Raw genomic sequence first — 922,746 nt, 5'->3', positions numbered from 1 at the left:
TGTTGCTGCTGATGTAAACATCATGTATATTATCACTGTCATCTGACTAAAATATGAAAGACCTGATTCACCTGAATAATGTTGAAGGTTTGTATTTGTCATAAAACTTATTATTGTATTAAATGATAAACCTTGTTCCATACCTTTAATTCCACTTGGATTAAAGATGTGCATACTTTGAGTTCTAAGTATGATATATCCTATAAATACCATAGCTGCATTTGTAAATACTAAAGCTAAGGCATACTGTTTCCAGTTCATTTCTTTTTTCTTATCTATACTACATACCTTATATATACAATTGTCTACTTTATCAAATAGTCCATCTCCAAATGTTTTTTGATTAGTAGCTATATGGTATAAATACTTGCCCATAGGTATTACTAAAATCATAAAAATCGCTAACACTATTACTATCTGCACCATAAAAATTGTTCCCCCCAATTCAGCTTACTTATTAGCCTTATACTGTTTAAAATTTTTCAGGATTAATAAGCGCATACACCAAATATATTATTAACATTATAATTACAACTGCCAGAAACCACATAGGTAATCCCTCCATACATTACATTATTTTTTTTCTGTTTGTTTCCCACACCAGTCAGCAAGCAACTTCATGGAAATAAATCCTATGAGTAACAATGCTATCATAACTATATCCAACATTTTAACTCCTCCATTTACTTTAATTTCTTTTACAAATTTTAGTTTTGTATTGCTACTTCATTTATCTTATCATTTTAGGTATAAAGATAGGATTAAGAAACATCTGTTACTGATTAGTATTTCATAAATATAAAATTGAGTTTTTAAAATATACATCTAGCAACCGTATTCCTAGCAATTTCAATACAATTTCTTATCCTAAATTTATAAAAATCTCGATTAAGAAATACCTACTACAAATATATAAATGCAAAAAAAGATGGCAAATTTGCCATCTTTAATAAAAGCTAATGTTATTTAATTTATATTAACATTCTGGAACTATGTCATTACTTATATCCATATCTAAACTTTTGCCATGATAATAAATAAAATCAATTACTTTACCACTAATTGTAACAGCAATTAACGAATAAAATATATCAAATGCTGACAGATAAAATAATGATAACAACAATACAATAACATCTGTTGCTAAATAAACTTGCCCTATGTTCAAAGATGTAGTCTTAGAAATTACTAATGCTAAAGCATCGTCTCCTCCTGATGCACAACCTGCTTTTACTACTATACCTACACCAGTTCCAACAGTTACACCTGCTAAAACAGTTGATAAAAGCATATTTTGTGATTGTGGTACCAGAGGTCCTATAGCTTCAAATAAATCATATAACACTGAAAAAGTTATAGAAGCTACTATTGAATATATAAGGAATTTTTTACCGAAAAATTTATATCCTACTAAAAGTAGTAAACCATCTATTACAACATTTGCTATTGCTGGCTGTATATTGAATAAATTTTTTAGCAGTAGTAAAATACCTAACACTCCACCTTCTGTTATGTTGTTTAAATAATAAAAATTGTAAACTCCAAATGCCAATATTGCTGAACCTAAAAATATAAGTCCAATCCTTTCTAAAAATAACCGCCTGGCCATACATATCCCTTCCTTTTTCTTAATTTATATATATTATATACAAAAGAAATGGCTTTGTATACCGCACTTTTCAAATCTTTAATTATACAAAATTTTTATGTTTTTTTCAACAATTTTTTTATGTTTTTTTATGTTTTTTTAAACCTATGTATATAACACAGTCATTCCAACACCTCAGACGTTTTCCTTTTTTACAAAAGTTTATATTAATTTGACTTATAATTTAGTATAATTAAGTCTTTGTTTATATTAATTTTTTATTTGTTTAGAAATACTATCCAACAATCTATAACTAAGTCCACAAAAAAAGAGTTACTTTAGAAACTATATAAAGTAACTCTACAAATTTTATTTACTATCTTTTACCACTCACCTTTAAATTCTGAAATGTTATCCTTGTTAACTTCAACTTGCTTAATTTGTGTAACAGGTTCTACTTTTTCACCTTTTAAAATCTTAGATGCTTTTTCTACAACTAATGCTCCTTCTTCCACTGCAGACATATATGTTGTTCCATCTATTAATCCATCAGTTATAGCTTTTAATCCATCTTTACTTCCACCCAAACCTATAACTTTAACTTTATCTTTAAGACCAGCATCCTTTAAGGCTTGTCCTGCTCCTGTAGCAGAGTTATCGTCTTGGCATATTATAACATTAAAATCAGTTTTCTTTTGAATTAAGTCTTCTGTTACTTTTAAAGCTTGTTCTTTTTCCCAATTTGAAGTTTGATTATAAATTATTTGTATATTGCTATCTTTTAATTCTTTTTCAAGACCTTTTTTTCTTAATACTTGTGGAGTAGTCCCTGGAACACCTTCTATTAACACAGCTTTTCCACCAGCTTCTCCTAACAAGTTTTTAGCAATTTTACCTGTTAAAGCTCCTGTCTCTTCCTCATTTTGTCCTATATATGTAACTAAACCTTTGAATTCTCCTGTTGGGTTACTTCCTATAGAATTTGTAAATGCTATTATAGGAACCTCTGAATCATTAGCAGCTTTAACTATTCTCTCGCTCACAGCAGAATCAACTCCACACAATGCAATCATATCTACACCTTTAGCCATAAAATCTTCAGCTTGTGACAATTGTTTACTAGCATCCCATTGAGCATCTGCATATTCTACATTTACACCTAATTCTTTAGATTTTGCATCTATACCTTGTTTAGTTGCTACAAAGTAACCCGTTGAACCTGGTAGTAATACTGCTATTTTCTTTTCTCCATTTTTTTCTTTGTCACCACCATTTGAACAACCAACCAAACCAAATATCATAACAAGTGATAGCAACAATGCTAAATGTTTCATTAATTTTTTCATAAAAAAATCCCTCCTTATTTTTTATCTTGAAGCAAGCTTCTTCTTGCTATAAGAATCAAATCCAACTGCTGCTAAAATTATTAATCCTTTAAATATGTATTGGAAATATACATCTATTCCAAGAAGGTTAAAACTGTTGTTTATAACACTCATAAGTAACACACCTATAACAGTTTTAAGTACAGAGCCAGAGCCTCCTGCTACTGACGTACCTCCTATTACTACAGATGCAATTGCATCCATATCATACCCTTCACCTGCAATTGCAGTTGCAGTCCCAAGTCTTCCAGTTAGTACAATACCAGCTATCCCTGCAAGTATAGCATTAATAATAAATACTTTTATTTTATGAGAGTCTACATTTATACCATTAAGTTTACTTGCTTCTTGATTTCCCCCTACAGAATAAACATATCTACCAAACTTAGTTTTATTAAGTACAATAAATGAAACTAACACTACTATAAAGAAAATTACTACTGGTATTGGTATATTAAACAAGTATCCATTTCCAATGTAATCAAGTATTGGTATATTTTCAGTAATTGGATATCCTCCTGTAAGCATCAATAGTAATCCTCTTACAATAGTGACCATAGCCATAGTGGCTATTAGCGATGGTACATTTATCTTGGCAACTACTATCCCATTGATTAATCCTATTACTGCACAAATTGCTATACCTAAAAACATAGATACAAGCAAGTTAGTTCCACCAGTTGCAAATTTCATTGTTATAGCACCTGCAAGAGCTGCTACTGCTCCAACTGATATATCAAAGTTGCCAGATATTATAACAAAAGTCATACCTGCTGAAATTATTCCAATTATAGAAGATTGTCGTAAAAGATTAAGTATATTTTGCTTACCTAAAAATGATGGAGTTGCAATGCTTATGGCTATACATAAAGCCAAAAAACCTAGCAATACTCCATAATCTCTTAAATTCAATTTCTCAAAAGCCTTTTTCATCTCAGTCCTCCATTTTCATTTTTTATACATTAAATATACTGTTCATTATGTCTTGAACCTTTATATTTTCATTTTTTAAATCATCTACAATAGAACCTTCTCTAGTTACTAAAATTCTATCACTTACTCTTATTACTTCTTCTAAATCAGAAGATATAAATATTACTCCTATTCCTTTACTTGAAAATTCCTTTATTGTATTAAAAATATCTTCTTTCGCAGCAATATCTATTCCTTTTGTCGGTTCATCATATATTATTAAATCTAAATCTTTGTCCAGCCATTTAGAAACTACTACTTTTTGTTGGTTTCCACCACTAAGTTCCTTTACCTCTTGTTTTACATCACTAATTTTTATTCCTAGTTCTTTAACTCCTTTTTTAGAAAATTCAATTTCTCTATTTCTATCTATAAACAACAGTTTCTTAAATTTGTCAATTTGTACTGATGCTGAATTAGTATATATAGCCTGCTCTAAAATTAACCCCAGATTTTTTCTATCTTCAGGAATCAATCCTATTTTATTCTTTATAGCAATTTTAGGAGATGTTATATCTACTTTTTTACCATTAATAAATATATCTCCACTATCTTTATTCTCTATCCCAAATATCAAATTTATTATTTCAGTTCTTCTTGAACCTACAAGACCTGCAAGACCTACAACTTCACCTCTATAAACTTTAAATGAAACATCTTTTATTTTATTAGACCAACTTATATTCTCAACTTCTAGTACTGGGGGTTCTTCATACTTTGCAAATGTATAATCCTTTTTCTCAATAAGTTTGTGATTATCATCACCTGTCATAAGTTGAGTTATTTTTAATTTATTTAAATCTTTTACATCATAAGTTCCAATCATAACTCCATTTTTCATTATACTTGTACTATCACATACCTTAAACACTTCCTCTAATATATGAGAAATATAAACTATAGTTTTACCTTTAGATTTTAATCTGTTTATTATTTTAAACAATCCTTCTTTTTCATTATTAGTAAGTGATGTTGTTGGCTCATCCATTATGATAATTTCAGAATTACATGAAACTGCTTTCATTATCTCAACCATTTGTTGATTTGCTACGCTCAAATTGGACACTACTATATGTGGGTCTATATTAAAATCAAAATCTTCACAAATCTTCATATATTCTTCTAGCATATCTTTCTTATTTAAAAACACAATTCCCTTTAAAGTTTCTCTACCAAGAAAAACGTTTTCTATAACTGTAAGTGTTGGTATTAAACTTAATTCTTGATAAATTATACTAATACCATTTTCTTTAGAATGATGTGGATTTTTAAACATAATTTCTTTACCCTTTAGGATTACTTTACCTTTAGTTTGAGCATGAACTCCTCCTAAAATTTTAATAAGTGTAGATTTTCCTACACCATTAGCTCCCAAAAGAGCTCTTACTTCTCCCTTTTCTAATTCGAAATCTATACCATTTAAAACATCTACTTTTCCAAAACTTTTAAATATTTGTTGCATTTCCAATATTTTACTCACTATATCACCCCACTAATTCCTAAACCATTTTATAATTTCATCAATATTTTCTTTTGGTGCTGATAACAAGTCCCAAGATAAAACATATCCTTTTACTGCTGTCTTATTTATATTTAAAATATTTTCACTTATATATTTAGGTGTAACAGGAGCTATAATTTCTTTTTTATTAATTTCAATGCCTACATATATATCTTTAGTAAGATTTTTTGTCATAAAATTTATTTCTTCTAGTACAAATTTTATAGGATATACATCCCCTTCATACTCTGTAATCCCTAAAATATCTAAGAATTTTTGTTTTACAATCTCTTTATTTTCCTGTACAGATTCATCAATAAGTTTTTCAAATTCAAATGGTAAACCTGCTGGAGCTTTTGTAATTCTATACATCATCGGTTTTATAAAATCAGCTACCTCTTGTAGCCTTTCTAAATCTTGACCTGTAAAGTAAGAAATAAAGGGAGAAAAAGTATCTATGCCTATTTTCAATCCTTTATCTTTAAAATAACTACTTATATCTACTAGTGCATTGTATATACTTTGATTTTTTATTTCGAAAAAATTTTCCCATATTTTATTTTTAAATTTGTATTTTCCATTAATGTATTCTGTTATGCCAAATGGAGTATCTTTATTACTTATCACTTTGTTAGATACATTATTCATTTCTATTATTAATGACTTTTTATCTATATTATTTTTTTCATATATATTTAAACAATCTTTACAAAAACAATTAAAAACACCATTTAACTTATTCGAAAAAGAAGCATACCTTATCTTATCTAGAAAAATTCCATCAAATTCAATTTCACTAAAATAAGTACTATATATTTTCTTTACATTTTCTATATTTTCCTTATTATTTGGACAATAAAATTCAAAGTTCTCATCTTCTTGTAAAGTATATCCCTTAACTTCTTTTCCAGTATAATCAATTAGTAAATTACTTTTTTCAAGCAATCCTATTTCCGAAAAGCATGGTAACCAAAGATATAATTCAACACTATATTTATTTAACAATTTTTTAGTTTTTATATATAACTCTTTATCTACATTCCAACCCATGATAACCTTTTCTATATCAATATATTCCATCAATTCTAATAGCTTACATTTTATATCATTAAATTTTATTTCTTTATTTTTAAATCCACCTGTAAAAATTTGTACTATCACTTTTTTTCTATCCATGTTTGACCCTCCTATCAGCTAATGCCATAGCAAGTCTTATACCTCCATATACAGGCTGATTTTCTTGAAGTATAAAGTTTAATTTTTTATCTATGTTTTCTGCTTTTAAATTATTCATTAACATTTGAGCATATATAGTTCTGTTTAATGTTCCACCAGACAAGACTATATTTATTTCATTTTTATCCTTTTTCATTGAATTATAGATTTTACCTAATATTACTTGAGCTAATTTAGATAATTCAATTGATGACTCTCTTAATATTTCAATAGCTAATTTATCTCCTTGTTCAGCGCAATCAATCACTAATGAAGCTAAATTTGCTATTTCAACATTGTTATTTATTTCAGTAATCATATATGTAAGTTTTTCAAAGCTATCTGCATTAAAGAAATATAAGATACAATTAAATAAATCACTATACTCATGACACTCATCACAATAAAGTAAGACCTTCTTTAATAATTTTCTTCCTATATCATATCCAGAGCCCAAATCACTAAAATTATATCCCCATCCACCAACTCTATATATTTCTCCATCTTCTCTAATTCCTAATACAATCGAACCTGTCCCAGCTACAATTACTAAACCAGGAGTATCAGTTTGTGCATAAAAGGCTAACACTGCATCATTTACTAGATACATTTTTTCTTTATTAAGTCCAATTTTTAATATCTCATCCATTATAATTTTATAATCATTAGGAGAATCACATCCTGATATCCCAAATACAGTGTACTCAATATCATCATAATTAATATGCAAATCTTTTAATATTTTCTCAAACCCATTATTAATATTTTCATATGTTTTTTGTATTCCAACTGACTTGTAATTAGTTGAACCAGTAGTGTACTCTTTAAGTATGTTTCCATCTAAATCACTTACACAAAATTTTGTCTTTGTTCCTCCTCCATCTATTGAAATCAAATATCTCACATTAATATCCTCCTTTTTTATTAGACAAGGAATATTGATAGTCAGTTTCTTTTAAACACATACTAATTACTCCATTTATACTTCCTTCTCTCAGTGACTCTACTTTTATTAATTTAGGGAAATTTTCTTCTCCCACACTCTTACTTACATCTTTCTCTATAAATTCCATATCAGCCTCAGTTAATATACTGCATTGTATAATCATAGCTTGTGGATTTAAGACACATACAAGAGTTCTTACAAAATTTGATATTATTGATAAGACTTCTTTTTTAAAATTATTATCCTTGCTCTCCAAATATCTTTTTCTTAAACTTAAAATATAATCTTCAATATTTAAGTTTTCATAATTATACTTATTAAACTCCATATTTAAATAACTTAATTCTCCAGCAAAATTTGTGGAACCTAAATATAACTCGCCATTTATAACTATCCCTGAACCAATACCATCTTCTAAATACATAAGAGCCATATTTTTATATTCATCTTTATACTGTTTTTGGTAAATTCCAATAGTAGTAATATTTGTATCATTTTCTATAAATACTTTAGTATTGTATTTACTCTTTATTAAAGTCTCTAGGTTTATACCTTCCCAACTTTTTATAGTTGGTATATTCTTAACCACACCATTTTTTACAACTCCTGGAACTCCAATCCCAATAGCTCTTATACTGTTTTCTCTTACCTTTTCTATTAAAGTATCTATAACAAAAAAAGTATCTTGGTTAACGTTTTCATAGGTATCCATTCTTATGTCAAATTCCTCTTGATAAGTTATCTCCCCTAATAAATTTGCAACTACTCCTATACAGCTATTTCTATAATAATATAAAGCTATTATGTGTTCCAAATTTGCATTTATTTCAAATAATTGTGCTCTTCTTCCTCCAGTAGACTCACTTAATCCACTTACTTTGACCTCATTTTTTAAGGCTAATTGTTCTACAATTTTATTAACTGTAGCTAAACTCAATTCAGTAATACTTGAAATTTCTGGCTTCGTTATAGGACCTTCATTTTTTATAATGTTTTTTATTAAATCTTCATTTACTTTTTTTATCGTTTGTGGCTTTCCAACTATATTTTTCATAAACAACACCTTACTTTATAAACTTTATTTATTAAGTTTAGTATAATATCTTCAATACAAATTTGTCAATAAATTTTCAATAAAAAAGCCATTTCAATATAATCTAAAATTATTATGAAATGACGTTTCTATTGAAATAGCTGATTTAAAAACAAGTCTTTTAAAATCTATTTTTTAAACCTAACTTCAGCTGCCTTTGCATGAGCATACAGTCCCTCTTCTTTTGCTAACTTTTCTGCAACAGGAGCTAATTCTTTTATAGCCTTTTCATTCAATATCTGCTTTGTACAAGTTTTTATAAATGTACCAACCCAAACACCACCTGTGTATCTTGATGCTTTAAGTGTTGGTAATGTATGATTTGTACCTGAAACATAGTCACCAAATACTTCTGCAGAAAGATTTCCAATAAATAGAGAACCATAGTTAATTAATTTATCACAAATCTCATCATACTTCTCTACTGCAACTTCTAAATGTTCTGGTGCATAAAAATTACTTATTTTAATAGCTTCCTCAATATCATCAACTAAAATTATCTCTCCATTATTCTCCCATGAACTATATGCTATATCTTTTGTTGGTAAATCTTCTAACATAATTTTTATATTTTTCTCAACTTCATTTGCTATTTCTAAGCTATTTGTCAATAATATACCTCTTGCATTTAAATCATGCTCACATTGTGCTAATAAATCAGCTGCAATATAAACTGGATTTGAAGTTTCATCAGCTATTATAAGAACTTCACTTGGACCAGCTACAAAATCAATTCCCACTTGACCATAACACTGTCTTTTAGCTTCAGTTACAAATTTATTTCCTGGTCCTACAATTATGTCAACTGGATTAATCTTTTCTGTACCATATGTAAATGCTGCTATAGCTTGGACACCTCCAGTTGCATATATTTCATCAGCCCCTGCTATGTCCATAGCTACCAAGGTTTTAGGATTTATATCTTCAGTATTTTTCATAGTTGGCGAACATGCTACTATTCTTTTTACACCTGCAACTTTTGCAGGTATTATAAGCATAAGTGCTGTTGAAAATAATGGATATTGCCCACCTGGAACATATGCAAGGCATGATTCTATTGGAATATTAGTTTGACCTAAGATTACACCTGGATAAATTTCTTTTTCAAAAGAATTTTCAAAACTTGATTTTTGAGCTTTAGCAAATTCTCTTATATTTTCAGCAGCAATCTTCAGATTATTTATAAATTCATTATCTACATGTTTATAAGCTTCTTTTATCTCTTCTTTAGTAATTCTAAATTCATATCTTGTATTTTTATCAAACTTATCATTGTATTTTCTAAGTGCAACATCCTTATTTCTTCTTATATCTTCTATTATAGAACTTACTTGCTCTCTTAAAACCTTTTCATCTACCTTTTCTTTTGTACTTGATGTTTTGATGCTTTTCATTTTTTACCTCCTAGTTTTACAATATTATTCTCATTTAAGATACCTGAACCTCCCATGACTAAAGTCACAGGGTTCCTGTTTCATAGAATTTTGCATACTGAAATATGTCTTACTAATTCTCCACAGGCTATCCCCGTAGTTCCTACGGTTCTTACATACATTATCTATTTTAAACTGTTATTAGTCTTAATCCTTCTTTTAGTATATTTATACTCGCATTTATGTCTCTATCGTGAGTTACATTACAACAAGGACAAATCCATTCTCTTATATTTAAATTCTTAACTTCCTCGTTTTTGTACCCACATTTATTGCATATTTGTGAACTTGCAAAGAATCTACCTACCTTTACAATTTGTCTACCATACCAATTAGCCTTGTATTCTAATTGACGAATAAATTCTGACCATGACACATCAGAAATTAAGCGAGATAGTTTACTATTTCTAGTCATATTCTTTACTTGTAAATCCTCTAAGCAAATAATATCATTCTCTCGTATTAATTTAGTAGATAGTTTTTGTAGAAAATCCTTCCTTTGATTAGCTATATGCTCTTGAAGTCTTGCAACTTTTAATCTTGCTTTATTTCTATTTAAACTACCAATTGTTTTTCTCGATAGTTCTCTTTGTAATTTAGCAAGTTTGTTTAATGACTTCTGAAGATACTTAGGATTTTCTATAAAGTCTCCACAACTTGAGATACAAAATTCTTTAATTCCTAAATCTAAACCTATCTGACTATTAGTATTTTCAAATGCTTTAATATCTATATCAGTACAACATAATGATACATAATATTTTCCACTTGGTTCTTTGGATATAGTAGCATTAAGTATTCTTCCTTGAGGTATTTGTTTATCCCTTACTTTAACCATACCAAGTTTAGGTAATTTTATATATTGACTAAGGTACAGAATATTTCCATTTGTAAAGTTTGTTCTATATGAAAATCTATTAGTTTTCTTTGATTTAAATTTAGGAAATCCTGTATTTTCTTTAAAGAATTTTTTATATGCATTTTCTAAATCTTTTAAGGTATTTTGTAGTGAAAATTTGTCAGGTTCTTTAAGCCACTCTAATTCTCTTTTTAAATTGGTCAAATCAGAACTGCACTGTTTATAAGTAAAAGTTTCTTTATCATTTTCATAAACTTCTATTTTTTTAGCAAGATATTTATTATATACAAATCTACAACATCCAAAAGTTTTGTTAATTAACTCTTGCTGTTTTTTATTTGGATACATTCTAAACTTATATGCTTTTTCCACTACTATCACCTCACTTTACTTGTTTTTTATGATTATGTAGTACTGGATGTCTATATTTTACACACCATACTATATGGTATTTATACATATCTGAGCTACTTCAATTTTTACTCACCCATCCTAATATTAACAAGGTCAATTTTTTTAAACAAGTATTTTAAAGGTTTTTATATTTATTTTTAAATAACATATGTAAGAACCGTAAGTCCTAACTTTTATCATTTTTGAGGTTGTCGTTCACATAAGTTCGCTACTACCTATGCAGTTCTCTTATGAACTTCTTACACTTTCATGTAAGCACAGACTATATCTTATCCTTCGGTATTATCCGTTAAGGTCTACCCACTTCCACTACCGATAACTTGTAGTGTACTTCCCTCAAGAGGAATAGTCGTTGAAGTTTCTCCTACTTAGGAGCTTACCTGCTGATTGCCCATTTTAAAGTACTTAGGGTTTAACCTTATACCATCTAACCAATTTTTTCTACTTTCGTGACTTTCACACTTAGGTTTATTTCATCCTTATGTTTTAGTTTGGTTAGCTTTAGGGGTTTCCAGCAATTCAAGTAGTATTGGATAGGTTATATCCTATCTCTACATATAAGTTTCCCTATATGCTGACTATTTTAGCTACTAACTCACGACTAAAGTCACAAGTGTGCGTAGCTATTTTTTAATCAATAAATAAAAACTCCCACCCTCTATTAAAAGCTAGAGGATGGGAGTCTAATCATATTGTACTCACCTCACTAACTGAGCACTATTTGTCTAATAACTATACTTATATTTCTTCTAATCATTAATTTTTTTCTGAATTTTCTCTTTATTATACATAATATGATATATTTTAACTATTGATTTGTCAATGAAATTCTTTTATTTTCTACCACAGTTACAGTTAGGTTTATGGCATTTATGGCAACAATTGTTGTTTCCACCATTATTTCCATTTCTTCTAGCTTCACATTCCATACCTTTATCAAATAATCTAGCAGCTTCTGCTAAATATTCTATTCCTCTATAATTGAACTCAGAATATTCATCCCAGTATTTTTCTGCTTTTTCCCATAATTTTCTAGCTTCACATTCATATGCTAATGCTTCTTTTTTTCTTTCTGCAGATTCGCAGAATGCTTCTCTAGCTTCTCTTTCTCTTATTTCAGCTTCTCTTCTAAATCTTTCACAGTTTCTAGGTCTATTTTCTTCTTGATTTGAACATCCACAGTTTGAACCTCTTCTTTCTCTATCTTCATCGTATGCTGCTCTTTCATATTCTTCTCCATCATTTTGGAACCATTTAGCTGTAGCTTCTCCTCTTTCATACCAATCTTCTGGATAACCACCATTTGCATATTTTTTATTTTCCATATAACATATCTCTCCTTTTAATTTTAATTTTTTATGAGATGTTTTGTTTTATCTCATAGTATATAGTATTAAAATTATCAAAATATGTTACATATAAACTTATTTTTTCCCTTTTTTAACTTATTTTCAACATTTTATTCATTTTTTCGCAATATCCCTTATCTTTTATTAGACATAGGCTGTTATTTATTTCATACTCAGAATCAGCATAAACCATAATAGCAAGCTCATCATCATCATTTAAAACATCATAATTTACTAAGCAATTCTCAACTATATTCAATATTTCATCTTTATTACATTTTTTAAATCTAAGAAGTGCTCCACATTTTTCTCTAACTATCTTATTAACCTGTATTTTATCTTTAGTAAAAGAATCTATACTTGAAACTCTATTATCTATTATATCAATCACATCTGAATAAACTGCACTTCCTGTTGCTAGACTTCCAGCTCCCTTACCTACAAAAGAAACTTCTCCTACTGAATCGCCATTTACTATAACAGCATTAAATTCATTGTCTATTCTAGCAAGTATATTATCTTTTTCTACTAGGACAGGTCTAACAAAAGCACTTACTTTATCATTTTCATACTTACTTTGACCAATTAATTTTATCTTACAATTTAATTTTTTTGCATATTCAATATCTTTTTCATCTATATCTGTAATTCCCTCTAAATATACATCTTTCCAATACACTCTATTATCATAAGCTAGAGTTGATAATATTGATAGTTTTCTAGCAGCATCATATCCTAATACATCTGACTCTGGATTGGCTTCAGCAAAACCTAATTCCTGAGCTTGCTTTAACGCCATATCATAAGATAAATTCTCGTCATACATTTTAGATAATATAAAGTTAGTAGTTCCATTTAAAATAGCATTTATACTATCTATGTTATTTCCTTCTAATGACTCTATTATTGGTTTTAATACTGGTATCCCTCCAGCAACTGAAGCTTCAAATTTTATACTTACCTTATTTTCACTTGCTAATTTTGCAAGCTCATCTCCACATTCAGCTAGCAAATCTTTATTTGCTGTAACAACATGAATTTTATTATTTAAAGCTTTTTTAATATAAGATAATGTTGGTTCTAAACCACCCATAACTTCTACAAGTATATCTATATCTTTTTCAAATATATCATCTATATTATTAGTTATTATATTAGAGTATTTTTTACCTTTATGTTTTTCTAGATTGTTAACTAAAATTCCAACTATTTCTATATTTCTTTTTTCTTTATTATTATCTATTATATCTATAAGTCCACTTCCTACAGTTCCATATCCTAGTACTCCAATTTTCACTTTATTCTCCATTTTATTATCCTCCTAAAATTTATAATTTTCCGATTTTTTTTTATTTTCAATCTTTTATTGCAATAAAAATAGACTCATCCCTAGATAAAGGGACGAGTCTATGCTCGCGGTTCCACCCAATTTGATTTCATCATTTATTGATAAAATCCACTTTATACTTTAACGCAGTTAACGGTTAATCTTACTAAAACCTTTCAAGGTAACTTCAGACCACAGCTCCTAGGTAGTTTTCAATTTTTCAAACTTAGAAAGTCTTTCAGCCTTTGAACTTTCCTCTCTGATAGTCGAACTAAATCTACTCTTCCTATTCATCGCTTTTATATTTTTTATGATTATTATAATTACTATTTATATTTTTAAATAACAAAAAACTCCCATCCTTATAACATAAGGACGAGAGTATTATTCCCGCGGTTCCACCTAACTTAATTTTCATATATTATGAAAACTCACTTTACACTTTAACGCAGTTAACGACTATTCTTACTAAAATCTATTAATATAGATAACTTCAGAAAGTAGCTCCTAGGTAGTTTTCAATCTCTCTAATTTAAAAAGTCTTTCAGCCGATGGACTCTTCTCTCTGGCAATCGAATTAGATTTACTCTTCCTATTCATCGCTTTTTTATTTATTATGTTGTAATTTATTTTAAACCCTTCTAAAACAATTGTCAATAGTTTTTTAAAATTTTATCTATTTACACTTAAATTATAAATCCGAAAATTCTATTTCTAATTTTTTACTTAGCTCATCGCTAACTTCTCTTTTATAATTGCATTTTTCAGTATTATTTTCTCTTCTAATTGGCAATGAAACAATAAATTCACTTCCAATCCCAAGTTGACTATTTAAACATATACTTCCATCATGTAATTCAACTAAAGATTTCACTAGTGAAAGGCCAATTCCACTTCCTTTAACCCTATAAGAAAGTTCATTATCAATTTGTTCAAATCTATTAAATATCTTATCTATTTTTTCTTTTGGTATACCTATTCCACTGTCAGATATTTTCATTTTAAACATATCATCTTTCACACATAAAAATATATTTATCTCTCCATTTTCTTTATTATACTTAATTCCATTAGAAAGCAAATTTAATATTATTCTTTCCAATTTTTCTGAATCAAATAACATAGTAAATTCTTCTATTTCTGTATCAAATGTAAGTTGTATGTTATTTTGACTTGCGAAATCAGCTACAGACATACATATATCCTCTATAAATGAAATTATATCGGATTCTTCTGGTTTGAAATCTAAATATCCTGACTGCATTTTTGTAAAGTCTATAAAATTATTAACCAATCTTAATATTCTATTTCCATTCTGTTTTATCATACCTAGATTTCTTTTTAAAGTATCATTTGATTCTATTAAATCTGCTTCTTTTCTTTCTATTAATTGTAATGAAGACGAGATTAAATTTATGGGGGTTCTAAGTTCATGAGACAAATTTGCAAAGAACTCCATTTTGTTTTTATCCATTTCTTCTTCTAATTTTTTTCTTCTGCTTATATCTCTTGCTGTTCCAATTATTCCAATAACACTTCCATAACTATCAAAAAATGGTCTTTTTGTAATCTCAATACACTTATTTTCATTGTTCATACTTATATTTGATTCGAATGTAACCACCTTTTTATTTTCAACTACATCTTTATCACTTTTAAGTATCCTATCTATTAAAGATTCTTCTGTTGATATTTTATAACTATTCTTTCCTAATAATTCTTCTTTATTCATACAAGCTAAATTTAAAAAACCTGAATTAAATCCAATGTAATTTCCATACACATCTTTATAAAACATATTCTCTGGAATTGAATGTTCAATCATCTTCATTAAGTTTTTTGAATTATAGTTTTTGTTACTATTTCCACTATATATTATATTATCTATTATTCCTATAGTTCCCAAAAGTTCATCTTCATCATACAAAAAATATTTTTCAACCATGAAGAATGTTTCTTTGTATTCAAATAGATTTTGTAAAAATCTTTTTTTACTCGATACACCTTCTATATAATCATTCCTAAATAATTTTCCGGTGCTTTCTCCCCATACTTCTACATCATTCTTCCCAAATATATCTTTTGTTGTTTTAATATTATTATTTAATATTGGAACTAAATTTTCGCTACAATCTATGTATATGCCTTCTTCATCTTTTATATAGGCTATTTTTTCTTTTTTATTAAAAGAATCGATTACTTGTCTGTAATCAAATACAATCTTGCAAAAATACAAAATTATATGTGATTCTCCTATTATTTGTTTTTTTATGTTTATCCAATTTTTAAGTGTTGGTATATATCTTTTTACACAGTTTACATTATCTGAAAATAACTCATTAAAATATTTCTTGGCTTTAAATACAGGTAATAAATCTAATATATTTTCGTCACAAAGTCCTTCTTCTAATTTTAATATTTTCCCCATACCTTTACTTATATATTCTACTCGATACTCTATATTTTCTTGTTCCTTTATAACTTTACAATATAAAAAAGGAACAGGTATATTTTTTATAAAATTTACATATTTATTATGGGTATCCATATCCTAACCACTACCTCTCAATGTTATTTACAATAGTACTCTTTAAGTAATTATATGACAATTTTCTATTAATTATAACATATTTTATAAGATTTTCTTGTAAATAAATTTAATTTTATGTAATTTATTATTTGTTTATAATTATTTGTGTCGCTTTTTTCTCATCAGTTATTATGTGTGTTATGTATCCAGTCTTCAATGCACCTGTTATTGCACTTACACTAGAATCTGAACATATGGCTATAACCTTTTTTGCTTTTTTTAATTTTTCAAGAGGTATTTGTATAACATAGTCATTATCACTTTTAATTATTTCCCCATACTTATTAAAATAATAAGATAAAAATGAACCTACTGCCTTCTCTTTTGTAAGCTTTTTCCCAAATCTAATTGCAGTAGCTTGGTCTGGTACCTGTGGGTAATTATCTATGGATAAAATTATTGTGTCAATATTATCCCATTTTTTCTCCATACTTTGATAATTTTCAGTTTTCAAATATATATCTCTTTCTTCACTACTAGTTGGGAATGCAGGCGCATATAAAAATACAGGACTAAATCCTGTACTATTTGAAAATACAGATATTAACTCATTAGGATGATATCCTTTGTTTGGTATATTTGCCATCCCAACTAATGGATATACCTCTCCTTTAAAAATACAATTATCATCATTCTTTTGCATTTCTTCCATTATATTACCTATAATATAACCCCACCCTATTCCTACATTACTGACCTTATTTAATTCTTCTTTTATGTACTTTATTCCATGACTTAGTATAGTTTGTTGAGTTATATATTCAGTTTTAGCTTCAGGAACTATTAACCCACCTTTAATACTAAAAATATCTTTTATTTGATTCATCAATAAATCATTACTAGAAAACAATTCTCTAATTTCTATTTTTACTATTCCAATCTCTTTTGCTCTATTTAACATCTTACTTACTAAGGGTCTTGATACACCTAAGATTTTTGCAATTTCTGCTTGAGTTTTATTTTCTTCATAATACATTTTTGATACTTCTACCAATTTCAACATTTCATTATCAATAGTCATATTTTCATCCTTTCAAAGTTGATTATAAATTAAAATTATATCATTAAATAAATTTTGTCAAGTTGTATTAATAATAAAAAAAGTCTAGAAAAATCCTAGACTTTTTAGCTTAAATATCAACATTCTTGCATTAATTCAATTATAAAACCACCATTAATTATAAATGCACATTTCAAGTTATCTCCTACATTAAAAGGTTCTACAATTACTTCATTCTCACTCAAGTATTTATCCATATTTTTTACTTTATATGCAACATGAGGATTCTTTTGCATTATTTCTGGAAGTGGACTTCCTTCGACAAATCTCAAGTATTCATATTTAAACTCTGTATATTTTGGGTCTGTTATATAAACCTTTAATTCTTCATTAAATTCCTCATGTTCTTGTGGTTTGTCTGTTATGACACCTATATGTACAAATTCCATAAATTTACCTCCAATATATTGAAATTTATGTATTACATTGATATTTATATACTTAACTTAGTATATATTACTTATACTCCTTCTTTAATTCTTCAAATAACTTATATGCTTGTTCTGGTGTATTGTTCTCGTGAACAATAGCTTTTATTGCTTTTATCATTGCTTTTGGACTTTCTGATTGGAATACATTTCTTCCCATATCAACACCTGCTGCACCTTCGTTTATAGCTCTATAAGCCATCTCTAATGCTTCCTTTTCTGGGACTTTTTTTCCTCCTGCTATAACTATAGGTACTGGACAAGCAGCTGTTATTTTCTCAAAATCTTCACAATAATAACTCTTTACTATACTTGCTCCAAACTCAGCTAGCATTCTAGTAGCTAATAAGAAATATTTTGCTGTTCTTTCCATTTCTTTACCTACTGCAACAACACCCAAAACAGGTATAGAATATCTATTTCCCATATCTATTGTTTTAACTAAATTTTCTATAGCTTTACATTCGCCTTCAGCACCCATAAATGTCTGTATAGCTAGACAAGATGCATTCATTCTTATAGCATCTTCTATATCAACTCCAATTACTTCCCTACTCATATCTTCTCTAAGCACTGAACTTCCTGCTGAACATCTAAGTGCTATAGCCTTATCCTGAATTGGACTTATACATGTTCTCAAAGCTCCTCTTGTAGCCATAAGACAGTCTGCATCTTCTATAAGGTCAGGTATTGAAAGGTCTAATCTCTCTAACCCTTGAGTAGGACCCATGATATACCCATGGTCAAAGGCTAACATAAGTGATTTTCCTGTTTTAGGATTGAATATTTTTGACAATCTATTTTTCATTCCCCAATCCACATTATCCATTCCTTTTAAATAAAAGCTTTGTTCTGGAGGTTTTATACCTACTCCGTAATCTTTTGGTAGTATTATTCCATCTTTATCTGCCATTTTTTATCTCCCTTTAATTCAATCTAATTTTTTTTAAAGTAAGGTGTATTACATGGTGAATTGAAATATCTTAACAATTCCTCATTCATTCTAGCTATAAATAGTTGGAATCCAGCTGTTTCTTGAGTAGTTAAAAGCTCTCCAACATGATTTGAAAGTACTTCTATATTTTTTTCTTGCAATATTTTATGACATTTTCTATACACTATTAGCATTTCCATCAAAGTAGTAGCTCCTGAGCCATTAACTATTAACATTACTTTTTCCCCATCTTTAATGTCTAAATCTTTAATCAAAGCTTGTGTCATTATTTCAGCAGTTTCATCAGCAGACTTCATTTCCATACGTCCACCTCCACCTTCTCCATGTTGCCCCATTCCTATTTCCATCTCATTTTCTCCAAGCTCAGAAATAACCATTCCTGTAGAAGGATGAGTAGCTCCCTTACATGCAACAGCTATAGTCGCCATATTATCAGCAAATTTTTGTGCTATTTCTGCAACTTCATCTAAAGATTTTCCTTCTTTAGCAGCTCCTGCAGCTATTTTATATAAAGGTATACAACCAACCAAACCTCTTCTATCATCACTATTTTCTCTTGGTGCATTTGCTATATCTTCTTGAGTAACAACTTTTTTAACATTAAGTCCTTCTTTTTTAACTTGTTTCATAACAAGATTTCCTGTCAACATATCTCCTGCATGATTAAGGACTACAAACAGTACACCTTTGCCTCTGTCAGCCATTTTTATAGCTTCTAAACAAGAATTTGGACCTGGGGCTGCAAATACATCTCCAACTACAGCTATATCGACCATTCCATCACCAACAAATCCACTCAATGCTGGTTCATGACCTGCTCCACCTAGAGTGACTATTGTTACTCTTTCTGCTTCTTCTAATTTTTTATTTATTACTAAATTGGAATCTGTAACTCTCAGTAGGTCTGAATTTGCAAGTTCTAAACCTTCTAAAACTTCTCTAGTTAAATCTTCTGACTGGTTAATAAATTTTTTCATTGGCATGATAAATTCCCCCTATTAAACTTGTTATATTTATTATTTAATTTGTTAATCTAATTTATAATGCGTTATATAAACCTTTAAACATCAGTGATATAGAAACAGCACCTGGGTCCATATGTCCTAGACTTCTTTCTCCTATACTTTTTGCTCGTCCAAATTTTGCTATGTAAGTTTTAGTATTCTCAGCACCTTCTACTGCTTTTTCATAAGCTAATCTAAAGATATCTACTATGTCATTACTCTGTACATTATAAATAGCATCTATGGCTGGATATAATGCATCTACCAAAGTTTTTTGACCTATTTTAGCAGTAGAAATAAGAGATAAATTTTCTCTTGCTTCATTAAACATACCTTTTATTTCTTCTATTTCAAGTTCATCTTTATCATCTATTCCTTCAGCCATTCCCTCAAATATAGTCCCCCATAAAGGTCCTGCTGAACCACCATTTACATTCATACATAAAGTACTTAAATCTTCATTGATTGATTTTATGCTATCATTTTTATTTTCTTCTAATGCTCTTTTTTTCATACAATCTGCTATTCTATCTATAGTAACCCCATGGTCACCATCTCCAACTACACTATCTAATTCACATAAATATATCTTATTTTCTTTTAATATTTCCGCCGCACTTATCAACATTTTTTTCCATGTAGTAGTTGATAACATTGAACCATCTCCTTATTAATATCTTGATTCAATATTATCATATGTAATAACAAATGTAAATTATTTTTAGAAAACGTTTTTACAAAATTTACATTTGTTATATTAAATAATGTTTCTTTTTTTAAAGTTTACTTTAAACTTTCATTTCTTATCTTTCTAAAATACAGTCTTGAATTTACTTCATAGCCTATAACAATAGACCAACTGCTAAAATACATCCATGTCATAAGTACAATTATTTCAGCTATACTTCCATAGATTACTTCATAGTTAGCATAATAATTTGTATAATAAGAGTACAAAAATGACACTAAGAACCAAGAAAATGTAGCAAAAATAGCACCTGGTGCAGATTCTTTCAGAGTCAACTTTTTATTTGGTGTATACTTATACAAAGCTGTAAATATAACTATTATTGTTAAAATACCTACAGAGTATCTTAAAATATCCCATATCCTTATAAATATCTTATCTAATCCTATAAAATTAAAAATAAAATAACCTATTTTCTCTCCATAAACCAGAAATATCATAGATAAAAAAATTAACACTAAAAGCATAATTGTAAATAAAAATGATATAGATAGGATTTTAAAAAAAGACCTAGTTTCTTTAACTTTATATGCTCTATTCATCCCTTTAATAAGAGCTTTTACTGCTCTTGAAAATGTCCACATAGTAAGTCCAAAACTGACAGCTAAAAAATTTAAACTTCTATTATCTATTGCAGAAACTATAATTGAAGATAATACATCAAAAGCACTTTCTGGCATCATATTTCTAAAAAGTTCTATATATTTATTTAAATGAAGAACTGGTATATATGCTATAGAACTTATAGTAAATATTAAAAAAGGAAATATAGACAGCATCAAGAAAAAAGATACTTCTGCTGACTTTGAACTTAATTCACTGTAATTAGATTTTGCAACTATATATTCAATCAATTTTTTATCTATCCCAAACATAAATATCCCCTTTTCTCTCAAATTAATTTCATTATACAATATTAATTATACTCAGATTCATACCATAATATAATTATTTAAATAAAAATAACATAAATAAAAGCTGAAAATAACAATTCTACTAACATTTCTATATTCTAATCAATGAAAGTAAATTATAATTTTCAGCTAAATAAATATTATCATAAAACTATCTTATAAGATAGTTAAACATCTTTTATTTTAATTTTTCAACCATAATATCTATATATTCTTTTAGACCACTTAGTTTTTCATCTGCTTCAACCTCACTAGCTCCTTTTACAGCTATGTAGAATTTAAGTTTTGGCTCTGTTCCAGATGGTCGTATTGCTACCCAAGATTCATCTTCCAAGAAGTATTTTAAAACGTCAGACTTAGGAAGATTATCTATACCTTTTTTATAATCTTTTTTATCCACTACTTTGATATCATTTATATAATCAATTTGATTTTCTCTAAAGTAAGATATTATTTCTTTTATCTTTTCTACTCCTTCTATACCCTTTAAAGTCAAAGATATAGTCTGCTCTTTAAAAAATCCATATTTCTTATAAAGTTCTATTAGACCTTCATATAAACTCATACCTTTTGAATAGTAAAATGCTGCCATTTCAGATATTAATAATGAAGAAACTACTCCATCTTTATCTCTCGCATGAGTACCAACTAAATAACCATAACTTTCTTCATATCCAAATACATAATTTCTGTCTTTATTTTGTTCAAATAGTTTTATTTTCTCACCAATAAACTTAAAACCTGTAAGAACATTTAACACATCAACATTATTGGCTTTGGCTATATCTGCTCCAAACTCTGATGTAACTATAGTTTTTATCATTGTAGAATTTTCTTTTAACTTATTATTTTCTTTTAAACCTTCTATTATATAATGTGTCAACATACCACCGATTTGATTACCTGTAAGTAGAGCATACTCTCCTGTGGTAGTTTTTACAGCTACACCCACTCTATCGCAGTCTGGGTCAGTTGCTATTACAAGGTCTGCTCCTTTTTCTTTTGCAAGTAATATTCCTCTATTTAAAGCTTTTTTCTCTTCTGGATTTGGATAATCAAGACCTGCAAAATTTGGGTCTGGATTTTCTTCTTCTGGAACTACAATTATATTTTCAAATCCAACTTCTTTTAATGCTCTTCTTATTGGTATATTGCCTGTTCCACAAAGAGGTGTATAAACTATTTTAAAAGTTTTACCTACATTTTTAACTAAGTCGGTTCTTATAATTTGACTCTTTACTGCTTCTATAAATTCAGTATCCTGTGATTCATCCAATAAAATAACTAAATTTTTATTATCTTCACTTAAAGTTGGTATTATACTGTAATCATGTATACTATTTACTTTCTCAGTTATTGCATTTGCTATATCTGGCATAACTTGTGCCCCATCTTCCCAGTATACCTTATATCCATTATATTCAGGAGGATTATGACTGGCTGTTATAACTATACCCGCTATTGCATTTAGATTTCTAACTGCAAAAGATAATTCTGGAGTGGTTCTTAAACTATCAAATATATATGCTTTTATACCACATGCTGCCAAAGTATTTGCAGACTCTATACAGAATTCTCTAGACTTATGTCTATTGTCATGAGCTATCACTACTCCTCTATTTTTTTCTTCAGCTGTCGTATTTTCTAATATATAGTTAGCCAATCCAAAAGTAGCTCTTCTAACTGTATATTTGTTTATTCTATTTGTACCTGCTTCGATTATACCCCTAAGACCAGCAGTACCAAATTCTAAGTCCTTATAAAATCTATCTTCTATTTCTTTTTCATTACCTTTTATCTTATCTAATTCTATCTTTGTATCTTCATCAAAATATGAACTTTTTACCCACTCTTCATAAGTTTTCCTATAATCCATAATAAAATCCTCCCTATCTTATGTATTTATTATAATTGTATAAACAAATATCTTTTATATAATTATACTTCTTCTATATATTTATTAACTGAGCTAATAAATATATCTGCCATTACTCTATGACCTTCTTTCGTTGGATGTAATCCATCAAAATACAAGTTTTTATATCCTTTTTGTTCCATGCACTTATTATATCTCGAATAAAAATCTACAAACTCAGTATTAAATGTTACACTAAACTTTTTTACCCAACAATTATATAATTCTAACTTTTTGGATACTAGATTAAAATCAGTAAAACGACTCCAATCTTCTCTAACATTTGGAATATCTGGTTTCAATGGTATACCTATTATAGGTATGATATTTTTTGAATATGCTTGATGCACCATAGCCATTATATTAGAATTAATAACTTCATTTCCTGCTCCAACAATCAAATCATTGGTACCACCCATTATAAAAACTATATCAGGAGAATTTTTTACAACATCTTCATTAAATCTAACTAACATACCACTTGTTGTATCACCATTTATACCCTTATTTATTATTTCTAATCGAGTCTCTTTATTCACAATGTTTGTCCATGAATTACTTCGTGATACTCCAAACCCATATGTTAAACTGTCTCCTAAGCAGACTATTTTCATCTTATCCCCCCTTAGATATATTTTTATGTTTCAAGAATAATCTAACAGTTTAGTTAATTCATATTTTATACTTTTTTATCTTTCAAGTAAAGTTATTATAGTTACTAATTTAATGTAGATATATATCTATACTCTTTCTTCCCCAATTTGATGCACTTCCTTCACTATTCATAAAAATATCTATTCTGTTACCTTTAATTGCACCTCCACAATCTTCTGCTACAAAAGTCATACCCAATTTAGGTATATATACTTTTGTTCCATATGGTATTATACTAGGGTCGACTGCAATAACACCCCATCTTGGAGTCGTTCCAGTTGATGTTATTGTATCTCCTGCATATGCAGTAGCAACCACTTTCATATGTTTTCCACCTCTTATATTTGCTCCTCTTGATGCAATCAATACTTTTTCTTTAGTTCCATATTTTATAATTTTTGTAGTTGGCTCCTTAGATATTAATTCTTTTGATAAGATTTTTTTGACTAACTTTCCATCATGGTAAGTTAATTTATAGACTAGTTTTTTTTCTCCTTCTTTTCCTTCTTGATAGACCTTAGATTTTCCTTTTAATAGATTACTATCATTCACATGCTTTGTCTCAAATGGAATCTTTTCAATTTCTTCTTTTTGATTATTAGTTACTTTTACAACTTTTATTTGCATATCATCTTTTAATTCTGTATCTAAACTTGGATTAATTTTATCTTCAGAATTATACTTAATACCCTGTTCATCCAAGAGTTCTTCAACTGTTTTTTTAAATGAAGAGACTTTTTGCTCTTGACCTTTAACTATTAAACTTATATCTTCTTTATTTAATATAGAATAAATACTTACCAAACTCAGCAAAATTGATACACTCAATAAAGATGATATTATTATCCTCTTTTCTCTTTTCTCCATAATAATCTCCTTCCCTATTCAAACTTCAAATTAGTATTATTCATTACAGATTTAATCTTATATTATATATGTATATTATAGCTTTCAAAATTTATGTAACTTTTTTGTAACTTCTAAAATCATTAAAATCATTTTTAGACAGTTTAAAAGCCATCACACATACTATTTTTAAATAATCAGTGATTAATATAATAATTTGAAATAATATCATAAACAATTTATCTTTCATCCTAAAAAAGATGGACATAGAGGAAACAAAACGGAAAGATGATACACAGATTAAAACACATTGTATACCAATATTGACTATGATAAAATGAATTCATATGCAGATTAGAAATTTTTATGATTGGGAGGAACAAAATGAAATTTGAACGTTTAAGAACCAGTAAAGATAGATTATACTATAAAGCTATGGAATTATATAAAACTAGTTTCCCATTTCATGAGCAGAGAAAGTCTTCTTTGCAATCAGAAATTATGGAAAATGAAGAATATCAATTCAATTTAATTTATGATAAAGACAAGTTTGTTGGCATAATTTTGTGTTGGGAAACAGAAAGCTTTATTTATGTAGAGCATTTTTGTATTTTTCCAGAAATGCGTAATAATATGTATGGGCAAAGAACATTGGAACTTCTAAATAAAAGAGGAAAAACTGTTATTCTAGAAATTGACCCTCCTATTGATGATATTTCAATCAAACGTAAGGCTTTCTATGAGAGAGTAAAATATAAGGCAAATGATTATGAACATATTCATCCACCATACCAAGATAAATTTAGTGGTCATAATCTAGTTGTAATGTCTTATCCAGAAATTCTATCTAAAATGGAATATGATAAGTTTAATCAATACTTAGGGAACCATGTAATGAATTTCTAGATACAGTCCCTCTCTATTGAACTTTGCAAAATATCATAACAATTATATAAAGCAGTTGATTCACTATAATTAGCTGCTTTTTTAATATTAATTAATGCTATAAAATAAAAGATTCCTTTTCCTTGAACAAAAGAATTATTCCATAAATTGGACTATATTATGAAATTCTTTTCTATTTTCGCACAATAAAGGAGATAATTCAAATTTTTATGTTGAAACATCTCCCTTTAACTTAAGTAATCTTTAAGTCTTATATTAAATTTTTATTTATTATTTATCTTTTAACAATTTCTCTAATTCCAAAAGATTTTCAATTACAGACTCAAAAATTGGCTCGTCTCTAAGTTCATTATAACTCTCATCACTAAACACAATTAACAGATTCGTATATATATTAAAAGTATAGGAATTTTTAGATTTTACTTTATCAAAAAATCTCATTTGGCTAACATCCAAATTTTCATGTATAGGATATTTCTCTAATATTTCTTTTAAACTATATAAAGCTTCTTTAGCTTCTTCTTTCATATTAAAAAATAAAAACGTTAAAGATAATTCCATATAATCCATATATATATTAAAAAATGCACCTTTATCTTCACTAAGTATTTTTTTTATTTCTAAAGAAAAGTTTGCATACCCTAGTAACTTATCTTTTATATATTCCATTTCTTTCTCTATTACTTTTTTATTAGAATCTCCATCCTCCAATTTTTGCTTTAATTCCTTATATTGATATTTGTATATATTAATTATTCCTTTACAATCCATACTTACATTGAATACATTAGTGAACAATTTATTTTGAAGCAATATTTCTGCTTCTTCCAACCTATTTTGATTTAAATATATCATAGCTAAATTAACACTTGTATCTCCTATTGGTTCATGTATCATACTTAAGTACAACTCTGCCTTTTTATAATCTTCCAACATATAATATGCATTTGATAATATAATGAGTGCTGTTTCTTTAATTTGAATATCATCTGTATTTCTTACTATATCTTCAAGAATATTTGTTGTTTCTTTTACTTTGTTGTTCAACTCATTCTTACCAAATTTATATGAATACATCTGGTACAGTGAGCATATCTTTAATTTTAATAAATAACATTTAGGATACTTATCTATGTACATATTAGAAAGTTTTTTCACAGATTCTAAGTCTTCTTTACATTCTTCTTTTGGTTCTTCTGTTGATAAATCAATTTCAATCCCAGCAAAAACTGCTTCTAATTCTTGATAAATTTTCATTACTTCTTCTTCACTTAAATCAATCTTATAATTCATAAGCTTATCAATAGATACATTAAAAAAATCTGCTAATAGTGGTAATAATTCTATATCAGGATAAGAATTTCCACTTTCCCATTTTGATACTGCTGGTGTTGAAACCCCTATAAATTTTGCCAATTGCTCTTGAGTTAGATTTCTTTCTTTCCTAAGAGTTTGTATGACTTTACCTATTTTAATTTGCATATATACCTCCCTAGTACATCTGTTGTAATTTAAGTATATAAAAAAAGTATTTACTAGTAAATCGAGGCAAAGTTAATAAAATGTTCATAATTTAACCATTGGTTATATTTTAGTCTAAAATTTTCTTTCATTGACTTAAAGTAGATTCCACATCTAATGATAATAATACTTGCTATTAATAACCTATTTGTAATCACACTTATTTATACTATAAGTGTCATTATCATAAAGAGCACATTTAATACAAATAAATCATTTATATAGCTAATACTATAAGACTAATATTACATTATATACATTTCTTTATTACAATCTATCTATTTTATTATTTAGCCAACAGATTATGTCCTCAAATACTTCTTCCTTATTTATCTCATTTAATAATTCATGTCTTCCATCTTTGTAAAGCTTACAAGATACATCTTTTACCCCTAAATTTATATATCTATCCCTCAGTCTTAATACTCCCTTTCCATTTTTTCCTATAGGGTCTTTATCACCAGATATTATATAAATAGGAATATCAAGAGGTATTTTTTTTAGATTTTGCTTATCCTCAATTTCTTTTAATCCTTGAATCAAATCATAAAAAAAACCACAACTACACACTACTCCACAAAATGGGTCATTTATATATTTCTCAACTTGTTCTCTATCTCTACTCAGCCAATCAAATTTAGAGTTTTTATTTCTTTTTATGATTTTTCCACCAAATATCAAATCATTTATTTTATTACTTCTTGAATTTCTTCCATGTTTTTTAATTTCATGATTAATTATCATATGGGCAAAATTTAAGATAATCCCTTGTTTTCCATTTGAACCGCATAGTATAAGACCAGACAAATTATCATGGTAATCCATTATGTATCTTTGACTTGCAAACGAACCCATACTATGTCCAAATAAATAAATTGGTAAATTCCCATTTTCCTTTTTTATAATATTTGTTAAAGTGTGCATATCTTCTACAAGACATCTAAATCCTTCTTTTTCAGCTAAATGACCAACATTTTCTATAGTCTTCGCAGTCTTTCCATGACCTCTATGGTCGTTAATATATACTATATAGCCATTTTTAGTAAGTTCTTTAGCAAAAGGCTCATACCTTTGTGCTGTTTCAGCCATTCCATGTGAAATTTGGATAACGGCTTTTGGGTTGTTTATATTTTTATCTTCCCATTTGTATGTATATATATCTAAATCTTCCTCTCCTTTGAAAGTAAAGTTTGTACACTTCATAATTATCCCTCCAGATTGATTTTATTCAGTATATTAACTTATATATTATATTACAAGTATTTTCAAGTCAAAATCTTTCTATATACTTTATGATTTACTAACCATTGATACAAATGACTATACAAAGTTATATAATAATTTAACAACTTAAATCTTAATATAAAAAATAATACCTAGATATACTTGGACATCATATTGACATTAGAATCAATTCATGATATTCTGTTTTCGTTAAAATACAATCCAAAGATAAAGGAGATATTTCATGGATTATTCAAATGAATTAAAAGAACTCTTTCTAATGAATCAAACTTATGCTACTCTCTTTACCCTTACAAACAAAATACAAATAGAAGGAGATAAATATTTTGGTATACTTACTTCAAGACAGTATATGACTATTTTATCTATTCTCCATTTACCAGAAGAAGAAACAACATTAAATAATATCGCAAGAAAAATGGGTACAAGTAAACAAAACATAAACAGACTAGTTTCTAATCTTGAAAAAAGTGGATATGTTAAAGTAGTTCCAAGTCCTCATGATAAAAGAGCTATTAATGTTAAAATTACAGACTTAGGAAGAGAAGTTATGATAACATGTAGTAAAATTGGAATAAATTTTATGGCTGATGTGTTTCATGAATTTAGTAAAGATGAACTGGAAACTTTATGGAGTTTACTAAAAAAAATGTACCGTTTTAATGGTGAAGAACAAGATGGATTTGAAGAAGATGCTAATTTTATGGAAGATGAAGAACTAGATAAAATCAAATCTGAACTACTTGAAGAGTTTTCAAGAAGAAGAAATGAGATAAACAAAACTTACTAATATTATAAATATTTATAAAAGTATATAGATTTAAAATTAATTTTTAAAAAATAAAAATTTTAATTTCTCAATACTGCTAACAAAATGATTAAAGTGGTATTTGTTAGTTATAAGAAAAGAACTCTATATTAAGTATAAATATAGAGTTCTTTTCTTGTCGTTATTGTACTCTTAAAAGCATATCATTTAGTTTTTGTAAATCATTAAATGGTTGGCTACAGCTATTGTTTTGACACACATAATAAGTAGTCTTATTATTCTTTAATTTATAATCCTTTAAAAAATCTACCTTGGCATTTTCTTCATTGTATTTCTTTACTAAAAAAGTTGCATTTGGTATAAAATTTTTACTTATTAATTTTTTAAATCCAATCAAATCAGAGTCTTCTTTTAAAATACATATAATTTCTTTGGTAGGATAAAGTTCATACATCAATGAAAGCATATAGAAACTATACCCAGTTGGAGAATTTTTTACATTATCTACATATAGTTTTAATTGTTTATACGATATTTCTTCAAGTTTGCTATCACCAGTAATCTTTGCAAGTCTTATAAGATTGTATAATTGAACAGAATTTCCGGATGGAATAGCACCATCATACAAATCTTTTGGTCTTGCTATTAAATTTTCACTATCCTTACCATATATATAGAATCCACTTTTTTCATAATCCCAGAAAAGGTCAATACAGCTTTCATTTAAATTCAATGCCTTTTCTAGATATCTCATATCAAATGTTGAATCATAAAGCTCTATATATGCCCATATTAAAAAAGCATAATCATCTAAATAAGCTAAATAAGCAGAACTTCCTTCTCTATATCTAGCTAACAATCTACCTGACTCGTTTACAAGCTTATCATTTATAAAATCAAGGCATTTATTTGAATACTCTAAGTACACATCATTTTTCAGTGTATTATAAGCATTTGCCAAAGCTACTATCATCAATGCATTCCATGAAGTAAGTATCTTATCATCTTTATGCAAAGATGTTCTTTCTTTTCTATATTCAAATACCTTTTTACTAAGATTAGCTATTTTTTCATTATATCTATCATATTCTTTGTTTTTTATAAGATTTGGGATATTTTTACCCTCAAAATTTCCACCATTAGTTATATCAAAATAATCATTAAAAAACTTTCCATCTTCTTCACCCAGTACATCAATTATTTCAAGAGGATTAAATGTATAAAATTTTCCTTCTTCACCTTCACTATCAGCATCCTGTGCTGAATAAAAACCCCCTTCTTTATCTTGCATCTCTTTAATTACATAATCTATAGTCTTTATAGCAATTTCTTTATATAATTCTCTTTTTGTTATTTTATATGCATCTAAATACGCTATTGTAAGCATGGCATTGTCATATAACATTTTCTCAAAATGAGGTGCTAACCATTTTTTATCAGTTGAATATCTTGAAAAACCAAATCCAATATGGTCAAACAAACCTCCTCTATACATTCCATCTAAAGTTTTTTCCACCATTTTTAATACATCTTCATCTTTTTCTATACTATAGTATTTCATCAAAAACATAAGGTTTTGAGGACTTGGAAATTTAGGTGCATTACCAAATCCACCATACTTCTCGTCATAGATAGCCTTAAATATCCTAACAGATGACTTTAACATCTCTTTTGATAACTCGCCATCTGTATTTTTCACTCCAAAATCATCTTTAAGAGCTTCTATTATTTCATCTCCAGATTTTATAAGTATATCTTTGTTTGTATTCCATTTATCAGATACACTTTCTAATAAATCTATAACACCAGGTCTATTATATCTTGAATACTTTGGGAAATATGTTCCTGCAAAAAAAGGTTTCTTATCTGGTGTCATTATTATAGTCATTGGCCATCCGCCACTGCCTGTCATAGCTTGACAAACTGTCATATATACACTATCTATATCAGGTCTTTCTTCTTTATCTACTTTTATTGCTATAAAGTTTTTGTTCATTATTTCAGCAACTTCTTTATCTTCAAAAGATTCTTTTTCCATAACATGACACCAATGACATGTTGAATACCCTACACTTAAAAATATTGGTTTATCTTCTTCTTTTGCTTTTCTAAAAGCTTCATCATTCCAACTATACCAATTTATAGGATTGTACGCATGCTGTAAAAGATATGGAGATTTTTCATTTATTAGATTATTAGGTTTTTTATTATTTTCCACAATACCACCTCATTATTGTTTTATTATATATTTTGCAATAAAAAAATAGATATACACTTATATTAAGTGTATACCCATCTTAACTACATATATTTAGATTTTTATCTACTTAATTCTTCTAGGCAAATAATTTTTTATATATTTACTAAAACAAAACAACATGAAAAATATCAAATTATTTTTTTAAAGGTTTTTCAAAAGAAGGAGGATTAATATCTATTTTAGTATCATGATTTGGTCCTGGAGTTGATAAGTCAAAATATAACTTTGAATCTTCTGTAACCCCAAAATCTCTGTTTGAACCTGTATCTTTGACTTTATTTAAAGCATCTCTAAATAAAGCATTATGTGCTTCTTCTCTGTTAAGTAAAAAATCTATTGTTTCTTTTACATGTTTATCATCAATCTGTCTATATAAGTGTTCATAAACTACCTTGGCTCTTTGTTCTGAAGCTATATTTGAAAGTAAATCAGCTACTAAATCACCTGTAACTGTAACATAATCAGCAGTCCATGGAGCTCCTGATGAGTTTATTAATACTGGTGATAATCCAGTTAATACATGAGTCTCTATTTCACCTGTATCAACTGCATTATAATCAACATCATGACCATTTAATAAATTTATAGTTTGAGCAACCATTTCCATATGACTAAGCTCTTCTGCTGCTATATCAAGAAATAAATCTTTTATTTGAGGGTCTTTTATTCTAAAACTTTGAGCCAAATATTGCATTGCTGCCTTTAATTCTCCATTTCCTCCTCCTAATTGTTCTTGCATCAAAACAGCATATTGAGGATTTGGTCTTTCTACTTTTACTTCTTTTAATAACGCTTTATCATGTTTAAACATATGAATACCTCCGTAAATTATTATTCAAATTTATTATTTGCTTAAAATACAATCTTATTCTAAGTTCTATAATTAAGATTTAATAAATACTTAGTTATACATTGAGTAATTTATTTACAAAGACAAAAAATCTACACCTAAATAAAAAACTGAACATCAATAAAGTTTCAATAAAAAACTTTATCAATATTCAGTATAAATCTTAGTTACATATTAAATTTTCTAATGCATCATTAGGAGCTACAATAGGATAAACATCATAATCCTTATCTATATCACATTGCAAAAACATAGGTTTATTAAAATCTATCATATCTAAAACTTTCTCTAACCCTTCCATATCAGATACCTTATATCCATCAATATTATAGGCATTTACAAGCTTAACATAGTCTACATTTTCATCAATATCAGTTTGAGAGTATCTTTGATTAGAAAATAATTTCTGCCATTGTCTTACCATCCCTAGTGTTCTATTATTAAGCAATAAAATAAGTATAGGTACATTATAGTTTGAAACTGTAGCTAGTTCATTACAATTCATTCTAAAACTTCCATCACCAGTAACCAAAACTACATTTTTATCTACATTACCAACTTTAGTTCCTATAGCTGCACCTAAACCAAAGCCCATTGTTCCTAGTCCTGCTGATGTTATAAAGCTTTTATTACCTTTAAAATTCCAGTATTTAGCAGCCCACATTTGATGCTGACCAACATCAGTTACCACTACAGTAGGATTATCTAATTTTTCATACTTCTCATTTATTTTTCTAAGTATATTTTGTGGATGAAATTCACCTTCTTGTACACCCTCACTCTTTCTAAAAGTCTTTATTTCTTCTTTCCAGTGACTATTATTCTTACTATCCACTTTCTCTAGTAGTAAGCTAAGAATAAATTTCACATCTCCAACTAGAGATACATTTGATTTTATGTTTTTACTTATTTCAGATGGGTCTATGTCTATGTGTATTACTTTTGCATTTTTAGCAAATTCAGAACTTTTACTTATTACTCTATCACTAAATCTTGCACCTATAGCTATAACCAAATCTGAATTAGAAAGAGCTAAATTACTTTCTCTACTTCCATGCATTCCAACCATACCAAGAGATAACTCATTTTTTCTATCTATATTACCAAGTCCCATAAGTGTATTTAATACAGGTGTATCTATTTTGGATGCAAATCTTTCAAGAATTTCCTCACTATCTGAAGACTTAACACCTCCACCAGCATATATTATAGGTCTTTTAGAATCTTTTATTATATCTATTGCATCACTTAAAAGTTTAATATTTATTTCATCCTCTAAATCAAAATCATTCTTATAATCCATATAATCATCTATTTGGCATGAATCATAATCCTCATCGTTAAAATCCATTTCTGCCAAAAATAAATCCTTTGGTACATCTACAAGTACAGGCCCTTTTCTTCCTGAATTTGCGACCTTAAAAGCTTCCTTTATTGTAGGAATCAATTCTTTGGTACTTCTAACTAGATAATTATGTTTTGTCATAGACAAAGTCGCTCCTGTTATATCAATTTCTTGAAAAGAATCTTTGCCTAATAAACTTGTTGGAACTTGCCCTGAAATCACAACCATAGGAGACGAATCCATAAAAGCTGTTGCTATTCCAGTTATAGCATTTGTTGCTCCTGGACCAGATGTTGTAAAGCAAACCCCCACTGTGTTAGTACTTCTTGCATACCCATCTGATGCATGAACTAAACCTTGTTCATGAGATGTCCTTATATGTTTGAAATCATCTTGATAATCATATAGAGCATCATAAAGAGGTATCACTGCTCCACCAGGATATCCAAATACTGTGTCAACTCCCTCTTTCTTCAAGCATTCTAAAATTACTTTTGCTCCATTCATACGCACTACCATGCACCACTCTTTCCCTCAAACTAATCCATTTAATATATTTATTTTAAGAATGACATCATACTTCTTAGATTTCTTCCAACTTCTGCTATTTCTGTAGCATATTCTGCTTCTCTAGTTTTAAGGAAGTTTTCACGACCTTCTTCATTCTCTTTAATCCATGCCTTCGCAAATTTTCCATTTTGTATATCTTCTAAAACTTCTTGCATACCTTGCTTTGCTGCATCAGTTATTACTCTTTTACCAGATACATAATCTCCATATTCTGCTGTATCACTTATGCTATATCTCATTCTTTCAAATCCACCTTCATATATAAGGTCAACTATTAGTTTCATTTCATGTAGACATTCAAAATATGCTACTTCTTTTTGATATCCTGCATCTACAAGTGTTTTATATCCTAATTTTATAAGTTCACTTATTCCACCACAAAGTACTGACTGTTCTCCAAATAAATCTGTTTCTGTTTCTTCTTTAAAAGTAGTTTCTAAAACTCCTGCTCTTGTTGCTCCAATACCTTTTGCATATGCTAAAACTGTCTCTGTAGCTTTTTTAGTGTAGTCCTGATATACCGCAAATAGTGCAGGAACTCCACTTCCTTTTGTAAATACATTTCTAACTAGGTGACCAGGTCCTTTAGGAGCTACCATTACAACATCAACAAATTCTGGTGGTTGTACTTGGTTATAATGTATATTGAATCCATGTGCAAATGCTAATGTCTGACCTTCTTTTAAGTTATCCCTTACACTCTCTTCATAAACTTTCTTTTGCTTTTCATCTGGCATTAGTAACATTGTCAAATCACTTTCTCTTGTCGCTTCTGCTACACTTTTAACTTCAAATCCATCTTCTCTTGCTTTTTGTGCTGATTTACTTCCATCATAAAGTCCTACTACTACATCTACACCATTATCTCTAAGATTTTGTGCATGTGCATGTCCTTGGCTCCCATAACCTAAAACTGCAACCTTTTTATTTTTTAAAACCTCTAAATTTACATCATTTTCATAATACATCTTTGCCATCTTTATTTCCTCCCAATACTTTCTCTCATTTTTATGATATTTATTTTTATTAGAAATTTATACTCATTATCATTGATTTTATGCTACTTAACAGATTATATTTCTAAATTTAAATGGTTTCAAAATTATATTTTTAGAATTTTCAGTTTTTATAAATTGCGGAAAACTAATAAATTCAATGATATTTGTATTTTCATTCTAAGATTTTTCTAATTTAATATTTATCTTTAGTTTTTCATTTTAACATAAATAGATTTATCATTAGCTTCTATTTTTATAAAACACATTTAATTAATGTCTTACTTTCTCAACAGTTATTTCTCTTATATCATGTAGCTTCTTCATATGATTTAAAACACAATCTAGAGATGTTTTTTCTTCATTTACTATTAGTTTTATTCCTGAATTATTCATGTTATCTACAGTCATACTTATTGATTGTATATCAACTTCTCTCCTTCTAAGAGTCATAGCCACTCTTAAAAAAGAATCTATCCCTTGGTTTAATTTAGCATATACAGTATTTTCCATAAAAATTCCTCCTTATTTTTATTATTTTTTATTAATTTTATATGGATTGAACTTTTTATATTGCTTAAAATAAAAAAACTTTCATCTTTATAAGCAATATAAATATTACTTATAAGGACGAAAGTTATATTCCGCGGTACCACCTTATTTGTAGATATAAAAATACATCTACCCCTCTTTTTTCAGGTCGGGTAATTGATTACCTTAACCTTAGCCATGTAACGTTGGCAGACGTTTGTACTTACTAAAAATATTCAGTACAAAAGCTCCAGAGTGATAATTATACTACTGTTAACACCAATTCTCAGCAACATTGGCTCTCTGTGGATAACACCATTAGTATCATTGTCTCTGTCATCGCTTTTAATTTTTTTAATTTTATATTTTCTATCTGTTTTGTTGTTAATATAGATTATATTCTCTATCTTTTATAATGTCAACGACTTTTTTTAAAATTTTCAGATTATTTGTTTTTTTCACAATAATATGTTTTCTATATTCTAAATACAACTTTTGGAATAAGCGTTTTCATATTATTATTTTATATCCATTTATTTTTAGCCAATTTTCTTTTTCTCTATAATCTGGCATAATAGATTTTACCAAATCATAAAATTTTTTAGAATGATTCATATGTATTAAATGACTAAATTCATGTATTATTATATAATCAATTACATCTAATCTTGCCATAGATATTTTTGAATTTATATAAATATTTTTTTGAGATGTGCAACTTCCCCATCTCTTTTTTTGCTCTTTTACCTTAACACTTTTTGGAATCAATTGCTTCATTATTTCACAAGTTGATTTAAGAAAATCTATTCTCTCTAAAACTATTCTTTGGCTTTCTGTTTTATACCATTCCTTCAAAGATGTTCTAATGAAGTCTTTACTGGTATCATTTGTTTGAATAATTATTTGAGATTCATCAAGATTTATTGTACAGTTACTTTTTGAGACACAATCATCTAACATTTCTTTTATAACTAAATAGTATTCTTTACCTAAATAAAGAAATTTCTCGCCATTTATAAACATTCTTTGTCTGTATGATTCTTCTCTGTTCTTATATTTTTCAGACTTTTTAAGTATCCAGTCTCCCTTTTCAATTATTATGTCTTTTATTATTTTTTTAGAGATTTTAGGAGGACTTGTTACAATTATTTTACCAAATGAGTCTATTTTTATAGAAATATTTTTTCTATCTTTATACAACAAAATCACCTTTATCTCATTACCTCTAAAAGTTACATTTAAAATGTCAGTGTCTTTACTTACTGTATTCATCAGTTTCTTTTTTCCTTATTTGCTCTACAATTTATAAGTTCAGCAGCTATACATACAGCTATTTCAGCTGGTGTCTGAGCATCCAATTTTATACCTATTGGTGCATGAACTTTTTCAAGTTCTTCCTTTTTGAAACCTTTTTTCATAAGTTTTTCATATGTTAGCCCAATCTTGGTTCTACTTCCAATCATACCAATATACCCAGAATTTCTTTTAAGAGCCCATTCTAAAGCACTTGAATCATATAAGTGCCCCCTTGTTAAAATAATTATATAACTATTTTCATCAATTGAAAAATCTGGTATATCTTCAAAAGAATCTAAAACTACTACTTCTGAATCTGGAAATCTTTCAGAGTTGGCAAATTCTTCTCTATCATCTATTACTACTGTTCTAAATTCTAAAAGGGATAATATTACAGCCACATCTCTTGAGATATGACCTGCCCCAAATATATACGCTTTACTTGTATTCTCTTTTAAACTTCTATTAAATCTTTCTATATTACTCTCTAATTCACTGTCAATAAAATCTATTTGTATCTCTCCATTGCCACCACATATCATTCCAAGTTTTGCTACATCAGATTTATTTAAAGTAAATTTATACAACATTGATTTTCTATCTTTTATGACATTAAGTGCATGTTTTATACATGTAGCTTCTACACTTCCTCCACCTACTGAACCAGATATTTTACCATCATTTTTTACAATCATCATGGCTCCAGTTTCACGTGGTGTTGAACCTGAGTGAGAGGTTATAGTAGCAAATGCAAAATCCTCCTTATTTTCTATTAACTGTATAGCTTGTTCATATATATTCATATAATTCTCCTTACCAAGTCTATCTAAAAATCTTCTATATATCTATCTTAGGTTTTTTATCACCTTATTTGGTATTACAAACTCCACTGCTCCCATATAACCAGGTGCTACTTCATATTCATCAAAACTAATTACAAGGTTTCCACTTTTATTAATATAAAAATCTTGATACTTATTTATAGATTCGAAATCCTTTACTGGTGAATCTTTTCCTTGGTCAATAAAATAGGATTTTGTATTATCCTTTTTAATCTGATTTCTCATCTGCTCTTTTATATTATCACTTATAGCTCTTATATATCTACTATCTTTAAAAAATATTGGCAAATTTAATAGTATTTCTCTATTTTTATCAATAGTATAGTGCTTTTTAGTTACAGTTGAAGAAGCTTCTATCTCTTCTTTTTTCATTTCTATGGATAAAAAGTCCTTAGAATTGTTTTTAACATTATAACTTGCATTTAAATATCTATGACCTTTATTATTTTCTTTTTTCATTTCATTTTTAAATTGATTGTAAAGTTTTTTTCCATCTTGCAAAAACTCATTATTTAATTTATTCTCTAAATCTTTATCTTTTAAACCCTCTATTTTGGGAATACTAATTTTCACTTCATAATTACCTTGCTTAAAATTGAGATTCTTAGCATTTACAACCTTTATTGTATTATTGTTTAGAGTCTCATTAGAAGAACTTGCAAATATAGGTTTTATATTTACTAATGATATTAATAAACATATTGAAACTATAGCAATTTTAAATATAGATTTTTTAAGTTTTTTACATGTATTCATGTTGACCTCCTTAATGTATTTATATATAAACTACTATTCAATTTACAAATCTTTTATTACTTTATATGGTATTACAAATTCTACTGCTCCCATATAACCAGGTGCTACTTCATATTCATCAAAACTGATTACAAGATTTCCATCTTTATTAATATAAAAATCTTGATATTTGTTGATAGTTTTAAAATCTTCAGCAGATAAATCTTTTTCTTGGTCTATAAAATATGATTTTGTATTGTCCTTTTTCATCTGCTCTCTCATCTGTTCTTTTATATTATTACTAATAACTTTTATATATTTATCATCCTTAAAAAGCATAGGTAAAGTCAAAACTATTTGTCTTTTCTTATCAACATTATAATGTATTTTACTAACATAAGATGATGCTTCTATCTCATTTTTTGTCATTTCTATTGAGAGGAAATCTTTAGAATTATTTTTAACACTATAACTCAAACTTAAAGACTTATGTCCCTTATTCTTTGATAATTCTATCTTTTCCATCCTCTGTTGAAATTCATCATAAAGCCTTTTTCCATCTTCCATAAAGCTACTGTTTAAACGCTTTTCTAAGTTTTTATCTTTTAAACCTTGTATCTTAGGAATATCAATCTTAGCTTCATAATTTTCACTCTTTAAGCTATAATTTTTTATAGTTATTACTTCTACTATTCCTCCAATTATAGGTATCTTAGAGAAATTATCTGCAAATACAGGACTTATATTTACTAATACTGTAAACATACAAGCAAAAGCTATTGCAACTTTAAATCTTAATCTATTTACTTTCTTATTTTTCTCATAATATATATTTTCTATTTTCTCATGATTTATTATAGTATCTAGTTTCTTTGGTATTGGAATTTTATGATACTCCTCTTTTAACTTATCTAACCTTTCTTTGCTCGTCATTCTTTTTATCCCTACTCTTCAATTTTTAATTTTAGTTTTTTTAAAGCAGTATATAGCCTAGTTTTAACAGTATTCACATTTTCATCCAATATTATTGCCACTTCTTCAATCTTTAAATCTTCAAAAAATCTTAATATTATAATAGATTTATACTCAATAGGTAATTCTTCTAAAGCTCTTTTTAAATCTAAATCAGTATATTTATCACATTCTCCAGTTTCATCTATATGGTCAATATCTGTCATGTTATTATATTTACGGTTTTTCCTAATAAAATCTATACTAGTTCTAACTAAAATTTTATAAAACCATGTCTTTATATAATTTACTTCTTTAATATTTTCCACTGAATATAGAGCCTTATACATGGCTTCTTGAACCACATCTAAGGCATCTTCTTCATTCTTTGTATAACTATATGCAATTCTATAAAAAGAGTCTTTATTATCGATAATGTATTTCTCAACCTTCGTTCTCTTTAAACTCTTAAACATTCCTGTAAAATCTCCCTCCGATTACAGGCTAGGATTGAGTCTTTAGAGATTCTATCTGTCTATTTTTGCATCTTCATTCAATTTCTTTATATGCTCAATATACTTTTCATTTAAAATAGATTCTCTTATTAAACTCTGACACTCATTAAAACTTTTTTGTCTTTCTCTTTTATCAGTAACTTTGACTATATGATATCCATAACTAGTTTCAAATACATTTGAAACTTCATTTTTCTTTAATTTGAACACTTCTTTTGTAAACTCAGCATTTTTATCTTCTTTTGTGAAATATCCTAGCTGTCCTCCGTTTTTTCCAGTTGCTTTGTCATCTGAATATTTTTTAGCCAATTCTTCAAAACTTTCTCCGTTTTTGATTTTAGTTAATATGTTATCTGCCTTTTTCTTTAAAGCTTCTTTCTTATCTTTGCTTACTTCCTTTTTGTTTTTATCTAAAGTTGATATAAGTATCTGAGAAGCATTTACTTCTTCTACATTAAAATCTTTTTTATGTTTCGTATAATAGGATTCCATATCCACATCACTTACATTTATTCTATCTTCAAAGGCTTTCTTATTTTTATCTATGGCTAAATCTTTAGATATTTCTTGTTTTAAGTATGCTTTATCAACACCTGCTTTGTCCATTTTTTCTTTGTAACTCGTATTCAAATTCATATTATCTTCTAGTTCTTGATACTTTGAGTCTACTTCGCTTTTAGTTGGAGTTAATCCTTTATCCTTAGCCTCTTGATATAAAAGTTCATTATCCACCATAAACGATATTATAACATTTTCTAATTTATTTCTACCTTTTTTATCCAAAGTTTTTTCCAATTCATCTAAAGATTGCCCATTTATATAACTATTAGTAGCAGATAAAACTGCTTTTGTTTTTTGATATTGCTCTTTTGTAATTTCCACATCATTTACTTTTGCCAAACTTTTGTTGCAACCAACCATCATTAAAGATAGTATTCCGACCATTCCTATATAAAGTTTTTTATTCAATATATCTACACCTCACTCATTTTTATTCTCAATTTCTAAAATATCAATTAATGCTCTTATATTTTAACTACTCTAAATTACGCAACCAATAATTTTTTGGTATCTGATTTTGATCCACTGCTGCAAATTCATAACCTTCATCTGATAAGAATTTTAAAACTGAATCTAAAGCTTCTGCACTTTGCTTTTTCTCATGCATTAAAACTACAAGTTGGTCTTTATCCTCGCCTTTTCTATTCTTAACATGATTTTTCACATTTTGTAAGATTTGAGCAGAATTAGATCTCCAGTCCTCTGTATCTAAATCCCAGTCCCAAATCTTGTATCCAGCATCAACTAAAGCTTGATAAGAAGCTTGTGGTGTATATGGTTTACTTCCATAAGGTATTCTTATTACTTTTGAATGTTTACCAGTTATTTTGTAAAAAGTTTGGTCATTTGTATCAAATTCCTCTTTTGCTGATGTACTAGTAACATAAAGCTTATGAATATCATGTGATACACTATGGAAACCTCCTGTGTTCCCACTTTTAATTATATTTTTAACTTGTTGTGGATATTCCTTCATATTGCCATCTATCATAAAAAAAGTTGCTTTAATATTATATTTATTTAGAGTTTTTATCATCTGGTCGGTAAATTTAGATGGACCATCATCTATAGTTATGTATGCTACTTTTCCAGAACTCTTACTTGGCCCTTTGCTAATTTCCGTTGTTGTATTAGATACTATATCTGTAATAGTAGAACTTGACAATTTTGTATTTCTACTAATTTCGTCTTCTTTAACATTTAAAGAGCTAACTCGTATACCAACTATTATAAAAGCTAGACATACTACAATAGCACTTAAAAGTACATATAATTTCTTTCTATTTATTTTTTTCTTTTTATTTCTCATCGTTCGACCTCCAATATTGCTATATTTTTACATTTATATTTTTGTAGTATTTTATACCCAAAATTTACACTACATATATATAGACGTTGAACTTCGACAAAAAGTTTTGCTTAATTTTTAAAATTTGTTATTTTGATGATTATTATGCTGTATAATTTATGTATAATTGTATAGAATGTTGAAAATTGAGTATTATATAGTGTTTTTTACAATTAATTCTAGTTAAAATGTCATTTCTAATTTTTAAAATTTATAAATTGTTTTTTATAAATTAGAAATATTAAACAGGAAATAAGTACTAAAACAATGATATTGCAAATTTTTCATGTATACATTATGTATTTATGTTAACTAATATTTTTATCAAATAAAAATTACTAACTTTATTCATAAATCATTATATTAATTAGGTAATTTTTTCTTATTAACACAATATTATGTTATTTATAATAGAAAGATTTAATTTTCAAAATGTTATATATATCTTCTACTATACAGATATAATTTAATTTGATTATTTTAAAAAAATACTTATAAACAAAATACATCAGAATAAACAATTATTTAGATTTTCAATTTCATTTCCAAAAAATCAAAAATAAAATCCCAATCTATCTATAAATAGATTGGGATTTTATTTTTAACATAATTATAAAGTATTTATAAGCTACTTAGATTCTCTTTTTGTCCCTCTAGTCATATAAGCATACACTGGTAAGCCTATAGCTGTTATTATAAGGCCTCCTATAGATATCATAGTAGTTTTCATACCTGCAAAACATAATTGATTAACTACAACAAATATACCACTTGCTATAGCTATTATTGGAACTATTGGATATAATGGCACTTTATACTCTCTTGGCATATCTGGATGAGTTTTTCTAAGTTTCATTACTCCTATAAATGTTAATACATAAAATATCCAAGTCGCAAATACTGCTAAATCAGTTAATAAGTTAAATTGACCTGATAAAGCATATATAGATGCAATAACAGATACTAATGTTATAGCATTTGCTGGAACTTGAGCAGAATTTAATTTAGAAAAAGTACCATACTTTGGTAAAGTCTTATCTGTAGCTAAAGTATATGCAACTCTTGAACCAGTTAATAAGAATCCATTTAATGCTCCGAATACTGAAATTAATATACCTACAGATATTATTTTCCCACCAATTGAACCAAATATAACTTCAGCAACTGCTGATGCAGGAGAAGCATAATTTGCTAATTCATTAGCTGGTAATACCCAAAGGTATGCTAAGTTTATTATAAAGTAAACAGCCATAACAACTGATAATCCACCTATTATAGCTTTTGGAAGGTCTTTTCCAGGATTTTTCATTTCTCCAGCTAAAGTACCAACATTCATCCAACCATCAAATGCAAATAGTATAGCAATTAAAACCTGACCTAATACACTACCTAGACTTAATCCCTCACCAACCATAGGTGTAAGTATTGGATTATCTCCACCACCTTTAATAAATCCAACAATCATTATCAAAATAAGTGGTATTAATTTACATATTGTAGAAACTGTCTGTATAGCTCCTCCAGTTTTTGAACCAAGCATATTCAATCCTGCAACTATTACTATAATTCCAATAGCTATTGGAAGTAATAATGATGGGCTACCAATTAAAGCTGAAGCTTGCTCTCCAAATATAACACCCAACGCAGCCATCATACCAGGATAGAATAGTACAATTTGCATCCATCCAGTTAAAAATCCTAATTTTTCTCCATAAATTTCTTTTATATATACCATCATTCCACCAGTTTTTGGTATCGCTACTGATACCTCTGCAGCTGTAAGACCAGCTGTTATAGTTATGATTCCAGCTATTAACCATGCTAATATACCAAGACCTGGAGCTCCTCCAGTCAATGTATAAACTGCTTGTGGTTTAAAGAATACACCAGCTCCTATAACGGAACCAACAACAGTAGATAATGCTGCTGACACGCCAAGTGTCTTTTTTAGTTCGTTACTTCCCATTTTCTTCCTCCTACTTAAACTTATTTAATTTCATAGTTATATAAGCATATATTATGCCAATATTATAGAAAAATAGTTTTTATTATTTATTAAAATAAAATAATCTCTACTAAACGTTTGTAATCTTTTACTTTTATGATAGCTTAAAGCTTTTAAAAAATTATAAAAATTAAAAATCCAAATCTAATAATATTTCTTAAAAGTACATGTATTTTTTATATTGTATAATATACATTGTATATTTATAACAAGTAAAATAGATTATACTTATTAAGTTGAAATCGTTTTAAATTTCTTGCAATAAAATTTCACCATTTCTCAAAAACATTTTATTTGTATTTCTGTAATTTCCTATTTTATATGTCTTTTATAAATAGTATGACTTTTACTTGTTTTATAGTCTATTTTATAATAATAAATAATTTGACAATTTATTATAACCCAACTTAAACCAGAAATCAAAACTAATATTTTATTTTTTAATAAAAAAATAAAATATTAGTTTTGAAAACGTTTTCTAATTGTTTATATTTAACTCTATTTTTTTATAAAACCACTATTTTTATTACTATTTTTTAATATAAAATTTATTTTCATATTATTTGACTTAAATATAATTAGATAATTTTATTTTTTCTAAAATAAGTAATGAAATATAATTATTTTATTAATAAATTATATATATAATAAATTGCACCAAGAAATTTACAGACTATTCTACAAATTTAAAATAAAGAATAAGAAAATATACCGCTTTTTATAAAAAGCGGTATATTTTCTTATTTTTTATCAATCTATCTTATTTTATTTTCTTCTGTTAAGTAACTCTTTCTTTATTTCATCAATTTTAACATCCTTTTCTATCATTAAGACTAATGTATGATATACTAAATCGCTAATTTCATAAATAAGTTCACTCTTATCTGTATTCTTTGACGCTATAATTACCTCACTACTTTCTTCACCAACTTTTTTAAGAATTTTATCTATACCTTTATCAAAAAGATAATTAGTATATGAGCCTTCAATAGGATTATTTTTTCTTTCATTTATTAAATCATATAGTTCTTTCAATATACTTTTTTCTACTTCAAATCCCATTTTATCAGTATCATCAAACAAATCTCTATAAAAACAAGAATAGTTTCCTGTATGACAAGCTACACCAGTTTGCTCAACTAAAAGTAATATAGTATCTACATCACAATCATAAGACATCTTAACAACTTTCTGAATATTTCCAGACGTCTCACCTTTAATCCAAAGTTCTTGTCTACTTCTGCTAAAATAACAAGCTACTTTATCTTTTAATGTTTTCTTTATAGCCTCCTCATTCATATATGCCAACATTAGCACATCTTTACTCACTACATCTTGAGCAACAACAGGAACTAGACCCTTATCATCAAATTTTACACCTTTTATAAAGTCTTCTGTTTCCTCACTGTATACATTGCTACATTTATTTTCCATCTTTTCAACCCCCTATTAGATATCTTGCTTATAATCTTACTTCTACACCCATGTTTTTTAAATATTTCTTCAAATCATTTATTTTTATTTCTCCAAAATGAAATACAGATGCTGCTAAAATTCCATCCACATTAGATTCTTTTACAGCCTCATAGAAATCTTCCATTTTACCAGCACCTCCTGATGCTATAACAGGCACATTCACTAAAGAAGTTATTTTTGATAACAATTCTATGTCATATCCATTTTTCATTCCATCTTCATCCATACTATTTACAACGATTTCCCCTGCTCCAAGCTCTACACCCTTAACAGCCCACTCAATTGCATCAAGACTAGTCTTTTCTCTACCACCTTTTACATATACACTCCATGAACCTTCTTCATTTTTCTTTGCATCTATTGATAAAACAACACATTGTGCTCCAAATTTTAATGATGCTTCCCTTATTAATTCAGGATTTTTGACTGCTGATGAATTTATAGAAACTTTATCAGCACCTTTTCTTAAAATATCAGTAAAATCTTCTAACTTATTTACGCCTCCACCAACACAGAATGGTATATTTATATTTTCTGCAACCTTTGTTACAAATTCTAAAGATGTCTTTCTGTCTTCGTTTGATGCAGTTATGTCATAAAATACAAGTTCATCTGCACCACAATCACTATAAAACTTCCCAAGTACCTCTGGACTGTCAACATCCACTATGTCTTTGAATTTCTTACCTTTTACAACTCTTCCATTCCTTACATCTAGACATGGTATTATTCTTCTAGTAAGCATATTTGTTGTGCCTCCTTAAAGTCTATCTTTTTGTCATATAGTGCCTTACCTATTATAGCACCATATAGATTCATATCTTTCAATCTTCTAACATCATCTATAGAGGTTACTCCTCCTGAAGCAATGACATTTAGTGATGTTTCATTTGATATTTTTTCATATATATCAAAATTTGGACCTTGTAACATTCCATCTTTTGATATATCTGTATAAACAATGGTTTGCACACCTATTTTTTCAAGTTGTTTACACAATGTTAGAGAATCCACATTACTTACAACTTCCCAACCTCTAACTGCTACCTTTCCATCTTTAGCATCTATAGAGACTACTATTTTATCTTTATATTCGTTGACTAATTCTTCAACCAAATTTAAATTTTCAATAGCTATACTACCTAGGATTACTCTAGTAACACCAGCTTTTATTAAACTTTGGACTTTTTCCTTATCTCTAACTCCTCCGCCTACTTGAATAGGTATATCTATATTGTTTGCTATCTTTTCAATTGTTTCTGTATTTACACCAAATTCACTTCTAGCTCCGTTTAAATCTACTATATGTATATATTCTGCGCCTTCATCTTTCCATTTGTTTGCTACTTCTAATGGATTATCATAATATACATTTACTTTATCAAAATCTCCTTGAGTAAGTCTGACACACTTGTTATCCTTTACATCTATTGCTGGAAATATTATCATTTTATCATCTCCCCATATGCTTTTAATATATTTAAACCTACTTCTCCACTTTTTTCCGGATGAAATTGTATACCATATACATTATTTTTTCTAACGATAGCAGGAATTTTCTTTTCATACTCTGAAAATGCAATAAGTTCTTCATTTGATGAATTTGCATAATATGAGTGAACAAAGTATACATAGTCATCTTCCTTAATATATTTAAGTATATCATCTTCTTTATTAAATTTTAGATTATTCCATCCCATATGTGGCACTTTTAAACTTATATCTAATTTATCAATACTCCCTTTTATAAGTCCTAATCCTTCATATTCTCCATACTCATAACTTTTCTCATAAAGTAATTGCATACCTAAACATATACCTATCAGAAATTTTCCTTTTGAAGCATGTTCTCTTAATATTGGTATCAATCCTAGTTCATCTAAAGCATTTATAGAATCTCTAAAAGCCCCAACACCTGGAAGTATAAGCGAATTTGCGTTCTTAATTTCATTTATATCACTAGAAATTTTAGTTTCTATTCCAGCTTTTTTAAAACCTCTAGATACAGAATCTATATTTCCAAGACCATAGTCTACTATTATATTCATTCTACAAAACCCCCTTTGAAGATGCTATCTCATTGGAAATTATTTCACTTCCTTCTTTTAAAGCTCTTGCAAAAGCTTTAAATATGCTTTCTATTTTATGATGGTCATTTTCTCCATATAAAAGATTAATATGTAATGTTACTCTAGATTCATTTACAAAAGCTCTGAAAAATTCTTTAAAACACTGAGTACTCATATTACCAAGCATTTGAGTATCAAATTTAGCATTAAATACAAGATATGGTCTATTACTTATATCTATTGCTACCATTGATAGAGATTCGTCCATAGGTATATAGATAGTAGAATATCTTCTTATTCCTTTTTTATCACCTAAAGCATTTTTAAATGCTTCCCCTATAGCTATACCAATATCTTCAACACTATGATGGTCATCTACATATATATCACCTTTACAAAGCACCTTTAAATCAAACTTGCCATGAAATGCCATCAATGTAAGCATATGGTCTAAAAATCCTATTCCAGTATCTATTTCAGCTTTACCAGAACCATCAATATTTAGTTCTACTGAAATTTGTGTTTCAAAAGTATTTCTTTCTATACTCCAAATTCTCATACCTATTTCTCCTTTTTCAAAATATCTCTTATAGCATCCATAAATATGGTATTCTCTTCTTTATCACCAATCGTAACTCTATAATAATTTTTTAACTTACCACTAAATTCCCTTATTAGCACCCCTCTATCAATAAGTTTTTGTGATAGATTTTCAATTTCAGAATAGAACAATATAAAATTTGCTTGTGATTTATATGCCTTAATTCCTATATAAATCATTTCTTTATATAAAACTTCTCTTTCTTCTTTTACTTCATTTATATAAGCTTTCACTATATCTTTATTTCTAAGAGCTCTTGTAGCAATAAAATCTGATAATGAATTTAAATTATATGGAGGTCTTACCTTTTCAACAGAGTCTATTAAACTACTATTAGATAACATATATCCTGTTCTTATTCCAGCCAATCCAAATGCCTTTGATAAAGTTCTAAGAACTATTAGATTTTCATACTTAAAAACATCACTCAACATACTTTCTTCTCCAAAATCCATGTATGCTTCATCCAAAACTACTAAACTGTCAGTTGAATCTAAGAGTTTTATTACATCTTCCCTCTTTAGTATTGTTCCAGTTGGATTATTTGGATTACATACAATTACTATTTTAGGATTGTTTTCTTTGACTTTTTCAATTACATTATCTATGTTTATAACTAAATTTTCGTCACTTTCAACACCTATAAACTTAGAGCCATTTATTTGACTATATATAGAATACATGCTGAAACTTGGAGAGAAACTTAATATCACTTCATTTTTATCTACAAAAGTATGTATTATCAAATCAATTATTTCACTTGAACCATTTCCTACTAAAAGATTTTTCTTACTTACTCCAGAAATATTTATATAATCTATTATAGACTCTTTCAATTCACTATAAGAATCTTCAGGATATAAATTTAAGTCTATATCACTATCAGAAATCTCTTTAATAAGATGCTTAAACAACTTCTTACTTCCTTCATTTGCATCAAGTTTTACTTTGCAATTCACATGGTTTGGTTCATATCCCTTTAATTCTCTTATACTTTCTTTTTCTCTCAATTTAAACTCCTCCTTCTTAATTGTATTTTAGTTATCTAGTTCTTCAAATAAACGAATTATATTTTGAATTTGTTCATATTTAAATCTATAACTAGCTCTATTTGATATAATTCTAGCACTTATATCACATATATCTTCCAATATTTCAAGACCATTTGCTTTAAGTGTATTACCTGTCTCAACTATGTCTACAATTACATCTGATAATCCTACTATTGGAGCTAATTCTACGGAACCATTTAATTTTATTATTTCAATTTTTTGACCTTTCTCCTTAAAATATTTTTTAGCTATATTTGGATACTTTGTAGCTACTTTTAAATACTCATCTTCTCTATATATACTGTCGCCCTTTAATCCTGCTACAGCAAATTTACACTTCCCAAAACCTAAATCATATATTTCATATACATCTGTTTCATTCTCTAAAATAGTATCTTTTCCTGCTATACCAAGGTCTGCTACTCCTTTTTCAACATATGTAACTACATCTGATGGCTTGACATGTATATATATTATTTTATTTTCTTCATCTTTAAAGATTAACTTTCTTGTATCTGTGTCTATACTGTCCCCTAGACCCATTTTTTTAAATTTTTTAAACGATTCTCCTTCTATTCTTCCTTTTGCTAGTGCTATAGTCAAATAATCCAAAATAACCCCTCCTTTTAAATCCTATTTATATACATATTTCATTAACTCATCAACACTTAATGTAAACCCAATAGCGGGTATTTCTTTTCCATATTCTTTAGTTAGAGAATCATATCTTCCACCACTCAAAATCTCTTTATACGAGTTTGGATAATAACCTCTAAACATAACACCTTCATAATAATCAAGCATTGTAATCATTGATAAATCAAATCTAGCCTTATCTAAGAAATTACACTCTTCAATTAAGTTATTTATTTGCTTTAATTCTTCAAGTGCTTGTTTCATCTTATCATTACAATAGAAATTTTTTGACTTTTCAATAACATCACATAAATTTCCTTGTAAACTTAAAATATTTGATAATAATTCCTTTACTTCATTTTTAATTTTTAACTCTTCAATATATAGTTTTAATTCATGAGTATTTTTCGTATACAATAAATTTTTAATTTGATTTTCACAATTCTTATTTAAATTTAATTCTTCTAGTAGACCATTAATATACTTGCTACTTCCAACTTCTAATATAAACTTATTGTTATATTTCTCAAGTATCTTAAGAGCTAGTTTTACTACTTCTCTATCTGCTTCTACAGAAGATTCTCCTAGACATTCGCAACCTATCTGTCTTATCTCTTTTATTCCAACTGTATTTTTATTTTTATATATTGATGAATTATAAAAAAGTTTAAGCTTTAAACCATCTTCCCATCTTGGAACAAGACTTTTTATTATACTTGTAGTTATATCAGCTCTAAGTACCATTACTTTTCCATTTACAACCTTTACCATCGATTCTTCTGGAATTTTATTATTAATACTCGTAAACTCATCGTATTCTTCAAATAGTTGTGGCTCTATTTGAAAATATTCTTCATCTAAAAAAAGTTTATCTATTTCTCTTTTTAATTTATATCTTTTTTTAGAATAAATAACTTCATCTTCAATCCTTAAAAACTTCATATTATCACCCTTTTCATTAAAATTGCTCTTCCCTTTGTAAATTTAAAATAATAAAAAGCCATATAGGCTTTATACCTATATGGCTATAATTTTCTCTTAAAATTACTTCCCATCATAGATACAAGACCAATTGCACTAAAAACAGGGCTTGTGTCTATGAATTAATTTCATATTACAATCCCTTTAATCTATGATGATGGTGATGATTTAATTTTGTATTTAATTTTACTATATCTAATCTCACCATGATAATTTCCTCCCAAGTAATTTTTATTAATATTCTAAATTTACAGTTTTTTGTTACTATTAATAATAATATATTTTTCAAAAATTGGCAATAGTTATTTGTAAAATTGAATAAAATATTTTATATAGACTTTTTATTTGTACAATTATAAATTTAATCTTTACCTAATTTGGAAATTTTATGTATAAAAAATGAAATTTCGGGAAAAATTGTAATAATTTAAAAAAACTTATTAAAATATAGTATAATAAGTATATCTTAATGTAAAGGGATGATTTTATGTATAAATATGATGACTATGTGAATTTAACAAATGATTTAGATTTACCTGTAGAAATTAGAAATAAATGTGTTAGAATTGTTAGTGTTTCAGAGAATTTAGAGGACATAATTATAGTACATAAATTCAAACTATATGTCGTAAATGAGAAGTACATTAAAGGAATTATGGAATAGGCATTTTGGATGTACTATTTTTATCAAAATTTATTATAAATAAAATTTAATATTTATAATAAGGAACTGTCTTATTGTAGAAAATACAATATATATAAGACAGTTCCATTTTATTTATTGTAGAATTTTAGTATCAATCAAACCTTTTAAATTATAAAACATACAACAAAACAGCTAAAAAATGAAATAAAGAACCTATCATAATAAAAATATGAAAGATTTCATGAAAACCAAATTCAGGACTTATATTAGGCTTTTTAATAATATAAATAATCGCACCTATAGAATAAGATATTCCCTCCATAATCAATAACTTGAGGCAATCTTTAGGTATTGAATTGAATGCATTTATATCAAAGACAATTGCCCAACCCATAAGTAAGTATATACTTGTAGACAACCATCTAGGAGCATCCATCCAAAAGATTTTTATTATTATACCAATAAAGGCTACTATCCATATTGCTGTAACAAATATTATGCCTTCCTTTTTTTCCATAAAACTTAGACATATTGGTGTATAGGAACCAGCAATTAATACATAAATCATTGCATGGTCAACTTTTCTAAAAAACAATTCTTGCTCTGGTGTTCCTTTTAAAAAATGATAATATGAGCTTGCACTATATAGAGCAATTAGTGACAACCCAAATATCGATACAGATACTATCATCAAAAGAGAGGTCTCTTGCAATGATACAGATTGAAAAACTAAAATTATAGTTGCTAAAAGAGATAAACAAGCTCCTATAAAGTGAGTTAAGCTACTTATCGGGTCTCTACCCTTCAAAAAAAATTGATACATTTTGTCCTCCTACAATTATGTATTTTAAAAATCAAATTTATCGATATAGTTTTCATTACTATATTATATATTTAATTATACCACTTTATATTCTTTTTACAAGACTCAATATTGTTTTATTTTCTAATTTATTGTATTATATATATTATGGAGGTAGCATATGATGAATAATGAACTTAATACTATAATACTAGAAACACTAGATAATGCTGATATAACTTCAAATGATATTCCTTCTATTGATTTATACATGGACCAAATTATTTCTTTAATTGACAATAAGCTTTCTGCTAATAAGAGATTTGAGAGTGACAAAATTCTTACTAAAACTATGATAAACAATTACAGTAAAGAGGGATTAATCAAACCTATTAAGGGGAAAAAGTATACTAAAGAACAAATTTTACAAATGATAATTATTTATTCTATGAAAAATACACTTACAATACAAGAAATTAAAAGAATCTTACATGGTGTGTATGAAAAAGATGATTTCAATGAAGATGACTTAGTTAGTTGTTATGAAAAATTTATGTCTATAAAAGAAAATCAAAGAAAGAATATACCAAACTTTATAGATTCTAATTTTGAAGATGTAACAATAACTCCAGAAAATAAAGATGATTTACTGATAGCCTTATTGAGTTTGACTTCAATGGCTGACCAATTAAAGAATATTTCCGAAAAATTAGTAGATACCTATTTCCCAGATATTTCTAAAAAATAATTTCAATAAAGTAAGACTGAAAATAAATATTAAAATACAATATTACTTAAATCACCCTTAATTGTATACAATATAATTTTCAGTCTAAATATTAATACTTTCTATTTTTAATTCTTTCTAATAATCTCCATGTTAAGGTTCTACAAATTTAATTTTATCCTATTTAAGTTTTGACAATGTGAACAATTTAAATTAACTTGGATTTGTTTATACCCTATGAAAACGGCTTGTTTTAATATACCAGTGCCATCATCTATCATAACTACATTGTCTTTTATCTCTACACAGAAATTATTTTCTTGATTACACCAATAACAATCATACTTTTCATTACTTTTTTCTTCTCGCATGATTTTCGCCTCCTTCAATATAAGTTTCTACATTAAAAGAGGTTTTTCCTTTATATTTTTAATAAAATATTATAATTAGAACTTCATAGAATCTATTATACCTTCTATCTTTTCAGATGCTTTCTCTATTGCACTTTGTCTTTCTTCTTCACTAGTTCCAGTTCCATCTACTAATAATTCATCAAATTTCTTAATTCCTATAAATTTCATTATACTTTCCACATAATTTAATCCTTTATTCATAACTGGTTTCAATACCCATGGTATGTGTCCACCTGAAGATTGTATATATACCATACTTCTATCAATATCGTTTAAAATTCCTTGTGGCTTATCATTACCTTCAAATGATATAGTTTTTCCATCTTGAATTATACAGTCTATATATTCTTTAAGTGGTGCTGGAAAAGATAAGCTCCACATAGGTGCAGCTATTACGTATACACTTGCACTAACAAATTGGTCACAAAGGCTTCTAATCTTTGTAATCTCTTTTCTATCCTTATCATCCAACTTCTTAGCATCTTCTTCATTAACTATGCAATTTCTCTTTTCAAAGTACTGATATTCAAGTCTTGGTATATGCTCTTTATAAAGGTCTATTTCTTCAACCTCAAAATCCTTGTTTTCTTCCATAAATTTATTTATAAATTTTCTTGCTACAGTTTTGCTTGAAGATAAGTCTTCAGGTTTTGAATTTACATTTATATATAATAATTTTTTCTTCATAAGCTCACTCCTAAGATTATTTTTATATTATTATTTCACAAATATAACCATTCTATTCTGTTGCCAAATCATAAAATAAATAAAGATACAAATTTTAAATAATCTTAAAAGTAAAAACAATAAAATATTATGTGTATTAATTACAGAAAATATTAAAGATATAATAAAAAATAGATATTCTAGCCTAAATAATGTTTATAATTTTAATAAAAATGGTATAGTGTTAAAACACTATACCATTACAATTATTTAAATATTTTTTAATATTTTTTCTTCCATTTTGCGCTTCTACCTCTTGCAACAACCTCTATCTTATCTTGTTTTCTTAGATTGTTAAAAACTCTATTTATTGTAGGTTCTGGAATATCAGGACATAAATCTCTTATATCTTCTTTTGTAAAATATCCAAGAGTAGAATTTATTATTTTTTCTATTCTACTAGTTTTGGTTTGTCTTTTCTTATCAGATATATTTAAACTATCATCCAACTTCTCATATGCAGTCAATATTGTTTCTAAAAAGTACTCAATCCATGCATTCATATCTGCTTTCTCACTGCCTATAGACGATTTCAAATAATTTAAATTACTGTAATATTCATATGAACTATCATCAAATATTTTTCCTAAACTTATATATCTTCCAACTTCATATCCATTTTTATTTAGCAACAATAGGATAAGTACTCTCGCCATTTTTATATTACCTTCTTTGAATGGATGTATCAATATGAAATCTAACACAAATGCAGAAATTAATATTAATATATCAATTTCATCTTCCTCCATCAATGTATTATAAGCTTCACATATTTCTTCTACAGCTTTTTCCACCTTATTTACACCTGAATCAATACTTATGAATTCACCACATTTTAAATTGTGTTCAATAAAATCATTATCTGATTTGTAGCTTCCTCCTCTAGTAGATGAAAATTTATATAAGTATCCATGAAGCTCAAGAATTGTTTGTGAACTTATTGGAATACTTTCATAAGCACTATTAATAGTTTTTACTACATCTCTGTATTCAACAATGCTCAATTCTTCTCTACTTCTAGGTGTAACTTCATTACTTATTAATTTCTCTAAATTAAAATTACTACTATCTCTTTGATTTCCAATGTATGTAGATTCAGAACAATCTACTAAAGATTTTTTTTCTAATCTTTCTAAAATTTCTTTTGGTTGTTTTTTGTAAAGCAGTTGTCTACCTTTATACTCATTTATCTTAGACAACATTCTTGCTACATTCATGTTTACATACATATTTTTTAATTTGCTTTTCTTTGTAAATTCCATAAAATCACTCCATAATTAGAATTTCTCTTATCCTTGACAGCGGTTTTATTTTATCATATAATTGTATTTTTTGCAATTTCTTGCTCAATTATCTGAATTTATATTTCTTATTCAGTTGTTATCTCATTTAGTTTTTCACTTTCATTTAATCTTTCACTCTTAGGAGTATATCTTTTTAACTCTCTAAATACGACTACACCTGTAATTACTGTAGCTATAAAGTCAGACACTGGTTGAGCTGTCCATACACCCTGTAAACCTAGGAATGTAGGAAGAATTAGTACTGCTGGTATCAATAAAATTACTTGTCTTAAAAGACTTAATAACATTGCCATTTTGGCTTTTCCTATAGATTGTATAAAGTTTGTTCCTGTAACTGATAAGCCCACAATTGGCAACATAAGTAGATATATTCTTAAACCATCAACAGATATACTCATAAGCTCAGGGTCTTTATTAAATATTCCTATAATCGCCTCTGGGAAAACCATGACTACTACCATACCCATACATAAAATTATAGTAGCTACTACTAATGAACCTAAATATGCTTTTTTAACCCTATCGTATTTTTCAGCTCCATAATTGAAACCTATAATAGGTTGCGCTCCTTGATTTATTCCAAAGATAGGCATTAAAAATACCATTGCGATAGAAGAAATTGTAGCCATAGCACCTATAGCTAAATCTCCACCATGAGTTTTAAGTGCAATATTTGATATGACTTGAACCAAACTTGCTGCAAGTTGCATTGCAAATGGAGACATACCTATTGCAAATACTGCTTTTATTAGTTTCTTATCTAATTTTAGATTAGATTTACTAAATCTTAAGTTTGATTTTCCACTTATATAATATCCTATAGTTAAAACAGCTGTAAGAGCTTGAGAAGTTACTGTAGCAATTGCAGCCCCTTGTATTCCCAAATTGAATCCAAATATTAATATCCAGTCTAAAACTATATTAGTTAAACATCCTATTATCATTATTCCTGCTGAAATTTTAGGGCTACCATCAGCTCTTATTGAGTGGTTTAAAGAAAAGGAAAGAAGATTTACTACTGTACCTAATAATATAATATTTATATATGATTTTGCATATATAAGGGTATTTTCACTTGCTCCAAATAATGTAAGTATCTTATTTGCAAATAAGATTCCAAGTATCATTATAATAATTCCTGTTATTACAGATAATGTCATTGCATTTCCTATAAGTTTTCTTGCCTCTTCTACTTTACCTTGCCCAAGTTTTATTGATATAGTAGTAGTTGTTCCTATACCTATCAACATACCAAATGCAAGTATTATTGTCATTATCGGCATTGTGACACCAAGACCTGTTATTGCAAGTGGCCCAACTCCTGGTATATTTCCAATAAAGATTCTATCTACTACATTATATAAACTATTTACCAACATACCTATTATCGCTGGTATAGAATATTTAAGTAGTAATTTGCTAATTCGTTCTGTTCCTAATAATTGTTGATTTTCCATCAAGTCTCCTCCTTCTTCTAATATTCAATTTTCCACATATTACAAGGGAGGTGCAAATGCCCTCCCTTAATATTAACTACTTTTTAAATATTAATTTTATATATCTATTATATACCACTTTAATCAAAAAACCAAACTTTTCTAATATAAAAATTTTTTAACAGATAAAAATAAAGTGTATATATAGATGAGAGCACTAGTAATATACCCAGATTTTCTAAGTTAAAACTACTATTTAATATATTATTTAAAAAGAATAGAGAAAGTATGGTGTTTGCAATTGCTATAAAATATGGTATGAAAAATAATGTACCTATCTCTATACTAACAATCTTATTCATAGTTTTAAAAGATAGACCTATTTTTGATAAGTTTTTGTATTTAACTTTATCATATGGCTCATCTGTATATAATCTAAAATATAAAAAACTTAAAACACCCATAAAAAGTATCACACCTATAAAAATACCCATAAATTGTAGAATTTTACTTTGTTGTAATTCCACTAAATACATGTCTGGTAAAGTTAAAAAGTATGACCTAATATATTCTCTATCCAAATTAAAGTGCTTTTCTTTTAGATTTTCAGTTATATTAGCACTAGTTTGCCAGTTATTATAATCAAATCCATAAAAACTCAGTTTTGAAAATTCATTTTCTATATCATTATATAAACTATCATTTATAATTATAATTTTATTGAACATTCCAGTAGGAAAAATTATATTATTTGATGATGCTTTTATTTTTATATTTATTCTTTTTATATTATAATTTTTTACTTGTTTTAGAGACTTTATGTGTTCTTGTGAATTACTACCAGGAATTAATATACCTTCATCTTTTTTGAGATTCACCTCATCTAATTTTAATTGTTTCGACAATGCATTATAATTTTTTACACTTAATATCGCATCTCTATTATGTTTAAGTATAGGGAAACTCAGCTCTTTATAATCATATCTTTTAATTGTCTTTCTAATTTGTTGCAATTCTTCATATTCTTTCTCATTATTATCTTCTGAGAAATATGAGTAAACCATTGGGAAGTTGTTTTTAGAAGATTCTCCTTGAGAACTTACAAGTGATGAAGTTGTTGTAAATGCTACTAAAGTAGCTGATAAAAGTATTGTCATTAAAAACAGCAACCTTGTATTATCTTTTAATTTATACATTAGATTACTTATAAGTAACATATTCACTTTTCTTTTATAAAACTTTTCTTTATTTTTTAAATACTTTAATATTAAAATTATAAATTGAGAAAAAAATAAAAATGTACCCAAAATGATTAATAACGTTATTGTATACATACCTCCATTTATTTTTAACTTGTTACCAAATAGTATCATAGCATATCCTATTATAAGACATACTATACAAATTACTCCAAGCAACTTTGAAGTCTTTATATCTTTTTTAGGCTTTCTTGTTCCTACTAAAAGCTCTAAAACATTATTCTTATTCAATAACTTTAAGCTTAATGGTCCTGTTATTAAAAACAAAATTGTAAAACATATGACTGTCATCAGTATTGCTTTTAATGGAAAATAAATTGCTGTTAAGTTTATATAAAATAACTTACTTAAATACAATAAAAACAATTTAGAGACTGATAGACCAAGTAATATTCCCAGTATTATTGCTAAGGAACCTATTATCAAGTTCTCAATTAATATCAATCTTTTTAATTGTCTATTGCTCATTCCAATTATTATCAATATTCCAAAATCTTTTAATCTATATTTTAAGAAATTTCCTAAAGAATACAATATAAAAAGCAAGCTAAACCCTAGTATTATTAATTCTGAAACCATAAGAGCCATAAACGCAGTAGAGCCATTTTGGATTCCTGAATCTGCTATGATTGGATGAAACATAGATACAGCAAAGACAAAAAATATCATTATAGAAAAAACTGAACTTAAAAAATATGCTAAATATGCACTAAAGTTCCTAACTATATTATTATAAGCAAACCTTCTAAAGCTCACTATCTTGCACCTCCTATCTGAGACAATACAGATAGTATTTCATCATAAAAAGAATTACTGCTTCCAGATTTTTTTATTTCTGTATATACACACCCATCCTTTATAAAAATCACTCTATCTGAGTAACTTGCACTATATGCTTCATGTGTTACCATAAGTGTAGTTACATTTTGTTCTTTATTTATCTTAGTAAATAATCTTAGAACATCATCAGTAGATTTTGAATCAAGATTTCCAGTTGGTTCGTCTGCAAGTAGTAGTGATGGTCTATTTATAATTGCCCTGGCAATAGCACATCTTTGAGCCTGACCTCCTGAAATTTCATAGATTCTCCTATCTAAAAGATTATCAATACCTAAAAATTTAGCTACGTTTATGGTTTGTCTATTCATATCTTTAACATTCGCACCATCTAATGTAAGTGGTAACATGATATTTTCTTCAACAGTTAGAGTATCAATTAAGTTAAAATCTTGAAATACAAAACCAAGTTGTTTTCTTCTAAATTCAGCAAGCTTTTCTCCTTCTAATTCACTTATGTCACATCCATCTAATATAACTTTCCCTTCATTCTGTTTGTCAACTGTAGATATTATATTTAAAAGAGTAGATTTACCACTTCCAGATGGTCCCATAATAGCTACGAACTCTCCTTTTTCTATATTTATACTAACTTTATCCAAGGCTTTAAATGGAACTTTCCCACAATATGTTTTTGATATATTTTTAATACTTAATATGTTCATTTTATATTCTCCATAACTTTTTTATTTTTACTACAATACTATATTATCGTGAACATACTACTTTAACCATAAAAATACCCTAACAATTAACTTACATATTTGTAAGCCAATTAAATTAGGGCATTAAATAATCTAACTAATTATTGATTACTATTAAATTTAAAATTTAAACGTTTTTCAAATTCATCTAACACCATAGGTTTAGCAAATAAGTATCCTTGAACTTTATCACAACCTATTTCTTTTAAGAATTCCACTTGTTCATAAGTTTCTACACCTTCACAGATTACTTTAATATTAATAGCTTTTGCCATTTCTACTATCTTGGAAATAATAATTTTACCACGTTTTGTATCTGTTGTCTCAATTAAAAATCCTCTATCCAATTTTAAAACATCAAAAGGAAGGTCTTTTAATAAATTTAAAGATGAATACCCTGAACCAAAGTCATCCATTGATATAATAAAACCTATTTCTTTAAGCTTTTTCATTATGTTAATCAATATATCTAAATTGTCAAATACAACACTTTCAGTTAGTTCAAGTTCAATAAACTTAGGAGAGATGTTGTACTTATTTATCAAATCAGTGATATTTTCTATAAAATTATCTCTGTATAAATGAACTCTAGACATATTCACTGAGATTGGTACAGGAGTATATCCTTCATTTATCCATTTGTTAATCGTCTTACAAACCTCTTCAAATACAAACATGTCAACATTTACAATGAAACCATTCTTTTCAAATAAAGGTATAAAGTCTATAGGTGAAATAAATCCCATTTCTGGGCTATCCCATCTTATCAGAGCTTCTGCTCCCTCAATTTCATTTCCATCATTTAGACTATATTTAGGCTGATAATACACTATAAATTCATCTTTTTCTAAAGCTTTATTCATATTATCTTCCAATCGTTTTTCATTATACAGTCGATTTCTTGTCTCTTCATTAAAAAATGAATATGAGTGTTCGTATTTTTCTTTTTTAGTTTTTGCTGCAATATTTGCTCTGTCAATTAACAGGTCAATCTTTTGAGCATCATCTTTTTCAGTGATTTTATATATTCCACTTGATATAACAATTTTATATTTAGATGAATTATTAGTACTTAAGTTACAAATTTCATTATTTATTTTAGACAATCTACTTAAAAGTTCATCTTCAGTACTGCAAAAAACCAATAGTATAAAATGGTCATTATCCATCCTAGCACAAAGCTCAAATTTATTCATATTATTATTTAAAACATGTGCAATATGAATTAATATCTTATTTCCCTCAGAATAACCAAACATCTCATTTATATATTTAAATTTATTTACATCTAACTGCACCAAGTAGAAATCATCTCGATAGTAATTTTTTAAAATATATATAGAATCTTTTCTAAATTTTTCCTTGTTTTTTATTCCACTTAAAGAATCATAATAAGCCAACTTTTTAAGTTGGTCTATTAACTTAGCATTACTTAATTTCCACAATATCATAAATATTAATATATAGAAATATAATTTTATTATAAAATTAATTATTAGGCTTTTAAAATTTTCAAATATATCACATTTTGATATTAAAGTCCAATTAGTATCCTTAATATTTGTATATTTTACATTATATAATCTCCAGTTATTCCAATATAAAAAACTACTTTTTTGTTTTTCATTTATATTTTTTAAAATTTCATCTTTAGTACTTCCTATGATATTCCCTTCTAAACTCAAAGTATTACTTTTATTATTGATAGAGTTTTTATCCGATTCAGAAATAAGAGTATAATCTTTATCTATCATTAGAAATTTAATAGAATCCTCAAAGTTACTTCTACTCACTATCTTATTTACATTTTGAAAATAAAAAGACGCAAAAATGGTTCCTGTTACCTCATTGTTTTTTACAATAGGCATATATATAATAAACACTTTATCACCTGTAACATTACTAGTCTCAATGTCTGAAACTACTACTTGCTTAGTTTTAATTGCTTTCTTAAAACCAACCTTATTTTTTATTGAACCAACTTTTTCCCTATATGTACTTGAAACATTTCCTTCTGTATCTGTTATACCAATCATAAAAAGATTATATTCTTTTTGATATGGTCTTAATAATTTTCCTTTTTCAATTAGAGATATCTCACTATTAGAAAATCTATCATCTTGACTAAGAGCTTTTAATAAGGAAGTGTTTGTTTTTAAATAGTCCTCAAGCTCTCTTTTAGATGCCTCAAGCATATTTTCAGAAGTAACCTTCATAGAATTACTTGCACATATAATTGTGCTTGTGAAATCAATCAAGACTAATAACATTAATAAAATTAATATGTGTTTAAAAATTAGTCCATCAAATACTTTTTCTTTTCTTCTCATATTAAAACACCATTAATTGTATAATTTATTTTTTTGTTATCTAATGTTAGATTTAGCAAATTTAATTTTGTTATCAACACATTATTACCTCCTTATAAAACCTTTATTGTATACCATTTTATCACAATTATGTCTAATTATGGTAGAATAGTGTCAAATATTACGACAATAACAATTGTACAATTAAAAAATACCAAGCCAGAAATTATATTCTAGCTTGGTATTTTTAATTTACAAATTAAGCATTAACTTTTGCTTTTAAGTATTCATCTATTGAGGCTGCTGCTGTTTTACCAGCTCCCATTGCAGATATTACTGTTGCTGCTCCAGTAACAGCATCTCCACCTGCAAATACTCCTTCTTTAGAAGTTTGTCCATTTTCATCTGTTATTAGACATCTTCTCTTATTTATATCAAGACTCTTTGTCGTAGAAGATATTAATGGATTTGGACTTGTTCCAAGTGACATTATAACTGTATCTACATCAAGTACAAATTCAGAACCTTCTATTTCTATAGGTCTTCTTCTTCCAGAATCATCTGGTTCTCCTAATTCCATTCTTATACAAACCATACCTTTAACATATCCATTTTCATCTACTAAAATTTCTTTAGGATTTGTCAATGTATTAAATATAATACCTTCTTCTTTTGCATGGTGTACTTCTTCAGCTCTTGCTGGAAGCTCTTTTTCACTTCTTCTATAAACTATATATGATTCTGAACCTAATCTTAATGCAGTTCTAGCAGCGTCCATAGCAACATTTCCACCACCAACTACAGCAACTTTTTTACCAGAACTAATAGGTGTGTCATAATCATCTCTGTAAGCTTTCATTAAGTTTACTCTAGTTAAGAATTCATTTGCAGAAAATACCCCATTTGCATTCTCTCCTGGTATATTCATAAACATTGGAAGACCTGCTCCTGAACCTATGAATATAGCTTCAAATCCTTCATCTTCTATAAGCTCATCTACTGTTATTGTCTTACCAACAATTACATTAGTTTCTATTTTTACACCTAATTTTCTTATATTATCTATTTCAGGTTGAACAACAGCTTGTTTTGGAAGTCTAAATTCAGGTATACCATAAGTTAAAACTCCACCTGGCTCATGCATTGCTTCAAAGATTGTTACATCATAACCTTTTTTGGCTAAATCACCAGCACAAGCTAGTCCTGCTGGACCACTTCCTATTACTGCTACTTTTTGATTTTTCTTAGGCTCTGTATCAGATAAATTTATATCATTTTCTTTTGACCAATCTGCTACAAATCTTTCTAGTTTACCTATTGATACTGCATCTGATTTTATTCCAAGTATACATACACCTTCACATTGACTTTCTTGTGGGCATACTCTACCACAAACAGCTGGTAATGAACTACTCTTAGCTATTACTTTAGCAGCACCTTCTATATCATCTTCTTTAACTTTTGTTATAAATCCTGGAATATCTATTCCTACTGGACATCCACCTACACATTTTGGTTTTTTACAAGCCAAACATCTATTAGCTTCTGCCATAGCTTCTTCTTTATTGTATCCTAAACACACTTCATCAAAATTTTTTGCTCTTACAGCAGGTTCTTGTTCTCTAACTGGTACTTTTACTTTTTTAGCATCCATTATTTGTTACCTCCACATCCACAATTACTATGATGATGACTATCGCCTTCTTCAAGTTTTAGCATAGCTCTTCCTTCTTGAGTCTTGTACATAGATTGTCTTCTCATTGCTTGGTCAAAGTCAACTAAATGTCCGTCAAATTCTGGACCATCTACACATGCAAACTTAGTTTCATCTCCAACACTAACTCTACAACCACCACACATACCTGTTCCATCAATCATTATTGTATTTAAACTTACTATAGTAGGTATATTTAACTCTTTAGTTAATTGGCACATAAATTTCATCATTATCATTGGTCCAATTACGATTGCTTGGTCATATTTTTTGCCTTGATTATCAACTAAATCTTTTAATAAGTCTGTAACTCTTCCATTAAATCCATATGTACCATCATCTGTTGATACGTATACGTTTTTAGCTACTTCTCTCATATCATCTTCTAATATTATTAATTCTTTAGTTCTTGCACCAATTATTACATCTACATCTAATCCATTCTCTTTAAACCATTTAACTTGTGGATACACTGGAGCAGAACCAACTCCACCAGCTACAAATAATATTTTTTTATTTTTTAATTCTTCTATATCTTCATGTATAAATTCACTTGCTTGTCCTAATGGTCCTACAAAGTCCATTACAAAATCGTTTTCTTCAAACATTGCTAATTTTTTAGTTGAAGCACCAACTGTCTGGAATACAATAGTTACTGTTCCTTTTTCTCTATCATAGTCAGCTATTGTTAGAGGAATTCTTTCTCCCTTTTCGTCATTCTTAATTATTATAAATTGACCAGGTTGAGAAGATTTTGCAACTCTAGGCGCCTCTATTTCCATCAAATAAATACTATCTGTTAATTGTCTCTTACTAACTATTCTATTACTCATCTCGCTATTCTCCATTCTAACAAATATATTTTTCCCACTCTAAATTTAATTAAAAACATAAACACACAAAACTATAACTTATTATAATATAATATTAGTTCTTGATTAATTGTTTTGTATTGGACATCCCCCCTATAAAATAATTATAACTGCCCAAACTACAAATAGTTGATATTAACAAATTTCTTTTAATTGCCAATAAACACTAAGTCTATATCATATGTCTAATTTGTTATAGATTTAACCTAATACACACTTAAAGTATACTATATTATGCCAAATTTGTAACAAAAATTTTATAAATACATAATAAAATTTTTTTATTCAATTATTTATTTAATAAATTAACTTAGGTTTTCATAATAACACTAATTTCTTTAAAAACTAAACGTGTGTAAGGCTTTAATCTATTGCAATACCAGCTTTCATATTATTTAAAATACACCCTTATTTTATTATATATCTAAAATTTTCAATATTCATTAATTATTTGAATTTTTATATAAAATTTTTACAATTTCTAAAGATTTATTTACTTATGTAATAAATTATAATAATATTAATTTATAAAGTTAATAATTAATATAGATTAAAATAAAAATAATATAAACATAGGAGGTACATTCTTTGAAAAACATTATTTCTGCAAAAGAACTTATATCAAAGCTAGAACAAAATGATAATCTAGTCATTATAGATTGTAGGTTTGACCTTATTAATAGAACTTATGGTATTGATTCTTATAAAAAAGGACACATAAAAGGTAGTTTCATCTTAGATATAGACAAGGATTTATCGTCTCCTACAAAAGAACATGGTGGTAAAAATCCTTTACAAGACCCTTTCATATTAAAAGAAAAGTTAGAAAAAATGGGCGTTGATAACGATACTACAATTGTAACTTATGATGATGGAGATTTAAATGGAGCTTGTAGATTATTTTTCCAATTAAAACATTTAGGTCTTAAAAAGGTCTATGTACTAGATGGAGGAATAACTTCTTTCGTAAACGAAGGCGGAGAACTAGAAGAAAAAATAAATATTCCAAATTGCACAGGTAAAGAAATTAAACCAAATATAAATGATGATTTAGTTGTGCCAATGGAATATGTTAAATCTAAATTATATAAAAAAGATACTGTAATCATAGATTGTCGTGCCAACGAAAGATATCAAGGTCTAGTTGAGCCTGCTTATTCAAAAGCTGGTCATATACCTAGTGCTAAGAATTATTTTTGTAAGGATTTAATAAAAAGTAATTTTGAAAATGGTTCACTTAAAGACATGGAATTTTTAAAAGATTTCTTCAAAGATTTAAATACTTATGATGAAGTAATTTTATCTTGTGGTTCAGGAATATCTGCTTGTGTCAATAGTCTTGCTCTTAGAGAGCTTGACATCCCTCATAAGATTTATGTTGGTAGCTTTAGTGACTGGATTAGCTATGATGACAATGAAATTAAGACTGGTCAAGAATAAAACTAATAACATATAAAATCAGTCTATAATATCTTAAATATTATAAAATATCATAAAGGCGTTAGTCATTTAGACTTTCGCCTTTGATTGATATTTCATATACATTTTTAAATTCATCATATATACATTTTAATAATATTAATAAACTGCAACATGACCATCACATCTTGATTCTGTTGCACAGATATAACTTTCTTGTTCTGTTTTGAATATTATTTGACCTCTTCCCATATCAACACTATCATTAATTACTTTTATTTCATGCCCTTTTTCAATTAATGACTCTATTATGTGTTTTGGCATATCTGATTCAACTTCTATTTTCTTGCCTTCTATCCATTGCCATCTTGGAGCATCTAGTGCCTCTTGAGGATTTAGACCAAAGTCTATCATGTTTGTTAGTACTTGAACATGTCCTTGTGGTTGCATAAATGCACCCATTACACCAAATGGTCCTATTGCTTTATCTTCTTTGCCCAAAAATCCAGGTATTATAGTATGGTAAGGTTTTTTAAATGGTTTTACTACGTTATGATGTTTAGGGTCTAAGTTAAAATTATTCCCTCTACTATGTAATGCAATCCCAGTGTTTGGTATCACAATTCCAGAACCAAAGTTTATATAGTTACTCTGTATATATGAAACCATATTTCCATCTTTATCAGCAGTACAAAGATATACTGTACCACCACAGTATGGTTCTCCTTCACTTGGATATAGAGCCTTTTTGTTATCGATTAATGAACTTCTTTTTTTGGCATACTCTTGATTTAATAAATCTTGAACCTTCACCTTCATATGTTCTATATCAGTTACATAAGTTTTAGAATCTGCAAAAGCTAATTTCAAACTTTCTATAATCTTATGTATATCTTCCACATTTTCTATATTTCCTTCTATATCTAATTCTTTTAATATATTAAGCGCCATTAAAACTGTTATCCCATGTCCATTTGGTGGAATTTCAAATATTTTATATCCTTTATATTCTGTGCTTATAGGCTCTACCCATGTTGGATAAAAACGCTCTAAATCACTTTTTCTTATAGCTCCATCAAATTTTCTAGAATATTCATCTATTTTATCAGCAAGTCTTCCTCTATAAAAGCTTTCAGATTGAGTATCTGCTATTTCTTCTAATGTATTTGCATGTTCTTCACATATAAATATATCTCCAGCTTCTGGAGCTTTGCCTTTTTTAGAAAATGTATCAAACCATGGTTTGAATTCTTCCCCAACAAATTCTTTTTCATATAATTCATATGATTTTTTCCACACTTTAGCCACATTAGGAGATACTACATAACCTTCTCTCGCATAGTTTATTGCTGGAGATAAACATTCCCTTAAACTAAGCTTGCCATACTTTTTATTTAATTCTGCCCAAGCTGCAGGTATTCCAGGTACAGTTACTGCTCCAAATCCATACTTAGGCATTTCCTCAAGATTACCATAATTATTTAATTCCATCTTTTCTGGAGCAAAACCACTAGAGTTTAGAGCATGCAATCGTTTTTCTTCTTCTATCCAAACAAGAGCATATGCATCTCCACCAATCCCATTGCTTGTTGGTTCTACCACTGCTAATGTAGCAGCTGTTGCAACTGCTGCATCTACAGCATTTCCACCTTTTTTTAATATTTCAAGCCCAGCTTGAGATGCCAGTGGTGTTGATGTTGCAACTGCTCCATTTTTAGCATATACGACATTTCTTATTGATGAATATTTATGTTGATAAGCGTTAAACTTCATAAACTTCAACTCCTTGTCATTTTTTATTTGATGTTTTTCCTAAATTTATTATATAACATCAGGTAACACAACTGATATAAAATATATACTTTTTCCAAATCTTAATTTTTTCATCTTAATATATCCCCTAAGATTTTATATCTTAGCTTAAAACAACTTAATTTATTCTATTATCATATTTTGAGCATATTTTAAGGTTAAAAAATAATATATAAAGTATCCTATATAATAAATGACTAGAGTTATGATAATTGGAGTAATTAATGACCTAGGTATAAACTTTTGTGCAATTGACATTGCAAATAGATTATGAACTGTACCTACGACTAATGGAAGTAAAAATACAACTTTTAATTGTTTTGATATTATTTTCTCAATATCTTTGTTGTTTGCTCCAAGTTTTATTAACATAATATATCTTTCTTTATCATCATATATGCTTGATAGTTGCTTAAATAGAATTATGCTACCTGTACATAAAAGAAATACTACAGATAAAAATATACCTATAAATAACATAAGACCACTTAATTTTATCAAATTATTATAGTTCTCATTCCTTGATGTAAAATTAAAAGGATAAGTAAATTTCATATTTTTATTCACTATATTTTTCAATTTTAAAGTTAAATCAAGTCCTTTCTTTTCGTTATCTATGTCAATTAATCTTATTAGTCTAGAGCTTCTGTCTGACTTTAACTGATTAAAAATTTTATCTTTTATTACAACTAAATCGAATGTAGATTGTGAATTTATTTCTGGTTCTAAAATATTTTCTTGTACTTTAAAAAGATTTGTACCATATTCTTTTTCTCCTTTAATGTATAGCTTTATTTCTTTAGTATTAAAATTTTCTAAAAATATTTTCTTATATGAATCAGAAACATAATACACATATTCATTCGAGGATAAATCTTTATAACCTACATTCTGATACTGTCTTAATTTTTTAAAATCACTTTCTTTAATTAAGTCCACAGATATTCTATCTTTTCTTTGATTATTTGCATTTTTATAATACATTTCAAAGATTATATTTTTGTCTATGAGCTCTATTGTTTTATCAAAGATTACCTTATTATTTTTTTTATATTTATATAACAAATCTTCAATTTCTTTATTTACATGATTATTTTCTGCATTTACAGTATAACTGTATTTGTAATTTTCATTTATATTTCTATCTATATCATAATAAAGTGATATGGTAAATCCTAGCATGGTTACACTTGTAGCTATTAATATTGATATTATAGCCAGTATCCTACTATTGCTCTTCAATTTAAATCCAAGTTCAGAAAAAGCAATTAGATTTCTTCCTTTATAATAAAATTTTTTTTTCTTCCTAACAGCGTCAATGATTATAGACATAACTGATGAGAAGAATAAAAAAGTTCCTGGTATTATTGTAATTAATATAAAAATTGAAAGCATAATATTCTCAGCAATAAAATAACTAATTGACATAAGATAAGAAATTGTTATTAGTAAAATACCAAGTATTCCTTTTAACCTTATACATTTTTTAGTTGTATGCTTTTCTGGCAATTTATTAAATAATTCTACAACTCTTTTATTTCTGATTATCATAGTATTTCTTATTCCAATAACTATGAATATTATTAAAAATACAACTAGTGTTTGAACTAAAGCCTTTGCACTTAAATTCATCTTTACTACTATCATTTCATTCATTAACTTTACAAGTATCATAGTCATAAGCTTTGAAAATAACAAACCTAAAAATATTCCTATTAATATTGCAAGTATCCCCATCAAAAAAGTCTCATATAAAAATACTCTTCCTATCTGACTTTTCCTCATTCCAAGTAAACTATAAGTCCCCACCTCTCGTCTACGTCTATTAAAAAAAAATGAGTTCGAATAATATATAAATAAGAAAACAAATATAATTATTACAATCGAACTTGTGTTAATACTTATCCTGGTTTTATTTCCAAGTGAGTTTAAAGCTTCATTATACTCTATAGATTTAAAACTAAAAAATACAAACACGCTAAATACAATTGAAATAAAATACATTAAATAGTTAAAAAAACTATTTTTTACATTTTGCATTGCAATTCTAAATAAACTCATTTTTATTAACTCCTCCAATTAAGGAAACTGTATTTACTATTTTATTATAGAATTCTCTAGTACTTTCCCCTTTAACAATTTCTGTAAATATTATTCCATCCTTTATAAAGAGTATCCTGTCACAAAAACTTGCACATGTAGCATCGTGAGTTACCATTAATATCGTTCTATTGTTATTTTTATTTAAGTTCAGTAGACAATTCAATAAATCCCTAGCAGATTTGGAATCTAATGCTCCTGTGGGTTCATCTGCAAGTATTAATGATGGTTTTGTTGCTATTGCCCTACAGACAGCTCCTCTTTGTTTCTGCCCTCCTGAAACTTCACTAGGATATTTATCTAATATTGATTCTATATCTAATTCTTTTGATATTTCTTGTATTCTATTTTCTATATTTGATACGCTTTCATTTTTTAAAGAAAGGGGCAGAATTATGTTTTCTTTTATTGTAAGAGTCTCTAGAAGATTAGAATCTTGAAACACAAATCCGAGATTATCACGTCTAAAATCTGCTAATTCATTTTGATTCATTTTAACAATATTCTTTCTATTTATATAAACCTCTCCTGATGAAGGTAAATCTATCGTAGAAATGATATTTAAAAGAGTTGATTTACCCGCACCAGATGAACCCATAATACCAACAAATTCTCCTTTATAAACCTTAAAACTTATTCCTCTTAGAGCTTCAAATTTTGAACCTCTTCTCCCATATTCTTTTTTTACATTTTCAACAGATAATACTTCTTCCATAGTTAAATAATCACCTCTCCTCATAATTAGTTATTTATTAATTCTCACAAATATATTATATATATTAAAATAGCTTTTAAACATTTAATTACATTAATTTAAAGTTACATTTATGTAAGTATTTATTATATTTCTTCATTTTTATTGTAATTATGTTTAAAATATAATTTATCAAGTAAAATATAGTTATATTAATATAATTATTTTAGATTATAAGGTAGAAATATTTTAATTTATCAAGTAAAATAAGGTTATGTTAATATAACTATTTTGAATTAGGAGGTAAGAATGTTTAAAATAATGGTAATTGAAGATGATGTTTCATTAAAGAATATCATAGCAGAATGTCTTTCTAAATGGGGACATGATGTGTATCAAATAGAAAATCTTGAAAACATCATAGAAGAATTTAAAAACTATGAACCACAATTAGTTTTATTGGATATAAATCTTCCATTTTATGATGGTTTTCATTGGTGCAATGAAATAAGAAAAATTTCAAAAGTTCCTATAATCTTTATTTCTTCAAGAAACTCCAACATGGATGTAATAATGGGTGTAAATCTGGGAGCAGATGATTATATACAAAAACCATTTTCTATAGATGTTTTAGTAGCTAAAGTTAATGCACTCTTAAGAAGAACTTATAATTTTGTTGAGAATAATTCAAATCAAATTGTTCATAATGGTGTTATCTTAGATTTATCAACTGCGACCATAAAATATGAAGACAATATTGTTGAATTAACCAAAAACGAAATTAAGATTCTTCATGAGCTTATGAAATATAAGGGGCAAATAGTTAGCAGAAATAAACTTATGAAAAAATTATGGGATAATGATTGGTTTGTAGATGATAATACATTAACTGTAAATGTAAACCGAATACGAGTAAAATTAAATGAAATTGGGTTGGAAGATTTTATAGATACAAAACGAGGATTAGGTTATATAATCAATTAAAACAACTCTAAGTAGGTGAATTTATGAGCTTTAAAGATTTTCTCAAAGACAAACTCGGATTTTTGATATACAATTTTACTTTCTTAATTTTTACAATAGCAGTTATTCTTTTTTCCCCTGTAGAGATTTTTTTAACTGACACTATTTTATATATATTAATTATAAATGTCGTATTTTTATTGTTATATCTACTAATTAGCTACATAAAAAAGAATAAATTTTTAAATAACATAAAAAATGATATAGCTCAGATTAATAGCCATGATATAGAATTAATTAAATGTAAAAATGAAGAAAAAATATATTTGAACACCATTAAAAATTATCAATATAAGTGTAATAAAATAATAAACAATAATGTTAAGAAGTTTGAAGAAAATAAAGAGATTATGAGTATGTGGGTACACGATATAAAGATGCCTATCGCAATAATAAAACTTACGCTTGAGCAGAATGAGGATTTAATTGATGAAAAAATTTCTAATGATATAGATAATGAAATATTTAGAATTGAAAATTCTGTTGAAAAAATTTTATATTTATCCAAACTTGAAGATTTTCATAAAGATTTTTTGATTCAAGAAGTGAACATTGAAAAAATTATTAGAGATATTATAAGAAAATATTCAAAATATTTTATTTCAAAAAAAATAATTTTAGGCTTAAATAATTTGAATTTTAAAGTTTTATCAGACGAGAAATGGCTCTACTTCATATTCGAGCAATTATTGAGTAATTCCCTAAAATATTCCTCATTAGGAGATAATATATCTATCTATTGCAAAACAACCAAAAATTATTTACAATTAAGAGTGGAAGATACTGGTTGTGGTATAAAAAAGGAAGATTTAAATCGAATATTCAATAAGGGATTTACAGGTAATAATGGAAGGAATAACGCTAAATCTACAGGACTTGGGCTTTATTTAGCAAAGGAACTTTGTGATAAACTTGGCCATAAAATTGATGTAGATTCAGAGTACAATCAATATACAAAATTTACTATTACATTCAAATGCGATTTATAGTATCTTAATATTGATAGTTTATTTCTATTTAACTTATATTCAACAGGCTTCTTAATAATGATTCTATATGTACATCCCAGTATATAATAAATAGTTTTTATAAAAAGGAGGAAGACATGTCTTTTCTAAAAAAATTTAAAAAGAAAAAATTTAGAAATAGCAGCTTCAAAAGTAACAACTTTAGAAGTAGTAGTTTTGGAAGTAGTGGCTTCAAAGCTAAAAATAAAGGTTTTAAAAACAATCCCTTTAAAAATAAAAGATTCAAAATTTATGCAGGAATAGTAATAATCATACTTCTAATTTTAGGGGTACTTGCTTACAATGATGCAAAAAACACTAAATTACAAGCTAATGAAAACTTTATAGAAACATATACTGTTCCTGAAAATGAGAAAATATTTATAAATGGTATGGTTGTTCCTAAACAGACTAAAGACTTTAATATTTCTGGAGATTATGAACTAAGTGCTGTTAATGTTACAAATGGTCAAAAAGTAAATCAAGGAGACCTTCTTTTTACTGCTAAAAATCCAACTATAATAGCAGAAATAGATAGTTTGAAATCACAACTTAGCCAATACAAAAAACAGAAAATATCACTTTCTGATATTACTGAAAATAGAGATGCTATAGCTTCTATAAATGCTCAGATAACTGCTTTAAACTCTCAAATAGCTTCTTTAGATAAGAAAGCATATGATAGTGTCACTGCTCCTTTTGATGGCACTGTATACTTAAATGACCAAACTGGAAATCCAGAACAACCAGCTTCATTTATGACTATTCAAGGTCTAGAGTTTTATATGAAAGGACAAGCAAGTGAGCAAGATTTACCTAAAATGAAAATTGACCAAATGGTTAATATATTAGTTTTCTCAACTGACCAAAAACTTACTGGTAGAATAAGTTTTATATCTGATAAGCCATCTACTCCAAATACTGAGATGGGAGCTCAACAGAATACTCTATCTTATTATGATATAAACATAGCATTTGATAATCAAGAAGGATTAGTAAATGGATTCCATCTTCAAGCATCACTTGAAGTAGCTAGTTCAAGCTTTAAAATACCAGCATCTTGTGTGCTTAAAGACAAAAAACACTCATATGTATTTAAGGATTTAGATGGTATATTGAAAAAACAAATTGTAGATGTAGCAAGTCAAAATGATGATTTTGCTGTAGTTAGAGGCGGTCTTGAGCAAGGCGATATAGTAATAAAACACCCTACTAAAGAAATGAAAGAAGGAAACCCAGTTCAAGGCGATGGCGTAACTGCAGGTTCTAATAATGGAGATGCTACTCCAAATAAAAAAGTAAAAGAAGTTACTATGGATGTGAATTAATTTACATATGTTAATAAAATTAGAAAATATTCAAAAGTATTATAAAGTAGGGAAAGATGAATTACATGTTTTAAAATCCTTAAACTTAGAAATTGATTCTGGAGAATTTGTAATGATAATGGGTAAATCTGGTAGTGGTAAAACTACTTTACTTAATATCTTAGGTTTTCTTGATGTATTTGATGAAGGAAGATATATATTTGATGGAACAGATGTAACTAATTTGAGTGAAAATGAACGTTCTGTTTTTAGAAATATTAATATTGGATTTGTTTTTCAACAATTTAATTTAATAGAAACTTTAAATGTATATCAAAATGTAGAGTTACCTCTAATCTACAATAAGGCGCTAAAAAAATCTGAAAGAGAAGAAATTGTTGAAGATAAATTAAAATCTGTTGGACTTTTGGATAAACTTAAACAAAAGCCTCTTCAGTTATCTGGTGGTCAGCAACAGCGTGTAGCTATTGCACGCTGTCTGGCAAATGACCCTCAAATAATCTTTGCTGATGAACCAACAGGAGCGTTAGATAGCGAAACCAGCAAAGAAATTATGGAACTTTTGACAAAACTTAATGAACAAGGTAAGACTATAATAATGGTTACACATGATCAAGATTTAACTAAGTATGCAACTAAGGTCATACGACTTAAAGATGGTGTGTTTACTTCGGAGGTGTAATCATGAGCTTATTAAAAAATTCTTTAGCTAACTTAAAAGGACACAAACTTCGTGTCTTTGTAGCTTTACTTTGGATTATAATAGGAATAACTTCAGTAATACTTGTTAGTTCTATAGGTAATGGGTTTCAGAAAGAAATTAAAAAATCTGTAAACAATGTAAACCCTAATAAAACTACTATTTCGTTTGAATCTGCTGATAACACAGGCCTTACTGATGATATGAGTATATTTTTAAAACCATTTAATGCAAAAGACTTAGAAGAATTATCATTTGTTGAGGGTGTAGAAAGAATAGCTCCATCAAGAGATGGGTTTAATCTTGATTCAACTTATTCTTCACAAGCATTTTTTGATAAAAAGAGTACTTATGTTGATGTAGGACCAGTAAAAAAGGATTCTAAAATAAATTTAGTTTGTGGTAGAGATTTTTCTTTAGATGATGAAAAAAGAAAAGTAATTTTACTTACATTACAAAGTACAAGTGAAATTTTTGAAAACCCAGAAGATGCTTTAGGTAATGGTATCAATATAAATGGAACTATATTTGAAATAATTGGAGTACTAGATGATTCTCAGCAAAATCAAAATATGGGATTCTTTGGTGGTTATCAAGATATGCAGTTTACTACTTCTCTTATACCTAAAAAGGCTTTTGACAGTTTAATGAGTCAAAATTCTTATTCAAATGAAATCTATCAGTTAGACTTAGTGTCTTCTAATGGGTATAATGTGAATGAAGTTGCAAACAATGTTATAGCTAAACTATATGAGATACATCCTGGTATCAATGGTTCTTATACTACACCAGACCCAACTGAACAGACAGCTTATCTTGAAAGCATTAATTCTAATGTAAACAAATATGTATCTATAATAACTGTAGTTGCAATGTTTGTTGGTGGTATTGGTGTAATGAATATAATGTATGTTTCTGTTATGGAAAGACAAAGAGAAATTGGTATAAGACGTGCTATTGGTGCAAAACCTAGGTCTATATTATTTCAGTTTTTAGTTGAGGCTGTATTTATAACAGTATGTGGTGGAATTTTAGGAACTATAGTTGGATTTATTGCTACTAATTATGTTTCTAAATACATTGGATTTGAAGCAATTCCTAGTTTAAATAGCTTATTTTATGCTATTGTAGCTACTATATTAACTGGGGTTGTGTTTGGTTTAATCCCAGCCTTTAAAGCCTCTAAACTAGACCCTATAAAGGCAATTTATAAGTAGACACTGTCTAAATTTATAATTTTTAGATTTACTTATATAAAACAGGTTTAATATATAACGCACTATTATATATGATAGATTAAGAATTTAATCTTCTTCAAATATAGTAGTGCGTTCTTTAGTTTCTAGTCTATTATTTTTCTTATAAAATCTGTTTTATTGTCACAGTAAGTATTAACATCATATCTATAAAGTTTTGCTAGTTTTTTCTTTAAGTTAGAATACTCTTTAACCTTATCTGGATTTAACCTTAAATAATCTCTAAATTTAATATGTTCTAAATATCCTTTTCCATTTTTAGGACATACATATAAATTATGTTCCATAAAGTCAGTTGTCTCATATAAAAATGCTTCTCTTCCTTCTATATCTAAATTCCCAAGATGTCTATACCCTAATTTCTTTAATTTACTTATAACATCATTTAAGTAATTGTAGTTTTCAATTACTATATCAACATCCAATCTTGGCTTTGCAGAAAGCCCCTCAACAGAAGTGCTACCAACATGCTCTATTTTTAAAATTGAATCTCCTAATACCTTTTCTAGTGTAGATTTTAACTTTTCAAACTCATACTTCCAATTTGGATTATATTCTACTACTTCAACAATCTTTGTAGTTAATCCAGTTACTTCTAGTTGATAGATATCATGTTTCATTACTTTTCCTTTGTAAATCTTATCATACTCTGATGTTTTTTTCATACCTAGTCTTTTTGCTACATTTATAGATGCTGTATTTTCAGGTCTTATATCTGCTACTAAAGTATCTGCACTTAGATTTTTAATAGCATAATCTATACAAGCAATTGCACCTTCAGTAGCATATCCCTGGTTCCAATATTCTTTTTTTATTATATATCCTATTCCTAATCCTATGTCCTGCTTTATAAGACCTATCTGTCCAACTACATCTTCTCTTTCCTTATCTATAGCAATAAAGTATCCATATCCATCATTATCGTATCTTTGTATATTTCTATCAATCCATTCTAAAACTTCTTCATCAGAGAAAGCATGTTCCCAAGCATACATTACCTCTATATCTTGTAAAATCTTACTTATTTCCTCAAGGTCATTATGATTCATCTTCCTAATATATAATCTTTTACTTTCAATCATTGTATTCACCGCCTTTAAAAGATACTGCTAAGTTAAGCGTTATATACAATCTCTCCATTACATATTGTATAATTAACCTTGCCATATAAAGTCTTACCTTTAAATGGTGAGTTATCAGCTTTAGACACAAAGCTTTCAACTGTCCATTCTTCTTCAGGATTAAATATAACAATATCTGCTATTGCACCTTCTTCTATAAAACCAGCATTTAAATTGTATAATTTTGCAGGGTTTGTAGACATTTTTTCGATTAATTGCATCATACTAAGATGGTTTTTATGAACTAAGTTTGTTATTCCAAGAGATAAAGAAGTCTCTAACCCAATAATTCCACTTGGAGCTTTTATGAATTCTCTGTCTTTTTCTTCTTTACTATGAGGTGCATGGTCTGTTGCTATTATCTCAATAGTACCATCATTTAATCCCTCTATAATCTTATCTCTATCCCACTTACTTCTTAAAGGTGGATTCATTTTTGCATTTGTTCCAAACTCTAATACATCTTCTTCAGTCAATGTAAAGTGGTGTGGTGAAGCTTCTGCAACTACATTTGCACCAAGGTATTTTGCAAATCTAACCATATCAACAGATACTCCAGAACTTATATGTTGTATATCAATCTTCGCACCAGTTTTTAGTGCCAGCATACAATCCCTAGCTACCATAACATCTTCTGCCACACTTGATGCGCCCTTTAATCCTATCTCTGAAGCTATTTTTCCTGCGTTCACACCTGGATTTCCAACTAAAGAAGGGTCTTCTTCATGAAAACTAAGTGGTACATCCAATTCTTTTGCTTTAATCATAGCTTCCATAATTAGATTGCTATCCATTAGAGGTAAACCATCATCAGTAAACCCAGGTACACCAGCTTTTTTAAGATTTTCCATATCAACCAATTCTTTACCTTCAAAACCTTTAGTTATAGCAGCTGCTTGTAAAACATTTATACATGCACTTTTTGACTTTTCCTTAATATAATTAAAAGTATCTTCATTATCTACAATAGGATTAGTATTTGCCATGCATATAACAGTTGTAAATCCTCCTCTAGCAGCAGCTTTAGCTCCACTTTCTATATCTTCTTTATATGTAAATCCTGGGTCTCTAAAGTGAACATGTACATCTACTAGACCTGGCGCAATTATATTACCACTAGCATCTATTACCTTTTCATACTCATCACTTTCATCAAATTTACCTATTTTATAAATTTTATTTTCTTTTATAATTAAATCAATTTTCTCATCTTTTTGACTCTTAGGGTCTATCACTCTACCATTTTTAATTAAAATCATCTTATTTCTCCTTTATACTTTTCATTTATATAGACTCATATAATATTATACATTATTTTACATACTTAAATACAAAATTACGTTTGACATCAATAGCCTTTTTAGGACAAAGTTCATGGCAACAGTAACATCGTATACATTTACTTAAGTCTATAATGGCTCCCTTAGTTCCCATTTCTATAGTACTTGCAGGGCAAGCTTCTTTACATTTTCCACATTTTATACAATCTTGGAATCTAACCACAGGTTTTGGTGTTATAAGTTTTGAAATAGGCTCATTTAAAAATTTTGGTAGTTTTACAGAAAATAATCTTAAGTCTTTACTTACATTTGGAACCTTATAGTCTTTTATAATTAAATCATCTATATCTTCTCCTACAATCTCAATATCTGAAAAATCTGCTTCTATATAACCTCTTTTTATAGCACCTCTAATTGTAGCAACTCTATTTGGAAGTAAGCTTATAATCTTACATGCAACTACATCTATAGCATATGGATTTTGTGATGCTAATAATACACCTATTTCTCGAGTGGTTCCAGCTGAGGGACCATCACCTTCCATACCTACTATTCCATCCATAATTGTCAATGTCGGTTTCACATAATCACAAATATCCAAAAGCACATTTTCGCAAAATAATTCTTCTGTAGGAAATCTATAATGTATTTCTGCTTTTTTCAATCCAGCTATACATCCATACATATTTTTTGTACCACCAGTAAAAGTTGCCATCATATGTGTCTTTAATTTGCAAAGATTTATTACATAGTCTGCATCTACTATTGGTTTAATAATATCCATATATTTTAAAACATGTGCTTTTTCACTATGTATCTTAACATCTGAAACATCATAATTTAACTTAATACCCAAATCATTTGCTACCTCTTCAATTCCAGATGCCTTATATATACTTTTAAGAGAACTTTGATTATATGGACCACCTGGGCTATCTGCTATTGTAATATCACAATCTAACTCTAAAAGCTTTTCACATACAACTCTCACAACCATAGGATGTGTAGTTGTAGCTTCTTCAGGTCTTTTCTTCATCAATAAATTTGGTTTTACGAGTACTTTACTTCTTTTTTTAACAAATTTATCAATTCCTCCAATATCATCTAAATTTTTTTCAATAGAACACCTCACATCTTCGTAATTGTAAGTTTTGCAACTCCTAACAGATACTGATTTCATATTATTTCCACCTTTTTATCACAACAGTTTATTTTTATAATTTAAAAAAGGAGAAACCAAAGTTTCTCCTTTTAATCTATATTTTTAATTATTATTTTCCAAAATGTCTGTTTAATAATCCTAAGAATGCTTTACCATGTCTAGCTTCATCTTTACACATTTCATGTACTGTATCATGTATAGCATCTAATCCTAATTCTTTAGCTCTCTTAGCTAATTTTAATTTTCCATCAGTTGCACCATACTCAGCGTCAACTCTAACTCTTAAGTTTTCTTTTGTATCTGCAACTACAACTTCTCCAAGAAGTTCTGCAAATTTAGCAGCATGCTCAGCTTCTTCAAAAGCTATTCTCTTATAAGCTTCTGCTACTTCTGGATAACCTTCTCTATCAGCTTGTCTACTCATTGCTAAGTACATTCCTACCTCTGTACATTCACCAGTAAAGTTAGCTCTTAATCCTTCGATTATTTCTGCATCTACACCTTGAGCTACTCCTATTCTATGTTCGTCAGCCCAAACCATTTCGCCTTTCATTTCTTCGAATTTATCAGCTCCAACTTTACATACTGGACATTGTGCTGGTGCAGCATCTCCTTCATGTATATATCCACATACTGTACAAACAAATTTTTTCATAATTAATTTCCTCCCAATTTTATATAATTAAATTTTTATTTTTAAGTTTAATAACTTGCTACAAGAATATATATACCCCCGGCTTTGTAGTTTAAACACTAAAAATAAAATTTATTTCCTAATTAATTTTATCACTTTGAAACACCAGTATCAACCAAGTTTTGATGTCAAATTTCTACATAATACATAGTTTATTTGATTAATTAGGAAATAACTGTCTTATTAAATACTTTCTAATGAAGACTCTTTTGAATCTTTAAGTTTCACTTTTTTGCTCTTTAAAAAAGATAATTTAGTTTCTGCTGTTATGATTGCAACAAATATTAATATACTACCAATAACCAATTTTGCTGTAATAAGTTCCTTTAGAATTATTATAGAAAATATAGTACCAAATACAGCTTCTGTAGATAATATTATAGCTGTTCTAGTTCCATCAACTCTTTTTTGACATATAGTTTGGAACAAAAATCCTATTGTAGTACTAAATATAGCTAGATATATAGTTCCCATATATCCAGATAATTCAGCTTCCATTTTCAATTGCCCTGCAAATGTCTGAACTACTAAAGACATTAAAAATGCTACGGTAAATTGAACAGCTGTTAATGCCATTGGGTTATTATCTTTTGCAAACTCACTTGTAAAGAATATGTGAAATGCAAATCCAAATGAACATATAAGTGTTAGTAAATCTCCAAAATTGATAGAAAAATCTGCTTCTAAAGAAAGTATTCCAATCCCTACAAGAGCTACTAAACTACTTATTATCCCTATCTTATCAAGTTTTCTTTTATAAATTATAAATCCTATGAATGGAACTATTACAACATTTGCTGCTGTTATAAAAGCATTCTTAGATGGTGTAGTGTACATAAGTCCAATAGTTTGCACTGTGAAAGCCAAGAATAAAAATATTCCTAAAAGTCCTCCTGCCTTTAACAATTTTTTTCCCATACTAGCACGAATCTGTTTAAAAAACAGTAAGTTCATAATTACGGCTGCTAAGAAGAATCTTAAAGTTATGATTTGTAGAGGTGTAAGCCCACCGTCTAATGCAAATTGGGTTGCTACAAAGCCACTTCCCCATATAATTGCTATAAATATTAGTCCTATTTCTCCAAAGTATTTTTTCAATAAAGCCCCCTCCTTTTTATTTTTTTGCAAAATTATAAACCCCCTAAACAGCAAGAGAGTTTTTCTATAAGCATTACTATAAAAATATAGTAAATTTTTTCAGTATTTTAAATCCAGATTTATATCTATCATGAGCTCAGATTTATATCCACTATTTAACAGTAATATATTAATCATTTTTTGTAAACACCTTTTTAATAAATTTTTATTTTTTTTACTTATACTAAATTTTTTTATAGATAACTTCAGTATATTATATATTCATATTATGCAAATAATGTCAAATAAGTTACACTTTGGTTATCTTAGTTACAACTTTGTCGGTTTACTTTTTCTACTTTCTTCGATATAATTATAATATATTTTTGATACAATTCGACAAAAGGGGGAATGCTGTACTTATGGTAAAAAGAAGAAAAAAGAAAACTATTACACTTACTATAATTGTTGTAATAGTTATTGGTATTTTTTCTATGGCATGGGCGGATATGTCTAGAAAAAAAGAAATTAAAGAAACTCAAGAAAGACTTAAAGCTGAAAGGCTGGAAAAAGAAAGAATCGAAAAAGAAAAAAACGAACCTATTATTGGTGCAAAAAAAGAAGCTACAAAAGAATATGGATATGATGCAAAATTAGTTTGGGATAAACTTAGCAAATACGACTATTCAAACAATGGAGAAAAGATAGTCTTTCTTACATTTGATGATGGACCATCTACTACAAATACTCCACAAGTCCTAGATATCTTAAAAAAACATAGTGTTAGGGGAACTTTCTTTATTAAAGGTGATTCACTTGAAAGAAATGGTGCTAATGAAATTTTAAAAAGAACATTTGATGAAGGAAATGCAATAGCTCATCACTCTTACACTCACGACTATAAAAAACTATATCCTGGCAGAAGCCTAAATCTTGATACATTCGTAAATGAACTTAACAAAACTGATGAAGCTATGAAAAAAGTTTTAGGAAAGAATTTCTCATCAAATGTAGTTAGATGCCCAGGTGGATATATGTCTTGGAAGAATATGGAGCCTCTAGGTAACTACTTAAAAGAGAAAAATATGGCATCAATTGATTGGAATGCTTTAAATGCTGATGCAGAAGGTAAAAAGAAAAATGCTCAAGAGTTATTTGAACATGCAAAAAAATCTTCTGAAGGTAAAGAAATGGTTGTTCTTTTAATGCATGATACTTATGGAAAACAAGAAACAGTAAATGCGTTAGACCAAATTATAACATATTTTAAAGACAATGGTTATCAATTTAAGATTTTAATATAATAAAAAAGGGGTTGTCTCAAAATAGAGACATCCCTTTTATTTTAATCTATTTTACTAGTTCAATTTTTACAAATTTTTTCTTTCCTATTTGAACAACTAATTCACTTTCTTTAACAATGTCACTTAAATCCTCTACTTTTTCACTATTTACCTTTACTCCACCTTGAGAAGCTAATCTTCTAACTTCACTCTTGCTCTTAACAATCTCATTAGCAACTAATACTTCAATTAAATCAAATCCTTCTTCCTTAACTTGAATTGTTTGTATATCTTCAGGTATTTGACCTTTTTGGAATACAGACTTAAATCTTTCTTCGGCTTCTTTAGCAGATTCTTCTCCATGATATAATGTAACTATTTCTCTCGCTAAGTTCATTTTTATATCTCTTGGATTTACTGAACCGTCTTTTAACTGAGATTCTATTTTATTAACTTCATCAGGATGAACATCAGTTACTAAATTATAGTATTTAATTATAAGTTCATCAGGAATTTCCATAGATTTCTGGTACATTATTCCTGCTTCTTCATCTATCCCAATATAGTTACCTAAACTCTTACTCATTTTTTCTTTTCCATCTAATCCTTCTATTAAAGGCATCATTATTACTATTTGAGACTCCATACCAAACTCTCTTTGTAATGATCTTCCCATCAATAAGTTAAATCTTTGGTCAGTTCCACCAAGCTCTATATCAGCTTCTAACGCTATAGAATCATATGCTTGCATTAATGGATAGAAGAATTCATGTACTGATATTGGCATTTGCCCTTCATATCTCTTCTTGAAATCTTCTCTTTCTAACATTCTTGCAACAGTAATAGTTGCTGCTAATTTTATTACATCTTCAAAATTTAATTTAGCTAACCACTCACTATTAAATCTTACAATAGTTTTTTCTTTATCTAAAACTTTGAAAATCTGTTCTTCATAAGTTTTCGCATTTGCAAGAACTTGTTCTGTTGTTAAAGCCTTTCTAGCCTTAGATTTTCCAGTTGGGTCTCCAATTTTACCTGTAAAGTCTCCAATTATTATTACTATTTGGTGACCTAAATCTTGTAGTTGCTTCATCTTTCTAAGAACTACTGTATGCCCTAAATGTATATCTGGAGCACTTGGGTCTAGACCCAATTTTACTATCATAGGTTTTCCTTCTTTTTCTGATTTAATAAGCTTTTCTCTTAACTCTTTTTCATCTATTAAATCGTCTACACCTTTCATAATTATTCGTATTTGCTCGTCTATCGATTTCATTTTTCATTCCTCCTAAAATATTTATATAATCTTTAATTTTTATTTTTATAATAAAAAAAGCTTTCATCCTATTAAAAGGACGAAAGCATTGCTTACGTGTTACCACCTTAGTTCATCAATATCTCACGATATTAATCTCTTAGAGTATAATTATATATACCCAAGTACTATAACGTGTACTACTCCGATATCTCTTAATGGTTGTTATCTTTCAGAGATAGTGCTCTGAGATGTATTCAAACTAAATCAATTTATTCCATTTCACCAAACTGGAACTCTCTGTTAAATAAAACTTAGCTCTACTTCTTCTCTTCATAGCATTTATATATTCAGATTATTTCATCAATTACAAGAATTTTTTCTTAACTTACTCATAATATATTATTATTTTTACATTTTGTCAACCTTTTTTATTATTATATACATGTTTTTTTACATTATACTATCTTTTTATATTTTTTACCAATATCTAAAATTTATTTTCAATCAAGATATTAATTTGTTTATTGACAATATTAGTCTGATTCAATCTTATATTTATTTTCTTATTTAAAAACGCATTTACTATTATTAAACCAACCATAGTCACATTAAACATAAAAAATAATAATAAAATTATTATTAAAAAAGAAATTCTAGCATATAATAATTTTCTAAATTTAGATATTATAAAATTTTGCAACGACATACATGAATCTCTAACTATAAAATAAACACATAAGTAAGCAATTGATATTAAGATTGTTTTTAAATAAACAAAATCAACTTTAATATTTAATAACTTTAAAATTTTAAAAATCACTAAATAAGAAACACATATGTAAAAAACTTTCTTAGAACAACATAAAAATTGATTTAGACTTCTAAAGTTTTTAAATATCAAATATTTTTTTAAAGAATTTGAACCTAATATATGCAATTTATGTCCCAAAATCAAACTTAAAAAATATATACAAAAGACCATCCCAAATGGAAACAATGTTATCATCAAATAATAAATAATATTTGCATATCCATTAAAATAAATTAATTTACTATATCCCTGAAATTCTTTCATAAAGCTATAACCTATTAATGCTGAAGCATATATATCAATAAAAACCATTACAATTATTCCAAATATTGAACCATATACTAAATCATCCATCACCATTGTAGGTTTATTTATAAAATAACCACACATTATACCAAGTAATACACTCTGACTTGCCCAAATAGCAGTTCCGAGATTTCCAAGTACTAGAGAAATTATTAAAAGTGATGTAAATCCAGATAAAACAGTGTACTTTAAATCACATTTTAAGCATATTATACAAAAAAATATTGGTACTATAAAATCTAGATAAATAGCATATCCAAATCCAGTACCCACAGCTATAATTGTCACTACTATAAATAAAGATGACAATAAAGCAGCTTCAGTTAATTTTTTAGTAGTATTCAAAACAAGTCCTCCATAAATCATAAATTTTCTAATTAAAACTTTATTTTTAATATAGTATATCACTTTTTTAAAATATTTTTAATAAATATAAATTTTAATGAAAGTATCTATATTAGAAATGATATAATATATCTTAATATTCAGTTTTTTAAGACACTAGGAGGTAGTTACTATGTTTAAAATTAAACACTTTAATGATTTAAATTTAGATGAGTTTTATGAAATAGCAAAATCAAGATATGAAGTATTTGCTTGTGAGCAAAAAATATTTTCATTAAACGATTATGATGATATAGATAAAAACTCTTATCACATATTTTTAAAAGAAGATGGATTGATTTGCGCTTATGCTAGAATAATACCTAGAGAATATAGCTCTTATGATGATGTTTCTATTGGTAGAGTTTTGGTTCTCTCTAGTCATAGAAAAAATGGGTTAGCAAAACAAATGATGGATTGTGCTATAGACTTTATAAAGATTAATTTACATGAAAACAATATAACTTTATCAGCACAAGCTTATGTAAAGAATCTTTATTTATCTTGTGGTTTTAAAGAAATATCAGAAGTGTATGACGAAGCTGGCATTGAACACATTAAAATGAGATTACAGTGTTGACAAGCTAATATTGTTAATATATAATTTAAGTATAAATAATATATTGAATTGATATTTAGGTATTTGAAAATACCTTATATGGAGTCAGAAGGCTTTTTGCTTTCTGGCTTTTTTTATTACTAAGATTCAATAATTATATAGATTCAAAATGTTAATTTTTATTCTATATTCTACTTTCCCCAAAAGTAAGAATTATACCCAACTTTGTGATAGGCATCTTGCCTATCTTTTTTTTGTGAAAGTAACAAGGTAATAATATAATGCATAGTTTAAAATAAGAAGATTAGCTCAGGCTAAATTTCATGCATGGAGGTGCTACTATGAAAAACCTTAACGACATTCAAGTGAAAAAAACTGTTAAAGTTGAAGATATATTGTCCAGTGGTAATTTAAGAGAAAGAATGTTAGCGCTTGGTCTTACTAGAGGAGCTGTTATAGATGTAGTTAGAAAAGGTCCAAAAAACAATTTAACTGTCTACAAAATCAGAGGTAGTAAGATAGCTCTACGACAAGAAGAAAGTAGCTTAATATTAGTTTCTGACATTTAAAATTTTCTAGCGGGAGGATATTAATATGGGTTTGACACACAACTCAACCAAAATGAGTTCTTTAAAAGACATGTTTGATATAGATAACAAAGAAGACCAGTTTGTAATTGCATTGGCTGGTAATCCAAATACAGGTAAAAGTACTGTATTTAATCATCTTACAGGGCTTAGACAACATACTGGAAATTGGCCAGGAAAGACTGTAGCTACAGCTCGAGGTAATTTTAAATATAAAAATGCTGAGTATGCATTAATCGATTTGCCAGGAACATATTCTCTATTTGCCTTGTCACAAGAAGAAATTGTGGCTCGCGATTTTATATGTTTTGGTAATCCAGATGCAGTAATAGTAGTATGTGATGCTACATGTCTTGAAAGAAATTTAAATTTGGTGTTTCAAGTGATGGAACTTACAGATAAAGTTATTTTATGTATAAATTTAATAGATGAAGCTAGGAAAAAAGGAATTACTATAAATACAGAACTCCTAGAGGAATCTCTTGGCATTCCAGTTGTTTTAACTGCTGCAAGAAGTGGTTCTGGTATGGATGAACTATTAGATACTTTAAATGATGTGTCTTTTGATAAATATAAGTTCAATAATAAACCTGTAAAATATAGTGAAAATATAGAAGATATGGTAAAATCAATTCAGCCAGAATTGGATAACATCATGCCAAATATAAATTCTAGATGGTTAGGTCTTAGACTTATTGATGGTGATGAAAGTATTTTTGAATCTATGAGCAACTATATAGATAAAGATTCAATAGATGCTATTAATGAAGTAAAGAAAAAAGTTCCAAATGATATAAATAAACAGAAAATCAGAGATGAATTTACTAAGATTAACTATGATTATGCTAAAAAATTAAGTGAGGAATGTTCTTCTAACATTCCTAAAAAATCAACTGATAGAGAAGAAAAAGTAGATAAAATATTAACATCCAAAGTATTTGGGCTTCCAATAATGCTTTTATTATTAGGTACTATATTGTGGATTACTATAGAAGGTGCTAACTATCCATCCACTTTACTGTCTAATTTGCTACTTGGATTTGAGCCAAGTATTTCAAGCGTGTTAAATAGTATTAACTGTCCATCATGGTTAAATGATATGTTGGTTTTAGGATTGTACAGAACCTTAGCATGGGTAATTTCTGTAATGTTACCTCCTATGGCAATATTCTTCCCATTATTTACCTTGCTTGAGGATTTTGGATATTTGCCAAGAGTTGCATTCAACTTAGATCACCTATTTAAAAAAGCTTGTGCACATGGTAAACAGTGTTTGACTATGTGTATGGGATTTGGATGTAATGCAGCTGGAGTCATTGGTTGTAGAATAATTGACTCTCCAAGGGAAAGACTTATAGCTATACTTACGAATAACTTTGTACCTTGTAATGGTCGTTTTCCTACTCTGATAGCTATATCTACAATATTTTTTAGCTCAGTTATAACTAGCTCTTTTGTATCAAGTATAGCAACTGCATTTTGTATAACTTTATTGATAATTTTAGGTGTTTTAATAACATTGTTAGTTTCTTATACTCTTTCTAAGACATTATTAAAAGGAGTTCCTTCAACTTTTACATTGGAACTTCCCCCTTATAGAGTTCCTCAAATAGGAAGAACTTTATATACTTCCATAATAGATAGAACAATATTTGTTTTAGGAAGAGCTGTAATGGTAGCCATACCTGCTGGTGTAATAACTTGGATATTTGCAAATATCTATATAGGAGATTTAAGCATATTATCACATGTTGCAAATTTTTTGGACCCTTTAGCTAAAGTAATTGGTCTTGATGGTTTTATATTGATGGCTTTTATTCTTGGTTTCCCAGCAAATGAGATAGTTATACCTATACTTCTGATGGCTTACCTAGCAACTGGTTCTATGATAGAATTAGATAGCTTTAGTGCTTTAGGTCAAGTTCTTAGAGAACATGGATGGACTTATTTGACAGCTTTAAATGTTATGCTGTTCAGTTTACTACACTGGCCTTGTGCAACAACACTTTTAACAATAAAAAGAGAAACTGGAAGTCTAAAATGGACTGCCTTAGGATTCTTAATGCCTACTGTACTTGCTTTTGTTGTTTGTTTTTTAACAACTACAATTTACAATTTATTCATATAATTAGTATTTACTGACATTAAATGTACCTTATAGATACTGTTTAAACCTTTATATACTATTATAAAATATAGAGATATACTCAATACTAAGTATAATTACTTAATGTTTGAATATATCTCTTTTTGATTCTTATCTAGATACTTGGATTGAAATCTCAGTCATATAATTATCTTCATTACTTTCACAAAAGAAATCGAGTATACTCTCCTCATATGAATTTCCAACAATTTTATATTCATTCTCATATATATATTTTTTCAACTTCTCATAAGATTTATATGAGTCTTCATATTTTCCAATATGCTTTATACATGCATATATTCCCTCTGGTTTTATATATAACTTTTTTTCTTTTATTTTTTTATCTATTTTCAAATAGAAACTTGCTATGCTTAAGTAGTCTCCATTTTTTATATTCTCATTACTTACCATTGCTCCTAACTCATATCCTTGATACAAATTTTTTGATTTACAGTAATTAGTGAAATCTATTAATTCCATCATGAAATCGCCATTACTTATACTAGTCAAGTCACTTGATAAGACTAAGTATTCCTCAAATCTTTTAGACATATAAATTTCTTCACTATTCATTTTAGAAATTCCTTCAACTGTTGTATTTATTCTGTTTTGTATCTTTGAACTTATTTTTCTTAATTTTTTTATTTTTTCTCTTATATTTTTTTCTTCTTCTTTAAGCATTTTCACGCAAAGTTGAGGACTTCTATTTTGTATATATTCTTTTATTTCCTCTAGACTCATTCCTATTTCCCTTAATGATTGTAATATGTCTAATGTATCATATTGATAAACCGAATAATATCTATAATTATTTTTATCTTTATATTCTGGAGAAAAAATCCCTATTTTATCGTAAAAAATTAATGTCTGTTTAGATATTCCACACAACTTTGCAAATTCTCCTGTGGTAAAATACTGTTTTTCCAAGGGTTATACACTCCTTTTCGTTTTGTTGTCTATATAGTTACTATATTCTTTATTATTGGTTAAATCAAGTAGTTATTATTTTAGAAAATCAATATATTTTTAATTTCAAAGTTTAAATGTCAGTTAGATGTCAGTAAAATATTTTATCCACAATTTTTATATAACTTTTCCACATCTTATCCACAAAATTATCAACAACAATAAAAAGGTAGCTCTTAATATAAGTGCTACCTTTTTATACATCAATCTTCATCTTTCCAAGTTTTTATCCATTCTCCTATTTCTGCTATTTTATCTTCTGTTATTTCTTCTCCATCGTGTAGCTTTGAAATCAGTTCTGATAGAGGATTGTTATGTAAACCTCCAAAAATTCTTTTACCTTCTAATTTTAAATATTCTTTTTCTTTTACTAACACTGTATAGTGTACATGTTTTCCAATTCTTTGAGAGATTAAAAAACCTTTTTTAGTTAACCTTGTTAAAAGCGTAATTGTAGTTGTATGTTTCCAACCATATATTTTTTCTATCTCATCTGCAACATCTTTCGATATTACAGTTTTATAACTTGAGTTCCAAATAAACTTCATGATTTTTAGTTCTGCATCTGGTAATTTCTTATTTATCATAATATATCCCTTCTTTCTATAAAACTCAAACTTGTCTTTTTATCATATCTTTTATATTTGTTATGAATTTTTTAAATTTTTCTTCTATCATTTGATTCCTTCTATGTATAGTTGTAAATATTCGAGTAAAAAAATCATCATCTATATTTATATTTTTTTCTTCTCTTATAGCGTTTAAATATTCTTTTTTAGTTACTAGCACCTCATAATTAGATTTAAAACTCACTATTTTCTTTTTTAATACTTTCATCTTTACTAATCTTTTTAGGAGAATTTCTGTAGTACTTTTTCTCCATTTATACCTTTCTTGCATTGCCGAGATTATTTCTTTTTTATATAGAATAGACTTTTTCCTCCACATATATTCCATTAACAATAGTTCCCCTCTACGCAATTTAGCCATTACCTCTTGCTGCTCCATTTGTATGTCACTTCCTCATTTAGTCTAACTTAAACTAATAATAGGAGCTTTTTAATACAAAAACTACAGGTAAAATTTACCATTTATTCTACTTATTTAGTTTGTTTTTATATATAAAAAATATTATTAATATCTATAAACTTATTCAATTTTCAAACACATATGTTGAATAATAATTAGTTCTATTGCATTGTTTTAATTGCAGAATAATACTAAATTGGTAAAACTAGAGGAATTTAGTGACGCAAAGCTATAGGGGCTAATATTTATAAAATTCTTATAAATTATGTCCTCCTGTTACCAAAAACATATAGTTATTTTTGTTTTTATGAAAGTTTTTTAGGTGGGCAATAATATATATACTTAGAGATAAAATAAAATATATTTCTAGTATTCACAGTTTTATTTTTTGTTAAAATGCGATATAATAAAGATGTAAAATCGCATCAAAAATAAAAAAAGAAACTACAATCTATTAGCCTAGAGCGAAGTTTCAAATTCAAAATAATTTAAGTAATGATTTATTCATTGAAATCGTCTTGATTGCCGTCAGGACGATTTCTTAGTTTATGTAAAGATTCTTTTAATTTACTTATAGAATCTAATAATCTTGTTATAGACTTTACTATTGTTGTAATAGATTTTATTATAATAGTAATATAATACGCTATAACAAGTATAAACATAAGTGTTTTCATATACTCACCCCCTTTCATATGAAGGTGATTTCTGAAAACTTTCGCCCTTAGATTGTAGTTTCTTGCAAGATATATTCTTGCATTTTAATTATAACATGATTTTACAATTATCAAATATCATTTTTCATCAATTAACTTAAAACTAAGATTTAGAAGATAACTTTCTTCTCCATTTTCTTCCATAGTTCTATTACAAAGATATCCTAAAATTGAATATTTTTTTTGCACTAATTTTCCTTGAACATTTTTACAATTTATTTCAAGTTCTCCTAATGGCATATTCTCGTAGCTCTTATCAATCTTTAACTCTTTATTTTTTATTGAAATATATTTTGTTAAAAATATTATTAACATATTCCAACTCACAAATAAATATGTTTTCTTTATTTCTTCAAATTTGCATGATTTTATTACTTGAAATATATTTTCTCTTTTATCTGGATTTGTTGAAACACATACTGAATTAAACACGGCTTCAAGATACTGATTTTCTTTATACTTGTTAAAAAAATCAATCTTATCCTTTTTACTTGGTTGATTCCAAGCCATAGAAACATAAAGACCATGTTCTTCACCCAGGTTCATAAAATCAATATAAATTGAACCGCTTCCATAATTAACATCATTTTCTAAATGTTCTATTTTAAAATGTTCATCTTCTGGATTTTTACATACTAGTAATGTTTTTTCCAAAGGTACTATAAATGGGTCCTTCTTATCCTCTTCTTCTTTTCTTGACTTATCACTAGATTTGATAGTATACAAAACCCCAATTAAAGTTGCTAATCCTCCAAAAATTCCGCCTAAATAACTTCCCAAAAAGGAAAATAAAGCTCCATTATTACTTGGTGGTAAATATTTATCTATTGCTATGGGTGTTCCAATAACTATTGCTGATAATACAAGTAAAATAGCAAATCCTATTAAAATTTTTCTCATTAACAAATCCCCTTAAAATATTATTTTAATATAGTTATATTAAATAGTTTCTTTTGTATCATTCATAATAAAATAAAAATCAAATTCACAATCAAGCACATTTGCAAATTCCCTAATTTCTTTTTCTGAAAAATTGTCTCTTGAAAATTTATTTGAAAGATTTTGTCTTGTTTGTCCTGTTTTTTCAGCTAACTCACCTATAGTTATATTTTTTCTTTTTAATATTATCTTTATCTTTTCTCCAAATGAAATTGACATACCAAACACCTCACTTTTCTATATACAATTATACACTATATAGTTTCTTTTATCCATTTTTATTTTACAAAGAAAACTAAATAATTTCATTTTTATATTTACAAACGACACTTTATAGTGTACAATATGCTTAACAAAATAATTATTGGAGGTATTTAAGATGATGAAATTTGAAATTGGCAAAACTTATACAACAAGAAATGTATGTGACTATGACTGTGTGTTCACTATAGAGGTTATTAAAAGAACTGATAAAACTATAACTTATAAAGAAGAAGATACTGTTAGACGTGCTAAAATTAGATTTAATAATGATTGCGAATACATAAGAATAGGAAATTATAGCATGGCACCTAATTTTAGTGCTAAAGACTTAGTTATAGAAGATAAAGAAAGTATATCTAATATTGAAAAATATTTCGTAATAAGTCGCTACTACGACAATGGTAAAACTATTGCTTTTATGGAAATGAATAGCACTAAATATAAAACTGAATATATTAGAAACTTCGACCAATACGTTGATGAATTTTCTACATTAGAAGAAGCAGAAAAATGCTTACAAGAATGTCTTAGTGCTTAAGGAGTGATATAAATGTGTTTTAAGACTTATATACTAAAAAGAGTAGTAAATAACAATCAACTAGAAATAACTCGAAGTTTTGACTTAGATAATCTTATTTGTACTGCAACAGAGATTTTGAAAGGTAATGAGATTGATTTGATAATTACAGATGAAAAAAACAAGGTTGTTTGGAGAAATGAAAAAAGCACTCCCCAACATGAGAATGCTTAGTTACAGATATAGAAGTGTACTGCGAATACACTTCTATTTTTTTATTATATCATATAATTTATGTTGTTAAAAAGACCTATTTAACTCGATTTTAAAGGCTATTTAGAAATATTCTTGATAGTTTTTTTAGAATATCTATCTTTTATTTCTTTAAATCCATCTTCAATACTTATTTTTCCATTAATAATATTGGGTATAACTTCTCTTTGTGATTGTTGATAATTAACATAATCATTAAATAATATAAATTCGTTTTTGTTTGCATATCCTGGTTTATCTGGATATAAAATATTTGGATTTTTTAAGTTATAAAAATCTCTACACTTATCAAGAATTTCCTTATCAACATAACTAACAAATGGATACATCCCAAATAATCTACCATCAACACCTTTATTAGCAAATTCCTTACTAAGAAAATGATTTAATATTTTTAGTGCATTTTCTTTGTTAGAAGCGTTAGCAGGTATTGATATATCTGTAGTGTTTAGATAAATTTTATCTTTAAACCCTTTATAAGAAGGAATTTCAAAAACTTTATATTTACCCATAGAATCTTTATAATTCATTATTTCAATTCCTTGAATAAATTTCATAGCTATCTTGTCATCAATAAACATATCAGATGTATTTATTGTTTTATGTATACCATAATCTTTATACAAATTCATAAAAAATGTAAATACATCCATCCATTTATCATCACCATAAATAGTTCCTTCTGATTTTACGGATAAATTAAATGGTGTTGTTAGAACTTCAAAATCCTGAAAAAAGCTTTCTGTGCCATTCATACCTAATGACAAAGGATAAATATCACTAATATTATTATCTTTTATTGAACTTTTAATATCCTTTAATATTTTTAAAACATCTTGCCAAGATCTTATTTCGTTTGGAATAGGTACATTTAACTTTTCAAAGAGATTTTCATTTATCATAATAAAATTTGATGAAAAATATGGTGAAATAAAATATATATTACCATTACCTATTTCCTTGGATTTATCTATTATTGCAGGATAAATGTTGTGTGTATCTATATAATTATCTAACTTTAATAATTTTTCACCTTTCATAGAATCTCTTAAATATTCATTTGGAATATCTAATAGTAAATCAATGTTATTATTATTATTTAATTTGTTTATTAATTGAACTTTAGGATATTCCCAAAAATCATGTTCTTCTGAAATTTCATTATCATCTATAACATAGTCTACTTTTAGATTTATATTTAATTCTTTTTTTAAATAATTTTTTAAAGTGTCATAACTAGAAACTTCACTTTTATACAAAACTAATCCATTTATACTTTCTCTATTTTGAGAAAATATTAATACTGAACATATGAGTAATGCTCCCAATAATATAGTCAATTTTTTCATATTCATGCCCCTATTTTAAAAAATAATCCTTAATTTAAGCATATATATTTTTCTGAATTTTATAATTAGTATATATTCAGTACAAATAATATCAATAATTATGCATATAACACTTATCCTGATACTTAGTGACACTATTAGAAGTGTTTATATTAATAATTTATCTAAGCTTCAATATAATTATTATTAATCTGTTTAGATAATAAATTTTAAATAAATAATAATACTATCCTTTGAATAAAGAGGCTTCTTTACATTTGGATAAGCCTCTTTATTATTAAATATTTTATTGTATTTTAGTAACGATAGTTAAATTGACCTGATGCAGATTGTACTGGTGCATTTGGATCATCAAATGATAAATTATAATAGTTAGCTAATCTAAGTCTACGGTCAGACCCAACTGTATCATTGTGAGCCAAATCTATAGAAAGATTTCCATTATAAACTCCTGTTCTAGTTACATATTTTAGTTTTGAACCTTGTTTTGTTGTTATTTGATATTGTACGCCTGTTGAAGCTGTAGCTGTCTTAGTTCGTTGATAGCCATCTATTATTTTTTGGCGTCCTGTTGATACAAATGCACCTGATTGAGTATAATTCTTAAATTCCCCTGAATACTTATAAGTATACGTTCTAGGTTCTGCGCTACGTGTTGTTGGGCTTACATTTAATTCTAAACCTTGATAAGGTAATTCTCCTGTTTCTGGAGAGTATGTATTTTCTTCATCTGCATGCCCAATTAAAATACTTCCCCCAACCATTGATATCATTGCTGCTAATGTAATTATCCTTTTTGCTTTTTTAAACATAATAATATGTCCCCCTTTTCCTCTTTTAATTATAATTTTCTTAATTATATCATTTAATTTTTATTTTTCAAATTCTATATTTAGACATATTTTCATTTTTTTTTCATTCTATAATAATAAAGTGAATTGACGAAATATTTATATTATAAATACTACAAATGTACAGTCTAAAATTATATTTTATCAATGAAACCATATTCTATTTGCATAAAATATATTTTTTTTTACAATTTTTAACAAAAGAAATATTTATAAAATATTTTTTTAATTTTTTATTCATGTTAATGATCCTTCTCTTCAAATTCATTTTTTCATATTTTCCAATAATAATTTTTTCTCAGTTTTTTATTTCTGATTTCTTATTTGATAAAATCTAACGCCTTATAAAGTGTATCAAATCTATCATTACCTTTTATCATTGTATATTTTTCTTTGGTTATAGAACTTATCTTATTACATGCTCCTCCACCTACAACATATAAGTTCTCTGTCTGACCTGGTACATAATCTTTTATATCACATATTAATATTTTGCCATCATTATAACCCCAACCGACTACAGTTGCAGGTATTTTGTCAACCTCTCCATCATAAACTATTGTATGTTTGTACATTTGCTTAACTCCCTCATTACTTATATTTTTATTCAATGTACCTTCTACAATTAACTTAGCAATACCTTCATACCCAAACTTCTTAGCTTTCTCATAATCATCTTTATTGTCACAAAAGAAACTTTCTATTAATATTGCTGTAGGTTTGGAACTATTTAAAATATATAAACTTTTATCTAATTTAGCTCCTCTATTACCTACTTCTTTATCTCCTTTTTTTCTTATGAAAGGTTTAGATAGTTTATCTACTACTCTTTGTGCATATTCCTTCCCTTTTTCACTATAGTAAAATACCTCTGTTCCAAAAGCTCCTACACCACTTGAATTTAAATGTAACTCTATAAGTAAGTCATATCCTCCACTATTAACTTTAGGTATTTTATAAGACTTTTCCTCACTCTTAGTTTTAAACTGCTTTTCGGGGCATATTATTACATCTACCTTATGCCCTTCTTTTCTGAATGTATCTGCCAATATTGGTGCAAGAGATTTATTATATTGATACTCGTTAACTACTCCATCAGCAGAAGTACATGCTCCACTTTTTAAAATACTATGTCCTACTGTAATGCATATTTTCATTGTTTATTTTCCTCCTTTAATTGTTTGTAAGTTTGATTTATACCTATTGATATACCCCAACAAATTACACCTTGTAAGACTGCATCAGCATTTAATCCTAACATCCATACTGAGAAACCTATCCCAAGTGTTAATAACACTACTGGAATATATTTATTATCTAGTTGTTTATACTTCTTACAACCTGCTCCTATAACATAAAGAGCAGCTACTAAAATTAGCAACTGCTCTGGTATAAAACTTATTAAATTATCCATTTATTTAACCTCCTAATTAAAATATTCCTCTCTGTATTGCAAATATAAAGAATCCTACAAGTGTTGTAATCATTGTTCCAATTAGCCATTTGAGCATACTTGTAAGTGAGTTTAAATTCTCGCATAGTGCCTTTAACTCTGCTTTAGACTCTATATTTGCTACTTTTAATTCGTCTATTTCATCATTATGTTTATTTATTGTTACCTCATGTCGTTTCAAATTGTCTTTGAAAAGTTCTTCATTCATGCAAGCCTCCTAATTTTTGATATTAAAAAAGAACCTTCTTATAATGTCGGTTCTGCTCCTTCTATTGCTCCACTATTTTGTATTATATAATCTTCTTCTCTTTCTATTTTTTTTAATAAACTTTCAAAAAACTCAACATCCAATTCTAATAATAACTCTAATTCTTCCATGGTCTTTTTAATTCGTTCTTCTTCATTAATACTTTCATTTGACTTATACATATATATCCCCCTATCATAAGAACTTATGTTCTTATTTTTAGTTAAAAACTCCCAACAATTTTTAATAAAGTTTATATAATTACACCCTTTCAACCCCCAAATTATTTTTAGATTATTCAGAATTGTCTTAGATAATTATCTTACTTACATAATAATACTTTTGATTTGCTAATGCAATAAAAAAAGCGTAATTGTAATAAAAAAATCGAATTTTGTAGACAGTTGGAAGTTTTTTCCAATTAAAAGTATTATTAATCGAGTTTTTTATTATATTTTTTTATAAAACTATCTTTTTATAATAATTTTTATAATCTATTATAATTTTAAATTTGCAACAAAAAAGTTACGATAAATAGAAATCTTCTTCTACTCATTGTAACTTTTTAAATTCTCCACTTAGTTAATATAAAACAAAAAGAATATTTAAAATCAGAAACCAAAAAACTCTTCTTTACATACCACATAGTTAATATAAAACTTGGTTTTACTGCTTGGATAATACCTTATGTCTTTAGTATTTACATACCACATAGTTAATATAAAACGTTGATTCTAGTTCTATTCTTTGTAATGTTTACGACATTTACATACCACATAGTTAATATAAAACTTTTTACCAATTCAGACTTTCATTTGTATTTGCGTTATTTACATACCACATAGTTAATATAAAACTAAAGTTCTTGAAACGTATTATTGTCAATTAAGTATATTTACATACCACATAGTTAATATAAAACGGTTTGTCAAAAAGCTCTGCTAAGTATAAATTTTTTTATTTACATACCACATAGTTAATATAAAACGAATGAAGGAACTTGGAATACTTCAAGTTAATGGAACATTTACATACCACATAGTTAATATAAAACTAAAACTGATATTTTGAAAACTACTGATTTTGATACATTTACATACCACATAGTTAATATAAAACAAAGATTGAAAATCTCAGATTTTAATAGAAGTCACATATTTACATACCACATAGTTAATATAAAACTTGTAAGTGTTGATGATTTTTCTAAAGTTTGTAACTGATTTACATACCACATAGTTAATATAAAACTTTCTACTTCCGTTTGTTTCGCTGAAACTCCTCCTACAGATTTACATACCACATAGTTAATATAAAACTAAAAGAGCTGTTAAGAAATTGGCGGATAGCGGTTTAATTTACATACCATATAGTTAATATAAAACAAGCAAATAATTTATTTTTTCGTATTTATAATAAGACTATTTACATACCACATAGTTAATATAAAACTAAATTTAGAAATTTATATTGTGAGTAGGTGTTATTTATTTACATACCACATAGTTAATATAAAACAAAGATGGCGTTGTTACTCTTAGTAGTTCTGTTGTATTTACATACCACATAGTTAATATAAAACTATTGCGATTGGTGGTGCTTATTTGGTTTGGAAATAATTTACATACCACATAGTTAATATAAAACTTAAATATTTTTAGTTAGGATGTGTTTTGTATGGCATTATTTACATACCACATAGTTAATATAAAACTTTACCTGTTAAGTCAATGTTTGTTACTTTAACCGCTATTTACATACCACATAGTTAATATAAAACTTTGCTTATACATATCAAAAATCGGGTCATTTATCTATTTACATACCACATAGTTAATATAAAACTTAATCAAATTGATGTTTTTTGGTTTAACAAATTTTAATTTACATACCACATAGTTAATATAAAACAATTTTTATAATAAGCTAGACCAATTATATAATCTAATTTACATACCACATAGTTAATATAAAACAAAGATATTATAGAGAGAAACTATTTACTTATTGTATTTACATACCACATAGTTAATATAAAACCCCAAAATAAACTTAGCATTTCCAATACTTACACATATATAACTTTCTTAAATTTGCAGTGAACCATGAGTAGTGCAGTTGATAACGCTTATCACATTCCCTCAACACCTTACATTGCAACTGTTAAAGCCTACTTTATCACAAATATCGCTCACTGCAAAATTTATATATTTTTATTATATCATAAAATTCAAACTATAAAATTAAAATGGAATAATTTATCAATTTAAGAGCACCTACATATTTGTAAGTGCTTACTATATTATCTATTCTAATAATGCCTTTTTCTTTTTATTATATTCTTCCTGTGTAATTGCACCTGAGTCTAACAACTCTTTTAGTTTCTTTATTCTATCTAGTGGGTCAATTCCACTATTTCGAATATAATTATTATCATTGTTTTTTTCTTGTCGTAGCTTTTCTTCTTCTTTAGTTTCAACCTCTTCTTCTCGAAAATATATATTTTCAACTTCATCTACATTATTTCGAATTTTGCTAAAATCTTGAATCCTAAAATGATTCAATATACCACCATCATCTTTTGAATAAAAATCAAAATAGACTGTATCTATTTTAAATTTTTTCACCTCATTAACTATTTCTTTTATAAATTTTTTACACTCGCCTAAATCTTTAAATTTTTCGTTTTGCAAACTTAAATCAACAAGCATCCTCCCTCTACCTTTACTGACTTCTAACTCATAACGAGAACCTTTATATTCTTGAGGTATTAATGGTTCTAACTTGGCTTTCAAATCTTCTTCACTTATTTCTATACCATATTTTTCTTCTTTTTCTTTTTTCCTTCTTTCATCCTCTTCTCTATTTGCTCTTTGCCATTCTTCTTCTTTAGCTTTTTCCTCTTTCACTCTTTGCTCTTCTCTAATAGCCATCTTCTCTTCTGTATATGGGCTTATATCTTCCCAAACTGCATATAAATATATTGTAAAAATAAGAAACATATAAGATATAATACACATAACTCTTTGTTTTTTTCTAACAAAATAAATAATTATTAATGATGCCAAAAGTACTAAACTTCCTGGCATAAACCCTATAAAAATAACTATTCCTAATAACATTAATATTATTGCTACTATTATCACTGACATAATAAAATCCCCCACAAATTACTCATCTCACTCAATATTATAGCATAATTTGGTAAAACAAAAGCACCTACATATTTGTAAGTGCTTCCTTATTTACAACTTTTACAATTAAATTTATTCATTAATTCAGACTCATTATTATTGTTTATAAAAATTAATATTAATTAATGTCAAAACTGACAATAATTAATGTTAAAATTTTTTTATTGTGGTATAATAAAAGCAAGAAGAACTACAATCTATTTGGAAGTAGAGTGAAGTTCAAATACTAATGTTTATTTTTTTGAACTTAATTTTCAGTTCAAAACTAAAGTCACTCCTGCCAGAGTGGCTTTTTACTTTTTTAAATAATTTACTAGTTAAGTAAACTATTAAACTGGCAACTAAACTTGCTAGTACACCTTGTAAAAAATTATCCATACATACACACCTCCCTTCTATACGTTGGGAGGATAATCTTTTGTATGAACTCCACTCTATAAATTGTAGATTACATCTTCTTGCTAAAAATATTATATCATATAATTCTTACATATTTTACCTATATATTACTTTTTTAAAATTCATATATATATTTCTGTATACATCTGCTCTATCATCAAATAGTATTTATAACTTAGATTTGATATAATAAAACTAGAGTTATTCAATATATTTTAAACATGAATAATACTTATAAAGGGAGTGTACATATGAACATCAAATCAGCCTTCATAAGAAAAAGAAATGAAAAATTTCATGTATATGTGGAGTATGTGGAAGAAGAAACTGGGAAAAAGAAACAAAAAAGTTATGGAAGTTATGAAAAGAAAAAGGATGCTGAAAAACATTTAATTGAAATAAAATCGACTATAAACAATAATAAGTTTGTTGCTCCAAGAGATATAACATTTGTAGATGCATGTTATAAATACATTGTGACAAATGGTAACAATTGGTCTCCTTATACAATTGTGAATAGGAAATCTTGGATTAAAAACTATATAGAGCCTTTTTTCAAAGATACAAGATTAATAGACATAACACCTTATTTAATGCAGTCTTTCGTAAATAAACTATTTACTAAATTTACATCTGGAAGTGCTAAAGTTAGATATGGCTTTGTAAGTTCTGTATTAAAAGAATCTTACAGATTAAGAGAAATAACAGAAAATCCTTGTAACTTTATAAAGCTACCTCATAAAGAAAGTTCTTTTAAAATTAATATTTATGATAAAGAAGAATCACTACTTCTAATAGATAAACTAGAATATAATATCATAGAAATCCCTATTCTCTTAATGTTGTTATTAGGCTTAAGAATTGGAGAAGTCTGTGGACTTAGATGGTCTGATATTAACTTAGAAACCGATTCAATAAGTATTAATCAGATACTTATATATGCAAACAATAAAATAGCATTTAAAGAACCAAAAACACCAAAATCAAAAAGAACTTTATCAGCTCCAAAAGAATTAGTTGAAAAACTAAAAATAGAAAAATTAAAACAAAACAAAATGAAATTGCAAGGCACACTTATAAATGAAAATAACTTAGTGTGTCTAAATACAAATTTTAGACCTTGGATACCAACTGTATTGTCAAAAAACTTTCATAAATTTATTAAAAAAAATAATTTAAAACAAATAAGAATACATGATTTAAGACATACAAGTGCTACCTTATTGCTTTTAGGAGGAACTAATATGAAAGTAGTTTCTGAAAGGCTAGGTCATACAGATATAAAAATAACTATGAATAGATACTCTCATGTTTTAGAAGAAATGGACAAAGAGGCTTCTGACAATTTAAGCAAAATGTTATTTAAATAAAAAAACTGACTGTCAGTTAAATGTCAGTTAAACCCATAAAAGTAGGTTTTGTCAGTTAAATGTCAGTCAGTCACCTTATACTCTTTTAGTCCAAATACCTGTAAAAATGCACATTTTAGTGTTTATTAATACTTGTTAATATATAAATATTATTTATAAATCAAATAATATCTATAATTATTTTTATCTTTATATTCTGGAGAAAAAATCCCTATTTTATCGTAAAAAATTAATGTCTGTTTAGATATTCCACACAACTTTGCAAATTCTCCTGTGGTAAAATACTGTTTTTCCAAGGGTTATACACTCCTTTTCGTTTTGTTGTCTATATAGTTACTATATTCTTTATTATTGGCTAAATCAAGCAATTCTTATTTATTTTTTATCATCTTAAATGATGAATTATCAAACACTTTACTAAATTTTTAATTATACACTTTATTGCTCACTAAAAAAGGTAGCAACTATTTATAGATTCTACCTTTATGTACTCAACATCATGTTTTATTTTGATTATATCAACGGTTTCAATATTATAATTAAATTCATAAAGTTTCTTTAAAAATAAATTAAATAAACATAAATTACAAATTTGATTAATATCAATTGTCTATTTTTAAAATATCTAAAATCTCACTTGCTGTTTGTGGCTTTCCAAAAAAATATCCTTGTATGTAATCTGGTTGCATTTGTTTAACTAAATCATACTCTTCTCTTGTTTCCACTCCCTCTAAACAAACTTTTATTCCTACATCGTGACAAATTGCAACAATAAAATGTATAAATGTGGCATCAAACTTACTTTTTAATATGTCTTTAACAAAGACTCTATCAATCTTCACTATATCTATTGGTGCAAATTTTAAAACTTCTAATGATGAATATCCTGTACCAAAATCATCCATAGCAATACGAATGCCTAATTCTTGTAAAACTTTAAACTTATATTGTAAAATACTCATATTCTGTACTGTATGGCTTTCAGTTAATTCTAAAACAAGATTTTTATAAGGAAAATTTTCTTTATCTATAATTTTTATTATATCTTCAATAAATGTATCCTCTAATATTTGAACAGCTGAAATATTTACACTCACTGTAAAAAATGGATAATCAACAATCCATTCTCCACAAGTACGTAATGCCATCCGAAGTACCCATGCTCCTACAGTATTTATCATATCATTTTCTTCTAAAATTGGAATAAATTCTAAAGGAGAAATTGCTTTACCTTCACTATTAGTCCATCTTAAAAGTACTTCTACACCTATTATATTATGGCTTTGTGTATCTACTTGTGGCTGAAATCTAAGACTAAATCCCCTAAAATTATCATTGATTGATGCTTTCAACTCCCACATCATTGCTACAGAGTACATTTTATTTTTTAATATTTTTTCAGAGAAAAAAACAATTCTATTCTTACCATGATCTTTAGCATACTGTAAAGAATAGCTAGCATATTTACTAAGTTCTTTTACTGTATCCCCATGTTTTGGATATATAACACACCCAGCAGAAATTGTTATATTTAATCCATATTTTCTCCATAGGTGAAGATGTATAATTAAATTTTGTATTTGTTCATATAAAAGTTGAATCTCTTTTTCCTCAACATTATCAACGAGAATTCCCAGTTCATCACCATCAAGTTTATAAAGTTCAGCATTACCTGGTAAAATAGATTGTATAGATTGTGCTAAAGTTTTTATTATATTATCTCCAAAATCTCTATCATACATCTCATTAACATTTTTAAAATCGTCGATATTCAATAATACTATACATAATTTTTCAATCATCGGATTTGAAAGTTTATCTTCAAACACACTCATAAATTCATAGTAATTCAACAGTTGTGTTAATGGGTCAATCTTATTTTGTTTCCCTAACTGTGTCATTATTCCTGCAAAAATACTTGGTTCTCCAAACTCATCACGCATTAATTGTCCTCTACATCTTAACCAAATATATTCTCCACTGCGATTCTTAGCCCGGAATTCCACTGAATGATAATCCATATTATTTTTACCTATTTCCATATTTGACTTATAAAAACGGTCCCAGTCTTCTGGATGTACAATGCTCTTCCAGTAAATAATTGGACTTTCTACAATTTCTCCTGGCAAATCAAATAATTCAACTTGTGATGGTGAATATCGAAATACTCCTGTTTTCATATTACAGATATATATATATTCATCTGTACCTCTAATCAAAGCATCATAAAGTAATGTAGAATCATAATCAAATTTACTTCTTAAGGCATTAAAATCTTCAAGATAATCTCTTTCTTCTTTATTATTTGATATTTGATAAAATTCTTCAACTTTACCTTGCTCATTTAAGCTTTTGGAATTTGTAATATCTATAGATTGGTGTATATGAACAACTGTACCATCTTGCCATGAAATTAGACTATCATAATTTTCAAAAACTTGATTTAAATTATTACATTTTTCATACCACTTTATTAATGTTCCTTTTTTATTATTCTTTAACAGCTCTAAAACTTTACAAAAACTACATGGGGCATTTTTTTCAGTATATAATACCTCCCAACAAACTTTTCCTTCTGGAGCTGAAATATTATATTCTTTTTTCATATTTTCATTCATGAAAATAATTTTATCAGTATGAATATCTGTAATATATATATTAATCTGTAGCTGATTTAATATAACCTCAAGATTATGTTTGTTCATATACTTACCTCCTTCATCATTGCTATTATTTATAACCACATTCCTAGAATTATTTTTATTACAGAGGATTTATTTGTCATTTATATATACATTAAATATACAATTTAATAAAAAAACTTATTACTTCATATTTTAGATTATAGTTGATAAAAAAAAATACATCAATATCATATTATCAATTTGAACAAGATTATTGTATATAATGCTTATCAGCCTTATATTAAATTTTACTGCTGTATTTATCTTTATAAAATTAGATATAAGAAATAAACTGTATATTTTTTATTACTTTAAAATTTAAGATAATAAAAAATAATATTAATAATATAAAGTAAAAAAGATTTTTTTTAGAAATAGATGAAATTATTTTCATTATATATTGCAAATTTAAAAAATTTATATTTAATAAATATCATAATTTTTTTACTTATATTTTATTTTATTAAAATAATTCATCTTTCATATACATTATATAAATGTCTTTATTTTATTATTTTTACAAGGGTATTATTTTAATAATTTTCAAAGTCAACTACACCTCCATCAAAATAATACAACATAAATAAAAGTATATTTACTCAACTTTTATTTAATTATTTGTCAATCTTTCATTTAAATGGTAAAATATCCATGGATGGTATCTTGTTATGAGAACTATACTTTAAATGTTTTTAATTATTTTGTCTTATGTAACTCATATCTTCATGAATGAGATTGGAAATTAAGATGTTGTATCACAAAGTGGAGGTGGTACTATTAAAATAGGATTTATTGGTTCCGGAAAAGTTGGTACATCTTTGGCAAATTATTTTTTGTCAAAGGCTTATTATGTAACAGGTTTTTATGGAAGAAATCAATTATCTTTACTAGAATCAACAAATTTAACAAAAACAAAAATTTACAGTAACTTGAAAGACATTATTGATGAAAACGATATATTATTTATTACAACATCAGATGATTCTATTGAAATTATAGACAAAAAACTTTCCAAATTTAATTTAAAACATAAATATATTTGCCACACAAGTGGCTCTTTAAAATCTAGTATATTGTTCTGTTCAAAAAAAGCAGGTGCATTAATTTATTCTATCCATCCTATATTTGCATTTTCCAATAAAAATACTGATATAAAAAAAATGAAAGACATTTGTTTTTCCATAGAAGGTGATAATGAAAAAGATGATTTATTTATTCAAGATTTTATAAATAGCTTGGGTAATCAATTCTTTATAAGAGATAAAAATACTTCATCCACTTATCATTTAGCTAATGTTTTAGTTTCAAATTTAGTGTTATCTTTACTAAATGTAGGTGTAAATTACTTTATCAAATTGGGTTTATCTGAGGAAGAAACTTTAAAAGCTATAAATCCTTTAGTCAAAATAAATATAGAAAATATACTTGATAATGGATTTTCTAAAGCCCTTACTGGACCTATTGTCCGTGGGGATATAACACCAATAAAAAAACATTTATCAGCATTAGATAAGAAAGATGAAGATATTTACAAAATTCTATCCTTAAATCTACTAAAAATAATAGCCTTGGAAAATGAAGATTCATTAAAATGTACAAAAAGTATTTCTACAGAAAACGCAGTTGAAAATTTAATAAGTAAATCTGAAAAATACAAAGAGATTTACAAAATTTTAGGAGGAAAAAACGATGAAAAATACTATACTGACTTTTAAAAATGCTAAAAGTAAAGGAAAAAAGTTATCTATGCTTACTGCTTATGATTATTCAATGGCAAAACTAATGGATGAATGTAATATAAATGGTATCTTAATAGGAGATTCATTAGGAATGGTCATAAAAGGTGAAGAAAACACTCTATCTGTTACTATAGATGAAATTATATATCATACAAAAGCTGTGAAAAATGGTGTGAAAAATGCCTTAATAGTAAGTGATATGCCATTTCTATCTTACCATATTTCTATCGAAGATGCTGTTAAAAATGCTGGTAGACTTGTAAAAGAAGGCGGGGCACATGCTGTAAAGTTAGAAGGAGGTTCAAACGTTATAGAACAAATAAAGAGCATTGTAAATGCTCAAATACCTGTAATGGGTCATTTAGGACTAACACCTCAATCTGTAAATTCATTTGGCGGATTTAAAGTTCAAGGAAATACTAGTGAAACAGCAAAACAACTTATTGAAGACGCTAAATCAATAGAAAAAGCAGGAGCATTCTCTATTGTGCTTGAAGGCGTTCCTGCTAAAATAGCTGAGATGGTAACTAATTCTATTTCAATTCCTACAATAGGGATAGGAGCAGGAATTAATTGTGATGGTCAAATTTTAGTTTATCAAGATATGTTGGGGATGTTTGGAGATTTTGTACCTAAATTTGTAAAACAATATGCAAATATAGGAGATATAATGAAAGATTCAATTAAAAATTACATACTAGAAGTTGAAACTGGTGCATTTCCACAAGAAAAACATAGCTTTTCAATAAATGAATCTGAATTAGAAAAATTATACTAAGATTAAGGATGGTACAAAATGCTTATAAAGGAAATAGAATCACTAAGAAATGTAATTAAAGATTGGAAAAAATCTGGCTATTCTATAGGGCTTGTTCCTACCATGGGATTTTTACATGAAGGACATCAAAGCCTTATTAAAAAAGCTGTAAAAGAAAATGATAAAGTAGTAGTTAGTGTATTTGTAAATCCAACTCAATTTGGACCTAATGAAGATTTTAATAGCTACCCAAGAGATATAGAAAAAGATTTTAAATACTGTATGGATAGTGGTGCATCAGTAGTTTTTAATCCATCATCAGAAGAAATGTATTTAAAAGGCAACTGTACTACCATAAGTGTATCTGGACTTACAGATTTTCTTTGTGGCTCTAAGAGACCAGTTCATTTTGGAGGTGTCTGCCTGGTTGTTTCAAAATTTCTAAATATAGTAACTCCTGATAAAGCTTATTTTGGAGAAAAAGATGCTCAACAATTAGCAGTAATTAAAAGAATGGTCAAGGATTTGAATATAGGTACAGAGATAATAGGCTGTCCTATAGTTCGTGAAAAGGATGGTTTAGCAAAAAGCTCGAGAAATACATATCTTTCAAAAAAAGAAAGAAAATCAGCTTTGATTTTAAATAAAAGTCTGAATCTCGTAAAAAAAGAGTTAATGAATGGAACTTTAGACGTAAAAAAATTAGAAAATTTAATAATATCTACCATAAACGCTGAACCCTTAGCAAAAATAGATTATGTTGAAATTGTAGACAGTAATACATTACAACCAGTTAAAGAAATAGAAGATTCTATACTTGTGGCAATTGCTGTATTTATAGGAAAAACTAGATTAATTGACAATTTTACATTTGAATTAAACATATAAACATCCTATTACAAAATATTTTGTTATAAAATTCTACTTATTAAAATAGGTAAGAAGTATATTATACAAGATACTCCTTACCTATTTCTAATTATTCATTAATTCAAGTAATAATTTTCATTATAGTTTTTTTATTTTGTGACGAAAGAAAAGGTTTAAAAACATTAACGTCTACTAAATATTTTTTAGTTTGACACAGTAAACATCTTTAATCATCAAACCACTCAGCAGATGATTTATTGAAATAATGTGGCGAAAACTCTATGACTTTGTAATCTTGCACACCAAAAGCTTTAAGAGGTTCATTAAATAAATACTCTTCCAATTTTTCAATTGATTCTGACTTCATAATAAACAATCCTCCACTCATATCTGTTTTAAGTGTAGACATCAAGATTAAGCCATCATCTATCGCTTTTTGAGTATAAGACATGTGCTTTTTCATAATTTTTTCATCAGTTAAATTTGAATCTTTTATAATGCCTTCAATAACAAAATATTTCATACTCTACATTACTCCTTTATCCTATATTGAATCAATACTTTATTATTAGTATGGGTTTACTTAAAAAATAAATACCCTTTATTTTCTATTGTCTCTATGACATTATTCAATACATTCATTACAATTCCCTCTTAAATCTTCAACCACAGTCCATTGAAAAACAATTACTCATAGATTATAATATAAACTACAAATGTGCATGATACTTAACATTCAATATATTATATAATAATTGTTTCAATTTCTAGTGAAAATACCATATATCTGTAAAATATATACTGGTTATGTTCATAATGTAGTTTTTGATTTTTACAGAACAAGTGATATATTATCTGAAAATACTCATTGCATTTCACAATATAAAAAATAAGTTATTATTAATTAAGAGATTAATTTATTATATATAAGGAGGATAAAAAATTATGAATAGTGGTGTAGTAAAATCTGAGAAAAGTATAAATTTAGAAAAAGTAAGAGTTACAGCAGAACAATATTATCGTAATGGTGACTTTTATTGTTCAGAAGCAGTCGTTAAAGTTATAAAAGATGAGTTTGAATTGGATATAACAGATGAAATTATATCTATGGCATCAGGATTTCCTGTTGGAATAGGAGGATCAGGATGTACATGTGGAGCTATAACTGGTGGCATAATGGCTTTAGGATTATTCTTTGGTAGAAGTGAAGCTAAAGATGAAAAAGTAAATAAGGCTATGGAGCTATCAAAAGAATTGCATGATTTTTTTAAAGGAAAAAATAATTCTTTATGTTGTAGAATTCTTACAAAAGGAATGACACTTGGAACAAAGGAACATATGGACCAATGTATATTATTTACAGGTCAAGTTGCTGAGGAAACAGCAAGAATAATTTGTAGAGAGCTAAATTATAAACTTAAATAACTTATTTTCTTAAATTCAACATATGATATGTAAGAATGTTTTTGACTATTAGGATTTTCAATAAGAATATCATATGAATTGTGACATTGTTTCAAAAATAAAATACAGTCTCTTGATGATTTAATAATATAAATAAACAAAATTACTAGTATTTTACATAAATAATAATTATCCATTATTAAGTGTGAAATAAGGTGTCTCAAAATAAGCTTTTTAGTCCATGAGGCACTCTTTTTTATATGAAAGCAAATATATTTTCATCATTTCAGGAATAAAAATAGGCCTATCTCCATTTTGTTCCAACCTTTTTAACTTTATAATTCATTAGATTAAAATCTTCTTAAATTACTAATTCTTCTTTAAGCTTACTTATTGTTAGTTCTATTAATTAAAAAAATAAGTTTGACAGACCAGTAATTTATTATTTTCAAAGAAAAAATATAGTTATAAAAAGACAATTTTAAATATAGTTTTGTCTAACATAAAATAGTTAAAATTCTTAACAACTAAAAGTAACTTTGTATAAAGAAAACTCTACCATAAACTTTCTTATTAATACTAATTTGTATTGTATGATTTTCTAATAAATTTTGATATAATGAGTTTTAAGATTAAGTAGTTATAACTAAGACGAGGGAGATAAAAATATGTACAAAAATTTGAAATTATTAATTATTGCTTTACTTACATTGGCATTATTTACTGGTTGTAGCTCTGGTAAAAATGAAACATCAGAAGAAAAACCAATTCAAATTGCTTTAACACAAGATATGTTATCATTTGATCCAATGATGACTTCTGACATTTTCTCAGAAGCTATTCTCAGAAATATATACACAACATTGTACGATTTTGATGATAATCTACAATTAAGAAAATTACTTGTTAAAAGTGAAAAAAGGATAGATGATTATACTTGGAAATTTGAAATTCAAGATAATGTTAAATTTCATGATGGTTCTTCTTTGACAGCAGAAGATGTTGTATTTAGTATTCAACGTGCTATGCTTGGAGGAAGAACAAAAAAGGCTCTTGAAATTTTAGAAAGTGTAAAAAAGATAAATGATACTACATTTGAAATTGTTACAAATGAACCTTACTCTGAATTACCTTCATTATTTGCCAAAGCAGAAACCTCTATAGTTTCAAAAAATGTAGTTGAATCTAAAGGATATGATTTTTCCAAACCAATTGGTTGTGGCCCATTTAAACTTATTGAAAGAATAGAAAATAAAAAAATCTCATTAGAGCGATTTGATGATTATTATTTGGAAAAGGCAAAATCTAAATATCTCAATTTTTTAGTTATTGTTACAGAGCAAGATAGAACTACAGCTCTGTTAGATGGAGATGTTGATATATTATTTAGTGTTTCTGCATATGATTGTGACAAATTGAAATTATCTGATAATGTTACATTATTACAATCTCCTTCATCCAAAATTGAGTATTTATCACTTAACACAAAGTTTCCACCTTTTGATAATCAAAAAATACGTTTAGCTATGAGTTATGCAATCGATAGACAAAAAATTACTGATAGTATATATCATGGCTACAGTATACCTTCTGTAAGTTTAATACCTAAAGGTATTATGGGATATAAAGAACCTGAAATTACATATAATCCAGAAGAAGCAAAACGATTATTAAAAGAATCTGGCTATGAAAATACGTTAGAATTAAATGTAATAACCATAAATACAATCAGAAAAAATACATTAGAACTTATTAAATTAGATTTAGCTAAAGTAGGTATCAAATTAAATTATAATTTAGTTACTATGCAGGAAGCTGCAAATATGATGAATGAGGGTAAACATGAATCTATTCTAGTTGGTTGGGCATTTAATAATGATCCAAATGGTGTGCTTCCAGTTTTATTGGGAACTAATAGTGGTAAGACTCAAAATTCAAGTAATTACAGTAATCCTGTAGTAGATAAATTGCTAGCAGATGCTAGAAAAGAAGATGATAAAAAAAAGAAACAAGATATATATGAAAAAGTAAACTCTATAGTCACTCAAGATTCCCCTATTATCATATTACAAAATCCAATGGTATTAAGTGCTGCCTTAAATGATATAAAAGGAATCCATATAAATCCTCAAGGATTAATTCAATACAATTCAATTTATCGTGAGTCAAAGTAATTATAGGATATGTTTCTATAGTATCAAATTTCTCATACCATTCTTCAACACATAGTTCATTATGTATCGATTGGAACTTTAGCCCAGACTGATTTAATCTAGTCTGGGCAGTATATGTAGCATACATTTTAATTTTTGATTTTTCTAAATATAATTTATTTTATGCTTGCCTTTAATTGTCGCTTTACTCGATACATAGATTCATCTGCCTGTTTTAATAATTCTTCAAATGTTGATGTTGAATCACTATCCCATGTTGCTTTTCCTACACTAGCAGAAATAATAAATTGTTCTTCTTCATATTCATATTTATAAATTAGTTTTTCTTCAATCTTTGACTTTATGTCAGTTAAATCATTTTCTGAAGTAATAGGAAGCAAAACTATAAACTCATCCCCACCTAATCTTGAAACAATTCCGTAATCCTTAACAATTGATAATAAATCATTTCCTATCTGAATAAGAAGCCTGTCTCCTTCACTATGTCCAAAGCGATCATTTACCAACTTGAAATAATTCATATCTGCAAATAAAATTCCATACATTTTACTTCTGTTATTTTCTAAACCATCATGAACATAATCCATAAGTCCAAGTCTATTATATAACCCTGTTAAAGAATCTCTCCTAGCTTGTTTATTAGATTCAATTTCTTGCTTTTTAAATCCACTAATATCACGTAACTGTATAAATAAACGAGAAAGTCTACTATCCTCATATAAAGGTACAATAACTACATGAAACCATCTTTGATTCAAATGTGAAGTATAGACTTCTACCTCAACTGATGTTGCAAGGTGTTTATCCCTCATATTTTCAAAAATGCTACGTAATTTGTTTTCATCTTCTTTACAAAAGCATTTTACAAAATTTTCTATAACACAATCATTTTCATCTAATTCAATTCTATTCAACAATTCAGTAAAATTTTCTTTATTACTATAAATCTTTTGTTCCTTTACATCGATATCAATATTAATATCTCTCATATCATTTGATTGATATAACTGATAAATCCCCTTAAAGTTGTGCTGAGCTAATGATACCGTATTCATCAACTCAAAAAATTTCTTTCTTAGATACTTTGTTTCGTAATATCCTGCATTCTTTTCATTATCCAAAATCTCTCTATCTAAATTATTCTGATATTCATCCATAACTTTGATTAAACTTATTATTGGTTTAACTACTCTATTTGTAAAATAAAATGCCAACAAAATATCTGCAATAAATATAAATGTAATGATTATAATATAAATATAAATAAATTGATTTGTAAAATTATAAATTAAACTATCCTCCACTAGAATTACTAAATACCAAGGAGTATTATGAATTGATTTATAATATCCAAAGGTATTTTCTTCTCCTATTTTTGATTCAATTTGTCCAAAAGAATTCTTCGAAAAGTCATCTTCAATCTTAATGATTTGATTATCTTCACTATGATAATAACCTTTATAATTAATAGTTTCACCATTCTTTCTACAAATATAAGTTGCAGTATCACTTATATCGTAATAACTGCTAATAATCTTAAATATAAAAGATTCATTGTAAACTGAAATCATGCTTCCTATATATTCACCATTAATCCAGACTGGAGTCAAAATTCCCAAACTATATGAATTTTGTGATAGATTAAATTCTAATACTTTTTGTTTTTCATCTTCTATTTTATTTGGTACCTGATTATAAATCTTATCAACTATTATTTTTTCACCTGTACTGTAAATCAATTTATTATCCTTATCTATCATGATACTAGCCATAATTTTATCTTCAGTAATATCTAGATAGGAGGTAAAAGCTTCTATTAAATACTCTTTGTTTTTATTTTCATTATATTTATTCAACGTTTTTTTAGCAAAACTACTATTATAAATTATATCTGACTCAATTGTTTGAGATATATAATCTCCTTGTACATTTATACTTTCATTTAAATTATTTGCATAAGTTTTTTTTGATAGTTCAAAACCACTTTTATATAATAAAACTGAAACAATCATAATAGGTATTAATGTTAATACAATAAAAGCTAATCTGAGTGCATTTTTTAGTTTCATATATTTTATCATTCCTTTCACTTTGGTCAAGCACAAACATGTATGAAAATGTTGTTCTTCTCTAATCTTTATTTTATAATCCTTGTATGGAATATTACTATTCTATAAATTACAGGAATTATTTTCACACCCAAATAGATATACCCTCAACTTTTCAAGTATAAAAAAGAGGGGCATTAAACTTGGGTTCTTTATTATTTTGTACTAAGCCATGTTTATTTAGCTAAAGGATGATAGTTATTGTTTCTATTCCTATTTATTTTAGGGTAGTGATACCTATTATAAAACTTACTTATCCCCTCTATTGTGGCCTTGATGTATACTAAAATTTTACAGTTGCAACTGTCATCATCACTAATTATACTGAAATTTCTGAATATATCCAAAAATCTTTTTCAGCTACCAATTCCAGTATTCCTGTTTTCCTCCAAAAAGTTTTCAATAATTTTGTTAACTTATTCATTATTATTTAGATTAACTCATGTTAAAATACTATTGTATTTATTTTTAATAATTTACATACTACTAACAATAAAATAGCTTATAAACCCAAATTACACTCAACCTAAAACCATATTATATAATAAAAATATTTTTTATATCTTAAAATCTATTTTATTTTTCAAATTTTATCTCAACTTGTTTTTAGTAATTTATACAATGAATTTATTGTTGTTTCAAAGTTAAATATATTATAGCAAATTATATGTAAAATGTCATAAATTAATTAATCCAATAATTTTTTTATAACATAGTAATATAATTATATCTAATATATTATTCTTTTTGAAGTTTTACCCATAATTTAGTAAACTCACGCTTTTATTGTTTTTTATAGTGAAATTAGTATAAAATATTTTTTAAATAATAATAATTTCTCATGCCTTAATTAATGAGAGTTTTAAACAAAAAATATATAATTCACTTAAAATCTAAGTATAAATTTATTAAAAAGAAAAACAAGTAACCTAAATCCTCTTTTTTTACAACTTAAAATTGAATCATTGGTATACTTTAATATTTACTTGCCTCATTATTATAAGTAATATACTGACACTTACTAAACAACTAAATTGTATGCCCAATAAATCTTTAAATCTTTTTTTAAAAAAACAGATAACAAAAATTATTATATAGTTGTCTTTATGTTTATTTATAAAATACTTCTTTTGATTATTTTTGCCTAAATAACAGTCCTTTAAATGCTATAGCTTAGTAAAAAGCAATTCTAAAATTTAGTTAATTTATCCTTAATATACATAAATTTAAATATTAGGAATAAAGTATTATAAATAAGATACTTTCTAAAGGGAGGAAATTATGATAGATAATCAAAAGTATGCTATTTTATCACTAGAATTACATTTATTTTTTGCAAGAATTATGAAAGAACATTCTCTTTTTCTAGAGGCAGGATTTACACATAAAGATTATAATCTTGCTATGGAAGCTGACCACTATAAAAAACAATTTGAAGATTTATTATCATATACTGTTAGTGCTAGTAATGGTATAATTAGACCTGATATATTATATTCAGAAGAGATTGTAACTACTCTTACATTGAATGCAGAACAAAAAACTGAAGAACTTACAGGAATAGAAATAAATCAAAACTTAACTACAAGAGAATTAAACCTACAAAGTGGTGTAAACCCACAGGTTGGTCAAGACTTAGTAGACTATGTAGCTCAGCTTAACTCTGATGCAATAAGATTACTTGATGGACTTATTAATTTAAAAGAAAGGGTTTTAGATGGAGTACTATCGTGCACCTTGTTCACTTCAAACTATCCATTACTTATTGAACATATAATACATGAAGCAAACTTGTATCGTTCCTATGTAATTGACCTTGAAAATAAAGTAGATATTGATTTAAAAAATTTCAAAGAAATAGAATTATTCTGGGACCATATTATGATGGAACACGCACTATTTATGAGAGGATTACTCGACCCATCTGAAAGCGAACTAATAAATACTGCAAATGAATTTGCTATAAAATTTAATGAATTAATTGAAAAAACAAATGAAATGACTGATACTGATGTAGCAAGTATTACAGATGAAACATTAAATGAAACTGTTGAATTTAAGGATTTTAAAGAAGCTGGTACATCAGGAATAGAAGAATGTAAGATAAGGTCTATAATATTACCACTTTTAGCAGACCATGTATTAAGAGAAGCCAACCACTATATTAGAATATTGGAAAGTTATAAAAATATGTAATTATAATTTCTTTTAATCTCTATCTATTTAATCAAAATAAAGGTACACATAAATCGTACCTTTATTTTTTTATATTCTATATAATTCAAATCATTTATTTATGAAAAACTAACCATCTATAATTAATAACTCTATTTTGGATAAATATACTTATAAAAATATCCATAAATATATTTTTATAAGTATATATATGTAATGATTTATTAAAATTTTGATAGTAAATATTATCCTAAATAAATATTTATGTTATAACTATATTATAACTACATTAATAATTTGTGGTTATAATCTTAAAATTTAAATATGGGAGTGATTTTAGTATGATAAGACAAACACCATTGGAAAAACGATATGATAAGTTAGGACCAAATATCATTAAATCTCTTAAAAAACGTTATTTTGATGCTTATTACTGTAAAACTAAGAATGATGCTTTACAACAAATTTTAGATTTGATTCCTCAAAATCATGTAGTATCATGGGGAGGCTCTGAAACACTTAAAGAAATGGGAGTACAAACTGCTATTAGAGACAAAGGATTCAAAGTCATCGATAGAGATTTAGCAAAGACTCCAGAAGAAAGAATAGAAATTATGCGTCAAGCACTTCTATGTGATACTTTTTTGATGAGTAGTAATGCAATTAGTGAAGATGGACAACTCTTCAATATTGATGGAAACGGAAATCGTGTAGCCGCAATGATATATGGTCCAAAAAGTGTTATAGTTGTAGCTGGTATGAATAAAGTTGTTAAAAATATTGATGATGCAGTTCAAAGAGCTAGAACAATTGCTGCTCCAGCAGTTGTACAACGTTTTCAAGATGTAAACACTCCTTGTTATATCAATGGAAGTTGTATGGATTGTACAAGCCCTGAAAGTTGTTGTGCATATATGGTAACTACAAGAATAAGTCGTCCAGCAAACAAAATAAAGGTAATATTGGTAGGAGAAAATCTGGGTCTATAAAATATACATATATTTAATCAACTCTATAAAGAACTAAATTAAATAACTTACTCATATAAGTGGTAGAATAAAATTCTTTCATAAAACTTTCATTCTACCACAAGAAGCTAGCAAAGAATTTGGTTTTTATAATTATCTCTAAATTTTACAATCTCTAATATAATATTAAGTTCTTTTTTATTTGCAAAATCAATATCTTTCATAATTGAGTTTTATTAATATAGTATAGTTATTCTTATTAATACAAGTTCATCAATTGTCAAATACAAATTCATTTCTATATAGCTCTTCGTTGATTTAAAGCCACTTATCGTATAAACAAAGTTTTTCTTGACTATATAGTTACTATATAGCTTATTATATATAGAGAGTAATAAAAGGAGGTAAAATTTATGGAAAATTTATTTACAAGAAAATTCACTACTTTTGAATTTCTAAAATTTGTTTCTCCTGCAATTATATCCATGATATTTATATCTTTATACACAATAATAGATGGTATCTTCGTATCAACATTAGTTGGTTCAGATGCTCTTGCTAGTATAAATATTGTACTACCTATAATCAACCTTGTTTGTGGGTTTGGAATAATGATGGCAACTGGAGGAGGAGCTATAGTTTCTATACGTATGGGCGAAAATAGACAAGATGAGGCCAACTCTACATTTTCTTTTATAGTTTTGTTTTCATTGATTGTTGGGGTTTTATTCACAGTAATCTCTTATTTTTTTGTAAAAGAAATATCTATTTTGCTTGGAGCAACAGATAAATTACTACCCTATTGCATAACTTATGGTAAAGTTATGATTTTATGTACACCATTTTATATTTTAAAGTTTATATTTGAATACTTTATAAGAACTGATGGAAACTCCAAATTTAGTTTATTTCTATCAGTCATTGGTGGTGTAACAAATATAATATTAGACTATGTATTTATCAAATGTTTTGGAATGGGCCTTTTAGGCGCTGCAGTTGCAACTGCTATAGGTATTATTTTTACTTGCATTTTAGGTATTATTTACTTCTTATCAAGTAAGTCTACACTAAAACTGAGAAAGCCAAAAACTCATTTTAGACTTATAAGAGATACTATGATAAATGGTTCTTCTGAAATGGTTACAGAGTTATCTACAGGAATTACAACCTTCTTATTTAACATAGTTGCCTTAAGAATAGCAGGAGAAAATGGACTTGCAGCTCTTACTATAGTCTTGTATGCTCATTTTTTAATGACATCAGTTTATCTAGGATTTGCTGCTGGAGTATCTCCATTGATAAGTTATAATTTTGGTGCTGAAAATAGTGATAAATTAAAAGAAACATTTAAACATTCTTTAAAATTCATATTTATTTCATCTATTTTAGTGTTTATTGTTGCTTTAGTTTTCGCACCACTTATTGTTAAAGTTTTTGTAAGTCCAAGTAACGAAGTATTTGACTTAGCTTTACACGGATTAAAAATATTTGCCTTTGCTTTTTTATTTGTTGGTATAAATATATTTGCGTCAGGTTTTTTTACAGCATTTCACAATGGAAAAATTTCAGCTATTATATCTTTTAGTCGTGCCTTTGTTTTTATAATCATAGGAATCGTAATTCTTCCTCCTATGTTGAACTTAACTGGATTATGGCTTACTGTCCCATTTGCTGAAATTCTAACCATATTTATATCTATTCCACTTATAAAAAAATATAAAAGTAGATATAACTATTAATAATATATACTTATTAAAATAAATGAACCTACCTTAAAATACAAATTTATAAATTTGATTTTAGGGCAGGTTTTAATTTATTTATAATAAGTCATTTGCATAATCTTTAATTGGCGCCTTTCTAAGCAATAAAATTATAAATATTATACAAATAACTATAATTCCTACTTTTGTTCCTAATAAAATAAAAGGATTCTGAAATGAATAAATAATCTTTTCTAAATACATAAGTATCTTGTTAATATTTTTAGTTGCAAAATTAACTATATAAATTATGATTAGTACAGGTAATCCTATCAATATAGCAACACTGCTAGCTTTTCTAACTCTATACGTAAAAGCACCTAATAATGCTCCTATAAAACCTATACATATTTCATTTATACATATTTGTACAAAATAGTTTAAATAAGTTAGTGGCACACTTGATGTTGTTGGCTCTATTAGTGCAGATATAGATGTCCAAATCATATCTTTTCTTAGTATAACTGACAGGTCTACACTATAACCTGTTATAATCTCTATAAATAACTTTGATAAAAAAATCAAAACCATACCTACAATAGAAATTATAAAGCTTAAAATAATTAAATTCAGCACAATAGCTTTTATACAACTTTTTCTATTTGCTCTTATACTTAAAGCGCCTGAAAAATCTCTATTTACCATATTTATACTATACACAAATATCAGTATAGTCAGATATGTTGAAATAGGATTCACAGCTGTATATAGATTATCTTTAGATACCTCACCAAAAACCTTAAGAGTAACTACTGGCAAAATACTCATAACAATTCCCATAATTACAAATGTAATTATATATAGCTTAGTATTTTTATTAAAAAATTTTATATATGGTTTTAATTCATTCACTTATAAGCCCTCCTTTTTAGTCATGTTAACAAACATGTCTTGTAATCCTATGTATCCTACATCGATATTTGAATTTCTAATCGCCTTTTCATCATTTTCATTGAAATCGCCATAGTAAAAATAAGCAACTGTATTCCCAAATGTCTTTTTAGGTTTTATATTTCTTATAGCTTCTAATTTTTCTAATTCCTCTTTGTTTCCAGTAATATAATGAGCTTTTTGTTTTATAACATCAATTTCTTCATCTATAATAATTTTACCCTCATTTAATATTATTACATGTTCCAATAAGTCATCTATTTCATCAATCAAATGAGTTGATATTATTATCGTTCTTGGATTTTTTATATAATTATCTAAAATTATGTTATAAAATTCCTGTCTGTTTACTGCATCTAGACCTATTGTTGGCTCGTCAAATATAGTTATAGGTGAATTAGAGCAAACCCCTATTATATTTGAAAGTATAGTTTTCATTCCTCGTGACAATTGTTTATACTTTTTTTTAGTATTTAAATCAAAATACTTACATAATTCTTCTTCTAATCCTTTATCATAATTTTTATAAAAATTAGAAGAATACTCAAATATCTGACTTACTTTAAAATCTGGACTATAAAATTCTTTTTCTCTCACAATACAAACTTCTTCCAATACTTCTATATCTTCTTTTAAGTTCTTTCCTAATATTTCTATCTCACCTTCATTTTGAACTAACTGATTTACTATTATGTTTAACAGTGTTGTTTTTCCAGCTCCATTTTTACCTAATAAACCATATATCTTATTTGTTTCAAAATTTATAGACATATTACTAAAAACTTTTTGTTTTTTAAAACTATGAGATAAATTTTTTATTTTAATAGAACTATTCATATCTTATATCCTCCTTGAAATTGATTATAATATCAACCAATTCTTCTCTATTTATTTCTAATTTGTCAGCTTCTTGAAGTAGATTTTTTATGAAGTTATGTTTAAAATTTTCCTTTCTAGCTTCTTTTATAATAGTTTTTGCACCCTCTGATACAAACATCCCTATACCTCTCTTTTTATATAGAATATTCTTGTCAACCAGTATATTTATTCCCTTTAACACTGTAGCTGGATTAATTTTATAAAGCTTTGAAAGCTCTGTTGTTGATGGAACCTGTTCTTCTTCTTTTATCCCATTTGATAATATCTCATCTTCAATTGTTTGTGCTATCTGAATAAATATAGGTTCTTCATTGTTTAATACTAATTTCATAGGTTCCTCCTTTCTTTATTAGTTAATTACTCAAGTAACTAACTATATAACTTATATTATCTTGAAAAAGATTATCTGTCAATACTAAATAAAAAACAGAGGAAAAATTTCCTCTGTTTTTTATTTAGTATATTCATAATTAAATTTTAATCATTACTAGTTATCAATAAATTCAAAGCTTTAATACTCTGTTATATTCTCATTCTTTAATATCTTACATATCGAGCTAGTTCCTAACCTTTCAGCTCCTGCTTCTATAAATTTTTCTGCATCAGAAATTGATTTAACTCCTCCAGCAGCTTTTATCTTTACATTTTTTCCAACATGTTCTTTCATAAGTTTTATATCCTCTAAAGTAGCTCCATCTGTTCCCATTCCAGTAGATGTTTTTATGAAATCTGCACCTGATATTGTCACTATCTCACACATCTTTATTTTTTCATTTTTATCTAAATAACATGTCTCTATAATAACTTTTAAGATGTTCTCTCCAATAACTTTTTTTATTTCTTTTATCTCATTTTCTATATTATTATAATCTTTATTTTTTATATCTGAAATGTTTACAACCATGTCAACTTCATCTGCTCCATTTTCAATAGCATCTTTTGCTTCAAATACTTTTGTAGCAGTAGTTTGATATCCCAGAGGGAATCCTATTACTGTACATACTTTCATTTTCCCATTTAGATATTCTGTAGCTCTTTTTACATATGAAGGTGGTATACAAACTGATGCTACATTCATATTTACAGCTTCATCACATAAAATTTTAATATCTTCCCATGTAGTAGTCGCTTTTAAAATGGTATGGTCTACCGTTTTTAGTATATGTTTCATAAAATCCTCCTAAATGTGTGATTAATATAATTAAACTACCTTTTTAAATGCAGTTTTCTTTTTGCGATATTTAGTATCATGTCGACTTCTTCAACTTTAAAAATAGTCATTAATAATGTGTAAACTCCTCCTCCAACTAAAACTGAAATAGTTAATGATATAAATTCATTAAATGTACCTAATCCCAAAATCCCAAATACAAATTTATAAGTAAAGTATGATAAAATAGCCATAATAAAAGATGCAACTAAAGATTTCAAAGTTCCTTTTATTATTTTATCTTGACCAAAATACCCAACCTTTCTTTTTAAATTCCAAAAAAGTAATAATATACATGCGATTGATGATGAACTAGTTGCAAGTGCAAGACCACCATGAGCCATTGGTCTTATTAAAATCAAATCTAGCACTATATTTACACATACAGATATAATCCCATTTACCATAGGTGTTTTTGTGTCTTGTAATGAATAAAATACTTTCCCTAAAATATCTCTTAAACCAAATGCGGTCATACCAACTGCATAAAAGGTTAGGGCAGTAGCTGTCATTTGAGTTGCTCTAGCATCAAAAGCCCCTCTCTCAAAAATGATTCTAACAACAGGAGTTGCAAAGAAAATGGATGCAACTGAAATGGGAATCATAGAGATTATTATCATATTTATACTAGATTTAACCGAGCTTGTAAATTTCTTTTGATTATTTTCTGCACTTAACTTTGATAACATCGGATACATAACAGATACTATTGAAGCTGTAAATGTCCCTGTAACAAAACCATTTAATCTATCTGCATAAGTAAGTGCAGGAATACTACCTTTAACTAGTGTAGAGGCTAACGTTGTATCCACCAATGAATTCACTTGATTAACAGCAACACCTATAAATACTGGTGAAAGTAATGACAGTAATTTAATAAGGCTATCATCTTTAAAATTTAGATAGTATAAATATTTGTAGTTCGTTTTTTTAACAAAAAACATGTAAAAAAGTAGCTGAACTACCATAGCAATCACAGCACCAATTGGAAGTATGTATGGTCCCAATACTGTACTTAACATTATTGAAATAATTATTACTATATTATAAGGTATACTCCCAAATCCAACTACGATAAAGTTTTCTTTAATTTGTAAAAATGCTGACATAACACTAGTAATACCTATAAATATTATTCCTGTTATCAATATTTTAGTAAATTTTACAGTAAGTAAAAATCTCTCTCCTTCAAATCCTATAGCAAATATGCTTACAAGTTGCTTTGAGAAAATAATACCTAATATAGCAACAATTATGCATATACCAACTATTATATTTAAAACATTATTTAAAAACTTTAGTGCTTGCTTTTCACCTTGTTTACTACTTATTTCTTGATACATAGGAATAAAAGTAGTAACTATAGCAGTGCCAATTGCTGCAAATATAATATTTGGTATATTCATAGCTGTTAAATAACTTTCTGTATATAAGCCTGTACCATAAATTGATGATAGCACTAATTCTCTACCCATTCCAAGAATCTTAGAGATTACAGTAACTATCATCAAATAAAAAGTCGCTTTCGCCACCTTGCTCATTTTATCACTCCACTTCTAACCCACTTCTTTTAATTCAGTAAAGATAGCCTATTACATACAATTTAATCTATTATTCCCACATTTTACAAGGATAATAACAGTGTTTATTTTTTAATATATCGTAAATAACACTGTCTTTATATTTTTATTTCTACAACATTTTCTACATTTGTAATTTAAGTCTAATAGTATAAATTTAATTGAATCCACAGAAATGGAGTTATCATTTTCTAATCCTGGTAAAACAAAAACACTTATATTGGTTATATCTCTAAATTTCATCTTATTAATTTCTTATAACCTAATAATCTCCACATAAGGAAAAGATATAATCATTTTTATCATCTTTTTTAAGTTATATTTTAACATATTTTATCTATTTTGAAAAATTTTAATCACTTTTACTAAATAACTATTCATTTACAAAAATAAAAAATGAAAATAGTTACTATTTATAACTACTATCTTCTATAAAAAAATAAAAGCAGGAGAGTCTTTCTCCTACTTTTTTATATTCTCTTTAAAAATATTAATAAAAATGCTTTAATTGTTTTAACTTACTTGGATGTCTTAACTTTCTTATTGCTTTAGCTTCTATTTGTCTTATTCGCTCTCTAGTAACTCCAAATACCTTACCAATCTGTTCTAATGTCTTAGGGTCATCATCATCAATCCCAAACCTCATTCTTAAAACTTGTTGTTCTTGTTCTCCAAGACCTGTAAGCAATTCTTCTATTTTTTCTTTTAAATTATGTTGTTCAACTTCTCGTATCACAACATCCTTAAAATCAGCATCTGATGGTATAAATTCAACTAAACTACTATCTTCATCCTCTTTTAATGGAGTATCCAAAGATACAACATTTTTATCTCTTCTTAATAATTCCAATACTTTATCAACTTCAAGACCACATGCATCTGCAATCTCCTCTACAGTTGGTTCTCTTAATAATACATTTAAAAGTTCTTGTTTCTTTTTCTTTACAAAATTTATTCTTTGATGAAGATGTATAGGTATTCTAATAGTATTTTCGCAATCGTCAATATATCTTGTTATGCTTTGTTTTATCCACCAAGTTGCATAAGTGCTAAATTTGTATCCCTTTTTATAATCGTACTTCTCTACTGCTTTTATAAGTCCTATATTTCCTGCTTGAATTAAGTCTAACATATCAATACTGTCTCTTTTATATCTTTTTGCTATACTCACTACCAACCTATAATTTGAATTTATAAACTTTTCCTTTGCTACTGAAGATGAGTTGATTATTTCCTTAGCCAGCTCTACCTCTTCTCCTGCTGACAACATTTTGTATTCCTCAATTTCCTTTAAATACATTTTCATCGCATTTGATACATTTGATGAACCCACACAAATATAATTTTCATAATTATTTTCTTTTTTAGTATCCATAATCAAACCCCTTCTATTCATAGAATTTGCTAAAACAAAAATAAATAATTTAAATCTACATAATCTACAATTACATAATATCCCCTTTCTCAAACAAGTTGTTTTGTATATTATGTATACAAAGTTATAAAAACTATACCTATAATACTATTCTATTTTTAACACCAATATCCTCCCCATATATATAATTTATTTTATTATATCTTGCTATATCCTTAGTTTTTAGAATGATATATGTCTAAAAAAGGGGCTATCGTACTAGAAAAGGGTGCTACCTCATAACCATCTAATATACTCAATAGCCCCTCAAAGATTTATCTTTAAGGGGCTAAAATAATCTATTTTATTTCACTAACATAAATTTACAACTTGAACTTGGTAAATAACCGTTATTATTTGGCCAGGAACCATAATATTTAAGTTAAATCCAGCTGATGGGTTAAGAGTTTTATCTCCTACTCCATTTATAGTTACTGATCCTAAAACAAATACTGAGTTAGCTGGCGTTGGATCTAGAAATACTACATTAGTAGCATTAATATTACCATTATTAACTATTTTAACAGTATAAGTTATTATATCTCCTATTGTTGCATATTTCTTATCTACTGACTTATTTACACTTAAACTGCCATATGCAATATTAGTAGCTACAACATTAGAATAAGCTGTATCACTGTATGATGATTGTTTTGGATCAATAACATACTGGAATGGTATTACAGCTTGATTTATTACTTGGTTAGTAGAAGGAACTGAAGTTACTATTACTGTAAATACCACTGTAACAACATTACCTATTCCAATACTTCCAAGGCTAAATCCTTTTGTTGGGTCTGCTGATGAATTTGTTACTCCATTTATAACTACACTTCCTTCATTAAATGTTACACCAGTTGAAGGAGTATCTTGGAACATTACATTACTATCTATAACATTACCTACATTTGTCAAAGTTACTGTATAAGTTAGTATATCTCCAATTGTTGCAATTGATTTATCTACCATTTTCACTGCATTTATCTTACCTAATACTACATTGGTTGTTACTGTATTACTATGTTGAGTGTAAGTTAATGGTGTCCCATTAGGATATATATAGTAACTAAATTGAACTTGTGAAGTGTTAGTTATATATGATGGTGTTGGTAAAGTGTTTATCTTAGCACTAAATCCTACAATTACGGTTTGACCTGGAGCCAGATTTGGTAAAGTAAATCCAACGGTTGGGTCTAGTGATGGATAAGTTACTCCATTTATTGTTACAGTTTGTGTAACAAAAGTTAATGATGATTGTAATATATCTAAGAATTGTAGATTATTTGAAATAACATTACCACTATTTACTATAGTTGAGGTATACGTTATTGTATCTCCCACCTTAGCATACATCTTATCAACTGTCTTAGTATTTGTTAATTGCCCCAAGTTAATATTAGTGGTTACAGTATTTGATGTTGCTGATATTTGATATGGAGTTGAGCCTATATTATAACTTCCACTTGATGTCGCGTAGTTGGTAACTATTGGTGGTGTTGGTAATGTGCTATTTACTGTAACTTGGAATTGAACCAAAGAGGTATTCCCAGCTACTAAATTATTTGGTAAAGTAAATCCTCCTATTGGATTATAGTTTGCATAACTTATACCATCTATTATTACAGTTCCATTTGCAAATGTTGCTCCATTTGATAAGAAATCTGTAAATAATATATTAGATATAGGTGTATTTCCTGTATTTTTAACTAATACACTATAATTTAATGTATTGTTTAAAGTTACATATAACTTATCTACACTCTTAGTTAAAGTTAAACTAGGCTGAACTATTATTGTACTTGTAGTATTAGACTGATAAGAACTACTATAAAGAGATCCATTTGGATTTACATAATAGTTAAATGTTCCTATAGCATAGTTTATTACAGAATCGTGAGTCGGATTATTTATTACAGTTACTGTAAATTGTACTGTAACTGATTGTAGTGTTGGTATCGTACCCAAAGTAAACCCTTGAGTTGGGTCATAGTTTGTATAAGGTGCTCCTCCTATAGTTACTGTTCCACTATTAAAAGTTACATCTGATTGTAAGTTATCAAGGAAATTTACATTTTTAGCATCAACATTTCCAGTATTAGCTACAACTACTGTATATGTTAAGACATTACCCATAGTTGCATATGACTTATCTACGCTCTTTGTTAGAGTTATTAATCCTACATTTATTTGAGTAGATACAGTATTAGAGCTAACTTGAGAGTATATATATGATTCTGATGGATTTATTAAATATGAAAAAGTAACATTTGCTATATTGCTAATCAATGATGGATTTGGTAATAATGTCACTGTAGTATTAAAGCTTACTACCACTGTAGCACCAGGAGCAATATTTCCTAATGTAAAACTAGCATATGGGTCATAACCAGAGTATGACATTCCATTTATACTTACTGAGTTAGTAATAAAAGTTAATCCACTTGGTATCACATCTCTAAAGTTAACATTGTTAGCTACTACATTACCTGTATTTACAATAGTAACTGTATAAGTCACTGTATCCCCTATAGTAGCATATGCTTTATTTACATTCTTAGTAACTGATAATGAACCTACATTTATTGTTGTAGACACAGTATTACTTGTACTTTGAACTGTAACTAGTGGATTAGATGGATTTATATAGTATCCATAATTTGCTGTAGCTGTGTTGTAGATATTATCAGTAGATGGCATTGTACTAACTTTTACTGAAAAAGTTACTGTTGCACTTGAGTATCCAGCAATATCTGGTATATTAAATCCTACATTTGTATCAGCATTAGGTTGAGAGATTCCATTTACTACTACTGAGCCACTTATAAGCTGAGCATTTGATTGTATAATATCTTTAAATAGTATATTAGTACAGTTTGCATTACCTGTGTTATTGATTGTTATTGAATAGTTTAATGTATCTCCTATAGTTGCATATGTCTTATCTACTGATTTAGTAAGTGTTAATACTCCTAATTGTATATATGTTTTAACCGTATTAGAAGTAGCAGTCATTGTTTGTTGATTATCTGATGGTGTTAACTGATAATTAAAAGTTGTAGAAGCTGTATTATCTACTTCTCCACTTGTAGGTATAGAAGTTATATTAACACTAAATGTTACTGTATGATATTGATTAGGCGCTAAATCAGTTAAGCTAAATCCTACTGTAGGGTCATAGCTTAATTGTGGTGTCCCATCTACTACCACAGAATTTATATTAAATACTGTTGATGCTGGTGCTAAGTCCTTAAAGTTTAAACTTGTAGCGTTTACAGAGCCTGTATTTTTAACTATTACTGTATAAGTTAAGCTATCTGGTTCAGTTGCATAAGTTTTATTAACTGATTTTGTAAGAGTTAATTCACCTACTGCAACATAAGTTTGTGTAGTATTAGTTTTAATTTGAATACCAGTATAAGTTTCTCCACTTGTGTAATCATAAGTTATTGTAGCATGGTTGTAGATAATATTGCCTGTCGGTCTAGTCTGTACAATTGCTTGGAAACTAACTGTTACAGGTGTTCCTGGAACAATGTTTGGTAGAGAGAACCCTTGACTTGGGTCAGCGCCAGTTTGTTGAGTAGTACCTATATAAACTGAGTTTGCTACTAACTTAATATTAGAGTCCAAGATATCCAAGAACTGTACATTTGTTGCATTGACATTACCATCATTAGTAATAGTTATACTAAAGTTTAAAGTATCTCCTATTTTAGCTATTGATTTATCTACAGATTTATCTGCTGATATTATAGTATCATAAACATAAATAGTAGTCGTATTAGAACTTGCACTTGTATTTATTGCACTACCAGTAGGATTAACATAGTAAGAATAATCTATTGTGGCTGTATTTAACAATTCATTATTTGTTGGTATTGAATTGGCAGTTACCTCAAACCTTACTGTAGTTTGTTGTCCTACTTGTATATCATTTAAGCTAAATCCTATATTTGGATTATAGCTTGACATGTTAGTTCCATTTATATATACAGAGCCTGAAACAAAAGATGATTCCACTTGAATGATATCTGTAAAGTTAATATTCTTTAATACTGTGTTTCCAACATTAGCTATTACTACAGTATAAGTTATTATGTTATTTAATTTTATAATAGTTCTATCTGCTGATTTAGTAACAGCCATATTTCCATAGTTAATATAAGTTATAGTAGCATTACTTGTCGTATTAGAAGATATACTCTCCGTTCCAACAGTGTATTGATAGTTTAGATTTGAAGTATTGGTAATATATCCACTACTTGGTACACTAGCTACTTTTACTTGGAAACTTATAGTTACAGATTCTCCAGCTGCAATAGTTCCTAATGAAAACCCTTTACTTGGGTCATAAGATGATTGTGCTGTTGAGCCTATCATAACTGAGCCTATTACAAAAGTTGTATTACTTGGCATTACATCTAAGAACGTTGTATTTGCAATACTTTCATTACCATTATTAGTTATTACTGAAGTATAAGTTATTGTATCATTTAAGGTTGCATAACTTTTATCTGCAGTCTTTGTATTAGTAACAGACATAGTTACAATATTTGTAGTAACTGTATTACTTGTTAAACTTCCACTAATATATTGACCTGTAGGACTTAATTGGTATTGGAAGTTCATACTAGCAGTATTGTTTATTTGTGGTGGTGTTGGAATACTAGTTATTGTAGCTTGGAAAGTTACAATAGTTCTACCACCTGGGCTTATATTAGGTATAGTAAATCCATTGTTAGGATTAACATTTGAATATCCTGTACTTACACCATTTACTGTAACTGAACCAGGTACAAATGTAGATCCATTTTCAATAATATCTACCAAGTTAACATTTGTTAAAGGTACTGTCCCTGTATTATTTGCTGTAACAGTATAAGTTAATGTATTTCCTAGCATTGCATAAGATTTATCTACTATTTTTGTTATTGTTGCTGAATAAGAATTGATTGTTGTAGTAACAGTATTACTTGTTATATTGTTAGTTACTGGTTGTTGTGATGGATCTATATAATAACTATAAGATGCTATTGCACTGTTTTTTATAACATTTGGTGAAGGTGTATTATTTACAGTCACTTTGAAACTAATAGTTATTGTTTGCCCAACATTCATAACCCCTAATGAGAAACCTTGTGTTGGATCATAATTTGATTTTGATACTCCATTCACTACTACACTACCTGCTACTAAAGTTGCTTCTTGTTGAAGAGTATCTGTAAAGGTTGCATTAGATATAATAGCAGTACCATTATTTGTAGCTGTAAATGAGTAAGTTAAGGTATCTCCTACTGTTGCATATGCTTTATCTACACTCTTTGTTAAGCTTAGTGAACCTACAGGATCATAGGTTACAACTGTATTAGAGTATATAGTCTTAGTAACTTCTGGCGAAGTTGGATTTACCTGATAGTTTATTACCGCTTCTGAATAGTTTGGTATATATCCAACAGGTGGATTTACAACTATTGTAGTCGCAAATACAACTATTACAGTATCACCAGGATGAATATCTCCTACAGGGAATGATTGAGTAGGATTATATGATGGATAATTTACTCCATTAATATATACAGTCTCTGGATATAAGTTCATGTAAACACCTATATAGTCTGCGAATACAACATTTGTTAAAGATACTGTTCCTGTATTTTGAATAGTCGTTGTATAAACCAATGAATCCCCTAGCTGAGCGTAGTGTTTATTTACAGTTTTTGTAATTGTATAAGCCACTTGATTTACTGTTGTTTGTACAGTATTACTATATATAGATCCCTTTAGTTCACTATTGTTAGGGTCTGGTTGATAACTATATACTAAATCACTTTGATTATATACAATGTTTGGAGTAGGAACTGAATTAACCTTAACTTGGTATGTTACTTCTATAGTATCACTTGCACATATTGTTCCAAGAAGAAATCCTTGATTTGGATTATATGATGAATATGACACACCATTAATTGTAACTGTTCCAGGTATAAGAGTTGTGCCTGATTGAATATTTGATAAAAACATAGTACTAGTTGCATTAATATTACCATTATTAGTAATATTTACAGTGTAATATAATGTATCACCTATTATTGCATAGTCTTTATCCACACTTTCAACAATATTCATACATACATAATTAGCTATAGTATCAACTATATTAGAATCTTGCTCTGTAGTTACCACACTAGATGTAGGTGTTATTTGATACTTAAATGGAACTTGAGCTATATTTTGTATTGTATTTGCTGGATTAAGTTGTGTTACTTTAACTTGATAGCTAATATTTGTAGTTGCTTGAGAATTTATAGGATTTGGTAATACAAATCCAGTAAAAGGATTTAACCCTGATTGAGCTACTCCATTTATTTGAACGCTGTCACTTACAAATGTAGTTCCAGGTATTGTTGGCTCAGATATTTGAAATTTAGAAGCTGGTTGATTTCCTACATTACTTAAGCTTAAAGTATAAGTTACTGTATCGCCAATATTAGGATAATTATTATTATTACACCTTTCGCCTATTACATTTACATATCCCACTTGTATACTAGTATGATTACTAAATATAGTCTTTTCTCTTATATAACCATATTGATTATACCTATACCCAAAACTTACACATGAAGAATTATCTATATTTGTTGATGGTGGTAATGAATTTATTTTTGATTGAAATAATATTTGTGTGCTACTTCCTGGCGCTAAATCTTGTAAAGATATACCTACTGTTGGGTCATCTGTTATATCTGTTGTACCATCTATTGTTACACTTCCAGTAATAAAGGAAGAATATCGATTAATTTTATCTTGGAATAATATATTTGTTGCAACTATGTTACCTGTATTAGTTATATTTATTGTATATGTTACAGTATCTCCAATATTTGCAGTACTTGCTGAAGCTGATTTTGATATATTTAAAAGAGCTTCTTGAACCATTATTTGAACAGTATTTGTATTTGCATTGTTTGTAATAGTATTTTGACCTGATGTAAATTGGTAACTATAATTTACAGTATCATATATCAAATTGCCTGGTGTTGTAGGCAATGAATTTGATTTAACTGTAAAATTAACATTGGCAGTCCCATAAGCTGGAATACTTCCTATATTTACACCTTTTGTAATATCTCCACCTTGAATAGTTTGATTGTTTACTATAACTGAGTTTTGAACAAAGCTAACTGATGGGTCTAAAGTTGTAGATAATATAACATTGTTAGCAATAATACTTCCATTATTTTTTATTTGAACTGAAAATACTAATTGTTCTCCAACCTCAGTGTTATATTCTCCATCACCATCTATATCATATAGCTCCAAATAGGCTGTAATATCAGGTGCTTGAGCAAATACTTGAGTACCAAAAGCTACTATTTGTACTCCATCTCCAGATACACTTTCAGTTATTTGAGTAGCTAATAATGATTGATTTGTAATTAATGTATTTGAAATATCTACATCTACAATATCCCATTTATTTCTTGCTCCTACAAGTTGTGTAGGTACAAACCCATCATTGTTATTAGTTGCATTAGTTCCTGAAATATTTAGTAAACCATTACTAGAGCTTGTAGGGTCTGCTACATTTATTACTCCACTAAAGAAATTATTTTCTGGATTGTTTGGTGATGTCCCAGGATTAGTATTTGGTGAAAAAACTGAGTTACCAACATTACTTAATTGAGCAAAAGATGGTCCCACTTCTACATATTCATTTCCATCAAGTGGAGAACCATTTGCACAAGCAATAAACATATTGCCTTTTAACATTGATGGATCTGTACTAGTTGTATATCCAGACATTGTCATTTGTAATGGTGTATTAGTAGTTGCTACTGATATACCAGAGTTATAAAGAATCATTTGAGGTTTAAATAAATCATTTCTATATATTACTGTTAATGTCCATCCTGCTCTTGTATTACTTAGACCTGTAGAGGGTACACTTATTGGTACATTTGATACTGTATAACTTCCTGATAGTGCTGCCTGAACATATGTTGTTACATCTGCAGCTCTGTATCTATCAACATTTCCTGTTGGCCCATTATAAGTATCCATATACTCAGGTATTATGGAATATATTCCTTGTGGAGTTGTAAAAGTTATTGCGTTATCTTGAATACTGCTAACACTTTGTGCTCCTGATACACTACTAGTAACTGTAGAATACCAAACAAGCTCTGCATATAATACTTTACTGTTTGATAATATATTTAAATTTGCAGAACTTCCTGCTTTAGTCCAATCTCTTGTTGTTGTTCCATTAGGCATAATTAAATCAGATGTACTTACTGTTAAAGCTGTACTACTACCACATACAACTAAACTGTTTCCTGTACCCACTAAAATAGCTTTATCTATTGCCTTAAAACGTGGTGTTAGTGACATGTTTACCTCCTTGCAAAGAATATTTTTAATTTTACATTATCATTTTTAATAATTACTGTATATTATATTAAAGTAGTAATTTTTTAGTTCCTAAAAATTAAATTTTTAATTAAAACAAATATTTTTTTATCGAAATATGTATATTTATTTTGAATATAATTTATTAATAAACTTAAAGGAGTGATTTAATGGACTCAAACATGTTAAATATTATTGTAAGTAATACTCAAAAGATTCCTATAATAATAGGAAATACTTCTACTTTTAGTATTACTATACAAAATCTCAGCACCGTGCAAAGATTTTATAATCTAGGTCTTACTATTACAATACCTGATGGTCTGGTCCTTTCGACATCTACTTTTTCACAAACATCTAGTATAACAAATGCGGATAATAGCATCACATATTCTTGGATTAATATGAAAGACCTTGCACCTATGGAGGTAAATTTCACTTTTAGTATAACTGTTAAGTGTAATACTAAATTTAAAAATGGAACTGTAATACCATTTGGATATATATTTTCTGGAATAAGTGTATCTTGTCAAGCAGATACTATGCCTAGAGGGAGCTATGATATAGGTAATGTAGTAATTACTAATGGTATAGCTATGTCTTTTCAAACAATAATGTTTAATAGTACTATTACTACACCTGGAAAAGTATTAAAAGGTGCAGGTAGCCTACTCACTTTAAATGATTATACTCAAGTTAGCACTGCTACTTGCAAGTTTTATAATAATTCAAATTCTTCATCCTTAGTTAATATAACAATACTATTAGATGATGGAATTAGATATATAGGAAATGTTACTACTTTAGGTACTGATGCATCACAATTTACAACTCCTACTATTAACTTGGTTAGTATTAATAATAAAATGTATACTCAACTTTATTATAGTAATGTAAATCTTTCAGTAAGTAGCAATACTACTTTAAATTTTAATTTTGCAATATGGAATCAATATAACAGTAATCAAGGAAATTATATTGTTCATGGTACTACATTGAATATGTACATTAGTATGGTATCAGCAAACCCTCAAGTAACAGCCAGTTCTAGCAGTACTACTAGTTTTTCAGCAATGGATTTGATAATAGCTACTTCTACAAGTAAATCTATAGTTGATATACAAAATACAGTAACTTACACCTATGTATATAAGGTTGGGCAATATTACAATATACAAAATGTATTAGTTCATTATTTGTTACCTGATGGAATCCTTTATCTATCTAGCTCTATTAATCCAACATCAGTGGCAAATAGTTCTACAATGAAAGGATATTATCTAACTTACAACTTTGCTTTTATGCCACAAAACTCTACACAGACCGTAACAATAAGTGCAAAAATTAATAGTTTTTATACCTATAAATTTGATACAAATAACATAAATCTACCTGTCGTAGCTTCTGATCCTTTTACTTCAACTACTGATATTACAGGTACTCTTGTAGGTTCATTAACTCAAGTCACTGATAATTCTAGTGTATCTTCAAGTATAAGTGTAGGAACAATTACCAAACAATTTGTTAAAGGATACTATAAAAATGGAACCTCTAAAACAATAAATTCTTTAGCTCCTGGAGATTTTGCTGAGTATTTATTAACTTACAATGCATCTACATTACAAGCTACTCAAAAACAAGTTTATATAGATGACTTTTTCCCATTATCATCTAATCCTATAACCAGCTTAACTTACAACTACACTGGTTATAATCCTGTATCTCAACCTAAACTAATAAGTCCCCATGGAGTGGATTTCTTCTATGGAAATATACCTGGCTTAACTACTGCTACTATTAGTTTTAAAGTACAAATAGAACAACTTGGTTCTTCTGGCCAAAATGCTAATCTAATGAAACTAAAAGGAATAAATACCTATGGATATGCCTATAGCAATCGTGCACAAGTAAACTTTAATATAGGCACTCCTAATATTCAATTAACTAAGACTGTTAATGGTCCTAACACAACAGTTATAAAATCTAATGAAATCTACACATATGCAGTTACTATAAAAAATACTAATACACTAGGAACAGAAACAGATGCATTTAATTTTACTCTTAATGATACTTTATCTAACTGGTTTACTCTTAAGAAAAATAGCTTAATAGTTAATGGAACAGGTAGTTATGATGAAATTAAAATTGAAGATAATAGTATTATTGTTAGTATTGATAAACTTGCTCCAGGTCAATCTATCACTTTAACATACAGTGTAACTATAAGCTCAGTCATGGCTCCAGGAGTAAGTATTACCACTACAGCAACTAATACTAATCCATATTCTCAAGAATATGATGATTATTCAGATAACTACCAATATTCTAATCTTAATAAAAGTGCATCAGTTAAAATCTCTTCAGCTAACATAATAGTATCAAAAAGTAATATCGCATCTACATTTAAGGTTGGCTCTTTAATAACCTACACAATTACAGTGACTATTCCTCAAGGTACCATTGCATATGGACTATATATAAAGGATGTTCTTCCAAATGGAGGTCAATCTTATGTAGGTTCTGCATTTAAAAACGGTGTATCTATAATACCAACAGTATCATCTTATACAGTTACATTACCTACTGAAGGAACAATAGATGCCAGAGTATCATCACAAACAATAGCTTACAACATGACCTGTAGAATAATTAGTGCAACTAAGAGTATTGGTGCATTAACTTCTACACAAAATAATATTGCACAATGCCTATATCAACAAATTCAAGGTGGTAGTTATACCACAGTTTCTAATACATTAGCTATAACAGTGAATCATCCAAACTTAGTAATGACATTAAGTGCAACAGATAAAACTACTTCTACTATATATAACCAAACTGCTAGTATAAGTACTAATTCTGTTATGCAATTTTTACTTATATTCCAAAATAATAGTTTAGTAAATTTAGTAAATGGTACTATACAAATTCCTATAAATAATAATTTCTTATTTACTTCTATAAACACAACTTCATTCTGTAATGCAACCTATAATAGTTCTACAAAAAATGTTGTTATTTCAATACCACAGTTAGGTCCATCTATGTCTGGATATGTAACTTTTACAGTAATACCTCAATTAATGTTGGTCTCTGGTTCTTCAATGACTACTCAGGCAACTGCTATTTCTTATTATAATGATATATGGCCTACTAAAATATATGGTGGTGAACAAAGTAACACTATAACTTGCTCTTTAGTCCCTGGAGTTTCATTATTGCCAAATCCAGCTAATAAAATAGATGATTCAACATCATATATTGTTACACCTGCAGGCAATACTGCAGTTATATTAAATTATTTTAAAAATACTGGTGGAGGCTATGACAGTTATTCAATAACTATACAAAAAGTAGCTATTTCTTATACACTGTACATTAATGGTACAAAAATAACTGATGTACCTACTAATACACTTTATCAAGCAACTTTACCTCAATTAACAAATTTACCTCCTAATAGCAGCAAATTAATAGAACTAGATGCGGTCATTCCTTCTAATCAACCATTAGGTGTTAGGTATGATTTTTATATTACTGTTACATCACAAACTAATCCATATCCAAGTAAGACAGTTTTAAATATAGATCCTAGTTAAAAATATCTTCTATCATGAGTATTTATAAATACTATACAGTTTATTTCTTTATTATAAAAAACCATCGATTATACTTGATAATATTCGATGGTTTTAATAATATAGTAATATATTTGAGCTAACAAACAATTTACCTTTATAAATTTGGCTTGTTGATGTATTTTCAATATTTATTTTTATATTATCTTTATTTAAATAGGTAATACCAATAGGTACAAGCATGTTACAAGAAAATCCAAAAACACTTATTTTAGTTTTCATTTTTTGGTTTTTGTTTTTTCTATTAGTTTTTTTACATTTTAGTTTATAATTTATTTCGTATTCTATGTTACCTAAAATAATAAAGGTGCATACATCAGAATTTTGTTTTCTATATACATCATTGGCAGGAGTATTAACAACCTTTGTTTCTAGTATATTTACTTTTACTTTTATATCGATTATTTTATCTATTCTTTGAGATATTTTTATATTGTTATCCACTTGTAATGATTTAAATACTTTATTTTCAACATGTGTGTTCACTTTATTACTTTTCATTACTACTCTAGTGGGAGACATCTCAATATTGTAAATATAGTCATGTTCTATAGTGGAGCAATTTTTTATTGTATTACAGAGATAATGAGGTAATACTATAACTTTAAATGTTATTATTATGCATTTTCCTGAATTAATATCATGCAAACTAAACCCTTTTTCTGGATTTATGAAATATTTCTTTATACTATTTATAGTTACTGAGTTATTTATAAATTTTGTCCCTGTTGGAATTTTATCTTGAAAAAATGCATTAGTTACAATATACTTACTAACATTTGAAATGCAAACTGTATATGTTACTATATCAAAAGAATAGGAATGTTTCTTATCTACATATTTTTCTATCTTTAATATATCCTTTACTATATCAGTAGAAACTACATTACTACAGATAGTCTTTACTATTACAGGACTTTTAGGTGATAATCTATATTGAAAGTCTATCCTACATTCATTTATTACCTTCATTACATCACTCTTTTCTATTTATGTCTGTTAGATATTAGATTATTATTACTCTAAATATTGCATTAACATAGTTACACTTACAAATATTTTACTCTGATTGAGCTTTACACTTACGTCTTCTACAAAGTATCTAAGATTAATTCTTTCCTCATTACTATCATAATTTGGGATAACTATGAAAGTACTAAATGGCAACATAATATTTAATACTTTATTTTTTTTATGTTTATTACGCTTACATTTTTTGTTGGTATTTTCATATTTTAATATTAAACTCATATTAATATTACCCAATATAATAAGATTTTTCCCACTTAAATGTTGCCCTTCTAATGAAGTTCCTTTTATTGTATCCACGATTTTTGTATCACATAATTTTAATGAGTATATTTCTATAGATGGAGTTGTATATTCTATTCTATAATCTTTAGACTTTTTATTAGATAATTGTATATTTTGATACGTAGTAAATTGTTTAAAATATTTTAGTGGATGTAATTCTCCAAAGCAAGATATATTGTATGTCATTTCACCTATACTATAATCCATATTCTTTTTTCTCCCTTTTAGTGTATTCTTCAATACAATGAAAAATTTATAATGTGGTATTCTCTACCTATTAATATATTATATAATATTAAAACTATTAATACTAAATAACCAAAAAGTCTTGTATCATCTATATATTTTTCACATTAACTCCCTTGCTTAATATTTTTTCAAGTTATTACTTTAGTATATATACTAAATGTTGGGTATTATATAATAATTATTTCATGTGGTATTTTTTTATTTATCTAACAAAAAAGAGTCTATCTTTTTTGGATAGACCCTTGTATAAAAAAATGCTACCTTCTTTGTAGAGGATAACATTTTACAGTATATTTTGACATAAATTATAATATACCTTCAGACTTATAAACTTCTAAATTTTTCATTATATAACTTAGTGTACAAAATTCCTTATCTATTCTTTCTCCAATTAATGTCAATCCATCTATTAATTGTTTTTCTTTAAAGTTTTCTAAAAGTACCATTATACTTATATAATTAATGCCACCATCTTTAGTATCTAAAGTTCTTGATTTTTTAACATACTTATTTTCCATTGCAAATTTTATTGCATTTTCTAATCTTTCACTCATCTCTATAATAGGCATTGCTTTAAATACTTTTATTTGAGGTGAATTTATATCAAAGTTTTTAGCTTTAGTTATGTCTGTATTTAAAAATATTACGTTTTTAAATTTAGTACCAGAAAAATCTACTTCTTCTAAATTAACTCCTTCAAATATAGTATTTTCAAATTTTGCATTTTTAAATTTACTTCTTTTTAGGTTTGCTCCTATTATTTCTGCTGATTTGAACGTACACCCATAAAAGTTACAAGACTTAAAGTGAGCTCCTCTTAAACTTGTAAAATTAAAGTTTGAATTTGAAAAATCAGTGTTATAACAGTTACTTCTTTTTAAGTCTTGATACATAAAGTTTTTGTCCATTTTTTTTGCTTTATTGTATTTTAATCCTGTCTCTATCTTTTGTGTATTATTCATTCTTCCTCCGTAATTTAAAAGCTCATATACTTATAAGTATATACACTTGATAATAATTATTTTTTATATAATTATTTCTAATATTAACATATAATCTCAGCCATAACAAATTTATTATATATTACTTATAATAATAAAATGCTGTCTTTTTGATATAATATAATTAAACTTAGGAGATTTGTAAAATGAATGATGAATTTAACAATAAAGATACTTCTAGTAAATATGCATGTAATAATACTATGATTTTATATAAAATACAAGAAATTTTAGAAGACAAAAACATAGATGATTTAGAATTTACTAAAGGAAATCAAAAACAGGCTATAAAAGTAAAATAACTTGCTACACTTGTGAAGAGTGTAGTAATTGCCAGTATAAAGGATAGTAATAGTAAGATTCCTCTTGAAAATAGAACTAAAAACTTACAAGTATCTAAGTTATTCCATGAGAAAAGAAAACTTAAAAAGAATTATAAGCCCGAAGGGGTGTGAATTTAGGATTAATAGAAGTATACAAGCAGAAGGAGCTTTCACTCAAGTAAAACAAAATATGAAATTCAGAAGATTTTTAAGCAGAGGTAAAGAAAATATTCTATCAGAATGTATTATTTTTATATAAAATAATTAAAAATGTACTTATTAAGATAGGTAAAAGAGCTATCACAGAACAAATTTAATTTGCTCATGCGACAGCCCCTTTTAATATATATGCTTAATGTTTAATTTTCATGATGATTGCATCCGCATCCACAATTTTCATCGTGATGGTGATGTTCTTCTAATTCTTTGACCTGTTGTTCCATTTCATTAAACTCTTTTACCATTATATCATAAGTTGGAAGAGCTGCCTCAGTATCGTATTCTTCGCCTCTCCAATCAGCATACATCATAGCATCCCCATTAGTTAAAACTAATCTACCTGACATAGTTATATTATCCACTTCTTCTAAAAATTCTATTTGTTTTTGTAAAACTTCGCCTTCTAGCTCTACATCTTCATCCAAACATTGTACTATCATTACAGGTGCATAATAGTCTTCCTCATCTTTAACATTTACAATAATATCTAAAACTCCTTCTGCGCCTTCTTCAAATTCTGCTAATTCAACATTTGTATCAATCATATCCTGAGGTACTAATAAGTCTTCTATTAAATATTTTATTACTCTGTCTTTTACTAATTCTTTTGACATTTATTTTTCTCCTTCCGATTCTATAACATTATCATAATCATTTCTATATTATAGTATACTACATTAATTGTTTTTTCAATCTCTTACAAAAATTATTTTTTTATTATCTTCCTTATATTCCCTTTTTTATTACAATCTTGTAATCGCATTGATTTAAAAAATAGTTTATATTTAGTATAATAGAAATGTAGCACATATTTTTATTCAATATATTAATAAAAAGTATATTTGAAAATGTAATGTATGTTAAATCTAGGAGGAATATTATGAAGTTTAAAAAACAAATTAGCTCTATTATTGTATCTACGATGCTTGTACTTGGAAGTATGAACCTTTCTTATGCAGATGGCACAAATGTAGTTACACTTGGAGCTAACTTATCAGAATCTCAAAAGCAACAAATGCTTAATTACTTTGGAGTAAAAAAAGACCAAGTCTTAGTTTTAGATGTAACAAATGCAGAAGAAAGACAATATTTACAAGGTGTTGCAACAGAAGGTCAGCTTGGAAAAGTTACTATATCTTGTTCATATGTTGAACCTACTAAAAAAGGAAATGGAATTAATGTTAAAACAGCAAATTTAACTTGGGTAACTAGCTCAATGATTGCTTCAACACTTACAACAGCTGGACTTGAAGATGCAAATGTTATCGCTGCTGCTCCATATCCTGTAAGTGGTACTGGTGCATTAACAGGAATTATGAAGGCATTTGAAGATGCTTCAGGAAAGAAACTTGATGAGACAAAGAAAGAGATTGCTTCTGAAGAATTGGTAGTTACAGGTGATTTAGGAGATGATATAGGCCAGGAAAAAGCAACTGGTGTAATGAATGATATAAAAACAGAAATTGTAAAAAATGGAACAAAAGATACTAATCAAATAGCAAATACAATAAACAATGTTGTAAATAATTACAATATTACTATTACACCAGAGCAAAAAGAACAAATTAAGGGTGTAATGAAAAAAATAGCTGACCAAGATTATGATTACAATAACATGAAAAATACATTGGACAATGTATCAGATAATGTAAATGAGCAATTAAAGAAATTAGGTGAAAGTGTTAAAGGCTCTGGTATATTAGACACCATTGGTGGATGGTTTAGTGGAATAGGAGACTGGTTCTCTGGTTTATTCTCAGGTGGAGATAAAAAAGATTTAGGAATCTTAAATAACACTAATGATGAGTCTCTTGGCTCTAATGCTGTAATAAACTCTACAGAAGGTGTTCAAATAAATCCACAAGATAATACTAATTCAAATAATGATAGTAATTCAAATAACTCAGAAAATGATAATACAACTAACAATGAAAATAAAGATAACTCTCAATCAAATAACGAGGACACAAATAATTCAGAAAATCAATCAAATAACGATGATTCAGTTGGTTTTTTTGAAAAAATAAAAAATTGGCTTTCAGGCTTATTTTAAAAATTAAATAAATAAAGAAAAAGAATTGCCTAAAATAGAAATTTTCTATGAAAGGCAATTCTTTTTCTTGCAATAAATTTTTATTACTCACTCATCTTTTTAGATTTATCTATGCATGCACATATAGCTTTTATAACAGAGGCTCTAAAACCTTCTTCTTCAAGTACCTTAACTGCCTCTATAGTAGTTCCTCCAGGTGAACATACCATATCTTTTAACTCACCAGGATGTTTTCCTGTTTCAAGTACCATTTTCGCAGAACCCATAACTGCTTGTGATGCAAATTTATATGCTTGTTGTCTTGGCATACCTGCAATTACTGCTGCATCTGCCATAGCTTCTATAAATAAAAATACATATGCTGGTGCTGAACCACTCGCTCCAATTACTGCTTCTATAAGATATTCTGGCACTACTTCAGTATTTCCAAAAGAATTAAATACTTCTGTAACTGCTTCTAGGTCTTCATTGTTTATATTTCTATTTATAGAAAGAGAAGACATAGCTTCATTTACAAGAGCTGGAGTATTTGGCATTGTTCTAACTATTTTCTTATCATTTCCTATTATTGACTCTATATCTTCTATAGATTTTCCTGCTGCTATTGTAACTATAATTTTACTATCATCTATAAAATCTTTTATCTCTTCTAAAATATCATCATATATATCTGGTTTAACAGCTACAATCACTATATCAGAATTTCTAGTTACTTCCTTTGAATCTTTTGTAGTTTTTATTCCAAAACTTTTATATATTCTATCAAGAGTTCCTTGACTATATGCTGATGCTATAACCATATCAGGTTCAACTAATTTTGAATTTACTATCCCTCCTATCATAGCGCTTGCCATATTTCCTGCACCTATGAATCCAATTTTTTTCACTATAGTACCTCCTTATTAGCTAATATTAATAGTTAAAATTTAAACTTCTTTAATTGTATCAGATTTCTCAAATGGATTTGGGATACTTACAACCAAAATCTTTACTAATTTATTAGTGTAATTAACCCAATTATGATTGTTCTTTTCACTATTATAGTGTATTGTGTCTCCTTGATACATTTCTATTTGCTCATCACCCAAAAATACTGTAAGAGTACCCTCTAGCACGTACACAAACTCCTCACCTTTGTGTACATAACAACAAATATCTTCATTACTCTTACTTGGAAGAATTTCAATTAGTCTTGGCAACATTGTTTTTTCTTTTAAATTAGATGATAAATGATAATGTATAAATGTTGAATTTTCTACATCAAACACTTCTTTCTCATAACTTCTCAATACAGCTCTTTTATGCTCTTTTGGCTTCATAAAAAAGTATGTTAATTCTACATCTAATACACTTGCTATTTTTCCTAAGGAATCTGTTGCTACACTTGTCAATCCTCTTTCAAGCTGTGACAAAAAACCAATTGATAAGTTTGTTTTTTCACTCATATCTTTCAGTGTCATTTGTTTTTGAGTTCTAAGTTGTTTTATTTTTGCTCCTATGTCCTTATTCAAAACCATCACCCCTAAATAATTTTAATTTTTTCATAATATAAATACAAAAATATAAATATAGGCTATTATACCTATTTTATTTCACTCTTTAAAAATTTTATTAGTATTACTATAATTTATTATTTTTGTTTTGTCTATATTTTTAAGATTTATTTTTCACATATTTTTATATAACTTTGCTAACTAAATATCTATTCTTTATAAGTATTTATTTTTTATATAATAAAACTTAAGTTATTAATATGATTCAATATATTATCAAAATAATTCATAATAATGTATTAATCTTATTAATATATCCTATCTAATCAATATATCTAAATTATATTTTATATGTTGCATGTCTTATTTAAATTTAATTATTAAAAATTCAAATTATTATATTATTATTTCTACACATTATTACATCCTTTTTTATAATTATAACATAATCTTACAATTTAATGACATCTATTCAATGTCTTTTTTTACTCTGCAACATCTTCTATTTTACAATTTAATATTATACATATTTTTTAGATACAGACTTGTCAATTTTTAGATTGTCAAGTGTTATTGAAGTGCTTTATGTCCTCTTAAAATACATCATCTAATTTTTTATTTAATAAGAATTGCTTACTATAAGAAATATAACATCATCTTTATAGGATTCTTTTAAATATATCTCTATTCTAAATAGAATTTCTTTTTTTGTCAAAATTTCTTCATTCTTTAATAATTAATTAATTACTTATAAAATAAGTTAATTATCTATACAAATTTTATCATTTTTGATAAAATACAGAGAAAAAATTAATTTTAATCGCTAATTTCGCCAAAATATATCTTTATTTATATTAGTAAAATAATTATAAATTTATTAAAATATGTTTGTAATTCATAAATTTATTTTTATTAAATTAAAAATTATGTAAAAAAAGTGAGATATATATCTATAGAAAATTTTTCCTATAAATATATATCTCACTTAATAAATATATATCTCACTTACATAAAGACTTATTCTATATAAAAACGCCATAAAAAATCTTTCGCCTCTTCTGCATAATCTATATTTATACGCTTACTAGTTTTTATATCTATATCATCCTTACTAAATACCTTTACTCCTTCATCATCATAATAAAAATCACTTATATATAATTCTTCACCCATTATACTCTTGCTGTTTAGACTTCTATCTATTTTTAGAGCCTTGCAAAGCTTTCCTGGCCCATTAGTAATATTCTTTATTTGATATTTACTCAAATTATTGTAAGATTTATTGTATCTATTTATAGATATCTCATCTAAAGAAGTTATAGGTTCTACACCTCTTATTAATACACACTCTGGTGTGTTTTCTACATTTGCTGATAAATTTAAACAGTTGTACATCCCATAAATTAAATAAACATATATATGCCCACCATCTAAATATAATGGCTTCGTTCTGTCGGTTTTTTTATCACCATATACATGTGCTCCTTTGTCATTTATACCCATATAGGCTTCCGTCTCTATGATTTTAGTAACGATTGTTTTATCTTCATACTTTCTTATAAGATATTTGCCTAATATTGATTTGGCTAAATCAATACCATTTTTTCTAAAAAAATCCTTTTCCAAAACTTCACCTCATAAAATTTATTTGCAATAAACTAAGTCTAGCTAAAAACATAAATAAAATCAACTTATTTTATGATTGTATACAAATAATAGATTTCAATATTTATTATTTGTATATATCAAAAAATTCTATTTCGAATTTTTCAATATTGTCATTATAATTTGAATTATCATAGACTTCTTCAACCACTTCTTTAATTGGGAATATAATCTTCACTTCAGTCCCTTCTCCTACTTTGCTGTCTATGTAAATTTCCCCATTTTGAATTTCAATCAATGATTTTGTAAGACACAATCCTATCCCACTTCCAAATTCATTTGATATACCACTATTTTCAATTTGTTTAAATCGATTGAATATGTCACTCAATTTATCTTTTTCTATACCTATTCCAGTATCTTTTATAAGTATTTCTACTGTCTCACCTTTTTTATAGATACCTACAAGAATTTCTCCACCTTCTAAAGTAAACTTTATAGAATTTGATAATATATTCAATATTATCCTTTCTATAGATTCTGGGTCAAGCCCTACCCTCATAGTTTCCTCATTTGTATCAAAAATCAAATCTATTCCCTTAGACCTAGCATAACTGCTAATAGATGTAACTATTCTTTCTGTTATATCGATAATATCAAAATTAACTGCTTTAATCTTATATATCTCTGACTTAACTTGAGAAATATTTATTATGTTATCTATTAATCTCAATAATCTAAACATATTTTGTTTAGTTATTTGTATATGTTCTTTTAGTATATTCTGAAAATCTATTATTTTTCCTTTTTTATAAAGATTTTCGACAAGTTGAACTGAGCTATATATATTATTTAAAGGAGTCTTAAGTTCATGAGATATATTAGCATAAAACTCCATCTTCATTTGGTCATATTGTCTCTGTTTTATTAGTGCTTTCTTAAGTCTTTCAGACTCTCTTTGTACACTCAAATCTTTAATAATTCTAACTCTACTTCTCTTTTGTCCAAAATACAATGTTCTTGATATCATCTTTACTTCTCTAATATGATTATTTTCGTTTACTATGTGAATGCTCTTTTCTCTCTCTCCTATATTTAAATTATTTATGTATTTTTTTACTAATATATTTCTATATTTTTGCGTTGTGGCTCCTAATACATCACTAGAAATTCCAAATAATTCTCTAAAAGCTCTATTTGTATATAGAACTCTTGATGTACTTAAATCTTCAAGAAAAATAGCCTCTGGTATAGCATCAAGTAATTTTTCGTATATTATCTTTTGTTCATTTGCTATTCTAAGTATATTTATCTCTTTAGTTATATCTCTAAATGTAAGCAATTTAAATAGCTTATTATCTGACCAGTAGTCTCCAACTCTAACTTCTTCAACACGGTCTTCACCATCTATATCAGACATTACAAAATTAACTATACAGTTTGCTGTATCATTGTAACTTACTATTTCAGCTTTCTTTTCTTGTGTAAGATTTAATCTTTTAAATTCTCTATTATCAAAGAAATCTATATTGAAAGTTTCAAAATACTGTTCTAATGTCATACCAACTAAATCACTGGAATTACATCTAAAACTCTTTTCATATTTCTTATTTATACTAATTATCTTATTCTTCTTTATACCACCTTCAGCACTCCTCACAAGTATAGGGGATGGAATATTTAATATAATGTTTTTGTAATCTTTATTTATATGTCTTATTTCCTCATCCATTTTGATTTCATTTGTAATATCATTTAAGCTTATTAAGTAATTACTTTCATCTTTATTATTACTTAAACTCAACAAATAGATTTTATCATTTAATTCTACCTGCTTGTCGATTATACTTATATCATTGTCAAATTTTTTTAATTTTTCAGCTACATTTTTATCTTCTTTGACAAAAGTTAATATTTTATAAAAATTACTCATATCTTTTGAAAATTCATCTTTAAACTTATTATTTGTATAACTTATATTAAAATCATAATCCGTTACTATCCATACGTTTGGTATTGTATCAAGAGCTTGTCTCAATAACTCTTTCCTTTGGTCTATATAATTCTTTAGTGTTCTTTGTATAGTCATATCTTTTTCTATAGCTAAATTTATCTTACTTAATTGCTCTGACTTTCTACTTAATTTTTTATTTATATAATCAAGCTCGTAATATGGATATACAATTCTATTATTGAGACTGTATACATATACATAATAAGTGTGGTTACATAATAATAAATACACTACTCCTATTAATCTCTCTGTATCTACTACACTAAAATAAATTGCTATAAATCCTATAATAGTTGTAAAAAAAGCAAAATATGATAAATCTTTTATTAACTTATAGTGTTCAACTGTGCTATCAAGTTTATTCAATAAATATATCAAATTAAACAACGACACGACAATATTAACTAATATAATAATCATATTCCAGTTAAAATCACTAAAAATATTTCTTATAAAATAGTCTACTATGACAAAAGCACTATAAAAGATTAATACAGGGCTTATTCTCAAATTTTTTACTTTAGAAATGGTTAAATATATAAAAGTAGACATATTAATTATACTTAAATTTAGTAATACAATTTGGAATGTTTGAAGTTTTAAATCTGCTACGCCTAAAATACTTACAAAAACTAATACGAGACACCCTGACTTTAATATATTTATAAATTCGTCTTTTTTAAAACTAGTTATATAAACTATAGAGTATCCAAATATCCAAAGTAAAATTATCCTATACATATTTATAGAAACTGTATACAAATTTATATTTAAAAGTGCAATAATCAAAAATACCCCATTAGCTAGTATATAGACCTTATTCTTGCTTAAAGTTCCCTTAGATTCCATATTCCCCACCACTTCTTCATTTTTATATAGTTTTACCTATAAATATGTTACCACAATTCTTCCAAAAAATTTGTCACTTTCTAGTTATAAAAAAAAATGAGTAAATATTTTTAATTTTACTCATTTTATAGATTTTGTATATTCAATTTAAAAAGCTGGAACTATACTTCCTTTATATTCATCTTGTATAAATTTTTTAACTTCTTTACTGTTCATAGCTTCTGATAAAGCTTTCATCTTATCACTGTCTTTATTATCTTCTCTACAAGCTATTATATTCACATATGGAGAATCACTTGACTCTATTACTATAGCATCCTTAGTAGGATTTAAGTTAGCTGTTAAAGCATAATTAGAATTTATAACTGCTCCATCAACATCCTTTAATACTGTTGGTAATTGCTCTGCATTCATTTCTTTTATTTGTATATTTTTAGGATTCTTAGTTATATCTTTTTTAGTTATAAGTTCTCCATCTTTTACTTCTATTATTTTATTTTTTGCTAATAATTTAAGCGCTCTAGCGCCATTAGTTGCATCATTTGGTACAGCTATAACTGCTCCATCTTTTATTTCATCTAATGACTTAACTTTTTCTGAATAGAATCCCATTGGCTCTATATGAACTTTAGCTGTATACGTAAGTTTATATTCTTTCTCCTTAACTGTTTCCTCTAAAAATGGAATATGTTGAAAGAAATTTGCATCTAAAGAACCTTCATCTAAAGCTGTGTTTGGAAGTACATAGTCATCAAATATTTTTACTTCTAAATCATATCCTTTTTCTTTTAATAAAGGTTTTGCTACTTCCAGTATCTTTGCGTGTGGATTTGATGAAGCCCCTACTAGTATTTTCTTATCCTCTTTGTTTGAACAACCAACTGCTGATATTGCTATTGCTGACACCAATGCTACTGATAATAATTTTTTTAATTTCATTTTTTACTCCCCCTCTTTAAAGTTTTTATGATTAAATTATTTTAGTTTCTTGTAAGCTAGATTTCCTATACCTTGTATTATCTGAACTAATATTACAAGTGCTATTACTGTATACACCATTACTGCTGTATCGAATCTTTGATATCCATAAATAAGTGCTACATTACCTAATCCTCCAGCTCCTACTGCACCCGCCATAGCTGTATAACCAAGTATAGATATTATTGATAATGTAATTCCAGATACTATTGAAGGCATAGCTTCTTTTATCATAACTTTAAATACTATTTGTCTCTTTGTAGCTCCAAAAGATCTTGCAGCTTCTATCAATCCTTTGTCAACTTCATTTAACGAACTTTCTATAATTCTAGCGATAAATGGTGCTGCACCAATAGTTATTGGTACTATTGCAGCAGTTTCCCCTATACTTGTTCCAACGATTAATCTAGTTATTGGAATCATTGCAACTATAAGTATCATAAATGGGAAACTTCTAAATATATTTACTATAAACCCTAAAACACTATTTATTGTGCTATTTGGTTTTAATCCATCTGGTTTTGTAACTACTAATATGATTGCTAGTATAAATCCTAATATTGTTGCTACTATAGTTGGTACTATAACCATATACAAAGTTTGTAACAATGCATTTGGAAATAGTGTTGTTAAAAAGTCGATTAAACTATTCATTTATCATTTCCTCCCATCTTATGCCTTTACTAGTTAGATATTGTTTTACTTGTTCCCCACTTTTATCTGAAACATTTATGATAAGTGAACCTAAAATATCTTCTTTAAATTGTTCTAATTTACCAAATATTATAGATACATCTATATTTAGTTCTCTTGCCATAGTCGTTATAATAGCGTCATTAGAAATATCTTTAGGGAATAGTATCTTTATATTTGTTCCTTTTGGTAAAATTATACTTTCTTCACCTATTAATTTTCTAAGTCCCTTAGTATTTCTTAAGAAAATCTCTTCTGTATCTCCTACCTCTAGTACTTCTCCATTTTCCATTATTGCTACTCTTCCACAAATCTGTTTTATAACTTCCATTTGATGAGTTACAACAATTATTGTTATTCCTAATTTTTTATTTATATCTTCAAGTAATGAAAGAATTGATTTTGTAGTATTTGGGTCTAATGCTGAAGTTGCTTCATCACAAAGAAGTACTTGTGGATTTAGTGCTAAAGCTCTGGCAATTGCAACTCTTTGTTTCTGACCACCACTTAAGTTCCTAGGTTTATCATTTTTCTTTTCAGATATACCAACCACTTCTAATAGCTCCAAAACTCTTTTCTGTATTTCTGATTTTGTATATCCAAAACATTCTAATGGTAATGCTACGTTATCAAATACAGTTCTTCTCTCAAGTAATGAAAAGTGTTGGAAAATCATGCCTAGTTCTTTTCTTAAATCTCTCATTTGCTTTTCATTTAGTGACTTTACTTCCTTATCAGAAACAAGCACATTACCTTCTTGATATTCTTCTAAGCCATTTATACATCTAAGTAGTGTTGATTTTCCTGCTCCACTATGACCTATTATTCCAAAAATTTCTCCAGATTCTATTTCAATACTTACATCTTTAAGTACTTGAATCTTTCCATAATACTTATTAACATTTTTTATGCTAATCATAAAATTTCCTCCCTATTATTATGCTAAGTTTTTATGTTTATCCTCGCTTATGTATTTTAATTTATATATAACAAAATAAAAGCCTGAGTATAAACTCAGGCTTAGAAAGCTATTTATACTCATCTATCAACTATATTAGTTGCAGGATTTAGCACCAATGTATATAAAATATACTGGTTGCCGGGTTTCAAAGGGCCAGTCCCTCCACCACTCTTGATAAGACGTTATTTAATTTAAAATTTAATTCGATTATCATTTGTTGCTATGTTATATATGATATATTCATTAATAATATTTGTCAATAAATTTATTTAAATTTTTTATTTTTTGTTTTTCTTAGTTAAAAATAAATAGATATCTTTTATTGACTTTCTAGTGTCTAAATCTTTGTATTTTCAATAGTTATATGATATTATGTAATTATTAATTTATCATTAATATAAAAAATATGAAGCCCAAAAAAGATAATACTTTTAGGGCTTCCATATATTGTGAAACTTTTTTATTTTCTAACTAGATATTTACTCTATTATTTTTTATTATTTCCTGTTATTCCTAGTCTATCATTCATATCTTTTATCATTTTTCTAAAACCACTACCTATATCATTTCCAACATCTTCTGTTCCATGAACTATCTTCATAAAGTCATTTTGACCTTTTTTCATATCTTCATCAGATACATTATCTAATTTTTTTATTCTCTCATCTATATCTTTTATTAATCTTTCACCTTCAGTTATTAATTCATCATTCATTTTCTTTAATTCTGTATCTTCTGTTTTACCATCTTTTTTAAGAGATGTTACAAATGATTGTATTTTATCTCTACTATCTTTATATGCAGCCTTCACATCAGCTAAATATTTTTCATTTCCTGGATATTCTTTATCCTTAAACTGATTATTTATACTCTCTGGAGTATCATAAATAGAATATCTATTTAAACCTGCTATATAATCATTATAGCTTGTTGAATAATAATTCATATAACCTTCATTATTATTTACTGATTCATTGGGATTTTTCCCTGCATTCTCACTTGGTTCTTCTGTTTTTTTAGTACATGCAGTCATTCCTATAGCTAATACTAACGCTAGTCCTACAAATAAGGTTCTTTTTAATTTCATTTTTATTACCCTCCTAGATGTTTTGTATTACAAAAAATTTAAATATATTTCTTTCTTAACTTAGTATTTCTATATTTTTATTTTTTATTTACTAAAATTAAACAAGATATAATTTATTTTTTGGGAAATTATAATAAATAAGTAACTAAATAAAAAAAATATATTTTTATTATTGATATTGATTATCATTCATAGTATAATCTAATTAATTGATATTAATTTTCATTTGAAGGAGGTTATCTTTTATGTCTTGTTGTAATTCACAATTTTGTTGTAAAAATAAAATTGAATCATCTTATATAAAATGGCTTTTAGAAGTTTTAGGTCCTGTCTTTTTAGGTTCTAAACCTGCTGAAATAATAAATATCTCATTTACTGATGTAAATAGAGAGGAAAAAATTAGTGATATTTACAAATATCTATATAAATGTAAAAAGATAGATTTTATAGTTATTGATAAAAAGAAAAAGGGATTAAAAATCTTATTTGTAAACAAAAAAGCTTTATCAGAAAGGCTAAAATGTAAAAAAACAGTAAATTTTTTAAAATTTCTGGGATACAAACAAAATACAAATGTTAATGCTTATTTAGAACATTTAGTAGATAAGCTTAAGGGTGATACTTTTCCTGATGAAATAGGAATTTTTTTAGGATATCCTCTCAAAGATGTGATTGGATTTATGGGATATAGTAATTATGAAGTTTCTATGATTAAATATTGGAAGGTTTACGGAGATACAAAACAATCAGAAGACACATATTCTAAGTTTTTACTTCATCGTAAAAAAATGAGAAAGTTACTAGACTACATAAGTGTAGATAAAATAGTAAGTTGCTTTTAGTTGTATTTTTATATAGTAATAAAAAATACACCCTTTTACTATACTGTTTCCATAATAAAAAGGGTGTATTTTCTAATTTAACATTCTAGTTTTGATTGTACAACATGTCTTTAATATCTATTTTCTTCTCTTGCATTCCATTAGACATTAAGAATTCTTGTGTGTCTTCTAACTCTTTTATATCTTTATCTGTTATTTTAGAACTAAAATCATACCAAGAATACATTTCTTTAGTTTCATCTAAAGATAGCCCCACTTCTTTAGATACAACATCCATTACTTTATCCTTGTTTTCATCCATATATTTTAAAGTCTCTTCATGAACTTTCATAAATCTTTTTACTAACTCAGGATATTTTTCAGCAAAATCATCACTTACTGCAGTAACTATTATTCCACTAACTAAGCCTTCTCCATTTACAATCATCTTAGCACCTGAGTTTATTGTTTTTAATGCCGTTGGACCTGCAAGCATTGCTACATCAGCACTTTTGCTTTCTAATGCAGAAGCAGCACTAGGAATATCCATATTTACATATTCAACATCATCTATAGTGTAACCTTCCTTAGCAAGTGCTGCAATTAACAATTGATGAAGTATAGTACCCTTTGGTCCTACTATCTTTTTGCCTTTTAAATCTTTTATAGATTTAATATTTTCATTATTAGTTATAAGCATATATCCTTTTGGTGATCTACTGTAAATATTTGTAACTTTAAGACCAACACCATTTGAAGCAGCTATTATTGCAGATGTTCCTCCTAATGCATGTAAAAAGTCTATCTCTCCTGCAGCTAGTGCTTGAGTTTGCTCTGGTCCTGTTGTCAATTCATGAAAATTAACTTTTATATTGTCTTTTTCAAATTCCTTTCCAAATAAATCATCCTTTTTTTCAAGTATACTAGGAACATTAAGTGGTGATTTCACATAAGTCAGATTTATTTCCTTAGGTAAACTAGCCTCTTTTTTTGCAGGTGCATCTTTCTCGTCATTTTTTGTTGAGCAACCTACAGTACCAACCAACACCATTACTAAAGATGTCATTACTGCTAAAATCTTTTTGTTTCTCTTAATCAATTAAAACTCCCCCAATTCCCTTAATATTTCTTTTTTTAAGCTTATATAATAGCTTTTTGTTAAATCTCTATTATATTCATCTTCGACACTAAACTGTTTAATCCCTTTATTTTTACTAAAAACAATTATTTTCTTTGCTATTTCCATAGCTTCTTCTATATTGTGAGTCACAAATACTACACCTTTTTTAGTATTTTTATGGATATTTACAACTTCTTTTTGCATTTTTCTTCTTGTAAAGTAATCTAGTGCCGCAAATGGCTCATCCATCAGTAAAATATCTGGATTGAAGGAAAGTGCTCTTGCTATACTTACTCTGTGAGCCATCCCCCCAGATAATTCATTTGGATATGAATTTTTAAACTTTTCAAGTTTCATCATTTTTAAATACTTATCCAAATCAACCTTATTTTTATTCTTTTTTTCAGTATGTAAAAGTATATTTTCACTCACATTCAACCATGGCATTAGTCTGCTTTCTTGAAATACTACACCTACTTTTGGAATACATTGTTTATCATTATTGTAAAAATATACATTTCCACTAGTAGCGTTTTCAAGACCTGCTAAAATTCTAAGTAATGTTGTCTTACCACATCCACTCTCCCCTAGTATAACAGTGATTTCTTCGCTAGATATATTTAAAGATACATCATCAAGAACCAAGTGTTCCTTATTATCAACTAAATATTTTTTATGTATATTCTCTAACAAAAATCCATTTCTAACCATTTAAATCAACCTGCTTCCCTTTACTAAACTTTGTTATTGCTTTTGAAAATAGATAATCTGAAAGTATACCTAAAAATCCAATAACAAAAATTCCTACCAATACAACATCAGTTCGTGACATGTCTTTTCCATCAGAAATTAAATATCCTAGACCTGAAGAAGCTGCAATAAGTTCTGCTCCAATTATAGCTCTAAAACTATATCCAAGACCTAAACTAAGTCCAACAACAATATCTAACATAGAATTAGGAATTATTATTTTATAAAAAATTCTCTTTTTAGATAAGTTAAAAGATTTACCTACTTCTATTAATTTATTATCGCAATTCTTTATGCCTTTCAATGTATTTAAAAATATAGGGAAAAAAGATGCCAAAATGATAATTATAATTTTGGATTCTTCACCTATTCCAAACCATAAAATCAGCATTGGAACTAAAGCTAGTGGAGGTGTACTTCGCATAAATTCAAAGAGTGGTTTGAAATATTCATACATTTTTTTATTTACTCCAAATATAACTCCAAGTGGTATTGCTATCAGTGAACTTATAAAAAAACCTATCAATATTCTTTTTATACTAGCATAGGCATTTAAGAAAATAGAACCATCGTATATCATTTTTATGAAAGTATCTAGAACCCTTTCAGGAGGAGGCAAGATATAGCTACTCCATATTCCTAGAACACATACAATTTTCCATAAAATTAAAATTATTAAAAAAATATAATATCCTTTGAATTTTTTATGAATTTTCTCAATCATATAAGACTCCTTTTAATATATCTATCCCTGCTACATTTTTTATTTTTTAAAATCCTAAAGAGTGATTAAACTACATTATAAAATTTAATCTATACCAATTCTCAACCCACCTGAATTCATTCTATCAGAAGGCGTAGAATCTGTTTTTAAGCCAGACAATCTTTCAGATGGTTGTATGATGACTATTTGTCCAGGTTCAACAAATTCCATATGATAAGATTCCCCAGAAGTCTGACCAATAAAAGTCTTCCATGATAATTTTGCTACTTTTGGATATGGTTCCCTTCCAGTCCAGGCTACTAATGCATCTGGGTCTACACAACAAGGCCCTTCAAGTATTAGAGGATTTCCATCTGTTATTATGGCAACATCTTGATTTTGGCCTGTTTTATTTACTAAATGTGTAGTAAAAAGCCCTTTTTGAGATAGTACCCCTGAACCAATTAATTTTACACTATAATGCAATTGTTCAGAAAATGCCAATAAATTTTCGCTCTCAACATAAATTGAATCACCTGGGTCAATCGATATTACATCTACATGATAAGCATTTTGAGCCAGGTAAATTTCACCTTCACCTTCAACAACCATTATTGGCATTTGTTCTCCTGTTAATGACCTTTGAACATGCCCTAACAGTGCTCTTCCTAAACCACCACCATTATTAGGACCAAGTAATAATTTTTCAAAATTAAAATTTCCTTTAAAGGCTACCATAGCACCTTTTTTTGCAAAAAATTTGCCACTTCCCCTTGCTATACACATAAGCTCATTTGTCACATCAAATTTAAACATAATATACATTTATATTGCTTTATTTAGCAATAATCCCTCCTAATCATATATTTGTCTATAATTATACATTAAAATTACAACATAGTCTAACCTACTTCAAACATGAAATTTATTATTTGTATAAAAAATAAGAACCTGATAATAAAGTAATTTAACTTTTTATCAGATTCTTATTTTATCTATCTCTTATTAGTATTACAGCTCTTACTACTTGAGCAACCAGAACAACCACATCCGCAACTGCTACCATTCTTTTTTGAATTTTTAACCATATGCATTATGGCTAACGCCATCAATACTACTACAATAGCTGCTATAATAAATGTAGCCATATTCACCACTCCTTATTTATATGAATTAATTTTTCATATAACTTAATTTACCGATTTTTTCTTTTTTCATATTTCTATTTGAATAAGTTAAAACTATCAATACTACAGCTACTGCTATAACTATAGATATTATTGCCCCAGCAATACTTCCTCCAGTTCCTAAAACTAAACTTCCAACTTGATTGATAAGAAGAGCAACTATATATGCTGTTAAAGTTTGGAATCCTAATGTAATCCATGTCCATTTCCATGAACCCATTTCTCTTTTTATAGCTCCAATAGCTGCAAAGCAAGGTGCACAAAGCATGTTGAATGACATAAATGCAAATGCACTAGCTACTGTAAACATACTTGCAACTGAACCAAGAAGTGCTGGGTCTTGCTCTGTCGCATCTGATATACCAAATAAAACTCCAAATGTCCCAACTACATTTTCCTTGGCTACTAGACCTGTAACTGTTGCTACTGATGATTGCCAGTTTCCAAATCCAAGAGGTGCAAATATTGGTGCAACTATATTTCCTAAACTAGCTAATATACTATCTCCAGCATCTACCATTTGTAATGACCAGTTAAATGATTGTAAGAACCAGATTGCTCCACAAGCTACAAATATAATCGTACCTGCTTTGATTATGAAGGCTTTTCCTCTATCCCACATATGTATTAAAACACCTTTTGCACTTGGAACATGATATTGAGGTAATTCCATAACAAATGGAGATGGTTCTCCTGCAAATAAACTAGTTCTCTTTAATATAATTCCACAAATGATTATCATTACTATACCTAAGAAATACATTGATGGCGCTACCCATGAAGCACCTCCAAATAATGCTCCTGCAAATAATGCTATTATTGGTATTTTAGCTCCACATGGAATGAATGTAGTTAACATAATAGTCATTTTTCTATCTCTATCATTCTCTATAGTACGAGTTGACATAACTCCTGGAACTCCACAACCTGAACTTATAAGCATTGGTATAAATGATTTTCCTGAAAGACCAAACTTACGGAAAATTCTATCCATTATAAAAGCTACACGTGACATATATCCACAATCTTCTAATATTGATAATAATAAGAATAGAAGCATAATTTGTGGGACAAATCCTAATACAGCTCCAACTCCACCAATTAGACCATCAACTACAAGTCCTTGTAACCAATCAGCTACATTTAAAGAAGCCATAAAATTACTTACATTTCCTTGAATAATTTCTCCAAACAGTACATCATTAGTCCAGTCAGTTGCTATAGCGCCCAATGAACTTACTGCTATATAATAAACTCCCCACATTATAAGTGCAAAAATAGGTAATGCTAATATTCGGTTTGTTACAATCTTATCTATCTTGTCTGATACAGTTTCCTTACCTTTTCTATTCTTCTTTATTATACTTGAAATTATTGAACTAATAAATTCATAACGATTTGCTGTTACTATACTTTCACTATCATCATCCAATTCATTTTCACAATCTCTAGTTATTTCTTCTATGTTATTCAATATTGTTTTAGAAATATGAAGTTTTTGTATAACATTTTCATCTCTTTCAAATAACTTTATAGCTAACCAACGTGTTTCCATATCTATGTATGGAGTTTTTTCTTCTATTATCTTTTCAATTTTTTCTATTGCTACCTTACTTTCATCAACAAAAGGTAATTTAAAATTTAATTTATTATTGTTACTTGCAAGTTCAATTGCCTTTTCAGCAGCTTCCATGATTCCTTGACCTTTAACTGCTGTCACTTCTACAACTGGGCAACCTATAACCTCAGACAACTTTTTAATATTTATCTTATCGCCATTCTTATTAACAATATCCATCATGTTAAGAGCTATAACAGTAGGTATACCTAATTCTAAAACTTGAGTTGTAAGATATAAATTTCTCTCTATATTTGATGCATCTACTATATTTATTACTGCATCTGGTTTATCATCTAACATAAAATTACGTGTAACCACTTCTTCTAATGTATATGGTGATAAAGAATAAATACCTGGTAAATCTACTATCTCCACATCTTTATTTCCTTTTAACTTTCCACCTTTTTTTTCAACTGTTACTCCTGGCCAGTTCCCAACATACTGCGATGAACCTGTAAGCCCATTGAACATTGTTGTCTTACCACAGTTAGGATTTCCTATGAGACCTATTTTTATTGACATTTCCATTCCCTCCATTATTATTTAAGTACATAACTATTCATGATACAGAAAATCATTCTCATTATGTAATTGCACTAAATCCATTCTAATTAATTAATTTTATTATTCCACGATAATTTTTTCTGCATCTGACTTACGAATTGATAGTTCATAATCTCTGACTGTTATTTCAATTGGGTCTCCAAGAGGAGCTACTTTTCTTACAAATACATCAACACCTCTCGTAATTCCCATATCCATTATACGTCTTCGTGTGGCTCCTTCCCCTTCTAACTTCTTGACTTTTACAGTCTCCCCACACTTAATATCCTTTAGTCTGTTCATATCATTACCTCCCTATATTATTATTCTACTTGCCATCTTTTTGTCTAATGCAACTCTAGTATCTTTTACATCTATTATTAAATTCCCATCTATCTTAGAAATTATTTTAACATTTGTACCTACTACAAAACCTATACTATTTAAAAAAGTTCTTGTCTTGTCACTTCCTGAAATCTTCTTTATAACTACTTCTTCTCCTGTATTTGATAGTATCAATGGCATCATATAATATTCCTCCTCTTAAACTAATCTAAATTTATAAGCAATCGTTATCTCATATATAAATTACAATATTTTATCTTAAATTTTAGTCAGTTAAAATAATCACCTATTTTTTTCCTTCTTTTTACAATTCTTAATTTTGATTTAAGTCTATCATAATAGTATGAACTTTGCAAGTGATTATTGTATTCTTTTGATTTTTTTTCTCATTTGATTCAGTCTATTAATAATTTTGATAAAAACTCATACAAAAATAAAGATGCTTTAAGATAGTATGTTTAACTATCTTAAAGCATCTTTATTGTGTAGATGTTTTCACATTATTTATACATTTTTTTCTTCTTTTTTAAAAACTATTTTCTCAAAATCTTTTACAGGCATTGGTTTAGAAAATAAGTATCCCTGTACCATATCACATCCAATTTGCTTTAAAAAATCTAATTGTGAAATGGTTTCTACTCCTTCTGAGATTACCTTCATTTTTAATTCCTTTGCCATTCTAATGACATTAGATATAACAATTTTTTCATTGTTACTCTCATCTTTTTCTGTAAAAAATGCCCTATCTAATTTTAATATGTCAACAGGTAGTTCCTTTAGAAGATTAAGCGAAGAATATCCTGTTCCAAAATCATCCATAGAAATCACAAACCCATTTTCTTTTAGATGATTCATTGTGTCAATTAAACCGTCTATATTATCTAATACTGCTGTTTCTGTTAGCTCTAATTCTATAAAATTTGTTGGTATTCTGTATTTATCTACAATTAGTCTAAACTTCTCAACAAAATTACTATTTACAAAATGCATTCGAGACAAGTTAACAGATATAGGTACAACTTTTTGACCTTCATCCATCCATTCTCTAATCTTTTTACATACTTCCTCAAATACATAGAAATCAATATTTACAATAAAGCCATTTCTCTCAAATACAGGAATAAATTCTATTGGTGGGATTAGTCCTTTCTTTGGATTATCCCAACGGACAAGTGCTTCAGCCCCTATAATCTGGTAATCTAAAAGACTATATTTAGGCTGAAAATATACAATAAATTCTCCGTTGTTAAGAGCATCTATCATTGTATTTTCAATTTCTTTTTCTTTTAGTATTTTCTTATGCATTTCATCATTATAAAAAGCAAATGAATTTTTATGACCACCTTTTATAGTCTTTCTTGCAGTATTTGCTCTATCCATAATAGTGTTTATATCTCTATCATCTTTATTTATTTTGTATATACCACAATCTAAAATCAACTTATAGTAATTTATCTTATGATTACTAAATATCTGAACTTTGTTATAAATACTATTTAGCCTTGCTTTAATATCTTCATCTGTCTTATATCTAATAAGAAGAACAAAATGGTCAGCAGAAACTCTTGCAAAAATTTCATCCTCATGCAATTCACTTGCAATAGTATTTGATATATGTATTAAAGTATTGTTTCCCACATCATATCCAAACATATCATTTATGTACTTGAATTTATCAACATCCATATAAAATAACACATATGATTCTGGATTGTTTTTAGCAAATAATTTCTCTGCATTTATTTTAAACTTCTCTATACTCGCTGCTCCTGTTAATGAATCTGTATATGCAATTTTCTTTAGAGAGTCCTCTTTCTTTTTCTTATTGTAAATTATATATTTGATGGCAATTAAAAACATAATACAAATACACATAATAATTTGTAATGAATACTCTTTAAAAATGATACCAAATGGTACCTTATAAGGCTTATTAATGGTGTTAGAATATATACTGTCATTTAACTGTTCATCAGTAATTTTGCCTATTGATTTATTTAAAATTGATATCAATATTGGGCTAATTTTATTTGATACTCCTATACACATTCCATAATTAGTATCTAAAACAGATATAATCGATAGATTATTACATTTTCCTTCCTTTAAGAGTTCATCAAACTGATAAGAACTAAGTACCATTAGGCTTGCTTTTCCTTCATCTATGGCATCTAAACAATCTTCTATAGACTTATAGGATGTTGTTTTGGCATTTTCAAAGCTTTTTTCTATGTAAGAATCAATAGACTTATAACTACTTGTTAAAGCAATATTTAAATCATTATTGAGATTAGTTCCTAGTTTTCCAACCATAACTATAGGTATATTTATGTATGGATTTGTCAGTTTCATACCAAATCGTTTTTCTTTATCATCTTCATTAATTGAGCCACAAAGCATATCTGCCTTTCCATTTTTTATGTAATTAAGACTCTCATTATAATTTTTTGTTTCAATATAGTCAAATTCTATTCCACATTTTTTTGATATAATTGACATTAAGTCAGAACTTATACCTTTAAATGAATTACTTTCTACATCATAATATTCAACAGGAGACCACTCAGAATCGTATACCATAGTAAGCTTTGGATTGGCTTTAATAAAATTAATTTCTTGACGAGTAAATGCTATAGAATTAGTAACATCTCTTTTAAAATATTTTTTATATAATTCCATATCATAGTACATATCATTCATTTTTAATTCTTTTAAAGCATAATCTAATTCTTTTACTAAATCAGTTTTCTCTTTTGTAGTAGCTAAATAAAAAGGTTCCATTGAAAACTTACTAACTATCTTCATTCCTTTTGCATTTACAATGCTTCCACAAACAAAAGCATCTGCTTTATTTTTATTAACAGACTCAATTAACTCATCGATAGAATTACAATATATATATTTTACTGAAAATTTATTTTCTTTTCTATACTTCTCAAATGCAATATTATGAAAATTACCTTTGAGCACAGCCACTCTCATATTGTTAAATGAACTTATATCTTCATAAAACATATTGTAGTTACTTTCATTTGTATATAGTGCACTATATTCATATCCTGAACTTATTTTAGGAAAATTAAATATTTTACCTCTTTCATCATTACTCTGTAAAGGTCCAAGTAAATCTATCTCACCGTTTTCTAATCTATCTAAACATTCTTCCCAAGACCCTTTTACAAATTCATATTTCCATCCTGTATACTTTGAAATTTCTTTTAAATAATCATAACCATATCCTGTATAAGAATGTTCTTCGGATGAAGATATAATTCCATAGTTATCACAATATCCAACTCGTATTTTTTTTGAATTTTCAGACTCATCGGCAAAACATTGAACACTATTAAGACACGATACAATAAGCAAAAATATCAAAGAAAGTACTAAGAAGTGCTTTTTAAATGCTTTCATATTTAAAAACCTCCAATTTGCCAACTTACTTTAACTTATTTAGAATTTCAGTTGTAACTACTTTTATTGTAATGGTAAATATATCAAATTGCAATATTCTCATATAATATTCTTATTCAAGTACAAAGAATTTTCTTATTGTTTATTTAAATAAATAGTATTATAAACTCATTAAAAATCATAAAGACATAATTAACACTATAATGTCAATTAACTATATCTCAAAAATATAATAACACTAAAATCTAATGGCACTACTAATATTTTCAAATATCAATAGTGCCATAAAACTTTTAAGATTAATTAAATCTTTTATATATTTTATAATATGCTATACTAAATATTTATCTAAGAAACTTTTTTCTTTAGTACTAAACACTTGTGCTTGAACATCAGAATAATTTTTTGAGTATGTATCAATAAAACCATGATTTGCATCTAAAATCTCGATTTGAACATTTTGTTTTCTAGAAAGTTGGCAAAAAATAGAATCAACATCAAATGAATCATGTTTTGCAAACACTAACAAGGTAGGACATTTCGGAGTTACCTCCATATAATCTCTAATTCGAGAACCATAACAACAAACTATACCATCGCAAAGAGAGTCTTCACTACATCTCCATGCAATAGTCGCACCAACACTATATCCTATAACAAGTACATATTTATATTCTGATTTTAAGTCATTTATAAGTTTTTCTACTTGTTTATAAATATCAAATCCAACATTGTCTATAAAAAAACCATACGCCTCTTGAGATTCTGAATAAGAAAAAACTTTCCTATCTCCCAAAAGCTCTGGACAAAACACATCATATCCATCTTTATAATACTTTTGACAAACATCTTTTATAAAATTATTAGCTCCATAAATTTCATGTAGTATAACAATAGCTATATTACTTTTATGTATATACTTAATCAGATTGTCCACCACCTGTCGATATTTTTTACATTTAGTTTAATGTATTCTTTTAAGTATGTCAATTTACTATCTCTAAAATCTGACTTATAAAATAATCCGTTTATTACAAGAAACTTTCTGCAAAGTAAAAGTGACTAAGTAGTAAAAATCAACACTCCTGTAACAAATATTACACAAGATATGCAGTAGGCATGACCCCCAGCCAGTTAGTTTTTCGAATATATTTACATCAAATTAATTTCATCATTATATAAATTAGAGATAATAAAACTAAAAAATTGATTTCATTAAAACTATATTTATACTCATTTAAATATTTACAAGATTATAGCTATAAAATACAACTATTAAAAAGGAGTATATCCTTATAATTTTAAAAATCATAAATGATATACTCCTAAAAATCTACTTAACTTATATTAAATTTATTTTCCAAAATATCTATTTAATAATCCTAAGAATGCTTTACCATGTCTAGCTTCATCTTTACACATTTCATGTACTGTATCATGTATAGCATCTAATCCTAATTCTTTAGCTTTTTTAGCTAATTTTAGTTTTCCATCAGTTGCTCCATACTCAGCGTCAACTCTAACTCTTAAGTTTTCTTTTGTATCTGCAACTACAACTTCTCCAAGAAGTTCTGCAAATTTAGCAGCATGCTCAGCTTCTTCAAAAGCTATTCTCTTATAAGCTTCTCCTACTTCTGGATAACCTTCTCTATCAGCCTGTCTACTCATTGCTAAATACATTCCTACTTCTGTACATTCACCAACAAAGTTAGCTCTTAATCCTTCGATTATTTCTTCGTCTACACCTTGAGCTACACCTATTCTATGCTCATCAGCCCAATTTTTTTCGCCTTTCATTTCTTCAAATTTATCAGCTCCAACTTTACATACTGGACATTGTGCTGGTGCAGCATCCCCTTCATGTATATATCCACATACTGTACAAACAAATTTTTTCATAATTACTTTCCTCCTAAATTTTATATATCAAATTAAATTTTTTATTTATCAAGTTAGTTTATATATACCCGAGGCATATACCTTTAAACAATTTTTTTAAAGTTTTTTCTAAACACTTACTTTCCTTGTGTTAACAGTATGTTTCTATAATAATGTCCTTTTAGTTTTATTAATTCTTTATGATTTCCAGATTCTAAAATTCTGCCATTTTCTAAAACTATTATATTGTCACAATTTGATATAGTACTTAATCTATGTGCTATGATTATACTGGTCTTTCCAAAAGTTAAATTATTTATTGCATCTTGAATCTTGGCCTCTGTTGCTATATCTATATTGCTTGTAGCTTCATCCAAAATAAGTATAGGTGCATTTTTTAATATTGCTCTAGCAATACTTATTAACTGTTTTTGACCTTCGCTTAAATCCTCCCCCCTATCTGATAATACAGTATTATATCCTCTATGCATTTTCGTTATAAATTTATGTGAATTTGCTATTTTACTAGCATATATAACATCTTCATCAGTAGCCATTAGATTCCCATATCTTATATTTTCCATAACTGTATCATTAAATATATAACTTTCTTGTGGAACTACTCCAAAACAAGTTCTTAAATAATTTCTATCAATAGAATATATATCTTCACCATCTAAAAATATGCTTCCTTTATCTACTTGATAAAAATTTGTAATTAGATTTATAATTGTTGTTTTCCCACTACCAGTCTCTCCTATAATGGCATTTGATGTGCCTGCCTTTATCCTTAAGTTTATATTATCTAAAATCTTCTTTTTTGAATTATAAGAAAAACTTACATCTTTAAACTCTATCTCTCCATTTGAAAAAGAAGAATTTAGATTATCATTCTTGTTATCATTAAACTTGTCTTTAAATACATCCTTTACTTCTTTTTCCTCTTTCTCATCTATAATCTCAAAAACTCTTTCACATCCTGCTATTGCTGAAAGTAATGTATTAAATAGATTTGCCAATTCATTCAATGGTCTTGTAAATTGTCTTACATAGCTTAAAAAACTAGCTATAACTCCTATAGTTATAATATCTTTAGACGCCAAGACTCCACCTATAATACATATAGTTGCAAACCCTATATTGCTAATTACATTCATAATAGGCATTAAAAGAGATGTATAGATTTGCGATTTGAGTGAAATATTCAGTAGTCTATCATTAACTTCCTTAAAATCATTTATAGACTTTCTTTCATAGTTAAAAGATTTTACTACATTTATATTAGATACCATTTCTTCAATATGAGAATTTAACTTCCCTAACTCCACTTGTTGTTGTTTAAAAAGAACTCTAGTCCTCTTTGCTATAAAGTTACTTAGAAACATTACTATTGGTATTAATATAATACTACAAAATGTTAAAATTGGACTTAATATAAACATCATAATGAAAGTCATCAATATATTTAAAATTCCTGTAATTAATTGTACTAATGAATTTGAGATTCCTGTGCTAATATTATCAACATCATTTGTTACCCTGCTCATAATATCTCCAGTAGAACTTTTATCAAAGAAGGTTATTGGTAGATTTTTAAATTTCAAAAACAAATTACTTCTCATCTCTTTAACTATACTTTGAGATAGTCTAGCTGTACATATCCCCTTAGACAGTTTAACTGAAAATTCAATTATATAAAATGAGAGTAATATAATTATGCCTTTTAAGAAAATGGACTTCGAATACGTATCAATATTTATTATGTCAACTACTTTTCCAAGAGTATATGGTATTATAGTTGATATAATAGAGTCGATTATTACTAGCAAAAAAATGAATCTAGTAATCTTTTTGTCTTTTTTAAAGTATATAAAAACTCTTTTAAATGTTTTTTTAAAATCTTTAGGCTTCTCTTTTTTCTTTAATCTACTGACCTTTTGATTTCCAGTACTTAAATTCAATATACTTCCTCCTTAATTTACATCTTCATTTGCTAAGTTCTGCAACTCAAAAATTTTTTTATAAATTGGAGAACTAACCAGTAAATCTTCATGTGTAGCAAATCCAACCACCTCTCCCTCATCTAAGACTAAAATTTTATCACAGTCAATTATAGAGCTAATCTTTTGTGAAATAGTTATTATAGTACATTTCTTATTTTCTTTGTCTCTTAAATCTTTTATATAATCTTTTATATTCTTTCTAATAGTTGTCTCTGTATTAATATCCATTGCACTAAAACAATCATCAAGGATTAATATTTGTGGCTTTTTAGCTATAGCTCTAGCTATCGTAATTCTTTGTCTTTGTCCTCCTGATAGGTTTTTACCCCTTTGAAATAAAACTTCATCATAAGAATTTTCAAGTTTTGTTATAAATTGATTTGCATTTGCTATCTCGCACGAATTTATAACATCTTCTCTACTTATATCCTTATTTCCCATAATTATATTTTCTAGTATACTTTTCCCAAACACACTACTATTTTGAAATACTACACCTATTCCCTCTCTTAAACTTTCTTCAGAAATACTGTATATACTATTTCCTCCAATCTTAATATCTCCTTTATCAACTATATATAATTTTTGAATTAAATTTATTAAAGAAGTCTTTCCTGAACCAGTCTGACCAATTACACCAATGTTTTGACCTTCTTCTATTTTAAAAGATACATTTTTCAATATTTGTTCATCCGTATTTTTATTATATGAAAAATACACATTTTCAAAAACTATATCACCACTTGTAAGTTTAAATTTCTTTTCTTCAATATCTAAATTTACATTTTTCTCAATTATTTCTTCATTCTCATCAAGCAAAACTTCACTTACTCTTTCATATGAAGCTTTTGCTCTAACAAAAACATTAAAAACATGTGAAATCATTATAAGTGATGTTAATATCCTAGTCATATAATTTACATAAGCAACTATAATTCCAATTTTAATTTCCCCTGAATAAACTAAATATCTTCCAATTAATAAGATTATTATTATGGAAACATTAATAATTATTGTAATTGTAGGTCTAAAAAATGACATCATTGTTGTAGCTTTTCTACTGTTTTGGAAAAGCGCCTCATTTAACTCTTCAAAACGTTTGCTCTCATAATCATATCTGCAAAATAGCTTAACTACTTTTATGCCACTTAAAAACTGCCTTAATTTTGAATTTATCTTATCTGTACTTTCTTGCACATTCTTAAATAATCTATAGCCAATCTTCATATTGAGTAATATTATAATAAATATGATTAAAACTGCAACTAAGATAATTATTGACATCTTTAAATTTAATTTTATAGCTATAATTAAACTTCCTATACACATGATTGGTGATTTTATAAAAACTCTCATCATTCCATGTACGAATTGTTGTATTTGATTAATATCATTAGTAATTCTTGTTATTAGTGAAGCTCTACCAAATTTATCTATTTGTTTTAATGAGTATGTATTTATCTTTTCAAACACATCTTGTCTCAAATCATAAGAAAAACATTGAGAAACTCTTGCTGAGATTATACTTCTTATTATTGAAAATATTGCACCTAAAAAGGTTATACCTATCATTAAAGCTCCTGTTGATAATATGTAATCTAAACTCTTATTTGAAACTCCTATATCGATTATTTTTGCCATTATAGTTGGTTGAGCTAAATCACAAAAAGCTTCCAGTGTCAAAAAAAATACTGCTGTAAAAAATAACACTATATATTTTTTTATGTATTTTTTAAAATACCTCATTTAATCATCCCTTCATAGAATTTTCTCATTATCAAAAGTATATCATAATGGCTAATTTAATTGATTGTATCAATTATAAATATTTGTTTTATTATTAAATTTTATACTATACACTTTATAAATTATTTGTTTTTATTTCCTATATTTATATATATTTATAGCATACTATTATATATAATATATATGTATTAAAATTAAGACAAAACTTTAACTTTACTATTTGTCTAAAAAGTAATATAATTTAAAATTGATTATAAATCTAACTTTTTCTCTATCAAAATATTTTAGGAGGTGAGACATTTGAAAAAAACTAATAGTTTAAAAGAAGTTTTAAACTGGAATAATATCAAGAATTTAAAACCTTCAAATGGTTTAAAAAATATATTAGAAATTTTTAAAAATGACCTAAAAGATATACGTGGAAATTATGCAGTACTTGTAATAGTTGTCGGACTTGCTTTTTTACCTTCTTTGTATGCCTGGTTTAATATAAAGGCATCTTGGGACCCTTATGGAAGTACCGCTAATATGCTTGTAGCAGTAACAAATGAAGATAAAGGAAATGAAATAGCAGGTCAGAAGATTAATGTAGGAGACCAATTAATTGAACAACTTAAGGATAATAAAAGTTTAGGTTGGCAATTTGTAGATGAAAAAACCGCTCTTGAAGGTGTTAAAAAAGGTACTTATTATGCATCACTTAAAATTCCAAAGAATTTTACAAAAGATTTAACATCATTAATTACAGATGATGTTAAAAAAGGTGAAATTATTTATACAGTAAATGAAAAAATAAATGCAGTTGCACCAAAAATTACTGATAAAGGTGCTTCTACAATACAGTTGCAAGTTAATCAGACTATAGTGAAAACAGTAAGTGAAATTGTTCTTGGTATATCAAATGGAGTTGGTGCAGGAATTGAACACAGTCTTCCAAAATTAACAAAGGTTGAAAGTTCTCTTATCGACCTTCAAAAGAGATTCGACCATATAAATAAGACTGTCGATTTAGCCTCTGATGCTACTTCAAAGTTGTCTGATACAGTTAAAGATATTAAATCAGATTTACCTACAATTAAAAAGACTTTAAATGATACAAAACTGTTATCAAATGATTTAAAGAAATTCTTAGAGGATACAAATGATAATTTAGATGAACTTTCTCCTCTTATAAAATCTGATTTAAATTTAATGGTTGACCTTTCATCTTCTGCTTCTTCTCTTACACTAAATTTAATTGATGCCGTAAATAATGGAAGCGAAGATGTACCTAAGTTGATAGATAATTTATCAGAAAAGCTTTCTAATTTACAATCTTTAAATGATACATTAGAAGACTTTTTAACTAAATTAAATCAGCTTACATCAAACCATCGATTGGATGATGTAATAGATAACTTAGAAGACTCTAACAATAAAATAGATTCTTCTATATCAACATTGAATGACATTAAAAACAAGGTTATATCTGGGCAACAACCATCTATAAGTGCATTAAATAACGTTTTAAGTTTATCAAATGGTATCGGAAGGATTAATTTAAATATTTTAAATAATTTTGATTCAAAAATATCAAAACCTATAAATAGCATATTTTCAAACAGTATAAAAGTAGCAAATGATATAATCACTGTACTAGACAAGGCAGAAGCAAAACTTCCAAAGGTTGAAGAAATACTGACTACTTCTCTAAGTCTATCAGGAAATGCACAGGAAAGTATATCATTAATAAGAGAAAAGCTTCCTCTAGCAAAAGGAATGCTAGATGACTTGATTAATAATTTAAGTAAGATTAGTAATGGTGAAGATATGAAAAAATTAGTCAGCTTACTTGAAAGTGATATATTAACCAAGTCTAACTTCTTAAAGGAACCTGTTGAAGTGAAAACAGAAAAATTATATCCAATTGAAAATTATGGCTCTGCAATGACACCATTTTATAGTGTTCTTTCTACATGGGTAGGTATATTGCTTCTTTCTGCATTATTATCTACATCTGTACATGGAAACTATAAGCCATATGAAATTTATTTTGGAAGAGGTCTTACTTTTCTAAGTATAGCTCTTATTCAAGGCTTCATAATCGGAACTGGAGATATACTATTATTAGGAGTAACAGCAAAACATCCAATTTTATTGATACTTCTGCTTATGTTTACTAGTATGGTATTTAACTTTATTGTTTATTCTTTAGTTTCTGTATTTGGAAATGTAGGAAAAGCAATTGCAATAGTACTATTAGTAGTTCAGATTGGTTCTTCTGGTGGTACATTCCCTATACAGGTTACACCTACATTTTTCCAAAGAATAAACCCTATAATGCCATTTACCTATGCAATAGGCGCTACAAGAGAAGCAGTAGGTGGTATATATGCTCCAAATTTAACTAAAGATATATTAGTTCTGTTGTTATTTATGATTCTATCTATTTGTTTAAATGTACTTCTAAAAGGACCTATAAACAGAATTATAAAACCATTCAATGATAAATTTGGTGATAGTAATTTAACTGGTCATTAAAAAATCAATTCTGTATTTAAATATATTTTTTAGAAATAGTACTTAATATTTATATTGAAGGTAGTAACTTCTCAGTTACTACCTTTTTTAACTTCAAAATTAAAATTTATTATGTAATTTAAATGACTGATATTCATTCATTGACTTTAAAAATTCCTTATGTTATTATGTACTTGAAATTATAAGGAGGATACTATATGGCACGTATTACTAAAGAACCAAGTGAACGTAAACAAGAAATTTTAGATACTGCAATAAAATTGTTTTATGAAAATGGATATGAGAAAACTTCTATAACTGATATTGCAAAACATATGAATGTCGCACAAGGATTATGTTATCGTTATTTTCCATCAAAAGAAAACCTATTTGACAGTGCTATAGACTACTATGCACAGACTTTAGTGGACAAAATGTCTACTATTATAGACAATGCAGATAAAACATTAAAACAAATTATTGAAGAAGTTCCTACATTTATTGATATAGAAACTGATGATAACCTTTACTATAAAGTATGCCATGGAGAAAAGAGTAAAAAAATTCATGACCAATTATCTTTAAAAATTTGTGAAAAACTTATTCCCATAGTAAAAAAACAACTTGAATTAGCTAACTCACGAGGAGAAATTAATGTCCCTGATATTGACACAACAACATACTTTTGTGTATATGGTCAACAAGGTATATTATTGCGTAAAGATATTTCCAATAATGAAAAATCAGAAAAAATTCGTTCGTTCCTAGGTTATCTTATGAACATCTGAATATATCCCTGCTTAATAAACAGGGATATATTCAGTATTCAATATAACTTACATAATTTAATTAAGATAATCAATTATTCCTGAGTTTAAATTATACAGATGTTCAAATCCTTCCTCAGCTAATAAATTGCATGCAGTAACACTTCTATGACCACTTTTACAATAAACCACTACTTTCTTATCTTTATACTCATAAATTTCATCTATATTATTGATTAGCTCCTGTAAAGATATATTTATAGCATCTTCTATTTTACATTCTCTAAATTCATCTTTAGTTCTTACATCTAGTAATAAAATATCATTTTCATTTTTCATCATTTCTTTAAGTTGTTTCTTATTTATATTCTTGTACATATGTCTAAGATTCCTCCATTTTATTTGTATATGTTACTTATACCCTTTATTCTTCATACAGCAACAAATATTCTTTTTTATTTTTATCAGCTATACAAAAAGGTATACTTATTAAAAAATTTTTATTAATAATAATCTGTTGATTTAAATAATTAAGAATGTTATGCTAATTATAAATTATTAAAAGGGAAAAGAGGTAGTGTAATATGTTTAAGCAAAGGCTCTCTAAATTATTATCTAGTACATTAGTATTGAGTATGTTATTTACTGCTACTCCAAATATTACTTTTGCTGATAGTAATGTAAAAGATAACTCGGAGAAATATCAAAGTTCTGACATAAAGCTAAATGATTATAGCAAAAACTCAGAATCTTATCCAAAAACTAAAGCTCTTGCTAAAGAGAAAATTAAAACTTTATTATCTAAGTATGGAATTGAAAATGCTCAATATGCTTTGATTGATAATGGTAAAATTGAGATTTCTGGTAATGGTGGAGTCTACAGTAGACAAGATAATAAAAATTTAACTAAGGATAATATGTATAATATTGCATCTATCAGTAAAATATTTACTACTACTGCTGTTATGAAGTTAGTAGAAGAGGGAAAAGTAAAATTAGATACTCCTGTTGTAAATTATATACCTGAGTTTAAAATGGCTGATGAGAGATACAAGGAAATCACTCCAAGAATGTTATTAAACCACTCATCAGGATTAATGGGAAGTTCTTTAAAAAATGCTCTTTTATTGGGAGACAATGATTCTTATGGTCACGATAGTTTCCTAGAAGAATTAAAGAAACAAAGATTAAAGGCTAAACCAGGAGCTTTTTCTGTCTATTGTAATGATGGATTTACTTTAGCTGAAATTTTAGTGGAAAAAGTATCTGGCATGCCATTTACTAATTTTATTGACAAGTACATAAGCAGTCCTCTTAATTTACAAAATACAAAAACTCCAGAAGATAGTTTTGATAGCGCAAGACTTGCAAAAGCCTATGTACCTTATTTTGAAGATGCTGTACCACAAGATAATTTTAATACTATAGGTGCTGGTGGTTTATATTCAAGTGCAGAAAATCTATGTACATTTGCACAAACATTTATGAAAAATTCAAATGGTATTCTTTCACCTTCTTCAATAAAAGCTATGGAAAACAAAGAATATTTAAACGGTCTATGGCCTGAGGGAGAAGATTCTATACTTGGATATGGCTTAGGTTGGGATTGTGTAAACACTTATCCATTTAATCAATATAACTTAAAGGCTCTTACAAAAGGTGGAGACTCTTTACTATTCCACAGTAATATTATAGTGCTTCCAGATGAAAATATGGCAGTTGCAGTTGTTTCTTCTGGTGGAAGTAGTCAACTTAATGAAATAATTGGACAAGAAATGTTGCTGTCTGCATTAAAAGAAAAAGGTAAAATTAAAGAAATAAAACCTGATAAAACATTCAGTAAACCACAACAAGTTAAAATGCCAAGTTATTTAAAAGAAAACAGTGGTCTTTACGCTTCTTCAAATATGATAAAAGTTGATGTTAATGATAATGGTACTTTAACAGTGTCTTCTCCTTATCTAGAAAATGGGCCTGAAGATAAGTATGTATACATAGGTCAAGATAGATTTGTATCTGAAAAGGGTAATAGTTGCTTAAAATTTGTAAAAGAAAAAAATAATATTACATATTTAAATATGAGCTCTTATGATGATGTCCCTGGATTAGGTCAAACAGCAAGTTTGTATTATGTAGCTCAAAGAGTAGATAATAATGATATATCAGATAGCGTCAAAGAAGCATGGAAAAAAAGAAATGATAAAGGTTACTATATAGTAGATGAAAAATATACTTCTCAACACTATATGTTTGGTTCTGTAAAAGCAGTTCTTGGTCTTTCTGATGGAACTCCTGGTTATATAGCTAATACTAAAATAGCAGATGAAAATAACTCAAATGCTTTTATAGAAATACCTGGTGTGATGGGACGTGACTTAGCTGATATTAAACTTCATAAAGAAAATGGTACAGAGTATTTAACTTTTGCCACACAGACATATGTTAGTGAAGATTCTATAACTAATTTACCATCAGAAAAATCTTTTACATGTGAGTTAGCATCTAATGGTTATGCAAAATGGTATAAAATTGGTGACGATATAGCAAATAAAAAAATAGAAGTTAATCTTCCTCAAAATTCGTCTTTTGCTGTTTATGATGATAAAGGAGTTCCTGTAAACTATTCTTTAGTTACAAAAAATAATAGAGTTAGATTGCCAAAAGGAGGCATAATTGTTTTCTCAGGAAGTCCAAATGCTAAATTTGAAGTTGCGTACCAAGATGAAGTAAATGCAAGTACACTTACAGGAACTGATAGATATGAAACTTCTATTAAAATAAGTCAAGCAGGTTGGGAAAATGCTGAAAATGCAGTCTTAATAAATGACTCAGCAATTGCAGATGCTTTAGCTGCAACACCACTTGCATATAAGAAAAATGCTCCTATATTATTAACTGGAAGCTCTCAAATAAATGAAAAAACTTTGACTGAATTGAAAAGATTAAAAGTAAAAAATGTGTACGTAGTTGGTGGAGAAGCTTCTGTAAATGAAAAATCATTAGATACTATAAAATCAAATAATATTTCTGTATCTAGAATTTCAGGAAATGATAGATATCAAACTTCTATGAACATTGCTAAAGAATTGAATAATATTAGTAACATATCAAAGATTTCAGTAGTTAATGGTGAAAAAGGATTAGCCGATGCAGTAAGCATTGGAGCTGTATCAGCTCAAAATGATATGCCTATAATACTTACTAATGAAAACAGTAATATAGATGAAATAAACAACTTGTTTAAAAGCAAAAAAATTGAGAAGTCTTATGTAATTGGTGGAGAATACACAGTTTCTAAAAATATAGAAAGTAAACTTCAAAATCCACAAAGAATATCAGGTAGCACTAGAAATGAAACTAATGCAAAAGTAATAAAAGAATTTTATAAAGATTCTAAGATAGACAACTTATATGTTGCAAAAAACGGAATCAATAAACAAGATGATTTAATAGATGGATTATCTGTTGGAGTTTTAGCTGGAAAAACTAAGTCTCCTGTAATATTAGTAGGAAATTTATTAGATTATAATCAAAAAGAACTATTTAAAACTATGAGATTTAAATCTGTAACACAAATTGGTGGAAATGGAAATGAGAATTCATTTAAACAAATCAAAGAAATAGCTTAACATGTTAAAAAGGGCTATATTTAAGTAATATTACTTAAATATAGCCCTTTTCTATCTATTTATCATTCATACTCAATAGTTTATCTAAATACACTGACTTTAATTGCTTACTAGCTAAAATCTTTTTAGCTGGTTCAAGTTTTAAGATGGCTGATAGTATAGCTCCCATAGCTCTATGACTAGCTAAGGCATTATTATCAAAAATTAGATTTTGTAATTGTCCTTTTTCAATTGCCATTAGAACTGCTCTATGTACTGAGTTTGCTGGAGTTATTATCTTTTCATTTCTCTTTAACAACATAATACTATTTTTATGGCAATTTCTAACACAAACTCCACAACCTAGACATCTATCCTCATCAATTTTTATATATTCTTTATCATTTTCCTTGACCTTGCTTATTGCATCTATAGGACATGCAGTTATACACTTTCCACATTTTACACAACTTTCATGGTTTATATTTGGTATAAAACTAGTTGTCTGTACTGGATGAAGATTTCCAAATCTTTTAGCTGCTACTAATGCCTCACAACAACAGCCACAGCAATTACATATAAATGTAACTCCTTTTCTAACATTTTCTCCACATTGAACTAAGTTATGCTCATATGCTTGATGAAGTAACTCTTTACATTCTACTTTATCTACACGTCTTGCAAACTTATTATTTATTAAAGAATTTGCTACATTGTCAAATGTCATACATATATCCATAGGAGCATCACAAGCTTTTCCAACATGTTGCATTCTATGTCTACAGTAGCACATACTTACACCTATATGAGTCGATTCATCGATTATATGAGTAGCTCTTTCGTAATCTAAAATACTAACTTCATTATCATTAGTCAAAACTTCCTCTTGAACATAAACTCTTCCAAGCTTTGTTTCTGTTGAATAAAATAAGTCTTTAATAAAATCTTCCTCTACATTCATATATTGATAGTAAAGTTCTGCTAAAAGTTTTTGGTCTATATCATGTCTTGTTCTCATCATAGCAAACTCAAAAAAGCCAGCCATTGGAGGAGGCATTATATATTTTTTCCCTTTATTATCTTCTATATCTAGTATCAGAGCCTTACTTGCAAGTTTATCTAATACTCTATATGCTTCACTTTCACTTACACTCCAGATTTTAGCTGCTGTTTTTACTCTAAAAGGCTTTATTGGAAGCTGAGCTACTAATTTTGCTTCTTGTTCTGTATATAATACATTTAGTATTTTGTATAATGTATCTGATGGTGGAGCACCTTGTGGAAACTTGTTTATTCTTTCCTCTAAACTTTTATACATGTTCTTCGCAGTTATATGAGAAATAGTAATCACCTTCTTTTTCTTTTGTTTTCCAATAAAATCAAATATTTATACTTATTTATAAATACTTTATCTAACCCCTTACCTTATATAATACCAATTCTTTCTAAATAGTTAAATACCTCTAGTAATTTATTTATTAGATTTCTTATATAAATAAAAAATCGTTTAATTTGTATAATAATAGTTTATACCAATTAAACGATTTTAATAATATTTTATATATTTAAAAATTACTTTTATACTTAGATACTTTCTCTTCTTATATTATCTATTATATTTTCTTTGTTCAATTTACTCATTGGTATATAAGCTGCTATAAAGGTTATTATAAAGACACTTACTATACATATAGCTATTGCTGCCCATGGTATGACAGGGGAAAACTCAATTACACCTGAAATAAGTTTATTCATAACTAGAGTCATTCCAATACCAATTGGTATCCCAAATATTAAAGACAGTATACCATAAATAAAACTTTCTAAATATATCATTTTTCTAAATCCATTAGGGGTAACTCCTATAGATTGTATTATAGCAAGCTCTCTTTTTCTTAGATTTATACTTGTACTTACTGTATTTAGTATATTTGTAACACTAACTAGAGATATCACTACTATAAAACCGTATACAAATATTTTGACAACTTTTAGATTTTGTTTTTCTTCTTCTCCTCCTGCACTTTCATCATGGAAGTTAAAATTATTTTTATCAGCTAAAGATTCTATTTTCTTCTTAGTCTGAACATCTCCTCCTAAATCGATAAATATAAGACTTTTATTTAATTTTAGACCTAAATTTTTAGCAACTTCATCATAAGTTATAAATTGCAAGCCCATATTTTGATATCCCATTCCTAAACGTTCTTCATCAGTTATCGCAAGAATTTTAATCTTCATTTTTTTACTTGAACCATTGTCATCAAGATATTCACAATTTAGTGTATCTCCAACTTTGTAATTAGTTAACTCCACTATACCTTTCTTACCTCTAGATTCAAAGTAGCTTTTTCTAACTAGTATCACACCATTTTCTTTAATTGCTTTTTCCTTATCAAAAGAGCCTTTTACTAAATTATTTGTTTTATTTTTTATTGCAAACTCTCCTGGAAAATTTAATTCATTATTGCTAAAGTCGTATTCATAACTATCTCCACTCTTATGTTGTTGATAATACTCCTTAATTAAATCCTCCTTGGATTTATTTATTTTATTTTCACTTACTTTTATAGACATAGATTGACCTGTTGCGAATTCAAAGTTCTTTATTTCAGGAATATCCTGTAGTTTACTTATGACATCATCAATAGGTCTAGCTGTACCCTTTGCAGTTAGATACAAATCATAGTTTCTTTGAGAACTTCTAATTTCCTCACCTCTTAACAAAAGCAATGTAAATCCACTAAAAGATATAAATATTATTATACTTATCATTAAAGAAAAAAGAGTCACTATGAATTTTTTTCTATTTCTTTTCATATTTTTATATGCAAGTACTCCTTCAGTCTTAAAAATAATTTTAATAAGCTTTGAATCTTTAACTTTTCTCACTTTATACTCTCCACTGTTCTTAATTATATCAAGTGGAGAAACATTAGAAGCTGCTATTGCAGGTAATAGAATTGATATAAATATTGTAAATAAAACTATTATTATACTAACAATAATTATTATTGGGTTATATACTATTTGTAAACTCATCTGTGTAACAATCGATTCTGTAAAATACTTATTTATAGTTTTAAATAATAAGTCTATAGCTATTGTTCCAGATATTAGTCCTATTGGTATTCCAATTAAACTAATTATAATACCTTCTATAAAGACTAACCTTTTAATTTGGCTAGATGTAGCACCTATAGAATTTAATATGCCAAACTGTTTTTTTCGTTCAGTTATAGAAATACTAAAAGAATTATAAACTGTAGCAATCGTGCATATAATTACTAATATAGTTACTAATGCAATTATAGATTTTACAGAACTATTTATATTCTCATATTTACTGGCGCCTTGTAATCTCAATAAATGTTCATTGTATTTTACCATATCAGAAATTGATTCTTCATCTTTATTTAGATATATGTTTTTGCTTGTTTTTTTACTTATTTTATACACATCTTTAGGATTTTTTACTGTTACTGAGATGTTCATTGCTCCTTTATAATCAATCATAGGATTAAAGTAAGTTATAGCAGTTGTAATCTCATCATAAAGCTCAAATCCGGGCTTTTTAATTATACCCACCAGTTTAAAAGTACTATCCTTTTCATTTGCTATATAATCACCTTCATGAAATACCATGTTATCAATCTTTTTCTTATTTGAATCAAACATGTCTCCTACTTTTAAGGTTATTTCGTCTCCTATTTTTAATTTATCATCCATAAGATTAATAACATTTTCACTTAGAACAATTTCTCCTTCTTTAGATGGCAATCTACCTTCTTTTATAGAAATTTGATATCCCTCCATGGCATTTTTATCATACTGTTTTATACTTAATATACCATTCTCACTATTTTCCAATTTAGAATATCCAATTTGCTTAGTAAATGCATGTTTTTCTATTTCAGCTGATTTTGTTACATATTTCATATTCTTTTTGTTTACATCATGGAATGTAACATGAAAACTTCCATCATTTTTTATAGTTTCTCTTACTTGATAATCCATGAAACTTTCAAATATATTTCCTATACCACAGATTAAAGCTGTTGAAAGTATTATCCCAATTATAGTTACAATAGTTCTTCTTTTATTTTGTTTTAAATATCTAATAGTTAGTGATGTATATAAATTCATCTACATCACCTCATCACTTTTTATAATTCCATCTTCTATACCTATAATTCTATCAGCCTGAAGTGCTATGTCTTTATCATGAGTTATCATTATTAGAGTCTGATTGTATTTCTTTACTGACAGTTTTAATAATCCTAGTATTTCTTTTGAATTTTTACTATCTAAATTACCTGTTGGTTCATCTGCCAACACTATAGAAGGTCTATTAATCAAAGCACGTCCTATAGAAGTCCTTTGTTGTTGACCCCCTGATAACTGGTTTGGAAGATGTTTTTCTCTATCGTTTAGACCTAATGTTTTCATCAAATCATTTAAATATTCTTTGTCAATATCTCTATTGTCAAGTTCTGCTGGAAGCAATATGTTTTCCTTTACAGTTAAGACTGGAATTAAGTTATAAAATTGATATATAAGACCTATATTTCTTCTTCTAAATATTGCTAAATCTTTAATTTTCAAATTATAGATATCCACATCATTTATATAAACCTTACCACTAGTAGGTCTATCAACACCTCCTAGCAAATGCAATAATGTACTTTTACCACTTCCACTTGGACCTGTTATTGCTATAAACTCACCTTTTTCAATTGATAAGTTTACATTTTTTATAGCATCAACTTTTGTTTCATTTTTACCATAACTTTTAGTTAGATTTTCTACTCTTAAAATTTCCATGGCTACCTCCAATATTTATATTCTATACTTCATATATTAGACTTTAGCTATTACTATAAAGTGAATTAAATATTACAGATTAGTCACTATTATCAGCATACATTTTATGAAATATTATATGGAATTCTGTTCCTTTTCCTTTTTCACTATTTACATAGATATCTCCATTTTGGCTTTCTATTATGGATTTTGACATTGCAAGACCTATACCTACACTATCTTCTTTTGAACTACTCTTTCCTCTATAAAATCGTTTAAATATATGTGGTATATCTTTTTTATCTATTCCCTCACCATCATCTTTTATTATTAGTTCAGAAAATAATGGATTTTCTTTATATATCATACTTATATTTCCAAATTCAGGAGTATGCTCTATACAATTTTTAATTATATTCACTAATGCTTCCACAGACCAATCAATATCACCAATATAAGATACATTATCATTTCCTTCTATAGTTAATTTTTGATTTTTAATTTCCATAGGTATTTTCATTGGTTGTATTGCTCTATGTATAAGTTCACTAAATTTTATCTTATCTTTTTTAAACTTTATCACTTTTGCTTCTACTTTTGATAGTTTAAGCATACTTTTAATCAACCAGTCCATTCTATTTAGTTGATTCTTTATCTTATCCAAAAAATCAATTTTTACTTCGCATGGTATATCATTATATAACAAGTCATTCAACATTATTAAAGAAGTCATAGGAGTTTTTAATTGATGTGATATATCAGAGATTGTATTATTTAAAAATATTTTTTCTGATTTTAAAAGTTCAACCTTTTCATTAAGAATTGTCGTCATCTTCAATAGTTCAGTTTTTAAAAGACCTACCTGACCTTCTTGATTTTTATTTTTCATATCAAATGGTTTTCCTTCTGAACTATAGTAAACATACTTAGTCATATCTGATAAATCATTGTACATTACTTTAAAATAGCTAACAACCAATATAAATATTAAAATAAATATTATACATACCAAGATTATATTTATTTTTATCGTATCTAAAACTAATTTAGAAATTATAGGCTCAGTGTTTATTTTAATAGATTTATCATAATTATACTTACTTAATATTTTCTCTCCATAGTCTATATTTCTTATAGACTTTCCTTGAGTTATTATATCTACTATCTCTCTTTCTAAATTTGGATATTTACTAGACAGTGTTCCTATTATAGCTTGATTATTTTTTACAATCATACCTTTAGTTATATTCATATTGATTATACTAAACCCAATAGATATAGTAATAGCAACAAACATCAAAACAATATACTTACTGAAAAACCTCTTCACTTCTGGATTATATAGAAACATTATTTTCACTTCCTATCCATTTATAACCAAGGCCTCTTACAGTTTCTATGTATATTGGCTCACATAAGTCATCACCTATTTTTTCTCTAAGTCTTTTTATATAAACAGTTAGAGTATTATCATTTACAAAATCATATGTTACATCCCAAAGTTTTTCCAATATTTGAGTTCTACTTAAAACTGTATTTTTATTCTGTATAAGAATTAGAAGAAGTTTATATTCAACTGATGTCAGAAATATTTCTTTTTCATTTTTATATACTCTAGCTTCTAACATATATATATTTAACTCCCCAAATTTAAGCATTTTTTTAGCTTCTTCTGAAGTATTTCCTTTTCTTCTTAAAACAGCTTTTATTCTAGATATTAGTTCTCTAATTCTAAAAGGCTTTGTTATATAATCATCTCCACCCATATCAAGACCCATTACAATATTTACTTCTTCATCACAAGCAGTCAAAAATATTATTGGAATTTGAGAGAATTCTCTTGTATATTGACACAATTCATAACCAGTTCCATCTGGTAATGTCACATCCAAAAGTATCATGCTGTATTCATTAGAAGAAATCATTTCTTTTCCACTTAATAAGTCCTTTGCTATATCTACACTAAATCCTTCTTGCTCTAAAGCATACTTTATTCCAAAAGATATAGTACTATCATCCTCAACTATTAATAACTTTAACATAACTATTTCCTTTCTTTTCATTTTGATTTTAAATTATTTACCTATACAGTTTTTATTATACACAAATACCTTATATACTAAAATATATCTAAAATTACAAAATAGTCACAAAGGGTTATTAAAGCTTACAAAAACAAAAATGTAAGTTATTACTTAACTCTCATAAGAATAATACTAATTTCTTCAAGTTAAGTTACAACTTACATTTTAGAAACTTTAGGTTAAATAATCTAATATAACTATTTAACTATTTAGAATATAATTTATTCTTCATCATACTTCTTATATTCTTCTTCTTTGTAAATATTGTCTTTTTTATCGTCTTCATGTACATCAATATCATTCTTTATATCTTTAACACTATTTACATATTGCATCATTTCTTCCTGAGATACATGTGGACAATTTTCACAGTTTATTCTTCTTGAATTAAATTCTTTTACTTTTTTTTTTAATTCTTCATATTCATAATCCTGTTTTTTGTCTCTACAATCACAGTCATAATCAAATTCGTCATACATATAGTCATCATAGTCACTATTTCTATAATAATTTGTATCAACCATTTGAGAATTAGATTTACGATTTTTTACCATCTTATATACAGCATATGCACCCACACCTGTAAGAACTGCTCCTGTGAACATCATTGGTTTACTCATTCCATCATCTTTTTTATGCATTTGTCTTTTCATTAAATATGTTAACATATTTTTTTCTCCTTTCTAATTTTTATTTATATCTATAGATAGTATCTGTATTATTTTGATAAAAATTAGGTTATTTTTAAATTACAATTTTTACAAATATAAATTTATATTTTGTGTTCGATATTATTTTTTATGTTATACTATATGTATAACAGTCTTTTTCATTTATAAAGCATAATGGAGGTTTTTTATGGTTCTAAATCTAGATTTTAATAGTGATAAATCTATTTATGTACAAATTAAAGAAGAAATAACTAAAGCTATAGCTTCAGGAGAATTGAAAATAAACGAATCACTTCCATCTGTGAGAAGTATGGCCGAAAACATTGGTGTAAATTTACATACAGTGAATAAATCTTATAATGAGCTAAAAGAAGAGGGCTTCTTAAATATTGATAGAAGAAAAGGTGCTATTGTTGCTAAGCTACCAATGAAAATAGACAATTCCACTCGTCAAAAAAATAAGCTTGACTTAGAACTTCTAGTAGCAAAATCTTATTTATCAGGTATCAGCAAAGAAGAATTTTTATCGCTAAGTTCAACTTTATTTGACAAATATGAGGTGAAATACTATGAGTAAGATTGAATGTCTATTTACAATATTCCCAATTTTAATTTTGATGTATGCTACATTTTATTTTATGCCATATTTAGTAGGTAATAAACATATTTATGGAGTTTCTATAGACCAAGAACACAAAAACTATACTAACTTTATAATGCTAGATAAGAAATTCAAAAAACTTTTATCTTTAGGTTTTATTATAGACTTTATATTAGTTTTTATTCTAGTTCTTACATCTGATAAATTAGAATTTTCCTATTTTATTAGTATAACTGGATTTTTATTATATGAAAGTTTATTGTATATTCATACTCATAAAAAGGCTAAAAAGTTTAAATCAGAAATTTATTCTATAGAAGGTCATATAGATATGGATTCAAAATTAATAGTAGATATGGATTTCTTAAATAAAAAAGATAAAATAATAAAAAGGTTTAAAATATTATATTTAATACCAATACTACTTGCTTTTGGAATGAGTATTTTTATAGCATCTAATTATAATCAACTGCCAAACTTAATTGTTATAAATTGGAATATAAATGGGACACCTAATTCTTTTATGGAAAAATCATATTTTAATGTGTTTAAATCAATAGGCACTGCATTCTGTTTAATCGTTTTATTATATATAACTTCTATTGGTTCTATAAAGTCAAGAATTAAGATAGATTCAAATAGAATTGAAGAAAGCAGAACTGAAAACATTAAATATCTAAACAAAATTGGTTATTTATTTTTGATATTGATGATTTTAATGACAATACAATTTTTCATTGCTTTTTTATCAATAAAAACAAATTTATCAACTGCTATGACCATAGCAACATTTGTGGTTATAATTTATTTAGTGTTAACATATATTAAGTCTCCAAATTTAAAGTCTAACTCTTCTTATTCTCCAGAAGATGATGAAAAACATTGGATAGCGGGCATCATATACAATAATCCAAACGACCCATCATTAATGGTTGATAAGAGATTTGGTATTGGTTATACTGTAAATTTTGGGAATCCTATAGGAAAAATAATATATATTGCTATAGCTTTACTTTTAATTTTTTCATTGTTTAGCCTAATAAAATCTCTTTTACTTTAAATACCATAAAAGGTATCTTACTTGTATTATTGGGTATTATATTTTGTAGGATAAGAAATATTTCATATTATCATTGAAATATAGTATTTATATTTTACTAGGAATGGAGATTTGCATAATGTTGTCAAAAGCTGAAATCAAATACTTTAATGAATGTGCTTCTGAAATACTTTCTTCAGAACAAGTACAACTTATGAGAACATTTCCTCATCACGGCGATGTTTCATGTCTTGAACATAGTTTGTCAGTAGCATATTATAGTTATCTATTATGTAAAAAATTGCATCTAAATGTTGATATTCAAAGTGTTATTAGAGGAGCTTTATTACACGACTTTTTCCTTTATGACTGGCATTACAAAGGGGATAGAAAAGGATTACACGGATTTACTCATCCTAAAGAAGCACTAAAAAATGCGAATTTATTTTTTCAAATAAATGAAATGGAAACAGACATAATTTTAAAACATATGTGGCCACTTACAATTACGCCTCCTAGATACAAAGAGGCCTTAATTGTATGTTTGTTGGATAAATTTTGCTGTTTGGTTGAGACTTTAAAGATACATTCTTTACTATCTCCTTACCATGTATAGAATATTTCTTTAGCATAGTTAAAATTTAACTTTAAAGAGGTCTTAAGTATTATAACTTAATACCTCTTTATTATTTTATTCTTTAAAATACTATTTTTTTATAATATCATTGTAAGCAATAATATTTAACCTTGATAACTTACCCTTCTTATAGACATGCTTACTACCTTAAATAACAGTAAACCAGCTATCAGATTTATTAGTATTGCTGGTACTACTGCAACCATAAACAATGCTATAAATGAACCTCCAGGAAGACCTACTATTACTTGAGCAAACAATAAAAATGCAGTTCCACTCACAATAGTTCCTATTGGAAAGATTATTGTAGCTACTATTAAGTCTTGCTTTTTATTACTTAAGTTTTTCATAAATGGTAATTTATAAATTATATACATTATCATGAACATTATATTTATTGTAACAGTTTTATCAAGTATATTTGGAACTTGACCTCCTGGAAATTTAGTTGTTAATGCTGCAAATATTCCTGTCACAATTCCTGCCACTAAACAAATTTTATAATCATCTTTGTTCAATATCATTATTATAAACATCATTGCTAGAGATATATCTGGTTGCATTGGAAGTCCTATAGCAGGTGTAAGTTGATGTATTAATAATCCCATAGCTAAGAGTATAGCATTTAAAGTTAATTTTTTTGTATTTGATTTCATTGTAATAATTCCCCCTAATTTTATTAATATTTATTTTATTTCTTTGCCAATTTTCTAAATCATTTTCATTAGCTTTGAGAGTTCATAACATCTTTTTCACCACCTTTTATCTCATTTATATATTTTTATTTTGAAATTTTTGTAAAATAAAAAACTCCGTCCTAAATTAATAGGACGGAGATTATCCGCGTTGCCACCTAAATTATATAAAAAATAAACATAAACTTATTTCTTATACATCTCATTATCAGGTACTTACATACCTTATTCGCTGTAACGTGCGACTGACGATAAAGTCTACTCTCATAATAATATGATTTCAATTCATTCCTCTAAGGTCCATTCACTATATTCCTTCTTGCTAAGATTCCACCATCCTCAGCTCTCTATCTTGAAGCTAAACATAATTACTCTTCCTTGTCATAGGATTTTTAATTTGCTGTTGCTATTATAATATTCTAAATTTTTATAATTGTCAACTCTAATTTTTATTTTATTTTAAATTTGTAAAAAGCATAGCATAATCTTTGTAAATGTTTTAAAATTTAATTTAATAATCAAAATTAGAAAGGATGATAATATGTTTAGAGAAATGAGATTAAAAAAGAGAGAAATGACAAAAGAAGATACTGTAGAAGTGTTAAAGAATGGTGAATTTGGTACTTTTTCCACTATATCTGAAAATGGCTATCCTTATGGAGTAGCTGTAAACTATGTGTATCTTAATGATTCTATTTACTTCCATTGTGCAAGAAATGGTCATAAATTAGATAATATATCAAAAAACAACAAAGTTTCTTTTTTAGTAGTTGCTAATGAAAATGTTATTCCAGACAAATTTAGTACTACATATTCTAGTGCTATAGTGTTTGGAAAAGCTTCAACTGTAGAAGATGAAGAAAAGAAAAATGCTCTTGTAGAAATCATAAAAAAATATTCTAAAGGATTTTTTGAAGAGGGAATGAAATACATAGAGAAAGACATAAATTTAACAACTGTAGTTAAAATAGAAATCGACCATATTTCTGGCAAAGCTTCACGTTTATAATAACATATTAAAATACCTAAAAGTAGCTATATAGCCACTTTTAGGCACTTTCTTTTGACATTCTTATAGACTAATTCTTTTTAGATAATCTCTTATCCCCAGCTTAACATCATCATTTGGTCTTATATCAGAGTTATCACCTGCTATATGTAGTATTCCATATGCTGGATGTCCTCCTCTTACTGTACATGGAACTGATAAAAGAGTCATTCCCATATGTTGAGCAAATATATTCATTGCTTGCAAAGATAGCTCTCCTCCTCCATGTTGTGAACCTGCTGTGGCAAAACAACCAAATATTTTCCCACTCAAAGGAGCACCTACCCAAATATCAGAAAAACTATCCATAAACATCTTCATTGGTCCAGATACATTTCCATAATATGTTGGCGAACCCATAAATATAGCATCATAGTCTAGCAATTCTTTTCCAGATTTAATTATATTTACACTTTCAAACTCATCTTTATATTCTTTAGAATTTATTAAATAATATTGAAGAAGTGTTTTTGCAACTTCGTCACTTACTTTAAACATATCTACTTCTATATCCATTTCTTCAAGCACTTCTTTATATGTTCTTGCTAATAAATATGTACTCCCACAAACACTATGAAAAATTACTGCTGCTTTCATCTTTATCCCCCTAAGTAAATTCAAATTTATTTTTTATATAGTATTTTTTATAATTAAATACTACTAAATAATACTAAATGGATTCAAATATACATCACTTTTTATTACTTCAATTTCATTAAAGTCTCTCAAAAATCTCTTCATGACATCTTTGAATATATCTTCTGTATCAAAATGACCACAATCTACTATACACATTCCAATATCAAGTGCATCTTGTGCTTCATGATACTTTACATCTCCAGTTATTAATACTTCTGCACCTTGTCTCTTAGCTTTTTTTACAAACTCAGAACCAGCTCCTGTTACAACTGCTACTTTGGTTATATTTGTATTAAGGTTTCCAACTACCCTGATATGTTTCATATTTAATTTTTCTTTTATTTTATTTGAAAGGTCTTCTAATGTCATACTTTCATCAAGTCTACTAACTCTACCTAGACCAAATGTCTTCCCCTTATTTTCTAACTTGTACAAATCATATGCTACTTCTTCATAAGGATGTGCATCCAACATAGAACTTATCACCCCTCCTAAAAGCTTCTGTGGCACTACAGTTTCAATTTTAACCTCATTTACAGCTTCTATATCATTTATGCTTCCAAGAAACGGATTGGAGCCTTCTAATGGCTTAAACTGTCCTTCACCTTCTATTGAAAATGCACAATCACTATAATTTCCTATATGACCTGCTCCTGAATTACTTAAAACTCTTTTCAATTCATCTGAATAATTACATGGTACATATACTGCAAGTTTATATAAAGTCTCGCTTTCAGTCACATCTAAAACCTTTGAGTTACCAAATTCCATAATCTCCATAAAATAGTCATTTAGACCATCAAATGCTATGTCAAAGTTGGTATGCATAGAATAAAGTGCTATATCATTTTTAATAAGTTTTTGTATAAGCCTACCTTTTAAATCTGCACTATTAATCTTATTAATTTTCCCAAATATAAAAGGATGATGTGTCACAATTAAATCTATGTTTTTTGAGATGGCTTCATCAATAACATTTTCATTAGCTTCCAAAGATACTAATACTTTTTTTACATCCATATCAAAATCTCCAACTATAAGACCTACATTGTCCCAATCCTCAGCTAAGTTTAGAGGATACTTTTTTTCAATTTTTCTAGTTAGACTCTTTAATAACATATATGCCTCCAATTTATTTTATTAAATTTTCAAGTTTTTTTATTGCAGTCTTACTATCTTCTCTCTTCTTGTCTATTGCTTCCCCATTCTTTCCTTCTAGGTTATTAACTATAGCACGATATGTCTTTATCTTTTTTTCTATAAATTCATTAAAAAGAGAGTCCTTATTTTCTAAAAGTTTTATTCCAGTTTCAAAATATATCTCATCTTCTATTATAGTATTTTTACCTGTGTATTTGGCAACTATTATTTCATATATCCTAAAATCTTCTCTCACCAAAACTTCTTCTGAGATTTCATAACCATTATTTAAAAGATAACGTCTGAGTTCTTCTTGTGCTTGCATAGGTTGTAGTATCAATTTTTCTACATTATGCGCCACTTGTTTTTTAGCTTCAAGAAGTTCACTTATCAAAATTCCACCCATACCAGCAATTATTATTTCTTCTATTTCTCCTACTTCAAGAACCTCTATACCAGAACCCAGTCGTAAATCAACCTTATCTAAAAGATTGTTCTGTATGACCTCTTTATGTGCATTGTCAAGAGGCCCTTTATTAACATCTGCCAATACTGCAAATGGTACTCTTCCCTCTTTTAACAAATATACTGGTATATATCCATGGTCAGTTCCTATGTCAGCTATTTTTTTACCATCTGATACCAATGATGCTATTTTTAATAATCTATCTGTTAATTTCAAATATATATCTCCTTTCAATTGCCTTCATTTATAGTCTTTATATTAAATTATAATCATTAAATTAAGGTTATTATAAAAAATAAAATTAAATCTCTACTACAAAATAGCCATGAGATATCACTTATCCCATGGCCTTTATAACAAAAACATTAATGATGTATCTTTTTAATCTAAATAATCTCTAAGTTTTTTTGATCTACTTGGATGTCTTAATTTTCTTAGTGCTTTTGCTTCTATCTGTCTTATTCTTTCTCTAGTTACATCAAACTCTTTTCCAACTTCTTCAAGAGTCCTAGCTCTACCATCTTCAAGGCCAAATCTAAGTTTTAATACTTTTTGCTCTCTATCATTTAATGAGCCAAGTACATCTTCTATTTGTTCTTTTAGTAAAGAATATGCTGCTGCCTCTGCTGGGGCTGGAGCATCATCATCTGGAATAAAGTCTCCTAAATGACTATCTTCTTCTTCTCCTATTGGTGTTTCTAAAGACACAGGGTCTTGAGCTATTTTCATTATTTCTCTTACTTTATCTTCTGTCATTTCCATTTCTTTTGCAATTTCTTCTGGTTTTGGATCTCTTCCAAGTTCTTGAAGTAGTTGTCTTGATACTCTTATTAGCTTATTTATAGTCTCTACCATATGAACTGGTATTCTTATAGTTCTAGCTTGGTCTGCAATGGCACGTGTTATGGCTTGTCTTATCCACCATGTTGCATAAGTACTAAACTTATATCCTTTTGTATAGTCAAATTTTTCGACTGCTTTTATAAGACCTAAATTTCCCTCTTGTATTAAATCTAAAAAAAGCATACCTCTTCCTACATATCTTTTTGCTATACTTACAACCAATCTTAAGTTTGCCTCAACTAACCTTTGTTTCGCTATCTCATCACCTTCGTGCATTCTCCTAGCAAATTCAACTTCTTCATGTGGTTTAAGTAGAGGAATTTTTCCTATTTCTTTTAGGTACATTCTAACAGGGTCATCTATACTTATCCCTTTTGGTAAAGATAAATCCACAGTTTCTATTTCTATTGCAGAAGAGTCTTCATGTGAAATCGCTTCTGTATCTTCATCCAGGTTGCTAATACTTAAATCATCATCAGTAGTCGAAAAATCTATATCAGCTTTATAATTTTTTGTTTCTGTTATTTCTATTCCCAGATTTCCTAAAGTCTCATAAAGATTTTCTACTTGGTCCTTATCAAGTTCAGTCTCTGAAAAAGCTTCCATTATCTCTGCAAGTGTTAATGAACCTTGCTTTTTTCCTTTTTCTATTAATGTCTTAGCAGTAACTTTTTTTAACTCTTTTTTATTCGATTTATTTTCCACACTCAAACCTCCTTTCTCTACAAGCTCTTTAAAATTTTATTTATATCAACTATTTTTAAAGCAATTTCCATAACTCTACCATCTACCTCTTTCATATCATTATTATTTTCTAATTCTTGTTGCTCTCTCAACAAGCTGTTAATTTGTTCTTCTAATGAATTTTTTCTGATATTTGTTACTATTCCTTCTATTTCTTTTGTGTTCTCTAAGTTTATACTATTCAGAGAAATTGAATTTAATTCTTTTAAGTATTCTTCGGATATGTTTAAACTTTTCAATTTGTCAATAGTTATTTTGTCCAATTCTTGATTTTTAATCATGTAATTTAAAATTTCTTTACTTTCTTTCAATAAAAAATCACTTTCTTCTACTTTTAGTAACGCTATTTCTCTAATTTTTTTATCTTCTAACATTATTTTTATTAGAGTCTCTTCAACTAATTGTTTTCCATCTTGTCTGACTTCGACTTTTTCAATTATCTTTTCTTCTGCTTTCTTTTGATTTTTGTTGCTATATGGCTTATTATAATTTTTACCATATACTTCTCTCTTTATAGACTCGACATTAATATCTATTTGATTGCTTAAATACTTTGTATAAAAATCAATTTCAACAGGACTTGTCAATTGTTTTATAATCTTAGAAGCTTCTTTTGCGAACTTCACTCGTTCTTCATCTTTTTGAATATTAAATTCTTTTTTAAGATGATCTATTTTATATTTTATGTAGTGAGTAGAAACATCCATAGCTTTTTTATAATCATTAAGTCCATATTTTCTTACAAATTCATCTGGGTCTTTAGCATCTTTTAAATCCAATACTTTTACATTAATACCTAATTTAGTAAGTATATCCATAGCTCTTAAAGTTGCTTTTATTCCTGGTTCATCAGAATCATAAGATATAATAGCAGTGTCCGCATATCTCTTTATTAAAATGCCTTGTTGTTCAGTCAAGGCTGTTCCAAGGGTTGCTACTACATTTCTTATGCCATACTGATAAAGCGAAATTAAATCCATATATCCTTCAACTAAGACTATAGTTTTACTCTCTAAATTTTTTCTAGCAAAGTTTAATCCATATAAGTTCTGTTTTTTATTAAAAATTATTGTGTCTGGAGAATTTAAGTATTTTGGCAAAGAATCATCTAATACTCTTCCCCCAAATCCTATTATATTTCCTCTATAATCGAATATAGGAAACATAACTCTATTTCTAAATTTATCATAGCAATTAGTTCCATCTCTGTTTTTTGCAATTAGACCGCACTCCAATAAATCTTGTTTTTTATATCCTTTACTGATTAAAGTATTCATAAGTGAATTCCATGAATCTAAAGAAAATCCTAAACCAAATTTCTTAATAATTTTATCATCTAGTCCTCTTATTCTTAGATATTCATACCCAAGATTTTTACTTCCCAACAAGTTTGAAAGATAAAATCTAGCAGCTTCTGTGTGAATATCTTGGAATTTTTTAGATTTTTCTATTTTAATTCTAGTCTCTTCATTCATGTTAGTGTTAATTTCTATACCACATTTATTTGCTAAAATTTTTACAGCATCCATAAAATCCAAATTTTCCATTTTCATGACGAAATTTATTACATCTCCACCTTCTCCACATCCAAAACATTTATAAATTTGTTTTGATGTGTTTATATAAAAAGATGGTGTCTTTTCACCATGAAATGGACATAATCCTTTATAATTAGCTCCAGATTGTTTTATATTCATATATTCAGATATTATACTTGCTATATCGCATCTAGCCTTTATTTCTTCAATAATGTCTTTTATATCATTCATATTATCACCTTCTGGTGTAATTTTTTGTGTTAACATTTCTATTCTACACTATATTCTAAATTTGTCAATCACTCAATATACAGAATTCGACTTTTTTTATTGATATCCTTCTTATTAATCAAAAAATTTTTATTTTTTATATTAATTATATCAATATTAAGTCTTTATTTATATCAAATGGTCTAACTATTAAATTATATATAACCTATAAATTTGTATCAATAACCATTACGAATAAAAAAGAGGCTTTTGCCTCTTTTAATAATTCTTAATTGATTCCATTAAATCTTCAAACTCATCAAAACAAAGAGATTGGGCACCATCTGATAGAGCATTTTCTGGGTCAGGGTGCACTTCTACCATTATTCCATCAGCTCCACATGCAAGTGATGCCATTGACATAGGTTTTATCAAGTATCTAATTCCAGTAGCATGACTTGGGTCTACCACAACAGGAAGACCTGTTTCTTTTTGGATAATAGGTACAGCAGCTAAATCTAATGTATTTCTAGTATAATCATTATATGTTCTTATACCTCTCTCACACATTATAATATTGCTATTTCCTTCTATTGCTATATATTCTGCAGCACCTATCCATTCAGTAATTGTCGATGCTATTCCTCTTTTTAACATAACAGGTTTGTTTTGTCTTCCTACTTCACTTAAAAGTGTAAAGTTTTGCATATTTCTTGAGCCAATTTGAATTATATCACTTATACTATACAGGTCGTCCATATCTCTTACATCCATAAGTTCTGTAATAACAGCTATGCCAACCTCTTTTTTGACTGCTTTTAATATTTCAAGACCTTCTTTTTTTAATCCTTGAAATGAGTTTGGTGATGTTCTTGGCTTATATGCTCCACCTCTTAAAATATTTGCACCATGACTTTTTACAAATTTAGCAGTCATTAAAAGTTGCTCATAACTCTCTATTGCACATGGTCCAGCTATTATAAGTTTGTCTTTTTTTACAACTATCTCTTTATTATTTGTATTTATCTCTATTTTTGAATTACCATTAAATAGGTTTTCTTTCATAACCTACAAGCTCCTTTACTTCTTCTCTTTCTTCAGCAGATAGGAGGTTTAAATGTTCTTTTATTGATTTTTCATTTATTAGAAGTTCTTCATTTAAATCCATAAGTGGTATCAAAACGAAAGCTCTGTCTTGAATCCTTGGATGAGGTATTAATAGTTTTTCGTCAGTAGAGACTACATCATTAAAAAATAGTATATCTACATCTATAGTTCTTGGACCCCAGCGTACTATTCTCTCTCTGTGTAGTTCTCTCTCTATTTTTTGACAATATTCTAACAACTCATATGGTTCAAACTCTGTTTCTATTTCTACACACATATTTAGAAAATCTGCTTGTTCTGTATATCCCCATGGTTTTGTTTCATATAATCCTGATTCTTTTACATTATAGATAGATTCACTATTTCTTAAAAGCTCACATGCCTCTGATAAATTATTAAATCTATCCCCCATATTAGTACCTATTCCCAAATAAGCCTTATTCATCTCTTGTTCTCCTTATCTCAACACCAAAATAGTCATAAATTCCATTCACAGGAGCTTCTGGTTTTCTAACCCTAACCATGACTCCATTTATAAGCACAAATTTATTTAAGACCTCTTCTGCAATATTTTCTGCTAAAGCCTCCAAAAGATTAAATTGTTTATTTTCAGTAATATCCTTAACAACACTGTAAACCTCAGCATAGTTTACAGATTTATTTATATCATCACTAAGTCCAGCCTCTCTTGAATCAACATAAAGCTCCATGTCGATAAAAAATTTCTGACCTAGAAAATTTTCTTCTTTAAGCACACCATGATATCCATAGAATCCTAGATTACTAAGTAATATTTTATCCATTATATTATACCTACTTTCTATATATTGCATCAGTCATTCTAGCTGCCATTAAGTTTTCATAAACATCGTGTACTCTAACTATATCTACACCATCTCTTATACCTAGTACAGTAGTAGCTATTGTACCTTCCAATCTTTTTTTTGGTTCAACTGGAAGGACCTTACCTATTACCGATTTTCTAGATGTGCCAAGTAAAATAGGATAGCTTAAGTCTTTCAATTCGCCTAACCTTCTTAATACTTCTATATTCTGTTCAAAATCCTTACCAAATCCTATTCCTGGGTCAAGTACTATTTTTTCTTTTTTTACTCCACAGCTAATTGCCATTTCTATGCTTTCTTCAAAAAAGTCCTTTATTGACTCCATTATATCTTTTTCATATTTTGTCCCATCTTGATTGTGCATTATACATACTTCTGCATCATATTTACCTATTACAGAGGCCATATTTTTATCTTTTCTAAGACCCCAAACATCATTTACCATAGTAACACCTAATTTTAGTGCTTCTTCTGCAACATCTGCCTTATAAGTATCTATTGATATTGGTATATCTAATTCTTGTTTAAGTTTTTTTATTACAGGGATTACTCTTCTTAGTTCTTCATCTGAGTCTACATAACTATGACCTGGACGTGTAGATTCTCCTCCTAAGTCTATTATATCAGCGCCTTGGTCAACCATATCTTTTGCGTGTTTTATTGCTATGTCTAAGTTATTAAAATCTCCTCCATCTGAAAAACTATCTGGAGTTACATTTAATATTCCCATTATATAAGTTCTTTTACCATAATCAAACACAATTACTGACACTCCCTTAAATTAAATTTTATATCTCAACAAATGATTATATCTACAACAACTACTATTTCATAGTAATAAGACTCATCGCCTCAGCTCTAGATGCAATATCCTTTTCAAATATACCTCTTACTGCTGATGTAACAGTTTTTGAACCTGGCTTTTTCACACCCCTCATTGTCATACACATATGCTCTGCTTCCACTACAACTAAAACACCATAAGGCTGTAATTCTTCCATTATTATATCTGCAGCATTTTTAGTAATTCTTTCTTGTAATTGTGGTCTTTTTGCCAATGTATCTATTACTCTAGCAAGTTTAGAAAGACCTGTAAGTCTTCCTCCTTTTGGTAAATAAGCAATATGAGCTTTTCCAAAAAAAGGAACTAAGTGATGTTCACAACATGAATAGAATGGAATATCTTTTACCAAGACTAATTCTTCATGTTTCTCATCTGCAAAAAGAACTTTTAAATGGTCTCTTGGTTCTTCAGTAAGACCTGAAAATATCTCTTCATACATTCTAGCAACTCTATTTGGAGTCTCAATTAGACCTTCTCTATCTGGGTCTTCTCCAATTGCCTCCAATATTTCCCTTACTGCATGTTGTATCTTTTCTTTATCAACTTTATTCATTTAAACTCCCCCCATTGATTTGTGACTAGAAGATTAGTTTTATAATCTCTTTTGTCTCAATTTCTTTAAAAATATAATTATACACATCTAAAAGTTTTTGATAGTCATAACTTTCACTTACCTTTGATACTAGTTCAAAAAGCTCATTATTTTCTTTTTCCAAAACTTTTAGCAATTTTTTATCTTTTGGTACCCAATTATCATTTATATTAAAGTACCCAATTATTATATCTTTTAAATATAAATTCGTCAAAAAATGATATTCAAAAGCATCAAATTTTTCTTTATTTTTTAAATTTGATATTTTTCCCCCAATATCTTGTTTTAAAAAAGACTTTTCTTCCAGTGACATTTTTTTAGGCCCTTTTAGGTAAATATCCCTACTTATATCCTTTATATTCTTTGATATCTTCTCTTTATCAAATAGAACTTTAGCATCCTTCATCTCTTTAATAAAGAAATACTCTCTATCTGATAATAATTTTTTTACACCATCTCTTGAAAAATAGTTTATGTCAAATTCTATTCCCTCTTTTTCAAACAGTACTCGCTCTTGTTTTTCCCCTTTTTTTACAAAAACGAATATATCAATATCATTTATTTCTACATCGTGAAGAGTAAAATCTAAGTCTTTACTAGAACCAACCAAAAATACTGCTAAAGTATTTAGATTTTCTATTATCGTTGTTATCTCTTCACTATATACCTTATAAACACAACTTATCATTTCTTATCTCCAACAAATTGTTAATATTTTAATTTACTTTAAATATTCTACTATTTTATCGAAAATAGCATTTTTTTCATAAAATTTTATTTTGTCAATTTCTGTAACTTTCATAGCTCCCATAAGACTATTTGTGACAAAAACAAAATCAAAACTACTAATTTCTGATATATTAATTTCATTTTCTACCAACTCTATATGTAATTCGTCACAAATATTTATAATCCTCTTTTTTATTATTCCATTTAATATTGGTAATTTACCACTAGGAGTATATACTATTTCTCCTTTTATAAAAAATATATTACTCATAGAGCATTCTAAGATTACACCCACTGAATTTACAAATATACCATCATCATAACCATCTTTATTTGCAAAATTTTTAGTATATATATTTTCAAAATAATTTGTAGTTTTATGTCTATGAATCAAACTATCTCCTCTAATGATTGGTGAGACAGTTAACTTAAAGCCATTTTCATATGTTTCTTGATTATATGGGATATCTCTGATAGATATATTATAACCTTTATCAAAAACAGTAATTCTAAGTGCTTTATCAACAATAGTTTCTTTTTTTATATATGTATTAATCTCATTTATCAAGAAGTCTTTTTCATGCTTTATATCTAGTTCTAAACACCTTATTGAATTAAGCATTCTTTCTATATGAAGATTTAAATCTATTGCTATACCATGTTCAACTTTAATAGTTTCAAATAAACCAATTCCAAACTTACTTAAACTGCTATCAAAACCTACATTATTCTTCATAATAACCCCTCAAAGCCTTCATTATAGATTTTGCTTTATCCATTGTTTCTTGATATTCTTCATCTGGGTCAGAATCCCAAGTCATTCCTCCTCCAACTTGGAAATAAACCTTTCTATCATCTTTTATTATTGTTCTAATTGCTATATTAAAATCCATATCACCATTAAAACCTATATAACCTATTGAACCAGTATATACACTTCTTTGTGTTGGCTCCAATTCATCTATAATTTCCATTGCTCTAATCTTAGGTGCTCCTGTTATAGAACCACCTGGAAAAGTAGCTTTTATTATATCAGTAGCATCCTTATCGTCTTTTAATTCACCTACAACTGTTGAAACTAAGTGATTTACATTTGCATATGGTTCAATTACAAATAGTTCTGGAACTTTTACACTTCCTGTTTTAGATATTCTACCAATATCATTTCTTTCTAAGTCCACTATCATAAGTAATTCAGCTCTATCTTTTTCACTATTTTTAAGTTCTTGTTGAAGCTTTAAGTCTTCTTCCCTATCCTTACCTCTTGGACGAGTACCTTTTATTGGTCTAGTTTCTATTTTCTTATCAATACATCTTATAAATCTTTCTGGAGAGTTTGATAATATATGTACATCATCAAAGTTTAAAAATGCTCCAAATGGTGCTGGACTAAATCTTCTTAAATCTCTGTATAGTTCAAAGCTTGTAAGTTCTGTTTCTCCACTGAACCTTTGTGTTAAGTTTGCTTGGTATATATCCCCTTGTCTTATGTACTCTCTAACATTTTGAACTGCATTTTTAAATTCTTTCTTTGTGAAATTAGATTTAAGTCTTATAGGTTTAACTTCTTTTTCTTGATAACATATATTATCTATGCCTTTTTCTTCTTCTTTTAGTATTTTTTGTTCGATGTCATCAACTATCTTTTCTTCTAATTTCATATCTATATTTGGAGTAGCTATGTAAGTTTTTTCCATAAGATGGTCTACAACTATTACATGATTGTACAAACCAAAATACATATCAGGCATCCCAATATCATCTACAGCACTTCTAGGCAATTCTTCCATATAATTACCTAAATCATAAGACAAATATCCTACAGCTCCTCCTATAAATGGAAGGTTAGTATCATTTTTAACTCTATATTTATTTATTTCTTCTTTTAAAAATTCTAATGGATTTTCGTCAGTATCTTTATATTTTAATACCTTAAATGGCTTACTACTTATAAAAGAATATCTTCCTAATTTTTCTTTATCCATAGCACTGTCTAATATAAAACTGTCATGTTCGTTTCTAAAAATAGTAAATATCTCAAAAGAATTAAGTTTAGTGTTTATCTCTCTTATCATATTACATATGTATCCTTTCTCTAGCTTCTGTTATAAAGTTTTTCAGCATCTCATGACCATACTCTGATAAAATAGCTTCTGGATGAAATTGTACTCCTTCTATTAAGAATTTTTTATGTCTAATTCCCATTATTTCACCTTTATCAGTTGTTGCTGTAACTTCTAGTTCTTTAGGAACTTTATTAGAATCAATTATTAGTGAATGATACCTAGTGACATTCAAAGGATTCTTAAGACCACTAAAAACCCCTTTATTAATATGGTTTATACTATGCACCTTTCCATGTACAGGTTGCTGTGCCTTTATAATATCTCCTCCAAAAACATGTCCAATAGTTTGGTGACCCAAACAAATTCCTAGTATAGGCTTTTTCCCTTTAAAATAGTTAACAATATCTATGCAAACACCAGCTTCTTTTGGAGAACATGGTCCTGGAGATAATACAATTACCTCTGGATTAAGTTCTTCAATATCACTTATTTTGATTTCATTATTTCTCTTTACTACGACTATTTCCCCTAATTCTTCTATGTATTGTACTAGGTTATACACAAAAGAATCATAATTGTCTATCATTAGAATCATACTAAAATCCCCCCCTAAAAATTATTTTATTAACTCAGAAACTGTTACGAATTTAAAGCCTTTTTCCATCATTTTTGGGATAAACATATCTAAAGCTTCAACTGTATCATTAGTTGCATAATCGTGTAAAAGTATTATATCTCCATTTTGTACTTTATTAATTATTTTATCAGCAATACTGTTAGCTCCAGGATTTTTCCAGTCCTTCACATCTACACCTGTCCATAAAACAACTTTATAGTCATGCTTTTTTGCAATTTCTACTAAGTCTTTTTCTCTATAACTTCCAAATGGTGGTCTAAATAATGTAGGTTTCTTTCCAGTCACTTCTTTTAAGATATCTTCACACTTAACAATCTCCTCTTCTATCTGATTAGAACTTAAATTACTTATATCAGGGTGATTAAAAGTGTGATTTCCTATTTCATGCCCTTCTTTACTAGCTCTCACTAATGGTTCTTTATACCATTGAGCATGTTTACCAGCTATAAAAAAAGTAGCTTTTACATTGTATTTCTTTAATACATCTAAAACTTGGCTAGTTTCTTTTGGATGTGGTCCATCATCAAAGGTAATTGCTATTAACTTTTTTTCCCTTGAACCATGCTTAATTAAAACATTTCCATTAGTATCTGTCATCAAAGCAGAGACCTTACCAAAATTAGATACTAGTATTATTCCACAAAACAAGACTATCGCTACTAAACACTTATATGTTGTCCTCTTTTTCCATGGTGTCATTTTTAAACTTCCTTTCAAACATTTTAGTTATTTATAAAAATTTTGAGTGTAATATGTTTTATAGCTTCCTCCAAATATTACTCCAACTCCAATATTATTATAATTCCCCAAAATATTTTTTCTATGTCCTTCAGAATTCATCCAAGCTTCATGTGCATATATTGCGTTAATTTGCCCCGCTGCTATGTTTTCCCCAGCCGAAGTATATACGATTCCCTCCCTTTTCATTCTATCAAATGGAGTTTCATTATTTTTATTTATATGGTCAAAAAAATTATTATCTCTCATATCTTCACTATGCTTTCTTGAACTCAAAGTAGCTTGTTCACTGTATATTAGCGAATTTAATCCTCTTTGATTCCTAACACTATTTACAAGGTCTATAACTTCTAGTTCAAAACATTTTTTAAGCTCTTCTCTATCATCTGGATATAATTCTTTAAACTCATCTTCAGTACTTTTATCAATTATTAAATATGAACAAACTCTATTTTTTTCATGAATATCGTAGAAAATTGTAATATACTTGCCTTCTTTACTTATTATATCATATTGATTTTCTGAGTTTATTATATATCTAGTATTTCCTTTTCTCTTATATTTTAATGGTGTAATCTTAGTTCTCACTGTTTGCCTATCTTGATTTATTTTTATATCTTGGTTTTCACATGAATTCATAGAATTACTGTAAAGTGCTACTACCTCATTATTTTCAACACCAACCATTGCAAATTCTTTTCCATATTGATTATATACATACCAATCAAAGCCATACTCACTAGTATCAATTCTTCCAGGTTTCCCAATACTTGATAATACTTGATTTAAATTGTCTCCCAGACTTATTTTTTCAAAACTCTTTATATCTGATTCATCTAGATTTTCATTTTCAGTATTATTCAATTGTAAATTTTGATTTTTTTCTTTTTTATCTTTTTTTGAATTGTCACCTATATTTATCTTGTCTAAAAATTCATTCCATATTTCACTTTGAGAAATTTTTTCTTTTAAATCATATACTTCCTCTAACAATTCAGGACTATAAAATAAAACAATAAGTATTACCAACACTAATGCAATTAATTTCTTCAATATATCCCTCCTTCATAAAATCGAATTAAAATTTTTTAATATTCATTTATTATACTAATACTGATAATATATACTAATAAATAACATTCATACCTATTCAAATTTACTAAGTATTATAAAAAAGCTTTACCTACTAATAGATAAAGCTACAGTCTTAAAGAAAATATTTCATCTAATGTTCTATCAAAAATGGATGGTTTATCAAATTTCCAAGTCCCTTCATAAACCAATTCATTATTTAGATAAAAAGTTCCTTGCCCATGTTTTTTTCCATGCATAAATTCACCTACATATTTCTTGCCTTTTTCCCATATATAAGTCCCTTTACCATGAATCAAATTATTCTTCCATTCTCCTTCATAAAGTATTTCTCCTTCACTATTGTAACAAATACCATATCCTTCCATCTTTCCACCTTTAAATTCACCTGCATATATGCATCCATCACTCCACTTGTAAATACCTTTCCCATCCTTCTTACCATTTTTCCAAGTTCCAATATACTCATCTTTGCTATTATAGAGCATATTTCCAATACCATTCATTGTATCTTCTTCAAAATTACCTATATATTCATTTCCATTTGAAAATACAAAACTTCCTTTTCCATTTTTTTTATCTTGTTTAAACTCTCCTATGTACTCCATTTCTGTTCCTTCATCTACAAAAAAAGTATAAGAGCCTTGACCTTCCATCTTTCCCTCTAAAAACTTACCTACATATACATCCCCATTTGAAAATTTATATATTTTATTTCTTGGTTTTTTTGTATCTACTTCATCTATATCACGAATTGTTTTTCCTTCTAATTCTAATACTTCATTTTTTGGAGCAAAATCTCCCTTTTTTAAAACACGTTTTTTCATGTTCTTTATACTTTTAATCTCTTTATTTACTTCATTTATATATTTCAAATAATTATCATACAAATTAACATATTCTTTAGATAAATTCATAATGCCATTCCTCCAACGTTATTACTAGATATTTTACTAAATCCATTAAATTTATTATATCCTAATAGTGGTCATGTTTTCTACACATTAAGTAATTTTTTCAATTTTAATTTTAAAATAGCATCTTTTAAAGTGATACACAAATCATTAATAAAATCTTTATCTTCCACCTATTAAATTTAAATAGGCTGAGAGCCATAATATAAATTTATATATTATAGCTCTCAGCCTATAAAATTCTCTATAAATCTTTTGCTTTAAATCCTCTTCCTTTTACCTCTGTGACATCATTTACAGATATAAAGGCCTTTTTATCATACTTCAAAGCTATATCTTTTATCTTTGGTATCTCATTTGATGAAACTATTGTATATATAATTTTCTTTTTCTGATGAGTATATGCACCTTCTGCATCTAAAAAAGTTACACCCCTAACTAAACTCTTCATTATATCTTCTGCTATTAAATCGACTTCATTTGACATTACCATAACAGATTTTTGATAATTCATTGCATCTTTAATGAAGCTCATTGAGTACGCATTTAGAAATAAACCTATAAGAGTATATAATGCTAAATCTAATCCAAATAAGAAACTTCCTGTAAGTACTATTAATCCATTTATTGCTAAAGCAGTATCTTTCATTTCTATGTTCTTCTTAATTTTTAGTATTGCAGCTATTATATCTGTACCACCTTGGGAAGACCTAGTTCTAAATACAACCCCAACACCTAAACCAGATAGTATCCCACCATATACACTTTGGAGTAATATATCATGTATAGGTATAATCTGACTTATTTCCTGAGTCGCACCTAATAATAATGAAAATACAATCATATTTACTAAACTTGAAATACAAAACTCTTTTTCAAGGTATATGAACCCTAAAATAAATATTGGGATATTGATTAAAAATGTTAATAGACCCACATTTATATTTGTCAAATAGTTTATAGATGTTGCTATACCTGTAGCACCTCCACTAAGCAGATGTGCTGGTCTTAAGAACCCATTTATACCTATAGATGTCATCAACATCCCAAATAACATTGTTGAATATCTTAAAACTGGATGTTTTTGTAGGGTATTCTTAACTTCACTCATTTCTTTCTCCCTTCAATCTTTCTAAATCTTTAGAATTTTAAAAACTTATCTTTACATATATTATATTATTCCTGATGTAATAGATAATATTTCAAATAAATTTTTATATAATTTCTTGAACTGTCATCTATTACATCATCTATTATAGTATCTTTTTCATATATGTCTAGTGCAATTTTTTATATTTTAATCTTTAAAAACGTTCAAATCATCTCATTTATGCTTTAAATAAAAATCCTTCTAGCACAATATGATACTATTTATTGTTTGACTTGCAATATAGTAAATTTATAGTATTCTTTTCTAAATATCTATTTTTACAGTAATTTATCTTATCTTAGCAAATTCAAATTTAATATTTATCTGTTCATAATTAATTGCTAAATGAAATTTTTGTTTTCATAATTTCAGTATATGATTTTTTTATTTCATTATTTGCATTTTTTTCATTCACTTTTTATTTTAAAATTTTTTATTTTATTTTGTTTTAAGTATCCACAATACTAATTTTAATTTTATTTTTATATAAAATTCATTATAATTGGAATTAATATTACTGTAATTGTACCAGATACTCCAATAGAAACACCACTCATAGCTCCTTCTACTTCTCCAAGTTCAAAAGCTTTTGTAGTCCCTAGAGCATGTGCAGACGTTCCAAGTGCAATTCCTTTAGCAACTGGATGATTTATATTTCCAAGTTTAAATACTGTAGAAGCAACCATTCCACCAAAGATACCTGTAAAAATTATAGCCACAACTGTTATTGACTCTATACCATTTAAGGAATTTGCTAAAGATATTCCCATTGGTGTTGTTATAGATTTTGGAATCAAAGAGTTTATAATACTTACATCTGAATTAGCTATCTTACCAATTATCAATACAGATATAAAAGAAATTACTATACCACAACCTATACCTACAATAATTTCAACCATATGCTTTTTAAATAATTCAAATTGCTTATAAAGTGGAACTGCAAGTACTACTGTAACAGGACCTAGAAAGAAATTTATACTATCTGCTCCTATCTTGTAGTTCTCATAAGGAATTTTAGTTATGCTTAAAAATACTATTATTCCTACGATTGCAATTAACATGGGATTACATATAGGATTGTTCGTTTTTCGTTGGATATATCTCCCTAAATTAAAAAATACTATTGTCACTATTATACCAAATACTGGCGTTTGTAATACATTATACATCTTTTTGTCCTTCTTCCTTCTTTTTTATCATTTTTTCCACTATAACTCCAGTGGCATACATTACTATTAGTGTGCTTAAGCATATGACTAATAAAAGCACTAGTACATTTTCTTTTATCAGGTCTAATGATTTTATAAGTGACACACCTGCTGGGATGAAGAATATAGCCATATTATCAAGGAAAAATCCACTTATATTTTCTATACTACTCAAATCTAATACCTTAAGTTGTAGTAGCAAGAATAATAATAGCATCCCAACTATACTTCCAGGAATAAGTATAATTCCCTGTATAAAGGAACTTATATACTCTCCTATGACCCATATACATAAAATTATTACTAACTGATTGAAAACTTTCATTTTCCACCTCCAAAAACTAAAGAGATTGCTTCAAATCACATATTTGTAGTTTTTTCAACAAGCAAATATCTTTCTTCAAATAGAAAGTTATAATTTGATACAATCTCTTTTAAATTTATTTTTATTTTAATTTAATAAAATACATACTTGGTTGTTTCAAAAAACTTAACTATATAAACCTATTTTTCACTTAAAATCTCTTTTATTTTTGAATTGTTATACATGCTGTCTGGAACTTCACTTCTTAAACTATAGAAGGTTTGTTGTGCATTTTTTAAATCACCATTATCATAATAAAGCATCCCTAACTCATAATATGAATCATCATAATACTGGTCATGTTTAGTATAAGTATTTATATATTTTTTATAATATTTTATAGCTTCATCTTTATTTCCTAATAGCTTATTTGTTATGGCTAATTGATATATTGATTCAGAAATATATTTTTTAGTTTTCCCAGAAGAAACTACACTTTTAAAATTATCTATGGCTTTTTCATATTCTTTATTTTTCTTTAAATCTAGAGCTTGATAGTATAAATCTTCCTCATCAGCTACAGTTATCTCTCTTTCTGGTTCTTTATTTTTAGCCTCACTTAACTCTTTATTCGTTTTTTCTAATTTTTCACTTGTTTCTCCCAGCTTTTTATCAGTTTCATTTAGCTTTTCATCTTTACTACTTATTTGATTATTTAAATTTTCTATTCTCTTTTTACTTTGAATCAAATATACACCCATACCTACTAAAACACAAACAACTATAATATATGGTAAAATATTTTTCTTCTTTTTAACTTTTTTTACCTCTTCTTTTTTACTTGTATCTTCTTTTTCTTCCTCTTTCTTTTCAAATACTGGATTATCCTTATCTAACTCTTTAAGTTTATCTAAGTATCCTTCTCTCTTTTTTACATTGCCTAGTTTATCATACAACAAAGATAAAATCACATATGGTTCTATTAGTTCAGGTTCTTCCTCAATTATATTCTCCAAAATATGTATTGACTCATAATTTAATTCTTCATTTATAAATCTTATAGAATGATTGTACCTTCCTAAAAATGTTTTAAAATCTTCAGATGAAATTAGATTTACATATTTTCTCGATATATGGTTATTTTCATAACATAAAGCTGTATAAAAGCTCTCAAATGACTTAGCAAAGTCACATTTTAATAGCTTTAAAAGACCTCTAAGATTTAGTATATCAATATCTTTAGGATTTATTTCTAAAGCTTTATTCACCATATTAATAGCACTAGTTATATAGTTCTTATATGCCAAATCCAGTGCATTATTATATCTTTTGTATGATTCTAATTTTAATTCCTTTGATGTTGTGTCTGACTTTGAATTTAAAGCTCCTTGTAAGTTCAATAGTGTCTCTTCTTTATAATTTGTAGTCACATAGCTCTGCTTTAATGCTTTTAGTGTCTCGTCACCATCTTCTTCTTCTATGTTAAAAAAAGTCAAATCACTTTTATTATCTTCTATCAAAGATATATCTAAAATTTTTCTAGGCATGTTTTCTATGTCCTGTTTTATATCTTTAACTAAAATAATACTCACCTCCACTCTAAAATATATATTTAAGATAACATATTTAATATGTCAAGTCAAAACTATACATATTTTGCCATTATCCTCATAATAAAAAAGGTAATCCTCTTCTTCTTGTGAAAAGGTTACCTTTTTCCAATATTACTAACTTTTAATGTTGAATTTTTTTACTTTTCTATACAGTGTAGCTATACCTATATTTAAAGCCTCAGCTACCTTTTTCATACCTTCTGTGTTACTTCCATATTTTTTTATAGCTTTTTCTATAGCTTCCCTCTCAAGGTCATCCATAGTCTTAACTTCTTGTTTATATAATTCATCTAATTTAAAAGATATTAAGTCAGACATACTTCTTATAAAAGCAGTTAACTCCTTGTCTTTTGAAAGTATTTTTTCCTTTTGTTCTTCATTAAATGCAGCTATACCCAAAATTCCAAGTATATGTTCTCCCATTTTAACAGGAGTACATATATCAGCTAACTCTTTACAATTTTCTCTATTTGCACATTGATTACAGTTCTCTTCTATTTCCTTATTTATAACATAGGATTTTCCATCTTTTAAAACAAGAGAGTATACTGATTTCTCTGAGATTGTCTCTCCTATTTTACCTCTGAATATTCCTGTCCCTGCTATCCTAGTTAAATCTTTTGTAACTAAAGTAACATCTACATCCAACACATTAGAAATATTCTCGCAAATACTTTGAACGTAATTCGTTATATTATTTAAATTCAAAGTAATCCCTCCTATTTAGATTTATATTTTTTAATACTCTACATAAATCCTATTCTTGAGAACTTTAAGCTTGCGGTTGTGGTTGTGTCTCATTAGGCTTATTATCAGTTGGTGGTGTTTCTGGTTTTTGTTGATTATTTTGATTATTCGAATTTTGATTGTTTTTATTTTCATCTGTCTTTGGCTTTTCTTCTGGTTTTGGTTCCATAGTTCCAACTAATATAATACCTTCCTTCTTAGGATAATATGAATTAGCTATTTTTTCAGTTTTAATTTTCTTACCATTAGCATCATTAAATGTTCTATATGTTGATACAGAATATGCATTTCTTCCGCTCTTTTCCACTTTTTCTTTGCCTTTAGGCATTGTAGAATCATTAACTCTTTTCATTGTAGTTTGTGAAACACCATCTAATTTTGTTGATATTGTTATATTTTGTTTGTCTTCTGCACTTCCATATATATTGCAAACAATTTGATTCCCTGAAACGTAATTTTTTATGTAAACTGGATGCTTTAGATTGTTTTTAAATAAGAAATCTATTCCACTATCTGCAACAGTTGCATCTCTTCCTTTTGGAACATAACTTGATGGTATTGTATGATTTTTTACATTAACAATTTCTAATCCTGCATATAACACAGAATTATATAGTGTTGACGAAACTTGACAAACTCCTCCACCATAGTCTTCTTCCATCTCACCTTCCATTATTACAGGTGCACTTTTATATCCATTTTCTTTACTTCTTTTACCTGTATGCTTGTTAAATGAAAAAGTTTCTCCTGGCATAAGTAATACATTACTTATATTATCTGTTGCTAATTTTATGTTTATACTTCTATTTACTTGAGAAGTTTTAAATGTTGTTGAATACTTGCCTAAATTTGTGTCTATATTAGCAAGTTGCTCTTTTTTTATCTTTGCTGGAGTAGCTTTTACTACTAACTTATTCTTATAATTTCCTTTTTTAGTTTGATTCTCAAAATTCTCCATACTCTTAGAAATATCCATTTTAAGACCATCAGAGTCTGGTACAACTTTTACTTTTTCACCACTTATATCAAGTGTTGCATCTTTTACCTCTACATCTATTTCTTTAGCTATCTTTTCCATTTCTGATTTTAGCTTATTTTTATCATAATTTGTCACTACTACTAAGTTGTTTTTCTTTCCAAAATTTGCTGAAATAGTTTTTGATAGATTTCCAAAGAAACCATTCTTTCTATTTAAATTATATGCATTTTCTACTGTTTTATCCAAATCTGCAGATAAATTTAAATCTTTACTTTTAACTTTCCAGTTTTTATCATTGTAGATAAACTCAACATTTTCTAATTTGTATTTTTTACTTAATTCCTGTTTTGCTTGTGCTTTAGTCAATTTGCCAATGTTTACTCCATTAACATATGTGTTTTTTGCTATTTTCTCCCCATTAAATTGCACACACATTATGCCTATAAAAATTATGACTACTAATGCTACAGCACCAATGGCTATAACTAGCTTTTTGTTCACATTACTCATCCCATACTTCTCCTTACAATAAAATTATTTATATACACCTACTATTATATTACTACATAATCTGCCTTAAAAACCCAAAAACTTTTTAATTATATAATAATTTAACATTATCAATATAATTAATTAATATTCATTTAGTCCTTTTTCTGATATGGCATATATTTTTTCATTGTAAATATTAATAGCATAAACCTCTTTACCTTTAAATAATCCTTTGTTTACTATAGCGTAATAATAAATATTTTTATACTTCCCAAATAATTCTTCTAATGTTTTTTTACTCTTTACATACCTCTCAGCTTTCTCTATATCTAATATCTCAACCTTTTTATATTTGTTATCTTTTTCATCAAGAGTATTAGTTAATACAAATTTAGCTTTATCTTTAGTAATACCAAATTGATAACTTCCATCCTCTAATATCCTAAAGTATCCATCTCCATAGTCTACTTTGTAATCTTTCTTACCATCTTTATATGAATATAAATCTTTAGTTTTTGCACTTACTAAAACCTCATTTACTAATTTGTCATACTCATATACTTCAGCATAATAATATTTATTATTTTTTATCATTTGTGGAAGTGAATTTATAGATAAATTTGACTTATCTTTGCCACTTTTTTTGGATATTACATTTATGATGTCATCAGATGTTAAAGTATACAATGATAAATTCTTCTTATATTTTTTCTCTAGACTTTGCACTTTTTCATCATCTGAATAATCTTCTTTTAAATATTCTATATACTGTAATGCTCTTTCATAATCTCCAGAAGTATTTGCCTCTTCAGCTCTACTTATATAATAATCATACATTTCCTCAATACATTGCTTTTTCGCATTTTGAGCCATATTATAATACTTCTCATCTTCTTTTAATACTTTATTATACTTTTCGATAGCTTCATAATACTTATATACTTTTTGGTCTTTGACTGCTGAATCATAAACATCTCTAGATTCCCTAATTGTTTCTATATTCTGTTTGTATACATCTAAATTACTACCCACTCCATTTAATATTGAAACAGTGTTTATGTAGTTAATGGCAACATCATAAGTAGTATTCTCTTCCTTATACATTTCCTTAACTCTATCCGCCTGAGTTAGCAAATCATCCACATCTATATTTATTTTATTTAGCTCTTTTACTGTATTTATTAATCCAATAAAACTTTCTTGACTTATATCTCCATCTAAGTATTTATCACCACTATTTAATAATAATTTGTTAATTTTTTTAGAAACAGACTTATTGAATCTTTCCATTTTTGAAGCAGAAAACTTTTTTTCTATACTCGCATAGTAATCAACAGCTATAGAATATTGTCTTTTATCTATGATTTTCAACAACTCATTAGCTTCATTCCCTACACTAAATTCATTACTGCTTAAGAAAAATACTATCATTAAAACAATTACGCCTAATGCTGATAATGAAACTGCAACTATAGACTTTCTTTTTTCATCAATAAAATCTACAGTTTTCTCAAATAAATCTCTAAAATTCATTATGGTTCCCTCTCCATTTAGCAATATTTATATTCTATGGTAAACTAAATTTCTTATTGGTTATTATATCATAATTCCTGAAAAAAAATAAAAACACAAGTTAAATCGTGTTTTTATTTTACCTATCAATCATTATTTTATACATAAATATTTCCTTTACATAAACTATGATATCTTTCTCTTTATATCTCTAGAATGACTTTTTTGTTTTTTATTAGCACTGACATTTTTCATTCTTGTTTTATGTACAGTTTTATTATCAAATATTTTTCTAGCATTGCATAAAACAATTCCAGTTGTTAAACAAACTGTAACTACACCGCCCATCAAAAAGTAATAATCCAATCCTATATGTACTCCCATAACTGAATTTATTAATACTAATGCAAAAGTCATTGCAAAACATATCATCATGGAGATAACTAAAATTCTTAGAATTTTTTTCAATCCAATCACCTCGTATAATCACTAATATTGACACTACCCCTTATCCATTACTATACCAAATTAGTAAAAAAATAGCAATTACTATTGTCATTTATATTAGGAATATATTAAATATTTTTAATAAATATCTTTTTTTGACATTAGGATTCGTTAATTTTTAATAAAGTAGTAACACTAATCTGTATTAATTAATAGAATAAAATAAATGATAATTTATTGAGGGGTGATTTACATGCCAAATTTGCCAAGTTTAGGATCAAAGGCTCCTGATTTTAAAGCCAATACAACAAACGGCCCTATTAGACTCTCTGATTATAAAGGTAATTGGATTGTTTTATTTTCACATCCTGGTGATTTTACACCAGTTTGCACTACAGAATTTTTGTGCTTTGCTAAATATTATGACGAGTTCAAAAAAAGAAATACAGAGTTAATTGGTCTAAGCGTCGATAGTAACAGTTCACATCTAGCTTGGATGTACAATATTTCTTTGCTTACAGGTGTAGAAATTCCATTTCCTATTATAGAAGATAGAGATATGAGAATTGCAAAGTTATATGGTATGATATCAAAACCAATGAGTGATACATCAACTGTTCGTTCTGTATTTATTATAGATAATAATCAAATTTTGAGAACGATTCTTTATTATCCACTTACTACAGGAAGAAATATTCCAGAAATACTTAGAATAGTAGATGCTCTTCAAACTAGCGACAGAGACAACATAGTTACACCTGCAAACTGGTTCCCTGGTATGCCAGTGATTTTACCATATCCTAAAAACTATAAAGAATTAAAAAACAGGGTTAACAGCTGTAATAAGAAATATTCCTGCATGGACTGGTACTTATGTTTTGTACCAGATAATTATAATGACGAAGAATTAAACAAGAAAATTGATAATACTTGTAGCTGGAATACAGAACATACTAAAAACATTGAAAATAAAGGTGATTGTGAAGACAAAAATACTGACTACATGCACAAAACTCACGATTGTAAGGAAGAACACAGTAATGATACTAAAAAAGATTTTAACTGTGAACAAAAGCACACTAAAAATACCAATAAAACTTGTAACTCTAAACAAAATAAGCTTAAAGATAAATCTTGTGATGTAATGAATTATAACTACGATAAAGAAGATAGTAGTTATGAGGATTTCTATAAAGAAAATTATAAAAACTATGATTATACTAGTGAAAAAAATACTAAGAAAATAGCTATGAAGACTTTGAAGGATTCAAAAAAATTAGTTAGACCACAAATAACAGACCCATACAATCCAATAGTTGAAAATGCAAATTGTCCAGATATAAATCCAATTGTGGTAGAATATGTTCTTGGTAATCCAACTAATGTAGATGCTCAACTATTAGATGCAGTTATCTTTGCTTTTGCAGAGATAGACCAGTCTGGTAATTTATTTATCCCTTATCCTAGATTTTTAAATCAATTACTTGCTCTTAAAGCTGAAAAGCCTAGTTTAAAAGTAATTGTAGCTATTGGAGGTTGGGGAGCTGAAGGCTTCTCTGATGCAGCATTAACTCCTACATCCAGATACAATTTTGCAAGACAGGTTAATCAGATGATAAATGAATATGCTTTAGATGGAGTTGATATAGACTGGGAATATCCTGGAAGTAGTGCATCTGGAATAGTATCAAGACCTGAGGATAGAGAAAACTTTACACTTTTATTAACAGCCATAAGAGATGTTATAGGAGATGAAAAATGGCTTAGTGTGGCTGGAACAGGAGATAGAGGGTATATAAATTCAAGTGCTGAAATAGATAAAATAGCTCCAATAATAGATTATTTTAATCTTATGAGTTATGATTTTACAGCAGGTGAAACAGGTCCAAATGGTAGAAAACATCAAGCAAATCTTTTTGAATCGGATTTATCTTTACCAGGATATAGCGTTGATATAATGGTAAGAAATCTCGAAAATGCTGGAATGCCTTCTGAAAAAATACTTCTTGGTATTCCATTTTACGGAAGATTAGGTGCTACTATAACAAGAACTTACGATGAACTTAGAAGAGATTATATAAATAAAAATGGGTATGAATATAGATTTGACAATGTTGCTCAAGTTCCATATTTAGTTAAGGATGGAGAGTTTGCAATGTCCTATGACGATTCTTTATCTATATTCTTAAAAACTCAATATGTTCTTAGAAATTGTCTAGGTGGCGTATTCTCATGGACATCAACTTATGACCAAGCAAATATATTGGCTAGAACTATGTCCATTGGTATAAATGACCCTGATGTATTAAAAGATGAACTTGAAGGTATCTATGGTCAGTTCTAATATAATGTAAGGAAATTTTATAGTTTTGTTATACAAAAAAGCAGATTGTATTATATTAAATAAACTTTGTCTAATTAATAATACTGATTAGTTATTTATAAATTAGATACTTATTTTCTAATAATACAATTCTGCTTTTTAATTATGAGTTAAGAGTTTAAATATACTCCTACAACATCTTATTATATATCAATAATATTTTATTATATCCCAATAGCTTTTTTAGCCAATTTGTCAGCTTCCTCATTATATTGGTTTCCAGAATGTGCTTTGACTTTTGTAAATTTTACATTTAGTTTAGTTTTAATACTATTATAGAAATTTTTATATGCTATAGTTCCTTCTTTATTCGTTTTCCAAACTCCAGTACACCACTTTTCTATACCTTCATAATCAAAATATAAAATCAAATTTTGAATATTATTCTCAAGACAATATTGCATCGCAATTTTAGAAGCTTCTATTTCTCCAGCTACATTTCTCATTCCTACAAGAGTTTCATCTTTTCCTTTTTCACTATATGTTTTTATAACTTCATTATGTTTTAAAATCACAACACCTGAACCATACATCTTTATTGAATGTTCATAGCTTCCATCTACATATGCCTCTATAAATTCTTCATCTTCTTTAAAGCTAGGTTGTTTTGAACCATAAATATATTCTTTTGCTTCTTGTAAAGTAGGAAAACTTTTATATTCAGCTCCTGAAAATCCATTTACCTGCTTTTTGCACTCATCCCATGTATTATATACACCTATATTTTTACCCTTTTTTACAGCATAAAACTTTTGTTTTGCCAAATATATCACTCCCACCTTTAGTTTTTATGTTCTTCTCTCATAAATATATCTAGATTTATCAAATAATTCCTATCAAAATACTTTACTTTCATATCTTTATTTATAATATCTATATAATACACTTCCCCTTTTATAGCTCTTTGTCTTATATTTTCATTCATATCTTTTCTTATTATATCTTTATCAACATCATTCTTATCTATTCTAGCATCAACATTTAGTGCTTTTACAGTGTCAAATATAACAGATTTTAGGATTGAACTTCTAGATTTATTTAAATGATGCTTTATATAGGTATAAAATTCATTACTATTCATTTTAGAAATTTTACAACCATGCAAATCTTTCTCCAACCTCTTTAGTACACTTATATTGGTTCCTGCATCAAAAATCACAAAACATCCATAATCATATTTACTTCTTAAAATTCTCCCCATAGCTTGTTTTACCTTGATTGTCATTTGTGGATAATTTATAGTGTAGTAATCTATATTATACTTCTTCATTATAGTAAAATACAAAGGGTCTTTTGGATTTAGATTTGGAAGCTTGTCTAAAGTTACACATACTAGACCATCTCCTGGAATATCTACACCTTCAAAACATCCTTTTGAACCGAGTACAACACACTTTCGATTCAAATCATTAAGATGTCTAATCCCTTTTTTATCAGCATAAATTTCTAAATTAAAACCATGTAAATATTTTTTCAATATTTCATAAGTCTTTTCCTGTCTATCTTTACTATTAAAAAGAGCCAATGTATGACCTTCTGTAATTTGTGATATATTAGATATAATTTTACTCATTTCATTTGGGAATTCAGTATTCCTGTATTCACATATATCCGAAAATGCAACTACAGATACCATATTTTTATAATCAAAAATTGGTTCTATAATCTTTTCTACATTCTTAACTCTATCTATTCCTAATGTATTTTTAAAATAAGACATATTTTCAGATAAACTCAAGGTTGCAGATAAAAATATTCCTTTTTCTAACTGAGATAAGATATTTTCTTCAAATAAATCTGCTATTTTTAATGGAACTACTCTAAATTCAAAATCATTATAATTCTTCTCAATTTCAACTATCCTTGCATAATCATCCTTTTCATCATACTCTAAAAATATTTCAAATATAATCTTTATATCCTCTAGGTCTCTCGCCTTCGCTTTCCCAAATTTATATATGTCGGTTTCTTTATCTATACTATCATCATCAATATTTCTATAAATTGTTATTATTATTGCAACTAAATTTTTTATTATTTTTTCACAACTTGATTTTATCTTTTCACTATACAATCTATAACTTATTTCAGTATCTATACCATCTTTTTTTAGTTTTCCCACAATTTCATCTATCTGCAGATTTAATTCCCATCTTAAATTATAATTACTTACACTATTATATTCATTACAACTACCAAAGTCTAATATTGAATCTATCTCTTCAAGAATAAGATTTATACTTCTAGCAATTTTTTGTTTATCTTTTCTTTCAATTTTTAATACATGATAAAATTTATCAAAAGCCTTTATTTTTCTCATATTTTTACTATATTTTTTATATATGAAGCTACTATCTTGAATGAATTCATATGGATAAATTTCTTGCAATAAATATCTTAAAGATTTTGAATTTATAATGCTTGAAAAGAAATCATATCCTTTTTCAGTCAAATTATGTGCTTCATCTACTATTATATTTTCTAGAGGTTTTTCATCTTTATATGGCCATTTAGCTAATAAAGAATGGTTTACTACTGTTATATGTTCTTCTTTCAATTCTTCTGTTCTTTTCTTATATAGGCAATCTTTTTTACACTTTTTAGGTCTACACATATTTGGGTCACAGCTTATATTTCTCAAGTGTACATTTATTTCCTTAAAATTATCCAACACCCAGTAATTTATTTCTTCTATATCTCCATGTTTACCACCTTCAACTAATCTCTCTAAAAATATCAAAGATAATATTTCTCCCTTAGTAGGCTCTTGAGATTCGTAATCTGCTATATATGCTTCCAATCTATCTATACAAATATAGTTATTTTTTCCTTTTATATACCCATAACTTACTTTTCCATTTAACCCTAAAGAGTCTAACACATTTGGAATGTCTTTATTTATTAATTGTATCTGCAATTCCTTTGTATCAGTAGAAATTAACAACCTTTTCTTATTAATTCTAGATTCTAATATCGCTGGCAATAAATACCCTACACTTTTACCTATACCAGTTGGTGCTTCTATACATGCAATTTTTTCATCATCTTCACTATTTCTAAACAACTCTCTTATCATTTTAGTAAGCTCATACTGACCTGTTCTATACTCATATGTAAATCCTTCTTTATTCTCCCATATGGTCTTGTATCTCAATAGTTCTTCATAATTATTTTTCTCTTCATTTAAAATTTTTAATGTTTCTCTTTCTTTTTTCTTCTCTTCTTTTGAGTTAGGCTTCTTATATTCTTTTTTAATATTTATATTATTTGATAAATCATAGTTTGCATCCTCTAAAAATTTACTCCATTCCCAGGTTGAAAGATTAAACTTCTTAAGATAAGAATTTATTTTAAAACTCAATGGCTCTAAAGTACTTTTCTCATAATTATTAAATCTTACTAGGAGACAATTTAAAATATTTATGATATCAAATACATCTGATAGAGCTCTATTTTTTATTTTAGAATCGCAAGCAGTCAAATTATTTTTTAAATACTCTAGACTATACTCTTTATGATATGGTTCTAAAATAACTGCTAATTCAATTAAATCAATAAACTTATTTTTTAACTTTGGCATATGATACTCAAAAAACTTTTTTTTCAAACTTAAATCATGACATATAATCAAACTATCTTCTACAAAATTTATAAGTTCATCTTCTACTTTTTCTATATCATGAGCTATTTCTAAATCACTTTTATTTAAATTACTACATAGTGAAAATACTTCTATAGGTACATCGTATTTATTTTTTATTAATGATTGATATGTATCTATCTTCCAATCTTTAACCTTAACAGCTCCAACTTCTAAAATTTCTGAATTTAAATAATCTAATCCACTAATTTCTATATCTAAAAAAACAACATTATTCAACATACTTATTATATTATCCATTTTTATATCCCTTCAAGTTAAACAAGTCTAACTTATTTACAATAATTGCTCTTTATATTTTATCATTTATATGTACTTTATTTAATATAATTAATATTAATTTTATATATCTTACAACAAATTTCTTTAATTTATTATCTGTATATATGAATATTTTTAACTATAAATATTCAAACTATATTGTAAGAAATGCACTTGAAATTTTAAATAAGAGGTGAAATTGTGAAAAAAGATAGCCTAAAAAAATACATTCTGATAGGAACATTTGCTCTAATACTTTTGGGAATCGCTAGTGTAAACTTTAAATCATTAGATAAGACAAAAACTCAAATTTCTAGCCCAACACTCGATACACATGAATATGATTGGTATTTTAACCCTAGAGAGGATGGTAAACAGCCATCTCCTATAAAAGAAGCAACTTTTTTTAAAAAATATGATTCTTACTATGTAGGAAATCCTAATGAGAAAGTTATATATCTATCATTTGATGCTGGATATGAAAGTGGGAACACTCCAAAGTTATTAGATACATTAAAAAAACATAATGCTAAAGCACAGTTTTTCGTAGTTGAAAGTTATATAAAAAGCAATCCAGATTTAGTAAAACGTATGGAAAAAGAAGGTCATTTAGTTTGTAATCATTCAAAAAGTCATCCATCAATGGCAGGTATTACAGATTTTGAAAAATTCAAAGAAGAAATTACAAGTGTAGAAAAGGCATATAAAGATGTTACTGGAAAAGAAATGCCCAAATATTTTAGACCTCCAATGGGTAAATTCAGTGAGCAATCTTTGAAATATACAAAAGATTTAGGATATAAATCTATATTTTGGAGTTTTGCTTATGTGGATTGGTATGAAAAGAAACAACCTACGCATGAATTTGCTAAAAACAAAATTTATTCAAGAACGCATCCTGGGGCAATAGTTTTATTACATCCAAATTCTTCAACAAATACTGAAATATTGGATGAAGTACTTACACATTGGGAAAAAGAAGGTTATAAACTTAAAACTCTTGATTATCTAAGTAATAAAAAATAATATTTTATTTAAACAAAACTCCATCAGGAATTAGAGTAAAAATAAAACTATTTATAAATACTTTAATTCCTAATGGAGTTTTTTATTTTTTATATTTATTTAAAAAGAATTGTCCATTCATTTATCTCTTTATATCCTATATTTTGATATATTTTACCTGCTATATCATTGTTATAAAAAAGACATGGGACTTTTCCTTCCAACAATAATTCTTTACTTAAATTGTAAACTATATAACTTGCAAATCCTTTTCCTCTATATGCTTTATCTGTACTTACAGATACTACCATTGCCAAAAAACTAGTTTCCATTCCAGTTGATGCAGTGCTAATCATAGTATCATTATTTTTAATAAAATATGCTCTTACATTTCCTTCTTTTAAATGCTCTTTTCTTTCTTCTATGTAATTTTTACTTACTTTATAATCTGAGATATTTAAAAGTTTTCCTATCTCATCAATATCTTTTTCCTGAGCTGTTTCTATTTTATACTCTTTCATGTGAGAAAAATCTATTTCTTTTATTTCCTTTAATATACAAAATTTATTATCTAGTTTTTCATAAAAATCTTTATATTCGCTTATTAGTCTATCTATTACACACTTTTTTCCACTTATACTTTCTACATCCAAATCTTTTATATGATGTTTCATCTCTTTTACATCAAAGTCATTTTTTAGACTATAAATTATAAGTTTTGACTTATTCTTTAATATTATAGAAGTTATATTTCCTCCTTTCATTTGAGACCATATATCTTGAGAGTAGGAGCTAAACCCATAGTTTTCAACATATCCAATTATGAATAAGTTTAGACTTTCTTCATGTGATACATATTGCCAAAATTCTTTTTCTAAAGTATTATCTATTTTTACAATCAAGTATATATCCTCCTTTTGTATTAATAATGATATACCTTATAATTTATAGTATCATTTAAATCCATTATATTCCACCAAATATTCTTAATTTTTCAAAAATAATTTAGAATTGTAAGCTAATTAATTTCTTATAAAAGTATACAATTAAAATATTATATGTCATTTTTATATTTTAATTAAATTACATTTTTTAATGTCTATGCAATATGTTCATATTTATTTTTATATTCTGTCATCGCTTCATTCCAAGCCTCTTCCACTGAGATTCCTTTCTTAATTGCAATTCTTTGTGCCAATTCTATTATTTTCATAGCTTTTCTTGATATATTCATATATTTTCCTCCTCTAAATTATCATAAATTATTTTAAAGTTAAATTTCTGTAGTCATTTTATATGTTTATTTACTTATATCTTACTAATTATTTGTGTATTAAATGTGAACTACACTAGAAGAATTTTAGAACTTAATAAACCATAAACTTTACATACAATTCATATATATTTGTCATATCACAATACAAGTGATATAATTTATTATCATTTTATGGGGGTGATATATTATGAAAATAAGAGATGAATACACATGTCCTCTTGAAATTGTACATGACATAATCAAAGGAAAATGGAAAACTATCCTTGTATTTGAATTGAGACAGTCTAATAAGACATTTTCTGAGTTAGAACATAGTATTTTGGGAATAAATCAAAAAATGTTAATTCAACAATTAAAAGAACTACATGAATTTGGTATCGTTGATAAGATAAGTTCAGCTGGTTATCCATTACATGTTGAATATTTTCTTACTGACCGTGGTAAAAAAATGTTAAAGGCTGTGGAAATAATGCAAGAAATAGGTATAGAATATATGCTTGAAAACGGTCAACAAGGGGTTCTAGATAGCAAAGGAATTTGTTATAATAAATAGTTTTATACATACTAAAAAGTAAGTAATTTACATTTCTTATATGAATATTATAATAAGGATAGATAGGAGGTATAAACATGTCTATAGCTTTAATACTAATTGATATTCAGAATGATTATTTTAAAAACGGAAAATGCGAATTATTTGAATCAAAAAAAGCTGCTGAAAATACAAAGAAAATATTGCTGTTCTTTAGAAAAAATGACTTACCAGTTATTCATGTACAACATATATCAACAGATAAAACAGCTTCTTTTTTTCTTCCTCACACTTATGGTTCAGAAATAAATGAAACTGTTTTTCCACTGGCAAATGAAGAAATTATAATTAAACATTCACCAGACAGTTTTTTTCAAACCAGCCTACACACTGTACTTGAGAAAAAAAGTATAACTAAGTTGGTGATTTGTGGGATGATGAGTCATATGTGCATTGATACAAGTGTAAGAACAGCAAAAAAATTGGGATACGACATAACTCTTATAGATGATGCCTGTACAACAAAAAATTTATCTTGGTGTGATGTAGAAATTCATGCAAACACTGTCCATCAAGTATTCATGGCATCATTGCAGAATAGTTTTGCAGATATAAAAAATACAGATATTTTTTTGTCTAGTTGTTATAAATAAAAATATTCACCATATTAAAAAAAGCAAACTTAACCTATTTCAGTATACTTTTTAATCATTTAAAATTAGATACTTTCTACCATTTTTATATATATAAAATACCCTTATCTATTTTATATTCATATATAACTATTATATAAATTTTAAACTTTACTATATCCACATAAAAAATGTAGTATTATAGTATATATAATATTATATAGAAAGGGGTGCTAGACAAATGAATAATCATATACTAATTCAATTTGGGTATATAGCAAGAATCATTATTGCTGGTTTCTGTGGAGCTTTAATTGGATATGAAAGGAAAAATAGACTAAAAGAAGCTGGAATACGAACTCATTTTATAGTGGCATTAGGTTCAGCACTTATAATCATTGTTTCTAAGTATGGGTTTAATGATATAGTAGGTACTCCAGGTATTGGTCTAGACCCAGCCCGTGTTGCAGCACAAGTTGTTAGTGGAATAGGTTTCTTAGGAGCTGGATTAATATTTATTAGAAATCAATCAGTAAGTGGACTTACTACAGCTGCTGGTATATGGGCAACAGCTGGTACAGGGCTTGCTATTGGCTCTGGACTATATTTATTAGGTATTGTTTCAAGTATTATCATTGTTATTGTACAGATATTACTCCATAGAGATAGGAAATGGATGAAACTTCCTACAGCAGAACAAGTTTCTCTCAAAATTTCTAATAGCACTGATTCTATAGAGTACATTGAGGAGAAATTTAAGAAATCTAATATTGAAATTATAAACATGAATATTAAACGTCTTGATGGAGATTGGTTAGAAATAGTTATATATACTAAGTTACCTAAAGGATACAAAAAAACAAATTTATTAAAATTATTTAGTGATAACCCTCTTATAGAAACTTTAGAAATATAAAAAACAACTATAATGATACAATTTGCCACCGATTTGAAAATGTAGTGGCAAATGGGTGGCAAAAAAATTGCCACTCCATTTTTCTTTGTTAAACAATAATGTGTCTTATTAATCATTTTCTTCTAAACTCTTAAATTTTTCTTTTACTTATTAAAGAATCTTTTGTCCATAAATATTCTGCCAATATTAATTCATATCACACTCTATTATTCTCTATTTTTAACTATATCTATAGGTTGTTGCTGAGTTACACAATGAATCATTCCACCATCTTTATACAACTCTCTTATATCTATTCCTATTACTTTTCTATCAGGATATAAATCTTGTATAATCTGATTTGCAACTTTATCATTTGGGTCATTGTAATTTGGAACTAATACAACTTTATTACCTATATAAAAATTCATATATGAACCTTGATATTCTAAGTTTTTTCCATTTTTTAATTTAACATTATTTTGTGTAAGTGGTAGATATATATAATTATACTTTTCTCCTTTTGCATTAGTTGAATTCAATAATATATTAATATCGTTTTGTTTTAGACCCCAATCTATCAATCCTTTTTCATTTAATGTAATTATTGTTGATTCATCATAAAATTTTGCAAATCCATCAATATGAAAGTCTGTTATATCTATTCCAACCACACCATCTAACCATATAAATTTTTCTACACCATAATATCTTCTTATATATTTTTCTATATCACCTTGGCTTAAGTTTTTATTTCTATTTTTATTTATTATAGAACTTTTAGTTGCTAGAAATGTTCCACCACCATCAAGTTCCATTGCTCCACCCTCTAAAACTACTTCTTTTAAATTTATACTTTTCACTCCTAAGTCTTCACTTATATTTTTAGGAATTTGATTTGATTTACTACATGACTCTTTTCTTCCCCAACCATTAAATCCCCAATCTAATATTACAAGTTCATCGCTTTCATCATATACAAATATAGGACCATTATCTCTTATCCAAACATCATCAGTTTTATAAATATAAAAATCTATATAATTCATATCAATATTTTCTTTTTTCAATAAATTTTCTATTCTATCTTTTTCACTTTTATTATAAACTACTATATGAACATTCTCACCTTTAACTAAAGACTTTGTCATATTTACCCATACATCTTCTATTCCATTTTGATATTTTTTCCCATAAGTATAACTATGAGGCCATTGCAACCAAGTTCCTTCATGTTCTTCATCTTCTAGTGGCATATAATACTTTTGTTGATTATTTTGATTTATGGTTTTGTTTTCATATCCTTTTGTAAATTCTCTTATCATCAATAATAATGGTAGTGATAATCCCAGCATTAAAATTTTCTTATTCATAATAACCTCCTCTATTTTTATATTTCAAGTATAAAGGTTATCATAATGTCAAGGTCAACTAATCTTTTGAAACTTTTATAGATACTTCTGTTATAAATTCGTAGCTAAATGGAGTTAATAATGAGTCTACAAAGTATTTTTCAACAAAATTTCCTTTAATTTTAAAATCGTTATTTTTAATCCACTTGTACAAAGCAGAATAAGCACCAGTTAAATTTTCATAATCTCCATAACATATTGTACTAATATATGTACCGCTTTCAATTACCTTATTATTAAATCCTTTTATCTCTTTATTATCTATAATAGGTTGATAATATTCTATTTCATATGTGTTTTCATCTACATTTTCATTATTGTAAAACATTACATAATAATATCCAACTTTATTAGATTTGCTTTTTGAAATCGCATTATAGCAAGATTCTATAAATTCTCCTATATCCTTATAATTAATAATAACTTTTTGGCACAATGTATTAACTGATTGTCGTTCACAAATATTAATATCATAATTATTTATGATTATATCTTTAAATTTCACCTTTTCTTCTATTTCTGAAATTAAATACCCATATGTATTTACCTTTTTTGTTAATTCTTCAATCTTATTGATATATATATCTATACTTTCATATTTATTATTATCGAATATATCTTTTATTTCTTCATAAGTAAATTCATACCTTCTTAAGTTTTTGATTTTTGATATTACATTAATGTCTCCCTCTGTATAGTATCTATACCCATTATTTTCTATGTGACTAGGTTTCAATATATTTTCTTTATCATAATATCTGAGCATTCTAGATGATATTTTAGTTATTTTTGAAGCTTCACCTATTTTATACATACAAACACCTTCTTTATTTTATTGATTGGAAGTTTATTACTTTACTATTATATACTGTAGATAAAACTTGAACAAAATGTAAAGGGTACAATTTTACCAAATAAAAATAGACTAGATAATCACTAGTCTATTTTCACATTATTTAATCCATAATTTTTATATTATTTTATCATCAATTAAAATTTAATTATTTAGTTACAAGTACTTGAATTTCAGTTACAAATTGTAGTATTTTCTTTATGTTTATTTATATTTATTTATATTTATTTTGAAACCGTTAAAATATCAGACATTAAATCAATGTTTTTATTTTATCTTATTTATGTTTATTTATTTATAGTTAATTTTATATAATAAGTTCGGTGGCAAATGGGTGGCAAAAACAATTTGCCACTCATTTTTTCTTTGTAAAATAATACTCTTTATTTCTCATTTTCTTCTAAATTATTGAAATACTCTTCTAGTTCCTCTAACTTTTTTTCATCTACCTTCTCATCATCTTTATGTAATGCTGAAATCAAACTTTTAATTGAATTTTTATGTATATTTTTTATAAATTCTCTTGTTTCAAATCTCTGATATTGTTTTTCTTTTACTAGTACATTATAGTGAGTACGTTTATCTATTTTCTCTGTTTCTAAAAACTCCCTTCTTTGCAATCTTTTTAATACTGTAAATGTAGTTGTATCTTTCCATTCATACTTTTGCTCCATAGCCTCAACAATTTCTCTTGATGTCAATATTCTATCTGATTCCCAAATATATCTCATAACTTTTAATTCTGCTTCTGGTAATTTACTAATTTTCATAGTTTACACCCCTTTGCCGATTTATGTATATGTAAATTCTACATCAATAAAGCTTATCAAACAAGAGAATTTAGCCAAATATATCCATCCAATTTTTACCATATCATTCTTTTAAGTTTCTGTAATACTCTTCTAATGAATCTAACTTTTCTTTACTTACATTTTTATGTGTAGTAGTAAGAGAACGCATTATTTTTCTACTCTTGCTAGATTTTAGTACCTTTTTCTTAAAAGCATAATATTCTTCATTATCTATTATTATTTTATAATGAGATTGAAACTTTATAATATCCCTAGCCAAATAACCTTTGTCAAGCAGCCTTTTTAATAGTGTTTTTATTGTACTTTTATGCCATCCATACATCTGTTTTATATCTTTTACAATTTCTTTTTTAGACATTTTAGAATCTTTTTTCCATAAATACTCCATTACTATTAATTCTGCTCTTAATAATTTTTCTACTAACATTTCTTCTTTCATCTTATGTCGCTCCCTCATTCAGTCTAACTTAAACTAATAATAGGAGCTTTTTAACACAAAAACTACAGGTAAAATTTACCATATATTCTACTGTTTTAGTTTGTTTTTATATATAAAAAATATTATTCATATCTACAAATTTATTCAATTTTCAAACACATATGTTGAATAATAACTAGTTGTATTGTATTGTTTTAATTGTAGAATAATACTAAATTGGTAAAACTAAAGGAATTTAGTGGCATAAATATTTATTAAATAAGACTTGTAAAATGAGTTATAAGTTATATTGGTAAGTTATCAAAAACATATACTCTTTTGATTTTATGAAAGTTTTTTAGGTGGGCAATAATATCTATATTTAAAAATAAATTGTATGGTTATACACATATATTGACTACTTATAATTATAGTTTATATGGTTATTATAATTTTATAAATACACAGTTAGACGATTTTGTAATATAGTGCATAGAAAATATGGTAGAATCTTGTCTGCATAAAGCAATGATATTGATAGGTAAATATAATTATAAAAGATTAATTAATTTATATCATCCATCTTGTGTAAATCATATCTATTCTAGTGAAAATTTTAATATAATCTAGTAATTTCAATATGATTACTAAATGTTTTAGTAATCAATTTATTTATTTATTTTATTGACATTTAGTAAATATTCTAGTAAAATAAACTTAATAAAATTTTTAAATAAAAGGAGATTGATAAAATGAGAGTACCTGAATATTTGTCACACAAACCTATAGTTGCGGTAGATAATTATGATAGAATTGATGGAAAGTATGCAAATAATTCTGATGCAAAAGCTTTGTCTTTAGGGAAAGCACAATGGAGTGATGATGAGAATATTGAAATTTCAGCTAAAGTTTGGAGACACACTGGGGGGAAATGGTCTAGACAAAGTGAAGAATTGCCCCTACATAGAGTATTGGATTTAAATATATTAATACTATCATCAATGATGATTAAAAAAGATAATAATCTTTCAAAGACTAATTTAGATGAAGTTATATTAAATGAATCTGATAATAAAATATTAGAAAAATTTTTAGATGAAAATCAAGAATATCTAAAACCTAGAATCAGAGAATTAAAAAGAATCTTAAATGAAATAAATTTAGAAGATTAAAGTTAGTTAAGTAGGTGAATGAATTGTGTAATTTTAAAACTTACATATTAAAAAGAACTCTGAACAATAAACAACTGGAGGTAACTCGAAGTTTTGACTTAGATAATCTCATTTGTACTGCAACAGAAATATTGAAAGATAATAAGATTGATTTGATAATTATTGATGAAAAAAACAATGTTGTTTGGAAAAGTAAAAAGAGCATCCCTTACGACAGAAAATGCTCTCTTTAATATGGTTAACTTAGTAAAGATGGATTGGATGTTCATCTTTACTTTTTTTATTATATCATATAATTTACTCTATGAAAAAGGCCTATTTAAATCGTTTTTAAGGTATGTTGAGTAAGGTTATTGATAGTTTATGCATTTAATGTATTTCAAAAAAATAAGCACTCTTTTTATAGGAGTGCTTTGGTGTATTTTAATGTATATATCTAATACAATTATAACATGTCTTATGTTTTAGTATGATAATTTTCGTTCGCTTTATTGTTACAACTTATACTATAGTTTTATAAAATTCATTTTATGAAATTAAAAATATTACAAGAGAATATGCAATTTTAAACAATCTAAATAGATAATTTTTTTATATATTTTTTAATATTAAACAATTATTTCAAACATGATGTATATATTAAATATATATAGCACTATGTTGCTATATCTCTACTAATTTTTTAATAATGTTTATAGTGAATATATTTTTATGTTTTATCTCATTTTGGATAATTTTTATTAAATTTATTGAAATTTTTGACTCAAAGGGATACAATATGAGTATACTAATAAATAAAACATATGTTTTATTTAATACTAAGGAGGTGTAATTATGAGCTATAAAGTTATGGAAATAGCACAACATGTTATTAATTATTCAATAGAGCAAAACGCTCCTGTCACAAATCTAAAATTGCAAAAACTATTATACTATATTCAAGCTGCTTTCTTAATTGAATTCAAAGAAAAATGTTTTGATGAAGAAATAGTGCATTGGAGACATGGTCCTGTAATATCCAAAGTTTACTCAGAGTATAAAATATATACAGATGAGGAAATAAAAGATAAGCAAACAGAGTCTATAGATATATTCTTAGATACAAACTTTAACTTTTCCGTTGAAAAAATAGAATATAATAAAATAGACTTTTGCCAAGAAGACTTAGAATTAATTAATAAAGTTATAGACAGTTATAGAGATTATTCCCCTTGGACAATGGTAAATAAAACACATGAAGAGAAACCTTGGAAAGATACAGTAAAAAATGAAATCATAAGTAACCAATCTATAGAAGAATATTTTTTAAATAATCCAGATAAAATCTATGGGGGACAATAGTGTATACGATATTAACAAGTTTAACAAAGGGTGAACCTGCTCTTACATCTTTAGAAATAAAGGGCATCTATAATAAATTAATAAAACAATCTTCAAAATTAGATGATGGAAGTTTGGAGTATTCAGAAATTGCAAAATTTGTTTTTTCGGTAGAAGAGGAGGATATTGAATATGTATTTCTTAACATTAAGTTACTTGAAGAATATGAGATATCTAATAAAAATGAACATGTCCGAAAATTGCTAAATAAAATAAAAGTTCATATAGACTTAGAACGTAAAAGAATGAGCTTTTTAGAGAAGAAACAAACAGCTCAACTAACTAAAGTATCTGAAAATAGCCTAGAGAAACTTAGCGATATAACAGTAGAAATTGATAAACATACTAAAGAAATTGTTAAATCCAAGGAAATCTTAGATAATAATAAAAAAGAAATAAATAATTTATATGCTAATTTAATAACTATATTAGGGTTGTTTTCTGCTATAGTTATCACTTTCTTTGGTGGTCTTAGCACAATAAATGGAATTTTAAGCAATATGGATTCAGTAAGTAAATATCGTTTGATATTTATAATTTTATTAATGATGTTTGCTATGTTTAACATTGTATTTCTACTACTATATTATGTATCTGCTCTAACTGGTAAAAGAATTTCTAAAAATTGTGAGCAAAATTGCGAGACTTACAAAAAACAAAGAAGCGAAGACAATAATAACCACCGATTCGGTAATAGATGGATAGAGTGTAAAAACAAAAAAATTCTATGTTCAAAACAAAGATATCCACTTATATTTTATTTTGATTTATTAACTATCATTATGTTGGTGTTAGTCTGTGTAGCTTATTATATTAAAATATAAAATAGAATTTATAAAAAGAATAATTTTAAAGGCGATTGATATTAAAATCTATCGCCTTTATTTTATAATATACCTATTTTATATATTAATATAAATACATTTCCTTTGCTATTAGCTTTTATCTATCTATTAATAAAATCTAACGCCTTATAAAGTGTATCAAACCTATCATTACCTTTTATCATAGTATATCTTTCTTTAGTTATAGACCCTATCTTATTACATGCTCCTCCACCTACAACATATAAGTTCTCTGTCTGACCTGGTACATAATCTTTTATATCACATATCAATATTTTCCCATCATTATAACCCCAACCAACTACAGTTGCAGGGATTTTGTCAACCTCTCCATCATAAACTATTGTATGTTTATACATGATTTTCCCCTCGCCATTCTCTTTATTATCTATAGTTTTATTTAAAATACCTTCTGCTATTAATTTAGCAACTGTATCTTTATGTCTAATATAATAGTCTATATCTGCTTTACTATCTACGAAGCACACTTCGATTAATATTGCAGGAGCTTTTGTATGACTAAGCCAATAAAGACCTCTTACATCCGATTTTGCACCTCTGTTTTTAAATACTGTTGCTAACTTTTCATTTACTCTATTTGCATACACTTTGCCATTATTAGTTTTATATATTGTTTCTGTACCCATTGGATTTAAGGTTGTATTATTTGCATTGAAATGTATTTGTATAGCTACATCTATATCTTGTTTATTGGCTATTTGACATTGTTCAGATAGATAATTATTCGATTTATCTATTTTACCAGTATATACAGTTGCTCCACCTTGTTTTAACCATTTAACAATTAAATCAGTTAGTATTCTGTTTTCTTTTCCTTCGTCTATATAACCAACTGCTCCTGTTCCTTTACCTGTTAGCGTATGCCCTGGTACTATTGCTATTTTCATTGTTTATTTTCCTCCTTTAACTGTTTGTAAGTTTGATTTATACCTATTGATATACCCCAACAAATTACACCTTGTAAGACTGCATCAGCATTTAATCCTAACATCCATATTGAGAAACCTATTCCAAGTATCAATAACACTACTGGAATATATTTGTTATCTAGTTGTTTATACTTCTTACAACCTGCTCCTATAACATAAAGAGCAGCTACTAAAATTAGCAACTGCTCTGGTATAAAACTTATTAAATTATCCATATCTTATCCTCCTAATTTAAAATATTCCTCTCTGTATTGCAAATATAAAGAAGCCTACAAGTGTTGTAATCATTGTTCCAATTAGCCACTTTAGCATACTTGTAAGTGAGTTTAAGTTCTCACATAATGCTTTTAACTCTGCTTTAGACTCTATATTTGCTATCTTTAATTCGTCTATTTCTTCTCCATGCTTATTTATTCTTGTTTCATGTCTTTTTAAATCTGCGTTGAAAAGTTCTTCATTCATGTAAGCCTCCTAAATTTTATATTAAAAAAGAACCTTCTTATAATGTCGGTTCTGCTCCTTCTACTACTCCACTATGTTCTATAATATAATCTTCTACTGCTTTTCTATACTCTGTGTTAGTTACATCATCTAGTTGAAATTCTTGCTTTTTCAACGGATTCAGTCCTTTATTTAATATTCTTTCTGCTAATATTCTTACCACAACATTATTTATATTCATTATAAAAGTCCTCCTACTTTTTCATTTTCTGCAAATAATAATTGATTTTCTAACTCTTGTATTCTTTTTTCTTCTTCTGTTAATTCTACTTTTATTTCTTCTAAAATAGGCTCTTTTGTCTCTACATTTATACCAACAATCCTGTATTTAGAATAATCTATAGAATTGTATTTTATCTCCAACCAATCAACTTTCATATTTTTGTCATATGGAATTAAATCTCCTTTTCCTTCTCCACCTTGAAATAAAACTTTACCTTTGTTATCATAAATTATTAGTTTTCCTACTTCCATTTTTATACCTCCTGTCCTATTGCTAACCAATTTGCTATATAAGTTCCATCAGTAGAACCATATATAAAAAATGGAACTTCTATAGGATTATTTTCTCCTAAATTGGGCAAATAGTAAGTCTTTAATTGTGTTCCTATGTTATTTGTTTTTCCATAATAAAGATTTTTAGAAAAAGAACTATTAATCCAAATTGAAACTCTTGTTGCAGAAGCATACACAAAAACTACAAGTGGCACAAAACTTAATTGTGGTAAATTTACACTCCAAGTATTAGCATATGAATCATTTTCATAATAACTCCCCTTATATGCTGTTACATTACCACTTGCTTGCTTTAAATCTTTTATACTACTGACTTTATTTATCATATCTTGTAAACTTTCTGTACTAGTTGTTGCAATACCTTTATCAGTTATATTACTTGCAAGTGTATTTTTTAATGTTTGTGTTTTTGTTTTAGTTGTATCTAATTTATCTGTCCCTAAAAATGGACTTCCCAATGCACTTGCTATATTATTTTTACCTATCTGTAAATCATTTTTTGTACTTTCAAATGCTATCATAAGTTCTCGTAAACTAGCATTATCAGTCAACTTTTCTGTCATATCTCCACCTCACTTATATCATATCTATTAAATTATTTGCTATTGAAATTCCTTTTATTCTTTGTCCATTCACTTCTGTTTCTAAATTATTCTGTTTTTCTGATAATGTATTATAATTTCTTGCTAGTTGATTTAATGCTTCCTCTACATTGTCACTTTCAAATAAGTTATCTGTATCTTTTATAGTTGTTTTCTCTGCTGTTGTTTCTATACTATCTACACTAGTTTTTACCTCATTTAATGCACCAACTATATTTGTTTTCTCTGTTGTTTGAAGTAGTGTTGTATCTCCTATTTTTCCATTTAACTCTGTCTTAGCAGTTTCTATGTTGCTTGTTAACTCTGTTTTGGTTGTATCTATTTTAGTGTCTAACTTATTGATATTTGTTAATATTTTTTCTTCATCTTTTTTAGTTAAAAATATCGCAGTTGGGTCAACAACTAAGGTCACTTTCTCTACATTAGATACCTCTATGATAAACTTCAAATACAAATCTTTCATAGCTCCATTGCCAACTTTTGGCTTATATGTTTCAGGACTTTTACAAATTGCAATCATATCGCCTTCATTATCTATAAGAGCCATTTCTCTAACTGTAAATCCACCTATTGAACCAGGTACACATGCTGTTGCAATAATCCAATTAGGATTATTTTCATCCTTGTCAAAAGCATTTATATTCCCTTCCCAAACTTTATTTTTTAATGCTATTTGGTCTTCTGTTGGATTGTAATAGCTTCCTCCTCCATCACCTGCTTGAATCTTCTCTAGTACTACTGATTTACCTAGCATTCCTGCATTAGCAATCTTAGCTTTACCTATATTTGTAAGTATAGTGTAAAATTGTTCATCAGCCATTTATACCACCTCCTTTTGGATATACTGTTAATATTTCTGAACTCATGTTATGAGCTAATGCAAACTTAGCTTTGACATTAGCTTTTACTTCTTTACTTGAATAAGGATATACTGTTATTTCTTCACCCATAATTGTTGTTTGTGCAAAATAAGTTTTACTTTTTAATAAAGATACTAACTTATAACTTACAGATAAATGAGAAGGTTTTATAACATTTACTCTCTTATATAAATCTTCTAAATCTCTAGGAAAACCTTGAGTACTAGTTAATTCAACTCCAAAAGTATATGGAGATATGTTTTCATTTATTTTTATATTTGCACCTGTATAAGATTGAAGTATCATAGACATTCTTTTAGGTGTCATAATATATTTGCTTTGGAGCTTAGCAATGACTTTTCTTCTTCTAGTTTCTATAGCTTCATCTAGATTAGTAGCTAAACCTACTCTATTTTCCCAAAAACTTAAACCCCATGTTGCAATTTGAGGAAATAATTGTAATTCTATTTCTTTATTTAATAACTCTAAATTATCAAATTCGCTTCCTATAGCTTCATATAAGCTTTGCATTATGATAGATTGTTCATATATTGGTGACAATGTAAGAAGCATTTCTCTACCTTTTTTAGAAGCTATCATCCAACCACCTCGTTAACTATTTCCCCTACTCCGACCACTTGGTCCTGCAATTTTATATTTTCTTTTACATCATTTATAGTAAGATTAGAAAAGTCCTGTATACCTTCGTCTGTCAACATCATAGAACCTACTATTGCTTGTATCGCATTGTATGAGACTGTTCCACCTAAATCAATCTTATCTAAATATTTGTCTATCTTAGTTTTTAGATTGTTTAATACTGTTTCTTCACTAAAACTGTTACTAAATATAAAACTAGCTTTTACATTAATAAGTAATGTTTCGGGTGTTACAACTGTTACTAAAGCCCCGATAGGAGCTTTCCCGTCTCTATTTTCTCCTTCTGATACATTTAATGGATATATATATTCTTGAACTTTATCTATCAATTCTTGTGTTGCTGCTTTTCTATTTTTATCTAGTATTAATACTTTTACTGTCCCCGCTCCATTCCATTCGGGAACTACATAGGCATATCCAACTCCAGCTACTTCTTTAGCCCAACGAATATAATCTGAATTAGCTCCACTAAGTTTGTCTTCTTGTTCTGCTACAAGAACTCTTTCTCTAAAATGTTCTTCATCTTCAATATCTGTTCCGCCTTTGAAATCTTCTTTATTATTAACAGATTTAATCCCATTAATAGAACCTAATAAAACAGATATACTGCCTTTAGATACATTTCCTATAGTTCCAGTTTCTCTACATTCTGCTTTAATATCTACTGTTTCATTTTCTCCTATAGTTTTAGTTTCAAGAAGCTCAAACTCTATGCTCTGTTTTTCATCTGTAGCAATCGTTGTAACAATAGTTCCTTTTGTAATGATAGTTCCTTGCACACCTGTAAATGTAACCATACCAACTGATTTAGTTGGTTGATTTTTAAATACTCCCTTACATTCTCCTAACCACTCTAGATAAGTTCCATAAGATGTCTGAGGAAATGCAATCTTTAAATTATTTTGTAGTCCTAGTTGTTTTAACTGTGCAGATTCTTCTGCTGTAGGTCTTGTTGCATCATAAATAAAGTCCCCTTCTAGTGTGCTCACATCTTGAAAGTTGCTTAACATTCTTTCATGTATAGTGTCTTCATCTTCTGTCAAAAATACTGGTATAGGTAGTTCTCTTTCCATATAATCACCTACCTTTTTATGTTTCCATCTATAGTTATATTTTCATCATCTATTGTTAGTACATCAAATTCATAATTAACAAGCCTACTATTTTCAAGCCAATTGAATATAAAATTACTCACTTCTTTTGTATATGGATGAACTAAAATAGTTTCTTTTATTAACCTAGATATTTCAAGCTCTTTAGCACTTTGGGATAGGTTACTAGCAATTAAATCTTTTATTTCACTTCCATATACACTAGAATAAGCTGACCGTTTGTATCTAGGTGTTAATATAGCTTTTTGACACCATTGTTTGTATGCCTCTACCTTGTTACATCTTTTTAATGTTCCATCTGCATTTTTAACAAATTCACCTTTTATAAAGTCAAATAAAAAAGAACCCTTTAGGTTCAATTCATTTTCATTATTATTTTTTAATTCTACAGTTTCAAAAGTTTCATTTTGTGGAAATAGGTTTGGCATTTACAACCCTCCCAATTACTACAAATTCAGCCCCCATAATAGCTACTAATACATTATCTCCTATATCTAGTGGCTTTAATTCTTTTGGAGTTTCTATTTTATGTTTATGTCTATATTCTCCACTTAAAGCCTCATCTGAAAAAGTAAAATAATCTTCTTTTAAGGTTAAATTCTCTAATACTAAATAATCTTGTATTTCATCTTTATAACCATTCACCTTAAGACCATTTGTTGTTATTTCTGCAAGCTCACAACCCATTCCAAAGATTCCATCATTAACACTTTTATTCATTTTTTCTTTTAATATTCTAGCAACTCCATTGAATCTAGCATCAGTCATTGTTATAAAATTTCCTCCTTATATAATCTAAAGTTCCTATATTGAGCTTCATTTTTGGTGTAGAGTCTAATGTATGAGTGACATCTATAACATAGTATTCTCTTCCTTTTAAAGATACCTTGTCACCTGCTCTTATTCTGTTTATGTCTACTGCACAATCTACACTTATTGTTTCTTCGCCCGAATTAAACATTGCTTCTGCTGCTTTCTTAGCTTCTTTTGCATTAGTTATCTTTTCATCTTGTTTAATCTTTTGTAGTGTTCCATATTTGTCTGAGTCCTTCTTATATGTGCCAATGATAGGTGCTTTTGTATTCTCATCTTTACTCTTACCTAACACTTTTACACTTGTTACTGCATCATTAAAACTACTTGTAAAGTTTGCATCTTCTAATATACTATCTAATTTATATACATTTGCATTAGTTCCAAGCTTAAATAATTTCAATTTATTATCCATTCTTACTCTAAATAAATCTCCACCTTTTGTTGCTGTTTCCTTTAAATCTTTTTTAATCATATCTAGTATGTTAGCCTTATGTATTACTTTAGCAAGTTTCTTTCCTGTGTTAGCTAGATTGTAGTAAGGTATATTCCATTGTTTACAGTAATATTCAATCCTCTGTGTTGCTGTATTTTCTTTAAAACTATATTGTTCTTCTGATTCTTCCATATATACTGTTCTTTCTCTACAAGACAATGTTAGTTTCTTGCTCTTTTCACTTCTTCTAGTTTCCCATATGACTCCATTGAAGATTGTTTCTTCTTTTTTACTCTCATATGCAATGTCAATTAGAATTATTTTATCACCTTTTTTAATATTTATATCTTGCAAAGCTTTAGTTTCTATTAAGGATACATCCATTTTATATGCAACTCCATCTATAGCTTCACTTAATGTTATTCCCTCATTAAAATTTGCAATATCATATTTTCCATTTAGTATTATTTTCATTTAGAAGGTATCACCAACTTTTGACCTTTTTTAATTATATTTGGATTTTTACCAATAACTTTTTTATTTTCGGGTATATTGTAAATCTCTGGCCACCTTGAACCCTTACCTAGAAATTTCTTTGCAATACTCCATAAAGTGTCTTTAGATGTAACTGTATATATTTTAGATTTAGTTTGAGTATTAGGTCTATTGTCTTTTAAATCTGTTTTAGTATTACTTTTAGTTTCTTTTTTTAATGTCTCTATCTTCAGTTCTCTGTAAGTTCTAAATGTTATCTCAATATCTCTATCTTCTTCTCTTCCTGCTATTTGAATATTGCTAAAACTAGATACTGTAACTAATCCATTGTAACCAAAACCAGTTATAATAAGTCTTAGAGGTTCGGCTTGGTCTACCCATTTTTCAAGCATTGCAACTATTTCAATTGGATTTTTTAACTCACTGTATCTACAATAAGAAGCATCATATAAGTTTGGTAAGAAGGTTTTGAATGATATTTCTCTTATCTTCTCTCCTTCTTTTTTAATGTCAAATTCACCTAGATTTACTATATCAACAGTTTCAAATCTTTTTTCTTTTTTAATAGATAAAGAATCTTGTGGGTTAACTGGAAAATGGAAATCTATTTTTTCTTTTTCATTTTTTAGGTATATGTCTATTACCAAGCTATCACCTCACTTAATTAATTGCATATTAAAAACACCAACTAATTAGTAGGTGTTTTTATATTTATTTTAATTTTTTTATTTAATTTTCTCTTTTAAAGTTACAAAATCACTATACCAAGCACCTGCTTCGTTACAATTTTTTTCATATTTCTCATAATATTTGTATTCATTTTTGTCTAAATATTTTATTCCATTTTTACACGCATCTTTTACCACGAAAAATGCTAATTGCAAGTTTTGTATAGCTTTATATTCATTTGATTCAGTGCTATATTTATCTTTTAAATCACCTAGCTCTTGCCAACATTTTGATGCTACATCTCTCCCTGTCGAAAAGGTTTTTTGTAGCTCAAGTGCATTATTTGAAGCTGATGTTTCTTCTATACTCGCAGGAATCATTAAATATATATTTTCATATGTTTCTAGCTTTTTCACAAGTTCATCTTTTTTAGTTTGTTCTGCTTGAGCTTGTTTTTCAGCATTTTCACTATTTTGTTTTTCTTGTGCTAATTTTATAGCTTCTCCATCTTTTTTTTGTTGCTCCGTTTGAACTTTCTCTTCTTCTTGTTTTTTAGTTTCTTCTTCCACTTTCTTTCCATCATCTTCTTTTTCTTTACTAGAAACTTGATTTACTTGAGCAGGATTTTCATCACTTATATCATCTGTAAAATAAACATACCTAACGCAACTCAATGTTAATAATGCTAAAAAACATCCTAAAACTATCTTACCCTTACTCTTATTTCTGATAGCTTTCATCAATAATTCAATTGCAAAAGCAGCCAATGCAATCGGTAAAAACCATATTGCTATAATACCTATAATAACTTTCAACAAAATATTTAGGCTTTTAAATTTCTGCCACATAAAATTTCCCCCTCATAATTTTACATATTTTAACAATATTATATCATTTATGAGAAGGATTTTTTTAACAATAATTCGACATTATCCAATGTCTTGTAATGCTTCTCTTAGCTCATTTTCTACTTGAGACAATATTTCCTGTATCATTTCTTCTTTATTATTACTATTTTGAACATTAATAGATATCCCACCTAAATTTATAGTGTTGCTAGAAGAATTAACACTATTTGGTGTAGCTTCTTTATATTCTTTATTATCTGTATCTAAAACATTTGTGAAAGGAAATTGTTTAACATTATTTACAACATTGGAATAGCTTCCTCCAATTTTTTGTGATGGAGTTGAGCTTAAACCTAACATTTTGCCTGTCTGCTCATACAGACCTATCGCTCGATTTCTTCTAGCATTTGATAAAGGAATAACCATTTCGGGACCTGCTTCTCCACAAATACTTGGTTTACTTGCAACACCGCCCTCAGCAAAATGGTCTAGTATATTGCTTAGTATTCCGCCTCCTTCATTTACTGTCCTTTTGACAGTTGTTTGAGTAGTCTTAACATTAAAAGATGCAGAGATTGGTGCTGAAACTGTTGCTCTTACACTATTCCAATAACTAACAACTTGGCTTGACATAGCACTAACTTGACTTACTACAGAACTGCACATAGAAGAAATGGCACTTATTGCTGAACTGCTTAAGCTTGTAAAAGACGTCCTAGCTCCATTATACATACTACTACATGCAACCCTTACATTTGATGCTAACATATTAAAAGAAGTTGTAGCACCATTGTATAGGCTACTTCCAGCTTCTTTTCCAACTTGAGCTAATTGGCTAAAGCTTTGCTTAGCTCCATTATACATATTTGTAGCTCCTTGCTGAACTGTTGCAGTAGCTTGGTTGAATGCTGTGTCTATACCATTTGTAAGATTGCTATTATCAATTTGAGGAGTTGCACTATTTACAGCATTTGTTACTCCATTTTGTGTAGCTATAGCTATTTCATTACTTTTTTGCTGTACAACTGGCACTCCTGCCTGTACTCCATTTACTACACTATCGGTCAAATCTGTACCTAATTGTTGTCCTGCTTGTTGTACGGCTGGATTACCTTGAGTTAGAGCATCAGCCACTTGCTGATTTGCTTGCTGTGCAGTTTGAGAAGCTGAACCTTGTATTTGTGAAGATGCTTGAGCAAAGATACTCCTTACAGTTTCTAGAGTCTTTGGTCCTTCTATCCCTAAATTATTCAAATTTTCAAGAACTTTACTGGCTTGTGTTTCTATTGGAGTGCTAAAATCTACATTAGCAAATACTTGACCCATATTTCCATCCATTTTCCCTAGAGCTGCTTGCATCTGTGGTCCTATTTGATTAATGGTACCAAGCATACTGCTTATTGCTCCATTCATACCGTCTTGATTAAAACCAATTTTAAACGAATTAAATGTATCACTCAAACCTTGCTTTAGGTTTGTAGTATCTAGTGCAGTAGAAGCTTGTGAAAAAATAGTTCTTAATGTGTCTATAGCTTGTGTTCCTTCCAATCCTAGACTATTTAGATTCTGTAATACTTTAGTTTTCTGTGTATCTATAGAAGAATTAAAGTCCACTCCATTAAAAATCTCACTTGCTTTCCCACCTAATCCTTTTAGAGTTTCTAGAGCCTGTGGTCCTGTTGTTTTCAAAGAGTTCAGCATTCCTGTTACTCCATCTTTCAACCCACCTACATTTGTTCCTTCCTTGAAAGCATTAAAAGCATCACTCATACCTTGTTTTAAATTATTAGAAGAATCTGCACTATATTTACTTATAAAACTTAAGGTTTCTTGTATGCTACTTCTATATTCTTGAGCACTCAATTTACCTGCCTTGAAAGCATCATCTAAATTTTTAGTGATTTTGCTAACTTTATCGCTAGGTTTCATATCTGCTGTCACACCCGACAATATTATTGCCATATTATCATTCAATCCTCTCATCATAGTAAGAGATTGGTCATCTAAACCTTTCAATCCATTCGTTAATGCTCTAGCTATATCACTAGATTTCTTCTCTGTTACATTTTTAGATTGGTCAAAAGCTGTTGAGAAAGCTTTAGTAACACCTTGTAACTCCTTTGAAGTTGATTTTTTTAATAGAGCTGTTGCGTTAGAAGTCTCTGAATTTATATCTGATAATGCTTCTTTTGTATTTGTTTTAATCTCTGCTGTAGTTTTTCCAAAAAGATTTTTTAATGCTGAAGCTTTTTCATCCCAACTCTTATCTGATAAAAGAATACCTATTCCTTTGCCTATCCCTCCAAGCATTATAAGTAGATTTCCTAGCGTAAGCTTTATAACTCCACCTACAGTTTCCATTATTGTAGTTACATATTCACCAAAAGAACCAAATCTAGTCTGCAAATCCATCATAGCAGTTTTATTATTAGAAATAGCAACAGTCATTCCTGCAAAAGCTATAACTACAGCTCCTATCCCAACTGTTAATGCGAAGGCAGCTAATTTAGCTGTACCAAAAGTACTTGCAAGTAAACTTAAACTTTTAATAGCTCCTCCAAAAGCAAAGGTGGCTTTAAGTACCATAACAGAGGCTATAACAGAACCAATTGCAGGTAATAACACTTGTATTCTTGCTTTTATCTTATCAAAATTATTTACAAATTTTTCTACAACTCCAACTATAGCATCCCCAATTTGTGGCATTTTCTTAATTAAATCTTCTACAAATTGGCGAGTCATAGGACCTAATTTACTTCCCACACTTATCCTTACATCATCAATAGCACTTTTTAAAAGTGTAAATTGTCCCGACAGAGTATCAAGTTTCATGTCAGCTATCCTCTTAGCTTCTCCTTCACTTTCTGCAATAGCTGTTGTTAATTTATTAAAGTCACTTTCACTAGCATTTACAACTGCCGCCCAACCTGCCATTGCTGTACGACCAAATATAGAAGATATTGCAACACCTTTTTCAACATCTTCTAATCCTCCTAATTTTTCTCTTAAACTTCCTATCGTTCCTGCTAAATCTAAACTTCCATCTTTATTTTTCTTTAATTCTATTCCATATTTTTTAATTGCAGAAGCTGCTTCTGCTGGTGGCTTTATTAATCTAACTAGACCTCCTCTTAGCGAAGTACCTGCCATGCTTCCCTTGACACTTGCACTCAATTTGTTATGTATAAGCTCTTTATCTTATACTCTCCTAGTTTCCTAAGAGTATCGGACTATATCTTCATCTTCAACTTTACTTGCTAAGATGTTCGGCACTCGTGTTGGTATTATTGTTTGCTATACTCAACCATTAGTCTCTACACCTTCTAAGCTACTTTTATTAGCTTCACTTAGCTTGGTTCGGAATTAGCATATTTTTTAAACTTAGCTTTTCCCGAGTTCACCGAATATTTTTTACTTAAATTTCTTTAAGCTGACCAATTATTTAGCCATTAGACCTGTTGCAAGAGATAAATCTTTCATAGATACTCCTAATGCTCCACCCATGGAACCTACATATTTAAATGTCTCCAATTTTGTTATACACTAAGCTCTTTATCTTAGCTTCTATATATTTCTATATAGTTCAGACTATATCTTTATCAAATTTTTTAAAATTTGATAGCTACTGTTCGTGGACATTTCAACATATAAAAATACTTTTACTTAGCATACTTTGTCTAGTCGTTACACGTTCTAGTCGTTTCCGAACTAGCTTCGCTCGGTATTCCCATATTAAAAAATTAACTTAGGGTTCACCGAATTAAATAGCTTTTACATGGGCAATCCATTCACCCATCAACTCAACACTTGTATTAGAATTAGTTATTGTTGCCGCCATTACGTCGACAAATTCGGTAGTATCATTTGCAGTTAGTCCCAATGCAGTTAAACCATCCGTCACTATATCCATTTTGTTATACACTAAGCTCTTTATCTTAGCTTCTATATATTTCTATATAGTTCAGACTATTTCATCACCCTCGACTTTACGTTAGAGTGTGGGATTTCGTGGATTTTCATCATATCCATATAAGGACTTAGATTACTAATCTAGTCGTTAAGCCTTTTACCTATTTCTAAATAAAGTGGCAATAGATTACCATATATAAATTTATACTTAGGCTTCCCTATTTTAACCCCATATTTTTTACTATAGATTTCTCTATAGCTGTCCAATATACTTTAGACGTTAGTGCCAAATCTGTTCCTCCTGCTGCTGCCAAGTTAAGAACGTCAGGTATTGCTTTTATCATTTGCTCAGACTTCCATCCTGCCATACCCATATAATAAAAAGCATCTCCTGCATCTTTTGCCGTAAAGCTAGTGTCTCTCCCTAATTGTCTAGCTTTTGCAGTTAAAGCTTCTAACTCTTTTCCTGTTGCTCCACTTACTGCTTGTGCATTCTTCATACTTTGTTCAAAAGTTGCAAATCCTTTTACAGCACTCCCAACACCAATTCCTCCAATTAAAGCTCCTGCGGCAGCCGTCAACTGAGCGAATTTACTAATAGCTCCACTCACAAAAGAATTTATTTTTCCTGTAATTCCTCCAAGTGCCGAACTAGCTTCATCTCGAATTTTGACTGCTGCTTCATATCTCTTACTCACAAATTCTTGTAATTTATTTTTAGTTCGAGAAATAGTGTTTATAGCTTCATCAGCTTGAGACTTTATTTTTATAATAGTATCAGCTTTTAAGTTCTGCATCTTAGCTTTCACTTTATCTATTATAGAGCTAGACTCATCTTGTCCTCTAATTATCACAGGAGGTACAGGCTTAGCAACTTCTTTTATCTTGTTATTAACTTTGTTAACAGTAGAACTTGCGTTATCTGTAGCTTTTAATCTTGCTATTACTGTCTTTCTAGCTTTATTAACATTACTATTAACTTTATTAACTGTAGAACTCGCATTATCTTTAGCCTTTATTGTTGCGGTTACTGTTCTTCTAGCTTTATTCATGTTGCCATTTATTTTATTTATGGTGTTAGAAGCTCTATCATTTATTCTAATAGCTGGGTTAGCTTTTATTTTATTAAGCTTTTGCATCCGTTTTTCAGTACGTTCAGCTATTTTTTCAGCAGCACTCAGCTTGTTTTTAGTTTCTGCATCCCCTTTTACACCAATAACGACATCAATATGATACATCTCTTTTTTGGCTATTTCTCTCACCTCACTTTCTATTTAGATTTGTTTGCTTTTTCTTCTAATTCAATTTCATAATTGACAAATCCTAATATTAGTTTTTGTACTAGCTTATCTTTTTTAACAAATTCATCAGGTAGAATCCTAGTTTTTACAAATACATTAAATAAACTAGTTACAATTCCACCATGCTTAATTAGTTTTTTATTTCAATTTCCTCTAATACCTCATCATATCTAGATAATTTTAAGATTTCATCTGCAATAGCTTGTAATTCACCTGCTAAGAAAAGTCTTTTTAGTGCTTCTCTTGCATTAGAATATTTATTTTCCTCCAAAAACCTTTTATTATTAAAATTAGGTTTTGTAATTCCTCTTTCTAATAACATTAGGTTCATTAAATCATCATCTACTTTTTCTTCTGTAAGTCCATTCTTCAATTTTCTTGTTTTAGTACATTTTTTTCTTATGTTTGTTATTTCTTTTTCTGTAAAAGCTTTTATAGTAATTGGTATTTTTACTCTATCGATTTTAAGTATTCTTGTAGGTGGTTCAATTACTTTTGTTAATCTTCTAAAAATTTCATCATCAGCTAAATTAAGCAATATTTCATTTTCTTTAGCTTCATCTGACTCGTCATCATCCTCCTCAAAATCGTCTTCTATTTCTTCATCTATAATATAATCCTCGTTTTCTATTTCTTCAGCAACGACATTATTTTCTTTTATTACTTCCTCGTTTTCTAATTCTCTTTTATCCATATCTAACATATTCTTTCCTCCAATATTTTTTATTTTAATAAAAAAGCTACAAACAAAGTTAATTGTTTATAGCTTCATGTGTAGTATTATTTTAAAGTTCATCTAATAATTCATATCCTCTAAATGAACCTTCTAACTCCTCTTTTACATCTTCACCTGCTTTTGAATTTATAACAGGTATTTTTTTAAGTCTACAGTTTTTTAACCTTATTCTTTCATAACCAAAAGTTTCAGTATTTCTTAATTCGTAAATTATCTCAAAAGTTTTAAAGCCAAGTTTTAATATATTTGAATTAACCTTAAATCTAGTTAAAGAAAAAGAGCCTTTTTTTGTTCCACCTCTTGAAATCTCGTCTTCACACCCTAATAACTTTACACTTTGCTCGTCTTGTTCATAGTCTGCTTTTATTTCTTCTGCATACATTTCTTCTTCGCCATCTATAATTATTCTTACATTAGAACCATTCAAAAAATTTGCTTCTTCTATATAATCATCATTATATTTGCTCATCTTTTACACCTCCCTTATCCTAAATAACCAGTTCCATAAATTTTCTTCATTACATCAACCTTAATAGCATCCCATTTCCAATAGAACTCATCTGCTTTGGCAGTTGCTTGAAGCTCTGTATCTATATCAACATTAAACTCTGATATAATACCTTGTGACATTAATTCTTCAAAATATTTCTTTAATGCACATATAACAGTTGTCTGCCCTGTCGCATCATTAAATATTTTCCCTACAAACTCTTTTCTTTTCAATGAAGTATCTTTATTTATAGTGTTAATAAACATAATATTAGATATATATCCCATAGCTTCATTCTTATCATCTACATACTTTTTAAATGTATTTACATCATCAACTATAATCACGTCTCCATCATCAAAATCAAGTATTAATGTTCCCGACTTTAAACACTCTTTAACTTCTGATTGACTTAATCGTGGTTCTACTTCTTCAAATATAGTCTTAGCATTACATATACTACCTGTTATGCCTTTGCTTACTGCTAATGCTCCTATATAAACAGCTACTTCACTAGGTGTATATTTTATTTCTTCATAATAGGCTGAGCTTCCAACGTTAATTATATTTTCATCATTAAAACTTTTTGATTTATCATTAATCTGTTTTATATTATCCTCTTTTTTCCCACCTAAAAATAATAATATATCTTTTCCTAATTCTTTATTCTTAGCCACCCAAGCCTTTGTAGTTTCCTGCAAAGCTTCGTCAGCCACACCATCAAGTGTAAAGCCATCAAAGCTATATCTTTCAAATTCTTCCAATGCTTTTAAATAAGACTCATTTGTTATAGATGTGCAACCATCATTTCCACCCTCAAGTGCTACATTCACTAAGTTTGCTAATGTTGTATCACTATCAGCTACTTTAGTTGCAATTACATACTCATTATCTAAATTTGAGTTTATTTCTAGTACTATTTCATCTATAGTACCTTTGACTGAACTAGAAAATAGTTGTTTAGTTCCTTCAAAGAAAATAAAATCCTTTTTATCTGAATCCACTAAATTGGATTTTATTGTTACATTAAAATTTCTGCTAGTTGGATACTTAGTTTCTAGCTTAATTACATCTTTTGCAGTATTTTCTGTAGTATCTTTAAGTATTAATGTACCATTTTTTTGGTTTCCATCTACGAGCCTATACAACAATAGTTCCTTTACATTCCCTAATAAAGCTAGTTTTCCTAGTTTGAAAGCTGAATAACTCATATCATCACCAAATAGAGTTTTAAGCTGTTTTAAGTCATTTTTTACTGTTATTACCTTCCCTACATCTCCCCAATTAGCCTTAATAGGCATTGCTAATCTACCCTTTAAGCCTGTATTTGTAGATTTCTCTGCTTGTGTTTTAAAGCGATTATAAAAGCCAGGTATTTCTTTTTTTTCTTTTTCATTCCATGTTCCTGTTGCCATTTTTACTTCACCTCTCTTTCTAAGAAATCTTTTATTAATTTCTCAAACTCTACTTTTGTAAGTTCTTCTTTCTTACAATTAAATAAAGCACCTGCCACTACTTCTTTCTTGTAGCCAAGTGCTTCACTATTTTTTAAGAAATCATTTTTCAAATATTTTTCTTCTTGCTTACTTACACTAATCTTTTTATTAATTGTTTCAGCCAACCCTTGCACCTCCTATCTTAAGTTTCCATTACTATAAATCTCATTCATAATAGGTCCTTCTCTTTTTATCTTACCTATCATTTTAAATACTACAGTTAATTGACCACTAGAAAACATATCTGACTCTCTATCCTCAACTACACTAGCAACAGTTAGATACATATTTTTATCTTCTCTAAGTCTTACTCTCTTATCTATTATCAAGCGTATTTCTAATGCTTCAAGAAGCTTAACTATTTCATCTTTATTTTTACTTACCACGTGACATTTCATAGTTTTAGTAATCTCAATCAGATGATAGTTAATCCTTTTGTTTTCAACATTTGTAGTTCGCCACAAACAGCATGGTGCTATAAAATTTTTCTTCCAATTATCCTTGTAACTCTCGATTTCTAATAAATCTTTTGTGTACTTAGATAAAGCTTCAACCCATCTATCACTAGTTATATCCTCTTTATCATCTAAAGCTATTACACTAAATTTCAGACACCTTATTATAGCTTCCCATTCTTCATCTATAACATCTTGACCAACTGCACCCTCATAAATACAAGTAAATACCTCATTAGAAGTATCATCTGTTATAGTTTTAAAATCTAAAGTCTCTATAACTTCTTTTGTAAGTTCATCCAGTTTATTAAATGTAGTCCTTTTCTCATATAACCAAATATTTATGGTCCTTCTAAAACCTATAACATCACCTTCATTGTCAGCATCTTCACCTTGGACAATTACAATATAAGGTTTTATAGTCTTTTTATTAGGGACAGATGGTTCATAACAATCTTTTAATCTTGGTATGTTCTCAATTAAGACTTTTCTTATTCCTGCTCTCATATTATTTACTCCAATGTCCTTCTATTAATTTCCCTATTTTAGTAATATTCTTGCTGACCGTAGATTCTAAAGAATGAGTGGGTTTAGTTCCAGGATGCTGGACCTTCATAACAGGATGTGAAGCTCCATTCCAAAATAAAGCTTTAGCATTCTTTGGTTTTATAACATGAGGTGCTGAACCTTCCTCTAAAACAGTTCCATAGTCAACTCCATGCCCTAATCTAACAATGTATTGATTTCCTCCACCTAGACTAGTTCCTGTTATACCTTGTCTTGCATTCCCTGTCCTATCAGTCCATTTTGCACTATTCTTAGCTTCTCCTTCTAACATAAAAGCTATATTCATACATAAAAGTGGCATTGTAGCCTTTTTCCTATCAATTTCATTTATAGCCTTAGTAAACACACTCATAATAAATCACCTCTAATCTAGCTTTTCAAGACCACATATATAACCACAAACCTGTTCCTCAACTACAATAGGATTTACATAGTTTAATTTCATAGTACCTTCAATACATTTAAATGTTATATCATTTTCAGTATTTAATTTTAAACCAGCTTCTTTATCTGCAACCATACCAAAATTTTTATTTTTATAAGCTGTACCAATAGTTTCACTATTTATTACTGTATCATTAGTTTTTTCGGGATATATAACTACTGTTAGTTCTTTTATTTCATTTGTAATCTCAATAGCTCCATCCACTATTTGTTTAATTTCCTGCTCTATAGTTATTGTTTGAGGATTTAAAGCTATCCCTCGATTAACAGTTTTTATTATCTTATCAGCTCTTAGTTTTCTCATTGACCATCAACTCTTGTCATAGATGTTTTATATCCTGTGTTAGTTGTTTCATTCTTTGATTTTTCTTCTAAATAATCAGTTTTATATATCTCTGCTAATGACAACCAGTACGAACTATTACTACTTTTAGTTTCTATAGGACCTATTTTAATACAATCATCTGTAGCACCTTTGAGTAAACAACCTCTCCATGAAGCTTTTAAAACATTATTCTCATTAGATTCTAATAACATCACAAGTTGTTCATCTGTAAAATAAGGATACTCTTCTTCTTGCAAATTGAGTTTTAATTTATCTAAATCAGTAATAGACATATCTACTCACCATCTTTATTAAGAAGCTCATTATTATTCTTTTCCTCAGCTTCTCCTATTACTTCTATATAGCCCTTTTCTTCCATATATTCTTGGTCTGCTTTTCTAATCTCAAACACATCATCTATTTTGTAACATTCATTATCATATTTTAAGTAAACTAAAGCTTTTACTTGCATTAAATTATCTTTCTTTTTAGCCATAATTATCACCCCTTAATTATGCTACTGTAGCAAAGAAACATTCATCAGCACGTTCAAAGCTTGGCATACCTAATTGTGATACCTTAGTTTGAACTGTTACTGGGTCAATTAATCTCATTGTTGTTATAGCAATACCAGTTCTAACAACAGAACAATCTAATTTAGAACCATATACTTTGTCAGCTTCTTCTGGTGTTGTGCCATAATAAGTTTTTCCTAAATCTCCATCTGGAATAAAAGTTATTTTGTTGTCAGGGAAATAAGATTCCTCACTTTCATCTTCTAATTTATATGTTCCACTTACTATGGCAACAGATAAACCAACTTTATTTTTAAGATAATTTTTAATCATTTCATCAGTTAAGATAACTCTACCATCTTTGTCTATATCCAATTTAATAGCTTTGTTTTTAGCAAAATACCCAAAGGTTTTACTTGTCATTACCATTCGCTTAGGTAACGGCTTCCCTTCATCTCTCATTATTCTCATCCATCTTTGAATATCTCCTATAATATCTGCATCTGGATTATCCCATGTTGCACTTCCAGTTAGCACTTCTTTATGATTACTTGGAACTTCAAAGTCAAATACTAAATCTCCATCTTCTGATACTATATTTATTACTCCATCAGCTAGAGCTTGCATTCTCATTCTTTCCATTTGCATATCGCCACCATCTACAAGGGCTAAATAATTATCATATATTTGTGAAATTATCATTAATAATAGTTCTTTGTTTTGAGCTTTAGAAGCTAAAAGTAACTGTTGTCTATCTTCTTCATTTACAAGAACACTCTCTTTAAAAAATGGCATTCTCTTTGACTTAACTTCTATTTGAGCTTTTAATGCTCTTATTTTTACAGCAACATCAAAGGTACTTTGTTTTAACACTACTGGTTTTTTCTTCGCTCCCTTAATATATTTTAGGTCCATACCTATTTGCTTTTTTCTTGGAAACAAAGATTCGCCTATTAACATTTCTAGTGGTAACTTTTTTATATATTTAGCTATCTCCTTAGAGTCTATAAAGTCTTTCCAATCCATTTTAATTCCTCCTAATATTTATTTTATAAAAACATAATCATTTTCATTGCTTGTTTTGCTTCTTCTGGTATAACTGATGGTAAAGTCTTTTCATCTACAAATCCAAATATTAGTACTGGAATACTTTCATTCCCATTTGAATAAGTAAAATCTATATTTCTATATACTAGACCAAAAGCTTTATCATTTGTAACAGTTGTACCATCTACCAATTTTCCATCTTTTGATATTAATGTACCTGCTTTTAAAATTCTCTTTCCATCTACTACAGCTACATCAGTTTTTTTCATTTTAATATTTACATTTTGAAATAAATTTCCTGCAAATTTTAATATGGTTTTATTTTCCCCCATGTAAATCTCAGATTTTTCTATACTCATATATTTTCCTCCTATTCTTCTCCAAAGAATTTCTTTTGAGCTTCTATATTTTCACTTTTTACTTTAGAGTTAGCTAGCAACTCACCTATACTACTTATTTCGCTGTCATTATCAAGTAATGATATTGTTCCTCCTTCTAGTCCTCCAGTTCCTACATTTTCATCATCTCCTTTATTTTTTTCATTATTAAATAAATAAGAATCACTTTGTTGATAAGCTTTTATTTGTTCATCTAATCCAATGATTTTGCCATCTACAAAGTTGATATTTTCCTTATTTATTAATGCTGATAAAGCTTTTGCATTTTTAGGATTATAACTTTCAATAGCTCTTTCAAGAGCTGTATTGAATTTTAAAACCTCAATTTCTTTTTCTGCATTTTCTTTAATTTCTTTATTTGCATTTTTAAGACTTTCAATTTCATCTGATAGCTCTTTGTTATCTTTAACTTTTCCTTGCAAGTCATTTAATTGCTTATCTCTATCCCCTATTTGCTTTTTATACTCTTTAATCTCTTTATTAGCATTTTCTAACTCTGTCTTTTCAACATACTTAGAGTTTTTAATATTATCTAAAAGAAGCTTATTTTCTTTATCTTTAGATAATTTTTCATAAACTTTTTGTCCTTCTTCATCTCCAAGTAACTTTTTAAAATACTCTAACATTTAATTTCCTCCTAAAATTAAGCATAATAAAAGCACTCATTAATATTTAATTAATAAGTGCTCACTTTATTTTTGTATCAATTCCTTTAACTTTTCTTTATACTCAGCATAACTATTGTATTCATCATAGTTAAACCCAGGTGCGTTTTTACCATACTTCTCTTTATATAATCGTCTTAACTCTAACAATTTTTTATCTTTTCTCATTTCTTCAAGCAATCTAAATCCCTCCTAACAATTCATTAAATATTTTATCCAAATCATTTAAATGTTCTTTAATAAAACTATTTATTTCTTTATTATTTTGATACTTTAGTGTAAATAAATTAGCAAATATTTCTTTCTCTTTATTTCTGTTTTTACTCCAATATTTTTCGCTATGAGTTGCTAATAAATCCTCAAATTCATTATTAGATAATGCTCCTAATACGTCACTAATAAATTCGTTATTGTATAGCTCATTAGAATTAGTATATATACTTTGCAAGTTCTCAATATTCTTCATAACATATATAGAGCTATTTTCAATAGCTTTTTGGAACTTAATATTATTATAGCTCTTAATTTCTTTTATATCAATTCTATGCGCAAACTCATGAAGTAAAGCAGCTTCTTTATTATATGATTTAAATTCTTTAATATTTGGATTAATACCAACTAAATCAACCTTAGTATAATAAATAAAAGGTATTTTTTGACTATTATCAATTAGTATTTTGCTTGGTTGCACATACTTGTTAATATATTTTTGAACTTGTTTAGGTGCTTTCTTTGACTTATTCTTAATTGAATTAGTAAGGTTCTTTTTAATTCTATCATCTTTACTATTTGTAGCTATTTTATTCTTTTTATTTCTTTGTTTCTTAATGATTGGAGCACTATTATTTTGATGTGTTATTCCATCAAACCAACTATCAAGAATATCATTGTCTCCACCAGTTACCCAATCGTTCATCATTTTAGAAGCTTCATTTATTGGCACTACTACTTGAGTAGGATAACATAAACAATTAGGGTGTGGAATAGGATACTTTTCGGGCAGGAAAACTCCCTCACCTAGTCCAAAACGATTTTGTTCTGCATACTCGTCACATTCATCCTCTCCCCTCCACTTTACTTGTCTAATATAATGTTGAGAACTTAGGTTCCATTGTAACCCCGCGCAGAAAGGATTATTTATTGCATTTTGAACACTTGTTTCTACAAAAGCATGAGTTATAGAGGTTCTAGCAAGTCTTTGAGCTTGATAAGATATACTTTTATTCATTCCAACTTCTAACGTTTTAGCTTCTGTTTTTCTAACTGGATTAACATAATTATCTAAACTCTTTGCTAAGGTCTTTGCATTAGCACCTCTTGCAACATTAGCTTTTATTAATCTATCAATGTCTTTTCTATTTTTACTACTATATCCCCAAATCCTACTATTTAATGACCTTTTGTCTTTATAAAAATTACCTGTAATTAGTTTTTCCACTACACTAGTAGTTGTTTTTATACACATAACATCACATGCAAGATTTATAGATTTATTTGGGACTATTGATTGATAGTAATACATTTGCAATTCTTTAGCTATATTAGAAGCTTCTATCACACTTTTTTCTGCAACAGGTACTAATCTTTGGTTTAACTCATTAATATACCTCTCGATTGATTTATTTAGCTTTTTTAGGTATTTGGTACTTAGATTTAATTCTTTATTCTTAGCAATGTCATTTAAAATGATTTTACTGGCATCTTTATATACATTTAATATCTCTAATTGTATTTTTTTATCTAATAATAAAAGTTTTTTTCTAGCTTCAAGAACTTTCTTTGTATAAGTATTGTCCTTCATAACAACACCTCATTACTTGCCACTATTATCAGATTCATTGTTTAATTCTTCATCAATATTATCAATTTCTATTTCTGCGTCTTTTCTGAACTGGTCTTGCTCTACTGATTGTATCTTTTCATTATCTTCTAATACTTCATTAAATGCTTCCTCATAATCTTCATCATCACCAAATTCTTTTATATAATTTCTATGACTTCTAACATTATTGTTCACTTCTTCAAGTGCCAATCTCTTTGAATCTTCTTCATCTTCTGGAATAGGATAATTTTTATTTAATACAATAGAAAACATTAAATCATCCCAATCATGATTCCAATCATCATAACAATTAAATTTACTACATGCTTCAACGATTAGTCTTAACATACTTCTTATTGCAGGTTCCCAATCATTCCACTTTTCCGAACACCTTGCAATAAGTTCCGTATATAAATATTTCAAAGCTTTGGCACTAGGTATATTCTGTAATTGCTCTGGTCTAGGGATTGCAAGTTTTTCGTACATACTATCCTCAAGTCTTTTAAAAAAGGAGTCGACTGGGTCTGCATTTGAAAAACTACTCTCAACTCTATATGCTTGTGCTTGTTTTCCTTTTTCTGAACCTTCTTCAAGTGTTTTTAATGCCATTAAAGCATTTGGAGCAATCTTACAAGCATTAACTGTTTCTTCTGTCGCATCTACTACAACAGTTTGCCCAAACATCAGAAATTTTAAAGAGTCATTAAAATCTGATAATCTTTTATTATAAGTATCTTGTAATGGCTTTAAATCCTCAATATCACTAATACCTGTGATATTTGTAATACTTTGTTCATTAACAATTACCCAACATGGTATTTTAGAAAGCTTGGTATCACTTTCTTTTACTTCAATAGGTTTAGATAAATTATCACCTTTAAATTTTTCTACTCTTAAAAAACAACTTTCTTGGTTATTAACACTACTTTCTTTCATGTAATAAGTATATCTATACCATATTTGGTTCGCTGTTACTTCTTTTATGGTTGAAGCATCAAATCTAACAAATATAACAGATTTTAATTTTGTAATGTCATTACTATCAACTTGATATTTAAAATCATCTATAGAATGATAAAATAGCCTTATAGGTTGATTTGGTCCAGCTTCTAACCTTAATAAAACTCTTTTTGTTATAGTTGCTATCTTAAAAGCTTTTAGTGTGTTGCTCCAAAACTTGCTGGCATTTAATATTGAATCAGTATATTGCCTTAATTCCTCACATGCTTCTTTATGTTCTTTCTCATATGCTTTAAGTATTATAGTTGGCTCTTTTCCAAACATAAAACGAGCTTGTTTATTTATAAGTGGTTTTACCTTATTATCTATAATCTGAGAAGGTGTATAGTCTAAATTATCAAAAGTAATCCAACTTTGACCTAGAAAATCATCATCTAATAATCCCATTGTTTTATTTCTACATTCACCTAAATAAAACAAGAAATCTCTTTCTGCATGTTTTCTATCTTTTAATTCTTTTTCATCCAAATTAAGCAAGATATTTTTTATACTCACTAAAATACAGCCCCTCCCTTCTTATTATATTGATTTGGTATATTATTTTTCTTCAATCCTAAACCTTTATTGTAAATATCATTATTATATTTTAACTCCTTAATATCTGACACTTCATAACCATCAAGTGCATACCATATAGCACTAAATGTATGAGGGTCTATATTAAATTCATCATATATTAAGTTTCCATTTTTATCTGTAGCATATGTTAGGTTCTTTAACTCTTTTATTGTATGTTTACACTCACTTGAACAATAAATCTTTTTAAATCTCTTAACCTTCTTAGTGTTTTGTAGTCTACTTCCAGCATATTTCTTAGCACCAAATATATTAAAACCTTGTTGTCTAAAATATTTTATAGTTTTAGGTTCAGCGGCATCAGCTTTTATTAATTCTTGAGTATCTTTAAATTCTTTAATATCTTTAACAGTCACATCATCTGTAGTTTGATTCTTATAGTACTCCCAGTAAACATATAAATATTTATTTTCATGGTCTATAGCTAATCTTAAAAGTGCATTGTATGATTTTTCAAATCCAAAGTCGAATCCAACTTTATAATACCTTTGTGGTATGTTAGATATTTTATTTATAACTTCTTGATGCTCCATAACTTCAAACTGTGGTAATACTTTAGTTCCATTTATACCAAATCTTCCTTTTCTTGCTATTCTGTATAAGTCGTAGTCATATTCTTTCATTTCATCAAGTTGCTCTATATAACTTTCGGGCAGAAAAAAATTATCATCTGCAATTGAATGATGATAATATGTATTATTTTTTATTACTATTCTATTTTTATATAACACAGTATCATCTAATACAAACCTGTCTTTTTCTTCATCTCTAAAGAAATGTTTATAGGTCCAGTTATCTTCTCCGATTGGATTCGTTGAACAAATTATATGATTAGATAAACTAGGATGTCTCAAACGTCCTAAGAGTTCTTTAAAGCCAGTGTATTTAACTTCTGAACATTCTTCTAACCATATTATAGATACACCATTTATTGACTTTAATTTAGCTGGATTATCCATCCCTTTAAATATTATTTTACTTCCATTAGGAAAAATAACTCTCATAGGACTTGTTTTAAATGATAATATATCTCCTAAACCCATACTTTCTGCAACTTCTTCTAATAGAGAAAAACAACTATCTCTCATTGTGTCATATACTTCTCTTACCACTAAAGCTTTTCTTTTTTCTTCAAGAAGCTTAATGATTAATTTAGTTGCTACATGATAACTCTTTGAACTTCCATATCCTCCAACAAGAAAATAAAATTTGTAATCCCAATTGAATATAAAATCATAAAAGTGGTCATTTGATATAAATTTACTTTCCATTTTCTCCACTCGCTTTCATAACCTTTATAGTTATTTCCTTGTCTTTGTTCTCCTTATTTATTTTTTCTTTTTCAATTTTAAACTTCTCTATGTTTATTTTTAACATTTGTAATCTTTCAATATTCTTAGCTTTTTCTTTTTGTATCTTAGTTAGTTCAACTTCTAGCTTTTGTACTCTTTCAAATATAGAAACGGCTCTTGTGACAGTTTCCGTCTGTGTCTGTTCATTATCTTTAAGTAAATTACCTTGTATCTTCAAAGTCCTTTTGTCTATACTTTCTAGCGTGATTTTATCTACTTTTTCTTCATATTGCTTTATTCTTTTCATATGTCTGTGTTCTCTAACTGTAAGTAGGCTTATTTCTAATTCAAGTCTGTGTATTTCATCTTTATTTTCACTTTTTATTAATTCAATTTCTTCACCTGTTAGAGTACTAAAGAATATTTTTTCATATATACCATCTTTTAAAGCATTCTTATTATTCTTTTGCCCACCTTTTTTCTTTGTAGTACTACATTTATTTGTTTGTAGTACTACATTCCAGTTATCTCTACATTTCCAATTACTTATTGTTTTCTCATTTTCATTTAATAACTCTGCTATCTCTCTATTTGCAATATTTCCATTATGCTCTTTAAATATATTGAACGCTTTATCTCTATTTGGACTTCTAGCCTTTGCCACATCACCACCTCGGTATTCGTTTTTACTTTTTTATTTATGAAGCTTGTTTATCTACTTTTATTTCATCTTTATTTCTAGTTAACAAATAGAAGAATGGAGTATCTGCTAAAGCTAAGAAAAACTTAACTACATACTGACTCATTATCATAGTTAATATACTTGGTACAGTACCCCAAAAGCCTATAGTAATAAATATAGCCGTATCTATTAGTTGGCTCAACATAGTACTAGCATTGTTTCTTAGCCACTTATGCTTTCCATTAAACTTATCTTTTAACTTATGAAATATAAATACATCATTACTTTGAGCTAATATATAAGCTGTTAAACTAGCTAATACAAATCTTACATTCTGCCCTAAAACTACTCTTAGATTATTTCCATATTCTTGTGCAAAACTTGCACTTGGAAGGGCTATTGCTATTGTAATTAATAAAAGACTAAATAACTGCATTAAAATACCTCTTTTGACTGTTCTATTCGCTTCTTCTTTGCCCCAAATTTCTCCAATTATATCAGTGCATAAAAAAGTAAGTGGATATGCTACCACCGCTGCAGGAACTACAAGACCAAATATATCAACAACTTTTCCTGCTACAATATTAGAAATAACCAAACTCGTTACAAACACACAATTTAATAATGTTAAATTTCTTTCTGTCTTTTTCACCATCTCACTCCATTCATAAATTTTTGATATTTAACCCATTCACACATGCTATGAGCTACTAGCTTTTTTAAATCAGTTTTCTTATTACCTTCTTTTTCTAACCTTCTTATATGTATATCTCCATCTTTAAATGTATATAATTGTTGTCCAATACTTGCTCCTATAGTCCAGCTACTGCTATCAACACTATAAAACTTAAATGATTTTAATATCTTTGTCTTAGTAAATCCTAATCCATGCACTTTTACACCTTTTTGATAAGCATACTCAACCATTTTTTGTATTAGAGGATACTCTTGTTTTTTTATATCATTTATTGCAAATCCTCCAACTGCAATATATTTATATGTTGCACATAACTTTTTCCAGTATTCTACTCCCCGACTTTTATGCCATACAGGTATACATTGTCTGCCTACTTCATTTTCTATTTTTTTAGTCCACTTCTCCACCTGCTCTAAGCCAAATATCACATCTACATCTACTTCAAAGAAATATTTTATATTGTAGTCTTTAATAAATTTTATATATCTATCAATATAGTTTTCCATTTCTTCTTTTGAGATTTCTGTACCATTCATAAAAGAAAAAGCTCCACTATCGAGTAAGAAATTCTCATTTCCTACTATTTGCAAAGCTTCTAGGCATGTTTTCTCTTTATTAAAAAAAGTTTCTAAGACATATAAAGGTTTACATTTCTCTATTGTTTCTAATCTTAATTCTTTATTCATTCCACTTTTTGTTGCAGCAAGAAAAATCCTCATTATGCTTCAAACTCCTCACCACAACATGGACATTTCACCATCTTACCTTTTTTCTCTTTTTCTTCTAATTCTTCATCTAATGTAAAATCTTTGTCACTAATATTCAAATCTTCAAAGTCATTAACATAAAAATTGAACTCTTTCATATCAATATTAACTATGTCAGATAATTCTTCAACTAATTTATTATAATCCCAACTAGCATATTCATTAGTCTTGTTATCTATTAACCTGTAAGCTTTTATTTGTTCTTCTGTTAAATTGTCTAGAACTAAGCAAGGTACTTGTTTAAGTTCTAATTGTTTAGACGCTTCATACCTCGTATGACCTGCTATTATTAGGTTATTTTCATCAATTAAAATTGGGTTAGTAAATCCAAACTCATCAATTGATTTAATAACCTTCTCTATTGCTTCATTATTACATCTAGGATTATTCTCATAAGGTTTTATATCTTCTAAATTAAGATAAACAACTTCTCTTTTGCTCATTTTAAGACCTCCTTTTTAAATTTTTAAAAAATAAAAGACTAAGCTTAATCAAACTTAGTCTTTTTAGTGGGGGATACATATTATTTAAGGGAGCAAGTTCCAGGAATCGAACCTAGATTAAACCACTACTTGCATGGTGAGTGAGGTTACCAAGCCCCACCCGATTTTTAGACCTCTGAATTAAGATACAAAATTGTATGAGATTTTAATCTCAATTCAAATACTTAATATAGTGTATCAATAGATTTTGAACATAGTTAGAATCGAACTAACAGCATCCTCATGCCCTGCCTAGTCTGTTCATATAAGCTAGGCGAATCCCTTAACCTAGCTCACATATATATTTAGTTTTGAGAGGGAAACCTTTATTTCCACAATACTATTATCTCATGCTTTTTTAATCAAAAAGGGGAGAAAGTAGGGAATAAAGTGGGAACTTTTGGGGAGAAACTGGGGAATTTTCTAATTTTTAAATAATGGTAGCTCATTTTCCTTAATTCTTGGATAGAGCATATCCATAACTTTATATACTAACCTTTCCCTTACACATCTACACGTTTTCCTATCTGAGTTCATTTCTAAAGATATATAAACCATGCTATTTTTCATTCTGCTATCATAAAACAGTTTAAAAAAATGTTCTTCTCTTATATCTAAACATGTAAGTGCATTTTCTATCTTCTTCTTTTCTATTTCTTTATCTTTTTTTAATTTCTTTAATCTAGCAATATCTCTTTCTTTTTTAATAACTTCATCTTCCACACTTGAATTAAAAGCATATGTCGGACTTACTTTCTCACCATAACCAATAGCTTTGCACCCAAATATTTCATTTTCTCTACTTTCTATATCCAATTCAAGATTTTTAATCTCTGCATTTAAAAATTTATAATGATGTAATCTACCTTCTACTTTTTTAAATAGTTCTTTTTTATTGATATTATTATCCATACTTTCACACTCCTGTTTATGTTATAATAATCTTGTATATAAAAGTTTTATATTTTTGACAAGTGGAGTGTGAAAGCACTCCTTTTTTCTTTTTAAATACTATTTATTATTCAATCCTATTTTCTTGAAAAACTTTCAACTTTGCTCTTATCTTTTTCCGCTTCTTTAATCTGCTGTTCATTTTCCGCTTCTTTAATAAGGAGTATTTCTCTAGTACACTTACATACATTCATAGTTTCTTTATGTATTTCTTCATCCATTATTCTCATATAACTGTCAATACCACTTTTCCCAATACCCTCGTCAGCTAATTCATATATTGTTTTTTCCATGCTATCTTTTAATTCTTTAACATTTTTACTATGTTCAATAAGTTTTTTAATATATTCTTTCATACTAATACCTCTCTTTAGCAATTATTTATTCAAGATTTTCTACAATCTTGTATCATTTACTTCTTATTCTTTTTTGCATCTCTTTTTTTCTTATTCAATTCTTTATACTCTATCCAACCATCTACACCATATTTCTTACTTCTAGAAACCCATGTCAATTTTTCAGGAAAGTTATAATCAAATATCTTTCTTTTTATCTCTCCTTGTTGAGTTCCAAACCCTTTTACATCTATATATTCAACCTCTCCATTCCATTTGTATATTGCAAAATCAACGGTATAAGTAATAGCTCTTTCAGAAACTCCAAACTTTTTAAATTTTGGTTGCAACTCAAATTTCTGCTGTAGCCCAAAATCTTTAATTTCTCCTTTTGCTTTCTTATCTTTAAGATATAAATAGTATTCTGCTTCATCTTTACTATCAAATTTAATTCCATCTATTATAGTTTTCTTATTATTGTATTTGCTCAATTGTTTTCTCCTCTATTTTATTCCTAATTGCACATAACCATTTCCAAGCTTAACAAAATACTCAATCTCCTTGTTTACCTCAATTCCTGTAAATTTTTTATCTTTAAATGACTGTAATATAACTGTATCTCCCGCTTTAAAATCTGCTGTATGCTCTACTTCAATTTGTTTTTTATTCTTAATTACATCTTTAAAAGTACTAGAAGCTATCTGTAATTCATGTATCATACAATCACCTCTTTATAAGTCAAAGTAAGTCTATAGACTTCTAGTTTCATTCACAAACTTACCTTGACTATTTATTTTTACAAATTATTTACTTGGAACTGCATTATCCTCTATTTCCCAAAGATGAAAGCAATTTTCATGTAAATTTATATATTCTTGTTTTGGTGGCAATATCTGTACTATAGTCTTATTTGGTTTCATTAATTTATATCTAACATACTTAATTTCATTCCAATTAGGAAATCTTTTTTCATTTGATATAGTTAGATGCTCTTTTCCATTTTCAACTGAATATATAACATTGCTCCCAGTATCCATATTATATATTTTCACATCTTTAGCCCCTAATCTTTCAAGCGATTCTTTTGCAAGAATGGACCTATCATTTTTATTCTCAACTAATAACATTTTATTCCCTCCAAATTTTATAAATAATTTTCTGCTTCCTTCTTCAACCATATTTTATGTGCTGTATCACAATCTTCACTTTTACAATCTCTCTTAGTATTTTTGCAACTACCACAAATCTCTTTACTAAATCGCTTATAACTTTCTTTCTCTGTGATATTCTTTGACTTGCACATTTCTTTATTAGTCATATACTCACCTTCTCTGTTTGAAAGAAACTTATCTGTCTTTCATTTTCTATATCTTCATTACTAAATCGTCTTTCTAGGTCATGTACTGTGACCCCATTAGCCCTAAAAGGTACAGGACTATCTCTATCCAATTTAAGCATCTTTTCCCACAAAATGGGATAGTATGTTCTTAGTGTTTTAAGACTCTCTAAACTTTGTTTAGGGCATAAATAACAACCAGTTCTCTTGAATCTGTGATGAATCTCATAGTAAAAACCTTTTTCTTCTAAATACTTCAAACAATCACTTTCGGTCATTTTTGCTTCAAATAATGGGGCTATACAGTTTTTTTCTAGTCTTTTATATCTATTAGGTTCATCAAAAGCAATTCCAATATACCTCTTATGTTCACCTAATTTATTAAAATATTTATTGGCAGGAGCACGTTTTAAACTACTGTTACACCATGCTCCTAGAGTGTATGGGAAACCTCGTATTTGCCCTTTACGCTTACCTCGCTTATTAACAGTATAAAAGTATTCTTCAAAGTTTTTTTCTGCTTTAATTCTTGTTATTTTAAAGTTTATTCTTTTCTCAAAATCATCTATTATGTTATAGATTTCATCAAACTCTATTCCTGTATCTATAAACACGATTTCATCAAGAGGTAATTTCTTTTCTAATATTAGAAGTAGCATTGCAGCTGAATCTTTTCCTCCACTAAAACTAGCAATGTATTTCAAAGTTATTCACCTACTTTTCATTATAAAAACTTACATTTTTAATAATTATATCTACAGTTCCATTCCCATTATGTCTAATGCCATATTTCATAAAATCCTCAAAATCATCTATTTTGCCTTTTATCTCAATCCCTGTATCTGTTTTTATATGTCTATTTTTTAGATTTTTCTCAACCCACTTTTTATCAATATTAAAACTTCCATCAAGACCTTTTTCCTCTGCATGGTCCTTAAAACTATCTTTTAAATCTTCCTTTATTGCTATTTCAGTAAACTCATTTATATCAAGTTTTTGCTTTTCTCTTAGCATGTAAAGCAAGACACTTCTTACGTCTTCGCCCTGCTTCATATCACTATATAAATTCGCTATAAAAGCATCTACCAAGCCTTTAAACACCTTAGTCTTATACTTATCATCTTTAATTTTAGTAGCATTTAAAAACTCTGTAACAAACTTAGAATTAGTTTCTTCCTTCTCTGCATCCTTGTCTAAAACGCTTAAATGGTATTCGTCATTCATTCCACTCAAACCGATTAGAGCGGCAATTTTGACTGTCTTAGTCTCTTGTATATTAACTTCATTAGTTGACATCTGTATATTAAATTTATCATCTTCAAACTCAATAGAATGAGTATACGACTTGTTGTAATCAAGTTTTAATATAGCAATTCCCTTTTCATCTTTTTCAGTATATAAGCATATTGCTAAGTCACAAGATTCTAATGTAGCATTCACTTTCATAATCTCAAATAAATAAGCTGCAATCTCTTTAGAGTTACTTAAAAATGAATTTTCATCATATATTATTTGTTCACAACATTTCTTAATTAGATTGTTACTATAGTCATTAAATACTGCTTTTCTGATGTCATTATCTCTTAATACTTTGCTGATTTTCTTTTGAAAGAAAACTTCAATATCTTGACTAACTCTCCCCTCAAAATCATTTAGTATTGGAGTATCGCTATTTTTATCTAAAACATGTATTATAAATTTGTGTATTATCATAATTCCACCCCTTCTTTTTATGCAATCTCAAAATGTTTTTCAACTATTTCTTTTATCCTTTCATGAAAATGATGTTTTGAAATAGCCTTAGTCACATCTTTTTTTATGTAACCTTTATACATTCTTAGCGAATCCATTTTAAATTCTTCTGATACGCATTTTAAATAATTAGCATACTCAGAGTTAATTACATATAAATCTCCTGCATCATTTATATTGTATCTTTGTCTTATTTCATCGCTCTTGCAGTAACCGAAGTCGCCTATATTTATTTCCCTTTTATCCTCTTCATTTCTTTTATACTGATATAATTCTTCTACAAAAGCTGAAAACTTATCTATAAAATTATCTTCTTCAAATTTAACAATAAAAGTATGATATGAATTATAATACTGAGATACTATTAACGAATATTTATACATTTTATTCCCCTCTCTTTTCGTTTTTGAGAGTCGCAAAACATTTCAACAGTAATTTATATTAAGATACATTTTGAAACTCTCTAAACTGTTTTTGTTAGATATTTTCTATATCCATTTCATATTTAGATAAAATTTCTTTAAATGCTTTTGCTAGCTCTGTTCTTATAAAAATTGAATTTAAATCTTTAGCAGCTATATCAAGTTCTATATTTTTGTAATCCTCTTTGTTAGGAAACTTAAATCCTATTCTTATAGGGCAATCTACATCCTCAAGATTTTCTATAACTCGCTCTGCAAACTCTGCACTACCTTGTAAATCCTCATAACTTTCTACTCTATTTTTTAAATCTTCATATTCTTCATATTTCATAACCTAGTACCTCCTATAATTTATTAAAATTCTTTTTTATCGCAATTTTCACACTCTTTTAGATTCAATCTATACTCATAAACCCTACCAGCTATAAAACTTCCTACTATAAGTATTAAACTAGCGAATACATTCATTTTGCAATTTCTCCTTGTCTTTCAAAAATTCTTTTTTAACCTCCTCTATGTTCTCATGTACATTCCCAATTACTATATATTCTTTGCTCTGTCTTGGTTCTATCTTACTTTTAAGCTCTATCCATTCGCCCTCAAAACGCTTTAAATAATGCCATTCAATATATAATTCAATACTGTCATTTTCTCTTTTTACAATTCCATAATCACTCTTGTTTTTAGGATTATAAGATTCTTTTAATATATCTCCTTCATAAACTTCTTTGTTGCTTTTATCCCATCTTTGAGAGAATATGCCAACATTACAAACTTTTATCCATTTAGATTTTTCTGTTAACATAAACAAACTGTCTGCTACATCACTCCACTTTATTGTTGCTGAATAAATCCATTTTTTATTTTTTAAATTATAACCTCTATATTTAACCAAACTCATTTAATCATCCCCTCATACTCATATCTACTTAATATTTTTATAGCTATATCAATAGCTTTATTTACAGAACACTTTTTCTTATTTATTATCTTTTCAGCTAATTTAATTACTTGCTCTACATTTGCTAATACCATCTGTCACTCCTTGAATATATCTAGCTTTCCACCCATTTTTAGAAACTTTACCCGTTCTTGCTAAGTTAGCAATATGAACATCTGTAAAATGTACATATTTACTTGCTTCAACAGTAGTATCAAATACTTTAGTTTCTCCAGTTATAATATTGAAACACTCTACTTTCTTGCCCTTTCTACCTTGCACATTATTATTTATTTGCAAATCAATAACATTTTCTCGCTTATTTTTAATTCTTACTTTCTTTAGATTATTTTCATACATAACTTCTAAATCCATAGTTTTCTCTAACAACTCTCCTGCATCCACCCAAACTTTAGCCATATTCCATTCCCCCCTTATTTAACTGGCATTTCAAATACTTTCTCTTGCTTATGTCTAACTCTGCAAGAATCTATATAATCCATTCTTACTCCATTTTCTATAAACTCTTGTATCTCATTTAACGCTTGTATAGCTCTTTCTTTACTTTCATATTCAGCTATTTTTCTATTTTCATTTTCAAGTATTGCATACATTCGATTAAAACCTATTTCAACCCTATCAGTTCTCATTAAACCTAATTTATCTTGACTTCTAATTATTATCATTTCTAATACCCCCATCCTTATTTGAATTTTTTTCGACTTCAACACACCACTCTGGCACTATACCAAAATTAAAACAAAATTCATTCGGATAATGAACATAACCATCGTCAAAGATTTTCTTAACAGTAAATTCAGTATTTTCAATACTATCAATCCAAAGCTCTTTATATTTTTTGTACTGCTCCATACCATTACTTTTTATAAATTTCTCTTTATCAAATCTATAAGTATTACCTATTTCAAATCTCATATTATTACTCCTCACATTTTCTCAATAATTCTTCTAAGCAATTCTTGCAGATAACAATTACAAATTCTCTACCATACAAATCCATGACCTTAGCATTTGTAAATTTATCATCATAACAATCAACTAGAAACTCCCCACAAACACTACATATAGCTGTTCTGCTCATTCCTATCCCTCCAACACTTTAGGCTTTCTTATCTTTTCTAACATTCCAGTATTTTCATATATATTTCCAATAATTTCAAAGTCAATGGCATAGTCTACTATGCTTCTCTCAAATAAAGAGATTTTTTCTTCCAATAAATCATTTGTAGCAACAAATCTACCATCTAAAAACTTAACTTCACATGGAAAATCAGATTCATGCATTAAATCATTGCATAAAACAATATCACCTTCATATATTTCTCTTCCATGGTAATCCTTCAAACCTGTATATATCATAACCTCAAAATTTTCATTGTTTTTTGGCAAATAAACACCATTATAAACCCACTCTCTAAGCAAATTTTTAGAATAGCACACCATTTCATCATAACTATACATTTCTTTACCATTTTTATTCCATTCTCTAAATTTTAACTCCATTTTTCAATCCTCCATTTTTTAACTTCTAGGAAGTAATATTGTATAATTACTCCCTAGATTATTTAACTGAACTTCTCCTTCTGACTTTTCTTAATAATCTCGTCTAATTCATCAGATGTGTATTGAGTAAATGTTTCATTAAAATTATGAAACTTAGTCTTTTTATCTTGATTAGCGTCCTTCTCTACAAAATTTCTATCGTCTCTATAAATTTTTTCTAAGAAACTGAATGCCTCGCCCTTTTTCTCTATGAATATATCTACTGCTTTTAATAGTCTATTTTCATCCCAAGCAAATACTTTTTTTTGCATGTTATTACTTAGTTTTAAATGTGTATTTTCTTCAATCATTTCTTTATTTTTATTCACTACAACACTTGTCTGTGTAGTATAGTTACAGGGTATAGTAGAAGGATATAGTAGATTAGTTTTTCGTTCCGGATTTATATCCGTTTGGGTCGGATTTATATCCGAAGGGTACGGATTTATTTCCGAGCAGTCGGATTTATTTCCGACCTGTTGATAACTATCACTAATCAACTCTATGTACCTATATCCTAATTTATAGTAACTCCATGTACCACCTTGCTTTAATGTAGCATGTTCTAATATACCTATTTTATCTAGCTTTTTGAGTACTCTATAAATAGTGTCGTGCTTCTCTGTATAAAGAATTGGTAGCTCTTTAATAACCCCAGAATAATCAACCCAATAATATTCAATTCCATTAATAAGTTTTCTTGCCATCCTGCCACTACCTAGAAAATCTACAAACCATCTCAATATAAGTAAATCCTTTGTGTTTAATCCTAATTCTACTGCCTTTTTCTGACTGAATCCTAATATTGTATATTTCAAGGTGATTCACCTACTTAATCAAAATTCATAGTATCTTCCATACTCATTTGACCATCTTTGTTTTCAATTTCTTCTTTTATCTCTACTTCATCCTCTTTTACTTCCTCAAACTCAGCATCTATAAAATCATCTTTTGGTTCATATTCACTTAGTAATTCAATTAATTCATCTACTTCCTCAAATTTTAGTTCTTTTAAATCAAATCCATTACTCTCACAAAATTCTTCTAACTTTGATGTATCTTTTTTATTCTCATAATCATATAAACCTTTCGTTGATGCTAATTTAAGTATTCCTTGTTTTTGTGATGGACTTGCCTTACCTATTTCAATAGGCTTTTGAGATAATTTATCGGGTACAGTCTTTATTTCTGCACTATCGTATAATCCTTGTAAATCCTCTGGGAACGCTTCTCTTAAAGCTGTAACAATTGCACATTTTCTTATCATTACACAAGGCATTTGCTTCCAAGTAGCTTGGCTCTTTGAATACTCTTCTAAAGACACTACAGACTTTATAGGGAACTTCATACCTCTTACTGATACTTCACACCATCCGCCGATTAATTCCTCTTGAGGTAGTTTTAAACTACCCTCTCTTTCAAATACTTCTCCATTTTTATTTACAGTTACTATCCCAGCTTTCATGCCTTCAAAGTTAGGGTTTTTATTTGCTCTTTTTACAAATACATCTTTACCAACTACTATATTTGCTGGTGAATTTCCAAACTTTATTAGATATGCTTCTTTTATAAAAGGATTTAGGTTTTGAGCCTTACATAATTCTATAAACATTAACACTTCTTGGTCTGTTACATTTCCGCTACCACTTACTAGATAATTCTTTACTGTTGTATAATCAAGTATTTGACCTGACTCTAAAGTACATGTCGCTAATTCTAAAGCCTTATTATTCATATTAATTCACCTCTTTTTTAGCTTTTGGAATTGTTAGTGTAGTTCCATATTCAATCCTGCAACCTTCAACTTCATGGCCTTTTTTAATAAAGTCTTTTATAGTATTCTTATCTACTTTTATAACTTGCTCTACTGTTTTATATATACCAGGTATCTTTTCTTCATCTTCTATGACTAAGCTACCTGCTGACTTTCTTATACTTATATTTCCTAAGACCGTTTCTACTTTCTTAGTACCAAGTAACTCCATGCAGTCTTTTATATTGCTTTTTAACCTATCAAGAGTATTCTTTTTAACTCTCTTTAACTCTTGCAACCTCTTAATTTCTGAATCTATAGAGCTTATATCACTGTCAATATTCATTATTACTGAGACTATTCTAGTGTTTTTATTTTGTATCTCTTGTTTTATTATTTCTTTTATTTCCTCTAATTTTTCAGCTTCATTTTCTGTTATTTCTGTTAAACCTTCTTCTATTTCTAATAAATCTGTAGTTAATTCATATAAAGTACTCATAATTTCCCTCCATTTATGCTATAATTAGCTTAATTAAATTTTTTAATAGTTATTTGAATCGAGCCACTTGCAATGGCTCTTTTCTACATTATTTGAACATCTATGGGTCTATCTGTTTCAAATTCTTCTCTCATTAGCAGTTCTTCTGCTTCTTCTGTGTCTTTTTCTATTCTCTTGTACTCTGCATATGCTTCATGCTTAATTCTGTCTTGTTCATCTGTCGTAAGACTTCTATCTGCCCATGCTCTTTGTACTATATCTAAATATATTAAATATTGTGCTTTTCTGTATTTTTCTATATCTTTGATTAATTCTTGTCTACTCTTCATTTTCCAATCCCCCTATTGATTCAATTTCTGAATTTAACATAAGCAAAATATCCTCATATGCTCCTAATTCTTTTTCATCTGCTCTACACTTATATCCAATTGACTTTTTAAATTCTATCCTCTCATTTAGAGCCTGTATCTTATATTCTAAAAATCTTTTAGTTACTTCCATCTTCAATCCCCCTTAAAGTTCAAGTCCTCTTTGTTTACATTCTTCCATATAAGCTACACACTCTGCATAAAATCGTAGTGTAGGTACTTTCTTGTGTTTTTTGCAAAATCTTAGAAACCATCTTAGAGTCATTTAAATCACCCCCTCTCTAATTTCTTTCATTTCTCTAAGCATTTCTTTGATGTTTTTTCCTTGATTTCTAGTTATAAAATCATCTAATTCATAACTAGAAACTTTAGTCGCTCCTACATCAACAGATTTTAAAAGTCCCATTTTTATTAACTCATATCCAAACCCTTTATCTATCTTTAATCTCTTACTTGCTTCTTCAACAGACATTAAATAATCTGGATAACCTTTGCTTACTATAATTGTTAATTCTTTTGGTTCTAATAATTCTATTTTCGAAGTTTCATTTAAGTACTTTGAGATTTTCTTTTTATAGTTGTTTAAATTCATTTCTACAACTTTACGAATACTTTCTGAAAAACAAATAGATATATTATCTAGGTCATTAAAACTTTTATCTTCTTGCTTATCTAAATTAAAGTTAGATATATTACCCAATTTCTCCACCACCATTTCAAGAATATTCTGTATTTATTACTTATCAAGAAAGTTATAAAATAGTGCATCAAGCATGTATAATAAGTGATTATCTTTGTCTATTGTCAATACTTCTTCATCTTCTATGTAAAACTTAATTAAATCTTCATCTAAACAATGAGTAATAAAAGAGTTATCATCATCACTTATTAACATTCCAACTTCTTTTAACACTCCTTGTTTATTTTTAATTTGAACCTCTGCTATTTCATCAAGAGTATTTTTTATACCATAAAATATATCTTCATTCATTGTCTCTACCTCCATAATTTCTAATTTTCAAAGTTCTAATTTAATATTGATAATTGTTTGTTACTTTTAAATTTATTAATGAAATAAACTTGACCTTTTCCAGTAATCTTTGGTGTTTTAGTTACACTTACATATCCATTTGGGTGAACTCTTGTACCTTCTTTAGTTTCTATAACTCCCAAATTCACGCTTTTTTGAGTTGGTGTATTGTAATCCTCACCTTTACGTTTTATTAAGTAACCATTATCTCTTAACCATGTAAACAATCTTTTCTCTCCTGTATTAATTCCATTTTGTTTAAGTAATTTTGCTAGTTCTCCAACTAATATAGAGTCATTAGAAGATGCTACAGAATCAGCAAAAAGTACTTTTGGTTGTTGTAACTGAATTACCTTATCTTTCTCTTCTAATTCTCTACTTTTATTTTCTATTGTCTTTTGAGCTACTTGCAATGCTCTTGCCATAATCTCGTCATCTGACATATGTTTTGTTGTATGTATATATCCACCTGTTTTACGTATTTCTTTTAATATCTTTTTAACTTCTTTTTTAAATTGTTTTGCGATTGGTTTTCTACTTTGCATTAAAACTTCATATAAACCATCTTCTGTTAAAAACCAAGCACTATAAGCATTGTTTAGAGTGCCTATCTGTATTAATTCTTTTTCTTCTGTTTCAATATTAGATAACATCATTGATACATTGCTATGTTCTATCCAATTAGATACATCTTTGGCTAGAAATAAAGGGTTTTCTGAAGTTCCATAAACTCTAAATTCTTTACCTAATAATTCTTGTTCTTTAATTGTTTGTAAGTTGTTCATATAATTTTCTCCTTCCTATATTGTTTTTTTTGAAAGTTTCAGAATTAAAATTGATTTAAAAATATCTTCTAATTCTTGCATAACCTCATTCCAAACTTCTTCTTCATCTTCATCAATTACATCATCTTCAACTATGTCTATGAAATCATCTTCCTTTTTTAGATAATCTTTAATTTCTTTATGTAATTTTAGAGTTATACTTGAAAGACTTCTCATTTCTAATTTTGGTAAGAACATTACTCCTGCCTCTGTACTTTTTCTAACATGTTCATAGCCTAACAAATTATTGTTATATATAGATACCATCTTTGCTACTATTTGATTGTTTGGTATCCTCTTGTCATTTTCATATGCTCTTAAACTCTCTACAGATATGTCCAGTAGTTCTGATGCTTTTTCTTGTGTTAAATTGGTATTTTCTCTTCCTTTTTGATATATATTTTGGTATTGATATGACATTTAAATTCCTCCTTTTAGGATGTATAATTAGTTTAATCATTTAAATATTTAAACGCTATGTTTAACTTATATCTAAAAAAATTTCTTCTAACTCAACACCAAATATTTTAGATATTTTGAAAGCATATTTTATTGGAAAACTTCGTTTATTATGTTCATACATAAAATATCTTTGGCGAGAAATTCCCAATAATTCAGCCATCTCAGTTTGAGTTAGACCTTGATTTTCTCTAATGATTTTTAGTCTATTCATTTTTTTCACCTCTCTTTTTTAAACATATTGTTTAATATATTTATATTATATTCAAACACAACGTTTAAGTCAATACTTATTACAACATTTTGTTTAATTTTTTTAGTAAAATTTTTACCTATGATATACTATAGTAAACAAAATGTTTATTTTGGAGGTTGAAAATATGACTTTTGGAAATAGATTGCGTAAACTAAGAGAAGATAATAATATTAAACAAGTTGAATTGGCAAAAGTATTTAATATAACAAGTCAAGCCTTGTCTCAATATGAAAGAGATTTAAGAATGCCTGACGCAGTTTTACTTGATAAACTTGCAACTTATTTTAATGTTTCTGTTGATTTTCTTTTAGGCAGAAACTTGAATACTTTATCAAAAGAGATAGATAATGAGATAAAAAAAATAGTTGATGCAATATTTGAATTAGATAAAGAAGATAGAGAAAGTATATTTAAAATAGCTGAATTAGATAAAGGAGATAGAGAAGCCATTTTGAAAATTCTTGATTCTTTAGATAATAAACAGAAATAAAAATACATTGAGTTGTATCCAATGTATTTTTATTTTTTTATTATAGGAAACTTAAAATAAATTTCTGATTATCTTTTTATAACTTCTCATATGTCCGTATAGCTTGCTTTTAAAGGCTTTACGGACTTTTCTTATTCGGTTGATACTTCACGTTTCTTCTTATATCTACTCATGTTTTGGCTTTCAAACGTGGTAAATTGAGTGGTAAATACATTAGGCTATTAGGCTTATCAGTTCATTCTTTACTCCGTCCATTGACACATGAGCGTACAAGTTCATTGTGATATTGATGTTGGAATGACCCATGATGTACTGTAAACTTTTTGGGTTCATGTTCTTGTTTGCTAATCTCGTACAGAACATGAGGTGTTATCTTTGGCAACTTATCCTCATGGCTCTTGTTAGGCTTCTTCACTCATAGGAACTTTTCGTATTCCGCTTTTGGTCTTTGGGGTTTCAATGTAGTAGCCTACTTCTTTGTTTCTCATTAACTGGTGATCTACGTTGATGAAATTTTGAATAAATCTTATTTTTAAATAAAGCAGATATATCACTATCCTTATGATTTTGATATTGATTTTCAAATCCCTTATATAGTTGAAAACCTACTAATGTACCTGCCTCAAAATAAATATCATCATGTATAGAGATAAAACTACAAACAATGTCAAATAGTTTATTGTCATTTCTACTTGCTTCTGAATACAGTTCTTCAAGTTTATTGAAGAATGTATCAAATGATTTTTCAATTAACATATCATAGTTATCTAGGACGTTCTCATTATCTCCTATCTCACGAATGAGATAAGCCATAAAGTTTTCAAATTTACTTCTTTTTAGTATACGATTTGATTCACACATAATTTTCTCCTTTATTAACGGTATAAGGTTAATTTATCATATACACAACACTTTATCAATGGTATACCATTAATGTTGCGACGTTAAATAGTATATACTTAAATTAACCGTACACGAGTAAAGGAGAGAACATATATGACATATTCAGATGTAATAATAAAAAGGCTAACAGAATTATGTAATGAGAGAAATATAACAACCAATAAATTAGCGACTTTATCAAGAATAACACAATCAACAGTTGAAAACTTGATGAAAGGTAAAACTAAAAATCCAAAGTTAAAAACATTACATAAACTGGCACTAGGTTTAGATATGACGGTATCCGAATTATTAGATTTTCCAGAAATGAATGAAACTGCTTTTGATGATGAATAGTTAAGAATGACAGAGGGTAGGCAGTCATTGCTATACGTTTTGAATTAAGCTATAATAAATGTACAAATTAGAAGTTGTAGGAGAAACATTATGAGATTAGAAAAAGCAAAACAAGAAAAGATTAAAGATATAGTGGAGATGTCAAAAAGGGCATTTAATTCAGATGTATTAGTTGGAGGTGAAAATGATGGTCCTCCAGATTATGATTCAGTAGAGTGGCATAAAAAAATGCTGGAAGGGAATCATTTGTTTCAAGCGATGGTGGAGGATACGATTGTAGGCGGAGCAATTTTATTTCTGGACGAGACAGGAACTAAGTTGTTTATAGGAAGAATTTTTATTGACGATAAGTATCATAGAAATGGATATGGAAAGTCATTGATGGAGAGTATTGAGAAAATATATCCGACCGTGAAAGAGGTGCATCTTGATACACCAGTTTGGAATGTAAGGACAAATTCTTTTTATAAAAATTCAGGGTATGTTAAGCAGAAACAAGAAGAAGGTTTTATTTTTTATAAAAAAGTACTGAGTTGATAAATCCCAGTTTGTCGAGCAGTTAATCAAATAGATTGACTGCTTTTCTTCTGTAAAGAAAAGACACTTCAAAATCAAAGTGTCTATCAATACTATAATTATTAAGTCGTATCAATGCTCAATCAAATGTGGTAAATGAATAGTAAAACACACAATAAACAGGCTTGAATAAATTGATAAGTCAAGTGTTTATACAGATAATCGACTTTTAGTTTTTATTTTAACTTTAATAAAAATATATATTTTTAATCATTTTTTTATTTTTCATAAGAATCCTTATAATTTTCGTGAAATTTTCATAATCATTTTCGTCCTTTTCCCTTAACATTCTTATAATAGCAACAAGTCTTTCTTTATCATTTTGCATACTACCACCCCTTCTTTATCCCATATAAGAACTTATGTTCGTTAAAATAGTTAGAATCTACCTTTTTTTAAGCTTCATTGCAAATTGAATAAAATTAAAATAGTCTTTTGGAATTACTTTTCTTATATTTCCTCTAGCTAGATAGAGTTATTTCTTACTTATATTTTAGCACAAATTTCCAACAAAAAACGTGCTACTCAAGCACATTTATTACAGAAAACTACACAAACTATTAATTATAAAAATAATTAAAAGTGAGGTTAAATTAAATGTTAAGAAAATTAAGAAAACACAAAGGAATGACACAATTAGAGTTGGCAGAAAAATTAGGTTGGAATAGGAGTCAAATTTCAAAGCTAGAAAATGGTAAATATAAAGACATAACAATATCTACAATAGTAGACTTATCTATTGCATTAGAGGAAGATTTTTTATATTTATGTGATATTTATAGGAAAAAAGAAATGGAAAAAAGAAATAAGAAAAATTTATGTTAATAAGAAATACAATAAATAGTGCAAATTTATCAAATAAAAATAGACTAGCTAAACACTAGTCTATCCTTCATACTACTAATAACACCTTTTACAAGCTACATAACCTTTTGACTCTGCTTCTTCCCTACTCATAGTAATTGCACCTTATACCAATAAGGCGTAAATATTCTTAAGTTTTTAATCAGCCTATTTGTTATACAAAATATAACGGCTACTTTCAGCATCTAATAATGCAAAGCCACATGATAATAGCGTTTTTTCTGATGCCTTATTCATATTGTCAATGTCAGCGGTAACTCTCTTAGCATGCGGAAAAGAAAACACCTTTTCCACAAGCAATGTAATCATTTCCTTACCCAAACCTTTTCCAAGGTAAGCTTCTTCTCCTATCAGGTAGTCAATTCCGTATGAACCCAATATGGGCATTGTTCCAAAATCCTCATCTTTACTATCTTCACATTTATAGTATTGGCATAACCCAATCGGGCGCCCTTGAGACAGTACAATAAGATGTGTTAGCCATTGAAATTCTCCATTGCGCTCTTTTAGTTCATATATCCAATCACTAATTGAAACACCCAGATGCGGTATTTCATACCACCTTTTAACATGTTCCCTATTCAACCAATTTTCAACTAACGATATATCATCATCGTTTAGCAGTCTTAGTTCTAACATCATATTCACCTACAATCTTATTCGCCTAATCTGCGTTATTAGCCGTCTCATCCCAAAAAGGCGGCATTAAATCAGCCCAATAAATTGGAATTTACTTTTTCCCATATTTATCATTTCCAAGTGCGATAAATCCTGCTGTAATAGCAAGCGCAAGCATAATATCGTGTTCTCCAAGCGGGTCTGTTACAATCGAATATACCAAAAACGCAGTACAAATTAGCAATACCACTAATATGATACCACGCACAATTTTTCTGCTTTTTGACATCTCGATAACCTCCACAATTTTTCATTTGCCACGTACGTCTTATCTGCCTATGGTGTATTAAGCTCTTGCCATTTATTTTATTCTACAATTCCAATATAATTCTGTCAAACTTAGATAAATCACTTTAAGGATTCTTACAAGCTATTATTTTTATTTGGGCACCAAATAGGGCACCATTTTGCACTTTCATACAAACCTATTTTATCAAAAATACAGTAATCATGCCATTTTCAGCTTGTAGAGAAACTATAACCAGTTGGGAAAATTACTATTTTTTATTAATATCATACAATCCTATTAATCAAATAAAACTTATGTATGATAAATACTTATATTGATTTTTAATAATTCTTTAACTTTTATTGTATATCCCCCTCTTTATACATTTTAATTAAATTATATAGTAAACAAATAAGAAATGTTGTCGAAAACAAAAATTATATATTTTTATCTGAATATAAGCACATAAAATAATTATTACTAGTTTTCTACCTAAATGCTATTTACTTATACTTTAACTGTTATAAAATATAATTAAGGTATATTTTTGAGAGGAGAAATTTTTATGAAAGGTGGAGTTAGAAAAAGAGGTAAAAAATGGTATTACTATTTTGATGCAGGCATAGTAGATGGTAAGAGAAAAAAAGTAGAAAAAGTTGGCGGAGAAACTAAAAAAGAAGCTGAAAAAGCTTTAAGAGATGCAATAAATGAATTTGAAAACTCTGGTACTGTATTTGATGAAACTAATATTAGTTTATCTGATTATTTGGACTTCTGGTATAAAGAATATGTACTTCTAAATTGCAAGTTTTACACTCAAGGTAATTATAAAAGGGCTATAGAAAATCATATTAAACCAAGTCTTGGAAAATATAAATTGAAATCTATAAATCCTGCTGTTATTCAAGAATTTTTAAATATAAAATCAAAAGAAAAATATACAGAAAATGGTGAAGAAAAAAATTACTCAAAAGGAACTTTAAAATTGATTTATGGTGTTTTAAACACTTCTTTAAAATTAGCTGTATACCCATATAAACTTATTAGAGAGAACCCTGTTCAATATGTTAGTATACCTAAAAACTTAGTAAAAACTAATACTAGTAATAAAGTTAAAACTATTACCTTAAATGATTTTGATACAATATTACATAAGTTTCCAGTTGGGACAAATGCCTATATTCCTTTGATGATTGGGTTTTATACAGGTATGAGAAAAGGTGAAGTATTAGGCTTATTTTGGGAAGATATAGATTTAGAAAATAATATAATTAAAATTAGAAGAAACTTAGTAAGGAAAAAAGATTCCAATTTTGAATTAGCTCCCCCTAAAACAAATTCTTCAATAAGAGATATTAAAATTGGTGATACTCTATCTAAAATATTAAAAGATGAAAAACTAAATCAAAAGAAGCAGAAAGTTAAAATAGGAAAATGGTATAAAAAAACAGAATATAATTGGGTATGCAGAAAAAAAGATGGTTCATTTGTAACTCATGGTGATATTGACATGGCAATAGCAATAATAAATAAAGATTTAAATATTGATTTCAATTTTCATTGTTTAAGACATACACATGCTACTTTACTTTTAGAAAATGGTGCTAATATTAAAGATATACAAAAGCGTCTCGGTCACAGTAAAATAACTACAACAATGGATACTTACTCTCATGTCACACATAAAATGGAAAATGAAACAGTAAATATTTTAGAAGGTCTCAGAATATAATTTGCCACCGATTTTATAATACGGTGGCAAATCGGTGGCAAATTAGCATTTTTTCACTCTATTTATCATCTAATTCGTTGAAATCTAGCTATTTAGTTACAAGTACTTGAATTTCAGTTACAAATTCCTCTACAATCCCAGTCTCATGTATATCTATCTTGTATATTTCTATAGGTGCAGCAATTACTTTATAATTATTTTCTTTTATAAATTTAAACACCTTTTCCATATATATTTTATTATTAGAATTGCTTCCAGTATAGTTTAAAGTTACATAATATCCCTCATCAAAAACTATATTATATATTTCCTCACTATTCTCTAAAAAACAAAATACAGACTTAAACTCATTGAATATACCTTTGCTGATTGCCTCAGTGGAAAAAGCAGAACCAATATTATTATTTCCAAGTATATTAAATCTATCTTCGTATTCTTTTTGTAGTTTTTGAATCAAAAAATCAAAATCCTCATCTCTTTTTATATCAGCATTTAACTCTAAAGCTTTTCTTTTTTCTATATATACAACCTCTATCTCATCTATTTTTGTATTTTGAATTACACTTTCAATTGAACTTAATCTTTTTATAATATTTTCCTTATGACTTATAAGTTCAAATATTTTTTTATCAATTAATTCTAACTCTTCATTTAAAATGCTCTTTGTAGACTCTATACTTCTATCATCTAAATATTCTTTTATTTTTTTCATTGGAAAATTCAAACTTCTAAACTCTTTTATTAAATTTAGTTTCCATATATCTGATATGTTATACATTCTATATCCATTTACATCTCTAACTGGCTTTAGAATACCTATTTCTTCATAATACATTAATGAATCTCTTCCAATTCCATATATTTTAGATATCTCTCCTATTTTATAGTAATCTTTCATTTATACAATAAAATCCTCCATAATCTTATTTTTATTTTATAATCTATATGTTTCTATCTATAACTATAGTTTTAGAATATACTAAAAATACCTCTAAAACAAGGATACGAAAATAAGTAATCTGTAATCACCCATTAAAATCTATTTATTTTCCTATTATAATATTTCTAATTTTAATCTTTATAAACAACATTTTTAGATTTGTAGTTTTTTACACCTATAGATATTATGTCTTTTTTACAAGATTTTTTATATTAAAATAAATTTCTATAAATTATCATTTTATTGATTTAGTAAGTTAATATTTATTATGGTAAAAATATAAAATTAGACTTAATTCAAATAACTGAAATTAAGTATATGAAATCATTGCTATGATACGAATTTATTTATAATAAATTAATTATAAATAAATTATTTATTCATAAAATTATTAAAATTAATATTAGCTATAATGAGTTCTATAGTGTCAACTGCATAATCTGCAATCTATCTATTTATAAAAAAATATGATATAATTGCATTCAAAAAGGAAATCTTTCAATACTCGAACTTAATAATTAACTAATTTTATCTAAGATTATTACTAGACTAAAAAATTTTTATTTTTAATATTATAACAAGTAAGTTGATACATCTAAGTTTGAAATACTTATTAAAAATAGATTAGTCAAATTATTTATAAATTAACATTTAAATATTTTTAGCATAAATATGTTTATCGTCAAAATTTTAAATATCTTATGGAGGAATACCATGCAAAATTATGATTATATAAAAATGTTAAATAAAAAGGTAGAACTATTAGCTAATGAATTAGATAATAGAGATTATAAATTAAAAATCTCAAATGAAATAGATTTTTTTTCTAAAATACCAAACAGGGAGTTTGTATACCAATATATTGATGACTGTATTTCAAAAAATATACATATTGGAGTTATGTTATTAAATATTGATAACTTTAAATTATTTAATGATATATATGGATACTTGGTTGGAGAAAATCTATTAATCAACCTAACTCAAGAACTGTTGTACTTTATTCCAGAATCAAATGGAATAGTTGCTTATCTAAAAGGTGAAGGATTTTTAATTGTAATTCCTAATGTATCAAATGAAGAACTAGATAATATAGGTACAACCATTATAAAGAGTGCTAGAGAATTAAAAGTACAACTTCCTAATGAAAAAGAAATACACTCTAATGTTACATTTAGTATTGGTAGTACTATTTGGGATGGCGAACCAAATGTAACTACTTTAGTGATTTTCAATCAAGTATACAGTGCTTTAAAAAAGGCCAAAATAGAAGGTAAAAATAGATACATACCATTTGATTTTGATGATAATAATTTTTATAACAAATTGGAAAATGATAAAGAATTTTTATACGAAATATCACATGCTTTACAAACTAAACAAATTGAAGCATTTTATCAACCACTCTATAATATAAAAAACAATACTATAGTAGGATGTGAAGCTCTTGCTCGATGGAGACATCCAATTAAAGGACTTCTTACTCCAGATAAGTTTATACCTTTATTTGAGCAATTTGGTTTAATAACAGAATTAGATTTATATTTATTTGAAGAAAACTGCAAAAATATAAGAAGATGGATTGATAACAATGATGTTTTTGTTCCAATTTGTTGTAATTTTTCTCGTCTTCACTTTTTTAATCCTAATTTTCCAAGTATGCTAAAAGGCATTACCGAAAAGTATAGTGTTTCTACATCAAATTTCAGCATTGAAATCACAGAAAATGTATTGCTAGAAAATACAAATACTATTATTCAACATTTAAATGAGCTTCGTTCTTATGGTTTTTCTGTATCTATGGACGATTTTGGTTCTGGATATTCATCTTTTGGTATGTTGCAAAATCTACCTTTTGATGTAATCAAAATTGATAGAATATTTTTATCTCATAATTTGAATGATTTCAAAAATGCAACAATTTTATACTCTATAATAAATATTGCAAGAGCTCTTGGAATGCTTACAGTGTGTGAAGGTGTTGAGACAGAACAACATGTAGAATTTATTAAAAGTATAAATTGCGATATTGCTCAAGGTTATTATTATGCAAAACCTATGGAATGTGCTCAATTTGAAAAATTACTATCTAAAGAAAATAATTCAGGAGAAATGTTTATAAAATATTCTGATATAGGAAAATCCTTAGTAGAAAAGATATTTGATGAATTTTTTATTATGCAAGACATGAAAAAACTAAAATCAAATGTAACTGAAGATATTCAATGGTCTGACTTTTACAGCAAAACGGAAATTACATCTTTTGCTAAAATAATAGAACACTTTGAGAAACATATTAAAGGTAAAAAATTTTCTATTCTTTATAAAAGTATAACTCCACATGATACTGACTCAAATTTATTATTAATTAGTGGAGAAGCTGTTTTATCAGATGAGTCTGCTGAATATCAAAAGTATAGTAATTTCTATTTTAGTGCAAATTGTATAATTTCAGAAAATAGATTGCTTTTAAAAAAATTAAACCTAGACTTAATTAAAACAGCTGGCTATATAAATGAGTTTGAATCATATTCTATACCTAAAATGACAAACACTCATCTTGATGAAAGTAATATTTTATCACAATTTTATTCAATGTTACCTGTAGGTATAATTCGTTATGATTTATTTGGTGATATGATTATTACTTATATGAATGAAGAAATGTTTGATATTATAGGTTATACAAAAGAACAATTTTTTGGTGAGATGGGTGGTAACTTAAGAGCAATTGTTCATCCAGACGATTTAGACTTTATTTATAAAAAGAGTTTGGAAATGATTGATACAAATAAAATTGAACCTTTTTTATATAGATTTATAAAGCGCGATGGTCAAATTGTTACAGTTATGTATACACAATGTAATCTATATGCAATTGACGGAAGAGCTATTGCACAAGGTATGTATATAGATATAAATAAAATAAAAAATTTAACAGAAGTCTAATCCAAAACACTTTATTTTAAAGAAACTAATATATTTAAATAAATTTTTCAAAGTATTTTATAAATGTAAGCATCTTTCATTAAGTTATATTGTTGATAGAGTAAAAAATTTTGAATCTATGATGATATACTTATATAAAACATTGTTTAACAACATTTTTAATTTAAGTATATTAATGTATAATATAACTGAGATGTATAATAAAAAGAAAGGGGGAATATCATGAGTATACTCCTAAAAAAAGCACCTAAATTTGCAAAACATATTATAATAAACTTTTATGTAAATAGAGATATTGATGAAATATTAAAACACCTTTCTAAAGATATCACATGGATTGGACCAGGAGAACAGGAATTTCTCACTTCTTTTAATGAAATAAAAGATTATTTTTATGCAGGTCAAAATGAAGTACCTTCTTGTGATATAAGTAATGATACATTTGAAATTGTAAGTGAAGATAAAAATAGATGTATGGTATTAGGAAAATATACTGTTAGTACTAAAGAAAATGCACAAATGGTCTTAGAAGTAAATCAACGTTGCACATTTGAGATAATTGAAGATAGAGAAAGATTACTAGTAAAACACATGCATATATCAAATCCTTATGGTGAAATGCAAATTGATGAATACTTCCCTACTAAAATTGGAACACAAAGTTATGATTATTTACAAAGATTGTTAAAAGAAAAAACAGAAGTTATTGAAATGATTACAAATAATATCAATGGTGGATTAAAGGGTAGCAATGATGATGATACATTCTCCTTTTTCTATGTTAATGAAGGATTGCCTAAAATATTGGGATATACCTATGATGAGTTTATCGAAATGAGTGGTGGTACCGCAGTAGGAGCTGTATATCCACCAGACTTGCCTAAAGCACTAGGAGATTGTGAAAGATGTTTTGCGAATGGAACTACATATTCAACTGAATATAGAATACGCAAAAAAGATGGAACATTAATGTGGGTATTGGATTCTGGAATGAAATCATTAAATAATGACGGGGTAGTAAAAATTAATAGTATTATTACTGACATCACTCAACTAAAAAATATCGAATCTGAACTAAAATTAGAAAGAGAACGCTATCGTATTGCTCTACAAAATATTACAGACATTATGTTTGAATATGACATTGGAAATGATAATTTTATAAAGTACCAACGTGTAGAAATTGACAAGAAAATTGAATTAGAAAACTTTGAAACAAAAAATTATTCTAAATTGTTAGAGTCTGGAGCAATCATTCATCTTGATGATATTGGCAAATTACTAGAAGTACTTCGTGGAAACCTTAGAGAGACAATTGAAATAAGACAATTAAACTCATTAACTAGAGATGAATGGAGATGGATTCGTGTTCAATGCTCAGTTATCTATGATAGTGACCATAATCCTATCAAAACAATTGGTGTTTTGAAAGATATAACTGAAGATAAATCTAAATTAGAAATTTTAATTAATCAAGCTCAACGTGACCCACTAACACAACTATACAATCAAAGAGTATCAGAAAACTTTATACAAGAGTACTTCTGTAGTTCTGATAAAAAAACTAGTGATGCTCTATTAGTTATTGATATTGACGATTTTAAAACTGTAAATGATACTTTTGGACATTTAGAGGGGAATGAAGTTTTAGTTGCTGTATCAAAAATATTACTACAAAACACATGTGATAAAGATATAGTTGCTCGCATTGGTGGAGATGAATTTATGATATTTATAAAATCATTAACAAATGATTTAGTAATCAAAGCTACTAATAATATTTTAAATGATACAAGTAAAATAAAAGTGAAAGATAATCATAAAATAACACTAAGCATTGGCATTGCTTTTGTTAATGATTCAATTAAATCGTATAAAGATTTATTTTCTAAAGCTGATAAAGCTCTGTATATATCAAAAGCAGCTGGAAAAAATCGTTATAGCATATGTGAATAATAAAATTATTATATTATATCTTTGCCTAAAAATAACTTATAACTTAGGTATTGTTATTTATAATTATATTAATCATAAAGTATATGATTATTTAAAAACAATCATCATATACTTTATGATTATTTTATATAAATAAACCTTTCGAAACTTTATATTTAAACTCCTTCCCTAATTCCATATAAATTTTTAAAATAAATTTATCTAAAGACATAAAGCCAGTTTATTTTTAATTTTATTTTTTATATAAATTAATCATCATTTTTAAATATATTTTTGGCTTATATTATTGCCTATGAATTATATCGATGATATACTGATACTATTTAAAACATCTTTCATCTGCAGAAAGGATTACTATATGATGAAAACAAAAAATTTAAAGAATATTCCGTTTTTACTTACAGTCTTTGTGGATATTTTAATGGCAATTGCAGTTTTCTATCTAATGAACTATGTACAATATTTACTGCAATCAGATGTTAAAATTAATTTAACTGAAATTGTAACACAAAATAAAGATGTAATTACAAATAAATTAATGATGGAGGTTAATAATTTAGACCTTGTTTCCAACCAAGTGTCAGAAAGATTTTCACAATCAAAAGACAAAAGTCAGGATAGTTTAAAATCTATAGCTTTAAATTATTCAAAAGAAAAAAATGATGATAGACTTTTTTTTGCATCAGAAGATGGAAAGGCAACTTTTCCAAATGGCAAAGAACTTGATATTTCAGGAAGGCACTATTTTAAGCTAGTTTCTAAGGGGATTCAAAACATATCTGAACGAATAGTTTCTAGATTAGATGGAGAGGACATTTTTGTTATAAGTGTTCCTATAGAATCTCATGGAGAAGTTATTGGCTCAATTCAAAAACAGTATACACTGAAAGAAATGTATAATCTCTGTTCAGTTTCTCTATTTTCTGAAAAAGGTCATATGTACATTATTAATAGTCAAGGATACATTCTTATAAGTTCTGAGCAGGATATATACAATAGAGAATCTGATAACTATTATAGAATGATTTTTTTACAGAACCCAGAGGTTTCTAAGAGTCTAGAGAAAGATATACAAAACAATCATTCAGGTATTATGGAAACAGAGCTAAATGGTGAAAAATATTTTTCTGCTTATACTCCTATAGACAAAGTCTATGATTGGTATTTAATCTCAAGTGTATCTACTAACGCAGTTTCAGCAAATACAAATATTGTTATTAAGTTATTCTATTTTATTTTATTGGTTGTTGTAATGTTTTTTGGTTTTAGCATGATATATTTTTTATATTTAAAAGAAAAACAACAGACTAAGTTAAAAAAAATTGCATTTGTAGATACTATTACACAAGGCAATACATATACAAAATTTATGTTTGATTTACAAAATCTCCTACGCACAAATACAAACAAGCAATTTTATATTTTTACTTTTGATATTGATAATTTTAAATACATAAACAATTTTTACGGATTTGATGTTGGAGATAAAATTTTAAGAAAAATTAATGAGATTTATACTAAGAGACTTTCTATAAATGAACAAGTTGCTAGAGTTTATAGTGACCATTTTGTTGTTCTTCTAGAAGATGCCTCTGAACAAAGACTTAATTCCTTATTTGATTCAGAATTAAAGATAGAAGGTGTTACAGTATACCTTTCTGCTGGTTTATATCCAATTATTAATCGAGATGAAAGCATCAATCTTATGGTTGATAAAGCAAACATGGCAGCTCAAAAAATTAAAGGGATGAGATACAAAAGAGTGGAAATTTACTCTGAGAAGTTTGATAAACAGATGATTCACAATGAACAAACAAAGAGAGCTATTGAAAAGGCACTTGATAATGATGAAATTATTCCTTTCTATCAACCTAAAGTTGATATTAATAGTCACAAATTAGTTGGTGCTGAAGCATTGGCACGTTGGAGAACTGATGATGGAAAATTAAGACCTCCTGGTGAATTTATTTCAGTATGTGAGAAAACTGGATTAATTACAGCTGTTGATATGACTATATTTGAAAAGACTCTAAAATTTATTAAGAGAAATTTAGAAAAAGGTGTGAATTGTGTTCCAATTTCTGTAAACTTTTCGCGCATGCACTTTCTTAATAATGACTTCTTAGATGTACTTCTTCAAAAATTAGATGAGTATAAAGTACCACCTCATCTAATTGAATTAGAACTTACTGAAACTATAATTTTTGATAATTATAAAATGATTGAAGAATTTATAAACAAAGTACATGATAATAAGCTTCAAATTTCTATGGATGATTTTGGCTCTGGTTATTCTTCACTACATATGCTAAAAGATATGGACATAGATATTTTGAAAATTGATAGAGGCTTCTTAAAAGATACTGCAAATAGTGATAGACAAAAATCTATTTTTGCTGCCATTACTCAGATGGCAAGAAGTCTAAATATCAAGGTGGTAGTAGAGGGAGTTGAGAATATAGAAAATGTAGAACTTATGCGAGAGTTTGGATGTTCTATTGCACAAGGCTATTTCTATTCAAAACCTATAAGTGAGCAAGATTTTGAGAGACTTTATCAGGAGGGAAAAATATAATGAAACGTATTATAAGTTTGATTTGTATAGCAGTTCTTTTTTTAGTTAGTTTGTCAGGATGTAAAAGTGAAAAACAAAATGTAAAAATTGGTGTTTCTTTTGGTGTTGGAAGTGCCACACGTTGGCAACATGAAAAAGAATATATGGAGCAACAAGCTAAAAAACTTGGTGCTGATATAGAGGTACGCCTTAATCAAACAGATAAACCAAAGACACAAAAACAAGATTGTTTTGAAATGATAGATAATGGAATTGATGTCCTTATTATTACTCCACGTGATGTAAATAAAGTTCAAGAAATATTAGATTATGCTAAGGAAAAAAATGTACCAGTTATAAATTATGCTCGTGTTGTTTTGGGTGAAAAAGTTGACCTCTTTGTAGGATATGATAGTAGTAGAATTGGACAGAGATTAGGTCAATACCTTTCAGAAATAGTTTATGATGGAGATTATATTATACTTCAAGGTGACCCTGGTGACAATAATGCTAAATTATTGTACCAAGGAGCAATGAGATATATCTCTCCTATTAAAGACAATATAAATATTCTTTTGGATGCTCCTGTAAAAGGTTGGTCTCCTGATGAAGCAAAGAAGATGGTCATTGAAGCAGTAAGTTCTAATAATAACAATATAGATGCTATTCTTGCCCCAAATGATAAAATAGCAGGAGCATGTGTTGATGCATTAAAAGAATTAGGAATTTCAAAACATGTAGTTATTACTGGTATGGATGCAGAAATAGATGCTGCTAAACGTATTGTTGAAGGTACACAAGATGTCACAATATATATGGATTTAAATGAGCTTGCCTGTACTGCTGTGAATGAAGCAGTTCATATGGTAAAGAATGAAACTATAAATGTAAATTCAGAATTTGATAATCAAAGTGGTAGTACAATTAAAGCTAACCTTATAACTGGTCAACTGGTTACTAAAGAGAATTTAGATAAAATACTCATTGATAATGGTTATTTTACTAAAGAACAAGTTTATGGTAAGAATTAAACTTTAAGTATATAAAAATATCAGATTATAAATATTTTATTACAAATACTTAATATTAATATAGTCTATCAAATAACAACTTATTTATATAAAAAAGTGGACTCTTAAAAGAGTTCACTTTTTATTTTAAATATAAAATTGCCTGTCTATAAATGCAAATTTTTTCTTAGAAACTTTCACATTCATAATTTTTAAATATTAAGCTCAGGTTCATAGCTGTTGCACATATACTATACTTCATTTCTACTGGTATACAATCTACTCCATTTATAAAATCTATTATGTATTAAATGCCAAAATACATCTTCTCCCTATTATTCTGCCATAGCTGGAAATTCATAGACTATCTTTAACAACATTTCAGTGAAAATTAATGTCTTCCTAGCATCTTCCTCGCTTACAATACAAATTTCATGAGTAGCTTCATTTCCTATCTTTCTTATTTGGTTCACCCATTTTTTAGAATTAGGCAATATATAATTCTTTTTATCAAGCCATTCAACATAAAATATAAATGTCTTATTTTCTTCAGCACCTAAATGTACTGCTACATTCATTAATAACTTTCTGCAACATAAAGCTACTGATGTAAATGCATTTACACTAAATGAATTTCGAGCTTCTTCATATAAATTTTCAACATCTTTATTATTAATATGTAATACATCATTCCCAGCTTTGGACATTGGATACTGTCTATTGTCTTTATCAAAATAAGTTGGATTACCACAACTAGGACATACATATATGCTTATTTCAACCTCTTTTTCTGGACTAGTACGATAAATACCTTCATAACCTTTTTCACTTCCTACATAGCAACCACAATATCCACAAGTGTAGTTTTTACCTAACAATTCATTGTCTATTCCTTCCCAAAAATTCATCGTCTTCACCTCCAAATACTTAAATTTTTCTTATTTCAGTATCAGAATATAAATCATCTTTACTTCCTTTAATTTCTACTATTTTTAAATTTACCAAATTCATTATTCTCCAAAGTATAAACCAATCTTTTACACACATTTCATCTTCAAGCAAAGATTCTGCAACAACTTCAATTAAGGGTTTCCATTTATCACTAATATTTTTTAGTATATATTTATCAAAATAAGTTTCTTCAACACTTTTAATTTCTTTTCCTATCAATGCTCTAAAAATAGTATTTTCTTTAACTAATACATCCCATTTATTTTTAATTTCTAGCTTTTCATTAAATTCAATTTCTGATGCCTTGTTTAAAAAGAAATAAGTATCTTCTGGAGACATTTCACTAGTAAACGAATATTTCATTATACCATCTTCTATCTTTTTTTCATCTATTAATGCAATTTTTATGTTTTTATCTTGAAACTTACTCACTATATAATATACACCACATAAATCCCTTGAGTTATTTGCACACCATATTATTATGTCTCTATGTTTTACCAAGCTTCTATCTTCTAATAAATTGGGCTTGAATAATAGTTTAGGATTATTTTCAAAATCAGCTCTAACTTTAAAAATATCTTTTCTTAATTCATAATTATTTACATCTGAAATATCACCTATTGATAAATCATCTTCAAATACTACAATTTTATTATGTGGTATTAACTTTAGCTTCATTGCTTCTTTTAATATATAATAACAAACATCATCAAAACATATGTATGCCATGCAACTCACCTCTCTGTACAATTAATAATTTATTTTATTATAATATATAAACTGTACTTGTTAAACAATCCTAGATTATTATAGTATTATTTATAAAATTAGTTGATATATTTTTATTCACGCTTTTCATAATATAAGTATGAAATAAACTCTATAATAATGTACATCATGCTTAGAATTGCAATTGGAATAAAAATAAACATATACAATATATTTTCTGTTAAATAATAAAATAAAAAGCTACATATACTAATAATTGTTGTAATCCAAAACATAATATTTCCACTCTTAGCTTCACTTTTTAACTTTATAAGACGATTTCTTTCATCCATAGATTCAATCCTATCTTCTTGTGTAGCTTTTTTAGAAAATGCCCGAATAAGAATTATAATCCCAAATAATAAAATTATTATAGAAAATACAACATGCTTAATTTGCAGTGTTAGCCAATCTTCAGGATATATAATATCTTTTGTTAAACTACATATTCCTAATATTGTAGCCAAAACACCAAAGGTAAAACCTTTTTTATTATAAATTTTCATATTGTTTATCCTCCAACTCTTTATTTTCTTTAAGATAGCATAAATCTTCTACTGTTGTGCCAAATACCTCTGAAATACGATAAGCAAGCATGAGCGAAGGAGCATACTGTTCTTTTTCTATAGAAATAATTGTTCTCTCGCTCACATAAACTAAATCAGCAAGTTGTCGTTGTGTCATTCCAATGGAAATTCTTAATATTTTAATTTTAGTTTTCATTGAATACTCCTTTTATAATATGAAGTTCACTTTATATAAATAAGTACTAATATAAAATCTGTTTCAGGAAGATTAGGCATGCAGATATAAAAATAAATATGAATAGATATTATTACTTATTAGAAGAAATGGACAAAGAAGCATGTGAAAATATAAGTAAAATATTATTCAAATAATGGTCAGCTAAATGCCATTTTAAGTACTTTTTTTATTAGTCAGTTAAATATCAGCAATATAGATAATAAAATCTACTTATAAAACACTTGAATTTACTATTATTTAATAAAATTTATAATTATTTACTCTTTGTTGTTGACATTAGTACTATACCATATCTTTATTTGTAAATGTTGTTATTCCAATATATTCATATCTTTTTATATGCTTTTGTCAGTTAAATGTCAGCAAAACATTTTATACACAGTATTTACATAAGTTTTCCACAACTTATCCTCAATATTATCCACAGAAAAAAGGTAGCACTTATATTAGTCGCTACCTTTCATTTATCAATCTTCATCCTTCCAACTTTTTATCCAGTCCCCTATTTCTGTTATTTTGTCTTCTGTTATTTCTTCTCCATCATGTAATTTTGAAATAAGTTCTGATAAAGGATTGTTATGTAAACCTCCAAAAATTCTTTTTCTTTCACTAATACTGTATAATGTACATGTTTTCCAATTCTCTGAGAGATTAAAAAACCTTTTTTAGTTAACCTTGTTAAAAGCGTAATTGTAGTTGTATGTTTCCATCCATATATTTTTTCTATCTCATCTGCAACATCTTTCGATATTACAGTTTTATAACTTGAGTTCCAAATAAACTTCATGATTTTTAGTTCTGCATCTGGTAATTTCTTATTTATCATAATATATCCCTTCTTTCTATAAAACTCAAACTTGTCTTTTTATCATATCTTTTTATATTTGTTATGAATTTTTTAAATTTTTCTTCTATCATTTGATTCCTTCTATGTATAGTTGTAAATATTCGAGTAAAAAAATCATCATCTATATTTATACTTCTTTCTTCTCTTGTCGCATTTAAATATTCTTTTTTATTTACTAGTACTTCATAACTAAATTGAAAATCTATCCTCTTCTTTTTTAATACTTTCATTTTTACTAATCTTTTTAGAAGAATTTCTGTAGTACTTTTTCTCCATTTATATCTTTCTTGCATTGCCGAGATTATTTCTTTTTTATATAGAATAGATTTTTTCCTCCACATATATTCCATCAACATTAATTCTCCCCTTCGTAGTTTATTAACTACTTCTTGTTGCTCCATTTTATGTCACTCCCTCAAATTCAGTCTAACTTAAGCTAATAATAGGAGCTTTTTAACACAAAAACTACAGGTAAAATTTACTATATATTCTACTATTTTAGTTTGTTTTTATATATAAAAAATATTATTCATATCTACAAATTCATTCGATTTTCAAACACATATATTGAATAATAACTAGTTGTATTGTATTGTTTTAATTGTAGAATAATACTAAATTGGTAAAACTAGAGGAATTTAGTAGCATAAATATTTATTAAATAAGACTTGTAAAATGAATTATAAGTTATATAAATAAGTTATCAAAAACATATACTCTTTTGGTTTTGTGAAAGTTTTTTAGGTGGGCAATAATATCTATATTTAAAAATAAATTGTATGGATATACACATATATTGACTGCTTATACTTATAGTTCATATGGTTATTATAATTTTATAGATACACAGTTATATAGATTTTGTTTTCTATAGAATCTTTTTTAGTTTTATCTACTTTATAAATATGAGGGGTGATATAAATATGTTTTAAGACTTACACACTAAAAAGAGTAGTAAATAACAAACAACTAGAAATAACTCGAAGTTTTGACTTAGACAATCTTATTTGTACTGCAACAGAAATATTAGAAAAAAATGAGATTGATTTAATAATTATTGATGAAGTAAACAATGTTGTTTGGAGAAATGAAAAAAGCACTCCCCAACATAAGAATACTTAGTTACAGATATAGAAGTGTGTTTTTATTACATATCATAAATTATTGATAGCATTAAGTGAGAATAGAGTTAATACAATCGCTTTTAAGATAGTTCAAATAACTTTATTGAGATTTTTACCTTTATATGAAAATATGAAATAAAAAAGCACCCTGTTAGGATGCTTTAAGTATTATAAACACACTATGAAATTGAATTATTTTAGAATGTAGATATATTTACATAAGTTTGTCTACATTTTTATTGTTATCTTTTACTTTATTTAACTAAGTTTTCTACTTCACTAAAAGCTTTCTCATTTCCATTCCCACCAATTTGAGTTATATTTTTAAACTTTTTATTCTTAATTAACTCTTTTTGGCTATTATCTAATCCATTTCCAACTAATACTACTGGAGATTCCGTTTTACCTGCGAGTACTCCTACTGATAAAGCATCTACTAAGTCATCTTGTTTATTCATTCCATCCTTAGCTATATACAAGTCATTAAGTGTATCTTTACTATAGAAATGATTTATTACTTTTGAGTTAGTTTCTGTTCTATCAGAACCTGCTATTTTAGTTACAGATGGTAATGTATTACTCACTTCTTTACTATTAAATAAAGATTCTCCACCTATTACATATGATTTTGATATGTCTTTATCATCTATTAAGTCTTTTATATCTTTCATATCATCATTTTGATTAGTAAGAAGAATTGGCATTTCCTCTTTTGCTGATATAGCTCCCATACTTACTGCATCAGCTAGTCCCTTTTCTCCATTTACCACTACTACTTTTGACAACTTAGAATTTTTGTCTAATTCTTTTGCAAGTTTTATTGATGTTTCGTATCTATCATTTCCAGATATCCTAATTACATTTAATCCCTTTTCTTTTAAATCAGATACTACTTTTTCATCAACAGACTTTAATCCACCTACTATGTAAACATTTTTTGTTTCTAACCTATTTATTTCTTTTTCTGTTAATTTATTTAAGTTATTATTTTTAGTAAGTAGTATTGGTGCATCTTTAGACTTAGCAAATGGTGTTGCTGATAAGGCATCAGATATACTAGACTCATTTATTAGCACTATATTATCAGCTTTATTCCAGCCTTTTTGACTTATTTTTACTGATGTTTCATTTCTATCTACACCTGTTATTTTTTCCTTAGATGGTGCCATATTAAAATCTTCTTTACTTGAAGTTCCATCAGAAGAACCACTTGATCCTGTTGATTTTCTTTTATAAGTAGCTATAAAATCAATACTATCATCAAAAACTAATTTACTTACTTGATCTGATGTATATATTTTTTCATCTTTATTGTTTCTCCAACCACTAAACTCATAGTTTTCTCTTTGTGGATTAATTTGAATTTCATTTATACTGGAATTATCTGATATTTCTTTTCCATTAATTATACTTCCATCATAATCTATGTATCTGATTCTACATTTCACTATTTTATCTATTGATATATTTACATCCATAGTCTCTACATCATTTACTGGACCATATTCATATTCCAAACTATAACTTATGCCATTTGGAAAGTCAGAAAGATTTTTCCATGTTAGAAAACCTGTTGAGATATTATAATTTCGTGGATATAATTCCTTTAATTTTGAATTTTCACTTCCTATATCTACAACTATATTTTCACCACTTTTTATAATACTTTTTTCTATGTATTGACCACTACATTCTAGTGAATTTAATTCTTTATTTTTACTTATATCTATTTTTGTTAAACCATTTTTTCCACAAAACAAAGAATCTAATTTTATATTTGTAGATACATCCAAGTCTTGTAATTTATTCTTAGCACATCCCAAATACTCAAGACTTGTAAGTCCTTTTATATTTAATTTACTTAGGTTATTACCTGAACAACTTAAATTTTTCAAAAAAATATTGTTACTTAAATTAAGAGATTCAAGTTTATTGTTAGTACAATTTAGAGATTTCAACTTTTTATTATGGCTTAAATCTATACTTTTTAAATTATTATTAAGAAATTGTAAATTTTCTAAGTTTACATTATTACTTAAATCTATCTCTGTTAATTCATTACTAGTAAAAAATAAATTTACCAGATTTTTATTATTTTTAAGATCTAAACTTGATAATTTATTTGAATCACAATGTAATTCATTAATAAGATTATTGTTTTTTAAATCAATGTTTAATATTTTATTTCCACTAATATCTAGATATTTTAATTTTATATTTTTACTTAAATCTACATTTTCTAGATTGTTTGAACTACAATCAAGTTTTTCTAGATTTTTAAAATTTTCTATCCCATCTAAATTATCTATTTTTTTTGGATTGGAAACATCTGGATTTTTATGTAAATTTAACTCTAAACAGCTCTCGATTTTGTTTAAATCACTTTCATATATTTTATAGTTATCTTTTGATGCAACTTCATTTGTTAATGGATCCTCTCTATTCTCTAATACCTTTTCAACAATATCTCTTCTAAAAGATTCGTCGACAAATTTATTGGTTATATCAACTTCCTTTACATTCTTTCTTTTATAAGACTGTAGGTCGCTGTTACTCTCTAAATCTAATGCATTTACCAATAATATTGATTTGCTCATTATCAATGTAACACTAGCAACTATTAGTAATGATTTTATATATTTCTTAAGTGTCATAATTTCCCCCCATACCTATTAATAATAAATAATCTTTATCTAAATATTACCATATTTATAATTCTCAAGAAATACTAAAATGTTTTATATAATCTATCAATAAAATATAATGCTTTATAAAGTGTATCAAATCTATCATTTCCCTTTATCATAGTGCATCTCTCTTTAGTTATAGAACCTATCTTATTACATGCTCCTCCACCTACAACATATAAATTCTCCGTTTGACCTGGCGTATAGTCTTTTATATCACAGACTCTACATTCATTTTCTTTGTAGTTCCAACTAATTATCTGTGCTAGAACTTTATCAACTTCTCCCTCATAAACTATTGTATGTTTATACATCTTACTCACTCCCCCACTATTTTTTATCTTATCTTTAAAATCTACCCACAATTTCGGACTATCAAGCATCTTACGAGGACAATATTTTTTCTTAGCATCATAGTGTCTAATTACTTTATCTGCACTAATATTTAAATCTTTCATTAACTTTTTAGTTAAGTCTATTGCATTTTGTCTTGCTTTTGTATAATTGCCATCTCTATTTACACATATTTCTATGTTTATACTATTATAGTTTGTAATTCCTGCAACTAATGCAGTTCCATAACTTTTACCAACCGCCCAAGCTCCATCTCTATGGTCCAATGTTTGATATATTACTTTATCATCTACATAGTAATGAACACTTGCTTCTAAATTACCTGCATTTAATGCTTGTGCATGTCTTTTAGCATCTGCTCCTTTACTCTCGTTGTCAGTCTCATGAATTACTATAAATTTAGGGTTATTCTTATTTTGATAACACTTTTTCTTTGTTAGCATCTTTATTATATCTACCATTATTTATTTTCCTCCTTTAATTGTTTGTAAGTTTTTGATTTATACCTATTGATATACCCCAACAAATTACACCTTGTAATACTGAGGTTGGATTTAATCCTAACATCCATATTGAGAAACCTATTCCAAGTGCTAACAACACTACTGGAATATATTTATTATCTAGTTGTTTATATTTTTTGTACCCCTTACCTATAATAGAGAGAGCAGCTACTAAAATTAGCAACTGCTCGGGTATAAAACTTATTAAATTATCCATTTATTTTCCTCCTAATTAAAATATTCCTCTCTGTATTGCAAATATAAAGAATCCTACAAGTGTTGTAATCATTGTTCCAATTAGCCACTTTAACATGCTTGTAAGTGAGTTTAAATTCTCACATAATGCCTTTAACTCTGCTTTAGACTCTATATTTGCTATCTTTAATTCGTCTATTTCTTCTCCATGCTTATTTATTCTTGTTTCATGTCTTTTTAAATCTGCGTTGAAAAGTTCTTCATTCATGAAAACCTCCTAATTTTTTGCATTAAAAAAGAACCCTTGTTAAATAAGAGTTCTCTCATCTAATATATTGTTATACAATGCTTGCAATATCTATTTGCTCTTCACTTACTATGTTACATATGGATGGATGTTTTGCATCCCCATTTTTATCCAATAGTTTATAAACAATTTTACAATCGTTGTACTTTAAAATATCAATAACTTCTTTAATTCTTGTCTTATTTCCATCGTTTGAACCCCAAGCTATATAAACTTTCTCTGAGTTATTTATAGCAGATTTAATCCATTTATCATTTTCTTTTTTACCTAATATTTTTATATTACCTGTTACTTTATCACTATTTGTTTCTATATAAGAATATAAATTAACTATATAAATACCACCGTATTCCCTATTATCAACTAAATAATTTATTACTTTCATACTTGTATTGTCATATTTATATTCGTTAGCTGAACTTGGATTAAGCAATATAATTGATGCTTTAGGTTTATCCTCATCCCAAATACGTTTTATCAAATACCTATGTTTTTGGTCTTTACTAAAAACTACCTCACTTTTTATAGTTGATTCTCTAATATCTAAATCTTCATTCATAATAAATATCCCCCTTTTTAAATTAATTATAATACAAATTAACCCAATAAGTGTAAATAAAAAAAGGAACATTACCTATAGCGTAGGTTTTGCTCCTTCTAATGCTCCACTATTTTTTATAATATGATTTTCAACTGCTTTTCTATACTCTGTGTTAGTTACATCATCTAGTTGAAATTCTTGCTTTTTCAACGGATTCAGTCCTTTATTTAATATTCTTTCTGCTAATATTCTTACTACAACATTGTTTATATTCATTATAATAATCCTCCTACCTTCTCATTTTCATTTAGTAAAATCTGATTTTCTAACTCTTGTATTCTTTTTTCTTCTTCTGTTAATTCTACTTTTATTTCCTCTAATATAGGTTCTCTTGTCTCCACATTTATACCAACAATCCTGTATTTAGAATAATCTATAGAATTGTATTTTATTTCCAACCAATCAACTTTCATATTTTTGTCATATGGAATTAAATCTCCTTTTCCTTCTCCACTTTGAAATAAAATTTTCCCTTTGTTATCATAAATTATTAGTTTTCCTACTTCCATATCTATGCCTCCTGTCCTATAGCCAACCATTGTACTTCATAAGTATCTCCTGAAGCTCCATACAGATGTATAACTGTCTCTGTAGAAATTCCATCATCTAATTCTTTAATATAAAAATCTTTTAACTCTGTTCTCACATTATCTTTTTTACCATAAAAAATATATTTAGAAAAAGGACTTTTAACCCAAATTGAAAGCCGTCTATAGTCAGCATAAACAAAAACAACAAGTGGCACAAAATTTAGTTGTGGTAAATTCACACTCCATAAGTAATAATAATCATCATAAAATCTACCTTTAAATGCACTAGCTGTACCACTTGCTTGTCTTAAATCTTTTATACTACTGACTTTGTTTATCATATCTTGCAAACTTTCTATACTGTTTGTTACAATACCCTTATTAGTTATGTTACTCGCAAGTGTATTTTTTAATGTTTGTGTTTTTGTTTTAGTTGTATCTAATTTATCTGTCCCTAAAAATGGACTTCCCAATGCACTTGCTATATTATTTTTACCTATCTGTAAATCATTTTTTGTACTTTCAAATGCTATCATAAGTTCTCGTAAACTAGCATTATCAGTCAACTTTTCTGTCATATCTCCACCTCACTTATATCATATCTATTAAATTATTTGCTATTGAAATTCCTTTTATTCTCTGTCCATTCACTTCTGTTTCTAAATTATTCTGTTTTTCTGATAATGTATTATAATTTCTTGCTAGTTGATTTAATGCTTCCTCTACATTGTCACTTTCAAATAAGTTATCTGTATCTTTTATAGTTGTTTTCTCTGCTGTTGTTTCTATACTATCTACACTAGTTTTTACCTCATTTAATGCACTAACTATATTTGTTTTCTCTGTTGTTTGAAGTAGTGTTGTATCTCCTATTTTTCCATTTATCTCTGTCTTAGCAGTTTTTATGTTACTTGTTAACTCCGTTTTAGTTGTATCAATTTTAGTGTCTAACTTATTGATATTTGTTAATATTTTTTCTTCATCTTTTTTAGTTAAAAATATCGCAGTTGGGTCAACGACTAAGGTCACTTTCTCTACATTAGATACCTCTATAATAAATTTTAAATACAAATCTTTCATAGCTCCATTACCAACTTTTGGCTTATATGTTTCAGGACTTTTACAAATTGCAATCATATCGCCTTCGTTATCTATAAGAGCCATTTCTCTAACTGTAAATCCACCTATTGAACCAGGTACACATGCTGTTGCAATAATCCAATTAGGATTATTTTCATCCTTGTCAAAAGCATTTATATTACCTTCCCAAACTTTATTTTTTAATGCTGTTTGGTCTTCTGTTGGATTGTAATAGCTTCCTCCTCCATCACCTGCTTGAATCTTCTCTAGTACTACTGATTTACCTAGCATTCCTGCGTTAGCAATCTTAGCCTTACCTATATTTGTAAGTATAGTGTAAAATTGTTCATCAGCCATTTATACCATCTCCTTTTGGATATACTGTTAATATTTCTGAACTCATGTTATGAGCTAATGCAAACTTAGCTTTAACATTAGCTTTTACTTCTTTACTTGAATAAGGATATACTGTTATTTCTTCACTCATAATTGTTGTTTGTGCAAAATAAGTTTTACTTTTTAATAAAGATACTAACTTATAACTTACAGATAGATGAGAAGGTTTTATAACATTTACTCTCTTATATAAATCTTCTAACTCTCTAGGAAAACCTTGAGTACTGGTTAATTCAACACCAAAAGTATATGGAGATATGTTTTCATTTATTTTTATATTTGCACCTGTATAAGATTGAAGTATCATTGACATTCTTTTAGGTGTCATAATATATTTGCTTTGGAGCTTAGCAATAACTTTTCTTCTTCTAGTCTCTATCGCTTCATCTAGATTAGTGGATAAACCTACTCTATTTTCCCAAAAACTCAATCCCCATGTTGCAGTCTGAGGAAATAATTGTAATTCTATTTCTTTATTTAATAAATCTAGATTATCAAATTCGCTTCCTATAGCTTCATATAAGCTTTGCATTATAATAGATTGCTCATATATCGGTGACAATGTAAGAAGCATTTCTCTACCTTTTTTAGAAGCTATCATCCAACCACCTCGTTAACTATTTCCCCTACTCCAACTACTTGGTCCTGCAATTTTATATTTTCTTTTACATCATTTATAGTAAGATTAGAAAAGTCCTGTATACCTTCGTCTGTCAACATCATAGAACCTACTATTGCTTGTATAGCATTGTATGAGACTGTTCCACCTAAATCAATCTTATCTAAGTATTTGTCTATCTTAGCTTAAGTATTTGTCTATCTTAGCTTTTAGATTGTTTAATACTGTTTCTTCACTAAAACTGTTACTAAAGCCCCGATAGGAGCTTTCCCATCTCTATTTTCTCCTTCTGATACATTTAATGGATATATATATTCTTGAACTTTATCTATTAATTCTTGTGTTGCTGCTTTCCTATTTTTATCTAGTATTAATACTTTTACTGTTCCTGCTCCAGCCCATTCTGAAACTACATAAGCATATCCAACTCCAGCTACTTCTTTAGCCCATCTTATATAATCTGAACTAGCTCCACTTAATCGGTCCTCTTGTTCTGACACAAGGACTCTTTCTCTAAAATGTTCTTCATCTTCTATATCTGTTCCGCCTTTGAAATCTTCTTTATTAGTAACAGATTTAATCCCATTAATAGAACCTAATAAAACAGTTGCAGTATTTTGAGATACATTTCCTATAATTCCAGTTTCTCTACATTCTGCTTTAATATCTACTGTTTCATTTTCTCCTATAGTCTTAGTTTCAAGAAGCTCAAACTCTATACTCTGCTTTTCATCAGTTGCAACAGTAGTTACTATAATTCCTTTTGTAATTATAGTTCCTTGTATGCCTATAAAAGTAATAACTCCAACCGATTTAGTTGGTTGATTTTTAAATACTCCTTTACATTCTCCCAACCATTCTAGGTATTCTCCATAGCTAGTTTGAGGAAATGCAATCTTTAAATTATTTTGTAGTCCTAGTTGTTTTAATTCCGCTATCTGTTCTGCTGTAGGTCTTGTTGCATCATAAATAAAGTCTCCTTCTAGTGTGTTCACATCTTGAAAGTTGCTTAACATTCTTTCATGTATAGTGTCTTCATCTTCTGTCAAAAATACTGGTATAGGTAGTTCTCTTTCCATATAATCACCTACCTTTTTATGTTTACATCTATAGTTATATTTTCATCATCTATTGTTAGTACATCAAATTCATAATTAACAAGCCTACTATTTTCAAGCCAATTGAATATAAAATTACTCACTTCTTTTGTATATGGATGAACTAAAATAGTTTCTTTTATTAACCTAGATATTTCAAGTTCTTTAGCACTTTGGGATAAGTTACTAGCAATTAAATCTTTTATTTCACTTCCATAAATGCTTGTATAAGCTGACCGTTTGTATCTAGGTGTTAATATAGCTTTTTGACACCATTGTTTGTATGCCTGTACCTTGTTACATTTTTTAAATGTTCCATCTGCATTTTTGACAAATTCACCTTTTATAAAATCAAATAAAAAAGAACCCTTTAGGTCCAGTTCATTTTCATTATTATTTTTTAATTCTACAGTTTCAAAAGTTTCATTCTGTGGAAATAGGTTTGGCATTTACAACCCTCCCAATTACTACAAATTCAGCCCCCATAATAGCTACTAATACATTATCACCTATAGTCAAGGGTTTCAACTCTTTTGGAGTTTCTATTTTATGTTTATGTCTATATTCTGCACCTAACATTTCATCTGAAAGAGTAAAATAATCTTCTTTCAATGTTAAATTCTCTAATACTAAATAGTCCTGTATTTCATCTTTATAGCCACTTACTTTAAGACCATTTTTTGTTATTTCTGCAAGTGAACAACCCATTCCAAAGACTCCATCATTAACACTCTTATTCATTTTTTCTTTTAATATTCTAGCAACTCTATTGAATCTAGCATCAGTCATTGTTATAAAATTTCCTCCTTATATAATCTAAAGTTCCTATATTGAGCTTCATTTTTGGTATAGAGTCTAATGTATGAGTAACATCTATAACATAGTATTCTTTTCCTTTTAAACTTACCTTATCACCTACACGTATTCTATTTATATCCACTGCACAATCTACACTTATTGTTTCCTCTCCACTATTGAACATTGCTTCTGCTGCTTTCTTAGCTTCTTTTGCATTAGTTATCTTTTCATCTTGTTTAATCTTTTGTAGTGTTCCATATTTGTCTGAATCTTTTTTATATGTTCCAATTACAGATGCTTTTGTATTTTCATCTTTACTTTTGCCTAACACTTTTACACTTGTTACTGCATCATTAAAACTACTTGTAAAGTTTGCATTTTCTAATATACTATCTAATTTATATACATTTGCATTAGTTCCAAGCTTAAATAATTTCAGCTTATTATCCATCCTTACCCTAAATAAGTCTCCACCCTTACTAGCTGTTTCTTTTAAGTCTTTTTTAATCATATCTAGTATGTTAGTCTTATGTATTACTTTAGCAAGTTTCTTCCCTGTGTTGGCTAAATTGTAGTAAGGTATATTCCATTGCTTGCAGTAATATTCAATTCTCTGTGTTGCTGTATTTTCTTTAAAACTATATTGTTCTTCTGATTCTTCCATATAGACTGTTCTTTCTCTACAAGACAATGTCAGTTTCTTACTTTTTTCACTTCTTCTAGTTTCCCATATGACTCCATCAAAGATTGTTTCTTCTTTTTTACTCTCATATGCTATATCAATTAGAACTATTTTATCACCTTTTTTAATATTTATATCTTGAAGTTGCTTAGGCTCTACTAATGATACATCCATCTTATATGCAACTCCATCTATAGCTTCTGAAAGAGTTATTCCCTCGTTAAAATTTTCAATATCATATTTTCCATTTAATATTATTTTCATTTGCCAGATATCACCAACTTTTGTCCTTTTTTTATTACATTTGGATTTTTACCAATAACTTTTTTATTTTCGGGTATATTATAAATCTCTTTCCACCTTGAACCTTTACCTAAAAATTTCTTTGCAATGTTCCACAATGTATCTTTAGATGTAACTGTATATATTTTAGATTTAGTTTGAGTATTAGGTCTATTGTCTTTTAAATCTGTTTTAGTATTGCTTTTAGTTTCTTTTTTTAATGTCTCTATCTTCAATTCCCTATAAGTTCTAAATGTTATCTCAATGTCTCTATCTTCTTCTCTTCCTGCTGTTTGAGTATTGCTAAAACTAGATATTGTAACTAATCCATTGTAACCAAAACCAGTTATAATAAGTCTTAGAGGTTCGGCTTGGTCTATCCATTTTTCAAGCATTGCAACTATTTCAATTGGATTTTTTAACTCGCTATATCTGCAATAAGAAGCATCATATAAGTTTGGTAAGAATGTCTTGAATGATATTTCTCTTATCTTCTCTCCTTCTTTTTTAATGTCAAATTCACCTAAATTCACTATATCAACAGTTTCAAATCTTTTTTCTTTTTTTATAGATAAAGAATCTTGTGGATTAACTGGAAAATGAAAATCTATTTTTTCTTTTTCATTTTTTAGATATATGTCTATTACCAAACTATCACTTCCTTTCTAAAATATTTTTGAACATTACACCGCAGTTTTCTTACCATATATTCACCTTCTTTGATTTTTTTGTATAAAAAACACCTACCTTTTAAGTAAGTGTTATTTATAAACATTTATTTTTAATTACTATAAGATTTTTTGGATGCACATAGTCATTATAAAACCCTTAGAATCAGTATCACTAAAATCATTATTACTATAGTTTACACACTACATAGTCATTATAAAACCTTTTCTAGTAAATTGTTATACGACTTTTTGAAGAACTTTACATACCACATAGTTAATATAAAACTCTTCCCCCCCTCCAAACCATAATTTATTTATAATTCTTTACATACCACATAGTTAATATAAAACGAATATAAGGAGGTTTAGATATGAATTGTCCAGTATGCTTTACATACCACATAGTTAATATAAAACAATGTTAGATGAAATATAAAGAAAAAGATGTCCCCCTTTACATACCACATAGTTAATATAAAACGAGGGAATAAAATGGAAGAACTAATAACTCAATTGAGCTTTACATACCACATAGTTAATATAAAACTATTTTATATCAAAATACAAGCCAGTTTACAACGATCTTTACATACCACATAGTTAATATAAAACTTTAGATGTCCCATATGTTTTGTGCAATAGATTAAACTTTACATACCACATAGTTAATATAAAACGCGAATTATACAAAAGAATAATACAACACTCAGATATCTTTACATACCACATAGTTAATATAAAACGATAAATATGAAAAAATGTCAACAACAAGAATTGCTACTTTACATACCACATAGTTAATATAAAACTCGTGGGTGTGAGTTTTGTATTGTTCAAGAAAAAGACTTTACATACCACATAGTTAATATAAAACGAGAATATGAAGTATTGCTAAATACAACAACAATTTCTTTACATACCACATAGTTAATATAAAACTGGGAGTTATAACGAGGCTGGAGAATATTTTCAAGTCTTTACATACCACATAGTTAATATAAAACGAGAGTTTAGTTTAAAAATAAATGCTAATAAAAATCACTTTACATACCACATAGTTAATATAAAACTATAATATGCAGTACGAGCTATTTAAATCCATTTTACTTTACATACCACATAGTTAATATAAAACAAAGAGGCGATAGCTTTGAAAGATAATAAGAGGATAACTTTACATACCACATAGTTAATATAAAACTATAGATGGAAGTATCAGTAGTTCGAAAGATAAGCTACTTTACATACCACATAGTTAATATAAAACTGCGGATGCTCCTGCCGTTTTCGCTGAGAGTTCTGACTTTACATACCACATAGTTAATATAAAACTTAGAAATATAAGAAAATATGAAATGTTAATATTTACTTTACATACCACATAGTTAATATAAAACGAGTTATGGAATTGGTGATTGTTTTTAACTTTGAAACCTTTACATACCACATAGTTAATATAAAACGGTGAGTCTAGATGAATAATACTATATTTCCTTTCACTTTACATACCACATAGTTAATATAAAACCACCTCACTTACAAAAAATAAACCAAGATTTTTATCTCTTTACATACCACATAGTTAATATAAAACTCAAAACTTACATTAAATTAATTTCTGCCCACAAAACTTTACATACCACATAGTTAATATAAAACTCTTATACTTTGTTGCATATTACACCCCCAAATACAACTTTACATACCACATAGTTAATATAAAACATTTATAATGATGGATATACTATTGATTATCTTAGTCTCTTTACATACCACATAGTTAATATAAAACGAAAACGTTAGAGATTATGATGTTGCTTTTAACTATCTTTACATACCACATAGTTAATATAAAACGGTACACCTGGCTCTGGAAAATCACTTCACATGGCTACTTTACATACCACATAGTTAATATAAAACTGTTGCCTTTTTAGTGGAGTTATGTTATCCTATATGTCTTTACATACCACATAGTTAATATAAAACTACAGTATTAAATGCTTCTGCACCAAGAGTAGCTAACTTTACATACCACATAGTTAATATAAAACGAAAATGTGAGGGATTATGATGTTGCTTTTGATTACCTTTACATACCACATAGTTAATATAAAACTTATAAAACTGATTTAATTAAAACTATAGATGAATTCTTTACATACCACATAGTTAATATAAAACTTGCTACGTCAGTTGGTACTGCTTTAGAACCTGTCACTTTACATACCACATAGTTAATATAAAACCCCAAAATAAACTTAGCATTTACAATACTTACACATATATAACTTTCTCAAATTTGCAGTGAACCATGAGTAGTGCAATTGATAACGCTTATCACATTCCCTCAACACCTTACATTGCAACTGTTAAAGCCTACTTTATCACAAATATCGCTCACTGCAAAATTTCTATATTTTTATTATATCATAAAATTCAAACTATAAAATTAAAATGGAATAATTTATCAATTTAAGAGCACCTACATATTTGTAAGTGCTTACTATATTATCTATTCTAATAATACCTTTTTCTTTTTATTATATTCTTCCTGTGTAATTGCACCTGAGTCTAACAACTCTTTTAGTTTCTTTATTCTATCTAGTGGGTCAATTCCACTGTTTCGAATATAATTATTATCATTGTTTTTTTCTTGTCGTAGCTTTTCTTCTTCTTTAGTTTCAACCTCTTCTTCTCGAAAATATATATTTTCAACTTCATCTACATTATTTCGAATTTTGCTAAAATCTTGAATCCTAAAATGATTCAATATACCACCATCATCTTTTGAATAAAAATCAAAATAGACTGTATCTATTTTAAATTTTTTCACCTCATTAACTATTTCTTTTATAAATTTTTTACACTCACCTAAATCTTTAAATTTTTCGTTTTGCAAACTTAAATCAACAAGCATCCTCCCTCCACCTTTACTGACTTCTAACTCATAACGAGAACCTTTATATTCTTGAGGTATTAATGGTTCTAACTTGGCTTTCAAATCTTCTTCACTTATTTCTATACCATATTTTTCTTCTTTTTCTTTTTTCCTTCTTTCATCCTCTTCTCTATTTGCTCTTTGCCATTCTTCTTTTTTAGCCTCTTCCTCTTTCATTCTTTGCTCTTCTCTAATAGCTCTTTCCTTATTAGTATCAGCTACTAAATCATCCCAAATTATGCAAAGATGTATTGTATATGCAAATAAAACACAAAATAACATACACATTACCTTTTTCTTTTTTACAATTGAATAAATAAGTAAAGCAAAAGCTATAATTAAAAACACATATTGCGTATAAGCAAGTACTATCATTATTAATAATATTATTGGTATTGCCTTCCACATAATAAATTCCCCCATAATTACTCATCTCAAGCAATATTATAACATAATTTGGCAAAACAAAAGCACCTATCATTTAAGTAAGTGCTTTCTTATTTACAATTTTTACAATTAGATTTATTCATTAATTTAGATTCATTATCATTGTTTATAATAATTAATGTTAAAATTTTTTTATTGTGGTATAATAAAAGCAAGAAGAACTACAATCTATTTGCGGTAGAGTGAAGTTCTATAACTGAAAGTTATTTTTTACGATGATATTTAAAATTTATATCAATCTTTAAGTCACTCTTTGCGGTAGAGTGGCTTTTTACTTTTTTGATTAACTTGCTAATCAAGTAAACTATGTAACTAGCTGTTACACTAGCTAACACATTAAATAAAAAATTATCCATACATACTCACCTCCCCTATCAATGTTGGGAGGATAATCTTTTGTATGAACTCCACTCTATAAATTGTAGATTACATCTTCTTGCTAAAAATATTATAACATATATATTTACATATTTTTTCTATATATTACTTTTTTCATTATAATCATAGCTTCTTATTAAAAAACACCTACATAAGTAAGTGTTCTTTGGTATTCTTAATTATAAGTCTATATAATTAATATAAAATATAAAATTTCTTTATTTAAATTAATAAAAAAATACTTTCTTAAATATTATTCCAGATATCTTTATAAGCATATCCACTATAAGCATCTATAAAATACCATCCATATGTACCTACATCATATTTTGAATCTATTCTTACAGTATATACACTAATATCATTAATATTATCAAAGTCTATCATATCAACTACTAAACTATCAATACTAACATTATGTCTTCTGGCACACTCTTCTAATGCTAATTTTTTTGCTTTTTCTTCTGTTATCATTTCTGTGTCTTTATAATCATCTGGATTACAAACTTCCATAACTCCATTAACATTATATGTATATACTTTGCTCATATCATTTTTTTCTACACAATATCTAACATCACCCTCTGTTTCTCCAGTCATATAACCAAACATATAAAATTGTTTTCCTGAAAAATCAAAATTTTCATCTACTAAAAATATTGATTCTTCTCCTTTTTTAAGCTCATAATTGTAATAAACTTTTTCAACACCTAATAATTTTTTTACTTCATTAGCAGCATCTTCCATTGTATATTCTTTTCCAGTATCTGAATTTCCTATATTTTTTGTTACATTTAAACACTGTTGTAACACACTATCACTTAGATTTCCTATTGCTGTTATTTTAGTTGCACTTTTTAATAGAGTCTTATTGCTATTATCGTCAACTAGAACTGTTGGAGTATTTTTAGCTATTGTAGAACCAGCAAGTGCATACACTAAATCTGTTCCGCTAGCTATATAAAACTCTTTTGCTCCATTATAGAACTTATTTATTATCTTCTTATTAGTATCATATCTATCTACTCCACCCAATCTAGTTGAATTAGTATCATTTACTAAGTTATCACTCATTGATGAAGTACCTCCTATTATATAACTTTCTGTTCCAGTAGTGTTAAATGGTACACTCTTTCCATCAGTTAATACTATAGGTGCTTTATCTCTAACAGCTACAGAGGCAATACTCATAGCATCTGGTTCACCTTTAAAAGCATTAGTTAATATAACTTTACTAACCTTGTTAATAGCTCCTATTTCTTTTGCTACATTATAACTTGTCTTAATTCTATCACTACCTTGAAGTCTTTTAACTTCTATATTCTTATCTTTCAAAACGTTTTCAGTTGCTTTATCAATAGAACTTTCACCACCAATTATGTACACTTTATTAGCTTTTCCAACTCTTTTCATAGTTGCACTTGGTATATTATTCTTTTTAGTTAAAAGAATTGGTGAATTTGTTACTCCTGCAAGACCACTCGCACTTAATCCATCAGCCATAGTACTATCTGCATTTATAAGTATTGCAGTAGTATAGTTTTGTTTATCTGCAATGAGTCCAGCAGTTTCATATTTATCTGCACCTTGAATCTTATCGATTTTATCAATAGCATTAGCAGATATAGGACAAGCAACAACAAACATTGACATAGTTAACCCTAATGATAATAATTTTTTTAATCTCACAATATCTCCCCCTTTTATATATGAAATACCATACATTTTAATAATTCTACATTAAATTTTCTTTTCCTTCTTTACAATATTTATCTTCCCATTAATTTAAGCATATCCAAATACGTGTTATAATGTAACTGTAAAGAATTGATAAAATGAAAAAAGTAGTTCTAAGGCTGGACCTACATGATATAAAATAGTGACATAATTAGGTCAGTCCTACTGTTCTTTTATAAAACTAACTTATAAAGGGAGTGTACATATGAACATCAAATCAGCCTTCATAAGAAAAAGAAATGAAAAATTTCATGTATATGTGGAGTATGTGGAAGAAGAAACAGGTAAAAAGAAACAAAAAAGTTATGGAAGTTATAAAAAGAAAAAGGATGCTGAAAAACATTTAATTGAAATAAAATCTACTATAAACAATAATAGGTTTGTTGCTCCAAGTGATGCAACACTTGTAGAAAGATGTTACAAATATATAAAAGATAGAGAATGTAGTTTTTCTCCTAATACTGTTAGAAATAGAAAAAACATGATTAAAAATCAAATTGAAGTTTTCTTTAAAGATATGAAATTAATAGATATAACTCCTTCTATTTTACAGTCTTATATAAATAGCATATATAATGAACACATGTTAAATTCAGCAAAAAACCAAGTCGGTTTTATAAAATCGGTATTGAAAGAATCTTATAGCTTAAAAGAAATATCAGAAAATATTTGTGATTTTGTTACAACTCCAAGCAAAAAAAATAATTCAACTTCTAATTTTTATACAAAACAGGAAGCTCAATTATTATTAGAAAAATCAAAAAACACTCCTATAGGGATACCAATTTTTTTGATGCTAACTCTTGGATTACGTTTTGGTGAAGCTGTATCACTTAGATGGTCAGATGTAGACCTTGATAAAAAAATCATACATATAAATCAAACATTAGTTTATGTAGACAATAAAATAATCTTCAAAGACCCTAAAACCCCTAAATCAAAAAGAAAATTATTTGCTCCTGATGAACTTATAAGTTTACTTAAAGAGGAAAAATTAAAACAAAATAAGTTAAAATTACAGGGTATATTGAAAAATGAATTCGATTTGATATGCTTAAATAAAAGATTCAACCCATGGGTTCAACCAACTTTTGTTGATCCTTTTAAAAAGCTATTAAGAGATAATAATCTTAGAGATATAAAAGTACATGAATTAAGACATACAAATGCAACTTTAATGTTACTCTCAGGTACTAACATAAAAGCTATTTCTGAAAGATTAGGACATGCAGATATAAAAATAACTATGAATAGATATTCTCACCTATTAGATGAAATGGACAAAGAAGCATCTGAAAATATAAGCAAAATACTATTCAAATAATGGTCAGTTAAATGTCAGTTAAAGTACTTTTTTTCCTATTTGTCAGTTAAATGTCAGTAATATATATAATAGGATATACTTATAAAACGCTTAAAATCACTATCATTTAATAAAATCTATAATTATTTACTATTTGTTGTTGACATTAGTACTATACCATAGTTTATCATTTATACTAGAAATAAAATTATTAATTAATAGTTTAATATTTTTATAATAGATTTACAAGGAGTGGTAATAAATGGATACTAAAATATCTATAGACGAAAACATGAGCCTAGGTAAGAGGTTTTTTAAATACCTAGCACCATCTGTAGTTGCAATGTGGGTTTTCTCATTATATACAATGGTTGATGGAATATTTGTAAGTAAAGGAGTTGGTGAATTAGCTTTAGCCGCTGTAAACATATCAATGCCATTTATTAATTTTATATTTGCAGTTTCTCTGTTATTTTCAACTGGTGCATCTACTATAATTGCAATTTATCTTGGCAAAAAAGATATTAAGTCTGCAAATGAAGTCTTTTCATTTAACTTAGTATCAATAATTATATTATCTATAATTATTTTAGCTATAACTTTTTTTAATTTAGACAGATTAGCATTATTTTTAGGAGCCACAGAATCTACAATTGGTATGGTTAAAGATTATCTAGGAATAATAATATTTTTTAATGGCTTCTTTATAGTATCTTACTCTCTAGAAGTTATAATAAAAACTGATGGATTCCCAATATTAGCTACTGTTGGTGTAATAATATCTGCTCTTACAAACATCGTACTTGATTACTTATTTGTAATTGAATTTGGATGGGGTGTAAAAGGTGCTGGCATCGCGACAGGTCTATCTCAAGTCTTTTCTACTGTTTTTTTCTTGATACATTTTTTAAGAAAAAACTCAACTTTGAATTTTTCAAAATTTAAAGTCGATTTCAAAACACTTAGAAAAATTATATTTATAGGCTTCCCAGATTCGACTACTGAATTAAGTTGTGGTATAGTTGTCTTACTTTTTAACTTGAGTCTTACTAAATATATTGGTGAAAGTGCTCTTATCTATTACAGTGTTATAAATTATATAAATACATTGGTACTTATGACTATGATGGGTATAACTCAGGGTATGCAACCTCTTACTAGTTTTTATTACGGTGCAGGGAATATAGATAACGTAAAAAAATTATTAAAGATGGGGATAAAAGCCACAATAATAGCATCAATTGCTGTATTTGCAACTTGTATGGCTTTTTCAGGACCAATAGTTTCTTTATTCATACACCCAGAGGAAACCGTACTATTCAATGAAGGAATTCGCGTATTTAAAATATTCTCTATATCTTTCTTACTTGTAGGAATTAACGTAATAATTTCTGGATTCTTTGTTTCAGTAGAAAAACCATCAATTTCTACTGTTATATCCCTTGGTAGAGGACTTGTAATAGTTGTTCTAAGTCTAATTTCAATGATACTAATATTTGGCGGTCAAGGAATATGGATGACTACTATTGTTTCAGAATTTATATGCCTTATTTTATCAATAGTTTTCCTAAAAAAGAATTATTCTACATTAGACTCTAATCTAAATAAGGTTGCTTAAAGAATATTATGTAAAATATATAAAATAAAAAATACCTATTATACAATCTTGCAAAAACTAGACCTTTGCAAAAACTAGGATTATATAATAGGTATTTTATTTATGTAATTATTTTATTTCTAAATATCCATAACCATCTTTTGTTGAAGTTCCTTTCACTTCATACTCTACAGGCTTTTTAAATATTGGACCATCCACTACAAATGTATGATATTCACCATGTTCTCCACATGGGTCAGCACCTGCATCTTTTATCTTTTTCACAAGCTCTCTAGTCAATTTTTCTCCTAAGAATTCCTCTCCTAGATACTTTAAGTTTACTTTTGTTACAACACTGCAAAATCCACTTTCTATAAATTCATATACTAAATTTTCTCTACTCTCTTGCCACAATGGTAAACTTACTTTCATACCAACTGCATCACATCTATCAGAATCCCATTTTCTATGACTTTCTATGTCTATATCTCCATATGCACATATTGTTGCTCCCATATTTTTAGCTTTTATTAAAGCTCTCTCAAAACTCTCTTCATATCCTTCTACTCCACACTCAGCAACTAATAAAGGTAATCCTATATTGCTACTTACCTGTTTAAGCATATTATATTCTAAATTATGTGTCCATGATTTCCCATGTTCTTCACTTATAGTTGTCAAGAGTGCCACAGGCTTATATCCTTTTTTCAACATTCGATTTAATGCTAATATACTATCTTTACCACCACTAAATGACATTACAAATTTTTCATCAGCCAATTCTAACACCTCTTTCATCTAACTTTGTTTTGTTACCATAATTATACCAAATATCTGAGTTGTATAGCAAATTATATAGTACTTTAAATTACTAATTTACTATAAAAAATGTTCCCAATATTAAAAGTATAACACCTATGTACTTGTATAAATGCATTGTTTCTTGTCCTAAAATCACGCTATCAATAAAAAAACCAACTAGAACTTGAGATACAAGAGTTAATATAAGTGTATTTGATACGCCTAAATTTGGAATTGCTTTTACTGTAAAATATATTATTAGCCCACCAAATACTCCCCCTAGTAATAACTTATAGTTAAAACCATTTATAGACACCAAACACTTTAAATCACCTGTAACTATTATACTTGCCAAAAAAAATATTGCCCCCACAGTTAAGCTTATAAATGTTGCAACTAACGCTGTTGTACTTTTACCTAGTTCTCCATTTATAAAGGCTTCAAGAGCAGTAGACCCACCTGCTAATAATGCAAATATTATTGCCCATAATTTTGTCATGGACAAACCTCCTCCTATATAATTCTATTAATAAAAGTTTATGATACAACCTATCAATTAATTACTAAGTACAGTTTAATTTTTATACTTGGTGACTTTATTTGAATATAAATTTCTGTTATAATTGTTCTATTGATTTTGGAGGTGATTTTATGTACACAAATTTTAATATCGATTTTAATAACTTTAATAAAAAAGAAAATGCTACTAAGTTTATGTTAATGGGAGTATTACTCATCGTATTAGGAGTATTATGCCTTACATTTAAGACATTAGGGATAAAACTAATTTCTTGGACTTTTGGTATTGCTCTTTTATTCTTTGCATATTTAAATCTAAAAAATATCAATGAATTAAAAAGATATGCTACTAAAGAAGAAATTAAGCCCTCTACTAATGTTCAATGGATTCTAATAATTGCATGTATATTACTTTTTATATTTCCGCAAAAAATACAAAGTATATTTTCATTATTTTTAGGATTTTATTTAATATTTAATCAATTGGTGGCACTTGTAAATAGCAAAAACAATCCATATTCTAAATTTACAACTTGGAATATAATTAAGACTCTATTTGGCATATGTCTTATACTGTCTCCACTTTTTCTATCTAGATTTATAGTATCAATAATGTCCTTTTTCATAATATTATTTGGACTAACTCTATTCTTTTCTGGAAATAATGCAAGAAAATATTAAATATTTTCTTGCATTATTTTCATATAATTTAAAATAGAATTTGTTTAAGTTATATATTTATGGTAATATGTTTTTTGTACAAGTCCAGTGTACAATTTTATTAGAAATAGGTGATTACTTTGGATAAATTTAAATATGCTTTTGATAATAAAAGGTATCATACTTGGAATTATTATCTTAGAAATACTTTTGGTGAAAAAGTTTTTAAGGTATCAATAAATGCAGGATTTACTTGCCCAAACATTGATGGAAGTATTGGCTATGGTGGATGTACCTATTGTAGCAAGGAAGGTTCTGGTGACTTTGCTGGTAACCCTAAAGATAATCTTATTAGTCAATTTTATAATATAAGAGAAATGATGTTAAAAAAATGGCCTCATGCAAAATATATTGGTTACTTTCAAGCCTATACAAATACGTATGCTCCTCTTGAAATTTTAAAAGAAAAGTATGAAACCATATTAGAACTAGATGATGTCATAGGTCTTTCAATATCAACAAGACCTGACTGTTTGCCAGATGATGTTGTAGAATACTTATCTGAACTAAATAAAAGAACTAACTTATGGGTTGAGCTTGGCCTTCAAACGATTCATGATTCCACATCTAAAATTATAAATAGAGGTCATGATTATAAATCGTTTGTAGAAGGTGTTGAAAAACTAAAGGCTAAAAATATAAAGGTTGTTGTACACATTATAAACGGTCTTCCTGGCGAAGATTATAATATGATGATGGAAACTGCAAAAGCTGTTGGTAAAATGGGTGTAGATGGCATAAAAATCCATCTATTACATGTTATAAAAGACACTCCTATGGAAAAGATGCTACAAAATGGCATGCTAACTCTTATGGAACAAGATGAATATATAAATCTAGTATGTGACCAATTAGAAATACTTCCCGAAACTATGATAATCCATAGACTTACTGGTGATGGCAAAAGAGATGAACTAGTTGGCCCTTTATGGAGTCTAAAGAAATGGGAAATTTTAAATCAAATTGATGATACCTTGAAAGCTCGAAATTCTTATCAAGGTTGCAAGTTTTTTTAATTATGTATATGTATTGCACATAAAACAGTATCAAAATAATAATAACTATAGAAAGAGTTATGTAAACATGATTCTCTCTATAGTTATTTAGTATTTATAAAACAAGATATTAATTTGTATATTTTATAGTATATAATAAAAAATTTAATTTATATTTCTAAATTAACTACAATTACCTATAATTTTATGTAACATTATTAATTTCAATGTTTTTAAATCTCAATACCTTTAAACCTCTAATTCTAAATACTTTCTGTTTTTTCAATCTGCTTTAACTTGTTGGATTTACAAAACATTTTTATTCCATCATAAGAAAGATTAAGTGCTACTACTGCTGATATTAGCATCAGCATCACTCCAAATAACTTCCATAAAGAAAAATTTTCTCCTAATATAGTACAACCGATTATTACAGAACCAACTAGCTCTACTGATGCCACAACACCTGCAACAGATAACTCTACTCCCTTAGATATACCTGCTGCATAAAAAATATATGCCAGTGCAGCTGGTACAACACCTAACATTAACATACAAGATAAAATATTTAAATCTTTAGCATAATACAGTATCTCCCAAGGTCTAGCAGATGGAATCATAAAGATAGCTCCAAATAAGAAACTGTATACTAATATTGTCGAACTTGAGAATTCTTTCAAGGCATTTTTACTAATAGTTGGCATAAGTGCATATGCTATTGCTGATAATATACCAAGTAAAAGTCCAAAAGCACTTAAATTTTGAAAATCTAAACTTCCACCAGTCACTGCCATAACTGCACCCATAAAGCAAAAAATAAGTGAAAGTACTTTACTTCTAGTAATGCTCTCTTTATAACAGATTTTTGAAAATACTGCTAAAAATAATGGTGAAGTATATAATAAAACTGCTGCTACTGATACACCTACAGTTTCAATTGCTTTAAAATAACATAAGTTAAACATAGCTTGACATATAATACCTATTATTATTGAATATATGATTCCTTTTTTACTTATTTTTAAAATATGTGGTGTTCTTATAGAAGAATATACTCCCAAAACTATAAACCCAAAAAACAACCTTGTAAATGCTACCTGTTCTGATGTCAATCCATTTCCCATTAAAAACTTTCCAAATAAACCAAGTGTAGCCCATAATATTCCTGCTGTCGCTATAAATACATACCCTTTACTTTTTTCTCCCATTTTAAAATCCCCTCTAATTTTATTTAAGTCAATGCACATCGTTTTTGTTAAGCAAAAATTATGCCACTTTAATCCAATATGTGTCGACACCAAAAACCTAGTATTTTCAATAATACTGATAAATCTTCAATTTTTTCATATTTGTTTCATATACATTTTAAGTTGATTTAGACTTGTTTTAATTGTAAAATAAGTTATATATAACTTATTTAAAGTTAAAATAGACTGAAACTTATATATTATATAAATATTAAATTTTAATTATATTTAACAAATTAAACCTATTTTAATATATCATTAAAATTTTAGGAGGACAACGGAAAAATGAATTTTGAATTAGATTTGGAATTTTACCAAAAGATATTGGAGGCTTCTCATGACGAAATATGTGCCTCTGATAATAAAGGAATAATAATATATTGTAATAAAGCATTTGAGGAAAATTACGGTCTAAAAAAAGAAGATATTTTAGGGAAAAACGTTTCTTTTTTAGAAGAATCTGGATATTCAACAAAAAGCCCCATACCAGTTGTATTAAAAACAAAGTCTAAATTTTCACTAGAACAAGATACTCAAACAGGAAAAAAACTCATTATAACTGCTACCCCTGTATTTGATGAAAATGGAAACTTAGAATTTACTGTTGAGAATTGTAGAGACATAACTGAACTTAATAATATAAAGAATAAACTTGAAGATACAAGAAAACAAGTAAAAAAATATAAGTCTGAAGTAGAAACGTTATATAGAACTGCTCTTAGAATTGAAGATACTGTAATTATGGATGGTCTAGTTATGAGACCTATCATAAATACAGTAAATCATGTTTCTAAAACAGACGTAAGTGTTCTTCTCTTGGGAGAATCAGGAACAGGAAAAAGTTCACTTGCTAGATATATACATCACAATAGCAATAGAGCTAATGGTCCATTTATAACCATAAATTGTGCTACTATATCTCCACAACTCCTTGAATCTGAACTTTTTGGATATACTTCAGGTGCTTTTACAGGTGCAAGTACCAGGGGTAAGGTTGGACTTGTAGAATTAGCTGATGGAGGTACTCTTTTCCTAGATGAAATAGGAGATATACCACAAAATTTACAAGCAAAATTTTTACAATTAATACAAGATAAAACTTTTACCCCAGTTGGAAGTTTAAAAAACAAAAAAGTTGATATAAGGATTATATCTGCTACAAATGCTGATTTAATTTCAAAAGTAAAGGAAAAAAAGTTTAGAGAAGATTTGTATTATAGATTAAACGTTATAGAAATAAAATTACCCCCTCTTAGAGAAAGAAAAGATAATCTCGTAGAAATTATAAAATATTATTTTAATAGGTATTCAAGTGACTTTAATTTAAATAAAACTATTTCTAAAGAGGCTATAAATATTATTGCAAACTATAGATTCCCAGGTAATATAAGAGAATTACAAAATATAATTCAAAAAATCTTACTTACTTGCACAAATAATCATATAACAGTAAATGATTTACCAAATATACTTACAAAAAATGTAACTATTGACAATAATGAAAATAAATTGAATATATCTCAAATTAATGAAGATATAGTATCTGATTTAACATCCATTAATTGTAAGAATAAAAATCTTGACACACTAATTATGGAATATGAAAAAAATATAATTTTGGATAGTTATGAAAAATTTGGCAGCTCTTATAAAGTAGCTAAACACCTTGAAATTTCTCAATCTAAAGCTAGTAGGTTAATTAGAAAGTATACTAATACTTAATTTTAAATTTGATAAACAAAAACTTAACACTATTTACATATTGTAAATTTGGCCATTTACTGGTATTATGAATATGGTTGAAATTATTTAAATAAATATGATTGACTTAGTTTCATATATTTACCATTAAACTTTTATCATAAATATCATATCATAATAATATATTTAATAAGTCTAACAAACTATACGAGGTGTAAATATGTTAATGAATACTCATTTTATTATGGCAAAATCAATACTTGATAATATAGATGAAAATAAAACATTCTTTATAAGTGAAAAAAACTTTATATATGGTAATATAAAGCCAGATGCTTTTTCTAAATATAAATTAAAAAAACACTATTTAGATGAATCATTTAATATGGTTGTTTCCAAAATAAACTATTTGTGTAGTCTTACTATAGATAGTCTTTCTAAATATTTCTCAGTAAGCAGACTTAGCCAAGAGCTAGGAGTTATATGTCACTTTCTATGCGATTTTTTCTGTGTAGCTCATAGTGAACGTTGGGAATTTAAACATAGTCTAAATAAACATGTTACTTATGAAAGAGAACTTGGAGCATTTGCAAAAGATGTTGATTTGTCTAAAATTAAAGGTACTAGTATAAATAACGGTTTTGAAAAATTTTTTACTAAGCTTTACAATGAATATAAAAAGAAAACTGATTATATGAATGATTTAAAGTTTTCAGCTTATACTTGTAATAGTGTTATAAATTATATATTGGATGCTATTTTATCTAATACAATAAAATCATATCATATAGCAAATTGTGGTTAATTTAAGAACTTTTGAACTTATAATTAAGTATAATCAAAATGACTGCTCTATAGAATATAAAAGATAATTTTATAATTCTTTAGAACAGTCATTTTTTATATTAAGTAAACAAAATCTCTAAAATTAATTACTTAATATATTTGTAGGAAAATATATTCCATTAAATTTTTATTAACTATATAAATCTTGTATCTAACTATTTATCGCCATTATAACATCAATAGCATTTTTCACACTATCCACTATATAATTTGCACTTTGTTTTACTTCTTCCCTCGCTTTGGACATTGCAAAACTGTATTTAAATCCTTCCAACATGCAAATATCATTTGGAGAATCTCCAATAGTAGCAACCTCATCTGGACTTACATTTAAAGTTTTTATTACATGTTCTATACTTCCTCTTTTTGATACACTTTTAGGTACTATATTTAAAGTATAAGTTCCAGAAAAATATATTTCTAATACATCACTGAACTCACTTTTTAGATACAATTCTATTCTAGATAACTCTTCTAAATTTTCAGAGCATACCCCTATATTTCCTATAAGGTTATCAAAACTACTTCTTTTCTCAAAGTCAGGGTCAACTATGAAATCACTAGAATAGTGTCTAAAAGCAGTTGTATCACTACCCACGATTACATCACCCTTATACTTAAAGTACAATTGTGCATCACTTGACTCAAATCTATCAATAACTTTTCTCACTAAATTATCGTCTATAGTTCTTTTAAAAATTACATTATAATCTTTATCATGTATAAATGAGCCATTTTCACATATATAATATCCATTCATATCTAAATTGTCTTTAATAATATTACGAGCCTGTTTAAATATTCTACCTGTAGCAACATTAAACTGCACACCCTTTTTTTCTACTTCTTCAATTGCTGATATATCCTCTTCTGTTATAGTTCCATTTTCGTATAGAGTTCCATCTAAATCACAAAATATATGTTTTATCATAAATTAAAAGCCTCCAAAAATGATTTTATATTATACCAATGCTTTAAATATATCCAATATAATAATAATTTAAAGCTTTTCTAATTGTATTCTCAATTCATTAAGCAAATCTCTAGTAGCTCTTAATCTTATCTTTCTTCTATCTCCATTAAATATATTTTTTTTCACTACCGTTTTCCCATTTATATATATTGCAGTATAAACTAATCCTACAGGCTTCTCTTCAGTTCCTCCGCCAGGTCCAGCTACTCCAGTTGTAGATATGCCTATATTAACTCCTAGCCCTTTAGCAACGCCCTCAGCCATTTCTATTGCTGTTTGCTCACTTACTACTCCAAATTCTTCTAAAGTTTCTCTTTTTACTCCTAATCTTTTCATTTTAGCCTCATTAGAATATGTTACACAACCTTCAAGAAACACAGAAGATATTCCTGAATAATTTATAAGAGATGAAGAAACTAAACCTCCAGTACAAGATTCAGCTACTGCTATTGTTAAGTTTTTTTCTACAAGAAGTTTAGCAACAGCATCTTCTAATGCAGTCTCTCCTTCAGACACTGAAATATCACCTTCAGTATATACATATTTACCAACTCTATTTTTTATTTCTTCTTCCACTGATTTTATTAATTCAAAAGCATCCTCTTCATTTTTAGCTTTTGCAGTTATTCTTATTGTAACTTCTAACTCCTTTGCATACAAAGCAACTGTTGGATTGGTTTGTTCATTGATTATATCGAGAATTTCTAATTCCAGATTTGACTCCCCTATTCCATATAGTCTTAAAGTCTTAGATACTAGCATTTCATTTGTAAATTGTTGTAAGTAAGGTTTGACACTCTCATTAAACATAGCTTTCATTTCTCTTGGTGGTCCAGGTAATACTATTATACTTTTATCATTTTTCTTTAGAATTGCTCCTGGAGCTGTACCATTATTATTTTTTAGTACTATAGCATCTTTTGGAAAGTATACTTGTTTCATATTGTTTTCAGCCATTTTTCTTCCTGTTTTAACGAAGAAAGATTCCAAAACTTCTAATGATGGTTTATGTAATTCTAGTTCCTGACCAAAGTATTCTGCTGCAGTTTCTTTTGTCATATCATCACCAGTTGGTCCAAGACCACCTGTAGTAATTACTAAATCACTTCTCTTTAAACTTTCATCAAAACATTCTAAAAGTCTTTGCTTATTGTCTCCAACTGTACTCTGATGGTATACTTCTATTCCCAATGATGCAAGTTCTTTAGCCAAAAATTGAGAATTTGTATTTACTATATCACCTAATAATATTTCTGTTCCTACACTTATTATTTCAGCTTTCAAAATTTATCACTCCTTGATTTTATAGCCATTAAGACTAGTCTTAAGTTCATAACAATAATTTTAGCAAAAATAATAACATAAATAAAGTTAAAAAATCATTTAAATATATCTTTAAATTAGATTATTACTCCAAAACCACACATGATACAAACTTCATATATAGTGGTACTTTCATCATCAACTCTTAATTCATATAATTAAGTAAGTAAATAAAAAATTTAATTTAAAATAATAAAAATCAAAATAGGAGTGTATAATATGAAAATAGCAGTTATAATGGGTGGAATATCATCAGAGAGAGAAGTTTCTTTAAACTCAGGAAAAGAGATATATAATAATCTTGATAAAAATAAATATGATGTTGTAAAAGTAATAATAGATGATAAAAAAGATATATTTACAAAAATACCAGAAGATGTAGATTTTGCAATACTTGCCCTACATGGTAAGTTTGGAGAAGATGGATGTATTCAATCAATACTTGAAACTATGGATATACCATATTCTGGATGTGGACCTCTTTGCAGTGGAATGTGTATGGATAAAAATATAACTAAAAAAATGCTTAGAGATTCAAATCTTCCTACTGCTCCATGGGCTTTAGTAAAATCAGTTGATGAAATAGACTATGATGAAATAGATAAGATAGGTTATCCAGTATTTATAAAACCAAATTCAGGAGGTTCAAGTGTAGCCACATTCTTTATTCATTCTAAAGATGAAGTTGAGGATGCAGTTCGCAAAGGACTAGAAGTTGATGAATTTGTAATGATTGAAAAATATATACCAGGTGGAGAATATACTTCATTTATACTAAATGGAGAAGTATTCCCTACAATATCTATAAAATCCGATTCAGGTTTCTTTGATTATGAAGCTAAATACTCAATTGAAAAAGGAGCAAAAGAAGAAGTTGTTTATTTAGAAGATGAACTTCAAAAAAGAGTAAATGAAATTTCTGAGACTTGTTGGAAAATTTTTAATTGCAAAGCATATGTAAGAGTTGATATGATTATAAGTGAAGGTATTCCATATGTTCTTGAGCTAAATACTCTTCCTGGCATGACTCAAACTAGTTTAATTCCTAGAAGTGCATCTGCTAGAGGTATTAAGTATAGTGAGCTATTAGATAAACTTATAGAATACTCTTTAAATTAGATAAAATAATTTGAGGTGGTAATTTGATATTTTCAAATCTAAAATTAAATGATAATGAACCAATTTATATACAAATTAAAAATTATATAAGTGATATGATATCAAAAGGATTAATTCCAGACAATAGTAAGCTCCCTTCTACAAGGGAGCTTAGTCAGCTTTTACAAGTTAGTCGAAATTCTATAGTCTTAACCTATGAAGAATTAAAATCTGAAGGACTAATCTACTCTATTTCTGGAAAAGGTACATTTGTTAAATCAAAGAATAAATCTTCAAATACTACATGGTCTTTGAACTGGGACTGTTTAGAGAATACATACTCCAAAAAAGCTAATGAATTGGATATTATAAAAAGTGAGATTCCTTGGAGCTCTGACTTAATCTCATTTAAAAGTATCTCTCCAGATGGAGATTTATTTGATATGGAAGAATTCAAAAAATCTTTTCTAAATAGAATATCGTTAGAAGGTCACAAATTGCTCAATTATGGATATGCACAGGGTTACAAACCCCTTATTGATTATTTACTAAAATACATGACAAACAAGGGTGTTGATATTAATAACAAAGATATACTAATAACAAATGGATTTACAGAAGGCTTTGACATTATTATGTCATCTTTTACTCAAGAAAAAGATTACATAATATGTGAGAATCCTACTCATAATACTGCTATAAAAATTATGAAATCGCATAATCTTAATATTTTAGGTGTAGACATACATGAAGATGGTTTGGATTTTAATATGCTAGAGAAACGCTTAATTGAGTACAAAAATAAAATAAAATTTGCATATATTACACCTTCTTATCACAATCCTACAGGGATTGTAATGACTCCTGAAAATAGATACAAATTCTATAATCTTATGAAAAAGTATAACATAGCAATTATAGAAGATGGTTTTAATGAAGAATTGCTCTACAATAGTTCTCATATATTTCCTATCTGCTCTCTTGACAATATGAATAATGGAGTTGTATATATTGGCAGTTTCTCGAAAATTTTATTTCCTGGAATGAGAATTGGATGGATATTTGCAGATAAAAAAGTAATCGATAAGTTAGAAAGTGTTAAAAGATGCAGAAATATACATGTATCATTTTTGGACCAAGGAATTTTATTCGATTATTTGAGCAATGGTGCTTTTGAAAAATATGTTAAAAAAATACGTAAATTCTATGGAGATAAATTTAACTTTGCATATGAATGTATAAAAAAATATATAAACACAGAATACATCTTAGGTGATGGTGGTTTGCATATATTTATAAAATTAAAAAACATAGATACTAGAAAACTATTGGAAAAATGTTATGAAAAAAATGTTATATTTATGCCTGGAGATTTATTCTTTACAGACGATTCTGGTTATGACACTCTAAGACTTGGATTTTCTAGGTTATCTTTCAAAGACATTGAAATTGGAATAAAAATAATTGGAGAAACTATAGATGAAATGTCCTAGGTTAACTAAATATTGTTAGCCTAGTTTATTTTTATGATGTATAATATATATAGTTTATATGAATCTAACACTGGGGGATAATATGAGTAAAAAGTCAAAACGAAAAAAGATTAATAAATTAAAATTAACAATTGTAATAACTGTATTATTTCTTGCCTTATTATCTATATATGAGATACTTTTCTCTAATCCTAACAAAAAAGATAACATAAACAGCCAAGAAACTATGCAAAATAAAAACAATACAACAGATGATTCTAAAAATAATCAAAGCTCTAGTAAAAAGCAGGAAGACAACAATATCAAACCTACTTTTTCATATTCTTCAATACCAGATAATATAAAAACCAAGATGATTGGTAAATCTATGCCTTCTGATGAACCTATAAGCTTTGATAGCCTATCTTATTTAAAGCTTACATACTATGGATTTGATGAAAAGACTCATCAAGGAGAAATGATAGTAAATAGTGAACTAGCTCCAGAAATTGTGGATATTTTTAAGGAATTATACGAAAAAAAATATCCAATTGAAAAAATCAAACTAATAGATGATTATGATGCTGTAGATGAAAAATCTATGTCTGATAATAATACCTCATCATTTTGTTATAGAACTGTAGCTGGTACAAGTGTCGTTTCAAACCATGGTAAAGGACGTGCTATAGATATAAATCCATTACAGAATCCTCAAGTTTCTGGAGATAATGTTAGTCCTAAAGTAAGCACAGTCTATGCTGATAGGTCTACTTCGAAATTTGGAATGATAAAAAAAGGTGATGATTGTTATAATGCTTTTGTAAGCAGAGGTTGGAGTTGGGGTGGATATTGGAAAAACCCAGACTATCAACATTTTGAAAAATAATAGATTAGAAATAAAGGTGAATTATATGAATTTAATGACATTGGAAAACATAAGTAAAAGTTATTCCGAAAAAAAATTACTTGAAAGTATATCTCTTGGAATCAATGATGGTGAAAAAATAGGACTCATTGGTGTAAATGGAACTGGTAAATCTACTTTACTTAAGATTATTGCAGGAGTTGAAGAAAGCGAAACTGGTAATATAACAAAAACTAATGGTATTAGAATAGAGTATCTACCTCAAAACCCAACTTATAATGAAAATTCAACTGTACTTGAACAAGTATTTAATGGGACTTCAGAGGAATTAAAACTACTTGGTGAATATCAAGAAATTTTGGAAAGACTTAATTCAAACTTTACAGATGAATTGAATAAAAAATTATTATCAATACACGAAAAAATAGATGCTTTAAATCTTTGGGATTTGGAAAGTGAAGCCAAGTCAGTGCTTACGAAACTTGGTATAAATGATTTTAATCAAAAAATAGCAGAACTTTCTGGAGGTCAAAGAAAGAGAGTTTCTTTAGCATCAGCCCTTATTACTCCTTGTGAGCTTTTGATACTGGATGAGCCTACTAATCATCTAGATAATGATACTATAGATTGGCTTGAAGAATATCTCAATTCAAGAAAAGGTTCACTACTTATGATAACTCATGATAGATACTTTTTGGACCGTGTTACGAATAGAATCATTGAACTAGATAAAGGTAGATTATTTAGTTATGATGGTAATTATTCAATATTTCTAGAAAAGAAAATGGAAAGACTTGCACTAGAAGCAAGTATTGAAGATAAAAGACAAAATTTAATTAGAACAGAACTTGCTTGGGTTAGACGAGGAGCTCAAGCTCGTAGTACAAAACAAAAAGCTCGTTTACAAAGATTCGATGAACTTACAAACAGGGAAACTTTCAAGCCTGATGAAAATCTTGATATATCAGTTGCATCAAGTAGGCTTGGAAATAAAATAATAGAAATACACAATATATCCAAAGCTTTTGAAGGTAATACAGTTATAGATAACTTAGAATATACTTTAGCTCGTACTGATAGAATTGGTATAATAGGAAAAAATGGTATGGGTAAATCAACCCTTATAAACATACTTAATGGAGAAATAGAACCTGATAGTGGATATATTTCAATTGGAGATACAGTTAAAATAGGTTGTTTTTCTCAAGATGACTCTCATATGAACATTGATATGAGAGCTATAGACTATGTAAAAGAAGCTAGTGATTATATAGAGACTTCAGATGGTACTAGAATTACAGCTTCTCAGATGTGTGAAAGATTCCTTTTTAATGGTACCATGCAGTATACTTTGATAGGTAAATTATCTGGTGGTGAAAGAAGAAGACTCCACCTTCTTAGAATCCTTATGACGGCTCCTAATGTACTTCTGTTGGATGAGCCTACAAATGACTTAGATATTGAGACACTTAAAATCTTAGAAGAATATCTTGATGAATTTAGAGGTGTAGTAATTACAGTATCACATGATAGATATTTCTTAGATAGAATTTGTAATAAAATATTTGCATATGAAGGAAATGGAAAAATCCATGTATATACAGGTAATTACAGTGATTATCTTATATATAGAGAGATTCAAGGAATTGAGTTTGAAGAGTCTAAAAAGGAGTCAATAAAAAAAGACGATTCTACTACTTCAAAAAAAGAAAAACCTAAAAATGATAAAAAACTCAAATTCTCATATAATGAACAAAGAGAATTTGAAAATATTGAATCTGATATAGAAAAACTTGAATCTAAAATTTCAACACTTGATGAAAGTACTTCAAAATTTTCAACTGACTTTACTAAGCTTCAAGAAATTTTAGATGAAAAGTCAAGACTAGAAAAGGAACTTGAACATAAATATGAGAGATGGGAATATTTAAATAATCTAGCTGATGAAATAGCTAATAATAAATAATTATATGTTAATATTAAGTTTAATAATTTCTAATTTAAATTTACAGGTTTAAATATATTTTCATAATTTTAACACTAAAAAAGAGGCTTATCTCCATTTTGAGATAGCCTCTTTTATAATTATCTTCTAACTTTTACATTCCGATATATCCTATAATAAGCTTCCTTATATTTATATATCCAGTCTTTCAACATAGTGACAATTAACTTCAATATGATTTAAAAAAACTAACAATCTTTCATAAAGTGGATAAGATTCTTCTCCATATTTAGCTTCTAGGTTCTCGCCTATCGCTCTAACAGTCCTTTGACCATCAATCTGTAAAAATACGAAACTAGAATATTCATCTAGTTCTATTTTTTTATATTTAGGTATCCTAGCTTTTAACTTTCTAAAAAACTTTTGGATTTTATGGTCCTGTTTTTCAAGTATCGTTACAATACTATTTTCATCTACTTCATATTCAAGTCCACTAGTAATTTTAAATACAATATCTAAAACATCATTACTCTTGCTCATTATTTTTTACTTTAGATAAAACAATAGGTAATGCTGTAAGTACAACTAAAACTACCAATAAAGCAATTGCCATTGAATTTGTTGCGGCAAATCCACTTGGTACTTTTGGAGTTATAACTCCAGTTACTTGTAATATTATACCTATTAAACCAATGATAGAACCACCAGCAACAAGACCAGAAGATAAACTTATACCATTAGAAACTTTAACTTCTTTTTCTTTTTCAGTTTTAGATACCAATTCAACAAATAAACGGATTAATGCTCCAACTAATATTATAGAAGTAGTTGCTATTGGTAAATAGAATCCTATAGCTATAGTCATTATTGGTAAATTTAATGCATATAAAACAATTGCCATAAATACTCCAACAATAATCATAACCCAAGGTAAACTACCTGACATAATACCAGAAGTTAATGTTGACATTAAGTTAGCTTGTGGTAATGCAAATTGAACATTATCACCAGTTGCTTTAAGTTGGTCAGAAAGTAATAAAATTACTCCAACAACAACTATAACACCAACTATACTTGCAATTGTAAAGTAACGTTGCATTTCATTTTTGCTACCACCAATGATATAAGTTACTTTTTGAGATTGAGTATAACCTCCAGCTATAGCAATAGCAACAACTATAAATGAACCAAATAAAAGTAATGATTTATTAGCTTCTAAATCAGTCCAGCCCATTACAACAAATACTAATGTTACAATAACTAGAGAAGCAATAGTCATACCAGAAACTGGAAGGTTTGATGTTCCTATTGTTCCTGTTAAACGTCCTGCTACTATAACAAATAATAAAGATAATAAAAGAGATATGATAGCTCCAATAATTGCCATAGCAATATTACCAGAAATTAAGAACGCTGCTAGGAATCCAACAACTACTCCACCTAATAAAAGTATCATTTGTATAGATGAACCTTCTTCTCCTTCTCCAGTACTTGATTTAGCTTTAAGTGTTTCTTTTATAGAAGCGATTATAGTTGGTATAAGCTTTATTGCACCAATAATACCACCACAAAGCATCATACCAGCACCTATATATTTTACATAACTACTAGATATAGCTCCAACATCCATTTGGTTAAGAGGCATTGCAGGATTATTCCATACCATAGCTCCATCTCTAGCCATATCTGTAAAATATCCTATTAAAGGTGCGATACCAAAGTTTGATAATATACTTCCTGCAAACATTGTTAAAGAAACTTCAAGTCCTACTATAAATCCAATTCCTAAAAGTAGAGGATTTACTTCGATATCAAATTTCCATTTGTAGAACTTACTTCCTACAAGACTCATTACATTGTTTGCTACATTTAGGAATGAACCAGTTAATACAGTAATAAATCCACTTATTACAAATCCTATTCCCATGTACTTAATTGAATCTCCACCAGCTTCTGAAGCAACAAGTGTCTCAGATATAGCCATTGATTCTGGGTACATAAGTTTACCATGTTCTTCAACTATTAGATAGTTGTGAACTATAGCAGCAACTCCTATACCAAATAAAACTCCACCAACTCCAACAGCTAAGCCTTCTAAAAATGTAATTTGGCTTCCAATTAATATAACTGCTGGTAATACGAAAATGAATCCACTTGCAACAGATTCTCCACCACTTGACATACCTTGGATTAAGTTCTTACCAAGAATACCCTTTTGACGAGCAAATGCTCCAACAAAAGCAGAACCTATTATAGCTCCTGGAATACCAGCTGCAACAGTAAGACCAGCCTTCATTCCAGAATAAGTTGTAGATGCGGCAAAAATGGCAGCTAAAATGATACCGATAATCAGTACAGCTACATTTCCACCGGTTCTGGACTTATCTGTGATGTAAGGAACGTAATCTTTTCCACTAACCTCACCATAAGCACCCTTAGGTAATTTTTTGTTCATAAAATTTTCACCCCTTTTCAGTTTGTATATATTATAACATATATACATATAAAACTTAACTTTTTATTATTTTACAAATAGCGAGTTAAAGTTGCTAAAATTTAACCCCATATTATTATTTTCTATTTTTAGATATTTTTATGCTAATATTCTTTTTATTTTTCAATTATACTAAAAAGCATTAAGATAAAAAATAAAAAAAATTTTTAATATAAAATTAAATTTGTTAAAAAAACACTTTAAAACACGCAAAAGTATAAAAAATACAATAATCATTCCCATAAACAAATTTTCATCACAGTAAAAATGTACAGAAAATTCTTTCTTTTGTGTAAATTGAGTCATTCTAAAAAACAGGTGTCATAAAGAAATTTCTGCAATAACTTTACGACACCTGTCATAATAAAAAATCACTCTGGTAGTGCTTTTTTATTTACTTTTCCGATTGGTGTAACTGGTATTTTATCTATCCTCATTATTATTGTTGGAATCATATATGGAGGTAGATGCTCGTTTAAATATTCTCTAACTGCTCTTTCATTTACCTTATCACTATCTTTATCATCAATAACATAATAGGCACATATATACATATCTCCATCATCATTTGTCCTTGATATACAAACAACACTTTTAATTTCTGCAATATTGTTTATTATATTTTCAATCTCATATAACTCTATCCTAAACTCATCAATTTTTACTTGATTATCCATTCTTCCAATATAATCTAAATTTCCATCATCTAGCCATCTTACTAAGTCACCAGTCCTATACATTAACTTATTATATTCACAAGTTTTATAAGGATTTTCTACAAATACTTGCTCTGTTAACCCTTTTTTATTTAAATAACCTCTTGATATTTGAATCCCTGATAGACATAACTCTCCTGGAACTCCAATTGGACATAGTTTATTCTTTTTATCCAATACATACGCATAAGTATTAAATATAGGTTTACCTATTGGTATTTTTCCGTATTCCTTATCTACATGGAAAGAAGTTGATACAACAGTAAATTCTGTTGGCCCATATTCATTATACAACTCATAGTTACGTTTTCTATACCCTTTTAGTCTTTCTCCTCCAGTCTGTACAACTCTAAGTGAACTATTATTACAATTTTGTATAAACAATTTTGCAAATGCTGTTGGTAATGCTAAAATAGTTATATCATTTTCCTCACAATATTCATTTACTGTATATTCATCAAATTTAGCTTCTTCAGGCATAATATTTATTGATGCACCTATAAGCAAATATGGAAATAACTGTTTCATTACAGCATCAAAGCTAAAGCTTAAGTATATGCCACATATATCATCTTCTGTAGCATTTATTACTTTTACACTATAATAGCACATATTTACTAGACTTTTATGCTCTATGGCTATAGTCTTTGGTCTACCAGTTGAACCTGATGTAGATATCGTATATGCACAGTTTGATGGTGTTATTTCTGCAGTCAATTCATATCCTATTTTGAATATATTTTCATTATTTATATCAAGTACTATAGTATTTTCATTTACAACTTTGCATCTAAGTTCATCTGTAGTTATCACTACTTTTGCATTACTATCTTCAAGAAGATAATTTAATCTTTCTTCTGGATTGCTTGTATCTATTGGAAAAAAAGCTCCACCTGATTTCATAATCCCTATTGCTGTAATAATTATATTAATATCTCTTGGTAACATTACAGCTACTATATCTTCACTTTTTACTCCGATATGATTTAAATAACCTGCAAGTTTATCAGTTAACTCATCTAATTCTCTATATGTTAAATTTCTATTTTCATCTCTAACTGCTATATTATCAGGTGTTATTTTAGCTTGTTCTCTAAATAAATCAATGTAGTTTTTATCATATGGCACTTTATATTGATTATTATTGAAGTCTTCTAATAATACTTTTTCTTCTTTCTTACAGACAAATTCTAAGTCTTCTATTAAAATATCGTTATCTTTTATTATTTGTTCTATTATATAATCAAATTGATTCAGTATTCTTCTAATAGTTTCTCTTTTGTATATAGAAGGCTTATATTTTATTTTTATTTTAAGTGCCCTCTTTGTATATACTATTACAGATAAATCATATCCTTTTTTTTCTATGTCATAGTCATATGATAAATCAAAACTTTTAGCTACAAATATGGTATTTATAAGTTTAGTATTTAGATGATTTTTATTCTCTATATCCGATAACAAATAATATCCATATTCTAAAGACCTACTCCATTGTCTTTTTAACTTTCTTACAACATCTATAAATTTCTCACTTTGTCTAACCTTAACTCTTATTGGAATTATATTTATTGTTTTTCCAAAAACTACATCATCTTCATATATATATTTTTGAAGTATAAGACCATATATAGTTTCTATGATAGAACTTATGCTGATATTATTATTTTTAGAATACCGAATTAATCTTTCATGTTTCTCAATATTCATCTTAAAAACTTCATCTACTACTTCGTCAGAACAGTCTTTATAAAAAAAATCATTTGGAATTTTTGCTATATTTGTATAATCATCTAACAAATCCATCCAATAATTCATAGCTCGTTCTAAATTAACTTCATACATATCAAAATTCCCCCTTACTACTAAATCTATAGAAAAATTCTTTTGGAATTTTATTTTCGCGATACAGAAATATATCAATAATACATATGCAAGCTCTAAACACATGAGCTTGCATAAAATTATACTTATTATAACTGCTAAATTCTTAATATTTTCAATGTTTAAAATATATTATAACACATATATGATTTTATTTTTCTACATTTATATAATATATAAATTATAAATAGTTATTTAATTAATATATAACAATACCTTTTAGAATATGATATATTATATTAATTAAAATTTTTTAAGATAAGTTATATTTATTGGAAGGAGCTATATAAATGAATATTTACGCTCATAGAGGTTTTAGTGGAAAATATCCAGAAAATACTATTTTAGCTTTTAAAAAATGTTTGGATATGGACATATATGGAATAGAACTTGATGTTCATAAGACTAAAGATGGAAAAATTGTAGTTATTCATGATGAAAAAGTTGATAGAACTTTTAATGGACATGGATTTGTAAAAGACCTTACTTTAAAAAAACTAAAGACTCTAAATTCATCTTTTGAAGGATATCAATACAACAAAGAATGTAAAATTCCAACTTTAGAAGAAGTATTAATTTTAATTTCACCTACAGACCTTATTTTAAATATAGAACTAAAAACTGACAAGGTGAACTATCCTAATATAGAAAAAGATGTTTTGGGACTTATTTTAAAATACAATATGAAAAATCGAGTTCTTATATCTAGTTTTAATGGCAATAGCTTGAAAAACTTTCATAAATTAGACCCTAGTGTAAAAACGGCATTATTGTGTTATTTACCTATAAACAATGTAGTCAATTTTGCTAAATTTCTAGGTAATAGTTACCTTCATGCACCTTTAATTTTAGTAAATGAATCTCTTGTTGAACTTTGCCATACAAACTTACTTGGTATCAATGTATATACTGTAAATGAAGAGGATGATATGCTACATTGTCTAAAGCTCAATGTAGATGGCATTTTTACTAACTATCCAAATATAGCTTCAAATCTTTTAAGTTCAAAACAATATAGTTAACCTTACAATGTTTGTACTCCTTGACTTTTATATAATTAATATGTACAATTTTATTAAATTTATCTCGGAGGTATAGCTATGGATAACTTATTAAATGAACTTAAAGCTTTAAAAAGTAATTTAGATAATCTACCAATAGAAAAAATAGAAAATTATGATTTGAGTAAAACTGCTTTATTTATAATTGATGTCAATAATGGTTTTGCAAAACAAGGAGCTTTATACTCTCCTAGAGTAGAGTCTTTAATAAAACCAATTGAAGCATTTACAAAAAAAATAGCAAATAAATTAAATCGAATAATAGCATTTACTGACTCCCATACTTCTAAGTCTATAGAGCTTTTGAGTTATCCTGTTCACTGTTTGGAAAATGATATAGAAAGTGAATTGGTTGATGAGCTTAAATCAATAAATAATCTACTAATTCTTCCTAAAAATTCTACTAATGGATTTTTTGCATTAGAGCGTTTAGATTTTGATGATATAGACAACATAATTATAGTTGGTGATTGTACAGATATATGTATATATCAATTTGCAATAACTCTAAAAGCCTATTTTAATCAATATAATATTGAAAAAAATATAGTTGTACCTATGAATTTGGTAGATACTTATGATATCCCAAATGTTCACTCTGCAGAACTTTTAAACTTAGTATTCTTTAATAGTATGATTCAAAATGGTATCAAAGTATTAAAAGAAATACATTAATAATCCAATATTTTATACAGTATATTATGTAATTAATAAATGAGATATTTTCAATAAAAACTTTAATATAAGAATACAGTTTTAACAAAGACATCATTACTTATAAATATTATTTGCTACGGCTAGCTTATGCAATATAAAAAATCGCAATTTACATATTCATTACATATTTTTGTAAGAAATATAAATTGCGATTTTTATTTTTAAGTTATATAACTAAATAATATTGCTTCAATAGTTAAATTTACTTTTTAATAATCATACTTGTTTGTAGTCTCACACATAACTACTTTTATCTTTTTGTTGAACATATTCTTATATTCTAATAAAAACTCATTTAATTCTGAGTCCATAAGATTTATTTTTTTATCACTACAAAGCATTATTTTTTCTTGGTCTATTATTACATTAATATCATTCAAGTCATTTTTTATGAATGTTGTTATACAACTTTTTGGCTGAATTTTTTCACCATATTTCTCATAAAAACCTGCACTCTTCTTAAACGATTCTAAATCTTCTGTAGATACTTTGCTGGAAGTATTATCACTCATAAAACCTGCTGTAGAAGGGTCGATTCCAAAGTTTCTAAGTTGTTTTTCTACTTCTTCAGTGTCCATACCATATCTCTCCATAAATTGCTTCTGTATTTTCATAAACTTTTCTTGAGATATGTTGTTATCTCTCATATAATCAAATATTTTTCTTGAAAACTCAGCCATAGACATTTTTCCATCCATAACAGAAAAATATAAGTTATATATATATTGCTCAAATTTATCTACATCAGAATCTTTAACTTTGTTCTTTAGTTCGTTAAAGTCTATTATTCTATCATCAGACATTCTTCATCCTCCTAGCTAAATTTTTACTTGTATAAGATTATACCATATTTCCATTATATTTATATACACACTATTTTTTTAATTTAATCATTTTTTCTGTAGCATTTAATTCACACATTCTACCTAAAGGAATAGTTACCATTGGGATGCAATGTCCAGACTGAAGATTATATATAGCTGGCTTATTTACCTTCCTTGCAAATTCCTCTAATAATTCTATCAAATCCTTTTCTTCAATACAATCTTTGAAATCTCCAAAAATTATACCATTACATTCCTCAAGTTTTCCTGAAGAATATAGTTGGGTTAACATTCTATCTAGTTTATATTGAGATTCTCCTATTTCCTCAATAAATAAAATTTTATCTTTTGCATCTATTTCATACTTAGTTCCCATTGTAGCAATTATTAAGGATAAATTTCCTCCCATTATTATTCCCTCTGCTTTACCTTCACATACTGTGTAAATCTTTTCTCCTTTTGGGTTTTCTAAATAGAGTTCATCTTTAAATTCTAAAGCATTTATTAGAGATTTATAGGTAAACTCATCCCATTTGGATACATTTGCTGCCATTATGCCATGATATGGTAAGAGACCACAATTTTTATAGAAAGCTAAGCTTAAACCTGTTATATCAGAAAAACCTATAAATGGTTTTGGATTTTGCTTTATTATATCATAATTTATTTTGTCTAATATCCTTGTTGTTCCATAACCTCCTCTTAAACACATAATCATATCTACATTTTTGTCTAAAAACATATCTTCTATATCTCTAACTCTGACATCATCATTACCAGCTAAATACCCTTTATAATTTAAACTACAACTTTCAGAAAATTTAACTTCATAACCATACTTCTCTAAATTAGACTTTATTTCTTCTAAACTTGTATTTCTCAATGGCCCAGATGGCGCAATTATTCCTAACATTTAAACACCTCTTATTCTAAAATGATATATTTTTCCTCATGCTAAATCTAGCTACTATAATTATAAGATATTTTATTTGTACTTGATACAGAATAATGATTTACATCAAATAATATAATTAATGAAGAGAAATAAATTTTTAATATAGTTAGGATGTGTTTTATGCTTAATATAAAAGCTCTTTGTAATGAAATAAATGATTGGGTTATAAATATCAGGAGAGATTTACATAAAACTCCAGAACTTGGATTAGAAGAGTTTCAAACTAAGAAAAAAATCATTAAATATTTAAATGAAATAGGTATAAATTACATCGAGTATAAAAATCATACTGGGATAACTGCATATATAAATATAAATCCAAATTTTGAAACAGTTGCAATAAGAGCCGATATAGATGCATTACCTATAATAGAAGAACTCAATTATTCTTATAAATCCATCAATCTTGGTAAAATGCATGCATGTGGTCATGATGCACATACTGCTATTTTACTTGGCACTTGTAATATACTATTTAAATTAAAGGATTATCTAAATGTAAATGTAAAACTCTTTTTTCAACCTGCTGAAGAAACCATTGGTGGTGCTCAGCTTATGATAGAAGATGGTTGTCTGAAAAATCCAGATGTTAAATATATATTTGGCCTTCATGTAAATCCCAATATCGATAAAAATTTAATTGAATTAAAATATAACACTTTGAGTGCCTCCACTGATACACTTCGATTGACTGTAAATGGCTCAAAGTGCCATGGGGCTTATCCACACCAGGGTATTGATGCTATAGTTATATCTGCTCATATCATAACTGCTCTACAAACAATAGTCAGTCGAAATACAAATCCTACCGATTCTGTGGTTATTTCTCTAGGAAAAATTGAAGGCGGAATTAAAGAAAATATAGTTTGTGATAAAGTTATTATAAAAGGAACTTTAAGAACTTTAACTCAAGAAACTAGAAACTTTTCAAAAAAACGAATTAAAGAAATTTGCGATTTTACTTGTAAAACATTTGGAGGAAGTATTTCTGCTGAAATTGAGGAGGGTTATCCAGCACTTATAAATTCAAATCATCTGGTAGATTATGTTAAACAAAATGCTATAGATTTATTTGGAAAAGAAAATATTATCATTAAAGATACACCTACTCTTGGAGCTGAAGACTTTTCATATTTCTTAAGGCACTGTGAAGGAGCTTTTTACCATCTTGGTTGTGCAAATAGCAAAAAAAATATTACCTCTCCTCTACATACATCTACCTTTGACATTGATGAAGATTGCCTTGTTACTGGTGTCATGCTTCATGTAAAAAATATATTAGCTTTTTAATTATTAATATTTATATCTAATAATTTTTTATATTGACTCTCACATGGTGTTAGGTACTATCCTAAAATTACAAATGACAAACCAAATAATTGGAGGTAATATTATGAAACAAATATCAGTAAATCCTATAGGAAAAATACGTGTTCAAGGTGAAGAAATCTTTATTGAATTGGATAAAAAATATATACCCGCACTAAAAGAACTTGATGACTTTGCTCACTTAAATGTACTTTGGTGGGCAGATGGATTTGATAATACCGAATTAAGAAATATTTTAGAAACTCCAAAACCATATAAAAATGCACCAGATATTATGGGAATATTTGCAACAAGGTCACCTATTAGACCTAATCCAATAGCATTAACTACTGTACAAATTATTAATATAGACCATGAAAATGGTATAATAAAAATCCCATATATTGATGCTAATGACAATAGCCCTGTTATTGACTTAAAACCATATACTCCAAGTGTTGATAGAATTGAAAATCCATCAGTTCCTAAATGGTGCAATCATTGGCCTAAAAGCGTAGAAAAGTCAGGAGAATTTGATTGGGAAAATGAATTTGAATTTTAAAACTATATAATTCTTCCTTTTATTTGCTTTAATATTAGTAAATTATCTTGTATACTTAAATATAAATAAATATAAAGGAGAAAATACATGACAATATTTAGTCTACAAGCAGCAAATTTATTTGGATGGATAGCTATGGTTCTTGGTGTTATCATGTCAATTAATGATAACAAAAAACAACTTCCAAAATTCAAAAATTTAAACTACTTTTTCTTTGCTTTCATAGGCTTATTTTACGCATTTACTTTATTTGCACTTGCTCAAAATTTTATACCACATATATTTAGAATATTAAATTGTATCATTTATATAATAATCCTAATAGCATGTAATAAAATTTCTACAAAGAAAAACCTTAATAGTAGTTTCTGGACATTATTTGGATTTTCAATAAATCCTATTTTATCAATAATTATTGTTTTCTTTATTAAAAATAAAAAATACAATTAAAATAATACATTTCTTTTTGAGAGTTATTTAGCAACTATAAAGTACACTTTTGTACATTAATTATCAGCTTATTTCTTATAACTCTCTATTTTTTTACTTTTATTTCTTATAACTTTCTACTTTTTGCCTTCTCTAACTAATTAATTACAAATCTATATAATAGTTTCTATAAACAATTTAACTTAAAAATGATACTTAACTATGTTAAACTAGTAAATGTAACCACTTATATGTTACAATCTTATATAAATATTATACATAAAAAAATTATACAAATAGATGTACTTAGTATTATATTTTTAATACTAGTTCAGTAATTTTCCAGTTACAGATTTAATAATAATTAATAGTAAGACATAATATTTTTATGACCTTTATTGATTATATTTTTCTGTTATCTGTTATTATCATTAATAATAAATATAAGGGGGTCTATATTATGAAATTATATTTAAGTGCTGATATAGAAGGTACTTGTGGTATTGTAAATTGGGATGAGACAAAACTTGAATGCGAATTTTCACATCACTACAGAACACAAATGAGCAAAGAAATAGCAGCTGCATGTAATGGAGCTACTCAATCTGGCATGTATGAAATACTTGTTAAAGATGCACATGATAGTGGTAGAAATATTAATCCAGACATTTTACCTGAAAATGTAAAAATACTTAGAGGATGGACTAAAGACCCACTAGTTATGATGGCTGGAATTGATGAAAGCTTTGATGCATGTATATTTACTGGTTATCATTCTGGAGCTACTTGTAATGGTAATCCACTTTCTCATACCATGGATATTGATTACGACTATTTTAAAATAAATGATGAAATAGCGTCTGAATTTACTATAAATGCTTATATTGCTGCATATTATAATGTTCCTGTAGCATTTTTAAGTGGAGATGAAATGCTTTGTGAGAGTGCAAAAAAACTAAACCCAAATATAGTTACTATACCTGTATCAAAAGGAATTGGAAATGGTTCAATTTCAATACATCCAAATCTAGCACTAAAAGAAATAGAAAAAGGTGTTAAAAAAGCTTTATCTGGAGATTTATCTAGACACTTAATAAAATTACCTGATAAATTCAAGATAGAAATAAAGTTTAGAGAACATTACAAGGCTTTTAAAGCTTCTTTTTATCCAAATATGAAAAAAATAGATTCTCAAACAATATTATTTGAAACAGAAGACTATTATGAATTTTTAAGAATGTTATTATTTATATAAATTAAGGAGTTGATTAAGATAAGTAATAAAAGAAGAATTCCTTTAGGCGAATTTATTTCTGTATTTTTATTTTTTGCTGTTTTTTTTGGTATAACTTTTTGTATTTTCACGGTTATAGGAATTGGCTTCTTATCATTCTTAGGTTTTGAATATAAATCTCTTGGGTCTGTACTAATTTTCTTTTTAATATATTTTTGTATAACTACCCCAATTGATTTTTTATGCACTACTATTTTAGATATATTTAGATATGTAAACAAATTACCTTACTCATTATATAAATTTTGCGAATTTATAATTGATTTTATACTAACTTTTCTAGCTATGAACATAATTGATACATTTATGGATTCAATAACGATTCCTTTAAGTACAGAAATCTTATTCGCTTTACTCTCTTATCTTTTATCCGAATGTATGGATTTTTTTGATAGAGATAAGAAAAAGTCCTAATAAAAAAGATAGATTTTTTGATAGAACACATACATTAGTGTATCTATTATATAATCTATCTTTATTTTATTTAACAAGTTTTCTTAATTAAAATATAGTTTCTTCTATCTCTCTAGTCATTTGTTTCGCATTATCAAAAAAATCTTCTATATATACTACTTCATCACTCACTCTTGAATATTCAGCTGCAAATGCCATTACATGACTTTGTATAGCCTCTTTCGCTGCTACTCTACTCTTTTCTAATTCTTTATTTAAAACTAATTTAACAAACTCAGAAATAAGATTTCTGTCATATTCCTCTACCATATTCTGTTTATTTGATGGTTTTATAACTATTTCTTCATTTTTTCCAAATTCTTTAATTCTTATCTCATTTTTATTTAAGTCTCCGCCAACTTCACCATGGCTAAACATTAGCTTTATAGTTCTTCCGTTTTCTTTAGTAAATGCACATAAATTAAAAGTAGCTGTCACTCCATTTTCAAACTGCAATATATTTACCATATTATCTACAACATTATTATCACATCTATAGACACATCTTCCATATGGGCTAGTCTCAAGTATTTTTAAAATATTTTCTTCTGTCGGATTTATGTGAACAGCCCTGTTTATGCTTCTATCTTTTTCTAGATAAATTTTCTTGGCTGAATATGGACATTTTTTTTCAACTAAACATTGAAGACAGTTCTGTGCCATTTCTCCACTAGCATGTTGGTTGTTAAGATGCTTCAAACTTCCAAATGCAGATATTTTTTTACATCTACTACCTACTAAATATAATAAGATATCCATATCATGACAACTCTTAGCTAAAATTAAAGGACTTGTTTCATTACTATTTCTCCAATTTCCTCTAGTAAAACTATGTGCAAAATGCCAATATCCTATATTTTCATTGTACTGTATACTAACCAGTTCTCCTAATTTCTTACTTTCTGCAATTTCTTTTAATTTATTATAAAATGGAGAATATCTAAGTACATGACAAATCATAAAAATCTTATCTTTGTACTTATCACATAAATCATTTATATGCACCAAACCATCTAGACTGTTAGACATTGGCTTTTCTAATAATATGTGATAGCCTTTTTCAAAAGCTAGTTTTGCTACATCATAATGTCTATCATCATTTGTAGCTATTATGACTGCATCTGCCATTTTATCTTGTTCAAAAAAATCTTCTAAAGTTTCAAATACGTTTTTGCTATCTAAATTATATTTTTGTGTAAATAATTCTCTTCTTCCTTTTTTAGGTTCAGCTACAGCAACTATTTCACATACATCAGAATTTTCATAAATATATGGAGCATATGCATATGTTCCTCTATTACCTGCTCCAATTACAGCAATTTTCACCTTTTCCATACTTTAATTTATCCCCTTTATATTATTTATACTACTCTATTATAGTCTATTTTTACATACATTTGGATATTTTTAATAAAAGAAACAGCAGTTATAACTTTTCAATTTTAACTGCTGTTTTATACCAGTATATTAAATATTTTCAATCTATATATTATTTAACGTCAATACAAAATCTTAAGTATTAAATACAGACTCTAAACACAATTTTTATCTATCTTATTACTTTATTATCTTCTATTTTCTTTGTCTAATTTATCTAACTTCTTATTATATAAAAACATATAAAATGCTGCTGAAAATACTATTAAATATCCAACAACACTTAGCATATCTGGATAAACATTGAACAAGAAGATACTTAAAATTGCTGAAAAAATTATATTACTATAATCAAAGATAGAAATTTCCTTAGCAGGTGCATACTTATATGCTAGAGTTATTCCAAATTGACCTAAACTTGCAAATACGCCTCCTAGTAACAAATATATAAGTTGCATAGGAGTCATTGGCTCATATACTGCAAAAGCAATTGGCCCTACAGTAATCAACGAAAATACTGAAAAGAAAAATACAATTGTATAATAATCTTCTCTATCTCCAAGAACCCTTAAACATGTATATGCCATTGCTGCAAATATAGCTCCAGCAATTCCTCCTAAGTAGGGAATCACTTCTACACTAAATGTTGGTTTTATTATAAATAAAGCCCCTATAAATGCAATTATAATAGCTCCTATCTGTTTTACATTTATTTTCTCTTTTAGAGCAATTGCACAAAATATAACTACAAGAAATGGACTCATTTTATTTAACATGTTAGCATCTGAAAGCATCAATCTGTCAATTGCATAGTAATTAAATATAACTCCTAAAGTTCCAAATATTGACCTATATAAAAGCACTTTTAAATTTTCCTTTTTACCAGTTAGACTACCTCTATGTTTTATGATAAGCCAAAATGCTATTATGGCTGATACCAAGTTTCTAAAGAACACTTTTTGAAAACTTGGTAAATCCCCTGCTAGTTTTACAAATGCAGACATCATTGCAAAACCAAGAGCTGATAATATTATGAACATTATGCCCTTTATTCGATTTGATTTGATTGTACTACTCATACTTACCTCTTTTCTATATAAATATATAAAGTCATATTAATTAAAGACTTCTACTAATAGATTAAATAATAATTATCTAAATATTCCAATTTATACTATAATTAAAAGTATAAATTATGTCAAGTAGCTAATAAAGCTTTTCAATTAATAACAATAATAATTATAATTAAAAAGTTGTATGTTTTTATAGATTATTATTACAATATATAATATAATTTTATATAGTATAGACTTTTTTTAATTTATTATTTAGATTTTTAATAGATTTTTTAATTATGGAGGTATTTAAAACATGGAAATAAAAAGATATGAAGGAACTGGAAGAATGAGTAGAGCTGTAGTTCATAACAACACAGTTTACTTATGTGGACAAACTCATGCTGAAGGTGGAGTAATTGAACAAACTACTGAAGTTTTAGCTAAAATAGAAGATTTATTAAACAAATATGACTCAGATAAACAACATTTATTATCTGTTACTATTTATTTAAGAGATATGAAAGACTTTGAAGCTATGAACTCTGTTTGGGATGCTTGGGTTGAAAAAGGATTTGAACCTGCTAGAGCTTGTGTTGAAGCTAGACTTGCTAGAGAGCATTTATTAGTTGAAATGAGCGTTGTAGCAGCTACAAAATAATTAATTTAACTAACAAGGAGATATAATATTGATATTATATCTCCTTACTATTTTATCCATATCAATTTAATTATTTTCTACAGGCAATATCAATCTGGATGGATATTTACCTCCATGATAAATGATATTTTTTGCTTCTATATACTCAATACTATTATAACCTTCTACAGTGTTGCTATTTTGAAAAATAAAGTTTTTAGCACTAGATGTTATATCTAGTCTAATTTTATGACCAACTTTAAATGTGTTTGATATTTTTGAAGTTATAATTGAGAACTTGTAAATCTCTCCTTCTTCCATAAACTCCGACTTATAAAAACCATTTCTAAATCTAGCACTAAGTATACCATCAGCTAATTTAATTGAATTCCCATCTAAATCTACATCCATGATTTTTATAACCCAGTCAGTATCTTTGGCAGAACTTGATGCAAAGAACTCTAACTTTATATCACCTGTTATAGTAAATTCTTCACTAAAAGCATCTGATGTATAACACAACATGTCACTTCTTTTTTCTAAATCCCTATAGTTATTTGGAACACCAACTTCATTTTCTGACATATCAATTAGTTGTATTGATGGGTCTTTAGGATTATATATATACTTATCACACTTTTCTTCTAAAGCACTATCAAATACTAATCTTCCATTTCCCAAAGATGTGTTAGCATTCCCATCACTTATTAGATATAAAGGCTTATCTATTTTGTTTTTTATTGGCCAATTTGTTTCTGTCTTCCACCTATTAGAACCAACAGAATAATACTCTACTGGAGCAGTCTTATCTATATTGTTTTCTATACCTTTTAAGTATTTATCGAACCATAGCAGATAATTATAATCCAAATCATATCTCAATGAATTATTTCCTAAAGAAATACCATTTATATCTCTTAGAGTATTTGAGTTATGCATCCATGGACCTAAGATAGCCTTTCTCTTCCCTTTTTCATAACCTTTTATTACATCTAAAGCTTCTGTAGTCCCCATGCCATTATCATCATACCATCCAGATACAACCAATGCAGGTACATTTATTTTACCTTTTTGTGAATGCCAATCCATCATATCCCAATACTCATCTTTTTCTACTCTTTTTAGCCATTCTTCTAGGAACTTAATCCTATACCCAAGAGCTTCAACAGGTATATTCTGTATTGGTCGTATGTTTAAAACATCATCCCAATCATCTCTTACCATTTTACTTCTATCAACTTTATTTCTTGATACCATAAATGCCCATGCAAGCATACCAGATACGAAGGCTCCTCCTTTTCTTGGTATGTCAATAAAAGGACTTCCTGATGTTACTATACTAACTAAAGCTTTAAGATGTTTATTACTTGAAGATGCAGCTGCCCATTGAACATAACCAAGATAAGATGCCCCTAACATGCCAACCATGCCGTTTGACCATTTCTGTGATACTATCCAGTTTATAGTACTATCTCCATCTTCCCTTTCATGAATCATCGGCTCCCAATCACCTTCTGATTCATTTCTTCCTCTAACATCTTGTATGACAACAACATATCCTCTTTGTACATATTTATAGTATATTTCTTTATCATTTTCTTTTCCATATGGAGTTCTCATAAGAATTGTTGGTGCTTTTTTAGTAGAATCTATAAAGTTAGGAAGATACACATCTGTAGAAAGTTTTATTCCATCTTTCATATCAACCATATAATTTCCACCAAATTTTATAGAATATATCTTTTCATTTTTATGAGTTTTATTCCATTCTTCTAATACAGTATAATCTTCATATCCATCCATAACTAATATAGTACAAGTTTCCCTAGATAAGCATATGAAACCAACTATTTTATTATCCACAATAATTATATCTAATGGAAATTTTTTATTTCTTTGAACCCATATGTATTCATTAAGCCTAGAATATGTCTCTCCTAACTTATTTATAATGACGCTTTTATTTGTATTTATTAAACTACTAGTGTATACATCAAAGTTATAAAATAAAGAGTTTAAATCCATTTTTGTAAGATTTAAATAGTATGCATTTTCTTCTTTACTTATTACTTTTAAACTTTCGATTTTATTTGTAAAAGGATTTAACTTTTCAATTAATAACTCATTATCAAAAACTACATTTCCACTATATAATCCAGATATATATAGCCTAAATTTTAGCAATTAAATCACCTCCTATAATCCCAAAGACATTTTTATAGCATATGCCACTGATATACCTGCATAATTTCCTAACACTCCACCAATTACTCCCATGACCACTGCCACACTTACAAGTGAATTCCATTTTGCAGATGCAGCTACTAAAGCTGAAGTTGGTCCATCAGCAATTGCTCCTACTATAGAAAGTATTACATATTGATACTTTATTTTTAAAAGTCTAGTTATACATAGATGGAAAACAAATGAAGCAAAAATTATGCTAAAACAGTAAAGTGTTATGGTGAAAGTTGAACCTAAAAACTCTTTTATATCTACTGAAAAACCTATAGTACATAAAAAGAATAATGCAACAAATAATCCTAAATCCAAATTCCCTTTTAGCTTTTTTACTGGCTTTAACTGAGCAATTATAATTGAAATAGTTGTAACTAAAAGAATTCTTGCTGCACTACTAAAACTTGAATTGAAATATCCAGAAAGAATTGTTGCAACCTCTGTAACCACAAAACCTATGGCTAACATCCAAGCAATATCTTTAATACTCCACTCTTTTGACTCCATAAATTCTTCATTCTGCTCATCCTCTAATTCTGATTCTTCTACATGATATGGCCAAAGTTTTTTAAACTTCTTTGAATTCTTTAGTATAGCTGGTAGAGCAAACATGAATATTAATGTTGGTACTCCAATTACATAATCTGCTGCATTTGCTGCTGCAAGAGTTTGTCGACTTACATTAAGACCTGTACCAATGGCTGTAAGATTAGCACTTCCTCCAGTATATGTACCTACAAACATTCCAGCAACTTTCCAACCTTCTGATATTTTTTCTGCAAATACAAGTCCAAATAAAAATGCCATTATGCTTACAGTTAATACAGCTACAAAGATTGCAATCAAAGGCTCTTTTGATAACTTTGTCATTTCTTTTAAATCAACACTCATCAACATTATAGTCATAGAGACTGGAATGGCATATGTAGAAATAGTTCCATATAACTCAGTACTTACTGGAACTACTTTTAAGTTTGAAAGTATTATTCCCATTATGATTATTGTAAGTGCTGGTCCTAAACTCTTAATAGCTTTATATCTTTGTAAGTAAAAACCCAATGCAATCATTGATGTCATTATAGCAAGTATACTTCCTGTACTTGAAAAAAGTGTATTCATATTTAACCTCCAATTTTATCATAAGTTTACTTCTATTCCTAAGCCTGGTTTATTGACAAGATTCATAATATCTCCATCCATCACAAATCCTCCAGATATACCATTTAATTCTTCACAAAACATGAAACTATCAAGGTCAGCTTCTGTTATATTTTTTTTAGATGCAATTAAATTTGCTGCTGCTGTTATACCAATTCTCGTTTCAAGCATGCATCCTAACATACAATTTACCCCACTTGACTCGGCTATGTTATTAATTTTTATAGCAGGGTATATTCCTCCTGATTTCATCAACTTAATATTAAAGGTATCAACTGCATCCTTTTTTATAGCTTTAATAGCATCTATTGGTGAATGTAGTGATTCATCCATCATAATTTTTATATTACTCTTACTTCTTATGTAAGCAGTTCCATCCAAATCCCAATATGGAAGTGCTTGTTCAATTGCATCAACACCAAATTCTTCTAATTTTTTGATAGTATTTATACTACTATTTACGTTCCACCCCTGATTTGCATCAATTCTAATTCTTATGCTTTCTCCAACAGCTTCTCTAATTAATCTCACAGCTTCAATATCATCTTCAGGGTTTATCCCTGCTTTAAGCTTCAATATCCTAAAGCCTTCTTTAACTTTTTCTAAAGCTTCTTTTGCCATTTTTTCTGGTTTATCTATACTTATAGTAATATCTGTTTGAACTTTATTATCAAACCCTCCAAGAACTTTATGAAGAGGTGCATTCATGAGTTTTCCTTTGATATCATATAAAGCTATATCAATGGCTGCTTTTGCAGAAGTGTTACCTATTATAATTCCATCCATGATTGTATGTATCATTTCAATATCCAGTGGGTCTTTTCCTATCAGCTCTTTTTTAAACATAAGTAATATTGAAAGTACATTATCCAAAACTTCACCTGTTACTGCTGCAAGAGGAGCTGCTTCACCAAATCCATAATATCCTTCATCAGTTTCAATTTTTAAAATTATACTTTCCCCATATTCAATTACTCCAAATGAAACTACCACAGGTTTTTTTAATCTAATTCTTAGTTTTTCAAATTTTATATCTGTTATCTTCATATTACCCTCCTTTTTGAAGTTATAATTTAATTTTTTAAATTTTATACTTCAAATTATATTATTGCTTCAATACATATGTCAAGATAATTTACTGAAAATTTACTATTTTCTAAAATATTCTTCGATAATCTTCTTTTAATTACTATTTCTATGCTAAATTATTTTTTATTATACTAATTCAACAATAATTGATTTTTATAAATTTTTATTTACATTTAATTGAATTCTAATTATCAAAATATTCTATTTATTCTTATTGCCACTAATTCTATGTTATGCTATAATTACTTTGTTTTTATCGAATATTTATATTAATTTTATTAATTGGAGGTTCTTATGTTAGGTGAAAAGATGAGAAATATAAGAAAAAGCAAGAAAAAAACATTAAGTGATGTTTCCAAATTGACAGATTTATCTATAAGTTATATCTCTCAGATAGAAAGAGATGCTATTGAACCATCATTGTCTTCATTGAGAAAAATTGCTGAAGTTTTAGATACTCCTTTATATATGTTTATGGATGATAATAATACTGATGATTTAGTCATTAGAAAAGAAGATAGAGTTATGATGAAATTTCCAAGAAGTGAAATGTTTTATGAGATAGTATCTCCAATGCCAACATCTGAATTTACTCCTTCAAGTTTACTTGTAGAATTTGAACTTAAACCAGAAAGTGAAGATGCTAAAGATTGTATATATCACGCATCAGAAGAAATCATGGTAGTAACAAGTGGTATGGTTGATATTTGTATGGGGGAAAAAATAATAAGATTGAATACAGGGGATTCAACATTTATAAAAGCCAACATACCTCATAAAATCATCAATCCTAGTAAAGATACAATAGCTCGTGGATATGGTGTTATTTCTCCTCCAATTTGGCCAATAAAATCTAAATAAACACTATATAAAATACATACTTTTTATATATGCTACAAAATAAAAATATTTAAATACTACTTTTATTTTCAAATTGAAGTATTTATTTAAATCTATAATATTTATTTAAACTAAAAAATAGCTATTTGACTAACTAAACCATCTTGATTATGGTAAATAGTAAATAGCTATTTGTAAATTACGTTTTAATTTATAATAAGAGTTATGTTTATTAAGGTTAAATTAAACTGCTATATCATTTAACACTTTTGCTTTTACAACTCTTATATTTTTCATACTCTTGTAAATATCCTGAATCTTTTCTTCTTGTTCCCTCAGCAATCTATGTGCTTCATATATATCTACAAATTCAAATTTTACTACATCATTTGGCTTTGCTTGTGCCAACTTATACAAATCTACACTTATGACATTTCCTATTTTAGTATATCCACCACTAGTCTGTCTATCAGATAGCATTATAATAGGTTTTCCATGTCCAGGTACTTGTATGGCTCCATAAGAAATACCATCAGATATAATATCTGCTCCATTAAGGTGTTTTATACTCTCTCCATCCAGTCTACAACCCATTCTATCTATTTCATTTGTAACTTTGTATTCATTTGATAAAAACTTTTCTACTTCATCTTTAGAAAAAGCATCAAATTGAGGTCCTTTTACAATTCTTAAGACTATTTCTGAACTATAGTTTGGAATATATTTTGAATTTAATTTTTTATTTATTGTAAAATCTTTTTCCTGAATGAAAGTATTTATATAATCACCTTTTTTAAGTGCCCTACCTTCAAAACCACCAATCTTAGCTCTTGTATAAGTCGATTTACTACCCATTGCAAGTGGGACATCTATTCCACCAGCTATTGATACATATGCTCTAGCTCCTGATTTTACACCTCTAAATGATAATACATCGCCAGGGTTTATTTGATATGACCTCCAGTTTTGAATTTCTTTTCCATTTATTCTAGCGCCTAAATCTCCCCCAGTTACTGCTATTTGTGTATATTCATCAAATGTAATTGTAGGGCCCAACATTAAAACTTCTAAAGAAGCTTCATCTTCAGAATTTCCAACTAATATATTTCCCACTCTATGTGCATACTCATCCATTGCCCCACAACCAGATACACCATATTGTCCATATCCAACTCTACCTCTGTCTTGTATTAATGTTTGGAAACCTCCTAATTCAACTTTGAATCCCATATATACCACTCCCTGTACTATAACGATATTTAAATACTCAAATTATTTTTTTCAATTTCTATAAATTCATCTAATGTTATTGGAACAAATTTTATAAAATCTCCAGCTCTAAGTAAAATTTGTTCTTCTCTATTTTCATCATATAATTTTAAAGGTGTCCTACCAATTATTTGCCATCCTCCAGGACTATCGATAGGATATACACCTGTCTGAGAACCTGCTATACCAACACTTCCACCATAAATTTTAGTTCTTGGCACCTCTAGTCTAGGTGTAGCTATTCTTTCATCCATACCTCCTAGATACGGAAAACCAGGAGTAAATCCCAACATATATATCAAGTAATCTCTACTTGTGTGTATTTTTATAACATCATCCACAGTAAGATTATTATGACTTGCAACATTTTCAATATCTATACCAAAAACCTTATCATAACATACTGGAATCTCATGTATTTTAGGTTTTGGTAATTCTATACTTTCTAAATTATTTTCTATTTTTTTTAAACGCTCAATTAAACTATCAAAATCTATTTTTAGAGGATTATAACTTATCATAAGTGACCTATATGTTGGCACCATTTCTGTGACAATCCCTTTAAGATTTGATATCTCTATTGCCCTCATAAATGAAATTACTTTTTTATTTATATCTTCTGATATCTCATTTCCAAACTCAGCAACTACTGCTTTATCTCCTGATAGCAAGTATCTAGTTTTCATAAATGTCACCTCTTCTAAATTAAGCAAATAAAGTACCTAGACTACTAAGAGAAGTTATTCCTGTATAGGCAGATATTAATACTACTATTACTCCAAATATTAAAAGCCATGTAGGATGTTTGTAATCTCCAACAATATCTTTTCTTTTAGATGCTATAAGCATTATTCCTAATGTGATTGGAAGTATTAATCCATTTAAAGAACCTGCTAAAATTAATAAAGTTGCTGGTTTTCCTATAAATGCCATTATAAGTGTTGATATTGCTATAAATCCTATTATGAAATACTTTTCATTCTTATCTATAAAAGGGTTTAATGTTTTTAAGAAAGAGACTGATGTATAAGCAGCTCCTATAACTGATGTAATTGCAGCAGACCATAATACAAGCCCAAAGAATTTGTATCCTATTGCCCCTGCACTAAATTTAAAAGCTGAAGCAGCTGGATTTTCTGGGTCAAGTTGAAGACCTTTCGAAACTACTGCTAATATTGCTAAAAATAGAAGAACCCTCATCATTGTTGCAACTAATATTCCTAAAAGAGAAGATTTAGTTATTTCTTTTATATTTTCTTCTCCTGTTATTCCACCATCTATCAGTCTATGTCCTCCAGCAAAAGTTATATAACCTCCAACACTTCCTCCAAGTAGAGTTATTATTGGGAATATAAGCCCTTTTGGATTCTCTGGTTTTACCATTTTAAAAACTGCTTCTCCAACAGGAGGATGATTAGATATTGCTACATATCCAACTATAATTATCATACCTAATGCTAAAAACTTAGTTATCTTATCTACTAGAGAATTTGAATTTTTTGACATAAATACAAATATTGCTATCAATCCACTTAATATAGTTCCAAGTGTCATATTCATATTAAACATTACATTCATACCAAGTGCAGCTCCACCAACATTTCCTATGTTAAAAGCTAATCCTCCAAGCGCTACTAAAAAAGCAACTAGATAACCTAATCCAGGCACTATTTTATTTGCTATATCTTGACCTCTAAGACCTGATACACCAATTACTCTCCATACATTTACTTGAGCTCCTATAAAAAGAATTGTTGTAATTAAGATTACAAACGAAAAACTCGGCCCAAAATCTTGAGTAAATTGTGCTGTCTGAGTTAAAAAACCAGGTCCAATTGCTGATGTTGCCATTATAAAAGCAGCTCCTATAAGTGCCCCAACATCTTTTTTATTTTTCGTTTTATCAGTAATATTTTTTGTACTCATATTTTATCTCCCCCTCATATTATCAGTCTTAAACCATGTTCTCTGATGAACAAGCTTCCATATCTTCTAATGGACAAACTTCTATATTTTCTAATTCAAAGCGTTTTCTTATCTCTTTAACAAACTCTATTGCCTTTGGATTATCCCCATGAACACATATAGAGTCGGCTTTGATATGTATAACTTCACCTGTTAAAGTTTCTACAGTTCCTTCTTTTACCATCTTAACAACTCTATCTATTGCACATTTTGTATCATGTATAACTGCACCCTCTGCACTTCTTGGAACTAAAAATCCATTATTATCATAAGCTCTATCTACAAATACTTCATTTGCATACCTAAGCCCAATCTCTTTAGCAGAATTTATCATTTCACTATTGTATAATCCTAAAAGTATGATATCTTTGTTTACTTCATATATAGCCTCACAAATACCCATAGCTAAATCTTTATCTTTAGCTGCCATATTGTATAAGGCTCCATGCGGTTTTACATGTTGTATGTTACATCCATTTGAGCTTGCAAATGCCATTAAAGCTCCTAATTGGTATTTTGTATAATCTTTAGCTTCTTGCCTAGTTATTTTCATCTCACGTCTTCCAAATCCCATTAAATCTAGAAAACCTGGGTGCGCCCCTATTTTCACGCCATTTTCTTTAGCTAACTTTACTGTTTTGTCCATATGATTAGGGTCACCTGCATGAAACCCACAAGCTATATTAGCTGATGAAATATATTTTAAAACTTCTTCATCTAAACCAACCTTATATGCTCCAAAACTTTCACCTAAATCACTATTTAAATCTACTTTATACAATTTATGACCCCCCTCACTAGCATTTTGATAGAATAAGTAGTTTTAATTTTTAAATTTTGTTTATTTTATATATTGCATGAAATATTTTATTACTTTTATTCAATTTTAGTTTTGCAACTATTTCGTTGCATTTTATAATATAATTTTACCATTTGAGGAATATTTTTGCAATTATTTTAATTTCGCATTCATTTGTATTTCTTTTTCAAAAAATGTTTTTGCCATTTTTTAGTTAATAATTAATCATTTCTACCTAAAAAAAGGCATTTGACTTTCATTTTTAAAGTATTTTTCAATTTTAATCACTTTGTATGCAAGACAGAAGTATTTTTCTTCATTCATTTGTTTGTTTCATCTATATAATTATTGTTTTTTGTAAATAAAATATCTTTATATTCTCTTAAGTAAATCTTTATAGAGTTTTACGTGTAATAAAATCATGTATACTAAATACATGTTAAAATATTATTTTAAAACAAAGACAATATTTGTACATATTGTAGACATACAAACCTATAAATTATACAATAGTATTATTAAGATTATATATTTTTTAACATAAATTTTGTATTGGGGGAAAAACAATGGATAAAAATTATACGATGCCAATATACCAAAAAATAGCTTTGGATATTGCAAATAAAATATATACAGGTGAAATACAAGAGGATTCAGTATTATTTGGACGTTCTGTTTTGGCTGGTAAATACAATGTATCTCCAGAAACTATAAGAAGAGCTGTTAAAATTTTAGAAGATATTGGTGTTGTTAAAAGCATAAAGGGTAAAGGTGTTATTGTATTATCTCCAGACAAAGCTTCTTCTTTTATAAAAAAATACAGGGATATTACAAATATATCATCATATAAATCAACTCTTTATAATTTAATAGATACTAAATCTAATTTAGAGAATGAAATATTGGATACTATAAATAAAATTTTAGATTATTCTAACAGACTTGAAATAATAAATCCTTTAGTGCCCGTTCAGTTCACAATAAATTCTAAATGTAAGTATGTTGGACAAACAGCCGCTCAAACTAAATTTTGGCAAAACACAGGTGCTACAATAGTTGCAATTAAAAGAGGTGAGGAACTTATAATATCTCCTGGACCGTATATCGAGTTTTTAGATGGAGATATTCTCTTAGTTGTTGGAGACAAACATATTTACAACTCTATACCAATGTTCTTATATGAAAGTGAAAAATAAATCATACAATTTAGTATGATTGTATAAAAAGTGTAAGTAAACAATAAAAAAAGAGCTTCATATTTTACATAAAGCTCTTTTTAAGTTCAAATAAATTTTGTTTTTGACTATTTTTTAAATATCTACTTCATCTTCTTTTTCCCAACTTAAAGCTCTTGATACAGCCTTCTTCCAACCTTTATATAATTTATTTCTCTTATCTTCATTCATATTTGGATTAAATTCTTTTTCTACTGACCATTTTGATGGGATTTCATTACTTCCAATATAGAAACCAACAGATAATCCTGCCAAATATGCTGCCCCTAAAGCTGTTGTTTCTACTATCTTAGGTCTATCTATATCTACATTTAATATGTCCGACTGAAATTGCATTAAAAAATTATTATTACTTGCTCCACCATCAACTTTTAGTGACTTTAATTTCAATTTTGAATCATTTTGCATCGCTTCTAAGACATCTTTTGTTTGATAAGCAATCGATTCCAATGTAGCTCTTATTATATGTTCTTTTTTTGCACCTCTTGTAAGACCTAAGATTGACCCTCTAGCATACATATCCCAATATGGAGCTCCAAGACCTGTAAATGCTGGTACTACATATACACCATTAGTATCCTCTACTCTATTTGCATACATTTCACTATCTTTCGCAGATTCAATTATCTTTAATTCATCTCTAAGCCATTGAATAGATGCACCTCCTATGAATATACTTCCTTCTAATGCATATGTCACTTTTCCATCAACACCCCAAGCAATTGTTGTAAGCAGTCCATGTTTAGATTTTACTATCTTACTACCTGTATTCATAAGTAGGAAGCAACCTGTTCCATAAGTATTTTTTGCAGTACCTTCTTCAACACAGTTTTGACCAAATAATGCTGCTTGTTGGTCTCCTGCACATCCAGCAATAGGTATTTTAGCTCCTGATAGCATACGTTCATCTGTATGGCCATAGACATAACTAGAGGGTTTTACTGATGGTAACATGCTTATTGGTATATCTAACTCTCTTAGTATATCTTTATCCCATTCTAAACTATTTATATTGTACATCATCGTTCTAGATGCATTTGAGTAATCTGTTACATGTACTTTTCCACGTGTCAAATTCCATATTAACCATGTGTCTATAGTCCCAAATAACAACTCTCCTTGTTCTGCTTTTTCTCTAGCACCTTCTACATTATCTAATATCCATTTTACTTTTGTTGCTGAAAAGTATGCATCTATTAAAAGACCAGTTTTTTCTTTTATTAGTTCTTCTAACCCTTTATGTTTAAGCTCATCACATATTTCTGATGTTCTCCTACACTGCCATACTATCGCATTATAAATCGGTTTCCCAGTATACCTACTCCAAACAATTGTAGTCTCTCTTTGATTAGTTATTCCTATTGAAGCAATTTCTTCTGGTCTTATTCCTGCTGTTTCTATAACTTCTCTCATTACTCCACTTTGTGAACCCCATATTTCCATAGGGTCATGTTCTACCCACCCAGCTTTTGGGTAAATTTGTTTGAATTCTTTTTGTGCGATTTTTACTATTTCACCCTTTTTATTAAATAGTATAGCTCTTGAACTAGTTGTTCCTTGGTCTAGTGCCATTACATACTTCTTTTCCATCACAGTATTCTCCTTATCACATAATAATATTTAATTTATTAAAAAGAAAAATCTAATATTACATATTTAAGTAAATAATCATACTTAAGTATAAATTTAATAAATTAGATACTTCTAATAAGACACTTATTTTATATCATATCTATATAATAATATTATACATTATAGCTTACATATTGATTAATAAATTTTAAAGGTTTATAATAAACAGTGTTCATAATAATTTTGATAAAAGAGGTGGTAATATGCCAAAGATTTTAGAAAATGTAAAAGAAGATATACTAAAAGTGGCTCGAGACATGATTCTAGAAGAAGACTACTCCAATATTAGTATCAGGAAAATAGCTCAAAGATGTGGTATAAGTGCAGGCACAGTATATAATTATTTTGATTCAAAGCAAGAAATAATAGAATACATAACAAAATCGGAATGGGATTTATTGATAAGGCGAATTGAATACTCCAACAAAAATACTGAAGATTATATTAAAAAATTAGATATTATTTTTACAGAAATAAGAAATTTTATAAACAAGGTTCATAATATTCAATACAATGATTTTTTAAACATTTTTGAGACTAAAAGATTTTTTGAAATGAAAAAACATAAAGATGATTTTCATGAGCAGCTTTCAAATAAAGTATATGAGGCTTTAGAAAAAGAAAAGTTTTTTAATAATGATACATTAGTATGCAATATAATTATTAAAATGTTTTTTTCATACTCAACATATACTCATATAGAATTTAAAGATTTAAAACCCTATATTGAAAAATTAATACATTAAGGTGGTGTTTGCCTTGAATTCTAATACTAGTATTCAGAACAAGGATAGTAATCCAAAAATATTTTTAGTACTTATACTTTATCTCTTAGGTATATTTATGGGAGCTATTGATACAGGAATAGTATCACCAGCAAGAACGATTATACAAAATAGTCTTGGAGTAAATGAAAAGACAGGAATTTGGATGATTACCATATATACATTAACATATGCATCTGTAATCCCTATTTCTGGAAAATTAGCAGATAAAATAGGAAGAAAATATGTGTATTTAGTTAGTATATTTCTATTTGGTAGTGGTTCATTAATATGTGGATTATCATCACTATTTTCCAATTTCAATATTTTACTAATTGGTCGTGTTATTCAGGCAATTGGTGGTGGCGGAATTATGCCTATTGCTACAGCAGAGTTTGGAACTACCTTCCCAGAGAATAAAAGAGGTATGGCTTTAGGTTTAGTTGGAGCAACGTATGGTATTGCCAATATTTTAGGTTCAAGTATTGGTAGCACAATTCTAAGTATATTTGGAACTCAAAATTGGAAATGGCTATTTTTTGTAAATCTTCCGATTTGCTTAATCATACTTATTGGTGGAATTTTGTGTATTAAAAATAATAAGTCTACATCTACAGAAAAAATAGATAAACTTGGTACATTAATGTTGATATTTATAATTGTATCATTGTTGTATGGTCTTATGAATATAGACTTTTTTAACTTTACAAATTCTATGCAAGATATATCAGTTTATCCTTACTTATTGGCATTTATTATACTTATACCTATTTTTATATTTATTGAAAATAAGGCTAAAGACCCTATTTTAAATTTTGAATATTTTTTAAATCCAAGAATACTGATAGTTCTTATTTTATCTTTAATTGTTGGTATTGGAATGATGGGTATGGTATTTGTTCCACAATATGCTGAAAATGCATTAAAAATAAATGCTGGTTCTGGTGGATATTTTGTTGCTATATTAGGATTATTTGCAGGTGTTGCTGCTCCTTTAAGCGGGAGACTTATTGATAAGTTTGGTGCAAAGAAAATACTATTATTAGGTTTTTCTGTATCCATGATAGGGTCTCTTTATCTGGTATTAATTGCACTAAAAACAAATACAGTATTTAGTGTATGTATAAGTCTAATGTTTATGGGCTTAGGTATGGGATTTACTATGGGAACTCCTCTAAACTATATGATGTTATCAAATACAAGATTAGAAGAATCTAATTCAGCACTTGCTACATTGTCTCTGATACGCTCAATTGGAACTTCAATTTCTCCAGCTATAATGATTGGCTTTATAGCACATGCAGGGTTATCTGTACAAGATAATATTATGGACTTAGTTGGAAAACCATCAACACCTAAAATAGTTCAACTTGAAGAACTTGAAAATATGATAGATGATTTAAAGTCAGACCCTGAAATGGCAAAGAATTTAAAAAATGTTTCTATACCAAATATGGATGATACATCAAATATCAACATGGATATGACAGGTGGTAAACTACCAAAATACTTGTTGGATAAGGTTCAGTCAGCAGATACAACCAACATTACCAATATCACAAAGGAAATATCAACAACCATGTTTGATGAAAAAGTTCCATCTGTAATTAATAAAATCCAGACAAATGTACAAAAAGGAATAGATGGAACACAAAGTGGAATAAATGGTATCGAAGAAGGCGAAAATAAACTAAATAATGGTATTAAAGGAATTCAAACAGGTATTGACAATATGATAAAAGCTAGGTCTGGCATTAATCAAGGAATAGATGGTATAAAAAAAGGCATTGATGGTGTTAATAAAGGTATTAAAGGTATGGAACAAGGTCTTGTAAAGCAAGATAAAGCCATAAATGAATTGACAATTGCTTACAATAAAATACCTACTATACCACAAGAAAATACTCCTACTAATAACGAAAATAACTCAAATGACCAAGAACAAAATAATACTAGTAATTCTAATCCTGACAACAATAAAAATAATTCTACAGAAAATAAAAATAATAATTCGGGTGAAAATAAACCAGATTTAAACGAAAAAAAGGAAAGTTTAAATGCTCAAATACAACAATTAAAAAAAGCAAGAGCTGAATTAAACACAAAGCTACAGAAAAGTAAAACTCAAAAGAAACAATTGAATAAAAAACTCAAAACAATGGAAATTCAAAAAAAGGAACTTCAAGGTAAGTTAAATGATTCTATAAATAAAAAGAAAGACATGGAAAAAGGCCTTGGCACTATGGAGCAACAAAAAAAATCACTTCAATCAGTTTTAGCAAAGACACAAGAAGTAAAAACTGAAATACCAAAGGCTTTTGATAAATCAAAATTAGATTATATAAATTCTATAGAAAACAATAGAACAAAAATAGAGAATACACTTCAATCTACTCTAAACTCAGGGTTTAAACAGATGTATATAACAGTATTCTGTATAAATTTACTTGCATTCGTAATATTGTTATTCTATAAAGAAAATAAAACTAGATAAAAGAGTGTTATAGTATTATATTGTAGATTTATCTTATATCTTAAATATGTTGTCTTAAATGTTAAATTCATAAATTTTTTTATAATTGATTAACATAAACTACAATATAATACTATTTCTATTTTACTGTTTGTCATTTTTATAATCAGTTAAAAAATAACATTAGTTTATCAATCCAAATTTATAGATTAATTTACAAACCCTATTCTTAACTCTTTCACCTTTCATACCTAATTACGTCTATCGAAATATATATACAAATCAAAATAAACCACATCTTTTCAACTATAATATGTTAAAATCATAGTATGAGCATATTAATTTAAGCAAAATGTCAGTTAGACTTTATTTTGTTAGTTTTTTACATATAAATTTTGATATCTTTATTTTAAATGTCATTTTGACCTTGATGACGAAAAGAAAGGAGTGTATTTTGTGGATACTTTAGGAAAAAGAATTGCTTATTTAAGAAATTCCAAAAAACTTACTCAGCGTAAACTTATGAATATTTTAAAGTTTGAAAATTTAGGTAAGTATGAAACTGGAGATAGAAAACCTAATTGTGATATATTAATGTCAATAGCTGATTATTTTGATGTTACTACTGACTGGCTTCTATATGGCAAAGAAAAAGTAAACTCTAACAATAGTGTAAAAGAAAATAAGGAAGATTACCTACATGTTACTGATGATGAGATAAAGATATTAAATCTATACAGACAATTAAATGAGCGTGATAAAATAAAAATAGAAGGAATACTTGAACTTAAGATATCTGAATATAAAGACTTAAAAAAGCATTCCTCTAATACTAATGAAGATAAAACGGTTTAAACATACATAATTTGATACGATTTTACATCATCTATTAACTTTCTTTTTTTGTAACAGACTACTAAAATATGGATATTAAGTTATTTAAAAATAAGCATAATCTAATTTCAATAATATTTAGATTACCTATCCATATTTTAGTTTATGTATTTTGAACAGTGTTGTACATTCCTATATATTATTTATATTCCCAAGAAATGTATTATTCATGTTTTCAACTCTTCCAGCATCTTTTTATATACAATTGTGCATCCTTTGTAATTACCCTCTTTAAGAAGGCTTGAGCATGTACTAGAGTATATAGTTAAGATATCTAATCTTTCCATATTTAAACTTTTTATACCATTGAGAGCCGTAATAAAATCGTCAATCGCTCTACAGCACTCTATTACTCCATCCAAATCTGATTTACACATAAGAATACTCACCTACTTCACATACTATTTGCTAATCATCTTCTGAATATTCTATATTAAGCAATTGATAAATTGATGATTTATACTTTTTACCTGTCCTTCTGCCATTTAGAATGGCTGACAAATAGTTTTCATTAACACCTATTTTCTTTGCTAATTCTCTTTGAGTCATATTTAATTCAATAAGTCTTTGTTTAACTTGTACTCCTAAAAAAGGTATCCATTTTTTTCGAGCATCCATTTATCAAGTTCCTTTCTAAGTGATTTATACTTCCTTTTGTTTTTTAGTTTACACACCTTCCTATATTTAGTATATTTTTTTGATATATACAAATATTAAGTACATAAATTTATTTGATACTAAATAAGATTTTTTGATTACTTTATGCTAAAATTAGGATGTAATTTCGTATCATTAAATTAATTATAAAGTCATTTTGACCTTAAGTCAATGTTTTTCATGTCATTTTGACCTTTATTTTGCAGCTATTTACATTTTAGAAAGTCTTTTTGACATTAATTGAATGGAGAGTGTTTATGAATACTTTAGGAGAAAGAATTGTTTATTTAAGAAAAACAAAAAATCTTAAACAATATGAATTAGAAGAAATGTTAGACTGTGATAACTTAAGTAAATTTGAGAGAAATATTAGAAAGCCAAATTATGAAATATTAAAATCTATAGCTGAGATATTTAATGTTTCAGTGGACTGGCTATTAAATGGAACTTCTTCACAAGAGCCAGATTTAATTTGTGATTTATCCTCAAATTATCCACTTAATAGTATAAACTCTAATGAAATAAATCTTTTAAATAATTTTAGAAAGTTAAGTGATTATGATAAGGCCAAAATAGAAGGTATGATTGAATTAAAACTTCATGAATATGAAAAAGAGAAAGATTTGAAAGAAACTGAATATAATAAAAATAAGGATGAGAAAATAGATAAATAATTTTTATGTTGCTTTTGATACGATTTTACATCATTTCTTAGTTCTAATATTTTTATTTCATTTATTTTCTTTTTTATAGTTTTATGATAAAATAATTAGTATATTTTGCTTTACTTGAATGTAATTATTTATACAAAAGTCAAACATAATATAAATGTGGTAAATTTTTAGTTTCAAGTAATATCTCGTTATTATAACTAAATATTTATTAAAATTAGGAGGATAAAATGGGCTTAAGAGACAAATTCGCGCAATCATTTGCTAGATCAAAAACTATGAGTGGCCCTGAGAAAAAGGCTAATGAAATAATGGGTAAATTGCTTCTTAAGAAAGCTATATTACCTATCGTTTTAATGTTCGTGATAATAATCGCTGGAGCTATGCTTAAAATTAATTCTTGGGTTACACTTGGCATAAATTTAGTTATTGCTGTTGGTGCTTTCTTCTACATAAGAAATTCTAGTAAAAAGTATCAGAACTTCAAACCTTATGTTGGCAATTTGATTAGTTTAGAGAAAAAAGGTAAAAAAGAGTATGTTGCTATTATAAAACAAGGTAAGTTACCAGTTAAGTTACAAATAGCTTATGGTGGTGAGGACCTTGAACATATTAAGAAAAATCAAATGGTTCAAATAAGTTATAATCCAGATGCTAAAATAGCTATTTTGGTTAATAGACAATAATTTAATAAAAAAAGAGGTAGCGTAATGCTACCTCTTTATGTTTTGTCTGTTTATTTTTTATTTGTTTTAAATATATCTTCCTAAATATCTTAACACAAGTTCAAAAGTCTCTTTTCTGTCTTTTCCAATAAATTCAATATACTTATTAACATCTTTATTTATTGTTTTAGAAGCTTTCCCTCCTATGGAAAATATATTAGTTGCTATTTCATTTTTATAGTCTTTTACATCGATTAATATACTGTTAATTATATAAAACGACATTATGGTTGCAATCGCTTTATCCACTTCTCCAGAATATAATATTATATTTTCAGATTTTTCTTGTGAAACATCTTCTTTTATATCTTTGTTTAAAATTCCTTCTGCTATTAATTTTGCAATTGTATGTTTGCTTCTAATATAATAGTCTGTATCTTCTTTACTATCTACAAAACAAGTTTCAATTAGTATTGCTGGTGCTTTTGTATGATTAAGCCAGTATAGACCTCTTGTATCTTTTTTTGACCCTCGATTTTTAAATACAGTTGAAAGCTTTGAGTTTACTTTTTCTGCATATATTTTTCCATTATCTGTCTTATATATTGTTTCTGTTCCCATAGGATTTATGGTTGTCTTATTTGCATTAAAATGGATTTGTACTGCTAGGTCTATATCTTGTTTGTTGGCTATTTGACATTGCTCTGACAAATAGTTATCTGATTTATCAATTTTTCCAGTATAGGTTGTCGCTCCTCCTAGTTTTAGCCATCTTATTATTAAATCTGTTAGGATTCTATTTTCCTTTCCCTCATCTATATACCCAACTGCTCCAGTTCCTTTTCCTGACAATGTATGTCCTGGTACTACTGCTACTTTCATGTTATACACCTTCTTTTTGTAACATGCCTTTTATATCAGTTACATTTTCTTTAATTTCCTCTACATCTGTTTTCATTGTTCCCATTTGAACAAGTACATTCTTATTTATTTCTTGCTGTTGTGTGGACAATTCTATAAAATTTTCTACAGTCTTTTTATACATGTCTCTATCTTCCTTTTTCTCCTGCATAGTATTTTTAAATAATAGAGCACATAGTATACCTATTGCCCCTAGGCTACTCAATTCTGTTATTAATTTCTCCATTATATCCTCCTGTTGTCTAAATTTTCTACACTTATAACTTTAATTTTTGTTATATTTTCATATCATACAATGTTATATTTTAAGTACTATCATTTTAATTTTTAGTATTTTAAATTGTAGATATATTTTGTAGATTGATTAGGTATACCTACAATTTACTAATATAACAAAAAATAAGTACAAGGCTTACTTATTGAAGTTAAGACCTTGTACTTTATATAAAAAAATAACTAGTATATAGTTATTCTGAATTTATTATTCAACTGGTATTTCTAATTCTTTACATCTAATTCTAACCTGCTCTCTAATTACTGCTGGTACTTCTTCTATTGTTTTCTTTCCTCTTAGAATCAATGCTACATATACTTCTACCATTCCACTCTCACCTCCAGATTTTGCTACACTAAAAGTACTTATATTATTTAGTTCATCAACAGGATTTTGATTTAACAACATCTCATATATTTCTGCATTTGCTATAAAGTTGCTTGTTATATCATCATCTTGCTTTATTTGACTTAGACTTATCTCAGAGATATCTTTATGTTGTACTTCTACTTTTCTACCTTGTTTGATTTGCTCTATTTTATTTTTATCAAATTTAAACAATTTTTACACCTCCATTTTAAGCTTGTGGTTCGTTGTTTTCAGCATCATATCTAAAAATCATAGATGGACGTTTTATAGCTGTCCATTTATCTCCTTTTTCTACTATGATTTTAGGTTGAGCACTTTTTATATTGGCTTCTTCTAATTCATATATTTCTTGATAACTTGAGTCTGATTTTTTAATTTCAACTAGTTTCATATCTTTGAATAAGTCAGATTTATTTATTTTTACTTGAACCTTAGTTTTATTTATCAATTGATATATAGGATTATCTTCCATCATATCATCCTTTAGCCCTTCATTTAATGTTACTATTAAATCAGCATTATTTTCAGTAATATTTACAATTGAATATACTTTATTATTTATCATTAAAATAGAATCCTTTTTTACTTTAAGTCCTGTTTCTGACTTAAATATAAACATACTTGAATATAAATCACCTGTAGTACTACTTGCTTTAATTAGTATCTTATTTTCTCCTAATACTATTTTATTTGATGGGATTTCAAATATAATACTATTTATCTCCAAATTAGTCTTAGTAGATATTAATTCATCGTTTATAAACATTTCAAGTTTTTCTATAACACTATTAGGGTCTTGTACTACTACTCTTACTTGAGATATTGATTTTTCAATTATTTCTATAGATGCTTTACTTGTATCTACTTTTGTTATCATATAAATTGTATCATCTGAAAGCTCTATATCTAAAATATCATTTAAATGTTCTGGTACTGGTATTTTAGTGAATTCATATAAGTCAGTAATTGATATAGATATTTTATACATAGATTTGTTTTTACCAGTTATCCATAGGCTATTATCATTTTTAATAACTAGTATATGATCATCATTATGTGATTTAATTTCTTTGACATTAGTTAATACCTTAGTAAAAGTTTTTATTATTTTATCTTTTTCATTTTCTCCCAATCCAAACAATCCATTTGTATTATATCCTTGAGCATACAATTCTCCTTCATTAGTTAAAACAAGTGTCATTGAGTTATATATACTTATATCTTTAATAGAAGGTAGTCCAGTAACTTTTTGTAATTCTCTTACATCATTATTATGACCAACTCCCAATTGATACTCAGTATTTTTTCCATATGACCACAGGGTATTATCTGTCTTAATAATGTAAGAATAATTATCCCCACAAGCGACCTTTTTAACATCTGATATATTGACTTCAGTAAATGTTAATAATTCTATGTCTTCAAGAGTTTGATTAATTTCTTTATATGAATTACTTCCTATACCGTATAATTTACCATCTTTAGCAATAGCTAATGAATGTGTTTTTGATATGTCAATATCAGATACCTCAAATGGTAATACTACAGAAGTATATTTAAAATCCTCTTTAAATATATTTTTATAATTTATATACTTATTAGTTGTTTTTATATATTTATCATTGAACAGTACTAATTTTTCATTTTTCTTATTAAAAGTTATTTTATCTGATGTATTATCTGTTTTAAAATATGAATGTAAATAACCTCCAAGAGCTTCATTTCTATCATTATCATATCTATGGTGAATACCTAGATGATTGTATCTATTATCTCCTGTTGAAGAATAAAATTTTCCATATATATCTTTAATAAATATAGTATTGAAACTAGAAAATACAGTATCAACATCTTTCTTGACAACCATTTTATAATATGGAACTGATATCTCCTTATAATATTCATCAGATATCCCATAATTGTCTCTTCCTGATGATATCAAAGTATTGTCTTTATCTATATAAAGTGTATTCCTAGATGTTACAAAGACATCTTTAATATCTTCCACACTATTCGTATTACTATTATTTGCTAAACTTCCATCTCCGTTAATACCTGCAACAAACAGTTTATTATCATTTGTTAAAATAGCTGAGGTATATCCATTAACTTCTATTTTTTTTGCATTTATAATATTATTAATTACTCGTATACCCTTTATATCATTGGTTTCTGTTGAAAAAAATACTCTCTCTTTTTTCCCTGTAGTATAAATCATATTGTCATTTGTTATAAAAAATGTAGCTTCACATCCTGCTGTTACAACAGATTTTATGTTTTCAATATTTATTTTTGAAAATGTACTTATACTTCCTTCAGTAAACCCAAAATATCCGTTTACAAATCCACATACATAACATGTATTATCATTTTTAACAATTATTGATACATCATTACATATATACACATCTCTAACTCCATTTATCGGTATACGTGTAAATATATTTCTACTTGTAGTATCACCTAATCCTAATTGGCCTTTTTCATTATTTCCTGCTCCATATAAAAGACCATCATTAGTTAATAAAAGAGATGTATTTCCATATATAGCTACATATTTTACATTTTCAACATTTATTTTAGTAAATACATTTCTATTTACATTATCTCCTATTCCTAACTGACCATAGTTATTTAAACCAACAGCATAGCATGTATTATCATTTTTTATAGCAAATGAATGCTTACTATTATCAGTAAATCTATTTATATTTATAGATTTTATATTATCAATATTTATTTTAGTAAATACATTTCTGTTTACCTCATCTCCCACACCTAATTGACCTACATCATTTAAACCTACACTATAAAGCATGTTATTATTAGTTAATAAATACGTAGACTTTGAATGGCTATATATTTCTTTAATATTAGAAGATATTTCAGAACTGTTATTCTTTTTATTATAATTTATCTTATTATTTAAATTTGAACTACTGTTAACTGATATACCATGTGTACCTTTAGAGTTGTATCCACATATAAATAAACTCTTATCTGTCAATATCGCGAATCTAGTCTTATCTCTACTTAAATCATAAGGAGGTATAAATATATTTTTTATATTTTTCATTACTTTTTTATAATTAGTAGCATTATACCCCTCTTGTAAGTCTGATACGTCTAGACCTTTTGCACTTTCAGATATATTACCAAAACCATACAGTGTGTTAGAAGATAGATATAATAAAGCCTTATATAAAAGTATAGCTTTATCAGAAGTAATAGGACCTGAACTTATATTAGATGCTGCAATATTATCAGATGATAAATTATTAAGAAAATTCCTTCCATACTTATGTATATAAGATGAACCTCCAGAAATAAGTAAATTATCTGGATTATAGTTTTTTAAATTGCTTGATGATTCACCATCATATAGATATGCAAAATTTGTAGAATATGATGATTTTATACACCTTGTTGGATAAACATTATAAACACTTGATTGTCCAAGTCCTGCATATGAAATTCCTTGATGCTGAACTCTATAAGTTAAGCCACTTGGTTTTGTCCATAAAGTACCATGATATCCAGTTATAAAAGAACCAAAGTTTGTACAAAATAGAACCATATATTCATATATAATAATATTATTAATTTTAGTAATATCACTTATACAAGAAATGCTATTATAACTTTCTCCTGATACATTTATATAATACCAATTATTTAATAAACTTAAATTTACACTAGCCCCATCACCATTACCAGTACCTAATAAGTAATTTGTGTTTATACCAGTTGCATACACTTTTTTTTCATCAGCCACAATAAATGTTGCATTATATGCACTATATGCATCTGTGACATTACTGACACCAACCTCAGTATATTGGCTTACTAATGTATTGCTAAGTCCATTAACATAACTTGAACTCTTTCCAGAAGTGTATATTTGTTTATTATTAGTTACAATTAATGAAAACCTGTTTGATAAATCAGTATTTATAACAACCTTTTTTACATTATCTATAGATATTTTCTTAAATATATCTGAATTAGAAGGGAGAACACCTGCTATCGAATTACTATTTACCCCAGAATAATAACAAGTATCATCATTTTTAATGTAAAATATTCCTCCAGAAATGTTTTTTGATGCTACTATAGATTTTACATTAGATATACTTAATTTTGTCAATTCATTTAATTGACTTGGTAAATCAGAGCCCATACCTTTATAACTATTATTTCCTAGTCCATATACATCTCCATTCCCTAAAATGACTAGAGTACAATAAGGACTAAAAACAACATCTCTTACAGAATGTATATCTAGTGGAAGTTCAATATCCTTTATTTCCATTTCTTCTTTTAACAACGTTAATTTGTCATCAGATTTAATTAAGTTGACATAATTACTATAACTATATTTTTCATTATTCATTTTTTTAAATTCTATAACATGCATATCATCAAAAAACGAACCAAGTTGGCCATAAGTATTATCACCTGTGCAATACGAATCATTATTTGAATCAATTAGTATACTATGTGATAAACCAATGAAAATATTCTTAGATACAGTATTTTTCAAATCTATAAATGAACTATCTATATTTTCAGAGTAATTTGATATTCCTAACTGATATATATCATTATTTCCAGCAACTTTTAAAGTCCCTTTATTGTCTATAAGCATAGTATTACCATTACCACATGCAATAGTTTTTATATTTACCTGCTCTATTTTAGTGAATAGAGATGATTGAAGTGCATTTCCAAAACATTTTTCTTTTCCACAACCATATATATCATTGTTATATGTCATTAAAACAGTATGTTCAGAACCACAAGCTATAGTCTTAACATCATTAATTGAAACTAAACTAAATAAATTTCTATCATTCTTATCTCCTAAACCTAGTTGACCTTGATTATTAAAACCTGTAGAATAACACTTATTATCATTTTTTATTATAAAAGCTGATTTATTATATGAAAATACAGCCTTTACATTATCAACATCTACTTTTGTAAATGTATTTACATTTGCAGATGCTCCATTAGTTCCTAGACCTAATTGTCCATATAAATTATTTCCAGCAACATACAAAGTTCCATCATTATATAAAAGATATGTTGATTGAAGTCCACATGCAATATCTTTTACTCCTTTTATTTCTGGCACCTTATCAAATGTAGATATTGTTTTTCCTACTTTATCCTGTCCCAATCCCATTTGACCATCTGTGTTTATACCTGCAACAAGTAATTCTCCCTCCGATGTAAGTACAACTGCATGAGATTCTCCACATGCAACTTTTTTAATGTTAGTAGATATATTTGGTATTTTAGTAAATAGTTTTCTTGTTGTATTGTCTTCTCCTAACCCTAATTGAAAGTTGCTATTATCTCCACATCCATACAGGATATTATTATTTTTTAATCCAAATGTATAGTTACAACATCCAGTAAAAAAATTAATAAAATCATAATTATCATATCCTTCATCAAACTCATCAACTACCATGTTTTTATCACCAAAAAAATTACCTCTTTGAAGTAGTTTAGTTCTTTTCATTATACAAACCTCCTAATTATCTTATTTCATATGAATATTTATTTAAAGTTATCTCTGTCTGACCCATTAGATATGCCTTATTAGATTTTGTCTCTAGAAAGTTATTATCCATTTCATGTATATATCTAACTCGGTTTGCATTAAATGGCAACACCACATTTTTAAATGTTACACTCCCAAGTTCTCCAGTTATACATTTTCTATTTAAATCTAATTTCAGCCCTTCTATAGCTATTATGTTTTTAGTATTAGATAAGGTATCATACCAATATCCAGCTTCATCTACATCTATTTCTGACTCTAACTCTAAATATATTAAGATATCTAATACTTTTTCAGATAATTTATTGTAACTGTTTTTTAATACAGATAAATCAGTTTGTATTTGTCCTCCTATTACATCATCAATAGATATATTTTCAATTTTTTCTACTACTTCATTTATAGCTTCTGACAGATTTTTAGCATCTGTAGACAATATTTCTTCCCCAATTTTTACTTTTATTTCTTTTATATTATTATTAAACTTATCATCCAAATCTTGAATATCCTTTTGAGTTACAAAAACCAGTGTTGGGTCTACTTCTAATGTCACATTTGAGGTATTAGATAGTTGTAAAATCATCTTTACAACTAAGTCTTTAATACTGCCATCCTCAGCACGTGGCTTATACGTCTCTGGATATTTACCTATAGCGATTATATTGTTCTCATTATCCAAAACAGCAGCTTCTCTTATCATAAATCCGCCAACTGTTCCTGGTAAAATAGTCTCTATAACTATCCAATTAGGATTTTTCTCATCAATTCTTAAAGAATTTATATTTCCTTCCCAAACTACATTCTTTAAAGCAGTTTGTTCTTCTGTTGGCTCATAATATTCTCCATTACTATCTCCAACTTGAAACTTTGTCAATCCTACAAGTTCTCCCAGCGCAGTTGCATTTGCTATTTTTTCTCTACCAATTTTGGTTAATATTATATAAAATTTTTCTTCCAACTATACCACCTCCTGTTTAGGATAAACTACTACATTTTCAACTCCTGTATCATTTGCAATAGCTATATTAATCTTACAATTACTTTCAATATACTTAATACTTAAAGGATAAACCTTTATTTCTTCTCTACTTAGCATTCCAGCCCCACAATTTATAACAGCACTACATTTTATAATTGGTTCAAAATATGGATGAACTTTTACTTCCTCACTACAAACCATACCTCCACCACAATAGACCATACTTTTATCTAGTATTATGGGCTCTAAATAGTGTAATAAGTGAGCAGGTTTTACTTTTTCAATCATATCGCTACAATCTAAAAGAGTTTTATAGTCACAGTTATTTGCTATAAAACTCAATACGAATGTAAATTCATCACTATAAACTTTTACATCTGCTTCTGACTTTGTGTATGCCTCACATATATTTTTTATAACTTCAATAGTACTAGTACCTCTGCTCCTCATTTTAGCTTTTATATTGTTACGTCTTGCATCAAAATCAAGGTCTTTCTTTTCAATGCAGAGTACATCTTCCCACATATCTAATCCCCATGTTGCAGTGTCAACAAATAATTGGTCAAAAGTATCATCAATATCTTCTTTAAGAATATTTAACTCTGTATCATATGCACCTTGTATCTCTTCTACAATGTGATTTCTATCAAATGATGGTAGTTTATCAATTAGTTTCATTGATTTTCCACCTCACTAAAATCAACAGATGTTACACTTGGTATTTTATCTTCATTAATAGTTATATTATCTGTGCTTCCATTTATAAGTAAGTTACTTAAATCATGCACACCAGCAGTATTTATAAGTATCCCCATGACTTTTGTATAGATTATTTCTCCTATAATCTCTCTAAAATATGAATTTATACTTTCTAAGAAAGATTCTTTGACATTATCTAATGTATATCCATCTTCTAGTTTCATTACTGCACTTATATTTATTTCTATTGGTAATGGTGTTGTAACTGTTACAGTTGGCCCAATAGGTTTTTCTTCATCTATATGTTGCTGACATCTTTCAATTGTTTCTGTATCAACAGCTTGATTGTTTTTACCAAATATCAAAACTTTAATAGTTCCTGGACCATCCCATCTTGGATAAACCTTCGCATTATAGACTCCATCTACCTCTAAAGCCCATTCTTCATAGTGAGCTTTATTTCCACTTGTAGCTTGATTTTTCTGTATTTTATAAAATCTTTCCTTTAATTCTTCATCTGTCTCTATATCTGTACCACCTTCAAAACTTTTAGTGTTAATAATCTTAATTACTCCAGATATATTATCAGTTAATTTAAATTCACAATTTGTAGGTAAATTATATCTCTTACCAACTTCTAGAGCTTGAACTGGGCTATTATCACCTTCTTCACTACCAATAGTTACATCTTTTATTACTACAAATAGTAAATCTCTGTATGATATTACTGTGCCATTAGTTATTACAGTTCCTTTCTCTCCAATGAACTCAACTTCTCCATTTGACTCGGTTCCCAACTTTCTATATACACCAAATTCATTAACTCTTTTATCAAGAAGTTGGTTATATGTATCTTGTATAAAAGCCATTTTATGTATTTTAGAAAGTTCTATATACATTTTTGCAAGTTCTAAATTATTTCCAGATACCATGTTGTTTATAAAAGAACCCTCACCTTTATAAATATCAAGCTTGATATTTTCAAGAGTTCTATTTTTTATTACTTCATATGTCTGGTCGCTATACATTTAATTCCACCTCCCCATAGATAGTGGATACTTTTACATTTGCACTTAATATGTCTCTGTTAAAGTTAGCACTTTTTACATTTACTTCTAATATATATGGATTTATTAAAAGAGCTTCTTTTATAAATCTGCTAGCTTCACTTTCTGTAAGACCTTTTGTATACTTTTGTCCTATAAGTTCTGAAAGCTCTGTACCATACTCTAGAGAGTATATCTCATGTTCATACCTATTTGTTTTTATGCACTTGTATATCCAAACTTTTAAAGCTTCTTTTTTCTCAACTATTTTAAAATCACTTTTTTCTAAAATAGGTTGCTCTTTTTCAAAATCCCATGCTACTTCACGAAAGATTGGTAACTCTTCTGATTTAGGTAAGATATAATCTTCTGGTACACCTATAAAAGGGAATATTGTACTCATTATAAGCTCACCAACTTACTTACAATAGCAAATTTCTCACCTATTCTAAACATTATTACTGTGTCTCCAGATTCAAAAGTATCTATAAAGGGATTTTTTATTTCATGTTTATGTTCTTGACTTGTTTCTGTATCAAATAATTCTATCTGTCTATCAAGCATCCAACTATCTATTAAGATATCTTCTTTTTCTAATATAATGTTATTTGTTTCTATTTTTAAATCTGGTAATTTACTTTTAACTTTTCCAATAAAAAAAGAAGGTTGATTATGATACTTTCCTTCTTCTCTCATTATTCCTATAAATTCATTAATTGGATTTGCCATTATATCACCACCCTCTAAAAAACCCTTCTAGCTATGTTAAAGTCTTTTCTACTATTAAAATTACTTACTCTAATTTTTTTACCTTTACCAGGTGCTTCTATAAATTCTCCATTTCCTATATATAATCCAACATGACTTACAGGATTATGGAAAAATACTAAATCTCCTGCTTGTAAATTTTTTCGCTCTATTTTCTTTCCTACTGTGGCCTGCTGACTTGAAGTTCTTGGCAAATTAATACTAACTTTCTTAAAGCAATATACCATTAATCCAGAACAATCAAAACTACTTGGTCCATTACCACCCCATTTATAAGGCTTGCCTAAATGTTTTTTTGCTTCTGATATTACCGTTTTAGCTTTATTAGATACATTACCAGCATAACCACCAATAATAATTTTTCCTTTTCTCTTTCCAAATCTTTTCATTTCTTCTTCATTTTTTACTAAAACATCGATATGATAAGTTCCATCCTTTTCTATAATTATAGCAGGACCATTATCATTGACTGTATAAACTCCATCACGTCCAGAGACTCCTGTTACAAGTCTTACCTCATCACCATATTTAAATAATGGATGTTTTGATAAGAACTCTTTTGTGTAGTAAGGTTTTTCATAAGCTCCAACCATAGGTGTAGCACATGTCTTTTTAGAAGGATTGAGTTTTTTCTCTCTACAGTCTGTATCTCCTCCTTCTATACCAGGACCAGGATAATATGCTGTAAATATAGTAGAAAATTCTGTTCCTCCTGTATAATCATTTCCTCCTAAATTACTTTCTTCCTTAGGTTCATCCTGTCCTGCTGACTTTTCATCCATAAGATTTTGAAAGTTAAGTTCAAGTTCAATTTGGTACTCTCCATTTTGCCATGTATGTTTATCTGTATCTATATAAAACAATCCTACTAGCTTTGTATAAGAATCTTTAACTTTTACACCTCTACCAGTTATACAACTTACACCTCCATAACCTCTAAGAGAACAGCTTTTTTCTATCCCTTTAAATTCACTATCCACATCTACATCTTGATTTTCCTGTTGCTGAATTACTTTTTGCATTATTACATTTACTTCTTTAAAAACTTCATTATCTATTTTTTCACTAATTTTACTTCCATATTGGTCTACTACTATCACCTTATTTTTTACATTTTCCATACTTTCTGAAAAATTAGTATTTATAATATTAAATCCCTCTTCAAACATAACACTTAAAGTTATAGTTCCTTTTTCAATAACATTAAATTTGTCTAAATTAGCTTCTATCATGTATTTTTTCTTAGTCTTCTTACTTGCTTCTGTATATGCACTCATTATGGTATCATAACCAGTTACACCTATAAACATCTTTGTGCACTTGACATTGGTCTTTGCTATTGTCCCAACTGCAAGTCTATTTTCAGCAAATACTTGTTTTGCTATATCTTCAACTAACTTGTCTTTAAAATTACATGATACTTCACTTTGTGTAAGTAAAAATCCCATGTCTTTAGATACAAAGCTAATTTCATTACTACTTGAATCTTTAGACCTATTAATTATCATTCCTCTAAAGAGCTCTTTCTCATCTACATAGAAACAAATCGTACTAGCTATTGGTATATCTATCTGTTGAAAATTCACATCAAAAGAGGATTGGATTATTGAAAATTCTAGTGTCCTTGATGGAGATTTATAATCACCTGACCAAGAAACTTTATTTACTATATCAGTGATATCATAGATACTTCCTTTTTTTATGTGTACCCAAATTTTAATAATAAAAAATCACCTGCCTTTTCCTTTAAGTCTATCAGCAGTTATTTATAACTTATTATCCATAATAGTTATTGTTTTGGAGTTACTTTTGGTATTTTTATTCTTTTATATTCCTTTAAATCTAATGTAAAATATACATCTCTAGTTCCATCTTTTTCTTCATAGCTAAAACCCTCAATTATGACTTCCATATTTATATTGGTTTCTGTAATTGTAAATCTTAGTATAAAGCCTTCCTTCATCCATTTTTCAATCTTATTTACACAGTCATATGGTGATGGAAAACCTGTATAATCACAAAAAGTATAGTCTTTATTTGGAAAAAAACTAGATATTGAAATACTTTTAAGAGCTACACCTCCAAAAGTGGCTATTTCACCTATTTTGAGTATACTAGAGGAGTTTACAGCAGCTTTTCCATTAATACTAAATGAAGATGGAAATACTGGAAATCTAAATCTATCTTCTGCTTGTCTAAGCCACATTTCCATTATAATACCCCTCCTAATTGTGCTATTTTTATACTTGAAACTAATTTTGATGTAACTTTTTCTATATCAGCTTCTTCTCTAATTACTATTGTGTCAGCTAATTTTGCTATACTTATGTTTCCACCACTTTTTCCACTTCTATACTGATTTGCTTCTTGTTTAGTTAATACCATCTCACCCTCATGAAGTCTTGTTGAATAATCATTATAAGGTACATAGTTTAATCCAAATGCGTTTCCTCCAGATTTACTTGTCCCCGAGTTCCAATCATCAATTATAGATCTAACTGTATCAATAATTGGGTTTTTATTAATTTTTTCAACTAAATTTTGCCACCATTTACAAACATCTTTTATAATATTACAAATATCATTAAATAGATTAAAAAGACCTCCTAAGACTGGTTCTACAATAATCCAAGCATCCTCTAAGATTGGTCCTATCGTTGCCCAAACTGTCTCCCAAATAACACCCAGTGTCTCTATAAAATTGTTTATTTGAGGAGCATATTCACCTAAAAAAGAAAAAATTCTCGTAATAATAGGGCTAACAGCCTCAACTACAGGTCCAATTAATTGAAATGCTGTAGTTACTATTGTCCCAAATATACTTATTAAGCCTTGTGCAACTGGTGATTTATTATTTATATTATCTAATAAATTATTTACTAAGTTTACTACTGGAAATAATGAATCTATTAATGCAGTAAAGTCAATATTTTGCATTAACATACTTCCTGTGTTAACAATTGCTTTTGGTGCATTTCCTATCATTGTTGCTGCATGATTCTCAAAATTTTCTTGTTTATTTTCAGACATCATTTTTCGCTTTTCAACTATATTAGAGATTCGATATTGACTAGAATCAGAAAACTCTTTACCATTTTTCATGCTTCTAAACTGCATTTGGTCATATTTATTACCAATAATTATCTCACCATTCATTACATTACCTATCTTACCAGCCATTTTTTCAGATAATCCAGCTAAATCTCCTAACCCACTCTCTATAAAACTGCTTATTTTATCTATTCCTTGCCCTAGGATATCATCAAAAGGTTTAACAAGATTCTTCAAACCATTATTGATAATTGTTTGAGCACTTGCTATTATACCTGGTATTGTTCCACTCATTTCCTTAGCCAATCCCATTTGCTTTACACTTATACCCTCTAATGCTTCATCAAAAGTTTTATAATTTTCTCCTACCAAAGTATTCAGAGATTCCATATTTCCTTTTGCTGCACTTAAGAAAGCTGCTGATACATCTTGCTCACTACTTGTATTCATATTTAAAGCTCTAACATCTACCATAGCCTGAGTTATATCTTTTTCTTTTTTTCCACCAGTAATATTACTAATCATTTTAGCTTTAGTTCCCATTGAAACAACATCTTCGGGATCAAAAGGTGTATCATTTGCTATCTTTAATAAATCATCATAATAAGTATCAACATCTTTTTTTCTAACATTTCCAGTATTTCTTTTCATTACACTTTCTAGGACAACTTTCTGATTTTGCTCTTGACCAAGTAAGTCAACACCCTTTTTAACAGCAACACCTATAGTAGCTCCATTTGTTAAGTCAGATATTTTCCCTTTTATCGAACCAAGTATTCCACTTGCCATATCCTTTACAGCTATTGCACCTTTCCATACTGTCCCTGCAAACAATCTCAACTTAGGAAATACTTTACTTATAATGCCACTTGCCATATCTTTTACAGCTATTACACCTCTCCAAAGAGAACTTTTAAATAACATTAACTTAGGTAAAATTAAACCTATAATACTACTTACCTTATCTTTTGCCCCTATTATGATATTCCATATTTTACCGCCTTTAAGCTTTTTCAAGTATTCAATGGCTTTATCTATACCTTTCTTTACACCAGAAATTTCTATGCTTAACCTTATGGTAGAAGCAGCTCTCTTTAAGAAACTTATTTTTGAATTAGTTTTTTCTATTTCATCACTTTTAGCTTTAAATATTAATATAATTATAGGATTTGAATTAAATTCATTTTTCTTTTGAATCAACTTACTAAAACAATTAATAATCGTAGCTATAGTTACTGCTATTCTCATAATACTACCATTTAAACTCCCAATTGTTCCTGAAACATTAATACTAGAACTTAATTTTGTTATAGTAGAACTTACACTACTAGCAGTAGCCTGAACTTTTCTTAAAGAAGAATTTAAACTGTTTACTCTACTACTTGCACTTCCAACAGAATTATTTATACTATTAGCCATTACATTAGTTGAAAGCGAAACAGCCACAGTTGCTCTCCTAAAATTATCAGTTACTGATATAATTTGATTCATTTTTGGTGTGTAATTGTCTGTAAGATACATATTTATACCTTCTTCTTTTACATTCCCCACTATACATCACCTCCTGTCAAAGGACAAACTCCATATCCATGTTTCATTTTTTCAACTTCTTCCTCAATTTCCAAGGCGAAAAAAGCTTCAATAAGCTTTAATTCGCCTTTATCCATTGCATAAAAAAGGGACGGTCTAATACCTCTCTTCTTCCAATAATAATACATTATTGTAGTCTTGGTATCCGTCCCTATTAGTTTTTTACCTCTTCTATAACTGCATTTTTACCATAACCCATAATATCTTGAAGTATTCTATATAAGTTAGTAATTTCACCTGGCAGTAATAATTTTCTTGCCAATTCTTTTGGAGTTGGGGCCTTAAATTTCTCCATTAACTCCTTATTTTTAAATAGAAGCTTTCCATCCAAATCACAAATACCTTCTATTACTGTAAGCATCTGCATCTCTGGTAAATCTATATCTGTTTTCATATTTTCATCAATTTTAAGGCAAGTGTTTTGTATTTCTTCATCCTTACTTATTGTTAAAGCTCTACACATTACCTTAAACTCTTGACCAAATATATTAGATAATCTCTTAAGTTCAACTATCGTACTTGGTCTTTCTAAATTTTCTGTATCTGTATTTAAAAGTAAGTCTACTATATTTACATTCTTTGATAATCCATTTTCACTCATTATTATTTGCTCCTTTATCAATCAATTTCTATTAAATAACTACATATATCCATTAACTAAACATATTTAATAACCATCTATATTTAACAATTATCCAAGTAAAACTAAATTATATCAAGGAAGTCATATTCAGTAAATGTGAATGGAGCTTCTATCTCTCCTTTTACTCCAACTTCCCAATCAGCTAAAGTTAAATCATCAAATGCTATATTCTTTACTGCTATTCTTTCTGCCCCATAAGAATCTGGATCATTTAATTTAGATATAGCAACAAATCTAGGTTCAGAGCCTCTCTTTATCTTTTCTCCAATTAATTTATGCATTCTTGAGCTAACATGATATAAAGTTATTGAGCCTTTTCCTTTGTATCCCATATACTTTGTATCAGTACCCATTTGACCTGCTATTATAATATCTTCTTTTGTAAATTCCATCTTTGCTTGAAACTTCTTTACTTCTGCTACTTTATTTCCATCAAGCCAAAGCTCTCCCCAAGTACCACTCATTACATTTCTAGCTTCCATATTTGCCATATTAATTAATCCTCCTATATCTCTATTGATAAATCTATATCTTCCATAGCATCAAGTACCTTTATTTTCGCTTTTAAAAATACTTTAGAACCTGTATTAGCTTCTTTTATTTCCTGTAAAGTCATATAAGATAAATCTACTCCCTTTGATTTCAAGTACGATTTTTGTGCTTCAAAATCTATTTCAACTGTAGAATTAGATTCTATAAGTGCAGATTTTTCTAGCTCTTCTAAATAACTCTTTATAGCCACTATCAACAAGCATTTGTTGTCATAACTGTTAGTAATCTTTCCTATATAGTCATCTATTATAACCTTTCTTATATCACTTTGTATAATATCTAAAGTATCAACTATTTTTATCTTTTGGAACATTTCTCCTTTTTCTTCTGTTAACTCAGTTAAAGAATTTACTCCTCTAGCAATTCTTATAGCCCCTGCTTCCTTAATAAGTATAAGCTCTCCTTTATTAACCTTTGATTCTGCATCAATTTTAGTCATCTTAGGTATATCAACTACATCGCTAAGCTTAGTATAAGTTACTGATTGACTTAAAGGTGTCCCTGCTATAATACCTGCCACTCTACTTGTAAACTCATCAACACTATATTTCTTGTCTCCAACTAGTACATCTTCTGTAGTAAAATTAATTATACCTTCATGATTTCCTACAACTTTTCCTAATATAGCCTTAACTTTAACCTTATCTGTATCTCTAAGTTTAATTATCCAATTTTTTATAGCAGTCTTATCAACTTCTACTGCTTTAGGCATACATAGATAATTAAATTCCTTAGTCTCTAAAAAATCTAATGCAGTTTGAATATCTGCCTCTCCATCTATTACATAAGCTAATAACTTATTTGGAGTATTAACATTTCCCATCAAAGCCAAATTTATATATTCTTTATTTTCAGCAGATAAATCAGCTGGTATATCCTCTTTTTCATGTATCTCATTAAAACCTAGTGCTTTAGTGTCTTTAAGCACCATTGCAATTATTCCTCTAGCTGAACGTTCTTTAACAGTTGTAGCTAACTCCTTAAATGATATATTGATACTTGGTAATCCTATAGCCATACTATCACTCTCCTAAATTCAAATTGATTTCTTCCATATTTTCATATACTACTTCTTCTTCATATACACTATCAAGATAGTTTAATGTGATTGAAAAGTTCAATGTATATATTGACTCCTCTTTTTTGATACTTTGTTCTAGTTTTGTTATATTTAATTTTCTATCTGTTATCTTTATATTTCTGTTGAATAGCTTATTTAATTCGTCTGAGACTTCATACATTCTAATACCGTTTGATTGTGGTTTTGGCAAGTATTTTATAGAGATAACAATATCTTTGTTATTTGTATTTAACATTATAGGTGTACAAATAACTGACAATATACTTACAAAAAAACAAGACCCTTCTGAGCCTTGCACACTTTCATCATCAATAAAAACACTTTCAGTAAAGTTTTTTTTGAGAGTCTCAATAATTGTTTCTATTATTTCTTTGTATTTAAGCAAACAATCACCACTCTATCACTAAATATTTTTGCTTAATCTGATAATCTTACTATAAATGATATAAGTCATTTTTAAATACACATCTCATTTATTCTTATCAAGTATCTTCTATATTTTTAGGTAATATCATTCTTTTCAACTCATCACCTCCTTCAATATGGATTTCTTTCACAATAACATTATCTCACATATTTTATAGTCTATTGTTGTAATGGTGTATATAAAGTGTTGAAGATTTGTCCTATTTTTTTATAATATCTCGTTCAATTTAAATATCATCTTTTTCTTTAAGTTATAGCAAGAGGTTCTATCTAAATGTAATTTCATAGAAATATACGTCATATTATTTTTTGTCTTACTATTGTAAAAAAGATTAAAAAATTCCGTTTCCATATCATTTAGGCATGTTAGAGCATTTTCTATCTTTTCTTTTTCTATTTCTATATCTTCTTTTTCCATCTTTAACTTTCTTAATCTCTCTTCTTTTTTTACAACTTCATTTTCAACAGAAGAACTTATATTATACGTAGAACTAGTCTTTTCTTTATACACTATTGCTCCACATCCAGAGTATTCATTCTCACATCTTTTTATATCCAAATTAATGTTCTTTATCTTTATATCCAAATATTTATAATTATGTAATCTTTCATCTGTTTCTTTAAATAATATCTCTTTTTTGTTTTCCATAGTATTTCTCCTTTTTATAAGCTTATTATTAACTTCTAATTTGCAATAATCCCTTTACTGTATATCTTTTTTACTAATCTTATAACATTCAAGAACATTTTGTTCTATAACTATATAAAAAAAACTTCATCTATATTTTGTTCTAAAATATTAGAAATTTTCTTAGCCATAAGAAGTCCAGGACTTTTTATACCTCTTTCTATTTGAGATATATAGTCATTTGTAATTCCTGCCTTTTTAGCAAGTTGAATTTGTGTCATACCTTTACATTTTCTATAATATTTCAAATTGTTTTTAAACATAATCTTCATACCTCCATCACTATTAAGAATATTTTGTTCTTCTATATTCACATTATATAGAATTATTTGTTCTTTATCAATAGATTTTAGAAAAAAACATTCTTTTTATGCTTTCATAGTTTTATTTTTTAGAACAATTTGTTATAATCTATACATAAGGTGGTGTTATAATGTTTGCCAAAAGATTACGAGAACTTAGAAAGGAATTTGGATTGACTCAAAGAGAACTTGGCGAAAAAGTAGGAGTTTCTCAGAGAGTCTTAGGATACTATGAAACAGAAAACAGATTTCCTGATGAACATATTTTAAATAAATTAGCTGATGTGTTTAATGTGTCAGTTGATTACCTTCTTGGAAGAACCTTAGTTAAGGAAAATATTGATACAGTAGCTGCACATAGAAAAAATCCACATGAAGAATTACCTGAAGAAGCACAAGAACAACTTAATGAGTATATAGAATTTTTACTAAATAAATATAAAAAAAAATAAACCACATGATGAGCAGTCTATTTTTCTGCTCTTTTAATATAATTTTAAAGCAAACATACATTCTATTTTAGGGGGATTTTTATGAATAATTTGGATAAGCTCTTTGAATTAGCGTCTCAAGAAGAGATAATAATTCATTATACCACTTATATTGCAGGTGATTTAGAAGGGCTCTATATAAATAAACATGGTATGAAAATCATATCATTACTCAGTAATTTAAAACAAAATACAAAAAAACTTACATCTATCTTAGCTGAAGAGCTTGGTCATCATTTCACTAGCTTTGGATACTATGTATCTTCTTATAACGATTATTATACAAAAATCGTTATAGATAAATGTGAAAATAAGGCCTTAAAATGGGCCTGTGAATTCTTAATTACTGAGGAAGATATAATAAACATAATTAATTCTGGCATCACTTGCGTTTACGAAATGGCAGATATACTTAATGTAGATATTAATTTTTTTCAAAAAAGATTGGAATTCCTATCATTAAAAAAACAGTCTTTATCACTTGGAAGCAATAAATATCTAATATTAACCAACTTGCCATATTTCTACATATTTGATCCAATTTCATAATAAAAATAATAGCAATTTCAATTAATCTAACAGTAAAATCTATATATTTATTTTAACAAATTTTGGTTTCTATAAATTCAATATTAATATATAATAATGGTATTACATTATTTAAAATTCTAAAAACAAATATATGCTTTTGTTAAGAAAGGTTGTTTGATGAATGTATAAAGAAAAGTTGTTTGATAATTATTTTAAGTTCTTAGCATTATTTTTTTGGCCAATTATGTGGTATAAGTGGATAGTAATTTCAAATGGAACTATTGAAAACATATTATTTACCGTATATGCAATTGTCGCAATTGGTTTCATCATTTTATATTCAGTGTTTATGATAAAATATAAAGACATTACACAAATAGATTTCTTTTACAGGATAAGTACTCTACTTGCTTTTATATTTACTCTTTTTAGCTTTTTAATATATCCAAAGAGTTTATCTTTCCTATATTTAAAGATAATTTTTACTGGGATATATTTTTATTACTCAATGGTAAAAACACTTAAGTTTAAACATGAAGAGGGTGTGGTAGGTATTATGAGCTCACTTTTATTGATTGTAATAACTTTGTTCTACTAAATTTAATTCTATTTGACTTAATATGACTTTAAATGTTAGACATCTACATTGTTTTCTGATATTATTTAAGATGGTAGTTTTTATATTAATAATGAAATACACTATAAAGGAGTTAACTATTATGGAAAAAAAAGTTTTAGCAACAGTTGGAGAAAAAGAAATAACTAATATTGATATTGAAAATGCATTAAAATCATTAGACCCTTATCAAGCTATGCAATTTAAAACTGAAGAAGGTAAAAAGCACTTATTAAATGATTTAGTAAACCAAGAATTATTCTTATTAGATGCTAAAGACGAAAAATTAAATGAAGAAGAAATATTCAAGTCAGAAATGAAAAAGATAGAAGAAAATGTATTAAAGCAATTTGCTATAAATAAAGTTTTATCTAGTGTTAATGTGACAGAAGATGAAAAAGTAGAATTTTTCGAAGCTAACAAGAGTTCTTTCTCTAAGCCAGAAAGTGCAACTGCTAAACATATATTAGTAGATAGTGATGAAAAAGCTAAAGAAATACTTGCTCAAATAAAATCAGAAGAAATATCTTTTGAAGATGCAGCTGTTAAACATTCTTCTTGTCCATCTAAAGACATGGGTGGTGATTTAGGAACATTCGGTAGAGGACAAATGGTTCCTGAATTTGAAGAAGCTGTATTCTCTATGGCTAAAGGTGAAGTAAGTGAGCCAGTTAAGACTCAATTTGGATATCACATAATAAAATTAGAAGACCTTCAAGAAAGCACAGAATCTTCATTTGATGAAGCTAAAGCTGAAGTTGAAAAAAGTTTATTATACCAAAAGCAAAATGAGGTTTATGGAAATAAAATAAATGCTCTTAATGCTAAATATGGAAACCTTGTAAAATACAACGATTAATCGTAAAACGGCGTATAAAAAAAGCTGTCTTTTCACAATTTTTATTGTAAAAGACAGCTTCTTATATTAAAATTTTAATTTTTAATTTCAGATTTTTATTCTTTTATTATAAAGAACTTAGCTTAAAAAATTTCAATAAGATTTTTAATTATCATTAGCTAGATTTTTATATCCTCGTATTATCTCATAACAATAACCTATAACATCTCTTCTTTTTATTATCCCAATAAATGTATCTTGGTCATCTATAACAGGAATAAAATTTTGATTTAAAGATTTTATAACTAAATCTTCTATATCTGCATTGATGGAAACAGGAGAATTATCCATTTTTCTATTAATATCTGTCACAGGAACATCTTCCAATCCTTTTAAGTCCAGATTTAAGTCGTTTTTTAATGTCCATAAAAAATCACCTTCTGTTATAGTCCCAATGTATTTACCATCCTTACTTATTATTGGAATTGCAGAGTATTTGTGATATTCCATTTTTTCTAGGGCTTGCCTTATAGTGTAGTCTTCATATATATATGCCACTTCACTTTTTGGTGTTAGAAAGAATAATATGTTCATTACACTACCCACCGTTACTGAAAACTTATAAATATTATTGAATATTTATAATGTTACTTTTTTGCAGTAACTTTCTCCTTTCTTATTTTCTAAGTATTCTTAAATACTATACGCTGTAACAAGCGTTTTTCCTTTGGTCATTTTAATCTTGTTTATGCTTTATTAATATTTTTATATGGTCTATCAGTATCACTTATTCTCTTTTTAGCAAAATTAACTAAAAATCAATTGACTTAAACTTAGCCATAATAAATTTACTCTACAATATCAATTTTAACATATTTATCTTATTATTAATGCTTTTATTTTAATAAATTTAATTTATTTTGCAATTTATTTTATTTACAAAAAATGAAAAAACCGCTAAATGATTAGCGGCTTATCTCTCATATTACTAGAACACTAATATATATGAATTTTTAATTATAATCTAACTACGTTAGCAGCTTGAGGACCTTTAGCTCCATCTACTACTTCGAATTCAACACTTTGTCCTTCTTCTAATGTTTTGTATCCGTCTCCAGTTATAGCTGAGAAATGTACGAAAACATCTCCTTCACCTTCTACAGATATAAATCCAAATCCTTTTTCATTGTTAAACCATTTAACTACACCAGTTTTCATTAATAAATCCTCCTAAAAAAACACAATTATTTAGCTACTCTTTTCTGTAACCTTAGTACTACTCTATCATATATAGCTATGTTTGTCAATTATTATTATTTTTATACATTAATAATCATTTTTTTTACTTTATAATATTAAGCCATTATTCTCTTTTATACTTTATTTTTCTTTATAGATTTTTAATAATTTATTTTTATTATATGGAATCTTATGGACTTATCACTCCAACCTAAATCCCATGGAACCAGCATTCTATCAGTATTATGACATGTTACCAAAGGATATCCTCTTGAATCTAATCCTGTTACTGTTGAAACATGTGTTATTCTGCCTTTTTTCTCATATCCGACAAAATCCCCTGGACGTAGATTATAAGCCTGTTTATAAACTTCTTCATAGGAGCCTTTTGCTATTAATGAACCTCTTCCGCTATAGAGAGAATAATTTTTAAAGGCTTGTGCATTTACCCATGCTTTTGTACCTGCTCTTTCACTATAATTCCAAATTGAGTTCTTCTTAAACCTTCCACTTTCAAACATTATCTGTGATGCAAAATTTGCGCAATCTCCACCTTCTGGATTATAATCTCTATAGTTTGGATTAAATTTCATACCATGTTCCTCATCAGCTGCTGCTCCACAGTATTTGTGTGCATAATCTATAGCCTTTTTTTGCTCATCTGTAAGTTGTAACTCTACACCATTTTGTTGACCAATATAGTTTCTTATATCATCAGATTTTATGTTTTCTAAATTTAAAGAATCTGCAAAAGGATCTGTATACCACTCTTTAGTTATGACATACTGATTATCCATAATTTTTACATTTAGATAATGATATGTACCTATTCTAAAGACATTTTCTTTGTCCTTTTGATTTTCATATGAATATTTATACTCAGTCGATACAGAGCAGATTATACCATATAGGTCTTTTTCTTTTTCCTTTATCTTTTTAACCTTAACCCTTGTTTTTATGTCCTTAAATTTTACACCTTGTTTACTGGACCAATTCTCTAAATACTTCATCTTCTTTACTTCATTTTCATAAGCCCAAAGACCAAACTTTTTATCTGTCTCATAAAGACCTTTTAAAATATTTTCATTTTTCTCTAATATTGCCTTATTTCTGTAATCAAATAAGTTTTCAAGCAATAGTTTATATTGGTCTTTTACATCATCACCTTCAACAGTTGCAGATTCTATGACTTTTTCTTCCATATTTTTAATACTTAAATCATTAACTAGAAATACACCTGCTGTAGTAGCTAAAGACAAAAATACAAATGCCATTATACCTTTGATGTACTTATTCTTATTTTTCAGTATTTTCAAAGCTACACCTCCCAAATAGTACACCTTACAAATGAAATTACAAAGAATATTCTGTCACATATAATAATTTTCATATTTAATAATTCTCTATTCTATTATGTCCAATATTAAAAATTAATTGTATCGATACACTGTTTTTTTTACAATTTTTTATTTTATAATCAACTTTTTTCTTTTTTTTATAGTAATATATATGTATATAAATATTTTGGCATCATTATAATTAATACATACTAATGGAGGGTTTTTTATGCAAAAAAAAGTCGCAGCAATTAATGACTTATCTGGAATAGGAAAATGTTCATTATCAGTTGCTATACCTATACTTTCAGCATTAAAGGTTCAATGTTGTCCATTTCCAACAGCTATACTTTCAAGTCAAACTGGTTATCCTGAATTTACTTTTTTAGATTGTACTGATGAAATGGTAAGATATTCAAATGTTTGGAAAAATTTAAAAGTCAACTTTGACAGTATATATAGTGGTTTTTTAGGTTCAAAACACCAAATCGAAATAGTGGCTAATTTTATAAATGATTATCCTAATGCTTTTATCGTAGTTGACCCTGTTATGGGTGATAATGGAGTAATGTATCCAATCTTTACAGAAGAAATGAGACAAGAAATCAAAGAATTAGTTAAACATTCAGATTTAACTACGCCTAATTTAACAGAAGCTTGTTTTTTAACTGGAAATGACTATACAAAAAGTGACTATAATAGAGAAGAACTTATACATATTGCAAAAGCTGTATCTGATTTAGGACCTAGCAAGGTTGTTATTACTGGTATATTAGAAGATGATAATATATTAAATTTAGCCTATGATAGAGATAATGACCATGTATTTTTTACATCAGTTAAATACAATAACTGCTCTTATAGTGGAACAGGAGACATATTCACATCTATCCTTTGTGGTATGTTAGTAAATAAACACGACTTAGGAGTGGCTGTTAATATAGCAACAGATTTCATATATAAAACTATAAATTATACATCTCAATTTGACACTGATAGAAATGATGGAGTTATGTTTGAAAACTTTTTATCAGATTTAACTAGTATATAAATTTCAAAAAAATTATCCATTTTATAAATACCTATAGACCACAAAATCTAGGTATTTACAAAATGGATATTATTTATTAAATCATTGGTATTTCAATTGTTACCATAGCGCCTCCAGTTTTTATAGAGTTTTCAATATTTAAAATCCCATTATGTTTTTGTACAATATTATTTACAATATAAAGACCCATGCCATAATGAGATTTAGAGTTTCTACTTAAATCTCCTGTATAAAATTGTTCTGTAGCTTTTGACAAATCTGCTTTAGAAAAACCACTTCCACAATCTGTAACCACAAATTTTAAGTATTTATTACTTAGTGATACACTTATGTATAGTTTGCTCTGGCTTGGTGAATAATCTATAGCATTTGAAATTATATTCATAATGGCTCTAAATAATAATTCTTTATCTATAGTTATACTTTCAGGCAAATTATCTTGTTTAGAAAACTCAACATCTAAGTTTTGTGTACGAGCTAATGCTTCTATTTGAATCAAGACATCTTCTATAAATTCACTTATATTAATTACTTCTTTATTTAATACATAACCAGCCTCTGTTTTTGATATGTCTATTAGTGTATTAATATATTTTTCTATTTGGGTGACACCTTTTGCTATGTATTCCATGTACTCTGATAACTCTGGATTTTCATTTATTTCAATTAATAAATCAGTATTTCCATGTATAATAGTCAATGGTGTTTTTATATCATGTGCTAATGCAGATATCTGTTCCTTACGATTCTCTTCTAACATCCACTGTTTTTCTAAAGAATCTTTTAAAGCTGACTTCATTTTATCCATAGAAAAAAGAACATTATTGATTTCACAAATTTTACTAGATTCTACAACAAAATCTAAATCCTGCTGTTCTATTTTTTCTGTAGTATTTTTTAAAAGTTCCATTTCAGCATTTAATTTTTTGCCAAATAATTTTGATAGTATAATAATTTCAATAAGAAATATTATACTAAAAATAATCATTCCTAATAGTTCTGGCTTTGGTAAATATGTCCTTAAAGTTGGAGAAACAAATTCTACTACTATACTATAACGTATTATGCAAACTTCATTTTCTCTGGACAATTTGATATAGTTTTTTGATGACTTGATAGTCCTTCTTTCAAAACCTCGCATTAAATCCCATACTTCTTTTGACTCATCTTTATTAAAAGTTCCTGAAATTACTTTGCCATTTAAAGTATACACTCCATACTCACATGAATCTGGAATTAAATCTTTAGTTACTTGTTTACTTGAAATAATCTTATCTTTATTTTCATAGATTTGTTTTTCCGTATAATTAGCAGGTAATATTATATTTAATGATAATAATATAGGAAATGATAATATCAATATAGATACTAAGACAACGGTTATAGCAAAGAATAAAGATAAATATCTTACAAAAACGGTTCTAAGTGTTACAACCTTTTTATTATTAGACTTTTTACCTACAAGTATCCTCACCACCTCCTCCAAACTTTAATTAGTTTATAGTTAATTACAAACTAGCTTTTGATTTGATTATCTTTATCACTAGACTATATTCTAACATAATAATATGAGTAAATAGTAACTTTTTTATTTTTATTCTTCAGACTTTTTACCCTCCCATTTAGAAAACCATATACATAAAATTATAAATGCTAAAATGGTTACAAATCCACATACTAATCCTATTGATTGATATTCTTTAAATGATTCAACTTTAATATATTCAATTGTCTTAGAACTTGAAAAAGATGACCAAATACTTATAAATCTAACACCCCATACACAAGGAATATAAGGCCAAATTCTAGCACCTAATCCAGTTAACAACACTGCTGAAAGTAAAGTTTCTACTATACCCACTCCAATTGAGGCTCCTTTTCCGAATCTTAAACTTAAGAATAAATGTAATATATATACAAATAAATTACTCCCAACTAAAATTAAAATTGAAATCACATAAAAATCTAATGTAAAATAAACCTCATTAGAAATACTAGATACACCAAATTTAAAACCTAATACAGATACTAGTGTCGCTCCAAAACCAAGGCATATTAATATTATATACTTACTTATAAGTGTAAGATATTTTGGATTAGATGATGTTAACATATGTTTATAACTTCCTGAATAATATTCTTGTTCAATACATAATGAACACATAATACTTGATAATAAAGGAAAAGCTATTGCTATAACTTGTAAATATGCAGCTATCTTTGATATATCATCAGCACTTGAATACTTATAATATCCTAAACACAATCCCATACCTATCAAAGCAATGCAAAAGTGCATTAGTATTATAAAAGTTCGCTTTAATTTTATTAAATCAGAAAAAAAAATTCTTACTAGTTGTTCCATATTACTTCACCTCTCTATTATTAAACCAAGCATTTGTAACTAAAGAAAGCACTATAAATAAAACAATAGATATTAACACTCCTGGCAAAATTACATTACTATTTAAAAACTCACTTCCTTCTGGTACAGGAAGTCCATTTGGTAGAATATGCAATACAGGAGCCATTAATCGTGTAGTAATTGAATACGGAAATATGTACCATATTTCTGTAGTCGAAAAAACTGCAACCCCAATAATAGTAAAAAACATGTTTATTATAATTGTAATAAACAAACCAAATTTTGAAGCTAAAAACATACAAAGAGGAATCTGCCACATAAATAATAAAACTAATAATATGGTTCCAATAATATTTTGACTTATTGAAATAACTTCCTTATATACTATCCCAATAAGAACTATACCTATCATAAAAATAATTGATGTTATAAAACAGCATATAATGCAATAAAGTATTTTTCCAGTCCAAACATCTTTTTTTTCAATTGGTAATGATAAAATACCACGATACTTCTTTTTTTCATCTTTTTGTACTATTAGGGAAGAAATCAATGTTAATGCCCCTGGAAGAAACATAGTATACCACCAATTGTAAACACCATTTTGTCCTCCACCAAATAAAAATACAATAATTATAGAAAATACTGGGGCTATCCATATCAATCTAATTCCAAAAGTTCTTTTCATTTTTTGAAATTCTGCTCTAACTAATTTTTCCATATTAATTTTCCTCTCTTTCTATTTTCAGCTACTACTTTCATAAAAAGCTCTTCTAAGTTTTCTTCTTTTGATATCTTTCCTTGATAACCTATTACTCCATTAGAAATTATCCCTATTTCATCTACAATTTGCTCAACTTCAGATAAAATATGGCTTGATAAAATAACTGTAATTCCTTCCTTTGGAAAAGAACGAATCAATTCTCTAAGCTCTTCAATACCAATAGGGTCAAGACCATTTGTAGGCTCATCTAAGATTAAAAGTTTTGGGTGATTTAATAATGCAATAGCAATGCCAAGACGTTGCTTCATCCCTAGAGAAAATTGACCTGAACGCTTTTTAAAAGTATCTCTTAAATCAACAATTTTTAAGACTTCTTCAATACGAGAATCTGGTAGACCTAATAAAGTAGTATGAACTTTTAAATTTTCTCTTGCTGTTAAATTTTCATATATAGCAGGAGACTCAATAAGAGAACCAATATATGCTAGGTCTTTTCTAGTCCATTTATGTCCCTCAAACATTATTTTTCCTGAAGTCGCATTTAAAATCCCAGTTATCATTTTTAATAAAGTAGACTTTCCAGCTCCATTTGGCCCTAATAATCCGTAAATAGAATTAGGTCTAATTTTTATTGAAATATTATCAACTGCAACCTCATTCTTAAACTTTTTAGTAACTCCCCTTAACTCTAAAATATAATTACTCATAATTTTCATCCTTTCTTTTATCGAACTTGTTTACAAGAATCATTCTAAATCATAAATATAAGGATTTTATAAGGATTAAAAATTAATAAAAAAATGATGTGTTTTTTAAACACATCATTTTTTATATTAACTCTATTAATTTTCCATTATAGTATATTTCTACTTCTTCAATCCAGATACTATCATCATCTTCTTGGATGACATTTTTGATAATATTGTTTATAGTATATTTTATATTTTGTTCATTTAAATAATCGTCTTTCCAAGAAACCCTACTTTTTTTATCTGGTTCTATTAAACTTATTCTAACGAGTCTGTCTTTTTCCTTAACTTCTACTTCCATATCTAAACCATTAAAATATTCATTTGATAATGTATCTAAGATTAATTGTAACTTATCTTTAAGTGTACTTTCTACATCAATTTGTAAGTATTTTACTATTTTATCATCTTTTGAAATTATCTCTATGGGTATTTTAGTAGTAGTCTTAGGATTAATTATTTTACTAGTTGCTTCTTCTTCGACACTCTCATCCTTCTTTACAACTGCTGACTCATTAGAATCAACCAATTCAACTGTGCTGATGCTATAATCCATACATGCTGTACTCGATAAAGTAGTAGCAATTATTAAAAAACTTACTGCTATTTTATTCATAAGTATCCCTCTCCTAATTCTCTTTCGATACTTATTATACCATAGTATAGATTATATTTTTATACTTTTAAGCCAATTTATCAATTATTGTAGTAAATTATTTACAGTTCTAATCGATTTGAATTTATTTTTATAGTATATTCTTGTTCTAAATTCGACATATTTTTATTCAAAAGCCCTTTTATTTCTCTAATATTTTTATACTTATTACTATGTTCATAGTCAGACGAATCATTACTATATTCTTCATCGCTACTATACTCTTCATCATTATTAAATTCTTCTATTACTTCTTTTGCCTTTATATCACAATTAAATTTATACTTATCTACTGGTAAATTAAGACTTACCTTAGAATTTGGAACTTCTATATTCAGATGCTTAGCAATTGGCAAATTAGAATCTAAATTAAATTCATTATCATAATGTGAATTTCTACTTACTTTTTCATTTATATTTACATTTTCAGGTATATAATCTTCTACATTATTTATAAACACATCTTCATATTCTGAAGATATATCTAATGATTCTGATTCTATATTTACATTTTTAACACCTAAAATTGACTTTGTTGATAAGTCAATATTACTATTAGATATTAAATTCAAAGTCTCTAATTTATTTACATTATTTTCTGTTATAACTCTTCCAAAGCTTCCATAAGAAGTCTTATATGTTATATTATTTGAAGCTACATTATCATATACCAATAAATATGAACTTACACTTGATACATTTACGTCTACATTATTTGGTACATATATTACAAGTTCTCTATAATCATGTGAAAACATATTATCTATAGATGTATTTAGTAATTGGTCGAAATTTTTAATCCTTTTAAGCTGATTTTCATATTTTCTTTCACCTTTTACCACTAAAGTTTTATCTTTTAAAGTAACATTATACTTGTAAAACTCATTATTTCCTTTTGTTGTTACACGCACATCTTCACTTGCATGTTTCTTTATCGTAATATTTATATTGTCAACAGATACATCTAACTTGTCAATATTTACTTTTTCTTGATAAAGTTTATTTTCTTTTTTAAATTCAGCTTCCTTTTCTAGCCCAAAGTTTATTAAGCTTGGCATAACTAAAATACCTGACCATGTCGTTCCAATTATGCCTATTACCAATAATATTGCAGCAAATATGGCAAGTTTCTTATTCATGTTTATCTTCTCCTTTCTTATCATCTAAATCTTCAAAATCCTTATACATTGCCTCAAAGTTTATACTATCATCATAATCATCAGTTTTTTTAATACTTTCTTCTTTTGTATTATAATAGTCATTACTATATAAATCTTCATTAATATCTTTATTCAAGTCTTCATCTCTTAAAATATCTTTATTTCTTTTTTCCATTTTTTCATTTGCATTTATATAAATATTTTTTCTCTTTATCCAATTTATATAGCTACCTAGCAACTGTTTCCCTAATTTTATAACAAACAGTAAAATTTGCCATGCAAGTATTTCAAGTCCTACAAATGCTATAATCGCAAATATACAAAACATCGTAATATCTGGAACCATTGTTATAAACTTAATCACAAATGGAATTGATATAACAAAAGCAATCAATGTACATATTAATCCAATAGCGACAGATATAATTGCACATACGAATGCAAATGCTGGAATAATTAAGAATAAAGATAATACTACTAATAATACCTTTATAACTTGCCTAGATAAACCTCCAACACCTTCTTCTATGCTTGGTGTAAGCTTATCATTTATATTTTCCTTTGATTTGTTGTATTTTTCTTTAGCCTCATCTTTTAAGATAGAATAACCCTTTTTCATATCTGACTTAAATTTACTAAATTTATCGTTTAAAACATCTGTATTTATTATTTTTTCTTCTTCAGTATCTTTTTCTTTAGTCTGTAAGATAAGTTCTCTTGCTATAGATTTTGGTGAACCAAGTGATGCTATTATCTCCATATCACTCTTTCCTTCTATAAGACCATCTACAAAATACTCTTCATAATCTCTCAATATATCATTAACTTCGCTCTCAGAAAAATCTTTTTTTAGATAATCCTTTAAAATTTCAAGAAACTCAGTTTTATTCAAGTTCATTACCTCCCTCATCTTCACTTATTAAAATCTCAACAGCTTTTACAAATTCTCTCCACTCTTCCATTAGATTGGATAAATTTTCTTTTCCTAGTGAAGTTATTCTATAGTATTTTCTAGCAGGACCTTCATTAGATTCTAGTATATATGTTTCGAAATACAAATCTTTTGTAAGTCTTCTTAGAATAGGATATATTGTTCCTTCATTTACATCTATTACTTTAGAGATATTATGTACTATTTCATATCCATACATATCCTTTTTAGATATTAGTGCAAGTACACAAATTTCTAAAACACCCTTTCTAAATTGTGTGTTCATATACTCCATCCTTTCTTTAAATACACAGTATTGTGTTTTACAAGGTACTATGTTAAAACTTCTTATATTTTCATAATAACACAGTACTATGTCTTACACAATAGTTATTTTTAAATATTATTGTTGATTAAATTCTTCTATAAATGTATAATACTCTAATCAGATATATTTTATGAAAGTGGTGATAAATTGGCTAAAACGAAAGAAGATAAAACAATATTAATCTTAACTGCTCAATTTGGTGCTGGCCATATAAGTGCTGCAAAAGCGGTAAAAGAATGCATTATTGAAAAATATAGTAACTACAATGTTGTTATACAAAATTTTATAAATGCAAGTATACCTATGATGAATAAGCCTATGGTAAAACTTTATGAGAACAATACAAAATATACTCCAGGATTATATAATTACTATTATTATTTTAAGAAATCGTTTGATTCAAGACATGATTTCTCTCATAAATTATATACACCTAAACTTTCTGAGTATATTTCTGATATAAATCCAGATTTAATTATCTCTACATTTCCACTAGCAGCTGCTTGTGTAAATAATTTTAAGATAAAAAATCCTGATATAAATATACCAACACTTACAGTTATAACAGACGTTGTAGATAGTATGGAGTGGGTTTTTGAGCATACAGATTTGTATTTTGTTCCATCTCCTGAAATAAAAAATAGATTTTTTCAAAAGGGGATAAATCCAGACTCTATAAAGGTTACTGGTGTTCCTGTAGATAAGAGATTCCAAATTGAAAGTAAAGAACTCCGTCATGATAAATACAGATTACTACTTCTTGGAGGAGGACGAGGTCTGTTCGATATAGATGAGGATTTTATGCATTGGATAGACGAATTTATTGAAGAACATATTGATTCTATAGAAATTACAATAGTTACAGGCAAAAACAAAAAATTATATGACACATTAACTTATAAAAAACCTTTAAAAAATATAAAAGTACTTGGATTTGTAAATGATATGTATAATCTAATAAGAGAATGTGACTTAATGTTAACTAAACCTGGAGGAGCAACTATATTTGAAGCTATCCAGTCACAAACTCCAGTGCTTGTAAAAATGCCAAAGGTAGGACAAGAGATTGAAAATGCTAAGTTTATAATAGATAAAGGACTTGGGATGATTTATAGTGATGACTTAGACCTTAAGAATATATTTTATAAATTAGTATCAAATGAATTTGATTCTATAATAAACTTTATGAAGAAAAATTTAGAAGAGTTTAAAACAGTCATTCACCCAGATGAAATTGCTGATTATATCTCAGAATTAATAGATACTCATTACAATTAGTATGTTATTATAAAACTTAAAATAATAAAACCAAAGGCAATCAAGTATGCTTTCATATTTGAGATTTTACTCAAAATGACCTAAGCATACTTGATTGCCTTTATAATATTAGAATCAAGTTACTAATTTATCTTAGTATATATTTTTCTTGTATTGCATATACAGTTGTTGTATTTCTTCCATACTTCTTTTTAATTCTATTTGTAAATCTGAAGCAGTCTGATAATCTTTATTTTCTACAGCTTCTCTTACTCTAGTAAATAGAGATTCTCTAGTTAAAGTGTCCTTCATAATGTTGAACTTCAAATCTGATATTGAATTCCAAACCACTTCATCAAGTGCATCCATATTTTCTTTTGTGTGTATTTTGACAATACTTCTTATCTTTTGTATTCCAGCCTCTATTATTCTAGTTTTTAATTTTTTTTGCCACTTATCTATTGCTCCAACCTTAAATGATTCTATTATACTATCAGTAAATACATCACCTTGTTTTAAAGATTTTAATTTTGAAGCATATATTTCTAAATTTTTCATATTTTCATACACTGTAGCTGGAGGAGTTCCAAATCTTGCATTTCTTTCTTCTAAGCTATAATGCTCAAATACATCATTTTCATCTCTATATGCTCTATCTTTTTCTAAATAGAATCCTTCTTCACCTACATTTTTAGACAATTCTTTTTCAAGTTCTTTTGTACTAAGACCACTCTTGGCTGCTGCTTTTATACCATCTAACATTGTCTGATAACACCCTGATATTACTAGATATGTATTAGATAAAGGACTTGGTGATCTTAATTCAAATCTTACAGTCTTTGGATTTTTCATGTCTCTTATTAATCCAACAAGTACTGACCTATTTCTTGATGGAATCTCATAACTATGACCTAAAGATGTAACTATACATACAGGTGCCTCAAATCCAGGAACTAATCTATTAAATCCATCATTAGAAGCTGTTACAATTGGATTTAATACTTCATAATTGTAAAGAAGTCCCATAAGGGCCCCATATCCTAATTCACTTAGATAATCTTCTTTTAAATCTTTTGGGGCAAATAGATTTCTGATACTTCCATCTTTTAGTCTTGCACTTACTCCTACATGTGTATGTCCACCACTTCCTGCAACTCCATGAATTGGTTTTGCTTTAAACGTAACTTCTAGTCCATGTGATGTAAATACATCTTCTATAACGTCTCTTACTAATAATTCATTATCTGCTGCTTGTAATGGTGTAGAAAACTTCCAAGAAACCTCTAGTTGCTCCATAGCATGATTTGTTCTTCCATCTATACTAATAGAACTTTGTATCCCTCCAACCTCTTTATGAGCCATTTCAGGGCTTACACCTAGTTTTTGAAGTATTATCAAACTTTGCTCTAAACAAGTTCTTATAATACCATGAGTTCTTTTCCAGTATTGCTCTTTTAGGCTTTGTGATACATATAATTTCTCTAAGTCAGCTTTATCTTCAGGAGTATTAACCCAAAACTCAAGTTCTGTAGCTGCTGTTAACATTATTTCTTCTATATCATCTACTGAATCTATTCCTATGTTATTTAATACATGTGGGTATTCTCTAAATATCTCAAACATAGATTTTTTGAAATACTTGTCTGCTTTTTGAAGCACTCCTCTTGAACATACTTTTTTGTTATCATGTATTAAAAATGCAGGTATCTTTAATGTTCCAACAGGTAAACCTACTTCTTCGTCTATATATTCCATATTGTAATCTACATACCAATGACAACTTTTATCTGGCATTAAATCAACTTTTGCATTATTTAATGTCGCTATGTTATAAAGCTCAACACTCGAACCATCAGTCTGTATAGCTGATTCTAAAAATTTATCTATATCTTCTAAAAATATTTCTACAGGAATCTTTTCATCTGTTGCATTTCCCCCTAAGTCAACACCCATTAAGGAAACAAATCTTATATTTTTATTGTTTTTTAGGATTTCTCTTATTTCTTCATTAGTATGCTTATCTTTCTCTATTACATATAATAGACTATCCATTTTTTCACTCTCCCATAATTTTTATGTAAATTTTATTTTGTTAAATACAAGATAAAATTCATTTTAACTTACATTTATGAATTTTTCTTGCAAAATATTCGTATTTCATTCGTGTTTTTATTTATATTATTATATATCAAGTACAAAAAGTTCGCAATATTTTTTATTGGAAAAAATATTCTACATACAATAGTTTAACATTTTTATAAATATGGGGTATACTAAAATAAAAGTATTTTTGTTTAAAAATTTAATTTGACTTATAATATAATCTATAGTAGCAATAATAAAAAAATTTAGGAGATAAACTTTATGGAATACATAATTTTCGATTTGGAATTTAATCAAGGATTTGATAAAAAATTTAACAAGACTGTATCCAATGAAAAGTGTCCTTTTGAAATCATACAAATAGGAGCAATTAAATTGGATTCTAAATTCAATATAATAGATACATTTAATAGCTATGTGAAGCCTACAATATACAAAGAAATACACCCTTTTATTAGTCGCATGACTAATATTAAAGATTCTGATTTTAATGGTTCACCTACTTTTCCTGAAGTTTACAACAAGTTCATAAAATTTATATCATCACAAGACCCTATATTATGTGTATGGGGAGCTGGAGATTTAAAGGAATTGTACAGGAACATTAATTACCATAAGCTAGCATCAAATACCTTACCTAAGTCTTATATTAATATTCAACAGCATGCATCTAAATATTTCAATAACCCAGCAGGGAAAAGTATTGGATTACAAAATGCTATTTCCTTATTGCAACTCGATGAAAAAATGTCTTATCACAACGCTTTAAACGATGCATACTATACTGCTAAGGTCTTTATTAATATATACAATCCAAGTATAGTGCCAGATATATATGTGTATACAAGCATTAGACCTAAAACTATAAAATATTCTAATAAAAAGAAAGTTGATTATGATAAGTTATTTGATGAATTTAAGAAGATTTTAAATCGTGAATTGAGTAAAGATGAGAAAAGAATTATTAACTTAGCTTATAACATGGGAAAAACAAATCAATTTGCATTAGAAAATGCTACTCAAAGAAAAAACAAATAGAATTTACTTAGGTTAAAAATAGGCATGTAGATTAAAACATAATCATCTTTAAATGTATATCTACAGCCCAATTTTTATCCTTATTAATCTTTATTTTATCTCTAATTCAACTGGACAATGGTCTGAACCTAGTACTTCAGTGTGAATGTTTGCACCTATCAATCTATCTTCTAATTTCTTAGATGCACAAAAATAATCTATTCTCCATCCTGCATTATTTTTTCTTGCATTAAATCTATATGACCACCAACTATAGACACCTTCTTTATCAGGATTAAAGTATCTATATGTATCTATGAACCCACTATCTAATAGTTTAGAAAATTTTTCTCTTTCTTCCTTAGTAAAGCCTGCATTTTTCATATTATTTTTAGGATTTTTTAAATCTATCTCTGTATGTGCAACATTCATATCCCCACATACAATTACAGGCTTCTGATTATCTAATTTAACTAAATAGTCTATAAAATCATCTTCCCATCTAGTTCTATATTCTAATCTCTTCAACTCAGATTGAGAATTTGGTGTATATACAGTGACAAAATAAAAATCTTCAAATTCTAGAGTTATGACTCTACCTTCCTTATCATGTTCTTCTATATTTATTCCATACATTACTTTTAAAGGCTCTTTTTTTGTAAATATAGCAGTACCTGAATAACCTTTTCTCTCAGCATAATTCCAGTATTGAAAATATCCTGGTAAATCTAACTCTATTTGTCCTTCTTGTAATTTAGTTTCTTGTAAGCAAAATATATCTGCATCAACCTCTTTGAAAAAGTCTAAAAATCCTTTCCCAACACAAGCTCTTATTCCATTAACATTCCATGATATAAATTTCATATTATACTCCTCATCTAAACAGTAAATTTCGTTTAATTTTTTCATTTGTTTTTATTTTAACAACATGACACTATAATTTTATCTAAAAATTACTATTTACTTAATACCTTAAAAATATATATTTTAATCAATTTTTAATTTTTTTGTTAACTCTTCAGGGATTATTGAGGAAACATACATATTTGTTCCAAGCTCGAATCCTCCAAAATTATATTTTCTTGGGATTATATGCATATGAACATTAAAATATGATTTTGTTTCAATATTTGTTGGATGAGTGTGAATACATAAGTTAAATGGCATATATCCATTGACATTGTACAGTTTCTTAAATAACTTCTCAAATATCATGGAAAGTTCTTTTACATTATTATCATTTAACTCATCAAATTTTATTTTATCTTTAAATATTACTCTTACTTCTCCACTATATTTAGTTGCATATGGAACAAGCACTATAAAAGCTTCTCCATTATAAACAACTCTTGTATTTAAATTTATTTCATTTTCTATTAAATCATCATACAAAGAGCTATGATTACTATCATAATACTCTTTTGAAACTAATAATTCATTAGTAATTTCAGGAGGAATAAAAGACATAGACAGTATCTGAGCATGTGGATGCATTAAAGATGCCCCAGCTTTTCTCAAGAAGTTTTTAAAGATACTAACATACTCTACTTTGTCATTTTTCGACATTTCTTTAAATCTGTCTCTATACATAAAAAAAACATCTTCAAATTCTTTTTGATTCATGTTATAAAAATTACTATTATGTTTATCGCTCTCTATCATCACTTCATGAATACCATATACATCTCTTGCCATATCATCAATTATAGGAAATTTATTATAAATAGACTTCACAAGCCATCCTTCTTCACCCTCTATTTCAAATAGTGTATCAGTTGCATAAGCCTCATTTCCCTTACAAAATGGGCATCCTTCTTCATATTCCTTAATCTCTTCATCTTCATTTGGTATATCTGCTGTATCCAAAGGTCTTTTCAATCTATCAGTAGCAAATATAACAACATCATTAGTAATTGGATCTATTCTTAATTCTTTCATAATTAACACCTCTTAGTTAATAGCCTTTAATATAATTATATGATATTTATCGTATCTGTTAAATAAATTTATAATATTTTTTATAAATTTGCGTATTTACCCTTATATATTTTTATCTATAAATAGAGGATTATAACAAAAAATTACTATCTATACACCAAAACATTATCTTATCATAAATTAATTTACTGATATATAATTTATTGGCATGGACACAGGTATTTCACTGTAATTTGTTAAAAGTTTATTTTAGAGCTATATTAATTTTTTTTGATGATTTTTACCTATAAGTATGTTATTATTATCTTGTAAAGATGTCTTGTATTCAAACATACAATTTACATAATACAATATACGTATTTAAATTAAATAGGGGGTATTAAAATGAATTATTCAAACAGAGTTAGTGCAATGCAGGCCTCTCCAATCAGAAAACTTGTTCCATTTGCACAAGCAGCAAAAGATAGAGGAATCAAAGTATATCACTTAAACATAGGACAACCAGATATAAAAACTCCTAAAGGGTTTTTTGATGCTGTTAAAAACTTTGATAGTGAAGTCTTAGAATATGCTACATCAGAAGGTATTCCAGAATTATTAGAGGCACTTCAAAACTATTATAAAACTTATGATATGCATTTTGAAAAAGATGAATTACTAGTAACTAATGGTGGTAGTGAAGCTTTACTTTTCACTATGATGGCAGTTTGTGACCCAGGGGATAATCTATTAGTTCCAGAACCATTCTACACTAACTACAATGGATTTGGCCAATGTGTAAATGTAGAAGTTAATGCTGTTACAACAAAAGCAGAAAACGGTTTCCACCTTCCATCTAAAGAAGAAATAATGTCTAAGGTGGATGATAAAACTAAAGCTATAATTCTTTCTAATCCAGGAAATCCAACTGGTGCAATCTATACAAAAGAAGAACTTAATATCCTAGCTGAAATAGCTAAAGAAAAAGATTTATGGATAATAGCAGATGAAGTTTATAGAGAATTTGTTTATGATGGACTTGAGTACACAAGCTGTGGTAACTTAGAAGGTGTACAAGATAGAGTTATCATAATAGACAGTGTTTCTAAAAGATACAGTGCTTGTGGTGCTAGAATTGGTTCTATCGCTTGTAAAAATAAAGGTCTTATCGCTCAAATACTTAAATTATGTCAAGGAAGACTTTGTGTTCCTACATTAGAGCAAATAGGAGCTGTTGAATTATACAAAACTCCAGTTTCTTATTTCAAAGAAGTTAATGAAGAATACAAAAAAAGAAGAGATGTATTATACAATGAATTAATGAAAGTTGATGGCGTTATATGTAAGAAACCAACTGGTGCTTTCTATATAGTTGCTAAATTACCAGTTGAAAATGCAGAAGATTTCACAATCTGGATGTTAAAAGAATTCAACAAAAACAATGAAACAGTTATGGTTTGCCCTGCTGAAGGATTCTATGCTACTCCAGGTTTAGGACGTGACGAAATAAGATTGGCTTACATCCTAAATGAAACTGACCTTCATAGAGCTGCTACATTATTAAAAGAAGGTCTAGAGCAATATGTAGCTTTACACAAATAAATTCTTGAAATATTAATTTATATAAATTTAATGATATAAAAATATCCCCTTTTCAGATGTTATTTGAAGAGGGGATATTTTTTCTATTTAAATTCTTCTTTATTTAATATATATTGAAGAGTATTTATTGCCTCTAAATACTTTCTTCTATCTTCTTCAGTCAATTTAGAAAGCTTTTCTCCTAGACCATCACTTAATTTATCCATAAAATCAGAAGCTATATTGCCCCCTTCTTCAGTAATATCAATTAAATACTTTCTTCTATCAACTAAGTCTCTTTCTCTTGTTACATATTTCTTTTCAGTTAAATCATCAACCATACTAGTTAAACTGCCTTTTTCTATATTTAATTTAGAGCATAAATCAGTCATACTTATTACTCCATAATTTTTTATAAATACTAATGCTCTTAATTGTGTTTTATTTACATTATAGTCTGGTGCAAATTTTTTTAGGTCCTCTAAGTATAGGCTAGAATAAATCTTAGGAAATGTTTTTACTAGAAAACTTATGGTATCTTTTACTACGTAGTTCATACAATCACCTCGGTTGTTTTTAAATTTATTAAATTATCTAAATAACTTTATTTCAGTTTACATTAAAAATATTGCAAGCACAATAGTTTTTACTGAATGTTTAAATTTAATTAGCAATCTTATTATTTTATTTAATTTTATTTATATTATTCTTATTAAACACTATTTATATAGCTATTTTTTTTAATTCATGGTATAGTAAATAAGGAAGAACTCTTCATAGCGATGAAGAGCAGACGCTAGCCCATTAAAATGGCTATCTTATTTATAAATAAGATAGCCATTTTTGATTATCTGTATACTTCTATACTCTTAAATCCACATCTACTTTTCCTAAATCTTCTTTATAATCTTTTATAGCTGGTTCTACAACTTCATTTGCAAACTCCACAACTTGTTCTGGTGCTCTACCTATAAAGTTTTTTGGGTCCATTATAGATAATATTTCTTCTTTGCTCATTTTAAATGAATCATCATTCATTATAAGCTCAATTAGATTATTATCCTTACCTTCATGTTTAACTCTATATGCAGCTTTCATAGAGTATTCTCTTATTATCTCATGTAACTCTTGTCTATCTCCACCTCTTTTTACAGCTTCCATAAGTATTGTTTCTGTAGCCATAAAAGGAAGTTCCTCATTTACACGTTTATTTATCATATTCTCGTATACTACTAAACCATCAGTTACATTTATGCCTATTTCAAGTATTGCATCTGCTGCCATAAAAGCTTGAGGTATAGCTAATCTCTTATTAGCTGAATCATCTAATGTTCTCTCTAACCATTGAGTAGCTTGTACCATTGCAGGGCTTAAAGATTCAGAGATTATATACTTAGATAAAGATGCTATTCTCTCACTTCTCATTGGATTTCTCTTATAAGCCATTGCTGATGAACCTATTTGATTCTTTTCAAATGGCTCTTCTAATTCTTTTAAACTTTGTAAAAGTCTTATATCATTAGTCATTTTATGCATACTTTGAGCTATCCCTGATAGTATACTTATCACTTGATAGTCTAATTTTCTAGTATATGTTTGTCCACTTACTGCATAAGAAGAATTATATCCCATCTTTTTGCAGATTTTTTTATCTAACTCTTTCACTTTTTCATGGTCTCCCTCAAATAAGCTTAAAAAACTTGCTTGAGTACCAGTAGTTCCTTTAACTCCTCTTAATTTCATATTATCTATTCTGTAATTCAAATCTTCCAAATCAAGTATTAAATCTTGAGCCCATAAACAAGCTCTTTTACCTACTGTTGTAAGTTGTGCTGCTTGAAAATGTGTAAACCCAAGAGCTGGCATATCCTTATACTTAAGTGCAAATTCGTTTAAATTATTTATTAAGTTTACAAGCTTTACTCTTAGAAGTTTTAACGCTTCATTCATTTGTATAACATCTGTATTATCTCCAACATATGCAGATGTTGCCCCTAAATGTATTATTCCTTTGGCTTTTTCACACTGTAAACCATATGCTTTTACATGAGACATTACATCATGTCTTACTTCTTTCTCTATTTTTCTAGCTTCGTCAAAATTTATATTATCTATATTAGCTCTTAGCTCATCTAATTGTTCTTCAGTTATATTTATTCCTAACTCATGTTCACCTTCTGCAAGAGCAACCCATAGTCTTCTCCATGTAGAAAATTTAAATTGTGGAGAAAATATATAGCTCATATCTTTGCTGCAGTATCTATCTGTAAGTGGATTTGAGTACGTAGTATATTTATTATCTATCATTATTTAGCACCTTCCTTAAATCTTTTGTCATGTGATTAGTGTGTACAAATTAGTACATAAATAATTATATATAATTTTACGAACTATAACAAGGCTTTTTTATTTTTTGTTCACATTTATATATAGTATTTTTTATTTATTACTATTTTTTATTTATATCTAAATTATCTTTTTCAATAAGATAATCCACTATTTCGCTATCGACAAAATTTAATACATATTTATATCTAATTGCATAGTATTTGTCACTCCAACCAAGTTGATTTTTTACATCACTTTCATCTGCTCCAAGTCTTAAACTTATTGCTGCAAATGAATGTCTAAAGTCTCTTGCTGAATATTGAGAAAGCCCTGCTAAATCTAAAGCTTTTTTGACTATAAGTCTGACATTTCTATCTGTTATAGAATTACTTTTTTGAGTAGTAAAAATAAAGTCATCATTAGGTATTATTACCTCAGGAAGCCCAGAATAATTCCTATAATCTTCTAATAGTTTAAAGAAGTACGGATGCAACTTAACTACCCTCTCTTTTCTTCCTTTTCCCAGTCTCACGTACGAGTTATCGTTTTCATCTACCATAAGGTCTTTCCACTTCAAGTTAACCAATTCATTTAATAAACACCCAGTAGTAACTAGACAGACTATTATTACTCTATCTCTTATATTTAATTTTGGTAAAATACCTATAAGTTTATTTATTTCTTGTATACTTAGGACATCATCTTTTGTTTTTATTCTTGTTACTGTTGGTTTCTCTACATACCTAAATGGATTTATATCTATGTATCCTTCTTTCTTTAAGAAGTTATAAAAACTATGTAAATAACTATATATCTTTTCACAAGTTGATTTTGCATATTTGGTCTGTATATAGTCTACAAAATTTTTACAATCTTCTTTTGTCGCATAAATCAATTCTTTCCCTTTTAAGAACTCTTTAAACAGTATAACCTTTGATAAATAATCGTGTTTTGTATTTGGGTTTAATTTTGTAGAAAAAACATTAAAGGTTTCGTACTCATAATCATCTAGTATTTTTGTACTATACATAATAACTCCTTTCCTTCTCATAAAATAAAATCGTTATACTTTTACTATACCATATATTTCCCCTTCAAATATACCCCTTATTCAATAGATAAGCTCTAACTTTACTTTGTCAAATTATGAAGGTTTTATGAAAATATCAATCTTCCATTGTGCACTACACAGTACTATGGTATTATAAGTTAGTAAAAGGTGGCATTTTTTTGTTAATATATGAATAAAATATGCTACTATAAATTTGTATTGGAGGTATTTTGGTTTGGAAACATTTAGTTTGCTTGAAGTTTTTAAGGCAGTCATTTTAGGAATAGTTCAAGGAATCACAGAATGGCTACCAGTAAGTAGTACAGGGCATATGATATTAGTTGATGAGTTTATAAAATTGAATTTTTCAGATACATTTATAAGTACATTTTTGGTTGTAATTCAATTTGGTTCAATATTAGCAGTACTTGTTATATTCTTTAAAAAGTTAAATCCTTTTGATAGCTCAAAGAATATTAAACAAAAAAAAGAAACAGTTCGCTTATGGCTTAAAGTTATAATTGCAGTTATACCATCTGGAGTTATTGGAATACTTTTTGAAGATGATATAGATAGATTATTCTTCAATTCAACAGTAGTTGCTATTGCTCTTATTGTATATGGTATAATAATGATAGGACTTGAAAAGAGAAATAAAAGACCTAAGTATAAGGATTTTTCTCAAGTTACATATAAGTTAGCTCTTTGTATAGGATTATTCCAATGTTTAGCTCTTATACCAGGTACATCTAGGTCTGGTTCAACTATAATAGGTGCAGTGTTACTTGGTGCTTCTAGATATGTAGCTGCAGAATTTTCATTCTTCTTGGCTATCCCTACAATGCTTGGAGCTAGTGCATTAAAGCTTTTAAAAGCTGGATTTGGATTTAGTGGATTTGAATGGCTTATTTTAGGTGTTGGTTCTATAGTAGCATTTATTGTTTCAATTGTAGTTATTAAATTCTTTATGGACTATATCAAAAAACATGACTTCAAAGTCTTTGGTTATTATAGAATAGTCTTGGGTATAATTGTTCTTGCTTATTTCTTTCTATTCTAATGTATTCTAATTTAATAACAAATGATAAGGAGAAAAATTATGAGTGTTAAAAAAGAAATATTTGATTGGGCTAAGTCAATAGCTATGGCTATTGTACTTGCATTTGTAATCCTACAATTTATAAGACCTTCTATTGTCAGTGGAGAATCGATGTATCCTACTTTAGACGATAAAGACTATCTAATTTTAAATAGAATATCATACAGAGTTGGTAAACCTGAGAAAGGCGATATTGTCGTTTTTAAAACCAATTTAGTTGATGGCGATACAGGAAAGAAAAAAGACTTAATAAAAAGAGTTATAGCTACTGAAGGTGACAGTATAAAAATATCAGATTCCAAAGTATATGTAAATGGAAAGTTATTAAATGAACCATATATACACAATAATTACACTTCTGGAGATATAGATACAGTTGTTCCAAAAGGTAAACTATTTACGATGGGAGATAATAGAGAAAACAGTAATGATAGTAGATTTCCTGATGTAGGTATGGTTGATGAGGATGAAATTCTTGGTAAGGTTATGGTAAGACTTTTACCTCTTAATAATATTGGAAAAGTGGATTAAGAAAATAAGAGACTGAATTGGTAAAATTTATTTTACACATCTCAGTCTCTTTTAATTTACTTATAGAAGTTTTTTCTAGTTCTCTTTTGATTCTGTGATAATTCTTATTATATCACTTGCATCCTCATTAAAAGTTGTTACTATACTTAAATAATCAGTTGCTCTACTCATAGCCAAATAAACCTTATTTAAATCTCCCACAAAGTCATTTACTTGGTAATCTTGCTCTGTATCATTTATAGTTTGATTGTATAACATTTCTAGCTCACATATTATCACTGCTTTGTATTCCAAATTCTTTATAGAATATATATTTGCTATTGTAGTTCCTACCTTCTTACTTATATTTGTCAGATTGTCTTCTGCACATATATAAGGAATTTTTGCTTCTTCTAAAGCTTTTTTTAGCATGTATTGAAAATAAATAGTTTTTCCACTTTTTAACTTTTTCTTATTGTAAGGATATACAATAGCAACTTCAGAATAATCAAGCCCCTTTTTACTTATCAGGTATTCAATTTCCCATATTACAGAACTTATCTGGTCATCAAGGTCACTTACCTTTATTATATCAACAGATTTATTACCACTTCTAAGTGCTTCGGTATTAAAAAAAGTATTAAACTTTGTATTTGGTCTTAATTCATTAATATATGAGTTAGAATTATTTGAAAATTTATTTGCAAAATCTACAATCTCTTTAGCTTGTCTATAATTTCTGCTTAAGATAAGCTTATCATCAAACTCTATATTGCTATATAACGTTTTAAATATATTTAATCTATTAGAGATATTCAAAGAATTACAAGAACACACATTAAATATAAATTTGGTTTTATATAAAAACTCTCTTATAAAATCTATCTCATAATCTAAAAAACTTTCTGCTTCATCAACAAAAATGGCTTTAAACATATTTTTATTTTTTATAATGTTCTGTGCTTGTTTTACTAGATTATTAAAAGTTTTTTCATAATCATTTTTTAACATATTGTAGTCTACAATTAAGTTGTATTTTTTAGCGAGTTTAAATATAAAAGAACTAAATGTATGGACTTCTAAATTATTATTATCTTTATACAATAGCTCTATCCTCTCTCGAAGCTCATTGCATAATTGCTTTGTATGTGTAAATATGATTAATTTATGATGTGGATATACTTTTGCTAGCTTTATAGCTCTTGAAAGCATAATTGCTGTCTTTCCTATACCAGAACCACCTTCAATAAGTGTATTTCCATATTTAATAGAAACAGCATCTTTAATTTGAACTTCTTCCATCATAGTTGCTGTATACTTATAGTCATCATTATAGAAAGAAATCTTTTTAAATTTTTCATTTAAATGAAGTTTATCATTTATTATATAGTACTCTGAGCATATATCTAATAAAAATAAATTTAAATTTATTTCATCGTTTTTTTCACTAAGAAATTCATCTAGTGAACCTTTATTCATTATATCTTGAAGCTTATTTTTATCTATTATATTATTATTAACAAATTCTCCAAACTCATATGCTTCTTCTACTTCAACATATGGCATAATGTAAACGTAATTATAGCTTATATTTCTATTCTTTTGTCCCATTTTTAGTTTCAAAAGCTCATATTCCTCATTCATAACTTCAAGTAACTCTTCTTCCAAAATAAAAAATATATCTTCTGTTGTATCCATAAATTTTATAAATAAAATTTTTCCATTTTTGACATACAACAAATCAGTATTTATTCCTTTAAAAGGAGTAACTTTTGGCACTACTTTAACGTCCTCATTGATATCTCCGTAAAATAATTTCTCGAATTCTTTCAATTTTAGGGCGTCTAACTGAGAGTTTATATTTATGTATTGGCTCACTTACATTACCTCCTTCTGTTATACTTAATTATACCATTTTGAACTATATTTTTATATATACTTTTTATAGGCAAATTTAGTAAATAAATTCAAAATAAATACAAATAAATACAAAACTTTTGAAGAAAAGTTGCAATAAGTATAGATATTTATTCTTATAAAATGTTTTATGTAAATAATTAATTTTTAAAATGATAAGTAATATCTTTAAAATGCCAAACTTTATCGTCTAAAAACATAAAAATTTATTATTAAAAAATTTAAAAACCTGCCAAAAAACTATCTATTTTTATTAGCAGGTTTTATTTATAATCTTTACATGTTGATACTATTATATTAATTTTTTATTTTACTATAATGTTTAATTTTTATCTTCTGATATAATATTAAGATTTGATATATCTGTATAAATCGCATAAAAAACAGGATAACGATTTTGATATAATTCGTTTACAAACTTACCTTGCATTCTTACAGGAAAAACATGACCATCTGTATGGCAGAAGCGGAAAACTACTTCAAAAGTTTCTCTTTTAGAAATTGCTTTTTCCAATGTATCAGTTACTATTTGCAAGTCATCTTGTAATACTGGTGAAAGAACATCAAAATCTTCAGATGAAACAGATTGTGCAGAATATCCAGTGAATTCAAGCATTTTTTGATTAAAATAAAGTAATTTCAAATTCTCCATGCAAGCAAATTTGACAACACCATCAGTAGCCATTTCTAATAATACCTTTATATCTCTAGGGTCTATGTGAAATGACATGCTATCAGCAGAATCATCTGAAAATACATGATAAGAATTTTTTCCATGACTTTTTGCATAATAAAGTGCTTGGTCTGCTTTTTCATATAACTCAGAATATACATAACCATGTTCAGGATACATCGCTACCCCAATACTACATGTAATAGAAAACTCCATATGTCCAGCAAATCTTTTTTGGTTAATTTTAGAACAAAAACGCTCTAATTTATCTACAAGTACATAGTTATTGGTGTTAAAGTTTTTTATTAATACCACAAACTCATCTCCACCAATACGCCCTACAATATCATCCTCACGAAATTGAGATTTCAACTCCAATGCAAACTCACTTATAATAAAATCTCCAAATGCATGACCATACTTATCATTTACATTTTTAAAATCATCAATATCAAATATTAGAAAAACATGTTCTGAATCTTGATTATTTTTATTTTCTAAAAATGAACTAATAAATTCTTCTGTTACCCCCTTATTGTAAAGACCAGTAAGAGAATCACGTTGAGAACGTTCAAGGAGTAACAATTCTCTATTTTTCTCTTCATCTATATTTTTACGATAAGATATCATACGAACAGATTCATCTGATGTCCAAAAGAAAATTCGTGCATTAATTCTAATCCAGTGATAATTTTCCTCGTCTGTCTTAATTAAAAAATCATAGCTAATATTATTAATTCCACTATTATAACACTTAAGAACATTTTCTGGTAAGAATGTATCTAAATACCCCTGTGCATACTCTTCTTTTATTTGTTCTTTAGCAATTGTATGTAGTGCTTCATCATATGGTGTATTAATATCTAACCCAAAATCATGAAAATATCTATTTAAATCTTCACAACCAGCTCTATTATTAGTGACATCAATCTCAAAAATATTTTCATAAAGTTCTTCAGTAGATTGACTCAGCAACTTTTGATATTCTAATTTTTGGGATACACTAAGCTTCATTATTTGGTTCTTATACTTCTTAAGCACACGTGTAATTGTAAAAAGTACAAATATTATAATCAAAATTATAATTGCAATTCCTTTTAGAAATTGTGTTTGAAATTGCTTACTCATTATAGTCAAATCATTTTCTAAAACAAGATGCCATTTTAAACTAGATATATATTGACATACAACATAACTTTTTGATTTTTCAGATGAATTCCAAAAACTCTTTTGTTCTTTTTTATTATTTAGTATTAACTCTTTTGAATCAGATAAATCACTACTAGAATTTTCAAAAAAATTTATATGCTCATAACCAGTTTTATCTGATGTTAATTGTACAAATCCTCTATCATCAATTAAACGTGCTACAACATCGAATTTATCATCATATTCTTTAAGCAACTTTTGTAATGAATTAACCTTTAATCCAACTCCTATAATTCCCATAGTTGAACCATCATTATCTTTTATCTTACAGTTTACAAACACTGTAATACTATTATTACTTGCTTCATCATTATCAACATTTAATGAATATTCCTCATTATTCTTTAGGAAATCATAATACCATTGATTCTCAGAATTCTTATCACTAAGATTTCTATCAAGACCATTAAAATGATAATAATTATTCGTTTTGGTCGATACTAGAAAAACAGAATCATATGAGTACTTATTCCTGTATGCATTCAAGTAATCTTGTAGTTTATGAATAAACTCTTCATCATTTAAATGTTCTTTCTCTCCATTTAAAAAGTTTTTTAATAAACTATCATTTGCCATGGTAAGAGACACATTTATAGGCTCTGAAAGGATTTTATCTATCTGATAATAAATACCTTCAGCAGCTAATGTAGATACATGCTCAATATCATTTTTAAAAATATTAGTATTAGATTGATATCCAATTACAGAAGTAGCTACAAAACCAAGAGTAATAATAATACAAACAACAATATTTGTATGTAAAAGTGTATTTTTCTTCATAATCTGTCCCCTCTTTAACCCTCACTTTGGCTTCATTGTATTTTCACCTTCTTTAAATATAATTATTTCAAGTATTAAACTTTTTAAAACTTTAAATTTTTTATATTAATCTATTACTTTTTATAAAAAAACAGAAATATACAAATATCTCATACAAAATTATTTGTTAAAATACTAAAATCATTCTACTAATATAAATGAATTATATTAGTTTTATTATTAATATATATTAATATAATAGACAAAGCACATCTAAAGCACATCATCAAAATTAAAAGTCTAAAAAAATTTATATTTTTTTCAAATATATTATTTATCTTTCACAATAACATTGATTAAAAGTTTTTTGATATAACATTCCTGTAGTCAGTTCTGCCCAACTATAATTTGTCATATATTCTCCAGAATATGTATTCACCGCCATCATATCCCATGTAAGCATATTATAATAATCACAATCAAACTTTGTAATATCTACTGCGATACTATTCCATTTTTTAACTATTATATGTTCGATATTTGCATCTTTCATAGTTTTCATCATATTCGATATTACTGTTTGTGTTTGATTTTGTAAAGAACGATTATATTCTCTATCTTCCCAAAGTACTGCTGCTATTTCAGCAATAGTTACACTCGCCCCTTTTCTATCCACTAAATAAGCAAGTAATTCTTTTGATTTTGCTCTAGAAAAGATTAATGGTTTTTTATCTACAAATACTTCAAAATTACCAAATGTATGAATAAAGATACGATTTTTCGGTTTCAAAGCAATAGGTGTACGTAAATTTTCGATTTCTTTCTTTATTCTTTCTACTGTCACAGGCTTAAGAAGATAACCACTAGCATGTATCGAAAAAGCATCTACTGCATATTCTGAGTAACCAGTTACAAAGATTATATTTATGTTGGGTAAAATATTTTTTGCTAAGAGTGCAAACTCTAATCCGCTCATATCATACATCTCAATATCAAGAAATGCAATATCTACAGAGTGTTTTTTTAAATAATTTAATGCAGACTGAGGTTCATCAAAAAGAGTAATTTCTTCAATCTCAGAAATATATAATAACTTTTCATTCATATTTTTAAGAGCAATTGGCTCATCATCTACAACAATTATATTCATAATTTGACTCCTTTCTAATAGGTATGATTATTGTTACTATTGTCCCTTTTCCTATAAAACTTTCTATGGTTAAACTTCCATTACACTGTGTCTTTAATCGCCTTTTTACATTTTTAATCCCAACATGATTTTTTCCATCATTCATTTTTTCAAGTTCTTTAAATCCTACTCCATCATCTTTTATAACAATATAAATATTTTCTTTATCTCTTGAAGTTGATATTACGATTGTTCCTCCTTCTTTTTTCTTTGTAATTCCATGCCGTATTGCATTCTCAACAATTGGTTGTATGGTAAGAACAGGAATATAAAAATCAGTAGTTAGAAGTTCATACTTAATTTTTACACGTTCTCCAAAGCGCAATAACTCTATACACAGATAATTTTTTAGATGTGATAATTCTTTATTAAAAGGAATCAATTTTTTTTGTGTAAGAGAATCCATATTTCCACGAAGATAAGAAGAAAATTTTTCTACTGCTTCACATGCCATATTAGAATCATGCTTACACAAATACTGAATAGTATTAAGTGCATTATACAAAAAATGGGGTTGTATTTGGCTAAGCATTATAGAAATTCGATTTTCCATCAATTCATTTTCCAATTTCTTTTGAAGCTTCTCTTTTCTTTTTATGGATAGCATAATATGTCCAATTTGAAATATAATAGTAGTTAAAAAACCCACACAAAAAAAGGACAATTCTCTAATATATATAGTATAGTAATTTGCTATTTCCAGAATACCGCCAATCACTACTGGTAAGTATGTAAACAGTGCTATTTTAGCATCAATTGCTCTATATAATATAATTTCTATAACTAGACATCCCATACCAAGTAGTACAATTAAGATACACATAATATTTTGTACTATAAGGAATTCATGTAAATCATATATTCGTAATATTTGAAGAATAACACAAAGTAATATACTAGTCATTATTCCATACACACCTATATTTATAGTTTTCGACCTCCACCCAGTTAAATAAGTAGCTAGATAGAGCGTGCCAAAAGTAGGAAGAAAAAATTGTGTAAGTAACTCTAAAATACCAACTAGAGTTGGAGATTGAATTATAAAAGTAAGTACGTTAAAATCTGCTAGACACCAAATTCCTCCAGCTATAGCAAACCATGACAATAAAAAAATCTGACGTGTTAGCTCACTTTTCAAGCAAAATAAAATAATACTTGCAATTAGACCAAATAGTCCAAAAGATATTGTTAACATTGTGAACATAAGACCAATCTTATTTTCATGAAGCACACTAACAATTAAATCGCCTTTAGAGCCAATCTGCATTTCATCAAAAAAACATACTAATTGTAACGCTCTACCACTAGAGTACACTCGTTGTATGGTTATTTCTACTAAGTCATTGGATGATATGCCACTTGATTTAAATCCTGTCCACATATGTCCTGTAGATTTAGTCAGCGTATTATTTGCATTTATACTATTAGTAGAAAACACTTCCTTATTAGATACTCTAATATTAACCTTCAAATGACTGATATGTAGTAAAAGAGTTTGTCCTGCTGGAATATCTTTATTAAAATGACCACGTAAATAAATAGTTTCTTTTCTTATATTCTTAAGTGAATCTACATCAATAAAAGGTTTGAATTTTCCAGACTTAGGTACTTGATATTCTCCAATAAATGAAACTGGAATAAGATTATTTTTAAAATTTGGATGATTATCCGCTTTTGAAGCACAAATAAGTAGCAATATCACTGACAAAGTTAGTATTATTGGCAAATAAAATGTATTCCACCTAGATGTTTTCTTTCCCACAATAGTTTCCTCCATAAAATAAATGCTAATTTTCTTATATATTTAAATATATAAGAAAATTATATGACTTAAAAACATTTATTTAAACATAATATATTATTTTATCATTTTATTATATCAAACAAATTTAAATAATTATATAAACAATACATATATAAATATTTATTTTATCAATGCTTTATAATTAATATATTTATCTATTATATTAATTCCATATACTGGTAAATATATTTTTTATAATTAAAAAGCCACAAGATATATTATTTATATCTTGTGGCAAATCTAAAATTCTAAAAATATTTTTTATTATTATTTAGATATTATTTCTTTTATTTGGCGTACTCTATAGCTCTTGTTTCTCTTATTATACTTACTTTTATTTGTCCAGGATACTCAAGCTCATCCTCTATTTTCTTAGTCATATCTCTAGCTAATAAGTGTATCTCTTCATCATTTATAGCCTCTGGTTTTACCATTATTCTGATTTCTCTACCAGCTTGTATAGCAAATGATTTTTCTACACCTTCATATGAATTAGCTATTTCTTCTAGCTTTTCAAGTCTCTTGATATAAGCTTCTAAAGTTTCTCTTCTAGCACCAGGTCTAGCAGCTGATATTGCATCTGCTGCTGTAACTAATACAGCTTCTACAGTCTGAGGTTCATAATCTCCATGATGAGTACTCATTGCATGTATAACTTCTTTAGATTCTTTATAACGTCTAAGTAAATCCATACCTATTTCAACATGTGTACCTTCCATCTCATGGTCTACAGCCTTACCTATATCATGTAGTAAACCTGCTCTTTTTGCTAATCTAATATCTGCTCCTATTTCAGCAGCCATTATACCAGCTATATGAGCAACTTCTATAGAGTGTTTAAGGACATTTTGTCCATAACTAGTTCTATAGTTAAGTCTGCCTAATAATCTTATTAGTTCTGGATGAATTCCATGTACACTAGTTTCAAATGCAGCTTGTTCACCATATTCTTTTATAATATTGTCAACTTCTTTTCTTGCCTTTTCAACCATTTCTTCAATTCTAGCTGGATGTATTCTTCCATCTGCTATTAGTTTTTCTAGAGCAATTCTTGCAATTTCTCTTCTTATTGGATCAAATCCTGATAAAATTACAGCTTCTGGAGTGTCATCTATTATAAGGTCTATACCTGTTAAAGTTTCTAAAGTCCTTATATTTCTACCTTCTCTACCGATTATTCTACCTTTCATTTCATCATTAGGTAAGTTTACTACTGTTACAGTAGTTTCTGCTACGTGATCTGCTGCACATTTTTGAATTGCATATCCTATAATTTCTCTTGATTTCTTATCAGCTTCTTCTTTAGCTTGACTTTCTATCTCTTTTATCATTATAGACATTTCACGTCTTACATCTCTCTCTGCATTTGTTAAAATTATTTCTTTAGCTTTATCAGAAGTAATTCCTGATATACTTTCTAATTTTTCCAATTGCTGAGATTTAATTACTTCAACTTCTTCTTCTTTCTTTTCAACTACCTTTAGTTTTTCGCTGAGATTTAATTCTTTAGATTCCAAATTTTGTAATTTTCTATCTAAGACTTCTTCTTTTTGTACTACTCTTTTTTCATATTTTTGTACTTCTGTTCTTCTTTCTCTGTTTTCTCTTTCAGCTTCTGTTCTCCACTTATGGATCTCTTCTTTAGCTTCTAATAATTTTTCTTTTTGTACTGTTTCTGAGTCGTGGTGTGCTTTATCTATTATTTCTTTGGCCAAGTTTTCAGCTTGTCCAAGTTTTGCTTCAGATATATTTTTTCTAACAAAATATCCAGCTATAATACCAACAGCTGCACCTATTACAATCATTACTACACTATCTATGACATCCACCTCCTTCGTTAATAATCCCAAAATGTCATCACTATGATTAAAAAATATTCCTAATAATTAAAATTAAATTTAGATATTTTATCCTCACTTAATTTTATAATTTTTTCAACATTGTGTCAAGCTAATAGGGAGCGTGGCATGTCTTTAATTACTAGTTATTTTTTTGTATTTTTACTTCTTCTTCTACAATTTCTTTTGATACTGGGTTACTTGATTCTTCACTTTCTCCAGTTAAGTTGTAAAATGCTCTAACTTTCTCGTCTATTTCATTAGTTAAATCCAAATTATCTTCCAAGAATTTTTTAACATTTTCTCTTCCTTGTCCAAGTTTAGTATCATTGTAACTATACCATGAACCTGATTTTTTAACTATATCTACGTCAGCAGCTATATCTAAAAGGTCTCCAATTTTTGAAATACCCTCTCCATACATTATATCAAATTCAGCTTGTTTAAATGGTGGTGCTACTTTGTTCTTAACAACTTTAACTCTCGTTCTACTTCCTATGACTTTATCACCTTGTTTTATTGTATCTATTTTTCTAACATCCAGTCTAACTGATGAATAAAACTTTAGTGCACGTCCTCCAGTAGTAGTTTCTGGATTTCCAAACATTATTCCTACTTTCTCTCTTAACTGGTTTATAAATATAGCAACACAATTTGATTTTTTAATTGAACCAGTTAATTTTCTAAGTGCTTGAGACATAAGTCTTGCTTGTAAACCTACATGAGAATCACCCATATCTCCATCTATTTCAGCTTTTGGAACTAATGCCGCTACTGAGTCTATTACTATTATATCTATCGCTCCACTTCTTATTAATGCCTCTGCTATTTCTAAAGCTTGTTCACCTGTATCTGGTTGAGATATTATTAGGTTATCAACATCCACGCCCAATGCTTTTGCATATACTGGGTCAAGTGCATGTTCTGCATCTATAAATGCAGCTATTCCTCCCTCTTTTTGAGCTGATGCTACACAACTAAGCGCAACAGTAGTTTTACCAGAAGATTCTGGCCCATATACTTCAACTATTCTCCCTCTAGGTAGACCTCCTATACCAATTGCTATATCTAAACCAATTGCTCCTGTTGATATAACATCTATAGACATAGACGTTGCTTCTCCCAATTTCATTACTGAACCTTTACCAAAATCTTTTTCAATTTTACCTAAAGCTTCATTCAACGCTTTTAACTTTTCTTGATCTACACTCATCTCTATACCATCCCTTCATTTATCTACAAACATTTGTTCTCTTGTTATATATTAATTATATAACATAAATCAAACCTAGTCAATTTAAAAACGCTACTAATGATTATATTTTTATTCATTACTTTTTATTTATAAACCATTATTAATAATTATATACACAAAAGAAAATATTCTTAAAATGAAAAGAGGTATACTATAATAGTATACCCTTTTTTACATTTTTAAAATTTTTAGTTGTTATTTTTTATTAATTAATCAATTATTTTTTCTTTATAAGTCATTTTTACTTAGAAGACATAAAAAGCTCTTTATTTTTATATAGGTATTCCCACCCTGAATATAAAGTAAGTAATGTCGCTATAAGTATAAGAATTCCACCCACATTTAAGATTAATCCACTCTCAAACTGAGCTCCTATCAATAAAAATACTATTGATACCATCTGAGTTATAGTTTTAAGTTTTCCACTGTTACCAGCTGCTATTACCTTACCATCTGCAGCTGCTATAGCTCTTAATATACTTACTGTAAGCTCTCTAGCTACTATTATAATTACCATCCAACTACTTACAAGATGGTCTTCTATCATACATGTAAGTGCAGAAATTACTAATAGCTTATCTGCTAATGGGTCCATAAACTTTCCAAAGTCAGTAACCAAGTTGTATTTTCTAGCTATTTTTCCGTCTAATGCGTCAGTAATTGAAGCTATTATAAAAATAATACAAGCTATTAAAAACTTGTTTGGTACATTGAGTAACATAATTAAAACAAATACTGGTATTAAAAAGATTCTAAACAAAGTTAATTTGTTAGGCAAGTTCATATAATACATCTCCCATTAAATCGTATTCCATTGCATCATTTATTTGAACACTTACGAATTCTCCTACTTCAAGATTGTCCACACTTTTTACATATACTATACTGTCAATTTCTTCTGCATCACCTTGTGTTCTTCCTGTATATACATTATCTTCTATCTGCTCTTCTATTAAAACATCATATATCTTTCCTATTTTTTCATCATTAAGTTCTTCAGATATTTTTTGTTGAATCATCATTAAAGTATCTCTTCTTTGTACTTTTATTTCCTCATCTATATGATTAGGTAATCTATCTGCTGGTGTATCTTCTTCTCTTGAATATGCAAATGCACCAAGTCTATCAAACTTAACTTCTTTTACAAAATCCACAAGTTGCTTAAAATCATCTTCTGTTTCACCAGGAAATCCTACTATTATTGTAGTTCTAAGTATTGCATCTGGTATATTACTTCTTATAAGATTTATTTTATTTAATATATCTTCTTTACTAGTTTTTCTATTCATTAATTTTAAAATATTATTACTTGCATGTTGAATTGGCATGTCAAAGTAACTACATATATTATCGTGTTTTTTTATAACTTGTACCAATTCTTCTGTTATAGATTCTGGATATGAATACATAACTCTTATCCACTTAAATCCATCTATCTTTGCAAGTTCTTCTAAAAGTTCTGGCAATTTTTCTTTTCCATACAAATCAAAACCATATTTGGTTGTATCTTGTGCTATAACTACAAGTTCTTTTACTCCAGATTCAGCTAGTTTATTGGCTTCTTTAATTATATCTTCAAATTTTCTACTTCTATATTTACCTCTTAATTTTGGTATTATACAATAAGTACAATTATTAGAACATCCTTCTCCGATTTTTAAATATGCCATATAACTAGGTGTAGATAGGTATCTTGGTAAATCTTCATTAAACACAAACTCTATATCATCAAGACTTACAATTTTATGTTTTTCACTTAATTCTTTAAGTATCTCATCTATGTTTTGATAGCTCCCTGTACCTACTATAGCATCTATTTCTGGAATTTCAGCTTTTAATTCTTCAGAATATCTTTGTGCCAAACACCCTGTTACTATCAACAACTTTAAGTTGCCAGTTTGTTTTAATTCTGCAAATTCTATTATTGTATCTATTGATTCTTGTTTAGCCGATTCTATAAATCCACATGTGTTTACTATAATTACATCAGCTTCTTCAAAATCTCCAATTAATTTATAGCCTTTTTTATTTAAAATTCCCATCATTATTTCTGCATCCACTAAATTTTTTGAGCATCCTAATGATTCCAATGCTATTTTTAACATTCCTTCTCTCCTTCCAATATGCTCTCATATAGGTCCATAACATCTTCTAAAGCTTTTTGTGTATCATTAAAGTTTATAACTTTATCGTACTTATACTTCTCTACTGAATGCATATAAAGCGGGTCGTAGTATTCTAAAAGATATCTTTCTACAAGCTCTTTATATTTACCTGATTCTAATAACTCAATATAGCCATCTACTACTTTATTACCCAATCTTTTTCTAAATTTATTTATACATTCTTTTAAGACATCTATATTATCTTTATCATAAATATAGTCTCTACAAAGTCTATTAACTCTATTTTCAATATTACATTCTAATAGTATATGATGTCCTTCTCGTGTCATAGCATCAAAAATCTCATTTGGAACTGTAACGCTTCCAACTCGTTTACTTTCACTTTCAACAAATATATAGTCCTCCTTTGAGAAAAATATACTTTCAAATAACTTAGTTTCAAAATTCTTTTGAGATGGTGGTTTTTTATCAAATGTTATAAAACCAAAAGTAGAACCACTATTTTTAGCTATACCTTCCAAATCCAATACATCTATTCCTTTTTCCACTAATAGATGTAATAAGTCAGTCTTTCCTACTCCAGTCAATCCATGAACAGATACAAAGTTTTTTGTATCCATTACATTTCTTAAATATTCTAAAACAAAGTTTCTATATGACTTATATCCACCTTCAAGTTGATATACATTTACACCTAATGATGATAATACATTTACTATACTTCCACTTCTCATTCCACCTCTTGCACAATATATAACAATATTATCATAATTTGTTGCAAGATTTGCTGCTTGTAGATACATATCTTTTAACTTATACGAGACATAGTCAAAACCCTTTTGTATTGCTTCATGTTTTCCTTGCATTTTGTAGATTGTTCCAACTTCATTATGCTCATTATTTTTAAAAATAGGCATATTAATCGCATTTAATATATGGTCTTCTTCATATTCACCTTCTGTTCTTACATCTACAAATATTACTTTCTCTAGCTTAAGTGCTTCTTCTATTTTTATAACTGACAATTCTATTCACCTTCTAAATTCTGCAAATCTTGTTTGCTTATTAATACCTTTCTCGGTTTACTTCCCTCACTAGCTCCAATTATGCCTCTTTCCTCCATAGAATCTATAAGTCTAGCTGCTCTATTAAATCCTATTTTAAATCTTCTTTGTAACATAGAAGCAGATGCTTGACCACTCTCCACTACAAATTCTATTGCTTCACTCAAGAATTCATCTTCATCACTACTCTTTGAAGTATTAACCTTAGATATAGTTTCAATTATATCTTCTTCGTATTTTATTCCATCTTTAACCTGACTCTTTACAAAATCAATTACTTTTTCTGACTCACTCTCTGATATGAATGCACCTTGAAGTCTAACTGGCTTTGCTGCACCAAGTGGGTAAAATAACATATCTCCCTTACCTAGAAGCTTTTCTGCACCACCCATATCAAGTATTGTTCTCGAATCAGTTTGAGATGATACTGCAAATGCTATTCTAGATGGTATATTAGCTTTTATGACCCCTGTTATAACATCAACAGAAGGTCTTTGAGTTGCTACAATCAAGTGCATTCCAGCAGCTCTTGCCATTTGAGCTAGTCTACAAATATAGTCCTCTACATCATTTGCACTTGCCATCATTAAGTCTGCAAGCTCGTCTATTATTATTACTATTTTAGGTAATTTTTCTTCAGATTTCTCATTATAACTTGTTACGTCTTTTACTTGAGCATCTGCAAAGAGTTTATATCTTCTATTCATCTCAGTAACTGCCCAGTTCAAGGCATTAGCAGCTTTTTTAGGGTCAGTAACTACTGGTATTAATAGATGTGGTATCCCATTATAATTTGCAAGCTCAACTACTTTTGGGTCTATTAATAGTAGCTTTACTTCATCAGGATTTGCCTTATATAATATACTACTTATTAATGTGTTTACACATACACTCTTTCCTGAACCTGTAGAACCAGCTATTAGTAAGTGTGGCATCTTACCTATATCTCCAATTATAATTTTACCTGCAACATCTTTTCCAAGCCCCATTGCAAGAGGAGAATTAAAATTATTAAATTCTTCGCTTTCTAGAACTTCTCTTACTCCAACCATTTGAGCTTCTTCATTTGGAACTTCTATTCCAATTGCACTTTTCCCAGGAATTGGTGCTTCAATTCTTATACTTTTAGCTGCTAAGCTTAGAGCTATGTCATCTGTTAAATTTACAATTTTACTTACTTTGACTCCTGGACTTGGCTGTATCTCATATCTAGTTATAGTAGGTCCAACTGTAACTTGATTAATTTTCGCTTCTACTCCAAAATCTGATAATGTTTTTTCTAAAAGAGAAGCATTTTTTAACACTTTCTTTTTACCATTTTCATCAGATTTCTTATTTACTTTATTTAAGAGTTCAATGCTAGGCTTCTTATAGTTTGAATAATCTTCATTAACTGATTCTGCTATGATACTCATAGGTTGAGTTTTTTCTATATTTAAGTTAGGTTTGTTTATATCAACTTTTTTTTCTGGTTTAATATCTACAACTGAATTTTCATTTGTAGCTTTTTGTAATTCCTTTAAAACATCTAACTCTGGCATACTCTGAGTTCCTTCTAATATTTCTAAATACTCATCTTCTGCTTTATTAAATCCAACTATTTTAATAGTCTTATCATCTACACTATCACCATTTTCTTCTTCAAAATATTCCTCTTCTTCATCCTCATCATTACGACCTTTTGACATTAACCCTTTAAAGAAACCTGGTTTCTTGTTTATAGTGGTTTCATCTACTTCATCAGTCATCATATCTATTGCAGATTTCTTCATATTTGCAATTTTATCTTTAAACGTTAAATTACTGTCTTTTGATGCTTTAGATTTTGATTTTGCATTTGATACCAAATCTTTTATAGAAATATTAAATATAAACATGATAGAAAGTATAAGAGCAAATACACTTATTAACCATCCACCTGCTATACCAAATATTTTACTCATATAATATGCAATAGTAGTTGCTATCAAACCACTACCTTGTCCACTCACACCCATTTTCATAACATCATCAAACATGTTACCTTTTAGTGGACTATCTACAGGAAGAGTTCCTGCATTTAATAATCCATAAAATACAAAGATAAATAAAATAATTATGTAGTATAATTTAGTCTTTCTTAGCCTATATATATATTCATTTCCATCAAAAAATCCTAAAAGTCCTGTTATAATTACTATAAATGGTATTGCTATGGAAAGCCCCCCAAATAGTCCTTTAAAAAGATTCTGCATTAACACAGGTACCCATCCCATAGAGTTAGAATTTAAACTATATAATAAAAATACACCTATAAATATCGTTATTAAATTATGATATTCTGCGTTAAAACTTAAGGTATTTACCTTCTTTTTTTTCTTCTTTTTCGTGGCCATTAATATCACTCCTTATTTTTAGCAAGTTTTACCCCTTCACAGCAAAAAGTGCTAATGCCTTAACACTAACACTCCTACTTTATTACATCATTATATCATAAATTTTATTATTTAAACAAATTTTAATCATTATTTTTTTCTTCATCAGATTCTTTTATAAGCTCTTTTAGTTTTTTAAGAGCTTCCTTTAGTCCTCCAACTTCATCTATAAGCCCATAATCTACAGCTTCTTTTCCTATCAATACACTACCAACATCACTTACAAGCTCATCTTTTTCATGCATAAGTTTCTCAAGTACATCTTTTTTGATATTTGATGTTCTTATTATAAACTGAATTATTCTATCTTGCATCTTTTTAAAATACTCAAAAGTTTCATTTATACCAATCACAAGACCAGTAGTTCTCACAGGATGTATAATCATAGTTGCTGTTGGTGCTATAAATGAGTAATCTCCTGCTGTAGCAAGAGGAACTCCTATACTATGACTTCCTCCTAAAACAAGAGTAACCACTTTCTTAGATGTACTGTTTAAGAGTTCTGCAATAGCTAGACCTGCCTCAATATCTCCTCCAACAGTGTTTAAAACAACTAACACACCTTTAACCTCATTACTCTCCTCAATTGAATATAACATTGGAATTATATGTTCATATTTTGTGGCTTTTTTTTGAGGATTTCCTATAAAATGACCTTCAATTTCTCCAATTATTGTCAGACACTGAGTATCCTTAGGAGGCTGAGGTGGCATTTCATTAGTACCAAATTGCTTTATACACTCTCTTTCTTCACAACTAGATTCTCTTCTACAACTATCTTTATCAAATGGTTCATTATCTTCTCTATAATCTTTCATAAAAAAACTCCTATCAAAATCATATTTAACTTAGTTTTACCAAATAAATCAAATATATTAAGATATACGTAAAATTATTAAAATTTGAATAAAAATAGTTGTATTATAGTGTTTATTTTACATAAAATTGTTGATGTATTGCATGTACTGCTGTGTGCATATCTTCTTCACTAACTAAACAAGATATAGTCATGTTTGAGTCTGATGTTTGTAAAAGAGATACTCCTGCCTTTGATAATCCTCTAACTACCTTTGACATGATACCAGACATTTCATCTGCAATTCTTGAACATATCAATGTTACTTTGGCACAATCTCTATTTATTTCATAATCCAATTCAAATTTATCTAGTATTTCCTTTAAAGCTTTTATATCAGCATCTTCAATAACAAATGCTTTTTCTGATATAAAGAAGTTTATCATATCTATAGTTATAAGTTTATCTTCTATCTCATTTAATACTTCTGTAAACACTTCTTCTGCTGATTTAATCTTAACTTGGGCTACACTATCTTTGTTTGCAACAGCAACATTAAAGTCTTTTTCTTGTTCATATTCTATATTTTCTTCTAAGTGTCTACATAAAGAACCTATTTTTGTACCTTCAAAAGTTGGGTTCATTGTATTTTTTATAGCTAAAGTTATATTGCCACTTTTAGCTAATTGTACTGCTCTTGGGTGTATTACCTTTGCACCTTTATCAGCCATTTGGAATACTTCTTCATAATCTATAAAACTTAATACTTTAGCATTTGGTTCTACTCTAGGGTCTGCTGTCATTATACCATCTACATCAGTGTAAATTTCAACTGTTTCACATTCTAAAGCTTTCCCAATAGCAACTGCTGATGTATCACTTCCTCCTCTTCCAAGGGTAGTTATTTCTCCATCATCTGTTACACCTTGGAATCCAGCTATAACTACAACTTTGCCATTGTCTAAAGCTCTTTTTACCTTTTTAGGATTTATATACTTTATTTTTGCATTAGAATATTCATCACTTGTAATTATACCTGCTTGTTGACCAGTAAAGAAAACAGATTCTATACCTTGTGCATTCAATAAGTTAGCAAGAATCGTTCCTGATATTATTTCACCACAAGACATTATTAAATCAAGTTCTCTCTTATTTGGTTCGTCATTTACTGCACTACACAAATTTATAAGTGTATCTGTTGCATATGGAGCTCCTTTTCTACCCATTGCTGAAACTACTAGTACTAATTGTAATTCTTCATCATTCTCTTTGTATGCTTTTACTATCTTACATACTTCATTCATTTTTTCATATGATTCTACTGATGTCCCACCAAACTTTTGCACTAAAATACTCATTTTTTCCTCCTAAATATATCCCTCATATTCTATAATTATCATGTCATTACCTATTTTTTTCACATTTCTCCATGGTACTTCTAAAAATGACTTATCTTTTCTTCTGGCAAAAAAACCTTTTTCTTTTGGAATTAAAAGCGCTAATATACCGCCTGTAGTTTCATCTAATATAAGGTCACATTCCCCAATGACCCCCAATCTTTCTCCTGTGACCAAGTTAACTATTTCCTTACCTGCTATTTCAGATAAATTCATATTTTTATACCTCCAGAGATTTACTTTTTAAGATATTAATCCAGATGTAGAATCTTTTCTACATCTCTTCCAACTATACATGTACCAATATTTTCGATATTGAAGACCTTATCAACAACTTTTTTTACTGAATTAATATCAACATTATTTATACATTCAAGTATTTCATCTGTAGTTTTTACTTTTTTGCTAAGTAACATAGATTTACCAGTAGACATCATTCTACTGCTAGTACTTTCTAAATCCAATATATAATTGCCTTTTAATTGCTCCTTACTTTCAAATATTTCTTTTTCTGTAAGATAGTTTTTCCTTATATTTTCAATTTCTTTCTTTATTAAATTATAAACATCTGGCAAGTTTTCTGTACTCATACTTGCAAATATGCCTAATTCACCACACTTTCTGTACAATGTCTGTGATGAGTATATAGAATATACTAAACCTTTTTCCTCCCTTATTTTCTGAAAAAGTCTTGAGCTTATACTTCCACCAAAAATATTATTCACTACTGCCATTGAATACACTTCATCATCATTTTCAAATGGAATACCTTTTAGGCACATAGCTAAGTTTACCTGTTCAGTATCTTTGTTTTTTGATATAAAGCAAGGATTAAATTTAGCCTCACTTATTTCTATATTCAACCTTTTCTTTTCCCAGTGTCCAAATTTCGATTTGATTTTTTCTACCATATCATCAAAATTAAAGTTTCCAGCTATAGAAATAACAGCATTATTTGGAATATAATACTTGTTTAGGTATTCTAACATAGACTCCCTAGTTATATTATATAGAGAATCTTTTGTACCAATTATATTCATCCCTAAACCATCATTAGCATATATATTTTCTACTAACAAATCATAAGATAAGTCATCTGGAGAATCTTCATACATCTTAAGTTCCTCCAATATTATAAGTCTTTCCTTATCTATATCATTTTTATCAAATCTAGAGTTTAGTATCATATCACTTAATACATCGATTCCTGTATCTATATGCTCATCTATTAATTTTACATAATAACATGTACATTCTTTACTTGTAAATGCATTTATTTGCCCACCTAAATTGTCTATTGAGCTAGCAATCTCCTTTGATGTTCTATTTTTGGTTCCTTTAAACATCATATGCTCTATAAAATGAGAAGTTCCACTCACCTGTTCTTCCTCTATTCTAGAACCTGCATTTATCCAAATACCTAATGTTATTGACTTTAGATATGGTATTTCTTCACCAATTATTGTAAGCCCATTTTCCAGTATTTTTGTCTTATACATTACATTCTCCTAAAAATTTATTCTTTGTTTTATATTGGATTATTGAAAACACTATGTTTTAATTATATTTATTTTTATATGTATTACATTATAAGTCAGTCTTTTAATTAATTCAACTACAACTTATACAATCTTAATCAAATATTTATACTTTGTCTACTTAAACACATCACTGAGTTTACCTGGTTTTAGTCCTTTTTCCCTTACAATTGCTATAATATCATCTATACATTTTGTGGTTGCATCTGTTGGGTGCATTAATATTATACTATTATCTTTAATATCTTTTTTCTTCATTCTATCAATTATTACTTCTGGCTGGTCTTTATATTTCCAGTCTATAGTGTCAGCATCCCATTTTATTGATGTATATCCTAATGCTTTAGCTGCTTTTACTGTCTCTGGACCGAAAGAACCCGCTGGTGCTTGAAAAAATTTAGTTTTTTCATTTATTATTTCTTCAATTATTTTTTTAGATGTCTCTATTTGTTCATAATTGTCTTCGTATGATAGTGTTGAATAGTCTAAATGTTTGTATCCATGATTGCCTATTTCATGTCCCTGTTTTTTTATCTTCAATAATTCATCCTTATTCTTTTCTGCCCACTTACCAGTCACATTAAAAGTAATTTTTACATTTTCCTTTTTAAGTGTCTCTAAAATGGATTCTACATACTCTGTTTCCCATCCAAGGTCTATGTTACAAGTTAATGCAACATATCCACTTTTATCTTTTGTACCTCTTTCATATGGTAAGTCTACCCCATTAAAGAAGTTGAATACTGGTTTATTATTGAACATTTTTAATACCATTACTCCTCCTGATAACCCCAATAATAAAACTAAAATTAGTATTATTATTTTCTTGAGTTTACTCTTGTTAAGTACCATCATTATCATTAAAACTCCCCCTAATTATGTACAAATTGTTTCTTATTTAATACTATTAAAAGAAAGCTTTATTTATGCACTAAATATAATGTAAATACTTTTTTACATGTCAATATAATTTGTATCATTTAAGAAGATATATATTTACAATAAAAAAAGCAAAATCATAAGATTTTGCCTTTAATTATTTATTATATTATTTATTTTTATGTTCTGGTTTTGGTAAAAGAACTTTTCTTGATAAATTAACTCTTCCTTTTTCATCTATTTCTGTAACTTTAACTTCAACTTCATCTCCTATATTTAATACATCTTCAACTTTAGCAACTCTTTCATGAGCTATATGAGATATATGAAGTAATCCTTCTTTTCCTGGAAGTATTTCAATAAATGCACCAAAGTTCATTATTCTACTTACTTTACCTTTATAAGTCTTTCCTACTTCTGGCTCGATTACTATGTTATTTATAAGCTCTTGAGCTTTCTTAATCATATCAATCTCAATACCTGATATAAATACCTCTCCAGTTTGTTCGATATCTATTTTAACTCCAGTTTCATCTATTATCTTAGTTATAATCTTTCCACCAGGTCCTATTACATCCTTTATTTTATCAGGATTTATTTGCATCTTAACAATCTTAGGTGCATATGGTGAAAGTTCTGGTTTTGGTTGAGATATAGTTTTTCTCATTTCTCCTAATATATGGATTCTACCTTCTTTAGCTTGTTTTAAAGCTCTTTGTAGAATTTCCTTATCTATACCATCTATTTTTATGTCCATTTGTATTGCTGTTATACCATATTCTGTACCAGCCACTTTAAAGTCCATATCTCCTAAATGGTCTTCCATACCTTGTATATCTGAAAGTACTGCAACTTTACCATCATGTTTTATAAGTCCCATAGCTATACCTGCAACCATATCTTTTATAGGTACACCTGCATCAAGTAAAGATAATGTTGAACCACATACACTTGCTTGAGATGTAGAACCATTTGAACTTAATACCTCAGAAACTAATCTAATAGCATAAGGGAAGTCTTCTTGAGATGGTATAACTGGTAATAAAGCTCTTTCTGCTAAAGCACCATGTCCTATTTCTCTTCTTCCTGGTCCTCTTGATGGTCTAGCTTCCCCAACACTATATGCAGGGAAATTATAATGATGCATATATCTCTTATTTTCTTCTTCATCTAATCCATCTAGCTTTTGAACATCTCCTAAAGCACCTAAAGTAGCCACATTAAGTACTTGAGTTTGCCCTCTAGTAAATATAGCTGAACCATGAGCTCTAGGTATCATACCAGTTTCACACCATATAGGTCTTATTTCCTCTAGTTTTCTATTATCTGGTCTTACATTTTCATGTACTATAAGTTTTCTTACTTCTTCTTTTATTATATCTTGTAATACTTCTTCTATATCTCCAATGTAATCTTCAAAATCTTCAAGAGTTTCTTCAAAATGAGCTAAAGTTTCTCCTTTAACTCTATCCATATTTTCCATTCTCTCTAATTTTTCAAAAGTTTGAACTGCTTCTTTCATCTTATCAGTTGCAAATTCACGAACCAATTGAGTTATTTCTTCCCCTGCATGGTACAATTCCACTTCTAATTTTTCTTTCCCAACTTCTGCAACTATACCTTCTATAAACTCAACCACTTTTTTTATTTCTTGATGAGCAAATAAGATAGCTTCTAGCATCACATCATCAGGAACTTCATCTGCTCCAGCTTCAACCATCATTATAGCTTCTTTTGTACCTGAAACAACTAAGTGCATTGAACTTTTTTCTCTTTGTTCTGCATTTGGATTTACAACAAAGGCACCATCTACAAGACCAATACATACTGAACCAGTTGGTCCATTAAATGGTATGTCTGATATAGAAAGGGCTATAGAAGAACCTATCATTGCTACTATATCTGGTGTGCAATCTTGGTCCACTGATAAAACAGTTGCAACTACCTGAACGTCATTTCTAAATCCTTTTGGGAATAATGGTCTTATTGGTCTGTCTATCAATCTTGATGTAAGTATCGCTTTTTCTGAAGGCTTACCTTCTCTTTTTAAAAATCCTCCTGGTATCTTACCTACAGAGTATAATTTTTCTTCATAATCTACACTTAAAGGAAAAAAGTCTATTCCGTCTCTAGGTTTAGCCGATTTAGTTGTATTTACCATTACCATACTATCACTGTATCTAACTATGCAACTACCACTAGTCATTTCGCAAATTTTTCCTATTTCTACAGAAAGTTCTCTTCCTGCAAAATCCATTTTAAATATTTTATGTTCAAACATTAATGCTTGTCCTCCTCTTATTAAAAACACGTATATCACTCTATTTACTATATTATCAAAAATACTATAAATTAACAATATAAAATTATCTTTGCACATATATGCAAAAAGCTTATATTACTGCTAATTAGAACAACTTATAGCTAATATATCTGGTCCTGTATGAGAGCAAATAGAAACTCCTCCTCGAGTAAATAATACTCTTCTTGCTTTTATTCTTTTGTTTACTTCTTCTTTTAATATTTCACAATCATGTAGATTGTCTCCACAACCGATTGTAACAATTTTTCCTTCTAAAGAACCTTCATTCATTTCTAAAATTATATCAACCAATTTGCTTGCTATATTCTTTACTCCTCTAACCTTATTTACCAACTTAGCTTCCCCATTATCAAAGAAAAATATAGGCTTTATATTTAACATATTTCCTATCAAAGCAGTTGCAACTGGAACTCTTCCACTCTGTTTTAAAAAATCAAGTGTATATGGTGCAAAAAGTAATCTCACACTACTACGAGTATTTTCTAACTCATCTATGATTTCCTCAAATGCTAATCCTTCTTCAAGAAGTTCACATGCTTTTATAATATATTGCCCACTACCAAGAGATAAGTTTCGAGTATCAAATATATGTATTTTTTCATTTCCAGCTACATCATTTTTAGCTATCATAGCACTTTGAAAAGTTCCTGAGGCATTTGATGCTCCTGTCATACAGATTATGTGATAACCCTCTTCTATAAACTTATCAAACACTTCTTTAAATTCCATATATGTAGCTTGCGATGTTTTAGGTATTTGTTTGATTTCTTTTACCTTTTTATAAAACTCTTCTTTATTTATATCTACTCCTTCTATATATTCTCTATCACTAAAAATAACTGTAAGTGGAACTATTTCTATATAATCTTTTTCTGATATTTCATCTGGAATATCACATAAACTATCACATACTAACTTTATTTTCAAAATAATATCCTCCTTATTCCAACTAATTATACTGTTATAAAGTTTCTATATTTATCTTGTCTTTCCTCTTAAATTGATTATGTATTTATATACTTATCTAATATTCTTACCCAATATTATTCATTTTATAATTTTTTATAATATATAAACTACTTTTATTATTAACTATTTTACTTTATAATGAATTAACTATAAAAAAGCAGGTATACACTATACCTGCTTTTTTATAAAGAATGAAATTACTTTCTTAATCCTAACTTAGCTATTAATGCTCTATATCCTTCAAGATCTTTTTCTTTTAAGTAAGCTAATAAGTTTCTTCTTCTACCAACCATTTTTAATAGTCCTCTTCTTGAATGGTGGTCTTTTTTATGAGTTTTTAAATGTCCATTTAACTCGTTTATTCTAGCTGTTAATAAAGCTATTTGTACTTCTGGAGAACCAGTATCTCCTTCAACTCTTCCAAATTCTTTGATTATTTCTGATTTGTTTATCATTTAGATTACCTCCGTATTTTTTTAGAAACGCCTATTACTAAGCATTGATTGGAGTATTCAAATGCCGAGTAACGGTTATTTTCCTTAATCATTTTATCATACATTACTTGTTTTTGCAAACATAGTTTTCGTATACGTAATTTGTGTCATTAAACAATTGATTTTTTAAGTCATCTATTGAATTAAACTTTCTTTCATCCCTTATTCTTTCCAAAAATTCAACAATTATATTTTTACCATAAATATCTCTGTCAAACTCTAAAATATTGGTTTCAATAGATAAAGATTTTCCATTGACTGTTGGATTATAACCTACATTTGTAGCGCCAAAATAAGTCTCATCTCCAATATGTACAATAGAAGCATAAATACCTCTTTTAGGAACGAGCATGTTATTCTTAAGGTCAATATTTGCTGTTGGGAATCCCATAGTTCTTCCAAGGTGTTTAGAATGTATAACACAACCTTCTAACTCGTAATTACGACCTAAATACTCTTTGACATTAGTCATATCACCTTGGGATACTAAACTTCTAATATAAGTACTACTCACTCTTACATCATTTATTTTGATTGGCTTTATTACTTCCACCTCAAAACCATATTCATCTTCTAAGCTTTTTAATAGATTCACATTGCCTTCTTTTGCTCTTGCAAACGTAAAGTCATGTCCAATTACTATTTTTTTGGCTTTTAATTTTTTTACTAGTATCTCATCTACGAAATCCTTTGCAGGTATTTTAGTCATATACTCATCAAATGGTATGATTACAACTATATCTATTCCCAAGTCTTCTAATAATTTTATCTTATCATTGTTACTTATGATATTTTTTGTTGAGTTTGGTCTAAAGTAATTTACAGGATGATTTGCAAATGTAAATACAATACTCTGTATATTTTCTTTTTTTGCATATTCAACTGTTTTTTTTATAAGAACTTGATGTCCTTTGTGCACACCATCAAAGTTTCCTATGGTAATGACACTTTCTTTTATGTTTGCTATTTCTGCTATAGATTTTATAATCACCATAATAAATGTTCCCCGCTAAAATTATAATTTACTCTTAACTTATTCACAAACTATTATAGCATAAGTAAAAGAGATAGACTATAGAAGTTATTATAGTACTATCTCTTTTGGCATTCTTTTAAATACATTAATTATATAAACATCTTATCACTTTTAACACTTATCGTATTATTGTGTTTTGATAATTTTCCTAATCCTAAGAAGTTATCTGTACTATATACTCTTACAAATTCATCATTCTTATTGAGATTATTTTTCAAAAATCTTTTATCATCTATTGAACCACCATTGCTATAATATTTTATGGCATTAGGATTTAGTACAATATAATTAAACGAATCTAGTACGTAGTCTATATCGTATAAGTATTTATCTAAAGTTTTATTTTCATAAAATAGTTCTAGTTCTTCTAGTGTTATCGAGTTATCTAAATCAAATTTACCAGAAGATGTCCTATTCAAAAATGACATATGTGCTCCACAACCTAGGTATTCTCCTATATCATGACAAATACTTCTTACATAAGTCCCTTTAGAACATTCAACATAAAACATTACCTTGTTACCTTTTATACTGAGTATTTTTATGTCTTTTATATTCACTCTTCTAGTTTTTAAAGTAATTTCAGATTGTCTACCACTTCTTACTAAATCACACATTCTCTTTCCATTTACTTTTAAAGCTGAGTAGATTGGAGGAAGTTGACTTATTTCTCCTCTTTGTGTATCAAAAGCTTTTTCTATATCTTCATTACTCAATTTGAAATTATCAACTTTTTTTAAAATTTCACCTGATGCATCATAAGTATCTGTACTAATACCTAAAGTAAGCTCACATATATATGATTTATCCTTATTTAAAATAACTTCACATACTTTTGTAGCTTTTCCTATACAGATTGGTAAAACACCTGAAGCATCTGGGTCAAGAGTACCTGTATGACCTACTTTTTTTATATTTAAAATTTTTCTCACTCTACTTACAACATCATGAGATGTCATGCCTGTAGGTTTCAATATACTTATAATCTTATTCATTTTTCTGTCACCTTAAATTGATTTTAACACTGCCTCTAATACCATTTTTTTTGCATTATCAATACTATCTTTAATAGTACATCCAGCAGCTCTTACATGACCACCACCACCAAATAACTTGGCTATTTCACTTACATCAACATAATTTTTTGACCTAAAACTTACTTTAATTTCATTTTGTTTTTTCTCTTTAAATAAAATTCCAACCTCAACATCTTTTATGTCTCTTGTATATGTTGTTATTCCATCAACATCGTTGAAACTTGTATTATTTCTATTCATCATATCTTGAGTCAAAACTATACTAGATACTTTTGATTCAAATATTTCCAAAGATTTCAAGGCTTCTCCTAATAATTTATAATAATCAGAAGAATTACTTTGATATATATTTTGTATTATAGTATTTTTTTGTGCACCTAAAACAAGTAAATTCTTTGCCATTTCAAAGCTACTTGCATGGACATTTGAATATGAGAAGTTTCCAGTATCAGTTACAAGACCTGTATATAAACATGTCGCTATATCTTTATTTATAATCTTAATATCTTTTATTTGCTGGAATCTAATCAATAAATTATAAACTAGTTCACATGTAGAAGATGCATCCTTATCTACATAATTTAAATCTCCATATGAATCATTACTTGCATGATGGTCTATACAGATTAATTTTGATGCATTATTTTTGATTTCATCACTTACACATATTCTTGGTTCATCTCCACAATCAAGTGCTATTAGGGAATACTGATTCATATCAAGTTCATTAGACTTATAAATTTTTACATCTTCAACCAAAAACTTTAAATTTAATGGAGCTTCATCATCAAGTACATAATATACTTTTTTTCCTAAGTTTTTTAGTGTATAATACATCGAAAGTGTAGAACCAATATTATCTCCATCTGGGCTAATATGAGAGGTAACTATAAAATAGTCACCCTCATAAATATAGTTTATAATACTATCAATATTATTCATCATAATTTTCATCCTCATTTTTTTGAGTATTTTTTTCATTAACTCTTTTTATAAGGCTATCCATATACATTCCTTTTTCTATTGAATCATCAATTTTAAACATTATTTCAGGAATATATCTAAGTTTTATATTTTTTCCTACTTCTCTTCTTATATACCCTCCAGCACTTTTAAGTCCTGTTAGTGTAGATTCTTCATCTCCACCTAAAATACTTACATATACATAAGCATATCTTAGGTCATTTGTAACTTCTACATCAGTTACACTCACCATAGATGTTATTCTAGGGTCTTTTACTCCATTTATAAGCATAGTACTTACTACTTTTCTTATTTCTTCTGCTATTCTTCTTGTTCTATTATATGATGCCATACCATCGACCTTCTTTACTAACTGATTTTCTTTGATACGAATTTATAATTTTCTTTCTACTTCTTTAGTTATATAAGCTTCTACTACATCGCCTTCTTTTATATCGTTGTAATTTACAAAACTCATACCACATTCGTATCCAGAATTAACTTCTTTTACATCATCTTTAAATCTCTTAAGTGCTGCAAGCTCACCTTCATGTATTATTATACTATCTCTAACTAATCTTACTTTACAATTTCTAAATATCTTACCATTAGTTACATAACATCCAGCTACTGTTCCAACACCAGATATTTTATATATTTCTCTTATTTCAGCTTTTCCTGTTTCTTCATCAACATATTCAGGGTCTAACATACCAGTCATAGCAGCTTGTATATCTTCTATAGCCTTGTATATTATAGTATATGTTCTTATATCAACATTTTCTTTTTCGCCTAGAGATTCTGCACCTGGAACTGGTCTTACATTGAATCCTATTATTATTGCGTTAGAAGCTGCTGCAAGTAATATATCTGATTCTGTTACAGCTCCAACACCTCCATGTATTACTTTAACTTGAACTTCTTCATTTGATAATTTTTCTAAAGATTGTTTAACTGCCTGTACTGAACCTTGTACGTCTGCTTTTATAACTATATTAAGGTCTTTTATAGAACCTTCACTCATTTGACTAAATAAATCATCCAGTGATAATCTTTGAGTTGATTTTAACATTTCATCTCTAACTATTTGCTGTCTTCTTGCTGCTACACTTCTAGCAATCTTGTCAGTTGGAACCTCAACAAATTGGTCTCCACCTTGTGGAACTTCTGATAAACCTAATATCTCAACTGCTGTAGATGGTCCTGCTGTCTTTACTCTTTTACCTTTTGCATTTATCATTGCTCTAACTTTACCACATGCAACACCTGCAACTATTGGGTCACCTACTGTTAAAGTACCACCTTGAACAAGTACTGTTGCAACTGGACCTCTTCCTTTATCAAGCTCAGCTTCTATAACAGTTCCTACTGCTCTTTTATTTGGATTTGCTCTTAATTCTTCCATTTCAGCAACCAATAATACCATTTCTAGAAGTGTATCTATTCCTTCTTTTTTCTTAGCTGATACTGGAACTGCTATTACTTCTCCACCCCAGTCTTCAACTAATAGACCTTGGTCTGCTAATTCTTGTTTTACTTTATCTGGATTTGCACCTGGTTTATCTATTTTATTGATAGCAACTATTAAAGGTACTTCTGCTGCTTTAGCATGGTTTATAGCTTCTACTGTTTGAGGCATTATACCATCGTCTGCTGCAACAACTAATATTGCTATATCTGTAACTTGTGCTCCTCTTGCTCTCATTGATGTGAAAGCCTCATGTCCTGGAGTATCTAAAAATACTATTTTTTGTCCATTAATTTTAACTTCTGAAGCACCTATATGTTGAGTTATTCCTCCTGCTTCACCTGAAATCACATCAGTTTTTCTTATTGCATCTAGTAGAGATGTCTTACCATGGTCAACATGTCCCATAACTGTAACAACTGGTGGTCTAGCCTTTAAATCTTCCTCTTTATCTTCTTCAATTTCCATTAAAGCTTCTATTTCTAAAGCTTCTGTATCATCACTTTCAGCTACTGTTAGTTCAAATCCATAGTCTTGAGCAACTAAAGCGGCAATTTCAAAACTTATCTCTTGATTTATTGTTGCCATAGTTCCCATTTTCATAAGCTTCATAATTACTTCTGATGGAGATTTATCTAACTGTGTTGCTAATGCTTGAACTGTTAGCTTTCCATCTATCTCTATAACATTTTCATTTTCTTTAGATGAAGCTTCTAATAATTCCAATACTAAATCTAATTCTTCACCTTCTAATACTGAATCTTTATCAGCTACATTTATATCTAATTCAGCTAACTTATTCATAAGCTCTTCATTTGATATATTTAATTCTTCTGCTATTTGGTATACTCTTGTTTTTGACACAAGATCACCCCCTATTTTATTTTAAATTTCTATTAGTTCAATTATCTTTTTAGAAAAGTTTTCATCTTTTATTCCTATAACTGCTCTTGGAGATTTTCCTATTGCAAATCCTATTTCCTCTTTTGTTGAAAAAAATAGATATGGAATATTTCTAAAAGTTGATTTATCCTTAAAAAGTTTTTTAGTATTATTTGATGCATCTTCTGCTATTAAAACCAACTTTACTTTTCCTTTTTTTAAATCAAGCAAAGTGGAGTCATCACCAGACACTATTTTCCCTGCACGAGTTGCGAGCCCTAAGAATGAAAGTATTTTTTCTTTATTATTTTTCATATTCTTCTAACTCCATAAGTAGATTATCATAGACTTCATCAGGAACATCTATTTTAAAAGCTTTATTTAATGCTTTGCTTTTGATAGCTTTTTTAAGACATTCAGAGCTTTTACACACATATGCTCCTCTTCCATTAGCTCTTCCTGTTGGGTCTAAAAATATTTTTCCTTCTTTATTTTTAACTATTCTTATAAGCTCTTTTTTAGAGTCTCTATCTTGACATGCTATGCATTTTCTTTGAGGCACTTTTTTTACTTTTTTCAAAATCATCCCTCCTTACTCTTCTTCACTAAAATTATCATCTGAAGTATCTAACTCTTCTTGGTTGATAAATTCAGTTTTAACATCCTCATCTTCTATTTCTTTGGAATTTTCAAGATTTAACATTTCTTGTTCTGCTTGAGATTCGCTCTTAATATCTATTTTCCAGTTAGTCAATTTTGCTGCAAGTCTTGCATTTTGACCTTCTTTACCTATAGCAAGCGATAATTGATAATCTGGAACAATTACTAAGGCAGACTTTTCTTCTTCATTTATATCTACTCTAACAACTTTTGATGGGCTAAGTGCAGCTGATATAAACTCTGCTGGATCTTCACTATATTTTATTATATCTATTTTTTCATCACCAAGTTCATCCACTATATTTTTTACTCTAAGTCCTTTTGGTCCAACACAAGCTCCAATTGGGTCTATTTTTTCATCTATAGATCTTACTGCCATTTTAGTTCTTGACCCTGCTTCTCTTGCTACAGATTTTATTTGAACTATTCCTTCATATATTTCAGGAACTTCTTCTTCAAACAATCTCTTTACTAGACCTGGATGACTTCTTGATACAACTATTTGAGGTCCTTTGTTAGTCTTTTTAACTTCAAGTATATAGAATTTTATTTTTTGACCTGCTTTATAATTTTCAAATGGTATCTGCTCACTTTGAGTCATTATACCTTCTATTCTTCCAAGGTTAACATAAACAATGTTTTTATTTGCTCTAGCAACCTCTCCTGTAACTATTTCATTTTCTTTTTCTATAAATTCATTATACACTATTTCTCTCTCAGCTTCTCTTATTCTTTGAACAACTACCTGTTTTGCTGTCTGAGCTGCAATTCTTCCAAAGTTTTTAGGAGTAACTTCATGCTCTATGATATCGCCTAATTCATAATTAGGATTTATCTCTCTAGCATCTGCTAACTCTATTTCTAAGAAAGTATCATATAAATCTGATTCATCAACAACTACTCTTTGAGAGAATACTTTTATATCTCCCTTATCTCTATCAAACTCAACTCTAACGTTTTGTGCTGAACCAAAGTTTTTCTTATATGCAGTTAAAAGAGCTTGTTCTATAGTATCTATAAGTATCTCTTTATCTATACCTCTATCAACTACTAATTCATCTAGTGCTTCCATAAATTCATGATTCATTTTTTTATTTCCTCCCTATTTAATATACCACTAAAACTTTATTGCTAATCTGACAATAGCAACATCTTTTCTATTAAATTCCATTTCTTCACTATTTACAATGATTTTTATATTATTATCTTCTGTTAGTCCCACAAGTTCACCTTCAAATTGTTTACACCCATTTAATGCTTTATATAATTTTAAATCTACATCTCTACCTTTGTATCTTACAAAATCTCTATCTTTTTTTAATGCTCTATCAAGTCCTGGAGAAGATACTTCTAAAAAATAATTCTCCTTTATAGGGTCTTTTTCATCTAATATTGGGCTTAATTCTCTACTAACTAATTCACATTCATTTAAAGATATTCCTTCTTCTTTATCTATGTATACTCTTAAGTAGTATTCTCCCGCTTCTTTTACATATTCAACATCAACCATTTCAAATCCATGTTCATCTGTTATTTTAGTTACAATCTCTTCAATTGTAGCTTCTAAATTTTTTTTCATTAAATTTCCTCCTATTCAATTGTAAATGACCAGTTCCTATAATCCCAAATAAAATATATTTAAAAAATTAAACTGGTTCTTAATAATATATTTAAAATAAAAGAGTGAGAACAGCTGTCTCACTCTTAGTTTCTGCAAAGTATACTATTTTCTATACCATGATATCATAAAATTCTTTTATTTGCAACTTTTTGGACTAACTTAAAATAGTGACAATTGATTTCTCTCGCTCATATTCTCAAGTGAACCATGATTGGTAAGAGTTTCTATTACTGTTTTTGATATTTTTGTTCTCTTTCTCAAATCTTCTTTTGATATAAATTCACCATTTTTTCTTTCATTTTGAATATTTATGGCCGCATTTCCTCCAAGACCTTGTATTGCTGCCATTGGTGGAAGTAATGTCTTTTCTCCCACAACTATAAAATCAGTTGCATCTGATTTATATATATCAACTGGCAATAATTTTATTCCTCTAGCATACATTTCAAGAGCAACTTCTAACACTGTTAACATACCTTTTTCTTTTGTAGTTGCATCGTTTCCTAATGCTTCAATTTCATTTATTTTTGATTTTATAGAATCTAAACCTTTAACAATTAAATCTGCATCAAAATCTTCAACTTTTGTAGTAAAGTAAGTTGCATAAAATGCTTCTGGATAGTGTACTTTACAATATGCAATTCTGAATGATGTCATAACATAAGCAACTGCATGTGCTTTTGGGAACATGTATTTAATCTTTTTACATGAACCTATATACCATTCTGGGACATTATTTTTCTTCATTTCTTCAATATGTTCTGGTTTTAGACCTTTACCTTTTCTTACACTCTCCATTATTGTAAAACTCATTTTTGGAGGTAATCCTTTAAATATTAAATAGTTCATTATGTCATCTCGTGTTGATATAACATCTTTCAGCCCAACTATATCTTCTCTAACTAAATCCTGTGCATTGTTTACCCAAACGTCTGTACCATGAGAAAGACCAGATATACGTACAAGTTCTGCAAATGTAGTAGGCTTTGTGTCAAGTAGCATCTGACGTACAAATTTAGTACCAAACTCAGGTACAGCAAGACAACCTATTGGGCAATTTATCTCTTCTGGAGTAACTCCTAATGCTTCTGTGGATGTAAACAAAGACATCGTTTCTTCATCATCTAATGGTATTTCTGTTATGTTTATTCCAGTAATATCTTCAAGCATTCTTATTATGGTAGGACCGTCGTGTCCAAGTATATCTAATTTAAGTATTCTACCACTTATTGAATGATAATCAAAATGAGTAGTTATTACACCACAAGAAGTATCATTTGCTGGATATTGAATAGGGGTAAAGTCATACACATCTTTATAATCTGGTATAACCATAACTCCTCCTGGATGCTGTCCTGATGTTCTTTTTACTCCAGTACAACCATTTGAAAGTCTCAGTACTTCTGCATTTGGGACACTTATATTATTTTCCTCTATATATTTTCTTGCATATCCAAACGCTGTTTTTTCTGCTACAGTACCTATAGTTCCTGCTCTATATACATACCCCTCCCCAAATAATTCTTCTGTATACTTATGAATTATTGGCTGATAATTTCCTGAGAAATTTAGGTCTATATCTGGCTCTTTATCACCTTCAAAACCTAAAAATACTTCAAATGGGATATCATGGCCATTCTTAGCAAGCTTTCTTCCACACTTTGGGCAGTCCTTATCTGGTAAATCAACCCCTGAACCCCACTCACCTATTTCATAAAAAAATGAGTATTTACAGTCTTCATTTTCACAAATATAGTGTGCTGGGAGAGGATTAACTTCTGTTATATCACTCATTGTAGCCGCAAAAGATGACCCAACTGAACCTCTTGAACCAACTAGATAACCATCTGAAAGCGATTTTGCAACTAGTTTCTGAGCTATAATATACATAACCGCATACCCATTGCTTATTATCGAATTTAACTCCCTATCTAGCCTTTTTTGAACTATTTCTGGTATTGGATCTCCATAGATTCGCCTAGCTTTTTCATAACACATCTCTCTTAATTCCACGTCTGAACCTTCTATAATTGGTGGATAAGTATCATCTGGTATAGGTTTTATATCTTCAACCATATCAGCAATTAAATTGCTATTTTCCACTACAACTTCATATGCCAATTCTTCACCAAGATAACTAAACTCTTCCAACATTTCATCTGTTGTTCTAAAATGTAAATAAGTTTCTTCTTCATCTACTTTAAAACCTTGAGAATATTTAAGAACTTTTCTTAAAACAGCTTCATGTTTATCTAAAAAATGAACATCTCCAGTAGCTACTGGAATTTTATTAAATTTTTTAGCTGTATCAATTAGCTTTCTATTAAGTTCTCTTAACTCTTCTTCATCCTTAACTTCTCCTTTGTCAATCATAAATCTATTATTATCTATAGGCATTACCTCAATATAATCATATAAATCTATTATTTTTTTCATTTCATCATCAGAAACATTCTTCTTTACAGCTTGAAAGACCACTCCTGCTTCACATGCCGAACCAATTATCAGACCTTCCTTATATTCATTTAATACACTTCTAAGTATTCTTGGAGCTCTAAAAAAATGATTTACATGTGCATCTGAAATTATTTTATATAAGTTTTTTATGCCTACAGAATTTTTTGCTATTAAGGTTATATGATTTGTGCTAAGTTTTGTATAATCAATTTTTCCAAGCACATTATTTACATCACTTAAAGTCTTTGCTCCTTTTTCTGTAAGTATTTGTAAGAATTTATTAAATATGAGTGCTGTAGCCTCAGCATCATCTACTGCTCTATGGTGATTTAAAAGAGGTATACCAAGTTCTTTAGCAACAAGATTCAATCTATGTCTTTTTAATTTTGGCAACATTACTCTTGCCAGCATAAGTGTATCTACTTTTTTGTTATTATATAATAAACCTTGTTCTCTGCACTTTTGTGATATAAATCCCGTATCAAACTCTGCATTATGTGCTACTAATACACTATCTCCAACAAATTCCATAAACCTAGGAAGAACCTCTTCAATGGTTGGCTTGTCTTTGATTAGCTCATTAGTTATTCCTGTTAATTCCTGTATCTTATAAGAAATATCTTTTTCTGGATTTATCAATTCGCTAAATCTGTCCACAATTTTAAAATTTTCTATCTTTACAGCACCAATTTCAGTTATTTTATCATTCGTGTTAGAAAATCCTGTTGTCTCTATATCAAATACAACAAATGTCTGTGAAAGTTCTTTGTCATTTGCATCTTCTATAATGAGAGAATCATCTTCAACCAAGTATCCCTCTACTCCATAAAGTACTTTAATATTATTTGCCTTACCTGCATTCATAGCATCAGGAAATCCTTGTACAACACCATGGTCTGTTATAGCAATAGCAGGATGCCCCCATTTAGCTGCACGTTCTACAAGCTTTTTAACAGAACAGATTGCATCCATAGAAGACATTTGTGTATGTGCATGTAGTTCTACCCTTTTTTCTTCTGATTTGTCTTCCCTCTCTGGTCTAACCTCTTTTCTTATTCCACTAATCATCATACTAATTTCTCTTTGATATGTATCATAAACTATGTCACCTTTGATTTTTAAATATGCACCCTTTTTAACATTTTCAAGTACTCCATCCTTATTTGTATCTGTTAAAAATAATTTACAGCTTATCGAACTAGTATAGTCTGTAATTGATGCTATCATAAGTATTTTTCCATTTTTAAGTTCTTTAGTTTCAACATCAAATATATCTCCAACAATTGCAACTGTTCCAGAAGATGCATTTAATTCAGCTATATTTTCAATCATAGCATTTGCATTATCTCCATAGACTAAATTTTCATCTACTTCAGACTTGATGACATAACTTTCTTCTTCACGCTCTTCACAATTATTAATTTTTCCAATTTCCAAAGCTCTAATTTTTTCTTCCATTTCTCTATCATTAATTCTTATAAGTCTTTCTTTATTCACTTTTTCATCAACAGCTTTTTCAATCGTTATATTTAAATCCAATCCTAATTCTTCACTAAGCACAGTTCTAAGTACATAAATTACATTTTTTTTCATTAATCGCTCATAAAATATACCTTTTGGAAGTTTTATTTTTAATTCTTCATCTAAACAAAGAAATTCTACTTGTTTATACCAACCTGCTATAGATGGACAAAGATACTTTAATATATACAATATATTATTCCAATATTTTTTTATAACATCTTTATTAGATTTTCTTTCAAATCCAGTGAATCTTATCTTCATTCTCATATCTTTAAAATAATCGAGTTTATACATCAATTCTTCTTTAAATTTATCTAAGAGCTCATGAGAAACAATCTCCTTAGAAGTTAGATAAAAATAAACTATCTTGTCTTCTTTAAAATAAACTACTCTATTTATGTAAACTTCTTTAAGTTGCTTTCCAAGGCCACTATTATTAATTTCCAATTTATCTAAATATTCCTTAACACTTTCCATCTATATCCTCCTTTCTCAAAATTATCTTTATATATATTATTACCACTTTTTATCTATTTCTATCTGTTATTCACTTATATTTACTTAGAATTAATATTATAACATAAAAATTTTGTTAATATTAATTTTAGACCTTGTAAATTATATACAAAAAGACTATAGATAATTTAAATAAATGAAAACTACCCATAGTCTGTATTTTTTATTTATGTATTACTTGTATTGAGGAACCTCAAAAACTAAACTACTTCCTCCTCCATAAAGACCAATTAGATTTTCCATAATTCCAGAAATTCCATTAGCCCAATTAACATCAGTTGCATATTGATGCCATGTATAATCATAATTCCACTTCATCTTATAGATAGTGTTTTGATTATATTTAGAGCTGTTTATATAATTTTGAGATATCCACTTTGCAGAACCATCTATAGTAGCCTCTACACTCGTCCATCCATTAGAATATGCTGCTTCTGCCCCTGAAACATTAGCGCTTTTATCTATTGCTCCTATTCCAAAAAAATTGTATACTTTAACTGGTTTACTAAGGGGTTGACCCTTATAAGATGTTATTGTCTGACCTTGAGCAAGCGTAGATTTACCATATGCAGTTTCCCACATAGCATGTGATACCAAATATACAACATCTATATTGTACTTCTTAGCGGCATTTATAAATGCTGCTCCTTGATTTTTAAAGATACTAGAAGATAAACCATTAAGATATGAATTTAAACTCGATTCTGAAATACCTCCCTTATAGCTATTAATCTTCAAAAACTGCATCATACCTTTAGTGGTACTTGTAAAGTTTTTAGGATTTAAATAATATTCTATATCACTTGAACTTGCATTTACAAATGAACTTGTTCTTTGAGCTGAAAAAGTACTAAATTCAGGACTTGGAGTACTTTTTCTATTCCCTGGTGCTATTACATTTCCCCCTGCTGCCGCTTTCTCAACTTGTTTACTTATGTGAGATTCCAAAGTATAATTCAAAGATTTGTAATCAATTTTAGCTCCACTTATACCAGACATACCATTTACTTGACCTGATGATGAAGAATTATTTCCATTACTATTTGAATTATTATTAGAATTACTATTTGAGTTATTATTGGATGCATCTGTTGAAGTAGATAAATAATTACCTACTACAAAAGCTTCTTTATTATTAAAGCTAATTTTAGCCCATCCACTACTCTCTGACAATACAGTTACTTTACTCCCTTTATATACCTTCCCTAACTTACTATATGTAGAACCTGGACCACTTCTTACATTTAGTGAAGCTGTATTTACAACCTTATCAGTATTTTTTTTGTCATTACTTTGACTAGAGTCATCTGAGCTACTTTGACCTACCTCTGATAAATACATACTTGATACATACGCATCTTTTCCATTATACTTTATTTTAGACCATCCATTACTTTCTGATATTACTTCCACTTTGCTTCCTTTTGGCAACTTACCTAATAAACCATAACTTGTATTTGGACCACTTCTTACATTTAATGAAGTTGTATTTACTTGTTTAGTTTTTGAGCTATTGGTTGAGTTTGAGATATCTCCTAAGTAAGAACTAGATACATATCCTAATCTTCCATCATATTTTATTTTAGACCATCCATTACTCTCTGATACTACCTCTACTTTTTGTCCTTTTTTTAGTACAGTTATGATTCTATAACTTGTGCCTGCTCCATTTCTCATATTTAAACTATTTGAAGTAACTTGTTTTTCTTTATTTGTAGATGTTCTTAAAGAATCACCATTTGATTTTGCTATATATTTTGACGAAGCCCAACCTTCTTGTCCAGATTCAGCTTTTATTTTATACCATCCATCAGAAGAGTCTTTAATCAAAACCTTGTCATCTTTCTTGGCAACAAAGGCTATACTACTTTCGGCAGTTGGCTCATTTCTTACATTTAAATAATTTATAGTCACTATACCTACATCCCCATCAGCATGTGCATTTATCATACTTAAGGGTAATACAGCTAATGTTGCTAACGCTGCTTTTTTCTTCACGTACTTCCCCCGCCCTTCTTATACACTAAAACAATTTTAATATAATTATACGACAACTTGTGATTTTAGTAAATATTGTCTATTTACATTTTGTATACATTCTATTTATAAATTCTTTATTCGTCTTATTAAGCTATAGGTTTTTTTAATATGAAAATAGATTTTTTTTATAATACTTATAATGTTACATGTGATTACCACATAAATTTATTTTAAAAACACAGGGCTCTAATAAAGTAACATAAATATCCTAATATGTAGTACAATTTATATATAATAATTTGGAGGTGTAACTATGGATGCAAATAACTTAAAAGAATTGATAGCTAATCATAACAATATAGTATTTTTTGGTGGAGCAGGTGTGTCAACTGAATCTAATATACCAGACTTTAGAAGTTCTACTGGACTGTTTAGCCAGAAACTCAATAAACAATTTACTGCTGAACAATTAGTTTCACATACTTTTTTTGTTAGATACCCAGAAGATTTTTTTGAATTTTATAAAGATAAATTAATATATCCTAATGCAAAGCCAAACAATGCTCATATAGCCTTGGCAAAACTTGAAGAGATGGGCAAACTTAAAGCTATTATAACTCAAAATATTGATGGGCTTCACCAAATGGCTGGAAGCAAAAATGTCTTAGAACTACATGGTTCTGTGCACAGAAATTATTGTACTAAGTGTGGTAAGTTTTTTGATTTAGAAGCTATGTTAAACCTAGGTGGTAATATTCCTTATTGTGACAAGTGTGGTTCTATAGTAAAACCTGATGTAGTACTTTATGAAGAAGCTCTTGACAATGATGTTATTACTAAAACAATTTCTGCTATAAGTAATGCTGATTTATTAATTATAGGAGGTACATCACTAGCTGTATATCCCGCTGCAAGTTTTATAGATTATTATAAAGGTAAATACATTGCTCTCATTAATAAAGCAAACACAGTTTATGATAAATCAGCTTCTCTTGTAATAAATAAACCTATTGGAGAAGTCTTATATGATGCTGTATTAAGACAAATGTAGATTTATTTCACTATTTTTATTCTATATATGAGTTTTTATGTTGAATTTAAAGTTTATTTTTAGTATTATCTTTGTTATGATGTTTTAGTATAAATATGAATAACTTGAAAGGAGCTTTTTATGAAACTAAAAACTATATCTTTACCAGAACTTAATAATTTAGACCCAACACTAGAATCTACATTTATCAAAATGGGAGAAGAACAAGGTGAATTGGCTGAATGTATAGGTAAATTCAGAAATCTAAGTGGAGAAAATAATGACTTGGATGAAGTTGATATTATAAAGAAAACTGCTAAGGAGCTAATGGATGTAGCTCAGACATGTGTTACGATGATGTTTAAACTAGAAGAACAATATGGTATTAATCTTGATGAAATACGCAAAGAACATATAAAAAAATTAGAAAAAAGAGGCTACATAAAAAATATAGATAAGTAAGATTTATTACTTATACATTATTAAAATAAATATTAAAGATGGTATCACAAAATGATTTTTAATTACATTTGAAGTACCATCTTTTTTATTTATTTTATTTTTAATAGTTTATAAAAAATCTAAATTCTTTAAGTAAAGCTACTTTTTTATAATAAAGTTTTATTAATCTATTCATTTCTTCTTTCTTCATAAAGTTTACTGTATTCTTCTACAGCTTCGTCCCATGCTTCTATATCAGTTATCCCCTTTTCAACAGCTAATAAATGAACCATTTCAGCTAATTTTGATGCTGACTCTATTATTCCCATTTGTTACACCCTCTCTATTGTCAAATACTTACAAAAAATGTTAATTAATTCTAATATCTGTTATTATTATTTCCAAAAACTCTAGTAAATAAAGATTTTTTTATTTTTTGACATAATTAGAATATATACACAAAACAATAGGATATTTTTAGTTGCAAAAATTCCTATATAAAATCTAACTATTATTAAATTTTTTATATATTAAATTGAGAGATAATGAATATATTTATATAGATACATATTAAATTTATTATAGGAGAGAATATTATATGTTTAAAATTTTCCTTTTTTCTAGTGAACAATTTGTAAGCCTCTTTATATTTGGATTATTTCTATACTATTGTCCAAAACTAACAAAAAATATTTTGCCTTATAGTTACACAGTCGAGAAGATAATTTGTACATTAATGGTAATAGTTATGGCTTTAGAGCAATTCTTAATTATTTCTTCTGGTAATTATAGTACTCTAAATTCTTTGCCAATTGGAATTAATTATATCTGTATATACCTGTGTATAGCCATACTTATTTTTAAACAGTATCATCTTTTTAATATCTTTTTTTCATGGAGTTTGGTTTGTTCAGTTGGAGAACTCATTTTTTCTAAAAACTTGGGTTATGAATTTCCTAGCTTGATATATTTTATATTTGTCTTCTCTAAATGTCTTATAATTTATGCAAATATTTATATGGTCGATGTTAGAAAATTTAAAGTTAACAGATATGCGCTTAGAGATAATTTAGCTATTTGCTTTATTTATTTTTCATTCATATTTTTACTAAACACATTTACCAATTCTCAATACTATTATGGTTTTTTAAGCCATAGCACAACTGCTATTTTTACATTTATTTTTGTTACTAGTATTATGTACATACCTGCTCTTTTGTCTAATAGAGATACTTTTATACTTGAAAAAAAGAAAAAGAGTAAATAATTTATTTAAATTTAAAAATAAAGCCACATGGATAATCTTAAATCTAAGTAATTATCCATGTGGCTTTATAGGTTATATATTTTATGATTGTTATTTTATATCTCTGCTAAATAGTACAATGTTCTAACAGGTTCTCCTGTTGCACCCTTTGCTTTGTATCCAATTGATTTTGATGATGTACTTGTGCCAGCTATATCCATATGTATCCATGGAGTAGCACCAACAAATTCACCAATAAAAGCTCCTGCTGTTATACATCCAGCATTTTTACCTCCTGTATTTTTAAGGTCTGCTTCTTCACCTTTTATCATATCTCTAAATTCATCATAAATTGGCATCTTCCATACCCTTTCACCTGATAAAGCAGATGCTTTTTCTAGTTTACAATAAAATTCATCATTATTTGTCACTACAGGAGTTGCGACGTTACCCAATAATGTTAAAGCAGCACCAGTTAATGTAGCTACATCAACCACCTTTGTTACCTTTTCATTATTTATGATGTAATATATTGCATCAGCTAATGTAAGTCTACCTTCTGCATCTGTATTTAAAACTTCAATAGTTTTCTTTGCCATAGAATTAATTATATCTCCAGGTTTATATGAGCCTCCTGATAAAGCATTTTCACATGCAGCGACTACTGCTATAACATTTCTCTTTAATTTATTTTGAGATATAGCACACATGGCGCCTATGACACTTGCAGCACCAGCCATATCTGTTTTCATATCTAACATAGAAGCATTTGATTTTAAAGAATATCCACCTGTATCATAAGTCAATCCTTTACCTACTAGACCAAGTATATCTTTACTTTCTTTGTCTCCAAAATATCGCATAACTATGAATCTTGGTTTATTAATAGAACCTCTTGAAACAGCAAAAAAAGCTTCCATTCCTAATGCTCTTATTTTTTCTTCTTCATATACTTCAACATTAAACCCAAACTCTGCTCCAAGTCTAACTGTTTCTATTGCTAACGTCTCTGGATAGATTATATTTGATGGTTCATTTACTAGATTTCTAGCTATTATATTTGAATTAGCTAATATCTTAGCTTTTTCAATTTGGCACTCTGCTTCCTTTTCAGTAAATATAATTATATTATCTATTTCCTTTTTTTCAAAATCATTGTTTTTTGACTTATACTTATTAAATTTATAATCTCCAAGTAATATCCCTTCTGTAAAAGCGCCTATTTCATGACTACTTAAGTCGAGATTCAGTATATTAATGTCATTACTCTTATATTCTTTATTTTTCAATATATTTTTTAACTTCTTACATAAGTTTCCACCTATGATTCTAATCTTTTCTGTATTTAATAACTCTCTCTTACCAAAACCAACAAAGCAAACATTCACTAAACTATCATTTTTAAACAATGTTACAGTGTCTATATTATTTTCTTTAGCTTTAAAATCTCTGCTTACTAAATTTAATTCATCAAAAGGTGTAGAAACATCTTCACCATCAAACATAGCTATTACTGTTATAGTATTTTCCAAACTTTTTAATATTTCTTTAGAACATTTTATCTTCATAATAAAGCCTCCTTTTTAAAACAACTGTTCTATTATAGTTTTAGTTTCTTCTAAAGAAGCAAATAATTTATCTTTATTATCTATATCTAAACAATCCATTTTATCACTTATTATAGATACAAATTTTAATATTTCATCATCTAGTATCTTTTCTCCATTTTTAGTTATTCCATAAAATGTATTTCGTCTATCTCTACTATCTTCTTCCCTATATACATACTCTTGCTCAACTAATTTATTAAGTAATATACACAAACTAGAAGTGGATACATGTAAATCCCTACTTAAATTTTTAAGCTCTATTTTATCATGTTTCCTTATCTTTACTAAAGCAAAAAATTGTCTTTCTGTAAGAATCTTACTTTTTTTATATCTTTCATTATTAATAATTTTTATTAAATTATGAAAGTTATTCATACTTTCTAACAACAAAATAGATAACTCTTTATCACTCATAACACTCACCTCAAAACTAATGATTTATAACTCCCTCTTATATCTCAAATACGTTTATATATCTATAACATAATACTACTTTTCTTTTTATAATTATACTATATATCAACTTTATTATCTATTTAAATTGTTTTAAGCTAAAATCTTACTATATATAAACATTTAAACCACATAACAAAATAGTGGGATTTAAACTAATCCCACTACCTTATTTAAAACTACAACCATATTTGTAAATATTTTATCTTATTCTTGCATATTATTTTTGTCTTGATTTTTATTACTTTGAGATATGTTTTGAATTTTCTCCAATACTCTAGGAGTTATAGATAATATATTATCTACAAGATTAATATTGCTATCTAAACTCATTATTCTAGTCTCTCCACTTTCAACAACTACAAATGCTACTGGTTGCACAGATATAGCACCTGCGCTACCTCCAGCAAAGTTCGTATCTGCTTTTTCATTTTTTGATTCAATTTCTTTATCTTTCTCATCATATCCTTTTGAGTATTCTCCTCCTCCTATACCAAATCCAATCGTAACTTTTGATATAGGTACAACTACTGTAGTATCTGTTTTTATAGGGTCTCCTATAATAGTATTTGCATCTATAGAACCTTTAATTGTTTCAAGAGTTGTTTCCATAAGACTTTGTATCGAACCTGTTGCTCTCATTACTATCACCTTCCTTATAATTTCCTTTATTCTTATTCATAATCTTATTAATCATTATTATAGTACGAAATAAATCTTTTATTCTTGACCTTATATGTATCCTTATATTTCCCAAAACATAATTTTTTGTAAAATCTGGATTTACATTTAAATACATTTTTTCTGCATGAATTATATTAAATAAATTTCCATATAGAGTACTTATTAATACATACACAGAAGATGTTAAGCCGATATTTTCAGTTCCAAAATTAATATTTGAATAAAGTTCATGTATTTTTATTTTTTTTAATAGTCTATAAACGCTTAAAAGGTCATCAGCTAATAATATACTTGAATCTATATTATTCTTCATCCCTTCTTTTTTATCATTATTTTTACTATTTTCAGCTGGATAAAGTTGTCTATTTATATTTATTAAATTAAACATGTATTTTATATTAATTGTTAGAATAATATCGTTGTTATTTATATCAGCTACTAATAAGATGTTTATATGAGATATTAAAATCAATATAAGTATACTTATTATAAAAATTATAGCTATTATTAAATACTTAAAATTAAATAATTCATTAAACTCCATGTTTATATTATCATCAAAAAATTACTATTTATACTTAATTATCCATATTTATTTCGATATAATTTTAATTTTATATTTACACAAAAAAACACAATAACTTAGAGCATTTTAAATCCTTAAAAATTTAAAATCGCAAACTAAATTATTGTGTTTTTAATTTTAATGCTATCACTATACATGTACAACATTTTATTCATTTGTAGCTACTTCTTGATAATTTTCTATAGGAGGCAACTCTTCAAGGGTTTCTATATTTAACAATTTTAAAAATTCATCCGTTGTTCTATAAATTATAGGTTTACCTATCTTGTTAAGTCTACCAGCCTCTTTTATAAGTTCATTTTCAAATAAGGTCTGTAGTACCTTATCACACTTTACTCCTCTTATATCTTCTATCTCAACTTTTGTTATTGGTTGCTTATAAGCAATGATAGTAAGAGTTTCTAATGTGGCCTGACTCAGACTTTTCTTTTTCTTTGGTTCAATAATCTTCTTTATATATTCCGCATAATCTTTATTTGTGCACATTTGATACTTGTTTTCTAATTTAATTATCTGGATACCTCTATTTTTTTCTCTATATTCTTCAATAAGTGAATTTAACATAATCTCTATCTCTTTTGATGAAAGTTCTTTATTTATTATATAGTTTAATTCTTTTATACTTATTGGTTCTCCATATGCAAACATAACAGACTCTATAATATACTTTATATCTTCTCTTTTCATTTTAACACTCCGAACTTTTTCTTATTAGAATATCATCAAAAAATATATCTTGTACTACTACTATTTCTTTTTCTTTTATAAGTTCTAATATAGATAAAAAAGTAGCAATTATTTCATCATTTTCATATGATTTTATGATATTTGTAAAAGTAACTTCAAGCTTCTCTTTTATAATATCTCTTATATATAAGATTTTTTCTTCTACAGATATTATCTTCTTCCTTACTATTTTATCTAGTTTCTCATCATTAGAATTTTCAATTTGTGATGTTTTAACTTTAAATATGTATGGAAGTATATTTTTTATTGCTTCTATTGATATATCTTCTAAATCTACATTATCATCAATAATTATTTCTTCTTTATTTCTATAAAATCTCTCATTGATATAAGTTATATTTTCTTTTATATCTTGTGATGCCATCTTGAACTTTCTATATTCTTCTAACTTTTCCATAAGTTCTATTCTTGGGTCTTCCTCTTCATCCTTTTGCTTATAAAGCAGATATTTGGATTTTATCTCTAGGAGTTTTGATGCCATAGTTATAAATTCGCTAGTTATTTCTAAATCCATTTTATCTAACACTTTCAGATAATTTAGATACTGCTTGGTTATATCTATTATAGATATATCCTTTATGTCTATTTTATGTTTTGTTATTAAATCATACAGTAAATCTAATGGCCCCTCATAGACTTGCAATTGTATATTATACTTCATACCAATCCCTCTTTAATCTATTTATTGTATTAAACGAATAAATATACTATTTTTAGTAGTACAGCATATATTGGAGTTAATATTATTCTATATATACCAGTAAATAAAGCAATTAATAAAATTATATAACTCATACTTTCAAATTTGTACACATATTCATTCCATTTATATGGTACAAATGTAGATATAACTCCCCATCCATCAAGTGGTGGTATTGGAAGCAAATTAAACGCTGCAAATCCAATACTATATAAAAACACATATTCAGCTATTGTGTTTATCGCATACATATGCACATACTTATTTATAATTACACAAAGTATGGCAGTCAAAAGATTACAAAAAACACCTGCAAGTGAAACTATCAGATTTCCTATTTTGTAGTTTTTAAAGTTATTTGGATTTACTGGTACTGGCTTTGCCCATCCTATTCTAAGAATAAACATAGCCAAAAGACCAATTGGGTCAACATGTCTTACAGGATTTAATGTCATTCTACCATAAGATTTAGCTGTATCATCTCCCAATAAGTGAGCTGAATAAGCATGGCCAAACTCATGTATTGATATTGCCATAGCTATACCAACTAAACTTGCTACTATTTCTCCTATATTCATACTTAACATTAATGTACATCTCCTAAATTAAATTTTTAATACTATTATAACAATTAAATAACTTATAATCAAAATTATTTTATATTATAATAATTTTAACATATCAGCATAAAATTAAAATTCACTTTTTATTTTATAACTTTTATTATTATATCATATTCATTGTGAAAATATAATAATTACGCCTACTGTAAATAGAATATTATGTTGACATGAATTGACATTATTGTTATTTTATTTGTGTATTACAAATGAAAGGAGTAATAAAATGAACAATCTTGCAGAAAAAAATGAGCTTAAATTTAGATATGCAGTTGAATCAGATACACCTCTTATATTAAACTTCATAAAAGAACTTGCTTCTTATGAGAATCTATTAGATGAAGTTATCGCTACAGAAGAGATACTCAATGAATGGATATTTGTAAATAAAAAGGCTGAGGTTCTGATTGGTGAATATGATAATGAAGCTATAGGCTTTGCTTTATTTTTTCATAATTTTTCGACTTTTCTTGGTCGTGCAGGAATTTATCTGGAAGACTTATATATCAAACCAGAATTTCGTGGCAAAGGCCATGGCAAAACATTTCTAAAAAAACTAGCAAATATTGCTATAGAGCGTGGCTGTGGTCGTTTGGAATGGTGGTGTTTAGACTCAAATAAACCAAGTATAGATTTCTACCTATCAATGGGTGCAGAACCAATGGAGGATTGGACAGTATATCGAATTGCTGGAGATACACTTAATAATTTAGCAAAATAAATTACATATAAATAAAAATAGCAACTGAGATAGATAAAGTTGCTATTTTTTTATTCATATTTAGATTTTAGTCAATATCATACAAGAAGTACAAAAAAATATGTGTTACACTTTATATAATGTGAAGGGAGGTTACTTAAGTGAAGCAAGAAGAACGCACAGTATGTTTTGATAAGGAATTGAAAATCGAAGCATATAGATTTAAAGGTATAATGCAAAAGTTCCCAAACCATTTTCATGAACATTATGTAATTGGTTTTATAGAAAAAGGTCAAAGATATTTATCTTGTAAAAACAAAGAATATACCACAAGTACTGGGGATTTGTTACTTTTTAACCCTTTTGATAGCCATACTTGTGAACAGATAGATAATAAAGTACTTGATTACAGATGTATAAATATTAAACCAGAAATAATGAAAAAAACTGTATTTGAAATTACAGGAGAAAATTATTTACCTAAGTTTAATCAATCTGTGATATTTCGTAGTGAGCTAGTACCTCTACTACAAGAATTACATCATATAATCATGGAAGAAGAGTTAGATTTTAAAAAGGAAGAACTTTTTTTCTTTCTCATTGAACAATTAATTGAAGAATATACTGAACCAAATTTGCAATTTAACTTAGAAAAAACAAGTATAGAAATTCAAGCAGTATGTGATTATCTAGAAGACAATTATGCTGAACGTATATTGCTTGATGAATTAAGTGCTATAGCAGGAATGAACAAGTACTCATTACTTCGCAACTTTACAAAATTAAAAGGTATTACACCATATAGGTACTTAGAAAATATACGAGTAAATAAGGCTAAGAGACTTTTAGAAAACGGTGTAGAACCTATAGATGCTGCCATACAGACAGGCTTTGTAGACCAAAGTCACTTTACAAATTTCTTTAAGAATTTTATTGGTCTTACTCCAAAGCAATATCAAAACATATTTATAAACAATGACAAAAACAACTTTAAATAAAAAGGAGAAATTAAAATGGAAACTAAAAATTCAAAATGTGTTATGGTAATAGATGAAACTTTACCAATGGGAATCATATCAAATACTGCTGCTATAATGGGAATTACACTAGGAAAATTTGCACCAGAGACTGTTGGTTCAGATGTGCTTGATAAAACAGGAAACATACACCTAGGAATAGTTGAGCTTCCTGTTCCTATTTTAAAAGGGAACAAAGAACTTATAAAAGATTTACGAAAAAAATTATATAGTACTGAATTTGAAGAATTAACTGTTGTAGATTTTTCAGATGTTGCACAAGGTTGTAATGTTTATGATGAATTTGTTCAAAGAATTGCTAATGTACCAGAAGATGATTTACAGTATTTTGGTATAGCAATCTATGGAAACAAAAAGAAAGTGAATAAACTTACTGGTAGTATGCCTTTGCTTAGATAAATATTAAATAGACCTAAATATAAAATAATATTCTAAGTTTTATATATTTATCAAGTTCTCTATAAAAAACATAAAATTAGACAATCCTTCTATAAAAACAAATAAAAATACCCCTATAGTAAATAATTCTATATGGGTATTTTTTATGTGGATTGTAATTATATATCATTTGGCAATTATTTATATCATATTATCAATTATTCTTTGAAGCATTTGTAGATAACTTGCTTTATTTATATCTTTAGTATTTATCAATTCCACTTCACCTATTACTTTTTTATCTTTACATATCTTTATCTTTCCTAAAACAGTTCCTTTTTTAATTGGCATTTTAGGATTTTTTACTATTTCAATTTTCTTATCAAACTCTTTAGAGCTTCCTTTTTTAATAAGAGCATTTAAATCTTCCTTAGCAACTAATTTAACTTTGTTTTCATCTGCCTTATCCAATGTAAGTGTTGCTACATTATCACCTTTACTACATAACTTAACACTTTCATAGTTAGCAAATCCATAGTTTAAAAGACTAGACGCATCGTTAAATCTTTCTGGAGAAGTCTCTGCTCCTAAAGTTGCTGCAACTAGATGAGTATTACCTCTCTTTGCTGCTGCTGATAAACAGTATTTTGCTTCTTGAGTAAATCCAGTTTTAACACCAGTTGCTCCTTGGTAATGCTTTATAAGTTTATTAGTATTTGCAAGACCTACTGTAACTTGTTTCTTACCTACCACAACTTTATCCATCCATGTAGTTAAGTATTTACTTATCATTTCGTGTTTTAACAGTTCTCTAGACATTAAAGCTATATCATGAGCAGATGTATAGTGGTTTGCAACTGGAAGTCCATTTGTATTTGCAAAATGAGTATCATTCATATTTAACTCTTTTGCTTTAGCATTCATTCTGTCAACAAATCCTTCAACACTTCCAGCTAAATGTTCAGCCATAGCGACACAAGCATCATTTGCAGAAGCAACAGCTATACCTTTTAATAATGTATCAACCTTTTGAGTTTCTCCTGGCTCTAGGAATATTTGACTACCACCCATACTAGATGCAGTTTCACTTACTTGAACTTCGTCATCAAGCTTAATCTTACCTGAATCCAAAGCTTCTACTATAAGTAGCATTGTCATTACCTTCGTTACACTAGCAGGAGGAAGCTTTTTATGAGCATCCTTTTCGTATAAAATTTGTCCACTGCCAACATCCATCAAAATTGCTGATTTTGAAGATATATTTAGTTGGTTGGCATCAGCATTTTCCTTATTATTTGCAAAAGAAAAGCTTAAAGGAGTAAGCGCAAGTAATATAGCCAAAGCAGTACTAGCTAATTTTTTCATCGATGTCACCTCTTAAAGTTTATTTAAACTTATTTTCTCACATTTAACTTTTTTTATTCTAAATGCCTAGATATACCTTGACCTAAATTTTTTTTCTTCTCAAGCTTTTTAAAATAACCTTCTAAAACACCTTTATTAGATGCATTTTCTATTATTTCAAAAGCATCTTCATAATTCATGCCATATTCTCCTGCTATTTCCATCTTGGTTTGTTTTAAGGCTTTTATAGCATTTTGTCTTGAAATATTATCCATAAGAATCCTCCTCTTAGTAAAATTTATATATAATTAGTTTTTACTAATAAAAGATTGTTATAATTGGTATTTTATGTAATATATGTTTTTCAATATCACAAATTAAAAAGACCTCCTGCAATTCTTAAGATAATATCAACTAGATTTTTGATATTATCTTAAAAATTACAAGAGGTCTAATTTTCAATTTTATAGTTTTTTATATACTACACTTCCATTATTATAGGAAGTATCATTGGATTTCGTTTAGTTTTTTGATATAAATATTCTTTTAGGTTTTCTTTAATGTTATTCTTTAAATAAGCCCACTCTTTAATATTTTTCTCTTCACATTCATTTAGGACATTCTTAATTATATCTTTTGCCCCATCCATTAAATCTTCTGACTCTCTTACATATACAAATCCTCTAGAAATTATGTCTGGACCTGCTAAAACTTTACCTTCATCCTTAGAAATAGTTACTACAACTATCATAAGACCATCTTCTGATAAATGCTTTCTATCTCTTAAGACTATGTTACCTACATCGCCTACACCTAATCCATCGACTAATATGTTTCCTGTTTGTATACGATTTGCTACTTTAGCAGAATTCTTATCTAATTCCAAAACATCTCCTGTTTGCATGACAAAAATATTTTCTTTGTCCATACCAAGTTGTTCAGCTATCTCAGCATGTTTTTTTAACATTCTATATTCACCATGAGCTGGCATAAAAAACTTAGGTCTAACTAATGCATGTATAAGTTTTAATTCTTCTTGACAGGCATGTCCAGAAACGTGTATATCAGCTATGTCGCTATAAACTACTTCTGCTCCCTTTTCAAATAAGAAATTGATTACTCTTGATATTAATTTTTCATTTCCTGGTATTGGATGAGCAGATATTATAACTAAATCGCCACTCTTTATCTCTACTTTTTTGTGCTCTGAAAAAGCCATTCTAGCAAGAGCTGACATAGGTTCACCTTGTGAACCAGTTGTTATTATCACTAACTCACTATCTTCATATTTGCATATATCATTTAAATCTATAAGCATATCATCAGAAATATCTAGATATCCTAATTCTTTTGCAACTCCAACTACATTGACCATTGAGCGACCTGATATAGCAACTTTCCTATTGAACTTTTCAGCTGTGTTTATTATTTGTTGTAATCTGTGTATGTTGGATGCAAACGTAGCAACTATGATTCTTCTGCCATTTCCCTTTGCAAATAATTCATCAAGACCTACTCCAACAGTCTTTTCAGACATAGTAAATCCTGGTTTTTCTGCATTAGTACTATCAGCCAGCATTAAAAGTACTCCTTTTTTGCTTAACTCACAGAGTCTATGCATATCCATAACATCACCATCAATAGGAGTCAAATCAATCTTAAAGTCTCCTGTGTGGTATATTATACCTTGGTCTGTGTGTACTGCAATAGAGTAAGCATCTGGTATACTATGATTATTTTTCAAAAACTCTACTTCCATGTTATCAAGTTTTATAACTTGTCTTGGAGTTATGACATTTAACTTAACATTATTCATCTTATGCTCTTTAAGTTTCACTTGTATAAGACCTATACTAAGTCTTGCTCCATACACAGGTACATTTATCTTCTTTAATATATATGGAAGAGCCCCTATATGGTCTTCATGTCCATGTGTAATAAATATACCCTTTATTTTATCCCTATTTTTGACTAAATAAGTTATATCTGGTATAACTATATCTACCCCTAACATTTCATCTTCTGGAAAACTAAGTCCAGCATCTATAACAATTATTTCATCTTTATACTCAACAACAGTCATATTTTTTCCAACTTCGTTAAGTCCACCTAAGGCCATTACCTTTATCTTATTGGTGTTCTTTTTGAACAATTGCATCATCTCCTTCTGTCTATTTAATTTTTTAACACGTTCTACAATCCTAAATAATATCAAATCACGCACTCGCTACCAGTTATTCTTATTGTACCATAATTCGTATCATATTTTAAGCTATATTTAAAATACATTTAACGTATTATTTTGACAAACCTATTTTATTTTGATATCCTCTAAATATTATATGATTTAATATCGGATATTTTAGGAGGATTTATGCGTGGTAAAACTCATTGTGCAATAGGAATCTTAACAGCTATCCAAACGTCTTTAATATTTAAAATTCCTATATCTTTAGTTGACATTTTAGTTTCAGCTACTTTTGCCGTACTGCCCGATTTGGATAAATCTAATTCTATGGTCTCAAATTTCATTCTAAAAAACAATATATCCAAATACATATATAGAATTTTTATATATGCTGTTAATATTATTATTTTCTTTATTTCAATAAATATAAATGATAATTTTTATTTAAGTGCAATAATTACATTTATTGCAATTATAATTATTGAAGCAAAATTAACACATACGTTTCTTAGAAAAGTTTTTCTATCATTAATATTTATACTATTAGCTATATGCTTATACATCATAGAAGTTGAAATATATTTTATAATTTTTTGTCTAATGTTGTCAATTTTTCCCTGGCTGAAGCACAGAAGTTTTTCTCATAGCATATTTGCAACTATAATAATATATTTTTTACTAAAACAGATAGAATTAATCACTAGTATTAATAATTTATCTTTTTATGGGACTCTTGGTTATGCAAGCCATATGTTTTTAGGAGATTTATTTACAAAACAAGGAATACCAATTTTTTATCCATTAAGTGAGAAAAAAATTTCTTTAGGCTTTTTAACTGTTGGAGGTCCATTCAGTAATTTTATAGAAAAATCATTTATTTTCATCCTTATAGGATTAATTATATTTTCAGTATTAAAATTATAAATACTTTGAAAACTATATATTTGTATATCATAACCAACTCATAATAAAAAATGGAAGAATAGCATAGAATATAAAAGTTCTATACTATTCTTCCATTGACATTAAGCAATAGAAGGTTATTCTTCTGAGTTGCTTATTCCATTACACTCATCACATAATCCATAAAATTTAACATCATGATCAAGTATTTTAAATTTGTACAATGATTGTATCTCTTTTTCTATATTGTCTAAAAGGTCTTCTTTAGCTTCCATTATCTTTCCACAATTTTTACAAATAAGATGATGATGATTATGACAGTCTTCTTTATGTAGACTAATCTCATATCTTATACATCCATCGTCTAAGTTTAGTTTTGATATTAACCCTATTTCATCCAACAACTGCATTGTTCTATATACAGTAGCTAAACCTATTTCAGGACAGTCAACCCTAACCAAATCATAGATTTCTTCACTACTTAGATGTGAATGGTCATGTTTAAGCAATATTTCAACTATTGCTCTTCTTTGTGGCGTAATCTTAAAACCAGTTTCTTTTAACTTGTCTTTTAATAAATCCATTGTGTTTGCCATAACATCACCCTTACTATTTTCAATTGATAATCTTTATTAAATAATATTGTAATTGATAATTCATTTTTTGTCAAGACATTTGAAAAAATTTAATTTATTCTCACAATATAAATATATACCCATAAAAGATATATTATTCACCAAAATCCATAAATTTTTTAATATTTTTAATAAAAATAAAAAAAACAGATATATACTATAAATGCTTTTACAATTAATAAATCTTAATTAAAGCAAAAATAATAAATACCTGAATTTTTATATACAAACTTAACTTTCTATCTAGTTAAGTCCATTTGAATCATCTTCGTCATAATTTAAACCTTCTTCTTCCATTATAGCTGTGTATACAGCTACAACAGTTTCATACTCTTCATCACTTTCTAAAGGTATTAATATTTCACCTTCTTCGTCCTCATCAATTCTAAAGATTAAAGCTTCTTCAGCCTCTTCATCATCTAAAGGCATTAATATTGCATACTCTTTTCCTTCTGCTTCTAATGTTAATATTATTTCAAATTGGCTTTCAACGCCATTTTCGTCTATTAAATTTATTATATTTTCTTCCATAATGTCATTCACCTCAAATTTATTTTTATTTTTATTATTTATATTATATATCATAAGTATTCAATTTTATAGCTCTTTTATGAATTTATTTTAAAATCTAAATATCCTTGCAAAATTATTACTGCTGCTAACATATCTATAACCTTTTTTCTCTTTTGTCTACTTACATCTGCCTCTAATAGAGATCTCTCCGCTGCTACTGTAGAAAGTCTCTCATCCCAGAAATCTACATCAAGACCTGTTTCTTCTTTTATTAATTCACAAAACTTGATTACTTTTTCTCCTTGTGGACCCAAAGTTCCATTCATGTTTTTTGGCAATCCTGATACAATTTTATTTACTTGCTTTTCTTTTATTATTGCTTTTATTTCTTCAATATCTTTTTTCTTTCCAACTCTTCTTATCGTTTTTACACCTTGTGCTGTTAATCCCATTAAATCACTCACAGCAACTCCAATAGTTTTATCACCAACATCAAGCCCCATTATTCTTCCGTCTAACATAATTCCTCCTTTGTTTATTTATATTCTACAAGTTAAATACATATTATCAATCATAAAAATTGCAATATGATTTTTTGATGTAAGCTATTCAGTTTACATTAGTAATCATATTGCATTTTTTATTTAAATAATATATAAACAGTAAAAAATTCTTTAGTTATTTTTTTCAAATATTATCATATTTATACTTATTATTATAAGTGGTATAAGTATATATATAGATGCTGTAGATGCAGCAACTATACCAGAATCGTTAACTAAAAGAGTAATTATACAACCAACCATAGATGCAATAAAACCTTTAAATAATATTGGGAAGTTGTTCATTATCTTCCTAAAGTGTCTAGATGGTTTGAATATAAGTACTGCAATTACTCCAATTCCTACAAGTAAAATATTTACCCATACACTTGTCTGTGCTAATTGCATATTCATTTGAATTTTTCTTCCAAATGTCTGTAATATCTCTCCTGGCCCATTTAAGAAAATTCGTTGTACAAACATACCTAAGTGAGATTCACTACCTAAAACTATATCTAAAGCTGCAAATGCACAAACCACAACCACAGTTGAAATAACCAGTAATATAACTTTCTTAAAATCTATTTTAATATCATATATAAGCATTATAAACAATAAATACGCTACACATTCTGATATAGCTCCACCAACATTTGCACCCATTGAAGGATATGCACTAGTTATAAGTATTATTAATGAAAAAATTACAACAAGTAACTTAGATACCTTCTTGTAATGTAATAATACTGCTAAACCAAATACTGCACTTGCAATAGTTACACCTTCATATTCATTCCCTACACCATAGTATCTAGCTCCAATAACAGCATCATAACTCATTATATTATTTTGCATTAAATATGTTCCAAATACGGAATCTATAACTATGACTAAAATAGTAAGGGCCGCAAAAAATCCCATGTGTTTTATATCATTGTCTTTAAATAATTTTCTACCCAGTAAGTACAATATTAATGTAGTAGCAAATATCCCTAAAGATATTGAAAGTGGAGTTTTAAAATTCATCAAAGGAGCTAACATAAATGATAGTGGCATTATTATACCTAATTTTATAAACTCTTTAAGTACTTTGAATACACGCTCTTTATGTGGCATATAATTTCTAAAGAAAACTGCAAACATTGCAATTACCCAAGAAGCAGATATTACTCCTACAAATCCATTTATAATACTTGACCTTATTGAAGATATAGATACTATCCTTTCATAAAGTGATTTCAGATAACTAGCATTGTCTTCTTTGTTTACCAAAGAGTAACTTCTACCTACCATCTCTTTATTCTCAAGACCAAATTCATTTAATATATCTACTCCAACATCTAGATTCGCAACAATTCCAGCTTTTCTTGTTGTTGCAGATTCCAATAGACCTTTCCCTTCTCCACTAAATTTTATTATTGGAGAAAGTCTTCTTTTATTTTTATAATCTAAATCGCTTGGAAACGCACTTGATATATAAACAGTGTCATTTTCTCCAACCATAGAAAATACTTGTTCAAGATACTTATTTATATTTTTTACAATGTTTTTCTTCATTGTAGAATAAGTATTATCATTTAGATTCAATCTATACATATCTAATCTATATGTATCTCCAAGTTCCACAAATATAGCATCACTATTATTATAAGATTTTTTAGTCTCATCTAATAACTTATTGTAGTCTGTAGACATTCCAAATGGCATTTTAGAATCTTTTTTATTAATATCATCAATATTTCCTGAATCAATTCTTCCGTATTGGTCCATAGCAACTAAGCATAGATTTCTATTTTTAATTACTTGATTATTTTCAATGATATCAGAGTTTCCAATCACAGATGTCTTTAGGCCATTTTCTGACAAAGTTTTTCCTAATGACCCTAAGTTTGCTCCATATTCTCCAGACTCAAGATTTTCGTTTATTGATTTATTAATACTTAAATCATTTATTTCTTTAGCTTTTTGACCTGTTGCAACTTCAAAAACTTTAGCAGTATCTTGGTCTACTTTTTGAAAATTGATATAGTCTTCAGTAGTCACATTAGCTCTTGTTCCTGCACCCATACTTGCATAAGACCTTCTATCGTCAGTACCTTGATCCCCTCTTATATTCATGAGAGCTATATAGCCTCTCTTTTCTAACTCGTTTTTTAAGATTGGAATATTCATCATACTTCCAAGATTAGTCCTATTCATATCAATAAATATAACCTTGCCTTTTTTTTCAGCAAAACTATAGCTGGCAGTTGATACAAAAATCATAATGACTACTGCAAACAATGACATAATCTTTTTTCTCATTTATTTGACCTACTTTCTATTCAGATAGTGCGTGATTACTTCTTCAAGTATCTCATCTCTTTCAAATTTTTTAATTATAGCTCTTGCATTTTTGTGACTAGTTATATAGCTAGAATCACCAGAAAGGAGATACCCTATAATTTGATTTATAGGGTTATATCCTTTTTCAACTAGTGCTTTATATACAAAATCAATAGTGTCTCCTACACTCATTCTATCCTCTGGTATCCCTTCAAATTTCATAGTGTAGTCTAAATCTTTTTCCAAATTAAAAACCTCCTTAAGTGAATGTTATTTAACTTGTGTCTTAATAACCTCACTTGCATAGCTTAAAGCTTGGTCAACCTTAGATACATCACTAGCTCCTGCTTGTGCCATATTAGGTCTTCCACCACCTTTTCCTCCAGCTATTTTTGCAACTTCTCTGACAATATTACCTGAATGTATTCCCTTGTCTAATACATCTTTAGTGGCAGTAACTACAAAGTTAACTTTATCATCTACTACATTTGCTAGTACCACTACACCAGAACCAAGCTTATCTCTTAAATTATCTGCTGTTTCTCTTAGTGTATCCATGTCCATACCTTCAAATTTATTAGTTATTAAATTAACTCCATTTACTTCAACTTTAGAATCAAAAATAGAATCAGCTGATTGTAAACTCATCTTAGCTTTCATATCATGTAATTCTTTAGATAAATTTTTATTCTCTTCCAATAAAGAGCTTATTCTTTGAATTAAATTATCTTCCTTAGATTTTAAGTTTACACAAACTTCAGAGATAATTCCATCTCTTTCTTTTAGATATTCATAAACAGCTTTTCCTGTTATCGCTTCTATCCTTCTTACACCTGCTGCTACCCCACCTTCAGATAATATCTTGAACATTCCTACTTGAGAAGTATTTGTCAAGTGAGTTCCTCCACAAAGTTCTGTAGAATAATCTCCCATAGAAACTACTCTTACCTCATCACCATATTTTTCACCAAATAGTGCTGTAGCTCCTTTTTCTTTAGCTTCCTTTATATTCATAATATCACATTTTATGTCTAAAGATGATAAAATAACATTATTTACTTTTTCTTCTATTACTTTTAATTCTTCATTTGATATAGCTTCAAAGTGAGTAATATCAAATCTAAGTCTTTCTGGAGTAACTAAAGAACCAGCCTGATTAACATGGTCTCCTAATACTTCTTTTAATGCCTTATGAAGTAAATGTGTAGCACTGTGATTTCTTGCAGCTGACATTCTAATTTCTCTGTCTACTAGTGTCTTCACTTTATCTCCATTGCTTATTTTTCCTGATTTTATTATACCTATGTGTTTTATACTATTATTAGCTCCTTTTTTAGTATTTAGTACTTCTACAACTAAATTTTCATTAGTTATTAATCCACAATCTCCAACTTGTCCTCCACCTTCAGGATAGAAAGTAGTATTGTCTAGTACTATAGATACCTTATCGCCTTCTTTTGCACTTTGAACTAACTCATCATCTTTAACTATAGCTTCAATAGTTCCTTCGCCATATATTTCACTATATCCATTAAATATACTGTCAACTGTAGTTTCTAATTTTGATAGAGGGTCTTCTTTCCAGCTTTCTCCATCCATATTTCCTCTAGCATTTCTAGCTCTTTCTTTTTGTTTTTCCATTTCTTCATTAAAAGCTTCTTCATCTACAGATAAATGTTCTTCTTCTAAGATTTCCTTAGTCAAGTCTATAGGGAAGCCATAAGTATCATATAATTTAAAAGCTTCTTGACCACTTAAAACAGTTTTTCCTTCACTTTTTAATACTTCTATATAAGAGTTTAATATTTCTGTTCCTTGGTCTATAGTTTCATTGAATTTTTCTTCTTCTATACCGACTACTTTTTTAATGTAGCTTTCTTTCTCAACTAAAACTGGATATGCTTTATCATTTACTTTTATAACTTCATCTATTAGCTTTTGTAAAAATAATTCTTTTACACCTAATAATTTACCATGACGAGCAGCACGTCTAAGAAGTCTTCTAAGGACATATCCTCTTCCTTCATTTGATGGAAGTACTCCATCACTAACTAAGAATGTTACAGCTCTTATATGGTCAGTTATTATTCTTAGTGAAATATCATTTTTTGGATTCACTCCATACTTTACTCCAGTTAGTTTCTCAACAGCTTCTAATATAGACTTAATTGTATCTACTTCAAAGATAGTATCAACACCTTGCATGATACATCCCATTCTTTCAAGACCCATACCTGTATCTATATTTTTACTTTCTAATAAGCTATAGTTTCCTTCTTCATCTCTATCAAATTGAGTAAATACATGGTTCCAGAATTCCAAATAGCGGTCGCAATCACACCCTGGTTTACAATCTGGATTATCACATCCATACTCTTCTCCTCTATCAAAATAAATTTCTGAACAAGGACCACAAGGACCTGTACCTATTTCCCAGAAGTTATCATCCTTACCAAGTCTAACCATTCTTTCTTCTGGGAAATTCATTTCTTTTGCCCATATATCATAAGAATCATCATCTTCTTCATATACAGTCACCCATATTTTATCTTCTGGTATATTTAACCATTCTGTAACAAATTCCCAACCCCATTTGATTGACTCTCTTTTAAAGTAATCTCCAAATGAGAAGTTACCCATCATTTCAAAGAATGTAGCATGTCTTGCAGTTATCCCTACATTTTCTATATCTCCAGTTCTTATACATTTTTGAGATGTACACATTCTTACATTTGGAGGTACTTCTACACCTGAAAAATAGTTTTTCAAAGGTGCCATACCTGAATTTATAAGTAATAAACTCTTATCATTGTTTGGTACTAAAGAATAACTATTTGCCACATAATGACCTTTTGACTCAAAAAACTCTAAAAACTTACTTCTTATTTCATTTAATCCCATCTTTTCCATATTATGTTCCTCCTAATAAATTTTATTTTTTCGTTTAAATAAAAAACCTCGTCCCTATAAATAAATTTATAGGGGCGAGGACAATCGCGGTACCACCCTAATTATCATAAAAATTATGATATCTTCGGAAAACCTTAGCTATAACGTAACTACCGTCAATCTCTACTTATATCTTCTTTACATAAGATAAATTATTCAAGATTGCTACTAAAAGGCTGCTTCAAATATTATATTCTAAGGGCTTCCAGCATTTTCCCTCTCTCTGTAAGACATCAAATATTTTACTATTCCTCATCACTGTATTTGCTTTTTAATTAATATACTAATTATATTACTAAATTTTACAAAATTAATCAATACTATATTTTCATATACAATAAATTTATTTTATAAACTTTATTCCACTTTAATATACTTTATTATTTATTTTTTAAATTTTTTAGATGTTTTTATAAACTTTTCTCGATTATTCCTCCACCTACTACAATATCTCCATCATACATTACCACAGATTGACCTTTAGTAATTGCTCTTTGAGCTTCATCAAAAACTATTTTAATAGTATCTTCTCCTATTTTATGAATAGTTGCTGGTGATGGTTTTGCTGAATATCTTATTTTTGCCTGAACTCTTAATGGTTCTTCTAATTTATCTATTGATATAAAGTTAACATCTTTTGCAATAAGTTCTTTTTTGAACAATTCTTCATTGTCTCCAAGAACTATAGTATTATTTATTGGATTTATATCTATTACAAACATTGGCTTTCCAAAAGTAATTCCAAGTCCTTTTCTTTGACCTATTGTATAATATAGTATACCTTTGTGTTTTCCAAGTATATTGCCTTTAGTATCTACAAAAAAACCTTCTTCAATACGTTTTTTAGAATGTTTTTTTACATAATTTGCATAGTCATTATCTTTTACAAAGCAAATTTCTTGACTGTCAGGCTTATTGTGAACTGCCATGCCCATTTCTTTAGCAATTTCTCTTACCCTATCTTTTTCATAATCACCTATTGGCAATAAAGTATGTTCTAGTTGTTCTTGTGTAAGATTATAAAGTGCATAAGTTTGGTCTTTTTTATCTGTAACAGATTTTTTTAGCAAATACCTTCCTGTACTTTCATCCTTTTCTATCTTTGCATAGTGACCTGTAGCTACATAATCACAACCTATTTGTCTGGCTTTTTTATAAAAATCATCAAATTTTATGTGCTTATTACAAGCTATACAAGGATTAGGAGTTTTTCCTTCTAAATATTCATCTATAAAATAATCTATTACTTTTTCTTTAAATACTTCTCTAAAATTTAGAACATAAAATGGTATACCTATTTTATTTGCTACTCTTCTAGCATCTTCAACTGCTGATAAAGAACAACAACCACCTTCATTTTCAACATCGTCATCATCTTGCCACAATTTCATAGTAACACCAATGACATCATAACCTTGTTGTTTTAAAAGATATGCAGCTACAGAGCTATCCACTCCTCCACTCATACCTATCATTACTTTTTTATTCATAAACAAATTTCACCTCATCTTTTGCATTACTTATTATTATACCATATAGAGCAAGCATTGTACTTATTTAAAATATAGCTTGTTCTATTTTCTAAAAAAATAATCATCTTTATTATTTGAATCTTATGGATATATTTTGTTAACTAATTAACTTCTAAATCAATTTAAAACACTTAATTTAGGCAATAAAAAATAGCCATTTTACAAACAGCTATTTTTTATGTCCTAATTATATCATTAATACTTCTTTTAAATCATTTTAAACTTTCTCAAGATACAATCACTTATTTTTATTCTTCTTCCTCTACATCATGGTCATGAGCATCATCTATAACATATCCATCCAATTCTGGTATATGGATATTATTCTTTTGAGCATAATCTATAAGTGCTGCTTTTACAGCTTGTTCTGCTAGAACTGAACAGTGCATCTTTACTGGTGGTAAACCATCTAAAGCTTCAGCAACAGCCTTATTTGTAAGTTCTAATGCATCTTTTATAGTTCTACCTTTTATCATTTCAGTTGCCATAGAAGAACTTGCTATAGCTGAACCACAGCCGAATGTTTTAAACTTAACATCCTTTATTACATCTCCTTCTATGTCTAAAAATATCTTCATTATATCTCCACAAGTAGGGTTTCCAACTTCACCTACACCACTTGCATTATCAATTTCTCCCATATTTCTTGGATTCATAAAATGTTCCATAACTTTATCACTATATTGCATTATTTTTTCCTCCTACTCAATTTATGTCTATTTTTTATGCTTTATCTCTCTGTCTATTTTACTAAGCCTTGTTTCTTTGCATCATCATAAAGTGGTGACATACTTCTAAGTCTCTCTATAACATTTGGTAAATTTTCTAATATATAATCTATATCATCATCTGTTGTAAAATCTCCAACTGTAAGTCTTAATGAACCATGTGCTATTTCATGTGGTAAACCTATTGCAAGAAGTACATGTGAAGGGTCTAATGAACCAGAAGTACAAGCAGAACCACTTGAACCAGCAATTCCTAGCATGTCTAATAATAAAAGTATTCCTTCACCTTCTATAAATTGGAATGCAAAGTTTGCATTTCCTGGAAGTCTATTTTCTAAACTACCATTTATTCTTGTATAAGGTATTCTTTCTAACACACCATCTATTAGCTTATTTCTAAGACGAGTTAAAGTCTCTACATGATTTTGCATATTTGCTTTAGCTAATTCTGCTGCTTTTCCATATCCAACTATTGCAGGTATGTTCTCTGTACCAGCTCTTTTACTTTTTTCTTGCGCTCCACCATGAACAAAGTTATGAAGTCTTACACCTTTTCTTATGTATAAAGCTCCTACTCCCTTTGGTCCATAGATTTTATGTGAAGACATACTCATTAAATCGATTCCTAGTTCCTTAACATCTACTGGAATATTACCTGTAGCTTGTACTGCATCAGTGTGGAATAATATCTTATGTTTTTTAGCTATTTCAGATATTTCTTTAATAGGTTGTATAGTCCCTATTTCATTATTTGCAAACATTATACTTATAAGTATAGTAGTATCTTTTATTGAATCTTCTAATTGTTTTAAATCTACTTTTCCTTCGCTATCAACATCTAAATAAGTTATTTCAAACCCGTGATGTTTTGCTAAGTATTCACATGTATGAAGTATTGCATGGTGCTCTATTTTTGAAGTTATTATATGATTACCTTTATTTTTATTAGCATAAGCTACACCTTCTAATGTCCAGTTATCACTTTCTGAACCACCAGCTGTAAAATACACTTCACTAGGTTCAGCATTTATAAGGTCTGCTACTTGCTCTCTTGCTTTATCTAAAGCATCTTTTGCTTCTCTTCCGAATGTGTGAAAACTAGATGCATTCCCAAAATAGTCTGTTAGGTATGGCATCATTGCATCTAATACTTCTTTTTTAACAGGTGTTGTTGCAGAATAATCCATATACAATCTTCTTTTTTCCATTACATTCATCTCCAAATCTATTTTTTAATATTTGTTATATCATTTTCTAATTTATTTTTGTTATAGTCATTTATCATATCTTTTAGAGTAATTGAATCTATAACATCTTCTATACCCTTTTTCATCTTTTCCCAAACTATTTTTGTTACACACATGTTTGAGTTTTCACATACATCTTCATCTAGCACACAGTCAGATAATGCAACTGGTCCTTCTAATACTACAAGTATGTCACCTACTGTTATGTCTTCAGCATTCTTTGAAAGTAAATAACCTCCTTGAGCACCTCTTACACTTTTTACTAGACCTGATTTTTTTAAAGATGAAAATATTTGTTCTAAGTACTGATCTGATATTTTTTGTTTCTTAGCAATAAATTTTAACGACACTGGTCCATTATCTTGATTTAATGCTAATTCAAACATTGCTTTTAATCCATATCTACCTTTAGTAGACAACTTCATATATTATCACCTCTATATAGAAATCTAATTCATACTGATTTAGTAGGAATTACTTTCAACATCATTTTATTATACCCTACTAATTTTGTCAAGATTAATTTGAAATTTTTTATTTTGAATAAATCCCCCATTTTCCAATGTTCTCAAATCCTAGTTTTTTATATATCTTTCCAGCTTCTTCATTATCATAAAACAAACAAGGTATTTTATTTTCTCTTAGGAGTTCTGAACACAGTTTAATAAGGCACTTTGTAGCAAGTCCTTTGGCTCTATACTTTGGATGTGTCCCTACTCCAATTATCATTGCATGAGTCTTATTTTCTGAAGTACTCTTTGCCATGGATACTACTTGTTTGTTAATCTCTATACAATATCCTCTACCTGTCCTCAATCCATTTTTTAAATTATCTAAAGTAGTGCTGTGAAATTCATCTATCAAATCATAAAGCCTTACTGTCTTTTTAAGATTACCAAGCCTAATTTTTTTAATCTTTTCATTACAGTTATTATTTACCAAGAATTTTCTAGTTTGAAGTTTACAAAAATCAACTATCTTTAGATTATTAAGTCCTAATCTTTTTGCTAATGCATCCACAGCACATATTTTCCCAGAAATTTCTTCATAATTGGTATTACAAAGTAGATTATAAAAACCTTCAACATCATATTCTCCATCAGAATAAAACATCATAAACTCAAAATATTTAAGTAATACTGCCCTTATTTCACCCTTTTCATCTATGTCTGCCCATATATTTAAAAAATTATGTCCATATCCATATCTTTCAATGTCACCTATTATAAACAAATTGTACTCAGGTTCTCTTTTTAAGTATTTCATAACTCTACTATGATAAGTTGAATTAAGCTTTATAATCATAATATCTACCCCCGATACATAAAGTCCAGTTTAAAAATCACTGTCTAGATATTCTAAATATTTCTTTATATTTTTTTCAGTTTTATTTTCTTGTGGTATGTAATAGATACTATCTTTTATGCTATCTGGTAAATACTGTTGCTTTACATAATGATTTTTAAAGTTATGAGGATATTTGTATCCACAACCCCTACCTATATCTTTAGAACCAGAATAATGAGCATCTTTTATACTATTTGGTATGTCCTTAACAAACTCTTTATCTAATTCCTCCATAGCTTTCATTATTGCCATACATGCAGAATTAGATTTTGGAGATGTAGCTAAAAGAATAGTAGCTTCTGCCAATGGTATTTTTGCTTCTGGAAATCCAAGTTGCATAGCCGAATCTACACATGCCTTTACAATCATAATAGCATTTGGATAAGCTAGACCTATATCTTCACTAGCTATTACTAAAAGTCTTCTACATATACTTATCAAATCTCCACCTTTTATAAGTCTTGCTAGATAATGTATAGATGCTTGTGGGTCACTTCCCCTTATAGATTTTTGGAATGCACTTAAAATGTCATAATGACTATCACCATTTTTATCATAATTTATAATCTTATTAAATGTAGATGACTTTATTACATCTGAATCTATGTGAGTTATATTATCTTTATTTGGTTTGGTTGAATAAACTACCATTTCCAAAATATTCAAAGCTCTTCTCATATCTCCATCAGAAAGAATAGCTATATCTTCAATCGCATCCTTATTACATTCAATATCCATATAACTATCTTCATTTAATACTTCAATAGCTCTTTCCAAACCTTTTTCTATATCAAACTTCTCTAAAGGTTTAAATTCAAACACAGTAGACCTGCTTAAAAGAGCTTTATACACATAATGGTATGGATTTTCTGTGGTACTAGCAATTAAGGTTATACTTCCATTTTCCATAAATTCTAATATTGATTGTTGTTGTTTTTTATTAAAACTTTGTATTTCATCTATATATAACAAAACTCCATTTATATTATTTATACTTCCAAGTCCTGATATCACCTTTTTTATATCTTCTAGAGATGAGTTTGTAGCATTTATTTTGTAGAAATTTTTATTGCTTTTTTCTGCTATTATTTCTGCTACTGTGGTTTTTCCAACACCTGGAGGACCAAAAAATATCATATTTGGTAAAAAATTAGATTGTAATATCTTAGACAATATTTTGCCATTACCTATTATATGACTTTGACCTATTACATCATTCATTGTTTTTGGTCTTATTCTATCTGCTAAAGGCATATCCTCACTCCTTTTTTGATTAAAATACTTACACTATAATTATTTCAATAATTCGTCTAAAAAAGGTATCTATTTGAAATAGATACCTTTTCTAATCTCAACCTATAAAATATAGATTATTGATTGTTTTTTAGTTTTTTCAATTCATCTGTAAGTTTATCATTAAGTATTCTTATATGAGTACCTTTCATACCTAATGATCTTGATTCTATTACACCTGCACTCTCAAATTTTCTAAGTGCATTTACTATTACTGATCTAGTTATACCAACTCTATCAGCTATCTTACTTGCAACAAGTAAACCTTCTTTACCATCTAATTCAGCAAAAATATGCTCAACTGCTTCAAGTTCGGAGTAGGACAGAGTGCCTATTGCCATTTGAACTACAGCTTTCTTTCTCATTTCTTCTTCTAATTCTTCGCCTATCGCTCTTAATATTTCTAGACCAACAACAGTTGCACTATATTCAGCTATTACTAAATCATCATCATTAAATGCAGCTGAATATCTCGAAAGTACTAATGTCCCTAGTCTTTGACCACTACCTAAAATTGGTACTATTGTAGTATATTTTTGTAATCTTCCATGTTCTTCTGGGAAAATTTCTAATATCTTTTCACCATTTAAATTTTCTAATGTCTCATCAATCTTTAATACATTTTGAGTATATTCATCTGAAAATTTCTTTTGTTTAGTATACTCATCTTCTATAACTGAACTGTCTTGAGCATCATTTAAATGAAGACCTAGTACTTTACCTTTTGCACTTACTACATAAACATTAGAATTTAAAACATCTCCTAATGCTCCGGCCAGTAAATCAAAAGAGACACTACTTCCACCACTTGTTTGTAATGTTTTATTTATTTTCCTTGTTTTTTGTAACACTTCACTTGCCATTTAATCATCTCCTCATGAAATTTAGGCCTTTTAATAACCTTTTATATTTTCTAATATTATTTTCATTTATAACGAAAATTTATTTTTTATATTAGTTGTTTACACTTGAAAGATTATCATAGATTGGAACCTTTTTCAAGAGAATTATGTGATTTTTTTCAATTTTCACTCTTTTCCGTCATTATGCTCTTTTGACTCTTTGTTACATTCTTTATTAGAACATACTGTTTTTGTTTCAGATTTAGTCACTTTTTCAACCATATATGAACCACACTTCTCACAGAACTCTCCTGTTGGCTTATTCCAAGCTACAAAGTCACAGTTTGGATAATTAGAACATCCATAAAAAGCTTTACCTCTTTTGGATTTTCTAAGTATAATATCTCCTTCTTCACATTTTGGACATTTAACACCAATTTTATTCATAATTGGTCTAGTTGTTTTACAATCAGGATAGTTTTTACAAGCCATAAACTTTCCAAATCTACCATATTTTATAACCATATTAGAACCACAATTTTCACATATTTCATCAGTTTCTTCATCCATATTTATTTTTTCTATATTTTCAAGTGCTTCTTCTATAGCTTCTTTAAGTGGAGCATACGATTCAGATACAATCTCTTTCCAATCTGTATTCCCTTCTTCTATAACATCAAGTTTACTTTCCATATCAGCAGTAAAATCTACATCTATAAATTTATGAAAATTATTTTCTAAAATATCAGTAACTATTATTCCAAGTTCTGTTGGACATAGGCTTGTTCCTTGCTTTTCAACATATTCTCTATTTAATATAGTAGCTATTGTTGGAGCATACGTACTTGGTCTACCTATACCTAGTTCCTCTAGTGTTTTTACTAGACTAGCCTCTGTATATCTTGCTGGTGGTTGTGTAAAGTGTTGGTCTGGTAATATATTTTCTATATTTAATATATCTCCCTTGTCTATACTTGGTAAAATTTTATCTTCTCTTTCTGAAAAATTGTATACCTTAGTATAACCATCAAACTTCATTTTTGAACCAGTTGCTTTAAACACAAGGTCTCCTATTTTACATTCTACATTTAATATATCGAATACTGAATCCTCCATTTGACTAGCTACAAATCTTCTCCAAATTAAATTATATAACTTGTACTGGTCTTTGCTCAGTGAAGCTTTTATACTATCTGGTGTTCTGTCAACAGAAGTTGGTCTTATTGCCTCATGTGCATCTTGGACTTTTTTAGTATCTTTTTTTTCTTTTTTATCACTATTATTTTTATAGTAATTTTCTCCTAAATTACTTACTATATAACCTTTAGCTTTTTCTCTTGCCTCATCAGATATTCTCTTAGAGTCAGTTCTTATATAAGATATAAGACCGACAGTACCTTCACCTTCTATGTCTATACCTTCATATAATTCTTGTGCTATCATCATTGTCTTTTTAGTAGTGAAAAATAGCTTATTTGCCCCTTCTTGTTGAAGCATACTTGTTGTAAATGGTTTTGGAGCTGATTTACGTCTTGATTTAGATTCTATCTTCTCAACTTTTAAATCTTTTCCTTCCATTTCTTTTAATATTTCATTTACAGCTTCTTCATTTTCTAATTCAATTTTTTCATCATTCTTACCATAAAATTTTAAAGTTATATCTTTGTCTTTTGCTGTCTTTGCTTCAACATCTATTGTCCAATATTCTTTTGGAATAAATGCTTTTATTTCTTTTTCTCTATCACAAATTAATTTTGTTGTAACAGATTGCACTCTACCTGCACTAAGACCTTTTCTAACCTTTTGCCACAATATAGGGCTTATCTGATAACCTAGAAGTCTGTCTAATACTCTTCTTGCTTGTTGTGCATCAACTAAGTTTATATCAATATTTCTAGGATGCTTAATTGCTTTTTTAATTGCATCCTTAGTTATTTCATTAAACTCTATTCTACAATCTTCAGATTCATCTAAATTTAGTATATGAGCTAAATGCCATGATATAGCTTCACCCTCTCTATCAGGGTCAGTTGCTAGATAGACTTGTTTAGACTTCTTAGCTTCTTTTTTTAATTCTTTTATTACATCGCCTTTACCTCTTATGTTTATATATTGAGGTTCAAAATTATTTTCTATATCTACACCTAATTTACTTTTAGGCAAATCTCTGACATGACCAACTGATGCTTTCACTGTGTAATGACTTTTTCCTAAAAATTTTTCTATGGTCTTAGCTTTTGCAGGCGATTCTACGATGACTAATGTTTTGGCCATAAAACCACACACCCCCACTACCTAATCTTAATTTATACATTCAAACTGTACGTTTTATTATTCATTTCTACTACTAACTCATTTAGTACTAATTCATTTATTATTGAATTTACATACTTTATTTCTATACCAGTATAATCACAAATACTATCTATATGCAAGTTTCCTTCTCTTTTTATAGCCTCAATTATTTGCTTAGACTTGGCATTTAAACTTATATTATCATATTTTTGATTTATTTTTTTATCAATAATATTAAATATGTTATATTCATTAAAAATATCATCTATATTTTCAATTAATTTTGCACCTTCTTTTATAATTTTATGACAACCTCTACTCATTTGAGAATTTATATTACCAGGTATTGCGAAAACATTTTTTCCATGTTCAAGAGCAAAATCCACTGTGATTAATGCACCACTTCTCATTGCTGCCTCTACAACCACTACTCCATCACTTAATCCGCTAATAATTCTATTCCTATTAGAAAAATGATAAGGTGCTACTGCTGAGTTAATATTATACTCTGATAATAATAATCCCCCATTTTCTAATATTTTATTTGATAAATATAAATTTTGTTTTGGAAGAGGATTGTCTACTCCTGAGCCAAGCACTGCTATAGTTTTAGATTTTCCATTCATACAACCTATATGTGAGTATGCATCTATTCCTATAGCTAATCCACTTACTATATTAACCCCATACTGGGATAGTTGACAACTAATTGTTTTTGCACAACTAATTCCATAAGCTGTAGGTTTTCTTGAACCTACCATAGCTATATTAAAATTATCATTAACTAGACCTATATCACCTTTATAAAATAATAATTTTGGAGCATTGTATATATTTTTTAATTTCTCAGGATATTCTTTATCATATTGACAAATATATTTAATTGTTTTTTTATAAAGAAGTTCTTTTATATTTTCTAAATAAGCGTGACCTCTATATTTTACTATATTTTTTCTAATATTCAAGCTTATATTTTTTAAATTATATATTTCTTTTTCAGAAAAATCAAATATATCCTCAATATTTACTACTTCATTTTCTATTATTTCAATTGTTTTTGTTGTTATTCCACTAATTGATTTTAACCATAAATAGATATCTCTTTTTTCCATAAAATCCACCTCAAAAACTTATTTAAAATAACTATAATAAGCCTTTCTAAATGAAAAAGCTTCTATAATACATTGCGAATTTATTGTTTCTATCTCTTCCAAATCCGCTATTGTTCTTGCCATTTTTAAAAGTTTTGTATAACTTCTACTACTGAGATTATATTTATTAAATATTGTCTCAGCTGTTTTTGAAGCTTCTTTTTCCAATTTACAATATTTTAATAAATTAGAAGCTTTAATTTCACTATTATTTTTTATATTATCTTTCTTAAATCTATTTATTTGTATTTTTCTAGCATTTTCTACTCTTCTCTTTATTTTTTGAGAACTTTCTTCTTGTTTTGAAGAATTAAAATCAACATATTTTATAGAATTAACTTCTACGAAAATATCAAACCTATCTAATAATGGACCTGATATTTTATTTATGTATTTATCAATTTCATTACTCCTACATCTACATTCTATGTCTGACATATAATAACCACAAGGACATGGATTCATAGCTGCAATTAATAATACCCTACAAGGATACTTTGTACTATATTTCACTCTAGATATATTTACATAGCCATCTTCTATGGGTTGCCTTAAAGTCTCAAGTATTTTTCTATCAAATTCAGCTATTTCGTCTAAAAATAATATCCCTCTATGTGCTAAAGCAACTTCTCCAGGCCTTGCATCTATTCCACCACCAATTAAGGATTGCTTTGTAGTTGTGTGATGAGGTGCCCTAAAAGGTCTATTATCAATTATTCCTTTAGTTTCATCTATCATTCCTAATATGCTATAGACTTTACTTACTTCTATCATTTCTTCTATACTTATATCTGGTAAGATTGTCCTTATCCTTTTTGCAATCATAGTTTTTCCTGAACCTGGAGGTCCAATCATAAATATATTATGATTACCAGCTGCTGCAATTTCTGCACTTCTCTTTACAAAGTAGTTTCCTCTTACATCTTTAAAATCTTCATCATATTTACTCTCTTTTATACTATGAACTTTTGTATGTTTATAATCTTTATAGGTGTCATATCTTTCTAATTCATCATTCAAAAAAGACATTATCCCTTCTTTATCGACTTTTATTTCTTCATTTAAAAATTCAATACATTCATTTAAACTTTTAACAGGTATTATATCAATTTCATCTATAAATAAACTTTCTCTTGTATTCTCAATTGGTATAAAGATACGTTTTATATTTTGATTTTTCGCCCCTATAATAATGGGCAATATACCTCTTACTTTTCTTATTTTTCCATCTAATGACAACTCTCCTATAAACATACTTTCTTTTATGTAATTTTCGTCTTTTTTTATTAATCCTCTTAAAAGACCTATACTTATAGATAAATCTAAAAAAGCTCCTTCTTTTTTTATATCTGCTGGGGATAAATTTACAACTATTCTTGTATTTGGAAATTTATATCCACTATTAAGAATTGCTGATTTCACTCTTTCTCTTGCCTCTTTAATTTCTTTACTTGGCAGACCAACAATATTAAAACTAGGTATACCATTACTTATATCAACTTCAACCTTTACCAAAAAACTATCTATTCCTACTAAATTACTTGAATTAATAATACTTAACATTTTTAATCCTTTCAAAAAACTTTATATTTTTTAAAAAGCATTCATTATATGATTTACTCTCTTTTCCAATAAATAGACCTCTATAATATCAAACCTTATTGGAGTATTATGTAATTTTTTTTTCATAATATAGTACTTTGCAACCTCAATTATCTTTTTTCTCTTTTTGAAACCTACAGATTCGCAAGGATATCCATACTTTATATTGGACCTTGATTTCACCTCCACAAATACAATCTCATTACCTATATTTGCAATTATATCGACCTCTCCTGTCTTCAATCTGTAGTTTTTTTCTAATATCTTTGCTCCTTTTGATAGCAAATAATTAACTGCTATTTCTTCTCCAAAATCACCTTTTTCTTTATTATTCATTATTCACTCCAATACATTAAATTTTTACTTTTAAATTATTGTCAGTATACAATTTAACTATTCAATCTTTCGAGATTGATTTTATTTCCATTAACATTAATAAATACTTCTATTGACTTTATTCTTTTATGATATTATGCTAGTTTTCATGAGGAAAGTTTATTTTTATGGAGGAATGTCTTTAATGAACAGAAAAAAATTATTTATTTTTATACGATATTTATCTCTATCTATATTACTTGTAAGTTGTTTGAGTAATTCTGAACATACATTGTATCCAGTTATAACAATGATTATATTGTTTCTAATAATAAATAATCAAGTTAGATTTTTTTCTTTATCAAATGAGAATAAATTTATACTTATTTCTTATTTTTTAGAGCTTATTTTAATTTTTATATTATGTTCACATACAAATACTTTTAATTCACTTTACTTTGTTTCTTTAATTTTGGATGCCTCATTTTTAATAAAGAAAAAATATAAATACATATTATTCTCTTTAGTTATAATATCTTCTTTTATTATTGGTTTAGATAAAAATTTATATTTAGCACTAGAATCAAGTTCCATATTACTAATTATAACTCTACTTTCTATGTATCTAGAAAACGAGAATTTATCTAAATTATACAATCAAAGTCTTTATGATAAACTCAGAGTTTCTAAAGATGAACTAAAAAAAGCTAATGCTGATTTAGAGATTTATGCAAGTTCTATAGAGGAATTAGCAATTTTGAAAGAAAGAAACCGTATATCTAGAGAAATACATGATAGTGTTGGACATTCTCTTTCTACAACGATAATCCAATTAAATGCTATAGAAAAACTCTTAAAAGACAAACCTCTCATTTCTGATTTAGTACATGAACTTAGAGAATTTGTAACTGAAAGTTTTCAAGACGTAAGAAAAGCTATATCTGAACTAAAACCTGTTGAATATGAAAATTACCAAAATTTAATTAAAATCAAAGAACTGGTTGAAAGCTTTATTAAGCTTACAAATATCAATGTCAGATTAACTATATCAAAAAATACTTGGAACCTATCTAGAAATCAATCTATCACTTTATATAGACTTGTTCAGGAATCGCTTTCCAACGCATCAAGACATGGAAAAGCAACTGAAATCAGAATCTTTATAACATTTAATACTTCAAATCTTATAATTACTATAAGTGATAATGGTCTAGGGTGTAACAATATAAAAAAAGGAAATGGACTTAGCAGTATTAGTGAAAGAATATATGAATTAAATGGCAAAGTTGAATTTGATAATTCTAACACTGGGTTCACAATTAGAGCGTCTTTTCCTAAATTTTCAGGGGGTGATTTTTTTGAATAAAATCAAAGTTCTTATAGTAGATGATGAAAAATTAATTAGAAAAGGTCTTAAGATTATTTTATCATCTTATGACGATTTAGAAATTGTAGGAGATGCTTCAAATGGATATGAAGCATTAGAGTTTTGTAAAACAAATGATGTAGACATGGTTCTTATGGATATTCGAATGAAGGTTTGTGATGGAGTTCTAGGCACAAGACTTATAAAAGAATATGATAGCTCTATAGCATTATTAATTTTGACAACCTTTAATGATGATGAGTACATAAAGGATGCTATGAAATTTGGAGCTTCAGGATATCTTTTAAAGGATAGCTCGGATGAAGTATTACATGAAGGGATTCGTTCCTCGTTTTTTGGCAATATTGTACTCGATAAAAGTGTAGCTGAAAAAATTATGTCCCCTGAAAAAACTATAGAACAAGAATATATTTCTGATATGTATAATTTAACACAAAAAGAAATATCCATAATTAGATTAATCGCAAATGGACTTAACAACAAAGAAATCAGCCAAGAATTATTCTTATCTGAAGGTACAATAAAGAATAATATTACTAATATCTTAGGTAAATTAGAACTTCGTGATAGGACTCAACTAGTTATATTTGCCTTCAAAAATAAAATTGTAATATAAATATATAGGTAAGAAATCTATACCCTAAAAAATTTCTTACTCACAAACTCATTTATAATAAATAAAAATATAAAGTGACTTAAGTCACTTTTTTTAGTGACTTATAGTAATAGAATTATGATTCATAATTCTTTATTATAGTATTATAGATTTTTAACTTATACAAAATTATTTTGGGAGGGATTATTATGGATATAGTAAGAGTAAATAATATAACAAAAAGATTTAATGATAAATTAGCACTTGATAATATCAGTTTTTCTGTTAAAGAAGGAGAGATATTTGGACTTATTGGACCAAATGGGGCTGGTAAATCTACACTTATAAATATAATTACAAATCTTATGTTACCAAATAGTGGCGACATCCAAATCAATGGTTTAGATTTGTCAAAAGATTATATAAAAGCAAAGTCTATAATAGGATTAGTTCCACAAGAATTAGCACTTATAGAAACCCTTACTCCTTTTGATAACTTAGAGTACTTTGGAGCTTACTATGGATTAAAGGGAAAATTGCTTCAAGAGAGAATAACTGAAGCCTTAGAAGTCACAGGACTTACTGATGTTAAAAAGAAAAAAGTCAAAAAATTATCTGGTGGTATGCAAAGGAGATTAAACATTGGAATAGCACTTTTAAATCATCCTAAAATATTAATATTGGATGAACCAACTGTAGGTGTTGACCCTCAATCGAGAAATCATATTTTCAATTTTATAAAAAATATATCTGAAAAACAAAAAACTACAGTAATATATACTTCTCATTACATGGAAGAAGTTGAGCATCTTTGTTCTAAGATTTTTATTATGGATGAAGGTAAAGAGATTGCTTTTGGAGATAATGATTATTTAAAATCATTAGTATCTACAAATACAAAATTAATTATGGAAATAAAAAATATAAATGCTCAACTTATATTTGATTTAAAAAATACTAAAGGTGTTATATCTATCTTAGAAAATAATTCCTTATTAGAATTAGATATAGACAAAAAATTACAGCTTACAGATGTGTTATCTGTTGTTGACAAAAACAACTCAAAAATAACAAGAATATCTTATGAAGAACCTAGTCTAGAAGACGTGTTTTTAAATCTAACAGGAAAAAATTTAAGGGATTAATGGAGGTGATTTTATGAAATTATACATTAGTGTAAAAACTATGCTAAAAGGTTTAAAAAGCTCCTTTATACTTAATTTAATATACTTCTTAGCCTTACCTCTAGTTTTAGCTGGTTTTCTTGGGATGGTGACAGAAAGTATGTTTCAAAATCCTATAAAAACAGATTTGGCATCAATTGTTATATATGACAAAGATAATACAAAGCTATCAAGTAATTTGACAGGATATTTAAAAAATGATTTATCTTCTATATTAACAGTTCAAAAAGATGATTCTAAGGCAGACTTAAAACTTACTATACCTAAAGAATATGAGAATAATTTATTAAATGAAAAATCAAATACTCTAAGTATAGAAAAACTTAAATCTAGTGATAATATTGCAATATTACTTCAAGATATTTTAGATACTTATCATGAAAAATTATATTTGAATAATTCTCAAAAATTAAGTTCAGAAGATTTCTCAAAATTATTTAATAAGAATTCTATTGATGCTTCTATAATAAAAAATAATGTTAAACAAAATTCTTATGAGTACTTTGCTTTAGTTTCTCTTGGATTCCTTGTAATAATTTTTATAATGAATAATATTTTATCAAATTATATAAATGAGTCAAAAGGACTTTCAAAAAGACTCTACTCTATGCCTGTAACTAGGGTACAATTCTTAATTTATGATTTTGTAGGTTTATGGATTTACTCATTTATATTCTTATTATTATATGTTTTATTTTTTAGAATACTTGGTATAACATTCAAAGGTAACTTTGCTATATTAACTTTACTTTGTGCTTTATCTTCTTGTTTTATGACTTCAATATCTACTTTTGTAACCGCCTTTTTTAGCAAGAAATATGGTACAGTTATAGTTTATGCTTTACTCTTCTTGCAAACAGTTTTTGGAGGTATCTTCAGCATGGTAAATGATGTGTTTACTAAGTTTACAAGTTTATCTCCTACTTATTTAATAGGAACATTGTTCAGTAATTATGAAATGTTTAAAACTATAGACTCAATAGGAAGTTTAATTTTCATATGCCTAATTGCATCTACAGTATTGATTGCACTTTCTATTATAAAAGAAAAATATAAGTGGAGGGAGGTTTAATAATGATTAGATTAATTATTGCAAACATAAAAAGATATATAAAAAATCATACTCTTTTAGTTAATATGGTCTTGTTTCCTGTTCTATTAGTATTTTCTCTTAACTTTTTTACTGGCAGCTCAGAAAATCAATCAGTGTACTTTTCTCCAGTAGCAATTGTATCTAATTCTTCTGGAAAATACGAACATAAGTTAATAGATAGTTCTAAATTAAAAGAAAACTCATTTGGACTTGACGAACAAGACAAAGCTATGAATCTATTAAAAAACAATAAAGTTTCTGCTGTCTTCATTTTAGATAAAAATTTTTCAAGCAATATAGATAACTTAAAACGACCTGTGGTTAAATGTTTTAAAACTGAAAATGGTGGAGGTAGTCTTTGGGCAGAATCACAAATAGAATCTTTTATTACTAATTCATTAAAATTAAAAATAGATGGAAATATAGATGATAAATTGACCAAGACAAATATAATTGATAACAGTCCAGATAAGAATAAAAATTCGTTTTTAATAGTTTTCTTAATATGTTATTTTATGTACATTAACGCAGCACATCTAGCTTCTGATTTATTTGCATTAAAAAAATCTAATACCTTAAAAAGACTTGTCTCTACAAAACATAATGATATAAAAATAATTTTCAGTATATTTTTAGGGTTATTTTTTACTCAAGCAATTGTATACACCTTAACTTTAGTATGTTTCACATTTACAAGAGATTTTAAGTTAACTCTAAATACATTGATGATTGTACTATCAAATAGTTTTGTTGCTACTGGATTCGTATTTTGGATAGCTAGAGTGTTTAAAAACGAGAGTTCTATAAGTCTTATATCTACATTTTATTCTTTAATAGGTTTAGCTATATCCATATCTAGCATGATACCATCACTTGATAAATTGTCCTTTATGGCTAATCTTTCAAAGCTTACACCATTTTATTGGACTATAGATGCTATTAATAATAATGGTAATATATTAATAAATATAATTGTTCTAATTCTTATTGGAATGGTATTTGTGACAGCTGGAAGTCTTAAATTAAGAGATTTTGCTAGAAATTAATACTTATTAAATCTAGTTAGTATGTTATTTTATATAATACTAACTAGATATTTTAATATATTAAATCATCTTATCTTATATTTTTATATCTAATTATATATCTCTATTATTCTAAACTTTTTATTATATATCATTTAATTTGACCTGTCAAGTATTTTATGATATAATATTAATTATTAGATAATTAAAGCATTGTACCCAAATTGCAATATCTAAAATTCAGTTTGGAGGTATAACCATATGTATGAAATCGGTGAAAGTGTAATGTATCCAAAAGAAGGAGCCTGCTATATAAGTGGTCTTGTAACAAAGGATGTAAATCATCATATACAAAAATACTATGAATTGACTGTTATTTACAATAGTAATCTTAAAATTTTGATTCCTGTTTTAAATGCTGATAAGATTGGTATACGTCCAGTTATGGATGAAAATGAAGTTGATAATTTTATACAATCCCTTGATAAAGCAGATTGTTTATGGGTTCTTGATAGAAAAAAACGACTTAAACTATACCAGGATAAATTTCACTCAGGAGATGTTTTCGAGATTGTAAAATTAATTAAGATGCTTATGATACAAGATAATTCAAAGCAACTATGTAGCACAGATAAGGATTTTCTAAATAAGGCTCAAAGATTTGCTTTGTCAGAATTGGCTGCAGCACAATGCAAATCCTACACAATTGTATTAGAAGAAATGAAAAACCATATACTAAATTCAAAAAATAACAATTAAATTAGTTTTATATACTAGTTTAATTGTTTAGTTATTCATATAATTACTCTATTCTTCCAAATCTTTTAATCTAAAATTGATAAAGATAGATTAATTAGATAGACATCTTTATTTAAATAAAAAGTCTAGGGGTAAATCATATTCTTGATTTTCCTCTAGACTTAGTAGTAAAACTTACTCTTTCTCAAGTTCTTTTTTCTCTTCTAATAAAACACTTAACTCATTTGCTTCTAAAATTTGTGCCTCTGCGATATCAAGTAACTCTTGTTGCCATTCCACACATTTATCTTTGTAATCAAAAGGTAGCGTTCTGTCAACTATGTACTTATCAATACAGCTCTCCGCACTTTTAATTATTTCTTTTCTTTCATTAATAAATTTTTCTAATTCTACTAAGGCTTCTTCATAAGCTTTTTTACTCATATAAATTCCCCCTTTGTACAATTATTCTACATTAAAATGATTTTTCCTCTTTTTTGTATAAAATTTTATTTGTATATAACTTTTCCATCAATATCTTTTATAGTTTGACATCCAGTTAATATCATAGAGCTACTTAGTTCTGATTGAAGCTTATTTATGTAAGTTTCTACACCATCAGTTGCTCCACCAAATGAAGCTGTCACAAAAGGTCTTCCTATTAATACTGCATCTGCTCCTAGACCTATCATCTTTAATACATCTAATCCTGTTCTAACTCCACCATCTGCAAGTATTGTAACTTTACCTTTAACAGCATCAGCAATTCTTGGTAGAACTTCACATGCTCCTGGTGTACAATCTAGTACTCTTCCTCCATGATTTGATACAACTATAGCATCTACACCTGCTTCAACTGCCATTAATGCATCTTCAACAGTCATTATTCCTTTCAATATAAATGGTAGCTTAGTAGCGTTTACCAATTCTTTTATTTGTTCAACATTTTTAGGAAGTACTGGTTTTCCATGTAGTGATAAAGTTACTAAACCACAAGCATCTATATCAACTCCAACTGCAAATGCACCAGCTTCTTCAGCTAATCTTATCTTTTTTATGATATTTTCATTATCCCAAGGCTTAATAAATACAATTCCAGCACCATTATACTTTTTAACTACATCCAAATTTTCCATTAAAAAAGCATCTACTGCTGTATCTCCAACCATTGCATAAATCCCACTATTAGCACATCCTGCAACTACTGGTTCTATGTAATCTCTTTCATTAATCTTTCCACCCATATTCAATGTAGTTCCTGTTACTGGAGCTGCAAATATAGGTGAACTCATTTTTTTTCCAAACATATCTATAGATGTATCAGGATTTGAGACATCATGTATTACTCTCATATTCACTTTTACTTTTTCTAAACTCTTACTATTTTCTATAAAAGAAGAACCACTTCCTTTACCTCCCATACCAGGAACTTCCCCTGCACAAACAACTCCATTACAAACTTTACAAACTTTACAACTTCCATTTAAATTTTCTCTAGCATTTTTTAATAATTCATTATACTCCATCTTTAATCCCCCATTTATTATAGTAATTTATATCATATACATTATATCATATTGTATTTACAGTATATTTTTCAAAAAACTTTTCCTATGTATAGGAGTTATTCCATGTTTTTCAATAGCTTCATAGTGTTCCTTAGTCCCATACCCTTTATGAGATTTAAAGCCATATTCTGGATATACTCTATCATATTGATACATTATACTATCTCTAGTAACCTTAGCTAATATACTTGCTGCTGCTATTGATATAGATTTTGAATCTCCTTTTACAATTGGATTTTGAGCTATATCAATTCCTGGTATTGTCGCTGCATCAACCAATAGATAATCAGGTGCTTGTTTTAAACAATTTATAGCTTTTTTCATTGCCATATATGTAGCATTCAATATGTTAAATTCGTCTATTTCTTCATTATTTACGATACCTATTCCATAGTCTAATGCTTCTTTTTTTATTACTTCAAAAAGTTCATCTCTTTTTGCTTCACTCAGTTTTTTAGAATCATTTACACCTTCTATTTTTGTGTCTTTTTTAAATACTACTACAGAGGCTACAACAGGTCCAGCAAGTGGCCCTCTTCCTGCTTCATCAATTCCTCCAATATATAAATAACCTTTATTATAACCTTCATTTTCAAATATATTTATGGTTTCTAATCTTTCTTCTTCTCTTCTAATATTATCTAATTTTTTAGCTAGTTTTATAGCTAGACTTTGAACAGATTTTCTGTCATCGACTCTCAGTAGTTCTATATATTGCATATATTTTTCTACTTCTAAAGTCTCAATTATTTCTTTAATCTCCCTCACGCTTTTATTCTGCATACAATTCCCTCATCTTTCATTTGTAAAAATATAAGTTTTAATATATTAAATTTTTGCTAATGCAAAGTTTAATTGCATCCACTATATCCACATTTTAAGCATATACTACAACCACCTGTGTGTGCAATTCCTTCACTTCCACACTCTGGACACACAAATTTCTCATCTTCTTCAAAATTTTTATTTACTATTTTCTTGGATTCTTCATCTTTATTATCTTTTTCTTTTTTATTATTTTTATAACATTCTTTTTTATTATCTTCTTTTTTATTATTTTCTTTATTGTTTTCTTCCTTTTTTTCATTTATTAAAATTCCACTCCTTTTGCATCCATCTCTAAATATTGTCACACCTTTAAGACCAGCCTCCCATGCCTTAATATATATATTGAAAACATCTTCAATTGTAGTTTCAAAAGGTATATTTATTGTAGATGATATAGAGGCATCAATATACTTTTGCCATACTTTTTGCATGTTTATCCTTTCTTCATATCCTATATTCATAGCAGTTACAAAAAAATCTGGTAAACACTCTTCATCTGTAATACCTTTTTTATCCATATATTCTTTAACAATTGGAGTATATACTTTATAATATACATCTTCATCATGCAAACTCTCAGTTTTTCTTATATATGAAAGATTAAATATTGGCTCTATTCCCCCACTAATTCCTATCATTGTAGATATAGAACCTGTAGGAGGTATAGTTAATAGTTGTGAGTTTCTAAGCCCATATTTTTTAACCATTTCCTTAGTATCGTCATTTAAATTTTCTATAAAAAACTCCGATTTAGAGATATTTTCATATTTATATTCACTAAAAGTTCCATATTCCTTAGCAATTAATGCTGATTGCTTTACAGCTTCATTCAGCATAGTCTTACCAATCAAATCACACAATTCTAAAGATTTATCAGAACCATATCTTATTCCCATTTTTATAAGCATGTCAGCTATACCCATTACACCTAGACCTATCTGTCTATATTTATGTACACTATCCCTTTGCTCTTGTAATGGATGTAAGTTTAATCCTTCATCTAACACATCATTTAAAGCTACTACAGCTTCTCTAACGCAAGATTTTAGTTTATTAATATCAAAGGTAGCATGTTCACCAAATGGCTGTATTACAAACTCTGACAAGTTTATTGAACCAAGGAGACAACTTCCTCCACTTGGAAGTGGCTCTTCTGCACAAGGATTTACTCCTGAAAAGCAAAAACTTTTATCTTCACTCATAAAATTATATGTTCTTATTTTGTCCCAAAATAAAATACCTGGTTCTGCATAATCCCAGTTATTTTTCACAAATTTAGTAAATAAATCATATGCATTTACTATCTTGACTATTTTTTCTCCAGTAGTTTCAACTTCAAAAGTACAGTTATAAAGTTTCTTTTCTTTTACAGCTTGCATAAATTCATCTGTTACTCTTACAGAAATATTTGCTTTAGTAACTTTCTCTAAGTCTGTTTTTATATCTATAAACTCTTCTATCTCTGGATGGTTTACATCCATAGAAATCATAAGAGCTCCTCTTCTTCCTCTTTGACCAATCAAACCAGTTGTCATGCTGTAAAGTTCCATAAATGAAACTGCTCCAGTTGTGTGTTTTGCAGCATTATTCACTTTTGCTCCTTTTGGTCTTAACTTTGAAATATCAATTCCAACTCCTCCACCATAGCTAAATGTTCTAGCAAGTTTTTTTGCAGTATCGAAAATATCTTCTATACTATCTTTTGGTGGCTCTATTACATAGCAATTAGAATATGTTACTTTTTTACCTTCTTTCTGCAGACCTCTATTTGCTAAAATTCTTCCAGCAAATAGAAATTTTTTTTGTCTTATTAATTTTGAGATCCTTGGACTGTTATTTGAGATTCTCTTTATCCATTCATCAAAACTCTCACCATTATTTCTATACTTGTTTTTCCATATTGATTTTTGTAATTCATCAAACTCCCACGCTTTGGTTCTTATTTCAGAACGTCTTTCTCTATATAATATGTAGTGTTTCGCTATATCTTTCCTATTTGATTCCATAAGCAATACTTCAACTATATCTTGTATTTCCTCTACAGATAAACACTTTTCCATAGAGTTATAGTCTTTAGCTATTTTTCTTGATATATCATACGCTAAATCTCTATCCACTCCACCTTCACTATTTATACTAGCCTTATAGACAGCATCTTCAATTTTACTTTTACTAAAAAGTTCTTTTGTACCATCTCTTTTTATTATGTACTTCATCTTTAGACCTCCAATAAATTAGTATTAAATTAATACACCTATTAACTATAATTCTAAACAAACTTTTTTATATGTTTGTATTTTTTCAGATTAATTATCTAACATAATATATATTATACTATTTTATATTCAATATAACACTCCTTATAGTTTTCTCAACTTGTAGAACACATTCTTGAAAAACTTTAAAATAATATAAAAAAGTATATAAAAGTCCAATTCTACTTTTATATACTTTATCTTTTTTATGTTTTTATCACTTTAACCTTCATTAATTAATAAATACTTAAATAGTAAATTCTTTATTTTTTCTTTACAAATATATGTGATGATATTTTACATTGACATTCCATATTTGTAGTAAATATAAAAAGGAATTGCCTATATAATTTAAAGGCAATTCCATAATTATCAATTATTATTTGTTACTATGCAGTTTTACTGCTTTTAGATGGAATAAAGTATCCTATTATTCCTGCTATTACAACTGGAACTATCCAGTTAAATCCTAATGAAGCAAATGGTAAGCTATTAACTAGAGGAATGTTTACTCCAAAGCTTGTTGCAACTGTTAATACACTTACTAATAATGCCATATATGCAGCACATTTGAATACATTGTCATTTTTAATTTTGTTACTAAATAATGCTAATATAACTAGAGTTATAGTTGCTGGATATACCATACTTAATATAGGAGCAGAGAATTGTATTATTGTACTTACTCCAAAGTTTGATATGATTGCACTAAACACACAAACTACTATAACTATATGCTCATATTTTAATTTTCCATCTGTAAGTGTTGAGAAATATTGACCAGCTGCTGAAGAAAGTCCTATAGCTGTTGTTAAACATGCTAATGCAACTATAATAGCTAATAAAACTTTACCAGTAGTTCCAAGTAAAGATGCTGTTATTGCAACTATTAAAGCTGTTTGTTGAACATCTTGTCCATATGCTTGAGATACAGTTGCTCCAAGATAACATAAACCACCATAAACTAGTGCCATACCTATTACTGCAATAACACCTGCACTTACTGTAGCTTTCATCTTTTCTTTTTCACCTGTGTATCCTTTAGCTATTACTGACATGATTATGATTGATGCAAATACACTAGCTGCTAGTGCATCCATTGTTTGATAACCTTGAGTGATACCTTCTGCAAATACATTTTGTATTAGAGAACTATCTCTTATTTCTCCTAATGGAGATATGATACCTTTAACTATTAATACTGCTAAAGCTATAAGTAAAGCTGGAGTTAATATTGACCCAACTATATCTACAACTTTTGATGGTCTTATTGTTAGAAGTAATACTATAGCAAAGAATACTATAGAGAATATTACTGGGCTTATTCCTGAACCTATTGTAGGTAATATACCCATCTCATAAGTTGTTGCTGCTGTTCTAGGTATTGCCAAAAGTGGCCCTATACAGATTACCATTGCACATCCTAATGCAATACTTAATCCTTTACCTGCTCTTGAGAACATCTTTGATGTATCTCCATTAAACTTAGTTGCTGCTATAACTGCTAATAATGCCAAACCACCATCTGCGAAAAGGAATCCTATGAAAGCTACTAGCCAGCTACTTCCGGATAAAACTCCTAGATATGGAGGGAATATTAAGTTCCCAGCACCAAAAAACATTGCAAATAGTGCAAATCCAATTACAATTACATCTTTAAACTTGATTTGTTTCTCACCCATTTAAAGCACCCCCATTTTGAATTTTACTACTTTACTGCTTTTTTACTACATTTTACTAAAAAATAAGTCCAATCTCTTCTTAAATGAAAACCTTTTGACGAGATTTTATTTAATTATACATTTTTGACTTAAACTTGTCAATTATGTTTCATAATTTATAAAATCTTCGCAATATTTAATACAACTTTCTTAATTAAATAAAATCAACCTGTATACTTTAAACATGATTGGTTTTTTATTTTTTCTCTAATTTTTCTTGACAAAATTAAAAATTCCAACTTTTTTGAATATTCTTAATTTTAGCATCATTTGAACTTTTCTTGATTTAACTTGTTTTATGTAATAGTGTATATCCCTCCTTCTATATTATATATAATTTTTTTAATTCAATTTAAATAATTCAATTTAAATTTTAAATATTTTGTGTTTATTATATAATTCTAAAAAAAAGACGTCAATATGATTTTTAATTTTTTAAATTTTCAAAATTATGATATTTAGAAAATCGTTTTCCTTTTATCATAACTCTTATTTACGTTAATTCTTGTAGTATTTTGTATTTATTTTGCTAAATCGATTTCTAATTTTACTAAATTATTGTTCTACATTCATAGATTTTCCACTTCTTTTCTATCTCTGAAATCGTTTTTTCTGAAAATTCCTTATTATGATTCGCAAGCTTACTTTTCTTCATTGTAATTATTTTCTAACTCCCAACTTACTTAAACTTTGCAGTTGCTTGTATCCACGTCGACACACTTATATTTCGAAATTAACTAAAAATTCTTAATATATACCTATATAAAAACAATTTAGTACTTTGCTTAATTAATTTATATATGCAAACACCTTAAATTTTATTTTATTATTTTATTATTGTCATAATTTTATTTATATAATATCTTTGTAAAAAACAGCTAATACTTATAACTAAACTTATAAAATTACTCCAAAGTTCTTTTTTTAACATCTAATATTGTTAAAAAATAAACTATATATTTTTTCCAATATTTTCTTATATTTGTTGTATAACAAAAGCAAACAATTAGTATAGAAAGAAAAAATAAAAGGAGTTATCTATATATAAATAATTTCATTTATTATAGATAACTCCTTTAGTTACAGGTTCATATTTTAATTGAATAAAGCTTAATTTGTTCCAAGTGTATTAGATTGACTCTTTGATGGTATAAAATTACCAATTATTCCAGCTATTATAACTGGAACCACCCAGTTAAATCCTAATGAAGCAAGTGGTAAAGAATTTACTATTGGAACATTTACTCCATAAGTAGATATAACTGTTAATATACTTACAAGCAGTGACATATATACTGCTCCTTTGTATACATTGTCATTCTTAATTTTTTCATTGAAGAATGCTAAAATTATTAAAACAATTGATGGTGGATAAACTATACTTAATATAGGTGATGCTATCTTTATTATAGTCCCAACACCAAAAGATGCCACTACCGCACTGAATACAGATACAGCTAAAACTATTTTTTCATAACTTAATTTTCCTTTTGTAAGTCTAGAGAAATATTGTCCTGTAGCAGATGTAAGACCTATAGATGTAGTTAAACATGCTAATGATACTACTATTGCTAAAATCGCTTTCCCAACATTACCAAGTAATCCTTGTGTTATATTTACTATTACTTGCGATTGCACTGCATCTGTTCCATACATTGTTGATACAGTTGCTCCAAGGAAACATAACCCTCCATAAACTAGAGCTAGACCTCCACAAGCAAGGACACCTGCTTTACCAATCATCTTTAACTTCTCACTAATAGAAGTATATCCTTTTTCATTTAGAGATACTATCAACACTGATGCAAGTGCTATTGCTGCAAAGGCATCCATCGTCTGATATCCTTGACCTATACCTTCTGCAAATACATTAGGTATCATAGGTTTATCGATTATCTCTCCAAGTGGAGATACAACACCTTTTATAATTATAAATGCTAAAGCTATTAGAAGAGCTGGAGTTAAAAATTGTCCAACTATATCTACGACCTTAGAAGGTCTTATTGTTAATACATATGATATCGCAAAATAAACTACACAGAATAATAACACTGGAATCGAAGTTCCAAATAGAGGCATCATACCCATTTCATAAGTTGTTGCACCTGTTCTTGGTATAGCTAGGAATGGTCCTATACATAAAATATCTGCACAACCTATAAGAATCCCTAATTTCATACCACATCTTTTAAACATCTCAATTACGTTTCCATCAAATTTAGCTGTAGCCATTACTGCTAGAAGTGCCAAACCAGCATCGGCAAATGTAAATCCTAAGAAGGCAATTAACCATTCTGGACCTGTAATTATTCCCAAATATGGTGGAAATATTAAGTTACCTGCTCCAAAGAACATTGCGAATAATGCAAATCCAAATACTATCATATCCTTGGTCTTACCCATTATAAAATCCCCCTTTTTAACCTTATTAAATTAATAAAATGCCTCAATTGTTTACGCTTGCATAAATAAATTAATTAAAACAATAAGAACTTATTATTAAATTAATAAAATTAAATAAATTAAATTTTTAATATATTGTATTGATTTGTGCTTATTATATATTATACGAAACAAGCAAGTCAATATACCAAAATTTGAAATAATCACATTCATTTTAATTTTCAAAAAATTAGGTATATTTGTCTTAAATTAATATTTTTAAAGGTTTTCTAATCTAATTTATACTTTCATATGACAATATTTGCCTATATTTAAAAAAAATAAAAAAAACCTTAAGGAAAAGGTTTTTTTTATTTTATAATGTTAAATTTTTTAACCTGGCTTTAAAATCTATCTTTTAACATTCTCTGGTATTTCTAATGTTATATTCCCTATTTTTCCATCTCTAAACTCATTTAAAACGGTTGTAGCTATACGTGCATAATCAAGCTCTTTTTTTCCTGTTATGAATCCTCTCTTATGACCAATCATATCCATAGTTTCAATTGGAGTTTCTCCTAGAGATTCCAATTTATATCTAGCTTTCAGATTCTCAGGTGCTATCTTCATAAGTTTCTCTATAAGTCTTAAAGCTAAAGTCTCAGTATCCAAAATTTCATCCTTTATAGCTCTACTAAAGGCTAAGTTTAGAGCGACTTCTTGGTCTTCAAACTTAGGCCAAAGTATTCCAGGTGTATCCAAAAGTTCAAGATTCCCTTTTAACCTAACCCATTGCTTCCCTTTAGTTACTCCTGGCTTGTCTCCTGTTTGAGTACTTTTTCTACCTGTTAATTTATTTATAAGAGATGATTTACCAACATTTGGGACCCCAACTATCATTATTCGTATAGCTCTTTCTTTTCTACCTTTATCTTTTAAATTGTCCATTTTTTCTCTAGTTACATTCTTACATTCTTCTATTATCTTATTTATACCAATTCCTTTTATTGTATCAACTGGTATAGCTTTTATGTTAATTTTTTTATAGTACTCTACCCATTGATTTAATTTATCTCTATCTGCCATGTCACTTTTATTAAGTACAACTACCCTTGGTTTATCTCCTACAAGCTTATCTATATCTGGATTTTTACTACTAAATGGTATTCTGGCATCTAATAGTTCAATAACTACATCAATCAATTTTAAATTGTTTTTTACTAACTCCTTAGTTTTTTTCATATGACCTGGATACCAGTTTATATGTAGATTGTCATCCATAAGATACTCTTCATATTCATTTGACATATATATCACTCCTTTAAAATATTATATTACTATTCCTTAATTATAATTAAAAAATAAATTTATTTAAATCACTGTATTGTCATGCTTTTAACATCATACTTTACATAATATTCTCTTCTTATTTTAATATTATTTCAAAATATAATTCAATATTTATCAATTTTATTTTTCATTTTAAAAGTTATAAATTCATAAATAAATAATGTATATTTCAACAAATAGTTCTATTTATTTCTGATATAATTATTGACTATAATTTTCATTAAAATAGAAAGAGGGCTGATAAATCAGCCCCCCATTTATAAGTAAAGTTTTTAATTATCTATTTCTAGCTTCTTTTATCTTAGCAGCTTTACCTACTCTACCTCTTAAGTAGTTTAGTTTAGCTCTTCTTACTTTACCTTTTCTAGTAACTTCTATTTTTTCTATTTTTGGAGAGTGAACTGGGAAAGTTCTTTCTACACCAACATTGAAAGACATTTTTCTAACTGTGAAAGTTTCTCTTGCTCCTCCACCTTGTCTCTTTAATACTACACCTTCGAATACTTGTATTCTTTCTCTTTTTCCTTCTATAATTCTAACGTGTACTTTAACTGTGTCCCCAGGTCCAAAATTAGGAACTTCATTTTTTAATTGTTCTTGCTCAATTGCTCTTAGCATTTCATTCATCTTTCTTCCTCCTAAATATCATAGACGTTCTTAACTACCCGACCAGTGTAAACAGAGGAACGCCCGTATTTTCAACATTTTATATTATACTATACTTCAATAGTTATTACAAGCACTTTTACGTTTTTAATTCCATTTATAGGTACTTTATTGTATACATGTATATTGATTACTTCTTGTATTTTTATTTTTCTTTAGATTTTCTATATAAGTCTAATCGTCTTTCTTTAGTTATTCTTATAGATTCTTCTTTTCTCCACTCATCTATCTTTTTATGATTACCTGATAAAAGCACTTCTGGTACTTTTAATCCTTCAAAATCTCTAGGTCTAGTGTAATGAGGATACTCTAACAAATTATCTTTAAATGATTCTTCTTCAAAAGATTCATCTTGATTTAATACACCTGGTATTAGTCTTGATATAGAATCTATCATTATAAGTGCTGGAAGTTCCCCTCCAGTTAGTACATAATCTCCAATTGAAATTTCATCAGTTACAATTAAATCGATTATTCTTTCATCTATACCTTCATAATGACCACATAGCAGTATTATATCCTCTTTGATAGACATTTGCTTCACTATAGATTGGTTGTATACCTTTCCTTTTGGAGTTAGATAAATTACTCTTGGATTATTTATATTATGAGTTGTTATTATATGCTTATACGTGTCATATATCGGTTGAGGAGTCATTACCATACCAGCTCCTCCTCCAAATGGATAATCGTCTACTTTTTTATGTTTATTATCAGAAAAATCTCTTATATTATATATATGAACTTCAATTACACCTTTTTCAACTGCTCTTTTCATTATACTCTCATTCATATATGAATTAAATATTTCTGGAAAAAGCGTCATTATATGAAATCTCATATTGCCACCTAATCTATCATTCCCTTAATAGGGTCTATAATCATTTTTCTGTCATCAATGTCTATTGTAGGTACAAATTTTTTTATAGCTGGTATCATGAATTCTTTATCCTCTTCACCTTTTATTACATAAACATCATTTGCAGAGTATTGAAGTACATCTTCTAACACTCCTACATATTTTCCGTCTACAGTTAAAACTTCCATACCAATCATATCTGCTATAAAAAATTCGCCTTCTTCAAGTTCTCTACTATCTTCCCTAGACACGTACATAAATTTATTTTTTAGTTTTTCTGCTTTTTCTATACTATCTATATCCTTTATCTTCATTATAACCATAGAACCTTTGTATCTTACCTTTTCAACAATCCACTTATTATTTAAATCTTTTCCTAGATAAAAATCTTTCAATTCATCAAATCTATCTATATCATCAGTAAGTGGATAAACTCTTACCTCACCTTTTAGACCTTGTGTATTTACTATTTGACCTATCTTAAAATGAGTTACTTTTTCTTTCATGTTATCACCTTCTTAAAAAATTTAATCTTATATACTCATATCATCATAAATTCTTAAAACTACATATAATTATATAAAAAGGACTAGGTATTATACCTAATCCTCCTATTTACACTATCTCAAGAGAAACTTTTACATTTTCTCTATTTGCAACAGATCTTACGACAGTTCTTATAGCTTTAGCTATTCTTCCCTGCTTCCCAATAACCTTACCCATATCATCTTGAGCAACTGTAAGTTTTAAGACTATACCGCCATTATCTTCAAATTCCTCAACGACAACTGAATCAGGATTATCAACTAGAGCCTTAGCTATATCTACAACTAGCTCTTTCATATATTTCATCTCCTAAAGTAACCTCAGCAATGAGTATTTACTTAAACTAATTGCTAAGAAAAATTATTTTGCTTGTTTAGAAGCTTCGAATTTTTCTATTACTCCATTTTTCACAAGTAATTTTTTAACTACTTCTGTTGGTTGAGCACCAGTAGTTAACCATTTTATAGCTTTTTCATCATTTATTTTTACTTGTTTAGGTTCAGAAACTGGATTATAGTATCCTATTTCTTCTATAAATTTTCCATCTCTTGGAGCTCTTGAATCAGCTACTACTATTCTGTAGAAAGGTTTTTTATTAGCTCCCATTCTTTTTAATCTTATTTTAACTGCCATTACAGTCACCTCCGAATAATTTTTACTTTTTTTATATTTTATTTAAAAAAAGGTAAACCGCCTAAGCCGCCCCTTTTCTTCATACTTTTTTGCGAACCAGCAAACATCTTCATCATTTTTTTCATTTCATTAAGTTGTTTTATAAGTCTATTTACATCTTGTACACTAGTTCCACTACCTCTAGCTATTCTTTTCTTTCTAGAAGCGTTTAATACTCCTGGGTTTCTTCTCTCATATGTAGTCATTGATTGAATTATGGCTTTAGTTCTATTCATTTCCTTGCCATTCAAATCTACATCTCCAAGTTGGTCTTTTACATTTCCCATACCAGGTATCATACCAATTATCTTGTCAAGAGGTCCCATATTTTGTATTTGTTCCATTTGTTGTAAGAAATCCTCAAAATCAAGTTCTTGTTTTTTTATTTTTTGTTCTAATTCTTTGGCTTTCTCTAAATCTATATTTTCTTGTGCTTTTTCTATTAAACTTAAGACATCTCCCATACCTAGTATTCTTGATGCCATTCTATCTGGGTGGAAAGGCTCTATATCATCTAGTTTTTCTCCCATACCCATAAATTTTATAGGTTTTTGTGTAACTGCTCTTATTGAAAGTGCAGCACCACCTCTAGTATCTCCATCCAATTTAGTTAAGACTACTCCATCAACACCAAGAGCTTCATTGAAACTTTCTGCAACATTTACAGCATCTTGTCCTGTCATAGAATCTACAACCAAAAGTATTTCATGTGGTTTAACTTCTGACTTAATTGATTTTAATTCATCCATAAGCACTTCATCTATGTGAAGTCTACCAGCTGTATCTATAATAACTAAATCATTAGCATTTTTAATTGCATGGCTTAAACCTGCCTTTGCAATATTTACAGGATTTTCTTTATCTCCCATATTAAATACGGGTATATCCAATTTTTCTCCAACAACTTGAAGTTGCTTTATTGCTGCTGGTCTATAAATATCACAAGCTACTAATAAAGGTTTCTTGCCTTGCTTTTTAAAATATCCTCCAAGCTTTCCTGCTGTAGTAGTTTTACCTGCTCCTTGCAGTCCAACCATCATCAAAATTGTAGGAGGTTTTGAGGAAATCATTACTTTACTTTGTACATCCCCCATTAAACTTGTAAGTTCTTCATTTACAATTTTAATTACATGCTGAGCTGGAGTTAAGCTTTGCATAACTTCTTGTCCAACACATCTTTCTTGAACTTTTTTTATGAAATCTTTAACTACTTTAAAGTTAACATCTGCTTCAAGAAGAGCAAGTTTAACTTCTCTCATAGCATTTTTTACATCTACTTCTGTAAGTTTTCCTTTTGATTTTAACTTACTAAATGCCCCTTGTAGTTTATCAGACAATCCTTCAAATATCATTTTATCATCTCCCTACATACATCTTCTATATTTTCTAGCTTAGGGATTAAATTAGCACAATCTCTATTGTGCAATAAATCTTCTTTAATGTCAATAATTTTATCTTTTATAATTTTAATATTTTTTTCCTGCTCCTGAATCTTAGATACTAAGTGTAATTTTTCTTCATAATCTCTTAGTATTTTTTCTGAACGCTTCAAAGTATCATACACACCTTGTCTTGATACATTCAGATTTTCACTAATTTCACCTAAAGAATAATCTTCTTCATAGTATAGAGCTACTATTTCTTTCTGCTTGTCAGTTAATAATTCTTTATATTGTTCAAATAACAATCCAATTTCGACCATTTTTTCTATATTCATATCTTACACTTCCTAGCAGTATACTGTAAAGGTTATCTACTTTACACTATTGTATTTTATATCATATAAACACTCTTGTCAACCATTATTTTTAAAAGAATACTAGTTACCAAATAATGCATCTGAAAATGATTTTGCATCAAAATCTTGCAGGTCTTCTACTCTTTCTCCAACTCCAATAAGTTTTACAGGTACATCTACTTCTGATTTTACTGCAAGTACTACTCCACCTTTTGCAGTCCCATCAAGTTTTGTAAGCACTATACCTGTTATGTCTGCAACTTCTTTAAATGTCTTTGCTTGAACGACTGCATTTTGACCTGTTGTTGCATCTACTACAAGAAGTACTTCACGTTTTGCCTCTGGAAATTCTCTATCTACTATTTTAAATACTTTTCCAAGCTCATTCATAAGATTAGCTTTATTGTGTAATCTTCCCGCTGTATCACATATTAATACATCTGTTTTTCTAGCCTTGGCTGCCTTTATAGCATCAAATACTACTGCTCCAGGGTCTGCTCCTTCTTGATGCTTTATTATATCTACATTCGTTCTATTTGCCCAAATTTCCAATTGCTCTGTAGCTGCTGCTCTAAATGTATCTGCTGCTGCTAATAAAACCTTTTTACCATCTTTTTTGTATTTATTTGCTAGTTTACCTATTGTAGTAGTTTTGCCAACTCCATTTACACCAACCATTAGAATTATACATGGTGCTGGTTCTATATCTAATATAGAGTTTTCATTTGTAAGAATCTCTTCTACTATAGATTTAAGCTCTTCTCTTACTTTCATAGGCTCTGTAATACCTTTTTGCTTTATTTTATCTCTTAGTTTTTCAATTATATCCATAGTTGTATTTACACCAACATCTGCTGTTATTAAAATTTCCTCTAAATCCTCAAGTAAATCTTCATCTACTTTTGTATATGATTTTAAAACCTCATCTATTCTATCAGTTATTCCTTGCTTTGCTTTTGTTAATCCTTGTTTTAACCTTTCAAACAAGTTAATCTTTTTTTCTTCTTTATCTTCCATCTCTTCAGATTCAGTTTCATCATTATGGCTTTCTAATTCTTCTATTTTATCTTCTTTAGAATCATCACTTAAAATAGTTTCTACATCTTGTTCATTAATTTTTAACTGGCCTTCTACTTTTTCATCTTGTTCAGTACTTTCATTAGTGGCATCTTCTTCGGTTTTTTCTTCAATATCTTCTATTTTATCTATAACTTCTTCTTCAAGGCCTGAAAAAATAGTTTCTTCTACATTTTCTAGGTTATCAATACTACTTTCTATTTCTTCTTCTGGCTCAGCATCCTTTTTTTCCAGTTCCTTTTCTTTGTCTTTTCCAAAACCAAATAATTTTTTTAACACTGTTCTTCCTCCTATGTCAATCTAAGTTATATAATATCTGTTATTTCTTGAGCTTCTTTTAATTTTAAGCTAATAACTTTTGAAATGGCTTTTTCTTGCATAGTAACTCCATAAATATAATCAGCAGCTTCCATAGTCCCTCTTCTATGTGTTACCGATATAAATTGTGTTTCTTTAGATAAATCCTTCAAAAACTCTCCAAATCTAAATATGTTTGCATCATCAAGTGGTGCTTCAATCTCATCTAATATACAAAAAGGTGTTGGTTTTGTAATTAATATAGCAAAGAGTATACTTATTGCTGTTAAAGCTTTTTCTCCACCAGACAATAGATTTAGATTTTTCATTTTTTTACCTGGTGGTTGGGCTGTTATTAGTATATCACTTTCTAATAAATTTTCTTTATCTAAAATAGTTAATTCTCCACAACCTCCACCAAATAATCTCTTATACACATACTTAAAGTTTTTACTTATTTCTTCAAATTTAATCTCAAATTCAGATTTCATATTTTCTTCTAATGTATGTATAAGTTTTTCTATCTCTTCCATAGATTCTTCTAAATCTTGTTTTTGTTCACTATAAAAATCGTATCTTTCTTTTATTTCTTCATATTCCTTTATAGAATCTATATTTATATTTCCAAGACTTCTTATTTCTCTCTTTAAATTTTCTAAGAATTTTCTATCTATATCTAAATTTTCATCTTTTATTTCTAATGCTTGTACTAAAGTCAGCTCATATTGCTCAAATAACTTATTTACATATGTGTCTTGACTAGTCTTTAATCTTTCTAATCTTCCACCAACCTTAAATAAACTTTCTTTAAGTTCTATATGTTGTCTATCTATAGCTTTTAATTCTTTATTGATTTCATCAAAACTATTTTTCAAATCATCTTTAGCTATTTTTCTAGTTTCAAGATTTCTGTTACTATCTCCTAATTGTTTTGTTAGGTTTTCTTTTTCTTTTTCTTCAATAGATATAGAATCTTGCAATTTAATTATTTCTTGTTCTTCATAGTTCAATGATTTTTCTAATTGTTTATTTTTTTCTTCTAGCTCAGAATTTTCTCCAATTATTCTTTCTATATCTCTGACTATACTATTATAAACTTCTCTTTTCTTTACTAAGGTTAAGTTTAATTCATCAAATTGGGACTTTTCCTTATCATATAAATCATTATATTTTTTTATTTCATCATTTAAACTATCAATTTTTTCTTTATTTTGATTGTATATATTATCTAATTCTTCCATATCTTTTTCAACAATATCACTTTTTTCAAGTGTGTAATTTAAATTAGAGTTCAAATCATTCTTTTCATTATCTAATTTAGTAATACTGCCTTTTAAAGATTCAATTTCAGATTCAATGTTCTTTATACTTGTACTTTTTATTATTATACTTTTTTCTAAATCTTTTATTTTATTCTCATACGAATTAATTTCATTTTTTATATCTTTTATATTTTTGTCTAGAGACTCTCTTTTTGATTCTAAGTCTGAAATCTCAATTTTAATGTTATTTATCTTTTCTGTATATTCATTGATGTATCTTTTTCTAGATAGTATATTACCATTAGTTTTTAAACTTCCTCCAGTCAAAGAACCTCCTGGATTTAATATTTCACCATCTAAAGTCACTATTTTAAATCTATGACCAGTTTCTTTTGCAAATTTTATACCTTCATCTATATTATTTATAAGTATAGTTCTTCCAAGTATATTCTCAATTATATTTCTATACTTTTCATTAAATGTAATTAAATCACTTGCTATTCCTATAAATTTAGTATTTGCTTTTAAATTTCCTAAACTTATTTTGTTTGATTTAATTATATTTAATGGAAGAAAGGTTACTCTACCTAAATTATTCTGCTTTAAATAATTTATTGCAGATTTAGCACTAAATTCATCATCAGTTATTATATTCTGCATATATGCACCCAAAGCTGCTTCTATAGATTTCTCATATTGTTCAGGTACATTTATAATTTGACCTAGTGCTCCATGAATGCCTTTTAAACTTTTATTTTTTAGGACTTCTTTTACACCTCTATTAAATCCCTCATAATGATTTTCCATATCTACATAGACATTTAATTTTGAATTATATCCATTTAGATTATATTTACTTTTCTGTATTTCACCTTCTAGCTCGTTGTATTTACTAATTGTATCTTGTAAATTAGTTGCTAATTCCCTATTTCTATTATTTACATTCTTTAAATCATCATTTTGCATATTAAATTCTTCACTTATGTTGTCTAATTCAAGAGACTTTATTTCAATACTCTTATTTAATTCTGCTATTTCTGAGCTTATATTTTCATCTCTTATATTCATATTTTCTTTATTTGCATTTAAGGTAGACAACTTATTACTAAACTCTTGTTTCTTATTTAATATATCTATTATACTTTCTTTCAATAACTCTATATCATTATTTAAAGATTCCAATTTCATTTTTTGTTTATCTTTACTAGACTCCAACACTTTTATATTTTCTTGTAAAATAGATAGTTCTTCATTTCCTGATGATTTATTACTTTCTAAGTCTTTTATGTATTGCTTATTTTCATTTAGCTTTTCTTTTATATCATTTATTTCTGAACTTTTTCTATGAATTTCATTCGTGAAATTTCTTATTCTTTCTTTAATTAAATTTATTTGAGATTCTTTTTTTGATATAACCCCTTTAATCGAGTTTATATAATCTACAGACTTTTCAATTACATCTTGTAATACATCTATCTCTTTATTGATGTCTTCTTGTTTTTTCTCTACAATACTTTTTTGTTCTTCTTTTTCATTAAGTTCTTTTTCAATAACTTTTCTATGCTCATTAACCTCACTTAATTCTTTTTCTGTTCCTTCGATTTCTCTTATAAAGCTATTTACTTCTAATATCTTCAACTTCTCACTTATTTCCAAATACTTTTTTGCTTTTGTTTGTTGATTAAAAAGAGGTTTTAATTGATTTTCAATTTCTATATATACATCATCTATTCTTTCTAAGTTCTCTTTTGTATTACTTAAATTTCTTTCTGCTTCCTGCTTTTTATATCTATACTTTGATATACCACATGCTTCATCAAAAACTTTCCTTCTACTTAAAGGATTATTACTTAATATTTCGTCTACTTTTCCTTGTTCTATGATTGAATAACCATCTTTTCCAATACCAGTATCTAAAAAGACTTCTTTTATATCTTTTAATCTACAGCTCTTATTGTTCAGAAAAAACTCACTTTCACCATTTCTATAAGCTCTTCTTCTTATAGTTACTTCTGTAAAATCTAATTCCAATTGATTCTCAGAATTATCAATGGTAAGAGCAACTTCACAGTAATTCATAGGTTTTTTTGTATCTGTACCTGCAAATATCACGTCTTCAAGTTTATCCCCTCTAAGACTCTTAATACTCTGTTCTCCTAATACCCATCTTACAGCATCAGATATATTACTTTTTCCACTTCCATTTGGCCCTACTATAGCTGTTATTCCTTCTTTAAAAATAATATCTGTTTTCACTGGAAAGGATTTAAATCCCTTTAACTCTAGTCTCTTTAAATACAAATCGTTTCTCTCCCTTCATCGTTAAAACTAAAGGTCATAAATGTCATACAATTTTCTATGAATGTCTATCATATTAGCAATAATTAAACTTTTTCCATCTAACACAATTTCTAATTGATTTATATCTAAATCTGATTCTTGTGTTTTTAAAATCACACCAAATTTTTCTTTCATATACTTCACATTTGTTTTTTTATTTCCTATTATCTTAGAAATATTCTTTTTATTTGATTTCACCAACATTTGTTTTACATCTTTATTTTGTAAAATAATAAATTCCAAATAATCTTTTATCATATCAGCTTCTACTAATTCTCTAAATGCAGGGTGATATGGTCCTGCTAAAACAGCTTTCCCAATTTGTATATCATCAGTAGCTTGAAGTCCAACTCTTATTACATTTATATTATTAACATAAAACAATACAAGAACTTTCTTTACTACACTTATACTTTCATCAAGAGTAAATGGACTATACTCATTTTGCTCCATCAATTTTTCAAGCCCTGTATCTTTTACTACTAAAGTTGGATACACTCTAACACAATCTGGTTTTAGCTCTACAAATTTCTTTGCTGTAAATATACATTTTTCTTCTGTATCAGCTGGAAGACCAATCATCATCTGCAAACCAAGTTTAATTCCACTATTTTTTATCATTTTTGAACTCTTATATACAATTTCTGCTTGATGACCTCTTATACTATCTAATAATACTTTTTCATCTAAAGATTGTACTCCTAGTTCAATTATGCTCGTCTTATAGTCTTTTAACATACTTAGTATCTCTTCGTTGATACAGTCTGGTCTTGTAGACATTCTAATATCTTTCACAATTCCTTTTTCTACATATTCTTTGGCAACTGATAACAGACTTTTTTGTATATCAATATCTATCGCAGTAAAGCTACCACCAAAAAATGCTATTTCTACATCAGCATCTTTATCTATAGTCTCTAAACATTCTTCAATTATCTTTCTTGCATCTTCACTTGTAACATCAGTACTCACACCTGTTATTTTTTTTTGATTACAAAATATACAATCATGAGGACACCCTTTGTGAGGAACAAATATAGGTATAATTCTCTTTTTCATCTACAACATCCTTCTAATATAAATATTTCTTTTTATATTTTTACATATTACATTTATTTTTCCCATAATTTTTTCTTTAAAGCTACTTTAGCAGCTAATTGTTCAGCTTCTTTTTTACTCTTACCTTCTCCTATACCCAGAACATCTTCATTGATTCCAACTTCCATTACAAATCTTTTATTATGGTCTGGCCCTTTTTCTTCTATAAGCCTGTACCAAATATTATTTTCGCCATTCCCTTGTAACACTTCTTGAAGATGTGTTTTATAGTCTCTGAATATATTTCCTTTTCTTGAATCATAAATTATATTTTCCATATAATTCAGTATAAACTGTCTTGCACTTTCAAAGCCTCCATCAAGATATATCGCAGCTATTACAGCTTCAAATGCGTCTGCTAGTATTGAAGTTCTATGTCTTCCTCCAGTTGCCTCTTCTCCTCTGCCTAATAACATGTGAACACCTAAATTTATATCATTAGCTACTTCACTCAATGAATCTTCACAAACTATATTTGCTCTAAGTTTAGTTAGTTCCCCTTCGGGTAGATTAGTTTCTTCATTGAATAAATAATCACTTATCACTATACCTAAAACTGAATCCCCTAAAAACTCCAATCTTTCGTTAAAATTATATTTTTTATTTTCATTAGAATATGAACTATGAGTAAGAGCTTCTAGTATATATTCTTTATTTTTAAATTTATAATTTATAACATTTTCAAATCTTTGTATATTATCTAGTAATTTTTTACTTATTTTCATAACTACATCCCTCCAAAATCCTATTCTATAAATTCTAGTGTACTATTTTTGTCCAAGTATTGCAAAACCAAAATACACAATACCCTTCCTCATAAAAATAAAACTACCTATGAAACAAAATTATCTCATAGGCATCATAGGCAGTTTTATTTCTTATGAATTTTTACTCTCTATCATCACAACTTGAACAACCACCACATGCACAATCATCATCACAATCATCTTCTGATGATAATATTACAGCCTTACAATCAGGACAAACAACATCCACTTCATCATCATATAATAAATCTTCGTCTATTTCTACTAACTCTCCACAATTTGGGCATTCCATTTCTATATAGCTGAAGTCCTCATCGTCATCATCTTCATCGTCTTCATAAAGATCATCTTCCATGTCAGCGATTTCTTCTTCTAAATCTGCTAAATCTTCATCTATAGATTCAACAAAATCTTGAAGTTCTTCTTGCTCTTCATCCAATGTTACAATAGCATCTGCAAATACTTCTAATGCATCAACTATTTTATGTATCATTTTCCCTTCTTTGCTTTCAGCACTTATTTCTAGTCCTTCTGCTAGGCCTTTTAAGTATGCAACTTCTTCATATAAATGTTTCATGTAACACCCCTCGCTTTCTTTTTTATATATAAACTAAAAGCTCATATATCTTATATTATTAAGACATATAAGCTTTTATATACATAAAGTTTTATACTCTTGATAAATATTCACCTGTTCTAGTATCTATCTTTACTTTATCTCCAGTATTTATAAATAATGGAACTTGAACAACTGCTCCAGTTTCAACTGTAGCTGCTTTAGTTACATTACTTGCTGTATCACCTTTTATACCAGGCTCTGTATCTATAACTTCTAACTCTGCAAAGTTTGGAGCTTCCACTTGGAATGGTTGCCCTTGATAAAATCTTATTGTAGCAACTTCATTCTCTTTTAAGAACTTAATTGCATCTTCAACTTGCTCATAGTTTAATGGTATTTGTTCAAAATTTTCTTGGTCCATAAAATAATATAACTCACCATCATTGTATAGATATTGCATTTGTCTTGTATCTATAACAGCTTTAGGGAATTTTTCACTTGGATTGAAACTTTCTTCTCTTATAGCTCCTGTTTTTAAGTTTCTGTATTTAGTTCTAACGAAAGCAGCTCCTTTACCTGGCTTAACGTGTTGAAAATCAACTACTAAACATGGTTGTCCATCTTTTTCAAATGTAACACCTTTTCTAAAATCACCTGCTGATACCATTTCTTGTTCCTCCATATTAAAATAAATTTCTTATTTTTTAGTAAATTTTACATTACTATGCCTTTAAAATTATATCTCTTACTTGAATTCTGTCAAGTCAGGATTACAAATTTTTACTAATATCATAATATCATAAGTTATACAATATAAACAAGTATTTGGCAAATTACTTATTCTATATTTTTATTATTCTCCTCTACAATCTTAGTCTATACATTTTATATGTTGATATTATTTAATTATATAGTTCTCAATAATTACGCTTTATATGATTTATTGATGTTATTTCTTTTTCTCAAACTTATGTGTTTTCATATGCTTTCACTAAAATTCCATATTTTTATTTTGAATTTAGTTTCATAGTTTTGACTACGTTTTGATAATTTCAATTTTATATTAACATATTGGCCATTATTGGACATCGACACATACATTTCATCTACATAATCTCCAATTTCATAACCACCTGCTTGACTACTTTCACCATTTAAAGAATTTACAAATAGCTTATTTCTTCTTTCATTTAATATAATTTCTTTGTTACTTATATATTCCTCATTATCAGTTAAACCTTCATCCACATATCTGCATTTTATAGATGTTGTTCTTTTAAAACTTTCTTCATTATTAGATAGATTTATTATTCCCATAGAATTACTAATAATTCCTTCCATAGATTTTACAATTTCAAGACTTTGTTGTTGTAATTCTATGTTATCTTCTATTTTAAGTTTTAAATTTATTGTAATCACAAATACAGAATATAAAACCATTATCAATATTACAATTGAAGCTAATGATACTATACTTTCTAAAAGTAAGTAACCATGTTTACGTTTCATATTTTCCCTCTTTCAGAAGTACTCTTCCACTTACAGGTGTTATTGTTATAGTTTTTCTTAGTCTATGATTATATATCTCTATTGTAGATGCTTTTTGAGGTGAGCCATCAGATTTAAATTTTATTATGTCTATACTTCTTGCTATCTTTACATTTTTAGGCAGTACTATAGATTTAACATTTTTACCATCTTTCCTCAATACATATCCTTCATGTTTATCTTGATTTATATAATATATATACGTATCATAATCACTAAACATATTAATTCTTCTAACATATCTTATATCTGAGCAGAGTTGATGTGCAAATAAATTTATCTTTTGATTTTCAAGATTATCTTTTGGAAACGATAATGTAGCTATCAATAATATTATACTAATAGATACCACTAATTCTACTACAGTCACATTCCTTCTTTTTTCAAAGTTATACACCTCTATACTTATACACATGTACTAAATTTTTTTCATCAAAATTCTTTTTTATATTTTCAATTATATCTTGTTTAATTTCTTCGTCTGTAAACTCTTCACGTTCTTGATTATTCATATTTTCACTCGCATCTTCAAATTCATTTAAGATTTCATTTTCTTCAAATAGCTTATATTCATTAAATACCTTACTATGAGACTCATCCATATAATCTTCAATATCAATCCCTACCCATGGATTTTTAATTTTCACCCTCACTTTTATGACTTTTAAAAAGTTTTTCTCTTTAACTGTACTTGTTATATCTAATTCAAAAAAATCTCCTCTATCATATATAGTATTATTCTCTACCTTTAAAGAAACTTTGTCTAAGTTGCTATAAGATGTATCTTTTATTTTTTTTATACAATTAATCATATTATTTCCTAAGAAATATGTTTTAAATTCGTCTTCATTATTTGATATATTAATAGCTTCCTTTACACAAGAATATACATTACTTATTGATAATTCTATTCCACTCAAAGAAGTTTCTTTTAATTGAATGTCCTTACATTCTAACTCATATATATTATTATGTGTATAAATTAATCCTATAGACATAATGCACACAGTGCTTATAATAGAAAATATTATCAATGTCATTATTAATATAGAACCTCTATTGTCTAGTGACATAACTAGTAAACCTCAATTTTTTAAAATTATTTTTTATTTCTATATTTATTTCATAACATTGATAATAATCTAAAATTTGTTTTACTGTACTGATAACTTCATATCCATTTATGTAATTTTTATTTGTTCCATTCTCAATCAACTCATATTTACTATTTTTTATTCTGTACTTTTCATCTTCCATATATTTTTTTACAGTGCTTAACATTTCTCTATCAGATGCATTTCTACATACAAAACTATAGCAACTATATAAAGATGTCGACACTAAATAAACAGTAACATATAATATAGCAATACTTATTATACATTCGATTGATATAAAACCATTCTTTTTTGTTTTCAATAATAAAAACCTCTCAATAATTTTTTGTATATAAAAAGTATATAAAAATTTAACTATAAATTTTCTTTATAAATATCTTATATAATTTTTTTCATTTTAGTACACCACCTTCATTTTTAATAATATTAACTACCCCTACTAATCTAGCTTTGTAATCAATATCATCCAAATAAACAATTATGCATGATTAGTGAAAAACTTTGTTTCACTGTTTATAATCCTTTCTCCTTTATATTTATTGACATTTAAATTTCAATTTATACTGAATAAGTTAATAATTCCTTCATCTTGTTTCATATATATACAACAAAAACTTAAACTTAAGTTCTCATTTTTTATGTTATATTATGGTCAAAAGTTTGTAAATATATGTTTTAAATTCTAAAAGTATACATATTATTTTATTAGATAACAGTCAACTTGGATAAGTCTTCTTCATATAATTTAAAGTGACCGTTGAAAAGGGGGTGACCTATTGGCAGCTCTTAAATCTTTTGAAAAACCCTTAACCCCTGAAGAAGAGATTGAGTATTTAACTAAATTTAAAATAGAAAATGATAAAAGTGCAAAGGATACATTGATTGAAAGAAACATGAGATTAGTAGCTTATATAGCAAAAAAATATAATAATTCGACGGAAGACCAAGATGATTTAATATCCATAGGTACAATAGGATTAATAAAAGCTATAGAAACTTATAACATAGATAAAGGAACTCGATTAGCAACGTATGCTTCTAGATGTATTGAAAATGAGATTTTAATGAATATTAGATCCAACAAAAAAAATAAAACTCAAGTATCTCTACAAGACCCTATCGGAACAGATAAAGAAGGTAATGAAATAAATACTACTCTTTATATGTATTACTCTGTTGTGTAAAATAAGCTCATATCAAAATTTTTTCTTAATTATATCAAACAAAAATACATATCAATTATATTGTTAAGTATAAGCATATATTTTTTAATCTTTTAAAAATCTAACTAAATCAGCTAATTTTTTTAGGTATTACCTTACCACTATATAATACCCAAATCATACTCTTAAATAAATTGTTATACATATAGCAAACAAGTATTTTATATTAAAACTAGAAATATTCTATTTTAATAGTTTTTTCATCTTTGTCATTTTATGGATATTAATGTATATTTTATTATTATAAAAAATAATAAAATTTTATAAAATATTCCATATTATACTTTTTTCTATAAATATTTTATATATAGCCTTTATTTTTTTATTAAAATGCATTATAATAAGAAAATAAAGGTCAAGTTGATAGAGTTTTAACAATTATTATTTTCAGAAAAATTACACTATTGAATATATTAAGAATAATCAGAGACGGAGGAATTAAAATATGAGCGTAATCGTATTATGTAGTTGTTGTGGAAAAGAAATAGATGAATATAGAAATAAATATATAACTTATTATGATAAAAGTACCAATGCAGACATCAAGGTTTGTATTAATTGTGCTTTAGATTTATTAGAAAAGACAAAAGAAAATCAAGAATTAAATATTCAAAATTTTTAAGATATAATACTTCCATGATAATTTATGAAAACACCTATATATAGATATGACCCTATCAAGTAAATACTATAAAAAGCACATTAAATGGCATGAGTACGATATTCAACTGGACCCACGCCATTTAATGTGCTTTTATTTATAATTAAATTCTTATACAATTGTATTTTACTATTTATTATAAGTTTATTATTACTTTTGATTAATCACATCATCATTATTAATATACACTTTAATTGGCTTTATAAGTTTGTAATAATAAGCAATCCTAAAAATAATATCACAACAACTGTCACAATCAATGCTAGTATATTTATTATTTTTATTGCCTTGTCCTTAAATATTTTTGACAATAGCACAAAAACTGCTATTCCTATTATTCCTCCTAATGTATTTCCTATCAAATCAGTTATATCACTTGCACCTATTGCAAATATATATTGAAGTGTTTCAAAAACTAAACTTGCTAAAAAAATAGGTACAATCTTTTTTATAAAACTCCACTCTTCTTTTAGAATACATAAATATATCCCAAATGGTACAAATACAACTACATTTAATATAATCTCTGATATATCTACTCTATTATTAACTATAAGCGAACCAGCAAAAGGCACTAAGTTTATATTTCTAAGATTCATTGCTTCAAGTGATGAAATATCAAATTGCATCTTAAATAGTATTATCCATGTCAAAATGATTATATATACTATAAACAATCCTTTTGTAATATTATATTTTCTAGTTTTCATTCATTGCCTCCTTACTATATCATTGTATTAAGAGCTTAATACAATGATATAGTAATACAATTTGTATGTCAACTATTTCTTTAGTCCTTATAAAATTACATGAATCATACTATTTACACATTGATAGCTTTTCTTTAAAGTATGTTGACAGAAAAATATATACAGGATATACTCATTATAGTGACCACATGGTCACCATTTAAAACTAATCAGTGACCACATGGTCATTTAAAAAGGAGAGTTCTTATGCCTACTAATATATTTCTTGAACTAGGTGAAGAAAAACGTAACAAGATTACTAGGGTTAGTATTGATGAATTTGCTAAATATGGATATGAAAATAGTTCAACAAATAGAATTGTCCAAAATGCAGGTATTAGCAAGGGAAGTCTTTTCAAATACTTTAAAAATAAGGATGAATTGTACTTCTATATACTCGATTCTGTTACACAAGAGCTTCTGGTGAGTTTAGCAAAGGAAATAAATTTTCTTCCAAAAGAGTTGTTCGAAAGAATCATTAAATATTCAGAATTGGAATTTGATTGGTATATTAAGCACCCCAATGAATATAAATTGATTGCTACTGCATTTACCAAAAGTAATACTGAAATCTATCAAAAAGTTGAAGCACAGTATGGCCTGGAAGGTCAAAGCATTTATTATAAGCTATTGTATGATGTAGACACATCAGTACTTAGATTTGATAAGAAAAAGAGTATTGATATTTTAAAATGGTTTTTAACTGGGTTTAATGAGGATTTTTTGTCTCATATTCAGATACAAGAAAATACAAATATTGATAACATACGACAGGAATATGTTAATAGCCTTACAGACCACATAACAATCTTAAAATGTGGACTTATTAGTGAAAAGAAAGAGGTGTAAAATATGTTTTATGGTTCTCGATTCCATCAAGTAGTAGTAGACAAGGAAACAGTAAATTATATTGAGTTTGGAAAAGGCCAAAAACCACTGATTATCTTGCCAGGTTTGGGGGATGGACTTTCCCCAATTCATGGGCAGATACAGGCAACCGCTTTTGCATTGAGTTATAAGCAATTTGCTCAAAAGTTTAAGGTGTATATGTTCAGCAGAAAAAACTGTTTGAAAGAAGGTTATTCTACAAGAGATATGGCTAGAGACCAAGCAAAAGTCATGAAAACTCTTGGGATTTTAAAGGCAGATATTATGGGAGTATCTCAAGGTGGAATGATAGCACAATATCTTGCTGCCGATTATCCAGATTTAGTTAATAAACTTATGCTGGTGGTTACCTCATCAAAACAAAATGAAACCATACAAGAAGTCGTTGGTAGTTGGATGAAGATGGCAGAGCAAAGTGATTATAAGAGTCTAATGATTGACATAGCAGAAAAATCATACTCAGAAAAATATTTAAAAAAATATCGTTTTTTCTATCCTCTTCTTGTAAATATTGGCAAACCAAAAGATTTTAGAAGATTTCTTATACAAGCCACTTCATGTATTGAGCATAATTCCTATTCTAAATTGGATAAAATATCATCTCCAACCTTAATTATTGGAGGCGACAATGATAGTATTGTAGGGACAAAGTCATCTTTAGAATTAGCAGAAGGAATCAAGAATAGTGAATTATTTATATACAAAGGTCTTGGCCACGCCACCTATGAAGAGGCAAAAGACTTTAATAATCGAGTTTTAAACTTTCTAATGAAGTAAGACAAAGCCACATAGACCTAGTATTTATGTGGCTTTACGGCATTTTGTAAAACATACTTTATTGTTGAAGTTGATAGTATATTCTACAATTTTTTATAGTATCAATATGACCTTAGTAGAAACATCATAGTTAACTACTCAAACTCCTCAAATCTATACTCTTGTGCTGTATTAAGATACTTTTCTTTATCTACTTTAGACAAAAAAATATCTATTGGCCTTGCAAATGCTCCAGTTCCACTATATAAAGACTTATAAATCACTAGTTCTTCACAATCTATTTCTTTTTGATGATAGAAATTGCCATCTGAGTCTTTATATATAATCACAATATCATTAGTTTCAGTATGTACTGCATTAAATCCATTTTCTGCTACCAAATAATAACTATCAACTTCAAACAATGATTTATTAAGTTCAAAATAAGCAACAGGCTTACTAATTCCTATAGTTACATAAAAACCACCTTTAAAATGCTTATATATATATGGATATTTCACTTTTCTTTCCTTAGATACTTTCATGTCTAAAGCTTTAACCATTATACCTACAGTATCAAATACCTTAAAATTTTTAATATCTTTATATAAACAACTATTATTATTTAAATCATAGTTATTTATATAAAATTCACAATCACTACAGTTTAGATTATCTCCTTTTCTTGATTTTTTCATAAAATCATTGCAGTGTTTCTCCATTTTATATAAAACTTTATGTAACTCTAATAATAACTCATTTTTAGCCACTACTTAAATCCTCCTAATTCACCCATTTCATATTCATATTATTTTTTAACTAGTATCTTTATAATTTCAATTATTTAATATATCTTATATAAAACTCCTTTAATATTTAAATAACACATTAACCTATTGATTATAATTTTATTTGTTACTACAAATATGATATATGTTTTCAGTAAAATTCTTCTCACAGTTAGAATGTATATCCAATATTTATGGCAAATAATATACAAACTCAATTTTTTTGCATATTACAATTGTCATGATTCAACTTCTATAATACATCTTACATAAGATTTTTACACTTCAAGTTTTCTTCAAGTTTTATTGCTATTATTAAATCTTCTACATATTTCATAACCTAACATTAACTATGAATCATAAATTCTTTTATAATTATAGATTCAATTATTTTTATAAAATAAAAATTCCTTTTAAATTTCTTCGCTTTTATCTTATATCAACTAAGTAAATTAATATCCTAGTTGTTTGAAAATACTTGTCCAACTTTATGTCAAAGAAGCGCTAAATAGTAGCAACTTCTATACTTTATTAACATTCTACTGTATCAGCTTTTTTCATTGATATATTAATGGCTACTTCTTTAGCTACAGCATCAAAGTCTTCCCATCTTCTTTTATTCTCTTCATTAGAAATACGCGGATATATTATATAGACTTCTGTACTTTGATTAGCTATAATCTTTTCATCATACTCTATATCTTTTTCTGTGTCATATTTAAATGGTTTAAATTGTTGTAGTATTTTCACAATATCACCCCTTGTTATAAAATATGAGTCCATATACTTGTCTTATACTCAATATATATCTTGTTTTTAGAATTTTAATTTGACATGTATCTACTATCTTAATTTAGATTTTAAAATTAGAAATATAGTACTATGAACAATCACTACAATCATAGATACATTGTATTCAATTTATGTTGTAACCTTATTTTGCAGGAGTTGGTGGGTATTGAGAAAGAAATGTTGTTAAATTAAAACAGATAAATGTATTAAACAGAGCTTAATAATAACAAAATAATACATGAGTGAGAAATATTATGGAAAAAATGAAAGGATGCTTAATATTTATAGATATAGTCACTTTAATAGGTGAAGGAAAAGAACAAATTTCTAGGAAAACTAATGGTATAAAAACTATACTATATACTTTTACTATGGAGTAAAATTATTATTTTTGAATATTTATACCAATTTGTGATATAATAAAAGCAAGAAGAACTGCAATCTATGTGGTGTAGAGTGAAGTTCGTGATTAAAAAACTAGAAATTATTTAAACTTATGGAATTTGATTTTAAAGTCAAATTCCCAACCACTCTTAGTGCCAGCTTTGAGTGGTTTTTTACGTTTTCTAAATAACTTACTTATCAAGTAAACTATATCGCTAGCCATAACACTGGCTAATATACTTAGTAAAAAATTATCCATACATAATCACCTCCCTTCTTAAAATGTGGGAGAATAATCCTTTGTTTGTATGAACTCCACTCTTAGATTGTAGGTTACAACTTCTTGCTAGAATTATTATAACATATTATGGTAATTTATATAATTATAATACATTTATAATTTATCTAATAAAAAAGTACTCTCTGAAATCAGAAAGCACTTTCTTTATTACCCTTAAATCTCTATCATCTATTCAAGTATACTATAGTTATTTGCAGAATAATGAGGTGTCCACTCTATTTTTTCAAAGTCCTTATCTGTATCAAACTCAAGCCTAACTTTTTGTCCTTTTTCCCAAGTTCCATTTATCGATGTTGATGTTTGTGTATCAATTATTACACCATCTTTATCTATTAAATTTATATCTAGATAAAAGTCTTGAAGATCTAAATCACTTGTATTTTCTACAGTAGCTTGATAAGTCTTCCAATCATACTCATCCTTTACCTTTTCAAATTTTATACCTTTAACCATAGCATCAATTTTTTCTTTTGATGCATTTTCTTCATTTACAATTTGTGCATTATCCTTTAATACCTTAAATTCTTTTTCATCTACTTTTAAACCAAACTTATCAACTAAAGTCAACAAAATCGTACTTCTTTCATTATAGGGCTTTTCCCAAAGTTCTAAGAACTTTAATTCATCTTTTGAATAATATTTTATAGATTCTTTTGAATCTTCAAGAGCTTTTATATAATCTTTTGCTAATTTTCCAAGTTCTGGACTATCAAACTCAGCATCTTTATACTTTGATACAGCATCCATTTCTACTTTAACAAACTTCTCATAAGCTTCATTCTCCTTTAGATTTAATGTCCCAGCTTCATCTTTAGATGCCAAAGCCCATCTTTCTTTTAGACCTTTTCCTAAATCCTCAATAAATTGCTTATCCTTACCTTTACTTTCATCTTTTGTTTCTCCCCCACTAGAACATGCCACCATAAAAACTGATAGTAACATTACCGTAAGTAAACTTAATATTTTTTTAAAATTACACATATAATTCCCCCCTAGAAATTGTTTTCAATTGCATTATACTATATATTCCAATTGGATACTGTCGATTCATGCGATATTTTCATACTATTTTTACAATCTTAACTAATTTTGCTTAACATGAAATATCTCCTTATATAACTAATATACTATATTTAAGGAGTGTGATTACTTATATGAGTGTTGCTATATACTTAAGAAAATCTCGTGCTGATGAAGAGGCAGAAAAGCAAGGAGAATTTGAAACTCTAAGCAGACATAAATCAACTCTATTAAAACTAGCAAAAGACCAAAATCTAAATGTACTCGAAATAAAAGAAGAACTGGTATCTGGAGAAAGCATAATACATAGACCAAAAATGATTGAACTTCTAAAGGAAGTTGAAGAAAATAAATATGATTCAGTATTAGTAATGGATTTAGACAGACTTGGTCGTGGAGATATGAAAGACCAAGGTATAATTTTAGAAACTTTTAAAGAAAGTAAAACTAAAATTATAACACCTAGAAAAACGTATGACTTAACAGATGAATTTGATGAAGAATACTCAGAATTTGAAGCATTTATGGCAAGAAAAGAACTAAAACTTATATCAAGAAGAATGCAAAGAGGAAGAATAAAATCAGTTGAGGAAGGAAATTTTATAGGTACTTCTGCCCCATTTGGATATGACGCTGTAACTACAGGTAGAAAAGAAAGAATTCTTGTACCAAATAAAGATGCTGATGTAGTTAGAACTATCTTTGACCTATATATTAATGAAGATATGGGTTGTAGTAAAATATCTAAATATCTAAACAATCTAGGAATTAAAACTGCTACAGGTGCTAGTTGGTATAACTCCGCAATAACAAATATAATAAAAAACAAAGTTTATTGTGGTTATATACAATGGCGAAAGAAAGATTATAAAAAATCCAAAAATCCAAATAAAATAAAAACAGTTAAATTAAGACCTAAAGACGAATGGATTGAAGCGAAAGGTAAACATGAACCTCTAATAAGTGAATTGGTTTGGAAAAAAGCTCAGAATATACTTAATAAAAATGGTCATGTTAGTTATGGTAATCAAATAAAGAATCCACTTGCAGGCATAGTAATCTGTAAAAACTGTGGTAGACCTCTAGTATATAGACCATATACAGACCATGACTATATAATTTGTTATCATCCTGGTTGTAATAAGAGTTCTCGCTTTGAATTTGTTGAATCTGCTATTTTGAAGTCATTAGAAGATGCAGTAAAAAAATACCAGTTAAGAATATCTGATATAGATTTAAAGAAAAGTAATACTGATAATAATATAGAATTTCAAAAACGAGTATTGAAAGGCTTAGAAACTGAATTAAAAGAATTAGGAAAACAAAAAAATAAGTTGTATGATTTATTAGAACGTGGCATATATGATGAAGATACATTTATTGATAGGTCTAATAATATAGATTCAAGAACTGAAGAAATTAAATTTTCAATAGAAACACTAAAAAATAAATTAGATATAGTTAAAAAAGATACTTCAAAAATGATAGAAGATATTAAAACAGTTCTATCTCTTTATCATGATTCAGATTCTCTTGGAAAAAATAAACTTTTGAAATCTGTCATTGATAGAGCTGTTTATTACAAATCTAAAGAACAAAAACTAGATTCCTTTGAGTTAACAGTCTATCTTAAATTATATGAAAAGCAGTTATATCAATAACATATAAAGCGTAGTGTGTAATGAAATAAGTCTTTTAGATATACTTGGTACAGAAGCTAACCATGTTCTTGATGAGGTTGAGCTAAAAGTTCAAGTCGGAAAACTTTATGAGCAACTAAACAAAATTCTTACTCCTAGAGAAAGAGAAATTGTACAGTTAAGATATGGGTTAACTCCTTATGGGTATAAAACGCAAAGAGAAATTGCACAAAAACTCGATATATCGAGGTCATATGTATCTAGAATCGAAAAAAAAGCTCTTAAAAAACTAGAAAAAGAGCTTGTTCAAGAAAGTTAATATTATAATTTTTAAAAGGATATATCGTAATAGTATTAGACATAGTCTTTAATCTAAAAATTACGATATATCCTTAAATTTTATAATATATAATTTTATTGTATGCTTTCACATATTTCTTTAAATATAGGTATTGCAGATTTACTTCCTTTTTGAGTTCCTTCTACTAACACAGTTATTACATACTTAGGTCTTTCTTCAGGATAAAATCCAGTTATCCATCCATGGTCTATTGCTTTTTTATTTAAACTACTTTGAGCTGTACCAGTTTTAACTCCACATCCACCTTCTAAATCCTTTAAGTCTTTAGCTGTACCATCCTTAGACACAGACTTCATAATCTCTTTAACTTGTGTACACACATAAGGAGAAATCAGTTCTTCCTTTTTTGAAGACTTATAAGTTTTTATTGTATTCATATTATTATCCACAAGACTTTTATATAAATATAATGGTTTGAATGTTCCATTATTAGCCATTATTTGAGTCATTTGATTTATTTGAAGTGGTGTAAATTCTATATTTTCTTGTCCTATAGCTAAATTTCGTATTGATATGTTTTTGGGAGCTTCTCTAACTTTTTCTTCATCAAGACCAATATCAACCTTTTCAAATAAATGCAGTCTTTCAGCAGATTTAAGTATCTTTTCTTTGCCAAGTTTCATAGCTATATCTAAAAATGCAGGATTACATGAATTAGAAAAAGTTTGTCTTAAATTTTGGAAACCATGACCATTTATTTTATTACATCTTAATATTTCATTAGTATTTCCAACTTTAGTCTTTCCTGTACAGTTATAAGTATAATTCTCATCTACAACACCATTTTCAAGTGCAGAAAATAAAACTACCATCTTAAATACAGACCCTGGTGGATATGTAGCCTTTATAACTCTATTTTCAAATTCTCCATTTTTTCCTTTCAAACTTTTTGATATATCATTCTGGTCAAAATTAGGTCTAGAACACATTGCAAGAATTTCACCTGTAGAAGCTTCTGAAATTACCACTGCTGTAGGGTTTTCTTCTTTATTTAGTATCTGTTCTAATTTTTTCTGAATATCATAATCAATTGTAGTTTTTAGATGTCTATCTTTAGCCTTATCATCAATAGTTTTTACACTTCCCTTTAATATGTTTAAAGATTTTTCATTTCCTGCATCTCCAGCTTTAAAAGCACTTATATACTTTTCATTTGAATTTCTAAGCACACTGTCCATACTTTTCTCGATTCCTGCTTGTCCTGACTTATCATCCTCTTTTATATATCCTATTGTATGTGACAATAAACCATCTTTTGAATATCGCATAGTTTTTTCTTCTATCATTATTCCATTTTTCTCAAGCTCTTTTTTCATTCTATTATCGATATCTTTAGCCTGAATCTGTATTATAGGATGTGTTAATTGTTCTTGTATAGCCTTATATATATCCAAATCTTTCATCTTAGTAGCCTTCTTAACCAGCTCTAAAATCTTATAGTTATTATTTAATTTTTCTTTTTCAACCACCAATACCTGAGTTTTACTTGTATCTGTAAGTTTTTTGTTATTTCTATCATAAATTATTCCTCTTCCACTATTTAACTCTACTTTCTCAACACTTTGCGATTCTACACTCTGTTTGTATTTATCACCTTTTAATACTTGTATATCAACCAGTCTATAAATTAAAGCACTATAAATTATCAAAATTATAGTAAATATATACCAGCTTCTCTTTCCCACTTTTTTCAAAAATGGAGTCTTCTTTTTTGACATGAAATCACCCCTTAGATAATTTCATTATTGACAATTTCTAAGGGGCTAATACTATCTTTATCAAATTTTTATTATTCTTCAACCTTCTCTTCTATAACTTTTCTAAGCATATAATCCTTACCAACTTTTACTGATAGTTTTAATTTAACTATTTGTCTAGGATGAGGAGCTGACTCTATAGCTTCTCCTTCCTCATTATACATTTCTTCAATTTTAGTGAACATAGTTTCTTTATATGGTCCCATGACCTCTATTTCATCACCAACACACATTTTATTTCTTTGTTCAACTACAACAAGACCATCTTCATCTTCTGTTTCTCTAACTATACCTATAAAATCATAGTTTCTAACATATGATGCTGACTGATAATTTTGGTCCTCTGTTGTTGGTTTATTCAAGTAAAAACCTGATGTAAAATGTCTATGGCTACCTTTTTTTAATTCTTCCATCCACATTGGATTGAATTTCCAGTTTTCTGGGTCTTTATAAAATTCATCTATTGCCATTCTGTATGCTCTTACAACAGTAGCTACATAGTATGAAGTCTTCATTCTACCTTCTATCTTTAAACTTGTTATACCAGATTTGATTAATTCTGGTATATACTCTATCATACATAAATCTTTTGAATTAAAGAAGAATGTTCCTCTTTCATCTTCATATATTGGGAAATACTCACCAGGTCTTTTTTCTTCTACTAAATGATATTGCCATCTACAAGACTGAGCACAAGAACCTTTATTTGCATCTCTTCCAGTCATATAATTACTTATTAGGCATCTTCCAGAATAAGAGATACACATAGCTCCATGCATAAATGCTTCTATATCCATGTCTAAAGGTGTCTTTGCTCTTATCTCAGATATTTCATCAAAAGATAATTCTCTTGCCACCACAACTCTTTTTATTCCATGCTCATACCAAAATTTTGCACTTAAATAGTTAGTTGTATTTGCTTGTGTACTTAAATGTATTTCCATATTTGGAATTACTTTTTTGATAACACTAAGAACTCCTGGGTCAGCTATTATGACTGCATCTATTCCTATCTCTTCTAATTCCAATAAATAATCTTCTAATTGTAGAAAATCTTCATTATGAGGTATTATATTTACTGTTACAAATACTTTTTTTCCTCTTTCATGTGCAAAAGCTACTCCTTCTGCCATATCTTCCTTACTAAAATTCTTTGCAGCAGACCTCATTCCAAAAATTTCTCCACCTATATAAACAGCATCTGCTCCATATGTTATAGCTATTTTTAATCTCTCCAAATCACCTGCTGGAGCTAAAAGTTCAACTTTATTTAATTCCATCTACGTCACCTCTTTTACTTTCTTTATAACTTAGTGCTACACCATCACCTATTGGTATTAATGATGTACTTAAATAGTCACAATTACATATATAATCTAAATAATTTCTCATTCTTTTTACTATGGTTTTCTTTCTTCTTATAACGAAATCATCATGTGCAACCATACCTTTATATAAAATATTATCAGATACTAAAAGTCCACCATCTTTTAATTTATCTATAACTAAATCAAAGAACAACTTATATTGACCTTTAGCTGCATCTATAAATATAAGGTCAAATTCACCTTGGACTTGACTAAGTTTTTCTTCTGCATCTCCTTCTAGTATAGTTATGTTATCGTCAAATCCAGCTAATTTTATATTTACTTTTGCTTTTTCTATCATTTTTTCATTTCTTTCAACAGTTATTATATCTGCATCTTTTCCTATAATAGTTGCAAAAAAAATAGAAGAATAACCAATTGCACATCCTACTTCTAAAACTCTCTTTGGCTTTTGAATCTTTAATAAGACTTTTAATAAATCTGAGACTTCTTTATGTATTATAGGAACGCTATTTTCCTCTGCATAAATTTCTAAGTCTTTTAAAAGTCCTTCTTTTTCTTTTAATGTCACTCTTATATAATCTTCAACTAAGTCATTAACTATATTACTCATAAAAACACTCCCTAAAATAATAAATATTTAAACATTGTCTTAATTTATTATTTTTTAAATTCATATTGTTATATATGTTTACACTTTCTTTATTATAAATCTAAGAATAACAATTTTCAATAAAAAAGCCCAACATTATTCTTACCCTGTTAGACTTTTTATAATCATTGTTTATTTTTTTGTATTTTCTTTATTTGTTGTTTTTGTATCTTTGTCTTGTTTATCTCTCGCTTCTTTATATTCTTTGACATATTTTAAATGGTCTTGGTAGTTTGTACTATAATTATTCCCACCATCAATCTTAGCTACAAAATACAGATAATCAGTTTTCTCTGGATATAGTGCAGCTTCAATAGATTTTATACCAGGATTTGATATTGGTGTAGGAGGTAAACCTTTATTTTTATAACTATTATATGGTGAATCAATTTTTAAATCATCATATGTTACAATTTTCTTTCTCTCTTCAAATATATATTGTATTGTCGCATCTGATTGAAGAGGCATACCTACTTTAAGTCTATTATAAAATACACTTGCTATTATTGGTCTATCTTTATCAAGTACTGCTTCTTTCTCGATTATTGAAGCCATTTCCATTACTTCTTGAAGAGTCATCTTTGATTCTTTTTGCTTATTTTTAAGCTTGTCCGTATATTTACTATCAAATACCTTTAACATTTCACTTAAAATGTCTTTTTCTGATTGTTTTTTTGAATTAAAATAATAAGTTTCTGGATATAAGAATCCTTCTAAAGAAGTTATTCCATCCTCCTTCAAGTACGCAAATTTATCATAAAATTCTTGAGGTTTTTTTATTAAATTTTCAAAAGTGGCTTTATCTCCTAAATTTTTATTCACTAACATCGCTATAACTTCTTTGGATGTAGCACCCTCTGGAACAGTAATTTTTACACCATCCTGATATATTTTACCTGAAACCAAAAGATTTATTATATCATTATTTGAATACGATTGGTTAAGTAAATATGTTCCTGACTTTATGGATGGAGCTTTATTACTAACCTTTACCAAGAGTTTAAATAATAGTTCATTTTTTATTAATTTATTTTCATATAATATGTCAGATATTTTTGCGACAGATGCTCCACTTGGAATATCAATAATTACATCATTCTTGTTATTTTTATTATAAGGACCTATTTGCATGGATATAAACACCCCTGCTAAGATAATTAAAATAACAATTATTAATGCTGCTATTTTTAATCTATTTTCTTTAAAATTCATAATATAATCTACTCCTTATGTATATTTATCCATTTTCTATTATAAATCTAGATACTGTAATTTTCAATCATCTTGTAGAATAAACTTATTTATATATCAAAAAAATAAAAAACCTAACACTATTTTTGACATGTTAGGTCTTTTATAATCACTTTTCTAAAATTTTCTAAAACTTTTTAATTCCACACTGTGTTACAATACCATATATTAATTTATTTTTTTCTATTTTTTCATCTACAATTGAATATGAATTAACAAATCTGTCTTTTGCTAATAAAAACTTTTGTTCATCATCATAATACAAATATGCTAAAACTTCACCTTCATTTACATAATCTCCAACTTTCTTTTCTAAGACTATCCCTGCTGATAAATCCAAAATATCCGCCTTAGTCTCTCTACCTGCTCCAAGAATCATTGCTGATAAACCAACTTCTTCAGCCTTAATTTTACTTATATAACCTGATTTGTTTGATTTAACTGGATGTTTATACTTTGGTTTTTTGAATAAAGAATAATCATCTACTACATTTTTATTTCCGCCTTGATTTTCTATAAATTCTTTAAGTTTCTGTATAGCACTTCCAGATTTTATAGATTCTCTTATCTTTTCAATACCATCATCAAAATCATGTGCAACCTTTGATAAAACTAACATATATGCTCCTAATACTTCACATAGTTCAACAAGGTCTTTAGGGCCATTTCCTTTTAAAGTTTCAATTGCTTCTATAACTTCTAAAGAATTTCCTATTGCAAAACCTAAAGGTTCATCCATATCTGTTACAATCCCTATTGTATCTTTGTTCATACCAGTACCTATATCAACCATAGATTTAGCTAATTCAAAAGACTCTTCTAAAGTCTTCATAAATGCTCCATCTCCAGTTTTTACATCTAGCACAATTGCATCTGCTCCTGAGGACAATTTTTTGGACATTACACTAGATGCTATTAATGATATATCATCAACAGTTGCTGTAACATCTCTAAGTGCATATATTTTCTTATCTGCAATTGCTACCTTTGCACTTTGGCCACATACTGCTATTTTAGAGTTATTTACAGAATCAATAAACTTATTTATATCCATTTCTGTTGAAAAACCTGGTATAGACTCCAATTTATCAATAGTGCCACCAGTATGACCAAGACCTCTACCAGACATTTTTGCAACTGGTGCTCCACATGAAGCAACTAAAGGTATAAGAGCTATGGTAGTCTTATCTCCAACACCACCAGTACTATGCTTATCTACCTTTATACCCTCTATACCTGATAGATTTATAATGTCACCAGAGTGCATCATTGCTTCTGTAAGATACACGGTTTCTTGTTTATTCATCTTATTTAGATAAATAGACATTAATAGTGCAGAAGCCTGATAATCGGGTATATTCCCTTTTGAATAGTTTTCTATAAAATAATGTATTTCTTCTTTACTAAGTTCTAGTTTATCTCTCTTCTTTTTTATAATATCATACATTCTCATACTTGAAATCTCCATTCTAATCTGTAATAATTTGAATAAATATTAAACTTCAAAACACTTTCAAATATTATAGTATTATAAAAAAACTGTCTTTCATTAGAAATAACTTTCTATATCAAGACAGCTTCTTATTAATTCTTTTCAAATAATACATTAACTATTTCACTATAAATCCACTCAAAATATTTATAAATTTTTTACTGTACTCTTAACTAAATTCATAAATTCTGATTTAACTTTTTGAGTAGTTTGTATTACTTCCTCATGACTTAATGGCTGATTTAAGATACCAGCAGCCATATTAGTTATACAAGATATACCAATAACACTAATATTAGAATGTGCTGCTACTATTACTTCTGGAACAGTAGACATTCCTACAGCATCAGCGCCTAATATTTGAGCCATTCTTACTTCTGCTGGTGTTTCATAATTTGGCCCACTAAAAAACATATAAACACCTTCTTTTACATCTATATTGTATTTCTTTGCACAATCTTTGACTATATCTATATATTTAGAAGAGTAAGCATCTGACATATCTGGAAATCTAGCTCCAAGTCTATCATCATTTTTACCTACTAATGGATTACTTCCACTAAAGTTTATATGGTCTCTTATAATCATCAAGTCTCCTGCTTTAAACTTTTTATTTACGCCTCCAGCAGCATTGGTTACTATAAGAGTCTCGACACCTAAAGCTTTCATAACTCTTACTGGAAAAGTAGCTTCTTTTTGAGAATATCCTTCATAGTAATGAAATCTCCCCTGCATAGCAACTACTTCTTTCCCTTCAAGCTTTCCAATAACAAGTTGTCCAGCATGTCCTTCTACTGTTGACACAGGGAAATTTGGAATTTCACTATATTTAATTGTAACAGAATCTTCTATATCATTTGCCAAATCCCCAAGTCCAGAACCTAATATCAGACCAATTTTAGGTTTTATACTAATTTTGGAATTTATAAATTTGCTACTTTGCTCTATATTTTCAAACATCCAATCCCTCCATTCTGTTAAGCTAAATTTTTTATTTACCTCTTAATTTAGAATAATTCTTTTTTAAAACTTGAGCCATGTTTAGGTAATTTTACATCTAGTATATCTGCAACAGTTGCTCCAATATCAGCAAAAGTATCTCTTATTCCTAAATTAAATCCTTTTTTAACCTTATTCCCATAAATCATAACTGGTATATATTCTCTTGTATGGTCTGTACCTTTATATGTTGGGTCATTTCCATGGTCCGCATTGATTATAAGAACATCGTCTTCTCTCATATTATCCATTATTTCTGGAAGTCTACTGTCAAACTCTTCAAGTGCCTTCTTATATCCTTCTGGGTCTCTTCTATGACCATATTTAGAATCAAAATCGACAAGATTTGAATATATCAGACCTTTATTTTCTTGCTTCATATAATTTAAAGTTTCATCTACTCCATCCATATTACTCTTAGTATGGATAGCATCTGTAATTCCTTTTCCATTAAAAATATCTTCTATTTTTCCAACTGCCAAAACGTCAAGCCCTGACTCTTTTATATTATCAAGAACTGTTGGTTCAAATGAGTCTAATGAATAGTCTCTTCTGTTTGAAGTTCTAACAAATTCACCTGTTTTCTTCCCTATAAATGGTCTAGCAATTACTCTAGCAACTGCATTATCTCCCATCATTATCTCCCTAGCTATTTTACACATATTGTAAAGTTCTTCTAGTGGGATTATCTCTTCATTAGCAGCTATTTGAAATACACTATCAGCTGAAGTGTATACTATTACATCTCCAGTTTTTATTTGGTGTTCTCCATATTCATCAATTATTACAGTTCCTGAAGCTGGTTTATTTCCTATTACTTTTCTTCCAGTTTTTTGCTCAAATTCTTCTATTATTTCTTTTGAAAATCCATGTTCAAATGTTTTAAAAGGTTTGTCAACTATTATACCAGTCATTTCCCAATGACCAGTGGTAGTATCTTTTCCTTGAGACATTTCCTTGCATTTTCCAAAACAACCTATTGTCTCTTTTATACTTTCAAAAAAATCTACACCATCTATATTTCCTATGCCTAATTTTCTCATATTAGGAATTTGTATATCTGGATATTCTTTAAATATATTTCCAAGAGTACTTACATCCTTACTGTCTCCAAATTTTTCGGCATCAGGCAACGCTCCTATCCCAACACTGTCAATTACAATCCAAATCACTCTGCTCATATAAATACGCTCCTTTTAAATTATAAAATTTGCTATACAGTCTATTTAGCCTCTGCTTTTTGTAATTCTATATCAATATCATTTCTAGGATGTTTTTCCTTTATTTCTCTTCTCACGTTTTTATCTATATGATTTAAATATACTTGAAGGCTAGATAGATTAACGTTTCCTAAAATTTTACTTACAACAGCAATGTTAGCCCCTTCATTTAACAAATGAATTGCAAATGAATGTCTAAGCATTGTAGGATTTATATTTTTATCTATATTAGCTAAATTAGAATATTTCTTTATGACTTTCCAAAGACCTTGTCGTGTAAATCTTTGACCTAATGAACTTACAAATAATGAATTTTCACCTTCTACAGCCATTTTAGGTCTTGCTTCTTTTAAATACTTCTCCAAATAAAGTTTTGTGATATCACAAAGTGGTATCACTCTTTGACTTTTACAACATGAATTACAATATATATAGTCAATATCCAAATCAACATCTTCTATGTTCATATCTACTAATTCAGACACTTTTATACCAGTCCCATATAACACTTCAAAAATAGCCTTGTCCCTAACCAACTTAGGTGTTGTTAACTTTGGAAACTTCAATAATCTTTCAATTTCTTCTTCTGTAAGTATATTTATATTTTCTTTTTTTATTTTAGGTTTTTTTATGTCCTTTGCAGGATTATTTGTGCATACATGATTTAAAAATAAGTAATCGTGAAAAGATTTTATAGAGGATATCATCCTCGCTATTGTAGCTATTGACACATTATCTTTTTCCAACTTTATTAAATAACTTATAATATCATTTTCAACTATATCTACTAGTTTAATACTTTTTTGATTTATATATTCCATATATTTTTTTATATCCATAAAGTATGATGCCACTGTATTCTCTGATAATCTTTTTTTATCTTTTATGTAATCTATATATCCCTCTATAATATCCATTATAAACTCCTTTATTTAACTAGGAACTTAATAATACCAATACTTGCAGTATTTAATATTAATTGCAACCCCAATGATAGTGCTATTATAATTATAATATTTAGTATATACCTCTTAATTAAAAATTGCATATTTTTTCTGTTGTTCTTTTTAAATTCATAAACCATCTCTTTGAAATAGCTTATACTAATTAATGTTAATATGATTGCACATGGAATAATAATCAAATTTTTAAATAATATTATTAAAATCATTTTTACGCTTTTAAACTTTAATGCTAATATAAAACTATTTATTGTATATCCTATGGACATACCTTTTAATACAAAAACTACTATTACAGCTGGAATCGTTACTACAAATAGACTTAACAGAGCTATTGAGCCCATAAAAATTCCATCTGACTTCAAATTTTGTATAACTGTCTCTTTTATGTTTAGATTTAGATTATAATACTCTACAGCAGGATTTATATTGTTTAATATATTGTCACTAGAACCTGGCAAGATTTTATTTATGTAAGACCCAATAACAATAGACATCATAAACAATAATCCTATAATAATTATTTGTCTATTCAATTCTCTAAAATCATTTCTTCTATATGTTCTTCTCAATTTTATTCCCCCTTGTCCTTTATAAAATAATATGCTTTAGGACAAAGGGTTATTCATTTTTATAAATATTAATTTTTAAACATATCTTTTACTAATAATAATCCAATAGAAGTCTTTGCATCTTCAATCTCATTTTTTAATACCATATTATATGCCTCTTCAAGCTCAACTTCATATACATCTAAAAACTCATCTGCATCTAAATTATTCTCTCCTGGAGTAAGTCCTGTTGCTAAATATACAAACATTATCTCATTGGAAAAACCTGCTGAAGTGAAAAATTTATGTATTAATTTAATATTTTTTGCACTATATCCAGTTTCTTCTTTTAGTTCTCTATCAGCACATTCTTTTGGACTTTCATTTTTTTCTAACTTACCAGCTGGAATTTCGAAAATTGGCTTTTCTATAGGCTTTCTAAATTGTTTAACTAGTACAATCTTGTTATCATCTGTAACTGCAACTATTCCTACTGCTCCACCAACTTCTACTAACTCCCTTTTTTGATATCCTTGCCCTGGAATTTCAACAGTATCGACCTTTAAAGTAATTACTTTACCTGTATAAACCCTATCACTACTAATAGTTTTTTCTTCTAATACCATCTTAAACCTCCATTAAGTAATATGCTGCTGTGCTTGCAGCTTTAAAAAATGCCTCATCTTGTTCGTAATTTCTTCCCATACTTTTTACTTTTAGATTAAAATATTCTAAGTCCTCTTTTGTTTTATTATTATCTATATAAATTATATTATGCTTTTTATCTAAACCATTTGAGCTTACTTGTTCTTTTATAAACTTTAATTTTTCATCATCATATATAGTTATTGGTATATCTATATTTACATTTACAATCTCTTTAAATACGGTCATACTATGATGTGAAATACCTTGATGTCTTTCTCTTTTATCCGCAAAACTAATTCTTGGAATTGCTATTGCTCTTCCTCCAAGTTTTTTTACAGCATCGAGAATTGGACCTTGTTCAATTCCTGTAAATCCATATTTTGTTCCTGTTCCAGCAATTCCTGGTCCCATACTTACAAATACTGCATCTGCCTTTAATATTTCTTTAGCTGTAATTAGTGCAGTATATATATTTATACATTCATAATCTCCACCAAATGCATTACCTATCGTTATAGTATTGTCTATTAATTTTTTTTCTTTTAAAGTGTCCACGTTTTTACTTAAATATATTGGAAGAGATGCTCCATCAGTCATTATATATACTAATTTTTTATTGGGATTACTTCTTTTAAATGAAGCTGCAAATGGAGTCAACATACTGTGAAGAGTTCCTACTACAACAGAAAGACCTTCTAATCCTTTAAACTTTCCAAATTCATCATGATAAATACTTTCTTGTTCTTCAATAGAATCAACTTTTATTTGGAGAGGTGTATATCTAAGTTTCATTATATGACCACCTTCAGTTAAAGTAGATTCTAAATTATTTAAATTAGTTATTACAAAATGATATCCACCTGTACCTAAACTCAGTTCTACTGCTGTTGTATTTAAAACTACTTCATCTCCTACATTTATAGTTCCAGATAGCTTTGGATAATTGTATGCCCTTTGCACTTCCCCATTTATATTCACTCTTATATCATCAAGCGTTTCAGTTTGGCTTACTATTGATTCAACAATCCCCACTCTTTTACTTATCATAATGTTACCTTCCTAATTTATCTATAAAATTTAATAATTTATTTTTTTCTATTATCTTAGTTAATGAGTATTTCTCAGTGAATATATGCATAATAACTACAAATATTAACCATCCCAATCTAACATTAAATGAATATCCAAAAGCAATCATAATTCCAATAGATATTCCAAGAACATTTGAACCAGTATCTCCCATCATTGCTCTTGCTTTTAAATCATAATTAAAATACGCAAGCACATTTGGCACTATAAGTAATGGAAGCACTTGAACAAAACCTGTTAATGTCAAAAATATAATCACCATTATAAATAAATATACTTTTATTGCTCTTCCTGGTCTTAAATCCAAGAGATTCATTAAGTTGGTTGATAAAGCTATTATCAGTGTGTTTATTATTATGTCAATTATATCTTTTGATATAGCAACAGAAACTATAAGTCCTACAAATCCGCCAAATAATGCTTTAAAACCTCCTGTTGTAAGACTTCCTTTAAATAAACTTTTAAAATGTCCTTTTAATCCACTTACATCTCTATTTCCAATAATATCATCTAATATCCCTGCAAAGAACATCGATATCATACCAAACATAAACATAAATATATATGTTAAATCCCTATATTCTGTAGTAAAGAAAGTAAGTATTATCCCATTAATTACAACCATAGGCAAAAAAACAATTCCCATACTTACTGGTATCATATCTTTTTTATAGTTTGGTCTAAGTATATTTCCATTTATTAATAGATTTTTAAATAGTGGTATTACAGCATAGGTTCCAAATAATCCTGTTAATAATAAAATGGTATAAAGTATATAATCTTCCACTAAGATATTACCTCCATTCTTTCTTTTTTTGTCCTAAAACCTTTTTTATATGATAATACTGTTTTCCTCTATGAATAAACCCTTTTAAATTTCTTCCTGTTTCATTATGAGTCATATTTACTAATACTTCTTTAATTTTAAATCCATACTTTAAGATATCAATAGTCATACCAACTTCTACTCCATATCCAAAAGGTATTTCATCAAACTTTTCTAAAACTTCTCTTTTAAATATTCTTTGACCTGATAAAGTCGCATCTAACTCAACACCTGTCATCTCAAACACAGAATTTTTAGCTAAACCTTTTACAAATCCCAGACCGCCTTTTTTCTTTGCAGGAGGAAACTTAGCTATAGTAACATCAGCATCACCATTTAATATAGGTACTATTAATTTTTCAACTTCTTTAGCAGAACTTCCTAAATCTCCATCTAGAAATCCTATAATATCTGCATTTTTCATTGCTAACTTAATGCCATAATTTAAAGCATATCCTTTGCCTCTATTTTTATCTAACTTAAAAAATTTAATCTTTTCATTCTCTAATTCAGATACAACTTTAGCAGTATTATCAATTGAACCATCATCAACAACTATTATCTCGTTTATTTGTTTAATATCCACTATACTATCTAATGTATATTTTATTCTACTTTCTTCGTTATAAGCTGGTATTATTATACTTATATAAGAATCCATTTTTTCTCTCCTTAAAATTATTTCTATTTAATAGATGGCAACAATGAAGTTGCAGTATCTAATCTACCAAAGTTACCAACTATGTTTCCTTGTTGTAAAAGAATAGCTAGAGATATACTTCCTATTCCTTCATCAATATTATCTACAGTTGCAACCTTGTTTTTAGAATATAGTTCTACATAAGAAGTTTTAACTCCTGTATTTTGAACTTCTACTAAATATTTATTTTCTGATTTAAGTTTTGAAACTACAAATTTTTCTATTTTTTCAAACTGTTTTGCACTATCTTTTGCATCATTTCCACCAGCTATTACAACAGAGTCATATTTTAGATATGTATTACCAAGAGAGTTAAACTTTATTACATCTAGTTCTTGAAGATATGTCAGAATATCACTTGCATCTTCTTTTTTAAGGGTATCCATTATATAATTGACAGCATCGCTTGCATTTTTTATATCTGTACCTAATTTAGTTGAGATTTCTTTTAACTTTTCTGGATTTGTTATATTTTCTTTTAATACTATATTGAAGGCAATATTTCCATTAGATTTATTTATTATGTCTTCTATATTTTTTGTATAATCATCATTTTCATTAGCTGATATTATTCCTATGCTTTTACCATTTAATGAACCAGCTAAAATCTTATCTACATTTTTATTTATAAAATTAACTGCTTCTTCATAATCCTTATTTACATTTGCTAAGTCACCATCAAGTTTATCATTTTTCTCTTTTAAAATATTAAACTTGTCATCTAAATCATTTATTATATTTGCTTGTTGTTCACTTAATTGTTGATTATTATTTAAATTAAATCCTACTAACATGCCTATACCCAAAGCTATAAATATAGCACCTATAGTGACTATATAATATTTCATATTAATATGCATATTTATCCTCCTAAAATTTACATCTGTAATAATACTCTAAATTTTAATTGCATTAGTTGTATAAATTGTTGAACACCTGGTGATAGTGATGCGACTACCAATACAGGGAACAAAGCTGTTGCTATTAATGCCCATATGTACTTTATTTTTAATTTACTTCTGTATAACAGATTGACACCTTTAGCGTCTATAAGTCTTGAACCTATTTTGAGCCTAACTAGAAAAGTACTTGCCATACCTTTTCTACCTTTTTCTAGGAAATCAATCATATTTGAATGTGTTCCAACTGCTACTATTAACTCAGCCTTATACTCATAAGCAATAAGCATAGCTATATCTTCACTAGTTCCTGGTGCAGGAAATACAATTGCATCTAGGCCTAATTCCTGAACCCTCTTAAGACCTGGAGCCCTTCCATCTGTATAAGCATGTACTACTATTTCGCTAGCCTTTTTTAAAGCTTCATCACTTACACTATCCATATCTCCTACGATTACATCTGGAGTATATCCAAACTCAATTAAAGCATCTGCTCCACCATCAACACCAACCAAGACTGGCTTTACCTCTTCTATATAAGAAAGCATTGTACTCAAATCTTCTTTATAGTCCTGACCTCTCACAACTATCAATACATGTTTATTAGCATAATTAGTTTTCACTTTTGGAATTTCTACTTCTCCAAGTATAAATCCTTTTTCTTTTTTAGCATAATCTATAGTATTATCTATAAATCTATCCAATTCTACAGCTAAATTCTCATAAGCAGCCTTTATTTGGTGTGAAACTTCATACTTGTCTAAAACTTCGCCTGCACCTAAAAATTTTCCTTCTCTATATATCTTTCCATCTACAACTTCTATAGTTTCTCCTTCTTTTAATTCTTCAAATAATTCTTCTCCAATATTATCAATTATTAGTATATTATTTTCAGTTAATATCCCTGGACCTTTATTGGGATACCTACCACTTATAGAAGGAGCCGCATTTATGACAAGTTTTATTTTAGCTTCTACTAAAGAGTTTGCAGCAACTTCATCTATATCGATATGATTTATAACTGCTATTTCCCCACTTTCAACTCTTTTAGCAAGTTTTTTGGTTTTTCGATCTACTTTTATAGGGGCCTCGACTCTCATTTTTAAACCTCCACTATCATTATTAAAATCACATTATATTATAGCATTACTTAACAATAAAATAAATGTTTTAAGTTTGTTTTGCATCTTTGGCATTTATAATACTATATTCTATTATTTTTTTATTTAACACATTCAACAATATTCTTTAAAATATAAAGTTTATTATATTTTATTCAACATTCATTCTTAAAAAATAAACTCCTTCCATTTTGTAACTTATAAAGACATATACTATAAGTATAGTATAAATAAATTTATTATATTAATATATTGAACGAATAGTAAAGAAAAAATAAAGAAAAAATTTTATACTTATTAAAATAGCGAAACAGTATAACCCTACTGGTTATACCATTTCGCTACTTGTAATACATATTTATCGCCAATGCCTTAATTAAAAAGCCCTACTTTTTGTGTCTATTTATTTAACCATACTATGCTCTAGTCTTAATTTATCAGCAATCATTGCTATAAATTCCGAGTTAGTTGGTTTTCCTTTAGTATTGTGTACTGTATATCCAAATAGTTGATTTATTGTGTCAACTTTTCCTCTACTCCACGCAACCTCTATCGCATGTCTTATCGCTCTCTCAACTCTACTTGGTGTTGTATTGAATTTTTTAGCTATACTTGGATATAACTCTTTTGTTACTGCACCTAAAAGCTCAACATTATCAATAACCATTTTTATTGCTTCTCTTAAATATAAATATCCTTTTATATGAGCTGGTACTCCTATTTCATGTATTATATTTGTGATTTCTGTTTCTATATTCCCTACATTCTTAACGAAATCACTTCTAGTCATTTGAGTTTCTTGAACTGGTCTAGGCTTTGGCTCAACTTGAGCAACTCTATTAGAAACCAATTCTCTAATTCTGTTTATAAACACAACAAAATCAAACGGCTTTACTATGTAGTAATCTGCTCCTAGATTTATTGCGCTTTGAGTTATCTTATCTTGACCTACTGCTGATAGTACTATTATTTTTGGCATTTTAGGTATATCCATTGTATTCAATTTTTCAATTACACCTAATCCATCTAGATGTGGCATTATTACGTCTAATATTAATAAGTCCGGTTGTGTCTTTTTTACTAAGTCTAATGCTTCAATTCCATCCTTAGCTATGCCTAATATATCGATATCATCCTCATTAGACAAATACTCTTTTAATACCTGACAAAAATCCTTATTGTCATCTGCTAAAACTATTTTGATTTTTTCCACTAAAAATCCCCCCATTAAAAAACATCTTCTTATTACAGAAAACTAAACTTTTTACACAATTGCTCTTAATTATCTACTCTAATGCATATTCGACACTTCAAAATTATATTCCTTCTAGATAATTGATAAAATAATAAAATTTTTTAATGCCTCACCTACAATTTTATCATTTCATCTATAAAAATACCATATCCTTTTTTCGGATTATCTCTAAAAACATGAGTTATTGCACCAATAATTTTATTATTTTGTATTATTGGAGCTCCACTCATCCCCTGCACAATACCTCCTGTGTATTCCAATAACTTATCATCTACTACTTTTATTACCATATCTCTATAATTTCCTTTATCATATACTATACTTTCTATTTTTATATCATAGCTTGTTATATTTTTATTTTTATCTTCAAAAAGAATGACTGCATCTCCTATTTTTACATCTTGTGGGCGGCCAACTTCTATCAATTGCATTTCTTTATTCGCTAAATTAAATTCTTTATTCTGTTTCTCTGTGATATTACCACTTATACCTAACTCTGAGTTATTCGAGAAATTACCCATTAAATTGCTATCATTAAAGTCGCCTTTTATTTTACCTATTTTTTCATTACTAGCCTTTACTATTTTTAGCTTTTCTGGCTTATATATATATCCTTGTTTTATTTTTAATAGTTCATTAGTATCCGAATCTTTTATGGCATGACCAATTGCTTTGAACTTTTCCATGCTAGGGTCATAAAAAGTCATAGTTCCAATTCCAGATATCTTATCTCTTACCCAAAGACCAAGCTTATATTTACCATTCTCTTTTTTAGTTTCTATTACTTCTGTCTTGTATTTATTTTTTCTCTCAAAAGTAACTTCAACTTTACTTTTCTTAGCTTTATTTAGAATTTCTGATACATCTTGACCATTTTTTATCCTTTTATTATCTATTTTTACTATATTGTCGCCAATTTGTATGCCTCCAATATAATCTACATCTTCTTCCTCATATCCTAAGACCAATACACCATCTGTATTGGCTTTTACTCCAACTATGTTGCCAAGTGGATATACAAATTTTTTATCATGATTCTTAATTGTAAAAGCTTCTATTGGAGTCTCTTTATTTATATTACAATTCTTATTTTGAAAGATTATAACCATCATAAAAATCGATACAGCTCCTAATATTATCCAAATGTTTTTTAAATTTTTATTTGATTTGTTCATATGTTCATCTACTCCTATGCTGTATTATTATGTATTTATAATTCCTTTTTCCAGAAAATTTATTCATTTAAAAACCTTATTAAACATCTTACTAAGTGATTTTTAATATATAATATGATAGTATTATATTGTAAGAAAAAGTTTGAAGGGCGGTAATATCTTGAAATTAAATGTAAGAATTGCAGACGTAAATAATTGGCGTGATTTAGTTGATTTGTCTGTAGATAAAAGTCAATTAGATTATATAGAAAGTAATGCACTTTCTATTGCTGAATCTAAATTTATAACAGCTTGGATACCTGTAGGAATATATGATGAAAATTCATTAATAGGATTCGCTATGTATGGTCGCTTAGAAGATGATAGAGTTTGGCTTGATAGATTTATGATTGATTCAAAATATCAAGGCAAAGGATATGGAAAAGCATCCTTAGATTTTCTTATAAACCTTCTTAAAAAAGAATATAATTGTGACGAATTGTATCTTAGTATATTTGATAACAACAAAACAGCTATCAAGCTTTATAAAGATTTTGGATTTGAGTTTAATGGAGAGCTTGACTATGGCGGTGAAAAAGTAATGGTATTAAAATCTAATTGATATTAACAAAATATACATCTATCAAGGAGGTGAAATCATTATATAAACATATTTATATAATGATGGATAAAATGGCTCAAAATATAAGTTTAAAATTTGTTGAAGAAGAAGACTTGGAAAATCTTGAAAATGTAAAAATTTTATTTACTGAATATTCAAATTCTCTAGATATAGACTTATGTTTTCAAGACTTTAATAACGAATTAAAAACACTTCCAGGAAAATATATAAAACCTTCAGGTTCATTGATATTAGTATTTGTCGATGAAAATTTAGCAGGTTGTGTTGCTTTAAAAAAGCTTGAAGACAAAGTATGTGAATTAAAAAGATTATTTGTAAGAAATCAATTTAGAGGACTAAAGATAGGAAAAATACTATTAGAAGAAATTGTTAAAGAAGCTAAAAAAATTGGATATGCCTATATGAGATTAGACACTCTTCCAAGCATGAAAAGTGCTCAAAGACTATACGAAAAGCTTGGTTTCTATGATATAGAACCGTATACTTATAATCCAATTGAAGGCGCTAGATATATGGAATTAAAATTATAAATTTATCTAATAGAGTATAAATAAAACTACTGCAATTTTATTTATACTCTATTTTATTGACCAAATTTATTTGTATATGTATTTATTTTTCCAAATCTTGTAAACTCATAGTTATATCTTCAGTTATATCCTTTATGTACTCTACTCCATTATTGTATGTAAGTTTGGCTTTAATATAGACTATACTACCAATATCCCTTTTAGGGAAAGTTGCTTCATAATTTACTTGACTTTCATTTGGACTATTATCTTTATCAGCATCTAATACTTTAACAGATTTTGCTTTATACACAGTATCTTTTTTCCCTTCATTTACAATAATATCTACTTTCTTCAATTTGATACTATTATAGGCTTTATTTTTTGACTTTTCACTTTCATGATTTAAGAGATTACTATTTTCTATTATTTCAATAAAATATTCTTTATTATCCCTTATTCCAGAATTAAATACAGGTTGTTCAGGCATATAATCAGATGTGGTTAGCTTTTGTACATCTGAGCTTTCAGATATGGTCCCACTTGTAACTACTTTATAGTCATATTCATTACCTGTCTTTATTTTCATCTCACAAGTATACGATAATTCTCCGTGTTTTGTCATTTCAATTTCATTCCATTTATCATTATCTTCTTTATACATAAAAAATACCTTGCCATCTTTACCCAACTTACTCAATTGAATATCTACCTCAATAGTACATTCTTCTTTTTCAAGCTTTTTAACTTTTAAATCAATACTTTTAGTTATATAGCTTTTTGACATTTCTTCATTTATCGTATTACTAATATCTGACTTGGTATTCATAATTTCTTGTGACAAATACTCTAATTTATTATTATAGTTTTCTATGTTTTTGTTAATTTCATTCATTGTCAATATCATATACCATAATAAAATAAAAATTACAATTGTAAAAATTAAGTGCATAGTATTTTTTTTATTCAATTTATGCCCCCCTCACTAATACCTTATACATAATATTATACTTAAGCATCTAAAAATTTCAAAGTTACAAATTGATATAACTTTTAAATTTTATATTTTTAATATACTCACTAAATAATTTAATCATAAAAAATAGATGTAAAGTATTCAGATAGAAAATTCTTTACACCTATTTAGAACAACCTTTCTTCACTAGCATTTTTTAGCCATTTCAATGATTTCACTTGCATGTTCGATAGTTTTCTCTGTTATATTATTACCTGCTATAAGCCTAGCAATTTCATTTTTTCTTTGAGATTGATTTAATTTACTAACATTAGTAAATGTCCTATTATTTGAAGTATCTTTCTCTATACAATAATGAGTGTCAGCATTTGCCGCAATTTGAGGTAAGTGTGTTATACATATTATTTGCTTTTTCTTTGCTATATCACTCAATTTCTCACCAACAATTTGTGCTGCTATACCACTTATACCTGTATCTATTTCATCAAACACTAATGTATCAATATCATCTATATCAGCCAAGATTGTCTTAAATGCCAACATAAACCTAGACATCTCACCACCTGATGCAACTTTATATATAGGTTTAATATCTTCTCCTAAGTTAAAAGATATCATAAATTCAATATCATCTATTCCATTTAAAGTAAATGGGCCTTCTTCAAAATTAACTTTGAACATTACATTTTTCATGTTTAAGCTTTTTAATTCATCAAGAAGTATTTTCTCTAAAGTAGTTGCTACTTCTGTTCTTGCTTTAGTCAATTTATTAGCTTTTATTTTTAAATCTTCTTCTATATTCATAAGTTGACTTTTTAACTGTTCAACTCTTTCATCTCTATTTAGTATCTCGTCTAATCTATCTTTTATCTTTTCATAATACTCAAATATATCGTCTATACTATCTCCATATTTTCTTCTTAAATTGTTAATCTCATCAATTCTAAGTTCAATCTGCTCTAATTCATAAGGCTCAAAGTCTATATTATCTTTGTAATTTCTTATATCACTAGATATATCTTGTAACTCATACATAATTCTTTCTACAGTATCACTATATTCACTCAAAACACTGTCATATTTTGATATGTCATTAAGTTCTTTAGATGCAAGACCTATTAGGTCAATAACATTATACTCACCATTATGTAACTTGCTATAACTTAAATTCAAGTTATTATATATCTTTTCACTATTTCTATAAACTTCTCTTTGTTTTAATAAATCTTCATATTCATTCTTATTTAAATTTGCTACCTCAATTTCATTTATTTGAAATTTTAACAAATCTATTTCTCTTTGAATTTGCATCTCATCCTTATTTTCTGTTAAACAATTTAAAGCTTTTTTTACTTCACTATACTTGTTGTACACTTTTTTATAGACAACTTTGAATTTTTCTAATTCATTCTCTCCAAAAAGGTCTAGAAATTTCAAATGAGTGTCTTTATTAAATAAAGCCTGATTTTGATGTTGACCATGTATATCTATAAGTGTTGATGCGATTTCTCTAAGAAGAGATACTTTAACAGTTCTTCCATTTATTCTAGCAGTGCTCTTTCCATCTGAATATATCAATCTAGTTATGACTAACAAATTATCATCTTCTATACTTATATCATTTTCGTCTAGTATTTTTTTTAGATATATATTATCTGATAAAAATACGGCTTCAACAAGTCCCTTGTCTGTTCCTTTTCTTAGAAAAGACCTATCATATTTATCACCTAGACAAAGTCCAAGCGCATCTATTATTATAGATTTTCCTGAACCAGTTTCACCTGTAAGTATATTTAAATTTTTATCAATACTCAACCTTAGCTCTTCAACTAAAGCACAATTTTTCATATATAATTCGAGGATCAAGTCTAAGCCCCCTTTTAGCCTATTTGTCTAAATTATGTGAAGCCTCAACGACTTCCACTATTTTATTATCGTATGTGTTACTATCAAACTCATAACCTTCATTTCCATTTCTCAGATGAATTAGATACTCTATATTTCCTTCTGGCCCTTTAATTGGAGAAAAGTCTAATCCTAAAATTTCAAATCCATTTCCAACAGAAAAGTCAGAAATCATTTTTATAACTTCTATATGTGTCGATTTTTCTCTAACCACACCTTTTTTACCTACTTTTTCTCTTCCTGCCTCAAATTGTGGTTTAATTAAAGCGACAATTTCTCCGTCATGACGTACTAACTCCTTAGCTTTTGGCAGTACTAGTTTTAATGATATAAAAGACACATCAATTGATGCGAAATCTGCAAACTGCTTTGTATTTTCTATTGTCACATTTCTTATATTTGTTCTCTCCATACACACAACTCTATCATCTTGTCTTAATTTCCAAGCAAGTTGCCCATAACCAACATCTATAGAAAATACTTTTATTGCTCCATTTTTTAACATACAATCTGTAAAACCACCTGTAGATGCACCTATATCCATACATACCTTTCCATCAATAGTTAAATCAAAGTTTTTCATAGCTTTTTCAAGCTTTAAACCACCTCTACTAACGTACGGTATTGGATTTCCTTTTACTTCTATATTACAGTTCTCTTTTACTTCTGTACCAGCCTTATCACATCTTTGATTATCAACAAAAACTAGACCAGCCATTATTGCTTTTTTAGCTCTTTCTCTACTTTCAAAATGACCTTGTTCTACTAACAATAAATCTATTCTCTTTTTCATAAAATTACCTTTCTGTTAAAAGCTACTTTAATAATAACTAAAGTAGCTTAAAGTAACACACCTGATATTTATTTAATTGATAAATTTTATATTTTATATCAGTCTTAATTTATAATATTTTCATTAATTTTTTATTTAATAACTAACTTTTTTATTTTATCAGCAATACCTTTTGGCGATAGTCCTACAAAATCATATAATTCATCTGCATTACCATGTTTTATAAATTCTTCTGGTATTGCTATATTGAGTATATTTACCTTATGCTCATTATCTATAATAAACTTGTTTATTCTACTTCCAAACCCTCCAGTTACAATGTTATCTTCTATTGTAACTACATTTTTGTGATTCTTTAATAAAATATTCAACATATCTTCATCCATTGGCTTTAAGAATCTAGCATTAACTATTGTTGGATTTATTCCTTCCTTCAACAATAGTTCTTTAGCTTCTAAAGCATGTTTCACCATACTTCCAATAGAAAGTATAACTGTATCTTGTCCATCATCTAATACTTCATACTTTCCTAATACAAGTTCTTTATATTCTCCCTTGTCCAAGTAATAGCTATTTCCTCTTGGATATCTAATTGCTGATGGATAGTCTAGCTTTAATGATAAATCCATCATAAGTTCCATCTCTCTTGTATCTTTTGGTGCCATTACTACAATATTTGGAATAGAATTCAAGTAACTTAAATCAAACATACCATGATGAGTTTCTCCATCATTTCCAACTAGTCCAGCTCTATCTATAAGAAAAGTAACTGGCTTTTTAGTTATACATACATCATGAATAATTTGGTCGTATGCTCTTTGCAAAAACGATGAATATACAGCAAAGTAAGGTTTCATCCCACTTTTTGCAAGACCTGCTGCAAACCCTGTTGCGTGTTGTTCAGCTATACCAACATCATAATATCTTTTTGGGTATGCTCTTTCAAATAAATTTAACCCAGTACCAGATGGCATTGCAGCCGTTATTGCTACTATATCTTCATTATTACTAGCCATATCAACCAGTTTTTCTCCAACACTAACTGACATAGACTTAACTTTTGAAGATGTTACTCCTGTCTTTATATCAAACTTTGATACTCCATGATATTTATCAGGTTGCTCCTCTGCAAATCTGTACCCTTTTCCTTTTTTCGTAATTACATGTAAAAGCACAGGCCCTTTTTTATGTTTAGCCTTTCTCAATGTATCTATTAATTCTTTAGTATTATGACCATCTATAGGACCATAATATTTTATACCTAATGAATCAAAAAATGAACAATCTTGAGGCGAAAAGCTATACATTAACTTATCTTTAAATCTATGTGCAGTCTTAGATAAAATCTCACCTGTTTGTGTAACATTTAAAATTTTATCAACTTCATCTGTCATTTTTTCAACTGTTGAGTTTCTTATAATACTTGACAGATATTTAGACATTCCACCAACATTTTTATCTATGGACATTTCATTATCATTAAGAATTACTATCATATTGGTATTGATATATCCTAATTGATTTAAAGCTTCAAGTGCCATACCTCCAGTTATAGAACCATCTCCAATTACAGATATAACACTATAGTTTTCTTTTTTTATGTCTCTAGCACAGGCAATACCTGTAGCTACAGAAATAGATGTACTACTATGTCCTGTGTCAAAAATATCATGAGGACTTTCACTCTCCTTTGGAAAACCACTTAGTCCATTAAATTGTCTTAAAGATACAAAATAATCTTTTCTTCCAGTAACTATTTTATGAACATAAGATTGATGTCCTACATCCCATACGATTTTATCTTTAGGACTGTCAAACACTTTATGAAGTGCTAATGTTAGCTCAACTACTCCTAAATTAGAAGCTAAGTGCCCGCCTGTCTTAGAAACAGATTTTACTAAAAATTTTCTTATATCTTTTGCAAGTAAATCCATTTCTTCTATGCTCATATTTTTTATATCCTTTGGAGAATTTACTTTATCTAAATATTTATACATATTATCCTCACCTTTATTTTGTAAATTTTAAATTTACATCAATATTAAAGCTGTTACTATTCCAAGTAAAGCTCCAAACCAAACTTCTAGTGGTGTGTGACCTATTAATTCTTTTAATTTCTTCTGCTCTATATGCTTTCCATGCTGTATATCCGCTACTATTTGATTTAATATAATAGCTTGCTTACCTACAGCCCGTCTAACACCTGCTGCGTCATACATTATAATCAGGGCAAGCACAGTAATTATAGCAAAATCAGTAGAATTAAACCCTTTTTCAATACCTACCACTGTAGCTAAACTTGTAACAAAAGAACTATGGGAACTAGGCATACCTCCTGAAATAAGTATTCTTGATAACTCAATTCTTTTTTCCTTGCCAGTAAATATTTTTATAAATTGTGCTAAGAAACAAGCAATCAGACTTATTCCCAAAGCCCCATTGTTAAAAATCTCCGAAAAAAAGTCCATTTTTCCCTCCTCGATTTTAGCTGTATATTTTAGTATTCCCTATCTATTATATATTCAGCCAATCCCTTTAAAAAATCTACATCGTCAGATAATTTTTCTATACTTTTCTTTGCTTCATCAATCAAATTATATGCAATTTCTTTAGATTTATCTAAACCTAAAAGTGATGGGTATGTTGACTTGTGATTTTCTATATCACTTCCAACTTTCTTACCTAATTTAGCTTCATCTCCCACTATATCTAGTATATCATCTACTATCTGGAATGATAATCCGATATTTTTTGCATATTTAGTTATTTCTTCCATCTGTTCTGAATTTGCTCCACCGATAGTAGCTCCTGCTCTCATACAACCCACCATCATTGCTGCAGTTTTATTCATATGTATATAATCTAATTTTTCTTTTTCAATTTGTTTATTTTCACTTTCTACATCTACTACCTGACCACCTATCATGCCATATATACCAGCACCTTTAGCAATTTCATTTATAGCTTTTAAATACTTTTCTGGATTTTCTTTATTGATTGAACCTGAAAGCATAACTTCAAAAGCATAATTCAATAAAGCATCGCCTGCCAAAATACCCATAGCTTCTCCATATACTTTATGATTTGTTGGTCTACCTCTTCTTAAGTCATCATTATCAAGAGCTGGTAAATCATCATGTATTAGTGAATATGTATGTATCATTTCAATGGCCATAGCAAAAGGAATAGCTTCTTCTTCATTACCTCCAACTACTTTACAAGCTTCTAATGTAAGTATTGGTCTTAATCTCTTGCCTCCAGCACTTAAACTGTAGTTCATAGCTTCAATAACTGTTTTTTGATACCCTTCTTCTTTAGGCATATATTCTTTAAGTACATTTTCTATAAAACTTGCTTTTTCTTTCAGACATTGTTTAAATTCCAATTTTATTCCTCCTCAATTTTAAAATCTTCTTCTATTCCTAATTGATTAAATTTACTTATTTTCAATTTAGCATCATCTAAAAGCTTATTACAATGTTTGTAAAGGCTTATACCTTCTTCATACAAGCTTAAAGATTCATCTAAGCTAGCATTTTTAGATTCTAGTTCATTTAATATACTCTCTAATCTTTTATAAGCTTCTTCATAAGTTAAATTCATACTATACCTCTTTATTTTCAATTTTATCTATCATACATTCCAAATTTCCATCTTTTAAGACTATCTCTATGTTATCTTTTGTTTTCAATCCTTTTATACTGTTTATTACTTTTCCATCTTTTTGGGCTATGCTATAACCTCTATCCATAGTAGCTAATGGACTTAAATTATGAAGTAATGCTCCAATCTTTATTAGTTTCTCATCTTCCAATTTCAAATTATTTTCTATTCCAAAAATTATTTTATCATATATTTTATCTAATTGTATAACTTTATCTTTTATTGTATAAGAATCTAAATAGTTATTTATCTTGTTAAATGCTGATTCTAACCTGTATTGGTCTAGCTCAATTTGATTTGTAAGAGACTTACTCATTCTACTTTTTATATTTCCAAGTTTGTAATTTATATCATCTAACGATGGAGTAGCAATCTCTGCTGCTGCGGATGGTGTTGGTGCTCTCATATCAGATACAAAGTCACAAATAGTAAAATCAGTTTCATGCCCAACTGCTGATATTATTGGAATCTGAGAATTAAAAACCTCTCTTGCTACCATTTCATCATTAAAAGACCAAAGCTCTTCTATTGAACCCCCACCTCTACCAATTATAAGTGTATCAACATTCTTCATATGATTAAAAAATCTTATTGCTTCACATATTTCTTCTGCTGATTTATCTCCTTGAACCGTTACTGGATAAAGCTTTATATTAATTTTAGGGTATCTTCTTTTTATAACATTTATTATATCTCTTATAACAGCACCTGTTGGAGATGTTATAACTCCAATTGAGTTTGGCATTTTAGGTATAGGTATCTTGTATTTAGAGTCAAATAAACCTTCTTTAGCAAGTTTTTCTTTTAATCTATTAAATTCTATGTGTAAATTCCCTATTCCCTCTATTTCAATTTCATTAATATATAATTGATACGCACCATCTCTTTCGTAGACCGATATGTATCCACTAGCTATAACTTTCACACCATTGTCTAATTTTAGATTACGATTAAAATTACTTTTAAAAATTACACAGTTTAACTTTGATGTTTCATCTTTAAGTGATAAATATACATTCCCACTACTATGAACCTTAAAATTGGAAATCTCTCCTTTAACCTTAAGATTAGAAAGTATTGGGTCGTTTATTAAAATTCTTTTAATATATGAGTTTGCTTCACTTATATCTAAAGCTCTTAGTTTCATACTCTTTCTCCTAAAAAGTTATTCAATCCTATTATAGCACACCCAACAGCATTATCAGTTGAATATTGTGGTTCTGTAAAATGAGCTTCTATATGTTTTTTTCTTAATTTTAGACTTAATTCTTTAAGAATATACCTACTTGCAGAAACTCCACCTGCAAAAACTACTTCATCTACATTATAAGTTTCACATAAATAAACTAAAGATTTAAACATATTTCTAACTACTGAATCTAATACTAATTTAGATACATATTCTTTTTGATTAGTATTATCTTTATTGTCTTTTATAATCTGGTTTACCTGATTCTCTAATCCAGATAAATTCATATATCCATCTCTCACAGAAGTTTTCAGACCACTTTCTATTTTAAAGTTACAATTTAAAGCATTTTCATCTAAATATTTTCCTGAAGGAAACTTATATCCCAACTTAACTCCTACTCTATCTATAAGTTGACCAAAGCTAATATCTTTACTTCCTCCAATTATATCTATATTATATCCAAAATTATTGTATAGCTTACTTTTATCATCTTTTTTATTACTTATTCTGGTAATTGCACCTAAGCTACTATCCAATATATTATAATTATCATCCATTTTGTTTATTAAAAGTATCTCTGTAGTGCCACCAGACATATGAACAGAAATAAATCTATTATTATTTTTTAACTTACTATTTAATAAACTTGCTTCAATATGATTTTCTTGATGAGTAGTCTCATAAAATCTACAACCATATATACTTGATAATAACTTTCCAAAATTATATCCTACATTAAATACAGGCATATATGAGTTTTCAACTGGTCTAGGTCTTATAGTTGAACAGACACCTTCTATATTAAACTTATCTTTAAATGACTTTACTCTATCACTTAAAAGCCCTAAATTATTTACATGCTGGAATACAGCTTCACTTTGTCTTAGTCCTTTTGTATTTTCTCTTACTTCTAGCATTATTTTCTCATTAAAGATAACTTTCTTATCTAAAGAGATAGCTGCTATAGAAGTAGTATAGCAGCTAGTATCAATTCCAATTATTATATTATTTACCGATTTCATCAACAACACTTCCCAATATACCATTTATAAATTTAGGAGACTTATCATCACAATATATCTTTGCAAGCTCTACAGCTTCATTTATTGACACTTTATTAGGAGTGTCCAAATAAGCTATTTCACATACAGATAATCTAAGTATAGACACATCTACCTTTGGCATTCTATCTACTGTCCAGTTTTTAGCATGCTTGTTTATTAACTCATCTATCTTATCATGATTTTCTTTTAGTTCTTTGCATACTCTGCTTATATAGTTTCTGTCTATAACATCTTCAAGCTTAGTATCTTCTAGCTTTAAATTTGCATTATTTGAATACTGAAGTGCAAGCTCTTCATATCTATTTATAATATGTTCTGAATTATCATTTAAAAAAGTATCTACTTTATCATCTAAAGTTTCAAAATCTTCCTTATTAATATTTATCTGGTATATAAGTTTCATTATATATTCTCTTGTTGTACTCTTTTGTGCCCTATCTTTTTTCATCAATCAAAATTCTCCTTTAAGTTTAATTATCTATATAAAAATCAAATGCCAACAAAAAACCCTCTGACTTTTCAGAGGGCTAATATTAATTTTTCTTAGTTGCTTTTGCTTCTTCTTTATCAACTTTATCTTTCTTAAAGCTGATTCCTTGAATGTGTATATTTACTTGAGAAACCTTCAGTCCTGTCATTGTCTCAACAGTATTTTTTACATTTTCTTGAACTTTAAAAGCTGTATCTGGTATTGACATCCCATATTTTATCATAACCATTACATCTAAATTAACATCCTCTTCTTCTATTTGTATTTTTACTCCATTATTTTTTAACAACTTATCTGTTAATGTTGCTGTAGTTTCTATGCCTTCAACTTCTAATGCTGCTAGACCAGCTATTGTAGCTATTACATCATTAGATATTTTTACTTGTCCAAACTTATTATCTTCCATATTAAAACTTACCTCCTGATTTTAAGGAACTATTTTTATAAGTATAATAATACCAAATACAAGTCTACTTTGCAAGAAAATAACCTCAGTTAATTCTGAGGTTTATTTTTTACTTTTTATTATTATTTGTAAGTTTAATATTTTCATACTTTACATTAGCTTGTTCTGCAACTAAGTCAAATATTTTTGCTGCATCTTTCTTATCTAATTTAGCTTCATTTACCACTACATTGACTTTACTATCACTTATATAAACTAATGCTTCTTCATATCCTTTTGTACTCAAGAGATTTTCTATTTGAAGTTCTTTTTCTTGAATTTTAACTATATTTAATTTCATATTAGAAGCTTCTTTTCTAGATTCTTCTGTTGTAGATGGATTATTTATCATTTCATTTAAATCTTGAACTAGTTCATTTCTTTGCTTTTCTCTATTCATTTTCATATCTAAAATATAAGATGCTTTTTTCATATTTTTCTCAGATGATAGTTGTTCTTTTATTTCTTTACTTGTTTCAGTTACCTTTTCTTTTACTTTACTAGCTTTACTATCAACTATTTCTATATCAGCACTTTCTTTTGCATCTTGTTTATTCACATTACTAGAATCCTCTGTTTTACTACTATCACTATCATCAGTATTTTTCTGTAATTGAGCTTCTTCATATGCCTTAAACTCTTTTGATGTTTCTAATAAAGATTTCTTACTCAATTGATAATTTACTGTTCCTACTACAACCAACATTGCAGTTAAAGTTATTATTACAAATCCTCTTCCCTTATAATTAAACTTCATTCATTTATCCCCCCGGTTATATGTATTTATTTAGAATATATTTCTACTTGATGTCCAGCTACTTGTAATGATGTTTGTACTGCACTATAAAGTGTTTCTTTCACACTTGGGTCATTAGCTCCACTTGCTACTACTATCACTCCCTTTATCTTTGGCTCTGTAGTTTTTATAACTACAGGGTCACTTGAATTTGAAGTTATCATTGTTTTATTTTCACTAGAAGTCGTAACTGTTCTTTCTCCTCCTTGTGCATCTTTTTCCTCTGTTGTCTCTGTTGTTTGATTTGAATTAAAAGCAGGTTGTATTTCTTCACTTGATTCAAATGTAACCATTACATCAACATCCCCTGCACCATCAATTTTAGATAGTATTGTTGTTAACTTTGATTCCAAATCATCTTTTTCTTGTTCTTTAGTAACTTGTTTTTCAGTATTTTTGTTAGCCTCTGTTTTTCCAACTTGTTTATCGCTTTTGCTACTAGGAAAACAAGACAATAAGACTAATGACACCACACAGATTCCAGCTATAGTTATTAGTGAATATACCTTTCTCTTATCTTTGTCATTTAAGTTTTTCAACATTCTCCCAACTCCTATTTATCAATTTGTATATCTTCTATAGAAACATCAAGCACCTTTATTAAGTCATTTTTTAATTTGTTTTCATTTAGGTTCAGTTCATATTCTGTACCTTTTTTAAAAACTTGTTTAGAATTTTCTTTGTCATTAGAGTTTATGTTTTCTTCATCCTCTTTAGTACTATTATTTTTATTTTCTTCATCAATATTGCCATTACTTTTTGTACTATCATTTTTTTCTTTTATTTTTATATTATTTATATTTGCTCCGTTAAGCTCTATATCTTCTAAATCGTAACCATACTCATCAAGTTTCAATTTAAGCACTTCTTTTAAACCATCCTCATATCCTTTAGATAAACTATTGTTTCCAGTTTCTTTTGCTAAAGCATTTGTACTATCTACATATTGTTTGTTGTAGTTACCCATAGACTTCAAGATTCTATCTTCTAAGCTCATATCTTTTGAAAAAAATCCTACTACTGGAGTTATTACAATAAATACAAACATAAAGTTTAAAACTAAGTTGACATAAGGTTTTATCTTAGAACTTGGTAAAATCATATCTACTATATTTACTATAAATGCTCCTATTAAAACACTAACAATCCATGCCTTTATGCCCTCTAACATAGCTTCCCCCTCTCTACAAACTCTAAATTCGATGCAATTTTATATTGATATATATTATCCTTGACTTACGACACTTATCGATGTCAAGATAGCCACAGTTACAAAGAACATTATTGTTATGGCAATTACTGATGCTAGCATTATTATCATTAGATTTGCAACTTCATTTAAAAAATTAGATATCCCATCTTCTCCAACTGGCTCTACAATTATTGCAGCTAACTTGTACACTACTATTACTGATAAAATTTTTATAACTGGAAGTAAACAAATTCCAACAAGTAAGATAAGCCCTATTCCTCCAAATATATTTTTTATAAGCTGAGATGAAGATAATAGAATATCCACAGAATCAGATACAAATCCTCCAACAACAGGAATAAAATTACCTATAGCAAACTTAGCGGTCTTGACACTGAATTTATCAAAACTAGTTACATACAATCCTTGTATAGATACAAGTCCTAAATAAACGGTAAACATCGCCCCAATAGAAACATAATTTATTTGCTTTACAAAGGAGAAAAATCGTTTTAACCTTATATTTTTTGATAAATTGTTTATTATTAAAATACCAAATGCAACAGTAATTGATACAAATAAAAAGTTCTTGAAAAATACGTTTATAAATGTTACTCCTCCTATAAAGATAGGATTCAAAGTAGTAGATGTTATTGGAAATCCAATTAAAAGTAAAAATGTTATTAATATTGGCATTATAACTTGCATGAGACCTACAGTATGGTCTATTGCATCATAGCAAATCTGTAATACATCCTTAAATCCAACAAGTGTGAGTGATACCATTGTGATAAATATTATATATGTTGCGATTTGACTTACTGCACCTGATGAAAAAGAGTTTTCTAAGCTTTTTAAAATGGATGATAATAAAGCCAGTACTAAAATCACTGCTACTACCTTTAAACTTGCTTTAAATTCGTCAAACATCAATATCTTCAATCCATCTTTATTAAATAAATCTAAGATATTTTTTTTGCCACTAATTAAATCTTTTACAAACGATTTTAAATTAACATCATTAATAACTATTTCCTTATTTATATAGTCTTGTATTTCATTTATATCTAGCTTGTCTAACTGCCCATCTATATATTTATCTATGCTATTTTTTGTTTCACCATATTCCTTATCTTCACTACTTGGTACTTCATTGGCGAATATCATAATAGCAAAGATATTTATAAAAAAGAAAGTAAATACAAAACCTATAATCATTGGTAAAAATCTTTTTTTCATAAGCAACCATGCCTCTCTTCACTCTATAAACCTCAATACAACGAAATCTCTTTAATATACCTATAGTTATCTTAAGATACACAACTATGGAATTATGTTCACTACCATTTCTACAATGGATAGAAGTATAGGGAAAGACATTGACATCACTATTATTTTTCCTCCAAACTCTAACTTAGAAGCAATGTTTCCTTCCCCACAATCTTTGCAAAGTTGTATTGCAAATTCCATTAAATATGCTATCCCAATTAATTTTATTATTAATGATATGTACATGGTTGGGATATTAGCTTTATTAGCTAAATCTTGTATGCTATCCACTATAAAGTTCAGCTTAAACATAACTGATAATAGTATTATTACTCCAGTTATTATAGCTATGAAATTTGCTATTTCTGGTCTATCTTTTTTAATTACTAAACAGAGTGTAGTTGAAATGATTGCAATTCCTATTAATTGCATTATTTCCAAATTACTCCCTCCCTTTAGTAAAGTTGAAACATTGTTCTTACAGTATTAAATAAATCACTTATTTCTGTTATTACCATTCCCAATACGATTATCACACCTGCCAATGTAGTAAGACCTGCCCAATCTTTTCTATCTGTTTTTTCCAATATCATATTCAATACTGATATTAGAATCCCAACGCCTGCAACCTTTAATATCAATGATATCTCCATAATAAACCTCCCCATATTTAAATCAATATAATACATATACCTATGCCTATAAATGTGACTAATTTTTTATACAATACACCTTTTTTGTTTATGTCATCTTTTGTCTCATAAGTCTGTTTTTTTAAATTTTCTATAGATAAATCTATCATTCTTTGTTGTGACTCTATATCACTTTTACCTAAAGTAAGTATTAGATTTTTTAACTCCTCAATTTCTTTATTACCTAGATAAGTCTCTTTGTTTAAAACATCAATATTTTCTAATATTATCATTTCTAAAGTTTTGCCTTGTTCATTGTGAAGCTCTTCTGATACTTGAAGAAAAAACTTCCAAAAACAAAATTCTTTATTATCACCTATCCTCTTAAAAATCTCTTCCAATGTATAAAGTCCGAAAGATAAATCCATCCTTAATATTTCTAAAACTCTTATTAAATCATTTAATTGTTTATGTCTACGAGTATAAGTCTTGTATATGTGTTCACCTATCAAATAACTACTTCCTATTAAAAGAGCTATAATAATTATCTTAATTTGCAAAATACCATCTCTTTTCTTCTAAATCATAAATTTTTTCAATTGTTCCAGCACCTCTTTTTGCAGAAAGAATTATAACTTTTTTAAATAATTCTTTATCTAGAAGCCTATTTAATTCTTTTCTATTTTGTATATCCTCTATCGAATCTCCATGTACAGTAGTTATTAGTCCTATCCCTCCATTTAATGCTGTATATAATGCCTTTATCTCTTTTTCACTTCCAATCTCATCTGTCACAATAACATTTGGTGACATAGACCTTAAAAGCATCGTAATCCCCAAGTCTTTTGGGCAAGTTTCTATTATGTCAGTCCTTATCCCAACATCCATTTGTGGAACTCCTAGATAAGCACCTGCTATCTCATTACGCTCATCCACTAGAGCTACTTTTAAGCCTTTAAACCCATAATCCTCATTACCATTACTTAAATTCCTTACTATATCTCTTATTAAAGTTGTTTTTCCACATTGAGGTGGCGATATTATCAGAGTATTATTAATCTGATTTTTTCCATTTATGATATGACTTAAAATCTTATTTGAGCATCCAATGATTTCTCTTGATACTCTTATATTTAAAGACGATATATGCTTTATATTTTTGACTTGTCCATCTTCTACTATTGCTTTCCCAACTAATCCTACTCTATGCCCTCCTCTCAAAGTTATAAATCCTTTTTTTATATCATCCATAAATGAATGTATTGAGTATTTACATATTATTTGAAAAGTTTGCTCTACATCTTCTCTTGTCACTACATATGAGTCTTGTTGATTTAAATCGAGTGTCATAGTTTTTTGATTATAAAAATAATCCTTAGAGTTTGCATTTAGTATCAATGGTTTTTGTGAGCGTAACCTAATTTCTTCTATATTTAGATTATTGTTTGAGATTTTTTCTACCTTTTCTCTTATAGTTGTAGAAAGAGAGTTTATTATTTCATCAGAAAGTTTATTCATTTCTTGTCCTCCTCCTTTGTTTATATAATTCTATTTATAAAGGACAAGGAATATTACCAAAACATATATATTTTTTAAAATAATATTTATAAATAAAAAAATGACTCCATTTCTTTTGGATTCACTTAATACATAGACTCTATTAAACTACTATTATTAATCTTTATAAGATATTACTCAATAAAAAAGACACTTCAAATATGAAGTGTCTCTATAATAATTACATTTCTTTTATTAGTCCTTTTTTATAAGCCATTAAAAGTAGCTTTAAATCTTCTATTTCTTCTTGTATTTTTACTCCTTCATCGGTATCTCTCACCATTTTTCTCTTTGCCTTATGCTCTACTACAACAGTTGTCGATAAAATATCGCTTTCATTTGCAATAGCTTCCTCAGCAGAATTAAATGGTTCATGTGATACTAATTGTAGAGTTCTAGAATTATATATCAAAGTGTATCCAGCTATACCAGTCGTTTTTTGATACGCTCTAGAAAAACCACCATCTATAACAAGAATTTTACCATTAGCTTTTATTGGACTCTCTCCATTTTTACTTTCTACAGGTACATGACCATTTATTATATGTGATTCATCAAGTTCTAAATCAAATTCCTCAAATATTCTTTTACAAGCCATTTCATTTTCTCTAAGCTTAAAATAAGGGTTCTTATTTTCTTTATGAGTCTCTTTTTCTGCTATAAAGTATCTTTCAAATGTTGTCATATCATCTTTGCCAAATAATGATGAACATTTTCCAGTCCACAAATACCACATAATATCCATACCATATAACTTTTCTTCTGCCTTATCCTTAAAGAAAAACCCTTCTCTTGCTAGAGATTCCATTTTATCCATAAGAGCCTTACCTTTATACTCTTTTCCCATTATATTCATAGACATAAAACTTCCATCTTCATTTAATGGTACACATCCATGAATCAGTAAATTTAAGTTTGCCTTTAAATATATGCTTCCTTTAGAAAATAAAAACGAAACGTGTTTTTGTAATTTTTCACTACCTCTAAATGAGGATACCAATTTATCAATAACATTTTTTTCTTCTATTGTTAATTTGTATGGGTCTTTTTTGTCTATTGTAGGCAGATAAGTATCTTTTAATTTATATGTCTTTCCATTTAAAGTAATTGTACCTTCATCATAGTTTATCATATTAAGCAAAAGTCTATGTTCCATCTCAAATTCAGGTCTTCTTCTTATAACTTCACCTTCAAGTTTAAATTGGATTATACTTATTGCTTTGTGCATCTTAGCCATCAACGACTTTTCTGTTATTGTTACACTTTGGTCATTAATCTTTGGAATAAATTCTTTACAAGGGTCATCCTTATATGTATCTATAGCAAAAGTTGCTAGAGGTAATAGATTTATTCCATATATGTCTTCTACAATGTCTAAATTAGCATATCTAGCTGATATTCTAAGAGCATTTGCTATACAAGTTTTTTCACCTGATGCTGCCCCCATCCATAATATATCATGATTTCCCCATTGAATATCTACACAATGATGTTCAATAAGCTTGTCGACAATTATATCTGGTCTTGGACCTCTATCGTAAATATCTCCTATTACATGCAATCTATCAACAACTAATTTTTGTATGACTGTAGAAATAGCAATTATAAATTCTTTTGCTATCCCTATGTTGACTATCGTTTCAACTATACTTTTATAGTACTCTTCTTTATGTTCACTTTTGACATGCTCATGTAAAACTTCTTCTATTATGTATTTAAAATTTTCTGGCAAAAGTTTTCTAACTTTGGACCTAGTATATTTGCTAGAAGCATACTTACAAAGTTCTATAAGTCTATAAATATTTATTCTATAAAAATCATCTATATTTTCCTCTTGCTTAATTATTAGGTCTAACTTTTGTTCAGGATAATATACAAGAGTTGCCAACATCTTTTTCTCGCTATCTCTTATTGTATTTGAAAACAATTCTTCTATTTTTCTCTTTATTACACCAGAACCATTTTTTAATACGTGCACAAATGGCTCATATTCGCCATGTACATCTGTTATAAAATGTTCTGTTCCCTTTGGAAGATTTAATATAGCCTCTAAATTTATTATTTCTGTACTTGCTTTTGATATACTTGGATATTGTTTTGATAATAACTTTAAATACTTCAGTTTGCTGTTTAAATAATCATCTGATATTTTACACAGATTTTTCATAATTCGTCCTCCAAAATTATATTAAGTTATATTCTTTTTTAATTATACCATACTTAATATACTTTTTTCGAGATAAAATGTACACTAATTATATTCCTAATAAAAGTGACATTCCTACTAAATCTGTATAAACACCATTATAATAACATTCTTTCTTTAATATACTCTCTACTTCAAATCCAACCTTTTTGTATAATCCTATAGCACTATGATTTTCTTCATTAGTAACAAGAGTTATTTTCTTAGTTATTCCATTTGATTTACACCATTCTATAAGGTCTAACATCAGTCTTTTTCCCAATCCAATTCCCCAATATTTTTCTTTTACAACAATTCCTAATACTCCAACATGCTTTCCTTTTGCTTTTTGATTAGAATCAATTGTCGCAATACCAACTATCTCACTATCTATAAATGCAATCAGTTTTACTGAATTATCAGATGCTTTTGCTGCTTCTATAGCATTTTCTTGTTCCTCTAATGATACTTTGTATTCATCTTTTCCAAATGAGAGAAAATGAGTTTCCCCTCCTACTTCATTATAAAAATCTATAATGTTTTGAGCATCTTCTTTTACTGCCTCTCTAATAAGTATGTCCACACCATTTTTTAAAGTTATTGTTGGCATAAATTTACCTCCTAACAAGTTTTTTATCTATAAACATAATACTATTGTTTTTAGCCTATTACAATATTTTTCATGTATTAATAACAATACAAGGTTATACTAAAATAAAAAATCAATAATATTTTAATATAACCTTATATATATTTTTATATATTTAATTTTCTGCCAATATCCAACTTTATTTCAATTAAATTTTATAATACAATTAAACTATTTTTTTTAATTCTTCTCCATAAATTTTTCTGTTATAAGACTTCATTATAAAATATAATGGTACTCCAATTGCCAATGCTCCTAATCCCATAATTAATTGATGCATAGATGCCTGGAATAACAGCCAAGTCCCAACGCATACTGCAATTAAAGGAATCACTGCTCCAAATGGAGTTTTAAAAGTACCTACTAATTCTGGTCTTTTCTTTCTAAATACTAATACTGATAAAGATGTTGGTATATACTGTATAAATCTAGCAACTGCACTTATTGCTGCTAATTCAGCAAAACTTCCAGATAAAGCTATTGGTATAGTAATTATCATAGTGGCTATTATTGCTACATATGGTGTACCTTTTTTATCTTTTCTTGCAAATAATCTAGGTAGCATTTTATCATCAGCCAAAGCTACACAACTTCTTGGATTTACGAAAGCACCACACATACAAATTCCTCCCACAGAAACCAGTGTACCAAAAGTTACCAATCCCGCACCCATATTTCCAAAACATATTCTTGCAGCATCTGCGACTGGTGTAGATGTACTAGATAATAAATCTCCTAGTATACCAACACATACAACTTGATTTAATATGTATATTATTGATGCAATTGCTATTACACTTATAATTGCTATTGGTATATTCTTTTTAGGGTTCTCCATATCTTCTGCTGCAACTGCTATAGATTCAAATCCTGTAAATGAATAAAACATTAAAAGTGCTGCTGCCCCAAACTCTGTTACCCCAGCTCCTGGAGGTACCATTGTTGAAGTAGTAAAATTAACTCCTTTTATGAAGAATATACCTATTCCTATAAATAATATTAATGGAATTAGTTTACCTACAGTTATAACATTCTGTACAATTTTTGATAAAGATACACCTAATAAGTTTATAATTGTAAGACCAACTATCATAGTTACAATTATAATTTTCTGTATATGAGGGTCGCCTGCTGGAGCCCATACTGCTGACAATGATGTAGGAAAACCTACTATTAATGCTCCCCAAGATATACATCCTATTACCCATTTCATAAGACCTACTTCAAAGCCACAAAAATCTCCAAAAGCTTCTTTAGTATATACATAGGCCGCACCATTTTTATTAAATTTACCTGCCACCTCAGCAAAACAGAATGCCATTGATAAAACCAATAACATATCAAACATATATACAAATATACTTGCTACACCAAATGATTTCATTGCATCTCCTGGTAATAGGAAAACTCCAGCTCCTACAACTGCGTTAATACCTAAAAGTATAATACTTATTAATCCCATTTTATTCTTTTCGTTCATGTTCAATCCCCCCAAGGTATATTATAAATTTGAACAAATATTTATAAAATATTCAAACAATTTTTCCATCTTGTTACAGTACTCTACCATCATTTCTGGATGCCACTGTACTCCTACTACAAAATTTTCATCCTCTTTCTGAATAGCTTCTATTATACCATCTTTTGAATAGGCTATGGCTTTTAATCCTTTTCCAAGCTCATTAACACTTTGATGATGATAGCTATTTGTAAGTAATTGTTTTCCTAAGATTCCTTCTAAAATACTACCTTCTTTAACATCTACTTTATGAGTAGCTACATATCTCTTTGCAGATTGTGTATGTTTTATATAACTTCCTTCTATAAGATTATTATCTTGATATAAAGTTCCTCCTAAACTTACATTTAATATTTGTAGCCCCCTACATATACCTAATATAGGTTTTTTAAGTTCTAATGCTATACTTATAGCTATTAAATCAAACTCATCCACTTCTGGATATATAAATGTGGTTTCTTCTCTTGTTTCTTCTCCATATAATTGAGGATTAACATCCCAACCTCCAGATATTAAAACTCCATCAACCATCTCAATCTGTTTTTTTATAACTTCTTTATCTGTATTTACTGGAATTATAACTGGACTACCTCCACCTTTTAGTACAGCATTTATGTAATCATTATTTACATATGACCTTTCAAGACCTGGAAACATTCCATTCTCCATTATTATTAAATTTCCTAAAATCCCTATTATTGGTTTCATAATCAAGCTCCTAACTAATCGATTGTTTTGTGTATTTATTTTATATTTATATAATTTTCCAATGCTAGAGAAAGTTGATCTGGACAAGATGTTGGTTTTGTCTTACATTCAATTCCTTTTAATTTTTTAATTACATCTTCTATATTCATACCTTCAACTAATATTTTTAGTCCTTTTAAATTTCCATCACATCCACCAATAAAATTTACATTTGTAACTTTATTTTCTTTTACTTCAAATTCAATTTCTGTAGCACAAGTCCCTGTTGTTTTATATTTCATAACTAAACCTCCCAATTATTTTGTCGTCTTATCTCTATAATTAGCAATATACATGCCAAGATTTATAATTATTTATATTTATTTTTTATCTAGTATTTTCAGTGCTTTTGCTGACTATATTTTTTATTGTTTATCTTATATACAATCTTTTGGAAAATAAAAATAGGTAATGGGTTATTTTATAATAACCTATTACCTATCTAAACCTATTTTTTCACCCTATTAATATTTAATTTAAAACCTTTAAAATGTATAACATTATATATCTACTATAATATAGTTTAAATTTTATAAGTGTAAAAGTTTGCACTTATTCAAATATTTATGTCCAGAATAGCTTATTTTAATATCAATATACTTAAGTCATTTTATTGTAAAGATTTATACCTTCTGGAGTTAGTTGACTTCCACATCTACCAGATTTAGATGATATATATCCACACTCACTTAAATAAGATAACACTTTTCTAACTTTATTTTCAGAAATCTCAATTCCTTCCTCTGTAAGTTTCTCGATTATAAATCCTCTTCCAACTCCAGAAGCTGAATCTCTTCTTTCATATAAGACTCTTAATATATCCTCAAGTTCTTTTTTGGTATAACCAAATCCATCTTCATAATTAGAAATATCTGTCTTTATATATGGTGGTAAGTCATCTTTAAAGACCATACTATCACACATTAGACTTACATAAGAAGCGACATTTTGTAACTCTCTTATATTTCCTGGCCAATTATATTTTTCTAAAATAGTTACAACTTCAGGTGAAAGCCTTATATTATGTTTCAAAAAGAAATTCATAAGCGTTATTATATCTTCTTTTCTATTTTTTAACGATGGCACATCTATTGGCAATACATTCAGTCTATAATACAAATCCTCTCTAAATTTACCTTCTCTAATCATCTTTGGTAAGTTTTTATTTGTTGCTGCTATAACTCTAACGTCTATATTTATAACATTATGAGAACCTATAGGCATAACTTGCTTCTCTTGAAGTACTCTAAGTAATTTTGTTTGCAACAATGGAGGCATATCTCCTATTTCATCCAGAAATATAGTCCCATTGTTTGCAAGTTCAAAGAGCCCCTTTTTTCCTTCTTTTAAAGCTCCTGTAAAAGAACCCTTTTCATATCCAAACAACTGACTTTCTAATAAACTATCTGGAACCGCTGCACAGTTAACTGCTATAAATGGTTGATTACTTCTATTAGAGGTATTATGGATGGATTGAGCTAATAATTCTTTACCAGTACCACTTTCCCCTATTATTAATACAGAAAGGTCTGATTTAGATATTTTTTTAGCCAATTCTATACACTTTATCATATTTTTATTTTTAGTCTTTATATCTTTAAATGTGTATTTGGCTATTTGTCCTTGTTCTCTCAATTTATTAGTGAGATTTTGTTCTAATTTTTTTATATATGTTATCTCTTGTAAATTATAATATATACCAGCTTTATTCCCCATAGAAAATATATTTTTTTTATTTACATTTATATATTTTTTATTTGTAAATACTACTTCATCAACTATTTCTTTGTCTCCAAGTAGAATACTTAAATCTTTAGATATAACTTCTTCTATGTTTTTACTTTGGGGATTTTCATTTATCCCTAAAATCTTTAAAGCTTCTTTATTAAACGTATTTATAACACCATCTGCTGAAGTAAATATTATTCCATCTTTTGATAAGTTTAATATGACATCTTGTTCTTCCATTTTTAGAAACAATTGTCTATAATTATCTTTGACTCCATTATCTAGACTTATTAAACGTTCAGAATAAGCCATTAAGTTTTTACGTATTTCCTTAACATCAATTCTAAGTCCATTTATTATTTCTATAAAAGTAGATATATCAATATATCTATTCCCAAGGTCAATTACTTTATTTATATAACTTGGTACTCTTTCTTTTACTCCAGGTGTTATAGCTATATCTATGTCTTTATAAATTTTTCCTTCAATGTATGGAGTGAACTTTAAATTTTTTACTCCTATCTTGTAAAATAAACTTATTGTTTCTAAAGTGGTTTCTTTAGTATCATTTACAACCAATACTTCTGTTCCATTTGGGATTGAAAATAATCCATAAATTTCATTTTCTTTAAGAGTTCTTCTTACCACTATAATCTTGCTATCTTGTACCAAATGTTTTCTCATACTATTTAATCTATCATCAGTCATTACCAGCACAAAGTCACCTTGTATTTTATCATCATCTTTTAAATTTTCTAAATAATAATGATTTATATCAATGTAATTGCCTAAAACTAAACGTATATTTTCTTCTAAGAAAGATGATAATTTGGTTATTTTATCAGTTACTATAGCTATTGATTGTTTCATGCTTATACCTCTTATTTATATAGTATATAATTACTTATACACTACTTTATTCCTACCAAGTTGTTTTGCTTTGTATAAATTTTTGTCAGCTTCTTCTAGTACATTTTTACTATCAAAAATATGAGCTACACCTGCACTTATAGTTACAGTTACATCTTCACCCCATTTTTTATTGGCAATTGCAATTCTTATATTATCAATTATATTTACTACTTCTTCACCAGATTTATTTCTTATCAGCACAGAAAACTCTTCGCCTCCATACCTAAATACTTTATCTTCTTGCTCCAACATAACAGAGATAGTATTCGTTATACCTTTTATAACAATATCTCCAAATTTATGCCCATAATTATCATTTATAAGTTTAAAGTTGTCAATATCTATCATTACAAGTGCAAAATTATTGTCTTTCTCTCTGTATTTTTCATACATAATATCAAAACTTTTTCGATTATAAACATTCGTAAGACCATCATGTAAATTTTGTGCTTTAAAATATTTGAGTCTATTATATAAAAAAGTAGACCCTAATATAGCAATTATAATCACTGTAAATAATATCTTATAATATTTGATTTCTTTTTTAGTTTTTTCAAATAATGCACTTTCATTTGATACTTTATCAATTATATAGAAACTGGTCTCCGAATCTCTTATACTTTTGTTCTCTTTATATTCATTTATTAGTATCTTTTGATATTTATTTACAGCATTTACATTTCCTTGTTTTTCATATATATTTAATATTTTCTCTAAGTTTTTTATTTTCTCTTGAGTTAACTTTCTTTTAGTGGATATTTCTAAACTTTTTTTATAATTATCTGATGCAGAATCATAATTTTCACTTTTATATTCTAAATTCCCCACTGCCATATAATAATACATATCTTTATCTAATATATGAACTGTTTTATCAGACTTTATAAGAGAATCAGCTCTTGCTAAAGAAGACTTTGCCTTTGATGTATCATTTTTTCCTATATATGCATTTGCCTTCATTATTGATGCCATTATCTCAAAATCATTGTAATCATCTGTATTTACAAATTTTTTATAGTCCACTACATTATTACAAGTTTCAATAGCTTTATCATATTCTCCTAATTCTACATATATTTCTGCTAGATTTATAAGAGCATATAATCTAACCATTCCATTTTTCTCACCTTCATAAACATCTATCTTAAAAGAATCTTTTATTAATTTCTCTGCTCTCTCATATGCACCTACCTTTAAAAGTATGCTCGCCAAATCAACATCTAGTCTTGCTCTTTCATAATTATCCCCTAATTTCTCAGCCAATTTTATAGATTTTACAGTTAAATCTACTGCTTTAGAATAATTATTATCCATTATATACACTGATGCTAGTCTTTTTTCTATATTAAATCTACACTCATCAGATAACTTTTCATCTGACATTCTCATTTTTTCTAATGAATCAATGACTATCTTCGTTCCATCTGGAACAGATGAAATGGTCTTTAACATATTCCACACTTCATCATATACTTTATTGTATTTTTTTTCAGGTATAGCTTCAAAAGAATTTTCAACCAATTTTTTTGCTTCATTGTACTTCTTGTCTGACACAAGACTTTCAGACATATACTTTCCCTTATTTATAATTTCTCTTTCTTTCAGTCCACTTTGGTCGTAATTTATAAACAAAATAATACTAATAAGTATTACACCTATAAAAATTATACTTTTTAGTAATCTTTTCTTTGGTAGTCTAAAATTCAAAATTTTAGTCCTCCTTCTGTATATTGTAGAATGGAAACTTACATATATATAAATAACCTCTTAATACCTAATAATACAATATATCAAAATGATTTACAACATATGCTAGAATTAAATCTCAATAAAAAAGTCCCCTAAAATAGTTTAGGAGACTTTAAATTTAATATATATGATTTATTTATACATATTTTTTTAATACAATTGTAGCATTATGTCCACCAAATCCTAAAGAATTTGATAGTACATATCTAACATTTTTTTCTTTACCTTGATTTGGAACATAATCTAAATCCAAATCTTCACCAACTTCTTGTAAATTTATAGTTGGAGGTACAAAACTATCTTCTATACTCATAGCACAAACAACTGCTTCTATAGCACCTGATGCTCCTAATAAATGGCCAGTCATAGATTTTGTTGATGATACACATAAATCATATGCCTTTTCCCCAAATACAGTTTTTATAGCCATAGTTTCATACAAGTCATTATAATAAGTTGAAGTTCCATGAGCGTTTATATAATCCACTTCTTCTAATGGAACATTTCCATCTTTCAAAGCCATATTCATAGACCTAGCTGCTCCTTCTCCATTTTCAGCTGGAGTTGTCATATGATATGCATCAGCAGTTAAACCATATCCAACTACTTCTGCATATATTTTAGCACCTCTTGCTAAAGCATGTTCTAAGTCTTCTAAGATAACAATACCTGCTCCTTCTCCCATTACAAATCCATCTCTGTCTTTATCAAATGGTCTTGATGCAGTTTTAGGGTCGTCATTTCTAGTTGACATAGCTTTCATATTACAGAATCCAGCAAATGCAAGACCTGTTACAGCAGCTTCAGAACCTCCTGCTACCATAATATCTGCATCGCCTCTTTGTATAACTTTAAAAGCATCACCTATTGAATGAGTTCCTGATGCACAAGCTGTACATACATTAGTGTTAGGTCCTTTTGCTCCTAAAAATATTGATACTTGACCAGCTGCCATATTTCCTATCATCATAGGTACAAAAAGTGAACTTACTCTTTTATTTCCTTTTTCTAAAAGAATTTTATGTTGAGTTTCTATTGCTTCAACTCCACCTATTCCAGAACCTATTATAACACCAACACGCTCTCTATCAGTTTTATCTAAATCAAGGTTTGCATCTTCAACTGCCAATTTTGCAGATACTATTGCAAATTGAGCAAACTTATCCAATCTCTTCAATTCTTTTTTGCTTATATATTCTTCTGGATGAAAATTCTTAACTTCTCCTGCTATCTGAGTTTGATATGTGCTAGCATCGAAATTAGTTATTTTATCTATACCAGATACTCCAGATTTTATGTTGCTCCAGAACTCATCTTTTCCCGTTCCCAACGGCGTAACACATCCAAGTCCTGTTATTACTACTCTTTTATTCATCGGATACCTCCACTTTTTTAAAGCTCGACTATTTATTAGCTTCTATATACTTAACTATATCTCCTATAGATTTGAAGTTTTCTGCTTCTGTATCTGGTATTTCTATACCAAATTCATCTTCAAGTGCCATTATTATTTCTACTGCATCTAATGAATCTGCTTCTAAATCCTTCATTAATGATGTTTCCATAGTTATTTCTTTATCTTCTACTCCTAATTGCTCTATTATTATTTCTACAACTTTATTAAACATTGTGTACCTCCTAAGATTTTTTATTTTAATAGATTTCTCTACTTTTTAAATTATTATTTTTTATTATTGCATTACCATTCCACCATCTACATTTATAACTTGTCCTGTTATATAACTTGACATGTCACTAACTAAAAATGCTACAGCATTTGCTACATCTTCTGGTTTACCATAAGATTTTTTTGGTATGTTTGCAAGTGTTGATTCTTTTACATCATCACTTAATACTTTAGTCATATCTGTTTCTATAAATCCAGGTGCTACTGCATTTATATTTATATTTCTTGATGCCAATTCTCTTGCAGAAGCTTTTGTAAATCCAATCACACCAGCTTTTGATGCACAATAATTAGTTTGTCCTACATTACCCATAATTCCAACTACTGAAGTCATATTTATTATTCTTCCATACTTCTTTTTCATCATAGGTTTAGTAACTGCTTTTGTACAATTAAAGACACCTTTTAAGTTTATATCTATAACTCTATCAAAATCTTCTTCTTTCATTCTCATAAGCAAAGCATCTTTAGTTATACCTGCATTATTAACCAATATATCAACTTTTCCAAATTCTTTTATAACAGAATCTATCATTTGATTTACTTCTTCAGATTTAGACACATCACATTTTATAGAAGTACACTTTACACCCATACCTTCTATTTCATTTTTAGTTTTTAGTGCTTCATCTTCTTTAGAAGTATAATTGATTACTACATCAGCCCCAAAAGATGCTAGTTTTTTTGCTATTTCTTTTCCTATACCTCTAGAGCCACCAGTAACAACTGCTACTTGTCCTGTAAGATTTATCATTATATCTCTCCATTTCTATAATTTTGTACAAATTCATTAAGAGAATCTATACCATCTATATTATAAATATTCGCACTTGCTTTTTTGTTAGAAGCTATCTTCTTGATGAATGCTTTTAAAGTTTTTCCAGGTCCCATTTCTATAAAAGTATCATATCCATCGTTTAAAAGTCTTTCTATAGAGTCTTCCCAAAGGACAGATGAACTTACTTGTTTTATAAGTAGTTCTTTCCCTTCACTTTTATAATAATCTGCATTTACATTTGCTACTACATCAATTTTAGGTTTAGTTATGTTAACTTTTTCTAACTCACTGCCTAATTTTACTCCAGCTTCTTTTAGCATTGATGAATGAAAAGGCCCACTTACATTTAATTTAACAGCTCTTTTTGCTCCTGCTTCTTTGCATTTCACCATTGCTTCTTCTATCTTTTCATTTTCACCAGATATAACTATTTGACCAGGAGAATTGTAATTTGCTACTTCTACAATACCTCCTTGTATATCTTTAACTACATTTTCTAATATACTTCTATCTAGACCTAAAATTGCTGCCATAGCCCCAACACCTGTTGGAACTGTTTCCTGCATAAACTTACCTCTTTTTTTGACTAAGCATACAGCATCTTTAAAGTCAATTGCATCTGCTGCAACCAATGCACTGTACTCTCCTAAAGATAAGCCTAAACATGCACTATATTTTAAATCTACTTGAGCTTGTACTGCTTTTAATACAGCTACACTATGTGTAACCATAGCAGGTTGAGTATTTTCAGTTTTAGAAAGTTCTTCTTCATTGCCTTCAAACATAAGTTTTTTTAAGTCTATTTTTAAGACTTCACAAGCCTCATCTATTACATTTTTAGCAACATCATTATTTTCGTATAAATCCTTGGCCATACCTACATATTGAGCGCCTTGACCAGGAAATACTAGTGCTACTTTTCCCATCTTACTCCTCCTGATTTACAGTTCTATTGCTGGCATAATCTCTTTTGCTTGATTTACCATAGTTTCTATAATTTCTTTACAAGGTGTTATTTCTTTTACCATAGCAGCACTTTGACCTGCCATAAATGAACCTTTTTCGATATCTCCATCTACTGTTGCAAATCTTAAAGCACCTGTACCTTTTTTATCTAACTCTTCAGGAGTAGCTCCATTTTGCTCCATCTTTAAAAATTCTTTTGATAATTTATTTTTTAATGTTCTTACTGGATGACCTGTACTTCTTCCTGTAACAATCGCGTCTCTATCTTTTGCTTTTATTACTAAGTTTTTGTAGTTTGAATGTACAGAACACTCTTCACTACAGATAAATCTAGTTCCTACTTGAACTGCACTAGCACCTAATGCAAAAGATGCAGCAATACCTCTACCATCTACAATGCCCCCAGCAGCTATTACAGGTATGCTTACAGCATCAGCAACTTGTGGAACCAAAACCATAGTAGTAAGCTCTCCTATGTGTCCTCCACCTTCTGTACCTTCAGCTATTACTGCTGTAGCCCCTAACTTTTCCATTCTTTGAGCTAAAGCTATTGTTGGCACTACAGGAATAACTTTTGTTCCAGCTTCTTTTAATCTATCCATATATTTTGCAGGATTTCCTGCTCCAGTAGTAATAACCTGAACATTTTCTTCTATAATCAAATCCATTATATCATCTACAAATGGTGACATAAGCATTACATTTACCCCAAAAGGTTTATCTGTTAATTTTTTGCACTCAATAATTTCTTTTTTTATAGCTTCTTTTGGTGCATTTCCTGCTGCTATTATTCCAAGCCCTCCTGCATTAGATACAGCACTTGCTAATGATGCAGTAGCTACCCATGCCATTCCCCCTTGGATAACTGGGTATTTTATATTTAATATTTTGCAAATTTTATTCATACAATTCTCCTTCACTTGAAATCATAAAAGTAAACTTTTTATTATTAATCAACCTTACTCTTAATATAAAGTTAATTTTGTCAATTAAAGCATCTTAGATATTTTCTACTATAAAGTCCACTTGACAACTGAAGCCCCCCAAGTTAGACCTCCACCAAAGCCAACTAAAACTACGTTATCTCCTTTTTTAATCTTACCTTCTCTGTAAGCTTCATCTAATGCTACTGGTATAGATGCAGCAGACATATTTCCATACTTGTTTATATTTACATAAACTTTTTTCATATCAAGTTCTAATCTCTTAGAAGAAGCTTGTATGATTCTTATATTAGCTTGATGTGGTATTAAATAGTCTATGTCAGTTGTATTTAAATTAGCTTTTTCAAGAGCTATTAAAGAAGTTTCTGCCATCTTTCTAACTGCAAATTTAAATACATCACTACCTGCCATTTCTATTGTATGTAGATTAGCTTCTACAGTCTCTTTACTTGCTTTAAGTCTTGAACCTCCAGCAGGTACTTTTAAACAATCTTTTCCTTTACCATCAGAACCCATATGAGTAGATAGTATTCCACCTTCACTTACAGGTCCAATAACAGCTGCTCCAGCACCATCTCCAAATAATACTGCTGTTGATCTATCATCGTAATTTAAAAACTTAGAACAAGTTTCTGCTCCTATTACAAGTACATTCTTATAACAACCAGTTTCTACAAATTGCTTTGCAATAGTTACTCCATATACAAATCCAGAACAAGCTGCTGATATATCAAATGCAGTAGCATTCACTGCTCCTATTGCATCTTGCACTATACATGCAGTTGAAGGCAAAGACATATCAGGAGTAATTGTTGCTAATATAATCAACTCTATATCCTCTACACTTAACTTTGCACATTCTATCGCTTTTAGGGCAGCTTTAGATGCTAGGTCAGAAGTTGCTTCAGATTCTTCTGCAAATCTTCTTTCCTTAATACCAGTTCTAGTACTTATCCACTCATCTGATGTATCCATTATCTTTTCGAAGTGAAAATTATCATATGATTTCTCAGGTAAATAACTTCCTACTCCCAATATTCCAGCCTTTGTATTCATTATATATTAAACCTCCAAAACGAGTTTATTCATCTTCGTTATTTTTATTTTCTTCATTATATTTGCTTATAAATTGACTTATATCTTCAACAACTTTTCCTTTTGCAAATTTAATGCCTTGATTTATAGCATTCTTTATAGCTTTGGCATCAGAGCTTCCATGAGCTTTTATAACGCCTCCATTTAAACCTAAAAGTGGAGCTCCACCATACTCAGAATAATCTATAAAACTCTTCAATTTTCTTAAATCATCCTTTATAAGTAATGCTCCTATTTTACTTTTTGTACTAGCCATAAAAGTTTCCTTTATAAGGCTCATAACTGAAAGAGCTACACCTTCAGCAGACTTAAGTAATATATTACCTGTAAATCCATCACATATGATTATATCTGTGTATGCATTTATAACTTCTCTAGCTTCTACATTCCCTATAAAATTTAAATCTAATTTTTTAACTTCTTCGTATGACCTTTTAACTAAATCATTGCCTTTGCCTTCTTCTAGTCCAACATTTGCTAATGCTACCTTAGGATTTTCAAGACCTAAAACTTTTCTTGCATAGATATTGCTCATAGCTGCAAATTCAACTAGATTTTTAGGTTTACAATCTGCATTTGCGCCACAGTCTGCTATAAGTGTCATTCCTCGCTTTACATTTGGTATTGCTGAGCATAAGCAAGGTCTATCGATTCCTTTTATTCTACCAACAACAAATAATCCACCAGCAAGTAAGGCTCCTGTATTTCCAGCTGATATTATAGCATCTGCTTTTCCTTCTTTTACGAGGTTTAATGCTACTACCATAGAAGAATCTTTTTTACTTCTTATAGCCTTTACTGGTTTATCTTCATTTTCTATAATCTCAGTAGTATGAACTATCTCTAGTTTATTTCTATCAAATTCATAATTTGAAAATTCCTTTTCTAATAAATCTTTATCTCCTGTGATTATTAAATCAACATTATATTCTTTTATAGCATTTACTGCGCCTTCTACATTAGATTTAGGTGCATTATCTCCACCCATTCCATCAATTACTATTTTCATAATTACCCTCCTAATCTAATTCTTCAAAGATAAACTTTCCTCTAAATATTTGCTCTTGAGCTTTATTATTGATAACAACTTTTACATAATGCTTTTTATCTATATTTCTATATACTTCGGCTTTCGCTATAAGCCTATCTTGTTGTTCTATCAATTTAAAACTTTTTACATTTGCAACTCTCATAATAACTTTAGGTGCATCTATTATAGCCATTGCCAATGAATCTGCTAGAGAAAATATATACGTATCTTTTAAAGTATTAGTCTTAGAGTAAATCATGTCTTGTGTAACTTCTAACATAGATATACCTAATCGCCCTACAGATAAATCAATGATTTCTCCTGTAATTTCCTTTACTCCTAAAGTCTTTACTTTTGAACTCTGAGTTTCTGCTATTGATTTGACTCTTTCTCTTAGCTCTGGTATGTTTAGACTCATTCTATCTAATCTTATAGTCTGTATACTTACATCAAACAGACTTGATAATTCTTCATCAGTATAAAAAGGATCCGTCTTTAGCATATCTATAAGCTCTTTTTGTCTTTGGGCTTTACTTTTCTTTTTCATGTTCCCTCCAAATTTTATAGCTGTAATTAGTACCAGCTACTAATAGTAGTATATAGTAACACACAAAAATTTTCAATACTTATATTATTATTTTTCTATTTTTTAATATGCATAAAATCCACTTATTTCTCTAGTAAATCATCTTATTTTTATATGTACAAAAAAAACATGTAGAGTATACTCTACATGTTTTTTAGAAGCTATTACTTAGACACAACTTCTTTACCTTTATAATATCCACAGTCTGGACACACTCTATGTGGTAATTTTGGCTCATGACATTGTGGGCAACTTACAAATCCTGTTGCTTCCATCTTTGAGTTAGCTGCTCTTCTCATTTTTGTGTTTGATTTAGACGTTTTACGCTTTGGTACTGCCATTTACGCCACCTCCTTAGTCAAAATTTAATTAAATAAATCTTTTAATTTAGCAAAACGAGGATCTATGTATTCCTCATCGTTTGTAATTTCACTGCAAGAACATTCTCCTTCATTTAAGTTTGCTCCGCATACTTGACAAAGACCTTCACAGTTTTCACTACAAAGAACCTTATGAGGTACATTAAAATCTAATGTCTGTTCTATTATATCAATAAGGTCGATTTCTTCGCCATCGAATATAAAAGGATCAAATTCCTCAAATTCATCTTCATCATAATCTTCTTCTTTTACTAAAAAACCTTGTATAGAATACTCTAGTGGTATCTCTACTTCTTTAAGACATCTTGAACAATTGTCAACAATTGTAAAATTGACATCTATATCTAGATATAAACCTTTATTAGTCTTTGACACTTTCCCTTTTAAATTTACAGGTGATACTAATTTGTAAATCTCATCACAATAACTAATAGTATCAATTTTTTCACAAAAATTCAAGTCTATTTTATCAGTTTCTTTTCTATTTATTTTTTCTATGCTAACTTTCATTAAGTTCACCTCAACATATCACCAAATTTATTATACAAATCTAGCATTTGTTTGTCAAGTATTTTTACTTGATAGGCATAAGTTTGCTTAAATTATTTTACTAATCTTAATGTATCTCTAGCTATCATTAATTCTTCGTTAGTTGGTATTAAAAGCATTTTTACTTTAGAATCAGCAGTAGATATTATTGTTTCTTTTCCTCTAACATCATTAGCTTCTTTATCTAACTTCATTCCTAAGAACTCCATATTAGAAGCTATATCTGCTCTTATAGCTTTTCCATTTTCGCCAACACCAGCAGTAAATACTACGACATCCAATCCATTCATCTCAGCAGCATAAGCACCTATATATTTTTGTACTTTTTTAACATAAGCTTCTAATGTCGCTTGAGCTCTTTCATCTCCATTTTTAGCTGCATCTTCTATATCTCTGAAGTCACTAGAAATTCCAGTCATTCCATATACTCCAGATTCTTTATTCATTAATTTGTCTAATCCATCAGCATCTAAACCTTCTTTTCTCATTAAGAAAGGTAATATAGCTGGGTCTATATCTCCACATCTAGTTCCCATTATTAATCCTTCTAATGGAGTGAATCCCATAGATGTATCTACACATTTTCCACCATCAACAGCAGCTATAGAAGCTCCATTTCCTAAGTGACAAGTTACTATTTTTAAATCTTTTATGTCTTTTCCTAATATCTCTGCTGCTTTTTGAGATACATAATTATGAGAAGTTCCATGGAATCCATATCTTCTTACCCCATACTTAGTATATAATTCATGAGGTAAACCATATAAATATGAAGATTTAGGCATTGTTTGATGGAAAGCAGTATCAAATACTCCTACCATTGGTACATCTGGAAGTATAGCTTTACAAGCATCTATTCCCATTATGTTTGCTGGATTATGAAGTGGTGCTAAATCTATACACTCTTTTAAAGCTTCTTCTACTTCTGGAGTTATTACTACTGAAGTAGCAAATTTTTCTCCAGCATGTACAACTCTATGTCCTACTGCATCTATTTCTTTCATTTCTTTAACTGCACCAAATTCTGGATGAGCAACAGCTTCTAAAACTAATGCTATTGCATCTTTGTGGTCCTTCATTGGTTGTTCAACAATGTATTTATCATCTCTACCTGCTTTTTCATGTTTTAGTATAGAACCTTCTATTCCTATTCTCTCAACTAATCCTATACATAAAACTTCTTCATTACTCATATCTATTAATTGATATTTTAATGAAGAACTCCCACAGTTTAATACTAATATTTTCATTATTATTTCCTCCTTAGATTTTTATAAATAATATGTAATAAGTTTTGATTTGTAATAAATGTCTAAATAAAACTCTATCTTTTATTATTCTGTCATAGATATATTATTGTATACATTAAACGATTTTCATAAATAATATATCACCTTTTAATATAAAAGTATATACTTTTTTTTAATATTATATCATATTTATAGTATGGTAATTTGTGTATTTTCCTAATAATATATTAACAAATTAACTTAATGTAGATTATTCTTTCCCATTTGCTATAATAATATAATATAAAGCTCTAATAAAGTTATTTTAATAACATTTAACTAGTTTTTTATTATGTAGTATTTCTACATTTTTATAACTTTTTTTACGTTTTTTAGTTTTATAATTAAAAATTTAAATTTTATATACATTTTAATAAATTAAGATATATATAAAAATAACTAAAGATAGAAGGAGTATTTTATGAATGTACTTGGATTAATAGTTGAATACAACCCATTTCATAATGGACATATATATCACTTATCTAAATCTATAGAAAAAACAAATGCAACACATACTGTAGCAATAATGAGTGGAAACTTTCTACAAAGGGGCGAACCAGCTTTATTTGATAAATATACTAGAGCAAAAATTGCTGTCGAAAATGGCGTAGACTTAGTTATAGAATTACCAACTCTATTTGCTTGCCAAAGTGCTGAAATTTTTTCTCATGGTGCCATAACAATTTTAAATTCACTAAACTGTATAGATTCTGTATGTTTTGGTAGTGAAGAAGGAAATACAGAAATTCTTTACAATATTGCAGAAATTTTAGCAAGTGAGCCAGATGACTTTAAGCTATTCTTAAAAAAATATTTAGATGAGGGCATGTTATTTCCAACAGCTAGAGCTAATGCACTTTTTGATTATATACATCAATACAAAAAAAATAAATTCATGCAGAGTTATTCAAAAGAACAATTATCAAAAACATTAAATTCATCAAATAATATACTTGGTATAGAATATATAAAAAATCTTATCCACCTAAATAGTGATATAAAACCATTTACTATATCTAGAGTTCAGTCAGAATACAATTCTGAAGAAATTAATAGTAATATTTGTTCTGCTACTGCTATAAGAACTTCACTTAAAGAAAATAATAGTCTTTTTCACTTAAAAGATGTTATTCCAAAAAAGACTTATAATATCCTAAATAAAAAAATAGATAATGGCTTTTTGCCTATGTTTGATGATTTTTTCTTTGATACTTTAAAGACCATTATACTTAGAGATATAGACAATTTAAAAGATTATTTTGAAGTAAATGAAGGTATAGAAAATAAAATCTACAAAGATATTTTTACATCTAAATCTTTATATGAACTGCAATTATCAATTAAATCTAAACGATATACTTTAACCAAAATTAAACGAACTTTAAACAATATATTATTAGGTATTAAAAAAAGTGATATGCAACTTGTAAAAAACATAGATGCTATTCCTTATGTAAGAATACTTGCTTTTAATGATAAAGGCAGAGAAGTTCTAAAGGAAGTAAAAAACAAATCTGAAATAGAAATAATAAACAAATTTTCAAATATATCATTTTCATTAGATGATGTAATTTTTAAAACACTCATAAATTATGATATAAAATCTACAAATATATATGACTCAGTATATTATAAAAATAATAAAGACTTAATAAAAGGTCCTATGGATTTTTATACTCATCCAGTCTATGTAAAATAGATTCTTAAAATAAAAAATATTTATAAAAAACTATTTTATTAATACTTTATATAAATACAATAATCTTATTTGAATCTATTTGCACATACTTTTAGGATGGCAACATCAACTTAAATATTATGCTACTTTCTAAACTTAAGTAAATATTGCCATCCTAAAACTTTTACAATTTATGCTGTCATTTAAAAGTAAATTTTAAAATATTACATTATTGGTATGTTTAATATATTTTTCCTGGATTCAAAATATTTTTTGGGTCAAAAGCTAACTTTATATTTTTAATTAGCATCATATAAGCATCTGAATTTGATTCATGTAAGTACTCTTTTTTAGCATACCCTATACCATGTTCGCCAGAAACTTGACCACTAAGTTCTCTGGACTTTCTATACATACAGTCAAAAGTTTCTTTTAATCTTGTCTTCCATGTATTATCATCCATACCATCTTTTAAAATATATATGTGTAGATTTCCATCTCCTGCATGACCAAAACTTTTTATTCTTATTTTTAATTCATCTTGAAGCTCATGAGTATATCTTATAAACTCTGCTACCTTATCTCTTGGAACAACGACATCACATTCATCCATTTGTGTTGTAGATGCCTTTATAGCCTCTAAAAAGGCCCCTCTAGCTGACCATATAGAATCATTTCTTTCCTGTGTATCTGATATAAATACATCTAATGCACCATTTTCTAGACATAAATTAGCTACCTTTTCATATTCTTTTTCTATATCTTCAGTGCTATTTCCATCAAATGTAAGTAGAAGATAAGCATCTGATGTATTATCTGGAAACTTCTTACCTAAAAATTCTTCTGCTGCTAGTATTACATCTCTTTCCATAAATTCTATAGCTGTTGGTATTGACTTTGACTTTATTATTTTAGGAACAGTCTCGATTGCCATTGATAAATTTGGAAATGGTATAAGTAAACTTATACTTTTCTTTGGAAGTGGAAGCAATTTTAATATAGCTTTAGTGACTATTCCTAAAGTTCCTTCTGAGCCAACTAATAAGTCCTTTATACTATATCCTGAACTATTTTTAACCACTTTTCCACCTACATTTATAATTTCTCCATTTGGCAATACAACTTCAAGACCTCTTACATAATCTCTTGTAACACCATATTTTACTGCTCTCATCCCACCTGCATTAGTGTTTATATTACCAGCAATTGTAGCACTTTTTTCACCTGGGTCAGGTGGATAAAACAAATCTCTATCTTGAACATATTGACCTATTGTCATCAACAATACTCCTGGTTCTACCGTTAATGTTAAATTTTCATAATCAACTTCAAGTATCTTATTCATTTTACACAGATTAATCATTATTCCACCTTTTATGGCAACAGCAGCACCTACAAGACCAGTTCCTTGACCTCTTGGTGTAACTGGTATATTATTTTTATATGCGTATTTCATTATTTTAGATACTTGTTCAGTTTCAACTACATTTACTAAAACTTCAGGATATTTTTCAATCCCTCCAAGTTCATCATGTGAAAAATCTTCATTTATATCACTTCCAACTATTACATTTTCTTCTCCACAAGTATCTATTAAAAAATCTATATCTTTTTTATCGATTAATTTGTACATTTCTATCCCCCTATTTGGCTGCTGATGCCATATATATTTGATTATCATCTTTTTTATTTTCTATCTTTTCAATCAATTTAGGAATAATATCATAAATATCACCTATTAAAGCTAGATGCGCTACATCAAGTATAGGAGCCTTATCATCTTTATTTATAGCTACTATATAATCAGCACCTTGCATCCCTGCAACAAATTGAACAGCTCCAGATACACCACAAGTTATTATAAGTTTAGGCTTTACAGTTCTACCACTAAGACCTATTTGTTTTTTGGCATCTATCCATCCTGCCTCTATTACAGGTCTTGTTCCTGCTACTTGAGCATTTAATTTACCAGCTAACTTATATATCATCTCCATATCTTCTTGTTTCTTTATTGCCCTACTTGCGACAACTATTACTTCAGCTTCTTCTAAACCCACTTCTTTATTTTTTTCTTTTACACTCAATACTTTAATCTTAGAGCTTAGCTCTTTTTTTTCTATTTGACATAAAGTAATCTTTCCTGTAGCATTCTGCACTTTTTCTGGTACTGAGAATATTTTGTATCTTACAGTAGCAAATTGTGGTCTATTATTAGGTGTATTTATATGAGCCATTATATTTCCACCAAATGCTGGTCTTATTTGGTCTAAATCAGTATTTGATTGAATATCAAGTATTGTACAATCGGCTGTAAGACCAGTTCTAAATCTAGCAGCAAGCCTTGGAGCTAATGACCTACCTAGCGTAGTTCCACCTACTAGCATTATTGTTGGCTTTATATTCTTTATAAAATTTTCTATTGCTTTTGCATATGGTTCTATCCTGAAATCTTTAAATTCATCCTCATCATATACGAATACTTCATCCACACCATAAGAAATCAAATTATTACACTTATCTTTTATATCTTTTCCTACAAACACACAATACACAGGTTGTTTTATCTTTGATGCCATCTCACGAGCTTTTCCTATAAGCTCATATGTCACAGGATGTATGCTTCCATTGTGATGTTCCACATATACTGCAATTCCCCTCCATTCCTCTTTATTTATTTGTACTTTGCAACTCTCTATAAATTCAAATGCACCTTTTGGCCCACTTTTGACACATAACTTACACATCTTACATCCAGCACTTATTTCTACTATCCCTGATTTTTCTTCTATAGCACCAAAAGGACATATTTCTAATACTCCTTTTAAATCAGTTATTTTATCTTGATTTACAATTATCTTTGACATTTATTAATCCTCCTTAAACTAATTTTAATTCCTCTAATTTATTTATAAGTGCAGAACTTAAATCATCTGCATTTCCTCTTACAATATTTTTATCTGTATTTGGCTTTGGAGGAAATATTTTTACAACTTGAGTAGGAGAACCATTAAGTCCATAGTTGTTTTCGTCTTTGTCTTCAAAATCATCTAAGTTATATACAGGTATTTTTCTTTCTTTAGTATCTAATTTTAATTTAAATGAAGGTAGTCTTGGTTGAAAAATATCTTTTTCTACAGTTATTAAACATGGATATTCAATCTCACATACTTGTAAATCGTTTGGCATATCTATTTCAACAACTATACTTTTCTCTTTGACATCAATTAATTTTGTGACATTAGTAACATGAGGTATATCTAAAAACTCAGCTATTTCAGGTCCAACCTGTGCTGTATCACCATCAGTAGTTTGTTTCCCACATATTATTAAATCTACCTTTCCCATCTTCTTGATGCCTTGTGATATAGTATAAGAAGTAGCCAGTACATCTGCACCTCCAAATCTTCTATCACTTATTAAAGCTCCTTCATCAGCTCCCATCATAAAGCTCTCTTCTATTACTTTTTTTGCTTGAGGAGGCCCCATACTAAGTACTTTTAGATTAGCTTTTTTTTCTTGTTTTATTCTAAGTGCTGTTTCTAAAGCATATAGGTCATAAGGATTCATTTTTGAATCTACTCCATCTCTCTTTAGTACTCCTGTAGTTTCATCAACTTCTACTGAAGTTGTTCCAGGTACTTGTTTTATACATGTCAAAATTTCCATAAAGTACACTCCTTTTTTATTTAACTATAACTGACACTCCATCAGGTATAACTACTATCTTACTATCTATACCAACTATACTAGTCGCCATTTCTAAAGCTTCTTTAAAATTAAACGCATGCTTCATATGCATTTTCTTTATCATTTCAGGATTACATTTATCCGTTACCATTATCACAGTATATTTAGATAATATTCTTGCTAATATCTGAAACTCCCATTGGTCTGGGATTGTATCACATCTACCAACATTTCTAATTTTTTCTAATAGTTGCTTTGGAGAATCTGCATTTGCTACATTTTCATAAAAAGATTGACCTCCATGACCATCATTACATGCTGCAATCATTATTATTACTCCACCGTCCCTACAAGTTGCCTCTGCTGCTGTCATCCCCTTAACTGCTTGATAAATATTTTGGTCTAGAGGATATCCTCCATTTGTAGTTACAACAATATCTGATTTTATGGAATTTACTTTTGATAGTTCTGTTACAAATTCACAACCTTTAGTGTGTGCTTTTTCGACATCACCAGCAAAGGATGCAACTATCTTTTTATCTTTATCTATTACAACATTCAGTATGAATGCTAACTTCGCAACTTTAGCTGCATATACCATATCTTCATGAATAGGATTATGCTTTAATTTTCCAGTTCTTGAATTATCACTATCTATAAAGTCACTACAATGGTTGTACATTATAGTCTTTGCAGATGCTATTCCTGGAAGTACACTTTTTCTTCCACCTGAAAAACCTGCAAAAAAATGTGGTTCTATAAATCCTTCTGCTATTAAAAGTTCTGCCTCATATGCTAGTTTATTTATATATAAATCCCCACCTGAAGGTAGTACTCCCACTTTACACATAGATTCGTCATCAGTAGATATGTGCATAACTATATCCTCATTATCTACTATTTCTTCTCCCATTTTATAAACTAACTCTTCCCTTGTACTTGGCCTATGAAATCCAGTTGCCACTATAATTTTCACATCTATGTCTGGATTGACCTTCCTAATTCGTTTCAATATAATTGGCATAGTTATTTTACTTGGCACAGGTCTTGTATGGTCACTCGTAATTATGACAACATTCTTTTTTCCCTTAGCTAGCACTTCTAGTGAATGAGAGCCTATTGGATTATTCATAGATTCTTCAACAATTTCTTCTTGAGTTTTACGTTCTATACAATTATCCGATTTTGCTTCCAAAACACCAGTAAAACGTTTCTCAGGTATTTCTAAAATCATTCCTTGCTTTGAATACGGTACTTTTAACTTTACCATTTTTAATCTCCCATTATATAAACTATAAAATTGGTATGTGGTCATACCAGTTTTACACTTATATGATAATACCATTATATTCCATTTGCAAGAATAATTTATTTTATAACAAACTTTTAATTTTCATTTTTTCTATAGTTTTTACTTATAAACTTCATATGTTCTTTTGCTTTTTCACATGCAAGTTCTAAATTATTTTCTACAACTGCATTATATATAGCCTCATGTTGGTCAAGTAATATATATTCATTTAAAGGTTCTGCAATTATTTTTTCTCTTGCATCTTCTATAAATCCATCAAATAATTTTGATGCTGTCATAAAAAGACTTTGAATTAAATAATTTTTGCTTATTGTAGCTAATTTACTGTGAAATTTTTGGTCTAACAAAACTAAAGTTTGGTTATTATCTTTTCTCTTAGTTTCTATCCTCATTTCATCTATTATATTTTTCAATTCTATAGCTTCAGAAGAAGTTATTCTCTTTGAAGCAAGTTTTGCAATTTCAATCTCTAAAATTATTCTAAGCTCTAATATGTCTTCAAGTGTCCCATTATTAAGTTTAAAAATCATAGATAATGGTTCTATTAAAGTTTTTTCTATATTTGTACATATAAAGTTTCCTTCACCTTGTCTACTTTCTATCACTCCCATAGTTTCTAAGACTCTAATAGCTTCTCTAATAGATGTTCTACTTACATTCATTTGTTCAGACAATTCTCTTTCAGACAGTAATTTATCTCCTTTTTTTAATTCTCCATTCAGTATTTTATGTTGTATTTGTTCAATCACTTGTTCATAAACTTTCTTACTAGCTATACTATTAAACATTTTTTCCTCCAATATGATAATCGTTCTTGTAATATATATCTATTATATATCTTAAGCCATTACATTCATATATTTTTATTATTTTTAATATAATATCTTATAACTCAAATTTATAGGTGATATTATGAAAAAAAATAAAATTATTGCTTTTTTTGCTCCAGCTATTATAGTTGGAGTTCTAGTTTTAGGCATTATCCTATACCCAAATGAAGCTATAAAATCTGCAAGAGAGGGTTTCTCTATATGGTCTAACGTCCTAGTTCCATCACTACTTCCATTCATAATTGGCGCAAACCTGATTGTCGATTTAAAAATAGTGGATATTATAGGATTTATTATTAATCCCATAACTAGACTCGTGTTTAATGTTTCAGGTAAAAGTGCTTTAGCTTTTGCAATATCAGCAGTATCTGGTTATCCAGTAGGGGTAAGTTTGGCTTCTGAATTTAGAAATAATAGACAAATTTCTAAACATGAGGCACAAAGACTCGTTTCTTTTTGTTCTACATCAGGACCTTTATTCATAATAGGTTCAGTTGGCACTGGTATGTTTCAAAACTCAAATTTAGGTTATTTAATGATTCTATGCCATTATCTAGGGACTATATTGGTTGGTCTTTTTTTTAGAAATTATGGTAATGAAAATCTTCCAAAGACAAAATTAGATTTAAAAACAAACATAAAAAATATAATCAATCTTCGAAATTCAAGTGGAAATGGATTTTTTGTTCTATTTGGAAATGCTGTATTTAATGGAGTAAACACATTACTCACAGTTGGTGGATTTGTAATTGTTTTTTCAGTAGTATTTAAAATACTATCACTTTTTAATGTAATATCTTTAATAGCATCAGTTTTGTATTTACCCCTTTCATTTTTAGGTGTAAACAAAGAGCTCTGTCAAGCATTTGTAAGTGGTTTATTTGAAATTACTATAGGTTGCAATAAGGTATCCAGTATAACAAGTGCTCCAGAAATACTAAGAGCATCTTTAGCTAGCTTTTTAATAGGATTTAGTGGATTATCCATACTAGCTCAATGCTGTACATTTTTATCAAAAACAGACATAGATTTAAAATTATACATACTGAGTAAGTTTGCTCATGGAATCTTAGCTGCTCTCTTCATATTTATACTTTATCCTATTGCAAACTCTACTGTATTGGTTTCTAGTTTTGCTGATACATATAATGTTATATATAATAACTTAATTTGGTTTTATTATCTTAGCTATTATGACACAATTCTTCAAATTGTAGTAATAATTTATCTAATCTCAGCTTTATTTATTGCTAAAAAACATATGAAAAGTTTATCTACAGATGGAAAATTAATCAGATATAAAAACACTTTTTCCATTAAAAAATTTTTACGAAAAAAATAAAAATCACAAAAATTGACTAAATACTTCCATTTTTTTATTATATTTGTCATAATTTTAATAACCTTTTTAATTAGTTTAACAACACAGTTATTTCATCACAATTTTATAATTTTATTAGTAAATATTTTTCAAAAAATTCTCCTTAATCACATATATCACGCTTGCATAAGTTAATTGGTATATTTTTCCATTATATAATATTTCATTTATATTATATAATAAATACCGACCCAAACTTAACAAATCAAATAAGAGGAGTGGTTGAAAATGGCAACAAGACCTATAGAGATAGACGAATATAAAAAGATAATGGAACTATTACATACTGGCTTTATTTATAGTGAAAATGGCGTTGAAAAAAGATTTAGAAAAAATCCTAAAGTTGCATTGGCACTAATGTTAGAAGCTAATTTAGGTCTAAGAATATCAGATATTTTAAGATTAAAAATAGGAAATTTTAAGGGTAACATGTTAGAAATAAATGAAAAAAAGACAGGTAAATTACAGTATAGACCAGTTAATAAAAATATAATTGAATCTATAAATGAACATGCAAGAAAGTATAATCTTAAATCAAACGACTACTTAGTAAATATAAAAACAAAAGCTATTCAAAAACAGTTAAGGATAATTTGCAGATACTTAAATTTGTATAATATAAGCACACATAGCTTTAGAAAGCTCTATGCTACTACTCAATTTGAAAAGAGTAATAATAACTTAGAGTTAGTCAAGGAGCTCTTAAATCACAGTTCTGTGGCCACTACACAGCGATATATAAGGGTAACTCAACAAGCTATTAATGAAGCTAGTGAAAATTTCTTTATTGGCTAATTATAATGTATTTATTTTTCTATTATCTTATTAATTCACCAGATATTAAAAAGGTGAAGCAAAACAAAATATTTATTTTGTTTTGCTTCACCTTCAATTTTATAATTCCTATATAAACAGATTAATCTATCTTTAATAATTTTTTGACTGATTTACTATAATTGTTTCTTTTTACATCTTCCAAGAGTCTATCAATTTCATGTTCTGACTTTGCATTTACAAAAATTGCTAGTTCTTCGTCATCTATAATATCGTAACTATCTACATATTTATCTAGACATTTTAAAATTCCATCTTTATTATATCCATCAAATCTAACTACAGCACTACATTCATCTTCTATAAGTCCACTTAAGTCCAATTTGCCTTTTGAGAATGACTTTATATTGGCATTTCTCTTATCTATTACATCTATGATATCAGCATAAACAGCACTACCTGTTGCCCCTCTTCCAGCACCTTTACCTACAAAAGAAAGTTCTCCTACTGAATCACCTACTAAAATTACTACATTAAACTCATTATCTATTTTTGAAAGCATATTATCGTTATCAACCAATGCTGGTCTAACAAATCCACTTACTTCTCCTGATTCATACTTACTTCTAGCAACCAACTTTATCTTACAATTTAATTTTTTTGCATATTCTATATCTTTTTCATCTATCGAAGTTATTCCCTCTAGTAATAAATCTTTCCAATATACTATTTTTCCATAAGACAAAGTAGATAATATAGATAATTTTCTAGCACTATCATATCCTAAAACATCTGCATCTGGGTTGACTTCTGCAAACCCCAATTCTTGAGCTTGTTTTAAAGCTACATCATATGGTAAATTTTCATCATACATCTTTGATAATATAAAATTACAAGTTCCATTCAAAATAGCATTTATACTCTTTATACTGTTACCTTCTAATGATTCTATCAATGGCTTTAAAACTGGAATACCACCTGCCACAGATGCCTCAAATTTAATACTAACATCATTTAGGTTGGCTAATTCTATAAGGTCACTACCTCTCTCTGCAAGTAAGTCCTTATTGGCTGTTACTACATGTATTTTTTTATTTAACGCTCTTGTCACATAATCAAAAGCTGGATTCAATCCTCCAATTAATTCAACCAGTATATCAATATCCTTATCAAATATATCTTCTATATCTGTTGTTATCTTGTCAAAATACTTCTTAGACTTATGTTTCTCTTTATTTTTAACTAAAATTCCAACTATCTCTATATCTCTTTTTGAATTATTGTTTTCTATTAAATCAATTAATCCACTTCCTACTGTTCCATACCCTAATATTGCTATCTTCACTGTTACATACCCCCATCATTTTGATTATATTAAATTATTTATATGTATAAATATACCAATTAAAAAAGCTTGAGTATAAACTCAAGCCATATGACGGGTTTATACTCATCTTTCAGCATAACTGCTGCAGGATTTAGCACCAATGTATAATAAAATATACTGGTTGCCGGGCTTCATAGGGCCAGTCCCTCTGCCTCTCTTGATAAGATTGCTAATTTAAATTTATGTTTAATAGTATAATACAATTTCTGCCAATTGTCACTATTTTTTTAACTTATTTTCCTAAAAGTATATAGACTATTATCTAACCGCTCTTTTAGTTGGTTTCCCTTTTTTTGTAACGTTATTATTTTTAATCTTTGCTTTTGCCTGTTCATGTCCTGGGAAAAGTATCTTAGGTTCCTCAACATTTCTTTTATAAATAGTAAATTTAAAACCAATAGCTTGCACAAATTCAGCTCTTAAAGCTTCACATACAGCATTAGCAGTTTCTTTAGCATCAAGGCCTGCATTTTCCAGTATAGTAACCTTTACTAATTCTCTAACTCTTAACATATCATCTAATTGCTCTAAGAAACTTTCTGTGACACCTTCTTTACCAATTTGTGTAGTAGGTTTTAAAGTATTTGCCAAAGATCTTAAATACGCTCTTTGTTTTCCTTTTAACATATTCTCACCTCTATAATTCTATACTAAAATTAATTGTAAAATTCAAATTCCAATTCGTAAATTCTAACTACATCTCCATCCTCTATTCCCATCTCTCTAAGTCTGTCAAACACACCTTGACCTTCCATAGCTTTTTGGAAATATTGAAGAGATTCCATATCATCAAAATTTACAGAATACATTATTCTTCTAAGTGCTTTACCTGTAACTACATACACTCCATCTTCAATATCTATACTCAATTCTTCTTCAGTACCAATATCAAGCTCTGGTCTGTACATTTCTTCTTCTGAAACTAATTCTACATCTTCTACTTCTTTTAAAAGTTTAGAGACATAAGCTATTACATCATCTATTCCTTCACGAGTTGCTGCAGACATTTTAAAGACTGTATACCCTCTGCCTTCTAATTCATTTTTAAATGTCTCAAACTTGCTTTCATCTTCTAATATATCAAATTTATTTGCAACAACAACTTGTGGTCTCTTTGAAAGCTTTTCATTGTACAGTCTAAGTTCGTCATTTATCTTGTCAAAGTCTTCAATAGCATCTCTGCCCTCTAGTCCAGATATATCTACAATATGTATCAATACCTTGGTTCTCTCTACATGTCTTAAAAACTCATGACCTAATCCTATACCTTCAGAAGCACCTTCTATAATTCCAGGTATATCTGCAAGTACAAAACTATCTCCAAACTTAGTTTGGACAACACCTAAATTTGGTGTCAATGTTGTGAAATGATAGTTCGCAATTTTTGGTTTGGCCTTAGTTACTACAGATAGAAATGTTGATTTACCTACATTAGGAAATCCTAAAAGACCTACATCTGCTATCATTTTAAGTTCAAGAGTTACCCATCTTTCATCTCCATCTGTACCAGACTTTGCAAAAGCTGGAGCTTGTCTTACTGCATTGGCAAAGTGTTGATTTCCCTTACCACCTATACCACCTTTTGCAACTACAGCTGTATCTCCTTCTTTCTTTAAATCTGCTAATATAAGACCTGTAGCCTCATCTCTTATTACTGTACCTGCTGGTACTTTTAATACTAAATTTTCTCCATTTTTACCAGCTCTTTTACCTTTGCTTCCGTCCCCACCATTTTGAGCTTGATATTTTTTTTGATACTTAAAGTCCATTAGCGTTCTAAGACCCAAATCAACTTCAAATATGATGCTTGCTCCACGACCACCATCTCCGCCATCTGGTCCACCAGCTGGAACGTATTTTTCTCTTCTAAATGCTACCGAACCATTTCCACCATTTCCAGCCTTAACAAATATTCTTGCCTTATCTATAAACAAATTCTTCACCTACTTAATTAAAAACTTTTAATTAGCATTACCAAAAACACTATTATAAATTCATCAGTACTATAAGAAAAAGGAGTGCCTCAACACTCCTTTTATGTATATTACTCAGCTATTGCTACTGGATATATACTAACTTTTTTTCTCTTCTTGTCTTTTCTTTCGAATTTAACAGTACCATCAACTAATGCAAATAAAGTATCATCGCTACCTTTTCCAACATTAGTTCCTGGATGTATTTTAGTTCCTCTTTGTCTAACTATTATACTTCCAGCAGTTACTAATTGCCCATCGAATCTCTTAACACCTAATCTTTTAGATATAGAATCTCTACCATTTTTAGAAGAACCTACCCCTTTTTTAGATGCTAATAATTGTAAATTCATGTTTAACATATGGAGTCACCCCCTACTTTTTTAAAATTTTTATATTTTTTGGGTATTCCCGTTTAATTTCTTCAACCGCTAATTGAAAGTGATTTAGTAATAATTGTGCATCTTTTATATGTATATCTTTAACTATACATTCTATATGACCTTCTTCTCCTACTACTTTCTCAAATTCAATCTTTTGTAATTTGTCTAAAGAATTTATAACTGCAATAGCATTAGATGTAACTGCAGCACACACTATATCATAGCCTATTTCAGCAAAATCAGCATGTCCCTTTAAACAAAAACCTTGTATCAAGAAATCATCATTATAATAATATTTTACTTTTATCATAACTTAACCAACTACTAAGCGTTTATTTTTTCTACAACTATCTTAGTATATGATTGACGATGTCCTTGTTTTCTTCTGTAATCTTTTTTTGCTTTATACTTGAAAACTATAACTTTCTTAGCTTTACCTTGTTCAACAACTTTAGCTTGAACAGATGCTCCTTCTACTACTGGAGAACCTAATTTTAATTCTCCATCTTTAGAGCAAGCTAATACTTCGTTTAAAGTAACAACATCACCTGCGTTAGCTTCTAATTTTTCAACGAATAACACATCACCTTCAGAAACTTTATATTGTTTCCCACCAGTCTTTACTATAGCGTACATTAAATACACCTCCTCGGCCTCAAACTCGCCAGTACAAGGTACTTCATTTGAAGATTTAGACCTTTACTGTGCGGCATTACAATTATTAATTATAAAATATTTACATTTTATTGTCAACTATTTTATCGAAAATAACATTGGTTTTATTGTGTTTTAATGTACAATTTGCAGTTAAAGAAATTTTTATATTATATTTTTCACCAATTTTATCAATTATATCCATATAATATTCTTTTATTTGTCTAAAAATAAAATCATTAAACTCTATTATTATATTTTTATAAACTGTATGCTCGCTTATTCTCATAATTTCTTTTTCAATGCCATCTACCATATGATGTATAGATTTTATCGTTTGTGCACCATCACAACATGGGCAGGACATTAGATAATATTTATCAATAGACTCTTTTTCTCTACGTCTTGCAACTTCTACTAAACCAAGCTTCGTCATACCTAACACTTCAGCTTTTCTTTTATCTTTATTAAATTCTTCCTCTAAGAGGTGTAAAACCTCGTTTTGATGCTTCTTTTTGTGCATATCTATAAAATCAATTATTATTATTCCAGCTATATCTCTAATTCTAAGCTGTCTTACAATTTCCTTTGCAGCTTCAATATTAGTTTTATAAACAGTCTCATCAAGTTTGCCAGTTCCAACAAACTTACCTGTATTTACATCTATAACAGTAAGAGCTTCTGTCTTTTCAATTACTAGATAACCTCCACTCTTTAACCATACCTTTTTATTTAATAATTTCTCTATTTGAGATTCTATTCTATATAAATCAAATACATCTCTATTTTCTTCAAGACACAGTTTATCAACATAAGTATTGTCTATTCCCTTTAAAATAGACTTAAGTTCACAATATCTATCATAACTGTTAGTAATTATGGATTCGATATCATCATTCACATTATCCTTTACATATTTGGTTGCAAAGTCTAAAGATTTATATAATACTTTTGGTCCTATACCAAGTTTATATTCTTTTAAAATATTCTCATACTGTAATTTTAATTCTTCTATATCTTTTTTTATTTCATCATGAGTACAACCTTGAGCCTCAGTTCTTATTATTAATCCTAAATTTTCTTTATTCACTGCTTTAGTAATTTTTTTTAATCTAAATCTTTCTTTTTCATCAGTAATTTTATTTGATATTGTAGTTCTATCATTGGAAGGTATATAGACAATATACCTTCCAGAAATACTAATTTCAGTGTTTAATTTTGCACCTTTAGTACCTATCTCTTCTTTATTTACTTGAACTAGAATATCTTGACCAGATTTTATAGTGCTTCCTTTTTTCAATTGTAAATAAGCAAGCTTTTTAAAGCCAATATCTACAAAACAAGCTTCTATTCCTGGTATAACTTTTTTTACAATTCCACGATATATATTGGATACAGTCTTTTTATTTAAACTATCTTCAACAAAAAGTTCTGCTAATCTTTCATCTTCAAGTACTGCTGTTTTTTGAGACCCTACTAAGGACTCGATAACTATCTTTTTCACAACTTCACCTCTCGAGCTACATAGGAGTCACTAATTCCCCATCTTCTAATACATATAAGTCTCTTCTCAATATATCAACATCTAATGGGTCAACATTCAATTCAAACATCTCTAATATTTTTGGAATAAGTATATTAGTATTTAAATTAGTTTTTGAACCTGTAGCTATAGTAGCAGTAAGAGTAATATGTTCATCTTCTAAATTTAAAACATCAAAAGTTCTTATCATAGGTCTTATATCTACTTCGACCATTTTACCTTTTTTATTCTTCTTTGTTATAATTATCTCTTTATTATTCATAAAATCAATTACTTTTCTTTTTACAAACTCTTTAGTTAGAGGTCTTTTCAATTCTATATTAAACAGATATTCTCCATAATCTATAACAGAAGAAAGAGAAGGTGTTTGTCTATCAATTTCTTTTACTTTTATAAATTCTATCCCATCTGGAAGTTGAACTGATACTTTACTTAAAAACTCCTCTACTGATAAATCTTCTTCCTCTATCTCAATATCTACATACTCTCCTTGACTTTCCGTACCTAAAGCCAAAGCATTACCATAACTCATCTTAGGATGAGGATTAAATCCTTGAGAATGTGCTAAGTTTATTTCAGCCCTTCTAAATGCTCTTTGCAATAATCTCTGAAGGTCAAGATGTGATATATATATCATATCGCCTTCTTTTTTAAATTTTACTCTTATTATTTTACTCATATTAGCAAAGCCCCCTTCCTATATCATGTATATTTATTCCACAGCCATTACAATTATGTCTACAATCAGAAGTGATTTTTTCTTTTTTAGCATTCTCATCTTCTCTAATTAAGAATTTTTTATTGACACCTACATCTATATGGTCCCAAGGAAATACCTCTTCATAATTTCTATTTCTATGTGCATAGAAATCTATAGAAAGGTTATTCTTTTCCATAGCTTCCTTCCATATGTCTAAATTAAAGTGTTCTGCCCATCCATCAAACTTTGCACCTAGTTTGAATGCATCATATATAACTTTTCCTATTCTTCTATCTCCTCTAGCCACTACAGCTTCCATCAAGCTAGTTTTTGAATCATGGTAATTGTATTTTATATTGTTGTTTCTTAATTTATTTACTAAATGTCTTTGCTTCTCAACTACTGCTTCTGTAGTATCTTGACCATGCCATTGGAAAGGTGTAAATGGCTTTGGTACAAAAGTAGAAGTACTTACTGTAACACTAAAGCTTCTCTTTAATTTACCTCCATTTACTTTTCTGTAAATATCAATAACCTTATATGCTAATTTAGCTATTCCATCTAAATCATCATAAGTCTCAGTTGGTAAACCAATCATAAAATATAGTTTGACACTATTCCATCCCATTTCAAAAGCTCTTTCTGTTGCATTTTCTAAATCTTCTTCTGTAACACCTTTATTTATAACATCTCTAAGCCTTTGAGTTCCTGCCTCTGGAGCAAAAGTAAGTCCAGACTTTCTTACTTGTTGTATTTTATCAGCAATTTCCATTGAGAAGTTATCTAATCTAAGAGATGGAAGTGAAATCCCTATATTATTAGAAGCATACTCGTCCACCAAATAATCAGTAAGCTCAGATAACTTACTATAATCACTCGTACTAAGTGATGATAATGATATTTCATCATATCCAGTATTTTTAACTAATTTATCTAATATCTCCTTAAGTCTTTCAACACTTTTTTCTCTTATTGGTCTATATATCATACCTGCTTGACAGAATCTACATCCTCTTGTACATCCTCTGAATAATTCCAACACTATTCTATCATGAACAGTATCTATATAAGGTACTATTAGTTTTTCTGGATAGTCTACAGTTTCAACATCTTTTATTATTCTCTTAGTAGGATTCTTTGGAATACCATCTCTATTAGGAGTTACACTTTGAACTGTACCATCTTCATTGTATTTAACATCGTAAAAACTTGGTATGTAGACTCCTTCTATACTTGATATTTTATATAAAAAATCTTCTCTAGTTGTTTTATTTTTCTTCCATTCTTTATACTCATTTACTACTTCTAAATTGACCTCTTCACCTTCACCTAATATTACTATATCCACAAAATCTGCTAAAGGTTCAGAATTATAGGCACAAGGGCCTCCAACCATTACAAATGGGTCTTCCAGTTTTCTTTCCTTTTTTAATATTGGTATATTTGCTAAATCTAATATATTTAAGATATTAGTATATGAAAGTTCATATTGAAGTGTAAAAGTAACAAAATCAAAGTTCGTTATAGGCTCTCTTGACTCTAATGCAAATAATGGTATGTTTTTTTCTCTCATTATATTTTCCATGTCAACAGCAGGAGAATATACCCTCTCACAAAATACATCTTCATCTTTGTTTATTACATCGTATAATATATGACTTCCTAAGTGACTCATACCAACTTCATATAAATCTGGAAAGCAGTGTGCGTATCTTATCAATTCACTATTACTAGTATCTTTATGAATTGAATTTATTTCATTTCCAAGATATCTAGCAGGCTTTTCTACTTTTTTTAAGATTTTTTTCAAGTCTACTTTATTCATTTATCCAAATTCCTCCAAACAAGCTCTTTATTTTTATTCTTATTTATAAGTAATATTATACACGATAAAATATTTTCTATCAAAAATATAACTAAAATATTGAATTTAAAACCTATATTATTCACAAAATAGAATAACTAAAAATATTTGAGTATATTTTACATTAAATTTTTATTGAATTACAATTTTTTTACAAAATATGATATATTATAAACATAGAACTATTGTTTTAGATAACTTATAATGACATCTTTTGTTTCATTGACCCCAAAATGGGGTATGTTACTTGTATAATGATAAATTTTAGGAGGGTTAAAAATGAGTAAAGTTTTTGAAGTAAAAAAAGATATCTACTTTACTGGCGTAGTAGATGAAGGTTTAAAAGTATTCGACATAATAATGGAAACTGAGTTTGGGACAACTTACAATTCTTATTTAATCAAGGACGAAAAAACGGTTTTATTTGACACAGTAAAGGCAAATTTTAAAGATGAATTCTTAAGCAATCTATCAGAAGTTACTGATATAGCTAAAATTGACTATGTTGTAATTCATCATACAGAACCAGACCATGCTGGTAGTTTAAAGTACTTATTAGATTTAAATCCTAATATAGAAGTTTATTGTACTAAAGCTGCTAAACTATACTTAGATGGTCAAATAAATAGACCTTTTAATTGTCATGTAATAAAAGATGGTGAAGTTCTAAATATTGGTAAAAGAAATCTTAAATTTATAACTGCTCCATTCTTACATTGGGTTGATACAATGTTTACTTACATTGAAGAGGACAAGACTCTTTTAACTTGTGATGCATTTGGTTGTCACTTTGCAAGTGTTGATGCAGATATAGTAAACAGTGAAGATTATCTAAAATCAGCTAAACACTATTATGACTGCATAGTTAAACCATTTGCTAAGCATGTTTTAAGCGCTGTAGATAAGGTTGTAGGAATGAACATAGAATTTGATACTATATTAACTTCTCATGGTCCAATGCTTACTAAAGACCCAATGGCTGCCGTTAAAAGATACGTTGAATGGTCTACAGAAGCTATTAATACAACAAATCAAAATCAAGTTTCTATATTCTACTTATCAGCTTACAGTAATACTTTAGAAATGGCTAAAAAGATAAAAGAAGGTCTTGATGCAGAAGGTGCAAAAGCTGAATTATATGATTTGGAAGATATGACATTAACAGAAATGCATGATACACTAGTAGTATCAAAGGTAATACTATTAGGTTCTCCAACTATAAACAAAACTATGGTTAAACCTATGTGGGATTTATTCTCTGTTATAGACCCAATGGCTAACCAAGGTAAGATAGCAGGAGTGTTTGGTTCATTCGGTTGGAGTGGTGAAGGTATAACTATGGCTGAGACTTTACTTAAAGCTATGTCATTTAAAATGCCTGTAGAATCTCTTAAGAAAAAATTCTTCCCTAGTGAAGAAACATTAAAAGACTGTATGGCATTTGGTGCAGAATTTGCAAAATTAGTTAAATAGTCATTAATAACAAATAAAATTATTTAATTTAAATAAGGAGATGATTCAAAGTTTTATTTTGAAACATCTCCTTATTTCATATACAATTATACAATTTATTTTTTTAAACACGTTTTTAAACACGTTGACTTTTATTTTTTCTAACTTCTCTCCATGATAGTTCTCCTCTATCAAGAGCTTTTATAAATATTTCTGCAGAAGCTAGATTTGTAGCTATTGGAACATGATAAACATCACAAAGTCTTATCAATGCTTGTATATCCGTTTCATGAGCCTGAGATGTCAATGGGTCTCTTAAAAAAATAACTAAATCTATATCTTGTGTTACTATTAAAGAACCTATTTGTTGGTCTCCACCTAAAGGACCAGATGCTAACCTATTTATATTTAAGTCAGTTTCATCCATTATTCTTTTTCCTGTAGTTCCAGTTGCATACAGTCCATACTTTTTTAAAATTGATTCATAACCTATACAGAATCCGACCATAGTATTTTTCATTTGGTCATGCGCTACTAATGCTATATTCATATACTCAATCTCCTCAATTTATGTTTACAAGTATCAAATCTAGAAATTTATTTTCTTTCTTCTCATACACACATTTAGTACTAACCCTAAATTTGCTAAGGATGTTAATAAAGAACTACCTCCATAACTTACAAAAGGTAATGTTACTCCCGTTACTGGAATTAATGCGACGGTCATACCTATATTTTGGATTATCTGATAGCCAAACATCCCCATGACACCAACCACGATGAGGGTTCCATAAAAATCTTTGGCATCTCTTGCAATTACTAAAAGCCTCAATAAGAATATTGCAAATAAGATTATCAACACTGACATTCCTATTACACCAAGTTCTTCACCTACAACAGCGAATATGAAGTCACTATCTTGTACAGGTAAAAAATCCTCTTGGTTTTGACTTCCATTATATAGCCCCTTACCAGTTACACCACCAGAACCTATCGCAATAAGAGATTGCATAACCTGATAATTTCCTTTCAGCGTTACATCTTCTGGATTTAAGAATGCTTCTATTCTTATCTTCTGATGGTCTGCCATCATTAAATACATCAGTGGCATAGATACCAACAGTATGATTATTCCTCTTTTTATCAATTTTGAACTAAGACCTGCTGTAAATAGCATCGCAAATATCATACAACAAAAGACAATTCCTGTTCCTAAATCTGGCTGTGCAAGTAATAATCCAATAAATGGAATAGCATAAACCACAACAGGTATAACTTCTTTCAATGTATTTAATTTGTCCTTCTTAGTTTCAAGTATCTTTGCATAACTAAGTACAAATGTTAATTTGACTATTTCAGATGTTTGCAAATCAAGTGGACCTAAATTAATCCACGACCTAGCGCCACCTTTTTCTGTCCCAATTCCAGGTAATAAAACGATGGCTAACAAAACAAGACTTATTATATAAAGCACTTTGTAATACCTACCTAGAAGATTATAATCAAAAAATAATATGACTATAATCATCCCTATACCAAGTACAAAAGCTAATCCTTGCTTAATTAATTGATTATATGAACCTGTCGAATTAGCATGTGTTGCACTACTAAGTATAACAAGTCCAAAAATAAAGATAGCTAATACTGTAACTATAAGTTTCCAGTCTAACTGTTTTATCAACTTAATTGTCGACTTATAATTAATATTGATTTTTTTCAAAGAATCACCGTCTTTCTATCTTTAAACACATAATTAAATAAAAGGGGCATATACCAATAAGGATATCCCCCTTTTAAGCACTAATTACATACATCTATCTTTTATATTCTTTAATGGTATATTAGCAACTAATGCAGATACAGGTTTGTCATCATGCTCACCTCTGCATTTAGACATTTTTATTTCAAGGCCATCATCTTCTATCTCTGCATAATTGGCTATTACTTTTAAAATGTCTGTTTTTATCATCTCTAAAAGTTGTGGTGAACAATCTACTCTATCATGAACTAAAACTAATTTTAACCTCTCTTTAGCAACAGATTTACTAGTTTTAGCATCGTTAGAAAAAACTCTAAATAAATCTAACACAGATGTATCCTCCTTTGCTACTTAGCCATGCTAAACATTTTTTTAAGTCTACCAAAGAATCCATCTTCAACTTCTAGTTCAAGTAGAGGAACTTCTTCATTTAGTATCCTTTTTGCGATATTCTTGTATGCTTGACCAGCAAGTGACTTTGAGTCAAGTATAGCTGGTTCACCTTTATTTGTTGATATAATTATACTTTCATCATCAGGGACAAGACCTAACAAATCAATTGCTAATATTTCTATTATATCTTGTTTGTCCATCATGTCTCCACGTTTAACCATATCATTTCTAATTCTATTTATAACTAATCTTATCTCTTTTATTTCATTTGCTTCTAATAGACCTATGATTCTATCAGCATCTCTTACTGCTGATATTTCTGGATTTGTAACTACAATAGCTCTATCTGCTCCAGCTATTGCATTTTTAAATCCTTGCTCAATACCTGCTGGGCAGTCTATTATTATATACTCGAAAGATTCTTTCAGTTTCTCACATAGGTCAACCATTTGTTCAACTGAGACAGCATTTTTATCTCTAGTCTGTGCTGCTGGTAATAAATATAGATTATCAAATCTTTTGTCTTTTATTAGAGCTTGCTTAAGCCTACAAGTTCCTTCAACTACATCTACTATGTCATAAACTATTCGATTTTCAAGACCCATTACTACATCTAAGTTTCTAAGTCCGATATCTGCATCTACAACTACTGTTTTTTTATTTTCTAGGCTTAGCGCAGTTCCTAAGTTTGCTGCGGTAGTAGTTTTTCCAACTCCACCTTTACCAGATGTTATAACTATAACTTCGCTCATAATACTACCCCCTATTTTTCTTTCTATTTGTCTAATTTTGACAAATAGCTTTCGATTACAATTCTTCCATTACTCACAAAGGCTATTTCTGGGCTAATTTCTGATTCAATTTCATAATTTTCTTCATCATCTGGAGCTTCTGCAATATTCTCTGCTATTTGTAATATTTTAGGATTAAGATTTCCAGCAACAACATATGCAAATTCATTACCTTCTGCACCTGCATGTACAAAACCTTCTATTTTACCCATTACAAAAACATTACCACCTGCTACAACTTTAGCACCAGCATTTATATCTCCCATAACAACTGTATTTGATTTTGAAAGGACTTTTGAACCAGGTTTCATATCATTTAATATTACTACATCACCTTCAAATTCAATATTTTCTCCAGATCTTAGGGTGTTGACATATTTTGTTGGAAAATTACTATTTTCTTCAATTTTGTGATCTTCAACAAATTCCACATCAAATCTAGAAGTAATTCCTTCTTTTAATTCTAAAATCTCCATGTCAGTTAAATAATCACTATTAATTTTACTAATTTTAGCCCCATTAAAAAAACCAACATACGCTTCCAATTTGTTTATTATTTTTTCCTGTATTTCCTCAAATGGAGCTTCTTTTTTTATATTTACTATTATCCCTCTTTTATTACCCTTGAACTCTACTAGTTCTTGACTACAAATTTCTCTTAAAGACATAACAACCTCCAGAGTGATATATCATTTATATTCTTCAAATACGCTTTAAATCCTTTTATTTTTTATATATAAAGCTAAAGTTTATACGTGGATTAAGCTATCTGTTAATTTGTGACTCGAAATTTATATTTTCGTCAGAAGAATTGTTAACATCATTCGTATTGTTGTCTTTTTTACTATTAGTTGGTTCTAACCCCATGTATGTTCCAATAACTTCTCTAGTTGGTAAAAGTGAGAATACACTTGAATCACCTTGAGGAATTACACATACAACAGCTATTTCTGGGTCATCTGCTGGAGCAAAAGCAACAGTCCATGTAAAAGAACCATAATCTTGTTTAAATTTATCTATCTCGTCATCTGTTATTTTTGGATTTAATTCTTTTATAGCTTTTCTTAAATATGAAGAATTTACTTTATCAGTATCTTCTAATCTAACTTTTATTCCATCCTCTAATTCTTCTTCTAATTTCTTTCTTTCTTCGTCCTTTAAATCTTTATTTTCTAATTTCTTTTTTACTTCCTTTTCTTTAGCTAATGAAAGTTCTTTTTCTTTTTCTGCTTTCATCCTATCTGCTAGTTTAACTGCATCATCTAGATTAACATTATAAGATGACATATGACTTTTTAAATATTCATATTCGTTATCTGTAGGTATTTTCCCACTTTTCTCAGCTGTACCAGTCTTTGCTGCTACATCTATTGGGAAATCAGCAAAGGCGCTCTTTGCTGTACCTTGTCTTGCAACCAATTTCATACCTTTTGTTAATTCTTTTAAGTTATCAGGATTTTTAAAAGGTATTTTTTCTACCTTCTTCTGGTCATTGATTTTCACTGATGAATAATCACTTGAAACAGCTCTATCAACTACAGATAATTCTACTAAGTTACCTCCATTTGCTATGGCAGCCACGTATCTTGATATCTGAGCTGGTGTATAGGCATTCTCACCTTGTCCTATCGCTAAGTTGAATGTATCTGCAGTACTCCATTTTGCAAAGTTAAAATAACTAAATACTGCTAAATCTGCTACTTCTTCAATTCTATCTTCTTTAACATCCAATTTTTTTAGTCTATTCATTGTTTCTACTCTACCAGGAGTTTTCTTTTCTGCTGCCCAGCTTACAATCTCATTGATTCTTTTTTCATATTCTTTAGGATTTTTATCTCTAGTTATATCAACAAAATCATTTGCCATTTCTCTTTCTAAATTTGACTTTAACAGAGCTTGTGTTGATTTCAGCTTATCCTCTGTGCTAGGTACTTTACCTGCTCTTTCTTCTACTTCATCTTGAAGTCCAGTATTTTGGTCAAGTCCAAATAATTTTGCATATTCAAGAATTTTATTGGCATTCATGTCTATACCAATGCTTTTTCCATCTGGCCATGTTTTACCTGTACCAATAGTTGCCATATATATATTACAAGACTCTTGTATTGCTTTATACAAGTTTGTCATACCATGATTTCCTCTACCATGGTTCCATACATAGTCACCAAAAGATTTTTTACCTAGCATGATAACACCAGGGTCATTTATTGTAAAGTTTGGATTTAAGCCATTTTCTAAAGCTGCCATTGAGGTTACCATCTTAAATGAAGAACCTGGCTGGAATTCCCCTTGTGTAACCAAGTTTAAAAGCGGACTTCCTGCTAGTAAGTCATTTGGATTCTTTGGCTGAAGCGCTTTATAATCTTCTGTAGAAATACCTTTTGCAAATTTATTTGGGTCATAATTAGGATAGCTTGAAGAAGCTAGTACTTCTCCATTTTTTACATCAATAGCTATAAGGGCTGCTGATTGTGCTTTTCCTGCATATGCACTAATTGGTTTATCACCAAATTTACTTTTAAAAGTACCACCTTTAGAAGCAACTTCTATTATCTGTTTTAATGCATTATCTGAGACTTCTTGCAAATCTTTGTCCAAAGTAAGATATACAGTATCTCCTGATTTAGGCTTTTTAGATTCAATTTCTTTACTTATTCTTCCTAATGCATCAACCTTAACCATTTTATAACCATCAGTTCCTCTTAGCCTGCTTTCATTACTTTTCTCTACTCCTGCAAGACCTACCATATCTCCAGTTTCATAACCTTTTTGAAGATATGATTCTATTTGAGTTGATGGCATTTTCCCTACATATCCTAACATATGTGAACCTAAAGTTCCATTAGGATAATATCTTACTGGTTCGACTGCTATTGAAACACCAACAAGGTCCATAGCACGCTCTTCAATTTGTGCAATTGTAGTTTCTCCTACATCTTTTGCAATGGTTACTGGATTATACTGAGAATATCCTTTTGATTTTATCAAATCTCTTACAATCATTATTTTTCTAGCATCTTCATCGCTTAGGCTTTTATCAATATCTAATGCCTCACTATTTCTTACTTTTTCAAACGCTTCTTTAGCATTCAGCTTGGTCTCTTTTATCTTATAACTAGCCAGCCAATCTCTCTTATCTCTTTCTGCTGTAAACATCCATTTACTAACTAAAATAGGTGGATAATATCCATTTTCATTCAGTTTTGCCTGTAATTTTGTTGCATCCAATCTTTTATCTTCTTGAGACAATATTCCGGCTGATATAAGTTTATCTACTAAGTAATAAAAACTTTCTTTAGCATTATAATCGTTTGGAATACCATTTTCTGATTTATACTCTCTAATATCTCTGTCATATGTATAATAGTATTTTCCATTCTCTACGTATATCGGAAACTCATCTACATATTCTTCACCATTTTTTTCAAGCAAATTTATAAGCTTTAATGATATTTCATTTGCTCTTGAACGCTTATTTGCATCTTTTTTATTAATATCGTTACCTGAAACCTGAACAGTAAATAAGTTTTTATTTCCTGCTAACAATCTTCCATATCTATCTTTTATTTCTCCTCTTGGAGCTTCTATTGCCAACTTCTTATATGTTTTATTTTCAGCTAACTCATTGTAATATTCATATTTGAATGTAGTCATGTAGATTATTTTTACTAAAATAGCTAAAAACACCACACTTATGACTATTTTAATTATTTTTAGTCTATCAACTTGTTTATTTTCTTCCATGAACTCACCAACTAATCTTCTTTAAGTTTTAAAACTGCTCTTTTAGATAAGCGATATATTACTAAACCAATTAAACTATTCACTATTGGTGCTACTAGTAGACCTTTTATAAAAAGTGTTGATATGCTATAGCTTTGATAGATTATACTAGATGTACCTATATTGACAATTGAATCAATTAAACTTCCTATAAAAATCAAAACGAAAGTAATAATATAGCTACCTTTATATAGCTGGTCTCTCATGTGTCCGATTGCATATGCAATAACAAACAAAACTAACGCATTTACACCAAAAATTCCACCAACGGTTATGTCTTTAATAAGCCCTATTATAGCCGCTATAATTCCACCCTCTAGTTCATCTAAATAAAGAGAGATTATAGTCACATATATAAGAACTAGATTAAAGCTTATGCCAAAAATATCTATATAATTTGTTATACTATTTTCTATAGTCATAAGCACAATCCCCAACAGACAAAGTAAAACTTTTTTCATTGTTTTTATCCCCTTTATCCTATATTTCTTGGTTCTATGACTACAACGTCATCTATATTCTTAAAATCAACATAAGGTTTTACAACTACATATTTTAGTGACTTATCTTTATCATCAACTACTTTTTCAACTTCACCGATTGGTATCCCCTCTGGGAAGAATCCAAGACCTGATGTTGTTATTATGTCTCCTTGAATCACATTGTATGATGAGTCAAACATATAACCTTGTAAATATCCTTTACTATTATAACTATCTTTATTATCTAAAGTAGTGTTTTGAGTAATTGTTCCTTTGGCATTAGCATCCTTTGCTAGTTTAAAACTTACAGATGCCTTAGAATCCAATAGTGAAATTGCCTTGCTATAATTGTTTGAAACTTCATAAACTACACCGACTAATCCACTACCATTCATAACTATACTTTCTTTTTTTACACCTGAATTTTTTCCTGCACCTATGACAAAACTCTCATACCAGTTTCCATCATTTTTACTGACAACACTTGTAGAAATACTTGTTGCTTTATATTTTTCTTCTACAAAGTTAAGTGTCTTTTTTAACTCTTCTAATGATTCTGTTTTATCTAATTTTGCATTTAAAGCTATCATATTCTTTTTAAGTTTTTCATTTTCTGCTTCTAAATTTTTTACCTTTTTAGAATTTTCTTTAAAATTTGATATGTCTTTAAATCCATTTTTGATAAAAGAAAATCCATCATTTATTCCTTTTCCTACACTTGTAATAGCATCTGATGCTACTCCTAAATTTACTGGGCTACCACTAGAAAACTTACCAATTGATATACCCACAATTCCAATTAAAGTGATAGCAACTACGCCCGTTGCTATCACTTTAACATTAATCCTTTTTTTCTCATTTTTATTCTTGTCAAATCTCAAGGCCATCACCAACTTCTAATTTTTAGCATTCATCATTAATACTTTTTCAAAGATTTCTTGGTCTTCAACAGATTTTCCTGTTCCAAGTGCAACACAATCAAGAGGTGTTTCTGCTATTTGCACAGACATTCCAGTTTCTTGTGTGATAAGTTTATCAAGACCTCTAAGCAAAGCTCCTCCTCCTGTTAGCATTATTCCGTTTTCCATTATATCTGATGCTAATTCTGGTGGAGTTTTTTCTAGTGTAGATTTTATAGCATCTACTATTGAACTTACAGGTTCTTTTAAAGCTTCTCTAACTTCTGTAGAACAGATTTCTATTGTCTTAGGTAGCCCTGAAATTAAATCTCTACCTCTTATTTGCATGTTTATTTCTTCATCATCTTTAAATGTAGAACCTATGTTAATCTTAACATTTTCAGCAGTTCTCTCACCTATCATAAGATTGTATTCTTTTTTTACATAGGCAACTATAGACTCATCAAACTCGTCTCCACCAATTCTTATAGATTTAGCAGTAACGATTCCTCCTAAAGATATTACAGCTATTTCTGAAGTACCTCCACCAATATCAACTACCATATTACCTTCTGGTTCTTCAACTTTTAATCCTGCTCCTATAGCTGCTGCCATTGGCTCTTCTATAAGGAATGCATCTTTAGCTCCTGCTTGTCTTGCAGCTTCTTCTATAGCTCTCTTTTCTACTTCTGTAACTCCAAAAGGAACACATATAGCTATTCTTGGACTTACAACACCTTTTTTGTCAGCTGCTTTTTGTATGAAATAACTAATCATTGATTGAGTTATATCAAAATCTGCTATTACACCATCTTTCATTGGTCTTATAGCTACTATATTTCCTGGTGTTCTACCTATCATTTTTTTAGCTTCTTCACCTACTGCTAAAACTTCCTTACTGTCATCTCTTATTGCGACAACTGATGGTTCTCTAACAACAATACCTTGTCCTTTTATGTAAACTAATGTATTTGCAGTCCCTAAATCTATTCCCATATCCTTTGTCATCTTATTAAAACTAAAAAAACCTTTTTTCTCTTTCTTTTTTTCCTTAGCCATGATTTTACTCCTTCCTACTATTAAGAATCATGTTAAAAACATTCTCCTACTATTTTATCACATATAAAGTCAAATTATCATATTTTCTTTAAAGCTAAAGTATAATCCATCTCCAATAATTATATGGTCAATTATTTCTATTCCAATTATTTCTCCACATTTAACAAGTCTTGATGTGATATTCTTATCTTCGCTTGATGGTTCCACACTTCCTGAAGGGTGATTATGCATTACTATTATTTTACTTGCACTTCTCCTTATAGCTTCTTTAAAAACCTCTCTAGGATGGACTAATGACGAACTTAAAGTCCCTACAGATATATCTACATCAGATATTATCTCATTTTTTGTGTTTAAAAGAACCGCTTTAAAAACCTCTTTTTTTAAATACCTCAGGCTGTCCATATAATATTTATGTATATCCCAAGGATTTTTTATTTTATACTTCATAGGTTTAAAACTGGCTATTCTAGAGCCTAGTTCTAAAGCTGCTTTAATTTGAGTTGATTTTGATAACCCAATTCCATCTATATTACACAGCTCCTCTATTGTCATATCTTCTAAATGTCTAATACCCTGAATATCTCTATTTATTATATAGTTGGCTAACTCAATAGCATTTTTGTTTTTATTGCCAGTTCTTAAAAGTATAGCCAACAATTCAGTATTTGATAAGCTCTTTACTCCTTCAGCAAGCATCTTTTCTCTGGGTCTTTCCTCTGGTGCCATTTCTTTTACCTTAATGGTTGAATTAAATGACCTTTTCAGATAAATCACACTCCATAAAAAAGATTTATATTAAAATGTTTTTTTAATAAGTCACCTAACTTTGAAATCGGAAGACCAACTATATTAAAATAGTCTCCTTTAATTTCTTCAACTAGCAAAGCCCCATAGCCTTGTATGCCATAAGCTCCTGCTTTGTCAAATGACTCTTTAGTTCTCAGATAATCCTCAATATCCTGTTCTGATAACGTTTTAAATTTCACATTGCTGATTACATAATCAATTACTTTCTTATCTTCGCACAAGTTTATTAAGCTAATACCTGTTATGACTTGATGCTCTCTTCCAGATAGTCTTTTTAGCATATCTCTTGCACAAGACTCATCTTTAGGTTTTCCTAAAATAGCATTGTCTAAAACAACAACTGTATCAGCTCCAATAACAACATCTTCATTATGTTCAGATGCTACAGACATGCTTTTTTCAAAAGCCAATCTCATAACTAAATGTTTTGGTGCTTCGCCTTCCAATATAATCTCATCAATTTCACTTTTAATTATATCAAATATTACATTTGTATTCTCTAGAATTTCTTTCCTTCTTGGAGAGGCTGATGCCAAGATTATATTCATTTATTCACCTCGTTTGTACGTAATTTGTACCTATTTAGTCTATCACTATATTGTAAAAAATTCAACAGAAATGTCGAACCTTTTTTGTTACACTATTGTTATATTTATTACCAATAGAATAAATATACATAAAATAGAGGTATGGAAATTATTCCATACCTCTGTTTTATGTACTCATTAGAGATATGGAAATTATTCCATATCCTTATTTTGTCCATATTACAAAATTTTAATAGCTTTCTTTGGACATTTTTCCATACATAAATGGCATCCTACACATTTATCAGCATCTACCTTATGTTTTTCTTTTAATTCTCCTTCTATTGCATCAAACTTACATTGTTTTTTGCATACTGTACATCCAACACAAAGTTCTTGGTCAATAGTAACTTTCTTTTTCTTAGTTATATCACCTGATATTACTTTTGTAGGGCATTTTGCTACACATTCCATACAGCCTACACACTTGCTAGGGTCTATCTTAGCTATTTTATTTTCAAATACTATAGCATCAAATTTACAAGCTTTCACACACATTCCACAACCAATACATCCAGCAGTACATTTTTCCTTAACAGCTTTACCAAATTCCTTGCTGTTACATTCTACAACTACTTCTTGGCTTTCTGGCTTTGTGATTATTATACCCTTAGGGCAAACTTCTTTACATTTTCCACAATTTACACATTTCTCTTCATCTATTACTGCTACTCCATCAACTATAGAGATAGCATCAAATTTACAAGCAGCCTTACATGTTCCAAGACCTAAACATCCAAATTTACACATTTTAGCTCCTGAATTTAAAACATTTGCTGCTCTACAATCTGATATTCCTTCGTACTCATATTTATCTTTTGCACTTGAGCAAGTTCCTTTACAAATAACTTTTGCTACTTGTTTTTCACCTGCTTCAGCACTTACTCCCATTATTTCTCCTACTTTTGCACCAACATCTGCTCCACCTACAGGGCAACCATTAACTGGTGCTTTTCCTTCAACTATTGCACTTGCAAGACCTCCACAACCTGGAAATCCACAACCACCACAGTTAGCTCCTGGAAGTACTCCTAGTATAGCTTCCACTCTCTCGTCCACTTCTACAGCAAACTTTTTAGATGCGAAATCTAGCACTATCCCGAAGATTAAGCCCATAACTCCTAAAACTAATACAGCTGTAAGTATCACTATTTTCACCCCTCTTTTTTATAGCTTTATAAGTCCTGTAAATCCTAAGAAAGCTATTGACATTAAACTTGCTGATATAAGTGTTATAGGGAAACCTTTAAACGCTTCTGGTATATCAGCTAATTCTAGTCTTTCTCTTATACCTGCGAATATTACTATTGCTAAAGTAAATCCAGCTCCAGCTCCAAATCCGTTTATTATTGTTTCTACTAAGTTATAACTTTTTTGAACATTAACTAGAGCTATACCAAGAACTGCACAGTTTGTAGTTATAAGAGGTAAATAAACTCCTAATGCTTGATATAAAGATGGACTCATCTTTTGAATTACCATTTCAACGAACTGAACTATAGAAGCTATAACTAATATGAAAGCTATTGTTTGTAAAAATTCAGTTCCAGTTTTCACTAATAAAATCTGTATAAAATAAGTTATAATTGAAGCTAAAGTTAAAACGAATGTAACTGCAACTCCCATCCCCACTGCTGTATCAACTTTCTTAGAAACTCCTAAGAAAGGACATATACCTAAGAACTGAGATGTTATAACGTTATTAACAAGAACGATACTTAAAAATAAAAGTATTAAATTCATTTATTACACCTCCACTACGCTTTTTTACTTCTTAATTTATTAAATCCTGCAAATAAGAATCCTAATGTTAAGAATGCACCTGGTGGTAATATAAATATTAATACTGGTTGGAAAGATGCTCCAAATAGAGTCAATCCAAATAAACTACCATTTCCAAGTAATTCTCTTACTGCACCTATTATTGTAAGAGCAACAGTAAATCCAAGACCTTGACCCACACCATCAACAATTGAAGCTAGTGGACCAGTTTTAAAAGCAAAACTTTCTGCACGAGCTAGTATTAAACAGTTAACAACTATTAATGGTATATATATACCAAGAGCCTTATCAAGAGCAGGAACATATGCTTTTAAAACCATTCCTACTATTGTAACAAATGTAGCTATAATTACTACAAATATAGGTATTCTTATCTTATCTGGTGTGATTTTTCTTAGTAATGATATAACTAAATTTGCACATATTAAAACTGCTGCTGTTGAAAGACCCATACCGATTCCATTTATTGCTGAAGTTGTAACGGCTAGTGTTGGACACATACCTATAACTTGCACAAATGTTGGGTTCTCATCTATTAGCCCATTTTTAAATACTTTAGCTAAATTCATAATTAACCCTCCTTATTTATTAAGAGCACTATTGAAAACATCTATAGCCGCATTTACTCCTGTAGTAACTGCTGTAGACGTAATAGTTGCACCTGATATTGCTAGTATTTGATTGTCTGCTGTTGTACTACCTTTTGCTACTTCAAGAGGTTCAGCAGTTTTTCCTTTGTATTGACCTTTAAACGCATCATCTTTAGCTTTTGCTCCAAGTCCTGCTGTCTCTGTCATATTCCCAATATCAACACCTGTAACTTGACCTTCAGATGATATACCTACCATAACTTCAATTTCTCCACCATAACCACTTGGTTTAGCTTTTAAAGTATATCCCACTACTTCAGAACCATCAAGACCTTCATATACCTCAGCTATAAGTCCATCTCCAAGGTTTTTATAAGTACTTTCTTTCATTTCTTTGAACTCTTTTGCTTCTGGAAGTACTGCCTTTCTAAGTTCATTATTTGCTTGTATATTTCTTTGTTCTATTACTGGAGCTGTAACTTGATTTGTAGCTCCAAGTGCTAATGCGGCTATAGCACTTATAGCAAGTAAAGTTCCACCTAGTCTTACAATACTATTCATTATTTAGCCACCTCCCCAAACACTCTATTTCTAACAAACTTATCTATAAGTGGAGCAAGACAGTTTACTAGTAGTATTGAGTAAGATACACCTTCTGGATATCCACCATACATTCTTATAACAGTTGTTATAAGACCAGCTAATACAGCGTATATTATTTGACCTTTCTTAGTCATAGGCGAAGTTGTATAATCCGTAAGCATGAAGAATCCACCTAACATAAGACCTCCAGCAAACAATTGATATATTGCGAAATTTATATTAAATCCACCTAAAAGGAATGTTAATATAAATACAGTTGCTATGTAAAATACTGGTATAACATAATTTATTATGCCTTTATACATTAGGTATACTCCACCTAATAATAATAATATTGCTGATGTTTCACCTATACATCCACCAATATTACCAATCATCATATCAGCGAGACTAATTCCATTGCTAGAAAGGTCTGCTAATCCTGCTGCTCCATTTTTCAAAAAGCTCAATGGAGTTGCTGTACTAACTGCATCTAAGTTTTTACCTATCCAGTTAACACCTGGTTGAGTCCAAGCAGTCATTGCAACTGGGAATGATGCTAATAAAAATGCTCTTGCAGCAAGTGCTGGATTGACAAAGTTACATCCAATTCCACCAAATACCATTTTAACTACTAATATTGCAAATATTCCTCCTACTAGACACATCCACCAAGGAAGTGATGCAGGTACGTTAAATGCCAATAATAATCCTGTTACAACAGCTGAAAAATCTCCTATAGTACTTTTTTGCTTCATAAATTTTTGATATAAAAATTCAGTACCTACTGTACCAAGTATACAAAAAAACATAGCACTCAAAGCATTAAGTCTAAAGAAGTATACTCCTGCTACTGCTGCTGGAAGGAGTGCTATAATAACTTGTTTCATTATATATGAAGTATCTTCATTACTTCTCACATGAGGAGAAGATGATACTATCAACTTATTTTCCATCGTTTTTCCCCCTTAACTTTCTTTATTTCTGAGCAGCTTGCTTTCTTCTCTTTGCTCCTATTTCTCTCTTTGCTGATCTTATAGATTGAAGTAATGGTCTTCTTGCTGGACAAATAAATGAACAAGACCCACATTCTATACAATCCATTGCTCTATGATATTCAGCTGTGTCATAATCATCTTTTAAAGAATATGCACTTATATAAAGTGGTTGTAAGAATGATGGACATACATCTGTACATCTTCCACATCTTAAACAGTTTTGAATATCTGGAGTACGTGATTCTTCCTCATCCAAACATAAAATTCCTGAAGAACCTTTATTAGTTGCTATTTCAGTAGTATATTGAGCTATCCCCATCATAGGTCCACCCATTATAACTTTACCAACCTTCTTATCGTCTTTAAATCCACCACATTGTTCTATTATTTCTGAAACCAATGTCCCAACTTTTGTTATTAGGTTTTTAGGTTCTTTGATACAACTACCTGTTATTGTAGTAATTCTTTCTACCAAAGGCATACCTGTTTTAATAGATTTAGCTATTTGAGCTGCTGTGGCAACGTTGTCAACAACTGCCCCTGCTGCTATTGGTAATCCACCAGATGGAACTTCTTTACCTGTACACGCATAAATAAGTTGTTTTTCTGCTCCTTGTGGATATTTCACTTGAAGACCAACAACTTCGATTTCACTATAATCTTTAGCTACATTTTGGATTGCTTCTATAGCATCTGGTTTATTTGTTTCAATTCCTATAAATCCTTTTTTAACATCTAATACCTTCATTAAAGCTCTTAAACCAAACACAACATCTTCTGGATTTTCAAGCATTAATCTGTGGTCTGCAGTTAAATATGGTTCACACTCTGCTCCATTTAATATAACTACTTCTGCTTTACTATCTGGTGGAGGAGATACTTTTACATGGTTAGGGAATGTAGCTCCACCCATACCTACTATTCCTGCCTCTTTTATAATACCTACTATATCTTCTTTACTCAAATCCTCTAACTGACCTTTTGGTTGAACACTTTCATGTAATTCTTCCTTAAAGTCGTTTTCGATAACTACACATTGAGCTGAACCACCTGGTACTTCATGTTGTTCAATAGCAATAACTTTTCCTGATACTGAAGAGTGAACGTTACATGAAACGAAACCTTGTTGCTCACCTATTTTTTGCCCAAACTTTACTTCATCACCAACTTCAACGATAGGTTTAGCTGGTGCCCCTATATGTTGCTGAAGAGGAATGTAAACTATCTTTGGAGCTTGAGCTTTTTCAAGTGCCTTTGTGTTAGAGTACTCTTTTCTATATGGAGGATGTATCCCTCCCTTAAAAGTTAAGAGTTTCATTGTTTTACCCCCTTATCTATAAAAAAACATTTTTTCTGCCTTCTATAAGTATACTATATATATTAAAAAATCTTAACAATTGTTAAAAAAATATCCCTATTTTTATAATTTATTTTATAAATCAATACCTTTATATTAAGTCAAAATGAGGAAAAGGATTGCTTAATTAAACAATCCTTTTCATATAGCTTTCTAAAATCTAAATTTTCTGTATTTTATTTTATAGAATTTATAAACAGAGAGTACTCTTGCATAGATGATAAAAGTAGACTTTTACTCACACTATATTTTTCTTCATTTGCAGCTTTTGAAGCTGTATCAATTTTTTCATTTACATTCTTTACATAATCAATCAAATTATCTTTAAATAAACGCATTTCAGAATAGTCAATCTTTTCAGCTTCTTTTGATATATTTTGTGATATTGCCTTTCTATTTGTCAAAATAGTATTATATTTTTTCATATCCACATTATTTTCATCATTTGACCAAAAACTTGATTCTTCTTTAAAGTTTGTTATTAATTTATTTAATTCATTAGATATACTCTCTATATAAGCGTAATTACTTGTGTATTCTAGAGATAACATAGGTGCATCTAGGTGTGACAAAAATGCATCTGGAAATACCTTTCTTACATTGTTTATGTGCTTTCTGACCTCATTTTCATCAAATGAAGAATATGTCTGTATTTTTTTTACACCATCCTTCTCCATAACTGAAAAAGGTATATCACTGCTGACTAATGATGTCTGTATTTTTTTCAAGTCATCATTATTATCTATTGCTGCAACTTGAATAGTATACATGTCCCATCCCTCTATAGTAGCTAATTTTACTTCTTCTGCTTCTTTAGTATTATTTACTGTTTTTTCTGGATTAGTTTCTTCTTTACCTTCTGAATTGGTTTGTGATTTAGATTTCTTTCCGTTTTTTATTGAATTTAATTCATCAGATATATCTTTATAAGTTATATCTGATGAATGATTTAGAAATGGTATTTTAGCTGATACATATTCAAGTACCTTGCTATCTTTTATTTTTGTATAAGAATAATAGCCAATCAGACACAAGCAAGCAATAGTTATAACATACTTACGTAAATCAATTTTATGTCTATTATTATTAAATCCTCTGTATATCGTTTTTCTTCTATTCATTAGTTTGTCCCCCCCAAAATTATATTATTAATAAAGTATATTTTTAAGAGTCACAATTTATGAATAGAAATAATTATTTATTCTAATTTTTTAATAAGACATTATATTCGTTAAGCTAGTCTTCTTGCTCCAAGTAATACTTTGGACCAATATGAACTAGTTAAATTATCAACTTTTACCTTATTAGGATTGGTCTGAGTACCACTACAATGGATAAACTTACTATTACCTACATATATACCTACATGATTAGTTGCTCCATCTCCATCAGTATCAAAGTAAACTAAATCTCCTGGAGCATAATTTCCCATAGAAACTGCGCTTCCAGACTTAGCTTGCTCTCTAGAAACCCTTGGAATAGAAACACCTACAGAATTTTTGAAAACATACTGTGTAAATCCAGAGCAGTCAAATTTATCAGGGCCTGATGCTCCCCATTGATATGGAATTCCAATAAGAGTATATGCAAAGTCTACTATTGTTGAACCTTTTGCTGTAGATTTATCTGAATTTCCATTAAATGACGAATTAGAATTACTGTTAGACTGAGAATTCTGATTAGATGATGAACTAGGATTTTCTTTTGCACCTTCACTAGTCTCAGAAATATAACTAGCACTTACCCATCCAGTTGTCCCATTTGATAACTTTACTTTATACCATCCACTACTCTTAGCTTTTAATTCAACAATATCTCCAGCATTTAATTTTCCTATTATAGAATAGCTTGTCCCAGGTCCACTTCTTACATTTAAACTTACAGTAGATGTAACTTTACCATTTTTACCTTCTATTGATTCTTCACTAGATGGCTTTTTATCAGAATTATTAGTACTATTTGAATTAGAACTGTTTGAATTAGAATTGTTTGTTCCAACATCTTCTGACGTTTTTGAGATATATTGGCTACTAGCCCATCCAGTAACTCCATTTGATAATTTTATTTTATACCATCCATTACTTTGTTCTAATAATTTTACTACATCTCCATTATTTGCCTTACCAACTAATGAATAGTTAGTACCTGCGCCACTTCTTATATTCAATCTCGAACTTACATTAACCTTGCCATTTCCACTTATAGTTGTACCACTTGAAGTTGAATTGCTTTGGTTTGATGTACTTTCAGATGAACCACTAGTCGATATGTATTTTGCACTTCCCCATCCAACAACAGAATTTGATATCCTTACCTTATACCATCCATTAGATTTTTCTAAAATCTCTACAGCCTTTCCTTTGTATAATTTTGCTACTTTGTCACAGTCAGCACTTGGCCCACTTCTTATATTCAAAGCGCTTGCCGTTACTACTCCTTTTTCAAGAGCACTTGCATTTATGGAACTAACTGATACTGCTACTGCTCCAATTCCTAAAGCTGCTATAGCTTTCTTCACTACTATCACTCCCCCCAACAAATTTTTATAAACATAAAGTCATAACATTATTATCCATTTTTAGTACCTATAATTTAATGATAACTTATAATATAATTAATTGTAAAGAAATTATAAATATTTCCTTAAAATTAATAATTTTTAGGAAGTATTTCAATCCAATAATTATCTGGGTCTGCTATAAAATAAATTCCCATATTTTCATTTTCGAAACATATACAGTCCAAATCTTTATGAAGTTTTTTTGCCTTATCAAATTCATCAACTTCTAAAGCCAAATGGAATTCATTATCTCCTAAATTATATACTCCATCCCAATCTCTAAGCCAAGTTAATTCTAATGTATGGCTAGTAATACCATCCCCTAAATAAACTAATATAAAACTACCATCTTCTGCCTCTTTACGCTTTACTTCTTTCAACCCTAAAGCTTTATTATAAAAATTCAGACTTTTTTCTAAGTCAGTAACATTGAAATTGTTATGGCAAAAATTAAACTTCATTTTGAAATCACCCTCCAATTTTTATTTTTTTTATATTATATCATTATTATAAATTTATTTAAATCACATTAAGTTAAAAATTTGAATAATGCTGTGTAATTCATAAATAGTAGTAAATTATTTAAGATAATATGTCAAAAAAAGAATAAGTTCTATCGAATCCACAGAAGAATTATAATCAAGTTATACTTAATCATGTAAATTGATAGAACTTACTATTTAAAATTTTTATAATAATTACCTTACCTCATTCAATTCTAACTAAACAGATTAAAATCTTAATTCTTAATCTTTTCTTTAATAATATAGTTTATCACTTTTTTTCTAATGTCTTCAGCATTATAATCATCTTCTACTTGTATATCCAAAAGTTTTGCTATAGACTTCATATCTTCCCTAGTTTTTGACCTATAACTTGCTATTAATTCATCTTTTATCTTTTCAGGTTCTAAAAGATATTCTTCATCTCCTCTTTTAAAAGCAACATACTTTTGAGCATATGAACTTCTATTATAGTATATATATCTTGATATTTTTCTTAAAATCTGATTATATGAAAGTCTCTTGTTAATATCAAGCTTTAAGTACTCTGAAAAAGCAAATAGCTCTTTTTTTGATTTAAATAAAGTTTCCTTCTTTATAGTTCTTGATATCGAATTTACACTTTCTTGATATGCACACTTTTTCAACATTTTTAAATATACTCTATTAAGACCAATACTTTGATTAAATTTTTTTATGTTATTATTGATAATCTTATCTAAATTGCCCTCAAAGTATTTTTTTGCTCCTTTTTGTGATACATAACTCTCAAGTTCTTTGTGGGCCATATCAAGTATCATTTTTTTTAAATCCTCTTTATATCCCCTAGATTCCATGATACTCCCTCCCTTAACTATTTATAGTATATTCAAAATAATTAAGAAATGTGAGTAATCACGAAAATTTTTTATTTTTTATGTATATATTAATTTAAAAGGGGAGATAATAGTAATGTAAAATCAAACATACTCAATCTCCCCCATTTTTAGACCTCTATTACTCCCCCAATAGAGGTCTTTTTTTAGTTTATTATTTTCTATTCAATTCCTTTTAGTTCAAATCCTAATTCTGCAATTACTTCTTTTAATTTTTCAGTTGATACATCATCTTTCATATCTACAGATGCACATTTGTTTTCTAAATCTACATCTAAAACTTCAACACCATCTATATCTTCTGTTAATGCAGTTTTAAGATGATTTACACAATGACCACAACTCATACCTTCTACTAATAGTTTCTTTTTCATTTAATTACCTCCTTATACCCTATAAGGGTATTTTATCATATAGTTTTGACTTTTTAAATACTAATTAATCATTTAATTTGATTCACTAGATTTTATATCTAGATTAGATATTCCCTCATATACATCAAAATCATTTGGAGTAATTTTACCTTTTAATCTACTATTACTTACAATATAGTTATTTCTGATAGCCAAACTTATAAATGTTGCGTTATCTTTTACATATGTCTGTACATCTTTGTATGCTTTCTTTGTTTCAATTTCAGATGTAGAACTTGTAAGTGTAGACATATATCCATTTAATCTATCATCAGTATATCCACTACTTGCTATAATGCTACTTGCATCTGGTATACTTGATAGTTTCCATCCAACCAATGCTAAATCATAGTTTTTAGAATTAAGAGCATTTTCCATGTCTTTATCTGATAACTGATTTATTGTATTGTTTATTCCTATAGCCTTTAAGTTCTCACTTATTATGTTTGCAGTTTTTAATCTTTCACTATTATCTCTATTTACTATAATTTTTAAATTCATTTCAGAAAGTCTTTTCTTTACTTCTTCTTTTTCTCTATTTTTTTTATCTTCAGCTTCCTTTTTAACTCTTTCTTCTTCCTCTTTTTTAGCTTTTGCTTCTTCTTCAGGAGTAAGTTTCTTTGTATTCTTTTTAGTTACTTTTTTTTGTTTTTTATCTACTTTATTATCATTTTGATTTACTGAATTTATATTTGCATATTCTACTTTATTAAGATACTCTATTGCTTTATCTTTATTAAATTCTAAAGCTTTCATTTCACTATCATAGTATTTTGATTTTGAATTAAGTGGAAAATTAACTGGAGTAGCATCATCCATATATCCTTCACTAATAATTCTATCTTTATTTATAGAATGTGCAATTGCTTTTCTGAAATTAACATCTTTGAAAAAAGGATTATTATAATTAAATACTATACATTCATAATCTCTACCTTGATATTTTGTTATATTAAATTCTTTCTCTTGAAACTTACTCAAATCATTCAATGTAACATTAGTTATATCACTATCAAGAGCCATAACCATAGATGTTCTTGCATCTTCATTAGGAACCATACCTACTTTTATATTCTTCATTGTCTTTGGAACTTCTTCATAATACTCTTTATTTACAGATAAAATCATTCCTTCTCTTTCTGTATATGATTCTATTTTATATTTCCCATTTCCTATCATATTATTATTTTTGTCATTTGCATCTTTTGAATCTAAATGATTTTGAGATACTATTGGAAAAATTAAACTATCAATAGAGAAAGCATATCTAGCTTTAAATTTTATCGTAAAATCTTTGTCGGATTTAATATTCACTGAAGCTATGTTTTTAGTAAATTCATTGTATGGACTATCTGCACTTTTTTGAATTAAACCAATAGTATAATTTACATCATTTGAAGTAACAGCTTTTCCATCATGCCACTTTGCATCTTTTAACTTTATATCTATACTCATTCCATCTTGAGCTATATTATACTCTTTAACTAGTTGAGGAGTTACATTATAGTTCTCATCTATAGTAAATAAACCATCATAAACTAAATTCATTATATAACCAACAGACTTATCAGTATTCGTTATAGGATTTATAGTTTTGGGAGTTACCATTGTTAAGTTTATATACTTAGCATCTATAGAACTTTGACTTTTTAAACTTGAATCACTACTACTTTGTTTTGTTTTAGTATTACTACACCCAACTACCATAAGAGTTATAGCTAAAACAACTGTTAAGACTTTTATTCTCTTCATTAGTTTTTTCCTTTCTTGCCATATATCTTATTATAATGTTTATAATTATTTTTCACTTTTTCTACATACTTTGAAGTTTGTTCAAAAGGTATGTCATGTAGATTTTCTCCATCTTTACTATATTCATTATTTTCTAACCACTTTTTCACATTACCTGAACCACCATTATATGCAGCTATTACTAAGTCTAATTTACCAAATTCCTTGTATAATTTATTTAAGTACCAACAACCAAGTCTTATATTAGTCTCCGGGTCAAAGATATCAACATTTTTTAACTTTAGTTCATCTGCTCCCCAATCCCTAGTTATGTCTAATAGTTGCATTAAACCCTTTGCTTCTTTTTTTGAAACAGCAGAACTATTAAACTTACTTTCAGCTTTTATAACACTGTAAACTATATTTTCATCTAAATTAAATTCCTTAGAATATTTTTCTACATATTCTGAATATTTTTTTGGATATAAAAATTTATGTATTACTTTGCTTTCCATTAATAGTGTTCCAAATAAGATTATAAAAATAGATAGAATCAATACTTTCTTACTATTCACGCCAATTCTCCTTCATGTACTCAATAAATTTGTGTGCTTTACTTTCTAATTCAGTTATTGTTCCCGAATTATCTATTATATAATCACCATATTTGGATTTTTCTTCCTGACTCATTTGTGAATTTATCCTACTAATTGCTTCTTGTTCACTACAATTATCTCTATTCTTTATTCTGTTAATTTGCACTTCTCGTTTACAAGTAACTACTAATAGCTTGTCAACCATCTCTAGAAATCCACTTTCTACCAATATAGCCGCATCCAAAATCACTATACTTTCGCCTTTTTTTCTTACTTCATCTATTTCACTCATTATTTTTTCTCTTATTCGTGGATGAGTCAAATTATTTAGCTCTCTAAGCTTTTCTTCATCGTTAAAAACGATTCTTCCAAGAGCTTTTCTATTTAATGTTCCATTATCATTTTTTACATTTTGCCCAAAACAATCAAATACTTTTTTTAATAGTATCTTATCTTCAAATATTTTTCTAGATATAATATCTGCATCCACTATAGAAATATTAAGGTTTCTGAATATATTTGATAGGCTGCTTTTTCCACAGCCTATTCCTCCTGTAAGTCCTAATATCAACATAAAATCACCTACTTTGTCTCATACCAAGAACTACCGACATTTAAATCTACATCTAAGTGAACATCCATACTTACAGCATTTTCCATTTCCTCTTTTACTATCTTCTTAACTATCTCTATTTCATCATCAATTGCTTCAACTATCAATTCATCGTGAACTTGTAGTATAAGTTTTGATTTTAAATTATTATCTTCCAATTTTTTATGAACATTTATCATTGCAATTTTTATTATATCTGCTGCACTTCCTTGTATTGGTGCATTCATCGCAAATCTTTTTCCTCTGTTTCTCTCCATAAAATTACTTGATTTTATTTCTGGTATATATCTTCTTCTGTTTAAAATTGTTACAGCATATCCATCTTCACTAGCCTTTTCTATTGTCATATCCATAAATTCTTTTATTTTATGGTATTTAGCAAAATAACTTTCAATGTACTCTTTTGCTTTTGGTACAGGTATATTTAAATCATCAGCCAATCCAAAATCACTTTTACCATATATAATCCCAAAGTTTACTGCTTTAGCTGCACCTCTCAGTTCACTAGTGACACTTTCCATAGGAACATTGAAAACTTGTGAAGCTGTCTTAGTATGAATGTCTTCATTGTGTTTAAATGCTTCTATCATATTTTCATCTTGGCTCATATGTGCAAGAACTCTAAGTTCTACCTGTGAGTAATCGGCATCAACCAACTTACAATTATCATCCGCAATGAACACTTTTCTTATTTTTCTACCCATTTCCATTTTTATAGGTATATTTTGAAGATTTGGTTCTGTAGATGAAATTCTTCCTGTAGTTGTTATTGTTTGATTAAATGATGAATGAATCCTATTACTCTCTGGATTTATTATATTTAAAAGTCCTTCAACATAAGTAGAGTTTAGCTTTACTATTTGTCTATACTCAGTTATCTTATCTATTATTGGATGTTTATCCCTTAATTTTTCTAAAACATCTGCATTAGTAGAATATCCAGTCTTAGTTTTTTTGATTATTGGAAGCTCTAATTTTTCAAATAATATGACACCTAGTTGTTTTGGTGAATTTATATTGAATGGCTCTCCAGATAATTCATAGATTTCCTTTTCTAATGTAGCTATTATTTCTTTAAACTCAACACTCAATTCATCCAGGATACTTTTATCTACTTTTATGCCTTCATACTCCATATGCCCTAAAACTTCTACTAAAGGCATCTCTACATGATAAAAAAGACCATCCATACTCATATCTATTAGACTTCTTTCCATCATAGGAACTGTTTCTTTTACTGTGCATATTATTTGACCCATGTACTCAGCTAAATCCTCAAATTCTAAATCCTCATAGTTTTTAGATTTAACTCCTTTGCCTAATAACTCTTCTTTTGATTTAACCTTTTTTGATAAGTACTTCATAGCTATTGCACCACAATCATATGAAGTAGATGAAGTTGAATCTATTAAATACTCAGCTATTGTTATATCAAAATACATATTTTCCAAGTTTATATTATATGGTTTTAGAGATATATAATCATCTTTTAAATTATATCCATATTTTTTAATTTCGTTATTTGAAAGTATACTATCTAATTTTGTTATTTCATCTGAATCTATATAATATATTTTTTCTCCATCTACACTTATAAAGATATATATTATATTTTTTTCAAGTATATTACCTTGTCCTCTAACAGTTTTTAAAATAACTTGTCCTTTTTCCTTCACTTCATCTATGAATTTGTCTATCTCTTTCAATTTTAATATTTCTATTTTTTCTTCTACTTGCTCTGTATCATTTGAATCAACCAAATCAACCAATCTTGATAAGAGACTTGTAAATCCAAAATATCTAAATTTATCTAAAAGCTCATCTTTATCGTAATCACCAAAAATCATACTGTCTAAATTTACTTCTATTGGTACATCTCTTATAATAGTTGCTAGTCTTTTACTTTGAATAGCAAGTTCTTTATTTTCTTCTATTTTCTTTTTTACACTACCTTTAAGCTTCTCTGTATTATCTATTAAGTTCTCTATACTAGAGAACTCCTTTATAAGTTTTATACCTGTTTTTTCACCTATTCCAGGTACTCCAGGTATATTATCTGACTTATCTCCCATAAGACCTTTTAAATCTATAAACTGTGTTGGAGTCATCTCGTACTTTTCAATCACAGAATTAAAGTTGTATTCTTCTACTTCTCCAACTCCTTTTTTTGTTATAAGAGTAGTTGTATTATCTGAAGCAAGCTGAATAGCATCTTTATCTCCAGTTACTATGTATACCTTATATCCATTTTCTTCTGCCTTTTTAGAAACAGTACCTATAATATCATCTGCTTCATAACCATCTATTTCTAATCTATTTATTTTAAATTTATCTAAAAGATCTTTTAATGGCTGTAATTGCTCTGCCAATTCATCTGGCATTCCCTTTCTTCCAGCCTTATATTCTTTATATTCTAGATGTCTAAATGTAGGTGCTTTCCTGTCAAAAGCTACACTTATATGTGTTGGTTTATATATATCAATCATTTTAAATAGCATTGTTGTAAATCCATATATAGCATTGGTCTTTAGACCTTCTTTGTTATTCATTTCTGGAAGAGCATAAAAAGCCCTATTTATTATTGAATTTCCATCTATTATAATTAATTTTTTTTCCAAATTATATCACTCCTAAAAATTATCTATTTTTCTAACATATATATTATATACCAATATACTGTTATTTAATATTCCCATAATAATAATAGTATATTAAAATTAAATATGTTGCAAACAATATATTTTTTTGCTATAATAATATACATGACATGCCCGAGTGGTGGAATTGGTAGACGCAGTGGACTCAAAATCCACCGGACTAATACTCCGTGCCGGTTCGAGTCCGGCCTCGGGCACCATTAAAAACTCCTAAATCTATTTATTCAATAGATTAGGGGCTTTTTTATTTTTTGACATCATAATTTTATATTGATACTTATTGAATTTTAAATTACTTTATTAATCAAAATATATTAATATATTAAATAGTTTTAAAATAATCTAGTATGTTTCTTTAACTATAGAAATAAAATCACAAAGATTCTTAGAAAGCCACTTATCTTTATGGTAGATTAATTGTGAATAAATATTATAGTTGGTATTAAATGGAACCTTAATCAACTCATGTTTTTCTAATTCCTTCTCCACTGCAAGCTCTGGAAGAATACACAATCCAAGTCCACTAAGTACTGTTTGTTTAATTACCTGAATACTTCCAGTTTCAAGAACTATTTTAGGTACTATAGATGATTCAGACAGCTCTTTTTCAAACAGACTTCTATAACAACAACTCTTTCCTGTCAAAATAAATGGAACATTTTGAAAGTCCTGAATATACACCTTTTCTTTTAAGGCTAAATCACTTTCTGGAACTGATAATACACAGATAGGCTCCTCATTTTTTAATACAGAAATAGCAGATTTATCATTTATAGGTAAATCAAGTATAAATGCTATATCAATAGTATTATCTGCAAGTAAAGGAACAAAATCAGAAGAATCTAGAGTTTTTATAAAAAGGTCAACATCTGGATATTTCTCTTTATATATTTTTATAATCTCAGGTAACTTAAAAATACAAATAGATTCTGATGCTCCAATAACAATACGCCCATAATTATCTTTCTCTTTATACATTTTTTCTATATCTGATGATAATAAAAGCATCTTTTCAGCATATGGAAGCAACTTCTCACCTTCTCTAGTCAATACTACACTTTTTCCTATACGTTCAAAGAGACGTACATCCAATTCTTTTTCTAATTGTTGTATATGAACTGTAATATTTGATTGTGCATAGTTCAAATATTCAGCAGTTTTAGTAAAATTTTTAATTTTACTAAGTATTAAAAATGTATTCAAATGTTTTAATTCCATATCTATTCCTCCATATTATCTAAATATTAGATTGATACAATCAAATCAATCTATTTCACAAATAATAAATTTGATGTTAACATACAGGTATAGTAAAAGTCAAACAAAATAAAATTTAAAGGAGACTCTAATGTTATCAAAAACTAATATAATTGAAGAAGTAAATAATATTGAGCAACTGTATGTATACAAAAAATTAGGAAAAATAAATAATAACATATTAAGTGTTGTACAAGTAGCAAACAGAAGTCTAGATTTTCATGTTCATGAAAAATCAGACGAATTGTTTTATGTAATAGAAGGAAAATTTAATTTAGAAACTTTAGAGGGGTTGACAGAAGTTAAAGAAGGAGAATTTATCATTGTTCCTCAAAATACAATACATAGACCAGTAGTTAAAAAACTTACAAAATTTCTAATGATTGAATTAGAAGGAACTCTGAATAAAGAAAATAGTGGTGATTTATACGAAGATTAATCTATTTTATAATATCTAAAAGTCATTCATAAGTAAGTATACTATAGTAATTAGCTTTAAAACATATAGAGTTCCATATAAAAAAGCCACAATACATAATACTTGTGGCTTTAAGAATTTATACAATTATATAAATTCATCTCCTAATATAAACTTTAAAGCTAATTTACTTTTATATAATTTTATACTTAGTATTATAACTTTTTATCTAATTTATTATATACAACAACCCCACAAATAAATTGAAATAAAATAAGCAATCCAAGAACAATTAAAACCCACTTACTTATTATCATTACAGAGAATACTCTCAATACAGAAACAATAACTATAAGAATTACGAAAATATAAGACATGATTTGGTTAGTAATTCGTCCAGATTTATCACGTAACATAATTCTTCTTTCATCATTCATCTCTATTCTTTGATTCTCTAGCTTTTCTTCATATTCTACAGACTTTTCTGGCTTACTCCAATATATATATTGAAAAATCATACATACCCCAGGCCCTAAAGCAGCTCCAGATAATCCCCAAATTAAAGCCTCAAATGAAAACTCTGTAAATATAGCCAATAAAACAAGTAGAATTCCACAAACAAAATATCCAATTCCAATGTATAATCTGCTCTTTTTCATTTTTACTCCTCCTCATAAATAAATATTTCTTCAATATTCATATCAAAATATCTTGCTATCTTAAAAGCTAATATGATAGAAGGATTATATCTACCATTTTCTAATGAACCTATAGTTTGTCTTGATACTTGCAAAGCAGATGCTAGTTCTTCTTGCCTTATACCTCTCTTTTTTCTTATTTCTTCTAATCTATTTTTCACCTTTTTCTCCTTTAATATCTCATTAATGTAAAGTCTACTTTCCATAATTATACAACTATTTTCCTCTTATGTAAAGTTTACTTTCCATCTATTCAAAAAAATTAACAGACCTTTTTAAGTCTGCAATTTTAAAATATTATGTTATTAATTAACTTTAATGTTGTTTCCTAATTGGAATCCAAACTTCTGTAGTATAATTAGGAGCATTGACATTACCATTAGGATAAAGTTCAATATCTGGCAAATTAGCATATACATATCCAGAGCTTGGTAACCATTCAGTAATAATTCTTTTTTGTAATTCTTGTATTGCCAAAGCATTTGGCATTGGAGATACACATTCAAATACTGCCCATGTACCTGATGGTATATAGTATTCATATGTATTTTCTAATACAGACTTATCTGTTGGAGCAGCAATATAGTAATCTAAATCTTTACCATTAGTACATACACTAACTCCTAGCAATCCTTGAGGCTCGTTATTTATCAATTCTGAAAGTTTATCAATTGTTCCATTTTTTATGGATTTAGCCCACAACTTAGGAACTTTATCAAAACACTCTTCTACAATCATATTCATACTTTCTTTTACACCAACAATACGGAATCCTTTCTTTTCTACAATACGATATTGCATTTCTACATTCCCTTTTACATAAATACTCAGTGTCATCTTAGGATATGCTTTTAAAACAACTCCCTTTGCCCTAGCTGCTGACGGAGAAATGCCATGTATATTTTGAAAAGCTCTATTAAAAGATGTTGGTGAATCATAACCATATTTCTCTGATAATTCTAAAATTTTAATGTTACTATTCTGTAGTTCAAATGCCGCTTTAGTCATACGTCTTCGTCTAATATATTCAGATAATGGTACATCTGCAATATATGAAAACATTCGTTGAAAATGAAAGGTTGAACAACATGCGATTTTTGCTGCTTCTGCATAATCTACTCCACTTTCAAGATTATCTTCAATATAAGTAATAGCTTGATTTAATTTATTTATCCATTCCATTTGATATTACCTCCAAGCAAATTATACAATCTAATAAAATAATATACCTCTCTATTCATGCACAAAATTGTAAGCATTTAAATTCACAGGTATTTTTTTATTCATAGCTATAATGAATAAAAAAGTTGTATTACACAATAAAAAAGTTCAATAACATTATATTATAGAATGTTATTGAACTTTTTATAAAAATTAATTTAAGTGTAGTTAAATTAAGTATTAAATTATCTTATATATTACAGTATCCAACTATTTTATAATCTTCTGGTACTTTGTAATCTTTGTCTGGAGTACCTAAATTCCACTTCAATTCAAACATAGTTGCACTTATTATTGTTGCAAAGTAAAGCATAACAATACCCACATCTATTTTTTCTTCATATAGACTAGTATGACCATCTTTTCTAACAGCTAAAACTACAACTCCTCCATCAACTATAAATCTCCATGGCTGTCTGTTTAGTGTAGATGGTGCTAATCTTGCATAGTGGAATGCCTCAAGAAGTGCTCTTTCTTCTAATACTTCTATACTTGCATCATTTCCCCATTCATCCATGTAAACTACATCTTCTACACCAAGTCTAGAAGAACCATTGTCTAATACAACTTGCATATCAGATTTTGAATAATTTTCGCCAGTCTTTGTAGCGTTTAGTACTTTAGTATTACTTACATTTTCGCCATATCCAATTGCTATAATTCCTGTTACTTCTTTATCTGAATCAATTCCAAGTTTCTCTCTTACTTTTTTGCCATCTTCAAAAGTAACCCAACAAGAGCCTATTCCAAGTTCTGTCACTTTAAAGATTATACTTTCTCCTATGTATCCTGAATTTTCAATATAGTTATCTTTTACATCAGATAATATGATAATATAACTTGGAGCATCTATCATATTTCCCTTATATCCTGCCACTTTATCTAAATTGTCAAAAACTTCATTTCTATTCATAATTCTTATGTCAACATCTATTTCTGGAACTAGTTTCTTGCAAGATTCTGAGTATTTCTTAATGTCACTAAGATATTCCTCTTTAATATCTGTGTTCTTGTACTCTCTAACAGACTTTCTATTTAATATGATTGTTTTATAATTCATAATTTTATCCTCCCCAAACTAGTATATTATTAATTATATACCCATTAATATGATATTTTACTCATTTACTTAACAAATAATAATTACAATTTTGTAATCATTATTTATTAATAATATTCCACTTTTACATTAATAATGACCAGTTGCGCAAAATCCATTGCCAACCTTCAAATAAACACATATTATAAAGGTAATATAAAATAAACAAACAAATCTTAACAAAAAATTAAACTTTTTTTACACGAAAGAAGGCTTCCCGTTGCCTTCTTTATTTTTGCAAAAAATAAGCTGTTCCTAAAATGATTTCACATTTTGAAACAGCCAAGTTATTTTATAATGACAACTATAATTTGAGGATGTGAGGGAGAGTTGTCATTATAAATTTAGGGTAATTATATTATGTTTTAAGCTAGTTCTTTCTATATTTATATAATACATTTTATATGTGAATTTTATATGAGATTTGTATAAATGATATATGAAATTACGTATATTTATTATATTAAATCTTATTATTGCATTTTCCACAACAATACTCATATGTCTCCACATTATTTGGAATATTTACAAATACAAATTCTTTACAATTCTCACAATACTTCAATATAGATATAGTTCCACAAGTGTAACATTCAAATGTCACACAATCCTCATTTTCCTCTACTATCTCAAACTTTTTACTGTGTTCACCACACTCTGGGCACTTGTGATTATTTACATTCATAAATACTCCTCCTTATTAATATAGTTAAAAACATGTCATAAACTTAATTATTGTGTTCTATATTACTTAGTATATATTCTATAATAAATCATATTCTAATATAATAAAACAAATTAAATAAAAAAAAACCATAAATTTAAAATTTATGGATTAATTCTTGTAATGATAACTCTATTTGAGGATGTGAGGGAGGGTTATCATTACAATAGGGTATTATATTATGGTTTTTAAGCTAGTCTTTCTATACTCTATATAATACATATGCTATATGAATTTTATATGATTTTTACATAAATATTTTATGAAATTTAAATTTTTTAGTCATTTTAAAATTTGTAAAAAGTTCTCTAAAAATCCATAACATCATAAATAACCAGCATTTAAGTAAAAAATCATAAAAAAATTTATCCAATAATTTTAACAAGTTATATCACCTCATTATAATTATTGACATAAAATTAAATAAACAGTCTATAAAACTCTTATAAAATATACTTTTAGTACTTATTGATACACAATCTCTAATTTATCAATCTTATCTTGCATCTCTAAGAAAATCTCTTCAACCGAATTGTTAAATATATTACCTAAATAGATTCTTTTATCTTTTTGAAGTGAATAAGATTTTACACTACCATCAGAAGAAATGTACAAATGACTCCATTCTGCACCATATTTTGAAAATCTTTCTTTTGTATCTTTAAATCTCATATCCTCTATCTTTATTGCTTTTCCCCTATCCTCTCTTACTACTGTATGCCCTCTTTTTATCAGACTAGTTATTTTTATATCTTCTTTTAATCTAACATGTGCATTATCATTCTTTGAATATACTTTCCAGATTACTTTATGACGATAATCATCTAATTCTTTTATCAATCCTCTATCAATAGTAAAGCTCTCCTTAGTTACCACAATCAAATCAAAATAGTCTAGCATATATTGAAATATTTCTCTCATATTTTTATTTTTTAAAATATCTTCCCCAATAACTTCTATAAATCTACAACCCTTTTCATGCATACACTTTAATAAACTTATGATTTCAGAAAAATATTTACTTGTACTATTGTCACCATCCATCTCTATCGTAAAATATAAAGGAGTAAGATATACTTTATTTCCTGTTATCTCAAAAACACTTGATAATGGTTGTACTTCATCTTCAAAAGTTAAATATACGTTCTCATAAAACCTAAAGAATTCTATAACATTTTCTTTCATATTAAGTATATTTCTATATCTGTTGGATAATATATTTATTACATCTTCAGTGGTGTTTTTCCCATCACATTCTGCCAATACGACAATTTGATTCCAAGTTAAGCTATCCACATTTCCTATGCTTTTTTCATATCCATTTGCTTCATCATAAATTGGTCCAATTATAAGGTTCTCCTTTGGCCACATATGAACCCTGGTTCCATCTTTTAGTTTTGGATATTTATTTCTTACAGATTCATAAAATCTACTTATATCACACATGATTCTTCTATCCCCCCATATTTTAAACATTCTATGCTAAAAATAGCACTTTATTTTTATTAATTCAACATTTATTCAAAATTGGTCATCGTACATGTTTAACTGGATTTAACATCAACTTTATCTATATGTTATTGATGCTTATATACAAATTATTATTCATTAGATTTCAATATAATTTTGACTATTTCTGGTTTACAATTAAGTCTAATTAGAACTTTTGAGCCTCCCAAGCCTTTATTTAAAATCATAGTACTATTATCTTTTTCATATTTACCCCAGTCATACTTAGGAAAAAATTCTCTATTTGGAGATAACACACCTCCAATAAAAGGTATCCTTATTATGCCACCATGAACATGTCCAGCTAAAATTAAATCTGCTCCCCATTTTGCATATTTTTCAAAGAAAAATGGTGTATGAGCTAAAAGTATATTATACTCATTTTCATTTATCTTCCCTAAATTATCCTCTATAAAATTGTCATTTAATTCTAACTTTTTATTATTGCCAAAAAAATATGGATAGCACTCTAATGGTATAATTAAACCATATAAATTAAGATGACTATCTCCTCTATCTATTCTTACAGACTCATTTTCCATGTTTATTATTTTTTTTGAATATAACTTTTTAAAATAGTCTTTATATAAATGCTTGTACTTTTTTATCAAAGATTTTTGTTCATGATTTCCAATTATATGATATACTTCATATTTCTCTACTAGATTGTCTATTAAATCTAGTGCAACTTGAAAATTTTTATTTTCTCCATCAACTAAATCTCCTGTTATAAACACAGCATCTGGATTTAAGGAATCAATTTTATCTATCAATACCTTATTATTTTTTTTATCAAACACCTTATTATGTAAATCACTTACTTGAACTATTTTAAAATCATCAAACTCTTTTGGAATTTTTTCATTAAAAATAGTATATTCTGTCGTTTCTATATGCTGAGTTTCATATTTATACAGAATATACAATACCACTAATACTAATACTGTCAATAAAACCTTTATAATCATATTATCTTCCTCTTTATTCTATTTTGTTAATATTATTATAATGCTTTTATGTTTTTTTTTAAACAGTAACATTAATACATATATATTTTTTCCAATATTATAAAAACAAGTCATCCTTTTCTAAAATTATAATTTATTTTAGAAAAGGATAACTATAAAATTATCTATAAACTTCTATATTATGAAATATAGTTTTTCCTTTATTTAAATTTTTATATATATGCTCTAAGGTTCCATCAAATCTAATAGAATGTCCAGACTCCAAAATATAAGTTTTTCCATCAACATTAAGGTCAAGTTTTCCTTCTATTACAAGTACATACTCTTCTAAAACATGACTGTGTGTAGACGAAACATGAGTACAATTCTCTTCAAGTTCAATTATGAAGAGTTCAAACCTCCTTTGAGGGCTGAAAGGATATATTGGATATAACTTCATATTCCCTTTCTGTTCAATAATAGGTTCTACCTCTTCTTTTTTTATGACTTCATAAGTATTTGTGTTTTCACTTAATAGTGTTGTAAAATTTATTTTAAATCCAGATGAAATTTTCCATAAGGTAGATACTGTTGGGCTAGATTCCCCTCTCTCAATTTGACCAAGCATTGCTTTACTGACACCTGTCATCTTTGAAGCTTTATCTAAACTTATGCCCATTTCTTGTCTTAATAACCTTAAATTTTCTCCCACATTAGGAAATTTATTATCCATGTTAAAATCCTCCTGATAGCTTATTTGTATTCTATGATTTTTACTCCTGTAAGTTCTACTATCTCTTTTAATTTTAACATATGATTATTACAAATTTCATCAAATTCATATATATAATCCTCAAGCCCTAATGCCTTATATTTATCAATTCCAAATTTATGATATGGAAGTAATTCCATCTTTCCCTCTGGAACATTTTGTTTTACAAATAATGCAGTATTTCTTATATTTTCTTCACTATCATTAACTCCACAAATAATTGGAACTCTTATAACCATAGATTTATTTAGCTTTGAAAGCTTACATATATTCTCCAATATAATTTTATTACTTACTCCTGTGTATTCCTTGTGAACATTGTCATCCATCGATTTTATATCTACAAAAATATGGTCTATTTTCTCAAATACATCATTCACTTTATTCCAATCAAAGTATCCACAAGTTTCAATTGCTATGTTTATACCTTTATTATAAAATACATCCACTAATTCTCTTAAAAAATCAATTTGAAGTGTTGGCTCTCCTCCAGAAAAAGTTACTCCTCCATTAGACTCAAAGAAAAATATAAAATCTTTTTCAACTTCCTTTATAATTTCTTCAACTGTCATTTCTTCAGTCATTATACAAATAGCATCTTTAAGGCATACCTTGACACATTCTCCACATAAATTACACTTACTATTTATTTGAGTTCTATCAAATAGTGAGCTTATATTTTGAGGACAAACATCTATACATCTATTACAAGATATACATTTATCTTTCATGACGCCTAACTTGACTATATTACTCCAAGAGTCTGGATTAGAACACCACTTACACTTTAATTTACATCCTTCTAAAAATATAGTAGTTCTTATACCATCTCCATCATTTACTGAAAAATGTTGCACTTTTACAACTCTGCCTTTTTTACTCATAATATACCTCGTAATTAAAATTTACTATGTGCATTTCTAGCTATTATAGCATCTTGCATTTCTCTTGATAAATTAACAAATTGAGTGCTATATCCAGCAACTCTCACTAGTAAATCTTTATATTCTTCTGGATTTTCTTGAGCCTTTAATAGAATATCGTTTGATATTGTATTAAATTGTACATGGAATCCTCCTAGAGCAAAGTATGATTTGACCATAGATGATAGATTTCTAAGTCCTCTTTCTGTTTCCACTAAATCTTGATTCAGTCTTAAGTTTAAAAGAGTTCCACCAGTATGAACATCATGATTTATTTTTGATGCAGATTTCATAGCTGCTAGTGGACTTGTTGTGTCAGTCCCAACGAATGGAGAAACACCTTCTGTCAAAGGTTTTGTTGCTTTTCTTCCACATGGAGTTGCACCTACAATTTTTCCAGTTGGCACATAGTTTGATATTCCCATAAATGCACTATTAAATTTTGAACCAAATATATCTTTATATTTTCTAGTTTCTGTATAATAAAAATCAGAAACTTCAATTGCTAATGAATCTACATAATCATTATCATTTCCATACTTAGGAACATCAAGTGCAAGTTTTCTTAAATCTTCATAACCTTCCCAATCATTGTTTAGTGCTTTTGTTAACTCTTCTAGTGTAGTAACTTTATCTTCAAATACTAATTTTTTTATGGCTGCTAGTGAGTTTGAAACCACTCCTAGCCCTATACCAGTTAATACAGGCCCTATATTATATTTTGCTCCACCTTTACTTAAATCAGTACCTTTATCTAAACATCCATCTACACAAGTAGACAAAAATGGTCTTGGTACCATTTCTTTATGAATTTGTTGTGCAACAGTAGTTCCTATAACAGAATTTTTGATAAGGTATGCTAATTGCTTTAAAAACTCATCTTTAAGTTCTTCAAAAGAAGTAAATTCTGTGATACTCTTTGCATCTAACCCCATTGTTTCTCCAGTTAATCTGCTTTTACCTTCATTCATGGCATATTCTAAAGCTGCTGCAAAGTTTATATTTACTGCTGAAGTCCATTGCCCTGTTTTTCTAAAATGAGGAACTACACAACCACAATTACTCCAGTCTCTTGCATCTTCTGCATCATATCCATCTTGTAATAACATTTGTGCCCCTGCACTATCACTGTGTATAGCAGGGAAACCAGTACCTTGTTTTACTAGTTTTGCAACTGCCATAACGAAATCATCTGGTGCTCCTTGGCTTATTCTAACACTTAAACCTGGCTGATGAGTTTTTACACTTTCTGTAGCCTTTAAACACATATACGAAATAGCATTTGTTCCATCAGTACCATTTCTCTTTTTGCCACCAACAGTAAGATTTTGGAATTGATTATATCCTGCAAAATAATTGGCTGTATTTGCTGATATAGTCCATACCCATTCTGATAACTTAATCCAAAGAGCTTCTATTAGTTCCTGAGCTTCTGATTCAGTTATCTTACCTTCTTTAACATCATTTTCATAATATGGATACATATATTGGTCAAATCTACCTAAATTTAATGCTAGAGGATTTTCTGATAAAACACCACCTAGTTGTACAAACCATACAAATTGTATTGCTTCATAAAAACTAGTTGGAGGATTTGCTGGTACATTCATACATATTTCTGCTATTTTTAAAAGTTCTGCTTTTCTTTTTTCATTTGTTTCAGATTCACTCATTTCTTTTGCAAGATTTGAATATCTATTTGCCAGTGTCATAATAGCCTCTGCTACTATAGAAACAGACTTGTAGAAATCTATTTTTTCAATATTTTCTGAAATTGATATATCTAATTCTGCTATTTTTTTATCTGCATCTTCTTTAATTCCTTTGTATCCTTTTACAAATAGTATATCTTGATAATCTGGTGTTACCTCACCAACTGCCTGTCTCCACTTAGAGTCATTGTCTATTATACCTGTATCTACCAATATCTTAGCTGTATCTTCTGGGATTCTTGCTAAAAAAACTTCTTCCAAAGACTTTCCCTTCCAATATGGGAATATTTCTTTTCTTATAAATTCTATTTGTTCTTTTGATATTACATATGGGTCTTGAGTTCTTTCGTCAAAAGTATCCATTTCTTTATCTACCCATTGCCAAGAAAATTCTGGTGTCAATATACCTGTTCTTCTAAACTTACCTGCTGTCCCAACAATTAATTCATTTTCAAATATTTTTATAGGAAGTCCTTTACATGTCTCTAAAAAAGCTTTAGCTCTTCTTATACATATAGCTTCTCCCTCAGTTTTTTTATGCGATTCTGTAAAAATTCTAGCCCTTTCACAACATATCATAGGCTTAGAATTAATGTATTCTTGTCTAAATTCTTCTATTCTATTAGTTTGACTCATTTAAAATCCCCCTTTAGATAAATATCTATTATCTTTTTGTATGTTATAACATACTTTAATTATATTATACTGTCCTTTTACATAAAATGGAAGCACAAATAATTTATATATAATCTATTTCTATCTTGTTATGAATTTTTATAGTAAACTAATATACTAATGATTTGAAATATAAAATTTGTATAGTCCAACTAGTAACTTAATCATCCCAACTGTCAGTATCTTGATTCAATGGTATGTATATATTCAGCATGAACTTATCCTTATTATTTTCAAATAATAGTTCTCCATTATATTTTTGCAAAGACGATTTAATACTCTGAATTCCTATTCCATGCATAAATTTATCCATTTTATCTGTCAATAATATACTTCTATTTATAGTAATAGAATTTATCTTACTATTTTCACATTTAAGTACAAAAAATGACTTCGTTATAGTTCCTTTAATTTTGATATATTTATTACTATTTTCATCCATGATTTTATCACATGCTTCTATAGCATTATCTAAAATATTAGAAAAAATGCTTGAGACATCTATGGGCTTCATAAAATTTATTTTTGAAAAATTTATGCAGCAATTAAATTTAATTCCCTTTTTTGCACATATTTCGCTCTTTTCGTTAATTATAATGTCTAGTATCATATTTCCTGTATTATAAATATATTTAAATGATTTAATTTCATCTTTTAAATTACTCACATATTCATCTATTTCTTCACTATTATTTTTGAGATTCTCTACACAATAAATATGATTATTTATATCATGGTAAAGCTTCCTAACCTTCCTATGGGATTCTTGAATGGCTAAATAATATGCATATTGCATCTCTAACTTATTTTTTATTAATTCATTTTGAGATTTTAATCTATTTTCTTTTATTATTTCTTTAAATACTAGTATAAGAAGTATACTACTAGCTCCTATTAACTTTGGATTCACAAAATTATCAAAATAGTATCCTTCCGAATATAATGACCCAAACCGTTCTAATTTCTTTAATATATAATTTGTGAATACATTAGTTGTATTAGCTAATAAAGCAAATAATAAATATACATAATTTCTCTTATACTGAGTAATTGATTTTATATACTTTCTAAAAAAATAAAATACCATGTATATAAGAATCATTATTAAGTTACTATATATATGAATTTTTATATAATCTAGTTGAGATGCTAATAAATATTCCTTAGACGATATGACATTACCTGTAATCACAAAAAATAGTACCCTATATACAACATCGTTTAAACATTCATAATATACACTGAATAAATAAAAGAAAACAGTATACTTAATAATACTTATCTTGTAAAAATAATTATAATATACTCCCCATACAATAAATGCTACAATAGGAAATAAATAGTTTATATTATTAGAATATTTTCCTTCATTCAATAATCTAGTTACTTGAAACATAGTATAAATTAAGAACAACAGAATACAGAATATTATTTTTTCATTTTTTTTATGCTCTTCTTTGTAAGTTAATACATCTTTCATTATAGTAAATCTTATAAATATAGATAAAATTAATAATAGCTCAGTCATGAAATTTAACATATTGTATCACCAAGAAATCTCAAAAACTTCTCCTTAACCTCTTTATATCTATATCTACTAATAGGTACTTCCTCACCACTTTCCAATATTGCAATATTATACTTTATATTTTCAACATGGCTTAAATTTACTATAAAACTTTTATGGCATCTTATAAATCTAGATAGATTTAATTCTTTTTCTATTTTATTTAAGCTATATCTTATATAAAAATTCTTATTTATAGTGTGTATTAGCATCTCTTTTTTTTGAACTTCTATATATTTAATTTCATTTAAATAAATCTTATATGTGTTTGACTTATCTTTTATTATGATATAACTATCCTTGTTTGTTTCTATATCTTTAATACAGGTCAACATATGTTTTTTTAATTCTTCAAATTCTATAGGCTTTAGCAAATATCTATAAGCTCTTACCTCATATCCTTCTTGTACATAGTCTATCAAGGAGGTTATAAATATTATTTCCATTTCACTACCCATTTTTCTAATCATTCTTGCAGTATCCATTCCATTTAGTTTTTCCATCTTTATATCAAGAAATAGTATATCTATGTCTTTTAAGTTGTTTTCAAGTAACTCTTCTCCAGATAAATATTTTTTTATTTCATATTCTATACTTATATTTTTTAATATATTCTCAATATAATCTACTATTAAAAGTTGAGCTTCTTTTTCATCTTCACAAACTGCTATATTAATCATAAAATTCCTCCTTGCACGATTTTTAATTAATACAGTTAAAATATTTGAATTAATTTACTCAGATGTGATTTTACACATCTGATACTTTAGAATAACATTTTCAAATTATTTATATCAATACTCAATTTTATATATCAATTTCACAATAAAAATCAACAGTATTAAAAAACAGTATTCATGAACAAAAGAAAGTACCTTAAAAGTTTTTTTAAAATCATTTCAAGGTACCCTCTTCTATTTATTTAAACTTTTTAAGCCTTAGATAATACATTAGTCTCTTATATAACTGTACTATATATAAAACTAATAACATAATCTGTAGTACAATAGCAGTTATTGATACGTCATAACCACTAGATAGATTACTTACTTCAACATATAATAAATATATAAAGATTACCACTAACAAAAAGAATATAAATACGTTCATAAACAAAATTGATTTTACTTTATTTAGTTTATCAAAATCGCTATATAGTTTAGGAGGTACATCTTCATATTCTTTAGACCATACATACCATGAAGATGTCCCCATAAAACTGCCAATACTCCTAAAAACAAGATTCCAACCTTTTGATTTATGTTCATTAAAATAATTATTCTCTGCATCATAGTAGTAATCAACAGTGTATTTTATTTTTCTTGGACTTCCTTTATAAAAGTAAAATATTCCACCAAGTTTATTTATCTTATATAAATTATATCCTTTAATTTCCATATCCTCTAACCATTTTTCTATCTTATCAGGTGAGCTATACCAGTCAAATTTAAACCTTATTTTCTTTTTCATAATACTCACTCTCCAAAATGATATTTTTAAATATCTTAAAAAATCTATTTAAATAATTATATCATTTTGATATTAATTTTAGGTTACAATCAGACATCTAAAAGCTTATTTAAATAACAGTAAGCTAATAGCCATAACACCCATGCCTGCAATTAGACCATAAATGGATAAATGATGCTCACCATACTCCCTAGCTGATGGCAATAGTTCATCAAGCGATATAAATACCATGATTCCCCCTACAATTGCAAATACAATTCCAAGAGTTATATCATTTAAGAAATTTCTAAGAAGTGCATATCCAATAATTGCTCCTAATGGTTCAGACATACCAGATAAAAAAGAATAATAAAAAGCTTTCTTCTTATCTCCTGTAGCATAATAAACTGGTACAGATACGGATATACCTTCTGGTATATTGTGTATAGCAATTGCAATAGCTATTGGTATAGCTATCGTAACATCGTCAAGAGCTGATATAAATGTAGCTAAACCTTCTGGAAAATTATGAATTGCTATAGCCATTGCTGTAAATATACCTGTTCTCAAAAGAGATTTATTTCTTTTGATATTTTGTTCCTCTATATTTTCCATCTTCTTTATCTCATGTGGATTTTCTTCTTGAGGGATTAACTTATCAATAATTGCAATGATAGCCATCCCTGCAAAAAAAGCTATTACAGTTGACCAGCTTCCCATTTTCTCTCCCATAGACTTTGTCAAAGCATCTTGTGCTTTAGGAAAAATTTCTATCATAGACACATAAATCATAACACCAGCAGAAAATCCTAAACTTATAGAAAGAAACTTCGTGTTAGTTTTTTTAGCAAAAAAGGCTATACAACTACCTATACCTGTAGACAAACCTGCCAATAATGTTATCAAAAATGCAAACACTACATTATTCAAATAAATCACCTTCTTTTTATTTGATATTGATTATCATTTTCTTTTATCCTATCATATATATTTTATATAGTCAATCCTTATAAAAATTATAGACAATAAAAAAGCAGAGATATAAACTTAGTCTCTGCTTTTTCCTTATAGTATATTAAATTTATTTATTTAAAAAGTCCACTGCATATTGAACATATAAAGCAGTTCCAATCTCTAACGCATCCTCATCTATATTAAAACATCCATGATGGTGAGGGTAACAAGCACCTTTTGACTCATTTCTAGCTCCTACAAAGGCTAGCGCACCAGGTGCAATATTCATAAATTCAGCCAAATCTTCTGCTCCTGTTACTTTTTCAAACATTGTTATACATTCTTCTCCAAATAGCTTAATTGCTGCATCAGTTGCTATCTTTGAGCATTCTTTGTCATTTATAACTGCTGGAGTTAGATATCCATATTCTAATTCAGCTTCTGCTCTATATGCTCCTGCTGTAGATTTTGCTATACGTTCTAGAATTGAAGGAATTTGTTTTCTAAGTTCTGGATTAAATAGTCTTATTGTACCTTCTAAGATAGCTTCACTTGCTATTACATTAAATCTAGTTCCAGAATTTAAAACTCCAACACTTACAACTAATGGCTCTAAAGGACTTACTTCTCTACTAACCATAGATTGTAAATTCATAACTATTGCTGAACTTGCAAGTACTGCATCAACACCTTGATGAGGAAGTGAGCCATGACCACCCTTACCTTTTACAGTGATTTTAAAGAAGTCAGCAGAAGCCATTCTTGGTCCTTCTTCTACTGATATAGTTCCAGATTCCACATCAGTCCAAAGATGTATCCCAAATACGCTATCTACACCTTCCATCGCACCATCTTTAATCATAGCTCTTGCACCTTTACCAACTTCTTCTCCTGGTTGAAAAAATAATTTTACAGTTCCATTAATACTATCTTTAATATCATTTAGTACTTTCGCTGCTCCTAAAAGCATTGATGTATGACCATCATGACCACAAGCATGCATAAGCCCTTCATTTTTCGATTTATATTCTACATCAGTACATTCGACAACTTGTAGAGCATCCATATCACCTCTAAGTGCTACAGTCTTTCCTGGCTTAGCTCCTTTTATAGTTGCAATTACACCTGTGCCTCCAGCTGATACATATGGCACTCCAATTTTATCAAGTTCTTCTTTGATTCTCTTTGATGTTCTAACTTCTTCCATACTCTTCTCAGGATTTTCATGAAATTCCCTTCTAAGCTTAATCACATAGTCTTTATAACTCTTTGTTATTTCCTTAATATCCATTCCAGACCTCCAGGTAGTACATATTCTTCTTCTTTAAAATATTTTTTATCATTATCAGTTAAATATTAGATTAGATTTACAAATATACCTGCTATTACTACAGAAGCTATTGTAACTGTAGTGAATCCTCCAACAAGCATCTTTGGAAGCATCTTATCCATTAAAAATTCTTTTTCTTCTGGTGTTTCAGCTAAAGCTTTTACTGCTTCTTCAGTTAATATATAGTTAGGTGGGAAACCATAAAGTGCTGTAAGTGAAACTGAAAAAGCCATTTCTTTACTTTCGCCTAAAAGCTTACCTGCTATAATAGAGAATATCCCCATACCTATTACACCAAATATTATAATTCCTACAAGAGGAACTGCCATTTCAGCAAGCATTGCTGGTGTAGCCTTTGCTAAACCTGCAAATATAAAAGCCATCAATGATGTCATTAACCATCCAAATGAACCAGATTTGTTAAGAGGTTTTCTATCAACTATTCCAAGTTCTGATGCTATTACACCAAATATTAAACATATAACATATCTAGATACAACTTCATGTGTAAGATTTGTAAATTGTACTGCTAACCATGCTACCAATCCTAATCTAAGTATTATCATATATGTTGTATCATACTTTTCAGGTAAATCTGGAATTATCTTAAATCTACTTTTTTGTTCAGGTACATTCTCAGTTTTTTCTTCAACTTTACTTGCAGTTACTTTTCCACTTCTAAAATCTGATAAAAGTCTTTTTCCTTCTTTTTTAAGCATCAATGCTGTAATCGGATAACCTGCAAATCCTTGTGCAACATACATTAAAATTGCAAGTACTGCCAAACTTGCAAGACCTTTTGCTGTAGCAGCATCTGCCATCATTATAGATGCAACTAGTCCTCCAGTAAGAGGAGGTGTAGCTATTACTGCTGTATCCCATCCAAATACTACTGTACCTAATGCTAAAGCACCTACACATATACCTACTATTCCTGCTAAAGCTATTACGATTGTTTTCCATTGACCTGCTAATTCCTTAATACTCATCATAGTTCCCATATGTGTTATTAATAAAAGCATTCCCAATTGGGCTAATGGTGTTCCTAAAGCGGCTAAATCTACTATATTTTCTGGGAAAAAAGTCCAAAATCCTACTATAAATATAATTGCTGATACAAAAACTGATGGAACAAAAGCTTTAGTTTTTGCTGAAACTACATCTCCTATTGTCAGTGACACTAAAACCAGACAAAAAGCTGTTATTGCCTCCATACAAAATCCCCCCTCATAATAAATATATTTGTATACAATGTATGTATAGTTATCCATTATTTTACTACTTTTGAAAAACATTTCAAGTCAAAATCCGATTTTTTTCATAAAATTCTATAAATTCTATAAATTAAAGTTAGCTTTCTAAATTATTCTTTTTAGAAAAACGTTATCCTAATTAATGGCTATTTATCACCATTCTTATAAATAGAATTAATTGTAATTTGCAAAAAATAAAACATAGAATACATTTTTTCATAAAACAACTCATTAATATAAGATGAATTTGATTTATGAACCTTAATATATTCTATGTTTATAAATTTAGTGTATATGTTAGTTATGGTATAAAATTTATACACTAGTTATTGTGTAATCTACTATATACTCCATTTTTGTTTACTAACTCTTCATGAGTACCTCTTTCTTCAATTCCTTTATCTGTCAATACTATGATTTCATCAGCATTTTTTATAGTAGTTAATCTATGTGCGACAACTAAATTTGTTCTATCTTTGCTTAATTCTTCTAAAGACTCTTGAATTTCCCTTTCTGTCACATTGTCTAACGCAGATGTAGCCTCATCCAATATTATTATTGGAGGATTCTTTAAAAAGATTCTCGAGATTGATATTCTTTGTTTTTGTCCACCTGATAATTTTACTCCTCTTTCACCTATATAAGTATCATATCCGTCTGGTAAAGTCTCTACAAAGTCATGTATTCTCGCCTTTTTGGCTGCTGCTATCATTTCTTCATCTGTAGCATTAGGATTCCCACAAAGAATATTATCTCTTATAGTTCCTGTAAATAAAAATACATCTTGTTGAACTATGCCTATATTTTTTCTCAATGATTTTAAACTAACATCTTTTATACTCTTTCCATCAATTTTTATATCACCCTCATCAAATTCATAAAATCTTGGTAATAGATTGCATAATGTAGTCTTTCCTCCTCCAGAAGGTCCAACTAATGCTATCGTCTTGCCAGCTTTTATAGATAAACTCAAATTATTTAATACTTGAGTCTTATCTTCGTATGTGAAAGATATATTTTCTATCTCAATATTACCTTTTACATTTTCAAGCTCAACAGGATTTTTAGCTTCTTTTTGATGGTCTTGTTCCATTATTTCTATGAATCGTTTAAAACCTGTCATACCATTTTGATATTGCTCTGTAAAGTTTATCAATTTTTTCATAGGCTGTATAAACATTTTTACATATAATATATAAGCAGCAAAATCACCCAATGTAATTTTTCCAAGATAAGTAAAGTAACCACCAGCTATGACAACTACCCACTCTAAAATATCCATGTATAAGTTCATCCCAGAATAATATTCTGCCATTACTTTATAAGAATCTTGTCTTGCTCTTCTAAATAACTTATTACTTCTTACAAACTTATTTAATTCTTCTTTTTCAGTACAAAAAGACTTAGTTACTTTCATACCTGCTATACTATTTTCTAAGGTAGCATTCACATCACCTATAGTAACTCTACTCTTCATAAAAGCAACATTCATCTTATCTTTTTTAGCTATTGCAAACCAAATTATAAATGGTAATATAGCAAATATTATGAGAGTAAGAGGAATATTTATATCTATAAGTATAAAGAATGAACCCACTAACATTACTATAGAAATGAATAAATCTTCAGGCCCATGATGTGCAAGTTCTGTTATATCCATTAGGTCATTTACTATTCTAGACATAGTTACCCCAGATTTGTTATTATCAAAATACGTATTTGGAAGTCTCTGCAAATGTGTAAATACTTCATTTCTCATATCAGCTTGCATATCTACACCTATAACATGCCCCCAATACTGCATAAAATAGTTAAGCCCTGCTTTTGCTATAAATATAAGTATAAGTACTACTGCAAAAACTACTAACATTCTTAAATTTTTATTTGGAACAATATCATCCATTATATTTCTAGTTATCATAGGATAAACTAAATCACATAAGGAAAATAAAAAAGCTGCTATAAGGTCTAGTGTGAAAATTTTCTTATACGGCTTATAATATTTTATAAATTGTTTTATCATAAGTATTAAATCCCTCCTCCATTGATACTTCTAAAAAATACCCATAAATTAGTATAACATAACAACAATTTTAAATCTTTTATAAATTTACAATATAAATCAATATTTTTCATAAAATTGAATACTTATATTATTAACTCTACCTTTAAAACAATATAAAAGAGCTATATCTCTATAAATAAATTCTTACAAAGACACAACTCTATATTTAATACTAAATATTTTTTTATAAATACAAAACTATTTCAGAGCATCCAATATTTTCTTATCTAAGGCAGCTGTATTTATACCTGTTATGTATGCTGTTGCTTTTATCGCAGGTATATCATAAGTTGTTGGCAATATAGTAGTAGATACTATTAAGTCAGCTCCTTCTTGTTTTGTTGCACATTCAGCAATTTTACATTGTATAACTTCTGCTTGTATGTTATTTTCTTTAATTAATCTTTCTACCCTATCACAAACTACTGTTGATGTCGCAATTCCTGCCCCACATGCTACTAATATCTTTTTCATATTTTTTCCTCCTACGATTTCTTTGATATTTTATAATTCAAAATACGATTGATAAATTTCTCATATCTTTATTTATATAAATAATTATACCATTTTATATCAAAAGAGTATCTTAAAATTATTCTTTTAATATGTTTTTTATTTCAGTATCATTTATACTTAAAATCTCATTTTTTATACAATACTCTATGTAATTTGATATATTTTTATAGTCATTTAAATCAAATTGTTTAATATTTAAATCATATTCTATATCACTAACAATTCCTATTAAATCAGACCTATTTGATAAAATATCCTTATATTTATTCTCTCTAGTTATCTCCAATCTTCTAAACCTATAATTTTTATATCCTTCTATAATAATTAAGTCCATATCTCTATACAACTGAATCATTTCATATAATGGATTATTATCTTTTAGTTCTTCAATATATGCCACTCGTTTATCTGATATTATACATACCTTTTTAGCACCAGATTTTCTATGTTTGTAAGTATCTTTACCCTCTTCATCAATATCAAAATCATGACATGTATGCTTAATAACCCCAACATTATACCCTTCTTTATTTAATTCTTTTATTATACCTTCAATTAATGTAGTTTTGCCTACTCCAGAATAGGATACAACTGACAATATATTATACATAAAATTTACTTCCTTTCATAAAACTATCTAATAACAACATCTACTAACTGATTTTCTTTTATAGTTTCTTCCTTTTTTATTTTTATCATACAATTACTTCTCAATGTTGCTGACAATCTAGCTTTAGCATCCTTCTTATCATTTAACCTTACATATAATTTACCTTCACTTGTATATAATTTACCACTTACAAATCTATCCTTATTTGAAAGTTTATTAAATTCCCCCTTAAATATAGCTTTTATATAATGCTCCCTTTTCTTATATGTCAAATACTCAATCACAGGAACTACCACATTATCAAATACCACAATTGCTGCATGTGGATTTCCAGAAAGTCCAAATAGTAGTTTTTCTCCCAATGTAGCTACATAACAAGCTCCTCCAGGTTTAATGTTTATTTTCCAAAATAACTCTTGTGCACCTATTTTTCTAAATACATCTGGAATTAAATCCTTATCTCCAACAGACACACCACCTGTTGTAATTAAAAAATCTACCTTTTTCAACATATTCTTTACTATTTTTTCTAACTCTAATATATCATCAGAACAATTACATATTGTATCTGCCTGTATACCAAGCTTTATGAGTTTCGAATATAATGTATATCTATTACTATCGTATATCTTACCATCCTCTAAAGGCTCGTTTATATCTTGTAATTCTGTTCCTGTATTCAAGATTCCGACTTTTAAATCATCATACACTGTTACTGTAGATATTCCAAGACTTGCTAGCACTCCTAAGCCATCATACCCTATATTCTGATTTTTATTAATAATCAATTGCCCCTTTTTTATATCCTCACCCTTGAATATGTAATTATCATATTCCTTTAACTTTACATTTAAAATTATCATATCATCTACAACAGTTACATCTTCTTTTTTTACTACACAGTTTGCACCCCTTGGTATTTTACCACCAGTCATTATCTTCACTGCTTCATTTTTATTTAATACACTTTCAAATACTTCTCCTGCATATAAAGTCCCTATAACCTTTAAGTTTCTATTTTCAGAATTTGCATTATATGCATAACCATCGTATGGTGACCTATCAAATGGAGGGCTATCAATTGTTGAATATATATCTTCTGCAACTACCTTATTTACTGCATCTATAAGATTTACTCTCTTCACCCTACTTATTGGTACAACATTTTCTTCAATAATTTTTATGGCATCTGCTAATTCTATCATTTTAAATACTCCCCAATATATTTTTTATTTAAAACATTTCAATGTAGTATGTTATAGATTGAAAAATTTAGAAATAATTTTATCTTATATTTAATTATAACCAATTGTTATCTATAAGTGCAGTTCAAATTTAATAAAGCTTATAAAATCATTTCTAACTAAGATTCAATAAATTTTATAAATCTTATAAAAAAACTGTTTCCAGCTAGAAATTTACTTCTATCTTGAAACAGCCTTGTATGCTTTAGAATCCATTATTCTATTAAAGCTCCTTTTATTATTTTTACAATTTTATCACTTTCAATAGTTTTTATAGATTTTATTTTGTTATCCACAATACTTATTGTAAGCACTTCATTTTTTAATAATTTATTGTCTTCTTTTAATCTATAACTTTTAACTACTTTGTTACCTTCATGATTATATGCTGTTAGCTCATAATTTGCTTCTCCAACAACTTCATTTATTCTAGACTCATCAACTCCAATATACTCTCCTAAGTCAATCTTTCTAAAATTTTCTAATGACACAGCTGATTTTTCATGGTCGCTTTTTTCAATCATAATACTGGCATTAGCATCAATATCAATAGTACTTTGTGATGAAAACGAGTTTGTTTCAACATTGACAACTTTATTTTTATTAATATCAATGTATAAAGCACTTCCATCTAATTCATTATTTCCAGTATATTTAGGGTAAACTAATGTCATATAACTTGATGTATTTATATCTTGCATTGTATCTGATTCTTTTAAATCTTTAGGTTTTATATAATAAATTGTGTTATAAGGTATTCCCATATTTTTTATAACAAACTTATAATCCTTACTCATAATTTCATTAACATCATTTTGAACTTTTGTCATAGTTTTTTGTTGTGTTGCTTTATTTGCTACTTGGTTTTTCTCTTTAGTGGTTTCTTTATGACATCCAACAAGTACAATACCTAAAATAGTTACACAAACTAATGACTTTTTTAACTTCATAAATCAATCCTCCTTTCTCAAATTTTATAATATTTATCTATATCTCGATGTACGATTATCTCTTTTTTCAATAATTATATTTATTGTATTATAAAATAATTATATAATATTTATTTGAATTTAATAAGATTAAGAAGCTCTTTGTAATTTTTCTGTAATAAAATATATTTTAAAGTTGAATTTTGAAAATTCAATTTACAATATTTTAAAGGTAAATATCCTTATAACATTATACCAAATTATTCCTAAACAATCAAAAACTCCATGAATATTTTAAGGTTTTCTATTTTAAAAATCACCTTTGACTATTAATTTATCAAATATGTTATAATAGTTTTAGATAATTTAAGGAGGATTAAATAATGGATTTTAAACAACTTGAAGTATTTGTTGCTGTTGCAAAACATCAAAGTTTTTCAAAAGCTGCAAGAGAACTTTTTTTAACTCAACCTACTGTAAGTGCACATATACAAAATTTAGAGAGAGAGTTAGAAACTGTACTTATAAATAGAAGTAACAAAGTGATTACACTCACAAAATCTGGTGAAATTCTTTATGAACATGCTATATATATATTAAACAACTGTAAACGTGCAATTTATGATATAAAAGAATATTCAGGAAAAATAGAAGGTATTATAGATATTGCATGTAGTTCTATACCTGAAACCTATATTTTACCTGATTTTATGAAGAGTTTTTCCATGAGTTACCCAGACGTAAAATTTTCCATAAGCCATTATGATTCTCAATATGCTATATCAGAAATTTTAAATGAAAGAATAAGCTTTGGATTGGTTGGTTCTAAAGTTAACAATCCTCAAATAGAATACCTAGACTTATTAGATGATGAGCTTGTTCTTATCACTCCTTCAGATTTTAAAATTGATAATAAAGATAATAAAATTGATATAGAAGAATTGGCTTACTTAAATTTTATTATGAGAAAAGAAGGCTCTGGTACTAGAAATTTAATACTAAACACACTTAGCAAAAATAACTTTCCTGTAAATAAATTAAATATAATAGCCCACGTGGAATCAAATGAAGCTATTAAAGAAATGGTTAGACTGGGTCTTGGTGTCTCTTTTATATCTTATATATCAGCTATTGACTATCTAAATGCAGGTAAAATTAAATGTTATAAAATAAAAAATGTTGATTTTACTAGAAAATTTTTCTTTATTTACTCTAAGAAGAAAACTTTTTCTCCATTGGAAGATAAATTCTTAAACAGATTATGTGAGTACTTTGAAATCATAATATAATAATTATAATATAAGATACTTAATTCTATACTATATAACTAATGAATAAAATAACTGTAATTGTCACATGAATAGTCATAAATTACTATATAAAAATTTTCTTTCTAGTTAATTTAGTAAAAAAAAGCCCTCGTTCAAATGAACTTGGGATTTTTTTAATACTTTAGAAATCATATCCTTAATTCTGCTTATACTATTCCAATAGCAGCTAGCACTATACAAATAATTATAACAGAAATTAATATTGTAGTTGTCTTGACTTTTTTTCCTAATAACCAATACATAATACCAAATATCATAGCTGGAAGCATACATGGCATTATTTGGTCTAAATAAGTTTGAATGGGCTCTGCCCACTCTCCACTACCTACATTAACACTGAGCTTTAACATTACATTAGAGGCAGTCATTCCTCCAATTACCATAAGCCCTAACATTGAAGCTGCTTCCATAACTTTTGAAACTATATTTGAACCACTTACATCTTTAAAAAATTGAGTTCCATACTTAAATCCTTTATCTAAACATATATAACGAATGATAAAATGAGGAATGTTTATTATTAAAAGAAATAGAATTGGTCCCATTATATTTCCCTGTGAAGCTAAAGCTATACCAACTCCAGCTGCTATAAGCTTCAATGTCCCCCAGAAAAATGAATCTCCTATTCCAGAAATTGGTCCCATTAAACTTGACTTAACAGCATTTATACTATTTGCATCAAACTCTTCATTTTTTGCATTTTCTTCTTCCATAGCTCCAGATATACCTACCAAAAGAGTACTTATATGAGGAGTAACTGACATGAATTCAAGGTGTCTTTTTAAAGCCTTCGATTTTTTTTCTTTATCATCTTTATATACTCTACGAATTATTGGTGCCATCATATATGCATATGCTATATTTTGCATACGTTCATAGTTCCAAGATGAATCTAATGTTAAAGACCTTCTAAAACATTTCCAAAAGTCTTTCCTCGTTATTTTACTGTCTGGTGAAATTGTCTCCAATTTCTTAGAATTCGTTGTCATCTACTACTACCTCCTTCTCTCCTACAAAGTTAACATATATTAAAGCTATTGCTAATCCAAATAATGCAACTCCTGTTACTGTTATATTTAGATAAGCAACCAATATAAATCCTAATAATAAAAATGCTACTGTTTTCTTATTAAGCATCATTCTAGCTAACATAGCAAAACCTATTGCTGGTATAACACCTGCTGCAACATCCATTCCATGAGTTACATATGATGGTATAAATGAAAGTATTTTTTCTATTACTGGAACACCTAATGAGAATCCTATACCTACTATTATTGCTAATATTAATTTATTTCCTATACCAAATAATAATTGCACACGCTCTACACCTTCAATATTACCCTCTTCTGCATAACGGTCAGCAATATGAGCTCCCCATGTAAGTACTACTGTCATTAAGAAGTTGTCTATAAGCAATACTAAAGTCGCTATAGGAACTGCAAGTACAACTGCTGCTGACACATCCTGACCAGTTAATATTACAAATGCTGTGGCAATAATAGAACCAGATACAAAGTCAGGAGGGTTACTTGCTCCAACTGGAAATGCACCCATAAATACTAGCTCCAATGTTGAACCTATTACTATACCTGTATGTAGATTACCTAGTGCTAAACCAACAAGTGGCGCAACAACTATCGGTCTATTATGCATTGTAGAACCTACAAAACAATGCATATATGCAAAGAATGCAATTAGAGTTATCAGAATAACTTGTGTAAATTCCATTTTCATCCCCCTAAAATTATATTAATTTCATTACATTTGTAGCATCATCATCAGGAACCAATTGTACAAATACATTTACGCCTTCTGAATCTAATTCTTTAATCATATTTATATCCTCTTTTGATACATGCACTGCTTTAGATATATTTTCACGATTATCATCTGATTTTGTTCCACCAAGGTTTATAGATTTAATGGCTTTTACTTCTTTGGCTAGCTTATAAACATCTTCTACAGATTCACAAAGTATCAATAAATTGTATTTATCAGTAACTCCTGAATTGAGTGCTTTTATAGAATCTTCTATATTCTTCATTACAAGTTTGACATTAGATGGTTTTGCCATTCTAAGTCCTGCCATTCTTAATTCATCCTTTAATAGCTCATCACTTGCTATCAATATGCAATCTGTACTTAAAAATTTTGTCCATGTAAATGCTACTTGCCCATGTATAAGTCTGTGGTCTACTCTTACTAATTTAATCATTATAGTTCCTCCCTAATTTTTTTTATTTCATCCATGAATGTTTTCACGTGTTCTACACTAACATCTCCAAAATCCTTGTAATTATCTTTAAAGTAACTTCCTATTATTGCCATATCTCCTAATTCAAGTTGTTTTTTTGCATTTTCCAAAGTAACTCCAGCAGCTATAACTAATGGGAAATCCCCTAAGTTTTTACGGAATAACTCTATCTTTTCCATTGATGTTTCTTGTCCTGTAGCATTCTCTGTAACTGCTATGGCATCACATCTTGTCATACCTATTTTTAAATCTTCTTCAACTGTTTTTTCCGATAATACTGGTTGATATTTAAATCGAACTCCCCCAATTAAATAAGCTGGACACTTTGAACGTTGTAATTTAAAAAATTCTTCTAATGTTGCCTCGTCTCTAGGTTTAACATGGCCTACTACAGAATCAACTTGTATATAATTTGCATTGTATTTTGTTGCCAGTTCAAATCCCATAGTATCAACATTTAAGCAGTTTACTCCATATGGTATTGACAAATCAGCGTTTGATACATACTCAAGTATTCTTTCTAAATCATAGTAATTGCCATAGTAGTTTTCTAACATTATTCCATCTACACCATTTTCCTCTAAGATTGTGATTTCTTTTTTAGCTCTTTCAAAGATATCTTCTGGAGTATCTCCTTTTAAATGTATCATTGCTATAATTGGCTTCTTATTTTTAAATACTGATAATATTCCCTTTTTTTCCATAAACTAAAATACCTCTTCTTCTTCTTTAATTTGTAATGTCACACTTTGTATTCCCATTCTAGATTCTTTCACTAATTCTTCTACATCTTTAGCTGTCAATTTATCAGAAAATCTTGTAAGAAGTTCTAATACCATATTCAAGTTCATTCCAGAGAATAAATTAACATTATGTAAGTTAGTTAATCTCAACATTGCAGTGCATACACTCGCACCATATAAATCAGATAAAATTATGTATTCACATTCTTTATCTTCTAATATTATTTTTTCTAATTCTAAGGCAAAATCTGAAGCACTTTGGCCAGGATACAAACTATATGAACTAACACAATTTGCTAAATCTCCTACTATCATTTTTACTGAATCTAAAAGACCCTTTGAAAATTCTCCATGAGATGCTAATATTATTTTTCTCATATCTGTCCTCCTACTAAATATAGACTATATTTCTGCTGATACTGCATATTTATACTTGTCACTTCTTATAAATTGTTCATTATAATATAAAACATCATTATTCTCTGTATACACTGATTGTCTTACTTTCAATAATGGCATATTACTTGCACACTTAAGATGGTTGGAATATTCTTTGTTTGAATGTTTTACTTCAAATATATTTTCTACACGCTTAGGTAATGTACTTATATTATTAGATATAACTTCCATTAAAGATTTATCTTCTAACTCTTCTTTTAATAAAAACATATAATCTATCCTAAAATAATCAACTTCAAAGATAACAGGTACTTCATCTATTAATCGAAGTCTTTTAATACATATTACCTTCTCTTCTAACTCAATACTTAAAGCCTCAGCAACTTGTTTATCAGCTTTTTTTATTAAAACAGATATTATTTGTGTACTTGGTTTTGCATTAATACGATGACAAGAATTAGTAAAACTATTTCCTGCACATGTAGCTTCTATTCTCTCTGGTATCGTTACATACGTTCCTTTACCACGTTTTTTACACAGTATATCTTCTTTCACAAGTTCATTCAGTGCATTTCTCACAGTTATACGACTTATATTAAATTCTTTGCATAAGTCTCCTTCAGATGGGAGTTTATCTCCTGGCTTATATATACCAGATGCTATTTGTTTTTTTATGTTGTCATACAGCTGTTGATATAAAGGAACAAATGAATTTACTTCTAAATCCATCTCTTTTCTTTGTTTCTTTTCATCCATTTTGTTCACCTCCCTATGTAACATTTTTATAACATTATATAACAAGTTCTTTATTACATATTATAACAAGATGAAATCGTTGTCAATTTATTTTATTATTTTACAAAAAAAATAAGACCATTGTATAACAATTTAAAATTGTTTATACAACAGCCTTTATTCACTTATTATTCTTATATTTATTTACAAATTGATATTAAAAAATGCCTTATATCCCTTATACATCTCATATATATCTACCTTAGAAACAATCTCATATGGTGCATGCATGTTTAGAACTCCAACACCACAATCTATAACCTCTGCACCTTGATTGGCCAATATATAGGCTATAGTTCCACCGCCTCCCTGGTCAACTTTTCCAAGTTCAGCAGTTTGCCATACTACATTTCCTTCATTAAAAATTCTTCTTACTTCTGACATAAATTCTGCATTTGCATCATTGCATCCGCCTTTACCTCTTGAACCAGTATACTTATTTAAAACTATCCCATTTCCCATATATGCGGAATTTCTCTTTTCATACGCTTCTCTAAAATTTGGGTCATATCCAGCAGCGACATCAGCTGATAAAACCTTACTGTTTGCTAGAGCTCTTCTTACTTTAATATCACAGTAATCACCTTCCAAAGCAATTAATTCAGCTACAGTATTTTCAAAAAACTTTGAGTGCATACCTGTATTTCCTTGAGAACCAACTTCTTCTTTATCCACACACAATGTAACTGATGTAAATTCGGGTTGTTCAGTTTCTAATATGGCCTTCACAGCAGCATATGAACATACCCTATCATCATGACCATACCCTAATACCATTGACCTATCAAAACCTAAATCTCTAGCTTTCCCAGCTGGAACTACTTCAATTTCAGCACTTAATAAGTCTTCTTCAACTATACTATACTTCTCATTTAAAAGCTTTAATATATTTGCTGTTATAGGCTCTTTTTCTTCATCATTTAAAGGCATATTACCAATTAATATATTTAAAGCTTCACCACTAATTCCTTCAGATAATTTCTTTTGCATTTGGTCTCCAGCTAAATGAACTAATAAATCAGTTACACAAAATACTGGGTCACTTTCTTCTTCTCCAACAGATATGTCAACTTTCGTTCCATCATTTAATATAACTATACCATGTAAAGCAAGAGGAATAGCTGTCCATTGATATTTTTTTATTCCTCCATAATAATGAGTTTTAAAAAAACCTAGATTTCCTTCTTGATATAGTGGATTTGGTTTTAAATCCAATCTTGGAGCATCTATATGACTTCCTATAATTTTCATACCTTTTTCTATATAATTTTTGCCTATTACAAAAAGTGCTACTGCCTTGTCTTTATTTATAACATAAATTTTGTCACCACTACCTATACTTCCTTTTTCCATAGCTTCATCTATTGAAATGTAATTATTTTCTTTAGCTAATTTTATAATTTCTTTTACTGAAATTCTTTCAGTTTTTGATTTACTTAAAAAATCCATATAATTGCGAGAATATTGCATAACTTGTTCAATAGCATTTTCTTTTCTTTCAACATCCCATGCATTCTTAAATTCATGCTTTAAGTTCATGTTTTCCTCCTATTAAGTTTTAATTTTTATTATTTTTCATATATTGTTCATATTCCTCTGGTGAAACCACCTTGACACTGTCAAGTCTTGATTTAAAGTGTGCCCTAAAATTTTCTAAGTATTCCTTTCTTAAAAGTTCTCTTTCTTTGATTTCATCATCTGAAAGAACTCCCTCTTTATTTTTTTTTGCTAATTCATTAATCCTATCTAATTTCTTTTTGTCAAACATGTTTTCCTCCTAAAGACTTCTATTTATTTAATAAAATAATTTATTGCTTTTTATATCTAACTTGTTTTTATATTCACAAAAAAATTCATCTATATTATCACTGATTATGGTTATTCCTTTTTCTAACTCTTCCATGCTTGGACGAGCTATGTTTATCCTAAAAAATCTATCATCTACTAAATTGTCAAAAAAATAAGTTCCTGGAAGCATAGACACACCCTTGTTCAACATAAAGCTTGTAAATGCTTGGGATGTATATCCTCTTGGTAATTCTAAAAAAAAGTTTATTCCTCCACAAGATTTTCTAACTTTTAATTTACCACTCAATTTATTATTAATCAAGCTTTTTGCCAATTTGTACTTATCAGTATATATCTTCTCTATATGGCTTAAATAAATTTTCCAATCAAAATTCTCCATATAGTAATACATTGATTTTTGAATAAGGCCTGGTGTTGATATATCTGAAGAGTATTTAGCCCATAAAACTTTTTTTAGCAGTTCATTTGGCATTTCTACAATTCCTATCCTAAGACCCGGCATAAGTATTTTTGAAAAACTCTTTATATACACCACTCTATTTTTGTCATCATAACTTCTAACAGTCCTATTGTCTTTTGATTCAAATGTAAAATCACTTATAAAATCATCTTCAATTATATAAAAATCATGTTCTTCTGCCAGTTCTATTAACTTCTTTTTTTTATATGTTGAATAAGATATTCCTGTTGGATTTTGGAAATTAGGCATAATATATATAAGTCTTGGTTTTATTTTTTCCAATTTTAATTTTAAAATACCTATATCAATTCCATCATCTAACATAGGTATAGATATTATTTTTGCACCTCTACTTTTGAACACTTCAATCGCTCCATTATAAGAAGGTTCCTCCATAAAGACAACATCTGAATAACTTATAAGCCCTTTACAAACTATATCTATACCCTGTTGAGCACCTGATATTATTTGAATATTTTCTTTAGTCGTTTTTATACTTCCATCACTTAGATACTCTACCATCTTTTCTCTTAATTCTTCAGAGCCAAGACCTTCATCATAATCAAATATCGAACTGCCATCTTTAGATAATGCCATATTTACAGCATTTTTAAATGAATCAATAGGAAACATATCATTAGATGGATTTCCATTGTCAAAATGAATTAAATCATCTCTTTGTACAATATTTTTATTTTTTCTGTTGTCTACACCACTTTTATAAGAATTTGAACTTGACACGAATGTTCCACTACCTACAATTTTATATACATACCCTTCATTCTCTAAAAGCTCATATACTTTAACTATAGTAGTATTATTTACTTGTAGAAATTCTGATAGTTTTCTTATTGGAGGCAGTTTTTCATGTTCAACTAGCTCTTTATCTATTATCAATTCTTTTATATGATTAAATATCTGTATATATTTAGTTAACTTCTTTTCACTTAAATCTATTCTGTATTTTTCCACATTTATCACCGCTCATTGTATTTATATTTTATTGATGCTTTCCCATATATTTGATATTATTTAGTATGTATATATAATACCAAAATTTTTATAAAAAGGGGAAATATTTATGTTTTACGACTATCACATGCACTCAAGTTTCTCTACTGATGGAAAATCTACAATGGAAGAAATGATAAAAAAATCTATTGAACTTGGTTTAAACGAAATTTGTTTCACAGACCATGTTGATTATGATGTTTATGCTGATGATTCTTTCTCAATTGTCTATGAAGATTATTTTAAAAGTCTAGAAACTCTTCAAAATAAATATAAGGATAAAATATCAATAAAAAAGGGAATTGAGTTTGGAGTTCAGACTCAATTAATGGATACCTATAGAAAAGAAGCTAATCAATATCCATTAGACTTTATAATATGTTCTATCCATGCTATAGATACAATGGACTTATATCTTGGTAGCTATTTTAAAGATAAAACTCAGCATGAAGTTTATGAAAATTACTACCTTTACTTATATAATATTGTTAAAAATTACAAGGATTACTCTATTTTAGGTCACTTAGATTTAATTAAAAGATATGCTCCTTATGATACTATTTTAGATGATAGATTGTTTTCTGATATAATTGAGGAAATTCTTAAACAAGCTATTTATGATGGTAAAGGTATTGAGATAAATACATCTTGCTACAGATACAACCTTCCAGATTTGACTCCATCTAGATATATCCTTCAAATGTATAAAGACTTAGGAGGAGAAATCATAACTACAGGTTCAGATTCACATCATGTAAGTCAAATTGCCTATGAATTCGATTACATATATACACTGCTAAAAAATATGGGCTTTAAATATGTATCTAAATTTAATAAATTGAAACCAGAATTTATAAAATTATAAATTTTTACGCCTCCTTGTGAATATATTTAAAAGATAAGGAGGTGATTTTTTTGAAAGTACCTTATTTAGTACTATCAACAGTTATTCTATTTATATCTAATTTTATTGTAAGGATATTTGGCTTTTTATATAAAATATTCTTATCAAGGGCTTTAGGCGAAACAGGTCTAGGTATTTACCATATGATTTTTAACTTTTTAATGATTTGCTTAGCTGTTACAACAACAGGCATACCTACTGCACTTAGTTGTTTAGTCGCAAAGAGAAAAGCTTTAAACGATAGACACAACACTAATGCTTTATTTATATCAACTTTATATATATCATTTTTCGTAGCGCTAGTTATATCTATAGTTGCATCTTTTAATAGTTCTTTTTTATCACTTAAGTTTTTAAAAGATGCCAAATTAAATCTATTTATACTAGCAGTTTGTCCTGCGATAGTTATAATAACTCTTTCAAATGTACTAAGAGGATATTATTATGGTATAAAGAATGTAAAAATCCCTGCTATTGGACAAATTATTGAACAAATTGGTAAAATTCTATTCGTTTTTTTACTGGTTATGTACATAAATAATAAATCTATGAATTGTTATATTGCCCTATTAGGTATATCGATTGGTGAATTGAGTAATATTATATTCATGCTTATTTGCTTATGGAGAGATTCATCATTTGACAATAGGTATATTATAAGTATTAAAGATTTTTATAATTCTTCAATGGAAACATTAAAAATGTCCATTCCCATAACTTGCAATAGAATGTCAAACATACTTTTACAGTCTATCAGCTCTATGATGATACCATCAAGATTAGCATTATCAGGAATGACTTATCAGCAGTCATTAAGTATGTATGGTGTTGTCAGCGGAATGGTAATGCCTTTTATATTTTTACCTTTTACTGTTGGTTCAGCACTTATTGTAAACTTGATACCTACTATATCTCAAGAAATGGCTTTAAGAAAACGTAAGAGTGTATTGAAAAAAATCAAATACTCTGTACTTCTAACTTTGTTTGTAGGTATACTATCATCAATATTTTTTTATTTCTTTGGAAAAGATTTGTGTGTACTAGTATTTAAAAATAAACTTGCTGGAGAATATTTAAAAGCTATGTTTTTAGTTCCACTATTTATGTCATTAAACCAAACTCTGTCTGGCATTTTACATTCAATAAGAAAAGAGTTGGCTTCAAGTATAAATACTATCACTGGTATGTTAATTCAACTTGTGGCTCTATACATATTTCTTCCTATACCTGGACTTAATATCTATGCATATATATACACAATGACAATAGTATCAATATTTACTTGTCTATTACATACTATAGTACTTTTTAAATCACTAAAATCTATACACTAGTTATAAAAACGTGAAGGCTACCAAAGTAAATAATTTACATTGGTAGCCTTCCTTAAGATGATTTTTATTTATAATTTAAACTGTCTATATATCTACCTATCTATCTGTGGCAACTAGGCTTTCCACTTCCATGATGAGGTCCACATTGCGAAAAATCACATACTTTAGAGAAAGTATCAACAAGTCTTGGTTGGATTGGATTTGGTGATGCTAAAACTACTATTTGTTCACTTATTAATGTGCTAACTGTTTCTTGTAAGCAAAGTACTAAATCTATATCATTTGGTATTATTAATTCATAGAAAGGTTCACAACATTCGTTACATTCTAATTTTAATATAGATTTTCCTATACAATCTACAGTTAAGTTAGTTTGATATTCTTGTCTTAGAGTAACAGCTCTTCCGTCAGCTGGTAAGCATATTGGTGCTGAAAGTGTGTTAAAAGTAAATTCTACATAATCAACTCTTCTCTTACATCCACCTCCTGCTCTGACTGCTGGGAAAGCTAATGCAACGAATTCTGTACATCCACATCTACCTCTTAGCTCTAATACTAAATTACGAACTGCTACAGTTAATCCTCTTTGTTTATAAGCTACTGATTTGCCTTTTCCTTGTCTACAACATTCAGCGTTTCTTTCACCACATACTGCAAATTCAAAAGTTGTTTCACAATTTCTTCCTACTATATCTCCTAATGGGTCTAAATCGAAATCTTCTAAAGTTGTCATTCCTGTGTCTATAACTATTCCATCATTACTTAAGCATATTTTTTCTATAGTTACACTTGCTTGACCTGCACTTGGAACTGAACCAAATACTTCTACTACTTCTGTTTCAAAAGTTAATGGCTCTCCATTTGGTCCAGTTGCATCTGTAAATGTTTGGAATTGCATAGTATCAAATATTCTACTAGCCTCTATTGCAAATGGCACTGCATTTGATACAGAGAAGTTTTTTGGTGATATAGGATTACAGCAATCTGGTCCACATTTGTTTTCAAAACATTCATCAGAATCCATTTGGCATGGTTCACAATCACATTTACAATGGTCATGGCATTCACAATGGTCATCACATGGATTAGGTTTGCATGGATTGCATGGGTTAGGTTTGCATGGATTAGGTTTGCAATCATCATGACATTCACACTTATTATCATTATTACATCCATTATTGTGATGATGAGATTTTTTAAATCCTCTCATATCTTCTGAACTCATTTCCTCTGTATACACTTCTTCCTCACTAATTGTAGGCATTGGCTGATTTATCATTCTTCTTTTATTTTTTTTATAATCTTGCATTTTTCATTGCCCTCCCTGTAAGCTATTGTAATTAAGTCTTCGGCTTTTTGAAGCCTAATTAATACTATGCTCTTATAAACTTAATTGTTACTTAGCTTTTTAAATTTATCAATAATTAGATATATTTAGTAGAAAAATGCATTTTAATAAAAAAAGTACTACTATTTGAAATAGTAGCACTTTTTTTGTCCCGAAACACCGGTGGCTAAGTAAATTCACACCCTAGGCACTCCCAGGTGGGTGACTTGCCAGTAACTTTTAACGTCCAAACTAAACAGGCATGTTATAATTTACTAGACACGGTCTCCCGTATTTCATTTGTAGGTTGAATTTAAAAAAGCCTTATCGTATGTTTCAGGATTTCATACTATTATTATATAATAAATTTCGAATTTTTTAAAGTGGTTTTATATAGTAATTAAGATAAACTTATTCTAGTCTTACTTTTTCTTCCTTTTCTCTTTATGTAGTTAGTTAAATTATCTCTTTCTCTTAGTTCTATTCTTAGTATTTTTTTCATTATAATTACGCTCAGATTTTTGCTCATTTACATTATATAATTCTTCATCATGCACTATATTTTCATCATTTTCGACATCTTCAGAGTATGTTTCCTCACCTTCAATTAATTCTTCATCATATATTTCATTTTCGTCTATTAGCTCTTCATCATAGTTTGATTCATCGTCCTCACAATCTTCTTCATCTTCATAATCTGATTCCTCATCCTCATAATCTAATTCTTCATTGTTATCTTCATCTTCATTGTTATCATCACCTCTTAAAAGGCTACCAAGCAATTTAAGATTACTCATGCTTCCTAGATTATTTATATTTGCCAAAGAACTTAGACTGAATCCACCTTCTCCAAAGTCATCTGGCAAAAATAATTCTGCAAATAAGTCTATTTTCTTTTTCATTCCTATAGCTTTTTCAACTGAATTTTTTCTTTTTTCTGGGAATACATCTATAATTTCTTTTATCATCATATTCTTTTTATCATCACTATCCATTTTTCTGAAAAAATCTGTCTCATCTTCTGTATCTACTAAATCTATATTATTTAATTTTTTTATGCCTCTAACTAAGTCTAAAACACTTTCTATTTTTATTAGTATTTTTCTTTCATCTCTTGACATGTATTTTTTAGTTCTAGTTATTATTTCCATTCCCATTTCTAAATCTTCTTCACTCAAATCCATAAGCCTTAAACCTCTTTTTATATCATTTGCATCAAACCTTAAATTTCCATGTGTAGATTGTGATAGTTTATCATTTGCATTTTTTTTGTTTTTTCTAACTCTATTATTTCCTTTTGATTTATTTTTATCATCAAATATAGAGATATTACCATTACTCAATGCAATCACTCCAATCAAAAATAGTAAATTATTCAAGACAATTCCCCCTTATATTATATAATTGCCCTATATTAAAGTATGTTTTTCATATTTTAATGTTCCATTTTTAAAGCTCAGTGCATATATATTATCTATAAGAATTTTTATTTATATTATATATCACTCACAATTCACCACTTCAATATTATTTCTATATATAAATAGTATGAATATAATTCAATATATATTTATAGAAAGGGGTTTTTTTATGAAAAAATTAGATACAGAGTCATTAGAAAAAATGGCTAAACAAAAAAATATTGACAAGGATAAGATAGAAAAGATTGCTGATAATTACAAAGGAAAGTCAGAAAACGAACTTATGGAGGAACTTATAAAGATAGGTAAAAACTTGGATGGAAGAGATGAAGTAGTATCAAAATTCAAAGCATTTTTAGATGAAAATCAACGTAAAAAATTAGACAATATAATGGAAAAAATCTCAGATGCAGAAACTCAAAGAGATACTAAGGCAACTAAGACTAAGAAAACTAAACCTACTAAAGGTAAACCAAGTTCACCTGCACCAAAAAATACACCAAATGGTCAACAAAAAAAATCTAAAGGTTTATTTAAGAAAACTAAGAAATCCAATCCTCATGAATAAATAAAAAGTAAACCATTTAGATATTAAAACAATTATTTTTTTAAACTATTCTTAAATTTGATATTATTGACATAAAAAATCAGGTAGTGCTTTAAGCGCTACCTGATTTACTTTAATAGTTTTATTTTTTTCTTTCTATAACACTTTCTCTATCAACAATTCTATAAGGTAATTCTATTTTTTTATTTTCAATTATTTCTTTATTTATTAATTTTATAACCATTCTTATTGCTACTGCTCCCATATCATATAAAGGTTGATATACTGTAGTAAGTTTAGGTCTATACATTTTAGCTATCTTAACATCATTAAATCCTGCAACTGATATATCTTCTGGAACTTTATATCCAGCATCACAGATAGCATTTATAGCACCTATAGCGGCCTCATCACCTGTTACAAAAGCTGCGTGAGGTATTATTCCATCATCTAATAATTCTTTCATACTGTTGTATCCACTTTCATAATCAGTTCCACCATATTTAATTAAACTCTGTTCTAATTCTATGTTGTTATTTGAAAGTGCTTTCTCATAACCTGAGAGTCTCTCCATCTCTAAAACAGTATCATCTTTACTCGTCATTATAAAAGCTATCTTTTCATGACCTTTCTTTATAAGATGTTCTGTCATATCAAAAGTAGCCTCTTTATTACTAGTACTTACTGTATATATATCATAATCTCTAGCAGTTTTACTTATATATGTTGCTGGTATACCACAATTTTGTATATAGTTGATGTGTTCTTGTTCAACCACCCATGAAATCATAACTATACCTTCCACTTGTTTTGCTCTCAATAGATTTATACTCTTAAGTTCTTGTTCTTTATCAGAGTATGTATTAGCTAAAAGGATGTCATAATCATACATTTTAGCAACTTCCTCTATCCCATTTAATACCTCATTAACAAAAGAATCTGAAACTTCTGGAACTATTACCCCTATTAATTGACTCTTCTTAGTTACTAAACTTCTCGCAAGCGGATTTGGTATATATCCAGTTTCTTTTATAACCTCTAAAACTTTTTGTTTGACTTCATCAGTCACAGGTTTTGAATCATTTATAACTCTAGATACTGTAGATATTGACACGCCTGCTTGTTTAGCAACATCTTTTATCGTTATATTGCCTTTCATCTTCATCCTCCTTATTTTACTAAATTTATCTAAAACTGAACCAAATTTATGAAGGTTCCTATTTTAACTATATTTATATAAGTTTTTATTTTACCATAAAAGCAAGTACATTTAAATACATTATATTTTATATTATACCCTATATTCAACAAATTTAATAATATTCATTATTAATTTAAATCATATTAAAAAACAAAATAAAAAAATGCTGGTATTTTATACCAGCATTTTTCCACTTTAATGATATTAGTATTAGCAACCGCAGCCACAGCCTCCATCACCATCAAAGAATCCACCACATGAACAAGTTATTAATAATAGTATTAAGAAAGGTATCCATGACATTATGTCAATATCTCTCCAGCAATCTTCAAAAGCTAAGAATAGGAAGAATAGTACTATTATCCACCATCCTCCTCCACCAAAGCATCCTTCTTCTCCAAAAAATCTATCTAACATAACAAAGCCCTCCTTATTTTAGTAACTACTATCTTTACTCTAAGCATCCACCACAGCAGCAAAGTATTAATAAAACTATTAGGAATGGTATCCATGCCATTATGTCAAATTCTGCCCAGCTTTCTCCAAAAGCTAAGAATAGGAAGAATAGTACTATTATCCACCATCCTCCTCCACCAAAACATCCTTCTTCTCCAAAGAATCTATCTAACATTCCACGTTACCTCCTGTTGATATTTTGTTGAGCTTTTCGCTCCTAACATATACTATGCATTTGGTTTCCATTTTGCTAATGTATTTTCATTATTTTTTTAATTTTTTCTCATCCTAAAAAAGTAAGGTTTGTACATTCATCTTATAACCTAAACTAAAAAAGGCAAAACCACAACTTGTATAAGTTACTGGCTTTGCCTATTTAATAATCAATATTTTTTAGCAACAACAACCATCATCGAAGTTAAATAACAACAATACTATTAGTATAACCCATATCCATATATTGTCATCGCATAATAAGTCTTCTAAAATGTCTGTACATAATAATAAGAATACTACAACTATTATTATCAACATTTTATTACTAAAAAAACCTTCGCATCCTCCAAAGAAACGTTCCATATTGTCTTCTAATTTTGTCATAACTAATCCTCCTTGAATCATTAAGAGACTAAGTTCTGTCTCTTTAATTAAATATATGTAGTAATAGACAGATAAGTTACTTCTAAAAAGTTTTTATTGATTAGTTTATTTATTTCTTTTTCGCCCAGTTTATTGTATCTATCAACTTCATCTAGATAGTCTTTTTTTTCTTCTGATATAGTATAAATTAAACTTTCTATTGATTTTACTTTGTACTCTTTATATCTTTCTATCAAGAAGGATGTTTTTGAACTTTCTATCCCTTTCTTCACATGCATTAATCTTGATATGTAATCTTCTTTTTCATTAGATACATAGCTTTCTTTTTCAGCTACATCTTCAAGGATTAAATTGGTTTCCATTACATAATCCTCTATACGTTGCATATCTAAAGTTATTGAATTATAGTAAAAATTTACTGCTATAAGTAAAAACATTCCTACTGATGCTAGTAATAGTCCTACATATTTCATAGCATTTCCTCCTAAGTTATATTTGTTATCAATAAAGTTTATTCATCAAATAATACTTTATTACTACCTTTATAAAATTTTATTATTTTTTATGGATTCCATATTGAAAAATTCTCGATATTATATTAAACTAACATTAAAATTAATTAAAACTGCTTTAGGAGGCTTAAAATGTTTGAAAAAATAAAAGAAATAATAGCAGAACAATTAGGGGTAGACAATTTAGATGAGATAACTATGGAAGCGTCTTTAATGGATGACTTAGAAGCTGATTCACTAGATGCTGTTGAAATTATAATGGCCCTTGAAGACGAATTTGGAATAGAAATACCAGACGAAGAAGCTGAGAATTTTAAATGTATCGGTGATATATGTAAATATATCGAAGAAAACAAATAATATTGTTTTGTCTACAAATATAAATAGTCTGTGTAAACTTCTATATAATAATTTATATCGAAGTTTACACAGACTATATTACGTTTATTTACAATTATAGAAAATATTCAATTTTCATATATAAATTACTCAAATTAAAGTTACTTTTCTTCATAAAATGTTACATTCTTTATTACTATATCTATGGTTCCATCTTGATTTTGTTTTACAGTATATTTCATTGGGTCTTCAAAATCAGTTAAATTTCCTTTTATATCAAACCCATTATCTGTTTTTATACTTCTTTTTTTAAGCTTTTTCTCAACCCATTTCTTATCTATACTAAAACCTTCATCAAGACCTTTTTCTTCCATGTGTTCTTTGAAGCTATCCTTTAGCTCATCATCTTTAATTGAATTATCAACAAAGTCATTTATATCAACCTCATGTTTTTCCTTCAATGTATAGTTTAATATACTTCTTACATCCTCTGCTTGTTTTATATCATTACTAAGGGCATTCGTTATCCAATTTTCAGCTGTGTTTTTAAACACTTTTGTTTTATACTTATCGTCATCAATTTTTTTAGCATTTAAAAATTCTGTAACAAACTTTGATTCTGACCCTTCTTTTTCTGCATCTTTATCTAAAAGTCTTAGATGAAACTCATCATTCATTCCACTTAAACTAATTAAAGCTCCTTGTTTTTGTCTTAGAGTCTCTGGAATACCAATTTCATTTGAAACCATTTGAATATTGAATTTATCATCTACAAATTCAATTGAATGAGTATACAATTTTTTATAATCTAATTTTAATATAGCTACACTCTTTTCATCTTTAATAGTATATAAACAAATTGCCAAATCACAAGATTCTAATGCAGCATTGATTTTCATAACATCAAACAAGTAAGATGCAATTTCTTTAGAGTTTTTTAAAAAAGAACTTTCATCATATATTATTTGCTCACAACAATTCTTAATTAAATTATCATTATAATCTTTAAAAATACCTTTTCTTAAATCCTCATCTTTCGCAATTCTCTTTATAGCTTTTTGAAAAAATCCATCCACTTCTTGATTAACCTTGCCTTCAAAATCATTTAATATTGGAACATCACTATTTTTATCCAAAACATGTATTATAAATTTATGTATTATCATATATATCACCCCATTATCTTAATTTCGATATTAACTCTTTCATATCCTTTGGTATATCTGCTTTAAATTTCAATTTTTCTTTTGTTCTTGGTTGCTCAAACTCCAACTCATAAGCATGAAGTGCTTGCCTATCTATAAGATTTTCATCTACACAACCATATAACTCATCACCTATTATTCCATGCCCTATATGAGCCATATGAACCCTTATTTGATGTGTTCTACCAGTTTCTAAACTTACTTCTAGTACAGTTGCATTTTTTAATCTCTCTATCACCTTATAATGAGTAATAGATACCTGTCCTCTTTCATCTATTATTCTCTTTATGGAGTCCTCTGTTTGTCTATAAATCGGTTCATTTATAGTTCCTTCATCTTCTTCTATAATTCCATCAACTACTGTTATATAAGTTTTTTTAACCTTATTTTCACTCATTGCTATAGACAAAGTGTGATGTGCATAAGCATTTTTTGCTACTATGACAAGTCCTGATGTATTCATATCTAACCTATTTACAAATCGTATTTTTACATTTTCCTTTTGATTATCTATATAGTAACTGACACCATTTGCTATTGTTTTATCATAGTGGCTTTTGGTTGGATGAACTACCATAAATGGAGGTTTATTTACCATGATTATATCAAAGTCATCATATATTATTTGCAAATTTAAATCTTGAGGTTCAAATTTTGCTTTTTCTTCTTCTATTTTTACCTCTATCAAATCACCACAATATACTTTTATGCTTGGTTTTTTATATACTCCATTTACTAGAACACTCTTTTCTCTCTTCATTTTTGATAATGACCTAACTGAGAAATTCAGTTTGTCCAATAAAACTTCTTTTAAAGTCATTTCTTCTTCATTTGTATATGATATTATATTATATCTTTGATTTTCTTTTTTAAACAATCCTTTACCTACTTTCTTTTATATCTTCAAAATCATGATATTATATATTTTACACTATTTTTGTTTAATAGATAATAATTATTTTTAACTATAAAAACCTGTAAGAATAACGAATAGTTACTCTTACAGGTTACATTCATGTTTAAATATTTAATTTTAAAAGATTATAATTTAGAACTATCTTTTAACTATTAGTGTAGTTCCCATTCCACCACCTATACAAAGTGTAGCTAAACCAGTTTTAGCATCTCTTCTCTTCATTTCATATAGAAGTGTAGTAAGTATTCTTGCTCCTGAACAACCTATTGGATGCCCTATAGCTATTGCTCCACCATTAACATTAACTTTAGCCATGTCTATATTCAAGTCTTTTACTACAGCTATAGATTGAGCAGCAAATGCTTCATTAGCTTCAACTAAATCTATATCTTCTATAGTCATATTAGCAGCTTCTAAAGCTTTTTTAGTTGCTGGAACTGGTCCATATCCCATTATCTTAGGGTCAACACCAGCTGTTCCATAAGAAACTATAGTAGCAAGAGGCTCTATTCCTAATTCTTCAGCTTTTTCCTTAGCCATTACTACTAACATAGCAGCACCATCATTGATTCCTGATGCGTTACCAGCAGTAACTGTTCCATCTTTCTTAAATGCTGGTCTTAATTTAGCAAGTTTCTCCATTGTAGTACCAGCTTTTATATATTCATCTTTATCTACTATAGTGTCGCCTTTTCTACCTTTTATAACAACTGGAACTATTTCTTCGTCAAATTTTCCTTCAGCTTGAGCTTTTTCAGCTTTGTTTTGGCTTGCAAGAGCTAGCTCATCTTGTTCTTCTCTAGTTATATTCCATTGTTCTGCTATATTTTCAGCAGTAATACCCATGTGGTAGTTATTGAATATGTCTGATAATCCATCTTTTATCATTGAATCAACAAAAGCAGCATCACCCATTCTTGCACCGTATCTAGCACTTGGTACTAAATAAGGAGACATACTCATGTTTTCAGCTCCACCAACTAGCATTATATCAGCATCACCTAATGCTATAAGTTGAGATGCCATTGAAACAGATCTTAATCCAGAACCACAAACTATATTTATAGTCATAGCTGGTTTTTCTACTGGTATTCCTGCACCTAATGCTATTTGTCTTGCTACATTTTGTCCAAGACCAGCTGTAAGTACTCCTCCTAAAAGTGATTCATCTATCATATCTGGAGTTATATTCGCTCTTTTTATAGCTTCTTTAGCAGCTGTTATTCCTAAGTCTACTGCTGAAACTGATTTAAATGCTCCTCCAAAACTTCCTACTGCTGTTCTAGCTGCACTGGCAATTACTACTTCTCTCATATTCATTACCCCCATTAAATTAGATTTTTATCAGATTTCCGAAATTATTTCTTAAACAATACTATTTAAATTTCTAACCTCTTATTTATTGTAATCATAGAATCCTATCTTAGTTTTTCTTCCTAACTGATTAGCTCTAACCATTTTAGCTAAAAGTGGATGTGGTCTATACTTAGTATCTCCAAATTCAGTATATAGAACATTCATTATAGCTAAAACAACGTCTAATCCTATTAAGTCACCTAATGCTAGTGGTCCCATTGGATGGTTTGCTCCTAATTTCATAGCTTCATCTATTTCTTCTTTACTTGCAACGCCATCTGCATATATACCAACAGCTTCATTTATCATAGGTATAAGTATTCTGTTTACTACAAATCCAGGAGATTCAGATACATCTACTGGCACTTTATTGATACTCTTAGATAGTTCAAATACTGTATCAAAAGTAACTTTTGATGTTAACTGACCGCTTATAACCTCAACTAATTTCATCATAGGAACTGGATTGAAGAAATGCATTCCTATAACTTTATCTGGTCTAGTAGTAGAAGAAGCTATTTCTGTTATAGATAAAGATGAAGTATTTGTTGCTAAAATAGTATCTTCTTTGCATAACTCATCTAATAATTTGAAAACATCTTTCTTTATGTTCATATCTTCCACAGATGCTTCTATTATTAAATCCATATCTTTTAAGTCTTCATAGTTAGTAGTTGAACTAACATGACTTAATATTTCTGCTTTTGTAGCTTCATCCATTTTTCCTTTAGTAACTAACTTAGTTAAATTTTTATCTAATAAGCCTAAACATTTATCTATAGCACCTTGAGTTCTACTCTTTAAACATACATCATGACCACAACTTGCAAAAGTTTGTACAATACCACTTCCCATAGTTCCACTACCTATTACAGCTAATTTCATAGTTATAACCTCCTGTTATTTTAGTATTTATATTCTGCTAACTAGATTAAAATATTTATTTAATCTAGTTAACAGCAAATATATTTTTAATTAGATTTTTTACCCTTTTATAAAGTTCGCTTCTCTTTTTTCAATAAAAGCTGACATTCCTTCTTTTTGGTCCTTAGTTGAGAAACAAAGACCAAATAAATTAGATTCTATATCTATTCCAGTATTTATATCAGTTTGAGCACCAAGTTGTATTGCTTCTTTAGAGTATCTAACTGCAAGTTGAGCATTTTTAGCTATTACCTTAGCTAATTTTTCAACTTCTTCCATTAAAACTTCTGGCTCAACTACTCTATTTACTAGCCCTATTTTTTCAGCTTCATCAGCTTTTATAACTTGACCTGTAAAGATTAGTTCCTTTGCTTTTGCCATCCCAACCAATCTTGTAAGTCTTTGAGTTCCTCCATATCCTGGAGTTATTCCAAGAGTTACTTCTGGTTGACCAAATTTAGCTTTAGCAGATGCAATTCTTATATCACATGCCATTGCAAGTTCGCATCCTCCACCTAAAGCAAATCCATTTACAGCAGCTATTACTACTTTTTTGCTATTTTCTATTTCTCCACAAGCTTTTGCTCCTAGGCCACTAAAATCTTTAGCAGCTACAGCATCTAAATCTTTCATATATGCAATATCTGCTCCAGCTACAAATGCTTTTCCTTCCCCTGTCAATATTACAACATCAATAGTTTCATCATTATTAATATCTACAAATATTTCATAAAGTTCTTCTAAAGTTTTAGAATTTATTGCATTAAGGGCTTTAGGTCTATTCATTTTCACTGTGCATATATTTCCATTTACTTCAACAGCTACATTCTCATAAACTTTAACATCACTTGTACTCATAATATCCTCCCCAAGAAATTAGTTAGCTAAAACTTCACCTTTTTCTTTTGCAACACTTAATTGACTGATAAGTTCTGGAAGTACTTTATGAACATCTCCAACTATACCAACATCAGCATATTTAAATATTGGAGCTTCTGGATTTTTGTTTATAGCAACTATAAACTCAGCATCTTCCATACCAGCTATATGCTGTATTGCTCCAGATATACCACATGCTATATAAAGGTCTGGTCTTACAGTTTTACCAGTTTGACCAACTTGTCTTGCTTTGTCTAACCATCCTGCATCTATAGTGGCACGAGAACCAGAAACTTCTCCACCTATGATTTCAGCTAATTCATAAAGTACGTCTAAGTTTTCTTTTCCACCCATTCCACGTCCTGCAGAAACTAGTATCTTAGCATCTTCTATCTTAACTTGTTTTTTAGCTTCTTTTATTACTTCTACAACTTGAACTAATTTGTCAGCTTCAGTAAATTCTACTTTAAAACGATTGATTACAGCTTCTTTAGTTTCATCGATTTCATTTTTCTTCATAACTCCTGGTCTAACTGTAGACATTTGAGGTCTGAAATCTTTACAAACTATTGTTGCCATTATATTTCCACCAAAAGCAGGTCTTGTCATTAATAATAATTTTGTATCCTCAGCTACTGCAAGACCTGTACAGTCAGCAGTAAGTCCTGTATGTATTCTAGCAGATACTCTAGGAGCTAAATCTCTACCTATTGAAGTTGCTCCAAATAGTACAACGATTGGGTCAGCTGCTTTTATTGCTTCATAAGCTGCTTTTGTATATGGTTCAGTTGTATACACTGCTAAAGCTTCATCATCAACTACAATTACTTCATCTGCTCCATAGTGTGCTAATGTATCTATTAAACCTTCTACTTTACTTCCTAAAAGTAATGCAGAAACTTTTGTATCATAATCTTTTGCTATTTCTGTAGCCTTTCCTAGCAATTCTAAAGAAACGGTTTGAATTACATTTTCTCTTTGTTCTATTACTACTAAAACGTTACCCATTCTTTATCCCCCCTTAAATTATATGATAAACTTCTCTTTTAATTTATCTATTACAATTCCAGCTGATGTTTTTGCATCTTCATTGTATATTGTGCCAGCTGGTTTAACTGATTTTGTAAATGATTTAAATACACTAGTTGGAGAACCTTTAAGACCTAAATTAGTAGGGTCAACTTCTATATCTTTTACAGTCCAAGTTTCTACTACATCATTTTCAAATGCATCGTATATTCTTCCAACCTTCATGTATCTTGGTGTGTTCATATCTTTAAGAGTTGTTATAAGGCATGGCATTTTAACTTTTAAGTCATGACAACAATCTTCAAATTGTCTTTTTACTAATACATATTCACCTTCAGTTTTTATTTCTTCAGCATATGTTATTGATGGAAGTTTTAAATGTTCAGCTATTTGAGGACCAACTTGTGCAGTATCTCCATCTATAGCCTGTCTTCCAGCTATTATAATATCAAAATCTATATTTTTTAATGCTCCTGCTAATGCTGATGAAGTCGCCCAAGTATCAGCACCTGCAAATGCTCTATCTGTTAATAATATTCCTCTATCTGCACCCATTGCTAAAGCTTCTTTTAAAGCCATATCTGCTTGAGGAGGTCCCATTGTTATAACAGTTACATGAGCACCCATTTCTTCTTTTAATCTTATAGCTTCCTCTAGACCTGCTTTATCATCAGGGTTTATTATACTTGGTACTCCATCTCTAATTAAAGTACCTGTATTAGGATCTAGTTTAACTTCTGTTGTATCTGGAACTTGTTTTATACAAACGACTATATTCATAAATCCTTCCTCCATATCTATTTTAATATCGACCTATTGTGTATATTGTATTTATCTATTTTAATAATTTTCCTGAAATAACCATTCTTTGAACTTCACTAGTTCCTTCATATATTTCAGTTATCTTAGCATCTCTCATCATTCTTTCTACTGGATAGTCACGAGTGTATCCATATCCACCATGAAGTTGTACAGCCTTTGTAGTAACTTCCATAGCTGTTTCAGCTGCAAATAGTTTTGCCATCGCTGCTTCTACTCCATAAGGTTTTCCTTCATCTTTGTTTATAGCTGCTTGATATACAAGATGTCTAGCCGCTTGTATTTTAACTTCCATATCAGCTAATTGGAATTGTGTATTTTGGAATTTTGATAGTGGTCTACCAAATTGTACTCTTTCTTTTACATATTTAACTGTTTCATCAAGAGCTCCTTGTGCTAAACCTAAAGCTTGTGCTGCTATACCAATTCTACCACCATCAAGAGTAGACATCGCTATCTTAAATCCTTGTCCTTCTTTTCCAAGTAAATTTTCTTTAGGTATTCTGCAATCTTCAAATATTAATTCGCTAGTAGCAGAACCTCTTATACCCATTTTCTTTTCTTTAACCCCAAAGCTAAATCCAGGAGTTCCTTTTTCAACTATAAATGCTGATATTCCTCTGTTCCCTTTAGACTTATCAGTCATTGCCATCACTACATATATATCACCAGCTATTGCATTTGTTATAAATATTTTTGAGCCATTAAGTATGTATTCATCTCCATCTAAAACAGCAGTTGTTTGTTGTCCAGACGCATCTGTTCCAGCATTAGGTTCAGTAAGACCAAATGCTCCTAATTTTTCCCCACTTGCTAATGGCTTTAAGAATTTTTGTTTTTGTTCTTCGTTACCATATTGATATATAGGCCAAGAACCAAGAGATGTATGAGCTGATAAGATAACTCCTGTAGTACCACAAACCCTAGACAATTCTTCAACTGCCATTATGTATCCTACAGTATCTCCACCTTCTCCACCATACTCTTTTGGATATGGTATACCCATCATTCCTGCTTTTGCCATTTTTTCCACTGTTTCGTATGGAAATCTTTCTTCTTCATCAAGTTCTGTTGCTAAAGGTTTAACTTCATTTTCAGCGAAGCTTGCATATAACTCTTTAAGCATCTGATATTTTTTAGAATTTAAATCCATAATAGCCTCCTCAGTATTTTATAAATATTTTATTTTCATTTATTAATTAAAATCTCGGCACATCTATAATAAAGTATTTGAACATACGTCGAGAAATTTATAACCTTAATTAAAGTCAGCTCTATATTTATATGCAATTATACTAACCAATTATGACATTAATTTAATTATAAATTGTTAATTTAAAATCAACTACACTTAAAAAAAATCTCGCTTTTTGGAATTTTGTGAAATTTCAAGCTAAAATAAGACTTCTCTCACAATGGTCATAGATAAAATAATTTGTTTATGATATTTACTTTTAGGGTATTTCAATAGTAAAGAGTATATACATTGCTACTTTCACTACTATTTTTAACCCATATAAAAATTTTTTCTCATATCAAAATTATTTTAATAGAGCTAAATAATCTTGCTTTTTTATGATTATTTTGTTTTTTAAATATCTTACATTTATAATAGTATCACTCAAAGGATAATTTTTCAATAATTTCTAATTATTTTTTTAACAATATTTACTACATTTTTTCCATTTTTTTGTCATTTTTTTTTAATTTAGAAGAAAAATCAGAATTTTTTAACTTTATTTTGGATTATTAGTTTAAATTAGATTTTCCCATTAGATTTATAAATATTTCATCAAAAAAACTATCCCTGTATACGATTTATACAGGGATAGTTTTTTACAAACTTCTACTATAATTTACTATATTTTTTACCAATTCTTACAAACATCTACCCATTTTTCACAATTAGAGAACTTCTCCATTTCATCACAAGTAAGTTCTATTGCAGAATTACTACTTCCACATGCAGGAAACACTGTATCAAATCTTTTCATTGAGTCATCTAAATAAACTTTTAAAGGATTCTTTAAACCAAATGGGCAAACACCTCCAATAGCATGTCCAGTAAACTCTAGCACTTCTTCTGGTGTTAACATCTTTGCTTTACAACTAAATTCAGCCTTATATTTCTTATTATCAATCTTAGCATCTCCAGCTGTTACAATTAATATTGCATCATCACCTATCTTAAATGAAAGTGTCTTAGCTATCCTTGCTGGAATAACACCTGCTGCTTCAGCTGCAAGCTCTACAGTAGCACTAGATTGTTCAAACTCCAATATACTTTCTTCTCTTCCAAATCCTTTAAAATACTCTCTTACATTACTTATTGACATCAAATACCCCTCCTAATCTGAATGTTTATAAACCTCATATTATTCTTAATTATATATATGATTGGTTGATTTTTCAATTTTTAAAAATTATTCCATAATAGTAGAGTTCCATACATCATTATTTTTGCCAACTACTAAATATAAACCTTCTGCCATTGGAATATTGACAATGTATTCTCCCTTATATTCGACACTCATGCCAGACTGATTAAAGTATCTATAATCAAAACTTAACCCTTTTGGAATTATAAAGTCAACATAACCTTGATTATTTGGCTTTATTCCATATTTTAGAGTTTTTTCAGTTACAGAATTTTTTTCATTAGATAAATCTATATTTACATATGAAGAACATTTATTTATTCCTTTTTTATTTTCTACACAGTTTTCAAACTTCATTTTAGCACTTCTTAGCCTATAACTATATCTACTATTATTACTTATTTTAAATCTTACAATAGTACCAACATCTCTACTTCTCCTGCTATCAAAATCAAAACCAATTTCCTCTAAATGATTTATTTCATAATCTTTGACACTTACCATATCTCTATATACTAATTTATTTATAGCTATGAATAGTGTAAAAATCCCAAAAATAAAAAATGAAACCTTTATAAACTTATTCATTTCTAGTCTCCTTATATTTTGTGCTATTGTGCTATAATATTAATTTAAATTTTAATAATTAAACTTATTCTTTTTTGAAATCTTAATAGAAAAATACATCGATATTATAAAAATTATTATTGTTAAAAACGTAATGCTATACAGGTTTATGTATTTAGTATTAACCATATCAGTTACATAATTTGAAAGATATACTCCTCCAATTTTACTATAATTAAAATGCTTTACTTGATATACAACCATGCTAATCGTCTTTAAAAGACCCCCATATGCAAAGTAGATTAAAATACTTATTATTAGACTACAAACTTTCATTTTGCCATATCCAAATTTAAAAATTAAAGGAAGTAAAATCGCTAAAATTGCTAAGAATATATTTATAGAGAAAAATACATCATTTAAAACCATATTTCTGAAAAATACTAGTGATGTCAATTTACTTATTAAAGACACAACTATTGTTACAGAAATTATTAAACCCACACCTAATAAATATTTTGAGTATACTATATCTTCTATACTAACTGGCATACTTCTTATAAAAATCCTTGAATCATTTTCATAATCACACTCAAATGTATTTATAAACATTAGATAACTCACAACAATACTTACTGTATAATATGAAATTGAATTAAGGAAAAAATAAAAAACAAAAAATAATACTATGTACTTTAAATTCCGTATACCATCTGAACTAATTCCTATTATTAAATCTTTCCTTATTAAATTAAACATTATTTCACCTCATTTACATAATAATACATTAGTTCTTCTATAGTAGGATTTTTGACCTTATGCTTATCAATTTCTACCAACAAACTTTTTATTTTCAAACTGTCTCCAACTTTAACAAGTGCCTCATTATAATATTTATACTCTTTTACCCCAACTATATTTTCTTTAATTTCTTCTAATTCTGCTTTATTTGCTCTAATTATTTTATATTCCTGTTCTATTAAATCTTTCTTAACTGTAAAAATCTGATTTCCTTTGTTTATAAAAACGAGATAATCAGCAACTTTAATTAAATTATCAGTGTTATGAGTAGAAATTATTACACTGCTGTTTCCATTTTTTACGAAATCTTTTAAGTACTGCATTATTTCAGACCTTACAATTGGGTCTATTCCGGCAGTTGGCTCATCCAAAATCAATAATTTAGCATTATGACTAAGTGCATTTGACAACATAAGTTTCTCAGATTGACCTTTAGATAAATTCTTAATATGCATATTTTCTTCTATATCAAATTTTTTAAGATATTCATCAAATCTTTCTCTATCAAAATCACTATAAAACAATGATACTATTCTTCTAAATTCTTTAACCTTTAAGTGTGGATAAAATTGTAAAGAATCATATACAAAACCAATATTGTTTTTAAAACTTATTGGAGAATCGTCAATAGTCTCATCACAAAGTTTAATTTCTCCTTCATCTGCATCAATAATTCCCATTATAATTTTTATTAAAGTCGTCTTTCCTGAGCCATTTGGACCTATAATGCCGACAATATCCCCTTCATTTAGCTTCAAGTTTATGTCATTCAACTTGAATTTACCTAATTTTTTTGTGATATTCTTTACTTCAAACACATCTTCACCTCTTATGTATGTTTTTATACCCGCCTATACATATTTTAACACATTCACAACAAGCTAGGTCATTTATAAATTTATAAATTAAGAATTATAAAACTATGTTATAATACAAAGTATGAAGAGGTGAATATATGAAAAGAATTATAACTATAAATACAAACCAATTAAATAAGTCCCTTGAGACTAAAGAACTCTTAACTAGAAAACTTACCAATGCTGGTTTTGAAGTGTATTCAGATGTTTATCCAGATACAGAGCTCATTATATCAATTGGCGGTGATGGCTCTTTTTTAAGGACAGTTAGAGATTTCGATTTTCCTGAAATTCCTATAATGGGTATAAATACAGGACATCTAGGTTTTTTTCCTGATATTTTACCAGATAAAATCGATAACTTTATTGAAGCTTATCTAAAAAAAGATTATATTATTCAAGAAATGTCACTTCTTAATGCTGAAGTATACACAACTACTAGTGGCTCTAACATGCTTGCTGTAAATGAGGTTGTTATAAGGGGGGACAAGTCTAGGACTATACACCTAAATTTAAACCTTGATAATAGACACATACAAAATTTTAGTGGAGATGGTATGATTATTTCTACTTCCACAGGTTCAACAGCCTATAACTATTCTGCCGGAGGTAGTATTGTTGATATAAATCTTGAACTTATGCAGATTACACCTTTACACCCAATAAACACCAACGCATATAGGTGTTTTACATCAAGTATAATATGTTCAAATGAATCTATTATAAAAATTGCACCAGAATACAGATTTGAAGATTCAGTATTAATTGTAGTTGATGGAGTTGAACACAGATTTAGACAAATCGAAAATATAAAAGTTAGTATATCTGATGCAAAAATAAAATTACTTAGGATGTCAAATTATGAGTTTTGGCATAGAGTATCTGAAAAATTTTTATAGACTGCAATTAGGAGGATTTTAAATATGAAAATAGGAATAATGAGTGATACTCATGGTAGCTCGCTTTACTTTGAAAAAGCATTAAATGTATTATCTGATTGTGATATTCTCTTACATGGTGGAGATGTCCTATATCATGGACCTAGAAATGAGATTCCAGAAGGATACAATCCTAAAAAATTTATCGAAGTATTAAATAAGTTAGAAAATATTATGATTGTAAAAGGAAACTGTGATGCAGATGTTGACCAGATGGTAATAGAACATCCTATTCAAAGTCCTTATGTCATGAGTCAATTTGGTGAAATTAGAATTATATTAAATCATGGCTATACAGAATCAGAAGAAGAAATTATTGACAAGGCAAAAAAAATGGGTGCTGACATATTGGTTTTAGGTCATACCCATATAAAGAAACTATATATGGATGATAATTTAATAGTTATAAATCCAGGAAGTACTTCTATTCCTAAAGATGGAAGCCACTCTGTAGCAATTATAGATATTATAAAAACTGATGATGAAGATGAACTTGAACTTGATATCAACTTAGTTGACATCAATACTGGAAATATAATAAATATTAACGAATAATAAACTTTCAATAAAAATAAATCAAACTTAATTCTTTTAAATGAACAAAAAAAACAAGTAAACTCTGCTATTTATATCTTAATTAGAACTTTAAAGATAATATCCTAGACCTCTAATTAAATCTAACTTAGTTTACTTGTTTTTATTATATGTTGTTATTGATTTATCTATATTACTGTAATTCTAATGCTTCTGTATATGGTTTACTATTCTTACCTCCACCAACTTGCACAAATTTATCAGCCTTTACTTTTTTTATAAAACTTTTCTGTGCACTACTTAAACTTCCACTTGCAAGGATTACAGGTGATTTTGTCTTTGATGCTAATACTCCAGCAGCAAGCCCATCAACTAAATCAGCTTCTCTTCCACTTCCATCTTTTGCAAAATACATATTATTAACTTTACTTAATTTTCCATAAAATTTTTCTAAAACTTTGGCATTTGTATCTTTTCTATCTGTACCTGCTAGCCTTTCTGAATTGGCTAATTGTCCCTCAAGGTTTTTACTTATACTATATTCTCCACCTATTATGTAAGTCTCATTTGAATTTTGTGTAATAAAACTCTTTACTCCACTTCTTATACTATCTTTACTTGTATATATTATAGCCATATTATCACTTGCTGCTGGACTTGATATTGAGGTTGCATCTGCTAACCCATTGTATCCATTAACTACTGCTACTTTTGAAACACCTAAATCTCCTGTATCATCCAGTTGCTTAGTAAGAAGTAATGAAGTCTCTTCTCTATCTGCTCCACCAATTCTGCTTACTAACACTCCTATGTCCTCAAGAGATTCTTTTACACTCGATGAAATAGCTCCTTCACTTCCGATTAAAATAACTTCTTCTGGATTAAGTCTTTTTATTTCATCTGTAACATTATCTGGTATACTATTTTTATTAGTAAGTAGTATTGGTGCATCCAACTTACTAGCTAAAGGAGTTGAAGCCAATGCATCTGGCAATGAATTTGAATTAACTAGAAATACTCTCTCTGAACCATTATTCCATCCACTTTGAGATATTTTTATGGCCGTATCAAATCTATCTTCACCAATTAAGGTCTCTCCCTTTGGAGACTTTCTGTTTTTAAGATAATGATTCATACCTGTCTGTGTATTTTGATTTTTATCAGTGATGTCTGCATATACACAACTTGGCATCATAATTCCCACTACAAGTGCAAATGCTATTATTTTTTTAGATTTAATTTTCAATATAATTCCCCCTTTTTAATATTAATACTTATTGCTATCTGTACCTTTTATCAATACACACAATTAAAAATAATTATCCTTTATAAAACTAATTACAAAAATAGCTATATCATCTCAAATACAATACAAACTCATAATCAGTTTGACTTATAAAGAATGATATAGCTATTATAACTTTAAATGATTAGTTTTTAAATACTTTTAACTAAACTCTTTCAGCATATTTTTCAGCTATTCTTATAATTAATTGAGTAGCTTTCTCCATAGAACTAACTGGTATACATTCATTTTTACCATGGAAGTTTAATCCTCCAGTAAATATATTTGGACAAGGTAATCCATTAAAAGATAATCTTGCTCCATCAGTTCCTCCTCTTACAGGAACTAGACGTGGCTTTATACCTAATTCCTCCATGGCATCTTTAGCTATATCAACTATAAACATAACTGGTTCAATTTTTTCTTTCATATTATAATAAGAATCTTTTAAGTCTAATTCTACTCTATTGTCATATTTCCTATTTATTTTTTCTATATTTTCTATCATAATAGACTTTCTCTGTTCAAACTTTTCTCTACAATGGTCTCTAATAATATAAGCCATACTTACATTTTCAACATTTCCACCTATAGAATTTAGATGCCAAAAACCTTCATATCCCTCTGTTGTTTCTGGTCTTTCATCTGCTGGAAACATTTCTGATATTTCAGCAGCTATATGTATAGCATTTACCATTTTATTTTTAGCTGACCCTGGATGAACATTTCTACCATGTATAGTAATAGTTGCATTTGCTGCATTGAAATTTTCACATTCAAGCTCTCCAACTATTCCTCCATCTAAAGTATATGCATATTTTGCTCCAAATTTTTCAACATTAAATAAATCAGCACCTCTACCAATTTCTTCATCAGGTGTAAATCCTATTTTTATATCTCCATGTTTAATTTCTGGATGATTTATTAAGTATTCTATTGCAGTTACTATTTCAGCTATACCAGCTTTATCATCAGAACCAAGTAAAGTTGTTCCATCAGTAACTATTAAATCATCTCCCTTAAATTCTTCTAACTCTGGAGAATCACTTATATACGTAACAACATTTAATTCTTCATTTAAAACTATATCTTTTCCATCATAGTTTTGAATTATTCTTGGTTTAATATCTTTTCCACTAACATCTTCAATTGTATCTAAATGTGATATGAACCCTATAGTATCCACACCATCAGTGTTTCCCTTTAAAGTAGCCATTATATAACTATTTTCATCTAAACTTACATCATCAATACCCATTGATTTTAGCTCTTCAACTATATACTTAGCTAAAACTCTTTGACCTTCTGAAGATGGACAATTTTCACATTGAGAATTGGATGTTGTATCAAATGATACGTATTTTAAAAATCTTTCTACTACTTTTTGTTTCACGTATATACCCTCTTTCTTATACTATTAATGAAATTTTTTATTTATTAGTGAATAAATTTTTATTTAAAAAAAGTTCTAAGTTATTATAATTAAAAAATATCCACCTTCTTAAGTATATCATGCATACACACCAAACCCAAACAAAAAATTACGCCAATTATTCCTTTTACTTGGATTCCAATAAAAATTGCAGCAAGTGTAGCCAGTGGATTTAATCCAACATTTACAGATACTAGTTTAGGTTCTAGTATTTCTCTAATTAAAGATAAGATAAAAAATATTATAGTCATACTTATAGCTATAAAATAATTTTTTATAAGAAAATAGTAAACTATTACTGGAAGGTATATTGTTATAATACCTAGAAATGGAATTAAATCCATTAAAGCTCCCACAAATCCTACTATTAAACCATATTTTAATCCAAATAAAGCAAAACTTCCCCAAATTGCAAAAAATGTTATAGCCATAAGTATTGTATAAGCTCTTATATATCCAACAAGAGAAAGACCTGCTTCTTTTTTTACATTTTTTACTTTCTTTCTGACATCAGTAGTGAACATATTATAAAAATTATTTTCAATTTTATCTAAATCTTTTGCTATAAAATATGTAGCAATAAACAAAGTAATTATAAATATTATAATATATGGGATGGAAGTGGCTAATCCAAGGATACTTGTAAGAAGATTTTTTGTAATTTGCATCACTTCACCACTAAATTTATTTACTAACTGCTCTACATCAAAATTAGCTATTTCTTGAAATGTTTTCATGAAGTCGTTTACTTTATTTAAGAAATACATAATAGTATTACTTATATCTTCAGGATTAGCTGATACATTATTTAAAAATCCCATTAGTTCTTTTACTGAGTTTATTACTATTATTGTAGTAACTGTACTAACTATAGCAACTGCAAGAAAACTTAAAACCAACGTAGATACACCTTTATTTATGTGAAATTTATTTTCTAACTTTTGTGATATAGGATTAATCATAAGTGCTATTATACCACCTAAAAAAAATGGGGCTATGTATGGAAAAGCTTTATAAAGAAAAACAAATAACAATGTATATATACAAAAAAAGATGGTATTATTTTTTAATTTATATAAGAAATTATTTTCTAGTATGCTCATCTTAAAAATCTCCTTTCTTCTAATTTATATTTTTATTTTGTCCATTTCATACTAGTTTTATTTGAATATAAAATAAAAATAAGTGCATGCAATATAAAATTTAACTTTTACATTACATGCACTCATAATAAATTTAAGAACATTATTACATTATGTATATATTCTTATTTTTTTAATTCTATTTTTTTCTATACTCTCTATACAAAATCTTATATTATCGACTTCAATTACTTCATTCTCTTCTGGCAATCTGCTCAAGTGTCCAATTATAAAGCCACCTATAGAATCAAATTCTTCAGATTCTAAGTTTACACCAATAAGTTCATTAACATCACCAATTTTAGTACTTCCATCTACAATATACTCATCTTCTTTTATAACTTGTATTTCATCTTCTTCCTCATCATATTCATCCTCTATATCACCAACAATTACTTCTACTAAATCTTCTATAGTTAGAAGACCAGATGTTCCACCATACTCATCTACAACTATGGCCATTTGGCTTTTTTCAAGTTTCATCTCTTCAAGAAGTTGTGTTATTTTTTTGAATTCATATGTGAAAAAAGGCTCTCTCATATAGTTTTTAATGTCAAATGATTCTATTTCCTCATCTGATAAAAATATAATGTCTTTTATATTAAGTATTCCTACAATATCATCTATAGTCTCTTCATACACGGGCATTCTACTCAATTTCTCAGTTTTAAATACCTGTATTATCTCATCATAACTATCTTCCATATCTATAGCTACCATATCTATTCTTTGTATCATTGCATTTTTAGCTTGCATATCTCCAAATTCAAATACATTGTTTATAATTTCTCTTTCTTCCATTTCAAGGACGCCTTCTTCATGGCTTACATTTACCATGGTTTTTAATTCTTCTTCAGTTATGAATGATTTGGCTCCTTTATTTGTTATACCGAATAATTTAAATATAACACTTGTGATTATGTTAAATATCCATACTATTGGTCTTAATATAAATATAATTACTTTTATAGGTTTGGATACTAATAGAGAAACCTTTTCTGAATTACTTGCTGCTATTGTCTTTGGAGTAATTTCACCAAATATCAATACTAACACTGTCATCACAGCTGTAGCAAGTGCCACTCCTTTTTCTCCCATTAATCCTATAAATAAAGATGTTGATATGGATGTTGCTGCTATATTTACGACGTTATTTCCAACCAATATAGAACTTAAAAGTTTATTTGGACTTTCTATTAATGAACTTACTAACTTAGCTCCTTTAACTCCTTCATCTTGCATATATCTGATTCTGATTTTACTCAATGACATTAAAGCCGTTTCAGATGCTGAGAAAAATGCAGACCCCATAAGTAATACTATTAAAAATATAATCTGAATCAAATTATTGGGCGATTCCAACACTTACCACACTCCTAATTACATGTTTTTATATTAATATTAATTATAAATAACTTTAATATTAGTTTTAATTATATCACAATTATATATTTTTTGGAAATATTAGATAATATATTCAATTAACATATGTTTTTAACTATATTCAATTTTTACTTGTGAACCTACTCCAGCCTCACTAGATGAAACTATTAACTTAACAGGAACTCTATTTTTAAGTTCCTCGACATGACTTATTATACCCACACTTAGATTATTACTATGCAATCTTTCCAATGATTCTATAACAATTTCTAAAAGTTCACTATCTAGTGAGCCAAAACCTTCATCTAAAAAGAAGAATTCTAGAGGTGCACTTCCCTTTAATTGTATCTGAGATGAAAGAGCAAGTGCTAGTGATAGAGAAGTTAAGAATGTTTCTCCACCAGATAGGGTATCAATACTTCGTCTTTCTCCTCCATTAAAATTGTCTCTCATTACAAAATTCAGCGTCGAATCAATTTCAAGTGCATATCTTCCTTTTGTTATTCTTTCCAATCTTTTTGATGCTTCCAAAGCGATATATTTTAATTGGTTTGTAGAAACATATTCTACAAACTTGTTTCCTTGCACACATTTATCTAATTCCTCTAATAAATCTACCTGGTGTTCAACTACTTTAAGCTCTTTATTAAAATCATTTATCTTATCTAAAGAGTCTTTTAATGTTATTAGCTTATTTTGATTAGCTCCAATATCTTTTGATATATTACCTATCTCAACTTTTAGATTATAAATCTCGTCTTTTAATTGCTCAAAGTATTCCTTCTTTACAGTCCTACCATTTAATTTTTCTTTTGATGATTTTATTTTAAATGTCAATAATTTTTGTTCTTCTTCATATTCTAATATCTCTTCAATTAATTTTTTTATTTCATCGCCATCTAATAAAGCTCTTTTTACTGCATATATACTTTCAAATTTATTTTCTGCTAATAATCCATTTAATATTACTTTTTGTTCTTTATATTGTTCTCTAGCTGTTTTAAGTCTACCATCTATATTGTGTTTTTCAGCAATATTTTTTTCATACTCTAATCTTTGCTCTTCTAATTTTTTTCTACTTGATTCTTCTTGTTCTAATATCTTACATATATTTTCTTCAACATTATGTAAAAGATTTTTAGCCAAATCACCCTTAGTTATGTTAATAACTTCTTTATACTTATTTTCTCTATGCACTTTTTTTTCTACATATAATTCTCTAGCTCTTATTAACTCTATCTCTATCTCATGTAGTTTACTTTGATTTTCTCTTATTTTAAGGTCTAATGAATCTCTATTTTTTAATAATTTGGAGTATCCAGTGCTTAGTAATTCTAATTTTTTTTCATTTTCTCTTATTTCTTCTACCTTTGATGATAGATTAGAAACTTTAGTAATCGTCTTTAATCCTATATACTCCTGTTTTAGTTTTTTACATTTATTTTCTAGGCTTTCTATCTCTGTATTTAAGTCTCTCGTTAATTTCTTATAGTTATTCAAGCTTTCTTTTATTTTTAGTTCTTCTTTTTCAACTTTATTCTTCTCTTCTTTAACTAATGTTATCTTATTTTCGGTGTCTTCTTTCTCTTTCTCCCATTCTTGAATGTTAGATTTAAGCAAAGCAAGTTTTCTTTGTTCGTCATCAAGCTTTTTTAACAATTGACTAGATGGAATATCACCTAGTTTTCCTTTTACATCTTCCAATTCTTTAGTTTTCATTTTTTCTACAGATAAATATCCACTTACTTTAGCATTTAATTCCTCTATATTGCGTCTTATACTTAATTTTTCTTTTTCCTGTTTTTCTAGTTTTTCTTTGACAAAAGCTATATTCTCATCATATTTAGTTATATTATGGTTTTCATGATGTTTTGACCCACAAACTGGGCATGGCGTATTTTCTTTTAACTCACGTCTAAGCTCTGATGCTAAATTTAAATATTTTAACTCTTCTAGTTCTTTTTCTAAGTCTTCTCTATTTTTTCTATTATTTTCAAGCTTCTCATTTAGTAAATTTATTTCTCTTTCAGTATTAAACTTACTTTCCAGTACTATCTTTAATTCATCTTGTATATTATTCTTCTTAATTTCATTTTCTTTAGTATTGTTTGATTTATTTCTTAATTCAGTTACATATTCAGATTTTAAAAGTAAATCTGCACTCTTACCAGGACATTTTCTAAGAAGAACATCTAAGTGAAGAGATAAATTTTCTAAATTACGTTTTGTATCATTTTTATCTTTATCGATATATCTGATTTTTAAATTTATGTCTTCTGTCTCTTTAAGTATTTCTTCTAGTTTATTTACTTTTTGATTCTTCTCTTCTAAGACTTTATTATAATCTTTCTCATATTCATATGCTAAAAATATCTTTTGTTTTAATTCAGCACCTATATTTACTTTATCGATTTTTCCTTCAACTTCTTTTATAGACTTAATTACTGCATCTTTTCTAGATTCAGCCTCTTGTTTTACTTTTTCTAATTCTACTTTATTCTTATTTAAATTAACACCATGTTCTTTTAACTCTTTTAACTCTTTATCTAATAAAACTAACTCCTCTTCTAATCTTATTGCCTGTTGCAACCTTATCTTTTCTTCACTTAATTTAGGAACCTCTTCATTTTTAATTCTACTTATTTTTTCATATCTATTTTTTATGACCTCAAGTTCCTGATTTAGTATCACTAATTTCTTTTCTAAATTACTTACAGTAAAGTTATCTTCATTTATTTTTTTTTCTAGATTTTGAACAGAGCCTATGTATGGGTCTACTTTTCTTGCATTATTATCATTTTCTACAACACTTGTCTTTTCTTTTATCTCATTGCTTTTTAAATTAAGTTCATCTTTTCTAATCTCATTTTTCTCTAGTTTTAATTGTTCTTCATATACTGCTTTACTCTCTTCATAAGATTTCTGAGCCAAATCCAAAGCTTTATTTTTCTCTTTTTCAGTTTGTTTTAATTCTATTAATTCTTGATTTATATTGTTGTATACTTCTTCTGTAACTCCATCATATTGGCTTAATTTTGATTTTAAATCTTTTAAATTTTGTAAATGTAGGTTTTTTCTCTTTTTTACTTTTTCTCCAAGACTTCTTCCATATTTCTCAAGATTGAAAATTCTCTCTAACATATCCCTTCTATCTGCTCGTGACAATCTCAGAAACTCATTAAATTTATCTTGTGGCAAAACTACTGACCTAGTAAAATCATTAGCTGTTAGCCCTACAACTTGAGCTACCTTTTCATTTACTTCCACAACCTTATCAGCTAAGACATTTTTAGTATTGTCATTCAATATCTCTATTAATCTAGCATTAGAAGTCTTTGTTCCTGTTTTGCTTCTAGCAATAGTTCTATCTACAATATATCTTCTTCTAGTATTTTTACTTCCTATCTCAAATTCATATGATATAATTGCCTTATCACATACACTATTTATATATTCTTTTGTATTTCTGGAGATATTTCCATACATAGCAATGGTTATTGCATCTAAAATTGTAGATTTTCCACTTCCAGTAGTTCCAAATATCCCAAACAAACCTCTTTCAATTAGCTTTTCAAAGTCTATAACTTGTTTATCAATGTAGCTATTAAGTCCTGTAACTTCTAACCTAATTGGTCTCATCTGCTGATTCACCCTCTTCACTTATTATATCTAGAAACAAATCCATAAGCTCCCCTTTTGGCTCCACACCTCTACTAAAAGAATAAAATTCTTTAAATAACTCTGCCATAGACTTTTCTTTTATATCTACACTTTCTTGTTCATAGCAAGATGTTATTATTGGTTTTATTTCTATTATGTCTTTTAATAATTCCTTCATTTTTTTTATTTCATTCTGTGATATTATCTCATCAGTATTTATTTCAAAGTATGACCAAATATCTCTATTTTGATTTTGCTCACATATCTCTAAAGCTTCTTCTATACCATTACATTTAAATACTTCTATAGGTTTATAATTATTAAAGTATACTTCCCCAATTACTGGTTTTTCACCAGCCTTTATATCCACTATATATGCACCTTTAGTATATGCTCTTTCATCTTTACTATATTGAAGTGGAGAACCTGAATAATATGCATTTAAACGTTCAGAAGCTTTTTGTTGTTTATGCAAATGACCTAATGCAGTGTATTGAGCTTTTTCTGGTAAGTCTTTTCTTTCAACTAAAAAACTTCCTCCTAGTTGTATTGGTCTTTCTGATTCAGTACTCTCTCCACCTATTACAAATATATGTGATACTGCTATATTTATAGTATCACTTCTAAAGTTTTCTTCTAGATTTTTAAATATATTGCCTACCTTTTCAGAATAAGTTTTTTGTTTTTCCAAATCATCTTCACTCGAAAAAACTTCATTCAATCTTTTTTCACTTGGATAAGGTAAGGTAGCAATTACAACACTTTCACCATTTATATTTAGTGTTGTGCATCCTTGTACTGCATCTGTTATTTCAAAGTTTCTATACTTAGCTTTTGTTGTAGCACTTGATGGATAACCAAATATAAGTATTCCCTGTTCATGTGCTAAAGGTGTTATTGCAGAAAGTCTCTCTGGATTATCATGATTTCCTGAAATTATTAATACACACCTTTGCCCATTATTAGCAAGTTTTGAAACAGTTTGATAAAACAGTTTTTCTGCTTGTGCAGGAGGATTAGAAGTATCATATATATCTCCAGCAATTACAACCATATCTATTTCATTTGATTCTACTATTTCTATAAATTCCTCACAAAACTTTGCTTGCTCCTCAATTCTAGAATGGCCCTCTAGGGATTTCCCTAGATGCCAATCTGATGTATGAATAAATCTCATTTTTTCCCCTTCCTCTGTCTTTATGTTTAATTTATATAAAAAAACTAATAACAAACAGCTTCATCAACACCAAATAAATATATACATTTTTCTTTTACTGACTTCCCTGTTAAAGTTTCAATAACATCTGCATATAAATCTAATTGTTTTTTATATTTCTCTATTATTTGATTTATATTTTCTTCATTTACAAAATCTGTTTTATAGTCAACTAAAACTATTTGATTATCTTCTTCAAAATAAGCATCAACTATACCTCTTAACATGACACTTTCTTTATCATAGAGTTTTTTATCATCATTTTTTATTAATTCTTCATAAATATAAATATCTTTCATATTCACTTGTGCATAAATGGATTTTTCTCTATTTATAAGTTCAGCATTCAGCATCCTTTTGCCTATATTTGAAGCAAAAAATTTATATATTTTATATGGATTTACTATACTAGCCTGTTTTTCTGTTATTACACCTTTTGAAATAAATCCTTGTATTTGTGACTTTATATCATTTACACTATTTACTTTTTTTAAGTCTAAAACTTCCATAACCAAATGGACTATAGTACCTCTTTCTGCTCCATTAATCTTTTCTCTTTCTTCATCATTTTGAATGAATAGAGGTTTTTTTAGTGTTACTTTTTGTTCAAATATAGTATTTATTAACTCTTCCTCATAGTTGTTTTGTATTTTTTTTATTTCTGTGACAGATATACTAGCAGGTTTTCTTGTGCTAAACTCATATGGATATACATAATTTAATTTTTCTTCTATTTCAGTATAATAATTGCTATCAGGATTATCTACATCTATCTTTTCAAGGATTTCTTCAATACTTTCATTTTCTTCATTAGTCTTTCTTTCTATTAAGACATCATTCTTATTCCATAGTCTTCCATGCCATTTTGAATTATGGTCAACATTAAAGACTGCATCTAAACCTACATCTTCCAATAAATTAGATAAGTCTTTATGTTTTAATACACAAGGCATTATCCAATCCAGAAAATTTTTACCTTTTAGTATCTCATATTGTGATATTGTATCCAGACCTTCAATTCCATTTGCCCATCGTTTTATACTCTCTTGTACATTTCTAGTAGAACCTGTTATAATCAATTTTTCTTTTGCTCTTGTAAATGCAACATATAAAACTCTCATCTCTTCTGATAGATTTTCTATATTTATTTTACTTTTTAATGCTTCCTTGGCTATACTTGGAAAAGATATTCTTCTTTCATAATCTACAAACTGAGGTCCATACCCTAAATTATGATGATATAAGATACTCTTTTTAAAATCTTGAGTATTGAAGTTTTTACCCATTGCAGAACATATAACTACTGGAAATTCTAATCCTTTACTTTTATGAATACTCATTATCCTAACAACATTTGCATTTTCTCCAAGTGTCTTTGCACTTCCCATATCAGAACTAGATTTTTTTAATTTCTCTATAAAATTTACAAAGTTGAATATTCCCTTAAAACTAGTCTCTTCAAATTGTTTTGCTCTCTCAAACAATACTTTTAAATTAGCTTGTCTTTGACTTCCACCTGGCAATGCCCCAACATAAGCATAATATCCAGTCTTTGTATACAAATACCAAATAAATTCGTCAGTACTCATGTACATTGATTTTTCTTTAAAATCCCTTAATTTAACGAAAAAATCCTTGCTTTTACTTATACATTCTTTACTTGGAATAAACTCAGACTTATTTTCATTTTGAGAATCTATAAAATCATCATACTCTGATGTACTTTCTAAAACTTCATAAAAAGTCTTATCTTTATTCTGAATTCTAATACCAATCAAATCCTCTGGTGTAAATCCAAATATAGGAGATTTTAATACAGATATAAGTGGTATATCTTGTATTGGATTATCTATTATCTGAAGTAATGATAATATAGTTTTTATTTCAATGGTATCAAAATATCCCACTCCAACATCGGCATATGTTGGTATATCCATATTCATCAATTCATCTGCAAACACTGGAGCCCATGCTGATGTTGCTCTTAAAAGAATCACTATATCTCTAAACTCCACAGGTCTATATCCGTCAATTCCCTTATCGTAGATTTTTTGGATTTTTCCTTCTTCATTAGCTCTCATTAAATCTTTAATAATCTTTCCAACCATTCTGGCCTCAAGTTGTATATTATCTAATTTTTCTTCTTCTAATTCATTGTCTTCATTATTATCACTATCATTTTTATTGTTTATAGTATCATCATCAAGTTTATTATCTTTTTGTATAAGATGTACTTCTGTTGCTCCGCCAATAATAGATGCTTCATCTGTATCCAATTTAAAATCAGCCCCCAAATTGAGCCTTTCTTTTTCTGTATATTCAATTTCTCCTATATTTTCATTCATTATATTTTCAAATATATAATTTACAGCATCTACAACTTCTTCCCTACTTCTAAAGTTTTTATAAAGCATTATTTTTCTATGAGAAGTTCCCTTTTTATCATTATAGTTATTGTATTTTTGTAAAAATAATTCTGGCTTTGCTTGTCTAAATCTATATATACTCTGCTTTACATCTCCAACCATAAACCTATTTGGTGTTTCTGTGTTAGCCACAGCTTTAAGCAACACTTCCTGTACTAGATTACTATCTTGATATTCATCTATAAATATCTCATAGAACTTCTTTCTATATCCCATTGCTATATCAGAAGGTACAATATTACCTTCTTCATCCATATTGGTTAGTATATTTAAGGCAAAATGCTCTATATCATTAAAGTCTATTATTCCTTTTTCACTTTTCTTATTACTATATTCCTCTTCAAATCTCAGTACAATATTAGATATAGGCTTGACTATATTATAAAGATATTTTATTTCTTCTTTAATAGAGTCATTATCTTTATTAAATGTAGCATTTACTATACTTTCTAAAGATTTCTTAGCCTTATCTCTCATAGCCTTTGCTTTTTCTTTTGATTCTTTTATATATGAAGGAGCATCTTTTGGTATCCTTTTTACTCCTTTTACATAGTTTTCAAAAGACATAGCTGCCATCTTTTTATATGCTTCATTCCAGGACTTATTACACGCTTCTGAAATACCTACTATTTTTTTATACTCAATAGCTAACTTTTCTGAAAAGGTTTCTAATTCTGCTATTGATTCAACTTCTTTTAATGCCTTTTCCATATTTAAACAAAAACCATTAATTTCTATTTTTACAGTATCTAATATAGCTCTAGCCCAAATAGATTGTGAAAAATCAAAGTCTTCATCAATATTAAATCTCTCTGCTGAATCAAGCAACCATTTTTTAGGTTTAGGAGAAGCCATTGCAAATGAATATATTCCTAAAATAATATCCTGTACTTCCTTGTCTCCTCCTCTTTCTGCATAACTTTCAACTAAATTTAAAAATCCCTCATTTCTTTCTTCATACAAGGTTTCAAATACATCTTCTATTGCCTCTTGTTTCAAAATAGCACATTCAGTTTGGTCTCCTATTCTGAAATTTGGGTCTAAATTTATTCTATGAAAGTTTGATTTTATAACATCCAAACAAAATGAGTGTATTGTTGTAATGCTAGATTTATTTAATAGAACCAGTTGATTTTGTAAATGTTTATTTTCTGGATTTTCATCTAGTGATTTTCCTATAGCATCACCTATTCTCTCTCTCATCTCTGATGCAGCAGCATTAGTAAATGTAACCACTAATAACTTATCTATATCGATTGGATTTTCCCTACTTGTTATCATTTGAATTATACGCTCAACTAGCACTGCTGTTTTTCCTGACCCAGCAGCTGCTGCAACCAATAAATTGCAATCTCTACTTTCTATGACTTCTAATTGCTCTTTTGTCCATTTAGGAGAACTCACTAATTAACATCTCCTTTCATCAGTTTTATTATTTCTTCATTGCTCTTATTATTTAAATTTTTATATTTATTATCTTTCATAGTTGAATCAAATTGGCATATAGCTGAATAATCACAAAAATCACATGATGTTCCATCTTTGTGTTTATATGGAGCTATACAGATTTCTCCACTTAACATATCTTCACATAAATCCTTTATAGCATGTTTTACATAATTTCTAAGTAATTTAAACTCCTCATAAGTTACTGCTGATGTGCTTTTGCCTACATTTCCATCCTTTGTAAGACCTACTGGTATTACTAAAGAGTTTTTTCTTTCTCCATCTATTAATGATTTATCCATTTCTTTTATTATATGAGAATCTTTTATTACAAGCCCCTTCATTCTAAGTTCTTTTAGTATTGCTTCTTGTATTTCTTCATCATCTTTATCTTCATTAAATTTCGCTATTGGGTTATTTATTCTACAATATAATATTGCAGCTGGATTTATATTTACATCTTCTCCTTTTACACTGTCAAGAATTGCATCTAAATACACAAGTAATTGCAACTGTAGACCATAATATATTTCTGTCAAACTTATATCTTTATTGCCCGATTTATAATCTACTATTCTTATATATTTATTTTCTCCTTCTTTAAATTCATCAACTCTGTCTATTTGCCCAATTAGATTTACTTCTTCTCCATTATCTAATACTATTTTTATAGGAGGATATTTTCCATCTCTTCCAAAATTAACTTCATAATCTATTGGCTCAAATGAACCTTGTTTTATTTGTTGACTGATTATATCTACAGCAGTTGTCAACATATTTTTTAATCTATATGCAAGATATTTATACCTTTCAGAACTATTTAATATATATCCTGGTATCTTTGAAATTATTTCATCAACTATTATACCTATCTTTAATTCTATATACTTTTCATCAATGTCTCTCCAAGATAAACTATCTTGTGAAAGCTCCTTTGAAAATCTATCTAAAATATTGTGAATGAAAGTTCCCAAATCTGGTGGTGTAAATGAATATTCTTTACGTTTTCTAGCTTTTAAACCATACTGTATAAAATAAGCAAATGGGCACTCTGCATATTTTTCAAGCCTAGATACACTAAGAGAATTACTTTTATATAACGACCTTATCTTTTTTTCTTCAATCTTATGGACTTGATTGGTATAACTAAGCCCTTTTATAACTTTTTTTGTTATCGAACTATACATTTCATCCTTTAGATAGTATCTATATATATCTAACCAAATACTATTAATATCTTCTTTATTGTAGCTATCATTATCATAATTTTTTATTACATTTATAAGTTTATTAAATGTAGGTGATTTAACAGTTATTTTTTTAAGTATATCTTCATCATTTTGCTTATCTTCTTCTACTAAATAACTTTTGTTGTCTATATTTGGAAATATCTTTTTAAGTCTTGATATAATTATTGATGGTCTAAGAGTTTTACCTTCATGGTCAGATATAGGATATGTTATGATTAAATTCTCAGATGTAGAAGTAAGAGCCTTATATACTAGAAACTGTTCCTCAAAACTTCTAGTTTTACTATCAATGTCAACTTCAATTCCTTTACTTCCAAGATTTTCTCTATCATTATCACTTAATATCCCACTATCCTTTGTAATTAGAGGAAATATACCATCAGTAGTTCCAATTAGATATAAATACTTAGTATTTGGATTTTTCATTCTCTCCACACTACTTACAAGTACTTGGTCTATACTAGGAGGAACTAATCCTAATTCGTATTCATCAAAACCTAAAGTTATTAGCTTTATAAATTTTTCTAAAGAAATTATTTCATCACCCATAAGCTCAACCATTTGGTCTAGTACATCCACTACTATATCCCAAACTTGTGAGTATTGATTGGCAACATCAAGTTCTCCTTTATCTTTAAAATTTACTATTAAACTTTCTATAGTTTCTGGCATATTTATATCCAGTAAAAAATCATATATATACTTACATATTTCTTTTACTCTATTTTTCCCTTTTAGTTTTTCTTGTAAAGTAACTATTGGCTCTAGTACTCTATTTTTTATTTCATTTATTTTATCTTTTAATTCTAGTTCAAAGTCACTTTCTTCACTAGAAAGACTCTGTGTTATTCTATAATCCCATTTTTCATCAAACCATTTCTTACCTTTTATTCCATTAACTAGCACATAGTTTTCTAGTAAATTTATATCATTATTATCAATTCCTATAAGTCCGCTTTTTAAATATCTAAACATGGTCTCATATCCATATCGTCTATGCTTCATTTCTAAGGCTGAAATAATTAAAATAACTATCGGGTTACTTTTTGCTTCTCTCTTCTTATCTATAAAATTTGGTATATTATATTCATTAAATATAGAGTGTACTAAAAAATCATATCTATTTAAATCTCTTGTGGCTATAGTTATATCTCTATATCTAACATTCTTATCTCTAACTAAATGTACAATTTCTTTAGCTATTTCTTCTACCTCTGAATATAAATTATTAAACTCTTTTATCTTTATATTTTCAGTTGAATTTAAATATGTTTTATATGGATAAGCATTATAAAATCTTTCTAAGTATTGTAATTCTTTGATTTCTTCAAATCTTTTTATAACACCTGTATTCAAATTTACTTGTGGAAGTATTTTTATCCCCTCTTCATTACACAATTGAGTTAACTTTGAATAAGTAAATTTAGTTCTAGAAAATACATCTGCTTTACTATATCCAATATAATTAATGTCATCTACAGTTAAAGAAATACTGACATTTTTAGCTTTATTTAATATGCTCTTTATCACATTGTACTGATTTGGTGTAAAACCTGTAAATTCATCTATATAAACACAAGCTCCATCTAAATAACTGCTTAATTCTATCCTATTTGCCAATGAGGTTAACATATCTTGAGCATCTACATAATTTTCATGTAATTTTCCTTCAAAAGAATTATATATTTTACTTATATCTTTTAATTTTAGGCTTAAAGTCTCATTATCTAATTCTCCTGATATATTTTCTAACATTTCAGGACTTATATTGTACTGTTTCATTTCTGATATCATATCTGTAATTGAACTTACAAAACCAGATTGTGACTTTGACTTTGAAAATACATTTAATTCTTCACTTACATCTTCAATCGCTCTATATACCATCATTGCTTTTCCACTAGAATTTATATTTACATCTGTTAATCCTCCTGCTTGAGAAAAAACTATATTACTTAATGTTTTGAAACTAAGCACTCTAACTCTTAGATACTTATCTTTTTCTTTTCCTAAAAATAGTTTACTTACTCTATTTTCAGCCTCAAATGTGTATTGTTCTGGAACTAAAAGTATAATTGATGTTATTTCATTTCTTTGAGCTTCTCTTTTAATTTCATCTAGCATATAAGTAGATTTTCCACTTCCACCTCTACCTAATATAAACCTAAGTCCCATAAATTTCCGCCTCCAAAATACTATAATCTATTTCTTTATCATTGCATAATTTATTGAATTCGCAATACTTGCAATGGTTCTTATTTCTATAGCACATACGTTCTTCTTTATTATATACCTTTTCTATATCATTGTATAGATTGTCTTCGTATGTATGTTCTTCATAATTAGTATTCTTTATCATATTTATATAAGTTTGAATTTTATTTTTATTTGTTTCATGCTTTTCTTCATCATATGAAATGATGATTGGTAAGTCATCAAATTCAGGTTGATAGTATTTCATATTTATATCTTTAACATTTATGTCCATTTTTAAAACTTTTGGGATTACTTCTTTTGCTAAAAACATATAAACAATTGTTTGTATTCTATTTTCTACATTTTTATAGTCAATCTTTCTAGACTCAGTTTTCCAATCCCATATCTCTATCTCATCTTTTCCAACTACAACTAAATCATACTTTGCCTGTAGTGTATCTCCTCTTAAAGTCATCCTTACTTCATACTCTGGTAGATATATTTTATCTTCTTTAATAGGGACAACTTTTTTTATATTTTCAATCCATTTTAAAAATTTTTTGCTATTTTTATCCTCATCATTAAAATAGATTCCAAGGGGTATATTATTAAAATACCTTTCGCAAATTAAATGAAAATCTCTTCCTGTTTTTAAGCTTTCATAATACTCTCTACTACCAATATCATCATTTTTCCAATTTATTCTATCAATATATTTATATTTAAACTTCAATGGACATGATTTATATGTGTTAATTGAATTTTGACTATAAGAAAAATATTTTAATTTATCATTCACTCATATCACTTCTCTCTTAACTTTATTTTTAATAGCTATTTGCTACTATCTATTGTTTTAACTTTTTCAATCAATATTTTAAACAATATATCAATCAAACTTATTATATATTAACAGTTATTCAACCTCTTTTCACTAATATGTCGGTTCAATCTGTTTAAGTATATACTTGGTTTTTGCTCTTTTCTTTTATTCCCTATATCATTTTCATCTCTATAAGCACTTCCCGAAAGTATTAACATTTCCTTTGCTCTGGTGATTCCTACATATAAAAGCCTAATTTTTTCATTTATAGAATCAATCTTAGTTTTATGAGCATAGTCAGTTGAGATACTTCCTTTTAATATAGCCTCAATTTCTGATTTAATAATTGCCATAGGATTTTTGTATTTTTCTTTTAAATACCATTTATCACTCTGAAATTTTTGATTGATATTGTCAGGGAAATTATATTCAATAAGACCTAATAAAAACACACAATCCCACTCCATGCCCTTTGACTTATGATAGTTACATAATGTTATACTTCCAGGTTCTGGTTCATATCCATTTATTTCATATACTACATCTATTATGTGATTGAATATCTTATTTTTTACATCAAACAATAAATTATATACATCTTCTAAATCCATATGTATATTTTCTGATACTAGATACTTTATATAAAAAGATATATAATCAAGTACAGCCTTATCTTCTTTTTCTAAATTAAGTTTTTTCCCAATAAATAAAACTAATAGGTCTAACCTTATTACTGGATATTCTAATATATGTTTTATAATATCTATTCCTCTTTTGAAACTTATATATATATCACTTTCTTCATTAATTTCGATTAAATCAGTCTCTATCTTACTAAATTCAAAATTGTAGATAATTTCTTCTGTTGAATAATTTTTTATTACTTCTAAGAAAGTTTTTTCCTCTGCTTCATTATCAGTATTTATAAAAACCTTATCAAGTACATCTATTAACTTTTCTATATCATCACAATGTAGCATAAAATCAATAATAGATGCTATGTTGTTTATAATTTTCCTCTTACTCATGGAATTGGGACCTAATTCTTCAAAAGATAGATTGTATTCTCTAAGCTCTTTAGCAACTTGTGTAACTTGCTCATTAAATGGAACTAATATACCTATACTCTTATCTGGGTATTTATTTTTTATCCCTTTAACATATTTGGCAGTTTGCTCTATTTCATTTTTCCAGCTTTTATACCACTTTACATTTATATTGTAATGTTCTGGGCTAGGATTTTCTTTATAACCCATTCCATTTGGAACAGTCTTTATTTGCATATCTTCAAGAGCATTTCTACATTCTTCCTGTTTAAATTCCTTTGTAACATAATCTACAAGAGTATTTGCTAAATTAAGTATATCTTCTGAACTTCTATTTGACATATTCATCCTATAACAGAAATCTGAGTTATTTATAAATTCTTTAAAAAATTTAGGGTCTGATGATGAAAATGTACCTGTTATACTCTGATTTATATCCCCCACTCTAACTAAATTTTTGTTTTCACTAGATATAATTTTTATTATATTACCTTGAATTTCATTTGAATCTTGGCATTCATCTTCAAAAATATATTTGTACCTAACTTGAAATTTCTTTCTAAGTGCTTCATCTAATGTCAAAGTTTTTTCTGCTAAAATTAATATGTCATCATAATCTAGTAATCCATTTTGCTTCAACTTCCTATCATATAATTTATATATTGGTAAAATAATTTTAAGCATTCCTTTGTGTCCTCTTGACAATATTTCCTCAAGTTTATCTGGAGAAATCCCCTTATACTTAAGCTCACTTATTGCGTTTACTGCAAATTCAAAAAAACCTCTTTCCCAAGCCTCAAGAGTTATTTCCTTCCAATGCTCATCTTTTTGCTCCTTTAGAAACCATCTAAAAGCTCTTTCTCCTCCTTCAAATCTAAATCTATTTATACATTCATTTAATATAATATTTTTTTGTAAATCATCAGCTATATTAAAATCCTCACTTAACATTACAACTTCTGGTTTTTCCTTTATTATCTTTACAGCCAAACTATGTATGGTCATTACTTCATATGAGCTAATATCATCTATTTTGTTCTCTTCAAGAATCTTTTTTATTCTACCTTTAAAATTATTTACAGCACTGTTCATATATGTAAGAACTAATATCTTGCCTCCTTTATGCCTTTGCTCAAGTAATAGCTTCGCTACTAAGTTTGTTATTATAAATGTTTTTCCTGCACCTGGTACTGCTGGTACTGCCATAGTACCAGCTTCATAATTTATTATCGGTATCTGATCTTCTCTATAATTTATATTAATCATAATTCTTATCTCCTTTATGTGAGATTTTTAAGAGCATACTATATAACATACTTTCTTGAATATATCCGTTAATAGTATACTCACTCTTATATGCATAAATTTTATTTGCATTTAGTAATAAATTATATACAGTATTGTATAGATAATATTTCTTATAATATTCTTCCATTTCATTTGTATAAACCTTTTTTTCCTCAAAAGATTTTCTAAGTACAATTAAATTACTTATATCTTTTTCTATTTTCATATTCCAAGCATTGCTTCCTATATCTACCCATATTTGTATACTTCTATCTATATTTGATGATATATATGAATAAGGAGTAGTTATTACTATTTTATCTTTGGATTTCAACTCCTCTATATCAACAACAGAGTAATAATCGTTTATTGTAGTCTTTAAAGCTTCTATAAATATTTTTTCTTCTCTCATACCAAGTAAATTTATACTTTCACTAAAAGACTCACTTTCAGTTATTATCTTTTTACATAACCCAACGTTCTTTTTACCTTCTTTTAAACCTAGCATTTTATCTATATAGAACTGAATTAAAAATTCATGTATTTTTATATCACTTTTCTTCTTATCTTCAATATACTGTAAAATATCACAGTACTGACTATATCCATCTATATCATCAATACTTAAATTTCTTGTTTCATTGAAAAGTTTAAATGCTTTTATCCGATTTATTTCTAAAAGAGTTTCTAAAAAGCTTAAATATTCATCCTCTTTTATAAAATCTAAATACCCATAAAATATGCAAGTAGCCACTACAAGGGCATTTCCATAAGGATAATCTATTGCTTTTTTGTCTTTTTTAGTATTAAAAACATCTATGTTTTTTTCTATCAAAGAATCCCTAATTTGATACTCTAATATAGTATTATTTATAGGAGATATAATTGCTATATCTCTTGGAGATACCCCACTTTCTATAAGAGATATAATTTTATTACTTATTAAATCTAACATTTCATTGTACAGTTGGCTTGATTGATTCAATTCTACTTTTGCATTTAATAAATATAAATCCTCTATTTTAATACTCTTCTTCTTAATCTTATCTTTTTCTTGTGAGTTAATTTTTGATATTATCTTTTCATTTATATAGTCTATATCTATATTGTTAAATACAGAATAATCCTTGCTATAGTCAATATATATATAACTTTCTAATACATTGTCTAATGCTTTTGCAATAAAATCAACTTCTACATTACTTGAACTTTCAAGGCTATCCACTATTATATATCTTACTTCTTTAAATAAGTTTTTTATATAAAAATCATCAGTAAGCAGATATTGATTATATAGATATACACTTAAAGCATTATCTAAAATTGAATTTGATAGTAATGAATTTATATAATACGATATAATTTCATCCATCTGAGTGTATGAAAATCTGTATATACTGTCTCTATTTTTCTTTGATGAATATATTTTTTCTCCTATAGAATCAAAGTCAGTTAAATTGAATGCTGCTTTGTTTATATTAGTTATTATACTATTTGCTATTGATTTATTTGTTCCTGTAATATCTTCAAAGTAACCTTCTTGTATCCTTTTTTCCTTAACTTTCTGTACTATTAAATATTCACTTAAGCTGTTTGATATAAATGTTGGAGATACAGTTTTTTTATTTATTTCATTACATTTTTCTATTATAAGTGGCCAATACTTCAATAATTCTTTTTTTACAAAACCTATATATGTTGTTATTTTCAACTCTTCACTGTAATCTAAATTTAAAAACCTTTCATATCTTATTTTTGTATTATTATTTGGAACTAATAGTATAATGCTTCTTGAATTATTATAGTTTTTTTCTAATATTTCTCTGTATTTATTTAAAGGTTCATATCTATATTCTTTTAAACCACTCTTTTCAAGTAAATATTCCACATAATCACCTTCCTCAATTAAATTAAGTGTATATTATCTAATTATATCATATTGTGTATTTTACAAAATACAATCAAATTATTGCATTTAACTACAAAAAAGACTATATATACAGAGTCTTGCATTCATATATGCAACAATGTATATACAGTCTTTGATATTGATACACTTATATTTCATTTTATGACTTTAATGTAAATTTACATTAAACTTTTAAATATTTTTACTTACAATTACTTTAATGACTCTTCTATACCCTTAGCTATTTGTGTTCCCATTTCTTTTACTTTTGCTGGAGAGTTTATTAAACTCATGTCACTAGCATTATCCAAAAATGCACATTCTACAAGTACAGCTGGCACATTATTAGTTCTTAAAACATATAAATAATCTTTTGCAGGGTTATCGTCTAGAGTTCTTATTTTTATACCTCTATTAGTAAGTTTAAATTTCTCTAAAATCCTATTTAATATATTTGTAGCTACAGTCTTAGTAGTTCCTCCATTTTTATCTTTAAGTTTATAAAATACTTCTACTCCATGACCTTTTCTATTATTATCACCATTGTAATGTATACTTGTAAATAAGTCTGGTTTAAGTGAGTTAGATAAAGCAGTTCTACTTCCAAGTGATACAGTTTTATCTGTATCTCTAGTCATAATTACATTTATACCTTTTGAACGTAAGTATTCAGTAGTTGCAAGTGAAGTATTTAAATTGTAATCTTTTTCAATCATTCCTCCAAATGAATTTCCAGGTGCTGAACCACCATGACCTGGGTCAATCATAACTGTCTTAGCACCAGTATTATTTCCTGGGTCTGTTGGAGTTGTATTATGTTTAGATAGTGATGCTGCTATAGAATTCATTACCTTCGAAGTCAATCCTCCGCCTATTTTATATACCTTATTAGCTGATTTAGCTTCTAAATTAGCTTTATGGTATGCAGACACATATGTCTTTGGCGTTATAAGAATTGGTGATTTTAAGCTAGCAGCTAATGGACCTGCTGTTAAAGCATCAACAAGTTCATCTGATTTAGCTACTAACACAGCTTCTAATTCATCCTCTGTATAGAATTTCTTTATTACATTTGCATTTGTTTCATGTCTATCTGCACCAGATACTCTATTATTAGTAACATTATCCTTCGTTATATCATTTACTTTATTAATTACATTTGTTGATATCATTTGAGGACCACCTATAAAATAAGCACTTTGTAAATCCTCACTCTCTAGCCATTGATATGTATTATTTGTAATACTATCTTTGTCAGCCACTATAATTGGTTGTTTATCTTGACCTGCTTTTGCTGCTATAGTAAGTGCATCTATTTCTCCACCATCCTTACCATTTGTTATATATACTTTATCTACATCATGATTTTTATCTATTTCTTTTGCTATCAATAGAGATGTCTCGTATCTATTAGAGCCATTTAGACGTGTTTGATTAGCATTTGCAGCCGATTTAATTTGATTAGCACTAGTTTTAGAAACGGAGTTTTCATCTCCAATTATAATTACATCTTTAGGATTTAGACGTTTTAACTCTGATTTTACACTATCTGGCACATTATTTTTTTCAACCAAAAGTATAGGTGCATTATATGTAGTTGCTAATGGAGTTGATATAATACCATCAATACTTACATCTCCATTTATTATAATTACCTTATCTGAACCATTTTTCCAGCCTTCTTTACTTATTTTAACTGCTGTTTCATATCTATCACTTCCTGTAAGCTCTGTGATAGGTGCAGAAGTTTTTCTCAAGTATTTACTTACATCTTTTCTTGAAGTTATGTCTTCAATTATACATTCTTGTGTTACATTATAGTCTTTTAACTTTAGTCCCATATTTTCCAGTTCTTGTTTGTTTAAAGTCTTCGGATTATTTTCACTGTTTATTGTTATACCTTGTAACTCCCAAACATTTTGATATTCTGGGTCTTTATTATAATTGATAGTCCCTTCATATACCCCAGTTGATTTATTGTAATTTATAGTCGTATCTAATGGCATATCATAACACTTATATTTTAATGTAATACTATCTGCATCTGGCTTTTCTTTAAATTTAACACTAACTTTTGATGTACTACCTAAAACTATACTTTTTTTCTCTAAATTTATACTTAAATCTGCATTATTTTCCATAGCACTAGATTCAGTGGCAAATGCCATTGTCGGTGCAACAATTGCCATTGAAAGAATTCCTGTTGTTAATAATTTTGTATTTCTTTTCATATCAATCTCCTTATTTAAAATAAATTTCTAATTTAATCTTCTTAATTTTTTAATATGTCAAAGTGTATCTTCCCAATTTATAAATAATTTATAAATAAATTATAAAAATAAAATAATAAAAAAATAAACGTATTAGATACATTTATTTATCTTCACTATATCACTTATTACAATAAAAATCCATAAAAAACAAATAATAACACAAAATACCTTAATTTTTATCGTATTTTATAGACAAATATCACCATTTTTAATAGCTAATAATATTCTTGGTCTATATGAATGTTTTTATATTATACTTAACTACAAAAGGCTATATATACACTATTTTGCACTTATATGCAACAGTATATATATAGCCTTTCTTACTAATACAATTATATTTTATTTTGTAGACTTAGTCTAAGTTTAATACAATAATTTATTTTATATTAAGACCTTTAATTATTCTCATTTAGACTATTTTAGTGACTCTTCTATACCTTTACCAATTTGTGTACCCATTTCCTTTACCTTGCTTGATGTATTCAATAAACTCATATCTTTTTCATTATCTAAAAACGCACATTCTACAAGTACTGCTGGCATGTCATTTGTTCTTAAAACATATAAATAATCTTTTGTTGCATCAGTTGATAGTGCTCTCGTCTTAGCACCTCTGTTTTTTAGATTGAACTTTTCTAAAATTCTATTTAATATATTTGTAGCTAAAGTTTTGGTAGTTCCACCATTTTTATCTTCAAGTTTATAAAATACTTCCACACCATTTCCAGTTGTATCAGACGCATTATAGTGTATACTTGTAAATAAATCTGGTCTTAAAGAATTAGATAAAGCAGTTCTATTTCCAAGTGATAGAGTTTTATCTGTGTCTCTAGTCATAATTACATTTATACCTTTTGAACGTAAATATTCAGTAGTTGCAAGTGAAGTATTTAAAGTATAATCTTTTTCTTTAATACCTCCTAATGGTTTTCCTGTTGTTCCACTATCCGAACCGCCATGTCCTGGGTCAATCATAACTGTCTTAGCACCAGTATTATTATCTGGGTCTGTTGGAGTAGTATTATGTTTAGATAGTGATGCTGCTATAGAGTTCATTACATTGGAAGTCAATCCTCCGCCTATTTTATATACCTTATTAGCTGATTTAGCTTCTAAATTCTCTTTATGATATGCTGACACATACGTTTTTGGTGTTATAAGTATTGGTGATTTTAAGTTAGCTGCCAATGGACCTGCTGCTAAAGCATCAACAAGTACATCCGATTTAGCTACTAACACAGCTTCTAATTCATCCTCTGTATAGAATTTCTTTATTACATTTGCATTTGTTTCATGTCTATCTGCCCCATATACTCTATTATTAGTAACACTATCCTTCGTTATATCATTTATTTTATTGATGACATTTGTTGATATCATTTGAGGACCACCTATAAAATAAGCACTTTGTAAGTCCTCACTCTCCAACCATTTGTATGTATTATTTGTAATACTATCTTTATCAGTTAATATAATCGGTTGCTCATCTTGACCTGCTTTCGCTGCTATAGTGAGTGCATCCACTTCTCCACCAGTAGCATTCGTTATGTACACTTTATCTACATCGTGATTTTTATCTATTTCTTTTGCTATCAATAGAGATGTCTCATATCTATTAGAGCCACTTAGACGTGTTTGACTAGCATTTACAGCTGTTTTTATCTGATTAGCACTAGTTTTAGAAATGGAGTTTTCATCTCCAATTATAATTACATCTTTAGGATTTAGACGTTTTAATTCTGATTTTACACTATCTGGCACATTATTTTTTTCAACCAAAAGTATAGGTGCATTATACGTAGTCGCTAATGGAGTTGATATAATCCCATCAATACTTACATCTCCACTTATTATAATTACCTTATCTGAACCATTTTTCCAGCCTTCTTTACTTATTTTAACTGCTGTTTCATATCTATCACTTCCTGTAAGTTCTGTGATAGGTGCAGAAGTTTTTCTCAAGTATTTACTTACATCTTTTCTCGAAGTTATGTCTTCAATTATACATTCTTGTGTTACATTATAGTCTTTTAAATTTAGTCCCATCTTTTCCAGGTCTTGTTTGTTTAAAGTCTTCGGATTATTTTCACTGTTTATTATTATACCTTGTAATTCCCAAACATTTTGATATTCTGGGTCTTTATTATAATTGATAGTCCCTTCATATGCTCCAGTTGATTTATTGTAATTTATAGTCGTATCTAATGGCATGTCATAACATTTATATTTTAATGTAATACTGTCTGCATCTGGCTTTTCTTTAAATTTAACACTAACTTTTGATGTACTACCTAAAACTATACTTTTTTTCTCTAAGCTTATATTTAAATCTGCATTATTTTCCATAGCACTAGATTCAGTGGCAAATGCCATTGTCGGTGCAACAATTGCCATTGAAAGAATTCCTGTTGTTAATAACTTCCCATTTCTTCTCATATTAATTTATTAATCTCCTTACTTAATATAAATTTCTATTTTGTTTTATAGATTTAAATTTAAAAAATATATCAAAGTGTATCTACCCAAAATTATAAATAATTATATAAAAAATAAACTTATAAAACACAAAAAATAAAAAAATTAAATATATCTAATATATTTAATTATATCCACTATATCATTTATTGCCAAAAAAATCTATAAAAGACAAATAAAAACATATAATAATTGTAGTTTTATTAAATTTTATACAACAAAAAAAGATTACGTGGCTACGTCCTACTCTCCCAGGCAGTTTCCCACCAAGTACCATCAGCGCTAGAGAGCTTAACTTCTGTGTTCGGAATGGGAACAGGTGTATCTTCTCTGCTATTGTAACCACATAATCTTTTGGAGCGGGTGAAGGGGATCGAACCCTCACAGCTGGCTTGGAAGGCCAGAACTCTACCATTGAGCTACACCCGCATTAAATTTTTATAAATTAATATAACTAATTTTCTAGAGTTAACACTCTAAAAACTACACATATATTTTACTGAATGGACATCAAATAATTTGGTCAAGTCCTCGACCTATTAGTATCGATAAGCTAAATACATTGCTGCACTTACACCTTCGACCTATCAACCAGATAGTCTTTCTGGGGTCTTACCCTTGCGGTGGGAAATCTTATCTTGAAGTTGGCTTCGCGCTTAGATGCTTTCAGCGCTTATCCATTCCGTACATAGCTACCCAGCCATGCCCTTGGCAGAACAACTGGTACACCAGAGGTACGTCCATCCCGGTCCTCTCGTACTAAGGACAGGTCTTCTCAAATTTCCTACGCCTGCGACGGATAGGGACCGAACTGTCTCACGACGTTCTGAACCCAGCTCGCGTACCACTTTAATGGGCGAACAGCCCAACCCTTGGGACCTACTACAGCCCCAGGATGTGATGAGCCGACATCGAGGTGCCAAACCTCCCCGTCGATGTGGACTCTTGGGGGAGATAAGCCTGTTATCCCCAGGGTAGCTTTTATCCGTTGAGCGATGGCCCTTCCACGCAGAACCACCGGATCACTAAGTCCGATTTTCATCCTTGCTCGACCTGTATGTCTTGCAATCAAGCTCTCTTTTGCCTTTACACTCTACGTACGATTTCCGACCGTACTGAGAGAACCTTTGAGCGCCTCCGTTACCTTTTGGGAGGCGACCGCCCCAGTCAAACTGCCCACCTGACAGTGTCCCAAGACCAGATTCATGGCCTATGGTTAGAGTCCCAGTACTACAAGGGTGGTATCCCAAGGATGGCTCCGCCAAAACTGGCGTCCTGGTTTCAAAGCCTCCCACCTATCCTGTACATGTAGTACCAAGACCCAATGTCAAGCTACAGTAAAGCTCCATGGGGTCTTTCCGTCCTGTCGCAGGTATCCGGCATCTTCACCGGAATTACAATTTCACCGAGTCTGTTGTTGAGACAGTGCCCAAATCGTTACGCCTTTCGTGCGGGTCGGAACTTACCCGACAAGGAATTTCGCTACCTTAGGACCGTTATAGTTACGGCCGCCGTTTACTGGGGCTTAAGTTCACTGCTTCGATTACTCTAACAGATCCCCTTAACCTTCCAGCACCGGGCAGGCGTCAGCTCCTATACATCGTCTTGCGACTTAGCAGAAACCTATGTTTTTGGTAAACAGTCGCTTGGGCCTATTCTCTGCGGCCACCGAATGGTGGCACCCCTTATCCCTAAGTTACGGGGTCATTTTGCCGAGTTCCTTAACAACAGTTCTCTCGCGGGCCTTAGGATACTCTCCTCACCCACCTGTGTCGGTTTGCGGTACGGGTACCTTTAACCTCGATAGAGACTTTTCTTGACAGTGTGAAATCAGCTACTTCGCTACTAAATTTCGCTCCCCATCACATCCCAGCATTATCAGAGCGGATTTACCTACTCTGACTACCTCAATGCTTGGGCACACATAACCAACAGTGTGCTTAGCTTATCCTACTGTGTCATCCCATCTCTCAAACGGTTATCGGTAGTACAGGAATATCAACCTGTTGTCCATCACCTACGCCTTTCGGCCTCAGCTTAGGTCCCGACTAACCCAGGGCGGACGAACCTTCCCCTGGAAACCTTGGGTTTACGGCCTGTGGGATTCTCACCCACATCTCGCTACTCATGCCAACATTCTCACTCCCATACTGTCCACATGTCCTTACGGTCATGCTTCAACCCGTATGGGAAGCTCCCCTACCCATCATAATGATGCCGTAGCTTCGGTAGTAAGTTTTAGCCCCGGAAATCTTCGGCGCAGGATCACTCGACCAGTGAGCTATTACGCACTCTTTGAATGAGTGGCTGCTTCTAAGCCAACATCCTGGTTGTCTGTGCAATCCCACATCCTTTACCACTTAACTTACATTTAGGGACCTTAGCTGACGATCTGGGCTGTTGCCCTTTCGACTATGAATCTTATCACCCACAGTCTGACTCCCAAGTATAAGATGACGGCATTCGGAGTTTGATAGTCTTCGGTAGGTGCAATACCCCCTAGGACATTCAGTGCTCTACCTCCGTATCTCTCACCTTGAGGCTAGCCCTAAAGCTATTTCGGGGAGAACCAGCTATCTCCGGGCTCGATTGGAATTTCACCGCTACCCACAAGTCATCCCCGAGCTTTTCAACGCTCGTGGGTTCGGACCTCCACGAAATTTTACTTTCGCTTCATCCTGCTCATGGGTAGGTCGCCCGGTTTCGGGTCTACGTCAAGTAACTGAACGCTCAGTTAAAACTCGCTTTCGCTACGGCTCCACACCTTAAGTGCTTAACCTTGCTACTTAACGTAACTCGTTGGCCCGTTCTACAAAAAGTACGCGGTCACACAAGAAATGTGCTTCCACAGCTTGTAAGTGCAGGGTTTCAGGTTCTATTTCACTCCCCTCCCGGGGTTCTTTTCACCTTTCCCTCACGGTACTATACGCTATCGGTCACTAGGTAGTATTTAGCCTTGGAGGGTGGTCCCTCCTGCTTCCCACAGGGTTTCACGTGTCCCGTGGTACTCTGGATCATATCTAAAGTTTTCTCGTTTAACATACAGGACTATTACCTTCTGTGGTGGGTCTTTCCAAACCTCTTCAATTACGATACCTCTTCGTTATGATATGTCCGCAACCCCAATAAAGAAAACTTTATTGGTTTGGGCTCTTCCGCGTTCGCTCGCCGCTACTTACGGAATCGAATTTCTTTCTCTTCCTTCAGGTACTTAGATGTTTCAGTTCCCTGAGTTCCCCTCATTAAGCTATGTATTCACTTAATGATACTTAGACATTACTCTAAGTGAGTTTCCTCATTCGGAAATCTTCGGATCAAAGTTTACGTGCAACTCCCCGAAGCTTATCGCAGCTTATCACGTCCTTCATCGGCTCCTAGTGCCAAGGCATCCGCCCTGCACCCTTAATAACTTGACCAGTTAAAAAGGTTTGATAGATTAAAGTCTATCAACTTGATAATTTTTAAAAGTTATCAGCTTTATATATTACAAATTAGATGTCATATCACTAAATATATATGCAGTTTTCAAAGTGCTAACGCACAACGCCAACGGATAAATCCCGTTGCTTAAAGTGCTAACGCACGTCGCCAACAAACAAACTTAACATTCGTTCAGTTTATTCTGTTGCTTAAAGTGCTAGTTTTGAGTATTCGTAAAAACGAACCCTCAAAATTAAACAGTAGGTAATTCTCCTTAGAAAGGAGGTGATCCAGCCGCACCTTCCGATACGGCTACCTTGTTACGACTTCACCCCAGTTATTGATTCCACCTTCGACGACTTCTTCCAAAAGGTTAGATAATCGGCTTCGGGCGTCTCCAACTCCCGTGGTGTGACGGGCGGTGTGTACAAGACCCGGGAACGCATTCACCGCAGCATTCTGATCTGCGATTACTAGTAACTCCAGCTTCATGTAGGCGAGTTTCAGCCTACAATCCGAACTGAGAGTAGCTTTAAGGGATTAGCTCCACCTTACGGCTTGGCAACCCTCTGTACTACCCATTGTAGCACGTGTGTAGCCCTAAGCATAAGGGGCATGATGATTTGACGTCATCCCCACCTTCCTCCAGGTTATCCCTGGCAGTCTCTCTAGAGTGCCCAACTTAATGATGGCAACTAAAGACAAGGGTTGCGCTCGTTGCGGGACTTAACCCAACATCTCACGACACGAGCTGACGACAACCATGCACCACCTGTCACCAATGTCCCCGAAGGGAACTCTCCGATTAAGGAGATGTCATTAGGATGTCAAGCTTAGGTAAGGTTCTTCGCGTTGCTTCGAATTAAACCACATGCTCCGCTACTTGTGCGGGTCCCCGTCAATTCCTTTGAGTTTCACTCTTGCGAGCGTACTTCCCAGGCGGAGTACTTAATGCGTTAGCTGCGGCACCGAGGGGGGTAACCCCCGACACCTAGTACTCATCGTTTACAGCGTGGACTACCAGGGTATCTAATCCTGTTTGCTCCCCACGCTTTCGTGCCTCAGCGTCAGTTACAGTCCAGAGAGCCGCCTTCGCAACTGGTGTTCCTCCTAATATCTACACATTTCACCGCTACACTAGGAATTCCACTCTCCTCTCCTGCACTCAAGTCTCCCAGTTTCAAGAGCTTACTACGGTTGAGCCGTAGCCTTTCACTCCTGACTTGAAAGACCGCCTACGCACCCTTTACGCCCAGTAAATCCGGATAACGCTAGCCCCCTACGTATTACCGCGGCTGCTGGCACGTAGTTAGCCGGGGCTTCCTCCTCAAGTACCGTCATTATCTTCCTTGAGGACAGAGTTTTACGACCCGAAGGCCTTCATCACTCACGCGGCGTTGCTGCATCAGGCTTTCGCCCATTGTGCAATATTCCCCACTGCTGCCTCCCGTAGGAGTTTGGACCGTGTCTCAGTTCCAATGTGGCCGATCACCCTCTCAGGTCGGCTACTGATCGTCGCCTTGGTAAGCCGTTACCTTACCAACTAGCTAATCAGACGCGGGTCCATCCTGTACTGGCTCACCTTTGATATTTAAGAGATGCCTCTCAAATATGTTATCCCGTATTAGCATACCTTTCGGTATGTTATCCGTGTGTACAGGGTAGGTTACCCACGCGTTACTCACCCGTCCGCCGCTCTTTACCGAAGTAAATCGCTCAACTTGCATGTGTTAGGCACGCCGCCAGCGTTCATCCTGAGCCAGGATCAAACTCTCAAATAAAAGTTTATCAGGCTCAGATACTATTGTTATCAAAATATCTGGCTTTATGGTTTGTTTCTTGTTTTATAAATTAACCTACTGTTTAATTTTCAAAGTTCATTTTGTTCTCTTTCGAGTACAGTAATAATAATATCACCTTTCAAATAACAAGTCAATACATTTTTTTAGTTTTTTTTACAAATTTTCTATTCTTTTGCAAAGAATAATATTCTCCTGTTATATTTTCATATGAAGTTAATAATTATTTTGTTTCTACTTTATTATCTATAAGTTGCAAATTGTAACTTCTAATAACTTCTATTAATAGTTCTGCATATATGCGATTTCCTTTTTTATCTTCAGCTGTACTATACCCTGCATTTTCTAATGCTTGTGCTTGACTAATATAATCTTTTGCCTCAAATAAACCATGCTTTCTATATCTTTTATTATTAACTAAAAACAAACTATGGTCTCTAACAGAATCCTGTAATGAATTATATGACCTGAAATTTGCTACTATTTTCTCATTATAGTGTTCTGAAGTTGAAATTTCTACTTTCTTTCCTTTCCATGCTTTGTCTGCTTTTATCCCAAATAAATTATTACTCTGCTTTGTAAGTTTAGAGTTTCCCCATCCAGATTCTAATATAGCTTGTCCTATTGTTATTGATGGCAGTATTCCATAATCAATATACTCTCTTATAGCTGAGTCTTCTAGTTTTTTTATAAATTTAATTTTTTCATCACTATTATTTAATTCTTTATTTCCAAGATACGTGTATTCTAAATCCTTCATATATTTTTTTGCTCTACTTTTTTGAGAAGAGTCAAATTTTAATTCACTCAATACTTTAGTAAATTTCTTTACTTTATATACATCCTCTCCCTTATCATTTTTATCTTCTATTATAAACTTTTTCCCTATATTTAATGTGTCTTTCTTTTTTATGTTACTTAAATCTTCATCATGTATTACCATATCTATAGCAAGCAACTCCTTCCAACTTAATTGGACTTTACTATCACCTGCTTCATCAGCTACATCCATATAGTATTCAATTTTAGTACTTTCTATATCTCTTATTTTATATAATTCCTCAAAATACTTCGTTATATTAAAAACAGCAATTATACTTGCTATTATACATACAGTAATAAAAATTTTTTTTAATAGAAGCTTTATTCTCCTTACACTTTTATTTCTACCTAAGTTTTTTATGGTTTTTCTAGCCATATTACTCCCCCTTAAAAATGGTATTACTTATGTTATCACAGATTTTATATCAAGTGGATAATAATTTTAATTCTTCCCACTATAAATTTAAAATTAAATAAACAAAAACTAATTTAGATATTTACAATTTAATTTCTTCATTATTATGTCCACTATATATTTACTTGCTTTTCCATCCCCATATGGATTAGATGCTTTACTCATCTGATTATAACTCTTTTTATTTATTAATAAACTACTCACTGAATTATATATTCTATCTTCATCAGTACCTACTAATTTAAGTGTCTTAGCTTCAATCCCTTCAGTTCTTTCTGTTTTATCACGTAACACAAGGACTGGTTTACCTAACGATGGAGCTTCTTCCTGTATTCCTCCACTATCAGTCATTATCATGTATGATTTATTTAAAAAATTATGAAAATCAACCACTTCTAAAGGTTCTATAATATGAATTCTTTTATGAGATTTTCCAAATACTTTATCCGCTATATTACGTATCTCAGGATTTAAATGTATAGGATATACTATTTGTACATCTTCAAAGTCATCTACTATTCGTTTTACAGCTTTGAATATATTTTTCATAGGATTACCCAAGTTTTCTCTTCTATGAGAAGTCAATAAAATCATCCTGTCATTACCAATCTTATCAATTATAGGATGATTATAGTCTTCTTTTATTGTCATACGCAAAGCATCAATTGCAGTATTACCAGTTACAAATATACTATTTTTAGGCTTTCCTTCATAAATCAAGTTTTTTCTAGCCAAATTAGTAGGGGCAAAGTGTATATCAGCAATAACACTTGTAAGTTGTCTATTTAATTCCTCTGGAAATGGAGAATATTTATCATAAGTTCTAAGTCCAGCTTCTATGTGACCAACAAAGATTTTATTATAGAATGCAGTCAAACTAGTGGCTAGAGTTGTTGTCGTATCTCCATGAACTAATATTATATTTGGATTTTCCTTATTTATAATTAATGGAAGTTCCTTTAAAATTTTGCATGTTATATCATTTAAGCTTTGCCCTTTCTTCATTATATCCAAATCATAGTCTACATTTATGTTGAATGTTTCTATAACTTGGTCAAGCATTTCTCTATGTTGAGCTGTAACACATACAATACTTTTTATATGCTCTCTCTCTTCAAGTTCCTTTATTAAAGGAGCCACTTTAATAGCCTCAGGTCTAGTTCCAAATACAGTCATAACCTTGATGTCATTCATTTGTATCTCTCCTAATCATACATTTAATTTATACAAATACTAATATTTACATAACAAAACTATTCATACCAAGACTTAATAACCTTTATACTTTCCTTTGATGGGTAAAAATTTTTTTCTTCATCTATTTTACCTACACAAAATACAGAAAAACCATTTATCCAATCCTCATTTTCAAAAACTTTTTTATATGCCTCAAAGCATCTTGCTTGCTCTTCATCATTTATAACCTCTGAAGGAATATGATTCCAAGGTTGAGAACTTGCATTTTCTCTATTTGAAAAACCTAGTTCTCCAAAAAATATTGGTTTTCCATGAACTTTATAAAGATTATATATTTCTTCTTTTATATTCTGTCTTCTATTATTTACAGTAGATGAATGTAATGCAGAAACTAGTTCATCCACTGTATTAATAGGTTTATTACTTAATTCAAAATACGCTGCTATAGATATAAAATCTAACTTATCAAAAAAATTATTATTTAGTTTTTGTTCATAGGATAGCTTACTATTTAAGTCATCTTTTTTTGTATACCACCAATTAGTCCTGTATGTTACAAGCCCATCAAATTTTGATTGTACAAAATCTATTATTTCACTCCAATTTTTCTGATATTCTTCTAAATGTACCAAATTAGAACCTATATTTAAAACATTTACATCTAAAGGATTTGCTACATCTATTATAAGTTCATTTAATATAGTATTTTGCCATGTATAAAAAAATCGCTCTTTATTTCTAGGGTTCCAGTCGGTCTCATATAATTCACCATTTTCTATCCACGGATACGCTTCTAATATTGTTGAAATACCTTTTTTGTTTAGTTTTTTTATTAGTTTAATTGCTTTTTCTTTACTACTATTATCTATTGTCATAATATCAGAATTAATTTCATCTACATTTATAATTATAGGTACATTTACTGTATTCAATCCTAGTTTATCTATATCCTTCATAACTTGTTTTATTTCATAGTCTACAGATAAATTGGCTGATTTAATCTTGCCATCATATTGATTATTTATTGAACTTTTATCTCTTAACTCTGTACCTATAAAGTAGATTATAAATATAAAAATTAAAACCATTACTGAGATTAAAATATTTCTTTTTAATTTAAATTTATTTATATATTTATTCAAATTATATACCTCTTTTAAAATAATAGATTTATCATATTATCTTCTTTTATACTTTTTTATATATAACATTGACAATACTGCCACTACAATTATAGTAATAAAAGAAATTATTAAAAATGCTTTAGTTGTCTTACTAATACTAATGTCATTATTTGAAACTTTTACTTCTTTATTTACTTTTAAATTATAAGATAAATCTTCTACTTCTCCATATTCATCAATTGTTATTGTATCTCCTTTTAAATCATTAACTTTACTTTTGTTTAATAAATAATCCATTCCTAAATATAAGTTTTTTTCATTTATCGAACTAATTACCAGGATATTTTTTTGATTATTATAAGGTGATTTTATCAATTGAATTGCAGAAATATCTTTTCCATAACCATCAATAAAACTTATCTTATCATTTGATAAAAATGTGGAGTAGCTTTTGTTAAACTTTATATTTAAATTATCATTTAACATCTGTATAACAGAATTATTAAGTGGTACCCCAAAAACTATAATATTGGTATCTTTATATTTGTCATTAAATTCTTTTCCTCTAATTACATTTATGTTTCCTTTATAGGAATTTATACTTGCACCTAAATTAACCCCTAATCTAGACATCCAAGTCATAGCTTGTGAACCTGAATAATCTGGCATTATTACAGTTAAATCATTAAATTCATCATCTTTAACAAATGGATATGGATAACTTTCAAAAGACAAGGATTCCTTATTTTTTGTAGATATCTCCAAATAAGAACTATTTAATACGTATGCCCAAGGATTATTACTTTCCCTTGTAATACAATTCTGATTTTTTATACTCAAATTAAATGCCAACTTAACTTGATAGTAGTCTTTATTATCTATATCTTTGGGTATTTTTAATTCTAGTTTATCGTTATTAGAATGTGACCTATCCAATTTTTTACTTCCCACAACAACATCATTTATGGATACTGTAACCAAAGATTTTTCAAAATCCAAATTACCAGAATATCTTAAATTTAAAACAATCTTTGAACCATAATCTAATATCTTACCCTTTGGTATTTTGACATCGAACAAAGCTTGTTGATTAAATGCACCTTCTAACAAAAAATCTGAATAACCTAAGTCCTTTAGTGTCAAATGACTTAAATTTAGCTCTTGTTGCTCATTAGTTTTTACATTAGTGTTTTTGTTTACAATTACTGATGATGATAGCACTTGATTAGAGAGTTTATTTTCTACCAATAAATTTGATGCCTTTATTAAGTCCTCTTCATTACTGCCAATTATCACCATCATCTTCTTATTCTTATTATAAGGGGAATCTACTTGTTTAATTATACAATTTGAAGATAATAGGGTTTGTTCCTTTGTGCTTAAAATATTCAAAATTTCTTCTGCTGTATTTTCAGGTTTACCAACATATATAATATTATCTTCAGACCAATTTTTCATTTCTGAATATAGTTTAACATTAAGTTTTAAGTTATCATTTTTTGTTGTTTTTCCAAATTCTGAAGCTAGATTGAACACAGCTGTAGATTCTCCCCTAGTCATATTGTCTGGGACTACCATAGTTGTGTCCAAATTAAGCTTATCTTCAACTTCTGAATATGGATATGGATATTCACTTATTGAATTTCCCATATTTTTCTGCGTATATCTAATTGAAGTATATGATTCTTTATGAATAACCATCCAATTTCCAGTATTGGAATCATCCTGACAAATTTTATCAGATATTGTTTTATATGCTTTTATTTTTATTTCATTATAACCTTGGATTATATAGTCTTTTGGTACTAGTACCTCTAGTGTATTTTTATAATCAATCTTAGCATTTAATTTAATGGATTTTATTGGTACATTATTTATTAAAACGGTTAGGCTAGAAACATCTCCATTTAATATTTGACTCTTACTAAAATTAAGGTGTAATAAGACTTCCTCAATATCCCAATTTTTATTTACCTCAAAAAAGGTACTATTACTTCCTATAACTCCATCTATAGTGATGTCTCTTTCAAACTTATAGTTTTTAACTTTAGTCTCATCAGCCTTTACTTCATTTACAAGCAATATATTTGAAAAAAACAATACTAAAGATATAATTGATATAACAAATTTTTTCATGCTAGTTCCTCCTGTACATGAATCAAAATCTTTCTGTCTTATACCATTTAACTTCTCTTTTAAAAATTACATCTTTTAAATACTCTATCATTCCCTTTATAGCTACAAACAGCCATAGTTGAGAATATGTAAAATACATTATTGCAACTATGAATATATTTTCTAGTGTCGCTTCACCTTTTTCTATGCTTAGGCTTATACTTACCTCTATGATAAATAGAAGATATGATAGTATCCATATTATAAAAAAGTTAATTGGAATTGAAATCTCTATTAGTTTAGATATACTTAAAATAAATAAAATATCCGATATAATGACAGATGTTAAGAACAAAAAATATACAGAAAAAAAGTAGGCTATATCAAATACAATTTTATTTTTTCCCTGTTTAAATATATTTCTTATATATTTCATTAAGACATATATATTACCTTTTGCCCATCTGGTACGTTGCTTTATCCATACCTTAACAGTTTCTGGTTCTTGTTCCCACGTTATAGACTGTGGTACAAGTTTTATCTTATATCCCAATTTATATATTCTAAAGCTAATTTCTGTATCTTCTGCAATTGCTTTACTATCCCACCCTCCAATCTCTTCTATGATATGTTTTCTCAATATAAAGTTAGTTCCTGGTATTGTACATAGATTAAATAATTCCCATCTACCAGCTTGTGACATCCATTGAAAACTTAGCGTTTCTATATTTATGAATTTGGTTAATAGATTTTTATTTTTATTTCGAGTCCTGAATTTTCCAATAACAGCTCCTAATTCATCATCCATTACTATTGTTTGTATTAAATATCTAAGTGCATTTCTATCTGGTGTGTTATCTGCATCATAAACTGCTATAAACTCTCCTTTAGAAATGGTATATCCAATATTCAATGCATTTGATTTTCCTTTTCCTCCAGTTAAATTGTCTGTATTTATTATGGTAAAATTATAATTATTATACTTATTTTTTATATCTTCTAAAATATCTTTACTATTATCAGATGAGTTATCATTTATAACAATGAGTTCCATTTTATCTTTAGGATAATTAAGTAGTAATAAGGATTCCACAGTTTTGCCTATTACCTTAGCTTCATTGTGAGCAGGCACAAGTATTGATACCATAGGATATTCATCAATTTTTTTTACTTCTTTATTAAAATTTTTAAAGTAAAATATATAACCACCCATAGCCAAAATAATATTTATAAGCAATAAAGACCATATACTAAATAAGCTAAATATAAATAAACATTCTGATATATTTAAATCTATCATAAATTTCTCCTAAAATTTTTTTAAACATATATTCTAATATAAAATCATTTATTTTAAAAATTTCTTTTTATCTATTTTCTTAAAATATATAAATATAATCACAAATATTAAAACACTTACAGATACTATTAATATCAAAATTTTACTAATACTAGATATAGACTTAAATCTAGTGTCATCTTCAGTATTTTCTTCTAAATTCCTATCATAAGTTACTTTAATTTCATCTCCAACATTTCTTATTTGTATTTCATCAATTCTTACCCAATTATCAAAATCTCTTAAGTTCATAAATTTTATATTTTGTTTTTCTAGATATTCTATTGTGTATTTTAAATACTCTATATCCAAATATGAATGAAAAAAGAATCCTCCACTAAACCCTCTAACAATAGATACTTTATCTAGTTTTTCTTTGATATCTTGAAAAGTAAAATTATCTTCTGGGTCTATATATCCTAAATTTTCAGGTATAAATATATTAAATTCTTCTGTATCCCTAATAACATAAGGATATGTATTAGTACTAAATTTTTTATCATTATTTTGATGTTGACCTACATAAGTAGAAAAATACTTTTTTAACTCTTTGTATCCCTCAGATTCTATCGCATAATGTGGTGCTTCAAACGCAAGGGGATAAATTCCATTTTCTATACATATTCTGAGGCCACTCAACACTCTATTTTTTACAAACACTTCCATGTCTTCATTTAAAGGTGCATCCTTTTCTCCATCCCAAAATTCATACCCTTCTCCAGTAACTTCTTCTTTTTTGTATTGATGAGTATATCCATGTAATATCACTGTGCCACCCTTATCTTGCATATATTTTACTGCTTTTACAACCTCAGGACTTTCTGATAAAGTAATTATTTTATGATTTTTAGGGTTTACATAAGCTGGTATTAATGCAATTGCAAATGGTATATCCTTACTACTTAAATAATCAGCTATATCTACAAGGTTTTTGGGGTCTCTAAAAGCATGTACATCTTCTATTCTTACAAATATACTTCCCTTATCAAACTTTTTAATATTAAAAATATCGTTCAGTGAATCACAAAATATATAAAATAAAACACCATCTAAATCCAATTTTGATACATAAAAAAGATTTTTATCATTTATTATATATGGATACTTATTTAATGTATCATCAATACTCCCTATTACTTTATTACTTACATCTTTTGATTTCACAAGATTAAACAAATAGTGTTCATCCAAATTGTATGATTTGCCCTTATAATTTACACTAACTATGTTATTTGTTTTTCCCAAATACTCTAAATTATACTTTTTGTATTCTAAAAGATTTTCTATCCCATGCCCTAACCAACATATATTACCTTTATATGAATCTAATGCACTAAGTAAATATTTAGTTTTTTTGTCATTATCATATGAATTTTCATTAATTCCTATAATAAATACATGACTATAATAGTTTTTATTTATTTCATCATCATAATCACTTAATTTTAATAAATCAATATCTGAACTAAATCGACCCAATAGTGTCCTCATAATTTTTAAAATATCTCTATTATAAGCTGTTTCCTTCTTAGAATCATATATGACTAAAACCTTATTTCTATTAGATGTAATTTCTGTTGCATGTGAAGACAGATTAAAGTTTGATATTATTAATACTATGAATAATATCATTACTACTTTTAATAAATTTTTATTGAACGTTTTAAACATCGTATTGTAATTCCTCTTCAACTATATTCTTAAAATTTATACTATCTCCAAAGCTATCTTTATACTCTAAAAATGCAATTTTTACATCTATATTTACATATTGTCCTTTATTGTTTAAGTCTAAATTTAGTTCTCTTATCTTTTTATTTATTCTGTCTTTAACAACTTTTGAACCTTCTAAGGATGTACTTGGCATTAATATACCTATCATGTCTTTCTGTAAACTATAAATTATATCCTCATTTCTTGTACATTCTATAATACTTGAACTGATATGTTTTACTATTTTATTAGTCTTATTTTCACCAAATATCGTCTGTAGATTTCCGTAATACGGCAATTTTACTATCATAAGAGAAAAATTAGTATTATGTCTAATAGATTTACTTATCTCCATATTTACATCATTATAAAAAATCTTTAGATTTCTAAGTCCAGTTTCACTATCAATAGTCACTAACTCTTTATACTGTTCAGATAACTTTGTGTTTATATGTTGTAATTCATTTATATTTTTATTTAAATTTCCCATTATAATTGAAGAGATTGGTATTGCTATTATCCACATATATGATAAAAACTCAACATCTATATTGTGAGTAATACTGTTATATAAGATATAGGATGTATACATAAATATAATTATTGAACTTGTTATCAATCCTACTACTGAGTTTGATAAATAAGTTAACATTATTATGAAAAAAATTACTGCAAGCATTATAAATACATTCAATTTGTTTTCTGTTCTAATAGATAATATTACTATTCCAACAATTAAAAACATAAAAACTAGCAAACTCAATATTAATAAATCTATTTTTTTATTTACCCTATTCATTTTTATAAATTTACACCTCCAATTATTCTATTAAGTTGCCCATTTTTTCTAATTATTATTAAAGTCATTATACAAATAAACTTTTTACCTATTAATAATGTTAATTAAGTTGTATATCAATATAATTTAATAAAAAAACAAGCAAATACTCGACATTAAAGTCATGAATTTGCTTGCTTTTGTGATTATTATTATAAAAGATTCAAAACATGTATATAGTATTGGCAAAAAATAAAACTGTTCAATAATTAGAAAATTAATTTCTAAATAAGAACAGTTTTATTAAGTAAATATAATTAAATCAACAAGACTCTACTTTGATTTTAATTCTATCCAAGCCTTGTCATATAGTTTTATGTTCTCACCAATATCTTCAAAAGTCTCACATTTACTAAGTACTTCTTTAGATGGATATGCAACAGGATTATTAGTTATTTCTGGGTCCAATAATTTTAGAGCTCCTGTATTAGGTGTTGAATATCCGATATACTCAGCATTTATTTTTGCATTTTCTGGGTCTAGTAAAAAGTTTATAAATAACTCAGCTTCTTTTTTATTTTGTGCTGTTGTAGGTACACACATAGCATCTACCCATTTATTAGTACCTTCTTTAGGTATTGCATAATCAAGGTCAGGATTTTGGTCCATCAATGTAACTGCATCTCCAGAATACAACATACCCATTGCTACTTCTCCACCAAGCAGTCTATCCTTACCCTCATCATTTACATAAGCTAATACCAAATCCTTTTGTTTCATTAAAAGATTTTTCGCTTCATTTATTTCTTTTGGATTTACACTATTCATACTGTATCCTAATTTTTTAAGAGTTATACCTATAGTGTCTCTAACAGAGTCAAACATCATTATATTTCCCTTATACTTTGGATTCCAAAGTATATTCCAACTATCTATAGGGTCTTTAACTTCTTTTTTATTGTACAATATCCCAAGAGTTCCCCACATGTATGCAACACTATATTCATTAGTTTCATCATATATAGGATTTAAAAAACTCTTATCTAAATACTTCATATTAGGTATGTTTTTAAAATCCAGTTTTTCCAAAAGACCTTCATTTTTCATTTTTTCTACCATATAATCTGAAGGAAAGACTAAATCGTAGTGTGTACTGCCACTCTTTACTTTTTGATACATCATTTCGTTAGTATCATAAGTTGAATATTGAACATCTATTCCAGTTTCTTCTTCAAACTTATCTATAAGAGATTCATCTATATAATCTCCAACATTATATACGTTTAAAACTTTTGTAGAATCAGTTGCTTTATTACATCCTGTAAATAAAGTAACTGTCATAATACCTATAGATACAAGGGATATTACTTTTTTAAACTTAATCATTATTTAGTCCCCCTTACTATAGATTCTTTTTTATTAGCTAATAAAAGTAATCCTAAAACGACTGCAAACATTATTGTCGATAATGCATTTATTTCAGGTTTTATACCTCTTCTAGCCATTCCATAGATTTCTATAGAAAGATTGCTTACACCATTTCCAGCATTAAAGAAACTTATTATAAAGTCATCTATTGACATAGTAAATGCAATTAAAAATCCAGAAACTATACCTGGCTTTATTTGTGGTAAAATTACCTTTCTAAGAGCATATATAGGTGTCGCCCCTAAGTCCATAGCTGCATCTTCTATATTATCAGGTAATTGCTTCATTTTTGGTAAAACTGAAAGTATAACATATGGCAAACAAAACATTATATGTGCCAATAGCATTGTTGTAAATCCAAATTCCATTTTTACAAACACAAACAGACTCATAAGGGCTACTGCTGTAACTATCTCTGTATTTAAAATAGGAAGATAGTTTACATTTAGTATTAATTTTTTGCTCTTACCTCTCATCTTATGTATTCCTATGGCACTTATAGTTCCTACTATTGTAGATATTACAGATGCTAATATAGCTATTACAATAGTATAATATAAAGCACTCATTATACTCTCATTTTGAAGTAATTGACCATACCACTTCCATGTAAATCCATTCCATCTTGCCATCGATTTTGAATCATTGAAAGAAAATAGTACTAAAGCAAATATGGGTGCATATAAAAATAAGAATACTAATGCTAAATATATATTAGAAGTTATTTTCTTTAATTTTAAAATAGTAACCCACCGCCTTCTTTGTCAGACTCATCTCCAAATTTTGACATTATAGACATCGATATTAATATTACTATCATCATAAATATCGATATTGCTGAGCCAAAGTTCCAATCTCCAACAACTGTAAATTGTTGTTCAATCAAATCTCCAACTAGCATTATTTTACCTCCACCTAACAGTCTTGAAATTGCAAAGGTAGTAACTGCTGGCATAAATACCATAGTTATTCCAGACATTACACCTGGTAAACTCAAAGGAAATATAATTTTTCTAAATACTGTCATATTATTTGCACCTAAGTCATGAGCAGCATTTATCAAATCATTATCCATCTTTGATAGTGCAGTGTATATTGGAAGAACCATAAATGGTAAAAAGTTATATACCATACCTAAAAGTATAGCAAAATTAGTATACAAAATTGCTAATGGCTGTATTCCAAACCAGCCTAAAAATGTATTTAAAAGTCCATTTTTTCCTAATATAGCAACCCATGCATAAGTTCTTAAAAGAAAATTCATCCACATAGGAAGAATAAATAATAATATTAATGAACCTCTTCTACTCACATGAGCTTTTGAAATTATATATGCCACTGGATAACCAACTACAAGGCATATTAACGTGGCTCCTCCTGCTAAAAGAATAGAACGAGCAAATACTTTAATATATATAGGGTCGATTACTTCTTTATAATTTTCAAGTGTAAATGCATAACCTCCACCTGACTCTTTTGTAAAACTGAAAAATACTACTAGTATTAAAGGAATTATTACAAATATCGCACTCCAAACTACATATGGATATGCTAAGAAAGATTTTCTCTTCATCTTAGTTACTCTCTTTTCTCATTATATGAATGTCTTCTGGATATATGTCCATGCCTAGTTCTGTTCCAACCTCAGCATTTTTAGTATTGTGAAGTATCCACAATCTTCCATTCTCATTTAATTCTATCTCATAATGCACTCCTTTAAACACAGTAGATGTAACTTTCCCCTTTAACATTCCTTCTTCTGGCTTTACCATTTTTATATCTTCTGGTCTTATTACCACTTCTATATTTTCGTTTTTTTCAAATCCTTTATCAACACATTCAAAATCCCTATTACAGAAATTAACTTTATAATCTTCTATCATAATTCCATCAAATATGTTACTTTCACCTATAAACTTAGCTACAAATGAGTTTTTAGGTTCATTATATATGTCTTGTGGTGTTCCCATTTGTTGTATCTTACCCTTATACATTACGACAATAGTGTCTGACATAGTAAGAGCCTCTTCCTGGTCATGAGTTACAAACACAAATGTTATTCCTAATTTTTTTTGAATTCTTTTTAATTCTATTTGCATTTCTTGTCTAAGCTTTAAATCAAGTGCTCCAAGTGGCTCATCTAGTAACAATACTTTTGGTTCATTAACTAGAGCTCTTGCTATTGCAATTCTCTGTTGTTGTCCTCCACTTAATGAGTCAACTTGTCGTCTTTCAAAACCTTCTAGTGCAACAAGTTTTAAAACCTCTTTCACTTTAGCATCTATTACATCTTTTGGAGTCTTTTTAATTTTTAGTCCAAAAGCTACATTTTCATATACATCCATATGTGGAAATAAAGCATATTTTTGAAACACTGTATTTACTTGTCTTTCATATGGTGGCAAATTATTTATCTCTTTACCTTCAAATAAAACTTTACCATCATCAGCATACTCAAAACCTGCTATTATTTTTAATGTAGTAGTTTTTCCACATCCACTTGGTCCAAGCAAAGTTAAAAATTCATTTTTCTTTATATCTAAATTGAAATTATCTAAAACCGTAAGTTCTTCATAATGTTTAGATATATCTCTTAATTCTATTATGTTTTCTACCAATTATTAAACACCTCTATTCTAAAATGATGGTGGCGTACTTACCCAAATCACTTTTGCTGTCGTTTTACCCTCGTTTGATATATAGTGATTTGCTCTTGGTCTAAAGTAAAAGCTTTCTCCTTTTTTTACTTTATTTTTCTTTTCGCCTATATGAACATATATCGAACCTGCTAATACATATCCAAATTCTTCGCCTTCATGTGGCTTTTCTTCTTTATATTGTCCTCCTGGATACAATGTTATTATTATTGGCTCCATTTCATTTTTTTGTGAGTTTGGAATTAGCCACTTCAGTTTATATTTTAAATCTTCATCCTCTGTTTCAAACATATCCTCTTTTGTAAAACTAATTCTTTCGTCATCTATTTCATTAAAAAATTCCCTTAAATTCGTACCTAGTATTTCAAGTATATCTATAAGGGTAGCTATGGATGGTGATGTTAAGTTATTTTCTAATTGAGAAATAAATCCCTTTGACAATTCGCATCTATTAGCTAACTCTTCCTGGGTCAGTTGTTTTTCTGTTCTTAATCTTTTTATCTTTTCACCTATATCCATGTTGCACCTCCTAGTTTCTGTTTTATTTTACTAAACATTTTGTTTACTAAACATTGAGTTTAAAATTTCTAAACAACATAGGTAATTATATATAAAATTCGGATATAATACAAGAGTTTTTTTGACATTTTTTTATTTTTTTACTTAGAATAAATACAAGCATTTTAAAGGCTTTGGAAAATACACAATCAAAGGTGTTTATATTAATATTTATAAAGTTTAGTATCTCTAATTATAAATTAATTAATTAATTAAATACATAATAAAACTCCTAAAACATAAAAAAGTGTTAAACAAATAAAAAATTGCTAGAAATCTATATTTTATAGTTTCCTAGCAATCCTATTGGCTTAGCCTTCTTTTAATGTTTAAAATTATATATTTAAAAATTTCTTCAAGTTATAATATTTAACCTTTGCTTAAATTTATCATTAAATTACTTAGCTATATTTTGAGCAGCCGTTTTTTTATCCCCACTCATATATAACTTAATAAACTTTATATCATCTACTATAAATCGATGCTTAATCTTACTACAATCTAATTTAAATAAACTAAATACTATCTGTGTAAAATAACCCAATCCAAATGCACTTATTATAGTTCCTATACCAACTTTTCCTCCTAAGAAAAATCCTACTATTAATGCTCCAACTTCTATAGTCCCTCTTATTAAGTTAAGTGATTTTCCAGTTTTCTTTTGAAGTGCAACCATCAGACCATCTCTAGGTCCACTTCCTAAACCACTTCCCATATAAAATACCATTCCAATAGCCAAAAGAATCAATCCTAATATCAACATAATTATTCCTACAAATAAACTATCAGCCTCTGGAATTAACTTACTATACAAAAGCAAATCCATAAAGAATCCAATTAATAGCATATTAAAAACAGTTCCCCATCCTACATTCTCACCAAGAACAACATCAGCTATAACTACTATAGAGCCTACAATTATAGAGGCAGTCCCTATAGTTATTCCTATATGATTTGAAAGACCTTGATGAAACACATCCCAAGGAGATAAACCAAGGTTACAATTTATCGTCAATACTATACCAATTGAACATATAAATAAACCCGCTACTAGCTTTAAAAATTTCCATAATACTTTTTGTAACAAAATCTACCCCTCCTAAACATAATTTAACTACTCACTTTAAATATCAAAAGCCAGCAGTTCTCTTTTAAAAAATCTTACTTTATTAATTTTATAATACACTTCTATGATACATCATTTTATGCTAAATAACTACCACTTTATTACAATTTAGTTACAATTTTTAATTATTTTTTTATTATGGATTTTCTAGTTTCAGCACTTCTCAAATTTAGTCCTATATTTTAAAATTCTTTATTATTTTATTGTTCATAAATAGAATAATAAAATAGAAACCACTTAAATATAATAGGAAATTGTATTTAAATGGTTTCTATTTTATTATGTAATACTATTAATATGCAGAATTTAGTTTTGCTTCTATTTTCTTTTGAACAAGTCCAAATATAAATAAGATAAACCAATATACAAACCCTGCAACTAAGAACGCTTCTAGATATTTATATTTACTACCACCATTATAATTTGCTGCCGCCATTATTTCTATTACCCCTATAGTAAAAGCTAATGAGGAACCTTTAATTAAATCTACAAAGTGATTAGATAATGCAGGAATAGCCACTCTTATAGTCTCTGACATATACGCAGACATATTTATTGATAAAGCAATTATCATTGCAGTAAATGGAGACATATCTACAAGAGCTGGAATAGCTCTTGGTAATCCAAAATACAATGCATACAACTGAACTAGCAGTGGTGTTCCTCTAAAAATTGAGGTATAAACTTTAACAATTTCATTTAATATTTTAACTTTGTTATAGCTTATTAATGCCATTATAGTTGCTATTACTAAAGATAGTACTAGTGATATTAAAGCCATTATTATTGTTTCTTTAGATGCTATAAATATTTCTGGTAAAATGTTAAACATGAATGATACATCTAAACTCATAAAATTCACCTATCTCTCAATCGTTATATCTTCTCCAAACCATTTTTTAGAGATTTCAGTAAGAGTTCCATCTTTTCTCATAGCCGTTATTGTATCATCAACCTTAGCTTTTAAAGCCTTTGATTCTTCATCTTTTCTAAATGGATACGCATTTATTTCTTCATAAATAGGTTCTCCAACAGAGATAAAATTTGAACCAGCTTTTTTATTTCTAGCAGCTGTTGCAGAAACAGAAATTATCCTTGCGTCAGATCTGCCAAGTTCAAGACCTTCATATGAATCAGCTCCATCATTGAATACTAATTCCATTGAATTATCTTTGTTTTTTTCCTCCATTATCGCTCTTTCAGATGAATTTGCTCCAACTTCGACTTTTTTTCCTTTCAAATCTTCAAGACTTTTTATCTTGTCTTTATCTTCTGGTCTAATAGTTATCATTAGAGGATTATAAGCATATGGTACTGTAAAATCATACACTTCTTCTCTTTCTGGCGTTATACTTATTTGTTGAGCTGCTGTATCTGCCTTACCACTATCCACCATTCCAAGTAATCCACCTGTATCTCCATTATTTACTTCATACTTAATTTCAGAATCTAATCTTTTACCAATTTCATTCCATATATCAATTTCAAAACCTTGCATTTTCCCATCTTCTCTAAAATTAAAAGGATAATACTTTGCTCCTGTAGCTACTGTAATAGTCTTCTTTTCTTCTTTTTTAGGCTCTTCTTTTGTTGAACAGCCTATTGTTAATCCACAAATAACTAACCCTAATGTTAATAAACTTAATGCTCTTTTCCAATACATTAAAATCCCTCCATACTTGATGATATTTTTATTTACATGAATTTAAACTTTATTTATATACCATGATTTAGTTTTATAATTTTTCAACTTACACATCACTCTTTACTTTAATATAAATTGAATTTAAAACATTCATTTTTATGGATATTTCTACAAAATATAAGTTTATTTTCCATTTACCCCAAAACAATCGTATTATACTTTTCATACTTTGTCTAATCGTTTTTTTCTATGTACTTTTTTAATAGAATTAAATTTTACTATATCATTGTAAAATTATAGATGTGCAAAATTACAATGATTATTAATCTAACACTTATAAGAAAATACTTTTTATTAAAAACAAAGATATTAAAATAAAAAAAATACTGTTAAGTAGATATTTACTTAACAGTATCAATATTATTTGTATCTTAACCTATTTTGACTTTATAAATCTTCTTCGGTTTATCTTTGATACACCTACTAGCATAACTGACATGATTATCATTGAAGCTCCACCTAAAATTAATTTAGAGTATGTTGTTGTTTTATTCATAGAGTCGCCTCCTTTATTACCAAAACCCCCAGCTTCCTTTGGATTCCCTTGACTTCTATCTATATTCATATCTCCATTTTTACCATTCATATCACCCTTATCCATATTTCCAATTCCTGGTGGTGTTTTTCCATCCATGCCTTCAGGTGGCTCTGGCATACCACTCATCTTATCATCAGAATTTTCTGTATCTTTACTTTCACTTGAACTATTATCATCAGAAGTTTCCTTAGTTGAAGAAGATTCTCCACTCAATTGAGCTTTTATAGTTTTACTCATATTTTCTGCAACTTCTAAAACTCCTGGTATTGATTTTCCACCTTTACCCATTGCCCCTCCTGACTTTTCATTAGTATCGTCTCCACTTTTATTGTTATTTGTATTATTCTCATTTTCACTATTATCTGTAGTATTATTTTGAGCATCATTATCCATATTAGTTTTGACTTCGCTTAATGTTAATTCAGCATTAACTTCTTTTTCATTACTTTCATTTTCAAAACTCTTATTTTCATTGTTAGAATCATTATTATTAGATTCTTTATCACCAAATCCCTTATTATCACTAGAATCTTCAATTGAAGATGTTATATTTTTTTCAAATTCTTCATAAGTATAAAATGCTGTTGGGTCTTCCTTTACATATGATGCTATCAAGTCATGTAATTTTGTTGTCATATTTTCTAGATAATCTGAATCCAAGTACTTGGTTACTATTTCTTCTAGATATTCATGGTACTTAGCTTTATATGTATCATTTTTTAATAATGCAGATATTAAAGGTCTATCTTCCAAATTACCTGTTGTAGGTTCATCAATAGCTATAGATTGACTACCTCCACCAAAACCACTAAATCCGCCAAATGACATATTAAAGTCCCATGGCAACATAGAAAATACTCCATCTTGTTCATATAAATAGTAATTATGAGCGAAACTACCTTGATAACTATCAAGATTTAATAAAGCTGTACTTATTGCTATATTTTTGAGGACAGAATCTACATCAAGATATTTTTCAATATCTTCACCTGTGTCTAAAGATTTTAATAGTTTTGTAACTTTAGACCAATCAGCCGTTTTCTTATCACTTTCAATGATTAGATTTGAGTAACTATCTGGGTCATCACCCTCATATTGTAATGAGGCCCCTTCATCTGATTTGTATAAATCTCCAGTTACATCTCCAAAATTATTTTCAAGATAAGATTCTTTTAACCCTTCTACTGCCAAATATAATCCATGATATTCACCATTTATAGAAACTTTGGCATATGCAAATTCTGGAGTAGCTAATCCCATCTCCTCACAGACACTATAAGTTAGAAATTCTCTCATATAAGATGGGTCAGAATAACAGTTATTAAGGTTTAATTGAGTAAGACCTTCCATACTTTGACTAGTATTATATTTATCGAAATTAATCTTATAGCTATATCTATCACTATCACTATTTGCTACGGATGTAAGACTTGAATTTCCTTTAGTTCTTATACCAACGTTTCCATATGTATCTCCATTTACAGTTACTTTTGCAACTTTAAATTCTTCTTTTATCGCATTTTCATTCATGTCTTCCAAGTCACTTTCATCTATTTCTATATTAACTTCCATAACCTCATCTCTGTCAAAATATTTTTCAATATATACATTGCTATATAAGTCAACATTTTTATTACCATATGTACTGTAAACTCCAACTACTGCACATAAAAATATAACCATAATTGAGATAAGAAGGGTAAATTTTTTATCTTTCATAAAAGATTACTCCTCTCTATGCTACATAATCACCATTATAACTTACAAGAACTGCATTAGTAACTCCATCTACTTGGCTTAAGTCATTTATAAGACTTGTTTCTCCATCTTTCATTCTTACTTCAAATACCAACTCTATACCTTTTTCTGGTGTAACACTTTTTGATTTTATTTGATATTTAGAAAATACTTTTTTAATTTTATCAGTTGCAATGTCTTCTGAATTCTCATTATTACAATTTACCATCAATATATATGGTGTTTCAGATATTGTTTTGTTTGAAAAGAATATTAGAATCAATCCCATAATTATTGAACCCATAACAGCTAGTGGAATCAAACCTGCACCTAAAACTATACCTGAGCCTAATGACCAAAATAGAAATACCAAATCCATTGGGTCTTTAATTGCTGTTCTAAATCTTACTATAGATAAAGCACCAACCATACCTAGAGATAAAACTACATTTGATGTAACTGCTAATATTACGAAAGTTGTAAGCATTGTAAGTGCTACAAGTGACACATTAAATGGTCGAGAATACATAATCCCCATATAGGTTTTTTTGTAAATCATATATATAAACAAACCTACTAAAAATGCTGAACCTAGAGCTAAAGCACTATCTACAAATGAAAAACCTGATACATTTTCTATAAAACTTGATTTAAAAATATCGTTAAACGTCATAACTAAAATCATCCTTCCTGTTTTTTAATTTTTTTATTTTATTTAGATACTCTTTATATAAGATTTAAATTTCAATCCTATATATACAATCTACTCGATGCATACTTTGAAACTGCTGTAGAAGTAGTTTTATTAATCTGAACCAAATCTTTTATAAAATCTGGTATAAACTCATCATATTTAACTTCTAACACAGTCATATTTTCATCAATAACTGATACTGTTGGCAATTCTTTATTGAATAAATCGACTGAATTTACAGAAGTCTTAATATCACTATCGATTGTAACTCTTACATTTCCAAGTGGATAGACAAAAGCTTCTCTATCATAATCAACTATACTTTTTGCCTCCAATCTTTCACATTTTACTTTTAAATAAAACTCTCTTAATAAGCAGTTTGTCGATTCTTTTAAAAACTCAATGTCATTTTTTAATATCTTCTCTACTTCTTTTTTAGTTAAATTAGCTGATAGTTTTGACGTCATATTATAATGTTTTATTTTCTTCTCCAATTTTATATAAGAAGGGTCATTGTTATAAAATCTTATTCTAAACTTTTCTCTCATTGCAACTCCATTTAACTTATCTAAAAGTGCTTTATCTTCAGGAGTGTCAAAGTATAAACTTCTGATAAGATACTTTCCATCTTTTGATGCATTTCTATCTTTTTTCATTATTGGATAAAGTCTTGATTTTAAAGCTAGGACATCAGCTTCAGTTATTTTGTGTTTCATCTCAAACCTATAGTTTAACTTCTTATTCATTATTATCACCTCTCAATTCATTTAACTATGTTTGATTTATTTTATATTTAGAGTATACTTCACTTGACTTTGTTAAATCTCCGTAAAATAAGTGCATCTTTATGGCATATATGTGGCAAACAAGATTAAGCTGATGAGATATCTATGAATTTATTTATCTAAGTTTTAATAATAAATTACATTTTTATCTGGAAATTAAATTTTATATGGTATTAGATTCTATATAGTCAATGAATAGTTGTTTTAGAAAGCAAAAAAGAAGATGTCACTTATAGATAAATTAAATATTTTAAATAAAAAATCAAGTTTCTTATTCAAAATGATATAATCTATAGTTCCATCTTCTAAATTTATAATACCAAATAATTAAATTTATATAATTAAAAATATATATGCTTAATTATGTTAAAATTAGTTTTACTGCGCTCCAAACAAGTACTAGTGCCATAATAATATTAATTACTTTATAATGCTTGTTTATATATTTTTGTAAAATACCTCCTGCTAGAGCCCATGTCAAAGTACCAGATATGCCAACAAGACTACTACAAACTGCTGCTGATAATAAATATTCAACTGACTGTGACACAGGTATTACATACCCTGTATATACAGTAATGGCAAATATTATAATTTTCACATTAACAAACTGCAAAATAAATCCAGTCCAAAAGGATTCTTTCTTCACATCACTATCATTGTTTGGTTTGCTCTTAGCTACTTGTATTGCTAACCAAATAATATAAAGTGCTCCTATGTACTTCATAATACCAGTAATCATTGGTATAAACTTTGATAATTCAAGGCATCCAAGAGCACATATAAACATAATACATATAAATCCCATACTAATTCCTATAACCACTGACTTTCCTTTTTTCCATCCATTATTGCTAATTGTGTTTAATGCAAGAATATTATTAGGTCCTGGTGTAAAACCTGTAACAAATGCATATGGTAAAAAAGATAATAAAACTTCACTCAACACTTGTAATCACTCTCCTTTTATATTATAATACTATAAATTAAACAATAAAAAAAATCGAAATATTTAAATCTATACTTCAATTATATTGAATGAAATGAGGATGAACATGTATTTTAAATACCTACAAACTTTTAAAACTATAATAGAAGAAGGTAGTTTTTCTAAAGCAGCAAATAAACTCAATTACACACAATCAACAATAACATTCCAAGTACAACAATTAGAACAAGAGTTATCTACACACTTATTTGAAAAGATAGGAAGAAAAATGGTTTTAACTAAAGCTGGCAAAAATCTAATACCTTATGTGGATGATGTTCTATGTTCTGTTGATAAAATGAAGAATTTTGGTACTGACTTGTCTGAGCTACGTGGTGATTTACATATCGCAATGGGAGAAACTCTTATTTGTTATAAAATACCTCCTATTTTAAAACGTTTTCATGAAATGGCACCAAATGCAAGGCTATTTCTCCGCTCAATGAATTGCTATGATATTAGGAACTCTTTGCTTGCAGGAAGCATTGATTTAGGAATATTTTATAAAGATATTGGAGGCCTAGGAAATTCCATTTCTACCTATACTGTCGGAGAATCACCTTTGACACTAGTCGCATCCCCAAAAGTAAAAAAACAATTTCCTGATTTTATTACTCCAAACCAAGAATTAGATATACCTTTCATAATAGATGAGCCAGCATGTATTTTTAGACAAATGTTTGAATCATATTTGAATGAAAAAAATATTACTCTAGACCATACGATTGAACTTTGGAGTATACCTACTATTAAAAATTTAGTAAAAAATGATATGGGAGTGTCATACCTTCCTACATTTGCAGTAGAAGATGATTTGAAGACAGGAGAACTATGTGCAATAGATACAGAGTTAGATGATAGAAACATTGTAGCAGTATGTGGTCATCATAAAAATAAGTGGATTAGTCCCCTTATGCAATTATTTATTGATTTAGTTGTTTCAAATGAAAAATAGATAGACTTATTTAAAGTAAGTCTATCTATTTCTTATCATATTGATTATTTTAATTACACAACTTCTTCATCGTATTCACTTGAAAATTGGCTATTATAAAGTTCTTCATAAAATCCTTTATTTTCAATAAGTTCTTTGTGATTTCCTTGTTCAATAATAGTGCCTTCTTTCATTACCAATATTAAATCAGCATCACGAATAGTAGATAATCTATGTGCAATGACGAAGCTAGTTCTTCCCTTCATCAAGTTATTCATTGCCTTTTGAATCTCAACCTCTGTTCTAGTATCTACACTAGAAGTTGCCTCATCAAGAATTAACACTGATGGGTCTGAAAGTATTGCCCTGGCAATTGTTAAGAGCTGTTTTTGACCTTGAGATAGATTAGAAGCATCCTCAGTCAATACAGTATCATAACCTTGAGGTAAAGTTCTTATAAAGTGGTCTACTCTTGCTGATTTTGCTGCACTTACAATCTCATCCATTGTAGCGTCTGACTTACTATAAGCGATATTTTCTTTTATACTACCATTAAATAACCATGTATCTTGTAGAACCATTCCAAACATAGTTCTAAGTTCTCCACGTTTTAAGTCTTTTATATTAACTCCATCAATAGTAATTCTTCCACCTTGTATCTCATAAAACCTCATAAGTAAATTTACAAGAGTTGTCTTCCCAGCTCCTGTAGGTCCAACAATTGCAATCTTATCTCCTGCGTTCAATTTAATATTAATGTCTTTCATAAGAATAGAATCATCACTATATCCAAATTTAACATGTTCAAATTCTACTTTCCCTTTAGGCATGTTGATAACTTTTGAATCTTCTTTGTCCTTTATTTCTTCAACTTCATCCATAACTTTAAAAACTCTCTCTGCAGATGCAATTGCAGCTTGAAGCATATTTACGATATAAGATATCTCTGTAGTAGGCTCTGATGCTTGATTTACATATTGTATAAACGCCTGTATACTACCAAGAGTCATTGCTCCAGTTGATGCAAATACACCTCCCACAACTGCTATAATAACATACCCAATTTGATTTATAAATCTAATAATTGGAGATATAGCATATGATGAGAATTGAGCTTTTCTACTAGCATTATAAAGATTTTGATTTAGTTCTTTGAAGTTTTTTATAGTATCTTTTTCTTTGCTAAATGCCTTGACCACTATTTGACCAGTAAACATCTCTTCTATATTGCTATTTAATTCCCCCAATGCTTTTTGATTTTCTGAAAATCTATTTTGTGATTTTCTTGCAATTATAACAGTAATACCTAAAGAAACAAGCAATGTTACAGCTGATACTATTGTAAGTGGTATACTTATGCTTATCATCATTACAATAGAACCAATCACTGTGACCACTGCTGTAATAAGTTGCATTAACCCTTCTTGTAAACTATCTGCTACCTTCTCTAAATCATTTGTAACTATACTAAGTGTTTCCCCTTTTTTGTGAGAATCATAGTATTTAAGCGGAAGTTTATTTAATTTATCACTTAAATCTTTTCTCATATTAAGAACTAAACTTTGTGCAACACCTGACATAATATATTGTTGTATATATATAAATACTGCACTAATTAAATACAACCCCAGAAGTATTGATATTATGCCTCCCATAGTACTAAAATTCACACTGAATTTTGTACCTGTTTGGACTGCAGTTTTAATCCCATTAAATAATTGGTCAATAGCTTTTCCCATAACCATTGGTGCTAAAACTGTAAGAGCTGAACTTATTAGTACTGAAATAAAAATCATTAATAACTTAAATTTTTGTTTTTTCATATATTTCAATAATCTTTTAGTAGTCTTTTTTGCATTTTTAGCTTTTTCTGCTGACATACCATCCTCAAAACTAAGTACATCTACATCTTGTTTTTCTGTTATTTTTTCACTCATATTACACCTCCAAATACACAGATTGATTCTTCACTCTATGCAAGTTCTTCTTTACTAAGCTGTGAATCTGCGATTTGCTTATAAACTTCACAATTTTCAAGTAACTCTTTATGTTTTCCTATACCCACAATTTCTCCATCATTCAAAACTATAATCTGATTAGCATCCATAATTGTACTTATACGCTGTGCTATAATTATAGCTGATGAATCTTTAATTTCATTCTTCAATGCTTTTCTAAGCCTTTTATCTGTCTTGAAATCTAACGCAGAAAAACTATCATCAAAAACATATACTTCTGGTTTTCTAACTAATGCTCTTGCAATAGATATTCTCTGTTTCTGACCACCAGATAAGTTATTTCCTCCTTGTGCTACGAACGAATCATACTTATCTTCCATATCAGAAATGAACTCATCAGCTTGGGCTATATTTGCAGCATGCTTTACTTCTTCAATACTTGCATCTTCTTTTCCATATCTTATATTTTCTTCTATTGTCCCACTAAATAAAAAGGCTTTTTGTGGTACAAATCCAATCTTGTCTCTAAGCTCTTTTTGGGGCATATTCTTAATATCTTGACCATTTATAGATATTTCTCCAGATTGAATTTCAAAAAAACGTGGTATTATATTTGCAATAGTAGATTTACCAGAACCAGTACTTCCTATAATTGCAGTTACTTCTCCAGATTTTGCCTCAAATGTTATATTGTTCAAAACTAGTTCCTCTGAATCTGAATATGAAAATGTTACGTTTTTAAATACTAAATGTCCTCTTTCTGAAGTAATATCTTTATATTCATTTCCATCTACAATTTCAGGTTCTATATCTAAGATTTGATTTACTCTATCTGCACAAGCTCCTGCTCTGGGTATGTACATAAATACCATTACTCCCATAATTAAATAAAATAATATTAAGATACAATACTCAACTAGTGCCATTATATGACCTATCTCCATATTTCCATTACTTACTCTCATACCACCAAACCAAATTATACTCACTATACCTAAGTTCATTATTAACATTACAACAGGCATAAGTACTGCAAATATTTTATTTATTGAAATTGCCGTTTCAGAATAATCTATTGCAGTTCTATCAAATCTCTTTTTTTCAAAACGACTTCTATCAAAAGCTCTTATAACTCTTACTCCTGTTACTACTTCACGTAATACTCTATTCATATTATCCATCTTTATTTGCATCATTTTAAACAATCGGATAACCTTCTTACCAACCAAAAATGCAGATAACATGAATAGAAACATTACTGTAACAATAATAATTGTCATTACTTTATCTATAGAATATGCTAAAAATAGACCAGAGACAGTTATAATTGGTGCTGGTAATACCAATTGAATAAACATAAACAAGGATTGACCTATTAAAGTAATATCACTAGTACTCCTAGTAATCATTGAAGCTGTACCTATCTTATTAAAATCATTTATTGATAAATCTTGTGATTTTATAAATACTGCTTCTCTAATATCTCTACAAAATCCAGATGAGAGATTTGATGATACTTTACAAACTAAAACAGCTGATAAAGCTGTTATACCTGCTGCTATCAACATAATTATACCTGTCTTTACAATATAATCTACATCCCCTTTTACTACACCATTATTTACTATACTCGCTGTAAGTGTTGGTATATATAAAGTTCCAAGAGTTTGTAAAAATGTAAACATCAGCACTGTAACAATTAAAACTCTATATGGCTTTAAAAAACGAATTAATTTTTTCATACAATCACACTCCTTTATAGAATATTATGATAAACTATACTGTAACAGGATAGTCAAGGAGGAATTTTAATTATGAGTCAAATTTCGAAAAATTATTTCACAACTGGAGAATTTGCAAAGATTTGTGGAGTCAACAAAAAGACGCTTTTTCATTATGATGATATAGGTCTTTTCTCTCCAGAGTTAAAGAAGGAAAATGGGTATAGATACTACTCATACCATCAACTCAGTATTTTTGGTATAATTTCTTCACTTAAGGAAATTAAAATGCCTTTAAAAGAAATTAAAACTTATATAGATAAACGTACTCCCAATTTGCTAATTGAACTTTTAGAAAAGAAAACTATTGATATTAATAATGAAATTGAAAAATTGAATAATATTAAGACTTTAATGGAGTCTACCATTTCATTTACTAAAAAAGCATGTAACATAGATGCAAATACGATTACTTTAGAAGAACATGAGGAAGAGTATTTAGTCAAAACGCCTCTTACTTATAAGGAACCCTTTCTTGGAGATGATGATGAAAACTTTTTATATGAATGTATTAACTTTATGGATAACTATGATTTAGGTGATGATGGTATGATTGGTTCAATCATTAAAGGTGAAGATGTAATGAATAGAGATTTTGAGTCGTATTCATATTTATTTACAAAAGTTAATAAAGACTATAAGAAATATCCTACATCAATCAAACCAAAAGGGCTTTATGTAACTGCTTATCATAAAGGAAGTTATGAAACTATTAATAAAACTTATGAAAAACTCTTAGAATTTTTCAATCAGAATAATTTATATATGGGAGACTTTGTTTATGAAGAATATCTCCTATATGATATAAGTGTAAGAGATTCTAATGAATATCTAACTCAAATATCAGCAGAAGTTAAAATGTAAAAGGAGATACTAAAGAATACAAAAGTGAATGTAAAGATTAATAATAAGAATAGCAAATTAAATAAATTCTTTATAATACTATTATCTAAAGCATACAAAAATTTATTTAAAAAGATGTAAGTAATTTTATATAAAATCACCTACATCTTTATTTATATTCAAACTAATTTCTAGAGTTATCTAATAGCCATTTATCTGCATCTTTATAAAGACTGTCAACCATCTCTGGTCTATCTATTCCAGGGAGTTCTTGATTTATTTTATATCCATCTGTACTAAGCATGTAAGAAAGACTTGCATATGAAGGTCTATAATCCTTTATATCTTCCTTAGAAATTTTGACATCCCCATCCTGATAAACAGGTAAAATTATATCTTTTTCATATATAGCATCCATAGATATTATATACCATATATCGTCTATCTTTTGAGTCTTATACAGAAACTTGACATCTGACTGAAGTTCAACTAAATTTCCATCTATTTCATTTCTAATATGGATAGCTCCCATTGTAATTGATACTGCCTTATCTTTATTTACCCAAACTAATGTATCACATATTTTATGTGGTGCATAAGATTTCATCTTACTTGACTCTTCTACGAACCCCTCTCCACTACCTTGATACCAAGATATTGAAACAGTAGATTCCTTTGCAAAGCATTTTTTCATTTCATCCCATAGCGCATTATCTCTACAAAACCTTTCAAATTCTATAAGCTCTTTTACACTATTTTTATCCACTATATCTTCTATAGAATTCTTTCCTGGTCTACTTAATAACATATTCTCAATCTCCTTTTATATAAACTTCTTTTATTTTTAGCAATACTCAATTCATTATCTTACTTTATTACCCTTTATCCATACACCTTTTATATTTCTAGTTGCTACTATATTTTTAATTGGGTCACCTTCAACCATTACTAAATCAGCTCTTTTCCCCTCTCTTATTACTCCACGGTCATTAAGACCTAATAATTTTGCTGGTAAACTTGTTGCACTCTCAAGTACTTCAATTGTATTAAGACCTGCTTTAACTAATAATTCAAATTCACGATGAAGAGATTCTCCATGTTTCACTATACTAACAGAATTTTTATCATTGTTTGCATCAGTTCCAGCTAATATCATCACTCCAGCTTTTTTCAATGTAGCTGTATTTTCTATTGCTGTTTCTAACCTAACATCTTCTCTTCCTGTAGCTTTCTTTATATTTGATATTATACTTTCCATCATAACTATAGTTGGAATTGATATAAGATTTTTCTCTTTTATCCTTTTGGCTACATCCTCAGATAATTTACCTATAAAAGGAATATGATTTATTACATCAACATTTGCTTTTTCTGCATATTCATAAGCTATAGTTGTAGGTGCATGAGCAAATACTTTTTTCCCATGTTCATGAGATATTTCAACTACTCTTTTTATTGTCTCAAAATCAAAAGCCGTTTTAGATGTTTTAGGGTCTTCTATTATGATTTTTACAAAATCTGCTCCTTGTTTAATTTGTTTCTTAGCAAAATTTTCAGCATCTTCAATAGTATGTATTTTACTATCTTTAAACCCCATTCCCATGAGATGAGGGTGAGATTCTGGTGCAACAGGTTCATATACACTACGAATATCAGTTAATCCGTCTAAATTTCTTAAAGATTCTACTACATCTTTACTATTAGTTGCCATATCAAGCATAGTAGTTATACCCCAATCAGTTGCATCCTCCAAGTTTTTTAAACTATCCAAATGTATATGAGAATCAATAAATCCTGGAAGTAAAGTGCATCCTTCTCCATCTATAGTAATATCAGCTATTGTTTTTGATGATATAACACCATCTTTTATTACAACACTCCTTTGTTCTGAAAGTTTTTCTCCATCAAATATTTTAACATTCGTAATTTTAGTTACTGCCATACTCCACACTCCCTTTATTTTTATTTATTAAAAATCTAATTCTTATTTAATTAAAAATTTCTTACTTTGATATTTTCTTAATTTATATAACTAATTATATATAAATTAATTTACCTAAACTATGTGTTATAACCTAAACTTTGATGTAAAATATACTATATTGATTGTGCTATAGTACAATAAAGTATAACTAGAGGGGGTTTAGCATGAAATTAGCAGATTTAATGAAGGATATATCTCAATATATCTCAGTATTAAAGCCATTTACAGATGAATATATAGACATTACTAGCTTGAATATTTATAAGAATAATCAAACTGAATTTACTACTGGATGTTTATATTTAGGAAATATATCAGATATTACTGTGGATTTGAACAATATAAATTTTTTAGGTATATTTATACAAAATGAAGTTAACATTGATTTAGAAAGATACAATTTAAACTCAAATATTTGTATCATAAAATCAAAAAAAGAAAAGTATGACCTTTTTAGTGAATTGTTAAATATTATGAATCAAGAAATACATCTTAGTTTATGCTCTCAAAGGTTTTTTGATGTAGTTTCTGAGAATAAAGGCATACAATATTTAATTGATATAGCACATGAAGAATTTGGCTATCCTATGATAATTCGTGACTCTACCTTTAAAGTTTTGGCTTATTCTTACGATGTTAGTGATATATTACAACTTACTGAAAATTCTAATGGAGACAAATATTTAGACGAAGAAACTATAAATTACATAAAATATCAAAATATACATAAAAAAATACATTATAATAAATCTATTAAAGAAGAAAATAAACCAGACAACTGGCTTGGTACATTAATCTCATCCGTATGTGTAGAAGAAATTGAAATAGCTCATATAGCTATCTGTGAATGGAAAATTCCATTTAATGAATTTCACTTCAAATTATTAGAATCACTTAATAAAGCTTTATCTCTAGAACTACAAAAAAATAATCTATTTAATATAGATAAAAAACTTATTCCTAATTATATACTTTCTGATTTGTTAGAAAAAAAATATCTAGATGATGATACTATAAGCAGAAGATTTCATTATTTAAATTGGACTAAGTCAAATTCATTAAACATAATGGTGATAGTGAACAAAGATAATAATTACTTTGACAGTAAAGTTCCTTTTATTATGCAGTCTTTAAGTGCATTTATACCATCTAATAATTGTGTAGTATATAAGTCTGCTTTAGTTGTTTTTATTAATGATTCTTTAATTCATAATTTAATTGAGCATGAAAATAAAGAATTTATTAATTACTTAAAACTAAATTCACTTTATGCTGGAATAAGCCCAAGATTTTCAAAGCTATCTGATAGTTGGAAGTATTATATTCAAGCCAAAAAAGCTAGTGAAATTGCTCAAAAATATAACATAAACTTTTCTCCATTTGGGAAAAGCATACCATATATCCTCTACGAGCTACTCAGTACCAACTATGATTTATATGACCTCAATCATCCTGCTGTAACCAAACTAATTGAAGAAGATAAAAAAAATGGTTCTAATTTGTTAGAGACCTTAAAGCAATATATCTACTTTAATAATTCGCCAAGCAAAGCAGCTGAAGTTTTAAATATCCATAGAAATACTCTGTTTTATAGAATTAATAAAATAAAAGAAATTACAGGTATTACACTAGACTATGCTGATGAAATACTTCAGATTTATATTTCTATAAAAATGATTGAAATTAACTCAAGAAATAAGACCTGTTTCAACACATATACAGGCATGTAAAAGCATTTTGACACACTTAAATCACCATTGTAAAAGATATTTGATAGATTTTACCCTCTCAATATGACAAAATAATTATGAAAGGAGCGATAGCTACATGGAAATTGGAAAGAAACTGAAAGATGCTCGTATAAATTCTGGATTGACACAGGAAAAAGTTGCAGAAAAAATTAATGTATCACGACAAACAATTTCAAATTGGGAAAATGAGAAATCTTATCCAGATATTATAAGCGTTATCAAACTAAGTGATTTGTATTCCATTAGCTTAGATGAATTATTGAAAGGAGATAATAAAATGATTGAACATTTAGAAGAAAGTACAAATGTAGTTCATAGTAATAAAAAGTTAATAACTGCAATTATTATCAATATTATGTTACTTATTTTATTTGTGCTATTTAATAGATTTATACCAGACAACTACTACTTTATGGCTAGTGTATTTTGTATAGCAATAATAAGTTCATCAGCATTGTTCTACCAAATTATAAGAAAATTTTAGGAGGTGTACTCATTATGGAAGCGAATAAAACTATGCTTATTTTGATATGTTTTGCTGTAGCTCTTGTGGGTTCAGTTGGTGTTGTATATCAAATTTATCATATGACTGTGATTGATGCAAAAGCTCGTGGATTAAAACATCCTAAATTGTGGGGATTATTTGCTATGAATGGTAATAATTCGAGTGGTTTAATAATATACTTAATAGGTAGACGAAAATACCCTATTATAAATATGTCTAAAGAAGATTGCAAAGAAATTGAATCTAGAAAAAAATCAGTTGGAGTTGGATTGATTTTTTTGGCTATCAGCGCTATAGGTTTGGTAATCTGTATTACATTATTTTGAGTTAAAAAAATGCTAGTAAATGGCTAGATTAACTGTTTTTATTATCCACAAATAATAAATTATACTATTTTAAAACTATAAAAAGCAAGGAGAATTTATATGAAATTGTCTAATAAAAAGGAAGCGAAAGATGAAAAATCAGAAATGAAGCAGTATATAACTGGAGCAGGAGGTTGTATTATCAGCAAATCAATTCTCAATGGTACATCAAAATTGAAGTGGCTTTTTAGAGAAGACAGTAAATTTGGAAATGGATGGATTGCTTTTGGAGATACAGATACACAAGAGTATATTGACAATCCTAAAAACATGACAATTATAGATTTTAATACTCTTATTAATATTGAACCAACTACTTTAAATATTTTTTATATGCCTATAGGAACAGACCTAGAATTTTGCTCTGATAAAAGTGGAAAATATTTTATTGACACAAACACAAGAAAAGAAATTAGAGAACTAGTTAAACATCCTGCACAAATAGCATTTGAAAAGAACCTAAAATTTTTAAATCAGGAAAATTATCCAGTAGAATTCTTTCAAAGCTTGTTTCAGAAAAGTGACAAACTTGAATCCTTAATTGTGGGAGAGACAGATTTTCCAAGTGGAGAAGTTGTCCTTGCAGACCCTCTTGCATACTTAGGTAGTGAATATGAAACTTATTTAGAAAGAAAAATACCATCTGGAAGTTATCCTGTAGAAATTTCTATCTGTCATTCTGAAATTGTAGGACTTAGAATTGTAGCAACTAGATTAATTATTAGTGACAAACAACCCATTAAATATGAAATTGCTATGCCAAAAGGAAAGAAAATCGATGACTTTGGACAAGCAGGAGCATGGACTTTCTTTGGTGTAGATACAGGATTAGCTTGCTTTTCAGATGCAAAAGTTGCAGAAAAATACAAAGAATTTATAATAAAATGGCAAAATGAAAATCCAGATAAAAATAAATATAACGATTATTTTTCAGCACTTTTTGAAAAAAGCTATGAAATGTATCCAAATGTACAGAATAAATATGGCAATTTTTTGATTTGGCAATTACCGCAAACATCTTATAGATTAATTATGTTAACAAGTGGTATGGGTGATGGTGTTTACAGTGGATACTGGGGACTTGATGCAGATGGAGAAGCCACAGAACTTATAATACCATTTATGAATCCTACATATTTTTAAACCATAAAACTTATTGCCAATTTGGTTTTAATAAATGGAATTGTTTTAAAATACATAATACTTAATTATACATGAAAATAAGGCTATGCTTTTTATAGTCATAGCCTTTAACAAATACTTACAAATTCACTACATGAGTCAACTTTTTTAATAATTTAACTATATACTCAAACTATATCTTCTAAATTCACTGTATGTATAATTCTTCTTCAAATAAACAGTAAGAATTTTTTCCAGAGGCCTTCACATTATAAAGAGCTCTATCTGCATTTTTAAACAATTCTAAAAATGAATTTCCATTTTGAGGATGTCTTGCAATACCTATACTAACAGAAGCCTCAAAGTTAAAACTTAAATCATTGTAGTTCTCATAAAGTACTCTATTTAATTCTTTAGCTTTTTTATGTAAATTTACTTCTGAATGATAGTCTTGCATATATACTACAAATTCATCTCCACCAATTCTTCCAACTAAATCTTCATTCCCAAAACTATCTTGTATCTTCTCAGCAAAAGTTTTTAATACAAAATCACCAAATGGATGCCCAAAATTATCATTTATTTCTTTAAAATCGTCCAAATCAATAACGAATAATGCATCTTTTTTATTACTTTTATTTGTGGATATAACTTCTTCTACTAATTTTTCAAATGTACCTTTATTGTATATATTTGTCAATGAGTCACTTTCTGCTCTAGTTTTCAACTCTTCGTATTTTTTTATATCACTATCTACATCTACAATTACGCCTACAACCTTCAAAAGTTCATTTTCGTCACTAAAAATCTTTGTTACTGATGTTCTACACCAAATGTATTCGCAATTAGACTTTTTTAAACGATATATTACTTGATTATGTTTGTTATTTTCTTTAATACTCTTAATAAAAGCTTCAAACGTACTATAATCTTCATGATGAACTAATTCTTTATCCATAACCTCTTTTAAAAGATTCTCACATTTACTGCTATATCCAAATTTTTCAGTCCATGCTTGAGATACAAATGATTTATTTTCTTTAGTATTCCATTCAAAGACTACAGAATCAGTCTGTTCAACAATAATTTTATAACGTTCATTACTGAGTCTTAATTCTTCCTTATGAATTATTTCTTGCTCAAGTATTTCATACTTCATAGATAATTTAGTTTTATCTACAATAGATTTAAATAGATAAAATACAATAAAATTAATATATAAAATACCAACACTTGATATTAAGTTTAGAAATTTTAAACTTTCAGAACTAAAAAACTTATTTATATCAAAGATAGAAATAGTCAGAAATAAACTTAATAAAGGTATTGCAAGTAAAGTAATCCAATACTTTATTGGCATATCTGAATGTACATCTTTTTTAAATAAACAAACAATCTTGCATATAAATAAAAAAACTATTTTAGATAAAATTGTAGCTACTATTCTTATAGCATTGTTTTTAAGCATTATTTCGAAGCCTTCTTTTATAAATAAAACAAAAATACTTGTGACTACAATTTCTGATAATATAAAGAATACATTTAATAAAACAGTAGCAAACAATCGTGTCTTTATATTTCCTTCATATAAAAATGATGATGAAAAAACAAGGATGAAAATTAAAGGAATTGTTATCGCAGGATTTAAGGTTATTAAATTACAGGTACCTAAGCATATTATAAAACCCAATCTAGCATATCTTATAGCTCTTGTGTATCCTTCTTTCTGCCCTAAAAAATCTGATAAAAACATATGGACAACAAAAGCTTCAAAGATAACTGTTACTAAATTTGTAATATCAAAAAGCAGTTGTTCTTTCATACATATTTTTTATAAAATAAGAAGCTTACTTAAACTAAATACACTTCAGATTTTATTTTTCCTTTCTGCATATATATTTAAGCATCTACCTTAATTGTCAACCATTATAATATATGTCAGCTTAATATTGTTCTTTTTTCAACAGTATACAATAGATATATGTAAAAAACAACTTCAAATATTGACATATTTTCTTTAATATATATCAATATTATCTTTATAACTTAAATACTATAGTAAACTTAGCTCCTTTTTTACCATTTTCAGCATATATACGTCCACCATGTTTATTTACAATAGATTTAACTATTGATAATCCAATTCCATGATTTCCCCCAACCCCCTTATAAAATCGTTCAAAAATATGAGGTAAATCGTCTTTATTAATACCAATCCCATCATCTTCAACTACAACAACTATATTTTTTTGATTATATTTACATACGATTTTAATTTCACTCTTAGCATACCTTAAAGCATTTTCTATAAGATTCATAAATGCTTTGGATACATTTTTTTCATCACATTCAAATAGAACCATTTCTTCATCAAACTCATAAATAAATTTTATACCTTTATTTGTCGCTCTTACATTTTGTCTAGAACCACAGTTTGAAAGTACTTCCCTTAAATCACATTCTACAAGGTCATAATCTCTAGTTATATTATCAATTTTAGATATATATAACAAATCTTCGACCATATCACTCAATCTATCACTTTCTTCAAGTATTATATCACTTGCATGTTTGCTATCTATTACATTATACTTTATGGCCTCTGCATAACCTTTAATGGACATAAGTGGAGTCCTAAGTTCATGAGAAGCATTTTGAAAAAATATTTTTTGTTCATTATCATACTTATCAAGATATTCAGCACTCTTATTCATAATATTTGAAAGTTCTACTAATTCCTTATCTGAAAAGTCAAAGTAAGTTCTTTTAAAATCCCCATGACCCATTTTTTTTGCAAAACCACACAACTCTTTTATAGGTTTAGCAATTTTCTCAGATAAAACTACAGCTGTAAATATTGCTAATATCCCAGCAAAACACATTACAAATATCAATACAATGTTTATCTTTTGAACTAGATTTAAAGTTTTTGATATATCTATAAAAAGAATCAAATACTTATCTTGTTCTCCATATATACTAGTTATTTTTACAGTCGAAATATAGTAATCCTTACTTCCAGTAGAGATACGTGTGTTTTCATCTGAGTTTAAGTCTAGTTTTTCATTTTGGATACACTTTTTAATCGATTCCATCTCATCAATATTCTTTAAAAAATCATCCTCTCTTGTTGGAAATATCAAGTTATACTTCGAATCAATCACCATGGCATCAGCATCTGATTGTGTTTCTGCCATCCTAACTTTATCTTGTACATTTCTCATAAAATTAGATAATGCTTTTGGCGGAAGCTTTCCATCATCTTGAGGAGGCTTGATAGGTCTAAAATTACTATCCATATGTTCTACTATTTCTGTAGATTTTGTTAGCTCTTCATTTGCAGTAGTTTTTATGTATGTATCAAGCAATACATTAAAAGATACTAATATTATCATAAAAACTACAATTATTAAACACAATATACTCAACAAAATCCTAGTTTTTATACTTATATTTTTCTTTGAAAATTTTAATTTAAGTATGGATTTAATCTTAGTTGTTCTCTTTTTATCATTTTTATTTTCCATCTGAATTTTTCTCCTTTAATCTAAACCCAAAACCCCAGACAGTTTCTATCAAAATATTTGTATCTAAAATTTTTTTACGTAGTCTCTTTACCGTATCATCAGCAGCTCTTGTCTCAACTTCAATATCATATCCCCATATTTTATTTAATAATTCATCTCTAGAAACTGCCCTGTCTCTATTTTCAAACAAATAGGTTAATAAGTTGTATTCATTTGGTGTTAAGTCTATATTGTCACTTTTATTTGTAACGATTTTATTCTTTTTATTTATTGTTATATCACCAAATTTCAATTCCATATCTACAGAATCACCATACTTATCATAAATTTGTTTCTTTTCAAATTCTATCCTTCTAAATATCGACTTTACTCTCATAACTAAAGACATTGGGCTAAATGGCTTTGTAAAATAATCATCACTACCCAAAGTTATCCCTGTAATATAATCTATATCTGTATCTCTTGCAGTAAGCATGATTATTGGAACGGTACTCTTCTCACGAAGTTTTGTGCATACATCAAAACCACTTAAACCAGGCATCATTATATCTAGGATTACTAAGTCACACTCTTTTTTATTAAATTGCTCTAAAAGTTCATCACCTGTTTTAAAATCAATAACATCATGGCCTTCATTTTTTAAGAATGTCTTTACCAAATTTCTTATATTATCTTCGTCATCTGCTATATAAATTAACTTATTCATACACTCACTCCTTAATAAACTCTTAATTTAAATTAAATAGTATAAATACATTGATTAAACAATAAAATCCCAATCTGTAAGATAAATAATATTTTTTACTATATTTAAATTATATCAGCTTTTTATGCTACATTAGTTTTAAAATTGTTTAGATTTTAAGGCAATTTTAAGGCAAAAACAAATTATTATAGAATTTATCAGGCTCAGTACAAATTGTTATAAAATAATAATCCAACTTCTAACTATATTTATTCATTTTCTAGCAAAACCGATATTTCTCAGACTTTTTGTTGAATATTCAAATAATTAATATTATAGTTATATTAAGTAATACAGTTTACTTCAAGCATAAAAAAAATTTATTCATATACCATACTTATTCCATCCTCAATTAATTTTATGGATTTCTTAAACTCATTGACAAAATTATACTTCAACAAAATAAAACTAGGTAAAGTATCTATGAAGGGAGAATTTAAAATGAAAAAAGCTCTTAGATATCTTTTATTTCTAATTATTCTATTAAGTATGTATTTTTTAGCTGTTAAATTGAATTTTGACTTCTATCGTAAATTTGGCACTGGTTTTATGCAAGATTTTAAAAAATTTATTTTTATTAATTTAATCTCCTCTGGTAGCATTGGTTTATTGTTAGGAACTGAATTATTTATTAAGGAGTATAAAAAAAATGGCAGTTGGTATCTTGATATTCCAAGATTAATTCTTCTCTGTCTTCCATCTTTTTTATTAACATTAATGCCTGTATTAATATTTATTTTTCCAGTTGGCAAAATTCCAATTATAGGTAATTTTATTATGCTTGACCGAATACCACTTAATATAATAATTTTCAATATATTATTTGGATACTTTTTGATAACGAGTTTTCGTAAAAAGTAATAACTAAATAACTTAAATAAAAATAGCTATCTTTAAATAAACTTTATTATTTAAAGATAGCTATTTTTTACTTAAATCTAATTATATTCTTATACTAATTTATAATCTTTTGGACTCAGTTTACTTGCTGCTGCTTCATCTACTATAACTATAGTATCTTTGTGAAGTTGAAGTATAGAACCAGGAACTTCTGGAGTTATATCTCCATAAACAGTTTTGTATACTGCATCAGCTTTTTCTTCTCCTGAAGCTAAAAGTAATATTTTTTTAGATTTTAATATTGAACCAATTCCCATACTTACAGCTTTTTTAGGGACATCTTCTCTTGATTCAAAGAATCTTGCATTAGCTTCTATTGTAGATTCTGTAAGTTCAACTACATGAGTTCTTTTTGCAAATTTATTGTCAGGTTCATTAAAACCTATGTGAGCATTACGGCCTATTCCAAGTACTTGTACATCTATACCACCAGCTGCATCTATAGAAGCTTCATAATTTATACATTCTTCTTCAATATCATCAGCCATTCCATTTGGTAGATGAGTATTCTCTAACTTTATATTTACATGATTAAATAGATTCTCTTTCATAAAATAATCATAGCTTTGGTCATTAGATACTGGTAACTTATAATATTCATCTAAATTAAAGCTTATTACGTCTGAAAAATCTACTATGTTATCGTTATATTTTTTTACTAAATCTCTATACATACCTACTGGTGTACTTCCTGTAGCTAGTCCTAATATTGAATTTGGTTTTAAAACTATTTGAGCTGCTATCATCTCAGCTGCTTTTTTACTCATTCCATCATAATCTTTACATACTAATACTCTCATCTTGTTCCTCCTAAATTTTAGCTAATACTTTAATTGATATAAATTCAATTTACTATTTTTTACGTTACTTTTACATTCTTTGAAGTTTGTTTTTATATTATATATTTTTATATACTACTTCTCCCAAACAAAGAGTCATCTTGCAATCTAAATTCTCATCAAATATAGCTATATCTGCATCCTTACCTATTTCTAGACTTCCTTTTTTGCCATTTATACCTAAAGATGTTGCAGGATTTAAAGATGCTAAATTAATAGCTTCATTCACTTTAAGATTTGTATTATCTAAGAAGTTAAATACCATTTTATTTAAAGATAATACACTTCCAGCTAATGCTCCATTTTCAAGTCTAGCTTCATTCCCCTTAACAATTACTTTCTGACCTCCAAGGGCATAATCTCCATCTTCAAGCCCACCAGCTTCTATAGAGTCTGTTATCAAAATAAGTCTTTCTTTCCCTTTATTATTCAATATAAATTGAAATAAATCTTTATTTATATGGATTGTATCTGCTATTAATTCACTATATACATTAGTTGTAAGTGCTGCACCAACAACACCTGGGTCTCTATGATTTAAACCAGTCATTGCATTAAACATATGAGTTACATTTGTTACGCCTAAGTTTATAGCTTCTTTAGCTTGCTCATAATTTGCATTACTATGACCAATAGATAATACTATATCTGTACATCTTTTTATTTCTCTAGTAAAATCAAAATCAATGTCCTTCTCTGGAGCATAAGTTATAACTTTTATAACATCTTTATATTCTTTGATAAATTCATATTTTGAATTTATTATAAATTTTTCGTTTTGTGCTCCTTTATAATTTTCATTTATAAAAGGTCCTTCTAGGTGTGCACCTAATACCTGTGCTCCTTCAAGTTTTCTATTTTGGGCTTTTTTTATAATTTCAAGCGCATCATAAACATGTTCTTTATCCATAGTCATTGTAGTTGGAAGAAAAGAAGTTACTCCATGTCTCATTATTGATTTTGAAATTATCTCAATAGATTCATCAGTAGAATCCATCGTATCTTTACCCATATTTCCATGTATATGAATATCAATAAGCCCTGGAGATATATACTTTCCATCAACATCTATAACTTCACAATTATTTGGTACACTATCTGCTATATCAATTATTTTTTCATCAAATACGAGTACTTTATTTTCCAAGATTTGATTTTTTAATATTATCTTTCCATTAATTAAACATTTCATATTATTCACCTACTCACTCAATACTATTTCATATTGATATTTATCTGTTCTAAATATTGATATGGTATATTCTATAGGATTACCTTCTCTATTATAAGAATTTCTATGAAGTTTAAGAGCCAAAGCACCTTCTTCTGTCTCCAAAAGTTTACTTTCTTCATCAGAAAGTATTATTGGTTCCATTACTTGCTCAGCTTTTTGTATCTTATAACCATATCTTTCATTTAACACCCTATATAATGAAGAATTATCTAATATCCCTTTTGTAAGACCCTTACACATTTCTTCTGATAGATATACTATTTCCAATCCAAATGGCTCTCCATCAGTATATCTAAGTCTAACAATCTTATATATATTTGTTGTATTATCACTTATTCCAAGTTTTATTTTAACTAAATCATCAGGTAGTTCCATTTCAAAGGATAATATATCAGTTTTTATATTTACTCCCTTTTCTTTCATAACATCAGTAAAACCTTTTACGTTTGAAAACTGATATTTCTTTTTTTGCTTTGCAACAAATGTTCCTTTACCTTGTACTCTATAAAGAAGTCCTTCTGTAACTAATCCAACAATCGTTTTATTTACTGTCATACGACTTACATTTTGTATGTTGCAAAGTTCTCTTTCTGGCATTATTGCATCGCCTTCTTTAAGTTCGCCAGTTTCTATCATATTTCTTATTATTGAACTTAATTGAGTATGCAATGGTATGTTACTAGATTTATCTACTATTTTCATATAGTCACCACTTTTCAATATGGTATATACCAATTTTGGTATATACCAATTATACTTTAAAAGAAATTTTATTTCAATAGTTTTTAACTTATTTTGTAAAAATTTTAGTAAAATCTAAAGACAAAAAAGAAATTGAAGTTTATACTATATAAGAAGCTAGAGAATTGCAAAATACATAGATAACTACATTATTTATTACAAATTTCACTAATACTAATACATATACTGTGAAAAACTACTATATAAGTATATTATGGCTAAATTATAAATATAAAATGAGAGGATGATTTTGATTTGATAAACATAGGTGATTTTAATAAACTTACAGTAAAAAGAAAAACTGAATTTGGATATTTTTTGGATGGACAGACTAATAATACAAAAGACGATATACTTCTTCATAATAGACTAATTGGAAAAAATGAAATAAATATAGGTGATGAGGTAGATGTTTTCATATTTAAAGATTCTGATGATAGAACTGCTGCCACTTTAATTCCTCCTTTAGCTAAGGTTGGAGATGTAGCACACTTGAAAGTAGTTGACAATACAGATATTGGAACTTTCATAGATATGGGACTTTCTAAGGACATATTAGTTCCTTTTAAAGCTAAAACTTATCCATTATTTAGAGATGAAAAATATTTATTTTATATATATTTAGATAAAAGTAAAAGAATTGCTGCCACTACAGATATGGATTCGTATTTATCAACAGACCATACTTACAATGTTGGAGATGTTGTAACTGGAATTGTATATGGATTCCAAACTAATAATTCTGCCATGATATGTGTCGATAATAAATATGCTGGTGTAATACTTCATAATGAATACTTTACTGAATTAAAAACTGGCGATGTTCTTGAAAATTTACATGTTATAAAGGTATATGAAGATGGAAAACTAGGTCTTTCTCCTAGAGGAAATAGAAAAGATGAACTTGATACTTTAGAAAATAAAATCTTAAGTTATTTAGAAGGTTCTGATGGATACATGAGATTTAATGATAAATCTGACCCTAAAGATATTTCTATATTATTTAATTCAAGTAAAAAGAATTTTAAAAGAGCTCTTGGAGTACTTATGAAAAAAGGATTAATCTATCAAGATGAAGAAGGAACTTATTTAAAATAGAATATTTAGATTTAAATTCTTATACTACTATATACTGATTGTAACTACATTGTTTTTGTAAAAAAGTATTGAACTCAATAAAATTTGCACAATAAAAAATCGAAGTAAAAATGAAAAATATTTTCTATTTACTTCGATTTTTTAAGTTTAACTATTTAGGAGAAATATACATGGATTTAATTCAGTTAAAAATAAAAAAAGATAATTCTCTAATAAAGTACATTAAGATTATCAGAAAATTTGATAACTCCTTATCTGTTAATGTTATTAAGGGAACTTATCTTCACTAGAATTTCTGGATAATTGGCTAAAGACTCTTAATCAAATAAATCTTGAGGTAGAAAAAGACATAGCTAGAGAAATAGAGTAGAAAAAATATATTTTATACTTTGAAATTTGAGAATAATGTAGATTTAAACATACAATAAGCGCTAGACTCTAAACCAACAAATAGTGGTATGCTATGAAGCATACCACTTGTTATTAATATCATATTCTTCTGCATACAATTCCTTGTAAACTTACCTAATACATTATAAATAAACCTACTAATGTATGCAGAATCAATATATTTATTATTAATTTTGTATAAATTTACTTCCAACGCTTTAATGTCGGAAAGAACTTGTTCATCATTGTTCTTGCTTCATCTTCAGTCATATCCTTATTAGTTTGAATCATATGAGGTACACAAATCTCTATCATCTCTTCCATGCTTACATCAGCTGTAAATTCACCATCTTTGAAACAATAACTACAATAATCAGTACTTTTACTTCCATCTTTATTTGTCCCATATAATTCATCAGTTTGTCCCATTGGCATTGCACAACATTGGCAAAATTTAATTTCTTCCATTTTAAATCACTCCTTGTACTTTTCTTTGGCTCTTAACCATATTCAAATTATATCAATACTAATATGACATGTTTATGTCATATTAATAATAAAAAATGAAATAATTCCACTAAAATATTGTACTTTTAAGGTGATTGAAAACTTGAACTTTAATAACTATCCTTCTTTTTTATTATGTAGGATTGTAGACTCTTTTGACATCCATTTTTTTCATAGAACTCTTCTACTTCTGGCTGTGCACCAAAATATAGCATAGTTGGGGTATTCTCTTTGGCAAGCTGAAAAAGCTTGCTACCAATGCCTTGTTTCTGATACTCTGGAAGAACAAGCAATTCTGTAATTGTTCCAAAATAATAACCATCTGAAAGAATTCGCAGACATCCTACAAGCACTTTATCATTATAAGCAGTTATATTCAAAGTTTTTGATAATGCAGTCTGTGTTTCATCCATATCATAATCTCCTGGCCATATCCTATTGACGAATGGTATAAACATTGAGGCATTAAGTTCTTGGTCATTAACTTTATATTCCATTATCTCTTGCACCTCCATAAATTTAAATTTATTAATTTATAATATTAACATTATATCATTCCCACATAGACACAACAATAAAAATCAGCATGCCTACATTTTCTAACACGTTTAATCATAAAGATATGTATGTAAAGGTAAGGATATATCAGTATAAGCCTATAATAAAAATGCCCCTATATCCGATAAAATAAGGATATATGAGCATATAAAAATTTATATTCTATTTACTTTAGTTTTTATTGCTGCTTCTTTAACTGCCTCAGCAACATTTTTTACAACATTTTTATTAAATACATCTGGTAATATATACTCTGGGCATATCTCTTCATCGCTTATAGTATTGGCGATTGCATATGCAGCAGCTATCTTCATCTCTTCATTAATCTCTTTAGCCTTAACATCAAGTGCTCCTCTAAATATTCCAGGGAAAGCTAAGACATTATTAACTTGATTAGGGAAATCTGAACGACCTGTTCCCATTATGAATGCTCCCCCTAGTTTCGCTTCTTCTGGCATTATCTCTGGAGTAGGGTTTGCCATTGCTAGTATTATTGGCTTTTCAGACATACTTTCAACCATTTCCTTTGTAAGAGCTCCTGGACCTGAAACACCTATAAATACATCTTTTCCTTTTATAATGTCTTTTAAAGAACCTTTTTCATTTCTTATATTGGTTACTTCTAACATTTCTTTCTGAACATAATTTAGATTTTCTATACTAGCCTCTAATGCACCACTTCTATCACATAATATTATATTTTTAACATTCATATTAAGTAGTATCTTTGCTATAGCTATACCAGCAGCTCCTGCTCCATTTATTACTATCTCTAAATCTTCTATTTTTTTATTTTCAATTAATTTTATTGAATTTATTATAGCTGCTGCAACAATTATTGCTGTTCCATGTTGGTCATCATGAAATACAGGTATACCTAAAGATTTTTTTAGTCTTTCTTCTATCTCAAAGCACCTTGGAGAAGATATATCTTCCAAATTTATTCCTCCAAATACTGGTTCCATCAATTCAATAGATTTAACTATCTCATCTACATCATTAGTCTTTAGACATATCGGAAAGGCATCTACATTTGCAAATTGTTTAAATAATATAGCCTTACCTTCCATAACAGGTATAGATGCTTCTGCTCCAATATCACCCAATCCTAGTACAGCACTTCCATCACTAACTACTGCTACTAGATTTCCTTTAGAAGTATATCTATAAACATCTTCTTTATTTTCATGTATTTTTAAACAAGGCTCTGCAACTCCTGGCGTATATGCTGTTGATAAATCATCCTTATTTTTAATTTCCACCTTGCTCTCTACACTTATTTTTCCTTTATTGATTTCATGCATTTCTAATGCCAATTTTGCATAATCCTTAGACATCAATTTTCCTCCTTAAATTATATACAACTATTTTTTAATCTTGATATTCATATAAATTTATAAACTTTATTTGCATTCATAAAGTGCTCGACCTTGCTCATATATATTATTTCCATAACTATCTATAGCTACTGTAAGCTTAAGGTCTTCTACTACAATCTTTCTTATAGCTTCTGCTCCTAAATCTTCATATGCAATAATTTCACATGATTTTATTGAATTTGAAATATATGCCCCAGCTCCACCTATTGCAGCAAGGTAAACTGCTCCATATTTTTGCATCCCTTCTATGACTTCATCACTTCTTTTTCCTTTACCTATCATAAGTCTAAGGCCTCTTTCTAAAAGAGGTATAGTCAAGTCATCCATTCTATAGCTAGTTGTTGGACCAGCAGCTCCTATAACTTCTCCTGGCTTTGTAGGAGTCGGTCCTACATAATATATTCCTTGACCATATACATCAAAAGGTAATTCCTCACCTTTATTTATACAATCTATCAGCCTTTTATGAGCAGCATCTCTTGCTGTATAAAGTATACCATTCAAACTAATTGTATCTCCACAATTTAATTTAGCTATATCAATTTCACTTACAGGTGTAGTTATTTTTATCATTTTATTTTCCTCCTAAATTACTACCTTCTTATGTCTTGATGCATGGCAGTTTATATTTACAACAACAGGAAGACCTGCTATATGTGTAGGAAAAGTCTCTATATTTAAGCCTAAAGCTGTTGTAGTTCCACCCAATCCTTGAGGCCCTATACCAAGCTTATTAATAGATGCTAATAATTCACTCTCAAGTTTAGCTATATTTTCATCTTTATTAAATTCTCCAAGTTCTCTAAAAAGTGCCTTTTTAGCTATTTGAGCACATTTATCCACAGTTCCTCCTATACCAACTCCAATTACCATAGGAGGACATGGGTTAGGTCCAGCTTCTGAAACTGTATCTATTATGAATTTTTTAATACCTTCTAAACCATCTGAAGGTTTTAACATTTTCATCTTACTCATGTTTTCACTTCCAAATCCCTTAGCTGCAAACTCTATTTTAACCTTATCACCCTTTACCATCTCATAATGGATAATAGCTGGTGTATTATCTTTTGTATTTACTCTGCTAATAGGACTTACAACAGACTTTCTTAAGTATCCTTCTTCATACCCCTGTCTTACTCCATCATTTATAGCGTCAGTAAGTGTATCTCCTTCAATTACAACATCTTGTCCTAATTCAACAAAAAATACAGCCATACCAGTATCTTGGCATATTGGTATATTTTTTTCTTTTGCTATTTCAGCATTTTCAACTAATATATTTAATATATTTTTTCCAACTTCACTCTTTTCACTTTTAGCTCTTTCTTTTATACAACTTAGAACATCTTCTCCTAAATATAGACTTGCTTCTATACAAAGTTTTTTTACATGTTCAACAATTTGTTCAGATTTTATTTTCCTCAATCGAACATCCCTCCATTACTTTATAAAAAATATTCGTGATTACACTTACACTTTACCATTATTCTTAAAATTTCTCAATATTTTTGTATAATTACATATAAGCAACTGAATATTTATTTAAGAGTTATTATTAATATTATAAACAATATATATCCTATTATTAAGCACATAATCTCTATATTTTATATGTAATACTTATTTTTTTATTACATCTACAAATTCTACCTGTATAAGCTTTTGTAAATCAAATGGTGATAGCTCTATTTGATAGCCTATTTTTCCTGCACTCACAATAATCGTCTCCAGATTTTTTGCACTTTCATTTACAAAAGTTCTATAAAGCTTTTTCATACCTATAGGAGAACATCCTCCTCTAATGTATCCTGTAAACTTATTTATATCTTTTACATGAATCATCTCCACACTTTTCTCTTTAGCTACCTTTGCGGCCTTTTTTAGGTCCAAATTTTCATGTACTGGTATTACATATACATATATATTCTTACTAACTCCTTGAGTTACTAGAGTCTTATACACTTCATTTACATCTCTTCCTATATCATGTGCTACCTCAACACCATCTACATGTTCACTTTTCACTTCATAAGACATTACTTTATAATCAATCCTATTTGAATCTAATATTCTCATAGCATTAGTCTTAACCATACATTCACTTCCCTTTTATAAAATACGAACATTACACATCTTTTCGAATATTCTGTACTATTTTAACGCAGCCTTATAGATTTTAAATAAGTATATTTTAAAATGACAATATTATTATAACTCTATATCAACTTCAAGACTTCATTTTTTTCCAATTCATTAGAATTTTTTAATATTTTTTTTATTCTAATTGGAGAATCTCCTAAAATGAATATTCTATCTGCTAAAAATAATGCTTCCTCTATATTATGAGTTACAAATAATACAGTTCTCTTTTCTTTTTTTAGTATCTTTTTAAAATTCTCCATTATAATTTGTGTATTCTTTACATCAATAGATTTAAAAGGTTCATCCATTATAATATTTTTTGATGGGTATATAAACGCTCTGGCAATGTTTACTCTTTGTCTAAGACCACCACTAAGCATTTGTGGATAGAACTTTTTATATTCGCTAATTCCAACTAATTCTAAATACTCATCACAAATTTTATTTAGTTGAACCTTATTATAGTATCTATTTACGACTATCTTTATATTTTCTTCTACTGTTAACCAGTCTATAAGTCTATCATCTTGAAATATATAACTAGCTTCTAATTTATTTTCTACTCTATTCAATTCTTCTTTGATACTTAGATTGTCAGTATCTTTTTTAATAATTCCACTTATTATGTTCAAAAGTGTAGTTTTTCCACAGCCAGATTTTCCAAGAATACAGTTAACCTCATTAACATAAAAATCAATATTAAAATTTTTAAATATAATACGATTGTCATACCTTTTATTTATATTTTCAATACTCAACTTTACCTTTTCCATAAAAAAGCTCTCCTTGCTAAAAACTTTTGAGTTATTTGTAAAATGGCAGAAATTAATAGAACGATAATTATCCATGCAAATATTCCAGATGTATTAAAATTAATTTTTTCAGTCTGTATCATAGTTCCAATGCCATATGTAGGTTGACTATAGACCTCTCCTGCTATAGCAACTTTCAAGCTCAAAGAAAATGTTGACACTAGTATAGATATAATTTGAAATTTTATAGCTGGCAAATAAATTTTTAGTACCTTATCTATAAATCTTATTTTATATACACTTGCCATTTCTAATAAATTCTTATCTATATTCAATATAGTACCTAAAACGTTATCATATAATATAGGAAAAACTATAGCAAATCCAACTATAAAAGGCGTGCTATCTTTTTCAAACCAAATAAGTGCAAGTACTACCAATATCATAGTTGGTATTGAACGTGCTAAAGCATTAATTGGTTTTAATAAGTTTCTAAAAAATCTACTTAAATAGGACATTATTGACAATATAATAGCAAAAACCACAGCAAATAAAAAACTAAAAAAACATCTTCCCATAGAATAAAGTATGTCTATATAGAAATTAGAATTAAGTATGATTTCTTTAATACTATTAAATACTTGAACTACTGTTGGCAAAAAGATATCATTATCAATTTTCAAAGCAATAATTTGCCATAAAAATAAGAGGATAACACAAGAAAGTGTTACCTCTAATTTATCTATAAATTGTTCTTTATTTTTTTTATTTTTCAACAGAGTATATTGCTTCATCAGGTACTTTGCCTCCTAATGTCTTATCATCAAAATCAGCCAATTTATCATAGTAGTTTTTGTAGTCTTCAAGCATATCTTTAATTGGAATATATTTTAAATTAGCTCTTTCAAGAGCTTTTCCTATTATCTTTGATTCAGTAGATATTTTTATTTTTTCAGAATATGCACCTAATTCTTCAGGATTTTTATTTGCCCAATCTATACTATTTGATAATTGACCTACAAAAGAATCAACAAAATCTTTATTATCTCTTAAGAACTCAGATTTTACAATTAATGTAGATTGTGGATAGCCCTCTTTTGAGCTGCTCATTTCCTTCCATGAGTCATTTAAACTTTTTATGATTTTTATATCTGGATTTTTAGACATCAAAGCACTAAGTGCAGGTTCTGGAACAATACCTGTTGTAATTTTACCAGTAGCCAATAATGGTACTAATTCACTTGCTGAATTCACATAATTGAACTTTATATCTGAAGAACTTATACCCTTTTGCAATAAAATACTCTTCATAGTTATATCTGGAGTAAGCCCTTTACCTGTACATCCAACTTCTTTACCAAGCAAATCAGAATAGTCTTTTATATTTTCTGTTGATACTAAATAAAGTGAACCCATTCCTACAGTACCAACGATATTATATGATGAAGTTTTATTATATGCTATTGCAGCCATATTTGATGGAACTATAGCTATATCTACATCTTTTTTCATCACTCTCGTAGAGATTGCCTCTGGTGTCTTCTCAATACTATACTCTGTTTCATATCCCTCTTTAATTTCTGGATTTTCATTTGCAAGTTTAGCTATTGCTACTGCTGGCAATCCATCTGGAACAGCCACTTTTACTTCTTTAACAACTGATAACTCTTTTTTTGGAGATTTACTTTGCTCTGATGAACATCCTACCAAAAAAGTCACACCGAATACTACTAATAATATTATAGAAATATACTTTTTCATCTTTTCCTCCCAAAGCTAACATCTTATAAAATAATTATATTTATTTATATTAATTTCTGTTAATTTATCGAATTTTCCTTCTTATTTAAATCTTTTTATTTATATTATCTTCTAATATCTTTTCTTTTTCTTAGTTGAACTTTTTTGTTGATTCTTATTAGTTTTGTTATTTGTATTGGCTCTTTTATTTTTATTTACACCTTTAGATGTATTTTTCTTAGAATTATTTCTATTAAAATAAGGCTTCTCATCTCTTGGCTTTATCAGACATCTATGCCCAAAACCAATTAAGTCTTCTCTCCCAGCTTCTACTAATGCAGAATATACTAATTCATAATTTCTAGGTGCTCTATACTGTAATAAAGCCCTTTGCATTGCCTTGTCACGTTTTGCTTTAGGTACATAAACTGGCTGCATTGTAAGTGGGTCTATACCTGTATAAAACATTGTCGTAGATAGAGTTCCAGGCGTAGGATAAAAGTCTTGAACCTGCTCTGGTTGATAATGAGTATCCCTTAAATACTCAGCTAACTCTATAGCACTATTTAATGTTGAACCAGGATGGCTAGACATTAAGTATGGTATTAAATATTGCTTTTTACCCAATTCTTCATTTATAGCAAAAAACTTCTGTCTAAACTTATCATAAGTTTTTCCTGCTGGTTTTTGCATATATTTTAAAACTTCTTCTGATATATGCTCTGGTGCTACCTTCAATTGACCACTTACATGATGCTCTATCAATTCTCTAAGGAATTTATTGTTTTTATCTGCCATTACATAATCATATCTGATACCAGAACGCACAAATACTTTTTTTATTTTAGGTAATTTTCTTACTGCTCTAAGTAAATGTAGATACTCACTATGGTCTGCATCTAAATTTTTACATGGTGATGGTGATAGACATTGTCTATTTTTACAAGCACCTTTAGTAATTTGTTTATTACATGCTGGCCTTCTAAAATTAGCTGTTGGCCCCCCAACATCATGTATATATCCTTTAAAATCATCTAAATTTGTTATTCCTATTGCTTCATCAATAATTGATTTTTCACTTCTACTTTGAACTGCTCTCCCTTGATGAAATGTTATTGCACAAAATGAACAACTTCCAAAACATCCTCTTGAGCTTACTATACTAAATTTAACTTCTTCTATCGCTGGTATACCACCAAATTTTTCATATACAGGATGGTATGTTTTTTGATATGGTAAACCATATACTTCATCTAATTCTTCTCTGCTAAGAGGCTTTTCTGGCTTATTTTGTACTAAATACTTACTTCCTTGAGGTTGAACAATTACATTTCCTCTAAATGGGTCTTGCTCATCATATTGAATTTTAAAAGCCTCTACATATTTCATTTTGTCTTCACATATTTCTTTATATGATGGAATTAATATATATTTATCATATATTTCATCCAAAGTGTCTGCAACATAACATGTCCCATCAATATGTCTAATATATTTTGGGTCATATCCATCATTAAGTGCATGTGCCACCTCTACAATCTGCTTTTCACTCATACCATAAACTAATAAATCAGCACCACTATCTATTAACATAGATTTTCTAACCTTATCACTCCAATAATCATAGTGTGCAAATCTTCTTAAACTGGCCTCAATCCCTCCTATGATTATTGCAACATCGCTATATGCTTCTCTTATTTTATTGCAATAAACTATAGTCGCTCTATCTGGTCTATAACCCATTTTTCCACCTGGAGAATACATATCTTTATCTCTGTGTTTTTTGCTAACAGAATAATGGTTAACCATTGAATCCATATTTCCTGCATTAACTAAGAATCCAAGTCTAGGCTTTCCTAACCTCATAAAGTCGTCTGTAGTCTTCCAATCTGGTTGTGCTATTATTCCAACCTTATATCCAGCATTCTCTAAAACCCTAGATATTATTGCTGTCCCAAAACTATGATGGTCTACATATGCGTCTCCTGTAACTAGAACAAAATCTAATTCTTCCCATCCTCTATCTATAATGTCTTGTTTACTTATTGGTAAAAACTTATTTTCCATATTATCACCTGCTCAATATATATTTAACAAATATTTTTCATACAAAAGTATCTTTTTATTTTGTTCTTAACGCTTAATTATATCACAAAAAATACTTAAAACCACAACTTAAATAATTTATATAGACATTTTAAGTCTAATAAATTTAAATTGTGATTTTAAGTAAATTCATAATACTATATTTTAAACATTTTCTTCAGGCTCAAAACTACTTACTTCATTCCCAAATATTAAGCATGCATCTTTGCCATCAAACCATTTCAGAGTAGTTGTAGTTATATTTGCATTTATATCAAATTTTTTATTACGCATAAATGATTTACAAGTATCACTGCTATCTTTTAAATGCCTCATAGGACATTTTTTACAAGGTTTGTTTTGATTGTTTAAGATTGCCTTATAACATAAATCCCCTATATGAGTATTTGGTGCTGACTCAAGCATTTTTTTATTTATAAATAACAATTCATAAGTATTTCTATCAACAACATACGCCCATATATCCATATTGTCCATTACAGACTTTTGAATCTTTAAAGACTCTTCTAGCTTGTTTTGTATACGCATTTTTAATAAAAACATACTAAGTGTTTTAGATATAAAGGTTAGTGTATTTACTTCATCACTAGTCCACATACGATTATATGAACATTCATCAAAACCTACAAACCCTCTAAATTCATCACCCTCCAAAATTTTGCATTGTAATATTGAACGTATATCTTGTGGCTTAAGTATTTTTTTCTCATCACTACCCAAACTATCAATATCATTACAATAAAATAATCCATCTGCATTAAAGTTTAAAAGATAATTGCCTAAATCATCATAATAAATATTTTTAAGATTATCAATTTCTGAACTTATCCCCTCATTGCACCATTCAAATGTATTCTTACAAGCTAAATTGTCATCTGAGTTTTCAAATATATAGACACGACTTACATTAAAATGCCTACCTACAATATCTAGAATTAAGTTTACTGCCATTTCTATATCGTTTGATTCATATAGTATATCAAATATATAGTTTGTTATATGTTCTTTAAAAGTCCTATCTATATTGACATTTTCATATGTATTTCTTGTATTAGTTATATATTGTGCTTTATCAATTCTTTTATCATATAATGTATAACAATTTTTACCTTTTCCTTTAGCTGAATAAAGAGCTATGTCTGCACGTCTAAATAACTGCATATAGTCCAGACCATCTTGTGGAAATCTAGCAATCCCTACACTTAAGGATATCTTATAATTGTTTCCTGCCCCTACAAAAGACCTTTCAAAGGCTTTAACCAATTCTTCAGCTTTATTTATAATATCTCTTATTTCAGAAACATCTTTCATAAAAACAATAAACTCGTCTCCACCAATTCTTCCTACTATATCAGATGCCCTAAATAAATTAATTAAATCACTTGCAATTTCACTTAACACAGCATCCCCATATAAATGCCCTAAATTGTCATTTATTCCTTTAAAATCATCAATATCAATAATCATTAAAGCACCTTTTCTTTTTTTATCTAATGTTATGTACTCTTCTATAAGCGATTGAGATGCTTTTTTATTATATAGGTCTGTCAAAGGGTCTTTTTCTGCCCTTTCTTTCAATTTTTCAGCTTCTCGCTTTACCTCATCAATATCAGTCAAACTCCCTACAACCTTATAAGGCATTCCATTATCATCAAAAAGTGTTGTTGCCTTTATGCTAAACCAGGCATAAGTAGTATCCCTAATTCTAAGTCTAATTTCACACTCTTCATATTCACTACCTTCTGAAGTAAGTTTAATTAATGAAATAAATTTATCCATATCATCCTGATATATATCTACTGATTTAATTAGATTTTTTGTTGCATTTTCGGTTATAGGGTCATAGCCAAACTTATTATACCAGTTTGGTGAAATATTCATTTGGTCTTTTTCTATATCCCATTCTACTATGATATTTTGAGTCTGTTTTATAATAATCTCATGACGTTCTTCACTTTTTTTAAGCTGTTGTTCTAATAGTTTAGCAGAAGTAATATCTACAATAACACTACATAATACAGATTTCCCATCTTCATAAACTATTTTTCTACCTTTTAATAAAATCCATATAATAGTTCCATCCCTTTTCTCTATTCTTTGTTCACTCGCAAATGTATCACTTATTTTGAGTTGTTCATTAATACTATCAATAAGTCCTCTTCTATCATCTTTAAAAATCAGTTTTATTAATTTATTATTTAGTTCGTCTTTCAGTTGTTTACGTGTATATCCAATCATATTTAAATATCCTTCATTTAAATATATACTGTCAAAATCATCATTTATCTCAGTTATAACTATACCACCAACAATATTATTATTAATAGCTTCTATTTCAAATCGTTTTGAATTTAGCTCTTCTTGTGTCTTTTTAAGTTCTGTTATATCAGTTAAAACTCCCTGAATACACTCATTTCCTTTGTTATCCTTTATAGATTTACTTCTCTCTAAAATCCAAATTATACTTCCATCTTTTTTTACAATTCTATATTCAACTTCAATTTTATCTTGTTTTTCTAACTGATTTAGGATAGTACGATTAAACTTGTCTATATCTTCTTTGTAAATCATATCTTTAAATTTATTTTTAAATATTCTATTTAAATCTTCATCAGAGTAACCTGTAAGTTCTAGAAACCCTTGACTTACATATGACATAGTCATATCTTCATCTTTCAGACAGTTTTTAACACCTCCTAGTATATTATCTGTAAGTGCTTTAAACTTTTCTTTTTCGTTTATAATGACCCTAGTATTATTATTTATAATGTAGGCTATGTATACTATGAAAATCAATATAACTAGTAGTATTTCCAATGCGAATATATATACATCATAAGATATATTTTCTGACTGAATAGACACTATTTCATTTGGTACAACAGAAAAAACATACCAATCATTAATCCCAAGTGGTCGATAATTTAGCATAAATTTCTCATTATCTAAATTATAATTAGAATATCCCGATTTATCATTTTTCATATTTTCTTTTATGGTTTTTATACAATCTACTTCATTACAATTATCTTTGTTGAAAAGTTTAAATATACAGGATATCATTTTACTATTTGTACTTTGAGCAATTATATCTCCATTTTTTTTTGCAACAAAAACATCTGCCTTTTCATCAAATGCTGATAATCCTAATAATTCATTTAACTTTGTTGAATCATAAATTCCACTTAAAACACCCACTATTTTCCCACTTTTATAAATGGGTGCTGATAAAACTATTATTTCTTTTTTATCGATACTAGATTTTAAAGGCTCTGATATATTCCTTTCCCCATTCTTAGCTTTTTTAAAGTAATCTCTATCTTGAATATTACTGATGATTCCATCATTAGAATAACTTTTTCCATCCAATCTAGAAACAGTCATACTAGTTAAAGAACTTCGATTTACACTAGAATCCATTAAATCAATTACCATTTCATCATTTATATTGTTCAAATTTCCAATAAAATTAGCAATAGATTCAAGCATGTCAAATTGACCACTAAGTTTTGTCTTGAGATTAATTATATTATGTTCTGTAAACTCGGACAAATATGTATGTGTGGTTTCCTTTAACTTATTATCTAATTTAAACTTGAACTTAAAAATAGCACCACCTGTTAAAATAATTATAATAATAAACAAGATACTAATACCTAATATTCTTGGCTTTAGTCTGTTAATCATACTCACATCCTCATTATATAATTATGTTATTTAATTCTTCAGTAGGAAATTATCTTAAAATAGAAAAAATATTTAACTAAAACCGAGTATTATTTATTCATTTTGCAAACATTTGCATTCATTCCTATTTTTAAGATTTTTTAATAAATATTTTATTTCTTCCTATATTAGAATTAAACAACATACTTTCAGATTTATTTATAAAACCTTGGTTCATACTTTACTCTTAATAAATATTAAGAACTCTAACTCTATTTTTAATTTATCAAAACTGATAATGTAATATATTCATTATTATTCATTCCTTTTCTAATTAATTACTATCCCCTTAATTTCATACAAAAAAAATAATATGTATTATCGGATAATAATTCTAGCATAACATTATAATGTCCTTTTATTTTTTCATTTTTATAAGTGTGAAAATATAATTTATTATTATAAAACATAAATTTTCATTCTAAATTATAACATAGAATACTACTATCTATATATTAAAATTATCCATTTTCTAAAAAAAGGTAACTATTATTAAAAATATTATCTTCTAGTGTTTATATATCATATATAACTTTGAACAAAAACAAGGGCTAAAAAGTGTAAATCTCACTTTTTAGCCCTTGTTTAATTATTCATTTATTTCATGTAGAAATAGCCCACATCTTACTTTAGGTTCAAACCATGTTGATTTTGCTGGCATTATCTTGCCTGCATCTGCTACTCTTATCAAATCCTCAATACTAGTTGGATACATTGCAAAAGCTATTTTCATATCTTCATTAACTCTTTTTTCTAATTCTTCAAGACCTCTTATACCACCAATAAAGTCAATTCTTTTATCTACTCTAGGATTCTCGATTCCTAAAATAGCATCAATAACATAGTCTTGTAATATAGAAATATCTAATGAATCAACAGGGTCTTCTATTTCTAATAAATTCTTATTAGCCTCCATTTTGTACCATTTATTGCCTAGATACATCCCGAAAGTTCCTTTTTTGTCAGGTTTATATTTTTCTTTTCCTTCTATTTCTTCTAGCTCAAAATTTTCTTTTATTTTATTTATAAATTCTTCCTCACTTAAACCATTTAAGTCTTTGATAACTCTATTATAATCCAAAACCATTAAGTTCTCATCTGGTGCAATCATAGCTATAAAATAATTAAATTCTTCTTTTCCAGTATAGTTTGGATTTTTAGCTCTCATTTCTTTTGCTACATTTTCTGCTGAAGCTGTCCTATGATGACCATCTGCAATATATAGATAATCTAATTTCCCAAATTCATCTACTAAATTACATATTATATCATCATTCTCAATCTTCCATACTGTATGCTCTATCTTGTCATCTGTTACAAAATCGTATAAAGGGTCATTATTATCCATAAAATCATTGATTATATCATCTATCAATCTTTGATGTTTATAAGTTACAAGTATAGTTCCCGTATTAGCATCACAGTATTTTATATGCTTAGTTCTATCAATTTCCTTTTCTGGTCGAGTGTATTCATGTTTTTTTATTGTTCCATTTAAGCTTTCATCAACTGATATGCATGCTACTATACCAACTTGAGCTCTACCATCCATGATTTGTTTATATATATATATACACTCTTTATCATCTTTTACTAGAATTTCTTGTTGTCGAAATTCATCTAAATTTTCTCGCGCTTTTAAATAAACTTTTTCATCATATAAATCTATATCTTCATCTAAATCAATTTCTGATTTATCTATATGCAAAAATGAATATGGATTCCCTTCTGCAATTTTTCTAGCTTCTTTACTGTTCATAACATCGTAAGGAAGTGCTGCTACTTTATCTACTATATATTTATTTGGTCTAATCGCCTTAAATGGTTTAATAGTTGCCATTACTCATTTCCCCCTAATTATATAAATATTTTATAATGCTACCTCTATTAGATTATTGAAGTCAAGAAAGAAATCTTGAATCACATTTACTATTTCTTCTCCTATTCTTTCTTGAGCTTCTACTGTAGATGCCCCAATATGAGGTGTAGGAGAAACTCTTGGATGATTTACTAAGTCTAGATTTAATGTAGGTTCTTGTTCATAAACATCTATAGCAGCTGCTGATAATTTACCTTCATCTAATGCTTTTAGTAAATCTTTCTCATCAACTAAACCGCCTCTTGCACAGTTTATTAAATAAGCACCATCTTTCATCTTGTTTATTTCTTTTTCAGTTATTACTGCCCCCTTATTCTTATCAAATGGTATGTGTAAAGATAAGAAATCTGCCTTTTCTAAAACTTCTTCCATATCACAGAATCTATATTTGTTAAAGCCTTGTGCTTCACCCATTATGTCAGTATATATGACATCCATACCTAATAGTTCGGCTCTCTTTGCAACTTCTTTTGCAATTCTTCCAAAACCGATAAGTCCAAGTGTCTTTCCATTAATTTCTGTACCTTTATATTTTTTCTTCTCCCATTTTCCATCTCTCATAGTTACATTTGCAGTATTTATGAATCTTGCAAGTACAAATAATTGACCTATTGTAAGCTCTGCAACAGATATACTACTTGCATTTGGAGTATTCATAACTTTTATGCCATTAGCTTCTGCATATTTAACATCTATGTTATCTAATCCTACTCCACCTCTTACTATTAACTTCAATTTTTTGCCCTCTAATGCTTTATCTATTACATCCTTAGTAACTTTAGTAGCTGAACGTACTACAAGTACATCAACATCTTTAAGTTTATCTCCTAAAACATCTTTTTCATAAAACTGCTCTATCACATTAAAATTTAACTCTCTCAATTTTCTCGCTGCTTCTTTCTCTATTCCATCAGTAATTAATATATTATACATAACAAACTCCTCCAATTTTTATTCACTTAATTTTCCCAATTTTTATTTTTTAAAGTATTTTTATCCATAAAACACTTTATTTAGTTTAACTTTCTGTTTATATAATTTTCAAAATATTTTTTTATTAAAGTCATATCAAATTTCCCTATTCTTTGTTAAAAATTTAATATGTAATTTTTATAAAATATATTCTACTATATATTCTAAATTTCTATTAAAAATACATAATTTTATAATATTATTTATTAAAACCTAATATATCATCAATATTATCTAATAATTCTTGTACATCTTCGACAGTATAGTCACCCATATGTGAAATTCTAAAAGTTTTTTCTTTTAAATCGCCATAGCCATTTGCTATCTGGAATCCTCGTTCTTGTAATTTTGAATTTAAATTTGATACACTAATACCTTGAGTATTTTCTATAACAGTAAGTGTATTGGATAAGTGATTTTCATTGGTAAAAATTTGGAAGTGTTTTTTAGCCCAGTTTCTAACTAAGTTTGCCATGTCTTCATGTCTGTTAAACCTGTTATCTAAGCCTTCATCTAATATATTATCTAATTGGAAATCTAAAGCGAACATGTGAGAAAGAGATGGTGTTGAAGGGTATTGGTAGTTTTTCTTGATTAAGTATTCATACATTGCTAACAAATCAAGATATACTCCTCTAAAAGGTACTTGCTTAGCTCTATCGATTGCTTTTTGAGAAAATGTGCAAATAGACATTCCTGGTGGTAATCCCAGTGCTTTTTGTACTGATGTTATACAAATATCTATTCCAATCTTATCAACCTCGACTTTTATTCCACCGGCTGAACTTACAGTGTCTACACAGTAGACCACATCTTTATACTTTTTAACAACTTCTCCAATTTCTTCTATTGGGTTTCTTATTCCAGTTGAAGTTTCATTGTGAGTTACAGTTATTAAATCGTATTCTCCAGTAGAAAGCACCTTATCAACCATTTCTGGTGTTGTTGCCTCTCCTAATTCAACTTTAAATATATCCGCTGGGACATTATTAGCCACTGCCATTTTGTACCATCTATCACCAAAGGATCCACAGGAAAATACTGCTGCCTTTTTGGATGTACAGGAACGAATGGAGCCTTCCATTAAACCAGTTCCGGATGACGTGGATAAAAGTATCGTGTTGTTTGTATAGAATAGTTTTTGCATTTTTTCACTTATACTCTTTTGGAGTACAGATGCATCTTTTCCTCTATGTCCTATCATTGGTGTAGCCATCTTTTGCAAGACTTCTTCTTTAACATCAATAGGACCAGGAATAAATAATTTCTTACTCATTATAATTCCCCCCTTTTTTAGTTTGTAATATGGATAGCGTTTTTACTGTCCTTATTTTTAATAACTATAATATCAAGCTGAATTAACTATGTCAACATAAAATTTATTTTTTATATATAATTTTTATTATATATTTTATGAAATCATTCATTTTGCACATCATCACAAGTCTGAATATTCTGAAATATACTCTCAAAAAAAATAGACTTTTTAGCTATGTAAATTAATTTTTTTGATATGTAAATTTAATGCTATTAAGAGAAATCTTTTTAGTATAGCTAATTTATTTTTATTTTATATTTTTTATAGAATTTTTTAATTTTATGTTTTTTAGATATAAACTTTTTTTAATTAAAGTTCAATATATTCTACATTTTCTTTTGATTCTTCGAAAAACCATTCTTCATCAGAAAAGTCACCTTCTGAAATTTGACCAATAGGCATTTTCATATATTTTCCAGTTGCTGTCACTGCTACATCTCCATTTGGTAGAATGATTTCACCTGTACCTTCAAACAATTTCCTATTTTCTTTAGTTATTCTTCCAACAACTTTTATAGTCGCATCCGTTGGCACTGGCTTTTTATATTTCAATTCTAAAGATACTGTCACTCCCCAAATTTGGTCATCATTTATACTTACAGCTCTTCCAATAGTCTCATCCAATATTGCAGCAGACATACCTCCATGTACTCTTCCTGGATAACTCTGATGCCAATCTTTTGTATTACAAATTGATACAAGTTCTCCATTTTCAAGTTCATAAAAATCTGCTTTAAGTCCTAGTTCATTTTGTGTTCCACAAACTAAACAAGATTTGCTACTATTTTGCTTCTTTAAAACCTTATACTTTGCCAAAAAATCCATCTCCTAACCTACATTGATAGTTGCTTAATATTAAATAATTCTAAAATATATTATATAATATTAATTAAATACCTGCAAACTTCTAATACTAAAAATAGACTATTTCGATATGATGACTTTAATCTTATGTATTACTTTCTAAAAAAACACAATATGGTTTTATGTAATTGAAATTACTCAAAACCATATTGTGCTCTAAAAATAAACTATATTAAAACAGATTTTTTACTAATTTCCCAAATCATACATTCAATCTGTATTATATAAATTAAATTATAATTCTAAATTTCATTTACTATTAATTCGCCCATTTCCTTAGTTCCTACAACAGTTCCCATACCATTATAAATATCACTAGTTCTATAGCCTTTATTAAGTACACTTTGCACAGCATCTTCAATACACTTAGCTTCCTCTTCTAAATTAAAACTATGTCTTAGCATCATGCTTACAGATAGAATAGTTGCAATTGGGTTTACAATATTTTTTCCTGCTATATCAGGTGCACTTCCATGTATTGGCTCATACATACCAAAACTATCTTCTCTAAGTGATGCTGATGGTAACATACCTATAGAACCTGTAATCATGGATGCTTCATCAGATATTATATCTCCAAATATATTATTAGTTACTATTACGTCAAACTGACTAGGGTCTCTTACAACTTGCATCGCAGCATTATCAACATACATATGAGATAACTCTACATCCTCAAACTCTTTAGCTAGTTCTTCCATTATACTTCTCCATAGTCTTGAACTCTCAAGCACATTTGCCTTATCCACACTTATAAGTTTTCCTTTTCTATCTCTAGCTATTTCAAAAGCTCTTTTTCCAATTCTTCTTATTTCATTCTCGTTATATGTCTCTACATCATAAGCATTTTCAATGCCATCAATAATTTTTCTTCCACGTTCTCCAAAATAAATGCCCCCTGTTAACTCTCTCACAACAATAAAATCAATGCCTTTCTCAACTATATCTGCTCTAAGTGGTGAAGCTTCTTTTATACTTTCATACATTGTAGCTGGTCTTAAGTTGGCAAATAATCCCAATGACTCTCTTAACTTTAAAAGACCTGCTTCTGGTCTTATATCACCCTTACATTTATCCCACTTTGGACCTCCAACAGCACCAAGTAATACAGCCTCACTTTTTCGACAAACTTCAACAGTTTTATTTGGTAAAGCCTCTCCAGTTTCATCTATAGCACATCCTCCAGCTAATACATATTCACAATCGAATCTATGGTTAAATTTAAAGCAAATTTTATTTAGAACCTTTATACCTTCTTCTATTATTTCTGGTCCAACACCATCACCTTTTATGACTGCTATATTATAATTCATAACCCACTACCCCCTGTTTACTTTTATTGAATTGATTAAGCCTTCATTTAGTATAATATTTTGCATAAACTCAGGAAATGGTTCTGCCTTATACTCTTTTCCTTTTGTTATATTTTTTATGACACCTGTAGAAAAATCTACTTCTATATTATCTCCTTCTTCTATATTGTTAGCAGCCTCTTCACATTCAAGTATAGGAAGCCCTATATTTATAGAGTTTCTAAAGAATATTCTAGCAAAAGTAGAAGCAATTACACAGGATACTCCACTTTCTTTTATTACAATTGGAGCATGTTCTCTTGATGAACCACAACCAAAGTTTTTAGTGGCAACTATAATGTCTCCTTTTTTTACCTTAGAAACAAATTTATCATCAATATCCTCCATACAATGCATAGCTAATTCTTTATAATCAGCTATATTTAAATATCTAGCTGGTATTATTACATCTGTATCTATATTATCTCCGAATTTAAAAACACTTCCATTAGCAATCATAAACTTTACCTCCTTTAAATTATCTCTGATGGTTTTGATATTTTACCAGCTATAGCTGATGCTGCTGCTACAGCTGGGCTTGAAAGATATACTTCTGAATCAACATGCCCCATTCTTCCTACAAAGTTCCTATTTGTTGTTGAAATTGATTTTTCTCCTGATGCAAGTATTCCCATATGACCTCCTAAACAAGGTCCACAAGTTGGAGTGGAAACTGCTGCTCCTGCCTCTATAAATGTAGTGATATAACCCCTTTCTATAGCTTCAAGATATACTTGTTGAGTTCCAGGGAATATCATTACTCTGACTCCATCTGCTACTTTTTTACCTTTCATGATTTCAGCCGCTACTTCAAGGTCTGATATTCTTCCATTTGTACAAGAACCGATTACAACTTGGTCTATCTTTATATCTTTATCAATCTCATCTACTGTTTTAGTGTTTTCAGGAAGATGAGGAAAAGCTACTGTCTCTCTTAATTCAGCTAAATCAATTTCATATACTTCATCATAAACAGCATCTTCATCTGCTTCATATACATTTACATCTTTCGTTATTGTTGTACACTTATGTGAATTTATATATTCCATAGTTTTATCATCTACTGAAAAAATTCCATTTTTAGCACCTGCTTCTATTGCCATATTACAAATAGTAAATCTATCATCCATAGATAAATACTTTACTCCATCTCCGCAAAACTCCATTGACTTATAAAGTGCACCATCAACGCCTATCTTACCTATTATATGAAGTATTACATCTTTACCACTTATCCATTTATTTGGTTTATTCTTCAATATAAATTTTATTGCTCCAGGTACCTTAAACCAACATTTTCCTGTGGCCATGCCTGCTCCCATGTCAGTTGAGCCTACTCCAGTGGAAAATGCTCCTAAGGCTCCATATGTGCAAGTATGAGAATCTGCACCTATAATTACATCTCCAGCTGTTACTATCCCTTTTTCAGGAAGAAGAACATGTTCTATTCCCATCTCTCCTACATCAAAGAAATTTATAACGCCTTTTGACTTCGCAAAACTTCTTGTAAACTTACATTGCTCTGCACTTTTTATATCTTTGTTAGGTGCAAAGTGGTCTAAGACCATTACTACTTTAGTCTTATCATAAACATCTTCAATACCTAATTTTTCGAACTCTCTAATGGCTACTGGTGATGTTATATCATTTCCTAAAACTATATCTAAATCTGCTTCAATTAGCTGCCCTTTCTTAACCTCATTTAAATTAGCATGTTTTGCTAAGATTTTCTGTGTCATAGTCATCCCCATCTTTTACTTCCTCCTCAATATAACTTTTATTTATCGCGTTCATAAGTGCATTAATAGCTGCTGTATTTATATTTTCTGATATACTTACACCAAAATAGACTTTATCATTGTGTTCTATCCCTACATAAGCGACACCTCTTGAATGTGAGCCTTCTTCTAATGCATGCTCCCAATAGTACCTGAATTTGTAATCTTTCATGCCACATTCTTTTAATGCATTATTAAACGAATCTACAGGTCCATTTCCTATACCAACAATTCTTTGTTCATTTCCCATGTAAGTTACTCTTGCGGTCATCTCAATCATATTAGTATCATTAGAATCATCATTTTCATAGTTTAGTTCATCCATTGATTTTATTTTATATTTTTTAACTTTATAAGGGCTCTCAACATCAATATATTCCTTCTTAAATAAGTTAAATATTGCTTCACTGCTAAGTTCTTCCCCTATTCTATCAGATTCCATTTTTACTACATTTCCAAAATCAGAATGCATATTCTTAGGTATCATAAATCCATAATCTGTTTCCATTATATAAACAGCTCCTCCTTTTCCGGATTGGCTATTTATTCTAATAATCTCTTTGTATTCTCTTCCTATATCATGAGGGTCTATTGGTAAATATGGAACTTCCCAGTAATCATTAGCTCTGTTTTTCATTGCTATCATGCCTTTTCTAATAGCATCTTGATGAGAACCAGAAAAAGCACAATGTACAAGATTCCCTGCATATGGATGTCTATCATGGACTACAAGTTTTGTACATCCCTCATATATTTCTCTTATCTTATCAATATTGCTAAAATCTAACTCTGGGTCTATTCCTTGTGTATAAAGATTAAGTCCGACATTCACTATATCCATATTCCCAGTTCTTTCACCATTTCCAAATAAGGTACCCTCAAGTCTATCTGCCCCAGCTAATAATCCAAGTTCACTTGCTGCTGTACAAGTCCCTCTATCATTATGAGTATGCAAACTTAATATGATAGAATCTCTACAACTTACATTTTCACAAAACCATTCTATTTGGTCTGCGTATACATTTGGTGTTGCCATTTCCACTGTTGATGGAAGATTTATTATCACTTTCTTTTGTGGAGTTGGCTTCCAGACATCTATCACTGCCTCACATATTTCAAGTGCATAATCCATTTCTGTTCCTGTAAAACTTTCTGGTGAATATTCAAAAGTAAACTCTGTCTCTGGATATTTTTTTATCTCTTCATTGAACAATTTTGCCCCTTCAACTGCTATATCTATTATTTCTTGCTTACTCATATTAAAGACTACTTCTCTTTGAAGAACTGATGTAGAATTATATAAATGTATAATTGCTTTCTTACACCCTCTTATTGATTCAAATGTTTTTTCTATAAGATGAGCTCTGGATTGTGTAAGAACTTGTATAGTTACATCATCTGGAATCATATTCTCATCTATTAATTTTCTTAAGAATGTGTACTCTGTATTTGATGCTGATGGAAATCCCACTTCTATTTCCTTAAATCCTGTATCTAAAATCATTTTGAACATTCTGACTTTTTCATCTACACTCATAGGTGTTGGTAGTGATTGATTTCCATCCCTTAAATCAACACTACACCAAATTGGAGCCTTAAATATCTCTTTGTCTGGCCATTTACGATTTTCTATTTGCATTTTTCCATACTTTTTATACTTTCCATATTTCATGTTATTTCCCCCTTTTATGTTTTTTGTATCCAGTATACCTTATGTCGACGCAATCCTACCCCATTTAATTCATAAGAATAAATATTAATTTTATCATTAGAATAAAAATAACCCCATCTCTAGTAAAATTAGAGACGAGGTTTTGCTCGCGGTACCACTCTATTTAGCTTTCTAAAAAGCTCCCTTAGTAATAGCCAACATAAATAATTATAATGACTATATTTCCTATAACGTGGAATTACTCCGATTATCCTAAGACATAAATCTTAGGAAACAGCTCCTAGACAAGTTCAGAACTATCAACTACTAAATCACACCATACTTTAGCTCTCTGAAAGTTTCATTGTTCTTACTGCTTCTATTCATTGCTTTTTTAATCATTTAAATTTTCTAAATATTTTGATTTAATAGTTATTATATACACATTAAAATATATTGTCAACACAAAAAAAATAAATATCTATATTTTTTTATTTTTTATTTTTAACAAGTAATTTTATAAACCATGCTAACTATTGAAAACAGTATAGTGTTATCCCTTAAATTTTTTCAACTTTTCGTCTATGATATTTAATAATTTTTTTTCATCTTCAAAGCTCAGTGCACTCAATCTTATTTTATAATTAGAATCGTCTGTGTATATATTTAATACTTTTTTTACCACTTCTATTTTTTCTATTATTTTATAGTTAAACTTTTGATTTTTTTTGGATTTTATACTGAATATACATTGATTATTTATTAATATTGAATGATTATCAAGAGTAAGATACACTTTTCCCTCATATTTATTAAAAAAATCACGTCCTTGTTTAAAAAGAAAAACTGCTGTTACTATACATAAAAGATATAAGATTTTAGTTGAATATATAAAAATTGTAGCTAAAATTACAAGTGCTAAAAGCATATATATAACCATTCCTTTTTTAAAATAACCATTGTCATAATAATTCATATAGATAAACTTATTTTTACTCAAATTTTTTCACTCCCACGATTCTAAAAATTTATATCAAAAAACTCTATAATTTCGTCTTCATGATAATTTATGACCAATTCATCTGGGAAATCTACTGATTTTAAAACTTTCTCTGCATTTTCAAATTCGCCTATAGAATAACATATATGAGAGTCTGTACCAAGAATCACTCTTACCCCATGTGTTTTACATAACATTAGCATGTGACTTGCATTTTCCCAAGTTCCAGTTCTATGAGAGTTTGAACTTAATGAGGAATTATTTATTTCCAAAAGAATATTTTTTTCTTTAGCTTTCTTTACTATAGATTCATAATCTAAAGGATATCTACTATCATCTGGATGACCAATTATTTTTACTTTAGGTTTGTCCATTACATTCAAAATAGCATTTGTATTTTCTTCTTTTGTTCCTGAAATTATACAAGGTCTATGAAGACTTGCAATTACATAGTCTAGATGCTGTAACATATCTTCCTGAACATCTAAATTTCCATCATAATCCATTATATTTCCTTCTATTCCTCTAAGGACTCTTACATCTTGTACTTTTCGTGGAAGTAGATGTAAATTATAAAAATAAAATGGATGTGGCCCTCCTGGCATATTAGGTCCATGGTCTGATATTCCTAGATATTTTATATTTTTATGAACTGCTTCTTCGACATTTTCTTTAAAAGTACTATGTGCATGTCCACTTATTAAGGTATGACAATGTACATCTATAATAGACTTTTTCATTAAGTTTCCTCCTGATATTTTATATAATTTTTTGTAGATAGCTAAAGGGCTATTTCAAAACTAAAGCTGTCATAATAGACAGAGTAATGTTTTAAAACAGCCCCATTTTAAATTATTTTATACTTCTAAATCTTTAAATTTATCTTTAAATAATTCTCCAATACTTCCTAAAGATTCCTCTACTTCTAGGTATTCTGTTATATCTTCTTCTGGCTCTCTAGTCGCTTCTTTTACTGAAACTAACATTCTTTTAGTCTTTGGTTTAAAGTCAAGAATTTTAACTTTAACTTCATCTCCAATATTAACAATATTAGTAACTTTAGCAACTCTAGTATCGCTCAATTCAGATATCGGTAAATAAGCATCTACACCTTCTTTAATTTGAACAAAAGCTCCCTTTTCTATTATTCTAAGAACCTTAGCATTAACAACATCATCAATTTTCACTTCTTTTGCTATTAAATCCCATGGGTCATTATTTATGTCTTTTAATGCTAATGCAATTTTTTTAGTATCTTTATTTACATCTAACACATAAACTTCTACTTCTTGACCTTCTGAAACAACATCTTCAACATTTTCAACCCTTGCCCAAGCTAAATTATTTATATGTGCTAATCCTTCAATTCCACCAATATCCACAAATGCTCCATAAGACATTATCTTCGTTACTTTACCATCTCTTTTTTGTCCAACTTCAAGAGAATTAAATAATTCTTCTTTTGCTACTTTAATACGAGCTTTTTCTTCTTCTCTTTCTTGTTTGATTCTAGCTCTTTCAGCTTCTTTTTCTGCTTTAATTTGAGCTCTTCTTTCTTCTTTCTCTTTATTTATACGTTCTTGTAATACATCTCTATGAGATGCTACAAGTCTATTCTTTCTAATATCAAAGTCTCTTATATAAACTTCTAAATTAAGACCAACAAATTTAGATGTATCTGTAATAAACTTTGTATCAAGTTGAGAAATTGGTATAAAAAATGTATATGTATTGTAATTAGCAAATACACCTTTGTCTATATTTTTTTCAACATTTACAGTTATTATTCTATGTTCATCATAAGCTTTTTGTAATTCTGCAAAATCATTTCTTTTATCAAGTTGTAATTTAGATAAAGTTATTGTCCCATCTTTTTGAGATACTTTTGTTATTACAGCACTTACTTCATCACCTATATGGTATAAGTCTTCTATATATTGATTTTTTTCTATGTTTAATTCACTTATAGGTATTATCCCATCAAATCCATAGTCTAATCCTAATTGTACTTCATCATTTCTCACTGCAATTATTTTTCCAGTTATTAATTCTCCAACTTTCACTTTGCTGAATACTTGTTCTTGCTGGTCAAGTAATTCTTGCATTGTTAAATCATTTTCCATTATATAAACATCCTTTCCATTTATTAATTATCATATCTGTAAATATTATACCATTAATATTGCAAATACTTACATTTTTCTTATTGTAATTTTAAAAATTAATTCAACTTTCTATCTTTATACATTATAGAAAATATCTTATTAAATTAAAATACAAATTCTAATTTTTATCTATTAAAATATTTTCATGGAAATTTTATATTATATATATTATTCTTCTGTCGTTTTAGATTTTGATAGAGAGCTTTTATAAAATATAAAGAAACAGATTGCTGTTATAGTAGCTGCTGTTATATCTGCAATTGGCTCTGCTAAAAGTACTGCAAAAAGTTTTTCATTAAAAAATGTTGGAAGTATAAATATTAAAGGTATCAAAAGTACAACTTTTCTAAGAAGAGCTAAAATCAAAGATATTTTTGCTTTTCCAAGTGCTAAAAATGTTTGTTGACAAGCTAGTTGAATTCCAAACATAAAAGAACCTGCAAAATATATTTTTATACTCCAACTAGTCATGCTAAGTAACTGCGGATTCTTATTAAATATACCAACAAAAAATGCAGGGAACATCATAAGTAGAATCCACAAAATAGTAGAATATGTAAAACATGACAATAGGCACAATTTAAATGTCTTTTTGACTCTATCAAGTTGTCCTGAACCATAATTGTAACTTATTATTGGTTGTGCTCCTTGTGTAAAGCCCATATTAGGAAGCATAAGAATTTGCATTATACTACTCATTATAGCCATTGAACCTACTGCTAAATCTCCTCCATACATCTGCAATTTACTATTTAATGCTATAAGTACTAGACTTTCTGTAGATTGCATTATAAATGGAGATATTCCTAACCCCAAGACTGGTAATATAATACTTACTTTAGGTATCATATACTTCTTTTTTATCTTAAGTATACTTTTCTTTCCAAATAGAAACACCAATACCCAAATAGCGGAAACACCTTGTGCAATTATAGTGGCTAATGCAGCTCCTTTTACACCCATATTAAGACCAAATATAAAAATTGGGTCAAGTATTATGTTTATCAAAGCACCTATAGCAACTGTAATCATACCAGTTGTAGCAAATCCTTGGGTATTTATAAAAGTGTTCATTCCCAGTGAGATTTGAACAAATACTGTACCTATTAAATAAATTTTTAAATAATCCATTGAATATCCAATAGTAGATTCACTTGCCCCAAACATCCAAAGCAAAGGCTCTTTTCCAATCTGAAAACCTATAGTTAAAAGTATTGCTAAAATCACTAATACAGAAAAACTATTACTCATTATTTTCTCTGCACCATCATTATCTTGTTCACCCATTTTTATAGCAGCTAATGGTCCTCCTCCCATACCAATTAAATAACTACATGAAGTTATTATAATTATTATCGGAAATGCTACTCCGACACCTGCCATAGCAACTTCTCCACTTTCCATTCTTCCAATGAAAATCCTATCCACTATGTTGTATAAAACATTTACGATTTGTGCAATAATAGCGGGCGTAGCAAGTTTAAATAACAATTTTCCTACACTTTCATTTCCTAAATTAGTGCTTGAATTTTCCACCTTAAAACCTCCTTAGTCTATTAATTAAAATTTATTGTGATTGAAATTTTATTCTATATAAAAAATTTATTTTATTAGTAGGAAAATTTTTAGTACTTTCCTCACAAATAATACTATACTATATTTCTTTAGCCATAGTAAACATTTTAGAGCAAAATGAATTTAAATGATACTCACAAAAAAACTATCCAAACATATTGCTTGGATAGTTTTATATTATATGTAGAGAAAGTGCTGAAACTATAACTCCTGATAACAAATTACCAATAAATACTCCTACAAAGGCATCTTTTATTCTCATTTTTAGTATAGAAGCTATAGCAGATGCAGTCCATGTTCCTGTAGTTGGAAGTGGTATCCCTACAAATAGTATTATACCTATCATTGAAACACTTTTTAATTTTTTCATTCTTGAATTTATTTTTCTATCAATTGTATCTGCAATCCCTTTAAATAATTTTTTCCCTCTTAAAAATTGCAATACATGCCTAAATGTTAATATCAAGGGAATCGATACCAAAGTAGAACCAATTACACTAAATACATAAACCCACATAGGATTTAAACCCATTGCAATACCTATAGGAATGGCTCCTCTTAATTCTGTTACAGGAACCATAGATAAAATTAATATGTGTAAATATCCCAAACTATTCCCTCCTATTCTAAGTGACATTAAGTTATGAATTTATTCGTTCTATAACCTCACCATTCTTTTTACTAACCAAAAAAGCATTTTTAGCTAATGAAAGCATAGGTAAATCACTCTTAGAGTCCGAATATGCATATGAATTTTCATAATCAATCTCTATCCCAAGCTTATCTAATACAGCCTTTATTCTATGTATTTTTTCAATTCCCTTACAGTTTTCCCCCACAAATTGGTTTTTATATCTTGAATTTTCATAAAACAACTCAGTGCCTATGACTTCATCTGCAAAACCATAATGTTTAAAGTATTTCATATACGCATATGGAGATGCTGTTATCATAATTATAACATTATGTTCTTTTTTGTTTTTGTAAATAATTTTTTTCATAGACTCGTTAATTTTTTTCATAATACAGTCATCAAAAAAAAATTTTAAATCTTCTTCACTAAAATCTACTATTGGATGAAAGATTGCCTCTTTTGCTCTTTTCAAAGGTACTATTCTAAGTAAGTACATAGCTAGAGTAAAAACAATATATGGCACCTTTATAATAGTTTTAAATGTTTTATTTTTTAAAGAATAAATAAAAAAATCTAACATACTATCAGTATTTATAACAGTATAATCTACATCAAGTAATAATACACTTTTTTTCATAAGTATTTCCCCATCCTATCACTAAAAAATTAATATTACTAAACATGCAATTATCCACAATATTACGTTTATTTTTAAAGACCAGTCTTTTAATACAATCTCGGTAGGATTTCCTTCATTTGTAGTGTTAATTATATAATTATATCTAAGTACACCATAAACTACAAATATTGTTGTAAATATCATACGTGGTTTTTCTGGATTACTTGTAGAATACAAAGCATAACACACAATTGTAGAACTTAACATAACTACCATCATTTGATTTAGATTTTCTATGTCATAATCTTCTAGTATCTTTCTATGTTCAATTGCATCATCTCTTAAAGTCTCTATTTCTTTTTTACGTTTTCCAAAAGCTAAATACAAAGATAAGAAAAAGGTACATAATATTATCCAATTTGATAAGCTTACATCTATGGCTACACACCCTGCATAAACCCTAAATATAAATCCAAGAGATATTGAAAACACATCTAATAGTATTATATTCTTTAATTTAAGAGAATATAATATATTATTTATCAAATAAAGAACAAGAATTATAGTCAATCTGAAATTAACAACTATTGATAAACTAATTGAAATCAAAGCTAATATTACAAATAGTATATTAGCATTTTTTTTACTTATTCTCCCACTTGCAACTGGTCTATTACGTTTTTTAGGATGTCTTTTATCTTTATCCATATCTATAGCATCATTCAATGCATATACTGATGATGATATAAGACAAAAACATACAAATGCAATAAATGTCTTTAATAGTAAATTTGTATTTAGTATGTTATTTGAAAAAATTATAGCCGAAAATACAAAGAAATTCTTTATATATTGCTTTATTCTCATTAGTTTTATATAATCTGAAATTTTAGTAAGAAGCTTTACATTTGTATTTGTCTGTTTCATAAACTTACTACCCTTTCAATATTATTTTTTAAACAGGATATAACTTTATCCCTATATTTAAAATTTCTATAAATCCATTTACATTACTAATTATTATAGTAACCAGTAACAATGATAGAAATATATTGTACATATTTTTTTCATTTTTTCTAAGTGCTTTAGTAAAATAAGCCAATAGAACTATAACTGCAAAACTAAAATTTATAGACATGATACTTGAATTAAGTAGATTATATCCTATTATTCCATGTAAAACTAAGTTAAATATAATTATCCCTATACATAGTTTAGGAACTCTTTTTTCTGAGTTTTCAATAACTGACAAAACACAAAAACAAAATGCTAATAATGTAAGAATAACTGGTATTGTCGCAACTTCTCCATTTTGCAAAAACAGACCTTTTTTAAGCTCTGCTCCAGGAAAATAAAAAACTGAATACAACAATCTTTCTATAATCATTGCAATTTTTTCTAAAATTGGACCACTTCTTATAAATTTCGTGTCATATTGTATTACATTACCAAGATTCATAAAACTCTCATAAGATTTAGTTGAAACTATACAAATATATGCTATTAAGATAAATGTAGCTAAATGTTTTAACATCTTTCCTAATTTTAGCTTAAATTCAAATATAATATTCAAAAAATACAAATATATATTACTAATAGTTATTCCAAACAAAGGAATAGCAGCCAATTCAACCAAATAAGAATTTTTTCCTTTCATCTTATTTGCAATAAATATAAAAAATATTAACGAAAATTGACTATATATAAACCTCTCTACATTCAAAGTCATAAATAGTTGTGGGAAAGAAAATATCATTATCGTAGTAAGTAAAATTAAAGTTAACCTCTGCATTTTTATCTTTTTAATATGATTAAAAACTAAAGTTATAGATATCGCACTAGTTATTATTTGTAGACAAATCAATCCAAATCCATAAGCACTATTAAAATTGGTTGTTCCTGGATTTGCTATTGATGTACAAAATAAGTATATTGGATATGCAAAAATTGATATAATTGTTGAAAATAATATGTGTTTACTATTATCTTGATTTATAGCAAATACATTTAAATTGAATAAAACTCCAGTATCTGTATCTAATAACACATCATGAGTATTGTTCAAATCATAAAATATAGTGGTTTTTGAAAAAAATATATTAGTTATTATTAGATAGGTTATTACAACTAATATAAACAACAACATCTCATTTTTGTATTTTAATATTTTACTCATCAATATATATCACCATCCATTCATTCTATAGGATTTGTTACTACCTATAATTTATTCCCTTAATTTTAATAGTCGCCTTTATAATATCCTTACTTGTTTTATTTTAATTGAATAAGTCTTTATTTACAACCACAATATTCACTTTATTAATGCTATATTTAAATAGATACTATATATATAGTATTCATTAGTAAAGTACAAAAACATAATTTAAGGAGACAATATTATAGCTTGTCTCCTTAGATACTAAAATTATATTCTAAAGTATTCCTAAATAATAAATTTCTAGCATAATATAAATTAATTACACTGTAACATTATTAACTCCATCTTCTTCCCATTTTTTAATCTCTCTTAATCTATCAATTATAGGTAAATGCTGAGTACATTCAATTTCACATTTTCCACAAGATATACATTCTTCAGCTTTTGCATCACTATTCATTGTATAATTCCAATGTCCTAATCCATAAACTAATTTTGTCATCTCTTCATCACTCTTTTTAAACATCTGCTTTTCATTATAAAAAAGCATGTAAGCTGGAGTATTAATACCTTTTGGACATACCTTACAGTACCCACATCCTGTACATATTTCATTCATATTTTGATTTAATCTTGTTTCAATGTCATGTATATCTTCATCTGAATAAATTCTATTTTCGTCTGCAATCTTACATGCATCATCTATATCTTGCTTTTTATTAAATCCTATCAAAGATACGCTTATTTGTGGAATTCCTATATTAAATCTTAAGGCGGCTTCTATAGTGCTTTCATCATCTTTTGCTAAAAAAGAAAGCTCTTTATTGTATTTTGGAATAGTTCCACCACTTAATGGATTCATAGCTACAACACCATATCCATTATCAACAGCATATTTAGCTCCTTTTAATCTATATGGAAAGTTTAATATATTGATTCCCATAGTTACACCTTCAAACTTATTTTCATCAAGAATCTCTATAACTTCGTCTCCTGGCTGATGTGATGAGAATACTATATGGTCAATCAATCCTTCTTCTTTACATTTTAATAATCCTTCATATTGACCTCCAGGTCTCATAGCTAGTTCGTAATGCTCCATCTTTCTAATATTCCATACATGATAAAAATTTATTTTAGATACGCCTAATCTCTCTATTGATTTTTTTACAGCTGCTATAGCTTTTTCTGATGTATCACACACTTTTGGTTTTTCTTTAGTTGATACATAAAAATCAGTTTTACCTTCCGCCATCATTTGTCTAAAAGCTAGTCCAAATATATCTTCACTTCTATCATCACAGTACCCTGGTGCTGTATCAAAGTAATTAATACCTTTTTCATATGCATATTTAACTAAATCGGCATTTTCTTGATTGCTTTTCTCTAAATCAAACCTTAATCCACCATAACCAACTACTGAAACCATTTTCCCTGTTTTCCCATATTCAACGTATCTCATTATAAACTCCTCCTTAGATATATTAAGACTTCTTTTCTTTACAAAAAATATTATACCATAAATATTTTTTATAAATTATTTATGGTATAATATTTTTTTTATAAATTATAAAATTTTACGATTGACATTTTATAACCAAATTAAAAGCTATAAAAAGGTTCAATATGAACTATTACTTGAGCATTTTCATTAATCTCTTCTTGGATTTGTTTTTCAATTTTATGTGTTAAATCATGAGATTGCTCTATACTTATAAAGGGGTCTACCATCACATGCATATCAATATAAATAGAACTTTTACTTCCCCTACTTCTGATATTGTGGACATCTCTTACTTCATTAAATTCAAACACAATTTCTCTTATATAATCCTCCTCTACAGCTACCCTATCTACTAAAATTCCAATAGATGGCTTAAATATTCCATAAGCTGAGTAAATTATAAATGCAGAGATTATAATAGGTACTATAGATTCTATTATTACTGGGAATCCTAATTTTACACCAATTAGAGTAACTAATACTCCTAGAGATACAAAAATATCACTTCTTGTATGCAGTGAATCTGAAATCAAGACATAGCTATTCAGTTTAGTTCCAATCCTATATTCATACATACATACAAAAATATTTATAAAAAGTGTAATTACTAAAGCAATTAGACTTTCTATAGTTATAGAAGGTGTAATTGGATTGGATATTCTTGACACTGCACTAAGAATTATCTTAATTGCTATAACAAACAACATTCCACTAATAAATAAGCTAGTTATAATTTCAAATTTTTTATGTCCATAGGGATGATTTTTATCTTTTGGTTTAGACGCAAAGAAAATGCCTATCAGTCCTACTATATTTGATGCTCCATCTGACAGAGAATGGAATCCATCAGCTGTCATACTATAACTCTTGATTTGATTACCAATAATGATTTTTAATAATGCTACTGCAAAATTAGCAAATAAAATTATCCATAATACTTGCTTTACTTTCTTATAATTATCCATAATAATCTACCTCCTCCCTTCGATTTAATCGAAAAAAGACTATGTATCAATATTAATTAACTAGACAATAAGATTATATATAATCACATTTATTATATTTATATTCAAAATTGGTTGTACTTGTTCATTCAATTTGAAACTTAATTCTAAATAAAAAATTCAGTCATTGTTTTGATATACATAGTTTTGATATACATAAAAATAAGTTATAGACAATATATAAAATATTATCTATAACTTAAGTTTTTGATAGGAACTATTAATTTTTTATACTAAACCTTCTTTAACTAAGAATGAATGAGCAACGTCCTCTGGTGATTTACCAAGCTCATCAACTTGATAGTTAAGTTCTCTCATAGTCTCTTCATTTATTTTACCTGAAAGCATATTCATAACTTTTTCTAACTCAGGATATTTCTTTAAAGTATCTTCTCTTACTAATGGAGCTGCATAATATGGTACAAAGAAGTTTTTGTCATCTTCTAGTATCTTAAGATTGAACTTTTTAATAAGACCATCAGTTAAGAATGCATCTATAACTTGAGATTCATTATTAGCTAAAGCTGTATATCTTAAACTTCCATTCATTGCTTTTACATCTTTAAACTTTAATCCGTAATCTCTAGCGATTCCTATAAGACCATCTTCTCTATTTTCAAACTCTAAAGTTGGCGAGAAAGTAAAGTCTTTACCATATTTAGTCAAATCAGAAATAGTATTTATTCCATACTTTTCGGCAGTCTCAGGCATCATGGCTAATGTATAAGTATTATTAAATCCAAGAGGGTCAAGTAAAGTTAACTGATTTTCTTTTTCCATAGTATCTTTTACAACCTTATATGCTTCATCAGCATCTTTAATTGGAGTATGTTTCATTACATTTACCAAAAGTGTACCTGTATAATCCACATACATATCTAGTTCACCAGATTTAATTGCATTAAATGCAACAGATGAACCACCTAGATTTAAATTCTTCTTAACATTAAGATTTGTATTTTTTTCTATTAATTCAGCATAAACATTACCAAGTATAAGTTGTTCTGTATAATCTTTAGAACCAATAGTTATTGTATCTTTCTTACCTGAAAAACTTGAACTAAAAACAACAAACAACATTGAAACAACAACTACAACAGATATTACTTTAAGTGCTATATAATTTTTCTTTGGTGCTTTTGGATTTAATCCTTTTGGAGTAACTGCAACTTCAATTTTACTAAATAAATAATCAACTAGTAGTGCAATTATACATGATGGAATTGCTCCTGCTAAAATCATATTATTGTTTACAGTTTGAACACCTGAAAATACTAAATATCCTAGACCACCTGCACCTATAAACGCAGCAAGAGTCATCAAACCAACAGCTGTAACAGCAGAAATTCTAACCCCACCCATTATTATAGGTAGTGCTAAAGGAAATTGTATTTTAAATAATGTCTGATTTCTTGTAAGACCAATACCTTTAGCTGATTCTAATACGACTGGGTCAATACTGGTTATACCTATATACGTATTTTTTACAATTGGTAGTAATGAGTAGACTACTACCATAAATATGGCTGGTTTACTTCCTATCCCAAGTATGGGTACAAGAAGACCCAAAAGTGCCATAGACGGAACTGCTTGGACTAAGTTTACAAATCCAAGTATTATTTTTCTAAGAGATGAGATTCTTGAAATAATTATTCCAAGAGGAACTCCAACTATTATAGCTATCAAAATAGATGTAACAGTTAAACTCATATGTTGTATTAAAAGCTCTATAATCTTATCCTTTTGTAATAGTATAAAGTTAAAAAAATTATCCAAGGACACTCACCTCCATTTCTAGGAATTGTTCACTTAAAACGGAAAGTAAACTACTTCTAGTAATTAGCCCCACAAGTTTATTTTCATCAGAAACAACTGGAATATATCCAACCGAATTACGGTTCATTACATTCAATATCTCAACTAAATTATCTCCTTCATTCACATGTAAAGGCTCTTTTGACATAATATCAGCAAGTAATATTGATTTGTCATTAATATCTTTCATATCCTTTACTGTAACAATCCCTTTTAATGTTTTAGCTCTGTCTATAATTAGTAAACTGTCAACCTTACTTGTTCTCATAATTTCTATCCCTTGAGTTACAGTTCTCGTTGAAGTTACAGCAATAGGATTTTTTATCATAATATCCCTTGCTTTTATATACTCTGGATTATCCCAAACTCTATCTTCTCCAATAAAATCTTTTACAAAATCATTTGCAGGTTTTCTAAGTATATTTTCTGGAGTATCATATTGTGCTATTCTCCCATCCTTCATAATACAAATTTTATCAGCTATCTTTAAAGCCTCATCCATATCATGAGTTACAAATATTATAGTTTTTTTCAATTCATCTTGAAGAGAAAATAATTGCTCTTGTAAAGATGTTCTTGTTATTGGGTCTAAAGCACTAAAAGGCTCATCCATTAATATTATCTCAGCATCAGTTGCGATGGCTCTTGCAACACCAATTCTTTGTTGTTGACCACCACTAAGTTCTGAAGGATACTTATTTAAAAACTCATCACTATCAAGACCTACCATCTCTAGTAGTTGTAATGTTCTTTGCTCAATTTCTTCAATGGACTTTTCCTTTTTTAGGCGTGGAATTAACTCTATATTTTCTTTTATTGTAAGGTGAGGAAATAGGCCTGTGTTCTGTATAACATATCCTATTTTTCTTCTAAGCTCTATTTCATTTTCTTGAGAAATTGGTTTGCCATTAATATATATTTCACCAGATGTAGGTTTTATTAATTTGTTTATAAGCTTCAATGTTGTAGTCTTCCCACAACCACTTGAACCAATTAAAACCACCAATGTACCTGTTTCTACAACTAGAGAAATATCATCTAATATAACATTATTTCCTATCTTTTTGGTTACATTTCTTATTTCTATCATAATCTATCATCCCCTTCATCGACAAGCAACCTCCAGCAATATTGTAAGTTGTTTTTATAATTATATCATATTATTCTCTTTATGTAAACAAAGTAGACCTTTTAGGTCAGTTTCTGACTGAAAATTCCTACAAATATAAAGTATTTATATATAGTTATACAATACATAATGTTGAAAAATAAAGTAATAAAAATATTCACAAAATAACACTAGTCTTAATTATATAACATCAAAACTAGTGTTATTTCATTTTTTAAAAAACTATAGTTGGATACTATCCATATACTCAAATAAAGTAATATCTTTGTAGGTTTCTTTTTTATCACTTAAATTCGATATTGTAACTCCCAATAGCCTTATTTGTTTTCTATTCATCTCGACATTTCTTAATAAATTGTCTATGCCACTTCTTATATCACTATATTCATCAATATAATGGTCTAAACTAAGACTTCTAGTTATCTTTGTGAAATCTTCATATTTAATTTTTAATGTAAGTGTCTTTCCAAATTTCTCAGAATTTTTTAATCTATGACATACCTCTTCACAAAGTTCATCAAGAATGTTGCGTGTTTCTTCTTCATCAATATCCAGGTTATGACTTAATGTAGTCTCTGCCCCAACAGATTTTCTAACTCTATTTGGCTCTACAGGTCTATCATCTATTCCTCTTGCGAATTTATACAATTCATAACCTTTTTTCTTAAATATATTTTCAAGTTCAAATAAATTTAAACACCTTAAATCGTATCCTGTTTTTATACCTAAATTTTTAAGGGTATTTGAAGTAACTTTTCCAACACCAAAAAATTTATTTACAGGTAATTTATCTAAAAACTCTTGGGCATTTTTTTCATTTATTACAGTCAGACCATTAGGTTTTTTTAAATCCGACGCAATTTTGGCTAGAAACTTGTTGTATGACACACCAGCTGAAGAAGTAAGACCAACTTCTCGAAATATATCTCTTTTTATTTGCTTTGCTATCTCAATTGATGAGTCAATATTTTTTTTATTTTTTGTTACATCTAAGTAAGCTTCATCTAAAGACAATGGCTCAACTAAATCAGTATATCTATAAAATATATCTCTTATTTGATTTGATACACCCTTGTACACATCAAATCTAGGTCTTACAAAAACTGCATATGGGCACCTATTATAAGCTACAGCTGATGGCATAGCTGAATGTATACCAAATTTTCTAGCTTCATAAGAACAAGTTGCAACTACACCTCTACTTTGTGGATTTCCTCCAACAATAACAGGTCTTCCTTTTAATTTTTTATTATCCCTTTGTTCTATAGATGCATAAAAAGCATCCATGTCTATGTGAATTATTTTTCTATGAAGTTCCATCCTTATCACCTTTTAAAATACAAACAGATTGAGTTTATTTAGATTACCTTTTAATTATACCAAACTTATGTTTCTTTATGCTCTTTTTTTAATTCTCTTTACATATTGATATTTTCCATATATAAAACATCCTATAATCAACTAATTTAATATAATTTATAAAAAATCCTTAAAAACACTTGCAAAAACTATATAAAAGCTTTACAATAGGTATTCCAAGGAACTAAATTTAAAATTCCTTATGGATAACAGTATATATATTAATTTAAATGGGATGTTTTAAAAACAAAAGACTGCCTTATACAAGGCAGCCTACTGATTTTGTTATAATTGTAATGGACTGCTCAAACTATTACTTTAAAACAGCCCATATTTTTTTATATAATTTTAACTATAGTAAAGATTTTGTGATGGATACTCTGGGTCACAAGTTACATCTATGCCAAGTTTTCTAAATGTTTGTTCATCGTCTCTATTTAGTATAGTAGTAGAATGAGCTTGACATCCTTTTAATAATGCCAATTTTTCCATAGCAAATTGTGCAGTTGGATTAGTTACAGCACAAATGCTAAGTGCAGTTAAAACCTCTTGGCAACTAAGAGAAACATTTCTACTAGCTAAAGTTTTTGTTTTTAGATTTATAATAGGTTCTAATATTACAGGTGATATTAAATGCATATCATCAGATATATTAGCTAAGTGTTTAATTGCATTTAATACAGCTGCTGCTGTTCCATTCATTAAGTCAGAACCCTTACCAGTTAATATTGTTCCATCCTCTAACTCTAGCGCTACTACAGGGCAAGTATCATTCTTATCAGCATTTTCTTTTAATTTATTACTGTAATTTCTAGCAGGTAAGACAACTTTTCTATCTTCTGGTTTTAGGTTAAGTTCTTCCATAATCATTTTCATTCTATCATAAGCACCTTTATCAACTTGTCCTTTTTTATATTCACAAGCAGTTTTAAAGTATCTTCTTATTATTTCTTCTATCGAGGCTTTTCTTATTACTTCATCATCTATTATTCCAAATCCAACTCTATTAACACCCATATCAGTTGGAGATTGGTAAATTGATTCTTTTCCAGTTATTTTTTCTATTATTTTCTTAAGCACTGGGAATAATTCTAAATCTCTATTGTAGTTTACTGACATTTCACCATAAGTTTCAAGATGGAATGAGTCTATCATATTTACATCTTTTAAATCAACCGTAGCTGCTTCATAAGCTATATTTAAAGGATGCTTCACAGGTACATTCCAAACTGGGAATGTCTCGAACTTAGAATATCCAACTACATTTCCTCTTTTATTTTCATGGTATAACTGACTTAAACAAGTACCAAGTTTCCCACTATTAGGACCTGGCGCTGTCACTACTACTATTGGTTTTGTAGTTTCTATATACTCATTTGCTCCATACCCCTCATCACTAACTATAGTCTCAACATCTGATGGATATCCTTTTGTTGGATAATGCTTATATACTTTAATTCCTCTACGTTCTAATTTATTTATGAATACAGTTGTAGCAGGTTGTCCTTCAAATCTAGTAATTACTACACTATTTACATCTAACTCATAACCTCTTAAATCATCTATTAATCTTAAAACTTCCATATCATAAGTGATACCAAAGTCTCCTCTTATTTTATTTCTTTCTATATCTCCTGCATATACACAAATTACAACTTCTACTTTTTCTTTCATATGTTGTAATACTTTTATTTTTGCATTTTCATCAAATCCTGGAAGTACTCTTTTTGCATGAAGGTCTCCCATTAATTTTCCTCCAAACTCTAAATAAAGCTTGTCAAAATTATTTACTCTTTCTAAGATATATTTAGACTGCTCTTCTAAATATTTTTTGTGGTCAAATCCTATTTTCATCTTAACACCTCACTAAATTAAATTTCTTATTGATAACAGTATATTTATATATATTTTTTTAGTAAAACATCTTATAAAAAAATGTTAATACTTTTTCACTCAAAGTAATATTATACAATTAAGATTAATTTTTTTCAAGATAGTTTTATAGTAAATTAGATATACTCATATAACTAATAAAATAAGAATATTATATTTTATATATCTAAATATAATATTCTCACCTTATCACTAATTTATTTCAATATTCTCATATATCTTTTACTCCAAGTTCAATACTTTTCTAATATCTTCTATTCCTTGATATACTTCTTGTTTAGAGAAATTCATAGCCTCTAATTCCTCATCAGTTTTTTCCATAAGCATAGTGTAAAATTCTATTGCTATATACTGCATATTTTCAGTATTCACAGTGTTAGCTTTATCGAATAAAATCTCTTCTGCTTCATTCACTTTTCCTTGAAAAACTAGTCGTTTCAAGGTAATAAGTATAACTTCTTCTTCTGTATTATACACTAAATCTTTTTCTTCATATTCACTGTATTTCTTTCCCAATAAAAGTCTTGCAACCATAAGTTTTATCTCATTGAAAATCTTATCTACTATAGCCATTTTTACATCTCCTATAAATAAAGTTTATTTTCTTTTTAATTATAACAGACTTTATATTAAAAATTATTATATGTAAATGAAATAATTCAAAAATAGATTTTAAACATAAAAAAAGAAGGTAGCGGGGGATTTCCGACTACCTTCAAACACTAGATTGTGATTGGTTTGGTATTTTACTTATACCCACCATACGCTTTGTTAAATCATCTAAATTGATTTTTTTAGCATCCACATCCTCCATCAAAAACGTCACCGCATTCACAAAGTATTAATAATACTATTAAAAAAGGTATCCATGCACATAAGTCCATCTCAGCCCAACAATCTTGGAATGCTAAGAATAAGAAGAATAATATTATTATCCACCAAGCACATCCGCCAAATCCGCCTTCACCAAAAAATCTATCCAACATAATATGTTACCTCCTAGTTATTTTGTATGTGGAGTTTCAGCTCCTAAAATATACTATGTTTAAGGGGTAATATTTGCTAATGATTTTTTTAAATTTTTTCAAAGATTTTCTAAAAAAAATTATTGTCTAACACTCAATGTCTTGCTATCACTATTGATGACTACATCTCCATCAGAAGTCAAAAATGTTTTTACATTCAGTTTTTCTAATATTTTTAATACATCTTCATCAGGAGCTTTTTTATCTGAACAAGTAATAACAGCATATTCTGGGGTAATAGACTCTAAAAATGCTTCAGTTAATTTGTCATACCTTCCATGATGAGGAATTTTAACAAAATCATATTTTAAGGTATTTTCACTTATAAACTCTGCCAACCTTTTTTCCTCTGCATCTCCTGCAAACAAAAACCTGTGTTCTCCATAATTTATACTAGTCATTATTGAATAATCATTCGAACTTTCATAATCACTTTTTGAAGCTGGTTGTATGCTTATTTTTGCATTATTGATTTCAAGATTCATCTTTTCCTTCAGTACTACTGGTTCTACACCAGATTGTTTAAGTGAATCTTTATACTCATCATACTGTTTACTGTCTTTCTCATAATTTGCTTGTATCAGATTCTTTACTTTGACACTAGATAGCACACTATCGACTCCACCTATATGGTCCTTATCTAAATGAGTTAAAATCAAATAATCAAGTGTATTTACTCCTTTTTCCTTTAATTTATCAACTATTTGTTCTCCATTTTTATCTTCTCCTGTATCAATCATTACAACTTTATCGCCTATCTCAATTAATATACAGTCTGATTTTCCAGTGCTTAGTATAGTAGTCTTAAATGCAGTATTTTTTGTGTTGCCTTGAATATTATTTTGACTTACACTATTTTTTTCACTCTTTAAATAAGATTCACTTGTTGATTTTATCTTACCATTAGTAGTTATATTTACCACAATCAATAATATTGCAATTACAGACAATGTAGTAATAAAAAACATGATGTCTCTTAATATTATTCTCTTCATCCAAAATCTCCTATAAATTTTATTTATTACATATTTATAGTATAACAATCCTGACTTAGTAAAATACACATATAAATGGGGCAAATTCTAGGCATATTTGTGGCATTAAAAAAACGGGGTTGTCACGCTATAAAATAGCGCTACGCCCTTTTTTATACAAAAAAGTAAATCCCAAGTTCAAAAGAGCTTGGGATTCTTGTATAATACTTGTATTAAAAAACAAAATACTATACAAATTAATTATGCTACTTATTGTGATAATTATCAATTTAAATTACCACTAAATATGGATTATATGATTCCAAAAGATGATTCTGTAAGGTTATTAAGTCAAATTATTGAGGAGATGAAGTTAGAAAAATTATATAAGACTTATTCTCGAATTAGAGGAAATAAAGTAACCCCTATACAACTTTTGAAATTCGAGAAATATTCTGAAAGTTAAACAGTTGGCAGTATATTCTATTTTTCTATTGAAAATGATATAATATAGCTATTAAGAGGGAGGGGGACAAAATTTTGAAGTTAAAAACCTTTCAACTGATTCTGATTGTTTGTATGATTTTTCTTTCTTTTCCAATAGAACTTGACTCTGCTTCAGATAAGGTTCCAGTTAAAGTCGGATATTATGATGATGGTGATTATATGAGTCGAAATGAAAATGGTGAGTATATAGGGTTTAATTTTGAATATTTGCAGGAAATTAATAAATACACTAACTGGAAATATGAAATAGTAGATTGTAAAAGTTGGGAAAATGCTTTTGAAATGTTAAAATCAGGTGAGATAGATGTTCTTCCTAGTGTCTATTATACAAAAGAACGTACAAAAGAAATGCTTTTTCCAACACTGCCAATGTGTAATATTTATACAACTTTAAATGTAAGAGTGGACGATACTCGTTATGATTATGAGGATTTTGATTCTTTTCAAGATATGAAAGTAGGTGTTATTAGTAATAGTAAAGATGCTGAAAACTTTAAAAAATATTGTAAAACAAATGATTTTAAAGTTCAAATTGTATCTTATAAAGAAACAAATGATTTGTTAAGAGATTTAGAAAATGGAAACTTAGATGGTGTTGCTATAACACATCTTGGTCGGACTAGTACATTTAAAAGTGTAGCACAATTTTCTCCAGAACCACTTTACACTGTGGTTTCAAACCATAAGCCAAATTTATTATCTCAACTAAATTCTGCTTTGAATACATTGACACTTAGGAATTCTAGTTATGAAACAAAATTATACAATAAGTATTTTTCTATAAGTACTGCTCAGAAGCCAGTATTTACAAAAGATGAGCAAGAATATATACAACAATCTGGTGAAATTTCAGCTGTTTATGATGCTACAAAGATTCCACTAGAATATAGTGATTCCAAAACAGGGGAGTTTTCTGGTGTGGTTGCTGATTTATTCAAGGTAATTACAAATAACACTGGTTTGAAATTTAGATTTGTTTCTGCAAAGAATTATAATGAAGCACTTCAATTATCAAAAGATTCTAGTATATCTGTAGTTTGTGGTATGGAAAACGATTATATCAATAACCAAAAAAACAATATAAGAACAACACAGTATTATTTGCATGCTCCAGTAGTTTTAGTTAGTGGAGAAAATGAAAATGAAAATGAAATTAAAAAAGTGGCAGCTGTAAATGGTTCTTTGATTGGAGAAAATATTACTAAAGATGGGAAACTGGATAGAACCATAGAATATTATAATTCTCCAAAAGAATGTTTTGATGCTGTATTAAAGAATAAAGTTGATGCTGTTTATGTAAATACTTATATTGCAGATTATCTATTATCCAATCCTCGTTATGAAAAATTTTCTGTTTCAACTTTGACAAACTATGCAGAAGAAATAAGTATTGGTATTTCTGATTCTGCAGATTCAAGGTTGTTTTCTATACTAGATAAATGTATTCAATATATGTCAACAGAAGAAATGGACAGAATAATTTTAAAAAATACAATAGATCAATATGATATAACTTGGCAAGATATTATTCATCAGCATCCGATGGCAATTATTGGAGGAATTATTATAATATCAGCTATTATTATTATACTTTTGAGTTTTCTGCTTTTATTAAAGTCAAAAAATAACAAGCGTATCGAGAGTTTGTTATACCGAGATAGTCTTACAGGAATTTGGAATTTAAATAAATTTTCTAAAGAAGCCATTGAGAGTTTAAGAAATGCAGAAGGTGGTTTATATGTGATTGTTTATTTAGATATAAAACAATTCCGAATGATTAATGACACTTTAGGATTTTCAGAAGGAGATGAAATACTTTGTGCATTAGCTAAAGTTTTACAAAACACTGTCTCTTCTGAAGAATCTTGTGCTCGCGTTTCTGCAGACCAATTTGTTATGTTATTAAAATACAATAGTTGGGATTGCTTAAAGGAACGTCTCTTTAAGATTGACACTCAACTAAATGATTGGATAGAAAAAATGAGAAAAACTTACCAACTTATTCTTGTATTTGGCGTATACATAGTAAATGAAGTTGAAAAACATGATATATCTCTCATGCTTGACCTAGCAAATTATGCGAGAAGAAATACAGAAATAACACACAGAAGTTGTATTGTGCTTTATGATATGGCTATGAGAGAGGAAGGATTACACCAAAGAAACTTAACAGATAGGATGCAAATGGCATTAGAACATGGAGAATTTATTCCATACTTTCAACCAAAGGTAGATATGAATACAAATAGATTGGTAGGAAGTGAAGCACTAGTAAGATGGAATTATCCAGATAAAGGTATAATAAGTCCTGGAGAATTCATTCCTTATTTTGAAAAAAACGGATTTGTGGTAGAAATTGACTTTTATATCTATGAGGAAGTTTGCAAAATGTTAAAGAGATGGATGGATTTAGGATTAAATATTAGTCCAGTATCTTGTAATTTTTCCAGAATTCATTTTAACAATGAAGGCTTCTCAGAAAGATTGATAGAAATAGCAGATTCATATAAAATACCTCATAAATACCTTGAAATAGAAGTCACAGAAAGCATTTTTATTGAAAATCTTAATCAGATTTTGAGTCATTTTAATCAACTAAAAGAATCAGGATTTCCTATTTCTATAGATGATTTTGGTTCTGGATATTCATCTCTTGGTTTATTACAACAATTTTCTATTGATATAATTAAGTTAGACCGTACATTTATACAAACAGGAATGCATGGTAGTCGTGAACAAGCTGTTGTGTGTGGAGTGGTAAATATAGCAAAAGAATTAAATATGAAAGTTATATGTGAAGGGGTAGAAAGTATAGAACAAGTGAGGATACTAAAAGAAATTGGATGTTATTTAGCACAAGGATATTTTTATGCAAAGCCAATGCCACAGGATGATTTTGAGCAATTATTAAAAAATCCTGTACTGGAAATTAAATCAAATGTTTAAGGTGTACGTTTATTATAAATAATAAATTTAGAATACTTTTTTAGTATATCTATTGGAAGATGACTCTATCTTTGTACCATCAATAAATAGAGTGTTCTTTGAAATCTCTTTATTATTTTCAAGAAAGTTTGTAAACTGAATTATATTATACAAGAATCTCAAGTTCTTTTAAACTTGGGATTTGCTTTTTTGTACAAAAAAGGGCGTAGCACTATTTTCTAGTGCGATAGCCCTGTTCTTTTTATAAAAATTAAGTCTATCTTTCTAAAATCACATCTTCAAATTCTTTAATTTTATCATTAGATAAGACACTCTTTTTAGTCGATTGTCCATTTTTTCTATCAAAGGTATTTTTGGCTTTTACTCCTGATAAAAACTTACCTGCTCCATTAATACATCCTTCTTCACACATCATTCCTTCTATAAAGTTACCTTCTAATCTACCCAATTTAGCCATTGTCATTGTCTTTTTAATTTGTCTTGGACCAGATACTTTTATAGGTTCAAAATCAAAACTAATTCCCTTCTCAGCAATATAGTTTTGTATGGATTTAGTTAGACCTCCAGATGCTCCAAATCCCCTTCCAAAAATTGACCCATCATTTATATCTTCATTTGAACATTTTGATAAATCTATATTAAAGGATTCAAACAATGCCATTAATTCTTCAAAAGTAAGCACATAATCTACTGCATCTTTTAGACATGCATCTGTTGCTTCACTCTTCTTAGCTGTACATGGACCTATAAATACAACTTTAGCATCAGAATCAAATTTTTTTACCAATCTTCCTGTTGCTACCATAGGAGATACTGTAGATGATATTTTATCTTTTTCATCAGGAAACATCTTCTCTATATACTTAAAAAATCCAGGACAACATGAATTTGTCATGTAATCATCTCCAGATTTTATTCTCTCAATAAATTCATTACTTTCATGAACTGTAACTGCATCTGCGCCACAAGAAGCTTCTATCATATCCACAAATCCCAATGACTTTATAGCATTTTTTAACTGTCCATATGTAATATTACTATCAATTTGACCTGTTATAGCTGGAGCTACTATTGCATACATATTTTCCTTTTTGGCAAGTTTTTTCGCAACAGGTGCTATCAAACTTTTGTCAGATATTGCTCCAAATGGACATGCTGACATGCATGCTCCACAATTTATACAATTATCTTCATGTATCATAGCTTTCATAGTATCTCTATTAAAATCCAATGCTCCTGTTGGACAGACACTCTTGCAAGGTCTTACAACTTCAGATATAGCATCATATTGACAAGAACTTTTGCACATTCCACAAGCTTTGCATAAATCATGATTTATATATGCCCTTCCATTTATGTAAGAAATCGCTCCAAACTTACATGCTTCTTTACATCTATGTGCTAGACATCCTCTACAAAGTTCTGTAACTGTAAATTCATTTATTGGACATCTATCACATGCTGCTTCTACTATATATATAATTTGTTCATCTGTATCTAAGTTTACTAAATCTGGATTTATATCTCCATATTTACTATTTGGTGTTAAACTTAATGCAAGTTGTGCTCTTTCAAGAACTACCTCTCTCTCCTTATAAACACAACATCTATATCTTGCTTTCTCTCCTTTGATTATTTCATATGGAATTTTTTCTATATTTTCTTTTGTTAATTTTTCTTCAATTGATAATCTAGCTACTGCTGTTAAAACTTCATGCTTCAACCTTTTTAGTTGCGTTTCAAACTCAAACATAAGTAATCCTCCCCATAAATCACATCTTTTTTGCTATATTTCTACTATTATGTACATTGTATTTTCATTTATTCCCATAAATCATTATAACACAGGCGTATACTTTGTTAAGTTATATACAAAATATTATATATGTAATTTTTATTTTAAGTGTATATAGTTTTTAATTTAAATTACTAAATAAACAAAAATATAAATAAAAATAGAGTTGCCCAAAAGTCAACTTGCAACTTAGAACAACTCTATATAATATGTATTTTATACTCGTTTTATTTTTCTAAATTTATTTTACTAAAATCTTTTATCTTAGTATTTGCTAAGACACTCTTCTTAGTTGATTGAGAATTTTTTCTATCAAAAGTGGCTTTAACTTTTGCACCTGATAAGAACTTACCAGAACCATTTATACATCCACCTTCACACATCATTCCCTCTATAAAGTTACCTTCTAATTTTCCTAAATTTGCCATAGTCATAGTTTTCTTGATTTCTCTTGCACCAGAAATCTTTACAGGTTCAAAGTTAACACCTATACCTTTTTCAGCAAGGTAATTCTCTATGGCTTTTGTAAGACCTCCAGCAGCGCCAAAACCTCTTCCAAATATTGATGCATCATCTATATCTTCATTTGAACACTTAGCTAAGTCTATATCAAATGCTTCAAATAATGCCATTATTTCTTCAAAAGTCAGTACATAATCCACTGCACCTTTTAATTCTTTCTTAGCTGCCTCACTCTTTTTAGCTGTACATGGTCCTATGAATACAACCTTAGCATCTGGCTCATAACTTTTTATAAATCTTCCACTAGCTATCATAGGAGATACTGTAGATGATATTTTTCCTACATGATTTGGGAATGTCTTTTCTATATAACCAACAAATCCTGGACAACAAGAATTTGTCATAAAAGATTCTCCTTTTTCCATTCTTTCAGCAAACTCTAAGCTTTCATGCACTGTGACTGCATCTGCTCCACAAGCTGCTTCTAGTACATCTACAAATCCTAATGATTTTATAGCATTCTTTATTTGACCATATGTAACATTTGCTTCAACTTGACCTGTTATAGCTGGAGCTACTACTGCATACATTTTTTCATTTTTAACTAATTGTCTAGCTACTGGAGCAATCAAACTCTTATCAGATATCGCTCCAAATGGGCAGGCTGACATACATGCTCCACAGTTTAGACACTTATCTTCATGTATCATAGCTTTCATATTCTCTCTATCAAATCCTAAGGCATTAGTTGGGCATACGCTCTTGCATGGTCTAACAACCTCTGAGATGGCATCATATTGACAAGCTTTTTTACACATTCCACAAGCCTTACATAATTCGTGATTTATATAAGCCATTCCTCCAACATGTGTTATAGCACCAAATTTACAAGCTTCTTTACATCTATGCGCTAGACAGCCTCTACAAATATCAGTTACTGTAAATTCATTTATTGGACAACTATCACATGCAGCCTCCAAAATATATATAATTTGTTCATCTTCTCCTATATCCATTGTATCTAAATCTATTTTATCTTGACCTGGTTCTAACCCCATACTTACATTTACTCTCTCAGATATTATGGCTCTTTCTTTATAAACACAACATCTGTATGTAGGTTTCTCACCTTTTATTATTTCATATTGAATATTATCCATTGCTTCTCTTGTAAGGTTATCTTCTTTTCCAAGCCTAGCTATTGCTGTTAAAACATCATGTCTTAATTTGTGTATTTGTGTTTCAAATTGAAACATTTTAATACCACCCCCGTAAATGATTTTATACGATACCATTATAACACAATATTTGCTTTTATTAATATATACATAAAATATTATATGTTTAAATTTTATTTTATCGAATATATATAATGTTTTTATATTTTATTGTATAATAATATTGATATTTCTGAAATTTCACTATTTTTATCTTGAATTTTTAATCGAATATATAATATTTTTTATTATATTTTTTAATTTTACTTTTTATTTGTATTCCTTTTTATTACATTTTTTGCTATTAAATTCATTCATAGTTTGGTATGATTTTGCACTATCTGTTATTATATGATTTAGCAGTTTTTCTTAAATTCTAAAATCAATTAATTTTTTTAAAAAATTTATTTGCTTTTATTTTAAATTTATGCTATATTAATAGAACAGACTTATTTTTTTAGTTTGTATTTTTTAATAAAGCGGAGGTTTTCTTATAATGAAAAACGGAATAGTAAAATGGTTTAACAATGAAAAAGGATTTGGATTCATATCTGTAGAGGGAGAAGACGATGTTTTCGTACATTTCTCAGCTATACAAAATGATGGATACAAAACTTTAGAAGAAGGCGAAAAGGTTAGCTTTGATATAACTCAAGGTAATAGAGGACCTCAAGCTGAAAACGTAAATAGAATATAATTATTTAATTTAAATATATATATTTTAGAAAAGGAGCTATCGTAGGCTCTTTTTTGTTGTTTATTATACTTATAATACATTACAAAAACAAGAAGTTACTTTAAAAAAGACAATTCAAAACATCTTTTTAAAATAACTTCTTTTATTATAATATATTACTATCAAAAACTACTCTATTTAATTTTATCAGATATCACTAAGCATAACTCTCTCAATATTTTACAGGCTATAACTGTTGATACACCTGTAATATCATAATCAGGACTTAACTCTACAATATCACAACCAACAATATTTATATTAGAGTTTTTTATGATTCTAAAAACTTCTTGAAATTCTATATAATTTATACCACCAGGTTCTGGTGTACCTGTTCCTGGAAATACAGATGCATCTAGTATATCTAAATCTATAGTTAAATAAACATTCTTTCCATTCAACATATTAATTATATTTTCAAAGGTGTTTATTCCTCCAATTTCCATATATGTATGCTTTTGTTCTGTCGCAAACTTAAATTCTTCTTTTGTGCCAGACCTTATACCAAATTGAAATATTTTATTATCTCCTACAACATCCCATACCCTTTTAATTACTGTTGCATGAGAATTTTTGCTATTATTATACTCTTCTCTTAAATCTGCATGAGCATCAAAATGAATTACATATATGTCATTATACTTTTCATACACTGCTTTAAAAGCTGGTAGTGTAACTAAATGCTCTCCTCCAATCATAAATGGAACTTTTGAATCTCTAACAATCTTAGATGTTTCTATATATATTTCTTCTAATACCTTTTCTGTACTTCCTACACTTATTTCTAAGTCTCCATAATCACATATATTGTAATCTTCCAAGTCCAAATCTAAAAACGGACTATATGTTTCAAGGCCATAAAATTCTTTTCTCATAGAACCACTTGCAAATCTAGCTCCTGGTCTATTTGAAGTAGTTCCATCGAATCCAACACCAAATACTATAAGATTAGATTCTTCATAATTTTTGTCCATAGTCATAAAAGTATTCATGTGATAGAAATTATTGTTCATCTAACATCTCCTTTACATATTGAGGTAACATAAACGAACCTAAGTGTATATTACTATTATAATATTTAGTTTTTAAATTTAATTTTTCCCATCCATCCCTATCTTGATTTTCTATTGGACTAAATTTTTTAGAAGCAAAACCAAACAACCAATGACCAGATGGGTATGTTGGTATATGTGCTTGATAGACTTCAGATATTGGAAATATTTCTTTTAACTTCTTATTAGCTCTTTTCATTTCCCTAGCATTAAAATCAAAATAAGGACTTTCACTTTGATTTACCAAAATTCCATCATCACTCAGTATTCTATGACAATCTCTATAAAAATCAGTTGAAAAAAGACCTTCTCCTGGTCCTATTGGGTCAGTTGAATCTACTATTATTAAATCATAAGATTTATCAGAGGCACATTTAACAAAATTAACACCATCTTCAAAATATAAATTAACTCTTTCATCATCTAATTTGCATGAGCATATATCCATATACTCTTTAGATACATCTACAACCATTTTATCTATTTCAACCATATCAATCTTTTCTATTTGTGGATAACGGCTTAATTCTCTTACAGTTCCGCCATCACCCCCACCTATTACTAATACTTTTTTTATGTTTAAATTTGTAGACATAGGAACATGAGTTATCATCTCATGGTATATAAATTCATCTTTATCTGTCACCATCATTAACCCATCTATTGTTAGAAACTTTCCAAATTCATCACTATCAAATACATCTATTCTCTGAAATTGAGACTTACCCTCAAATAAATGTTTATTTACTTTTATAGAAAATCTTACATTTTCTGTCCATTCTTCTGTATACCAAAGCTCCATATAATAATCCTCACTTTCTCCTATATATTTTGTATTTATACTGCTTCTGGCTTATGAGTAATTTTCCCTAAATCTTTTTTTGAATATTTTTTTATTTTTGTAGTCAGACCTCTTGGAATTTCTGTAGACTCACTTCTTTCTGATTTTAAAAGTTGTTCTAACAATTCAAAACTTTTCCATGGGTCTATATCACCACAAGTAAAAAAATCTGCTGCTGCATAACCATACTCAGGCCAAGTATGTATTGTTAAATGAGATTCTGCAATTATAACAGCACCTGAAACCCCCCAAGGATTAAAATGGTGAAATACAGAATCAACGATTGTAGCTTTTGCATTTAATGCTGAATCATTCATAAAATTTTCTATAAGATGTGGGTCTTTAAGTACATTCTCATCACAATTATAATATTCTACTAGTATATGTCTTCCTAGTGTTTCAAATTTCATTTCAATCCCAACTCCTCTACATATTTAATCTATTCTTATCTTTTCTAAATAAAGCAATTTATTTTATTACAAGTATTCTATCTAAGTTTTTATCTTGCACATCAGTTAGATATACATTGCTATTTTTTAAGAAAATAATATATTCCATAATTTCTTTTGTTATCAATTCTCCTGGAGCAACAATTGGTATCCCTGGTGGATATGCCATTATTGATTCTCCACAAACTCTATCTATACACAAATCAAGTTCTACACTTTCTTTCGGTGCATAAAAAGCTTCTCTAGGATTAAGTTTAATAGTAGGATTTATTTGAACCATATTAAACTCATTTAATGCAGATTCTTTTCTATAGACCTTTGCAATTATAGAGAGTGCTTTTACTAATCTATCAATATCAGACTTATTCGTTCCAATAGATACAAGTGCAAGAATATTGTACGAATCTCCTAATTCTACTTGAATCGAAAAATTTTTATATAATAAGTCATAGACTTCAAATCCAGTTAAATTTAATTCTTTCACGTTTATACATAGTTTTGTTTCATCTATAAATTTGACACCTTTTTGTTTTAATATTTCAGTAGATAAAACTTTTATTCCATCAATTTTGTTTAATCTTGATTTTGCATACCTGGATAAATTTAGTGCTTTTGATAATTGTTTTTCTCCATTTTCAACTAGGTTTGCTCTAGCACCATCTATACTTGCCATAAGCAAATAAGATGCTGATGTTGACTGTAACATATTTATTGATTGAAGAACTTTTTCAAATTTTACATTGCCTCTATTAAGCAAAAGTGCCGAAGACTGTGTCAATGCACCTCCAGTTTTATGTATGCTTACAGCTACCATATCAGCTCCTAGTCCTATTGCAGAAGGAGGCAAATCTAAATGAAATGGAAAATGAGCTCCATGAGCTTCATCCACTAGCACCAAAATATTATTTTTATGACATAGCTCTATGATATTTTCAATATCAGCACAAACTCCATAATAAGTTGGATTAAGGAAAAATAATGCTTTTATATTACGATTTCTTTCTATCTCCACTTTAATTTTTTTAAGAGTAATATTTAAACTTATGCCTAATTTCTCATCAAATTCTGGTTGTATAAATATTGGTATTCCTCCACAGAGTATTAATGCATTTATCACTGATTTATGTATATTCCTTGGAAGTAATACTTTTTCACCTGGTTTTATCACACTCAAAATCATTGCATGTATTGCCTGAGTTGTACCATTAGTTATAAAGAATGCTTCATCAGCCATATATGCTTGCGCTAACAAATCTTGTGCATTTTTTATAACCCCATTTGGAGCAGATACATTGTCCATAGTTGGTGATGAATTTATATCCATTTTCATGAGATTTTCACCTAGATATTTATTTAATATATCTACACCTCTATTTTTTACATGTCCAGGCACATCAAAGCAAGCTATATCTTTTTCTGAGTATTCCTTTAAAGACTCTAATAATGGAGCACATTCATAGCTTAATTCAACTGCATTTGCGAACTCACTATCCATGATTTTGAATTCATCTCCTCTCTATATTCAAATAATTATTGTATTCTTATTTATTATTTCTATTTTTTATTTTTACTTTTATTAAACTCATGATATTTATTATATTAACATTCCGCTACTTTTACAAGTGTTTTTTTGATTTTATCCAAAAACCCAAACATTAGTCATGTCAATATTTATAAACTTTTTTATTTTTTGTTGTTTATATTAATTTTTTTAAAAATTAGTATTTATAAACTTTTTTGTTTTTTATTTTTTTATCATTTCTATTTTTTTGAGATTTACAAAGCTTTTGAGTTTAATATTTTTAAGTTGTAAGTATTTTATTACTAAACTTTTATATTATTCTGATTTCATATGTCAAAATTTCTGGTTTAGTTAGACTAAATAAATTTCCTATTTTTGTATTTTTATTTTCTGTTAAAATTTATTAAATTTTTTTTATTTGATGAAATAAATTCTATTTTTATAAATAAAACCAGATACAAAATAAAGATTTACAAAGAATAAAAGTTTCTTGATATAACAAAACAACCTTATTTAGAATGGCAAATAGTTAAGGAAGATATTTTTTGTTTCTTTTTATTTCTTATTGACAATAGTACTAATCAGTACTATACTACATAAAGTACCGATTAGTACTATTAGGAGGATATTATGGATATTAGAAAACAAATTAGACTTGTAAACTCTGCTTTAAGCAGTACATTGGATTTATATAGGATATGGGCGAAAAAGAATAAATTGAATTACAATTCTTTGCTTGTTCTATATACCTTGTATGATTTTAAGACATGCACTCAAAAACAAATATGTGATTGGTGGGCTTTACCTAAACAAACAGTTCATGGAATTTTATTTGATTTTGAAAAAAAAGGTTATATTTTAATTACCCCAAATGAAGAAAATAAAAGGGAACGATTGATTACATTTACACCTAAAGGAAGTAATTTCGCTTGCGAAATATTAAAGCCATTACTTCAAATGGAAGAAAATGTAATGGAAGAATTAGGTGAAGAATTGATAAATCAGCTAATTGTAAGTAACACAAAATATTATGAATTACTCAAGGAGGAAATCAATAATGGATAATGTTTTGGCTAAAAAGTTTTCCTTTTGTTCATTATTACAATTTGCAATACCTAACATTGTGATGATGGTTAGTTTATCTATGTATATTATTGTTGATGGAATGTTTGTATCACGATTAATTGGCACGACTGCTTTATCTGCTGTTAATATGTTTTATCCTGCAATATGCTTTGAAATGGCAATCGCAATTATGATTGCAACTGGTGGTAGTGCAATAATTGCAAGAAAATTAGGTGAAGGTAAACAAAAAGAGGCACAGGAAAATCTTAGTTTTTTAATTGCTATAGAGGTTTTAATAGGAATTTTAATTGCGATTCTAGGGAATGTTTTCATTGATGAAATTATTTTACTTTTAGGTGTAAGTCCCATTCAGTCTCCCTTAACTATCTGTTATGCAAAAATTATATTTTCATTTGCTCCTGCTTTCTTTCTTCAAACGGCTTTTCAAACATTCTTTGTTACAGTAGGAAAACCAACATTAGGATTAGCTGTTACTTTATTAGCTGGTATTACAAATATTGTCTTAGATTATATTTTTATGGCACCCTTGAATCTAGGTATAAATGGTGCAGCAATTGCTACAGGAATAAGTTATTGTATTCCTGCAATCGTGGGCTTGTTATTTTTCTTTACATCTAAGAAAAATTCATTATGCTTTGTAAAACCTAAAATGGATTGGCAAGTACTTATAAAAGCTTGTACAAACGGTTCATCTGAGATGGTAACAAATTTAGCAAATGCTGTAACAACTTTTTTGTTTAATTATGTTCTATTAAAATTTTATGGAGAAGATGGTGTAGCTTCCATTACAATCATACTTTATTTTCAATATATATTCACTGCTCTTTATTTTGGATATTCTAATGGAATTGCACCTGTCATAAGTTTCAAATATGGAAATGATGACAAAGAGCAGTTACAGAGTATATTTAAAAACAGTATTATTTTTTTGCTTATAAGTACAGTATTAACAAACTTTTTGATTCATTTGACAGTAACAGAAGCAATCACAATTTTCACTCCAGTAAATAGTAGTGTTTATGATATTACACTTCATGGATTTTCTATTTACTCTCTATCTTTTATTGTTATGGGATTAGGAGTTTTTACTTCTGCAATGTTTACCGCATTTTCAGACGGAAAGACCTCAGCTATTATATCATTTTCAAGAACTTTCATTTTTATTGTAGGTGCTATTCTTATTCTTCCTAATATATTTGGAGAATTTGGTGTTTGGATGGCAGTTCCTGTAGCAGAAGTTCTTGGATTCATTGTGGCAGTATTTTATATATTTAAGAAAAAAGATACCTATACTTATCTTTAAATATATCATCAGATAATACATTCCTGTTGAGTGTTGTATGAATGAGGAAAATTTTTATAAAAAATATAAAAGAGTTGAACTTGAAACTTGATTAAAAAGGTCAGCTTTAAGACAACTCTTACTTATATAATTTATAATATTAAAAGCTATAAACTTATAGCATTTTTTGTGCATTCCTTTATATTCACTGCTTTACTCATAATCAAAACTGTTAAAAGCTCTGAAATAGCCATACTTACCCATATTCCATTTGCTCCAAATAACTTAGAAAAAATAATCAATATAATAGGTAAAAGTAAAATTGAACGCAAAGCCCCTATAACATTAGAATGTATTGGCATTTCTATTGCTTGATAATACATAGTTGTTGTTAAATTTTTTCCAATCATAAGGTAAGCTATATTAGCCATATTAAGTGCAACGTATGCCATTAAAATAATCTCTTCATCACTTGTAAATATTTTTATAATCTCTCTTCCAAACAAGAAGCACACTATTGTAAATATTACAGACACAAAAATACTCATCTTCGTTGCCATACTATAATAACTTAACATTTTATTAGTCTCTTTAGAACCAAAATTATAGCTTATAAGTGGCTGAACACCCAAAGTTATTCCCATTAGAAGATTATAAATATTTGTAGTTATATAGTTCACTACAGCATAAGCTGAAAGACCTACATCTCCAACCACTCTTGTTAAAACTATATTATGTGCAAGTATTATTATTGAAAAAGCGCACTCTGCAAAAAATGAAGGGAATCCTATTGCAAACAATTCTTTCAAAACATCTTTTTCTATTTTAGCTGTTCCAAAGGACAATTTACCTTTCTTAAATACAAAATGAGGTAGCATTATCATTAGTGTTGATAACTGACCTAATCCACTTGCAATTGCTGCACTCTTTATACCAAATCCAAGTTTAAATATAAATATATAATTCAAAGCTATATGAAAAATTGTCCCTGACAAAGTTGCTATCATTGCAAGTTTTGGTCTTCCATCATTTCTTAAAAAGCTACAGAAAACAAGTCCTAGTAAATTTGGAAGACAAAAAACAGCATAAAAGGTTAAGTACTCCGCAGATAATCCAACCAAGCTTTCAGTTGCTCCCATAAATCTAACAATATGATTTGAAAAAAGTATACAAAATATTGTAAGAGATACACTACCCAATATTAACACTTTTATAACTTGCCTAAATATATTTATAGCCCTTTCATCATCTCCAGAACCAAAGTTTTTTGATACTAATGCTCCTCCTCCAACTGCCATTAAACTAGATAACCCTAAAAACACCATAACAAGAGGCACCACTATACTAACAGCTGTAAGTGCTGCATCACCTAGTCCTTTCCCCAAAAATATTCCATCTAATATAGTATTAAATGATGATACAAACATGGCAAGAGCTGATGGTATGGCATATTCTAAAAATTTTTTTATCATTATAAATCACCCCTCTATATATTATTATGATAATTATTATTCCACTATATAAAATATTAATATATCCTCTGAGGGGAGAGTCAAGTTTTTTTGTATACTATTTTTTTCTTATTTCTAACTGAACTAATGTCTTTTCTTTTGAATCTGAGTCTACTCTAGAGAGTATCCATATTTCATTAAAATCACCAGCAATTTCTATATTGTTATCCTTAGCATAATCTATTATTTTTTGATAATAATCATAAGCATTATTCCAATTATCATCATATAGTATAGTTAGATATTCTCCTTCTGGCAAAATATATTCATTTTCATAATTGTCTCTCCTTGTAAAATCAACTATGTTATCATATAATAATGTATCTCCTTCTTTAATTACTTTTTCATAAGAAATACTACCTGAGATTATAGGATAGACATCGTTGTATTTTTCCTGAACATGTAAGATAACACGTCTAAGATACATCTCAAACTCAACTTCATCTTTTGAATCACATTTATAAACACTTACTTTTCTTTCTTTATTGTATTTTACAAATACCTGATTTAAACCATATTCCAATAATTCATTTACATTAGATTCTATATCATTTAAACATTTTTTTACATCTGACAATTCTTTTATTTTATTTTCTATCATTTTTTTCTGCTCATTAATTGTATTCAACATAGATTTTATTGAACCATCTGAATCAATCAATTTTTTTATGTCTTCAAGAGTCATTCCCATAATCTTGCAGTACTTAATTACATCTATACTCATAAACTGCTCTCTTGAATAATATCTATATTTATTTTCTTGATTTACATATGCTGGTTTTAGTATACCTATTTTATCATAGTATCTCAGAGTTTTTATTGATAATCCAAAAAGCTTAGATACTTCACCTATTGAAAAATATGTTTTTATATAATCTCCCCCTTTATATTTTGCATTAAAATAATACTATATTCTTATGCAAACAGCAACATAAAATTAATTTTATTTTTAATTAATTTTATTCATATTTTTTTTATTAATAATTAACAAAAAAATAAATATATATAAAAAAATAAATATATATAAAAAATAAAGAGAAGCTTTATAAAAGCTCCTCTTTATTCCATCTCCGATACAGGTATCGTTTTCCAATGTTCCCTCAGAATTCTTTCAACATTTTCTAAATCATTCTCTTTCATAAATTTTACTACTTCAATATGTTGATTATTACTGTATGTCAACATTTTATATAACTCATCTTCATTATTACTAGTATATGACTTTGACATAAAGTTATATCTTAAAGAATTCAATAGATTTATTAACACTTGATTTTCTGATTTAGCTATGTATATATCGTGAAATTCATTACTTAATTTTAAATAGTTACTGTAATTTTTATACTTTATAGATATAGTCATCATTTCTGTTAATTCTTCCATTTTTATTAAGTCTGATTCAGTTAAATTTTGTACTGCTGAAGAACCTGCTAAAGCATCCAATACTCCAATTACAGAATAGGTGTCTAGTTTTTCCTTTTCTTGAAATTCTTTTACAACAAATCCTTTATTAGGTATCTTTTCTAGTAAATTTTCACCCGCCAACCTAGTTAGTGCTTCCCTTGCTGGTGTTCTACTAACTCCTATAGAGTTACAAATCTCAGATTCAGTAATTCTCTGATTAGCTTCATACTCTCCATTTTGGATTTTTTTTGATATATAGTCATATACTTGAGTTGTAAGTGGATCTACCTTCATAAGACGTTCCTCCATATTAAGATTATAAAAGTTAAATCTCCCGCCAACTTTGGTAGAGAGGTTCAGTTTTACCTTACTCATTTATATAATATCACAATTATCATATTTTTTATACTTGTTTGTAATATTTTGAAATACTAAAATTCTTATAGTAATTTAAACAAAAAATGTAGAAAAAGTTTTGATTTATCAAAATTTTTTCTACATTTTTACTTTCTCTTTATTTTTTAAATCAAGTATTTAATTTATTCTAAAAATGCCAAATGATTTTGCTTCTAAATCAATTCTCAATTCATTATTTTCAATTTGTGTAGTATTATTTACATTTTTAGGGCTATACTTTATTGGTATTTCTTCAATAAAACTGCCATCTATATTTAATGATATTCTTTCAGTACTCTCACTTCTATTTACCAAAATTAATACTCTATCATTATTTTCATTAAACCTAATAAAAGCAAACACAGAATTATTTTCTGTATATATAAAGTCTGTATCTCCTGAGCTTAAAAGTGTATTTTTATTTCTAATTTTTATAATATCCTTATAGAAACTAAGCATATCTTCATCTTCATTTTTCCATGGATATGTTCTTCTATTATCTGGGTCAACACCTCCACAAAGACCTGCTTCATCTCCATAGTATATATATGGTACACCTTCAAAGGTCATCTGTACAGCTACTGCAAGCTTCACTAAATCCACATCATAATTTAATTCAGTTTTAGCTCTTGTAACATCATGTGTGCCAATTAAATTTAAATTAGACTTAAATGATTCTTTTGGATAATTTTCCTTAATCTGCATATATCTATTGCAAAGTTCATATGATTTAATTTCTCCTTTTAAAAAAGAAAACATATTGTTTCTAAAAGGATACCCCATAACAGAATCCAATTCTTCACCCAATAGATAACTTCTTCTTTGACCATAACTAATCTTATTTGACGCATCTTCCCAGACTTCTCCTATAAGAATTGAATCATCGTCAGCTTTTTTTAGTTCCTTTTTTAACTCTCTTATAAACTTAGTTGGTAGTTCATCTGCAACATCTAACCTCCAACCTTTAACACCCATATCTATCCACTTATTTATAACACTATCTTTGTCATATATTATATAGTCCATATAGCTATCTTCTAGTTCATTTATATTTGGTAATGTCTTAACATCCCACCAACTTTTGTACTTTTGAGGAAAGTCTTCAAACATGTACCATGGATAATATGGAGACTCTTTCGATTGATATGCTCCTAGGCTATTATAGTTTCCATACATATTAAAATATTTACTATCTGCTCCAGTATGGCTAAAAACACCATCTAATACTATTGACATATCTTTTTCTTTTGCTTTATTAATAAGCTCTTTAAATGTCTCTTCATCTCCAAACATTGGGTCAATCTTTTTATAGTCACCTGTATCATACTTATGATTACTAGATGCTTCAAATATAGGGCTTAAATATAGTATACTTACTCCTAGTTTTTTTAGATATCCAAGTTTGTTGATTATCCCTCTCAAATTACCACCATGGAAGTCCCACCTTATAATATCACCTTTGCTGTCTTTTATGTACATAGGTATATCTTCCCAATTCCCATATATAAAGCTATTCTTTTTAGGATTATCAATTTTACCATTTCGATTGCCATTATTAAATCGGTCTACAAATATATGATAAAGTATTCCTTCTTTATACCATGTTGGTACTTTAAAATCTTTATAAACAGTGATTTGATATTTATTTATATCATTGTAGTCATACTCACAAGAATATCCATTTTCTCTATTCTTTCCATAAAATACAGTTTTTTTATTGCCATCCACTTCAACATCAACTTTAAAATAATAAAAATAAACACCTGTCTCTTCAAAGTTTTCCATCTTGCAACAGAAACACTTTCCAAGTTTATCATTACTTAATTCTTCATTTAAAGTTATTGTTCTCATTTCTTCTTCTTTATTTATTTCTAGGGAAATAGAATCGACATTATATCCTTCATTTACTTTAACATAAATAGTCAATCCCTCATCAAATTTTAAAGCTCCAAATGGAGCCTTAAAATTTTTATCCCAAGAGTTATATTCTATTATATCTTGCATCTAATCACACCCTTTTAAACCAAATGTCTTTTGCATATTCAGAAATTGTTCTATCTGAGGAGAAAAATCCTGAGTTAGCTATATTAACTAAAGACATTGTATTCCATTTTTCTTTATCTCTATATAACCTGTTTATATCAGCTTGAGCTTCACCATAATTCTCAAAATCTCTCAATACAAAATATTCATCATTGTAAGTGGTAAGTGAATTATAGATACTTCTTCCTTCTTCACCTAGATTAGGAATAAATCCATTTATTAAATCATCTACTACCCTTTTTATATTCATATTAGAATGGTATAAGTCAAGTGAAGAATATCCACCATACTTATTATAATTCAACACTTGCTCTGCACTAAGTCCAAATAAAAACATGTTTTCTTTTCCTACTTGTTCACATATCTCTACATTTGCGCCATCTAGTGTAGCCAAAGTTATAGCACCATTCATCATAAACTTCATATTACTTGTTCCTGATGCTTCCTTTGTTGTAGTTGATATTTGTTCACTAACATTTGCTGCTGGTATTATTATCTCTGCTAATGATACTCCATAATTCTCTAAAAACACTACTTTTAACTTGTCCCTTACTCTGACATCATTGTTTATAGTACTTGCAACAGAATTTATAAATTTGATTATACATTTAGCTAAATAATATCCTGGTGCAGCTTTTGCACCAAATATAAAAGTTCTCGGGTCAATATTTAAATTAGGATTATCAAGTAACTCATGATACATATGAAGTACATTAAATATATTCAACAACTGTCTCTTATAAGCATGTAATCTCTTAACTTGAACATCAAATATTGAATTTGGGTCGATATTTAAATCGTATTTATCTTTTATAAGTTTTGCTAAATTTGCTTTATTATTGTATTTTATATCATCAAGTCTCTGTAAAACAGAAGAATCATTTTTAAATTTTTCAATATTCTTTAACTGTAAAGTATCTTTCTTCCATGAATCACCAATTAAATCTGTAATTAAATTGCTAAGTTCAGGATTTGAACTTATAAGCCATCGCCTATGTGCAATTCCATTAGTCTTATTATTAAATTTATTTGGCTCATCTTGGTAGAAATCTTTCAATACCTCTGTTTTAAGAATTTGAGTATGAAGCTTAGCAACTCCATTTACACTGTGACTTGTAACAATACATAAATTTGCCATGTTGATGTTATCCCAGCTTATTATACTCATTCTATTTATTCTATCTTGGTCATATCCTTTATTATTTAATTCCTCTACATATCTTCTATTTATTTCTTCTATTATCATATAAATTCTTGGTAATAGCTCTTTCATCATACCTACAGGCCATTTTTCCATTGCTTCTGACATTATAGTATGATTAGTATAAGATACTGTTTTTTTAGTTATTTCCCATGCCTCATCCCAAGATAAGTTTTCTTCATCAAGCAGAATTCTCATAAGTTCTGGTATACATAAGGTAGGGTGTGTATCATTTATATGAATTGCTACCTTATCACATAAATTGCTAATATCCAGTTTGTTCTTTTTATATTTTCTTATTATATCTTGTATCCCTGCACTTACAAAAAAGTATTCTTGTTTTAATCTCAATAACTTTCCTGCATAATTTGAATCATCTGGATATAGTACCTGTGATATTTCCTCAGTATAATACTTATGTTTTAAAGCCTCTTCATAGCTACCAGAATAATTTAGAGCGTTTGAAGTAAGTTCACCAAAATCTCTCTTTGGTATCTCACTTTTAAACAATCTTAAAGTATTTATACATTGATTTTGATACCCAATTATTGGGATATCATAAGGCATTGCCATTACAGGAAGGTAGTTCTTATGCATTACTTTTAAATGACTACCTTCCTTAACTAATTCTACCTCTCCACCAAACTTCACCATTGCTGCTTCATTTGGCCTTACAGTTTCCCAAGCATATCGTCCTTCTGTAAGCCAGTTATCAGGTACTTCTACCTGATAACCATTCACAAATTTTTGTTCAAACAAACCGTATTTATATCTTATTCCATACCCTTGACCACTTATATTCAAGGATGCCATAGAATCTAAAAAGCAAGCAGCTAATCTACCAAGACCTCCATTTCCTAAGGCTGGGTCTACTTCAGCTTCAACTAAATCATCCAAGTTAATTCCTAATTCAGATAAGCCTTCTCTAACTTCTTCTTCAATATTCAAATTTAGTAAGTTTGATTTTAATTGTCTTCCTATTAAAAATTCAAGACTAAAATAATAAACTTCCTTTTTCTTGTCTAACTTTGTTGCAACCCACTTTTTTGCTATTTCATCTTTCAATAAACTACATAATACGTTCAACAATTGTTCATTAGTAGCTTCCTTGATAGACTGTGCATATAAGCTATACATTTTCACTTCAAATTTTTGCTTGAATTTTTTTTTGCTTATTGTTACCAAAAAAACCACTCCTTTAATCACATATGTCTCTATATGTTTCTATATACTCCTTAGCTGATTTTTTCCAACTATTATCTGTTTTCATTGCATTTTCAACTAATTTAGTCCATTCTTCTTTATCTTTAAATACTTTGATTGCATTTTTCAAACAGAAAAACATCTCATGAGCATTGTAATTTTTAAAACTAAATCCATTGCCTTCACCAGTAAATTTATTGTAAGGCATTACAGTATCCTTAAGCCCTCCAGTCTCTCTAACTATTGGCAAAGAACCATATCTCATAGCTAACATTTGTCCTATACCACAAGGCTCAAATAATGATGGCATTAAGAATATATCACTTGCAGCATATATCTGTTGAGCCAACGATGTATTAAAAGTAATTCTAGCTGATACTTTATCAGAAAAATTAGAATCATAATAATTGAACATTGATTGATATTGATGTTCTCCTGTTCCTAAAACAACAATTTGTAAATCTTCTCTCATAAGTTCAGGCATCATATACGCTATTAAATCAAATCCTTTTTGAGAAACTAATCTTGAAACTATCCCTATTAATGGAATAGATGAATCTTTTTTCAACCCTAAAAGGTCTTGTAGTCTCAATTTATTTTCTATCTTCTTATCAATAGACTCTACATCATAATGAACAAATATATCTTCATCTTTTGCAGGGTCATTTAAGTCATAGTCTATACCATTTAATATTCCTTTTAATTTTCCTGATTCTTTTCTAAGCAAACCATCCAATTGTTCACCATAAAATGATGTTTGTATTTCATTTGCATAAGTAGGACTAACAGTTATAATTTTATCTGCAAAATTTATTCCAGCTTTCATAAAATTTATTGAGCCATAATATTCTATATCCCCATTATCAAAGTATTTTTGAGGTAAGTCCAATATATCATCTAAAACAAATTTATCAAACACACCTTGATATTGCAGATTATGTATAGTATACATAGTTTTTATATTTTTATACCCCTCAAGGGTTGCATATCTCTCTTTTAAAATCAATGGTAACATTCCTGTATGCCAATCATTTATATGTATTACATCTGGATAAAAATCAATTCTACTTATAGCTTCTAAAACAGCATCTGTAAAGAAAGTATACCTTTCTGCATCATCTCCATATCCATATATACTCTTTCTTTCGTCTTCTCTTCTAAAATAAAATTCATTATCTATAAAGTAAAATTTGACTCCATCCAATTCCATTTCTAAAAGTCCACAATATTGATTTCTCCATCCAACACGTACACTAAACACAGCTATCTCTTTTAGTTGATCTTTTAAATAACTTGGTATAGTTGAATATTTAGGCATTATAACCCTTACATCTACGCCTTCTTTTTTTAATTCTTTAGGTAATGCATAAGATACATCCCCTAATCCTCCAGTTTTTGCAAAGGGCCAACACTCTGCTGTTACATAAAAAACCTTCACTAGTCATTCCCCCTTCTAAAAAATATATTTATATGTTTGTATTCTTTTCTACTACAAGAGGATATTTTTCATCTCCTCTTAATTCTTTTCCATTTGATATATTTGTATTTTTATCTAATATTGCATTATATAATTTTGCATTTGATTTTATTACACAATTTTGCATTACTATTGAGTTCTCTATAACTGTTCCTTTTTCAACATTGACCTTTCTAAATATGATACTATCTTTTACAGTACCTTCAATTAGACAACCTGATGCTATAAAGCTATTTTCTACCTTGGCACTATCTGTATAAATTGTAGGCGATTCATTCTTTTCTTTTGTAAATATCTTTCTTTCAGAATATAATAATTCATCAGCAATTTCTAAATTTAATAAATCTTTACTCATTTCAAAATAAGATTCGACAGAATTTACACATTTCAGATATCCTGTATACTCATAAGCTCCTACTTTCATATTTTCTGCTTCTTCAATAATGAATTCTTCTAGATAACAATAATTGCCTTTATTTACAATATTATATATACACTCTACAAAATCTTCACGTTTCATAATATAAGTTTCCATACATATATTAGCTCTAGGGAATTTACCTAAATTATTTCCAACATTTATTACTCTATTGTTACTATCCAAATTCAAAGTTAAATTACCAGCAAAATCTTTATTTGCATTATTTACATTTTTATATATTATAGTTATATCATTATGAGATTTTTTATGATACTCCAATGCTTTAGAATAATCCAAGTTGCATAGCATATAACTAGGTGCTATTAAAATATATTCTTCTTCACTCTTTTCTATATAATCTAGATTAGCTAAGATAGTGTATATATCACCTTCTCTATGTGAATAAGTATTTCTATACTTAGTATTTTCTGGACTAAAAATTGATAAGCCACCTTTTTTTCTACTTAAATCCCAATCTTTTCCACTGCCTATATGGTCTGTCAATGATCTGTATTTTTCCTTTGCGAATATTCCAACTTTAGTGATTCCTGAATTTATCATATTAGATAAAGCAAAATCTATTATTCTATATCTTCCAGCTACTGGCGTAGATGCTATTGGCCTTCCATAGTTAAGCTTGTTTATTGCTGGGTCTCCTTTTTTGTTTAAATTTATTATGCCTAAACATTCATTTCTCATCTTAAAGACCTCCTTCTATTAATACGCATCTAGGTTCAATATTTTCGTATTCAGAAACTACATTTATTTCATTATTTACATTTTTTATCTGGACATTATCATTTATTGTTGCACACTCACCTATCATAGCTTTTTCTATAGTTACATTTTCACCTATTACAACATTTGGCATTATTACTGAATCAATTACCTTACTTCCTTTACCAACAACAACTCCATGTGATAATACAGAATTACCAACTTCACCTAAAATCCTACAACCATCTGCTATCATTGATCTATGAACATTTGCATTTTTACCTATATATTGTGGAGGCATTGCCATAGTATTTGTATATATTTTCCATTTAGGGTCTGCTAAATCAAGAGTTTCTGGAGATTTTATTATATCCATATTAGCATCCCATAAACTTTGTATAGTTCCTACATCTCTCCAATAACCTTTAAATGGATAAGCATACATTCCAACATTATCTTCTAACATTTTAGGTATTAAATTCTTTCCAAAATCATCATAATTTACTTCTGAATTTTTTTCTGCTTCTTTAAAATAACTTCTCAACATCTTCCAATCAAATATGTATACTCCCATAGATGCTAAATTACTCTTTGGTTCACTTGGTTTTTCTTCAAATTCATAGATACTTGAATCTTCATTTGTATTCATTATTCCAAATCTAGAAGCCTCATCCCAAGGGACTTCAATTACTGCTATTGTGGCTTTAGAGCCTTTTTCTTTATGAAATTTTAACATCTTACTATAATCCATTTTATATATATGGTCACCTGATAGTATTAATACATATTCTGGATTATAAGTATCTACAAAATCCATATTTTGATATATTGCATGTGCTGTACCATTATACCAATTACCTTCTTTTTCATTCATAAATGGTTGCAAAACATATACACCACCATTTATTCTGTCCAAATCCCAATGACTTCCCATACCTATATGTGAATTTAATATCAACGGTCTATATTGAGTTAAAACACCGACTGTATCGATACCAGAGTTTGAACAATTACTTAACACAAAATCGATAATTCTATACTTGCCTCCAAATGACACTGCTGGTTTGGCAATTCTTTTTGTAAAAACGCCTAGCCTTGAACCTTGCCCTCCTGCCAAAATCATAGCTAACATCTCTTTTTTCATTTAATGACACTCCCCTCATCTAGTAATTAATATTTATAATTGCATTTTTACTTTTATAAACTCTATCAGTCAATAAATGTTGTGTATAAATTTTGCTCAAATGATACTTTAATAAAAATAAAATAATATCAACTATACAATTGATATAATGTATACCCCATAATATACTTGTTGACGTATACATTATTTTCCATAAACACCATAGTATTTATTAATATTCAATTCTCAGTTAAAAAATAATACAAATTTTATTTAACAAATATAAGAAACATTTTTTATGAATATTTTATACCATAATAGATATACTTATTTTTTTATTTATTAAATGCATGATAATAAAATATAATTATAAATTTGTTAAATAATTATCTAAAAAATTTTAAATAATCAATAGTTAACCTTTTTTTCATTAACACTTTTTTGACATCATCTAAACAGTAAATTATAAAGTTACAATTAGGTTATTAGTTTTATTAATAGTAATGTTGCTATTTTTATAATTATGTGTGCTAATGATATAAATAGATTAATTAAAATCATTCTCATTACCTACATGTTTTATATATTATTATATAACACTTTTTATATTAGTAAAGAATAAATTGTATAAAAATTCTGTTAATTTATTTTTATAATATTATTTTTTAAATAAAAACAAAGAAGAAGACTTAAAAAGCTATAAGTCTTCTTCTTTTCAACGTGCATTTTTATACTATATTTAATTAATTCGACCTTTAATTTCCATTTCCTTCCTGTGATAACAAAACTCTTTTATTTTTTTAATGAATCATTATTATCTAAAACTTCTTTTACATCTAACATATCTTTGTTATCATCACTCATAACTTCTTTTATTCCTTTAAATGTTCCTAAGAAGTTAACTGCTTCTGAAGGTAAAACTAGTTTTGTTGACTTACCTTCAGCCATTTTTTCAAGTGCTTCCATAGATTTTAATGCTAAAATATTATTGTCAATATCAGACTCTTTCATTGCTGAAAATACTAATTTTAAACCTTCTGCTGTTGCAACTTGAGTTCTTTTTATCATTTCAGCTTCACCTTGTGCTTTAGCAATAGCTGTTTGTCTTATAGCTTCAGCTTCACCTTCTGCAACCAAGATAGCAGATTCTTTTTCTCCTTCTGCTACACGTACCATAGCTTCTTTTCTAGCTTCTGCTGTTAGTATAGCAGATTGTTTTTCTCCTTCTGCTTGTAATATCGCAGCTGATTTGTTACCTTCTGCTTGAAGTATCGCTTCTCTTCTTTCTCTTTCTGCTCTCATTTGTTTTTCCATCGCAACTTGAATATCATGAGGAGGCATTATATTCTTTAACTCTACTCTATTTACTTTTATTCCCCATTTATCTGTTGCTTCATCTAGGATAGTTCTCATTTTTACATTTATTATATCTCTTGATGTTAATGTTTCATCTAAATCAAGTTCACCAATTATATTTCTTAATGTTGTAGCTGTTAAGTTTTCAATAGCAGCTATTGGATTTGCTATTTCAAACACATATCTAACTGGGTCTGTAACTTTATAATATACAACTGTATCAATCTGCATAGTTACATTATCCTTAGTTATAACTGGTTGAGGTGGGAAATCTATTACAATTTCTCTCAAATCAATTACATATGCCATCTGATCTAAAAATGGTATTAAGAAATGTACACCTGTATCAGCTACTTTCTGAAACTTTCCAAGTCTCATTATTATACCTACTTTAGATTGTTTTATAACTCTTATACAAGTTAAACTTATTGCTACAACTACTACTATTAATACAATACTTAAAACAATTTTAATACCCATACTATAAATCCTCCTTTATTCTATTGATTTGTCACACTAGTTGTAGAGTTTACTTTTTTAACAACTAGTTTTACCCCTTCTATTTTCAATACTTCTACTGTAGAATCTTTTTCTATCTTTTCACCATCTATAGAAATAGCAGTCCATGTTTCATGTTCAACTACAACTAAACCTGTGCTATTTGGAGAAATCTCTTCTGTAACAACACCTTTTTTAGACATCATCGCTTGTAAATTAGTGTTAGACTTATAACCTTTATCTTTCTTTACTATTTTTTTAGTAGCTACAACCAACATAGTTATAGAGATTACTGCAAAAATTAGAATTTGTAAGAATATACTCTCTACAAAGCTACTTAAAAATATAAGTACTACAGCTCCTACACTAAACCATATCAGAGTTAAACTTGGTGTCAACATTTCTGCTATTCCAAATAAGATTGCTACTATCAACCATATTAATTTCATACTATCTTCCCTCTTTTCATATGAATTATAGAACCCTATATAAATATTATGTTTATACAATGCTTTTAAATGTAAATTTAAACCATAAACGAATAAAATAAATTAATTTTAAATTAATTTAATAGTATTATATCAACATACTTTGTTAAAGTTGTTACAAAGTAGTATCAAATATCATTCACTAGATAAGCAAAAACTCCTTCATTGTTAACGAAATGTTACTTATTAAATCCGTTGCAGTTACTGTATACATTTTCTTGCTTAATTTATCTCCTATATAACCATGTATATACGCTCCCATGACTGTAGCTTCAAATACATCCACACCTTGACCTATAAATGAAGTAATCATGCCAAGAAGACAGTCTCCCATTCCTCCAGTTGCCATACAACTGTTTCCTGTAGGATTTATATATGTTTTTTTGCCATCTGTTATGACAGTTTGATAACCTTTTAAAAGTACAACTACATTATATTTTTGAGCAAATTCTTTTGCTACATCTACCCTATGTTCTCTTATATACCCAATTGAGTCTCCTGTCAACCTGGCCATTTCTCCCAGATGAGGTGTAATCACGAATTTATTTTCCCACTCTAAAAATCTATAACATCTATCTTTCATAACATTTAATCCGTCAGCATCTAATACAATTGGACAATTAGAACCTTCCACTGTTTTGAGCAATTTATCAAATGTCTGATGATTATCTCCCATTCCTGGACCAAAACCAATTGCATTACTAGAACTTAATATTTTATTCAATCTTTCTTCTTCAAAATTTACAGTCATTGCTTCTGTAAGCCTAATAGATGCCTTGTTTTGTACATCTTCTTCACTAATCAATGTTACAAGTCCACTTCCACTCTTAACAGCAGATTCAGTTGCTATAAAACTTGCACCATAAAATCCTTTTGAACCTGCAACTATAGATACTTTTCCAAAATCACTTTTAAAACCATGTACATCTCTTATTCTAATATTATTTTTCACAAAATTCTCATCAGTTATGAACTCGTCTTCATGGTATTTTTTTGTAATAAAATCTGGAACACCTATTTTTTCTACAATTACATTACCTATAAGTGAACTAGTGTCATAGTTTAAAAAACCTCTTTTATAAAACTCAAAACTAATTGTCTTATTTGCTTTAATACAAGTTCCTAACACATTTCCTTTATCACTATTTATACCAGATGGAACATCTATAGAATATGTCTTTTTACTATTATCATTTACCATGTCGATTACTTCTTTAAAAATACCAGTTATATCTCTTTTTAATCCAGTCCCAAATATAGCATCTACTACAACATCACTTTTAGATATTGCTTCTTTAAGCATTGTTAAATTTTTATTTTTTATAATATTTTCCTTTTCATTCTTAATAATTTTATCAACTTTATTTTTATTTATATTTTCATCATCTTTTTCAATTAAATCACTTTTATTAATATTTATAATATTAATACCCATATTTAAAAGTATATTGTAGTTTATTTTAGAGCATTCACTTAACTTTTCAAGATTTCCTATTAAAAATACTTCTACATCTTTTCCTTTTGTATTTAAATGTCTTGCTATCCCAAGACCATCTCCACCATTATTACCAACACCACATACAACCACATAGCTATTATATATATCTATATCCATATTTTTCATTGCAGATATCACGGCATTTTCCATTAATACAATCATTGGGATTCCCAACTCTGTCACACATGCAGCATCAACATTTTTACTTAAATCAGATGTACCTATCAGCATAAATCATCACTCCTATAAAGTTAAAGACTTCCTAAATATTCACAGATAAATATCTATTGAAGTCTTTTTAATATCATAATAAAATTACTAAAACTAAAATTTTAAAGTAATCTAAAATAACAAAAAATTTTGAATTAAAATAATTATTTAATTTTATTATATCACATAATTTGAGTTATTATGTTGGTTTAAAGCCTATTTGAACTAATCATCCAAATATTTTTTATTTTTATTTAGAAAATAATAATTAAGAATATTGCTATATTCCACACATAAAATTTTTTTTATTTAAATCAAATTTTCTGATAATTTAATGATTTTCTTAAATTTATAGTTGACTTTTATTTTTTACTGTATTAAACTAATTACTATACAAAATAGAAAACAAAATTTTCAAAATTATTAAATTAAAAGGAGAGATAAACATGAAGACTTTATTAAACAAACAAGTACGATTTTTTAATAGCCAATTTAGTTAGGGTTTGTAGCTAAGTTAAGACAAATTGTCATGACATAGATACAAACCCCTTAGGATTATGATTTTTAAGGATTGTATCTGTGTTGGCTATAGTAATTGTTGTTAAAGTTTTTATTTTATCATCATAATATAGAGCCACATGGATTATACTGTGTGGCTCATTCGTGTTTTTGCCATACAGTTATATATACTGTGTGGTTTTTTTATATTAAAATTCAATTTTAAAATTAAATTTAAAAAATTATTTAAAAAATATTTTCAAAGGGGTGTTTTATTTATGTCAGGTATTATATCTGTAATGACGCAAAGTTTAATTTTATCGATTATGGCACTGGGGGTTTATATAACTTACAAAATCTTAGATTTTCCAGATATGTCTGCTGATGGTAGTTACACAATGGGTGCTTCTATCGTAGCATTTTCTCTTACTAATGGTATTTCCCCTGTAATGGCAACACTAATGGCTATCTTATGTGGTTGCACTGCTGGTCTTGTTACTGGAATTCTTCACATTAAGTTTAAGATTTCTAACTTACTTTCTGGTATTTTAGTTATGGGAATGCTATACTCTATCAATTTAAGAATAATGGGAAAATCAAACATCCCTCTATTCAGTTTCAAGCACTTATTCAACGGAGAAATATCTCCTATAGTTTTAGCCTTAGTATTCGTTTTTATTTGTAAAGTCTTCTTAGACTTATTCTTAAAAACAGGTCTTGGATACACTTTAAAAGGTGTTGGTGATAACTCTCAAATGATTAAATCTTTGGGTATAAATATCGGCTCTATAAAGATACTAGGACTTATGATTTCAAATGGACTTATAGCTTTATCTGGTAGCCTTATGGCTCAGTTCTTAGGATTCTCAGATGTAAATATGGGTATAGGAACTTTGGTTCTTGGAATTGCATCTATAATAATTGGTATTACTTTATTTAAGAAATTCACTTTTATTAAAGATACTACTGCAATAATCGTTGGCTCTTTTATATACCAATTCACTATATACTTTGCAATGAGTTTAGGAATGTTATCAACCGACTTAAAACTTATAACTGCAATAGTTATAATTGCTTTCTTAGCTACTGGTAACTTAAATATTTCACTAAAAAAAAACAACCACAAAGCTAGTACCAAAAATAAATCAGAAAAAAGAGGTGTTATAGATGTTACAAATTAAAAATCTTTCAAAAAGTTTCCCTAATCCGTATGGTCAACCTAATACTATATTTGAAAATTTATCAATTGATATAGAAGATGGTGAATTTGTAAGTATCATAGGTAGTAATGGGACTGGTAAGTCTACTTTACTAAACATAATATCTGGACTTATAAAAGAATCTTCTGGAGAAATTACTTTAGATAATACTGCTATAACAAATTTAGCAGAATACAAAAGGACTCAGATAGTAAGTAGAGTTTTTCAAGACCCAAGCCTTGGAACTTGTCCTTCTATGACAGTTAGAGAAAACTTATCTTTAGCTCTTAATAAAGGTAAATTATTAAACCTAAGAAAGTGTCTTCGTCATAAAACGAATGACTTAGAACACTTACTTGAAGGAATTTCTTTAGACTTAAAAAAATATTTAGATATCAAAGTACAATATCTTTCAGGAGGTCAAAGACAGTCACTATCATTAATTATGTCTAGTCTAGCAAATCCTAAAGTTCTTCTGTTAGATGAACATACAGCAGCACTTGACCCTAAAACATCAAATGAAGTTATAGGGCTAACAGACAAGATAGTAAGAGAAAAAAATATAACTACACTTATGGTAACTCACAACTTAAAGCATGCTCTTCAATATGGTGATAGATTGATAATGCTTCATAAAGGCGAAGTTGTTTTAGATGTAAGAGATAAGGAAAAAGAACAATTAACAGTTGAAGAAATCTTAGAAAAATTCGAATATGCAGTTTAAAAAATAAAAAACTTAGTCTTAATCAAGTATACTTATAATCTTTTATATGAATATATGAACAAATATAATTATTAAATTTGAGGGAGGAAAATAAAATGATAAAAAGTAAAAAAATATTAAGTTTAATTATAGCAGGAGTACTTGGTGTATCAATGCTTACTGGTTGTTCTCAAAATGATGGCTCTAGTACTTCAAACGAAAAGGATAAAGCAGATAACAAAAAACAAAAAAATATAGGTATAACTCAATTAGTAGAACATCCATCTCTAGATAAAGCAAAAAAAGGATTCATAAAAGCACTTGAAGACAAAGGCTATAAGGATGGAGATAATATAAAAATAGACTTCCAAAATGCACAAAACGATATGCCTACTACACAAAGTATTGCAAGTAAATTCGTATCTGATAAAAAAGATTTGATATATGCTATATCTACTCCATCTGCTCAGGCAGCTTATAATGCTACTAAAGATATACCTATAATTATGACTGCTGTTACAGACCCTATAGAAGCTGGACTTGTTAAATCTATTGAAAAGCCAGGCGGGAATGTTTCTGGTACATCAGACTACCTTTCTATTGATAAAACATTGGAATTAGTTAAAACATTAACTCCAAAAGCAAAAAGAATAGGTGTTATATACAATACTAGTGAAGTTAATTCAAAAATCCAAGTTGATTCTCTACATGATTACGCTAAGAAAAATAATTATGAAGTTGTTGAAAAAGGAATCAGCTCTTCAAGTGAAGTTAATCAAGCTATTTCTAGCTTAGTTGGTAAGATAGATGTCTTATATGTTCCTACTGACAATTTAATAGTTTCTTCTATGCCAATAGTTGCTAAAGTTGCTAATGAGAACAAAATTCCTATAATAGCTTCTGAAGAAGGTTCTGTATCTTCTGGTGCTTTAGCTTGTTGTGGAATAGACTATGAAAAGCTAGGATATAAGGCTGGAGAACTTGCTATTGAAGTATTAGAAGGGAAATCTATTGGAGATATCCCAGTTACTATGTTAGATGAAACTGAAATAATAATTAATGAAGATACACTAAAAGCACTTGACATGCAAAAGTTATCAGCCGATAATATAAAGTATATAAAGTCAGATGAAAATACAAAATCTGCAGAATAATACTTATTAAATTTAACAAAGTAGGTAATATGAAAACTTTATATAATAAGTACTCTTATCCACCCTAACCCTTTGAAAATTGTGCTTATTTCAGCAATTCAAATATTGCATATAAAGTTATTCATTTTCCATAAAAGTCGTCTATACTGACGACTGATTATGAAAGTTATATAACTTTCTAATCACAACTTGAGCTGTCCAAAAGGATTTTAATATTCTTTAGACAGCTTTTTTTTATAAAATAGTATGAATTTATGTGCATATAGACTCTATATTTAGTAAATATTTTCACAATTTTTCCATGTCAACAAAACATTAGGATAACGTTTTTTCCAAATATCACATTAATTTGAAAGTTATATAAGTATACATTATTTAGTATTTTAATTAAATTTAGCAGTTGACTTTTATTATTGTATAATTTATAATTTATAACAAGTCGAGAATACATATAATTTTCTGACTAATTAAAATATTAAAAGGGAGAGATAATTATGAATACTTTATTAAACAATAAAAAATATTATTATTATTATAGCCACTATTTTTAGGGTTTGTACCTACGTTTTAACATAGATACAGGCCCCTTAAGACTAGTAAAATTTTGGGATTGTATCTATGTTGGCTATATTGTTTATAGAGTTTTCATTTAACTATATAAGAGCCACATAGATTAAACTATGTGGCTTATTCGTGTTTTTCACCACATAGTTTTGTATACTATGTGGTTTTTTTATACACAAAATTAGCAAATAATTAAAATTATAAAAATATTTTCAAAGGAGTGTTTTATTTATGTCAGGTATTATATCTGTAATGACGCAAAGTTTAATTTTATCGATTATGGCATTGGGGGTTTATATAACTTACAAAATCTTAGATTTTCCAGATATGTCTGCTGATGGTAGTTACACAATGGGTGCTTCTATCGTAGCATTTTCTCTTACTAATGGTATTTCCCCTGTAATGGCAACACTAATGGCTATCTTATGTGGTTGCACTGCTGGTCTTGTTACTGGAATTCTTCACATTAAGTTTAAGATTTCCAACTTACTTTCTGGTATTTTAGTTATGGGAATGCTATACTCTATCAATTTAAGAATAATGGGAAAATCAAACATCCCTCTATTTAGTTTCAAGCACTTATTCAATGGAGAGGTATCTCCTATAGTTTTAGCCTTAGTATTCGTTTTTATTTGTAAAGTCTTCTTAGACTTATTCTTAAAAACAGGTCTTGGATACACTTTAAAAGGTGTTGGTGATAACTCTCAAATGATTAAATCTTTGGGTATAAATATCGGCTCTATAAAGATACTAGGACTTATGATTTCAAATGGACTTATAGCTTTATCTGGTAGCCTTATGGCTCAGTTCTTAGGATTCTCAGATGTAAATATGGGTATAGGAACTTTGGTTCTTGGAATTGCATCTATAATAATTGGTATTACTTTATTTAAAAAATTCACTTTTATTAAAGATACTACTGCAATAATCGTTGGCTCTTTTATATACCAATTCACTATATACTTTGCAATGAGTTTAGGAATGTTATCAACCGACTTAAAACTTATAACTGCAATAGTTATAATTGCTTTCTTAGCTACTGGTAACTTAAATATTTCACTAAAAAAAAACAACCACAAAGCTAGTACCAAAAATAAATCAGAAAAAAGAGGTGTTATAGATGTTACAAATTAAAAATCTTTCAAAAAGTTTCCCTAATCCATACGGTCAACCTAATACTATATTTGAAAATTTATCAATTGATATAGAAGATGGTGAATTTGTAAGTATCATAGGTAGTAATGGAACTGGTAAGTCTACTTTACTAAACATAATATCTGGACTTATAAAAGAATCTTCTGGTCAAGTATTGTTAAATAAACACAACTTGTCTAACCTAGCAGAACACAGAAGAACTCAAATAGTAAGTCGAGTTTTTCAAGACCCAAGCCTTGGAACTTGTCCTTCTATGACAGTTAGAGAAAACTTATCTTTAGCTCTTAATAAAGGTAAATTATTAAACCTAAGAAAATGTCTTCGTTACAAAAGAGATTTCTTAGAAAATTTATTAGAAGGAGTGTCTCTTGATTTAAAAAAATATCTTGATGTTCAAGTACAGTTTTTATCAGGAGGTCAAAGACAATCACTATCACTAATTATGTCATGCTTGACAAATCCTTCTGTCTTATTACTTGATGAACATACAGCGGCACTTGACCCAAAAACATCAAACGAAGTAATTGAGTTGACTAATAAGATTGTAAGAGAAAAAAATATAACTACACTTATGGTAACTCACAACTTAAAACATGCTCTTCAATATGGAGATAGATTAATAATGCTTCATAAAGGTGAAGTTGTATTAGATGTAAAGGGTAAAGAAAAAGAGCAATTAACAGTTGAGGAAATCTTAGAAAAATTCGAATATGCCGTTTAAAATATATCTATTATATTAATTTAAGTTTAGTTTATTTCTAAAATAAGCTCAAAAATATAATAATTATGCTAACTTTACAATAATTCATATGAATATATGAACATATATAACAATAAAATTCTTGAGGGGGATATAAAAATGATTAATAAAAAAAGATTGGCAAGTTTAGTTTTAGCTGGTGCACTTAGTGTGTCTATGCTTACAGGATGTTCACAAGGTGGAGATTCTGGTAATTCAAAACAAGAAAGTGCTTCTAAAAATAAAGAAGTTAAAAAAATTGGAATAACTCAATTGGTTGAACATCCAGCATTAGATGCTACTAAGGCAGGATTTGTAAAAGCATTAGAAAAGAATGGATTTAAAGATGGAGAAAATATTGATATAGACTTCCAAAATGCTCAAAATGATATGCCTACTACACAAAGTATTGCAAGTAAATTTTCATCTGACAAGAAAGATTTAATATTTGCTATATCTACTCCATCAGCTCAAGCAGCTTTCAATGCCACTAAAGATATACCTATACTTATGACTGCTGTAAGCGACCCTGTTGCTGCTGGATTAGTTAAAACACTTGAAAAACCAGGTGGAAATGTTTCTGGGACATCAGATTTTGTTTCTGTAGATAAAGGCTTAGAACTTCTTAAAATATTTGCTCCTAAGGCAAAAACTATAGGAGTTATGTACAATACTAGTGAGGTTAACTCTAAAGTTCAAGTTGATGCCTTAAAGGAATATGCATCTAAAAATGGTTTTAAAGTTGTTGAAAAGGGTGTAACTACTTCAAATGAAGTCAATCAAGGAATTTCTAGTTTAGTTGGTAAAATAGATGTCTTATATGTTCCTACAGATAACTTAGTAGCTTCTTCTATGCCTATAGTTTCTAAAATAGCTACTGAAAATAAAATTCCTGTTATTGCAGCTGAATCTGGTCCAGTTGAAAAAGGTGCTCTTGCTTGTCAAGGTATAAACTATGAAAAACTAGGTTACAAAACAGGTGAAATGGCAGTTAAAATTTTAAATGGAGAATCAGTTTCTGATATGCCTGTAGCTACATTGGATGACACAGATATCATAGTTAATGAAGATATATTAAAAGCTTTAGGCATGGAAAAACCTTCTAATGATAATATTTCTTACGTAAAAACTAAGCAAGAATAGATATAATAGATTTTTTGAGGGAGTGGTCAAAATGAAACGAAGTAAACTAATAAATTTAACTTTGATTGGTGTTCTTAGTATATCTACCATTACAGGTTGCTCTAAGAATAATGAAGGTGATTTAGATGAATCATCCAGCAAAAACAATGATATAAAAAAAATTGGTATTACACAATTAGTTGAACACCAAGCTTTAGATGCATCTAAAGAAGGCTTTGTTAAAGCTTTAGAGGATAATGGTTTTAAGGATGGTAAAAATATAGAAATAGATTACCAAAATGCTCAAAATGATATGCCTACTACGCAGACCATAGCAAGTAAATTCGTATCTGATAAAAAGGACTTGATATTTGCTATATCTACACCATCTGCTCAGGCTGCATATAATGCAACTAAAGATATACCTATACTTATCACTGCTGTAACTGACCCTGTCTCTGCTGGATTTGCAGATTCTTTAGATAAGCCAGGTAAAAATGTTTCTGGAACTTCTAATTTTACACCGATTGAAAAAAGTATGGAAGCTCTTGATGTACTAGGTCCCAAAGCAAAAACTATAGGTGTCATATACAATACTAGTGAAGTAAATTCTAAAGTTCAAGTTGATAATTTGAAAAAATATGCTACTAATAAAGGGCTTAAAATTGTTGAAAAGGGAATTAGTTCTTCTAGCGAAATAAATCAAGCAGCTTCTAGCCTAATGGGAAATGTTGATGTTATTTATGCTCCTACAGACAATTTACTTGCATCTTCTATGCCTATAGTATCTGAACTTGCTACTAAAAATAAAATCCCTATAATAGCAGCAGAAGAAGGAATGGTAAAAGGAGGAGCATTGGCTTGCCAAGGTATAAATTACGAAAAATTGGGCTATAAAACTGGTGAGATGGCTGTCAAAGTACTAAAAGGAGAATCTAAAGTTTCAGATATGCCTATAACAAGTTTGGATGAAACTAATTTAATTATTAATGAAGATATATTAAAAGCACTTTCTATAGATAAACCTTCCGACAATAATATAGTTTACGTTAAGACTGAAAATAAATAATTTGACTACTCTAGTTTGAACGATATAAAATTAAATATATTTTCTCTATAATTACTATGCCTGTTTCTATAAGTTTTTTAAAACAAGAAACAGGCATATATTTTTACTTTAGTATCTTTTCTACTCAAAATTATGTATAAACATTCTTAATTTATTTTTATAGACTTTACTTTTCCAGGCTTTATATAATCAATATTTAGTCCTCTATTTTCTTTATTACTCTGCATGGATTTCCAACAGCCACAGTATCTGATGGAATATCTTTTGTCACAACACTTCCTGCACCTATTACTACGTTATCACCTATAGTAATACCTGGAGTTATGATTACTCCACCACCTATCCATACATTATTACCTATCTTTACAGGGGAACCATACTCTATACCCGAATTTCTAAGTTGTGCATCCATTGGATGATAAGCTGTATAGATTTGAACATTGGGCGCTAGCATTACATTATCACCAATTTCTATTTTACATACATCTAAAAAGATACAATCATAATTTGCAAAAAAATTTTCACCTACATGGATGTTATATCCATAATCACATCTTATATTTTGTTCTACATTTATTTTACTACCTACTGAACCAAATAGCTCACTTAAAATTTCTTCTCTTTTCTCATATTCATCCTCTAAAGTATTATTAAATAGTCTAGTTAATCTTTTACATTTCTCTCTTTCTTTTACTAGAATTTTATCACTTGCATAATAGCCTTTGCCTGACAACATTTTTTCTTTTTCAGTCATATAATTTACTCCTTTTCGTTATAATTGTTTCTAAAGCAAAATAAATATTCCTGTGGAAAATCTAAATAAATGCTGTCTCCATTTTTAAATCTCATTTTACTTTTTTCTAATTCTATTTGAATAGGCATATACTGGTTAGATAAGTCCTGTTTTCTAACGTATATAGTATATGTAAATGGATTTTCTATAATGTTAATCAATTCAAAACATAGCTTTCCACTTAAATCTTCATTAGAATCCAAGACATTAATATGATGCTCTCTGATTCCCACATATTCTATATTATCGCCTATTTCTCTATTTAATGTCAACTCGCATCCCCAATCTGTAGCATAAACAGTATTTTCATCTATTCTGTTTAATTGAGATATATTTTTACATCCTGTTATCTTTGCTTCCATAAGGTATCTTGGGGATTCAAATAACTCTTTTTTAGGTCTTTTTGGAAGGCCTTCCCCTTTGTTGTATACCATAATATCATCACAAACTCTATAAGCTTCCTCAATGTCATGAGTGACAAATAATATGTCTCCTTTATAATCCTTTAGCATATTCATAAGTTCTTTTTCCATATTACTTCTTAAATGATGGTCTAGTGCTGAAAACGGCTCATCTAGAAGTAATATATCTGGAGATGTTGCCAATGCTCTAGCTAATGCTACTCTTTGTTGCTGACCGCCAGATAATTGCCAAGGATATCTCCTCTCAAACCCATTCAATTTAAGTATATCTAAGTATCTTTCTACTATTTCCTTTTTTTCATCCTTACTCAGTTTTAAAAGTCCAAGCTCAATATTTTGGCTTACAGTCATATGTGGAAACAAAGCATAGTTTTGAAATAGAAAACCTACTTTTCTTTCTTGAGTTGACAAATTTATCTTTTTTTCAGAATCAAACAATACTATATCGTTTAATACAATCTTACCTTTTGTTGGTTTTTCAAGCCCTGCTATACATTTTAGTGTCATACTTTTTCCAGAACCAGATTCTCCTAGAAAACCTAAAATTCCTTTTTCTTGTTCAATTTTTACCTTTAATTTAAAAGAGGATAAATCTTTTTCAATATCTACATATAAGCTCAATTATCTACACCTCTTTCCTATAATTTTCTGCTGAAATTCAGACCAATAATTTAACAATAAAATCATTGCTATAGATATCACTACAATAATCATAACCCACATCATAGCTTTATTCATATCTCCACCTTCCACAGCAAAAAATATAGCTATTGGCATAGTTTGAGTTTTTCCAGGTATATTACCAGCTACCATAAGTGTTGCTCCAAATTCTCCAAGAGCCCTAGCAAATGACAACACCAGTCCACCAATTATTCCAGGCCATGCTAATGGAACTGCAATCTTAAAAAACACTTTCCATTCATTAAGACCTAATGTTCTCGCAGCTGACAACATATTATTATCAATCTGTTCAAATGCTGACCTTGAAGTTCTGTACATCATAGGAAAAGACACCACTACTGCTGAAATTACAGTTGCTGTCCAACTAAATATTAAAGTCTTATCAAAACTTAACAAAAACTTACCTACAAAACCATTTTTTCCACATAGCAATAATAAAAAGAAGCCTACAACTGTTGGTGGCAAAATCAATGGGAGTGTAAATAACCCATCTATAAGACCCTTCCACTTGCCTCTATAATTAGCCATAATATATGACACAAATATTCCTATTATAAAAGTTATCACTGTTGACAAAAAAGATGTCTTAAGTGATATCCATAAAGGCGACCAATCTGTTCCCATTTTTCCCTCCTTAATTTTAAATGGAAATAGTGAAATTAATATGTCTATTAACTTCACTATTTCCATTTTATTATAATATACAATTATTTTCAATTTTCATTTATTTATATATAATTTATACTTAATATACATAACTTATTTGTAAACTTATTCTACTTTTTTGTACCCAAATTCTTCAAAAATCTTTTGACCTGCATCACTTAACAAAAACTCTTCAAATTTCTTAGCCGCATCTACATTTTTACTAGCTTTAATTACTGAAACTGGATATGTAATAGGTGAATGAGTTTTTTCATCTGTTTTTTCAACTACTTTTATCTTATCATTATTAACAGTATCACTAAAGTAAACGAATCCAACGTCAGCATTTCCTGATTGTACCCATGCTAAAACTTCTTTTACATCTTTTGCAAATACTAACTTGTCTTTTAATTTATCTTTTAAATCTAAATTAGTTAATACTTCATCTGCATATTTCCCTGCTGGAACACTTTCAGCTTCACCAACAGCAATTTTCTTTACTTTATCCGATGTCAAATCTTTCATACTAGACACATCACTATCAGTAGAAGAAATAAGAACTAAATCATTTTTTACTAAGTCTTTCGTTGTATCAGAAACTAATAACTTTTCTTCATCCAATGCCTTCATTTGTTTTTGTCCTGCTGAAATGAATAAATCACATGGTGCTCCTTGTTCTATCTGTTGTTGTAACGAGCCTGATGCTCCATAGTTAACTATAAGTTTTACATTTGAATCAACTTTTTTGTATTCTTCTTCAAGCTTTGCCATTGCTTCTTTTAAACTTGCAGCAGCCGATATGTTTAACTCTACTGTATCACTACTTTTATTTGTTTTTTCTTGTTTTTCATCATCTTTCTTGCTTTCATTACTATTGCATCCAACTGTCCCCAAAGTTAAGCATGCAACTAGCCCTAATATTCCCAATATTTTTTTCATAACAATCTCCCTTTTTGTAAATTTGATACACATTTCAATATGTTTTATCATGTTTTATCATGTTTTGTTACGTATAACTTAATTATATATACCTACTAATAAATTTTCAAGTAAATTATTTATATTACTTTTAAATATTTTCCTACATTTTTCTTTTTTTAATGTTAAAATAACCTTATATGGAGGTGTATTATGGACTCATTATCATCTTTGACGCCTGTCGAGGTAGCTGAATTATTAAAGATAACAAAAAATACTGTATATGAATTAATCAAAAGAGGTGAACTTCCTTCTTATAAAGTAGGGAAAAAAATAAGAGTTGATATTAAAGATGTTGAAGAATATATCAATAGTCAAAAGACTGGTAAAATAAAAGATACACAATTTAACAATAAAAATATATCTATAAATAATAATTTTAAAGTTATTATTTCTGGTCAAGATGTAATATTAGACATTTTAGCTAGGTCTGTTGAAAAAAAATTAGATGGAGTAAATACATTTCGCTCTTATATAGGTAGTTATAATGCTTTATATGAATTATATAATGGTAGGGTTTCTATAGCATCATCTCATCTATGGGATTTTGAAACAGATGAATATAATAGCACTTTTGTTAAAAAACTATTGCCAGGAATCCCATGTGTTCTTATAAATTTAGCTTACAGAATGCAAGGTTTTTATGTTGCTAAAGGTAATCCTAAAGAAATAAAAGCTTGGGAAGACTTAATTAGACCAAACATAACTCTTGTCAACAGAGAAAAGGGTGCTGGTACTAGAGTTTTACTTGATGGTAAACTTAGACTTCTAAATTTTAATGGTAACTATATAAAAGGTTATGACAATGAAGAATTATCACACCTTGGTGTTGCAAGTACTGTTTCTCGTGGAATAGCTGATGTTGGTTTAGGGAATGAAAAAGCAGCATTACAAGTAAATAATATTGACTTTATTCCTCTTCACAAGGAACGTTATGATTTAGTCATCAAAAAAGAAGACTTACAAAATCCAGTTTACCAAACCATAATTAACATAATAAACTCAGTTGAATTTAAGGCTGAACTTCAAGGTCTTGGTGGGTATGACTTAACTGATACAGGTAAAATCATAGCAGAAGTATAGAATCAAAATCGCAATCTATTTCATAAGACTTATAATTTTTCACAAAACTTATAACTTAAGGTCAAAATAAATTGCGATTTTTTGTGCATTTTTAAAAATATTTACCATATTAAATTTAGCAGTTAATACAAATTTCAATATAGTGAATTTCATAGTACTATTACATTTAATAGATATTCACATAATAGTACTTTTCCTTAACATAGATTAGCATATGATGTATTCTAACAAGCAACACTCTTCCTTTATTATATATATGTGGCAATATGTATGAATTTAATACATTATATACAATATTGCTTTCTTCTTGTATTTTTTCAACTAATAAATTATTTATAAAAGTATCCTTTTCATTTTCAATAACTTTACACCAATTTATTTTAACTTTTAAGATATATCTTCCCACTAGGTATATACATTCTACAATAAATAACAAAAATACAATATAATCAGTACCTCCTAGCTGATATAAACTTCCCGATACCAATGGTTTTGCAAAGAAATTATAAAAGTTTAAAGTATCTCCTGTATAATCAAAAAGTATTAATAGTAATCCTAACCCCCTTAACACTTTCATATTCAACATGTCTTTATCTTTATTATCTTTGTTTTTCATATATACTACCTCTCTTTTCTTTAGATTTTATTGTAATATAATACTAACTCTTTCATTTGAGGTATAAATGAATTTAATTGGTAGTTATTTTCATTTTTACTAGAAATTAATTCACATTACTAAACATTATTTATATTTCAACATAAAAATAGCTTATCTATTTTTGATAAATACCAAAATAAATAAGCTATTAATATGCAATTAATTTTTATCATTAACAACATTACTATCTATAAATTTAAAAATTTTATTGAAATATACTGTTTTATCATGCTCATATCCATCAACATGACCAACACCTTCTATAAGCCATATCTCTTTTTTATCGTGTTTAACTAAATCATACATTTTTTGGCTATTTCTATAATCACAGACATTATCTTCTGTTCCATGTATAAATAGTATAGGGACATTAGACTTTTTAACTGCCTCATCTGGTCTTACATCACTGTACCAAAATCCAGATTTAAACTTATTGTATAAATCTCCACATGTTATTACATAATCGACTAATACCTTTGGTATGCGCTTTTCTATTACTCCCATTCTAATCGCTTCTCTCATTTCAGAATAAGGAGAATCCAATATATAAAAATCCACATCTCTATTTTTAGAGTTTATCTCTGTATGCATAGCAGCTGTTCCTGCACCCATAGAAAATCCATGTATTCCTAATCTTCCATCTGGAAATTTATTTTTTATAAATTTAACTAAACTATCTAAATCATACCTTTCATAAAGGCCAAATGTATAATTATCGCCTCCACTATTACCTGTGTTTCTTTGATTATAAATTAATACATTATAACCTTTATCTAAGTATCCATATGCTACCTTTAGCATTTCATAGTGGCAACTTCCTATTCCATGAACAAGTATAATAGTATCTTTCGTCTTTATATTTGACGTTATAAAAATACTTTCAAGTTTGTAATTATTAGAACTTTGTATCATTAATTCATCTGTCTTATAGTTTTTTAATTTCTCTAGAGGCTTATCTTTTCTCTTAGAAAATACTTTTATCACATCTTCTTTTTTTATTAGTTGTTCTGAACCAACTGAGCTATCATAAACTAATTTACCAAATATATAAGATACAATTAATAGAATTAACAGAAACACAACTGATATAATTATAACTTTATCGCTTAAATTAATATAATTTTTAAAATTATTTTTCATATTTATTTACCATACAATTTCCTAGATTATATTTTTAAGTAATAGAACAATTACTTATATTACCCTTATGATTTCTATTATACCCATTAATGTACTAAAATTACAAATTTTATTTAGTATTAATAAATTATTATATTATATAATAAAGATTTTTAGAATTTTATTATATAATATTATTTAAATATTCTTCTGTATTTTTCTTCTTCCTCTTCAGTAAACACATTAAATACAACTTTTAAGTTTTTCTCAGGATTTTCTTTTAACCATAATCTAACTCTGCTTACAGCAAGATTAGCTGCTTCTTTTTTTGGATACCCAAATACTCCTGTAGAAATTCCACAAAAAACAATATTTTTTATTTCATCAATTTCTTTTATTGTGTTTAAACATGATTTGTAGCAATGAAGTAGTTGCTTTTCTTGTTCTTTACTTGGTTGACCACCAGATACAATAGGACCAACAGTATGTACTACAAATTTTGAAGGTAGGCAATAACCTCTTGTTATTTTAGCATCTCCAGTATATTCTAAATGACCTTGTTTTTTTATTATTTTATCACAATCTTCTCTAAGCCTAGGACCTGCACATGAATGTATCTCATTATCTACACATAAATGTAATGGTTGTAAGCATCCTAATAGCTTATTATTTGCAGCATTCACTATTGCATCTGCTTTTAAACTTGTTATATTACCTCTCCATATAGCAATACCTTCCTCTACTTCTTCTATATCATTTACATCTACTAACTCTCTTTCTTCACATTCAATTAACAATAAATTATGTAACATATTAAGTATTTCTGGAGCAATTTCTTTTGGTGGATATACATTCAAAAGTCCTCTAAGTATATCTCTAGGCTTAATTTCGTCATTTGATAAATTGTATATTTTAGAAGGAATTTCTTTTGAAAAATATGCAATTAAAGTGTTTATATTTTTCTTTCTTTGTTCGTCAGTTAGAGGCTTGATACTTTTATCAAAATCCTCAAATAAATTTACATCATCAGCATAATCTCTCCACTTCATAGCCATCTCTCCATTCTCATATTTTAGGATTGTAAAATAATTATGTATTATGTACATGTTTATTTATTTCTATAAACACTTACATAAATCCTGTTAAAAGTGTAAATTTTTTAATATTATTATATTTAAAGACAAAGTATAGAATTATTTTAAGTATTTTATAGAAACCTTTATAAAAATAATATGCAATTTGTTATTACTTTAATAGTAAAATTTTTAAATAATAATAAAGGTGAAAGCTTCTAAAGCTAACACCTTTATAAATTAAATATTCTAAAAAACCATATATTATTCTTAGTTAAGTTCTGGCCAATAATTTTTATTTGCTTTTATTAAATCATCTAATAGTTCTTTTGCTACTGTTGCACTTGGAACTGTTTTAGATAGCATAAGTGCTTGCCAAAGTTTATTATATGATTTTTCAATCCAAGCATCAACCACTAACTTTTCAACTGCTAATTGTTGTTCCATTAAGCCCTTTTGAAACGTTGGTATTTTTCCTATTGATAATGGTTCATACCCATCTTTTCCAACTATACATGGAATCTCAACCATCGCATCAGATTGTATATTTTCTATAGCTCCATTATTTTGAACTATTAATAACATACGCTCATGAGTATTAAAAGCTAGAGCTGTAGCTAAATCAACTATAAACTCTGCATGTATTCCTATCTCAAGTCCACTGCCATTAGAATGCCCTTGCTTTTCTATTAATGCACATGAGCTAAATACTTCTTTTTCTCTTCCATTAATTACTTCATTAGCACGAGTGTAATTTACGTCAGAATGATTTACAACATAATCTGGGAATAGATAGTACTTTAAGTAACTACTTGGTATTGTAGTCAAATCTGTTTTTACTATTTCTCTAGTAAATAAATTAGTTTCAAACCAGCTATCCTTCTTATCATTTTTCATTCCTTCTTCACCATTTATAAATCCATACTCTTTTATATGCTCTACTAATTTTAGCAAAAGTTCATTTCCTTCTTTGTCTTTAATTGAAGTATACCAACCAAAATGATTTAATCCAAAATATCTTATATCCATATCTTTTCTAGATTCAAGCCCCGCAATCTTTGCTATACTATGCTCCATACCTATTGGCATGTCACAGATATTTATTACTCTAGAAGTAGGTCTTAACCTTCTAACAGCTTCTGCTATTATGGATGCTGGATTAGAATAATTTAACATCCAGCAATTTGGAGAATACTTTTCCATATAGTCTATATTTTCAAGCACACCTTCTATGGACCTCATTCCATAAGCTATTCCACCTGGTCCACATGTTTCTTGACCAACTATCCCATGTCTTAGAGGTATTTTTTCATCTAATTCTCTCATTTCAAGTTTTCCCACTCTTATATGAGCCAAACAAAAGTCTACATCTGTATAAGCTTCTTCAGGGGATGTTGTTGCTAAATACTCTATAGTAGGGTCCTTTTCTTTTATTAATATTTCACAGGCTTTAGCTACTTTATTTTGTCTTTCTTCATCGTTGTCATACAATTTAATAGCTCTTAATGGTAACCTATCTAGATTATCTAACAACATTAATATGATTTCTGGAGTATATGTACTTCCTCCACCAGCTATTACTACTGAAAACTTCTCCATAACAATTTCTCCTTTTCTATTTAAAAATTTACTATATTTATAAATAACTTTATAAATACTAGTACTTTAAAGCAAAAGGGAGTTCATTTATTAAATTTGCCAAATTAATAAACTATAGCCAAACTTCAAGCACTATTTATATGAAAATTAATTCTTATCATTTCTTGGGTCCATTATTTCAAATATGTCTACAAGCTCAGATACTAAAGAGTGAGCAAACAAAGCATTTGAATAATGGTCTTCAGAATGTACAACTAAAAAATTAGTTCCACTATCTTCACTGTTCATAGCATTTGATAGTAATTCTAAATGATTCTTTGATGCTGTTTGTATTTTTTCTGATGCTGAGTCTAAAAGTTTTTTAGCTTTATCATAGTCACCTTTTTTTATTTCTTTAAGGGACATCATCACATCACTTTTAGCATCTCCCGATTCTGATATTATGCTAAATACTTTTTCTTCTATTTCAGGTATCATATCCTTCTCCTTCTAATGACTAGTTAAAAATCAAAGCTATCGTCACTTAATTCCGTAGCTAATTCTGCATTTTTGTTTAATTCCTCTTTCTCCATTATCTTAAAGAATGGATAATATATCAAGGTCATAAGTATTATACTTGCAAATACTAATACTATAGCCTTCCAGTCTAATGTCATTAAAAAAGCTGCAACTCCTGGAGGCAAAAATCCTGGAGGTTCTGCAATAGGTAATCCTACTAATCCTAATTTTAAAGCCATAAAGTTAAGTGCTCCAACTAGCACAGGTCCAAATACAAATGGTACAAACATATATGGATTCATAACTATTGGTGTTCCAAATATTACTGGCTCATTTATCCCAAATAATGATGGTAATAGCACAACTTTTCCCATACTATTTAGACTCTTACTCTTACTTCTCGACATAAGATATACTAGTCCTAAAGTTATTCCTGACCCAGTTACTTGTAAGAAACCATAGTAAAACCCTATTGTAAACACATGTTTTGGGTCTCCTCCAGCTGCTATTAGTGTCGCATTTTCTGCCATATATGTAGCTGCTATTGGCATCCATATACTTGAAGTTATTGCTGCTCCATGAAGCCCAAAGAACCATAACAATTGAGTTATAAAAAGTATTATAATTACTGCAAAAACATTGTCTAAACTGCTTATAGCTGGTGCTAAGAAATTCATTATAATAGCTGGTAATGGCTGACCTAGTATATTTTTAGTTACTGCTGCTATTGCTGTAAATAACATTATACATACTATCATTGGTGTTAAATTTCTAAAACTTTTATTTACTACACTTGGTACTTCTTTTGGAAATCTAATTACAAGATTTTTATCATTCATAAACTTAGTAATATCAACTACTAAAAGTGCTATTAGTATACTTACAAATAAACCTTGAGCATCTAAATAACTTGTATCTAATGCACCATCTACTATTTGCCCACATACAACAAGTTGTGCTATAACGGCTGTCATACCTATTTCCACATGATTAAGATTATATTTTTTAGCCAATGCTTGAGCTATAAAAAAGGCTGAGTATATAGATAATAAGCTCATAGTAAATTTATTTGGAATAAGTAATGTATCCATATTCTCAGATAATAACGTTTTTACACTTCCTTCAGGTAACATATTATTTAGAGCTACAAATAGCATACTTAAAGAGCCAACAATTATTATTGGGGTGATGCTTATCATGCCTTCTTTTATAGCTTGAAGATGCCTCTGCTTTTCAATCTTTTGTGCTATTGGAAGAAGAAATTTTCTCAAATTATTTTGAAGTGCTTCCATGTTTATCCTCTCCCTAATTATCTATTTTTATATAGCTCGATTGCCGACTTCATAACAGAAGGGGCATCCATACGACCATAATGTTTAGTATCTATTACACCAACTACTATTTTATAATTTTTACAAGCTTCAACTACATCCTCCTCCTTAAATCTAATTTGAGGAGCTACAAGAACTACATCTATATCATTAACTTGAATATATGATTTTAAATTTTCAAATGATGTTGCATCTATATTTATAGTTTTTGTTTTTAACTTTACATGCTCACTGCAAAAACTTTTCATTTTTTCTACAAGTACTCCTGTTGAAGCTCCATTTGCACATACTAATAAAATATTCATAATAAATTCCTCCTGCAATATTTAATTTCTTTTATTTTATAGTTTTATACTTTAATTCTTGCTTTAATTCTTAGTACTGCCAGTGATTAAATTTAAAAGCTGTATCTATAGCTTCTTCTGGCTTATATTCTTCTAATATTTTTAAGTATCTTTCTTTATAATCATTATCTACCTTTTTTTCTGGTATTACTATGCTAGCTTCATTTAAGAAGTGGAATGAATCTCTTCCCATTTCTAATCCTCTATATGTATGTTTATCAAGTGCCACATCCATAATTTCTGGGACTTTACCCATTGCAAATCCTTTTATAATTATATTTTTTAATAAGTCACTTGATCTATCTTTTTCACATGCACAAAGATATCTTATTGCATGTATGAAAAATAAAGGTCTATCTCCATCTGCATATGAATATTCCTTTCTTACTTGATTTAAATTATTTATGATTATTATAGCTGATGGGTCTCCCATTCCTATATCCTCAACTGATATTGTAAGTATTCTTCTCCACAACTTATCTTCTAATTCTGGTGATGATATATATAGTTCATAAGCAAATTCACATGCTTCTTCTACCATATTTCTTCTTATAGCCTTTTGAAATGATGATATTATTTCATCTGCACTAAATCCGTTTCTTGTAGTCATTCTTGCCCATGGGTCATTTGCCTTTTTATCTCTTAATATTTTCTCCTGCATATTATTTACTCCTTTTGATTTAAATTTTAATTCTTTATATTATTTATAAATAATACAAAGCAAGTATTGTGCCAGTTTTTTTAGACACTTCTAAATGCGATTATTTCAATCATATTTATTGCCAATACTTAGATACTTTGTCTAAATTTACTTTTATGTGTCTAATATTAATGTCATTTTAGACTAAAAAAGACTACCAAATAGGTTTTTATACTTATTGGTAATCTTTTTTATTATTTATACATATTCTAATATTAATAATATTTGATAACATTCTTTTTTATTAATTTCTATATTATATTTTTTATCTAATTGAGATAATATATTTTTTATTTTACTTAAGTCCTTATCACAATTAAGTACTTTTTCTTTATCAAGCTGTTCAATTGCTCTAGTATTTCCAATTAATCCATCTACCATGAAAGCCAAATGCATCATAAGCCCAATTACTTTGTCATATTTTTTTTCTACATTAAATATCAAAAATAGCTCATCAGACACAGATTTTATATCCTTAAATATTCTATTATAATTAGAATTTTTTAAAGATGTTCTTAGTCCTTCAACTACATCATCATAACCAATACTTATCTTTATAATATTTTTTAATTTATTTATATTTTCATCTTTATCTATATCTTTTTTGCTGACATAGTCAATCCCTTTAACATTAATTCTTTGTTCATTGATTAATGCTACAACATTACTGCTTTCTTTTAGTTTTGCAATATTTAAACTTAAATCTTTTTCTGTTTTATATGGTACAGATATAATATCTATTCCATCTAAATACCTATTCATTTTTTCTTCTAGTATTTTTCTTGTCTTGTTATCTACACCTTCTGAAACATGCGATGCTATAATAATTGTTTTAGATAAGTTTTCTTTATTTTGAATTTCATTAGCTCCAAAATAGTACTTTCTTGTATTGACAATGGAATTATATACATCATTTAATGATAGTCCCATGTTAGCTTTTTGAACTGCTTCTAACACAGTTAATGTGGTCACCATAGGAACTACTCTTACATCACACTTTTTTTCATTTTTTATAATTTCATCAAAAGAATTTAATGAGCCCATATCTGTAAATAGTAGTATATCTTTATTGTCTATGTTATTAATCAATCTTTTAAAATCTATAATTACTCTTTCATAACTTTTATCCAACTTCATATCAAACGAAATAGCATTACATTCTCCAATAATATCACTAACTGCTTTCACCATACTACTTGCTGTAGTTTCCCCATGCATTGTAACTATGATATTAAAGTTATTCATTATTTTATTTTGTTCATCTTTTTTAGCTTGTACTATAAATAATGTAATATATGCTACAGTTTCTATAGATAAAAATAAATCAAATTCATTCTCAATTATTCCAACTATTTTCAAGGCTGTCCTAAATTCACTTCTATTATTTCTTCTAATTTGATTTAAGTCTATATTGTTTGTAGAATTATTTTTATCTAATACATTTTTTATGTATATTGCCATTGACCTAAATATTGATTCGTTTATATTTATTTCTTCATCTTCCTTAATAATTTGTCTTATTACTTTACACATATTTTTAAATTTAACATCATTAAATAATGAGTTATCTGCTATATTCATTTCTACAGACTCATTAAGATTGGAATTTACTGTATTAATAATGTTCATATTATAGTTAATAATTTCTTCTTCCCCAAATGGTGTAAATAAAAAGAATTCTATTCCATGTGTTATAACTTCATCTGCTTTAATAGACTTATCTCTATAATCATCATTCACTTCATTTATCGACTTATCAAAGTATTTTTTCTCTATATAAATTGGCTCTTTATTGTTTATTTTATATCTTAAGTATCCATTTGCAACAGCTAACTTTATATCATTTTGAAGTTGACCTACATTATTTTTACAATCATAAAGTAGTAATGATTTAATTATTTCCCTATGTACTTTTATAGAAATAGAAATACTTTTTGATTCTTGCTTAAAAAAGTTTTTAACTAATTCCATTCTTTCAATCATGGTTCTATTTCTCAATGAAGGTATTTCTATTTTCATAGGTATTCTTCTATTAAATGTATCTAACAGTGTTGATGTTGGATTTTCTGTAGTAGCACATATTATTAATACCTTGGACTCTCTTTCCTTAGTTGCATCTCCTAACCTTTTAAATGTTCCCTTATCTATAAAAGTAAACAACATCTCTTGACCTTCTGCTGGTAATCTATGAATTTCATCTAAAAATAATATCCCTCCATTTGCAATTTCTAAAAGTCCCTTTCTTGAAGATTCTGCTCCTGTGTAAGCACCTTGTTCCACTCCAAAAACATGTCCCATAAGTAATTGTGGGTTATTTGCATAATCTGCACAGTTAAATGTTATAAAGGGTGCTTTATCTTCTCTAATTCCACTATCTATAGAATAATCATACATGTACCTAGCAATCATACTTTTTCCTACTCCTGTTTCTCCATAGATAATGGTATGGAGTCCATTTGTAGGATAGAGCATTGCAACTTTACATTTTTCTATTATAGGTCTTAAACTTTGCGTTTTACCTATTAAGGTTTCAAAACTATCTTTTTTTATTTTAGTTTCTATTTTTATTTCTTTTTCTATATCAAGCAACTCTTCTTCATTAATACTAACATTTGCAGGAATATAATATACTGGTTTTCCTTTTATCTTTGTAACCATACCTTCATTGAACAATTGGTTCAAATATGTACTTATATTGTTTCTTGCAATTCCAGTTTTTTCTGATAATCGATTAGCTGTAATTCCTTTCCCATTTTCCCTATATAATGCTTTTAAAACTTCCATTACTTTATCTTTTTTATATATCATTACAACCTCCCCCCGCATTTGTAATCTCTTATTAATCTATTCTTAAATTTTATTTTATCTTATGAATAATATATTTTTGTTGTTTTTAATTTTATTATATTTGAAAAATGGGAATAAAAAAACCTATTTTTGGAATGGTTTTAAAATTTATCCAAAAACAGGCTTTTAATTCATAGTTAAAACAACTAGTCATTACTTAGAATGACTTTATACTAAACAACTTTTAAATTTTCTTGATATTTATTTATCTCTGATTTAGAAGAATATACAAAATGACCGTCTGAAACTTCAATCCAACTCAATGACTTCTCATTTGAACAGTCGCATACATTAGAATTATACTCTACTCTATTTCTTGACTTAGCATATTTAGGGTCAGGAATAGGAATCGCAGAAAGTAAAGATTTTGTATATGGATGAATAGGATTATTATATAATTCATTTGAACTTGCTAGTTCCACTAATTTTCCATTATACATAACTCCTATACGGTCACTAATATGTCTCACCATAGATAAATCATGAGCTATAAATAAACAAGTTAAATTCTTTTCTTGTTGTAATTTCTTAAATAAATTTACAATTTGTGCTTGTATAGATACATCTAAAGAAGCTATAGGTTCATCAGCTATTATAAATTCTGGGTCTACTGAAAGAGCTCGTGCTATGCCAATACGCTGTCTTTGTCCACCTGAAAAATCAGAAGGATACTTATTTGCATAACTTCTATCAAGTCCAACTAGATTTAACATCTCATATACTTTATTCATTCTCTCTGTTTTATTTTTACAGACACCTTGAATTTTTAGTGGTTCTGAAATTATATCTGCAATTGTCATACGTGGATTTAATGATGAAGTAGAATCTTGAAAAATAATCTGCATGCTTTTATTTACATCTTTTTTTATAAATTTATACGTTTTTTTATCTGAGATACAATTTCCTTTGTAAATTACTTCTCCACCAGTAGATTCATGTAATCTTATTATAGTTTTGCCAGTTGTGGATTTTCCTGAACCTGACTCTCCTACTAATCCAAATATCTCGCCTTTATATATATCAAAACTTATATCATCAACAGCTTTTACAGTAGTACTTTTATCCAAATGAAAATATTGTTTTAAGTTTTTTATTTCTAGTATTTTTTCTCTATTCATTAGAAATCACCCTTCCACAATTTACTCTAACTGGTATATCTACTTTAGGTGCATCTGGATGCAATAACCAAGTTGCTGCACTATGTGTATCATTAATTTTAAACATTGGTGGTTCTTTTTCATAATCTATTTTAAGAGCATTTTTATTCCTTACTGCAAATGCATCTCCTTTTGGAGGATTCAATAAGTTTGGGGGCATTCCAGGTATATTATATAAATAATCATCCTGTGAATCTAAAGTAGGTAATGAGCCTAACAAACCCCAAGTATATGGATGCCTAGGGTCATAAAATATATCTTCTACTGTTCCAGTTTCTACAATCTTTCCTGCATACATGACTGCTATTCTATTAGCTATAGTTGCAACTACACCTAAATCATGAGTTATAAATATTATTGATAGACCTATCTTATCTTGTAAATCTTTTATTAGGTCAATTATTTGAGCTTGTATAGTTACATCTAGAGCTGTTGTAGGTTCATCAGCAATCAATACTTCTGGATTACAAGCAAGTGCTATAGCTATTACTATACGTTGTCTCATTCCACCAGAAAAATGATGTGGAAATTGTTTAAATCTTTTTTCTGGATTATCTATTCCAACCAATTCAATAAGTTCCAAAGCCCTTTTTTTAGCCTCACTTTTACTTATACCTTGATGAATCACTATAGTTTCTGATATTTGCTTTCCTATTGATATAGTTGGATTAAGAGATGTCATAGGGTCTTGAAATATCATTGATATATTCTTCCCTCTGATAGACTCCATCTCTTTTTCAGAGTTTTTAACCAAGTCATTTGATTTAAGTAAAATTTCTCCATTTTTAATATATCCATTATATGGGAGTATCCTCATCAAACTCTTACATAATACTGATTTCCCACAACCAGATTCTCCAACTATAGCAAGTGTTTCACCTTTTTTTAGATTAAAAGATACATTTCTTACAGCCTGCACTTCTCCTTCTTCTACTTTAAAACTTACAGATAGATTATTAACCTCCAATAAATGTTCCAAAAACCATCAACCCCTATGCTATTCAAACCCTAGGGATGTATTTATATCCCTAAGGTTTCTAATTAATTTAAATGTTATTCAATTGTCCAATCAGCTATGTTCCAGAATATACCTACACCATGATGACCTAGAACTGTCTCAGGTGTCAGCCCTTTGATATTTGGTTTTCCAACATAGATTGCATCTATATAAGCAATAAATGTATAAGGCATATCTTTAGTCATTTCTTCTTGGAATTGTTTATATAATTTTAATTTTTCATCTTTATTTTCTGTTTCTCTTGCTTTTTGAAGTATTTTGTCTATGGCAGGATTAGAGTAAGCACTGTAATTTGCACCTTTATCTGTTCCAAACACTTTATATGTGTGGTCATCTGGGTCAAATGGACTTCCCCAACCGATTAAATGAGCATCTTGATTAGCCCAATCTGTTTCAGTTACAACCACAGCTTTAGCATCCACGCCTATTTCTTTTAACTGTTGCGCACATATTTTAGCCATATCAACTCTAACTTGGTCACTCTCACCTGCTGTTATTTCAAAAGCTAGTTTAGTACCTTCTTTTTCATAAATTCCATCAGAACCTAACTTCCATCCTAGCTTTTCAATTTCTTGTTTAGCTTTTTCTGGATTATATTCAAACTTTTCTATATCAGGGTTGTTATATGGTCCCATTTGTAAAGGTGAATACGCTGGCACACCATGCCCTAATAACACACTATCAACTATTGCTTTTCTATCTATTGCATAACTTAAAGCATTTGGTAATCCTTTAGTTTTTTCATCTTTAAAGAACTTAGAGTTAAAATTGTACAATATACCTCTATAGTCTGCTGTTTTCATTATATTTACTTTAAAGTTCTTTTCATCTTTTTCAAAGTTAGACATGTCTTTAGGAGTTACTTGAGCTAAGTCTAATTCTCCTGATTTCAATTGCATCGCTTTAGCCTTGTCATCTGGAACGATTTTAAATACTACTTTATCTAAACCTGGCTCTTTTACAAAATAATCACTATTTTTAACAAGTGTTATACTTTGACCTTTATCCCATTTTTCAAGTTTAAATGGTCCAGTTCCTATTGGTTTTTGATTAAATTCATCAGTAGTTATGTCTTTACCTTCTAATACATGTTTTGGTAATATTCCTACTGTCAAATAATCAAGCATTGCTGTATTTGGAGCTTTTAAAGTAATTTTTATAGTAGTATCATTAACTACATCAGTTTTTGTTATATCTTCATAATTTGATGCTATTTCAGAAGCATTGTCTGGCTTCATTATAGTTTCTATTGTAAACTTAACATCATTTGCTGTAAATTTCTCTCCATCATGCCACTTAACATCATCTCTTAAATTAAAAGTATATGTATTTGTTGCCTCATCAAATTTCCAGTCCTTTGCTAGACAAGGAACTACTTTGTTGTTTTCATCATGAGCTGTTAATCCATTAAATATTAATGAATTTATTTCTCCATGTTCATATAGTGCAGGATTTATACTTGTATAGTCATTACTTCCATAAACAAGTACCTTTCCATCTTTAGATGTATCTTCTTTTTTATCTTTGTCTCCTCCACTAGAACAACCTGCCATTAGACTAAGTATCATTACTAAACTTAAAACTTTTAACTTCTTTAATTTCATGATGCTCCCCCTTTTGCTTTTTATAAAGTATTTTTCAAAGCTTTGACCCCATTTATTTAAATAGATATTTCAAATACCTCAGTATTTGTTTATTTAGTGCTCAGATGCTGATTTATAAATTACTAGATTTTTTATTATTATTTTTTCTTATATAATTCCCTATATTAGTTATACACACTAATGTAGTAACCAAAAATATACCTGGAATAAGTATAATCCACCATCTATTTGAAAGTAGTGCTTCTTCTGATAAAGATAACATACTTCCCCAAGAAACAATTTCTATTGGAAGACCTATACCTAAAAAACTAAGTGTTGATTCAGTCCCAATAGCTGCACCTATGTTTGTTACAACCATAAACATTATCGATGCTACAAAGTTTGGAAGTAAGTGCTGTTTTAATGTATAGAAGAATCCTCCTCCCATACTTTTAGCTGCTAATATATATTCGCTATTTCTTATTTGTCTAACCTCTGTTCTTACAATCTTAGATATATTCATCCAGCTCGTTATACCTATTACTATAGACATAGATATTGGATTTGAGTTTCCAAGTATAGCCTGTACAAATATTATGATTAATATTGAAGGTATACTAAGTATAATCTCTGTAAACCTCATCATTGCATCATCTACAAGTTCGGATGCTAAACCACTTAGACTGCCATAAATAATTCCTATAGCAGTTGATATTATGGTAGAAAACAATCCTATAAATAAAGATATTTTTCCTCCATACCATATCATAGAATATATATCTCTGCCCATTGAGTCTGTTCCAAATAAAAAAGTTTTATTTGGAGCTAAGTTGGAGCTTACTAAATCCATGTATGTTGGTTCATGTGTCATTATGAAAGATGAAAATACACTTCCAATAACTATAATTGACAAAATTATAATTGATATATATGGTAATTCTTTAATTTTTTCAAATAAGGTTTTCCTTTTTTCTATATGTTCATCTTCTTCTACTAAAATATAATTTTCTCCTACAATTTCAAAATCACTACATTGTGGCTTCATTAGTATCACCTCTATCATATTTCATTCTAGGGTCTATTTTATTGTTTATAATTTGAGCTAACATATTACCAAATACTACTAAAGCCCCTGTTATTAAACATAAAACTAATAACATATTATAATCATGATACTTTGCACTTTCAAAACAAAGAGTTCCTAACCCTGGGTAAGAAAAAACTTTTTCAACTACATAAGTTCCTCCCAATATGTGAGGTATTGAAATGGCCATTATACTGATATACGATGGCATTATATTTCTCAGGCAATGCTTAAAAACAATGGTTCTATTATTTAAACCTTTTGCCTTACATAACAGTACATAATCTTCTCTTATTTCTTCTAGCAATTTATTTCTTATCATATATGTGTAATACCATAAATGACTTAATATAAGTACTGTAAGAGGTAAGATTAGATGTGATATCCTACTTAATATGTTGCTTTCTTCTCCCATTGCATAAGCACCACTGCTTGGAAGTACACTTAAGTTTATACTAAATATAAGTATAAGTACTAAAGCAACCCAAAATGATGGAATACAGTTGGTTATTGTTCCTAGCTTACATATAATTCTATCAATGAGCTTATCTTCATGTAGTGTACAAAATATTCCTAACAATAAGGCTAGCACAAAGGTAAGTATATACCCTGAACCACCTAATATTATGGTATTTATATAGACATCATTTATAACAGAAGTAACATTTTGTTTATATTTAAATGAAATTCCAAATTCTCCTTTTGACGCATCCGAAATCCATTTTATATATTGGCTATATATTGGTTCATCCAAACCAAGTTTTTTCATAGCATTTTCTTTTTCCTGAATGCTCATTCTTTCTACACCATCTCCATAGTAAGAGATTAATGGGTCTCCTGGAGCAAGTCTTGCCATGTAAAAAACAACAAAAGATAATAAAAACATTACTAAAATAAACTGCAACAACTTTTTAAGTATATCCTTTAACAAACCCCTATTCCCCCTTTGTTGCAATAAAAAAAACCACATAAAAGTAAACGTCAAGTAACGTTAAAACCTTCGTGGTTCTATTATCATTAAACAAATTAAATTTTCAATATTTATCTATGAATTAATTTTAGCATCATTTATTAACTGTGTAAACAAACTTTTTAAAAATTGTTAAAATTTCATCAAATTGTTTTATTTATACCTAAAATAAAATTTTTATGCTCTATTTTATAGCGTTTATTATGAAATTATAAATTTTTAGGTTGACTATATTGATAAATTATATTATATTAGTTTCTATGCAAACCATTTAAGAGGTGATTTTATTGAAAACTAATTATGATTGTTTTAGAATAGCTATGCTTTTAAAAGAACTCTATTCTAAAACTATGTACACAGTAGAAGAAAATTTTAAAGAAAATGGATTAACACATCAACAGATTATAGTTATAAAGCTAATAGCTCATAATCAAGAACTTACAATATCACAATTATGTGATGAAATGTCTCTAGCTAAAGGTACAGTTTCAGGTATAATCAGCAGACTAAAACATATTGGCTATATAGAAAAATTCAAAAAATCTGAGGATAAAAGAAATACATATGTTAAGTTCACGAAGACAGGGCTTGAATTTGCAACAAACTTTAAAACTAAAATGCAAGAAAGTTTTAATGATATATTTAAAAACTGTGATGAACAAGAATTAAATGACTTAGTAAAAAATCTTAGAAATATATTAACAAAGATAAAGGAGAGATAATTATGAATTCTAAATTAATACTTGCAATAGTATTTATAACATCAGCATTAATTTTCTACACTATAGGTGTATTTGGAGAAAGAAAGGCTAAAATTTTAAAGAAGAAACATGTAATCATATTTTGGCTTGGTTTGATATTTGATACATTAGGAACCTTTACCATGAGTAACATAGCTAATAGTAACACATTCTATGTAAAATCTGCTTTATCTCAAAGCCTTCATAGTATAACAGGTCTTCTTGCAATCGTGCTTATGCTTTTTCATGCAGGTTGGGCTACTTTTGTTCTATACAAAGATGATGAAGAAAAGAAAAAATTCTTCCATAAGTTTAGTATAGTCGTGTGGGCTATATGGTTAATTCCATACTTTATAGGTATGTTTATTGGCATGGCTGGATAATGGATGTATAATAGAATATTAAAAAAAAGTGTGTAAGAAATTAAATATACACTTACACACTTTTTATACATCACTTTTTAAATAACTTTTTAAATTGATTTATGTACACTTATATATAAAATCTATTTATTAAACACCTAATACTTGAGTTACTCCTGGAACTTCACTAACTAAAACATTTTCAATAATAGCTTTTATTGTCATAGTTGCTCCTGGACATCCACTACATGCACCTTGTAGTTTAACTAAAACTACTCCATTTTCATTTACATCTATAAGCTCTACATCCCCACCATCTCTTTGTAATACTGGTTTTATCTTTTCTTCAAGTACTTTTTCAATTTTTTCTCTCATAATTATTCCCCCCAGAAATATTTTATTATCAAGATTATACCAATGGTTTAAATTTTTGTCCATCCAATGATTTATCAAATTCTATTTTTGCTTTATCAATAATTTCAGTATTCATAAATACATCATAAGCACTACAAGCCAACACTTTAGCTGAATTTATCATAGCAGAAAATCCCATACTTGAACCTGCTGATGAACATGACTGCCATGTATGACTTGCAATTCCAACAGGCCATGCTGCCATTGCAAACTGAGCCACTGGTATAACATAACTTACATCTCCAACATCAGTAGAACCTGCTAGCCCTTTATCTTTATCTCCATCAGCTATCCTCTGATGTATATAACTATCTACAATAGATTTATCATTTTGGAATGATGTTGCTACACCCAGTCTTTCCTCTCTAGTAAGAGTATCACATAATTTTTTTGCAAATTCTTCTTCTTCAGGAGTAGCTTTAGGACAACCAACAAAAACCATATTATTGTAAACTAAATCAGTCAGACATTGATTTGGTATATAATCATATATTCCATCTGTAACTGTATACTCCATTTCAGTTTCTGTCATCATAGCTGCTCCTTGTGCTACTTTTACTAATCTATCAAGAACATGCTCTGCATCCTTTGCTTTTTTACCTCTAATAAAATACCAGCTTTCCGCAAAACCAGGAACTACATTAGGTCTTCCACCACCATTAGTTATAACATAGTGCATTCTTATAGAGTCAATCACATGCTCTCTCAAATAATTTGCTCCAACATTCATAATTTCAACAGCATCAAGTGCACTTCTACCATTATGTGGAGCTTGTGCTGCATGTGCTGTTATTCCTTTAAACTTGAATTTAATAGATAAGTTTGCTAGACTTCCACCTCGCCAAGGTGCATTTATATCAAAAGGATGCCATGTAAATGCACAATCTACATCATCAAAACATCCATTTACACACATGAAAGTCTTTCCTCCACCTTCTTCTTCGGCAGGACAACCAAAATATTTTATTGTTCCATTAAACTTATTTTCTTCTATTAATTTTTTTATAGAAACAACAGCTCCTACCCCTGCTACACCTAATAGATTATGACCACATCCATGACCTGCTTCACCTTCTACCAATGGATTTCTTTCTGTACTTACAGATTGTGATAACTCTGGTAAAGCATCATATTCTCCAAGTATTCCAATCACTGGCTTACCTTTTCCAAAGCTCGCTATAAATCCAGTAGGTAAATTTTCTACTTCTTCAATTTCAAACCCCTTTGATTTTAGGTATTCTTTTTGAATGTTACTTGCATACTTTTCTTCAAAAGCTAGTTCTGGATTTTCCCATATCTTTTTAGACAAATCTATTAGTTCTTCTCTTATTTCTTCAATGTTATTTATGATATACTCTTTCATAATTCCCTCCAGATATATGTATTTTGATATACTTTACAGATTATATTATATACTAACATTCTATTTATTCATAATTTTTTGTTAATTAATTTGTTTCATATATTCTTCTATAGAATGTATCTTACCTTCATTTTGTTTCTTCATAAAATCAATATATTCAATTTTCCATAATGTAGTTTCAGATTTCTTACTTACTAAAAACTCTAATAAATTGATTTCTTTCATTCTTATATCTTCATAAAATACAACACTACCCAATATTGCCAATTCCAATTCGCTTAATTCTGAAAATAACATTAAATACTCTTCTTCAAATAAGCATTCAGCTTCTAGGATATCAATAAAATCTTTTTTTGCATTAATATTTTCCTTTATTATCTTTATTTTTTCAACTATAGATGTACTATCTAATATTTTATTGAATACCTCTCTAAATGATTCATCATCTAATTTACTTTCATCATCAATAATATAATTCTCTAAAGACTCATTTTTACTACTACTTACAGTTATCATACCTTTAAAAATATCATCCCTTATTGACCCCAGCACAGATTCAATAAATATATTTTCATATCTTTTAATATATCTTATCATTACTTCATCTTCTATGTTTAATCTTTTTATCAGCACTTCAATTGCTTTCATAAGTAATGATGTTATCTTTTTATTTTTCCTAATTTCTCTATTAATTTCTTCAAAATCATTATAATTTAAATTATTATCCACCTGAATCAATTCAATTATATTATTTTCTTCATAATCTATAACTTCATCTTCAACATTATTATTGTACATGCTTTTAAATTGTATTTCTAAAAACTCATATTCATATTCTGAAATCTCTAAATTAGTTGGTTCATTGCCTAAAATCGTAGAAAAAATACAATTGTTTATAATAAGTTCAAATAAATTTATAAGTATAACATCACAATCTATTTTATAAGTCATTCCATAATCATAAAATAATTTTTCTCTATCTTTCTTCTTAAATAAATTACAAAACCTATTTTCTATGTCTATACTCTCGATATAATTCTTTACATAATAGATACCTTGAACATCCATATCGTCTAATGCCAATGGATAATCTATACTCACTGGAATGTCATGAGCTTCAAATTTTATAACATAATTTTTAAAGAAACTTGATAATTCTACCAAAGTATCATTATAGGCTATTGAGTTGGTATCTAACTTTCTATTTATCATTAATTCATAAAAACTCTCTAACTCAATTAAATCATTTTCTAATATTTTAATACCTTCTAGATACATGTTTTTTATATTTTTAGCAGTCAGCTCTACAACTCTCTTTTCTAAATTTTCTAGCTTATTTATATATGCATCAATAGCATACCATAATGAAATCAACAACTTTTCAGCAACTTCTGTCCTTACTGATGTACTTTGACCATTTGTATATTTTTTAATCAAATCTATGAGTATTAGAGATATTTCTTGCTGTATGCTATATACTTCTCTTTCGTCTATTAATTTACAATCTAGACATCCCTTAAGCAAAGATATTGAATATTGATTTTTTATTAATTTTTTTTCATTTATATTAATATTGCTTAGATTATTTGACATAGCTACTCTCTCCTATAATATATTAAACTTTTCCAAACTTAAACGCTTTTGCAAATTCATCTGCTTCTCCTCTTACATTATCTAGATTTCCTGAAAATTTTTCATAAAGTTCATCTAGTAGTTCTATAATTTCATCATCACATATCTTATCATCAGTTTCATTTTTTAAATAATAAAAAATTTCTTGCATATCATTAATAGTTTCTAAATAATCGTTTATGTTTGTAAACTGTGATTTGTATATGTTTTCTATCAATTGTTTTGTAGTTTTTATATCTAACTCTATTCTGCCATATCCCTTTAAAGTATAATTTCTTGAAGTTATTATATCTTTTACATCAGATTCTGAAAGTGTTAAGCCATACTCCTTAGATTCTTCATTAGTTTCAAGCAATTCATTCCTTTCTATCTCTTTTAAGCCTTGGTGCATAGAACTCAAAATAATAGATGATATCATTTGAAATTCTCCTTTTTTTATTTTTCTATTGACTTTTTCATATTTTTATGTTATATTTAAATTAGTATAAATTATTTTATTCACTACTTATAATAGTATTATTATAAGTAGGTTTTGTCAATTCAAAATTAACATCTCAATCAAATTTTTCAAAAAAAATACCATCACTCAGATATATAATTTTCTATAACTGCCTTTTTACAGTTATTTATAATTAAACTCTAAACAATGATATCTTTATTAATTTATTTATCTTTTTTAGCTCTACTTCTACTTTTCTTTACATTTGAACAATTTCTACAAGAAGGTGAACAATATTGAGATTTGGAATTTGTAGGAATATAAATTTTACCACAATACTTACATTTATTTAAAGAAGGAGGCTCACTTGTAATTGCAAACGCATATATAGTCTCAATTGCAGTCTTCAAAGAATCAAATTCCCACGCAATAGTTGGTTTATCCAATTGACTTATGGAAAAACCTATCTTTTGAGGATTAAACCCTCCAGACATGATAGTAACACTTTCAGTTAATAGATTGGATGTGTTTTTATATACACAAACTTGATTAAAGTGTCTACACATATCCTTAGCAAAACTTACAATCCAGTCTAATTGTTCAGTATAAAACTTTGAAAATACTAAATCTAAAATTAATGGTCTCTTTCCAAAAAACTTAGGTGACTCTTCTCTTTTTGATACATCTATACCTCTTCTGTATTTCTTAAAATACACATCATCATCACTTGCAAATGGTATAAACATATTTACATATTCATCAGTACTCAATATATTATCCTTTGTAATATAATTCTTTTCAATCATTAGTACTCTTTCTTCTCCAACTATGTCTCTATTATATACACTTGAATAAATTAATCCCAACAATCCATATTTCTTTACAAATTCAAGTACTTCTTTTTTTAATCTCATTTCTTTTGTCTCTTTTGGTATGTCTTGCAATGCTTCTTGTCCTATACAAATTATATCTACTATTATGTCATCTGCGACATCAAACGGATTATACATAGTAAATATAGCATCTTCAGTTGGAGCTATATATAATTCATCTTCTTCAGTAATTTTATATTCATAATCACTATATTTAATCCAGTCACTTGCAAAATTTCCTATTAATTCTATTTTTTTATTCATAATAAGTGTGCCTCCTCTCAATGTAATACTTAATTATAATTTACTATTACATTCTAAGTTTATTCTATAATTTTTACTATGTCAACTATTCTTTTATATTTATATAATATAAAATATATACTAAACTTATCAGGCTAAAATACTTTGTTTATATCAATTAACTCATAATTAAATTTATAAAAACTATTTACATCTGAAATCAATCTCTTTATAATTAACATGTAATATATTTTTATATTTACATATTACAAACAAATTATGAAAAGAGGAATCTAAAACATGGATAGAAAACGTGAATTAAAACAACTATATAAAGAAATGAAATTTGACACTGGAGTATTTATAATAAAAAGCTATATTACCAAGAAGATTTACCTGGGAAAGAGCAATGACATAAAAAGCAAATTTAACTCCCTCAAATTTCAGCTTAGTGCTGGGTCTTGTATGATAAGAGATTTAAATAACGATTGGAAAAAACATGGAGAAAAAGCTTTTACATTCGAAATCTTAGAACTCATAAAACATGATGATAATAAAACTGAAAAAGACTACTTAGAAGAACTAGATATTTTAGAGATGGTTTGGTTGGAAAAGTTAAAAGAAGATAATTCTTATGAAATTTATTCTATATAAAAACTATGTGATATAAGTAAAGAAACGCATTTCTTTTAAATAAAATGCGTTTCTTAAATACCCTATACCACTATAAATAATATACTAATTTTGTAATATATATTCACTTTACTGATAACATTATATTACTTTTTTACAGCATTCAGACACTGCTCTATAATATTCTTATCGCTTATACCTATTGCTGTTACTTTATTAGCTCCCTTTAATATACTCTTATCACTTTTATTTGAAACCAATACAACAGGAACATTTTTTGCAAGTGGTGATGCAACTAGTGTATAAACCAAATCATCTCCACTTGTTACATAAAATTCTTTTGCTCCATTATAGAACTTTTCAATTACATTTTTATTAGTTTGATATCTATCAACACCACCAATTCTAGTTGCTCTATATCTATTCACTATGTAATCGCTTAATGTAGACTCTCCTCCAATAGCATACACTGGAACAGGAGAAACACCAAATAATGGGTCTAAATCTGTATCTTCTTCTGCTGAAGCTATATCCTTTGTCAATATTATAGGAGAACCATCTCTATACGCAACAGATGCAACATTCACTGCATCAGCTTCATCTTTAAATCCATTTACTAAAAACATCTTATCACTACTCTTGATTTTTTCTATTTCACCTGCAATTTTATAACTTGTATCTACTCTATCTACTCCATCAATTCTTATAACTTGCATTCTTCTCATAAGTAACATTTTTTCTACATCTTTACTTATAGTATTCTCTCCACCTATTACATATATCTTAGTAACTCTATTTAATCTTTGCAATGTTGCCTCTGGTATATCATTCTTGTTAGTTAATAAAATGGCTGCATTGTTTACTCCTGCAAGACCACTAGCAGCGATACCATCTACCATCGTAGAATCAGAGTTAATTAAAACTGCTGTTGTAAAATCTTGCTTATCTGAAATAAGCCCAGCTGTCTCATATTTATCTACCCCTTGAATATTTTCAATCTTATCTAGCGCATTTATTGATACTGGAAAACTAGCACTTAATAATAATGCTGAAATACCTAACGCTAATATCTTTTTACTAAACCTCATAAATTACCTCCCTAAAACAAATATAGTTAGTACTAGTATAATATAAAATCACCTAAAAATAGTATAAAAATAGTTACATTTTTTATAAATTAAATAATATTAAATCAAACACATTTCATCCATTAAAATAACTTCATTCATCCTATATACTAAACCATCCCAAGTTTTTTTCGACATATCTATAGATATCCTCTTATTTGAGTCATTTAACAAAGATTGTATTTTAGTATCTATAGAATTATACAGATTATTCTCAAATATATACAACTCTTCCTCTTTTGGTATACCTTCATTCTGCATAAAAGGTAGAGGAACATACTCTATCTTTCCAGAGTTATTAATCTCGCTTCCAATCCATTCTTTAACACCAAGAATATCAGTAGTAATCACATCTGTACCACAAGATAAAGCTTCTAAAACAACAACTGGTAATCCTTCATAAAACGATGGCAACACAAATATCTGTGACCTATTAAATAGTTCAGCTAAGTCTATCTGCTCCAATTTTCCTAGAAAATTCATCTTAAATGGAGACTTGCTTGCAAGTTTAACTATCTCATTATATGATTCGATATCACTTCCAGTACCTGCAAAATTAACTTCTATTAAATCTTCATGATATTTTAATTTAGATATAGCTTTTATAAATGGAATTAGTCCCTTTGATTTGCATATCTTACCTGCAAATACTATTTTTATTTTATCATCTTTTCTTTTATAGTGTTTGTTATAAAATATATCATCATTATAACCACTACCAATTACAACTACTTTACTTTCACTTATGCCAAAAGTCCTTATAATATCATATTTTTGATTTTCATGAAGAGCAAATATTAAGTCCAGTTTCCTAATATTTGATATTATATATTCTTTTTCTGAATCAATAGTATTTAGTTGTCGTAAACAGGTCCCATGACAGATAGACATTACTTTTATATCTTTTACAATCTCTCTAACAAATGCAGTTAAGAGATATAAATGGTGGCATATTATAATATCTGGCTTAAAATCATTCATAACCCTATCTATATTCACTTTAAATTGATGTTTTAATCTGTTTATCATGTCTATATTTAAATCTCTATATCTTGTACTTTCATATGGCATGGAGTCACTCATGCCTACAACAGGAAAATTTAATTCTCCGCAATTATACTTTACTGGATAAAAGCTTACATCATCTGGAAAACAATTTACATCATCATTCACATCTATCCCTGCAATTACAGCTTGCCTGTAACCTACCTTTTCAAAACCTTTTATCATGCCAGATAAGTATATACCACTACCTGTACTATTTGGTTTTTGTGTTATTATATGAAGAATTTTCATTTTTTATCTACCTCCCTTCTAAAATTAGATAGTTTCATAAAGTTTAATCATTATATATATCTAAATATAAGCAAGACGAATCATCTTTTACTTTAAATCGTGGAACTTTAACTGCTTTATAATCGTTATCCTCAAAATCTCTTACCTTATTGTGTATATATCCTATACCAAATTTTTCTGCTATACGTATTAATTCTTCTTCTTTTATGAGATTATATCTATCACATGCACTTGTAAAACCATCACTTGTCAGCATCAATTGAAAATCTTTTTTTATTTCAAGGTATCCATATATAGAATTTTTTACAGCTTCCTCATCAAAATCCAATATCCAATATCCATCTTTTGTATTTTTCTTCAATCTATTACTTACTATTGTATCCATAACACTAGCTTTAATCTCATCAAATGTCATTTCTTCCAAGTTAGAAAGTTTACTCATCTCATCAAATACGATATTATCAAACTTACAAATACTTCTATCCTTTATAACTTTTGAATCACCATTTTTAATGAACAATGCACAATCCCCTAATAAAAAATACTCTACCTTATTTTCATGGAATTTTACGATAGCTATAGAACTCGATGGCAAATCTAATTTTTCTACCTTTATCCCATTTAATCTTAGCTCATACTCTTTTTTTACCTCTATTATTCCACTATTAACAATGCTCTTTAATGATTCTTCTCTGCTTATGTTTTTATATAGGTACCTATTCCACCACTGAACATACCATCTCGCATCACTTTCATTCGATATTAAGTTTTTTCCATTAAGTCCTGTAGCACCATCTAAAACCCATGCACCAAATGGATTTATGCCAACCACATCTTCATTAAATTTAGCTGTTCCTTGACTACATAATAGGCTATAGTCTCTTATATTTAAAGCCATATCAACCTCCAAATTGAATATCTAAAAATAAAGTTCTATTTAAAATTATACAGTAAATAAAAAAATCTACAACAAAACTTGTTGTAGATTTTAATTTAATCTATATTTGCTTTATATTTTAATGATGGAATAATCTATTTTTAGTAAAAGCCATAACTATATTATATTTATTACAAGTTAATATAACATTGTCATCACGAATAGAACCACCAGGCTGTGCTATAAAGCTTACTCCACTTCTTTTTGCTCTTTCTATATTATCTCCAAATGGGAAAAATGCATCTGAACCAAGTGCTACTCCTGTTAAAGTTTTAAGCCATGCTCTTTTTCCTTCTCCAGTTAAAGGCTCTGGTTTTTCTTCAAATAAAGTTTGCCATATACCATCAGCAAGCACATCCATATAATCATCAGAAAGATATACATCAATAGTATTGTCTCTATCTGGACGACCTATGTTCTTTTTAAATTTTAAATTTAATACTTTAGGGTGTTGGCGAAGATACCAAATATCAGCTTTATTGCCCGCAAGTCTAGTACAATGAATACGTGATTGTTGACCTGCACCTACCCCTATTACTTGTCCATCTTTAGCATAACAAACAGAATTTGATTGTGTATATTTAAGTGTTATTAAAGCTATAATTAAATCACGTTTTGCACTATCTGTAAAAATTTTATTATCAGTTGGAATGTCTTTTAATAGGTCTTCATTTATTAATATTTCGTTTCTACCTTGTTCAAAAGTAATTCCATAAACATCCTTTGTCTCAATAGGCTCAGGAGTATAATTTTCATCTATTTTTACAATATTATAGTTTCCTTTACGTTTTCCTTTTAATATTTCAAGAGCTTCATCTGTATACCCTGGAGCTATAACACCATCAGAAACTTCTCTTGCTATAATAGTTGCAGTTTCTTTATCACATATATCTGAAAGTGCTATAAAATCACCATAAGAAGACATTCTATCTGCTCCTCTTGCCATTGCATAAGCACAAGCTAATGGAGAAAGCTCTAAATCATCAACAAAATATATTTGCTTTAAAGTATCTGATAAAGGTACTCCTACTGCCGCACCTGCTGGACTAACATGTTTAAATGAAGTTGCTGCTGGAAGACCTGTAGCTTCTTTTAATTCCTTTACAAGTTGCCAACTATTAAATGCATCTAAAAAGTTTATGTATCCAGGCTTCCCATTTAACACTTCTATAGGGAGTTCTCCATTTTTCATATAAATCTTTGATGGTTTTTGATTTGGATTACAGCCATACTTTAGTTCTAGTTCTCTTGCCATATACTCATCCCTCTCTATAATAAATTAATCATAAATTTGATTAATTACATATTAATTAAATTATTCGTACTAATAAAATTATATGGCATATTTATCCATTAATCAACTATATTTTTTAAAACACCTATCCCTTCGACTTTACATTCAACTACATCACCATGTTTTAGATATACTTGAGGATTCATTCCCATAGCTACACCAGCTGGAGTCCCAGTTGAAATTATATCTCCTGGTTTTAAAGTCATACCTCTTGATAAGTCACTTATTACAGTAGGTATATCAAATATAAAGTATTCTGTATTAGAATTTTGTCTTACTTCTCCATTTACTACACTGCTTATATCCAATTTTAAAGGATGTTCAAATTCTTCTTTATGTACTATGCAAGGTCCCATAGATGTATGTGTATCTAAACTTTTACCTCTAAACCATTGAACATGTTTATCTTGAAGTGCTCTTTCACTTATATCATTCACTATTGTATATCCAAATATATATTCATAGGCATCTTCTTTTGATATGTTTATACCCTCTTTGCCTATAATTACTGCAAGTTCTGATTCATAATCCAACTTTTCAACCAAATCTCCATGTAAGCTTATCTTATCATCCACTCCAATTATTTTATCTGCTCTCTTAGAAAAATAAATTGGATAATCTGGCATAACTACATTTTTTATAACTCCATCTGGGATTTCGTTGACATGGTCTCTATAGTTAAGACCTAAACATATTATATCTTTTTTAGGGCTTACAATTGGAGAACATAATTTCACTTCTTCTAATTTATAACACTTAACATTTTCAAATGAATTCTTCTTTATTGTTTCTAACTCTTCTGTAGATACATTTTCAATAAAATCATTCATATCCATATAGATTCTACTTAACCCTAAACTATTTATTTCATATATACTATTTGTTTCTGAATTAAATACACCTATTTTTTCTTCATTACTACTACAAAAAGTCACAAATTTCATTTTTATTCCTCCATTCAATAAGTTGATTAATATTATTTTATTTTTATTAGTTTATATAAATTGTAATAGATAATATTTATATGTCAATATATATTTATGTATTTTAAAAATATTCAAATAATTTCATGAGATTTATTAAATATTTCTACACAATTTCTCTATAAAAGATAAATAAAATAAGGTTGATTTAAAATTAATTTTAAATCAACCTTATAAAACATCCACTCTATTTAATTAAATTATCTGTCTAATAAATATAGCAAATATACTTCTCAATAGTACACAAAGACCTACATCTTTGAATCTTGATTTAACAATCCCAAGTATAATACCAAAAACGGTACCTATCATAATTTTTGAGATAATTACTTCAAATGTATAACTAGAATTATTATACAAAATTATATAATTTCTTATAACATCCATATATCCTATATTATAAATCCCTGATAATATAGATGTTATACATATAATTTTACTCTTTGACTTTATAAAATTACTTAGATAGTTCCACAGATACTCTCTAAAAAACAACTCTTCAAATACAGGAACTATCAATACAGACAAAATCATCATAGTTATGTTAAAGAATAAATAGCCTTCTCTGCAATAGGTTGATACTATTGCTAAAGACAAAACTACTATAAAAAATATTAGCTTAAATTTTTTAATAAGTAGATTATTTTTATTTTCTTTAAAAGCTTCTGTTATTTTTCTATTTCTTATTTTGTTATACAAAGAATTATCATTCAAAAATAGAATTAATGATAAACCAACTAATGTAAAAGAAATTAAGTTTATAATATTAAAATTTTCAAGAGTAAATTCAAATTGACTTAGAAGTACATAATTCAAAATCATCCTCAATATTTGAACTATAAACATCAATAAAATAGAATCTATTATACATTTTTTATAACTATACTTCATCCCAATTTAAATCACCCCATGTATATGCTAATCGTAAAGTCCATTTAATACTCTACTTACAGTTGCTTTACTCCAACTTGTTTCATTTGAAATTTCTTTATAACTTAAGCCATCTCTTCTTAAATTCTTTATATTGTTTATATCATCATCAGTAATTTGCTTTTCTTTTGGCTTAAGACTATTTTTGTAACTTCTTAGTCTATCCAATTCGGATTTTAAACTTTCTACCTCAAACTGTTTTTTTTGAAGTTTACTCTCATAAGAATCTCTCATTTCATTAAATTCTTTAATGTAGTTTACTTTCCAGTCCTCATCAATTTTTGTTTTAAATATACCCATATTTTAACCTCCTTAGATTTTGTTACTCAAGTTATGTATCGATTATAAACATTAATTTCTATATTTATCTCTAAAATCCTTGTACATAACCACTAGATAAGTTAGTAAAATTCAGATATATTTTTACAATTTTAAGTATATATTAACAATATCAAAAAATATAATGTCTTAATACAACACATTATACATTAAAACTTATTAAAATGAACCTTTTCATACTCCAAATCAGAGTCACTATATGCTTTCTTTTCTTCATCAGGGTATCCTATAGAAATTATACATTCTACACTGTACTTATCAGGTACTTTAAGTTCTTCTCTAATATACTTATCAGCTTCTATATCATCATCATGCATCCTGTTTCTAACTTGTACCCAACAAGAACCTAATCCTAATTCATGAGCCTGAAGTTGTATATATGATGCAGCAATACTTGCATCCTCTATCCAAACATCATTTTTTTCCTTATCTCCAATAATTGCAATAGCTAAAGGTGCATTTTTTAAGAAAAATCCACCACCTTTAGTTCTGCATTGAGATAAGTTAATTAACTTTTCTTTATCATTTACCACTATAAATTCCCACGTTCTAAGACCTTTTGATGATGGCGCTAAAAGAGCAGCTTTTAATATTTTATCTAGTTTTTCTTTTTCTACTTCGATATTTTTATACTTTCTAATACTTCTTCTTCTCTTTAGAAGTTCTATCATCTAAATCATCCCTTTCATAATATCATACACTAAGTTTATATAACATGCCCATTGGCATTGAAAATATATCCTCTATTCCTTATTTGATAAATCCTTTTATAATATTTTATCATAACAATAGAAAGATTTCTCCTTTCCTAAGAAACTCATTTCCCCAATTTTAATAAAACCACACTTTACAAGAAATGCATTCATTTTTGAATTTATTGAATATGTATCGCTTTTTAAATATGATACACTATTTTCCTCAGCTAATTTTTCTGCAAAGTCAACTAATTTAGATGCTATTCCTTTCTTTCTAAAACTTGGATTTACGGCCATTCTATGTATTACCATAGCTTTTTTATTAGAAGACCAATTTAAATCTGCATATTCCTCTGGCTCCTCATAGTTAAGACATATAAATCCAGCTACATCTCCATCTATTTCATCTACATATAAATCTTGTTTCTTAATATCTGAAACAAAGTCTTTATCTGATGGATAATTTTCATCCCATTGTGTATTATTATAATCTTTCATTTCTTCTACTGTTGCTTTTATAATTTTCATAATTTTTTCTAAATCATTCATATTAGCTTTTCTAATCATAAAAATATCTCCTTATATTAATTTGCTATCTCTTTACTTTAAACCATTCTTTTTCCACATTCTTGCTCATTTTTTCTAATACTTTAGTTGCCATTTGTTTTTCTTCTTCTGTAAAATTTTCAAAACACATCTCTATACTTCTATTTTCTTCTTCAATTATCAGCTCATAAACTTCTAAAGATTTATCAGTAGGAGTTAAATTATACCCTCTTTTGTCAAACTCATCCTGCTTTTTATCTACATATCCTGCTTTTATTAGTTTTTGTATTGCTTTGGTTGTTGTAGCCTTATCTACCTTCAACATATTTGATAATTCAACAAGGTTTATACCAGGATTTTCACAGATTCGTGTCAAAAATGTAAATTGTCCTTTTTGCAACTTTAATTCCTTGTACTTTATATCATTTATAGAATTTACAGCTCTAGATAAAGCCCCTACTTCTCTTAATATATTACTTTCTAAATGCTTAATCAAACACACCTCCAATAAATGTATTTATTTTTAGTTGAAAGTTCAACTTTATTTAAATATTACCATATATTGGTTGAAAGTTCAATTAAAAAATAGATTTTTTAATATTATTATTTCTATTTATTAAATAATGACAAACTTAAAAGCTGTTAATCGTCTCTAAAACAATTAACAGCTCTCTTTTAATACACATTATATTTTTATTATAAACATCATCTATCCAATGTATTTACACACTTCATCTGCAAACTCTGTAGTTGTGGCTGAACCGCCTAAATCCACAGTTAATTTACTTCCATCAAGAAATACCTTTTCTAAAGCTGTTTCTATCTTTTGTGCACTTTCATACTCACCTAAGTATCTAAGCATCATTACTGATGATTGAATAAGCGCTGTTGGGTTAGCTTTATTTTGACCAGCTATTTGTGGAGCACTTCCATGAACAGCTTCAAATATAGCACAATCTTTACCGATATTTGCACTTGGAATTATACCTAGACCTCCAACAAGCCCAGCACCTAAATCAGATAGTATGTCTCCATAAAGATTCGGCATTACCATTACATCATAATTTTCTGGATTCAAAACTAAGTTCATAGCTGCTGCATCTACAATCAAATCGTCATACTCTACATCATGTTTTGATGCTACTTCTCTAAATACATCTAAGAACAATCCATCAGACATTTTCATTATATTTGCCTTATGTATAGCTGTAACTTTTTTTCTTTTATTATCTTTAACATAGTTACATGCGAAATCAACTATTCTTTCACTTGCACCTCTTGTTATTATCTTTATACTTTCAGCTGCGTAATCACCTATTTTATGCTCTATTCCAGCATACAAGTCTTCTGTATTTTCTCTTACAACTACTAAATCAACATCTTCATATCTTGATTTGATGCCTTTAAAACTTTTAATTGGTCTTAAATTAACATATAAATCTAATGCCTGTCTTAGAGTCACATTTACACTTCTAAATCCTTTCCCTACAGGAGTAGTGATTGGACCCTTTATAGCTATTTTGTTCTTTTTTATACTATCTATAATATATTCAGGAAGTGGAGTACCATATTCTTCAATAACTGCCTCTCCTGCATTAACTTCTTCCCATTCTATTTCTACCCCAGTAGCTTCTACTACCTTTTTCATAGCTTTCGCAACTTCTGGTCCTATTCCATCTCCTGGTATAAGTGTCACTTTATACATTAAATATTCCCTCTTTTCATACTAATTAGATTGATTTTTAGTGTAATTTAATTTTCCACCAGCTTTTAATACATCAACTTCTTTTGCTGATAATTCTGCCTTAACTTTAAAAGAAGTTCCTTTAGTTGTGTTTTTAACTTCCAAAATTCCACTATCTAAATTATCCAAAATATTTGGTATTTCAAGATTATCTAAAAGAGATAAGTTTTCATAATCTTTCTCATCACAGAACTCCATTGGAATTATACCACTATTTATTAAATTAGCCTTATGGATTCTTGCAAAGCTCTTTACTATTACCCCTTTTACACCCAAATATAATGGTGCTAAAGCTGCATGCTCTCTACTTGAACCTTGCCCATAATTATCTCCACCAACTATAAATCCACCATTATTATCTTTTGCTCTTTGAGGAAATTCTGTATCTACAGTATTAAAACAATAGTTTGCAAGATATGGTATATTACTTCTGAAAGGAAGTAATTTAGCATTTGATGGCATTATATGGTCAGTAGTTATATTATCTTCTGTCTTTAGTATAATTTTTCCATCTATAGACTGACTTAACTCTGTATTAAGAGGGAAAGGTTTTATATTAGGACCTCTAACTACTTCTACATCGCTTCCTACATCAGCAGGTTTTATTATCATGCTATCATCTATTAAAAACTCATTTACATCTAAGTCTGTAAATTTAATATCAAATTCTCTTGGGTCTGTAAGTTCTCCTTTTATCGCACTTACTGCTGCCACTTCTGGGCTCACTAAGTATACTTGTGCTGATAAAGTTCCACTTCTTCCATAGAAGTTTCTATTGAAAGTTCTTAAAGACACAGAATCAGTACCTGGAGATTGCCCCATTCCTATACATGGACCACAAGAATTTTCTAATATTCTAGCTCCAGAACTTATTATATCTGCCAAAGCTCCATTTCTAGCAATCATCTCCATAACTTGTCTTGAACCTGGTGCTATTACCAAACTCACATTCTTATGTACCTTATTTCCTTTTAAGATTTGAGCTACTTTCATTAAGTCTTCATAAGAAGAATTTGTACAACTTCCTATTGCAACTTGGTCTATTTTAATTTTTCCTATGTTTTCAACTTCATCTACATTATCTGGGCTATGAGGTTTTGAAGCTAATGGTTTTAATTCATCCAAGTTTATAGTAATCTCTTCATCATAAACTGCATCTGCATCTGGTTTTAGCTCTATCCATGCATCTCCTCTTCCTTGACTTTTGAAGAATTCTAGCGTTTTTTCATCGCTTGGGAAGATTGAAGTAGTTGCTCCAAGTTCAGCTCCCATATTTGTTATTGTAGCTCTTTGTGGAACAGATAAACTTTTTACACCTTCTCCACCATACTCATAAACTTTACCTACTCCACCTTTTACAGTTTGTTTTCTCAATACTTCTAATATTATATCTTTTGAAGATACCATATTGTTTAATTTTCCAACTAGATTCACTTTACAGACTTTTGGTGCTTTTATATAGTATGCTCCTCCTGCCATTGCAAGAGCAACATCTAACCCACCAGCTCCAATTGCCATCATGCCCACACCTCCAGCAGTAGGTGTGTGGCTATCAGAACCTAAAAGTGTATCTCCTGGTGTTGAAAATCTTTCTAAAAATACTTGATGGCAAATACCATTTCCTGGTTTAGAGAAATAAACTCCATATCTATCTGCCACTGTTTGTATATATTTATGGTCATCTGCATTTTCAAATCCTTGTTGTAACATATTATGGTCTACAAATGCAACACTTCTTTTAGTTTTTACTTTATCTATCCCCATAGCTTCTAATTGAAGATATGTCATTGTTCCAGTAGAATCTTGTGTCAAAGTTTGGTCTATCTTTATACCAATTGAGTTACCAGCAACAGCTTCTCCATCTACTATATGTTTTTTAATTATTTTATAAACTATATTATCTCCCATATTTTCCTCCTAAACAATTATATCTTAAATGTATGAACCTCTAACTGCTTCTTCTTCTGTTGTTTCCTTCTCATGTGCTAGTATATCACAATATAATTGAAGAATTTCTTTGTCCATTAAACTTCTTTTTAATCTTATTGATGTAGCTCTTATAGCATTTAATAGTTTGGTAGCGTTTTCTGGAGAAATATACATTTCGTATTCACTCAACTTATTTACAACTGCAGCTCTTCCTGAATGTTTACCTATTACTATTTTTCTTTCAAGATTTACTTCACTTGGGTCAAATGGCTCATAGTTATGTGGGTCTTTTAATGCTCCATCTGCATGTATACCAGATTCATGTATAAACATGTTATCTCCAACTACTGGTTTCCATGTAGGAAGAATTCTTCCTGATGCCTGTGACACATACTCACATATTCCTCTAAATTTTCTAGTATCTATGTTATTTAAATCACATTTATAAATACACTTAAGTGCCATTAAAACTTCTTCTAATGCTGCATTTCCTGCTCTTTCACCTAATCCATTTACTGTAACTCCAACATAATTTGCTCCTGCTGCTATTCCTGCAAGTGCATTTGCAGTTGCCATTCCAAAGTCATTATGTGTATGCATTTCTATGTCAAAATTAGTTCTTTCATAAAGAGTTTCTATTGTATTCTTTATAGAAAAAGGATTCATAACTCCTACTGTATCACAGTATCTAAATCTATCTGCTCCTGCTTGTTTTCCAACTTTTATAAATTCAGTTAAGAAGTCTATGTCTGCTCTTGAAGCATCTTCTCCATTTACTGAAACATATAATCCATTTTGTTTTGCAAATTCAACTGTTTTAGCCATATTTTCTAAAACCCAACCTCTAGAAGTTCTCAATTTATTTTCTATATGAATGTCAGATACTGATATTGATATAGCTACTGCATCAACGCCACAAGAAATAGATTCTTCAACATCTTTTATTACTGCTCTATTCCAAGCCATTATATCTGATTTTAAGTTTCTACTACATATGTGCTTTATTACATTTTTTTCATCTCCACCCATAGTAGGTATACCAACTTCGATTTGGTCAACACCTAGGTCACTTAACATTTCAGCAATCATTATTTTTTCTCTATTTGCAAATACAACCCCAGCTGTTTGCTCTCCGTCTCTTAAAGTAGTATCTACTATTTTTATTTCCTTTGCTCTATCTTTTGATATAATGCACATATTAATGCCCCCTTAGTATACTTTTAATTTTAAAAACATTCGCTTTTATTTTTCATTGATACCTCTAACTTATGATTATTTTTTTATTTTTTATTCATTTTAATTTCATTTGCAATTTATTTTTTTGCCTTTTCATATCTTGTAATCTATTATATTACTTTATATCATTTATTGCACTATATTTTTTCTTTTTTGTGAAAACTTCTTAAAAATGAAAGTTATTATGTTTTTCTTGCATTTTAATTTAATTTTTAAATAGGTTTATTTTCAAAAAACCTTTAAAAATAAACCTATAAAATTCCTACTAAAATTTAATTTAAGATACATTCCATTTTAAAGTATCTTCATGTATTTCTAAACTATATAAATAATAATCAAAAAAATTACTAAAAATACTTACAAATATGATATTATTAATTGATTAATAAAAAAGAAAATTTTTCATGAAAGGTAAGATAATAATGGATTTCAAAAGCTTAGGGATTAGTGAAAATACAATAAATATTCTAGGAAAATCTGGAATAACAGCACCTACACCTATACAAAAAGAAAGTATTCAATTGATAAAAGAAGGAAAAGATGTTATAGCAGAAGCTCAAACTGGTACAGGAAAAACACTTGCTTTTTTGCTTCCAATATTTGAAAATATATCATTAGATATAGATGATATACAAGTACTTATACTCTCTCCAACAAGAGAACTAGCTATTCAAATAACAGAAGAAGCTATAAAACTTAAAGAATCTAAAGACGTAAATATTCTAGCAGCTTACGGAGGAAAGGATATTGGTTCTCAAATAAAGAAACTAAAAGGAAATATCCATATGATTATAGCTACACCAGGTAGACTTTTAGACCATCTAAATAGAAAAACGATTGACCTTAGTAAGTTAAAAACTTTTGTTTTAGATGAAGCAGACCAAATGTTGCTTATGGGATTTAAAAATGAAGTTGAAGCTATTTTAAAAGAAACTTCAAACAAAAAGCAAACATTATGCTTTTCTGCAACTATGAATTCTCAAGTAAAAAAATTAGCTTATAGATATACGAAAAACCCAGTTATAGTTTCTATTCAAAAAGAAGAAATTACTCTTAATAATATAAAACAAGAAGTAGTAGAAACTACAGATAGAAAAAAACTGGATTCTTTATGTAAAGTTTTAGATGAAGATAATCCTTTTATGGCAATAATATTTTGTAGAACTAAAAGAAGAGTTGACAATCTTGAAGAAGCACTTGCTATAAGAGGATACAATTGTCAAAAACTGCACAGTGATATTGCTCAATCAAAACGTGAAAGAATAATGAAATCATTTAGAAATTTAGATATACAATACTTAATAGCTACAGATGTTGCCTCTCGTGGTCTTGATATATCTGGAGTTAGTCATATATATAATTACGATTTGCCAGAAACATCAGAGGACTATATCCATCGTATTGGTAGAACTGGTAGAGCTGGCGAAGAAGGCTATACATGTGCTTTTATTGACCCTAAAAATGAAAGAATGTTAAGTGAAATAGAAACAGCTATAGAATCTAAAATTAGTAGAAGAATTATAGAATTGTAATATATAGACTACTTAAAATGCCAATAGTATATAAACACTATAATATACAGAAAGTAGGTATCAACTTTTTCTTTATTATAATACTATTTTATATTGTGTAAAAAAGCTGTAACCTTTATGATTACAGCTTTTTCTATCTATTATTAATTTTATATTACCTGTTTTCAAGTTGTTTAATATTAAATTTTACAAATAATCTAAATAAACATACTCAACTATTATTTATAATATTCTTTTTAAGAATACTTTTGATATTTCATCTACCTCTGCTTCACATTCCCATTTAGTTGGATTTTCAGCGATTCTCTTAACAAGTGGAATTATAGGTTCAAGATTTTTATCTACAAACAGTGGCAAAAGACATGAAATTATCCAATATTTCCAGTCATCATCGTCTTCTGAAAGAACATCCATTATTAATGGAGTAATTAACTCTTGATGTAGAGCCAAAACAGGTAAAATTTCTTTTGCAACAGGCCAGTTATAATCTTGCATCCATTCCAATAATCTATAACAAATCGGCCTTATGTCTTCATCAGATAATAATTTTAATTTTTCGATATTACTATTATCAAATTTATCTTTAGGGAGCAATTCTTCAATATTTTCCATAACTTAATTCTCCTAATAAATATATTATGTTCATTATATTTTCCAAATTTTAATTTATCAATTTATTTTTCAACCCTATTTTATCATATTTAAATAGTAATATACTCTATTTTTTTGACTATATTTTCGACTTATTAATTAAACTATATCTTTTATTTAAAGTACTACTCACCTTATAAATTTTCAATATTTTCGTTTAATTCGGCTGGCCATTTAGCTTCTGGATGTTCCTTTGCAAATTTCTTATTCTTATAATGGCCTAATGTAAGGAAAGGAATTACTATAGTGAATAGACCCAAATAACCACAATATCCATATCCGTATTTAACTATATTACTTAATCCTGTAAGAGATATAAGCATTGACACTATCATTATTGCACAGGCTGTAAATACCCTTCTTTTCATTTTTGAAGAAAGGAAAGAAAGTGCTTTATGGTCTTCAAATCTATTTACAAGACCAAATATGGTAGTTACTCCTGTAGACATTAAGCAAAGGAATAATGCAACATTATAAATTATATATATAGTATTATTTCCAGATTGACTTGCAACATAAAGAGTAGGAAGTGTTGTTTGACCAGCAGCAGTAAATTCTTTATACCATCCCATTAACATAGTTACAGCAAGCCCTAACGCAACTGCATTCATAATAAATGAAACTACCATTGCTTTAGTCGCTTCTTTTGAGTTTTTAAGAAGTGGTCTTGAACATCCTGCAAGTGTAGGTATAACAACTGACTGAAAACCTGCATAAATAAAAGTATTGAGTATTGGCTTGATATATCCTGGTGTGAAACTAGTTCTATTTGATAATATTCCTGTTATTTCTGGTACCTTAGCTTTTATCCCTACAACAAAAATAGTAAGTGTACATATTAGTATAGCTATTGTCATTGCTGTAGCTGCTTTAGATACAAGCATAGCTCCAAATATAGTAAAGGCAAGAAGTACAATTCCTATAATAAATACAGATACAAAATAATTCATACCTATACTTTGGAATACTGCTGCTGCACCTGCTATTACAGCACTTACGGCTATTAAAACCATTAGATAGTAATATATTTCCCATATTATTTCAAGTTTTGGATATGGACTCCAAAGTTCACAAAATAAATCCTTATAATTCCTACAATTATTATTATTATACATTATAATAACTTCTCTCATAGTAGCAGTAAGTATAATCATTGCTAAAACTGCCATGAGTGGTGCTGTCCATCCATACTGCACATAATACTGAGTTTCTTGATTCCCTGTAGCAAATCCTCCTCCAGCATGAGAGCTAAAAAGAACACTTGCAACTCCAAAAATAGCTAAAATAGAGCCTGTTGCTTTTGCTTTTTTTACATTTTTTTGCATGAAACCATCCTCCCCTAAAAATTATAACGAAAGTTTATTTTTTAACACTTTCTTGATAAAACAATAACATTTTTGTTTCTTAAATTCAACCTGATTTTTCCAATAAATTAGCATTTATAGTTTATCTTTCACCTTATATTAAATATTTTTGATATATTTATTTTGTTTTTTAACTTATATTTAAATCTTTTTGTTTTTTATTCTTATGAAATGTCTTTTTTGATGTTAAATTTTATACAAATTATTTTTTATTATTACATAATTATTATTTAATAATATAATAATTATTATAATATATTGAGTTTGATATAGTATCATCTTTATTGAAACTATTGGATTCAATAAGAATAATCAATATAATTTCTAAAATAATTCATAGATATAAATAAATTCACTTTATTTACTACTTATTCTCTTATTATTAATACATGATAAAATTGTTTATTAATGAAAATATAATCTCATTAAAAATAATTTTTTTACAATATTTCATATAATACTATATTAATTTTTTTAAAAATAAATATAATAAAAGGAGCTATCTTAAAAATGATTTTTTCTAATCAAATTTTAAGTTCAACTCCTTTTAAATAGCAACTTAAATTTTATATGTTTAAAGTCAACCCTACTCCAACTTCATTTACACTTAAAGTTTCATTCATCTTAGCTTTTACTTTAAAAGAAACACAATGACAAGGGTACAACATTTTTATTCCTTCTTTCTCTAAATATTGAATTGTACTATCTAACCTATCATCCAATTCAAAAAGATGAAAACCTCCTAATATACCAATGATTCTGTCATCTCCGCATACCTTTTTAGCATACTCTACTATATTACAAATTCCACTATGAGAACATCCTGTAATAATAAAAAGACCTTTATCAGTTTTACAGACTATAGCAGAATCATCTAAAACACAATCATCTTCCCACAAATCTCCTACTTTATATTTGCCCATTTTAGCTCTTTTTTCAAAATTATGTACAGTAGGTATTTCACCTAAAAATATGCAATTCTCACTTATATTAAAAGGTTTTTCTTGAGGATTATATATAAAAATTTGTTTAATTTCATCAACAGAAAATGGAGCACCTATATTCTCATTGCCTTCTTTTTTAGGTATAAAACAATTGGGATGTGCGACAAGCTCAACTTTAGATAAATCATACTTATCTTTCAGAAACTTAATACCTCTTGTATGGTCATTATGCCCATGAGAAAAAACAACATGAGTTAAGTCGCCTAAATCTATATCTAGCTTTTCAGCATTTGATATAAATACATCTGAATATCCTGAATCAAATAAAACTTTATTACCATCAATTTCAATATAATAGCTTACTGCTGGTTCTCCAACAAAATATCTATCAATGTATGTATTATTATCAACAAGAACTTGTATCTTTAACCTTTCCATGATAATCACTCCTTAAAATATTATTTAGTTTAATAGTACGATATCACAGAATATTTTACAATTTAATATTTTTAATTTTCACAATAATAAAGAGAACTTTACAAAGTAAAATTCTCCTTACATAAACTATATTCACTCTTATTTTTATAAATATATATATCTATTAATAGTTCTAAACTTAAAACCTATACATGTTGTATATTTGTATAATTTGATATTTCAGAGTTAACTGTATACAAATCATCAACACTTAAATCATGTATATCCTTATGCCCAGAAACCCTAGCAAAAGTCTTAAGTTCTTCTAAACTTACATTTAAGAAGTTTGCCACTCTATTAGCACTATTTTCTATATGTAATCTTTTTCTTAATTCTTCATCTTGAGTAGCTACTCCTACAGGACACTTACCAGAACCACATATACGATACTGTTGACATGCAGCTGCCATAAGAGCAGAACTTGCAATAGCAATTGCATCAGCACCCATAGCTAATGCCTTAACAAAATCAGTAGATACACGAAGTCCACCTGTTATAACTAAATCTATATCTAATTCATGTGTATCTATATATTTTCTAGCACGATGAAGAGCAAATATTGTTGGAATTGAAGTTGCATCTTTAAGCAATTTTGGACTTGCGCCAGTAGCTCCACCACGACCATCAATAGTTACAAAGTCAGGTTTCGCATAAGCTATAAATTCCATGTCCTTTTCAATATGTCCTGCTGAAATTTTAACACCAATTGGACGCCCTTCTGAAACTTCTCTAAGCTCATCTACAAGTTTCTTTAAGTCTTCTTTAGACTGTATTTCCTCAAAACAAGATGGACTTATTACATCTTGACCTACAGGCTTATTTCTCACCTTTGCTATTTCTTCAGTAACCTTTTCGCCAGGAAGATGACCTCCCATACCAGGTTTTGTTCCTTGACCAATTTTTATCTCTATAGCATCAGAATTTTTAAGATTTTCTTCAGTGACACTGTACTTATTTGGTACATATTCAAAGATATACTTGTATGAAGCTTCTTTTTCTTCTGGTAATATACCACCTTCCCCACTACACATAGCTGTCTTACTTTTAGCTGCGCCCTTTGCTAAAGCTATTTTTAGTTCTTTAGACAAAGCTCCAAATGACATGTGTGAAATATAAACTGGATTTTCTATAATCATAGGTTTTTTTGCTTTTTTTCCTATTATTGTTGTTGTATTTACTTCATCATGCTCATTTAAAGGTAATGGATTTAATTGAGCACCCATAATTAAAATATCATCCCAAGAAATTACTGGTAGTTTAGTTCTCATAGGTTCTATTATAGACTTCCCTGTAACAGCCATTTCATGGATTATGTCCATATGTTTCTCAACTTCATCATCTCTTCTTAAATATGTATTTATGTAGTTTAAATCACCTGTTTTTTCACTAGTTACCTCAGTCTCATTTTCAGCAATATCTTCTGCTCCCTTTTCATCTTCTTCATAGTAAACAGTACTTATCTTTCCAAAATAACTACGACCTTTTGTACATACAGGGCATTCCCAGTCTTCACTCAATTCATCCCAAGTTTTATCATTCTTAGATTCATCATAAATATATCCACAAACACTACATTTATAAATTGACATATTATTTTCTCCTTATGTTATATTGACATTAAATAAAACTAAAAATTGAATTTATATAAATTTATAGGAGGCCATTTGTATAAAATACATTTATAGCCTCCCCTTTAAATTCAATTTATTTAAATATTACAGTTCAGCCTTCCATAATCCATGTAAATTACAGTAAGCATATGCAGAAATCACTTTATCATCATCATTCAAAGCAAATTTAACTATAGGTTCTCCATCTACTGTTAGACATTTACGTTGACCACCTTGCTCAGTCATAAGATATACCCATGCTATATGATGTTCTTTAGTCATTGGATGAGCAACACTACTTATTTTTACAGTAACATTATTTCCTTCTACTTCAATCACAGGTACATGTTTTTCAACTGCTGCATCTGTTGTATTAGGAACAAGCTCTTTCATAGGCTTTCCACAACAGAAAACAGGTACGCCACTATTTTGTATCATTCCTACAATATTTCCACAAGTCTCACATATAAAAAATTTTTGTTCACTACACATAAACTCACCTCATTAATTATTTTTTAGAATTTGAAAGTTAACCTACTTGGCTACACTTTTCACAATTATTACAAATCCCTTTAAAACTTATGTTATAAGATGTTATTTTTATGTCTGTTTCCTCTGCTATTGATTCTTTTAAATTATTAAGAACATCAGATTCTAAATCGTACACCTCTCCACATACTTCACATATGATATGATAGTGATTATCTATTCTACCATCAAATCTATCTGGATTTCCTGGAATACTAACCTTTCTTATAAAGCCATGTTCTGTCAGCTGGGCTAAATTTCTATACACAGTTCCTAAGCTTAAATTTGGATTATCTTTTTTTAAATTTTCATATAGGTAATCCGCAGTAGGGTGAACCGGATTATTTAATATTTCATTTAAAATCAGTTCTCTTTGTTTAGAAAATTTCATAGTTAACATTCCTTTTTAATTATAATAATTTTTAATAGTTTTCAGCTTTTATATTGAAGTAAGCCTTTGGATGGTCACATACTGGGCACTTTTCTGGTGCTTCAGTACCTACATAAACATGACCACAGTTTTGACATTGCCAAACAACCTCTTCATCTCTTTTAAATATTTTTCCTTCATTTAAGTTTTCTAAAAGCTTTAAGTATCTTTCTTCATGTTCTTTCTCTATTTTTCCAACAGCTTCAAATAAATAAGCTATTTTGTCAAATCCTTCTTCTTTAGCTTCTTTAGCAAATTTTGCATACATATCAGTCCACTCATAGTTTTCACCTGCTGCTGCATCTTTTAAATTTTCTTCTGTTGAAGGCATGCCATCATGTAAAAGCTTAAACCATAACTTAGCATGTTCTTTTTCATTGTTAGCAGTTTCTTCAAATATAGCAGCTATTTGATTATAGCCTTCTTTTTTAGCTTTTGAAGCATAGTATGTATATTTGTTTCTTGCTTCTGATTCTCCTGCAAATCCTGCCATTAAATTTTTTTCTGTTTTAGTTCCTTTTAAATTCATAATTAATTCCTCCCTTTTCAATAATAGTAATGATTACTATTTCTATATTTATATAATATATTAATTTCCACATTTTGTCAACTATATATAATATTCTTTTTTTTATTTAAATATTCTCATTTTCTAACATATTATTAAAAAAATATATTTTAGATTTATTCTCAGTCCATGAAATATTTTTTAGCTACAATTTTTATTTCTTTTCTGATGTAAATACTTTTGAAAATTATGTTATATATATTTGATGAACTACTCACCTTGCCTACTTTTATATAAAAACAAAGGGGCTGTCGCATGGGCAAATTAAATTTGTTCTGTGAGAGCTCTTTTTACTTATCTTAATAGGTATATTTTTAATTATTTTATATATAGTTTATTTTCTAAGTAAAATTATGCATGACAAATATAAGGTATAAAAATACCATTTTTTCAGATAATATTTGATTATAAATAATAAATTTAGAATGCTTTTTTTAAAGTATGAAGATATATTCCACATTTATTTTTTACTATTTTATTGTGTAGCCTAGAAATGTTATGAGCTATCGCTACAATAATACACTCTGATAGAACATTTTCTTTACCTCGGCTTAAAAATCTTCTAAATTTCATATTTTGTTTTACTTGAGCGAAAGCTCCTTCTGCTTGTATACTTCTATTCACTCTAAGTTCACACCCCTCCGGGCTCATAATTCTATTTAAGTTTTCTTTCCTTTTTTCATGAAACAACTTAGATACTTGTAAGTTTTTAGTCCTATTTTCAAGAGAAATCTTACTATTACTTCTCTTAATGCAACTACTTTTATATTGACAATCATGACATTCTTCACAAGTGTAACAAGTTATTTCGCTTTTATAACCTGTTTTTGACTTTCTATTTATTATTTTATTAGCAAGTAGTTTTTTATTGTTTTTACAAATATAATAATCATTTTTTTCATCATAATCCATGTTATCAATATGTCCAATATTATTTTTATATTTTCTAGTTTTACTAATTTCATAATTTGCAGGTTTTATGAAAGATAATTGATTATTACACTCTAAAAATGTATAGTTTTCCTCACTTTCATACCCAGAATCAGCAACTATTTTAGGATATTTGAATTTTGCATAGTCCTCAATCGATTTTAAAAACGGTATTAATGTTGTCGTATCAGTAGGTTGATGTCCTGAACTTACCCAAACTATATATTCTGAATCTACACCAAATTGTATATTATATGCTGGTTTCAATTGTCCATTTTTCATATGGTCTTCTTTCATTCTCATGAAAGTTGCGTCATTATCTGTTTTAGAATAACTATTCCGTTCACCCATTATATGAAGGTCTTTAGTATACTTTTTCAATCTATCAATATAATTATTTAATTGCTCTATAGATTTTTGAACCATAGATTTTTTCTTTCCTTTTCCATGAACAAATGTTATATTTAATTCTTTTGATATTTTTTTTAGTTTCTTTAAAAGTTTCTTCAAATGGTAGATTTTTATTTTATCTTTATAAATTACTTTAATACCAAAATCAGTTTCACATTTTAATATGAAGTCAGATATATTACTCATCATTTTAGCTATATTTTTATTTATAGCTTTTTTCCAAACAAAAGTATATCTATTTGCAGATGACTCTATTTTTGTGCCATCAATAAATAGAGTGTCCATTGAAATCTCCTTACTATCTCCAAGAAAGTTTGTAAACTGTGCAATCAAAGTTTTGCTTATTGGTGAAAAATGAATACTACGGAATCTTGCAATTGTTGAATGGTCTGGAGGTGAGGCTCCGCCTAGAAGATACATAAAGTTAATATCTCTTTTGCATGCTTTCTCTATTTCTCTTGAAGAATAAATACAGTTCATGTTTGCATATATTATAATTTTCAAAAGTTGTCTAGGGGTTACTTTATTTACTCTAACTCGAGAATAAGTCTTATATAATTTTTCTAAATTCATCTCCTCAATAATTTGACTTAATAACCTTACAGAATCATCTTTTGGAATCATGTAATCAATATTTAGTGGTAACTTAAATTGATAATTATCACCATAAGTAGTATAATCAGTTTGTATAGTATTTTGTTTTAGCATACAATTATTATACAGGAATCCCAAGCTCTTTTGAACTTGGGATTTATTTTTTTATACAAAAAAGGGCGTAGCACTATTTTATAGTGCGACAGCCCCTTTAAGTAATTTCCTTATTAAAATTTAATTAATTCTTGTTTTTGTTATCAGATTACTAATATACTAAGATATTCTAACAATTTTCATCTAATTCTCCTAAAATCTTATGAACATGAATCATTAAATATAATTCCTCTTGTTTAGGCAATTTTCTAGAATACTCCTTGTATATATAAGCTCCTATCTTTTTTACACATTCATACTCTTCCTTACAATTTTTTTGAACTTGCTCATAAATAAAATCTATCTTTTCTTTTGATGGTTCATTGGCTAGAAATCTTTGTGAAAATGCCTTTAGATGCATTACAAATCTCCTATAATAAAATGACTCTTTATTATATACAATAGAAAAGTGATAATGAACTATCTGCAAAATAGCATTTACAATCTTAGCACTTCTCTTATTTCTATCACTATAGGGATTATCCTGTTGTGCATTTATAAAATGACCTGCTATATTACCAATTTCCTCTTCTGGTAACTCTAAGCCAAGAACCTCTTTAAAAACAGTAATTGCATATCTTCCTATATCATATTCTTTTGGGTTAAACTCTTTTATTTCAAACAAATAGTGATTTTCAATCATTATACCTTCTTTAAAGCGTCTCACTGCAAAGGCGATGTGGTCAGTTAAAGCCAAATATATATGGTTCATAAGTTTTAAGTTATATTTTTCTATTCCATATGCGATTATCATTTGAGCTATACCAAAGTATTCTGCATCTATTTCTGATGCAAGTTGTATAATACTCTTTTTTGTATTTTCATCATGAAGAACAAAGGTCTTTTCTATATCTTCTTTATTCAACTCAGACCCAACCTTATAATTGTGACCAATACCTTTCCCCATCAATATTATTTCTTCGCCATTATCATCCTTTGCAAGTAGCAATGAATTGTTTAATACCTTTGTAATATACATACTAAAACCCTCAATATATATTTATGTTTATTTTGTTATTCCATTGTTCTCTATAACTTCTTTATACCAGTAAAAACTATCTTTCTTTATTCTTTGTAAGTCTAAAACTTCATGGTCTGTTCTATTTATATAAACAAGTCCATAACGCTTATTAAAACCTTGTGAAGAACTTAAAAGGTCTGTAAATGACCATGGACAATATCCAATCATCTCTACACCATCTTCAATAGCTAATTTACATGCATTTATGTGACTTCTTAAATAATCTATACGATAGTCATCATGAATTTTTCCTTTTTCTAATACATCTTTAGCTCCAAGTCCATTTTCAGTTATTATAACAGGTAAGTGGTATCTTTGCCAATATTCATTTAAAGCTACCCTAAGACCTGATGGGTCTATTGATGCTCCATATTCTGAAGCTTTCAGATTAGGATTCATCGACATTTTAAATAATCCATACATACTAAAATCAACAGTTCCTTCTCTTAAGCCAAGTGGATGTTGCGAATCCTCAGGTAAGGCTTCTGCACAATTTGTTCTATAGTAATTTACAGCTATAAAATCCATTTTAGATTTTCTAAGTATTTCTTTGTCCCCTTCTTCCATATGAGGAATTATATTTCTTTTTTCAAGGTAATTCATATAATATCCTGGATATTCTCCATAATGATGCATATCAAGCATATAGTACACTTTAAAGTTATCATTCATTCTAGCAGCATACACATCTTCTGGCTTGGATGTAAGAGGATATGTTACAGATGATGATACAGCTGCTCCAATTTTACTTCCTTCTATCATTTCATGGCATGCATTAACTGCTAATGCATGTGCTAGACAAAGGTTGTAATCCATCTGAGCACGCATCTTATCTATCTTCCATGGGTCTGTTTCATCATATATATTAATTCGCTCCTCTACTCTAACAATTAGATTCTGTTCATTATGAGGTTGCCAATACTTTACTCTATCTCCAAAATACTTAAAACATATTTTAGCAAACTTTTCAAAAGCATAAACAGTTTTTCTACTTTCCCATCCATTGTATTTCTCTACTAGTGCAAATGGAAGGTCAAAATGGTATAAAGTTACAAATGGTTCAATATCACACTCTATTAGTTTATCTATTATCTTGTTATAAAAATCTATACCCTTTTGATTTATCTCTCCTTCACCATCTGGAATTATTCTAGCCCATGAAATTGAAAAACGATAGGTCTTCATCCCTAAATCTTTCATTAATTCAATATCTTCTTCATAGTTATGATAAAAATCTGATGCTATCTTAGTATCTGCTTGTAAATGAGATTTTTTAAAAGAATTGTAGTCAGCAACGGTTTTGCCTTTATTATCTTCATCCCAAGCTCCTTCTACTTGAAATGCAGAGGATGATGCTCCCCATAAAAATTTTTTTGGAAATCCTGTATTCATAAATATTTCTCCTTTTACATTAATTATTTTCTTTATTAATTCATTGCAGTAAGCTCACTTTTTTAATATACTTGATTATTCATTTTTTACTTATTTCTAGTTAAATTAACTTAGTTATTAGCTAGTACTAATGAAATAATATTATCATTAGTAGATACATAACTAGGCTTACAAGAAACTACTTGTCCAAAATCAAATGTATTATTTACTATAACTGGTGTAGTTACATCATAACCAGCCTTTTTTATTTTATCTATATCAAAGGATATAAGTTTATCGCCTCTCTTCACTAAATCTCCTTGATTGACATGTTTTGTAAAGTATTTACCATTTAACTCTACTGTATTAATTCCAACATGTATTAACATTTCTGCTCCATTATCTAGCTTTAATCCTATTGCATGTAATGTTGGAAATAAAGAAGCTACTTCACAGTCAGTAGGTGCTGTTATTACTCCTTTTGTAGGTAATACAGCTATACCTTCTCCCATAGCTTTTGATGCAAATACATCATCCTTTACTTCTGATAACTCTATACATTCGCCCTCAACAGGAGAAGTTATATCAATAACACCATCTTGTGTTTCTATTTTTATAACTGAACTCTCTTCTTTTGAAACTTCTTCTAAATCTTCAAATCCAACTATATAAGTTGAAATAGCTGACCCAAAAAATGCTATAGCACAACCTCCTAAATAACTTAAAAATCCTAATGTACCTGCTTCAGCATATACAGGTATAGTTAAAACACCTTGGTTTGCAAATGCGTTACCATAAGCTCCACCCATTCCCATTATGGCACCTCCAATTGCACCACATATTACAGCACATACCATAGGTTTTTTCAGCCTAAGATTAGCACCGTATATTGCAGGTTCAGTTATACCAAATAGAGCTGTTATAGTTGCAGACATAGAAATTGTTTTTAGACCTTGATTTTTGGTTTTGAAGAATACCCCTAGGGCAGCTCCTGCTTGTGAAAAGTTAGCAGCTCCTGCAAATGCCAATAAATTTTGTCTTCCTGTCTGAGCAACATCACTTATACCTATTGGCAACAGCGCTCTATGTGCACCAAATATAACCAACACACACCATAAACCACCTACAAAAGCTCCACACAATGCAGGGCTTAGTTCATAAATATACTTATAAGAAAAGTTTATTACATTTCCTATATATATCCCAATTGGTCCAAATAGAAATAATGTTGCAGGTAGCATTATAACTAATGATAGTGTGGGAACCATTATTATTTTGATTACTTCAGGGATATACCTTTCTAATACTTTTTCAACATATGAAAGAGCCCATATAGCAATAATTATTGGAATAACAGATGATGTATATGTAGCTTTAGTTACTACCAGCCCTAAAAATCTAACTGTCTCTTCACCTGCCATCAAAGTTGTAAAAGCAGGATAACAAAGTGTAGCCCCTAGTACCATTGATATTATTTTATTTGCATTAAATACCTTAGCCGCAGTATATCCTAGTATAATTGGCATAAAGTAAAATATGGAATCAGCCATAGCATTTAAAATGATATAACTTTGAGTTTCTTTTATATCCACTCCATTTTTATTCATATAATACATTGCAAGGACTGATAAAATACCTTTAATCATACCAACTCCTGCTATAGCAGGTATTGTTGGTGTGAATATACCAGCTACTGCAGATAATATCGAATTCATTATACCTTGTTTTTCCTGATTTTCATTTCTTTTACTTACTTCATTTGTTTGAGGAACCATTTTTATGACCTCGTCGTATACTTTTTTTACTTTATTACCAATTACAACTTGTATTTGACCCATACTCTCAACAACAGTTATTACTCCTTCTGTCTTGGATAACTTCTCTTTATCCACTTTAGAAGAATTCGTAACCTTAAATCGAAGCCTTGTCATACAGTGAGTCACTTCATTTATATTCTCTTTTCCTCCTACGTTTAGTAGAATTTCTTGAGCTATATTTTTATAATCCATAAAAAATCCTCCATTTTAAATTATAGGCTTTTTGTTTTATGGCCATTTAAACAAAAAAATCGAACCAAATAAATAGATTATACCCATAGTACCCTATAGATAATCTATAAAAATTGATTCGATCTTGCCTGCATTACCAGTAACACGTCTACTGTTATAATATTCAAATTTGTTAACTTAATATTAACACAAGCGTTTTCTTAATTCAACTATAAAATATAATTTTTTAGTAAATAATAATTATATATTTAATTTATTTTTTAATCATAAAATACTTGATTAAAAATTCTAAATGGTATATTATTTGCATTATAAAAATACCATTTGGAGGATAATATGAAAAAAATATCTAATCAAAAACTACTTTTACTTATTATTGTTGCATTTTTCTGGTTTTCGCAATATGTATACATACCATTTCAAAATCCATATTTGAATGCCTGTAATGTGTCTACAAACATGATAGGTATAATAATAGGTGCCTATGGAATCTCACAATGTTTACTAAGACTTCCTGTTGGAGTCTTTGCTGACTCAATAAATAAACATAAAATATTTATACTGTCAGGAATTTTCTTTGCTGGTTTAGCCTCTCTTATAAGAATCTTTTCTCCTGGAGGTAGTGGTTTTCTTATAGCTAATATTCTATCTGGAATATCATCATCAACTTGGATTTCTTACATGGTCCACTACACCAACTTTTTTTCTGTAAAACATCAACAAAAATCTACAAGCATAATAATATTAGTAAACAATCTAGGGATGTTAATTGGATTTGTTATGAGTACTTTATTTTATGAAAAATTTGGAATGACAACTCTATGTATTATGAGTGTATCATCTTCAGCTATTGGAACAATCCTAGCTTTAAATATAAAAGAACACAACTCAAATAATATACTAAAAAAAATATCTATTAAAGACTCTCTCTATATATGTATGGATAAAAGACTTATATTTTTTTCTTTTATGGCATTGATTCAACAAGGTATTCAAATGTCTACAACGATGTCATTTACTACTCAAATTCTTAAAGACTTAGGTTCTAGCTCTACCCTTATAGGTCTATCCTCTATATTTTATATGTTGTGTGCTGTTGCCTTTTCTGGATTTGCATCTACTAAATTTTGTACCAAGTATGGGCCTAAGTTTTGGATTCCTCTAGTATTTCTTTTTATTTCAGTTTATTGTTTTCTAGTTCCAACAGTAAAAAATATTACTATAATTTTTATATTACAATTACTCCCAGGTATGTCTACAGGTATACTCCTTTCTTACCTTACTAGTGAATCTATGAAAAATGTACCAAAACATCAGAAATCTACTGCAATGGGATTCTTTCAAGCAATTTATGCTATAGGAATGTCTATATTTCCAATGTTAGTTGGTAAAATATCAGATTATATTTCAATGCAATATGGTTATTTTACCTTAGCTATTATAGCTATAATGGCTTCTATCTTATCTTATACATATTATAAAAAACTAGATTTAACTCTTAACTATGATATAATACAATCATAAAAAAATTATATGTTTAGGAGTTCTTATGAAAAACTTAAATGCCACTGAAAAAATTATTGATTATATTAAATTAAATATTTTAAATGGAACTTTTAAAATTAATAGTAAATTACCAAGTGAGAGAAAGATTGCTGACTTGTTTAATATAAGTAGAATCCCTGTAAGAAACGCCATAGACATACTCTGTAAAGAAGGAATACTTAGGGCTATACCTTACTCAAGCCCTATAGTTGAAGGATTCAAAAAAATTGACCTGTTTGATGATAATGAAGTATATAAAAATCACAACATACAAGAATTTTATGTTGAATCTTTAAGGTCAAGACAACTTATAGAAAGTGAAGCTACAAGATTGGCAATTTTAAATGCTACTACTAAAGAACTTCAAAAAATAAGACATGCCTATTTGAAGTCAGTAGAAGAACTAGATAAGGTTTCTCAAGGTTTTATAGAAGAATGTTATGATGCTGACTTACAATTTCATAAGGAAATAATATTGGCCTCTCATAATCCAATTTTTATAAAATATTATGAGTTAATACCTAAAACAGTGTCTTCTAACCAATACTTTGGGTTTAAATATAGAAACTCTTTACAGGATATGATTAGCCATCATAATAATATAATAATAGCATTTGACAATAAAGATTCTGACTTAGGTTACACATCAATGTACAATCATTTAGAAGATGTTATTCAGTTATTTCAACATGATTAAGCTTATACTTTATTTTAACTCTATTTTATAGAAAATCTCAATTTTAAATAAATTGGGATTTTCTTATAAAATACATAAAAAGGCGTCGCCCTATTTTTAGTGCGACACCCACGATTAATTTAAGTCTATTAAAATTTCACTTATTATAGATTTTGCATCTTCTATTATATATTTTGGATCAACTTCATAAAATTCTCTATCTATGAATCTGTCAATCTTATCTATACTTTCTATAGAATCGCTTGTAACAAATAATACAATAGATGCATCTTCTATATCATAAATTGAAAGTTCATTTTTTATATTATCATTCTCTTGAATTTCATAAACTAAATCAAATCCTAAATCATTTGCAGCTTCCTTAAGAGAATTTAAACTTCTTTCACTTTCACAAACTGCTACTATCTTTTTATTCATATTTCAAATACCTCACTAATTCTACTCCGGTACAATCATTACTATGCACTTTGCTTGTTTAACTACACTCGCTGTTACTGAACCTATAATTCTTGTAAGACCTTTTTTAGTAGATTTTGTCATAACTATAAAATCTACATTATCTTCTTTTGCTTTTCTAATTATTTCATCTCCTGGATATCCAAAAGTAAAGTGTACTTTAACATCATACTCACCCATTATCTCTGCTGCTTTATCCAGGATTCTTCTTCCTAAGTTCTCAGAATTCTTTATTTCTTCAGCCAGGGATATGCCATCAATAAATACTAGTTCTTTTACATTCATTATTTCTACTTCGACTTCATCTTTTTTGAATATTCCTTGTATAAATTCCAAAGAATGCATACTTCTCTCTGTCCCATCAATTGGTACTAATATTTTCTTTTTATTCATGTCACATCTTCCTTTCTTACTTTAGAATAATTAAGTAAAATATATATTCTAAGTTATAAAAATATATAATAAATCTTTACTTTAGGAATTAATATTAATAATATGTATAATAATTTTAATATTTGTTATTGTGTTAATTTTATAATATATAACTGACAGTGTCAATGAACAAAATTGTAATTAAAAAAATAAAGGATATTAGTCTACAAGTGCGTTTCCTCTCAATAGATTTTTCAAAATATCTTCTGGAACTGGCTTAGAAAAATAATAACCTTGTAAATATTCACACTCCATAGTTGCCAAGTCTTCAGCACATTCAGCAGTCTCAACACCCTCTGCTACAGCTTTCATGTTCAATTTATTTATAAGAGCTATAATAGTTTCAACTGTAAGTTTGTGCCTGTCATCTTCATTCATAGACCAAATCAAACTCTTATCTAACTTAATTATTGAGAATGGCAAAGAAAGCATATTAGTAACTCCAGAATAAGCAATTCCAAAGTCATCAAGTGAAAACTTAGCTCCTAAATCAATCAATCTTTCCATCGTTTCTTTAATTATATTAAAAGAACCTAATGCCACAGTTTCTGTAATTTCAAGTTTAAACTTAGTTGGTGATACATTGTATTTATCCATAAGATAAAGTAAATCATCAGCCAAGTTTTTTTGCATGCACTGCACTACAGAAAGATTAACAGCTATATTATCTAATTTCAAATCTTTAAAATCATCACTAGCTATAAATTTACATACTTTCTCAAAAACCACTAACCCAATTGAGTTAATCAACCCTGTTTGTTCTGCAATTGTTATAAATTCATCTGGAGGTATAAATCCCAAGTCTTTATGTTCCATCCTAAGTAATGCTTCAGCTGAAGTAAACCTACCTTTACTATTAGAGAATATTGGTTGATAGTACACTTCAAATCCATCATTTTCTAATGCCTCTTTTAAACAATTTTTAATCACATGTTTCTTCTTTATCTTCTCACTTATAGATGCATCTGCATAAATAACATGCTTTGACTCAGAACGCTTTGCCTCATGTATAGAAAAATCTATAGCAACTATGACATCTTCTGTTGTTTCAGCATTTTCGGGATAATAAACAACAGCAATACTAGTTGCCAAATTAAAATTTATCTCTTCTACTAACCAAGGTTTTTTGAATCTTTCTTCTATTTTTTTAATAATCTCCTCTGGTTGTATACCTAGTTGACTATTTACAACAATAGAAAATATATCTCCACCTATTCGGTATACATGATTTACATCATGTATGTGAATCAAATATTTTCCGACTTCTTTTAATGCAATATCTCCATTTTTAGTCCCAAAAGTTTCATTCATAAATTTAAAGTCATCAAGTGCAATTGTAATAATAAATCCTGATTGTTCAGTATTGATATTTAAATCTAACTCTTGAATAAAAGATTGTCTATTGAGTACACCAGTAAGGTCATCAATAATAAGACCTCGATTCTGCATAGAAAGATATGTCAAAAGTAAACTACATGCACATGCAGCTCCTGTAAGAAGATACTGTAAAAATATTGCCTGTAATATAATTGCTACAACTGAAACTATAAGAAAACCTCTAATAGCCCATATTTTTGATTCATGCATCGCTTTTCTATATTTAAAAGACAAAAATGCTGAATATATTGCATAAAAGAAAAACGATGCAAAAGTTGCAACATATCCATAACCTCGTATATAACCTGTTTCTTTTGACAATCCAAATAGAATATGTGTAAAAGGATTTGTGATAGATAAGATTATACAAATTATGAGTGGTATAGATAAAAATAATAATCTTTTTTTCATATACCTTATATCTTGATAAATAATAGCCATAACATAAAACGATACAAGCGCTGCTGGTATTGGCAATAATAATAAATATACTTGATTCAATAAAACAGTAATAAAAATTGGAATTTCATCTACATTATTTAGGCAAAATGAGCCTAAAATATTTGAAATTATAAATAAAAATGAGAATACTAAAAGTGCACAATATATTTTGTTTTGTAACGTAGGTATAAATTTACTTCTAAAAAAATATACCATTAAAAAAATAACTATAATTGCAGAAAAAATTTCATATTCTATATGCCATACCATAAACTTCCCTCACTATTAATGTTTAATTTTAATTATTTTAATAATATAATTGATTTATAATTATATCATAATTTATCTTGAGTAATTTTATGGAAAAATTTTTATTTTATAACTTTTACACCAAATCCCCACTAAAAATTTAAATTTATTATAATTCTTATTATGCATATAGAAATTAAGCAAATAGTTCTTTTGCTTTAGTAGCAATTCTTTCGCCAAATATTATGGCCTTCTCATTTTGTACTTCTGGTCCTTCAACTGAATGTACATGTCCCAAATGTATGAATGGTTTCCCTAAAGAGCCTCCTCCAGAGTACACAAGCATACCTTTTACCATCAAGTGACCTACTATAGTAAGTATCGCAACATCTGGACCTCCACATACATAGTCACATGTAGCAAAAACTGCCCCCAATTTTCCAGCTAAGTTGACTTTTCTTGAATCTTCATCAAACCATTTTTTTACTTCCCAAGTTGTATTTGCTAAATAAGTTGGTGTTCCAAATATCACTGCCTTACTTTCACTTAAATAATCTGAGTCAATATTGTCAAATCTCATGAGTTTAACTTCTACACCATCTACTTTTTTAGCTCCATCTTCTATCATCTTAGCTACCTTTTCTGTGTTTCCACTTCTTGTTTGATATAATATGGTAATCTTCAACTTTAATTCCCCCTTATTCAATAAAAATAATTTATTATATGTCAAATTATAGCACTAATTTTACTATACTACAAAGAACTAGTTGATTATTTTTTTATTAACTATTCAATTAAAAAAATACCTAAATTTATTGCTTTAAAAGATGCCTAAACTCACTTTTAATTTGCTTATTTCAATCTCTACTATGTCTGATATATCTTGAAATGACATTCCTCTATCGTAAAGTTTTCCTGCAATTTTGATTTTTGCATTTTCTTCTCCCTTTTTAATCAATGCTCTGTTTTCTTTTTCTATTACATTTCTAACATAGCGTTTTGCAAATGGCTCATTATTATCACATAAAACTTTATATTTTTCTTTATTTTCTTTTACAAAACTAAGTGCTCTTTTATCTTGTTTTATAGCTTCTGTACAAATTTCTTCTGTTTGCTCTTTTACAAATTTTAATGCCATTCCGTATTGTCTCACTGCCTTTAAACATATACCAATAGTTTGTTCCTTTACAAATTCTAGCGCCATTCCATTTTGTCTTACTGCTCTTAAACAGATTGTTTCTGTTTGCTCTTTTACAAATTTCAAATCAAGCCCATTCTGTCTCACTGCTTCCATACATATTTCTTCTGTTTGATTTTCTACCCATTTTAGATTGTAACTGCAATGCTTAACTGCTTCCATACATATTTTTTCTGTTTGTTTTTTTACCCTAGCTAACCCAAATTCACTATTTCTTACTGCTTCTATACATATTTCTTCTGTTTGTTCTTTTACATATTCCAATGCAGCACCATTTTTTTCAACAGCCCTTAAGCACAATTCCTCTGTTTGGTTTTCTATGTATTTTAATGCTGTTCCATCTTGATTAATGGCTAACATACAAATTTCTTCTGTTGGTTCTTCCACAAATTCTAACATTCTCCAATCTTGTTTAACTGCTTCTAAACATATTTTTTCTGTTTGATTCTGAACACATTTTATTGCATTACAATTTTGTCTAACAGCCTCTAAACATATCTCTTCTGTTTGATTTTTTATGTATATTAAATTCAATCCATTTTTTCTTACTATTTCTAAATATTCATCTTCTGTCTTATTATCAAAATCATCATTATCTATTGATTCAAATATATCATTTTTATTTTCTTGCATATCCCAAACTCACCCCTTATAAATTTTATAAAATTCAATAAATTTACTCTCATTTTTATTCTATCAAAGAATATAAAAATTTTTGAGTCTTGTTTTTTTTTACACAATCATTTGCATGTTAAAAAATAAATTAATTACCTTAATTCCAGTATACAATACCCAAAATATGTGGTATATTTTAACTATAATATATTTTTATATATTATTGTCAGAATATTTAAAGTTAAATTTATATAGAATATTTTTATTTATATATCACTTATGTTTGGATATATTTTTCTTTTTTCTTTTTTAGTTTTCGGGTTAGTAAGGGGTTAGTAATTTAGGTTTTCATAGGATATTATTTTTACAATTAGTTTTATTTTATCTAATTTATATATCTTATCATTAATAAAACTAAATATGATTTAAATAATTCCTTGAGATAAATTTAATAAAACTTAGAATCCTTGTCTAAGCTTAAAACACTAAAATTATTGGGAGGATATAAATGATGGACCAAATTAAACGCTTACAGGAATTGCAACAAAAATCATACTTGACTAAAGAAGAATTCGAGGAATTAAAAAACAGCACATATATTGAAAAATTTGAATTAAGAGATGAATGTGATAACTCTTACATTTATACATTTTATACTAATGACAAATGTAATGATATAAAATTTATAAAGTCACAATTTATTGTTACACTTATAAAAAGCGGTTTCTTATGTGAGTGTGGCGGTGTATTTAGACAAAAGAAAATAGTTGATGAATATGATTACGGATATAATGCTATATATAAATGTGATTCTTGTGGAAAAGAACTTGATAAAGAAGTAGAAAATTATGATTAAATAACAACCTATTCAAAACAGCTTTTGTAAAGACTAGATAAAATTCACTTTGAATTTGGACTATAACCCTCTTAGAAGACAGTTAAAATACGTAAATCTGTCTAAAACTAGGAGGGTTTTGTTATGCCCAAAACAATTAAATCATATTTAAATGCTGAATTTACTTTAATTCAATTTCGTACTTTTTTATTTTCTTATATAAAAGACTTTTATGTATTCCCATAACTTCTGCTGCCTTGGAACATTTCCAATTATACTTCGTTAACACATCAATAATTAAACTCTTCTCATAATTTTCCACCATTTCATGAATTGAGCAATTACTGTCCACATTACATTGAGCCACTCTACTGATATTATCCATTTTAGATGGAAGGTCACACATCATAATGACCATATCATCACTTACAGCATAAGCACTTTTTATTACATTCTGTAGTTCTCTTATATTTCCTGGCCAAATATAGTTAATAAAACAATTTTTAACCTTATCACTTAAAACCTTCAATTCCTTATATTCAGAATTTAATTTGTTTAATATGTAATTTGCTAACAACAAAATATCATCTTGTCTGTCCTTTAATTCCAGCATATGAATATTTATTACATTTAACCTATAGTATAAATCTTCTCTAAATAATCCCTCTTCAACCATTTTACTTAAATTCTTTCTTGTAGCAGAGATTACTCTTACATCTATCTTTATCGTTTTAAGACCCCCAACTGGTTCTATCTCATTTTCCTGAAGAACTCTTAAAAGTTTTGCTTGCATCGTCAAAGGCATATCACCTATTTCGTCTAAGAAGATAGTGCCATTATTTGCAACTAAAAACTTACCTTTTTTGCCTCCCTTTTTTGCTCCTGTAAAAGCTCCTTCGTCATATCCAAATAGCTCCGATTCTAATAGTTCTTCTGGTATTGCAGCACAGTTTATACTAACCATAGGTTTGTCTGCTCTACTGCTATTATTATGAATTGCTCTAGCAAATACTTCTTTACCTGTACCTGTTTCCCCTGTCAAAAGTACTGAGAAGTTCGTTTTAGAAGCTTTCATACCTGTTTTCTTAAGCTCTATGAAATCTTTATTTTCACCTATGAGCTTATCAAAACTACATTTATCCTTAAACTGTTCTTTATAATATTGGAGTTCCATATATTCTGACATTAACTTTTTAGCTACATCAAATGATTGTAATCTAAATTTAACTTGAGCTACACCTGCAACCACTTCTCCACTGTCATTTTCCACATAAGATCTACTTACTATTACACTTTTTTCTTTTGTTTCTCCACCTGAGTAATGGTGTATGGCTCCTTCTTCACAATATTTATCTCTCATAACATCTAACATTTTTGTATTTGGTATAATAATTTGTATATTATGTCCTATTATATCTTCTTTTGCTTTCCCTAAGAAATCACAATATTTATCATTAATATCTATGATTACTCCATCTTTATCTACAACAATAAAACCATCATCAGTCATGGATAATACTCTTGCAAATATATCCTTATACCAGTGCTCTTTCATTGTTTCATCCCTCCACTATAACCTTCAGCAAAAATAATAAGTCTTACAATACAATATTATAAGACTTACCATTCTATATATTCAATGTTTTCTAAAAGTTACCTATTTAATGACTCTATCATTTCAGGTAGGATTTCATATAAATCCCCTACAATTCCATAGTCACATATATTGAAAATAGGTGCTTTTGAATCTTTATTTATAGCAACTATATACTTAGAATCACTCATACCTGCTAAATGTTGTATTGCTCCAGATATACCACATGCAATATATAACTCTGGTCTAACAGTAGTTCCTGTTTGTCCAACTTGATGGGAATGCTCTATCCACCCTGAATCTACTGCGGCTCTTGAAGCACCAATCTCTGCCCCTAATTTATCAGCCAATTCCTTTATTAATTCAAATCCTTCTGCCCTCTTTAATCCTCTTCCTGCAGAAACTATTATTCTAGCATCAGTTAGATTTATAGATTTCTTTTCTTGTGGAAGCATTTCTACTAATCTAGTTCTAATCATTTTCTCAGTAAGTCCTGGATTAACAACCTCTAAAACTCCATTCTCTGATTCAGTTCTTATAGCTTTTGCCATAACCCCTGGGCGAACAGTTGACATCTGTGGTCTATTTTTAGGACAAACGATAGTAGCCATTAAATTTCCACCAAAGGCTGGTCTCGTTTGTAATAATTTATTGTCTGTTAAATCTATTTCAAGTTTTGTACAGTCAGCAGTTAGACCTGTTCCAATTTTACCTGCAATTCTAGGTGCAATATCTCTTCCTATAGAAGTAGCTCCAACTAGTACCACCTCTGGCTTTTTCACTTCAATTAAATCTGCAATTGAAATTGCATATCCATCAGTTGTGAAATCTTTAAGAAGAGGGTCATTTATATAATATGCTTTATCGACACTATAGTGAAGTAATTCCTTCACTTCTTTATCTACTTCATATCCAGCTATTACAACTGAAAGCTCTTTTCCTAATTGGTCAGCAAGCTTTCTTCCCTCACCAATAAGTTCTATAGTAACTGGATTAATTTTTCCTTCCCTTTGCTCTCCTATTACCCAAACTCCATTATAGTCATTTAAATTTATACTTTGATTAACTTTTGCTCTCATCATCTTAACACTCCTATACTAGTTTCAAATCGAATAGTATTTCTATTAACTTTTCAGCTTTTTCTTTCTTATTTATACCTTCGATTATTTCATTATGTTTGTCTTTAACTGGTACAAACGACTTGTAAACATTTGTAGGTGAACCCTTTAATCCAATTTGAGTTGTATCAACATCTAAGTCTGAAAGTGTTAACACAGTAATTTTTGCATCTCCATTATTGTAAGCTTCTAAGATTCCTTTAACACTTGGATATCTTGGATTATTTAACTCTTTTATAGCAGTTAATAAAACTGGCATCTTTGCTTCTATTAAGTAATCTCCAGTTTCTGTATAGCGAGTTACTAGTAATTTATCACCTTGAACCTTTACTTCTTTTGCATAGGTAACCTGTGGAACTCCCAAAAATTCTGCAACCTCTGGTCCAACCTGAGCTGTATCTCCATCTATAGCTTGTCTTCCACAGAATATTACATCATACTTTCCGACCTTCTCTATAGCAGCAGCAATAATTGTAGATGTAGCCCAAGTATCTGAGCCACCAAAAGCTCTATCTGAAATTAAATATGCCTCATCAGCACCCATTGCCAAAGCTTCTTTTAAAGCGTTTTTAGCTTGAGGAGGTCCCATGCTTATAACCTTAATCACTGCTCCCAGTTCATCTTTTATTTTTAAAGCTTCTTCTAAAGCATTTCTATCATCTGGATTGATTATACTTGGTACACCATCTCTTATTAGTGTACCTGTCTCTTTATTTATTTTAACTTCATTAGTGTCTGGAACTTGCTTTAAGCAAACAACTATATTCATAATCTTCCTCCTATCCTAGTACTGCTCTTGAAATAACAACCTTGTGTATTTCTGAAGTACCTTCATAAATTTCTGTTATCTTAGCATCTCTGTACATTCTCTCTAATGGATAATCTTTCATATATCCATATCCTCCATGGATTTGGAGAGCTAGATTTGTAACTTCTCTTGCAGTACGTGATGCATTGTATTTTGCCATGGCAGCTTCTTTAGTGTGTTTTTCACCTCTAGCTTTCAAATCCGCAGCATAATATACTAACAATTTTGCTGATTCCACCATAGTAGCCATATCTGCAATATACCATTGAATACCTTGCAAAGCTGAAATTGGCTTGCCAAATTGAACTCTTTCTTTAGAATATTTGATACTTTCTTCTAAAGCCCCTTCAGCAATTCCTACAGCTTGAGCTCCAACTCCAATTCTTGCACCATCTAGACAAGTCATAGCTATGTTGAAGCCTTTTCCTTCTTTTCCTAATAGGTTACACTTTGGAACTCTACAGTTATCAAATATTAATTCTGCAGTTTCTGAACCATGTATACCCATTTTTTCTTCAATTTTTCCTATTGAAAAACCTGGAGTACCTTTGTCAACTATAATAGCAGACATCCCCTTTATTCCCTTTGATGGTTCTGTCAATGCAAATATTACTAATGATTCTGCTTGACCTCCACCAGAAATAAAACACTTAGTTCCATTTAAAACATATTCATCAGTTGCTTCATCAATAATTGCAGTTGTTGCAGCTCTTGCAGCATCTGAACCAGCATTAGGCTCAGTTAAAGCAAAAGCTCCTACACACCCACCTTCAGCCATCATCGGAAGGTATTTCTTCTTTTGTTCCTCAGTACCAAATTTCAAAATAGCTTGAGCATATATTGTGTGTATTGATAGTATTGCTGCAGATGCTGCACATTTTTTGGCAACCTCATTAACAACAATTACCTTTTCTATATCTGCTCCACCAGAACCTCCATATTCAACAGGTGTCCCAATACCATTAAATCCTATTTTAGCCATTTTGCTAAAAAGTTCTCTTGGGAAAATACCAGTTTTATCTATTTCTGCAGCTATTGGTGCTATTTCCTTCTCTGCAAATTCTCTTGCTACTCTTTGAAGCATTACTTGGGCTTCTGTTAATCTAAAATCCATAAAATTTCCTCCTATTTATTAACATAGTTCACATGTTTCTTTATTCATTGCTACAATTCCAGATTCAATTAGAGCTTCTATATCAGAATCACTGTATCCAAGTTCTCTCAATATCTCATCTGAATGTTCTCCTATAAGTGGGGCATCACAAGTCATATTAACTTCAATATTTCCAAACTTAACTGGAGTGGATGCAAGCATTGTCTTATTTCCATTTTTACTTGTATGTTCATATATATAGTTATTAGCAATAGCCTGTTCATCAGTTACTACATCATTAACATGCTGAATTCTTTCATGGGCTATATCCGCAGTAGTAAGCTTTTCAACCATCTCATTTTGAGTAAATTTTGCAAACTCACCATCTAAAATATTAATAAGCTCTGTAGCATTTTTCTTACTTTCTACTGAAGATGCAAATCTCTCTTCTTTTATCAAATCTTCTCTTCCAAATAATCTGCAAAGTGCCTCAAAATATCTTTCATGTTCTAGGATACTTAAGAATATCCACTTTCCATCCTTACAACGATAAGAATTTATTACTGGAGAAATGGCATTCTTTCTAGTTTTTGGATACTCATCACTAAACTGTGTAGATGCCAATAAAGATGATGCATTCCATATTGCTTGTCCAAACAAAGATGCCATTACCTTTTGACCTTTTCCAGTCTTAGCTTGTTGGTATAAAGCTGCACATATACCTCCAGATAAGCTACAAGAAGTTGTCGCATCTCCAAAGGCTATAGGTGGGTTTATTGGACTTGTATCCTTCTCTGCTATATCAAGCATAGCTCCACTTCTTGCCCAAAAGGCAACTGTATCAAATCCTGCATTGTCCTTAGCAGGTCCAAAATCACCAAAACCATTTATTTGTCCCCAGATAAGATGTGGGTGTTTTTTACTTAATGATTCATAGTCAAGACCTAGCCTTTTTAATGCTCCTGTTCTATAGCTTGAAACAAACACGTTTGCTTCACTTAAAAGCTTATCCATAATTTCAATTCCAGCTTCACTCTTAAGATTTATAGACAAACCTCTTTTATTTGAATTATATGTACTGTAAAAAGGATTATTATAATCATCTATTGGCATTGTCATTGTTGCCCCTGTCTTTCTTCCCGGGTCTCCAAAGCTTGGCTCTACCTTAATTACATCCGCACCCCAGTCAGCTAATATTTTAGAAGTTCCTGGACCTGCTACAAAATATGTTAAGTCAATTACCTTAACACCTTCTAATGGTTTATTTAACACTTTTAATTCCTCCTTATACTGTCGATTTGGTATTTTAAATATTTTATTTATAGTATTAAATCATAAAATTTATTGTACATATTTTGAAAATTAGTTTTACAATATCAAAATATAATGTATATTTTTCATCTTTTCTTTTATGGTAATCCTGGGAACATCGTAAACATAAGAACTGCTACTACGGTTCCAATAATTGGGGTCAAAACAGTCACCCAGAATATTGGCATATAAGCATCTTTATGTGATTCTTTACATAGACCATTTGTTACAGTAACGATATATCCGTTATGAGGAAGTGAATCTAATGCTGCTGATGAAATTGCCATAGTTCTAGTTAATGCAGCTGCAGAAACACCCTTAGCTAAAAATACTGGTCCAAGAAGTGGAGCCGCGATTCCAAGTCCACCTGAAGCTGACCCACATATACCTGCAATAACTGTAGTTCCAACGGCAGCTCCTGCAATAGGAGGTCCAGGAATATTAGTCATAGCATTAACTATAAAGTCAAAACCAACTGCTGATTTTACAACTGAGCCAAATGCAACTACAGCACAAGTATTACATATTGCTACTACTGTAGTTTTACATGCATCACCAACATGTCCAACTATTTTGGAATTATCTTGATATTTATTTAACAATAAATATACTAATAACGCTCCAATAAACACTCCTACCTCAATTGGTACTATTGCTTGTCCATTAATTTTTACATTAATTATTAATATTGATACTATTAATGGAATTAACGCAATTAGACCATTAGGACCATTTCCTCTCTTCGAATTAGTTGCTGCTACTTCATCAAATATATCTGATTCATGTGCTATAAAATGCCCACCATTGGCTTTTTCTTTTGAAACCATTCTGTATAAAATGATGCTTCCAACAACAAACATTACTGCACATGATATAAATCCATTTACTGCACCAGCCATAATGTCTGTCCCTAATGTTGAAGCTGGAACAATATTATGAATCTGTGGTGCTCCTGGTGCAACCATTGCAAAAGTTGAACATCCAAAAGTCAAGGCTGCTGGTATAAATCGACGTGGCAAATCAGCTTCTTTAAAGATTTCCAAAGCTATCGGAAACACTGCAAAACTTACAACGAAAACACTTACTCCTCCATAGGCTAATATTCCACAAGCTATTGGAATAGAGAGTAGTGCTTTATCCTTACCAATCCATCTTACAATCATCTTAGCAATAGATTTCGCTCCACCAGTAATCTCCATTATTTTTCCCATTAAAGTACCTGTTAGGAAAATAAAGAAATTCGCCTGGAGAAACCCAACAAAACCTGCCATATAATCCACCTTGAGTGCATTATATACATTTAGATTTCCTGTTATAGCAACTAGTAGTGAACATACAATTGCTATTATAAAAATATTTACTCCCTTCATAACCATTACAACTAGAAGGGATAGGGCTATAATAATCCCTACTAAACTTATAATTACTCCCGCATTCATAAATTAACTCCTTTTAAAATTAAACTCTGTGTGTTTCTTCACGAAATTTAGATTTTGAATATTTTCTACATTTATTCCAATTTGGTTATAATAGCTACTTATTCTCAAAAACTGGCTTTCTCTTCTCTATAAATGCATCCATACCCTCTTGTTTATCTCTTGTAGCAAAAGTTAAACCTGCAATATCTTTCTCTAGTTCAAGAGCATTTTTTAAATCCATATCTATTCCTTTATTAATAACTACTTTTGCATATCTTACTGCTATTGGTGCTTTTTCAACTATTTGATTCATCATCTTCATTGCCTCTTCTAAAAGCACATCATTTGGAACTACTTTATTAATAAGACCAATAGATTTAGCTTCTTCTGCATTTACTTGCCTTCCTGTAAAAATTAATTCTTTGGCTATCCCAGTTCCAACAAGTCTTGATAATCTTTGAGTTCCACCAAAACACGGAATTACTCCTAAATTAACTTCAGGCTGTCCAAATATAGCCTTTTCTGATGCAATTCTAATGTCACAACTCATAGCAAGTTCACATCCACCACCTAGTGCATATCCATTAACTGCTGCTATTACTGTTTTCTCAAGAGCTTCAATTTTGTCAAAAATCCCTTGTGCATAACCTGCATATCTTCTGCCTTCTTCACTTTTATAGTTTTGCATCTGACGTATATCAGCCCCAGCTACAAAAACTTTACCTTCTCCAGTAATAATAACTCCTAATATTTCCTCGTTTTCTGATATTACATCAATAACTTGAGATAACTCTCTAAGAGTGTCATTATTAAGAGCATTTAAAGCCTTAGGTCTATTTATAGTAATAACACAGACTTTATCCTTAAGTTCTACCTTAAGATTTTTCAAATTTTCCATTTCAAATCCCATCATATTCCCCCCATTATACATTGTTATTTTTTCTACATTTCTTGTTGATATATATTAGCAAGTTCTACGCCAACTTCTATTAAATTCCATTATTTTTGTTAAAAAATTGTTTTTTTTAATGAAATAAACAAAATATACATAAATTTCACTAAATTTTTAATAGGTTTTACCTTTAAAACTGATTAAATCATAATTTATTAAAGAATTTTTCTACAATAAAATCCATAAAATCATATTTTTGTCTCATTTTCGAGAAAATACTAAAAAAATCCAGTCTCATTTTTGAGAATACAGTCTCATTTTTGATACTTTACTACGTATTTGTCTCAATAGTATAGATTTCTTAACAAAAATAAAAAAAGCTACAAAGACTTAATGTCCAAATAGCTTTTTCTATCTTAAATGCTACTGATAATTTTAGATTTGACTTGCAATATTTATTTAATCATTTTTTTGATATTATTCTAAAACCTTTATGTATATTCATAAATGCCTTAACAATGGATGTATTGAATTGTTTTCTAATTTTATTAATATTATCTCTATACTTTTCTCTAAAGTTAGATAACTCCATTCTCTTTTAAATCATTTATTTTTTCACTATCAAAACCGAGCCAACTGCTATAAATCTCTTCATTATTTTCTCCTAAAGATGGTGCTGGTACATTAATTTGAGATTTTGTTGTCATCAACTTAACTGGATTTCCATTAACTCTCATATCTCCTATAATAGGATGTTTCATATCTACAATCATTTCTCTCGCTTTTGCAATATGTTCATCTGTTGTGACATTTCCAAGACTATAAATAGGTGCTGCAGGAACTCCAGCCTCTGATATTAAATCAACTGCTTCTTTTATGGTGTGCTTAATAGACCATTTTTCTATTTCTGGTTTAAGAGCCTTATGGTATTCACAACGATTAAGATTTGTTTTAAATCTTTCATCTGTTAAAAGCTCCTCTCTAAAAAGTACCTTTTTACACAATCTTTCAAACAACTTGTCATTACCACAACCTATTACGAAATTACCATCACTTGCCTTAAAAGAATCATAAGGATAAGCAGAAGCATATCTATTTCCCATAAGTTCAGGCTGACCTGAATCAAAATATCTCTGTATACCAGTTTCAAGAGATGATACAACTGAATCAACGAGGGAAATGTCTACTCTTTGTCCTTTTCCAAATATCGCTCTAGCATTAAGTGCCATAAGTATACCAATAGTTAAATTCATACCTCCCAATACATCTCCCATAGCATTTCCTACTCTTGTTGGTTCACCGCCTTCATTTCCTGTTATACTCATAAGTCCACCCATTGCTTGTGCAATAATATCATATCCTGGACGCTCTGAATATGGTCCATAACATCCAAAACCTGACACAGCTCCATATATTATTTGATTATTAACTTTAGATAATTCATCATAACCAAGCCCTAGCTTTTCCATTACACCTGGTCTATAATTTTCTACCACGACATCAGCCTCTTTTACCATTTTTAAGAATATATTTTTACCTTCTTCTGATTTAAGATTTAAAGTCACACCTTTCTTATTTCTATTTATATTTGCGTAATATAAACTTTCTCCATTTACAAAAGGTCCAAATTTTCTTGTATCATCACCTTTTTTTGGTACTTCTATTTTTATGACCTGTGCCCCAAAATCAGCTAACATCATTGTACAATATGGTCCTGCAAGAACTCTAGTAAGGTCAAGTACTTTTATATTGCTTAATGCTCCTTTTTTCATAACTATACCTCCAATTTATATTATATTAATCAATATTAAAAGTTAAGTTTAATAACAAATTCCCCCATTATCGAAATTAATGCATTATATGTGCTATTCCATTAAAGAATAAAACTGACACTACTGCAATAACCAGTAGTCCAACTGCACTCATAATGAAAAGTTGAACAAACACCTTGTTTTGTTCTTCTTTATTGAAATCTTTCTTGCTTGACCCCATTGCTGCCAAAATCAATGCACCACCAGTAGAAAGTGGACTTACCCCAGCAAGAGAACCTCCTACACCAACTGCTGCAATAAGTGCTAGTGGGTCTACTCCTCCAACTGATTTAGCTATATCAACACACATAGGCATCATAGTTGGATACACTACTGCTAATGCTGAACTTACCATAGACATGAGTCCTGCTGAAATACTCATAATTGGAGTAGCAGTTTTACTATTCATTAGTGATGATAATGCATTACTCATCAAATCAATACCTCCCGCTGCATCTACAATTGTCATCATTGCTCCCACTCCAAGCACCATTACTATTGTACTCCACGGAATTGCCTTGATGCATTCTCCATCTTCAGCGATATTGAAAAGAAGAAGTACAGCTGAAACTGAAAAAGCAGCAAGCCCAACATTCATATCGAAAAATATAATAAAAGCAATCATGACTACTATACTTATAAGAGAAATTATTTGCTTTACATTAAACTTTTCTATACTCTTACTATCTATAATATTTATAGGTTTTTTAAGTTTATATCCTTTGAAAATTATGAACAATACTATTGAAAATACAATCGTTGATAAGGTTTGACATGCTAAAATAGCAGGCATAACATTTTCAATTCCAACACTTTCTGCAACAGTTGTTATGATTTGACCTTCAGGAGTAATAGGTGTCATACGACCTGCCATTAATCCACATTCGCCTATAAGTGCAAGCATTACAGGATTATAACCAACAGTTATTGCTACAGGAACAGCCATCGCTGGAATTATAGCAAGTGCTGGAATTGCACCTGGACCGACACCTGCAACAATAAATCCTGCAATAAAAACTGCTATTGGAATAAGCCAAACTCGCTTACCAGAAACAGCTACTATTTTCTCTGCAACTAATTTTAATGCTCCAGTTGAATTTACTATTGCAAAAAGTAGTGTTATTCCAACAAGTGTTGTAAACATTGAGTTACTTATAGCTCCATAGAGCTCTTTTTCATCCATACCAAATATTCTAACAGCTATGACACCAACAGCTAAAGCTAAAATACCTGCATTATTCTTACGTACAAAGGCTAGTACAATAACACCTAAAAACAAAATTAAAGCTATAATATCCATATTATCCTCCCTAAATCATTTATTTTTTAATACTCATTTTTATTAATCAAGATAATTGACAATTAGAAATCTCGGATTTTATATTTACATGATGCCCACTATATACCCCTTCTACAAAACTCTTTTGATACTTAGATAATTCGAGAAGTTTATTAAAATTTACTCCTGTATCATATCCCATACGTTCAAGCATATACACTAAATCCTCAGTTGCAGTATTACCAGATGCACCAGGTGCAAAAGGGCATCCTCCTAAACCTCCAAGTGTAGATTGAACAGTAGTAATGCCAGACTCAATTGCTGCAAGAGTATTAACCATCCCCATATTTCGAGTATCATGTATATGTACCTGCCATCTACACTCTGGTAATGCTTCAATTAGTGCACTAATAGTATCTCTAACTTGTTTAGGGTCAGCAATACCTATTGTATCTGCTAAGTTTATCTTTCTGATACCGTTTTCCCAAAGACATTTACTAAATGCTACTACCTCCTCTATCTTTGGTATTCCTTCAAAAGGACATCCAAATACTGTAGCTATTCCAACACATATATTCATTTCAGGATAAGAATCTATTATTTTTTTAAGTTCTGTAATGGATTCTTTATGAGTTCTATTTATATTTTTCTTATTGTGAGTTTCACTTAAGGAAATAACATAAGATATATCTCTTATTCCACTATCCCACGCAAGCTTAGCACCATATAAATTTGGAACTAATGCATAAAGCTTTACCCCAGGATAATTTTTTATACAGTAAGTTGCTATTTCTTTTGCATCTTTCATCTGAGGAATGGCCTTTGGACTTACAAATGAACTAATTTCTAATTCTTTAATACCAGAATCAATAAGACCATCAATAATTTCTAGTTTTTTATCTGTATCTAGGAATTCTTTCAGATTTTGAAATCCATCTCTTGGACCAACTTCAAGTATATTTATCTTACTCATCTCTTTGCCCCCTTTATTTACAGCAACATAACAAGCTAGCATTGTTATGTTATTGCTTAATATTGCTTAATTTTAACTCATTAATAAGCTTATTTAAGCACATTATAATCTTATCTGTTAAGTTTTGTCAACACAATAAACAAATTTTAGCACTTATTTATTTTTACTCATTAGGATTTGCATATTGTAGAATATTGTTCTTTGATTGGATATATGTTAAGATAATAAATGTAAGCAAGTTTAAGCAACTATTAAAGGAGGATTTTTATCATGGCAACAATCAAAGATATTGCAAAAGATTGTGGTCTTTCTTCAGCAACAGTCTCCTATGTTTTAAGTGGTAAAGGAAATGAAAGAAGAATTCCACTACATACACAAGATATGGTTTTAAATTCAGCAGATAAGCTTGGATATAAACGCTCTACCCCTAGAGTACATAATCATATTCAAATAGCATTTTATTGGCAAGACGCTGGTTTTGAATTGGCATCAACCAATATATTTCAAGCAATAAACCATGTTATTTCTTTAGAACATTTAGATGTAAATATTATCATACGACCTTATACTGTTGGACATTTATGCGATGATGAATATCTTTTTTCAAATAATTATTATGATGGTGTTGTTTTGACAGGTATCAATGCGAATGATATAGAATACCTATTAAAAAACAAACCCAAAATTCCTGTAGTTGTTGTAAATCGTGAAATAGAAGGTTTTTCAAGTGTATCTATTGATAATGAAGAGACTGGTCGTATAGCTGCCTTACATGCTATTCAAAATGGCAAAAATGACATAGCTGTCGTATTTAATCCATCTTCATTTACATGTATGACTTTACGAGGGAAATCTTTTTTAAAGACATGTGAGGAACATGGAGTATCTTTACCAGATTCTATATATTATTGTTCTAACAAAATAGATAGCGGGTACGATATTGCTCAAAAAATGATTGCAAAAAACTCTATAAAAAAAGTAATCTTTTGTAACCACGATGTAGTAGCTCTTGGTATGATGAATGCATTTAATGAGTCAGGAATTGCTATTGGAAATGATGTTCAGATATTTGCAGCAAGTAATGGTCCTTCAAGACTAATGGCAAGAAGTATACCACCTTTAACAGTCATAGACTTGAAAATGGAGGAAATAGCAGAACGTAGCCTTCGAATGATTATAGATATTGTTACTGGAAGAATAAGTGGTATTCAACATCAAGTAATATATCCATCAATCATATATAGACAATCAAGTCCTGTTCAAAATCTGCTATAATATTATTAGTTTTACAAGACACATTTTTAGTCTTTATAGAGCAATTTTTATAAATATAAAAACACCTCTGAACCATATTTACATATTATTATGCAAACATGGTTTAGAGGTGTATACATTTCTAAGATATTAGAATATTTATTCTTCTATTTCCCAGTTATGATATATATCTTGAACATCATCATCTTCTTCAAGCATATCAACTAATTTATTCATCATTTTTAAATGAGCTTCTTCAGTTAATACAGTTGTAGTTTGAGGTATCATCTTTACATCAGCAGATATAAACTCATACCCTTTAGCTTTTAACTCATCGCGTACAACAGAAAAATCTTCTGGTGTAGTTATTATTTCATAACCGTCTTCTTCTGTTATAAAATCTTCAGCTCCTGCTTCTAATGCAATATCCATCAATTCTTCTTCTGAAATTCCATCTCCTGAACCAACTAATATCTGTCCTTTTTTATCAAACATAAAAGACACACATCCACTAGTTCCTAAGTTTCCTCCATTTTTATCGAAGTAATATCTAACATTACCAGCAGTTCTGTTTTTGTTGTCAGTTAAAGTTTCTACTATAACTGCAACTCCACCAGGACCATAACCTTCATAAACTATAGTTTCATAGTCATCACCAGCACCTGCTCCGGCACCTTTAGCGATAGCTCTATCTATATTATCATTTGGCATATTATCTGCCTTAGCTTTTTCTATAGCTGTCTTTAAAGCTGCATTATACTCTGGGTCTGCTCCACCTTCTTTAGCAGCAACTGCTATTGCTCTAGCATGTTTAGTAAATATTTTTGCTCTTTGAGCATCTTGTTTACCTTTTCTATTAATTATATTACCTATACGTCCCATATTTCCACTCCTTAATACGTACAATTAGTTATTCTAATTTTTATCACCTGTAAATTTTATCACAAATCTTTAAAATAGTAAATTAGAACTTAGGAGGTTGTGCAGGCGTTTTTCTCTTATGTTCACTTATTCTATGAAGTCTTTCAATTATCTCTTGGTCTCTTTGAGGAACTTCATCTAATCTACCTTGCAACACAGCATCTATCATATTGTAAGTAGTTCCCATTTCATTTTCATCTGTTTGACCTTCCCAAAGACCTGCAGAAGGAGCTTTATTTATTAAATCTTCATGAACACCAAGTTCTTTTGCCCATTCATACACTTCGCCTTTAGTTAAATTTGCAATTGGTAAAATATCAACTCCACCATCACCAAATTTAGTAAAATATCCTGTGTGTATTTCTGCAGCATTATCTGTACCAACAACTAGATATCCTAGATTGTTAGCAATTGTATAAATAGTACTCATTCTTACTCTTGCTCTTAAATTTGCATCTGTCATTTTTAAATATTCTTCTCTATATAAATGTTTCTCTTTTAAATTTCCTACTACCATGTCTAATATAGCACTTTGTGGTTCTATAAGGTCTAAATCAAGGTATTCTATATCACAACCTTCTATAACCTTAAGTGCATCTTCTCTATCTTGAGGATTACTTTTTATGCTCATTATAACTCCCATAGAGTTTTCTGGAAATGCCTTTTTAATTAAATTAGCAACTACTGCTGAATCAATTCCCCCAGATACACCGACAATTAATCCTTTTGCATTTGCCTCATTAACCTTATTTATAAGCCATTCTACAGTTTTGTCTATTTGTATTTTTATATTTGACATTGTTATCTCCTCTCAAATTTGCTACTTTGTTTTAATATATTATACCATATATTAATATGTTGTTTTAATATGTTTTTTTTTATGCAAAATTACGTAAATATGAAATATTATATTTAATCTTACTTTTATATAAATATAATTTGCCTATTTTGGTAAAACTATTTCAGAAGGTGATTTTTATGAAAAAAACTGATGATTTAAAGAAAAAATATCTTGATTTTAATTTGAAAAATACGATAATTGGAGTTTTTACAGGGTTTATAAATGGAGTTTTTGGGTCTGGAGGAGGTACTCTTTTAGTTCCAATATTAAATGACATCGTTAAGGTAGAAGAACATAAATCTCATGCAACTGCTCTTTCTATAATAATTTTCTTAACGACAGCAAGTTCTGTTTTATATGTATCTAAAGGTACTTACGACGTTAATTTGACAATAAAGGTTGCTGTTGGAAGTATTCTTGGTGGCATCATAGGGGCAAAACTACTAAATAAGGTTACTGGAAAGTTTCTTAGGATTTCTTTTGGAATAATCATGATAATTGCAGCATTAAGGATGGTGTTCTAATGTTATTTGCTTTAATTGGATTTTTTGCAGGGATTATCGGAGGAATGGGAATGGGTGGAGGAACCATACTTATACCTGCACTAGTTTTACTTGCTGGTATAGATACTAAAATAGCTCAAAGTGTAAATTTACTTTCATCTATCCCTATGACACTTATAGCATTGGCTATACATATAAAAAATAAAAATGTAGTTTTTAAATTGGTTATACCCATAGCTGTATTTGGGGTCTTAGGTGCTATATTTGGTTCACTATTAGCTAATTATCTATCTTCAGATATACTAAAGAGAATATTTGGTATATTTCTGCTTCTAGTCGGCTTATTTGAAGTAAAAAAAGGATTCTGTGCAAAATCTAATAAAAAGCCATTAAATTGATTTAGATTAAAACAATTTAATGGCTTTTCATTTTAAGATTTCATTTTAAGATAAAAATTGAATGTTTAATATAATTAATTCTTTTAATATTTTTAGATTACAATAATATTTCTCCATTTTGTTCAGATAAATAAAATTCTTCTCCTAAAACTATTTTTCCTGTTCCATTTGTTATATCAACCATTTTTTCTGATAAATTTTCCACATCTTCTAATTTTGAATATACTATTATCTCAACATTATCTTCATATATTGTATCTTTTATAAAATACCCCAAATTCATTAATTCATTTTGTACTTTTCCAAGTTGAGTATAATCTATTTTAATCTTAACTTCTTGATACATTACCTTATAAATTATCTTTCCTGCTTCTAACCCCAACTTAGCACCTTTTGTATAAGCTCTAACTAGACCACCTGCACCTAATTTTGTTCCTCCAAAATACCTAGTAACAACAACTGCTACATCTCTTAAATCTTCTTTTTTTATAACTTCTAATGTAGGTATACCTGCGGTTCCTTGTGGCTCTCCATCATCACTGTATCTTTGTATATTCATATTTTGCCCAACTGTATAAGCCCATACATTATGAGTTGCATCTTTATGCTTTTTCTTTATTTCATTTATAAATTCTAGTGCTTCCTCTTCATTCTTTATAGGCTTAGCATATCCAATAAAAACAGACTTTTCAATTGTTATTTCATCAGTTCCAAATTCATGTAATGTCCTGTAATTGCTCATTATAATTCCTCCTATTTTAATCATTTTCTAAGATATACATCAAATATGTATTTATATATAAAATTATTCTACTAAAAAATAGATAGATTTTTATCACTTCTTTAATCAATGTTATAAAACAATTATATAATAAAATTGTATACTTTTTAATTTTTATTTCAAATATAGGTCACTAATTTTAGATATAAATTACTAAAAATTTAGATTTATAAATTATAATCTAAGCAAACCATCTAATTTATGTTTAAAATATTTTCAATTAAAAAAGGAAGGGGCTAACCCTTCCTCAGAATTCTCTAAATTCACTATTAATTTGCTGGAACATCATCGCCCTCTGAAACTAATTTTTTTAATTCTTTAAACTTTTTATAAGATACTTCTACTAAAGCTTGCTCTTTGTGATGTGACAACATTTCTAAAGCATCTTTTACTTTATAAAATCCACCTTCTTGGAATTCAGGAGCAAGTACACAATCAGTGTTACAAGCTTCCATAACATACCACATTATTGCATTACAAACTTCTTGTTGTCTACTTCTTGAGAAAAATTCATACATAGTATCGCCAGCTACATCTATCATTTTAGCATCTATGCCAGTTTCTACTTTAACTCTTTGAACAGCACTCTCATATGGAAGTCCTCCTCCAAGTATCTTTCCTTTTGGAAGTGTCCATTCACCTCTATCATTTTTTACAATAAGTACTTTATTAGCATAAAAAACTACTCCACCTGCACAACGTCTTACTATCATTTGAAACCCCTCCCATTAATTTATTTATTACCTTGTTAAACTCTAGAAATACATCGTTAAGTAAACAAATTGCTTTAATAAAAAATTACTTTTTCAAATTTTTCGCATCTTCCAATGCTTTAATGGCTTCGTCATAAGCTCTAAGCACATACTCTTTTTCAAAATTCTTATTCTTGTCTTTCAACTGCTGTAAAATCTTTAGACTGTTTTCATCTCCTAATTTTGAAAGAGCTTTTGCACAATACTGCCTAGTTTGTGCATTTTTATCATAGAGACCTTTTTGTAATACTTCTCTACTAATTGGTGATTCAATCTTTCTGATGGCTGAATAAGTTATCCTTCTAATATCTGAGTGTCTGTGGTTTGTGAGCTGATGAAGTAATTTTAAGAATCTATCATCTTTTAGCTCACCTGTCGCCCAGATTAAAACAATTAAATCTTCAGCATTTTTTTCCACAAGGATTCTTTTGAAAACCTTTCTCTTAAAGTATACCATTTTTTCGTCATCTAAGCTATCCATAAAATCAAGTCTCTTGATTTTATCTAATTCTAAAAATTTATCCAAAATATCTTTAGATGCCTCAAAATCCTCTTTTTGCAATTCTTTTATTTTCAATTTTGCTTGTATAAGTTGCTCGCTTGCTTCAGTATTTGAAATATTTCTAATCTTACTAATTTGAGATACTGTTTTAGATTCTTTATAAAGAAGATAGGTTATAAAATAATCTTCGAGATTATCTATGTTTTCCCAATTAATATCCATATTCAACCTATTTTTCTAATATGTACTCTCTATAGATATTAAAATCTTCTTCATCCAAGTTTACATCTAATGCTATACCATTTTCCCCATACTCAAAATTCTCCACATTATATTTATCTTTTATTCTACTAAATATATCACCTCTCTCATAAGGTAACATTAAGCTTACTGAATAAGTATTTTCCATTAAAGCACTTTCTATCAGATTTAATAGCTTATCCATATTTATGCCTTGTTTAGCAGAAATATACACAATATCTTCTTGACTTTTAGGATATATATCCAATTCTAGCTTATCGACCTTATTATATACAAGTATATGTTTTTTATCATTTACACCAAGTTCTTTTAATACACCTTCAGTTGTACTTTTTTGCAATTCATAACTAGTATTTGTTGCATCAATTACATGCAGAATTAAATCTGCATACTGTACTTCTTCCAGTGTTGCTTTAAATGCCTCTACTAAATCATGGGGAAGCTTACTCACAAATCCAACAGTATCTACTACTAAAAATTCTTTCTTATTTGGTAAAAGTGCCTTTCTTAAAGTTACATCTAGAGTTGCAAAAAGCATATCTTTTACAAAAACTTCTTTTTCTTGTTCATAATCCTTGTGTGTCTTTATTAATTCGTTTAATAGGGTAGATTTTCCTGCATTTGTATACCCAACAAGTGCTACAATTGGTATATTTGATTTTAAACGTTTAACTCTCTGTGTCTCTCTATTCTTCTTTACTTCTCTAAGTTCACGTCTTATATCTGCTGCTTTATTAAGTATATGTCTTTTATCTATTTCTAGTTTTTGTTCTCCAGGACCTCTAGTTCCAATCCCTGCACCTGTCCTACTCATCTCACCACCCATTCCATAAAGTCGTGGTAATCTGTATTTTAGTTGAGCTAATTCAACCTGCAATTTACCTTCTTTACTAAGTGCCCTTTGAGCAAATATATCCAGAATCAAGGTAGTTCTATCTATTACTTTTCTTCCAACAACATTCTCTATATTTCTGATTTGAGCACCAGATAATTCATCATTGAAAATTACTAAAGTAGCATCTAGTGAATCACTATATGCTCTTATTTCTTCTACCTTACCTTTTCCTATATAATAAGCTGCATCTATGGAGTGCTTGTTTTGAATTAAGCTACCTACAACTTCTGCACCAGCAGCTTTTGTTAATTCCTTTAATTCTTCCATGGATTCACTAGTGTCTATATCATCACTTTTTTTCACTATTGTCGTCAAATTAAGACCTACAAGAAGTGCTCTCTCTTGAATTTCTTTCACTTAATCACCTCATTTTTTGTTATAAAACATATTATAATTGCAAAATATATTTACATTATTTTTCTGTTGACTAATTATACCATTAATACTATGATTAATAGTACTATATTATCAACTATTAATAAAAATATTTAGTATAATTATATTATCACCAAAATCTTATATAGTTATAAAAGATTTAAATTTTATTTAATTTAGGAGGAAAATATGGGCGAAAATTATAAGTTTTTTAATCACAAAGATTGTGAATTTTTCCCTTGTCATAAAACTAATAAACCAGAAGAATTTAATTGTTTATTTTGCTATTGTCCTTTGTATGCTTTAGGAGAAAATTGTGGTGGAAACTTCAAGTATACAGATAAAGGTATCAAAGATTGCAGTAGTTGCATGCTCCCTCATAAAAAAGATAATTATAATTATATTATGGGGAAATTTCAAGATTTAGTTAAAATTACTAGTAAAAAATAATTTCTCATTAGAAATAGCTATGCACAAATATTTATTAACTACTCTTAGTCTAAATATTATTACATAGCTATTTTTATTGTATAACTTTAGTCTATCTCATTTTTAATTTAGTTGATTTGCATAACTTATATATTACAAAAAGTAATATACTTACTAATAAAATCAACATTAAAATCATCACACCAGCATGAAAAAAGAATTCTTCTGGCAATATATTTATAACTGGGTCTAAATCTGGACTAAATATCCAGTAATCATTTCTAAATAATAATTTATGAAAAATAATAAATGATTTTTCAAAATTCAATAAAACTGGAACTGCCAATAATAATGGCATAATTATAAGCGTTATTGATGTAGTTTTTAAAATTTTTATATTTTTATTTTTTGCATTAAATATAATTCCTATTAAAGATACTATCATTAGTACTTTAGCTAGTTTATTGATGTTTTGAAATATATTTCTCACTTCTTCAAAATGTATCTTTCCCTGTGGAGAAGATTTTAATGTGGGTAACTTAAACTCAGACACATTCTTATTTAGATTATAATCAATCAGATAATTGTAGTTTAATTTTATATCATCCTTAGATAGACCAGATAACTCTGATATATTTAGATAATCAACATCAAAATAATATAGTTGTTTAAACCCAACAGTAAAATTAATAACTCCTACTATTATAACTATACTTATACATATTGAAAAAAGTATAGTTAGAAATTTTTTCATGAAATCCCCCCAGTAATAAATTAAAGCACTACACTATTTTAGTTGTAAAATCTTCTATATTCCATACATCATCAACAATGTCTGAATAAAATTCTGGTTCATGACATACCAAAAGAACTGTTCCCTTAAATTCTTTTATGGCTTTTTTCAATTCATCTTTCGCTTCAACATCTAAGTGATTCGTAGGCTCATCTAGTACTAAGAAATTTATATTTTTTAGCATTACTTTACAAAGTCTAACCTTTGCAGCTTCTCCTCCACTTAGTACTCTCATTTGACTAGTTATATGCTCATTTGTAAGTCCACATTTTGCAAGAGCTTGTCTAACTTCAAAGTTTGTAAGTCCTGGGAATTCACTCCAAATTTCATCCATAGGTGTATTACTATTTTCTTTTGAACTCTCTTGTTCAAAATATCCAACTTCTAGATAGTCACCTAACTTAACACTTCCTTCAAATGGTTTTATTATTCCAAGTAAAGTCTTTAATAAAGTAGATTTTCCAATACCATTCATTCCTTTTAAAGCTATCTTCTTTCCTCTTTCTAAATGGAAATTAAGTGGCTTTGTCAATGCTTCATCATATCCTAAAATTAAACTTTCTGTTTCAAAAATTATCTTACTTGCTGCTCTAGCATCTTTGAAAGAAAAAGTAGGCTTTATCTTTTCTTTTGGTCTTTCCAATATTTCCATCTTATCAAGTTGCTTTTGTCTACTGTTAGCCATTCCTCTAGTTGCTACTCTAGCCTTATTTCTAGCTACAAAGTCCTCTAATCTTTTTCTTTCTTCAACTTGTTTATCGTAAGCTTGTTCTTCTTGACGTTTCTTTATGTCATTAAGTCTTACAAATTCATCATAGTTTCCTTTATATCTATTTAGTTCTCCATTTTCCATATGGTATATTACGTTACAAGTATTATTTATAAATTCAATATCATGAGAAACTAGGACAAAACTATTTTCATACTCTTGAAGATATCTAGTAAGCCATGTTATATGTTCTTCATCCAAATAGTTTGTAGGCTCATCTAATATAAGAATAGTAGGATTTTCAAGTAGAAGTTTAGTAAGAAGTACTTTCGTTCTCTGTCCTCCACTTAGGTCAGTTACATCTTTGTCAAGACCAATCTCTCCAAGACCAAGACCATTTGCAACCTCTTGTATCTTAGCATCTATCATATAAAAACCACTATTTTCAAGTATAGTTTGTATTTCTGCTGTTTCTTCAAGAAGCTTACTCATCTCATCATCATTAGCTTCTCCCATTTTGTCGTACATAGCAATCATTTCTTGCTCTAAATCAAACATATGCTTAAAAGCTTCTCTAAGCACTTCTCTTATTGTTTTACCTTTACTTAGAACTGTATGTTGGTCTAAGTAACCTACTGTAGCTCTTGAAGACCATTTTATATTTCCAGCATCTGGCATAAGCTTTTTTGTTATTATATTTAAAAAACTTGATTTTCCTTCTCCATTAGCGCCAACTAGTGCAATATGTTCACCTTTTCTAAGTCTAAAAGATACATTTTCTAATATTGTTCTAGCACCAAATCCATGACTCACGTTTTCTACTACTAGCATTCTAACACCTCTCAAAAAAATTTTACACATTCTATACTATAATATATTCTTTTTAAACTTAAATCAAGTATTACCAATATTTTTAGTTATATTTACAACAATTTAACCTAGAATAATCTTTATCTTTATATTATGTACAATAAAAAATAGAGATAAAAATTAGGAAAATAATACCAACCCAACTTTTTCTCTATTTATACTCTATTTAAAATACTCATCTAATCCATCTGCAACACATTGCATCATTTTTCTTTGATATTCTGGATTTGACATCATTTGGTCTTCATTGTAGTTACTCATAAATCCCATTTCTACTAATACAGCTGGAACTTTTGACCAGTTGAATCCAGTCAAATCTCCTCTTTGAACGATTCCATTAATTTGTATTCCAGCTTGTTCCATATTTTGTTTAATAAATTCAGCACATTTATTACTATCTTCATATATAGGTGCTGTATATTTTCCATCCTTTTCAGGAATTAATATGGATGCACCAGTTTTTGAAGAATTATTTAAACTATCTGCATGTATTCTTACAACCATATCTGCTTTTTTATCATTAGCAAGTATCGCTCTTTCTGAATTACTTATATTTATATCATGAGTCTCTCTAGTCATTATTACATTATAACCTTTAGATTCTAATATATTTTTTAAAACAAGAGATGCTTCTAAGTTTAAAACATATTCTGGTTTTTTTGTAGCAATGCCCTCTGTTCCTGAAGATACCCTCGCTTTTTGAGAGGAAGAACCTGGAGCTACTGGTTCTAAATTACCATCTCCTTTTCCCTGATGTCCTGGGTCTATACAAATTAAAAACTTTTTATTTTTTTGAGTTTCATTTTTATTATCTGATGATTTATTTTCTGATGACTTTTCCTTATTGCTTTTTGAATTTGATTTGTCTTTATCCTTTGTATTTTCATTTGAGTTTTTATCTTTATCTGCTTTTTCATTTGTAGTAGTTCCTGAACTAATTAAATTTGTAGTCTTGTAAAAATTACTAACAGGATTTGATGTTCCTATAATTATAATTCCCATGGCAATTATACAAGTAACTAACAATCTATATTTTTTCATGTTTTGCTCCTTTCTAATGATAGACAGTTATTATTTATTTTAATTTATATGAATATGTATCTATTTTATCATATACACTCTTTATTTTATTTATTTTTATGAAAACTAAGGTGTTATTGAGTCAGTTTTCCAAGCATTAAAAACTAATTCTTGCACAACATAATACAGAAGCAGCAAGAAAACTTCAATTCTATTATTAAAATAATTTAATAAGAAAGAGGTGTTTTATGCAACTTAAAAATTTTTATTTTAAAGATAAAGCTTTAAATAAAAGAACTAACTTAGCTAAGTCTAAATTTACAATTGTTTTAACTTTTTTATTTTTATTATATTTTTTCTCAAATAATTTAATTTATGCACAAAATTTACAAAAAAGTGAACCTGAATATTTAATACCAATTGGAAATGTACTTCAAATTGATGCAGAACTAAAAAACATTATTGTTAGAAATCCTGGTGAAGCATCTCCACTTAGATTAGGTGATGCAATAGTAAAAGTAAATAATGCTGAGATTGATGGATATAGTGACTTTGTAAATACCCTAAATGCTTTACCAGAAGAAAAACCAGTATCTATTTTATTAAATAGAGGTGGTCAACTTATAACGATGAAAACGACTAAGCACATATTAGAAAAAATTAGTTTTAATAATTTACTTTCTGGGTTTGCTACTTTAACATATATTAATCCAGAAACATCAGAATTTGGTGCTGTAGGTCATCCAATAAGTGTTGGTAGTGCAAGAAAGATACCTATTAAATCTGGTTCAATTTCTACAACTAAACATCTTAATATAGAAAAATCTTATAAAGGTAGTGTTGGATGTATAAATGCAAAAAGAGAAAATATTATTGGTAGTTTTACAGAAAATACTGATTTTGGAATAAGAGGTCAAATTAACAACTTTGATATTGCTAATTTAACAAAATATAAAGTAGCTTCTTTAGATGAAGTTAAAACAGGAAAAGCTCAAATAATTTTACAAGATAATTTTAATGAATGTAAAAAATATAATATTGAAATTATAGATATAGAAAACCAAAAACATCCAGAAAGTAAAAGTTTTAAAATTAAAATCACAGATAAAAAACTTTTATCTCAGACTGGTGGTATTGTACAAGGAATGAGTGGTACTCCAATAATTCAGGGTGATAAAATAATCGGAGCAGTCTCTCATGCAATTGAAAATGACCCAGCTGTAGGTTACGGTGTATTTATTAAGTGGATGTTGTAAATAATATAGATAAATAGTAATTTAAATATTAAATATATGATTAATAATATATTTGGTCTAAATGTAATCTATTTACACCATAGACCAAATATATTAAATATTTTACATAGTATAAAATATAATTTTTTATTGAAATTATATTAATATTATTTACAAAATTTTTATTTATAAACTACTTTTTCAAATTTATTTAAAAATATGGAAATTTATATTACTTATTAGCATTCTTTCCAGTGTTAGGTAAAACATTTCCTAGATTTTTTTCTGGTATATTTACATAACTTTCTGGAACATCACCTACTATTATAGTTTCACAAATAGGTATTTGTGCTTTGATTTGTTTTGTTGAAGTTATAAGTGGTATTACTACTTTAACTTGTGTCTGAGCTTCTAAATATATTCTATGTCTTGTTTGATTGATACCTGACGATTCAAATTCCGTTTTAAAGTTTACTGATACCGTTCCTATAGGTTCAATAGAAACTTCAAGCCTAGGACCGTATTTGGCTAATATAGGACTTCCTAATGCTGTTCCTATAGGTATGTAAGAACTTGCTGTCTTAGCTTTTTTTAATTCATCCTGTATTTCTAAAGCTATTGCAGAGGCAATCTCATTCATCATTATAGTATTTGCTTGTATCATAGTTATTTTGCCATTGTTATCAAGCTGTATATCCATTAAATCTTCATAGTTTATTTTTCCTTCTACCATTTCAGCAACAGCTTTATTTATGGACCTATTTGCTAATTCAAGAGCTTTAGTTTCCGCCAACACTGTTATTGTTGGTCTTAAAGTTTTATCTATATATATAAAACTGCCTATAAATACAGACAAGAAAAGAATTAACAAAAAAATAGCTACAATTTTTCTAAATTCATTTTTCTTTTTTCTATCTACTATTCTATTCAAAATTATCCCCTCCTATTTATTTATATGTAGCTTTAGCATAATTTTTATAATATTTGTCAAAAATAAATAAAATAAAAATATAGACTTTTTAATACATTATGTTTATACATATTTACAATGTACAGAATATTATAGCAAATTCATTTTTTCTATTAATTACAAAACTACTCCTATTTGTGTTATAATATTGCATTAAGTAAGGAGGTTAAAATCTTATGAATAACGATAATGATAAAAATGGAAATAAAATTAGAAGAAAAAAAGTTAGCTCCTCTAGTAATACAAACAAACCAATTAATAGAAGTTCAGCTAACAAAACTCGTTCAACAAAAAACAAGAAAAAATCTAAAAAAAGCGATAAATTTAGAAAACTGAGAGTATTTGGTATAGTATTTTTAGTTTTACTAGTTGTTGGTACTGCTGGTACTGCTGGTTTAGTATTTGCATCACTGAGAGATGTCTCTCCAGTTACAGAGGCTGTCTTGGATAAACAGACAAACCAAACAACTACAATTAAATACGCTAATGGAAAAACATTATCTACAGCTCCAAGTGTAAATAAAAAGACACCTGTTCCATTAGATAAGATTTCAAAACATCTTCAACATGCTGTAATTGCAATAGAAGATGAACGTTTTTATGAACATAAAGGTGTCGACATTAAAGGTTTATTTAGGTCAGTATTAAAGACTCTTACAGGTACTAAACAAGGTGGTAGTACTATTCCTATGCAGGTATCCAAAATGTTGTTAACAACTGAACAACAAACTCTACCTCGTAAAATAAAGGATATCTACTATGCATATGAGATGAGTAAAACAGTAAGTAAAGATAAAATACTAGAAACTTATTTAAATAACTTTTTCGTTGGTAGAGGTCTAGCAGGTGCTGAGGCTGGTGCACGTGGTTATTTTGATAAGTCTGCATCTGACCTTACTATAGCTGAGTCAGCACTTCTTGCTGGTTCAACTAAAAATCCATCAAAATTTTCAGCTTATAAAACTTCTAAATTAGATGGAAGTGAAACTAAGGGTGATTTAGAAAATAAATTATTATTTTTTGTTAACACAACTGATGATGATTTAGATGACCCTACAAAAGTAGACTTTGATATGATTGAGAAAATAAATTCTTGGGAACTTATATCTAATGATACTTATAGACAATTAAAAGCAGGTACATTAGTTGTAAGAAAAGCTGTAAGTAATCCAGAAGCTAAGAAAAGACAAGAAGTTGTTCTAAAGAAAATGTTAGAATTAGGATATATAAAGCAAAGCGAATATGATGAAGCAATCAAAGCTAAAATAGAAATAAAATTACCTAAATCATCTGACAAAGTTTCTTCATCTGTAGAAGACCTTATTGAAAGTGAAGTTATAAATGCTTTAATGGAACAAGGACATACAAATGATGAAGCTCAAAACCTATTCTACAATGGAGGTCTAATTGTAAATACAACTATAGACCCTAAAATGCAAGATGCTTTAGAAGAAGAATATGATAAAAATAGCAATTTCCCAGGACATATGGTCGGTCCTGATGGAGTTAGTCAACCGCAATCTGCAATGGTAATCTTAGATTATAAAAATGGTGAAATAAGAGCACTAGCTGGAGGAAGAAATATAAGTGGTAGAAAAACTTTAAACCGTGCTACTAACCCTCATCAACCAGGTTCTGCTATAAAACCTCTGGCAATTTATACACCAGCTATTGATACTTTAAAAATTACACAAGCAACTTCTCTAAGTGATGCTAGAGGAGGATATAAGTTTGAAGAGAATACTAAATGGAACCCAAGAACTACTACTGCTGGTCATGGTTCTATGAGTTTACGTAGAGCTCTTGCTAAATCTTCAAATACAATAGCTGTAAAAACTGCTGAGATGCTTGGAGATTCTTATGATGAATGTATAGATATAATGATGGACTACTTAAAGAACTTTGGTATAACAACTGTGAAGAATAGTCAGTCAGGAGCAACTGATAGACAATTCCCATCATTAACACTAGGTGGTATGGCAAATGGTATTACTCCACTTCAGATGGCTGCTGCTTATGGTACATTAGCAAATCAAGGAGTTTATGTAGAACCATCAATCTTCACTACTATAACTACTTTTGATGGTCAATTATTAGTTAAAAATGCTCCTGAAGAACATAAAGTTGTAGAACCTGAAGTAGCTTATGTTGTTACAGATATGTTAGAAAGTGTAATTACTGAAGGTACTGGTGGTATAGCAGCACTTCCAAATGGAATGCCTGTAGCAGGTAAAACAGGTACTACAAATAGTGCATATGATGCTTGGTTTGTTGGTTATACACCTTATTATGTTGGAGCAACTTATATCGGAGATGACGCTGGAAGAAAAGATGATTCTGGTAACACTATAAAACGTAGAGAAGTTCCTCGTGGAAGTACTAGTACTGCGAAATTATGGGAAAAAATTATGTCAAAGATACATGCTAACTTAACAGTAACTGAATTTGAAGTTCCTAAAAATGTATATTTCACAAAAATTAATTTAGATGATGGAGGAAAGCAGTCTTCTGGCTCTAAAGCAGCATTTATTGAAGGTACTGCTCCTACTAGAGTAAGTTCTCAACCATCATCTGAAGATACAAAGAAACCAGATAACAATCAACAAGAAGAAGATAATAACAACAACAATAATTCAGGTAATAATGGTGGTGGCTCTACTCCTCCTGATAATGGCGGAAACAATAATGGTGGTGGCTCTACTACTCCTGATAATGGTGGAAATAATAATGGTGGTGGCTCTACTACTCCTGATAATGGTGGAAATAATAATGGTGGTGGCTCTACCCCTCCTGATAATGGCGGGAATAATAATGGTGGTGGCTCTACCAATACACCTGATGGTGGTGGTACCCCTGCAACTTAAGTTAACAAAAACTAAGATTTAAATAAAAATATAAGGAGTGTCTTATAGATAATTTTTTAAATTATCTATAAGACACTCCTTTTTTATGATTACATCATATAATTTATTCCTAGTTGTTAAAATATTCCATACAGTTCTATCACAAATTTATAGACCTGATTTTAATTACTGTATACCAAATGTCTGAAATCTATTTAATTTACCATATCTTTTAATAAGCATTTCCCATTCTTCTTTATCATAGAAATCACACTTATTTCTACCAAATAGCTTAGCAACTTCTATTGCAAATCTGCCTGCTGAATCTAAATCACTAAAATTAGTTGCACCTGTAGCACATCCAGCAACAGGCACCTCTGTAGTAATCGCTACTCCTACTACAGGTGCGTCTATAGCTACAGCTGGTTGTAAAATACTATTTAAATGATATAGATTGTTTCCATATGGTGTTATATCTTGAATTGATAGTGGAAATACAAATGGAGCTTTCCCAGTCACAGTCTGCATGATATCCAAAAGATTGTCACTAGTTTTTAATATGTAACCTTCTTTAACAGTTGGTGATATTGCAAATCCTCTATTATTGATTATTCTATTTCCTTTAGTAGTATCTATTGAAAGTATTGCATCGCAACTATTATCAACTTCATTTTCATTCATAGTCATCATATCGATTGGTGAATCCATAAAAGGTGTAGGATGATGTTCTCTAGTTGGTGCATCTGGACAAATATGAGTTGAGATTATAACATCTCCATCTAACATATCTCCCTTTCGTTGCATATCCAAAAGTCTTGCAGCAACTGCAATCGCTACTAATGCTCCATCACCATCTGATACAAAGCCTGTTACCTCTGGTCTTGCTCCAATCCCACCTAATCTACCTAAAATTCCAAGAGTAGGTGCATCTCCACCATTTGATTTACCATTCCTACCAGGTATTGTAAGTTTGACTAAATCTGTTGAACCTTTACTTGAAGACAATTCTTTAACTGTTACATCTACTTCACCATAAGATTGTAAATAAGACTTAACTTCTTCTCCATTAGCAGTTGCTTTATCTAAAATGTCATAAACCTCTATCACTTGTTTTAATATCATGTCTAATCTAATTTCCTTTCTTATATATATTTTAAAATTATATATTATTTACTTATATAAAACATCTACTCCACACATTGCTAACACCTTAATTGCTTTTATAAGTGCTACTCTGCCTTCCTCACCACCAGCTGCAACAGCAAATTCATCTGTATGAGTTGCAGTATCTTTCTTTAATTTAATATATGCTTGTATTGCAGGTATCTCATGAGTTAAATTTCCAGTATCAGTTGAACCAATACCTTGACTTAAATCTCTTTCAACATAATCCTCACCTAACACTTCGAAATTACTTCTAACTATATTCACTAATTCTGAATCATTTTTAATTTCTTTGTATACTTCATCTAATTGAACTATATCTACATTAGTTCCTGTAGAAATTGCTGCTCCTTTGGCACAATTTTTAAGCATATCACAAATCTCATTTAAGTACTCTATACTTAAAGCTCTTACATTAAATATAGCTGTAGATTTTTCAGGAATTATATTATGTATGCTACCTCCATCAGTTATAATACCATGTACTCTTGCATAATCTTTAAGATGTAATCTCATGCTATTTACACTGTTAAACAATGCGATTACTCCACTTAAAGCACTTTTTCCTTCCCAAGGATAAGCAGCAGCATGAGATGCCTTTCCACTAAAATCAAATTTTAAATTAACTTGAGCAAATGATATATCATCAGGCATTGAAGCATCACTTGGGTGTAAAATTAATGCAGCATCTACGTCTTTGAATACACCTTCTTTAATCATAGTTATTTTTCCACCCACTCTTTCTTCTGCAGGTGTTCCAAACACTTTTACAGTTCCTTCTATATTGTGTTTTTTCATTATTTCTTTTAATATGATGCCAGCACCAACAGAACTTGTACCTATAATATTATGCCCACATGCATGTCCCATCCCTGGAAGTGCATCATACTCAGCTAAAAAAGCTACTGTTTTTCCATTACCATTTGAATAAACAGCCTCAAAAGAGGTCTCTAATCCTCCTACACCTTTAGTTACATCAAATCCATTCTCTTCTAATAAATCACATAATGCTTTTTGTGACTTATGTTCTTCAAATGCCAATTCTGGATTTGCAAATAAATAATCAGATACATTTTCAAATGATGTCTTCTTTTCTTCAGATAACACTTTTATTTCTTCTTTGATTTTTAATTTTAATTCATTCATGTTTACCTACCTCCTTAAAGCATTCCATTTAATCTTAAAACTGTTTGAGATATAAAGGCAGAACCAAAGTAAGTAGATGTCATAACTATAAATGATATAACTACTAACTTCCAGCTCAAAGTCTTTAATATATCCAATTGATTACCTACAGAAATTCCTGCAAAGGCTAACAATGGTGTTACTGTAGACATAAAATTGATTTTACCTACATTAGTTGCTATAATATCTCCCACTGGTGATATTGGAAGTGATAAAACGAATGCAACTAAAGTAGCCCATGCAAAACCTGGTAAATTAGGTTTTTTAACGAAGTTCTTAATTATAATAGCAACTATAACTAACAAAAAACCAAATACACTTCCAATTAATAAATCCTTAGCCTGAGTCTTAAGTGCTATCATTTGTCCAAAGCAAATAATAATATATATAAACAGTACTATTTTTACCTGTTCTATAATAGTCTTAAAAGTCTTTTCCATACATACACCCTCCTTTATAAGTCATTACTTGTTTTTGTTTTTCTTCCTCTGAATCTTTCAATAATTGGAGCCACTTTACTATAATAATAATTGGCCACTGGTAAAGATAAAAATAACTCTATATATATTCCAGTAACAGCTGTAATTAAACCACTAGTTGCTGAATATGCTAAAATCTGTTCTGACATCTGTGGAACCGTATTCATTAATGATGCTGTTGCAGCTCCCATCATCGAACCACTTCCCATTCCTGATGCCATTGCTAAAGCATATGGATGAAATCCTAAAAGTACACCTACTGGTGCCAAAAATGAGAATAATAATGTCCCAAATATACTACCACTTATGTAAGTTCCTAATGTTCCTATACCTTCTGGTGAATTTAACCCATACTTATCTCCAATAATTCCTAGTGCTGTGTCACGACATAATGAAAAAGTACCTCCTAATGCACTTCTCCCAAGACCTAATGCAACTCCAACAGGTAATGCAATCAACATTGTACCCATATGACCAAATTCTTGTAATAAAAGTGCTGGTCCTGCTTGAAGTAATATACCTACTTTAGGACCTGCATTGATTCCAAACATTATTCCTAATGGATATAGTGTTAAAGACAACAAATATGGAGATACATTTATTTCATTATCCCCTATAAATTTTTTTAGAGCTGGTATAACTCGTCCTAATAAGTGAGGCGAAACAGCCATCCCTATAAAGATAGCCCATAGTATACTAAGTAAAGTTATATTAATACCCATAACTTTAAATGAAATAGGACCGATTAATTCCGCCAATATTGTGATTATAAAGGCTGCTATTATGGCATTTCTAATCCCTGCTTTTTCTTTCATTTCTATACCTCCTTGTAATTTTTATAATTTTCTTATAATATAATTGTTAGTGATTTTATTATATAACCTATCATTGATAATGTATAATATATATTATTCATCATTTTTATATACTTTTAGTTATGAATCAAAATAAGACATTGAAGATTCATGATATAAAACACGAATAATTTATTGAACTATATTATCTAAATAGTAAATTATTAACTAATCTAATAAAATTATTTACTGATTTTATGAAAACGTTCTAAATAAATAAAGGAGTACAATGTACTGATATACACTTACTCCTTTTAATTTCAATTCATATTATTTTTTAGATTAATTTATACAAACTATAATACTTCTAGTACATTTATGATATTTAAAAATTTACTACTTTATTCTTTTAACACTGTTTCGTATTATTAACCTTGGATATAGTTTTCTTGGAATATGTTCTGTTCCTTTTTTATTTATTATATTTACTAAACTATCTACTCCATTTTTTATAACTTGTTCTCTTGGGTCATCTATCGTTGATAAATGAGACCTAAAATATGATATTAATTCAATATTATTATATCCTATTATAGAAATATCTTCTGGTACATTTATACCATAAGTATTTTTTAATTCTTGTATTATAGAAATTGCTGGTACATCTTGTTGTACAAATATGGCTGATGCCTTTTTTATTTTATCAATATGCTTTTCTAATAGCTCAACTTGAGATTCAAAGTCCATTTTAGATTCAATAACCTCAGTCTTTAAATTTGCCTCTTCCATAGCATTCAAATATCCCTTTGTTCTATCTTCATGCATTTTTGAGCTTTTATCATCTGAAGTTACTGTTATTATATCCTTATGACCATGGTCAATTAAATGCTTAGTGGCTATATAACCACCATATACATTATCATCCCAAAAGAAATTGTCTACTTCTCCTACAAAAGATGGTTTAAAATATATAAATACATGTGGAAAATTATTATCTTTTAAAAATTCATACTCTTCTTTTTTTATTGATTGAGATACAATTACTAATCCATCTACCATTTGTCCATTAACCATTTTATATACATTACTGTCACCACTAATGTTATTATTAGGTTGTATTATAAAATCGTATTTATTAGTCTCAATAGAATTTATAGAACTGTCCATTATATCACTAAAAAACTTTCTAGTATCTTGGTGATTAAAATTATTTGAAAAGATTACCCCAATTCTGTTTGTTTCTTTTTTTGCCAGATTTCTTGCATTTACATTAAAATGGAACCCTAGTCTATTAGCCTCTTCTACTACCTTCTTTTTTGTTTTTTCAGATACATTAGGATTATTATTTAAGCACCTAGAAACGGTTGAATAACTGATACCTAGATTCCTTGCAATATCTTTAATAGTTACCATCTTTATCCCCTACTTCACTTCATTTTATTTTGATAATATAATACTACACTATGTTGTAAATAATTGTCAACTTCAATTATGTAAACGTTTCTTTATATAAAAAATAGGCAGAATCTGAAAGATATCTACCTATTTTATAAAAAGCTACTATTTTAAATTTTATTATTCTTTTAAGTAATATTTATGGCTTTGCTTTCGGTGTAAATACTACTGACATAATATATCCAAAGAATATAGCCGCTGCTATCCCACCAGCTGTAGCAGTTGTACCACCTAAGAAAATACCTAAAAAGCCATCACTTTGAATTGACTTTATTACTCCTGTAGCAAGTGAATATCCAAATCCTATTATAGGAACTGTTGCACCTGCTGCTGCAAACTTAACTAATGGTTCGTAAAGACCTAGAAAAGTTAAAACTACACCAGTTGTTACATATGTTACCATAACATATGGAGTTTGCATTTTAAAGTAATCCATCATTACTTGGGCTATTAAACATATAATTCCACCTACAATAAACACTCTTACATAGTCCATTAACATATATATCACTTCCTACTCATTTACTATTACTACTGCATGTGCAACACATGGTATTGTCTGCTTTTGTAGTGTACTTGTTGGTGACAGTAATGCTCCAGTTGATACAAGCATTACTTTATTAAATTCTTTTTTTCTCAACTTATCATATATATATCCTGCAAACACTGTAGCTGAGCATCCACATCCACTTCCACCACAGTGGACATCTTGCTCTTTAAGATTAAACATCTCTATACCACAATCAGTATAACATTTTGATATGTCTAGACCTTTTTCTTTCAAAAAGTCCTCTGTTATCTGTTTTCCAAGAGTACCCAAATCTCCAGTAGCAATTATATCAAAGCTATTTGGGTCATCATTAGTATCTTCAAAATAAGAATATATTGTATCTATTGCTGCTGGAGCCATGGCTGGTCCCATATTATTACCATCATCAATACCTTCATCTATTACTTTACCAACTGTAACATATTTTATCTTAGGACCATCTCCATTAGGAGCTAATAATACACTTCCTGCTCCTGTAACCGTCCATTGTGCTGTCATTGGTTTTTGATTTCCAAGTTCTAGAGGAAATCTAAACTGTCTTTCTGCTGTACAATAATGGCTTGATGTACCTGATAGTACTAAATCTGCAAAACCACCATCTATGAGCATAGAGCCTATACAAAGACCTTCTGCCATTGTAGAGCAGGCTCCATATATACCTAAAAATGGAATTGCTAATTCCCTTGCTGCAAATGATGCTGGTACTATTTGATTTATTAAATCTCCACCTAACATGTAATTTACATCTGTTAGTTTTTTTCCTGCTTTTTGTATAGCTTTTTGAGATGCAGTCTCTACCATCTTACTTTCAGCTAATTCCCAAGTTTTTTCACCATATAAATCATCAGTCATAATCATATCAAAATAGTCCTTTAATGGCCCTTCACCTTCTTTAGAGCCTACTATAGTTCCAGTTGATATTATTGTTGGTTTATTTTCTAACTTTACTGTTCTTTTTCCAATTCTTTTATTTTTCATATTTTCACACCTTTTTAATTTTACATTTTAATATTTAATTTTTTAATATCAATTGAAATCTTCATAACTATTTTCTAACTAACAAGCTTCATAGTTAATTTTCAACTTTTATAGCTATTTTGCAATTAATAGAGTTTAAATTAAATAAAAACCATCTAAAACATCTTAAAAATATAATAAATAATCCCACATAAAATAGAAGAACCTATTCCATAAACTAAAACGGGTCCTGCAATTTTAAATAAGTTTGCACCTACACCTAATACATAACCTTCTCTTTTATACTCCATAGCTGGAGATACTATTGAGTTTGCAAAACCTGTTATTGGAATTATAGAACCAGCTCCAGCTCTTTTTCCGATTAAGTCGTAAACTCCTAGTCCAGTTAAAAATGCCCCTATAAATATTAGTGTTATTGATGTTGCAGAACTAGCACCTAATTTATCAAGACCTCCAACTTTCATGTATAAATCATTTATTGCTTGCCCTATCATACAAATAATTCCACCTACAATAAATGCAAGTGTATAGTTTTTTAAATATGTAGGTTTTGGGCTTATTTGGTCTACATATTTTTTATAATTTTTATCCATACTAAACACCTCTCTAAAGTATTATTTGTTAATTTTAAAAAAATAAACCTATTATTTATTTTGACAGTTTAAAGTTTTATCAAAAAATAAAAAAGATGTCTCATAAAGAAAATAATTTATTTTCTTTTATAAAGACACCTTACTTTTTAATATTTTTTATTCTAATTGAGAAATTTTTAATCATAGTTTAAAAATCTAATATCAAAAGCTATTACAGTTTATTTAAGTAATATTTTTATTATCTTTTGTTATTTTATATATCATAAGTATTCTCACGATATATATTCTTTTAATTTAGATAACACCTTTTTCTCTATCCTAGATACTTGAACCTGTGATATATTGAGCATTTCTCCTATTTCACTTTGAGTCATATCTTCAAAATATCTGAGAACTATTATTTGACGTTCTCTCTTATCTAATTTTCCAAGTATGTCTTTTAATAGTATATTATCTACTACTTTTTCTTCCTCACTTTCTCCTTTCATGCTTATTTTATCAATAAGACATATTGGAGAACCTTCCTCTTCATGAATAACACCTTGTAAATACTCAACGTTGAAATTAGCTTCCATAGCCATTACTAAATCTTCTTTTTCTACATCAATTGCTTTAGCCAATTCTTCTATACTTGGTTCTCTACCTAACTTTTTGGTTAATGACTCACTTTCCATCTTGGCCTTTACAGCTATTTGCTTTAATGACCTTGATACTTTTATCATACCATCATCTCTTAAGTACCTCTTTATTTCACCTAAAATCATAGGTACTGCATAAGTAGAGAATTTTACATTAAATTTTGGGTCAAATTTATATATTGATTTTATTAAGCCTATAGAACCTAACTGAAATAAATCCTCTCTATCATATCCTATATTTAAAAATCTAGATACAACGCTCCTAACTAGACCTAAATTGCTTGATATTAATATTTCTTTTGCCTCTTCATCTCCATTTTGAACTTTGTCAATAAGTTCTAGAGTCTCCTCATGACTAAGAAGAGGTTTTTTTTCTTCTCTGGCAACAGTTACTTCCATAATAAAACCTCACTTTTGGACTTTATTTAGGCACATTTATTTTTTTAGACATTTCAATTCTAGTACCATTATCTTTTACAGAACTTACCTCTACATCGTCCATAAAGCTTTTCATTACTGTGAATCCCATTCCTGATCTATCAAGTTCTGGTTTTGATGTATAAAGTGGTTCCATTGCCTTCTCCACATTTTCTATTCCATACCCTTCATCTTCAACTATAATTTTTATAGTATTTCCCTCTATCTCACATCTTAAAAAAACAAATTTAGAACTATCTTCTTCATATCCATGTATTATAGCATTTGTAACAGCCTCAGAGACAGCAGTTTTTATATCCACTAATTCATCTACTGTTGGGTCTAATTTAGCTGCAAAGGATGCTACTATAACTCTTGCTAAACTTTCATTTTCAGATATTGCCGAAAATTTAACTTCCATAATATTATTCATCACATACTCCTCCCTACAAAGAACTTAGAGCTTCTTCATACGTATCATAAATGCCAATAATTTTATTTAACCCAGATAAATCAAAAATCTTCTTAACTCGTGAACTTATATTAATTACTGAAACTCGTCCCCCTTCATTAGAAATCTTTTTATATCTACCTATGATGACACCTATACCTGAAGAATCCATAAAATTAATATTTTCAAAATTAAATACAACATTTCTAACTTGATTTACACTTAATAAGTTATCTATTTCTTCCCTTATTTCATTGGCTACATGGTGGTCTAGTTCTGAGCACATAAATTCTATGTATAGATTCTTATGTTCTAAGGAATAATTTACCATCAAAATCCCTCCTTCAATAGTTTTGTAAAAATAGTAACTTTTAATCAATTCTATAATTGTATTTTTATTCCTTCAATGAAATTTAACTAGTTTTGTCGTATTATTTCTACCATGCTTTCATTGTATGTTACCTGACCGCCAAAGTCTGATATGCCAGAGTCTGTCAAACTGTTTGGATTCCCATGTTTCTTCCACCAACCAACATACATTTTTACTATATAATCACCCACTCCATCGTCTATATTTATTTGTACATCTATTTTTGCTTTTTTTGAGTTTAAAGTCACAATGTCTTTATCCTTAATGCCTAATTGTTTAGCCATGCATTTATTTATATATGCTTGTGATATAGAAGTCTTATCCATAAAGTGTTGACTAAACAAAGTATCTGCATGATGATTAGTCAATAATCTAAAATAAGTATTTTCATTTTTCTCTTTTATATTTTTAGATTTATGATTCTTATACACAGGTATTGGGCTTATTCCTAAGCTTTTTATTCGTTCTGAATAAAGCTCATACTTTCCAGATGGAGTCTCAAATTTCTTATCTTCCCAAGCAACAGGATTATGTATA

Annotated in this window: 872 protein-coding genes, 2 tRNA genes, 3 rRNA genes, 1 other RNA gene, 3 pseudogenes, 2 CRISPR repeat arrays, 3 riboswitches and 7 other annotated features (2 of these 893 cut by a window edge); of the genes and pseudogenes, 157 read left to right on the top strand and 724 right to left on the bottom strand. The window is 28.3% G+C overall.

All coding sequences use genetic code 11. From position 1 onward, the window contains the following. The 24 genes from kdpA to ACTG46_RS08565 all read right to left on the bottom strand — a co-directional run. Window positions 1-426, bottom strand: partial view of a potassium-transporting ATPase subunit KdpA gene (gene kdpA, locus ACTG46_RS08680; RefSeq protein ID WP_479923941.1) — the 5' end (the start) only. The gene continues 1,251 nt to the left of window position 1, outside the view; the window shows 426 of its 1,677 coding nt (coding positions 1-426); the start codon lies at window positions 424-426; its stop codon lies beyond the left edge, outside the window. 46 nt (window positions 427-472) lie between these two features. After that, window positions 473-550, bottom strand: coding sequence for a K(+)-transporting ATPase subunit F (gene kdpF / locus ACTG46_RS08675; RefSeq protein ID WP_100852713.1), 78 nt, complete (start codon window positions 548-550; stop codon window positions 473-475). 426 nt (window positions 551-976) lie between these two features. Next, window positions 977-1,609, bottom strand: a complete 633-nt coding sequence (locus ACTG46_RS08670) for a YitT family protein (RefSeq protein ID WP_021384339.1) — start codon at window positions 1,607-1,609, stop codon at window positions 977-979. Window positions 1,610-1,971: 362 nt separating this feature from the next. Further along, entirely contained in the window at window positions 1,972-2,934 is a 963-nt protein-coding gene (locus ACTG46_RS08665) for a sugar ABC transporter substrate-binding protein (RefSeq protein WP_223195520.1), read from the bottom strand. Window positions 2,935-2,955: 21 nt separating this feature from the next. Next, window positions 2,956-3,906, bottom strand: coding sequence for an ABC transporter permease (locus ACTG46_RS08660; RefSeq protein ID WP_054270075.1), 951 nt, complete (start codon window positions 3,904-3,906; stop codon window positions 2,956-2,958). 22 nt (window positions 3,907-3,928) lie between these two features. Next, window positions 3,929-5,425 carry a sugar ABC transporter ATP-binding protein gene (locus ACTG46_RS08655; RefSeq protein WP_479923940.1) on the bottom strand — a complete coding sequence of 499 codons (1,497 nt, stop codon included), beginning with the start codon at window positions 5,423-5,425 and terminating at the stop codon, window positions 3,929-3,931. Window positions 5,426-5,437: 12 nt separating this feature from the next. After that, window positions 5,438-6,622, bottom strand: coding sequence for a hypothetical protein (locus ACTG46_RS08650; protein WP_074179030.1), 1,185 nt, complete (start codon window positions 6,620-6,622; stop codon window positions 5,438-5,440). Next, entirely contained in the window at window positions 6,615-7,565 is a 951-nt protein-coding gene (locus ACTG46_RS08645) for an N-acetylglucosamine kinase (protein WP_479923939.1), read from the bottom strand. The genes ACTG46_RS08650 and ACTG46_RS08645 overlap by 8 nt, the downstream gene beginning before the upstream one ends. 1 nt (window position 7,566) lies before the next feature. Continuing rightward, window positions 7,567-8,661: an ROK family protein gene (locus ACTG46_RS08640; protein ID WP_054270071.1), complete on the bottom strand. Its 1,095-nt coding sequence runs from the start codon at window positions 8,659-8,661 to the stop codon at window positions 7,567-7,569. A gap of 167 nt (window positions 8,662-8,828) precedes the next feature. Next, window positions 8,829-10,094, bottom strand: a complete 1,266-nt coding sequence (gene hisD, locus ACTG46_RS08635) for a histidinol dehydrogenase (RefSeq protein WP_479923938.1) — start codon at window positions 10,092-10,094, stop codon at window positions 8,829-8,831. A 169-nt stretch (window positions 10,095-10,263) separates the two neighbouring features. Beyond that, window positions 10,264-11,373: an IS200/IS605 family element RNA-guided endonuclease TnpB gene (gene tnpB / locus ACTG46_RS08630; RefSeq protein WP_479922903.1), complete on the bottom strand. Its 1,110-nt coding sequence runs from the start codon at window positions 11,371-11,373 to the stop codon at window positions 10,264-10,266. A 1-nt stretch (window position 11,374) separates the two neighbouring features. Further along, the gene (locus ACTG46_RS08625; RefSeq protein ID WP_141668768.1) at window positions 11,375-11,452 is read right to left on the bottom strand and encodes a transposase; all 78 of its coding nucleotides are present in this window, start codon (window positions 11,450-11,452) and stop codon (window positions 11,375-11,377) included. Window positions 11,453-12,239: 787 nt separating this feature from the next. Next, window positions 12,240-12,731, bottom strand: coding sequence for an exosporium morphogenetic protein CdeM (cdeM, locus tag ACTG46_RS08620; protein WP_054270069.1), 492 nt, complete (start codon window positions 12,729-12,731; stop codon window positions 12,240-12,242). A gap of 115 nt (window positions 12,732-12,846) precedes the next feature. Continuing rightward, window positions 12,847-14,064, bottom strand: coding sequence for a homoserine dehydrogenase (locus ACTG46_RS08615; protein WP_054270068.1), 1,218 nt, complete (start codon window positions 14,062-14,064; stop codon window positions 12,847-12,849). Window positions 14,065-14,149: 85 nt separating this feature from the next. Next, window positions 14,150-14,385 (bottom strand) — a binding site (T-box leader). Window positions 14,386-14,450: 65 nt separating this feature from the next. Further along, window positions 14,451-14,691 (bottom strand) — a binding site (T-box leader). A gap of 82 nt (window positions 14,692-14,773) precedes the next feature. Then, window positions 14,774-16,630 (bottom strand): PAS domain-containing sensor histidine kinase, encoded by a 1,857-nt coding sequence (locus ACTG46_RS08610; protein WP_479923937.1) that lies wholly within the window; start codon window positions 16,628-16,630, stop codon window positions 14,774-14,776. Window positions 16,631-16,757: 127 nt separating this feature from the next. Then, window positions 16,758-17,693: a sugar-binding transcriptional regulator gene (locus ACTG46_RS08605; RefSeq protein WP_054270066.1), complete on the bottom strand. Its 936-nt coding sequence runs from the start codon at window positions 17,691-17,693 to the stop codon at window positions 16,758-16,760. A gap of 116 nt (window positions 17,694-17,809) precedes the next feature. Continuing rightward, window positions 17,810-18,121, bottom strand: a complete 312-nt coding sequence (locus ACTG46_RS08600) for a hypothetical protein (protein ID WP_054270065.1) — start codon at window positions 18,119-18,121, stop codon at window positions 17,810-17,812. 67 nt (window positions 18,122-18,188) lie between these two features. After that, the gene (gene lsrF, locus ACTG46_RS08595) at window positions 18,189-19,073 is read right to left on the bottom strand and encodes a 3-hydroxy-5-phosphonooxypentane-2,4-dione thiolase (RefSeq protein WP_054270064.1); all 885 of its coding nucleotides are present in this window, start codon (window positions 19,071-19,073) and stop codon (window positions 18,189-18,191) included. Window positions 19,074-19,096: 23 nt separating this feature from the next. Next, window positions 19,097-20,098 carry a dihydroxyacetone kinase subunit DhaK gene (locus ACTG46_RS08590; RefSeq protein WP_167640462.1) on the bottom strand — a complete coding sequence of 334 codons (1,002 nt, stop codon included), beginning with the start codon at window positions 20,096-20,098 and terminating at the stop codon, window positions 19,097-19,099. 55 nt (window positions 20,099-20,153) lie between these two features. After that, the gene (gene dhaL, locus ACTG46_RS08585) at window positions 20,154-20,774 is read right to left on the bottom strand and encodes a dihydroxyacetone kinase subunit DhaL (protein ID WP_054270062.1); all 621 of its coding nucleotides are present in this window, start codon (window positions 20,772-20,774) and stop codon (window positions 20,154-20,156) included. Between the two features lie 128 nt (window positions 20,775-20,902). Beyond that, window positions 20,903-21,742 (bottom strand): YihY/virulence factor BrkB family protein, encoded by an 840-nt coding sequence (locus tag ACTG46_RS08580; RefSeq protein ID WP_054270061.1) that lies wholly within the window; start codon window positions 21,740-21,742, stop codon window positions 20,903-20,905. Window positions 21,743-21,959: 217 nt separating this feature from the next. Further along, a complete protein-coding gene (locus tag ACTG46_RS08575; protein ID WP_231300676.1) occupies window positions 21,960-23,657 on the bottom strand; it encodes a phospho-sugar mutase in 1,698 nt (565 codons plus the stop codon). A 62-nt stretch (window positions 23,658-23,719) separates the two neighbouring features. Further along, window positions 23,720-24,310: an SGNH/GDSL hydrolase family protein gene (locus ACTG46_RS08570; protein ID WP_231300675.1), complete on the bottom strand. Its 591-nt coding sequence runs from the start codon at window positions 24,308-24,310 to the stop codon at window positions 23,720-23,722. Window positions 24,311-24,419: 109 nt separating this feature from the next. Then, window positions 24,420-25,217, bottom strand: coding sequence for a 3D domain-containing protein (locus ACTG46_RS08565; protein ID WP_231300674.1), 798 nt, complete (start codon window positions 25,215-25,217; stop codon window positions 24,420-24,422). 363 nt (window positions 25,218-25,580) lie between these two features. Between ACTG46_RS08565 and ACTG46_RS08560 the strand changes: the two genes are divergently transcribed. Continuing rightward, on the top strand, window positions 25,581-26,102 hold the full coding sequence (locus tag ACTG46_RS08560; protein ID WP_054276537.1) for an N-acetyltransferase: 522 nt from the start codon (window positions 25,581-25,583) through the stop codon (window positions 26,100-26,102). A gap of 270 nt (window positions 26,103-26,372) precedes the next feature. Here the strand turns inward: ACTG46_RS08560 and ACTG46_RS08555 are convergent, their stop codons facing one another. Both ACTG46_RS08555 and ACTG46_RS08550 read right to left on the bottom strand, forming a co-directional pair. Continuing rightward, a complete protein-coding gene (locus ACTG46_RS08555) occupies window positions 26,373-27,584 on the bottom strand; it encodes a helix-turn-helix domain-containing protein (protein WP_054270056.1) in 1,212 nt (403 codons plus the stop codon). A gap of 306 nt (window positions 27,585-27,890) precedes the next feature. After that, window positions 27,891-28,826 carry an alpha/beta hydrolase gene (locus tag ACTG46_RS08550; RefSeq protein ID WP_074179022.1) on the bottom strand — a complete coding sequence of 312 codons (936 nt, stop codon included), beginning with the start codon at window positions 28,824-28,826 and terminating at the stop codon, window positions 27,891-27,893. A 265-nt stretch (window positions 28,827-29,091) separates the two neighbouring features. Between ACTG46_RS08550 and ACTG46_RS08545 the strand changes: the two genes are divergently transcribed. After that, on the top strand, window positions 29,092-29,658 hold the full coding sequence (locus ACTG46_RS08545; protein WP_054270054.1) for a MarR family winged helix-turn-helix transcriptional regulator: 567 nt from the start codon (window positions 29,092-29,094) through the stop codon (window positions 29,656-29,658). Between the two features lie 160 nt (window positions 29,659-29,818). On the opposite strand, the gene ACTG46_RS08540 is transcribed toward ACTG46_RS08545, so the two are convergent. The 21 genes from ACTG46_RS08540 to ACTG46_RS08440 all read right to left on the bottom strand — a co-directional run bounded on the left by ACTG46_RS08540 (window position 29,819) and on the right by ACTG46_RS08440 (window position 51,217). Next, complete coding sequence (locus ACTG46_RS08540; protein WP_479923936.1) at window positions 29,819-31,855, bottom strand: thioredoxin domain-containing protein; 2,037 nt, start codon at window positions 31,853-31,855, stop codon at window positions 29,819-29,821. Between the two features lie 175 nt (window positions 31,856-32,030). Next, window positions 32,031-32,708: a manganese catalase family protein gene (locus ACTG46_RS08535; protein WP_054270052.1), complete on the bottom strand. Its 678-nt coding sequence runs from the start codon at window positions 32,706-32,708 to the stop codon at window positions 32,031-32,033. Between the two features lie 202 nt (window positions 32,709-32,910). Further along, window positions 32,911-34,599 carry a biosynthetic-type acetolactate synthase large subunit gene (gene ilvB, locus ACTG46_RS08530; RefSeq protein WP_479924063.1) on the bottom strand — a complete coding sequence of 563 codons (1,689 nt, stop codon included), beginning with the start codon at window positions 34,597-34,599 and terminating at the stop codon, window positions 32,911-32,913. Window positions 34,600-34,649: 50 nt separating this feature from the next. After that, on the bottom strand, window positions 34,650-35,696 hold the full coding sequence (gene ilvC, locus ACTG46_RS08525) for a ketol-acid reductoisomerase (protein WP_265327124.1): 1,047 nt from the start codon (window positions 35,694-35,696) through the stop codon (window positions 34,650-34,652). 234 nt (window positions 35,697-35,930) lie between these two features. Continuing rightward, window positions 35,931-36,170: an ACT domain-containing protein gene (locus tag ACTG46_RS08520; RefSeq protein WP_021384344.1), complete on the bottom strand. Its 240-nt coding sequence runs from the start codon at window positions 36,168-36,170 to the stop codon at window positions 35,931-35,933. A 110-nt stretch (window positions 36,171-36,280) separates the two neighbouring features. Continuing rightward, window positions 36,281-36,537 (bottom strand) — a binding site (T-box leader). Window positions 36,538-36,698: 161 nt separating this feature from the next. Next, window positions 36,699-37,460, bottom strand: coding sequence for a M48 family metallopeptidase (locus ACTG46_RS08515; RefSeq protein ID WP_074179017.1), 762 nt, complete (start codon window positions 37,458-37,460; stop codon window positions 36,699-36,701). Beyond that, on the bottom strand, window positions 37,460-38,287 hold the full coding sequence (locus tag ACTG46_RS08510; RefSeq protein WP_479923935.1) for an XdhC family protein: 828 nt from the start codon (window positions 38,285-38,287) through the stop codon (window positions 37,460-37,462). The genes ACTG46_RS08515 and ACTG46_RS08510 overlap by 1 nt, the downstream gene beginning before the upstream one ends. A gap of 42 nt (window positions 38,288-38,329) precedes the next feature. Then, a complete protein-coding gene (rsiV, locus tag ACTG46_RS08505) occupies window positions 38,330-39,097 on the bottom strand; it encodes an anti-sigma-V factor RsiV (protein ID WP_479924062.1) in 768 nt (255 codons plus the stop codon). Between the two features lie 27 nt (window positions 39,098-39,124). Continuing rightward, window positions 39,125-39,994, bottom strand: coding sequence for an anti-sigma-V factor RsiV (gene rsiV / locus ACTG46_RS08500; RefSeq protein WP_479923934.1), 870 nt, complete (start codon window positions 39,992-39,994; stop codon window positions 39,125-39,127). Window positions 39,995-40,005: 11 nt separating this feature from the next. Further along, a complete protein-coding gene (locus tag ACTG46_RS08495; RefSeq protein ID WP_021384362.1) occupies window positions 40,006-40,488 on the bottom strand; it encodes an RNA polymerase sigma factor in 483 nt (160 codons plus the stop codon). A gap of 51 nt (window positions 40,489-40,539) precedes the next feature. Then, on the bottom strand, window positions 40,540-41,496 hold the full coding sequence (locus ACTG46_RS08490) for a peptidylprolyl isomerase (protein WP_054270046.1): 957 nt from the start codon (window positions 41,494-41,496) through the stop codon (window positions 40,540-40,542). A gap of 67 nt (window positions 41,497-41,563) precedes the next feature. Continuing rightward, window positions 41,564-42,397: a polysaccharide deacetylase family protein gene (locus ACTG46_RS08485; protein ID WP_479923933.1), complete on the bottom strand. Its 834-nt coding sequence runs from the start codon at window positions 42,395-42,397 to the stop codon at window positions 41,564-41,566. Between the two features lie 667 nt (window positions 42,398-43,064). Beyond that, window positions 43,065-44,402 carry an APC family permease gene (locus tag ACTG46_RS08480; protein WP_074179012.1) on the bottom strand — a complete coding sequence of 446 codons (1,338 nt, stop codon included), beginning with the start codon at window positions 44,400-44,402 and terminating at the stop codon, window positions 43,065-43,067. An 804-nt stretch (window positions 44,403-45,206) separates the two neighbouring features. Beyond that, a complete protein-coding gene (gene hisIE, locus ACTG46_RS08475; RefSeq protein WP_074179011.1) occupies window positions 45,207-45,875 on the bottom strand; it encodes a bifunctional phosphoribosyl-AMP cyclohydrolase/phosphoribosyl-ATP diphosphatase HisIE in 669 nt (222 codons plus the stop codon). A gap of 28 nt (window positions 45,876-45,903) precedes the next feature. Further along, window positions 45,904-46,662 carry an imidazole glycerol phosphate synthase subunit HisF gene (gene hisF, locus ACTG46_RS08470; protein ID WP_054270042.1) on the bottom strand — a complete coding sequence of 253 codons (759 nt, stop codon included), beginning with the start codon at window positions 46,660-46,662 and terminating at the stop codon, window positions 45,904-45,906. After that, window positions 46,644-47,366 (bottom strand): 1-(5-phosphoribosyl)-5-[(5-phosphoribosylamino)methylideneamino]imidazole-4-carboxamide isomerase, encoded by a 723-nt coding sequence (gene hisA / locus ACTG46_RS08465; protein ID WP_054276529.1) that lies wholly within the window; start codon window positions 47,364-47,366, stop codon window positions 46,644-46,646. Before hisA ends, hisF begins: the two co-directional genes overlap by 19 nt. Then, complete coding sequence (hisH, locus tag ACTG46_RS08460) at window positions 47,363-47,965, bottom strand: imidazole glycerol phosphate synthase subunit HisH (RefSeq protein ID WP_479923932.1); 603 nt, start codon at window positions 47,963-47,965, stop codon at window positions 47,363-47,365. The genes hisA and hisH overlap by 4 nt, the downstream gene beginning before the upstream one ends. Window position 47,966: 1 nt before the next feature. Then, a complete protein-coding gene (gene hisB, locus ACTG46_RS08455) occupies window positions 47,967-48,545 on the bottom strand; it encodes an imidazoleglycerol-phosphate dehydratase HisB (RefSeq protein WP_054270039.1) in 579 nt (192 codons plus the stop codon). A 2-nt stretch (window positions 48,546-48,547) separates the two neighbouring features. Continuing rightward, the gene (hisC, locus tag ACTG46_RS08450; RefSeq protein ID WP_479923931.1) at window positions 48,548-49,597 is read right to left on the bottom strand and encodes a histidinol-phosphate transaminase; all 1,050 of its coding nucleotides are present in this window, start codon (window positions 49,595-49,597) and stop codon (window positions 48,548-48,550) included. Between the two features lie 27 nt (window positions 49,598-49,624). Further along, on the bottom strand, window positions 49,625-50,251 hold the full coding sequence (gene hisG / locus ACTG46_RS08445) for an ATP phosphoribosyltransferase (protein ID WP_021384322.1): 627 nt from the start codon (window positions 50,249-50,251) through the stop codon (window positions 49,625-49,627). 21 nt (window positions 50,252-50,272) lie between these two features. Next, entirely contained in the window at window positions 50,273-51,217 is a 945-nt protein-coding gene (locus ACTG46_RS08440; protein WP_054270037.1) for an ATP phosphoribosyltransferase regulatory subunit, read from the bottom strand. A gap of 526 nt (window positions 51,218-51,743) precedes the next feature. On the opposite strand from ACTG46_RS08440, the gene ACTG46_RS08435 reads away from it, so the two are divergent. After that, entirely contained in the window at window positions 51,744-51,920 is a 177-nt protein-coding gene (locus ACTG46_RS08435; protein WP_003420092.1) for a hypothetical protein, read from the top strand. A 151-nt stretch (window positions 51,921-52,071) separates the two neighbouring features. On the opposite strand, the gene trhA is transcribed toward ACTG46_RS08435, so the two are convergent. Further along, window positions 52,072-52,725 (bottom strand): PAQR family membrane homeostasis protein TrhA, encoded by a 654-nt coding sequence (gene trhA, locus ACTG46_RS08430; RefSeq protein ID WP_054270036.1) that lies wholly within the window; start codon window positions 52,723-52,725, stop codon window positions 52,072-52,074. 160 nt (window positions 52,726-52,885) lie between these two features. Between trhA and ACTG46_RS08425 the strand changes: the two genes are divergently transcribed. Beyond that, window positions 52,886-53,452, top strand: coding sequence for a DUF1836 domain-containing protein (locus tag ACTG46_RS08425; RefSeq protein ID WP_065388383.1), 567 nt, complete (start codon window positions 52,886-52,888; stop codon window positions 53,450-53,452). A gap of 140 nt (window positions 53,453-53,592) precedes the next feature. On the opposite strand, the gene ACTG46_RS08420 is transcribed toward ACTG46_RS08425, so the two are convergent. From ACTG46_RS08420 to ACTG46_RS08380, 9 genes are all read right to left on the bottom strand, one after another. Continuing rightward, window positions 53,593-53,802 (bottom strand): hypothetical protein, encoded by a 210-nt coding sequence (locus ACTG46_RS08420; RefSeq protein WP_021384315.1) that lies wholly within the window; start codon window positions 53,800-53,802, stop codon window positions 53,593-53,595. A 75-nt stretch (window positions 53,803-53,877) separates the two neighbouring features. Then, on the bottom strand, window positions 53,878-54,531 hold the full coding sequence (locus ACTG46_RS08415) for an FMN-dependent NADH-azoreductase (protein ID WP_054270035.1): 654 nt from the start codon (window positions 54,529-54,531) through the stop codon (window positions 53,878-53,880). Window positions 54,532-54,791: 260 nt separating this feature from the next. Next, window positions 54,792-55,832 carry a Fic family protein gene (locus ACTG46_RS08410; protein WP_054270034.1) on the bottom strand — a complete coding sequence of 347 codons (1,041 nt, stop codon included), beginning with the start codon at window positions 55,830-55,832 and terminating at the stop codon, window positions 54,792-54,794. A gap of 107 nt (window positions 55,833-55,939) precedes the next feature. Beyond that, complete coding sequence (locus ACTG46_RS08405; protein WP_054270033.1) at window positions 55,940-57,331, bottom strand: MATE family efflux transporter; 1,392 nt, start codon at window positions 57,329-57,331, stop codon at window positions 55,940-55,942. Between the two features lie 119 nt (window positions 57,332-57,450). After that, the gene (locus ACTG46_RS08400; protein WP_479923930.1) at window positions 57,451-59,325 is read right to left on the bottom strand and encodes an FtsX-like permease family protein; all 1,875 of its coding nucleotides are present in this window, start codon (window positions 59,323-59,325) and stop codon (window positions 57,451-57,453) included. Beyond that, a complete protein-coding gene (locus ACTG46_RS08395) occupies window positions 59,325-60,071 on the bottom strand; it encodes an ABC transporter ATP-binding protein (protein WP_054270031.1) in 747 nt (248 codons plus the stop codon). The genes ACTG46_RS08400 and ACTG46_RS08395 overlap by 1 nt, the downstream gene beginning before the upstream one ends. Before the next feature lie 140 nt (window positions 60,072-60,211). Further along, window positions 60,212-62,440: a bifunctional diguanylate cyclase/phosphodiesterase gene (locus ACTG46_RS08390; protein WP_407812227.1), complete on the bottom strand. Its 2,229-nt coding sequence runs from the start codon at window positions 62,438-62,440 to the stop codon at window positions 60,212-60,214. A 238-nt stretch (window positions 62,441-62,678) separates the two neighbouring features. Next, the gene (gltA, locus tag ACTG46_RS08385; RefSeq protein WP_054270029.1) at window positions 62,679-64,073 is read right to left on the bottom strand and encodes an NADPH-dependent glutamate synthase; all 1,395 of its coding nucleotides are present in this window, start codon (window positions 64,071-64,073) and stop codon (window positions 62,679-62,681) included. Next, window positions 64,073-64,966 carry a sulfide/dihydroorotate dehydrogenase-like FAD/NAD-binding protein gene (locus tag ACTG46_RS08380; protein ID WP_054270028.1) on the bottom strand — a complete coding sequence of 298 codons (894 nt, stop codon included), beginning with the start codon at window positions 64,964-64,966 and terminating at the stop codon, window positions 64,073-64,075. Before ACTG46_RS08380 ends, gltA begins: the two co-directional genes overlap by 1 nt. A 627-nt stretch (window positions 64,967-65,593) precedes the next feature. Between ACTG46_RS08380 and ACTG46_RS08375 the strand changes: the two genes are divergently transcribed. Next, window positions 65,594-66,445, top strand: a complete 852-nt coding sequence (locus ACTG46_RS08375; RefSeq protein ID WP_054270027.1) for a sulfurtransferase — start codon at window positions 65,594-65,596, stop codon at window positions 66,443-66,445. A gap of 138 nt (window positions 66,446-66,583) precedes the next feature. Here ACTG46_RS08375 and ggt read toward each other — a convergent pair whose 3' ends face one another. The 3 genes from ggt to ACTG46_RS08360 form a co-directional block, all read right to left on the bottom strand. After that, window positions 66,584-68,197 carry a gamma-glutamyltransferase gene (ggt, locus tag ACTG46_RS08370; protein ID WP_479923929.1) on the bottom strand — a complete coding sequence of 538 codons (1,614 nt, stop codon included), beginning with the start codon at window positions 68,195-68,197 and terminating at the stop codon, window positions 66,584-66,586. 162 nt (window positions 68,198-68,359) lie between these two features. Beyond that, on the bottom strand, window positions 68,360-70,297 hold the full coding sequence (locus tag ACTG46_RS08365; RefSeq protein ID WP_479923928.1) for an ABC transporter permease: 1,938 nt from the start codon (window positions 70,295-70,297) through the stop codon (window positions 68,360-68,362). Continuing rightward, on the bottom strand, window positions 70,284-71,051 hold the full coding sequence (locus ACTG46_RS08360; protein WP_054270024.1) for an ABC transporter ATP-binding protein: 768 nt from the start codon (window positions 71,049-71,051) through the stop codon (window positions 70,284-70,286). The genes ACTG46_RS08365 and ACTG46_RS08360 overlap by 14 nt, the downstream gene beginning before the upstream one ends. 288 nt (window positions 71,052-71,339) lie before the next feature. Between ACTG46_RS08360 and ACTG46_RS08355 the strand changes: the two genes are divergently transcribed. The 5 genes from ACTG46_RS08355 to ACTG46_RS08335 all read left to right on the top strand — a co-directional run bounded on the left by ACTG46_RS08355 (window position 71,340) and on the right by ACTG46_RS08335 (window position 76,305). After that, a complete protein-coding gene (locus tag ACTG46_RS08355; RefSeq protein ID WP_054270023.1) occupies window positions 71,340-72,014 on the top strand; it encodes a response regulator transcription factor in 675 nt (224 codons plus the stop codon). 23 nt (window positions 72,015-72,037) lie between these two features. Beyond that, window positions 72,038-73,042, top strand: coding sequence for a HAMP domain-containing histidine kinase (locus ACTG46_RS08350; protein ID WP_054270022.1), 1,005 nt, complete (start codon window positions 72,038-72,040; stop codon window positions 73,040-73,042). A 116-nt stretch (window positions 73,043-73,158) separates the two neighbouring features. Further along, a complete protein-coding gene (locus tag ACTG46_RS08345; RefSeq protein WP_054270021.1) occupies window positions 73,159-74,388 on the top strand; it encodes an efflux RND transporter periplasmic adaptor subunit in 1,230 nt (409 codons plus the stop codon). Between the two features lie 7 nt (window positions 74,389-74,395). Beyond that, entirely contained in the window at window positions 74,396-75,070 is a 675-nt protein-coding gene (locus ACTG46_RS08340; protein WP_054270020.1) for an ABC transporter ATP-binding protein, read from the top strand. Between the two features lie 2 nt (window positions 75,071-75,072). After that, the gene (locus tag ACTG46_RS08335; protein WP_479923927.1) at window positions 75,073-76,305 is read left to right on the top strand and encodes an ABC transporter permease; all 1,233 of its coding nucleotides are present in this window, start codon (window positions 75,073-75,075) and stop codon (window positions 76,303-76,305) included. 125 nt (window positions 76,306-76,430) lie between these two features. Here the strand turns inward: ACTG46_RS08335 and ACTG46_RS08330 are convergent, their stop codons facing one another. The 5 genes from ACTG46_RS08330 to ACTG46_RS08310 all read right to left on the bottom strand — a co-directional run bounded on the left by ACTG46_RS08330 (window position 76,431) and on the right by ACTG46_RS08310 (window position 81,729). Further along, the gene (locus ACTG46_RS08330; RefSeq protein ID WP_479923926.1) at window positions 76,431-77,426 is read right to left on the bottom strand and encodes a GNAT family N-acetyltransferase; all 996 of its coding nucleotides are present in this window, start codon (window positions 77,424-77,426) and stop codon (window positions 76,431-76,433) included. Between the two features lie 32 nt (window positions 77,427-77,458). Beyond that, window positions 77,459-78,724, bottom strand: a complete 1,266-nt coding sequence (locus ACTG46_RS08325) for a dihydroorotase (RefSeq protein ID WP_054270018.1) — start codon at window positions 78,722-78,724, stop codon at window positions 77,459-77,461. A 52-nt stretch (window positions 78,725-78,776) separates the two neighbouring features. Then, complete coding sequence (locus tag ACTG46_RS08320) at window positions 78,777-79,925, bottom strand: DUF362 domain-containing protein (RefSeq protein WP_054270017.1); 1,149 nt, start codon at window positions 79,923-79,925, stop codon at window positions 78,777-78,779. Between the two features lie 91 nt (window positions 79,926-80,016). Continuing rightward, on the bottom strand, window positions 80,017-80,562 hold the full coding sequence (locus ACTG46_RS08315) for an NADH peroxidase (RefSeq protein WP_009889371.1): 546 nt from the start codon (window positions 80,560-80,562) through the stop codon (window positions 80,017-80,019). Window positions 80,563-80,784: 222 nt separating this feature from the next. After that, a complete protein-coding gene (locus ACTG46_RS08310; protein WP_167640859.1) occupies window positions 80,785-81,729 on the bottom strand; it encodes a DMT family transporter in 945 nt (314 codons plus the stop codon). 371 nt (window positions 81,730-82,100) lie between these two features. On the opposite strand from ACTG46_RS08310, the gene ACTG46_RS08305 reads away from it, so the two are divergent. Beyond that, window positions 82,101-82,982 (top strand): polysaccharide deacetylase family protein, encoded by an 882-nt coding sequence (locus tag ACTG46_RS08305; protein WP_054270014.1) that lies wholly within the window; start codon window positions 82,101-82,103, stop codon window positions 82,980-82,982. A 46-nt stretch (window positions 82,983-83,028) separates the two neighbouring features. On the opposite strand, the gene tyrS is transcribed toward ACTG46_RS08305, so the two are convergent. Together tyrS and ACTG46_RS08295 are read right to left on the bottom strand one after the other, a co-directional pair. Then, window positions 83,029-84,237 (bottom strand): tyrosine--tRNA ligase, encoded by a 1,209-nt coding sequence (gene tyrS, locus ACTG46_RS08300; RefSeq protein ID WP_054276514.1) that lies wholly within the window; start codon window positions 84,235-84,237, stop codon window positions 83,029-83,031. Window positions 84,238-84,309: 72 nt separating this feature from the next. Beyond that, window positions 84,310-84,562, bottom strand: a binding site (T-box leader). A gap of 144 nt (window positions 84,563-84,706) precedes the next feature. After that, window positions 84,707-85,681 (bottom strand): DUF2232 domain-containing protein, encoded by a 975-nt coding sequence (locus ACTG46_RS08295; RefSeq protein WP_479923925.1) that lies wholly within the window; start codon window positions 85,679-85,681, stop codon window positions 84,707-84,709. Between the two features lie 172 nt (window positions 85,682-85,853). On the opposite strand from ACTG46_RS08295, the gene ACTG46_RS08290 reads away from it, so the two are divergent. The 3 genes from ACTG46_RS08290 (at window position 85,854) to feoB (ACTG46_RS08280) (ending at window position 88,994) form a co-directional block, all read left to right on the top strand. Beyond that, window positions 85,854-86,300: a GNAT family N-acetyltransferase gene (locus tag ACTG46_RS08290; RefSeq protein WP_054270011.1), complete on the top strand. Its 447-nt coding sequence runs from the start codon at window positions 85,854-85,856 to the stop codon at window positions 86,298-86,300. 320 nt (window positions 86,301-86,620) lie between these two features. After that, the gene (locus ACTG46_RS08285; protein ID WP_003420037.1) at window positions 86,621-86,848 is read left to right on the top strand and encodes a FeoA family protein; all 228 of its coding nucleotides are present in this window, start codon (window positions 86,621-86,623) and stop codon (window positions 86,846-86,848) included. Window positions 86,849-86,873: 25 nt separating this feature from the next. Beyond that, the gene (gene feoB / locus ACTG46_RS08280) at window positions 86,874-88,994 is read left to right on the top strand and encodes a ferrous iron transport protein B (protein WP_054270010.1); all 2,121 of its coding nucleotides are present in this window, start codon (window positions 86,874-86,876) and stop codon (window positions 88,992-88,994) included. A 129-nt stretch (window positions 88,995-89,123) separates the two neighbouring features. Here the strand turns inward: feoB (ACTG46_RS08280) and ACTG46_RS08275 are convergent, their stop codons facing one another. The 6 genes from ACTG46_RS08275 to ACTG46_RS08250 form a co-directional block, all read right to left on the bottom strand. After that, window positions 89,124-89,942, bottom strand: coding sequence for a MerR family transcriptional regulator (locus ACTG46_RS08275; protein ID WP_479923924.1), 819 nt, complete (start codon window positions 89,940-89,942; stop codon window positions 89,124-89,126). 242 nt (window positions 89,943-90,184) lie between these two features. Next, entirely contained in the window at window positions 90,185-90,568 is a 384-nt protein-coding gene (locus tag ACTG46_RS08270; protein WP_223195560.1) for a BlaI/MecI/CopY family transcriptional regulator, read from the bottom strand. A 25-nt stretch (window positions 90,569-90,593) separates the two neighbouring features. After that, window positions 90,594-90,989, bottom strand: coding sequence for a BlaI/MecI/CopY family transcriptional regulator (locus tag ACTG46_RS08265; RefSeq protein WP_223195559.1), 396 nt, complete (start codon window positions 90,987-90,989; stop codon window positions 90,594-90,596). 209 nt (window positions 90,990-91,198) lie between these two features. Continuing rightward, window positions 91,199-91,294: riboswitch (cyclic di-GMP riboswitch) on the top strand. 216 nt (window positions 91,295-91,510) lie between these two features. After that, complete coding sequence (locus ACTG46_RS08260; protein WP_021385485.1) at window positions 91,511-91,687, bottom strand: hypothetical protein; 177 nt, start codon at window positions 91,685-91,687, stop codon at window positions 91,511-91,513. A gap of 117 nt (window positions 91,688-91,804) precedes the next feature. Further along, window positions 91,805-92,626, bottom strand: a complete 822-nt coding sequence (locus tag ACTG46_RS08255; RefSeq protein WP_479923923.1) for a hypothetical protein — start codon at window positions 92,624-92,626, stop codon at window positions 91,805-91,807. Window positions 92,627-92,665: 39 nt separating this feature from the next. Then, window positions 92,666-92,884 (bottom strand): helix-turn-helix transcriptional regulator, encoded by a 219-nt coding sequence (locus tag ACTG46_RS08250; protein WP_479923922.1) that lies wholly within the window; start codon window positions 92,882-92,884, stop codon window positions 92,666-92,668. Window positions 92,885-93,044: 160 nt separating this feature from the next. Between ACTG46_RS08250 and ACTG46_RS08245 the strand changes: the two genes are divergently transcribed. Both ACTG46_RS08245 and ACTG46_RS08240 read left to right on the top strand, forming a co-directional pair. Beyond that, a complete protein-coding gene (locus tag ACTG46_RS08245) occupies window positions 93,045-93,467 on the top strand; it encodes a hypothetical protein (RefSeq protein WP_479923921.1) in 423 nt (140 codons plus the stop codon). Between the two features lie 12 nt (window positions 93,468-93,479). After that, entirely contained in the window at window positions 93,480-93,680 is a 201-nt protein-coding gene (locus ACTG46_RS08240) for a hypothetical protein (RefSeq protein WP_479923920.1), read from the top strand. A 98-nt stretch (window positions 93,681-93,778) separates the two neighbouring features. Here ACTG46_RS08240 and ACTG46_RS08235 read toward each other — a convergent pair whose 3' ends face one another. The 8 genes from ACTG46_RS08235 to ACTG46_RS08200 all read right to left on the bottom strand — a co-directional run bounded on the left by ACTG46_RS08235 (window position 93,779) and on the right by ACTG46_RS08200 (window position 101,191). After that, window positions 93,779-95,068 carry an ABC transporter substrate-binding protein gene (locus ACTG46_RS08235; protein ID WP_054272105.1) on the bottom strand — a complete coding sequence of 430 codons (1,290 nt, stop codon included), beginning with the start codon at window positions 95,066-95,068 and terminating at the stop codon, window positions 93,779-93,781. A gap of 296 nt (window positions 95,069-95,364) precedes the next feature. Further along, window positions 95,365-95,880, bottom strand: coding sequence for a hypothetical protein (locus tag ACTG46_RS08230; RefSeq protein WP_167640270.1), 516 nt, complete (start codon window positions 95,878-95,880; stop codon window positions 95,365-95,367). A 359-nt stretch (window positions 95,881-96,239) separates the two neighbouring features. Continuing rightward, complete coding sequence (locus ACTG46_RS08225; RefSeq protein WP_479923919.1) at window positions 96,240-97,076, bottom strand: N-acetylmuramoyl-L-alanine amidase; 837 nt, start codon at window positions 97,074-97,076, stop codon at window positions 96,240-96,242. Continuing rightward, a complete protein-coding gene (locus ACTG46_RS08220) occupies window positions 97,073-97,333 on the bottom strand; it encodes a phage holin family protein (protein ID WP_479923918.1) in 261 nt (86 codons plus the stop codon). The genes ACTG46_RS08225 and ACTG46_RS08220 overlap by 4 nt, the downstream gene beginning before the upstream one ends. A 16-nt stretch (window positions 97,334-97,349) precedes the next feature. Beyond that, window positions 97,350-97,580: a hemolysin XhlA family protein gene (locus tag ACTG46_RS08215; protein WP_021384792.1), complete on the bottom strand. Its 231-nt coding sequence runs from the start codon at window positions 97,578-97,580 to the stop codon at window positions 97,350-97,352. A gap of 38 nt (window positions 97,581-97,618) precedes the next feature. Further along, on the bottom strand, window positions 97,619-97,801 hold the full coding sequence (locus ACTG46_RS08210) for a hypothetical protein (RefSeq protein ID WP_479923917.1): 183 nt from the start codon (window positions 97,799-97,801) through the stop codon (window positions 97,619-97,621). A gap of 449 nt (window positions 97,802-98,250) precedes the next feature. After that, window positions 98,251-99,659: direct repeats of the CRISPR family, unit length 29 nt; unit sequence ATTTACATACCACATAGTTAATATAAAAC. Between the two features lie 266 nt (window positions 99,660-99,925). Continuing rightward, the gene (locus ACTG46_RS08205; RefSeq protein WP_479923916.1) at window positions 99,926-100,771 is read right to left on the bottom strand and encodes an SHOCT domain-containing protein; all 846 of its coding nucleotides are present in this window, start codon (window positions 100,769-100,771) and stop codon (window positions 99,926-99,928) included. A gap of 261 nt (window positions 100,772-101,032) precedes the next feature. Next, complete coding sequence (locus tag ACTG46_RS08200) at window positions 101,033-101,191, bottom strand: type I toxin-antitoxin system toxin (protein WP_479923915.1); 159 nt, start codon at window positions 101,189-101,191, stop codon at window positions 101,033-101,035. 272 nt (window positions 101,192-101,463) lie between these two features. Between ACTG46_RS08200 and ACTG46_RS08195 the strand changes: the two genes are divergently transcribed. Then, the gene (locus ACTG46_RS08195; protein ID WP_054270900.1) at window positions 101,464-102,582 is read left to right on the top strand and encodes a site-specific integrase; all 1,119 of its coding nucleotides are present in this window, start codon (window positions 101,464-101,466) and stop codon (window positions 102,580-102,582) included. Window positions 102,583-102,734: 152 nt separating this feature from the next. Here the strand turns inward: ACTG46_RS08195 and ACTG46_RS08190 are convergent. Continuing rightward, window positions 102,735-102,878, bottom strand: a pseudogene (locus tag ACTG46_RS08190) (MerR family DNA-binding transcriptional regulator); the annotation flags it as partial. A 306-nt stretch (window positions 102,879-103,184) separates the two neighbouring features. Continuing rightward, on the bottom strand, window positions 103,185-105,287 hold the full coding sequence (locus tag ACTG46_RS08185; protein ID WP_479923914.1) for an EAL domain-containing protein: 2,103 nt from the start codon (window positions 105,285-105,287) through the stop codon (window positions 103,185-103,187). Window positions 105,288-106,042: 755 nt separating this feature from the next. On the opposite strand from ACTG46_RS08185, the gene ACTG46_RS08180 reads away from it, so the two are divergent. The 3 genes from ACTG46_RS08180 to panC are packed head-to-tail and all read left to right on the top strand — an operon-like array spanning window position 106,043 to window position 108,650. Then, on the top strand, window positions 106,043-106,981 hold the full coding sequence (locus ACTG46_RS08180) for a Rossmann-like and DUF2520 domain-containing protein (protein WP_479924061.1): 939 nt from the start codon (window positions 106,043-106,045) through the stop codon (window positions 106,979-106,981). Beyond that, window positions 106,956-107,783: a 3-methyl-2-oxobutanoate hydroxymethyltransferase gene (panB, locus tag ACTG46_RS08175; protein WP_074179000.1), complete on the top strand. Its 828-nt coding sequence runs from the start codon at window positions 106,956-106,958 to the stop codon at window positions 107,781-107,783. The genes ACTG46_RS08180 and panB overlap by 26 nt, the downstream gene beginning before the upstream one ends. Window positions 107,784-107,801: 18 nt before the next feature. Further along, window positions 107,802-108,650, top strand: a complete 849-nt coding sequence (gene panC, locus ACTG46_RS08170) for a pantoate--beta-alanine ligase (protein ID WP_407964428.1) — start codon at window positions 107,802-107,804, stop codon at window positions 108,648-108,650. Between the two features lie 208 nt (window positions 108,651-108,858). Here the strand turns inward: panC and ACTG46_RS08165 are convergent, their stop codons facing one another. After that, window positions 108,859-109,155: a YciI family protein gene (locus ACTG46_RS08165; RefSeq protein WP_074178998.1), complete on the bottom strand. Its 297-nt coding sequence runs from the start codon at window positions 109,153-109,155 to the stop codon at window positions 108,859-108,861. Window positions 109,156-109,577: 422 nt separating this feature from the next. On the opposite strand from ACTG46_RS08165, the gene ACTG46_RS08160 reads away from it, so the two are divergent. Together ACTG46_RS08160 and ACTG46_RS08155 are read left to right on the top strand one after the other, a co-directional pair. Beyond that, window positions 109,578-110,057: a C-GCAxxG-C-C family protein gene (locus ACTG46_RS08160; protein ID WP_054270002.1), complete on the top strand. Its 480-nt coding sequence runs from the start codon at window positions 109,578-109,580 to the stop codon at window positions 110,055-110,057. A gap of 647 nt (window positions 110,058-110,704) precedes the next feature. Continuing rightward, on the top strand, window positions 110,705-112,210 hold the full coding sequence (locus ACTG46_RS08155; protein ID WP_054270001.1) for an ABC transporter substrate-binding protein: 1,506 nt from the start codon (window positions 110,705-110,707) through the stop codon (window positions 112,208-112,210). Window positions 112,211-112,365: 155 nt separating this feature from the next. On the opposite strand, the gene ACTG46_RS08150 is transcribed toward ACTG46_RS08155, so the two are convergent. Then, window positions 112,366-114,279: a sensor domain-containing diguanylate cyclase gene (locus tag ACTG46_RS08150; RefSeq protein WP_054276456.1), complete on the bottom strand. Its 1,914-nt coding sequence runs from the start codon at window positions 114,277-114,279 to the stop codon at window positions 112,366-112,368. Between the two features lie 1,320 nt (window positions 114,280-115,599). Between ACTG46_RS08150 and cotB the strand changes: the two genes are divergently transcribed. The 3 genes from cotB to ACTG46_RS08135 all read left to right on the top strand — a co-directional run bounded on the left by cotB (window position 115,600) and on the right by ACTG46_RS08135 (window position 119,200). Continuing rightward, window positions 115,600-116,514, top strand: coding sequence for a spore coat protein CotB (gene cotB, locus ACTG46_RS08145; protein ID WP_054269999.1), 915 nt, complete (start codon window positions 115,600-115,602; stop codon window positions 116,512-116,514). 320 nt (window positions 116,515-116,834) lie between these two features. Continuing rightward, window positions 116,835-117,482 (top strand): lactate utilization protein, encoded by a 648-nt coding sequence (locus ACTG46_RS08140; protein WP_407814406.1) that lies wholly within the window; start codon window positions 116,835-116,837, stop codon window positions 117,480-117,482. Between the two features lie 392 nt (window positions 117,483-117,874). Continuing rightward, window positions 117,875-119,200 (top strand): MATE family efflux transporter, encoded by a 1,326-nt coding sequence (locus ACTG46_RS08135; protein WP_407814405.1) that lies wholly within the window; start codon window positions 117,875-117,877, stop codon window positions 119,198-119,200. A gap of 81 nt (window positions 119,201-119,281) precedes the next feature. Here the strand turns inward: ACTG46_RS08135 and ACTG46_RS08130 are convergent, their stop codons facing one another. The 7 genes from ACTG46_RS08130 to ACTG46_RS08100 all read right to left on the bottom strand — a co-directional run bounded on the left by ACTG46_RS08130 (window position 119,282) and on the right by ACTG46_RS08100 (window position 133,592). Next, the gene (locus ACTG46_RS08130; protein WP_074178992.1) at window positions 119,282-120,076 is read right to left on the bottom strand and encodes an ABC transporter permease; all 795 of its coding nucleotides are present in this window, start codon (window positions 120,074-120,076) and stop codon (window positions 119,282-119,284) included. Beyond that, a complete protein-coding gene (locus ACTG46_RS08125; RefSeq protein WP_407814404.1) occupies window positions 120,077-120,952 on the bottom strand; it encodes an ATP-binding cassette domain-containing protein in 876 nt (291 codons plus the stop codon). Next, window positions 120,945-121,325 carry a GntR family transcriptional regulator gene (locus ACTG46_RS08120; protein ID WP_479923913.1) on the bottom strand — a complete coding sequence of 127 codons (381 nt, stop codon included), beginning with the start codon at window positions 121,323-121,325 and terminating at the stop codon, window positions 120,945-120,947. The genes ACTG46_RS08125 and ACTG46_RS08120 overlap by 8 nt, the downstream gene beginning before the upstream one ends. Window positions 121,326-121,505: 180 nt before the next feature. Further along, window positions 121,506-122,165 carry a deoxyribose-phosphate aldolase gene (gene deoC, locus ACTG46_RS08115; RefSeq protein WP_054269993.1) on the bottom strand — a complete coding sequence of 220 codons (660 nt, stop codon included), beginning with the start codon at window positions 122,163-122,165 and terminating at the stop codon, window positions 121,506-121,508. Window positions 122,166-122,200: 35 nt separating this feature from the next. After that, window positions 122,201-123,745 (bottom strand): murein biosynthesis integral membrane protein MurJ, encoded by a 1,545-nt coding sequence (murJ, locus tag ACTG46_RS08110; protein WP_479923912.1) that lies wholly within the window; start codon window positions 123,743-123,745, stop codon window positions 122,201-122,203. Window positions 123,746-124,274: 529 nt separating this feature from the next. Next, a complete protein-coding gene (locus ACTG46_RS08105) occupies window positions 124,275-125,159 on the bottom strand; it encodes a sigma-70 family RNA polymerase sigma factor (protein ID WP_021384276.1) in 885 nt (294 codons plus the stop codon). 351 nt (window positions 125,160-125,510) lie between these two features. Further along, window positions 125,511-133,592, bottom strand: coding sequence for a DUF7507 domain-containing protein (locus tag ACTG46_RS08100; protein ID WP_479923911.1), 8,082 nt, complete (start codon window positions 133,590-133,592; stop codon window positions 125,511-125,513). Window positions 133,593-133,780: 188 nt separating this feature from the next. On the opposite strand from ACTG46_RS08100, the gene ACTG46_RS08095 reads away from it, so the two are divergent. Further along, the gene (locus tag ACTG46_RS08095; RefSeq protein ID WP_479923910.1) at window positions 133,781-137,212 is read left to right on the top strand and encodes a hypothetical protein; all 3,432 of its coding nucleotides are present in this window, start codon (window positions 133,781-133,783) and stop codon (window positions 137,210-137,212) included. A gap of 93 nt (window positions 137,213-137,305) precedes the next feature. Here ACTG46_RS08095 and ACTG46_RS08090 read toward each other — a convergent pair whose 3' ends face one another. The 3 genes from ACTG46_RS08090 to ACTG46_RS08080 form a co-directional block, all read right to left on the bottom strand. After that, window positions 137,306-138,223 (bottom strand): DUF11 domain-containing protein, encoded by a 918-nt coding sequence (locus tag ACTG46_RS08090; protein WP_054269989.1) that lies wholly within the window; start codon window positions 138,221-138,223, stop codon window positions 137,306-137,308. A 45-nt stretch (window positions 138,224-138,268) separates the two neighbouring features. Next, window positions 138,269-138,772, bottom strand: coding sequence for a hypothetical protein (locus tag ACTG46_RS08085; protein WP_054269988.1), 504 nt, complete (start codon window positions 138,770-138,772; stop codon window positions 138,269-138,271). 347 nt (window positions 138,773-139,119) lie between these two features. After that, a complete protein-coding gene (locus ACTG46_RS08080) occupies window positions 139,120-139,776 on the bottom strand; it encodes a pentapeptide repeat-containing protein (protein WP_054269987.1) in 657 nt (218 codons plus the stop codon). 185 nt (window positions 139,777-139,961) lie between these two features. Between ACTG46_RS08080 and ACTG46_RS08075 the strand changes: the two genes are divergently transcribed. Both ACTG46_RS08075 and ACTG46_RS08070 read left to right on the top strand, forming a co-directional pair. Then, window positions 139,962-140,117, top strand: a complete 156-nt coding sequence (locus ACTG46_RS08075) for a hypothetical protein (protein ID WP_167641116.1) — start codon at window positions 139,962-139,964, stop codon at window positions 140,115-140,117. Between the two features lie 64 nt (window positions 140,118-140,181). After that, window positions 140,182-140,397, top strand: coding sequence for a transposase (locus ACTG46_RS08070; RefSeq protein ID WP_479923909.1), 216 nt, complete (start codon window positions 140,182-140,184; stop codon window positions 140,395-140,397). A gap of 100 nt (window positions 140,398-140,497) precedes the next feature. On the opposite strand, the gene ACTG46_RS08065 is transcribed toward ACTG46_RS08070, so the two are convergent. After that, on the bottom strand, window positions 140,498-140,971 hold the full coding sequence (locus ACTG46_RS08065; RefSeq protein ID WP_021384283.1) for a type I restriction enzyme HsdR N-terminal domain-containing protein: 474 nt from the start codon (window positions 140,969-140,971) through the stop codon (window positions 140,498-140,500). Window positions 140,972-141,237: 266 nt separating this feature from the next. Here ACTG46_RS08065 and ACTG46_RS08060 point away from each other — a divergent pair, with 266 nt between their 5' ends. Beyond that, window positions 141,238-142,410, top strand: a complete 1,173-nt coding sequence (locus ACTG46_RS08060) for a DUF1002 domain-containing protein (protein ID WP_054269986.1) — start codon at window positions 141,238-141,240, stop codon at window positions 142,408-142,410. A gap of 83 nt (window positions 142,411-142,493) precedes the next feature. Here the strand turns inward: ACTG46_RS08060 and proC are convergent, their stop codons facing one another. From proC to ACTG46_RS08020, 8 genes are all read right to left on the bottom strand, one after another. Then, window positions 142,494-143,297 (bottom strand): pyrroline-5-carboxylate reductase, encoded by an 804-nt coding sequence (proC, locus tag ACTG46_RS08055; protein WP_054269985.1) that lies wholly within the window; start codon window positions 143,295-143,297, stop codon window positions 142,494-142,496. Between the two features lie 39 nt (window positions 143,298-143,336). Continuing rightward, window positions 143,337-143,927: a helix-turn-helix domain-containing protein gene (locus tag ACTG46_RS08050; protein ID WP_407815283.1), complete on the bottom strand. Its 591-nt coding sequence runs from the start codon at window positions 143,925-143,927 to the stop codon at window positions 143,337-143,339. A gap of 993 nt (window positions 143,928-144,920) precedes the next feature. Further along, a complete protein-coding gene (locus tag ACTG46_RS08045; protein WP_054269983.1) occupies window positions 144,921-145,529 on the bottom strand; it encodes a DNA-3-methyladenine glycosylase in 609 nt (202 codons plus the stop codon). 106 nt (window positions 145,530-145,635) lie between these two features. Beyond that, complete coding sequence (locus tag ACTG46_RS08040; RefSeq protein ID WP_054269982.1) at window positions 145,636-148,371, bottom strand: sensor histidine kinase; 2,736 nt, start codon at window positions 148,369-148,371, stop codon at window positions 145,636-145,638. Window positions 148,372-148,518: 147 nt separating this feature from the next. Further along, complete coding sequence (locus ACTG46_RS08035) at window positions 148,519-149,310, bottom strand: MetQ/NlpA family ABC transporter substrate-binding protein (protein WP_054269981.1); 792 nt, start codon at window positions 149,308-149,310, stop codon at window positions 148,519-148,521. A 36-nt stretch (window positions 149,311-149,346) separates the two neighbouring features. Continuing rightward, the gene (locus ACTG46_RS08030) at window positions 149,347-150,003 is read right to left on the bottom strand and encodes a methionine ABC transporter permease (RefSeq protein ID WP_054269980.1); all 657 of its coding nucleotides are present in this window, start codon (window positions 150,001-150,003) and stop codon (window positions 149,347-149,349) included. Continuing rightward, complete coding sequence (locus ACTG46_RS08025; protein ID WP_054269979.1) at window positions 149,996-150,961, bottom strand: methionine ABC transporter ATP-binding protein; 966 nt, start codon at window positions 150,959-150,961, stop codon at window positions 149,996-149,998. The genes ACTG46_RS08030 and ACTG46_RS08025 overlap by 8 nt, the downstream gene beginning before the upstream one ends. Before the next feature lie 116 nt (window positions 150,962-151,077). After that, window positions 151,078-151,184: riboswitch (SAM riboswitch) on the bottom strand. Between the two features lie 306 nt (window positions 151,185-151,490). Further along, window positions 151,491-152,090: a hypothetical protein gene (locus ACTG46_RS08020; protein WP_054269978.1), complete on the bottom strand. Its 600-nt coding sequence runs from the start codon at window positions 152,088-152,090 to the stop codon at window positions 151,491-151,493. Window positions 152,091-152,335: 245 nt separating this feature from the next. On the opposite strand from ACTG46_RS08020, the gene ACTG46_RS08015 reads away from it, so the two are divergent. Next, window positions 152,336-152,932, top strand: coding sequence for a DUF3793 family protein (locus tag ACTG46_RS08015; RefSeq protein WP_054269977.1), 597 nt, complete (start codon window positions 152,336-152,338; stop codon window positions 152,930-152,932). A gap of 85 nt (window positions 152,933-153,017) precedes the next feature. On the opposite strand, the gene ACTG46_RS08010 is transcribed toward ACTG46_RS08015, so the two are convergent. The 13 genes from ACTG46_RS08010 to ACTG46_RS07950 all read right to left on the bottom strand — a co-directional run bounded on the left by ACTG46_RS08010 (window position 153,018) and on the right by ACTG46_RS07950 (window position 168,221). Next, window positions 153,018-154,010, bottom strand: a complete 993-nt coding sequence (locus ACTG46_RS08010) for an NrtA/SsuA/CpmA family ABC transporter substrate-binding protein (protein WP_079739707.1) — start codon at window positions 154,008-154,010, stop codon at window positions 153,018-153,020. Continuing rightward, window positions 154,011-154,742: an ABC transporter ATP-binding protein gene (locus tag ACTG46_RS08005; RefSeq protein WP_054269976.1), complete on the bottom strand. Its 732-nt coding sequence runs from the start codon at window positions 154,740-154,742 to the stop codon at window positions 154,011-154,013. Beyond that, window positions 154,735-155,505, bottom strand: a complete 771-nt coding sequence (locus ACTG46_RS08000) for an ABC transporter permease (protein ID WP_054269975.1) — start codon at window positions 155,503-155,505, stop codon at window positions 154,735-154,737. Before ACTG46_RS08000 ends, ACTG46_RS08005 begins: the two co-directional genes overlap by 8 nt. Before the next feature lie 84 nt (window positions 155,506-155,589). Next, the gene (locus ACTG46_RS07995) at window positions 155,590-156,300 is read right to left on the bottom strand and encodes an AIM24 family protein (RefSeq protein WP_054276440.1); all 711 of its coding nucleotides are present in this window, start codon (window positions 156,298-156,300) and stop codon (window positions 155,590-155,592) included. 179 nt (window positions 156,301-156,479) lie between these two features. Continuing rightward, the gene (locus ACTG46_RS07990) at window positions 156,480-156,632 is read right to left on the bottom strand and encodes a FeoB-associated Cys-rich membrane protein (RefSeq protein WP_054269974.1); all 153 of its coding nucleotides are present in this window, start codon (window positions 156,630-156,632) and stop codon (window positions 156,480-156,482) included. 25 nt (window positions 156,633-156,657) lie between these two features. After that, on the bottom strand, window positions 156,658-158,814 hold the full coding sequence (gene feoB / locus ACTG46_RS07985; RefSeq protein ID WP_479923908.1) for a ferrous iron transport protein B: 2,157 nt from the start codon (window positions 158,812-158,814) through the stop codon (window positions 156,658-156,660). Between the two features lie 102 nt (window positions 158,815-158,916). Continuing rightward, window positions 158,917-159,138 carry a FeoA family protein gene (locus ACTG46_RS07980; RefSeq protein ID WP_021384243.1) on the bottom strand — a complete coding sequence of 74 codons (222 nt, stop codon included), beginning with the start codon at window positions 159,136-159,138 and terminating at the stop codon, window positions 158,917-158,919. 12 nt (window positions 159,139-159,150) lie between these two features. Next, the gene (locus tag ACTG46_RS07975) at window positions 159,151-159,363 is read right to left on the bottom strand and encodes a FeoA family protein (RefSeq protein WP_021384253.1); all 213 of its coding nucleotides are present in this window, start codon (window positions 159,361-159,363) and stop codon (window positions 159,151-159,153) included. A gap of 321 nt (window positions 159,364-159,684) precedes the next feature. Continuing rightward, window positions 159,685-162,594: an EAL domain-containing protein gene (locus ACTG46_RS07970; protein WP_284181841.1), complete on the bottom strand. Its 2,910-nt coding sequence runs from the start codon at window positions 162,592-162,594 to the stop codon at window positions 159,685-159,687. A 331-nt stretch (window positions 162,595-162,925) separates the two neighbouring features. Then, window positions 162,926-163,534, bottom strand: coding sequence for a dienelactone hydrolase family protein (locus ACTG46_RS07965; protein ID WP_176702482.1), 609 nt, complete (start codon window positions 163,532-163,534; stop codon window positions 162,926-162,928). A 413-nt stretch (window positions 163,535-163,947) separates the two neighbouring features. Next, window positions 163,948-164,493, bottom strand: a complete 546-nt coding sequence (locus ACTG46_RS07960; protein WP_074178981.1) for an NADH peroxidase — start codon at window positions 164,491-164,493, stop codon at window positions 163,948-163,950. Window positions 164,494-164,609: 116 nt separating this feature from the next. Beyond that, on the bottom strand, window positions 164,610-166,433 hold the full coding sequence (locus tag ACTG46_RS07955; RefSeq protein WP_219673521.1) for an ABC transporter ATP-binding protein: 1,824 nt from the start codon (window positions 166,431-166,433) through the stop codon (window positions 164,610-164,612). A 12-nt stretch (window positions 166,434-166,445) separates the two neighbouring features. Beyond that, window positions 166,446-168,221 (bottom strand): ABC transporter ATP-binding protein, encoded by a 1,776-nt coding sequence (locus ACTG46_RS07950; RefSeq protein WP_479923907.1) that lies wholly within the window; start codon window positions 168,219-168,221, stop codon window positions 166,446-166,448. 291 nt (window positions 168,222-168,512) lie between these two features. Here ACTG46_RS07950 and ACTG46_RS07945 point away from each other — a divergent pair, with 291 nt between their 5' ends. Both ACTG46_RS07945 and ACTG46_RS07940 read left to right on the top strand, forming a co-directional pair. Beyond that, window positions 168,513-170,741: a YhgE/Pip domain-containing protein gene (locus ACTG46_RS07945; protein WP_407814110.1), complete on the top strand. Its 2,229-nt coding sequence runs from the start codon at window positions 168,513-168,515 to the stop codon at window positions 170,739-170,741. 197 nt (window positions 170,742-170,938) lie between these two features. After that, window positions 170,939-171,508, top strand: a complete 570-nt coding sequence (locus tag ACTG46_RS07940; protein ID WP_407814109.1) for a TetR/AcrR family transcriptional regulator — start codon at window positions 170,939-170,941, stop codon at window positions 171,506-171,508. A gap of 57 nt (window positions 171,509-171,565) precedes the next feature. Here ACTG46_RS07940 and ACTG46_RS07935 read toward each other — a convergent pair whose 3' ends face one another. Further along, entirely contained in the window at window positions 171,566-171,865 is a 300-nt protein-coding gene (locus ACTG46_RS07935; RefSeq protein ID WP_407814108.1) for a rhodanese-like domain-containing protein, read from the bottom strand. 206 nt (window positions 171,866-172,071) lie between these two features. Between ACTG46_RS07935 and ACTG46_RS07930 the strand changes: the two genes are divergently transcribed. Then, window positions 172,072-175,116, top strand: a complete 3,045-nt coding sequence (locus ACTG46_RS07930) for a serine hydrolase (RefSeq protein WP_479923906.1) — start codon at window positions 172,072-172,074, stop codon at window positions 175,114-175,116. 55 nt (window positions 175,117-175,171) lie between these two features. On the opposite strand, the gene ACTG46_RS07925 is transcribed toward ACTG46_RS07930, so the two are convergent. The 6 genes from ACTG46_RS07925 to ACTG46_RS07900 form a co-directional block, all read right to left on the bottom strand. After that, entirely contained in the window at window positions 175,172-176,446 is a 1,275-nt protein-coding gene (locus ACTG46_RS07925; protein ID WP_223152494.1) for a 4Fe-4S dicluster-binding protein, read from the bottom strand. Window positions 176,447-176,679: 233 nt separating this feature from the next. Further along, window positions 176,680-179,241, bottom strand: a complete 2,562-nt coding sequence (locus tag ACTG46_RS07920) for an ABC transporter permease (RefSeq protein WP_479923905.1) — start codon at window positions 179,239-179,241, stop codon at window positions 176,680-176,682. Further along, window positions 179,242-179,919 (bottom strand): ABC transporter ATP-binding protein, encoded by a 678-nt coding sequence (locus tag ACTG46_RS07915; protein WP_054269948.1) that lies wholly within the window; start codon window positions 179,917-179,919, stop codon window positions 179,242-179,244. Between the two features lie 79 nt (window positions 179,920-179,998). Next, window positions 179,999-181,249, bottom strand: coding sequence for a sensor histidine kinase (locus ACTG46_RS07910; RefSeq protein WP_479923904.1), 1,251 nt, complete (start codon window positions 181,247-181,249; stop codon window positions 179,999-180,001). Further along, window positions 181,236-181,940 carry a response regulator transcription factor gene (locus tag ACTG46_RS07905; RefSeq protein ID WP_479923903.1) on the bottom strand — a complete coding sequence of 235 codons (705 nt, stop codon included), beginning with the start codon at window positions 181,938-181,940 and terminating at the stop codon, window positions 181,236-181,238. Before ACTG46_RS07905 ends, ACTG46_RS07910 begins: the two co-directional genes overlap by 14 nt. Before the next feature lie 263 nt (window positions 181,941-182,203). After that, entirely contained in the window at window positions 182,204-182,650 is a 447-nt protein-coding gene (locus ACTG46_RS07900) for a hypothetical protein (RefSeq protein WP_054269945.1), read from the bottom strand. A 190-nt stretch (window positions 182,651-182,840) separates the two neighbouring features. Between ACTG46_RS07900 and ACTG46_RS07895 the strand changes: the two genes are divergently transcribed. From ACTG46_RS07895 to ACTG46_RS07885, 3 genes are all read left to right on the top strand, one after another. Next, window positions 182,841-183,230, top strand: a complete 390-nt coding sequence (locus ACTG46_RS07895; RefSeq protein WP_054269944.1) for a GntR family transcriptional regulator — start codon at window positions 182,841-182,843, stop codon at window positions 183,228-183,230. Continuing rightward, window positions 183,223-184,314 (top strand): DUF5808 domain-containing protein, encoded by a 1,092-nt coding sequence (locus ACTG46_RS07890; RefSeq protein ID WP_223152497.1) that lies wholly within the window; start codon window positions 183,223-183,225, stop codon window positions 184,312-184,314. The genes ACTG46_RS07895 and ACTG46_RS07890 overlap by 8 nt, the downstream gene beginning before the upstream one ends. 118 nt (window positions 184,315-184,432) lie before the next feature. Beyond that, window positions 184,433-184,909: an HD domain-containing protein gene (locus tag ACTG46_RS07885; RefSeq protein WP_054269942.1), complete on the top strand. Its 477-nt coding sequence runs from the start codon at window positions 184,433-184,435 to the stop codon at window positions 184,907-184,909. A 125-nt stretch (window positions 184,910-185,034) separates the two neighbouring features. Here the strand turns inward: ACTG46_RS07885 and ACTG46_RS07880 are convergent, their stop codons facing one another. Continuing rightward, complete coding sequence (locus ACTG46_RS07880) at window positions 185,035-185,586, bottom strand: tryptophan transporter (RefSeq protein ID WP_054269941.1); 552 nt, start codon at window positions 185,584-185,586, stop codon at window positions 185,035-185,037. Window positions 185,587-185,753: 167 nt separating this feature from the next. Beyond that, window positions 185,754-186,019 (bottom strand) — a binding site (T-box leader). A gap of 147 nt (window positions 186,020-186,166) precedes the next feature. Here ACTG46_RS07880 and ACTG46_RS07875 point away from each other — a divergent pair. Further along, a complete protein-coding gene (locus tag ACTG46_RS07875; RefSeq protein WP_065388376.1) occupies window positions 186,167-186,634 on the top strand; it encodes a pyridoxamine 5'-phosphate oxidase family protein in 468 nt (155 codons plus the stop codon). Window positions 186,635-186,697: 63 nt separating this feature from the next. Here ACTG46_RS07875 and ACTG46_RS07870 read toward each other — a convergent pair whose 3' ends face one another. The 25 genes from ACTG46_RS07870 to ACTG46_RS07750 form a co-directional block, all read right to left on the bottom strand. After that, window positions 186,698-187,270, bottom strand: coding sequence for a flavodoxin family protein (locus tag ACTG46_RS07870; RefSeq protein WP_054269939.1), 573 nt, complete (start codon window positions 187,268-187,270; stop codon window positions 186,698-186,700). 63 nt (window positions 187,271-187,333) lie between these two features. Further along, complete coding sequence (locus tag ACTG46_RS07865; protein ID WP_479923902.1) at window positions 187,334-188,431, bottom strand: Nif3-like dinuclear metal center hexameric protein; 1,098 nt, start codon at window positions 188,429-188,431, stop codon at window positions 187,334-187,336. Between the two features lie 13 nt (window positions 188,432-188,444). Beyond that, the gene (locus tag ACTG46_RS07860; RefSeq protein ID WP_243193114.1) at window positions 188,445-189,134 is read right to left on the bottom strand and encodes a class I SAM-dependent methyltransferase; all 690 of its coding nucleotides are present in this window, start codon (window positions 189,132-189,134) and stop codon (window positions 188,445-188,447) included. Window positions 189,135-189,299: 165 nt separating this feature from the next. Beyond that, window positions 189,300-190,466 (bottom strand): RNA polymerase sigma factor RpoD, encoded by a 1,167-nt coding sequence (gene rpoD, locus ACTG46_RS07855; protein ID WP_054269936.1) that lies wholly within the window; start codon window positions 190,464-190,466, stop codon window positions 189,300-189,302. Window positions 190,467-190,483: 17 nt separating this feature from the next. Next, the gene (gene dnaG / locus ACTG46_RS07850) at window positions 190,484-192,274 is read right to left on the bottom strand and encodes a DNA primase (protein ID WP_223152498.1); all 1,791 of its coding nucleotides are present in this window, start codon (window positions 192,272-192,274) and stop codon (window positions 190,484-190,486) included. Window positions 192,275-192,532: 258 nt separating this feature from the next. Next, complete coding sequence (gene aroF, locus ACTG46_RS07845; protein WP_054269934.1) at window positions 192,533-193,318, bottom strand: 3-deoxy-7-phosphoheptulonate synthase; 786 nt, start codon at window positions 193,316-193,318, stop codon at window positions 192,533-192,535. Further along, complete coding sequence (gene folK, locus ACTG46_RS07840) at window positions 193,299-193,805, bottom strand: 2-amino-4-hydroxy-6-hydroxymethyldihydropteridine diphosphokinase (protein WP_054269933.1); 507 nt, start codon at window positions 193,803-193,805, stop codon at window positions 193,299-193,301. Before folK ends, aroF begins: the two co-directional genes overlap by 20 nt. Beyond that, window positions 193,798-194,163 (bottom strand): dihydroneopterin aldolase, encoded by a 366-nt coding sequence (folB, locus tag ACTG46_RS07835; protein ID WP_054269969.1) that lies wholly within the window; start codon window positions 194,161-194,163, stop codon window positions 193,798-193,800. Before folB ends, folK begins: the two co-directional genes overlap by 8 nt. A gap of 10 nt (window positions 194,164-194,173) precedes the next feature. Then, window positions 194,174-194,965: a dihydropteroate synthase gene (gene folP, locus ACTG46_RS07830; protein ID WP_161803429.1), complete on the bottom strand. Its 792-nt coding sequence runs from the start codon at window positions 194,963-194,965 to the stop codon at window positions 194,174-194,176. A 64-nt stretch (window positions 194,966-195,029) separates the two neighbouring features. Further along, on the bottom strand, window positions 195,030-195,602 hold the full coding sequence (folE, locus tag ACTG46_RS07825; protein WP_054269932.1) for a GTP cyclohydrolase I FolE: 573 nt from the start codon (window positions 195,600-195,602) through the stop codon (window positions 195,030-195,032). Window positions 195,603-195,627: 25 nt separating this feature from the next. After that, window positions 195,628-196,329 carry a hypothetical protein gene (locus ACTG46_RS07820; protein ID WP_479923901.1) on the bottom strand — a complete coding sequence of 234 codons (702 nt, stop codon included), beginning with the start codon at window positions 196,327-196,329 and terminating at the stop codon, window positions 195,628-195,630. A 33-nt stretch (window positions 196,330-196,362) separates the two neighbouring features. After that, on the bottom strand, window positions 196,363-197,106 hold the full coding sequence (locus ACTG46_RS07815) for an aminotransferase class IV (RefSeq protein ID WP_243193119.1): 744 nt from the start codon (window positions 197,104-197,106) through the stop codon (window positions 196,363-196,365). After that, window positions 197,096-198,445 carry an aminodeoxychorismate synthase component I gene (gene pabB / locus ACTG46_RS07810; protein ID WP_243193121.1) on the bottom strand — a complete coding sequence of 450 codons (1,350 nt, stop codon included), beginning with the start codon at window positions 198,443-198,445 and terminating at the stop codon, window positions 197,096-197,098. The genes ACTG46_RS07815 and pabB overlap by 11 nt, the downstream gene beginning before the upstream one ends. Window position 198,446: 1 nt before the next feature. After that, window positions 198,447-199,031 (bottom strand): aminodeoxychorismate/anthranilate synthase component II, encoded by a 585-nt coding sequence (locus ACTG46_RS07805; RefSeq protein ID WP_243193123.1) that lies wholly within the window; start codon window positions 199,029-199,031, stop codon window positions 198,447-198,449. A gap of 21 nt (window positions 199,032-199,052) precedes the next feature. Further along, window positions 199,053-199,772 carry a polysaccharide deacetylase family protein gene (locus tag ACTG46_RS07800; RefSeq protein ID WP_167640092.1) on the bottom strand — a complete coding sequence of 240 codons (720 nt, stop codon included), beginning with the start codon at window positions 199,770-199,772 and terminating at the stop codon, window positions 199,053-199,055. Window positions 199,773-199,799: 27 nt separating this feature from the next. After that, entirely contained in the window at window positions 199,800-200,864 is a 1,065-nt protein-coding gene (locus tag ACTG46_RS07795) for a CAP domain-containing protein (RefSeq protein WP_231300642.1), read from the bottom strand. Between the two features lie 146 nt (window positions 200,865-201,010). Beyond that, window positions 201,011-201,820 (bottom strand): MORN repeat-containing protein, encoded by an 810-nt coding sequence (locus tag ACTG46_RS07790; protein ID WP_479923900.1) that lies wholly within the window; start codon window positions 201,818-201,820, stop codon window positions 201,011-201,013. A 241-nt stretch (window positions 201,821-202,061) separates the two neighbouring features. Further along, window positions 202,062-202,928 carry a YitT family protein gene (locus ACTG46_RS07785; protein ID WP_054269924.1) on the bottom strand — a complete coding sequence of 289 codons (867 nt, stop codon included), beginning with the start codon at window positions 202,926-202,928 and terminating at the stop codon, window positions 202,062-202,064. Window positions 202,929-203,449: 521 nt separating this feature from the next. Further along, window positions 203,450-204,139 carry an LrgB family protein gene (locus ACTG46_RS07780; protein WP_054269923.1) on the bottom strand — a complete coding sequence of 230 codons (690 nt, stop codon included), beginning with the start codon at window positions 204,137-204,139 and terminating at the stop codon, window positions 203,450-203,452. Further along, window positions 204,132-204,503 (bottom strand): CidA/LrgA family protein, encoded by a 372-nt coding sequence (locus ACTG46_RS07775; RefSeq protein ID WP_054269922.1) that lies wholly within the window; start codon window positions 204,501-204,503, stop codon window positions 204,132-204,134. Before ACTG46_RS07775 ends, ACTG46_RS07780 begins: the two co-directional genes overlap by 8 nt. A 179-nt stretch (window positions 204,504-204,682) precedes the next feature. Beyond that, complete coding sequence (locus ACTG46_RS07770; protein ID WP_407812179.1) at window positions 204,683-206,080, bottom strand: tetratricopeptide repeat protein; 1,398 nt, start codon at window positions 206,078-206,080, stop codon at window positions 204,683-204,685. A 129-nt stretch (window positions 206,081-206,209) separates the two neighbouring features. Beyond that, on the bottom strand, window positions 206,210-206,803 hold the full coding sequence (locus ACTG46_RS07765) for a GAF domain-containing protein (RefSeq protein WP_054269921.1): 594 nt from the start codon (window positions 206,801-206,803) through the stop codon (window positions 206,210-206,212). Between the two features lie 64 nt (window positions 206,804-206,867). Further along, on the bottom strand, window positions 206,868-208,331 hold the full coding sequence (locus tag ACTG46_RS07760) for a VanW family protein (protein ID WP_054269920.1): 1,464 nt from the start codon (window positions 208,329-208,331) through the stop codon (window positions 206,868-206,870). Between the two features lie 123 nt (window positions 208,332-208,454). Beyond that, entirely contained in the window at window positions 208,455-209,846 is a 1,392-nt protein-coding gene (locus ACTG46_RS07755) for a hypothetical protein (RefSeq protein WP_054269919.1), read from the bottom strand. Window positions 209,847-210,011: 165 nt separating this feature from the next. Then, complete coding sequence (locus tag ACTG46_RS07750; protein WP_054269966.1) at window positions 210,012-210,260, bottom strand: hypothetical protein; 249 nt, start codon at window positions 210,258-210,260, stop codon at window positions 210,012-210,014. Between the two features lie 265 nt (window positions 210,261-210,525). Here ACTG46_RS07750 and ACTG46_RS07745 point away from each other — a divergent pair, with 265 nt between their 5' ends. Continuing rightward, entirely contained in the window at window positions 210,526-212,616 is a 2,091-nt protein-coding gene (locus ACTG46_RS07745) for a peroxiredoxin (protein ID WP_176702479.1), read from the top strand. Window positions 212,617-212,819: 203 nt separating this feature from the next. Here the strand turns inward: ACTG46_RS07745 and ACTG46_RS07740 are convergent, their stop codons facing one another. Further along, on the bottom strand, window positions 212,820-213,419 hold the full coding sequence (locus ACTG46_RS07740; RefSeq protein WP_479923899.1) for a ribonuclease H1 domain-containing protein: 600 nt from the start codon (window positions 213,417-213,419) through the stop codon (window positions 212,820-212,822). Between the two features lie 17 nt (window positions 213,420-213,436). Continuing rightward, window positions 213,437-216,556, bottom strand: coding sequence for a helicase C-terminal domain-containing protein (locus ACTG46_RS07735; RefSeq protein WP_479923898.1), 3,120 nt, complete (start codon window positions 216,554-216,556; stop codon window positions 213,437-213,439). A gap of 222 nt (window positions 216,557-216,778) precedes the next feature. Between ACTG46_RS07735 and pdaA the strand changes: the two genes are divergently transcribed. Then, a complete protein-coding gene (gene pdaA, locus ACTG46_RS07730) occupies window positions 216,779-217,603 on the top strand; it encodes a delta-lactam-biosynthetic de-N-acetylase (protein ID WP_054269915.1) in 825 nt (274 codons plus the stop codon). A 95-nt stretch (window positions 217,604-217,698) separates the two neighbouring features. Here the strand turns inward: pdaA and ACTG46_RS07725 are convergent, their stop codons facing one another. After that, window positions 217,699-218,484: a GNAT family N-acetyltransferase gene (locus ACTG46_RS07725; protein WP_054276397.1), complete on the bottom strand. Its 786-nt coding sequence runs from the start codon at window positions 218,482-218,484 to the stop codon at window positions 217,699-217,701. Window positions 218,485-218,681: 197 nt separating this feature from the next. Beyond that, the gene (locus tag ACTG46_RS07720; RefSeq protein ID WP_054269913.1) at window positions 218,682-218,816 is read right to left on the bottom strand and encodes a hypothetical protein; all 135 of its coding nucleotides are present in this window, start codon (window positions 218,814-218,816) and stop codon (window positions 218,682-218,684) included. Window positions 218,817-219,045: 229 nt separating this feature from the next. On the opposite strand from ACTG46_RS07720, the gene ACTG46_RS07715 reads away from it, so the two are divergent. The 3 genes from ACTG46_RS07715 (at window position 219,046) to ACTG46_RS07705 (ending at window position 220,938) form a co-directional block, all read left to right on the top strand. After that, window positions 219,046-219,411 carry a winged helix-turn-helix transcriptional regulator gene (locus ACTG46_RS07715; protein ID WP_054269912.1) on the top strand — a complete coding sequence of 122 codons (366 nt, stop codon included), beginning with the start codon at window positions 219,046-219,048 and terminating at the stop codon, window positions 219,409-219,411. 77 nt (window positions 219,412-219,488) lie between these two features. Next, window positions 219,489-220,043: a cysteine hydrolase family protein gene (locus tag ACTG46_RS07710; RefSeq protein WP_054269911.1), complete on the top strand. Its 555-nt coding sequence runs from the start codon at window positions 219,489-219,491 to the stop codon at window positions 220,041-220,043. Window positions 220,044-220,263: 220 nt separating this feature from the next. Then, window positions 220,264-220,938: an MgtC/SapB family protein gene (locus ACTG46_RS07705; RefSeq protein ID WP_054269910.1), complete on the top strand. Its 675-nt coding sequence runs from the start codon at window positions 220,264-220,266 to the stop codon at window positions 220,936-220,938. Between the two features lie 206 nt (window positions 220,939-221,144). Here the strand turns inward: ACTG46_RS07705 and ACTG46_RS07700 are convergent, their stop codons facing one another. The 4 genes from ACTG46_RS07700 to ACTG46_RS07685 all read right to left on the bottom strand — a co-directional run bounded on the left by ACTG46_RS07700 (window position 221,145) and on the right by ACTG46_RS07685 (window position 224,433). Further along, window positions 221,145-222,290 carry an agmatine deiminase family protein gene (locus ACTG46_RS07700; RefSeq protein WP_479923897.1) on the bottom strand — a complete coding sequence of 382 codons (1,146 nt, stop codon included), beginning with the start codon at window positions 222,288-222,290 and terminating at the stop codon, window positions 221,145-221,147. Window positions 222,291-222,348: 58 nt separating this feature from the next. Then, window positions 222,349-223,143, bottom strand: coding sequence for a MerR family transcriptional regulator (locus tag ACTG46_RS07695; protein ID WP_479923896.1), 795 nt, complete (start codon window positions 223,141-223,143; stop codon window positions 222,349-222,351). A gap of 422 nt (window positions 223,144-223,565) precedes the next feature. Beyond that, on the bottom strand, window positions 223,566-223,952 hold the full coding sequence (locus tag ACTG46_RS07690; protein WP_243193134.1) for a BlaI/MecI/CopY family transcriptional regulator: 387 nt from the start codon (window positions 223,950-223,952) through the stop codon (window positions 223,566-223,568). Window positions 223,953-224,055: 103 nt separating this feature from the next. Next, window positions 224,056-224,433 carry a BlaI/MecI/CopY family transcriptional regulator gene (locus ACTG46_RS07685; protein WP_479923895.1) on the bottom strand — a complete coding sequence of 126 codons (378 nt, stop codon included), beginning with the start codon at window positions 224,431-224,433 and terminating at the stop codon, window positions 224,056-224,058. A gap of 731 nt (window positions 224,434-225,164) precedes the next feature. On the opposite strand from ACTG46_RS07685, the gene ACTG46_RS07680 reads away from it, so the two are divergent. From ACTG46_RS07680 to ACTG46_RS07670, 3 genes are all read left to right on the top strand, one after another. Beyond that, a complete protein-coding gene (locus tag ACTG46_RS07680; RefSeq protein ID WP_054272103.1) occupies window positions 225,165-225,584 on the top strand; it encodes a DUF6530 family protein in 420 nt (139 codons plus the stop codon). Between the two features lie 834 nt (window positions 225,585-226,418). Beyond that, window positions 226,419-226,925, top strand: coding sequence for a Panacea domain-containing protein (locus ACTG46_RS07675; protein WP_479923894.1), 507 nt, complete (start codon window positions 226,419-226,421; stop codon window positions 226,923-226,925). Then, window positions 226,925-227,788, top strand: a complete 864-nt coding sequence (locus tag ACTG46_RS07670) for a hypothetical protein (RefSeq protein ID WP_479923893.1) — start codon at window positions 226,925-226,927, stop codon at window positions 227,786-227,788. The genes ACTG46_RS07675 and ACTG46_RS07670 overlap by 1 nt, the downstream gene beginning before the upstream one ends. A 122-nt stretch (window positions 227,789-227,910) precedes the next feature. Here ACTG46_RS07670 and ACTG46_RS07665 read toward each other — a convergent pair whose 3' ends face one another. From ACTG46_RS07665 to ACTG46_RS07350, 64 genes are all read right to left on the bottom strand, one after another. Beyond that, entirely contained in the window at window positions 227,911-228,717 is an 807-nt protein-coding gene (locus ACTG46_RS07665; RefSeq protein ID WP_479923892.1) for an N-acetylmuramoyl-L-alanine amidase, read from the bottom strand. Continuing rightward, the gene (locus ACTG46_RS07660; protein ID WP_479923891.1) at window positions 228,714-228,974 is read right to left on the bottom strand and encodes a phage holin family protein; all 261 of its coding nucleotides are present in this window, start codon (window positions 228,972-228,974) and stop codon (window positions 228,714-228,716) included. Before ACTG46_RS07660 ends, ACTG46_RS07665 begins: the two co-directional genes overlap by 4 nt. Window positions 228,975-228,990: 16 nt before the next feature. Then, window positions 228,991-229,221 (bottom strand): hemolysin XhlA family protein, encoded by a 231-nt coding sequence (locus ACTG46_RS07655; RefSeq protein WP_021385516.1) that lies wholly within the window; start codon window positions 229,219-229,221, stop codon window positions 228,991-228,993. 37 nt (window positions 229,222-229,258) lie between these two features. Beyond that, window positions 229,259-229,441: a hypothetical protein gene (locus tag ACTG46_RS07650; RefSeq protein WP_479923890.1), complete on the bottom strand. Its 183-nt coding sequence runs from the start codon at window positions 229,439-229,441 to the stop codon at window positions 229,259-229,261. Beyond that, on the bottom strand, window positions 229,441-229,734 hold the full coding sequence (locus tag ACTG46_RS07645; RefSeq protein ID WP_479923889.1) for a hypothetical protein: 294 nt from the start codon (window positions 229,732-229,734) through the stop codon (window positions 229,441-229,443). Before ACTG46_RS07645 ends, ACTG46_RS07650 begins: the two co-directional genes overlap by 1 nt. Window positions 229,735-229,736: 2 nt before the next feature. Continuing rightward, a complete protein-coding gene (locus ACTG46_RS07640; RefSeq protein WP_479923888.1) occupies window positions 229,737-230,339 on the bottom strand; it encodes a hypothetical protein in 603 nt (200 codons plus the stop codon). A gap of 13 nt (window positions 230,340-230,352) precedes the next feature. Then, the gene (locus ACTG46_RS07635; protein ID WP_479923887.1) at window positions 230,353-231,198 is read right to left on the bottom strand and encodes a phage tail protein; all 846 of its coding nucleotides are present in this window, start codon (window positions 231,196-231,198) and stop codon (window positions 230,353-230,355) included. Beyond that, window positions 231,191-231,838, bottom strand: coding sequence for a YmfQ family protein (locus ACTG46_RS07630; protein ID WP_479923886.1), 648 nt, complete (start codon window positions 231,836-231,838; stop codon window positions 231,191-231,193). The genes ACTG46_RS07635 and ACTG46_RS07630 overlap by 8 nt, the downstream gene beginning before the upstream one ends. Then, window positions 231,835-232,971, bottom strand: a complete 1,137-nt coding sequence (locus tag ACTG46_RS07625) for a baseplate J/gp47 family protein (RefSeq protein ID WP_479923885.1) — start codon at window positions 232,969-232,971, stop codon at window positions 231,835-231,837. The genes ACTG46_RS07630 and ACTG46_RS07625 overlap by 4 nt, the downstream gene beginning before the upstream one ends. Window positions 232,972-232,979: 8 nt before the next feature. Beyond that, window positions 232,980-233,438, bottom strand: a complete 459-nt coding sequence (locus ACTG46_RS07620; protein ID WP_479923884.1) for a DUF2634 domain-containing protein — start codon at window positions 233,436-233,438, stop codon at window positions 232,980-232,982. After that, on the bottom strand, window positions 233,413-233,778 hold the full coding sequence (locus ACTG46_RS07615) for a hypothetical protein (protein ID WP_479923883.1): 366 nt from the start codon (window positions 233,776-233,778) through the stop codon (window positions 233,413-233,415). The genes ACTG46_RS07620 and ACTG46_RS07615 overlap by 26 nt, the downstream gene beginning before the upstream one ends. After that, complete coding sequence (locus tag ACTG46_RS07610) at window positions 233,771-234,733, bottom strand: XkdQ/YqbQ family protein (protein WP_479923882.1); 963 nt, start codon at window positions 234,731-234,733, stop codon at window positions 233,771-233,773. Before ACTG46_RS07610 ends, ACTG46_RS07615 begins: the two co-directional genes overlap by 8 nt. Continuing rightward, window positions 234,730-235,401, bottom strand: a complete 672-nt coding sequence (locus ACTG46_RS07605; RefSeq protein ID WP_479923881.1) for a LysM peptidoglycan-binding domain-containing protein — start codon at window positions 235,399-235,401, stop codon at window positions 234,730-234,732. Before ACTG46_RS07605 ends, ACTG46_RS07610 begins: the two co-directional genes overlap by 4 nt. Window positions 235,402-235,479: 78 nt before the next feature. Beyond that, complete coding sequence (locus ACTG46_RS07600) at window positions 235,480-236,271, bottom strand: hypothetical protein (RefSeq protein ID WP_479923880.1); 792 nt, start codon at window positions 236,269-236,271, stop codon at window positions 235,480-235,482. A gap of 81 nt (window positions 236,272-236,352) precedes the next feature. Continuing rightward, a complete protein-coding gene (locus tag ACTG46_RS07595) occupies window positions 236,353-239,421 on the bottom strand; it encodes a phage tail tape measure protein (RefSeq protein ID WP_479923879.1) in 3,069 nt (1,022 codons plus the stop codon). A 610-nt stretch (window positions 239,422-240,031) separates the two neighbouring features. Further along, complete coding sequence (locus ACTG46_RS07590; RefSeq protein ID WP_021408342.1) at window positions 240,032-240,181, bottom strand: phage tail tape measure, TP901 family domain protein; 150 nt, start codon at window positions 240,179-240,181, stop codon at window positions 240,032-240,034. 217 nt (window positions 240,182-240,398) lie between these two features. Further along, complete coding sequence (locus ACTG46_RS07585; protein WP_479923878.1) at window positions 240,399-241,442, bottom strand: phage tail tape measure protein; 1,044 nt, start codon at window positions 241,440-241,442, stop codon at window positions 240,399-240,401. Between the two features lie 169 nt (window positions 241,443-241,611). Next, complete coding sequence (locus tag ACTG46_RS07580; RefSeq protein WP_231300614.1) at window positions 241,612-242,184, bottom strand: phage tail assembly chaperone; 573 nt, start codon at window positions 242,182-242,184, stop codon at window positions 241,612-241,614. 82 nt (window positions 242,185-242,266) lie between these two features. Beyond that, window positions 242,267-242,686 (bottom strand): phage tail tube protein, encoded by a 420-nt coding sequence (locus ACTG46_RS07575; protein ID WP_479923877.1) that lies wholly within the window; start codon window positions 242,684-242,686, stop codon window positions 242,267-242,269. 14 nt (window positions 242,687-242,700) lie between these two features. After that, a complete protein-coding gene (locus ACTG46_RS07570; protein WP_479923876.1) occupies window positions 242,701-244,122 on the bottom strand; it encodes a phage tail sheath subtilisin-like domain-containing protein in 1,422 nt (473 codons plus the stop codon). A gap of 2 nt (window positions 244,123-244,124) precedes the next feature. Next, window positions 244,125-244,337 carry a YqzN/YkzM domain-containing protein gene (locus tag ACTG46_RS07565; protein WP_479923875.1) on the bottom strand — a complete coding sequence of 71 codons (213 nt, stop codon included), beginning with the start codon at window positions 244,335-244,337 and terminating at the stop codon, window positions 244,125-244,127. A 3-nt stretch (window positions 244,338-244,340) separates the two neighbouring features. After that, window positions 244,341-245,165: a hypothetical protein gene (locus ACTG46_RS07560; RefSeq protein ID WP_479923874.1), complete on the bottom strand. Its 825-nt coding sequence runs from the start codon at window positions 245,163-245,165 to the stop codon at window positions 244,341-244,343. 1 nt (window position 245,166) lies between these two features. Beyond that, on the bottom strand, window positions 245,167-245,577 hold the full coding sequence (locus ACTG46_RS07555) for a hypothetical protein (protein WP_479923873.1): 411 nt from the start codon (window positions 245,575-245,577) through the stop codon (window positions 245,167-245,169). A gap of 12 nt (window positions 245,578-245,589) precedes the next feature. Further along, the gene (locus tag ACTG46_RS07550; protein WP_479923872.1) at window positions 245,590-245,973 is read right to left on the bottom strand and encodes a hypothetical protein; all 384 of its coding nucleotides are present in this window, start codon (window positions 245,971-245,973) and stop codon (window positions 245,590-245,592) included. After that, window positions 245,970-246,287: a hypothetical protein gene (locus tag ACTG46_RS07545; protein ID WP_479923871.1), complete on the bottom strand. Its 318-nt coding sequence runs from the start codon at window positions 246,285-246,287 to the stop codon at window positions 245,970-245,972. The genes ACTG46_RS07550 and ACTG46_RS07545 overlap by 4 nt, the downstream gene beginning before the upstream one ends. A gap of 2 nt (window positions 246,288-246,289) precedes the next feature. Next, window positions 246,290-246,490: a DUF7210 family protein gene (locus ACTG46_RS07540; protein ID WP_479923870.1), complete on the bottom strand. Its 201-nt coding sequence runs from the start codon at window positions 246,488-246,490 to the stop codon at window positions 246,290-246,292. A gap of 16 nt (window positions 246,491-246,506) precedes the next feature. Then, window positions 246,507-247,535: a major capsid protein gene (locus tag ACTG46_RS07535; RefSeq protein WP_095915392.1), complete on the bottom strand. Its 1,029-nt coding sequence runs from the start codon at window positions 247,533-247,535 to the stop codon at window positions 246,507-246,509. Window positions 247,536-247,558: 23 nt separating this feature from the next. Then, window positions 247,559-247,915: a hypothetical protein gene (locus ACTG46_RS07530; RefSeq protein WP_479923869.1), complete on the bottom strand. Its 357-nt coding sequence runs from the start codon at window positions 247,913-247,915 to the stop codon at window positions 247,559-247,561. Window positions 247,916-247,926: 11 nt separating this feature from the next. After that, window positions 247,927-248,580 (bottom strand): phage scaffolding protein, encoded by a 654-nt coding sequence (locus ACTG46_RS07525; RefSeq protein WP_479923868.1) that lies wholly within the window; start codon window positions 248,578-248,580, stop codon window positions 247,927-247,929. 66 nt (window positions 248,581-248,646) lie between these two features. Further along, window positions 248,647-248,799 (bottom strand): hypothetical protein, encoded by a 153-nt coding sequence (locus ACTG46_RS07520; protein ID WP_021370617.1) that lies wholly within the window; start codon window positions 248,797-248,799, stop codon window positions 248,647-248,649. Window position 248,800: 1 nt separating this feature from the next. Continuing rightward, entirely contained in the window at window positions 248,801-250,420 is a 1,620-nt protein-coding gene (locus ACTG46_RS07515) for a hypothetical protein (protein WP_479923867.1), read from the bottom strand. 12 nt (window positions 250,421-250,432) lie between these two features. Then, complete coding sequence (locus ACTG46_RS07510) at window positions 250,433-251,956, bottom strand: phage portal protein (protein WP_479923866.1); 1,524 nt, start codon at window positions 251,954-251,956, stop codon at window positions 250,433-250,435. After that, on the bottom strand, window positions 251,956-253,308 hold the full coding sequence (locus ACTG46_RS07505; RefSeq protein WP_479923865.1) for a PBSX family phage terminase large subunit: 1,353 nt from the start codon (window positions 253,306-253,308) through the stop codon (window positions 251,956-251,958). Before ACTG46_RS07505 ends, ACTG46_RS07510 begins: the two co-directional genes overlap by 1 nt. Next, window positions 253,298-253,993, bottom strand: a complete 696-nt coding sequence (gene terS / locus ACTG46_RS07500; RefSeq protein ID WP_479923864.1) for a phage terminase small subunit — start codon at window positions 253,991-253,993, stop codon at window positions 253,298-253,300. The genes ACTG46_RS07505 and terS overlap by 11 nt, the downstream gene beginning before the upstream one ends. Before the next feature lie 34 nt (window positions 253,994-254,027). After that, a complete protein-coding gene (locus ACTG46_RS07495) occupies window positions 254,028-254,663 on the bottom strand; it encodes a queuosine precursor transporter (protein ID WP_479923863.1) in 636 nt (211 codons plus the stop codon). After that, window positions 254,660-255,427: a hypothetical protein gene (locus tag ACTG46_RS07490; protein WP_479923862.1), complete on the bottom strand. Its 768-nt coding sequence runs from the start codon at window positions 255,425-255,427 to the stop codon at window positions 254,660-254,662. The genes ACTG46_RS07495 and ACTG46_RS07490 overlap by 4 nt, the downstream gene beginning before the upstream one ends. Next, window positions 255,427-255,918, bottom strand: coding sequence for a ParB N-terminal domain-containing protein (locus ACTG46_RS07485; protein WP_479923861.1), 492 nt, complete (start codon window positions 255,916-255,918; stop codon window positions 255,427-255,429). The genes ACTG46_RS07490 and ACTG46_RS07485 overlap by 1 nt, the downstream gene beginning before the upstream one ends. 462 nt (window positions 255,919-256,380) lie before the next feature. After that, a complete protein-coding gene (locus ACTG46_RS07480; protein ID WP_074179355.1) occupies window positions 256,381-256,869 on the bottom strand; it encodes a hypothetical protein in 489 nt (162 codons plus the stop codon). 116 nt (window positions 256,870-256,985) lie between these two features. Further along, the gene (locus tag ACTG46_RS07475) at window positions 256,986-257,264 is read right to left on the bottom strand and encodes a hypothetical protein (protein ID WP_479923860.1); all 279 of its coding nucleotides are present in this window, start codon (window positions 257,262-257,264) and stop codon (window positions 256,986-256,988) included. 56 nt (window positions 257,265-257,320) lie between these two features. Next, the gene (locus ACTG46_RS07470) at window positions 257,321-257,734 is read right to left on the bottom strand and encodes a DUF1064 domain-containing protein (protein ID WP_054270882.1); all 414 of its coding nucleotides are present in this window, start codon (window positions 257,732-257,734) and stop codon (window positions 257,321-257,323) included. 12 nt (window positions 257,735-257,746) lie between these two features. After that, the gene (locus ACTG46_RS07465) at window positions 257,747-257,962 is read right to left on the bottom strand and encodes a DUF3850 domain-containing protein (protein ID WP_479923859.1); all 216 of its coding nucleotides are present in this window, start codon (window positions 257,960-257,962) and stop codon (window positions 257,747-257,749) included. Window positions 257,963-258,046: 84 nt separating this feature from the next. Continuing rightward, a complete protein-coding gene (locus tag ACTG46_RS07460) occupies window positions 258,047-258,370 on the bottom strand; it encodes a DUF1827 family protein (RefSeq protein ID WP_479920724.1) in 324 nt (107 codons plus the stop codon). A 17-nt stretch (window positions 258,371-258,387) separates the two neighbouring features. Next, complete coding sequence (locus ACTG46_RS07455) at window positions 258,388-258,561, bottom strand: hypothetical protein (RefSeq protein WP_479920725.1); 174 nt, start codon at window positions 258,559-258,561, stop codon at window positions 258,388-258,390. Then, complete coding sequence (locus tag ACTG46_RS07450) at window positions 258,558-259,283, bottom strand: phosphoadenosine phosphosulfate reductase domain-containing protein (RefSeq protein WP_479923858.1); 726 nt, start codon at window positions 259,281-259,283, stop codon at window positions 258,558-258,560. The genes ACTG46_RS07455 and ACTG46_RS07450 overlap by 4 nt, the downstream gene beginning before the upstream one ends. Before the next feature lie 10 nt (window positions 259,284-259,293). After that, a complete protein-coding gene (locus ACTG46_RS07445; RefSeq protein WP_479923857.1) occupies window positions 259,294-260,292 on the bottom strand; it encodes a nucleoid-associated protein in 999 nt (332 codons plus the stop codon). Window positions 260,293-260,309: 17 nt separating this feature from the next. Then, entirely contained in the window at window positions 260,310-260,714 is a 405-nt protein-coding gene (locus ACTG46_RS07440) for a hypothetical protein (protein ID WP_227845418.1), read from the bottom strand. Between the two features lie 94 nt (window positions 260,715-260,808). Further along, complete coding sequence (locus ACTG46_RS07435) at window positions 260,809-261,084, bottom strand: hypothetical protein (RefSeq protein WP_479923856.1); 276 nt, start codon at window positions 261,082-261,084, stop codon at window positions 260,809-260,811. 120 nt (window positions 261,085-261,204) lie between these two features. After that, window positions 261,205-261,654 carry a YopX family protein gene (locus ACTG46_RS07430; RefSeq protein ID WP_479923855.1) on the bottom strand — a complete coding sequence of 150 codons (450 nt, stop codon included), beginning with the start codon at window positions 261,652-261,654 and terminating at the stop codon, window positions 261,205-261,207. Beyond that, complete coding sequence (locus tag ACTG46_RS07425) at window positions 261,651-261,788, bottom strand: hypothetical protein (protein ID WP_021425915.1); 138 nt, start codon at window positions 261,786-261,788, stop codon at window positions 261,651-261,653. The genes ACTG46_RS07430 and ACTG46_RS07425 overlap by 4 nt, the downstream gene beginning before the upstream one ends. Continuing rightward, the gene (locus tag ACTG46_RS07420; protein ID WP_479923854.1) at window positions 261,757-262,113 is read right to left on the bottom strand and encodes a hypothetical protein; all 357 of its coding nucleotides are present in this window, start codon (window positions 262,111-262,113) and stop codon (window positions 261,757-261,759) included. The genes ACTG46_RS07425 and ACTG46_RS07420 overlap by 32 nt, the downstream gene beginning before the upstream one ends. Window positions 262,114-262,127: 14 nt before the next feature. Continuing rightward, window positions 262,128-262,379, bottom strand: a complete 252-nt coding sequence (locus ACTG46_RS07415; protein ID WP_479923853.1) for a hypothetical protein — start codon at window positions 262,377-262,379, stop codon at window positions 262,128-262,130. Continuing rightward, window positions 262,366-262,629 carry a hypothetical protein gene (locus ACTG46_RS07410; RefSeq protein WP_479923852.1) on the bottom strand — a complete coding sequence of 88 codons (264 nt, stop codon included), beginning with the start codon at window positions 262,627-262,629 and terminating at the stop codon, window positions 262,366-262,368. The genes ACTG46_RS07415 and ACTG46_RS07410 overlap by 14 nt, the downstream gene beginning before the upstream one ends. Before the next feature lie 4 nt (window positions 262,630-262,633). Continuing rightward, window positions 262,634-262,795 carry a hypothetical protein gene (locus ACTG46_RS07405; protein WP_479923851.1) on the bottom strand — a complete coding sequence of 54 codons (162 nt, stop codon included), beginning with the start codon at window positions 262,793-262,795 and terminating at the stop codon, window positions 262,634-262,636. Between the two features lie 2 nt (window positions 262,796-262,797). Then, window positions 262,798-263,217 (bottom strand): YopX family protein, encoded by a 420-nt coding sequence (locus tag ACTG46_RS07400; RefSeq protein WP_479917187.1) that lies wholly within the window; start codon window positions 263,215-263,217, stop codon window positions 262,798-262,800. Between the two features lie 62 nt (window positions 263,218-263,279). Then, window positions 263,280-264,074 (bottom strand): hypothetical protein, encoded by a 795-nt coding sequence (locus tag ACTG46_RS07395; RefSeq protein ID WP_235702000.1) that lies wholly within the window; start codon window positions 264,072-264,074, stop codon window positions 263,280-263,282. Window positions 264,075-264,088: 14 nt separating this feature from the next. Continuing rightward, a complete protein-coding gene (gene bet / locus ACTG46_RS07390) occupies window positions 264,089-264,991 on the bottom strand; it encodes a phage recombination protein Bet (protein WP_479923850.1) in 903 nt (300 codons plus the stop codon). Window position 264,992: 1 nt separating this feature from the next. Further along, entirely contained in the window at window positions 264,993-265,508 is a 516-nt protein-coding gene (locus ACTG46_RS07385; protein ID WP_479923849.1) for a siphovirus Gp157 family protein, read from the bottom strand. A gap of 83 nt (window positions 265,509-265,591) precedes the next feature. Further along, the gene (locus ACTG46_RS07380; protein WP_479923848.1) at window positions 265,592-265,837 is read right to left on the bottom strand and encodes a hypothetical protein; all 246 of its coding nucleotides are present in this window, start codon (window positions 265,835-265,837) and stop codon (window positions 265,592-265,594) included. Next, on the bottom strand, window positions 265,827-266,009 hold the full coding sequence (locus tag ACTG46_RS07375) for a hypothetical protein (protein ID WP_231300588.1): 183 nt from the start codon (window positions 266,007-266,009) through the stop codon (window positions 265,827-265,829). The genes ACTG46_RS07380 and ACTG46_RS07375 overlap by 11 nt, the downstream gene beginning before the upstream one ends. A gap of 132 nt (window positions 266,010-266,141) precedes the next feature. Then, on the bottom strand, window positions 266,142-266,585 hold the full coding sequence (locus ACTG46_RS07370) for a helix-turn-helix domain-containing protein (RefSeq protein WP_407814996.1): 444 nt from the start codon (window positions 266,583-266,585) through the stop codon (window positions 266,142-266,144). A gap of 27 nt (window positions 266,586-266,612) precedes the next feature. Then, complete coding sequence (locus ACTG46_RS07365) at window positions 266,613-266,867, bottom strand: hypothetical protein (protein WP_479923847.1); 255 nt, start codon at window positions 266,865-266,867, stop codon at window positions 266,613-266,615. Window positions 266,868-266,902: 35 nt separating this feature from the next. Then, window positions 266,903-267,691, bottom strand: coding sequence for a phage antirepressor KilAC domain-containing protein (locus ACTG46_RS07360; protein ID WP_479923846.1), 789 nt, complete (start codon window positions 267,689-267,691; stop codon window positions 266,903-266,905). Between the two features lie 15 nt (window positions 267,692-267,706). Continuing rightward, window positions 267,707-268,150, bottom strand: coding sequence for a helix-turn-helix domain-containing protein (locus ACTG46_RS07355; protein ID WP_167640220.1), 444 nt, complete (start codon window positions 268,148-268,150; stop codon window positions 267,707-267,709). Between the two features lie 61 nt (window positions 268,151-268,211). After that, window positions 268,212-268,403, bottom strand: coding sequence for a helix-turn-helix transcriptional regulator (locus ACTG46_RS07350; RefSeq protein ID WP_167640219.1), 192 nt, complete (start codon window positions 268,401-268,403; stop codon window positions 268,212-268,214). 166 nt (window positions 268,404-268,569) lie between these two features. On the opposite strand from ACTG46_RS07350, the gene ACTG46_RS07345 reads away from it, so the two are divergent. After that, window positions 268,570-268,935, top strand: coding sequence for a helix-turn-helix domain-containing protein (locus ACTG46_RS07345; protein ID WP_231300584.1), 366 nt, complete (start codon window positions 268,570-268,572; stop codon window positions 268,933-268,935). 213 nt (window positions 268,936-269,148) lie between these two features. On the opposite strand, the pseudogene ACTG46_RS07340 reads toward ACTG46_RS07345, so the two are convergent. Then, window positions 269,149-269,465 (bottom strand): annotated as a pseudogene (locus ACTG46_RS07340) (site-specific integrase); the annotation flags it as partial. Then, window positions 269,392-269,796: a hypothetical protein gene (locus ACTG46_RS07335; protein WP_407812369.1), complete on the bottom strand. Its 405-nt coding sequence runs from the start codon at window positions 269,794-269,796 to the stop codon at window positions 269,392-269,394. The pseudogene ACTG46_RS07340 and the gene ACTG46_RS07335, both read right to left, overlap by 74 nt. A 135-nt stretch (window positions 269,797-269,931) precedes the next feature. Between ACTG46_RS07335 and ACTG46_RS07330 the strand changes: the two genes are divergently transcribed. Both ACTG46_RS07330 and ACTG46_RS07325 read left to right on the top strand, forming a co-directional pair. Continuing rightward, on the top strand, window positions 269,932-270,174 hold the full coding sequence (locus tag ACTG46_RS07330) for a helix-turn-helix domain-containing protein (protein ID WP_167640215.1): 243 nt from the start codon (window positions 269,932-269,934) through the stop codon (window positions 270,172-270,174). A gap of 90 nt (window positions 270,175-270,264) precedes the next feature. Next, window positions 270,265-270,711 (top strand): GNAT family N-acetyltransferase, encoded by a 447-nt coding sequence (locus tag ACTG46_RS07325; protein WP_407812370.1) that lies wholly within the window; start codon window positions 270,265-270,267, stop codon window positions 270,709-270,711. 226 nt (window positions 270,712-270,937) lie between these two features. On the opposite strand, the gene ACTG46_RS07320 is transcribed toward ACTG46_RS07325, so the two are convergent. Continuing rightward, window positions 270,938-271,078 carry a hypothetical protein gene (locus tag ACTG46_RS07320; RefSeq protein WP_159067252.1) on the bottom strand — a complete coding sequence of 47 codons (141 nt, stop codon included), beginning with the start codon at window positions 271,076-271,078 and terminating at the stop codon, window positions 270,938-270,940. A gap of 269 nt (window positions 271,079-271,347) precedes the next feature. Here ACTG46_RS07320 and ACTG46_RS07315 point away from each other — a divergent pair, with 269 nt between their 5' ends. Then, window positions 271,348-271,575, top strand: a complete 228-nt coding sequence (locus ACTG46_RS07315; RefSeq protein ID WP_479923845.1) for a helix-turn-helix domain-containing protein — start codon at window positions 271,348-271,350, stop codon at window positions 271,573-271,575. Window positions 271,576-271,761: 186 nt separating this feature from the next. Here ACTG46_RS07315 and ACTG46_RS07310 read toward each other — a convergent pair whose 3' ends face one another. Together ACTG46_RS07310 and ACTG46_RS07305 are read right to left on the bottom strand one after the other, a co-directional pair. Then, window positions 271,762-272,253 carry a GNAT family N-acetyltransferase gene (locus tag ACTG46_RS07310; RefSeq protein ID WP_219674209.1) on the bottom strand — a complete coding sequence of 164 codons (492 nt, stop codon included), beginning with the start codon at window positions 272,251-272,253 and terminating at the stop codon, window positions 271,762-271,764. 91 nt (window positions 272,254-272,344) lie between these two features. Then, window positions 272,345-272,521: a hypothetical protein gene (locus ACTG46_RS07305; protein ID WP_219674160.1), complete on the bottom strand. Its 177-nt coding sequence runs from the start codon at window positions 272,519-272,521 to the stop codon at window positions 272,345-272,347. Between the two features lie 565 nt (window positions 272,522-273,086). On the opposite strand from ACTG46_RS07305, the gene ACTG46_RS07300 reads away from it, so the two are divergent. Beyond that, complete coding sequence (locus tag ACTG46_RS07300) at window positions 273,087-274,253, top strand: tyrosine-type recombinase/integrase (RefSeq protein WP_479923844.1); 1,167 nt, start codon at window positions 273,087-273,089, stop codon at window positions 274,251-274,253. 88 nt (window positions 274,254-274,341) lie between these two features. Here ACTG46_RS07300 and ACTG46_RS07295 read toward each other — a convergent pair whose 3' ends face one another. Beyond that, window positions 274,342-275,151: a MerR family transcriptional regulator gene (locus ACTG46_RS07295; protein WP_479923843.1), complete on the bottom strand. Its 810-nt coding sequence runs from the start codon at window positions 275,149-275,151 to the stop codon at window positions 274,342-274,344. A gap of 756 nt (window positions 275,152-275,907) precedes the next feature. Here ACTG46_RS07295 and ACTG46_RS07290 point away from each other — a divergent pair. The 4 genes from ACTG46_RS07290 to ACTG46_RS07275 all read left to right on the top strand — a co-directional run bounded on the left by ACTG46_RS07290 (window position 275,908) and on the right by ACTG46_RS07275 (window position 283,683). Next, the gene (locus tag ACTG46_RS07290) at window positions 275,908-278,142 is read left to right on the top strand and encodes an EAL domain-containing protein (protein ID WP_479923842.1); all 2,235 of its coding nucleotides are present in this window, start codon (window positions 275,908-275,910) and stop codon (window positions 278,140-278,142) included. 222 nt (window positions 278,143-278,364) lie between these two features. Continuing rightward, window positions 278,365-280,098: a sensor domain-containing diguanylate cyclase gene (locus tag ACTG46_RS07285; RefSeq protein WP_054269905.1), complete on the top strand. Its 1,734-nt coding sequence runs from the start codon at window positions 278,365-278,367 to the stop codon at window positions 280,096-280,098. Window positions 280,099-280,459: 361 nt separating this feature from the next. Next, entirely contained in the window at window positions 280,460-282,673 is a 2,214-nt protein-coding gene (locus ACTG46_RS07280; protein WP_479923841.1) for a bifunctional diguanylate cyclase/phosphodiesterase, read from the top strand. Continuing rightward, window positions 282,673-283,683: a sugar ABC transporter substrate-binding protein gene (locus tag ACTG46_RS07275; RefSeq protein WP_479923840.1), complete on the top strand. Its 1,011-nt coding sequence runs from the start codon at window positions 282,673-282,675 to the stop codon at window positions 283,681-283,683. The genes ACTG46_RS07280 and ACTG46_RS07275 overlap by 1 nt, the downstream gene beginning before the upstream one ends. A 314-nt stretch (window positions 283,684-283,997) precedes the next feature. Here ACTG46_RS07275 and ACTG46_RS07270 read toward each other — a convergent pair whose 3' ends face one another. From ACTG46_RS07270 to ACTG46_RS07150, 25 genes and pseudogenes are all read right to left on the bottom strand, one after another. After that, window positions 283,998-284,570, bottom strand: a complete 573-nt coding sequence (locus ACTG46_RS07270) for a DUF4145 domain-containing protein (protein WP_479923839.1) — start codon at window positions 284,568-284,570, stop codon at window positions 283,998-284,000. Window positions 284,571-284,589: 19 nt separating this feature from the next. Beyond that, window positions 284,590-285,345, bottom strand: coding sequence for a DUF1835 domain-containing protein (locus ACTG46_RS07265; protein ID WP_479923838.1), 756 nt, complete (start codon window positions 285,343-285,345; stop codon window positions 284,590-284,592). A 113-nt stretch (window positions 285,346-285,458) separates the two neighbouring features. Then, entirely contained in the window at window positions 285,459-285,890 is a 432-nt protein-coding gene (locus ACTG46_RS07260) for a hypothetical protein (RefSeq protein ID WP_479923837.1), read from the bottom strand. After that, window positions 285,877-286,107 (bottom strand): helix-turn-helix transcriptional regulator, encoded by a 231-nt coding sequence (locus ACTG46_RS07255; RefSeq protein WP_054269899.1) that lies wholly within the window; start codon window positions 286,105-286,107, stop codon window positions 285,877-285,879. The genes ACTG46_RS07260 and ACTG46_RS07255 overlap by 14 nt, the downstream gene beginning before the upstream one ends. Before the next feature lie 568 nt (window positions 286,108-286,675). After that, complete coding sequence (locus tag ACTG46_RS07250; RefSeq protein WP_479923836.1) at window positions 286,676-286,975, bottom strand: BlaI/MecI/CopY family transcriptional regulator; 300 nt, start codon at window positions 286,973-286,975, stop codon at window positions 286,676-286,678. Continuing rightward, a complete protein-coding gene (locus tag ACTG46_RS07245) occupies window positions 286,972-287,397 on the bottom strand; it encodes a BlaI/MecI/CopY family transcriptional regulator (protein ID WP_479923835.1) in 426 nt (141 codons plus the stop codon). Before ACTG46_RS07245 ends, ACTG46_RS07250 begins: the two co-directional genes overlap by 4 nt. 977 nt (window positions 287,398-288,374) lie before the next feature. Next, window positions 288,375-290,774 carry a cell wall-binding repeat-containing protein gene (locus ACTG46_RS07240; RefSeq protein WP_479923834.1) on the bottom strand — a complete coding sequence of 800 codons (2,400 nt, stop codon included), beginning with the start codon at window positions 290,772-290,774 and terminating at the stop codon, window positions 288,375-288,377. Window positions 290,775-290,848: 74 nt separating this feature from the next. Further along, on the bottom strand, window positions 290,849-291,622 hold the full coding sequence (locus ACTG46_RS07235; RefSeq protein ID WP_479923833.1) for a peptidoglycan recognition protein family protein: 774 nt from the start codon (window positions 291,620-291,622) through the stop codon (window positions 290,849-290,851). Further along, window positions 291,622-291,881, bottom strand: a pseudogene (locus ACTG46_RS07230) (phage holin family protein). The gene ACTG46_RS07235 and the pseudogene ACTG46_RS07230 overlap by 1 nt, the downstream one beginning before the upstream one ends. A gap of 15 nt (window positions 291,882-291,896) precedes the next feature. Beyond that, the gene (locus ACTG46_RS07225) at window positions 291,897-292,127 is read right to left on the bottom strand and encodes a hemolysin XhlA family protein (RefSeq protein ID WP_021385516.1); all 231 of its coding nucleotides are present in this window, start codon (window positions 292,125-292,127) and stop codon (window positions 291,897-291,899) included. 70 nt (window positions 292,128-292,197) lie between these two features. Continuing rightward, the gene (locus tag ACTG46_RS07220; RefSeq protein WP_479923832.1) at window positions 292,198-292,725 is read right to left on the bottom strand and encodes a DUF1643 domain-containing protein; all 528 of its coding nucleotides are present in this window, start codon (window positions 292,723-292,725) and stop codon (window positions 292,198-292,200) included. A 75-nt stretch (window positions 292,726-292,800) separates the two neighbouring features. Then, window positions 292,801-292,983 carry a hypothetical protein gene (locus ACTG46_RS07215; protein WP_479923831.1) on the bottom strand — a complete coding sequence of 61 codons (183 nt, stop codon included), beginning with the start codon at window positions 292,981-292,983 and terminating at the stop codon, window positions 292,801-292,803. Further along, on the bottom strand, window positions 292,983-293,276 hold the full coding sequence (locus ACTG46_RS07210; RefSeq protein ID WP_479923830.1) for a hypothetical protein: 294 nt from the start codon (window positions 293,274-293,276) through the stop codon (window positions 292,983-292,985). Before ACTG46_RS07210 ends, ACTG46_RS07215 begins: the two co-directional genes overlap by 1 nt. Window positions 293,277-293,278: 2 nt before the next feature. Next, window positions 293,279-293,875: a hypothetical protein gene (locus ACTG46_RS07205; RefSeq protein ID WP_479923829.1), complete on the bottom strand. Its 597-nt coding sequence runs from the start codon at window positions 293,873-293,875 to the stop codon at window positions 293,279-293,281. 13 nt (window positions 293,876-293,888) lie between these two features. Then, window positions 293,889-294,734, bottom strand: a complete 846-nt coding sequence (locus ACTG46_RS07200) for a phage tail protein (protein WP_479923828.1) — start codon at window positions 294,732-294,734, stop codon at window positions 293,889-293,891. Beyond that, window positions 294,727-295,374 (bottom strand): YmfQ family protein, encoded by a 648-nt coding sequence (locus tag ACTG46_RS07195; protein ID WP_479923827.1) that lies wholly within the window; start codon window positions 295,372-295,374, stop codon window positions 294,727-294,729. Before ACTG46_RS07195 ends, ACTG46_RS07200 begins: the two co-directional genes overlap by 8 nt. Next, entirely contained in the window at window positions 295,371-295,493 is a 123-nt protein-coding gene (locus ACTG46_RS07190; protein WP_479923826.1) for a hypothetical protein, read from the bottom strand. The genes ACTG46_RS07195 and ACTG46_RS07190 overlap by 4 nt, the downstream gene beginning before the upstream one ends. A 117-nt stretch (window positions 295,494-295,610) precedes the next feature. Further along, on the bottom strand, window positions 295,611-296,471 hold the full coding sequence (locus ACTG46_RS07185) for a baseplate J/gp47 family protein (protein WP_479923825.1): 861 nt from the start codon (window positions 296,469-296,471) through the stop codon (window positions 295,611-295,613). An 8-nt stretch (window positions 296,472-296,479) separates the two neighbouring features. After that, the gene (locus tag ACTG46_RS07180) at window positions 296,480-296,938 is read right to left on the bottom strand and encodes a DUF2634 domain-containing protein (RefSeq protein WP_479923824.1); all 459 of its coding nucleotides are present in this window, start codon (window positions 296,936-296,938) and stop codon (window positions 296,480-296,482) included. After that, window positions 296,913-297,278, bottom strand: coding sequence for a hypothetical protein (locus ACTG46_RS07175; protein WP_479923823.1), 366 nt, complete (start codon window positions 297,276-297,278; stop codon window positions 296,913-296,915). Before ACTG46_RS07175 ends, ACTG46_RS07180 begins: the two co-directional genes overlap by 26 nt. Continuing rightward, window positions 297,271-298,233: an XkdQ/YqbQ family protein gene (locus ACTG46_RS07170; RefSeq protein WP_479923822.1), complete on the bottom strand. Its 963-nt coding sequence runs from the start codon at window positions 298,231-298,233 to the stop codon at window positions 297,271-297,273. Before ACTG46_RS07170 ends, ACTG46_RS07175 begins: the two co-directional genes overlap by 8 nt. Continuing rightward, the gene (locus ACTG46_RS07165; protein ID WP_479923821.1) at window positions 298,230-298,901 is read right to left on the bottom strand and encodes a LysM peptidoglycan-binding domain-containing protein; all 672 of its coding nucleotides are present in this window, start codon (window positions 298,899-298,901) and stop codon (window positions 298,230-298,232) included. Before ACTG46_RS07165 ends, ACTG46_RS07170 begins: the two co-directional genes overlap by 4 nt. A gap of 213 nt (window positions 298,902-299,114) precedes the next feature. Beyond that, window positions 299,115-301,171: a CRISPR direct-repeat array (repeat unit 29 nt; unit sequence CTTTACATACCACATAGTTAATATAAAAC). A 266-nt stretch (window positions 301,172-301,437) separates the two neighbouring features. Further along, a complete protein-coding gene (locus ACTG46_RS07160) occupies window positions 301,438-302,271 on the bottom strand; it encodes an SHOCT domain-containing protein (RefSeq protein ID WP_219673651.1) in 834 nt (277 codons plus the stop codon). A 242-nt stretch (window positions 302,272-302,513) separates the two neighbouring features. Further along, window positions 302,514-302,666: a type I toxin-antitoxin system toxin gene (locus ACTG46_RS07155; protein WP_004454589.1), complete on the bottom strand. Its 153-nt coding sequence runs from the start codon at window positions 302,664-302,666 to the stop codon at window positions 302,514-302,516. 268 nt (window positions 302,667-302,934) lie between these two features. After that, window positions 302,935-304,377 carry a cell wall-binding repeat-containing protein gene (locus ACTG46_RS07150; RefSeq protein WP_479923820.1) on the bottom strand — a complete coding sequence of 481 codons (1,443 nt, stop codon included), beginning with the start codon at window positions 304,375-304,377 and terminating at the stop codon, window positions 302,935-302,937. A gap of 253 nt (window positions 304,378-304,630) precedes the next feature. Here ACTG46_RS07150 and ACTG46_RS07145 point away from each other — a divergent pair, with 253 nt between their 5' ends. Next, the gene (locus tag ACTG46_RS07145; protein WP_479923819.1) at window positions 304,631-305,749 is read left to right on the top strand and encodes a tyrosine-type recombinase/integrase; all 1,119 of its coding nucleotides are present in this window, start codon (window positions 304,631-304,633) and stop codon (window positions 305,747-305,749) included. 241 nt (window positions 305,750-305,990) lie between these two features. Continuing rightward, window positions 305,991-307,346 carry an MATE family efflux transporter gene (locus ACTG46_RS07140; RefSeq protein ID WP_054269898.1) on the top strand — a complete coding sequence of 452 codons (1,356 nt, stop codon included), beginning with the start codon at window positions 305,991-305,993 and terminating at the stop codon, window positions 307,344-307,346. 108 nt (window positions 307,347-307,454) lie between these two features. On the opposite strand, the gene ACTG46_RS07135 is transcribed toward ACTG46_RS07140, so the two are convergent. Both ACTG46_RS07135 and ACTG46_RS07130 read right to left on the bottom strand, forming a co-directional pair. Next, window positions 307,455-308,114, bottom strand: coding sequence for a Dph6-related ATP pyrophosphatase (locus ACTG46_RS07135; protein ID WP_407811823.1), 660 nt, complete (start codon window positions 308,112-308,114; stop codon window positions 307,455-307,457). Between the two features lie 82 nt (window positions 308,115-308,196). Then, complete coding sequence (locus ACTG46_RS07130; protein ID WP_003429356.1) at window positions 308,197-308,625, bottom strand: DMT family transporter; 429 nt, start codon at window positions 308,623-308,625, stop codon at window positions 308,197-308,199. Window positions 308,626-308,777: 152 nt separating this feature from the next. Between ACTG46_RS07130 and ACTG46_RS07125 the strand changes: the two genes are divergently transcribed. Next, window positions 308,778-309,326 carry a DUF308 domain-containing protein gene (locus ACTG46_RS07125; protein WP_479923818.1) on the top strand — a complete coding sequence of 183 codons (549 nt, stop codon included), beginning with the start codon at window positions 308,778-308,780 and terminating at the stop codon, window positions 309,324-309,326. Window positions 309,327-309,445: 119 nt separating this feature from the next. Next, a complete protein-coding gene (gene mnmL, locus ACTG46_RS07120) occupies window positions 309,446-310,381 on the top strand; it encodes a tRNA modification radical SAM protein MnmL/YtqA (protein WP_054269895.1) in 936 nt (311 codons plus the stop codon). Window positions 310,382-310,623: 242 nt separating this feature from the next. Here mnmL and ACTG46_RS07115 read toward each other — a convergent pair whose 3' ends face one another. Next, window positions 310,624-311,568, bottom strand: coding sequence for a DMT family transporter (locus ACTG46_RS07115; RefSeq protein WP_054269894.1), 945 nt, complete (start codon window positions 311,566-311,568; stop codon window positions 310,624-310,626). 324 nt (window positions 311,569-311,892) lie between these two features. Between ACTG46_RS07115 and ACTG46_RS07110 the strand changes: the two genes are divergently transcribed. Both ACTG46_RS07110 and ACTG46_RS07105 read left to right on the top strand, forming a co-directional pair. Continuing rightward, on the top strand, window positions 311,893-313,329 hold the full coding sequence (locus ACTG46_RS07110; RefSeq protein ID WP_054269893.1) for a sigma-54 interaction domain-containing protein: 1,437 nt from the start codon (window positions 311,893-311,895) through the stop codon (window positions 313,327-313,329). Between the two features lie 199 nt (window positions 313,330-313,528). Further along, window positions 313,529-314,113, top strand: coding sequence for a zinc dependent phospholipase C family protein (locus ACTG46_RS07105; protein WP_054269892.1), 585 nt, complete (start codon window positions 313,529-313,531; stop codon window positions 314,111-314,113). A 192-nt stretch (window positions 314,114-314,305) separates the two neighbouring features. Here the strand turns inward: ACTG46_RS07105 and ACTG46_RS07100 are convergent, their stop codons facing one another. Together ACTG46_RS07100 and ACTG46_RS07095 are read right to left on the bottom strand one after the other, a co-directional pair. After that, window positions 314,306-315,085, bottom strand: a complete 780-nt coding sequence (locus ACTG46_RS07100) for an HAD family hydrolase (protein WP_479923817.1) — start codon at window positions 315,083-315,085, stop codon at window positions 314,306-314,308. Window positions 315,086-315,154: 69 nt separating this feature from the next. Further along, on the bottom strand, window positions 315,155-316,411 hold the full coding sequence (locus ACTG46_RS07095) for a competence/damage-inducible protein A (RefSeq protein ID WP_479923816.1): 1,257 nt from the start codon (window positions 316,409-316,411) through the stop codon (window positions 315,155-315,157). A gap of 258 nt (window positions 316,412-316,669) precedes the next feature. On the opposite strand from ACTG46_RS07095, the gene ACTG46_RS07090 reads away from it, so the two are divergent. The 4 genes from ACTG46_RS07090 (at window position 316,670) to ACTG46_RS07075 (ending at window position 321,851) form a co-directional block, all read left to right on the top strand. Then, a complete protein-coding gene (locus ACTG46_RS07090; RefSeq protein ID WP_479923815.1) occupies window positions 316,670-317,569 on the top strand; it encodes a D-alanine--D-alanine ligase in 900 nt (299 codons plus the stop codon). Between the two features lie 23 nt (window positions 317,570-317,592). Continuing rightward, the gene (ddlR, locus tag ACTG46_RS07085) at window positions 317,593-319,041 is read left to right on the top strand and encodes a MocR-like transcriptional regulator DdlR (protein WP_054269888.1); all 1,449 of its coding nucleotides are present in this window, start codon (window positions 317,593-317,595) and stop codon (window positions 319,039-319,041) included. An 82-nt stretch (window positions 319,042-319,123) separates the two neighbouring features. Next, window positions 319,124-319,906, top strand: a complete 783-nt coding sequence (locus ACTG46_RS07080) for a M15 family metallopeptidase (protein ID WP_407813587.1) — start codon at window positions 319,124-319,126, stop codon at window positions 319,904-319,906. Between the two features lie 25 nt (window positions 319,907-319,931). After that, window positions 319,932-321,851: an ABC transporter ATP-binding protein gene (locus ACTG46_RS07075; RefSeq protein WP_407813627.1), complete on the top strand. Its 1,920-nt coding sequence runs from the start codon at window positions 319,932-319,934 to the stop codon at window positions 321,849-321,851. Between the two features lie 171 nt (window positions 321,852-322,022). On the opposite strand, the gene ACTG46_RS07070 is transcribed toward ACTG46_RS07075, so the two are convergent. From ACTG46_RS07070 to ACTG46_RS07060, 3 genes are all read right to left on the bottom strand, one after another. Then, window positions 322,023-322,370: a PqqD family protein gene (locus tag ACTG46_RS07070; protein WP_054269886.1), complete on the bottom strand. Its 348-nt coding sequence runs from the start codon at window positions 322,368-322,370 to the stop codon at window positions 322,023-322,025. Continuing rightward, a complete protein-coding gene (locus ACTG46_RS07065; protein WP_054276369.1) occupies window positions 322,357-324,285 on the bottom strand; it encodes an OPT family oligopeptide transporter in 1,929 nt (642 codons plus the stop codon). Before ACTG46_RS07065 ends, ACTG46_RS07070 begins: the two co-directional genes overlap by 14 nt. A gap of 410 nt (window positions 324,286-324,695) precedes the next feature. Next, the gene (locus ACTG46_RS07060) at window positions 324,696-326,885 is read right to left on the bottom strand and encodes an amino acid adenylation domain-containing protein (protein WP_054269884.1); all 2,190 of its coding nucleotides are present in this window, start codon (window positions 326,883-326,885) and stop codon (window positions 324,696-324,698) included. A gap of 329 nt (window positions 326,886-327,214) precedes the next feature. On the opposite strand from ACTG46_RS07060, the gene ACTG46_RS07055 reads away from it, so the two are divergent. Both ACTG46_RS07055 and ACTG46_RS07050 read left to right on the top strand, forming a co-directional pair. Beyond that, entirely contained in the window at window positions 327,215-327,946 is a 732-nt protein-coding gene (locus ACTG46_RS07055; protein WP_074178934.1) for a glycerophosphodiester phosphodiesterase, read from the top strand. A gap of 78 nt (window positions 327,947-328,024) precedes the next feature. After that, window positions 328,025-328,660 (top strand): isochorismatase family protein, encoded by a 636-nt coding sequence (locus tag ACTG46_RS07050; protein WP_479923814.1) that lies wholly within the window; start codon window positions 328,025-328,027, stop codon window positions 328,658-328,660. 251 nt (window positions 328,661-328,911) lie between these two features. On the opposite strand, the gene ACTG46_RS07045 is transcribed toward ACTG46_RS07050, so the two are convergent. Further along, window positions 328,912-329,505, bottom strand: coding sequence for a DUF3867 domain-containing protein (locus ACTG46_RS07045; protein WP_054269881.1), 594 nt, complete (start codon window positions 329,503-329,505; stop codon window positions 328,912-328,914). Window positions 329,506-329,575: 70 nt separating this feature from the next. Continuing rightward, window positions 329,576-330,439, bottom strand: a complete 864-nt coding sequence (locus tag ACTG46_RS07040; RefSeq protein WP_479923813.1) for a S66 peptidase family protein — start codon at window positions 330,437-330,439, stop codon at window positions 329,576-329,578. A 162-nt stretch (window positions 330,440-330,601) separates the two neighbouring features. Here ACTG46_RS07040 and ACTG46_RS07035 point away from each other — a divergent pair, with 162 nt between their 5' ends. The 5 genes from ACTG46_RS07035 to ACTG46_RS07015 all read left to right on the top strand — a co-directional run bounded on the left by ACTG46_RS07035 (window position 330,602) and on the right by ACTG46_RS07015 (window position 334,488). Then, window positions 330,602-331,771, top strand: coding sequence for a M20 metallopeptidase family protein (locus ACTG46_RS07035; RefSeq protein ID WP_479923812.1), 1,170 nt, complete (start codon window positions 330,602-330,604; stop codon window positions 331,769-331,771). Between the two features lie 103 nt (window positions 331,772-331,874). Beyond that, complete coding sequence (locus tag ACTG46_RS07030) at window positions 331,875-332,351, top strand: SAM-dependent methyltransferase (RefSeq protein WP_054276363.1); 477 nt, start codon at window positions 331,875-331,877, stop codon at window positions 332,349-332,351. An 87-nt stretch (window positions 332,352-332,438) separates the two neighbouring features. Then, window positions 332,439-332,801: a hypothetical protein gene (locus ACTG46_RS07025; protein ID WP_054276362.1), complete on the top strand. Its 363-nt coding sequence runs from the start codon at window positions 332,439-332,441 to the stop codon at window positions 332,799-332,801. Between the two features lie 439 nt (window positions 332,802-333,240). After that, window positions 333,241-334,035 (top strand): M55 family metallopeptidase, encoded by a 795-nt coding sequence (locus ACTG46_RS07020; RefSeq protein WP_054269876.1) that lies wholly within the window; start codon window positions 333,241-333,243, stop codon window positions 334,033-334,035. Window positions 334,036-334,044: 9 nt separating this feature from the next. After that, on the top strand, window positions 334,045-334,488 hold the full coding sequence (locus ACTG46_RS07015; protein ID WP_074178930.1) for a regulatory YrvL family protein: 444 nt from the start codon (window positions 334,045-334,047) through the stop codon (window positions 334,486-334,488). An 87-nt stretch (window positions 334,489-334,575) separates the two neighbouring features. On the opposite strand, the gene ACTG46_RS07010 is transcribed toward ACTG46_RS07015, so the two are convergent. Together ACTG46_RS07010 and ACTG46_RS07005 are read right to left on the bottom strand one after the other, a co-directional pair. After that, window positions 334,576-335,862, bottom strand: a complete 1,287-nt coding sequence (locus ACTG46_RS07010) for a Gfo/Idh/MocA family protein (RefSeq protein ID WP_479923811.1) — start codon at window positions 335,860-335,862, stop codon at window positions 334,576-334,578. Window positions 335,863-336,092: 230 nt separating this feature from the next. Then, window positions 336,093-336,983, bottom strand: coding sequence for a DMT family transporter (locus ACTG46_RS07005; RefSeq protein WP_054269874.1), 891 nt, complete (start codon window positions 336,981-336,983; stop codon window positions 336,093-336,095). Between the two features lie 292 nt (window positions 336,984-337,275). Here ACTG46_RS07005 and ACTG46_RS07000 point away from each other — a divergent pair, with 292 nt between their 5' ends. Beyond that, window positions 337,276-337,620 (top strand): RidA family protein, encoded by a 345-nt coding sequence (locus ACTG46_RS07000; RefSeq protein ID WP_054269873.1) that lies wholly within the window; start codon window positions 337,276-337,278, stop codon window positions 337,618-337,620. Between the two features lie 66 nt (window positions 337,621-337,686). Here the strand turns inward: ACTG46_RS07000 and ACTG46_RS06995 are convergent, their stop codons facing one another. The 3 genes from ACTG46_RS06995 to ACTG46_RS06985 are packed head-to-tail and all read right to left on the bottom strand — an operon-like array spanning window position 337,687 to window position 342,042. Continuing rightward, window positions 337,687-339,783 (bottom strand): CocE/NonD family hydrolase, encoded by a 2,097-nt coding sequence (locus tag ACTG46_RS06995; RefSeq protein WP_479923810.1) that lies wholly within the window; start codon window positions 339,781-339,783, stop codon window positions 337,687-337,689. Window positions 339,784-339,795: 12 nt separating this feature from the next. Next, window positions 339,796-340,956, bottom strand: a complete 1,161-nt coding sequence (locus ACTG46_RS06990) for a DUF819 family protein (protein WP_054269871.1) — start codon at window positions 340,954-340,956, stop codon at window positions 339,796-339,798. 18 nt (window positions 340,957-340,974) lie between these two features. Next, on the bottom strand, window positions 340,975-342,042 hold the full coding sequence (locus tag ACTG46_RS06985) for a mandelate racemase/muconate lactonizing enzyme family protein (RefSeq protein WP_054269870.1): 1,068 nt from the start codon (window positions 342,040-342,042) through the stop codon (window positions 340,975-340,977). A 336-nt stretch (window positions 342,043-342,378) separates the two neighbouring features. On the opposite strand from ACTG46_RS06985, the gene ACTG46_RS06980 reads away from it, so the two are divergent. Further along, window positions 342,379-342,945 (top strand): helix-turn-helix domain-containing protein, encoded by a 567-nt coding sequence (locus tag ACTG46_RS06980; RefSeq protein WP_054269869.1) that lies wholly within the window; start codon window positions 342,379-342,381, stop codon window positions 342,943-342,945. A gap of 222 nt (window positions 342,946-343,167) precedes the next feature. On the opposite strand, the gene ACTG46_RS06975 is transcribed toward ACTG46_RS06980, so the two are convergent. From ACTG46_RS06975 to ACTG46_RS06960, 4 genes are read right to left on the bottom strand one after another with little or no spacing between them, the layout of a single operon-like run. Next, window positions 343,168-344,154, bottom strand: coding sequence for a 5-oxoprolinase subunit C family protein (locus ACTG46_RS06975; protein WP_054269868.1), 987 nt, complete (start codon window positions 344,152-344,154; stop codon window positions 343,168-343,170). Between the two features lie 29 nt (window positions 344,155-344,183). Continuing rightward, window positions 344,184-344,879 carry a 5-oxoprolinase subunit PxpB gene (pxpB, locus tag ACTG46_RS06970; RefSeq protein ID WP_054269867.1) on the bottom strand — a complete coding sequence of 232 codons (696 nt, stop codon included), beginning with the start codon at window positions 344,877-344,879 and terminating at the stop codon, window positions 344,184-344,186. A gap of 19 nt (window positions 344,880-344,898) precedes the next feature. After that, window positions 344,899-346,119 (bottom strand): NRAMP family divalent metal transporter, encoded by a 1,221-nt coding sequence (locus ACTG46_RS06965; protein ID WP_054269866.1) that lies wholly within the window; start codon window positions 346,117-346,119, stop codon window positions 344,899-344,901. 28 nt (window positions 346,120-346,147) lie between these two features. Then, window positions 346,148-346,939 (bottom strand): LamB/YcsF family protein, encoded by a 792-nt coding sequence (locus tag ACTG46_RS06960; RefSeq protein WP_479923809.1) that lies wholly within the window; start codon window positions 346,937-346,939, stop codon window positions 346,148-346,150. Between the two features lie 584 nt (window positions 346,940-347,523). On the opposite strand from ACTG46_RS06960, the gene ACTG46_RS06955 reads away from it, so the two are divergent. Next, a complete protein-coding gene (locus ACTG46_RS06955; protein ID WP_021384134.1) occupies window positions 347,524-348,153 on the top strand; it encodes a GntR family transcriptional regulator in 630 nt (209 codons plus the stop codon). A gap of 114 nt (window positions 348,154-348,267) precedes the next feature. Here the strand turns inward: ACTG46_RS06955 and glpK are convergent, their stop codons facing one another. Then, window positions 348,268-349,782 (bottom strand): glycerol kinase GlpK, encoded by a 1,515-nt coding sequence (gene glpK / locus ACTG46_RS06950; RefSeq protein WP_167640048.1) that lies wholly within the window; start codon window positions 349,780-349,782, stop codon window positions 348,268-348,270. Between the two features lie 245 nt (window positions 349,783-350,027). Between glpK and ACTG46_RS06945 the strand changes: the two genes are divergently transcribed. The 3 genes from ACTG46_RS06945 to ACTG46_RS06935 all read left to right on the top strand — a co-directional run bounded on the left by ACTG46_RS06945 (window position 350,028) and on the right by ACTG46_RS06935 (window position 353,916). Next, on the top strand, window positions 350,028-350,570 hold the full coding sequence (locus tag ACTG46_RS06945; protein ID WP_167640047.1) for a TetR/AcrR family transcriptional regulator: 543 nt from the start codon (window positions 350,028-350,030) through the stop codon (window positions 350,568-350,570). Window positions 350,571-350,574: 4 nt separating this feature from the next. Further along, window positions 350,575-353,082, top strand: a complete 2,508-nt coding sequence (locus tag ACTG46_RS06940; RefSeq protein WP_479923808.1) for an MFS transporter — start codon at window positions 350,575-350,577, stop codon at window positions 353,080-353,082. Window positions 353,083-353,517: 435 nt separating this feature from the next. Then, complete coding sequence (locus tag ACTG46_RS06935) at window positions 353,518-353,916, top strand: helix-turn-helix domain-containing protein (RefSeq protein ID WP_479923807.1); 399 nt, start codon at window positions 353,518-353,520, stop codon at window positions 353,914-353,916. Between the two features lie 447 nt (window positions 353,917-354,363). Here ACTG46_RS06935 and ACTG46_RS06930 read toward each other — a convergent pair whose 3' ends face one another. Next, window positions 354,364-354,573, bottom strand: coding sequence for a helix-turn-helix transcriptional regulator (locus ACTG46_RS06930; protein ID WP_003428146.1), 210 nt, complete (start codon window positions 354,571-354,573; stop codon window positions 354,364-354,366). A 296-nt stretch (window positions 354,574-354,869) separates the two neighbouring features. On the opposite strand from ACTG46_RS06930, the gene ACTG46_RS06925 reads away from it, so the two are divergent. Beyond that, a complete protein-coding gene (locus tag ACTG46_RS06925) occupies window positions 354,870-355,286 on the top strand; it encodes a helix-turn-helix domain-containing protein (RefSeq protein WP_054269859.1) in 417 nt (138 codons plus the stop codon). A gap of 227 nt (window positions 355,287-355,513) precedes the next feature. Next, the gene (locus ACTG46_RS06920) at window positions 355,514-355,969 is read left to right on the top strand and encodes a hypothetical protein (RefSeq protein ID WP_021384080.1); all 456 of its coding nucleotides are present in this window, start codon (window positions 355,514-355,516) and stop codon (window positions 355,967-355,969) included. A 66-nt stretch (window positions 355,970-356,035) separates the two neighbouring features. On the opposite strand, the gene ACTG46_RS06915 is transcribed toward ACTG46_RS06920, so the two are convergent. The 19 genes from ACTG46_RS06915 to ACTG46_RS06825 all read right to left on the bottom strand — a co-directional run bounded on the left by ACTG46_RS06915 (window position 356,036) and on the right by ACTG46_RS06825 (window position 374,870). After that, window positions 356,036-356,830, bottom strand: coding sequence for an N-acetylmuramoyl-L-alanine amidase (locus ACTG46_RS06915; RefSeq protein ID WP_479923806.1), 795 nt, complete (start codon window positions 356,828-356,830; stop codon window positions 356,036-356,038). Window position 356,831: 1 nt separating this feature from the next. Next, on the bottom strand, window positions 356,832-357,095 hold the full coding sequence (locus ACTG46_RS06910; protein WP_054269857.1) for a hypothetical protein: 264 nt from the start codon (window positions 357,093-357,095) through the stop codon (window positions 356,832-356,834). Between the two features lie 255 nt (window positions 357,096-357,350). Next, window positions 357,351-357,704 (bottom strand): CD1375 family protein, encoded by a 354-nt coding sequence (locus ACTG46_RS06905; protein WP_169465524.1) that lies wholly within the window; start codon window positions 357,702-357,704, stop codon window positions 357,351-357,353. A 16-nt stretch (window positions 357,705-357,720) separates the two neighbouring features. Next, the gene (locus tag ACTG46_RS06900) at window positions 357,721-363,042 is read right to left on the bottom strand and encodes a hypothetical protein (protein WP_479923805.1); all 5,322 of its coding nucleotides are present in this window, start codon (window positions 363,040-363,042) and stop codon (window positions 357,721-357,723) included. 16 nt (window positions 363,043-363,058) lie between these two features. Then, the gene (locus ACTG46_RS06895; RefSeq protein WP_479923804.1) at window positions 363,059-364,042 is read right to left on the bottom strand and encodes a phage tail protein; all 984 of its coding nucleotides are present in this window, start codon (window positions 364,040-364,042) and stop codon (window positions 363,059-363,061) included. Continuing rightward, window positions 364,043-364,741: a putative phage tail protein gene (locus ACTG46_RS06890; protein ID WP_479923803.1), complete on the bottom strand. Its 699-nt coding sequence runs from the start codon at window positions 364,739-364,741 to the stop codon at window positions 364,043-364,045. It abuts the gene before it with no gap. After that, window positions 364,738-365,790, bottom strand: a complete 1,053-nt coding sequence (locus tag ACTG46_RS06885) for a baseplate J/gp47 family protein (protein ID WP_219673630.1) — start codon at window positions 365,788-365,790, stop codon at window positions 364,738-364,740. Before ACTG46_RS06885 ends, ACTG46_RS06890 begins: the two co-directional genes overlap by 4 nt. Next, window positions 365,783-366,211, bottom strand: coding sequence for a DUF2634 domain-containing protein (locus tag ACTG46_RS06880; protein ID WP_479923802.1), 429 nt, complete (start codon window positions 366,209-366,211; stop codon window positions 365,783-365,785). The genes ACTG46_RS06885 and ACTG46_RS06880 overlap by 8 nt, the downstream gene beginning before the upstream one ends. Next, entirely contained in the window at window positions 366,211-366,537 is a 327-nt protein-coding gene (locus ACTG46_RS06875; RefSeq protein WP_054269850.1) for a DUF2577 domain-containing protein, read from the bottom strand. Before ACTG46_RS06875 ends, ACTG46_RS06880 begins: the two co-directional genes overlap by 1 nt. 14 nt (window positions 366,538-366,551) lie before the next feature. Next, a complete protein-coding gene (locus tag ACTG46_RS06870) occupies window positions 366,552-368,246 on the bottom strand; it encodes an XkdQ/YqbQ family protein (RefSeq protein WP_479924060.1) in 1,695 nt (564 codons plus the stop codon). 119 nt (window positions 368,247-368,365) lie between these two features. Continuing rightward, the gene (locus ACTG46_RS06865; protein WP_054276341.1) at window positions 368,366-368,788 is read right to left on the bottom strand and encodes a phage baseplate protein; all 423 of its coding nucleotides are present in this window, start codon (window positions 368,786-368,788) and stop codon (window positions 368,366-368,368) included. Next, window positions 368,788-371,178 (bottom strand): phage tail family protein, encoded by a 2,391-nt coding sequence (locus tag ACTG46_RS06860; RefSeq protein ID WP_054269847.1) that lies wholly within the window; start codon window positions 371,176-371,178, stop codon window positions 368,788-368,790. Before ACTG46_RS06860 ends, ACTG46_RS06865 begins: the two co-directional genes overlap by 1 nt. Then, window positions 371,178-371,345 carry a hypothetical protein gene (locus ACTG46_RS06855; protein WP_054269846.1) on the bottom strand — a complete coding sequence of 56 codons (168 nt, stop codon included), beginning with the start codon at window positions 371,343-371,345 and terminating at the stop codon, window positions 371,178-371,180. The genes ACTG46_RS06860 and ACTG46_RS06855 overlap by 1 nt, the downstream gene beginning before the upstream one ends. Window positions 371,346-371,371: 26 nt before the next feature. After that, window positions 371,372-371,818 (bottom strand): phage tail assembly chaperone, encoded by a 447-nt coding sequence (locus ACTG46_RS06850; RefSeq protein ID WP_054269845.1) that lies wholly within the window; start codon window positions 371,816-371,818, stop codon window positions 371,372-371,374. Between the two features lie 104 nt (window positions 371,819-371,922). After that, complete coding sequence (locus ACTG46_RS06845) at window positions 371,923-372,351, bottom strand: phage tail tube protein (protein ID WP_003419646.1); 429 nt, start codon at window positions 372,349-372,351, stop codon at window positions 371,923-371,925. 14 nt (window positions 372,352-372,365) lie between these two features. After that, entirely contained in the window at window positions 372,366-373,430 is a 1,065-nt protein-coding gene (locus ACTG46_RS06840; RefSeq protein WP_479923801.1) for a phage tail sheath subtilisin-like domain-containing protein, read from the bottom strand. 4 nt (window positions 373,431-373,434) lie between these two features. Then, a complete protein-coding gene (locus ACTG46_RS06835) occupies window positions 373,435-373,878 on the bottom strand; it encodes a phage tail terminator family protein (protein ID WP_054269843.1) in 444 nt (147 codons plus the stop codon). Window positions 373,879-374,127: 249 nt separating this feature from the next. After that, window positions 374,128-374,568, bottom strand: coding sequence for a hypothetical protein (locus ACTG46_RS06830; RefSeq protein WP_167640039.1), 441 nt, complete (start codon window positions 374,566-374,568; stop codon window positions 374,128-374,130). 110 nt (window positions 374,569-374,678) lie between these two features. Then, entirely contained in the window at window positions 374,679-374,870 is a 192-nt protein-coding gene (locus ACTG46_RS06825; RefSeq protein WP_407813612.1) for a helix-turn-helix transcriptional regulator, read from the bottom strand. Between the two features lie 170 nt (window positions 374,871-375,040). Between ACTG46_RS06825 and ACTG46_RS06820 the strand changes: the two genes are divergently transcribed. From ACTG46_RS06820 to ACTG46_RS06810, 3 genes are all read left to right on the top strand, one after another. Next, the gene (locus tag ACTG46_RS06820) at window positions 375,041-375,361 is read left to right on the top strand and encodes an XRE family transcriptional regulator (RefSeq protein WP_054269840.1); all 321 of its coding nucleotides are present in this window, start codon (window positions 375,041-375,043) and stop codon (window positions 375,359-375,361) included. Window positions 375,362-375,442: 81 nt separating this feature from the next. Next, window positions 375,443-375,949: an ImmA/IrrE family metallo-endopeptidase gene (locus ACTG46_RS06815; protein WP_167640037.1), complete on the top strand. Its 507-nt coding sequence runs from the start codon at window positions 375,443-375,445 to the stop codon at window positions 375,947-375,949. 701 nt (window positions 375,950-376,650) lie between these two features. Next, entirely contained in the window at window positions 376,651-377,406 is a 756-nt protein-coding gene (locus tag ACTG46_RS06810; RefSeq protein WP_054269837.1) for a peptidylprolyl isomerase, read from the top strand. Window positions 377,407-377,550: 144 nt separating this feature from the next. On the opposite strand, the gene ACTG46_RS06805 is transcribed toward ACTG46_RS06810, so the two are convergent. The 3 genes from ACTG46_RS06805 to ACTG46_RS06795 all read right to left on the bottom strand — a co-directional run bounded on the left by ACTG46_RS06805 (window position 377,551) and on the right by ACTG46_RS06795 (window position 379,940). Continuing rightward, on the bottom strand, window positions 377,551-377,979 hold the full coding sequence (locus ACTG46_RS06805; RefSeq protein WP_021384091.1) for a CBS domain-containing protein: 429 nt from the start codon (window positions 377,977-377,979) through the stop codon (window positions 377,551-377,553). Between the two features lie 423 nt (window positions 377,980-378,402). Continuing rightward, window positions 378,403-378,603 carry a cold-shock protein gene (locus ACTG46_RS06800; protein ID WP_003419624.1) on the bottom strand — a complete coding sequence of 67 codons (201 nt, stop codon included), beginning with the start codon at window positions 378,601-378,603 and terminating at the stop codon, window positions 378,403-378,405. 182 nt (window positions 378,604-378,785) lie between these two features. Then, entirely contained in the window at window positions 378,786-379,940 is a 1,155-nt protein-coding gene (locus tag ACTG46_RS06795) for an amidase domain-containing protein (protein WP_054269836.1), read from the bottom strand. A gap of 250 nt (window positions 379,941-380,190) precedes the next feature. On the opposite strand from ACTG46_RS06795, the gene ACTG46_RS06790 reads away from it, so the two are divergent. After that, entirely contained in the window at window positions 380,191-381,012 is an 822-nt protein-coding gene (locus tag ACTG46_RS06790; protein WP_479923800.1) for a pyridoxamine kinase, read from the top strand. 76 nt (window positions 381,013-381,088) lie between these two features. Here ACTG46_RS06790 and ACTG46_RS06785 read toward each other — a convergent pair whose 3' ends face one another. The 8 genes from ACTG46_RS06785 to ACTG46_RS06750 all read right to left on the bottom strand — a co-directional run bounded on the left by ACTG46_RS06785 (window position 381,089) and on the right by ACTG46_RS06750 (window position 387,882). Next, window positions 381,089-382,480 carry a sensor histidine kinase gene (locus ACTG46_RS06785; protein ID WP_479924059.1) on the bottom strand — a complete coding sequence of 464 codons (1,392 nt, stop codon included), beginning with the start codon at window positions 382,478-382,480 and terminating at the stop codon, window positions 381,089-381,091. Window positions 382,481-382,606: 126 nt separating this feature from the next. After that, window positions 382,607-383,377: a lantibiotic immunity ABC transporter MutG family permease subunit gene (locus ACTG46_RS06780; RefSeq protein WP_167640035.1), complete on the bottom strand. Its 771-nt coding sequence runs from the start codon at window positions 383,375-383,377 to the stop codon at window positions 382,607-382,609. A 1-nt stretch (window position 383,378) separates the two neighbouring features. After that, window positions 383,379-384,098: a lantibiotic immunity ABC transporter MutE/EpiE family permease subunit gene (locus tag ACTG46_RS06775; RefSeq protein ID WP_479923799.1), complete on the bottom strand. Its 720-nt coding sequence runs from the start codon at window positions 384,096-384,098 to the stop codon at window positions 383,379-383,381. Beyond that, window positions 384,086-384,808, bottom strand: coding sequence for a lantibiotic protection ABC transporter ATP-binding protein (locus ACTG46_RS06770; protein WP_479923798.1), 723 nt, complete (start codon window positions 384,806-384,808; stop codon window positions 384,086-384,088). The genes ACTG46_RS06775 and ACTG46_RS06770 overlap by 13 nt, the downstream gene beginning before the upstream one ends. A gap of 121 nt (window positions 384,809-384,929) precedes the next feature. Beyond that, entirely contained in the window at window positions 384,930-385,466 is a 537-nt protein-coding gene (locus ACTG46_RS06765; protein WP_054269830.1) for a hypothetical protein, read from the bottom strand. A gap of 101 nt (window positions 385,467-385,567) precedes the next feature. Further along, the gene (locus ACTG46_RS06760) at window positions 385,568-386,644 is read right to left on the bottom strand and encodes a DUF4097 family beta strand repeat-containing protein (protein WP_407813617.1); all 1,077 of its coding nucleotides are present in this window, start codon (window positions 386,642-386,644) and stop codon (window positions 385,568-385,570) included. Further along, window positions 386,637-387,563: a DUF1700 domain-containing protein gene (locus ACTG46_RS06755; protein WP_054269828.1), complete on the bottom strand. Its 927-nt coding sequence runs from the start codon at window positions 387,561-387,563 to the stop codon at window positions 386,637-386,639. The genes ACTG46_RS06760 and ACTG46_RS06755 overlap by 8 nt, the downstream gene beginning before the upstream one ends. Next, entirely contained in the window at window positions 387,550-387,882 is a 333-nt protein-coding gene (locus tag ACTG46_RS06750) for a PadR family transcriptional regulator (RefSeq protein ID WP_009889116.1), read from the bottom strand. The genes ACTG46_RS06755 and ACTG46_RS06750 overlap by 14 nt, the downstream gene beginning before the upstream one ends. Window positions 387,883-388,071: 189 nt before the next feature. On the opposite strand from ACTG46_RS06750, the gene ACTG46_RS06745 reads away from it, so the two are divergent. Further along, window positions 388,072-389,202, top strand: a complete 1,131-nt coding sequence (locus ACTG46_RS06745; protein ID WP_219673621.1) for an MGDG synthase family glycosyltransferase — start codon at window positions 388,072-388,074, stop codon at window positions 389,200-389,202. 132 nt (window positions 389,203-389,334) lie between these two features. Here ACTG46_RS06745 and ACTG46_RS06740 read toward each other — a convergent pair whose 3' ends face one another. After that, on the bottom strand, window positions 389,335-391,233 hold the full coding sequence (locus ACTG46_RS06740) for a type I glutamate--ammonia ligase (protein ID WP_479923797.1): 1,899 nt from the start codon (window positions 391,231-391,233) through the stop codon (window positions 389,335-389,337). A 312-nt stretch (window positions 391,234-391,545) separates the two neighbouring features. Here ACTG46_RS06740 and ACTG46_RS06735 point away from each other — a divergent pair, with 312 nt between their 5' ends. After that, window positions 391,546-392,322, top strand: a complete 777-nt coding sequence (locus ACTG46_RS06735; protein ID WP_054269825.1) for a 3'-5' exonuclease — start codon at window positions 391,546-391,548, stop codon at window positions 392,320-392,322. Window positions 392,323-392,412: 90 nt separating this feature from the next. Here the strand turns inward: ACTG46_RS06735 and ACTG46_RS06730 are convergent, their stop codons facing one another. Both ACTG46_RS06730 and galT read right to left on the bottom strand, forming a co-directional pair. Beyond that, a complete protein-coding gene (locus ACTG46_RS06730; protein ID WP_054269824.1) occupies window positions 392,413-393,165 on the bottom strand; it encodes an exodeoxyribonuclease III in 753 nt (250 codons plus the stop codon). Window positions 393,166-393,288: 123 nt separating this feature from the next. Continuing rightward, window positions 393,289-394,239 carry a galactose-1-phosphate uridylyltransferase gene (gene galT / locus ACTG46_RS06725; protein ID WP_479923796.1) on the bottom strand — a complete coding sequence of 317 codons (951 nt, stop codon included), beginning with the start codon at window positions 394,237-394,239 and terminating at the stop codon, window positions 393,289-393,291. A 384-nt stretch (window positions 394,240-394,623) separates the two neighbouring features. On the opposite strand from galT, the gene ACTG46_RS06720 reads away from it, so the two are divergent. Further along, entirely contained in the window at window positions 394,624-395,820 is a 1,197-nt protein-coding gene (locus ACTG46_RS06720) for a pyridoxal phosphate-dependent aminotransferase (protein WP_054269822.1), read from the top strand. 83 nt (window positions 395,821-395,903) lie between these two features. On the opposite strand, the gene ACTG46_RS06715 is transcribed toward ACTG46_RS06720, so the two are convergent. The 3 genes from ACTG46_RS06715 to ACTG46_RS06705 all read right to left on the bottom strand — a co-directional run bounded on the left by ACTG46_RS06715 (window position 395,904) and on the right by ACTG46_RS06705 (window position 399,157). After that, window positions 395,904-396,356, bottom strand: a complete 453-nt coding sequence (locus tag ACTG46_RS06715; protein ID WP_054269821.1) for a MarR family winged helix-turn-helix transcriptional regulator — start codon at window positions 396,354-396,356, stop codon at window positions 395,904-395,906. 304 nt (window positions 396,357-396,660) lie between these two features. Then, window positions 396,661-398,106 (bottom strand): adenylosuccinate lyase, encoded by a 1,446-nt coding sequence (gene purB, locus ACTG46_RS06710; protein ID WP_479923795.1) that lies wholly within the window; start codon window positions 398,104-398,106, stop codon window positions 396,661-396,663. Between the two features lie 142 nt (window positions 398,107-398,248). Continuing rightward, the gene (locus ACTG46_RS06705) at window positions 398,249-399,157 is read right to left on the bottom strand and encodes a tyrosine-type recombinase/integrase (protein WP_479923794.1); all 909 of its coding nucleotides are present in this window, start codon (window positions 399,155-399,157) and stop codon (window positions 398,249-398,251) included. A gap of 256 nt (window positions 399,158-399,413) precedes the next feature. Here ACTG46_RS06705 and ACTG46_RS06700 point away from each other — a divergent pair, with 256 nt between their 5' ends. Next, a complete protein-coding gene (locus ACTG46_RS06700; protein WP_054269818.1) occupies window positions 399,414-400,238 on the top strand; it encodes an undecaprenyl-diphosphate phosphatase in 825 nt (274 codons plus the stop codon). A 39-nt stretch (window positions 400,239-400,277) separates the two neighbouring features. Continuing rightward, window positions 400,278-400,808, top strand: coding sequence for a signal peptidase I (gene lepB, locus ACTG46_RS06695; RefSeq protein ID WP_054276324.1), 531 nt, complete (start codon window positions 400,278-400,280; stop codon window positions 400,806-400,808). 75 nt (window positions 400,809-400,883) lie between these two features. On the opposite strand, the gene ACTG46_RS06690 is transcribed toward lepB, so the two are convergent. The 29 genes from ACTG46_RS06690 to acd form a co-directional block, all read right to left on the bottom strand. Continuing rightward, window positions 400,884-402,665, bottom strand: a complete 1,782-nt coding sequence (locus ACTG46_RS06690; protein WP_479923793.1) for a UvrD-helicase domain-containing protein — start codon at window positions 402,663-402,665, stop codon at window positions 400,884-400,886. A 361-nt stretch (window positions 402,666-403,026) separates the two neighbouring features. Continuing rightward, complete coding sequence (locus ACTG46_RS06685; protein ID WP_479923792.1) at window positions 403,027-405,366, bottom strand: sensor domain-containing diguanylate cyclase; 2,340 nt, start codon at window positions 405,364-405,366, stop codon at window positions 403,027-403,029. Window positions 405,367-405,679: 313 nt separating this feature from the next. Then, window positions 405,680-406,495 carry a LytR/AlgR family response regulator transcription factor gene (locus ACTG46_RS06680; RefSeq protein ID WP_479923791.1) on the bottom strand — a complete coding sequence of 272 codons (816 nt, stop codon included), beginning with the start codon at window positions 406,493-406,495 and terminating at the stop codon, window positions 405,680-405,682. Next, window positions 406,473-408,296, bottom strand: a complete 1,824-nt coding sequence (locus tag ACTG46_RS06675) for a sensor histidine kinase (RefSeq protein WP_479923790.1) — start codon at window positions 408,294-408,296, stop codon at window positions 406,473-406,475. The genes ACTG46_RS06680 and ACTG46_RS06675 overlap by 23 nt, the downstream gene beginning before the upstream one ends. Window positions 408,297-408,625: 329 nt before the next feature. Next, entirely contained in the window at window positions 408,626-410,167 is a 1,542-nt protein-coding gene (gene rny, locus ACTG46_RS06670) for a ribonuclease Y (RefSeq protein ID WP_054269964.1), read from the bottom strand. Between the two features lie 151 nt (window positions 410,168-410,318). Further along, on the bottom strand, window positions 410,319-411,389 hold the full coding sequence (gene recA, locus ACTG46_RS06665) for a recombinase RecA (RefSeq protein ID WP_054269812.1): 1,071 nt from the start codon (window positions 411,387-411,389) through the stop codon (window positions 410,319-410,321). Between the two features lie 283 nt (window positions 411,390-411,672). Further along, window positions 411,673-412,215 (bottom strand): CDP-diacylglycerol--glycerol-3-phosphate 3-phosphatidyltransferase, encoded by a 543-nt coding sequence (pgsA, locus tag ACTG46_RS06660; protein ID WP_054269811.1) that lies wholly within the window; start codon window positions 412,213-412,215, stop codon window positions 411,673-411,675. Continuing rightward, the gene (gene rimO / locus ACTG46_RS06655; RefSeq protein WP_479923789.1) at window positions 412,202-413,536 is read right to left on the bottom strand and encodes a 30S ribosomal protein S12 methylthiotransferase RimO; all 1,335 of its coding nucleotides are present in this window, start codon (window positions 413,534-413,536) and stop codon (window positions 412,202-412,204) included. Before rimO ends, pgsA begins: the two co-directional genes overlap by 14 nt. Continuing rightward, on the bottom strand, window positions 413,530-414,582 hold the full coding sequence (gene mnmH / locus ACTG46_RS06650) for a tRNA 2-selenouridine(34) synthase MnmH (RefSeq protein ID WP_054276318.1): 1,053 nt from the start codon (window positions 414,580-414,582) through the stop codon (window positions 413,530-413,532). Before mnmH ends, rimO begins: the two co-directional genes overlap by 7 nt. Window positions 414,583-414,584: 2 nt before the next feature. Next, a complete protein-coding gene (locus ACTG46_RS06645; RefSeq protein ID WP_479923788.1) occupies window positions 414,585-416,996 on the bottom strand; it encodes an FtsK/SpoIIIE family DNA translocase in 2,412 nt (803 codons plus the stop codon). A 122-nt stretch (window positions 416,997-417,118) separates the two neighbouring features. After that, window positions 417,119-417,853 carry a ClpP family protease gene (locus tag ACTG46_RS06640; protein ID WP_054269807.1) on the bottom strand — a complete coding sequence of 245 codons (735 nt, stop codon included), beginning with the start codon at window positions 417,851-417,853 and terminating at the stop codon, window positions 417,119-417,121. A gap of 112 nt (window positions 417,854-417,965) precedes the next feature. Then, a complete protein-coding gene (gene dapG, locus ACTG46_RS06635) occupies window positions 417,966-419,189 on the bottom strand; it encodes an aspartate kinase (RefSeq protein ID WP_479923787.1) in 1,224 nt (407 codons plus the stop codon). Between the two features lie 9 nt (window positions 419,190-419,198). Further along, complete coding sequence (locus ACTG46_RS06630; RefSeq protein ID WP_003419503.1) at window positions 419,199-419,444, bottom strand: YlmC/YmxH family sporulation protein; 246 nt, start codon at window positions 419,442-419,444, stop codon at window positions 419,199-419,201. A gap of 35 nt (window positions 419,445-419,479) precedes the next feature. Next, window positions 419,480-420,727 (bottom strand): M16 family metallopeptidase, encoded by a 1,248-nt coding sequence (locus ACTG46_RS06625; RefSeq protein ID WP_054269805.1) that lies wholly within the window; start codon window positions 420,725-420,727, stop codon window positions 419,480-419,482. A gap of 156 nt (window positions 420,728-420,883) precedes the next feature. After that, a complete protein-coding gene (locus tag ACTG46_RS06620; RefSeq protein ID WP_054269804.1) occupies window positions 420,884-421,627 on the bottom strand; it encodes a polysaccharide deacetylase family protein in 744 nt (247 codons plus the stop codon). A gap of 187 nt (window positions 421,628-421,814) precedes the next feature. Further along, window positions 421,815-423,926 (bottom strand): polyribonucleotide nucleotidyltransferase, encoded by a 2,112-nt coding sequence (gene pnp, locus ACTG46_RS06615; protein ID WP_231300564.1) that lies wholly within the window; start codon window positions 423,924-423,926, stop codon window positions 421,815-421,817. 123 nt (window positions 423,927-424,049) lie between these two features. After that, window positions 424,050-424,895 carry a DegV family protein gene (locus tag ACTG46_RS06610; protein ID WP_479923786.1) on the bottom strand — a complete coding sequence of 282 codons (846 nt, stop codon included), beginning with the start codon at window positions 424,893-424,895 and terminating at the stop codon, window positions 424,050-424,052. Between the two features lie 239 nt (window positions 424,896-425,134). Beyond that, window positions 425,135-425,392 (bottom strand): 30S ribosomal protein S15, encoded by a 258-nt coding sequence (gene rpsO / locus ACTG46_RS06605; protein WP_021384061.1) that lies wholly within the window; start codon window positions 425,390-425,392, stop codon window positions 425,135-425,137. 103 nt (window positions 425,393-425,495) lie between these two features. Then, complete coding sequence (locus tag ACTG46_RS06600) at window positions 425,496-426,425, bottom strand: bifunctional riboflavin kinase/FAD synthetase (RefSeq protein WP_054269801.1); 930 nt, start codon at window positions 426,423-426,425, stop codon at window positions 425,496-425,498. Window positions 426,426-426,556: 131 nt separating this feature from the next. Continuing rightward, complete coding sequence (truB, locus tag ACTG46_RS06595; protein ID WP_054269800.1) at window positions 426,557-427,462, bottom strand: tRNA pseudouridine(55) synthase TruB; 906 nt, start codon at window positions 427,460-427,462, stop codon at window positions 426,557-426,559. A 12-nt stretch (window positions 427,463-427,474) separates the two neighbouring features. Continuing rightward, window positions 427,475-428,458: a DHH family phosphoesterase gene (locus ACTG46_RS06590; RefSeq protein ID WP_147628925.1), complete on the bottom strand. Its 984-nt coding sequence runs from the start codon at window positions 428,456-428,458 to the stop codon at window positions 427,475-427,477. Continuing rightward, window positions 428,439-428,819 carry a 30S ribosome-binding factor RbfA gene (gene rbfA / locus ACTG46_RS06585; protein ID WP_054269799.1) on the bottom strand — a complete coding sequence of 127 codons (381 nt, stop codon included), beginning with the start codon at window positions 428,817-428,819 and terminating at the stop codon, window positions 428,439-428,441. The genes ACTG46_RS06590 and rbfA overlap by 20 nt, the downstream gene beginning before the upstream one ends. 42 nt (window positions 428,820-428,861) lie before the next feature. Continuing rightward, window positions 428,862-430,799: a translation initiation factor IF-2 gene (infB, locus tag ACTG46_RS06580; protein ID WP_054269798.1), complete on the bottom strand. Its 1,938-nt coding sequence runs from the start codon at window positions 430,797-430,799 to the stop codon at window positions 428,862-428,864. A gap of 21 nt (window positions 430,800-430,820) precedes the next feature. Further along, window positions 430,821-431,132, bottom strand: a complete 312-nt coding sequence (locus tag ACTG46_RS06575) for a L7Ae/L30e/S12e/Gadd45 family ribosomal protein (protein ID WP_054269797.1) — start codon at window positions 431,130-431,132, stop codon at window positions 430,821-430,823. Continuing rightward, entirely contained in the window at window positions 431,122-431,403 is a 282-nt protein-coding gene (gene rnpM, locus ACTG46_RS06570; protein ID WP_003419469.1) for an RNase P modulator RnpM, read from the bottom strand. Before rnpM ends, ACTG46_RS06575 begins: the two co-directional genes overlap by 11 nt. A 6-nt stretch (window positions 431,404-431,409) precedes the next feature. Continuing rightward, the gene (gene nusA, locus ACTG46_RS06565) at window positions 431,410-432,564 is read right to left on the bottom strand and encodes a transcription termination factor NusA (RefSeq protein ID WP_054269796.1); all 1,155 of its coding nucleotides are present in this window, start codon (window positions 432,562-432,564) and stop codon (window positions 431,410-431,412) included. A 30-nt stretch (window positions 432,565-432,594) separates the two neighbouring features. Beyond that, window positions 432,595-433,056, bottom strand: a complete 462-nt coding sequence (locus ACTG46_RS06560) for a ribosome maturation factor RimP (RefSeq protein ID WP_054269795.1) — start codon at window positions 433,054-433,056, stop codon at window positions 432,595-432,597. Between the two features lie 201 nt (window positions 433,057-433,257). Further along, the gene (locus ACTG46_RS06555; RefSeq protein WP_284181787.1) at window positions 433,258-437,556 is read right to left on the bottom strand and encodes a PolC-type DNA polymerase III; all 4,299 of its coding nucleotides are present in this window, start codon (window positions 437,554-437,556) and stop codon (window positions 433,258-433,260) included. A gap of 213 nt (window positions 437,557-437,769) precedes the next feature. Next, window positions 437,770-439,593, bottom strand: coding sequence for an N-acetylglucosaminidase (acd, locus tag ACTG46_RS06550; RefSeq protein WP_054276310.1), 1,824 nt, complete (start codon window positions 439,591-439,593; stop codon window positions 437,770-437,772). A 295-nt stretch (window positions 439,594-439,888) separates the two neighbouring features. Here acd and ACTG46_RS06545 point away from each other — a divergent pair, with 295 nt between their 5' ends. Further along, on the top strand, window positions 439,889-440,626 hold the full coding sequence (locus ACTG46_RS06545; protein WP_054269792.1) for an NAD-dependent protein deacylase: 738 nt from the start codon (window positions 439,889-439,891) through the stop codon (window positions 440,624-440,626). Between the two features lie 120 nt (window positions 440,627-440,746). Further along, window positions 440,747-441,067, top strand: a complete 321-nt coding sequence (locus ACTG46_RS06540; protein WP_009905401.1) for a MazG-like family protein — start codon at window positions 440,747-440,749, stop codon at window positions 441,065-441,067. Between the two features lie 167 nt (window positions 441,068-441,234). Here ACTG46_RS06540 and ACTG46_RS06535 read toward each other — a convergent pair whose 3' ends face one another. Next, a complete protein-coding gene (locus ACTG46_RS06535; RefSeq protein ID WP_054276308.1) occupies window positions 441,235-441,375 on the bottom strand; it encodes a hypothetical protein in 141 nt (46 codons plus the stop codon). A 269-nt stretch (window positions 441,376-441,644) separates the two neighbouring features. On the opposite strand from ACTG46_RS06535, the gene ACTG46_RS06530 reads away from it, so the two are divergent. Beyond that, window positions 441,645-442,313: a TMEM164 family acyltransferase gene (locus tag ACTG46_RS06530; protein ID WP_054269790.1), complete on the top strand. Its 669-nt coding sequence runs from the start codon at window positions 441,645-441,647 to the stop codon at window positions 442,311-442,313. A gap of 95 nt (window positions 442,314-442,408) precedes the next feature. On the opposite strand, the gene ACTG46_RS06525 is transcribed toward ACTG46_RS06530, so the two are convergent. From ACTG46_RS06525 to ACTG46_RS06495, 7 genes are all read right to left on the bottom strand, one after another. Next, window positions 442,409-443,860 (bottom strand): leucyl aminopeptidase, encoded by a 1,452-nt coding sequence (locus tag ACTG46_RS06525; RefSeq protein WP_479923785.1) that lies wholly within the window; start codon window positions 443,858-443,860, stop codon window positions 442,409-442,411. Window positions 443,861-443,875: 15 nt separating this feature from the next. Beyond that, window positions 443,876-444,316: a MarR family winged helix-turn-helix transcriptional regulator gene (locus ACTG46_RS06520; RefSeq protein ID WP_054269788.1), complete on the bottom strand. Its 441-nt coding sequence runs from the start codon at window positions 444,314-444,316 to the stop codon at window positions 443,876-443,878. Window positions 444,317-444,562: 246 nt separating this feature from the next. Beyond that, window positions 444,563-444,997, bottom strand: a complete 435-nt coding sequence (gene ytfJ / locus ACTG46_RS06515) for a GerW family sporulation protein (RefSeq protein WP_054269787.1) — start codon at window positions 444,995-444,997, stop codon at window positions 444,563-444,565. After that, window positions 444,951-445,583 (bottom strand): DUF2953 domain-containing protein, encoded by a 633-nt coding sequence (locus tag ACTG46_RS06510; protein ID WP_479923784.1) that lies wholly within the window; start codon window positions 445,581-445,583, stop codon window positions 444,951-444,953. The genes ytfJ and ACTG46_RS06510 overlap by 47 nt, the downstream gene beginning before the upstream one ends. A 189-nt stretch (window positions 445,584-445,772) precedes the next feature. Next, the gene (gene scpB, locus ACTG46_RS06505) at window positions 445,773-446,312 is read right to left on the bottom strand and encodes an SMC-Scp complex subunit ScpB (RefSeq protein ID WP_054269785.1); all 540 of its coding nucleotides are present in this window, start codon (window positions 446,310-446,312) and stop codon (window positions 445,773-445,775) included. A gap of 1 nt (window position 446,313) precedes the next feature. After that, entirely contained in the window at window positions 446,314-447,033 is a 720-nt protein-coding gene (locus ACTG46_RS06500; protein ID WP_021384043.1) for a segregation and condensation protein A, read from the bottom strand. A 29-nt stretch (window positions 447,034-447,062) separates the two neighbouring features. Then, the gene (locus ACTG46_RS06495; RefSeq protein WP_021384047.1) at window positions 447,063-447,659 is read right to left on the bottom strand and encodes a site-2 protease family protein; all 597 of its coding nucleotides are present in this window, start codon (window positions 447,657-447,659) and stop codon (window positions 447,063-447,065) included. A gap of 259 nt (window positions 447,660-447,918) precedes the next feature. Between ACTG46_RS06495 and ACTG46_RS06490 the strand changes: the two genes are divergently transcribed. The 3 genes from ACTG46_RS06490 to ACTG46_RS06480 all read left to right on the top strand — a co-directional run bounded on the left by ACTG46_RS06490 (window position 447,919) and on the right by ACTG46_RS06480 (window position 449,828). Continuing rightward, complete coding sequence (locus ACTG46_RS06490) at window positions 447,919-448,413, top strand: N-acetyltransferase family protein (protein ID WP_479923783.1); 495 nt, start codon at window positions 447,919-447,921, stop codon at window positions 448,411-448,413. Between the two features lie 140 nt (window positions 448,414-448,553). After that, entirely contained in the window at window positions 448,554-449,390 is an 837-nt protein-coding gene (locus tag ACTG46_RS06485) for an AraC family ligand binding domain-containing protein (RefSeq protein WP_407963606.1), read from the top strand. Between the two features lie 15 nt (window positions 449,391-449,405). Then, window positions 449,406-449,828, top strand: coding sequence for a DUF2000 domain-containing protein (locus ACTG46_RS06480; RefSeq protein WP_054269782.1), 423 nt, complete (start codon window positions 449,406-449,408; stop codon window positions 449,826-449,828). Window positions 449,829-450,008: 180 nt separating this feature from the next. Here ACTG46_RS06480 and ACTG46_RS06475 read toward each other — a convergent pair whose 3' ends face one another. The 3 genes from ACTG46_RS06475 to ACTG46_RS06465 all read right to left on the bottom strand — a co-directional run bounded on the left by ACTG46_RS06475 (window position 450,009) and on the right by ACTG46_RS06465 (window position 453,309). After that, window positions 450,009-451,172 (bottom strand): D-alanyl-D-alanine carboxypeptidase family protein, encoded by a 1,164-nt coding sequence (locus ACTG46_RS06475; protein WP_054269781.1) that lies wholly within the window; start codon window positions 451,170-451,172, stop codon window positions 450,009-450,011. 53 nt (window positions 451,173-451,225) lie between these two features. Further along, window positions 451,226-451,426: a CD1290 family small acid-soluble spore protein gene (locus tag ACTG46_RS06470; protein ID WP_021384062.1), complete on the bottom strand. Its 201-nt coding sequence runs from the start codon at window positions 451,424-451,426 to the stop codon at window positions 451,226-451,228. A 206-nt stretch (window positions 451,427-451,632) separates the two neighbouring features. Continuing rightward, the gene (locus tag ACTG46_RS06465; RefSeq protein WP_074178894.1) at window positions 451,633-453,309 is read right to left on the bottom strand and encodes a ribonuclease J; all 1,677 of its coding nucleotides are present in this window, start codon (window positions 453,307-453,309) and stop codon (window positions 451,633-451,635) included. A 216-nt stretch (window positions 453,310-453,525) separates the two neighbouring features. On the opposite strand from ACTG46_RS06465, the gene ACTG46_RS06460 reads away from it, so the two are divergent. Then, window positions 453,526-454,263, top strand: coding sequence for a metal-dependent hydrolase (locus tag ACTG46_RS06460; protein WP_054269779.1), 738 nt, complete (start codon window positions 453,526-453,528; stop codon window positions 454,261-454,263). Between the two features lie 116 nt (window positions 454,264-454,379). Here ACTG46_RS06460 and ACTG46_RS06455 read toward each other — a convergent pair whose 3' ends face one another. The 17 genes from ACTG46_RS06455 to ACTG46_RS06375 form a co-directional block, all read right to left on the bottom strand. Next, a complete protein-coding gene (locus ACTG46_RS06455) occupies window positions 454,380-454,838 on the bottom strand; it encodes a Fur family transcriptional regulator (RefSeq protein ID WP_479923782.1) in 459 nt (152 codons plus the stop codon). 282 nt (window positions 454,839-455,120) lie between these two features. After that, window positions 455,121-455,408, bottom strand: coding sequence for a DUF1292 domain-containing protein (locus ACTG46_RS06450; protein WP_021384007.1), 288 nt, complete (start codon window positions 455,406-455,408; stop codon window positions 455,121-455,123). Between the two features lie 77 nt (window positions 455,409-455,485). Further along, complete coding sequence (gene ruvX, locus ACTG46_RS06445; protein WP_054269778.1) at window positions 455,486-455,911, bottom strand: Holliday junction resolvase RuvX; 426 nt, start codon at window positions 455,909-455,911, stop codon at window positions 455,486-455,488. Between the two features lie 153 nt (window positions 455,912-456,064). Beyond that, window positions 456,065-458,236 carry a hypothetical protein gene (locus tag ACTG46_RS06440; RefSeq protein WP_479923781.1) on the bottom strand — a complete coding sequence of 724 codons (2,172 nt, stop codon included), beginning with the start codon at window positions 458,234-458,236 and terminating at the stop codon, window positions 456,065-456,067. A gap of 9 nt (window positions 458,237-458,245) precedes the next feature. Next, window positions 458,246-458,503: an IreB family regulatory phosphoprotein gene (locus tag ACTG46_RS06435; RefSeq protein ID WP_003419418.1), complete on the bottom strand. Its 258-nt coding sequence runs from the start codon at window positions 458,501-458,503 to the stop codon at window positions 458,246-458,248. Window positions 458,504-458,527: 24 nt separating this feature from the next. Next, a complete protein-coding gene (alaS, locus tag ACTG46_RS06430) occupies window positions 458,528-461,167 on the bottom strand; it encodes an alanine--tRNA ligase (protein ID WP_054269776.1) in 2,640 nt (879 codons plus the stop codon). 67 nt (window positions 461,168-461,234) lie between these two features. Then, window positions 461,235-461,474: a binding site (T-box leader), on the bottom strand. Between the two features lie 142 nt (window positions 461,475-461,616). After that, window positions 461,617-462,696, bottom strand: coding sequence for a tRNA 2-thiouridine(34) synthase MnmA (gene mnmA / locus ACTG46_RS06425; protein WP_054276299.1), 1,080 nt, complete (start codon window positions 462,694-462,696; stop codon window positions 461,617-461,619). A gap of 290 nt (window positions 462,697-462,986) precedes the next feature. Further along, on the bottom strand, window positions 462,987-463,427 hold the full coding sequence (nifU, locus tag ACTG46_RS06420) for a Fe-S cluster assembly scaffold protein NifU (protein WP_054269774.1): 441 nt from the start codon (window positions 463,425-463,427) through the stop codon (window positions 462,987-462,989). Window positions 463,428-463,480: 53 nt separating this feature from the next. Further along, window positions 463,481-464,674 (bottom strand): cysteine desulfurase NifS, encoded by a 1,194-nt coding sequence (gene nifS, locus ACTG46_RS06415; RefSeq protein WP_054269773.1) that lies wholly within the window; start codon window positions 464,672-464,674, stop codon window positions 463,481-463,483. Window positions 464,675-464,691: 17 nt separating this feature from the next. Next, window positions 464,692-465,138 (bottom strand): RrF2 family transcriptional regulator, encoded by a 447-nt coding sequence (locus tag ACTG46_RS06410; protein WP_003419409.1) that lies wholly within the window; start codon window positions 465,136-465,138, stop codon window positions 464,692-464,694. Between the two features lie 109 nt (window positions 465,139-465,247). Beyond that, entirely contained in the window at window positions 465,248-466,018 is a 771-nt protein-coding gene (locus tag ACTG46_RS06405) for a GNAT family N-acetyltransferase (protein ID WP_054269772.1), read from the bottom strand. A 30-nt stretch (window positions 466,019-466,048) separates the two neighbouring features. Then, the gene (locus ACTG46_RS06400) at window positions 466,049-467,314 is read right to left on the bottom strand and encodes a replication-associated recombination protein A (RefSeq protein ID WP_479923780.1); all 1,266 of its coding nucleotides are present in this window, start codon (window positions 467,312-467,314) and stop codon (window positions 466,049-466,051) included. A gap of 116 nt (window positions 467,315-467,430) precedes the next feature. Then, complete coding sequence (codY, locus tag ACTG46_RS06395; protein WP_479923779.1) at window positions 467,431-468,216, bottom strand: GTP-sensing pleiotropic transcriptional regulator CodY; 786 nt, start codon at window positions 468,214-468,216, stop codon at window positions 467,431-467,433. A gap of 165 nt (window positions 468,217-468,381) precedes the next feature. Next, window positions 468,382-470,469, bottom strand: a complete 2,088-nt coding sequence (gene topA, locus ACTG46_RS06390; protein ID WP_407963601.1) for a type I DNA topoisomerase — start codon at window positions 470,467-470,469, stop codon at window positions 468,382-468,384. Between the two features lie 32 nt (window positions 470,470-470,501). Next, window positions 470,502-471,602: a DNA-processing protein DprA gene (gene dprA / locus ACTG46_RS06385; protein ID WP_479923778.1), complete on the bottom strand. Its 1,101-nt coding sequence runs from the start codon at window positions 471,600-471,602 to the stop codon at window positions 470,502-470,504. A gap of 18 nt (window positions 471,603-471,620) precedes the next feature. After that, entirely contained in the window at window positions 471,621-473,204 is a 1,584-nt protein-coding gene (locus ACTG46_RS06380; RefSeq protein ID WP_479923777.1) for a YifB family Mg chelatase-like AAA ATPase, read from the bottom strand. A 30-nt stretch (window positions 473,205-473,234) separates the two neighbouring features. Next, window positions 473,235-473,579 (bottom strand): YraN family protein, encoded by a 345-nt coding sequence (locus tag ACTG46_RS06375; RefSeq protein ID WP_054276292.1) that lies wholly within the window; start codon window positions 473,577-473,579, stop codon window positions 473,235-473,237. Window positions 473,580-473,763: 184 nt separating this feature from the next. On the opposite strand from ACTG46_RS06375, the gene ACTG46_RS06370 reads away from it, so the two are divergent. From ACTG46_RS06370 to ACTG46_RS06345, 6 genes are all read left to right on the top strand, one after another. Then, the gene (locus ACTG46_RS06370; protein WP_479923776.1) at window positions 473,764-474,924 is read left to right on the top strand and encodes a sensor histidine kinase; all 1,161 of its coding nucleotides are present in this window, start codon (window positions 473,764-473,766) and stop codon (window positions 474,922-474,924) included. Further along, complete coding sequence (locus ACTG46_RS06365; RefSeq protein ID WP_479923775.1) at window positions 474,917-475,561, top strand: response regulator transcription factor; 645 nt, start codon at window positions 474,917-474,919, stop codon at window positions 475,559-475,561. The genes ACTG46_RS06370 and ACTG46_RS06365 overlap by 8 nt, the downstream gene beginning before the upstream one ends. A 188-nt stretch (window positions 475,562-475,749) precedes the next feature. Beyond that, window positions 475,750-476,685 (top strand): ABC transporter ATP-binding protein, encoded by a 936-nt coding sequence (locus ACTG46_RS06360; RefSeq protein WP_407963598.1) that lies wholly within the window; start codon window positions 475,750-475,752, stop codon window positions 476,683-476,685. Between the two features lie 13 nt (window positions 476,686-476,698). Continuing rightward, window positions 476,699-477,796, top strand: coding sequence for an ABC transporter permease (locus ACTG46_RS06355; protein WP_479923774.1), 1,098 nt, complete (start codon window positions 476,699-476,701; stop codon window positions 477,794-477,796). A 2-nt stretch (window positions 477,797-477,798) separates the two neighbouring features. Beyond that, window positions 477,799-478,863, top strand: coding sequence for an ABC transporter permease (locus ACTG46_RS06350; protein WP_479923773.1), 1,065 nt, complete (start codon window positions 477,799-477,801; stop codon window positions 478,861-478,863). A gap of 240 nt (window positions 478,864-479,103) precedes the next feature. Then, window positions 479,104-479,601 carry a CarD family transcriptional regulator gene (locus tag ACTG46_RS06345; RefSeq protein ID WP_054269761.1) on the top strand — a complete coding sequence of 166 codons (498 nt, stop codon included), beginning with the start codon at window positions 479,104-479,106 and terminating at the stop codon, window positions 479,599-479,601. A 174-nt stretch (window positions 479,602-479,775) separates the two neighbouring features. Here the strand turns inward: ACTG46_RS06345 and ACTG46_RS06340 are convergent, their stop codons facing one another. The 24 genes from ACTG46_RS06340 to ACTG46_RS06225 all read right to left on the bottom strand — a co-directional run bounded on the left by ACTG46_RS06340 (window position 479,776) and on the right by ACTG46_RS06225 (window position 504,532). Beyond that, the gene (locus tag ACTG46_RS06340) at window positions 479,776-480,024 is read right to left on the bottom strand and encodes a hypothetical protein (protein ID WP_054269760.1); all 249 of its coding nucleotides are present in this window, start codon (window positions 480,022-480,024) and stop codon (window positions 479,776-479,778) included. A 65-nt stretch (window positions 480,025-480,089) separates the two neighbouring features. After that, window positions 480,090-481,106, bottom strand: a complete 1,017-nt coding sequence (locus tag ACTG46_RS06335; protein ID WP_054269759.1) for an alpha-hydroxy-acid oxidizing protein — start codon at window positions 481,104-481,106, stop codon at window positions 480,090-480,092. Window positions 481,107-481,163: 57 nt separating this feature from the next. Continuing rightward, window positions 481,164-481,931, bottom strand: a complete 768-nt coding sequence (locus ACTG46_RS06330; RefSeq protein ID WP_054269758.1) for a ribonuclease HII — start codon at window positions 481,929-481,931, stop codon at window positions 481,164-481,166. A 68-nt stretch (window positions 481,932-481,999) separates the two neighbouring features. Beyond that, the gene (locus tag ACTG46_RS06325; RefSeq protein ID WP_167640560.1) at window positions 482,000-484,192 is read right to left on the bottom strand and encodes an adenosylcobalamin-dependent ribonucleoside-diphosphate reductase; all 2,193 of its coding nucleotides are present in this window, start codon (window positions 484,190-484,192) and stop codon (window positions 482,000-482,002) included. Between the two features lie 428 nt (window positions 484,193-484,620). Then, the gene (brnQ, locus tag ACTG46_RS06320) at window positions 484,621-485,913 is read right to left on the bottom strand and encodes a branched-chain amino acid transport system II carrier protein (protein WP_479923772.1); all 1,293 of its coding nucleotides are present in this window, start codon (window positions 485,911-485,913) and stop codon (window positions 484,621-484,623) included. A gap of 1,149 nt (window positions 485,914-487,062) precedes the next feature. Next, window positions 487,063-488,355, bottom strand: a complete 1,293-nt coding sequence (gene brnQ, locus ACTG46_RS06315; protein ID WP_074178887.1) for a branched-chain amino acid transport system II carrier protein — start codon at window positions 488,353-488,355, stop codon at window positions 487,063-487,065. A 390-nt stretch (window positions 488,356-488,745) separates the two neighbouring features. After that, window positions 488,746-489,642: a ribosome biogenesis GTPase YlqF gene (gene ylqF / locus ACTG46_RS06310; protein WP_054269754.1), complete on the bottom strand. Its 897-nt coding sequence runs from the start codon at window positions 489,640-489,642 to the stop codon at window positions 488,746-488,748. A 318-nt stretch (window positions 489,643-489,960) separates the two neighbouring features. Beyond that, on the bottom strand, window positions 489,961-490,311 hold the full coding sequence (gene rplS, locus ACTG46_RS06305) for a 50S ribosomal protein L19 (RefSeq protein ID WP_021383988.1): 351 nt from the start codon (window positions 490,309-490,311) through the stop codon (window positions 489,961-489,963). A gap of 184 nt (window positions 490,312-490,495) precedes the next feature. Beyond that, window positions 490,496-491,191, bottom strand: coding sequence for a tRNA (guanosine(37)-N1)-methyltransferase TrmD (gene trmD / locus ACTG46_RS06300; protein WP_054269753.1), 696 nt, complete (start codon window positions 491,189-491,191; stop codon window positions 490,496-490,498). 8 nt (window positions 491,192-491,199) lie between these two features. Further along, the gene (rimM, locus tag ACTG46_RS06295; RefSeq protein ID WP_054269752.1) at window positions 491,200-491,715 is read right to left on the bottom strand and encodes a ribosome maturation factor RimM; all 516 of its coding nucleotides are present in this window, start codon (window positions 491,713-491,715) and stop codon (window positions 491,200-491,202) included. Between the two features lie 109 nt (window positions 491,716-491,824). After that, on the bottom strand, window positions 491,825-492,052 hold the full coding sequence (locus ACTG46_RS06290) for a KH domain-containing protein (protein WP_054269751.1): 228 nt from the start codon (window positions 492,050-492,052) through the stop codon (window positions 491,825-491,827). A 63-nt stretch (window positions 492,053-492,115) separates the two neighbouring features. Continuing rightward, a complete protein-coding gene (rpsP, locus tag ACTG46_RS06285) occupies window positions 492,116-492,388 on the bottom strand; it encodes a 30S ribosomal protein S16 (protein ID WP_054269750.1) in 273 nt (90 codons plus the stop codon). A 38-nt stretch (window positions 492,389-492,426) separates the two neighbouring features. Then, on the bottom strand, window positions 492,427-493,779 hold the full coding sequence (gene ffh / locus ACTG46_RS06280; RefSeq protein WP_021383940.1) for a signal recognition particle protein: 1,353 nt from the start codon (window positions 493,777-493,779) through the stop codon (window positions 492,427-492,429). After that, a complete protein-coding gene (gene ylxM / locus ACTG46_RS06275; RefSeq protein WP_003419333.1) occupies window positions 493,776-494,144 on the bottom strand; it encodes a YlxM family DNA-binding protein in 369 nt (122 codons plus the stop codon). Before ylxM ends, ffh begins: the two co-directional genes overlap by 4 nt. A 102-nt stretch (window positions 494,145-494,246) precedes the next feature. After that, window positions 494,247-495,521: a signal recognition particle-docking protein FtsY gene (ftsY, locus tag ACTG46_RS06270; RefSeq protein ID WP_074178886.1), complete on the bottom strand. Its 1,275-nt coding sequence runs from the start codon at window positions 495,519-495,521 to the stop codon at window positions 494,247-494,249. 26 nt (window positions 495,522-495,547) lie between these two features. Then, window positions 495,548-499,102 carry a chromosome segregation protein SMC gene (smc, locus tag ACTG46_RS06265; RefSeq protein ID WP_479923771.1) on the bottom strand — a complete coding sequence of 1,185 codons (3,555 nt, stop codon included), beginning with the start codon at window positions 499,100-499,102 and terminating at the stop codon, window positions 495,548-495,550. A gap of 27 nt (window positions 499,103-499,129) precedes the next feature. Continuing rightward, window positions 499,130-500,200: an elongator complex protein 3 gene (locus ACTG46_RS06260; protein ID WP_074178884.1), complete on the bottom strand. Its 1,071-nt coding sequence runs from the start codon at window positions 500,198-500,200 to the stop codon at window positions 499,130-499,132. A 53-nt stretch (window positions 500,201-500,253) separates the two neighbouring features. Then, window positions 500,254-500,964, bottom strand: coding sequence for a ribonuclease III (rnc, locus tag ACTG46_RS06255; RefSeq protein ID WP_021383953.1), 711 nt, complete (start codon window positions 500,962-500,964; stop codon window positions 500,254-500,256). Window positions 500,965-501,127: 163 nt separating this feature from the next. Continuing rightward, window positions 501,128-501,583, bottom strand: a complete 456-nt coding sequence (locus ACTG46_RS06250) for a CD1247 N-terminal domain-containing protein (RefSeq protein WP_054276277.1) — start codon at window positions 501,581-501,583, stop codon at window positions 501,128-501,130. A gap of 91 nt (window positions 501,584-501,674) precedes the next feature. Further along, window positions 501,675-502,232, bottom strand: coding sequence for an elongation factor P (gene efp / locus ACTG46_RS06245; protein WP_054269745.1), 558 nt, complete (start codon window positions 502,230-502,232; stop codon window positions 501,675-501,677). A 311-nt stretch (window positions 502,233-502,543) separates the two neighbouring features. Next, window positions 502,544-503,074: a hypothetical protein gene (locus ACTG46_RS06240; RefSeq protein ID WP_054269744.1), complete on the bottom strand. Its 531-nt coding sequence runs from the start codon at window positions 503,072-503,074 to the stop codon at window positions 502,544-502,546. Next, window positions 503,064-503,483, bottom strand: a complete 420-nt coding sequence (locus ACTG46_RS06235; protein WP_243192793.1) for a hypothetical protein — start codon at window positions 503,481-503,483, stop codon at window positions 503,064-503,066. Before ACTG46_RS06235 ends, ACTG46_RS06240 begins: the two co-directional genes overlap by 11 nt. A 19-nt stretch (window positions 503,484-503,502) precedes the next feature. After that, the gene (locus ACTG46_RS06230) at window positions 503,503-504,186 is read right to left on the bottom strand and encodes a hypothetical protein (RefSeq protein WP_479923770.1); all 684 of its coding nucleotides are present in this window, start codon (window positions 504,184-504,186) and stop codon (window positions 503,503-503,505) included. Continuing rightward, window positions 504,170-504,532, bottom strand: a complete 363-nt coding sequence (locus ACTG46_RS06225) for a hypothetical protein (RefSeq protein WP_176702471.1) — start codon at window positions 504,530-504,532, stop codon at window positions 504,170-504,172. The genes ACTG46_RS06230 and ACTG46_RS06225 overlap by 17 nt, the downstream gene beginning before the upstream one ends. Before the next feature lie 475 nt (window positions 504,533-505,007). Between ACTG46_RS06225 and ACTG46_RS06220 the strand changes: the two genes are divergently transcribed. Then, entirely contained in the window at window positions 505,008-505,415 is a 408-nt protein-coding gene (locus ACTG46_RS06220) for a sigma-70 family RNA polymerase sigma factor (RefSeq protein WP_074178880.1), read from the top strand. A gap of 484 nt (window positions 505,416-505,899) precedes the next feature. Next, window positions 505,900-506,076, top strand: coding sequence for a DNA-directed RNA polymerase (locus tag ACTG46_RS06215; RefSeq protein WP_167641073.1), 177 nt, complete (start codon window positions 505,900-505,902; stop codon window positions 506,074-506,076). Window positions 506,077-506,315: 239 nt separating this feature from the next. Here the strand turns inward: ACTG46_RS06215 and ACTG46_RS06210 are convergent, their stop codons facing one another. Next, window positions 506,316-506,825 (bottom strand): VanZ family protein, encoded by a 510-nt coding sequence (locus ACTG46_RS06210; RefSeq protein WP_479923769.1) that lies wholly within the window; start codon window positions 506,823-506,825, stop codon window positions 506,316-506,318. Window positions 506,826-507,071: 246 nt separating this feature from the next. Between ACTG46_RS06210 and ACTG46_RS06205 the strand changes: the two genes are divergently transcribed. Both ACTG46_RS06205 and ACTG46_RS06200 read left to right on the top strand, forming a co-directional pair. Beyond that, window positions 507,072-507,713: a TetR/AcrR family transcriptional regulator gene (locus ACTG46_RS06205; protein WP_479923768.1), complete on the top strand. Its 642-nt coding sequence runs from the start codon at window positions 507,072-507,074 to the stop codon at window positions 507,711-507,713. A gap of 3 nt (window positions 507,714-507,716) precedes the next feature. Further along, window positions 507,717-508,529, top strand: a complete 813-nt coding sequence (locus ACTG46_RS06200; RefSeq protein WP_479923767.1) for an alpha/beta fold hydrolase — start codon at window positions 507,717-507,719, stop codon at window positions 508,527-508,529. 134 nt (window positions 508,530-508,663) lie between these two features. Here the strand turns inward: ACTG46_RS06200 and ACTG46_RS06195 are convergent, their stop codons facing one another. Together ACTG46_RS06195 and ACTG46_RS06190 are read right to left on the bottom strand one after the other, a co-directional pair. Further along, window positions 508,664-509,278, bottom strand: a complete 615-nt coding sequence (locus tag ACTG46_RS06195) for a DUF1653 domain-containing protein (protein ID WP_479923766.1) — start codon at window positions 509,276-509,278, stop codon at window positions 508,664-508,666. A 549-nt stretch (window positions 509,279-509,827) separates the two neighbouring features. Beyond that, window positions 509,828-510,046, bottom strand: coding sequence for a hypothetical protein (locus ACTG46_RS06190; RefSeq protein WP_479923765.1), 219 nt, complete (start codon window positions 510,044-510,046; stop codon window positions 509,828-509,830). Window positions 510,047-510,342: 296 nt separating this feature from the next. Here ACTG46_RS06190 and ACTG46_RS06185 point away from each other — a divergent pair, with 296 nt between their 5' ends. Beyond that, entirely contained in the window at window positions 510,343-510,468 is a 126-nt protein-coding gene (locus ACTG46_RS06185; RefSeq protein WP_265327121.1) for a hypothetical protein, read from the top strand. Between the two features lie 104 nt (window positions 510,469-510,572). On the opposite strand, the gene ACTG46_RS06180 is transcribed toward ACTG46_RS06185, so the two are convergent. Continuing rightward, on the bottom strand, window positions 510,573-510,731 hold the full coding sequence (locus ACTG46_RS06180; RefSeq protein WP_479923764.1) for a type I toxin-antitoxin system toxin: 159 nt from the start codon (window positions 510,729-510,731) through the stop codon (window positions 510,573-510,575). Between the two features lie 210 nt (window positions 510,732-510,941). After that, on the bottom strand, window positions 510,942-511,754 hold the full coding sequence (locus ACTG46_RS06175; RefSeq protein WP_054269734.1) for an FxLYD domain-containing protein: 813 nt from the start codon (window positions 511,752-511,754) through the stop codon (window positions 510,942-510,944). Window positions 511,755-511,927: 173 nt separating this feature from the next. Here ACTG46_RS06175 and ACTG46_RS06170 point away from each other — a divergent pair, with 173 nt between their 5' ends. Both ACTG46_RS06170 and ACTG46_RS06165 read left to right on the top strand, forming a co-directional pair. Next, window positions 511,928-513,454, top strand: coding sequence for a recombinase family protein (locus tag ACTG46_RS06170; RefSeq protein WP_407963590.1), 1,527 nt, complete (start codon window positions 511,928-511,930; stop codon window positions 513,452-513,454). A gap of 13 nt (window positions 513,455-513,467) precedes the next feature. Then, the gene (locus ACTG46_RS06165; protein WP_021383999.1) at window positions 513,468-513,752 is read left to right on the top strand and encodes a sigma-70 family RNA polymerase sigma factor; all 285 of its coding nucleotides are present in this window, start codon (window positions 513,468-513,470) and stop codon (window positions 513,750-513,752) included. A gap of 95 nt (window positions 513,753-513,847) precedes the next feature. Here the strand turns inward: ACTG46_RS06165 and ACTG46_RS06160 are convergent, their stop codons facing one another. From ACTG46_RS06160 to ACTG46_RS06080, 17 genes are all read right to left on the bottom strand, one after another. Continuing rightward, a complete protein-coding gene (locus tag ACTG46_RS06160) occupies window positions 513,848-515,512 on the bottom strand; it encodes a peptidoglycan D,D-transpeptidase FtsI family protein (RefSeq protein ID WP_479923763.1) in 1,665 nt (554 codons plus the stop codon). Window positions 515,513-515,583: 71 nt separating this feature from the next. After that, a complete protein-coding gene (locus ACTG46_RS06155; protein WP_054269731.1) occupies window positions 515,584-516,831 on the bottom strand; it encodes a peptidase U32 family protein in 1,248 nt (415 codons plus the stop codon). Then, window positions 516,818-517,492, bottom strand: a complete 675-nt coding sequence (locus ACTG46_RS06150) for an O-methyltransferase (RefSeq protein ID WP_054269730.1) — start codon at window positions 517,490-517,492, stop codon at window positions 516,818-516,820. Before ACTG46_RS06150 ends, ACTG46_RS06155 begins: the two co-directional genes overlap by 14 nt. A gap of 171 nt (window positions 517,493-517,663) precedes the next feature. Continuing rightward, complete coding sequence (gene mltG / locus ACTG46_RS06145) at window positions 517,664-518,743, bottom strand: endolytic transglycosylase MltG (RefSeq protein ID WP_231300549.1); 1,080 nt, start codon at window positions 518,741-518,743, stop codon at window positions 517,664-517,666. Between the two features lie 166 nt (window positions 518,744-518,909). After that, window positions 518,910-520,235 carry a pyrimidine-nucleoside phosphorylase gene (locus tag ACTG46_RS06140; RefSeq protein ID WP_479923762.1) on the bottom strand — a complete coding sequence of 442 codons (1,326 nt, stop codon included), beginning with the start codon at window positions 520,233-520,235 and terminating at the stop codon, window positions 518,910-518,912. A 186-nt stretch (window positions 520,236-520,421) separates the two neighbouring features. Beyond that, the gene (locus ACTG46_RS06135; protein ID WP_479923761.1) at window positions 520,422-521,234 is read right to left on the bottom strand and encodes a purine-nucleoside phosphorylase; all 813 of its coding nucleotides are present in this window, start codon (window positions 521,232-521,234) and stop codon (window positions 520,422-520,424) included. Between the two features lie 47 nt (window positions 521,235-521,281). Then, window positions 521,282-522,454 carry a phosphopentomutase gene (locus ACTG46_RS06130; RefSeq protein WP_479923760.1) on the bottom strand — a complete coding sequence of 391 codons (1,173 nt, stop codon included), beginning with the start codon at window positions 522,452-522,454 and terminating at the stop codon, window positions 521,282-521,284. A gap of 41 nt (window positions 522,455-522,495) precedes the next feature. Beyond that, window positions 522,496-523,410 carry a tyrosine-type recombinase/integrase gene (locus ACTG46_RS06125; protein ID WP_054269725.1) on the bottom strand — a complete coding sequence of 305 codons (915 nt, stop codon included), beginning with the start codon at window positions 523,408-523,410 and terminating at the stop codon, window positions 522,496-522,498. An 11-nt stretch (window positions 523,411-523,421) separates the two neighbouring features. Further along, window positions 523,422-524,027, bottom strand: a complete 606-nt coding sequence (locus ACTG46_RS06120; protein ID WP_074178869.1) for a stage II sporulation protein M — start codon at window positions 524,025-524,027, stop codon at window positions 523,422-523,424. Window positions 524,028-524,095: 68 nt separating this feature from the next. Further along, window positions 524,096-524,632, bottom strand: coding sequence for an NUDIX hydrolase (locus ACTG46_RS06115; protein WP_479923759.1), 537 nt, complete (start codon window positions 524,630-524,632; stop codon window positions 524,096-524,098). Window position 524,633: 1 nt separating this feature from the next. Further along, window positions 524,634-525,701, bottom strand: a complete 1,068-nt coding sequence (locus ACTG46_RS06110; protein WP_054269722.1) for a DUF3866 family protein — start codon at window positions 525,699-525,701, stop codon at window positions 524,634-524,636. A gap of 4 nt (window positions 525,702-525,705) precedes the next feature. Further along, window positions 525,706-526,530 carry a hypothetical protein gene (locus tag ACTG46_RS06105; protein WP_054269721.1) on the bottom strand — a complete coding sequence of 275 codons (825 nt, stop codon included), beginning with the start codon at window positions 526,528-526,530 and terminating at the stop codon, window positions 525,706-525,708. A 7-nt stretch (window positions 526,531-526,537) separates the two neighbouring features. After that, window positions 526,538-527,230, bottom strand: a complete 693-nt coding sequence (locus tag ACTG46_RS06100) for a glycosyltransferase family 2 protein (protein WP_054269720.1) — start codon at window positions 527,228-527,230, stop codon at window positions 526,538-526,540. Window positions 527,231-527,253: 23 nt separating this feature from the next. Beyond that, window positions 527,254-528,129: a copper transporter gene (locus tag ACTG46_RS06095; RefSeq protein WP_407813336.1), complete on the bottom strand. Its 876-nt coding sequence runs from the start codon at window positions 528,127-528,129 to the stop codon at window positions 527,254-527,256. 17 nt (window positions 528,130-528,146) lie between these two features. Then, entirely contained in the window at window positions 528,147-529,268 is a 1,122-nt protein-coding gene (steA, locus tag ACTG46_RS06090) for a putative cytokinetic ring protein SteA (RefSeq protein WP_054269718.1), read from the bottom strand. A 424-nt stretch (window positions 529,269-529,692) separates the two neighbouring features. Next, window positions 529,693-530,517, bottom strand: a complete 825-nt coding sequence (gene spo0A / locus ACTG46_RS06085; RefSeq protein WP_021383996.1) for a sporulation transcription factor Spo0A — start codon at window positions 530,515-530,517, stop codon at window positions 529,693-529,695. A gap of 140 nt (window positions 530,518-530,657) precedes the next feature. After that, complete coding sequence (locus tag ACTG46_RS06080; RefSeq protein WP_054269717.1) at window positions 530,658-531,719, bottom strand: SpoIVB peptidase S55 domain-containing protein; 1,062 nt, start codon at window positions 531,717-531,719, stop codon at window positions 530,658-530,660. Between the two features lie 160 nt (window positions 531,720-531,879). On the opposite strand from ACTG46_RS06080, the gene ACTG46_RS06075 reads away from it, so the two are divergent. Beyond that, entirely contained in the window at window positions 531,880-532,320 is a 441-nt protein-coding gene (locus ACTG46_RS06075; RefSeq protein ID WP_054269716.1) for a GNAT family N-acetyltransferase, read from the top strand. Between the two features lie 71 nt (window positions 532,321-532,391). Next, entirely contained in the window at window positions 532,392-532,871 is a 480-nt protein-coding gene (locus ACTG46_RS06070) for a GNAT family N-acetyltransferase (protein ID WP_479923758.1), read from the top strand. Window positions 532,872-532,953: 82 nt separating this feature from the next. On the opposite strand, the gene ACTG46_RS06065 is transcribed toward ACTG46_RS06070, so the two are convergent. From ACTG46_RS06065 to ACTG46_RS05885, 37 genes are all read right to left on the bottom strand, one after another. Next, on the bottom strand, window positions 532,954-533,820 hold the full coding sequence (locus tag ACTG46_RS06065; RefSeq protein WP_407813333.1) for a hypothetical protein: 867 nt from the start codon (window positions 533,818-533,820) through the stop codon (window positions 532,954-532,956). 192 nt (window positions 533,821-534,012) lie between these two features. After that, window positions 534,013-535,692, bottom strand: coding sequence for a DNA repair protein RecN (gene recN / locus ACTG46_RS06060; RefSeq protein ID WP_479923757.1), 1,680 nt, complete (start codon window positions 535,690-535,692; stop codon window positions 534,013-534,015). 19 nt (window positions 535,693-535,711) lie between these two features. After that, entirely contained in the window at window positions 535,712-536,524 is an 813-nt protein-coding gene (locus ACTG46_RS06055) for a TlyA family RNA methyltransferase (RefSeq protein ID WP_479923756.1), read from the bottom strand. 131 nt (window positions 536,525-536,655) lie between these two features. After that, a complete protein-coding gene (gene dxs, locus ACTG46_RS06050; RefSeq protein ID WP_407813331.1) occupies window positions 536,656-538,521 on the bottom strand; it encodes a 1-deoxy-D-xylulose-5-phosphate synthase in 1,866 nt (621 codons plus the stop codon). 33 nt (window positions 538,522-538,554) lie between these two features. Then, window positions 538,555-538,992, bottom strand: coding sequence for a divergent PAP2 family protein (locus ACTG46_RS06045; protein ID WP_021383959.1), 438 nt, complete (start codon window positions 538,990-538,992; stop codon window positions 538,555-538,557). Between the two features lie 29 nt (window positions 538,993-539,021). Beyond that, window positions 539,022-539,909, bottom strand: a complete 888-nt coding sequence (locus tag ACTG46_RS06040; protein ID WP_054269710.1) for a polyprenyl synthetase family protein — start codon at window positions 539,907-539,909, stop codon at window positions 539,022-539,024. A gap of 2 nt (window positions 539,910-539,911) precedes the next feature. Continuing rightward, window positions 539,912-540,127 carry an exodeoxyribonuclease VII small subunit gene (xseB, locus tag ACTG46_RS06035; protein ID WP_003419178.1) on the bottom strand — a complete coding sequence of 72 codons (216 nt, stop codon included), beginning with the start codon at window positions 540,125-540,127 and terminating at the stop codon, window positions 539,912-539,914. Window position 540,128: 1 nt separating this feature from the next. Next, a complete protein-coding gene (gene xseA, locus ACTG46_RS06030; protein WP_054269709.1) occupies window positions 540,129-541,334 on the bottom strand; it encodes an exodeoxyribonuclease VII large subunit in 1,206 nt (401 codons plus the stop codon). Beyond that, window positions 541,331-542,401 (bottom strand): Kae1-like domain-containing protein, encoded by a 1,071-nt coding sequence (locus ACTG46_RS06025; RefSeq protein ID WP_479923755.1) that lies wholly within the window; start codon window positions 542,399-542,401, stop codon window positions 541,331-541,333. Before ACTG46_RS06025 ends, xseA begins: the two co-directional genes overlap by 4 nt. Next, window positions 542,385-542,891, bottom strand: coding sequence for a transcription antitermination factor NusB (nusB, locus tag ACTG46_RS06020; RefSeq protein ID WP_054276249.1), 507 nt, complete (start codon window positions 542,889-542,891; stop codon window positions 542,385-542,387). Before nusB ends, ACTG46_RS06025 begins: the two co-directional genes overlap by 17 nt. An 85-nt stretch (window positions 542,892-542,976) precedes the next feature. After that, complete coding sequence (locus tag ACTG46_RS06015; protein WP_021383951.1) at window positions 542,977-543,339, bottom strand: Asp23/Gls24 family envelope stress response protein; 363 nt, start codon at window positions 543,337-543,339, stop codon at window positions 542,977-542,979. A 109-nt stretch (window positions 543,340-543,448) separates the two neighbouring features. Further along, the gene (locus ACTG46_RS06010) at window positions 543,449-544,135 is read right to left on the bottom strand and encodes a SpoIIIAH-like family protein (protein WP_054269706.1); all 687 of its coding nucleotides are present in this window, start codon (window positions 544,133-544,135) and stop codon (window positions 543,449-543,451) included. Window positions 544,136-544,161: 26 nt separating this feature from the next. Next, window positions 544,162-544,716, bottom strand: a complete 555-nt coding sequence (locus ACTG46_RS06005) for a hypothetical protein (RefSeq protein ID WP_054269705.1) — start codon at window positions 544,714-544,716, stop codon at window positions 544,162-544,164. Between the two features lie 11 nt (window positions 544,717-544,727). Then, window positions 544,728-545,345 (bottom strand): stage III sporulation protein AF, encoded by a 618-nt coding sequence (locus ACTG46_RS06000; protein ID WP_054269704.1) that lies wholly within the window; start codon window positions 545,343-545,345, stop codon window positions 544,728-544,730. Window positions 545,346-545,399: 54 nt separating this feature from the next. Further along, window positions 545,400-546,605: a stage III sporulation protein AE gene (gene spoIIIAE / locus ACTG46_RS05995; protein ID WP_054269703.1), complete on the bottom strand. Its 1,206-nt coding sequence runs from the start codon at window positions 546,603-546,605 to the stop codon at window positions 545,400-545,402. Between the two features lie 84 nt (window positions 546,606-546,689). Continuing rightward, window positions 546,690-547,067, bottom strand: a complete 378-nt coding sequence (spoIIIAD, locus tag ACTG46_RS05990) for a stage III sporulation protein AD (protein WP_003428424.1) — start codon at window positions 547,065-547,067, stop codon at window positions 546,690-546,692. Between the two features lie 23 nt (window positions 547,068-547,090). Then, window positions 547,091-547,288 carry a stage III sporulation protein AC gene (gene spoIIIAC, locus ACTG46_RS05985; RefSeq protein WP_009888937.1) on the bottom strand — a complete coding sequence of 66 codons (198 nt, stop codon included), beginning with the start codon at window positions 547,286-547,288 and terminating at the stop codon, window positions 547,091-547,093. A 17-nt stretch (window positions 547,289-547,305) separates the two neighbouring features. After that, window positions 547,306-547,827, bottom strand: coding sequence for a stage III sporulation protein AB (locus ACTG46_RS05980; protein ID WP_219673579.1), 522 nt, complete (start codon window positions 547,825-547,827; stop codon window positions 547,306-547,308). Then, a complete protein-coding gene (spoIIIAA, locus tag ACTG46_RS05975) occupies window positions 547,817-548,785 on the bottom strand; it encodes a stage III sporulation protein AA (protein ID WP_054269701.1) in 969 nt (322 codons plus the stop codon). Before spoIIIAA ends, ACTG46_RS05980 begins: the two co-directional genes overlap by 11 nt. A gap of 220 nt (window positions 548,786-549,005) precedes the next feature. Continuing rightward, on the bottom strand, window positions 549,006-550,991 hold the full coding sequence (locus ACTG46_RS05970) for a fructose-bisphosphatase class III (RefSeq protein ID WP_054276248.1): 1,986 nt from the start codon (window positions 550,989-550,991) through the stop codon (window positions 549,006-549,008). Window positions 550,992-551,079: 88 nt separating this feature from the next. Then, window positions 551,080-551,619: a GNAT family N-acetyltransferase gene (locus ACTG46_RS05965; protein WP_054276247.1), complete on the bottom strand. Its 540-nt coding sequence runs from the start codon at window positions 551,617-551,619 to the stop codon at window positions 551,080-551,082. A gap of 205 nt (window positions 551,620-551,824) precedes the next feature. Continuing rightward, entirely contained in the window at window positions 551,825-553,138 is a 1,314-nt protein-coding gene (locus tag ACTG46_RS05960) for an APC family permease (protein WP_479923754.1), read from the bottom strand. 21 nt (window positions 553,139-553,159) lie between these two features. Then, window positions 553,160-553,885 carry a gamma-glutamyl-gamma-aminobutyrate hydrolase family protein gene (locus ACTG46_RS05955; protein ID WP_074178860.1) on the bottom strand — a complete coding sequence of 242 codons (726 nt, stop codon included), beginning with the start codon at window positions 553,883-553,885 and terminating at the stop codon, window positions 553,160-553,162. Between the two features lie 35 nt (window positions 553,886-553,920). Further along, window positions 553,921-554,166: a TIGR03905 family TSCPD domain-containing protein gene (locus ACTG46_RS05950; RefSeq protein ID WP_054269697.1), complete on the bottom strand. Its 246-nt coding sequence runs from the start codon at window positions 554,164-554,166 to the stop codon at window positions 553,921-553,923. 358 nt (window positions 554,167-554,524) lie between these two features. Continuing rightward, entirely contained in the window at window positions 554,525-556,522 is a 1,998-nt protein-coding gene (locus tag ACTG46_RS05945; protein WP_167639699.1) for a sigma 54-interacting transcriptional regulator, read from the bottom strand. A gap of 30 nt (window positions 556,523-556,552) precedes the next feature. Beyond that, a complete protein-coding gene (locus ACTG46_RS05940; RefSeq protein ID WP_479923753.1) occupies window positions 556,553-558,271 on the bottom strand; it encodes a diguanylate cyclase in 1,719 nt (572 codons plus the stop codon). A gap of 178 nt (window positions 558,272-558,449) precedes the next feature. Beyond that, entirely contained in the window at window positions 558,450-559,688 is a 1,239-nt protein-coding gene (fabF, locus tag ACTG46_RS05935) for a beta-ketoacyl-ACP synthase II (RefSeq protein ID WP_074178858.1), read from the bottom strand. A 28-nt stretch (window positions 559,689-559,716) separates the two neighbouring features. After that, window positions 559,717-559,941 (bottom strand): acyl carrier protein, encoded by a 225-nt coding sequence (acpP, locus tag ACTG46_RS05930; RefSeq protein WP_003419132.1) that lies wholly within the window; start codon window positions 559,939-559,941, stop codon window positions 559,717-559,719. A 63-nt stretch (window positions 559,942-560,004) separates the two neighbouring features. Next, the gene (gene fabG, locus ACTG46_RS05925; RefSeq protein ID WP_054269693.1) at window positions 560,005-560,754 is read right to left on the bottom strand and encodes a 3-oxoacyl-[acyl-carrier-protein] reductase; all 750 of its coding nucleotides are present in this window, start codon (window positions 560,752-560,754) and stop codon (window positions 560,005-560,007) included. After that, window positions 560,754-561,704 (bottom strand): ACP S-malonyltransferase, encoded by a 951-nt coding sequence (gene fabD / locus ACTG46_RS05920; RefSeq protein WP_231300538.1) that lies wholly within the window; start codon window positions 561,702-561,704, stop codon window positions 560,754-560,756. The genes fabG and fabD overlap by 1 nt, the downstream gene beginning before the upstream one ends. A 15-nt stretch (window positions 561,705-561,719) precedes the next feature. After that, window positions 561,720-562,649 carry an enoyl-[acyl-carrier-protein] reductase FabK gene (fabK, locus tag ACTG46_RS05915; RefSeq protein ID WP_054269691.1) on the bottom strand — a complete coding sequence of 310 codons (930 nt, stop codon included), beginning with the start codon at window positions 562,647-562,649 and terminating at the stop codon, window positions 561,720-561,722. 108 nt (window positions 562,650-562,757) lie between these two features. Beyond that, a complete protein-coding gene (locus tag ACTG46_RS05910) occupies window positions 562,758-563,744 on the bottom strand; it encodes a beta-ketoacyl-ACP synthase III (RefSeq protein WP_054269690.1) in 987 nt (328 codons plus the stop codon). A gap of 25 nt (window positions 563,745-563,769) precedes the next feature. Further along, window positions 563,770-564,792: a phosphate acyltransferase PlsX gene (gene plsX / locus ACTG46_RS05905; RefSeq protein ID WP_054269689.1), complete on the bottom strand. Its 1,023-nt coding sequence runs from the start codon at window positions 564,790-564,792 to the stop codon at window positions 563,770-563,772. Window positions 564,793-564,802: 10 nt separating this feature from the next. Continuing rightward, the gene (fapR, locus tag ACTG46_RS05900) at window positions 564,803-565,360 is read right to left on the bottom strand and encodes a transcription factor FapR (RefSeq protein ID WP_003419115.1); all 558 of its coding nucleotides are present in this window, start codon (window positions 565,358-565,360) and stop codon (window positions 564,803-564,805) included. 203 nt (window positions 565,361-565,563) lie between these two features. Further along, window positions 565,564-565,740: a 50S ribosomal protein L32 gene (gene rpmF, locus ACTG46_RS05895; protein WP_003419113.1), complete on the bottom strand. Its 177-nt coding sequence runs from the start codon at window positions 565,738-565,740 to the stop codon at window positions 565,564-565,566. A gap of 24 nt (window positions 565,741-565,764) precedes the next feature. After that, window positions 565,765-566,289, bottom strand: a complete 525-nt coding sequence (locus tag ACTG46_RS05890) for a YceD family protein (protein ID WP_054269688.1) — start codon at window positions 566,287-566,289, stop codon at window positions 565,765-565,767. A gap of 92 nt (window positions 566,290-566,381) precedes the next feature. Beyond that, window positions 566,382-567,578, bottom strand: coding sequence for an acetate/propionate family kinase (locus ACTG46_RS05885; protein WP_054269687.1), 1,197 nt, complete (start codon window positions 567,576-567,578; stop codon window positions 566,382-566,384). A gap of 460 nt (window positions 567,579-568,038) precedes the next feature. Here ACTG46_RS05885 and ACTG46_RS05880 point away from each other — a divergent pair, with 460 nt between their 5' ends. Further along, entirely contained in the window at window positions 568,039-569,319 is a 1,281-nt protein-coding gene (locus ACTG46_RS05880) for a nucleotidyltransferase (protein WP_479923752.1), read from the top strand. Window positions 569,320-569,539: 220 nt separating this feature from the next. On the opposite strand, the gene ACTG46_RS05875 is transcribed toward ACTG46_RS05880, so the two are convergent. The 5 genes from ACTG46_RS05875 to ACTG46_RS05855 form a co-directional block, all read right to left on the bottom strand. After that, window positions 569,540-570,931 carry an FAD-binding oxidoreductase gene (locus tag ACTG46_RS05875; protein WP_479923751.1) on the bottom strand — a complete coding sequence of 464 codons (1,392 nt, stop codon included), beginning with the start codon at window positions 570,929-570,931 and terminating at the stop codon, window positions 569,540-569,542. A 10-nt stretch (window positions 570,932-570,941) separates the two neighbouring features. Then, window positions 570,942-572,162 (bottom strand): electron transfer flavoprotein subunit alpha, encoded by a 1,221-nt coding sequence (locus ACTG46_RS05870; protein ID WP_407963779.1) that lies wholly within the window; start codon window positions 572,160-572,162, stop codon window positions 570,942-570,944. A 13-nt stretch (window positions 572,163-572,175) separates the two neighbouring features. After that, on the bottom strand, window positions 572,176-572,964 hold the full coding sequence (locus tag ACTG46_RS05865; RefSeq protein WP_054269683.1) for an electron transfer flavoprotein subunit beta/FixA family protein: 789 nt from the start codon (window positions 572,962-572,964) through the stop codon (window positions 572,176-572,178). A gap of 16 nt (window positions 572,965-572,980) precedes the next feature. Then, a complete protein-coding gene (larA, locus tag ACTG46_RS05860) occupies window positions 572,981-574,255 on the bottom strand; it encodes a nickel-dependent lactate racemase (RefSeq protein WP_479923750.1) in 1,275 nt (424 codons plus the stop codon). 116 nt (window positions 574,256-574,371) lie between these two features. Then, on the bottom strand, window positions 574,372-575,085 hold the full coding sequence (locus ACTG46_RS05855) for a FadR/GntR family transcriptional regulator (RefSeq protein ID WP_054269681.1): 714 nt from the start codon (window positions 575,083-575,085) through the stop codon (window positions 574,372-574,374). 124 nt (window positions 575,086-575,209) lie between these two features. On the opposite strand from ACTG46_RS05855, the gene ACTG46_RS05850 reads away from it, so the two are divergent. Then, on the top strand, window positions 575,210-576,469 hold the full coding sequence (locus ACTG46_RS05850; protein ID WP_054276235.1) for a nucleoside recognition domain-containing protein: 1,260 nt from the start codon (window positions 575,210-575,212) through the stop codon (window positions 576,467-576,469). A 267-nt stretch (window positions 576,470-576,736) separates the two neighbouring features. After that, window positions 576,737-577,303 carry a tyrosine-type recombinase/integrase gene (locus ACTG46_RS05845; protein ID WP_054269679.1) on the top strand — a complete coding sequence of 189 codons (567 nt, stop codon included), beginning with the start codon at window positions 576,737-576,739 and terminating at the stop codon, window positions 577,301-577,303. A gap of 121 nt (window positions 577,304-577,424) precedes the next feature. On the opposite strand, the gene ACTG46_RS05840 is transcribed toward ACTG46_RS05845, so the two are convergent. The 9 genes from ACTG46_RS05840 to ACTG46_RS05800 form a co-directional block, all read right to left on the bottom strand. Further along, entirely contained in the window at window positions 577,425-578,627 is a 1,203-nt protein-coding gene (locus tag ACTG46_RS05840) for a homoserine dehydrogenase (RefSeq protein WP_479923749.1), read from the bottom strand. A gap of 102 nt (window positions 578,628-578,729) precedes the next feature. After that, a riboswitch (SAM riboswitch) is annotated at window positions 578,730-578,836 on the bottom strand. Between the two features lie 91 nt (window positions 578,837-578,927). Next, window positions 578,928-579,296: a YhbY family RNA-binding protein gene (locus ACTG46_RS05835; protein ID WP_054269677.1), complete on the bottom strand. Its 369-nt coding sequence runs from the start codon at window positions 579,294-579,296 to the stop codon at window positions 578,928-578,930. 29 nt (window positions 579,297-579,325) lie between these two features. Next, a complete protein-coding gene (gene obgE, locus ACTG46_RS05830; protein WP_167639690.1) occupies window positions 579,326-580,603 on the bottom strand; it encodes a GTPase ObgE in 1,278 nt (425 codons plus the stop codon). A 110-nt stretch (window positions 580,604-580,713) separates the two neighbouring features. Further along, window positions 580,714-581,004 (bottom strand): 50S ribosomal protein L27, encoded by a 291-nt coding sequence (gene rpmA / locus ACTG46_RS05825; protein WP_003419086.1) that lies wholly within the window; start codon window positions 581,002-581,004, stop codon window positions 580,714-580,716. A 13-nt stretch (window positions 581,005-581,017) separates the two neighbouring features. After that, window positions 581,018-581,335, bottom strand: a complete 318-nt coding sequence (locus ACTG46_RS05820; RefSeq protein WP_021383819.1) for a ribosomal-processing cysteine protease Prp — start codon at window positions 581,333-581,335, stop codon at window positions 581,018-581,020. Window positions 581,336-581,349: 14 nt separating this feature from the next. Then, window positions 581,350-581,661: a 50S ribosomal protein L21 gene (rplU, locus tag ACTG46_RS05815; RefSeq protein ID WP_003419082.1), complete on the bottom strand. Its 312-nt coding sequence runs from the start codon at window positions 581,659-581,661 to the stop codon at window positions 581,350-581,352. Between the two features lie 100 nt (window positions 581,662-581,761). Next, window positions 581,762-583,183 carry an Rne/Rng family ribonuclease gene (locus tag ACTG46_RS05810; RefSeq protein ID WP_054276232.1) on the bottom strand — a complete coding sequence of 474 codons (1,422 nt, stop codon included), beginning with the start codon at window positions 583,181-583,183 and terminating at the stop codon, window positions 581,762-581,764. Window positions 583,184-583,199: 16 nt separating this feature from the next. Continuing rightward, window positions 583,200-583,901: a TIGR03936 family radical SAM-associated protein gene (locus ACTG46_RS05805; protein WP_231300534.1), complete on the bottom strand. Its 702-nt coding sequence runs from the start codon at window positions 583,899-583,901 to the stop codon at window positions 583,200-583,202. 1 nt (window position 583,902) lies between these two features. Beyond that, window positions 583,903-585,747: a TIGR03960 family B12-binding radical SAM protein gene (locus tag ACTG46_RS05800; protein WP_219673571.1), complete on the bottom strand. Its 1,845-nt coding sequence runs from the start codon at window positions 585,745-585,747 to the stop codon at window positions 583,903-583,905. 318 nt (window positions 585,748-586,065) lie between these two features. Between ACTG46_RS05800 and ACTG46_RS05795 the strand changes: the two genes are divergently transcribed. Next, entirely contained in the window at window positions 586,066-587,259 is a 1,194-nt protein-coding gene (locus ACTG46_RS05795) for an FprA family A-type flavoprotein (RefSeq protein WP_054269672.1), read from the top strand. A gap of 115 nt (window positions 587,260-587,374) precedes the next feature. On the opposite strand, the gene mgsA is transcribed toward ACTG46_RS05795, so the two are convergent. The 26 genes from mgsA to polA form a co-directional block, all read right to left on the bottom strand. Then, on the bottom strand, window positions 587,375-587,788 hold the full coding sequence (mgsA, locus tag ACTG46_RS05790; protein ID WP_054269671.1) for a methylglyoxal synthase: 414 nt from the start codon (window positions 587,786-587,788) through the stop codon (window positions 587,375-587,377). A 39-nt stretch (window positions 587,789-587,827) separates the two neighbouring features. Further along, window positions 587,828-588,958: a rod shape-determining protein RodA gene (gene rodA, locus ACTG46_RS05785; RefSeq protein WP_054269670.1), complete on the bottom strand. Its 1,131-nt coding sequence runs from the start codon at window positions 588,956-588,958 to the stop codon at window positions 587,828-587,830. A gap of 84 nt (window positions 588,959-589,042) precedes the next feature. Continuing rightward, window positions 589,043-589,327 (bottom strand): cell division topological specificity factor MinE, encoded by a 285-nt coding sequence (gene minE / locus ACTG46_RS05780; protein ID WP_021383822.1) that lies wholly within the window; start codon window positions 589,325-589,327, stop codon window positions 589,043-589,045. Between the two features lie 17 nt (window positions 589,328-589,344). After that, entirely contained in the window at window positions 589,345-590,142 is a 798-nt protein-coding gene (gene minD, locus ACTG46_RS05775) for a septum site-determining protein MinD (protein WP_021383865.1), read from the bottom strand. A 23-nt stretch (window positions 590,143-590,165) separates the two neighbouring features. Then, on the bottom strand, window positions 590,166-590,849 hold the full coding sequence (locus tag ACTG46_RS05770; RefSeq protein WP_054276227.1) for a septum site-determining protein MinC: 684 nt from the start codon (window positions 590,847-590,849) through the stop codon (window positions 590,166-590,168). 97 nt (window positions 590,850-590,946) lie between these two features. After that, window positions 590,947-593,925 (bottom strand): penicillin-binding transpeptidase domain-containing protein, encoded by a 2,979-nt coding sequence (locus ACTG46_RS05765; protein WP_479923748.1) that lies wholly within the window; start codon window positions 593,923-593,925, stop codon window positions 590,947-590,949. Between the two features lie 11 nt (window positions 593,926-593,936). Then, on the bottom strand, window positions 593,937-594,425 hold the full coding sequence (mreD, locus tag ACTG46_RS05760) for a rod shape-determining protein MreD (RefSeq protein WP_054269667.1): 489 nt from the start codon (window positions 594,423-594,425) through the stop codon (window positions 593,937-593,939). A 14-nt stretch (window positions 594,426-594,439) separates the two neighbouring features. After that, the gene (gene mreC, locus ACTG46_RS05755; protein WP_054269666.1) at window positions 594,440-595,333 is read right to left on the bottom strand and encodes a rod shape-determining protein MreC; all 894 of its coding nucleotides are present in this window, start codon (window positions 595,331-595,333) and stop codon (window positions 594,440-594,442) included. Between the two features lie 9 nt (window positions 595,334-595,342). Next, the gene (locus ACTG46_RS05750) at window positions 595,343-596,404 is read right to left on the bottom strand and encodes a rod shape-determining protein (protein ID WP_054269665.1); all 1,062 of its coding nucleotides are present in this window, start codon (window positions 596,402-596,404) and stop codon (window positions 595,343-595,345) included. A 69-nt stretch (window positions 596,405-596,473) separates the two neighbouring features. After that, window positions 596,474-597,133 (bottom strand): RadC family protein, encoded by a 660-nt coding sequence (radC, locus tag ACTG46_RS05745; RefSeq protein WP_021383866.1) that lies wholly within the window; start codon window positions 597,131-597,133, stop codon window positions 596,474-596,476. Between the two features lie 44 nt (window positions 597,134-597,177). Further along, the gene (locus tag ACTG46_RS05740) at window positions 597,178-597,762 is read right to left on the bottom strand and encodes a Maf family protein (RefSeq protein WP_054269664.1); all 585 of its coding nucleotides are present in this window, start codon (window positions 597,760-597,762) and stop codon (window positions 597,178-597,180) included. Between the two features lie 219 nt (window positions 597,763-597,981). Continuing rightward, a complete protein-coding gene (locus ACTG46_RS05735) occupies window positions 597,982-598,953 on the bottom strand; it encodes an RnfABCDGE type electron transport complex subunit B (RefSeq protein ID WP_054269959.1) in 972 nt (323 codons plus the stop codon). 15 nt (window positions 598,954-598,968) lie between these two features. Continuing rightward, entirely contained in the window at window positions 598,969-599,544 is a 576-nt protein-coding gene (gene rsxA / locus ACTG46_RS05730; RefSeq protein ID WP_054269663.1) for an electron transport complex subunit RsxA, read from the bottom strand. 14 nt (window positions 599,545-599,558) lie between these two features. Continuing rightward, window positions 599,559-600,152, bottom strand: coding sequence for an electron transport complex subunit RsxE (gene rsxE / locus ACTG46_RS05725; protein ID WP_021383804.1), 594 nt, complete (start codon window positions 600,150-600,152; stop codon window positions 599,559-599,561). A gap of 12 nt (window positions 600,153-600,164) precedes the next feature. Then, window positions 600,165-600,734, bottom strand: coding sequence for an RnfABCDGE type electron transport complex subunit G (locus ACTG46_RS05720; protein WP_054269662.1), 570 nt, complete (start codon window positions 600,732-600,734; stop codon window positions 600,165-600,167). Further along, entirely contained in the window at window positions 600,734-601,711 is a 978-nt protein-coding gene (locus tag ACTG46_RS05715; RefSeq protein WP_054269661.1) for an RnfABCDGE type electron transport complex subunit D, read from the bottom strand. Before ACTG46_RS05715 ends, ACTG46_RS05720 begins: the two co-directional genes overlap by 1 nt. Window positions 601,712-601,733: 22 nt before the next feature. Then, the gene (gene rsxC, locus ACTG46_RS05710) at window positions 601,734-603,071 is read right to left on the bottom strand and encodes an electron transport complex subunit RsxC (RefSeq protein WP_054269660.1); all 1,338 of its coding nucleotides are present in this window, start codon (window positions 603,069-603,071) and stop codon (window positions 601,734-601,736) included. 215 nt (window positions 603,072-603,286) lie between these two features. After that, window positions 603,287-604,231 (bottom strand): hypothetical protein, encoded by a 945-nt coding sequence (locus ACTG46_RS05705; protein ID WP_054269659.1) that lies wholly within the window; start codon window positions 604,229-604,231, stop codon window positions 603,287-603,289. 110 nt (window positions 604,232-604,341) lie between these two features. Continuing rightward, complete coding sequence (locus ACTG46_RS05700) at window positions 604,342-605,637, bottom strand: Cwl0971 familypeptidoglycan hydrolase (protein WP_479923747.1); 1,296 nt, start codon at window positions 605,635-605,637, stop codon at window positions 604,342-604,344. A gap of 122 nt (window positions 605,638-605,759) precedes the next feature. After that, window positions 605,760-606,131: a VOC family protein gene (locus ACTG46_RS05695; RefSeq protein WP_054269657.1), complete on the bottom strand. Its 372-nt coding sequence runs from the start codon at window positions 606,129-606,131 to the stop codon at window positions 605,760-605,762. 278 nt (window positions 606,132-606,409) lie between these two features. Beyond that, entirely contained in the window at window positions 606,410-607,009 is a 600-nt protein-coding gene (locus ACTG46_RS05690; protein ID WP_054269656.1) for a hypothetical protein, read from the bottom strand. Window positions 607,010-607,209: 200 nt separating this feature from the next. Continuing rightward, on the bottom strand, window positions 607,210-607,422 hold the full coding sequence (locus tag ACTG46_RS05685; RefSeq protein ID WP_054269655.1) for a heavy-metal-associated domain-containing protein: 213 nt from the start codon (window positions 607,420-607,422) through the stop codon (window positions 607,210-607,212). A 72-nt stretch (window positions 607,423-607,494) separates the two neighbouring features. Next, window positions 607,495-609,213 (bottom strand): ABC transporter substrate-binding protein, encoded by a 1,719-nt coding sequence (locus tag ACTG46_RS05680; protein WP_054269654.1) that lies wholly within the window; start codon window positions 609,211-609,213, stop codon window positions 607,495-607,497. Then, the gene (locus ACTG46_RS05675; protein ID WP_054269653.1) at window positions 609,213-609,767 is read right to left on the bottom strand and encodes a lytic transglycosylase domain-containing protein; all 555 of its coding nucleotides are present in this window, start codon (window positions 609,765-609,767) and stop codon (window positions 609,213-609,215) included. Before ACTG46_RS05675 ends, ACTG46_RS05680 begins: the two co-directional genes overlap by 1 nt. Next, window positions 609,760-610,362, bottom strand: coding sequence for a dephospho-CoA kinase (gene coaE / locus ACTG46_RS05670; protein ID WP_479923746.1), 603 nt, complete (start codon window positions 610,360-610,362; stop codon window positions 609,760-609,762). Before coaE ends, ACTG46_RS05675 begins: the two co-directional genes overlap by 8 nt. Window positions 610,363-610,370: 8 nt before the next feature. Further along, window positions 610,371-613,019 (bottom strand): DNA polymerase I, encoded by a 2,649-nt coding sequence (gene polA, locus ACTG46_RS05665; RefSeq protein WP_054276220.1) that lies wholly within the window; start codon window positions 613,017-613,019, stop codon window positions 610,371-610,373. Between the two features lie 151 nt (window positions 613,020-613,170). On the opposite strand from polA, the gene ACTG46_RS05660 reads away from it, so the two are divergent. Beyond that, window positions 613,171-613,258: transfer RNA gene (locus ACTG46_RS05660), tRNA-Leu, on the top strand. Window positions 613,259-613,400: 142 nt separating this feature from the next. Here ACTG46_RS05660 and ACTG46_RS05655 read toward each other — a convergent pair. Continuing rightward, entirely contained in the window at window positions 613,401-614,276 is an 876-nt protein-coding gene (locus ACTG46_RS05655; RefSeq protein WP_479923745.1) for a LysR substrate-binding domain-containing protein, read from the bottom strand. Window positions 614,277-614,406: 130 nt separating this feature from the next. Here ACTG46_RS05655 and ACTG46_RS05650 point away from each other — a divergent pair, with 130 nt between their 5' ends. Further along, on the top strand, window positions 614,407-614,754 hold the full coding sequence (locus tag ACTG46_RS05650; RefSeq protein WP_054269649.1) for a cupin domain-containing protein: 348 nt from the start codon (window positions 614,407-614,409) through the stop codon (window positions 614,752-614,754). 194 nt (window positions 614,755-614,948) lie between these two features. Here ACTG46_RS05650 and ACTG46_RS05645 read toward each other — a convergent pair whose 3' ends face one another. The 21 genes from ACTG46_RS05645 to ACTG46_RS05545 form a co-directional block, all read right to left on the bottom strand. Continuing rightward, the gene (locus ACTG46_RS05645) at window positions 614,949-615,392 is read right to left on the bottom strand and encodes a hypothetical protein (RefSeq protein WP_479923744.1); all 444 of its coding nucleotides are present in this window, start codon (window positions 615,390-615,392) and stop codon (window positions 614,949-614,951) included. 2 nt (window positions 615,393-615,394) lie between these two features. After that, window positions 615,395-615,592, bottom strand: a complete 198-nt coding sequence (locus ACTG46_RS05640; protein WP_054269647.1) for a helix-turn-helix transcriptional regulator — start codon at window positions 615,590-615,592, stop codon at window positions 615,395-615,397. Between the two features lie 154 nt (window positions 615,593-615,746). Continuing rightward, the gene (locus ACTG46_RS05635; RefSeq protein WP_479923743.1) at window positions 615,747-616,613 is read right to left on the bottom strand and encodes an AraC family transcriptional regulator; all 867 of its coding nucleotides are present in this window, start codon (window positions 616,611-616,613) and stop codon (window positions 615,747-615,749) included. Between the two features lie 229 nt (window positions 616,614-616,842). Continuing rightward, on the bottom strand, window positions 616,843-617,712 hold the full coding sequence (locus ACTG46_RS05630) for a nitroreductase family protein (RefSeq protein WP_054269645.1): 870 nt from the start codon (window positions 617,710-617,712) through the stop codon (window positions 616,843-616,845). A gap of 502 nt (window positions 617,713-618,214) precedes the next feature. Beyond that, on the bottom strand, window positions 618,215-618,436 hold the full coding sequence (locus ACTG46_RS05625; RefSeq protein ID WP_054269644.1) for a hypothetical protein: 222 nt from the start codon (window positions 618,434-618,436) through the stop codon (window positions 618,215-618,217). Between the two features lie 504 nt (window positions 618,437-618,940). Beyond that, window positions 618,941-619,921, bottom strand: coding sequence for an SPASM domain-containing protein (locus ACTG46_RS05620; protein ID WP_054269643.1), 981 nt, complete (start codon window positions 619,919-619,921; stop codon window positions 618,941-618,943). 155 nt (window positions 619,922-620,076) lie between these two features. Further along, a complete protein-coding gene (locus tag ACTG46_RS05615; protein WP_054269642.1) occupies window positions 620,077-620,952 on the bottom strand; it encodes a metallophosphoesterase in 876 nt (291 codons plus the stop codon). Between the two features lie 160 nt (window positions 620,953-621,112). Beyond that, complete coding sequence (locus ACTG46_RS05610) at window positions 621,113-621,664, bottom strand: helix-turn-helix domain-containing protein (RefSeq protein ID WP_054269641.1); 552 nt, start codon at window positions 621,662-621,664, stop codon at window positions 621,113-621,115. A 20-nt stretch (window positions 621,665-621,684) separates the two neighbouring features. Then, entirely contained in the window at window positions 621,685-622,587 is a 903-nt protein-coding gene (locus ACTG46_RS05605; RefSeq protein ID WP_167639678.1) for a glycyl-radical enzyme activating protein, read from the bottom strand. Window positions 622,588-622,601: 14 nt separating this feature from the next. Further along, window positions 622,602-624,974 (bottom strand): formate C-acetyltransferase/glycerol dehydratase family glycyl radical enzyme, encoded by a 2,373-nt coding sequence (locus ACTG46_RS05600; protein ID WP_167639677.1) that lies wholly within the window; start codon window positions 624,972-624,974, stop codon window positions 622,602-622,604. 199 nt (window positions 624,975-625,173) lie between these two features. Further along, window positions 625,174-626,553, bottom strand: coding sequence for a GHKL domain-containing protein (locus tag ACTG46_RS05595; RefSeq protein ID WP_479923742.1), 1,380 nt, complete (start codon window positions 626,551-626,553; stop codon window positions 625,174-625,176). Next, window positions 626,547-627,260, bottom strand: a complete 714-nt coding sequence (locus ACTG46_RS05590; RefSeq protein ID WP_167641145.1) for a LytR/AlgR family response regulator transcription factor — start codon at window positions 627,258-627,260, stop codon at window positions 626,547-626,549. Before ACTG46_RS05590 ends, ACTG46_RS05595 begins: the two co-directional genes overlap by 7 nt. 238 nt (window positions 627,261-627,498) lie before the next feature. Continuing rightward, entirely contained in the window at window positions 627,499-628,050 is a 552-nt protein-coding gene (locus tag ACTG46_RS05585) for a DUF2812 domain-containing protein (protein ID WP_479923741.1), read from the bottom strand. Window positions 628,051-628,155: 105 nt separating this feature from the next. Beyond that, window positions 628,156-628,959: a zinc transporter ZupT gene (zupT, locus tag ACTG46_RS05580; protein WP_054276210.1), complete on the bottom strand. Its 804-nt coding sequence runs from the start codon at window positions 628,957-628,959 to the stop codon at window positions 628,156-628,158. Between the two features lie 151 nt (window positions 628,960-629,110). Beyond that, window positions 629,111-630,274, bottom strand: a complete 1,164-nt coding sequence (locus tag ACTG46_RS05575) for a M20 family metallopeptidase (RefSeq protein ID WP_054269634.1) — start codon at window positions 630,272-630,274, stop codon at window positions 629,111-629,113. Between the two features lie 65 nt (window positions 630,275-630,339). After that, window positions 630,340-631,527, bottom strand: coding sequence for a hypothetical protein (locus tag ACTG46_RS05570; protein ID WP_054269633.1), 1,188 nt, complete (start codon window positions 631,525-631,527; stop codon window positions 630,340-630,342). Window positions 631,528-631,888: 361 nt separating this feature from the next. Further along, entirely contained in the window at window positions 631,889-633,589 is a 1,701-nt protein-coding gene (locus tag ACTG46_RS05565) for an ABC transporter ATP-binding protein (protein WP_054269632.1), read from the bottom strand. Window positions 633,590-633,829: 240 nt separating this feature from the next. Then, a complete protein-coding gene (locus ACTG46_RS05560) occupies window positions 633,830-634,105 on the bottom strand; it encodes a PTS sugar transporter subunit IIB (protein ID WP_021383888.1) in 276 nt (91 codons plus the stop codon). Window positions 634,106-634,223: 118 nt separating this feature from the next. Further along, window positions 634,224-634,757, bottom strand: a complete 534-nt coding sequence (mobB, locus tag ACTG46_RS05555) for a molybdopterin-guanine dinucleotide biosynthesis protein B (protein WP_054269631.1) — start codon at window positions 634,755-634,757, stop codon at window positions 634,224-634,226. Window positions 634,758-634,780: 23 nt separating this feature from the next. Beyond that, a complete protein-coding gene (locus tag ACTG46_RS05550; RefSeq protein WP_243192764.1) occupies window positions 634,781-635,962 on the bottom strand; it encodes a molybdopterin molybdotransferase MoeA in 1,182 nt (393 codons plus the stop codon). A 254-nt stretch (window positions 635,963-636,216) separates the two neighbouring features. Further along, on the bottom strand, window positions 636,217-636,951 hold the full coding sequence (locus ACTG46_RS05545) for a hypothetical protein (protein WP_054269629.1): 735 nt from the start codon (window positions 636,949-636,951) through the stop codon (window positions 636,217-636,219). 362 nt (window positions 636,952-637,313) lie between these two features. On the opposite strand from ACTG46_RS05545, the gene ACTG46_RS05540 reads away from it, so the two are divergent. Then, on the top strand, window positions 637,314-638,219 hold the full coding sequence (locus ACTG46_RS05540; RefSeq protein ID WP_054269628.1) for a selenium metabolism-associated LysR family transcriptional regulator: 906 nt from the start codon (window positions 637,314-637,316) through the stop codon (window positions 638,217-638,219). 188 nt (window positions 638,220-638,407) lie between these two features. Here ACTG46_RS05540 and ACTG46_RS05535 read toward each other — a convergent pair whose 3' ends face one another. The 9 genes from ACTG46_RS05535 to pdxR all read right to left on the bottom strand — a co-directional run bounded on the left by ACTG46_RS05535 (window position 638,408) and on the right by pdxR (window position 645,696). Beyond that, complete coding sequence (locus tag ACTG46_RS05535; RefSeq protein WP_054269627.1) at window positions 638,408-639,250, bottom strand: PTS system mannose/fructose/sorbose family transporter subunit IID; 843 nt, start codon at window positions 639,248-639,250, stop codon at window positions 638,408-638,410. Next, on the bottom strand, window positions 639,234-639,992 hold the full coding sequence (locus ACTG46_RS05530; protein WP_054269626.1) for a PTS mannose/fructose/sorbose/N-acetylgalactosamine transporter subunit IIC: 759 nt from the start codon (window positions 639,990-639,992) through the stop codon (window positions 639,234-639,236). Before ACTG46_RS05530 ends, ACTG46_RS05535 begins: the two co-directional genes overlap by 17 nt. Before the next feature lie 16 nt (window positions 639,993-640,008). After that, window positions 640,009-640,479 (bottom strand): PTS sugar transporter subunit IIB, encoded by a 471-nt coding sequence (locus ACTG46_RS05525; protein ID WP_054269625.1) that lies wholly within the window; start codon window positions 640,477-640,479, stop codon window positions 640,009-640,011. Then, on the bottom strand, window positions 640,479-641,222 hold the full coding sequence (locus ACTG46_RS05520) for a BtpA/SgcQ family protein (RefSeq protein WP_054276208.1): 744 nt from the start codon (window positions 641,220-641,222) through the stop codon (window positions 640,479-640,481). The genes ACTG46_RS05525 and ACTG46_RS05520 overlap by 1 nt, the downstream gene beginning before the upstream one ends. A 3-nt stretch (window positions 641,223-641,225) precedes the next feature. After that, complete coding sequence (locus ACTG46_RS05515; protein WP_054276207.1) at window positions 641,226-641,639, bottom strand: PTS sugar transporter subunit IIA; 414 nt, start codon at window positions 641,637-641,639, stop codon at window positions 641,226-641,228. A gap of 24 nt (window positions 641,640-641,663) precedes the next feature. Next, window positions 641,664-642,416, bottom strand: coding sequence for a GntR family transcriptional regulator (locus tag ACTG46_RS05510; protein WP_054269622.1), 753 nt, complete (start codon window positions 642,414-642,416; stop codon window positions 641,664-641,666). Between the two features lie 183 nt (window positions 642,417-642,599). Further along, window positions 642,600-643,994 carry an aminopeptidase gene (locus tag ACTG46_RS05505; RefSeq protein WP_054276205.1) on the bottom strand — a complete coding sequence of 465 codons (1,395 nt, stop codon included), beginning with the start codon at window positions 643,992-643,994 and terminating at the stop codon, window positions 642,600-642,602. A 19-nt stretch (window positions 643,995-644,013) separates the two neighbouring features. Continuing rightward, window positions 644,014-644,223, bottom strand: a complete 210-nt coding sequence (locus ACTG46_RS05500) for a DUF896 domain-containing protein (RefSeq protein WP_054269620.1) — start codon at window positions 644,221-644,223, stop codon at window positions 644,014-644,016. Window positions 644,224-644,250: 27 nt separating this feature from the next. Beyond that, the gene (gene pdxR, locus ACTG46_RS05495; RefSeq protein WP_407813296.1) at window positions 644,251-645,696 is read right to left on the bottom strand and encodes a MocR-like pyridoxine biosynthesis transcription factor PdxR; all 1,446 of its coding nucleotides are present in this window, start codon (window positions 645,694-645,696) and stop codon (window positions 644,251-644,253) included. 109 nt (window positions 645,697-645,805) lie between these two features. Between pdxR and ACTG46_RS05490 the strand changes: the two genes are divergently transcribed. After that, complete coding sequence (locus ACTG46_RS05490; protein ID WP_167640111.1) at window positions 645,806-646,600, top strand: histidinol-phosphatase HisJ family protein; 795 nt, start codon at window positions 645,806-645,808, stop codon at window positions 646,598-646,600. A gap of 50 nt (window positions 646,601-646,650) precedes the next feature. Further along, the gene (locus ACTG46_RS05485) at window positions 646,651-647,973 is read left to right on the top strand and encodes a polysaccharide biosynthesis protein (protein WP_479923740.1); all 1,323 of its coding nucleotides are present in this window, start codon (window positions 646,651-646,653) and stop codon (window positions 647,971-647,973) included. A gap of 100 nt (window positions 647,974-648,073) precedes the next feature. Here the strand turns inward: ACTG46_RS05485 and ACTG46_RS05480 are convergent, their stop codons facing one another. The 3 genes from ACTG46_RS05480 to ACTG46_RS05470 all read right to left on the bottom strand — a co-directional run bounded on the left by ACTG46_RS05480 (window position 648,074) and on the right by ACTG46_RS05470 (window position 650,679). Continuing rightward, window positions 648,074-649,282 carry an exosporium morphogenetic protein CdeC gene (locus ACTG46_RS05480; RefSeq protein WP_479923739.1) on the bottom strand — a complete coding sequence of 403 codons (1,209 nt, stop codon included), beginning with the start codon at window positions 649,280-649,282 and terminating at the stop codon, window positions 648,074-648,076. Window positions 649,283-649,465: 183 nt separating this feature from the next. Continuing rightward, window positions 649,466-649,646: non-coding RNA, 6S RNA (gene ssrS / locus ACTG46_RS05475), on the bottom strand. 115 nt (window positions 649,647-649,761) lie between these two features. Continuing rightward, complete coding sequence (locus tag ACTG46_RS05470; protein ID WP_479923738.1) at window positions 649,762-650,679, bottom strand: hypothetical protein; 918 nt, start codon at window positions 650,677-650,679, stop codon at window positions 649,762-649,764. Window positions 650,680-650,890: 211 nt separating this feature from the next. On the opposite strand from ACTG46_RS05470, the gene ACTG46_RS05465 reads away from it, so the two are divergent. After that, the gene (locus ACTG46_RS05465; protein ID WP_054269615.1) at window positions 650,891-651,289 is read left to right on the top strand and encodes a hypothetical protein; all 399 of its coding nucleotides are present in this window, start codon (window positions 650,891-650,893) and stop codon (window positions 651,287-651,289) included. A gap of 121 nt (window positions 651,290-651,410) precedes the next feature. Here ACTG46_RS05465 and ccpA read toward each other — a convergent pair whose 3' ends face one another. The 5 genes from ccpA to ACTG46_RS05440 form a co-directional block, all read right to left on the bottom strand. Beyond that, window positions 651,411-652,433: a LacI family transcriptional regulator CcpA gene (gene ccpA, locus ACTG46_RS05460; RefSeq protein WP_479923737.1), complete on the bottom strand. Its 1,023-nt coding sequence runs from the start codon at window positions 652,431-652,433 to the stop codon at window positions 651,411-651,413. A 246-nt stretch (window positions 652,434-652,679) separates the two neighbouring features. Further along, window positions 652,680-652,886 (bottom strand): hypothetical protein, encoded by a 207-nt coding sequence (locus tag ACTG46_RS05455; protein WP_054269613.1) that lies wholly within the window; start codon window positions 652,884-652,886, stop codon window positions 652,680-652,682. Between the two features lie 34 nt (window positions 652,887-652,920). Then, window positions 652,921-653,100 carry a hypothetical protein gene (locus ACTG46_RS05450; RefSeq protein ID WP_054269612.1) on the bottom strand — a complete coding sequence of 60 codons (180 nt, stop codon included), beginning with the start codon at window positions 653,098-653,100 and terminating at the stop codon, window positions 652,921-652,923. Window positions 653,101-653,318: 218 nt separating this feature from the next. Then, window positions 653,319-653,525 (bottom strand): hypothetical protein, encoded by a 207-nt coding sequence (locus ACTG46_RS05445; RefSeq protein WP_054269611.1) that lies wholly within the window; start codon window positions 653,523-653,525, stop codon window positions 653,319-653,321. Between the two features lie 47 nt (window positions 653,526-653,572). Next, window positions 653,573-653,998 carry a hypothetical protein gene (locus ACTG46_RS05440; protein WP_054269610.1) on the bottom strand — a complete coding sequence of 142 codons (426 nt, stop codon included), beginning with the start codon at window positions 653,996-653,998 and terminating at the stop codon, window positions 653,573-653,575. Window positions 653,999-654,169: 171 nt separating this feature from the next. Here ACTG46_RS05440 and acpP (ACTG46_RS05435) point away from each other — a divergent pair, with 171 nt between their 5' ends. Beyond that, window positions 654,170-654,397 (top strand): acyl carrier protein, encoded by a 228-nt coding sequence (acpP, locus tag ACTG46_RS05435; RefSeq protein WP_003418905.1) that lies wholly within the window; start codon window positions 654,170-654,172, stop codon window positions 654,395-654,397. Between the two features lie 140 nt (window positions 654,398-654,537). Here the strand turns inward: acpP (ACTG46_RS05435) and ACTG46_RS05430 are convergent, their stop codons facing one another. The 12 genes from ACTG46_RS05430 to ACTG46_RS05375 all read right to left on the bottom strand — a co-directional run bounded on the left by ACTG46_RS05430 (window position 654,538) and on the right by ACTG46_RS05375 (window position 666,068). Beyond that, window positions 654,538-655,542: a nucleoid-associated protein gene (locus ACTG46_RS05430; protein WP_074179587.1), complete on the bottom strand. Its 1,005-nt coding sequence runs from the start codon at window positions 655,540-655,542 to the stop codon at window positions 654,538-654,540. Between the two features lie 13 nt (window positions 655,543-655,555). After that, the gene (locus tag ACTG46_RS05425) at window positions 655,556-656,458 is read right to left on the bottom strand and encodes an RluA family pseudouridine synthase (RefSeq protein ID WP_054269608.1); all 903 of its coding nucleotides are present in this window, start codon (window positions 656,456-656,458) and stop codon (window positions 655,556-655,558) included. A 177-nt stretch (window positions 656,459-656,635) separates the two neighbouring features. Continuing rightward, window positions 656,636-657,811: an acetyl-CoA C-acetyltransferase gene (locus ACTG46_RS05420; RefSeq protein ID WP_054276199.1), complete on the bottom strand. Its 1,176-nt coding sequence runs from the start codon at window positions 657,809-657,811 to the stop codon at window positions 656,636-656,638. 81 nt (window positions 657,812-657,892) lie between these two features. Continuing rightward, the gene (locus ACTG46_RS05415) at window positions 657,893-658,738 is read right to left on the bottom strand and encodes a 3-hydroxybutyryl-CoA dehydrogenase (protein WP_021383883.1); all 846 of its coding nucleotides are present in this window, start codon (window positions 658,736-658,738) and stop codon (window positions 657,893-657,895) included. Window positions 658,739-658,837: 99 nt separating this feature from the next. Then, entirely contained in the window at window positions 658,838-659,635 is a 798-nt protein-coding gene (locus tag ACTG46_RS05410) for an enoyl-CoA hydratase-related protein (protein WP_054269606.1), read from the bottom strand. Window positions 659,636-659,653: 18 nt separating this feature from the next. After that, a complete protein-coding gene (locus ACTG46_RS05405) occupies window positions 659,654-660,664 on the bottom strand; it encodes an electron transfer flavoprotein subunit alpha/FixB family protein (protein ID WP_054269605.1) in 1,011 nt (336 codons plus the stop codon). A gap of 18 nt (window positions 660,665-660,682) precedes the next feature. Continuing rightward, window positions 660,683-661,465 (bottom strand): electron transfer flavoprotein subunit beta/FixA family protein, encoded by a 783-nt coding sequence (locus ACTG46_RS05400; RefSeq protein ID WP_054269604.1) that lies wholly within the window; start codon window positions 661,463-661,465, stop codon window positions 660,683-660,685. Window positions 661,466-661,520: 55 nt separating this feature from the next. Beyond that, window positions 661,521-662,657 (bottom strand): acyl-CoA dehydrogenase, encoded by a 1,137-nt coding sequence (locus ACTG46_RS05395; RefSeq protein ID WP_054269603.1) that lies wholly within the window; start codon window positions 662,655-662,657, stop codon window positions 661,521-661,523. 715 nt (window positions 662,658-663,372) lie between these two features. Then, window positions 663,373-663,840 carry a YbaK/EbsC family protein gene (locus ACTG46_RS05390; protein WP_054269602.1) on the bottom strand — a complete coding sequence of 156 codons (468 nt, stop codon included), beginning with the start codon at window positions 663,838-663,840 and terminating at the stop codon, window positions 663,373-663,375. Window positions 663,841-663,927: 87 nt separating this feature from the next. Then, window positions 663,928-664,470 (bottom strand): hypothetical protein, encoded by a 543-nt coding sequence (locus tag ACTG46_RS05385; RefSeq protein WP_479923736.1) that lies wholly within the window; start codon window positions 664,468-664,470, stop codon window positions 663,928-663,930. A gap of 51 nt (window positions 664,471-664,521) precedes the next feature. After that, complete coding sequence (locus ACTG46_RS05380) at window positions 664,522-665,208, bottom strand: ABC-2 transporter permease (protein WP_054269600.1); 687 nt, start codon at window positions 665,206-665,208, stop codon at window positions 664,522-664,524. Further along, on the bottom strand, window positions 665,208-666,068 hold the full coding sequence (locus ACTG46_RS05375) for an ABC transporter ATP-binding protein (protein WP_054269599.1): 861 nt from the start codon (window positions 666,066-666,068) through the stop codon (window positions 665,208-665,210). Before ACTG46_RS05375 ends, ACTG46_RS05380 begins: the two co-directional genes overlap by 1 nt. A 137-nt stretch (window positions 666,069-666,205) precedes the next feature. Here ACTG46_RS05375 and ACTG46_RS05370 point away from each other — a divergent pair, with 137 nt between their 5' ends. Both ACTG46_RS05370 and yfcE read left to right on the top strand, forming a co-directional pair. Next, on the top strand, window positions 666,206-667,006 hold the full coding sequence (locus ACTG46_RS05370; protein WP_054269598.1) for an NAD(+)/NADH kinase: 801 nt from the start codon (window positions 666,206-666,208) through the stop codon (window positions 667,004-667,006). 24 nt (window positions 667,007-667,030) lie between these two features. Beyond that, on the top strand, window positions 667,031-667,600 hold the full coding sequence (gene yfcE, locus ACTG46_RS05365) for a phosphodiesterase (RefSeq protein WP_243192757.1): 570 nt from the start codon (window positions 667,031-667,033) through the stop codon (window positions 667,598-667,600). A gap of 172 nt (window positions 667,601-667,772) precedes the next feature. Here the strand turns inward: yfcE and ACTG46_RS05360 are convergent, their stop codons facing one another. The 36 genes from ACTG46_RS05360 to ACTG46_RS05185 all read right to left on the bottom strand — a co-directional run bounded on the left by ACTG46_RS05360 (window position 667,773) and on the right by ACTG46_RS05185 (window position 721,730). Next, window positions 667,773-668,825: a cell wall-binding repeat-containing protein gene (locus ACTG46_RS05360; protein WP_479923735.1), complete on the bottom strand. Its 1,053-nt coding sequence runs from the start codon at window positions 668,823-668,825 to the stop codon at window positions 667,773-667,775. A 205-nt stretch (window positions 668,826-669,030) separates the two neighbouring features. Next, window positions 669,031-670,257 carry a peptidase T gene (pepT, locus tag ACTG46_RS05355; protein ID WP_479923734.1) on the bottom strand — a complete coding sequence of 409 codons (1,227 nt, stop codon included), beginning with the start codon at window positions 670,255-670,257 and terminating at the stop codon, window positions 669,031-669,033. An 89-nt stretch (window positions 670,258-670,346) separates the two neighbouring features. Then, window positions 670,347-671,399 (bottom strand): sporulation integral membrane protein YtvI, encoded by a 1,053-nt coding sequence (gene ytvI, locus ACTG46_RS05350; RefSeq protein WP_054269594.1) that lies wholly within the window; start codon window positions 671,397-671,399, stop codon window positions 670,347-670,349. A gap of 150 nt (window positions 671,400-671,549) precedes the next feature. Then, the gene (locus tag ACTG46_RS05345) at window positions 671,550-672,803 is read right to left on the bottom strand and encodes an HlyC/CorC family transporter (protein WP_054269593.1); all 1,254 of its coding nucleotides are present in this window, start codon (window positions 672,801-672,803) and stop codon (window positions 671,550-671,552) included. A gap of 129 nt (window positions 672,804-672,932) precedes the next feature. Next, window positions 672,933-676,460 (bottom strand): AAA family ATPase, encoded by a 3,528-nt coding sequence (locus ACTG46_RS05340; RefSeq protein ID WP_479923733.1) that lies wholly within the window; start codon window positions 676,458-676,460, stop codon window positions 672,933-672,935. After that, complete coding sequence (locus ACTG46_RS05335; RefSeq protein WP_054269957.1) at window positions 676,447-677,658, bottom strand: exonuclease SbcCD subunit D; 1,212 nt, start codon at window positions 677,656-677,658, stop codon at window positions 676,447-676,449. The genes ACTG46_RS05340 and ACTG46_RS05335 overlap by 14 nt, the downstream gene beginning before the upstream one ends. A gap of 44 nt (window positions 677,659-677,702) precedes the next feature. Further along, window positions 677,703-681,527, bottom strand: coding sequence for a helicase-exonuclease AddAB subunit AddA (gene addA / locus ACTG46_RS05330; RefSeq protein ID WP_479923732.1), 3,825 nt, complete (start codon window positions 681,525-681,527; stop codon window positions 677,703-677,705). Continuing rightward, a complete protein-coding gene (gene addB, locus ACTG46_RS05325; protein ID WP_479923731.1) occupies window positions 681,527-684,994 on the bottom strand; it encodes a helicase-exonuclease AddAB subunit AddB in 3,468 nt (1,155 codons plus the stop codon). Before addB ends, addA begins: the two co-directional genes overlap by 1 nt. Next, window positions 684,984-685,814 carry a PD-(D/E)XK nuclease family protein gene (locus ACTG46_RS05320; RefSeq protein WP_167640118.1) on the bottom strand — a complete coding sequence of 277 codons (831 nt, stop codon included), beginning with the start codon at window positions 685,812-685,814 and terminating at the stop codon, window positions 684,984-684,986. Before ACTG46_RS05320 ends, addB begins: the two co-directional genes overlap by 11 nt. A 110-nt stretch (window positions 685,815-685,924) precedes the next feature. Then, window positions 685,925-688,150: an ATP-dependent helicase gene (locus tag ACTG46_RS05315; RefSeq protein WP_479923730.1), complete on the bottom strand. Its 2,226-nt coding sequence runs from the start codon at window positions 688,148-688,150 to the stop codon at window positions 685,925-685,927. Further along, window positions 688,143-690,059 (bottom strand): hypothetical protein, encoded by a 1,917-nt coding sequence (locus ACTG46_RS05310; RefSeq protein ID WP_479923729.1) that lies wholly within the window; start codon window positions 690,057-690,059, stop codon window positions 688,143-688,145. The genes ACTG46_RS05315 and ACTG46_RS05310 overlap by 8 nt, the downstream gene beginning before the upstream one ends. Window positions 690,060-690,292: 233 nt before the next feature. Continuing rightward, window positions 690,293-692,311 (bottom strand): N-acetylmuramoyl-L-alanine amidase, encoded by a 2,019-nt coding sequence (locus tag ACTG46_RS05305; RefSeq protein ID WP_479923728.1) that lies wholly within the window; start codon window positions 692,309-692,311, stop codon window positions 690,293-690,295. A 459-nt stretch (window positions 692,312-692,770) separates the two neighbouring features. Continuing rightward, window positions 692,771-694,792 carry an N-acetylmuramoyl-L-alanine amidase gene (locus ACTG46_RS05300; protein ID WP_231301623.1) on the bottom strand — a complete coding sequence of 674 codons (2,022 nt, stop codon included), beginning with the start codon at window positions 694,790-694,792 and terminating at the stop codon, window positions 692,771-692,773. Between the two features lie 269 nt (window positions 694,793-695,061). Continuing rightward, window positions 695,062-695,178 (bottom strand): 5S ribosomal RNA (gene rrf, locus ACTG46_RS05295). 8 nt (window positions 695,179-695,186) lie between these two features. Continuing rightward, a tRNA-Gly gene (locus tag ACTG46_RS05290) sits at window positions 695,187-695,260 on the bottom strand. A 90-nt stretch (window positions 695,261-695,350) separates the two neighbouring features. Next, a 23S ribosomal RNA gene (locus ACTG46_RS05285) occupies window positions 695,351-698,247 on the bottom strand. A 282-nt stretch (window positions 698,248-698,529) separates the two neighbouring features. Beyond that, window positions 698,530-700,032, bottom strand: a 16S ribosomal RNA gene (locus ACTG46_RS05280). Together the 16S, 23S and 5S rRNA genes with 1 tRNA gene alongside form the textbook arrangement of a ribosomal RNA operon. A 241-nt stretch (window positions 700,033-700,273) precedes the next feature. Next, window positions 700,274-701,248, bottom strand: a complete 975-nt coding sequence (locus ACTG46_RS05275; RefSeq protein WP_479923727.1) for a glycoside hydrolase family 73 protein — start codon at window positions 701,246-701,248, stop codon at window positions 700,274-700,276. Between the two features lie 108 nt (window positions 701,249-701,356). Then, the gene (gene wecB / locus ACTG46_RS05270; RefSeq protein ID WP_054269580.1) at window positions 701,357-702,481 is read right to left on the bottom strand and encodes a non-hydrolyzing UDP-N-acetylglucosamine 2-epimerase; all 1,125 of its coding nucleotides are present in this window, start codon (window positions 702,479-702,481) and stop codon (window positions 701,357-701,359) included. A 59-nt stretch (window positions 702,482-702,540) separates the two neighbouring features. Further along, entirely contained in the window at window positions 702,541-703,626 is a 1,086-nt protein-coding gene (locus ACTG46_RS05265; protein ID WP_079740286.1) for a glycoside hydrolase family 113, read from the bottom strand. Window positions 703,627-703,662: 36 nt separating this feature from the next. Then, a complete protein-coding gene (locus ACTG46_RS05260; RefSeq protein WP_479923726.1) occupies window positions 703,663-705,744 on the bottom strand; it encodes a cellulose biosynthesis cyclic di-GMP-binding regulatory protein BcsB in 2,082 nt (693 codons plus the stop codon). Window positions 705,745-705,766: 22 nt separating this feature from the next. Next, a complete protein-coding gene (locus ACTG46_RS05255) occupies window positions 705,767-707,023 on the bottom strand; it encodes a glycosyltransferase family 2 protein (RefSeq protein WP_479923725.1) in 1,257 nt (418 codons plus the stop codon). Window positions 707,024-707,071: 48 nt separating this feature from the next. Further along, a complete protein-coding gene (locus ACTG46_RS05250) occupies window positions 707,072-708,733 on the bottom strand; it encodes a DUF2334 domain-containing protein (RefSeq protein WP_054269577.1) in 1,662 nt (553 codons plus the stop codon). After that, the gene (locus ACTG46_RS05245; protein WP_054269576.1) at window positions 708,726-709,574 is read right to left on the bottom strand and encodes a diguanylate cyclase domain-containing protein; all 849 of its coding nucleotides are present in this window, start codon (window positions 709,572-709,574) and stop codon (window positions 708,726-708,728) included. The genes ACTG46_RS05250 and ACTG46_RS05245 overlap by 8 nt, the downstream gene beginning before the upstream one ends. Before the next feature lie 312 nt (window positions 709,575-709,886). Further along, window positions 709,887-710,939, bottom strand: coding sequence for an ABC transporter substrate-binding protein (locus ACTG46_RS05240; RefSeq protein ID WP_054276179.1), 1,053 nt, complete (start codon window positions 710,937-710,939; stop codon window positions 709,887-709,889). Next, window positions 710,939-711,613 carry an ABC transporter permease gene (locus ACTG46_RS05235; protein ID WP_003432155.1) on the bottom strand — a complete coding sequence of 225 codons (675 nt, stop codon included), beginning with the start codon at window positions 711,611-711,613 and terminating at the stop codon, window positions 710,939-710,941. Before ACTG46_RS05235 ends, ACTG46_RS05240 begins: the two co-directional genes overlap by 1 nt. A gap of 104 nt (window positions 711,614-711,717) precedes the next feature. Further along, window positions 711,718-712,554, bottom strand: a complete 837-nt coding sequence (locus ACTG46_RS05230) for an ABC transporter permease (protein ID WP_021383784.1) — start codon at window positions 712,552-712,554, stop codon at window positions 711,718-711,720. Between the two features lies 1 nt (window position 712,555). Next, window positions 712,556-713,599, bottom strand: a complete 1,044-nt coding sequence (potA, locus tag ACTG46_RS05225; protein ID WP_054269574.1) for a spermidine/putrescine ABC transporter ATP-binding protein — start codon at window positions 713,597-713,599, stop codon at window positions 712,556-712,558. An 18-nt stretch (window positions 713,600-713,617) separates the two neighbouring features. Continuing rightward, window positions 713,618-714,157, bottom strand: coding sequence for a helix-turn-helix domain-containing protein (locus ACTG46_RS05220; RefSeq protein ID WP_021383760.1), 540 nt, complete (start codon window positions 714,155-714,157; stop codon window positions 713,618-713,620). Between the two features lie 436 nt (window positions 714,158-714,593). Continuing rightward, the gene (locus ACTG46_RS05215) at window positions 714,594-715,283 is read right to left on the bottom strand and encodes a YczE/YyaS/YitT family protein (protein ID WP_054269573.1); all 690 of its coding nucleotides are present in this window, start codon (window positions 715,281-715,283) and stop codon (window positions 714,594-714,596) included. A gap of 331 nt (window positions 715,284-715,614) precedes the next feature. Beyond that, complete coding sequence (locus tag ACTG46_RS05210) at window positions 715,615-716,175, bottom strand: amino acid ABC transporter permease (RefSeq protein ID WP_479923724.1); 561 nt, start codon at window positions 716,173-716,175, stop codon at window positions 715,615-715,617. 9 nt (window positions 716,176-716,184) lie between these two features. Then, window positions 716,185-716,985 (bottom strand): transporter substrate-binding domain-containing protein, encoded by an 801-nt coding sequence (locus ACTG46_RS05205; protein WP_054269571.1) that lies wholly within the window; start codon window positions 716,983-716,985, stop codon window positions 716,185-716,187. A gap of 418 nt (window positions 716,986-717,403) precedes the next feature. Beyond that, a complete protein-coding gene (locus ACTG46_RS05200) occupies window positions 717,404-719,284 on the bottom strand; it encodes a CotH kinase family protein (RefSeq protein WP_479923723.1) in 1,881 nt (626 codons plus the stop codon). Between the two features lie 16 nt (window positions 719,285-719,300). Next, window positions 719,301-719,975: a DUF4956 domain-containing protein gene (locus ACTG46_RS05195; RefSeq protein ID WP_407812130.1), complete on the bottom strand. Its 675-nt coding sequence runs from the start codon at window positions 719,973-719,975 to the stop codon at window positions 719,301-719,303. 77 nt (window positions 719,976-720,052) lie between these two features. Continuing rightward, entirely contained in the window at window positions 720,053-720,742 is a 690-nt protein-coding gene (locus ACTG46_RS05190) for a polyphosphate polymerase domain-containing protein (RefSeq protein WP_054269568.1), read from the bottom strand. A 400-nt stretch (window positions 720,743-721,142) separates the two neighbouring features. Continuing rightward, window positions 721,143-721,730, bottom strand: a complete 588-nt coding sequence (locus ACTG46_RS05185) for a LysE family transporter (RefSeq protein WP_054269567.1) — start codon at window positions 721,728-721,730, stop codon at window positions 721,143-721,145. A 106-nt stretch (window positions 721,731-721,836) separates the two neighbouring features. Between ACTG46_RS05185 and ACTG46_RS05180 the strand changes: the two genes are divergently transcribed. Beyond that, window positions 721,837-722,724 (top strand): LysR family transcriptional regulator, encoded by an 888-nt coding sequence (locus ACTG46_RS05180; RefSeq protein WP_054269566.1) that lies wholly within the window; start codon window positions 721,837-721,839, stop codon window positions 722,722-722,724. Window positions 722,725-722,777: 53 nt separating this feature from the next. Here the strand turns inward: ACTG46_RS05180 and ACTG46_RS05175 are convergent, their stop codons facing one another. Both ACTG46_RS05175 and ACTG46_RS05170 read right to left on the bottom strand, forming a co-directional pair. Continuing rightward, window positions 722,778-724,640, bottom strand: a complete 1,863-nt coding sequence (locus ACTG46_RS05175) for an ABC transporter ATP-binding protein (RefSeq protein ID WP_407963845.1) — start codon at window positions 724,638-724,640, stop codon at window positions 722,778-722,780. A gap of 35 nt (window positions 724,641-724,675) precedes the next feature. Further along, the gene (locus ACTG46_RS05170; RefSeq protein WP_479923722.1) at window positions 724,676-726,403 is read right to left on the bottom strand and encodes an ABC transporter ATP-binding protein; all 1,728 of its coding nucleotides are present in this window, start codon (window positions 726,401-726,403) and stop codon (window positions 724,676-724,678) included. A 72-nt stretch (window positions 726,404-726,475) separates the two neighbouring features. Between ACTG46_RS05170 and ACTG46_RS05165 the strand changes: the two genes are divergently transcribed. After that, entirely contained in the window at window positions 726,476-727,306 is an 831-nt protein-coding gene (locus ACTG46_RS05165; protein WP_479923721.1) for a MerR family transcriptional regulator, read from the top strand. 163 nt (window positions 727,307-727,469) lie between these two features. Here ACTG46_RS05165 and ACTG46_RS05160 read toward each other — a convergent pair whose 3' ends face one another. Further along, window positions 727,470-728,093: a hypothetical protein gene (locus tag ACTG46_RS05160; protein WP_054269563.1), complete on the bottom strand. Its 624-nt coding sequence runs from the start codon at window positions 728,091-728,093 to the stop codon at window positions 727,470-727,472. A 54-nt stretch (window positions 728,094-728,147) separates the two neighbouring features. Continuing rightward, on the bottom strand, window positions 728,148-729,227 hold the full coding sequence (locus ACTG46_RS05155) for an amidohydrolase family protein (protein WP_243194096.1): 1,080 nt from the start codon (window positions 729,225-729,227) through the stop codon (window positions 728,148-728,150). A 206-nt stretch (window positions 729,228-729,433) separates the two neighbouring features. On the opposite strand from ACTG46_RS05155, the gene ACTG46_RS05150 reads away from it, so the two are divergent. The 4 genes from ACTG46_RS05150 to ACTG46_RS05135 all read left to right on the top strand — a co-directional run bounded on the left by ACTG46_RS05150 (window position 729,434) and on the right by ACTG46_RS05135 (window position 733,033). Next, window positions 729,434-730,999, top strand: coding sequence for a PucR family transcriptional regulator (locus ACTG46_RS05150; RefSeq protein ID WP_479923720.1), 1,566 nt, complete (start codon window positions 729,434-729,436; stop codon window positions 730,997-730,999). Between the two features lie 97 nt (window positions 731,000-731,096). Continuing rightward, window positions 731,097-731,504 carry a helix-turn-helix domain-containing protein gene (locus ACTG46_RS05145; protein ID WP_479923719.1) on the top strand — a complete coding sequence of 136 codons (408 nt, stop codon included), beginning with the start codon at window positions 731,097-731,099 and terminating at the stop codon, window positions 731,502-731,504. 14 nt (window positions 731,505-731,518) lie between these two features. Continuing rightward, window positions 731,519-731,851 carry a hypothetical protein gene (locus tag ACTG46_RS05140; RefSeq protein ID WP_054269559.1) on the top strand — a complete coding sequence of 111 codons (333 nt, stop codon included), beginning with the start codon at window positions 731,519-731,521 and terminating at the stop codon, window positions 731,849-731,851. A gap of 99 nt (window positions 731,852-731,950) precedes the next feature. Continuing rightward, window positions 731,951-733,033, top strand: a complete 1,083-nt coding sequence (locus tag ACTG46_RS05135; protein WP_479923718.1) for an immunity protein Imm33 domain-containing protein — start codon at window positions 731,951-731,953, stop codon at window positions 733,031-733,033. A 187-nt stretch (window positions 733,034-733,220) separates the two neighbouring features. Here the strand turns inward: ACTG46_RS05135 and ACTG46_RS05130 are convergent, their stop codons facing one another. The 3 genes from ACTG46_RS05130 to ACTG46_RS05120 form a co-directional block, all read right to left on the bottom strand. Next, window positions 733,221-734,834 (bottom strand): sensor domain-containing diguanylate cyclase, encoded by a 1,614-nt coding sequence (locus tag ACTG46_RS05130; RefSeq protein WP_479923717.1) that lies wholly within the window; start codon window positions 734,832-734,834, stop codon window positions 733,221-733,223. A gap of 217 nt (window positions 734,835-735,051) precedes the next feature. Then, window positions 735,052-736,539, bottom strand: a complete 1,488-nt coding sequence (locus ACTG46_RS05125) for a HAMP domain-containing sensor histidine kinase (protein WP_054269557.1) — start codon at window positions 736,537-736,539, stop codon at window positions 735,052-735,054. Then, a complete protein-coding gene (locus tag ACTG46_RS05120) occupies window positions 736,529-737,245 on the bottom strand; it encodes a response regulator transcription factor (protein WP_407814069.1) in 717 nt (238 codons plus the stop codon). Before ACTG46_RS05120 ends, ACTG46_RS05125 begins: the two co-directional genes overlap by 11 nt. 480 nt (window positions 737,246-737,725) lie before the next feature. Between ACTG46_RS05120 and ACTG46_RS05115 the strand changes: the two genes are divergently transcribed. Then, window positions 737,726-738,145, top strand: coding sequence for a hypothetical protein (locus ACTG46_RS05115; RefSeq protein ID WP_479923716.1), 420 nt, complete (start codon window positions 737,726-737,728; stop codon window positions 738,143-738,145). Between the two features lie 89 nt (window positions 738,146-738,234). Here the strand turns inward: ACTG46_RS05115 and nagB are convergent, their stop codons facing one another. The 3 genes from nagB to ACTG46_RS05100 form a co-directional block, all read right to left on the bottom strand. Beyond that, complete coding sequence (gene nagB, locus ACTG46_RS05110) at window positions 738,235-738,984, bottom strand: glucosamine-6-phosphate deaminase (RefSeq protein ID WP_054269554.1); 750 nt, start codon at window positions 738,982-738,984, stop codon at window positions 738,235-738,237. A 97-nt stretch (window positions 738,985-739,081) separates the two neighbouring features. Beyond that, entirely contained in the window at window positions 739,082-740,215 is a 1,134-nt protein-coding gene (gene nagA / locus ACTG46_RS05105) for an N-acetylglucosamine-6-phosphate deacetylase (RefSeq protein WP_074178268.1), read from the bottom strand. A gap of 9 nt (window positions 740,216-740,224) precedes the next feature. After that, window positions 740,225-740,959: a GntR family transcriptional regulator gene (locus ACTG46_RS05100; RefSeq protein ID WP_479923715.1), complete on the bottom strand. Its 735-nt coding sequence runs from the start codon at window positions 740,957-740,959 to the stop codon at window positions 740,225-740,227. Between the two features lie 294 nt (window positions 740,960-741,253). Between ACTG46_RS05100 and ACTG46_RS05095 the strand changes: the two genes are divergently transcribed. Next, entirely contained in the window at window positions 741,254-742,096 is an 843-nt protein-coding gene (locus tag ACTG46_RS05095; RefSeq protein ID WP_479923714.1) for a CvfB family protein, read from the top strand. 594 nt (window positions 742,097-742,690) lie between these two features. On the opposite strand, the gene ACTG46_RS05090 is transcribed toward ACTG46_RS05095, so the two are convergent. The 36 genes from ACTG46_RS05090 to blaAHM form a co-directional block, all read right to left on the bottom strand. Continuing rightward, window positions 742,691-742,954 (bottom strand): zinc ribbon domain-containing protein, encoded by a 264-nt coding sequence (locus ACTG46_RS05090; RefSeq protein ID WP_054276162.1) that lies wholly within the window; start codon window positions 742,952-742,954, stop codon window positions 742,691-742,693. Between the two features lie 149 nt (window positions 742,955-743,103). Then, complete coding sequence (locus tag ACTG46_RS05085) at window positions 743,104-743,490, bottom strand: GNAT family N-acetyltransferase (RefSeq protein WP_479923713.1); 387 nt, start codon at window positions 743,488-743,490, stop codon at window positions 743,104-743,106. Window positions 743,491-743,706: 216 nt separating this feature from the next. Further along, window positions 743,707-744,888, bottom strand: coding sequence for an NAD(P)-dependent malic enzyme (locus ACTG46_RS05080; RefSeq protein ID WP_054269548.1), 1,182 nt, complete (start codon window positions 744,886-744,888; stop codon window positions 743,707-743,709). A gap of 66 nt (window positions 744,889-744,954) precedes the next feature. After that, window positions 744,955-745,503: a Fe-S-containing hydro-lyase gene (locus ACTG46_RS05075; RefSeq protein WP_054269547.1), complete on the bottom strand. Its 549-nt coding sequence runs from the start codon at window positions 745,501-745,503 to the stop codon at window positions 744,955-744,957. A 12-nt stretch (window positions 745,504-745,515) separates the two neighbouring features. Continuing rightward, window positions 745,516-746,355, bottom strand: a complete 840-nt coding sequence (locus ACTG46_RS05070; protein ID WP_479923712.1) for a fumarate hydratase — start codon at window positions 746,353-746,355, stop codon at window positions 745,516-745,518. Between the two features lie 195 nt (window positions 746,356-746,550). Further along, the gene (ybaK, locus tag ACTG46_RS05065) at window positions 746,551-747,024 is read right to left on the bottom strand and encodes a Cys-tRNA(Pro) deacylase (RefSeq protein WP_479923711.1); all 474 of its coding nucleotides are present in this window, start codon (window positions 747,022-747,024) and stop codon (window positions 746,551-746,553) included. 122 nt (window positions 747,025-747,146) lie between these two features. After that, on the bottom strand, window positions 747,147-747,845 hold the full coding sequence (locus tag ACTG46_RS05060; protein ID WP_479923710.1) for an ABC transporter ATP-binding protein: 699 nt from the start codon (window positions 747,843-747,845) through the stop codon (window positions 747,147-747,149). Then, window positions 747,833-748,618: an ABC transporter permease gene (locus ACTG46_RS05055; RefSeq protein WP_479923709.1), complete on the bottom strand. Its 786-nt coding sequence runs from the start codon at window positions 748,616-748,618 to the stop codon at window positions 747,833-747,835. The genes ACTG46_RS05060 and ACTG46_RS05055 overlap by 13 nt, the downstream gene beginning before the upstream one ends. Further along, window positions 748,590-749,585: an ABC transporter substrate-binding protein gene (locus tag ACTG46_RS05050; protein WP_479923708.1), complete on the bottom strand. Its 996-nt coding sequence runs from the start codon at window positions 749,583-749,585 to the stop codon at window positions 748,590-748,592. Before ACTG46_RS05050 ends, ACTG46_RS05055 begins: the two co-directional genes overlap by 29 nt. Before the next feature lie 111 nt (window positions 749,586-749,696). After that, window positions 749,697-751,631 carry a YgiQ family radical SAM protein gene (locus ACTG46_RS05045; RefSeq protein WP_479923707.1) on the bottom strand — a complete coding sequence of 645 codons (1,935 nt, stop codon included), beginning with the start codon at window positions 751,629-751,631 and terminating at the stop codon, window positions 749,697-749,699. Window positions 751,632-751,814: 183 nt separating this feature from the next. Then, window positions 751,815-755,357, bottom strand: coding sequence for a sensor domain-containing diguanylate cyclase (locus ACTG46_RS05040; protein ID WP_219674220.1), 3,543 nt, complete (start codon window positions 755,355-755,357; stop codon window positions 751,815-751,817). A 628-nt stretch (window positions 755,358-755,985) separates the two neighbouring features. Further along, a complete protein-coding gene (locus tag ACTG46_RS05035; protein ID WP_054269539.1) occupies window positions 755,986-757,236 on the bottom strand; it encodes a DUF1015 domain-containing protein in 1,251 nt (416 codons plus the stop codon). Between the two features lie 30 nt (window positions 757,237-757,266). Continuing rightward, window positions 757,267-758,208, bottom strand: a complete 942-nt coding sequence (locus ACTG46_RS05030) for a D-2-hydroxyacid dehydrogenase (protein WP_054269538.1) — start codon at window positions 758,206-758,208, stop codon at window positions 757,267-757,269. 238 nt (window positions 758,209-758,446) lie between these two features. Continuing rightward, window positions 758,447-759,523 (bottom strand): pyridoxal-phosphate-dependent aminotransferase family protein, encoded by a 1,077-nt coding sequence (locus tag ACTG46_RS05025; RefSeq protein WP_021383755.1) that lies wholly within the window; start codon window positions 759,521-759,523, stop codon window positions 758,447-758,449. Window positions 759,524-759,874: 351 nt separating this feature from the next. Beyond that, a complete protein-coding gene (locus ACTG46_RS05020; RefSeq protein WP_054269537.1) occupies window positions 759,875-760,390 on the bottom strand; it encodes a PaaI family thioesterase in 516 nt (171 codons plus the stop codon). A 281-nt stretch (window positions 760,391-760,671) separates the two neighbouring features. Then, the gene (gene leuB, locus ACTG46_RS05015; protein WP_054269536.1) at window positions 760,672-761,742 is read right to left on the bottom strand and encodes a 3-isopropylmalate dehydrogenase; all 1,071 of its coding nucleotides are present in this window, start codon (window positions 761,740-761,742) and stop codon (window positions 760,672-760,674) included. A gap of 6 nt (window positions 761,743-761,748) precedes the next feature. Further along, the gene (leuD, locus tag ACTG46_RS05010) at window positions 761,749-762,240 is read right to left on the bottom strand and encodes a 3-isopropylmalate dehydratase small subunit (RefSeq protein WP_054269535.1); all 492 of its coding nucleotides are present in this window, start codon (window positions 762,238-762,240) and stop codon (window positions 761,749-761,751) included. A 14-nt stretch (window positions 762,241-762,254) separates the two neighbouring features. Continuing rightward, window positions 762,255-763,532 (bottom strand): 3-isopropylmalate dehydratase large subunit, encoded by a 1,278-nt coding sequence (gene leuC / locus ACTG46_RS05005; protein ID WP_074178274.1) that lies wholly within the window; start codon window positions 763,530-763,532, stop codon window positions 762,255-762,257. Continuing rightward, window positions 763,489-765,231 carry a 2-isopropylmalate synthase gene (gene leuA, locus ACTG46_RS05000; RefSeq protein ID WP_479923706.1) on the bottom strand — a complete coding sequence of 581 codons (1,743 nt, stop codon included), beginning with the start codon at window positions 765,229-765,231 and terminating at the stop codon, window positions 763,489-763,491. Before leuA ends, leuC begins: the two co-directional genes overlap by 44 nt. Window positions 765,232-765,358: 127 nt before the next feature. Then, window positions 765,359-765,606: a binding site (T-box leader), on the bottom strand. 157 nt (window positions 765,607-765,763) lie between these two features. Continuing rightward, a complete protein-coding gene (locus ACTG46_RS04995) occupies window positions 765,764-766,210 on the bottom strand; it encodes a hypothetical protein (RefSeq protein ID WP_054269532.1) in 447 nt (148 codons plus the stop codon). 20 nt (window positions 766,211-766,230) lie between these two features. Next, on the bottom strand, window positions 766,231-766,950 hold the full coding sequence (locus tag ACTG46_RS04990) for a phosphatase (RefSeq protein ID WP_054269531.1): 720 nt from the start codon (window positions 766,948-766,950) through the stop codon (window positions 766,231-766,233). A 117-nt stretch (window positions 766,951-767,067) separates the two neighbouring features. Next, complete coding sequence (locus ACTG46_RS04985) at window positions 767,068-768,333, bottom strand: 30S ribosomal protein S1 (protein ID WP_054269530.1); 1,266 nt, start codon at window positions 768,331-768,333, stop codon at window positions 767,068-767,070. Window positions 768,334-768,543: 210 nt separating this feature from the next. Next, on the bottom strand, window positions 768,544-769,911 hold the full coding sequence (locus ACTG46_RS04980) for an MATE family efflux transporter (RefSeq protein ID WP_054269529.1): 1,368 nt from the start codon (window positions 769,909-769,911) through the stop codon (window positions 768,544-768,546). A 211-nt stretch (window positions 769,912-770,122) separates the two neighbouring features. Then, entirely contained in the window at window positions 770,123-770,560 is a 438-nt protein-coding gene (locus ACTG46_RS04975) for a COG2426 family protein (protein ID WP_074178277.1), read from the bottom strand. A gap of 31 nt (window positions 770,561-770,591) precedes the next feature. Further along, window positions 770,592-771,221: an HAD-IB family hydrolase gene (locus ACTG46_RS04970; protein WP_054269527.1), complete on the bottom strand. Its 630-nt coding sequence runs from the start codon at window positions 771,219-771,221 to the stop codon at window positions 770,592-770,594. Between the two features lie 21 nt (window positions 771,222-771,242). Continuing rightward, window positions 771,243-772,130, bottom strand: coding sequence for a decaprenyl-phosphate phosphoribosyltransferase (locus ACTG46_RS04965; RefSeq protein ID WP_219674217.1), 888 nt, complete (start codon window positions 772,128-772,130; stop codon window positions 771,243-771,245). A gap of 28 nt (window positions 772,131-772,158) precedes the next feature. Beyond that, entirely contained in the window at window positions 772,159-773,379 is a 1,221-nt protein-coding gene (locus tag ACTG46_RS04960; protein ID WP_235702008.1) for a cation-translocating P-type ATPase, read from the bottom strand. A 304-nt stretch (window positions 773,380-773,683) separates the two neighbouring features. After that, window positions 773,684-774,826 (bottom strand): aldo/keto reductase, encoded by a 1,143-nt coding sequence (locus ACTG46_RS04955; RefSeq protein WP_479923705.1) that lies wholly within the window; start codon window positions 774,824-774,826, stop codon window positions 773,684-773,686. 140 nt (window positions 774,827-774,966) lie between these two features. Continuing rightward, the gene (locus tag ACTG46_RS04950) at window positions 774,967-775,833 is read right to left on the bottom strand and encodes a cation diffusion facilitator family transporter (protein ID WP_054269524.1); all 867 of its coding nucleotides are present in this window, start codon (window positions 775,831-775,833) and stop codon (window positions 774,967-774,969) included. A gap of 267 nt (window positions 775,834-776,100) precedes the next feature. Beyond that, entirely contained in the window at window positions 776,101-777,648 is a 1,548-nt protein-coding gene (locus ACTG46_RS04945; RefSeq protein WP_054269523.1) for an ABC transporter permease/substrate-binding protein, read from the bottom strand. Continuing rightward, window positions 777,641-778,777: an ABC transporter ATP-binding protein gene (locus ACTG46_RS04940; RefSeq protein ID WP_054269522.1), complete on the bottom strand. Its 1,137-nt coding sequence runs from the start codon at window positions 778,775-778,777 to the stop codon at window positions 777,641-777,643. The genes ACTG46_RS04945 and ACTG46_RS04940 overlap by 8 nt, the downstream gene beginning before the upstream one ends. A gap of 261 nt (window positions 778,778-779,038) precedes the next feature. Then, a complete protein-coding gene (gene dinB, locus ACTG46_RS04935; RefSeq protein ID WP_054269521.1) occupies window positions 779,039-780,136 on the bottom strand; it encodes a DNA polymerase IV in 1,098 nt (365 codons plus the stop codon). A 387-nt stretch (window positions 780,137-780,523) separates the two neighbouring features. Continuing rightward, on the bottom strand, window positions 780,524-782,029 hold the full coding sequence (locus ACTG46_RS04930; protein ID WP_054269520.1) for a DUF1846 domain-containing protein: 1,506 nt from the start codon (window positions 782,027-782,029) through the stop codon (window positions 780,524-780,526). 261 nt (window positions 782,030-782,290) lie between these two features. Then, window positions 782,291-782,641: a DUF6483 family protein gene (locus ACTG46_RS04925; protein ID WP_021383697.1), complete on the bottom strand. Its 351-nt coding sequence runs from the start codon at window positions 782,639-782,641 to the stop codon at window positions 782,291-782,293. Window positions 782,642-782,862: 221 nt separating this feature from the next. Beyond that, on the bottom strand, window positions 782,863-783,054 hold the full coding sequence (locus tag ACTG46_RS04920) for a hypothetical protein (RefSeq protein WP_021383686.1): 192 nt from the start codon (window positions 783,052-783,054) through the stop codon (window positions 782,863-782,865). Window positions 783,055-783,173: 119 nt separating this feature from the next. Further along, the gene (blaAHM, locus tag ACTG46_RS04915) at window positions 783,174-784,088 is read right to left on the bottom strand and encodes an AHM family subclass B3-like metallo-beta-lactamase (RefSeq protein WP_479923704.1); all 915 of its coding nucleotides are present in this window, start codon (window positions 784,086-784,088) and stop codon (window positions 783,174-783,176) included. A gap of 196 nt (window positions 784,089-784,284) precedes the next feature. Between blaAHM and ACTG46_RS04910 the strand changes: the two genes are divergently transcribed. Both ACTG46_RS04910 and ACTG46_RS04905 read left to right on the top strand, forming a co-directional pair. After that, on the top strand, window positions 784,285-784,533 hold the full coding sequence (locus ACTG46_RS04910) for a hypothetical protein (protein WP_227832529.1): 249 nt from the start codon (window positions 784,285-784,287) through the stop codon (window positions 784,531-784,533). 74 nt (window positions 784,534-784,607) lie between these two features. Continuing rightward, complete coding sequence (locus ACTG46_RS04905; protein WP_479923703.1) at window positions 784,608-787,520, top strand: EAL domain-containing protein; 2,913 nt, start codon at window positions 784,608-784,610, stop codon at window positions 787,518-787,520. A 256-nt stretch (window positions 787,521-787,776) separates the two neighbouring features. Here ACTG46_RS04905 and ACTG46_RS04900 read toward each other — a convergent pair whose 3' ends face one another. Together ACTG46_RS04900 and ACTG46_RS04895 are read right to left on the bottom strand one after the other, a co-directional pair. Next, window positions 787,777-789,273, bottom strand: a complete 1,497-nt coding sequence (locus ACTG46_RS04900; protein WP_479923702.1) for a 4Fe-4S dicluster domain-containing protein — start codon at window positions 789,271-789,273, stop codon at window positions 787,777-787,779. A gap of 269 nt (window positions 789,274-789,542) precedes the next feature. After that, window positions 789,543-791,033 (bottom strand): 4Fe-4S dicluster domain-containing protein, encoded by a 1,491-nt coding sequence (locus ACTG46_RS04895; protein ID WP_054269516.1) that lies wholly within the window; start codon window positions 791,031-791,033, stop codon window positions 789,543-789,545. A gap of 457 nt (window positions 791,034-791,490) precedes the next feature. On the opposite strand from ACTG46_RS04895, the gene ACTG46_RS04890 reads away from it, so the two are divergent. Continuing rightward, window positions 791,491-791,691 carry a cold-shock protein gene (locus ACTG46_RS04890; protein ID WP_003418660.1) on the top strand — a complete coding sequence of 67 codons (201 nt, stop codon included), beginning with the start codon at window positions 791,491-791,493 and terminating at the stop codon, window positions 791,689-791,691. A gap of 173 nt (window positions 791,692-791,864) precedes the next feature. On the opposite strand, the gene speB is transcribed toward ACTG46_RS04890, so the two are convergent. Genes speB through ACTG46_RS04870 form a run of 4 tightly spaced genes read right to left on the bottom strand, consistent with a single transcriptional unit; the run spans window position 791,865 to window position 795,567 of the window. Beyond that, on the bottom strand, window positions 791,865-792,743 hold the full coding sequence (gene speB / locus ACTG46_RS04885; protein ID WP_479923701.1) for an agmatinase: 879 nt from the start codon (window positions 792,741-792,743) through the stop codon (window positions 791,865-791,867). Further along, the gene (gene speE / locus ACTG46_RS04880; RefSeq protein WP_054269514.1) at window positions 792,733-793,584 is read right to left on the bottom strand and encodes a polyamine aminopropyltransferase; all 852 of its coding nucleotides are present in this window, start codon (window positions 793,582-793,584) and stop codon (window positions 792,733-792,735) included. The genes speB and speE overlap by 11 nt, the downstream gene beginning before the upstream one ends. A gap of 35 nt (window positions 793,585-793,619) precedes the next feature. After that, a complete protein-coding gene (speD, locus tag ACTG46_RS04875; protein WP_054269513.1) occupies window positions 793,620-794,033 on the bottom strand; it encodes an adenosylmethionine decarboxylase in 414 nt (137 codons plus the stop codon). A 58-nt stretch (window positions 794,034-794,091) separates the two neighbouring features. Then, window positions 794,092-795,567, bottom strand: coding sequence for an aminotransferase class I/II-fold pyridoxal phosphate-dependent enzyme (locus ACTG46_RS04870; RefSeq protein ID WP_054269512.1), 1,476 nt, complete (start codon window positions 795,565-795,567; stop codon window positions 794,092-794,094). A 657-nt stretch (window positions 795,568-796,224) separates the two neighbouring features. Between ACTG46_RS04870 and ACTG46_RS04865 the strand changes: the two genes are divergently transcribed. After that, window positions 796,225-796,659, top strand: a complete 435-nt coding sequence (locus ACTG46_RS04865; RefSeq protein ID WP_479923700.1) for a MarR family winged helix-turn-helix transcriptional regulator — start codon at window positions 796,225-796,227, stop codon at window positions 796,657-796,659. Further along, complete coding sequence (locus ACTG46_RS04860; RefSeq protein ID WP_479923699.1) at window positions 796,652-797,983, top strand: MATE family efflux transporter; 1,332 nt, start codon at window positions 796,652-796,654, stop codon at window positions 797,981-797,983. Before ACTG46_RS04865 ends, ACTG46_RS04860 begins: the two co-directional genes overlap by 8 nt. A gap of 146 nt (window positions 797,984-798,129) precedes the next feature. On the opposite strand, the gene ACTG46_RS04855 is transcribed toward ACTG46_RS04860, so the two are convergent. From ACTG46_RS04855 to ACTG46_RS04805, 11 genes are all read right to left on the bottom strand, one after another. Next, on the bottom strand, window positions 798,130-799,434 hold the full coding sequence (locus ACTG46_RS04855; protein WP_054276136.1) for an MATE family efflux transporter: 1,305 nt from the start codon (window positions 799,432-799,434) through the stop codon (window positions 798,130-798,132). A 97-nt stretch (window positions 799,435-799,531) separates the two neighbouring features. Next, the gene (locus tag ACTG46_RS04850; protein ID WP_479924058.1) at window positions 799,532-800,326 is read right to left on the bottom strand and encodes a MerR family transcriptional regulator; all 795 of its coding nucleotides are present in this window, start codon (window positions 800,324-800,326) and stop codon (window positions 799,532-799,534) included. A 206-nt stretch (window positions 800,327-800,532) separates the two neighbouring features. Next, a complete protein-coding gene (locus ACTG46_RS04845) occupies window positions 800,533-801,171 on the bottom strand; it encodes a GntR family transcriptional regulator (protein WP_054276184.1) in 639 nt (212 codons plus the stop codon). A 240-nt stretch (window positions 801,172-801,411) separates the two neighbouring features. Next, window positions 801,412-803,277: a glycoside hydrolase family 13 protein gene (locus ACTG46_RS04840; RefSeq protein ID WP_479923698.1), complete on the bottom strand. Its 1,866-nt coding sequence runs from the start codon at window positions 803,275-803,277 to the stop codon at window positions 801,412-801,414. Between the two features lie 4 nt (window positions 803,278-803,281). Continuing rightward, window positions 803,282-805,702, bottom strand: coding sequence for a glycogen/starch/alpha-glucan phosphorylase (locus ACTG46_RS04835; RefSeq protein ID WP_167640072.1), 2,421 nt, complete (start codon window positions 805,700-805,702; stop codon window positions 803,282-803,284). Between the two features lie 13 nt (window positions 805,703-805,715). Beyond that, window positions 805,716-807,158, bottom strand: a complete 1,443-nt coding sequence (gene glgA / locus ACTG46_RS04830; protein ID WP_074178286.1) for a glycogen synthase GlgA — start codon at window positions 807,156-807,158, stop codon at window positions 805,716-805,718. Between the two features lie 28 nt (window positions 807,159-807,186). Further along, window positions 807,187-808,317, bottom strand: a complete 1,131-nt coding sequence (glgD, locus tag ACTG46_RS04825) for a glucose-1-phosphate adenylyltransferase subunit GlgD (protein ID WP_054269503.1) — start codon at window positions 808,315-808,317, stop codon at window positions 807,187-807,189. A gap of 1 nt (window position 808,318) precedes the next feature. Beyond that, on the bottom strand, window positions 808,319-809,479 hold the full coding sequence (locus tag ACTG46_RS04820) for a glucose-1-phosphate adenylyltransferase (RefSeq protein ID WP_054269502.1): 1,161 nt from the start codon (window positions 809,477-809,479) through the stop codon (window positions 808,319-808,321). 771 nt (window positions 809,480-810,250) lie between these two features. Further along, window positions 810,251-811,294, bottom strand: coding sequence for an SPFH domain-containing protein (locus tag ACTG46_RS04815; protein ID WP_054269501.1), 1,044 nt, complete (start codon window positions 811,292-811,294; stop codon window positions 810,251-810,253). A 20-nt stretch (window positions 811,295-811,314) separates the two neighbouring features. Continuing rightward, complete coding sequence (locus ACTG46_RS04810; protein ID WP_054269500.1) at window positions 811,315-811,761, bottom strand: NfeD family protein; 447 nt, start codon at window positions 811,759-811,761, stop codon at window positions 811,315-811,317. Between the two features lie 181 nt (window positions 811,762-811,942). Continuing rightward, window positions 811,943-813,529 (bottom strand): NAD(P)H-hydrate dehydratase, encoded by a 1,587-nt coding sequence (locus ACTG46_RS04805; RefSeq protein WP_479923697.1) that lies wholly within the window; start codon window positions 813,527-813,529, stop codon window positions 811,943-811,945. A gap of 755 nt (window positions 813,530-814,284) precedes the next feature. Here ACTG46_RS04805 and ACTG46_RS04800 point away from each other — a divergent pair. From ACTG46_RS04800 to ACTG46_RS04770, 7 genes are all read left to right on the top strand, one after another. Next, window positions 814,285-815,187: an ABC transporter permease gene (locus ACTG46_RS04800; protein WP_074178288.1), complete on the top strand. Its 903-nt coding sequence runs from the start codon at window positions 814,285-814,287 to the stop codon at window positions 815,185-815,187. Continuing rightward, window positions 815,174-815,929: an ABC transporter ATP-binding protein gene (locus tag ACTG46_RS04795; RefSeq protein WP_054269498.1), complete on the top strand. Its 756-nt coding sequence runs from the start codon at window positions 815,174-815,176 to the stop codon at window positions 815,927-815,929. Before ACTG46_RS04800 ends, ACTG46_RS04795 begins: the two co-directional genes overlap by 14 nt. A gap of 95 nt (window positions 815,930-816,024) precedes the next feature. Then, on the top strand, window positions 816,025-817,062 hold the full coding sequence (locus ACTG46_RS04790; protein WP_054269497.1) for an ABC transporter substrate-binding protein: 1,038 nt from the start codon (window positions 816,025-816,027) through the stop codon (window positions 817,060-817,062). A gap of 795 nt (window positions 817,063-817,857) precedes the next feature. After that, the gene (locus ACTG46_RS04785; protein ID WP_075050854.1) at window positions 817,858-818,760 is read left to right on the top strand and encodes an ABC transporter permease; all 903 of its coding nucleotides are present in this window, start codon (window positions 817,858-817,860) and stop codon (window positions 818,758-818,760) included. Further along, window positions 818,747-819,502, top strand: a complete 756-nt coding sequence (locus ACTG46_RS04780; protein ID WP_021383597.1) for an ABC transporter ATP-binding protein — start codon at window positions 818,747-818,749, stop codon at window positions 819,500-819,502. Before ACTG46_RS04785 ends, ACTG46_RS04780 begins: the two co-directional genes overlap by 14 nt. 138 nt (window positions 819,503-819,640) lie before the next feature. Beyond that, the gene (locus ACTG46_RS04775) at window positions 819,641-820,663 is read left to right on the top strand and encodes a CD0873 family tyrosine ABC transporter substrate-binding lipoprotein (protein WP_231301033.1); all 1,023 of its coding nucleotides are present in this window, start codon (window positions 819,641-819,643) and stop codon (window positions 820,661-820,663) included. A 31-nt stretch (window positions 820,664-820,694) separates the two neighbouring features. Then, window positions 820,695-821,711: an ABC transporter substrate-binding protein gene (locus tag ACTG46_RS04770; RefSeq protein ID WP_479923696.1), complete on the top strand. Its 1,017-nt coding sequence runs from the start codon at window positions 820,695-820,697 to the stop codon at window positions 821,709-821,711. 196 nt (window positions 821,712-821,907) lie between these two features. Here the strand turns inward: ACTG46_RS04770 and ACTG46_RS04765 are convergent, their stop codons facing one another. The 4 genes from ACTG46_RS04765 to modA form a co-directional block, all read right to left on the bottom strand. Further along, window positions 821,908-822,465, bottom strand: coding sequence for a sugar O-acetyltransferase (locus tag ACTG46_RS04765; RefSeq protein ID WP_054269494.1), 558 nt, complete (start codon window positions 822,463-822,465; stop codon window positions 821,908-821,910). Window positions 822,466-822,470: 5 nt separating this feature from the next. Further along, a complete protein-coding gene (locus tag ACTG46_RS04760) occupies window positions 822,471-823,547 on the bottom strand; it encodes a sulfate/molybdate ABC transporter ATP-binding protein (RefSeq protein ID WP_054269493.1) in 1,077 nt (358 codons plus the stop codon). Continuing rightward, window positions 823,548-824,231 carry a molybdate ABC transporter permease subunit gene (modB, locus tag ACTG46_RS04755; protein WP_054269492.1) on the bottom strand — a complete coding sequence of 228 codons (684 nt, stop codon included), beginning with the start codon at window positions 824,229-824,231 and terminating at the stop codon, window positions 823,548-823,550. It abuts the gene before it with no gap. A 147-nt stretch (window positions 824,232-824,378) separates the two neighbouring features. After that, window positions 824,379-825,191: a molybdate ABC transporter substrate-binding protein gene (modA, locus tag ACTG46_RS04750; protein ID WP_054269491.1), complete on the bottom strand. Its 813-nt coding sequence runs from the start codon at window positions 825,189-825,191 to the stop codon at window positions 824,379-824,381. 192 nt (window positions 825,192-825,383) lie between these two features. Between modA and ACTG46_RS04745 the strand changes: the two genes are divergently transcribed. Next, window positions 825,384-826,313, top strand: coding sequence for a substrate-binding domain-containing protein (locus tag ACTG46_RS04745; protein ID WP_407812107.1), 930 nt, complete (start codon window positions 825,384-825,386; stop codon window positions 826,311-826,313). Between the two features lie 166 nt (window positions 826,314-826,479). Here ACTG46_RS04745 and ACTG46_RS04740 read toward each other — a convergent pair whose 3' ends face one another. The 14 genes from ACTG46_RS04740 to ACTG46_RS04675 all read right to left on the bottom strand — a co-directional run bounded on the left by ACTG46_RS04740 (window position 826,480) and on the right by ACTG46_RS04675 (window position 842,255). Continuing rightward, the gene (locus tag ACTG46_RS04740; protein ID WP_074178292.1) at window positions 826,480-826,929 is read right to left on the bottom strand and encodes a hypothetical protein; all 450 of its coding nucleotides are present in this window, start codon (window positions 826,927-826,929) and stop codon (window positions 826,480-826,482) included. 201 nt (window positions 826,930-827,130) lie between these two features. Continuing rightward, window positions 827,131-828,111 (bottom strand): alpha/beta hydrolase, encoded by a 981-nt coding sequence (locus ACTG46_RS04735; protein WP_479923695.1) that lies wholly within the window; start codon window positions 828,109-828,111, stop codon window positions 827,131-827,133. A gap of 173 nt (window positions 828,112-828,284) precedes the next feature. Further along, window positions 828,285-829,139, bottom strand: coding sequence for a protein-ADP-ribose hydrolase (locus ACTG46_RS04730; RefSeq protein WP_074178294.1), 855 nt, complete (start codon window positions 829,137-829,139; stop codon window positions 828,285-828,287). A gap of 294 nt (window positions 829,140-829,433) precedes the next feature. After that, window positions 829,434-830,762 carry a 6-phospho-alpha-glucosidase gene (locus ACTG46_RS04725; RefSeq protein WP_479923694.1) on the bottom strand — a complete coding sequence of 443 codons (1,329 nt, stop codon included), beginning with the start codon at window positions 830,760-830,762 and terminating at the stop codon, window positions 829,434-829,436. A 147-nt stretch (window positions 830,763-830,909) separates the two neighbouring features. Next, entirely contained in the window at window positions 830,910-831,239 is a 330-nt protein-coding gene (locus ACTG46_RS04720; protein ID WP_054269485.1) for a PTS lactose/cellobiose transporter subunit IIA, read from the bottom strand. 23 nt (window positions 831,240-831,262) lie between these two features. Further along, window positions 831,263-832,552, bottom strand: coding sequence for a PTS sugar transporter subunit IIC (locus ACTG46_RS04715; RefSeq protein WP_054269484.1), 1,290 nt, complete (start codon window positions 832,550-832,552; stop codon window positions 831,263-831,265). A gap of 17 nt (window positions 832,553-832,569) precedes the next feature. Next, on the bottom strand, window positions 832,570-832,896 hold the full coding sequence (locus tag ACTG46_RS04710) for a PTS sugar transporter subunit IIB (protein WP_054269483.1): 327 nt from the start codon (window positions 832,894-832,896) through the stop codon (window positions 832,570-832,572). A 70-nt stretch (window positions 832,897-832,966) separates the two neighbouring features. Beyond that, window positions 832,967-833,596: a hypothetical protein gene (locus tag ACTG46_RS04705; protein ID WP_054269482.1), complete on the bottom strand. Its 630-nt coding sequence runs from the start codon at window positions 833,594-833,596 to the stop codon at window positions 832,967-832,969. Between the two features lie 237 nt (window positions 833,597-833,833). Beyond that, on the bottom strand, window positions 833,834-836,443 hold the full coding sequence (locus ACTG46_RS04700) for a sigma 54-interacting transcriptional regulator (RefSeq protein WP_479923693.1): 2,610 nt from the start codon (window positions 836,441-836,443) through the stop codon (window positions 833,834-833,836). 212 nt (window positions 836,444-836,655) lie between these two features. Then, on the bottom strand, window positions 836,656-837,600 hold the full coding sequence (locus tag ACTG46_RS04695) for an ABC transporter ATP-binding protein (RefSeq protein WP_407963483.1): 945 nt from the start codon (window positions 837,598-837,600) through the stop codon (window positions 836,656-836,658). Continuing rightward, the gene (locus tag ACTG46_RS04690; protein ID WP_479923692.1) at window positions 837,593-838,618 is read right to left on the bottom strand and encodes an ABC transporter ATP-binding protein; all 1,026 of its coding nucleotides are present in this window, start codon (window positions 838,616-838,618) and stop codon (window positions 837,593-837,595) included. Before ACTG46_RS04690 ends, ACTG46_RS04695 begins: the two co-directional genes overlap by 8 nt. A gap of 74 nt (window positions 838,619-838,692) precedes the next feature. Then, window positions 838,693-840,261, bottom strand: coding sequence for an ABC transporter substrate-binding protein (locus ACTG46_RS04685; RefSeq protein ID WP_479923691.1), 1,569 nt, complete (start codon window positions 840,259-840,261; stop codon window positions 838,693-838,695). 112 nt (window positions 840,262-840,373) lie between these two features. Next, on the bottom strand, window positions 840,374-841,285 hold the full coding sequence (locus ACTG46_RS04680) for an ABC transporter permease (RefSeq protein ID WP_407814820.1): 912 nt from the start codon (window positions 841,283-841,285) through the stop codon (window positions 840,374-840,376). Beyond that, a complete protein-coding gene (locus tag ACTG46_RS04675; RefSeq protein ID WP_079740278.1) occupies window positions 841,269-842,255 on the bottom strand; it encodes an ABC transporter permease in 987 nt (328 codons plus the stop codon). The genes ACTG46_RS04680 and ACTG46_RS04675 overlap by 17 nt, the downstream gene beginning before the upstream one ends. Before the next feature lie 317 nt (window positions 842,256-842,572). Here ACTG46_RS04675 and ACTG46_RS04670 point away from each other — a divergent pair, with 317 nt between their 5' ends. Beyond that, window positions 842,573-843,016 carry a MarR family winged helix-turn-helix transcriptional regulator gene (locus ACTG46_RS04670; RefSeq protein WP_479923690.1) on the top strand — a complete coding sequence of 148 codons (444 nt, stop codon included), beginning with the start codon at window positions 842,573-842,575 and terminating at the stop codon, window positions 843,014-843,016. A gap of 2 nt (window positions 843,017-843,018) precedes the next feature. Further along, the gene (locus ACTG46_RS04665) at window positions 843,019-843,417 is read left to right on the top strand and encodes an HsmA family protein (RefSeq protein ID WP_054269471.1); all 399 of its coding nucleotides are present in this window, start codon (window positions 843,019-843,021) and stop codon (window positions 843,415-843,417) included. 129 nt (window positions 843,418-843,546) lie between these two features. On the opposite strand, the gene ACTG46_RS04660 is transcribed toward ACTG46_RS04665, so the two are convergent. From ACTG46_RS04660 to ACTG46_RS04640, 5 genes are all read right to left on the bottom strand, one after another. Then, window positions 843,547-843,771: a NifU family protein gene (locus tag ACTG46_RS04660; protein WP_054269470.1), complete on the bottom strand. Its 225-nt coding sequence runs from the start codon at window positions 843,769-843,771 to the stop codon at window positions 843,547-843,549. 34 nt (window positions 843,772-843,805) lie between these two features. Then, a complete protein-coding gene (locus ACTG46_RS04655) occupies window positions 843,806-845,173 on the bottom strand; it encodes a M20 family metallopeptidase (RefSeq protein ID WP_479923689.1) in 1,368 nt (455 codons plus the stop codon). A gap of 81 nt (window positions 845,174-845,254) precedes the next feature. Beyond that, window positions 845,255-846,766: a DUF6179 domain-containing protein gene (locus ACTG46_RS04650; protein WP_479923688.1), complete on the bottom strand. Its 1,512-nt coding sequence runs from the start codon at window positions 846,764-846,766 to the stop codon at window positions 845,255-845,257. Window positions 846,767-846,788: 22 nt separating this feature from the next. Next, a complete protein-coding gene (locus ACTG46_RS04645; protein ID WP_479923687.1) occupies window positions 846,789-847,223 on the bottom strand; it encodes a DUF6323 family protein in 435 nt (144 codons plus the stop codon). A 245-nt stretch (window positions 847,224-847,468) separates the two neighbouring features. Further along, window positions 847,469-848,380, bottom strand: a complete 912-nt coding sequence (locus ACTG46_RS04640) for a hypothetical protein (RefSeq protein WP_054269466.1) — start codon at window positions 848,378-848,380, stop codon at window positions 847,469-847,471. A 279-nt stretch (window positions 848,381-848,659) separates the two neighbouring features. On the opposite strand from ACTG46_RS04640, the gene ACTG46_RS04635 reads away from it, so the two are divergent. Beyond that, complete coding sequence (locus ACTG46_RS04635; protein WP_479923686.1) at window positions 848,660-849,013, top strand: GIY-YIG nuclease family protein; 354 nt, start codon at window positions 848,660-848,662, stop codon at window positions 849,011-849,013. Window positions 849,014-849,138: 125 nt separating this feature from the next. Here ACTG46_RS04635 and ACTG46_RS04630 read toward each other — a convergent pair whose 3' ends face one another. The 13 genes from ACTG46_RS04630 to nifV all read right to left on the bottom strand — a co-directional run bounded on the left by ACTG46_RS04630 (window position 849,139) and on the right by nifV (window position 862,009). Continuing rightward, window positions 849,139-850,080: a cell wall-binding repeat-containing protein gene (locus ACTG46_RS04630; protein ID WP_479923685.1), complete on the bottom strand. Its 942-nt coding sequence runs from the start codon at window positions 850,078-850,080 to the stop codon at window positions 849,139-849,141. A gap of 99 nt (window positions 850,081-850,179) precedes the next feature. Beyond that, entirely contained in the window at window positions 850,180-851,415 is a 1,236-nt protein-coding gene (locus tag ACTG46_RS04625) for a glycosyltransferase family 4 protein (RefSeq protein WP_479923684.1), read from the bottom strand. A 43-nt stretch (window positions 851,416-851,458) separates the two neighbouring features. Next, the gene (locus tag ACTG46_RS04620) at window positions 851,459-852,313 is read right to left on the bottom strand and encodes a hypothetical protein (RefSeq protein ID WP_054276107.1); all 855 of its coding nucleotides are present in this window, start codon (window positions 852,311-852,313) and stop codon (window positions 851,459-851,461) included. 118 nt (window positions 852,314-852,431) lie between these two features. After that, window positions 852,432-853,607 carry a phosphoribosylaminoimidazolecarboxamide formyltransferase gene (locus ACTG46_RS04615; protein WP_054276106.1) on the bottom strand — a complete coding sequence of 392 codons (1,176 nt, stop codon included), beginning with the start codon at window positions 853,605-853,607 and terminating at the stop codon, window positions 852,432-852,434. 98 nt (window positions 853,608-853,705) lie between these two features. Beyond that, window positions 853,706-854,590, bottom strand: a complete 885-nt coding sequence (locus ACTG46_RS04610) for a fumarylacetoacetate hydrolase family protein (RefSeq protein WP_054269460.1) — start codon at window positions 854,588-854,590, stop codon at window positions 853,706-853,708. 234 nt (window positions 854,591-854,824) lie between these two features. After that, window positions 854,825-855,520, bottom strand: a complete 696-nt coding sequence (locus ACTG46_RS04605; protein WP_479923683.1) for a CPBP family intramembrane glutamic endopeptidase — start codon at window positions 855,518-855,520, stop codon at window positions 854,825-854,827. Between the two features lie 27 nt (window positions 855,521-855,547). After that, the gene (locus ACTG46_RS04600; RefSeq protein ID WP_054269458.1) at window positions 855,548-855,859 is read right to left on the bottom strand and encodes a helix-turn-helix domain-containing protein; all 312 of its coding nucleotides are present in this window, start codon (window positions 855,857-855,859) and stop codon (window positions 855,548-855,550) included. Between the two features lie 188 nt (window positions 855,860-856,047). Beyond that, window positions 856,048-856,569 carry a nitroreductase family protein gene (locus ACTG46_RS04595; protein WP_054276098.1) on the bottom strand — a complete coding sequence of 174 codons (522 nt, stop codon included), beginning with the start codon at window positions 856,567-856,569 and terminating at the stop codon, window positions 856,048-856,050. A 96-nt stretch (window positions 856,570-856,665) separates the two neighbouring features. Continuing rightward, window positions 856,666-857,160, bottom strand: a complete 495-nt coding sequence (locus ACTG46_RS04590) for a GNAT family N-acetyltransferase (RefSeq protein ID WP_479923682.1) — start codon at window positions 857,158-857,160, stop codon at window positions 856,666-856,668. Window positions 857,161-857,185: 25 nt separating this feature from the next. After that, the gene (locus tag ACTG46_RS04585) at window positions 857,186-857,635 is read right to left on the bottom strand and encodes a MarR family winged helix-turn-helix transcriptional regulator (RefSeq protein WP_054269455.1); all 450 of its coding nucleotides are present in this window, start codon (window positions 857,633-857,635) and stop codon (window positions 857,186-857,188) included. Between the two features lie 213 nt (window positions 857,636-857,848). After that, window positions 857,849-858,844, bottom strand: coding sequence for an isocitrate/isopropylmalate dehydrogenase family protein (locus ACTG46_RS04580; RefSeq protein ID WP_407812419.1), 996 nt, complete (start codon window positions 858,842-858,844; stop codon window positions 857,849-857,851). A gap of 21 nt (window positions 858,845-858,865) precedes the next feature. Next, a complete protein-coding gene (locus ACTG46_RS04575; protein ID WP_479923681.1) occupies window positions 858,866-860,791 on the bottom strand; it encodes an aconitate hydratase in 1,926 nt (641 codons plus the stop codon). Between the two features lie 24 nt (window positions 860,792-860,815). Further along, window positions 860,816-862,009 carry a homocitrate synthase gene (gene nifV, locus ACTG46_RS04570; protein WP_054269452.1) on the bottom strand — a complete coding sequence of 398 codons (1,194 nt, stop codon included), beginning with the start codon at window positions 862,007-862,009 and terminating at the stop codon, window positions 860,816-860,818. A 443-nt stretch (window positions 862,010-862,452) separates the two neighbouring features. On the opposite strand from nifV, the gene ACTG46_RS04565 reads away from it, so the two are divergent. After that, window positions 862,453-863,580, top strand: a complete 1,128-nt coding sequence (locus ACTG46_RS04565; RefSeq protein ID WP_223153306.1) for a DEAD/DEAH box helicase — start codon at window positions 862,453-862,455, stop codon at window positions 863,578-863,580. Between the two features lie 222 nt (window positions 863,581-863,802). Here the strand turns inward: ACTG46_RS04565 and ACTG46_RS04560 are convergent, their stop codons facing one another. The 11 genes from ACTG46_RS04560 to ACTG46_RS04510 all read right to left on the bottom strand — a co-directional run bounded on the left by ACTG46_RS04560 (window position 863,803) and on the right by ACTG46_RS04510 (window position 876,641). Then, window positions 863,803-864,192, bottom strand: coding sequence for a DUF5071 domain-containing protein (locus ACTG46_RS04560; protein ID WP_407814827.1), 390 nt, complete (start codon window positions 864,190-864,192; stop codon window positions 863,803-863,805). A gap of 173 nt (window positions 864,193-864,365) precedes the next feature. After that, window positions 864,366-865,556: a YkvI family membrane protein gene (locus tag ACTG46_RS04555; protein ID WP_231301017.1), complete on the bottom strand. Its 1,191-nt coding sequence runs from the start codon at window positions 865,554-865,556 to the stop codon at window positions 864,366-864,368. 605 nt (window positions 865,557-866,161) lie between these two features. After that, window positions 866,162-866,977 carry an MBL fold metallo-hydrolase gene (locus tag ACTG46_RS04550; RefSeq protein ID WP_479923680.1) on the bottom strand — a complete coding sequence of 272 codons (816 nt, stop codon included), beginning with the start codon at window positions 866,975-866,977 and terminating at the stop codon, window positions 866,162-866,164. 185 nt (window positions 866,978-867,162) lie between these two features. Next, window positions 867,163-868,605, bottom strand: coding sequence for a glutamate synthase-related protein (locus tag ACTG46_RS04545; protein ID WP_054269448.1), 1,443 nt, complete (start codon window positions 868,603-868,605; stop codon window positions 867,163-867,165). A gap of 126 nt (window positions 868,606-868,731) precedes the next feature. Then, entirely contained in the window at window positions 868,732-869,118 is a 387-nt protein-coding gene (locus ACTG46_RS04540; protein ID WP_054269447.1) for a desulfoferrodoxin family protein, read from the bottom strand. 37 nt (window positions 869,119-869,155) lie between these two features. Further along, window positions 869,156-869,545, bottom strand: a complete 390-nt coding sequence (locus ACTG46_RS04535; RefSeq protein ID WP_054269446.1) for a Fur family transcriptional regulator — start codon at window positions 869,543-869,545, stop codon at window positions 869,156-869,158. Between the two features lie 31 nt (window positions 869,546-869,576). Then, the gene (rbr, locus tag ACTG46_RS04530) at window positions 869,577-870,113 is read right to left on the bottom strand and encodes a rubrerythrin (protein WP_074179207.1); all 537 of its coding nucleotides are present in this window, start codon (window positions 870,111-870,113) and stop codon (window positions 869,577-869,579) included. Between the two features lie 459 nt (window positions 870,114-870,572). Next, on the bottom strand, window positions 870,573-872,201 hold the full coding sequence (locus tag ACTG46_RS04525; RefSeq protein WP_167641160.1) for an IS1182 family transposase: 1,629 nt from the start codon (window positions 872,199-872,201) through the stop codon (window positions 870,573-870,575). A 169-nt stretch (window positions 872,202-872,370) separates the two neighbouring features. Continuing rightward, window positions 872,371-873,219 carry a PRD domain-containing protein gene (locus tag ACTG46_RS04520; RefSeq protein WP_167640431.1) on the bottom strand — a complete coding sequence of 283 codons (849 nt, stop codon included), beginning with the start codon at window positions 873,217-873,219 and terminating at the stop codon, window positions 872,371-872,373. A 27-nt stretch (window positions 873,220-873,246) separates the two neighbouring features. Then, window positions 873,247-874,653: a glycoside hydrolase family 1 protein gene (locus ACTG46_RS04515; protein ID WP_479923679.1), complete on the bottom strand. Its 1,407-nt coding sequence runs from the start codon at window positions 874,651-874,653 to the stop codon at window positions 873,247-873,249. Between the two features lie 110 nt (window positions 874,654-874,763). Then, complete coding sequence (locus ACTG46_RS04510) at window positions 874,764-876,641, bottom strand: beta-glucoside-specific PTS transporter subunit IIABC (protein ID WP_167640433.1); 1,878 nt, start codon at window positions 876,639-876,641, stop codon at window positions 874,764-874,766. Between the two features lie 336 nt (window positions 876,642-876,977). On the opposite strand from ACTG46_RS04510, the gene ACTG46_RS04505 reads away from it, so the two are divergent. Further along, window positions 876,978-878,165, top strand: a complete 1,188-nt coding sequence (locus tag ACTG46_RS04505; protein ID WP_074179204.1) for an MFS transporter — start codon at window positions 876,978-876,980, stop codon at window positions 878,163-878,165. Between the two features lie 25 nt (window positions 878,166-878,190). Continuing rightward, entirely contained in the window at window positions 878,191-878,883 is a 693-nt protein-coding gene (locus tag ACTG46_RS04500) for a FadR/GntR family transcriptional regulator (protein WP_054269445.1), read from the top strand. 114 nt (window positions 878,884-878,997) lie between these two features. Here ACTG46_RS04500 and ACTG46_RS04495 read toward each other — a convergent pair whose 3' ends face one another. The 5 genes from ACTG46_RS04495 to ACTG46_RS04475 all read right to left on the bottom strand — a co-directional run bounded on the left by ACTG46_RS04495 (window position 878,998) and on the right by ACTG46_RS04475 (window position 883,669). Next, complete coding sequence (locus tag ACTG46_RS04495) at window positions 878,998-879,300, bottom strand: PTS sugar transporter subunit IIBC (RefSeq protein ID WP_479923678.1); 303 nt, start codon at window positions 879,298-879,300, stop codon at window positions 878,998-879,000. A 21-nt stretch (window positions 879,301-879,321) separates the two neighbouring features. Next, the gene (locus ACTG46_RS04490; protein WP_054269444.1) at window positions 879,322-879,732 is read right to left on the bottom strand and encodes a universal stress protein; all 411 of its coding nucleotides are present in this window, start codon (window positions 879,730-879,732) and stop codon (window positions 879,322-879,324) included. Window positions 879,733-879,930: 198 nt separating this feature from the next. Further along, entirely contained in the window at window positions 879,931-881,859 is a 1,929-nt protein-coding gene (locus tag ACTG46_RS04485; protein WP_054276086.1) for an EAL domain-containing protein, read from the bottom strand. Between the two features lie 175 nt (window positions 881,860-882,034). After that, window positions 882,035-882,523 carry a flavodoxin family protein gene (locus ACTG46_RS04480; RefSeq protein WP_054276085.1) on the bottom strand — a complete coding sequence of 163 codons (489 nt, stop codon included), beginning with the start codon at window positions 882,521-882,523 and terminating at the stop codon, window positions 882,035-882,037. Window positions 882,524-882,658: 135 nt separating this feature from the next. Further along, the gene (locus ACTG46_RS04475) at window positions 882,659-883,669 is read right to left on the bottom strand and encodes a DUF4116 domain-containing protein (RefSeq protein WP_054269441.1); all 1,011 of its coding nucleotides are present in this window, start codon (window positions 883,667-883,669) and stop codon (window positions 882,659-882,661) included. 490 nt (window positions 883,670-884,159) lie between these two features. Between ACTG46_RS04475 and ACTG46_RS04470 the strand changes: the two genes are divergently transcribed. Beyond that, window positions 884,160-884,507, top strand: coding sequence for a hypothetical protein (locus ACTG46_RS04470; RefSeq protein ID WP_236730050.1), 348 nt, complete (start codon window positions 884,160-884,162; stop codon window positions 884,505-884,507). 160 nt (window positions 884,508-884,667) lie between these two features. Here the strand turns inward: ACTG46_RS04470 and ACTG46_RS04465 are convergent, their stop codons facing one another. From ACTG46_RS04465 to ACTG46_RS04420, 10 genes are all read right to left on the bottom strand, one after another. After that, window positions 884,668-886,041, bottom strand: a complete 1,374-nt coding sequence (locus tag ACTG46_RS04465; RefSeq protein WP_054269440.1) for a sigma-54 interaction domain-containing protein — start codon at window positions 886,039-886,041, stop codon at window positions 884,668-884,670. A 98-nt stretch (window positions 886,042-886,139) separates the two neighbouring features. Beyond that, window positions 886,140-887,159: an electron transfer flavoprotein subunit alpha/FixB family protein gene (locus ACTG46_RS04460; RefSeq protein ID WP_407814548.1), complete on the bottom strand. Its 1,020-nt coding sequence runs from the start codon at window positions 887,157-887,159 to the stop codon at window positions 886,140-886,142. A gap of 13 nt (window positions 887,160-887,172) precedes the next feature. Next, the gene (locus ACTG46_RS04455; RefSeq protein WP_054269438.1) at window positions 887,173-887,967 is read right to left on the bottom strand and encodes an electron transfer flavoprotein subunit beta/FixA family protein; all 795 of its coding nucleotides are present in this window, start codon (window positions 887,965-887,967) and stop codon (window positions 887,173-887,175) included. Window positions 887,968-887,977: 10 nt separating this feature from the next. Next, window positions 887,978-889,120 (bottom strand): acryloyl-CoA reductase, encoded by a 1,143-nt coding sequence (gene acrC, locus ACTG46_RS04450; protein WP_479923677.1) that lies wholly within the window; start codon window positions 889,118-889,120, stop codon window positions 887,978-887,980. A gap of 18 nt (window positions 889,121-889,138) precedes the next feature. Next, window positions 889,139-890,371, bottom strand: coding sequence for a CaiB/BaiF CoA transferase family protein (locus ACTG46_RS04445; protein WP_054269436.1), 1,233 nt, complete (start codon window positions 890,369-890,371; stop codon window positions 889,139-889,141). Window positions 890,372-890,508: 137 nt separating this feature from the next. Then, the gene (locus tag ACTG46_RS04440; RefSeq protein WP_054269435.1) at window positions 890,509-891,849 is read right to left on the bottom strand and encodes a GntP family permease; all 1,341 of its coding nucleotides are present in this window, start codon (window positions 891,847-891,849) and stop codon (window positions 890,509-890,511) included. A 94-nt stretch (window positions 891,850-891,943) separates the two neighbouring features. Next, entirely contained in the window at window positions 891,944-892,741 is a 798-nt protein-coding gene (locus ACTG46_RS04435; protein ID WP_479923676.1) for an enoyl-CoA hydratase-related protein, read from the bottom strand. Between the two features lie 557 nt (window positions 892,742-893,298). Continuing rightward, a complete protein-coding gene (locus ACTG46_RS04430) occupies window positions 893,299-894,492 on the bottom strand; it encodes a CoA transferase (RefSeq protein ID WP_167640437.1) in 1,194 nt (397 codons plus the stop codon). Between the two features lie 76 nt (window positions 894,493-894,568). Further along, window positions 894,569-895,831, bottom strand: a complete 1,263-nt coding sequence (locus ACTG46_RS04425; RefSeq protein ID WP_167640438.1) for an SLC13 family permease — start codon at window positions 895,829-895,831, stop codon at window positions 894,569-894,571. A 46-nt stretch (window positions 895,832-895,877) separates the two neighbouring features. After that, window positions 895,878-896,783 carry a hydroxymethylglutaryl-CoA lyase gene (locus ACTG46_RS04420; protein ID WP_167640439.1) on the bottom strand — a complete coding sequence of 302 codons (906 nt, stop codon included), beginning with the start codon at window positions 896,781-896,783 and terminating at the stop codon, window positions 895,878-895,880. Window positions 896,784-897,053: 270 nt separating this feature from the next. Between ACTG46_RS04420 and ACTG46_RS04415 the strand changes: the two genes are divergently transcribed. Further along, a complete protein-coding gene (locus tag ACTG46_RS04415) occupies window positions 897,054-898,058 on the top strand; it encodes a substrate-binding domain-containing protein (RefSeq protein WP_284181706.1) in 1,005 nt (334 codons plus the stop codon). 138 nt (window positions 898,059-898,196) lie between these two features. Here the strand turns inward: ACTG46_RS04415 and ACTG46_RS04410 are convergent, their stop codons facing one another. Then, complete coding sequence (locus tag ACTG46_RS04410) at window positions 898,197-898,919, bottom strand: YebC/PmpR family DNA-binding transcriptional regulator (RefSeq protein WP_054269433.1); 723 nt, start codon at window positions 898,917-898,919, stop codon at window positions 898,197-898,199. An 82-nt stretch (window positions 898,920-899,001) separates the two neighbouring features. Then, complete coding sequence (gene nadE, locus ACTG46_RS04405) at window positions 899,002-899,757, bottom strand: NAD(+) synthase (protein ID WP_054269432.1); 756 nt, start codon at window positions 899,755-899,757, stop codon at window positions 899,002-899,004. Between the two features lie 170 nt (window positions 899,758-899,927). Between nadE and ACTG46_RS04400 the strand changes: the two genes are divergently transcribed. Together ACTG46_RS04400 and ACTG46_RS04395 are read left to right on the top strand one after the other, a co-directional pair. After that, window positions 899,928-900,323: a sulfite exporter TauE/SafE family protein gene (locus ACTG46_RS04400; protein ID WP_407811897.1), complete on the top strand. Its 396-nt coding sequence runs from the start codon at window positions 899,928-899,930 to the stop codon at window positions 900,321-900,323. Continuing rightward, complete coding sequence (locus ACTG46_RS04395) at window positions 900,323-900,700, top strand: sulfite exporter TauE/SafE family protein (protein WP_054269430.1); 378 nt, start codon at window positions 900,323-900,325, stop codon at window positions 900,698-900,700. The genes ACTG46_RS04400 and ACTG46_RS04395 overlap by 1 nt, the downstream gene beginning before the upstream one ends. A 97-nt stretch (window positions 900,701-900,797) precedes the next feature. Here ACTG46_RS04395 and ACTG46_RS04390 read toward each other — a convergent pair whose 3' ends face one another. The 4 genes from ACTG46_RS04390 to hflX all read right to left on the bottom strand — a co-directional run bounded on the left by ACTG46_RS04390 (window position 900,798) and on the right by hflX (window position 904,248). After that, entirely contained in the window at window positions 900,798-901,442 is a 645-nt protein-coding gene (locus tag ACTG46_RS04390) for a YigZ family protein (protein ID WP_479923675.1), read from the bottom strand. 308 nt (window positions 901,443-901,750) lie between these two features. Further along, window positions 901,751-902,194, bottom strand: a complete 444-nt coding sequence (locus tag ACTG46_RS04385; protein ID WP_003437525.1) for an NUDIX domain-containing protein — start codon at window positions 902,192-902,194, stop codon at window positions 901,751-901,753. Between the two features lie 85 nt (window positions 902,195-902,279). Next, window positions 902,280-902,957, bottom strand: a complete 678-nt coding sequence (locus ACTG46_RS04380) for a HEAT repeat domain-containing protein (protein WP_054276079.1) — start codon at window positions 902,955-902,957, stop codon at window positions 902,280-902,282. Between the two features lie 7 nt (window positions 902,958-902,964). After that, on the bottom strand, window positions 902,965-904,248 hold the full coding sequence (gene hflX, locus ACTG46_RS04375) for a GTPase HflX (protein WP_054276078.1): 1,284 nt from the start codon (window positions 904,246-904,248) through the stop codon (window positions 902,965-902,967). A 207-nt stretch (window positions 904,249-904,455) separates the two neighbouring features. On the opposite strand from hflX, the gene ACTG46_RS04370 reads away from it, so the two are divergent. Further along, on the top strand, window positions 904,456-904,716 hold the full coding sequence (locus ACTG46_RS04370; protein ID WP_003418451.1) for a cysteine-rich small domain-containing protein: 261 nt from the start codon (window positions 904,456-904,458) through the stop codon (window positions 904,714-904,716). 91 nt (window positions 904,717-904,807) lie between these two features. Here the strand turns inward: ACTG46_RS04370 and ACTG46_RS04365 are convergent, their stop codons facing one another. From ACTG46_RS04365 to ACTG46_RS04355, 3 genes are all read right to left on the bottom strand, one after another. Then, entirely contained in the window at window positions 904,808-905,449 is a 642-nt protein-coding gene (locus tag ACTG46_RS04365; protein WP_479923674.1) for a TIGR01906 family membrane protein, read from the bottom strand. A 28-nt stretch (window positions 905,450-905,477) separates the two neighbouring features. Next, window positions 905,478-907,028: an ABC-F family ATP-binding cassette domain-containing protein gene (locus tag ACTG46_RS04360; RefSeq protein WP_054269425.1), complete on the bottom strand. Its 1,551-nt coding sequence runs from the start codon at window positions 907,026-907,028 to the stop codon at window positions 905,478-905,480. Between the two features lie 201 nt (window positions 907,029-907,229). After that, entirely contained in the window at window positions 907,230-908,108 is an 879-nt protein-coding gene (locus ACTG46_RS04355) for an N-acetylmuramoyl-L-alanine amidase (RefSeq protein WP_054269424.1), read from the bottom strand. A 227-nt stretch (window positions 908,109-908,335) separates the two neighbouring features. On the opposite strand from ACTG46_RS04355, the gene ACTG46_RS04350 reads away from it, so the two are divergent. Beyond that, window positions 908,336-909,343, top strand: a complete 1,008-nt coding sequence (locus ACTG46_RS04350) for a SpoIVB peptidase S55 domain-containing protein (RefSeq protein ID WP_054276077.1) — start codon at window positions 908,336-908,338, stop codon at window positions 909,341-909,343. Window positions 909,344-909,554: 211 nt separating this feature from the next. Here the strand turns inward: ACTG46_RS04350 and yunB are convergent, their stop codons facing one another. Further along, window positions 909,555-910,253, bottom strand: coding sequence for a sporulation protein YunB (yunB, locus tag ACTG46_RS04345; protein ID WP_054269422.1), 699 nt, complete (start codon window positions 910,251-910,253; stop codon window positions 909,555-909,557). A gap of 215 nt (window positions 910,254-910,468) precedes the next feature. Here yunB and ACTG46_RS04340 point away from each other — a divergent pair, with 215 nt between their 5' ends. Then, a complete protein-coding gene (locus ACTG46_RS04340; protein WP_479923673.1) occupies window positions 910,469-913,156 on the top strand; it encodes a transglycosylase domain-containing protein in 2,688 nt (895 codons plus the stop codon). Between the two features lie 165 nt (window positions 913,157-913,321). On the opposite strand, the gene ACTG46_RS04335 is transcribed toward ACTG46_RS04340, so the two are convergent. The 12 genes from ACTG46_RS04335 to ACTG46_RS04280 all read right to left on the bottom strand — a co-directional run. Continuing rightward, window positions 913,322-914,257: a DUF1177 domain-containing protein gene (locus ACTG46_RS04335; protein WP_479923672.1), complete on the bottom strand. Its 936-nt coding sequence runs from the start codon at window positions 914,255-914,257 to the stop codon at window positions 913,322-913,324. A gap of 48 nt (window positions 914,258-914,305) precedes the next feature. After that, window positions 914,306-915,445 carry a M20 family metallopeptidase gene (locus tag ACTG46_RS04330; protein WP_167640380.1) on the bottom strand — a complete coding sequence of 380 codons (1,140 nt, stop codon included), beginning with the start codon at window positions 915,443-915,445 and terminating at the stop codon, window positions 914,306-914,308. 14 nt (window positions 915,446-915,459) lie between these two features. Further along, window positions 915,460-915,924: a hypothetical protein gene (locus ACTG46_RS04325; RefSeq protein WP_054269418.1), complete on the bottom strand. Its 465-nt coding sequence runs from the start codon at window positions 915,922-915,924 to the stop codon at window positions 915,460-915,462. Window positions 915,925-915,938: 14 nt separating this feature from the next. Further along, on the bottom strand, window positions 915,939-916,778 hold the full coding sequence (locus ACTG46_RS04320) for a DUF3100 domain-containing protein (protein WP_021383560.1): 840 nt from the start codon (window positions 916,776-916,778) through the stop codon (window positions 915,939-915,941). Between the two features lie 375 nt (window positions 916,779-917,153). Further along, window positions 917,154-918,170 carry a LacI family DNA-binding transcriptional regulator gene (locus ACTG46_RS04315; RefSeq protein ID WP_054269416.1) on the bottom strand — a complete coding sequence of 339 codons (1,017 nt, stop codon included), beginning with the start codon at window positions 918,168-918,170 and terminating at the stop codon, window positions 917,154-917,156. 181 nt (window positions 918,171-918,351) lie between these two features. Further along, window positions 918,352-918,714 carry a stage V sporulation protein AE gene (spoVAE, locus tag ACTG46_RS04310; protein WP_003418423.1) on the bottom strand — a complete coding sequence of 121 codons (363 nt, stop codon included), beginning with the start codon at window positions 918,712-918,714 and terminating at the stop codon, window positions 918,352-918,354. A gap of 12 nt (window positions 918,715-918,726) precedes the next feature. After that, entirely contained in the window at window positions 918,727-919,740 is a 1,014-nt protein-coding gene (gene spoVAD, locus ACTG46_RS04305) for a stage V sporulation protein AD (protein ID WP_054269415.1), read from the bottom strand. A 155-nt stretch (window positions 919,741-919,895) separates the two neighbouring features. After that, window positions 919,896-920,333 (bottom strand): stage V sporulation protein AC, encoded by a 438-nt coding sequence (gene spoVAC, locus ACTG46_RS04300; protein ID WP_003418420.1) that lies wholly within the window; start codon window positions 920,331-920,333, stop codon window positions 919,896-919,898. Between the two features lie 272 nt (window positions 920,334-920,605). Next, window positions 920,606-921,370, bottom strand: a complete 765-nt coding sequence (gene sigF / locus ACTG46_RS04295; RefSeq protein ID WP_054269414.1) for an RNA polymerase sporulation sigma factor SigF — start codon at window positions 921,368-921,370, stop codon at window positions 920,606-920,608. A 22-nt stretch (window positions 921,371-921,392) separates the two neighbouring features. Next, a complete protein-coding gene (spoIIAB, locus tag ACTG46_RS04290; protein WP_054269413.1) occupies window positions 921,393-921,821 on the bottom strand; it encodes an anti-sigma F factor in 429 nt (142 codons plus the stop codon). A gap of 13 nt (window positions 921,822-921,834) precedes the next feature. Then, window positions 921,835-922,170: an anti-sigma F factor antagonist gene (gene spoIIAA / locus ACTG46_RS04285; RefSeq protein ID WP_054269412.1), complete on the bottom strand. Its 336-nt coding sequence runs from the start codon at window positions 922,168-922,170 to the stop codon at window positions 921,835-921,837. An 86-nt stretch (window positions 922,171-922,256) separates the two neighbouring features. Beyond that, window positions 922,257-922,746 carry the final stretch of a molybdopterin-dependent oxidoreductase gene (locus ACTG46_RS04280; protein WP_479923671.1) on the bottom strand. Its footprint extends 1,598 nt past the window's final position, so the window shows 490 of its 2,088 coding nt (coding positions 1,599-2,088); the start codon falls outside the window, past its right edge — the gene reads right to left on this strand; the stop codon is at window positions 922,257-922,259.

The organism is Clostridioides sp. LIBA-7678 (genome assembly GCF_056716065.1).
This window is presented reverse-complemented; position numbering and strand designations above follow the sequence as displayed.

Bases quoted from the DNA above. Each gene is read 5' to 3' on its own strand.
- kdpF (WP_100852713.1), bottom strand. From the start codon at position 550: ATGTGGTTTCTGGCAGTTGTAATTATAATGTTAATAATATATTTGGTG.
- ACTG46_RS08670 (WP_021384339.1), bottom strand. From the start codon at position 1,609: ATGGCCAGGCGGTTATTTTTAGAAAGGATTGGACTTATATTTTTAGGT.
- ACTG46_RS08665 (WP_223195520.1), bottom strand. From the start codon at position 2,934: ATGAAAAAATTAATGAAACATTTAGCATTGTTGCTATCACTTGTTATG.
- ACTG46_RS08660 (WP_054270075.1), bottom strand. From the start codon at position 3,906: ATGAAAAAGGCTTTTGAGAAATTGAATTTAAGAGATTATGGAGTATTG.
- ACTG46_RS08650 (WP_074179030.1), bottom strand. From the start codon at position 6,622: ATGGATAGAAAAAAAGTGATAGTACAAATTTTTACAGGTGGATTTAAA.
- ACTG46_RS08640 (WP_054270071.1), bottom strand. From the start codon at position 8,661: ATGAAAAATATAGTTGGAAAGCCACAAACGATAAAAAAAGTAAATGAA.
- hisD (WP_479923938.1), bottom strand. From the start codon at position 10,094: ATGAAAAGCATCAAAACATCAAGTACAAAAGAAAAGGTAGATGAAAAG.
- ACTG46_RS08625 (WP_141668768.1), bottom strand. From the start codon at position 11,452: ATGTATAAATACCATATAGTATGGTGTGTAAAATATAGACATCCAGTA.
- cdeM (WP_054270069.1), bottom strand. From the start codon at position 12,731: ATGGAAAATAAAAAATATGCAAATGGTGGTTATCCAGAAGATTGGTAT.
- ACTG46_RS08615 (WP_054270068.1), bottom strand. From the start codon at position 14,064: ATGGAGAATAAAGTGAAAATTGGAGTACTAGGATATGGAACTGTAGGA.
- ACTG46_RS08610 (WP_479923937.1), bottom strand. From the start codon at position 16,630: ATGGATACCCATAATAAATATGTAAATTTTATAAAAAATATACCTGTT.
- ACTG46_RS08605 (WP_054270066.1), bottom strand. From the start codon at position 17,693: ATGACTATTGATAATGAAATGTTGAAATTGGTAGAAGTATCAAAAATG.
- ACTG46_RS08600 (WP_054270065.1), bottom strand. From the start codon at position 18,121: ATGGAATTTGTACATATAGGTGTCATAACAGACAAACCACAAGAACAT.
- lsrF (WP_054270064.1), bottom strand. From the start codon at position 19,073: ATGGCAGATAAAGATGGAATAATACTACCAAAAGATTACGGAGTAGGT.
- ACTG46_RS08590 (WP_167640462.1), bottom strand. From the start codon at position 20,098: ATGCCAATGAAAAAATTTATTAACCAGTCAGAAGATTTAACTAGAGAA.
- dhaL (WP_054270062.1), bottom strand. From the start codon at position 20,774: ATGTTATCAACTACTACATGGAAAAAAATGTTGATAAGTGCGGCGGAA.
- ACTG46_RS08580 (WP_054270061.1), bottom strand. From the start codon at position 21,742: ATGTTTGGGATAGATAAAAAATTGATTGAATATATAGTTGCAAAATCT.
- ACTG46_RS08575 (WP_231300676.1), bottom strand. From the start codon at position 23,657: ATGGATTATAGGAAAACTTATGAAGAGTGGGTAAAAAGTTCATATTTT.
- ACTG46_RS08570 (WP_231300675.1), bottom strand. From the start codon at position 24,310: ATGAAAATAGTCTGCTTAGGAGACAGTTTAACATATGGGTTTGGAGTA.
- ACTG46_RS08565 (WP_231300674.1), bottom strand. From the start codon at position 25,217: ATGGAGAAAAGAGAAAAGAGGATAATAATATCATCTTTATTGAGTGTA.
- ACTG46_RS08560 (WP_054276537.1), top strand. From the start codon at position 25,581: ATGAAATTTGAACGTTTAAGAACCAGTAAAGATAGATTATACTATAAA.
- ACTG46_RS08555 (WP_054270056.1), bottom strand. From the start codon at position 27,584: ATGCAAATTAAAATAGGTAAAGTCATACAAACTCTTAGGAAAGAAAGA.
- ACTG46_RS08550 (WP_074179022.1), bottom strand. From the start codon at position 28,826: ATGAAGTGTACAAACTTTACTTTCAAAGGAGAGGAAGATTTAGATATA.
- ACTG46_RS08545 (WP_054270054.1), top strand. From the start codon at position 29,092: ATGGATTATTCAAATGAATTAAAAGAACTCTTTCTAATGAATCAAACT.
- ACTG46_RS08535 (WP_054270052.1), bottom strand. From the start codon at position 32,708: ATGTTTAAACATGATAAAGCGTTATTAAAAGAAGTAAAAGTAGAAAGA.
- ilvB (WP_479924063.1), bottom strand. From the start codon at position 34,599: ATGAATGGAGCAAAAGTAATTTTAGAATGCTTGAAGAAAGAGGGAGTT.
- ACTG46_RS08520 (WP_021384344.1), bottom strand. From the start codon at position 36,170: ATGGAAAATACTGTATATGCTAAATTAAACCAAGGGATAGATTCTTTT.
- ACTG46_RS08515 (WP_074179017.1), bottom strand. From the start codon at position 37,460: ATGAATACAGTAAGTAAAGACACTGACATTTTAAATGTAACTTTTAGA.
- ACTG46_RS08510 (WP_479923935.1), bottom strand. From the start codon at position 38,287: ATGAATATATATGAACAAGCTATACAGTTAATAGAAAATAAGGAGGAT.
- rsiV (WP_479923934.1), bottom strand. From the start codon at position 39,994: ATGACGAGCAAAGAAAGGTTAGATAAGTTAAAAGAGGAGTATCATAAA.
- ACTG46_RS08495 (WP_021384362.1), bottom strand. From the start codon at position 40,488: ATGTTTAAGAGTTTAAAGAGAACGAAGGTTGAGAAATACATTATCGAT.
- ACTG46_RS08485 (WP_479923933.1), bottom strand. From the start codon at position 42,397: ATGAGAAATAAAAAGAAAAAAATAAATAGAAAGAAATTATATGTACTT.
- ACTG46_RS08480 (WP_074179012.1), bottom strand. From the start codon at position 44,402: ATGGGAAGTAACGAACTAAAAAAGACACTTGGCGTGTCAGCAGCATTA.
- hisIE (WP_074179011.1), bottom strand. From the start codon at position 45,875: ATGGAAAATAAATGTAGCAATGTATACAGTGAGGAAACAGAAGACTTT.
- hisF (WP_054270042.1), bottom strand. From the start codon at position 46,662: ATGCTTACTAGAAGAATAATACCATGTCTAGATGTAAGGAATGGAAGA.
- hisA (WP_054276529.1), bottom strand. From the start codon at position 47,366: ATGATAATATTTCCAGCAATAGATGTAAAGGATAACAAGTGTGTCAGA.
- hisH (WP_479923932.1), bottom strand. From the start codon at position 47,965: ATGAATATAATAGTAGACTATGGTCTTGGAAATATAGATTCTGTATCT.
- hisB (WP_054270039.1), bottom strand. From the start codon at position 48,545: ATGAGAATTTGGAGTATAGAAAGAAATACTTTTGAAACACAAATTTCA.
- ACTG46_RS08440 (WP_054270037.1), bottom strand. From the start codon at position 51,217: ATGAAGTTTTTAAGGATTGAAGATGAAGTTATTTATTCTAAAAAAAGA.
- ACTG46_RS08435 (WP_003420092.1), top strand. From the start codon at position 51,744: ATGTATAAATATGATGACTATGTGAATTTAACAAATGATTTAGATTTA.
- trhA (WP_054270036.1), bottom strand. From the start codon at position 52,725: ATGTATCAATTTTTTTTGAAGGGTAGAGACCCGATAAGTAGCTTAACT.
- ACTG46_RS08425 (WP_065388383.1), top strand. From the start codon at position 52,886: ATGATGAATAATGAACTTAATACTATAATACTAGAAACACTAGATAAT.
- ACTG46_RS08420 (WP_021384315.1), bottom strand. From the start codon at position 53,802: ATGCGAGAAGAAAAAAGTAATGAAAAGTATGATTGTTATTGGTGTAAT.
- ACTG46_RS08415 (WP_054270035.1), bottom strand. From the start codon at position 54,531: ATGAAGAAAAAATTATTATATATAAATGTAAATTCAAAACCTGAAGAC.
- ACTG46_RS08410 (WP_054270034.1), bottom strand. From the start codon at position 55,832: ATGGAATTTACAAAGAAAAGCAAATTAAAAAATATGTATGTAAACATG.
- ACTG46_RS08405 (WP_054270033.1), bottom strand. From the start codon at position 57,331: ATGGAAAATCAACAATTATTAGGAACAGAACGAATTAGCAAATTACTA.
- ACTG46_RS08395 (WP_054270031.1), bottom strand. From the start codon at position 60,071: ATGAACATATTAAGTATTAAAAATATATCAAAAACATATTGTGGGAAA.
- ACTG46_RS08390 (WP_407812227.1), bottom strand. From the start codon at position 62,440: ATGAGAAGAAAAGAAAAAGTATTTGATGGACTAATTTTTAAACACATA.
- gltA (WP_054270029.1), bottom strand. From the start codon at position 64,073: ATGGATGCTAAAAAAGTAAAAGTACCAGTTAGAGAACAAGAACCTGCT.
- ACTG46_RS08380 (WP_054270028.1), bottom strand. From the start codon at position 64,966: ATGAGTAATAGAATAGTTAGTAAGAGACAATTAACAGATAGTATTTAT.
- ggt (WP_479923929.1), bottom strand. From the start codon at position 68,197: ATGAAGTTTAACGCTTATCAACATAAATATTCATCAATAAGAAATGTC.
- ACTG46_RS08365 (WP_479923928.1), bottom strand. From the start codon at position 70,297: ATGAGTTTATTTAGAATTGCAATGCAAAATGTAAAAAATAGTTTTTTT.
- ACTG46_RS08360 (WP_054270024.1), bottom strand. From the start codon at position 71,051: ATGGAAGAAGTATTATCTGTTGAAAATGTAAAAAAAGAATATGGGAGA.
- ACTG46_RS08355 (WP_054270023.1), top strand. From the start codon at position 71,340: ATGTTTAAAATAATGGTAATTGAAGATGATGTTTCATTAAAGAATATC.
- ACTG46_RS08350 (WP_054270022.1), top strand. From the start codon at position 72,038: ATGAGCTTTAAAGATTTTCTCAAAGACAAACTCGGATTTTTGATATAC.
- ACTG46_RS08345 (WP_054270021.1), top strand. From the start codon at position 73,159: ATGTCTTTTCTAAAAAAATTTAAAAAGAAAAAATTTAGAAATAGCAGC.
- ACTG46_RS08340 (WP_054270020.1), top strand. From the start codon at position 74,396: ATGTTAATAAAATTAGAAAATATTCAAAAGTATTATAAAGTAGGGAAA.
- ACTG46_RS08335 (WP_479923927.1), top strand. From the start codon at position 75,073: ATGAGCTTATTAAAAAATTCTTTAGCTAACTTAAAAGGACACAAACTT.
- ACTG46_RS08330 (WP_479923926.1), bottom strand. From the start codon at position 77,426: ATGATTGAAAGTAAAAGATTATATATTAGGAAGATGAATCATAATGAC.
- ACTG46_RS08325 (WP_054270018.1), bottom strand. From the start codon at position 78,724: ATGATTTTAATTAAAAATGGTAGAGTGATAGACCCTAAGAGTCAAAAA.
- ACTG46_RS08320 (WP_054270017.1), bottom strand. From the start codon at position 79,925: ATGAAATCAGTATCTGTTAGGAGTTGCAAAACTTACAATTACGAAGAT.
- ACTG46_RS08315 (WP_009889371.1), bottom strand. From the start codon at position 80,562: ATGAAAAAATTTGTTTGTACAGTATGTGGATATATACATGAAGGAGAT.
- ACTG46_RS08305 (WP_054270014.1), top strand. From the start codon at position 82,101: ATGGTAAAAAGAAGAAAAAAGAAAACTATTACACTTACTATAATTGTT.
- tyrS (WP_054276514.1), bottom strand. From the start codon at position 84,237: ATGAAATCGATAGACGAGCAAATACGAATAATTATGAAAGGTGTAGAC.
- ACTG46_RS08290 (WP_054270011.1), top strand. From the start codon at position 85,854: ATGTTTAAAATTAAACACTTTAATGATTTAAATTTAGATGAGTTTTAT.
- ACTG46_RS08285 (WP_003420037.1), top strand. From the start codon at position 86,621: ATGAAAAACCTTAACGACATTCAAGTGAAAAAAACTGTTAAAGTTGAA.
- feoB (WP_054270010.1), top strand. From the start codon at position 86,874: ATGGGTTTGACACACAACTCAACCAAAATGAGTTCTTTAAAAGACATG.
- ACTG46_RS08270 (WP_223195560.1), bottom strand. From the start codon at position 90,568: ATGATAAATAAGAAATTACCAGATGCAGAACTAAAAATCATGAAGTTT.
- ACTG46_RS08265 (WP_223195559.1), bottom strand. From the start codon at position 90,989: ATGGAGCAGCAAGAGGTAATGGCTAAATTGCGTAGAGGGGAACTATTG.
- ACTG46_RS08260 (WP_021385485.1), bottom strand. From the start codon at position 91,687: ATGAAAACACTTATGTTTATACTTGTTATAGCGTATTATATTACTATT.
- ACTG46_RS08255 (WP_479923923.1), bottom strand. From the start codon at position 92,626: ATGAGAAAAATTTTAATAGGATTTGCTATTTTACTTGTATTATCAGCA.
- ACTG46_RS08250 (WP_479923922.1), bottom strand. From the start codon at position 92,884: ATGTCAATTTCATTTGGAGAAAAGATAAAGATAATATTAAAAAGAAAA.
- ACTG46_RS08245 (WP_479923921.1), top strand. From the start codon at position 93,045: ATGATGAAATTTGAAATTGGCAAAACTTATACAACAAGAAATGTATGT.
- ACTG46_RS08240 (WP_479923920.1), top strand. From the start codon at position 93,480: ATGTGTTTTAAGACTTATATACTAAAAAGAGTAGTAAATAACAATCAA.
- ACTG46_RS08235 (WP_054272105.1), bottom strand. From the start codon at position 95,068: ATGAAAAAATTGACTATATTATTGGGAGCATTACTCATATGTTCAGTA.
- ACTG46_RS08230 (WP_167640270.1), bottom strand. From the start codon at position 95,880: ATGTTTAAAAAAGCAAAAAGGATAATTACATTAGCAGCAATGATATCA.
- ACTG46_RS08225 (WP_479923919.1), bottom strand. From the start codon at position 97,076: ATGAAAATATGCATTACAGTAGGACATAGTATTTTAAAAAGTGGAGCA.
- ACTG46_RS08220 (WP_479923918.1), bottom strand. From the start codon at position 97,333: ATGGATAATTTAATAAGTTTTATACCAGAGCAGTTGCTAATTTTAGTA.
- ACTG46_RS08215 (WP_021384792.1), bottom strand. From the start codon at position 97,580: ATGAATGAAGAACTTTTCAAAGACAATTTGAAACGACATGAGGTAACA.
- ACTG46_RS08210 (WP_479923917.1), bottom strand. From the start codon at position 97,801: ATGTATAAGTCAAATGAAAGTATTAATGAAGAAGAACGAATTAAAAAG.
- ACTG46_RS08205 (WP_479923916.1), bottom strand. From the start codon at position 100,771: ATGTCAGTGATAATAGTAGCAATAATATTAATGTTATTAGGAATAGTT.
- ACTG46_RS08200 (WP_479923915.1), bottom strand. From the start codon at position 101,191: ATGGATAATTTTTTACAAGGTGTACTAGCAAGTTTAGTTGCCAGTTTA.
- ACTG46_RS08195 (WP_054270900.1), top strand. From the start codon at position 101,464: ATGAACATCAAATCAGCCTTCATAAGAAAAAGAAATGAAAAATTTCAT.
- ACTG46_RS08185 (WP_479923914.1), bottom strand. From the start codon at position 105,287: ATGAACAAACATAATCTTGAGGTTATATTAAATCAGCTACAGATTAAT.
- panB (WP_074179000.1), top strand. From the start codon at position 106,956: ATGAAAAATACTATACTGACTTTTAAAAATGCTAAAAGTAAAGGAAAA.
- panC (WP_407964428.1), top strand. From the start codon at position 107,802: ATGCTTATAAAGGAAATAGAATCACTAAGAAATGTAATTAAAGATTGG.
- ACTG46_RS08165 (WP_074178998.1), bottom strand. From the start codon at position 109,155: ATGAAATATTTTGTTATTGAAGGCATTATAAAAGATTCAAATTTAACT.
- ACTG46_RS08160 (WP_054270002.1), top strand. From the start codon at position 109,578: ATGAATAGTGGTGTAGTAAAATCTGAGAAAAGTATAAATTTAGAAAAA.
- ACTG46_RS08155 (WP_054270001.1), top strand. From the start codon at position 110,705: ATGTACAAAAATTTGAAATTATTAATTATTGCTTTACTTACATTGGCA.
- ACTG46_RS08150 (WP_054276456.1), bottom strand. From the start codon at position 114,279: ATGAAACTAAAAAATGCACTCAGATTAGCTTTTATTGTATTAACATTA.
- cotB (WP_054269999.1), top strand. From the start codon at position 115,600: ATGATAGATAATCAAAAGTATGCTATTTTATCACTAGAATTACATTTA.
- ACTG46_RS08140 (WP_407814406.1), top strand. From the start codon at position 116,835: ATGATAAGACAAACACCATTGGAAAAACGATATGATAAGTTAGGACCA.
- ACTG46_RS08135 (WP_407814405.1), top strand. From the start codon at position 117,875: ATGGAAAATTTATTTACAAGAAAATTCACTACTTTTGAATTTCTAAAA.
- ACTG46_RS08125 (WP_407814404.1), bottom strand. From the start codon at position 120,952: ATGAATAGTTCTATTAAAATAAAAAATTTATCTCATAGTTTTAAAAAA.
- ACTG46_RS08120 (WP_479923913.1), bottom strand. From the start codon at position 121,325: ATGAAATTAGTATTAAACAATGAAGAACCTATATTTATTCAGATAGCA.
- deoC (WP_054269993.1), bottom strand. From the start codon at position 122,165: ATGAAACATATACTAAAAACGGTAGACCATACCATTTTAAAAGCGACT.
- murJ (WP_479923912.1), bottom strand. From the start codon at position 123,745: ATGAGCAAGGTGGCGAAAGCGACTTTTTATTTGATGATAGTTACTGTA.
- ACTG46_RS08105 (WP_021384276.1), bottom strand. From the start codon at position 125,159: ATGGATACTAAAAAAGAAAATAATTATGAAAATTATATTTGTGTGGGT.
- ACTG46_RS08100 (WP_479923911.1), bottom strand. From the start codon at position 133,592: ATGTCACTAACACCACGTTTTAAGGCAATAGATAAAGCTATTTTAGTG.
- ACTG46_RS08095 (WP_479923910.1), top strand. From the start codon at position 133,781: ATGGACTCAAACATGTTAAATATTATTGTAAGTAATACTCAAAAGATT.
- ACTG46_RS08090 (WP_054269989.1), bottom strand. From the start codon at position 138,223: ATGAAGGTAATAAATGAATGTAGGATAGACTTTCAATATAGATTATCA.
- ACTG46_RS08085 (WP_054269988.1), bottom strand. From the start codon at position 138,772: ATGGATTATAGTATAGGTGAAATGACATACAATATATCTTGCTTTGGA.
- ACTG46_RS08080 (WP_054269987.1), bottom strand. From the start codon at position 139,776: ATGAATAATACACAAAAGATAGAGACAGGATTAAAATACAATAAAGCA.
- ACTG46_RS08075 (WP_167641116.1), top strand. From the start codon at position 139,962: ATGAATGATGAATTTAACAATAAAGATACTTCTAGTAAATATGCATGT.
- ACTG46_RS08065 (WP_021384283.1), bottom strand. From the start codon at position 140,971: ATGTCAAAAGAATTAGTAAAAGACAGAGTAATAAAATATTTAATAGAA.
- ACTG46_RS08060 (WP_054269986.1), top strand. From the start codon at position 141,238: ATGAAGTTTAAAAAACAAATTAGCTCTATTATTGTATCTACGATGCTT.
- ACTG46_RS08050 (WP_407815283.1), bottom strand. From the start codon at position 143,927: ATGGTTTTGAATAAGGACATAGGAGCAAAAATAAAACAACTTAGAACT.
- ACTG46_RS08040 (WP_054269982.1), bottom strand. From the start codon at position 148,371: ATGGAATCTAAGGGAACTTTAAGCAAGAATAAGGTCTATATACTAGCT.
- ACTG46_RS08035 (WP_054269981.1), bottom strand. From the start codon at position 149,310: ATGAAATTAAAAAAATTATTATCAGTAGCATTGGTGTCAGCAATAGCA.
- ACTG46_RS08030 (WP_054269980.1), bottom strand. From the start codon at position 150,003: ATGAATAGTTTAATCGACTTTTTAACAACACTATTTCCAAATGCATTG.
- ACTG46_RS08025 (WP_054269979.1), bottom strand. From the start codon at position 150,961: ATGATTAGCATAAAAAATGTTAATAAGTATTATGGAAAGATTCAAGTA.
- ACTG46_RS08020 (WP_054269978.1), bottom strand. From the start codon at position 152,090: ATGAAATTAAAAAGAACCTTATTTGTAGGACTAGCGTTAGTATTAGCT.
- ACTG46_RS08015 (WP_054269977.1), top strand. From the start codon at position 152,336: ATGTCTTGTTGTAATTCACAATTTTGTTGTAAAAATAAAATTGAATCA.
- ACTG46_RS08005 (WP_054269976.1), bottom strand. From the start codon at position 154,742: ATGGTTAGAAATGGATTTTTGTTAGAGAATATACATAAAAAATATTTA.
- ACTG46_RS08000 (WP_054269975.1), bottom strand. From the start codon at position 155,505: ATGATTGAGAAAATTCATAAAAAATTCAAAGGATATTATATTTTTTTA.
- ACTG46_RS07995 (WP_054276440.1), bottom strand. From the start codon at position 156,300: ATGTTTAAATTTGATGTGACAAATGAGCTTATGTGTATAGCAAGGGGA.
- ACTG46_RS07990 (WP_054269974.1), bottom strand. From the start codon at position 156,632: ATGGCTACATTTATTATAGCAGCTATTGTAGTAGTATTGATGGCGTTA.
- feoB (WP_479923908.1), bottom strand. From the start codon at position 158,814: ATGTCAATAAAAATAGGTCTCATAGGAAATCCTAACTGTGGTAAGACA.
- ACTG46_RS07980 (WP_021384243.1), bottom strand. From the start codon at position 159,138: ATGAACAGACTAAAGGATATTAAGTGTGGGGAGACTGTAAAAGTCAAG.
- ACTG46_RS07975 (WP_021384253.1), bottom strand. From the start codon at position 159,363: ATGATGCCATTGATACTATCAAATACAGGAGAAGAAGTAGTTATAAAG.
- ACTG46_RS07970 (WP_284181841.1), bottom strand. From the start codon at position 162,594: ATGAAAGCATTTAAAAAGCACTTCTTAGTACTTTCTTTGATATTTTTG.
- ACTG46_RS07960 (WP_074178981.1), bottom strand. From the start codon at position 164,493: ATGAAAAAATTTGTTTGTACAGTATGTGGATATATACATGAAGGGGAT.
- ACTG46_RS07950 (WP_479923907.1), bottom strand. From the start codon at position 168,221: ATGAGGTATTTTAAAAAATACATAAAAAAATATATAGTGTTATTTTTT.
- ACTG46_RS07940 (WP_407814109.1), top strand. From the start codon at position 170,939: ATGGCACGTATTACTAAAGAACCAAGTGAACGTAAACAAGAAATTTTA.
- ACTG46_RS07935 (WP_407814108.1), bottom strand. From the start codon at position 171,865: ATGTACAAGAATATAAATAAGAAACAACTTAAAGAAATGATGAAAAAT.
- ACTG46_RS07930 (WP_479923906.1), top strand. From the start codon at position 172,072: ATGTTTAAGCAAAGGCTCTCTAAATTATTATCTAGTACATTAGTATTG.
- ACTG46_RS07920 (WP_479923905.1), bottom strand. From the start codon at position 179,241: ATGAATTTATATACATCACTAACTATTAGATATTTAAAACAAAATAAA.
- ACTG46_RS07915 (WP_054269948.1), bottom strand. From the start codon at position 179,919: ATGGAAATTTTAAGAGTAGAAAATCTAACTAAAAGTTATGGTAAAAAT.
- ACTG46_RS07910 (WP_479923904.1), bottom strand. From the start codon at position 181,249: ATGTTTCTATATAATCCAGAAGTGAAGAGGTTTTTCAGTAAGTATATT.
- ACTG46_RS07905 (WP_479923903.1), bottom strand. From the start codon at position 181,940: ATGTTAAAGTTATTAATAGTTGAGGATGATAGTACTATATCTTTTGGA.
- ACTG46_RS07900 (WP_054269945.1), bottom strand. From the start codon at position 182,650: ATGTTAACATATTTAATGAAAAGACAAATGCATAAAAAAGATGATGGA.
- ACTG46_RS07895 (WP_054269944.1), top strand. From the start codon at position 182,841: ATGGTTCTAAATCTAGATTTTAATAGTGATAAATCTATTTATGTACAA.
- ACTG46_RS07890 (WP_223152497.1), top strand. From the start codon at position 183,223: ATGAGTAAGATTGAATGTCTATTTACAATATTCCCAATTTTAATTTTG.
- ACTG46_RS07885 (WP_054269942.1), top strand. From the start codon at position 184,433: ATGTTGTCAAAAGCTGAAATCAAATACTTTAATGAATGTGCTTCTGAA.
- ACTG46_RS07880 (WP_054269941.1), bottom strand. From the start codon at position 185,586: ATGAAATCAAATACAAAAAAATTAACTTTAAATGCTATACTCTTAGCT.
- ACTG46_RS07875 (WP_065388376.1), top strand. From the start codon at position 186,167: ATGTTTAGAGAAATGAGATTAAAAAAGAGAGAAATGACAAAAGAAGAT.
- ACTG46_RS07870 (WP_054269939.1), bottom strand. From the start codon at position 187,270: ATGAAAGCAGCAGTAATTTTTCATAGTGTTTGTGGGAGTACATATTTA.
- ACTG46_RS07865 (WP_479923902.1), bottom strand. From the start codon at position 188,431: ATGTTATTAAAGAGTCTAACTAGAAAAATTGAAAAAAAGTATCCTCTA.
- dnaG (WP_223152498.1), bottom strand. From the start codon at position 192,274: ATGAATGATATAAAAGACATTATTGAAGAAATAAAGGCTAGATGCGAT.
- aroF (WP_054269934.1), bottom strand. From the start codon at position 193,318: ATGAAAGAAAACCTATTTAATGGTAATTCAAAAATAGAGATAAATACA.
- folK (WP_054269933.1), bottom strand. From the start codon at position 193,805: ATGAATAAGGCTTATTTGGGAATAGGTACTAATATGGGGGATAGATTT.
- folB (WP_054269969.1), bottom strand. From the start codon at position 194,163: ATGGATAAAATATTACTTAGTAATCTAGGATTCTATGGATATCATGGT.
- folE (WP_054269932.1), bottom strand. From the start codon at position 195,602: ATGAATAAAGTTGATAAAGAAAAGATACAACATGCAGTAAGGGAAATA.
- ACTG46_RS07820 (WP_479923901.1), bottom strand. From the start codon at position 196,329: ATGATAAGTTGTGTTTATAAGGTATATAGTGAAGAGATAACAACGATA.
- ACTG46_RS07815 (WP_243193119.1), bottom strand. From the start codon at position 197,106: ATGAAGAATAATGTAGGTTTTGATAGCAGTTTAAGTAAGTTTGGAATT.
- pabB (WP_243193121.1), bottom strand. From the start codon at position 198,445: ATGATAAGAGAGATAAACACTAAACTTAATTCTTTTGAGATATTTACT.
- ACTG46_RS07805 (WP_243193123.1), bottom strand. From the start codon at position 199,031: ATGATTCTAATGATAGACAATTATGATTCTTTTGTGTATAACCTAGTA.
- ACTG46_RS07800 (WP_167640092.1), bottom strand. From the start codon at position 199,772: ATGACACCATGGAAAAAGAGGACAACATATAAGTGTTTAGTAGCGATA.
- ACTG46_RS07790 (WP_479923900.1), bottom strand. From the start codon at position 201,820: ATGAATTTATCTAAAGAATATGTTAATTTGTATGATAATTATTTGAAA.
- ACTG46_RS07785 (WP_054269924.1), bottom strand. From the start codon at position 202,928: ATGAGTGAAGTTAAGAATACCCTACAAAAACATCCAGTTTTAAGATAT.
- ACTG46_RS07780 (WP_054269923.1), bottom strand. From the start codon at position 204,139: ATGTATAATGTATTACAAACGCCAGTATTTGGTATAATAGTGACAATA.
- ACTG46_RS07775 (WP_054269922.1), bottom strand. From the start codon at position 204,503: ATGAAAGTTTTCAATCAGTTAGTAATAATTTTATGTATATGGGTCATA.
- ACTG46_RS07760 (WP_054269920.1), bottom strand. From the start codon at position 208,331: ATGAGTAATGTGAACAAAAAGCTAGTTATAGCCATTGGTGCTGTAGCA.
- ACTG46_RS07755 (WP_054269919.1), bottom strand. From the start codon at position 209,846: ATGAATTTTAGAGATTTATTTGAGAAAACTGTAGATTTTATTGATGAA.
- ACTG46_RS07750 (WP_054269966.1), bottom strand. From the start codon at position 210,260: ATGATGATATGTTTTGCAATGACTTTTGCATTAGTATTAATAAATTCA.
- ACTG46_RS07745 (WP_176702479.1), top strand. From the start codon at position 210,526: ATGCCAAATTTGCCAAGTTTAGGATCAAAGGCTCCTGATTTTAAAGCC.
- ACTG46_RS07735 (WP_479923898.1), bottom strand. From the start codon at position 216,556: ATGGATAATATAATAAGTATGTTGAATAATGTTGTTTTTTTAGATATA.
- ACTG46_RS07720 (WP_054269913.1), bottom strand. From the start codon at position 218,816: ATGAATATATCAAGAAAAGCTATGAAAATAATAGAATTGGCACAAAGA.
- ACTG46_RS07715 (WP_054269912.1), top strand. From the start codon at position 219,046: ATGAAAATAAGAGATGAATACACATGTCCTCTTGAAATTGTACATGAC.
- ACTG46_RS07710 (WP_054269911.1), top strand. From the start codon at position 219,489: ATGTCTATAGCTTTAATACTAATTGATATTCAGAATGATTATTTTAAA.
- ACTG46_RS07705 (WP_054269910.1), top strand. From the start codon at position 220,264: ATGAATAATCATATACTAATTCAATTTGGGTATATAGCAAGAATCATT.
- ACTG46_RS07700 (WP_479923897.1), bottom strand. From the start codon at position 222,290: ATGAATAAGAAAATTTTAATGCTGGGATTATCACTACCATTATTATTG.
- ACTG46_RS07695 (WP_479923896.1), bottom strand. From the start codon at position 223,143: ATGTATAAAATAGGTGAAGCTTCAAAAATAACTAAAATATCATCTAGA.
- ACTG46_RS07690 (WP_243193134.1), bottom strand. From the start codon at position 223,952: ATGAAAATTAGTAAATTACCAGAAGCAGAATTAAAAGTTATGAGATAT.
- ACTG46_RS07685 (WP_479923895.1), bottom strand. From the start codon at position 224,433: ATGAAAGAAGAAATGTTAGTAGAAAAATTATTAAGAGCAGAATTAATA.
- ACTG46_RS07680 (WP_054272103.1), top strand. From the start codon at position 225,165: ATGAGAGTACCTGAATATTTGTCACACAAACCTATAGTTGCGGTAGAT.
- ACTG46_RS07675 (WP_479923894.1), top strand. From the start codon at position 226,419: ATGAGCTATAAAGTTATGGAAATAGCACAACATGTTATTAATTATTCA.
- ACTG46_RS07665 (WP_479923892.1), bottom strand. From the start codon at position 228,717: ATGAAAATAGCAATAGTACCAGGGCATACGCTAACAGGTAAAGGAACA.
- ACTG46_RS07660 (WP_479923891.1), bottom strand. From the start codon at position 228,974: ATGGATAATTTAATAAGTTTTATACCAGAGCAGTTGCTAATTTTAGTA.
- ACTG46_RS07655 (WP_021385516.1), bottom strand. From the start codon at position 229,221: ATGAATGAAGAACTTTTCAACGCAGATTTAAAAAGACATGAAACAAGA.
- ACTG46_RS07650 (WP_479923890.1), bottom strand. From the start codon at position 229,441: ATGAATATAAATAATGTTGTGGTAAGAATATTAGCAGAAAGAATATTA.
- ACTG46_RS07645 (WP_479923889.1), bottom strand. From the start codon at position 229,734: ATGGAAGTAGGAAAACTAATAATTTATGATAACAAAGGTAAAGTTTTA.
- ACTG46_RS07640 (WP_479923888.1), bottom strand. From the start codon at position 230,339: ATGACAGAAAAGTTGACTGATAATGCTAGTTTACGAGAACTTATGATA.
- ACTG46_RS07635 (WP_479923887.1), bottom strand. From the start codon at position 231,198: ATGGCTGATGAACAATTTTACACTATACTTACAAATATAGGTAAAGCT.
- ACTG46_RS07630 (WP_479923886.1), bottom strand. From the start codon at position 231,838: ATGATAGCTTCTAAAAAAGGTAGAGAAATGCTTCTTACATTGTCACCA.
- ACTG46_RS07625 (WP_479923885.1), bottom strand. From the start codon at position 232,971: ATGGAAAGAGAACTACCTATACCAGTATTTTTGACAGAAGATGAAGAC.
- ACTG46_RS07620 (WP_479923884.1), bottom strand. From the start codon at position 233,438: ATGCCAAACCTATTTCCACAAAATGAAACTTTTGAAACTGTAGAATTA.
- ACTG46_RS07615 (WP_479923883.1), bottom strand. From the start codon at position 233,778: ATGACTGATGCTAGATTCAATGGAGTTGCTAGAATATTAAAAGAAAAA.
- ACTG46_RS07610 (WP_479923882.1), bottom strand. From the start codon at position 234,733: ATGAAAATAATACTAAATGGAAAATATGATATTGCAAATTTTAATGAG.
- ACTG46_RS07600 (WP_479923880.1), bottom strand. From the start codon at position 236,271: ATGTGGCAGAAATTTAAAAGCCTAAATATTTTGTTGAAAGTTATTATA.
- ACTG46_RS07595 (WP_479923879.1), bottom strand. From the start codon at position 239,421: ATGGCAGGTACTTCGCTAAGAGGAGGTCTAGTTAGATTAATAAAGCCA.
- ACTG46_RS07590 (WP_021408342.1), bottom strand. From the start codon at position 240,181: ATGGATATAGTGACGGATGGTTTAACTGCATTGGGACTAACTGCAAAT.
- ACTG46_RS07580 (WP_231300614.1), bottom strand. From the start codon at position 242,184: ATGTTAGATATGGATAAAAGAGAATTAGAAAACGAGGAAGTAATAAAA.
- ACTG46_RS07575 (WP_479923877.1), bottom strand. From the start codon at position 242,686: ATGAGCAAATATAATGATGATTATATAGAAGAAGCAAATTTTTTGAAT.
- ACTG46_RS07570 (WP_479923876.1), bottom strand. From the start codon at position 244,122: ATGGCAACAGGAACATGGAATGAAAAAGAAAAAAAAGAAATACCTGGC.
- ACTG46_RS07560 (WP_479923874.1), bottom strand. From the start codon at position 245,165: ATGAGAGCAGGAATAAGAAAAGTCTTAATTGAGAACATACCAAGATTA.
- ACTG46_RS07555 (WP_479923873.1), bottom strand. From the start codon at position 245,577: ATGAGTGTGTTTACTAAGGCTATAAATGAAATTGATAGGAAAAAGGCT.
- ACTG46_RS07550 (WP_479923872.1), bottom strand. From the start codon at position 245,973: ATGAGAAAACTAAGAGCTGATAAGATAATAAAAACTGTTAATCGAGGG.
- ACTG46_RS07545 (WP_479923871.1), bottom strand. From the start codon at position 246,287: ATGTCTATTACTGATTTAGATAAATTAAAACTCAATTTGCAAGAAGAA.
- ACTG46_RS07540 (WP_479923870.1), bottom strand. From the start codon at position 246,490: ATGGCTAAAAAGAAAGATAATTTAATGCAAGTAAAAGCTTTAGTTTAC.
- ACTG46_RS07535 (WP_095915392.1), bottom strand. From the start codon at position 247,535: ATGGATTGGAAAGACTTTATAGACTCTAAGGAGATAGCTAAATATATA.
- ACTG46_RS07530 (WP_479923869.1), bottom strand. From the start codon at position 247,915: ATGAGTATAGAAAAATCTGAGATTTACATGGGGGAAAATAAAACCATA.
- ACTG46_RS07525 (WP_479923868.1), bottom strand. From the start codon at position 248,580: ATGTTAGAGTATTTTAAAAAGTTACTTGGAGATGAAGAAGGACAAAAA.
- ACTG46_RS07515 (WP_479923867.1), bottom strand. From the start codon at position 250,420: ATGAAGGACAATACTTATACAAAGAAAGTTCTTGAAGCTAGAAAAAAA.
- ACTG46_RS07505 (WP_479923865.1), bottom strand. From the start codon at position 253,308: ATGGAAAGTAAATTTATATCAAATGACCACTTTTATGATTTTATATTC.
- ACTG46_RS07490 (WP_479923862.1), bottom strand. From the start codon at position 255,427: ATGAGGATTTTTCTTGCTGCAACAAAAAGTGGAATGAATAAAGAATTA.
- ACTG46_RS07485 (WP_479923861.1), bottom strand. From the start codon at position 255,918: ATGAGCAAAAGAGAAGTTGTTTATCTTAATTTAGAAGATATAAAACCT.
- ACTG46_RS07480 (WP_074179355.1), bottom strand. From the start codon at position 256,869: ATGGATAATAATATCAATAAAAAAGAACTATTTAAAAAAGTAGAAGGT.
- ACTG46_RS07475 (WP_479923860.1), bottom strand. From the start codon at position 257,264: ATGAAAGAATATATTAAAAAACTTATTGAACATAGTAAAAATGTTAAA.
- ACTG46_RS07465 (WP_479923859.1), bottom strand. From the start codon at position 257,962: ATGATACATGAATTACAGATAGCTTCTAGTACTTTTAAAGATGTAATT.
- ACTG46_RS07460 (WP_479920724.1), bottom strand. From the start codon at position 258,370: ATGTTATTAGTTGAGAATAAAAATGATAGGTCCATTCTTGCAAAAGAA.
- ACTG46_RS07455 (WP_479920725.1), bottom strand. From the start codon at position 258,561: ATGACTAATAAAGAAATGTGCAAGTCAAAGAATATCACAGAGAAAGAA.
- ACTG46_RS07445 (WP_479923857.1), bottom strand. From the start codon at position 260,292: ATGATAATACACAAATTTATAATACATGTTTTAGATAAAAATAGCGAT.
- ACTG46_RS07440 (WP_227845418.1), bottom strand. From the start codon at position 260,714: ATGTATAAATATTCGTTAATAGTATCTCAGTATTATAATTCATATCAT.
- ACTG46_RS07435 (WP_479923856.1), bottom strand. From the start codon at position 261,084: ATGAAATATGAAGAATATGAAGATTTAAAAAATAGAGTAGAAAGTTAT.
- ACTG46_RS07430 (WP_479923855.1), bottom strand. From the start codon at position 261,654: ATGAGTTTGGTTAAATATAGAGGTTATAATTTAAAAAATAAAAAATGG.
- ACTG46_RS07425 (WP_021425915.1), bottom strand. From the start codon at position 261,788: ATGGTATTAGCAAATGTAGAGCAAGTAATTAAATTAGCTGAAAAGATA.
- ACTG46_RS07420 (WP_479923854.1), bottom strand. From the start codon at position 262,113: ATGGCTAAAGTTTGGGTGGATGCAGGAGAGTTGTTAGAGAAAACTATG.
- ACTG46_RS07415 (WP_479923853.1), bottom strand. From the start codon at position 262,379: ATGATAATAATTAGAAGTCAAGATAAATTAGGTTTAATGAGAACTGAT.
- ACTG46_RS07410 (WP_479923852.1), bottom strand. From the start codon at position 262,629: ATGAGATTTGAAATAGGTAATACTTATAGATTTGATAAAGAGAAATTT.
- ACTG46_RS07405 (WP_479923851.1), bottom strand. From the start codon at position 262,795: ATGAGCAGAACAGCTATATGTAGTGTTTGTGGGGAGTTTCTAGTTGAT.
- ACTG46_RS07400 (WP_479917187.1), bottom strand. From the start codon at position 263,217: ATGGAGTTAAAATTTAGAGAATGGAATAAAAATGGTAAAGAAATGTAT.
- bet (WP_479923850.1), bottom strand. From the start codon at position 264,991: ATGAATAATAAGGCTTTAGAATTAGCGACATGTACTTTAGAGTCAGGT.
- ACTG46_RS07385 (WP_479923849.1), bottom strand. From the start codon at position 265,508: ATGAGTACTTTATATGAATTAACTACAGATTTATTAGAAATAGAAGAA.
- ACTG46_RS07380 (WP_479923848.1), bottom strand. From the start codon at position 265,837: ATGAAGAGTAGACAAGAATTAATCAAAGATATAGAAAAATACAGAAAA.
- ACTG46_RS07375 (WP_231300588.1), bottom strand. From the start codon at position 266,009: ATGGAAGTAACTAAAAGATTTTTAGAATATAAGATACAGGCTCTAAAT.
- ACTG46_RS07365 (WP_479923847.1), bottom strand. From the start codon at position 266,867: ATGAATGAAGATATATTTTATGGTATAAAAAATACTCTTGATGAAATA.
- ACTG46_RS07360 (WP_479923846.1), bottom strand. From the start codon at position 267,691: ATGAACAACTTACAAACAATTAAAGAACAAGAATTATTAGGTAAAGAA.
- ACTG46_RS07355 (WP_167640220.1), bottom strand. From the start codon at position 268,150: ATGTCATATCAATACCAAAATATATATCAAAAAGGAAGAGAAAATACC.
- ACTG46_RS07350 (WP_167640219.1), bottom strand. From the start codon at position 268,403: ATGAATAGACTAAAAATCATTAGAGAAAATCAAGGTCTAACTCAAACT.
- ACTG46_RS07345 (WP_231300584.1), top strand. From the start codon at position 268,570: ATGACTTTTGGAAATAGATTGCGTAAACTAAGAGAAGATAATAATATT.
- ACTG46_RS07335 (WP_407812369.1), bottom strand. From the start codon at position 269,796: ATGTGTGAATCAAATCGTATACTAAAAAGAAGTAAATTTGAAAACTTT.
- ACTG46_RS07330 (WP_167640215.1), top strand. From the start codon at position 269,932: ATGACATATTCAGATGTAATAATAAAAAGGCTAACAGAATTATGTAAT.
- ACTG46_RS07325 (WP_407812370.1), top strand. From the start codon at position 270,265: ATGAGATTAGAAAAAGCAAAACAAGAAAAGATTAAAGATATAGTGGAG.
- ACTG46_RS07320 (WP_159067252.1), bottom strand. From the start codon at position 271,078: ATGCAAAATGATAAAGAAAGACTTGTTGCTATTATAAGAATGTTAAGG.
- ACTG46_RS07315 (WP_479923845.1), top strand. From the start codon at position 271,348: ATGTTAAGAAAATTAAGAAAACACAAAGGAATGACACAATTAGAGTTG.
- ACTG46_RS07310 (WP_219674209.1), bottom strand. From the start codon at position 272,253: ATGTTAGAACTAAGACTGCTAAACGATGATGATATATCGTTAGTTGAA.
- ACTG46_RS07305 (WP_219674160.1), bottom strand. From the start codon at position 272,521: ATGTCAAAAAGCAGAAAAATTGTGCGTGGTATCATATTAGTGGTATTG.
- ACTG46_RS07300 (WP_479923844.1), top strand. From the start codon at position 273,087: ATGAAAGGTGGAGTTAGAAAAAGAGGTAAAAAATGGTATTACTATTTT.
- ACTG46_RS07295 (WP_479923843.1), bottom strand. From the start codon at position 275,151: ATGAAAGATTACTATAAAATAGGAGAGATATCTAAAATATATGGAATT.
- ACTG46_RS07290 (WP_479923842.1), top strand. From the start codon at position 275,908: ATGCAAAATTATGATTATATAAAAATGTTAAATAAAAAGGTAGAACTA.
- ACTG46_RS07285 (WP_054269905.1), top strand. From the start codon at position 278,365: ATGAGTATACTCCTAAAAAAAGCACCTAAATTTGCAAAACATATTATA.
- ACTG46_RS07280 (WP_479923841.1), top strand. From the start codon at position 280,460: ATGAAAACAAAAAATTTAAAGAATATTCCGTTTTTACTTACAGTCTTT.
- ACTG46_RS07275 (WP_479923840.1), top strand. From the start codon at position 282,673: ATGAAACGTATTATAAGTTTGATTTGTATAGCAGTTCTTTTTTTAGTT.
- ACTG46_RS07270 (WP_479923839.1), bottom strand. From the start codon at position 284,570: ATGAATTTTTGGGAAGGAATAGACAATGAATTGTTAGGTAAAAACTAC.
- ACTG46_RS07265 (WP_479923838.1), bottom strand. From the start codon at position 285,345: ATGGCATACATATGTTTTGATGATGTTTGTTATTATATATTAAAAGAA.
- ACTG46_RS07260 (WP_479923837.1), bottom strand. From the start codon at position 285,890: ATGAAAATTTATAATAAAAAAGGTTTTACCTTTGGTGTTTTGGCTACA.
- ACTG46_RS07255 (WP_054269899.1), bottom strand. From the start codon at position 286,107: ATGAAAACTAAAATTAAAATATTAAGAATTTCCATTGGAATGACACAA.
- ACTG46_RS07250 (WP_479923836.1), bottom strand. From the start codon at position 286,975: ATGATAAATAAGAAATTACCAGATGCAGAACTAAAAATCATGAAGTTT.
- ACTG46_RS07245 (WP_479923835.1), bottom strand. From the start codon at position 287,397: ATGGAGCAACAAGAAGTAGTTAATAAACTACGAAGGGGAGAATTAATG.
- ACTG46_RS07240 (WP_479923834.1), bottom strand. From the start codon at position 290,774: ATGACACTTAAGAAATATATAAAATCATTACTAATAGTTGCTAGTGTT.
- ACTG46_RS07235 (WP_479923833.1), bottom strand. From the start codon at position 291,622: ATGGTAGATATAATAAAGATGCTAACAAAGAAAAAGTGTTATCAAAAT.
- ACTG46_RS07225 (WP_021385516.1), bottom strand. From the start codon at position 292,127: ATGAATGAAGAACTTTTCAACGCAGATTTAAAAAGACATGAAACAAGA.
- ACTG46_RS07220 (WP_479923832.1), bottom strand. From the start codon at position 292,725: ATGAATGAAGATTTAGATATTAGAGAATCAACTATAAAAAGTGAGGTA.
- ACTG46_RS07215 (WP_479923831.1), bottom strand. From the start codon at position 292,983: ATGAATATAAACAATGTTGTAGTAAGAATATTAGCAGAAAGAATATTA.
- ACTG46_RS07210 (WP_479923830.1), bottom strand. From the start codon at position 293,276: ATGGAAGTAGGAAAACTAATAATTTATGATAACAAAGGGAAAATTTTA.
- ACTG46_RS07205 (WP_479923829.1), bottom strand. From the start codon at position 293,875: ATGACAGAAAAGTTGACTGATAATGCTAGTTTACGAGAACTTATGATA.
- ACTG46_RS07200 (WP_479923828.1), bottom strand. From the start codon at position 294,734: ATGGCTGATGAACAATTTTACACTATACTTACAAATATAGGTAAGGCT.
- ACTG46_RS07195 (WP_479923827.1), bottom strand. From the start codon at position 295,374: ATGATAGCTTCTAAAAAAGGTAGAGAAATGCTTCTTACATTGTCACCG.
- ACTG46_RS07190 (WP_479923826.1), bottom strand. From the start codon at position 295,493: ATGTTGACAGACGAAGGTATACAGGACTTTTCTAATCTTACTATAAAT.
- ACTG46_RS07185 (WP_479923825.1), bottom strand. From the start codon at position 296,471: ATGGAAAGAGAACTACCTATACCAGTATTTTTGACAGAAGATGAAGAC.
- ACTG46_RS07180 (WP_479923824.1), bottom strand. From the start codon at position 296,938: ATGCCAAACCTATTTCCACAGAATGAAACTTTTGAAACTGTAGAATTA.
- ACTG46_RS07175 (WP_479923823.1), bottom strand. From the start codon at position 297,278: ATGACTGATGCTAGATTCAATAGAGTTGCTAGAATATTAAAAGAAAAA.
- ACTG46_RS07170 (WP_479923822.1), bottom strand. From the start codon at position 298,233: ATGAAAATAATATTAAATGGAAAATATGATATTGAAAATTTTAACGAG.
- ACTG46_RS07160 (WP_219673651.1), bottom strand. From the start codon at position 302,271: ATGTGGAAGGCAATACCAATAATATTATTAATAATGATAGTACTTGCT.
- ACTG46_RS07155 (WP_004454589.1), bottom strand. From the start codon at position 302,666: ATGGATAATTTTTTATTTAATGTGTTAGCTAGTGTAACAGCTAGTTAC.
- ACTG46_RS07145 (WP_479923819.1), top strand. From the start codon at position 304,631: ATGAACATCAAATCAGCCTTCATAAGAAAAAGAAATGAAAAATTTCAT.
- ACTG46_RS07140 (WP_054269898.1), top strand. From the start codon at position 305,991: ATGGATACTAAAATATCTATAGACGAAAACATGAGCCTAGGTAAGAGG.
- ACTG46_RS07130 (WP_003429356.1), bottom strand. From the start codon at position 308,625: ATGACAAAATTATGGGCAATAATATTTGCATTATTAGCAGGTGGGTCT.
- ACTG46_RS07125 (WP_479923818.1), top strand. From the start codon at position 308,778: ATGTACACAAATTTTAATATCGATTTTAATAACTTTAATAAAAAAGAA.
- ACTG46_RS07115 (WP_054269894.1), bottom strand. From the start codon at position 311,568: ATGGGAGAAAAAAGTAAAGGGTATGTATTTATAGCGACAGCAGGAATA.
- ACTG46_RS07110 (WP_054269893.1), top strand. From the start codon at position 311,893: ATGAATTTTGAATTAGATTTGGAATTTTACCAAAAGATATTGGAGGCT.
- ACTG46_RS07105 (WP_054269892.1), top strand. From the start codon at position 313,529: ATGTTAATGAATACTCATTTTATTATGGCAAAATCAATACTTGATAAT.
- ACTG46_RS07100 (WP_479923817.1), bottom strand. From the start codon at position 315,085: ATGATAAAACATATATTTTGTGATTTAGATGGAACTCTATACGAAAAT.
- ACTG46_RS07090 (WP_479923815.1), top strand. From the start codon at position 316,670: ATGAAAATAGCAGTTATAATGGGTGGAATATCATCAGAGAGAGAAGTT.
- ACTG46_RS07080 (WP_407813587.1), top strand. From the start codon at position 319,124: ATGAGTAAAAAGTCAAAACGAAAAAAGATTAATAAATTAAAATTAACA.
- ACTG46_RS07075 (WP_407813627.1), top strand. From the start codon at position 319,932: ATGAATTTAATGACATTGGAAAACATAAGTAAAAGTTATTCCGAAAAA.
- ACTG46_RS07070 (WP_054269886.1), bottom strand. From the start codon at position 322,370: ATGAGCAAGAGTAATGATGTTTTAGATATTGTATTTAAAATTACTAGT.
- ACTG46_RS07065 (WP_054276369.1), bottom strand. From the start codon at position 324,285: ATGAACAAAAAATTACCTAAGGGTGCTTATGGTGAGGTTAGTGGAAAA.
- ACTG46_RS07060 (WP_054269884.1), bottom strand. From the start codon at position 326,885: ATGTATGAAGTTAATTTAGAACGAGCTATGAATTATTGGATGGATTTG.
- ACTG46_RS07055 (WP_074178934.1), top strand. From the start codon at position 327,215: ATGAATATTTACGCTCATAGAGGTTTTAGTGGAAAATATCCAGAAAAT.
- ACTG46_RS07050 (WP_479923814.1), top strand. From the start codon at position 328,025: ATGGATAACTTATTAAATGAACTTAAAGCTTTAAAAAGTAATTTAGAT.
- ACTG46_RS07045 (WP_054269881.1), bottom strand. From the start codon at position 329,505: ATGTCTGATGATAGAATAATAGACTTTAACGAACTAAAGAACAAAGTT.
- ACTG46_RS07040 (WP_479923813.1), bottom strand. From the start codon at position 330,439: ATGTTAGGAATAATTGCGCCATCTGGGCCATTGAGAAATACAAGTTTA.
- ACTG46_RS07035 (WP_479923812.1), top strand. From the start codon at position 330,602: ATGCTTAATATAAAAGCTCTTTGTAATGAAATAAATGATTGGGTTATA.
- ACTG46_RS07030 (WP_054276363.1), top strand. From the start codon at position 331,875: ATGAAACAAATATCAGTAAATCCTATAGGAAAAATACGTGTTCAAGGT.
- ACTG46_RS07025 (WP_054276362.1), top strand. From the start codon at position 332,439: ATGACAATATTTAGTCTACAAGCAGCAAATTTATTTGGATGGATAGCT.
- ACTG46_RS07020 (WP_054269876.1), top strand. From the start codon at position 333,241: ATGAAATTATATTTAAGTGCTGATATAGAAGGTACTTGTGGTATTGTA.
- ACTG46_RS07010 (WP_479923811.1), bottom strand. From the start codon at position 335,862: ATGGAAAAGGTGAAAATTGCTGTAATTGGAGCAGGTAATAGAGGAACA.
- ACTG46_RS07005 (WP_054269874.1), bottom strand. From the start codon at position 336,983: ATGAGTAGTACAATCAAATCAAATCGAATAAAGGGCATAATGTTCATA.
- ACTG46_RS07000 (WP_054269873.1), top strand. From the start codon at position 337,276: ATGGAAATAAAAAGATATGAAGGAACTGGAAGAATGAGTAGAGCTGTA.
- ACTG46_RS06990 (WP_054269871.1), bottom strand. From the start codon at position 340,956: ATGAATACACTTTTTTCAAGTACAGGAAGTATACTTGCTATAATGACA.
- ACTG46_RS06985 (WP_054269870.1), bottom strand. From the start codon at position 342,042: ATGAAGATAACAGATATAAAATTTGAAAAACTAAGAATTAGATTAAAA.
- ACTG46_RS06980 (WP_054269869.1), top strand. From the start codon at position 342,379: ATGTTAGGTGAAAAGATGAGAAATATAAGAAAAAGCAAGAAAAAAACA.
- ACTG46_RS06975 (WP_054269868.1), bottom strand. From the start codon at position 344,154: ATGGGATTCAAAGTTGAATTAGGAGGTTTCCAAACATTAATACAAGAC.
- pxpB (WP_054269867.1), bottom strand. From the start codon at position 344,879: ATGAAAACTAGATACTTGCTATCAGGAGATAAAGCAGTAGTTGCTGAG.
- ACTG46_RS06965 (WP_054269866.1), bottom strand. From the start codon at position 346,119: ATGAGTACAAAAAATATTACTGATAAAACGAAAAATAAAAAAGATGTT.
- ACTG46_RS06955 (WP_021384134.1), top strand. From the start codon at position 347,524: ATGGATAAAAATTATACGATGCCAATATACCAAAAAATAGCTTTGGAT.
- glpK (WP_167640048.1), bottom strand. From the start codon at position 349,782: ATGGAAAAGAAGTATGTAATGGCACTAGACCAAGGAACAACTAGTTCA.
- ACTG46_RS06945 (WP_167640047.1), top strand. From the start codon at position 350,028: ATGCCAAAGATTTTAGAAAATGTAAAAGAAGATATACTAAAAGTGGCT.
- ACTG46_RS06930 (WP_003428146.1), bottom strand. From the start codon at position 354,573: ATGGATGCTCGAAAAAAATGGATACCTTTTTTAGGAGTACAAGTTAAA.
- ACTG46_RS06925 (WP_054269859.1), top strand. From the start codon at position 354,870: ATGAATACTTTAGGAGAAAGAATTGTTTATTTAAGAAAAACAAAAAAT.
- ACTG46_RS06920 (WP_021384080.1), top strand. From the start codon at position 355,514: ATGGGCTTAAGAGACAAATTCGCGCAATCATTTGCTAGATCAAAAACT.
- ACTG46_RS06915 (WP_479923806.1), bottom strand. From the start codon at position 356,830: ATGAAAGTAGCAGTAGTACCAGGACATACATTGTCAGGAAAAGGAACT.
- ACTG46_RS06910 (WP_054269857.1), bottom strand. From the start codon at position 357,095: ATGGAGAAATTAATAACAGAATTGAGTAGCCTAGGGGCAATAGGTATA.
- ACTG46_RS06900 (WP_479923805.1), bottom strand. From the start codon at position 363,042: ATGAAAAGAACTAAACTACTTCAAAGAGGTAATTTTTTTGGTGATAAA.
- ACTG46_RS06890 (WP_479923803.1), bottom strand. From the start codon at position 364,741: ATGAAACTAATTGATAAACTACCATCATTTGATAGAAATCACATTGTA.
- ACTG46_RS06885 (WP_219673630.1), bottom strand. From the start codon at position 365,790: ATGTATAGCGACCAGACATATGAAGTAATAAAAAATAGAACTCTTGAA.
- ACTG46_RS06880 (WP_479923802.1), bottom strand. From the start codon at position 366,211: ATGAGTACAATATTCCCTTTTATAGGTGTACCAGAAGATTATATCTTA.
- ACTG46_RS06875 (WP_054269850.1), bottom strand. From the start codon at position 366,537: ATGGCAAATCCAATTAATGAATTTATAGGAATAATGAGAGAAGAAGGA.
- ACTG46_RS06865 (WP_054276341.1), bottom strand. From the start codon at position 368,788: ATGGAAATGTGGCTTAGACAAGCAGAAGATAGATTTAGATTTCCAGTA.
- ACTG46_RS06855 (WP_054269846.1), bottom strand. From the start codon at position 371,345: ATGTATTATTATTGGAAGAAGAGAGGTATTAGACCGTCCCTTTTTTAT.
- ACTG46_RS06850 (WP_054269845.1), bottom strand. From the start codon at position 371,818: ATGAGTGAAAATGGATTATCAAAGAATGTAAATATAGTAGACTTACTT.
- ACTG46_RS06845 (WP_003419646.1), bottom strand. From the start codon at position 372,351: ATGGCAAATATGGAAGCTAGAAATGTAATGAGTGGTACTTGGGGAGAG.
- ACTG46_RS06840 (WP_479923801.1), bottom strand. From the start codon at position 373,430: ATGGCTATAGGATTACCAAGTATCAATATATCATTTAAGGAGTTAGCT.
- ACTG46_RS06830 (WP_167640039.1), bottom strand. From the start codon at position 374,568: ATGGAAAACAAAAAAGAGATATTATTTAAAGAAACAGATGAAAGATTA.
- ACTG46_RS06825 (WP_407813612.1), bottom strand. From the start codon at position 374,870: ATGTTTAAAAACAATTTGAAATATTATAGAAAATGTAAAGGTATGACA.
- ACTG46_RS06820 (WP_054269840.1), top strand. From the start codon at position 375,041: ATGTTTGCCAAAAGATTACGAGAACTTAGAAAGGAATTTGGATTGACT.
- ACTG46_RS06815 (WP_167640037.1), top strand. From the start codon at position 375,443: ATGAATAATTTGGATAAGCTCTTTGAATTAGCGTCTCAAGAAGAGATA.
- ACTG46_RS06810 (WP_054269837.1), top strand. From the start codon at position 376,651: ATGGAAAAAAAAGTTTTAGCAACAGTTGGAGAAAAAGAAATAACTAAT.
- ACTG46_RS06805 (WP_021384091.1), bottom strand. From the start codon at position 377,979: ATGAACATATTATTCTTTCTAACACCAAAAAGTGAAGTGGCATATATA.
- ACTG46_RS06800 (WP_003419624.1), bottom strand. From the start codon at position 378,603: ATGAAAACTGGTGTAGTTAAATGGTTTAACAATGAAAAAGGATTTGGA.
- ACTG46_RS06790 (WP_479923800.1), top strand. From the start codon at position 380,191: ATGCAAAAAAAAGTCGCAGCAATTAATGACTTATCTGGAATAGGAAAA.
- ACTG46_RS06780 (WP_167640035.1), bottom strand. From the start codon at position 383,377: ATGGAACAACTAGTAAGAATTTTTTTTTCTGATTTAATAAAATTAAAG.
- ACTG46_RS06775 (WP_479923799.1), bottom strand. From the start codon at position 384,098: ATGGAAAAATTAGTTAGAGCAGAATTTCAAAAAATGAAAAGAACTTTT.
- ACTG46_RS06770 (WP_479923798.1), bottom strand. From the start codon at position 384,808: ATGAGTAATTATATTTTAGAGTTAAGGGGAGTTACTAAAAAGTTTAAG.
- ACTG46_RS06765 (WP_054269830.1), bottom strand. From the start codon at position 385,466: ATGAATAAAATAGCAGTAAGTTTTTTAATAATTGCTACTACTTTATCG.
- ACTG46_RS06760 (WP_407813617.1), bottom strand. From the start codon at position 386,644: ATGAATAAGAAACTTGCCATATTTGCTGCAATATTATTGGTAATAGGC.
- ACTG46_RS06755 (WP_054269828.1), bottom strand. From the start codon at position 387,563: ATGAACTTGAATAAAACTGAGTTTCTTGAAATTTTAAAGGATTATCTA.
- ACTG46_RS06750 (WP_009889116.1), bottom strand. From the start codon at position 387,882: ATGAACACACAATTTAGAAAGGGTGTTTTAGAAATTTGTGTACTTGCA.
- ACTG46_RS06740 (WP_479923797.1), bottom strand. From the start codon at position 391,233: ATGGATAGTCTATTATATGTAATAGAGAAAGATAAGCATACTAATGAA.
- ACTG46_RS06735 (WP_054269825.1), top strand. From the start codon at position 391,546: ATGGAATACATAATTTTCGATTTGGAATTTAATCAAGGATTTGATAAA.
- ACTG46_RS06730 (WP_054269824.1), bottom strand. From the start codon at position 393,165: ATGAAATTTATATCATGGAATGTTAATGGAATAAGAGCTTGTGTTGGG.
- galT (WP_479923796.1), bottom strand. From the start codon at position 394,239: ATGAAAGAATTAAGAATAGATCCAATTACTAATGATGTTGTTATATTT.
- ACTG46_RS06720 (WP_054269822.1), top strand. From the start codon at position 394,624: ATGAATTATTCAAACAGAGTTAGTGCAATGCAGGCCTCTCCAATCAGA.
- ACTG46_RS06715 (WP_054269821.1), bottom strand. From the start codon at position 396,356: ATGAACTACGTAGTAAAAGATACCATAAGTTTTCTAGTAAAAACATTT.
- purB (WP_479923795.1), bottom strand. From the start codon at position 398,106: ATGATAGATAATAAATATACTACGTACTCAAATCCACTTACAGATAGA.
- ACTG46_RS06705 (WP_479923794.1), bottom strand. From the start codon at position 399,157: ATGTATAGTACAAAAATACTAGATGATTATGAGTACGAAACCTTTAAT.
- lepB (WP_054276324.1), top strand. From the start codon at position 400,278: ATGAGTGTTAAAAAAGAAATATTTGATTGGGCTAAGTCAATAGCTATG.
- ACTG46_RS06685 (WP_479923792.1), bottom strand. From the start codon at position 405,366: ATGAAGAAAAATACACTTTTACATACAAATATTGTTGTTTGTATTATT.
- ACTG46_RS06680 (WP_479923791.1), bottom strand. From the start codon at position 406,495: ATGAATATAATTGTTGTAGATGATGAGCCAATTGCTCTTAAAAATATG.
- recA (WP_054269812.1), bottom strand. From the start codon at position 411,389: ATGAGTGTAGATCAAGAAAAGTTAAAAGCGTTGAATGAAGCTTTAGGT.
- pgsA (WP_054269811.1), bottom strand. From the start codon at position 412,215: ATGAACTTGCCTAACAAATTAACTTTGTTTAGAATCTTTTTAATACCA.
- rimO (WP_479923789.1), bottom strand. From the start codon at position 413,536: ATGTTAAAAATAGCATTGGAATCATTAGGATGCTCAAAAAATTTAGTG.
- ACTG46_RS06645 (WP_479923788.1), bottom strand. From the start codon at position 416,996: ATGGCCACGAAAAAGAAGAAAAAAAAGAAGGTAAATACCTTAAGTTTT.
- ACTG46_RS06640 (WP_054269807.1), bottom strand. From the start codon at position 417,853: ATGAAAGATTATAGAGAAGATAATGAACCATTTGATAAAGATAGTTGT.
- dapG (WP_479923787.1), bottom strand. From the start codon at position 419,189: ATGAGTATTTTAGTGCAAAAGTTTGGTGGGACATCAGTAGAATCATAT.
- ACTG46_RS06630 (WP_003419503.1), bottom strand. From the start codon at position 419,444: ATGAATTTATCTGAAATAGCAGGTAAGGAAATAGTTAACTTGGTCACA.
- ACTG46_RS06625 (WP_054269805.1), bottom strand. From the start codon at position 420,727: ATGTATAAGACAAAAATACTGGAAAATGGGCTTACAATAATTGGTGAA.
- ACTG46_RS06620 (WP_054269804.1), bottom strand. From the start codon at position 421,627: ATGATAATGATGGTACTTAACAAGAGTAAACTCAAGAAAATAATAATA.
- pnp (WP_231300564.1), bottom strand. From the start codon at position 423,926: ATGTTTGAACATAAAATATTTAAAATGGATTTTGCAGGAAGAGAACTT.
- rpsO (WP_021384061.1), bottom strand. From the start codon at position 425,392: ATGATAAACAAATCAGAAATAATCAAAGAATTTGGAAGAGTTGAAGGA.
- ACTG46_RS06600 (WP_054269801.1), bottom strand. From the start codon at position 426,425: ATGGTGATTATAAAATCTATAGCAGAAATAGCAAACATAAAAGAAAGT.
- truB (WP_054269800.1), bottom strand. From the start codon at position 427,462: ATGAATAAGATTATAAGTATATTGAAACCTACAGGCATGACATCTCAT.
- ACTG46_RS06590 (WP_147628925.1), bottom strand. From the start codon at position 428,458: ATGAAAATTATGATGAATAATATTGATAGTATTATAAACTATATTTAT.
- rbfA (WP_054269799.1), bottom strand. From the start codon at position 428,819: ATGGCATCATATAATAGAACAAGAAGAATAGCAGAAGAAATAAGAAAA.
- ACTG46_RS06575 (WP_054269797.1), bottom strand. From the start codon at position 431,132: ATGAAAAATAATAAAGAAAAAATACTTTCATTCTTAGGGCTCGCAACT.
- rnpM (WP_003419469.1), bottom strand. From the start codon at position 431,403: ATGATTTTGAAAAAAGTAAAAAAAGTGCCTCAAAGAAAATGCATAGCA.
- nusA (WP_054269796.1), bottom strand. From the start codon at position 432,564: ATGAATCATGAATTTATGGAAGCACTAGATGAATTAGTAGTTGATAGA.
- ACTG46_RS06560 (WP_054269795.1), bottom strand. From the start codon at position 433,056: ATGAAAAAAAATTTAGAAGCTACAATTGAAGAGATTGTAACTAAAATA.
- ACTG46_RS06555 (WP_284181787.1), bottom strand. From the start codon at position 437,556: ATGGAAAGTGTTAAGGAATATTTAGATAAATTGGAAATTAATAATAGT.
- ACTG46_RS06545 (WP_054269792.1), top strand. From the start codon at position 439,889: ATGGATGCAAATAACTTAAAAGAATTGATAGCTAATCATAACAATATA.
- ACTG46_RS06540 (WP_009905401.1), top strand. From the start codon at position 440,747: ATGAAACTAAAAACTATATCTTTACCAGAACTTAATAATTTAGACCCA.
- ACTG46_RS06535 (WP_054276308.1), bottom strand. From the start codon at position 441,375: ATGGGAATAATAGAGTCAGCATCAAAATTAGCTGAAATGGTTCATTTA.
- ACTG46_RS06530 (WP_054269790.1), top strand. From the start codon at position 441,645: ATGTTTAAAATTTTCCTTTTTTCTAGTGAACAATTTGTAAGCCTCTTT.
- ACTG46_RS06525 (WP_479923785.1), bottom strand. From the start codon at position 443,860: ATGAAGATAAAATGTTCTAAAGAAATATTAAAAAGTTTGGAAAATACT.
- ACTG46_RS06520 (WP_054269788.1), bottom strand. From the start codon at position 444,316: ATGAGTGATAAAGAGTTATCTATTTTGTTGTTAGAAAGTATGAATAAC.
- ytfJ (WP_054269787.1), bottom strand. From the start codon at position 444,997: ATGAGAGCAACAGGTTCGATACAAAGTCTTATGGAAACAACTCTTGAA.
- ACTG46_RS06510 (WP_479923784.1), bottom strand. From the start codon at position 445,583: ATGGAGTTTAATGAATTATTTAATTTTAAGTATTTAATAATAGCTATA.
- scpB (WP_054269785.1), bottom strand. From the start codon at position 446,312: ATGAAAAGAGAAGATATAAAGTATATTATAGAGTCTGTTATGTTTGCA.
- ACTG46_RS06500 (WP_021384043.1), bottom strand. From the start codon at position 447,033: ATGAAGTATAATATACAATTGCAAGTCTATGAGGGGCCATTAGATTTA.
- ACTG46_RS06495 (WP_021384047.1), bottom strand. From the start codon at position 447,659: ATGTTAAGTATGAATATAGGAGAAATAGTAGCAAGTTTAGTTGGTATA.
- ACTG46_RS06490 (WP_479923783.1), top strand. From the start codon at position 447,919: ATGAACAATCTTGCAGAAAAAAATGAGCTTAAATTTAGATATGCAGTT.
- ACTG46_RS06480 (WP_054269782.1), top strand. From the start codon at position 449,406: ATGGAAACTAAAAATTCAAAATGTGTTATGGTAATAGATGAAACTTTA.
- ACTG46_RS06475 (WP_054269781.1), bottom strand. From the start codon at position 451,172: ATGAAAAAATTAGCTAGTACTGCTTTGGCTATATTACTTGCGCTTACT.
- ACTG46_RS06470 (WP_021384062.1), bottom strand. From the start codon at position 451,426: ATGGATAATATTTCAAGACAAAATGCTATAAAAGCCTTAAAACAAACC.
- ACTG46_RS06465 (WP_074178894.1), bottom strand. From the start codon at position 453,309: ATGCAATTGTTCAAAAAGAACACCAATAAGATAAAGGTAATGGCCTTA.
- ACTG46_RS06460 (WP_054269779.1), top strand. From the start codon at position 453,526: ATGCGTGGTAAAACTCATTGTGCAATAGGAATCTTAACAGCTATCCAA.
- ACTG46_RS06455 (WP_479923782.1), bottom strand. From the start codon at position 454,838: ATGGCAAACACAATGGATTTATTAAAAGACAAGTTAAAAGAAACTGGT.
- ACTG46_RS06450 (WP_021384007.1), bottom strand. From the start codon at position 455,408: ATGGAAGAAAATATAATAAATTTAATAGACGAAAATGGCGTTGAAAGC.
- ruvX (WP_054269778.1), bottom strand. From the start codon at position 455,911: ATGTTAGACGGAAGAATAATGGGGCTTGATGTTGGTGATAAAACTATT.
- ACTG46_RS06440 (WP_479923781.1), bottom strand. From the start codon at position 458,236: ATGAGAAAAAAGATTATGTCATTGTTTGCAGTAGTCATTATGATTTTT.
- alaS (WP_054269776.1), bottom strand. From the start codon at position 461,167: ATGGAAAAGATGGGATTAAATGAAATAAGAAGTAAGTTTTTAGAGTTT.
- mnmA (WP_054276299.1), bottom strand. From the start codon at position 462,696: ATGAATAAAAAAGTAATGATAGGTATGAGTGGAGGAGTGGATAGCTCT.
- nifU (WP_054269774.1), bottom strand. From the start codon at position 463,427: ATGCAATATAGTGATAAAGTTATGGAACATTTTATGAATCCAAGAAAT.
- nifS (WP_054269773.1), bottom strand. From the start codon at position 464,674: ATGGAAAAAAGAAGATTGTATATGGATTATTCTGCAACAACACCTGTT.
- ACTG46_RS06410 (WP_003419409.1), bottom strand. From the start codon at position 465,138: ATGAAGTTGTCTACTAAAGGTAGATATGGATTAAAAGCAATGTTTGAA.
- ACTG46_RS06405 (WP_054269772.1), bottom strand. From the start codon at position 466,018: ATGATTATAAAGCTTAATTCAACTTATCATAGTAGAGTTATGAAATAC.
- ACTG46_RS06400 (WP_479923780.1), bottom strand. From the start codon at position 467,314: ATGCCTTTAGCAGATAGAATAAGACCAAAAACAATGAATGATGTAATA.
- codY (WP_479923779.1), bottom strand. From the start codon at position 468,216: ATGGCAAGTGAAGTGTTACAAAAAACAAGGAAAATAAATAAAACATTA.
- topA (WP_407963601.1), bottom strand. From the start codon at position 470,469: ATGGCCAAAACATTAGTCATCGTAGAATCGCCTGCAAAAGCTAAGACC.
- dprA (WP_479923778.1), bottom strand. From the start codon at position 471,602: ATGGAAAAAAGAGATATCTATTTATGGTTAAAATCAATTAGTGGAATA.
- ACTG46_RS06380 (WP_479923777.1), bottom strand. From the start codon at position 473,204: ATGTTAAGTATTATTAATTCAAGTAATTTAGTAGGAATAGATAGTTTT.
- ACTG46_RS06375 (WP_054276292.1), bottom strand. From the start codon at position 473,579: ATGAATAATAAAGAAAAAGGTGATTTTGGAGAAGAAATAGCAGTTAAT.
- ACTG46_RS06370 (WP_479923776.1), top strand. From the start codon at position 473,764: ATGAACAGAAAAAAATTATTTATTTTTATACGATATTTATCTCTATCT.
- ACTG46_RS06360 (WP_407963598.1), top strand. From the start codon at position 475,750: ATGGATATAGTAAGAGTAAATAATATAACAAAAAGATTTAATGATAAA.
- ACTG46_RS06355 (WP_479923774.1), top strand. From the start codon at position 476,699: ATGAAATTATACATTAGTGTAAAAACTATGCTAAAAGGTTTAAAAAGC.
- ACTG46_RS06350 (WP_479923773.1), top strand. From the start codon at position 477,799: ATGATTAGATTAATTATTGCAAACATAAAAAGATATATAAAAAATCAT.
- ACTG46_RS06345 (WP_054269761.1), top strand. From the start codon at position 479,104: ATGTATGAAATCGGTGAAAGTGTAATGTATCCAAAAGAAGGAGCCTGC.
- ACTG46_RS06340 (WP_054269760.1), bottom strand. From the start codon at position 480,024: ATGAGTAAAAAAGCTTATGAAGAAGCCTTAGTAGAATTAGAAAAATTT.
- ACTG46_RS06335 (WP_054269759.1), bottom strand. From the start codon at position 481,106: ATGGAGTATAATGAATTATTAAAAAATGCTAGAGAAAATTTAAATGGA.
- ACTG46_RS06330 (WP_054269758.1), bottom strand. From the start codon at position 481,931: ATGCAGAATAAAAGCGTGAGGGAGATTAAAGAAATAATTGAGACTTTA.
- ACTG46_RS06325 (WP_167640560.1), bottom strand. From the start codon at position 484,192: ATGAAGTACATAATAAAAAGAGATGGTACAAAAGAACTTTTTAGTAAA.
- brnQ (WP_479923772.1), bottom strand. From the start codon at position 485,913: ATGGGTGAGAAACAAATCAAGTTTAAAGATGTAATTGTAATTGGATTT.
- brnQ (WP_074178887.1), bottom strand. From the start codon at position 488,355: ATGGGTAAGACCAAGGATATGATAGTATTTGGATTTGCATTATTCGCA.
- ylqF (WP_054269754.1), bottom strand. From the start codon at position 489,642: ATGTCAAATGAATATGAAGAGTATCTTATGGATGACAATCTACATATA.
- rplS (WP_021383988.1), bottom strand. From the start codon at position 490,311: ATGAATGAAATGCTAAGAGCAATTGAGCAAGAACAATTAAAAAATGAA.
- trmD (WP_054269753.1), bottom strand. From the start codon at position 491,191: ATGAGATTTCATATAATGACGCTTTTTCCAGAAATATTTAATTCATAT.
- rimM (WP_054269752.1), bottom strand. From the start codon at position 491,715: ATGAAAGAAAAAGTAACTCATTTTAAGATAGGTCAAATAGTAAATACA.
- ACTG46_RS06290 (WP_054269751.1), bottom strand. From the start codon at position 492,052: ATGAAAGAGCTAGTTGTAGATATAGCTAAGGCTCTAGTTGATAATCCT.
- rpsP (WP_054269750.1), bottom strand. From the start codon at position 492,388: ATGGCAGTTAAAATAAGATTAAAAAGAATGGGAGCTAATAAAAAACCT.
- ffh (WP_021383940.1), bottom strand. From the start codon at position 493,779: ATGATATTTGAAGGATTGTCTGATAAACTACAAGGGGCATTTAGTAAG.
- ylxM (WP_003419333.1), bottom strand. From the start codon at position 494,144: ATGAATATAGAAAAAATGGTCGAAATTGGATTGTTATTTGAACAATAT.
- ACTG46_RS06260 (WP_074178884.1), bottom strand. From the start codon at position 500,200: ATGAAAAAGAGAATTATACCTATATTTGTTCCTCACAAAGGGTGTCCT.
- rnc (WP_021383953.1), bottom strand. From the start codon at position 500,964: ATGAAAATAAGTAAAAAATTACTAGATAATATACAAAGATTTGAAAAT.
- ACTG46_RS06250 (WP_054276277.1), bottom strand. From the start codon at position 501,583: ATGAAACATTTATATGAAGAAGTTGCATACTTAAAAGGCCTAGCAGAA.
- efp (WP_054269745.1), bottom strand. From the start codon at position 502,232: ATGGTATCAGCAGGTGATTTTAGAAAAGGTGTTACATTTGAAAAAGAT.
- ACTG46_RS06240 (WP_054269744.1), bottom strand. From the start codon at position 503,074: ATGAAACGTAAACATGGTTACTTACTTTTAGAAAGTATAGTATCATTA.
- ACTG46_RS06230 (WP_479923770.1), bottom strand. From the start codon at position 504,186: ATGTCACTAGACAATAGAGGTTCTATATTAATAATGACATTGATAATA.
- ACTG46_RS06215 (WP_167641073.1), top strand. From the start codon at position 505,900: ATGAGCGTAATCGTATTATGTAGTTGTTGTGGAAAAGAAATAGATGAA.
- ACTG46_RS06210 (WP_479923769.1), bottom strand. From the start codon at position 506,825: ATGAAAACTAGAAAATATAATATTACAAAAGGATTGTTTATAGTATAT.
- ACTG46_RS06205 (WP_479923768.1), top strand. From the start codon at position 507,072: ATGCCTACTAATATATTTCTTGAACTAGGTGAAGAAAAACGTAACAAG.
- ACTG46_RS06200 (WP_479923767.1), top strand. From the start codon at position 507,717: ATGTTTTATGGTTCTCGATTCCATCAAGTAGTAGTAGACAAGGAAACA.
- ACTG46_RS06185 (WP_265327121.1), top strand. From the start codon at position 510,343: ATGGAAAAAATGAAAGGATGCTTAATATTTATAGATATAGTCACTTTA.
- ACTG46_RS06180 (WP_479923764.1), bottom strand. From the start codon at position 510,731: ATGGATAATTTTTTACTAAGTATATTAGCCAGTGTTATGGCTAGCGAT.
- ACTG46_RS06175 (WP_054269734.1), bottom strand. From the start codon at position 511,754: ATGTGTAATTTTAAAAAAATATTAAGTTTACTTACGGTAATGTTACTA.
- ACTG46_RS06170 (WP_407963590.1), top strand. From the start codon at position 511,928: ATGAGTGTTGCTATATACTTAAGAAAATCTCGTGCTGATGAAGAGGCA.
- ACTG46_RS06160 (WP_479923763.1), bottom strand. From the start codon at position 515,512: ATGTCAAAAAAGAAGACTCCATTTTTGAAAAAAGTGGGAAAGAGAAGC.
- ACTG46_RS06155 (WP_054269731.1), bottom strand. From the start codon at position 516,831: ATGGAATTAAATAAAGTTGAACTTTTAGCTCCAGCAGGTGATTTGGAG.
- ACTG46_RS06150 (WP_054269730.1), bottom strand. From the start codon at position 517,492: ATGAGTAATATAGTTAATGACTTAGTTGAAGATTATATAAGAGTGACA.
- mltG (WP_231300549.1), bottom strand. From the start codon at position 518,743: ATGAATTTTAAAGAAAATAGATTAAAAATAGCAGCATTAATAATTGTT.
- ACTG46_RS06140 (WP_479923762.1), bottom strand. From the start codon at position 520,235: ATGAGAATGTATGATATTATAAAAAAGAAGAGAGATAAACTAGAACTT.
- ACTG46_RS06135 (WP_479923761.1), bottom strand. From the start codon at position 521,234: ATGTTTGAAAATATAGAGCAAAGTAGCAAATTTATAAATTCCAAAATT.
- ACTG46_RS06130 (WP_479923760.1), bottom strand. From the start codon at position 522,454: ATGAGCAGAGTGATTTGGATTGTAATTGACAGTGTTGGGATAGGAGCG.
- ACTG46_RS06125 (WP_054269725.1), bottom strand. From the start codon at position 523,410: ATGGATATTATAGAGGGATATATAGATTACATAAAAGATAAAAAAAGA.
- ACTG46_RS06115 (WP_479923759.1), bottom strand. From the start codon at position 524,632: ATGGTATTAGAAGAAAAAACTATTAGTAGTGATAGGGTTTATACAGGT.
- ACTG46_RS06110 (WP_054269722.1), bottom strand. From the start codon at position 525,701: ATGATAAGTAAAAGAGTGGGGATTGTTGAATCAATAGTAAGCCAAACT.
- ACTG46_RS06100 (WP_054269720.1), bottom strand. From the start codon at position 527,230: ATGGATTCTTATATAAGTATAATAATACCAGCTTATAACGAAGAAAGT.
- ACTG46_RS06095 (WP_407813336.1), bottom strand. From the start codon at position 528,129: ATGCATATTAATATGAAATATTATATAGTCACTATAGGTGCTATATTT.
- steA (WP_054269718.1), bottom strand. From the start codon at position 529,268: ATGAGAGTCGAGGCCCCTATAAAAGTAGATCGAAAAACCAAAAAACTT.
- spo0A (WP_021383996.1), bottom strand. From the start codon at position 530,517: ATGGGGGGATTTTTAGTGGAAAAAATCAAAATAGTTTTAGCAGATGAC.
- ACTG46_RS06080 (WP_054269717.1), bottom strand. From the start codon at position 531,719: ATGAACAAATCAAATAAAAATTTAAAAAACATTTGGATAATATTAGGA.
- ACTG46_RS06070 (WP_479923758.1), top strand. From the start codon at position 532,392: ATGGCTCAAAATATAAGTTTAAAATTTGTTGAAGAAGAAGACTTGGAA.
- ACTG46_RS06055 (WP_479923756.1), bottom strand. From the start codon at position 536,524: ATGAAAAAGAGAATAGATTTATTGTTAGTAGAACAAGGTCATTTTGAA.
- dxs (WP_407813331.1), bottom strand. From the start codon at position 538,521: ATGTATAAATATTTAGATAAAGTAAATTCTCCAAAGGATATAAAAAAT.
- ACTG46_RS06045 (WP_021383959.1), bottom strand. From the start codon at position 538,992: ATGGACTTTTTTTCGGAGATTTTTAACAATGGGGCTTTGGGAATAAGT.
- xseB (WP_003419178.1), bottom strand. From the start codon at position 540,127: ATGAATTTAACTTATGAAGAAGCTTATAAAAGATTAGAGAGTATATTA.
- xseA (WP_054269709.1), bottom strand. From the start codon at position 541,334: ATGAAACTAAGAGCTTTAGATATAAGTGAAGCAAACTCATATATTAAA.
- ACTG46_RS06025 (WP_479923755.1), bottom strand. From the start codon at position 542,401: ATGAAATCGGTAAATAATATAATAATTGGAATTGATACTAGCTGCTAT.
- nusB (WP_054276249.1), bottom strand. From the start codon at position 542,891: ATGAAAAAAGATAGGGCACAAAAGAGTACAACAAGAGAATATATAATG.
- ACTG46_RS06015 (WP_021383951.1), bottom strand. From the start codon at position 543,339: ATGGAAGATAATAAGTTTGGACAAGTAAAAATATCTAATGATGTAATA.
- ACTG46_RS06010 (WP_054269706.1), bottom strand. From the start codon at position 544,135: ATGAAGTTTAATTATAAGGGAAGAGGATTTGTAATAATAACTTTAACT.
- ACTG46_RS06005 (WP_054269705.1), bottom strand. From the start codon at position 544,716: ATGTTGAAAAACTTAAATGACAAAGATAAGAGAAAGGTATATTCACTA.
- ACTG46_RS06000 (WP_054269704.1), bottom strand. From the start codon at position 545,345: ATGTTAGAGGGCATAAAGGCATGGATTGTTAGTGTTTTAATAGGAGCA.
- spoIIIAE (WP_054269703.1), bottom strand. From the start codon at position 546,605: ATGAAAAAAAGATTTTTACCAATGATTATAGGTTTTGTATTTACTTTC.
- spoIIIAD (WP_003428424.1), bottom strand. From the start codon at position 547,067: ATGCAATTAATAGGAATTGCAATCATTTCAACTACACTCTGTTTAGTA.
- spoIIIAC (WP_009888937.1), bottom strand. From the start codon at position 547,288: ATGGAGATATCATTGATATTAAAGGTTGCAGGCGTTGGGATTCTAATA.
- spoIIIAA (WP_054269701.1), bottom strand. From the start codon at position 548,785: ATGAATAAACTTTCTGATGAAATAATAAACTCTCTTTCTACAACTATA.
- ACTG46_RS05970 (WP_054276248.1), bottom strand. From the start codon at position 550,991: ATGAAAAATCTGTGTAAAATATCAGATGATTATTTAAACAGCAAACTG.
- ACTG46_RS05965 (WP_054276247.1), bottom strand. From the start codon at position 551,619: ATGCCAACAATAACTTTAAAAAATGGTGTGGACATACTTATTAGAGAG.
- ACTG46_RS05960 (WP_479923754.1), bottom strand. From the start codon at position 553,138: ATGAACGAAAAGAATAAAATGGGATTAATAAGTATTATACTTTTAGGT.
- ACTG46_RS05955 (WP_074178860.1), bottom strand. From the start codon at position 553,885: ATGAAACCAATAATAGGGATTTTAGGAAATTTAATAATAATGGAGAAT.
- ACTG46_RS05950 (WP_054269697.1), bottom strand. From the start codon at position 554,166: ATGAAATATAAAACAACAGGGACTTGTGCTACAGAAATTGAATTTGAA.
- ACTG46_RS05945 (WP_167639699.1), bottom strand. From the start codon at position 556,522: ATGAAACAATCAATAGCTATAGTAACTGATAAAATAACCAAATTATCA.
- fabF (WP_074178858.1), bottom strand. From the start codon at position 559,688: ATGAATAAAAGAGTAGTAATAACAGGACTTGGATGTGTTACGCCGTTG.
- acpP (WP_003419132.1), bottom strand. From the start codon at position 559,941: ATGTTTAATAAAGTTGTAGAAATAATAATAGAGCAATTAGGAGTAGAA.
- fabG (WP_054269693.1), bottom strand. From the start codon at position 560,754: ATGATAAATCTTACAGGACAAGTAGCAGTTGTTACTGGTGGCTCTAGA.
- fabD (WP_231300538.1), bottom strand. From the start codon at position 561,704: ATGGGAAAAGTAGCACTAGTATTTCCTGGTCAAGGCGCTCAATATGTA.
- fabK (WP_054269691.1), bottom strand. From the start codon at position 562,649: ATGAATAAAATTTGCAAAATATTAAATATAAAATACCCAGTTATCCAA.
- ACTG46_RS05910 (WP_054269690.1), bottom strand. From the start codon at position 563,744: ATGAATACAAAGGCTGGAATATTGGGAGTAGGAAGTTATTTACCTGAG.
- plsX (WP_054269689.1), bottom strand. From the start codon at position 564,792: ATGAAAATAGTAATTGATGGAATGGGTGGAGATAATGCACCTAAATCT.
- fapR (WP_003419115.1), bottom strand. From the start codon at position 565,360: ATGAAAAAGAAAAGTAAAGCCCAAAGACAAAAAGAGCTTATAGATATG.
- rpmF (WP_003419113.1), bottom strand. From the start codon at position 565,740: ATGGCAGTACCAAAGCGTAAAACGTCTAAATCAAACACAAAAATGAGA.
- ACTG46_RS05890 (WP_054269688.1), bottom strand. From the start codon at position 566,289: ATGAAAGTTAGCATAGAAAAAATAAATAGAAAAGAAACTGATAAAATA.
- ACTG46_RS05885 (WP_054269687.1), bottom strand. From the start codon at position 567,578: ATGAAAATATTAGTATTAAACTGTGGGAGTTCTTCATTAAAATATCAA.
- ACTG46_RS05880 (WP_479923752.1), top strand. From the start codon at position 568,039: ATGAATGTACTTGGATTAATAGTTGAATACAACCCATTTCATAATGGA.
- ACTG46_RS05875 (WP_479923751.1), bottom strand. From the start codon at position 570,931: ATGTACAAATTAATCGATAAAAAAGATATAGATTTTTTAATAGATACT.
- ACTG46_RS05870 (WP_407963779.1), bottom strand. From the start codon at position 572,162: ATGTCAAAGATAATTGTAAATCAAGATAAAATAACTGATTTAAAAGGA.
- ACTG46_RS05865 (WP_054269683.1), bottom strand. From the start codon at position 572,964: ATGGAAATTTTGACATGTATAAAACAAGTACCTGGAACAACTTCAGTA.
- larA (WP_479923750.1), bottom strand. From the start codon at position 574,255: ATGGTAAAGTTAAAAGTACCGTATTCAAAGCAAGGAATGATTTTAGAA.
- ACTG46_RS05855 (WP_054269681.1), bottom strand. From the start codon at position 575,085: ATGTTTAATAGTATAGCTAGTAAGAAAGTTTATGAACAAGTGATTGAA.
- ACTG46_RS05850 (WP_054276235.1), top strand. From the start codon at position 575,210: ATGAAAAAAAATAAAATTATTGCTTTTTTTGCTCCAGCTATTATAGTT.
- ACTG46_RS05845 (WP_054269679.1), top strand. From the start codon at position 576,737: ATGGCAACAAGACCTATAGAGATAGACGAATATAAAAAGATAATGGAA.
- ACTG46_RS05835 (WP_054269677.1), bottom strand. From the start codon at position 579,296: ATGTTAAAAGGAAAACAAAGAGCGTATTTAAGATCTTTGGCAAATACT.
- rpmA (WP_003419086.1), bottom strand. From the start codon at position 581,004: ATGTTAAACATGAATTTACAATTATTAGCATCTAAAAAAGGGGTAGGT.
- ACTG46_RS05820 (WP_021383819.1), bottom strand. From the start codon at position 581,335: ATGATAAAAGTAAAATATTATTATAATGATGATTTCTTGATACAAGGT.
- rplU (WP_003419082.1), bottom strand. From the start codon at position 581,661: ATGTACGCTATAGTAAAGACTGGTGGGAAACAATATAAAGTTTCTGAA.
- ACTG46_RS05805 (WP_231300534.1), bottom strand. From the start codon at position 583,901: ATGAGTAAAATAATAAGAGTAAAATTTAAAAAAGAAGGCGATATGATA.
- ACTG46_RS05800 (WP_219673571.1), bottom strand. From the start codon at position 585,747: ATGAATAAAGTAGACTTGAAAAAAATCTTAAAAAAAGTAGAAAAGCCT.
- ACTG46_RS05795 (WP_054269672.1), top strand. From the start codon at position 586,066: ATGAGTAAAGTTTTTGAAGTAAAAAAAGATATCTACTTTACTGGCGTA.
- mgsA (WP_054269671.1), bottom strand. From the start codon at position 587,788: ATGAATATAGCATTAGTAGCGCATGACCAAATGAAAAATACTATGGTC.
- minD (WP_021383865.1), bottom strand. From the start codon at position 590,142: ATGAGCGAAGTTATAGTTATAACATCTGGTAAAGGTGGAGTTGGAAAA.
- ACTG46_RS05770 (WP_054276227.1), bottom strand. From the start codon at position 590,849: ATGTCTTTAAGAGAAATTTGTAGTCAAGAACTAGTAGAGTTCAAGGGT.
- ACTG46_RS05765 (WP_479923748.1), bottom strand. From the start codon at position 593,925: ATGGAAGAAAATAAACAAGTTGATAGACTAAAAATAATTAAAATAGTC.
- mreD (WP_054269667.1), bottom strand. From the start codon at position 594,425: ATGAAAAAAGTTTTACTTTGTCTGTTGGGGATTGTGCTTATGACTATA.
- mreC (WP_054269666.1), bottom strand. From the start codon at position 595,333: ATGGCCTTGAGATTTGACAAGAATAAAAATGAGAAAAAAAGGATTAAT.
- ACTG46_RS05750 (WP_054269665.1), bottom strand. From the start codon at position 596,404: ATGGCTAAGGAAAAAAAGAAAGAGAAAAAAGGTTTTTTTAGTTTTAAT.
- radC (WP_021383866.1), bottom strand. From the start codon at position 597,133: ATGGCACCAGAGGAAAGACCCAGAGAAAAGATGCTTGCTGAAGGAGTA.
- ACTG46_RS05740 (WP_054269664.1), bottom strand. From the start codon at position 597,762: ATGAATATAATCTTGGCATCAGCCTCTCCAAGAAGGAAAGAAATTCTA.
- rsxA (WP_054269663.1), bottom strand. From the start codon at position 599,544: ATGAATTTAATACTTTTATTTTTAAGTATCGTTCTTGTTAATAACGTT.
- rsxE (WP_021383804.1), bottom strand. From the start codon at position 600,152: ATGAATTTAGCTAAAGTATTTAAAAATGGGCTAATAGATGAGAACCCA.
- ACTG46_RS05720 (WP_054269662.1), bottom strand. From the start codon at position 600,734: ATGAATAGTATTGTAAGACTAGGTGGAACTTTACTTGCTATAAGTGCT.
- ACTG46_RS05715 (WP_054269661.1), bottom strand. From the start codon at position 601,711: ATGGAAAATAAGTTGATAGTATCATCTTCTCCTCATGTGAGAAGTAAT.
- rsxC (WP_054269660.1), bottom strand. From the start codon at position 603,071: ATGAAACTCTTAACTTTTAAGGGAGGGATACATCCTCCATATAGAAAA.
- ACTG46_RS05705 (WP_054269659.1), bottom strand. From the start codon at position 604,231: ATGAATAGAAGAAAAACGATATACAGAGGATTTAATAATAATAGACAT.
- ACTG46_RS05695 (WP_054269657.1), bottom strand. From the start codon at position 606,131: ATGAAGTTTAATTTTTGCCATAACAATTTCAATGTTACTGACTTAGAA.
- ACTG46_RS05690 (WP_054269656.1), bottom strand. From the start codon at position 607,009: ATGGAATCTAGGGGATATAAAGAGGATTTAAAAAAAATGATACTTGAT.
- ACTG46_RS05685 (WP_054269655.1), bottom strand. From the start codon at position 607,422: ATGAAAAAGAAACTATTAGTAGAAGGTATGAGTTGTGGTCATTGTGTA.
- ACTG46_RS05680 (WP_054269654.1), bottom strand. From the start codon at position 609,213: ATGAAGAGAATAAAAGTCTTAACAGTTGTTTTAGCTATAACTCTTATG.
- coaE (WP_479923746.1), bottom strand. From the start codon at position 610,362: ATGTTGATATTAGGACTTACAGGAGGAATAGGCTGTGGAAAAAGCAGC.
- ACTG46_RS05655 (WP_479923745.1), bottom strand. From the start codon at position 614,276: ATGGAATTAAAACATTTGAATACATTTTTAATACTTAGTAAAATTAAA.
- ACTG46_RS05650 (WP_054269649.1), top strand. From the start codon at position 614,407: ATGTTATCAAAAACTAATATAATTGAAGAAGTAAATAATATTGAGCAA.
- ACTG46_RS05645 (WP_479923744.1), bottom strand. From the start codon at position 615,392: ATGAAAAAGAGCAGATTATACATTGGAATTGGATATTTTGTTTGTGGA.
- ACTG46_RS05635 (WP_479923743.1), bottom strand. From the start codon at position 616,613: ATGGAATGGATAAATAAATTAAATCAAGCTATTACTTATATTGAAGAT.
- ACTG46_RS05630 (WP_054269645.1), bottom strand. From the start codon at position 617,712: ATGAATTATAAAACAATCATATTAAATAGAAAGTCTGTTAGAGAGTAC.
- ACTG46_RS05625 (WP_054269644.1), bottom strand. From the start codon at position 618,436: ATGAATGTAAATAATCACAAGTGCCCAGAGTGTGGTGAACACAGTAAA.
- ACTG46_RS05620 (WP_054269643.1), bottom strand. From the start codon at position 619,921: ATGTGTGATATAAGTAGATTTTATGAATCTGTAAGAAATAAATATCCA.
- ACTG46_RS05615 (WP_054269642.1), bottom strand. From the start codon at position 620,952: ATGATTATAAAGGTTTTATTGACAGTATTAGTATTAGTGGTATTGTAT.
- ACTG46_RS05610 (WP_054269641.1), bottom strand. From the start codon at position 621,664: ATGGATAATAAATTTCCTAATGTGGGAGAAAATTTAAGGTTATTAAGA.
- ACTG46_RS05605 (WP_167639678.1), bottom strand. From the start codon at position 622,587: ATGAGTAAAAAAGGCAGAGTTGTAAAAGTGCAACATTTTTCAGTAAAT.
- ACTG46_RS05600 (WP_167639677.1), bottom strand. From the start codon at position 624,974: ATGAGTCAAACTAATAGAATAGAAGAATTTAGACAAGAATACATTAAT.
- ACTG46_RS05595 (WP_479923742.1), bottom strand. From the start codon at position 626,553: ATGTTAAATTTCATGACTGAGCTATTATTAATTTTATCTATATTTATA.
- ACTG46_RS05590 (WP_167641145.1), bottom strand. From the start codon at position 627,260: ATGATTAATATAGCAGTTTGTGAAGATGAAAAAGAAGCTCAACTTTTA.
- ACTG46_RS05585 (WP_479923741.1), bottom strand. From the start codon at position 628,050: ATGAAAAAGAAAATAAGGTTTAAATTTGACTGGTATAGCTCACCTGAT.
- ACTG46_RS05575 (WP_054269634.1), bottom strand. From the start codon at position 630,274: ATGGATATTAAGGAAATAACAAAGAGTTATAAAGACTATGTGATTAAG.
- ACTG46_RS05570 (WP_054269633.1), bottom strand. From the start codon at position 631,527: ATGGAGGCAATAACAGCTTTTTGTCTGGTTTTAGTGTCACTGACAATA.
- ACTG46_RS05565 (WP_054269632.1), bottom strand. From the start codon at position 633,589: ATGATAAAACAATTTATAAAATATTATAAGCCGTATAAGAAAATTTTC.
- ACTG46_RS05560 (WP_021383888.1), bottom strand. From the start codon at position 634,105: ATGAAAAAGATATTAGTAGCATGTGGGGCAGGAATTGCGACATCAACA.
- mobB (WP_054269631.1), bottom strand. From the start codon at position 634,757: ATGTATAATATATTGTCAGTTGTATCCTATTCTGGAGTAGGCAAAACT.
- ACTG46_RS05550 (WP_243192764.1), bottom strand. From the start codon at position 635,962: ATGATAGAATTAGCAGATGCCATAAAAATTATTGAAGAAAATGTTGTA.
- ACTG46_RS05545 (WP_054269629.1), bottom strand. From the start codon at position 636,951: ATGAAGTTAAAAAAGTCATTAGTTTGTGTAACTATTTTAGGTATTGTA.
- ACTG46_RS05540 (WP_054269628.1), top strand. From the start codon at position 637,314: ATGGATTTTAAACAACTTGAAGTATTTGTTGCTGTTGCAAAACATCAA.
- ACTG46_RS05535 (WP_054269627.1), bottom strand. From the start codon at position 639,250: ATGACAACGAATTCTAAGAAATTGGAGACAATTTCACCAGACAGTAAA.
- ACTG46_RS05530 (WP_054269626.1), bottom strand. From the start codon at position 639,992: ATGGAATTTACACAAGTTATTCTGATAACTCTAATTGCATTCTTTGCA.
- ACTG46_RS05525 (WP_054269625.1), bottom strand. From the start codon at position 640,479: ATGATTAAATTAGTAAGAGTAGACCACAGACTTATACATGGGCAAGTA.
- ACTG46_RS05520 (WP_054276208.1), bottom strand. From the start codon at position 641,222: ATGGAAAAAAAGGGAATATTATCAGTATTTAAAAATAAGAAGCCAATT.
- ACTG46_RS05515 (WP_054276207.1), bottom strand. From the start codon at position 641,639: ATGAGAAAAATAATATTAGCATCTCATGGAGAATTTTCAAAGGGTCTT.
- ACTG46_RS05510 (WP_054269622.1), bottom strand. From the start codon at position 642,416: ATGGATGAAAAGAAACAAAGAAAAGAGATGGATTTAGAAGTAAATTCA.
- ACTG46_RS05505 (WP_054276205.1), bottom strand. From the start codon at position 643,994: ATGAACTTAAAGCATGAATTTAAGAATGCATGGGATGTTGAAAGAAAA.
- ACTG46_RS05500 (WP_054269620.1), bottom strand. From the start codon at position 644,223: ATGTTTGACAAAAAGAAATTAGATAGGATTAATGAATTAGCAAAAAAA.
- ACTG46_RS05490 (WP_167640111.1), top strand. From the start codon at position 645,806: ATGTTTTACGACTATCACATGCACTCAAGTTTCTCTACTGATGGAAAA.
- ACTG46_RS05480 (WP_479923739.1), bottom strand. From the start codon at position 649,282: ATGCAAGATTATAAAAAAAATAAAAGAAGAATGATAAATCAGCCAATG.
- ACTG46_RS05465 (WP_054269615.1), top strand. From the start codon at position 650,891: ATGAAAAAATTAGATACAGAGTCATTAGAAAAAATGGCTAAACAAAAA.
- ccpA (WP_479923737.1), bottom strand. From the start codon at position 652,433: ATGAAGATGAAAGGCAATATAACGATAAAAGATGTTGCTAAACAAGCA.
- ACTG46_RS05455 (WP_054269613.1), bottom strand. From the start codon at position 652,886: ATGTTAGATAGATTTTTTGGAGAAGAAGGATGCTTTGGTGGAGGAGGA.
- ACTG46_RS05450 (WP_054269612.1), bottom strand. From the start codon at position 653,100: ATGTTAGATAGATTCTTTGGAGAAGAAGGATGTTTTGGTGGAGGAGGA.
- ACTG46_RS05445 (WP_054269611.1), bottom strand. From the start codon at position 653,525: ATGACAAAATTAGAAGACAATATGGAACGTTTCTTTGGAGGATGCGAA.
- ACTG46_RS05440 (WP_054269610.1), bottom strand. From the start codon at position 653,998: ATGAAATATGTAGGACTATTACTAGCATCAGTAGGAATGTTTTTACTT.
- acpP (WP_003418905.1), top strand. From the start codon at position 654,170: ATGTTTGAAAAAATAAAAGAAATAATAGCAGAACAATTAGGGGTAGAC.
- ACTG46_RS05430 (WP_074179587.1), bottom strand. From the start codon at position 655,542: ATGATAATACATAAATTTATAATACATGTTTTGGATAAAAATAGTGAT.
- ACTG46_RS05420 (WP_054276199.1), bottom strand. From the start codon at position 657,811: ATGAGAGAAGTAGTAATTGCCAGTGCAGCTAGAACAGCAGTAGGAAGT.
- ACTG46_RS05415 (WP_021383883.1), bottom strand. From the start codon at position 658,738: ATGAAATTAGCTGTAATAGGTAGTGGAACTATGGGAAGTGGTATTGTA.
- ACTG46_RS05410 (WP_054269606.1), bottom strand. From the start codon at position 659,635: ATGAGTACAAGTGATGTTAAAGTTTATGAGAATGTAGCTGTTGAAGTA.
- ACTG46_RS05405 (WP_054269605.1), bottom strand. From the start codon at position 660,664: ATGGGTAACGTTTTAGTAGTAATAGAACAAAGAGAAAATGTAATTCAA.
- ACTG46_RS05400 (WP_054269604.1), bottom strand. From the start codon at position 661,465: ATGAATATAGTCGTTTGTATAAAACAAGTTCCAGATACAACAGAAGTT.
- ACTG46_RS05395 (WP_054269603.1), bottom strand. From the start codon at position 662,657: ATGGATTTAAATTCTAAAAAATATCAGATGCTTAAAGAGTTATATGCA.
- ACTG46_RS05390 (WP_054269602.1), bottom strand. From the start codon at position 663,840: ATGTCAATAAGTAATGTAAGAGAGTATTTTAAAGGATTTGGAAGAGAA.
- ACTG46_RS05385 (WP_479923736.1), bottom strand. From the start codon at position 664,470: ATGAATAAGTTTATAAAGGTTTCATTTTTTATTTTTGGGATTTTTACA.
- ACTG46_RS05380 (WP_054269600.1), bottom strand. From the start codon at position 665,208: ATGTTTAATTTAATAAGGAAAGATTTAATAATAGGAATTAGTTCAGAT.
- ACTG46_RS05370 (WP_054269598.1), top strand. From the start codon at position 666,206: ATGAAAAGAATTATAACTATAAATACAAACCAATTAAATAAGTCCCTT.
- yfcE (WP_243192757.1), top strand. From the start codon at position 667,031: ATGAAAATAGGAATAATGAGTGATACTCATGGTAGCTCGCTTTACTTT.
- ytvI (WP_054269594.1), bottom strand. From the start codon at position 671,399: ATGAGCATACTAGAAAATAATTTCTTATATAAATTAAAAAATAATACC.
- ACTG46_RS05340 (WP_479923733.1), bottom strand. From the start codon at position 676,460: ATGAGACCAATTAGGTTAGAAGTTACAGGACTTAATAGCTACATTGAT.
- ACTG46_RS05335 (WP_054269957.1), bottom strand. From the start codon at position 677,658: ATGAGATTTATTCATACATCAGATTGGCATCTAGGGAAATCCCTAGAG.
- addB (WP_479923731.1), bottom strand. From the start codon at position 684,994: ATGGGACTTAGGTTTATATTAGGTAGAGGTGGAAGTGGAAAATCTACT.
- ACTG46_RS05315 (WP_479923730.1), bottom strand. From the start codon at position 688,150: ATGATTAATATAAATTATAGAGAAGATCAGATACCGATAATAAATTAT.
- ACTG46_RS05305 (WP_479923728.1), bottom strand. From the start codon at position 692,311: ATGAAAAGAAATACAAAATTATTAACAACAGGAATTCTTTCAATGGCA.
- ACTG46_RS05300 (WP_231301623.1), bottom strand. From the start codon at position 694,792: ATGAGAAGAAATGGGAAGTTATTAACAACAGGAATTCTTTCAATGGCA.
- ACTG46_RS05275 (WP_479923727.1), bottom strand. From the start codon at position 701,248: ATGGCTAGAAAAACCATAAAAAACTTAGGTAGAAATAAAAGTGTAAGG.
- wecB (WP_054269580.1), bottom strand. From the start codon at position 702,481: ATGAATGACATCAAGGTTATGACTGTATTTGGAACTAGACCTGAGGCT.
- ACTG46_RS05260 (WP_479923726.1), bottom strand. From the start codon at position 705,744: ATGAAAAAATTTGTTATATCAATTATATCTTTAGTATTGTTTTTTTCA.
- ACTG46_RS05255 (WP_479923725.1), bottom strand. From the start codon at position 707,023: ATGATAGATTTAAATATATCAGAATGTTTATTTATATTTAGCTTATTT.
- ACTG46_RS05250 (WP_054269577.1), bottom strand. From the start codon at position 708,733: ATGTTTAAAACGTTCAATAAAAATTTATTAAAAGTAGTAATGATATTA.
- ACTG46_RS05245 (WP_054269576.1), bottom strand. From the start codon at position 709,574: ATGAATAGGGTAAATAAAAAAATAGATTTATTAATATTGAGTTTGCTA.
- ACTG46_RS05240 (WP_054276179.1), bottom strand. From the start codon at position 710,939: ATGATTAAGTTTAAAAAAGTAATATCCCTTGTATCTATAGGTATTATG.
- ACTG46_RS05235 (WP_003432155.1), bottom strand. From the start codon at position 711,613: ATGGCAAGATGGAATGGATTTACATGGAAGTGGTATGGTCAATTACTT.
- ACTG46_RS05230 (WP_021383784.1), bottom strand. From the start codon at position 712,554: ATGAAGAGAAAATCTTTCTTAGCATATCCATATGTAGTTTGGAGTGCG.
- ACTG46_RS05220 (WP_021383760.1), bottom strand. From the start codon at position 714,157: ATGGATATAGGTGAAAAGATAAAAAGATTAAGAACAGAAAAACAACTG.
- ACTG46_RS05210 (WP_479923724.1), bottom strand. From the start codon at position 716,175: ATGAGTTTAGATGTATCATTCATGTTTAACATTTTACCAGAAATATTT.
- ACTG46_RS05205 (WP_054269571.1), bottom strand. From the start codon at position 716,985: ATGTATTGGAAAAGAGCATTAAGTTTATTAACATTAGGGTTAGTTATT.
- ACTG46_RS05200 (WP_479923723.1), bottom strand. From the start codon at position 719,284: ATGAAAGATAAAAAATTTACCCTTCTTATCTCAATTATGGTTATATTT.
- ACTG46_RS05195 (WP_407812130.1), bottom strand. From the start codon at position 719,975: ATGACGTTTAACGATATTTTTAAATCAAGTTTTATAGAAAATGTATCA.
- ACTG46_RS05190 (WP_054269568.1), bottom strand. From the start codon at position 720,742: ATGAATAAGAAGTTAAACTATAGGTTTGAGATGAAACACAAAATAACT.
- ACTG46_RS05180 (WP_054269566.1), top strand. From the start codon at position 721,837: ATGTATTTTAAATACCTACAAACTTTTAAAACTATAATAGAAGAAGGT.
- ACTG46_RS05175 (WP_407963845.1), bottom strand. From the start codon at position 724,640: ATGAGTGAAAAAATAACAGAAAAACAAGATGTAGATGTACTTAGTTTT.
- ACTG46_RS05170 (WP_479923722.1), bottom strand. From the start codon at position 726,403: ATGAAAAAATTAATTCGTTTTTTAAAGCCATATAGAGTTTTAATTGTT.
- ACTG46_RS05165 (WP_479923721.1), top strand. From the start codon at position 726,476: ATGAGTCAAATTTCGAAAAATTATTTCACAACTGGAGAATTTGCAAAG.
- ACTG46_RS05160 (WP_054269563.1), bottom strand. From the start codon at position 728,093: ATGTTATTAAGTAGACCAGGAAAGAATTCTATAGAAGATATAGTGGAT.
- ACTG46_RS05155 (WP_243194096.1), bottom strand. From the start codon at position 729,227: ATGGCAGTAACTAAAATTACGAATGTTAAAATATTTGATGGAGAAAAA.
- ACTG46_RS05150 (WP_479923720.1), top strand. From the start codon at position 729,434: ATGAAATTAGCAGATTTAATGAAGGATATATCTCAATATATCTCAGTA.
- ACTG46_RS05145 (WP_479923719.1), top strand. From the start codon at position 731,097: ATGGAAATTGGAAAGAAACTGAAAGATGCTCGTATAAATTCTGGATTG.
- ACTG46_RS05140 (WP_054269559.1), top strand. From the start codon at position 731,519: ATGGAAGCGAATAAAACTATGCTTATTTTGATATGTTTTGCTGTAGCT.
- ACTG46_RS05135 (WP_479923718.1), top strand. From the start codon at position 731,951: ATGAAATTGTCTAATAAAAAGGAAGCGAAAGATGAAAAATCAGAAATG.
- ACTG46_RS05130 (WP_479923717.1), bottom strand. From the start codon at position 734,834: ATGAAAGAACAACTGCTTTTTGATATTACAAATTTAGTAACAGTTATC.
- ACTG46_RS05125 (WP_054269557.1), bottom strand. From the start codon at position 736,539: ATGGAAAATAAAAATGATAAAAAGAGAACAACTAAGATTAAATCCATA.
- ACTG46_RS05120 (WP_407814069.1), bottom strand. From the start codon at position 737,245: ATGAATAAGTTAATTTATATAGCAGATGACGAAGATAATATAAGAAAT.
- ACTG46_RS05115 (WP_479923716.1), top strand. From the start codon at position 737,726: ATGAAAAAAGCTCTTAGATATCTTTTATTTCTAATTATTCTATTAAGT.
- nagB (WP_054269554.1), bottom strand. From the start codon at position 738,984: ATGAGAGTATTAGTATGTAAAGATTATGATGGAATGAGTAAAAAAGCA.
- nagA (WP_074178268.1), bottom strand. From the start codon at position 740,215: ATGAAATGTTTAATTAATGGAAAGATAATATTAAAAAATCAAATCTTG.
- ACTG46_RS05100 (WP_479923715.1), bottom strand. From the start codon at position 740,959: ATGAAAATAGTAGATAAATCTAGTAACATACCATTGCATACTCAATTA.
- ACTG46_RS05090 (WP_054276162.1), bottom strand. From the start codon at position 742,954: ATGGAAGAAATTAAATTTTGCCAATGTTGTGCAATGCCAATGGGACAA.
- ACTG46_RS05085 (WP_479923713.1), bottom strand. From the start codon at position 743,490: ATGGAATATAAAGTTAATGACCAAGAACTTAATGCCTCAATGTTTATA.
- ACTG46_RS05080 (WP_054269548.1), bottom strand. From the start codon at position 744,888: ATGTCTAAGGATTATGCAAAATTGGCATTAGAAATGCATGAAATCAAT.
- ACTG46_RS05075 (WP_054269547.1), bottom strand. From the start codon at position 745,503: ATGATAAAAATAACTACACCTGTAAGTGAAATTGATATAGCTAAATTA.
- ybaK (WP_479923711.1), bottom strand. From the start codon at position 747,024: ATGGTTAAGACTAATGCTATGAGAATATTAGATTCAAATAGGATTGAT.
- ACTG46_RS05060 (WP_479923710.1), bottom strand. From the start codon at position 747,845: ATGGAAAAGGTAAAGTTGAGTATTGAAAATATAAATAAAAGGTATGAC.
- ACTG46_RS05055 (WP_479923709.1), bottom strand. From the start codon at position 748,618: ATGAAGCAATATACTCTGTTGAAAAATAAAAAAAATAAAGAACAATTT.
- ACTG46_RS05050 (WP_479923708.1), bottom strand. From the start codon at position 749,585: ATGAAAAAGTATATTTCTATAATATTATTAGTAGTATTCGGTGTGACT.
- ACTG46_RS05045 (WP_479923707.1), bottom strand. From the start codon at position 751,631: ATGGAAAATAAGTTTTTACCAATAAGTAAACAAGACATTATAGATAGA.
- ACTG46_RS05040 (WP_219674220.1), bottom strand. From the start codon at position 755,357: ATGATTAACAGACTAAAGCCAAGAATATTAGGTATTAGTATCTTGTTT.
- ACTG46_RS05035 (WP_054269539.1), bottom strand. From the start codon at position 757,236: ATGGCAACTATTAAACCATTTAAGGCGATTAGACCAAATAAATATATA.
- ACTG46_RS05030 (WP_054269538.1), bottom strand. From the start codon at position 758,208: ATGTATAATATATTAATTACTGATGGAATAGAGAAAGAAGCAGCGAGA.
- ACTG46_RS05025 (WP_021383755.1), bottom strand. From the start codon at position 759,523: ATGAGTAAGAAATTATTTATTCCTGGTCCTATTGATGTTAAAGAAGAA.
- ACTG46_RS05020 (WP_054269537.1), bottom strand. From the start codon at position 760,390: ATGGATTTTTTGGCAAAGTATAAGGTTTTAAAGAAGCAAAATAGTAGC.
- leuB (WP_054269536.1), bottom strand. From the start codon at position 761,742: ATGAATTATAATATAGCAGTCATAAAAGGTGATGGTGTTGGACCAGAA.
- leuD (WP_054269535.1), bottom strand. From the start codon at position 762,240: ATGATTGCTAATGGAAGTGTTTTTAAATTCGGAGATAATATAGATACA.
- leuC (WP_074178274.1), bottom strand. From the start codon at position 763,532: ATGGGGATGACTATGACACAGAAAATCTTAGCAAAACATGCTAATTTA.
- leuA (WP_479923706.1), bottom strand. From the start codon at position 765,231: ATGAAATATGGAAAGTATAAAAAGTATGGAAAAATGCAAATAGAAAAT.
- ACTG46_RS04990 (WP_054269531.1), bottom strand. From the start codon at position 766,950: ATGAAAAAGTCTATTATAGATGTACATTGTCATACCTTAATAAGTGGA.
- ACTG46_RS04985 (WP_054269530.1), bottom strand. From the start codon at position 768,333: ATGGAAAATGATTTAACAATGCAAGAATTACTTGACCAGCAAGAACAA.
- ACTG46_RS04970 (WP_054269527.1), bottom strand. From the start codon at position 771,221: ATGAAAAAAAGTGTATTATTACTTGATGTAGATTATACTGTTATAAAT.
- ACTG46_RS04965 (WP_219674217.1), bottom strand. From the start codon at position 772,130: ATGAAACAGACAAATACAAATGTAAAGCTTCTTACTAAAATTTCAGAT.
- ACTG46_RS04960 (WP_235702008.1), bottom strand. From the start codon at position 773,379: ATGAGTAAAATATTAAAATACAAAAATGAGATGTTGTTGTTTATATTA.
- ACTG46_RS04955 (WP_479923705.1), bottom strand. From the start codon at position 774,826: ATGAGATACGTTGAATATGGGAAAACAGGGAAAATGGTTTCAGTAGTT.
- ACTG46_RS04950 (WP_054269524.1), bottom strand. From the start codon at position 775,833: ATGGATAATTATAAGAAAGTAAAGCAAGTATTATGGATAATTTTATTT.
- ACTG46_RS04940 (WP_054269522.1), bottom strand. From the start codon at position 778,777: ATGATAGAAATAAGAAATGTAACCAAAAAGATAGGAAATAATGTTATA.
- dinB (WP_054269521.1), bottom strand. From the start codon at position 780,136: ATGGAACTTCATAGAAAAATAATTCACATAGACATGGATGCTTTTTAT.
- ACTG46_RS04930 (WP_054269520.1), bottom strand. From the start codon at position 782,029: ATGAAAATAGGATTTGACCACAAAAAATATTTAGAAGAGCAGTCTAAA.
- ACTG46_RS04925 (WP_021383697.1), bottom strand. From the start codon at position 782,641: ATGGCTATAGTAGATAAGATTTTCAATGAGATAAAACTTATGGTTGCA.
- ACTG46_RS04920 (WP_021383686.1), bottom strand. From the start codon at position 783,054: ATGTTGGATAGATTTTTTGGTGAAGGCGGATTTGGCGGATGTGCTTGG.
- blaAHM (WP_479923704.1), bottom strand. From the start codon at position 784,088: ATGAAGAGAATAATATTAAGAGACATCATGTTTTTTATTACTACATTG.
- ACTG46_RS04900 (WP_479923702.1), bottom strand. From the start codon at position 789,273: ATGTTTGAGTTTGAAACGCAACTAAAAAGGTTGAAGCATGAAGTTTTA.
- ACTG46_RS04895 (WP_054269516.1), bottom strand. From the start codon at position 791,033: ATGTTTCAATTTGAAACACAAATACACAAATTAAGACATGATGTTTTA.
- ACTG46_RS04890 (WP_003418660.1), top strand. From the start codon at position 791,491: ATGAAAAACGGAATAGTAAAATGGTTTAACAATGAAAAAGGATTTGGA.
- speB (WP_479923701.1), bottom strand. From the start codon at position 792,743: ATGAACAATAATTTCTATCACATGAATACTTTTATGACTATGGACAAA.
- speE (WP_054269514.1), bottom strand. From the start codon at position 793,584: ATGGAGCTTTGGTATACAGAAGAATGGACAGAAAATGTAAGATTTTCT.
- speD (WP_054269513.1), bottom strand. From the start codon at position 794,033: ATGAAATTTGAAACACTAGGAAGACATATACTAGTAGAATATTATAAT.
- ACTG46_RS04870 (WP_054269512.1), bottom strand. From the start codon at position 795,567: ATGGATAGTGAGTTCGCAAATGCAGTTGAATTAAGCTATGAATGTGCT.
- ACTG46_RS04865 (WP_479923700.1), top strand. From the start codon at position 796,225: ATGGATATTAGAAAACAAATTAGACTTGTAAACTCTGCTTTAAGCAGT.
- ACTG46_RS04860 (WP_479923699.1), top strand. From the start codon at position 796,652: ATGGATAATGTTTTGGCTAAAAAGTTTTCCTTTTGTTCATTATTACAA.
- ACTG46_RS04855 (WP_054276136.1), bottom strand. From the start codon at position 799,434: ATGATAAAAAAATTTTTAGAATATGCCATACCATCAGCTCTTGCCATG.
- ACTG46_RS04845 (WP_054276184.1), bottom strand. From the start codon at position 801,171: ATGAAGGTAGATCCACTTACAACTCAAGTATATGACTATATATCAAAA.
- ACTG46_RS04840 (WP_479923698.1), bottom strand. From the start codon at position 803,277: ATGCAAGATATAATAGAATATAACTCTTGGGATAAAAATTTTAAGGCT.
- glgD (WP_054269503.1), bottom strand. From the start codon at position 808,317: ATGAGAAATGAATGTTTAGGCATAATAAATTTAAACAAAAAAGGAGAC.
- ACTG46_RS04820 (WP_054269502.1), bottom strand. From the start codon at position 809,479: ATGAAAAAAGAGATGTTAGCTATGATTTTGGCAGGAGGGCAAGGTTCA.
- ACTG46_RS04815 (WP_054269501.1), bottom strand. From the start codon at position 811,294: ATGGGTATTAAAATTGTTTTAAGTATTGTATTAATAGTAGTAGTTGTA.
- ACTG46_RS04810 (WP_054269500.1), bottom strand. From the start codon at position 811,761: ATGAAATTAATATGGTTGATAGTAGCAATCTTATTTGGAATAGCAGAA.
- ACTG46_RS04805 (WP_479923697.1), bottom strand. From the start codon at position 813,529: ATGCTGATAGGTACATCTGATTTAAGTAAAAATGTTGATGCTGCATGT.
- ACTG46_RS04800 (WP_074178288.1), top strand. From the start codon at position 814,285: ATGTCAGGTATTATATCTGTAATGACGCAAAGTTTAATTTTATCGATT.
- ACTG46_RS04795 (WP_054269498.1), top strand. From the start codon at position 815,174: ATGTTACAAATTAAAAATCTTTCAAAAAGTTTCCCTAATCCGTATGGT.
- ACTG46_RS04790 (WP_054269497.1), top strand. From the start codon at position 816,025: ATGATAAAAAGTAAAAAAATATTAAGTTTAATTATAGCAGGAGTACTT.
- ACTG46_RS04785 (WP_075050854.1), top strand. From the start codon at position 817,858: ATGTCAGGTATTATATCTGTAATGACGCAAAGTTTAATTTTATCGATT.
- ACTG46_RS04780 (WP_021383597.1), top strand. From the start codon at position 818,747: ATGTTACAAATTAAAAATCTTTCAAAAAGTTTCCCTAATCCATACGGT.
- ACTG46_RS04775 (WP_231301033.1), top strand. From the start codon at position 819,641: ATGATTAATAAAAAAAGATTGGCAAGTTTAGTTTTAGCTGGTGCACTT.
- ACTG46_RS04770 (WP_479923696.1), top strand. From the start codon at position 820,695: ATGAAACGAAGTAAACTAATAAATTTAACTTTGATTGGTGTTCTTAGT.
- ACTG46_RS04765 (WP_054269494.1), bottom strand. From the start codon at position 822,465: ATGACTGAAAAAGAAAAAATGTTGTCAGGCAAAGGCTATTATGCAAGT.
- modB (WP_054269492.1), bottom strand. From the start codon at position 824,231: ATGGGAACAGATTGGTCGCCTTTATGGATATCACTTAAGACATCTTTT.
- modA (WP_054269491.1), bottom strand. From the start codon at position 825,191: ATGAAAAAAATATTGGGAATATTAGGGCTAGTTGCATGCTTAACTTTG.
- ACTG46_RS04745 (WP_407812107.1), top strand. From the start codon at position 825,384: ATGGACTCATTATCATCTTTGACGCCTGTCGAGGTAGCTGAATTATTA.
- ACTG46_RS04740 (WP_074178292.1), bottom strand. From the start codon at position 826,929: ATGAAAAACAAAGATAATAAAGATAAAGACATGTTGAATATGAAAGTG.
- ACTG46_RS04735 (WP_479923695.1), bottom strand. From the start codon at position 828,111: ATGAAAAATAATTTTAAAAATTATATTAATTTAAGCGATAAAGTTATA.
- ACTG46_RS04730 (WP_074178294.1), bottom strand. From the start codon at position 829,139: ATGAAGTGGAGAGATTATGCTGATGATGTAAATTTATTTGAGGATTTT.
- ACTG46_RS04725 (WP_479923694.1), bottom strand. From the start codon at position 830,762: ATGGAGAAGTTTTCAGTAGTAATAGCTGGTGGAGGAAGTACATATACT.
- ACTG46_RS04720 (WP_054269485.1), bottom strand. From the start codon at position 831,239: ATGATACCTGAAATAGAAGAAAAAGTATTTAGCATAATATCAGAATCG.
- ACTG46_RS04715 (WP_054269484.1), bottom strand. From the start codon at position 832,552: ATGGAAGCACTTCAAAATAATTTGAGAAAATTTCTTCTTCCAATAGCA.
- ACTG46_RS04710 (WP_054269483.1), bottom strand. From the start codon at position 832,896: ATGAATATTTTATTAGTATGTGCAAATGGAGCTTCAACAGGAGTACTT.
- ACTG46_RS04705 (WP_054269482.1), bottom strand. From the start codon at position 833,596: ATGCAGGAGAAAATATTAAGAGATAAAAAGGCAAATGACCCATGGGCA.
- ACTG46_RS04700 (WP_479923693.1), bottom strand. From the start codon at position 836,443: ATGATATATAAAAAAGATAAAGTAATGGAAGTTTTAAAAGCATTATAT.
- ACTG46_RS04695 (WP_407963483.1), bottom strand. From the start codon at position 837,600: ATGAATAGAGAAAAAATACTAGAAATAAAAAACTTAAAACAATATTTT.
- ACTG46_RS04685 (WP_479923691.1), bottom strand. From the start codon at position 840,261: ATGAAATTAAAGAAGTTAAAAGTTTTAAGTTTAGTAATGATACTTAGT.
- ACTG46_RS04680 (WP_407814820.1), bottom strand. From the start codon at position 841,285: ATGAAGCCACAATGTAGTGATTTTGAAATTGTAGGAGAAAATTATATT.
- ACTG46_RS04665 (WP_054269471.1), top strand. From the start codon at position 843,019: ATGAATTCTAAATTAATACTTGCAATAGTATTTATAACATCAGCATTA.
- ACTG46_RS04660 (WP_054269470.1), bottom strand. From the start codon at position 843,771: ATGAGAGAAAAAATTGAAAAAGTACTTGAAGAAAAGATAAAACCAGTA.
- ACTG46_RS04655 (WP_479923689.1), bottom strand. From the start codon at position 845,173: ATGAAAGAGTATATCATAAATAACATTGAAGAAATAAGAGAAGAACTA.
- ACTG46_RS04650 (WP_479923688.1), bottom strand. From the start codon at position 846,766: ATGTCAAATAATCTAAGCAATATTAATATAAATGAAAAAAAATTAATA.
- ACTG46_RS04645 (WP_479923687.1), bottom strand. From the start codon at position 847,223: ATGATATCATCTATTATTTTGAGTTCTATGCACCAAGGCTTAAAAGAG.
- ACTG46_RS04640 (WP_054269466.1), bottom strand. From the start codon at position 848,380: ATGAATAAAAAAATAGAATTAATAGGAAATTTTGCAAGTGACTGGATT.
- ACTG46_RS04635 (WP_479923686.1), top strand. From the start codon at position 848,660: ATGGATAGAAAACGTGAATTAAAACAACTATATAAAGAAATGAAATTT.
- ACTG46_RS04630 (WP_479923685.1), bottom strand. From the start codon at position 850,080: ATGAGGTTTAGTAAAAAGATATTAGCGTTAGGTATTTCAGCATTATTA.
- ACTG46_RS04625 (WP_479923684.1), bottom strand. From the start codon at position 851,415: ATGAAAATTCTTCATATAATAACACAAAAACCAAATAGTACAGGTAGT.
- ACTG46_RS04620 (WP_054276107.1), bottom strand. From the start codon at position 852,313: ATGGCTTTAAATATAAGAGACTATAGCCTATTATGTAGTCAAGGAACA.
- ACTG46_RS04615 (WP_054276106.1), bottom strand. From the start codon at position 853,607: ATGGCAAGAGAACTAGAACTAAAGTATGGCTGTAATCCAAATCAAAAA.
- ACTG46_RS04610 (WP_054269460.1), bottom strand. From the start codon at position 854,590: ATGAAATTTGTGACTTTTTGTAGTAGTAATGAAGAAAAAATAGGTGTA.
- ACTG46_RS04605 (WP_479923683.1), bottom strand. From the start codon at position 855,520: ATGAAGTATAGTTATAAAAAATGTATAATAGATTCTATTTTATTGATG.
- ACTG46_RS04600 (WP_054269458.1), bottom strand. From the start codon at position 855,859: ATGGGTATATTTAAAACAAAAATTGATGAGGACTGGAAAGTAAACTAC.
- ACTG46_RS04595 (WP_054276098.1), bottom strand. From the start codon at position 856,569: ATGATAGAACTTCTAAAGAGAAGAAGAAGTATTAGAAAGTATAAAAAT.
- ACTG46_RS04590 (WP_479923682.1), bottom strand. From the start codon at position 857,160: ATGATTAGAAAAGCTAATATGAATGATTTAGAAAAAATTATGAAAATT.
- ACTG46_RS04580 (WP_407812419.1), bottom strand. From the start codon at position 858,844: ATGTATAAAGTGACACTTATACCAGGAGATGGAATAGGACCAGAAGTT.
- ACTG46_RS04575 (WP_479923681.1), bottom strand. From the start codon at position 860,791: ATGGGAGATAATATAGTTTATAAAATAATTAAAAAACATATAGTAGAT.
- nifV (WP_054269452.1), bottom strand. From the start codon at position 862,009: ATGTGCATTATATCAAAAGATAGAGCAAAGGAAATAAAAATAGTAGAT.
- ACTG46_RS04565 (WP_223153306.1), top strand. From the start codon at position 862,453: ATGAAAGGTAAGATAATAATGGATTTCAAAAGCTTAGGGATTAGTGAA.
- ACTG46_RS04560 (WP_407814827.1), bottom strand. From the start codon at position 864,192: ATGGAAAATATTGAAGAATTGCTCCCTAAAGATAAATTTGATAATAGT.
- ACTG46_RS04555 (WP_231301017.1), bottom strand. From the start codon at position 865,556: ATGCAAAAAAATGTAAAAAAAGCAAAAGCAACAGGCTCTATTTTAGCT.
- ACTG46_RS04550 (WP_479923680.1), bottom strand. From the start codon at position 866,977: ATGGAAAGGTTAAAGATACAAGTTCTTGTTGATAATAATACATACATT.
- ACTG46_RS04545 (WP_054269448.1), bottom strand. From the start codon at position 868,605: ATGTCAATTTATAAATGTAGTGTTTGTGGATATATTTATGATGAATCT.
- ACTG46_RS04540 (WP_054269447.1), bottom strand. From the start codon at position 869,118: ATGTGTAGTGAACAAAAATTTTTTATATGTGAGACTTGTGGAAATATT.
- ACTG46_RS04535 (WP_054269446.1), bottom strand. From the start codon at position 869,545: ATGAAATTTTCTAAACAAAGAGAACTGATTTTAAATGAAATATTAAAT.
- rbr (WP_074179207.1), bottom strand. From the start codon at position 870,113: ATGAATTTAAAAGGAACTAAAACAGAAAAAAATTTAATGGCAGGATTT.
- ACTG46_RS04525 (WP_167641160.1), bottom strand. From the start codon at position 872,201: ATGCTAAAACAAAATACTATACAAACTGATTATACTACTTATGGTGAT.
- ACTG46_RS04520 (WP_167640431.1), bottom strand. From the start codon at position 873,219: ATGTATATTACAAAGGTATTAAACAATTCATTGCTACTTGCAAAGGAT.
- ACTG46_RS04515 (WP_479923679.1), bottom strand. From the start codon at position 874,653: ATGAATACAGGATTTCCAAAAAAATTTTTATGGGGAGCATCATCCTCT.
- ACTG46_RS04510 (WP_167640433.1), bottom strand. From the start codon at position 876,641: ATGGATTATAAAAATATAGCTCAAGAAATTCTACTAAACGTAGGAGGA.
- ACTG46_RS04505 (WP_074179204.1), top strand. From the start codon at position 876,978: ATGAAAAAAATATCTAATCAAAAACTACTTTTACTTATTATTGTTGCA.
- ACTG46_RS04500 (WP_054269445.1), top strand. From the start codon at position 878,191: ATGAAAAACTTAAATGCCACTGAAAAAATTATTGATTATATTAAATTA.
- ACTG46_RS04495 (WP_479923678.1), bottom strand. From the start codon at position 879,300: ATGAATAAAAAGATAGTAGCAGTTTGTGAAAGTGAAAGAAGTTTAAAT.
- ACTG46_RS04490 (WP_054269444.1), bottom strand. From the start codon at position 879,732: ATGAATAAAAAGAAAATATTAGTACCAATTGATGGGACAGAGAGAAGT.
- ACTG46_RS04485 (WP_054276086.1), bottom strand. From the start codon at position 881,859: ATGGTATGGCATATAGAATATGAAATTTTTTCTGCAATTATAGTTATT.
- ACTG46_RS04475 (WP_054269441.1), bottom strand. From the start codon at position 883,669: ATGCAAGAAAATAAAAATGATATATTTGAATCAATAGATAATGATGAT.
- ACTG46_RS04470 (WP_236730050.1), top strand. From the start codon at position 884,160: ATGATGGACCAAATTAAACGCTTACAGGAATTGCAACAAAAATCATAC.
- ACTG46_RS04465 (WP_054269440.1), bottom strand. From the start codon at position 886,041: ATGAAAGAGCACTGGTATAAGGATATATTTGCAAGAGTATTATCCATG.
- ACTG46_RS04460 (WP_407814548.1), bottom strand. From the start codon at position 887,159: ATGAGAGCAAAAGTTAATCAAAGTATAAATTTAAATGACTATAATGGA.
- ACTG46_RS04455 (WP_054269438.1), bottom strand. From the start codon at position 887,967: ATGAATATAGTTGTTTGCTTAAAGCAAGTTCCAGACACTAATGAAGTT.
- acrC (WP_479923677.1), bottom strand. From the start codon at position 889,120: ATGGATTTTAGATTAACAGAAGCCCAAGTAATGCTTCAAAGAGTAGCA.
- ACTG46_RS04440 (WP_054269435.1), bottom strand. From the start codon at position 891,849: ATGAATGCGGGAGTAATTATAAGTTTAGTAGGGATTATTATAGCCCTA.
- ACTG46_RS04435 (WP_479923676.1), bottom strand. From the start codon at position 892,741: ATGATGGGATTTGAAATGGAAAATTTGAAAAATCTTAAGGTAGAACTT.
- ACTG46_RS04430 (WP_167640437.1), bottom strand. From the start codon at position 894,492: ATGAAAAAAGGAGCATTAAGCAATATAAAAGTACTTGACCTTACTAGA.
- ACTG46_RS04425 (WP_167640438.1), bottom strand. From the start codon at position 895,831: ATGGATATTATAGCTTTAATTTTGTTTTTAGGTGTTATTGTACTAGCC.
- ACTG46_RS04420 (WP_167640439.1), bottom strand. From the start codon at position 896,783: ATGAGTAAGATAAATATACTTGAAGTTGGTCCAAGAGATGGATTTCAA.
- ACTG46_RS04415 (WP_284181706.1), top strand. From the start codon at position 897,054: ATGGCAACAATCAAAGATATTGCAAAAGATTGTGGTCTTTCTTCAGCA.
- ACTG46_RS04410 (WP_054269433.1), bottom strand. From the start codon at position 898,919: ATGGGACGTATAGGTAATATAATTAATAGAAAAGGTAAACAAGATGCT.
- nadE (WP_054269432.1), bottom strand. From the start codon at position 899,757: ATGTCAAATATAAAAATACAAATAGACAAAACTGTAGAATGGCTTATA.
- ACTG46_RS04395 (WP_054269430.1), top strand. From the start codon at position 900,323: ATGTTATTTGCTTTAATTGGATTTTTTGCAGGGATTATCGGAGGAATG.
- ACTG46_RS04390 (WP_479923675.1), bottom strand. From the start codon at position 901,442: ATGAGCAATTACAGGACATTACATGAATTTGGAACTGATGAAATAACA.
- ACTG46_RS04385 (WP_003437525.1), bottom strand. From the start codon at position 902,194: ATGATAGTAAGACGTTGTGCAGGTGGAGTAGTTTTTTATGCTAATAAA.
- ACTG46_RS04380 (WP_054276079.1), bottom strand. From the start codon at position 902,957: ATGGATATTAATTGGGAAAACATAGATAATCTCGAAGATTATTTTATA.
- ACTG46_RS04370 (WP_003418451.1), top strand. From the start codon at position 904,456: ATGGGCGAAAATTATAAGTTTTTTAATCACAAAGATTGTGAATTTTTC.
- ACTG46_RS04365 (WP_479923674.1), bottom strand. From the start codon at position 905,449: ATGAAAAAATTTCTAACTATACTTTTTTCAATATGTATAAGTATAGTT.
- ACTG46_RS04360 (WP_054269425.1), bottom strand. From the start codon at position 907,028: ATGCTAGTAGTAGAAAACGTGAGTCATGGATTTGGTGCTAGAACAATA.
- ACTG46_RS04355 (WP_054269424.1), bottom strand. From the start codon at position 908,108: ATGAAAAAATATAGATTGTTAGTTACTTGTATAATTGCCATGGGAATT.
- ACTG46_RS04350 (WP_054276077.1), top strand. From the start codon at position 908,336: ATGCAACTTAAAAATTTTTATTTTAAAGATAAAGCTTTAAATAAAAGA.
- ACTG46_RS04340 (WP_479923673.1), top strand. From the start codon at position 910,469: ATGAATAACGATAATGATAAAAATGGAAATAAAATTAGAAGAAAAAAA.
- ACTG46_RS04335 (WP_479923672.1), bottom strand. From the start codon at position 914,257: ATGATATTAAAACAAGTGATAGAGGTTTATGACATTTTAGATAAAGCA.
- ACTG46_RS04330 (WP_167640380.1), bottom strand. From the start codon at position 915,445: ATGAATGAATTAAAATTAAAAATCAAAGAAGAAATAAAAGTGTTATCT.
- ACTG46_RS04325 (WP_054269418.1), bottom strand. From the start codon at position 915,924: ATGGAAAAGACTTTTAAGACTATTATAGAACAGGTAAAAATAGTACTG.
- ACTG46_RS04320 (WP_021383560.1), bottom strand. From the start codon at position 916,778: ATGAAAGAAAAAGCAGGGATTAGAAATGCCATAATAGCAGCCTTTATA.
- ACTG46_RS04315 (WP_054269416.1), bottom strand. From the start codon at position 918,170: ATGGTAACTATTAAAGATATTGCAAGGAATCTAGGTATCAGTTATTCA.
- spoVAE (WP_003418423.1), bottom strand. From the start codon at position 918,714: ATGTTAATGGACTATGTAAGAGTGTTTATTGTAGGTGGAATTATATGT.
- spoVAD (WP_054269415.1), bottom strand. From the start codon at position 919,740: ATGAAAAATAAAAGAATTGGAAAAAGAACAGTAAAGTTAGAAAATAAA.
- spoVAC (WP_003418420.1), bottom strand. From the start codon at position 920,333: ATGGATAAAAATTATAAAAAATATGTAGACCAAATAAGCCCAAAACCT.
- sigF (WP_054269414.1), bottom strand. From the start codon at position 921,370: ATGGAAGTAACTGTTGCCAGAGAAGAAAAAAAACCTCTTCTTAGTCAT.
- spoIIAB (WP_054269413.1), bottom strand. From the start codon at position 921,821: ATGAATAATATTATGGAAGTTAAATTTTCGGCAATATCTGAAAATGAA.
- spoIIAA (WP_054269412.1), bottom strand. From the start codon at position 922,170: ATGGTAAATTATTCCTTAGAACATAAGAATCTATACATAGAATTTATG.